This is a genomic window from Psychroserpens sp. NJDZ02 (genome assembly GCF_004843725.1).
Taxonomy (GTDB): Bacteria; Bacteroidota; Bacteroidia; order Flavobacteriales; family Flavobacteriaceae; genus Olleya.
The window spans coordinates 2,610,001-3,532,746 of record NZ_CP039451.1 but is presented as its reverse complement, the minus strand read 5'-3'; the positions used below and the strand labels follow the sequence as shown (position 1 = coordinate 3,532,746).

832 protein-coding genes, 4 tRNA genes, 2 rRNA genes, 1 other RNA gene, 9 pseudogenes and 1 riboswitch (2 of these 849 cut by a window edge) are annotated in these 922,746 nt (G+C 32.1%); of the genes and pseudogenes, 436 read left to right on the top strand and 412 right to left on the bottom strand.

The genetic code is table 11. From position 1 onward, the window contains the following. From E9099_RS15605 to E9099_RS15560, 10 genes are all read left to right on the top strand, one after another. Positions 1–441: the final stretch of a hypothetical protein gene (locus E9099_RS15605; RefSeq protein WP_136584460.1), read on the top strand. Its footprint begins 453 nt before the window's first position; 441 of the gene's 894 nt are visible here — the last part of the coding sequence; its start codon lies off the left edge, out of view; its stop codon occupies positions 439–441. Positions 442–881: 440 nt separating this feature from the next. Continuing rightward, complete coding sequence (locus E9099_RS15600; RefSeq protein WP_136584459.1) at positions 882–2,549, top strand: DUF4832 domain-containing protein; 1,668 nt, start codon at positions 882–884, stop codon at positions 2,547–2,549. A gap of 514 nt (positions 2,550–3,063) precedes the next feature. Further along, entirely contained in the window at positions 3,064–5,346 is a 2,283-nt protein-coding gene (locus E9099_RS15595) for a hypothetical protein (protein WP_136584458.1), read from the top strand. Between the two features lie 187 nt (positions 5,347–5,533). Next, the gene (locus tag E9099_RS15590) at positions 5,534–6,877 is read left to right on the top strand and encodes a YARHG domain-containing protein (RefSeq protein ID WP_136584457.1); all 1,344 of its coding nucleotides are present in this window, start codon (positions 5,534–5,536) and stop codon (positions 6,875–6,877) included. Between the two features lie 321 nt (positions 6,878–7,198). After that, positions 7,199–8,461: an ATP-binding cassette domain-containing protein gene (locus E9099_RS15585; protein ID WP_136584456.1), complete on the top strand. Its 1,263-nt coding sequence runs from the start codon at positions 7,199–7,201 to the stop codon at positions 8,459–8,461. A 428-nt stretch (positions 8,462–8,889) separates the two neighbouring features. Continuing rightward, on the top strand, positions 8,890–10,209 hold the full coding sequence (locus E9099_RS15580) for a hypothetical protein (protein WP_136584455.1): 1,320 nt from the start codon (positions 8,890–8,892) through the stop codon (positions 10,207–10,209). 599 nt (positions 10,210–10,808) lie between these two features. After that, positions 10,809–11,714 carry a hypothetical protein gene (locus E9099_RS15575; RefSeq protein WP_136584454.1) on the top strand — a complete coding sequence of 302 codons (906 nt, stop codon included), beginning with the start codon at positions 10,809–10,811 and terminating at the stop codon, positions 11,712–11,714. 136 nt (positions 11,715–11,850) lie between these two features. Then, positions 11,851–12,621, top strand: a complete 771-nt coding sequence (locus tag E9099_RS15570) for a hypothetical protein (protein WP_136584453.1) — start codon at positions 11,851–11,853, stop codon at positions 12,619–12,621. A gap of 532 nt (positions 12,622–13,153) precedes the next feature. Continuing rightward, complete coding sequence (locus E9099_RS15565) at positions 13,154–13,357, top strand: hypothetical protein (RefSeq protein ID WP_136584452.1); 204 nt, start codon at positions 13,154–13,156, stop codon at positions 13,355–13,357. A 10-nt stretch (positions 13,358–13,367) separates the two neighbouring features. After that, positions 13,368–13,829 carry a hypothetical protein gene (locus tag E9099_RS15560; protein ID WP_136584451.1) on the top strand — a complete coding sequence of 154 codons (462 nt, stop codon included), beginning with the start codon at positions 13,368–13,370 and terminating at the stop codon, positions 13,827–13,829. A 97-nt stretch (positions 13,830–13,926) separates the two neighbouring features. Here the strand turns inward: E9099_RS15560 and ltrA (E9099_RS15555) are convergent, their stop codons facing one another. Further along, the gene (gene ltrA / locus E9099_RS15555; protein WP_136581767.1) at positions 13,927–15,207 is read right to left on the bottom strand and encodes a group II intron reverse transcriptase/maturase; all 1,281 of its coding nucleotides are present in this window, start codon (positions 15,205–15,207) and stop codon (positions 13,927–13,929) included. Between the two features lie 651 nt (positions 15,208–15,858). On the opposite strand from ltrA (E9099_RS15555), the gene E9099_RS15550 reads away from it, so the two are divergent. The 13 genes from E9099_RS15550 to E9099_RS15490 all read left to right on the top strand — a co-directional run bounded on the left by E9099_RS15550 (position 15,859) and on the right by E9099_RS15490 (position 32,555). After that, on the top strand, positions 15,859–16,575 hold the full coding sequence (locus E9099_RS15550; RefSeq protein ID WP_136584450.1) for a hypothetical protein: 717 nt from the start codon (positions 15,859–15,861) through the stop codon (positions 16,573–16,575). A gap of 672 nt (positions 16,576–17,247) precedes the next feature. Next, complete coding sequence (locus tag E9099_RS15545; protein ID WP_136584449.1) at positions 17,248–18,144, top strand: hypothetical protein; 897 nt, start codon at positions 17,248–17,250, stop codon at positions 18,142–18,144. A gap of 807 nt (positions 18,145–18,951) precedes the next feature. Next, on the top strand, positions 18,952–19,791 hold the full coding sequence (locus tag E9099_RS15540; RefSeq protein ID WP_168800763.1) for an alpha/beta hydrolase: 840 nt from the start codon (positions 18,952–18,954) through the stop codon (positions 19,789–19,791). A 164-nt stretch (positions 19,792–19,955) separates the two neighbouring features. Beyond that, positions 19,956–20,804 carry an AbaSI family restriction endonuclease gene (locus E9099_RS15535; RefSeq protein WP_136584447.1) on the top strand — a complete coding sequence of 283 codons (849 nt, stop codon included), beginning with the start codon at positions 19,956–19,958 and terminating at the stop codon, positions 20,802–20,804. A gap of 788 nt (positions 20,805–21,592) precedes the next feature. Continuing rightward, positions 21,593–22,525, top strand: a complete 933-nt coding sequence (locus tag E9099_RS15530) for a hypothetical protein (RefSeq protein ID WP_136584446.1) — start codon at positions 21,593–21,595, stop codon at positions 22,523–22,525. Between the two features lie 552 nt (positions 22,526–23,077). Then, positions 23,078–23,542: a hypothetical protein gene (locus E9099_RS15525; RefSeq protein ID WP_136584445.1), complete on the top strand. Its 465-nt coding sequence runs from the start codon at positions 23,078–23,080 to the stop codon at positions 23,540–23,542. 158 nt (positions 23,543–23,700) lie between these two features. Continuing rightward, positions 23,701–24,324, top strand: a complete 624-nt coding sequence (locus E9099_RS15520) for a hypothetical protein (RefSeq protein ID WP_136584444.1) — start codon at positions 23,701–23,703, stop codon at positions 24,322–24,324. Positions 24,325–24,973: 649 nt separating this feature from the next. Then, positions 24,974–25,816, top strand: a complete 843-nt coding sequence (locus tag E9099_RS15515; protein ID WP_136584443.1) for an SIR2 family NAD-dependent protein deacylase — start codon at positions 24,974–24,976, stop codon at positions 25,814–25,816. An 882-nt stretch (positions 25,817–26,698) separates the two neighbouring features. Continuing rightward, entirely contained in the window at positions 26,699–27,205 is a 507-nt protein-coding gene (locus tag E9099_RS15510; RefSeq protein ID WP_136584442.1) for a hypothetical protein, read from the top strand. Positions 27,206–28,237: 1,032 nt separating this feature from the next. Beyond that, complete coding sequence (locus E9099_RS15505; RefSeq protein ID WP_136584441.1) at positions 28,238–29,446, top strand: aspartyl protease family protein; 1,209 nt, start codon at positions 28,238–28,240, stop codon at positions 29,444–29,446. Positions 29,447–29,813: 367 nt separating this feature from the next. Beyond that, the gene (locus E9099_RS15500) at positions 29,814–30,074 is read left to right on the top strand and encodes an integrase core domain-containing protein (protein ID WP_262710410.1); all 261 of its coding nucleotides are present in this window, start codon (positions 29,814–29,816) and stop codon (positions 30,072–30,074) included. A 58-nt stretch (positions 30,075–30,132) separates the two neighbouring features. Further along, on the top strand, positions 30,133–31,380 hold the full coding sequence (locus tag E9099_RS15495) for a serine hydrolase domain-containing protein (protein WP_136584439.1): 1,248 nt from the start codon (positions 30,133–30,135) through the stop codon (positions 31,378–31,380). A 500-nt stretch (positions 31,381–31,880) separates the two neighbouring features. Beyond that, positions 31,881–32,555, top strand: coding sequence for a hypothetical protein (locus E9099_RS15490; protein ID WP_136584438.1), 675 nt, complete (start codon positions 31,881–31,883; stop codon positions 32,553–32,555). Positions 32,556–32,651: 96 nt separating this feature from the next. On the opposite strand, the gene E9099_RS19555 is transcribed toward E9099_RS15490, so the two are convergent. The 3 genes from E9099_RS19555 to E9099_RS15480 all read right to left on the bottom strand — a co-directional run bounded on the left by E9099_RS19555 (position 32,652) and on the right by E9099_RS15480 (position 34,589). Then, positions 32,652–32,903: a hypothetical protein gene (locus tag E9099_RS19555; protein WP_240788911.1), complete on the bottom strand. Its 252-nt coding sequence runs from the start codon at positions 32,901–32,903 to the stop codon at positions 32,652–32,654. After that, positions 32,900–34,036, bottom strand: a complete 1,137-nt coding sequence (locus E9099_RS15485) for a transposase (protein ID WP_240788910.1) — start codon at positions 34,034–34,036, stop codon at positions 32,900–32,902. Before E9099_RS15485 ends, E9099_RS19555 begins: the two co-directional genes overlap by 4 nt. A 355-nt stretch (positions 34,037–34,391) precedes the next feature. Next, a complete protein-coding gene (locus tag E9099_RS15480) occupies positions 34,392–34,589 on the bottom strand; it encodes a hypothetical protein (RefSeq protein WP_136584437.1) in 198 nt (65 codons plus the stop codon). Positions 34,590–34,605: 16 nt separating this feature from the next. Between E9099_RS15480 and E9099_RS15475 the strand changes: the two genes are divergently transcribed. The 11 genes from E9099_RS15475 to E9099_RS15425 all read left to right on the top strand — a co-directional run bounded on the left by E9099_RS15475 (position 34,606) and on the right by E9099_RS15425 (position 43,166). After that, positions 34,606–35,277, top strand: coding sequence for a hypothetical protein (locus tag E9099_RS15475; RefSeq protein ID WP_136584436.1), 672 nt, complete (start codon positions 34,606–34,608; stop codon positions 35,275–35,277). Beyond that, positions 35,274–35,819, top strand: a complete 546-nt coding sequence (locus E9099_RS15470; protein WP_136584435.1) for a hypothetical protein — start codon at positions 35,274–35,276, stop codon at positions 35,817–35,819. Before E9099_RS15475 ends, E9099_RS15470 begins: the two co-directional genes overlap by 4 nt. Positions 35,820–36,480: 661 nt before the next feature. Further along, positions 36,481–36,963, top strand: coding sequence for a hypothetical protein (locus E9099_RS15465; protein WP_136584434.1), 483 nt, complete (start codon positions 36,481–36,483; stop codon positions 36,961–36,963). Then, positions 36,960–37,385 carry a hypothetical protein gene (locus E9099_RS15460; protein ID WP_136584433.1) on the top strand — a complete coding sequence of 142 codons (426 nt, stop codon included), beginning with the start codon at positions 36,960–36,962 and terminating at the stop codon, positions 37,383–37,385. The genes E9099_RS15465 and E9099_RS15460 overlap by 4 nt, the downstream gene beginning before the upstream one ends. Before the next feature lie 889 nt (positions 37,386–38,274). Further along, positions 38,275–38,634, top strand: coding sequence for a hypothetical protein (locus E9099_RS15455; RefSeq protein ID WP_136584432.1), 360 nt, complete (start codon positions 38,275–38,277; stop codon positions 38,632–38,634). Beyond that, a complete protein-coding gene (locus E9099_RS15450; RefSeq protein WP_136584431.1) occupies positions 38,618–39,280 on the top strand; it encodes a hypothetical protein in 663 nt (220 codons plus the stop codon). The genes E9099_RS15455 and E9099_RS15450 overlap by 17 nt, the downstream gene beginning before the upstream one ends. Before the next feature lie 62 nt (positions 39,281–39,342). Further along, positions 39,343–40,335, top strand: coding sequence for a hypothetical protein (locus E9099_RS15445; RefSeq protein ID WP_136584430.1), 993 nt, complete (start codon positions 39,343–39,345; stop codon positions 40,333–40,335). A 171-nt stretch (positions 40,336–40,506) separates the two neighbouring features. After that, positions 40,507–41,199 (top strand): hypothetical protein, encoded by a 693-nt coding sequence (locus E9099_RS15440; RefSeq protein ID WP_136584429.1) that lies wholly within the window; start codon positions 40,507–40,509, stop codon positions 41,197–41,199. Positions 41,200–41,503: 304 nt separating this feature from the next. Beyond that, positions 41,504–41,659 carry an IS3 family transposase gene (locus tag E9099_RS19775; RefSeq protein ID WP_136585199.1) on the top strand — a complete coding sequence of 52 codons (156 nt, stop codon included), beginning with the start codon at positions 41,504–41,506 and terminating at the stop codon, positions 41,657–41,659. Between the two features lie 58 nt (positions 41,660–41,717). After that, complete coding sequence (locus tag E9099_RS15430) at positions 41,718–42,404, top strand: hypothetical protein (RefSeq protein ID WP_136584428.1); 687 nt, start codon at positions 41,718–41,720, stop codon at positions 42,402–42,404. 360 nt (positions 42,405–42,764) lie between these two features. Further along, positions 42,765–43,166 (top strand): hypothetical protein, encoded by a 402-nt coding sequence (locus E9099_RS15425; RefSeq protein WP_136584427.1) that lies wholly within the window; start codon positions 42,765–42,767, stop codon positions 43,164–43,166. 52 nt (positions 43,167–43,218) lie between these two features. Here the strand turns inward: E9099_RS15425 and E9099_RS15420 are convergent, their stop codons facing one another. After that, positions 43,219–43,863 (bottom strand): SDR family oxidoreductase, encoded by a 645-nt coding sequence (locus E9099_RS15420; protein ID WP_136584426.1) that lies wholly within the window; start codon positions 43,861–43,863, stop codon positions 43,219–43,221. A 224-nt stretch (positions 43,864–44,087) separates the two neighbouring features. Between E9099_RS15420 and E9099_RS15415 the strand changes: the two genes are divergently transcribed. The 9 genes from E9099_RS15415 to E9099_RS15375 all read left to right on the top strand — a co-directional run bounded on the left by E9099_RS15415 (position 44,088) and on the right by E9099_RS15375 (position 53,546). Continuing rightward, entirely contained in the window at positions 44,088–44,972 is an 885-nt protein-coding gene (locus tag E9099_RS15415; protein WP_136584425.1) for a LysR family transcriptional regulator, read from the top strand. A gap of 75 nt (positions 44,973–45,047) precedes the next feature. Continuing rightward, complete coding sequence (locus E9099_RS15410) at positions 45,048–45,968, top strand: YeiH family protein (protein WP_136584424.1); 921 nt, start codon at positions 45,048–45,050, stop codon at positions 45,966–45,968. A gap of 169 nt (positions 45,969–46,137) precedes the next feature. After that, positions 46,138–47,271 carry a YARHG domain-containing protein gene (locus E9099_RS15405; RefSeq protein WP_136584423.1) on the top strand — a complete coding sequence of 378 codons (1,134 nt, stop codon included), beginning with the start codon at positions 46,138–46,140 and terminating at the stop codon, positions 47,269–47,271. Positions 47,272–47,467: 196 nt separating this feature from the next. Continuing rightward, positions 47,468–48,538, top strand: a complete 1,071-nt coding sequence (gene gcvT, locus E9099_RS15400) for a glycine cleavage system aminomethyltransferase GcvT (protein WP_136584422.1) — start codon at positions 47,468–47,470, stop codon at positions 48,536–48,538. Positions 48,539–48,544: 6 nt separating this feature from the next. Beyond that, complete coding sequence (locus tag E9099_RS15395; protein ID WP_136584421.1) at positions 48,545–49,459, top strand: glutaminase; 915 nt, start codon at positions 48,545–48,547, stop codon at positions 49,457–49,459. Positions 49,460–49,475: 16 nt separating this feature from the next. Next, positions 49,476–50,306: a sugar nucleotide-binding protein gene (locus E9099_RS15390; protein ID WP_136584420.1), complete on the top strand. Its 831-nt coding sequence runs from the start codon at positions 49,476–49,478 to the stop codon at positions 50,304–50,306. Between the two features lie 24 nt (positions 50,307–50,330). Next, on the top strand, positions 50,331–50,624 hold the full coding sequence (locus E9099_RS15385; RefSeq protein WP_101018782.1) for a 4a-hydroxytetrahydrobiopterin dehydratase: 294 nt from the start codon (positions 50,331–50,333) through the stop codon (positions 50,622–50,624). 17 nt (positions 50,625–50,641) lie between these two features. Beyond that, positions 50,642–52,687 (top strand): carboxy terminal-processing peptidase, encoded by a 2,046-nt coding sequence (locus tag E9099_RS15380; RefSeq protein ID WP_136584419.1) that lies wholly within the window; start codon positions 50,642–50,644, stop codon positions 52,685–52,687. Between the two features lie 139 nt (positions 52,688–52,826). After that, positions 52,827–53,546, top strand: a complete 720-nt coding sequence (locus tag E9099_RS15375) for a YebC/PmpR family DNA-binding transcriptional regulator (RefSeq protein WP_101018784.1) — start codon at positions 52,827–52,829, stop codon at positions 53,544–53,546. 74 nt (positions 53,547–53,620) lie between these two features. Here the strand turns inward: E9099_RS15375 and bcp are convergent, their stop codons facing one another. Continuing rightward, a complete protein-coding gene (bcp, locus tag E9099_RS15370; RefSeq protein ID WP_136584418.1) occupies positions 53,621–54,076 on the bottom strand; it encodes a thioredoxin-dependent thiol peroxidase in 456 nt (151 codons plus the stop codon). 35 nt (positions 54,077–54,111) lie between these two features. On the opposite strand from bcp, the gene E9099_RS15365 reads away from it, so the two are divergent. After that, the gene (locus tag E9099_RS15365) at positions 54,112–54,759 is read left to right on the top strand and encodes an endonuclease III domain-containing protein (protein WP_136584417.1); all 648 of its coding nucleotides are present in this window, start codon (positions 54,112–54,114) and stop codon (positions 54,757–54,759) included. 152 nt (positions 54,760–54,911) lie between these two features. Here E9099_RS15365 and E9099_RS19275 read toward each other — a convergent pair whose 3' ends face one another. Together E9099_RS19275 and E9099_RS15360 are read right to left on the bottom strand one after the other, a co-directional pair. Then, positions 54,912–55,067, bottom strand: coding sequence for a hypothetical protein (locus E9099_RS19275; protein WP_168800762.1), 156 nt, complete (start codon positions 55,065–55,067; stop codon positions 54,912–54,914). 56 nt (positions 55,068–55,123) lie between these two features. Next, positions 55,124–55,708, bottom strand: coding sequence for an RNA polymerase sigma factor (locus E9099_RS15360; protein ID WP_101021005.1), 585 nt, complete (start codon positions 55,706–55,708; stop codon positions 55,124–55,126). Between the two features lie 235 nt (positions 55,709–55,943). Here E9099_RS15360 and uvrA (E9099_RS15355) point away from each other — a divergent pair, with 235 nt between their 5' ends. Together uvrA (E9099_RS15355) and E9099_RS15350 are read left to right on the top strand one after the other, a co-directional pair. Next, a complete protein-coding gene (uvrA, locus tag E9099_RS15355) occupies positions 55,944–58,727 on the top strand; it encodes an excinuclease ABC subunit UvrA (RefSeq protein WP_136584416.1) in 2,784 nt (927 codons plus the stop codon). Between the two features lie 16 nt (positions 58,728–58,743). Then, positions 58,744–59,316 (top strand): hypothetical protein, encoded by a 573-nt coding sequence (locus E9099_RS15350; RefSeq protein ID WP_136584415.1) that lies wholly within the window; start codon positions 58,744–58,746, stop codon positions 59,314–59,316. A 138-nt stretch (positions 59,317–59,454) separates the two neighbouring features. On the opposite strand, the gene E9099_RS15345 is transcribed toward E9099_RS15350, so the two are convergent. Continuing rightward, positions 59,455–60,504: a DUF3667 domain-containing protein gene (locus E9099_RS15345; RefSeq protein WP_136584414.1), complete on the bottom strand. Its 1,050-nt coding sequence runs from the start codon at positions 60,502–60,504 to the stop codon at positions 59,455–59,457. A gap of 205 nt (positions 60,505–60,709) precedes the next feature. Between E9099_RS15345 and E9099_RS15340 the strand changes: the two genes are divergently transcribed. Together E9099_RS15340 and E9099_RS15335 are read left to right on the top strand one after the other, a co-directional pair. Continuing rightward, positions 60,710–61,339 carry a hypothetical protein gene (locus tag E9099_RS15340; RefSeq protein ID WP_136584413.1) on the top strand — a complete coding sequence of 210 codons (630 nt, stop codon included), beginning with the start codon at positions 60,710–60,712 and terminating at the stop codon, positions 61,337–61,339. A 164-nt stretch (positions 61,340–61,503) separates the two neighbouring features. Beyond that, positions 61,504–62,685, top strand: a complete 1,182-nt coding sequence (locus tag E9099_RS15335) for a hypothetical protein (protein ID WP_136584412.1) — start codon at positions 61,504–61,506, stop codon at positions 62,683–62,685. Positions 62,686–62,759: 74 nt separating this feature from the next. On the opposite strand, the gene E9099_RS15330 is transcribed toward E9099_RS15335, so the two are convergent. Genes E9099_RS15330 through E9099_RS15315 form a run of 4 tightly spaced genes read right to left on the bottom strand, consistent with a single transcriptional unit; the run spans position 62,760 to position 68,266 of the window. After that, complete coding sequence (locus tag E9099_RS15330) at positions 62,760–64,211, bottom strand: polysaccharide biosynthesis C-terminal domain-containing protein (protein WP_136584411.1); 1,452 nt, start codon at positions 64,209–64,211, stop codon at positions 62,760–62,762. A gap of 13 nt (positions 64,212–64,224) precedes the next feature. Beyond that, the gene (locus E9099_RS15325; RefSeq protein ID WP_136584410.1) at positions 64,225–65,511 is read right to left on the bottom strand and encodes a glycosyltransferase family 4 protein; all 1,287 of its coding nucleotides are present in this window, start codon (positions 65,509–65,511) and stop codon (positions 64,225–64,227) included. 34 nt (positions 65,512–65,545) lie between these two features. Further along, positions 65,546–67,984: a YfhO family protein gene (locus tag E9099_RS15320; RefSeq protein ID WP_136584409.1), complete on the bottom strand. Its 2,439-nt coding sequence runs from the start codon at positions 67,982–67,984 to the stop codon at positions 65,546–65,548. 30 nt (positions 67,985–68,014) lie between these two features. After that, complete coding sequence (locus tag E9099_RS15315) at positions 68,015–68,266, bottom strand: DUF4834 family protein (RefSeq protein ID WP_136584408.1); 252 nt, start codon at positions 68,264–68,266, stop codon at positions 68,015–68,017. A gap of 118 nt (positions 68,267–68,384) precedes the next feature. Between E9099_RS15315 and E9099_RS15310 the strand changes: the two genes are divergently transcribed. Continuing rightward, entirely contained in the window at positions 68,385–69,443 is a 1,059-nt protein-coding gene (locus E9099_RS15310; protein ID WP_136584407.1) for a transporter, read from the top strand. 14 nt (positions 69,444–69,457) lie between these two features. After that, positions 69,458–70,579: a GTP cyclohydrolase gene (locus tag E9099_RS15305; protein WP_136584406.1), complete on the top strand. Its 1,122-nt coding sequence runs from the start codon at positions 69,458–69,460 to the stop codon at positions 70,577–70,579. A 122-nt stretch (positions 70,580–70,701) separates the two neighbouring features. Here E9099_RS15305 and E9099_RS15300 read toward each other — a convergent pair whose 3' ends face one another. The 3 genes from E9099_RS15300 to E9099_RS15290 form a co-directional block, all read right to left on the bottom strand. After that, complete coding sequence (locus E9099_RS15300; protein ID WP_136584405.1) at positions 70,702–71,961, bottom strand: aminotransferase class I/II-fold pyridoxal phosphate-dependent enzyme; 1,260 nt, start codon at positions 71,959–71,961, stop codon at positions 70,702–70,704. Positions 71,962–72,146: 185 nt separating this feature from the next. Next, entirely contained in the window at positions 72,147–73,187 is a 1,041-nt protein-coding gene (locus tag E9099_RS15295; RefSeq protein WP_136584404.1) for a PLP-dependent cysteine synthase family protein, read from the bottom strand. A 73-nt stretch (positions 73,188–73,260) separates the two neighbouring features. Further along, positions 73,261–75,393, bottom strand: a complete 2,133-nt coding sequence (locus tag E9099_RS15290) for a S9 family peptidase (RefSeq protein ID WP_136584403.1) — start codon at positions 75,391–75,393, stop codon at positions 73,261–73,263. 72 nt (positions 75,394–75,465) lie between these two features. Between E9099_RS15290 and E9099_RS15285 the strand changes: the two genes are divergently transcribed. Then, positions 75,466–75,786 (top strand): YbaB/EbfC family nucleoid-associated protein, encoded by a 321-nt coding sequence (locus E9099_RS15285; RefSeq protein ID WP_136584402.1) that lies wholly within the window; start codon positions 75,466–75,468, stop codon positions 75,784–75,786. Positions 75,787–75,858: 72 nt separating this feature from the next. Here the strand turns inward: E9099_RS15285 and E9099_RS19700 are convergent, their stop codons facing one another. Together E9099_RS19700 and E9099_RS15275 are read right to left on the bottom strand one after the other, a co-directional pair. Next, on the bottom strand, positions 75,859–78,090 hold the full coding sequence (locus E9099_RS19700) for an OmpA family protein (protein ID WP_136584401.1): 2,232 nt from the start codon (positions 78,088–78,090) through the stop codon (positions 75,859–75,861). A 209-nt stretch (positions 78,091–78,299) separates the two neighbouring features. Continuing rightward, entirely contained in the window at positions 78,300–79,319 is a 1,020-nt protein-coding gene (locus tag E9099_RS15275) for a threonine aldolase family protein (RefSeq protein ID WP_136584400.1), read from the bottom strand. 101 nt (positions 79,320–79,420) lie between these two features. Between E9099_RS15275 and prfB the strand changes: the two genes are divergently transcribed. The 4 genes from prfB (at position 79,421) to E9099_RS15255 (ending at position 83,807) form a co-directional block, all read left to right on the top strand. Then, a protein-coding gene (gene prfB, locus E9099_RS15270; protein WP_136584399.1) for a peptide chain release factor 2 occupies positions 79,421–80,531 on the top strand; the annotation gives its coding sequence in 2 pieces (ribosomal slippage) (positions 79,421–79,483 and positions 79,485–80,531; 1,110 coding nt in all). A gap of 5 nt (positions 80,532–80,536) precedes the next feature. Continuing rightward, positions 80,537–80,878, top strand: a complete 342-nt coding sequence (gene arsC, locus E9099_RS15265) for an arsenate reductase (glutaredoxin) (protein WP_136584398.1) — start codon at positions 80,537–80,539, stop codon at positions 80,876–80,878. Positions 80,879–80,920: 42 nt separating this feature from the next. Further along, the gene (locus tag E9099_RS15260) at positions 80,921–81,298 is read left to right on the top strand and encodes an ArsC/Spx/MgsR family protein (protein ID WP_136584397.1); all 378 of its coding nucleotides are present in this window, start codon (positions 80,921–80,923) and stop codon (positions 81,296–81,298) included. A gap of 88 nt (positions 81,299–81,386) precedes the next feature. Continuing rightward, entirely contained in the window at positions 81,387–83,807 is a 2,421-nt protein-coding gene (locus E9099_RS15255) for an outer membrane beta-barrel family protein (protein ID WP_136584396.1), read from the top strand. A gap of 156 nt (positions 83,808–83,963) precedes the next feature. Here E9099_RS15255 and E9099_RS19270 read toward each other — a convergent pair whose 3' ends face one another. Beyond that, complete coding sequence (locus tag E9099_RS19270) at positions 83,964–84,137, bottom strand: hypothetical protein (protein WP_168800761.1); 174 nt, start codon at positions 84,135–84,137, stop codon at positions 83,964–83,966. A gap of 108 nt (positions 84,138–84,245) precedes the next feature. Next, positions 84,246–85,811, bottom strand: coding sequence for a sensor histidine kinase (locus E9099_RS15250; RefSeq protein ID WP_168800760.1), 1,566 nt, complete (start codon positions 85,809–85,811; stop codon positions 84,246–84,248). Between the two features lie 240 nt (positions 85,812–86,051). On the opposite strand from E9099_RS15250, the gene fumC reads away from it, so the two are divergent. Further along, the gene (gene fumC / locus E9099_RS15245; protein WP_136584394.1) at positions 86,052–87,449 is read left to right on the top strand and encodes a class II fumarate hydratase; all 1,398 of its coding nucleotides are present in this window, start codon (positions 86,052–86,054) and stop codon (positions 87,447–87,449) included. Between the two features lie 154 nt (positions 87,450–87,603). On the opposite strand, the gene E9099_RS15240 is transcribed toward fumC, so the two are convergent. After that, positions 87,604–88,194 carry a Crp/Fnr family transcriptional regulator gene (locus E9099_RS15240; RefSeq protein ID WP_136584393.1) on the bottom strand — a complete coding sequence of 197 codons (591 nt, stop codon included), beginning with the start codon at positions 88,192–88,194 and terminating at the stop codon, positions 87,604–87,606. A 161-nt stretch (positions 88,195–88,355) separates the two neighbouring features. Between E9099_RS15240 and hutI the strand changes: the two genes are divergently transcribed. Beyond that, positions 88,356–89,591, top strand: coding sequence for an imidazolonepropionase (gene hutI, locus E9099_RS15235; protein ID WP_136584392.1), 1,236 nt, complete (start codon positions 88,356–88,358; stop codon positions 89,589–89,591). Between the two features lie 471 nt (positions 89,592–90,062). Here the strand turns inward: hutI and E9099_RS15230 are convergent, their stop codons facing one another. Next, entirely contained in the window at positions 90,063–90,947 is an 885-nt protein-coding gene (locus E9099_RS15230) for a chromosome partitioning protein ParA (RefSeq protein ID WP_136584391.1), read from the bottom strand. A gap of 102 nt (positions 90,948–91,049) precedes the next feature. Between E9099_RS15230 and E9099_RS15225 the strand changes: the two genes are divergently transcribed. From E9099_RS15225 to E9099_RS15215, 3 genes are read left to right on the top strand one after another with little or no spacing between them, the layout of a single operon-like run. After that, positions 91,050–92,078 (top strand): formimidoylglutamase, encoded by a 1,029-nt coding sequence (locus E9099_RS15225; RefSeq protein ID WP_136584390.1) that lies wholly within the window; start codon positions 91,050–91,052, stop codon positions 92,076–92,078. Continuing rightward, entirely contained in the window at positions 92,071–92,361 is a 291-nt protein-coding gene (locus E9099_RS15220) for a hypothetical protein (protein WP_136584389.1), read from the top strand. Before E9099_RS15225 ends, E9099_RS15220 begins: the two co-directional genes overlap by 8 nt. Before the next feature lies 1 nt (position 92,362). Continuing rightward, positions 92,363–92,839, top strand: coding sequence for a GNAT family N-acetyltransferase (locus E9099_RS15215; protein WP_136584388.1), 477 nt, complete (start codon positions 92,363–92,365; stop codon positions 92,837–92,839). A gap of 94 nt (positions 92,840–92,933) precedes the next feature. Here E9099_RS15215 and E9099_RS15210 read toward each other — a convergent pair whose 3' ends face one another. From E9099_RS15210 to E9099_RS15175, 8 genes are all read right to left on the bottom strand, one after another. Beyond that, positions 92,934–94,700, bottom strand: coding sequence for a hypothetical protein (locus E9099_RS15210; RefSeq protein WP_136584387.1), 1,767 nt, complete (start codon positions 94,698–94,700; stop codon positions 92,934–92,936). An 85-nt stretch (positions 94,701–94,785) separates the two neighbouring features. Continuing rightward, entirely contained in the window at positions 94,786–95,322 is a 537-nt protein-coding gene (locus tag E9099_RS15205) for a hypothetical protein (protein ID WP_136584386.1), read from the bottom strand. 65 nt (positions 95,323–95,387) lie between these two features. Next, positions 95,388–96,623 carry a DUF6638 family protein gene (locus E9099_RS15200; RefSeq protein ID WP_136584385.1) on the bottom strand — a complete coding sequence of 412 codons (1,236 nt, stop codon included), beginning with the start codon at positions 96,621–96,623 and terminating at the stop codon, positions 95,388–95,390. Between the two features lie 5 nt (positions 96,624–96,628). After that, positions 96,629–97,267: a hypothetical protein gene (locus E9099_RS15195; RefSeq protein ID WP_136584384.1), complete on the bottom strand. Its 639-nt coding sequence runs from the start codon at positions 97,265–97,267 to the stop codon at positions 96,629–96,631. A gap of 14 nt (positions 97,268–97,281) precedes the next feature. Beyond that, positions 97,282–97,863: an NUDIX domain-containing protein gene (locus E9099_RS15190; protein WP_136584383.1), complete on the bottom strand. Its 582-nt coding sequence runs from the start codon at positions 97,861–97,863 to the stop codon at positions 97,282–97,284. Beyond that, a complete protein-coding gene (locus E9099_RS15185) occupies positions 97,853–99,814 on the bottom strand; it encodes an AAA family ATPase (protein ID WP_136584382.1) in 1,962 nt (653 codons plus the stop codon). Before E9099_RS15185 ends, E9099_RS15190 begins: the two co-directional genes overlap by 11 nt. Before the next feature lie 353 nt (positions 99,815–100,167). Continuing rightward, the gene (locus E9099_RS15180; protein ID WP_136584381.1) at positions 100,168–101,226 is read right to left on the bottom strand and encodes a hypothetical protein; all 1,059 of its coding nucleotides are present in this window, start codon (positions 101,224–101,226) and stop codon (positions 100,168–100,170) included. Positions 101,227–101,521: 295 nt separating this feature from the next. Then, positions 101,522–102,862 (bottom strand): microtubule-binding protein, encoded by a 1,341-nt coding sequence (locus E9099_RS15175; protein ID WP_136584380.1) that lies wholly within the window; start codon positions 102,860–102,862, stop codon positions 101,522–101,524. Positions 102,863–103,030: 168 nt separating this feature from the next. Between E9099_RS15175 and E9099_RS15170 the strand changes: the two genes are divergently transcribed. Genes E9099_RS15170 through E9099_RS15160 form a run of 3 tightly spaced genes read left to right on the top strand, consistent with a single transcriptional unit; the run spans position 103,031 to position 104,214 of the window. After that, positions 103,031–103,810, top strand: a complete 780-nt coding sequence (locus E9099_RS15170; protein ID WP_136584379.1) for an MBL fold metallo-hydrolase — start codon at positions 103,031–103,033, stop codon at positions 103,808–103,810. A gap of 22 nt (positions 103,811–103,832) precedes the next feature. After that, the gene (locus E9099_RS15165) at positions 103,833–104,021 is read left to right on the top strand and encodes a hypothetical protein (protein ID WP_136584378.1); all 189 of its coding nucleotides are present in this window, start codon (positions 103,833–103,835) and stop codon (positions 104,019–104,021) included. After that, the gene (locus E9099_RS15160; RefSeq protein ID WP_136584377.1) at positions 104,014–104,214 is read left to right on the top strand and encodes a hypothetical protein; all 201 of its coding nucleotides are present in this window, start codon (positions 104,014–104,016) and stop codon (positions 104,212–104,214) included. Before E9099_RS15165 ends, E9099_RS15160 begins: the two co-directional genes overlap by 8 nt. 55 nt (positions 104,215–104,269) lie before the next feature. Here E9099_RS15160 and ettA read toward each other — a convergent pair whose 3' ends face one another. From ettA to E9099_RS15135, 5 genes are all read right to left on the bottom strand, one after another. Continuing rightward, the gene (ettA, locus tag E9099_RS15155) at positions 104,270–105,961 is read right to left on the bottom strand and encodes an energy-dependent translational throttle protein EttA (RefSeq protein WP_136584376.1); all 1,692 of its coding nucleotides are present in this window, start codon (positions 105,959–105,961) and stop codon (positions 104,270–104,272) included. 51 nt (positions 105,962–106,012) lie between these two features. After that, a complete protein-coding gene (locus E9099_RS15150; protein ID WP_028281998.1) occupies positions 106,013–106,195 on the bottom strand; it encodes a CAL67264 family membrane protein in 183 nt (60 codons plus the stop codon). Between the two features lie 96 nt (positions 106,196–106,291). Beyond that, complete coding sequence (locus tag E9099_RS15145) at positions 106,292–107,008, bottom strand: pirin family protein (RefSeq protein WP_205961001.1); 717 nt, start codon at positions 107,006–107,008, stop codon at positions 106,292–106,294. Between the two features lie 17 nt (positions 107,009–107,025). After that, entirely contained in the window at positions 107,026–107,478 is a 453-nt protein-coding gene (locus E9099_RS15140) for a MarR family winged helix-turn-helix transcriptional regulator (protein WP_136584374.1), read from the bottom strand. A gap of 20 nt (positions 107,479–107,498) precedes the next feature. After that, positions 107,499–108,029: an NADPH-dependent FMN reductase gene (locus tag E9099_RS15135; protein ID WP_136584373.1), complete on the bottom strand. Its 531-nt coding sequence runs from the start codon at positions 108,027–108,029 to the stop codon at positions 107,499–107,501. Between the two features lie 168 nt (positions 108,030–108,197). On the opposite strand from E9099_RS15135, the gene E9099_RS15130 reads away from it, so the two are divergent. Further along, positions 108,198–109,826 carry an acyl-CoA carboxylase subunit beta gene (locus E9099_RS15130; protein ID WP_136584372.1) on the top strand — a complete coding sequence of 543 codons (1,629 nt, stop codon included), beginning with the start codon at positions 108,198–108,200 and terminating at the stop codon, positions 109,824–109,826. 135 nt (positions 109,827–109,961) lie between these two features. Further along, the gene (locus E9099_RS15125) at positions 109,962–111,956 is read left to right on the top strand and encodes a DUF3352 domain-containing protein (RefSeq protein ID WP_136584371.1); all 1,995 of its coding nucleotides are present in this window, start codon (positions 109,962–109,964) and stop codon (positions 111,954–111,956) included. A gap of 70 nt (positions 111,957–112,026) precedes the next feature. Here the strand turns inward: E9099_RS15125 and E9099_RS15120 are convergent, their stop codons facing one another. The 4 genes from E9099_RS15120 to E9099_RS15105 form a co-directional block, all read right to left on the bottom strand. Next, entirely contained in the window at positions 112,027–115,500 is a 3,474-nt protein-coding gene (locus E9099_RS15120; RefSeq protein ID WP_136584370.1) for a VIT domain-containing protein, read from the bottom strand. 91 nt (positions 115,501–115,591) lie between these two features. Then, the gene (locus tag E9099_RS15115; protein WP_136584369.1) at positions 115,592–116,650 is read right to left on the bottom strand and encodes an AMP-binding protein; all 1,059 of its coding nucleotides are present in this window, start codon (positions 116,648–116,650) and stop codon (positions 115,592–115,594) included. Positions 116,651–116,654: 4 nt separating this feature from the next. Continuing rightward, a complete protein-coding gene (locus E9099_RS15110) occupies positions 116,655–117,818 on the bottom strand; it encodes a CPBP family intramembrane glutamic endopeptidase (RefSeq protein ID WP_240788909.1) in 1,164 nt (387 codons plus the stop codon). 3 nt (positions 117,819–117,821) lie between these two features. Then, complete coding sequence (locus E9099_RS15105) at positions 117,822–118,856, bottom strand: o-succinylbenzoate synthase (RefSeq protein ID WP_136584368.1); 1,035 nt, start codon at positions 118,854–118,856, stop codon at positions 117,822–117,824. 57 nt (positions 118,857–118,913) lie between these two features. Here E9099_RS15105 and E9099_RS15100 point away from each other — a divergent pair, with 57 nt between their 5' ends. After that, positions 118,914–119,705, top strand: a complete 792-nt coding sequence (locus E9099_RS15100; RefSeq protein WP_136584367.1) for an SDR family oxidoreductase — start codon at positions 118,914–118,916, stop codon at positions 119,703–119,705. A 3-nt stretch (positions 119,706–119,708) separates the two neighbouring features. On the opposite strand, the gene E9099_RS15095 is transcribed toward E9099_RS15100, so the two are convergent. Genes E9099_RS15095 through E9099_RS15085 form a run of 3 tightly spaced genes read right to left on the bottom strand, consistent with a single transcriptional unit; the run spans position 119,709 to position 122,145 of the window. Continuing rightward, positions 119,709–120,386, bottom strand: a complete 678-nt coding sequence (locus E9099_RS15095) for a metal-dependent hydrolase (protein WP_136584366.1) — start codon at positions 120,384–120,386, stop codon at positions 119,709–119,711. A gap of 13 nt (positions 120,387–120,399) precedes the next feature. Beyond that, on the bottom strand, positions 120,400–121,302 hold the full coding sequence (menA, locus tag E9099_RS15090) for a 1,4-dihydroxy-2-naphthoate octaprenyltransferase (RefSeq protein ID WP_136584365.1): 903 nt from the start codon (positions 121,300–121,302) through the stop codon (positions 120,400–120,402). A 3-nt stretch (positions 121,303–121,305) separates the two neighbouring features. Beyond that, a complete protein-coding gene (locus E9099_RS15085; protein WP_136584364.1) occupies positions 121,306–122,145 on the bottom strand; it encodes a 1,4-dihydroxy-2-naphthoyl-CoA synthase in 840 nt (279 codons plus the stop codon). A 298-nt stretch (positions 122,146–122,443) separates the two neighbouring features. Between E9099_RS15085 and E9099_RS15080 the strand changes: the two genes are divergently transcribed. Both E9099_RS15080 and E9099_RS15075 read left to right on the top strand, forming a co-directional pair. After that, on the top strand, positions 122,444–122,887 hold the full coding sequence (locus E9099_RS15080; RefSeq protein WP_136584363.1) for a hypothetical protein: 444 nt from the start codon (positions 122,444–122,446) through the stop codon (positions 122,885–122,887). A gap of 183 nt (positions 122,888–123,070) precedes the next feature. Further along, positions 123,071–123,493, top strand: a complete 423-nt coding sequence (locus E9099_RS15075) for a hypothetical protein (RefSeq protein ID WP_136584362.1) — start codon at positions 123,071–123,073, stop codon at positions 123,491–123,493. 134 nt (positions 123,494–123,627) lie between these two features. Here the strand turns inward: E9099_RS15075 and E9099_RS15070 are convergent, their stop codons facing one another. From E9099_RS15070 to E9099_RS15050, 5 genes are all read right to left on the bottom strand, one after another. After that, on the bottom strand, positions 123,628–124,458 hold the full coding sequence (locus tag E9099_RS15070) for a S1 RNA-binding domain-containing protein (protein WP_136584361.1): 831 nt from the start codon (positions 124,456–124,458) through the stop codon (positions 123,628–123,630). Positions 124,459–124,527: 69 nt separating this feature from the next. After that, positions 124,528–124,869 carry a DUF2853 family protein gene (locus E9099_RS15065; RefSeq protein ID WP_136584360.1) on the bottom strand — a complete coding sequence of 114 codons (342 nt, stop codon included), beginning with the start codon at positions 124,867–124,869 and terminating at the stop codon, positions 124,528–124,530. Positions 124,870–124,993: 124 nt separating this feature from the next. Beyond that, positions 124,994–126,745, bottom strand: coding sequence for a 2-succinyl-5-enolpyruvyl-6-hydroxy-3-cyclohexene-1-carboxylate synthase (gene menD, locus E9099_RS15060; RefSeq protein ID WP_136584359.1), 1,752 nt, complete (start codon positions 126,743–126,745; stop codon positions 124,994–124,996). Positions 126,746–126,787: 42 nt separating this feature from the next. Next, positions 126,788–127,906 (bottom strand): chorismate-binding protein, encoded by a 1,119-nt coding sequence (locus E9099_RS15055; RefSeq protein ID WP_317130624.1) that lies wholly within the window; start codon positions 127,904–127,906, stop codon positions 126,788–126,790. After that, positions 127,907–128,332, bottom strand: coding sequence for a PaaI family thioesterase (locus tag E9099_RS15050; RefSeq protein ID WP_136584358.1), 426 nt, complete (start codon positions 128,330–128,332; stop codon positions 127,907–127,909). It abuts the gene before it with no gap. Positions 128,333–128,375: 43 nt separating this feature from the next. Here E9099_RS15050 and E9099_RS15045 point away from each other — a divergent pair, with 43 nt between their 5' ends. Next, the gene (locus E9099_RS15045; RefSeq protein WP_136584357.1) at positions 128,376–128,948 is read left to right on the top strand and encodes a GNAT family N-acetyltransferase; all 573 of its coding nucleotides are present in this window, start codon (positions 128,376–128,378) and stop codon (positions 128,946–128,948) included. A 45-nt stretch (positions 128,949–128,993) separates the two neighbouring features. Here the strand turns inward: E9099_RS15045 and E9099_RS15040 are convergent, their stop codons facing one another. From E9099_RS15040 to lon, 3 genes are all read right to left on the bottom strand, one after another. Continuing rightward, positions 128,994–129,701, bottom strand: coding sequence for a hypothetical protein (locus E9099_RS15040; protein WP_136584356.1), 708 nt, complete (start codon positions 129,699–129,701; stop codon positions 128,994–128,996). 74 nt (positions 129,702–129,775) lie between these two features. Beyond that, on the bottom strand, positions 129,776–130,798 hold the full coding sequence (gene porQ, locus E9099_RS15035; protein WP_136584355.1) for a type IX secretion system protein PorQ: 1,023 nt from the start codon (positions 130,796–130,798) through the stop codon (positions 129,776–129,778). 655 nt (positions 130,799–131,453) lie between these two features. Next, entirely contained in the window at positions 131,454–133,901 is a 2,448-nt protein-coding gene (gene lon / locus E9099_RS15030; protein ID WP_136584354.1) for an endopeptidase La, read from the bottom strand. Between the two features lie 299 nt (positions 133,902–134,200). Between lon and E9099_RS15025 the strand changes: the two genes are divergently transcribed. The 9 genes from E9099_RS15025 (at position 134,201) to E9099_RS14985 (ending at position 141,199) form a co-directional block, all read left to right on the top strand. Next, positions 134,201–134,755: an RNA polymerase sigma factor gene (locus E9099_RS15025; RefSeq protein ID WP_136584353.1), complete on the top strand. Its 555-nt coding sequence runs from the start codon at positions 134,201–134,203 to the stop codon at positions 134,753–134,755. A gap of 5 nt (positions 134,756–134,760) precedes the next feature. Next, positions 134,761–135,312: a hypothetical protein gene (locus E9099_RS15020; protein ID WP_136584352.1), complete on the top strand. Its 552-nt coding sequence runs from the start codon at positions 134,761–134,763 to the stop codon at positions 135,310–135,312. Further along, a complete protein-coding gene (locus E9099_RS15015; RefSeq protein ID WP_136584351.1) occupies positions 135,296–136,378 on the top strand; it encodes a hypothetical protein in 1,083 nt (360 codons plus the stop codon). The genes E9099_RS15020 and E9099_RS15015 overlap by 17 nt, the downstream gene beginning before the upstream one ends. Before the next feature lie 27 nt (positions 136,379–136,405). Beyond that, on the top strand, positions 136,406–137,140 hold the full coding sequence (locus tag E9099_RS15010; RefSeq protein WP_136584350.1) for a head GIN domain-containing protein: 735 nt from the start codon (positions 136,406–136,408) through the stop codon (positions 137,138–137,140). A gap of 100 nt (positions 137,141–137,240) precedes the next feature. Continuing rightward, entirely contained in the window at positions 137,241–137,603 is a 363-nt protein-coding gene (gene speD / locus E9099_RS15005; protein ID WP_136584349.1) for an adenosylmethionine decarboxylase, read from the top strand. Between the two features lie 3 nt (positions 137,604–137,606). Continuing rightward, a complete protein-coding gene (locus E9099_RS15000; RefSeq protein ID WP_136584348.1) occupies positions 137,607–138,407 on the top strand; it encodes an ion transporter in 801 nt (266 codons plus the stop codon). Continuing rightward, positions 138,407–138,886, top strand: a complete 480-nt coding sequence (locus tag E9099_RS14995) for a DUF4178 domain-containing protein (protein WP_136584347.1) — start codon at positions 138,407–138,409, stop codon at positions 138,884–138,886. Before E9099_RS15000 ends, E9099_RS14995 begins: the two co-directional genes overlap by 1 nt. A 1-nt stretch (position 138,887) precedes the next feature. Next, positions 138,888–139,652 carry a hypothetical protein gene (locus E9099_RS14990; RefSeq protein ID WP_136584346.1) on the top strand — a complete coding sequence of 255 codons (765 nt, stop codon included), beginning with the start codon at positions 138,888–138,890 and terminating at the stop codon, positions 139,650–139,652. A gap of 5 nt (positions 139,653–139,657) precedes the next feature. Next, the gene (locus E9099_RS14985; protein ID WP_136584345.1) at positions 139,658–141,199 is read left to right on the top strand and encodes a polyamine aminopropyltransferase; all 1,542 of its coding nucleotides are present in this window, start codon (positions 139,658–139,660) and stop codon (positions 141,197–141,199) included. Here the strand turns inward: E9099_RS14985 and E9099_RS14980 are convergent. From E9099_RS14980 to E9099_RS14950, 7 genes are all read right to left on the bottom strand, one after another. Then, entirely contained in the window at positions 141,196–141,966 is a 771-nt protein-coding gene (locus E9099_RS14980) for a hypothetical protein (RefSeq protein WP_136584344.1), read from the bottom strand. The two genes, E9099_RS14985 and E9099_RS14980, sit on opposite strands and share 4 nt — an antisense overlap. A 33-nt stretch (positions 141,967–141,999) precedes the next feature. Next, positions 142,000–143,388: an MFS transporter gene (locus E9099_RS14975; protein ID WP_136584343.1), complete on the bottom strand. Its 1,389-nt coding sequence runs from the start codon at positions 143,386–143,388 to the stop codon at positions 142,000–142,002. An 88-nt stretch (positions 143,389–143,476) separates the two neighbouring features. Next, positions 143,477–144,310, bottom strand: a complete 834-nt coding sequence (locus tag E9099_RS14970) for a M48 family metallopeptidase (protein ID WP_136584342.1) — start codon at positions 144,308–144,310, stop codon at positions 143,477–143,479. Between the two features lie 127 nt (positions 144,311–144,437). Beyond that, entirely contained in the window at positions 144,438–146,843 is a 2,406-nt protein-coding gene (locus E9099_RS14965; RefSeq protein ID WP_136584341.1) for a glycoside hydrolase family 31 protein, read from the bottom strand. 182 nt (positions 146,844–147,025) lie between these two features. After that, entirely contained in the window at positions 147,026–148,933 is a 1,908-nt protein-coding gene (glgB, locus tag E9099_RS14960; protein ID WP_136584340.1) for a 1,4-alpha-glucan branching protein GlgB, read from the bottom strand. A 3-nt stretch (positions 148,934–148,936) separates the two neighbouring features. Continuing rightward, on the bottom strand, positions 148,937–150,202 hold the full coding sequence (locus E9099_RS14955) for a glucose-1-phosphate adenylyltransferase (protein WP_136584339.1): 1,266 nt from the start codon (positions 150,200–150,202) through the stop codon (positions 148,937–148,939). A 2-nt stretch (positions 150,203–150,204) separates the two neighbouring features. Next, a complete protein-coding gene (locus E9099_RS14950; protein ID WP_136584338.1) occupies positions 150,205–151,614 on the bottom strand; it encodes a glycogen synthase in 1,410 nt (469 codons plus the stop codon). Positions 151,615–151,748: 134 nt separating this feature from the next. Between E9099_RS14950 and msrB (E9099_RS14945) the strand changes: the two genes are divergently transcribed. From msrB (E9099_RS14945) to E9099_RS14935, 3 genes are read left to right on the top strand one after another with little or no spacing between them, the layout of a single operon-like run. Beyond that, positions 151,749–152,228, top strand: a complete 480-nt coding sequence (msrB, locus tag E9099_RS14945; protein WP_136584337.1) for a peptide-methionine (R)-S-oxide reductase MsrB — start codon at positions 151,749–151,751, stop codon at positions 152,226–152,228. After that, entirely contained in the window at positions 152,221–152,616 is a 396-nt protein-coding gene (gene msrB / locus E9099_RS14940) for a peptide-methionine (R)-S-oxide reductase MsrB (protein ID WP_136584336.1), read from the top strand. Before msrB (E9099_RS14945) ends, msrB (E9099_RS14940) begins: the two co-directional genes overlap by 8 nt. After that, complete coding sequence (locus tag E9099_RS14935) at positions 152,609–153,136, top strand: DUF1572 family protein (RefSeq protein WP_136584335.1); 528 nt, start codon at positions 152,609–152,611, stop codon at positions 153,134–153,136. The genes msrB (E9099_RS14940) and E9099_RS14935 overlap by 8 nt, the downstream gene beginning before the upstream one ends. Here E9099_RS14935 and E9099_RS14930 read toward each other — a convergent pair. Continuing rightward, on the bottom strand, positions 153,133–154,416 hold the full coding sequence (locus E9099_RS14930) for an NAD(P)/FAD-dependent oxidoreductase (RefSeq protein WP_136584334.1): 1,284 nt from the start codon (positions 154,414–154,416) through the stop codon (positions 153,133–153,135). The genes E9099_RS14935 and E9099_RS14930 overlap by 4 nt on opposite strands. A 118-nt stretch (positions 154,417–154,534) precedes the next feature. Here E9099_RS14930 and lpdA point away from each other — a divergent pair, with 118 nt between their 5' ends. Then, entirely contained in the window at positions 154,535–155,911 is a 1,377-nt protein-coding gene (gene lpdA / locus E9099_RS14925; protein WP_136584333.1) for a dihydrolipoyl dehydrogenase, read from the top strand. 130 nt (positions 155,912–156,041) lie between these two features. Here the strand turns inward: lpdA and aroQ are convergent, their stop codons facing one another. Next, positions 156,042–156,458, bottom strand: a complete 417-nt coding sequence (aroQ, locus tag E9099_RS14920) for a type II 3-dehydroquinate dehydratase (RefSeq protein WP_136584332.1) — start codon at positions 156,456–156,458, stop codon at positions 156,042–156,044. Between the two features lie 79 nt (positions 156,459–156,537). Then, complete coding sequence (locus E9099_RS14915) at positions 156,538–157,182, bottom strand: outer membrane beta-barrel protein (RefSeq protein ID WP_136584331.1); 645 nt, start codon at positions 157,180–157,182, stop codon at positions 156,538–156,540. A gap of 356 nt (positions 157,183–157,538) precedes the next feature. On the opposite strand from E9099_RS14915, the gene xerD reads away from it, so the two are divergent. From xerD to E9099_RS14900, 3 genes are all read left to right on the top strand, one after another. Beyond that, the gene (xerD, locus tag E9099_RS14910; RefSeq protein ID WP_136584330.1) at positions 157,539–158,435 is read left to right on the top strand and encodes a site-specific tyrosine recombinase XerD; all 897 of its coding nucleotides are present in this window, start codon (positions 157,539–157,541) and stop codon (positions 158,433–158,435) included. 122 nt (positions 158,436–158,557) lie between these two features. Then, positions 158,558–159,697 (top strand): PAS domain-containing protein, encoded by a 1,140-nt coding sequence (locus E9099_RS14905; protein WP_136584329.1) that lies wholly within the window; start codon positions 158,558–158,560, stop codon positions 159,695–159,697. A 158-nt stretch (positions 159,698–159,855) separates the two neighbouring features. Continuing rightward, positions 159,856–160,983 (top strand): PAS domain-containing protein, encoded by a 1,128-nt coding sequence (locus E9099_RS14900; protein WP_136584328.1) that lies wholly within the window; start codon positions 159,856–159,858, stop codon positions 160,981–160,983. 36 nt (positions 160,984–161,019) lie between these two features. Here E9099_RS14900 and rny read toward each other — a convergent pair whose 3' ends face one another. The 4 genes from rny to E9099_RS14880 form a co-directional block, all read right to left on the bottom strand. Then, positions 161,020–162,591 (bottom strand): ribonuclease Y, encoded by a 1,572-nt coding sequence (gene rny / locus E9099_RS14895; RefSeq protein WP_136584327.1) that lies wholly within the window; start codon positions 162,589–162,591, stop codon positions 161,020–161,022. A 50-nt stretch (positions 162,592–162,641) separates the two neighbouring features. Continuing rightward, a non-coding RNA gene (gene ssrS / locus E9099_RS14890) (6S RNA) lies at positions 162,642–162,769 on the bottom strand. Between the two features lie 59 nt (positions 162,770–162,828). After that, positions 162,829–163,122: a cell division protein ZapA gene (locus tag E9099_RS14885; RefSeq protein ID WP_136584326.1), complete on the bottom strand. Its 294-nt coding sequence runs from the start codon at positions 163,120–163,122 to the stop codon at positions 162,829–162,831. Between the two features lie 16 nt (positions 163,123–163,138). Continuing rightward, positions 163,139–163,429 carry a hypothetical protein gene (locus E9099_RS14880; protein WP_136584325.1) on the bottom strand — a complete coding sequence of 97 codons (291 nt, stop codon included), beginning with the start codon at positions 163,427–163,429 and terminating at the stop codon, positions 163,139–163,141. Between the two features lie 175 nt (positions 163,430–163,604). Between E9099_RS14880 and E9099_RS14875 the strand changes: the two genes are divergently transcribed. The 4 genes from E9099_RS14875 to E9099_RS14860 all read left to right on the top strand — a co-directional run bounded on the left by E9099_RS14875 (position 163,605) and on the right by E9099_RS14860 (position 168,492). Beyond that, entirely contained in the window at positions 163,605–165,293 is a 1,689-nt protein-coding gene (locus E9099_RS14875; RefSeq protein ID WP_136584324.1) for a M23 family metallopeptidase, read from the top strand. Positions 165,294–165,304: 11 nt separating this feature from the next. Then, positions 165,305–167,770 (top strand): carboxypeptidase-like regulatory domain-containing protein, encoded by a 2,466-nt coding sequence (locus E9099_RS14870; protein ID WP_136584323.1) that lies wholly within the window; start codon positions 165,305–165,307, stop codon positions 167,768–167,770. A gap of 100 nt (positions 167,771–167,870) precedes the next feature. Further along, the gene (locus E9099_RS14865) at positions 167,871–168,257 is read left to right on the top strand and encodes a DUF2306 domain-containing protein (RefSeq protein ID WP_136584322.1); all 387 of its coding nucleotides are present in this window, start codon (positions 167,871–167,873) and stop codon (positions 168,255–168,257) included. Between the two features lie 64 nt (positions 168,258–168,321). Further along, the gene (locus E9099_RS14860; protein ID WP_136584321.1) at positions 168,322–168,492 is read left to right on the top strand and encodes a Lacal_2735 family protein; all 171 of its coding nucleotides are present in this window, start codon (positions 168,322–168,324) and stop codon (positions 168,490–168,492) included. Here E9099_RS14860 and E9099_RS14855 read toward each other — a convergent pair. Together E9099_RS14855 and E9099_RS14850 are read right to left on the bottom strand one after the other, a co-directional pair. Next, the gene (locus E9099_RS14855; protein WP_136584320.1) at positions 168,489–169,280 is read right to left on the bottom strand and encodes an alpha/beta fold hydrolase; all 792 of its coding nucleotides are present in this window, start codon (positions 169,278–169,280) and stop codon (positions 168,489–168,491) included. The genes E9099_RS14860 and E9099_RS14855 overlap by 4 nt on opposite strands. Before the next feature lie 40 nt (positions 169,281–169,320). Then, the gene (locus E9099_RS14850) at positions 169,321–170,460 is read right to left on the bottom strand and encodes a cysteine desulfurase family protein (RefSeq protein WP_136584319.1); all 1,140 of its coding nucleotides are present in this window, start codon (positions 170,458–170,460) and stop codon (positions 169,321–169,323) included. Between the two features lie 112 nt (positions 170,461–170,572). On the opposite strand from E9099_RS14850, the gene E9099_RS14845 reads away from it, so the two are divergent. Next, entirely contained in the window at positions 170,573–171,502 is a 930-nt protein-coding gene (locus E9099_RS14845; protein WP_136584318.1) for a hypothetical protein, read from the top strand. Between the two features lie 9 nt (positions 171,503–171,511). On the opposite strand, the gene E9099_RS14840 is transcribed toward E9099_RS14845, so the two are convergent. Next, positions 171,512–172,069 (bottom strand): Smr/MutS family protein, encoded by a 558-nt coding sequence (locus tag E9099_RS14840; protein WP_136584317.1) that lies wholly within the window; start codon positions 172,067–172,069, stop codon positions 171,512–171,514. Next, positions 172,066–172,281 (bottom strand): hypothetical protein, encoded by a 216-nt coding sequence (locus E9099_RS14835; RefSeq protein WP_136584316.1) that lies wholly within the window; start codon positions 172,279–172,281, stop codon positions 172,066–172,068. Before E9099_RS14835 ends, E9099_RS14840 begins: the two co-directional genes overlap by 4 nt. 240 nt (positions 172,282–172,521) lie before the next feature. Here E9099_RS14835 and E9099_RS14830 point away from each other — a divergent pair, with 240 nt between their 5' ends. Further along, positions 172,522–174,348, top strand: a complete 1,827-nt coding sequence (locus E9099_RS14830) for a T9SS type A sorting domain-containing protein (protein ID WP_136584315.1) — start codon at positions 172,522–172,524, stop codon at positions 174,346–174,348. Between the two features lie 69 nt (positions 174,349–174,417). Here the strand turns inward: E9099_RS14830 and rocD are convergent, their stop codons facing one another. Continuing rightward, entirely contained in the window at positions 174,418–175,698 is a 1,281-nt protein-coding gene (gene rocD / locus E9099_RS14825; protein WP_136584314.1) for an ornithine--oxo-acid transaminase, read from the bottom strand. A 229-nt stretch (positions 175,699–175,927) separates the two neighbouring features. On the opposite strand from rocD, the gene rlmD reads away from it, so the two are divergent. From rlmD to E9099_RS14810, 3 genes are read left to right on the top strand one after another with little or no spacing between them, the layout of a single operon-like run. Next, positions 175,928–177,340: a 23S rRNA (uracil(1939)-C(5))-methyltransferase RlmD gene (gene rlmD, locus E9099_RS14820; RefSeq protein ID WP_136584313.1), complete on the top strand. Its 1,413-nt coding sequence runs from the start codon at positions 175,928–175,930 to the stop codon at positions 177,338–177,340. A gap of 11 nt (positions 177,341–177,351) precedes the next feature. After that, positions 177,352–177,870, top strand: a complete 519-nt coding sequence (locus tag E9099_RS14815) for a DUF6452 family protein (RefSeq protein WP_136584312.1) — start codon at positions 177,352–177,354, stop codon at positions 177,868–177,870. Beyond that, positions 177,836–178,582, top strand: a complete 747-nt coding sequence (locus E9099_RS14810) for a DUF6048 family protein (RefSeq protein ID WP_136584311.1) — start codon at positions 177,836–177,838, stop codon at positions 178,580–178,582. Before E9099_RS14815 ends, E9099_RS14810 begins: the two co-directional genes overlap by 35 nt. Positions 178,583–178,617: 35 nt before the next feature. On the opposite strand, the gene E9099_RS14805 is transcribed toward E9099_RS14810, so the two are convergent. Next, positions 178,618–179,778 (bottom strand): class I SAM-dependent RNA methyltransferase, encoded by a 1,161-nt coding sequence (locus tag E9099_RS14805; protein WP_136584310.1) that lies wholly within the window; start codon positions 179,776–179,778, stop codon positions 178,618–178,620. A gap of 169 nt (positions 179,779–179,947) precedes the next feature. Between E9099_RS14805 and E9099_RS14800 the strand changes: the two genes are divergently transcribed. The 7 genes from E9099_RS14800 to E9099_RS14770 all read left to right on the top strand — a co-directional run bounded on the left by E9099_RS14800 (position 179,948) and on the right by E9099_RS14770 (position 185,093). Next, the gene (locus E9099_RS14800) at positions 179,948–180,679 is read left to right on the top strand and encodes a class I SAM-dependent methyltransferase (RefSeq protein ID WP_136584309.1); all 732 of its coding nucleotides are present in this window, start codon (positions 179,948–179,950) and stop codon (positions 180,677–180,679) included. 17 nt (positions 180,680–180,696) lie between these two features. Next, positions 180,697–181,368: a ZIP family metal transporter gene (locus E9099_RS14795; RefSeq protein WP_136584308.1), complete on the top strand. Its 672-nt coding sequence runs from the start codon at positions 180,697–180,699 to the stop codon at positions 181,366–181,368. A 68-nt stretch (positions 181,369–181,436) separates the two neighbouring features. Then, positions 181,437–181,865, top strand: a complete 429-nt coding sequence (locus E9099_RS14790; RefSeq protein WP_136584307.1) for a DUF4268 domain-containing protein — start codon at positions 181,437–181,439, stop codon at positions 181,863–181,865. Between the two features lie 42 nt (positions 181,866–181,907). Next, complete coding sequence (locus E9099_RS14785; RefSeq protein WP_136584306.1) at positions 181,908–182,150, top strand: CBU_0592 family membrane protein; 243 nt, start codon at positions 181,908–181,910, stop codon at positions 182,148–182,150. A gap of 170 nt (positions 182,151–182,320) precedes the next feature. Further along, positions 182,321–183,469 carry an ergothioneine biosynthesis protein EgtB gene (egtB, locus tag E9099_RS14780; protein WP_136584305.1) on the top strand — a complete coding sequence of 383 codons (1,149 nt, stop codon included), beginning with the start codon at positions 182,321–182,323 and terminating at the stop codon, positions 183,467–183,469. A 2-nt stretch (positions 183,470–183,471) separates the two neighbouring features. After that, positions 183,472–184,419, top strand: a complete 948-nt coding sequence (locus E9099_RS14775) for an L-histidine N(alpha)-methyltransferase (protein ID WP_136584304.1) — start codon at positions 183,472–183,474, stop codon at positions 184,417–184,419. Then, entirely contained in the window at positions 184,416–185,093 is a 678-nt protein-coding gene (locus E9099_RS14770; RefSeq protein WP_136584303.1) for an aspartate/glutamate racemase family protein, read from the top strand. The genes E9099_RS14775 and E9099_RS14770 overlap by 4 nt, the downstream gene beginning before the upstream one ends. A 24-nt stretch (positions 185,094–185,117) precedes the next feature. On the opposite strand, the gene trhA is transcribed toward E9099_RS14770, so the two are convergent. Both trhA and E9099_RS14760 read right to left on the bottom strand, forming a co-directional pair. Beyond that, entirely contained in the window at positions 185,118–185,744 is a 627-nt protein-coding gene (trhA, locus tag E9099_RS14765) for a PAQR family membrane homeostasis protein TrhA (RefSeq protein ID WP_136584302.1), read from the bottom strand. 6 nt (positions 185,745–185,750) lie between these two features. Continuing rightward, a complete protein-coding gene (locus E9099_RS14760; protein ID WP_136584301.1) occupies positions 185,751–186,431 on the bottom strand; it encodes a DUF4294 domain-containing protein in 681 nt (226 codons plus the stop codon). Positions 186,432–186,552: 121 nt separating this feature from the next. Between E9099_RS14760 and E9099_RS14755 the strand changes: the two genes are divergently transcribed. From E9099_RS14755 to E9099_RS14740, 4 genes are all read left to right on the top strand, one after another. Further along, the gene (locus E9099_RS14755) at positions 186,553–187,641 is read left to right on the top strand and encodes a M42 family metallopeptidase (protein ID WP_136584300.1); all 1,089 of its coding nucleotides are present in this window, start codon (positions 186,553–186,555) and stop codon (positions 187,639–187,641) included. Positions 187,642–187,718: 77 nt separating this feature from the next. After that, entirely contained in the window at positions 187,719–188,885 is a 1,167-nt protein-coding gene (locus E9099_RS14750; RefSeq protein ID WP_136584299.1) for an aminotransferase class V-fold PLP-dependent enzyme, read from the top strand. Between the two features lies 1 nt (position 188,886). After that, the gene (locus tag E9099_RS14745) at positions 188,887–189,438 is read left to right on the top strand and encodes an NUDIX hydrolase (RefSeq protein WP_136584298.1); all 552 of its coding nucleotides are present in this window, start codon (positions 188,887–188,889) and stop codon (positions 189,436–189,438) included. A 37-nt stretch (positions 189,439–189,475) separates the two neighbouring features. Further along, a complete protein-coding gene (locus tag E9099_RS14740; RefSeq protein WP_136584297.1) occupies positions 189,476–190,168 on the top strand; it encodes a PrsW family intramembrane metalloprotease in 693 nt (230 codons plus the stop codon). On the opposite strand, the gene E9099_RS14735 is transcribed toward E9099_RS14740, so the two are convergent. Further along, positions 190,158–191,633: a T9SS type A sorting domain-containing protein gene (locus E9099_RS14735; RefSeq protein ID WP_136584296.1), complete on the bottom strand. Its 1,476-nt coding sequence runs from the start codon at positions 191,631–191,633 to the stop codon at positions 190,158–190,160. The two genes, E9099_RS14740 and E9099_RS14735, sit on opposite strands and share 11 nt — an antisense overlap. Positions 191,634–191,775: 142 nt before the next feature. Between E9099_RS14735 and E9099_RS14730 the strand changes: the two genes are divergently transcribed. From E9099_RS14730 to E9099_RS14720, 3 genes are read left to right on the top strand one after another with little or no spacing between them, the layout of a single operon-like run. After that, positions 191,776–192,261, top strand: coding sequence for an acetyl-CoA carboxylase biotin carboxyl carrier protein subunit (locus E9099_RS14730; RefSeq protein ID WP_136584295.1), 486 nt, complete (start codon positions 191,776–191,778; stop codon positions 192,259–192,261). Between the two features lies 1 nt (position 192,262). Continuing rightward, positions 192,263–193,705 (top strand): acetyl-CoA carboxylase biotin carboxylase subunit, encoded by a 1,443-nt coding sequence (gene accC, locus E9099_RS14725; RefSeq protein ID WP_136584294.1) that lies wholly within the window; start codon positions 192,263–192,265, stop codon positions 193,703–193,705. 52 nt (positions 193,706–193,757) lie between these two features. Continuing rightward, entirely contained in the window at positions 193,758–195,299 is a 1,542-nt protein-coding gene (locus tag E9099_RS14720; protein ID WP_136584293.1) for an acyl-CoA carboxylase subunit beta, read from the top strand. 212 nt (positions 195,300–195,511) lie between these two features. On the opposite strand, the gene E9099_RS14715 is transcribed toward E9099_RS14720, so the two are convergent. Further along, on the bottom strand, positions 195,512–197,281 hold the full coding sequence (locus E9099_RS14715; RefSeq protein WP_136584292.1) for an ABC transporter ATP-binding protein: 1,770 nt from the start codon (positions 197,279–197,281) through the stop codon (positions 195,512–195,514). Positions 197,282–197,491: 210 nt separating this feature from the next. On the opposite strand from E9099_RS14715, the gene E9099_RS14710 reads away from it, so the two are divergent. From E9099_RS14710 to E9099_RS14695, 4 genes are all read left to right on the top strand, one after another. Further along, entirely contained in the window at positions 197,492–199,909 is a 2,418-nt protein-coding gene (locus tag E9099_RS14710; protein ID WP_136584291.1) for a TonB-dependent receptor, read from the top strand. Between the two features lie 21 nt (positions 199,910–199,930). Next, positions 199,931–201,241, top strand: a complete 1,311-nt coding sequence (locus E9099_RS14705; protein WP_136584290.1) for a hypothetical protein — start codon at positions 199,931–199,933, stop codon at positions 201,239–201,241. Positions 201,242–201,621: 380 nt separating this feature from the next. After that, positions 201,622–202,521, top strand: a complete 900-nt coding sequence (locus E9099_RS14700) for a serine hydrolase (RefSeq protein WP_136584289.1) — start codon at positions 201,622–201,624, stop codon at positions 202,519–202,521. Positions 202,522–202,616: 95 nt separating this feature from the next. Continuing rightward, entirely contained in the window at positions 202,617–205,460 is a 2,844-nt protein-coding gene (locus E9099_RS14695) for an NTP/NDP exchange transporter (RefSeq protein ID WP_136584288.1), read from the top strand. On the opposite strand, the gene E9099_RS14690 is transcribed toward E9099_RS14695, so the two are convergent. Together E9099_RS14690 and E9099_RS14685 are read right to left on the bottom strand one after the other, a co-directional pair. Further along, positions 205,450–206,709: a serine hydrolase gene (locus E9099_RS14690; protein ID WP_136584287.1), complete on the bottom strand. Its 1,260-nt coding sequence runs from the start codon at positions 206,707–206,709 to the stop codon at positions 205,450–205,452. The two genes, E9099_RS14695 and E9099_RS14690, sit on opposite strands and share 11 nt — an antisense overlap. Beyond that, complete coding sequence (locus E9099_RS14685) at positions 206,710–209,616, bottom strand: PEP/pyruvate-binding domain-containing protein (RefSeq protein WP_136584286.1); 2,907 nt, start codon at positions 209,614–209,616, stop codon at positions 206,710–206,712. A gap of 157 nt (positions 209,617–209,773) precedes the next feature. Between E9099_RS14685 and E9099_RS14680 the strand changes: the two genes are divergently transcribed. After that, positions 209,774–210,997: a multidrug effflux MFS transporter gene (locus E9099_RS14680; RefSeq protein WP_136584285.1), complete on the top strand. Its 1,224-nt coding sequence runs from the start codon at positions 209,774–209,776 to the stop codon at positions 210,995–210,997. On the opposite strand, the gene E9099_RS14675 is transcribed toward E9099_RS14680, so the two are convergent. Further along, positions 210,987–211,619 carry a MarC family NAAT transporter gene (locus tag E9099_RS14675; RefSeq protein ID WP_136584284.1) on the bottom strand — a complete coding sequence of 211 codons (633 nt, stop codon included), beginning with the start codon at positions 211,617–211,619 and terminating at the stop codon, positions 210,987–210,989. The genes E9099_RS14680 and E9099_RS14675 overlap by 11 nt on opposite strands. Before the next feature lie 275 nt (positions 211,620–211,894). On the opposite strand from E9099_RS14675, the gene E9099_RS14670 reads away from it, so the two are divergent. The 4 genes from E9099_RS14670 to E9099_RS14655 all read left to right on the top strand — a co-directional run bounded on the left by E9099_RS14670 (position 211,895) and on the right by E9099_RS14655 (position 217,933). Next, positions 211,895–213,397 (top strand): hypothetical protein, encoded by a 1,503-nt coding sequence (locus tag E9099_RS14670; RefSeq protein WP_240788908.1) that lies wholly within the window; start codon positions 211,895–211,897, stop codon positions 213,395–213,397. A gap of 74 nt (positions 213,398–213,471) precedes the next feature. After that, positions 213,472–215,280, top strand: a complete 1,809-nt coding sequence (locus E9099_RS14665; protein ID WP_240788907.1) for a cytochrome-c peroxidase — start codon at positions 213,472–213,474, stop codon at positions 215,278–215,280. Between the two features lie 116 nt (positions 215,281–215,396). After that, positions 215,397–217,298, top strand: coding sequence for a DUF294 nucleotidyltransferase-like domain-containing protein (locus E9099_RS14660; RefSeq protein WP_136584282.1), 1,902 nt, complete (start codon positions 215,397–215,399; stop codon positions 217,296–217,298). Further along, positions 217,298–217,933 (top strand): PolC-type DNA polymerase III, encoded by a 636-nt coding sequence (locus E9099_RS14655; protein ID WP_136584281.1) that lies wholly within the window; start codon positions 217,298–217,300, stop codon positions 217,931–217,933. Before E9099_RS14660 ends, E9099_RS14655 begins: the two co-directional genes overlap by 1 nt. A gap of 38 nt (positions 217,934–217,971) precedes the next feature. Here the strand turns inward: E9099_RS14655 and E9099_RS14650 are convergent, their stop codons facing one another. From E9099_RS14650 to E9099_RS14625, 6 genes are all read right to left on the bottom strand, one after another. Next, positions 217,972–218,718 (bottom strand): NYN domain-containing protein, encoded by a 747-nt coding sequence (locus tag E9099_RS14650; protein ID WP_136584280.1) that lies wholly within the window; start codon positions 218,716–218,718, stop codon positions 217,972–217,974. Between the two features lie 345 nt (positions 218,719–219,063). After that, the gene (locus tag E9099_RS14645) at positions 219,064–219,417 is read right to left on the bottom strand and encodes a hypothetical protein (RefSeq protein WP_136584279.1); all 354 of its coding nucleotides are present in this window, start codon (positions 219,415–219,417) and stop codon (positions 219,064–219,066) included. Positions 219,418–219,435: 18 nt separating this feature from the next. Beyond that, complete coding sequence (locus E9099_RS14640; protein WP_136584278.1) at positions 219,436–219,909, bottom strand: thermonuclease family protein; 474 nt, start codon at positions 219,907–219,909, stop codon at positions 219,436–219,438. A gap of 384 nt (positions 219,910–220,293) precedes the next feature. After that, positions 220,294–220,959 (bottom strand): DUF5932 domain-containing protein, encoded by a 666-nt coding sequence (locus E9099_RS14635; protein WP_136584277.1) that lies wholly within the window; start codon positions 220,957–220,959, stop codon positions 220,294–220,296. Between the two features lie 3 nt (positions 220,960–220,962). Then, on the bottom strand, positions 220,963–222,591 hold the full coding sequence (locus tag E9099_RS14630) for a tetratricopeptide repeat-containing sensor histidine kinase (protein WP_136584276.1): 1,629 nt from the start codon (positions 222,589–222,591) through the stop codon (positions 220,963–220,965). 27 nt (positions 222,592–222,618) lie between these two features. Beyond that, a complete protein-coding gene (locus tag E9099_RS14625) occupies positions 222,619–222,804 on the bottom strand; it encodes a hypothetical protein (RefSeq protein WP_136584275.1) in 186 nt (61 codons plus the stop codon). A gap of 348 nt (positions 222,805–223,152) precedes the next feature. Between E9099_RS14625 and E9099_RS14620 the strand changes: the two genes are divergently transcribed. Next, a complete protein-coding gene (locus E9099_RS14620) occupies positions 223,153–223,866 on the top strand; it encodes a hypothetical protein (RefSeq protein ID WP_136584274.1) in 714 nt (237 codons plus the stop codon). A gap of 386 nt (positions 223,867–224,252) precedes the next feature. Here E9099_RS14620 and E9099_RS14615 read toward each other — a convergent pair whose 3' ends face one another. The 16 genes from E9099_RS14615 to E9099_RS14535 all read right to left on the bottom strand — a co-directional run bounded on the left by E9099_RS14615 (position 224,253) and on the right by E9099_RS14535 (position 243,671). Further along, a complete protein-coding gene (locus E9099_RS14615) occupies positions 224,253–225,479 on the bottom strand; it encodes a class I SAM-dependent rRNA methyltransferase (RefSeq protein ID WP_136584273.1) in 1,227 nt (408 codons plus the stop codon). A gap of 250 nt (positions 225,480–225,729) precedes the next feature. Next, positions 225,730–226,464 carry an acyl-CoA desaturase gene (locus tag E9099_RS14610; RefSeq protein ID WP_136584272.1) on the bottom strand — a complete coding sequence of 245 codons (735 nt, stop codon included), beginning with the start codon at positions 226,462–226,464 and terminating at the stop codon, positions 225,730–225,732. Between the two features lie 57 nt (positions 226,465–226,521). After that, entirely contained in the window at positions 226,522–227,094 is a 573-nt protein-coding gene (locus E9099_RS14605; protein ID WP_136584271.1) for a Crp/Fnr family transcriptional regulator, read from the bottom strand. A gap of 828 nt (positions 227,095–227,922) precedes the next feature. Beyond that, on the bottom strand, positions 227,923–228,285 hold the full coding sequence (locus E9099_RS14600; RefSeq protein WP_136584270.1) for an endonuclease domain-containing protein: 363 nt from the start codon (positions 228,283–228,285) through the stop codon (positions 227,923–227,925). A gap of 619 nt (positions 228,286–228,904) precedes the next feature. Further along, entirely contained in the window at positions 228,905–229,267 is a 363-nt protein-coding gene (locus tag E9099_RS14595) for an endonuclease domain-containing protein (protein ID WP_136584269.1), read from the bottom strand. Between the two features lie 685 nt (positions 229,268–229,952). Next, positions 229,953–231,860 carry an acetate--CoA ligase gene (gene acs / locus E9099_RS14590; protein WP_136584268.1) on the bottom strand — a complete coding sequence of 636 codons (1,908 nt, stop codon included), beginning with the start codon at positions 231,858–231,860 and terminating at the stop codon, positions 229,953–229,955. A 221-nt stretch (positions 231,861–232,081) separates the two neighbouring features. Next, positions 232,082–233,977 carry an acetate--CoA ligase gene (locus E9099_RS14585; protein ID WP_136584267.1) on the bottom strand — a complete coding sequence of 632 codons (1,896 nt, stop codon included), beginning with the start codon at positions 233,975–233,977 and terminating at the stop codon, positions 232,082–232,084. Positions 233,978–234,269: 292 nt separating this feature from the next. Further along, positions 234,270–234,635, bottom strand: a complete 366-nt coding sequence (locus E9099_RS14575) for a response regulator transcription factor (protein WP_136584266.1) — start codon at positions 234,633–234,635, stop codon at positions 234,270–234,272. A gap of 16 nt (positions 234,636–234,651) precedes the next feature. Then, positions 234,652–237,342, bottom strand: a complete 2,691-nt coding sequence (locus E9099_RS14570; RefSeq protein WP_136584265.1) for a sensor histidine kinase — start codon at positions 237,340–237,342, stop codon at positions 234,652–234,654. Further along, a complete protein-coding gene (locus E9099_RS14565; RefSeq protein WP_136584264.1) occupies positions 237,335–237,529 on the bottom strand; it encodes a hypothetical protein in 195 nt (64 codons plus the stop codon). Before E9099_RS14565 ends, E9099_RS14570 begins: the two co-directional genes overlap by 8 nt. 207 nt (positions 237,530–237,736) lie before the next feature. Then, positions 237,737–239,503, bottom strand: a complete 1,767-nt coding sequence (locus E9099_RS14560; RefSeq protein WP_136584263.1) for a sodium:solute symporter family protein — start codon at positions 239,501–239,503, stop codon at positions 237,737–237,739. A 31-nt stretch (positions 239,504–239,534) separates the two neighbouring features. Continuing rightward, positions 239,535–239,795 (bottom strand): DUF4212 domain-containing protein, encoded by a 261-nt coding sequence (locus tag E9099_RS14555; RefSeq protein ID WP_090838695.1) that lies wholly within the window; start codon positions 239,793–239,795, stop codon positions 239,535–239,537. A gap of 12 nt (positions 239,796–239,807) precedes the next feature. Further along, positions 239,808–241,055: a hypothetical protein gene (locus E9099_RS14550; protein WP_136584262.1), complete on the bottom strand. Its 1,248-nt coding sequence runs from the start codon at positions 241,053–241,055 to the stop codon at positions 239,808–239,810. A 106-nt stretch (positions 241,056–241,161) separates the two neighbouring features. Continuing rightward, on the bottom strand, positions 241,162–241,581 hold the full coding sequence (locus E9099_RS14545; protein WP_136584261.1) for a terminase gpP N-terminus-related DNA-binding protein: 420 nt from the start codon (positions 241,579–241,581) through the stop codon (positions 241,162–241,164). Between the two features lie 161 nt (positions 241,582–241,742). Beyond that, a complete protein-coding gene (locus E9099_RS14540; protein ID WP_136584260.1) occupies positions 241,743–242,096 on the bottom strand; it encodes a DUF779 domain-containing protein in 354 nt (117 codons plus the stop codon). A 75-nt stretch (positions 242,097–242,171) separates the two neighbouring features. Continuing rightward, positions 242,172–243,671, bottom strand: a complete 1,500-nt coding sequence (locus E9099_RS14535) for an aldehyde dehydrogenase family protein (protein WP_136584259.1) — start codon at positions 243,669–243,671, stop codon at positions 242,172–242,174. A gap of 171 nt (positions 243,672–243,842) precedes the next feature. Between E9099_RS14535 and E9099_RS14530 the strand changes: the two genes are divergently transcribed. Beyond that, positions 243,843–244,763: an AraC family transcriptional regulator gene (locus E9099_RS14530; protein WP_136584258.1), complete on the top strand. Its 921-nt coding sequence runs from the start codon at positions 243,843–243,845 to the stop codon at positions 244,761–244,763. 52 nt (positions 244,764–244,815) lie between these two features. Here E9099_RS14530 and E9099_RS14525 read toward each other — a convergent pair whose 3' ends face one another. Next, the gene (locus tag E9099_RS14525) at positions 244,816–245,889 is read right to left on the bottom strand and encodes a T9SS type A sorting domain-containing protein (RefSeq protein WP_136584257.1); all 1,074 of its coding nucleotides are present in this window, start codon (positions 245,887–245,889) and stop codon (positions 244,816–244,818) included. A gap of 133 nt (positions 245,890–246,022) precedes the next feature. Beyond that, positions 246,023–247,399, bottom strand: coding sequence for an alanine/glycine:cation symporter family protein (locus E9099_RS14520; protein ID WP_136584256.1), 1,377 nt, complete (start codon positions 247,397–247,399; stop codon positions 246,023–246,025). 65 nt (positions 247,400–247,464) lie between these two features. Between E9099_RS14520 and E9099_RS14515 the strand changes: the two genes are divergently transcribed. The 9 genes from E9099_RS14515 (at position 247,465) to E9099_RS14475 (ending at position 253,430) form a co-directional block, all read left to right on the top strand. Then, positions 247,465–248,556: a heparan-alpha-glucosaminide N-acetyltransferase domain-containing protein gene (locus tag E9099_RS14515; RefSeq protein ID WP_136584255.1), complete on the top strand. Its 1,092-nt coding sequence runs from the start codon at positions 247,465–247,467 to the stop codon at positions 248,554–248,556. Positions 248,557–248,616: 60 nt separating this feature from the next. Beyond that, complete coding sequence (locus E9099_RS14510; protein WP_136584254.1) at positions 248,617–249,180, top strand: TetR/AcrR family transcriptional regulator; 564 nt, start codon at positions 248,617–248,619, stop codon at positions 249,178–249,180. 70 nt (positions 249,181–249,250) lie between these two features. Next, on the top strand, positions 249,251–249,799 hold the full coding sequence (locus E9099_RS14505; RefSeq protein ID WP_136584253.1) for a carboxymuconolactone decarboxylase family protein: 549 nt from the start codon (positions 249,251–249,253) through the stop codon (positions 249,797–249,799). An 83-nt stretch (positions 249,800–249,882) separates the two neighbouring features. Then, positions 249,883–250,197 (top strand): EthD family reductase, encoded by a 315-nt coding sequence (locus E9099_RS14500; RefSeq protein ID WP_136584252.1) that lies wholly within the window; start codon positions 249,883–249,885, stop codon positions 250,195–250,197. 23 nt (positions 250,198–250,220) lie between these two features. Then, complete coding sequence (locus tag E9099_RS14495; protein ID WP_136584251.1) at positions 250,221–250,892, top strand: hypothetical protein; 672 nt, start codon at positions 250,221–250,223, stop codon at positions 250,890–250,892. Between the two features lie 51 nt (positions 250,893–250,943). Continuing rightward, positions 250,944–251,600 carry a DsbA family oxidoreductase gene (locus E9099_RS14490; protein WP_136584250.1) on the top strand — a complete coding sequence of 219 codons (657 nt, stop codon included), beginning with the start codon at positions 250,944–250,946 and terminating at the stop codon, positions 251,598–251,600. Between the two features lie 10 nt (positions 251,601–251,610). Next, complete coding sequence (locus E9099_RS14485; protein WP_136584249.1) at positions 251,611–252,276, top strand: peroxiredoxin-like family protein; 666 nt, start codon at positions 251,611–251,613, stop codon at positions 252,274–252,276. A 25-nt stretch (positions 252,277–252,301) separates the two neighbouring features. Continuing rightward, on the top strand, positions 252,302–252,991 hold the full coding sequence (locus tag E9099_RS14480) for a haloacid dehalogenase type II (RefSeq protein WP_136584248.1): 690 nt from the start codon (positions 252,302–252,304) through the stop codon (positions 252,989–252,991). 175 nt (positions 252,992–253,166) lie between these two features. After that, entirely contained in the window at positions 253,167–253,430 is a 264-nt protein-coding gene (locus E9099_RS14475) for a hypothetical protein (protein WP_136584247.1), read from the top strand. 93 nt (positions 253,431–253,523) lie between these two features. On the opposite strand, the gene E9099_RS14470 is transcribed toward E9099_RS14475, so the two are convergent. Next, positions 253,524–254,471, bottom strand: a complete 948-nt coding sequence (locus E9099_RS14470) for a phosphoribosylaminoimidazolesuccinocarboxamide synthase (protein ID WP_136584246.1) — start codon at positions 254,469–254,471, stop codon at positions 253,524–253,526. 47 nt (positions 254,472–254,518) lie between these two features. Beyond that, positions 254,519–255,472, bottom strand: coding sequence for a PhoH family protein (locus E9099_RS14465; protein ID WP_136584245.1), 954 nt, complete (start codon positions 255,470–255,472; stop codon positions 254,519–254,521). Between the two features lie 108 nt (positions 255,473–255,580). Here E9099_RS14465 and E9099_RS14460 point away from each other — a divergent pair, with 108 nt between their 5' ends. The 7 genes from E9099_RS14460 to E9099_RS14430 all read left to right on the top strand — a co-directional run bounded on the left by E9099_RS14460 (position 255,581) and on the right by E9099_RS14430 (position 261,424). After that, entirely contained in the window at positions 255,581–256,438 is an 858-nt protein-coding gene (locus E9099_RS14460) for an S-adenosyl-l-methionine hydroxide adenosyltransferase family protein (protein WP_136584244.1), read from the top strand. A 15-nt stretch (positions 256,439–256,453) separates the two neighbouring features. Next, complete coding sequence (locus tag E9099_RS14455) at positions 256,454–256,750, top strand: putative quinol monooxygenase (RefSeq protein WP_136584243.1); 297 nt, start codon at positions 256,454–256,456, stop codon at positions 256,748–256,750. 56 nt (positions 256,751–256,806) lie between these two features. After that, positions 256,807–257,520, top strand: a complete 714-nt coding sequence (gene gldF, locus E9099_RS14450; RefSeq protein WP_136584242.1) for a gliding motility-associated ABC transporter permease subunit GldF — start codon at positions 256,807–256,809, stop codon at positions 257,518–257,520. 1 nt (position 257,521) lies between these two features. Then, entirely contained in the window at positions 257,522–258,007 is a 486-nt protein-coding gene (locus E9099_RS14445; RefSeq protein ID WP_136584241.1) for a hypothetical protein, read from the top strand. Beyond that, positions 258,000–259,667: a gliding motility-associated ABC transporter substrate-binding protein GldG gene (gene gldG, locus E9099_RS14440; protein ID WP_240788906.1), complete on the top strand. Its 1,668-nt coding sequence runs from the start codon at positions 258,000–258,002 to the stop codon at positions 259,665–259,667. Before E9099_RS14445 ends, gldG begins: the two co-directional genes overlap by 8 nt. An 84-nt stretch (positions 259,668–259,751) precedes the next feature. Then, a complete protein-coding gene (gene dnaN, locus E9099_RS14435; protein ID WP_136584239.1) occupies positions 259,752–260,870 on the top strand; it encodes a DNA polymerase III subunit beta in 1,119 nt (372 codons plus the stop codon). Positions 260,871–261,043: 173 nt separating this feature from the next. Beyond that, positions 261,044–261,424 carry a hypothetical protein gene (locus E9099_RS14430; RefSeq protein WP_136584238.1) on the top strand — a complete coding sequence of 127 codons (381 nt, stop codon included), beginning with the start codon at positions 261,044–261,046 and terminating at the stop codon, positions 261,422–261,424. A gap of 72 nt (positions 261,425–261,496) precedes the next feature. On the opposite strand, the gene E9099_RS14425 is transcribed toward E9099_RS14430, so the two are convergent. Beyond that, positions 261,497–261,835: a DUF4870 domain-containing protein gene (locus E9099_RS14425; protein WP_136584237.1), complete on the bottom strand. Its 339-nt coding sequence runs from the start codon at positions 261,833–261,835 to the stop codon at positions 261,497–261,499. Between the two features lie 156 nt (positions 261,836–261,991). Between E9099_RS14425 and E9099_RS14420 the strand changes: the two genes are divergently transcribed. Then, on the top strand, positions 261,992–263,728 hold the full coding sequence (locus E9099_RS14420) for an alkaline phosphatase D family protein (RefSeq protein WP_136584236.1): 1,737 nt from the start codon (positions 261,992–261,994) through the stop codon (positions 263,726–263,728). 514 nt (positions 263,729–264,242) lie between these two features. Here the strand turns inward: E9099_RS14420 and E9099_RS14415 are convergent. The 7 genes from E9099_RS14415 to E9099_RS14385 all read right to left on the bottom strand — a co-directional run bounded on the left by E9099_RS14415 (position 264,243) and on the right by E9099_RS14385 (position 269,684). Next, entirely contained in the window at positions 264,243–264,749 is a 507-nt protein-coding gene (locus tag E9099_RS14415) for a hypothetical protein (RefSeq protein ID WP_136584235.1), read from the bottom strand. Between the two features lie 48 nt (positions 264,750–264,797). After that, positions 264,798–264,974, bottom strand: coding sequence for an integrase core domain-containing protein (locus tag E9099_RS14410; RefSeq protein ID WP_136584234.1), 177 nt, complete (start codon positions 264,972–264,974; stop codon positions 264,798–264,800). 317 nt (positions 264,975–265,291) lie between these two features. Further along, a complete protein-coding gene (gene tyrS / locus E9099_RS14405) occupies positions 265,292–266,500 on the bottom strand; it encodes a tyrosine--tRNA ligase (RefSeq protein WP_136584233.1) in 1,209 nt (402 codons plus the stop codon). 669 nt (positions 266,501–267,169) lie between these two features. Further along, positions 267,170–267,796, bottom strand: a complete 627-nt coding sequence (locus E9099_RS14400) for a toxin-antitoxin system YwqK family antitoxin (RefSeq protein ID WP_136584232.1) — start codon at positions 267,794–267,796, stop codon at positions 267,170–267,172. Between the two features lie 40 nt (positions 267,797–267,836). Then, positions 267,837–268,013, bottom strand: a complete 177-nt coding sequence (locus E9099_RS14395; protein ID WP_136584231.1) for an integrase core domain-containing protein — start codon at positions 268,011–268,013, stop codon at positions 267,837–267,839. A 436-nt stretch (positions 268,014–268,449) separates the two neighbouring features. Further along, the gene (locus E9099_RS14390) at positions 268,450–268,890 is read right to left on the bottom strand and encodes a hypothetical protein (protein WP_136584230.1); all 441 of its coding nucleotides are present in this window, start codon (positions 268,888–268,890) and stop codon (positions 268,450–268,452) included. Continuing rightward, a complete protein-coding gene (locus E9099_RS14385) occupies positions 268,890–269,684 on the bottom strand; it encodes a hypothetical protein (RefSeq protein WP_136584229.1) in 795 nt (264 codons plus the stop codon). Before E9099_RS14385 ends, E9099_RS14390 begins: the two co-directional genes overlap by 1 nt. Before the next feature lie 48 nt (positions 269,685–269,732). On the opposite strand from E9099_RS14385, the gene E9099_RS14380 reads away from it, so the two are divergent. Then, positions 269,733–270,862 (top strand): IS3 family transposase gene (locus E9099_RS14380; RefSeq protein WP_136584228.1). Its coding sequence is split into 2 segments (ribosomal slippage): positions 269,733–269,994 and positions 269,994–270,862, totalling 1,131 coding nucleotides; the frame shifts between segments, so codons are not numbered across the junction. Between the two features lie 222 nt (positions 270,863–271,084). Then, positions 271,085–272,092: an IS30 family transposase gene (locus tag E9099_RS14375; RefSeq protein WP_136581813.1), complete on the top strand. Its 1,008-nt coding sequence runs from the start codon at positions 271,085–271,087 to the stop codon at positions 272,090–272,092. Positions 272,093–272,127: 35 nt separating this feature from the next. Here the strand turns inward: E9099_RS14375 and E9099_RS14370 are convergent, their stop codons facing one another. Next, entirely contained in the window at positions 272,128–273,189 is a 1,062-nt protein-coding gene (locus E9099_RS14370; protein WP_136584227.1) for an SH3 domain-containing protein, read from the bottom strand. Positions 273,190–273,449: 260 nt separating this feature from the next. Here E9099_RS14370 and E9099_RS14365 point away from each other — a divergent pair, with 260 nt between their 5' ends. Further along, positions 273,450–273,734, top strand: a complete 285-nt coding sequence (locus tag E9099_RS14365) for a transposase (protein ID WP_240788905.1) — start codon at positions 273,450–273,452, stop codon at positions 273,732–273,734. An 80-nt stretch (positions 273,735–273,814) separates the two neighbouring features. On the opposite strand, the pseudogene E9099_RS19770 reads toward E9099_RS14365, so the two are convergent. Beyond that, positions 273,815–273,925, bottom strand: a pseudogene (locus E9099_RS19770) (hypothetical protein); the annotation flags it as partial. 87 nt (positions 273,926–274,012) lie between these two features. Here E9099_RS19770 and E9099_RS19545 point away from each other — a divergent pair. Then, positions 274,013–274,321, top strand: coding sequence for a transposase (locus E9099_RS19545; RefSeq protein ID WP_262710409.1), 309 nt, complete (start codon positions 274,013–274,015; stop codon positions 274,319–274,321). 111 nt (positions 274,322–274,432) lie between these two features. Here the strand turns inward: E9099_RS19545 and E9099_RS14350 are convergent, their stop codons facing one another. From E9099_RS14350 to tssD (E9099_RS19265), 3 genes and pseudogenes are all read right to left on the bottom strand, one after another. Beyond that, positions 274,433–274,969 carry a hypothetical protein gene (locus E9099_RS14350; RefSeq protein ID WP_136584226.1) on the bottom strand — a complete coding sequence of 179 codons (537 nt, stop codon included), beginning with the start codon at positions 274,967–274,969 and terminating at the stop codon, positions 274,433–274,435. 6 nt (positions 274,970–274,975) lie between these two features. Further along, the gene (locus E9099_RS14345; protein ID WP_136584225.1) at positions 274,976–276,304 is read right to left on the bottom strand and encodes a LysM peptidoglycan-binding domain-containing protein; all 1,329 of its coding nucleotides are present in this window, start codon (positions 276,302–276,304) and stop codon (positions 274,976–274,978) included. 5 nt (positions 276,305–276,309) lie between these two features. Next, a pseudogene (gene tssD / locus E9099_RS19265) lies at positions 276,310–276,957 on the bottom strand (type VI secretion system tube protein TssD); the annotation flags it as partial. A 326-nt stretch (positions 276,958–277,283) separates the two neighbouring features. Here tssD (E9099_RS19265) and E9099_RS14335 point away from each other — a divergent pair. Continuing rightward, positions 277,284–278,276 (top strand): IS110 family transposase, encoded by a 993-nt coding sequence (locus E9099_RS14335; RefSeq protein ID WP_136584223.1) that lies wholly within the window; start codon positions 277,284–277,286, stop codon positions 278,274–278,276. A 165-nt stretch (positions 278,277–278,441) separates the two neighbouring features. On the opposite strand, the gene E9099_RS14330 is transcribed toward E9099_RS14335, so the two are convergent. The 3 genes from E9099_RS14330 to E9099_RS14320 form a co-directional block, all read right to left on the bottom strand. Beyond that, entirely contained in the window at positions 278,442–279,245 is an 804-nt protein-coding gene (locus E9099_RS14330) for a phospholipase D-like domain-containing protein (RefSeq protein ID WP_136584222.1), read from the bottom strand. Positions 279,246–279,408: 163 nt separating this feature from the next. Next, positions 279,409–280,050 carry a DUF1963 domain-containing protein gene (locus tag E9099_RS14325; protein ID WP_136584221.1) on the bottom strand — a complete coding sequence of 214 codons (642 nt, stop codon included), beginning with the start codon at positions 280,048–280,050 and terminating at the stop codon, positions 279,409–279,411. 738 nt (positions 280,051–280,788) lie between these two features. Further along, a complete protein-coding gene (locus tag E9099_RS14320) occupies positions 280,789–281,199 on the bottom strand; it encodes a hypothetical protein (RefSeq protein WP_136584220.1) in 411 nt (136 codons plus the stop codon). Positions 281,200–281,400: 201 nt separating this feature from the next. Here E9099_RS14320 and E9099_RS14315 point away from each other — a divergent pair, with 201 nt between their 5' ends. Continuing rightward, the gene (locus tag E9099_RS14315) at positions 281,401–282,960 is read left to right on the top strand and encodes an IS1182 family transposase (RefSeq protein WP_136581760.1); all 1,560 of its coding nucleotides are present in this window, start codon (positions 281,401–281,403) and stop codon (positions 282,958–282,960) included. 96 nt (positions 282,961–283,056) lie between these two features. On the opposite strand, the gene E9099_RS14310 is transcribed toward E9099_RS14315, so the two are convergent. The 6 genes from E9099_RS14310 to E9099_RS14285 form a co-directional block, all read right to left on the bottom strand. Further along, a complete protein-coding gene (locus E9099_RS14310; protein ID WP_136584219.1) occupies positions 283,057–283,620 on the bottom strand; it encodes a DUF4274 domain-containing protein in 564 nt (187 codons plus the stop codon). 215 nt (positions 283,621–283,835) lie between these two features. After that, a complete protein-coding gene (locus E9099_RS14305) occupies positions 283,836–284,651 on the bottom strand; it encodes a hypothetical protein (protein WP_136584218.1) in 816 nt (271 codons plus the stop codon). A gap of 46 nt (positions 284,652–284,697) precedes the next feature. Next, a complete protein-coding gene (locus E9099_RS14300) occupies positions 284,698–285,546 on the bottom strand; it encodes an IS3 family transposase (RefSeq protein ID WP_262710433.1) in 849 nt (282 codons plus the stop codon). A 2-nt stretch (positions 285,547–285,548) separates the two neighbouring features. Then, a complete protein-coding gene (locus E9099_RS14295; protein WP_136582479.1) occupies positions 285,549–285,920 on the bottom strand; it encodes a transposase in 372 nt (123 codons plus the stop codon). Positions 285,921–286,114: 194 nt separating this feature from the next. After that, positions 286,115–286,960, bottom strand: a complete 846-nt coding sequence (locus tag E9099_RS14290) for a hypothetical protein (protein WP_136584217.1) — start codon at positions 286,958–286,960, stop codon at positions 286,115–286,117. Positions 286,961–287,212: 252 nt separating this feature from the next. Beyond that, a complete protein-coding gene (locus E9099_RS14285) occupies positions 287,213–287,569 on the bottom strand; it encodes a hypothetical protein (RefSeq protein WP_136584216.1) in 357 nt (118 codons plus the stop codon). Positions 287,570–287,975: 406 nt separating this feature from the next. Here E9099_RS14285 and E9099_RS19765 point away from each other — a divergent pair. The 5 genes and pseudogenes from E9099_RS19765 to E9099_RS14270 form a co-directional block, all read left to right on the top strand. Next, positions 287,976–288,065 (top strand): annotated as a pseudogene (locus E9099_RS19765) (hypothetical protein); the annotation flags it as partial. Between the two features lie 45 nt (positions 288,066–288,110). Continuing rightward, entirely contained in the window at positions 288,111–288,440 is a 330-nt protein-coding gene (locus E9099_RS14280; protein ID WP_240788903.1) for a hypothetical protein, read from the top strand. Positions 288,441–288,641: 201 nt separating this feature from the next. Next, complete coding sequence (locus E9099_RS14275) at positions 288,642–288,824, top strand: hypothetical protein (RefSeq protein ID WP_136584215.1); 183 nt, start codon at positions 288,642–288,644, stop codon at positions 288,822–288,824. Next, the gene (locus tag E9099_RS19620) at positions 288,821–289,072 is read left to right on the top strand and encodes a PepSY domain-containing protein (RefSeq protein WP_262710408.1); all 252 of its coding nucleotides are present in this window, start codon (positions 288,821–288,823) and stop codon (positions 289,070–289,072) included. The genes E9099_RS14275 and E9099_RS19620 overlap by 4 nt, the downstream gene beginning before the upstream one ends. Continuing rightward, the gene (locus tag E9099_RS14270) at positions 288,997–289,602 is read left to right on the top strand and encodes a PepSY-associated TM helix domain-containing protein (RefSeq protein ID WP_317130657.1); all 606 of its coding nucleotides are present in this window, start codon (positions 288,997–288,999) and stop codon (positions 289,600–289,602) included. Before E9099_RS19620 ends, E9099_RS14270 begins: the two co-directional genes overlap by 76 nt. Here the strand turns inward: E9099_RS14270 and E9099_RS14265 are convergent. From E9099_RS14265 to E9099_RS14240, 6 genes are all read right to left on the bottom strand, one after another. Continuing rightward, positions 289,599–290,012 (bottom strand): DUF6691 family protein, encoded by a 414-nt coding sequence (locus tag E9099_RS14265; protein ID WP_136584214.1) that lies wholly within the window; start codon positions 290,010–290,012, stop codon positions 289,599–289,601. The two genes, E9099_RS14270 and E9099_RS14265, sit on opposite strands and share 4 nt — an antisense overlap. Position 290,013: 1 nt before the next feature. Further along, positions 290,014–290,568, bottom strand: coding sequence for a YeeE/YedE family protein (locus E9099_RS14260; RefSeq protein ID WP_136584213.1), 555 nt, complete (start codon positions 290,566–290,568; stop codon positions 290,014–290,016). Between the two features lie 82 nt (positions 290,569–290,650). Next, positions 290,651–290,860 (bottom strand): DUF2892 domain-containing protein, encoded by a 210-nt coding sequence (locus E9099_RS14255; protein WP_090838743.1) that lies wholly within the window; start codon positions 290,858–290,860, stop codon positions 290,651–290,653. Between the two features lie 1,063 nt (positions 290,861–291,923). Beyond that, the gene (locus E9099_RS14250) at positions 291,924–295,118 is read right to left on the bottom strand and encodes an efflux RND transporter permease subunit (protein WP_136584212.1); all 3,195 of its coding nucleotides are present in this window, start codon (positions 295,116–295,118) and stop codon (positions 291,924–291,926) included. A 229-nt stretch (positions 295,119–295,347) separates the two neighbouring features. Next, positions 295,348–296,424: an efflux RND transporter periplasmic adaptor subunit gene (locus E9099_RS14245; RefSeq protein ID WP_136584211.1), complete on the bottom strand. Its 1,077-nt coding sequence runs from the start codon at positions 296,422–296,424 to the stop codon at positions 295,348–295,350. A gap of 108 nt (positions 296,425–296,532) precedes the next feature. Then, positions 296,533–297,840, bottom strand: coding sequence for a TolC family protein (locus E9099_RS14240; RefSeq protein ID WP_136584210.1), 1,308 nt, complete (start codon positions 297,838–297,840; stop codon positions 296,533–296,535). Between the two features lie 290 nt (positions 297,841–298,130). Here E9099_RS14240 and E9099_RS14235 point away from each other — a divergent pair, with 290 nt between their 5' ends. The 3 genes from E9099_RS14235 (at position 298,131) to pncA (ending at position 301,286) form a co-directional block, all read left to right on the top strand. Continuing rightward, a complete protein-coding gene (locus E9099_RS14235; RefSeq protein ID WP_136584209.1) occupies positions 298,131–299,129 on the top strand; it encodes a metal-dependent hydrolase in 999 nt (332 codons plus the stop codon). 101 nt (positions 299,130–299,230) lie between these two features. Beyond that, on the top strand, positions 299,231–300,628 hold the full coding sequence (locus E9099_RS14230; RefSeq protein ID WP_136584208.1) for a nicotinate phosphoribosyltransferase: 1,398 nt from the start codon (positions 299,231–299,233) through the stop codon (positions 300,626–300,628). A 52-nt stretch (positions 300,629–300,680) separates the two neighbouring features. Then, positions 300,681–301,286, top strand: coding sequence for a bifunctional nicotinamidase/pyrazinamidase (gene pncA / locus E9099_RS14225; protein WP_136584207.1), 606 nt, complete (start codon positions 300,681–300,683; stop codon positions 301,284–301,286). A gap of 256 nt (positions 301,287–301,542) precedes the next feature. On the opposite strand, the gene E9099_RS14220 is transcribed toward pncA, so the two are convergent. The 19 genes from E9099_RS14220 to E9099_RS14135 form a co-directional block, all read right to left on the bottom strand. Beyond that, complete coding sequence (locus E9099_RS14220) at positions 301,543–303,000, bottom strand: NAD(P)/FAD-dependent oxidoreductase (RefSeq protein ID WP_136584206.1); 1,458 nt, start codon at positions 302,998–303,000, stop codon at positions 301,543–301,545. Between the two features lie 168 nt (positions 303,001–303,168). Further along, positions 303,169–304,290, bottom strand: coding sequence for an ABC transporter permease (locus tag E9099_RS14215; RefSeq protein ID WP_136584205.1), 1,122 nt, complete (start codon positions 304,288–304,290; stop codon positions 303,169–303,171). Continuing rightward, a complete protein-coding gene (locus E9099_RS14210; protein ID WP_136584204.1) occupies positions 304,290–305,396 on the bottom strand; it encodes an ABC transporter permease in 1,107 nt (368 codons plus the stop codon). The genes E9099_RS14215 and E9099_RS14210 overlap by 1 nt, the downstream gene beginning before the upstream one ends. 46 nt (positions 305,397–305,442) lie before the next feature. Next, positions 305,443–305,829 carry a GxxExxY protein gene (locus E9099_RS14205; protein ID WP_136584203.1) on the bottom strand — a complete coding sequence of 129 codons (387 nt, stop codon included), beginning with the start codon at positions 305,827–305,829 and terminating at the stop codon, positions 305,443–305,445. 112 nt (positions 305,830–305,941) lie between these two features. Beyond that, on the bottom strand, positions 305,942–306,670 hold the full coding sequence (locus E9099_RS14200; protein WP_136584202.1) for an ABC transporter ATP-binding protein: 729 nt from the start codon (positions 306,668–306,670) through the stop codon (positions 305,942–305,944). 34 nt (positions 306,671–306,704) lie between these two features. Beyond that, on the bottom strand, positions 306,705–307,607 hold the full coding sequence (locus E9099_RS14195; RefSeq protein ID WP_136584201.1) for an ABC transporter ATP-binding protein: 903 nt from the start codon (positions 307,605–307,607) through the stop codon (positions 306,705–306,707). Further along, positions 307,604–308,500, bottom strand: a complete 897-nt coding sequence (locus tag E9099_RS14190) for an HlyD family secretion protein (protein ID WP_136584200.1) — start codon at positions 308,498–308,500, stop codon at positions 307,604–307,606. The genes E9099_RS14195 and E9099_RS14190 overlap by 4 nt, the downstream gene beginning before the upstream one ends. Positions 308,501–308,510: 10 nt before the next feature. Beyond that, positions 308,511–309,761 carry a TolC family protein gene (locus tag E9099_RS14185; protein ID WP_136584199.1) on the bottom strand — a complete coding sequence of 417 codons (1,251 nt, stop codon included), beginning with the start codon at positions 309,759–309,761 and terminating at the stop codon, positions 308,511–308,513. A gap of 1 nt (position 309,762) precedes the next feature. Then, positions 309,763–310,377 carry a TetR/AcrR family transcriptional regulator gene (locus tag E9099_RS14180; RefSeq protein WP_136584198.1) on the bottom strand — a complete coding sequence of 205 codons (615 nt, stop codon included), beginning with the start codon at positions 310,375–310,377 and terminating at the stop codon, positions 309,763–309,765. A 91-nt stretch (positions 310,378–310,468) separates the two neighbouring features. Beyond that, on the bottom strand, positions 310,469–310,765 hold the full coding sequence (locus E9099_RS14175; RefSeq protein WP_136584197.1) for a hypothetical protein: 297 nt from the start codon (positions 310,763–310,765) through the stop codon (positions 310,469–310,471). Between the two features lie 15 nt (positions 310,766–310,780). Further along, the gene (gene cydB / locus E9099_RS14170; RefSeq protein ID WP_136584196.1) at positions 310,781–311,854 is read right to left on the bottom strand and encodes a cytochrome d ubiquinol oxidase subunit II; all 1,074 of its coding nucleotides are present in this window, start codon (positions 311,852–311,854) and stop codon (positions 310,781–310,783) included. 2 nt (positions 311,855–311,856) lie between these two features. Next, a complete protein-coding gene (locus tag E9099_RS14165) occupies positions 311,857–313,188 on the bottom strand; it encodes a cytochrome ubiquinol oxidase subunit I (RefSeq protein WP_136584195.1) in 1,332 nt (443 codons plus the stop codon). A 269-nt stretch (positions 313,189–313,457) separates the two neighbouring features. Then, positions 313,458–313,607: a hypothetical protein gene (locus E9099_RS19260; RefSeq protein WP_168800759.1), complete on the bottom strand. Its 150-nt coding sequence runs from the start codon at positions 313,605–313,607 to the stop codon at positions 313,458–313,460. A 91-nt stretch (positions 313,608–313,698) separates the two neighbouring features. Further along, positions 313,699–314,286: a methyltransferase domain-containing protein gene (locus E9099_RS14160; RefSeq protein WP_136584194.1), complete on the bottom strand. Its 588-nt coding sequence runs from the start codon at positions 314,284–314,286 to the stop codon at positions 313,699–313,701. Further along, positions 314,286–314,582: a thioredoxin gene (gene trxA, locus E9099_RS14155; protein ID WP_136584193.1), complete on the bottom strand. Its 297-nt coding sequence runs from the start codon at positions 314,580–314,582 to the stop codon at positions 314,286–314,288. The genes E9099_RS14160 and trxA overlap by 1 nt, the downstream gene beginning before the upstream one ends. A gap of 49 nt (positions 314,583–314,631) precedes the next feature. Beyond that, a complete protein-coding gene (locus tag E9099_RS14150) occupies positions 314,632–314,901 on the bottom strand; it encodes a heavy-metal-associated domain-containing protein (RefSeq protein WP_136584192.1) in 270 nt (89 codons plus the stop codon). Positions 314,902–315,076: 175 nt separating this feature from the next. Next, entirely contained in the window at positions 315,077–316,492 is a 1,416-nt protein-coding gene (locus E9099_RS14145; RefSeq protein ID WP_136584191.1) for an MBL fold metallo-hydrolase, read from the bottom strand. Positions 316,493–316,665: 173 nt separating this feature from the next. Continuing rightward, complete coding sequence (locus E9099_RS14140) at positions 316,666–317,460, bottom strand: sulfite exporter TauE/SafE family protein (RefSeq protein WP_136584190.1); 795 nt, start codon at positions 317,458–317,460, stop codon at positions 316,666–316,668. A gap of 64 nt (positions 317,461–317,524) precedes the next feature. After that, complete coding sequence (locus E9099_RS14135) at positions 317,525–318,157, bottom strand: Crp/Fnr family transcriptional regulator (protein ID WP_136584189.1); 633 nt, start codon at positions 318,155–318,157, stop codon at positions 317,525–317,527. Between the two features lie 167 nt (positions 318,158–318,324). Between E9099_RS14135 and E9099_RS14130 the strand changes: the two genes are divergently transcribed. From E9099_RS14130 to E9099_RS14120, 3 genes are all read left to right on the top strand, one after another. Then, complete coding sequence (locus E9099_RS14130) at positions 318,325–318,750, top strand: response regulator (RefSeq protein ID WP_136584188.1); 426 nt, start codon at positions 318,325–318,327, stop codon at positions 318,748–318,750. Between the two features lie 92 nt (positions 318,751–318,842). After that, positions 318,843–321,551 carry a TonB-dependent receptor domain-containing protein gene (locus tag E9099_RS14125; RefSeq protein ID WP_136584187.1) on the top strand — a complete coding sequence of 903 codons (2,709 nt, stop codon included), beginning with the start codon at positions 318,843–318,845 and terminating at the stop codon, positions 321,549–321,551. Beyond that, positions 321,551–323,371: a YfiR/HmsC family protein gene (locus E9099_RS14120; protein WP_136584186.1), complete on the top strand. Its 1,821-nt coding sequence runs from the start codon at positions 321,551–321,553 to the stop codon at positions 323,369–323,371. Before E9099_RS14125 ends, E9099_RS14120 begins: the two co-directional genes overlap by 1 nt. Before the next feature lie 17 nt (positions 323,372–323,388). Here E9099_RS14120 and E9099_RS14115 read toward each other — a convergent pair whose 3' ends face one another. Beyond that, on the bottom strand, positions 323,389–324,156 hold the full coding sequence (locus E9099_RS14115; protein ID WP_136584185.1) for a zinc-dependent peptidase: 768 nt from the start codon (positions 324,154–324,156) through the stop codon (positions 323,389–323,391). Positions 324,157–324,259: 103 nt separating this feature from the next. Here E9099_RS14115 and E9099_RS14110 point away from each other — a divergent pair, with 103 nt between their 5' ends. Beyond that, a complete protein-coding gene (locus tag E9099_RS14110) occupies positions 324,260–324,919 on the top strand; it encodes an HAD family hydrolase (protein ID WP_136584184.1) in 660 nt (219 codons plus the stop codon). 17 nt (positions 324,920–324,936) lie between these two features. Here the strand turns inward: E9099_RS14110 and E9099_RS14105 are convergent, their stop codons facing one another. Then, positions 324,937–326,097: a DUF748 domain-containing protein gene (locus tag E9099_RS14105; protein WP_240788902.1), complete on the bottom strand. Its 1,161-nt coding sequence runs from the start codon at positions 326,095–326,097 to the stop codon at positions 324,937–324,939. Between the two features lie 241 nt (positions 326,098–326,338). On the opposite strand from E9099_RS14105, the gene hemN reads away from it, so the two are divergent. From hemN to E9099_RS14070, 7 genes are all read left to right on the top strand, one after another. Beyond that, the gene (gene hemN / locus E9099_RS14100) at positions 326,339–327,703 is read left to right on the top strand and encodes an oxygen-independent coproporphyrinogen III oxidase (protein ID WP_136585193.1); all 1,365 of its coding nucleotides are present in this window, start codon (positions 326,339–326,341) and stop codon (positions 327,701–327,703) included. A 97-nt stretch (positions 327,704–327,800) separates the two neighbouring features. Continuing rightward, entirely contained in the window at positions 327,801–328,637 is an 837-nt protein-coding gene (locus E9099_RS14095; RefSeq protein WP_136584183.1) for a universal stress protein, read from the top strand. A gap of 138 nt (positions 328,638–328,775) precedes the next feature. After that, positions 328,776–329,609: a universal stress protein gene (locus tag E9099_RS14090; protein WP_136584182.1), complete on the top strand. Its 834-nt coding sequence runs from the start codon at positions 328,776–328,778 to the stop codon at positions 329,607–329,609. A gap of 6 nt (positions 329,610–329,615) precedes the next feature. Then, complete coding sequence (locus E9099_RS14085) at positions 329,616–330,461, top strand: restriction endonuclease (protein ID WP_136584181.1); 846 nt, start codon at positions 329,616–329,618, stop codon at positions 330,459–330,461. A gap of 6 nt (positions 330,462–330,467) precedes the next feature. Next, the gene (locus E9099_RS14080) at positions 330,468–331,841 is read left to right on the top strand and encodes an MBL fold metallo-hydrolase RNA specificity domain-containing protein (RefSeq protein WP_136584180.1); all 1,374 of its coding nucleotides are present in this window, start codon (positions 330,468–330,470) and stop codon (positions 331,839–331,841) included. 131 nt (positions 331,842–331,972) lie between these two features. Continuing rightward, a complete protein-coding gene (locus tag E9099_RS14075; protein WP_136584179.1) occupies positions 331,973–332,413 on the top strand; it encodes a hypothetical protein in 441 nt (146 codons plus the stop codon). 3 nt (positions 332,414–332,416) lie between these two features. Beyond that, positions 332,417–333,052: a hypothetical protein gene (locus tag E9099_RS14070; protein ID WP_136584178.1), complete on the top strand. Its 636-nt coding sequence runs from the start codon at positions 332,417–332,419 to the stop codon at positions 333,050–333,052. 45 nt (positions 333,053–333,097) lie between these two features. Here the strand turns inward: E9099_RS14070 and E9099_RS14065 are convergent, their stop codons facing one another. From E9099_RS14065 to E9099_RS14025, 9 genes are all read right to left on the bottom strand, one after another. Next, a complete protein-coding gene (locus tag E9099_RS14065; protein ID WP_136584177.1) occupies positions 333,098–333,922 on the bottom strand; it encodes a universal stress protein in 825 nt (274 codons plus the stop codon). A 126-nt stretch (positions 333,923–334,048) separates the two neighbouring features. Beyond that, positions 334,049–334,750, bottom strand: coding sequence for a sulfite exporter TauE/SafE family protein (locus E9099_RS14060; RefSeq protein ID WP_136584176.1), 702 nt, complete (start codon positions 334,748–334,750; stop codon positions 334,049–334,051). After that, on the bottom strand, positions 334,750–335,196 hold the full coding sequence (locus E9099_RS14055) for a FixH family protein (RefSeq protein ID WP_101019056.1): 447 nt from the start codon (positions 335,194–335,196) through the stop codon (positions 334,750–334,752). The genes E9099_RS14060 and E9099_RS14055 overlap by 1 nt, the downstream gene beginning before the upstream one ends. A 10-nt stretch (positions 335,197–335,206) precedes the next feature. After that, the gene (ccoG, locus tag E9099_RS14050) at positions 335,207–336,631 is read right to left on the bottom strand and encodes a cytochrome c oxidase accessory protein CcoG (RefSeq protein ID WP_136584175.1); all 1,425 of its coding nucleotides are present in this window, start codon (positions 336,629–336,631) and stop codon (positions 335,207–335,209) included. A gap of 10 nt (positions 336,632–336,641) precedes the next feature. Then, positions 336,642–337,646 (bottom strand): cbb3-type cytochrome c oxidase N-terminal domain-containing protein, encoded by a 1,005-nt coding sequence (locus E9099_RS14045; RefSeq protein WP_136584174.1) that lies wholly within the window; start codon positions 337,644–337,646, stop codon positions 336,642–336,644. Positions 337,647–337,730: 84 nt separating this feature from the next. Then, complete coding sequence (locus E9099_RS14040) at positions 337,731–337,934, bottom strand: CcoQ/FixQ family Cbb3-type cytochrome c oxidase assembly chaperone (protein WP_101019062.1); 204 nt, start codon at positions 337,932–337,934, stop codon at positions 337,731–337,733. A gap of 6 nt (positions 337,935–337,940) precedes the next feature. After that, positions 337,941–340,133 carry a cytochrome-c oxidase, cbb3-type subunit I gene (gene ccoN / locus E9099_RS14035; protein WP_101019064.1) on the bottom strand — a complete coding sequence of 731 codons (2,193 nt, stop codon included), beginning with the start codon at positions 340,131–340,133 and terminating at the stop codon, positions 337,941–337,943. Between the two features lie 12 nt (positions 340,134–340,145). After that, positions 340,146–340,331, bottom strand: a complete 186-nt coding sequence (gene ccoS / locus E9099_RS14030; protein ID WP_101019066.1) for a cbb3-type cytochrome oxidase assembly protein CcoS — start codon at positions 340,329–340,331, stop codon at positions 340,146–340,148. Positions 340,332–340,514: 183 nt separating this feature from the next. Next, positions 340,515–342,887, bottom strand: a complete 2,373-nt coding sequence (locus E9099_RS14025) for a heavy metal translocating P-type ATPase (protein ID WP_136584173.1) — start codon at positions 342,885–342,887, stop codon at positions 340,515–340,517. A gap of 108 nt (positions 342,888–342,995) precedes the next feature. Between E9099_RS14025 and E9099_RS14020 the strand changes: the two genes are divergently transcribed. Next, the gene (locus tag E9099_RS14020) at positions 342,996–343,673 is read left to right on the top strand and encodes a Crp/Fnr family transcriptional regulator (RefSeq protein ID WP_136584172.1); all 678 of its coding nucleotides are present in this window, start codon (positions 342,996–342,998) and stop codon (positions 343,671–343,673) included. 160 nt (positions 343,674–343,833) lie between these two features. Here E9099_RS14020 and tssO read toward each other — a convergent pair whose 3' ends face one another. The 5 genes from tssO to E9099_RS13995 are packed head-to-tail and all read right to left on the bottom strand — an operon-like array spanning position 343,834 to position 348,845. Beyond that, on the bottom strand, positions 343,834–344,337 hold the full coding sequence (tssO, locus tag E9099_RS14015) for a type VI secretion system TssO (protein ID WP_136584171.1): 504 nt from the start codon (positions 344,335–344,337) through the stop codon (positions 343,834–343,836). Between the two features lie 24 nt (positions 344,338–344,361). Then, positions 344,362–345,519 carry a hypothetical protein gene (locus E9099_RS14010; protein WP_136584170.1) on the bottom strand — a complete coding sequence of 386 codons (1,158 nt, stop codon included), beginning with the start codon at positions 345,517–345,519 and terminating at the stop codon, positions 344,362–344,364. A gap of 30 nt (positions 345,520–345,549) precedes the next feature. Beyond that, positions 345,550–346,563, bottom strand: coding sequence for a PKD domain-containing protein (locus E9099_RS14005; protein ID WP_136584169.1), 1,014 nt, complete (start codon positions 346,561–346,563; stop codon positions 345,550–345,552). Between the two features lie 11 nt (positions 346,564–346,574). Then, complete coding sequence (locus E9099_RS14000) at positions 346,575–348,407, bottom strand: type VI secretion system baseplate subunit TssF (RefSeq protein ID WP_136584168.1); 1,833 nt, start codon at positions 348,405–348,407, stop codon at positions 346,575–346,577. Between the two features lie 6 nt (positions 348,408–348,413). Further along, positions 348,414–348,845, bottom strand: a complete 432-nt coding sequence (locus E9099_RS13995; RefSeq protein WP_136584167.1) for a GPW/gp25 family protein — start codon at positions 348,843–348,845, stop codon at positions 348,414–348,416. 208 nt (positions 348,846–349,053) lie between these two features. On the opposite strand from E9099_RS13995, the gene E9099_RS13990 reads away from it, so the two are divergent. The 28 genes from E9099_RS13990 to E9099_RS13860 all read left to right on the top strand — a co-directional run bounded on the left by E9099_RS13990 (position 349,054) and on the right by E9099_RS13860 (position 377,305). Then, positions 349,054–350,085 carry a C40 family peptidase gene (locus tag E9099_RS13990; RefSeq protein WP_136584166.1) on the top strand — a complete coding sequence of 344 codons (1,032 nt, stop codon included), beginning with the start codon at positions 349,054–349,056 and terminating at the stop codon, positions 350,083–350,085. Between the two features lie 14 nt (positions 350,086–350,099). After that, positions 350,100–351,014: a hypothetical protein gene (locus E9099_RS13985; protein WP_136584165.1), complete on the top strand. Its 915-nt coding sequence runs from the start codon at positions 350,100–350,102 to the stop codon at positions 351,012–351,014. Positions 351,015–351,021: 7 nt separating this feature from the next. Continuing rightward, positions 351,022–351,900: a TssN family type VI secretion system protein gene (locus E9099_RS13980; RefSeq protein WP_136584164.1), complete on the top strand. Its 879-nt coding sequence runs from the start codon at positions 351,022–351,024 to the stop codon at positions 351,898–351,900. A 128-nt stretch (positions 351,901–352,028) separates the two neighbouring features. After that, positions 352,029–352,415, top strand: coding sequence for a type VI secretion system tube protein TssD (gene tssD, locus E9099_RS13975; RefSeq protein ID WP_136584163.1), 387 nt, complete (start codon positions 352,029–352,031; stop codon positions 352,413–352,415). Between the two features lie 100 nt (positions 352,416–352,515). Continuing rightward, positions 352,516–352,911: a type VI secretion system tube protein TssD gene (tssD, locus tag E9099_RS13970; protein ID WP_136584162.1), complete on the top strand. Its 396-nt coding sequence runs from the start codon at positions 352,516–352,518 to the stop codon at positions 352,909–352,911. A gap of 741 nt (positions 352,912–353,652) precedes the next feature. Beyond that, positions 353,653–354,081 (top strand): hypothetical protein, encoded by a 429-nt coding sequence (locus E9099_RS13965; RefSeq protein ID WP_136584161.1) that lies wholly within the window; start codon positions 353,653–353,655, stop codon positions 354,079–354,081. An 80-nt stretch (positions 354,082–354,161) separates the two neighbouring features. Then, positions 354,162–355,979 carry a type VI secretion system Vgr family protein gene (locus E9099_RS13960; protein ID WP_136584160.1) on the top strand — a complete coding sequence of 606 codons (1,818 nt, stop codon included), beginning with the start codon at positions 354,162–354,164 and terminating at the stop codon, positions 355,977–355,979. Between the two features lie 2 nt (positions 355,980–355,981). Then, positions 355,982–356,152: a hypothetical protein gene (locus E9099_RS19255; protein ID WP_168800758.1), complete on the top strand. Its 171-nt coding sequence runs from the start codon at positions 355,982–355,984 to the stop codon at positions 356,150–356,152. Beyond that, positions 356,139–357,647: a matrixin family metalloprotease gene (locus E9099_RS13955; protein WP_136584159.1), complete on the top strand. Its 1,509-nt coding sequence runs from the start codon at positions 356,139–356,141 to the stop codon at positions 357,645–357,647. The genes E9099_RS19255 and E9099_RS13955 overlap by 14 nt, the downstream gene beginning before the upstream one ends. 3 nt (positions 357,648–357,650) lie before the next feature. After that, positions 357,651–358,307: a hypothetical protein gene (locus E9099_RS13950; RefSeq protein WP_136584158.1), complete on the top strand. Its 657-nt coding sequence runs from the start codon at positions 357,651–357,653 to the stop codon at positions 358,305–358,307. 43 nt (positions 358,308–358,350) lie between these two features. Beyond that, complete coding sequence (locus tag E9099_RS13945; protein WP_136584157.1) at positions 358,351–359,520, top strand: hypothetical protein; 1,170 nt, start codon at positions 358,351–358,353, stop codon at positions 359,518–359,520. Positions 359,521–359,532: 12 nt separating this feature from the next. Next, positions 359,533–360,027 carry a DUF4280 domain-containing protein gene (locus E9099_RS13940; protein WP_136584156.1) on the top strand — a complete coding sequence of 165 codons (495 nt, stop codon included), beginning with the start codon at positions 359,533–359,535 and terminating at the stop codon, positions 360,025–360,027. Positions 360,028–360,033: 6 nt separating this feature from the next. Then, positions 360,034–362,634 (top strand): OmpA family protein, encoded by a 2,601-nt coding sequence (locus E9099_RS13935; protein ID WP_136584155.1) that lies wholly within the window; start codon positions 360,034–360,036, stop codon positions 362,632–362,634. Positions 362,635–362,639: 5 nt separating this feature from the next. Beyond that, positions 362,640–363,329, top strand: coding sequence for a hypothetical protein (locus E9099_RS13930; protein WP_136584154.1), 690 nt, complete (start codon positions 362,640–362,642; stop codon positions 363,327–363,329). A 5-nt stretch (positions 363,330–363,334) separates the two neighbouring features. After that, positions 363,335–364,108, top strand: a complete 774-nt coding sequence (locus E9099_RS13925; RefSeq protein ID WP_136584153.1) for a hypothetical protein — start codon at positions 363,335–363,337, stop codon at positions 364,106–364,108. An 890-nt stretch (positions 364,109–364,998) separates the two neighbouring features. Beyond that, positions 364,999–365,679, top strand: a complete 681-nt coding sequence (locus E9099_RS13920; RefSeq protein ID WP_136584152.1) for a hypothetical protein — start codon at positions 364,999–365,001, stop codon at positions 365,677–365,679. A 21-nt stretch (positions 365,680–365,700) separates the two neighbouring features. Further along, the gene (locus E9099_RS13915) at positions 365,701–366,009 is read left to right on the top strand and encodes a hypothetical protein (RefSeq protein WP_136584151.1); all 309 of its coding nucleotides are present in this window, start codon (positions 365,701–365,703) and stop codon (positions 366,007–366,009) included. A gap of 628 nt (positions 366,010–366,637) precedes the next feature. Then, positions 366,638–368,449 (top strand): type VI secretion system Vgr family protein, encoded by a 1,812-nt coding sequence (locus E9099_RS13910; protein WP_136584150.1) that lies wholly within the window; start codon positions 366,638–366,640, stop codon positions 368,447–368,449. A gap of 3 nt (positions 368,450–368,452) precedes the next feature. Beyond that, positions 368,453–369,340, top strand: a complete 888-nt coding sequence (locus E9099_RS13905) for a DUF3289 family protein (protein WP_136584149.1) — start codon at positions 368,453–368,455, stop codon at positions 369,338–369,340. Continuing rightward, complete coding sequence (locus E9099_RS13900; RefSeq protein ID WP_136584148.1) at positions 369,341–369,811, top strand: hypothetical protein; 471 nt, start codon at positions 369,341–369,343, stop codon at positions 369,809–369,811. Positions 369,812–370,027: 216 nt separating this feature from the next. After that, complete coding sequence (locus tag E9099_RS13895; RefSeq protein WP_136584147.1) at positions 370,028–371,098, top strand: hypothetical protein; 1,071 nt, start codon at positions 370,028–370,030, stop codon at positions 371,096–371,098. 5 nt (positions 371,099–371,103) lie between these two features. Further along, the gene (locus E9099_RS13890; RefSeq protein ID WP_136584146.1) at positions 371,104–371,568 is read left to right on the top strand and encodes a DUF4280 domain-containing protein; all 465 of its coding nucleotides are present in this window, start codon (positions 371,104–371,106) and stop codon (positions 371,566–371,568) included. Between the two features lie 11 nt (positions 371,569–371,579). After that, complete coding sequence (locus tag E9099_RS13885) at positions 371,580–373,823, top strand: glycoside hydrolase family 19 protein (RefSeq protein WP_136584145.1); 2,244 nt, start codon at positions 371,580–371,582, stop codon at positions 373,821–373,823. Positions 373,824–373,830: 7 nt separating this feature from the next. Then, a complete protein-coding gene (locus E9099_RS13880; RefSeq protein WP_136584144.1) occupies positions 373,831–374,850 on the top strand; it encodes a hypothetical protein in 1,020 nt (339 codons plus the stop codon). Between the two features lie 539 nt (positions 374,851–375,389). Next, positions 375,390–375,584 (top strand): hypothetical protein, encoded by a 195-nt coding sequence (locus tag E9099_RS13875; protein ID WP_136584143.1) that lies wholly within the window; start codon positions 375,390–375,392, stop codon positions 375,582–375,584. Between the two features lie 61 nt (positions 375,585–375,645). Then, positions 375,646–376,320 (top strand): hypothetical protein, encoded by a 675-nt coding sequence (locus E9099_RS13870; protein ID WP_136584142.1) that lies wholly within the window; start codon positions 375,646–375,648, stop codon positions 376,318–376,320. A gap of 24 nt (positions 376,321–376,344) precedes the next feature. Then, positions 376,345–376,536: a hypothetical protein gene (locus E9099_RS13865; RefSeq protein WP_136584141.1), complete on the top strand. Its 192-nt coding sequence runs from the start codon at positions 376,345–376,347 to the stop codon at positions 376,534–376,536. Between the two features lie 184 nt (positions 376,537–376,720). After that, positions 376,721–377,305, top strand: a complete 585-nt coding sequence (locus E9099_RS13860) for a hypothetical protein (protein ID WP_136584140.1) — start codon at positions 376,721–376,723, stop codon at positions 377,303–377,305. A gap of 10 nt (positions 377,306–377,315) precedes the next feature. On the opposite strand, the gene E9099_RS13855 is transcribed toward E9099_RS13860, so the two are convergent. Beyond that, positions 377,316–378,323, bottom strand: coding sequence for an IS30 family transposase (locus E9099_RS13855; protein WP_136584139.1), 1,008 nt, complete (start codon positions 378,321–378,323; stop codon positions 377,316–377,318). 108 nt (positions 378,324–378,431) lie between these two features. Between E9099_RS13855 and E9099_RS13850 the strand changes: the two genes are divergently transcribed. The 5 genes from E9099_RS13850 (at position 378,432) to E9099_RS13830 (ending at position 382,863) form a co-directional block, all read left to right on the top strand. Continuing rightward, positions 378,432–379,142, top strand: a complete 711-nt coding sequence (locus tag E9099_RS13850; protein WP_136584138.1) for a hypothetical protein — start codon at positions 378,432–378,434, stop codon at positions 379,140–379,142. 365 nt (positions 379,143–379,507) lie between these two features. Further along, positions 379,508–380,440 (top strand): hypothetical protein, encoded by a 933-nt coding sequence (locus tag E9099_RS13845; RefSeq protein ID WP_136584137.1) that lies wholly within the window; start codon positions 379,508–379,510, stop codon positions 380,438–380,440. Between the two features lie 210 nt (positions 380,441–380,650). Then, a complete protein-coding gene (locus E9099_RS13840; protein WP_136584136.1) occupies positions 380,651–381,070 on the top strand; it encodes a hypothetical protein in 420 nt (139 codons plus the stop codon). Positions 381,071–381,203: 133 nt separating this feature from the next. Then, complete coding sequence (locus E9099_RS13835) at positions 381,204–382,298, top strand: hypothetical protein (protein WP_136584135.1); 1,095 nt, start codon at positions 381,204–381,206, stop codon at positions 382,296–382,298. A 4-nt stretch (positions 382,299–382,302) separates the two neighbouring features. Beyond that, positions 382,303–382,863, top strand: coding sequence for a LemA family protein (locus E9099_RS13830; RefSeq protein WP_136584134.1), 561 nt, complete (start codon positions 382,303–382,305; stop codon positions 382,861–382,863). A gap of 30 nt (positions 382,864–382,893) precedes the next feature. Here E9099_RS13830 and E9099_RS13825 read toward each other — a convergent pair whose 3' ends face one another. Continuing rightward, positions 382,894–383,265 carry a hypothetical protein gene (locus E9099_RS13825; RefSeq protein ID WP_136584133.1) on the bottom strand — a complete coding sequence of 124 codons (372 nt, stop codon included), beginning with the start codon at positions 383,263–383,265 and terminating at the stop codon, positions 382,894–382,896. 393 nt (positions 383,266–383,658) lie between these two features. On the opposite strand from E9099_RS13825, the gene E9099_RS13820 reads away from it, so the two are divergent. From E9099_RS13820 to tssD (E9099_RS13805), 4 genes are all read left to right on the top strand, one after another. Continuing rightward, positions 383,659–384,147: a hypothetical protein gene (locus tag E9099_RS13820; protein ID WP_136584132.1), complete on the top strand. Its 489-nt coding sequence runs from the start codon at positions 383,659–383,661 to the stop codon at positions 384,145–384,147. Positions 384,148–384,283: 136 nt separating this feature from the next. After that, positions 384,284–385,138: a hypothetical protein gene (locus E9099_RS13815; RefSeq protein ID WP_136584131.1), complete on the top strand. Its 855-nt coding sequence runs from the start codon at positions 384,284–384,286 to the stop codon at positions 385,136–385,138. A 5-nt stretch (positions 385,139–385,143) separates the two neighbouring features. Beyond that, positions 385,144–385,629 carry a hypothetical protein gene (locus tag E9099_RS13810; RefSeq protein WP_136584130.1) on the top strand — a complete coding sequence of 162 codons (486 nt, stop codon included), beginning with the start codon at positions 385,144–385,146 and terminating at the stop codon, positions 385,627–385,629. 395 nt (positions 385,630–386,024) lie between these two features. After that, complete coding sequence (gene tssD, locus E9099_RS13805) at positions 386,025–386,411, top strand: type VI secretion system tube protein TssD (RefSeq protein WP_136584129.1); 387 nt, start codon at positions 386,025–386,027, stop codon at positions 386,409–386,411. Positions 386,412–386,634: 223 nt separating this feature from the next. On the opposite strand, the gene E9099_RS13800 is transcribed toward tssD (E9099_RS13805), so the two are convergent. The 4 genes from E9099_RS13800 to E9099_RS13785 all read right to left on the bottom strand — a co-directional run bounded on the left by E9099_RS13800 (position 386,635) and on the right by E9099_RS13785 (position 391,747). Further along, complete coding sequence (locus E9099_RS13800; RefSeq protein ID WP_136584128.1) at positions 386,635–387,306, bottom strand: outer membrane beta-barrel protein; 672 nt, start codon at positions 387,304–387,306, stop codon at positions 386,635–386,637. Between the two features lie 94 nt (positions 387,307–387,400). Continuing rightward, positions 387,401–388,759, bottom strand: coding sequence for a DUF5458 family protein (locus tag E9099_RS13795; RefSeq protein ID WP_136584127.1), 1,359 nt, complete (start codon positions 388,757–388,759; stop codon positions 387,401–387,403). A 2-nt stretch (positions 388,760–388,761) separates the two neighbouring features. Beyond that, positions 388,762–389,211 (bottom strand): hypothetical protein, encoded by a 450-nt coding sequence (locus tag E9099_RS13790; RefSeq protein WP_136584126.1) that lies wholly within the window; start codon positions 389,209–389,211, stop codon positions 388,762–388,764. A gap of 64 nt (positions 389,212–389,275) precedes the next feature. Then, positions 389,276–391,747 carry an ATP-dependent Clp protease ATP-binding subunit gene (locus E9099_RS13785; protein ID WP_136584125.1) on the bottom strand — a complete coding sequence of 824 codons (2,472 nt, stop codon included), beginning with the start codon at positions 391,745–391,747 and terminating at the stop codon, positions 389,276–389,278. Positions 391,748–392,007: 260 nt separating this feature from the next. On the opposite strand from E9099_RS13785, the gene E9099_RS13780 reads away from it, so the two are divergent. Further along, on the top strand, positions 392,008–392,787 hold the full coding sequence (locus E9099_RS13780; RefSeq protein WP_136584124.1) for a hypothetical protein: 780 nt from the start codon (positions 392,008–392,010) through the stop codon (positions 392,785–392,787). A gap of 125 nt (positions 392,788–392,912) precedes the next feature. Here E9099_RS13780 and E9099_RS13775 read toward each other — a convergent pair whose 3' ends face one another. The 47 genes and pseudogenes from E9099_RS13775 to mnmE form a co-directional block, all read right to left on the bottom strand. Then, positions 392,913–393,743: a universal stress protein gene (locus tag E9099_RS13775; RefSeq protein WP_136584123.1), complete on the bottom strand. Its 831-nt coding sequence runs from the start codon at positions 393,741–393,743 to the stop codon at positions 392,913–392,915. A gap of 88 nt (positions 393,744–393,831) precedes the next feature. Beyond that, a complete protein-coding gene (locus E9099_RS13770; protein ID WP_136584122.1) occupies positions 393,832–394,221 on the bottom strand; it encodes a hypothetical protein in 390 nt (129 codons plus the stop codon). Between the two features lie 3 nt (positions 394,222–394,224). Continuing rightward, complete coding sequence (locus tag E9099_RS13765) at positions 394,225–394,644, bottom strand: hypothetical protein (protein ID WP_136584121.1); 420 nt, start codon at positions 394,642–394,644, stop codon at positions 394,225–394,227. Between the two features lie 12 nt (positions 394,645–394,656). Then, positions 394,657–395,079 carry a GreA/GreB family elongation factor gene (locus tag E9099_RS13760; protein ID WP_317130622.1) on the bottom strand — a complete coding sequence of 141 codons (423 nt, stop codon included), beginning with the start codon at positions 395,077–395,079 and terminating at the stop codon, positions 394,657–394,659. Positions 395,080–395,094: 15 nt separating this feature from the next. After that, positions 395,095–396,399, bottom strand: a complete 1,305-nt coding sequence (locus E9099_RS13755; protein ID WP_136584120.1) for a Glu/Leu/Phe/Val family dehydrogenase — start codon at positions 396,397–396,399, stop codon at positions 395,095–395,097. Positions 396,400–396,416: 17 nt separating this feature from the next. Continuing rightward, positions 396,417–396,554, bottom strand: coding sequence for a hypothetical protein (locus tag E9099_RS19250; RefSeq protein WP_168800757.1), 138 nt, complete (start codon positions 396,552–396,554; stop codon positions 396,417–396,419). A gap of 19 nt (positions 396,555–396,573) precedes the next feature. Next, positions 396,574–396,738, bottom strand: coding sequence for a hypothetical protein (locus E9099_RS19245; RefSeq protein WP_168800756.1), 165 nt, complete (start codon positions 396,736–396,738; stop codon positions 396,574–396,576). Between the two features lie 189 nt (positions 396,739–396,927). Continuing rightward, positions 396,928–398,256, bottom strand: coding sequence for a sigma-54-dependent transcriptional regulator (locus E9099_RS13750; RefSeq protein WP_136584119.1), 1,329 nt, complete (start codon positions 398,254–398,256; stop codon positions 396,928–396,930). 8 nt (positions 398,257–398,264) lie between these two features. After that, positions 398,265–399,353, bottom strand: a complete 1,089-nt coding sequence (locus E9099_RS13745; RefSeq protein ID WP_136584118.1) for a sensor histidine kinase — start codon at positions 399,351–399,353, stop codon at positions 398,265–398,267. A gap of 260 nt (positions 399,354–399,613) precedes the next feature. Next, a complete protein-coding gene (locus E9099_RS13740; protein ID WP_136584117.1) occupies positions 399,614–400,378 on the bottom strand; it encodes a hypothetical protein in 765 nt (254 codons plus the stop codon). A 184-nt stretch (positions 400,379–400,562) separates the two neighbouring features. Then, positions 400,563–402,014, bottom strand: coding sequence for a hypothetical protein (locus tag E9099_RS13735; RefSeq protein ID WP_136584116.1), 1,452 nt, complete (start codon positions 402,012–402,014; stop codon positions 400,563–400,565). A 39-nt stretch (positions 402,015–402,053) separates the two neighbouring features. Further along, positions 402,054–403,496: a cell wall anchor protein gene (locus E9099_RS13730; RefSeq protein ID WP_136584115.1), complete on the bottom strand. Its 1,443-nt coding sequence runs from the start codon at positions 403,494–403,496 to the stop codon at positions 402,054–402,056. A 131-nt stretch (positions 403,497–403,627) separates the two neighbouring features. Next, positions 403,628–404,407 (bottom strand): PAS domain-containing protein, encoded by a 780-nt coding sequence (locus E9099_RS13725; RefSeq protein ID WP_136584114.1) that lies wholly within the window; start codon positions 404,405–404,407, stop codon positions 403,628–403,630. Further along, complete coding sequence (locus E9099_RS13720; RefSeq protein WP_136584113.1) at positions 404,394–404,810, bottom strand: hypothetical protein; 417 nt, start codon at positions 404,808–404,810, stop codon at positions 404,394–404,396. The genes E9099_RS13725 and E9099_RS13720 overlap by 14 nt, the downstream gene beginning before the upstream one ends. 11 nt (positions 404,811–404,821) lie before the next feature. Beyond that, positions 404,822–405,235: a hypothetical protein gene (locus tag E9099_RS13715; RefSeq protein ID WP_136584112.1), complete on the bottom strand. Its 414-nt coding sequence runs from the start codon at positions 405,233–405,235 to the stop codon at positions 404,822–404,824. 179 nt (positions 405,236–405,414) lie between these two features. Next, a complete protein-coding gene (locus E9099_RS19540; protein WP_240788901.1) occupies positions 405,415–411,975 on the bottom strand; it encodes a PAS domain S-box protein in 6,561 nt (2,186 codons plus the stop codon). 1 nt (position 411,976) lies between these two features. Then, positions 411,977–416,248, bottom strand: a complete 4,272-nt coding sequence (locus E9099_RS13675) for a PAS domain S-box protein (protein ID WP_136584111.1) — start codon at positions 416,246–416,248, stop codon at positions 411,977–411,979. A gap of 331 nt (positions 416,249–416,579) precedes the next feature. Continuing rightward, a complete protein-coding gene (locus tag E9099_RS13670) occupies positions 416,580–418,091 on the bottom strand; it encodes a hypothetical protein (protein ID WP_136584110.1) in 1,512 nt (503 codons plus the stop codon). Positions 418,092–418,468: 377 nt separating this feature from the next. Beyond that, the gene (locus E9099_RS13665) at positions 418,469–419,329 is read right to left on the bottom strand and encodes a hypothetical protein (RefSeq protein ID WP_136584109.1); all 861 of its coding nucleotides are present in this window, start codon (positions 419,327–419,329) and stop codon (positions 418,469–418,471) included. 31 nt (positions 419,330–419,360) lie between these two features. Next, a complete protein-coding gene (locus E9099_RS13660) occupies positions 419,361–419,672 on the bottom strand; it encodes a hypothetical protein (protein WP_136584108.1) in 312 nt (103 codons plus the stop codon). Then, positions 419,659–420,354, bottom strand: a complete 696-nt coding sequence (locus E9099_RS13655) for a hypothetical protein (RefSeq protein ID WP_136584107.1) — start codon at positions 420,352–420,354, stop codon at positions 419,659–419,661. The genes E9099_RS13660 and E9099_RS13655 overlap by 14 nt, the downstream gene beginning before the upstream one ends. Positions 420,355–420,926: 572 nt before the next feature. Continuing rightward, on the bottom strand, positions 420,927–422,033 hold the full coding sequence (locus tag E9099_RS13650) for a hypothetical protein (protein WP_136584106.1): 1,107 nt from the start codon (positions 422,031–422,033) through the stop codon (positions 420,927–420,929). Between the two features lie 101 nt (positions 422,034–422,134). Then, a complete protein-coding gene (locus E9099_RS13645; RefSeq protein WP_136584105.1) occupies positions 422,135–424,081 on the bottom strand; it encodes a hypothetical protein in 1,947 nt (648 codons plus the stop codon). Between the two features lies 1 nt (position 424,082). After that, positions 424,083–426,422 (bottom strand): AAA family ATPase, encoded by a 2,340-nt coding sequence (locus E9099_RS13640; RefSeq protein ID WP_136584104.1) that lies wholly within the window; start codon positions 426,420–426,422, stop codon positions 424,083–424,085. A gap of 57 nt (positions 426,423–426,479) precedes the next feature. Beyond that, positions 426,480–428,009, bottom strand: coding sequence for a hypothetical protein (locus E9099_RS13635; RefSeq protein ID WP_136584103.1), 1,530 nt, complete (start codon positions 428,007–428,009; stop codon positions 426,480–426,482). Next, a complete protein-coding gene (locus E9099_RS13630; RefSeq protein WP_136584102.1) occupies positions 427,993–431,190 on the bottom strand; it encodes a DEAD/DEAH box helicase in 3,198 nt (1,065 codons plus the stop codon). The genes E9099_RS13635 and E9099_RS13630 overlap by 17 nt, the downstream gene beginning before the upstream one ends. After that, positions 431,187–432,581 carry a protein kinase domain-containing protein gene (locus tag E9099_RS13625; protein ID WP_136584101.1) on the bottom strand — a complete coding sequence of 465 codons (1,395 nt, stop codon included), beginning with the start codon at positions 432,579–432,581 and terminating at the stop codon, positions 431,187–431,189. The genes E9099_RS13630 and E9099_RS13625 overlap by 4 nt, the downstream gene beginning before the upstream one ends. Further along, positions 432,563–433,258 (bottom strand): protein phosphatase 2C domain-containing protein, encoded by a 696-nt coding sequence (locus E9099_RS13620; protein WP_136584100.1) that lies wholly within the window; start codon positions 433,256–433,258, stop codon positions 432,563–432,565. Before E9099_RS13620 ends, E9099_RS13625 begins: the two co-directional genes overlap by 19 nt. Positions 433,259–433,261: 3 nt before the next feature. Then, complete coding sequence (locus E9099_RS13615; protein ID WP_136584099.1) at positions 433,262–433,936, bottom strand: vWA domain-containing protein; 675 nt, start codon at positions 433,934–433,936, stop codon at positions 433,262–433,264. A 136-nt stretch (positions 433,937–434,072) separates the two neighbouring features. Continuing rightward, positions 434,073–435,656, bottom strand: a complete 1,584-nt coding sequence (locus E9099_RS13610; RefSeq protein ID WP_136584098.1) for a DUF7017 domain-containing protein — start codon at positions 435,654–435,656, stop codon at positions 434,073–434,075. Next, the gene (locus E9099_RS13605) at positions 435,646–437,769 is read right to left on the bottom strand and encodes an ATP-dependent RecD-like DNA helicase (protein ID WP_136584097.1); all 2,124 of its coding nucleotides are present in this window, start codon (positions 437,767–437,769) and stop codon (positions 435,646–435,648) included. Before E9099_RS13605 ends, E9099_RS13610 begins: the two co-directional genes overlap by 11 nt. Positions 437,770–437,843: 74 nt before the next feature. Further along, positions 437,844–439,526, bottom strand: a complete 1,683-nt coding sequence (locus tag E9099_RS13600; protein ID WP_136584096.1) for a response regulator — start codon at positions 439,524–439,526, stop codon at positions 437,844–437,846. Positions 439,527–439,528: 2 nt separating this feature from the next. Further along, positions 439,529–440,158: a hypothetical protein gene (locus E9099_RS13595; protein WP_136584095.1), complete on the bottom strand. Its 630-nt coding sequence runs from the start codon at positions 440,156–440,158 to the stop codon at positions 439,529–439,531. Beyond that, a complete protein-coding gene (locus tag E9099_RS13590; RefSeq protein ID WP_136584094.1) occupies positions 440,155–441,495 on the bottom strand; it encodes a hypothetical protein in 1,341 nt (446 codons plus the stop codon). The genes E9099_RS13595 and E9099_RS13590 overlap by 4 nt, the downstream gene beginning before the upstream one ends. A 10-nt stretch (positions 441,496–441,505) precedes the next feature. After that, positions 441,506–442,675: a reverse transcriptase domain-containing protein gene (locus tag E9099_RS13585; protein WP_136584093.1), complete on the bottom strand. Its 1,170-nt coding sequence runs from the start codon at positions 442,673–442,675 to the stop codon at positions 441,506–441,508. A 375-nt stretch (positions 442,676–443,050) separates the two neighbouring features. Further along, positions 443,051–446,341, bottom strand: a complete 3,291-nt coding sequence (locus tag E9099_RS13580; RefSeq protein WP_136584092.1) for a type I restriction endonuclease subunit R — start codon at positions 446,339–446,341, stop codon at positions 443,051–443,053. Continuing rightward, complete coding sequence (locus E9099_RS13575) at positions 446,342–451,195, bottom strand: DUF3883 domain-containing protein (RefSeq protein WP_136584091.1); 4,854 nt, start codon at positions 451,193–451,195, stop codon at positions 446,342–446,344. Continuing rightward, the gene (locus E9099_RS13570) at positions 451,196–452,452 is read right to left on the bottom strand and encodes a restriction endonuclease subunit S (protein WP_136584090.1); all 1,257 of its coding nucleotides are present in this window, start codon (positions 452,450–452,452) and stop codon (positions 451,196–451,198) included. It lies immediately after the preceding gene. A gap of 2 nt (positions 452,453–452,454) precedes the next feature. Beyond that, the gene (locus tag E9099_RS13565) at positions 452,455–454,575 is read right to left on the bottom strand and encodes a class I SAM-dependent DNA methyltransferase (protein WP_136584089.1); all 2,121 of its coding nucleotides are present in this window, start codon (positions 454,573–454,575) and stop codon (positions 452,455–452,457) included. A gap of 3 nt (positions 454,576–454,578) precedes the next feature. Continuing rightward, positions 454,579–455,745, bottom strand: coding sequence for a hypothetical protein (locus E9099_RS13560; RefSeq protein WP_136584088.1), 1,167 nt, complete (start codon positions 455,743–455,745; stop codon positions 454,579–454,581). Positions 455,746–455,748: 3 nt separating this feature from the next. Further along, positions 455,749–458,304: an N-6 DNA methylase gene (locus E9099_RS13555; protein WP_136584087.1), complete on the bottom strand. Its 2,556-nt coding sequence runs from the start codon at positions 458,302–458,304 to the stop codon at positions 455,749–455,751. A gap of 59 nt (positions 458,305–458,363) precedes the next feature. Further along, the gene (locus E9099_RS13550; protein WP_136584086.1) at positions 458,364–459,377 is read right to left on the bottom strand and encodes a helix-turn-helix transcriptional regulator; all 1,014 of its coding nucleotides are present in this window, start codon (positions 459,375–459,377) and stop codon (positions 458,364–458,366) included. A 631-nt stretch (positions 459,378–460,008) separates the two neighbouring features. Beyond that, positions 460,009–460,323, bottom strand: a pseudogene (locus tag E9099_RS13545) (tRNA uridine-5-carboxymethylaminomethyl(34) synthesis GTPase MnmE); the annotation flags it as partial. Between the two features lie 27 nt (positions 460,324–460,350). After that, entirely contained in the window at positions 460,351–461,313 is a 963-nt protein-coding gene (locus E9099_RS13540) for a HipA domain-containing protein (protein WP_136584085.1), read from the bottom strand. Then, the gene (locus E9099_RS13535) at positions 461,310–461,627 is read right to left on the bottom strand and encodes a HipA N-terminal domain-containing protein (RefSeq protein WP_136584084.1); all 318 of its coding nucleotides are present in this window, start codon (positions 461,625–461,627) and stop codon (positions 461,310–461,312) included. Before E9099_RS13535 ends, E9099_RS13540 begins: the two co-directional genes overlap by 4 nt. Next, positions 461,599–461,841 (bottom strand): helix-turn-helix transcriptional regulator, encoded by a 243-nt coding sequence (locus tag E9099_RS13530; RefSeq protein ID WP_136584083.1) that lies wholly within the window; start codon positions 461,839–461,841, stop codon positions 461,599–461,601. Before E9099_RS13530 ends, E9099_RS13535 begins: the two co-directional genes overlap by 29 nt. A gap of 600 nt (positions 461,842–462,441) precedes the next feature. Then, complete coding sequence (gene mnmE, locus E9099_RS13525; protein ID WP_136584082.1) at positions 462,442–463,833, bottom strand: tRNA uridine-5-carboxymethylaminomethyl(34) synthesis GTPase MnmE; 1,392 nt, start codon at positions 463,831–463,833, stop codon at positions 462,442–462,444. Between the two features lie 64 nt (positions 463,834–463,897). Between mnmE and E9099_RS13520 the strand changes: the two genes are divergently transcribed. Continuing rightward, a complete protein-coding gene (locus E9099_RS13520) occupies positions 463,898–464,410 on the top strand; it encodes a peroxiredoxin family protein (protein ID WP_136584081.1) in 513 nt (170 codons plus the stop codon). Here the strand turns inward: E9099_RS13520 and E9099_RS13515 are convergent. Next, on the bottom strand, positions 464,407–465,045 hold the full coding sequence (locus tag E9099_RS13515) for a rhomboid family intramembrane serine protease (protein WP_136584080.1): 639 nt from the start codon (positions 465,043–465,045) through the stop codon (positions 464,407–464,409). The genes E9099_RS13520 and E9099_RS13515 overlap by 4 nt on opposite strands. Before the next feature lie 63 nt (positions 465,046–465,108). Here E9099_RS13515 and E9099_RS13510 point away from each other — a divergent pair, with 63 nt between their 5' ends. After that, positions 465,109–465,999 (top strand): lysophospholipid acyltransferase family protein, encoded by an 891-nt coding sequence (locus E9099_RS13510; protein ID WP_136584079.1) that lies wholly within the window; start codon positions 465,109–465,111, stop codon positions 465,997–465,999. A 94-nt stretch (positions 466,000–466,093) separates the two neighbouring features. On the opposite strand, the gene E9099_RS13505 is transcribed toward E9099_RS13510, so the two are convergent. Genes E9099_RS13505 through E9099_RS13495 form a run of 3 tightly spaced genes read right to left on the bottom strand, consistent with a single transcriptional unit; the run spans position 466,094 to position 470,076 of the window. Continuing rightward, positions 466,094–467,593 carry an aminotransferase class V-fold PLP-dependent enzyme gene (locus E9099_RS13505; protein ID WP_136584078.1) on the bottom strand — a complete coding sequence of 500 codons (1,500 nt, stop codon included), beginning with the start codon at positions 467,591–467,593 and terminating at the stop codon, positions 466,094–466,096. A gap of 27 nt (positions 467,594–467,620) precedes the next feature. Further along, positions 467,621–469,009 carry a phosphoglucosamine mutase gene (gene glmM / locus E9099_RS13500; RefSeq protein WP_136584077.1) on the bottom strand — a complete coding sequence of 463 codons (1,389 nt, stop codon included), beginning with the start codon at positions 469,007–469,009 and terminating at the stop codon, positions 467,621–467,623. Then, a complete protein-coding gene (locus tag E9099_RS13495) occupies positions 469,006–470,076 on the bottom strand; it encodes an acyltransferase family protein (protein ID WP_168800755.1) in 1,071 nt (356 codons plus the stop codon). The genes glmM and E9099_RS13495 overlap by 4 nt, the downstream gene beginning before the upstream one ends. Before the next feature lie 40 nt (positions 470,077–470,116). On the opposite strand from E9099_RS13495, the gene E9099_RS13490 reads away from it, so the two are divergent. From E9099_RS13490 to E9099_RS13475, 4 genes are all read left to right on the top strand, one after another. Further along, positions 470,117–470,710, top strand: coding sequence for an ACP phosphodiesterase (locus E9099_RS13490; protein ID WP_136584075.1), 594 nt, complete (start codon positions 470,117–470,119; stop codon positions 470,708–470,710). A 1-nt stretch (position 470,711) separates the two neighbouring features. Continuing rightward, positions 470,712–472,391: a gamma-glutamyltransferase gene (gene ggt / locus E9099_RS13485; protein ID WP_136584074.1), complete on the top strand. Its 1,680-nt coding sequence runs from the start codon at positions 470,712–470,714 to the stop codon at positions 472,389–472,391. A gap of 134 nt (positions 472,392–472,525) precedes the next feature. Beyond that, positions 472,526–478,222, top strand: a complete 5,697-nt coding sequence (locus tag E9099_RS13480) for a T9SS type B sorting domain-containing protein (RefSeq protein ID WP_136584073.1) — start codon at positions 472,526–472,528, stop codon at positions 478,220–478,222. 218 nt (positions 478,223–478,440) lie between these two features. After that, positions 478,441–479,154: a hypothetical protein gene (locus E9099_RS13475; RefSeq protein WP_136584072.1), complete on the top strand. Its 714-nt coding sequence runs from the start codon at positions 478,441–478,443 to the stop codon at positions 479,152–479,154. Positions 479,155–479,272: 118 nt separating this feature from the next. Here E9099_RS13475 and E9099_RS13470 read toward each other — a convergent pair whose 3' ends face one another. Beyond that, complete coding sequence (locus tag E9099_RS13470; protein WP_136584071.1) at positions 479,273–479,797, bottom strand: hypothetical protein; 525 nt, start codon at positions 479,795–479,797, stop codon at positions 479,273–479,275. Between the two features lie 128 nt (positions 479,798–479,925). Here E9099_RS13470 and uvrA (E9099_RS13465) point away from each other — a divergent pair, with 128 nt between their 5' ends. From uvrA (E9099_RS13465) to E9099_RS13435, 7 genes are all read left to right on the top strand, one after another. After that, positions 479,926–482,757, top strand: coding sequence for an excinuclease ABC subunit UvrA (uvrA, locus tag E9099_RS13465; RefSeq protein WP_136584070.1), 2,832 nt, complete (start codon positions 479,926–479,928; stop codon positions 482,755–482,757). A gap of 91 nt (positions 482,758–482,848) precedes the next feature. Next, positions 482,849–483,538 carry a TIGR00730 family Rossman fold protein gene (locus E9099_RS13460; RefSeq protein ID WP_101019252.1) on the top strand — a complete coding sequence of 230 codons (690 nt, stop codon included), beginning with the start codon at positions 482,849–482,851 and terminating at the stop codon, positions 483,536–483,538. 302 nt (positions 483,539–483,840) lie between these two features. Next, on the top strand, positions 483,841–486,672 hold the full coding sequence (locus E9099_RS13455) for a M1 family metallopeptidase (protein ID WP_136584069.1): 2,832 nt from the start codon (positions 483,841–483,843) through the stop codon (positions 486,670–486,672). 153 nt (positions 486,673–486,825) lie between these two features. Continuing rightward, positions 486,826–489,237, top strand: coding sequence for a thiamine pyrophosphate-dependent enzyme (locus E9099_RS13450; protein WP_136584068.1), 2,412 nt, complete (start codon positions 486,826–486,828; stop codon positions 489,235–489,237). A gap of 81 nt (positions 489,238–489,318) precedes the next feature. Next, positions 489,319–492,075, top strand: a complete 2,757-nt coding sequence (locus tag E9099_RS13445; RefSeq protein WP_136584067.1) for a T9SS type B sorting domain-containing protein — start codon at positions 489,319–489,321, stop codon at positions 492,073–492,075. Between the two features lie 8 nt (positions 492,076–492,083). After that, on the top strand, positions 492,084–492,347 hold the full coding sequence (locus tag E9099_RS13440) for a DUF202 domain-containing protein (RefSeq protein ID WP_136584066.1): 264 nt from the start codon (positions 492,084–492,086) through the stop codon (positions 492,345–492,347). Between the two features lie 45 nt (positions 492,348–492,392). After that, positions 492,393–492,863, top strand: a complete 471-nt coding sequence (locus E9099_RS13435) for a hypothetical protein (protein ID WP_136584065.1) — start codon at positions 492,393–492,395, stop codon at positions 492,861–492,863. Positions 492,864–492,954: 91 nt separating this feature from the next. Here the strand turns inward: E9099_RS13435 and E9099_RS13430 are convergent, their stop codons facing one another. The 3 genes from E9099_RS13430 to holA form a co-directional block, all read right to left on the bottom strand. Further along, entirely contained in the window at positions 492,955–493,515 is a 561-nt protein-coding gene (locus E9099_RS13430; protein ID WP_136584064.1) for a type 1 glutamine amidotransferase domain-containing protein, read from the bottom strand. A 164-nt stretch (positions 493,516–493,679) separates the two neighbouring features. Continuing rightward, entirely contained in the window at positions 493,680–494,045 is a 366-nt protein-coding gene (locus E9099_RS13425; RefSeq protein WP_136584063.1) for a cupin domain-containing protein, read from the bottom strand. A gap of 25 nt (positions 494,046–494,070) precedes the next feature. Beyond that, the gene (gene holA / locus E9099_RS13420) at positions 494,071–495,075 is read right to left on the bottom strand and encodes a DNA polymerase III subunit delta (protein ID WP_101019270.1); all 1,005 of its coding nucleotides are present in this window, start codon (positions 495,073–495,075) and stop codon (positions 494,071–494,073) included. Positions 495,076–495,145: 70 nt separating this feature from the next. Between holA and E9099_RS13415 the strand changes: the two genes are divergently transcribed. The 3 genes from E9099_RS13415 to E9099_RS13405 all read left to right on the top strand — a co-directional run bounded on the left by E9099_RS13415 (position 495,146) and on the right by E9099_RS13405 (position 497,573). Next, positions 495,146–495,598, top strand: coding sequence for a type I restriction enzyme HsdR N-terminal domain-containing protein (locus E9099_RS13415; RefSeq protein ID WP_101019274.1), 453 nt, complete (start codon positions 495,146–495,148; stop codon positions 495,596–495,598). Between the two features lie 38 nt (positions 495,599–495,636). Further along, the gene (locus E9099_RS13410; RefSeq protein WP_136584062.1) at positions 495,637–496,623 is read left to right on the top strand and encodes a glycosyltransferase family 2 protein; all 987 of its coding nucleotides are present in this window, start codon (positions 495,637–495,639) and stop codon (positions 496,621–496,623) included. Positions 496,624–496,715: 92 nt separating this feature from the next. Beyond that, the gene (locus E9099_RS13405; RefSeq protein ID WP_136584061.1) at positions 496,716–497,573 is read left to right on the top strand and encodes a flagellar motor protein MotB; all 858 of its coding nucleotides are present in this window, start codon (positions 496,716–496,718) and stop codon (positions 497,571–497,573) included. Between the two features lie 169 nt (positions 497,574–497,742). Here the strand turns inward: E9099_RS13405 and E9099_RS13400 are convergent, their stop codons facing one another. From E9099_RS13400 to E9099_RS13385, 4 genes are all read right to left on the bottom strand, one after another. Next, the gene (locus tag E9099_RS13400) at positions 497,743–498,090 is read right to left on the bottom strand and encodes a VOC family protein (RefSeq protein ID WP_136584060.1); all 348 of its coding nucleotides are present in this window, start codon (positions 498,088–498,090) and stop codon (positions 497,743–497,745) included. A 501-nt stretch (positions 498,091–498,591) separates the two neighbouring features. After that, positions 498,592–499,212, bottom strand: a complete 621-nt coding sequence (locus E9099_RS13395; protein ID WP_101019286.1) for an L-threonylcarbamoyladenylate synthase — start codon at positions 499,210–499,212, stop codon at positions 498,592–498,594. A gap of 18 nt (positions 499,213–499,230) precedes the next feature. After that, positions 499,231–501,570, bottom strand: a complete 2,340-nt coding sequence (locus tag E9099_RS13390) for an ATP-dependent helicase (protein ID WP_136584059.1) — start codon at positions 501,568–501,570, stop codon at positions 499,231–499,233. A gap of 79 nt (positions 501,571–501,649) precedes the next feature. Beyond that, positions 501,650–503,218: a hypothetical protein gene (locus E9099_RS13385; protein WP_136584058.1), complete on the bottom strand. Its 1,569-nt coding sequence runs from the start codon at positions 503,216–503,218 to the stop codon at positions 501,650–501,652. A gap of 195 nt (positions 503,219–503,413) precedes the next feature. On the opposite strand from E9099_RS13385, the gene E9099_RS13380 reads away from it, so the two are divergent. After that, complete coding sequence (locus E9099_RS13380) at positions 503,414–504,967, top strand: FMN-binding glutamate synthase family protein (protein WP_136584057.1); 1,554 nt, start codon at positions 503,414–503,416, stop codon at positions 504,965–504,967. Positions 504,968–505,037: 70 nt separating this feature from the next. Here E9099_RS13380 and E9099_RS13375 read toward each other — a convergent pair whose 3' ends face one another. The 11 genes from E9099_RS13375 to E9099_RS13325 all read right to left on the bottom strand — a co-directional run bounded on the left by E9099_RS13375 (position 505,038) and on the right by E9099_RS13325 (position 516,817). Continuing rightward, positions 505,038–506,795: a hypothetical protein gene (locus E9099_RS13375; RefSeq protein ID WP_136584056.1), complete on the bottom strand. Its 1,758-nt coding sequence runs from the start codon at positions 506,793–506,795 to the stop codon at positions 505,038–505,040. Between the two features lie 252 nt (positions 506,796–507,047). Further along, positions 507,048–508,808, bottom strand: coding sequence for a hypothetical protein (locus E9099_RS13370; RefSeq protein ID WP_136584055.1), 1,761 nt, complete (start codon positions 508,806–508,808; stop codon positions 507,048–507,050). Between the two features lie 84 nt (positions 508,809–508,892). Then, positions 508,893–509,633: a LytR/AlgR family response regulator transcription factor gene (locus tag E9099_RS13365; RefSeq protein ID WP_136584054.1), complete on the bottom strand. Its 741-nt coding sequence runs from the start codon at positions 509,631–509,633 to the stop codon at positions 508,893–508,895. 3 nt (positions 509,634–509,636) lie between these two features. Next, positions 509,637–512,483: a histidine kinase gene (locus E9099_RS13360; protein WP_136584053.1), complete on the bottom strand. Its 2,847-nt coding sequence runs from the start codon at positions 512,481–512,483 to the stop codon at positions 509,637–509,639. A gap of 119 nt (positions 512,484–512,602) precedes the next feature. Further along, positions 512,603–513,736 (bottom strand): leucine-rich repeat protein, encoded by a 1,134-nt coding sequence (locus E9099_RS13355; RefSeq protein WP_136584052.1) that lies wholly within the window; start codon positions 513,734–513,736, stop codon positions 512,603–512,605. A 2-nt stretch (positions 513,737–513,738) separates the two neighbouring features. Then, positions 513,739–514,047, bottom strand: a complete 309-nt coding sequence (locus E9099_RS13350) for a hypothetical protein (RefSeq protein ID WP_136584051.1) — start codon at positions 514,045–514,047, stop codon at positions 513,739–513,741. 10 nt (positions 514,048–514,057) lie between these two features. After that, a complete protein-coding gene (locus E9099_RS13345) occupies positions 514,058–514,504 on the bottom strand; it encodes a hypothetical protein (protein WP_136584050.1) in 447 nt (148 codons plus the stop codon). A gap of 47 nt (positions 514,505–514,551) precedes the next feature. Beyond that, positions 514,552–515,232, bottom strand: coding sequence for a hypothetical protein (locus E9099_RS13340; protein WP_136584049.1), 681 nt, complete (start codon positions 515,230–515,232; stop codon positions 514,552–514,554). Positions 515,233–515,303: 71 nt separating this feature from the next. Continuing rightward, entirely contained in the window at positions 515,304–515,525 is a 222-nt protein-coding gene (locus tag E9099_RS13335; protein ID WP_136584048.1) for a hypothetical protein, read from the bottom strand. Positions 515,526–515,556: 31 nt separating this feature from the next. Then, a complete protein-coding gene (locus E9099_RS13330; RefSeq protein WP_136584047.1) occupies positions 515,557–516,012 on the bottom strand; it encodes a hypothetical protein in 456 nt (151 codons plus the stop codon). Between the two features lie 4 nt (positions 516,013–516,016). Beyond that, positions 516,017–516,817 (bottom strand): prolipoprotein diacylglyceryl transferase, encoded by an 801-nt coding sequence (locus tag E9099_RS13325; RefSeq protein WP_136584046.1) that lies wholly within the window; start codon positions 516,815–516,817, stop codon positions 516,017–516,019. 403 nt (positions 516,818–517,220) lie between these two features. Between E9099_RS13325 and E9099_RS13320 the strand changes: the two genes are divergently transcribed. Further along, complete coding sequence (locus E9099_RS13320; RefSeq protein WP_136584045.1) at positions 517,221–517,739, top strand: hypothetical protein; 519 nt, start codon at positions 517,221–517,223, stop codon at positions 517,737–517,739. A gap of 80 nt (positions 517,740–517,819) precedes the next feature. Here E9099_RS13320 and E9099_RS13315 read toward each other — a convergent pair whose 3' ends face one another. Then, entirely contained in the window at positions 517,820–518,737 is a 918-nt protein-coding gene (locus tag E9099_RS13315; RefSeq protein ID WP_101019315.1) for a patatin family protein, read from the bottom strand. Between the two features lies 1 nt (position 518,738). Beyond that, complete coding sequence (locus E9099_RS13310; protein WP_136584044.1) at positions 518,739–520,796, bottom strand: M1 family metallopeptidase; 2,058 nt, start codon at positions 520,794–520,796, stop codon at positions 518,739–518,741. Positions 520,797–522,026: 1,230 nt separating this feature from the next. Here E9099_RS13310 and recG point away from each other — a divergent pair. The 4 genes from recG to E9099_RS13290 all read left to right on the top strand — a co-directional run bounded on the left by recG (position 522,027) and on the right by E9099_RS13290 (position 526,748). Continuing rightward, positions 522,027–524,129 carry an ATP-dependent DNA helicase RecG gene (gene recG, locus E9099_RS13305; RefSeq protein ID WP_136584043.1) on the top strand — a complete coding sequence of 701 codons (2,103 nt, stop codon included), beginning with the start codon at positions 522,027–522,029 and terminating at the stop codon, positions 524,127–524,129. Positions 524,130–524,132: 3 nt separating this feature from the next. Further along, on the top strand, positions 524,133–525,203 hold the full coding sequence (locus tag E9099_RS13300) for a flavin monoamine oxidase family protein (RefSeq protein ID WP_136584042.1): 1,071 nt from the start codon (positions 524,133–524,135) through the stop codon (positions 525,201–525,203). Positions 525,204–525,421: 218 nt separating this feature from the next. Next, a complete protein-coding gene (locus E9099_RS13295) occupies positions 525,422–526,003 on the top strand; it encodes a tRNA-(ms[2]io[6]A)-hydroxylase (protein ID WP_136584041.1) in 582 nt (193 codons plus the stop codon). A 214-nt stretch (positions 526,004–526,217) separates the two neighbouring features. After that, on the top strand, positions 526,218–526,748 hold the full coding sequence (locus E9099_RS13290; protein ID WP_136584040.1) for a GNAT family N-acetyltransferase: 531 nt from the start codon (positions 526,218–526,220) through the stop codon (positions 526,746–526,748). 176 nt (positions 526,749–526,924) lie between these two features. On the opposite strand, the gene E9099_RS13285 is transcribed toward E9099_RS13290, so the two are convergent. Together E9099_RS13285 and E9099_RS13280 are read right to left on the bottom strand one after the other, a co-directional pair. After that, positions 526,925–528,118, bottom strand: coding sequence for a winged helix-turn-helix domain-containing protein (locus E9099_RS13285; protein ID WP_136584039.1), 1,194 nt, complete (start codon positions 528,116–528,118; stop codon positions 526,925–526,927). Positions 528,119–528,377: 259 nt separating this feature from the next. Next, positions 528,378–530,927: an adenosylcobalamin-dependent ribonucleoside-diphosphate reductase gene (locus E9099_RS13280; RefSeq protein ID WP_136584038.1), complete on the bottom strand. Its 2,550-nt coding sequence runs from the start codon at positions 530,925–530,927 to the stop codon at positions 528,378–528,380. A 435-nt stretch (positions 530,928–531,362) separates the two neighbouring features. Here E9099_RS13280 and E9099_RS13275 point away from each other — a divergent pair, with 435 nt between their 5' ends. The 4 genes from E9099_RS13275 to E9099_RS13260 all read left to right on the top strand — a co-directional run bounded on the left by E9099_RS13275 (position 531,363) and on the right by E9099_RS13260 (position 535,601). Continuing rightward, positions 531,363–532,313 (top strand): DUF2157 domain-containing protein, encoded by a 951-nt coding sequence (locus E9099_RS13275; RefSeq protein WP_136584037.1) that lies wholly within the window; start codon positions 531,363–531,365, stop codon positions 532,311–532,313. Further along, on the top strand, positions 532,301–533,377 hold the full coding sequence (locus E9099_RS13270; RefSeq protein ID WP_136584036.1) for a DUF4401 domain-containing protein: 1,077 nt from the start codon (positions 532,301–532,303) through the stop codon (positions 533,375–533,377). Before E9099_RS13275 ends, E9099_RS13270 begins: the two co-directional genes overlap by 13 nt. Then, on the top strand, positions 533,364–533,852 hold the full coding sequence (locus E9099_RS13265) for a GDYXXLXY domain-containing protein (RefSeq protein ID WP_136584035.1): 489 nt from the start codon (positions 533,364–533,366) through the stop codon (positions 533,850–533,852). The genes E9099_RS13270 and E9099_RS13265 overlap by 14 nt, the downstream gene beginning before the upstream one ends. A gap of 105 nt (positions 533,853–533,957) precedes the next feature. After that, on the top strand, positions 533,958–535,601 hold the full coding sequence (locus tag E9099_RS13260; RefSeq protein ID WP_136584034.1) for a hypothetical protein: 1,644 nt from the start codon (positions 533,958–533,960) through the stop codon (positions 535,599–535,601). Between the two features lie 143 nt (positions 535,602–535,744). Here E9099_RS13260 and E9099_RS13255 read toward each other — a convergent pair whose 3' ends face one another. Then, positions 535,745–536,983, bottom strand: coding sequence for a WG repeat-containing protein (locus E9099_RS13255; RefSeq protein ID WP_168800754.1), 1,239 nt, complete (start codon positions 536,981–536,983; stop codon positions 535,745–535,747). Positions 536,984–537,239: 256 nt separating this feature from the next. On the opposite strand from E9099_RS13255, the gene E9099_RS13250 reads away from it, so the two are divergent. From E9099_RS13250 to E9099_RS13200, 11 genes are all read left to right on the top strand, one after another. After that, positions 537,240–537,437 (top strand): hypothetical protein, encoded by a 198-nt coding sequence (locus E9099_RS13250; protein ID WP_136584032.1) that lies wholly within the window; start codon positions 537,240–537,242, stop codon positions 537,435–537,437. A gap of 36 nt (positions 537,438–537,473) precedes the next feature. Beyond that, positions 537,474–537,809 (top strand): n-acetylglutamate synthase, encoded by a 336-nt coding sequence (locus E9099_RS13245; protein ID WP_136584031.1) that lies wholly within the window; start codon positions 537,474–537,476, stop codon positions 537,807–537,809. A 7-nt stretch (positions 537,810–537,816) separates the two neighbouring features. Continuing rightward, positions 537,817–538,833, top strand: coding sequence for an XAC2610-related protein (locus E9099_RS13240; protein WP_136584030.1), 1,017 nt, complete (start codon positions 537,817–537,819; stop codon positions 538,831–538,833). An 88-nt stretch (positions 538,834–538,921) separates the two neighbouring features. Continuing rightward, positions 538,922–539,497 (top strand): hypothetical protein, encoded by a 576-nt coding sequence (locus E9099_RS13235; protein WP_136584029.1) that lies wholly within the window; start codon positions 538,922–538,924, stop codon positions 539,495–539,497. Positions 539,498–539,678: 181 nt separating this feature from the next. Further along, positions 539,679–540,143 (top strand): hypothetical protein, encoded by a 465-nt coding sequence (locus tag E9099_RS13230; protein WP_136584028.1) that lies wholly within the window; start codon positions 539,679–539,681, stop codon positions 540,141–540,143. Positions 540,144–540,343: 200 nt separating this feature from the next. Continuing rightward, complete coding sequence (locus tag E9099_RS13225; RefSeq protein WP_136584027.1) at positions 540,344–541,516, top strand: hypothetical protein; 1,173 nt, start codon at positions 540,344–540,346, stop codon at positions 541,514–541,516. A 158-nt stretch (positions 541,517–541,674) separates the two neighbouring features. After that, positions 541,675–542,688, top strand: a complete 1,014-nt coding sequence (locus tag E9099_RS13220) for a hypothetical protein (RefSeq protein WP_136584026.1) — start codon at positions 541,675–541,677, stop codon at positions 542,686–542,688. A 60-nt stretch (positions 542,689–542,748) separates the two neighbouring features. Further along, positions 542,749–543,210 carry a hypothetical protein gene (locus tag E9099_RS13215; protein WP_136584025.1) on the top strand — a complete coding sequence of 154 codons (462 nt, stop codon included), beginning with the start codon at positions 542,749–542,751 and terminating at the stop codon, positions 543,208–543,210. A gap of 89 nt (positions 543,211–543,299) precedes the next feature. After that, positions 543,300–543,935, top strand: coding sequence for a DUF6624 domain-containing protein (locus E9099_RS13210; protein WP_136584024.1), 636 nt, complete (start codon positions 543,300–543,302; stop codon positions 543,933–543,935). A gap of 129 nt (positions 543,936–544,064) precedes the next feature. Continuing rightward, entirely contained in the window at positions 544,065–544,328 is a 264-nt protein-coding gene (locus E9099_RS13205; protein ID WP_136584023.1) for a hypothetical protein, read from the top strand. 11 nt (positions 544,329–544,339) lie between these two features. Next, the gene (locus E9099_RS13200) at positions 544,340–544,930 is read left to right on the top strand and encodes a hypothetical protein (RefSeq protein ID WP_136584022.1); all 591 of its coding nucleotides are present in this window, start codon (positions 544,340–544,342) and stop codon (positions 544,928–544,930) included. A 78-nt stretch (positions 544,931–545,008) separates the two neighbouring features. On the opposite strand, the gene E9099_RS13195 is transcribed toward E9099_RS13200, so the two are convergent. From E9099_RS13195 to E9099_RS13185, 3 genes are all read right to left on the bottom strand, one after another. Beyond that, the gene (locus E9099_RS13195) at positions 545,009–546,217 is read right to left on the bottom strand and encodes a TlpA disulfide reductase family protein (protein WP_136584021.1); all 1,209 of its coding nucleotides are present in this window, start codon (positions 546,215–546,217) and stop codon (positions 545,009–545,011) included. Positions 546,218–546,325: 108 nt separating this feature from the next. Next, positions 546,326–547,051, bottom strand: a complete 726-nt coding sequence (locus E9099_RS13190; RefSeq protein WP_136584020.1) for a hypothetical protein — start codon at positions 547,049–547,051, stop codon at positions 546,326–546,328. A 1-nt stretch (position 547,052) separates the two neighbouring features. Continuing rightward, on the bottom strand, positions 547,053–547,268 hold the full coding sequence (locus tag E9099_RS13185; protein ID WP_136584019.1) for a hypothetical protein: 216 nt from the start codon (positions 547,266–547,268) through the stop codon (positions 547,053–547,055). A 248-nt stretch (positions 547,269–547,516) separates the two neighbouring features. Between E9099_RS13185 and pheT the strand changes: the two genes are divergently transcribed. From pheT to E9099_RS13170, 3 genes are all read left to right on the top strand, one after another. Continuing rightward, positions 547,517–549,946, top strand: a complete 2,430-nt coding sequence (gene pheT, locus E9099_RS13180) for a phenylalanine--tRNA ligase subunit beta (RefSeq protein ID WP_136584018.1) — start codon at positions 547,517–547,519, stop codon at positions 549,944–549,946. A 2-nt stretch (positions 549,947–549,948) separates the two neighbouring features. Further along, on the top strand, positions 549,949–550,146 hold the full coding sequence (locus E9099_RS13175) for a hypothetical protein (protein WP_136584017.1): 198 nt from the start codon (positions 549,949–549,951) through the stop codon (positions 550,144–550,146). A 158-nt stretch (positions 550,147–550,304) separates the two neighbouring features. Beyond that, positions 550,305–550,529 (top strand): DUF2007 domain-containing protein, encoded by a 225-nt coding sequence (locus tag E9099_RS13170; protein WP_240788900.1) that lies wholly within the window; start codon positions 550,305–550,307, stop codon positions 550,527–550,529. Between the two features lie 68 nt (positions 550,530–550,597). Here the strand turns inward: E9099_RS13170 and E9099_RS13165 are convergent, their stop codons facing one another. Both E9099_RS13165 and E9099_RS13160 read right to left on the bottom strand, forming a co-directional pair. Then, on the bottom strand, positions 550,598–551,176 hold the full coding sequence (locus E9099_RS13165) for a fasciclin domain-containing protein (protein ID WP_136584015.1): 579 nt from the start codon (positions 551,174–551,176) through the stop codon (positions 550,598–550,600). Between the two features lie 191 nt (positions 551,177–551,367). Next, the gene (locus tag E9099_RS13160; RefSeq protein ID WP_136584014.1) at positions 551,368–552,990 is read right to left on the bottom strand and encodes an ABC-F family ATP-binding cassette domain-containing protein; all 1,623 of its coding nucleotides are present in this window, start codon (positions 552,988–552,990) and stop codon (positions 551,368–551,370) included. A 152-nt stretch (positions 552,991–553,142) separates the two neighbouring features. Here E9099_RS13160 and E9099_RS13155 point away from each other — a divergent pair, with 152 nt between their 5' ends. After that, positions 553,143–554,570, top strand: coding sequence for a TlpA family protein disulfide reductase (locus tag E9099_RS13155; RefSeq protein WP_136584013.1), 1,428 nt, complete (start codon positions 553,143–553,145; stop codon positions 554,568–554,570). 71 nt (positions 554,571–554,641) lie between these two features. On the opposite strand, the gene E9099_RS13150 is transcribed toward E9099_RS13155, so the two are convergent. From E9099_RS13150 to E9099_RS13135, 4 genes are all read right to left on the bottom strand, one after another. Continuing rightward, positions 554,642–554,998: a heavy-metal-associated domain-containing protein gene (locus E9099_RS13150; protein ID WP_136584012.1), complete on the bottom strand. Its 357-nt coding sequence runs from the start codon at positions 554,996–554,998 to the stop codon at positions 554,642–554,644. A 21-nt stretch (positions 554,999–555,019) separates the two neighbouring features. Next, entirely contained in the window at positions 555,020–557,254 is a 2,235-nt protein-coding gene (locus E9099_RS13145) for a TonB-dependent receptor (RefSeq protein WP_136584011.1), read from the bottom strand. Positions 557,255–557,256: 2 nt separating this feature from the next. Continuing rightward, positions 557,257–557,988 (bottom strand): heavy-metal-associated domain-containing protein, encoded by a 732-nt coding sequence (locus E9099_RS13140; RefSeq protein WP_136584010.1) that lies wholly within the window; start codon positions 557,986–557,988, stop codon positions 557,257–557,259. Positions 557,989–558,057: 69 nt separating this feature from the next. After that, positions 558,058–558,468, bottom strand: a complete 411-nt coding sequence (locus tag E9099_RS13135) for an HYC_CC_PP family protein (RefSeq protein WP_240788899.1) — start codon at positions 558,466–558,468, stop codon at positions 558,058–558,060. 134 nt (positions 558,469–558,602) lie between these two features. Between E9099_RS13135 and E9099_RS13130 the strand changes: the two genes are divergently transcribed. From E9099_RS13130 to E9099_RS13085, 10 genes are all read left to right on the top strand, one after another. Continuing rightward, positions 558,603–559,394 carry a DUF3108 domain-containing protein gene (locus tag E9099_RS13130; RefSeq protein WP_136584009.1) on the top strand — a complete coding sequence of 264 codons (792 nt, stop codon included), beginning with the start codon at positions 558,603–558,605 and terminating at the stop codon, positions 559,392–559,394. 6 nt (positions 559,395–559,400) lie between these two features. Next, entirely contained in the window at positions 559,401–559,730 is a 330-nt protein-coding gene (locus E9099_RS13125) for an FUSC family protein (protein WP_136584008.1), read from the top strand. 298 nt (positions 559,731–560,028) lie between these two features. Continuing rightward, positions 560,029–561,591, top strand: a complete 1,563-nt coding sequence (locus tag E9099_RS13120; RefSeq protein WP_136584007.1) for a M28 family peptidase — start codon at positions 560,029–560,031, stop codon at positions 561,589–561,591. Positions 561,592–561,680: 89 nt separating this feature from the next. Then, on the top strand, positions 561,681–562,382 hold the full coding sequence (locus tag E9099_RS13115) for a hypothetical protein (protein ID WP_136584006.1): 702 nt from the start codon (positions 561,681–561,683) through the stop codon (positions 562,380–562,382). A 160-nt stretch (positions 562,383–562,542) separates the two neighbouring features. Continuing rightward, positions 562,543–563,289 (top strand): hypothetical protein, encoded by a 747-nt coding sequence (locus E9099_RS13110; protein ID WP_136584005.1) that lies wholly within the window; start codon positions 562,543–562,545, stop codon positions 563,287–563,289. 712 nt (positions 563,290–564,001) lie between these two features. Next, positions 564,002–564,679, top strand: coding sequence for a CPBP family intramembrane glutamic endopeptidase (locus E9099_RS13105; RefSeq protein ID WP_136584004.1), 678 nt, complete (start codon positions 564,002–564,004; stop codon positions 564,677–564,679). 667 nt (positions 564,680–565,346) lie between these two features. Then, a complete protein-coding gene (locus E9099_RS13100; protein ID WP_136584003.1) occupies positions 565,347–566,207 on the top strand; it encodes a DUF4240 domain-containing protein in 861 nt (286 codons plus the stop codon). A 458-nt stretch (positions 566,208–566,665) separates the two neighbouring features. Continuing rightward, complete coding sequence (locus tag E9099_RS13095; RefSeq protein ID WP_136584002.1) at positions 566,666–567,355, top strand: hypothetical protein; 690 nt, start codon at positions 566,666–566,668, stop codon at positions 567,353–567,355. A gap of 120 nt (positions 567,356–567,475) precedes the next feature. Further along, a complete protein-coding gene (locus E9099_RS13090) occupies positions 567,476–567,700 on the top strand; it encodes a hypothetical protein (protein WP_136584001.1) in 225 nt (74 codons plus the stop codon). A gap of 83 nt (positions 567,701–567,783) precedes the next feature. After that, the gene (locus tag E9099_RS13085) at positions 567,784–569,766 is read left to right on the top strand and encodes a WG repeat-containing protein (protein WP_168800753.1); all 1,983 of its coding nucleotides are present in this window, start codon (positions 567,784–567,786) and stop codon (positions 569,764–569,766) included. A gap of 89 nt (positions 569,767–569,855) precedes the next feature. Here E9099_RS13085 and E9099_RS13080 read toward each other — a convergent pair whose 3' ends face one another. Together E9099_RS13080 and E9099_RS13075 are read right to left on the bottom strand one after the other, a co-directional pair. After that, entirely contained in the window at positions 569,856–571,949 is a 2,094-nt protein-coding gene (locus E9099_RS13080; protein ID WP_168800752.1) for a tetratricopeptide repeat-containing sensor histidine kinase, read from the bottom strand. Positions 571,950–572,064: 115 nt separating this feature from the next. Beyond that, a complete protein-coding gene (locus E9099_RS13075; protein WP_240788898.1) occupies positions 572,065–572,694 on the bottom strand; it encodes a LysE family translocator in 630 nt (209 codons plus the stop codon). Positions 572,695–572,797: 103 nt separating this feature from the next. Here E9099_RS13075 and E9099_RS13070 point away from each other — a divergent pair, with 103 nt between their 5' ends. The 14 genes and pseudogenes from E9099_RS13070 to E9099_RS13005 all read left to right on the top strand — a co-directional run bounded on the left by E9099_RS13070 (position 572,798) and on the right by E9099_RS13005 (position 585,949). Further along, on the top strand, positions 572,798–573,682 hold the full coding sequence (locus tag E9099_RS13070; protein ID WP_136583998.1) for a LysR family transcriptional regulator: 885 nt from the start codon (positions 572,798–572,800) through the stop codon (positions 573,680–573,682). A 41-nt stretch (positions 573,683–573,723) separates the two neighbouring features. After that, positions 573,724–573,957: a hypothetical protein gene (locus E9099_RS13065; RefSeq protein WP_136583997.1), complete on the top strand. Its 234-nt coding sequence runs from the start codon at positions 573,724–573,726 to the stop codon at positions 573,955–573,957. A 261-nt stretch (positions 573,958–574,218) separates the two neighbouring features. Then, positions 574,219–574,473, top strand: coding sequence for a type II toxin-antitoxin system ParD family antitoxin (locus E9099_RS13060; protein WP_136583996.1), 255 nt, complete (start codon positions 574,219–574,221; stop codon positions 574,471–574,473). A gap of 34 nt (positions 574,474–574,507) precedes the next feature. Continuing rightward, on the top strand, positions 574,508–574,759 hold the full coding sequence (locus E9099_RS13055) for a type II toxin-antitoxin system RelE/ParE family toxin (RefSeq protein WP_136585188.1): 252 nt from the start codon (positions 574,508–574,510) through the stop codon (positions 574,757–574,759). Between the two features lie 387 nt (positions 574,760–575,146). Next, positions 575,147–575,710 (top strand): Crp/Fnr family transcriptional regulator, encoded by a 564-nt coding sequence (locus E9099_RS13050; RefSeq protein WP_136583995.1) that lies wholly within the window; start codon positions 575,147–575,149, stop codon positions 575,708–575,710. A gap of 67 nt (positions 575,711–575,777) precedes the next feature. Further along, a complete protein-coding gene (locus E9099_RS13045; protein WP_136583994.1) occupies positions 575,778–576,386 on the top strand; it encodes a short chain dehydrogenase in 609 nt (202 codons plus the stop codon). 190 nt (positions 576,387–576,576) lie between these two features. After that, a complete protein-coding gene (locus tag E9099_RS13040) occupies positions 576,577–576,948 on the top strand; it encodes a transposase (protein WP_100945294.1) in 372 nt (123 codons plus the stop codon). Between the two features lie 35 nt (positions 576,949–576,983). After that, entirely contained in the window at positions 576,984–577,799 is an 816-nt protein-coding gene (locus E9099_RS13035; protein WP_240788886.1) for an IS3 family transposase, read from the top strand. Positions 577,800–577,865: 66 nt separating this feature from the next. Continuing rightward, a complete protein-coding gene (locus E9099_RS13030; RefSeq protein WP_136583993.1) occupies positions 577,866–578,372 on the top strand; it encodes a GNAT family N-acetyltransferase in 507 nt (168 codons plus the stop codon). Between the two features lie 425 nt (positions 578,373–578,797). Further along, the gene (locus E9099_RS13025; protein WP_136583992.1) at positions 578,798–583,180 is read left to right on the top strand and encodes an AAA domain-containing protein; all 4,383 of its coding nucleotides are present in this window, start codon (positions 578,798–578,800) and stop codon (positions 583,178–583,180) included. A gap of 157 nt (positions 583,181–583,337) precedes the next feature. Further along, positions 583,338–583,513 (top strand): annotated as a pseudogene (locus E9099_RS13020) (chromate transporter); the annotation flags it as partial. Positions 583,514–583,759: 246 nt separating this feature from the next. Next, positions 583,760–584,353 carry a hypothetical protein gene (locus E9099_RS13015; RefSeq protein WP_136583991.1) on the top strand — a complete coding sequence of 198 codons (594 nt, stop codon included), beginning with the start codon at positions 583,760–583,762 and terminating at the stop codon, positions 584,351–584,353. 167 nt (positions 584,354–584,520) lie between these two features. Continuing rightward, positions 584,521–585,414 carry a hypothetical protein gene (locus tag E9099_RS13010; RefSeq protein WP_136583990.1) on the top strand — a complete coding sequence of 298 codons (894 nt, stop codon included), beginning with the start codon at positions 584,521–584,523 and terminating at the stop codon, positions 585,412–585,414. A 28-nt stretch (positions 585,415–585,442) separates the two neighbouring features. Beyond that, positions 585,443–585,949 (top strand): hypothetical protein, encoded by a 507-nt coding sequence (locus tag E9099_RS13005; RefSeq protein WP_136583989.1) that lies wholly within the window; start codon positions 585,443–585,445, stop codon positions 585,947–585,949. Between the two features lie 189 nt (positions 585,950–586,138). Here the strand turns inward: E9099_RS13005 and E9099_RS13000 are convergent, their stop codons facing one another. From E9099_RS13000 to E9099_RS12990, 3 genes are all read right to left on the bottom strand, one after another. Then, positions 586,139–586,627, bottom strand: coding sequence for a hypothetical protein (locus E9099_RS13000; protein WP_136583988.1), 489 nt, complete (start codon positions 586,625–586,627; stop codon positions 586,139–586,141). 11 nt (positions 586,628–586,638) lie between these two features. After that, positions 586,639–586,899, bottom strand: a complete 261-nt coding sequence (locus E9099_RS12995) for a hypothetical protein (protein WP_136583987.1) — start codon at positions 586,897–586,899, stop codon at positions 586,639–586,641. Positions 586,900–587,008: 109 nt separating this feature from the next. Then, entirely contained in the window at positions 587,009–587,485 is a 477-nt protein-coding gene (locus E9099_RS12990; protein WP_136583986.1) for an Hsp20/alpha crystallin family protein, read from the bottom strand. Positions 587,486–587,852: 367 nt separating this feature from the next. On the opposite strand from E9099_RS12990, the gene E9099_RS12985 reads away from it, so the two are divergent. The 4 genes from E9099_RS12985 to E9099_RS12970 all read left to right on the top strand — a co-directional run bounded on the left by E9099_RS12985 (position 587,853) and on the right by E9099_RS12970 (position 593,823). Further along, complete coding sequence (locus tag E9099_RS12985; RefSeq protein WP_136583985.1) at positions 587,853–589,190, top strand: DKNYY domain-containing protein; 1,338 nt, start codon at positions 587,853–587,855, stop codon at positions 589,188–589,190. Positions 589,191–589,329: 139 nt separating this feature from the next. Beyond that, positions 589,330–591,087 (top strand): WG repeat-containing protein, encoded by a 1,758-nt coding sequence (locus E9099_RS12980; protein WP_168800751.1) that lies wholly within the window; start codon positions 589,330–589,332, stop codon positions 591,085–591,087. Between the two features lie 169 nt (positions 591,088–591,256). After that, positions 591,257–593,098 (top strand): PLP-dependent transferase, encoded by a 1,842-nt coding sequence (locus E9099_RS12975; protein WP_136583983.1) that lies wholly within the window; start codon positions 591,257–591,259, stop codon positions 593,096–593,098. 146 nt (positions 593,099–593,244) lie between these two features. Then, positions 593,245–593,823: a hypothetical protein gene (locus tag E9099_RS12970; protein ID WP_136583982.1), complete on the top strand. Its 579-nt coding sequence runs from the start codon at positions 593,245–593,247 to the stop codon at positions 593,821–593,823. Positions 593,824–593,957: 134 nt separating this feature from the next. Here the strand turns inward: E9099_RS12970 and E9099_RS12965 are convergent. The 4 genes from E9099_RS12965 to E9099_RS12950 all read right to left on the bottom strand — a co-directional run bounded on the left by E9099_RS12965 (position 593,958) and on the right by E9099_RS12950 (position 596,910). Continuing rightward, positions 593,958–594,033, bottom strand: a tRNA-His gene (locus E9099_RS12965). Between the two features lie 75 nt (positions 594,034–594,108). Continuing rightward, positions 594,109–594,825 carry a bacillithiol biosynthesis deacetylase BshB1 gene (bshB1, locus tag E9099_RS12960; RefSeq protein WP_136583981.1) on the bottom strand — a complete coding sequence of 239 codons (717 nt, stop codon included), beginning with the start codon at positions 594,823–594,825 and terminating at the stop codon, positions 594,109–594,111. A 7-nt stretch (positions 594,826–594,832) separates the two neighbouring features. After that, positions 594,833–595,723: a 23S rRNA (adenine(1618)-N(6))-methyltransferase RlmF gene (gene rlmF / locus E9099_RS12955; protein ID WP_136583980.1), complete on the bottom strand. Its 891-nt coding sequence runs from the start codon at positions 595,721–595,723 to the stop codon at positions 594,833–594,835. A gap of 35 nt (positions 595,724–595,758) precedes the next feature. Then, positions 595,759–596,910 (bottom strand): trans-sulfuration enzyme family protein, encoded by a 1,152-nt coding sequence (locus E9099_RS12950; RefSeq protein WP_136583979.1) that lies wholly within the window; start codon positions 596,908–596,910, stop codon positions 595,759–595,761. 139 nt (positions 596,911–597,049) lie between these two features. Here E9099_RS12950 and E9099_RS12945 point away from each other — a divergent pair, with 139 nt between their 5' ends. Next, the gene (locus E9099_RS12945; protein WP_136583978.1) at positions 597,050–597,421 is read left to right on the top strand and encodes a hypothetical protein; all 372 of its coding nucleotides are present in this window, start codon (positions 597,050–597,052) and stop codon (positions 597,419–597,421) included. A 29-nt stretch (positions 597,422–597,450) separates the two neighbouring features. Here the strand turns inward: E9099_RS12945 and E9099_RS19235 are convergent, their stop codons facing one another. The 3 genes from E9099_RS19235 to E9099_RS12935 all read right to left on the bottom strand — a co-directional run bounded on the left by E9099_RS19235 (position 597,451) and on the right by E9099_RS12935 (position 598,396). Continuing rightward, entirely contained in the window at positions 597,451–597,600 is a 150-nt protein-coding gene (locus E9099_RS19235; RefSeq protein WP_168800750.1) for a hypothetical protein, read from the bottom strand. Between the two features lie 4 nt (positions 597,601–597,604). After that, positions 597,605–598,051, bottom strand: coding sequence for a large conductance mechanosensitive channel protein MscL (mscL, locus tag E9099_RS12940; RefSeq protein WP_136583977.1), 447 nt, complete (start codon positions 598,049–598,051; stop codon positions 597,605–597,607). 156 nt (positions 598,052–598,207) lie between these two features. Beyond that, complete coding sequence (locus tag E9099_RS12935) at positions 598,208–598,396, bottom strand: hypothetical protein (RefSeq protein WP_136583976.1); 189 nt, start codon at positions 598,394–598,396, stop codon at positions 598,208–598,210. A gap of 229 nt (positions 598,397–598,625) precedes the next feature. On the opposite strand from E9099_RS12935, the gene E9099_RS12930 reads away from it, so the two are divergent. Then, positions 598,626–599,465: a hypothetical protein gene (locus E9099_RS12930; RefSeq protein ID WP_136583975.1), complete on the top strand. Its 840-nt coding sequence runs from the start codon at positions 598,626–598,628 to the stop codon at positions 599,463–599,465. A 267-nt stretch (positions 599,466–599,732) separates the two neighbouring features. Here E9099_RS12930 and ccsA read toward each other — a convergent pair whose 3' ends face one another. Together ccsA and E9099_RS12920 are read right to left on the bottom strand one after the other, a co-directional pair. Next, entirely contained in the window at positions 599,733–602,945 is a 3,213-nt protein-coding gene (ccsA, locus tag E9099_RS12925; protein ID WP_136583974.1) for a cytochrome c biogenesis protein CcsA, read from the bottom strand. 85 nt (positions 602,946–603,030) lie between these two features. Next, positions 603,031–603,441 (bottom strand): group III truncated hemoglobin, encoded by a 411-nt coding sequence (locus E9099_RS12920; RefSeq protein ID WP_136583973.1) that lies wholly within the window; start codon positions 603,439–603,441, stop codon positions 603,031–603,033. Between the two features lie 59 nt (positions 603,442–603,500). On the opposite strand from E9099_RS12920, the gene E9099_RS12915 reads away from it, so the two are divergent. The 23 genes from E9099_RS12915 (at position 603,501) to E9099_RS12805 (ending at position 626,307) form a co-directional block, all read left to right on the top strand. Continuing rightward, on the top strand, positions 603,501–604,259 hold the full coding sequence (locus tag E9099_RS12915) for a Rossmann-like and DUF2520 domain-containing protein (RefSeq protein ID WP_136583972.1): 759 nt from the start codon (positions 603,501–603,503) through the stop codon (positions 604,257–604,259). Further along, positions 604,249–604,779, top strand: coding sequence for a KdsC family phosphatase (locus E9099_RS12910; protein ID WP_136583971.1), 531 nt, complete (start codon positions 604,249–604,251; stop codon positions 604,777–604,779). The genes E9099_RS12915 and E9099_RS12910 overlap by 11 nt, the downstream gene beginning before the upstream one ends. An 8-nt stretch (positions 604,780–604,787) precedes the next feature. After that, entirely contained in the window at positions 604,788–605,102 is a 315-nt protein-coding gene (locus E9099_RS12905) for a hypothetical protein (RefSeq protein WP_136583970.1), read from the top strand. A 38-nt stretch (positions 605,103–605,140) separates the two neighbouring features. Further along, positions 605,141–606,076: a geranylgeranylglycerol-phosphate geranylgeranyltransferase gene (locus E9099_RS12900; RefSeq protein WP_136583969.1), complete on the top strand. Its 936-nt coding sequence runs from the start codon at positions 605,141–605,143 to the stop codon at positions 606,074–606,076. 228 nt (positions 606,077–606,304) lie between these two features. Beyond that, entirely contained in the window at positions 606,305–608,674 is a 2,370-nt protein-coding gene (locus E9099_RS12895; protein WP_136583968.1) for a hypothetical protein, read from the top strand. Next, positions 608,674–609,384: a hypothetical protein gene (locus E9099_RS12890; protein ID WP_136583967.1), complete on the top strand. Its 711-nt coding sequence runs from the start codon at positions 608,674–608,676 to the stop codon at positions 609,382–609,384. Before E9099_RS12895 ends, E9099_RS12890 begins: the two co-directional genes overlap by 1 nt. Before the next feature lie 2 nt (positions 609,385–609,386). Beyond that, positions 609,387–610,655, top strand: a complete 1,269-nt coding sequence (locus tag E9099_RS12885; RefSeq protein ID WP_136583966.1) for a cation:proton antiporter — start codon at positions 609,387–609,389, stop codon at positions 610,653–610,655. A 97-nt stretch (positions 610,656–610,752) separates the two neighbouring features. Then, positions 610,753–611,346, top strand: coding sequence for a Maf family nucleotide pyrophosphatase (locus E9099_RS12880; RefSeq protein ID WP_136583965.1), 594 nt, complete (start codon positions 610,753–610,755; stop codon positions 611,344–611,346). A gap of 29 nt (positions 611,347–611,375) precedes the next feature. Beyond that, positions 611,376–612,284 carry a septum formation inhibitor Maf gene (locus E9099_RS12875; protein ID WP_136583964.1) on the top strand — a complete coding sequence of 303 codons (909 nt, stop codon included), beginning with the start codon at positions 611,376–611,378 and terminating at the stop codon, positions 612,282–612,284. Positions 612,285–612,316: 32 nt separating this feature from the next. Beyond that, positions 612,317–612,847: a mechanosensitive ion channel domain-containing protein gene (locus tag E9099_RS12870; protein WP_101019470.1), complete on the top strand. Its 531-nt coding sequence runs from the start codon at positions 612,317–612,319 to the stop codon at positions 612,845–612,847. 9 nt (positions 612,848–612,856) lie between these two features. Beyond that, positions 612,857–613,936, top strand: coding sequence for a magnesium/cobalt transporter CorA (corA, locus tag E9099_RS12865; RefSeq protein ID WP_136583963.1), 1,080 nt, complete (start codon positions 612,857–612,859; stop codon positions 613,934–613,936). A 66-nt stretch (positions 613,937–614,002) separates the two neighbouring features. Then, positions 614,003–614,677, top strand: coding sequence for a hypothetical protein (locus E9099_RS12860; RefSeq protein ID WP_136583962.1), 675 nt, complete (start codon positions 614,003–614,005; stop codon positions 614,675–614,677). A 229-nt stretch (positions 614,678–614,906) separates the two neighbouring features. After that, entirely contained in the window at positions 614,907–617,429 is a 2,523-nt protein-coding gene (locus tag E9099_RS12855) for a PIG-L family deacetylase (protein ID WP_136583961.1), read from the top strand. Between the two features lie 110 nt (positions 617,430–617,539). Beyond that, the gene (locus E9099_RS12850) at positions 617,540–619,243 is read left to right on the top strand and encodes a sodium:solute symporter (protein WP_136583960.1); all 1,704 of its coding nucleotides are present in this window, start codon (positions 617,540–617,542) and stop codon (positions 619,241–619,243) included. A gap of 119 nt (positions 619,244–619,362) precedes the next feature. Further along, a complete protein-coding gene (locus tag E9099_RS12845) occupies positions 619,363–620,307 on the top strand; it encodes a YARHG domain-containing protein (RefSeq protein WP_136583959.1) in 945 nt (314 codons plus the stop codon). Further along, positions 620,307–620,975: a DUF2306 domain-containing protein gene (locus E9099_RS12840; RefSeq protein WP_136583958.1), complete on the top strand. Its 669-nt coding sequence runs from the start codon at positions 620,307–620,309 to the stop codon at positions 620,973–620,975. Before E9099_RS12845 ends, E9099_RS12840 begins: the two co-directional genes overlap by 1 nt. Positions 620,976–620,977: 2 nt before the next feature. Further along, the gene (locus tag E9099_RS12835) at positions 620,978–621,475 is read left to right on the top strand and encodes a tetratricopeptide repeat protein (RefSeq protein ID WP_136583957.1); all 498 of its coding nucleotides are present in this window, start codon (positions 620,978–620,980) and stop codon (positions 621,473–621,475) included. 144 nt (positions 621,476–621,619) lie between these two features. After that, entirely contained in the window at positions 621,620–621,952 is a 333-nt protein-coding gene (locus E9099_RS12830; RefSeq protein ID WP_136585187.1) for an ArsR/SmtB family transcription factor, read from the top strand. Positions 621,953–621,977: 25 nt separating this feature from the next. Beyond that, positions 621,978–622,610 carry a protein-tyrosine-phosphatase gene (locus E9099_RS12825; protein WP_136583956.1) on the top strand — a complete coding sequence of 211 codons (633 nt, stop codon included), beginning with the start codon at positions 621,978–621,980 and terminating at the stop codon, positions 622,608–622,610. Between the two features lie 2 nt (positions 622,611–622,612). Continuing rightward, the gene (gene arsB / locus E9099_RS12820; RefSeq protein ID WP_136583955.1) at positions 622,613–623,659 is read left to right on the top strand and encodes an ACR3 family arsenite efflux transporter; all 1,047 of its coding nucleotides are present in this window, start codon (positions 622,613–622,615) and stop codon (positions 623,657–623,659) included. A 428-nt stretch (positions 623,660–624,087) separates the two neighbouring features. Then, positions 624,088–624,702 carry a hypothetical protein gene (locus E9099_RS12815; protein ID WP_136583954.1) on the top strand — a complete coding sequence of 205 codons (615 nt, stop codon included), beginning with the start codon at positions 624,088–624,090 and terminating at the stop codon, positions 624,700–624,702. A gap of 136 nt (positions 624,703–624,838) precedes the next feature. After that, a complete protein-coding gene (locus E9099_RS12810) occupies positions 624,839–625,603 on the top strand; it encodes a hypothetical protein (protein ID WP_136583953.1) in 765 nt (254 codons plus the stop codon). Between the two features lie 257 nt (positions 625,604–625,860). Next, the gene (locus E9099_RS12805) at positions 625,861–626,307 is read left to right on the top strand and encodes a KTSC domain-containing protein (RefSeq protein WP_136583952.1); all 447 of its coding nucleotides are present in this window, start codon (positions 625,861–625,863) and stop codon (positions 626,305–626,307) included. Between the two features lie 124 nt (positions 626,308–626,431). Here the strand turns inward: E9099_RS12805 and E9099_RS12800 are convergent, their stop codons facing one another. Both E9099_RS12800 and E9099_RS12795 read right to left on the bottom strand, forming a co-directional pair. Next, on the bottom strand, positions 626,432–627,676 hold the full coding sequence (locus tag E9099_RS12800) for a glycosyltransferase (protein WP_136583951.1): 1,245 nt from the start codon (positions 627,674–627,676) through the stop codon (positions 626,432–626,434). 42 nt (positions 627,677–627,718) lie between these two features. Continuing rightward, complete coding sequence (locus E9099_RS12795) at positions 627,719–628,192, bottom strand: heme-binding domain-containing protein (protein WP_136583950.1); 474 nt, start codon at positions 628,190–628,192, stop codon at positions 627,719–627,721. A 35-nt stretch (positions 628,193–628,227) separates the two neighbouring features. On the opposite strand from E9099_RS12795, the gene E9099_RS12790 reads away from it, so the two are divergent. Further along, positions 628,228–628,791 carry an adenylosuccinate lyase gene (locus E9099_RS12790; RefSeq protein WP_136583949.1) on the top strand — a complete coding sequence of 188 codons (564 nt, stop codon included), beginning with the start codon at positions 628,228–628,230 and terminating at the stop codon, positions 628,789–628,791. A 93-nt stretch (positions 628,792–628,884) separates the two neighbouring features. Beyond that, positions 628,885–630,228, top strand: a complete 1,344-nt coding sequence (purB, locus tag E9099_RS12785) for an adenylosuccinate lyase (RefSeq protein WP_101019512.1) — start codon at positions 628,885–628,887, stop codon at positions 630,226–630,228. A gap of 286 nt (positions 630,229–630,514) precedes the next feature. Here the strand turns inward: purB and E9099_RS12780 are convergent, their stop codons facing one another. From E9099_RS12780 to E9099_RS12765, 4 genes are read right to left on the bottom strand one after another with little or no spacing between them, the layout of a single operon-like run. Then, a complete protein-coding gene (locus tag E9099_RS12780; protein ID WP_136583948.1) occupies positions 630,515–631,057 on the bottom strand; it encodes a DUF4252 domain-containing protein in 543 nt (180 codons plus the stop codon). Positions 631,058–631,061: 4 nt separating this feature from the next. Further along, entirely contained in the window at positions 631,062–631,628 is a 567-nt protein-coding gene (locus tag E9099_RS12775; RefSeq protein WP_136583947.1) for a DUF4252 domain-containing protein, read from the bottom strand. A gap of 26 nt (positions 631,629–631,654) precedes the next feature. Next, complete coding sequence (locus tag E9099_RS12770; protein WP_136583946.1) at positions 631,655–632,128, bottom strand: hypothetical protein; 474 nt, start codon at positions 632,126–632,128, stop codon at positions 631,655–631,657. Beyond that, entirely contained in the window at positions 632,115–632,624 is a 510-nt protein-coding gene (locus E9099_RS12765) for an RNA polymerase sigma factor (protein ID WP_136583945.1), read from the bottom strand. Before E9099_RS12765 ends, E9099_RS12770 begins: the two co-directional genes overlap by 14 nt. Before the next feature lie 103 nt (positions 632,625–632,727). Between E9099_RS12765 and E9099_RS12760 the strand changes: the two genes are divergently transcribed. Further along, a complete protein-coding gene (locus E9099_RS12760; RefSeq protein ID WP_136583944.1) occupies positions 632,728–634,173 on the top strand; it encodes a S41 family peptidase in 1,446 nt (481 codons plus the stop codon). 69 nt (positions 634,174–634,242) lie between these two features. Then, entirely contained in the window at positions 634,243–634,962 is a 720-nt protein-coding gene (locus E9099_RS12755; protein ID WP_136583943.1) for an adenine nucleotide alpha hydrolase, read from the top strand. A 74-nt stretch (positions 634,963–635,036) separates the two neighbouring features. Here the strand turns inward: E9099_RS12755 and E9099_RS19535 are convergent, their stop codons facing one another. The 3 genes from E9099_RS19535 to E9099_RS12740 form a co-directional block, all read right to left on the bottom strand. Next, positions 635,037–637,004 (bottom strand): DUF5074 domain-containing protein, encoded by a 1,968-nt coding sequence (locus tag E9099_RS19535; protein WP_240788897.1) that lies wholly within the window; start codon positions 637,002–637,004, stop codon positions 635,037–635,039. 226 nt (positions 637,005–637,230) lie between these two features. After that, positions 637,231–638,283, bottom strand: a complete 1,053-nt coding sequence (locus E9099_RS12745; protein WP_136583942.1) for a YncE family protein — start codon at positions 638,281–638,283, stop codon at positions 637,231–637,233. An 8-nt stretch (positions 638,284–638,291) separates the two neighbouring features. Further along, a complete protein-coding gene (locus tag E9099_RS12740; RefSeq protein ID WP_136583941.1) occupies positions 638,292–640,142 on the bottom strand; it encodes a TonB-dependent receptor plug domain-containing protein in 1,851 nt (616 codons plus the stop codon). A gap of 29 nt (positions 640,143–640,171) precedes the next feature. Then, positions 640,172–640,367: riboswitch (cobalamin riboswitch) on the bottom strand. A gap of 182 nt (positions 640,368–640,549) precedes the next feature. Between E9099_RS12740 and E9099_RS12735 the strand changes: the two genes are divergently transcribed. The 6 genes from E9099_RS12735 (at position 640,550) to E9099_RS12710 (ending at position 646,776) form a co-directional block, all read left to right on the top strand. Further along, on the top strand, positions 640,550–641,722 hold the full coding sequence (locus tag E9099_RS12735) for an ABC transporter substrate-binding protein (protein WP_136583940.1): 1,173 nt from the start codon (positions 640,550–640,552) through the stop codon (positions 641,720–641,722). Between the two features lie 89 nt (positions 641,723–641,811). After that, positions 641,812–642,837 (top strand): FecCD family ABC transporter permease, encoded by a 1,026-nt coding sequence (locus tag E9099_RS12730; protein ID WP_136583939.1) that lies wholly within the window; start codon positions 641,812–641,814, stop codon positions 642,835–642,837. Between the two features lie 39 nt (positions 642,838–642,876). Further along, complete coding sequence (locus E9099_RS12725; protein WP_240788995.1) at positions 642,877–643,677, top strand: ABC transporter ATP-binding protein; 801 nt, start codon at positions 642,877–642,879, stop codon at positions 643,675–643,677. Between the two features lie 778 nt (positions 643,678–644,455). Further along, on the top strand, positions 644,456–645,841 hold the full coding sequence (gene rmuC, locus E9099_RS12720) for a DNA recombination protein RmuC (RefSeq protein WP_136583938.1): 1,386 nt from the start codon (positions 644,456–644,458) through the stop codon (positions 645,839–645,841). 12 nt (positions 645,842–645,853) lie between these two features. After that, positions 645,854–646,219: a 6-phosphogluconate dehydrogenase gene (locus E9099_RS12715; RefSeq protein ID WP_136583937.1), complete on the top strand. Its 366-nt coding sequence runs from the start codon at positions 645,854–645,856 to the stop codon at positions 646,217–646,219. Between the two features lie 2 nt (positions 646,220–646,221). Further along, complete coding sequence (locus E9099_RS12710; protein ID WP_101019541.1) at positions 646,222–646,776, top strand: acyl-CoA thioesterase; 555 nt, start codon at positions 646,222–646,224, stop codon at positions 646,774–646,776. A gap of 85 nt (positions 646,777–646,861) precedes the next feature. On the opposite strand, the gene E9099_RS12705 is transcribed toward E9099_RS12710, so the two are convergent. The 3 genes from E9099_RS12705 to rpmH all read right to left on the bottom strand — a co-directional run bounded on the left by E9099_RS12705 (position 646,862) and on the right by rpmH (position 650,406). Then, entirely contained in the window at positions 646,862–647,215 is a 354-nt protein-coding gene (locus E9099_RS12705; protein WP_136583936.1) for a T9SS type A sorting domain-containing protein, read from the bottom strand. Positions 647,216–647,289: 74 nt separating this feature from the next. Further along, complete coding sequence (gene carB, locus E9099_RS12700) at positions 647,290–650,142, bottom strand: carbamoyl-phosphate synthase large subunit (protein ID WP_136583935.1); 2,853 nt, start codon at positions 650,140–650,142, stop codon at positions 647,290–647,292. Between the two features lie 102 nt (positions 650,143–650,244). Continuing rightward, positions 650,245–650,406, bottom strand: coding sequence for a 50S ribosomal protein L34 (rpmH, locus tag E9099_RS12695; RefSeq protein WP_028291243.1), 162 nt, complete (start codon positions 650,404–650,406; stop codon positions 650,245–650,247). Positions 650,407–650,617: 211 nt separating this feature from the next. On the opposite strand from rpmH, the gene E9099_RS12690 reads away from it, so the two are divergent. Beyond that, positions 650,618–651,196 (top strand): DUF2892 domain-containing protein, encoded by a 579-nt coding sequence (locus E9099_RS12690; protein WP_136583934.1) that lies wholly within the window; start codon positions 650,618–650,620, stop codon positions 651,194–651,196. Between the two features lie 88 nt (positions 651,197–651,284). Here the strand turns inward: E9099_RS12690 and cls are convergent, their stop codons facing one another. Genes cls through E9099_RS12675 form a run of 3 tightly spaced genes read right to left on the bottom strand, consistent with a single transcriptional unit; the run spans position 651,285 to position 654,384 of the window. Further along, positions 651,285–652,742, bottom strand: coding sequence for a cardiolipin synthase (gene cls / locus E9099_RS12685; RefSeq protein ID WP_136583933.1), 1,458 nt, complete (start codon positions 652,740–652,742; stop codon positions 651,285–651,287). After that, positions 652,743–653,672 (bottom strand): lytic transglycosylase domain-containing protein, encoded by a 930-nt coding sequence (locus E9099_RS12680; protein ID WP_136583932.1) that lies wholly within the window; start codon positions 653,670–653,672, stop codon positions 652,743–652,745. A gap of 52 nt (positions 653,673–653,724) precedes the next feature. Further along, positions 653,725–654,384: an alpha/beta hydrolase gene (locus tag E9099_RS12675; protein WP_136583931.1), complete on the bottom strand. Its 660-nt coding sequence runs from the start codon at positions 654,382–654,384 to the stop codon at positions 653,725–653,727. Between the two features lie 123 nt (positions 654,385–654,507). Between E9099_RS12675 and E9099_RS12670 the strand changes: the two genes are divergently transcribed. Continuing rightward, positions 654,508–654,804 (top strand): N-acetyltransferase, encoded by a 297-nt coding sequence (locus E9099_RS12670; protein ID WP_205961000.1) that lies wholly within the window; start codon positions 654,508–654,510, stop codon positions 654,802–654,804. Positions 654,805–654,857: 53 nt separating this feature from the next. On the opposite strand, the gene mtaB is transcribed toward E9099_RS12670, so the two are convergent. Further along, positions 654,858–656,189 (bottom strand): tRNA (N(6)-L-threonylcarbamoyladenosine(37)-C(2))-methylthiotransferase MtaB, encoded by a 1,332-nt coding sequence (gene mtaB / locus E9099_RS12665; protein ID WP_136583930.1) that lies wholly within the window; start codon positions 656,187–656,189, stop codon positions 654,858–654,860. A gap of 134 nt (positions 656,190–656,323) precedes the next feature. On the opposite strand from mtaB, the gene E9099_RS12660 reads away from it, so the two are divergent. Beyond that, positions 656,324–657,943: an ABC transporter substrate-binding protein gene (locus E9099_RS12660; protein WP_136583929.1), complete on the top strand. Its 1,620-nt coding sequence runs from the start codon at positions 656,324–656,326 to the stop codon at positions 657,941–657,943. On the opposite strand, the gene E9099_RS12655 is transcribed toward E9099_RS12660, so the two are convergent. The 5 genes from E9099_RS12655 to E9099_RS12635 all read right to left on the bottom strand — a co-directional run bounded on the left by E9099_RS12655 (position 657,940) and on the right by E9099_RS12635 (position 661,785). After that, a complete protein-coding gene (locus tag E9099_RS12655) occupies positions 657,940–658,656 on the bottom strand; it encodes a lysoplasmalogenase (protein ID WP_136583928.1) in 717 nt (238 codons plus the stop codon). The two genes, E9099_RS12660 and E9099_RS12655, sit on opposite strands and share 4 nt — an antisense overlap. Before the next feature lie 20 nt (positions 658,657–658,676). Further along, positions 658,677–659,345: a lysoplasmalogenase gene (locus tag E9099_RS12650; protein ID WP_168800748.1), complete on the bottom strand. Its 669-nt coding sequence runs from the start codon at positions 659,343–659,345 to the stop codon at positions 658,677–658,679. Between the two features lie 54 nt (positions 659,346–659,399). Next, positions 659,400–660,116 carry a lysoplasmalogenase family protein gene (locus E9099_RS12645; RefSeq protein ID WP_136583926.1) on the bottom strand — a complete coding sequence of 239 codons (717 nt, stop codon included), beginning with the start codon at positions 660,114–660,116 and terminating at the stop codon, positions 659,400–659,402. 90 nt (positions 660,117–660,206) lie between these two features. Then, the gene (locus E9099_RS12640) at positions 660,207–661,382 is read right to left on the bottom strand and encodes a GlmU family protein (RefSeq protein WP_136583925.1); all 1,176 of its coding nucleotides are present in this window, start codon (positions 661,380–661,382) and stop codon (positions 660,207–660,209) included. 151 nt (positions 661,383–661,533) lie between these two features. Then, positions 661,534–661,785 carry a type B 50S ribosomal protein L31 gene (locus E9099_RS12635; protein WP_090839648.1) on the bottom strand — a complete coding sequence of 84 codons (252 nt, stop codon included), beginning with the start codon at positions 661,783–661,785 and terminating at the stop codon, positions 661,534–661,536. Positions 661,786–661,947: 162 nt separating this feature from the next. Between E9099_RS12635 and E9099_RS12630 the strand changes: the two genes are divergently transcribed. From E9099_RS12630 to E9099_RS12600, 7 genes are all read left to right on the top strand, one after another. Beyond that, positions 661,948–662,457, top strand: coding sequence for a DUF4199 domain-containing protein (locus tag E9099_RS12630; RefSeq protein ID WP_136583924.1), 510 nt, complete (start codon positions 661,948–661,950; stop codon positions 662,455–662,457). A 36-nt stretch (positions 662,458–662,493) separates the two neighbouring features. Beyond that, on the top strand, positions 662,494–663,459 hold the full coding sequence (locus tag E9099_RS12625; protein ID WP_136583923.1) for a glycosyltransferase family 2 protein: 966 nt from the start codon (positions 662,494–662,496) through the stop codon (positions 663,457–663,459). A 60-nt stretch (positions 663,460–663,519) separates the two neighbouring features. Next, entirely contained in the window at positions 663,520–665,250 is a 1,731-nt protein-coding gene (locus E9099_RS12620) for a phospho-sugar mutase (RefSeq protein WP_136583922.1), read from the top strand. Beyond that, positions 665,251–667,080, top strand: a complete 1,830-nt coding sequence (locus E9099_RS12615; RefSeq protein ID WP_136583921.1) for an ABC transporter ATP-binding protein — start codon at positions 665,251–665,253, stop codon at positions 667,078–667,080. Positions 667,081–667,354: 274 nt separating this feature from the next. Continuing rightward, on the top strand, positions 667,355–667,900 hold the full coding sequence (locus tag E9099_RS12610) for an RNA polymerase sigma factor (protein WP_136583920.1): 546 nt from the start codon (positions 667,355–667,357) through the stop codon (positions 667,898–667,900). 33 nt (positions 667,901–667,933) lie between these two features. After that, positions 667,934–668,416, top strand: a complete 483-nt coding sequence (locus E9099_RS12605) for a hypothetical protein (RefSeq protein ID WP_136583919.1) — start codon at positions 667,934–667,936, stop codon at positions 668,414–668,416. A 12-nt stretch (positions 668,417–668,428) separates the two neighbouring features. Then, positions 668,429–668,875 (top strand): sensor of ECF-type sigma factor, encoded by a 447-nt coding sequence (locus tag E9099_RS12600; protein WP_136583918.1) that lies wholly within the window; start codon positions 668,429–668,431, stop codon positions 668,873–668,875. A 140-nt stretch (positions 668,876–669,015) separates the two neighbouring features. On the opposite strand, the gene E9099_RS12595 is transcribed toward E9099_RS12600, so the two are convergent. From E9099_RS12595 to E9099_RS12520, 16 genes are all read right to left on the bottom strand, one after another. Continuing rightward, positions 669,016–670,113: a WD40/YVTN/BNR-like repeat-containing protein gene (locus tag E9099_RS12595; RefSeq protein ID WP_136583917.1), complete on the bottom strand. Its 1,098-nt coding sequence runs from the start codon at positions 670,111–670,113 to the stop codon at positions 669,016–669,018. A 77-nt stretch (positions 670,114–670,190) separates the two neighbouring features. Further along, complete coding sequence (locus tag E9099_RS12590) at positions 670,191–670,856, bottom strand: SCO family protein (protein ID WP_136583916.1); 666 nt, start codon at positions 670,854–670,856, stop codon at positions 670,191–670,193. Further along, positions 670,843–671,376, bottom strand: a complete 534-nt coding sequence (locus tag E9099_RS12585; RefSeq protein ID WP_240788896.1) for a toxin-antitoxin system YwqK family antitoxin — start codon at positions 671,374–671,376, stop codon at positions 670,843–670,845. The genes E9099_RS12590 and E9099_RS12585 overlap by 14 nt, the downstream gene beginning before the upstream one ends. Before the next feature lie 64 nt (positions 671,377–671,440). Continuing rightward, entirely contained in the window at positions 671,441–672,277 is an 837-nt protein-coding gene (locus tag E9099_RS12580) for a YHYH protein (RefSeq protein ID WP_136583915.1), read from the bottom strand. A gap of 72 nt (positions 672,278–672,349) precedes the next feature. Then, entirely contained in the window at positions 672,350–673,480 is a 1,131-nt protein-coding gene (locus E9099_RS12575; protein WP_136583914.1) for a YHYH protein, read from the bottom strand. Between the two features lie 24 nt (positions 673,481–673,504). Next, positions 673,505–674,035, bottom strand: coding sequence for an EF-hand domain-containing protein (locus E9099_RS12570; protein WP_136583913.1), 531 nt, complete (start codon positions 674,033–674,035; stop codon positions 673,505–673,507). After that, positions 674,019–674,636 (bottom strand): hypothetical protein, encoded by a 618-nt coding sequence (locus E9099_RS12565; protein ID WP_136583912.1) that lies wholly within the window; start codon positions 674,634–674,636, stop codon positions 674,019–674,021. Before E9099_RS12565 ends, E9099_RS12570 begins: the two co-directional genes overlap by 17 nt. A gap of 3 nt (positions 674,637–674,639) precedes the next feature. Beyond that, positions 674,640–675,620 (bottom strand): YHYH protein, encoded by a 981-nt coding sequence (locus E9099_RS12560; protein WP_136583911.1) that lies wholly within the window; start codon positions 675,618–675,620, stop codon positions 674,640–674,642. Beyond that, positions 675,610–676,227, bottom strand: coding sequence for a hypothetical protein (locus E9099_RS12555; protein ID WP_136583910.1), 618 nt, complete (start codon positions 676,225–676,227; stop codon positions 675,610–675,612). Before E9099_RS12555 ends, E9099_RS12560 begins: the two co-directional genes overlap by 11 nt. 30 nt (positions 676,228–676,257) lie before the next feature. Beyond that, on the bottom strand, positions 676,258–677,301 hold the full coding sequence (locus E9099_RS12550; protein ID WP_136583909.1) for a YHYH protein: 1,044 nt from the start codon (positions 677,299–677,301) through the stop codon (positions 676,258–676,260). A 93-nt stretch (positions 677,302–677,394) separates the two neighbouring features. After that, on the bottom strand, positions 677,395–678,144 hold the full coding sequence (locus tag E9099_RS12545; protein WP_136583908.1) for a hypothetical protein: 750 nt from the start codon (positions 678,142–678,144) through the stop codon (positions 677,395–677,397). 114 nt (positions 678,145–678,258) lie between these two features. After that, positions 678,259–679,689 (bottom strand): CotH kinase family protein, encoded by a 1,431-nt coding sequence (locus E9099_RS12540; RefSeq protein WP_136583907.1) that lies wholly within the window; start codon positions 679,687–679,689, stop codon positions 678,259–678,261. 32 nt (positions 679,690–679,721) lie between these two features. Then, entirely contained in the window at positions 679,722–680,006 is a 285-nt protein-coding gene (locus E9099_RS12535) for an EF-hand domain-containing protein (protein WP_136583906.1), read from the bottom strand. Between the two features lie 136 nt (positions 680,007–680,142). After that, positions 680,143–680,604 (bottom strand): Spy/CpxP family protein refolding chaperone, encoded by a 462-nt coding sequence (locus E9099_RS12530; RefSeq protein WP_136583905.1) that lies wholly within the window; start codon positions 680,602–680,604, stop codon positions 680,143–680,145. 2 nt (positions 680,605–680,606) lie between these two features. Then, the gene (locus E9099_RS12525; RefSeq protein WP_136583904.1) at positions 680,607–680,921 is read right to left on the bottom strand and encodes a hypothetical protein; all 315 of its coding nucleotides are present in this window, start codon (positions 680,919–680,921) and stop codon (positions 680,607–680,609) included. 41 nt (positions 680,922–680,962) lie between these two features. After that, positions 680,963–681,541: an RNA polymerase sigma factor gene (locus tag E9099_RS12520; protein ID WP_136583903.1), complete on the bottom strand. Its 579-nt coding sequence runs from the start codon at positions 681,539–681,541 to the stop codon at positions 680,963–680,965. 165 nt (positions 681,542–681,706) lie between these two features. On the opposite strand from E9099_RS12520, the gene E9099_RS12515 reads away from it, so the two are divergent. From E9099_RS12515 to E9099_RS12440, 16 genes are all read left to right on the top strand, one after another. After that, positions 681,707–682,918 (top strand): RsmB/NOP family class I SAM-dependent RNA methyltransferase, encoded by a 1,212-nt coding sequence (locus tag E9099_RS12515; protein WP_136583902.1) that lies wholly within the window; start codon positions 681,707–681,709, stop codon positions 682,916–682,918. 24 nt (positions 682,919–682,942) lie between these two features. Then, the gene (locus E9099_RS12510; protein ID WP_136583901.1) at positions 682,943–684,781 is read left to right on the top strand and encodes an endonuclease; all 1,839 of its coding nucleotides are present in this window, start codon (positions 682,943–682,945) and stop codon (positions 684,779–684,781) included. Positions 684,782–684,945: 164 nt separating this feature from the next. Continuing rightward, positions 684,946–688,644, top strand: coding sequence for a phosphoribosylformylglycinamidine synthase (gene purL / locus E9099_RS12505; protein ID WP_136583900.1), 3,699 nt, complete (start codon positions 684,946–684,948; stop codon positions 688,642–688,644). 70 nt (positions 688,645–688,714) lie between these two features. Further along, positions 688,715–689,521 (top strand): DUF6597 domain-containing transcriptional factor, encoded by an 807-nt coding sequence (locus tag E9099_RS12500; protein WP_136583899.1) that lies wholly within the window; start codon positions 688,715–688,717, stop codon positions 689,519–689,521. 263 nt (positions 689,522–689,784) lie between these two features. Then, positions 689,785–691,554, top strand: coding sequence for an AMP-dependent synthetase/ligase (locus tag E9099_RS12495; RefSeq protein WP_136583898.1), 1,770 nt, complete (start codon positions 689,785–689,787; stop codon positions 691,552–691,554). A gap of 173 nt (positions 691,555–691,727) precedes the next feature. Next, on the top strand, positions 691,728–692,183 hold the full coding sequence (locus E9099_RS12490) for a MarR family winged helix-turn-helix transcriptional regulator (protein ID WP_136583897.1): 456 nt from the start codon (positions 691,728–691,730) through the stop codon (positions 692,181–692,183). Position 692,184: 1 nt separating this feature from the next. After that, positions 692,185–694,593 (top strand): 3-hydroxyacyl-CoA dehydrogenase NAD-binding domain-containing protein, encoded by a 2,409-nt coding sequence (locus E9099_RS12485; RefSeq protein WP_136583896.1) that lies wholly within the window; start codon positions 692,185–692,187, stop codon positions 694,591–694,593. 5 nt (positions 694,594–694,598) lie between these two features. After that, entirely contained in the window at positions 694,599–695,789 is a 1,191-nt protein-coding gene (locus tag E9099_RS12480; RefSeq protein WP_136583895.1) for an acetyl-CoA C-acyltransferase, read from the top strand. A 168-nt stretch (positions 695,790–695,957) separates the two neighbouring features. Continuing rightward, positions 695,958–697,766, top strand: a complete 1,809-nt coding sequence (locus E9099_RS12475) for an acyl-CoA dehydrogenase family protein (protein WP_136583894.1) — start codon at positions 695,958–695,960, stop codon at positions 697,764–697,766. A 153-nt stretch (positions 697,767–697,919) separates the two neighbouring features. After that, entirely contained in the window at positions 697,920–698,666 is a 747-nt protein-coding gene (locus tag E9099_RS12470; RefSeq protein WP_136583893.1) for a sugar-binding protein, read from the top strand. Positions 698,667–698,668: 2 nt separating this feature from the next. Further along, entirely contained in the window at positions 698,669–700,003 is a 1,335-nt protein-coding gene (locus E9099_RS12465; RefSeq protein WP_136583892.1) for a M28 family peptidase, read from the top strand. 8 nt (positions 700,004–700,011) lie between these two features. Next, on the top strand, positions 700,012–701,661 hold the full coding sequence (locus E9099_RS12460) for a M1 family metallopeptidase (RefSeq protein WP_136583891.1): 1,650 nt from the start codon (positions 700,012–700,014) through the stop codon (positions 701,659–701,661). A 2-nt stretch (positions 701,662–701,663) separates the two neighbouring features. After that, positions 701,664–702,236, top strand: a complete 573-nt coding sequence (locus E9099_RS12455) for a YdeI/OmpD-associated family protein (protein ID WP_136583890.1) — start codon at positions 701,664–701,666, stop codon at positions 702,234–702,236. Further along, entirely contained in the window at positions 702,230–704,521 is a 2,292-nt protein-coding gene (locus tag E9099_RS12450) for a CocE/NonD family hydrolase (protein ID WP_136583889.1), read from the top strand. Before E9099_RS12455 ends, E9099_RS12450 begins: the two co-directional genes overlap by 7 nt. A gap of 51 nt (positions 704,522–704,572) precedes the next feature. Beyond that, positions 704,573–705,784, top strand: a complete 1,212-nt coding sequence (locus E9099_RS12445) for a bifunctional alpha/beta hydrolase/OsmC family protein (protein ID WP_136583888.1) — start codon at positions 704,573–704,575, stop codon at positions 705,782–705,784. Positions 705,785–705,880: 96 nt separating this feature from the next. After that, positions 705,881–706,444 (top strand): PepSY-associated TM helix domain-containing protein, encoded by a 564-nt coding sequence (locus E9099_RS12440; RefSeq protein ID WP_136583887.1) that lies wholly within the window; start codon positions 705,881–705,883, stop codon positions 706,442–706,444. 8 nt (positions 706,445–706,452) lie between these two features. Here the strand turns inward: E9099_RS12440 and E9099_RS12435 are convergent, their stop codons facing one another. The 3 genes from E9099_RS12435 to E9099_RS12425 form a co-directional block, all read right to left on the bottom strand. Beyond that, on the bottom strand, positions 706,453–707,847 hold the full coding sequence (locus E9099_RS12435) for a glycosyl hydrolase family 8 (RefSeq protein WP_168800747.1): 1,395 nt from the start codon (positions 707,845–707,847) through the stop codon (positions 706,453–706,455). Between the two features lie 191 nt (positions 707,848–708,038). Beyond that, positions 708,039–709,505 (bottom strand): sigma 54-interacting transcriptional regulator, encoded by a 1,467-nt coding sequence (locus tag E9099_RS12430; protein WP_136583885.1) that lies wholly within the window; start codon positions 709,503–709,505, stop codon positions 708,039–708,041. A 115-nt stretch (positions 709,506–709,620) separates the two neighbouring features. After that, positions 709,621–710,748, bottom strand: a complete 1,128-nt coding sequence (locus tag E9099_RS12425) for a vWA domain-containing protein (protein WP_136583884.1) — start codon at positions 710,746–710,748, stop codon at positions 709,621–709,623. A 96-nt stretch (positions 710,749–710,844) separates the two neighbouring features. Between E9099_RS12425 and E9099_RS12420 the strand changes: the two genes are divergently transcribed. The 4 genes from E9099_RS12420 to E9099_RS12405 all read left to right on the top strand — a co-directional run bounded on the left by E9099_RS12420 (position 710,845) and on the right by E9099_RS12405 (position 716,174). Next, a complete protein-coding gene (locus E9099_RS12420) occupies positions 710,845–714,054 on the top strand; it encodes a WD40/YVTN/BNR-like repeat-containing protein (protein WP_136583883.1) in 3,210 nt (1,069 codons plus the stop codon). Positions 714,055–714,126: 72 nt separating this feature from the next. After that, the gene (locus E9099_RS12415; protein ID WP_136583882.1) at positions 714,127–714,768 is read left to right on the top strand and encodes a YceI family protein; all 642 of its coding nucleotides are present in this window, start codon (positions 714,127–714,129) and stop codon (positions 714,766–714,768) included. A gap of 76 nt (positions 714,769–714,844) precedes the next feature. Continuing rightward, positions 714,845–715,372: an RNA polymerase sigma factor gene (locus E9099_RS12410; protein WP_136583881.1), complete on the top strand. Its 528-nt coding sequence runs from the start codon at positions 714,845–714,847 to the stop codon at positions 715,370–715,372. A 1-nt stretch (position 715,373) separates the two neighbouring features. After that, entirely contained in the window at positions 715,374–716,174 is an 801-nt protein-coding gene (locus tag E9099_RS12405) for an anti-sigma factor domain-containing protein (protein ID WP_136583880.1), read from the top strand. 484 nt (positions 716,175–716,658) lie between these two features. Here the strand turns inward: E9099_RS12405 and E9099_RS12400 are convergent, their stop codons facing one another. From E9099_RS12400 to E9099_RS19525, 4 genes and pseudogenes are all read right to left on the bottom strand, one after another. Further along, positions 716,659–718,887: a TonB-dependent receptor gene (locus tag E9099_RS12400; protein ID WP_136583879.1), complete on the bottom strand. Its 2,229-nt coding sequence runs from the start codon at positions 718,885–718,887 to the stop codon at positions 716,659–716,661. 11 nt (positions 718,888–718,898) lie between these two features. Next, positions 718,899–720,182, bottom strand: coding sequence for a tetratricopeptide repeat protein (locus E9099_RS12395; protein ID WP_136583878.1), 1,284 nt, complete (start codon positions 720,180–720,182; stop codon positions 718,899–718,901). A gap of 97 nt (positions 720,183–720,279) precedes the next feature. Then, positions 720,280–721,152 (bottom strand): annotated as a pseudogene (locus tag E9099_RS19530) (DUF4331 family protein). A gap of 87 nt (positions 721,153–721,239) precedes the next feature. After that, positions 721,240–721,512 (bottom strand): annotated as a pseudogene (locus E9099_RS19525) (DUF4331 family protein); the annotation flags it as partial. A gap of 154 nt (positions 721,513–721,666) precedes the next feature. On the opposite strand from E9099_RS19525, the gene E9099_RS12380 reads away from it, so the two are divergent. Further along, a complete protein-coding gene (locus E9099_RS12380; RefSeq protein WP_136583875.1) occupies positions 721,667–722,848 on the top strand; it encodes an LETM1-related biofilm-associated protein in 1,182 nt (393 codons plus the stop codon). Here the strand turns inward: E9099_RS12380 and E9099_RS12375 are convergent, their stop codons facing one another. The 4 genes from E9099_RS12375 to E9099_RS12360 all read right to left on the bottom strand — a co-directional run bounded on the left by E9099_RS12375 (position 722,849) and on the right by E9099_RS12360 (position 726,128). After that, entirely contained in the window at positions 722,849–723,604 is a 756-nt protein-coding gene (locus E9099_RS12375) for a LytR/AlgR family response regulator transcription factor (RefSeq protein WP_136583874.1), read from the bottom strand. 157 nt (positions 723,605–723,761) lie between these two features. Then, the gene (locus E9099_RS12370; protein ID WP_136583873.1) at positions 723,762–724,115 is read right to left on the bottom strand and encodes a 2TM domain-containing protein; all 354 of its coding nucleotides are present in this window, start codon (positions 724,113–724,115) and stop codon (positions 723,762–723,764) included. Between the two features lie 12 nt (positions 724,116–724,127). After that, on the bottom strand, positions 724,128–725,471 hold the full coding sequence (locus E9099_RS12365) for a 2TM domain-containing protein (RefSeq protein WP_136583872.1): 1,344 nt from the start codon (positions 725,469–725,471) through the stop codon (positions 724,128–724,130). Between the two features lie 27 nt (positions 725,472–725,498). Beyond that, a complete protein-coding gene (locus E9099_RS12360; RefSeq protein ID WP_136583871.1) occupies positions 725,499–726,128 on the bottom strand; it encodes a hypothetical protein in 630 nt (209 codons plus the stop codon). Positions 726,129–726,315: 187 nt separating this feature from the next. Between E9099_RS12360 and E9099_RS12355 the strand changes: the two genes are divergently transcribed. The 4 genes from E9099_RS12355 (at position 726,316) to E9099_RS12340 (ending at position 729,728) form a co-directional block, all read left to right on the top strand. Then, positions 726,316–726,729, top strand: coding sequence for a hypothetical protein (locus E9099_RS12355; RefSeq protein WP_136583870.1), 414 nt, complete (start codon positions 726,316–726,318; stop codon positions 726,727–726,729). Positions 726,730–726,734: 5 nt separating this feature from the next. Continuing rightward, on the top strand, positions 726,735–727,169 hold the full coding sequence (locus E9099_RS12350) for a hypothetical protein (RefSeq protein ID WP_136583869.1): 435 nt from the start codon (positions 726,735–726,737) through the stop codon (positions 727,167–727,169). Positions 727,170–727,331: 162 nt separating this feature from the next. Then, positions 727,332–729,176 carry a hypothetical protein gene (locus E9099_RS12345; protein ID WP_136583868.1) on the top strand — a complete coding sequence of 615 codons (1,845 nt, stop codon included), beginning with the start codon at positions 727,332–727,334 and terminating at the stop codon, positions 729,174–729,176. A 39-nt stretch (positions 729,177–729,215) separates the two neighbouring features. Then, positions 729,216–729,728, top strand: a complete 513-nt coding sequence (locus tag E9099_RS12340; protein ID WP_136583867.1) for a 3'-5' exonuclease — start codon at positions 729,216–729,218, stop codon at positions 729,726–729,728. 380 nt (positions 729,729–730,108) lie between these two features. Here the strand turns inward: E9099_RS12340 and E9099_RS12335 are convergent, their stop codons facing one another. Beyond that, positions 730,109–732,262: a TonB-dependent receptor gene (locus E9099_RS12335; RefSeq protein WP_136583866.1), complete on the bottom strand. Its 2,154-nt coding sequence runs from the start codon at positions 732,260–732,262 to the stop codon at positions 730,109–730,111. A gap of 271 nt (positions 732,263–732,533) precedes the next feature. On the opposite strand from E9099_RS12335, the gene E9099_RS12330 reads away from it, so the two are divergent. Continuing rightward, on the top strand, positions 732,534–733,028 hold the full coding sequence (locus tag E9099_RS12330; protein ID WP_136583865.1) for an RNA polymerase sigma factor: 495 nt from the start codon (positions 732,534–732,536) through the stop codon (positions 733,026–733,028). Between the two features lie 3 nt (positions 733,029–733,031). Beyond that, complete coding sequence (locus E9099_RS12325; RefSeq protein ID WP_136583864.1) at positions 733,032–733,664, top strand: hypothetical protein; 633 nt, start codon at positions 733,032–733,034, stop codon at positions 733,662–733,664. 98 nt (positions 733,665–733,762) lie between these two features. Here the strand turns inward: E9099_RS12325 and E9099_RS12320 are convergent, their stop codons facing one another. After that, a complete protein-coding gene (locus tag E9099_RS12320) occupies positions 733,763–734,572 on the bottom strand; it encodes a lysophospholipid acyltransferase family protein (RefSeq protein ID WP_136583863.1) in 810 nt (269 codons plus the stop codon). Between the two features lie 47 nt (positions 734,573–734,619). After that, a complete protein-coding gene (locus tag E9099_RS12315) occupies positions 734,620–735,261 on the bottom strand; it encodes an NUDIX hydrolase (protein WP_136583862.1) in 642 nt (213 codons plus the stop codon). A 7-nt stretch (positions 735,262–735,268) separates the two neighbouring features. On the opposite strand from E9099_RS12315, the gene E9099_RS12310 reads away from it, so the two are divergent. From E9099_RS12310 to E9099_RS12300, 3 genes are all read left to right on the top strand, one after another. Then, positions 735,269–735,955, top strand: a complete 687-nt coding sequence (locus tag E9099_RS12310) for a peptidylprolyl isomerase (protein ID WP_136583861.1) — start codon at positions 735,269–735,271, stop codon at positions 735,953–735,955. A gap of 49 nt (positions 735,956–736,004) precedes the next feature. Continuing rightward, positions 736,005–738,161 (top strand): M3 family metallopeptidase, encoded by a 2,157-nt coding sequence (locus E9099_RS12305; protein WP_136583860.1) that lies wholly within the window; start codon positions 736,005–736,007, stop codon positions 738,159–738,161. Between the two features lie 229 nt (positions 738,162–738,390). Continuing rightward, positions 738,391–739,041 (top strand): spermidine synthase, encoded by a 651-nt coding sequence (locus tag E9099_RS12300; RefSeq protein ID WP_136583859.1) that lies wholly within the window; start codon positions 738,391–738,393, stop codon positions 739,039–739,041. Positions 739,042–739,321: 280 nt separating this feature from the next. Here the strand turns inward: E9099_RS12300 and E9099_RS12295 are convergent, their stop codons facing one another. The 8 genes from E9099_RS12295 to E9099_RS12260 all read right to left on the bottom strand — a co-directional run bounded on the left by E9099_RS12295 (position 739,322) and on the right by E9099_RS12260 (position 746,984). Further along, complete coding sequence (locus E9099_RS12295; protein ID WP_136583858.1) at positions 739,322–740,365, bottom strand: hypothetical protein; 1,044 nt, start codon at positions 740,363–740,365, stop codon at positions 739,322–739,324. A gap of 251 nt (positions 740,366–740,616) precedes the next feature. Then, positions 740,617–741,300: a hypothetical protein gene (locus E9099_RS12290; protein ID WP_136583857.1), complete on the bottom strand. Its 684-nt coding sequence runs from the start codon at positions 741,298–741,300 to the stop codon at positions 740,617–740,619. Between the two features lie 354 nt (positions 741,301–741,654). Further along, complete coding sequence (locus E9099_RS12285) at positions 741,655–741,969, bottom strand: hypothetical protein (protein ID WP_136583856.1); 315 nt, start codon at positions 741,967–741,969, stop codon at positions 741,655–741,657. A gap of 73 nt (positions 741,970–742,042) precedes the next feature. Then, the gene (locus tag E9099_RS12280; RefSeq protein ID WP_136583855.1) at positions 742,043–742,951 is read right to left on the bottom strand and encodes a hypothetical protein; all 909 of its coding nucleotides are present in this window, start codon (positions 742,949–742,951) and stop codon (positions 742,043–742,045) included. Positions 742,952–743,417: 466 nt separating this feature from the next. Further along, a complete protein-coding gene (locus E9099_RS12275) occupies positions 743,418–743,975 on the bottom strand; it encodes a hypothetical protein (protein WP_136583854.1) in 558 nt (185 codons plus the stop codon). Positions 743,976–744,188: 213 nt separating this feature from the next. After that, positions 744,189–744,524 (bottom strand): hypothetical protein, encoded by a 336-nt coding sequence (locus E9099_RS12270; protein WP_136583853.1) that lies wholly within the window; start codon positions 744,522–744,524, stop codon positions 744,189–744,191. Between the two features lie 596 nt (positions 744,525–745,120). Beyond that, positions 745,121–746,599 (bottom strand): SH3 domain-containing protein, encoded by a 1,479-nt coding sequence (locus E9099_RS12265; protein WP_136583852.1) that lies wholly within the window; start codon positions 746,597–746,599, stop codon positions 745,121–745,123. A 142-nt stretch (positions 746,600–746,741) separates the two neighbouring features. Next, positions 746,742–746,984: an integrase core domain-containing protein gene (locus E9099_RS12260; protein ID WP_262710407.1), complete on the bottom strand. Its 243-nt coding sequence runs from the start codon at positions 746,982–746,984 to the stop codon at positions 746,742–746,744. Here E9099_RS12260 and E9099_RS12255 point away from each other — a divergent pair. Next, positions 746,949–747,170, top strand: a pseudogene (locus E9099_RS12255) (IS110 family transposase); the annotation flags it as partial. The gene E9099_RS12260 and the pseudogene E9099_RS12255 overlap by 36 nt on opposite strands. Before the next feature lie 77 nt (positions 747,171–747,247). On the opposite strand, the gene E9099_RS12250 reads toward E9099_RS12255, so the two are convergent. From E9099_RS12250 to E9099_RS12230, 5 genes are all read right to left on the bottom strand, one after another. Then, positions 747,248–747,976: a lysozyme inhibitor LprI family protein gene (locus tag E9099_RS12250; protein ID WP_136583850.1), complete on the bottom strand. Its 729-nt coding sequence runs from the start codon at positions 747,974–747,976 to the stop codon at positions 747,248–747,250. A gap of 304 nt (positions 747,977–748,280) precedes the next feature. Continuing rightward, positions 748,281–748,727, bottom strand: coding sequence for a hypothetical protein (locus tag E9099_RS12245; protein ID WP_136583849.1), 447 nt, complete (start codon positions 748,725–748,727; stop codon positions 748,281–748,283). A gap of 2 nt (positions 748,728–748,729) precedes the next feature. Next, positions 748,730–749,035, bottom strand: coding sequence for a hypothetical protein (locus E9099_RS12240; RefSeq protein ID WP_136583848.1), 306 nt, complete (start codon positions 749,033–749,035; stop codon positions 748,730–748,732). Between the two features lie 616 nt (positions 749,036–749,651). Beyond that, a complete protein-coding gene (locus tag E9099_RS19520; protein WP_262710436.1) occupies positions 749,652–749,759 on the bottom strand; it encodes a group II intron maturase-specific domain-containing protein in 108 nt (35 codons plus the stop codon). Between the two features lie 156 nt (positions 749,760–749,915). Next, on the bottom strand, positions 749,916–750,176 hold the full coding sequence (locus tag E9099_RS12230) for an integrase core domain-containing protein (RefSeq protein ID WP_262710406.1): 261 nt from the start codon (positions 750,174–750,176) through the stop codon (positions 749,916–749,918). On the opposite strand from E9099_RS12230, the gene E9099_RS19515 reads away from it, so the two are divergent. After that, positions 750,159–750,422: a transposase gene (locus tag E9099_RS19515; RefSeq protein ID WP_240788894.1), complete on the top strand. Its 264-nt coding sequence runs from the start codon at positions 750,159–750,161 to the stop codon at positions 750,420–750,422. The two genes, E9099_RS12230 and E9099_RS19515, sit on opposite strands and share 18 nt — an antisense overlap. Positions 750,423–750,640: 218 nt before the next feature. Here E9099_RS19515 and E9099_RS12220 read toward each other — a convergent pair whose 3' ends face one another. Next, entirely contained in the window at positions 750,641–751,285 is a 645-nt protein-coding gene (locus E9099_RS12220; RefSeq protein ID WP_136583846.1) for a hypothetical protein, read from the bottom strand. Between the two features lie 856 nt (positions 751,286–752,141). Between E9099_RS12220 and E9099_RS12215 the strand changes: the two genes are divergently transcribed. Next, a complete protein-coding gene (locus tag E9099_RS12215; RefSeq protein ID WP_136583845.1) occupies positions 752,142–753,176 on the top strand; it encodes a hypothetical protein in 1,035 nt (344 codons plus the stop codon). A 103-nt stretch (positions 753,177–753,279) separates the two neighbouring features. On the opposite strand, the gene E9099_RS12210 is transcribed toward E9099_RS12215, so the two are convergent. After that, entirely contained in the window at positions 753,280–753,885 is a 606-nt protein-coding gene (locus E9099_RS12210; protein ID WP_136583844.1) for a trimeric intracellular cation channel family protein, read from the bottom strand. Positions 753,886–754,367: 482 nt separating this feature from the next. On the opposite strand from E9099_RS12210, the gene E9099_RS12205 reads away from it, so the two are divergent. Continuing rightward, complete coding sequence (locus tag E9099_RS12205) at positions 754,368–754,829, top strand: DUF2141 domain-containing protein (protein ID WP_240788893.1); 462 nt, start codon at positions 754,368–754,370, stop codon at positions 754,827–754,829. Positions 754,830–755,006: 177 nt separating this feature from the next. Beyond that, positions 755,007–755,261, top strand: a pseudogene (locus E9099_RS12200) (BLUF domain-containing protein); the annotation flags it as partial. Between the two features lie 241 nt (positions 755,262–755,502). Here the strand turns inward: E9099_RS12200 and E9099_RS12195 are convergent. Next, positions 755,503–755,982 (bottom strand): Dps family protein, encoded by a 480-nt coding sequence (locus E9099_RS12195; RefSeq protein ID WP_136583842.1) that lies wholly within the window; start codon positions 755,980–755,982, stop codon positions 755,503–755,505. A gap of 103 nt (positions 755,983–756,085) precedes the next feature. On the opposite strand from E9099_RS12195, the gene E9099_RS12190 reads away from it, so the two are divergent. Further along, positions 756,086–757,027, top strand: coding sequence for a hydrogen peroxide-inducible genes activator (locus E9099_RS12190; RefSeq protein ID WP_136583841.1), 942 nt, complete (start codon positions 756,086–756,088; stop codon positions 757,025–757,027). A gap of 40 nt (positions 757,028–757,067) precedes the next feature. Here E9099_RS12190 and E9099_RS12185 read toward each other — a convergent pair whose 3' ends face one another. From E9099_RS12185 to E9099_RS12155, 7 genes are all read right to left on the bottom strand, one after another. Next, positions 757,068–758,054 carry a hypothetical protein gene (locus tag E9099_RS12185; protein ID WP_205960999.1) on the bottom strand — a complete coding sequence of 329 codons (987 nt, stop codon included), beginning with the start codon at positions 758,052–758,054 and terminating at the stop codon, positions 757,068–757,070. Beyond that, positions 758,032–759,078, bottom strand: a complete 1,047-nt coding sequence (locus E9099_RS12180) for a cytochrome-c peroxidase (protein WP_136583840.1) — start codon at positions 759,076–759,078, stop codon at positions 758,032–758,034. Before E9099_RS12180 ends, E9099_RS12185 begins: the two co-directional genes overlap by 23 nt. Positions 759,079–759,139: 61 nt before the next feature. Beyond that, positions 759,140–759,940 carry an MbnP family protein gene (locus E9099_RS12175; RefSeq protein ID WP_136583839.1) on the bottom strand — a complete coding sequence of 267 codons (801 nt, stop codon included), beginning with the start codon at positions 759,938–759,940 and terminating at the stop codon, positions 759,140–759,142. Between the two features lie 67 nt (positions 759,941–760,007). Next, a complete protein-coding gene (locus tag E9099_RS12170) occupies positions 760,008–760,364 on the bottom strand; it encodes a hypothetical protein (protein WP_136583838.1) in 357 nt (118 codons plus the stop codon). A 132-nt stretch (positions 760,365–760,496) separates the two neighbouring features. Further along, a complete protein-coding gene (locus tag E9099_RS12165) occupies positions 760,497–760,694 on the bottom strand; it encodes a hypothetical protein (protein WP_101019788.1) in 198 nt (65 codons plus the stop codon). Positions 760,695–760,841: 147 nt separating this feature from the next. Then, entirely contained in the window at positions 760,842–761,672 is an 831-nt protein-coding gene (locus E9099_RS12160) for a TIGR00266 family protein (RefSeq protein WP_136583837.1), read from the bottom strand. Positions 761,673–761,732: 60 nt separating this feature from the next. Further along, positions 761,733–762,188 (bottom strand): DUF4442 domain-containing protein, encoded by a 456-nt coding sequence (locus E9099_RS12155; protein ID WP_136583836.1) that lies wholly within the window; start codon positions 762,186–762,188, stop codon positions 761,733–761,735. 144 nt (positions 762,189–762,332) lie between these two features. Between E9099_RS12155 and E9099_RS12150 the strand changes: the two genes are divergently transcribed. The 4 genes from E9099_RS12150 to E9099_RS12135 all read left to right on the top strand — a co-directional run bounded on the left by E9099_RS12150 (position 762,333) and on the right by E9099_RS12135 (position 766,192). Then, positions 762,333–762,779 (top strand): DUF4870 domain-containing protein, encoded by a 447-nt coding sequence (locus tag E9099_RS12150; RefSeq protein WP_136583835.1) that lies wholly within the window; start codon positions 762,333–762,335, stop codon positions 762,777–762,779. 162 nt (positions 762,780–762,941) lie between these two features. Next, entirely contained in the window at positions 762,942–763,286 is a 345-nt protein-coding gene (locus E9099_RS12145) for a PadR family transcriptional regulator (protein ID WP_136583834.1), read from the top strand. Beyond that, on the top strand, positions 763,279–765,162 hold the full coding sequence (locus E9099_RS12140) for a PspC domain-containing protein (RefSeq protein WP_136583833.1): 1,884 nt from the start codon (positions 763,279–763,281) through the stop codon (positions 765,160–765,162). Before E9099_RS12145 ends, E9099_RS12140 begins: the two co-directional genes overlap by 8 nt. Before the next feature lie 205 nt (positions 765,163–765,367). After that, a complete protein-coding gene (locus tag E9099_RS12135) occupies positions 765,368–766,192 on the top strand; it encodes a GIN domain-containing protein (RefSeq protein WP_136583832.1) in 825 nt (274 codons plus the stop codon). Between the two features lie 73 nt (positions 766,193–766,265). On the opposite strand, the gene trxB is transcribed toward E9099_RS12135, so the two are convergent. The 5 genes from trxB to E9099_RS12110 form a co-directional block, all read right to left on the bottom strand. Further along, positions 766,266–767,249: a thioredoxin-disulfide reductase gene (gene trxB / locus E9099_RS12130; protein WP_136583831.1), complete on the bottom strand. Its 984-nt coding sequence runs from the start codon at positions 767,247–767,249 to the stop codon at positions 766,266–766,268. Positions 767,250–767,496: 247 nt separating this feature from the next. Then, positions 767,497–767,631: a DUF1328 domain-containing protein gene (locus E9099_RS19760; protein WP_410523980.1), complete on the bottom strand. Its 135-nt coding sequence runs from the start codon at positions 767,629–767,631 to the stop codon at positions 767,497–767,499. A gap of 324 nt (positions 767,632–767,955) precedes the next feature. Then, the gene (locus tag E9099_RS12120; protein ID WP_136583829.1) at positions 767,956–768,156 is read right to left on the bottom strand and encodes a hypothetical protein; all 201 of its coding nucleotides are present in this window, start codon (positions 768,154–768,156) and stop codon (positions 767,956–767,958) included. 1 nt (position 768,157) lies between these two features. After that, positions 768,158–768,505 carry a hypothetical protein gene (locus tag E9099_RS12115; protein WP_136583828.1) on the bottom strand — a complete coding sequence of 116 codons (348 nt, stop codon included), beginning with the start codon at positions 768,503–768,505 and terminating at the stop codon, positions 768,158–768,160. A gap of 1 nt (position 768,506) precedes the next feature. Further along, positions 768,507–768,833 (bottom strand): YtxH domain-containing protein, encoded by a 327-nt coding sequence (locus E9099_RS12110; protein WP_101021028.1) that lies wholly within the window; start codon positions 768,831–768,833, stop codon positions 768,507–768,509. Between the two features lie 205 nt (positions 768,834–769,038). On the opposite strand from E9099_RS12110, the gene E9099_RS12105 reads away from it, so the two are divergent. Next, positions 769,039–770,403 carry an NAD-dependent succinate-semialdehyde dehydrogenase gene (locus E9099_RS12105; protein ID WP_136583827.1) on the top strand — a complete coding sequence of 455 codons (1,365 nt, stop codon included), beginning with the start codon at positions 769,039–769,041 and terminating at the stop codon, positions 770,401–770,403. A gap of 81 nt (positions 770,404–770,484) precedes the next feature. Here E9099_RS12105 and E9099_RS12100 read toward each other — a convergent pair. After that, positions 770,485–770,559, bottom strand: a tRNA-Pro gene (locus E9099_RS12100). Positions 770,560–770,778: 219 nt separating this feature from the next. Here E9099_RS12100 and udk point away from each other — a divergent pair. From udk to E9099_RS19510, 15 genes are all read left to right on the top strand, one after another. Further along, a complete protein-coding gene (gene udk, locus E9099_RS12095; RefSeq protein ID WP_101019820.1) occupies positions 770,779–771,387 on the top strand; it encodes a uridine kinase in 609 nt (202 codons plus the stop codon). A 9-nt stretch (positions 771,388–771,396) separates the two neighbouring features. Continuing rightward, positions 771,397–771,696 carry an FtsB family cell division protein gene (locus E9099_RS12090; protein WP_136583826.1) on the top strand — a complete coding sequence of 100 codons (300 nt, stop codon included), beginning with the start codon at positions 771,397–771,399 and terminating at the stop codon, positions 771,694–771,696. Further along, positions 771,689–773,011, top strand: coding sequence for a methylmalonyl-CoA mutase subunit beta (locus tag E9099_RS12085; RefSeq protein WP_136583825.1), 1,323 nt, complete (start codon positions 771,689–771,691; stop codon positions 773,009–773,011). The genes E9099_RS12090 and E9099_RS12085 overlap by 8 nt, the downstream gene beginning before the upstream one ends. 14 nt (positions 773,012–773,025) lie before the next feature. Then, complete coding sequence (locus E9099_RS12080) at positions 773,026–773,715, top strand: hypothetical protein (protein WP_136583824.1); 690 nt, start codon at positions 773,026–773,028, stop codon at positions 773,713–773,715. Beyond that, positions 773,715–775,838 (top strand): methylmalonyl-CoA mutase, encoded by a 2,124-nt coding sequence (scpA, locus tag E9099_RS12075; protein ID WP_136583823.1) that lies wholly within the window; start codon positions 773,715–773,717, stop codon positions 775,836–775,838. The genes E9099_RS12080 and scpA overlap by 1 nt, the downstream gene beginning before the upstream one ends. Before the next feature lie 268 nt (positions 775,839–776,106). Then, positions 776,107–776,967, top strand: a complete 861-nt coding sequence (locus tag E9099_RS12070; RefSeq protein ID WP_240788891.1) for a phospholipase A — start codon at positions 776,107–776,109, stop codon at positions 776,965–776,967. A gap of 119 nt (positions 776,968–777,086) precedes the next feature. Continuing rightward, positions 777,087–777,602 (top strand): hypothetical protein, encoded by a 516-nt coding sequence (locus E9099_RS12065; protein WP_136583822.1) that lies wholly within the window; start codon positions 777,087–777,089, stop codon positions 777,600–777,602. A 285-nt stretch (positions 777,603–777,887) separates the two neighbouring features. After that, positions 777,888–779,849: a right-handed parallel beta-helix repeat-containing protein gene (locus E9099_RS12060; RefSeq protein WP_136583821.1), complete on the top strand. Its 1,962-nt coding sequence runs from the start codon at positions 777,888–777,890 to the stop codon at positions 779,847–779,849. A gap of 357 nt (positions 779,850–780,206) precedes the next feature. Then, positions 780,207–780,971 carry a ParA family protein gene (locus tag E9099_RS12055; protein WP_136583820.1) on the top strand — a complete coding sequence of 255 codons (765 nt, stop codon included), beginning with the start codon at positions 780,207–780,209 and terminating at the stop codon, positions 780,969–780,971. 3 nt (positions 780,972–780,974) lie between these two features. Then, positions 780,975–781,889, top strand: coding sequence for a ParB/RepB/Spo0J family partition protein (locus tag E9099_RS12050; RefSeq protein ID WP_136583819.1), 915 nt, complete (start codon positions 780,975–780,977; stop codon positions 781,887–781,889). Further along, positions 781,879–782,526 (top strand): DUF5683 domain-containing protein, encoded by a 648-nt coding sequence (locus tag E9099_RS12045; protein ID WP_136583818.1) that lies wholly within the window; start codon positions 781,879–781,881, stop codon positions 782,524–782,526. The genes E9099_RS12050 and E9099_RS12045 overlap by 11 nt, the downstream gene beginning before the upstream one ends. A 7-nt stretch (positions 782,527–782,533) precedes the next feature. After that, positions 782,534–783,235 (top strand): 4-hydroxy-tetrahydrodipicolinate reductase, encoded by a 702-nt coding sequence (gene dapB, locus E9099_RS12040; RefSeq protein ID WP_136583817.1) that lies wholly within the window; start codon positions 782,534–782,536, stop codon positions 783,233–783,235. 63 nt (positions 783,236–783,298) lie between these two features. Then, on the top strand, positions 783,299–784,990 hold the full coding sequence (gene lepB / locus E9099_RS12035; RefSeq protein WP_136583816.1) for a signal peptidase I: 1,692 nt from the start codon (positions 783,299–783,301) through the stop codon (positions 784,988–784,990). A gap of 96 nt (positions 784,991–785,086) precedes the next feature. Continuing rightward, entirely contained in the window at positions 785,087–785,704 is a 618-nt protein-coding gene (locus E9099_RS12030; RefSeq protein WP_136583815.1) for a WbqC family protein, read from the top strand. Beyond that, on the top strand, positions 785,705–786,019 hold the full coding sequence (locus E9099_RS19510; protein WP_136583814.1) for a DUF6122 family protein: 315 nt from the start codon (positions 785,705–785,707) through the stop codon (positions 786,017–786,019). Here the strand turns inward: E9099_RS19510 and E9099_RS12020 are convergent. The 8 genes from E9099_RS12020 to E9099_RS11985 form a co-directional block, all read right to left on the bottom strand. Next, a complete protein-coding gene (locus E9099_RS12020; protein ID WP_136583813.1) occupies positions 786,016–787,032 on the bottom strand; it encodes an endonuclease/exonuclease/phosphatase family protein in 1,017 nt (338 codons plus the stop codon). The two genes, E9099_RS19510 and E9099_RS12020, sit on opposite strands and share 4 nt — an antisense overlap. A gap of 12 nt (positions 787,033–787,044) precedes the next feature. Then, positions 787,045–787,902 (bottom strand): rhomboid family intramembrane serine protease, encoded by an 858-nt coding sequence (locus E9099_RS12015; RefSeq protein ID WP_136583812.1) that lies wholly within the window; start codon positions 787,900–787,902, stop codon positions 787,045–787,047. Further along, positions 787,903–788,730 (bottom strand): rhomboid family intramembrane serine protease, encoded by an 828-nt coding sequence (locus E9099_RS12010; RefSeq protein ID WP_136583811.1) that lies wholly within the window; start codon positions 788,728–788,730, stop codon positions 787,903–787,905. Between the two features lie 3 nt (positions 788,731–788,733). Beyond that, positions 788,734–790,587: a DNA mismatch repair endonuclease MutL gene (gene mutL / locus E9099_RS12005; protein WP_136583810.1), complete on the bottom strand. Its 1,854-nt coding sequence runs from the start codon at positions 790,585–790,587 to the stop codon at positions 788,734–788,736. 4 nt (positions 790,588–790,591) lie between these two features. Further along, a complete protein-coding gene (locus E9099_RS12000; RefSeq protein WP_136583809.1) occupies positions 790,592–790,873 on the bottom strand; it encodes a riboflavin synthase subunit beta in 282 nt (93 codons plus the stop codon). A gap of 9 nt (positions 790,874–790,882) precedes the next feature. Next, on the bottom strand, positions 790,883–791,101 hold the full coding sequence (locus E9099_RS11995) for a hypothetical protein (protein WP_136583808.1): 219 nt from the start codon (positions 791,099–791,101) through the stop codon (positions 790,883–790,885). Between the two features lie 90 nt (positions 791,102–791,191). Beyond that, a complete protein-coding gene (gene ribH / locus E9099_RS11990; RefSeq protein ID WP_136583807.1) occupies positions 791,192–791,671 on the bottom strand; it encodes a 6,7-dimethyl-8-ribityllumazine synthase in 480 nt (159 codons plus the stop codon). An 8-nt stretch (positions 791,672–791,679) separates the two neighbouring features. After that, positions 791,680–792,471 (bottom strand): tetratricopeptide repeat protein, encoded by a 792-nt coding sequence (locus E9099_RS11985; protein WP_317130621.1) that lies wholly within the window; start codon positions 792,469–792,471, stop codon positions 791,680–791,682. Positions 792,472–792,584: 113 nt separating this feature from the next. Here E9099_RS11985 and recF point away from each other — a divergent pair, with 113 nt between their 5' ends. The 5 genes from recF to E9099_RS11960 all read left to right on the top strand — a co-directional run bounded on the left by recF (position 792,585) and on the right by E9099_RS11960 (position 795,043). Continuing rightward, positions 792,585–793,664: a DNA replication/repair protein RecF gene (gene recF / locus E9099_RS11980; RefSeq protein ID WP_136583806.1), complete on the top strand. Its 1,080-nt coding sequence runs from the start codon at positions 792,585–792,587 to the stop codon at positions 793,662–793,664. A 1-nt stretch (position 793,665) separates the two neighbouring features. Further along, the gene (locus E9099_RS11975) at positions 793,666–794,079 is read left to right on the top strand and encodes a lipocalin family protein (RefSeq protein WP_136583805.1); all 414 of its coding nucleotides are present in this window, start codon (positions 793,666–793,668) and stop codon (positions 794,077–794,079) included. Next, on the top strand, positions 794,079–794,375 hold the full coding sequence (locus E9099_RS11970) for a DUF721 domain-containing protein (RefSeq protein WP_136583804.1): 297 nt from the start codon (positions 794,079–794,081) through the stop codon (positions 794,373–794,375). The genes E9099_RS11975 and E9099_RS11970 overlap by 1 nt, the downstream gene beginning before the upstream one ends. A 110-nt stretch (positions 794,376–794,485) precedes the next feature. Next, a complete protein-coding gene (locus E9099_RS11965; RefSeq protein WP_136583803.1) occupies positions 794,486–794,677 on the top strand; it encodes a cold-shock protein in 192 nt (63 codons plus the stop codon). A gap of 174 nt (positions 794,678–794,851) precedes the next feature. Beyond that, the gene (locus E9099_RS11960) at positions 794,852–795,043 is read left to right on the top strand and encodes a cold-shock protein (protein WP_101019888.1); all 192 of its coding nucleotides are present in this window, start codon (positions 794,852–794,854) and stop codon (positions 795,041–795,043) included. A gap of 379 nt (positions 795,044–795,422) precedes the next feature. On the opposite strand, the gene E9099_RS11955 is transcribed toward E9099_RS11960, so the two are convergent. Continuing rightward, positions 795,423–795,842, bottom strand: coding sequence for a nucleoside-diphosphate kinase (locus E9099_RS11955; protein ID WP_101019891.1), 420 nt, complete (start codon positions 795,840–795,842; stop codon positions 795,423–795,425). A gap of 142 nt (positions 795,843–795,984) precedes the next feature. On the opposite strand from E9099_RS11955, the gene E9099_RS11950 reads away from it, so the two are divergent. The 3 genes from E9099_RS11950 to E9099_RS11940 are packed head-to-tail and all read left to right on the top strand — an operon-like array spanning position 795,985 to position 798,772. Next, positions 795,985–797,004, top strand: coding sequence for a DHH family phosphoesterase (locus E9099_RS11950; RefSeq protein WP_136583802.1), 1,020 nt, complete (start codon positions 795,985–795,987; stop codon positions 797,002–797,004). Beyond that, positions 796,994–797,539 (top strand): gliding motility-associated peptidyl-prolyl isomerase GldI, encoded by a 546-nt coding sequence (gldI, locus tag E9099_RS11945; RefSeq protein ID WP_136583801.1) that lies wholly within the window; start codon positions 796,994–796,996, stop codon positions 797,537–797,539. The genes E9099_RS11950 and gldI overlap by 11 nt, the downstream gene beginning before the upstream one ends. 18 nt (positions 797,540–797,557) lie before the next feature. Continuing rightward, positions 797,558–798,772: a peptidylprolyl isomerase gene (locus E9099_RS11940; RefSeq protein WP_240788890.1), complete on the top strand. Its 1,215-nt coding sequence runs from the start codon at positions 797,558–797,560 to the stop codon at positions 798,770–798,772. Positions 798,773–798,944: 172 nt separating this feature from the next. On the opposite strand, the gene E9099_RS11935 is transcribed toward E9099_RS11940, so the two are convergent. After that, positions 798,945–799,616, bottom strand: coding sequence for a class I SAM-dependent methyltransferase (locus tag E9099_RS11935; RefSeq protein WP_136583800.1), 672 nt, complete (start codon positions 799,614–799,616; stop codon positions 798,945–798,947). A 326-nt stretch (positions 799,617–799,942) separates the two neighbouring features. Between E9099_RS11935 and E9099_RS11930 the strand changes: the two genes are divergently transcribed. From E9099_RS11930 to E9099_RS11870, 12 genes are all read left to right on the top strand, one after another. Continuing rightward, entirely contained in the window at positions 799,943–800,758 is an 816-nt protein-coding gene (locus tag E9099_RS11930) for an RluA family pseudouridine synthase (RefSeq protein WP_240788889.1), read from the top strand. Positions 800,759–800,887: 129 nt separating this feature from the next. Continuing rightward, positions 800,888–801,559, top strand: a complete 672-nt coding sequence (locus E9099_RS11925; RefSeq protein WP_136583799.1) for a VOC family protein — start codon at positions 800,888–800,890, stop codon at positions 801,557–801,559. A gap of 343 nt (positions 801,560–801,902) precedes the next feature. Continuing rightward, the gene (locus tag E9099_RS11920) at positions 801,903–802,541 is read left to right on the top strand and encodes a hypothetical protein (protein WP_136583798.1); all 639 of its coding nucleotides are present in this window, start codon (positions 801,903–801,905) and stop codon (positions 802,539–802,541) included. A 576-nt stretch (positions 802,542–803,117) separates the two neighbouring features. Continuing rightward, on the top strand, positions 803,118–803,639 hold the full coding sequence (locus E9099_RS11910; RefSeq protein ID WP_136583797.1) for a hypothetical protein: 522 nt from the start codon (positions 803,118–803,120) through the stop codon (positions 803,637–803,639). A gap of 740 nt (positions 803,640–804,379) precedes the next feature. Continuing rightward, a complete protein-coding gene (locus E9099_RS11905; RefSeq protein WP_136583796.1) occupies positions 804,380–804,901 on the top strand; it encodes a helix-turn-helix domain-containing protein in 522 nt (173 codons plus the stop codon). A gap of 173 nt (positions 804,902–805,074) precedes the next feature. Beyond that, a complete protein-coding gene (locus tag E9099_RS11900; RefSeq protein WP_136583795.1) occupies positions 805,075–805,734 on the top strand; it encodes an IS3 family transposase in 660 nt (219 codons plus the stop codon). Between the two features lie 309 nt (positions 805,735–806,043). Next, entirely contained in the window at positions 806,044–806,355 is a 312-nt protein-coding gene (locus tag E9099_RS11895) for a DUF6660 family protein (protein ID WP_136583794.1), read from the top strand. A 119-nt stretch (positions 806,356–806,474) separates the two neighbouring features. Next, on the top strand, positions 806,475–810,809 hold the full coding sequence (locus tag E9099_RS11890; protein ID WP_136583793.1) for a CusA/CzcA family heavy metal efflux RND transporter: 4,335 nt from the start codon (positions 806,475–806,477) through the stop codon (positions 810,807–810,809). A 4-nt stretch (positions 810,810–810,813) separates the two neighbouring features. Continuing rightward, the gene (locus tag E9099_RS11885) at positions 810,814–812,019 is read left to right on the top strand and encodes an efflux RND transporter periplasmic adaptor subunit (RefSeq protein WP_136583792.1); all 1,206 of its coding nucleotides are present in this window, start codon (positions 810,814–810,816) and stop codon (positions 812,017–812,019) included. Between the two features lie 2 nt (positions 812,020–812,021). Beyond that, complete coding sequence (locus E9099_RS11880) at positions 812,022–812,438, top strand: Fur family transcriptional regulator (RefSeq protein ID WP_117881269.1); 417 nt, start codon at positions 812,022–812,024, stop codon at positions 812,436–812,438. Between the two features lie 55 nt (positions 812,439–812,493). Next, positions 812,494–812,856: a DUF3703 domain-containing protein gene (locus E9099_RS11875; protein WP_136583791.1), complete on the top strand. Its 363-nt coding sequence runs from the start codon at positions 812,494–812,496 to the stop codon at positions 812,854–812,856. Next, positions 812,853–814,805 (top strand): heavy metal translocating P-type ATPase, encoded by a 1,953-nt coding sequence (locus E9099_RS11870; RefSeq protein ID WP_136583790.1) that lies wholly within the window; start codon positions 812,853–812,855, stop codon positions 814,803–814,805. Before E9099_RS11875 ends, E9099_RS11870 begins: the two co-directional genes overlap by 4 nt. Positions 814,806–815,079: 274 nt before the next feature. On the opposite strand, the gene ltrA (E9099_RS11865) is transcribed toward E9099_RS11870, so the two are convergent. Next, on the bottom strand, positions 815,080–816,360 hold the full coding sequence (ltrA, locus tag E9099_RS11865; RefSeq protein ID WP_136581764.1) for a group II intron reverse transcriptase/maturase: 1,281 nt from the start codon (positions 816,358–816,360) through the stop codon (positions 815,080–815,082). A 710-nt stretch (positions 816,361–817,070) separates the two neighbouring features. Between ltrA (E9099_RS11865) and E9099_RS11860 the strand changes: the two genes are divergently transcribed. The 6 genes from E9099_RS11860 (at position 817,071) to E9099_RS11835 (ending at position 823,014) form a co-directional block, all read left to right on the top strand. Beyond that, entirely contained in the window at positions 817,071–817,634 is a 564-nt protein-coding gene (locus tag E9099_RS11860) for a hypothetical protein (protein ID WP_136583789.1), read from the top strand. A 916-nt stretch (positions 817,635–818,550) separates the two neighbouring features. Next, entirely contained in the window at positions 818,551–818,712 is a 162-nt protein-coding gene (locus E9099_RS19225; RefSeq protein WP_168800745.1) for a hypothetical protein, read from the top strand. A 51-nt stretch (positions 818,713–818,763) separates the two neighbouring features. After that, positions 818,764–819,519, top strand: coding sequence for a hypothetical protein (locus tag E9099_RS11850; protein ID WP_136583787.1), 756 nt, complete (start codon positions 818,764–818,766; stop codon positions 819,517–819,519). A gap of 149 nt (positions 819,520–819,668) precedes the next feature. Further along, positions 819,669–820,439: an AraC family transcriptional regulator gene (locus tag E9099_RS11845; protein ID WP_136583786.1), complete on the top strand. Its 771-nt coding sequence runs from the start codon at positions 819,669–819,671 to the stop codon at positions 820,437–820,439. A 67-nt stretch (positions 820,440–820,506) separates the two neighbouring features. Further along, positions 820,507–821,964 (top strand): S41 family peptidase, encoded by a 1,458-nt coding sequence (locus E9099_RS11840; RefSeq protein ID WP_136583785.1) that lies wholly within the window; start codon positions 820,507–820,509, stop codon positions 821,962–821,964. A gap of 504 nt (positions 821,965–822,468) precedes the next feature. After that, complete coding sequence (locus E9099_RS11835) at positions 822,469–823,014, top strand: peptide-methionine (S)-S-oxide reductase (protein WP_136583784.1); 546 nt, start codon at positions 822,469–822,471, stop codon at positions 823,012–823,014. Positions 823,015–823,052: 38 nt separating this feature from the next. Here E9099_RS11835 and E9099_RS11830 read toward each other — a convergent pair whose 3' ends face one another. Then, positions 823,053–823,928: an EamA family transporter gene (locus tag E9099_RS11830; RefSeq protein WP_136583783.1), complete on the bottom strand. Its 876-nt coding sequence runs from the start codon at positions 823,926–823,928 to the stop codon at positions 823,053–823,055. 341 nt (positions 823,929–824,269) lie between these two features. On the opposite strand from E9099_RS11830, the gene E9099_RS11825 reads away from it, so the two are divergent. Together E9099_RS11825 and E9099_RS11820 are read left to right on the top strand one after the other, a co-directional pair. Beyond that, positions 824,270–824,791, top strand: a complete 522-nt coding sequence (locus tag E9099_RS11825; RefSeq protein WP_136583782.1) for a hypothetical protein — start codon at positions 824,270–824,272, stop codon at positions 824,789–824,791. A gap of 506 nt (positions 824,792–825,297) precedes the next feature. Then, complete coding sequence (locus E9099_RS11820) at positions 825,298–826,056, top strand: T9SS type A sorting domain-containing protein (RefSeq protein WP_136583781.1); 759 nt, start codon at positions 825,298–825,300, stop codon at positions 826,054–826,056. Positions 826,057–826,192: 136 nt separating this feature from the next. On the opposite strand, the gene E9099_RS11815 is transcribed toward E9099_RS11820, so the two are convergent. Next, positions 826,193–827,653: an aminoacyl-histidine dipeptidase gene (locus E9099_RS11815; protein ID WP_136583780.1), complete on the bottom strand. Its 1,461-nt coding sequence runs from the start codon at positions 827,651–827,653 to the stop codon at positions 826,193–826,195. 143 nt (positions 827,654–827,796) lie between these two features. Beyond that, positions 827,797–829,353, bottom strand: coding sequence for a hypothetical protein (locus E9099_RS11810; protein ID WP_136583779.1), 1,557 nt, complete (start codon positions 829,351–829,353; stop codon positions 827,797–827,799). 271 nt (positions 829,354–829,624) lie between these two features. On the opposite strand from E9099_RS11810, the gene E9099_RS11805 reads away from it, so the two are divergent. The 4 genes from E9099_RS11805 (at position 829,625) to E9099_RS11790 (ending at position 835,791) form a co-directional block, all read left to right on the top strand. After that, positions 829,625–830,692 (top strand): DUF3810 domain-containing protein, encoded by a 1,068-nt coding sequence (locus E9099_RS11805; protein WP_136583778.1) that lies wholly within the window; start codon positions 829,625–829,627, stop codon positions 830,690–830,692. Positions 830,693–830,776: 84 nt separating this feature from the next. Continuing rightward, positions 830,777–833,761, top strand: coding sequence for an amidohydrolase family protein (locus E9099_RS11800; RefSeq protein WP_136583777.1), 2,985 nt, complete (start codon positions 830,777–830,779; stop codon positions 833,759–833,761). 75 nt (positions 833,762–833,836) lie between these two features. Beyond that, positions 833,837–835,132 (top strand): amidohydrolase family protein, encoded by a 1,296-nt coding sequence (locus E9099_RS11795; protein WP_136583776.1) that lies wholly within the window; start codon positions 833,837–833,839, stop codon positions 835,130–835,132. Between the two features lie 344 nt (positions 835,133–835,476). Continuing rightward, positions 835,477–835,791: a GIY-YIG nuclease family protein gene (locus tag E9099_RS11790; protein ID WP_136583775.1), complete on the top strand. Its 315-nt coding sequence runs from the start codon at positions 835,477–835,479 to the stop codon at positions 835,789–835,791. Positions 835,792–836,694: 903 nt separating this feature from the next. Here the strand turns inward: E9099_RS11790 and E9099_RS11785 are convergent. Continuing rightward, the gene (locus tag E9099_RS11785; protein ID WP_136583774.1) at positions 836,695–837,498 is read right to left on the bottom strand and encodes a DUF6503 family protein; all 804 of its coding nucleotides are present in this window, start codon (positions 837,496–837,498) and stop codon (positions 836,695–836,697) included. Between the two features lie 113 nt (positions 837,499–837,611). Then, positions 837,612–838,430, bottom strand: coding sequence for a DUF6503 family protein (locus E9099_RS11780; RefSeq protein ID WP_136583773.1), 819 nt, complete (start codon positions 838,428–838,430; stop codon positions 837,612–837,614). Positions 838,431–838,669: 239 nt separating this feature from the next. On the opposite strand from E9099_RS11780, the gene E9099_RS11775 reads away from it, so the two are divergent. The 5 genes from E9099_RS11775 to E9099_RS11755 all read left to right on the top strand — a co-directional run bounded on the left by E9099_RS11775 (position 838,670) and on the right by E9099_RS11755 (position 844,739). Then, positions 838,670–839,467 (top strand): TrmH family RNA methyltransferase, encoded by a 798-nt coding sequence (locus E9099_RS11775; protein WP_136583772.1) that lies wholly within the window; start codon positions 838,670–838,672, stop codon positions 839,465–839,467. A 5-nt stretch (positions 839,468–839,472) separates the two neighbouring features. Beyond that, positions 839,473–840,705, top strand: a complete 1,233-nt coding sequence (locus E9099_RS11770) for a M48 family metallopeptidase (protein WP_136583771.1) — start codon at positions 839,473–839,475, stop codon at positions 840,703–840,705. Positions 840,706–840,753: 48 nt separating this feature from the next. Further along, complete coding sequence (locus tag E9099_RS11765) at positions 840,754–841,560, top strand: alpha/beta hydrolase (protein ID WP_136583770.1); 807 nt, start codon at positions 840,754–840,756, stop codon at positions 841,558–841,560. A gap of 70 nt (positions 841,561–841,630) precedes the next feature. Then, positions 841,631–842,377, top strand: coding sequence for a YoaK family protein (locus E9099_RS11760; protein WP_136583769.1), 747 nt, complete (start codon positions 841,631–841,633; stop codon positions 842,375–842,377). A gap of 223 nt (positions 842,378–842,600) precedes the next feature. Then, complete coding sequence (locus E9099_RS11755; protein ID WP_136583768.1) at positions 842,601–844,739, top strand: T9SS type A sorting domain-containing protein; 2,139 nt, start codon at positions 842,601–842,603, stop codon at positions 844,737–844,739. 70 nt (positions 844,740–844,809) lie between these two features. On the opposite strand, the gene E9099_RS11750 is transcribed toward E9099_RS11755, so the two are convergent. From E9099_RS11750 to E9099_RS11740, 3 genes are all read right to left on the bottom strand, one after another. Beyond that, on the bottom strand, positions 844,810–845,712 hold the full coding sequence (locus tag E9099_RS11750) for a TIGR01777 family oxidoreductase (protein ID WP_136583767.1): 903 nt from the start codon (positions 845,710–845,712) through the stop codon (positions 844,810–844,812). Between the two features lie 152 nt (positions 845,713–845,864). Continuing rightward, a complete protein-coding gene (mnmD, locus tag E9099_RS11745; RefSeq protein ID WP_136583766.1) occupies positions 845,865–846,551 on the bottom strand; it encodes a tRNA (5-methylaminomethyl-2-thiouridine)(34)-methyltransferase MnmD in 687 nt (228 codons plus the stop codon). Next, the gene (locus E9099_RS11740; protein WP_136583765.1) at positions 846,551–847,069 is read right to left on the bottom strand and encodes a DUF4920 domain-containing protein; all 519 of its coding nucleotides are present in this window, start codon (positions 847,067–847,069) and stop codon (positions 846,551–846,553) included. The genes mnmD and E9099_RS11740 overlap by 1 nt, the downstream gene beginning before the upstream one ends. A gap of 107 nt (positions 847,070–847,176) precedes the next feature. Between E9099_RS11740 and E9099_RS11735 the strand changes: the two genes are divergently transcribed. Next, complete coding sequence (locus tag E9099_RS11735) at positions 847,177–848,244, top strand: branched-chain amino acid aminotransferase (protein WP_136583764.1); 1,068 nt, start codon at positions 847,177–847,179, stop codon at positions 848,242–848,244. Positions 848,245–848,327: 83 nt separating this feature from the next. On the opposite strand, the gene E9099_RS11730 is transcribed toward E9099_RS11735, so the two are convergent. Next, on the bottom strand, positions 848,328–848,714 hold the full coding sequence (locus E9099_RS11730) for a nucleoside triphosphate pyrophosphohydrolase family protein (RefSeq protein ID WP_136583763.1): 387 nt from the start codon (positions 848,712–848,714) through the stop codon (positions 848,328–848,330). A gap of 64 nt (positions 848,715–848,778) precedes the next feature. On the opposite strand from E9099_RS11730, the gene E9099_RS11725 reads away from it, so the two are divergent. Together E9099_RS11725 and E9099_RS11720 are read left to right on the top strand one after the other, a co-directional pair. Then, positions 848,779–848,964 (top strand): hypothetical protein, encoded by a 186-nt coding sequence (locus E9099_RS11725; RefSeq protein WP_101019990.1) that lies wholly within the window; start codon positions 848,779–848,781, stop codon positions 848,962–848,964. Positions 848,965–849,022: 58 nt separating this feature from the next. Next, on the top strand, positions 849,023–850,345 hold the full coding sequence (locus tag E9099_RS11720; RefSeq protein ID WP_136583762.1) for a DUF5723 family protein: 1,323 nt from the start codon (positions 849,023–849,025) through the stop codon (positions 850,343–850,345). A gap of 87 nt (positions 850,346–850,432) precedes the next feature. Here E9099_RS11720 and E9099_RS11715 read toward each other — a convergent pair whose 3' ends face one another. Continuing rightward, positions 850,433–852,472, bottom strand: coding sequence for a dipeptidyl-peptidase 3 family protein (locus E9099_RS11715; protein WP_136583761.1), 2,040 nt, complete (start codon positions 852,470–852,472; stop codon positions 850,433–850,435). Positions 852,473–852,566: 94 nt separating this feature from the next. On the opposite strand from E9099_RS11715, the gene E9099_RS11710 reads away from it, so the two are divergent. Further along, positions 852,567–853,613, top strand: coding sequence for an SRPBCC family protein (locus tag E9099_RS11710; RefSeq protein WP_136583760.1), 1,047 nt, complete (start codon positions 852,567–852,569; stop codon positions 853,611–853,613). Beyond that, the gene (gene crcB, locus E9099_RS11705) at positions 853,614–853,985 is read left to right on the top strand and encodes a fluoride efflux transporter CrcB (RefSeq protein WP_136583759.1); all 372 of its coding nucleotides are present in this window, start codon (positions 853,614–853,616) and stop codon (positions 853,983–853,985) included. Here the strand turns inward: crcB and E9099_RS11700 are convergent. Next, positions 853,982–854,590 (bottom strand): DUF1684 domain-containing protein, encoded by a 609-nt coding sequence (locus E9099_RS11700; RefSeq protein ID WP_136583758.1) that lies wholly within the window; start codon positions 854,588–854,590, stop codon positions 853,982–853,984. The two genes, crcB and E9099_RS11700, sit on opposite strands and share 4 nt — an antisense overlap. A 258-nt stretch (positions 854,591–854,848) precedes the next feature. Between E9099_RS11700 and E9099_RS11695 the strand changes: the two genes are divergently transcribed. Genes E9099_RS11695 through E9099_RS11685 form a run of 3 tightly spaced genes read left to right on the top strand, consistent with a single transcriptional unit; the run spans position 854,849 to position 857,199 of the window. Continuing rightward, positions 854,849–856,060, top strand: a complete 1,212-nt coding sequence (locus E9099_RS11695) for an MFS transporter (protein ID WP_136583757.1) — start codon at positions 854,849–854,851, stop codon at positions 856,058–856,060. Continuing rightward, entirely contained in the window at positions 856,057–856,434 is a 378-nt protein-coding gene (locus E9099_RS11690) for a VOC family protein (protein ID WP_136583756.1), read from the top strand. The genes E9099_RS11695 and E9099_RS11690 overlap by 4 nt, the downstream gene beginning before the upstream one ends. A 3-nt stretch (positions 856,435–856,437) precedes the next feature. Beyond that, positions 856,438–857,199 (top strand): DJ-1/PfpI family protein, encoded by a 762-nt coding sequence (locus E9099_RS11685; protein WP_136583755.1) that lies wholly within the window; start codon positions 856,438–856,440, stop codon positions 857,197–857,199. Here E9099_RS11685 and E9099_RS11680 read toward each other — a convergent pair whose 3' ends face one another. Next, positions 857,200–857,640, bottom strand: a complete 441-nt coding sequence (locus E9099_RS11680) for an Lrp/AsnC family transcriptional regulator (RefSeq protein WP_136583754.1) — start codon at positions 857,638–857,640, stop codon at positions 857,200–857,202. 115 nt (positions 857,641–857,755) lie between these two features. Here E9099_RS11680 and E9099_RS11675 point away from each other — a divergent pair, with 115 nt between their 5' ends. Continuing rightward, entirely contained in the window at positions 857,756–858,151 is a 396-nt protein-coding gene (locus E9099_RS11675; RefSeq protein ID WP_136583753.1) for a hypothetical protein, read from the top strand. Positions 858,152–858,154: 3 nt separating this feature from the next. Here E9099_RS11675 and E9099_RS11670 read toward each other — a convergent pair whose 3' ends face one another. From E9099_RS11670 to E9099_RS11655, 4 genes are all read right to left on the bottom strand, one after another. Beyond that, positions 858,155–858,769, bottom strand: coding sequence for a DEAD/DEAH box helicase (locus E9099_RS11670; protein WP_136583752.1), 615 nt, complete (start codon positions 858,767–858,769; stop codon positions 858,155–858,157). 62 nt (positions 858,770–858,831) lie between these two features. Continuing rightward, entirely contained in the window at positions 858,832–859,371 is a 540-nt protein-coding gene (locus E9099_RS11665) for a sigma-70 family RNA polymerase sigma factor (protein ID WP_136583751.1), read from the bottom strand. A 265-nt stretch (positions 859,372–859,636) separates the two neighbouring features. Then, positions 859,637–860,110 (bottom strand): OsmC family protein, encoded by a 474-nt coding sequence (locus E9099_RS11660; protein ID WP_136583750.1) that lies wholly within the window; start codon positions 860,108–860,110, stop codon positions 859,637–859,639. A gap of 257 nt (positions 860,111–860,367) precedes the next feature. Continuing rightward, on the bottom strand, positions 860,368–863,805 hold the full coding sequence (locus tag E9099_RS11655; RefSeq protein ID WP_136583749.1) for a methylmalonyl-CoA mutase family protein: 3,438 nt from the start codon (positions 863,803–863,805) through the stop codon (positions 860,368–860,370). A 143-nt stretch (positions 863,806–863,948) separates the two neighbouring features. On the opposite strand from E9099_RS11655, the gene purU reads away from it, so the two are divergent. The 3 genes from purU (at position 863,949) to E9099_RS11640 (ending at position 866,077) form a co-directional block, all read left to right on the top strand. After that, a complete protein-coding gene (gene purU, locus E9099_RS11650) occupies positions 863,949–864,803 on the top strand; it encodes a formyltetrahydrofolate deformylase (protein WP_136583748.1) in 855 nt (284 codons plus the stop codon). Between the two features lie 130 nt (positions 864,804–864,933). Next, entirely contained in the window at positions 864,934–865,635 is a 702-nt protein-coding gene (locus E9099_RS11645; RefSeq protein WP_136583747.1) for a DUF4197 domain-containing protein, read from the top strand. A gap of 244 nt (positions 865,636–865,879) precedes the next feature. Continuing rightward, entirely contained in the window at positions 865,880–866,077 is a 198-nt protein-coding gene (locus E9099_RS11640) for a Lacal_2735 family protein (protein WP_136583746.1), read from the top strand. On the opposite strand, the gene E9099_RS11635 is transcribed toward E9099_RS11640, so the two are convergent. The 4 genes from E9099_RS11635 to prfA all read right to left on the bottom strand — a co-directional run bounded on the left by E9099_RS11635 (position 866,045) and on the right by prfA (position 869,708). Further along, on the bottom strand, positions 866,045–866,851 hold the full coding sequence (locus E9099_RS11635) for an ABC transporter substrate-binding protein (RefSeq protein ID WP_136583745.1): 807 nt from the start codon (positions 866,849–866,851) through the stop codon (positions 866,045–866,047). The genes E9099_RS11640 and E9099_RS11635 overlap by 33 nt on opposite strands. A gap of 310 nt (positions 866,852–867,161) precedes the next feature. Continuing rightward, entirely contained in the window at positions 867,162–867,980 is an 819-nt protein-coding gene (gene pyrF, locus E9099_RS11630) for an orotidine-5'-phosphate decarboxylase (protein WP_136583744.1), read from the bottom strand. A gap of 3 nt (positions 867,981–867,983) precedes the next feature. Beyond that, positions 867,984–868,565 (bottom strand): hypothetical protein, encoded by a 582-nt coding sequence (locus E9099_RS11625; protein ID WP_136583743.1) that lies wholly within the window; start codon positions 868,563–868,565, stop codon positions 867,984–867,986. A gap of 66 nt (positions 868,566–868,631) precedes the next feature. After that, the gene (gene prfA, locus E9099_RS11620; RefSeq protein ID WP_136585176.1) at positions 868,632–869,708 is read right to left on the bottom strand and encodes a peptide chain release factor 1; all 1,077 of its coding nucleotides are present in this window, start codon (positions 869,706–869,708) and stop codon (positions 868,632–868,634) included. A 410-nt stretch (positions 869,709–870,118) separates the two neighbouring features. Between prfA and E9099_RS11615 the strand changes: the two genes are divergently transcribed. Beyond that, positions 870,119–870,793 carry an ABC transporter ATP-binding protein gene (locus E9099_RS11615; RefSeq protein WP_136583742.1) on the top strand — a complete coding sequence of 225 codons (675 nt, stop codon included), beginning with the start codon at positions 870,119–870,121 and terminating at the stop codon, positions 870,791–870,793. An 11-nt stretch (positions 870,794–870,804) separates the two neighbouring features. On the opposite strand, the gene E9099_RS11610 is transcribed toward E9099_RS11615, so the two are convergent. The 5 genes from E9099_RS11610 to E9099_RS11590 form a co-directional block, all read right to left on the bottom strand. Beyond that, positions 870,805–871,296, bottom strand: coding sequence for a hypothetical protein (locus E9099_RS11610; protein WP_205960998.1), 492 nt, complete (start codon positions 871,294–871,296; stop codon positions 870,805–870,807). Positions 871,297–871,597: 301 nt separating this feature from the next. Beyond that, the gene (locus tag E9099_RS11605) at positions 871,598–872,290 is read right to left on the bottom strand and encodes a hypothetical protein (RefSeq protein ID WP_136583740.1); all 693 of its coding nucleotides are present in this window, start codon (positions 872,288–872,290) and stop codon (positions 871,598–871,600) included. A gap of 19 nt (positions 872,291–872,309) precedes the next feature. Beyond that, positions 872,310–873,254, bottom strand: coding sequence for a DUF3078 domain-containing protein (locus tag E9099_RS11600; RefSeq protein WP_136583739.1), 945 nt, complete (start codon positions 873,252–873,254; stop codon positions 872,310–872,312). 22 nt (positions 873,255–873,276) lie between these two features. Next, positions 873,277–874,455 (bottom strand): AIR synthase related protein, encoded by a 1,179-nt coding sequence (locus E9099_RS11595; RefSeq protein ID WP_136583738.1) that lies wholly within the window; start codon positions 874,453–874,455, stop codon positions 873,277–873,279. Between the two features lie 302 nt (positions 874,456–874,757). Continuing rightward, positions 874,758–876,944: a glutamine synthetase III gene (locus E9099_RS11590; RefSeq protein ID WP_136583737.1), complete on the bottom strand. Its 2,187-nt coding sequence runs from the start codon at positions 876,942–876,944 to the stop codon at positions 874,758–874,760. A gap of 190 nt (positions 876,945–877,134) precedes the next feature. Here E9099_RS11590 and E9099_RS11585 point away from each other — a divergent pair, with 190 nt between their 5' ends. Next, entirely contained in the window at positions 877,135–878,154 is a 1,020-nt protein-coding gene (locus E9099_RS11585; protein ID WP_101020056.1) for a glutamine synthetase beta-grasp domain-containing protein, read from the top strand. A gap of 80 nt (positions 878,155–878,234) precedes the next feature. Here E9099_RS11585 and E9099_RS11580 read toward each other — a convergent pair whose 3' ends face one another. Continuing rightward, positions 878,235–879,176, bottom strand: coding sequence for a calcium/sodium antiporter (locus E9099_RS11580; RefSeq protein ID WP_136583736.1), 942 nt, complete (start codon positions 879,174–879,176; stop codon positions 878,235–878,237). A 184-nt stretch (positions 879,177–879,360) separates the two neighbouring features. Here E9099_RS11580 and E9099_RS11575 point away from each other — a divergent pair, with 184 nt between their 5' ends. Together E9099_RS11575 and E9099_RS11570 are read left to right on the top strand one after the other, a co-directional pair. Beyond that, entirely contained in the window at positions 879,361–879,720 is a 360-nt protein-coding gene (locus E9099_RS11575; RefSeq protein ID WP_136583735.1) for a BlaI/MecI/CopY family transcriptional regulator, read from the top strand. Positions 879,721–879,722: 2 nt separating this feature from the next. Beyond that, positions 879,723–882,002, top strand: coding sequence for a M56 family metallopeptidase (locus E9099_RS11570; RefSeq protein WP_136583734.1), 2,280 nt, complete (start codon positions 879,723–879,725; stop codon positions 882,000–882,002). Positions 882,003–882,065: 63 nt separating this feature from the next. On the opposite strand, the gene E9099_RS11565 is transcribed toward E9099_RS11570, so the two are convergent. Both E9099_RS11565 and E9099_RS11560 read right to left on the bottom strand, forming a co-directional pair. Next, entirely contained in the window at positions 882,066–884,048 is a 1,983-nt protein-coding gene (locus E9099_RS11565; protein WP_317130620.1) for an endonuclease, read from the bottom strand. Positions 884,049–884,193: 145 nt separating this feature from the next. Next, complete coding sequence (locus E9099_RS11560; protein ID WP_136583733.1) at positions 884,194–885,294, bottom strand: mechanosensitive ion channel family protein; 1,101 nt, start codon at positions 885,292–885,294, stop codon at positions 884,194–884,196. Between the two features lie 785 nt (positions 885,295–886,079). Here E9099_RS11560 and E9099_RS11555 point away from each other — a divergent pair. The 5 genes from E9099_RS11555 to E9099_RS11535 all read left to right on the top strand — a co-directional run bounded on the left by E9099_RS11555 (position 886,080) and on the right by E9099_RS11535 (position 890,106). Then, positions 886,080–886,232: an SsrA-binding protein gene (locus tag E9099_RS11555; RefSeq protein WP_136583732.1), complete on the top strand. Its 153-nt coding sequence runs from the start codon at positions 886,080–886,082 to the stop codon at positions 886,230–886,232. A gap of 63 nt (positions 886,233–886,295) precedes the next feature. Then, positions 886,296–886,369, top strand: a tRNA-Arg gene (locus tag E9099_RS11550). A gap of 176 nt (positions 886,370–886,545) precedes the next feature. Further along, on the top strand, positions 886,546–888,693 hold the full coding sequence (locus E9099_RS11545; RefSeq protein WP_136583731.1) for a TlpA family protein disulfide reductase: 2,148 nt from the start codon (positions 886,546–886,548) through the stop codon (positions 888,691–888,693). A gap of 438 nt (positions 888,694–889,131) precedes the next feature. Continuing rightward, positions 889,132–889,824: a M50 family metallopeptidase gene (locus tag E9099_RS11540; RefSeq protein ID WP_136583730.1), complete on the top strand. Its 693-nt coding sequence runs from the start codon at positions 889,132–889,134 to the stop codon at positions 889,822–889,824. A 78-nt stretch (positions 889,825–889,902) separates the two neighbouring features. Beyond that, positions 889,903–890,106, top strand: coding sequence for a DUF2892 domain-containing protein (locus E9099_RS11535; RefSeq protein WP_136583729.1), 204 nt, complete (start codon positions 889,903–889,905; stop codon positions 890,104–890,106). A 42-nt stretch (positions 890,107–890,148) separates the two neighbouring features. Here E9099_RS11535 and E9099_RS11530 read toward each other — a convergent pair whose 3' ends face one another. The 7 genes from E9099_RS11530 to E9099_RS11500 form a co-directional block, all read right to left on the bottom strand. Continuing rightward, positions 890,149–890,424: an ATP-dependent Clp protease adaptor ClpS gene (locus E9099_RS11530; RefSeq protein WP_101020076.1), complete on the bottom strand. Its 276-nt coding sequence runs from the start codon at positions 890,422–890,424 to the stop codon at positions 890,149–890,151. Between the two features lie 93 nt (positions 890,425–890,517). Continuing rightward, entirely contained in the window at positions 890,518–891,345 is an 828-nt protein-coding gene (locus E9099_RS11525) for a M57 family metalloprotease (protein ID WP_136583728.1), read from the bottom strand. Between the two features lie 239 nt (positions 891,346–891,584). After that, on the bottom strand, positions 891,585–892,424 hold the full coding sequence (gene prmA, locus E9099_RS11520; protein ID WP_136583727.1) for a 50S ribosomal protein L11 methyltransferase: 840 nt from the start codon (positions 892,422–892,424) through the stop codon (positions 891,585–891,587). Between the two features lie 142 nt (positions 892,425–892,566). Continuing rightward, on the bottom strand, positions 892,567–893,316 hold the full coding sequence (gene tpiA / locus E9099_RS11515) for a triose-phosphate isomerase (protein WP_136583726.1): 750 nt from the start codon (positions 893,314–893,316) through the stop codon (positions 892,567–892,569). Between the two features lie 11 nt (positions 893,317–893,327). Continuing rightward, positions 893,328–894,404, bottom strand: a complete 1,077-nt coding sequence (locus E9099_RS11510) for an ABC transporter permease (RefSeq protein ID WP_136583725.1) — start codon at positions 894,402–894,404, stop codon at positions 893,328–893,330. Between the two features lie 77 nt (positions 894,405–894,481). Then, positions 894,482–895,789 (bottom strand): BT_3928 family protein, encoded by a 1,308-nt coding sequence (locus E9099_RS11505; protein WP_136583724.1) that lies wholly within the window; start codon positions 895,787–895,789, stop codon positions 894,482–894,484. Between the two features lie 34 nt (positions 895,790–895,823). Next, the gene (locus tag E9099_RS11500; RefSeq protein ID WP_136583723.1) at positions 895,824–896,363 is read right to left on the bottom strand and encodes a DUF1599 domain-containing protein; all 540 of its coding nucleotides are present in this window, start codon (positions 896,361–896,363) and stop codon (positions 895,824–895,826) included. Positions 896,364–896,478: 115 nt separating this feature from the next. Here E9099_RS11500 and folP point away from each other — a divergent pair, with 115 nt between their 5' ends. From folP to E9099_RS11480, 4 genes are all read left to right on the top strand, one after another. After that, the gene (gene folP, locus E9099_RS11495; RefSeq protein WP_136583722.1) at positions 896,479–897,303 is read left to right on the top strand and encodes a dihydropteroate synthase; all 825 of its coding nucleotides are present in this window, start codon (positions 896,479–896,481) and stop codon (positions 897,301–897,303) included. Continuing rightward, positions 897,296–898,030, top strand: coding sequence for a hypothetical protein (locus tag E9099_RS11490; RefSeq protein ID WP_136583721.1), 735 nt, complete (start codon positions 897,296–897,298; stop codon positions 898,028–898,030). The genes folP and E9099_RS11490 overlap by 8 nt, the downstream gene beginning before the upstream one ends. A gap of 35 nt (positions 898,031–898,065) precedes the next feature. Beyond that, complete coding sequence (cdaA, locus tag E9099_RS11485; protein ID WP_240788888.1) at positions 898,066–898,851, top strand: diadenylate cyclase CdaA; 786 nt, start codon at positions 898,066–898,068, stop codon at positions 898,849–898,851. 79 nt (positions 898,852–898,930) lie between these two features. Continuing rightward, on the top strand, positions 898,931–899,338 hold the full coding sequence (locus tag E9099_RS11480) for a hypothetical protein (protein WP_136583720.1): 408 nt from the start codon (positions 898,931–898,933) through the stop codon (positions 899,336–899,338). 120 nt (positions 899,339–899,458) lie between these two features. Here E9099_RS11480 and E9099_RS11475 read toward each other — a convergent pair whose 3' ends face one another. Together E9099_RS11475 and truA are read right to left on the bottom strand one after the other, a co-directional pair. Beyond that, positions 899,459–901,231, bottom strand: a complete 1,773-nt coding sequence (locus E9099_RS11475) for an ABC transporter ATP-binding protein (RefSeq protein ID WP_136583719.1) — start codon at positions 901,229–901,231, stop codon at positions 899,459–899,461. Continuing rightward, positions 901,224–901,973 carry a tRNA pseudouridine(38-40) synthase TruA gene (gene truA / locus E9099_RS11470; RefSeq protein WP_136583718.1) on the bottom strand — a complete coding sequence of 250 codons (750 nt, stop codon included), beginning with the start codon at positions 901,971–901,973 and terminating at the stop codon, positions 901,224–901,226. Before truA ends, E9099_RS11475 begins: the two co-directional genes overlap by 8 nt. 118 nt (positions 901,974–902,091) lie before the next feature. On the opposite strand from truA, the gene E9099_RS11465 reads away from it, so the two are divergent. Next, positions 902,092–902,586: a metallophosphoesterase family protein gene (locus tag E9099_RS11465; protein ID WP_136583717.1), complete on the top strand. Its 495-nt coding sequence runs from the start codon at positions 902,092–902,094 to the stop codon at positions 902,584–902,586. Between the two features lie 58 nt (positions 902,587–902,644). On the opposite strand, the gene E9099_RS11460 is transcribed toward E9099_RS11465, so the two are convergent. Then, on the bottom strand, positions 902,645–903,058 hold the full coding sequence (locus E9099_RS11460) for a DUF4293 domain-containing protein (protein ID WP_101020103.1): 414 nt from the start codon (positions 903,056–903,058) through the stop codon (positions 902,645–902,647). Between the two features lie 293 nt (positions 903,059–903,351). Here E9099_RS11460 and rho point away from each other — a divergent pair, with 293 nt between their 5' ends. Beyond that, positions 903,352–905,076 carry a transcription termination factor Rho gene (gene rho, locus E9099_RS11455; RefSeq protein WP_136583716.1) on the top strand — a complete coding sequence of 575 codons (1,725 nt, stop codon included), beginning with the start codon at positions 903,352–903,354 and terminating at the stop codon, positions 905,074–905,076. Between the two features lie 544 nt (positions 905,077–905,620). On the opposite strand, the gene E9099_RS11450 is transcribed toward rho, so the two are convergent. Further along, a tRNA-Val gene (locus tag E9099_RS11450) sits at positions 905,621–905,695 on the bottom strand. Positions 905,696–905,864: 169 nt separating this feature from the next. Between E9099_RS11450 and E9099_RS11445 the strand changes: the two genes are divergently transcribed. Then, positions 905,865–907,571: a hypothetical protein gene (locus E9099_RS11445; protein ID WP_136583715.1), complete on the top strand. Its 1,707-nt coding sequence runs from the start codon at positions 905,865–905,867 to the stop codon at positions 907,569–907,571. A gap of 3 nt (positions 907,572–907,574) precedes the next feature. Here E9099_RS11445 and E9099_RS11440 read toward each other — a convergent pair whose 3' ends face one another. The 9 genes from E9099_RS11440 to E9099_RS11400 form a co-directional block, all read right to left on the bottom strand. Continuing rightward, entirely contained in the window at positions 907,575–910,061 is a 2,487-nt protein-coding gene (locus tag E9099_RS11440) for an Hsp70 family protein (protein ID WP_136583714.1), read from the bottom strand. A gap of 6 nt (positions 910,062–910,067) precedes the next feature. After that, positions 910,068–910,361 (bottom strand): hypothetical protein, encoded by a 294-nt coding sequence (locus tag E9099_RS11435; protein ID WP_136583713.1) that lies wholly within the window; start codon positions 910,359–910,361, stop codon positions 910,068–910,070. 46 nt (positions 910,362–910,407) lie between these two features. Next, the gene (locus E9099_RS11430) at positions 910,408–911,625 is read right to left on the bottom strand and encodes a bifunctional folylpolyglutamate synthase/dihydrofolate synthase (protein ID WP_136583712.1); all 1,218 of its coding nucleotides are present in this window, start codon (positions 911,623–911,625) and stop codon (positions 910,408–910,410) included. Positions 911,626–911,631: 6 nt separating this feature from the next. Next, positions 911,632–912,519 carry an energy transducer TonB gene (locus E9099_RS11425; protein WP_136583711.1) on the bottom strand — a complete coding sequence of 296 codons (888 nt, stop codon included), beginning with the start codon at positions 912,517–912,519 and terminating at the stop codon, positions 911,632–911,634. Between the two features lies 1 nt (position 912,520). Continuing rightward, positions 912,521–912,913: an ExbD/TolR family protein gene (locus tag E9099_RS11420; RefSeq protein WP_101020754.1), complete on the bottom strand. Its 393-nt coding sequence runs from the start codon at positions 912,911–912,913 to the stop codon at positions 912,521–912,523. A 1-nt stretch (position 912,914) separates the two neighbouring features. Further along, positions 912,915–913,616: a MotA/TolQ/ExbB proton channel family protein gene (locus tag E9099_RS11415; protein ID WP_136583710.1), complete on the bottom strand. Its 702-nt coding sequence runs from the start codon at positions 913,614–913,616 to the stop codon at positions 912,915–912,917. A gap of 51 nt (positions 913,617–913,667) precedes the next feature. Beyond that, complete coding sequence (nhaD, locus tag E9099_RS11410; protein WP_136583709.1) at positions 913,668–915,062, bottom strand: sodium:proton antiporter NhaD; 1,395 nt, start codon at positions 915,060–915,062, stop codon at positions 913,668–913,670. A 1-nt stretch (position 915,063) separates the two neighbouring features. Further along, complete coding sequence (locus E9099_RS11405; protein ID WP_136583708.1) at positions 915,064–916,290, bottom strand: Glu/Leu/Phe/Val dehydrogenase dimerization domain-containing protein; 1,227 nt, start codon at positions 916,288–916,290, stop codon at positions 915,064–915,066. A gap of 205 nt (positions 916,291–916,495) precedes the next feature. Continuing rightward, entirely contained in the window at positions 916,496–917,578 is a 1,083-nt protein-coding gene (locus tag E9099_RS11400) for an anhydro-N-acetylmuramic acid kinase (RefSeq protein ID WP_136583707.1), read from the bottom strand. A 93-nt stretch (positions 917,579–917,671) separates the two neighbouring features. On the opposite strand from E9099_RS11400, the gene E9099_RS11395 reads away from it, so the two are divergent. Next, complete coding sequence (locus E9099_RS11395; protein ID WP_136583706.1) at positions 917,672–918,814, top strand: acyl-CoA dehydrogenase; 1,143 nt, start codon at positions 917,672–917,674, stop codon at positions 918,812–918,814. A gap of 57 nt (positions 918,815–918,871) precedes the next feature. Here E9099_RS11395 and E9099_RS11390 read toward each other — a convergent pair whose 3' ends face one another. The 3 genes from E9099_RS11390 to E9099_RS11380 all read right to left on the bottom strand — a co-directional run. Then, positions 918,872–921,307 carry a helix-turn-helix domain-containing protein gene (locus E9099_RS11390; protein WP_136583705.1) on the bottom strand — a complete coding sequence of 812 codons (2,436 nt, stop codon included), beginning with the start codon at positions 921,305–921,307 and terminating at the stop codon, positions 918,872–918,874. 744 nt (positions 921,308–922,051) lie between these two features. Further along, positions 922,052–922,159: ribosomal RNA gene (rrf, locus tag E9099_RS11385) — 5S ribosomal RNA — on the bottom strand. A gap of 102 nt (positions 922,160–922,261) precedes the next feature. Next, a 23S ribosomal RNA gene (locus E9099_RS11380) occupies positions 922,262–922,746 on the bottom strand; it runs 2,336 nt beyond the window's last position.

Sequence of the window (922,746 nt, the reverse complement as noted above, 5' to 3'; positions counted from 1 at the left end):
GATCAAGATAAAAAATGGATCTCTAATTATATCGAATATTTAAGAACAAACGCTCTAGATCATGAGGTTGAACAAATGTGGGATATAAAAAATATTATTACAAAATATGGCTGGTGTAAAGAAACCTATGAATTAGCCATTGCAAGACAAATAAGTTGTTGTGGACAATCAGGGAGAACACAGTTTGAACGTTTAATAAACGAAGGCCTTAAAACAGCACTTGATAATAAAAACCACAAAACCTTGTTTTTAGATTGTATCCTAAAAGAATTTATAGAATGGGACGCTTTTCAATTTAGATTAAAAGAAGGCTCTAAAGCGTATTTTCAAATATATGTAGTGTCTTATGTTAAGCATTTTGATGCACTACTAACACAAATTGAAATCACTACAATTGAAACTTTTCTATTACAAAAATGGGATGAGCATAATGAGTCCTAGTAAAACATAAAAAATAGTAAAACAAACGCACTGTAGAGTATAAAAAAGAATGCTATTAAGCGTATTAGTGTTACGAGCTCATATGAGCAGTCCCTTTTTAATCTTTTAAAGGCATTCAATTAGCATTGTTGGAACACAAGAAAGGATGACAAAATTAAAATAGAACCTTATAATTATACAGAATTGCCCCCAGACAATCAAATTAAGGCATTAAAATGTATGGTAAAAAAATGAGTTTGACATTTTAGAGCTATAAGAAGAATACCTACTCCTGCCCTCTTCAATTATTAAAATTAACCTTACTGTTTTTTATTCAATTGCATCATTTGATTGTTTCAAAAAAAAAGACGAACTTCGACTTTAACCAACTGTTGCTATCACACAGTCAAATTGTGTTATATCAGCTTTAACCTTTACATTATTTAATAATCAAAAGTGATATGAAAATTTACATTACAACCAATCTTATAAAAAAGTTTTTTCCCTTTTTACTTTTTTTTATCAGTCAAACCATAGTTATGGGGCAGACTGTGACTTACGAAGCTTCAAATAACGTTATAGCAAATCCCGAAAGAGGTCTGCAAAAATACTCAATAACATCTAATAATTATGCTACAACTTTAGGTGCGAATAACCTTAGTGTTGCTACATTAAATAATTGGAAAACTAGCACCGACAAAGTGACGGTTGTCTACCGCTATTTTATTTTAGATGCATTTCTAAATTCAGATATAAACGCGACTTATTTAAATAACATCCAAACCGATTTTGATAATATCAGAACATCTGGTCTTAAAATAATCACTAGATTCTCTTATTCAAATGCGCAAAGTACAGCGCCTCAGCAACCTTCAAAATCTCAAATATTGGCACATATTTCTCAACTAGCACCTTTATTAGAGACTAATAAAGATATCTTTTTTTCGATGCAAGCTGGTTTTATAGGCACTTGGGGAGAATGGTATTATACAAACTCGTCAGAATTTGGTACAGATGGTAATATCACGTCAACACAATGGTTAAATCGTAAAGAGATCATAGAGGCTATGTTGGCGGCAGCTCCTCCAGAAATCCCTATCCAAGTTAGATATGCAGGTATTAAAACCAATATGTATGGCAACACGATGCTTACTGAGCAAACAGCCTACCTTAATACCGCAAATGCTAGAATAGGTTTTTATAACGATGCTTTTCTAAATAATTATGGAGACCAAGGCACCTACTCTGTTTCTAATGAATGTACTAATCCAGTAGAAACAACAGAATATAACTATGTAGCAAACGAAACAAAGTTTTTACCTATGACTGGGGAAACTAATGGATTAAACCCATGTAATGATGGCTTTAGAACGACCAGTGACAATGCAATAAATGAAATGAATCTGACCCATTGGACAACCATTAATCGCGATTATTATATCCCTTTTTGGGAGGACATCATTAGCTCTAATGCTTATGATGATATATTAAAACAATTAGGGTATCGCTTTGTTTTAAACGCCTCTACAGTAACCACAAATACTACTGGTTTTGATATAAGCCTAAATATATCTAATGTTGGCTTTGCTAGACCTTTTAAACAAAGAGATGTGTTTTTAATAATTAAAAATACAGCAACAAATGTTATCACAACGGAGGTCATTGACACAGATATTAGAACTTGGGAAAACACGGTTTCAATAACCCAAGATTTCAATTTAGACGCAGAAGGAACTTATCAATTGTACCTATGGATGCCTGATAACGCACCTGCACTTAAAAACAATCCCGATTATAGTATTCAATTCGCAAATAATAATACTTGGGAAACGGCTACAGGTTACAATACGTTATTACAAACAATAACGTTTCAAACACTTGGAGTGGACCAATTTTTAGATGATAATAAAACAGTAATATACCCAAACCCAGCTTCAAATTTTATTACAATTGCGCTTAATCATGATAAAGAACAAAACATTAAAATCTTTAATATACATGGTCAATTAGTTAAGGAAGCCTCAATTTATAACAATCACAAACTAAATATATCAGAATTAGCCAACGGGATGTATTTTATAACGTTACTAAACGATAAATCACCAACACTTAAATTTATAAAACATTAGGTACTATTTAGCCAGAGGTTTTTCTAGGCGAGTCCGACTTTCTAAAAAAGTAAGATAATACGTATGACTATCATTAATTAAAAATGTTGGTCTCAACTAGATGATTAAAAAACGACGTCGGTTGTTGCACCACACAGACCATAAAGACCGCACAGCCTTAAAACCAACCTTTTCAATATATAAGCAACTCAGATTTAAAAAAAACAGAACTCATAACACCATTTAAAAGAGAGTCATGCCAGCGGAGTTGAGACTAAAACAACGCCTTTTATTTTCGCACTCAGAAAGCTAAAAAGCAGTATGTAAACCGCTTCATTAAACTTGACCTAAAGCAACTCTATTTTTAAAACCGGTAATTCATTTTAAATAATTATATTAATTTTATCCAAATTACCTTAAATAACATTTAAACACTTTCGGAAACTTTAATATTTCATCGTATTTCTATTATTAACAAAACCGATTTCAATGTATTAAATTAACGTTGTAAAAAAACAAATCACACGACAGCAGCATGCCATTAATTAAGAAACAAATCTCGCTTCTCTTTTTTTTATTTACTATTTTCTATACTAACGCCCAAGAAGAGAAAATATACTACGGTTCACCTAGTACCCGTGGTGCAGAATTTCATTTTAAAGAAGATAATAGCTACAACATTATTTTAAAAGAAGGAACACACGACACGTTTGATACTGGCAGAGAAACAGTTATTTTTATAGATAATATTGGTTATGATATTGAAGGCTTCCATGTTACCGAAGATTATGCCGAGGTTATCAAAGACAGTATTACTGTTAATTTTTATAGACGAGGCCTAGATTCAAAATATGAAAATTATTACTTAGGCTTTAAAGTCAAAGGAGATAAAAACTTCACCTACTTAAATTTAAGTTACGAAACATTATTTTTTAATACTGAAAAGGTGGAACCGTTTGCTTTTAACGGCTATTTGAGTATTAAAATACCAAGAACAACAGAAATTCAATTTATTTTCAAAGAAGAGGTCACCACTAAAAACGAAGATAAAAAAGAAACATACATTATGAATCAATTTTCGCTTTCAAAAAACGCGGCTAATGCCTTTGTAGACCAACGGGTTATAAGAGATAAAAACAACATATTTAATTCAAAATTTGCTGTTGCAGAAATATATGGGAGTACTCGAAAAATCCTTGATATTGACAACAAAGCATTTTCTTCACTTTTTACACCATCAACATATGTAAAACGTACTAAAATAGATTCTTTTACTAATTGGAAAATTCCTGCAGAGGTTAAAAAAGAAGTTTACAAAAAGTTTAATAATCCTAAGTATGAATACAATCCAGTAATAACAATAAGTCCTTCATCTAGAAATGAAGCCTATAAAAAATATGAATTCAACCATTTAAAAGAAGCTGTTGCAGCTGTAAAAGCAGACGACTCTAAAGTATTATTAGTCTTTAATTCCTTACTTAGAAATAACGATATCACCTATTTTAATTACATTTTTTATGGCATTTATAGTGATGCAGAAAAGTCGTATTTAAGTGAATATAACTATGATAAGTTTTTAGTTTATTATATAAAGCCAGAAGACTTAACTGAACTTTCAAAATATAGACAAGAAAGTACTGATGAAGTCTTTGCACTAAATAGCGATTTAGATATTGTATATACCGAAGCTATTAATACTGAACGTTTTTACTACAAGTACCATGGTATAGATCAAGAATTATCAGAAAATCTTTTAGCTATCAAAGAATTAAATAAACTAAAAAGAAAATTAACAGCAAAAAGCACAACTGCTAAAGACTTTTTAAATTTAGGCAAGCAGCGATATCATGATTTTATTGATGTAGCCATTACCAAGAGAGAAAAAAGTGCTGATGAGCTTAGAATTGAATCCCAAATACACATAATTGGAGAAAGTAAGAATGCTTACCCTGGGTTTAAGACCAATGTGCAATACTTCTATCCGCAAATTGATTATAAAGATATTAGGCAAGAGTTAGATCGATTGGTAGAAGCGCATAAAAAGGATACCACTATTGATTTTGACTATGCTAAACTGGCCTTCGATTTTATTACTGTGGAGTCGTTTTTTGATGATATAGCGGGCGAAAAAGGAAATTATGCACCTACTAAAATATATTATGAGTTTTGTTTGTACCTCTCTAGATTTCCTGTTGAAACATCAAAAATTCATAATAAATCTTCAGAGCGGTTTAGTCAAAATCAATATGCTACTATTAGAGAAATACTTAAAAGTAGACATGGAGATGAAGCTATGCATCCGGCTTTGGTAACCGCCATTTATGAAAATTTAAATAACATGGAGTCTGAAAAATACTATTCCATTTTCTACTATTATATCTACCTATATAATAATCAGAAATTAAGTATTGAGAAATTTGATGCATTGGTAAATGAAGTCGCTCCTTTAGATGACAATTTTACTGAACAGTTAGAATCATTTTATAGATCATGCGAATGTATTTACATTGATGATATGACGTATCTTTTATCGACTTTAGGTAATGCAATGGCTTGGGATGTGGTAACAAAAAACAATACCGATAAGAGTTTACTTGAGAAAGCCCGAAAATGGTCAAAAATTTCAGTTGAATTATCGCCTGACAGTCATTATTATGTCGATACGCTTGCCAACTTAGAGTATTTTTTAGGAAATAAAGATAGCGCAATGGCATTAGAATCTAAAGCGATCCAAATGGCTACTGAGAGTAATCATGAAAATCTTGCGGAATACAAAACAACCTTAGAAAAAATAAAACGTAATACATTAACGCACTAACCATGCACTCCACAACAGGACCTTTACTTAATATGACATCGTTTAAATACTTTAAAGTAACCGTTAGTCTAAAATTGAAGGTCCTTTTTTTTACTGATAAAGTCAAATACTTTAAAGGCGATAACTAGCAATACGTTTGGGCCCAGAAAGCATACATTTTTTTCGCATTAGTTAATTTAACCTCAATATGAAAAACACTTTAATTTTATATGTTATAGTCTTTTCTTTATTTGCTTGTAAAGAAAATAAAAAGGATAATACGACACTACTTAATAATCCAAATGTAATATCTTCTGACGACGTTTTTGCAAAAAACAAATTAGAAGGCAAGACCGTTGAAGAACTTCGTATACTTCGGAATGAAATATTTGCTAAAAAAGGATATATTTTTAAAGATTCTATTTTAAATAACTACTTTTTAGATCAAAAATGGTACAAACCAAACAAAAATGCACAAATAGTACTTTCTAGTTCAGAAAAGAAAACGATTGAATTAATTAAAGAAGCAGAAATTAAACTACTCAAGTTTAATACTCCAAAAGGGTATCAATTAGTTACAAAAAGTGATGCAAATGGGCGCCCTATTAATCAAATAGCATATGATTTTGATAATGATGGTATAGAAGATATTGTATCACTAGGAAAAAACATTAAAAACGAAACGGAGCATACATTATTTATTTATCTAAGCTCTAAAACAAAGTTTGAAAGAATAAAGTTAAACAGTAATGCCGATTTTAGAATATTTCCGTTTCAATTAGAGCTTAAAAAGGGCGAAATCTCCTATGGTTTTTGTGAAGATGGAACGTCTGCATTATGCCGTACGTTTACACTAAAATATAATTCAAAAGTTAAGACTTTTCAATTAATTAACTATGTTTCATCTTATAGAATTATGTACGGACATCTCTCAAAAGAAATAAACTTAATATCTGGAACTTATAACGTTATAAAGGAAGCTAGTACCATAACCGATTCTGATAATATCATAAAAACTAGTAATAAAGGCAAGCAAGAAACTAAAGTGATCACTTCCGACTTGATTAACCCTAAATTATACAATTACTTAGACGCTATTGGTAATCAATTTGAAGAAGATGTAGCCATTGATGACTATGGCTATCAATTAACCGATTGCAGTACAGAAATCATTAGAAAATTACAATTAGAGTTTGACTTTGGAGCCCTAAATTATATTGGAGATAGTCACGTTTTTATTAAAGAATTAAAAGATTTTGTAAAAGGAATTGATTCCGAACATTTTTCAAATTCTGATCATATAAAATTCTCGAAATCTTATTACTTACATAGAAATTGGGTTTTAGATTATATTAAAGAAGATGAATGTGAGGACGAAATAGTCTTAATCTATGACGAGCTAAATAAAACCTTTACAATCCAAATTAATAATTGTGCTTTAGTTAAAGAAGATGAGGAAGTAATACACACATCGGAGCAATCAACATTTATTGAATTTAAAATAGGAAAAAATTGTTCCTATTCATTTTATAGAATAAGTGCAGCGGGATAATACTTCAGTTATCCATAAATAAAAACATATGACCATTGCTATTTAAAGTCTTTGCTTCTTTATAAAGTCCCACGTTTTTAATTTGACGTAGCAGCACTCCTCAAAGGCACTATTTATCCTCTCCCCTACGCTATATACACACCCCTTTTCAATTATTAAAGTTAATCTTGCCACTTACTTTTATAATTAAACACTTGATTGTGTCATTAAAAATGACGAACTTAGGTTGGAAACTAGCGACTGATAGTAGGTGTTAAAATGAAATCAGATCAGCTTAAAATTAGCCGTAATTTAATATTCATTTACTGAATTCGAAAAAAAATGAACCAACCCTATAAGCATTATACCGTTGAATATAATAACCTTATACATCAAGATCATTGGTTACCTCGTTTACTTAGTGGCTCATATCAAATACAAGGCTTAGAAGGAAAAAAAGGTGTTTTGTTTTCAAATTCTATTTTAGAAAAATTTATTTTAGCAGAAGAAAAACATGATATCTTTAAATTAACTTCTGGTAAAAACAGAAGACTTAGAACATTCTCCACTGGCGAGCAAAGAAAGGCATTACTTTCTTTTTTACTTCAACAAAACCCTGATTTTATTGTCCTATCTAACCCTTACGAAGGTTTAGACAAAACCTCTGTATCCCTATTAAAAAAGCAATTATTATCCTTATCTAAAAAAATACCTACCATATTTATGGTTAATAGGCAAGATGATTTATTACCCATAATTACACATGTCATTCAATTTAATAAAGACCAACTTAAAGCAGTTATACCTATTGAAGACTACCATTTAAAAAAAAGTGTTTTTATTTTTGATAAAGACATCCCGCCAGCAATAACAGTGTATAAAGATATGCCTGAGGTGTTAGTAGAACTGAAGGATGTAAATGTGAGTTATAATGACTCTCCCATTCTACATAATATTAATTGGACGATAAAAAAGAATGAATTTTGGAAATTAACAGGTCCAAATGGCGCTGGTAAAACGACGCTGTTAGCGCTGATTTATGGCAATAACTCCAAGGGGTATGGTCAGGAAGTCTATCTTTTTGGTAAGAAAAAAGGCACAGGGGAAAGTGTTTGGGATATAAAACAGCGCATTGGCTATATTAGTCCTTCTATGTTGGAATTGTTTAAACTAAGCCATACCGTAGAGCAAATGATTGTTTCGGGCTTTTTTGACAGTATAGGCTTGTACCAAACCCCTTCTACTCTACAAAGTAATGCGGCAGCCAAATGGATGGAGGTATTAAATTTAAGTAAAGAAAAAAACACGCCTTTTCTAAAATTACCCTCAGCCACTCAACTATTAATATTAATAGCCAGAGCCATGATTAAACACCCACCTTTGCTAATCTTAGACGAACCTTTAATTAATGCAGATGATACAGGTGCAGCTCTAATTATTGCTTTAATAAATAAAATAGCAAAGGAAAGTGCAACAAGTATTTTGTTTGTTTCACATCGATATGAGTCTAATATTCAAACCGATTTTACTTATCAGCTTTCTCCCACACCAAATGGATCTGTAGGTATCAAGACATCCCAGAATATGCCTAAATCAAAAAATTAAACCGGCTCTATTGCGACTAGCAATACAACTCAAGAACGTATGCAGCAGCTCGCAAATCATCACATCAAAAGGTTTTACATCTTTGACACAGTCTTCCAGTTTAAGTATAGACTACAACTTGTACTCCTATCCCCATTTTTAAACCTCAAAAACCACTAAGACTAATAGTACTGCTGTAGTACTCAACCTTTTTACAACAATGAGGTTTCCCGTAAACAGCCTACAACTAATTAGCGTACATTTAATCCCTAATTAACAGTAAAATATACGTAGTTCTACGTATTGCAAGGCCACTTTATAAATTGTAGCTTAGCTTTTTAAAACAAAAGTGAGGAACTAAAGATCTGGATATCAAGTAATATATACGGGATATGTGGAATAAAGGTAATCATATAACGAGTTATGTATCATTTCGACAAACATCCTGAATGAGAGAATATTATAACATAGAATTAAAATTTAAGGATAATAATATTTCTAAAGAAAACTTTCTTGCGCATCTATATATTTCGGATGAAAAAATGTATTTTCAAATAATTGATAATAATGAAACATCCTTAATTGACCGACAATTTTCAATGTCAAAGAAATCTCTAGGACTATTCGAAGATAATTTTGAAATTGTAAATTCAGAAATCCCCCTATTATTTGACCAAAGTAGAATATATAAAATCAGATCTTTTGAAAATGACATTCAGAATAAGTACTTCACCATTTATGTAAGCAAAATTGCTTTAGTATTTTCTAACAGCCATAAAGAACGTATAAATGAGGGTAAAGCCTATTTAAGTAGTAATGGGCTAAAAATTGTTAATACATTTTATTCGTTTTTTACAAATTTTAAGGACAAAAATGAATTTTCAATTTCTCGTATGAATGAAATGCAAAATTTCTATAAAGCTCAACAATTAACTTTTAGACCAGAACTAGAATTTTCAAATAATGAAAAACGAGGTAGTAATGAATTTACAATAAAAAAAATTCCAACATTAAATTATAAATTTATTAATAATGACTTTCACCAAGTAAAGAAAACTATTCAAATAATATGCAATTTTATTTCATTGTGCTATGGAGTTAAAGTTATATTCGAAAGTTTGACATACAGAACTGAAGATAAAATATTTATTTATAGAGATACATCACCAAATAATAAAACATTTGTTTCTGACTTTGCTACAATATTTACACACTTAGAAAAGAATTATCGCATTGAAAAAATTCTAAAATCTAATTGGTACGATAATTACATAAAAGAGGAAAAAAAATTTAATAAGGCTATAGAGAACTATTTGCATTCCAGAGAAGTGGACTTGAGTGCTTCATTTTTATTATTATTTAATATAATTGAAGTTTTCAATATTAAACAAGAGATAGAAAAATTTGAATTTAATGAATCAAAACAAATTCAATTTGAAAAAGCATTTGAAGAAATTTTAATTTCATTAAAAAGAAAAGAAGATATTGAATTATTGAGAGATAAATGGAATGGTATAATTAATAAAATAGAATTAAAACCTTTTAAAAGTCCTTTAGAACAAACATTGATACTAAATAACATTAATACATTAGACTTTGGCTATTCATTTAATAAATTAAAAAAAACACGTGATAAATTAACTCACGGAAGTGTAAATTCAATAAATGAACAGAGTTTAAAATCTCAGATGTATTGCTTAAGAAATGTTTCATTACGCTTAATATTGGCTAATTTAGGATTTATGAATGATTTAAAAAACGTCACATAATCGAGTAGACGGCTCCGACTAAAATAGTCGGAGTGCGACTCTCACACCACCGTACGTACGTAACTACGTTAGTCCTTTTGTCTCTATTGATACTAGCAATACAACTCATGAACGTATACGGCAGCTCGCAAATCATCACATCAAAAGGTTTTACATCTTTGACACAATCTTCTAGTTTAAGTATAGACTACAACTTGTACTCTTATCCTCATTTTTAAACCCAAAAAACCACTAAGACTAATATTACTGCTGTAGTACTCAACCTTTTTACAACAATGAGGTTTCCCGTAAACAGCCTACAACTAATTAGTGTACATTTAATACCTAATTAACAGTAAAATATGCGTAGTTCTATGTATTGCGAGGCCTCTTTATAAATTGTAGCTTAGCTTTTTAAAACCTAAATCAGGAACGAAAAGTGCGGATATCCCACAATATTTAGGGGATATTCACTACTTTAGTTGCTATATAACGAGTTGTAAAACATTTAGTAAGAACTACCCGAAATGAAATATTATATTATTTTACCAATTCTCATTCTTTTCATAAATTTTTCTTGTTCTCAATGCCCAAAACAAATAACATTAGAGAATTATTATTTGTCAAAAAAATCTAAGAACAAGTTCCCCTACCTAAATGGAGAAGGAAAATTAATATTTAAAGACTCTTTAAATAACAAATTAACATTTCAACTTAAATCTTCAGATACAACTTACCTTTCCGATTTTGAATGGGAAGAAAACTGTGCTTTAAACGATTCCATCAATAAAAAGATTAAAATAAATGCTAAAAGAGAGTGGCAAAATGTTGTATTTATACCTGACACATTAATAAACTTAACATTTAATATTTTTATTAGACAGAAAGTTCAAATTGATGCCTCAGATTTAAATAATATCAAGGAAATTGACGGAATACAAATTTACAGGGCGAATGTAGGTCAAATGAATATTGTTACAGATTTGAAAAATTTTTATCTTGAAGAAGAATCTGCAGAAAAAGTTGATAGCATTATAATTAATGGTAGATTATTTAAAAATGTATTAAAATCTAAATATATGAATAGTGGAGGTATATATTATGATATGAAAAAAGGAATAGTCGCAATTAAAGAATACCAAGAAGGTTTTGAAAAATCTAAATATTGGACTTTAGATAGTATTATCTATTGCGAAAAATATAAAGAACCTAAAAGAATTACAGAAAAAAGCAAATATGATAAATTAAAAGAAAATTATGAGCTTTTTGGAAAGTGGGAAATATTTGATTCTAATAGTGGCGGAAGTTTTCCATTTGAAATTTATCAAAAGGGAATTGAATTTATTGCTGTTGTTCCTTGGGGTAGCTATGAAACTGACACTCTTATAAAAAATGGTAATAAGTTTTCTGAAAAAGGAATTGACAAAGGGGAATACTATATTATTGACTCAGATAAGGAAATGACATTATTTGATGGAAATGGAAATAGTTTAGCAGATGAAGGTTATACTGCGAAGAAAAAATAAAAATATTTCATTGTACTTAAATTAATTGTGGAGAATTACCTAATTAAATTTAAATTATGAATTGACTGAAGAATAAAAACGTTTTACAACAAAACCTATAAACAATACGGACTTAGGGTTTTAAACGCCAAGGTCTGTGTATATTTATGATGTCGCAAAATCTTTGGGATTTCGCTTTGACACAAAAAAAGAAAAAACAAAACCAAAAGATTTCGCTTTGTGCGTGGCAGAAAGCAAACGCCAGTTTGCTCCCGTACTGTTCATAGCTAAACCGTTGTGCATAATGTCCCAAAACCGCAGAAAACAAATGAAAAACCTGAATGGAACTTGGCTAAAGATTAAAACAGGAGACGACTATTGTCGACCAGAATTTATTGAATTCAATAATGACCAAATCATTCATTTTGAACTTGAATTAAAAAGTGGAAATGAATTATCAAAAGTCCGAACTGAATGGAGTGAGAAACTTTCCGAATCAAAATATGAATTCGTAAATAACAATCGAATACGAATATTCAGAATGGGAAAAACTCACACTGTGTTGAGCGAAACTGAATCTAAAACAGAAGATACTGAATTTGCGACTGATTATGAAAGAATTGAACCAACCAAAACGGAACTTGAATCTAAAAAAATTGAGACGCTCAAATTCAAAGCACAGTGGAATAAAGAGAAAATACCATTAACGTTCAACAAAATTTTGGATAGTCCAGTAATCCAAGAAATGAACAAAAGTATGAAAAGAAATGGACGGAAATTAATATTAGAAAATTTGCAAGGAACTTATTTCGCATCGATTTACGAAAATGGTGAACGAGAAACATTAATTGGAATAAAGGAAATTGATGAGGAAAAAGCTATCCTATTTGGATTTTCCGAAAAACCGTATGAAATTAAAACTGAGTAAAAAACACTATGCACAATCGAGTAGACGGCTCCGACTAAAATAGCCGGAGTGCGCCTCTCACACTAACGCACGTACGTAACTACGTTGGTCCTTTCGTCTCTATTGCTACTAGCAATACAACTCAGGAACGTATACGGCGGTTCGTAAATCATCACACCAAAAGGTTTCACATCTTTGACAAAATATTCCAGTTTAAGTATAGACTAAAACTTGTACTCTTATCCCCATTTTTAAGTCTCAAAAACCACTAAGACTAATAGTACTGCTGTAGTACTCAACCTTTTTACAACAATGAGGTTTCCCGTAAACAGCCTACAACTAATTAGTGTACATTTAATCCCTGATTAACAGTAAAATATACGTAGTTCTACGTATTGCGAGGCCACTTTATAAACTGTAGCTTAGCTTTTTAAAACAAAAGGGAGGAACTAAAGGTGCGGATATCCAACAATATTTAGGTGATATGTGGAACAAAGGTCTCCATATAACGAGTTGTGCGCAATCAAAAAACCCATCGTAAAACATTGAAATTATGACCTATTCAATTGGACAAGAATTAGTTTTCACATCACCTAACGGAAAAAAAGAAAAAGTAGTTATCCTAAAAAGAGCAGTAGATTATGAAAACGGAGTCATAAACGAACCGAATTATCGTGGGAATTTTGATTATTTCGCTTCAGTTGAAAGAAACGGTCAAATAGAAAATATTTTTTGCCAACACAACGAACTATCTTAAAAACAACTTTATGAATTCATTGAATTTTGGGAAAGACACAGCAAATGACAAATATCAAGAATTTTTGCAAGATTATGACGAATATTCAAAAGACGATTTATCAGCTAAAAAAGCTAAAAGACTAGCAAGTAGTTCTTGGCATTTAGTTGACTGGACTTTTGAGGAATATAAAACCGAACATAACTTTGACAAAATTGGAGATTTTAGAGAATCACTTTATCCAAATTGTGAATCTTTAAAAATAATGCACGATTTAACAAATGCGTCAAAACACAAATTACTTTCACGTCCAAAAGCAGATTTGAAAAACACAAAAGAACATCAAGGAGATTATTGTAGTAAAGATTATAGTTCTGAAGACTTTGATGTTTCTTATCTTGAAATAGAAAAAAATGACGGAACAAAATTAAGTTTTCGAAAGGAGATTGGAAAAGTAAAAGAGTTTTGGATTGAATATTTTAAAGACAAATAAAGAGAAAGACTGCGCACAATCGAGTAGACGGCTCCGACTAAAATAGCCGGAGTGCGCCTCTCACACCACCGCACGTACGGGTCTCGTATACGGCGGTTCACCAAATTGAAGTTTGCGTATTATTAATATAATCTAACAAAGGTTTATACCCTTTTCGTTTAAGCCTAGAAGTTGTGATGGTAGTCTTTAAAATAGGACTTTGAGCTACTGCCCAACCTCCCATTCTGGTTCTACTCCAAGCATAAGCTTGTCCTGCCTCTACACCTAATTGAATCAAGTTTTTACGCTTGCGTTCTAGTTTTTTCCAATCGTGCCAAATACAATAGCGTAATCGATTTCTTAACCATTCATCTAGCTTTTTACTTTTTGCATAGATGTTTGTTAAGCGATAATTAGTCATCCAACCTCGGCAGACTTGGTTAAGCCGTTCAAGACGTTCTAACAACGACATCGGTTTGGTTTTCTTGGTGATACTTTTTAGATTACGTTTAAACTTTGCCCAACTATTCTTAGCTACCACTAATGCATATTGTCCTTTCACACCCTTTTTATAAACGGGTACAAAACCATGTCCGAGTAACTCAAAATTTAAAGGTCTACGCAGGCCACTTTTGGCTTTATTTATAGGCAATTTAAGTCTGTCTCTTAAAAAGACAAACAGTTTGTTTCCTATTTGTTTCGCCTCGCTTTTACTTTTAGCGTAAACGCTAAAATCATCAGCATAGCGCACATAACGCAAGCCCATACTTTTCATTTCTTTGTCCAATACATCTAACATAATATTAGATAATAAGGGACTTATTGGACTGCCTTGCGGGATTCCTTTTCTGCGCTTTTTGAGTCTTCCATTTATTAAAATGGGAACTCTTAGCCATTTTCGGATTAACCGTAAGGTGGTTGGACATTTTACCTTGTGGTAAATAAGTTGTAGTAAAATACAGTGGTCTACTTGGTCAAAGAATCCTTTTAAATCAATATCTACAATATCTTGGTAACCTGAATTGATATACGTTTGAGCTTGTAGTACTGCTTTTTGGATGTTCTTTTGTGGACGGAAACCGTAACTAACAGGTTCAAAATCATACTCAAAATGAACCATTAATTGCTGACTTACCGCCTGTTGTAGCCATCTATCTACTACTGTGGGTATTCCTAAAAGTCTAGTTTTACCTTGTCCTTTTGGAATGCTTACCCCTAATATTGGTTTTGGAGTATAGCGGTTTTCTCGAATGGTGGATAGTACTATTGAACGGTTTTCTAATATATATTTAGAAAGCTTCGTTGTTTTCATACCATCTACACCGCTCGCACCTTTATTGCGCTCCACTTGTCGTGTTGCTTTATAAAGGTTTGTCGCTGCTAATACGTTTTCAATCATAGGGTTAATAATACGTGTACTCCTGTTGCTCTAAAACTAGGCTAGCTAAGCATCCTAGTCGAATTACAACGTAATTTAATGTTCAGTCCTTCCTTACTTGTGAGACCTATGGGGTTTCCCAACTCGTTTCCTGTAAGTACTATGACTTCTGCTGACTTCTCCAAATAGTCAACTCGTAACTTTGGAGACCTCCCCAGGTAATGGCATCTTCTTTCTCTCAATAACTGCCGTATCTACATAATTACCCTTTTGTTACTGTTTGGGCGTTACAAAGGTGTGCTTGCTTACCCAAATAATTATGCCTCTGTATACGATTTCTGTTCGTCAGTACCGAGTTTTGTAGTTCCGCTTCCTTCAGATAAAACCTCACGGTTTTCACCCTTGCGACTTACTAATGCTTCAAGACGTTACTCCTGCGCATAAGGGACTTGCACCCTCTAGATTAATTATTTACCTTTCCGTAAATAAAAAGATGCCCATGCTGGGCACACACACCGTGTATAATTAATTGCTTAGGCAAGTGCTTATCTGGAAAATTCCGCTGGAATTTTCTCTAGTCCGTATTTGTTTACTAATTTAGTTGCTTAACCACGCAACTAACCATACACCGAACCGTTGTATGTCATTTGACCAAAAAATAAAATAACAAATATGAAATTAAAAAATGTACTTCTAACAGCTGTTTTGATTACAGCAACAGTTTTAAATGTAAATTCTCAAAATAGAGAAAATAAAGTAACTGTAGAATTTGCGTCCGAATCTGAAAAATTGAATAAAGCAACAGGCTGGGAAGAAAATGAAAAAACAGGAAAATGGGTTGAAAACAAAAATGTAATTGACGACAGAGAATGTCCTTCTTATTGGGTAAGTCACGTTTCACAAAATTTTAAATGGCTACAATTCCGAACCATAAATCAAAATGATAAAAAATACTATGTGTTTCTCTACGAAAGATTAGGTGGAGAATATAAGTACAAGAGTATTCAAGAAGATTGGCAAGCTGACAAAAGAACATATTTCTTTATTCTAACAACCGAAGAATACGAAAATATGAAATCTAAGATTGAATTAAAATCTGGAGAAAACATCAAGTTGACAAGTAAAATGAATGGATATATATCTGACAGATTTAAAATTTTGGGCGGAGAACATTTATATAATGAAGAAAATCTTTTGGCTAAAATCACTAAAACAATTGAAAAACCAAGCTATTCAGAATCTTGCTTAGTAATTAATTCTCAGACGACTGATGGAAATGATGTTTTAAGATTTAGACTTCCTGAAAGCTGCTATTCTGCAGAAAAGTATATGAAAACAGCTTACTTTGAAGTAAAACTTGAGGAATTTAAAACAATATTAACTGAATAAAAAACGCCATACAACACCGGTAACCGTGTCACAACCCCTTAAAAAAGCATAAAAACAGCTTAAAATCTTTGATTTTAAGCTGTTTTTAATTTTAATACGTCATTTTTTCTCTAAAATGCAAGTGGCTTAAAACATAGCATTCGAAGGCTTATTAGGTAGTTTTTGGTGCTTTTAATAAAAGCAAGTAGTCCCGCTATACTTTCTGGCCCATTTTTCATATATTTTAAATACTTTTTAAGATTATAGGCTGTTGCGGATAGATGCATACACTTATAGGCTTGAACAGTACCGATTATATTTATTTTTCTTGCCCCATAAGATTAGCAACTATAACATATTAGATGTAGTCGAACCCATAACAAGTTAACGTCAACAACTTTTAAATACTTCAACAAAACACAAGCTTAAGTTTGTGTGTTTTTATGCCTTTATTTTACCCAAATGAGGATTCTCGTAATTAAACCACAATTGGATCCTCTAACTTTAGGTAACTAGTTGTGTTATGATAAAAACACATAGTTCTACGTATTGTCAGATTACTTTATAAATTGTAGCTTAGCTTTTTAAAACAAAATGAAGGAACTAAAGGTCCGGATATCACGTAATATATACGGGATATGTGGAATAAAGGTAATCATATAACGAGTTGGCTACAATTAAAAAAAATCAAGAATGAAGACAAAATTTAATTTATTAATATTTTTAATACTTATTTCTCAATCAATCTATTCTCAGAAATCTGAAATGCCAAAAGAGCAAAAAGATTATATTCTTTCAATGAAATTTGAAATGACACAAGATTTATTTAAAAAACCTAAATATGATTTTAAAAGTCAAAATTTAGACTTTGATAAAAAATTTTTAAAATCAAACAAGACAAAGGAGTCAATTATTTCAAGTATAAAACATCTTGAACAAAACTCTAAACTTGAAATAAAAAATGAGCGAACAAAAAGTATAGAATTACGTTCAAGTTTTCCTAAAAATTTTGTTCAAGAAGAATTTCAAGTTATTTCTATTAAAATAGCAGAAACTAACTTATTTGGTAACAATAATATTCAATCTAATCAATTAAGTTTTGATTCTGAATTTGATAAAAATTTAACAGGAGAAGTTTCTTATAATGTAAAATTTATTACAAATTATTCCAAAGAAAAAATATCAAAAATTGATATCGGAAAAACTATAGAATTAAGTGGAAACGAATATAAAATTATTGACATATACGAAAATAAAATAGTCTTAAAATCTAACTTAGATGAAAAACTAACGATAGATGATATAAAAGTTAAATGTATTAATCTCAATAAAAATGGGAAAATGGAATTAGTATCTGACACTTTTAATATGTCATCAAGTCTAATTGACGAAAAAATATATAAACTTTTTAAAGACGATAAAGATTTAAGTCTTGACAATTACAAAAGTAACTTTTCATTTGAAACAGTAATGAACGAAGAACTAATAGGAAAATATATTATTATGGAATTACCTGCGCCTATTGAAAATGAAATAATACTTTATGAACCAATTTATGGAGTTAATGAAAAAATAACAGTAAAACTGTAGCCAATCGAGTAGACGGCTCCGACTAAAATAGCCGGAGTGCGCCTCTCACACCACCGTACATACGGGTCTCGTATACGGCGGTTCGTAAATCATCACGCCAAAGCTCTTTTCACCCTTGACACTATCTTCTAATTTAGGCATAGGCTACCACTAGTGCTCCTATGCGAATTTTGAAGAGAATTACGTTCAGTCCTTCCTTACTTGTGAGACCTTCTGAGGTATTGCCTCAACTCGTTTCCTGTAAGTACTATGACTTCTGCTGACTTCTCCATATAGTCAACTCGTAACTTTGGAGACCTCCCCAGGTAATGGCATCCTCTTTCACTCAATCACTGCCGTATCTACATAATTACCCTTTTGTTACTGTTTGGGCGTTACAATGATGTGCTTGCTTACCCGAATAACTATGCCTCTGTATACGATTTCTGTTCGTCAGTACCGAGTTTTGTAGTCTCGCTTCCTTCAGATAAAACCTCACGGTTTTCACCCTTGCGACTTACTAATGCTTCAAGACGTTACTCCTGCGCATAAGGGACTTGCACCCTCTAGATTAATTATCTACCTTTAGGTAAATAAAAGATGCCCATGCTGGGCACACACACCGTGTATAATTAATTGCTTTGTAAGTGCTCATCTGGAATATTCCTTCGGAATATTCTCAGGTTCGTAAAAGTTTACTAAATTAGTTGCTAAACCACGCAACTAACCATACACATCAACGTTGGCTGTAATGCTAGCAACAAACCCTACATTAAACAAATGAACTTTTTGAAACTACCAAAAGTATTATTTATAACTTATTCCTTAATGATTTTTTGCAACCCTTTATTTAGCCGAAAATTAGAACCAAAAGAGAGAATAGAAAATAAACCTGACCACATTATTAGCTCTAAAATAATGGGGAAAGATTATTTAATACATATGTCTTTTCCAAAAAACTATTCTATTAAAGACACGATAACTTATCCCGTTTTATATGTTTTGGATGGGAAAAGCACTTATAGATATTTCAACCCATCTAATATTGATTATGAAAAAATCGAAGATGTGATTCTCGTAGGAATTAGTCATAAGGTTAATGGTATAGCATCTAGAATTAATAGATTTTATGACTACACACCATCGCTCGACACAATAACCGCAAGTAAGATTGAGGAAAATTTTGGTGTTCAGAAAGGAACAATAAAAACTGGTGGAGCTGGTGAATTTTTACAATGTCTTAAAAAAGAAATAATTCCATTTATTGATAAACACTACAAAACAAATTTTGATAGAGGAATTTCAGGACATTCATTAGGTGGTTTGTTCACAGCATTCTGTTTTTTAAATTCTGACGGTTACTTTACCAGATTTGGTATAAATAGTCCTTCATTACAATGGGACGAAGAAAAATTGTTAGCTCAGGCTATTCTTAAGTTTACTAAAAATGAAACTTGGGACATTAAACCGACTAAAGTGTTTTTTTCTACAGGAGAAAATGAAAACCCTAATATGGTTTCCAATATGATAAAGTTCAGTTTAAATCTTAAAAAAAGTAACTACGAAAATGTTGATATGAATTGGAGAATATATAGGAATGAATCTCATGGGTCAGTAATTCCGTCAAGTTTAAATGGCACAATGACAACCTTATATGGAAAAAAATAAAACACTACAGCCAACACCGTATAAAAAAAATTGCTAGTTTTAGCTAAACCAATGTTAGTTGCTCGTTTGCTAGCTTCTGATTTTCCTTCGGAAAATCCTCGCACACAAACACGCAACTTTCCTTATACATAAACGTTGGCATTCATTAAAAACAGAACTTAAAATTGACAGAATTAGATTATATAATTAAGCAGATTTCCAAAACGAACAAAAAGAATTTTGAAAATTATGTAGTCACACGAATTTGGCACGGAATTAATCAAAGTGATATCAAGTTTACCACTCAACAATATGTAAACCGACCAAATGGACACGCATTAACTGATATGTATTTTCCACAATTTAGCTTACATATCGAAATTGACGAACCGTTTCATAACAAACAAAAAGAACTTGACATAAATAGAGAAACTGATATAATTGAAGCTACTAATCATAAAATTGAAAGAGTCCAAATAACTAATGATATTAATTTCATTAATGAACAAGTTGACAAAATTATTGAGAATATAAAAGATTTTCGATTAGCAAAAATTAATAACGACACATTCAAACCTTGGGATTTAGAACAAGAATTTAATCCAAACTTTCACAGAGAAAAAGGTTATTTGGACATTGAAGAAAATCCAGAATTTAGAACAATTTTAGATGCAAGTAATTGTTTAGGACAGAATTATAAAGGTGTTCAACGAGCTTGGTTTAAAAGTAAGGTTTATGAAAATCATAATTTATGGTTTCCGAAGTTTTATGAAAATGCTGATTGGGATAACAAAATGGTTGAGGACGGAAAAACTATAATAGAAAAATGTAAAATAGAAGGCAGAAAAGACAATCATTATTACGATTTAATAAATAGTCCAATAAAGAGAATTGTCTTTCCAAGAAGTATTGATAATTTAGGTTTCATTTTATACAAATTCAAAGGAATATTTGTAACCGACAAAGAAAGGTCAAGTCCTGAAAATGGAATGGTTTATAAACGAATTGACACTCGATTTGAAATGAAAAAATAACGAAATGCCAATCGAGTAGACGGCTCCGACTAAAATAGCCGGAGTGCGCCTCTCACACCACCGTACATACGGGTCTCGTATACGGCGGTTCGTAAATCATCACGCCAAAGCTCTTTTCACCCTTGGCACTATCTTCTAATTTAGGCATAGGCTACCACTAGTGCTCCTATGCGAATTTTGAAGAGAATTACGTTCAGTCCTTCCTTACTTGTGAGACCTTCTGAGGTATTGCCTCAACCCGTTTCCTGTAAGTACTATGACTTCTGCTGACTTCTCCATATAGTCAACTCGTAACTTTGGAGACCTCCCCAGGTAATGGCATCCTCTTTCACTCAATCACTGCCGTATCTACATAGTTACCCTTTTGTTACTGTTTGGGCGTTACAATGATGTGCTTGCTTACCCAAATAACTATGCCTCTGTATACGATTTCTGTTTAGTTTATGCTGAGCGTAGCCGAAGTATCAGTACCGAGTTTTGTAGTGGTATTTGCTCATTAATCAATCACAAATAGCCTTCAGATGTAACCTCGCGATTACCACCCTTGCGACTTACTAATGCTTCAAGACGTTACTCCTGCGCATAAGGGACTTGCACCCTCTAGATTAATTATCTACCTTTAGGTAAATAAAAAGATGCCCATGCTGGGCACACACACCTTATAAAAATAATTGCGGTTTAGTGCTTAATCAAAGGTCGTTGCGTGTTTATAACGTCTGATTTTCCTTCGAAAAATCCTCGCATACAAACCCGCAACTATTCTTATATATAAACGTTATAAAATATAAATGAAAAACATAACCCTATTTCTAATTCTGAGCTGCTCAACCTCACTATTTGCTCAAAAACCTAAAAATGATTTAAAATTATTCGATTTTAAAGGAAAAGTAAAGTCTGTTAAAGAAGTTTTCTTTGTGGCAAAAGATAGTTTTGGAATTGCTGTTAAGAGTGAAAAAGAATATAACAAGTATACTATTAGGAGCTTCAACAATAAAGGATATCTTATCGAAGAAAGAGCCTATAAAAGCGGTAATAGGTTAAAAAATAAAGTTATAATTACTTTTGATAAAAAAGGAAATAAAACCGAAATAAATCAATATTATGGCAAAAAAGAACAACTATCATTTAAGCAAACTCGAGAGTATAACTCACATAACAAATCAATCGTTTTAACAAACTTTACGGCATATTCAAATGGTGATATAAATCTAGACGCTATAACAAAATACAAGTATGATAAAAAAAATAGGTTAATAGAAGAAAATGTTTTTCTGCCAAGTGGGACTTTAGAAACAAAGACATTATACAAGTACGATACACAAAAAAAAATAGTTAAACTACAAAATAGATATGACTCGAATGGAGAACTATCTATTAGAATTTCTGAATATAAAAATCCTAAAAAGATAATTACACTATACTATTCAGATGGAAAACCAAGTTCCGACAACATATATTTGTTTAACAAAAAAGAACAAAATATAGAAATGCAAACATCTAATCTTGATGGAACTGCTAGTAGTTCTGATAAATTAACTTATAATAAATATGGATATAAATCAACCCAAATAAGTGCAGAAAAAAAATTCGGAACTATTATTAAGGAAGATTACTATAAGTTTTCATATGAATTTGATACGTATAAGAATTGGACAAAAAAAGTTATCTCTAAGAATGAATCTTTCACTCTTATTATAGAAAGACAAATAGAATATTACTAAACATTTTATAATCGAGTAGACGGCTCCGACTAAAATAGCCGGAGTGCGCCTCTCACACCACCGTACGTACGTAACTACGTTGGTCCTTTCGCCCCCATTGCCATTAGCAATAGCACTCAGGAACGTATACGGCGGTTCGTAAATCATCACTCCAAAGCTCTTTTCACCCTTGGCACTATCTTCCAGTTTAAGTATAGACTACAACTTGTACTCTTATCTCCATTTTTAGGCATCAAAAACTACTAAGACTAATAGATTAGTGTACACTTAATCCTTAATTAACAATAAAATAGACATAGTTCTACGTATTGCAAGGCCACTTTATAAATTATAGCTTAGCCTTTTAAAACCTAAATAAGGAACAAAAAGTGCGGATATCCCACAATATTTAGGGGATATTAACTACTTTAGTTGCTATATAACGAGTTGTAGCCAATTCTACTCATTTCCAAAAAAAATTAATTACTTTGAGGAAACGTTTTACTAAAATTTAAACACTTAATAATCAATAAATTATAAAAACGTTACTCAGAATTAAAAAACTGACGATAAATGAGCATTGAAGTTCCATTCATAATTCTGATTCTTGCAATTCCGACTTATTTTATATGCAAATGGATTTTAAAAAAACTGAACGTTGGAAATGAAAAAAACAGAAAATTTGTTGCCTTAATTCCGACTATATTTTTGAGTCCAATAATTTATATTGGACTAATTTATTTGTGGATATTTTCAGTATCTTATTATCCATCAAATGATTTTGATAAACAAAAATGGGAAACAAATGTTGAAGAAAGATATAAAATGTCAGAAGACATTATTGAAAGTAAAATACTAATTGGAAAAACGAAAGAAGAAATAACCGAATTGTTAGGACAAGATTTTTACTCATACAACGAAAAACATATTGCGTATGAACTAGGATTTCTTCCTGGACTTTTCAATATTGACCCAGACGTTTTGGATATTTATTTTGAAAACGGAAAAGTAACCAAAGTTGAACAACATCAAACTTAAAAAATAAAAACTGGCTACAACACAGTATATAAAAAATTGCTGTTTTAGCTTAATCAAAGTTAGTTGCTTTGTTTGCTACTGCTGATTTTCCTGCGGAAAATCCTCGCACACAAGTACGCAATTTTCCATATACGCAAACGTTACCTACTATAATGAAGATGGAAAAAAAACTAAGAAATATAATCAAAAAAGAAATATTTGAAACTAAAAATCAAGATTTCGCTACTAAAATTTGTGATGAATATTTAGAATATTACTTCAATAAATCTATATCAACAAAAGAACAACTTAGAAAATTACTAGATAAATATAATGAAAAAACAATTTTTTCCTTTACGGGAAAAAACGGATCTAAAAATGATTACTTGCATCTTGCACTTGGGCACAACATGGGAGAGAAAACACTTATTCCAATGCTTGAAAATGGAGGAGATGTTTTCCCTCCAGACCGTGAAATAGGCCAGATTATAAAGGATCCTGAATATTGGTCAAAAGATGAAACAGATGATGAATGGGAAATAAGAGAGAAATTTCATGGATATATATTTTTTGCATGGTTTTCCACAATCTGGATTGAAATAAAAGGATATAAATCTCAAATAGTTGTAAAAATATCAAACAATGATAATTTAACTTCCTGGTATTTAAATGATTTTAAGTTTGATTCAAATTCTAATTTTTTTTTAGATAATGATTGGAAATCTGCAATAAAAAAACATAATAAAAAAGCGATTGAACTAGAACAACTACTTGAGAACATAAAACATGAATACGGTAGGTAACACCTGTAACCGTTGCACAACTCTTAAAAAAGCATAAAAACAGCTTAAAATCTTTGATTTTAAGCTGTTTTTAATTTTAATACGTCATATTTTCTCTAAAATGCAAGTGGCTTAAAAGATAGTATTCGAAGTCTTATTAGGTAGTTTTTGGTGCTTTTAATAAAAGCAAGTAGTCCCGCTATACTTTCTGGTCCATTTTTCATATATTTTAAATACTTTTTAAGATTATAGGCTGTTGCGGATAGATGCATACACTTATAGGCTTTAACAGTACCGATTGTATTTATTGTTCTTGCCCCATAAGCTTAGCAACTATAACATATTAAATGTAATCGAACCCATAACAAGTTAACGTCAACAACTTTTAAATACTTCAACAAAACACAAGCTTAGGTTTGTGCTTTTTTATGCCTTTATTTTACCCAAATTGAGGATTCCCGTAATTAAACCACAATTGGATCCTCTAACTTTAGGTAACTAGTTGTGTTATGATAAAAACACATAGTTCTACGTATTGTCAGATTACTTTATAAATTGTAGCTTAGCCTTTCAAATATAAAATCAGGAACTAAAGCTATTGATATCCCACAATATATAAGGGATATGTGGAACAAAGGTCTCCATATAACGAGTTACCACCAATTAAAAAATGATAGACGAAAGAATAATAGAACAACTTAATTTTTGTCTTGAAAAGGAGAAAAAAATATCCTTTTTGGTTGGTGCTGGACTTTCGGCTGAAAGTGGAATCCCAACATTTAGAGGAAAAGATGGATATTGGGTTTCTGGTTCAAAAAACTATAAAGCAGAAGATATTGGAACATTTCGTATGTTTAATCTTGCTTCTCAAGAAGTTTGGAAGTGGTTTCTTTATAGAAAGTCTGTAACCGAGAAAGCAAAACCAAACCCAAGTCATTTATTACTTAAAGAAATTGAAGATAAATTAGAGAATCAATTTTCATTAATTTCTCAGAATGTAGATAGTTTGCATAGGAAAGCAGGAAATTCAGAAGAAAGAACTTTTTTAATTCACGGAGATTTTGATTTTGTAAGATGTGGAGATGAATGTTCAAAAGAACTATATCCTTTCCCCAAAGAAATCGACCTTGAAAATAGAGATAAAGATGCTATAACCGAAAATGAATGGAAAGCATTAAGATGTCCCAAATGTAATGAAGACCTGAGACCTCACGTTTTATGGTTTGATGAATATTATGACGAAAAGTACTTTAAAAGAGATAGTGTTCTGAAAATTTCAAAGCATACAGGAATCTTATTTGTAATAGGAACTTCTGGAGCAACAACATTGCCTCAAATGGTTGCTCGAAATGTTTTAGCTAAAGGTGGAATGATTGTAGAAGTGAATATAGAGGAAAGTTACTTTAGTGATTTATTGAAAAACAAAAAGAAAGGCATAGTTGTAAATCAAAAAAGCACGCCTTTTCTAACGGAATTGAATGAAGAAATAAAGAAACTGGTGGTAATCGAGTAGACGGCTCCGACTAAAATAGTCGGAGTGCGCCTCTCACACCACCGTACGTACGTAACTACGTTGGTCCTTTCGCCCCCATTGCCATTAGCAATAGCACTCAGGAACGTATACGGCGGTTCGTAAATCATCACGCCAAAGCTCTTTTCACCCTTGACACTATCTTCTAATTTAGGCATAGGCTACCACTAGTGCTCCTATGCGAATTTTGAAGAGAATTACGTTCAGCCCTTCCTTACTTGTGAGACCTTCTGAGGTATTGCCTCAACTCGTTTCCTGTAAGTACTATGACCTCTGCTGACTTCTCCATATAGTCAACTCGTAACTTTGGAGACCTCCCCAGGTAATGGCATCCTCTTTCACTCAATCACTGCCGTATCTACATAATTACCCTTTTGTTACTGTTTGGGCGTTACAACGATGTGCTTGCTTACCCGAATAACTATGCCTCTGTATACGATTTTTGTTTAGTTTATGCTGAGCGCAGTCGAAGTATCAGTACCGAGTTTTGTAGTCTCGCTTCCTTCAGATAAAACCTCACGGTTTTCACCCTTGCGACTTACTAATGCTTCAATAAGCCTGTCCTGAGCGTAGCCGAAGGGTTACTCCTGCGCATAAGGGACTTGCACCCTCTAGATTAATTATTTACCTTTAGGTAAATTAAAAGATGCCCATGCTGGGCACACACACGGTATAAAAATAATAAGGGTTAAGTGCCAAACCGAAAGTTGGTGTATATTAACAAAGTCCGCCAAATTTATAATTTGACGGTTCAAAGAAAAATAACAGTAAAATTGTAAATTTGGCTAAGTGCTAAACCGAAAAGTAAGTGCGTTTTAATCCCTTACTATTCTTATACAAATCGTTAGCTTTCATTAAATAAAAATGCAGAAAAATATTATAAAACATTATTTTGACAAAAATCAACCTAATTTGAATTTTGAATTTGATGAAATTGGAATGACTTGGCAAGTTAGTTTTGTAAGATATGTCGGAGCATCAAAAACCAATTTTGATTCAATTGAAGACTTTTTTTATTGCTTAATCAAATCTGGAAATAATATGACGACAAATTATGTTGGAAAACCTGAATGGAAAGACTCTACTAACATAGAAAATTGGATTGGCAATTTAGATATTATAAAACTTTCTAAAGATAGTTTTCAAAATGAATTTAATGATGCTTTTAGAGAACTTGATGATGAAGAAAATAATTGGGAAGAATCGGAAAGGATAGATAGGACTAAAATTATATTACCAAATGACAATATTATTTCGTGTTGGAGAATTGAGGAAACAGCTGATTTTAGAAATCCAGTAGGTTCAACTTGGAGTTTTATTGCGGAATCAAAAAATGAATTTCTATATATTGAAAGACATTGGGAATCATAAAAAACGAAAAGCTAATCGAGTAGACGGCTCCGACTAAAATAGCCGGAGTGCGCCTCTCACACCACCGTACATACGTAACTACGTTGGTCCTTTCGCCCCCATTGCCATTAGCAATAGAACTCAGGAACGTATACGGCGGTTCGTAAATCATCACACCAAAGCTCTTTTCACCCTTGGCACTATCTTCTAATTTAGGCATAGGCTACCACTAGTGCTCCTATGCGAATTTTGAAGAGAATCACGTTCAGTCCTTCCTTACTTGTGAGACCTTCTGAGGTATTCCCTCAACTCGTTTCCTGTAAGTACTATGACCTCTGCTGACTTCTCCAAATAGTCAACTCGTAACTTTGGAGACCTCCCCAGGTAATGGCATCCTCTTTCACTCAATCACTGCCGTATCTACATAATTACCCTTTTGTTACTGTTTGGGCGTTACAATGATGTGCTTGCTTACCCGAATAACTATGCCTCTGTATACGATTTTTGTTTAGTTTATGCTGAGCGCAGCCGAAGTATCAGTACCGAGTTTTGTAGTGGTATTTGCTCATTAATCAATCACAAATAGCCTTCAGATGTAACCTCGCGATTACCACCCTTGCGACTTACTAATGCTTCAATAAGCCTGTCCTGAGCGTAGCCGAAGGGTTACTCCTGCGCATAAGGGACTTGCACCCTCTAGATTAATTATTTACCTTTCCGTAAATTAAAAGATGCCCATGCTGGGCACACACAATGTATATAAAAAATAGGGCGAAAGTGCTTAAACAAAGGCTAGTGCATTTCTGCTAAGTCCGCCATATTTTTAATTTGTATTTTAAAAAACGAAAAAGATAAAAATAAAATGAAAAATATGGCTAAGTGCAAATCCGAAAGTAAGTACTTATCAACTGCCCTACTTTTCATATACTAACCGTTAGCTGTCAGCAAAAAAAAACCAACCTCAGGCAACCATTTCAAAAATATAAGCGTCTATTAATATGAAAGGGTAAACAAATGTTTATCCTTATTAAAACTAATAGATAAACCTTAATTATGAAATTCAACAATTTTTTTTATTCTCTTATTGCAGTAATTCTTCTTTCAAGTTGCGCATCTTCTAAAATAAATAAAACCCTTAAGCAGGGAAATATAGTTCAAGAAGATTTCAAGACTTCTATACCATTTGAATACCGTAAAGGACTTATTATCATAAAAGTAACTATTCAAAATGAAGTATATGACTTTATCTTAGATACTGGAGCTTCTAATGCGCTTTCAAAAGAATTAGCAGAAAAGCTTGACGTTATATCTTTAGGAAGTGAAAATGTGACTGATATACATAAAACTAGCCAACTACTTAACTATACAAAAATAGACGATATTGAAATAGGAGGTATTAATTTTCAGAATACTATTGCAGCTATATCAGATTTTAATAATGGTATACTTGCTTGTCTAAATGCAGATGGTTTTATTGGTTCTAATTTAATGCGATTTGCGATATGGGATTTCGATTTTAAAAATCAGATAATTACTATAACAGATAATGAACAGAAATTAAATATTCCTTCAGATGCTACTGAAGCAAAAATGTTTATAGGTACAGGAGCTAGTGAACCATCTATTATTAGTTATATAAATGGAGATAAAGCATTAAATAATTTAATTGATTTAGGTAACAATTCTACGCCACATTTAGCGTATGGAGATTTTTTAAGACAAAAAGAATCTAATAAAATCACGAAGTATATATCAGGTTCAGGATATGCATCAGGTATAGGTATGTATGGCAAAGGCGATAAAAAAAAGGAGTATTCTGCAAAAATTGACCAAATAACTATTGGAAACCAAATTATAACAGACAAAGTGATGCGAGTTAAAGATGGTAAAACAAACCTAGGAATTTCTTTTTTTAAAAATTATAGATTAATTTTAAATTGGAAGGCAAAAAAAATCAAAATGATTAAAGAAGGTCCTTCAAATAATACAGAATTATACGATTTTGGTTTCAATCCTAATTTTAGTGGAAACAAGGTGTTTGTAGATTTTATATATAATGATACAGAAGCTTCAAAAGTATTACAATTTGGAGACCAAGTATTACAAATAAACAATGTCAATTACTTAAATATCACTAATGAAAATAAGTGTGATTTCTTTAACAATGGTCTTATACCAAAAGAAACTGATGAAATAACAATTAAAATATTACGGAATGAAGAAGAATTAGAATTTCAGCTAAAAAAAGTTAGGCTTCTTTAAAACAGAAATAATGCCGAACAGCTAACACCGGTAACCGTTGCACAACCCCTTAGAAAAGCACAAAAACAGCTTAAAATCTTTGATTTTAAGCTGTTTTTAATTTTGACTCTCCGTATTTTCTCTAAAATCCAAGTGGCTTAAAACATAGCATTCGAACGCTTATTAGGTAGTTTTTGGTGCTTTTAATAAAAGCAAGTAGTCCCGCTATACTTTCTGGTCCATTTTTCATATATTTTAAATACTTTTTAAGATTATAGGCTGTTGCGGATAAATGTACATACTTATTAGCTTATTTAATCCCAAGGGTATTCACTTTTTCCATGCCTAAAAACTGGGTTAATGTAACAAAAACAGGGGCTACCGTGCTTTGTCGTTTTCCTTTTATATAGCTTCCTTTTTTGCTAATTGGTCGTTTCCCTTTGCTGAACAAAATCCTTGTTACGAAAACGCAATGGCAGAACGTGTAAATGGCATATTAGAAGATGAGTTATACTTAGATCAAACCTTTGATTGCGTAGCACAAGCAAAGAGAGTTGTAAAAAAGTCAATTAATTTATACAACGACGTTAGATTACATTTATCTTTAGATTATAAAACACCTAATATGGTATATAAATTATCAGCTTAATTCAATTTTAACCTGTAGCCATATTTCAGGACAAGACAGCTAAAAAAAAAACCGCTAAATGAAAAATTTATTTTTAATCATCTTCCTTTCAATAACAATATTTTCATGTAAACAAACAAACGAAACCAAAAAAAACCTCAAAAAAAATCATACCGCGATAAATGATACATTGACTAATAACCTGCAATTAGCTTTTGATAAAGATGCGATAATCGGATTTTCAGTATCTGTGGTGGACGAAAATAGATTGATTTATGATAAAGGTTTTGGATTCACAGATATTGAGCAAAATAAGCCTTACACTTCAAGTACAATTCAAAACATAGCTTCAATATCCAAAACACTAATAGGAATTTCCTTATTTAAAGCACAAGATTTAGGTAAATTAAATATTAATGACCCAATCAATAAATATTTACCTTTCAAAATTGTTAATCCAAACTATCCAGAGAATCCAATTTTAATTAAACATCTGGCTTATCACACATCTTCAATTATTGACCTTGACGAGATTTATGCAAAATCGTATGTTTTAAAAAAATCTGTACACGAAGAAAACGAAGGTGTATTTGACTATTTCAACAAACCTGAAACGAAGATTTCATTATTAGAATTTATTCAAAATAGCTTGACCGAAAATGGAAAATGGTACATAAAAGGCACATTTTCCAACACAAAACCGGGAGAAAAAAGAGAATATTCAAATATAGCTGCTGCTCTTTGCGCACAGATAATAGAATCTGCAACTGGACAAGATTATCAGTCTTTTACAAAAGACAATATATTAAAACCTTTAAAAATGTCGTCCTCTGGTTGGTCTTCAAAAGATATTGATACCACAAAACGATCTAAATTGTTTGCGAATAAAGAAATGATGATAGCCGATTATTCACTAATTACATATGCTGATGGCGGATTTATTACATCAAGTAAAGATTTAGGGCTATTCTTATCTGAATTAATTAAAGGTTATAAAGGCAAAGGAACTTTGTTAAACCAAAAGAGCTATAAAAAATTATTTAAAAAACAGAAATTCCCCAATTCAGAAACAGATGAAGAGTTTGGAATATTTATGGAGTTTAGAGATGAATTCTTGGGTGTTAAGGAGGAAATGATTGGTCATAATGGTTCTGACCCAGGAGTAATGACAGCAATGTATTTCAATCCTAAAACGGAAATTGGAAAAATATTAATTATTAATACAGATACGGATTTTACTGATGATGTTTGGCCCGAAATAAAGTCAATTTGGAAATCCTTAAACAAATACGAAACGGAATTAAACAGCGGAAAAGCCAACAGGTAAACGAGTAGACGGCTCCGAGTAAAATATCAAAAGTCCCCCTTCTAACACCAAAGTAAGTAAGTAAGTAAGTAAGTAAGTAAGTTGATCCTTTCGCCTCTATTGATACTATTAATACAACTCAATAATATATGACGCAACACTAATAATCACATCAAAAGGTTTTACATCTTTGACACAATCTTCCAGTTTAAGTATAGACTACAACTTGTACTCTTATCCCATTTTTAAACCTCAAAAACCAATAAGACTAATAGTACTGCTGTAGTACTCAATCTTTTTACAACAATGAGGTTTCCCGTAAACAGCCTACAACTAATTAGTGTACATTTAATCCCTAATTAACAATAAAATAGACATAGTTCTGCGTATTGCGAGGCCACTTTATAAATTGTAGCTTAGCTTTTTAAAACCTAAATCAGGAACAAAAAGTGCGGATATCCCACAATATTTAGGGGATATTAACTACTTTAGTTGCTATATAACGAGTTATAAACAAGTTAATGAAAAGATTATATATAATATTCCTATTAATTACAGCGATATCCTGTAAAAATCAAAAGATTAATGGGACTTGGATATCTTATAAAGGTCGTGTCATAGATATTGGCGCATCATATAAGCCAGGAGAGAAGGGTGTCTTAATTGATTTCGATAAAAAAACACTTAAGAACATTAATAATAACACAACAATCCCTATAAAAATTGATTTTATTAACTCAAAACTAATAGTAAAAAACGACTCTTTGAATTTGAATTTTGACTTTAATATTAATGAAAACAATTCTATTGAAGTAGATTTTAAAGGTAATACAATGCACATTTTTAAACAATTAAATTTAAATAATAAGCTATTTACTAATAAATGTCAAATTAGTACTTTCCTAACAACAAATAATTTTAAAAAAAATAAAGATTCATTAGTTATAAAGTTTAGTGATAAAATATCATTTTGTGAAATTTCTAAAAAACTAGTTAATGAAAATCTGAAAATTAAAAATTATTGGAAATTAATTGAATATGAACAAAATTATTTTTTAAAATTTACTCCAGAGAAAAGAATTGGCAATCAGATTTATCAAATAATTGAATTTGATGAATGTAAAATGAAACTTCTAAAACTCACGTATAGTATTATAGATACTGAAAACATAATTGAATTAAAAACCTGTTTATAACACCGGTAACCGTTGCACAACCCCTTAAAAAAGCATAAAAACAGCTTAAAATCTTTGATTTTAAGCTGTTTTTAATTTTGACTCTCCGTATTTTCTCTAAAATGCAAGTGGCTTAAAAGATAGTATTTGAACGCTTATTAAGTAGTTTTTGGTGCTTTTAATAAAAGCAAGTAGTCCCGCTATACTTTCTGGCAGTTTTTTCATATATTTTAAATACTTTTTAAGATTATACGCTGTTGCGGATAGATGCATACATTTATTAGCTTGTTTAATCCCAAGGGTATTCACTTTTCCCATGCCTAAAAACTGGGTTAGCGTACCAAATACAGGGGCTATCTGCTTTGTCATTTTCCTTTCATATAGCTTCCTTTTTCACTATCAACTCGTGCTATATTCCGTAGGTATTCTGCGCGGTAATACGTTACGGAAAATGACTTTTCTTGTGCCGTTTTGCTTAAACAAGCGCTTCGTATTGGGCAATCGATACAAAGTTTTTTTGAACCTCTATAGGCCTTCTTTTTGGTGTTGTTCTTCTTTTCGTAAAACACCTTTTTAAAGGGGATAATCTTACCTTGAGGGCAGGTGTAGTGATCTTCTTTTTCATTATAAATAAATTCATCAGGTCCTCCTTTAAAGGTGCCGTGTGGCGGAATGTAACTGGTAATATCCTGCTTTTCTAAAAAAGCATAATTATCACCACTACTGTAACCGGTATCTGCGAGACAGGTGTCTATGGTAAGACCAGATTGCCATAAGCGTCGTTTTACTCGCAATACAATATCAGGTAAATGCTGACTGTCTTTGCCATCGGCATGATAGGCTTTGATGTCACTTATTACATGATGTGCGGCATCTACCGTGAGCTGACTTGAATAGTTTAGTTTTCTTGCTTTCCCTGGTTTTACACTTATACGAGCATCGGGATCGGTTGGACTGTAATGCGTTTTATTACTAGTATAACGGGAACCTTTATTTCCTGCTCCAGGACGATGGTTTTGATCTTTTGACCATTTTTTGTTTCGGCTCTTTATGGCTTGTAATTCCTGACGGCTTGCTGATAATTCTTGTTGCGATTTTGGGGCTTTATTAACTTTGGCTGATCGAAATGGTACCGCTTTATCTCTATTGCTTATATGTCGTACTGCGCGTAAATGAGCTTCTAAATCTTCTTCTGGCACTTTAAGTTCTAAGCTATCCATCGAAGCGTTTGCTTTTACAGGTGCGGCGTCGATAACTTGGGTGTGACCGCTTACCATTTGCATGGCTACGCACATTTTGAAAACATGAGTAAATAGGCTTTCAAAAACTGACTCTGGGTACAGTTGACGTGTTCTACTTAGCGTGGAATGCCATGGTAATTCTTCATCGATATCATAACCTAGAAAATACAGAATATCCAGTCGAAGACTACAATGTAATACCAATTTTCTATCGCCGGTGATATTCTCTAAATAACCAACTAAACAGAATTTGAAAAACACTACGGGATCTAAACTTTTTTGTCCACAGTTTCCGTAATAGATTTTTGTTTGATTCCGTAGAAATTCTAAGTCTAAAATTTCTTATAATCGTCTATAAAAATTGTCTTGGGGAACCCGACGACTCAACTGGAAATTGTTGAATAATTTCTCCTGATATATTTTTGTGCCTTGCATTAATAAATATACGAAATTTCTATATCTTTAACAACACGTTGTGCAACAGGCACACCGTATAAAAATAATTTCGACTTAGTGCTTAATCAAAGGTCGTTGCGTGTTTGTAACGTCTGATTTTCCTTCGGAAAATCCACGCATACAAACCCGCAACTATTCTTATACATAAACGTCTTGATATTTATTTATTAGCTAAAGACGATGAAGAAGTTGGAAAATTAAACGTGTTTAATAATGCTAAGACATATAATTTAAAAGCTCGGTTTGTTGAGGTTAAATTTAAAGGAAAGTTAACTTTTAATGATAATAGTACTGGCACAGAAAACATATTAGATTTTTCATCAAGCACTTCTACCGCTTCATTACCTAGTGCAGGCATATCTAACTCTCAGTCTTTGAAGTTATCTGAAACTATTAGCAATTGGAAATCATATATTAAAGATAATGAAAATGATTTTATAAATAAATTTAATCAATCATTAATAAAATATCAACCATTTAAGAAAAGATCTAAAATAGATTATACCAAACTAACAGTAGATTTTGAAAATTTTGCAATAGGAACAAGCTCTAGTGGAGAAGGTATCGATAAAATAAAAAAATCAATTTCATCAATAGATATTGATGCGATTGCTTGTAATATGGAAGATTTTTTAACAGGGTTAAAAGAGATGTATTTAGATGAAAATGATGCTGAAAAAGGAATTACTATATTTTTACTACCTATAATAATTAGATATTCAAATCCTCCTTTAGGTGTTAGTGTAGATTATCTAGATGGGTTTGCTGATGATATTTTTAGTACGGGAAGATATATTATGATGACTAAATATTCTTCTTTGTTAAGAAAAGAAACCCTTATTCACGAAGCTGCTCACACACTAGGATTATTTCATTCATTTCAAAACAAAACAACAGATAATGGACGCGATGTAATTCCTATTCATACCTTCGAAAAAACAAAAACTGAAAATATAATGGATTATAGTGATACAGTTATTTCTTTTTGGAAATGGCAATGGACGGAAATGTTAAAAGATACTGCGGATTTAGAATTAATAAAATGAAAAATTATATTTTAGGAATATTTTTAGTTATTTATAACTTTGCTTTTAGTCAGATTAAAAAAGATACTGATACTATTAGTCTCTTTTTTAATGAAATTATTTATAAAACTGATACAATACATTCTACAAGGACAAAGTCGATTATAACAAAAAAGAGTATTAATAAACAATATAATAAACCTTTAAATGGACTTTATAAAGTAATTACTGGAAATGACACTTTTTTCATCACTAAATATAAAGAAGGTCTTGAAGATAATAAAGTATTTAATTATGTTAAGTACTATTATAAGGGAAAATTATTTAAAATTGAAGTTAAAGGAATTCAAATTATAGGTACCAATTATATTTCTATTCCTAAATATAATTGTAAAAACACAACCCTTCAAGGGAACTATATTGATATTACTAATGATAAAATTGTAGAACCGATAAAAATAAAACAAAGAGCTAGAAAAAAACATATTTTATGGAAAATAAAATCTAAAAACGGAACTAGTTGTATTCGTTTAAATCGTAAAATATTTACTGATTGCTATTGAAGATTCAAAAGCCCAGTTGCCAATCGAGTAGACGGCTCCGACTAAAATAGCCGGAGTGCGCCTCTCACAACACCGCACGTACGTAACTACGTTGGTCCTTTCGTCTCTATTGCTAGTAGCAATACAACTCAGAAACGTATTCAGCAGCTCGCAAATGATCACATCAAAAGGTTTTACATATTTGACACAATCTTCCAGTTTAAGTATAGACTACAACTTGTACTCTTATCCCATTTTTAAGCCTCAAAAACCACTAAGACTAATAGTACTGCTGTAGTACTCAACCTTTTTACAACAATGAGGTTTTCCGTAAACAGCCTACAACTAATTAGTGTACACTTAATCCCTAATTAACAATAAAATAGACATAGTTCTACGTATTGCGAGGCCACTTTATAAATTGTAGCTTAGCTTTTTAAAACAAAAGTGAGGAACAAAAGGTCTGGATATCACGTAATATTTAGGGATATTCACTACTTTAGTTGCTATATAACACGTTGTAAACAATTAAAAAAATGAGAGTTACATGAAAAAAATAATTGGCATACTCTTAGTTATTAATTTATTTTTCTTACCGATTACTCTTTTTTTTGCTTACAATAGTTTAAGTATTCTTCTTCACGATAAAGATTATGAGCTTACTAAAGTCAAAATAACAAATTTGGATGATGAAGTTATGGGATTATTGCCAAATGGAATTGTACAACAAATATCATTTAATTCTGGATATATTTATCATTCTAATTGGAAGGAATGGTACAAAAGTCATTCTATTCATAAAACGGAAGGTTGGGTATTCAATCTTGAGTCCAAAGAAGAAGAAGAAGAAGAAGATTTCAAAGAAACATCTGCTCACGAAATAGGTCACGAATTACTTCAAGCCTATCACGGAACAATATATTCATGGCAACATAAAGGAAGTTCTTATTATTTCCCAGAAGATAGAAAACCGATAAATGAATCATTATCTGATAAAATCACTCATTTAGATTTTATGGAATCAAACGGAGAAAACGCTGCTAAATCAGGAGAAATTGACCTAATGAAATATTATAATGATTATTCTGATTATAAAGACAGAATAGTTGCAAGTGAAAAAGATGTAAAAGGCTTATTATGGTTAACTAAATTATCTTTAAAATGATATATATATCTACTATTATTTTTATACTATCATCGTTATTTTTAGTACGTAGTACTTTTTTAAAAAGACAAAAGGTCATTTCAAAAACAATAATTTATTTGTCTTTTTTAGCATTATGGAGTCTATTAACTCTTTTAGTTTTCGTCTATTTATGGAATTCAAGCCCTGATTATAATCAACAGAGACAAATCGTAAATTCTTGGAATATTAAAATCGTAAATAATTTAAACAAACCAATAGAGAATGCTTTAATAATTGATAATAATGATACAATTATTTCAAATAATGAAGGTTATGTTAATTTTCACAGATTAAGAAGTAATTCTGTCACAATACAAGCCAAAGGTTATGTTTCAGACACGATTTATATAAATGAGTTAACTGAAAATAAAATATATTTATTAAAATCTACTAAAAAATAACATTACCTAATCGAGTAGACGGCTCCGACTAAAATAGCCGGAGTGCGCCTCTCACACCACCGTACTTACGTAACTGCGTTGGTCCTTTCGTCTCTATTACTACTAGTAATACAAGTCAGGAACGTATACGGCGGTTCGTAAATCATCACGCCAAAGCTCTTTTCACGCTTGACACTATCTTCTAATTTAGGCATAGGCTACAACTAGTGCTCCTATGCGAATTTTGAAGAGAATCACGTTCAGTCCGTCCTTACTTGTGAGACCGTCGGAGGTATTGCCTCTGCTCGTTTCCTGTAAGTACTATGACCTCTGCTGATTGCTCCAAATAGTCAACTCGTAACTTTGGAGACCTCCCCAGGTAATGGACATCTTCTTTCTCTCAACCACTGCCGTATCTACATAATTACCCTTTTGTTACTGTTTGGGCGTTACAATGATGTGCTTGCTTACCCGAATAACTATGCCTCTGTATACGATTTCTGTTTAGTTTATGATGAGCGCAGTCGAAGTATCAGTACCGAGTTTTGTAGTGGTATTTGCTCATTAATCAATCACAAATAGCCTTCTGATAAAACCTCACGGTTTTCACCCTTGCGACTTACTAATGCTTCAATAAGCCTGTCCTGAGCGCAGCCGAAGGGTTACTCCTGCGCATAAGGAACTTGCACCCTCTAGATTAATTATTTACCTTTCCGTAAATAAAAAGATGCCCATGCTGGGCACACACACCGTATATAATTTATTGCTGGCTTCTCGCCTACTTACGAAAGTCTTTGCTGATTTTCAATTCCGTTTTTATTTGCTAAATTAGGTGCTGAAACACGCCACTAATCATATACGAACACGTTACCTGCCGTTTGAAAATCACTCTGTAGAAGATAATAATTGAATGAAAACAATAAATAACATATTACTTTTAGTCGTTTTACTTATACTAATAAGTTGTAAAACAGAATTAAAACCTGACTTAAAATTTGTTTACTCAATTGACAAACAAGGTGTTTTTATTAATTCATTAAAAGAAAATACTAACAAACAAATTTACAGTTCAAATAAAGTATTTCTAAATAGTTATTTCAGTTCTATAAATGAGAGTATTCTACAAGTTGGACACCAAAGTCGATTAAGAAGTGAGGAAAAAGAGCGTAAAGTATATTCAAAATATTTTCATAAAGTAGATGGAGACAGCACATTCATCACAAATAATCCGCCATACACTACAATAGACAAATATGATTTTTTTAACTGACAGTATTTTATATATTAACATTAGAAAAGGCTCAAGTTATTTAAAAAGAACTTTGGATTATGAACACTACGAACATTCGGAATTGAAAATAAAAACAACAGAATTTAATGAGAAAGGGGAAGTTATCTCACAAAAAGACACGTCTTTTGCTTGCGGAGGAACATCTAGCTCTTCGAAAGGAATACGATTTTGTGATTTTAAAAGATATTACGAAAAAAGCGAAACAGTATTAGGCAAGACAATTATTTCAAAACGTGGAGACTTGATTTTACAAGATAAGAGCTCTGAAACTGTTTTATTAAAGTTTGACGGACACTTTGACCCAAAATTTGGTAGTGGTTTTTATAATCCAACTTTATCAAGTGATGGTAAGAAGGTGTCATTCCAATATTTAGCTGGGTTTTTAAACACCGGTTCCTGTATTTATGAGATGGACATGATAACTCAAACCAAAACCAAATTAATCGGAGAAGGTTTTTTTAACCCAATCTATTCACCTGACAACAAATTTCTATTGCTGTTCTCTGATAGTAGACAGGTAAAAAATAATACTTGGCTAAAAGATATACATATTTTAGACATAGAAACTAGAACAAAAACTAAAGTTGCAGAAGGAGAAAACTATATGTGGATTCCGAATAAATAAAAACGGCAGATAACACCGGTAATCGTTGCACAACCCATAAAAAAGCATAAAAACATAAACAGATGAAAATTATCATTATATACATACTTTTATTAATCACATTTAATGGATATGGACAAAACTCAAAAAAAAACACTCAAGATACTACGCAAAAAAATATTCAAATAGAAAAACTACATGAAACTGTAAAATATAGAAAAGATAAAACCTACTATGATATAACAAGCTATAATGGAGCATGCAATTATAAAATATTAATTAATGATTTACCAGTATTTTCAATGTATAATAATGCGAGAGGAGAAATAAGTGTACCAATTAATGGGAAAATTTTAAAAAGCGGTAAACAATCTCTGAAAGTAATATTATTTCCTTTCTATGATGAAAATAAAGAACTAAAAAAAGGATTAAATCCTTATGCAGGTTTAGATATTACCATTAGCAAAATGAAATGGGATGAATCTGAAAGAAAATTTGATTATTATCCCTTTTTTGAATACAAAACACCTAGAGAAGGAACAAAAAAATTACAAAATAATCCAAGTATTTTACTATTTAAAAATAATGAAAACCTTAAAGCATTTGAAGAAGAGGTCTCTTTTAACGTAAAAGTACCTTATGAGCTAGATGGATGGTCCAAAAGTATAAACCTGAAAAAAGAGAATACAGATGAGTTAACAAAAGAAGTTGTAGATTATTATGAATCTCTAACCAAAGATTTTAAAAATAAGAATATTAATAATATCTCAGAAAAATATTACAATAAAGAAAAAGAAGTTGCACAGTCCTATTTTTATACTGAAAAAGAAGTTAATACGAGGTGGAATGTTGACATATTAGAAAAAATACTAGACTCAACTGCGTCAGTAAGAAAAATAGAAAAATATGAACTCAAATTTTTCGGAAATGGTAAGGTTGTAGCGCTAATGAGATATCCAGGGAAATCTCCTTTGTGTGTAGTTACAAAAAAACAAGATGGAAAATTCAAGTATTCAGTATACGATATATTTCTTCATCGTCCTAAAAAAGGAGCTCCGTTAGAAATGATTAGATAAAAGCATTTTTAAACTTTAGCCATATTAGAGAATAAACCATTTGTGCGAACGTCAATGACATTAATATTTATAAACTAAATGAGAAAACTTCTTTTATTATTTTACTTCCTATTTTTTGCTCTTTCATCTTGTAAAAAAAATATTGATGAGCAAACTGACTTTAATTAATTTTTGGAATCTAATTATGAATTTAACAACAGAAATTTAAATCAAAATAGAGCATATTATTATACAAGAATTGAAGAAATACCAGAAAATAAAATTGATAGGCTGAACAATTTAGACCCAAAATTTGAAGCTCTGATTTCTGATATTGATAAAGCAATAAAAAATGAAAAAAGTAGTATTGAAAATTTAATTTCGGAATACATAATAATCCTTGATGAAATTAAAGAAATCGTGAAATTTGATAAGGATTATTTAATAATAGAACTTAATCAAAGAAAAAAAACAAAAAACTACTCAAATAAATTTCATTTAAACATTATAAAAAACGAACTCGTTATAGCGATGAATTATGTTTTCGAATATGCTAATACACCAAAACATTATGCAGATGGGTTTAGAAAATTAGATAGTATAAACACGAGAATTATTAAAATTAAAAATAATAGTATAAAAATCAATTTATCATCTGATATCGCACAATCGATAAAAGAAAATAGACACATCATAATTGATAATATAAAATTTAATGGGATTAATGAAAATGTTGATTACAAACTAAAGGAAAACCATTCTTTCGCAGACATCGAACTTGATTCCTTGAAAAACGGAAAATATACATTAAATGGAATATTGAGATATTATCATAGAAATGGAAAAATAGATATCCCTTTTAAAGAAACATTTGAAATTAAATAAAAACGAAGTACAACACCGGTAACCGTTGCACACCCCATTAAAAAAGCATAAAAACAGCTTAAAATCTTTGATTTTAAGCTGTTTTTAATTTTAATACGTCATTTTTTCTCTAAAATGCAAGTGGCTTAAAACATAGTATTCGAAGGCTTATTAGGTAGTTTTTAGTCTTTTAATAAAAGCAAACAGGGGCTACCGTGCTTTGTCGTTTTTCTTTCATATAGCTTCCTTTTTTGCTAATTGGTCGTTTCCCTTTTCTGAACAAAATACTTGTTACGAAAATGTCATGGCAGAATGAGTAAACGGTATTTTAAAAGATGAATTTTATCGCGACCAAACCTTTGATAACGTGAACCACAAAAAGAGAGCCGTAAAAAAGGCAATTAATTTATACAACGAAGTAGGATTACATTTATCTTTAGATTATAAAACACCTAATATGGTATATAAATTATCAGCTTAATTCAATTTTAACCTATAACCATATTTCAGGACAAGACATTAGAAAAAATGAAAATATTATGAGAATATTTGATTTATTTAAAAGAAAGGAAAAAGATACTTTCATCGAAAAAGAAGTTGAAATACAAAAAATAGAACTTGTTCCTAACACTTTTAATACTGTTTCTGAAAAGCAATTTCAAGATGAATTAGTTAAATATTTTAACCTTGAAAAATATGGATTTGGAATATCGCCTGATGAAAGAATACAAGTTTTTTATGGAGATATCAATAATACTAACGAAATAGATTTTGAGGGACACATACTGATTATTGGAAACTTAAAAACAAATTGGGTAAACCTTACATCCTCAGATTTTTCATTGAGAGATAGTGGTGGTTCATTATTCGTTACGGGAAATATCCAAGCTGATTATTTATCTAATGATTTTAACAGATTTGTAATGATAAATGGCGATTTAATTATTAGAAAAATTATAAATGTAGAATTTGAAGATTCTTACTTAGTTGTAAATGGCGATTTAATAACAGAATATTACCACGGAATAGATATTCCCGCAGAAGTACAAGGGGAAATTAAACTAAATTATGGTTGGGGATATTGTAATGATAAAAATTCTAAAACTGTTTTACCAAAAAATGATATTGATAATTCATTAAAATTCTTGAACGTAGATAAAAGTTGTGATTCAGAACAGATTAACGGAATAATAAAAAAGAGAATAACGAACTGCCAACACCGGTAACCGTTGCACAACCCCTTAAAAAAGCATAAAAAGAGCTTAAAATCTTTGATTTTAAGCTCTTTTTAATTTTGATCCGCCATATTTTCTCTAAAATGCAAGTGGCTTAAAACATACCATTCGAACGCTTATTAGGTAGTTTTTTTTACTTTTAATAAAAGCAAGTAGTCCCGCTATACTTTCTGGCCCGTTTTTCATATATTTAAAATTCTTTTTAAGATTATAGAGGATAAATGCACATACTTATTAGCTTGTTTAACCCCAAGGGTATTCACTTTTCCCATGCGTAAAAACTGGGGTAATGTTCCTAATACACTTAAATTGCCATACATAAAACCATTAATTTAAATTCGAAACCACAAAATGACCATACCCCATAAAACAATCACAAAAGGATTTATCATTTCTGGTGTAATGAACACTTCTGTCTTGTTCTTTTCTAGACTATTTACCAATACCACTATCAATGCGTATGACCCAAGCGTCATGTCCAATTTTGGATTATTAATGATTTTAGTTTGGGGATTAGCTTATATAGCAGTTGCTAAAAAACATCATGAGGTTAAGTGGCTTATTGCTGTTTTTGCTATCGAAAAGTTTATTTATGGTTGTGTTTGGGCTAATTGGATGTTGACTAATAGCGTTTCTGAAGTGTTTAGTAAAGATAAAATGGCAGGTGTCTTTTATTCCATTTACGGAATTAACGATTGGATCTTTTTTATCTTCTTTTTTTATGTGTTTATAACCCTATCTAAAAAAAAATAGCCACCAAAATTGGCAGCTATTGTCTTTTAAATTTGTGTGCTTTTATACTTGATTAAGCATTAATAGGCGACAGCGTATTTAAGGCGTCAGCAATTAAAGTATCACCTTGTAAAATTTCGAAAGTCGTCTTATTTGCAATATCGTCATTTAAAGTGCTTACTAAAGTTTGAGCCACATCATTTCGGCTAATCTCCCCACTTTTATTTAACTTGGTTTCTAACTCAATCTTGTTTGTTAATTCGCCATTAGTTAATGATCCTGGTCTAACAATACTATAATTTAATCCGCTTGACTTCAAATACTCGTCTGCGTTATGTTTTGCTTTTAAATACGCTTGCAACTGCTCCGCTTGTTCTGGATGGTCTGCTCCCATCGAGCTTAACATTACAAACTTTTTGACCTTATTTTTGTTAGACGCATCTATCAATCGTTTTGCACCTTCTTGATCAACTTCTACTACTTTTTTCCCTCCGGATCCTGCAGCAAAAACAACCTTATCTATCGTGTTATTAAAAGCTACAGAAACGTCTTGCTCTAAATCGGCTATAACAGTCTCAATGTTTTTGGCTTTAAAATAAGCGACTTGTGCTTCTTTTCTAACCATTGCAATCGGGTTAAAATATTGAGATTCGTTTAAAAGATTTACTATTTTTTTTCCTGTGGTACCGTTGGCACCGGCTACTAATATATTTTCCATACTTCAAGTTACTATTACCACTCGTGGTTTCCAAAAAAACGCCCCTGGTTTAACGCTAGTTTAATACAAAAACAGGCGTTATTGCTAGTTTTACTAATTTTTTTAACAGTTAATCTGATCATAAAACAGAAAACAATAATAGCTTGATAAGAGTTATAAATAATTTTACCATGATTACTATCTATTAACAAAACGGCATAGTATCTTTAAATTTTAAATATCTTATGAAAACTAAATTACATATATTTAAAATTGTTGCTAAATCGTTAAGCTTTACAAAAGCTGCGGAACAGTTATTTATATCGCAACCAGCAGTATCTAAATCTATACGAAATTTAGAAGATCAGTACAAAACGACCTTGTTTATTAGAAAACGAAACTCGATTGCACTCACTAAAGAAGGGCAAGCCTTTTTATTATATACCAATAAAATTTTGGCTATTTATAGCGAAATGGACGCTCAATTTTTGCATAAAAATGATACGTTCCCAGAATTAATCACATTTGGAGTCAGTACGACAATTTCTAATTATATAATTCCTAATGTGATTTCGAAGTTTAGAAAGCAATATCCTAACACTAAATTTGAAATCAATAGTAATAACTCTGAAACCATTGAAGATTTAATCCTAAACGAAACTATTGATTTTGGTATTACAGAAGGCCGCATGACCAATCCAAAGCTACACTATGATAAATTTATAAAAGATGAAATTGTATTAGTAACTAATAGCAATACTAATGCATTTAAAACTGGAAGTATTGATAGTGTTACTTTACAAGAAATCCCTATGATATCGCGTGAAAAAGGATCTGGAACTAAAGATATTATTGATAAATTTTTGTTAGAAAATAAGGTTAAAACATTAAACACGGTAGTCACTTTAAACAGTACTCAGTCTATTAAAAACTACTTACACCACTCTGACCATTATGCTTTATTATCCATACATGCCGTACATAAAGAATTATTAAACAATCAATTAAAAATAATAGAGATCAAAAATCTATCCATAGAAAGGTGGTTTTACTTTGTAAAGAGAACGGGATTTCAATCTAATATGCTTCAATCTTTTGAAAAATTTATCAGGCATAATTATAACTTTTAGTTATATTATATAACAAATACGTGTTCTTAAAAGTTATTTGTTAAACCTACTTTTGTATCAAATAATCCTCTTGATATGAAAGCTACTATTTCTAAATCAGTTTATGCTCTTACTACCATAGTTATACTTCTAGGGTTTATTAATAGTGCTACAGCATTGGCACTAGGCTTTTTATTCACCTTACTATTTACTAATCCATTACAATCCCATAGCCATAAAGTCATTAGCTATTTATTAAAAATTTCAATCATTGGTTTAGGCTTTGGTATGTTATTTAAAGAGACGTTACAGACTAGTAAACATGCTTTTGGACTAACGGTATGCTCTATTATTTTGACAGTAACGTTAGGGCTGTTATTTTCTAAACTATTAAAAATAGATTTAAAATTAGGACATCTTATCACTTCTGGAACCGCTATTTGTGGAGGAAGTGCTATTGCTGCTATTGCGCCCATAATTAAAGCTAAAAGCACTATAATAAGTGTGGCTTTAGGTATAGTCTTTTTACTAAATTCCATTGCTTTGTTTGTTTTTCCTCCTTTAGGACATCTTTTTAACTTAACACAAGAACAATTTGGATTGTGGTGCGCTATTGCCATCCATGATACCACTTCTGTTGTTGGAGCTGCTATGGCTTATGGTGATGAGGCTTTAAAAATAGCAACAACTGTCAAACTATCCAGAACTTTATGGATTATACCGCTATCCATATTTTCTATATTTTATTTTAAAACAAAAGGCGAAAAAATTAGTATCCCCTATTTTATACTATTATTTATTGCAGCTATCGTGATTAATAGTTATTCTATTTTACCAGAATCCATGACCGCTACCATTGTCTTAATAGCAAAACGCTTATTGGTTTTAACGCTATTTATTGTTGGCTCTACCCTTTACGTAAAAGATTTAAAAGCGTTTGGAATTAAACCCTTGATTTTAGCTTTAGCTTTATGGGTTTTTATATCCACAGTCTCTCTAATTTATATTTTGAACTAAACTTAACATATCAAGTCAATTATTTTGAAGTTATAATAATGGATTCATAAATAGGGACTTAATATTTTTCAATACTTTTGCTAGATCGTATTTACTAATTTCCGCTTGACGGTAAAATGCATTAGATACTTTGTAAGACTTAATCCTATTTCGACTAAAAAAAATCAAAATGAATATTAAAACCACCCTCCTAATTATATTAATTTCAGTCTCTAGTTTTGCCAATGACGGGGCATATTACGCTTCTGGAAACCAATTAATCCCAATTACCGAAACAGAAATTTGTATTACTAAAGAAATTTTAACGGTTCTTAGAAAAATAGAAAATGACGAAAGCTACGTCTATGTTACTGTGGACTACACGTTTTTTAATCCAGGTCAGGAAAAAACAATTTTAGTCGGTTTTGAAGCGCCCTCGCCTAGTGGAGATGTTAATGGTTACCCTAAAAACGGAGCGCATCCTTATATTTCAAAGTTTGATGTGTTGATGAATAATGGGTTAATCCCTTTTAAAACCGCGATAGTTAATAGCGAAAATTATTACGTTAATAATACTATAGATTCTAAAACGGAAGACGACGTGATTGGGGAAGACTTTAACGCTAATGACCCTAGTTTTTATTACGTCTACCATTTTGAAGCTAAATTTAAACCGGGCATTAACACCGTTAAACATACCTACCGCTTTAACATGTCAGGCTCAATGATGGAAAAATATAATTTTGATTATATACTAACGGCTGCAAACAGATGGGGAAATAACCAAATTGATGATTTTACATTACACATTGATATGGGAGCAAATGAAAATTTTATTTTAACAAATAGCTTCTTTAAGGATAAAAAAGAATGGACCATTGATGATGGAAGAAGCATAAATTATACAAGTGACTATAGAGATGGTTTGTATTCCAAATTTATAACGTATACTGGTGGTATAACGTTTAAAAAGACCAATTTTAAACCAACAGATGAACTTTATATACACGCTCCAGTCACTTATATGAAAGAAAACTATACGTCTTTTGATTATAAGTCTCATAATTTACCAGAGCTAATAAGCCTTGAAAACGACGAGCATCCCACGTGTACTAAATCTGTAGATGAAACCTCTTTTAAAATACTACGCAACCTTCCTTTTGCTTTACATGGTTATGTGTTTGAAACTACAGTAATTCAGGAGTTTTATCTCTCACAAAATTGGTATAAACCTAATCCAGAGTATCAAGCCAAAATCGAAACATTAAAAGATGTAGAAAAAGAATGGTTAGAAAAGGTTACATCTAATAAATGGGATAACTAGCGCCAATTGCCATAAAATAAAGCCTCTTAATTATTAAACCACTAGAACTAAACGGACAGTTTAGTTTCAATTACAAAATCTAACAAACTTTAACTTGATATTGCTTGCAATCTTAAAAGCAACTCAATATTTTTCAATACTTTTGTTAGACAATTTTAAACCTTTCCGCTTGACGGTAAAACAAAATATATTCCAAATGAAAAATACAGCTTTAACAGCAACTCACGAAGCACTTAATGCAAAAATGGTTCCTTTTGCAGGTTACAATATGCCTGTCCAATATGATGGTGTAAATATCGAACATGAAGCCGTTAGAAAAGATTGCGGTGTGTTTGACGTATCACACATGGGTGAATTTTTAATCTCAGGTCCTAATGCCTTAGCGTTAATACAAAGTGTTAGTAGTAATGACGCGACTAAACTAACCATTGGTAAAGCACAATATTCTTGTTTGCCAAATGATGATGGTGGTATTGTTGATGATTTAATTATCTACAAACTAAAGGAAGAACAATACTTATTAGTTGTTAATGCTAGTAATATTGAAAAGGATTGGAACTGGATTAGCTCTAAAAACACAGTAGATGCTGATATGCGTGATTTGTCTTCAGACTACTCGTTATTAGCGATTCAAGGTCCAAATGCAGTCGCAAAAATGCAAGCGTTAACCAGTCATGATTTAGCCGCTATCAAATTTTACAATTTTGAAGTTGGTGATTTTGCTGGAATAGATAATGTTATAATCTCTGCTACTGGTTATACAGGAAGTGGTGGTTTTGAAATCTATTGTAAGAATGACGAAGTCAAACAAATTTGGGATAAAGTTACTGAAGCTGGTGCAAAACCAATTGGTTTAGCGGCGCGTGACACATTGCGTTTAGAAATGGGATATTGCCTTTACGGAAATGATATTGACGATACCACTTCTCCTATTGAAGCCGGTTTAGGTTGGGTTACAAAATTTAATAAAACATTTACTAACAGTGCTGCTTTAGAAGATCAAAAACGTCGTGGTGTTGATCGTAAATTAGTTGCTTTTGAGCTAGACGAACGTGGTATACCAAGACATGGTTATGATATCGTTGATGGTCAAGGTAAAAAAATTGGTGTTGTAACTTCTGGTACAATGTCTCCAATGCTAAATAAAGGGATTGGTTTAGGTTATGTACCAACCGTTTTTACTGATGTCAACAGTAAAATTAATATTCAGATTCGTAAAAATGCAGTGCCTGCAACAGTTGTAAAACTTCCGTTTTACAAGGCATAACAGTTTATGTTAGATTTTAATACAATTATAAACAACATCCATAATAACTTAAAACATAATGTTGTTAAGGGTGTTGTTGCTTCTTATATTCCGGAACTCTCCAAGCAGGATGTTAATTCATTTGGAATATTTATGCAACACATGGATGGTCGCACATTTCAAGCAGGTGATGCTGAAGTGCCCTTTTCTATTCAAAGTATTTCCAAAGTATTATCCTTATCCAAAGCCATCGCTTTTGAGGATAATAATTTATGGACACGTGTTGATGTGGAGCCTTCAGGGAACCCCTTTAACCATCTGTCTTTACTTGAGTTAGAAAACGGTATCCCAAGAAATCCTTTAATAAATGCAGGTGCTATTGTTGTTGCCGATATATTATGTAGCCAATTTAAAAATCCGAAAGAAGATTTTTTACAATACGTCAGAGACATTGCTAACGATCAAACCATTACTTATAATTACAAAGTTGCAGAGTCGGAACGCTTAACTGGTTTTAATAATTTTGCTGCAGCTAACCTTTTAAAATCTTTTGACAATCTTAATAATGATGTCGATGTGGTTTTAGATTTCTATTTTCATCAATGTGCTTTGGAGATGACCTGTGCCCAAATTGCTAAAACATTTTATGTCTTTGCTAACAGCGGAAAATGCATCAATAACATACCACACATTACGGTTAGTCAAGCCAAACGTATTAATGCTATTATGTTAACCTGTGGTTTTTATGACGAATCTGGAGAGTTTGCTTTTGAAGTTGGCTTACCTGGTAAAAGTGGTGTTGGCGGTGGTATTGTAGCCTTATTACCTAACCATTTTGTACTTACAACTTGGGCGCCTGGTTTAAATGCCAAAGGGAACTCCTTATTAGGCATGCAAGCGCTAGAACAATTTACTACCCAAACCAATTTATCTGTTTTCTAAACGTTAACGTATAACAATGAAAGAGGATAATAACAAACATCGTATACTTATACTTGGTGCTAGTGGTTTTTTGGGACAAGCCATTTATAAAGAATTATGTGGTTACTTTCAAACCTTCGGTACGTATTGTACAGATAGTTATAGCTTTGAAAAAAACCAGCACTACTTTCAATACAATATAGAAGAGGACGATATTTTTGAAATCCTGAACAGTATAAAACCGACAATTATTATTTCGGCTATTAGAGGAAATTTCTCTGCTCAGGTTCTGGCGCATCAACATATTGCAGAATACCTTCTGGCTAATAATAGCAAGTTGTTATTTTTATCTTCTGCCAATGTTTTTGACGCTTATAGCAAGTTTCCTAGTTATGAAACGGACAAAACATTAAGCCATAGTATGTATGGTCATTTTAAGATTAAAATAGAAAACATGCTATTGCGTTTACCTAAACGTCAGGCAACCATCATTAGATTACCCATGGTTTTTGGCGCACAATCGCCAAGAATACAAGAAATTAAGTTTTTTATAAAAGAGAAACAACCTATTGAAGTCTTTCCTAATTTAATAATGAATGTCACTACGGACACTAAACTGACGCAACAAATTCATTATTTAATTAACAGAAACAAATCTGGCATTTTCCACCTAGGCAGCTCAGACTTGGTGCATCATGACGATTTCTTTAAAGAAATCATGCGGTCATTTGGTGTGGCTAATCCATTGTTTAAACAAGTCTTTACAACTAATGACGATCGTTATTTAGCGGTTTTATCTAAAGAAAATAAACTCCCCAAACACTTGCAATTAGTAAGTCAAGATATTTTAACAGAATTAGAAGTATAAATTCCTTATTTTTAAATAAAAATTATGAGCACACTGACCCCATTAGAAATTGAACAGCGCTTATTAAGACTTCCGGAATGGGAGTATTTTGATAATGCAATACAAGCCGAATTTGAATTCGAAAATTTTAAAGATTGCTTTAGCGCCATGAGCCGAATTGCTTTTGAATGTGAAGCATTAAATCATCATCCAGAATGGACTAACGAATATAATGTGTTAAAAATAATACTAACGACGCATGATGCAGGTGGCGTGACTGATAAAGATTTTAAACTAGCCTTAGCAATAGAGCATATTGTGGAAGAGGAAGAAGATTAAACTTTTAAATCCCCAATATGTACAAACCCCTACTCCTACTTACTTTCTTATTTTCTAGTATTTCTTACGCACAATCAGACACCTTATTCTGTCAACAACTAGTTGCTGTAAAGCAATTGGTCAAAGAAAACCATTATCAGCCTAAAGCCATTAATGATAGTTTATCAAAAGGGGTGTTTGATTTATTTATTACAAGCTTAGACGAAGACAAAGATTACTTTCTTCAAACGGATATTACTCAATTTAAAGCGGATCAATTTCAAATAGACGACTATTTATTAACCGATAATTGTACGTTTGTAGAGCAGTTTAAAACAGTATTAGCAAAACGTATCCAAGATACTAAAACAATCCTTGAACGTTTAAATACTAGTGTTCCAGATTACTCTGGAGGTTTAACATTACAATATAAACCAGCAGATCAATACGTTTACTACAAAGATTACAATGCTTTAGCAACTAGTATAGAAAAATTAGTCGGTTATAAAGTTATGACTAGTTTGCTAGACAATACCGAAGACATCGCATATATCAAAGCTAATTTTGCAACCTTAGAAGCTAGTACACGTTTAGATGTTATTAGAAATCAATTGTGTTTATTAGAGCAATTTTCTAGCACAAGTGGTGGTTTAGATCGGTACGTAAAAGATGCTTTTATTAATGCTTTTTTACAATATCATGACCCACACTCGGTATTTTTTAATCCTACAGAAAAATTAATTTACGAAAGTGGTTTATCCAGTAATCAGTTGTCCTTTGGGATAACAACAGAAAAAAATAAAGAAGGACAAATCGTAATTGCACAAATTACACCTGGAAGTGCTGCTTTTAAAAATGGGAATATCGAAACTGAAGATGTCATTATTTCATTAACCGCCAATGGGACCACCTTAAAAACCTTGTGCGTGTCCAACGACGCTATTGAAGCTTTTAGCAACAAAGAAGACCACAAAACGATGTCTTTTTTGATTAAAAAGCAAAACGGAACAGAGCAAAATATTACACTGACTAAAACTAAAATAAAAGTCGAAGACAATGCTATTAGAGGCTTTTTAATAGGCGAAGACAAGGCGTTAGGTTATATTAAAATCCCTAGGTTTTATACTAACGACGAGTCCATAAATGGGCGTGGTTTAAGCTCTGATTTTGCTAAGGAATTATACAAACTTCAAAAGCAAAACATACAAGGTTTGCTTATTGACTTACGTTTTAATGGTGGTGGCTCTATGGGAGAAGCGATTGAATTAACAGGAATGTTTATAGATCGTGGCCCTGTTACCATAATAAAAACAAACCTTAAAGACACCTATACGATTAGAGATGTTAAACGTGGTACTTATTTTAATAAACCTGTCATTGTTTTGGTTAACAACTATAGCGCTTCTGCCTCAGAGTTTTTTGCTGCCGCCATGCAAGACTACAATCGGGCATTAATTGTTGGGTCCACAACCCATGGTAAATCTAGTGCACAAAGCATTCTTGCTCTAGACGACACAAAAAACATAGGGTATTGCAAAATTACTATGGAAAAGTTTTACCGTGTCACGGGACAAAGTCATCAAGCCATAGGTATTATTCCAGATGTAAAACTACCGTCTGTGTATAATGATTTGGATAGCGGAGAACAGTTTTATGACTATGCTTTACAAAACGATACCGTTACTCCAGAACAAATATTTAAACCATTACAAAAAAAGGATTACAGTACACTAATTAGTAAAAACAAACAACGTTTAGCTTCCAACACTGCTTTTACACAAATAGCCGAAAATAATATAAAGCTAAAAGAAAGCATTTTTGCTTTAGGACCGCAATATGCATTAACCTTAGACGAGGTCAATAAAACTAGAGAACAAAAAAGAACATTATATAATCAAATTTTCCCTAATGACACCGACCAGGTCGTAATCGCAGTGTCTAACACCGCTTCTACTGAAAAAGCAAGCCATTATAACACGGATAATGATTCTTTAAATGCTGGCATTATCAATCAATTATCACAAGATATTTACATTGCAGAAACCTATTCAATTTTAAAAGACTTAATTAATCTTAAAGATTAATTACAAAAGCTAAGTATTTGGACAGACATATGTCTAAAGAGTAACTTAAAAGTGAAAGATTTTTTTAAATTTGTAATTATTAAAATTATTTTTAACTATTTAGTTTTCGCTATAGCGGAAATATAAAAACATATATAACATGGGAAGAGCTTTCGAATTTAGAAAAGCACGTAAGATGAAACGTTGGTCGGCAATGAGTAAAGCCTTTACACGTATTGGAAAAGATATTGTAATGGCAGTTAAAGAAGGCGGACCAGACCCTGGCAGTAACTCACGTTTACGTGCAGTTATCCAAAATGCGAAAGCAGTCAACATGCCAAAAGACAATGTAGAGCGTGCTATTAAAAAAGCTAGTGATAAAAGTCTTGGTGATTATAAAGAAGTTGTTTTTGAAGGTTATGCCCCACATGGTATAGCAATATTAGTAGAAACTGCAACCGACAACAATACGCGTACTGTCGCTAACGTCCGTAGTTATTTTAATAAATGTGATGGTAGCTTAGGGACTTCAGGGTCTGTTGTATTTATGTTTGACCACACTTGTAACTTTAGACTTAATGCAGAAGGATTAGATCCGGAAGAATTAGAATTAGAGTTTATTGACTTTGGTGCAGAGGAAGTCTTTGCTGATGATGATGGAATTTTAATTTATGCGCCTTTTGAAAGCTTTGGAGCAATCCAAGCAGAATTGGAAAGTCGCGACATTGAGATTTTATCTTCAGGGTTTGAGCGTATCCCTCAAGTCACAAAAGCAGTTACGCCAGAAGAAGCTGTAGATATCGAAAAATTATTAGAGAAATTAGAAGAGGATGATGATGTACAAAACGTATATCATACCATGGAAGAAACTGCGGAATAATCGCGTTTTCAAACTCTTATTTATAGAAAAAGCGACCAACAGGTCGCTTTTTTTTCATACACTTATACTTGTTATTACAGCTCTAAAATTTGTGCTGCGTGATCTTTAGTTTTCACTTTATCAATAACATGGGCTACTACTCCATCTTCATCAACCAAAAAGGTTTTTCTGTGGATACCATCATATTCTTTACCCATAAACTTTTTTAAACCCCAAACCCCAAAAGCATTAATAACTTCTTTTTCTTCATCCGCTAATAACGGAAACGGAAAACTATATTTGTTTTTAAAATTGGTTTGTCTTTTTTCAGAATCGGCACTAACTCCCAAAATCTCATACCCTTTATCTTGTAACGCTTTATAATTATCTGTTAAGTTACAAGCTTCGGCAGTACAACCAGGTGTACTTGCTTTAGGATAAAAGAAAACAACTAGCTTTTTTCCTTTATAATCGGATAATGACACAGGATGTCCATCTTGATCATTTACTGTAAAATTTGGTACTTTATCGCCTTGTTTTAATGTATTCATAGTTGTAATTTTGGTTTAATTCAAAAATACGACTAATGACTAAGCAAGAAAAGGTAGATTTTGTTATAAATACGTTAAATAAGCTCTATCCAGAAATACCTGTTCCGTTAGATCATAAAGATCCCTACACCTTATTAGTTGCTGTGCTGCTCTCTGCGCAATGTACAGATGTCAGAGTCAATCAAATTACACCTTTATTATTTGCTAAAGCAGATAATCCGTATGATATGATTAAAATGAGTGTCGAAGAGATCAAGGCTATTATTAGACCTTGTGGTTTATCACCGATGAAAAGTAAAGGGATTTACGGCTTATCAAAAATGTTAGTCGAAGACTATAATGGTATTGTACCGCAGTCCTTTGAAGCCTTAGAAACTTTCCCTGCTGTGGGACATAAAACTGCTGGTGTAGTTATGAGTCAAGCGTTTGGCGTACCTGCTTTTCCAGTGGATACACACATACATAGACTTATGTACCGCTGGAATTTAACTAACGGTAAAAACGTACAACAAACCGAAAAAGATGCTAAACGCCTATTTCCAGAAGATACCTGGAATGATCTACACCTACAAATTATATGGTATGGTCGCGAGTATTCTCCTGCCAGAGGTTGGGATTTAGAAAAGGATATTATTACCAAAACTATTGGTCGTGCGACTGTTTTAAAGGACTATTATAAGTAGAATTGATCGTTAATTATTTGATCGTTGATGGTTTTTAACTAATAATTAACGCTTCCCTTTTTATAGTAAAGACGGTTGTTTATGACTTTTGTAAAAAGGAAAGTACTTATAAACAAAAACGTCCTAATCAAATGATCAGGACGTTTTCAAAATTAGTTTTGAAGTGCTTCAAACTTCAAATTTTTATAACTTATAACACTTAAAGCCTTTGAATAATTTAAAATAAAACTTATCGTTTGTTCTTTAGGTTTCATTTTAAAGTTTTGTTTTTTGGGGGTATTCGATTGTTCTGAGTAAATTTTCGCCATGTATATATGTTTAAGGTATACACAGATAACGAGCAAACTTTTACTTTATTGTCTTATTAATTTGTTAAAACAATATTGTGCTTTTCGATAACCTTTCTCATATTAATTAATGCATAACGCATACGCCCTAGAGCTGTATTAATACTAACGCCTGTACGTTCTGAGATTTCTTTGAAACTCATATCGTTGTACATACGCATAACCAAAACCTCTTTTTGATCTCCAGGCAATTCTTCAATTAACCGTCTAACATCTGCCTCTACCTGCGCTTTAACCATCGATTTCTCTGCATTTAAAGCACTATCACTAATTACTGAAAAAATATCAAATTCGCCTGAATTATCAAATTTTGGCATACGTTTATTTTTTCTAAAATGATCAATAACTAAATTATGAGAAATACGCATTACCCAAGGTAAAAACTTACCTTCTTCATTATATTTACCGCGTTTTAAAGTACGTATCACCTTAATAAAAGTATCCTGAAAAATATCTTCAGCAATATCTCTATCGTAAACTTTAGAATAAATGAAACTGTATATACGTTGTTTGTGTCGAGTAATCAATACCTCTAAAGCAGATTCCTCTCCTTTAATGTAGTTACTAACGAGAATAGCATCTGTGATTGTTACTTTTTGCATAATCATTACTTTTTGGGCGCCAAAAAAAGGTTTCAGCTTGGGGTTTATAAAATAAAAAGTAATGTTGTGCTATAGGCTATAAAGTTTTGTTAACATATTGTTAGGATTCAAATATAACAACAATCATTCCGAAAAAACAAAATAAAACTAAATTTTTAACATTTTATTGCACAATAAAGATATTTAAAAGGTGCCTAACTTGTGTTATCTTTGTGTTTTAGATGTAAAAAAGACTATGACTACACCGCTTTCTGAAGTAAATCCAAAAGAAAACATTATTATAAAAGGTGCAAAATTGCACAATCTTAAAAATATAGATGTCGTTATTCCACGACGTAAACTGGTAGTCATTACAGGATTATCTGGTTCTGGAAAATCTAGTCTAGCTTTTGATACGCTATACGCAGAAGGGCAACGTCGTTATGTCGAAAGTTTAAGTAGTTATGCCAGACAGTTTTTAGGACGTCTTAATAAGCCTAAAGTAGACTATATAAAGGGTATTGCACCTGCTATTGCTATCGAGCAAAAAGTAAATAGTACCAATCCTAGATCTACTGTGGGAACAACGACAGAGATTTATGATTATTTAAAACTATTATTTGCTAGAGTTGGACGTACCTACTCTCCTATTTCTGGTCAAGAAGTCAAAAAAGATACGGTTACAGACGTTACAAAATACATCCAAAGTTTAGCTTTAAACGAAAAACTACTATTATTAGCGCCTTTAGTTTTAGAAGAAGGTCGTGCGCTACAAGACAAACTAAGTGCTTTAAATGCGCAAGGTTACGCTAGGATAAAAGTAAAAGATAAAGTGATCAGAATTGACGACGCTAAAGATCTAACGTCTACTGACGATCTTTTTTTAGTTGTTGATAGAATTGTAACTAAAGACGATGAGGATTTTTATAACCGATTAGCTGATGCTATCCAAACAGCATTTTTTGAAGGTAAAGGTAATTGTTACATCCAAACCTTAGCAGATAATACCATTCGTCATTTTAGTAATAAATTTGAATTGGATAATATTCAATTTTTAGAGCCCAATGTCCATTTATTTAGTTTTAACAACCCTTATGGTGCCTGTCCAAAATGTGAAGGTTATGGAGATGTTATTGGTATTGATGATGATTTAGTAGTCCCAAATACCGCTTTATCGATTTACGAAAACGCTATATTCCCTTGGCGTGGTGATAGTATGAGTTGGTATAAGGACCAATTGGTTAATAACTCGCATAAGTTTGATTTCCCGATACACAAACCTTACTTTCAATTAAGTGAAGCACATAAAAACCTGATTTGGGAAGGTAATGAGTACTTTGAAGGCTTAAACAGCTTTTTTGCCGAGCTAGAAAGCAAAGCGTATAAGATTCAGAATCGCGTAATGTTATCTCGTTACCGAGGTAAAACGCTATGTAAAGTTTGTCATGGTAAACGCTTGAGACCAGAAACCAATTATATTAAGGTTGGTAATGCAACGTTAACCGATTTAGTAGAATTACCTTTAAATAAACTAGCGAGTTTCTTTGATAAAATTGAGTTGAACGATTACGACGCTAAAATTGCAGAACGTTTATTAATTGAAATTAAAAATAGACTAAGCTTTTTACATAACGTAGGATTAGACTATTTGACGATCAACAGAAAATCAAACACTTTATCTGGTGGAGAAAGTCAACGTATTAATTTAGCAACCTCTTTAGGGAGTAGTTTGGTAGGATCCATGTACATTTTGGACGAACCCAGTATTGGTTTACATCCAAAAGATTCAGAACGTTTAATACAAGTTTTAAAACAACTTCGTGATTTAGGAAACACTGTTATTGTGGTAGAACATGATGAAGATATCATGAAAGAAGCCGATCAGATAATAGATATCGGACCAGAAGCTGGTACTTTAGGAGGAGAAGTTGTTGCTGTCGGTACCTATGCGGATATATTAAAATCAAATTCGTTAACCGCTCAATATTTAAATGAAACTTTAAAGATTGAAGTCCCTAAAACACGTCGTACCAGTAAATATAGTATTGATGTTATTGGCGCTAGAGAAAATAATTTAAAAAACATAGATGTTTCTTTTCCATTAGAGATGTTGACCGTAATTACAGGAGTTTCTGGTAGTGGAAAAAGTACGTTGGTTAAAAAAATATTATTTCCTGCTATACAAAAGCATTTGACTGGTTTTAGTGATAAAGCGGGTCAATTTACCGAAATAAAAGGAAACTATAGTATTGTAAAAAATATCGAATTTATAGATCAAAACCCTATAGGACGCTCTTCTAGATCAAATCCCGTGACTTACGTTAAAGCCTATGATGACATCAGAGCTTTATATGCTAAGCAAAAACTCAGTACGATTCGCAATTACGCCGCAAAACACTTTAGCTTTAATGTAGATGGTGGACGCTGCGAAACCTGCAAAGGTGAAGGAGAAGTAACTATCGAAATGCAATTTATGGCAGATGTCCATTTAGAATGTGAAACCTGCAAAGGCAAGCGTTTTAAAAAGGAAGTCTTAGAAGTTACTTTTGCCGATAAAAATATTGATGATATTTTAAATCTAACCATTGATGATGCTATTGCCTTTTTTGATAAAAATGGGGCTGTAAAAATTAAAAATAAATTACAACCGCTTCAAGACGTTGGTTTAGGTTATGTAGCGTTAGGGCAAAGCAGTTCTACCCTGTCTGGTGGAGAAGCACAACGTATAAAATTGGCAACCTTTTTAGGAAAAGGAAACACAAAGGATAAGACCTTGTTTATTTTTGATGAACCTACGACTGGGCTACACTTTCATGATATCCAGAAATTATTAAAATCATTTTATGCATTAATTGCGAAAGGACATTCCATAATTGTGGTGGAGCATAATCTAGAACTTATCAAATGTGCCGATCACATTATAGACTTAGGCCCTGAAGGTGGAGAAAATGGCGGAAAACTAGTTGCTTTTGGTACACCGGAAGACGTTGTAAAGGTAAAAGCAAGTGTGACCGCACAGTATTTGAAGGATAAATTATAACCAGTTACAACCTCCAATGACTGATTTAGAAACGATCAAAAAAAAAGTATCTACAAAACCCGCAATAAGCGGAGGTGCAAATTTTGAAACACACGTTTTATCTCAGACTAGATATGGGTTTAAATTTAAACCATCGCTTGGTTATGCACTATTTACGCTACTATTTGTTGGTGTGGCTTATGCCTTTTTGTACGCAGGTATTGCTTCGTATTTAAAGACTAAAACTTTCGAATTTTTATTCAGCATTGTAACTGTCGCCGGTGCGGCCTTTTTTATTGCAGGTAATTTTTTACTGCTTTCTTATTTTTCACCTATTGTTTTTAATACACATAGTAATCGTTTTTATCGCGGATTTAATAAGCAAAATCCAAAAAAAAGCACTGCATTATCAAACATTGTCGCTTTACAGATTATTGGCGAAACCATATCTGGTGAGAATGGTAATTACAAAAGCTTTGAACTTAATTTAGTACTAAAAGATGCCACACGAATGAATGTAGTGGATCATGGTAAACTAAAAACTATTATTATCGATGCTGAAGTGTTAAGTCAATATTTTAACCTTCCTATTTGGCATGCCCAATCTTAGGGTTTCCGTTTAAAAAAAGACACTTCCTATTCTAAAAAACAGTTTCATTAAGTCAAAATACAGTTATGCATTAAGTTATTTAATTTCGGTTTAACCGAAAAAATAATTAATAGACGACTCTCCTATTCAAATTCTGATTTAATAAAACAAAAAGGAAACAAATGCCAACACCACAAAAGCAATAGGTACCAATAGTGCTAAAAACACAAAGGATATAATACCACTTTTTAAAATACTATAACGCCAACGTTGATTGTAAAAACGCTTAGTTGATATTACAAAATAGAAAAAGACAGATAATGTTATTAATAAATTTATCCAATTAGGGACATCGATTATAAGATTAGCGATTAATAAAAGACTAAAGACCATAAAAATAAAGGCGAAAAAGTGAAATGAAAACACTAAGTGATACGCATAGCGACCTTTTTTCCAATAAAACAACTTTAAAAATAAAGCAAAAAGCGGTAATAAAATAAACAAAGCGATTGGCGTCGCATTAATCATAGAAACCCATATCGATCCTGCCTTTCTGTCCTTATGAAATTTCAACATTTGAGGATATAACATCTTATCAAACCAACCTGGATTATCAGTCATTCCCATAGCTTTATAAATTGTATCCTCAGAAGCACTTACAGCTAATAATGAATCTATTTTCTGGGTACTATATCCAAAGGACACGGAATTACTTGACTTGAGATCCTTTTGAGAGACTATGGAGTCAATCTCCTTATCTGTCATCCCAGACAAATACTTATTTTTATTTAGTATTGTCTTAATTTCTGCTCTTTTAACCGAATCGACTTCTACCGTTTGAACCTCATTTAATAGTTTAGTTGATTCTGTTTTAAAGCCATCATTCAACTCTTGCTCTACTCTATTCGTCTGAAAAGAAAACAAAAAGAAAAACACAAATGTGATAAACAAATATAATTGTGCGGGATGCAAATAAGATAATCGCTTACCGCCTATAAATTGATTGGATAAAAATCCAGGTTTAATCATTAAAGGGATAAAACTCTTGAAAAACTTAGAATCCCATAGCAGATAATTATTTAAAGTATTGTTAAACAAAATCCCCAGTGTTAAATCCTCTTTATCCTTCATTCCGCAATGCGGACAAAAATCAAATCCAGATTTAAAATCACTTTCGCAATTTTTACACGTGCTATACTTTAAAGACATTGGTAGTTGGTTTTTACAACAGTAAATATAGTATTCTTTTTAATACTTTTCGATTGAGATTTAGATTAAAACCATTTCCTAAAACCGCTTAGAATAGCAGTAAAGGCAATACTTAACAAGTTTGGCACAGCTATTGAAACTATATTAGCAACACAGCGAATGCCGAAACGCTACAATAGTAGGCAAAATCTAAATCCTTAATACTATGAAAAAATTAATACTATTATTTACAGGTATGTTAATTGGATTAACAACCGTAACAGCAGAAACTAAGTCTGCATCGCAAGGTGAAGATTTAGTATTAAACAGAAACTATTACACACAACCAATCTTGTTTGTAGAACGTGGTGTCCAATTTCTAATCTTTCCTGATGGAAGTTTTGATTTTAATACACAGACAACACAAACGCAAGGTGACACCTATTACAGATCTAGCAAGTCAAAACGAAGCTCTATAAATACAACTTATGGCGCACCAGGAAGACAGGTTAGTTATTCTAATCCAAGAAATCGTGGTATGATTGTGACGCATGATAGAGATGGAAAAGTTAGACGTATTGGTAATGTGTTTTTAAATTATAATAAAAGTGAACAAATCAAACGTTTAGGTTCTGTACACATCGCCTACAACCGTAAAGGTTTAGTCAGTCAAATTGGAAGTATGCGTCTACAATATAACCCACGTGGTCAATTAATCAAAACGGTAGGTCAAGTCAATAGATATAATACTAATAATGGGCATTACGAATATGAACCTAACCATAATGATGATTACTATTATTATAAAAAAGGAGTGAAAACTAAAAAATCTAAACTTAAAAAAATTAAAAAATAATTACTTTTTTGTCCCAATAAAAAAAGCCAGGAACTGATGTTTCTGGCTTTTTTGTTATTTACAAACTTCATAAACACTCTTAAACCCCTTGCTTTTACTGTGTTTTACATTTTTGGCACGATGCTTGTAATTATGTTAGTGTTCAACAATTAAAATAATACATTATGAAAAACATATTCCTTTTATTAACAGCTTTAGTCCTTAATGGGTTTACTGTTAATGCAGACACAAAAAATACATTAGATGATGGTATCATCAACAACACTTATGTAAGAGGTTACGGAAATTCTTTCATATTTGAAGAATCAGGAATTGAATTTTCTGTGTATGCAGATGGACAGTTTGACTTTTATATGCCTAATTACGGTCCTAAAATTAACTTAGAAATTAATAACAGAAATACAAGTATCAGTTTTAATACAGGTTACGATTATGGTGCTTATGTACAGTATGACGAATTTGGAGCTATCATACAAGTAGAAAACACTCCTGTTTATTATGACTATTATGGTCGTGTAAACCAAGTAGGAAATGTTTACATCAATTATAATAGCAGAGGTTATGTTAGCCGTGTTGGTGGATTATATGTACACTATAACCGTTACAACAATTATTCTCATTGTACAGGATTTATTAACATATACAACAGAGCTTATGTTTACAGAGCATGGCACTCATATTACACGTTACCTTCAACGCACTACCGTGTAGTATATACGACGCCTTACAGACAACATTATACACCTACAAGATACAGATATGATAGACCTTACGTTAACAATAGTAGACGTAGAACAGCTGTAGCTAATAGAAGAGGGAATTCAATTTCAAGAAACAGAAGTTTAGCCTCTAGAAATGATGGTAGAACGCCTAGAGTAAATAATACACCACGTACAAGAAACAATAGGGCAACTACAACACCTAGAACAAGAGGAAACCGAACAGTTAATGCGACTCCTAGAACAAGAAATAATAGCGCTACAACTAGTACACCAAGAACAAGAAGTAACCAAACAACGACTTCTACTCCAAGAACTAGAAATAATAGCGCTACAACGAGTACACCAAGAACAAGAGGTAACCAAACAACGACTTCTACTCCAAGAACTAGAAATAATAGCGCCACAACGAGTACACCAAGAACAAGAGGTAATCAAACAACGACTTCTACTCCAAGAACTAGAAGTAATACAACAAGCAGCACGCCTAGAACAAGAAATACTGTAAGTACGAAATCAAATAGAAGCAATACAAAATCTACAACAACTAGAAAATCAACGTCAAAGCCAAGAACAATCAGTTCTAGAAGTTCTTCTTCAAAGACAAGAAGTACAAGGACTAGATAATACTAAAAATTAGTTGAAACATTAGAATCCTACAAACAGTTGTTTGCCCTCAAGCAACCGTTTGTAGGATTTTTTTATGGTATAAAACGATTTAATAGTTTAGAAATATCTTCTGATAAATTAAATTTATAAACGGACAAACCATAGACTATAGATAATAGCAATGTTTTTAGAGCAATATCTACTATGGGATGAAAAGGGAATTCCCAAAAGAATAAACCTAATCCACAAACACCAATTAAAACTAATGTTTTAAATGTCGAAATAGTAAAAGGATGCATTTTAAACTTCTTGTAGACAAACGTTAACTTTATTATATTATACGTAAATATCGTAATACAACTAGCATACGCTGCCCCATTAATACCATAAACAGGAATAAAAATTAAATTTAAAACGACTGTTAATATTGCCAACAATACCCCAAACATGAGGACAACTCTATAATAATCACTATTAAAAAGAATAGCGTTATTGTTTCCAATTAAGTTATCGGACAACTTAGCCAGACCTATTACCAAAACAACAATAAACCCTTCACTATAATTTCCTGGTATCAAAAGATACAGCTTACTTATATTGATAATAATACACAAAAAAATAAACCCACTAATAATAAATAAGTTAATCGAACTTTTTTGATACAAGGTCTTTAACTCGACCGTATTCCCTTCATTCAAAAACTTAGCCGTCAACGGATTTGCTATTTGATGCATTGCACGTGCAGGAACACCAATAACTGTGGCTATATAAATTGCTACGCCATAATAAGCAACATTGTTTAGTGCTTCAAACTGACCTAACATAAACTTATCAATCTCTAAAATAATGTTAGCCACGGAACCTGCAATAATTATTAAAGCTGAATATTTTAAAATACTAGATAGATTAGGAATTTTAGTAAATCTAAAACTAGGTAGTCTTAAACTAAACGCATACAGTGTCATTATAAATGCGCGGATAACATAAACTATGACAATGCCATAAATTAACTGATCTACCGTTAAATACCCAAAATAAAGACAAATAAGCAGTATCGTTGTAGCAACCCTATGAAACACTTCACTCATAAAATTACCAAACACACTTTGCAATTGTACTTTACTCCAAGCATAAAAGACTTCAAAATAAGCAAAAGCACCTGCAGACACATAGATTAACCATGTGTAATCCTTTATGATTGCATTCTCCTTAGACAACCAATTCGCAATACTATCGTAAGCCAAATGCGTGATTACCCCTAACGGAATAATAAGCAGCAAAGGCAGCAAAAGCATAATACTTAGAAAACTATTTTGAGATTGTCGGCTTTTAAAAGACGAATAAAACTTAACAATAGTATTGTGCACACCAAATGCCATAAAAGGCATTAATATACTTGCAGTGGATAATATAAAAGTGATTAAACCAAAGTACTCTTCTGTTAAAAATTGGGTGTATAAAAAAATAACATTAATAGCTCCAATACCAAAACCAAAATAAGTTATAATAGTGTTTTTGATAGATTGATTAATGACTATTCCCATATATTAAAATAAGTTATGAAGGGTTTATAAGCCCTGCTAAATTCTTAGTCAATTGTTGTCTAGAATACTGTTGCAGACCTATTGGATACGATTTTAAATTATTAACTTTAAAAGCCTCAAAATGTTGTTTTATAACATTCTTTAAATTGTCATAGTCTTGATAATCAAAAAACTGACCTGTGTTGGTTGTTTTAATGATTGAAGCTACATCTGCACCTCGCGGACCTATTGCAATTATAGGTCTATCAGCGACCATATATTCAAATAACTTACCTGGAATAATGGCTTTGGTATCTTCAGAATCTATTTCAATTAACAATAATAATTGAGACTTTTTCTGAAACACAACTGCTTCACTATGCGAAACATAACCCATATTATTTAAACTATCAGTTAAATTATATATTTGAATAGATTGCAATACTTCCACCCCTACTGCACCAATTAAATTTAATTGAAATTGAGATGCAAATTCAGCATCCTCCTCAACCAAATCATGCAACACTTTCCAAAGGACTTCTGGATTTCTTTTAGACAATAAAGAGCCTATATGAGAGAGTGTAAACTTTTTATCTAACGCCGTTACAGTTACTTTTTCGTTATCATAACCATTAGTAATAACCTGAATACGTTGCTTAGTAATTTGCTCAAATTCTACTTTTGTACTTGGACTCGTAACTATAATTTGATCGGCATTATTAAGTACTTTACGCTCTAAATCCTTATGTTTTTTTTTAGACTTTGCTGTCAATTTTAATTGTTTATGATATCCAATAGTTGTCCAAGGATCTCTAAAATCTGCAATCCATTTAACTCCCAATTGCGCTTGTAACGCCATACCAATTAAATGCAAGCTATGTGGAGGACCACTAGTAATAATAGTATCAATTTTAAAATCCTGTATGTAAGTTGCTAGATACTTAACAGACGGTTTTACCCAATTTTTACGCGCATCAGGGATAAAAAAATTCCCTCTTACAAATAACATTAAACGCTCTATTAGACTTTGTTTTTGCCGTTCTGCTATAATCCCTTTGCTTATAGTGTTGCTTTTTTTTGAAAACAATTGCGCCAATTTATAAGGCTCTCTTATAGGTTGTTTAAGTACTATTAGATCAGGATTAACTTGATCTAACAATGTCTTATCTACAATAGGATAATTGGCATTTGAAGGACAATATACAATAGGCTCTATATTAAAATCTGGTAAGTACTTAACAAATTTTAACCAGCGCTGTACCCCGGGTCCACCTGCTGGTGGCCAATAATAAGTAATAATCAGTACCTTTTTTTTATCCATTATATAACGCTTTCGCGGAAATTAAGCCTTGTACTTAAGCTTTGTCGTTTATAATCAAACTTTTAAATCTGAAAAATAAGCCACCAAGTACAAGTAACCCTAATAATATAGAACTTGCTAAAGCAATTGTACTCCCTGTTTTAACGACTTGAGGTTCAAATTTAAACTCGATAGTATGCTTTCCTTTTGGTATTTCCATACCACGTAATGCATAATCGACTTTGTAATGCGGCTTAGCTTGACCATCAATATAGGCGTTCCAACCACTTCCGTAATACATTTCCGAAAATACAGCAAACCCATCATTTGAATTATTAGATTGATATTTAATGTAATTAGGTTTATAATCGCTAACCTTTATTGAAGCTAAAGAATCCGTTTTAAATGATTTTGGCACATTCATTTTCTCTTTAAAACCATTAGAATATACAGCTGTCACTTTATTTTTTAAAGTCTCTAAAGCTAAAATCTCATCTGTAGGTGATTTTAATTTTTCTAGGTTTTTTATAAACCAAGCATTACCATTGGCATCATTGTTTACGTAAGGAAATGGCTTTCCATCTTCACCTTCACCAATAATGTATTTCGCGTTAAGCATACTTAATACATTAATATTATTTTTTGAGATATAAAATTCATATAAATCCTGATAACGCTTAGGTTTTGCCGCATGGTAACCACCTAAAGCATTATGAAAATAACTAGCTTTTGCGCCTCCAGAAGTAATATCGTAAACTCTATAGTTAGATTGATCCGTTAAAATTTGTAAATCGGCTTTGTTAGGAGCGTACGGACGTTCCATTGTCAGTTTAGATACAAAATCGTCATTATTTACATACTGTTTATCTACACCAACTAAATCAAAAACAATCAATACGCCTAAAACAACAATCGCCTTTGTTTCATTTAATGTGTTTTTCAAAAACAAATAAATCACACCTGCAGCTAATAATACAAATATCAATGTCCTAAGTGTATCTGTTGTAAATAAACTTGCTCTATCTTCTCTTAACGCATCAAGAAAGGCTTGTCCATTGGCATCTCTAATACGTCCATCTACACCACCAACAAAATCAATTAACCCTATGGTTTCAAACAATAAAAACAAAATAGCTAGTCCTCCTGTTATTAATACTGTATATTTTAATGCGTTTAGCTTTTCTTCAGTTTTAACCACATCATTAAATAATCTGACTAAGGCAAATACAGCCAATACAGGAATACACAACTCCAATATAACTTGTATCGAACTAACCGCTCTAAACTTATTATATAAGGGAACATAATTGATAAAAAAGTTCGTTAAAAATTCTAGATTTTTTCCATAGGACAATAATAATGACAAAACGGTTCCGCCAACTAACCACCATTTTAAGCGTCCTTTAACCAAGAAAAGCCCAAGTACAAATAAAAATAGAACTACCGCTCCAATATAAGCAGGTGCTTCTACTATGGTTTGACTCCCCCAATAAGTAGGTAAGCTTTTTGTATACGCTCTAGCATCTGCAGGTGGTACTCCTTCACCGATTATATATTTGTATACTGCTGAATTTTCACCAACATCCTCTCCACTTCCGCCACCTAAAAACCTAGGTATAAACAAATTAAAAGATTCTAATTTTCCGTAGCTATATTCTGTGATATATGCTTTACTTAAGCCATTACTATTCTCTCTTTTAGAGCCATCGGGATTTATGTTTAATTCACTTTTACCACGTGTGCTTTCTTTAACATAATCTTGGGTGGCTAATATATTAGTTGCATTTAAACCTATAGCTAACAGCACTGCTGCAGACAAAACACCTACTGCTTTAAAAAAATGTGGTAAGACATTTTTACGATAGGCATCAACCAAATAAGCAATACCTAAAACCAATACTAATAGTAATAAATAGTAAGTCATTTGGTAGTGATTAGCGACTAACTCTAATCCCATAGCTACTGCAGTTAGTAAAAAACCCCAAATATATTTACCCCTAAAGGTCAATAAAATTCCACTTAACACTAAAGGCATATAAGCAATAGCATGCGCTTTACTATTATGCCCCACACCAAGGATTATAATAAGGTATGTGGAAAAACCAAAGGCCAATGCGCCAAGTCCTGCTAATTTCCAATCTACTTTTAATACTAAAAGCAAAATATAAAATCCTAAGAAATAAAGAAACAAGTAATCTGCCGGTCTTGGCAGAAATCGTAAAGCTAAATCTAATTTTTTGATGTAGTTATGTGGATATTTTGCCCCTAATTGATAGGTTGGCATTCCGCCAAAAGCACTATTGGTCCAATACGTTTCTTCACCTGTCTTGGTTTTGAAATCTTTTTGTTGTTTAGCCATACCAGTGTAGTGAACAATATCACTTTGATAAATGACTTTCCCTTGTAAGACAGGGCTAAAATAGGCTATAGAACAAATGATGAACCCTACCAATACTAAAATATGTGGTAAGATTTTTTTAAAAGAAAATTGCATAAATGGCTTTAAAAACTGTGAGGTCGAAAATTACTCAATTTCTTCGTAATCTACATACTCCCCAACATTTTTATTTGAAGATTTGTTTTTAGGCATTTTATCAATAGATATCTCTCCTTCTTTTTTAGCAGGCTCTTGTCTTTGTTGATTAAAAGCGCCTCCAAAACGTTCTGATGCTTTTTTACTTGCATATTTAAAAAGTGCAGGCGCAAACAAACGAGATAAGATTTTTAATCCGTAGTAAATTAATACAATAATAAGGATGGTTCTTAATAAACCCATATGTAAATTTTGTTAAATTATAAATACTTTAACAAAAATACAATTCTTCAGTTTTAAATTAAGTTTTAAATACTTAAAAAAAATATAAAATCTTATATTTGAATTCAAACAAAAATATATGCTTAACCCAAAATTAATATTAAACTATATTCTGCTTTTAGTAAGCTTTACTGCTACTGCACAATATACAGACGTCATAAATTCTAACAGACCTGGAGTCTCAAGAAGTGCTTTTTCTGTTGGAAAAAATGTAGCGCAGCTTGAAGTTGGCCCTTACTTGGTTAAAGAAGAACATACGCCCTTAAAAAATGAAGCTTCCGGTTTCGGAATTGATTTTGCTGCCCGTTACGGATTGCTATGGGAACCATTAGAATTAAATATAGAAGGAACTTACCAAAATGACACGTTTACAGACAATCGCTCTGCTGCATTTCCTATAGAAACAGATCGTGCTAATTTTAGATATTTAACTGTCGGTGCTAAATATCTAGTATATGATCCTTATAAAAAAAGTGGTGAAGAAAAACCAAACATCTTTAGCTATCATGCTAATCGCAAATTTAGATGGAGTAGTTTAATTCCTGCGGTTGCAGTTTATGTTGGTGCTAATTATGATGCAGAAAACAACACCTATGTTCCTTATAGTAATCCTTTAACAAGTCCTAACTATGACGGTGGATTTTCTCCTAAAGTTATGCTTGCTACACAACACAATTTTAATAGCGGCTATGTTTTAGTCATGAATTTTGCTAAAGACAGAATTGGTACTGACTATTCAGATTTTCAATATATCTTAACTTTAACTAAAGCGATTAATGAGCAATGGGTTGTTTTTGGTGAAGCGGAAGGGATCAAAAGTGATTACTACGCAGACAACTTATTTAGAGTGGGTGGTGCCTATTTATGGAATAAGGATTTTCAGTTAGATACGGCAATCACATTTAATACTAAGGACACCCCTTCTGTCTTTGGCGTTAATTTTGGTGCATCTTATCGTTTAGATTTTCATAAAGATCCAGAAGCAGACAAAGATAATGGAACTGATGTTCTAGAAGAATACGAAAGAAAAGCCAACAGAAATAAGACAAAGAAAAAAGACGGAGATTCTGATACTCCTGAAGATTCAGGTAAACGAAAAAAAGAAACTCAAGAAATTGATTTCGACGACGAAAACTAATCCTTCTTTTTTATATGATTACAACAAAAAAAGTAGTTTCAAAAGCAGATTACAAAGCATTTGTTAAATTTCCTTTTGAAATATATAAGGATTCTAAATATTGGGTACCGCCCATTATCAGTCAAGAATTAGCCACATTTGATGCTGACAAAAACCCTATTTTTAATGATGCAGAAGCCACATTATTCCTAGCTTATAAAGACAATAAAGTTGTAGGACGTATCGCAGCAATAATAAACTGGTTAGAAGTCAAGGACCAAAACATAAAAAAAATGCGCTTTGGATGGTTTGATTTTATTGACGATTTAGAAGTCAGTAAAGCGCTTTTAAATGAAGTATACACTATTGGAAAAGCAAAGGGATTAGAATACACAGAAGGTCCCGTTGGATTTTCTAATCTAGACAAAGTAGGTGTTATAACAGAAGGATTTAACACCGTAGGTAACATGATTACTTGGTATAATCATTCTTATTATGTTAAACACTATCAAGAGCATGAGTTTTCTGTTGAAAAGAAATATTCTGAAAGTCGTTTTCCTTTTGAAAATGTCAAACCGGAATTTTTCTACAAAGCACAAGAACTAATTAAACGTCGCTACCAACTTAAAGCTTTAGACTTAAAAAAAACGTCTCAAGTTATGCCTTATGTAGATCAAATGTTTGATTTATTTAACGATAGCTATGCCTCTCTATCTTCTTTTGTTGCTATTACAGACATACAAAAAGAGTATTTTAAAAAGAAATTTATAAGTTTTATCAATCCAGAATACATCAAATTTGTTGTGGACAAAGATAATAAACTTGTCGCTTTTGCTGTGGTTATGCCACGATTTGCTGACGCATTAAAACAAATGAATGGGAAACTATTACCTTTTGGATTTATAAAATTATTGAAAGCTAAAAAAGAAAGTAAAGATGTGATGTTTTACTTAATTGGAGTACATCCTGATTACCAAAACAAAGGAGTGCATGCCGTTATATTTAACGAATACTACAATACATTTATTCAAAAAGGTATTAAAACCTGTTACAGAACTCCAGAATTAGAAGATAACGAAGCAATACATAAAATATGGAAACACTTTGATCCAGAAGTTTATATTAGACGTTGTACCTTTAAAAAGAACTTAGACTAAATAAGTTTTATAATCGTTTAAAACACGACCATTATATTTAGTATTGCATTCGATAAAAAATTAATTAAACAAAAAAATCCGATTCAAAATGAATCGGATTTTTTTATGATTTATATATAAACCTATTCTCCCATTGCTTTAATTAAAGCAGCAGACATACGTTTGTAAGTTCCATTTTCTAAACGCTCTCTAATAGCTTCAAATGCATCCAACGTTTCTGTAACATCCTGTAATGTGTGTGTTGCCGTAGGAATCATTCTTAATAGAATTAATCCTTTTGGAATTACGGGATATACTACAATAGAACAGAATATTCCATGATTTTCTCTTAAGTCTCTAACTAAAGCCATCGCTTCCGGAATACTTCCGTTTAAGTATACTGGAGTGACACAACTTTGTGTTGTTCCAATATCAAAACCTCGCGATTTAAGACCTGATTGTAATGCATCTACAATTTTCCATAAGTTTTGTTTTAACTCAGGCATTGTACGTAACATATCTAAACGTTTTAATGCCCCAACTACCAATTGCATTTGCAATGATTTAGCAAACATTTGAGAACGTAAATTATATTTTAAATAATCTATAATTTCTTGATCAGCAGCAATAAAAGCACCTGTACTAGCTAAAGATTTTGCAAAAGTTGCAAAATAGACATCTATATCATCTTGCACACCTTGCTCTTCTCCTGCTCCTGCTCCTGTCTTACCTAATGTCCCAAAACCATGAGCATCATCAACAAATAACCTAAAGTTAAATTTTTCTTTTAAAGCAACGATTTCTTTTAAACGTCCTTGCTCTCCTCTCATACCAAAAACACCTTCCGAGATCACTAAGATTCCTCCTCCTGTTGTCATTGCCATTTTCGTCGCACGTTCTAAGTTTTTCTCTAAACTTTCCATGTCGTTGTGCTTGTACGTAAAACGCTTACCGTGATGTAATCTTACACCATCAATAATACACGCATGTGCATCAACATCATATACAATAATATCATCTTTACTTACTAAAGCATCTACTGTAGACACCATCCCTTGGTAACCAAAATTTAATAAGTAAGCCGCTTCTTTTTGAACAAACTCAGCTAATTCATTTTGTAATTGCTCGTGTAATTCTGTGTGACCAGACATCATACGTGCTCCCATCGGGTAAGCAGAACCATATTGTGCAGCTGCTTCAGCATCAACTTTACGTACTTCAGGATGATTTGCTAATCCTAAGTAATCGTTAATACTCCAAGTAATTACATCTTTTCCTTGAAATTTCATACGGTTAGAAATTTCCCCTTCTAATTTAGGAAACACAAAATAACCTTCTGCTTGCGCAGCCCATTTACCTAGTGGTCCTTTATCCTTGTATATTTTTTCAAATAAATCTTTCATTGTAAAACGCGATTTTTAAGTCATTATTTGCAAAATAATTAACTTAAGCTATTAAAATTTAGTTAGATAATACAAAATTAGGCTTTTTTATTATACATGCATAATAAATACCCTATCTGTTATTAACAAAAAAGTTAACTTTAATGATATTAAAGTTAACTTTTTTCATACTTATTTAGTACTTATTACTTTATATATTGAATACTCTGAGCTGCCTCAGCATTTTTGCTATCAAAAAAGCCTTGATCACTCATCCATTTATCACTATATATCTTACTCATATATCTTGATCCATGGTCAGGAAAAATAACTACAATGTTATCTGAGTCCTTAAATTTACCCAATTCATTTAATTGTTTTAAAGCTTGCATAGCAGCTCCAGAAGTATAACCAACAAACAAACCTTCTGTTTGTGCTATTTCTCTTGCCGTATGCGCACTTTCTTCGTCAGAGACTTTAATAAACTCATCTATACTATCAAAATCTGTAGCTGTAGGTATTAAATTTTTACCTAAACCTTCAATTCTGTATGGATAAATCTCTTTTTCGTCAAACTCTCTAGTCTCGTGATATTTTTTTAATACAGAACCAAAGGCATCCACACCAATAACTTTGATATTTGGATTTTGCTCCTTTAAGTATTTTGCAGTACCTGATATAGTACCCCCTGTACCACTACAAGCGACTAAATGTGTGATCTTACCTTCTGTTTGATTCCATATTTCTGGACCTGTAGAATGGTAATGTGCCTCTATATTTAATTTATTGAAGTATTGGTTAATATAAACCGAACCTTTAATCTCGTCATGTAAACGTTTTGCAACTTGATAATAACTTCTTGGATCATCTGCGCTTACATTTGCAGGACAAACGTAAACTTTAGCGCCCATGTTTTTCAACATATCAATCTTGTCTGCTGACGATTTAGAACTTACAGCTAAAATACAATCATAACCTTTTATAACACTAACCATTGCAATACTAAATCCTGTATTACCAGAAGTCGTTTCAATTATCGTGTCACCAGGTTTAAGAATTCCTTGTTTTTCAGCTTGCTCAATAATATAAAGTGCAATTCTGTCTTTTGAAGAGTGACCAGGATTAAAAGCCTCTACCTTTGCTAGATAACTTCCTTTAAACTCTGATGTCATTTTTTTTAGTTTTATCATCGGCGTATTTCCAATTAAGTCTAATACGTTATCAAAAACTTGTTTTTTTTGTTCCATAAATGCTATTTAAAAGCTACTTATTTTTCTGATTTTAAAAATCAAACCGTGCAAAAATAAGCATTTTTTTTGATTATTTATTTATTCCTTCCAAATCAAATATAAAAGCATATTCTAAAGCCACTTCTTTTAACGCTTCAAAACGTCCTGAGGCACCACCATGACCCGCTTCCATATCTGTTTTTAGCAGCAATAAATTAGTGTCTATTTTTAATTCTCTTAGTTTTGCTACCCATTTTGCTGGTTCCCAATATTGAACTTGCGAATCATGCAGCCCTGTTGTTACTAATAAATTGGGATAAGCCTTAGCTTCTATATTATCATAAGGTGAATATGATTTCATATAATTGTAATACGTTGCTTCATTAGGATTCCCCCATTCGTCATACTCCCCTGTTGTCAAAGGAATAGAATCGTCTAACATCGTTGTTACAACATCAACAAAAGGCACCGCAGCAATAACGCCATTATACAATTCTGGATTCATATTAATTATTGCCCCCATTAATAAGCCTCCTGCACTTCCTCCCATCGCATAAAGATGATTGCTAGACGTGTAATGGTTTTCTATTAAATACTTTGAGCAGTCAACAAAATCTGTAAATGTATTTTTCTTGGTCAGAAGCTTTCCATTTTCATACCAAGGTCTTCCCAAATACTCACTACCTCTAATATGAGAAATCACATAAATAAAGCCTCTATCCAACAGACTTAGTCTTATTGTCGAAAAATAAGGATCTATTGTCGCTCCATAAGACCCATACGCGTATTGTAAAACTGGGTTTTCGCCATTTAGTTTAATGTCTTTTCTATACACTACAGACATGGGGATTTTCTCACCATCTCTAGCGGTGGCCCAAAGACGTTTTGACGTATAATTATCTTTATTAAAATTTTTATCAAGGACTTCCTGCTCTTTCTTGACCGTTTTTGTCTTTGTAATGAAATTATAATCAATTACAGAACTTGGTGTGGTTAATGAGTTGAAACCATAACGTAAAATTTCGCTATCAAAATCAGGATTATTACCTATTTGCGCAGTGTACGTCTCATTTTCAAAATCCAAATAGTAATCTTCCTTCCCATTCCAACTTATAATACGAAGTTGGTTTAATCCATTTTCTCTCTCACTAACGACTAAATAGTCTTTAAAAATCTCAATATCTTCCAATAAAACATCTGTTCTATGTGGTAACACGTCTACCCAGTTATCACTAGTTGTAGCAGACTCACTCGTTTTTTGAAGTTTAAAATTAGTCGCGCCATCTTTATTAGTGATGACATAAAAATTATCCTCAAAATGCGCTATCGAATATTCTAAATCACGTGTACGTGCATTAAACAACCTAAACTCACCATCTGGAGTATCCGCTTCTAAAATGCTATATTCTGTCGTTAAGGTACTAGAACTTCCTATAACTAAATACTTTTTAGATTTTGTTTTATAAACGTAAGTATTGAAAGTCTCATCTTTTTCATTAAAAATCAAAACATCATCTGAAGCTTGATTTCCTAATTTATGTTTGTAAATTTTATCAGAACGTAAGGTCACTTCATCCTTTTTACTATAAAACAACGTTTTGTTATCATTAGCCCATGTTGCACCACCAGATGTGTTTTCAATCTTATCGGTATAAATTTCACCTGTAATAAGATTTTTTACATAAATAGTATATTGTCTTCTACTTACTGTATCAACAGCATAGGCTGCTAATGTGTTATCAGTGCTGATAGAAATACCACCTAATTTAAAGTAACTAAATCCTTCTGCCATTATGTTACAGTCAAACATAATTTCTTCTTCAGCATCTAAACTCTCTTTTTTTCGGGTGTAAATAGGATAATCCTTACCTTCTTCAAATTTAGTAATATACCAATACCCATTTTGTTTGTATGGTACACTTTGATCGTCTTCCTTAATTCTGGATTTCATTTCATCAAAAAGAGACTTTTGAAAAGGTTCTGTATGTTTTAAAACAGATTCTGTATAAGTGTTTTCTGCATTTAGATAGTCTAAAACCTCTTGGTCTTCTCTTTTATTTAACCAATAGTAATTATCTATTCTAGTATCCTCATGTATTGTTAATTCTTTTTTTACTTTTTTAGCTACAGGAGGTAATATCTTAGTTTTAGTCATTCTTTTTTCTTTATTACAGGATACCACAAATGTAAAACTTAATATAATTATCAAAAACAGTTTTTTCATATTTAATTTTTTTTTAAGTTATAAAAAATCAATTTAATAAATTCGCACCTACAAATTAAAAAAATCAAAGAAATGTTTGGAGACTTACAAGGTATGATGGGGAAATTAAAAGAAACCCAACAAAAGGTAGAAGCAACTAAAAAAAGATTAGATACGGTTTTAATAGATCAAAGCAGTACTGATGATCTATTACAAATAACAATAACGGCTAATCGAGAAATAAAAGCGATTAATATTAATGACGAATTATTAAATGATAAAGAACAATTAGAAGATTATCTGATTCTAACACTTAATAAAGCTATAACAAGAGCAACTGAAATTAATGATACGGAAATAGCTGCTGTTACTAAAGAGGGCATGCCTAACATACCAGGAATGGATATGTTTTAAAACTAAACCCTATATAAATAAAAAAGGAAGCCAAATTGGCTTCCTTTTTTTTATGTAAAAAGTAGATACTAATTAGTTAGCATTGATAACTCTAAATTGAGTACGTCTGTTTGCTAAGTGCTCTCTTTCTGTACAAGACACACCATCAGAACATCTGTTTGTTAATCTAGACTCACCATATCCATTAGATACAATTCTTGAAGAATTGATTCCTTTAGAGATTAAGTAGTTAGTTACAGCCTGAGCTCTTCTTTCTGATAAAGATCTGTTAGATGCTTTAGAACCTCTTGAATCCGTATGAGATGCGATCTCTACAGATACACCCTCAGCTAATATTGTTACTAATTGAGCATCAATCTCAGATTTAGCAGCTGCAGTTAAAGATGCAGAACCTAAATTCCAGTTTATGTTTAAGTCGTTATATTCAACGATTTTACAATCAACTTCAGTCCAAGTCGTTAAACCACCTTTTTTCTGTAATACTTCTTTAGTTACTGTTTTGTTAACAGCAGGAACAGTAGACTCTTCTACTCTAGCATCGCTAGCTAAAACAGTACGCTTTAAAGTCGCTGTCTTTTGAGCAACTTCAAGAACTCTTGTTGTAGGAGGTGTACTCATAACTGTACGCTTCATTGTCGTACTTACAGCAGGAATAGCTATAACAGTAGTCGTTTCTGGAGTTATGTTAGTTTTTCTAATTGTGGTTGACTTAGAAGGAACATCAGTAGCTGTTGTTGTAGGCGGTGTTGCCATTACAGTACGCTTCATCGTTTTAGTTACAGCAGGAATTTCAGAAACTCTAGTAGTCGCTGGTTCTAATAAAACTGTACGTGTCATTGTTTTTGTTACAGCAGGAATTGTAATAACTCTTGTTGTTGGAGGCGTAACCATAACTGATCTAGTAACTTCTTTAGTTACAGCAGGTACATCTACAACTCTTGTTGTTGGAGGTGTAACCATAACTCTTCTTGTTACATCTTTAGTTACAGCAGGAATATCAATAACTTTAGTTGTCGCTGGAGATACTAATACTGTTTTCTTGATTGTTTTGTTTACAGAAGGAATTATGATTGTTCTAGATGTAGGAGGCGTAGTCATTACAGTTTTCTTAACTGTTTTAGTTACAGCAGGAATATCAATAACTCTAGTTGTAGCTGGAGTTTGAACAACACGTCTTGTATAAGTACCCATACCACAATCAGAAGCATTATTTGTTCCTTGATCACATCCTGGCTTAGTCATTACTTGAGCATCAGAAGCTAACTCGGTAGTAGTAATTGTAATGTTTTGAGATGGTACATTTTTGTAACACCAGTATCTACAATCGTTAGGATCACTTGAAGCACAGTCAGCAGCAGGTGTATCACTCATACCCCATTTAGCAGTAGCTGGCTTAATCTCGATAGTTTGGTAACCAGGAGTAAACTTAGCTGGTACTACTGATAAAGTAGAACCAAATTCTTGTTTCTTATAAGATAATGTTTCATTACCCCATTTTGCAGGAATAACTTCTAAACGTTGAGATGCTTCTTTTACAACAACTTCTACATTTTCAGTACCATATTTTGCAGCTACTAAGTCTAATCTAGAAGACGCAGGTTGTACTAATACTGTTACATTTTCAGTTGCCCATTTTGCAGGTACAACTTCTAAACGTTGACCAGCAGATTGTACCACTACAGTTTCAGTTCTAGTTTCATATTTTGCAGGAACAGTTTGTAGTTTAGTATAAGCAGCTTGTACTAATACTGTTTCTGTTCTATTTTCGTATTGCGCAGGCACTAACTCTAAACGTTGACCAGCTTCTTGTACTACAACTTCAAAACTTTCAGATCCTAATTTTGCAGGAACTACTGATAAAGTTTGTCCCGGTTCTGCAGATACAATATCAAAATTTTCGTTAGCGTATTTAGCAGGAACAACTGATAATACTTGGTAAGATGGTTGAATTTCCATCTCCTCAGTCGTTACATCCGTAGATCCAGCTACTTTCTCTAATCTCTGTGCAGCACCTTGAGTAACAACTTCAAAATTTTGTGTCTCATATTGTGCAGGTACAACTGATAGCTCTTGACCAGCTGATTGCGTTACCACTACTTCGTTCTCTGTTCTGTACTGCGCAGGAACCACGCTTAATTTCTTGTAAGCAGGTGCAACCTGAACTGTAATATCTTGGTTTACCCAAACATCAGGTGTTACACAACGTACATAACATTTCCCTGGCTCAGGATTTGTAGGTAAATCTTGTGCAAAAACTGCTGAGCAGACTACAAAAGATAAAATTGTTAGTAATACTTTTTTCATTTTCGTTAATTTAAATTGTTAATTATTAATTACATAGCCGAGACAACAACGACTGTTCTCTAAGTTCTTACAAAATTAGACATAACCCATTCTTTTCTGTAATTATTCTTAAAGTTACGTTAACATTTCGACCAACTGTGTTAAATTTCCGTTGAGTAACGTAGGAAAATTCTATATTTTAAATTAAACTAAAATGAAATTGATAAAAACTACAAGTTTTTCAAAAAACAAAGAACGCTATCATGTTGATTTTCAACATAATTAGAGTGAGTTACTAGCCTAAGCTTATTACTTCCCATTCCAATTATTTTTATATTTTTAGCAAAAAGCAGCTCTAAAAATTGTTTTTCTGTATATTTTTCATTAAGCTCAAATATGACGATATTAGTTTCTACAGGTTCTACTACTTTGACAAAATTAGAATGATTTAAAACCTCGGCTAATTCTCGTGCCTTTTTATGATCCTTTGATAATCTTTCAATATTATTTTCTAAAGCAAATAATCCCGCTGCTGCTAAAAAACCGCCTTGACGCATGCCTCCTCCAAATATTTTTCTAATTCTCATGGCATTTTTCATTATTGTTTCATCACCAACTAAAACAGAGCCAATCGGACATCCTAATCCTTTGCTTAAACAAACAGATATAGTATCAAATGCTTCTCCATACTGTTTAGGTGTTTCGTTTTTTTCCACTAGTGCATTCCAAAGTCGAGCGCCATCTAAATGAAATCCTAATCCATTAGCTTTACAAACGTCTTTAATTTTTAATATCTCGTTAAAATCCCAACAGGCCCCTCCTCCTTTATTAGTCGTATTTTCTATTTCTACTAATGTTGTTAATGGACTATGATAAAACTCTGGAGGGTTTATAGCTTCAATAACTTGTTCGGCAGTAAACATACCTCTATGTCCGTCTAGTAAATTACATGATATACCACTATTAAAAGAAGCACCACCCCCTTCATAATTATATATGTGCGCATATTTATCGCAAATAACCTGTTCTCCTGGATTAGTATGCAATTTAAGCGCTGTTTGATTGGCCATCGTACCACTAGGAAAAAATAAAGCATGAGATTTACCAAACATTTCGGCCACTTTAGTTTCCAAAGCATTAATAGTTGGATCTTCTTTATAAACATCATCACCAATTTGAGCACTCATCATGGCCTCCATCATGTCTGCACTTGGCTTTGTTACGGTATCACTTCTTAAATCTATAATCATTTTTTATCTTTTTTGAACAGTATAAAATTATTAAAAAAAGTTGGCAAATATTTTTAAATGATAGTAATAATTCTATTTTTGTTACAAACCAAAATATAAATATGATCACTTCAGAAAATATAAAAGATCTTAATACACGCCTTACATCGCTAAGGCAATATCTTTGACATTGATGCTAAGCTAATTGCCCTTCAAAATGAGGAAGAGCAAACGTTTGATCCTAATTTTTGGAGCGACTCTAAAAGTGCTGAATTAGTAATGAAATCCATTAGAGAGAAGAAAAAATGGATAAACGATTACAACCAGTCTAAAATATTTATTGAAGATTTAGAAGTTATCTACGAATTTTTTAAGGAAGAGGAAGCGACTTTAACAGATGTTGAAAACCGTTACGATAAAGCACTATCCTTAATTGAAGATCTTGAATTTAGAAATATGCTATCTGAAGAAGGTGACAGTCTAAGTGCTGTACTTCAAATTACTGCTGGTGCTGGTGGTACAGAAAGTTGTGATTGGGCAAATATGTTAATGCGAATGTATTTAATGTATGCAGAAAAAAATGGATTTAAAGTCAAAGAGCTTAACTTTCAAGAAGGTGATGTTACTGGAATTAAAACGGTAACATTAGAGATTGAAGGCGAATATGCTTTTGGTTGGTTAAAAGGCGAAAACGGAGTCCATAGATTGGTACGCATCTCCCCTTTTGACAGTAATGCCAAACGACATACTAGTTTTGCCTCTGTATATGTTTACCCGCTAGTGGATGACACTATTGAAATCGACATCAATCCTGCTGATATAGATATTGTAACGGCACGATCAAGTGGTGCTGGTGGACAAAATGTAAATAAAGTAGAAACTAAAGTACAATTAACACATAAGCCATCAGGTATACAGATTTCTTGCTCAGAAACACGGTCCCAACATGATAACAGATCAAGAGCAATGCAAATGCTGAAATCACAATTATATGAAATTGAGCTACAAAAACAATTAGCACAACGTGAAGATATTGAAGCTGGTAAAATGAAAATTGAATGGGGAAGTCAAATCCGGAATTACGTATTGCATCCTTATAAATTAATAAAAGACGTCCGAAGCGGACATGAAACTGGAAATGTAGATGCCGTTTTAGATGGTACTATTGAACCCTTTTTAAAAGCCTACCTAATGATGATGGGCCAACAGGAAACTGACAACCAAAGTTTATAAAAAAAATGATCAAAATATATCACAATCCAAGATGTAGCAAGTCTAGACAAGGCCTACAACTTTTAGAAGAGTCTCATCAGGAATTTGAAGTCATCAAATACCTAGACAACCCTTTATCTAAGAAAGAACTAACAACATTGTTAACCCTTCTAAATATAAAACCAATAGAGCTAGTTAGAAAAAACGAAGCTATTTGGAAAGAAAATCATAAAAATAAAACACTTACAGACACACAAATAATTGAAGCTTTAGTTGCTACCCCTAAGCTAATTGAAAGACCAATTGTTACCAATAAAAACAAAGCTGTAATAGGTAGGCCAACTGAGCTTATAAAAACAATACTTTAGTATATATAAATTAATTAATAGCAACCAATTTCCCTTAAACTAATGATAATAATATATCACAACCCTGAGTCTACAAACTCAAATGCTTGCCTTGAAATATTAGAAACACACAAAAACGACCAACAACTTATTAAGTACCAAGACAAACCTTTAGACAAAATAAAGCTTACCAAAATAATTAATCTTCTTAACATAAAACCCATTGAGTTGATTAGAACAGACAATAAAACTTGGAAAGACAATTTCAAACATTTAGAAGACGATGGTCACGAATTTAGTGACGACAGTCTAATAGATGTCATGATAGAGTATCAAGATATTATTGAACGCCCTATTGTTATTAATGGCGAAAAAGCAGTCATTGGAGACCCCATTAAACGTATCTTTAACATAAAACCACAACACAAAGCTTCATTATAAATGAAGCTTTTTTTATTTAACAAAGCTTTAACCAATCCCGTTTAAACCTATCGGTACTTTTGTTGTCATATCAGAAACCAAAATTTTTATGACAAAAAATATTATTACCTTTTGCTTACTCGTTCTAGCATGTAATGCTTCATTTGCGCAAAATGCATCTTCAAAAACAGTAACCATAACAGGTAAAATCCTAGAAAAAGACACAAATGCACCTTTAGAATATGCTACTGTAGTTTTTAAAAATGCAAAAAGCCCTACAGATGTTTCCGGAGGAATTACAGATCGGAATGGGAATTATTCAATAGAAGTAAAAACAGGGACTTACACGGTTAGTTTTGAATACATCGGCTTTAAAACAGAAGTTATAGCCAATAAGTCTGTAATGAAAAACGAGAATTTTAAAACGCAATATTTAGCTTTAGATTTTGAAGCTTTAGACGAAATCGAAATTGTTGCAGAAAAAACAACTGTAGAAATTAGACTTGATAAAAAAATATATAATGTTGGAAAAGATTTAACCGTAAGAGGTGGAACTGTTAGTGATGTTTTAGATAATGTTCCTTCGGTTTCAGTCGATGTTGAAGGTAATGTGGCTTTACGTGGTAATGACAATGTTCGTATTTTAATTAACGGAAAACCGTCGGGTTTAGTTGGTTTAAATTCGACTGAAGCCTTAAGACAATTACCTGCAGAATCAATAGAAAAAGTAGAAGTTATCACCTCTCCTTCTGCTAGATATGAATCTGAAGGAACTGCTGGTATATTAAACATTATACTAAAACGTAGTAAATTAGAAGGTTTAAACGGTGCGATAACAACTAATGTTGGATACAATCCTTCTGCAGGAATAAATGGAAATATTAATTACAGAACTGGTGATTTAAACATCTTTAGCACCACAGGCTATAGCTATAGAGAAGCACCAGGTAACTCCTTCTCTTCCACACAATATATATCTGATGGTGATTTTTTAGATGAAACAAATGACTTTGATCGTATTAGAAAAGGGTTGACTACGAATTTAGGTCTAGAGTGGTATGTTAACGACTCAGCGTCACTTACAACTTCATTTTTATACAGAGATGGTAATAATGAAAACAATACGACTAATCTTTTAAATCAATATGATTCTAACAGAAATTTATTATCTACAACGGAACGTTATGACCCAGAAATAGAAGATGATAAAACCATACAATATGCTTTAAATTTTCAAAAAAACTTTAGTGATAGTGGTCACGTATTAACATTTGATTTTCAATATGAAGAAAATACGGAAAATGAAAACTCTTTAGTTAACGTTAACTCTATAGCAACAGAAAATGTCCATACTTTAGAGAAACAAAGACAGATTTTATTACAAACCGACTATGTATTGCCAATAGGAGAAAACAGCCAATTTGAAGCAGGATACAGAGGTAATTTTAATACCACAGCAACAGACTTTGAAGTACAATTTTTAGACCCAGATACAAACCAGTTTGAACTTAGTACTGACCTATCTAACGTTTTAAATTTTAGAGAATATTTAAATGCAGTTTACAGTCAATTTGGAAGTAAATTTGGCGAGTTTTCATTCTTGTTAGGTTTACGTTTAGAAAACACACAACTTACAATAGATCAACCTACTACTGGAGAGCATAACAAAAGAAATTTTACCGGGTTATTCCCAACTGTAAATTTAAGTTATGAAATCTCTGATAGAGAAAATGTAACTTTAGGTTATGCAAGACGTTTGCGTCGTCCTAGAGGGTTCTTTTTAAACCCATTCCCGTCAAGATCTAGTGTTACTAACTACTTCCAAGGTAATCCTAACTTAAACCCTAGTTACTCTGGACAATTTGATTTAGGATACTTAAAGCGTTTTGGGAAATTAACATTTAACTCGTCTTTATATTATTCTCACGCAACAGATGCATTTAACTATGTTAGTTTTGATACTGGAGATACTGCTTTAGTTAACGGAGAAGAATTACCTATAATTCAACGTACGCCTATTAATTTAGCAACAGAGGACCGATATGGTTTTGAATTTACTCTGACTTATAGCCCTTCAAAAAAATGGAGAGTAAACGGAAACTTTAACTTTTTTCAAAATGACACTAAAGGAGATACACCTAATGGCTTGTCTTTAGACAATACAAATACAAGCTGGTTTGCTAGATTAAATAACAAATACACTTTACCAGGAGAAATTGATTGGCAAACCAACTTAAATTATAGAGGACCTAGTGAAGATGCTCAAAATAAGTCTGAAGGTATATTTACAACAACTATGGCTTTAAGTAAGGATATATTTGGAGATAGAGCTTCATTAGCTTTTAATGTAAACGATTTATTTAATAGTAGAAAAAGACAACAAACGACTACTACTCCAACTTACAATGCTTATAGCGAGTTTCAATGGAGAGAACGCAGTTTTAATCTAGCCTTTACTTATAGATTTAACCAGAAAAAGAAACGCACGCAACGTGGTGATTTTGGCGGTAATGAAGATTTTGAAGGATAGAGTTATCAACTTCAATAAATAAAAATAAAGGTGTTAGTAATTTGATTTACTAGCACCTTTTTCTTTTCTAATATAAGTTTTAAAATTGGTAATGATAAATACAAAAAAAGGGATATTCTTACGAATATCCCTTTTTCTAAAATATATTTTTAAAGCTTATGCTGAATGCTTAGCTTTTTTCTCGTCTTTAATTTCGTTTAAACGTTCAATTACACTTCCTCCAATCCAATAAGGAATAACAAAAGTGATTAAAAAAATCATTAACCAAAACCCTATGGTTAAGATAGTTAAAAATGCTAAAAAGCCTAAATATTGGTCAAATTCGAACATAACGTGTTTAATTTCTTGTTTATTATTACAGCAAAGATAAAGTAAAGTTGTTTTTTATCCAATACAAAGTTAAATTTTATTAACAGACTTGTTAATAAATGCAACACTCTACTCTTTAAAGCTTTTCTCTAATGGTTTAAAAGAAATAATAAATGTACTATCAGGAAATTTATTGTAATCTAGTTGCCCACCTAATTGCTCCGTTAAAATATTTATTAGTTGCATACCTAAAGTTTCTGCATTTTTAAAATCATATTGTTCTGGTAAACCTTTCCCATAATCTTTATACACTAATTTATAAAAATCTTCAGTTTTAAAAATTTTGATACTTAACCTATTGTTTTGGTATTCTTTAAATGCATATTTAAAAGAATTTGTGACCAACTCATTAATAATTAATCCTAAATCGGAAGACGTATCTCCATCAAAATACAAGTCTTGATCAATAACAATCTCTTTATCTATTTGCATGGATTTATACTTAAGTGTATCTTCAACATACATCAATAATTGCTCTACATACTCTTTTGTTTTAACCTCTTTCAAAGTGACGTTAGTATATAATTTTTCATGCACTAAAGACATAGATTGTATACGGTTTTGACTATCTCTTAGCGCTTTTTTGATATTCTCATCATCATACTCGTCCTCTTGCATTAATAAAATACCAGACACCATTTGCATATTGTTTTTAATTCTGTGGTGGACTTCTTTTATCAAGGTCTGAATTTTAAGTAAGTTATCTTCTAATGCTTTATTTTTAAGAACAACTAAATCATTAGCATTGTGTAAACTATTATTTAAAGCTCTATTTTTAAGAAACTGATATAAGGTTATAAACACTAAAATAGAAATTAAAGCATACCAAAAATAAGCAAGATTTGAATTACGTTTACCGACCAAAGGTTGTACTTTATAAGCACTACCTATCTTTAATTTTAAACCGAACAATTCGATAGTAGAGTAAATATAATCGTTTTCTTTTACATCAAAATTCTTGTAGTATTCTAAGTCTCTAGCCTCATTAAAAATTTCAGTATCATTGTAAACGACCTCGCGTGTTAAATCAATAGAATCATTGACAATAAACTTATGTACATAAGTACTTGCATCATTTTTTTTATAAAAATAATCTAATAAATATTTGACATTTATGACCGGAGCTACATAACCTAAAATTTCATTTTTATTATTTCGTGCTGAAAAATCAAATGGAAAACCAGCCCATCCTTCTCTCAAATTTATCGGTGTAAAAAGTCTAATATCAGAAGACTGCATTAAACGATCCAACTCCTCTATTTTATGCTTAGAAATAAATGTTTTGGAAGATACACCTTTTAAATTTTTAGGATCAATTTGATTAGGTGTGATAACATATTTAAAAACATGATCTATCCCAACATAACTAACCAAAATTGAATCATTAAAATCAATCTCTTCTAATAAGTCTTTGAGATATTTTTGAAGTTGGTATTCATTGGGGAACTCTGCTCCATTTTTAGTATAACTCTTAATGGAAGAGACTAGACTCGCATACACCTGTATACCAGCTTTAGAACTGTTTAATGCATTAGTATGCTCCTCTTTAAGCTTTTGCGCAATTTTCTGTTGTTCTAAAGCATTATTGTTATTCAGTAGACTTTGTAATAAAACAAGACCTACGATTAAAAACATAAAAAAAAGGACATAATATTTTATATTCTTAATTTTCTTATTAAAATTCATTTATGAGACTAAGTTGTCATTAAGCGATAAAGGTATAGTATTATTTTTAAAACCATATTTTGTTCCTAAACAAATGGCAAAAATCTAAATATCAAATACATTCTTCAATTTAATATTTTATTATATGAATCTGACAATTTAAAACCTCATTTTTTTGTAAATTTACCCTATAATTTAATTAATTCTCAGATGGAATACAGAATAGAAAAAGATACCATGGGCGAAGTTAAAGTACCTTCAGACAAGCTTTGGGGTGCACAAACAGAACGTTCTAGAAATAATTTTAAAATTGGTGTTGCGGCATCAATGCCACTTGAAGTGGTCTATGGTTTTGCTTATCTAAAAAAAGCTGCCGCTTATACAAATTGTGAACTTGGAGTTTTACCTATTGAAAAACGTGATTTGATAGCACAAGTTTGTGACGAAATTTTAAAAGGACAACACGATGATCAATTTCCTTTAGTGATTTGGCAAACAGGTTCTGGAACGCAATCTAACATGAATGTTAATGAGGTTATTGCCAACAGAGCACATCAATTAGCAGGTAAAGTTGTTGGAGAAGGAGACAAAACTATACAACCTAATGATGATGTTAATAAATCACAATCATCAAATGATACTTTCCCTACAGGAATGCATATTGCGGCTTACACTAAAATTGTTAAAACAACAATTCCGGGTGTTAAACAATTACGTGATACTTTAAAAAAGAAATCAGAAACTTTTAAAAACGTTGTAAAGATTGGGCGTACACACTTAATGGATGCGACACCTTTAACTTTAGGACAAGAATTTTCGGGATATGTATCGCAATTAGATCACGGGATTAAAGCTTTAGAAAATACGTTACCACATTTAAGTGAAATCGCTTTAGGCGGAACTGCTGTAGGTACAGGTTTAAATACACCTAAAGGTTACTCTAAACGTGTTGCAGAATATATAGCAGAATTTACAGGACAACCATTTATTACTGCACCAAATAAATTTGAAGCTTTAGCGGCACATGATGCTATTGTAGAAAGTCATGGTGCTTTAAAACAATTAGCGGTGTCTTTAAATAAAATTGCTAATGATATACGTATGATGGCTTCAGGACCGCGTTCTGGAATTGGAGAAATTATGATTCCTGCTAATGAGCCAGGAAGTTCTATCATGCCAGGAAAAGTTAACCCAACACAATGTGAGGCGTTAACAATGGTTTGTGCTCAAGTTATGGGTAATGATGTTGCTGTTACTGTTGGTGGAACACAAGGACATTATGAGCTAAATGTTTTTAAACCAATGATGGCTGCTAATATTTTACAATCAGCACAACTTATTGGTGATGCCTGTGTTAGTTTTGATATTAACTGTGCAGCTGGTATAGAGCCAAATTACGACGTGATTAAAGAACTTTTAAATAATTCTTTAATGCTAGTTACTGCTTTAAATACAAAAATAGGGTATTACAAAGCTGCCGAAATTGCAAATACGGCGCATAAAAACGGTACAACTTTAAAAGTAGAAGCTATAAACTTAGGTTATGTTACTGCCGAAGATTACGACGACTGGGTTAAACCAGAAGAAATGGTTGGTAGTTTAAAATAAGTTGATCCTATTTATACAAATCAAAAAACCGATAAGCAAGCTTATCGGTTTTTCTTTGTTTAGTTAGTTATAAATAATAATAGGGATGGTTTTAATAACCGGTGCAAGATTATAACTTTTTTTTTAGATAAACATTAACATATGTTAATAACCACTATAATTTAGAACGTATTCTACTTAATTGGACTGGTGTTACACTTAAATATTTAGCGATTTGATACTGAGGTATTAAATTATCAATATTAGGTATCATTTTTCTTAATTTTAGGTAACGCCCTTTACCATCCAAAGTTAGTAAATCGATATTTTTTTTATCTTTTTGACAAACTAAAGACTCTAAAAATTTGGCATAAAACCCAAGAATATGAATATCAACTTCGCAAAGTAATTTAAACTTAGCATAATCAAGCACAAAAATATCGCAATCGGTTAGCGTTTCATAAATGCTTTCTGAAGCTGACTGGTTTAACAAAGCATCAAAAGAAGCTAGAATTGTAATTGGTAAAAAAAAGGATTTAGTAACTTCTTTGCCATTTTCTAATCTAATATAAGACCGCATAACCCCTTTATTCAACATATAAATTTTATTGGGCACAACTCCTAAATCATCCAAAATAGTACCTTCAGAGATATGCTTTGAAAAAGAAGCGTCAAGCATCAAACCAAAAGAAGATTCAGGAATAGGATAGAATGAAGACATATAAGCATATATCTCATCATAGTAATTTTGATTTTCAACTAACATAAACTTAATTTACCTATGTCTAAATATATTGCTTTTATTGATAGCTCTAGTAAATTTTCGACGTACGACACTTAAAAAGTAATAATACTAAGTTATTAAGCCTGAATTATTCAATACTATCCATTTTACTTATATTTGGGTCTAAATTAGAGCTTATTTTTATGTCCATACTTATTATAAATATTCAGGAATTACTACAGGTTAGAGCAGAAAACACTCTAAAATTATCTGGTGATCAAATGAAAGAATTACCGACTATTAAAAACGCATATTTACTTATAGATAATGACACTATCGTAGACTTTGGATCCATGACAGATGCAAGTACTATAAAAGCCGATCAAATAATTGATGCTACAGGCAAATTAGTACTACCAACTTGGTGCGATTCTCACACGCATATCGTTTATGCAGGAGATCGTTCTCAAGAGTTTGTAGACCGCATCAATGGTTTAAGTTATGAAGACATTGCCAATCGTGGTGGTGGGATTATCAATAGTGCTAAAATACTTCAAAACACTTCTGAAGACGAGCTATACAAGCAATCCGTTTCACGCTTAAAAGCGGTCATGAAATTGGGTACAGGAGCAATCGAGATTAAATCTGGTTATGGATTAACACCTGATGCAGAACTTAAAATGCTTCGCGTTATTAAACGTATCAAAAAAGATTTTCCGTTAAAAGTTAAAGCTACTTTTTTAGGAGCCCACGCATTACCTTTAGAATATAAAGATAATAAGCAAGGATACTTAGATCAGATCATTAACGTCATGTTACCAGAAATAGCTAAAGAAAACTTAGCCCATTATATTGACATTTTTTGTGAAAAAGGTTACTTTGACCTACACGATACAGAGCAAATTCTTAAAGCTGGTCAACAGTATAACTTAACACCTAAAATACATGTTAATCAATTTAATGCTTTTGGTGGTATTGCTTTAGGTGTAAAATATAACGCTTTAAGTGTTGATCATTTAGAAGAGCTAAATTCTGAAGATATTGAAGCTTTAAAAGATAGCAATACAATTGCTGTAGCACTTCCCTCCTGTTCTTATTTTTTAAGCATCCCTTACACTCCTGGACGCCAAATTATTGATGCTGGACTACCATTAGCTCTTGCATCAGATTATAATCCTGGATCAACACCTTCCGGAAACATGAATTTTGTAGTTAGTACCGCTTGTATTAAAATGAGGTTAACACCTGAAGAAGCGATAAATGCTGCCACAATAAATGGCGCTTATGCTATGGGAATTTCTAATCAATATGGAAGTATTACTAAAGGTAAAAAAGCCAATCTAATTATTACAAAGCCAATCTCTAGTTATAATTATTTACCATACGCTTTTGGAGATAATCACATTGATTCTGTAATTATAAATGGACAAATGATATAATTTTATATTGATAATATAGACCCACTTTTCAAGTAATGCACCGCTTTAACTTCAGTTTTTTTTTAAATCTGTCATAAACGACACCCATCAATTACCTTTCTTGAGAAACTTTAAAAACCCGGACTAAACTCTATTTTTTAAAGAAGAAAAGAAAACTTAAACTAACAAATATACTTTTTAAAGCAAATAGCAATTAAAAATAAGCTGGACAGTACCACAACTATTGTAAGGCATTTATAAAATGAATGCTCTAAATACAAACGGAATAGCTTCGGTATTTAAGCAATACAACTCAATTATAGCTTACAAAGGTTTTTAGTCTAAAATTACCTTTGAGAATTCTCTTTTATTTGAGTAACAAATTATCCGCCATCAAAGGGCAATGCAACCTTAAAAATAAACACAAAAAAACCTGAAAGCAATTAACTTTCAGGTTTTCAAGTGGATAATTAATTAATATCAGCCTAGCTCTTATTTGAGGGTAAATTCAGAGCTTGACACTAATTCATTCACATTAAAGACATTAACTACGTAACGTCCTTTTTCAAAATCTTTATCTGTGTTGTTTGTAACAAATTCACAAATATCTAAATTTCCATTTTCATAATTAAACTTACTAATTATACTGTAGTTAAATGTTTGTTCTTCAAATGTTACTTGCCCATTAACACCTAAAATATGTCTACTAGGATCTATAACTTGAATATATAACTCTTTATTGCCTTCTTGTACTAGTCTATTTTTCGCGACTGTAAAACACACTCTAATTTTATCACTACGTCCTGCGCGTTCTGTTGGTATTAATTTACCATTATTACGTTCTATAACTCCAAAACCTTTCAAGTTTGCTGTTGTTAACACTGCTGCATTCTCTACTACTTGTGCCAATGCCGTATTTTGTACTAAAAGCGAATCGTTAAAAACTCTACTTTCTTCGAATCTCACATTAGTACTATCTAAAGTTGTCGCTAACTGCATGTTTTCAACCTTTAATCTATCGTTTTCTGTTAATAACGCATCCATTTCTCTTTTTAGAGAATTGTATTTATTATAATAACGACGTAAATTCTTAACGTTTGTTTCAGAAACTTGCACAGAATCGATTAAACCTTTAATACGCTCTCTAGCTTCTACTAAGCTTTGATTTGTTACTTGATTTTCGCTTAAAGCAACATCATATTTGGATGCCATTACATTTAAGTCTTTCAACACATCATTTTTTTGATCTGTTAACTCTAATTCATTTTGTTTTTTGTCTTTATATAAAGACGCGGTGTAAATACCTGTACCAATAAATAATGCTAAAGCGATACCTAACGCTACTTTTAACCCTGCACTTGCGGTGTTATTTGCCATAGTAATTTGTTTTTAAATTGTTAAACGTTAATTCTTGTTTCTTTTTAAAACCTTAAATAATAAAAACGTAATTTTAATTTTTCAAAACTACATAAAAAGTAAATGGATAAATTAGTTTTATTAAATAATTCGATCGCAAATAAAATACTTAATATACGTTCCGGCGAAACTAAATTTGGTGAACATGCCCAATATATAACTTCTGTTGACCATATATACGATACACTTAAAACTTTGGACGTCAAGTATGTTATATTTGGTATTCCGGAAGACATTGGTGTTTTTGCAAACTACGGTAAATCAGGCACTTCATCTACTTGGGATACTACAATTAAAATTTTGTTAAATACACAAAGTAACGATTTAAACGCTGCTAAAAAAGTATTAATACTCGGCCATCTAGATTTCAGTAAAGAAAAGGAAGAACTGTCTAAATTAAAACAAGACCATCCAAAACATATTACCAAAGCAAGAAAATTAGTAACCGAAATAGATAAACACGTCGTAAACCTAATATCAACTATTGTAAGTGCTGGTAAAATCCCCATTGCTATTGGAGGAGGACACAATAATGCTTATGGTATGATTAAAGGGACTAGTCTAGCTTTAAAACAACCTGTAAATAGTATAAATTTTGATGCGCATACAGATTTTAGAACTTTAGAAGGCAGACACAGTGGTAATGGTTTTAGTTATGCTTACGCCGAAGGTTTTTTAAAACGCTACTTTGTTTTTGGATTACATGAAAACTATACATCATCAGATATTTTTAATCAATTTAAAGACAATAAGCATCTTGATTATAATACTTACGAAGCCATTGCTGTAAGACATGAAAAGAAATTTCAAGGCGAACTCCATCGTGCCGAAGCACATATCAATAAATCTAAATTTGGGATAGAAATAGATTGTGACGCCATATTAAATGTACCAAGTAGCGCGCAAACCCCAAGTGGTTTTTCAGTTGAAAAAACAAGACAATTTTTACATCACTTTGCTTCACTAAATAATGCCAATTATTTGCATATTTGCGAAGCTGTTGCCAAAAAGAAAAAGGCAACACAAACAGGTAAACTTATAACTTATTTAATAACCGATTTTATACGTTCTAACTCTAAAACTAATGACTAAACTTCAAGTTGAATATTTAAGATTAGCCTTCTCATTTATAGTATTTGTATTTATAATAACACTTCTGTTTGTTCTAATTAACCAAGTTCAAATAGATTGGTTTACTAACTTATCTAAAGTTTTAATGATACCTGCGTTGGTATTAAGTATTGCAATTCCTATTTGGATGATTGTTGATTTAATAAGAAAAAAAGTAACCGATAAATCAATCTTTAATTTAACTTTTTTTATCACTGTAATCTCTATTTTACTTTTACTTTTTGCTATTAAAATTTTAAACTAAAATGACATCAAACTTAGAAATAATCCCTTTTGACAACACTTACTCTAAAGATTTTTATGTTTTAAACAGAGAATGGTTAGAAACCTACTTTTATGTCGAGCCCTTTGATGAAGCCGTTTTAAGCAACCCAAAAGCGCATATCATAGATAAGGGTGGGTTTATCTTTTTTGCTAAACTAGACCACCAGATTGTAGGGACTTATGCGTTTATGCCTTTAAAAGACCAACCTGGATTTGAGTTGACAAAAATGGCTGTTTCTCCTAATTTGAGAGGTCAAAAAATAGGTCAACAATTACTAACGCATAGTTTAGATTTTGCTAAAACAAACCATTTCCCAAAGTTATTATTATACTCCAGCACCAAGTTAGAAAATGCTATTCACCTTTATAGAAAGATAGGTTTTAAAGAAGTTTCTCTTGAAACAGAATCGCCTTATAAACGGTCCGATATTAAAATGGAATTTGATTTACAGGCATAAAAAAAGCGCTAAATCTAGATTTAGCGCTTTTTTTATAAATAGTATCTTTTGATAAACGTTAGTGGTTTATCTAACGTTTCAATATTCTTAGTATTTAATTATTATTTTCTAGTGAGTCTATTTTACTCTTTAAATTTGCAATATCATCTGCCTTGCGTTTGTTTACAATAGAATCATATTTACGTTGTAGTGCCTCTAGAGATTCTTTATCATTTTCCAAATTGCCATTAGAAGACGTTGTATCTATTGCCATATACTGATCATTTAAATCTTTCATTATAGCCTCAGTAGCTTTCTCATCATCAATAAAATACTCAGAGATACCTTCACTTGCTCTCCAAGCTTCATTTAATTGATCATAAATTGATTTTTCCCATTGACTAGGATGTTTAGCATCAATCCAAACAACATCTCTATATTCGCTATCAATTAAAGCTAAATCAGGAGTTGCAGAGCCATCAAATTGAGAACCTTCTGCTTTAATTGAAGAAATTGTTCCTAAAAAGAACATACGCTTACGACCAGCAATATTTTTAATGTATGGTCTAAATTCTACGGGCTTATTAACCGACCAATCGTATTCTTTTCTAGATTCGATAACCTTTAAAGGCATCGCAGATACACCTGCATACCCTTGCTTTTTTGACGCATGATCATAATAATATAATTTGTTACTACCATCGGCAGGTACAAAAACACTAAATGTTAAACTGGTACGCTCATCACCTACTGGTTCTAAACCAAACCAATGATACAATCCATTATATGCATCTGACTTAGAATCTGAAAAATCAAAATCGGTTACAAAGGGTTGTTGATTTTGGTCGTCCGGAAGGTTAGGTATTTTAACCGCTGTTTTCATATTCCAAGGTAATGGATCACTAAATCCACCTAAAAACTTTAAAGATTCGGCTTGTAAGCGCGATACTTTTTCAGACAACGTATTTTGACCTATTAGATAGGGATGATTTTTCATCTCTTCTGGAGCAATATAAGTTCCTTTTCCGATAGTCACACGCTCTACATAATCACTAAAATCATGCACACCATTATCAATAACCATTACACCTCCAAAGGTTGGATAAGGAAAGAAAAAGCCTTTCCATTTAATTAAACTCACCACTTCTACCCATTGGCCTGAATCATTTTTCATATAAAATGTATCGCTAGGCTCATAATTAAATAGCATCCATGGATTAAAACGTTGCACTACTGCATTGTAAGTATTTCTGCTAAACTTTAAAGATTCTCCTATAGAAAACGTTACTGAAATCCTGTTTTCATTAGAAAAACGAGGAAATGGTGTTGTACTTGATACAGCAAATACTTCTTCGGTATTATCGCTTATCCCTTGCCAAACGTATTTTTCTGTTGGTTGGATAGCCATAGTCCATTTATTATCGTCACCAATTCTAACTAAATGCGGTAGCGAGACATCTTTAGTTTCTCCAACACTTTCATTAGCCATAGAAAAAATATTACGTAAAGGTTGGATACGTTCGTTTTGTGTTAATGGTAATTCATTAATTTCAACCTTATTCAAATTATTAAAAACATTATACGTTCTCATATAATCATAAAGTTGATATTGCCATCCAGCAATATATAGCAACCCGAAAAAGACTAAAAGCCCTCCTAAAATACCAAGACGTTTCCCAGTCGATGGAGATTTACGAAAACTACGTAATCCTATAAATAATAGAATACCGCTTAATAATATTACAAAAATATATTTTCTAATAAAAAGCAATAATGGTTGATAATCATCTCTTAAAAAAAACAATAATGCAACGATAATAAGTGTTAAAATAACAACTACCGCTTTTTGCTTTCCGCCTTTACTCCAGTAATTTTTAATCATGTTTTATATTTTTGGCTATAGCCCTTTTACTTTTAAAACAACCTACTTAATAGTATTCCTATTTGACTGATCTATTGTAATCCAATTACATCAACCCTTTGTCCTTTAACCGTTCTCTTGCGCTCTTTTCTGGCGCTTTAGGTTCTTCTTTAATTTCTTTTTTAGCCTCTTGAACAACTTTAACGTCTTTATGCGTTAAGTCTTCTAAAAATTCTTTCCCCTTATTAAAACTATCTTTAACGACATCTTCTATAGAGTCTGATTGTTCTTCGATTACTTCCCCTGATTTAAGCACAAAATTAGCAACATACGTCCCTATTAATGTTCCAAAAATAGCTGAAGCAAAAGCAGAAATTCCATAATAACTACTAAAAATAGCTATTGGCGTTAAAAACTGAATAATTAAGGCTACAATTAAAAACGTAAAAGCAACAAATAAGACTCTAGGTAATAGGTCTTGTTTGTAGATAAAACCTTTTTTATTACCAACCTTCATTTGTAATTCTTTACTATTAAATAGTTTATTAAAAAAGCGATATAGTCCATTTCCTTTTGATTCTGTCCAATAGACAAAAATACCGAAAAGAATTGCTCCAAAAAATATGATAATTTCTAAACCCATGGCTTTACTTATTTTATATTACAAAAGCATTATTGTAATGCTCCTACTAAATTAGTCTATAATTTTTAAATATTGTTACTAATAGTTTCAATAACCCAATCTTTAAAGGAATCGTCCCAAGACTCATAAAGTTTATAAAACGCCTCTTTATCATACCAATACAAGAATAATACATCTCTTGGCGAGACATTAATTAGTAATTTCCAAATTAAATCTTGATGTTTCGCTATAAGTGAAGAATGGGGTAAGTGCAATGCATTAAACAAATCTAGATCTACTATATCTGCAATTTTATATTGGTTGCTGACTTCTAACTTATCCAGATACAACTCCACACCCATAACCCGTTTTCTGGTCTCGATATCTAACTTATTCAAATAACTTTTAAACAATACAGCATCATTCAAAATATCACGTAATGGATGTTGTGTGTCTTTTAAGGCCATCGCAAATTCCATTTTTTTGATGCGCTGGTAACGGTCTGTATTTAGGGCTTCCTCTAAATCATGTTCGATAATAACATGATCACGCAATTTTTCCATTAATTCCGGTTGTGCAATATGGAAAATAATAATATCATGAACCGTATCTTTTATCGCTTCGTTATACCATTTTAAATCTTCAAAAACGATGAGTGGCGAAATAAAATCTCGCAATACATACACCCCACCAAAGGACTTAGTATAAAACGAATCCGTTTGATATTGTAAACTGTGTAAACTTAAATCACGATCCCGTAAATCACCATACCTTTTAGCTGATGTTAATAGCTCTAAATGTAAATCTTCATCTATAAAATTATTCCCTTGCTTAAAAGTCTCAATTAATTGTAATTGCTCTTTTTGAATTTTATCTAAGTTATTTACTAGATGAAATTTAATAAATACCTTATTATATTTTAATACATCTAAAGGCTCGTAAAACGCGTCAATATCTTGGTCAAAATCTATACAAATAGCTGAATCTCTAGTTATATCATTGATTTTTTGTCCATGCACTTGAAATACTTGCTTCATCATCTCTCTATCAAAACTATGAAATGGAGAGTAGACAGGTTTTCCTTTTTGCAAAGGTGAAATAATTATCGCATGCGGATTAGCTTCCCCATTATTAAGGTACATCGTATCCCCTTTTTCTTCTGCTATTTCTGGGCTATACCCTATACCATCAATTGAAAAATTTGTTAGTTTTGTTGCTGTAAATCCTAACTTTTTAAGGCATTGATTATAACGCTCTACTAGTTTCCCACTTATTGGAATGAGCTCGCTTCTGTATAGGTTTGCTTGTTTTAGTTTATTCATTAAACCTAGTTATTATCTTTATTCAATTTTTTTATCATCTTAATATTTCCTTCAATTGGAGCAATTATAACTTCTGGATTTCCTTTTATAACATAAAACACATACAAACTGTTTTTACCCAACATTTTTATATTTTGAGCATTGCCATCATCAAACGTTAATTGGTGTGTTATTTTATAATCGTTAGTCTCTATTCTCTGCTTTGTTTTATGTCCACTTCCAATACCCAACCCAATAAATACTGAAAACACATAAAAAGCTATCATAGTGACTACTGCGTTTTTTTTCTTGAATTTAGCATCTGCTTTTTCTAATTTTAATTTATTTTTCCCCGATTGATACTTAGCTTTTTTCCTTAACCAATTGTGATACTTAGGTGTTAATTTAACAAATGTATAAGCCAAAATCATACTAAAAACAACCGCTAAACCTAAAACTAAATTACCAGTCATCACTGCTATTGGACTGATTAAAACATCTAAAACAGAGGAATAATCTAAAATATTAACACCTAAAAATTTATAGTAAATTGTTTCGTGTACAACTCCTAACACTAATAAAAACATATAACCAATAGACAAATAATCTTGAATACCAAGATTTGATTTATTTTCTATAGGCCTTTGGGGTAAATCATCTTCCATTTAGTCTCTATTTTTTAGTCCAATAATTGGTTTATCTGCGCATATTGTAACAACACAATAGTTTTTAAATCTTCAATCGTTCCGTTTTTTATCATTTCTATCGCTTCAGAAAAAGGGAGCTCTAACACTTCTATATCCTCATGTTCGCTATCTAAACCTCCACCTTCACTCACCTTCATGGCTTCTGTATATTCTGCTATGAAATAATATAATTTTTCAGTCAGTGCTCCAGGCGACGAATAGGCCTCGAATACCGGCGTAACTTCATGTACTCTATACCCCGTTTCTTCTTCAATTTCTCTCAAAATGCACGCTTTTGGTTTATCAGCATCCAACATACCCGCGCAAGTCTCTACAACAAAACCAGAAGCATTACCATTTAAAAAGGACGATATTCTAAACTGTTTAGTAAGGATAATAGTCTTCTTCTCTTTATTGTACAGTAAAGCTGTCGCCCCATCCCCACGGTCATAAGATTCTCGTTTTTGAGTCACCCATGTCTCATTTTTCATTTGATATGAAAATGATACTTCGTTTAGTGTTGCCCAACCCTTTGATAAGGTTGTTATAACTATATCTTTAATTTTATTGACCATTACCAAATGATTCTCTTGCTTTGGTTTCTATATTTAATTGATTTATTCTAGCATCAACTTTACGTTTAAAGTCTGTATCTGCAATAGTTGCCACGTTATCCAAGTAACGCACTACTTCTTGTCTTCTAATTTCAGAAAAGTTTAAACCTTTCATGTTAGACTTCATTAATTCTTGAAGCATATTTAACTTTGTTTGATAATCTTTTTTGAAATAGGTTTCTGGGTTATCAAACCAACTTTGCTCTAAATCGAAATCGGTTAAACGCAATGATATTGCGCTTTGTATGTTTCTAACATCACGAGAAGAGAAAAATGGAAATATTTTCTGAATCTCTTTATACAACGTCGCATAAAACAAGTGATCTGTCGTTTTATGTAATTTTTCTGCTTTATCATAAGCATCAAACACACGTAGTTCTGTTGGTTTGTCAGACACGTTTAAGATTTCTCCCATATTTGTAGCCAAACCTTGATCTTGTAAATACTTATAGCCGTCCGGTCCTTGCATATTTACAAAGTCAGGCATTGTTTTATCTAATTTTCTCCACCATAGATGATCTTGATCTAAAAAGTCATGTTCACTACGCGCCCCGTCAATTTTAAAACGACCTTGGACACGAGAAATAATGGCTTTATCTAACATTTCAGGAAGGTTAGTAAACAACCCAATCGAGCTGTTTCCGTAATTAACAGCATACGCCCCTTCTGTATATCTTAAAAACACTCCAATAACTTCTTTTACACCTGCGGACACACCTTGTGCTGTACGTTCTTGCAAGTTATTCTCTGCATCATCAATTGGCGCAAAGATTAATTTAGTTGGATCTTGCATAGGCTTCATCCAGTCCACCATTTTCTCTGCAGATCCCCCTTGAAACGTACTGATTAAAGTATCAGGCATCGGATGAAACAAAAATGGAATATCTAAATTATCACTATGTTCTTTTAATCGTGTTGCTATGGCCGCAATTAACATACTTTTTCCTGTTCCAGGAATACCATATCCCATAAAAACAGGCATAAAACCACCCAATTCTTGAAATGGATTTTTCTTCGCTTCAAAATCATAACTTAACATACGCTCTGTTAAACGTCTTGCAAAGTGTTTAGCATCTCTGTTACCTACTATCTGATCAAACTGTATTTTATTAAATTCAATACTTTTTGCAGTCCCTTGAAAGGTGTTTTCCCATCCTGAAATAGCAAACTCGCTATTTTCTAGTTTATACGTTCTATCGACAATAGTCTCTGTGTACTCTAAACTACTTTTACGTAAATTAATTTCGTCAATCAACGCTTCAAAATAAACTACTGTAAAATCGGCTACATCTTTATCTGACTTAACAATATCTGGATGTGCTAAATATTTATCATAGTAAAACAAAGCACAAGACACACCTTTTAATGGCGACATTAAAGAAAGCTCCGGAATCCCTGCAAACTTTTGCTTCATAACGCTTAAATCGTCTGACGCATGAGGTTTTAATAAGTGTAATATTTTATAAGCAGAAGCAAATAACATAAACGCACTAGCGGTTTGCATTTTACTTTCGTACTCTCTTTTACCATCACTATTTAAAGCCGATTTACGTTCGTTAAGACTAGACAATCCTGAGGCATCATAATAACTATCTTTTATCCAAATCCCTAAAGTCAATCCTTCTTGGACAGCATACAATGTTTGATTTAAAAGAATAGGTATTGCTACAGAGTCCGGTAATAATCGTTTTTTTAAAGCTAAAATAGTTTTAGAAACGGAAGTAATAGCTGTTGACGACCCATTATTTGCTTTTGATAAGTATAATAATATCGATTCGTCTTTAGCGTTTTTATCTTTACTCTTTGCGCGTCCACCTTGCTCCCAACTAATACTTTTTAGGTAAGATGAAGCTTCGTCACGTAAAACGTCTAATTCTGATTTTTTTATAGGGAAAGTTGAATTGTGTTCCATTTTTTTTAGTCTTCAGTTTGCAGTTGGTAATTTTAAATATGCATTGCATACTAACTACTTTTGCTGCTGTTTTTTTTTAAAATCCGAATTTTTCGGAATTAGTAATCTTATATATAAGAAGTATAACAACTTCTTTTCTTTTACTTTAAAATTATTTTTTTCTTCTGAACTATAGCGGCATTCAAAAGTAAAATCTATAGCTTCTATCAATTAAAAAATTAATCTCAACCTATTTATTTAGGATAGTCTTTAGTCGAGTAAAAATTTGCGTTACTCATTAAGTCCTTATAATAAGTTTATAATGATTTATTTTTCCCGCTGAAGGCTTAAAACGACCAACTGTTGCGTGTTTTCTATTTTTTAAAATTAAAATCTGCGATTTGAAAAGGCGGCTTTGCCAACTTATTCATAATCTCAGGGTTTTTGTTGTATAATAATTGAATGATACGATGTGGTGCAAAAACATAACCTTGTTTAACAGGAGTACTCCAGTTTTGAAGTGTTTGTTTACTAAAGTAACCTCCTTCTTTAAAGGTCCCACCAGGAAAAACTTCGTGAACTTTAAGAGATAATGCATAAGACTCCAAAGGGATCTCTTTTTTACCTATCGCTTCTAAAATCGTATGGGTTAAATCGTTATCATCTTTAGCAAATACGTTATGAAAGGCACCTATATCTAAACGCTTAAAGTGTTTTGGAAAGACGTTTTTTAAACGCTTGTCAATACCATAAGCCATAGTATCCATATTCATTTTACGATCTGCCACTGTTTTTAGCGCATCGTAAATTTCTTCTTTTTCTTTATGTGGATCGTTACCATCATAATCAAAGTACATAAAACATACAAATGGTCTGTTTAATGAGACATCATAAAAACTCCAACTGGTCATGAATTTTGCTTCACTATTTTCTGGTGCTTTTATTATTTTACCTTGTACAAAACGGTTAAATATATATTGCTGCTCTACAGAAGTGTAATACACTATTGAAGCGGCTTGAAATAATTTATCGCGTCTTACGGGTTCTTTTTTACGTAGCAATTGGTCTAAAAATTCGTCTTGAAGTACAGAGACGTCTTTTAGTTTGTCTAAGTAATTATTACGTAATGATAAATCGTTATATAGATATCTAAATTCTAAATAATTAGGAAACCCAGAGTCTGTAACGTCTACCTTCATGTTATCTTCTTCGTCATACATGTATTTGACACGCATGGCTTCGATTGAATATAACAGTAAATCGCAATATTGTTTAAAAAATATAATTTCTTGTGGTGTGCACAATCCATTTTGTTGCACGCCAACAATTAACTCTTTTAACGCAAAATCTACTTTTTGGTGATAAAACACATATTGATCTTTACTATCTAATGTAGCTGAATCTAAAGGTGTAACGATGTGGCTTATTGACATGGTTTTTTAGTAGATGATTTTTAGTGGCGAATAATTGATGACCACAATTTGTGACTTTAAATTAGACCTCGCAGGTTTTAAAACCTGTGAGGTCTTTTAATTTGAGTAAGTGTTTGAGTAAGCGCGTTAAGGATTGATGCGGTATCCTTTTTTTGCTGCCATATATGGCAAAAAAAGATTTAGCGGAAAGCCTGACCTACTTTAGCTTTTAAGGGCTAAAGTAGGTAACGCTCAAACTATGTAATTACTTATTTATTTTAATAAGCATATGTTGTTTGACTTACTAGTAATGTTACTATCCAAGTAAATCGTCGTTTCCGGCTTGTGGTTTTGGCGCTCCTGCTGGTGCATCATCTCCAGAAGGTGTTCCGTCTTCTGAGTTATAGTACTCTTCAAAAATCTCTTTCATGTCGATACCGTAACGGTCTGCAAAATTCTTTTGAATGTCTACATCTTTAGCTCTAATCTCATGTAAAGCCTCTGCATAACTACGGTATACCCCTTGCATAACCTTTTCGTGTACTGGAATATTATCCATCATTTCTTGACGTGCTTTAGCACTTGCTGTATGCATTGATGCTAGAGTTTCTCCGATATGCTCGTCTGTTTTTACTCCTAAATGTTCTAAAATAGCAGCAAATTCTTGATCTGTACGTGCTTTTAAAGCGACAACATAACCATCATAATACTTTACACGCTCTTCCGTATCCGACTTTAACTTAGCACGATGCGTTTGTAAATTACTACGTAATGACGTTAATACTTTAATTGTCAAATTATGTTTATGTACAAAACTATCCTTAGAGGCTGCAAGAGTTGTGTAGGCATTTTTAAGTCCTTCTAACTCTTCTACTACTTGTTCTAGCTTAGTAACTTTAGATAAGGCTTCAGAATATTCTGTGGTTTGTTTATCTGCAACTTCTTCTAAGGCTTGACGTGCTTGTTTTAATAAGGCATATTGCGTTTCTAGCTTAGCTTCAGTTTCTGCTTTTTTCTCTAAAGCTTTGGTATGGTTTTTAGAAGCCTCTACAATTGCTACTTGCAATTTATCTTCTACTTCTTTAATTTCTACCTCACGATTTTTAAGTCGCGTTATTGCGGCTTGAGATTTGTAAGACAACTCACTTAATAAGGTTTGGATGTCTGCACTCTCAATACGCTCTTGAAACATCGCTTTTGCTTTGTTGTCTGCTCCAGCGCGTACTTTTTCTGAAGCTTCTAAAGCTTTTTCTGCACTTTTGATTTTGCTTTTACGTCCCCAAAGATTATTCCACCAAGTATCTGGTTTGTTTTGTGCATCTTCCAATTCGATTTTTGAACGCTCTAATGCTTTTTGAGCATCGTCAATTACTTTTTGTTCTTTTTCGTTTAATGAAGAAAAACGCTCGAATAAGATACCAACCTCATCTTGGTAATCTGTTAAGTCTTTAATAGCGTCTAAAAGCGATGTACGATCCTTTTCTGCCATACCGACAACATCATCCAAAGTGGCATTCAAGATTTTCTGACGACTTTCTGGATCATCTTCTTGTGCTAATTTAGATTTCATGGTATCAATTGCTTTTCCCCAATTGACATCTACTTTTTCGGTTTTTTCATTAGAGTTTGTTTCTAATAAATCAAAATCATCAGACATATATATTATTGTTTTTAAGGTTGGATAAATTTAACGTAAGCAATTTCGTTAAAAAATATTAGTTGTGAAAATATTTACTGCTCATATTATAAGTATTAATTGTTATTAAAATGTTACAGTATATTTAAAAGAAAAAAAAGTAAGTATCTTTAAAACAAAATTAAAAAAATGAAAAAAATAGCAGTAGCCTTATTTACAATGACTTTGTTTTTAAATAGTTGCAAAAATGAAACAAAAACTGACCCTATTAAAGTGGATAAAAATACAACCTCAACAACAGTAAGCACAGTGGAAATCAGCCCTATTACACATGCTACTATGGTTTTAAATTATGGTAAAGAAACTATTTATGTGGATCCAACTGGAGGAAAAGAAGCTTTTGAGGGTCAAAAAGAACCGACTATAGTTTTAATTACAGATATACATGGTGACCATTTAAGTTTTGACACTTTAAAAGCTTTAGATTTAAAAAACGCTTTAATAGTTGCTCCACAAGCGGTAGTGGATAAGTTTCCTGAAGATTTTAAGCCAAACTTTAATGTGATTACTAATGGTGAAACTTCTGTGGTTAACAACACTATAATAGAGGCTATACCAATGTACAATTTGCGTGAAGAAGCTCTAAAATTCCACTCTAAAGGACGTGGTAATGGTTATGTTTTAACTATTGGAGGCCAACGTATTTATATCTCTGGAGATACGGAAGACATTCCAGAAATGAGACAACTTAAAAATATAGACAAAGCCTTTGTTTGTATGAATTTACCATACACCATGACAGTAGGTAGTGCTGTTAGCGCTGTTTTAGACTTTAAACCGAAACAAGTCTTTCCTTATCATTACAGAGGTACAGATGGCTTAAGTGATGTTGCTCAATTTAAAACGTTAGTTAATGCTGGTAATTCTAAGATTGAGGTTGTACAATTAGATTGGTACCAAAAGAAGTAAATAATATTAACACTAACAACATATGAACCCCTCTTTTTTATTTTTACTACAAAATTTAACTGAAGCAACTACTGAAGCATCACATCAAAAATTGATTACAATTTTATCTATTGCTTTAATTACGACGCTAGCTTTATTAACCATTAGCTTACTAAAAGTAAAACGACTTAACAAAGAAATAAAAACCTTAAAAAACGATAACAATGGATAGTAAACTAATCATCGGTATTTTGATTTTTAATCTTGTTATTTTAATAATTGCGATTATAAGTAAAAAAGGGCTGTATACTATATCTCCAGAAAAACAATGGCGTAAAGAAATTGATGCTTTTGATAAAAAGTTTAAGACTCTAGAACAACTAGACTTATCGGATTACAAAATAAATAATACGCATTTATACTAAATAAAAAAGCCTGCATTTGCAGGCTTTTTTTATTATCATAAATTAGCGATACAACTTATCTCACTAATTTTTTATACTTAATACGTTTTGGCATTAAATCTCCACCTAAACGGTTCTTCTTATTTTCTTCATATTCACTAAATCCACCTTCAAAGAAATACACTTGAGAGTCTCCTTCAAACGCTAAGATATGAGTACATACTCTATCTAAAAACCATCTATCGTGAGAAATTACTACTGCACATCCTGCAAAGTTCTCTAAACCTTCCTCTAATGCACGTAATGTATTAACATCTAAATCATTGGTAGGCTCATCTAAAAGCAAGACGTTACCTTCTTCTTTTAGTGTCATTGCTAAGTGTAAACGGTTACGCTCTCCTCCAGACAACAATTTTACTTTTTTGTTTTGCTCTCCTCCAGAGAAGTTAAAACGACTTAAATAGGCTCTAGAATTAACTTCCTTACCACCCATCATCACCAATTCTTGCTCATCACTAAAGTTTTGCCAAATTGTTTTTTCAGGATCTATATTAGAGTGCGCTTGATCAACATAAGATACCTTTGCAGTTTCCCCTGTTTTAAATTCACCTTTATCAGGCGTTTCTTCTCCCATAATCATTCTAAAAATAGTAGTCTTACCTGCTCCGTTTGGACCAATAATACCAACTATTCCTGCCTGTGGTAAACTAAAGTTTAAATCTTCGTATAATAACTTATCATCAAAAGCTTTACTTACCCCAACAGCATCAATAACATTAGACCCTAAACGCGGTCCATTCGGGATGTAAATTTCAAGTTTTTCGTCCAGTTGTTTCTGGTCTTGACTCATTAACTTATCATAGTTTTTCAAACGTGCCTTCTGCTTTGTTTGACGACCTTTAGCCCCTTGTTTAACCCATTCTAACTCACGTTCTAATGTCTTTTGACGCTTAGACGCTGTTTTGCTTTCTTGAGCCATACGCTTAGACTTTTGATCTAACCAAGACGAATAGTTCCCTTTCCATGGAATACCTTCTCCTCTATCTAGTTCTAAAATCCATCCTGCTACGTTATCTAAAAAGTATCTATCATGCGTTACTGCAATTACAGTTCCTTTGTATTGTGCTAAATGATGTTCTAACCAATGTACAGACTCCGCATCCAAGTGATTGGTTGGCTCATCCAATAGTAATACATCTGGCTCTTGCAATAATAAACGACACAAAGCGACACGTCTTCTTTCCCCTCCTGATAAGACACCAATCTTTTTATCACCATCAGGCGTACGTAACGCATCCATAGCAATTTCTAACTTGGTATCTAACTCCCAAGCATTAGACGCATCAATTTGATCTTGAAGCTCTGCTTGACGGTTCATTAATTTTTCCATCTTGTCTGCATCAGAATACACTTCCTCTAATCCAAACTGGTCATTAATTTTATTATATTCATCTAAAATAGCTACGGTTTCTGCTGCACCTTCACGTACAATCTCCATAACTGTTTTATCATTATCCAATTCTGGTTCTTGTTCTAAATACCCTACAGAGTATCCTGGAGAAAACACGACATCACCTTGATAGTTTTTATCAACTCCTGCTATTATTTTAAGCAATGTAGATTTTCCCGATCCGTTAAGACCTAAGATTCCAATTTTAGCTCCGTAAAAGAAGCTTAAGTATATATTTTTAAGTACTGGTGTTTGGGCACTTTGAAATGTCTTGGTCAGACCAGACATGGAGAAAATTACTTTTTTATCGTCAGACATATTATTATTAATTTGATTTTTGTTATTTGTTCTTAAGCCTATTTGACTTAATTAAACACGACCTTTAAGTGCATTAAATACCCATGCAACAGCAAAAAAGCCAACGCCTACAGCTGCAAAACCCCAACCGGCTACATCGTCATATCTAAAAGCTCCTAATGCAATTAATGCTAATCCTACTATTATCATAATTGTGGTAGCCCAAGCTAACACAGTATTTTTGTTCATTGCCATAATCTAGTTTAGTAAAATGTGAATTACAAATATCGTTTATTTTAACACAAAAAGCATCCTATTTAGGATGCTTTTTTGATATTATTTAAAGACTATCTATGACATTGGGACTTCTATAAAAAGTAGTTGTGCCTCTGTTATAGTATTAATTGAAAAACGATCAGTACTAGTCACACCTATTGCATCTCTACTTTGTAATGTATTATTATCAATAGACACCGTTCCGGAAATAACCATAACATAGGTACCATGACCATCACTTTTAGTGTTATATATAAAAGACTCGTCTGCTTTTAAATCAATTCGAGATAATTTAGCATCTTGATGTATTTTTAATCCGTCTTCCACTCCATCAATGGAAGTTACCAACGTTTGTAGCTTACCTAATCTATCTTCAGCCTTAAAAAATTGTTGATCATAACGTGGTGCTACATTTTGCTTATTAGGAATAATCCAAATTTGAAACAAACTTAAATACTCATCCGTTTTTGCATTCATTTCAGAATGCTTCAAACCACTTCCTGCACTCATAATTTGCACTTCTCCTACTTCTATTGTTTCCCATTGGTTCCCCATAGAGTCTTTATGCTTCAGAGCCCCTTTTAAAGGAATGGTAATGATTTCCATATTATCATGAGCGTGAGTACTAAAACCCATACTTGGTGCAATAACATCATCATTTAACACGCGTAAAGCTCCAAATTGTATCTTTTCTGAATCAAAAAACTGAGCAAAACTAAAACTATGATTTGCTTGCAACCAACCATGATTTGCAAAACCACGATCTGCTGCTTTATGTATAACTGTATGCATTATATAACTTCGTTTTATTATTTTATGGTTGTCCTCAATTTATCTAACAAATCACTTAGTTGCCCCGCTTCGTCCTCTGTAACATTGTCTAGCAAATTATGTAACGGATTATTGGGCCTAATTTGTTTTAAAAGATCTACCCCCTGTGTAGTAATCTCTATTAACACCACTCTCCTATCTCCAGGAAAAGAAATACGTTTAATTAAATGTTTATCACACAACTTATCGGTTAGACGTGTCAAATTAGGTGCACGCTCTACCATACGCTCTTTTATGGTTTGTACTTTTATAGGCTCTTTTGCACCTCTTAATATTCTTAAAATATTATATTGTTGTGGTGATAATCCAAAAGGCTTAAAAAAGTCGTTTTGAAAACTTGTAATATGATTTGCTGTAAACAAAATATTAAGCATCGCTTTTACTTTGTTACTTTCAAACTTTGATTTAATTTCTTCTGCAAAACCAGCCATTATCTTTCCTGTTTTAACTATTATAAATTTTCAGAAAATGTACTAACCGCTTTGATTAAACCTTTATTTAATTCCGCATTAACTATAGTCCCGTCTTTTAAGTTATCATTAAATGATGGTAAATTAAAAGTCGCGACGATATTAGCATTATGTCTAGGAAACCTATCTGCTGCCATATCAAATACAGATTGCCCTGCTCTTGGTCCTGGAGACGTACTCATTAATAACATTGGTTTATCTTGAAATACTTTAACCTCAATTCTAGATAACCAATCCAATAGGTTTTTAAATGCAGCTGTATAGGCACCATTATGTTCTGCTAACGACACTACAACTCCGTCAGAATCGGTAATCTTGTCAAAAAATTGTTTTGCTTTATCTGGAAAACCTGAAGCAGCTTCTAAATCGACACCATAAATAGGCACTTCAAAATTATTTAAATCTAAAACTTCAACAGACACATTCTCTAATAATGACGAAGCGTAAGTTGCTAATTGTTTATTTATTGAAGTAGAACTATTACTACCTCCAAAGGCTATTATTTTTTTCATTGTATTGTTTATTTTTTTCAAAGATACAAAAAATAACAATATATATTACACGGAAACTAATTCCGTGTTTTATATTAAGATTGAAACAAAAATTAGCCAATACATTTAAAATAGTAGTTTCATTACACTATTATCTTTTGTATTTTTACGACAAATAAAATATTTCCAATGGACATTAACTTCAACAAAAACGAAGATCATAATAAACTACTACTATCTGACCTCAAATCTAAATTAACAAAAGTTAAATTAGGTGGCGGAGAAAACCGAATAGAAAAGCAACACGCCAAAGGTAAAATGACTGCTAGAGAGCGTGTAAATTATCTATTAGATAGTAAAAAGAAAAGTATAGAGATTGGCGCTTTTGCTGGAGATAAAATGTATGCCGAACATGGTGGTTGCCCTTCTGGTGGTGTCGTTGTTAAAATGGGATACATCAAAGGAAAGCAATGTATTGTTGTAGCCAATGATGCTACTGTCAAAGCAGGCGCATGGTTTCCTATTACTGGAAAGAAGAACTTACGTGCTCAAGAAATTGCAATAGAAAACAAATTACCAATTATTTACCTTGTAGATTCTGCTGGTGTGTATTTACCAATGCAAGACGAAATATTTCCTGATAAAGAACATTTTGGCCGCATTTTTAGAAATAACGCCGTTATGAGTAGTATGGGAATTACTCAAATTTCCGCAATAATGGGGAGTTGCGTTGCTGGAGGTGCTTACTTACCTATTATGAGTGACGAGGCTATTATAGTGGATAAAACCGCTAGTATTTTTCTTGCTGGTAGTTACTTAGTTAAAGCTGCCATAGGAGAAACTATAGATAATGAAACACTTGGTGGAGCAACAACACATTGCGAACTTAGTGGTGTGACAGATTACAAAGCTAAAGATGACAAAGATGCTTTAGACAAAATAAAGCGTTTGATTGATAAAATTGGAGATTATGATAAAGCCGGCTTTAGCCGAAATGAATCTAAGAAACCAAAAGAGAATCCTGAAGATATTTACGGTATTTTACCTAAATCTAGAGCCGATCAATACGACATGAAAGAGATTATCAAACGTCTCGTTGATGACTCTGAGTTTGATGAATATAAAGAAGATTACGGAAAAACAATTATTACTGCTTATGCAAGAATTGATGGTTGGGCTGTAGGTATAATTGCTAACCAACGTAAGCTAGTTAAAAATGCAAAAGGCGAAATGCAATTTGGTGGTGTTATCTATAATGATAGTGCAGACAAATCGACACGTTTTATAGCAAATTGTAATCAGAAAAAAATTCCGTTAGTCTTTTTACAAGATGTTACAGGATTTATGGTAGGAAGTAAAAGTGAGCATTCCGGGATTATTAAAGATGGAGCTAAAATGGTAAATGCTGTTAGTAATAGTGTTGTACCAAAGTTTACTATTATCTTAGGTAATAGTTATGGTGCTGGAAATTATGCAATGTGCGGTAAAGCTTATGACCCAAGATTAATTGCTGCTTGGCCAAGTGCAGAACTTGCTGTTATGAGTGGTAATAGTGCTGCTAAAGTCTTATTGCAAATTGAAACAGCTTCTCTTAAAAAGAAAGGCGAAACAATTACTAAAGAAAAAGAAGAGGAATTATTTAATAAAATCAAATCACGTTACGACGATCAAGTATCTCCTTATTATGCAGCAGCCCGTATTTGGACGGATGGCGTTATTGATCCTTTAGATACTAGAACTTGGATTAGCATGGGGATTGAGGCTGCCAATCACGCACCTATTGAGAAGCAATTTAACATGGGCGTTTTACAAGTTTAAAATAGTATTTTTCACTACCACAAGCTTCAATCAAATTATAATATTTTAATTGAAGCTTGCGATGGCCTAACTGCGCCAGTAATTACAATGCGATACACATTTTAACAAAATTACCCTTTTATAGATATACATTATATGGCACTAAAAAAAAGAGGAATACTTTCCATACTTATAACATTATTTATTAGTTATGGATTATATCAGGTTTATGTCTTTTATTTTGATAATAATGATAATATACAATCCATCTACTTAGTACCAAAAGATGCTGTTTATATTATTGAAACTAAAAAGCCCATTAGCAACTGGGATGCTATTAGCAAAAGTGATATTTGGAAACATTTAAACACTAATGCCTATTTTAATACCATGGCTAAAAACTTAAATAAGTTAGATACTATATTTAAGCAAAAACAAGGGACATTTAACCGCATCGGAAACAGAGATATCGTCATTTCGGCGCATGTTTATGCGCCTAAAAAATATGGCTTTTTATATGTTGTAGATTTGCAAAAAATATCTAAACTTAATTTACTTAAAAATAATTTAAACACCTTAATCAATAGTAATTATACTGTAAGCAAACGTAAATATCACGAACAAGAAATAACCGAAATTTACGACACAAAAAACAGAGAGACCCTATACCTAAGCTTTATCGAAAACCAAATGATTGCGTCCTACACGCATACGTTATTAGAAGCCTCTATTGATCAATATTCAGAGCCTGTAATCGGTCGGAATTTGAATTTTATTGAAGTCAAAAAACAAGTGGGGTATCACGATATGTTTAGAGTGTACTTTCAATATGACTATTTAGATGAATTTGTTAAAGTCTTTTCTAATAAACCTGGTTATACCACTGAAACACTAAGTAAAAGTTTAGAGTTTAGCGGTTTTAGTTTTGATTTAGATGATAATACTATTGTCGCTAACGGAATTACCAATACTAACGACCAAGCATCCTCTTATCTTAAAGCACTTCAAAAATCAGGAAAAGGAGAACGTACCATCAGTAGTATCGCTCCTAAAGAAACCGCTTTATATTTAAGTTTTGGTTTTAGTAGTTTTGAAGCCTTTTACGACAATTTCGAAACTATCCAAAAAGAAAACCCTAAACAATTCAAAAGTTATTTAGACGGTACGGAACAAGTCGAGAATTTCTTGAAGATTAACATTAAGAAACATTTTATTAGTTGGATTGATGATGAAATCGCATTGCTCCAACTCCACTCCAGTGTATCAGAGTCAACAAAGGATGTGGCGTTAGTCATTAAAGCTAACGATATTGATGACGCCAAAGAAAACCTAGATTTTATTTTGGAGCAAATTAGAAAACGTACACCTGTAAAATTTAAAGAGGTTAATTACAAAGGGTATCCTATTAACTTTATGTCCATCAAAGGATTTTTTAAAATATTGCTAGGTAACTTATTTTCCGATATAGAAAAACCATATTATACTATTATTGACGATTATGTTGTGTTTAGTAACGAACCTAACACTTTAAAAAGTATTATTAATACGTACACTAATAAACAAACTTTAAATGACTTTGAGGCCTTTAAAGACTTTGATGACGAGTTTGACAAACGCTCTAGTATTTTTGCTTACATCAACACGCCTAGTTTATATAATAATGCTTACGACTTTGTAGATAACACCACCAAACAACAGCTAAAAGCTAATAAAGATTATTTTATATGTTTTCCTTTAATTGGTATCCAGTTAACTCCAGAACGAAACTATTTTGAAAGCAAAATTGTAATAGACTACCAATCGCCAGAGGACGTTAAATTAAACTATACCTTTACAGATACTGCAATAGTTAATACACCGGAAACTAATCCTACTATTATAAGTGAAGATTCTATTAATAAGGAGACCATTTTTAATATTCCTGAAATCTATCCAACAGATTTAACAGCTGGAGAATTCACCAAGAAATACGCCAATGGAAACGTTAGACTTTCAGTAGAATTAAAAGATGGTTTAAAACACGGTCATTACAAATCGTATTACTCTAACGGTGTTTTAAAAATTTCCGGTAAATATCGAAAAGACAAACAAATTAGTACATGGCGAATCTATGATTTAAACGAAGACCTAGTTTATAAAAAACGATTTTAGACATAAAAAAAGGAACGCTTAAAGCGTTCCTTTTTTATTTAAATAGTACTCTAAATCTATAACCCATTCTTTAAAACGTTATTGATCCAATTTCTAGCACGTCCTTTTCACTATCTAATCTGTATATTCTGACTTCTTTCGTTTCATTTTTACTTCCGTAATTTTTAAATATGGTGATTTTCAAAGTCGTTGGACCTGATATTTTTTGTACGTCATCTGCAAAATAATCTAACTCAATCTCATAGTCGCCTTTCAATCCTTTTTTAATCATAAACTCTTCTGGACCATAACCATCAGTCATATCTTGTGACAAACGATCCCCATAATCTGAACGTTTGTTCTTGTAACTTATAGATTGGTTTTTAGGTGTTTCTACCCATAAATCTAAATCAGTATCATTGTGATTCCAATCTGCTACAACACGTAAATCTAGTTTTATTGGTTTTAAAAGCTGTTTTTGTAAGTCATTTAATTTGATTTCTTTTTTATGTGTTTGTAATAAATGACTCGCTTCAATAAATGCTAAGTGTTCTATACCATAAAAGCGTTCGTCTAAATCCTTCTCTACTAGTTGTCCATCGATTATCGTATACAACAAATCAAATGCCTTTTGATAATTACCCACGTTTTCATAAGCTAATGCTAAATCCCTCGTCGATTGTGGTTCTTCTGGTCTTAGTTTCAAGATTTCTTTATACACATGAAGTGCTAAATCGTATTGTTTAAAATAGTCTAATTTATAAGCTAATGCACGCATGACTTCGTGATTGTCTAAATCTATTTCAGTTAAATTAGACACCACTGTAATTGCTAATTCTTTTTCTTGTATCGAATCAAAATAATCCGCAACGTCTATAAAAAAAGAAGGCGTATTACGATATTTTATTCTTAACTCTAAATACTTATCATAAGCCTCTTTTGACGTTGTTTGCGCTTGCAATATTTTAATATAATCACTATCAGAAGACCAAGGTTTAAAGTTTATGTCGTCATCTATTTTATCGTTTAAGGCGTTAATTTCTTCAGCATTATTTTTTAGACCTTCTTTGGTCGTTATTACCAGAACACCATTTGCCCCTCTACTTCCATATAACGCTGTTGCGGACGCCGCTTTTAAAATAGTCAAACTATCTATTGTATCCGATGCTATAGCGTTAAATGTACTATCAGACACTACACCCCCATCAATAACATACAACGGTGTCGCATTATTAGTCACTGTACTTGCGCCTCTAATTGTTACTGTTGGACTAGCTCCTGCTTCTCCAGAGCCATTAGTAATTGCTACACCTGAGACCCTACCACTAAGTGTTTGAACGGCATCAGACATTGATTTTGATTCAAGGGATTCTGATTGTATGGTTTGAACAGAATAAGATACCGTTGCTTTTCTTTTTGTTACATATCCCGTAATAACAACTTCATCCAAAGCATCACTAGGTGTTAACATTGTGCTAATGGAATTTGAGTCACCAACCACTATTTCTTTACCATAAAACCCGAGATAATCAACCATTATGATATCTCCTACTTCTGCGTTTATAGCATATTTTCCATCAAAATCTGTTGAAGCTCCGTTAGACGTTCCTTTTAAAATAAGAGTCGCAGCTGGCAATGGTGATCCACTGTCATCCAAAATGAAACCAGACACTATTCTTTTATTTAGATCTATTTGATTTTCGATTATAGTATCATCACTACTTTCAGTTGGATCCGTGCGGATTGATGTCGCTTCTTCTGGTTCTGGAACTGTTGTCGTTGGTTGAACAATAGGAGGCGTTACCGGATCAATAATGGGCTGTGGCTTTTTAGTTTTAGTTAGTATTGGATAACTTGTAGCGTACCATTTTTTTAAATCTAAGTAATCTTCAAAAAGTTGATTTCTTCTGTCTTCTATGTCTTCCAACCTATCCGCTTCTTCATTAGCGTTATTAGCCATACGGTCTTTATACTCTGCTTTTAGCTCTGCAGGTGGTTCGATCTTATAACGTACATAATCTTCAATTCTATCTAAAATAATTAACGACGTATATTCAGAAATCAGATGGTTTTTCTTAGCCAGTGAAATAATCTCCGCTCTATTTTCTTCTTTATTACTATTTAAAGCTTGCAATTTCTTTTTTGCCCACAGACGTTTAACTAAACTATTAAAACTAGACTTTACCAAGTTTACTTTTACTTGCTCTGTTATTTGATTACCATACCCAAAATTTAATTGCACTGTTGTATTTGTATCAAATTTTCCAGATATTGAAAAATCACTAGTAATAGTTGTATTGACTAAGGGATAAACTTCTGATATTGTCCTATTACTATCGATACCTAAAAACTTAAATGATTCTGTTTTCAAGGCATTTAATGCTTGTTTTGTGTCTATAGAATTGAGATTAATATACTGCCCCTTATTTTGGTTTGAAATGTATTCCAAAAATTGATGATTAGCAGAATCCACAGCGTTTATTGTATATAAGTTGCCTTTAAACCCGTCTTGTAATTCACCTAAATTAAACATCCCATCACTAAAAAATAAGATCTCATCGTTAGAGGTGTTTTTTAGATCTAAATAAGATGTACCACCATCATATACTATAGATTCTATTTCTTTTTTAAGTAGTTTCCAATTACCATTAGTAATATTAAATCGTTTTGTCTTATTTGTAGCATTACTAAATACTACAAAATCAACCTGGACGGTATCTAAATAATCAAAATAGGAATCTAAAAGCTTCATTTCTGCTTCTAACTTTCTAAATTTCATAGAATAAGACGCATCCCAGTATAAACTAATCGTTTTTGGTTTTTGCTTTAGTCTGGTTTGCGGCTTAAATAATTTATAGACATTAAAATAATTATCATAAGTCGTTACACTTTCTGTATTTCCCACTGGAAACTCTAAAACAACCGCCGTATTTACTAAAGCTTTAGTTTCCTTTACCGATGCTTTTAAAATACCTTCATTGGTTTTAAACTTTAATTTATACGGATTATCACTCTTAACTTTAGGATTTTGAGCCACATTATAAACCAATACATCTAAGGAGAAATCTAAAGGTTCCTGAAAATTAAAAGGAATAGTATATCTATGTTTCCCATCACTAGCAATCATTTCTTGTTCAAAAGTGATGCTTAGCCTTTTATAACCTTTCGCTGGTATGGGATAGACTCTAGCTTTATAATTGTTTCCTTTGGTCATTTCCAATAATCCTGGATCAATGGTCTGACGTATTGTAGATTCGTAAGCCACACGCCCTAACTCTTTTTCAACAATTACGGCATCTCTCATTTTACCATTAACATCCATTGCAAAATTAGTTACTGATTGACCTTGGCCTAACGGAAAAGCTAATTCTCCTTCCAAAACACGATCAGTACCATTATAAAACTTCATAGTATAGGTTGTGGTTGCTATATTACCCACAACTTCTGTTTTAACTTCTAATTTTTTTAAAGCTAAAAAAGTGGAATCTTGAAGTTTAATTCTTGGTACTTCCTGTGCAGAAAGCGTAACTGATATAAAAAGGAAAAAAAGTTTGAGTAGTTTCATAATGGTTGTTTTAAGTATAATACAAACCTAAGATGAAAGTAACCATTACAAAAATTATATTGAGTAAAGTGGTCTTATGAATTAGGTAACGTTACTTTTTAAGGCTTTTTAAAGTTTCAGTTCGATTAACCTTGCCTGAAGTTGTTTCAGCGAAAGCGGAAATAGCATACACCTGTTTAGGTGTTTCAATCGCATTTAAATCAGAAAATACGTTAGGATTTAAAGTATCAGTATCTGCTTCAATAATCATTATAGCGACCTCTCCAAAAGTAGGATCGGCTTCAGAACTGATAAAAAAACGAGAGCCCATTTTAGATTGAAGTTTAGCCTCAATTTGCTCAGGAAATAATTTTACACCTCCAGAATTAATAACATTATCAACACGTCCTAGCCATTCAAAGGTTGTTTTAGAATGAAATTTAACCACATCATTAGTGATGATCTGACCTACTGTTAATTGTGGTGCATCAATAACCAAACACTCTTTTATGTTTTGACTAATAACAATATTTGGTAAAGTCGTAAAATAACTTGTCGCTTTACCATTGATTTGTTTGACTGCAATATGTGTAATCGTTTCGGTCATACCATACGTTTCATAAACGTTAGTTGTCACCTTTTGAAATTGTTCTTTTAACCGTGATGATACTTGTGCGCCTCCAACAATAAGTGTTTTTATATTGTTAAGTTTCTGCATTGCTTTTTCGGCTTGTGCCGGAATCATTGCACAAAAATCGTACTGCTTTTCTGTATTAAAAACAGGATTTGTTGTGGGCTCTACACTTTCTATCTCTAACCCTAAAACGATAGCACGCACTAACATCATCTTTCCTGCAATATATGTTGCTGGCAAGCATAGTAAAGCTGAATCCCCCGGTACTAATTTAAAAAAATCACCTGTAGCAATAGCGGAATTAACCATCGCTTGTTTTTGTAACGTAATCGTTTTGGGTTCACCTGTTGAGCCTGATGTTTTGACTAATATAAAATCGTTATGATCGATCCAATCGGATAAAAACGCCCCTATTTCTTGCTCAAATAATTCGCCTTCTTTAATAAAGCTGTAAGCGACTTCTTTTAAGTCTTCAAAAGAAAAATGAATCCCATTTAACTTAAATCTGTTGTGTACTTTATTATAGCTAGGAGTCATATCTTTAGTCTAAAGTTGAATTATCATCAATCACTGGTGCTTCTATATTTCCAAATAATTTTTCTTTCCAATTGGTCCATTTATAAACTTTAGCAAAAATGAATAACAATATAGGGAATACAACAAATACAGGGATAATAATATCTCCAAAACCTGCTTCAGGCTCTGATATATCTTTAAAAACGGAGTGTGTTTGTAAAACCGTCCAATCTGCAGTAACCAATAAGGCTCCAAACAGATTATTGGCGGCATGAAATCCTAGAGATAACTCCATTCCATCATCCATTAATGTTAAAACACCTAGAAATAATCCTGTTCCAATGTAGTACACCATGACACCATACCCTAATTTACCAACTTCTGGATTAAAAACATGCATCCCTCCAAAAATCACTGAGGTTATCAATAATGGCACCCATTTTCTTCTTAAAGATGCCACTAAGTTTTTATTGAATTCGGACTCAAAAGCATTTCTCTTTTTTAAAAATTCAAAAATCAATGCGCCCACTCCAATGACAATCGCAGCCAATCCTAATCCTTCCTCTGCATTAAAATTATTAATCATAATAATTTGAGAACATATAGGAATAGATAATATTGTAAAAATAAATCCAAAAGGGAACTGCTTACTAGTTGTTACCGTTCCAAAACCTTGCATTAAATACCCTCGAAAAATATACTCTTCTAAGCTTGTTTGTATTGGCACTAATAACACTGCGATTACCACTAAAATCAGAAAACGGTTTAGCTCAAAATTCCACACATAATTCTCTGGCGAACCATAATAATCAATAAGTACCATTCCTGAAGATATTACACCCCAAAACAAAAAAGAAAACAGCACACGCTTCCAATCTATTTTAGGCCTTGCTGTAGTAACAGATAACAAAGACTGTTTGTGCAAATTTTTAACAACAATAATCAACCCTACAAAACCAAAAGCAAAAGAGAGTAATAATAAAAACAAGTTTAAATTTGGTTCTAAAATGGTCATTAATTTAGACTCATCTATATCATAAGCAGAACCGCCATTTCCAATATGTTTCACTATTGCCGCAATAGTAAACGGTATTTGTCCAAGCATTGCAAAAACAGCAATAATTAAAGACCCCACTAGGTAACGCCAAAATTCATGCTTAACAGTAAATGCTTGTTTTATAAAATCCATAATCTAAAATTTAAAGTCCCAATTAGTATTTGTATCGTATTGTAATGTCCCTTTTTCTACTTGTAAAGGCGCTGTAATATTATTAGTAAAAAGGCTTCCTGTCCCTAAACCTTGTGGTAAATTACTGTTTTTTGTGTACGTATATTGTGCTATAGCATTAAGCCCGACATTACTCTCCAAAGCACTGGTAATCCACCACCCTATATTTTGTTTTTCAGCCAAGTTAACCCAAGTATCACTCCCTTTAAAACCGCCAATAAAACTAGGCTTTAAAATAATGTATTGCGGATTAATAGCTTGTAGTAAATCCAACTTCTTAACATCATCAAAGACACCAATCAACTCTTCGTCTAAAGCAATGTCCAAAGGTGTTTGCTCACAAAGTTTCGCCATGTCTGTAAATTGACCTGCTTTAATTGGTTGTTCAATAGAGTGTAAATTAAAATCTGATAACTGTTTTAGTTTTTCTAAAGCTTCAGAAGGTTTAAACGCACCATTGGCATCCACACGTAGTTCTATATCGCTTTCGCTGAAATTACGCCTGATACCCTTTAAAATATCTAGCTCCGTTTGAAAATCTATGGCTCCGATTTTTAATTTTATGCAACTAAATCCCGACGCTATTTTATCTTCAATCTGTTGTTTCATAAAAGCCTGATCGCCCATCCATATCAAACCATTAATAGCTATTGAAGCTCTGCCAGCAGTAAATTCAGAAGGAAATAAAACAAAAGGATCTTGACTCTCTAAACTTTTAAAAGCCATTTCTAATCCTATTTGAATACTTGGAAATTCTCCATTTTTAGCATACAAATACGGCAATCCTTTTTCAATTTCTTTACATGTATCTTGTAATTGCGTTTCGTAATCAGGGCGATCATCTACGCTCAAGCCTCTTAAAATACCACATTCTCCAATACCACGTTTACCATCATGTTCGATAATTAAAAACCAAGTTTCCTTAGTTTTTAAAATACCACGCGAGGTACCACTAGGTCTTTTAAATTCTAAAATATGTTTGCGATAGGTTACTTTCATAATGAAATCAAAAATACTTAAATATTTTTGTAAATTCACCTAAAAATCAACGATTACATGACGTTTAAAAATAAAGTAGTTTGGATTACTGGCGCTTCTAGCGGAATTGGAAAAGGATTAGTATTAGCCTTGTCTAAATTAGAGTGTCAATTAATAATTTCTTCAAGAAATGAAACCACTTTAAACCAAATAAAACAAGCTTGCCCAAACCCTGATAATGTAGCGGTATTACCCTTTGATTTGGCAGATTACGACCACATGAAACCCGTTGTAACACAAGCTATAAAACACTTTGGTAAAATTGATCTTTTAATTAATAATGGAGGTATTAGTCAGCGCTCATTAATAATAGACACAGATATTAGCGTAGATAAAAAATTAATGGAAGTGGATTACTTAGGGACCGTAGCTTTAAGTAAAGCCTTATTACCTCATTTTATAAAAAACAACATTGGACATTACGCAGTTGTTACTAGTTTGATGGGTAAATTTAGTTCGCCCTACCGTTCAGGTTATTGCGGAGCAAAACATGCTTTACACGGTTTTTTTGATGCGCTACGTATGGAACATGAAAAAGACAATATAAGCGTAACACTTATTTGTCCTGGATTTGTAAATACAAATATTGCTAAAAACGCACTAATTGGTGATGGTAGTTTGCAAAACAGTCAAGATCTAGCAACAGGAAATGGCTTATCTATTGCCGAGTTTTGTGACCGCATGTTAACAGTTATTCAAAAAGAAAAATTTGAAGCCTATATTGGGAAAAAGGAAATTTTGGGCGTGTATTTGAAACGCTTCTTTCCTAAGATTTTACACCGTAAAGTTATGAAAAGCCAGGTTAGATAGCTATTACAGCTCTAAACTCTCTCCAATTTCTAAAAGCATTAGGTCTTTGTCTTTTTCAAAAAACTTACGCTTACCTGCTTCATGATCAATTTCGATATAACCAAACGTATCAAAATGATATCCTAAAATTTTATCGCATGCTACAAAATCACTAGCGATGATTGCATCATTAATTCCCATTGTAAAATTATCTCCGATAGGTAAAATAGCCAAATCCAATTGGGTTTGCATCGGGATCAACTTCATATCAAAAGTTAACGCTGTATCTCCTGCTATATAAATGTTTTTATGCTCCCCTTCAAGAACAAAACCTCCCGGTTGTCCACCGTAACTACCATCCGGAAAAGAAGAGGTGTGTATCGCATTGACATATTTTAAACGTCCAAAATCAAAATCCCAAGTCCCACCGTGATTCATTGGGTGACCTTCAAAACCTAAATTCTGAAAATGAGTTACAATTTCAAAATTAGACACAATAACGGCTTCTGTGCGTTTTGCGATAGCTTCCACATCCAGAATATGATCTTGATGTGCGTGCGTTAACAATATATAATCTGCTTTAATAGTATTAATATCTATGTGAGCAGCTTTAGGGTTTCCTGAAATAAATGGATCTACTAAAATATGTATATCCTCTATTTGAATACCTAAACAAGCGTGACCGTAAAAAGTGATTTTCATGTAAATGTATGTATTACAGTAAATGTCCGATACCTAATAGTAAACTTAACAATACTGTGGTTAATGCTAACTTTTTTAATTCTGGGTCAAAATCTTTAGGATTAGTTACCGATCTAACCTTTTTTAAATGTAACCCTAAAGGAATGTAAGCTACAAAGTAAATCAAATTTAAAGGTGATTTATAGTAAATAACACCAAATAAAACCGATAATACGATAGCTGTAATAATTAAAAAATAATGATATTTTTTAGCGGTTTCAGCTCCTAATTTTACAGCCAACGTTATTTTGTTTGCTGTTACATCAGATATAATATCCCTCATGTTATTCAAGTTAAGTACCGCTGTACTTAATAAACCTATAGCAATTGCTGGTAAAACGACAATAAAATCTATTTGCTTTGCAAATAAGACATAACATCCTAAAACACTTACTAAGCCAAAAAAAACAAAGACAAAAATATCGCCCTTACCTTTATAACCATACGCATTGTTACCAACGGTATATTTTATAGCTGCATAAATAGAGAGTCCCGCTAACACAAAAAACAATAGCGCTAACCACAAATACTCGGCTTTAAAAGATACATAAAGCAATATAGCTGTCAGTAAAATACTAATAATTACATTTATTCTAATCGCTTTATACATGTCCTGGTGCGTAATAGCACCAGATTGCAAGGCACGAACAGGTCCAATGCGTTGGTCGTTATCCGTCCCTTTTACACCGTCTCCATAATCGTTAGCCAAATTTGACAGTATTTGATAACTAAGCGTTGTTAAAATAGCAAACACTAATATTACGCTATCAAAAACACCATTATATTTTGCTAAACAAGCGGCCACTATAATTCCAGAAATAGATAATGGCAATGTACGTAAGCGCATTGCCGACAACCATTTGGTAACGTTCTTCATATATTATGGAATCCATTGTTTTGGGAAGTTAGGCTTACGCTTTTCTAAAAACGCATCTCTCCCCTCTTTAGCTTCGTCTGTCATATAAGCCAATCGTGTTGCTTCTCCAGCAAATACTTGCTGTCCAACCATGCCATCGTCGGTTAAATTCATAGCGAATTTTAACATCTTTATAGAGGTTGGTGATTTCTCCAAAATCTCTTGTGCCCATTGGTAAGCAGTCGTTTCTAACTCGTCATGAGGTATCACAGCATTTACCATTCCCATATCATAAGCTTCCTGTGCAGAGTAATTTCTTCCTAAGAAAAAGATTTCTCTAGCTCTTTTTTGACCTACCATTTTGGCTAAGTAAGCAGAGCCATATCCACCATCAAAACTAGTAACATCGGCATCTGTTTGTTTAAAAATAGCATGTTCTTTACTTGCTAAAGTTAAATCGCAAACAACATGTAAACTATGTCCACCACCAACTGCCCAACCTGGGACAACTGCTATAACTGCTTTAGGCATAAATCTAATTAGACGTTGTACCTCAAGTATATTTAATCTATGGTAACCATCCTCTCCTACATAACCTTGATGACCTCTGGCCTTTTGATCTCCACCAGAGCAAAAACTATACACGCCATCTTTAGTAGATGGTCCCTCTGCAGATAATAAAACAACACCTATAGATGTATCTTCTCCGGCATCATAAAAAGCATCATATAACTCCTTAGTTGTTTTAGGTCTAAATGCATTTCTAACGTTAGGTCTATTAAATGCTATACGCGCGACACCATTGCATTTACTATATGTAATATCTTCATAATCTTTGGCCTTTTGCCAATCTATAACCTCCATAAAATATCATTAAATATTGAGATTATAAAAATACACAAATAATATATTGTACTCTAATATTTACTTTTTCATTTCTCGAATGACTTTGTTTAAATCTTTAAAAAAAACTTTTACAATCACAGTCACAAACCACTAAACGACTCAATAACAATTAATAAGTGTAAGAATTATCCTCGTACAACTAATTTTTAGCTCAAAAATATACCTTTTGACGATTTAGTATTTTATTAAACAGCTTAAATCTTGCACACCTATTTCATAGTGTACCTTCACTTAATAATTAATTAATCCCTTGACAATGTTAGTAATAAACTCTGAAATATTCAGGAAAGTAGAAAAAACATACCATTTACCTGTGGGTGATTTATATTTTTTTGAAAACATAGCTGTTATGCAAATTAACGAAGGAGAGCATGCATCACTCAAATCTTCACAATATTTTTTAAAGAAAATATACGATTTTTACGAAACAAAAAATAAGCCTTACGGTTATATCTCAAATAGAGTGAATAAATACTCAGTTGAAGTTTTAGACTATCAAAAGCAGACTGATTTACTTCCTAATTTAAGTATCTATGGTATTGTCGCTTATTCACAATTTGACTCTATGAATATTGATATTGAAAAGCAATTCTGTAAAATGCCAGTCTCAAGTTTTAATGATTTGGATAAAGCTTATAAATATGTTAATAATTATATAGTAAACAAATCAAATATAATTGATAGCTTGATTAAAAAATAAATCCTAGGCATCTATTTATTAGTTGCTTACCTACTACCTATAAAGAGCCTTAACCTCTTTTAGGTAGTTTTTATGATTTTAAACGATAAAACATATCTTTTGTCGATTAGCTATTTAAAATGTAATCACGATTCTATTAAAATATAGAATATTAACTAATTTAGCTTTAAAGCTATTTACTTTATGAAAATCATCAACTCAACCCTTGCAAACCAAATTAGAGACATACACATTACAGATTCTGGTAATTTCTATTTTTTAGATGGAATTGTTATTTCTGAAATTAATGAAAATGTAACCTATACTTGGGAAGAAGCACAGCACGTCGTTGACGCGATAAAACAATTTTATGGCCCATCAAACACTATTTATTATATTTCTAACCGTGTAAATACATACTCCGTAAAGCCTTCCGATTGGCTTAATTTTCTTAACGGCAGCCAACTAAATGGTTATGCTGTTGTAACTAGAAGTGAGAATAGTTGGTTTAACGCTTTAATGGAAAAACTGTTTTTAAAAATAGAAATTAGTCGTTTTGACAACCTATACCATGCTATAGAATGCGCAAAAAATGTAAACAAAACAAATTCTAACCTTGCTTGTTAACGGTATTACCAAAAACAAATTAAGAGCATTGTCCCAAAAATCATTATATCATACAAAAAAAGTAGTATAACCTGAGCTACACTACTTTCCTTTATTTTATAGATTAAAAATCTACGGTATTACTATAGCAAAATTTATTTTAGATAAATTCCATCCTCTTTTAGATCTACAAGCTTTTGCTTGTAAAGTGTACCGATGGCCTTTTTAAATGTTTTTTTACTCATTTGTAAAAGATCTTTAATTTTTTCCGGACTAGACTTATCTGTCACAGGTAAAAACCCATTGTTATCCGTTAATTCTTGCATAATTTTATCTGCATTAGGCTCGATATTTCTATAGCCTATTTCTCCTAAACCGATATCTAACTTATTTCCTGGTCTTACCTTTTTAATAATACCTTTTAACTTATCTCCAACACTTAAGTCTTGAAAAATGCTATCCTTATAAATCAATCCTGTATGTATATTATTTACAATAACATTCATCCCTAAATCACTTGGATGCGACACAATAATATCTACTTGGTCAAATTGCGCAACAGTTAATTCTTTATTATCTAAAAATTGATTGGTTTTACTAGAAGCAACCAAACGCTCCGTGACATCATCTAAATAACAACGTACTAAATACCAGCCCCCTTTTTTCATTGGAAATGCTTGCTCTTTAAACGGGCAAAACAATTCTTTTACCAATCCAAAGTCTAAAAAAGCTCCAAATTTAGAAACTTCATTACAACGTAATACCGCAAACTCTCCATTAATTATAAACGGCTCTGTAGTTGTAGCGATAATACGTTCGTCATTATCTAAATAAACAAACACCTCTAATTCATCACCAATTTCAAACTGTTCTGGAACATATCTATTAGGTAATAAAACTTCATTACCATCTGCATCACCTAAAAATAATCCAGGTTCTGTATCTCTTAAAATTCCGAGTGTATTAAATTCTCCTATTCGTATCATTTTGCAAATGTAAGCATATAAAAAAAGCGTTACAGAACTGTAACACTTTTTTTATATATTTTTTTTATTCTATTTGTAAATAGCTTCTTTTTTGAAGTGTTTTGCTAACAAATAATAAACAACTGCTCTGTATTTATTTTTATTTGATCTTCCGTAAGTTTCAATTACAGAATCTATAGCTTTATCTAGATCTGCACTATCCGCTAAACCTAATTTTTTAATTAAAAAATTATTTTTAACAGTAGCTAATTCTGAATCATCGGTACCCGAGACTGTAGCTGCATCTTTATTATATATAGATGGTCCACAACCAATTGTAACTTTAGTTAAAAAATCCATGTCCGGAGTTACTCCACATTTATCTTTTAAATCTGCAGCATACTTTACGATTAAGTCATCACGTTTACTCATAATTTTTTTATAATTTAAATTAATAATTTTTAGCTTATTAAAGGTACAAATTTTCTTGCTCTCTTTGTAATCACCAAATAAATATAATAAAAATTACGCTTAACGTATAATTTATCCGACGAAACTATCGCACATATTTAAAGTAATCTAATAAAATAGCATCATTATCTCTGGCTGGAGTAAACACTTCTAATAGCTTAGGCGACTCTGAAACGTCATAAAAATCACTTAAAGCAACAACTAACTGATCTTCAGAAGACGCATGACTATAGTTAAACCCATACATATCGCAAAGTTGTTTTGCTGACAAGTGATGTTTAGTTTCAAAAAAGTAATCAAAATTATCAGTATTCTTATGTCCAGGTAAAATTCTAAAAATCCCTCCACCTTCATTATTAATAACTATAATTCTAAAGTTATTAGGTACATAATTATTCCATAATGCATTGCTATCATAGAAAAAACTTAAATCCCCTGTTATAAACACTGTTGGTTTTGGGTTTGCTACTGCCGCACCTATTGCTGTACTTGTACTGCCATCAATACCACTAGTTCCTCTATTACAAAACACTTCTAAAGTTGGATTAATATCAAATAACTGTGTGTAGCGGATTGCAGAGCTATTACCGACTTGTAATTGCGACTGGTTTGGAATATTATTTAAAAAGATATCAAAGGCTTTAAAATCCGAAAACGGAATTATAGACATATACGCCGCGTGTTTATCTCTTCTGATATTCATTTGCGCATTCCAAAATGGATTATACGCACTTTTAATAGCTTTTGTTAATGGTAAAAAAGACTTAAAAAAAGAATTTATAGATTGTTTAAACACTTTGCTTAATACAAAAAAAGTATCATTCGCCCCTTGTTCTGCGACATGCCAATGTTGTTTTGGTTTATGTGTTCTTAAAAATTTCTTTATTTTTTTAGACACGATTAACCCCCCAAATGTTAATAATATATCTGGCTGTAATGTTTCTAATTCTGTCTCCGATAATGCTCCTATTAATTTATCTATACTTGGACAAAAGTTGTCATGGTATAAATTTGATGTGCTTTCTGTCAATACCAAAACACTTTCATCTTCTGCTAACACATCCAAATATCGTTGCTCTATACTGTTAGGAGCCAACACACCTACTAATATTAACTTACGTTTTGAGTTATTCCAAATTTCAGCGAAAGCGTTAAAATCGTCCTCAACAGCATTAGACTCCGTCATTGGAATCACTTCCGGATTTACTGTCAGCTCATCGACCATTTGGTATAAGGGTTCGTCAAACGGGATATTGACATGAACTGGTCCTTGCGTAGCAATAGCAATATTAAAAGCCTTATTAATTTCGGTTTCATTTTGTTGCTGTATGCCTTGTTGCAATCCTAAATAGTGTTCAATTTTATTCTCAATACTTTTCATGATCGGCAAATCTTCCGCGAAAGCATTTTCCGTTTCAGGATTTAAGTCCTGTTTTAAATTAGCCGAATATTGAATATGATTATGATAAACATTTTCTTGATTTATAGTTTGCCCATCTCCTATTCCGACCATATATTTAGGTCTATCAGCGCTTAATACCACTAAAGGAATATGACTATAATACGCTTCTGAAACAGCAGGGTAATAGTTTAACAGTGCACTACCAGACGTACAAACGACTGCCACGGGATGTTTAATTTGCTGGGCGATTCCTAAAGCAAAAAAAGCCGCACAACGCTCGTCGACAATACTATAACATTTAAAAAATGGATCATGTGTAAATCCAATGGTTAGCGGCGCGTTTCTGCTTCCTGGAGATAATACAATGTGCTGAATATTCTTAGCTTTACAAAGCTGAATAACGGTTTGTGCTAGGGGTATTTTAGGGTATGTCATGTGTAGCACAAAAATACGAAACCCTAATCCTAAATTAAACGATTATAAGAGGTTTTTAACAGTCTTGGTTTTGGCAACGGTTTCCTCCCATTCATTTTCAGGTATAGAATCCTTAGTAATTCCACCTCCAACATAAAGTAATGCTTGGTCATCCTTAATTTGAAGACATCTTAAATTCACAAATAAGTGCGAAATTGTTTTAACGGATCCATAAGCGTTATTCTCGACATTTCTACGATTGGTATTTCTTGTTTTGGACTGCATAACATTAATCTCGCCTAAAAACCCAGTATAATATTCGCGATTATAACCTTCGTTATTTAGTATAAAATGCTTAGCTTCCTCTTTTGGCAAACCACAAACTGCCGGTGTTGGATGCAACTTTTTAATTACGGACTGTAATCCGTTCTCAGGTTTTAAAAGTCCAGAAATTTTGGTTTGCAAATGCAATAAATTTCCGGCTTTAATTGTTTCGGTTTTCCCTATATTAATACGACTTACTGACGACTCCAAGCTACTAACTATAAAATCTGTCACTAACTGCTGCTCTTCTTGTTCTTTGGATTGCCATTGGACATCAATCGTATTTTTATACTGCTGTGTACCTGCTAGAGACATGGTTAAAAATCGGCTCCCTTCCACTTTTAATAACGTTTCTGGAGTTGCTCCTAACCATAATCCGACTTGTGGATGATACCAACAATAGACCATTGCTGTTTTATAGGTTGCTAAAAATTTTTTGAATAATAAAAGGGTGTTGGATTTTGAAAAATTTTCGGTTGCAACCCTAGAGATTACAACTTTTTTAAAACTTCCGTTCTCAATCTCAGCAATTGCTTGCGCTACTAATTGTATATGCTTTGCTTTTGCTGAAGCCTCTATTATTGAGCTTTTACTACTATTATCATCGTTTAAAGAATCATCAAACACGCAATCCATAGTTTCACTTTCATCCAAAGGAAATAAGACTGTATTATCTTCATTTTTAAAGGGTGAAAATACAAAACCACGCTCTTCAAAATTTTTAGTATAATGAAGCTGATTACTATTTTGAAGTAATGCTTTCACAGCGCCTTCGTTCGGCTTTCTGTAGGCCACAAAAGGTAACGCCTTTGTAAAATGAATAGATAGTTGTTCAAAAAAAGCTTTAGAAGTCATCATTTATTTCTTTTTTGGTAAAGAAATAGTCGATAATTTACAAATCGAAATTAAATTATCCGCTTCATCCGTTACTCTAATATCCAACAATTGCGTGGTACGTCCTTTATGTAAAAATGTAGCTTTAGCATAGATATATCCAGAGCTAATGCTTTTTAAGTGATTAGCTGTTATCTCCAACCCTCTAATCATTAAATTTTCAGAATCTAAAAATATATGCGACGCAAAACTACCAACACTTTCTGCTAAAGCAGCTGTTGCTCCACCATGTAATACGCCATCAGGTTGATGTACGCGAGGAGTCACAGGCATTCTGGAGACTAAAAAATCCGCTCCATAATCTACGACCTCAATCTCTAAGGTTTCCATTAATGTGTTTTTACTAGCTTTATTTGCTATAGCCAACACTTGTTCTTTAGAATACTTCATGTATCTTTAATTTTAATGTAAAAATACAAAACATAGCGCAAAAATGACAGCTCCTACACTTGAAAACCATCGGGTAAAATTAATCCCTTTAGACTTAAGTAATTATAAACACTTAACTGAAATTGCTACGGAACACCATTTAATTTATTATTCTCCAAACGGCATTTCTACCCCTGACAAACTTAAATCTTATGTGCAAACCGCTGTAGACGGCTTTTACCAAAATACGACTTTACCTTTTATTATTTTTGACAAAGAAAAACAAGCCTATGCTGGAAGTACCCGTTTTGGTTTAATACATAACAAAAACAAAGTCCTACATATTGGCTGGACTTGGCTGGGACACGATTTTCAAGGCACCGGTTTAAATAGTCACATAAAGTTTTTAATGCTGCGTTATGCTTTTGAAACCTTAAATTTTGAAAAAGTAGAATTTAGAGTTGACGAACGCAATGTTAAATCAAAAAAGGCTGTTGAAAAGCTAGGCGCTACTTTAGAAGGTGTTTTACGTCAAAACACGGTTATGAATGATGGTTTTAGACGTAATACCTGTTGTTATGGGATTTTAAGAAGTGAATGGGATGCTATAAAAGCTACTGTTTTTGAAGCATTTTAAGAGCCACTGTACCATGTATTATAATCAAGTTAACCAATACAGTGTTTACTTTTTAATCCATCCTAATTTAGAATACCCCTCACTCTTTTCTAAGATAACTAAAAGCCAATCCTTTTTTTTACTTAGTACAACAACCTGTTGTCCTGTTAGTTTATCTATATGATTTCCAATAATTGCTTCGCCTGTACAGACATCTTTTCTTTGTGTATCATCTACCACAGGAGAACTTCTTAAAATCCCTGACAACGACCTATAGACTAATGTATTAGTCAGCTCAACGTTTGTATCAAAATGAAATGACAGTCTCTGTTTTGTTACTTTAGAGTTGTTGGCTATAGACACTTCTATCAAATCTGAATAATAATCACAGCCCATATTATCTTTGATAATAATGAGTTTAGTTTGATTAGCTGTTTTTGTTATTGAAAGCAACTTTCCTGGATAATTATGAACTACTTTAAATCCATTGTTACTATTTAAAAATATAGCAGTCTGAAAATACGGCTGACAATACCCCGAGTATATTAAATCTTTTAAGCCGTCATTATTGAAATCTTGTACATGCCAACCTTTATCTGATTTACTTTCTGAACATAAAAAAGATGGCAAAACTAATTTTGACAAGCCCGTCGAATCCTTTATGAATTCAATTCTATTCTCTAATATATCAAACTTTGCCTTAAGGTTGTTTAAATCTTGTCCAAATGAATGTAAACAACATACAAGAGCAATTATAGTTACTAAATATTTCATTTATAAATAATTAAAATTTAAAACATCATACATTAAATACAAGTAGTATTTAAGCAAAAAAACAGGTTTTAAAATTACTGTAAATCAATATGTAATCCAAAGAAGTTAGCATTACTTGCTGCTGTGTATTTAGCGTGAGTATAACTAAAACGTAACTTATTTATTTTGATTCCAAATCCTACTGATAAACCAGAAAAATTACGCTGATCAACAATACGCAACTCTTCAGCACGTCTAAAGTTATATCCTAACCTTATATTAAACCCTTTATCAGGAAATAGCTCTGCACCAATAATTGTATGTCGCATAACATTGTTTAAAAAGCCTATTTTTTCTTCTGTTTGGTTGCCTTCAAGATCTGTCGTTGCTCTTGCAGGATTAGAGACTGCTATTGGCCATTGTTGTAAGTTTTCAAACGTTAGGTGCCAACGTATTGGAACATGCTCTAATGTTTGAGATAACCCTAGAGTAATATCTAAAGGTAAACTTTCGCGTTGTCCAGCATAAGTTGTTATTTGTGTTCCTAGATTTCTGACCACTAATGCTGCTTGAAAATCTAAATCGTCATCAACATACATTAACCCTAAGTCTGTTGCAATACCAATAGAACTATATTGTTCTAAAGTAGAGGTAATAAACTTTATATTACTTCCAAAGTAAAAGTCTGAATAACCAATCTGTAATGCGTATCCTAAAGACAGTGCGGCTTCTGTACCTGTAAATGTACCTGTAGGCACCCCGTTTTCATCATAACCATCAAAATCACCATAATTAATATAGGTCATCCCTGCATGTAAGGTTTGTGTGTGCCTGTCCCATGAATAAGCATAGGCTGCTGTCCCATAGGTAATACCTCCTAAATAATTACTGAAATTTAAGGCCAATTGATTATCCATTTCTGGATTAATAGCGGCTGGATTATATAAGCCCTGCGTGACATCGTAGTCTATATTAGTTAAAACCTTACCTCCTAATGCCGCTTGGCGCGGTGATGATACTAAGTTCAAAAATTGATAAGTGGATTGCCCTCCCAATTGCGCATAACTATACGTGCAAGAAAGTAATATTAAAAGTAGGACAATTTTATTTTTAAACATCGTTTGCAAAGTAAATAAATCTACTTTAAAACGCAGATAAAGTAAATTTATTTTTTACGTCAATTTCAGCTTTTATTTTGACTTCTAAATATTGACATTTAAATTAGTCAACAGCGTCCTTTTTCTAACTGTAATCTTATACACCCTAGCTAAATTTATTTAAATACAAGCGCTTAACTACAACTAGTCTTTAACACTTAACGTTTTCGTTTACAATAATTTATTTAAAAAAAAGCATATGCATATTGTATAAGTCTCAAGGTTATAATTGCACGATGGTCTCCAAAATATTAAATTATCGAACTACTTGAGAATACAGAAATACAAAACATAATTTTAGTTATACCTGCTGAAATTTAAGTTTTTGTGCTTGATAAGTAGAAATAGTACTACAAACTCACTCACTTGATATTGTTTCCTACACGTCTAAAGTCGTTTCTACATACCTACCAAATACATATTAGCCCGCTTAAATAAAACATGGGATTTTATGCAAAAAAACTCTATTATTCTTAATAAATTAAAGAATAATAGAGCTTAGTATTTCATTGTTTTTGAGACAAATCCTCATATTAAGAATGCCTCATCTTACACAAATATTGAACTTAATCTAAATATTACAGAACATATTTTGACTATTTCTTATTTAGGCGTCTTATAATTTTTTTGCGTTTTTAACTTTTTGGTCAGTAATAGCAATATCAACAACCTCCAACATGTCTGAAACATAATGAAATGTAAGACCAGTTAAATATTCTGGCTTGATCTCTTCAATATCTCTTCTGTTGTCTTCACAAAGTAATATGTCTTTTATTCTTGCACGTTTTGCAGCTAGTATCTTTTCTTTTATTCCACCAACGGGTAAAACTTTTCCACGAAGTGTAATTTCTCCAGTCATCGCTAAGCTCTTTTTGACTTTTCGTTGTGTAAATAACGACACTAAAGATGTTAACATCGTCACACCTGCACTTGGTCCATCTTTTGGAGTCGCACCTTCTGGCACGTGGATATGTACATTATATTTATCAAAAACATCTGGATCAATACCTAATTCTTCAGCATGTGCTTTAATATATTCCATAGCTATCGTAGACGATTCCTTCATCACCTTACCTAAGTTTCCAGTAATGTTAAGCGATCCTTTTCCTTTAGATAAAATAGACTCGATAAATAATATATCACCTCCTACTCTAGTCCAAGCTAATCCCGTAACAACACCTGCTACATTATTGTTTTCGTATTTATCACGTTCTAATTTTGGACCTCCTAAAATCTCAATAATATCCTCGTTAGATATTTTGATATTATAGTCTTGCTCCATGGCTATATTTTTTGCTGCATAACGCACCATTTTAGCAATTTGCTTTTCTAAACCACGCACACCAGACTCACGAGTATATCCTTCTACAATTTTCTCTAATTGAGGTTTTGCAATTTTAATATGCTTGTCTGTTAAACCATGTTCTTTTAATTGCTTAGGTAACAAGTGACGCTTTGCAATTTCCACTTTTTCTTCAATAGTATACCCTGTCACATTAATAATCTCCATACGATCTCTTAACGCTGGCTGAATTGTATTTAAACTATTAGTCGTTGCAATAAACATAACCTTAGATAAGTCATATCCCATTTCTAGGAAGTTATCATGAAACTCCGAATTCTGTTCTGGATCTAAGACTTCTAATAACGCAGAAGAAGGATCCCCTTGATTAGAGTTAGATAACTTATCAATCTCATCTAAAACAAAAACAGGGTTAGACGTTCCTGCTTTTTTAAGACTCTGTAATATACGCCCTGGCATTGCACCAATGTATGTTTTACGGTGTCCACGTATTTCTGCTTCGTCACGTAAACCACCTAAACTCATACGCACATACTCACGTCCTAAAGCTTCTGCAACAGACTTCCCTAAAGAGGTTTTACCAACTCCTGGAGGTCCATATAAACATAAGATTGGAGACTTCATGTCATTACGCAGTTTTAAAACTGCTAAATGCTCTATGATTCTTTTTTTAACATCGTCTAAACCATAATGGTCACGATCTAATATTTTTTCGGCACGTTTTAAATCAAACTTATCTTTACTAAACTTACCCCAAGGTAAATCTAGAAACAAGTCTAAGTAATTACGTTGTATAGAATACTCGGCAACCTGAGGATTCATACGTTGTATTTTTGCTAATTCTTTTTCAAAATGTTCTTTTACTTTTTTGTCCCATTTTTTAGTCTTAGCACGTTTTTTCATCGCTTCAATTTCTTCAGCATTACCACCACCTAATTCTTCTTGGATGGTTTTTAATTGCTGATTTAAGAAATATTCGCGTTGTTGTTGATTTAAATCACTCTGTACTTTAGACTGGATATCGTTTTTAAGTTCCAATTTCTGGAATTCGACATTCATAAAACGTAACGTTTCTAAAGCTCTTTCTTTTAAATCGTTAATTTCTAAAAGTGCTTGTTTTTCGTCAACAGACAAATTCATGTTTGACGACACAAAATTGATTAAAAACGCATCACTTTTAATGTTTTTAATAGCAAAAGTAGCTTCCGTAGGAATATTCGGGCTATCCTTTATTATTTGTACAGCTAATTCTTTAATAGAATCTATTATTGCTGCAAACTCTTTATTTTTCTTAGCAGGAGTCGCTTGAGGCACTTCCTTAACTGTAGCTTTAATATAAGGTTCCTCAGTAATTACCGTATCAATTTCAAAACGTTTTTTACCTTGTATGATAACGGTTGTGTTACCATCAGGCATTTTTAAAACTTTCAAAATTCTAGCAACGGTACCGACTTGATGTAACTCTTTAGCTTTTGGATCTTCAACATCCTCATCTATTTGAGAGACTACTCCAATCACTTTTTCGCCTTTATTAGCGTCGTTAATTAATTTGATAGACTTATCACGTCCTGCTGTAATAGGTATTACAACACCAGGAAACAATACGGTATTACGCAATGATAGAATTGGTAACGATTCTGGTAATTCTTCTTTTGCTATTTTTTCTTCATCTTCAGGCGTCATTAAAGGTATTAACTCTGAATTTTCATCAAAATCCTGTAATGACAAACTGTCAAGCGATATAAAGTTAGATTTTTTCATAGATATATATAAGTCATAATGTCACGTTAAAGGTTTCACCTAGACTATTATTTTTTAAAAATTAAATTTGTTTTTTTAGCTATCACATTGATTTACTTAACACTAGCAATATACAATAACACATTTACACTATTAAAAATTCAATTAATGTGCCACTTTTTAAGTTTCTAGTTTCAAAGTGACTACTATTCACTTGAAAGCAATACAATACTAATAAATAAATAAAATTTAAATTATTTTTTTTCAAAAACTGTAACAAACTGTTTTAACTTTCCTCTTTATATAAAACAAACCATTTTTTGACACTAACCAAACACAATATTGAGCAGCTTATAACACTTTGCTTATCTGGTAACCAATTAGCACAATTGGAGATTTACAACAGATATTACAAAGCGATGTACAATACCTCATTTAGAATTGTGAACAATAGTTTTGAAGCCGAAGATATTATGCAAGAGTCTTTTTTGACTGCATTTATAAAGCTAAATAAACTAAAAGAAATAAGCACATTTAGTGCTTGGCTTAAACGTATTGTTGTTAATAATAGCATCCATGCGTTTAATAAGAATAAAAAAAACGAGGATGTTGCATTGGATGATGTATTGTATAAAATTGAAGACCAACAAGGCTTAGATACAACCACTGAATTGCCATCCGTTAAAGTAAAACAAATTTTAGACACGTTACATACGCTTAAATCTAATTACAGAATTGCCTTAACCTTAAATTTAATTGAAGGTTATGATTATGAAGAAATTAGTCAAATTATGGACATCAGTTATGCTAATTGCAGAACAACAGTCTCTAGAGCTAAAGACAGTCTAAGAAAAAAATTAGAACAATTAAACTAATTGTTATGAACGATACTATAGAACAGTTATTTAAAAAATTAGACCATCAATTTGATGTTGAAACGCCTACGTTAGGACACCAACAGCGTTTTATGGACAAATTAAACGCTTCAAAAACAGACCTAAAAGTAACTAGTAGTAAATCTACTTATTGGAAACCTTTACTTGCTGTTGCCGCCTCTATTGCTTTAATATTAACCATTACTTTTAATTTAAAGCCTGATACTGCAGATAAAGATTTAGCAAGTATCTCACCCGAATTAGCAGAAACACAAAGTTTTTTTGCAAACACCATTACGTTTGAATTAAACAAACTTAATACCGTAAAAAGTCCAGAAACGGAACAACTTGTAAATGATGCCCTATTGCGATTAGGACAATTAGAAAAAGAATACAAAAATTTAAAATTAAACTTAATAGAAAGTGGCGAAGACCAACGTGTTATTTACGCTATGATTACCAACTTTCAAAACAGAATAGATTTGCTGCAAAGCACGCTTTTACAAATTGAAGCGATCAAAACATTAAAACAAAACAATTATGAAACTACTATATAAATTAACCCTGTGCTTATTGCTTCCGCTATTTGCATTCTCTAATACTGGCAATTGGGATGGCAAACACACCAAAAAGAAAATAATTACCAAGGAGTATACTGTTAACGATGATGCAACACTTAAAATAGTCAATAAGTATGGTAATGTAGATATTATAACGTGGACGGGAAACACGATAACTATTGAAGTTACGATAACTACTAATGGGGATGATGCAGATGAAGTTACCAAAAGAACAAATGAGATAGATGTTGAATTTTCTGCTAACTCAAGTTTTGTATCTGCCGAAACCGTTATTGGTAAAAAGAAAAAAAATGCTTGGTGGAATTGGTCCGACAACGATAATGTTAATATGAAAATTAATTACGTCGTTAAATTACCAATTACTAATAATGTCAATTTAAATAATGACTACGGAAATATCACCATTGACACCTTAGAAGGTCATGCCGAAATCCATTGTGACTACGGTAAAATTACCACTAAAGAGCTACTTGCTGATAATAACGTCATCTATTTTGACTACACCAATAATAGTTATTTTGAATACATCAAAAGCGGAAAAATAAATGCAGATTATAGTGGTTTTACCGTAGCAAAAACTAAAGACTTAAATATTACAGCAGATTATACTAAATCTCTTATTGAGATCGCAGAGAAAATAAACTACAATTGCGATTATGGTAGTTTACGAGTAAACAAACTTAACAGTATTTCGGGTAACGGAAACTATTTGACTGTTGTTCTAGGTGATGTTTATAAAAGTGTGAATTTAAATGCGGATTATGGGTCCATTAAAATAGGAAAAATGACCAAAAATGCCAGAGACATAAATATCGAATCTGATTATGTGGGTATAAAAATCGGAATAGATCCTGAATATGCTTTCGATTTTGATATCAATTTAGAATACGGTGGACTTAATGGGCAGGACGACTTTGAAATAGAAACCAAAAGCATCAATAATTCCGATAAATATTATTCTGGTTATCATTATAAAAAGGGCTCTGGAAACTTAATAAAAATAAACTCAGAATACGGAAGCGTGTCTTTTGAGAAAAAATAATCAATTAATAATACAAAATCAATCAACATGACAACATTAAAACAAACCTTAGTATTAGGACTTACTTTGCTAATATTTACCTCTTGTAACGCACAATGGGGCAATGGAAAAAAAATTAAAGGAAACGGAAACGTCACAACTATTACTAGATCGACTTCAGATTATGATGCTATTAGATTAGCCGGTTGGATGGATTTTAAATTAGTAAAAGGTACAGAAGGTAACATTACTATTGAAGGCGAAGAAAACTTATTAAACTATATCATAACAGAAGTTGAGTCCAACAGTTTACTTATTAAAATCAAAAACAATATCAACTTAAAACCAAGCGGAAGCAAAACGATCACAATCACTATTCCTTTTGATGACATTGACAAAGTGTCTCTTGCAGGATCCGGAGATGTATCGTCTAACGCAACTATAAATTCTAATAATTTTGAAACTAAAGTATCAGGATCTGGCGACATGACTTTAGATATAAAATCTATTAACGTGGACGCTACCGTTACAGGATCAGGAGATCTAACGTTAACAGGACATACCAAGAACTTAGAGGCTAGTGTTACTGGTTCTGGAGATTTTCATGCCGGACGCTTACAAGCAGATAATGCACAAACTAAAGTTACTGGATCTGGAGGAATTGTTGTTTACGCCAAGGATAACTTAAAAGCAAAAGTAACTGGCTCTGGAGATATCGAGTATAAAGGTAATCCTGAAAAAGTAGACAAAAAAGTAACAGGATCTGGAGATATCAGTAACTAGTTTTTCTATTTCTAATAATAAATTCAAAGGATTTTACAAGTAATTGTAAAATCCTTTTTTTGTCATAAAGTTTTTAGCTTAAGAATATTATATTTGAGCCATGCAAAAAAGCTTAGGATATCAAACTACAGTAGATTACTATAATTGTAATAGAGACACCATTAATTCTGTTGCATCAATAACTCGGATTTTAGAAGAAGCCGCAAAATTGATGAAACTAAACATTGTCAATACAACCATTCATCAATTCTCCCCTATTGGTATTAGCGGTGTAATTGTAATTAAAGAAAGTCATATAGCCATTCATACTTGGCCAGAGCACAACTATGTCGCTTTAGATTTTTTTACGTGTAGCACATTTAATGACCTTGAAGATGGTATTTTATGGATCAAAGAGCAATTTGAATCTGATAAAGTAGAACAGCAATTTTCACAAAGGGGTTTCTTAAACAAAATGAAGTAAACTATGAGTTTGAAGAAAAAAATAGCTAAGTATTTTGATGACGAAAAAGGAAATGCTAAAGGCGAAGACTTATTAGATTATTTTATTTCGGTATTAATCCTAATTAATGTATTAGCTATCATATTAGAATCTTATAAAGAGATTTACACAACTTATAAAACCTTTTTTACATTATTAGAGCTTTTTACAATTATCGTTTTTTCTATTGAATATGTCGTTCGTGTTTGGGTATCTGATTTAATCTATCCTACTCTTTCCCCTACTCGAGCACGTCTAAAATATGTTTTTTCCTTCATGGGACTAGTAGATTTAGCGTCCATATTACCATTTTACCTTCCATTTATAGTCACCTTAGATTTAAGAATAGTAAGACTATTACGTTTATTCAGACTATTAAGAGTTTTAAAATTAAATCGAAATTTCAAGAGTTTAGCAGTCATCCGATCGGTAATAGTTAAAACCAAAAATGAAATATTAGTCTCTGCTATTTTAGTATTTATATTATTAATAATAGCATCTACATTAATGTTTTATATTGAAAATAAAGCACAACCAGAAGCCTTTGAAAATATAGGGCAATCCCTTTGGTGGGCAGTTGCAACATTAACAACCGTAGGATATGGAGATATTTATCCCATCACAGGACTTGGTAAAATAATGAGTGCCGTTATTGCCTTATTAGGTATTGGTTTTGTAGCCTTACCAACCGGTATTATTAGTTCCGCCTACATCGAAGAAATTAGAAGTCAAAAGCAATCAGAAAAATGTGTTTGTCCACATTGTCATAAAGAAATCAATAACTAATGTTTGGAAATAAAAAACAACATCCCTTAAATAAATTAAAAGTAGGTTTTTCATTTAATTTATTTAAAAACACTTGGACTATCATTGAGGTTGGAGAGTATAGCTGGGACACAGGAAATATGAGTGTCGAATATACCATAGAAAATGGATCGCAACGCGCTTATTTAGAAGTCGAATTTTACCGCGGTGAATTTGAAGTTATTTATAGTGAAGAATTGCCTTTAGGAACTATTGATTTAGATGACATTATTGAAGATGGCTTTTTTAATTTTGAAGGCAAAGATTACAAATTAGATGAAACCTATTCAGGCTCATACCGAAATATGACTACTTTTACAAGTACAGAAACCTTAACTAGTTATCAATTCTATTATAAAGACGATTGTATTACTATTGAAAGATGGAGTGACGGGAGTATTGAGTCTTTTTTCGGAAAAGAAATCAAACCAAAAAAAATAACCAACATTAACACCTTATAACATGACAAAAAGATTAATATATGCTGCTGTTTTTAGCCTACTAGCCTTTTCTTGTGGTAATGCAGACAAAGAAGTAAAAAAAGTAACCGTAGAACCTTCTCAGGCGATATTGAAAAACACCTCTAAAAATGATTTTTCAGTCATACTTGATGATATGACTATTGAAGAAACTGAAAATCAAATCATACACAAACACAAATACAAAGTATTGGAGTTAAAAAAAGATTCGTTGTACAGCACTAAAAAAGATTGGGCTGTTGTCAATCAAGACTTTTTCTCTAGTCATAAAAATGATCTAGGAATGGAAATTTTATCGCGTCATAATGGTAAAATATCTACATTAGCGCAACCAGAAGGTTATGGTTGGGCCATTGGTAATACGGCTCATGGTGAGTGGGAAGAAACAACACAAGACTCGACTGGAAACACTAATTCAGGAACAACACAAAGACGTTGGAGAACACACTCTACTAGTCCTTTTTTCTGGCTATGGTTAGGCTCTAGACGAAGCTTTTTTAGAAATGATTATAACAATTACAGAACCTACAATACCAGCGGTAGAAGTTACTATGGTCAAAATGGTAACAATACATATACTCATGGAACAAGAAGTAACTATCAGAAAAAGACAAGAGCTCCTTTTTTCTCAAGAAAAAGTAAAAACGCATCACGTTGGAATAATTTAGATAAAAGAACAAGCAGAAGTTCTTCTAGATATAAATCAGGATCTTCTACAAGATCTAGATCAGGAGGAACAGGAAAATAGAGGCTTTGAAATATACTAAAAAACAAAAATCTACCGCTTTAAAAGTCGCATTATTCGCAACTGGTTTAAGCGGTATAGTGGCAGAATACATTCTATCCACGTTGGCTTCTTATTTTATTGGTAACGCCATATTGCAGTTTACATTAATAGTTTCCATCATGTTATTTGCCATGGGATTAGGTAGTAGACTCTCTAGACTATTTACCGGTAATGTCATATTATCTTTTATAGTAACAGAATTAATACTTTCTGTTTTTATATCCTTTTCAGCCATTATTTGCTACTTATTTTATGGATTTACAGATTTCTCTTGGTTAATTATTTACCTGTTTTCGATATTAATTGGTCTATTAATTGGTTTAGAAATTCCTTTAGCAACACGTATAAATGATGAATATGAAGAGTTAAGACTCAACATTTCTAACATACTTGAAAAAGATTATTTTGGAAGTTTAATCGGTGGTTTATTTTTCGCTTTTGTAGGTTTACCTTATTTAGGACTAACCTATACGCCTTTTATCCTCGGTTTTCTTAACCTAAGCGTCTCCTTTTGGTTATTTATGGTACTAAAAGAAACTTTTTCTAAAAAAACCAAAAAGATTTTAGTTACAACCTATATTATAGTGACTACCTGTATTGGACTTGGTCTTTATTTTGCTAACCCTATTGTAAAATACGGAGAGCAAGTAAAATACAAGGATAAAATTGTATTTACTAAACAAACCAAGTATCAAAAAATTGTTATCACTAAATGGAAAGATTGGCACTCGTTATATATTAATGGAAATCAACAACTCTCTTCTTTTGACGAGTTTATGTATCACGAACCTATGGCGCATGTAACGATGGGTTTGGCTCCTAAAAAAAGTAATATTTTAATTCTTGGCGGTGGTGATGGCTGTTTAGCTAGAGAACTTTTAAAATATAACGACGTTAACGCAATAACACTAGTTGATTTAGACCCTGTAATGCTAGCATTAGGTAAAGACAACACTATTTTTAAAACACTAAATAATAACGCCTTAAACAGTCCAAAAGTAACCACTGTGGCAGATGATGCTTTTTCTTTTTTAGAAAGAAACCCAGCACTTTATGACGTTATATTTGTAGATCTTCCTGATCCAAACAATGTCGATTTAAACAAACTATATACTAAAGAGTTTTATTATCTATGTAAAAACAAGTTAACTGATAGCGGGTTAATGATAACCCAATCAGGAAGCCCTTATTACGCTACAAGAGCCTTTTATTGTATTGAAAAGACTATGAGAGCAGCACAATTAAATACTATTCCGTTACACAATCAAATTTTGACATTAGGAGAATGGGGTTGGATAATAGGTAGTAAAAACAAGATAACGACAAAGCAAGTTCATGATGTAGATGTTTCTAGAATATCGTCCTTAAAATGGCTTAATAATAGCTCCTTAAGCCTTTTGACCTCTTTTGGAAAGCCATTAGCTGATACGACAAATATAAAAGTTAACACTATTTTTAACCCTAAACTATATACTTATTATAAAGAAGGGAATTGGAACTTATATTAATTACAATTTAACCCATCAAAGATAACTTGAATACTTCCATTTGCATCACCACAAACAGTAATCTGATTTTGTAATGCTGTTTTATAAGCATTACATAAACCTGCATTAGTCGTGTCATTATTATAAGCGTTTTCTGCTAACGATGTAGCATCCATAGCGTCAGCACAACTCGTATTAGTTGTTGTTACTCGACTCCAAATTGAGGTCGCTGTAACCTCAGCAGTCGTAGATCCACCACCAGGAATTGTAGTTGTTTCCGTTGTATCTTGAATAAACGTTAAAGTTTGTCCATTATCAGTAATACTAAAATCTAATGTTTGTTCACCTTGCGCTTGAGATAAATCCATACCTTGAAATTCTAAGGTAAAAAAGCCACCATTTACAGTCATTTCAGTACCATTAACAGTATAACTTCCCGAACCACTAACATCATCTAAAGATAAATCCTGCATACTGTTTTGACCATTAACAGTCGAATTGACATTGTAACCATAATTTCCTGCTGCATTAAAAGTATTAGCTGCCGTAAATGTCATGTTATAATTTGTGTCAGTACTTTCAATAATGGTATTAGACTCTACGGTTGTACCATTAACTTCTCCAGTATTGCTTATTGTATTATTAAAACTTACTAAAGTCCAAGCACCAACTATTGAAGAAGAAGAATCTTCTCCATCAAGACCCGAAAACTCACCTTCTAAGGCTTCATTTTCACAACTAAACAATACTAAGACTAAGGATAATAATGGAAGTAATATTTTTTTCATTTTAAAAAATTTTAGATTATAAACTTAAGACAATTAATTTAATTCCCTTTCTTTAGGAACTCTAAACAGTAAAATAATTCCTAATAAAAAGAACACAAATAAAAACAAAATAGCGTTACGCATACTTCCTGTTATTTGATCTATGGTAGCAAAAATAACCATCCCTATTACGATTCCTATTTTTTCCGCCACATCATAAAAACTAAAATAAGACGTTGTGTCTTCTGTTTCTGGTAAAAACTTAGAATACGTCGATCGTGCTAAACTTTGCACGCCTCCCATAACTAAACCAACAAACCCAGCAGCTAAATAAAACTGCATAGGCGTTTCCATAAAATAAGCATAGAAACACAATAACATCCAAACGATATTTACAATAATAAGTGTTTTAATATTCCCGAATTTAGATGAGGCAATGGACGTCAAGAATGCACCGAGAATAGCCACCAACTGAATAACCAATATACTGACAATTAAACCTTGTGTTTTAGCATCTGCCCCTCCCCAAGCAATTTCTTCCTCTCCAAAATACACCGCAACCAACATAATGGTTTGTACTGCCATACTAAACACAAAAAAAGCGATTAGGTACCGTTTAAGTCTTAGATCCTTCTTTAACTCAATCCAAACCAACCTCAACTCTTTTAGACCATTAAAAACAATTGCTCTAGTTACTTTATGTCCTTTTGAAACTCCTTTTGGTAAAACATAAAACGAATATTGGCTAAACAACATCCACCACAAACCTACGGTAATAAAAGAGATGCGCATGGCTTCAAAAGAGGCTGCATTTTTAGCTTTAGTCAATGCTTCAGTTATTTGTACTTCTGTACCTGTATTTCTTAGCGTTTCTGAGATACTAATATCAAACCCAAACCAATCTGGCTTCATAACCATTGCAAGATTTAATAGTAATAACACAACACTACCAACATACCCCATACTAAATCCCTTAGCACTAATACTATCCTGCTGTTCTGGATAAGCTATATCAGGTAAATATGAGTTATAAAACACCAAACTCCCCCAATATCCAATTAGTCCCATAAAGTAAAATAATAAGCTAATATGGATAGACTCGATACTAAACCAGTATAAACCAATACATCCAATACTACCTACGTAACAGAAAAATTTCATGAAATTTTTCTTATTCCCTACATAATCTGCGATACCCGATAATATAGGAGATGTAAATGCAACAACCAAAAATGTAAATGCAGTCACATACGTTATTAATGCAGTACTTTTAAAGACCATTCCAAATGCAGGCACCGTTTTTTCTACTTGGGATACAAATAATGCCGAATAAAAAATAGGAAATATCGAAGATGCTATTGTTAGCGTATAAACCGAATTTGCCCAATCATAGAATGCCCAAGCATTAAGTAATTTTTTACTTCCTTTTTCCAAATGTGCCATTTAATAGTTGTTAGTTAGTGCTTAAAAATACAAAAGCTGCTCTATAAAAGAGCAGCTTCGAAAGAAATTAAATATTTTTAGAAGTAACTTAGTATTTCCCTAAAGGTCTAAAACTAGAAACTCCAAACTTTTTTGCTTCCACTTTAGCAGCTGGTGCTAATGCTGTTAAATTATCAATACGTGTTTGATTTGCAGGGTGAGTACTTAAAAACTCAGCTGGTGCTTCTCCTCCGCTTGCTGCCGCCATACGTCTCCATAAATTTGCAGCTTCATCTGGATTATAACCAGCAATAGCTGTTAAATATAATCCTATTTCATCTGCTTCTGTTTCATGACTTCTACTAAAAGGTAACATTCCTCCAACATTAGAGACAATTCCATAAGACTGATTAAAAATTCCTAATTTTTTTTCATCATTTGCCAATGCTACATTACCTGCAACAGACAAACCTTGTTGAATCATACCAGCACTCATACGTTGTTGTCCATGATTTGCTAATGCGTGTGCAACTTCATGCCCCATAATCGCAGCAACTGCAGATTCGTTTTCGGCAACTGGTAAAATACCTGTGTAAAATACAATCTTACCTCCCGGCATACACCATGCATTGACAATATCCTCATCAATTAAGTTATATTCCCATTTATAATCATTTAAATAGCCTTCTTGTCCATTAGCTTTTAACCAACGTTCTGCAGCAATTGCTATACGCTGACCAACACGCTTGATCATTTCAGCACGTGATGTCCCCGTTTCTACTTTACTTTCTGTCAATACTTGATTATATTGCGCAAATGAAGAAGGAAATAATTCCGTATTAGACACAAATGCAAGGGTCTTTTTTCCAGTAAATGGATTAGTCGCACAGGACAAAACCATAACTAATATTAATGCTATAACTACTGTATTCTTAAATTTCATATTTAGTATTGTTTATTCTTTTATAAATCTACAAAAACTTAGCCACAATTAACCAACGACCGTATTTTTGATATTAACAACATCGATTAACATCAAAAATAGTCTTTGAAATGCAGTATAAATGAAATTAGTTCCCGATTAAATGAATTTCAGAAAACTTTTTATCAATAACCATAGACACCGTTCCATTTACTTTTAAATGCTCCAATGAGATGATTTCATTATCAATTTGAATCTCTTTTATTTGAAATGGTAAACCATGAATATTTAACTTAAAGGTCTTGTACGAGGCTTCATACTTTCCTTCTTTATGTTGCTGTATAATTAACTCGTTAGCCTTACCTGTTAATTTAAATGTTCTGAAACTATAACGACCTTTAGTATAATCATAACCATCATGAGCATCATCATACAACTCAGAAACTTCTTTACCTAATTTATAATAGACTTCCAACGTTAATTCTTCTATTTCAATTTCACCAACATATTGTTGCACAGGAAACTTAGGAATAATTGCTCCTTCTTTAATAAACATTGGCATACTATCTATTTCGGCATCTACCCATTTTTCTTTACCACCTTCCACATACTCATCGGTCCAGAAATTATACCAACTTCCTCTTGGGATATACATTCTGCGTCCTTTTGCATTTGGCTCTTGAATTGGACACACCAATATTTGATTTCCGTAAACAAACTCATCTGTTCTATAATGCGTTTGTTGGTCTTCTTGATCGAATAAAACTAGTGATTGTAATAATGGTGTCCCGTGTTCTATCAGCTTCCAGAATGCGGTATATAAGTACGGTAACAGTTGGTAACGTAACTCAATAAATTTTCTAACAATATCAGTAACATCATCATCAAAAGCCCAAGGTTCTTGATCGCCATGGTCTCCTGAAGAATGCACACGACAAAACGGATGGAATACACCTAACTGGATCCAACGCGTATATAATTCGCCTTGAGGCTGCTCCGCAAAACCACCAATATCACTTCCTGCAAAACTAAAGCCTGACATCGCCATACGTTGCGCTTGGATATTTGCAATACTTAAATGTTCCCAAGTGGCTACATTATCTCCTGTCCAAGTAGACGTATAACGTTGCGTTCCGGAATACGCTGCTCTGGTTATAACAAATGGACGTTTTGGGTAATTAAATTTTTTCATTCCATGATACGTTGCTCGCGCCATTTGCATACCATAGATATTATGTGCTTTTCTATGACTACAACGGTTACCATCATAATCATGTCTAACATCATCCGGAAATGTTTTGTTTGGTACTTCCATAACTGCAGGTTCGTTCATATCATTCCAAACCCCTTGCACACCAATATCTTCCACCAACTCTTTAAATAAACCTGACCACCAATCTCTCACTTCTGGTTTAGTAAAATCTGGGAAGTAACACTCGCCAGGCCATACTTTTCCTTTCATGTAGGGTCCATCAGCACGTTTACAGAAATAGTCTTTTTCTAATGCTTCCTTAAACACAGAATACTCGTGATCGATTTTAATACCTGGATCTATAATCGCTACGGTTTTAAAACCATCATCCAATAACTCTTTCACCATACGTTTAGGATCCGGAAAATACTCCTTGTTCCAAGTAAAGCATCTAAAGCCATCCATATAATCAATATCCAAGTAAATGGCATCACATGGTATTTGTAGTTCTCTAAACTTGTTTGTGATTTCTTTGACATTAGCTTCTGGATAATAACTCCATTTACATTGATGAAATCCTAACGCCCAAAGTGGTGGTAATTGGTGTGGTTTTCCGGTTAAATCCGTATAACTTTCTACCACATCATTCATTTTAGGTCCGTAGATAAAATAGTAGTTCATCTCGCCTCCTTGTGCCCAAAAACTGGTGACATTACGTCTTTCCTGACCAAAATCGAAATACGTTCTAAAGGTATTATCAAAGAAAATACCATAGGCTTTGTTATGATGTAATCCTGTAAAAAACGGAATAGCTTTATAAATTGGATCTGTTTGTTTTCCAAAGGCATAAGAATCTGTTACCCAATTTTCAAAACGTTTTCCTTTTAAATTTAAATGTTCTGGTTTATCTCCTAATCCAAAGTAGCTCTCACGGTCATTTATGGTTTTACTCATTTTGACAATGTTACCACCATACTCATAGCTTTCTTCCCAATGAAAACCAATTTCATCTTCATTAATTAAGGTATTATCCTTAACATCATAAATACGTATTCTTAAATTTTCTTTCGCAATTTTACACAATAATTTAGACGTGATGATATGGTATTCTTCTTCATTTTCTATAATCTCTAAATGATTATACCCTTTGCTAGCATATTTAGTAATAGCATAGGAAAAATCATTATCAAAAGTACCTGTGGTTGTATACCTAAATCGTAAGACACTGTCTCTAAAAACAGTTAATTGAAGGACCACATTATTATCTGTTGAAAAATATAACGTATCGACATCTTTTTTAAAAGAGACGAACTTTGATGGAAACAAGTTTCCTTTTTGTTCTAATTCGGTATTTACAATCATAATTGTATATTATATTTAAAGTAAAAAAACGGAAAATTACACTGTTATGAAAACAATGAATACAGTTATTATTACAAATTATTAACTATAACGTTTTCGATATTAAAAATTATTAAAACCTTTATTATCAGTAGGTAAAATTGAGAAATCAATAGCTTTTATAAACTGATTTATTTTGAATTTTATTGATATTTAAAAGCAACCATACCTAAAGGTGGGATTATGATTTCTACTGAATGCTTTCTAGAATGCCACAATTTTGATTCCGATGTTAAATGCTCATTTCTAAAATCTCCTGTTCCAAAAAATGGTTTATTATCACTATTGAAAATTTCAATCAACGCTCCTTTTTTAGGCAAACCAATACGATAGTTTTCTAAAGGCACAGGCGTCATATTACAAGCAATAATTACATTATCCTTTGGTTGGTTTCCTTTTCTTATAAACACAATAACAGAATGCTCTGCATCTCCATAATCTATCCACTCAAAACCGTCATGAGAAAATTGCTTTTGATATAATGCAGGTTCTGATCTATAAAATGTATTTATGGCTTTTATAAAATTACTAATCCCTTTATGCGATTGATATTCTAATAAATGCCAATCTAAGCTGGTTTGAAAGTCCCACTCTTCACTTTGACCAATTTCTGCCCCTTGAAATAATAGCTTTGTTCCTGGATGTGTAAACATATAACTGTATAACAATCTCAGGTTTGCAAAACGCTGCCACTCGTCTCCTGGCATCCGTCCTAAAATGGATTTTTTGCCATAGACAACTTCATCATGACTTAAAGGCAACATGAAGTTTTCTGTAAACGCATAGGTTAAAGAAAAAGTAATATCGTTTTGATGGTGTTTTCTATAAATAGGTTCTTTTGCAAAATACTGCAATGTATCATGCATCCATCCCATCATCCATTTCATCCCAAACCCTAAACCACCTAAAAAGACTGGTTTCGAGACTCCGGGAAATGCGGTGGATTCCTCCGCTATCGTTTGTACATCTGGAAAATTACTATAGACAGCGACGTTTAACTCTTTCATAAACGCAATAGCGTCTAAATTTTCTCGTCCGCCGTAAATATTAGGTTCCCACTCGCCTTCTTCTCTACTATAATCTAAAAATAGCATAGATGCTACAGCATCTACACGCAATCCATCGGCATGGAATTGCTCAAGCCAAAAAATAGCATTACTTATTAAAAAGGACTTCACCTCGTTACGTCCATAATTAAAGATTAAGCTTTTCCAGTCTTGGTGATAGCCTTTTTTCTTATCTGGATGCTCATACAAGCAAGACCCATCAAAAAACCCGAGACCATGTGCATCTTCAGGAAAATGTGAGGGTACCCAATCTAATATAATTCCGATGTCATTTTGATGCAGTTTATCGACTAACAGCTTGAATTCTTCAGGATATCCAAACCGTGAGGTTGGCGCAAAATAGCCTGTAATTTGATAGCCCCAACTTGGATCATACGGAAACTCCATGATTGGCATCAACTCTACATGCGTAAAATTCATACTTTTGACATAATTGACTAAGTCTTCTGCCAACTCTACATAAGATAAAAATCGATCCTCTTCAATCTGTTTTTTCCAAGATCCTAAATGAACTTCGTACACAGAATACGGTGCATTTAGTGCATTTTTGGCTTTACGAGAAGCCATCCATTTCTCATCTTTCCAACTATAGTCATCTTCCCAAACTATGGATGCAGTGTTTGGATTATGTTCACAACGTCTAGCATACGGGTCTGCTTTCTCTGTTACAATACCGTTATTATTACTTTGTATTTTGTATTTGTACGTATGTCCTTTGCCTACATTGGGTATAAATCCTTCCCAAATACCACTTTCGTCCCATCGCACATTTAATAAGTGTTCGCCTTCTGTCCAATAATTAAAATCTCCAACTACAGAGACTTGCTTAGCTGTTGGTGCCCACACAGAAAAATAAGTACCTTTTACTCCATTTACAGTCCTGATATGCGATCCAAATTTTTCGTATAACTTATAGTGTTCTCCGGACTTAAAGAGATTAATATCAAAATCTGTAAACAAACTAAATACTGTTACATCTGCCATATATTATATTACAAACCCATTAGGTATTATTGCTCCTTTTTTAATCACTACAATACCGTCTTTAATCACGTAAGTATCCGTTTCTATATTTTCAAGATGCTTTCCACCATTAATACGCACATCATCTCCAATTCTTATATTTTTATCAATAATGGTGTTTTTAATAAAACAACGTTCTCCAATTCCCATTAAAATACTTACCTTATTTGATTCTATTTCTTTTAGAGATTCATAAGAGTCACATCCCATCATATAAGTATTAATAATGGTGGTCTCTTTTCCAATTCTAGATCGTATACCAATAACCGATTTTTCAATTTTTGCTGCATGAATAATACAACCTTCAGCAATTACCGCTTTATCTAAAGCAGTTCCAGAAATTTTAGAGGTTGGTAAAATCCTTGCACGTGTATATACACTTTGGTCTTTATCGTATAAATTAAATTTAGGAATATCATCCGTTAAACCAAGATTAGCTTCAAAAAATGAGTCAATATTACCAATATCCGTCCAATACCCTTCAAACTGGTAGCTTAAGGTTTTATGTTTCTCTATGGACTGCGGAATGATTTCTTTACCAAAATCAATAGTCTCCGGATTACTCATTAACTCTACCAATAGGTCTCTATTAAAAATATAAATTCCCATAGAAGCTAAATGATGCTTTCCTTGTTTTTCCATTTCTGGGCTCACAGCAGACGTCCAGTCTGGTAATAATGAAGCATCCGGCTTTTCAATAAACGACGTGATTACATTTTTATCGTCTGTTTTAAGGATCCCGAAAGACGTCGCATCTTTTGCATTGACAGGTATTGTTGCTATTGATATTTTAGCATTAGCTTTTACATGCGCATCTACCATGGCATTAAAATCCATTTGGTATAACTGATCCCCGGATAATATTAAAGCATATTCAAAATCATGTTGTAAAAAATGATGCATACTTTGTCTAACCGCATCTGCTGTACCTTGAAACCAACCTTCGTTTCCTGGAGTTTGCTCTGCTGCTAAAACATCTACAAAAGCAGAACTAAAAAAGCTAAAATGATATGTGTTTTTTATATGACGATTTAACGATGCCGAGTTAAACTGTGTTAACACAAACATACGTTTGATATCAGAATTTATACAATTAGAAATAGGGATATCTACCAATCTATATTTTCCTGCAATAGGTACTGCTGGTTTAGATCGTGTTGCAGTTAAAGGGTATAATCTTGAGCCTTGTCCTCCTCCTAGAATTATAGATAACACTTTATTATTAATCATATTTATTTTTTTAAAGATTGGTATAAATTAATATATGCTTTTGCTGAAACGTCCCATGAATGATCAATAGTCATAATGTGTTTAGTTAGTGACTTAAAGATAGACGTTTTATTGTATAAATCAATACTTCTATTAATTGCATGGTAAATTTCTTCTACGGTAACCTGCTCATGGCTAATCCCAAAGCCATCTTTTTCATTAATATCAATAACGGTATCTTTTAAACCACCAATACTTCTTACTACGGGGATTGTCCCATAACGTAAGGCGTATAATTGATTTAATCCGCAAGGTTCTACTCGAGATGGCATTAATAAAAAGTCTGCACCAGCATACATATTATGCGACAATTTTTCGTCATAGCCGATAAAGGTATTATACTGACCTATATATTTTTCTTTTAGATGAAGTAAGGCCTGTTCTGATTCATAATTACCCGAGCCTAAAACCAACACACTACAATTTTTATCTTCTAAGGCTTTTTCTAAGGCTGAAGGAAAGACATCTGCTCCTTTCTCGTATACCAATCGTCCTATAAAAACAATTAATGGTTTTGTTTCATCTAAATCAAACGTTTTACAAAGGGCTAATTTATTTTTCAGTTTTCCTTTATGTACCGTTTTTAAATTATAATTTGATGTTATATAACCATCTGTTTCGGGATTCCAAACGTCACTATCAATACCATTTAAAACACCAATACATTTATCACTTTCGGCGCTTAATAAACCTTGCAATCCATTAGCTTCCATTTTCAATTCTTCCATATAACTTGGAGAAACCGTCGTTACACGCCAAGCACATTTAATAGCCGAAGCTAAAGGGTTTATGTTATTATCCCAATCTAAAAGACCTGTTCTAGACGTGTCGAATTCTGGAATTAACTGTAATTTATCATACCCAAACCAACCTTGATATTGCGCATTGTGTATCGTGGTAATTACCGGTATTGTATCTAATGTTTTATACTTATAACATTCCTGAAGCATAAACGGAACTAATCCAGTGTGATGATCATGACAATGGATAATTTCTGGTTGTTCCGTTAACGTTAAAATCCAATCTAAAGCTGCTATTTGAAAAGCAAGAAACCGATCGGTATCATTATTAGAATACACGTATGTTTTAAAAAGTAATTCTGGAATGTCAATAAAAAACACCTCAAAATCTAAAATAGACGCTTTGGTTTTCAACACTTTAAAATTAACTTCTGAGTCTCCCAAAGCTAAAGAAGCTTCATAAACTGAAGAAAAAACATGAGCCTGTGTAAACGCATTATCATAGTAAGGCATGATGACAGCAGCGGAATGTCCTAAGTTATTCTGATACTTAGGTAATGCACCTACAACGTCTGCTAACCCACCAACTTTTGCAATGGGATAACATTCTGCACTAATATGAAATAGTTTCATTTTGAGATAATTTAATTAGAAGTTGAAAAGTTACATTTAAAAATCGAAACCTTAAAATGTTATTTTTAATTTAAAATTACGACTGTATTAATTCTATATTAAGATTTTACAATACCTTTAAAAAAAGAAAAATTATGAAAAAAATAGCACTACTAGTAATTACGTGTGTTCTGTTTAATTGCAATAGCAAAGCGCAGGATAAAAAAGCTAAAGAAGCCTTTGAAATTACTAAAACAGAAACAGAGTGGAAAACAGAATTAACAGCTGCGGAATATAACGTGTTAAGAAAATCTGGCACAGAACGCCCCTTTTCTAGCGACTTAAACAAACAATACAGCGCAGGTGTCTATCATTGTGCTGCTTGCGATACGCCTTTATTTAAAAGTGAAGCTAAATTTGATTCTGGAACAGGTTGGCCAAGTTTTGATAAAGTCATTGAAGGTAATGTTGCATTTGGAACGGATACTAAAATTGGATATACTAGAGACGAAGAACATTGCGCGACTTGTGGTGGGCATTTAGGTCATGTTTTTAATGATGGACCAAAAGAAACTACAGGAAAAAGACATTGTATAAACGGCGTGGCATTAAATTTTAAACCAAATAATGACTAATTATAAAGTAACAAAATCGGAAGACGACTGGCGTAAAGAATTAACCGACGAACAGTATCGTATTTTACGCAAAAAAGGCACCGAAATGCCGCATACAGGCAAATACAATCTTCATTTTGAAGCGGGCGCTTATACCTGTGCTGCTTGTCACCAGAAACTTTTTGAAAGCAACAATAAATTCGAATCTAATTGTGGCTGGCCAAGTTTTGACGAAGCTATACCTGGAAGTGTGACAAACATTTTAGACAAAACGCATGGGATGATTAGAACAGAAGTGGTTTGCTCTAATTGTGGCGGCCATTTAGGACATGTGTTTAACGATGGTCCTACGGAAACAGGAACCCGTTTTTGTGTTAACTCAGCAAGTGTAGATTTTAAAGATGAATAGTCACATTACAAGTCTAATAAAACAGTTTGATTACTATAAAACTGCTGGAGATAAAACTCTTCAGCAGTTATCTTTTGATGACCTGAATTGGCAATCTCACAATAATTCTAATAGTGTATCTATAATTGTAAAACATATGGTTGGAAATATGTTAAGTCGTTGGACTAACTTTTTAACCGAAGATGGCGAGAAAAACTGGCGTCAACGCGAACAAGAGTTTGAAGCCACTTACACTACCAAAGACCAACTTATTGCCGATTGGAACAAAGGATGGCAATGTGTTTATGACGCTATAAAACCGCTTAAAAACGAAGATTTAGAGCGTACCGTTTATATCCGTAACGAAAGTCATACTGTAGCCGACGCTATATTTAGACAACTAGGACATTACAGTTATCATATTGGTCAAATCGCCTATATCGGTGTTAGTCTTAAAAATAACGACTGGCAGTCTTTATCGATACCAAAAGGACAATCGGTACAATTTAATTCAGAAAAATTTAGCAAACCTAAAACCTAAGATTTTAGTTTCTTTTTATAAGGTCTTATAATTAATCGTGCTTCTCTGTCAAATCGGATATAATTATAGACCCAATTGATAAAAACCACGGTACGGTTTCTAAAACCTACTAAAGAAAATAAGTGTACAAACATCCAAACAAACCAAGCAAAAACACCTTGAAACTTAAATTTGGGTAGATCTACAACTGCTCTATTTCGACCGATAGTCGCCATAGACCCTCTGTCTTTATAAACAAAAGGAGTCATGGGTTTATTTTCTAATAATTTTAAGATATTATCACCTAATAGTTTTCCTTGTTGTATGGCAGGTTGTGCCATCATTGGATGCCCATGAGGCACTGTTTCAGAAACCATTTCGGCCACATCCCCTACTGCAAAAATATGATCCAATCCTTTGACTTGACTAAACTCGTTAACCAAAATTCTATTACTTCGGGATACAAATTGCTCGGCATCTAATCCTTTTATTGCTGCACCTTTTACTCCTGCAGCCCAAACGACGGTTTCAGAATCAAATGTCAAATCACTATTTGTGGTTACTGTTGTACCATCATAACTAGTTACCCTAACATTTTTCCAAACATTAACACCTAATTGCTCTAAAAAGTCTTCTGCTTTTTTAGAAGCTTTAGGACTCATTGTTTTTAAAATAGTATCTCCCGATTGGATTAAATGTATTTGTGCTAAACGGGTATCCAAATCAGGGTAGTCTTTAGGTAATATCCCCTTTTTAATTTCAGCTAAAGCGCCTGCCAATTCAACACCTGTAGGTCCTGCTCCAACAATTACAAAACTCATTAGTGCAATCCTTCGATTTAAATCGGACGTCAATAAGGCCTCCTCAAAATTTTCTAAAATTAAACTTCTTAAATTTAAAGATTGCGGTATGGTTTTCATCTCCATACTATTGTTTTCAATAGATTTATTACCAAAATAATTGGTCTTAGATCCTGATGCCACCACCAAATAATCAAACTTAACCTCGCCTATATTAGTATGTATTATATTCTGTTTTGGATCAATTTCTGATACTTTTGCAAGTCTAAAATAAAAATTAGGAAAATCCTGTAACACTTTTCTAATAGGATAAGCAATAGAATCTGGCTCTAAACCACCTGTAGAGACTTGGTATAGCAAAGGTTGAAACGTATGATAATTATGTTTATCCAAAAGCACCACTTGTACTTCTTGTTTAGATAATTTTTTAGCCAGCGCAATGCCCGCAAAACCACCACCAATAATTACAATGCGTGGAAAACTAGATTTAGGTATATTCATATTAAAAAACTTGCTATGCAAAGGTAGTATAAAGTTATAATTTTTTAAGATTCTAAATTCTTTATTCAAATTTGGTTTTGTAACTTCGTAACTTCTTAAAACTACAAAATATAATAGAATGAGTAAATACGATGTAATTGTACTTGGAAGTGGTCCTGGAGGATACGTAGCTGCTATTAGAGCATCTCAATTAGGTTTAAAAACTGCTGTTGTAGAAAAAGAAAGTCTTGGTGGTATCTGCCTAAATTGGGGTTGTATTCCTACCAAAGCTTTATTAAAATCTGCACAAGTTTTTGAATATTTAAAACATGCTGAAGATTATGGCTTATCTGTTAATGGTTATGATAAAGATTTTGACGCTGTAGTTAAACGTAGTCGTGGTGTTGCTGAAGGCATGAGCAACGGTGTTAAGTTTTTAATGAAAAAAAACAAGATTGATGTTATTGAAGGTTTTGGAACATTAAAAGCTGGAAAGAAAATTGAAGTAAACGGCACAGAATATAGTGCAGATCATATTATTATAGCTACTGGAGCACGCTCTAGAGAATTACCAAGCTTACCTCAAGATGGTAAAAAAGTAATAGGTTACAGACAAGCTATGACATTACCAGAACAACCTAAAAAGTTAATTGTTGTAGGATCTGGTGCTATTGGTGTTGAGTTTGCTTATTTCTATAACTCTATGGGAACAGAAGTAACTATAGTAGAATATCTTGATAAAATTGTTCCTGTTGAAGATGACGATGTGTCTAAACAACTAGAACGTAGTTTTAAGAAAAGTGGTATAAAAATCATGACTTCTGCAGAAGTTACTAGTGTTGATACTTCTGGAGATGGTGTAAAAGCAACTGTCAAAACTAAAAAAGGAGAAGAAGTATTAGAAGCTGATATCGTGTTATCTGCTGTTGGTATAAAATCTAACATAGAAAATATTGGACTAGAAGCTGTTGGTATTGCAGTAGATAGAGATAAAATCTTAGTAAATGATTATTACCAAACTAACATCCCTGGATACTATGCTATTGGAGATATTACTCCTGGTCAAGCCTTGGCGCATGTTGCCTCTGCTGAAGCCATTTTATGTGTAGAAAAAATTGCAGGAATGCATGTGGAAGCATTAGACTACGGTAACATCCCTGGTTGTACTTATGCTAGCCCAGAAATTGCAAGTGTTGGTTTAACTGAAAAACAAGCCAAAGAACAAGGTTTTGATATAAAAGTTGGAAAATTCCCATTCTCTGCGTCAGGTAAAGCAAGTGCTGCTGGAGCAAAAGATGGTTTTGTAAAAGTAATTTTTGACGCTAAATATGGTGAGTGGTTAGGTTGTCATATGATTGGCGCTGGTGTTACGGACATGATTGCTGAAGCCGTTTTAGGACGTAAACTAGAGACTACAGGACACGAAGTATTAAAAACGGTACATCCACATCCTACCATGAGTGAAGCAGTTATGGAAGCTGTTGCAGATGCTTATGGTGAAGTGATACATTTATAATTTTAATACTAGTGTAATCCATAGATTATTCTAATTTTAGATAACTATAAACAAAAAAAGTTCCAGAAAATTCTGGAACTTTTTTTATGCCCAAACTTAAGGATAGGCCATTAAAATTAACACTTACAAACTAAAGAAAGCTTTGTATCGCTAATTCGTAACTTTGTAAACCAAACCCTAATATAATCCCTTTGGCATTAGGAGACACAAACGACTGGTGTCTAAACTCTTCCCTACCAAACGTATTAGAAATGTGTACCTCGACAACTGGTGTTTCGATAGCTTTAACAGCATCTCCAATTGCAATAGACGTATGTGTGTATGCGGCAGCATTTAAAATAATACCATCGTAACTAAAACCGACGTCCTGAATTTTGTCAATCAACTCCCCTTCTATATTAGATTGGAAGTGCTCAATAGTTGCATTAGAATACTTTGCTTTGATTTCATCTAAAAACTCTGTAAAAGATAAGCTACCGTATATATTAGGTTCCCGCTTACCTAGCAAGTTTAAATTTGGTCCGTTTATTATGATTAGTTTTTTCATATTGTAAAAATACAAAAGTTATCGCATAAAAAAACCGAAGCTATTAAGCTTCGGTTTTTTAAAATATATTTTGTTCTACTTAGAATTTCCAAGTTGCTCCAAACTGTGCAGTTTGAAAGAAGTTGTTAAAAACGTTTAAGTTTCCGTTAAAAGAAGATACTGCCTCAGCACCATCAACATCTAATTTATCACTTCTGTAAGATAAAATATCAGATAAACCAAAGTTAATTGCTAAGTTTTCAGTTACGAAATAGTTCATTCCTAAACCTAATCCAGCACCTAAACCGTTAGATTTTAAATCATCAGTTGCATCAACACCATCATCAAATTTAGCAGAATCAAATCCAACACCAAATTCACCGTAAGTTTGGAAACGTTTTCCTAACTCTAAGAAATAGTAACGAGCAAATACTCCAGCACCAAAGTTAGAATCTTTAGTCTCTGTAGTAGTACCAGCAACAGTAGTTTCTTCTTTATCAGAACCTACCATTAATTGTACACCAACAGCTAAATCATCAGAAATTAAATAACCTACTTTTGGGTTAAAATCAAAACTAGATGTTTTAAATTCTGTATTTTTATCATTAGTAGAACCAAAACCGAAGTTCCCTTCAACAAACACATCACCTTCTTCGAAACCACCAATTGTAGTCATTTCATCTTGTGCGTTAACACTTGTAAAACCTAATACTGCAATAGCAGCTGTAAATACTAATTTTTTCATAATTGATATAATTTTAAATCATTTGAAGGCACAAATTTAAACTCAAAAAAGAGTCTTAACAAGTAAATTTTCGTAAAAAAAATATTACAAAAAACAAATAGCTAATAGTCATATACTTAGAAACAAAGTTTAACGTTTTTTTTTGATAAAAAGTAGTTAAAATAGACGCTAACTATCTAAGACAAAAGGGGTTATTAGTGTTTTGAAATTAAATAATAAGCAAATAAAATAGTTGTTTTTAGCGATATCCGTTGTTTATTAACAAGATTTTAGATTTTTTTGTCGCAAAAACAACTAATAACTAAACAATCAAAACACAGCATTGATTTTACACATTATATCTTATATTTATCCTCATGAAATGGCAAAACGCATTACACGATTATACACTATATTTAAAAATAGAAAGAGGGCTTTCTATTAACTCCATAAATAGTTACGTGCTTGATGTAAAAAAATTACTATCGTATTTAGAAGACAATGCAATTGCCGTCTCTCCTATTACTATAGATACTACTACAATCAAACAATTTATTTATGAGGTGGCTAAATCCCTTAATGCTAGATCACAATCTAGGCTAATTTCTGGCTTGAAAGGGTTCTTTAATTATCTAATCTTTGAAGATTATCGCAAAGACAACCCTGTAGACACTATAGACTCGCCTAAAATTGGGCGTAAGCTTCCGGATACGTTAAGTGAAAATGAAATCAACCAATTAATTAGTGCTATTGATTTAAGTCATCCACAAGGCGAGCGTAATAGAGCTATTTTAGAAGTGCTATACAGTTGTGGCCTACGTGTAAGCGAGCTAACCAATTTAAAAATATCCGATTTATTTTTTGACGAAGGTTTTATAAAAGTTACAGGTAAAGGAGACAAACAACGCTTTGTACCTATTTTGGATGATACACAAAACTATATTAACATTTATAAAAACCAAATCAGAAATCATTTAAAAATCCATCTAGAACATCAAGACATTTTATTTTTAAATAGACGTGGCAAACAATTAACTAGAGCCATGATTTTTACTATTATTAAAGACTTAGCTGTAAAAATTGATTTGAGTAAAACAATTTCTCCTCATACCTTTAGACACTCTTTTGCGACACACCTTCTCGAAAACGGAGCAGATTTAAGAGCCATACAATTAATGTTGGGTCATGAAAGCATTACCACCACAGAAATATATACGCATGTAGACCGAAGCCAATTAACTGCTGTTATCAATAATTTTCATCCAAGAAAATAATTACATTTTAACGAACAAATACGTGTTTAATCGCTCCAATTAACTATATTTACCTAATTCTAAGCCACTTAGAATATCTTAAACTAATTTAATAAAAAACAAAATTTGTTAAAATAAGCGTTATGTCTGAGTTATATAATGGAATTCAACTAAATCCTACGATCTCTATTGAAAATGAGAAATACCAACTTGCATTAGGCATTAGTAAAGTTGGAATTTGGGATTATTGCGCTGCTTCTAATAAAATTTTTTTCTCTAAACCTTCTAAATCCATTATCGGATTGGAAGATGATCCCACTTTTGGTAATAATGCAAACGATTGGAATAATCGTGTACATCCCGAAGATAAAGATAAATACTTCCAAGATTTTCAAGATCATTTAAATGGTTTAACACCTATATATGAGAATAAACATAGAGTATTACACAAAGATGGGTCCTATAGATGGATTTTAGATCGTGGTCAGATTATTAAAAAAGACAAAAATGGACAGGCTTCTAGAATTATTGGATCACATGTTGATATTACAGAATATTCTGAAAATGAACATAAAGTACAAGAAACCTTAAATTTAGTTGTCAAACAAAATAGTAAACTCCAAAACTTTGCACATATTGTTACACATAACCTAAAACAACATGCTGGCAATTTTGAAAGCCTACTTAGTCTTTATGAACAAGCAGAGTCTAAATCTGAAAAAAAACAGCTGTTTGATTATTTACAAACACTATCAAACTCTTTAACAAATACTATTAATAATCTAAATGAAATAGTTACTGTACAATCCAAACAGAAAGCACACACAGACAAGCTTTATATATCCAAAGAAATTCAACTTATACTAAAAGAGTTAGATTATTTTATTAAGGATAATAATGCTACAGTGGTAAATAAAACAGAACTAGATTGCTATTTGTTTTTTAACACCTCCTACTTTCAAAGTATCTTACAAAATTTAATATTAAATGCTATTAAATATAAGCATCCAAAGCGTGACCCTGAAATAAGCATAGTCAGTTCGTGTTCTAAAAACGCAATAGAAATAAAAGTCTCTGATAATGGGCTTGGTATAAATTTAGATAGATTTGGAAAAGATATATTTGGTTTATACAAAACATTCCATACCAATCACGACTCTGAAGGTGTCGGTTTATACCTTGTTAAAAATCAAATTGAAGCGTTTGGAGGAACAATAACCGTTAATAGTAAAGTAAACATGGGGACAACATTTATAATAAATATCCCTAAACCAATAGCTTAAATTGTATTCAGTTTAATTACCACAGCTTTTAATCGATAAAAAAAGCTTTTAATCAGGTAAAAAAGCGCTTAATCGATGTTAACATTTGATTAAAAAGAATAATCTATCTTCAATACTAAGTATCTGATATTTGCATAGTACCATAATCTTACTTGTAAATGGAAAATATAAAAACTAACAACCCTTTGAATGACGAAAAATGGAAATTCGCATTAAAAAACTCGGGAATTGGCGTTTGGGATTGGAACTCAAAAACAAATGAAGTCTTTTACTCAAAAGAATCTAAAAAAATAATTGGATTTAAAGATGATGAAATAAGTTCTGATACTTCCGAATGGGATGATCGTGTGCACCCTGAAGATAGACATGATTATTTTGAAGATTTTGAAAACCACATTAATGGGACAAACGCAGAATATGTAAATGTGCACAGAATATTACATAAAGACAATAGTTATAGATGGATTTTAGATAAAGGAAAAATTATAGAACGAGATACAGCAGGAAACCCTTTGAGGATTATTGGAACACATACAGATATAACAAAACAGAAAGCAAGTGAGTTTTCTCTAAAAAGCTCAATAGATGTTATTACCGTTCAAAATAATAGATTAAAAAGTTTTGCTCACATCGTGTCTCACAACTTAAAGCAACATGCTGGTAATTTTGAAAGTATACTAAAATTTCATGAAGATGCTGACTCGGAAGTTGAAAAACAAGAAATGTTTAGACATTTAAGGACGATATCAAAATCGTTGACAAAAACATTAAGCAGTTTAAGTAAAATCGTAACTATTCAATCTAAAAAAAACACAATAGATAGTAAAATACGAGTAGGTAATGAAGTTAATCTTGTTATAGAAGAACTAACCTTTATCATCTCAGAAAGCAGTACTACTATCTATAATAATGTAAGACACAACTGTAATGTTCATTTTAGTTCAGCTTACTTGCATAGTATCCTACAAAATTTAATTACTAATGCTATTAAGTATAAACATCCCGATCGTAATCCAATCATTACCATAGACTCTGTTTGTGTTGACGATAATATAGAACTGACTTTAACAGACAATGGAAAAGGTATAGATCTAGAAAAATTTGGCAAAGACATATTTGGATTGTACAAAACCTTTCATACTAATGAAGATGCAGAAGGTGTTGGCTTATACTTAGTCAAAAACCAACTGGAAGCGTTTGGAGGCACCATTACTGTAGATAGTAAAATTGATGTTGGTACAAGCTTCAAAATAGTAATTCCATCAAATAAAAAAATCCTGCTTTAAGCAGGATTTTTTTATTTTATATATTTAAGAAGAGCACTACTTTGCTATATTAACAGCTCTGGTTTCTCTAATTACTGTAACTTTTACCTGACCTGGATATGTCATATCTGTTTGTATCTTTTGAGAAATACTAAACGATAAATCTGCTGCAATTTGGTCGCTTACTTTTTCACTTTCCACAATAACACGTAATTCTCTACCTGCTTGTATTGCGTATGCTTTTTTAACTCCGTTAAATCCAAAAGCAATTTCTTCTAAATCCTTCAAACGTTGTATATAACTATCTAATACTTGACGTCTTGCCCCTGGACGCGCTCCAGAAATAGCATCACAAACCTGTATGATTGGTGATAATAAAGATTTCATCTCGATTTCGTCGTGGTGAGCTCCAATGGCATTACATACTTCATCCTTCTCTCCATACTTCTCAGCCCATTGCATACCTAGAATAGCATGTGGTGTTTCCATGTCTGCTTCTGCATCTGGTACTTTACCTATATCATGTAATAATCCCGCACGCTTAGCTAATTTTGGATTTAAACCTAATTCGGCAGCCATTACACCACAAAGTTTAGCAACTTCACGCGAGTGTTGTAATAAGTTTTGTCCGTAAGACGAACGATACTTCATACGTCCAACCATTTTTATCAATTCTGGATGTAAACCATGAATACCTAAATCGATTACCGTGCGTTTACCAACTTCAATAATTTCTTGTTCTATCTGTTTTTGTGTCTTCTTTACGACTTCTTCAATTCGTGCTGGGTGAATACGTCCATCCGTTACTAATTTATGAAGTGATAAACGTGCTACCTCTCTTCTAACCGAGTCAAAGCATGATAATATAATTGCCTCTGGCGTATCATCTACAATAATCTCTACGCCTGTGGCAGCTTCAATTGCACGAATATTACGTCCTTCACGACCAATAATACGTCCTTTAACATCATCACTTTCAATATTAAATACAGAAACACAATTATCTACTGCTTCCTCCGTACCAATACGTTGTATTGTATTAATTATAATTTTTTTAGCGTCTTGTTGTGCTGTTAATTTAGCTTCTTCCATTTTATCTTGGATATACGCCATAGCATCACTTTTTGCTTCACCTTTTAAAGACTCTACTAATTGAGATTTAGCCTCGTCTGCAGATAAGCTAGAAATAACTTCTAATTGCTCTACCTGACTTTTATGTAATCGGTCTAACTCTTCTTGTTTTTTATCTAAAACATCAAGTCTATGATTATAATCTTTTACCTTAACTTCTATATCGGTATTTAACTTTTTATTCTTAGATAGTTCACTAGATACTTGAGACTCTTTATCTCTAACACGTTTTTCTGTGTCAGACATTTTTTTGTCACGTGATAAGATCACTTTTTCATGTTCTGCTTTAAGCTCTAAAAACTTCTCTTTTGCTTGAAGTATTTTATCTTTTTTAATACCTTCTCCCTCTACATTAGCTTCCTTGAGGATAGCTGAAGCTGATTTTTTTGCACCTTTGATAAGTTTTGATGCATTGTTGCGCTCTAATATTTTAGCGACTATAAAACCTATTATGGCTCCTATTGCAATACCTGCTATAATTAAAATTGTTTTATCCATTTCTGATTGTTTATATATAAAAAAAGCCTACACTAATTTTGGTTTTGTATAAACTCCTTAAATATAAGTTTAGGGCTAACAAGTTGATCAATAATCTGCCTAAATAGTAATAAATCACTATTAGCAGCACGCTTTTACAACTTAAAACTCACCCTTTTTAAAGAATTAACTGTTGAGTTTATCAAAAAAATAATTAATGTAGGCAGTAACCTAATATTGTTATGTTATATGAACGTATTATAAACTAAGATGTGAGTCCAACATGTCATTTAAAGCGTTTAACTTATCGTGTACGTGTTCTGCCACATGGTCTTTATCTAATGCTTTCTGTTCTACTTGACTCGCAAATTGTAATGCACACATGGCTAAAACATCTTGTTTGTCTCTTACAGAATAACTCTGCTCAAACTTGGTAATCATAGTCTCTATCTTCTTTGCTGCGGCGCGCAATCCTTCTTCTTGACTAGGTGTAATAGTTAATGGGTAGACTCTATTTGCTATAGATAATTTTATTTTAAGCGTGTCTGCCATAAAAACTATATAAACTTTAACTTGATAACTGACTTATACAATGGTCAATTTCTCTAATTAATGTATTTATTTTGAGCTTTGTTTCTCGTTTATCATTGTCACTGCCAAGTATTGTGTTAGCCATTTTTAAAGTGTTATACTTATCTTGCCAGGCTTCTAATTCTAAATCCTTTGCAAGTAACTTAGACTGAGATTGTTCTAAAGCTGATTTAAGCTTTACGTTCTCTAGTTTTAAAATTTGTTGCCTGTTTAAGACTTTACTAATTTTACTTTCTAGAGCTTCAACAATGGTTTCAATCTTACTCATGAACTAATACTATACTTATCCTACAAAGTTAATCAAACCTTAACACAATACAATTAATTTTTGATAATTTTTTAAATAACGCTTAATTAGCCTCATTATCAACAGAATGGCTAAGTCTTTGATTTTACTTTGGTAATTGAAACCTTTATTTATATTTTAGCACTAACAAATATTTATGCGCAACACACTTTTTTTATTCGTTTTTATTTCAACTTTTAGCCAAGCTCAAAACATCTATCCTCAGGACTATTTTAGATCGCCTTTAGATATAGATTTAGTACTATCAGGTACGTTTGCCGAGCTTAGAAGTAATCATTTTCATTCCGGTTTAGACATCAAAACTAAGCAAAGAGAGGGTTTAAATATCTATGCCACCGCAAGTGGTTATATTAGTAGGATTAAAGTATCTCATTACGGCTATGGTAAAGCTATTTATATTACACATCCTAACGGATATATTACTGTCCATGGGCATTTGCAACGATTTTCAGACCGAGTCGAAGCTTATGTTAAAGAACGTCAATATGAAAAAGAAAGCTATGAAATAGAGTTGTTTCCAGATATAAACGACTTAGTGGTCACCAAAGGTGATATAATTGCTTACTCTGGTAACACTGGTGGTTCTGGTGGGCCACACCTTCATTTTGAAATTAGAGATAATCAAGATCGCCCAATAAACCCCCTTTTATTTGGCTTAAAAATTAAAGACACTAAAAAACCCTTAGTTAGCAGTATTTATGCCTATCCTATAAATGATTTATCTCACGTAAACGGATCTAATTTAAAGCAAAAATTACGCCTTATTCCTTTAAAAGACGGAAATTACAAAACAGAAGATTTAACCGCTCATGGTAAAATTGGGTTTGCTATTAATAGTATTGATAGACACGATTTAGCGGCTAATAAAAATGGGGTGTACAAAATTGAAACGCTTTACAATGGTATGTCGAATTTTACACTTGATTTTAAGAAATTTTCTTTTGATGAAACCAAACATATTAATAGGCTAATAGATTATAAGCACTATAAAGATAAAAAAGAACGCCTTCAAAAACTATTCAAGGACACTAATAACCCACTAAGTATGTACGACAACATGGTGGATGATGGTTATTTAATAATTTACGATACACTATCTAATGTTTATAAAATAAAAATTACAGATTTTGACGGAAACGAAACCACCATTGATATTAGTATAAAAGGAGTTGACAAACAACCAAATGATGTTGCGGCAAGCTTTATATCCCCTTATTACATAACATCTGAAGAAATAAACACATTAGAAAATCAAAAAATAAAGGTAGATTTTCCTAAACAAACCTTTTACGAAGACTTTTTTATAGATTATAAAGTCAATGGAGATACTTTAACATTACATAAAAATAATTTAGCTGTAAAAAAATATTTTACTATTACTTATGATGTTAGTAATTACACGCCAGAAGACTTGAAGCAAGTTTACATCGCTAGATTAATAGGCTATAAAAATTATCCAAGCTACTCCTCCACTATTCGAGAAGAAAATAAATTAATTACTAGAACTAAAAACTTAGGCAAATTTTGCCTGGCTAGAGACATTGATGCTCCTGTAATTACACCCGTAAGTTTTAAAGATGGACAGTGGTTAAGTAAATATCGCTTTTTAAAAATCAAAATTGAAGATAAAGAATCTGGGATTTCTAATTATAGAGCGTCAATAAATGGTGAGTGGATTTTAATGGAGTATGACTACAAAAAGAAAACGTTAACATACGATTTTAACGATAAAGTCGTTACTGATACTAAGAACAATTTAAAAGTCATTGTTACTGATAACGTAGGAAATAGCACTACTTTTGAAGCAAGCTTTTTTAGAAAATAAAACAACACCCCTTGGACAGACCTAACTATACCATAAAATTAATTGCCTTTTTATTTCCGCTATTTTGTTTAGCACAAACAGGAACTATTAAAGGCGTTATTTTAAACGAATTTAATCAACCTGTAGACGCAGTAAACATTAAAAGTGGCCAATTTGGTACACAAACCAACGCCAATGGTTTTTTCGAAATTAAAATTACAGCAAACACTGAGGTCAAAGTTATATTCTCTCATGTATCTCATAAAAACATTACGGCGACTTTTAATCTTAAAAATGGAGAAACATTAGAATTTAATCCTGTTTTAAAAGAAAATGTAGAACAAATCTCTACCGTAGTTATTAATGGTCGAAAAAGAAAAGATGTCGAAGGTATTGTCAATATTGACCCCGAAACTTTAACCAAAATTCCTGGGGCCCAAGCTGGTATTGAAAACCTATTAAAAACACTTCCCGGAGTTAGTAGTAATAACGAGTTAAGTACGCAATACTCTGTAAGAGGTGGTAATTATGATGAAAACCTAGTTTATGTAAACGGTATTGAAGTCTATAGACCATTTTTAATTCGTTCTGGACAACAAGAGGGTTTAAGTTTTGTTAATTCTGATTTAGTCCAAAATGTAGATTTTTCAGCTGGAGGGTTTCAAGCTAAATATGGTGACAAATTATCCTCTGTTTTAGATATTACCTATCGCAAACCTACTGGCACCGGTGTTGCTGTGGATGTTAGTTTATTAGGTGCAAGTGTGGCTATAGAAACTGTTAGTCAAGATTCCAAATTTACAGGAATAGTTGGTCTGCGCTATAGAGACAATAGCTTATTAGTAAATGCAAAAGAAACGGAAACCAACTTCAAACCGACTTTTGCCGATGTCCAAAGTTATTTAACCTATCAATTTACGGATAAATTAGAGGTTAGTTTTTTAGGTAATGCTTCACTTAACAAGTATGATTATACACCGCTAACAAGACAAACTAATTTTGGGACTTTAGATGATCCACAAGCTTTAGTTGTACAATATGAAGGTCAAGAAAAAGATAGGTATCAAACGTTATTTGGTGCTTTAAGTGCCAACTATGATGTTAATGACGATTTATCCATAGCTTTAGTGACTTCGACTTACCACACTACAGAAGAAGAATATTTTGACATCCTAGCACAATATGCTTTAGGAGAAGTTAATAGTAATATTGGAGATGAAAATTTAGGTGAAGTTGAATTTACCGAAGGTATTGGTAGTCAATTAAATCATGGTCGTAACGATTTAGATGCTTTAATCACCAATGTTGAAGCCAAAGGAACTTATACTAAAGATGAAAACGAATTCAAATTCTCTATTAAATATACCAGCGAAGACATAAGAGATCGTCTAGTAGAATGGGAAGTTATTGATTCTGCAGGATTTTACATTAACCCTCCAAATTCTGATACGTTTAATGATCAACCTTACACACCTTACGAAGGTCCATTAGAAGCTTATCAAGATGTTAGATCAAGCAACAACACAACAATAAATAGACTGCAAGCATACGTACAATGGAGCAAGCGTAGTACAATTGGCGAGCATGATGTTTGGTACAATGCTGGTGTTAGAAGCCATAGCTGGACCGTTAATGACGAAGCTACAAATCAAAACGTATCACAAAACGTGTTTAGTCCTCGTGCACAATTTTCTATAAAGCCAAATTGGAGTAAAGACATGTTATTTAGAGTTAGTGGTGGATTGTACTACCAACCGCCTTTTTACAGAGAACTACGTAACCAAGAAGGTGTTGTGCAGGCTGACGTAAAGGCTCAAAAATCTGTGCATTTAGTTCTGGGTAACGATTATAGTTTTAAAATGTGGGATAGACCTTTTAAATTGACTAGTGAAGCTTATTATAAAAAAATGACAGACGTCAATCCCTATACTTTAGAAAATGTTCGTATTAGATATAGCGCAACTAACAATGCGGAGGCTTACGCTTATGGTTTAGATTTGCGATTAAATGGCGAGTTTGTGCCAGGTACAGAAAGCTGGTTTAGTTTTGGATATCTTAAAACAGAAGAAAATATAAACGATAGAGGCTATATTGCAAGACCAACGGACCAACGTTTAAAATTTGCTGCTTTATTTCAAGATTACGTGCCAAATATACCAGGTATGAAGATGTATTTAAACTTGGTTTACAACACAGGTTTACCAGGTGGATCACCTAGTTATGCAGATCCATATATCTTCCAAAGTAGATTGCCTGATTATAAACGTGCTGATATTGGGTTTCAGTTTGTGTTGGTCGATAAAAACAAGCAATTTAATTCAGGCTGGAAAAAAGCATTTAAAGAATTATCTTTGGGTTTCGAAATTTTTAACGTCTTTGATGTGCAAAATTCCATTACTAACACCTGGGTTAGAGATGTCTACACTAAAGGTCAAAATGCTATTCCAAACTACTTAACACCTCGTGTTTTTAATGTAAGAACCACTATGCGCTTTTAGAGGATTAAAACACTTCATCTTAAAAAAACAACACTTCAGTAAAATTAAATTACAAGCCTATTAGAATAAGTATAAGTTTGATGTATAATAAATCAATACTATGTCTTATACTACATTAATGTACCTTCATTTAGCCACCATACTCCCTGCTTTTGTATTAGGAACACTTAGTTTTATTCTCAAAAAAGGAACGGTTACTCATAAAATAATTGGTCGGATTTATATGATACTAATGTTTTTAACCGCCATCATTACTTTATTTATGCCGTCGTTTATTGGCCCGCAATTATTTAATCATTTTGGTTGGATACATCTATTTAGTCTCTTAACCCTTTATACAGTACCTACTGCATACACTGCCATTAAAAAAGGCCAGGTAAGACGTCATAAACTAAAAATGATTGGCTTATACGTTGGTGCAATGCTTATTGCTGGTGCTTTTACTTTTGTACCAGGACGTTATATGCACACCTTATTTTTTACTTAAACTAAAGATTAACACATCCTTATTATTCAAATGGTATTCAATCTTTATCTTTGTATAAAAAATTATGTTTGGATTATTTAAAAAGAAAAGCGCATTAGATAAACTTCAGGATCAGTATAAAAAGCTTTTAGAAGAATCTTACAAACTATCAACGACTAACAGGAGCGAAAGTGATAAAAAACAAGCCGAAGCACAAGCTATTCTTGAACAAATAGAAGCTATTCAAAAAAACTAGTTAACTACTATCCTACTTTTAAGAAAGTCCAAACTTGTTTTGTTAAATAGTAAAGGCTGCTCCACATTGACCACGTGACCACATTTTTCCACCACATATAATATAGAGGTAGAATGTGACTTTACAATATCCTTTATGGAAGGTAAAAATAAGTGGTCCTCTGCCCCCATCACATACAACGTTGGTATTTTGATATCTTTTGCCCTAAAAAAGCGAAGTAAAGGATTAATCTCTGAGGTTAACTTAAACCACCTAATAAATTCTTTTTGATATAATTTTTTGGCTTCGTTAACAAATAAGGATCGAGATTTTTTATGATTTTTTTTAGGCATTATAATAAACGCAAAAAAACGATACAATAACATGTATGGCACAACACTCTTAAAAATCACCCCTAATTTGATCAAGATTTGTGATCTAAAATTCAATTTCATTATAGCGCCTCCCATAATCATGCTTTGCACACGATCGGGATGTTTTTCTGCTAGGTTTCTTATTAAAATAGTCCCTAAAGAAATACCCACAAAATGAGAAGCTTCAATCTTTAAATGATTAATAACCTCAAGTATGTCATTGGTAATAGAATCAAAAGTATATTTAGACTTAAACGTATCTTTTAATCTTGGCTTACTAGCTCCGTGACCACGAAGATCTAAAATCAGGACGTTAAATTCGGCTTTAAAATCTCTAATTTGCTTAAACCAAATAGAACTACTCCCTCCTGCTCCATGGACAAAAGTCACCCATTGCGTAGAATTAGCATTTAAGTAAGTAGAATAGTTTAGCAATTATTTTTTTTTGAATTACAAAAATACGATATAAAAGGACTTAAATAAATTCTTTTAACACGTCAATAACATAATCTATCTCCTCTTTTGTATTATACCTACTAAAAGAAAAACGTAATGACGCTTTTAAAAGGTCGGCTTCACTTAAAATTTGAGACAGTACATGACTCCCTTTTGAGCTTCCACTTTGACACGCACTACCTTTAGAACAGGCTATACCTTTTAAGTCTAACTGAAATAATAAAATCAATGCTTTTTCTTCAGCTATTGGTAAACAGACATTTAAAACAGTGTACGTACTTCTTTCAAAATTAGCAGAATCACCATTAAAACCAACACCTGGAAAATTAGCTTCTAATTGTTGTATAAAATAGGTTTTAAGATCTGTGATGTATCTTTTTTCTTCTTCTAAATTATCATAAGACCATTTTAAAGCCTCTTCTAAACCAACAATATTATGCACCGACTCTGTACCAGCGCGATGACCACGCTCTTGCTCGCCTCCAAAAATTAATGGTTTAAGCCCTGAATGCTTTCTAATAAAAGCAAATCCAACCCCTTTTGGTCCATGAAATTTATGCCCACTTACAGCCATAAAATCTATGGAGATATCTTGTAAATCTAATTCATAATGTCCTACAGACTGCACCGTATCACTATGGAATAACGCTTGATTTTGCTTACACAAATCACCTACACGCTTCATATCTAAAATATTACCAATTTCATTATTAACATGCATTAAACTAACTAATGTCTTATCTGGAGATTGCAATAATTGTTCTAAATGTGTATAATCTACATGACCGTCCTTATCTAAATCTACATAGTTAAGAGTGATACCATATTCACGCTCCAACTGCTCTACAGTATGCAACACGGCATGATGCTCTATTCTAGACGTTATTATATTTTTTACACCTAAATCCCTAACAGCACTTAATAAAACCAAGTTATCTGCTTCCGTACCTCCCGAAGTAAACACAATCTCTGAAGCGGACACATTTAAATACTTAGCAACCGTTTTTCTAGCCTGTTCAACCAATGCTTTCGCAGAGCGCCCAAAACTATGTGTAGAAGATGCGTTACCATAAGACTCATGCATCATTTTAGTCATTTTATCAATAACTTCTGGTCTTAATTGGGTAGTCGCTGCATTATCAAAATATATTGGTTTCATTGTGTTTTTTTGCTATTAATGGGTGCAAAAATAGTTTAAATAAAATTAATTGTCTTAAGCAACGTTATAAGTTTGACAATTCACTTATTTTTGTTTTTTAAACTTATCAGCAATGCGAAAAATTTCAGTTTTACTTATCTCTATATTCAGCCTATTATCTTGTGACGATGGTGACATTATTACAACAGAACTAGAATTTGATGATACTTTTGAAGCCTGTGGTGATTTGGTCTTTTTTAAAGCGAAAACTGACCCTAACGAAACGTTATCATTACAACTAGATAGTCCTAGTTTTACTGTTGCTTCTTTAGTAGAAACTGCAGTTAACGCAGATAATGCCTTATTCGTAGATTTAGTAACAACAGAAGTTACTGTAGCGAGTGTTGCAGGTTTATTTACATTTAGAAGTTACACTAGTGATCCTTCAGATTTTTTCTGTAATGATGTCCCTCCAAATGGTATTCAAATCACTGAGGAGTATACATCAACTAGTGGTACTGCGTATTTTACTGTTAGTTTACTTGAGGATGATAATGATGGTATCCCTGCCGAGTTAGAAGATTTAAATGGTAACGGAGACCTTTATGATGATGATACAGACGGTGACGGTTTACCTAATTTTTTAGATGCGGATGATGATGGTGATAATGTTTTAACAGCAAGCGAAGGTGTTGCTTATACAGAAACTGACGGCCTAAGTAATGCTTTGGATACTGATGGAGATGGCATCCCAAATTATCTGGATAACGATGATGATGGTGATGGTGTACCAACCAGAAACGAAGAGATTACCTCCTTTGATAATAACCCTACTAATGATGTCTCAGACAGTACTACTGGTCCTGATTATTTAAATCCTCTCTTTATGAATAATAATCCTCCTACGTCTTTTAGAAGTCATACGATTTCTCAAACATTTACTGTTACTCTAAAGTTTGAAAATATTTCTTTTCCTGAAATTATTTATGACGAAACTGAATTTGGAACTTTAGATGATACATTAATGTCTAAAACCAGAACAATTACGCCTCCCTTTATTTAATCAACTAATTTAAGAATTACGATTTTGCATAATATAAACCTCTGTGGCGCCTAAACCATATTTTTTATAGTCGGCTTCGTAGTATTTGACATTGTCGTATCTACTAAATAAGGTCTCAAGTTCCATTTTTAAAACACCTTCTCCAACGCCGTGTATAAATACAATTTTTTGAATTCGTTTTTTGATAGCAAATTCTAACTTATGTCTAGCAGTATCTAATTGAATAGTCAATTTATCATAACTAGTCATACCTCTTTCATGATCCACTAATTTATGTAGATGTAAATCCACTTCCATCATTGGCTCATAACGTTCCTTTGCTTTAACCTTGGTTGTAGAATGTCGTTTTTTTTCTGTCTTCTCAGATAATACTTGACGTATAGATGCCGAATCAAACACATTATTTCTAAGCGTTGCGGATTTAGTTTTTACCAGTTCTGAAACCTTAAATTCAAGATCAAATCCATCCTCAGTTTCAATAGTAATAGTCTCGCCCTTAATGGACATTATTACACCAGAAAGTGCATCATCTAAAACATCTACTTTATCACCAATTTTTAATTTCATTCTTCTTCGTCTTCAATTAATTCGGATTCTACAAAAGTATCCTTTTCCTTTTTACTAGGAATTCCCGATTGTAAATTAAAAACACCAAACATTAATAATGCTATTCCTCCAATCAATAGCAATAAGTTCTGCTTTTCATTAGCATTAGCATAAATAGCGACTACTGCTCCTAACACTATAGAGAGATAATATATGTTTCCTTTTTTTAGCACTAGTCTTTTTAATTTAATTAAATTCAGTGATAGCAAATTTACTATATTTTTAAAGGATTTTAGACGTTTATAATACTAAAAAATAACTTGTATTTACAGAGTACTTACGCATAGACCCGACACCTAATATCAGCCAAAACCCTAAAAATGAAATTATTAAGTTAAAATAAATATGTTTATATCAATAAAATTAATATTTTTATAGAATAATTCGTATATTATAAAAAAAGCCCCCAAACAATGAAAAAAAACTTATTATACGCCCTACTCGTATGCCCTATATACTTGAGTTTAGCGCAACTGACAGTCAGAAACGACGCCTATATTTTTGTAGACGGAACTGGTTTCGACGATAGTGTAGCAGATGTTGCTCCGATATTTGTTGAGAACAACATTAACCTGCAAGAAGCAAATAGCAGTATTTATTTAAGAAATGAAGGACAAATTATCCAAGGTACTGGAGCAACTGGAAATTCTGGATTAGGAAAACTAAGTGTTTACCAAGAAGGAACCGTTAATAATTATGCTTATAATTATTGGGCTTCACCCGTAGGTAACGTTTCAGTGAATACAACAGGTAATTCTACTTTTATTCCCAATCAAAATATTTATGATATTACTGATATAACCAATAGTGTTATAGCTGGTTATGCGACCACTGGATATAACGGAACCAGTGCACCTCTAAATATAGAAAGCTATTGGCTTTGGAAATTTAATCCAGGAGCCGATTACAGCGCATGGGATTATGTTGGTGCCTCAGGATTTGTAGATGCTGGTTATGGTTTTACAATGAAAGGAACCGTTGGTTCTACCCCAATTGCCGGACAACAGTATGATTTTAGAGGAAAGCCAAATGCAGGCGAAATTAACACAGATATAGTTTTAGGACAAGAAACCTTAATCGGTAATCCTTATCCTTCTGCTATGGATGCACGTGATTTTATACATGATCCTAACAATAGTCTTTTACTAGATGCTGGAACTTTATATTATTGGGAACAAGATCAAACTATAACCTCTCACACTTTAACAGCTTACAGAGGTGGTTATGGTGCTTATACTATAAACGCTTCAGGAACTGTAGATTCCTACGTTGCTCCTCCTTTTGACGCCTATAATTCTGATGGCTCTTTAAATACTAGCGGTTCGGCAGCAACGTCAGGAAAAGAAGCCAGACGATACATACCTATTGGTCAAGGTTTCATGGTTAAAGGAGCTGCTACAGGAACACTTTTAACGTCTGATAGTCATCGTGTTTTCTATAAAAAAACGGGAGGACAAAGTGAATTTTATAGAACAGCAGAAAGTAATACTGAAGATAATACGGCTCGTCATACTATTGTATACGATTCTAATGGTCTTCAAATATTACCAGAAGACTTTAAAAGATTTAGATTAAATGTAGATTTTGGATCGCTTTATACAAGACAACTACTTCATAATTTTCATCAAACAGCCTCTTCAGACTTTGATTATGGTTTAGAAAGTAAAATCTATGGAGCTTTAAGTGCTGATGCTAACTGGATTCAAAACAATGAGCCTTATGTTACTAAAGCAGATAATTATCAAGTAGATTTAAAGATTCCTTTAAATTTAAATTTAGATGCACAGCAGGTCATAAATTTCAGATTAAGTGATATACAAAATTTTGATTCGTCTCAACCAATATACTTGCATGACATAGAAAATAATCTTTATGTGGACTTAAGACAACAAGATTATCAACTTAATTTACCTATTGGTAGTTATGCTACTAGATTTGAAATCACTTTTGAAGAAGCTAACACCTTATCAACGGATGAGTTTGCCGAAAACAATTTTAACGTATTACAAAATAATACGATATCAGAATTAGTAGTCCTTAATCCTAATAATTTAGATATTAATACTATTGAATTATATGACATCTCTGGTAAATTAGTATTTAGTAAACAAGTTAAAAATACAAATACACGACTAAGTTACTCTACTAAAAACCTTAGTGATGGTGTATATCTTGTAAAAACGATATTATCTAATAGTAACGTAACGACTAAAAAAGTAATTGTTGCTAATAAAAAATAACACTAATTAAAACACATAAAAAAAGGCTGTCATATTTGACAGCCTTTTTTATTTATATAAATCTAATAATTATTTTTCAAACTGCTTCAGAGTTTTTGTAATAATACCTACACAATCTAATAATTGTTCTTTAGTCATTACTAAAGGTGGAGCAAAACGAATGATATTTCCATGTGTTGGTTTAGCCAATAATCCATTATCACGTAAAGCCATACATATATTCCAAGCTGTATCGCTATCCTCTGTATCGTTAATTATAATAGCATTTAATAACCCTTTACCTCTAACTGTGTTAACGATATTTGAAGTTTCAATAAACTTAGATAATTCACTTCTAAATAATTCACCTAAATCAAAAGCATTTTGTGCTAACTTTTCATCTTTAATAACTTCTAATGCAGCTGTACCAATTGCTGCAGCAACAGGATTTCCACCAAAAGTACTACCATGATTTCCTGGCTTAATAACATTCATGATGTCATCATTAGCCAATACAGCACTTACTGGGTAAGCCCCTCCTGATAACGCTTTTCCTAAAATTAAAATATCAGCTTTCACTTCTGGAGTACCAGAACAGTGCTTATCAGAACAAGTACAGTTACCACAAGTCGCTAATAAACGTCCTGTTCTACCAATACCTGTTTGCACTTCGTCCGCAATAAATAATACATTGTGTTTTTGGCATAATGCTTTAGCTTTTGCTAAATAACCTTCACTTGGTACATAAACCCCTGCTTCTCCCTGAATAGGTTCTACCAAGAATCCTGCAACATTTTTATTACTAGTTAAGACCTCTTCTAATGCTTTAAGATTATCATATTCAATTTTAATAAATCCATTAGTATATGGTCCAAAGTTTTTACGGGCTACTGGATCATTAGAAAATGATATAATAGTAGTTGTACGCCCGTGAAAATTGTTTTCGCAAACCACAATTTCTGCCTCATTTTCGTCAATCCCTTTAACCTCATAAGCCCATTTTCTACATAGTTTTAAAGCCGTCTCAACTGCTTCAGCACCAGTATTCATTGGTAATAATTTATCGTAGTTAAATGTCTCTGTCGCAAATTTTTCAAATTTACCTAACATGTCATTATAAAAAGCACGAGACGTTAAAGTCAATGTTTGTGCTTGTTTTACCATTGCACCAACAATTTTCGGGTGACAATGTCCCTGATTTACTGCAGAATATGCAGATAAAAAATCGTAATATTTTTTTCCTTCTACATCCCAAACAAAAACACCTTCTCCTTTGCTTAATACAACAGGTAGTGGGTGGTAATTGTGTGCTCCGTATTTGTTTTCTAAGTCCATCGCTTCTTGCGACGTTAATTGGTTTAAAACAGCCATTTTTTCAATATTTAAAGTTATAAAGTAGCCATTCCTTCTGTACCTTTATCCTTTCGAAAGCTCGAAAATTCAGCGTGGGAGAGAAATCATCCCTAAGAAGTTGCAAATTAATAAAAAAGTTGCGATTAAAACCATTTTCGTTTTCATTTTAATCAATCAAAATTAGATTCGTAAAAAAATCATAAATCATAACTCGCAAATCGAAAATCCTTTCATTACTTTTGCACTTATGGCAAGACGAAATACAAAAAAGCAAATTTTTACTAATGTAGAAGTTTTAGATGCTGCAGCAAAAGGAAAAACTGTAGCAAAAGCACCTGATGGGCGTGTTATATTTTTACCAAACGCAGTACCAGGAGATATAGTTGATGTACAAACATTTAAAAAGCGTAAATCTTATTTTGAAGGTAAGGCTACCGTTTTTCATAAATTAAGTGATAAACGTACCACTCCGGAATGTGAGCATTTTGGCGTTTGTGGTGGTTGTAAATGGCAAGATATGGGCTATGAGCATCAATTGTTTTATAAACAGAATGAAGTCACTAATAACCTAACTAGAATTGGACATTTAGATTTACCAGAAATCACTCCTATCTTACCATCTGCAGAACAGTATTTTTATAGAAATAAGATGGAATTTTCTTTTAGTGACTCGCGTTGGTTAACTTTAGAAGAAATCCAATCTGATGAAGATCTGGGTGATAGAAATGCACTTGGTTTTCATATTCCAGGAATGTGGGATAAGATCTTAGATATTAAAAAATGTCATTTACAAGCAGATCCTTCAAATGCTATCAGAAACGCTGTTAGAGATTTTTCTATTGAAAATGAATTAGAATTCTTTAACACCAGAAACCAAACCGGTTTGTTACGTACCATGATGATACGCACCTCTTCTACTGGGGATATTATGGTTGTTGTTCAGTTTTTTAAAGAAGATGCATCTAAACGTGAGTTACTTTTAAATTACGTTGCTGAAACATTCCCAGAAATAACCTCTTTACAATATATTATTAACGAAAAAGCTAATGATACTATATACGATCAAGATGTGATTTGCTTTAAAGGTGAAGATCATATTTTTGAAGAAATGGAAGGTTTAAAGTTTAAGATAAATGCCAAGTCGTTTTACCAAACTAATTCCAATCAAGCCTACGAATTATATAAACTAACACGTGAGTTTGCCGATTTAAAAGGAGACGAGCTAGTTTATGATTTATATACTGGAACTGGAACTATTGCTCAATTTGTATCTAAAAAGGCAAAAAAAGTGGTTGGTGTAGAAGCTGTGCCTGATGCTATTAGTGCAGCAAAAGAAAATGCTGAACGCAATAATATTACAAATTGTGAGTTTTTTGTAGGAGACATGAAAAACGTTTTTAATCAAGAGTTTATAAATACTCATGGTCAACCAGACGTTATTATTACAGACCCTCCAAGAGATGGGATGCACAAAGATGTTGTTCAACAAATACTAAATATTGCGCCACAAAAAATAGTATATGTAAGTTGTAACAGTGCGACACAAGCTAGAGATTTAGAATTGATGAAAGACATCTATAAGATTACTAAAGTGCAAGCAGTAGATATGTTTCCACAAACACATCATGTCGAAAATATTGTACTTTTAGAGAAGAAATAATTATATCGTAAATGAAACATTTAAAACTTTACTTATTAATAATTCTATCGTGTAGTCTTTTGACCTGCGAACGTGACGATTTATGCTCGGAAACTACAGCGACTACACCAAGTTTAATTATTGATTTTTACAACAATAACGCAACAGATAGCCAAAAAGATGCCATTGGATTGTATGTCATAGGAGAAGATAATGATGATGTTTTATCAGATTATAATGTTGAAACGGTAAATCAACTTATTTTACCCCTACGTACTGACCAAAATAGCACTGTTTTTTATCTTACAAATAATACGGTTTTAGATGACGATGGTAATATTACCTCAGGTAATACAGATACCATTACTATAACGTATGAAGCGGAAGATGTGTATGTCTCTAGAGCCTGTGGGTATAAAACTATTTTTAAAGATGTATTTGTAACAGTAGACGGCGGAGCAGATGCTAATTGGATAATATTAGCCCAACCAGAAAATGATAATTTAACAATTGAAGATGAAACAACAACTCACTATTTCTTTTATCATTAGTTTATTTTTGTGTTATACTATTTCGTTACAAGCACAAGAACAAACTGTTGAAACAAAAAACGATAGCCTTAAATTACGCTATGGTTTACGCTTGGGGACTGATGCTAGTAAACTAATAAGAACCGCTTTAGACGATGATTATTCTGGCTTTGAAATTAGCGGAGATTACAGACTAAGTAAAAATTTATTTATTGCTGGAGAAATTGGTAATGAAGAAAAAACGACGACCAATGACTTTTTAAGTGTTACCGCAAAAGGTAATTATTTTAAAGTTGGTTTTGACTATAACTTATATGATAATTGGATCGGAACAGACGACATGATTTACACTGGTTTTAGAGTTGGAGCTAGTACATTTAGTCAAACTAGAACTAATTATACCGTATACGCAACCGACCAATATTGGTCACCACAATTTTCGTCTTCTGAAAACTTAGAATCTACTGGTTTATCTGCAATTTGGGTAGAACTTATATTAGGTTTAAAAGCAGAAGTCTTTACAAATTTATATATCGGTGTTAATGCGCAATTAAAAGCTATGATCACTCAAGATCAACCTGTAGATTTTGAAAACTTACATGTCCCTGGCTTTAATAAAACGTTTGATTCTGGTCGTATTGGTGTAGGCTATGGTTATAGTGTCTCCTATTTAATTCCATTGTTTAAGAAAAGTAAAACAAATACTAAAAAAGAAAAGGAAGTTGATAATTAATCAACTTCCTTTTTTTTTACTTATATGCTTAAAGCTTACTTATTCATGTACTTTCCTTTTTTACTTCCTGCATAAATTTCATACTTAACTAATCGCGATTCTAACATCGCATTCATTAAGTGAATTTTTCGTGATGGTCTTAAACCAACATGTTTTAAGGCTTCTAAATTAGACGTAATAAACCACGCATTAGTATTTGGATAGCTTTGTTTTAAAGTATCTCCAATACTTTTATAAAAACTCTCCATTTCGATATCTAAACGCTCGCCATATGGTGGATTAAATACCATATGCAATTTAGCTTCCCCTCCTCTTTGAGTTTTGAAAAAATCTTCATGCTGTATGGTTATAAAATCTTCTAAATGTGCATTTGCTATGTTTTCCTTAGCTTTTGTAACCGCACTTGGTGATTTATCATATCCTACTATCTTGTGATGGAAATCTCTAGTTTTTTTAATTAAAGACTCTTCAATTTTTTCAAATAAATCGACGTCCCAGTCATTCCAACGCTCAAAAGCAAACTCTTTACGCATTAAATTGGGCGGTATATTACAAGCAATCATTGCTGCTTCGGCTAAAATAGTTCCACTACCACACATAGGATCAATAAAATCGGATTGTCCATCCCATCCTGATAACATTATTATCCCCGCTGCTAAAACCTCGTTAATTGGTGCAATATTGGTTGCTAATTTATAACCACGTTTGTGTAAAGAATCTCCTGACGAGTCTAAAGAGATGTTACACTCTTCTCTATCTATATGGACATTAATTTTAACATCCGGAAATTTTAAATCCACACTTGGACGTTCTCCAGTTTCATCTCTAAATTTATCTACAATAGCATCTTTCGTCTTTTGAGCGATATATAAAGAGTGCGTAAACACTGTAGAATTTATAGTCGCATCCACAGCCAAAGTCCCTGACGACTTTAAATAAGGCGTCCAGTCCATCTTATACACTTGATCATATAGATCTTGTTCTGTTTTAATTTTAAAACTATGTATTGGTTTTAAAATTTTTGTTGCAGTACGTAATGCCAAATTAGATTTGTACATAAACCCTTTATCTCCAGCAAATGACACATTACGTACGCCCGTTTTTATCTCTTGCGCACCCAGTTGTTTTAACTCTTTTGCTAGTAACTCTTCAAAGCCAAATAAAGTTTTGGCAACCATCTTGAAATTTTCTTCCATTCTTTTCGTCTAATACTTTGCAAAAATACTCTATTTTTGCCGGAATAATAACCTTTATAAATAATTGGGTTAAGGATGGAGCAATTTGTTTGAGCTCCTCGGAGAGAGCGAGTTGCGAGAGCCTGGTAAACTGTAGCTTGCGCGGAAGTTTAAACCCCACAATAAAAATATGAGTCAAAACGATAAAAAATGGTATGCGTCATGGTTTGATAGTCCATTTTACCACATACTTTACAAAGATAGAGATCATACTGAAGCTGAGCAGTTTATGACTAATTTAACCGAATACTTAAATCTACCTGAACAAGGAAAAATATTGGATTTAGCATGCGGAAAAGGGCGTCACGCGGTGTACTTAAACTCGATTGGATACGATGTAATTGGTGCTGATTTATCAGAAAACAGTATCAATCACGCCAAACAGTTTGAAAATGACACGTTGCACTTTAAAGTACATAATATGTGTCAGCCTTTCGGCGAAACTTTTGATGCCGTATTTAATTTGTTTACCAGTTTTGGGTATTTTGAAAACGAAGCTGACAATTTAGCGACCATCCAAGCCATTCAAGCAAATTTAAATGACTCCGGTTTTGGTGTTATTGATTTTATGAATACCGAATTTATTATAGACAATTTAGTGCCCGAAAACACAAAAACGGTAGAAGGGATTGACTTCTTGCAAAAAAGACGTGTAGAAAACGGTTATATAATTAAAGATATAAGCTTTTCTTTTGAAGGTGAAGATTACCAATTTCAAGAACGTGTCAAAGCGTTTAGCTTGGCTGATTTCGAACGTTTATTCGAGCAAGCTGGTGTTTATTTATTAGATATTTTTGGAGATTATAAATTAAGTCTATTCCATAAAAAAACATCTGATCGTTTAATTATGATTTTTAAGTAAGTAATTTATTAAAACAAATGCAAAATTTTATTTTTCCCATTATAGCTGTTGTTTTAGGGTATATAATCGTTCTGTTTTTTAAGCCGAAACATAATCGCAGTCTAAAATTACTGCTGGCTTTTAGCGGTTCCTTTTTACTATCTATAACGGTATTTGACTTTTTACCAGAAGTCTATAACAGCCAAGACAAACCTATTGGTTTGTTTATAATGATTGGTATTTTATTGCAAATCATATTAGAATTTTTCTCTAAAGGTGCAGAACATGGGCATGTGCATATTGACAAAAGTAGCATCGATTTTCCGTGGTTATTATTTATAAGTTTAAGTATACACAGTGTTTTAGAAGGTATTCCAATTGAGGCACATGAGCATTTAATTTACGGTGTTATTATCCATAAATTGCCTGTCGCGATTATACTATCGACATTTTTTTTAGCGTCCAATTTAAGTAAGCCTAAAAGTCTAATGTTTCTGTTATTATTTGCATTAATGACGCCTTTAGGGGTGTTTTTGTCTATGCAGTTCCAGTTTTTTGAAAACTATTATTACGAAGTTTCAGCTTTAGTAATTGGTATCTTTTTACATATTAGTACAACCATTTTATTTGAAAGTAGTGAAGGACACAAGTTTAACTTAGCTAAGCTTAGCACTATAATACTGGGAATTGTAATTGCATACGTAATATAATAGCTTACTTAAAGAACTAAAATCAGTAAATCCCTCCCTTTAACCTTAACTAATACGGAAAGACATCTATGTTTTCAAAAGAAGAATCAAGAGAAATAAAAGAATTGTTTTGGACCAGTTTCGGAAAATCTTTTCCAAGAAAATGGACTTTGTACAACACAAAACTAAAAGGATTAAGCTTCAAGTTTTATTTTGATAATAAAAAAGCATTTGTAACCTTAGACCTTGAGGACGATTTGGAAAACCGCATTAATTACTGGGAAAAACTAGTATCCCTAAAATCTATTTTGTTAGACGAGTATCTTCCAGAAGCTATTTATGATGAAGAATACATACTAGATAACGGTAAAGAGATTTCTAGAATTTATGTACCTTTAGAACAAAAAGTATCCATCCATAATAAAAACACATGGCAAGAAGTCATGGTGTTTTTTAATACACATATGGGGCTTTTTGAAGACTTTTTTGAAGAATACAAGGTTATTTTAGAGGATTAATATTTATCTTCTGTTTTTATTAACGCTCTTAACCTATACAACATGAACAACATAGATTGGATTGGTTCGGTTGGTGTATTTCAAATATTATTAGCCTACATTTTAAATGTGTTAGGAAAAATTAAAAATACCGACTTAACATTTATGTTTCTTAATTTTATTGGGGCAAGTATGGCGTGTTTAGCTTCGGTGTTAATGTCCTACTTACCTTTTATAATTTTAGAAGGTGTTTGGGCAATCGTATCTTTATTATCAATACTTAATTATTTCTCAAAAACCAAATAATAGTTTTTTATTGTTATTTTCATACATTAAACTAATTATAAGCGATCGTTTTAAAAGTACAATACGACTAAAAACTAGCGTTTATTTAAGTTTAAAACAACGTTAAAATAAGTTTAAAATTAAGCTATCCTTTAAAGCTATAGCTATTTACTTGTTATATTTGAGAAGCTATGGATACCATTTTAAAACACTACCAAGAGACCAGAAATTATACAAAAGCGCTTTGCAAACCTTTAAAGACAGAGGATTACATACCTCAATCCGCTCCTTTTGCAAGTCCACCAAAATGGCATATTGCACATACCACCTGGTTTTTTGAAGAAATGATTTTAAAATCGTTTTATCCAAATTATACTGTTTTTGATAGTGAATACTCTTATTTATTTAATAGCTATTACAACAGCATAGGTAAACGTATAGAACGCCATAATCGTGGTTTAATTACACGTCCAAGTAGTGATGTTATTTTTAAATATCGCGCTTATGTGGATAAACATATGGCCCAATTATTAGACACAGCAACAGATCCAGAAGTCAGAAAATTGACTGTTTTAGGCATCAATCATGAGCAGCAACATCAAGAACTATTACTTACCGACTTAAAATACACGTTTTCATTAAACCCCATTCATCCAAAATATACGGAAACTAATTTAGTAGAAAACACTAATTCTGACTCCGGTTGGTTATCTGTACCGGAAGGTGTGTACGAGATTGGTCATAAATCCGATACATTTGCTTTTGATAACGAATTAGGTTTACACAAAGTCTACCTGCAGCCGTACAGTATAAATAAAGCTTTGGTGACCAATCAAGAGTATATTGAATTTATTGAAGCCAAAGGGTACCAAACCGCTAAATATTGGTTGGACGAAGGTTGGTACTGGATCCAAGACAATGCTATTGACAACCCCTTATATTGGGTTAAGATCGATACTACTTGGCACCATTATACACTCTCTGGGTTAAAACCTGTTAATCCTGAGGCTATTTTAACGCACATATCTTATTACGAGGCGGCCGCTTTTGCTTTTTGGAAAGGTATGCGCTTACCAACGGAATTTGAGTGGGAAATAGCCTCTGAAAACTTAAATTGGGGACAACGCTGGGAATGGACCAACTCCGCTTACCTACCCTACCCAAATTTTAAAATCGCCAAAGGTGCGGTTGGTGAGTATAATGGTAAATTTATGGTTAATCAAATGGTACTTCGTGGTGGATCTGTAGCCACTTCACAAAATCACAGTAGATCAACCTACAGAAACTTTTTTCCTGCACAAACAAAATGGCAATTTTCAGGCATTAGACTAGCTAAATAAATATGAATAACAATTTTTTAAACGACGTCGATAAAGGACTAAGTAGCATACCTAAGTACCTATTATCCAAATATTTTTATGATAAAATAGGTGACGCATTATTTGTAGATATTATGAATATGCCTGAGTATTATCTAACTAGAGCAGAATTTGACATCTTCAAAAATCAAACACACCGTATTATTGAAGCTTTACAGCTTAATAAAAACACTTTTTTTGAATTAATCGAGTTGGGCGCGGGCGACGGAACTAAAACAAAAGAATTACTTAAAGTTTTAGATACTGAAAAATATAATTTTAATTATGTGCCAATAGATATTTCTCAGAATGCCTTAGACCAGTTAAAACAAAGTATAACTATAGAATTGCCTAATGTTAATACAACGACCAAGCAAGGAGACTATTTTAATGTTTTAGCCGATTTAAAACAATCCGACAATCCAAAAATAATTCTCTTTCTAGGATCTAATTTAGGTAATTTAAGTGATGCACAAGCAGAAGATTTTTTGTCTAAATTATCAGATTCATTAAGACCAAATGATAAGGTTCTATTAGGTTTGGATCTTATTAAATCTAGAGATATTGTGTTACCTGCTTATAACGATAGTCAAGGCATCACTAAACGTTTCAACTTAAATTTATTAGACAGAATTAATGATGAATTAGGTGCCAATTTTGATACTAATAACTTTATCCATCAACCAGAATATACGGAAGAAGAAGGTATTGCTAGAAGCTACATAGTAAGTACAATCAATCAAAATGTTACAATTAAAACTTTAAGTAAAACATTCCATTTTATGGAAGGTGAACGTGTACATACTGAAACTTCTAGAAAATATAATGATACTATTTTAAAATCGTATTTGAAGAATACTAAACTGCAACTTATTGACAAATTAATGGATAGCAATAACCACTTTGCAGATTTTATATTAGATAAAAAATGATTCAAACTAAAAAAGGAATGTTAGGGATTTTGGGACTTGGTAGTCGAAGCACATTGTTTTATTTGGAACAATTGAATAAACAATACCATGCTGTAAAAGGTGATTATCACACCTGCCCTTCTATAACCTATTCAGTAAATTTTAATACTATTAATCCTTTTCTGCCTAATCAATTTGAGACACTTAAACCTATTATTGATAACAGTTTAAAAGCTCTTTTTAGTCATGATGTGGACCATTGTATTGTTCCTAATATCACTTTGCATGAAACTACCGATCAACTATTACTAACAACACCAATACTTCATCCTGTAGCTTTAAGTATAAAACACTTAAAATCAATCAATACTTCTAAAGTCATGCTGTTTGGATCTTTATATACGATGACTTCCACGTATCTTTCAGACCTTTTCAAAGCAGAGCAAATATCTGTAGTTTTACCAGAAAAAGAGGATCAAATCAGCATTGACAACTGTCGTAAAAAGTTGTATAATTATTCAGAAACAGAAACTGATTTTATCGATTACAAAAATCTGATTACTAAATATAGTCAAGATCATGTGGTGCTTATAGCTTGCACAGAATTATCATTATGGAGTCCTCAGTTCGAAAATTTAAAAATCGTAGATATGGCTTTATTACAGGTTCAAGAAGCTATCACTTTATCACTTTAATTGTAACCATAACACGTGTGCTTTTTAAACCACGTAAAACAACACCATAAAAAAGTGGCAAATAGCACCAGCCAAAACAAACAAATGCCATATCACATGATTATATGGTATTTTCTCGATGGCATAAAACACAATTCCAACAGTATAAGATAAACCTCCTGCCATAAGCAATACAATACCATTTGGCTCCATTATACTTGATAATGTCGCAAAATCAAATACGACTAGCCATCCCATGACTAAATATAATAATGTTGAAAAAACATTAAACCGTCCAGTAAAAAACAGTTTTAAAATCACTCCAAAGGCAGCAATACCCCACACAGTACAAAACAGTGGCCAACCCAAACTATGCTCTAAAGTAATTAACAAAACTGGCGAGTAAGTTCCTGCGATCAATAAGTAAATACTAACGTGATCTACAATCCTAAAATAGTGCTTCTTTTTTTCGTCAGAGATAATATGATATACTGTTGATGCCGTAAATAATATAATTATTGATAAGCCATAAATAATGACACTAAACAAACTAAACTCTGTTTTTTTAGTTTCTAAAATAATTAGCAATACCAAAGCAACTATCCCTAAAACAGCACCAATACCATGGGTTAAAGCATTTAATTTTTCTTCAAAAGGGGTTTGCTTACGCATTAGTTATTAATTAGATTTATTTGTGGTGTTCCATTTGTTCGACAACTTATAGTATTCAAAATTTAAAGGTGATTTTACTAATTTTACTCGACCTTGTTGCCAAGCTCTAACTAAAATATCTTCAATTAAATAATCTTCTTCCACATTTTCAGGGTCATATTCTCGTTTTAAAGAAATATTAAACAAATAAGCTGTACTGTTATACCAAAAAGCTCTCCAACCATTACGTAAGTCTTTTATTAAATCAAAAGCTGTAATTCCTGTTTGCCTGTGTATTAACTTCACTAAGATTTGCCCTTCTGTTTTAGTTAGTTTTTTTAACTCTTCCGAAAATTCTTCTTCAATATATTTTTGCACTTTTCTAGCGTACTCTTTTTTATCTCGTTTTCGAGTTAAAGTTTTCAATCTTGTATTTAACGCATTTAACCGGTCCGCTGCCAATTTAGCATAAGGGTACACTTTAATTGTTTTCCGATTTAAAATATAATAACGTCGTCTGTCTTCTTTATTTTTAAAAGCTAGTTTATCCAACAACATAATTTCATCTAAATAAATAGACTTATGTGGAATAGAATCTCCTTCAATAATAATGTACTCGACTTCTGTCGAATCTCGAACAACCTTATTTTCTTCTTGAGCAAAAAGCCCAAAGGGTAGGCATAAAAAAAGGCAAATAATATACTTCATAGTGACATAATTGCTAAAACTATTCCAAAATAGAACATTTTATGATACAAAATTAATAATTAACGTATTGCTAGCTAGTAAAAAGTGTGAATATTCTTATTTTTGATAAAAATTAAATCAAATGGCAACAAAAAGCATACTTAACAAAAAGTCAATGGACTTTTTAGAAACATATTTAAATAATGCATCTCCAACCGGATATGAGTGGGATGGTCAAAAAATATGGATGGATTATCTTAAGCCATATGTAGACGAGTTTTTTACGGATACTTATGGTACTGCTGTCGGTGTGATCAATCCTGACGCAAAATTTAAAGTGGTCATTGAAGGTCATGCAGATGAAATTTCTTGGTATGTAAATTACATTTCTGACAACGGATTAATCTATGTGGTAAGAAACGGTGGTAGTGATCATCAAATTGCTCCAAGTAAAATAGTTAATATTCATACTAAAAACGGTATTGTAAAAGGTGTTTTTGGTTGGCCAGCAATCCATACTCGTAACAAAGCTAAAGAAGAAGCTCCAAAACCACACAATATCACAATAGATGTTGGTGCTAAGGACAAAGAGGAAGTTGAGAAAATGGGCGTTCACGTGGGTTGTGTTATTACTTATCCAGACGAATTTCATATCCTAAACGGTGATAAATTTGTATGTCGTGCTTTAGATAACCGTATGGGTGGTTTTATGATTGCTGAAGTAGCACGTTTACTTAAAGAAAATAAGAAAACATTACCATTTGGTCTTTATATCACTAATTCTGTTCAAGAAGAAATAGGTTTACGTGGTGCACAAATGATTACTGAAACAATCAAGCCAAACGTGGCCATTGTTACCGATGTAACACATGACACGACAACACCAATGATTGACATGAAAGTACAAGGTCATGTTGAAATTGGAAAAGGACCTGTTGTAGCTTATGCACCAGCTGTACAACAAAAATTACGTGATTTAATTACGGATACCGCTGATGATAATAAAATACCTTTCCAACGCGCTGCTTTAAGTAGAGCAACAGGAACAGACACTGATGCCTTTGCATACAGTAATGGCGGTGTTGCGTCTGCATTAATCTCTTTACCGTTACGCTATATGCATACCACTGTAGAAATGGTACACCAAGATGATGTAGAAAACGTGATTAAATTAATTTATGAAACATTACTTAAAATTGAAGATGGTGAAACATTTTCTTATTTTAAATAAGCAATTATGATCATTTAAATACAAATAACATAAAACAATTAAAGCCTCTTTTTGAGGCTTTTTTTTATCTTTATACTATGGATTTAAAACAACAAAAACACTTATTTGATTTACCGGAGGACATAACGTATTTAAATATCGCATCGCAATCACCAGCGTTTAATACGATCCATCAGGCTGGTTTAGATGGATTACTGCAAAAAAAAAGACCTTATTTAATTACAGGCTCTGATTATTTTGAACCTGTAAAACAACTTAAATCCCTATTTGCACAACTTATTGATGAAGACGATTATAACCGTATTGCATTAATTCCGTCAGCATCTTATGGTATCGCTACAGTCACAAATAACATTGTTCTAAAACCAACTGACGAAATTTTAATTATTGACGAGCAGTTTCCTAGTAATTACTATTCATGGAAAAGATTAGCCGACCAATATCAAGCAACTATTAAGGTTGTCAAAACACCTATAGATTCTGAAAATAGTGGTAAGCAATGGAATTTAGATATCATCGAAGCTATAAATAGTAATACTGCAGTGGTAGCAATGGGTCACATCCACTGGTCTAACGGAACGTTATTCGATTTAAAAGCAATCCGAAAAAAATCTAAACAACATCAAGCTTTATTAATTATTGATGGTAGCCAAAGTATTGGCGCACTGCCGTTCTCTGTTAAAGAGTTACAACCAGACGCACTGATTTGTGCAGGATACAAATGGCTCTTTGGGCCGTATGGTTGTGGTTATGCTTATTTTAGTAAAACGTTTGATAACGGCATTCCGCTTGAAGAAAATTGGACCAATCGCTTAAATAGCGACAATTTTTCAGGCTTAACAAACTACCAAGAACAATACAAACCATTAGCCAATCGCTATTCTGCAGGAGAAAGCGCCAGCTTTTTAAATGTAAAAATGCAAATTGCAGCATTACAACAAGTTTTAGAATGGACTCCCTTAGCTATCCAACAGTATTGCAAAACAATAACACAAAAAGCTGTTCACGACTTAAGACTACTCGGTTTTATAATTGAAGATGAGGCGTATAGAACGCATCATTTATTTGGAATTAAATTACCAGAAAACATAGCGCCCGAAATTGTAAAACAAACATTAGCTGATCATAATATTTTTGTTTCCTTTAGAGGAAATTATATTAGATTATCTTGTCATGTATTTAATACTCCTGAAGATTTTGAAACAGTACTCTCTTGTTTTTCATATATAATTAAAATAACTTAAAATGGACGAATTAATTGATATTATAGATAAAAATGGACTTCCAACTGGTCAGACCGCTTTAAAAAGCGAAATTCATAGCAAAGGCTACTATCACAACACTGTACATATTTGGTTTTACACAGCAGATGGTGAAATCTTATTAGCACAACGTGGGGCTTCAAAACTAATCTACCCGTTGCTTTGGGATGTCTCTGTCGCTGGACATATTGATGCTGGTGAAACTTTAGAAAAAGGAGCTATTAGAGAAATACAAGAAGAAATAGGTATAAAAATCTCTAAAAAAGACTTAGATAAAATTGGTGTTTTTGAATGCTTTAAAACGTACCCAAATGGCATTATTGACAATGAGTTTCATCATACCTATATAACACAATTAGACCTATCGTTTTCATCTCTAACACCTCAAAAGGAAGAAGTTGAAGCTTTAAAACTGGTAAGTATGTTTGATTTTTTTGAACTTTTAGAAAACAGCGAAAACAACGGGCATTTTATCGCTAGTAATTCTGACTATTATAATATTGTCGCTGAAGCTATTTTAAAAAAGATAACCTAACGTTTTAAAATAACGACAAATACCCTAACTTAGCCCGATGCAATTACTATTAATGGCCCTAGCGCCAATCTTTATTATCATTTTTTACATCTATCTAAAAGATAAATATGAAAAAGAACCCAAACGATTATTAATAATTTCGTTTCTATTAGGTGCTATTGTTAGTATAATTATTACCACACTACTTTACTCTGTCTTTAATACTCTAGTCCCATTACAAGATAAATTAAGTGTTTGGGAACAATTTAAACAAGCCTTTTTTGTTGTTGGTTTTTCTGAAGAGCTAAGTAAGTTTTTGATAGTGCTATTATTTGCTCAACAACGTAAAGAATTTAACGAACCCTTTGATGGTATTGTATATGCGGTAATGGTTTCCATGGGCTTTGCAGCTACAGAAAATGTTATGTACGTTATGCAAAGTGGGCATGCAACTGCACTAGCTAGAGCTTTTACAGCGGTACCAGCACACGCCACTTTTGGTATCTTAATGGGATACTTTATGGGTAAAGCTAAGTTTGCCCCTAATAAACTTTATTTAAATTTATTAGGCTTACTTTCTGCTATATTATTTCATGGTGCTTATGACTTTTTCTTATTTATAAACTTTATCCCGGGTATTTGGATTGGTGCTATTATATCTTTAGGTATTGGGTTATACTTATCCAAAAAAGCTATAAAATACCATCAACAGAGTTCTCAATTTAAAGATACAAGGGAGACTATTTCTTAATAAATTTTAAAGTTTCAATAGTACCCGCATTATAAAACGTCACAAAATATAATCCATTAGCTAAACCACTGATATCAATTTGCTTTTGTCTATCAAAACTATTCTTTACAATCGTTTTCCCTGAGACATCTCTAATAGTAAACTCTAATAATTGGTTTAAAGTTGACTGCAATTGTAATATATCTTTTGCAGGATTTGGATATATGGTAATAACCTGATTAGCATTAACAAACTGAGTATTGGACAGCGTGTTTTTATTCAATTCGGCCACATAACTATCTACAGAAACCCCATCTTCTGCCCCACTCCAATCGCTACCGAATAATAATCTTGTTCCGGTTGGACTAATGGTTACATGTGGTTCTCCCCAATAGTCGATATCATCCTCATCACTTCTATGATGTGCCACACGGTACACATCTGCATCAAACTCATTTACTTTTGCAATAAAGAGTTCTTGATCCAAAATTTGTACACCATCTAGTTGATAGCCTAAACTAGAGACTGCAACCCAACCGCCATCTGTGTTTTTATGCGCTAATGCTGACATATGTGTCCCTGATTTTGGATAACCATAATCACCAACAGGTGTTACAGAAAAACAATGCCCCGTTGTAGCATTGTGCGCCACTAATGTTCCTTGACACCCCCCATTTGGTCCTTGCTCAAAACCAATAGAAAAATACGCGTCGTCACCATTACTTAGTTGTCCTAAACAAGAATGTTCCGTACTTCCAACATTTAAATCTCTAACAAAATCACCATTGGCATCATATATTTTTTTGTTGTGATAAAACAAATGACCACTAGGAAAAGGCATTGGCGCTGTATAATTAATGTTAGTCATATTAAATTGAGTTAGCGTATTTGTAGAAATTCTATAATAAAAAGCCGAACTATTTCCACATCTAAAAGCAAACACATCATCATCCCATGACATCATTTGTATATCATTACCACCAGATAATCCTTCAGACTCCTCGCAACTACTAATCGTTCTAATATTAACAACAATGGTTTTGATTTGTGTTTGCACATTATAACTAATCAGATCATCAGTATTATTATCCATATAAAACAAAATATTAGGATCGATAAATGACCAAAAAACAGCTTCTAAATCGTCAGGATTAATATCTGACACCGTTCTAATAAACGAATAATCTTGACCATTTAATAGCTGATGTACACCACCACCATAGACAAGCATCAAACTTTCGTCTGCATTCCATGATTGAATTGTATTATACATCGGCGCAATAAAACTACCTGCAGCTGCTTGCGTAATACGTCTAATATTTGTCGCTGGAAATGACGGATCTGTAACGGTTTGCAGATACCCTGGCTTTGCTAATGGCTGCATTGGATGTTCCATTAAGTCGTTAGCAATATAGCCTACTGCTAAATCTTGAGCGTTACTAAATTGAAAAATAACACATAATACAAGGAGTAGTTCTACTTTCATAACTAAAGGTTTATTTATCTTAATTACGTTAAAATAAATCTATTAGACTTAAATCTTATTTAATTTTAAATAATATATTAGAATTCTATTTTACTAAAACGTTATAGTTGTTTATCTTTAGACCTCTTAATCATAGAATAATATGAGCCAAAAATTTAATGTAAAAACAAACGATCTTTATCAATTTGAAATAGATTCAGATACAGTAAAAAGTCTTGATGCAGTCGAAACTAAAAAGGACTCATTTCATCTTTTAGAAAATAATAAACCCTTTAGAGTTGAAGTCCTAGCAAGTGATTTTGATAATAAGTCCTATCAAATAAAAGTCAATAACAATCTGTATACGGTTCAAATAGAAAACCAGCTAGATGCTTTAATTAAGGCTTTAGGTTTTGAAGTTGGGGCCTCTAAAATAATAGACAACATAAAAGCACCGATGCCAGGATTAATACTAGATATTATGGTAAACCCTGGAGATGAAGTCACTGTAAACACACCTTTATTAATACTTGAAGCCATGAAAATGGAAAATAGTATTGTATCCCCTAGAGACGGTATTATAAAATCTGTAACGGGTACAAAAGGAAACACAGTAGATAAAGGTGAATTGTTAATTGAATTCGAATAAAATGAAAAAAATATTAGTCGCCAATCGTGGTGAAATCGCAATAAGAGTCATGAGTACTGCTCAGAAAATGGGAATTAAAACCGTAGCAGTCTACTCTACTGCAGATCGAAATGCTCCTCACGTAAAATTTGCTGATGAAGCTGTTTTAATTGGAGAAGCGCCTTCTAACCAATCGTATTTATTGGGTGATAAAATTATTGAAGTTGCCAAAAACCTAAATGTTGATGCAATACATCCAGGTTATGGTTTTTTAAGTGAAAACGCAGATTTCGCAGAACTTTGCGAGAAAAACAATATCACTTTTATAGGACCAAAATCACATGCCATTAGAGTCATGGGTAGCAAATTAGCTGCTAAAGATGCCGTTAAAGCCTATGATATTCCAATGGTACCAGGAACTGACCAAGCTATTACCGATATTCCTGAAGCTAAAAAAATAGCCAAAACTATTGGTTTTCCGATTTTGATTAAAGCCTCAGCTGGTGGTGGTGGAAAAGGAATGCGTGTGGTTGAGAAAGAAGACGAGTTTGAATCTCAAATGAATCGTGCGATTAGCGAAGCTGTTAATGCTTTTGGAGATGGTTCTGTTTTTATTGAAAAATATGTGAGTTCTCCAAGACATATCGAAATCCAAGTGATGGCAGATACACATGGTAATGTTATTCATTTGTTTGAACGCGAATGTAGCATACAACGTCGTCATCAAAAAGTAGTTGAAGAAGCACCAAGTGTTGTTTTAACACCAGAATTAAGAGAAGAAATGGGACAAGCTGCTATAAAAGTAGCTAAAGCTTGTGATTATGTTGGTGCTGGAACGGTCGAGTTTTTATTAGATGAAAATAAAAATTTCTATTTCCTTGAAATGAATACACGATTACAAGTAGAACATCCTGTGTCAGAAATCATTGCAGGTGTTGACTTAGTCGAATTACAAATAAAAGTCGCTCGTGGCGAAGTCCTAGACATACAACAATCCGATTTAAAAATTAACGGTCATGCTTTAGAGTTACGAATCTATGCTGAAGATCCTTTAAACGATTTTCTTCCAAGTGTTGGCCATTTAGACATTTACAAACTACCAGAGGGCAAAGGTATTAGAGTGGATAATGGTTTTGAACAAGGCATGGATATTCCAATCTATTACGACCCGATGCTGGCTAAACTAATTACGTATGGTAAAACGCGTGAAGAAGCAATGGAGCTTATGCGAGAAGCTATTGCTAACTATGACGTTAAAGGTATAGAAACTACCCTACCTTTTGGAACGTTTGTGTTTAATCATGAGGCTTTTAAATCAGGTGATTTTGACACCCATTTTGTAAAAAAGTACTATTCGCCAGAAGCTTTAAAACAAGACGCAGAACACGAAGCTAAGTTAGCTGCACTATTCGCTGTAAAGCAATACTTAGAAGATCAAAAACAACTAAGACTGCCAACTAATTAGATAATCACCTATCGCATGGCGTCTAACGACTTTGCGAGCATAAAATTGAGATATGGAATCCAAAATAAAAACGCTAAACGAAAAACTTGAGCTATCCAAACTGGGTGGTGGTCAAGCTAGAATAGATAAACAACACGAAAAGAAAAAATTAACGGCTCATGAGCGTGTCACGTATTTAATGGACGAAGGGTCTTTTGAAGAAATCGGCGCTTTAGTAACCCATAGAACGGTAGATTTTGGCATGCAAAATCAAAAATTTTACGGAGATGGTGTCATTACAGGTTACGGAACAATAAACGGTAGATTAGTCTATGTTTTTGCACAAGACTTTACTGTGTTTGGTGGTGCGTTATCTGAAACACATGCCGAAAAAATCTGTAAAATAATGGATTTAGCACTTAAAGTTGGAGCTCCATTAATTGGACTTAATGATTCTGGAGGAGCACGTATACAGGAAGGTGTACGCTCTTTAGGTGGTTATGCAGATATTTTTCATAGAAATGTAAAATCATCTGGTGTTATTCCGCAATTATCAGCAATTATGGGACCATGTGCTGGAGGTGCTGTATACAGTCCTGCAATGACCGATTTTACAATGATGGTGGAAGACACGAGCTATATGTTTGTAACAGGTCCCAATGTTGTTAAGACAGTCACTAATGAGGAAGTCACTAGTGAAGAACTTGGAGGTGCAAGTACACACTCGACAAAGTCTGGCGTGGCACACGTCACTTCTTCTAATGATGTCGAATGTTTAGAAGACCTAAAACGTCTATTAAGTTATTTACCACAAAGTAATTTAGAAAAACCTAAAGATTTACCATATACATTAGGTGAAGAGATTAGAGAAGAGCTTGCTTCAATTATACCTACTAATGCCAATAAACCATATGATATGCATACGGTTATTAAAGGTTTGATTGATGATGACAGCTTTTTTGAAATTCATAAAGATTTTGCAGAAAACATTATTGTAGGATTTGCCAGAATTGGAGGAAAAAGTATTGGTATTGTTGCCAATCAACCCTTATTTCTAGCTGGTGTACTAGATGTTAATAGTTCTCGTAAAGCGGCACGATTTACACGTTTTTGTGATGCGTTTAATATTCCTTTATTAGTCTTAGTAGACGTTCCAGGATTTTTACCAGGAACGGATCAAGAATGGAACGGAATTATTGTACACGGTGCTAAACTATTGTATGCTTTAAGTGAAGCTACTGTACCAAAAGTGACAGTAATTACAAGAAAAGCTTACGGTGGTGCGTATGATGTCATGAACTCTAAACATATCGGAGCCGATTTAAATTACGCTTGGCCAAGTGCTGAGATTGCCGTAATGGGAGCCAAAGGTGCCAGTGAAATTATTTTTAGAAAAGAAATAAAAGCAGCGGACAACCCAGAAGACAAACTATTGGAAAAAGAAGCCGAATATGCTGAGTTGTTTGCTAATCCTTATAAAGCTGCAGAACGCGGTTTTATAGATGAAGTTATTCTTCCTGAAAACACAAGACGTAAATTAATGAAAGCGTTTAAAATGTTAGAACATAAAGAAGAAGTATTACCAAATAGAAAACATGGCAATATTCCATTATAAAACCACTGCCTTATTTTTAAATTTACACCCCAAAAAATACAGTAAAAAAGATAGAATAAATACAACTTTTATTGCAATTATGTTATAGTTCTTAATTCTAAAAAGTACACATATAATCGAAAGTCTCGATTAGATATGTGTACTTTTTGTTTTAGAAAAACACATAGTATATTAAATAGCACTAAATATAATCGTAAAGCGCTGTTTTCTGACTATATTTTTGCTTGATACGTATATAGATCAAAGTACCTTCCTTCCGAAGCAATTAATTCATCATGATTTCCTCGTTCTGCAATTTTACCCGCTTCAATAACTAAAATCTGATCTGCTTTTCTAATCGTACTTAATCTGTGCGCAATAACTATAGTGGTTCTGTTTTTAGTCAACTGAGCCAAACTTTTTTGTATTAAAGCTTCACTTTCTGTATCCAAGTTTGAAGTGGCTTCATCTAAAATAATAATTTTAGGATCTGCTAAAATTGCTCTAGCAATTGCGATACGTTGTCTTTGTCCTCCTGACAACTTCACTCCTCTTTCTCCAATTAAAGTCTCTAAACCTTTATCAAAACGATCTGTAAATTCATTTACATACGCAGCCTTAACCGCTGCATCTAATTGCGCTTCTGAGGCGTTTGGTCTTGGAAACATAATATTTTCGCGAATGGTACCTTCAAACAAAAATTCGTCTTGTAATACAACACCCAAATGTCTTCTAAAGCTATTTAATTTTACTTTGGATAAATCTTCACCATCAATTGTTATTTGTCCTTCTTTTGGGTTTAAAAATGTAGCGGACAAGCCTGCAATAGTAGACTTTCCTGAACCAGAACTACCAACCAATGCAATTACAGAACCAGATGCTGCTTTAAAATCGATATTATGTAATACAGGCTTTCCTTCCTCATATTCGAATGACACATTATTAAACTCTATTTCACCTTTAAAATTCTCAAGTTCGATAGTACGGTTGTCATCATCTTCTTCTGCAGCCATATTCATAAGCTCTTCTGTCCTATCTAAACCGGCTAAAGCTTCCGTTAACTGGCTTCCAATATTACTCATTTGTACAATTGGCGCAATCATAAAACCAAGTACTAAGGTGAAAAACAAAAACTGCCCTGTCGTCATTTCTCCTAAAATCATATAATAACCACCAATCCCCATAATCCCTGTCGTTGCAACTCCTATTAAAAAAGTTGAAGAACTCGTCATTATTGCAGTTGCTGTTAAACTCTTTTTTACATTCTGAAATAATTTATCAACTCCTTTTTCAAAAATTTCATTCTCTTGCTCTTCAGCATTAAATGCTTTAATAACACGCACGCCAGCTAAAGTTTCGGTAAGTCTACCTTTTACCTCTGCATTAATTTTTCCTCTGGCTCTAAATATGGGACGAATATATTTAAAGGCTTTCAACGCTATAATTGCAAAAATAGATAATGGAACAAACACAAAAAGTGTCATCCAAGCATTTAGTTTTATTAATATTACTAAAGATACGATGGCTGTAAATGTACCGCCAACTAATTGTACTAACCCTGTTCCAATAAGATTTCTTACACCTTCTACATCACTCATTATTCTAGACACTAAAGCACCCGATTTTGTGTTATCGAAAAAACTAATAGGTAATGACAAGACTTTTTTTTGTACTTGAGCACGCAATTCGCTAATTAAATACTGAGCTTGGACACTTAAAATCCTTGTTAACGCAAAAGAAGTGACAGCTTGCACCAAAATAGCAACTAAAACAATACCAATTAAGGTATATAATTGATTGGTATCTTTATTAGGAACAACCTCATCTAACAACACTTTACTTTGCCAAGGTAAAATTAAACCCGACAAACTTCGTATTACAATTAAAACTAAGCCTAAAAAAACCAGCTGACGCCTTGGCCAAATAATAGTTTTAAATGCCTTAGCCATAGTTACTTTTGGCTTCTTCTTGTTTTTTGTATCTGAAGTTTTTAAATGTTGCATCTGTTTATTTTATTTAGCAAATATAAGACTGAAATGTATTTTATATGATTTCAAAAATAAATGTTTTATTACAGCGGAATACAAAGTACTTCTATCTTCATTTATTTGATTTAAAAGAGACTAAGCAAGAGCTTTTTAAAAGTCTTAAAAAAAGACTTATTTTTATTTGGATTAAATATAAATAAGCCTACTTTTGTAAAAAAAATCAACGTGTTTACATTCAAATTAGTTCCTATTTATCTTTTATTAATTTTTACGACTTCGGCCATAAGTCAGAATGGTGATTTTTATGGAAAAGTAAATTTTAACACTAAAGAACCTGTTGTAGGTGCCTATATTTCTTTAAAAGGAAATGGTCTTGAAAAAGAAACGACTTCAAATATTAATGGCGCCTTTAGTTTTAAAAACCTTCCTTTAGGAACATACAACATCCTATTTCATTCTTTAGATGCATCCCCAAAAACCATCACTGTTGCATTACTTTCAAAAGAACAAGACATTAAAGTTATTTTGCAGGCCTCAGAATTTCAAGAACTAGATGAAGTGTTTCTGAAATCTAAAACGGTACAGCAAAAAATTATTGAAAAAGGGTTTGCTGTAAATGTTATCGAAATAAAAGAAGCAGCCATACAATCCATTCAGGTTAATGAATTACTAGATCAATCTGCTGGTGTAAGAGTCCGTCAATCTGGTGGTTTAGGATCACACGCGCATTATAACTTAAATGGCATGTCGGGTAATTCTGTTAAAATATTTATTGATGGTGTTCCTATTAGAAATTTTGGCCCTTCATTTTCTTTAAATAGTATACCGCCTTCATTAATAAAACGTATTGAGGTTTATAAAGGTGTGGTCCCTCCTCATTTATCGGATGATGCTATGGGTGGCGCCATAAACATTGTTTTAAACGACATTACCAAAAACGAATTAAAAGCCTCAGTATCAGCAGGCTCTTTTGGAACTTATAGAGCAGATATTAATGGAGGTTACAGAAACAATAAGAGTGGTTTTACCGCTAGAGGCTCTGCTTTTATAAACTATGCAGATAACGATTACGAAGTTTGGGGTGATCAAGTTGCGGTTACACTAGCTGCAGGAGAACCTGATGTTTTTATACATGCTAAACGTTTTCATGATCGTTATAGATCCCAGGGAGGAAAAGCTGAATTTGGATTTACTCGTGTAGATTGGGCAGATAAACTTATTGCTGGTGTTTTATTATCTAACATGGATCAACAAATCCAAACAGGCGCAACCATGGAAAGCGTTTATGGTAATCGATTTACAGAACAAAACACCAATATGTATAGCCTAGATTATGCTAAAAAAAATATTATAAAAAATGTAGATGCCAATGCTTTTGCTTCATATTCGCGCTTAAACAGAAAAACCATAGATACTATTGCTACACAATACAGTTGGTTAGGCTATCCTACAAACTATTTTAACACTCCTGATGTATGGGCTACAGGAGCAGAAGCGGGAGATCCCACATTACAACAGGATATTGATCAAACAATTAATACACGTGTTAATTTAGCGTATCATGTTGATGATAACAATACTATTCAGTTAAACCATCTATTAAATACATTTACCAGAGATTCTGATGATCCAATGCTGCCTGCTGCCGAAAATGCTTTAAAAGAAGACCGCGAATATTTAAAATCGATTGTAACACTTTCTTTTGAAAATAAAGCCTTTGATGAAAAACTAAGAACCTCCGTTTTTGGTAAGTTTTATACCATGGATAGAACTTCAAGGTTACGTACAAGGAGTTCTAATACGTCTACAGCAACTATTTTTATTGAAGAAAATAATATTACCTCTAACGATTTTGGATTTGGAGCCACAATCTCATATTCCTTAACTCCTAAAATCACCGTGTTTGGCTCTGCAGAAAAAGCAATCCGTTTACCAGAAGCAAACGAAGTTTTTGGTAATGTTTCTGCTAATTTAAATCCTTCTATTAATTTAAAACCAGAACACAGTAAGAATTACAATCTTGGTTTTACCTACGAAAACATAACGTTTAACAAGCATACTTTTGGAATAACCTCTAATCTATTTATTAGAGATACAGAAGACTTGATTATGCAATTCCCTACAGGAAGTAATGAAGAGTTTTATGAAAATTCCAATATTGGTAAAATTTACACAGAAGGTTTCGATTTTACTTTAGACTATAATTATAATGAGAAAATCTTTTTTAGCGCAAACACCTCTTATTTTAACGCTAGAGATTACAATGTAACGTATGACACCAATGGAAACCCAATTACGCCAACATACGAAAGACTAGCCAATACGCCATATTTTACAATGAATTACAACTTAAAATACAAGGCAAAGGACTTTATACAGAAGGGATCGAGCTTATCTAGCTATACCAATTTATTATATGTACATGATTTTTTTAGACATAGTAGCGTACTTGGTGGTTCAGGAAAAACAGTAATACCTAATCAAGTGTCTTTAGATACAGGTTTTGCATATACTTTCCCGAAGAATAAAGTGACCTTTAGTTTTGATATAAAAAACATACTAAATAATCAATTATTCGATAATTACGCGCTTCAAAAACCAGGAAGAGGCTTTTATGGCAAACTTTCCTTTACAATTTTATAACCCAATTTTAATTTAAAACTTATGAATTTCAAATTTAAACCTTTATTAAACATTACTTGTTTAGTCTCTTTATCCTTAGCCTTGTTTTCTTGTAGTGATGATGATGATACACCAACGACAGATACACGATCAGAAACATCTTTTAGACCATATCATTTAGTAATAGGCTCAAGTCCAACAGGAGAGTCTGAAACATACGTACAAGGTGCTTCTTTAGAAGAGCTTAATGACCCAAATAAAACGTTTACCTTTAGTGGTTTTGGACGTGAAATACCGTCCACTCGTACCGCAAGAGTCTATACGTCTAATGATGGAGAAACGGTATACAACTTAAATTATGGTGGTGGTGATATCGCAAAATATGATTATATCAGTGGACAAACCTATAATTTACAGTTAACAACAGATGTTCAAGCAGTAATGGGAACATTATATCCACGTTGGACAAAAATTGATGATAACTACGCGATGTTACATAATGTAACTACTGAAAACATTTATGAAGACCCTACCGATGAAACTTCAGCTTACTTAAGAACTGAAGCAACTGTAACCCTAGCCCGTGTAGACTTAAATACGATGACTATTTTAGAAAACACCTCTTTTGATTTTCCTTACAACGAAGATGAATCTTCTGAAGGTATTCATACCTTTCGTATAGATGCGCCTGTCATTGCTAATGGTAAAATGTATTATGGTGTTGCAAAACGTTTTTATGATGCTTTAACTGGAGAAAATGGCACTATGGTCTATGATAATGTCGAAACTCTAGTTGTAGATTATCCTTCATTAGATAATGAAACAACTATAACTTCTACATTAGCACAAGGCTCAACTAATGGTTACAGAACTCCTGTAGCTCATAAAGATGAAAATGGTGATACTTACCAATTAATTACAAATGGTGATGCTTCTATTATGAAAATTAGTAATGGCGCATATGACACCGCTTACGGTAGCTTTAATATAAAATCACTGCTAGGTCATAATGCCGAAGCTAATACTGGTTGGTTTTATGTAGGTAACGGTGTTGGTTATGTCCCAGTTTTAAACACAGATTTGGGAGATAATGCAAGTTCTAATTGGGATATAGTTCGTGTTGATATCTATAACAAAACAGCAGTTAAAATGAATGTTCCTCTAGATTTATGGTTACGTCAATACCAATGGGCAAGTGTAATTGATGGTAAATTGTATATGGCATTAGCCTCTTTAGGTGGTGAAGGTAAAGTTTATATTTTTGATCCTAGCTCTACAAGTGCTGATGGATTTACAACTGGAGCAACTTTACAAACAGGAACAACAGACGCTTCTTATATTGGTCTATTCTAAATCTAGAATACACTATATTTAATAACTAAAAAAGCCAAAACAATAATTTGTTTTGGCTTTTTTAATTAGAACTTGCACTAACAATCCCCTGTGATCATGTATTTACGTTCAAAAAATTAAAACTTATGGAATCCTTTTAAAACAAATTCATAAAAATATCGTAACGTAACTAATGGATTATTACTTTTACTAAACAACCTCTAAATTATTGTTATATTTTACAATCTCAAACTAAAAATATTAACTAAAATTCTGTGCAATAACCCCAAAAACAATCACATTTGCTCGTAATATTATTTTTTTGAAAATTAAAATTTTAACACTTTAGTAACTAGTTATTTACATACATTTGTCGTAATATATTTAACTCCTTTTTTTTAATGAAAAAACATCTTGTTTTTATTGCTCTAGTTACTTTATTTGTAACTCATAGTTTTGCTCAAAATGAGCTTCCATTGCTAACTAGTGATGGTAAAATTGCAATGCTAACCTCTTTAGTAGATAATGATCTTCAAAAAACACTAGAATCTGAGATTAATAAAAATCCACTTTGGAAAAAACTAATCAATCAGAAAAAAATGTCGGTCGGTTTAGTCGATCTTAGAGATACCAATAATGTAAAATTTGCAAGACTTAATGGTAATAACATGATGTATGCTGCAAGTTTACCTAAAATAGCAGTATTGTTAGCTGCTATGGATGCGATTGATAAAAAAGAATTAATTGAAACTGCAGATATTAGAAAAGATATGCGTCTTATGATTAGCAAATCTAATAATGCCGCAACAACAAGAATGATTGACCGTGTTGGATATGACAAGATTGAATCGGTTATGAGGAGTAAAAAATATAAATTTTACGACGAGAATTTTGGTGGTGGCCTATGGGTTGGAAAGCGCTACGGCGGTGGCGGAAACACCAACAGAGAGCCTTTAAAAAACCTAAGTCATGCGGCTACTGTTACTCAAGTTTGTAGATATTATTATCTATTAGCAAATGGCAAATTGGTTAATCAAAAGCGCTCTAAGCAAATGCTAGATATTATGGAAAATACAGCATTACACCATAAATTTGTAAATACACTCGATAAAATTGCACCTGACGCTAGAATCTTCAGAAAATCTGGCTCTTGGAAAAATTACCATTCAGACTCGGTATTAGTTTGGGGAAAAGATACTAACAGGCGTTATATTTTAGTTGCTTTAATAGAAGATTCATCAGGAGAACAAATTATCAGAGACTTGATAAAACCAGTAGAGAAAGTCTTAAGAGCTAATTAATTTAATGACCTTATTTATTATTTTCAATAAATAAAAAAGATAGTTTATACCTTATATTCGTAAACTATTAATCATTACGTTTTAGACGCAAAACATTGGACTTAACACATTCGGTATTAAAACCTATAAAAAATATACTCTTAAAAGCATTTGATTTAAAGGAAGAAGAACTAAAAAAAACACTTCTATTACAATTAAATATTTTTATAATTATCACGACGTTATTAATTGTAAAACCTACAATTAATTCGTTGTTTTTATCAGAATTAACATCGGATGCACTCCCGTTAGGTTATGTATTGACTGCTATAATGGCCATTATAGGCTCTTACTTTTATGACAAAGCCTTAGAAAAATACCCGTTAAATATTATAATTGATAAAACCATCATTGGTTCTGTCCTATCTTTAATACTCTTTGGGCTTGGTTTAAATTTTAACTTAATTACTGGTTTTTTATTATACATCCCCTACATCTGGATTGCTATTTTTGGACTACTTACAGCCTCCCAATTTTGGATTTTAGCTAATTTAGTTTACAATATTAGAGAAGCCAAACGTGTCTTCGGATTTATTGGCGCTGGTGCAATTGGCGGAGGTATCTTTGGTGGTTATTTAACATCTGTGTTAACTACTTTTATTGATTCTGTAAACTTATTGTTTATCGCAGCGCTGCTCCTTTCTGTATGTGTCTTTATTACACGATATATATGGAAAACAGAAATTGCAAAACTTAATACCTTTCAGCTAACTTTAAAAAGTAATGCTAAAGGAGAATCGCCTTTAAAACTAATAAAACAATCAAAATTACTGAGTCTAATCGCTTTAGTTATAGGTTTAAGTGTACTTGTTGCCAAATTAGTAGACTATCAATATAGCGATTACGCGTCACGCCTTATTGATAACCAAGACGACTTGACCTCCTTTTTTGGATTTTGGTTTTCTACCTTAAGTGTTATTTCATTACTAGTACAACTCTTCTTAACCAAACGTATTGTTGGTACTTTTGGCGTTGGAAAAGCTTTACTGTGGCTTCCAACAGGGATTTTAATTGGTTCCATCATACTATTATTACTACCACAATTATGGGTGATTGTATTTATTAAAATTGTGGATGGAAGTTTAAAACAATCCGTGAATAAAGCCTCTACAGAATTGTTATCAATTCCTATTCCTATAGAAATTAAAAAGAAAACAAAAACCTTTACAGATGTTGTAGTAGATAGTATCGCGACAGGACTTGCTGGTTTTATTCTAATATTTTTTATAAACGGTTTAGATATTTCTTCCACTTACATCAGTGTAATTATTATCGTATTAATTGCTGTTTGGTTGGTTTTAATTTATTTCCTTAGAAAAGAATACATCATTGCCTTTAAAGATTTACTTGATAATTCTGGAATTAAAAAAGACAAAAATCATAAAGAAATTATTAAAGTAACGTCAATTATAGATAGCGTTTTAAGAGTCTTCAAGACAGGAAAAGAGAACCAGATTATTAATATGTTAGAAAGAACGTTGGACGTAAAAGATGAACGTTTTTTTAATAGTATAAAAAATCTTCTGGATCATGATTCACCAAAAGTAAAAACATTAGCTATAGATAATTTATATTTTCTAAAAACGGAAAACTTATCGTCTCAAATTGAAACCATGGTTTACGATAAAGATCAAGAGGTAACTACGTCAGCGTTTAGGTATCTATTAAAAAACTACAAACAAAACACTATTGTTTTATTTGAAAAGTACATCAATAGTAACGATAACACTATTGCGAATGCTGCTTTAGTAGGATTATCTTTAGAATCTAGTCATAATCAATTACTCCAAAATCGTTTTAACTTAGACTCAAAAATAGAGGCTGCTTTAAGTAAATATTTAGAATTAACGGATCAAGATTTAAAAACCAATAAGATTACAGCCATTTTAGAAAGTATAGGTAATGCTAAAATAAGTACCTATTACAATGTGCTTAAAACACAACTACTATCTAAGGATTTAGAGATTTTAAAAACAGCGATAACTAGTGCTGCTAAGACTTTAGATTCTGATTTTATTGATATTATCATTTCGCATTTATCAGTAAAAGAAACGCGACAAACCGCTGTAGATGCTTTGTTTTTCTATAAAGAACCTGTTATTGATGTACTCTACCAAAAGGTTATAAAAGAAACTATTGATTTTGAAGATGCGGCGTATGTCATTTTAGTTATCGAAAAATTTAAATCTCAAAAAGCAATAAACACGTTAATCCTTTTAACTATCGATACAGAACACGCAGTTAAAATCGAGGCAATTGAAGCTTTAAAACGTTTAAAATGGAAATATCCACACTTGAAAATCAAGGACCGTTTTATAGTCGATAAAATTTTAGACGAATGCCAATTGTATCAAAATACCTTAGCAGTTATTCATACTCAAATTGTACTACAGTATAAAAAGAAATCTAGCACCACTGAGTCTAAAGACGAAACCGAAGCTAGAAATGGACTTATACACCTTTTAGAGCAGCGTTTAGACAGACAACTACAGCGTATCTTTAGATTTTTAGGAATTAAATATCCACCAACCGATGTTGATCCTATATTTAACACCATGATACATGGTCAAGAAGAACAACGCCTGCATGCTATTGAGTTTTTAGATAATATTTTAAACAGTCAACTTAAAAAGGAACTAATCCCAGTTGCAGAATCAATGTTATTGGATTCCAATTCTGAAGAAAAAATAAAGAAACTTAATCTTAAAGTTTTAAGTGAATTGGAATGTTATAATGAACTACTAAAACGAAAAGATATTAAACTAAAATTTGCAGTACTATACCTTATTGAAAAGTCTAATACTGCAAATTACAAACCCCTTTTAGAACTGGTTTTAATTAATGAAACCAATAAAAAAATCAGGACACAAACGGAAAATCTATTACGTCTTATTCCCTAATTAACTTATCAATATTCGCTGCTAAGTTCATGTGATCTGTTGCCGAGTTTTTACGTAATACATTTGTCATTAAAACAACCATATAAATGGTCTTGTCTGGATGCTCTACAATTGCAACAGAGTTCATAAAATTTTGAACATTACCCATGTATTTTCCGCAAACCTGTCCATTAGTTCTATCACATTTATATAAACTACCTGATTTAAAATAGACTGCTGCCTCTTTTAAAGCTGGTGCTTGTGCATATCTAATACGTCTGTCCGTCATGTACATCAAGCGTTTCATCTCTAAACTAGACTCAGCATCAATCACATTACCCTGTTCTAGTTGTACTAAAAATTTCATGACTCCAAAAGGTGTCCCTATACTTCCACCTTTATCTCCAACATAGGTATTTGCACCTCTAGTAAAAAAGCTTCCCAAACGCCATTCGTCTGCAGTAATCCCTAAATCACGTAATGGTAAATTAACGACGTCATTTCCTAGATCGGTCAATACTTTTTTCTCTGTTGTTTTAAAATAGGTTAACGCGTCTTCCTCTGTTAACTCTGGGTATTTCTCTCCAAACGCTTGCATTAACAATACTTCGCGCCAAACAATACTTGCTGCTCCGTTGTTACTGACAGATAACATATGATCTGCCCATTCAAATAAAGTAAACGCATCACTAGCAACCACCTGACGTTTCACTAGTTTTTTTGTTTCTATATTATAAATTGGAATAGTATGCTCATCCGTTAATCCCCAAACTCCGGCTTTAACCACCTTTGTTTTTAATAATTGAATACGTTTATCAAAATCATCAGGATAAATTTTAGACAACTGATTAAACAATCCAATCAAAACAGCTAATTTACCAACACTTCCAGGCTGGTAGCCTGAGGTTTCATTACGATGTGCGTATCTAATATCACTTAAATTAGTAATATCCATTACGGTTAACGAATAACTTTTATCCAAACCTCTAAATAGGCTACTGATTTCCTTTTGAAACGCTTCATTTTCTTTGAAAAAACAATGTAAACTATCGGATGTTTTTTCTTTTAGATTCAATTTAATATCTAAATACGATTTAAAAGCACCTTCCGGTAAGGTTTGTTTTTCAACAATTTCGCCACTTTTAATTAACTCTAAACGCTTCAAACGTTTGATTCCTGTATGCTCATACCCGTCAATTGGATAAAAGGTTGCGGTCGTAAACGCAGAACAGATTAGTACTAAGACTAAAACAATTATTATTTTTTTCATTTATATCTTTTTTGAAAGCGCTATGGCTTTATTGTTATCAACTACTGGTGTTATGGATTGTAAGTATGTAGAACTTAATGCTTTTTTATTTTCTACAAATGGTCTAATTTGAAACAACCATAACTTATCATCCTTAAACCCTAACTCTACATCATAAGCGCCTTGATAATCCGAATTAGTGGCTTGAGACATAGTTGCTCTAATTGTTTTAGCCAGTTGTTTTATATCGTTAATATTTTGAGCATTTAAGATTGGTTTTTCAAATGTTGAGGCTTTTTTAAATGTTCCGCCTGTAGTTGGCAAACTATTGTAAAAACGCTCTCTTGATGGCGCTAAGAATTGTAATCCTCCGTCCTCTTTTAATAAATACGTTTCTGAAGATTGTCCATCCACTGCTCCTCCTGCACCTCTACTAAAAGCAATCGTTAAGTCATTATCATTACCGGAAGTTAATCCTTTAGTAATTAAAACACCTGAATAATCAACATCTACACTCGGAATAACCAATATTGAAGGAAACACATTCTCTGGATTCAATAAATATTTTTGTCTCCATTTAAAACTACGTTCTGTGTACGGTGATGCCCAAACATCTTTAATCCCTTCTAGTATTTTAGCCTTGTCAACCACATTAAAGAGGGTCAGGTTTAAACCTGCGCCCGTAAACTCTTTAAGGTCTTCCATATTAGTGTCGCTTCTTAAAAATACAGGAATAGCCCCTAAATCTTGTCCTAAAACCGATTTAAAATCAGCTTCCATTTGCTCAATAAAATCAGTTTTTAATGGCATTTTTTTAATTGCTGCCCTTAACGTTTCCAATTGACGTAATTGATAATGCTCAATCTCGCTCTCTACAACCCCTTTGGTTTCCATTGCGGCTGCTTCTTTAAACATAGCCTCTAAAAATTGCCAATACGATTGATTTTGGTTTGGCATTTCTTGATTCATGTGATCTCTAAATATTCCAAACGGAATAACTAACCCTTCCACAACTTGCTCTGGAAACATGTGTTTAAGTTGTCCTAGATTGGCGGCTTTTGGTCCGCAAATCTTACCAGAATTACTAGCGTTTACATTACGTAAATTAAGCACTTTAGATTCATTTAATATAATAGATTCTACCGGCACCTCTATCTTCTCACTTTTACGTTCCGTTTTTGTAAATAAGGCATGCTCTTCTGCAGACATATCGTTTTCTGCCTTAATAATCACGTTTCCATTATTAGACACTGCATAAAACACCTTTTGTCCATTAAAAGGCTTTAAATCGTCCAAATTCTGATCCGATAATGCTGCATTTGGAATCCCTAAATTACGAGCTAATAATTGCACATGAGACACCATATTTCCTTCTGAAACCGTTGCAATACCTGCGATTGGTTTTAAATCTGCTGGTGGACGTTGGAAAATATAAATTTTATTTGAAGACACCTCAATAGCATCTGGTGATCCTGCAACCACTACAAGTTCTCCAAAAGCATACCCTGGGTTTAAACCACGCACTGTACTTTGGTTAGGAATACTTAACACTTTATTAGTCAACGCTGATTCTTCAGCTATAAAATCACCCAATTCTCCTACCGCTTTACCCAAATGCAAGGCAATTGATCCTCTAATTTTATCATCTATAAAACCATAGGCTAAAGGTTCAAAAGCAGTATACGTATTTACTTCATTTTGATAATTAGCTTTAACCATCCCAGAACTCCATTCTACCAAACTTCTTCCATTTTGTAAAACAGACGTTAACTCACCTAAAGTAGCTTCATTGTTTTTGTTAGCAGATAACGTTAAATTTAAAGCGTCCCATTCATGTTGTTCAATATAACCGGTTGCAGCTGTTGCCATACCTAAATAACACACCTTACTAACTAACTGTTCTACTGTTTCAGGTTGCCAAAGCGGTGCATTTTTGAAGATAAGATCTTCAAGTACAATAGAAATATCTAATAGTTGTAAACGCGCAAGTGGCCTTTTTTCTTCAAGAAGACTCGCTCTTAGAGTCGTTAATAATTCTGCTGTATTCTGAATTAAATCTGAAGCATTATTAGACTGATTATTTTGAATGGCATAATTTTTAAAAGTTTCACCAAACGTTGTTGACTTTAGGATACTAGCTTTAGCCTGCAATGACAACAAATCTACAGGTTTAAAAAAAGTTGTCATGGTTACTAATAATTCATCTAAAACCTTAATTTGACTAGCGCTAAGCTTGGCACTATGCTTTACTTTAAAAGCCCTTACTTTATCAATATCATTAAGTTCTGGCTGTGCATGTATCTTAACACGTAAATCCATAAAAGAAGGATATAAATCAGATAAGACTTTAGATTGACTACGCATTAATTGTGCAAGGTTATCATCACCACTATGCGGAATGTCTTTTAACGATTGTCTGATTAAAAAGTAGTTTTCAACAATTAACTGATCCCTAGATAATAACCACTTGTAGAAGTCAATTCCCCATGCTTCTTCATCTTCCGACTGTATTGCCCCTCTATAAAACTGGCTTTTCTGATTAATCCACCCCTTATCAATAGCTCTTAAATACTTATCGATTTGATACTGTTTTAGTCTAGAGTTATCATTATCAACATCTAAAAAAGCTTCGTTTGTAGTGTTAGTTAAAATCTGCCCTAAATAAACATGATTACTTTTCGCTAATTTTTCAACGTCATCTTTATATCTCGCATGTTGATTTCCTGGTCCAATATTGTCAGGACATGGATCTTTAGGTTGACGCAAACTACCATCCGTACAAAACCAACGGATATCTTTATAAGGACCACGTAAATCAGTCTTATAAATATTGATTTGCTCTTTTATCTTTTCTGGAGCAATTTGTTGCGCAGTTATTTGTGTTAAAAACAACAAAAAAACCAAGCAAAATAGAACATTATTTCTCATTGATTATCAAAGGTTTATTACAATATACAACATACTAATATTGTTTTGCAAAGTTGTTATAAAAGTTTGATAAAAATCAAATTAATTAGGTCTAATTTAACAGCTATTTCACACTAATAAAACTAAGGATAATTCTTTTTTAACCTACTTTTGCAGCATGCAAGAAAAACAGACTGTAAAACTAGAATTTATCATTTTAATGGCGTCGCTAATGTCTATTGTAGCTTTAGCAATAGATGCTATTTTGCCTGCCATGTCAGCTATTGGTATCTCTATTAATAGTTTTGATACGGGTAATAATCAATTACTGATTACCATGATTTTTTTAGGTTTAGGTTTTGGGCAATTATTATTTGGACCTTTATCGGATAGTTTTGGACGAAAACCAATCGTATACATGGGATTTTGTGTATTTGCTTTAGGAAGTATTGTCTGTGTACTGTCGCAAAGTTTAGAAATGATGGTTGCTGGTCGTATCTTACAAGGAATAGGTTTAGCAGCACCAAGAACCATTGCAATTGCGATTATTAGAGATATGTTTAAAGGTGATTACATGGCCAAAATCATGTCATTTGTAACTACTTTTTTCATTTTAGTCCCTGTTATTGCTCCAGTAATGGGAAAATTTATATTAAACCATTATAATTGGACTGGTATCTTTTATGTCCAATTAGTTATGGCTTTTATAGTTAGTATTTGGTTTTGGAAAAGACAACCTGAAACCCTTAAACCTGAATACAAAATAAAATTTAGTAGCCATGAATTTATTGATGGTGTCAGAGAACTAATAAAGTACAAAGAAACCATCGGGTTTACTATTATTTCTGGTTTTATCTCTGGTGCTTTTATTGTATATTTAAGTGCATCTCAAGTGATTTTTGAAAACCAATACGGTTTGATAGATGAGTTTCCATACATCTTTGCAGGATTGGCTTGTGGAGTGGGCTTATCAACCTTTTTAAACGGAAGCTTTGTGATGCGCTTAGGAATGTGGCGTTTATCTTACTTAGCCATTATAGTCTTTAGTGTCAATGCATTATTATATGTCTTGTTATTCTGGAATGCTGCCACTAACCCCGCTTTACCGGTGATACTATTGTTTATGGCTATACAGTTTTTTACTATTGGTTTTATTTTCGGGAATCTAAGAGCCATTGCAATGGAGCCTATTGGTCATATTGCAGGTATCGGAGCTGCTATTACAGGATTTGTGTCAACAATAATGGCAGTACCCATTGCTAATTTTATTGGTAGCTACGTTAAAGATACAGCATTACCGTTGTTTATTGGTTTCACCGTATTTGGATCTTTATCGCTTATGATATTTACTTATATCAAATCAACTAGAAAGCGTAAAACACGTGCTGAAGCTATCCTTTAATTGTAGTTAATATATCTACAACTGAAGATATAATATACTCCACACCTATTGCTATAACAATAAACCCTATAATTCTAGACAGTGCATTAATCCCTGACGCTCCTAAAAATCGAACAATAAAATGAGCACTTTTTAAGATAATATAAATTGAAATCGTTGCCGAAAGAATAGCTCCTACAATAATTAATATTTCAGAAGTTAAAACAAATTCTTGGTTATAGGTTATTAATAAAGAGATAGTCCCCGGTCCTGCTAACATAGGAATGGCTAATGGCGTTAAACTAATAGCATCACGCGTATGTATATCTTCCTGTACATTTTTACGCTTCATCCCTTTATGTTCTCTAAACTTACCTGTTAACAAAGCAAATCCAGACGAGGTAATTATCAGCCCTCCTGCTATCTTCAAAGCATTGAGACTAATTCCAAAAAAAGACAATATATATTGTCCTGCAAAAAACGAAAGCACTAAAATTACTAACACATCTATCGCTGTCCAAAAAGCAGTGACAGATCGTTCTTTTTTGCTCTGTTCTTCTGTTAAACCTACAAATACAGGTACCGTTCCTAAAGGATTCATTATCGAAAATAAAGCACCAAATACGACTAAAAATAATTCCATTGTTTTTTCTGCAAATTCCGTGATTTAATTAAGTTCAAAAGTTACCACAGGATTAACTAATCTTAATTAAAACGTAAAGAATAAAAAGACACAAAACAAGAATCAACACACTCAAAAACAAATAATTAAACACCTAAAACAAGTACTTAACATATTGTTTACATAGTAACATTACCGTAAAGTTTTCTTAAAACTTCATTCATTTTAAGCTAACATACAATTAGCTTCTTGACTGTAGTTTTGTTAAAAATTAACATCTAAAACAATCAATTAAAATGAAATTATTTAAACCACGTTTTATTCAAGTATGTATTCTAGGTCTTGCTTTTGGCTTTTTAGGATGTGAAGGCGAAGATGGACTTGATGGAACAAACGGTACAGATGGTCAAGACGGTCAAGATTATACACCCCCAGAAGGCTTATTTACTAACAAATCGGCATTAGAGCCTTTAGTAGACATTAGCAGTAACTTTAATAATGTAAATGCTTACTCTTTAATCAGCTCCACAGATTATTTACCAAACGGATTCCGTTTAGTTGGCGCACAAGATGGTGCCGGTTTACTAAAAGACGGTAACGAATATATTTATATCGTTAACGCAGAAGACGATTATAGTGTCTCTAGAATTAGATTTGACGAAAACATGACACCTATTAAAGGAGAATGGTTATTAAATGCCGGAGTTGCCGACTTTGCTAGACAATGTTCTGGTACGATGTGGGAAGCTGCTGTACATGGAGGGACTCAAGATATCTTTTTATCTGCATCAGAAAGTATTGCTTATGATGTTAAAGCAATCGATCCTTGGGTAGAAACACCGACACCTACTGCCGATTTTGGTTTAGACGCTTTAGGAGAGTTCTCATGGGAAAACGCAGTACCATTACCTCAAAATTCATTTGCTGGTAAAACAGTAATAATTGGTGGAGACGACGATTCTAGTGGATCTGAAGGTCAAGTCATCATGTACTTATCAGAAAATGGCGATGCAGATTTAACGAATGGTAAAATATATGTTTTACGCTTAAAAGAAATTTCTGATGGTGCTAATGGTGTTCAAGCAGTCACTACAAATACGGTTTACAACGAAAGTAGTTTGGATTTTGGATCGACTTACGATGTTGAATTTGTCGAAATTGAAAATGGAGCAGCAATGACTAAAACAGAAATGGAAACAGCTTGTACTGGTGTTTTTGCTTCTCAATTTATGCGTGTTGAAGATGTCGATTATCAAAAAGGAAGCGATGACAATGGAAGAAACGTCTATTTTGCAGTAACAGGAAGAGGTCCTGGTGCAGGAACTTATAATGATTGGGGAACCGTTTATAAACTAAATTTAGATCCTACCAATCCTTTACAAGGACAGTTAACACAAGTAGTCAGCGGTAACACCGACACTAATAACCAAGACGGAAACTTATCTAGCTTACAAAGTCCTGATAACATCTGTGTGACAGAAAACTATATTTATATCCAAGAAGATCCTAACTCTTTTTCTAGAGGACATGCCGCTAGAATCTATCAAACAGATTTAGACGGAAACAATCCAACTGCTGTTTTAGATTTAAAAATCGAAAGCAACTTATCCCCTACTGGAAGCACGTCTTTATCAGGAGAATTTGGAGCATTAATTGACATTTCTGACAAAGTTGGTGTGCCAGACACATTTATCCTAAACTTACAACCACACTACTGGAAAAGCGACGATTTTATATCTACAAACTTACCACACAACCAAGGTGGTCAAATCGTTTTATTACAAGGATTACCTAGATAAGACTTCGTCTTTTATTATTAATAATGAATCTCCGTTATATAACGGAGATTCATTTTGTTTATCACAATCTTAACATGAAATCACACCATTCGTTTGTAATTATTCTTACCTTATTATTAAGTCTTTCTGCCTGTAAAACTGATAAAACCGAAACCATAGACGTCATCCATTGGGATGTTGCTCAAAATTACTATATCGATAATTTAGATATCGCTTCTAAGTATTTAGATAGTCTAAAAACCGAAGGTCTTACTGGTAAAAACACCAAGCATTATTTTAAACTAGCCCGCGAAGCTTTTAAAAAAGCAGAACCCTTTGCTTCCTATTTAAATCCCGAAGTCGGACATAGAGCTAATGGACCTGCACTTCCTGTTTATAAAGAAGATACTGGTAAAATACTAAAACCAATAGGTCTTCAAAAAATTGAAGAAAGCATCTACGAGCAAGAAACGTCCATCATTGATTTCGAACAAGAAATTTATGTTACTAAAGGATTACTTTCCATCTTAAAAGGAAACATGGAAAAAAGAATGCTCACCCCACAACGATTTTTTATTGCTACACATCAACAATTATTGCGTATTGTAAGCTTAGGGATATCTGGTTTTGATACACCTGTTAGCCATTTAGGACTTTCTGAAAGCGCAGTGTCTCTAAATAGCTTAAAAACTATTTATGAGCATACTATTCAATCTTTAATTATAAAAAAGGATTCGACTTTGGATAAGGACTTTAAAGACAATATCACTAAAGCTATTCAATTTATAAAAAGCAATACCGATTTTGAGACGTTTGATCGTTTTGCATTTACTAGAGATTATCTTAATCCCATAACACGCCATTGGGTCTCTATTAGAAAAACAGCTGCTATTTGGGAACCAACCAATACCGAGCCTTTTAATTTTGACGCGCCTACATTTTTTGAAAGCAATAGCTTCAACTTAAACTATTTTACACCTACGACCAACAGAAATCCTAGCGATAAACAAATTGCTTTAGGCGAAAAATTATTTTTTGACACACAACTTTCTGCTAATAACAGTATGGCTTGTGTCACCTGCCATAGTCCTGCTTTAGGTTATGCTGACGCTATGGTTCTTAACTTAGATAATAATGGTAATAAACTACAACGTAATACACCAACCTTAATAAATAGCGCCTTTCAGAAAAGCTTTTTTTGGGATGGTCGGTCAGAAACCATGATTGAGCAAATCTCATCTGTCTTTTTAAATGATAAGGAGTTTAATACTAATGTTCACACATTTTCTGAAGCGATTTTACAAGACACAACTTATGTAAAATTATTCAAAGACGCTTATGGGCAAGTCCCAAAAAATAATACTAATGTTATCAAAGCATTATCCTCATACATTTCTACATTAAACGGTTTTGATTCTAAATTTGATAGAAACATCAGAGGAGAAATCGATACTTACACAGAAGAAGAAACACTAGGTTATAACCTGTTTATGGGAAAAGCACTATGCGCTACATGCCATTTTATGCCATTAACAAACGGAACAGTCCCGCCTTTTTATAACGACACTGAAAAAGAAGTGATTGGTGTTCCTAAAAATGCCGATAATAAAGAGAATGATACCGATTTAGGGTTTTACTTTAAATATAAAGAAGACTTACATAAAGGCATGTTTAAAACACCAACGTTAAGAAATATCGACATTACTGGTCCTTATATGCATAATGGTGTTTATCAAACTTTAGAAGAAGTCCTTAATTTTTACAACCTGGGCGGTGGCGGTGGTTTAGGTTTCGATTTAGAACACCAAACCCTTCCTTTTGATAATTTAGACCTTACAGAAACCGAGCAGCAAGCCATTATCGCTTACATGAAAACACTAACCGATAATCCCGCAGTGTATTAAAACGTATATTACCTTCACTTTATTGAAAAACAAATCATCTCATAAATAACCTCTTTTAAATAAAATCAAAATACGTTTGGCTTACTAATTTATATTATTTTATATAACTTAGTAGTATGAAAAACACCATTGCCGAACGTATTTTAGATTTTCTGAAAGGCTTCCCTCCTTTTAATGCTTTAAACCATGAGCAATTATTTGCTATTGCGTCAGAAGTCAAAGTGTTATACCTAGAAAAAGATACGTTTCTGTTTAAACAGAACGAAGATTTACACGACTCCTTTTACGTGGTAAAAGATGGTGCTATTGGTGTTTTTAGGGGAGACAAATTGGTAGACGAATGTGATGAAGGTGATATTTTTGGACTAAGAGCACTAATCCGTAAAGACCATTATTTGTTAGATGCAAAAGCCATTGAAGAGAGTATTGTCTACAGTATATCTTCAAAATTATTGGAAGATATTATCATTAATAATAAAAAGGCCAATCAATTTATAATTGCAAGTTTTGCAACTAATACCCGTAATCCGTATAGTAATGAGGACAAAGGGACTTTATTTGCTAATGTTGCCATTTTAAAACCAGAAGCCTCGACTTTTACAGAAGTACAATCGGTTAACTACTCTAAAAATCCAATCGTTTGTAATATTAATACAACTATAAAAGAGGCCTCATTAATTATGAGCCAGAATAAAGTAGGCTCCATAATTATTACAGAAAACAAATTACCAATTGGAATTATAACGGATAAAGATTTACGTAATAAAGTCGCTACAGGTTTACACCCTATCTCAGAACAAGTGGAAACCATTATGTCTAAACCCGTCTTGACGTTTCCTGAAAACATATCCGTTGCAGAAGCACAAATCGCGATGCTAACGTATGATATTTCTCACTTATGTATTACTACGGATGGCACGTCAAACTCGGACCTTATTGGTATCTTATCAGAACACGATATAATTGTTATCCACGGAAACAATCCTTCCGTTTTAATTAAAGAAATTAAACGTGCAACCTCAGCAGAATCCTTAAAATACATACGAGAAAAGGCGCAAAACTTACTTAAAGGCTATCTTAAACAAAGTATGCCAATTAGTTTTATATCCAAAATCATATCTGCAATCAATGACGCCATTACCAAACGTGTTATTGACTTATCTATTGCCGAATCCTCAAAAGCTCCTCCCGTGTCTTTTGCATGGTTAGCCATTGGAAGTCAAGGTAGAAAAGAACAATTATTATTCACAGATCAAGACAATGCCTTAGTCTACGAAGATTCTATTGAAGAAAGTAAAACTAAAACCTATTTCTTAAAATTAGCACAATCCGTAAATGATAAACTAGCGATTGTTGGTTTTGAGCTATGTCCAGCAAATATGATGGCTAGTAATCCAAAATGGTGTTTATCCGTTTCTGATTGGAAATCACAATTTACCAATTGGATCACACATCCTGACGAGGATAAATTGATGCTTTGCAATATCTTTTTTGACTACAATCTAGTTTACGGAAATCAAAATTTGGTTAGCCAAATGTCGGATAGTATTTTTCAAGCGATTGATAATTATAGTATTTTCTTGAATTTTATGGGACGAAATGTTTTAAAAAACCCACCACCTTTAAGTTTTTTCCGAAATTTTCTAGTGGAAGACTCTGGAGAACATAAGGATCAATTTGATATTAAACTTCGTGCCATTATGCCACTTGTAGATGCTGCCCGTGTGTTAATCCTTTCTCATAATGTCAAAGAGTTTAATAGCACCATTGCACGCTATCAAAAACTGGTCGAGCTAGAACCTCAAAACAAAGATTTATACGAGTCTTGTATCTATGCCTTCAGAATTCTTTTACGTTTTAGAACCAAACAAGGCTTGAAAAACAAAGACTCTGGACGCTATATAGATGTAAAAAACTTAAGCAAATCCAATAAACTAAAACTTAAAGGTTGCTTTAAACCTATCAAAGACATCCAAGAGTTATTAAGCATACGTTATAAACTCTCTCAAATGTTATAATGGGCTGGTTTAAGCGTAAAATATATCCCGATTTTTATAACGCTTACGCGGAAACCTTTAAGTACACCTCCAATCTTTTAGAAACGACACGATTTGTAGTGTTCGATACAGAGACCACGGGTTTAAATACAAAAACAGATAAGATACTATCTATTGGCTGCGTTGCAATTACAAACGGAATTATAGATGTCGCAGATAGTTTTGAACGCTATTTGATCCAAAGCCAATTTAATGCCAACACGGTCAAAATACATGGGATTTTAAAAAGCGGAACCATTATCAAGATAGAACAACGTGAGGCTATCATTCAATTTTTAGACTATATAAAAAATGCGGTACTAGTTGCGCATCACGCTGCTTTTGATGTGGCAATGATAAACCAAGCATTAAAACAAATGGACTTACCTAAGTTAAAAAACAAGGTTATTGATACAGGACAACTCTACAAAAAAACAAAATACGTCAAAGATCAAAAACACTATAGCTTAGACACACTATGCAACACGTATAATATTGTCATGCACGATCGTCACACTGCTTCTGGAGATGCATATTTAACAGCTGTACTGTTTTTAAAACTGTCTGCATTGCTCAATGCTAAAAAAAATAGAGCATTGAAATTACGAGATTTTTAAATTAATAACGCCTCCCTTACAATGCTAACATCTTATGTTTATTTTTTCCCGCGTTTGATACGTACATAAATCAATTTTGTCCGCCCTTTAGAAGCTTCGCGTCTTTCGATTTCAAACGTAGAAATAGACTTTATTAAAGGAGTTAGCTTCTGAAAACCATAATTCCTAGAGTCAAAATTAGGTTGTTTCTTTTGTAATAAACTTCCAACATCACCTAAAAAAGCCCAACCATCATCATCTGACACATCGTCTATGGTTGATGTGATAAACTTAATTTCTTTTGCAGTAATGGTATCGTAATTATTTTTTGGAGCTGAAGACTTAGTTGTCGTTTCAGAGGTACTTTCTTCCGATTCATTTTTAAGAATTTCGATATAAATAAACTTATCACAAGCTACTATAAAAGGGTTTGGGGTCTTCTTTTCTCCAATCCCATACACTTTCATGCCTGCTTCACGTAAACGCGTAGCCAAGCGCGTAAAATCACTATCACTAGAAACCAAGCAGAAGCCATCTACTTTTTCTGAATATAAAATGTCCATAGCATCAATAATCATGGCAGAATCCGTCGCATTTTTACCCGTCGTATAGCCGTATTGTTGTATTGGTGTAATCGCGTTTTCTAACAACAAACTTTTCCATTTGTTCAGGTTTGGCTTAGTCCAATCTCCATAAATACGCTTTATAGTTGGGTTACCATACTTAGCAATTTCTTCCATCATCTCTTTTACATAAGCAGATGGTATGTTATCTCCATCAATAAGTACTGCTAATTTTATATCCATAATTTTTAAACGTTTTTACAAATTTATTATTGATAACACTAAAGATAAAAGCTTTAAAACAAAAAACCACTCTAATTAGAGTGGTTTTTATAAAACTATAGGTAACTCGTTATTTACGAGCTGCTTTTTTAGCTAATTTGGCAGCTTTCTTCTCTTTTGGAGACAATGCTGCTTCCTTTTTTACGTTCTTTTTTGAATCTTGTGATTTAGCCATGACTTTATATTTTAAGATTAATTACTTTCAATTTTATTTTATAAATATAGTCTTTTTTTAATAGCAAACACTTTTAGAAGTTTCTTGATTTTTACGCTACAAGTTGTAAAACCACACCTTCACTCCTGTTTTCAATGCTGATAACATCTTTGGTTAGCATTTTTGGTTTGACGTTTACAACGTTTTCCTGATTTTGTTTTTCCTATACATTGTAAAGCTGTAGTACTTTTTACTGTACTAGTTTGTTTTTTATTTGATATTGCATTCGCTGTTGTTGTTCCCTTTCCTGGCTTACAAACGGAACAAGCAGAAAAACCAAGTGCCAAAGCTTTTTCTAAGGTGTATTCCTTTTTAGAATATTTTAAATACCGACAATTAGATATATGGTACTTCTCTCCTGTTTTAGTGGTGTAAACCGTTTGACCTATAGCACTATTTGCAAAAGCAAAGGTTAAAACTAGTAATAGGACTTTTAAGAACTTCATTTTACCTTGGGTTTATATTTAATCCTTATTTTTATTTAGTTTTTTTAATCTAGATGCTTCTTTTTTATTAGCTCTCCATTGCCATGGTGAAATAGCATTTTGCTCTTGCCATAAGCCCAACCTGTTTTTTTTAGCACTATCCTCTAAATTTTGTAAGAGAGTATCTTTAGAATATTTCACATAATGCCATGCCAATCCGTTTTTAACCAATTGATGATTAAGATTTATAGAATCTCCATAAAACACATTAGCTATTAGACGTCTATATCTATCTTTTTTTAATATTTCAACGGTAACATTTTTATTAAAAATAGCTTCCGAAACAAAACGCTTAGCATTTGTAGAAAAAGGTTGCTTTTTTTCTGGGCAATCTATGTTTGCTAATCTTATTTTTACAGTTGTCGCGTCTTTAGTCAAAAGCTTAAATGTGTCTCCATCCATAATACCTATTACTTTACCTGTTAGTATTGTTGGTCTAACTTTACTATTCATAGTAAATGAACATAATAAAATGATAAGCAATAATGAGGATAGCCAGAGTTTATACATCGGTTATATAATTTAGTTTGACATAATATAATTTTAATAATTACATATTACTAACTCCAAAAATAAACCCTTTAAAAAACAAAACCTTACGGTTTTCCGTAAGGCATGCAAATTGAGTAGAAAAACTAATTAATTTGCTATTATTAATTCTAGAACTTGACTTTATGGTAAAAAACATATTCATTTTAAAAACTATTCTCAAAAAAAAGGTAACCATTGCTGGCTACCTCTAATTCCCTTTATAATAAATTAGTAACTAATAACATGCAATTTTAAGCAATGCATTAATTTCTATTTTACGGTTTTCCGTAAAAACAGTGTTTTATTTTAAAATAACCCCAAATCTTTAACTATAGTTACTAAATGTATTGCATTTCTAGCTTTAAATTGGATTCGTAGCTTATTAAGACGTTTTTCTAAGGAACTAACACTATTTGGTAGCAAATTTTGAGCTTTTAAGTGTGCTGCTATCTGGTTCTGAGATAAGCCAGTAGACAATAATCGGATTAATTCTATATCGTAGTCATCAATCTCTAAATTGGTTTTTGGACTTAGTGCCTGTTGCACTTGTGGAGAGACATATTGCTCGTTATTATAGACTGTCGTTATGGCCTTATTAAGCTCGATTAAACCACGTCTCCCCTTACATACATAAGCATTAGCTTGATATGTATTAACCAAAGCTCTTACTTTTTGCAAACGATCTTCTACAGAATAAACGATGATTTTTATTTCTGGATAGTCTTTTTTTAAAGCCTTTACCAAATCTTCTCCAGAGTTATAGGTTTGCTCCCTATGATCTGCTACAAACGATAAATCCGTTACTACCAAATCAAAAGGCACCCCATCCAAACTAGCTTTTTTAATTTTTAAATACGCGTCATCGCAATATTGTACTTGTTTTACATTAGTAATAGACAAGCTATCTAAAACGGTTAATACCCCTTGATTGATACTTCCTAAGTCATCCGAAATCAAAACTTTTTTAAACATAATTTAAACTATAAAAAAGGCTTTAAACCCTTGGTTAATTTCTGAGTCAAAAGTAATTGTTCCATTAATAGACTGAATACGGTTTTCCACATTTTGTAACCCATTTTGTTTTTTTAGTACACTTCCAACACCATTATCTTTATAACTTATTTCTATTTTTTTATTTTTTTGAATGAAGATTAATACTACAATTGTAGCTTCACTATGTTTTTTCATATTAGTCATTAACTCTTGAAGAATTCTATAAACTGTTGTCTTTTTTATATCTGAAAGCACTTCCCACTCTATTACTGAAAGTCCTTTGGTCACCACATTGACTTGATCACTTTTATAACTTAATAATAAATCTGTAAGTAGTTCTTTAAAATCTTGCGCAACATCAATGGCACTATTTTCTTTTGAAATATCTCTAGTTTTGGTATAAATCTGTTCTAAATCATCCAAAACATCTTCTTTTACAATAATATCCCCTTGTAGTTTTGTCATAACCTGATAAACATCATTAGCCACTTCGTCATGTACTTTTTTAGAAATGCGAGTTTCTGTAGTATAGATTTCTAGTAATTTTTCTTTTCTATGTTTGATTTTCAACAAAAAGAATAAGGATAATCCAATAACAGAAAGGAGTACTACAATAAATTGATACTGCTGTTTTTTAGTTTTCTCTTTTTGAGATTTAAGTTCACTTTTACTGTAATCATATTTCATTGAAGCAAATTTATTTAAGTTAGTTTGCCTAGCTAATTTAATACTATCACTTAGTCTCAAATAGGCTTCAAAAACAGAATAATCTTTTAAATTCACTCTTAATTTAAGCGCATCTTCTCTGTAAGACGCACTCTTAATAGTATTTGCTATATCAAATGCTTCTAATGCAAATGCCTTTGCTGTATTGTAATCTTTTTTTTCTTTATAATAATTGGATAAATGGCTATAACTAGCATATAAATTATAATTATTATTCAATAACTCCCTAATTTCCAAGCCCTCTAACATAAATAGGTAACCTTCCGGTTTGTTTAATTTAAATTTCACAAAACCTAAATTATCTAATACTCTCGCTTTTTCAGTTGAATCATTAACTCTATCAAACAGGCTATACGCTTTTAGAAGCTCTAGTTCTGCTTTTTCAAACTGTTTATCCTCTTTTAATACATTAGATATATTATTATAAAGCGTCATACTATCTCTTGCTGTTTCTGCTAAAGCAAAAGACGTTTTATAGGTTTCTATTGCTTTTGTAGTATTGCGTTGTTCTTTATACAAAATCCCCAAGCGATTATATAATATAGCTTTAAGTCTTAAATAATATGAATCCACTTTTTTTTCATTATCAATTAATCCTATAGCCTTCACTACCGAAACTTCACTTTCATAATAAAAGCCTACCTTATATTCTATTATAGATATATGTAATAAATCGTAGGCTACTCTTTTAATATTGTTCTTGTTTAATTCTTTTTTTAAATCATTTTGAAAAAACTGAAAGGCCTTTACTAAATCATCACTAGATTTTACATGTTCTATTATATCAACATAATAAGCTGTGCTATCCTTAGTTTGTTGAGAAAAACTGGTTTTATAAACCATAAAAAAAACAAAAAAGAGGAATGAATATTTAAATAATTTCATTCCTCTAAAATAGTAACTATTTTTTAGTTATTTACCGCCTTGAGTTATTTTCCCGCCTTCTGTTGGCGGTGGTGGCGGAGGTGGTTCTAATTCACCATCCTCGCCACAACAGGCATGGGTAGAATTAATATCTTCAACTATATTTTCTGGTGTACAAGAAAAAAATGTCGCATTGAGGAAAACCGTAAACATTATAACATATATTTTATTCATTTTGTAGTATTAAAAATTAGACATCAGTGTTGCTGTCCGAGATTTAACTTAGATACTTTTATAGCTTAACAACACATTTAAATAATGAAGAGACGTCTCTCTTTCAGGAAGTTTAGAGCGCAGAAGTAATTAGATATTATTACTTCCCAATTACTAATATCAATTTACTTCGCAACTCTAATATTGAATTAATCAATACCATAAACCATATTATGATTATGACATAAATTAATTCTGAAGCAAATAAAAGGAACAATTAGAAAACGAATAGGAAACCACTAGGAAGTGTTTAGGAAACTTTTGAGAAAAAAAAATCCTAACTTTTTCCTGATAAAAACAACTAAAAAAATGCACACACAGTTGATTATTTTCGCCTTTGAGAAAACAAAAAAAGAAGAAATAAAAAAAGGCATAAAGGCACCTTCTCTAACCCATCTCGCTAAAAATATTTCATTAACTATAGAGGACTATTCAGGATTAGCTTTTGGAGAAAAAAGTTTGAGAAACTACTACAACTCCGCCATAAAAGAAAATGAAGAAACCAATATCAAGCAACCAAAAGTTATTAATGCTTTATGTCAATATTTAGGATATGATAATTATCCGGAATTTTATAATCAAAAAAAAATATTAGAAGCAAATGATATAACTGACAACAGCTTAAAAAAAGAGAGTCAATCTTTTAATTTGAATAGAAAAAAAATAATGAGCTATTCAATTATAGCAATTATAATTGGTTACTTTGGTTATGATACTACAAAAAAAGACTGTATGATTTGGGTAAATAACACCCACTATGAACTTATTTCATGTGATAAAAAAGAAGATTTGCGCTCTATATCAAAAGACCAGTATATTTTAGAGAATTTTAGACGTGTAAAACCAGATTCTACTTACCCGTTTTTTAAAATTAATGGTGCAGAAAATTTATGGTATGAAAAAAACAACACTGGTGATTTAGACTATTTCACAAGCTATGGGACACATCCAATTACAGGAAAAACTTTAAAAAGAATAACACCTTACATGATAAAAACACATATATGGAAGAGGTTTAAGTGATAATTACAGACATAAGAGTATTTTACTTTATTATTGTTTTTAAAGTAAAAGTCATGCTATAGTCCCTTTTATTTTAGCACTATATAATGAGCCCAACACATAAATTGTTCGATATGTAAAATCGAATTTAAAACAACATAAATCAAAAATTAACATGCCCACTAGGCGAATGGTGGTGTTTATCACATCTTTCTATCAATAAAACAACATCCAATAGCTATATATTTTTAGATGTATAATTAAAACCTAGACCTCGATAAACACCTATAAATTATTTAATTATATAAATAAAAAGTAACCAAACATTAGTTATTTTATGTCAAAGAGACAATACTTTAACTGTCAAAAGATAATATTAGCCTTCTTTAAAATTAAAAACATAAAACCTAATCAAAGCGATAATATCCACATTTTAAATAGGCACCTTCTGGGAATCCAATAGGATGATCCGTATCATGTTGTGTGGTTTTAATTGTCTTAAAAGTTCTTTTTGCACTAGATAGTGTTGCAATGTTAATATCGTAAAATGCCTGTGCTGTTACACGACTAGAACAAGACGCTAATACTAACAACCCGTTTTTTGCGGTTAATTGCTCTCCTAACTGTGCTAATTGCGCATATTTTTTCTTGGCTAAATCTATTTCGGTTTGCTGCTTCGCAAAACTTGGTGGATCAATAACTACAACATCAAAAACAACACCTTTTTTAACCAAATGCTTTAAAGCTTTAAAAGCATCGTCTGCAATGGTATGATGTGTTCCTGAATACGTATTTAATTCTCCATTTTGTTTTGCAATTTCTAATGCTTGAGCGCTAATATCTAAACTAGTTACCTCTGTAGCTCCATTAGCTAAAGCATGTACTGAGAATCCACCAGCGTAACTAAACACATCTAAAACGGTTTTACCATTACTAAACAGACCAACTTGCCTTCTATTATCTCTGTGATCTAAAAAGTAACCCGTTTTATGTCCTTTTATAACGTTTGCCGAAAAATTAACTCCATGTTCTACAAACTGGACAACCTCGTTTTCAAGTGTCCCATAAACTACAGCACCATCTTTTAATTGATGAGTTTTAGATTGTTGCAAACCACGACTTAATCGGATAACAACTGTTTTACATTTTGAAATACTTATTAAAATTTCTAAAATAGAATGTATGTAGGGTAACCAAATTTCTGAATACAATTTAACCACCAAAACATCCGCATAAACATCCGCTATTAACGACGGAAAACCATCATTTTCGCCAAATAATAAACGATAACTATTAGTATTAGTCTCTAATAAAGGCAACCGTTTAGCGTAAGCTTTTTCTATTTTTTGCTTAAAAAACTCAGCATCAATGACCACAGATGCTGTATCATTATAAATCATCTTTAATTGGATCGGAGAATTAGCATCATATAGCCCAATACCAATCATGGCATTTCTTCGCTTTCCAAAAATAATAGCTAAATCTCCTGTATTCGCATCATTATTAATCTTAACTATACTATCTGAAAACACCCAAGGATGTCCTTGATGTACATATTGCTCGCCATTAGACGTTAGTTTTACTGCTAATCGTTTTGGTTTTAAGTGGGATGGTATTGTTTCAGAAATTATCATTGTACAAAATTAGTGTTTTTATTATCATTGTTAGCATCACAAAGCTATCTAGGGCAATAAAAATTGTACTTTTAATGTAATAATTTTGATAAACCTCAAAGGACACTTCTAGTACTAGATCAACTATTAAATATAACCGATAAGCACATAACAAAATAACCGATGTGAGATTACAATAATCTCACATCGGTTACAAGTATAAATATATAAAGAGCTATAAAAAAAAGCCCTAAAACAATTAAAGCATCTACTAAACTGCTGTCTTCTTAATTTTAATAATACGTAGCTTATCTAAAACAACCATTATTAAGTAAGTAAAATCAATTTCAAACCAACGTACGCCAAAATTTGCACGTCCACTATGCGAATGGTGATTATTATGATACCCCTCTCCCATCATTAAAATATCTATTGGTAATAGATTTTTAGACGTATCGCTAACCTTAAAATTACGATATCCGTAAATATGAGCAAACCAGTTAATAATAACACCATGAATTGGAGCCATAAAAAAGGCTACTGGCAAGAATAACCATTGCCACCAAGCGGTTACAAAAACAATAAAAAACACGATATAAGCTGCAGCCCAAGATAATCTAGAAATTCTTGAACTTGCTATTTTATCAAACGCCTTCCATTGTGGTACGTTTTTAGTAAACTTATCTGCTACTGCAATACGCTTTTTATTGATGTCTTGATAAATGTTTTTAGTACGCCACATCATAGTGAATAAATTACTATCGTATTTAGGAGAATGTGGATCTTTTTCGGTATCAGCATACGCATGGTGCATCCTATGCATTACACCATAACCATAAGCACTTAAATAATTAGAACCTTGAAATACCCAAGTTAACACAAAACAAATGCGTTCTGTAACTTTAGACATTGTATAGGTTTGGTGTGCTGCGTAACGGTGTAAAAAGAAGGTTTGAAAGAACAAACCCGTATACCATAAAATAATGATAAATATTATAATAGTCATAGTCTTTGTTTTATTACAAAGGTCTATAATTTTAACCGCAAATAAAATGAACCTAAGTTAAGAAATACGCTTCCTAATTCGGCTTAATGCCTGTGGTGTCACGCCAATATAAGAAGCAATATACTTCAGCGGAATCTCTTTTATTAAGTTGGGACGTTCTGTAAATAAATTGAGGTAACGGGTTTCTGCAGATTCATTTAACAAAGACTGTTCTCGTTTTGATTTGATTAAAAATAAACGCTCTGAAGACAAGCGACCAATGACATTACCCGCAAAACTTTTCTCATATACTTCCTGTAAATCTTGATATGAGATACTCCACATGGAAATATCTGTTAACGCTTGTAATTTGTAAAGTGATGGTTTTTTAGTAAGAAATGAATCATACGCACTAACAAATTCGTTTTTAAAACAGAATCCGAAAGTTAAATCTTTCTCTTCTTCCTCCTTCGGAATTAAAAAGCGCGCTATACCTTCTTCTATAAAAGAGATATAGTTTTCAGTCTCTCCAACATCTAAAATAGTGGTCTTTTTTTTGAAGATTCTGTTTTTTAATTTAGAAGAAAACAATTGCCAATCTGCATCAGAAATGGAGACCGTTTTTTCTATATATTCTCGAATATTTACCATATTTATTTATACCCTGCAAATATCGCTATATAATTTAATAGTTATATTAATTTTGACTTAAATACTGCTATGTTTAGCTAAATAATTCGTTTTTTTTGAATTATTGAAACTTAACCAAATAAAACCCTTCCGAATCCATGCTTTCTAAAAAGCATGAATCCACCTTCCCTGAAAAAAAGGGAAGGATTTACTTACTGTTGGGGACCTACTGAGGTTTGATTACTCTTACGCAAAACCCTTCCGAATCCATGCTTTTTCAGAAAGCATGAATCCACCTTCCCTGAAAAAAGGGAAGGATTTACTTACTGTTGGGGACCTACTGAGGTTTGATTACTCTTACGCAAAACCCTTCCGAATACTTATTGTTATGGTTTAATTCAAACAATATCTTATACAACAACTATTAAATAACATACAATAAACTAGTAAGAACAGCCGAGTAAAACTCTCCTCCTTTTTTTAAGGAGGAGAATGAATTTGAAATTCCCTTAAAAGAATTTTAAAGAAAGAGGTGGTCCTTTTTACTCTTAGGCAAAATCCTTCCGAATCCATGCTTTCTAAAAAGCATAAATCCACCTTTCCTCAAAAAAAGGGAACAATATACTTACTGTTGTGGAGCTACTGAGATTTGATTACTCATATACTAACCCCTTCTGAATACTTATTGTTATGGTTTAATTGAAATAATATTTAGAAAACACAAACAATTATTAAATCACATACAAGAAACTAGTAAGAACATCAGAGTAAAACTCTCTTCCTTTTTTTAAGGAGGAGAATGAATTTGAAATTCTATTAAAAGAATTTTAAAGAAAGAGGTGGTCCTTTTTACTCATTTTTAAAACAAGCTTTTATCTCATTTAGCACATAGTCTAAATCTTCAAAAACAAATTTGTTCTCAATTCTGAAAATAGTAAATCCTAAGCTTTTTAAAACCTCATCACGTTCGTAATCTTTTAATTGTTGTTCAAAACGTAGGTGATAGCCACCATCTAACTCAATGACTAACTTCTCTTTTGGACAATAAAAATCAACAATATAATCCAATATACTATGTTGTCTTCTAAATTTACGACCTTCTAACTGTTTTTGTTTAAGATGATTCCATAATGTTGCCTCAGCAGACGTTAAATCTTTACGGAGTGCTTTTCTTCTGTCTTCTAAATATTTGCGATTATGTATTGGTTTCATTTTTAAATCTATTGAATAACTAAAGTTATGAAAATATATTTTAGTGGGATTGATTCACTTGTGTTTGATTACTCATATGTTTAACCCTTCCGAATCCATGCTTTTCAGAAAGCATGGATCCCCCTTCCCTAAAAAAAGGGAAGGATTCACTTACTGTTGTGGGCTTACTGAATTTTGATCACTCTTACGCAAAACTCTTCCGAATACTTATTGTTATGGTTTAATTCAAACAATATCTTATACAACAACTATTAAATAACATACAATAAACTAGTAAGAACAGCCGAGTAAAACTCTCCTCCTTTTTTTAAGGAGGAGAATGAATTTAAAATTCCATTAAAAGAATTTTAAAGAAAGAGGTGGTCCTTTTTACTCTCAGGAAAAACCCTTCCGAATCCATGCTTTTTAGAAAGCATGGATTCACGTTCCCTGAAAAAAATGGAAGGATTTACTTATTGTTATGGTTTAATTGAAATAATATTTAGAAAACAAAAACAACTAGTAAATCACATATAATAAACTAGCAAGAACATCAGAGAAAAACTCTCCTCCTTTTTTTAAGGAGGAGAATGAATTTAAAATTCCATTAAAAGAATTTTAAAGAAAGAGGTGGTCCTTTTTACTCATTTTTAAAACAAGTTTTTATCCCATTTAGCACATAGTCTAAATCTTCAAAAACAAATTTGTTCTCAATTCTGAAAATAGTAAATCCTAAGCTTTTTAAAACCTCATCACGTTCGTAATCTTTTAATTGTTGTTCAAAACGTAGGTGATAGCCACCATCTAACTCAATGACTAACTTCTCTTTTGGACAATAAAAATCAACAATATAATCCAATATACTATGTTGTCTTCTAAATTTACGACCTTCTAACTGTTTTTGCTTAAGATGATTCCATAATGTTGCCTCAGCAGACGTTAAATCTTTACGGAGTGCTTTTCTTCTGTCTTCTAAATATTTGCGATTATGTATTGGTTTCATTTTTAAATCTATTGAATAACTAAAGTTATGAAAATATATTTTAGTGGGATTGATTCACTTGTGTTTGATTACTCATATGTTTAACCCTTCCGAATCCATGCTTTTCAGAAAGCATGGATCCACCTTCCCTAAAAAAAGGGAAGGATTCACTTACTGTTGTGGGACTACTGAGATTTGATTACTCATATGTTAATCCTTCCAAATACTGACTCTTGTGGTTTAATTCAAACAACAACTATTAAATCACATACAATAAACAAGTAAGGACATCAGAGTAAAACTCTCCTCCTTTTTTTAAGGAGGAGAATGAATTTAAAATTCCATTAAAAGATTTTTAAAGAAAGAGGTGGTCCTTTTTACTCTTAGGCAAAATCCTTCCGAATCCATGCTTTCTAAAAAGCATGAATCCACCTTCCCTGAAAAAAAGGGAAAGCATACTTACTGTTATAGGCTTACTTAACTCTGAATTATTATTTTTTTTAAAATAAGTAATAAAAAAAAACGCAACCTTTTTAAGGTTGCGTTTTCTGCATTAGGGATAGTAGTGGCATCCTTTTGCCTTTTAGCAAAAGATATAACGGATAGCCCGACACTTGGTAGCTTAAGCGGAAAAGTGTAATGCCCAAATAAATAGTTTATATCTTACTATTTAAGAGTGCTTCCGTCGTGCCCTCTCGCAATGACATTATAGTACATTATCCATAATATCTTGTACACATTCTGGATTTAGCAATGTACTTGTATCTCCTAGATTATCGGTCTCATTACTAGCTATTTTACGTAAAATACGTCGCATAATTTTTCCACTTCGTGTTTTAGGTAATCCGTCTGTAAACTGAATTTTATCCAACTTAGCGATAGGTCCTATTTGCTCTGTAATAATTTGGTTTATTTCTTTCCGTAGATTCACATGATCTCTACTTTCTCCGCTTTCTTTCAGGGTTACGTAACCATATAAAGCATTTCCTTTAATATCATGCGGAAAGCCTACAATGGCACTTTCTGATACCGCAGGATGCTCGTTAATAGCGTCTTCAATGGGTGCAGTCCCTAAATTGTGACCAGACACGATGATGACATCATCTACACGACCTGTAATACGGTAATACCCAACCTCATCACGTAAGGCACCATCTCCTGTAAAATACATATTATCATAGGCAGAGAAATAGGTGTCTTTATAACGTTGGTGGTTCCCCCAAATGGTTCTTGCCATACTTGGCCAAGGGAATTTTATACATAAACGTCCATCGACTTGGTTTCCTTTAATTTCTTCTCCATGCTCATCCATTAATGCTGGTTGCACTCCTATAAACGGTAGTGTTGCGTAGGTTGGTTTGGTTGGGGTAGCAAATGCAATTGGTGTAATCATGATACCTCCAGTTTCGGTTTGCCACCAAGTATCTACAATTGGTGCTTTTTTCTTACCAACATTGTCATCGTACCAGTGCCAAGCTTCCTCATTTATAGGTTCTCCAACAGTACCTAATACTTTTAGAGATGATAAATCGTGTTTTTCTAAATGTTCTATACCTTCTTTTGCTAGTGCTCTAATAGCGGTTGGTGCCGTATAAAATTGGCTCACTTTATGTTTTTCTACAATCTCCCAAAAACGTCCAAAATCCGGATAACTTGGAACCCCTTCAAACAGAACAGTTGTCGCTCCATTACATAATGGTCCATATACGATATAACTGTGTCCTGTAATCCAACCGATATCTGCTGTACACCAATACACATCTTCTTCTCTGTATTGAAATACATTTTTAAACGTATACGCCGTATATACCATATATCCTCCTGTGGTATGAACCATTCCTTTTGGTTTACCTGTCGACCCTGAGGTATATAAAATAAATAATGGATCTTCTGCATCCATAATTTCTGGCACACAATCGTGATACGCTTCATCCAACAAAGGTTGTAACCATTGGTCACGCCCGTCTTGCATGTTTATATCTGAATTGATACGTTTTGCTACCAATACAGTATTTACATCTGGACATTCCTCTAAAGCTTCGTCTACAATCCCTTTTAAATCGATTGTTTTTGCGCCACGATAAGAGCCATCTGATGTAATTACCATTTTACAATCACTATCATTAATTCTGGTTGCTAATGCTGTTGAAGAAAATCCCGCAAAGACAACAGAGTGTATAGCACCTATACGCGCACATGCTAAAACAGAAACTGCTAATTCGGGAATCATTGGTAAGTAAATACAAACACGATCGCCTTTACCGACTCCGTTATCTTTAAGTACGTTTGCAAATCGACATACACGCTCGTGTAACTCTCTGTAAGTAATATGAAGCGCTTTTTCTTTTGGACTATTAGGTTCAAAAATGATAGCCGTTTTATCTCCTCTGGTATATAAATGTCTATCCAGACAATTTTCTGTAATGTTTAACTTTGCTCCTTCAAACCATTTGACTTCAGGCTTAGAAAAGTCCCAACTTAATACTTTATCCCATTTTTTACGCCACATAAAATGTTCTTCGGCAATTTCTTCCCAAAAACTCTCTGGGTTTCTGACGGATTTACGGTAAACTTGGTAGTACTCTTCTAAATGTTTTATGTGATAATTACTCATAATTAGTTTAATTTATTAAACACTTTACTTGTGTTTATTAGGATATTTATATTATTAATTTAGTTTCTATTTTTGCGAGACACTTGGACTGGACCAAGTGTGACAAACAATACTTATCGATCTTGATGATATATCGACTGCACTCAGTGTGTCAATTACTACTTATGTTTTTTGTTAAAAAGTCTTGTTTCTCAAAAATCATATGATATTATATTTACAGTTTATTTATGAATCCCAATACTATGGGTTTTATATACTATTTTTATTTCGTCTATAATTGTAACATCATCAATGGTTGATGGTATATTATACTGTTGCTCGTCTGCTATATTACGCAACAATTTACGAAGAATTTTTCCACTTCGCGTCTTTGGTAATCGGTTTACGACTAACACCTCTCTAAAGGACGCTACTGCTCCTATTTCGCGACGTACGTCTAGAATTATTTCTTTTTGAATGGTTTCATTTTCTAACGTATCTTCCGATTTTAAAACCACTAATCCTAATGGTTTTTGTCCTTTAAGCTCGCAATGCACACCAAATACAGCACATTCTGCTACGGATTTATGCGAAGACACAATTTCTTCCATTTCGGCGGTTGATAATCGGTGCCCCGCCACATTTATAACATCATCTACGCGACCGGTTATAAATACATAACCATCTTCGTCTTTGTACCCACCATCTCCAGAAAAATAATAACCCGGAAAACGGTCTAAGTACCCAGATTTAAAACGCTCTGGATTACCCCATAGATTACTTAATGTTCCTGGTGGTAACGGTAATTTAACCACAACATACCCTTCCACACTAGACTGCACCTCTTCTCCGTCTTCATTTAATATTTTAATATCATAACCACAAACGGGTAATCCTGCAGAACCTGGTTTTATGTCTTGCAATGCAACACCAACCATATTTGCAATCATAGGCCATCCGCTTTCGGTTTGCCACCAATGGTCAATTACTGGTATCTCAAGTTTATCTTCTATCCAATTTAAGGTTGCTACATCACAACGTTCTCCTGCTAAAAATAAATATTTTAAACATGATAAATCAAAACGCTTTAACATATGTCCTGTCGCATCATCTTTTCTAATGGCTCTAATAGCTGTTGGCGCCGTAAACATTGCTTTTACATTATGCTCGCTAATAACGCGCCAAAACGTCGAGGCATCTGGTGTTTTAATTGGTTTTCCTTCAAACAGAATGGTTGTGTTTCTATTTAATAAAGGTCCGTAAGCTATAAAGCTATGTCCCACAACCCAACCAACATCACTTGCTGCCCAAAAGGTTTCGCCTTCGTTTACACCATAAATATATTTCATAGAGAATTTTAAAGCGGTTGCGTAACCGCCCGTATCTCTAATAATTCCTTTTGGCGTCCCCGTGGTTCCTGAAGTATATAATATATAAGACGGATGTGTTGATGCTACTGGAATAGCTTCGATAGACGGAGCCTCTTCTACTAGAGTTGCATAGTCTACATCGTAGTTTTTCTTCGGAATTTCAACGCCTAATTTTCTATCAAAAACAATAACGTGTTTTGGCTTAGTTTCCGCTTTAGCGATTGCTTGATCCACAAAGGGTTTATAAGGAATAATTTTCTGGATTTCGACACCGTTTGATGCTGTAATAATTGCTTTCGGCTTACAGTCATTAATCCTAATAGCCAACTCATTAGGTGCAAAACCACCAAAGACAACCGAGTGTATTACTCCTATCCTAGCGCAAGCCAACATGGCATATAACGCCTGCGGAATCATTGGCATATAGATAATACACGTGTCTCCTTTTTGCAATCCTAAACCTTTTAATCCACCTGCAAGTTTTGATACTTCGTGATGTAATTGATTAAAAGTAATATGCTGTTTTGTATTGGTAACTGGCGAGTCGTAAATTATAGCATTCTGATCGCCAAAACCCGCTTTGATATGTTTATCAATACACAAATAACTTAAGTTAAGTTGCCCATCTTCAAACCATTGATCATAGTCATATTTATCTTTAGACAATATGCTTTTAGGTGCTTTAAACCAATCCAATTGCGAGGCTTGTTCTTGCCAAAATTGCGCTGGTTGGTCTATACTTTTTTTATAAAATTCTTGATAATACATAGTTAGGCCTTTTTAGAGTTAAATAAGCCGAACCAATTGGGATTAAGTACTTTTAATTTGACAAGTGCATAGATTATAAGCACAAAGCAAAGCCCCAAAACTATAGATAGCATTGGACTTGTATAGGTTTGACTTTCAAATTTAAACCTAAGATAAAGCGTCGCAATAATATAGATACTAATAATAATATCTGACGCTAATGGATTGATGTGAAATTTCATGTCTTTAAACTTTAATTAAACTTAGTTTGTTTGCACACAAAACCAATTTTAAATAAACTTAAAAAACTATTTTAAGTCACTAGTTCCAATATTTCTGAAACTATTTTTTTTACTGAAAAAGGTTTTGTTAAATACTTATCGGCTCCAAGTTTTAAACCCTTTTCAATATCTGAAGCTTTATTTTTTGCAGTTAAAAACACCACTTTAGTGTCCTTTAAACTATCTGTATTTTTAATGTGTGTTAAGGTTTGATACCCGTCTACATTTGGCATCATAACATCCAACAAAATAATGTTAGGAATATGATGTTTTAATATCTCTAAAGCCTCACTTCCATCTCTTGCTATAAACACTTCAAAACCTTGTTTTTTGAAGGTATATTCTAACGACATGACAATATTTGGCTCGTCGTCAACAATTAAAATTTTCTTCTTCATACTTTACGACAACAATTTACTTAAAAGGTATGGTAAAAACAAGCGTTGCACCATTTTTAACGCCTTTTTTTGCCCAAATTTTCCCATTATGCTTTTCGACTATTTGCTTTGTAATTGCTAAACCTAATCCACTGCCTTGTGGTTTAATAGTATTTTGATGTTTTGACTGGTAAAATTTATCGAAAATATAATGGTGATCTTCTTCTGGAATCCCTTTACCATTGTCAGTTACAGAGATTTCTACAAATGCATTCCCTAACTTTAAATCGACTATAATTTGTCCTGTTTTTGGATTACAAAACTTGATTGCATTGGACAGTAAATTGGTTAATACCTGAAGGATACGATCCTCGTCATAATTAGTTTTAAAACTATGGTCGCTTTTATTTACAATTTCTACTTCCTTTTTAGCTGCAATTTGCGAGATACTACTTATAGATTTAGTAATGGTTTTTTGAATATCTTGATATTGTAAATCCAAATGTAAACGTCCTGTTTCTAACTTTTCAAAATCTAAAATATTGTGTATTAAACGCCCTAAACGATCAGAATCTTGCAATATATTTTTTAAAAACTGTGCTTTTATTTCTTGAGGCATATCATCATCTTCATCCATCAACAATTCTGTTGCCGCTCTAATTCCTGTAATTGGTGTTTTTAACTCATGCGCAACAGTATCTAAAAACTCATCTTTTTGCTTGTCTTTGCTAATCAATTCTTCATTGGCATCTTTTAGTTGTGAGGATAGCTGCGTCAATTCATTTGACTTTTCCAAAAGTACTTTATTACTCACAATATTTTCTTTAGATTCTTCTAAAATCTTCAACACTTCCACTAAGCTAATCTGTTCTTCCTTGACTACGCTGGCAATTAATATTTTGGCTGAAGCCGAACCAATGCTTCCTGTTAACAATTTTTCTGAAAAATTAATTAATCGCGCATCTGCTAACTGTGTGTCTTGAGGTAATTTATATTTAGTGAAGAAAATAGTCAACGCACGAGTCGCTCTTTGTTCTCCTAAAAAACGAATCAATACACTTTTAATATCTGCAACGTAAGCTTCTCCTTTCCAAACCAAAGCACTGTCCTGAAGTGTCGTAAAGTTTTTACTATCCACAAACATTTCGGCATAATTACGTTCTCTATAATTTCCTTTAGACGTTAATGAAAACACCAAGTAAGTCATGATATTAAACGTCATACTCCAGAAAAATGCATGTGCGGGCGGACTTAAAAAATCAATACCAAATAACGCGTAAGGTTTTAAAGCTGAAATACCAAACAAACCAAGTTGTGTAAAATCATCCGTACCTGTATAAGCTTGCAGCGTAAATGGTAACACCAGCGTATATACAGATATAAAAAAACCGACTAATATCCCTATAATCGCTGCTTTAGAAGCTCCTCTATTCCAATACAAGCCTATAAAAAAGGAAGGCCCCAATTGCGAAATAATAACAAACGATATTAACCCAATAGAATACAACGATAATTCTTTTGAGAATAACACATAGAAAAAATAAGCTGTAATAATGATTGTAAAAATAGAAATACGACGGATATTCTTAATGTACTTGGAGTTTCGTTCTGGTTGGTTTTTTATAAACTTATCTAAAAATCCATAAGGAATAATCAAGTTGTTACTCACCATAGTAGACAACGCTAAGGTTGACACAATAACCATTGATATTACAGCAGAAAAACCACCTAGAAAAACTAGTGTTGCTAAAAACGAATTCCCATTTTCTAATGGTAATAATAACGAGTAATATTCTGCATTTTGAGTATCTCCAAAAGTTAATTTTCCTGCCCAAGCAATAAAAATAACAAACAGATTAAATAATAATAAATACAACGGAAACAACCAAATAGCCTTTTTAAGATGTTTTTCTCTATTGTTTTCTAAAACCGAAACCTGAAATTGTCTAGGTAATAAAAATATGGCCATAAAAGACAATCCTATTAAGAAAAACCAGTTAAAACCATCCTCTACACCACTAAGCGTAGTGAGTTGTTTAAAATTTTCAGTTTTTGAAATCTGATTATAAATATCTGTAGTCCCATCAAACAAGTAAAACGTAACATAAACACCGATTGCTAAAAAGAAGACCAGTTTTAAAACCGACTCAAAAGCTACTGTAGCGACGATACCTTTATGTTTTTCGGAAGCATCCGTATTTTGTGTCCCGAAAAAAGTAGCGAATATCGCTAACAATAAAGCGACATAAAACGTAGAATCATCAATTACAGCTGTAGAAACATAACTAGTATCATCAGACATGATCTCAAACGTTTCTGAGACTGCTTTTAATTGTAAAGAAATGTATGGCAAGGTTCCGAATAAGCAAATAATAGTCACTAAAGCACCAAGAAATCGACTATTTCCATAACGTAAGGATATAAAATCGGCAATAGTTGAAATTTTGTGTTGTTTGGAAATTCTTATAATCTTCCTAAGTACTACAATCCATAAAGGTGCAGCTATAACTGGTCCTAAATAAATTGGTAAAAAATTGATTCCTGAATTTGCTGCAATTCCAACACTTCCGTAATACGTCCACGCCGAACAGTACACCGCTAATGACAACGTATATACGTAGGGATTATTAACCCATTTACTTTGTCGTTTTTTTTCAGCAAGAAAAGCAATGTAAAATAACACCGCTAAATAAATTACAATTATGGCAATTAGTGCGTAGTTATTCATAGTGGCGTTTTAATACGATATATGAAATAACAATAGATACTAACCAAATTGAAAATATTGAAAAGTATAAGGTTGGAATACCCAAAATAGCACCTTCAAAATTAAAGACTAAGATAAATGGCACATTAAAAATTAAACATAATGCTATTGATAATACAACTAGCTTTTGTTCGTGGCGTTTTTTCATTTGGAAATAATATCTAAATAGTTTTTTGATTAGACTGCATCTGTGTTAAGTCTAACATGATTTATTTAACAGAATTTAGTTTATTCTACTAATATAAGAAATCAGCACTACATAAATGTAATGCTGATTTGCATACTAACTAAATTAAAATTAAGTTCTTTAATTTTCAGCGAAAGCTAAAAAAGTTTAAAGACCGAACTCAATGCCTTAATGATCCTGAGCTTCTCCAGCTCCTGAAGGGATTCTTATACTTTCAACCATATCCTGAACATTCTGAGGTGGCGCAGGTGTTAAGCGCGATACCACTAGTGACACTACAACATTTAAAAACATTGCTATAGTACCAAATCCTTCTGGAGATGTACCAAACCACCAGTCTTCTTTTGTACCACCACCAAACATGTCGAGTTTAAATTTCATCATGTAGAATAGCATTAAAACAATACCGACAACCATACCTGAAATAGCACCTTCGCTATTCATACGTTTATCAAATATTCCTAAAATAATAGCTGGAAAAAAGGACGCTGCTGCTAGACCAAATGCTAGTGCGACGACCGCAGCGACAAATCCCGGCGGATTAATACCGAAGTACCCCGCAATTAATATGGCTACAAAAATGGCGATTCTTGCGACTTTCAACTCGTCTTTATCCGAAATATCCGGCTTTAATTGTTTTTTAACTAAATCATGAGACACAGATGTCGAAATTACTAACAACAATCCGGCTGCAGTAGATAATGCTGCTGCCAATCCTCCGGCTGCTACTAATCCAATAACCCAATTTGGTAGGTTTGCAATCTCTGGATTTGCCAATACCATAATATCTCTATCTACGTAAAGTTCGTTTGAAGCATCACTAACATTAGACACGATACGTTCTCCACTTGCACCTCTAGCATCCGTATATATTGGTTTTTTACTTGATAAGGCATCTCCTGCCACATACTGGATTTTTCCATCTCCATTTTTATCAGACCATGCTATTAACCCTGTATTTTCCCAGTTTTTAAACCATTCTGGAATTTCTTTATATTCTTTATTACTAACTGTTTCAATTAAATTAGTTCTTGAAAATACTGCAATTGCAGGTGCAGTTGTATATAAAATAGCTATTAAAAATAAGGCATAACCTGCAGATTTACGGGCATCTTTTACTTTAGGCACCGTAAAGAAACGTACAATTACATGAGGCAATCCCGCTGTACCTGTCATTAATGCTAATGTGATTGCAAAAACATCCCAGGTAGACTTTGTTCCGCTGGTATACTCGTTAAATCCAAGTTCGGTATGTAACAAATCCAATTTATCTAGTAGAAAGGCACCACCTTCAACCTTACCTCCCATACCAATTTGAGGAATAATATTTCCTGTCATTTGCATAGAGATAAAAAATGCAGGTACCATAAAAGCAAAGATTAACACACAATATTGTGCTACTTGTGTGTATGTGATTCCTTTCATTCCTCCTAATAAAGCAAAAGTTAAAACAACCGTCATCCCAATGATAACACCTATATTAATATCAACTTGTAAGAATTGAGAAAACACAATACCAACACCACGCATTTGTCCTGCAACATATGTAAATGATACAATTAATGCACAAATTACTGCTACTGTTCTTGCCGTGTTAGAGTAATATCTATCTCCAATAAAATCTGGTACTGTAAACTTACCAAATTTACGCAGGTAAGGTGCTAACAATAACGCTAACAGCACATAACCACCAGTCCATCCCATAAGATAAACTGAGCCATCATATCCTGAAAAGGAAATAATCCCCGCCATACTAATAAAGGAGGCGGCACTCATCCAATCGGCTGCGGTAGCCATACCATTTGCTAACGGAGAAACACCTCCACCAGCAACATAAAACTCTTTAGTTGAGCCTGCTCGAGCCCAAATTGCGATTCCAAAATATAAGGCAAAAGTAATTCCTACTAATAACCATGTCCAAAATTGTACACTCATAATATTTTATTTTTTAAGTTATTAGTTTAGACTACTCGTCAAAACCGTATTTTTTATCTAGTTTATTCATTAATCTTACATACACGAATATTAAAATCACGAATACATATATCGATCCTTGTTGGGCAAACCAAAACCCGAGTTTAAAGCCTCCCAATCTGAATTGATCTAACTCTTCTCTAAATAAAATGCCACATCCAAAGGACACCACAAACCATATGACAAGCAATATTGCCAAGTATTTAATATTTTCTTTCCAGTACGCTGACGCGTGTTTTTGTTTATCACTCATAGTTGTTAGTTTTTATAGATAAATCATAGCTTGTAGCGAAATAGTATTTGCATCTAAAGCCCCAAATTCTTCATTTTTGTATTCTAAAGTTAATTTTGAATTATGTCCACTCATGTAAGCGTTAACACCGACACCTAAAGTTGATCTGTCATCACCTACAGCATCATAGCTATGCGTACCATAACTTACATAAGGTTGAAATCTTGTTTTTGTAACATCGCCTTTAAAGACATAACCAACATGACCATAAATCATACTTCCTGTACCATAAGCACTATATAAGTAATCCTTACCATAATCGCTATTTTGATAGGTCGCATAAGCCGTTATTGCACTTCCATTGTCGCTAAGTGGCGCATCATAAAAAGCATCTACTGCAAAGATGGATACATCTTCTCCTTCTAAGTTTGGCGTTAATGCAGTACCGGTATCAATTACAGATCCTTTTGGATGCAAGAAGAATCCTGCTCCAACATTAAAAATTTCTTTACTTCCTAAATAACTTCCCACTTTGTAAGGCAGAAAATTAGACTCTTGATCTAAGAAATTATAATCAAAATAACCGGCATATGTTTTACCGGCATCTTTAGATCCTAAAGTAGCGCGACCATTATAAACTGCGTCTCCACCGGCAACCGCTGTGCGACCATCTAATGTGGTTACCGCAGCATCATTAATAGCGACACGATATTGAAGCTTATCAAATTTACCTTTTGCAAAAACACCTAAATGACGTGCAAACTGATCGGACAAACCAATTGTAGCCCAAGATTGACGGTTGTTATCCAACGTCATCATATTAAGCGTACTTTGATTATTTAGTCTTGAAATACCATTAAAGTAATGTAAACCTCCACCAACAGTGTGGTCTTTGCCTAAATTGTATTGTGCCCAAACATCATGAAAAAAGAGTTGAGAGCCATCTCCTTTTCCTGTTGGACTTAATGAAGCACTGGTTAAGCTGTTTAATCCGAAGTGTGTTACGATTAAAAAGTCTTTATTAATTTGTGCAAACATTAAAATACGGGCACGACGTAAATTAAAATTTAATTTACTGTTTTCGTTTCCGTTTGCATCAAATGTATCGTCTGTATTATAGTTAGCTTGGACTTGCGCCCACGAAATAAGCCGAAGATATTTAGAACCATCTTCGTTAAACTTAAACTTAAGACCTCCATCGTAATCGGGAGAGCCTTGAGCTGTCATTAATTGAAAGGACATTAAAAAGAGTCCTGCCAATAATAGGGATTGTTTTTTCATTGTTTAAAGGATTAATTAGTACTTAATTGATTTTGTGTGCACTACTAAGCTCTTAAAAACAACCTGTTAAATGAAAACTAATATATTTATTTGTTAATTTATTATACTAATCCTTAAAACGTTCCCATTTAATCAACATAAATTTATCTCCCAACTCAGTAACAATAACACCTGCTCCTTTTATATTTTTAGCATTACTAAAATAAACCCCTAACTCTGAAGCATTTAAAATTTTGTAAGTCGGATGATAATTTGAGTTATAAGGGCGTTTAATATTATATTTTTTCACCCAATTCATGATACTAACGTGAGAGATTCCCAAAATGCGTTCGATTTCTCGATACGTTAACCCTTCCAAGTATAATTGTAACGATTTGTTAACGTAGTAGTCGTCTATCTTCTTTCCTATCTTATTTACTGAAAAGAAATAGTTGCATTTTTTACACTTATACCTTTGTCTATCATTAACAATTCCACTTTTAATGTAATGGTCTGACCCACAATTAGGACACAAATCTATAGTCATATATATTAATTTAGCATAAATATATCAAATTAGCAATAAAATTAATTCAAATTTGTTAAATATTTAATTATTAAGCACAAAAAAAGCTTTAAAATAGCGAATATCACTAATTTTTAAAGCTTAAATTGTTAAAATGAAAAATTACGTGTTTTTAGGTCCTACTACGAATTAAAAAACACTTCTTCTTCTTTAGTTAATAACCTAGAATGAATTAAAAACCGAAGTCCCAAAGGTATTTCTAACGAAAAACTAGCCCCTCGACCTTCAGTTATATCTACAGTAAGGTGTGTATGTTTCCAATATTCAAATTGATCTTGATTCATATAAAAATTAACGTCATTTAAAGTCCCTAAAAGAATATCGCTTTCATCCAAATACATATCTCCTTTTTCAAAAACCATGGGAGCAGACCCATCGCAACAACCTCCGCTTTGATGAAAAATCAAATCACCATGTTTTGCTTTCAACTGTTCTAATATTTTTGTTGCTTCCGTTGTAATCGCAATTCTTTCCATAAGTTACTTTTAAGTTTATTAAAAAAAAGCCGAACTACATTTTGTAATTCAGCTTCTCCTCGTATTCAATTTCTATTAAAAGAAACCTAATTTATTTTTATCATAAGAGATTAACATGTTTTTAGTTTGACGGTAATAGTTAAGCATCATGACATGGTTTTCTCTACCAAATCCAGATTTTTTGTAACCTCCAAATGGCGCATGTGCAGGGTAAGCATGATAACAATTTACCCAAACACGCCCCGCTTTAATAGCGCGAGGTATTTGATACAGTTGATGTGCATCTCTTGTCCAAACTCCCGCTCCTAATCCATAAAGCGTATCATTTGCAATCTCTATAGCTTCCGCTTCATCTTTAAATTTAGTTACACAAAGTACTGGTCCAAAAATTTCTTCTTGAAATACTCGCATTTTATTATGCCCTTCTAAAATAGTAGGTTGGATATAAAATCCATTCGCTAAGTTTCCGTCCAGTTTTCTAGCATCCCCACCGGTTAATACTTTTGCACCTTCTTCTTTTCCTATTTTAAAATACGATTGTATTTTCTCATATTGATCTTTTGAAGCTTGCGCGCCAACCATAGTACTTAACTCGTACGGATTACCTTGAATAATTGCATTAGTACGGGCTACAACACGCTCCATAAAGGCATCATAAATATCTTCTTGAACCAATAATCTAGATGGGCATGTGCATACTTCTCCTTTATTAAAAGCAAATAAAACTGCACCCTCAATAGCTTTATCTAAATAAGCATCGTCATGATCCATAACAGAATTAAAAAATACATTTGGCGATTTACCTCCTAATTCCATAGTTACAGGATTCAGGTTTTTAGACGCATACTGCATAATTAATTGCCCCGTTGTCGTTTCTCCAGTAAAAGCAACTTTATCGACTTTAGAACTTGACGCTAAAGGTTTTCCAGCTTCTGGACCAAACCCATGTACAATATTTACTACTCCAGGAGGAAAAACCTCAGCAATTTTTTCCATCAATAAAGTGGCACTAGCTGGTGTTTGTTCTGCAGGTTTTAAAACCACACAGTTACCTGTTACCAAAGCTGGAGGTAATTTCCAAGAGAGCATTAATAAAGGAAAATTCCATGGTATAATTTGGCCAATAACGCCTAAAGGTTCCTTAATGTTTAATGATAAAGTGTTCTGATCTAATTCTGATGCGCTTCCTTCTTCCGATCTAATACATGCTGCAAAATAGCGCCAATGGTCTACCGCTAAAGGAATATCCGCATTTAAAGTTTCTCTGATAGGTTTTCCATTATCGCAGGTTTCTACTAGAGCAAATTCTTCTAAATTAGCTTCAATAATATCTGCTACCTTATTTAATAACGTTGATCTTTCTGTCGCAGAGGTGTTGCCCCAAGCTTCTTTAGCAGCATTAGCAGCATCTAAAGCCATTTCGACATCTTCTTTTTGAGAACGTGGATATTTAGCAATTAAGCTATTATCGATTGGAGAGGTGTTCTCGAAATATTGACCACCTATGGGTTCTACAAATTTTCCATTTATAAAATTGCCATATTTCTCTTTAAACTCAGGTTTAGAATAACTCATACAAATTGTTGTTAAATTAGTAATTAGATAAAATTTTAATCTAAAAAATATATTATATTTAATTTTGATAAAGTTATTTTATCATATCCCAATTATATAGAACAGAATTATCATTATTTTGAACATATCTATTATTAACAGATTTGTTAACATAAAAAATTAACGTGACTTATGCATTCGCTATTAAATCAACATCAAAACCATAGAAAACTAACTACTTTAATAGAAAACAGAACGACCTATAATGCCGACTATGCAGAACTTAATATTTTTGAAACGCACGCTTTCGCGGAAAAAGTGTCGTTGACCTTTAACTTCCCTGTTATAGCTAGTATGCTTACTGGTAAAAAAGTAATGCATATAGAGGGTTTTGACCCTTTTGATTTTTGTCCTGGTGAATCTGTAGTGATGCCCACCAATAAGGAAATGGTTATTGACTTTCCTATTGCCACAACAAAAATGCCAACACAATGTCTTGCTTTAGGTATTGACGCTTTTAAAATTGATGAAGTTGTTCAAAAGTTTAATCAGCACGTTGCTATTGAAAACGAAAATAATACTTGGGACCTAGACGAGACTTCATCACATTTAATAAATAACACAGATGTTAATCATTTAATAGAACGTCTAACCTACACTTTTACAAACAATAATAAATCTAAGGATGTGCTACTGGATTTAATGATACAGGAATTAATTATTAGGCTATTACAAACCAAAGCCAAGTCTTTAATTATTAATGACCCTAATCAAATTTTTAATGATACCAGAATAGGAACAGTGGTTAAATACATAAAAGACAATTTAACTAATAAAGATATTAGCGTGGCTATATTAGCAAAAAAAGCTTATATGAGCACATCGCACTTCCATAAGCAATTTAAAAACACCTTAGGCGTCTCTCCTATTGACTACATTAACTCTGAAAAAATTAAATTTTCTAAAAAACTAATCAAAGACTCCAAAGATTTTAGAATGTCTGACATTGCCTTTAAATCCGGTTTTAATAATACGAGTTACTTTAATAGACAATTTAAAAAAATGGAATTAATGACGCCTCAACAATTTAAGGCGTCAATTAATAAAGGATAAGACTTGTATTAAGCAAATTCCTTATGCATCAATACTATTAGTTATCAATAGTTTATTTAATTATTATTTTTGAAGAATACAGTCTGTTTTTTGATTCTATTTTTAATAAATAAATACCTGGAGCAAACTCAGAACAATCTATTGTAACACTGTCATTACCATTACTGTTTACCGCTAAATCTATCACCTTTTTTCCAGATAAATCATATAAAAATAGAGTTCCTGAAAGGTTTTCTTTGAAATTTAAATTTAAAAAATCAGAAGTAGGGTTTGGAAAAATATTAATGCTATTACTAGCTGTAATACTCTCCACAGATAATGAAGGACAATCCCCAATAGCTTCACCATTATCCTCGTATGTATTACATTGCCAAACAATACCTGTATCCGTTCTTTGTGGACCAAACTGGTGATCTCTACCAAATAAATTATTCAAAACAGAAACATTTGTAGGCACACCATACCCATTTCCTTTATCTATAATCTGCACACTATATCCACCTCCATTAATCCAGTTGTCTTCAATTAAAACATCATCAATAGTCCCGACATTAGTAGACATAATAATACACTGACTATTTGCATAAGTAGGATCATCCCATGGCATATCAAAATTATTCCATCTCATTACACCGTTTCCACCATTTACCATTTGTACACCATCTGCATGAGCACCATCTGTATAACCTAATTCATGAATATAACAGGATTCAATCAAAAAATTACTTACAGGCTTTAATCCATCACTTCCACTATTCCAGATATTACATCTTCTGGCTGTAAAATTATCTCCATATATAGCTGCACTTAGCATTCCTCTAATTTCACAGTCTTCTACTAATAAATTGGTATAATCATTACCGTTAGAATCTTCGTAGTTACAACGTATACCATAATAGCCTCCAGTTTCTATTAAACAATTTTTAATAGTTACATTATTAGCTTTAATATTCAAAGATCCAGAAATAATTGCATTCTCTAAAATAAAATTATCTGTGGTTATTGTGGTTGTTCCAGTATATGCTGTTAACGTTCCTGTTGTTCCTGTGTTAGTCAAGTTGGGTTTAACTTGTGAAAAGCTAGTAATGACCGATAATAAAAATAAAAAAGTAAATAATTTTTTCATACAAATATAATTTAAGGTTTAATTAACATATATACATACGTATGGAATTCACTTTTGGATCATTAAATAATAAAAAAACTTTTAATAGTTAATTTTTATATAAAAAGCATTTAATTACGGATAAACACATTACTTATAAATCTTTCATTCTTTTAAAATAATCTTTTGCTGCTTTTACCACTCGTGGTGATAAAATTAAAGTTGCTGTCATCGTTGGAATGGCCATTAATGCAAAGACACCATCTATTAAATTAATCATTAAGGCTAAAGATGTGGTTGCTCCCAAAATGATACTGATTATATAAAAGTAATTATAGTAATGTTTGTTTTTATCTCCTATTAAAAACGATAAGCATTTACTTCCGTAATACGAATACGAAAACAGTGACGATACACTAAACACCACAATGCAGATTAACAATAAATATTTACCATAAAGTGGCATAGCACTACTAAATGCTTTTGCTGTTAAACTAACTCCATTGGCGTCTGTGCTTTCCCAAACACCAGTGACCAAAATAGCTAAAGCCGTTAATGTACATACTATTAAAGTATCAATTGCAGGTCCTAACATAGCCACTAACCCTTCGCGAATAGGCTCGTTAGTTTTCGCAGCTCCATGAGCCAAAGGTGCTGTACCAATACCGGCTTCGTTTGAAAAGGCACCACGACGCACTCCTAAAATAATCAATCCACCTAAAAGGCCTCCTAAAAAGGCATCTCCTTTATAATTTTCTGCTGCAAAAGCATCTGTAAAAATTAACTTAAAATAAGTTGGCACGACTTCCGCATTAGCGAACAAAATAATAAGTATCAATATAAAATACAACAATACCATACTTGGTACTAACTTGGATGCCACTTTACTTATTCGATTTAAACCTCCCAAGATCACAACAGAAGTAATCGTTACCAGGACCAATCCAATAATTAAATTTGAAGTAAAATTAACCGTAATCCCATTAGGCCTTAATACAATATCATTAATAGCTTGCGTTAATTGATTAACATTAAACACAGGCAATGCCCCGATTAAACCACAGGCACTAAAAAACATAGCTAACGGTTTCCAGTTTTTACCCAAACCTTCCGTTATAAAATACATTGGACCGCCTTGGGTATTACCTTCACTATCCTTACCACGATACATTATGGCTAAACTTGAGGTAAAAAACTTAGTAGACATACCAACTATAGCACTAATCCACATCCAAAATACAGCACCTGGTCCTCCAATGGATATAGCAACTGCGACACCTGCAATATTCCCCATACCGATAGTTGAGGACAATGCTGTTGTTAAGGCTTGGAAATGAGTAATTTCTCCGTCGTCATCTTTATTATCATACTTACCACGTAACACTTGTATGGCATGTCCTAAATATCTAAAAGGTAAAAATTCGGATAGTATTAATAGATATAATCCACCTCCAATTAACAAAACTAATAAAGGTAGACCCCAAACAAAAGAGGCAAAATCACCAACCAACTCATTTATTTTATCGTACATATTATCCTAAAGTTTTAGACTTTAAATATAACTATTATCTTTACATCACTAACAACAATTACCATTTGAAACCAACCAGACTATTTTTTCTTGACGCCGTAAGAGCTTTTGCCATTTTAATGATGTTGCAAGGTCATTTTATAGACTCCCTTTTAAACCCTATTTACAGAGATACGACAAACCCCATTTATAACCTATGGTCTTATTTTAGAGGGATAACAGCTCCTGTCTTTTTTACAATTACAGGTTTAGTCTTTGTGTTTTTATTATTAAAAGCTAAAGAAAAAGGTACAGATAAAGAACGTATAAAAAAAGGTCTCAACCGAGGGATACTACTTATAGGACTTGGTTATGCCTTGCGTTTTTCGTTTTTCAGCTTGATGTATGGGCAAGTTAATATGAATTTTTTACAAGTCGATGTCCTACAATGTATAGGAGTATCGTTAATTATTTTAATTATATTGTACAAAATAAGCTTTAAAAATGAGTTAGTTTTAGCCAGCTTATTTTTAATTATTGCGTTTAGCATATTTGTGTCAGAACCTTTGTATCGTACTTTAAAATTTGAAAATGCTCCCGTATTGTTTTCTAACTATCTGAGTTTACAAAACGGATCTGTTTTTACTATTATTCCTTGGTTTGGCTATGTCTCTTTTGGCGGTTTTATTGCTGTGTTATTTTCTAAATTTGGACATAAAAAAAATTACAAAGTATTTAAAATCGTTAGTTTCTTAATTATTGGAGTATTCTTAAGCTTCTACTCTTCCGCTGCTTTAAAAATTTTAGACAACCTATTTAATGTACCTCTATTTACTAGAAGTGCTGATTATAATTATTTATTTAGTCGCTTAGGAAATGTCTTGGTGATTTTTGGCCTATTTTACACTTTTGAAAACCAGCTTAAACAACCTATCGTAACTAGAATTGGACAAAAAACATTATCTATTTACGTGATACACTTCATGATTATTTATGGAAGTTTTACAGGTTTAAGCTTAAAGCAATTCTTTTATAAAAGCTTAACACCAACACAAGCAATTATCGGAGCTATTGTGTTTATAGTCGTTGTATGCTTTATTTCGTTTTACCATGTAAAGACAAATACTTATATCTATAATAAGATAAGACGCTTTTATAATAAGGTAAAAACTAAATAAATGTTAAAGTCCATTACTATATCTAACCGATCGGTTAGTTTTGTAGTGTAATTAGAAATAATGGCTAGAAAAAAGCAATATATAGAAGAAGAAGTTGTTGACAAGGCCATGCAATTGTTTTGGCGTAACGGCTATGAAAATACCTCGATGCAAATGCTTGAAAAAGCAATGGGCATAAACAAGTTTTCGATCTATTCTAGTTTTGAAAGTAAACATGGTTTATTTTTAGAAAGCTTAAAGCAATATAAAGCTAAAGTCAATGTTACTCTAGATAAATTTAAAAATGGTACCCAAGGTGTTAATGATATCAAACAATTTTTTTACGATTCTGTAAGTTCTAGTTTTAAAAGCGACAATATAAAAGGTTGCTTAGTAACAAATACTTATAATGAGTTTTCCGAAACTGAAGATGAGTTAGTCAAAGCACAAATGACTGCGTTTATGGCCAATCTAAAAGAAATTATTATCCAAAAATTAGCATTGGATCCTAATAAAGAGGAAGCCACTGTATTAAAACAAGCTAATTATTTACTTTTAGCAAAGCACGGATTAGCTGCGGCGTCAAGAGTAAACACAAAAGAAGAAATAGAAGATTACATAGAAATGATTTTTGAAACCATTTAAAATCATTTTTTTTAAACAATAACTAAACGAACGTTTAGAAAAAATTAACAAACAATTAAAATAAAAAAATATGACAACTTTAAAAATTCACAACATCGAGTCTGCTCCAACTGAAGCAAAACCATTATTAGAAAACTCTCAAAAAGCTTACGGTATGATTCCTGGGTTACATGGTGTATTAGCTGGAGCTCCTCAATTATTAGATGCTTACCAAAAATTACATGAGTTATTTACCCAAACCTCATTTAATGAAGAAGAATTAACTGTTGTATGGCAAGCTATAAATGTTGAGCACGGGTGTCATTACTGCGTACCAGCACATACAGGAATTGCAAAAATGATGAAAGTTGATGACGCAATCACAGAAGCTTTACGTAACGAAACACCTTTAGAAAATCCTAAATTAGAAGCATTACGCACTATGGCATTAACAATTGTTAGAAACCGTGGTAATGTAACTCAAGAAGATTTAACCACTTTTTATGCTGCTGGATATGGTGAGCAACAAGTATTAGAGATTATTTTAGGATTATCTCAAAAAGTAATTAGTAACTATACAAATCACATTGCCAACACACCTGTTGATGATGCTTTCAAAGCTTTTGCTTGGAAAAAATAAGAGAATCCCTTGAGTATTTATTAATAGCTGTAAACCTTCTGTTCTTTTTGCAGAAGGTTTACTAATTTTATAAAAAACATATTATGATAAAAGTATCTGTAATGTACCCAAACGGAAAAGACGTAACGTTTGATTCTGACTATTACACTAACAGTCATTTACCAATGATTGTTGAGGCCCTTGGTGACGCCTTAAAAGGTTTAGAACTAGACCTAGGTTTGGCTAGCAGAGTACCAGGAGAGCCTGCTCCTTACGTAGCAATTGCACATTTAAAATTTGACAGTGTAGTGTCTTTTCAAGAGTCTTTTGGACCTCATGGAGAAACCTTTGCTGCTGATATTAAAAATTACAGTAATGTTGAAGGTGTGCTTCAAATTAGCGAATTGGTTACTTTCTAAAAAAGAAACCTAAAAGTATTTTAATGAAAATTAAGGAAGAATCTATAAAAAATATAGCAGAAAAGAGTTTCCAAGACGTTTTTAGAACGACTACAGAAACTCTTGGCTTTATGTCTCTAGTTTTCAACAAAAAAGAAATAACACCATATCAATTTAGATCTATTATGGTAGATCTAAAAAAAGAATTATCAAAACTTAGTGTTTCAATATTCAACAAAAAACTAAGCTATCATTGGCTTGTACGCTTTGATCAACAGGTAAACACACCGTTTCATGTAGACAACGCTGCAGATCAATCTATACTACTATTGGGGTATGAACCTAGCGCAATAGACAGCGAATTGCATTTGGCAGATTATCATGCTTTCGCCAATAACGGATATAAAGCACCTGAAGATTATTACAATAAATTCACACCTGTTTTCAAGGAAGATGAGGATTTGTTAAAACCGTTCATTTCAAAAATAAAAATAGCAGAAAAGGATCAATATTCTATTGTTATAATCAATAATAGCAGTCCAAAAGCTAATGTAGAAACTTTAGGCGTATTCCATAAAGCCTTAATTATAAATCAAGATTTAAGTAAAAGCAGAATCGTCAATTCTATGGTTTTAAATGTTGTATCAACAGATAAAGACACAAAAGATGAAGAAAATGAACACCGTTTTCTAAATAGTAATCTAATTAGTAAATAACTAGATTAGCACTGTAGAAATAAATCTAAAATTGAATTAAAAATTAAAAACATGACAAAAAAACTTAAAATAGATATCGTTTCTGACGTTGTATGCCCTTGGTGTACCATCGGATACAAACGTTTAGAAAAAGCAATCAAAGAACTTGGTGTTGAAGATCAAGTAGAAATAGAATGGCAACCTTTTGAATTAAATCCAAATATGCCAGTCGAAGGTCAAAATGTAAACGAACATATTACCGAAAAATACGGGTCGACTACAGAGCAACAAAATGAATCTAAGCGCAACATGACAGAGATTGGTGCGGAATTAGGATTTACATTCGATTATTTTGATGACATGCGTATGGTCAACACTTTTGACGCACACGTGTTATTAGAATATGCAAAAGACTTTGGTAAACAAACCGAATTAAAAATGACATTAACTAAAGCCTTTTTTAGTGACCGTAAAGATGTCTCTAAACATGATATTCTAAGAGCAGCACTTTTAGAGGTTGGTTTAAATGCTGACGAAGCTTTAGCTAAATTAGACAACGAAGATGCCCGTAAAGAGGTAAGAACAAAACAAGACTATTGGAAAAATATGGGTGTAAATTCTGTGCCAACCGTCGTTTTTAATAGAAAAAGTGCGGTTACAGGTGCACAACCTGTGGATACCTTTAAACAAGTTTTAACGGAATTAATTAAAGAACAACAATCGGTTTAATACACAACACATGGACAACAATAAAAACACAGGAGAATTGGACGTTTTGTTAGATAAAGTACGTCAAGCAGGTGCTGCCAAATTCTCAGACGAAAAGAAACAAATATATGCAGACGGCATTGCGAGTGTTGCCAAATCTGGAGTATTAGAAAATGCTTTAAACGTTGGAGACAAAGCGCTTAATTTCACTTTAAAAAATGCTTTAAATAAATCGGTCAACTTGTATGACGAATTAAAGAACGGACCAGTAGTTTTAACTTGGTACAGAGGTGGATGGTGCCCGTATTGCAACATTACATTGCACGCTTTACAAGACAAATTACCTGAATTTAAAAACGAAGGTGCTACACTTTTAGCTTTGACTCCAGAGCTACCGGATAACTCTTTAAGTACTTCAGAAAAAAACAATTTAGAATTCTCTGTTTTAAGTGATTTAGAAAATACTGTTGGAAAGGAATACGGTGTCGTTTATACGCTAACCGATGATGTTGCCACTATTTATAATGCTGGTTTTGGATTAAATAAAGTAAATGGAGATAATAGTAACCAATTACCGTTGGCTGCCACTTACGTCATTGATACTAATGGTATTATTCAATATGCCTTTCTAGATGCCGATTACACTAAACGTGCAGAGGTTACAGATATATTAACTGCTTTACGCAAACTTAGCTAAATTAAAAACGATAATATTTTTTGATATGACTACTAAAACCAGACCAAAGGTTTTGTTTTTTGATGTAAACGAAACCTTGTTAGATTTAACTATAATGAAAAAACAAGTGGGTGATGCTTTAGGCGGAAACCAAGAGTTGTTATCCTTATGGTTTACAACAATGTTACAGTATTCATTAGTGGTTTCGGCTAGTGGTCGTTATCAACCATTTGGACATATTGGTGCTGCTGCATTACAAATGGTTGCAGCCAATCAAGATATTACCATTCCGGAAGATAAAGCACGAGATATTATTGTAAATGCTATGCAAAACTTACCGCCACATCCAGAAGTAAAGGAAGCTTTAAAAGCATTAAAAAATGATGGCTACACTTTAGTAGCACTGACTAATTCTAATGCAGAAAGCTTAAAAAACAAATTTGAAAACGTGGGATTAACCACTTATTTTGACAAGTTATTAAGTATTGAGTCTGTTGGAAAATTCAAGCCTTTTACAGATGTTTATAATTGGGCAGCCAAAAATATGAATGTCAAACCTGAAGACTGCATGCTAATTGCTGCACATGGCTGGGATGTTGCTGGCGCACTTTGGGCTGGTTGGCGCGCAGCGTTTGTTAGTCGTCCAGGGCAGCAAACATTTCCGTTAGCACCTAAGACTGAAATTAATGAAAGTGATTTGCAAAAAGTAGCTGCTATTTTAGTTTCTTATAAATAAAGGAATACATTTGGATTAATACAATTCATCCTTTTTACGATTTTTTACACATTAAAAAAAATCTATTACTTTTGTAAAAAAGGAGATAAAGCAGTAATACTTACCTAGTTTTAGTATTTCAATATTTTGCCTCTTTTTTGACTGGACACCTTAGAAAACGATAACACCAAGACTTATGAGTACTTTATCAAATATTAAATCTGAAATTGAAAGTTATAAAACGGAATCAAATTTAACGGAATTACAAATCGTAGAGAAGTTGAAAGATTACTACTTTAACAAGCAAGTCAATGACAATTTAAAACTGTATAAAAAAGGAAAAAAGAAAGTCAGTGATATTACTAAAGATTTAAAAATTTCTCCTCGAAAGTTTTATGCCATTTTAGAAAAGAAAAAAATTGAACATAAAAAATATAACACTAGTAATAAAGAAGCCTAAATAATATAAGTAAAGCTGTCATTACTGATGTCAACAAATAAAAAAGAGCTTGCATACGCAAGCTCTTTTTTATTTAATAGTTTTATAATATTCCTATTGTAAATAAGCTAAAACATTAGCTTCAATACGTTCCTGAATATTAGACACATCCGCTTTTACAAATGGTTCTCCCATAATATTTTCGTATAATTCAATATAACGTTCTGATACGGTTTCAATATACGCATCAGACATTACCGGAACGGTTTGACCTTCTAATCCTTGAAAATCATTAGCAATTAACCATTGTCTGACAAACTCTTTAGACAATTGTTTCTGAGCTTCATTATTATTTTGACGGTCTTGGTAGCCTTCTGCATAAAAATAACGCGAAGAATCTGGCGTATGGATTTCGTCAATTAAAACAATTTTCCCCTCTTTAGTTTTACCAAATTCATATTTAGTATCTACAAGAATTAAGCCACGTGATGCTGCAATTTCAGTCCCTCTTTGGAATAATTTACGCGTGTAATCTTCTAAGACAATATAATCGGCTTCACTTACAATTCCTTTTTTCAAAATATCTTCTCTAGAGATATCTTCATCGTGATCCCCCATTTCTGCTTTAGTCGCAGGTGTAATGATAGGCTCAGGAAACTTATCGTTCTCCTTCATACCTTCTGGCATTGCAACACCGCAAAGCATACGCTTCCCAGCTTTATACTCGCGTGCAGCATGACCAGACATGTAACCACGTATTACCATTTCGACTTTAAAAGGCTCGCATAAATGTCCAACCGCAACGTTTGGATCTGGTGTTGCTGTTAACCAGTTTGGCACCACATCTTCCGTAGCCTTCATCATACTAGTTGCAATCTGATTAAGAATTTGTCCTTTATAAGGAATCCCTTTAGGCATAACCACATCAAAGGCACTTAATCTATCTGTAGCAATCATGACTAATTCTTCGTCATTGATATTATAAACGGCTCTAACTTTTCCTTTGTAAAGACTTTTTTGATTTGGAAAATTAAAATTGGTATCTATTATTGTATTACTCATTACTTAATCTGGTAATTTATTTAATTTATATTTTATACTAGTCCTATCTAATCAACATTTTCGATATGCTTATAAGCCTCTATAATCTTCTTGACCAATTTATGACGTACAACATCCTTATCATCTAGAAAAATCATTCCTACACCTTCTACTCCTTTTAAAATAAGCAAGGCTTCTTTTAAACCAGAAATAGTACGACGTGGTAAATCTATTTGTCCTGGATCACCGGTTAGCAAAAATTTAGCATTTTTCCCCATTCTGGTTAAAAACATCTTCATTTGTGCATGTGTTGTATTTTGACCTTCATCCAAAATAACAAAAGCATGATCCAACGTACGTCCACGCATAAAGGCTAATGGAGCAATCTGTATGGTGCCGTTTTCTATATAATGTGCTAGTTTTTCAGCAGGAATCATATCCCGTAAAGCATCATAAATAGGTTGCATGTAAGGATCTAATTTTTCTTGTAAATCTCCCGGTAAAAATCCTAAATTTTCTCCCGCTTCCACCGCAGGACGCGTTAATATAATACGTTTTACTTCTTTGTTTTTTAAGGCTTTTACTGCCAACGCAACTCCTGTATATGTCTTTCCTGTTCCGGCTGGTCCAATTGCAAAAACCATATCGTTTTTACGCATCAACTCTACCATTTTACGTTGGTTAGCTGTGATCGGTTTAATAGGTTTTCCATTTACACCATGTACCAAAACTTCGCCACTTTGCTCTGAAGTCTTATAATCATCACCGCTTTGACTTGTTAACACACGTTCAATAACGTTTTCGTCTAACTTATTATACTTAGAAAAATGCATTATTAGCATGGTCATTCTACGATCAAATTCTTCAAGAAGCTCGTCATCTCCAAAGGCTTTAATTTTGTTCCCTCTAGCGACTATCTTAAGTTTTGGAAAGTATTTTTTTAAAAGTGTAATGTTTTCGTTTCCCGTTCCAAAAAACTCTTTTGGAGACATCTCTTCTAGCTCAATAATTATTTCGTTCAAAAGCGCTGATTTATTAAATTAATCTGTACAATTTTGTTAGTTTTGTCTATCTAACAAATTTACACCTTTTTTGTGTGTTTAAGGTTAAAAAAATATCAACAATAATTCATGCCAATTATAACGCTTACCACAGATTTTGGAGAGAAAGATCACTATGCCGGCGCAATCAAAGGTGCTATTTATAGTGAATTACCTGAGGTTAGAATTGTTGATATCTCTCACTCTGTCTCTCCTTTTAATATTGCTGAAGCTGCATATATTATTCAAAATGCTTATAGTAGTTTTCCTAAAGGTAGTATTCACTTAATAGGTATTGACTCGGAATTAAATCAAGAAAACAAACATATTGCAGTGGAGTTGGATGACCATTATTTTGTATGTGCCAACAATGGAATAATGAGTATGATTGCTAATGAAATTGCGCCCTCTAAATTAGTCGAAATTAATATACACGATAAAATAGAAACGAGTTTTCCTGTATTGGATGTCTTTGTAAAAGTTGCTTGTCATATTGCCCGAGGTGGTACTCTTGAAGTGATTGGTAAAGCGATTAACACTATCAAACCCATTAAAAACTTAGTCCCTTATGTTAATGAGGAACAAACGCAAATTATAGGAAGTATAATTTATATTGATAATTATGGTAATGTTGTCACGAATATAAAGAAATCCTTTTTTGAGAAATTACAAAAAGGCAGAACTTACGAGGTGTCCGCTAGAAATAATAAATTTAAAAAAATACAAAATAAATATAGTGATATTGTAAACTTTGACATCCCAGAAGATAAGCGTACTGATGAAGGTCGTGGTTTAGTTGTTTTTAATAGCTCTAATTATTTAGAAATAGCAATTTACAAAAGTAACAATCAAACCGTTGGAAGCGCCAGTAGTTTAATGGGGTTAGGATTACGTGACACGATAACCATAAATTTTATAAAAGAAGAACCCGTAAATTTTAACGGATAAACACCTACTAATACAATGTTTGTAAGAATTGTAAAATTAAGTTTTGCTGAAGAAAACATAGCGACCTTTCTCGCTAATTTTGAAACTATAAAATATAAAATTAGAAATTTTGAAGGCAATCAATTATTAGAGTTATATCAAGACAAACACAATAGTAACGTGTTTTTTACGTATAGTTACTGGGATGCTGAAAGTGATTTAGAAAATTATAGAAACTCTGAATTATTCAAAGGAATTTGGGCAAAAACAAAACCCTTATTTAATGCAAAACCTGAAGCTTGGAGTGTTGACAAATTAGCGTCACTAAAATAAAACTAATTCGGGAGTTGATTGACAACCAAATAACCACATTAATAAAGAAATAAAGCATGCTAGCCATACTTAAAAAAGAAATAAATTCATTTTTCGCGTCGCCCATTGGCTATTTAGTCATTACTATATTTTTAGTACTAAACGGTCTATTTTTGTGGGTCTTTAAAGGCGAATTTAATATCCTTGATAACGGATTTGCAGACTTATCCTCTTTTTTCTTATTAGCGCCTTGGATACTAATATTCTTGATTCCTGCTGTAACTATGCGCAGTTTTAGTGACGAGAAAAAACAAGGGACTTTAGAGTTGTTATTAACCAAGCCTATTAGTACATTACAATTAGTTTTAGGTAAATATCTTGGTGCTTTTATACTAATTTTAATAGCGTTAATTCCAACAGTATTATACGTTTACACAGTCTATCAATTAGGTAATCCTACTGGTAATCTCGATTTTGGAAGCACGTTAGGCTCTTATTTTGGACTGTTATTTTTAGTTGCGGCTTACACTGCTATTGGTGTTTTTGCATCTACATTATCAGACAACCAAATCGTTGCCTTTATCGTCGCTGTATTTTTATGCCTGTTTTTTTATATTGGATTTGAAGGTATTGCAGATGTAGTTTCTAATAATATGATTGAAAACCTAGGAATGAATGCACATTTTAAAAGCATGAGTCGCGGTGTGTTAGATACGAGGGATATTATCTACTTTTTAAGCGTGACGACATTGTTTATAATGTTAACCAAATTTAACATCAAAAAACAATAATATGGTTATTACAATTGGATTAGTTATTTCGTTTATTGCTGTTTTTATTTTGGCTTGGCTATTTATAAAAACTATTGGAGACAACAAGTGGCTTAGTTTGTTAATCACAATAGTAGCAACACCTCTACTCTATTTTTATTTATTTTACCCGATAGTCAATATCTTTTCAAATTATCATCATCAAAAATATTTTAACTCGGAAGACTGGGCAGAATTTCCTGAATTGCGTTTTGAAATGATGGATCAATTAAATAATGAGAATCAATTAATTGGACTGTCCAAATCTAAAATTGCTAATGATTTTGGAACTGCCGAATGGTATGGTTGGGATGATAGTATAAAAGCGAACTCTAAAGACCAATGGAACTATAACATGGGCTTTAAACCTGGTGCTTTTAATATGGAACAAGAATGTATTGAGCTTCAGTTTAAAAATGATACAGTAGCCGCAATTAAAACCTATAAACTTGAGAAAAAATTTGAATAAATCTATCAAAAATATCGCACTTTTAGTCGTTGGTTTAATTTTACTAAACGTACTTGCTCAAAAGGTTTATAAACGTTTTGATTTAACTACCGATCAACGTTACACACTTAATCCTTCGGCTTTAGCCATATTGGATAAAGCAGAATCTCCTGTGGTTATAGATGTGTATTTGGAAGGCGATGGTTTTCCTTCAGAATTCAGAAAACTACAATCAGAAACTAGACAATTACTTGAAGAATTTAAAGCGTATAACAACAATATTAGCTTCAATTTTATAAATCCGATTGAAAACGAAGCAACACGCGATCAAAATATTCAACAGTTAAATGCCCGTGGTTTAACACCCATGCAATTAAACGTCCAGGAGAATGGAAAATCAAGCCAAGCTGTTATTTTCCCATGGGCTTTGGCCAGTTATAATGATACTACGGTAAAAATTCCTTTAGTAAAAAACACCATTGGAGCCACGCAACAACAATTAGTAACTAATTCTGTACAACAGTTAGAGTATGCTTTTGCAGACGGTTTTAGCAAATTAGTTAATCCTAAACGTCGTAAAATAGCGGTTTTAAAAGGTAATGGACAACTTGAAAACAAATACATTGCCGATTATATAAAAAGCATTAGAGATTATTATTTTATAGCTCCTTTTACTTTAGATAGTGTGGCCAATCATGCCGAAAGTACGCTAAAAAAATTGCAAGACTTTGATTTAATTATTTCAGCTAAACCAACAGAACCCTTTACCGAAGCTGAAAAATTTGTATTAGACCAGTATACCATGAACGGCGGAAAAAGTTTGTGGATGGTAGAACAAGTCGCAATGAGTAAAGACAGTTTGTATAATGACTTGGGTAAAAACATAGCAATGCCTATGGACTTAAACCTAACCGACTTTTTCTTTAAATATGGCGTCCGTATCAATCCATTAATTGTAAGCTCCATGTACTCCGCTCCGATTACATTAGCCTCGGGAGAAGGTAGCGAAAGTCAATTCCAGAGTTACCCTTGGACCTACTCCCCTTTAGCTAAAGGAAACTCTAAACATCCCATTGTAAACAATTTAGACTTTTTAAAGTTTGATTTTGCAAATCCAATGGACCTTATAAAAAGCAGTACTAAAAAAACTATTTTATTACAAAGTGCTCCTTTAAGTAAATTAGAAGGTACTCCAAGAGAAATAAGCTTGGATATGGTTAATGATAAATTAGACCCTAAATCGTTTAATAAAGGGCCTCAAAATCTAGCTGTACTATTAGAAGGCACCTTCACCTCTGCCTATAAAAACAGAGTTAAACCCTTAAAATTAGCAAACACTAAAGCGCAAAGTATCCCTACCAAAATGGTGGTCATTTCTGATGGTGACATTGTTAAAAATGAAGTGGGCAGAACCGGTCCTGAAGAGCTTGGTTTTGATAAATATACTGGACAGACTTTTGGTAATAAAGAATTTTTAGTAAATGTGGCTAATTATCTTTTGGACGACAACGGACTTATAAACATTAGATCTAAAGAAATTGCTGTTGCTTTTTTAAATCCCGAAAAAATAACCGAAGAAAAAACAAAATGGCAACTCTTAAATGTCTTATTACCATTGGTTTTATTAGGTGTTTTTGGTTTTCTGTTTAACTACTTCCGAAAGAAAAAATACGCAAAGTAAGTGTTAATAAGTTTGTTTCTTTTTTTAACGCATTAGCAATATATTTGTAAGACCATTATTAATAGTATTAATTTCCATATATAGATGAAATTTATTGTATCAAGTACTTACTTACTAAAACAACTACAGGTTTTAGGAGGTGTAATAAACAGCTCGAATACACTACCAATTTTAGATAATTTTTTATTCGACTTAAACGAATCTAAACTAACGGTATCAGCAAGTGATTTAGAAACAACGATGTCTGCAGTATTAGATGTAGACAGTGATAATGAAGGAAGCGTTGCTATTCCTGCCCGTTTACTGTTAGATACTTTAAAAACGTTTCCAGAGCAACCCTTAACATTTGTTATTGAAGAGAATAACATTGTTGAAATCAGCTCTAATCATGGTAAATACGCTTTAGCTTATGCTGACGGAAACGAATTCCCGAAAGCTGTAAGTCTTGAAGATCCAAGTAATACAAAAATGCCTGGTCATATTTTAGCGACTGCTATTAACAAAACTATTTTTGCTGCTGGTAATGATGATTTAAGACCTGTAATGAGTGGTGTGTTTTTCCAATTCTCTACCGAAGGTTTAACATTTGTTGCTACGGATGCACACAAATTAGTAAAATATACTAGAGATGACGTCAAAGCATCTCAGGTTGCTGAGTTTATTATGCCTAAAAAACCTTTAAACTTATTAAAAGGAATTTTAGGAGCAAGTGACGACGAAATCACTATCGAGTATAATGATTCTAATGCGAAATTCACTTTTGAAAATACCGTATTAATTTGTCGTTTAATTGATGGTAAATATCCAAACTACGAAGCAGTAATACCAAAAGAAAATCCGAACAAATTAACGATTGACAGAACTCAATTTTTAAATTCTGTGCGTCGTGTTAGTATTTTCTCAAACAAAACAACACATCAAATTAGATTAAAAATTGCTGGAGCAGAACTAAATATCTCTGCAGAAGACATTGACTACTCTAACAAAGCAGAAGAGCGTTTGACTTGTGATTATCAAGGTGACGATATGCAAATAGGGTTTAACTCTCGTTTTTTAACAGAAATGTTGAATAACTTAGGTTCTAATGAGGTACAACTAGAATTAAGTATGCCAAACAGAGCTGGTATTCTTACACCAATTGACGACTTAGAAGAAGGTGAACATGTCACTATGTTAGTTATGCCTGTTATGCTAAACAGCTAATTTAAAACCTCTTATAACACTATAAAAGAAGCAATTCTAACGAGTTGCTTTTTTTTTGTTTCGTAAATAATGCATTTATAACTACTTATTTTACTATTTTTAGCCTAATTAAAGTACTTAATAATATACTTCAATGATAATTATTAAGTCTTATTGCTTAATTAATCCAGCATATGAAAAGTAAAATAAAACTGATTCATTTAGTTGTTGTTTGCATAACACTATGGTCTTGTAAGCAAGATGACCAAACAACAGCAACTGATACTAACCAGTCGATACTTGGTGAATGGTTAAGAAGTGACTTTCTTGTAGATGCTACCACCCAATATAAACTTCATTTTTATGACGCTAACAACGACGGATTAATAACCAACCAAGTAACTTCAAAAGAAGGTGTTATCTCTAGCGCAACTCCGTTTAACTGGTCTCTTATTCATAACACATTAACTATAACAAAAGACGATTCAAGTCAAATTATTACAAACGTTGCCTATTTAGATAATGGAAACTTGTATTTAGCTGATTTTTCCACTTTGGAATTTATTAAACAATAACACCAAATATTATTTAAAACTAAAAACGCAACCCTCACAGGTTGCGTTTTTCACTTTATCAAATTAATATAACTAACTAATAAAATTAAAAGATAAAGGGTATTCTGGGTTTTCGCCTTGACTAACTTTCACAGCGTTTATTATTGGATATATAATCGAGATTACACCTAAAACGAACCAACCTAAAAAACCTAATCCAAATAGCAGTATTAAGGGCACACATACTACATATAAAAGCACTAAACTTAACTGAAAGTTTACAATGCTTTTTCCATGCGTATCCATTTGATATATTTTATCTTTTTGTGTTATCCACAATACTAAAGGCGCTATTAAGCTACCACACCCTATAATTAAGGATACCAATTGACTTAAATGGGTTAATACTAATAATTCTCTGTTTTGTGTCATAGCGATTTGATTTAATGATTGATACTTATAAGACGTATAAAACGCAAAAATGTTACATCTCTCAAAATAGAGTAGCATTTAATTTATTCATAACATCAAAATAACTCACAAATAACATGGAAGAATTAACTATGCATATATAAAAAACCAATCAAAATGAATAAACAATTTAACAGACGGTCATTTTTAAAAAACACATTATTAGCAACAGGAGGCATTATATTGATTCCAAATTTTATTAGTTGCTCAAACGATGATGATTTAAGCGACCCAAGTATAATCCCAGAACACCTAGACGAAACAAATTATGAATATGGTGTTGCAAGTTTCGACCCTACGCAATCGCAAGTCATCATCTGGACTAGATACACCTCAAATAGCACAACTGCGACTCTAACATGGCAAATTGCAACAGATGTTATGTTTTCTAATTTAGTAAGAAGTGGAGAAGTTACAACAGATAGTTCTCGCGATTTTACAGTAGCTGTCGAAGTACAAAACTTACAAGCCGACCAAAAATTGTATTACCGTTTTATTAATAGCAATGATGCTACTGTTTCTCCAATTGGTGAAACTATAACATTACCTTCCGGAGGAGTTGATCAGGTAAAAATTGGTGTGACCTCTTGTGCTAATTATGCTGCTGGATTATTTAATGTCTATAGTACGATGGCCACATCAAATATCGATATCGTTGTTCATTTAGGTGATTATATTTATGAATATGGTGCTGGTCAATATGGTACAAATGCGTTTACAGAGACTTTAGGTAGAACTCATAGTCCAGCGCATGAAATTATTTCATTAGAAGATTATAGAGCAAGATATAAGCAATACAGAAGTGATGAAAATCTAATGTTATTGCATCAAAAAAAACCATTTATAGCCGTTTGGGATGATCATGAAATAACAAACGACACGTATAAAGATGGTGCACAAAACCATCAAGATAATGAAGGGGCTTTTGAAGTAAGAAAACAAAATGCGTTACAAGCCTATAGCGAGTATTTACCTGCAATGACTAACGATGCTAGTATTATTTATAGAAGTTTTCAAATAGGAAACTTAGTTAATTTAGTAATGCTAGACACCAGACTAGTTGATAGAGAAAAGCAATTAGAAATCACAGATTATTTTAATGCTTCAGGTGATTTTGATACTACAACATTTCAACAAGACTGGTTAAATCCTAATAGAACAATGTTAGGTACAACGCAAAAAAACTGGTTATTAAATGAAGTTGCTAGCAATAGTGCAGAATGGCAAGTATTAGGCCAACAAGTATTAATGGGTAAAATGATGATTCCTGCCGAATTATTAAGCGCTTTAGGTACTATTATTGGAGAAGTAAGTGCGACAGGATCTGCCTCTTCCGATTCTATGCAACTGTTTCAGCAACAATTAGAAGAATTAGTGCAACTAAAACTAAGAGTACTTAATAACGATCCTAGTCTAACGGCGTATGAATTAGCAAGAATCAATACGGTTTTACCTTACAACTTAGATGCTTGGGATGGTTACCCTGCCGAAAGAGAAATAATCCTTGAAGCCTTTGCTGGTAAAAAAGTCGTTGTTTTAGCTGGAGACACACATAATGCTTGGTCCAACACAGTAGTATCCAACAGCGAAAATGTAACTGTTACAGAGTTGGCAACATCTTCTGTAAGCTCGCCAGGTTTTGATACTTACTTAGGGTCCTCCCCTACTTTTGTTAATAGTTTTCAGGACGCCATAACACTATTAATAGATGGATTAAATTATTTTGATTCTGCTAGACGTGGTTATATGGAAGTTACATTTAGTCCTGGAACTGCAACATCCGATTGGATATATGTAGACTCTGTTTTTTCAGAATCCTTTTCAACCATAATAGGACACTCGATAACCCTATAATAACCTAACTATATCATAAAAACAACCTAAGTATCAATCTTTATACTCAGGTTGTTTTTTAATATCAGCACTTATCTTCAAAACGTAATACTAATTAAACAAATCACGTATAAAAATCTAACCCCATACTTCTACTTCCTTTACAACAACAAATTATCACTTTAATATTATGGATTATAAGCAGAAATATTATTGAGATAAACATCTAATAATTTAAAAAAGCTAACAAATAAAACAGGTATTACACTATCCATCAAGATTATAAATCTGTCAGCGATAGCTTATAAGCTTAAAAAGCATTTAAAGTTTGTCCAAAATAGAGCAAAAACATTTGGGGATTTGTTTTTTGAAATAATACTAGTTCACAAGGTCATAGACTTCCATTTAAGCGTATCAAAATTAAGGTAAATCTTAATAAATAATAAAATTAAGACTCTTAAAAAGGCTTAATTTATTCAGTTTATTAAAACATTATGGGGTTGATCAACGGTTACTTTTGTTATAACACGTTATATTATGATTTTGTGAAATCCAATAAAACTATAAGTAGTATTTCAATTATTGCTATAATGGATGCAGCGATGTTTGTTTTTAATAAATCACTTCTTTTTATTCCATAAACTAATTTACTGTTTTCATAACTATTCATTAATAATAATGAAAAGATAGAGATTATAATTACACCAGCAACTAATACAATTGTTCCGTCTCTTTCTAACTCTGTACTTATAGAAAAATAAATAAAAAATAAAAGCCAAAAATAATAGAATGAACAAACTAGTAACCATCCAATTTTATTATTAATAAAAACTCCACTTAAAGGAATGATAAGCAAAAGAGATGTCCTTAGAATTGAAGTACTAAATGCAATTTTGAAATACTCAGAAATTCCACCATTATTTCCAACTGTTGTATAGTAATCTACTAATTGGTTATAATCAATAATTAAAACAACAATAGAAATAATTATAATCGGAACTTTTATTAATATATTTAATCTAGGCTTGTTAGTTTCTTCCAATTTGCTTTAATGTCTAGCCCTACAATATGGCTACTGCCTAAAATAAAATTAAGCTGCTAATTTATATACCATATTAGGAGTTTTATAATCTAAAGATAAATGTAATCTTACTTCGTTGTATAATTTTTTTGCATTTTTTGCAGCTCTCTTTGCGTGGCTCACATTATCAAAGGTTTGATCGAAATAAAATTCATCTTTTAAGATGCCATTTACACGTTCTGTCATGGCATTTTCTTAACAAGCGTATTGTTCAGTAAAGGGTGACGACCAATTAGTAAAAAAGGAAGCTGTATAAAAGGAAAACGACAAAGCACGGTAGCCCTTTTTTTTGGTACACTAACCCCGTTTTTAGGCATGGGAAAAGTGAATACCCTTGGGATTAAACAAGCTAATAAGTGTTTAAATGCTATGTTTTAAGCCACTTGCATTTTATAAAAAATACGGAGAGTCAAAATTAAAAACAGCTTAAATTTAAATATTTTAAGCTGTTTTTGTTCTTTTTTAAGGGGTTGTGCAACGGTTATTAGTGTTAGCAGCCGGCTTTATTCTATTAATTCGTAAAAATCTCTTTTTCCTATTTTTATTTTTGTACCTGATTTTATGGTTATTTCTGTATTTATATCTTTGTCTTTTTTCAAATTAACTTGCACTGCACCATCTTCAATTAATCTCCGGATAGCCGATTTTGATAACCCTTTTTTTAATTGAACACATAAATCTATTAATTTAATTGTCTTTTTTTCTTGTTGGATATTATTAATTAATACGGGTTCAAATTCTTTGTCTTCAAATTTCTTGTTCTGAAATTGGTTTTTAAAATGTTCTTCTGCTTGTTGAGCTAGGCTGCTATTATGGTATTGAGTAATAATATTTTTAGCAATTATTTTTTTAATTTCCATTGGGTTTTCTCCATTGTCTAATCTGGTTTTAATTGCTTTTTTTTCATTTAAAGAGAAATCGGTTGTTAAATGAAGGAATTCCTCAATCAAATTATCAGGAATAGACATCGTTTTTCCAAACATATCCTTTGGATTATCTGTTAATCCAATGATATTATTTAACGACTTGCTCATTTTTTCTATTCCATCAAGTCCTTTTAATAATGGCATACACATTACAATTTGTGGATTCATGTCAAAAGTTTCCTGAAGTTTCCTCCCCATTGTACAGTTAAAAAGTTGGTCTGTGCCTCCCATTTCAATGTCTGCTTTAATTTCTACCGAGTCAAAACCTTGTAAAATCGGGTAGACCATCTCGTGCATTGCAATTGGTGTATTTTCAGTAAACCGTTTATTAAAATCATTTCTATTCATAAGCTGAGCAGCGGTCACTTTTGATAAAACTTGAATCACTTCTGTAAATGATAATTTGTCTAACCATTCAGAATTATAAACTATTTTAACTTTATCAATGTCTATGATTTTAGATAATTGATTTAAGTATGTTTCAGCATTATGTTTAACAGCTTCTACTGATAATGGTTTTCTACTTTTGTTCTTTCCTGTAGGGTCGCCAATTCTTGCTGTAAAATCTCCAACTAAAATTATAACCTGATGCCCTAAATCTTGAAACTCTCTGAGTTTTTTTAGTACAACTGCGTGTCCTAAGTGTAAATCTGGTGCAGTTGGGTCAAAACCAAGTTTTATAATGAGCTTTCGATTCTCTTTTTTCGCTTGTTCTAACTTTTCTTCCAATCCATTTTCTGGAAGAAGGATCTCTACATTTTCTTTTAATCTATTTATTGTTTCCATATTTTTTTAAATAAAAAAAGCCCGAGCAAATGCTCGGGCTTTATAGTTATGTTATAATTTATAATTATCAGTTATTATTTGAAGTATACACATAGACATTCCGAGCAGATATTATTTTGTTATAATAAGTGCTGAAATAAGGAAGGCGTAATATGTTATTCAATCTTTTCATTTTCTAAATGTAATTTTAAATTTTTAATCTACAATTTATTTTGTATCGTAATTTTTGTTTTAGCTGTTTTGTCCTGAATTTTGTTCAGTAAATGGAGACGACCAATTATTAAAAAAGGAAGCTGTATAAAAGGAAAACAACAAAGTACGGTAGCCCATGTTTTTTTTGAAACATTAACCCCCTTTTTAGGCATGGAAAAGTGGATACCCTTGAGATTAAACAAGCTAATAAGTGTATGGATCTATCTGCAACAGCCTATAATCTTAAAAAGTATTTAAAACATATGAAAAATGGACCAGAAAGTATAGCGGGACTATTTGCTTTTATTAAAAGCACCAAAAATCACCTAATAAGTCTTTAAATACTATGTTTTAAGCCACTTGCATTTTAGAGAAAATACGGAGAATGGAAATTAAAAAGAGCTTAAAATCATAGATTTTAAGCTCTTTTTATGCTTTTTTAAGGGGTTGTGCAACGGTTATTAGTGTTAGAAAACGTTAATTTTCTTCAATCTTAATTAAATCTCCGTTTTCATTATAGTATTTCCAAGCTCCAGATTTTATGTCATTAACATAATTTCCAATAGACATTAAATTCCCATTTTCAAAGAAAGACTTTCTTTCACCAAACTCTTTTCCTTTAACATACTGTCTAATTACCATTAATTTTCCAGATTCGTAATAATATTTCCATTCACCTGTTTCAATATCATTTTTGTATTCACCTGCTTTCATTAATTCACCATTTCTATAAAAAAAAACAGAACTTCCATTCTTCAAATCGTTTTCATATTTTATTTCAAAAACTAACCGATCTTTCCCTCCTTTGTAATATTCAGAATTGATGTCTATTTGCCCCTTTTTATATTTTTTATCAAAAGCTAATTGCTCTTTTCCATCTTTAAAGTATCTTTTCCAAAGTCCATTTTTTTCTCCATTTTGATAATTACCTACTTCGTCTAAATTTCCACTTGAACGATAATATTCCCAAAGACCTTCTTTAGTATCATTTAAATATTCTCCTATGGCATAATCTCCATTCTCTTTAATCTCTTTTTTATCTTGCGATTGGCAAGAAAACAGAATAAAAACAATTAGTATAGTTATATAATGTAGTTTTTTCATAATGTCTTGTCCTGAAATATGGCTACAGGTTAAAATTGAATTAAGCTGATACTTTATATATCATATTAGTTGTTATATAATCTAAAGATAAATGTAATCTTACTTGGTTGTATAAATTAATTGCATTTTTTGCAGCGCTCTTTGCGTGTCCCAAGTTATCAAAGGTTTGATCGAAATAAAATTCATCTTTTAAGATGCCATTTACACGTTCTGCCATTGCGTTTTCCTAACAGCTGTTTTCTTCAGTAAATGGAAACGACCAATTAGTAAAAAAGGAAGCTATATAAAAGGAAAACGATAAAGCACGGTAGCCCCTGTTTTTGAAACATTAACCCAGTTTTTAGACATGGGTAAAGTGAATACCCTTGGGATTAAACAAACTAATAAGTGTATGCCTCTATCCGCAACAGTATATAATATTAAAAAGTATATAAAATATATGAAAAACCAACCAGAAAGTATAGCGGGACTACTTGCTTTTATTCAAAGCACCAAAAACCATCTAACAAGTGCTTAATTGCTATATTTTAAGCTAGTTGCATTTTAGAGAAGATACGGAGAGTCAAAATTAAAAACAGCTTAAAATCAAAGATTTCAAGCTGTTTTGTGCTTTTTTAAGGGGTTTGTGCAACGGTTACTGGTGTTGGTAGTAGTTATTTTACAGGAAATGAATATCTATATTTTTTATGCTTTAAACTGTTTGCTTTTTCTTGTTTATGATGTATTGACACTTCTATTATTAAACTGTCGATGCATTTTTTATTTGTTAATTCTTTATTAACTCTTTCACTAATTTTAAAAATATAATTATCTAATATTTTTTTTGATTGAGTTATAGAATCATTATTAACATATAGATTTAAAGGTAATTTTCCTTGACAATTTTCAATTTCGAACTTTGGAATAGGTGTAAAGAAAGTACTTATATTACTATTTGTTTCTTTTTGTATCTTTTTCTCTAATGCTTTTAATTTTTCTGTTACTTTAATAACTTCCATACGTTGTGAACCTATAGTAATAATATAAGCATAAGCGTAATATCCAATTGCAGTTGTTACAAATAGAGCTAATATGATTGTAATTGTTTTTTTCATTATTCTACTTCTATTAAAGGTGGACAATTAGTAACTATATATTCATCATCAATTCTGTAAAACTTAGTGCTGTTTTTAACTTTGGTTTGGTCTTGACCAGAGTAAAAATCTCCATTATGTTCACCTTGTACTAAAAAGGATTTAACCTCTTTTAAGTCAGACACTTTTTTGAAAACACTATTCCCATTTGTCCAGCCATGGACACCTGTCCAACCAGTATCTTGATAATATACTATTCCCATTTTTGTTACTCCTTTTATTTTGTGTTCATTTACTACCCAATCTACAATTGCGTAATAACTATCCCACTTTTTAAATTTTAGCCCTCTTATCCCTTGTATCCACTTTTTATTTGAAATAGAATCACTAAAAAACATGTATAAAAGCTGGTAACTAGGAATCTTTGGATTAATTTCAAATTCATCTCCTTCATCGGGCGATAATAAAATGTGTTCGCCAATAGTATGTCCCTTTTCGTGTATATAGTCTGCTACTCCAGCTGCATAAGCACCACCTTCACTATGAGAAACTAAATAAACAGATTCGTTTCCTAGACCTTGAGTAATTTCAGTATAATTATCTTCTGCAAATTTTCTTCCATTATTAAATCTATCTTTCCCATTTTGGTCAAAAGCGTGGTCTGACGAGCCATCAAAATAAAGAATATAATTTCTTTTTTCTAGTTCATCAATTGAAAATTCAGAATTATTTATTTCGAACTTAGGTTTATTTACTGAATCTTGAAAATATATGTTAGCATTATTAGCAATTCCATTAACCTGTAAGCTTCCCATAAAACCGAACTGTTTAAAAGTAGAATAATTATCTTAAATTTAAACATTATGAGAAAGAGTAAATTTTCACCCCAGCAGATTGCAAAAATTTTAAAGGAATTCGACAACGGTAAGAGTGTTGATCAAATCAGTAGAGAACACGGGGTTAGTTCTGCTGCTTTTTACAAATGGCGTTCTAAGTACGCGGGAATGAATTCCAAGGAGTTAAAAAGGCTCAAGGAGCTTGAAGAAGAGAATCGCAAGCTCAAGCAGATGTATGCTACTTTGGCTCTTGACCATCAAATGGCAAAGGAGATCATTGAAAAAAAGCTCTAAAGCCCTACCGTAAGCGAGTTATCACCAAGGCGCTTATTCATTACGGTATTAGTAGGGCGTGCCGAGTTTTAAATATGAGTAAGAGTGTTTATTATTACAAGCCATTACCTAAAGATGACACTGCCATAGAACAGGCTTTACAGCAAAAAGCTAAGGAACACTCAGAAGAAGGTTTTTGGAAGGCTTATGATAGATTACGTAACGAAGGAAAACCTTGGAACCATAAACGTATGCACAGAGTTTATGTGGCACTAGGTCTTCCTCTACGACGAAAAGTAAAAAAACGATTACCAGCAAGAATAAAAGAACCTTTAGAGATACCGAGTGAGCTTAACCATACTTGGAGTATGGATTTTGTAACTGATGTGCTAGAAAACAAAAGACGTTTTAGGGCATTTAATATTATAGATGATTATAACAGAGAAGCATTACACATAGAAATAGACTTTTCATTGACCAGTAACCGTATTGTATGGGTGCTTAATCATCTTATCAATAGAAAAGGTAAACCAATGAAGATACGTATGGATAATGGACCTGAATTCATCGCCCACATTACCAATGATTGGAGTAAGATGCACGATATAGAGTTTAAATATATACAACCTGGAAAACCCACTCAAAATGCCTTTATAGAAAGATTTAATGGCTCCTACAGAAGAGGTGTTCTCAATAAATACATTTTTGAAGATATCGATCAAGTAAGAGAGCAAACACAAATATGGATGGACGATTATAATCATCACAGACCACACGACTCACTAGGAAAAATACCGCCAATAAAATATGCGAAAATTAATTCTTCTAGGGCTAGCCCCAGAAGAATTAAAAACAATAACTTTATAGAAGTTTTAGAAAACTAAGCAGTTCTAATTTGGGGAAGCCTACATGTAGTTTTTATTTAGCATTAATTCTCGTCATTGTAAATAAGTCTATTCTTTCATCTATATCGTCAATAGAAAAATAAGCCTCCTTTTTTTAATATTTTAAATTATCCAAGTTCAAGTCATAAGTGCAACACGACTATTTAAAATAGATGGAGCTAGCCCCATCTATTTTAGGCTCAATATTTATATTCGTTTTGGATGAAACATTACAAACAATTGACCTTGTTACAAAGGTATCAAATCTCTGCATTATTAGAGACAGGAATTAGTATAACACAAATAGCAAAAATTATTGGTGTTAATAAAAGTACCGTATCAAGAGAATTAAAAAGGAATACTCCCAGTCGAGGTCGTACAGCTGGCATTTACATTGCAGAACACGCGCAACATAAAGCGCTTAATAGACATTGCCTAAAACCAAAATCAATTATTTTAACTGATGGACTTAAAAAACGAATAGCCGATTTAATGGAACATGAGAAGTGGAGTCCAGAATTGATTGCAAAACGATTAGTAAAAGAATCTGAACTCTGCGTTAGCCACGAGACTATCTATAAATGGATATGGACAGCAAAGCACAGCAACCATAGAAATCACAATGCTTACAAGAAACTATACAAGCACTTGCGCCACACTGGTAGAAGGCAAAAGAGAAATAACATAAAAGATAAACGAGGAGCTATTATCGGTCGTATAGGGATAGATAAGAGACCTAAGGTTGTCGAAGAACGTTCACGCATTGGAGATATAGAGGTCGATCTTATGATGGGTAGTAATCATAAATCAGCATTACTGGTTATGACAGACAGAGCAACTCTTGTAACGATGATAGAAAAGCTCAGTAGTAAAAATGCAGATGAAGTTTATCAAAAAATGAATCAACGCCTAACTAATTTTGACTCATCTTGGGTTAAGACAATAACATTTGATAATGGAAAGGAGTTTGCTCGCCATGGAGAAATAGCAAAAGACGTCAATGCGAAAACATATTTCACAAGACCATACACCTCTCAGGATAAGGGAACTGTAGAAAACAGAATCGGGGTAATAAGAAGATTTTTTCCAAAGAAAACAGACCTTAGAAAAGTCTCTAACAAAAGAATAAAAGAAGTAGAAAGATTACTAAATTACAGACCTATTAGAAAGTTTAATTATAATAACCCTATTGAAACCCTAAAAAGTATGAGTGTTGCACTTATGGGTTGAACTCAGCTTATATAAAAAAAATCATTTGGAAAGTTCTAATATTCTTTAACTAATTTATCATTCTCTAACCTATATAAATTACATTTTTGTTTATCGTAGTATAAGTTAACATTATAATCTTTCCCTTGAATAAGGTTGATTTTAATGTATTTTTTATTATTACGAGTTTCATATGTAAGAGAATAAACAATTTGATTGTCAGTATCTATGACAGAGCGAACTTTAGTGTCTGTAGTATTAAGTATATAATTTTCAACCAGACAAACCATCACTGTCTCTAGGTTTGAATCTTGAATAGATGTTGTATACCCTAATGAAAGATGTAATTTAGGAAGAAAATAACTTCCGTTCCAATTTAATTTTTTATTAAAACTTATTTCATGCTTTTTTTTGTTCTCATCGTATAAAGTTAATTTATTAATTAGTTTAACATTATCTTTAAGTTCTGATGAGAATATAAATTCATAATTATAATCGAATAAATTTTTAATCGAAGACTTTTTTGTAGTTCCCATAAATACAAACGCATTGTTTACAATCCCTATATAATTTTGATATTGCCTTTTTTCATTCGGATTCTCTATTTTTGATGATTGATTTATCAAAATAATATCTTTACATTTTGTTAAATTTTTGTTCTCTAAAACACTTAATTCAAAATTATCATTCTCTGAAATTTTTATTTCCATAGTGTCTATAATCTTGTTATTCTGGATAAGACGTATATTTATATTATTATAATAAGTAAAATGACTTTTGGCTATATTGAATAAATAATAAGCGTCAGAATAAAGACTCTCTATTTTTTGAATTGAAATTAATCCTCCCACAACATAACCTTGTATTCCATTGTAGTTAACAAGATACCAAGGTGAAGTAATTCCTTTATAAGTATGGGTTTTATTTGAAATATCAATAATTTGTAGTTTAGAACCAATAGATACAAGCTCAATAACTTCAGATTTTGTAGAGGGTTTGGAGCGTAGTCTTACATTATCCCCAAATAAATATACTTCTTCTCCTTTTTGAAATTGATTAGACTGGCTAAAACCAGTTATAGTCAAAAGTATAAATATCAATGTTAAAAAATTTCTCATCTAATTTGTTTAATTATACACAACGGCTCGGCTAAGGTTAGTACGGGATTAAATTAGCAATTAATTTCGGATTAAGCGATTAGCCAAAACTTTTTATTTTGTTTTATCTTTTTCTGTTCTAAAGCCAAATCAAAAGATTTGGCGGACTCTATAAAAATACACTAAACTTTGGGTTAAGCATCAAAAACCGTATTAATTTTAGCCATTGTGCCTGTCGCACAACGTGTTGTTAAAGATATAGAAATTTCGTATATTTAGTAATGCAAGGCACAAAAATATATCAAGAGAAATTATTCAACAATTTCCAGTTGAGTCGTCGGGTTCCCCAAGACAATTTTTATAGACGATTATCAGAAATTTTAGACTTAGAGTTTCTACGGAATCAAACAAAAATCTATTACGGAAACTGTGGACAGAAAAGTTTAGATCCCGTAGTGTTTTTCAAATTCTGTTTGGTTGGTTATTTAGAGAATATCACTAGCGATAGAAAACTGGTATTACATTGTAGTTTACGATTACCGCGCAGAAAACACCCTTGGGATTAAACAAGCTAATAAGTGTATGCCTCTATCCGCAACAGCCTATACTGTCTTGTCCTGAAATATGGCTACAGGTTAAAATTGAATTAAGCTGATGATTTATATACCATATTAGGTGTTTTATAATCTAAAGATAAATGTAATCTTACTTCGTTGTATAAATTAATTGCATTTTTTGCGGCTCTCTTTGCGTGTGCTACACTATCAAAGGTTTAATCTAAATAGAACTCATCTTTTAATATGCCATTTACGCGTTCTGCCATTGCGTTTTCCTAACAGCTGTTTTGTTCAGTAAATGGAGACGACCAATTAGTAAAAAAGGAAGTTATATGAAAGGAAAACGACAAAGCACGGTAGAGCCCGTATTTGGAACACTAACCCCGTTTTTAGAAATGGGAAAAGCAAATACCCTTGGGATTAAACAAGCTAATAAGTGTATGCATCTATCCGCAACAGCCTATAATCTTAAAAAGTATTTAAAATATATGAAAAATGGCCCAGAAAGTATAGCGGGACTACTTGCTTTTATTAAAAGCACCAAAAACTACCTAATAAGCCTTCAAATACTATGTTTTAAGCCACTTGCGTTTTAGAGAAAATATGGCGGATCAAAATTAAAAACAGCTTAAAATCAAAGATTTTAAGCTGTTTTTATGCTTTTTTAAGGGGTTGTGCAACGGTTACCGGTGTTGGCAACTGGACATTTATTGTTTTTCATCAATTGAACAACAACCTTTAAAAACTTTACCTTCCATACTCACAAATACTTCATAAGTTAAGTAATTGTCAGAAAGAGATAAATCACAAGACTTTTCAGCTTCTAATTTATTATCAATCCTTTTTATTAACCCAAAAATTTTGTTATTTCTGGATTTAAACATTATATTAAAACCTGATTGTTCGTCAATTGAAATTATTGGCTTAAAGCTAACTTCTTTCTCAAAGTCATATTTCATAAAAGTCAATTCAGATGAATTTAATTTTAATTGCCAAAAAGGTTCATCTCCTTCTGCAATAAAAAATAAGTTTAACGAATCTAAAATTTTAATAAATTCTTTTGGAGTGAATTGATTTGTTTGCTTTAAAGAATCTTTTGCAATATATCTTATAGAATCATTAGTATATGTTTTTATTGAGTCTTTTGTGTACTCGCCTAAAAAAATGGATTTGTTATTAAACTTTTCTTGGCAACTGCTAAGCTGAAATGTTAAGCAAAATAAAATAAAGAATTGTATTTTCATTTTTAGTTATTTATGAGGATTACCTTTTAAAATTGGTGGCCAATTAGTTTTATCTGTGCTCCAAGGAATTTTATATGATTTATTTCCCCAATACCTATTGTGGTCAAACTTAGGTATATCATCAATTGGAACACCTTTTATTTTTAAAATAGAGTAGAAGTGATTGTAATCAAAATCAGTGGGATCTTGATGGCCATCTGCAATTCCTCTATCTACTTCAATGTGAGGTGCTATTATTGGCCAACAACCTTCAATTTCACTTGCCTCAATATATAAGTCGGCAAGTGTCTTATATTGTGCTTCACTTGGTTTAGTTGGAGAACCATAATTTAATTCTATATGAAACATTTGACCTTCTAAACTTTTTTTACTTTCTATTTTAGTTGCCCAAACATTTTTTTCAGTTAGAGGCCATATTTCTAATTTAGTTCCATCAAGATTTACATATATATGAGCAGCACTTCTCTTTTTATTTTTAGGAGTGTCATATTTTGTTTTGGTCTTTATTGAAGATGTTGTCATTGTGCCAGCTGTACAATGAATTACAAAATGACTTCTAATGGATGGGTCAATAGGGCAAACTTTTTTACCTCCTAATTCCAGCCATTTACCTTCCTCATTCAAATAATAGTTAGGAGTGCTTGTTTTTTTTATTTTTCCATCTTTATAGAATTCGGTTTGATTATCTATGCTTGTACAAGCATTGACTGCTAAAAATAAATATGTTTTTTTGTCTGTTGCATCTTTTAAAGATTTTGTATAACTTTTTAATGTTTTTTCTTCTTTTGGTGCTAAAATTACTTTAGCAATAGCCCAATCTTTAAAATCTTCTTTGTTTGTTATTTTATCGTTTTTAGCATATTCACCAACAATAGCTTTTAACTTCTTTTTATCATCTTTAAGTAAACTAATAGCTCTGTCTTTTTCGGCTAATAGTTTTTCTTTACCTTGCATCACATTTATTTCTATCTCTATTCCGTCAAGATTTTCGGTTTTTATAATGATGTAAATTTCTTCGCCTAAAGTAGCTTTGTTTAGCCTGGTAAAGGTTACTTTTTTGCCTTTTTCAGTTTTTGTATCGTTCTGTTTAATAGTCAGTTTTTGACCAACCTTTAGAGCATTAGATTTTAAAGTGTTATCCTTTTTTAGTTTAGCTAAAGTTATTTTATTTTCACTTGCTATTGCAGAAAGATTATCGCCTTTTTTCACGATGTGTTCACTTTCTTTTCCTTTTACTGTTTCAAAAACAGTTTCTTCTGTTTGTGATGCAAAATATACATCCAAAACTTTTTTATGAACTACATTAATTGTATTTCTAACTCTTATGTATGTCATAGTTTTTAGTCTTCTAATGAACTTTTTTTGTTTTGTGATTTAACTACTTTTAGCTTTACTTTATGTAAATCTTGAGAGATATTAAAACCATTTAGTGTATTATCTTCTAATGTTTCACCATTGTAAGAAAATGTTTCGCCAAAATTAGAAATATCAATATCTTTAGTTTGCCCAATTAAATTCTCGGTTTTAATAACTAAATACACCTCTTTCTCTACTTCTAAATTAGGATTTTCGTTATTTCCATAATCTGTTAAATAGCAATCTATAATTTCTTCTTCTCTGTTTTCTAACACTGTTGGTTCAACTTCTTGTTGTGGAAAAGTAGTTCTCCAATAAGCAGAATATACAGCTTCCGAAGTAGAATCCTCAACTCCAGCACAGGTGATTTCTAAAGTTTCTGACATAGGGTTTGAACCTGTTGAAGAAAAATCATTTTTCCAATTTACAAGATGACAATTATAAAAATAAAGTTTACGAGTTTTTCCACCCATAATAACAGGATAAATATGTAATTCTATTTGTTTAGTTTGATTTGGTGAGAATGACCATTCTACAAGATTTAAGTCTTTTCGTGTTTCTATGATTAATTTTAGCCCAACAAATACAGGTCTTTGTGATGGTCTTCCGCTACGGTCTGCACCTTGGTTAAATTCAAAAGTAAATCAGAGTACATTTATTTCTTTTCCGTCTATTATTAATTTTGTTTTTACCATTTCTTCATTTAGTTTTTTTTCCGTTTTGTTATGCCGTTCGAGTGAGCAAGTCTTGTTGCCAACGTATTTCTTTAGTTTGTAATAAATATCTTTATATAGAAAAATAGGAGAACTATAGCGTGTTTTAGAATAACGCTCCCTTACACGTACGAGTCCTCTCTTTCTATATAAGTTGCCAAGAACCATTTGGAATACCAGGAGAAAGATCTCCCGATAAAGGAAGTAGTTAACGCAACATATTTATTCACTCTAATTGTAAAAATATGAAAAATTACAAAGAAGTCGTAGGAATCGATGTATCAAAAAAAACAATAGATGCCTTTTGTTATCAAGCCAAAGTACACAAGGAGTTTATTAATGATGTAGTAGGCTACAAAAGTCTTTTAAAATGGGTTTCGAAGTACAGTAAAGGCAGTGCTGTTTTTTATTGTTTTGAGAATACAGGCTATTACTCCTTAAAATTAGCGCTTTATTTATCTAATCAGTCTATAGTTTATGTTGAAGAAAGTCCGTTAAAAATAAAACGTTCGTCCGGCATTGTAAAAGAAAAGACAGACAAGTTGGATGCGGCTTTAATAGCACGTTATGCTTGGCTTTATAGAGAAGAGTTGGCGCCAAGTAGTGTAAAAAGCATGTCTCATTTAGAGCTTGGACGCTTGTTAGCATTGCGCGATCAATTGGTTAGAAATAATGCAGGCCTTAAAGGCACATTAAAAGAAATGAAAGTGCTTTTGTCTAGTCCAACCACAGATTCTGGATGCATTAGTTTAAAGCGCAGTATAGACTATTTAACTAAGCAAGTAAAAGCAGTAGAAGATAGAATAAAAGAGATTATATCAGAAGATGAATCTATGCAAAAAAATTATGAACTGCTTTCAAGTTTAAAAGGTGTAGGCTTAGTAGTTGCAAGTCAATTAATTTACCATACTGGTAATTTTACACGTTTTGCAAGTTGGCGCGCTTTTTCTAGTTATTGTGGCACAGCACCTTTTGAGCATCGCTCTGGAACCAGTATCTACAAACGAAAACAGTGTCATTATTTAGGAGATAGGAAAATGAAAAGTTTGCTAAGTATGGTAAGTGTATCTGCAATACAACATGATAGTGAACTAAGACAATATTACAAACGAAAAGTAGCAGAAGGAAAAGATAAAATGTTAGCGATAAACAATGTTAGAAACAAACTAATTGCAAGAGCTTTTGCAGTTGTAAAAAGAGGAACACCTTATGTGGTTCTTCAACAACATGCAGCTTAAAAAAACAGAATATTTATTAGGAATTGATCTTGGAATACGTGTATGATTAGTTGCGTGTTTCAAGCAGTGAATTTACTAAATAAAGCACGAACGGCGAAATTCCGAAGGAATTTCCCAAGTGAGCTATAAGTAGCAATTAATTATACACGGTGTTAGCAACTGCTTTTATTTTTGTTTTAATTCGTTGAGCCTTTTTTCAGCTTTTTCTAAAATATCTTTACTAAATAATTTCCTGTATTTATCTTGAAGAATTATACTTTCAAAACTAATATCTAATCTACCTATTTCCCATAATTTAATAAATCCAGATTGTAATCTTTCTGTTCCTAATTTAATTAATCTTGAAGCTCCTCCAATTGCTCCATAATTATGTATATATGAAATAATATTCGTTGAATTAATTTTTGCACCTAAATCGTTAGCTTCTTTAATAGTTTCCATAAATCTCGCTTCTAATTCACTTTCAAGCTTTATAAATTCACTTTCATTTGTGTCAGCTAAAAATTCAGATTCGCTTGCGAGTATTAATTCATCATAACGAGTAACAATTTCTTTTAAATTCTTAAATCTAATATTGAACTGTTTTAATAATATTGCCTCTTCACTTTGTATAATAAATTCGTGATTGTAATATTCAGCTGAATATGTCCAATTATATGAACCTGCTATTAGTTTTTTCTCATCAAATATTGCAAATTTGTCGTGTAAAAATTTTCCACTTTTAGTTTGCATAATATAAACCGTTCCTCCAGATTGAATAAACTTGTCAAAGGATAATCTTTTATTCTCAATATTGTCACTTATAATAATTTCTACTTGACAACCATTTTCAACTTTATCTGTTAATTGTCCTAATAAATCTTTACTCGTAAACCAAGCTACAGAGATTTTTATAGATTCTTTCGAGTTTTCAATTTGTTTTTGAATTTTTCTTTTTATATCTGAAAATGTTGCAGTTGTAGTCGTCATTTCTTGTTGGTCTGTAGTTGTTGCTAACGTGTTTATATATGGTTTGTTGCGTGAATTTAACACTAAATTAATAAATAATTACTGACAAAGAAAATCCGCGAGGATTTTCGTAAGTAAGCAAAAAGCAAGCAATAAATTATATATGGTGTTGTAGCCAGTATTTTTATGTCGATTGCCATAGGTATCCGCTAATTTTATGTTCATTACACCAAAAAGTATAACAAACCCCATCGTTTCCAAACATTATTTCGTAATTGTTATTTGCGTTTAAATCGGGAATTCCGCTGTCTAATTGAAAGATGAAAGTCATTTCTTTTTTACAACTTGGGCAAGTTAAAAATTCAGGTTTTTGAACCCAAATCGGATTTCCACCTATTTTATTACAATTTCCTTCCCATTCTTGATTTAGAAGCGATTCTGGTGTTTTTACAACTTTTATTTTTGTTTCTTTTAAAGGATGATTTGAATAATCTATTCCAATTTTGATTGTTTTGTTTATTCGTTCAATTTCTCCGTTTTCTAAATGTCTGTAGAAAAGATTTTCTCCATTTATTTGAACATTAAAAAAATCCTTAAAATTGATTCCGAACGATTGGTTTTTTAATTCTTGTCCATTTGCTAAAAAACTTTTGTCAAATTCAATCAAACGATTAAGTTTATTTTTTATTAAACCACCAAACATTAATTCAGTCTCTTCAAAAGGTTTTAGAGTCCACGAAGGATGTTGATTATTTCTTTGACCGAAATTATTTTTTGGGAAATAATATTCTTTGTCAAAAACTATATGATAACTCTGGTTTTTCATTTCGGGATATTGGCTACAACGTTTTTGTATAAGGTTAGTTGCGTGTTTTAAGCAACTAATTTAGTAAATAAAACACGAGCCAAGAAAGTCCGTTTGGACTTTCGTAAATAAGCGATTTGCCAGCAATTAATTTTATACGGTGTGTGTGCCCAGCATGGGCATCTTTTAATTTACGGAAAGGTAAATAATTAATCTAGAGGGTGCAAGTCCCTTATGCGCAGGAGTAACGTCTTGAAGCATTAGTAAGTCGCAAGGGTGGTAATCGCGAGGTTACATCTGAAGGAAGCGAGACTACAAAACTCGGTACTGACGAACAGAAATCGTATACAGAGGCATAGTTATTCGGGTAAGCAAGCACATCATTGTAACGCCCAAACAGTAACAAAAGGGTAACTATGTAGATACGGCAGTGATTGAGTGAAAGAGGATGCCATTACCTGGGGAGGTCTCCAAAGTTACGAGTTGACTATATGGAGAAGTCAGCAGAAGTCATAGTACTTACAGGAAACGAGTTGAGGCAATACCTCAGAAGGTCTCACAAGTAAGGAAGGACTGAACGTAATTCTCTTCAAAATTCGCATAGGAGCACTAGTGGTAGCCTATGCCTAAATTAGAAGATAGTGTCAAGGGTGAAAAGAGCTTTGGCGTGATGATTTACGAACCGCCGTATACGAGACCCGTATGTACGGTGGTGTGAGAGGCGCACTCCGGCTATTTTAGTCGGAGCCGTCTACTCGATTAGCAAACGGCATTTTTTCCCTCAGGTAAATTCAATTTTTTCAATATTTCATTAAATTCCACAAGAGATTTTTCGTCAATAAATTCCGTATTAATTTTCAATTCTTTTGTTTCTGTTTTTAGAGTATAATCTCCAGCGAATTTTTTAATAGAATTTATGTCGTTTAGTTCAATTTTTTTTCTAAATCCGTATAATGCATTTTTTCGAATAGTTCCGTTTTCGATTGTCAGATACTGATTGTTTAAATCATATAAATAATGTCCAAGATATAAAATACCTGCAAGCAAATAACCATAATCAGTCCATCTTAAACTTTCATCTTCTAATAGACTGAATATGCCAAGTCCTATCCAAACAAGTCCGAGTATTAAATTTATATAAAGTCTTTTTTTCTTAAATTTTATTTTCATTCGATTGTTTTTTTTGCTTTTTGCTAACGTTTATGTATATGGTTTGTTGCGTGTTTCAAGCAACTAATTTAGTAAATAATTACCGACCAAGAAAGTCCGCGAGGACTTTCGTAAATAGGCGAGAAGCCAGCAATAAATTATATACGGTGTGCCTGTTGCACAACGTGTTGTTAAAGATATAGAAATTTCGTATATTTAATAATGCAAGGCACAAAAATATATCAAGAGAAATTATTCAACAATTTCCAGTTGAGTCGTCGGGTTCCCCAAGACAATTTTTATAGACGATTATCAGAAATTTTAGACTTAGAATTTCTACGGAATCAAACAAAAATCTATTACGGAAACTGTGGACAAAAAAGTTTAGATCCCGTGGTGTTTTTCAAATTCTGTTTAGTTGGTTATTTAGAGAATATCACCAGCGATAGAAAATTGGTGTTACATTGTAGTCTTCGACTGGATATTCTGTATTTTCTTGGCTATGATATCGATGAAGAATTACCATGGCATTCTACGTTAAGTAGAACACATCAACTGTACCCAGAGTCAGTTTTTGAAAATCTATTTACTCATGTTTTCAAAATGTGCGTAGACATGCATATGGTAAGTGGTCATACCCAAGTTATCGACGCCGCACCTGTAAAAGCAAACGCTTCGATGGATAGTTTAGAGCTTAAAGTACCAGAGGAAGATTTAGAGGCTCATTTACGCGCCTTACGACATATAAGCAATAGAGATAAAGCAGTGCCACTTCGATCAGCCAAAGTTAATAAAGCCCCAAAATTGCAACAAGAATTATCAGCAAGCCGTCAGGAATTACAAGCGATAAAAAGCCGAAACAAAAAATGGTCAAAAGATCAAAACCATCGTCCTGGAGCAGGAAATAAAGGCTCACGTTATACGAGTAATAAAACGCATTATAGTCCAACCGATCCCGATGCTCGCATAAGTGTAAAACCAGGAAAAGCAAGAAAGCTAAACTATTCAAGTCAACTCACGGTAGATGCCGCACATCATGTAATAAGTGATATCAAGGCCTATCATGCCGATGGCAAAGACAGTCAGCATTTACCAGATATTGTATTGCGTGTAAAACGACGCTTATGGCAATCTGGTCTTACCATAGACACCTGTCTCGCGGATACTGGTTACAGTAGTGGCGAGAATTATGCTTTTTTAGAAAAGCAGGATATTACCAGTTACATTCCGCCACACGGCACCTTTAAAGGAGGGCCAGATGAATTTATTTATAATGAAAAAGAAGACCACTACACCTGCCCTCAAGGGAAAATTATTCCCTTTAAAAAGGTGTTTTACGAAAAGAAGAACAACACCAAAAAGAAGGCCTATAGAGGTTCAAAAAAACTTTGTATAGATTGCCCAATACGAAGCGCTTGTTTAAGCAAAACGGCACAAGAAAAGTCATTTTCCGTAACGTATTACCGCGCAGAATACCTACGGAATATAGCACGAGTTGACAGTAAAAAAGGAAGCTATATGAAAGGAAAACGACAAAGCACGGTAGAGCCTGTATTTGGTACATTAACCCAGTTTTTAGGCATGGGAAAAGTGAATACCCTTGGGATTAAACAAGCTAATAAATGTATGCATCTATCCGCAACAGCCTATAATCTTAAAAAGTATTTAAAATATATGAAAAACTTACCAGAAAGTATAGCAGGACTACTTGCTTTTATTAAAAGCACCAAAAACCACCTAATAAGCCTTCGAATACTATGTTTTAAGCCACTTGCATTTTAGAGAAAGTATGGCATATTAAAATTAAAAACAGCTTAAAATCAAAGATTTTAAGCTGTTTTTATGCTTTTTTAAGGGGTTGTGCAACGGTTACCGGTGTTATGTAACGTTTTTTCTTTCCGCTTTCCGTTTTTCTCGTTTTCCCAATTTTCTTTTCCTTTGATAATTCCAAATTATTGACTTTATTCTACTTAAACTAATTGGTAAAATTCCTTTATTTCCGTTTAGTAATTCTTGAGGTAGATTCCAAATTTCAAATTCACTTGAATATTCTGAAACTTCAAGTTCAGATGGAATAAATTCAAATCGACTCTTTTTGAATTCGCGATTTTTAATTTTTGATATTATGTTTTGAAGTAAATCAAAAATTTCTTTTTCGCTTTCTCCAACATTCTCAATATCAAATTCCGCATAATCTCTCGGTTCTGCTTTCCAAAAGATTAATGTTGCGGTTCCTTTGTCACATTTCGGACTATTTATTATCCAATTCAGAACTTCGATTCCGTCATCCCAGTTATAATTTTCAGCGAGAAAATATTGGTCAGTCGAATTCAGTTTTTTGAATATATCAAAATCAGGAATAAAATCGTAATCTTCATTCTCAAATGAATATTCGATAAAATTTTCAATTATAATTCTCTCTTTTGAAGGCGTAACTATCATTTTTTTCTAATGTTACATAACGTTTAGTATAAGGAACGTAGGGCGGTTAAAATGCACTACATTTCAGGTTTGACACTTAGTCAAATATAATATTTTACTTTTATTTTTTATGTTGAAAACGTCAAATTTTATATTTGGCGGACTTCATAAATAAACACGAACCTTTGGAGTTTACACAATTGCCCTATGTTTTTTATACATTGTTATGCCCAGTTTTATTTAAAGTCAGATATTTCAAGTCTATCTTTTTTAATTTTTTCCAAATCTATTATTCTTTCAAATGGTATTATGTTTTCAGTCTCTAATTTACTTTTTAACTTGTCAGCATAATTATGAGCAAAATTCTCCTTTTCTGAACTTGGTAAACTGTGATAAAAATCCCAACGTTTTTCCCAAGCATCATATTCTTCATCTTCTTGTTCAGGTTTCATAACTACATTCAGGTAGTGAGTAAAATGTCCAAATTCGTGAGGTAATGTTCTATAAAGTTGTGTTGCTCTAATATTTTCAAGTTTGTATTCTGCTTCAAAGTAACGTTTTCCCATTACTATTTTGTGTCCATCTTCTTTAAGCCTTTCCAGTTCTTTCTGAGATTCAATACTTAATTTTTTACTCCATTTAAAATTCCTTTTTAAATCGACAGCCTCGATTATAACTGCTGGAAAATATTCGTTTTCAAATTCATAAGAATAAATTAATCTTCCCCATACAGATTTTAAGTTTTCCTCTTTTCGAGTAGGTTGTCTAAAAATTATTAATTCTAAATTTCCATAATCTTCTTTTGGGATTTTAGATAAAATAATTTCTATATCGTCAATCGTACAAGCGTGAAATGAATTCTCTCTTGTTTTTTCAACTACGAATTTGAATTTATGATTATTTATAACTCTTTCAACAACTTTATATTCGTCCAATCTTTCATAAAATGATTTCATTTCAACAGCTGGATATGGAACAACTAATTTATTGTCTTGGCTATAACCTTGTTTGGCTGTTCCAATATTTCTATTTCTACGTGTTGGATTTCGCATTTTTTTAATGTCTTGTCCTGAAATATGGCTACAGGTTAAAATTGAATTAAGCTGATAATTTATATACCATATTTGGTGTTTTATAGTCTAAAGATAAATGTAATCTTATTTCGTTGTATAAATTAATTGCATTTTTTGCAGCTCTCTTAGCGTGACTAACGTTATCAAAGGTTTGGTCTAAATAAAATTCATCTTTTAAAATTCCATTTACACGTTCTGCCATTGCATTTTCGTAACAATGATTTTCTTCGGTCATACTAATATCTATCTTTTTTCTTTTGAGTATTTGTGTGTATACATTGCTACAGTACTGTATTCCTCTATCCGAATGATGGATAAGTTGTTTAATGTTTTTAGCTTGATAAATGGCCTTATTAAGCGCTCTCACACATCCTTTTAATTCTAAGCTATCACTAAGATCGTAACCTACTATTTTCCTTGAATGCATATCAGTTATTAAAGCCAAGTAACAAAACCCTTTTACGGTTCTAATATAGGTTATGTCACTCACCCAAACCTGATTTGCTCTAGTAACTTCCATGTCTTTTATAATGTTATTATACTTATAAAAACGATGATAAGAATTGGTTGTTCTGGCACTAGTTTTCTTTCTAAGTGTTAGCATTTGGTGTTTTCTAAGGACATTAAATAAGGAGTCTCTACCGACTATAATATTATCTTTATTAAAATCTACATCTAATGATTTTACAAGTTTTCTCACGCCCTCTCTAGGAAGGATCTTGCGTCTTTTTCTAACGATATCTATAATTTGTTGTTCGCGTCTTAAGCGGTTATCAGCTCTAGATTTGTATTTGTAATACGCATCACGTTTAAGATGAAAACAATTAGCGATAGTAGTTAAAGAAGCAGATCCTTTAGATTTCTCTTTAGCTATGATTAAGGCTTTATACTTATTTTTTTTTTTAACTCATTGACAGATTTGTAGCCTAAGTCTTCAGCTGCTACTTCTAGATAAGAGTCTTGTACCATAGCATCTAGATCTTTTTTTAATAGTAGTTTTTTTAACTGTTCAATTTCTTTTTGAAGCGTTTTAATTCTAGATATCTCGTCTTTGGTTTCCACTTTTATTCTGGTGTTCATTAAGTCTGTACGATTGTATTTTTTGATCCATACATTGACTGTAGTAGGGGCTATAGAATAGATTTTACAAAGCTCACTCTTTGTATGCTTGCCACTACTAAGTTCTGTTAATATTTTTAATTTAAAAGGTTCGCTGTAACGTCTAATTACTTTGTCATTTTTATACATAATGTTTAAAATTATGTAGCCTTATTTCAGGACGAGTCATAATTGGGCATAACGTTGTTGTATATGGTTTGTTGCGTGTTTCAAGTAACTAATTTAGTAAATAATTACCAACCAAGAAAGTCCGCGAGGACTTTCGTAAGTAGGCGAGAAGCCAGCAATAAATTATATACGGTGTTGTGCGTTCGGCTGTTTCGTTACTCAAATTCCGATATGACTTTATTCGTTTCTTTTACGAAAATATTTATATTACTCTGATTTCTGTAACTTTGAAATAATATCTTATCTCCAAAATCCATTGTTCTAATTGGTGCATAACCACCAATATCAATATTAATGAGCTTTTTCGGCTTATCATCAATTCCATCCAAAAAGTAGAATGAATTTTTGTCAACGAAAATTAAAACATCATTCACATTCACATACAAATGGTAGTAATAGTCTTTTATCTCAAAGACAAATTCTTGTTTGTTTTTCTGGATATGGTTGTATTCAAATATGAATTTATCATTCTGCCAATAGATTTCCATTCCATAAGGTTCTTGACTATTTACTAAAATTTTATTCGTAATTATGTTATCTATTATTTCCGATTTGGATGAGATAATTTGTTTAATTATTTTATCGTTTGTTGCAATTGAGATTAATGGTTCAAGTAATTCTTGGTCTTCATAAACATTAAATCCAATAGATTTTTTAGTCAAAAACGAATTTGTTTTTTCTTTATTAATTATTGAAAATTCGACAAATTTTAAAACGTCGACAATATTAATTCGGTCAGCATAAATTCTGACAGATAATCCATTATTGTTCGATTCAATTGTATATTCAGATTTTATTCCAGTAGCTATTTTATAATTTGAATTATTGTATTCTAAAATATAAAGGTCATCAGTATAATTGTCAGTATAATCTTGAACATATTCAATAAATATTGTGTCTTTATAGTGTAATCGGTCTGATAGCTTTTCCGATAATTGACCAACTATTTTAATTTTTTCAATATCAGCATAATCAAATCCTGTTTTCATATAGATTTTCACATTGCCATATGTTTTTCCAATTACTTTGTCCTTATGAGCAAAGCAATTAAATGAAAATAATAATGCTAAAATTCCAAGTTTAAATCTCATTCTCTGGTGTTTTTCAAAGCTGACGCACAACGTGTTTGTATATGATTAGTGGCGTGTTTCAGCACCTAATTTAGCAAATAAAAACGGAATAGAAAATCTGTAAAGATTTTCGTAAGCAAGCTAAAACCAGCCATTAATTATATACGGTGTTGTGCAACGTTTTTAATCTCCGCTCCAATCGGGATATCCTATTTGTCCCCAGAAATATCCGCTATCTTTATTAATAATATAAATAACAAATTGATGTTCCGTTTGAACAGTCTTTAAATATGTATTTTGATTTTTGTTAATCGGTTCAACATTTTCATTTATATAGGTTGACACGCTTTCAATTAGTTGGTCATCTTCTGAACCAGATAATTTAAAAAGTTCGTTTTCTATTTTATTAGAATATTGGTGCATTCCGTTTTGCGCAATGAATTCAGATGCAGATTTTTTGTCAAATCTTAAGTGAAGCCATATTAGTCCTTCAAGGTCATCTTCACAATCAATTATTTCAACACTTTCTGGGAATTTCATTCCACTAGAGTTCTCAAAGAAATCAAATTCGCAGCTCGATTCGGTTTTTACATTTTTACAAGAAATTAGTGAAATCGAAAATATTAAGATAAATGTCAGTCTCCGCAACAATTGTGATTCATTGAAAAGTCCGTTTTCGTTTCGTTTTTCCAATCCAATATTTCGTGTCCTTATGTTCAATTTAGAGGTGATTTTCGTTTTTTAGCCAAATGTTGCACAACTAGTTATATGGTGACTTTTGTTCCACATATCCCCTAAATATTACGGGATATGAGGAAGTTTTGTTCCTGATTTCGGTTTTAAAAAGCTAAACTACAACTTATAAAGTAGTCTTACAATACGTAGAACTACGTATTTTTTTTATTAAGAAGACTAGTAACTAAAAGTTAGGACTTTCAATTTATGGACGATAAATGGCGTTCCTGGTATTACAAACGGTTTCATAAACGCTTCTAATGTCGAGCGTGTCGAAGTTATCAAAGGGCCTTCTGCTACTCTATTTGGAAGCACAGTCAGCTCTTATGGTGGCCTGATTAATATAGTGACTAAAAAACCATATCAAGGCACAGGAGGCGCTATTGCTTTAACTGGCGGGTCTTATGGATTTACGCAATTTAATGCAGACGTCAATGTGACAGATAAAGATTTTAAAAAATTGTCATTGCGTTTAAACACAGGATATCAAGGAGAAGATAGTTTTCAAGATGCTGGTTTTAAAAAATCTGTTTTTATTGCACCGTCTATCTCGTATAAAGCAAACAATAATTTAACAGTCAACTTTGCTTATGAAGCTTCTTCAAACGAGCAGACCAATCAACCTTTTTTATTCTTAAATAGGTCTGCCCCTTTAGCTTTTAATACGCTAGACTAATTGAACTATACTTATGATAAATCGTTAACAAGTAACGCTGTTAGTATAGAGAATTTAATACAAAATTATTGAGGCAAAATTGCTTATAAAATTTCAGATAATTGGTCTTCTCAATCCATATTAGCCGGTGGTATTGCCAAATCTAATGGATATTATACGTATTTATGGAATTCTGCCGATTGGTCACATCCTACTGCTCCTGTGGCTAATCCCTATTTTGATATCTTTGTACAAGATACTGATGCTAAAACAAAGACTTTCAACTTACAACAAAACTTTACTGGAGACTTTAAAATTGGAACATTACAAAACAAATTATTAGTTGGTGTTGATTATTTAGAGACTAGAATTCTGGCGCTATTATCCAAGTTGATAATCACATGACTGTTTTTTTTGCTTTTATCTTAAAAGGTCACATGCGTTTATGGTTACCTAAATCTATTGGAGAGCAAGTTGTTGGCGTTTCTATTTTACTGTTTATTATAATTATAATTTCTGGCTTTATTTTATGGCTTCCCAAAAAACGTAAAAATCTAAAACAACGCATAACGTTTGACTGGAAAAAACAACCCTTTGGAAACGTAAAAACTTCGATTTACACACCGTTATTGGTTTCTATATCTGCTCTTTAGCTTTAATTATTGCCTTTACAGGTTCTTTAATGTCTTATAATTGGTTAATGTACATTACATATAAGTCTACAGGTGGAGAAAAATCGGTGTTTTTTAACATTCCTGAGAATAAAAGTGCTTTACAAACCAATACTAGCGCTATACTGCCAATAGATAGATTGATTCCTTTGTTAAAAAAAGAAAATCCAGAAGCAGACAGTTTCGAATTACATTACCCTGAATCTGACACAACAAGTATCTACGTGGAAGTCGGAAATAGTAAAGGCTTACATTATGATGCTGATTTTCGTTTTTTCGATCAAAACACACTTCAAGAAATTGAAACACCTAGTATTTACGGCAAGTACAAAAACGCCAAATTTGCTGATAAATTAATCCGAATGAATTATGATATACACATCGGAGCCATTGGTGGTATTATTGGTAAAATAATCGCTTTTATAAGCAGCTTATTAACCGCAAGCCTTTCTGTAACAGGTACTTTATTATGGTATGGAAGGCATTATAAAAAAAAGCAAGACACCAATTAATGAGGTAATTTATCCTTTAAAACACCATATAAAAAGGTCCCTAAGGCTGCAGATAAAAACACAATAATAACAGGTAGATAACCCGCACCAATAAGTACAAATATTGGTCCTGGACATGCACCAACTAAAGCCCAACCAAGCCCAAAAATAATACCTCCAAGTAAGTATCTAGAAAACGATTTTTCCTTTGGTGCAATTATAATTGGATGACCATCAAACGATTTGACCTTATACCTTTTTATAATTTGAACAAACAAAATACCAAACGCTAAAGCGGTACCTATAATACCATACATGTGAAACGCTTCAAAACGGAACATTTCATAAATTCGAAACCATGATGATGCCTCCGATTTATACATGATAATCCCAAAACAAAGTCCTATAAAAATAAAGAGTAGTTTTTTCATATTAAAAAATTAAAGGGAATAATAAATGAACCATAACCAATCCACCAATAAAAAAGCCAATAACAGCAATTAAAGACGGAAGTTGTAAATTACTTAAACCAGAAATGGCGTGACCCGAAGTACAACCGCCAGCATATCGTGCGCCAAAACCAACTAAAATACCACCAACAACTAAAATTATAATGGTTTTTATATCGCTTAAAGCGGAAATAGAAAATAACTCGACAGGTAAGTATTGGTTTTCAGTCGAAATATTTATACTAGACAACGATGCTTTTGTAGCATCACTAATAGCAGGCATATCTGCAGATGACAAATAATGTGATGCTATAAACCCACCAAGCATTGCTCCTATCACGACTAATACATTCCACACATCCGATTTCCAATCAAATTTAAAAAACGAATTGACTTTTCCGGCACCACAAGCAGCACAAAAAGTTCTTAAGTTTGATGACATACCAAACTTTTTCCCCATTAATAATAAGAATAGCATTGTACAGGCTATTAAAAATCCTGAAACAAACCAATGCCAAGGTTCAAATAAAAAATCCATAAATTAAATTTGCGCAAAAATACATGCTACAAATCAATTTATGGACTTTTACAACACCAATTTTATAGGAATAAAACGAATGTTATTTAACGCTACAACCTGCGCCCTCTTTCCTCACACCTAACTTTACTAATATTGTTTCTAATAAACACCATTTTGTAAATGCAGACTGTATTAAGTTTACACCTATAAATACTGTAAACCACATCCATTTTGGACTAACATAAACCGAAAGCACCACACTTAACAATACCATTACACCAACAATTACTCTAAAATATGTATTCAACATTTTTATTATTTTTTAAAATTTAAAACTTAATATTCACGCAATTCTAAACTTGTTTCAGAATCACATTATTCACAACTCTTCTTACCTAATCTTATCTACAAACCGTACGTCATTCTGAACTTGTTTCAGAATCACATTATTTAGAACACAGTTACCCAACATCATTTACCACCACACGTCATTCTGAACGCGTTTCAGAATCACATTATTCACAACACAGAATCCCAACATCATTTACATCCACACGTCATTCTGAACTCGTTTCAGAATCCCATCATACACAACACCGCTTCCCAACATCATTGACCAATCACACGTCATTCTGAACTTGTTTCAGAATCACATTATTCACAACTCTTCTCACCTAATCTTATCTACAAACCGCACGTCATTCTGAACTTGTTTCAGAATCTCATCATACACAACATAGTTCCCCAATATCATTTACCAACCACACGTCATTCTGAACTTGTTTCAGAATCTCATCATACACAACTCTTCTTACCTAATCTTATCTACAAACCGTACGTCATTCTGAACTTGTTTCAGAATCTCATCATACACAACACAGAATCCCAACATCATTTACATCCACACGTCATTCTGAACTCGTTTCAGAATCCCATCATACACAACACCGCTTCCAACATCATTTACCAACCACACGTCATTCTGAACGCGTTTCAGAATCACATTATTCACAACACAGAATCCCAACATCATTTACATCCACACGTCATTCTGAACTCGTTTCAGAATCCCATCATACACAACACCGCTTCCAACACCATTTACCACCGCACGTCATGCTGAACGCGTTTCAGAACCTCATCATACACAACACAGTTACCCAACATCATTTACAACCACACGTCATTCTAAACTAGTTTCAGAACCTCATCATACACAACAAAGCTTCCCAACATTATTTACCAACCTCACGTCATTCTGAACGCGTTTCAGAATTACATTATTCACAACTCTTCTTACCTAATCTTATCTACAAACCACACGTCATTCTGAACTTGTTTCAGAATCTCATCATACACAACACAGTTACCCACTATTTATAATTCTTCTTCTCTATCATATAATAAACCAATGGCACAACCAACAACGTCAATACGGTAGACACAATAGTCCCTCCCATTAACGAAATTGCTAACCCTTGAAAAATAGGATCAAACAAAATCACAAATGCGCCAATAACAACTGTCCCTGCGGTTAATAAAATTGGAGTTGTACGCACTGCTCCCGCTTCAATACACGCTTGTTTAAGTGGCACACCTTCCGCAGTTCTTATATTTATAAAGTCAATCAGTAATACCGAATTCCGAACCATAATTCCTGCTAAAGCAATCATCCCAATAAAAGAAGTCGCTGTAAAAAACGCACCCATAATCCAGTGTCCTAAAATAATTCCGATTAACGATAATGGTATAGCAACCATCATAACGATTGGCGCTTTAAAGTTTTGAAACCAACCAACAATTAAGATGTATATTAAGATAATAGCGCCTAAAAAGGCAATCCCTAAATCTCTAAATACCTCTAATGTTATTTGCCACTCGCCATCCCATTTTACAGTATAATTATCTTCAAAATCTGGCTGACCTAAATACATCTCGTTTAACTCGTAGCCTTGTGGTAACGGAATCTCTTTTAACTTTTCTTCCATTCCAAGAATGGCATACGCAGGACTCTCTAAATCTCCAGCCATATCCGCCATTACATAAACCACTCGTTTTTGGTTTTTACGATGTATACTTTTTGCAGCTATCGTTTCGGTAATCGTTACCAAATCTGCAATAGGCACCATATGCCCTTGTTTCGATTTTACTTTTAATTGCGAAATATCAGTAATTGTAGATTTCTCTTTTTCATCTAAAGCCAATACCAAACCAACTTGAGTCACCGCATCTTCGTCATACAAATTCGTGATGGCTCTGTTAGACAATGCCATATTCATGGTGTACGCTATTTGCTGTGGAGCAACACCATACAACATGGCTTTTTCCTTGTTTATATCAAATTGATATTCGGTTTGATCCGCTTCTACCATCCAATCAATATCTACCACATCAGCTGTGTTTTTTAAGATATTTTGAACGCCATTGGCGATTTTAATTTGCTCGTTATAATCAGGCCCATAAACTTCTGCAACAATCGTTGATAATACAGGAGGTCCTGGTGGCACTTCTACCAATTTAATATTGGCATTATATTTTGCTGCTATCTTCTGTATGTCTGGACGCATTAATTTAGCTATTCCGTGACTTTGAATATCACGTTCGCCTTTATCAATTAAATTCACTTGGATATCAGCCATATTAGATCCACCACGTAAATCGTAATGACGTACCAATCCGTTAAACGTAATTGGCGCAGAGGTACCAACGTAATTTTGATAATTAACCACTTCTGGTCGTGTTGACAAGTATTGCGACACTTCTTGCGCGACAACGCCTGTACGTTCTAATGTTGTGCCTTCAGGCATATCAATAACCACTTGGAATTCATTTTTGTTATCAAATGGCAACATTTTTACAGCAACCGATTTTGTAAAAAACAAGACCATAGTTGCCATTAATACTATAAAAGTCAACCCTAAAAACAACCAACGTTTTGATTTACTTTCTAATAATGGGCGTTCAAACTTGTTATAAATCTTATAAATATACGTGTCTTCAACAGGCTGTTCTGGTTTATCCTCTGCTCCTTTTTTATCTTTTTCTCTTAGAAAAATATATCCTAAATATGGAGTGATTGTTAACGCTACAAATAAGGATAGTATCATGGCAATAGACGCTCCTATTGGCATTGGCGCCATATATGGCCCCATTAATCCAGACACAAAAGCCATAGGTAAAACAGACGCTATTACGGTAAATGTTGCTAAAATAGTTGGATTACCAACTTCATTAATCGCATACAAAGCAGCCTCTTTAAACGGTAAACGTTTCATTTTAAAATGCCTGTGCATATTCTCTGCAATAATAATGGAGTCGTCGACCACAATTCCCGTTACAAACACTAATGCAAATAATGTAATTCTGTTTAGCGTGTAATCCATCATATAATAACTCAATAATGTCAAAGCAAATGTAATGGGAACCGATAAAAATACCACCAATCCTCCACGCCATCCCATGGCTAACATAACCACTAGCGTTACCGCAAAGATAGACCCAATAAGGTGCCATAGTAATTCTGATACTTTATGCGACGCTGTTTCACCGTAATTCCTGGTAACCTCAACATGTACATCATCCGGAATTAACGTGCTACGTAAATGATCGACTTTGTCAATAATGACCTCAGAAATTTTCATCGCATCTGCTCCTTTGCGTTTTGCCACCGAAATGGTTACCGCGGGATATTCTGACTTATAATCCGCCGATTTCACACTTCCTTTTCCGTAACCTAAACTCACATAATTTTGTGGCACTTCTGGTCCATCAATAATTGTAGCCACTTGTTTTAAATAAATAGGCTGATTTTGTTGCACGCCAACCACCAAATTTTCAACATCAGTAACCGAAGCTAAAAAAGCACCTGTATTTACCAAAAACTCCGTATCACTTTTATCAAAACTACCTGCACTTAATTGACTGTTATTTGCTTTAATCATTTCCGAAACAGACAAGAAATCTAAGCCACTTGCAGCTAATTTATCCTTATCTAAAACCACACGTAATTGACGGTCACGACCTCCAATTTTATGCGTGATTGCCACATCGTTTATCTTCTTAATTTCGGCTTCCAATTCTTGAGCCATTTGGTTTAACTGGTAATCGTCATAATTTTCACTCCACAGTGTTAATCCCAACATAGGCACATCGTCAATCGCACGCGTTTTTACTAACGGAAACGTGACACCAGCAGGCATTTGATCCATGTGCTTGTTAATTTCGTTGTATAATTTAACGAAAGAACGCTCTATATCTTCGCCAACATAAAACTGTACGATGACCATTCCTTGCTCTTTCATGGATGTAGAATAAACATACTCCACACCTTTAATATTCGAAATTAATTGCTCTAAAGGCTTAATCACGCGCGACTCCACTTCCGTAGGACTTGCTCCTGGATACCCCACAAAAATGTCTGCCATAGGCACATCAATTTGCGGTTCTTCTTCACGCGGAATTAAAAACGAACTGTACACGCCAACCACCATAAATACAATCATCAAAAGCACTGTAAGCTTCGATTGCATAAAGACTTTGGCAATTTTACCTGCGATTCCTTCTTTCATAATTATTACTTTTTATTATTCCCATGACAATGGAAATATTTATATTTTGGGCGTTTTAACAGGCTATACACTGTATCTTTTTCACCTGTCATTACTGAGTGTTTTTTTTATTTACTGTGGCAATCTCTTAATCGATTGGGAGATTACCACGTCGTTGCACTCCTCGTAATGACAGCTTATTTATTAAGTAAAAAAGGATGTCGTTTCTATCCTTAACGCAACTTATTAGTTATTGAATTGTAATTTTTGCGCCATTAAACAGTTTTCCTTCAGCAGAAACAATGTATGCTTCGTCTGCATTTAAACCAGATAACACTTCTACTTGATCTCCAAAAGTTCTGCCTAAACGTAACCAACGTAATAATGCGGTATTACTTTGGCTTACGGTATAGACACCAGATAATTGCCCATTAGTTATAATAGCATCCTTCGGAATTAAGACCATAGATGACGTGGCTTTTCTTTCCACAGGAAATTGAACTGTTGTAAACATCCCTGATAAAATATTAGCTTCTGTTTTATCTAAATCTATTTTCACTAAATATTGCCCTCCTGTATTTTTAGCTGAAGTGCTGACCTCTTTTACTTTTCCTTTCAACGTTTTATTTATGGATTTTACTAAAACATCCACTGTAGTTCCTGATTTAATCTCAGAAATTTCAGTTTCAGGCACCATTGCCATAACTTCAAAATTTCCAGGTGTTTCAATACTTATTAGTGGTACACCAGGATTTGCCATATTACCAGCTTCTACAGTTTTACTAGTTACTGTTCCGCTAAAAGGCGCAGTAATATTACTGTAAGCAAACTGTGCGTTAATTTCGTTTTTCATTTGATTAGCCCCTTCTACTCTAGCTTTTGCCATTTCGTAATTAGCAGTCATATCATCCATCTCTTTTTGAGACGCACTTTTGTCTGCAAATAAGTTTTTAAAACGGTTGTAATCTTTTTGAGCATTGCTTAAAGCAGCATTAGCTTCAGTTATTCCAGCATTTACTTGAGCTCTTTTGGCTTGTAAATCGCTATTATTAATAGACACTAATAATTGTCCTTTACGGACTTTGTCTCCCACGTTTACATATACTTTATTAACGTACCCCATCATTCTAGTACTTAAATCTGCACTATTTGTCGCTTGAATTTTTCCGCTTACAGATAAAAAAGGACTATTACTGTTTGCTGCTACTTGACTAGTTTTTACGTTAATTGCTGGTGTATTATCTACAACAGGTTTTTTGTCTTCGCTTCCACAACTTGCTACTAATAGCGCTACAGACAGTGTTAGGATTGTATATATGTTTTTCATGGTTATTATTTTTTATTTAAGACACTTAGACAAGCTCAGTGTGACATTTTTATAATTAAAAACTCGGAAATCAATCTTGATTCTTGGTTCTATATTCTTGTATCTTTTTTATTCTTTAGTTAAAAATTGTAAGTATGCTTGTGTGTAATTGTATTCAAAAATGGTTTGGTAGTACTCCAATTGTTTTTGTGCATATTGCGTTTCGGCTAGTAATAAATCAGACGTTTTTTCTAAACCTTCTTTAAATCTGTTGGTTCTAATTCTTAAAGATTCTTCAGATTGTTGTAATGCTAAAGTTGTTAATTTTAACTTATTGTCAGCATCTATAAAGGCGCGTTTCGCTTTATTTAATTCTAAATTACTTTTAGACACATATTGCTTGTATTCTAATTTAGATTTTTCGAATTCCGATTTACTTTTTTGCGCTTTTCCAATACGTTTAGAGCCTTGAAATATATCCCAACTTAATTGTGCTCCGAATAAGTATCCATTAGAACCGCCTTGAAAAATGTTATCGTCATACAGCTCATAACTCCCAAACGCATTTAAACGTGGTAAAAACGCCATTTTATCAGCTTTATTCATCGCTTCATAAGCGTTTGAGGCCAATTGCATGGCTTTAATATCCGATCTGTTTTCAGACACTGCTTTGTCTTCCATTGTAAATGTGCCAATGGTTAAATCGTCACTAGGCATGTACACAACATAAGTATCATCATTCATTAAAAAAGACAAATAATTAGACGCATTTTGCACATTACTTTTAGCGGTTTGTAACTGGTTTTGAACCTCAGTGACACGGACTTCAACATTCAACACATCTGCACGTTGCAAATACCCTTGTTTAAAGCTATCGTCAGCTAGCTTCTTATTAGCATTTGCTGCGTCCAAAGCTTTCTCTAAAACACTTACTGCTTTGTAAGCTAATTGTAACTGCATGTAGGCTTTATCTACTTCAAAAGCTAAATAATCCTGTGTGCGTTCTGTCTTTAAAGACATCGCTTCCATTTTAGATTTAGCTGCTTTACGTTGGTAAATACCATCTAAATTTATTAATGGTTGCTGAATTTCGAACTTGGTGGCATAGTTTTCAATCTGAGAGGGATCGTTTAGCAATGCCGGATTAAAATCGTTTTGCGTTAAAATCTCCTGATTTAATTTAGAACCAAAAGCCATCAATGGATTAGTTGTCGCCATTGCAGTGTGACTTGCTGTAATGTTTGGTAAAAACACCGCATTGGTTTGTCTATAATCTGCTCTGGCTTGTTTAAAGTCCTCTTCAGAAATTTTTATACTAGTGTTACGTTCTGATACTTTAGACAAAACATCAGATTTTGCTATGGGCACCAAATCTTGTGCTTTAACAGATATACTGAAAACAAAAAGTAACGCGGCTATATATATGTGTTTTTTCATTAATTATTAATTTACAGTACAAAAATAGTTCAGGAATTTACTTTAGTCAGTAACATAGGTTACTTAAGAAAAGTAATCGCAATCAAAATAGCAGTAACAGCTCTAAATTTAGAATAAACAAAAAGCACACACACTGATAATTATCATATAAAACTCTGTTTATTAAATAATTACTAAAAACAGAACAAAAAAAAAACGCTAACAATTACCTTTTATTAAGCGAGCAAAAAGCAACATAAAACCGAAGTCTTGTTATAAATAAATTGGTATCCCTTACTTTTGCATGCTATATGGATTCATTAACACAAATAGTATTAGGAGCAGCTGTAGGAGAAGCTGTTTTAGGTAGAAAAGTTGGAAACAAGGCCATGCTTTATGGTGCTATTGCAGGAACTATTCCTGATTTAGATGTCTTAGCCTCCTTTTTTACGGACAATGTCACTGCGCTTTATGTGCATCGCGGGTTTACACATTCTATTGTGTTTTCTGTGCTTTTTGCGCCTATTTTCGCATGGATTGTCACACGGTACGAAACCTATAAAAACTTTAAAAACTGGACTTGGCTATTTTTTTTAGCATTTGTAACCCATCCTATATTAGATGCTCACACCACTTGGGGAACGCAACTGTTTTGGCCTTTTGATTTACGATTAGCTTTTAAAAACATATTTGTAGTTGATCCATTGTACACAGTCCCTTTTCTGATATTCTTGATTTTGGCAATGCGTCAAAAACGGACGACTCCCAAACGTCGCTTTTATAACAAAATGGGATTAATAATAAGTACATCGTACTTAGCCATTACACTACTTTTAAAATGGGCAGCTTACACAAAATTCGAATCTGCTTTAAAAAAACAAAATATTGCTTATTTGGATATTGACACAAGACCATCGCCATTAAACACGATACTTTGGAGTGCTAACGTGCAAACTGATGATGCTTATTTATTGGGGAATTATTCCTTTTTTGATAGCCAACCCATCACTTTTGAAAGCTATCCAAAAAACCACGACTTACTAGGTAGTCTTGTTGAGGATAAAAGTGTCAAGAAAATGATTGCCATTACAGAAGGTTGGTACACCATTACTAAAACAGAAAACACCCTTTATTTTAACGATTTACGTTTTGGATTATTGAGTTTAAAACCCAAATCAGAAAACTTTGTTTTTAAATACAAGTTAGAAGTTGATCCTTCTGGTAAGGTTTCATTTATTGAAGCTCCAAAAAATTCTAATGACGGTAAAAAGCTATTATCAGAACTTTGGCAACGTGTGAAAGGGAATTAATTTGGACTAAATAAAATATTAAATTCTATTAATTTCTTTAAAAATTGAGACCTTAAGTTTTTCAAATTTTAAATATCTTAGTAAACTAAACTTATAAATTTATGGACATTACTGCTGCATATACGGATCTATATCAAATTACAATGGCGCAAGTCTATTTTGTGACCAAACCAAACGGTAAAGCGGTGTTTGATTATTATTACCGTCGTAATCCTTTTGATAATGGGTATGCGATATTTACTGGATTAGAGGATGTTTTAGATATATTGGAGTCGCTTAAATTTTCAGAGTCTGATATTTCATATTTAAAACAAAAAGGATTTGAAAACGAGTTTTTAGAGTATTTGAAAAACTTTAGCTTTAAAGGTAGTATTCGGTCTAGTAAAGAAGGGGATATTGTTTTTCCTAATCGTCCTATTTTACAAGTTGAAGCTAATATTATTGAAGCACAAATTATAGAAACCCTTTTGCTTAATATTTTAAATTTTCAAACCCTAATTGCAACCAAAGCGAGCAGAATACGCTATAGCGCTAAAGATGCTATTTTGTTAGATATGGGATTACGTCGTGCCCATGCTACAGGTGGTTATTATGCGTCTAGAGCTGCTGCTATTGGTGGTTTTGATAGTACTAGTAATGTGAAAGCTGCAGAAGATTATAACATCGCATCTACCGGAACAATGGCACATTCGTTTATACAGAGTTATGATAATGAAATAGATGCTTTTCGTGATTTTGCACAAGTAAGACCTAAAAACTGTGTGCTTTTAATTGACACTTATAACACTCTAAAATTAGGACTTCCAAATGCGATTACAGTTGCCAAAGAAATGGAAGAAAAAGGTGAGAAATTATTCGGAATCCGATTAGATAGTGGCGATTTAGCCTATTTATCTAAAAAAGCAAGAGCCGTTTTAGACGCTGCTGATTTGAGTTATGTAAAAATTGTAGTGTCGAATCAGTTAGACGAATTTGTTATCAAAAGTTTAAAAGAACAACAAGCACCAATTGATGTTTTTGGCGTAGGAACTAATTTGGTTACAGGACGACCAGATGCTGCGTTAGATGGTGTTTATAAATTATCTGAATATAATGGTGACCCAAGAATTAAGCTCTCTGAAAACATCATAAAAGTATCGCTACCGTTTAAAAAGCAAGTATATCGCATAATTGATGCGGATGGGCAATTTTATGGTGCAGATGCTGTTGCTATGTATTCTGAAGGTGAAATTGACCAAATGGAACACCCTTTTGATATTACTAAACAGATAGATATTAGTGCACTAAAAAAAGAACCGCTATTAGAGTTAGTCATGGAGCATGGTAAGCGTATGGTACCTGTAAGAACGGTTACTGAAATTGCAGAATATTCGCAATCCCGTTTGGCCCAACTTCCTAATGAATATAAGCGTTTTCAAAATCCGCATACCTATAAAGTTGGTTTGAGTACTCAACTTAAAAAGGAACGAAATGAACTAATTAACAAGCATAAAAGTTAAATTTAAACCGCGTTTTAAAAGCTCTAGCCTATTATATTAAAATAGTCAAACCATGAAAACACTTTTAGTCATTGATGTGCAAAACGATTTTATGCCTGGAGGCGCACTTCCTGTTCCTGATGGCGATACCATTGTACCTATAATAAATAGCATACAAGATAAATTCGACTTGATTGTAGCCACACAAGATTGGCACCCAAAAGCACATTCTAGTTTTGCTGTAAATCAAGAAGGAAAATCTGATTTTGATAGTATTGAGTGGCGAGGACAAATGCAAACCTTATGGCCTGAGCATTGCGTACAAGGCAGTAAAGGTGCCGAATTGCACTCTGAACTAGACACCACAAAATACGAGGCTATTTTTAGAAAAGGTACCGATATTAATATTGATAGTTATAGCGCCTTTTTTGACAACAACCATTTAAAATCGACTGGATTAACTAGTTATTTAAAAGAAAAAGGAGCTACACAACTGTATTTTTGTGGTTTAGCTTCGGATATTTGCGTTTACTTTTCTGTGCGTGATGCTGTTAAAGAAGGGTTTGAATGCTATTTTATTGAAAATGCCGCAAAACCCTTAGATCTAGAAGCTTTTGAAGCTATTAAAACTGAAATGATTGCTATGGGTGTGCATATTATAACATCAGCAGCTGTTTAAAATTATTCAACTCTCTTTCTGTTTAGCTTCTTGTACCTCCATGTCCTCCAGCGACCACTAACATTATTTTTACACTCAAATAAATGAATTTAAAAAACTGAATGATGGGATTCATCATTTTAAATCTTTGATATTTTGATATTCTTTCGGTCATTTTGATAATTATTAAATTCTTGTAAAATTTTCATGATATCCTAAATCTCTCTTTGGTCTTTCAGGATAAGCGATTCATATCAATTAAAAATTAGGCGTTTTTTTATTCCGGAATCAACCACCAAAATGGGCGCATTTTTGCTTTATAGATAAAGGCATAATGCAATGCTAATTTTAACCAATGTCCTGCTAAACCTATTTGCCCAAAGGTTTTTCCAAGTTGTCTACCTTGGGTTTTTGGATATTTCTCATAATCTGGTACAATTGGATACGTTGTAATGCTTACTCCGCTTCCAGATAGCATCCCGTAACCAGCAGAAGCAATACATGCTGCTCCCATATTTCCCATAGAGCCTTTATGATTTAAAGATTCTTTTCCACTTTTTATAGAATCTATAATATTATCAGCAACCAATTTTGCGGTAATACCTGATGGCATTCCAGTACGCGGTGGCGCTGGAGCAATTACGGTTCCGTTTTTACTAGTTCTTGGTTTAGAAATGGCATGTGGTGGTGCAAAGGCTATTCCTGGAGCAAAAATATTTTTATAACTTGGATTTTGATACGTTTCTGGCCAATCTTTTACGGACCATTGTTCATATGGTTTTGGCGTATAATCAGCATCTACAATCATAAAACCTTTAAAAAGCTTTTCTGTGATATCGTTTTCATTTTTATCATAGGCTTTAAACCCATGACCAGAAAACGAAGGAATTAACATTGCAAAATCATAAGTTTCTACTTTATATTCTCCTTCTAAATTTTCGTAATGTGCTGTACCGTCTTCAATTTTGTTTACGCCTGCTCCAAGAATCCATTTGATGTCTCTGTCTTCAAAAACCATTTCGACCATTTCATGAGATTTCATGGTCATACTACCATAACTTAATAACATACCATCCATCCCAAAATCTCCTAGTTGGTATTCGTTAGAAATCCAAGTGACTTCTGCCATGTCACGCACGTTATGCTTACGTAATTCTTGCTCAACATTTAAAATATATTCAAAAGCAGCACCTTGACAAGTCGATTTTGCATGACCTGTACCGATTAGAATTTTAGCTTTTTTACCCGCTTTCATTTCTTGAATTAATGCTTTCAAACCTACCCAAGCATGATCTGCATGAGAGAATGTACACACTGAATACGCTTTGTTTTTACCTGGTAATAAACCCTCTGTAGCTTCAAAGTTTAATTTTGGACCTGTAGCATTAATTAAATAATCGTAGGTTATCTTTTCTTGTGTTCCTTTATTATCTCCATGCACATATTCTGATAAAACATATGGTTTATCTTCCGTTTTATCTCCCTCAGGAAAAAAAGAAATCGCCTTGGCTTGTTTATATCCAATACCTTTCTTTTTATACAAAGGTGCCAATGGAAAGTAAATTTTTTCTGATTTCATTTTACCAATTCCAACCCAAATATTTGAAGGGACCCATTGGTAATTACTGTTAGGAGATACTACAATTACTTCATGTTTTTTTGGCAGTTTTCTACGTAAATGAGTTGCTGCAACGTGACCAGAAATACCTGCTCCTAAAATGACAATTTTAGACATTTTATATGGTTTTAGAATGTGAGTTTAGTTTAAAATTAAAGCTATGAAGTAGAATCTATCAGTTTGAATATCTGACAAATAGAACACCTTAATAATAATAATAATAATAATAGTACAAAGATTGAGTAATTATAGGCGCTACACAGTAACTTTTGTTACACAAGTCTCTTAATTTGTCTTCTTATAACTCCAAACGGCTAAAGCATTCATTACAAAAGCATAAATCGCTGTTTTTAATAACTGAGGAAGAATATCTTTAAAACCAGAGCCCTTTAACATAACCATACGCATCACCTCTACAAAATAACGTATTGGATTAAATTCGGTAAGGGTTTGCGCCCATTTTGGCATACTCTCTATTGGTGTGAATAAGCCACTCATTAAAATAAAAATAACTGTAAAAAACCATGCAATAAACATTGCTTGTTGCTGTGTATCCGTAAAATTGGAAATAAATAAACCTATCCCTAAAATGACTAAAATATAAATAGAGGTATATAAATATAGTAATGGTAAACTACCAATCATCGGAATATTAAAAATAACTTTAGCCAAAATTAACCCGACCGTTAATAACCCCATCCCTATCACCCAAAATGGAAAAAGCTTCCCAATAATAAACTGGCTTTTTTTAATTGGGGTCACATTAATTTGTTCTAGAGTACCAATTTCTTTTTCGCGGACAATATTCATTCCCGAAAGGAAGAGCGTAATCATGGTTACTAGTAAAACTAGAATACCAGGAACCATAAAGGTTTTGTAATTTAAGGTCTTATTATACCAAAATAATGGAATAGTCTCTATAGCTATTGGTTGTATTTGTTTATCTGAAACTTGTAATAAATCTACTTTTATACTCTGATTAAAGCGTTGTACAATTTGTGTGACATACACATTTTCTACACCTGCTGCTGCTCCATCAATAGCGTTTATAGTCACGCCTAAGCTATTCTGTTTTTCTTTTTGTAAATCACGCTCAAAATAGTGTGGAATTTCTAAAAGTACATCCACTTCTCCTTTTAACATCGCAGCACTGGCTAATACTTCCGAAGGGAAATCTGTTAACACATTAAAATAAGTGGATGCATTAAATTTTTCAATTAACGCTCTAGATGTTGCTGTGTGGTCGTTATCAATATAACCGAATTTGATGTTTTTGACTTCAAAAGTAGCTGCATTAGATAAAATAACAAGTTGAAATATGGGCAAGACAAAAATGATAGGAAGCATACCTTTATTCCTGAAAATTTGCTTAAACTCTTTCTGTATGATGTATAAAATTGTTTTCATTATTCCAATCTAATTTTATATTTCTTCACACTTAATCCTATATAAAAAATAGTCATCCCTATTAAAATCAAGGTTTCTTTCCATAAATATTGTAATCCTACTCCTTTTAGCATAATGCCTTTTATGATGATAATAAACCACTTTGCAGGAATGATATTACTAATAATTTGCAATGGTAAGGGCATGCTTGAAATCGGAAAAATAAAGCCGGACAATAAAATTACTGGAAGCATAAGTCCCATTAAAGAAATCATCATTGCTGTTTGTTGTGTAGCAGAAATTGTTGATATTAAAATACCTAAAGCTAATGCTGTAATTATAAATAAAACACTTTCAAATCCTAATAAAAAGAGACTTCCTTGAACTGGCATTTTAAAGATGAAAATACTTAGTAAAACAATAACTGTAGCATTTATAATGGATAGAAAAATATAAGGAAATACTTTACCAATAATAACCTGAATTGGTTTTATTGGTGATACTAAAAGGATTTCCATAGTCCCTAATTCTTTTTCTCTAGTAATAGAAATCGAAGTCATCATAGCTGAAACTAACATTAAAATAATAGTCATTACACCGGGAACAAACATGTACACACTTTTTAATTCTGGGTTGTAAACCATTCTGGTTTGTGGTACAATTTGATAGGTGATGGCGATGTCTTTATTCAGTTCTTTTTGATATTGTTGAAGAATAGCGTTGACATAGTTACTTACTGTATTTGCAGTATTAGGATCTGTAGCATCTGTAATAATCTGGATAGTTGCTTTGTGATCTTTAATTAAATTTTTGCTAAATCCTTTTTCGAAATTTAAAACCGCTTTTACTTTTCCTTTTTTGAAAATAGTTTCAATATCTGATTCTTTATTAATAAATTGACTGATACTAAAGTATTTTGAAGCTGAAATTTTATTAATAATTTCTGTTGTTGTTGCATCTTTAGAATGGTCTAAAACTGCAATCTCTACATTATTAATCTCATTAGTAATCGCAAAACCAAATAGCATAATTTGTGCTATTGGCATTCCGAAGAGAATAAACAACGAACGTTTATCTCTAAAAATATGGTAGAATTCTTTTTTTATGAAGCCTATGAATCTTTTCATTATTTATCTTCCGCAGATCTAAAAGATTACCGCAGATTTTTTATTGTTATAATCCGTTTACTTTTCTGAATATTCCTTTTGTTATGTCATCCACATTAAAATTCACTAAAATACCTAGCTTTAATTCCGAAATTTTTAAATAAGTTAAAACTTGCTTATGATGTACTTTTGCTAAATTTTCAATCGATTTTATTTCTATTATTACTTTATTATTGACTAACAAATCTAACCTGAAGCCAATTTCTAATTCTATACCATCATAAAATACTGGTAATGGGACTTGTTTTTTAACTGATAATCCTTGTTTCTTTAATTCATACATTAAAATAGTTTCATATACAGATTCTAATAAACCTGGTCCCAATTCATTATAGACTTTAAAAATAGCTCCTCTAATTAGGTATGAAATGTCATTTTCTGTTTTTTGCTCCATAATTTCTTTATTATTATTATTATTCCCGCAAATTTCGCAGATAACCGCAGATTTTCCTCAAGGTGTACTTATACTTTTTTATGCGATAATCTGCGACATCTGTGGGGAATTTCTATCCTCTTGCTAATTTTAAAAATACATCGTTCATATTATCTACTTGAAATTGTTCTTTCAATTTTTTAGGTGTATCTAAAGCTTCAATTTTTCCGTTAACCATAATAGAAACTCTGTCGCAATACTCTGCTTCATCCATGTAATGCGTAGTTACAAAAACGGTAGTACCTTGATGGGCTGCTTTGTAAATCATTTCCCAAAATTGTCGTCTAGTAATAGGATCTACTCCTCCTGTTGGCTCATCTAAAAACACAATTTTCGGATCATGTATTAAGGACACAGAAAAAGATAATTTTTGTTTCCAACCTAAAGGTAAAGCACCAACTAATTGATCTGATACGTCTTCCAATCCTAATTCTTCAAGCAAGATTGCTGTTTTTTCTTTTATTCTTTTTCTGGATAGGCCATAAATTCCGCCAAAAAACGTGATATTTTCTTTAACTGTTAAATCGTCATACAAAGCAAATTTCTGACTCATATAACCAATGCTTTTCTTGATGTTTTCGGTTTGTTTATAAACATCAAATCCTGCGACCTGAGCTTTACCTGCAGTAGGTTTAGATATACCTATCAACATTTTCATCGCTGTAGTTTTTCCTGCTCCATTTGCTCCTAAAAATCCGAATATCTCACCTTTTTTAACATCAAAAGTAATGGCATCTACAGCTGCAAAATCTCCGTACATTTTGGTTAACCCTTCTACTTGTATGACTGTATTGTTGTCCATTCTTTTTTTTCTAAACCTGACAGGTTTTAGTAATTTATTTAGCTAATTCCATGAAGGTATCTTCAATAGTTGCCTCTGTTTTTTCTATTTCCACATTAGAAAGATTATTAGATTCTAAAAACTGTATTAAATCTTTAGGATTAAAATCTGCTCTACGATCTGTATAATGCACAAACTCACCAAAAGGATAGACACTATGGTTGTATTTGTAAGTCTTTAAACTCTTAATAAGTTGATACGTATTATCTGCTCTTACGTTATAAATCTGTTTCGGATAGTGCTTTACAATGGCTTGAGGTGTATCAATCTGTAAAATTTTACCGTCTTGAATTAAAGCAATTCTGTCACATAAAGCGGCTTCATCCATATATGGTGTAGACACTAAAATGGTGATTCCTTTTTGTTGCAAACGTTTTAGCATGTCCCAAAATTCTTTTCTAGAAACTGGATCAACACCTGTTGTGGGCTCATCTAAAAACAACACTTTTGGTTTATGAATTAAAGCGCAACATAAAGCGAGTTTTTGCTTCATTCCTCCAGATAATTTTCCCGCACGACGGTCTTTAAAAGGTTCAATTTGAACATAAATTTCTTTTATTAGATCGTAATTTTCTTCAATGGTTGTTCCAAAAATAGTTGCGAAGAAATTTAAATTTTCTTCAACGGTTAAATCTTGATAGAGTGAAAATTTACCTGGCATATAACCCACATTATTCCGAATCTTTTTATAGTCTAAAACCACATCAAAATCAGCAACCGTTGCAGTACCTTCATTAGCAATTAATAGCGTGGTTAAAATTCTAAACAAGGTTGTTTTACCTGCTCCATCAGGTCCGATAAGCCCAAAAATCTCTCCTTCTTTTACATTAAAAGAAATATTCTCTAACGCTTTTACACTTTTGTAAGATTTTGATATGTTAGAAACTGTGATGCTCATTCTGAAGTATTTAGCCATAGTTCTGCGGGCATTCCAATTTTTAGGCTGCCCTCATTTTTAACGTCTACTTTTAAAGCATAAACTAATGCCACACGTTCTTCTTTAGTTTGAATTATTTTTGGGGTAAATTCTGCTTCTGAAGCTATCCAGCTAATCGTTCCTTTATACGCTTTCATTGCATCTGCGTTATCAATTTTAATAGTTACTTCTTGTCCTATTTTAATATTTGCTAATTGTGTTTCACTTATATAAACACGCAATTGCATAGTACTTAAATCGGCAATTTTATACAACGGTTTTCCAAAAGCAGTAATTTCATTTGGTTCTGCATATTTGGTCAAAACAGTTCCATTTACAGGATTTGTGATTTTACTTTTCTGGATTTGGTCGTCAATTTGCTTTAACTGTACATCAATAGATTTAAGCTCATTCACGACAGGTGCATTCTGTATTTCGACACTTCTAATTTGGCTTTTTATTACATCCATTTCGCCTAAAACATCATCCAATTGTTTTTGTGTTCCCGCATTGTCCTTTATAAGATTTTGAGCGCGTGTTTTATTTGTATTTGCAGTTTTTAGTTTTGCATTTAATACATTAATCTGTGATAAAACACCTTTAGATTTTGAAGCAATTACAGCTTTAGAAACCTCTAATTGTTCTCGTTTTAATGCTAACGGAATAGTATCGATATAGCCAATAAATTGTTCTTTTTGAAGCACATCGCCTTCATCAAGATTAAACTGCATTAATTTCCCATTATTTTCTGCAGAAATGATTATTTCTGTAGCTTCAAAATTTCCGTACCCATCTGCTTTTCCATTATCGTTTCCGCAAGAAATTAAAGTAAGAAGTATGATGCCTATTCCTAAAATATATGTGTGTGTTTTCATGTGCTTCGTATTATTGTCCTTTAATGACATTATAATTTGCTTTTGCTAGTTGTAACTGAATGTCATGCTTTACCATGGTGTTTTCGTCTTCGTATAAATTGGTAAGCTCTGTAATGTATGCCGAAGAGGTTATTACGCCATTTTTAAGTTGTGAATCTGCCGATTTGAGCACGTCTTTTCTAAGGTTAATTATTTCTAAATCTGAAGTAATAAACGTTTCAATTTTATCGATTTCTTTTTGTTGTTGATTTAGCGCAATGTTAGTATTGAGTTTGAAAATTTCAGTTTCATTCTCTATAAAATCTTTATTGATAGCTAAAGATTGTCTTTGCTTTTTGTTAGCCTTCCAATCAAAAACAGTCCAATTCACTTTAACACCAACGGTATAAAATGTTTGAAACGAATTATCCAACATATTTAATCCAGGATTACCATAACCACCTGTTGCAAAACCTAGTAATTTAGGTGCGTTTTGTTTGGACAGTAGGGTTTCAGAATTTTCAATTTCTTCTTTTTTAAGTTGAAATAATTCTAATTCTGGTCGTGTTAGTTCTGTTTGTAACGGTGTGTCTAAAAGTGGCTTTTGAAATATTGTTGAAGCATTTAATGGCTGACTTATTAAACTTGATAATGTTTGAATAAGTGATGTTTTGTTACTTTCTAATGCGTTAAATTGCTGGCTTATTTTTAATAATTCGGCTTGTAAAATTTTATCTGAACTTGGTAAAATAACACCATACTTTATTCCTGATTGTACCTCCTTAAGTTTAGCTTCTAATTGCGCTTGTTTCGCGTTTAATAATAACTGAGATTCTTGCGCTAATAAAACAGAAAAATAAAGTTGATTAATTTGCTGTTTTAATTGATATAAACTGACTTCTACTTGCTTTTGCTTCGTTTTTAATTGAGTTGTTTTTAATTGTAAAGACGCATCTGTTGCACCTCCATTATAAATAAGTTGATTTACAGAAACGGTTGCGCGATATTGATCTTTGTTTAAGGGTTCTATTCCTGACATTGCCATAGGAAACTGAATAACATCAGATTGATAGGTGGCTTGCGCATCTAAACTTAACTGTGGCAATTTTGAAGTAGAAATAACGTCTAAATCCAATTTGTTTTGCGCATCCAAGAGTTTTACCTGTTTTGCTAACGGATAGTTTTCTATCACTAAATCATAGCATTCCTCCAACGTAATACTTTGCTGTGCTTTACTTGTCAAGGACATTAATAGAATTAAAATGAGTGTTATGTATTTCATTTTAGTTGTTCTTTATAGAATTAATAATAAAATCAGCAACTTCCGTTTTACGGGAATCCATTATTTTTTTATAGGCAATAGCATCCGTATTTGTAAAAGCCATTATTAAAGGTTTAGCTACAAAAGGAAAAATATTTAGAGCCATAATATTAATAAATAACTGCTCTGCTGTGATAGGTTTAATTAGTCCATTTTCAATTTCAATAGCGATTTGTTTTTTAAATTTTTCGATATTTGGAAACCCATTTGTGTCTTTCAGTTTTATAATAAACTCTGGATTTCTATTGAGTTCTTGAATGATGAAATTTGGCAAATAAGGATGTTTACTAATAAATGTGATGTAGTTTGAAGTGAAGTTTCTCACCTTTTCTTCAATAGAAGAATCATCATTTAAAATGGCATTTAATTGAGGTGCTAATAAGGAAAATGCATTCTTAAAAACCGCTTCAAATAGCAACTGCTTGCTTCTGTAATAATAATGAAGCATCGCTTTATTAATACCAGCTTTATCAGCAATTTCTTGCATGCGCGCACCGTCCATTCCTTTAGATTGGAATATACTTTTAGCAGCACTTAAAATCTGCTCTTCTGTATTTTTATCCTTTGCTTTTTTCATTATAACTACATGGTTTAACCAAGTGGTTAACAAATGTATAATGAATTGATATTAAATAAGATGACTTATGTCATGTAAGTTGAATAAATAACTACTTATTCAACTTTTTATATATCCATTTAGCAATTACAAGACCTAAAGCACCTCCAAAAGCTGAAACCATACAATTAATAGAAAATAACATTATATTAATATCTTGGTTTTGCATTATTGACCATGGATCAAAACCTAATCTACCGAAAGACTTGATAAAAAAAATGCTTCCAAAAACACCAACTAACGTATTACCTATAAATCCAAAAGAATATTTTTTATTAAAATAACCAAATGTATTTGCAGTAATAATACCGATAAGAATACTAATTAATGAAATTAAAGTCCCTGTCATAATTGTTAATTTTGACTAGTGTCCGTAATCCATTTTATCAACTTTACCTGCCATTAATCGTTTTTGAATTATGAAGTAAATAACGATAAGAATAAAACCAATAATTGCCCAATTTACAGCTACAGACAAACCATACTTTTCTGCTGCGGTATTGTAAATAGTTAAATCCTGATGAGTCGTATTAATAGAAGGTAGTATAACTGGAAATAAAGACGCCAAAGACGATGTTATCCCTCCTAAAATCAATAAGGTAGAAAACATAAAACCGTGACTTTCTTTTTTTAGCTTTTTAATAAAAAATAAGCCAATTAATCCTGTAAGATAAATAATAGGAAAGACTATTAAATATGGTCTATCCATAAAGTTATCTAACGACTTTGGATTAACCACCTGCCATACAACTAATGAAAATACGGTTAGTATTGCTAATGCGATATTCAACTTAAAAATAACACCTTTAAGTTTAGTGTTAATTGACGAATTTGTTTTTAAAATCACCCAATTAGCACCATGAATAGCCAAGGTTACCACAGAAATTAATCCTATAATAATTGTAAACCAATCTATAATACCTGGCGTATCACTTAATGGACTAAAACTACTGTCCCATAAGGGTAAGAAAAAATAGTGTCCTTCGTAAGCTGAAACACCATTTTCAACACCTCCTAAATTGACACCTCTAACAATATTACCTAAAGCAATACCAAAAAACAGCGCTAATAGTAAACTAGAGACACCAAATGACGTGTCCCAAATATCTTTCCACATTTGAAATTTAAATTGCCCTCTAAACTCTAAACCAATTGCTCTAAAAACAATTAGCCACAACACGATTATTAATGGTAAATAAAAGCCACTAAAAACGGAGGCATAAAATGTTGGAAATGCCATAAAAAGCATCCCTCCTGCAGCAACTAACCAAACCTCGTTAGAATCCCAAAATAATCCTGCCGATTTTGCGATAACTTCTTTATCTTCTTCTTTTTTAGCAAAGAATAAATGAATGATTCCTGTACCAAAGTCGTAACCATCTAAAACAAAAAATACTGCTAAAACAATAGCGATTGCTATATACCAAAATACTTCCATAATTAATGTGTTTGAGGTTTTGGACCTTGATTAATAGTTTTACCAACTAAGACTAAAAATAATAAGCCTAAAAGCATATATAAAGCGACAAAACCAAGTAATGTAAATAATGTGTTTCCTGAAGATACTGTTGGCGAAATACCATCGCTAGTTTTTAATAAACCGTACACTAAATACGGTTGACGTCCTAACTCTGCAGTATACCAACCTGTAAGGTTTGCAATGTAAGGAAATGGCACCAAAAACATAATAGTCCATAATAATGGTTTTAATGTGTATAGTTTTTTTCGCCATAAAAAGAAAAGCGCTAACGCCATAACACCAATAAAAATGGTGCCTAAACCAACCATTATGTGGTAAGAATAATAAAGCGCAGGGATATTACTAGGCAATTCTTCCTCTTTAAATTGATCCATTCCTGGGATTTGTTTATCCCAATCTTGATGCGTTAAAAAACTCAATACGTTTGGAACTGCTATTTTATTATCTAGCTTTTTTTCTACCATGTTAGGTTGTCCAACTAAAACAATTTCGGCTCCAGCCTCTTCTGTTTCAAAAATCCCTTCCATAGCTGCAAATGCTGCTGGTTGATATTCTGCAACATTTTTAGCATTCCAATCACCTGTTGGGAAAGCAACCAATACACTAGATATTAATCCAAAAATAACACCTGTTTTTAAGAATAGTTTCCCGTATTCTACTTGTTTATTTCTTAGTACATAAAAGGCTCCAATACTTGCCACAACAAAAGAAGACGTTACTACAGAGGCTATTTGATTATGCAAAAAGGCTGGTAATAACCAAGGATTTGTAAAGAGTGCCGAAAAATTATCTAAAACAAATTTACCGTTTTCTAAAACCTCAAAACCTACAGGATGTTGCATCCAAGCATTAGTTGCTAAAATAAACCAACCACTTGCCCAAGAGCCTAAAAAGACTAGAAAACCTGTTAAAAAGTGTAGTTTTTGTCCCATTAGTTTTTCACCAAAAATAAAGAGCGCTAAAAAAGAGGATTCTAAAAAGAATGAGAACATCCCTTCCATTGCCAACGTCTGACCAATAATACCACCTGTGAGTTCTGAAAACTTAGCCCAATTGGTACCAAATTGAAATTCCATTGGAATCCCAGTAACAACTCCCATGGTAAAATTAATAGCAAAAATTTTCATTAAAAATTTTGCTGCATTATTATACTTTTCGATGTTATTTCTTAAATATTTCCATTTAAAAAAGACGATCAATAATGATAATCCCATGGTTAATTGCGGAAATATATAATGAAATGTGATAGTAAATGCAAACTGCAACCTATCGTAAAAGAGCATGTCTTCCATAGCCAAGTGTTTAGATTGTAAAAATACGACACAACGCATAAACGCTGTGTAACTTTTATTACAAAAAAGCCTCGAAATGAGACTTTTTGTTATTTTAAATATACAATTACAAAAGAAGGATAATTTGGTTTGTGATAGTTACGACTTAGACCATACTAAACCCATATCCTACCTTTACAACTATTAAAAGTTAGTAATCACGCAATTTAATGTATAAAAAAAACGCATAATATGCGCTTTTTTTTAATTGTTATGTTTACTGTTTTAAATTATCTTTCTTTAGGCTCTTCTTTATCTCTATCACTATTTGTCATTGAGCTTACTAACAATCCGATAAGTCCTAGGCAAACAAGCGCGAATATAGCAATCATTATTACTCCGTTGTTCCAATTGTATAATGCAATGTTTTGAGATATCATAGTGTAAAATTTATGTCGTTAGTTAATACTGTAAAATTACTATTGCCTTTTGATATTTTTTATGACAATTATCAGTTTTACTAAACCTTTCTTAGTTATCCTTTTTTTTAATAACAAAAAATAATTCTCGTCCTGCTCTTGGCTTTATTGAGTTATAAGCCTCCTTCATAACCTTAATATCAAAATAAGGCTTAAAATAGCCTAAATACTCTGTTTTACTACCGCCAAAAGGTGGATGTGTTGTATTTAAAATCGCATCAAATAGTAATCCTGCAACTTTACCTTTTAGATTTAAAATCTCAGAAGCCTTTTTAGCGTAAGAACTTCTCAATCTTGGATCTATTGCACAAAAAAAAGTTTGTTCAATAATTAAATCGAAAGTCATATCTAAATCAAAAAAATTATTTACAATTAAATTTGATGATGGAAAATCGGGTACTCTAGTTTTTAAACTATCTAAAGCTGTTTTAGATAAATCCACTACATATACATTAATGAAGCCTTTATTATAAAGGTATTCTGCCTCATAACAATTACCTCCTCCTGGAATTAAAATTTTCAACTCCAAATTAGTTAATTGATCAAAATAAGCTTGTAATGGCGGCGAAATGGCACCTAAATCCCAACCAATATCGTTAGATTGATATTTATTATCCCAAAAATCCGCATTTAAATCCATTAGTACGTTGCTGTAATAACATCAATCAATTCATTTTTTTGTAGCACACCTGATTGTCTCCAAACTTGTTTTCCTTTTTTAAATAGCAATAACGTTGGCACACCTCTAACTTGATATTTAGATGCTAATTCTTGATTTTTATCGACATCAATTTTTATAATTGACACACGTTCTTTTAAATTATCCTTTACGTCTTTTAAAATAGGGCTCATTGTTTTACAAGGTCCACACCATTCTGCATAAAAATCCACCAACACTGGTGAATCTTGATTTATTATTTCTGAAAATTTACTCATGTTTAATTATTTAGATACAAAATAGTAAAATTATCCTTTTAAAACTATTTTATTTTGAAAGTTTACCTGTCGCACAACTAACAAACGATTTAGCTTTAAACATCAAATTGTTATCATCATCTATTGAAGGATAACCTAATATTTTAAGTTTATCTTTTACTGTTGCAGCATCAACTTTGTTGTTATGACTAAATGTAATTAGGCTACTATCAACATCCACATTAATATCTGTTATATTTTCTATTTCTGCTAATTTAGTAGTGATAGAGTTTGCACAACCACCACATTTTAAGTTTTGTACTACTATTGAAGTGTTCATTTTTAATTCTATTTTAAATTTTGGTAAACTATGTTCGTCTTAAGACTAAACTATTACAAATAATAAATAAAGTTACTATAAATTAAAAGCTTGAACGGTAACTAATGTTACACAAAAAAAGCGCGTATTACAGTGATGCAATACGCGCTTTTACTAACTAAAAACAACTGTAATATTATTTTAATGTTGTAGGACACACAAAGTCTGTTCTTGGTATATCTGTTTTCTTGATCGCCCCATAACCTCCAGCGACATCAATTAAATTATGAATGCCTCTACTTTTTAATATTGAAGCCGCAATGACAGATCTGTAACCACCAGCACAATGGATGTAAAAAGGTTTATCTTCTGGGAACTCGCTTAAATGACTGTTTAGATTATCTAAAGCGGTATGTTTTGCTCCGTCAACATGCTCGGCTGTAAATTCGCCATCTTTTCTTACATCAAAAATGACGTCTTTATTGTCTTCGTAACGTTTAGCAAACTCTTCTGCAGAGATTGATGTTAATGTATCATAATCCATCCCTGAACTTTTCCAAGCCTCAAAACTACCCTCTAAATACCCAATTACATTATCAAAACCAACACGAGATAACCGTGTGATCACCTCTTCTTCTCTACCTTTTGGAGCAACTAATAAAACCGGCTGACTAACGTCTGCAATTAATGCACCCACCCAAGGCGCAAATCCACCATCAATACCAATAAATATAGAACGTGGAATATGTCCTTTTATAAATTCGGTTTGATTACGCACATCTAAAACAATGGCCTCCGTTTCATTTGCTGCTGTTTCAAAAGCCTTAGGTGTTAATGGTTTTTGAGATTTTGTCATGACTTTATCAAAACTTTCATAACCTTTAATATTCATCATAACATTTTGAGGAAAATAAGCCGGAGGTTCTGACAAACCATCTAATACTTCGTCTATAAATTCGGCTTTAGTCATATCCGCACGTAACGCATAATTCACCTCTTTTTGATGCCCTAAAGTATCAGTAGTTTCTTTACTCATGTTTTTACCACAAGCAGAACCAGCACCATGTGCTGGGTATACAATAATACTATCTGGTAAGGTCATAATTTTATCACGAAGTGAATCAAATAAATATCCTGCCAGTTTTTCTTGTGTTAAGTCTGACGCTATTTTTTGTGCTAAATCAGGACGACCAACATCTCCAATAAATAAAGTATCTCCTGTAACTATACCGTGCTCTTTTCCATTTTCGTCAATAACAAGATAAGTTGTACTCTCCATAGTATGACCTGGAGTATGGATGGCTTTTATTTTGTAATCTCCGACTTCAAATAGTTGACCATCCGTTGCTATAATTGCATCATATGATGGTTTTGCTGTTGGACCAAATACAATTTGAGCGCCTGTTTTTTCTTTTAAATCTAAATGGCCAGACACAAAATCTGCATGAAAATGCGTTTCAAAAATATATTTGATTTTAGCATTGTCTTGCTTTGCTCTTTTTATATACGGTTGTACTTCCCTTAACGGGTCAAAAATTGCTGCCTCTCCATTACTTTCTATATAATAGGCTGCGTGTGCCAAACAACCTGTATAAATTTGCTCTATCTTCATTTTGAATTCTATTTTATATTTTGATAAAATGAGTTCGCTTTAATAGCTCTGTTCATTTTAATTCTATTCTATTCTATTTTGCTAAAAGAAATTCGCCTTTAGGCTAAAAATCTTGTTTAATTCTTCAAATTTACTAATGTTTTTAAATTTTTAGGGCAACCTAAGTTACATAATTAAAAAACTAATTCTTTTAAAATGATATAAATTGACATGACTAACACAAACCAACCAAAGCTCTTTTTTAATTTTTTTCCTGAGACAAATTTAGAAAAATAGCCTCCAACCAATATACCTACAATTGTTAATGAAGAAAAGGTTAACAGAAAAAACCAATCAATATCCAAGGTTTGTGCATCTCCAGAAAACCCTATTAACGAATTAATTGCTACAATAACTAAAGATGTTCCAACTGCTTTTTTCATATCTAAACCAGCCCAAAGTACAAGTGCAGGAACATATAAAAAACCACCACCTGCTCCAATTAACCCCGTAATAACACCAATTATTATACCTTGTACGAAGGTTTTATAATAGGGTTGAGAACCTGTAGAAACAGACTCCTTTTGTTTTGTTTTAATCATCGAAAATGCAGCCAAAAACATGATTATTGCAAAAAATATCATGATTGCCATACCTTTGGTTAACGAAAATTCGCCGATGGTAAAAAGCTTATCTGGTATCGCAGGCACCAAATATCTTCTAGAGATAAAAACGGCGATAAATGAGGGAAATGAAAAAGCTAAGCCTGTCTTAAAATCCACTAATCCTTTTCTGTATTTTTCAATCACACCAACCAGTGATGATGACCCCACCACAAACAAGGAATAAGCGGTTGCTATTATAGGATTAAATCCTAAAAAATAAACTAATAACGGTACTGTTAAAATTGAGCCTCCTCCTCCAATTAAGCCTAAAATAGCACCAATTAAAAAAGCTGCAACGTAAGTAAATATTTGTGTAAAATCCATAGGTTGTATTATCACTAACAAAACTAATGCTTTAAACAATAGTTATATGTAACAGTTGTTACGTTTATAATGCTATTACTGTAATATTGTTTCTGTGTAGTTTTATTTTCCCGGCAATCTCTAAGGTTTTTAACAATCTGGATATTACCACTCTAGAGGTGTGTAAATCTCTAGCAATTTCTTGATGTGTCACATGTATAACCTCATCATGATTAACCATAGCTTTGTCTTTTAAGTACTTAAATAGACGCTCGTCCATTTTTAAAAAGGCAATAGTATCAATAGCTTCCAACAATTCTGACATGCGATTATGGTAACTTTGCAACACAAATTTTTGCCAAGATTTATATTTACCTAACCATTCTTCCATTTTAGCGACAGGTACCATGATTAATTTAGTATCTGTTTCGGCCACAGCCCTAATTTCACTTTTAGAATTCCCTAAACAACAAGATAATGTCATTGCGCAAGTATCGCCTTGCTCTATGAAGTATAATATTAACTCGTCTCCATCTTCATCTTCTCTTAAAATCTTAATAGCGCCACTTACCAAAAGTGGCATTGACTTTATATAATCACCAATTTCTATTAATTTAAATCCTTCAGGAATGTCTTTGTATGTCCCAACATTATTGATTTCTTGTATCAATTCTTCTTCAAATAAATACCCATAATGTTGTTGTAGTTCTTCTAGCATCGTATATTTTTTACAAGGTAAAGTTAAGTAAAATTGGCCAATGTAATTGTAGTTACATAACTAAACGTACCCTGCTACTAATCGTACCTTTCTGTCCATTCACCGAATAAAACAAAAATGAATATGGAATATTGAATACATTTCAGAAATAATTATATCATTGTACAATGCAAAGTAATCCTCCCATAAAATTCACCTTATTAATTGATGACGATAAGGTTATCAACTTCTATAATGAGAAAATAGTTAATAAGCATCAAGATTTTATTAAAGTATTTGCTGTTAACAGTGGTATGAAAGCATTACAATATCTTAATAATGCTATTCTAGGTGTCGTTAAAAAACCTGATCTTATTTTTCTAGATATTAATATGCCTGCCATGAATGGTTGGGAATTTATCGAAGAATATGACAAACTAGACAAGGCCTTCACGTCCTCTATTAAAATCATTTTATTGACCACTTCTAATAATCCTGATGACTTTGAACGTTACAAAACAATAGAGTTGCTAGAAGACTTTATCAATAAACCACTATCAGACAGCCTGCTAACTAATTTAATAGAAAGTCATTACAAGGAAAAAACTTTTTAGCTTTTTTTTACACTATTTTTGCTTTAAACAAACACATTCTAACCCTTTAAGTTAATTTTTTAACGGCATCTATTCAGTAAATAAAAATTATTATGTTTATCCCATTAAAACAGTACATTAGTTGCCTATTTCTATTGTGCTTTTATTTAAATACTTTTGCGCAAGACAGAGCAACAATAACGGGATTAGTTTCTGATCAATTTGGCACATTACCTGGTGCTAAAATAAGTATTGAAGGTACCAACCTTAATACATCAACAGATGTCAATGGTATCTATACTATTAATTTAGAAGAAGGCGATTATGTCGTCACCGCAAATTTTGTAATGTACAATTCTGTGTCAAAGAGTATAACCGTCAAAGTAGGAGAAACAGCAACCCTAGATTTTATCCTAGAAACTGGTTTTTCAATAGATCAACCCGTATCTTTAGGTTCTAGAGCTCAACCAAAATCTTCTTTAAGGACGACTGCCCCTGTCGACATTATATCTCCACAAGATTTAACTAATGCTACACAAATAGAGTTAAGTCATATATTACATTATCTAGTGCCTTCCTTTCATTCAACAAATCAAACCATTTCTGATGGTACAGACCACATAGACCCTGCAACCTTAAGAGGTTTAGGTCCAGACCAAGTCCTTGTTTTAGTAAATGGAAAACGACGTCATAATAGTGCGTTGTTAAATGTTAATGGTACCGTTGGACGTGGTACTGTTGGAACAGATTTTAATGCCATTCCTGTTGCTTCTGTAGAACGCATCGAAATACTACGCGATGGTGCTACCTCTCAATATGGATCAGATGCTATTGCCGGTGTGGTAAATATTATATTAAAAAAACAGGTAGAAGTTATTGATATTGTTGGTCGCGTAGGTGTTAATAGCGAAGGAGACGGTCAAACAAGTTATTTTAGTGCCAATTTTGGTTTTGATATTGGCGATAAAGGTTTTATTAATATTACCGGAGAATATCGTAGCACAGAAGCGACCAATAGAGCTGGAAATTATACTGGTCCCATATATTCTAATACACCAAGCGAAGACGCACTACTAATTAATAACAATAATTTTTTTAGTACTACAGGTTATGATAAGCAACAAATAATGGAAATCGGGTCTGCTAAAACACAAAATTTAGCAATCTCTTTTAATGGAGAGCTCCCTATCTCTGAAACAACTTCTTTTTATTTTAATGGTGGTAGAAACTATAGAGAAGGAAAAGCAAAAGGCTTTTATAGATTACCAAAAGACGAAGACCGTGTGGTATTGGAATTATTTCCTAATGGGTTTTCTCCACAAATTTTAACAGACATACAAGATGATGCTGTAACAGCTGGATTTAAAGGTGTTAAAAACAATTGGGACATCGATTTTAGTCACTCTATTGGTAAAAATGCTTTAGATTATACTGTAAATAACTCTAATAATGCGTCTCTTGGTATTGCCTCTCCTAAAACTTTTTATTCTGGAGGATTTATGTACCAACAAAGTACTTCCAATTTAGATATCTCAAGAACATACGATTGGTTACATGGTATAAATATTGCTTTTGGTGCAGAACTAAGAGTCGAAAATTATCAAATTATAGCAGGAGAAGAAGCTTCTTATATCGATGGAGGCAGCACCTATGTAGATGCTTTTGGAGACGAGCAGCCAAGTATTCCTGGAGCTCAAGTATTCCCAGGATTTCAACCAGAAAATGAATTGAGTCGTTTTAGAACAAATAGTGCCGGTTATATTGATATCGAAACTAATGTCTCTGAAAAACTATTAATCAAAACGGCTGCGAGATATGAATCTTATAATGACTTTGGAGGACAATTAATTTGGAAAGTTTCTGGTCGTTATAGAGTCAATGACGCCTTAGGTATTAGAAGTGGAATTTCAACTGGATTTAGAGCCCCTTCCCTACACCAAGTTTATTTTCAAAATATAAGTTCTCAATTTATTAATGGCGAAATAATACAAGTAGGAACATTTAATAACGAAAGTGCTGTCGCACAAGAAGCTTTTAAAATTCAAAACCTGAAACCTGAGCTATCTAGACATTATAGTTTAGGGGTTAATGGTAAATTACAAGATAATTTTTCTTTTACATTGGATTATTATTACATAAAAATTAAAGATCGTATTGTACTATCTGGTCGTTTTGACGAAGGTTACGAAACGATATTAGAACCTTTTAATGTTGGTGCTGCTCAGTTTTTCACCAATGCAATAGACTCCAGGACTACCGGTTTAGATGCTGCTGTACAATACAAAACGACTCTTAGTTCAGGAAAATTAGATGCATCTCTAGCTGCCAATTTTAATAAAACGAAAGTCATCGGAGATATTAAAGTGTCCGAATCGTTAGTTGGTCAAGAGGATGTCTTATTTAATAGAGAAGAAATTGCACGAGTAGAATCTGCACAACCTAATTATAAGTTTAATAATCTACTTTCTTACGAATTTGATAACTATAAAATAGTTTTAGGAAACACCTTTTTTGGAGATGTCACTTTTATGCATCCGGAAGACGGGAATCCTGACAACTGGGTTTTAAACGAGTTTTCAGGCCAGGTAGAAACTAGAGATCAAAAATTTACACCTAAACTAGTTACAGATTTAGCATTTTCCTATAAAGTTAGCAGCACTCTCGAGTTTACATTAGGTGGTAATAATATTTTTAATGTCTATCCAGATAAGCATACACACTCTGCTAATATAGATAATGGAAATTTTGTTTACAGCAGACGTGTACAACAGTTTGGCGTAGATGGTTCTAATTTTTATTTAAGAGCCTTTTTAAAACTATAATGAAGTGTAATATAAACCCCTTCCTTATTACTCTCAAAAACAAATCTGTTTTAATAGGATTCTTTATGTTTTTTTGTGGCATATCATTGTATGCTCAAAACGATTCTAATGCGCAAGTCAAACGACTACAACGGGCAATATTTATTTACAATTTTGCCCAACAAATTGGTTGGCCCAATCAAGCGGATACTTCTACTTTTAAAATAGGTGTATTAGGCCCTGATCGTGCGTTAATTGATTTTAAATCTTTAGCACAAAAACGTCAAATTAATAACAAACCAGTAACTGTTGTAAGATTTAACTCGGTAAAAGAGATTAAAGACATACAATTACTTTATGTCAACAAATCTTTTAATTTTGATATCAATTATGTCTTAAACAAAATTTCAGGACAAAATATACTTTTAGTAACAGAAGACTATAATTATCATACCTCTATGATAAATATGGTAAATGTAGGTGACTCTTTTGAATATGAAATAAATAATCGAACGATTACTAAAGACAATTTTGTAATCGCTAAATCCTTACAAACACACGCCATTAGTTCTTCTCAAAAATGGAAAGATTTATACCAAACAACCGAAGCTTCTTTAGAAAAATCTAAGAAAACGGAAGCAGAACAACAACAAAAACTAAAAGATAAAGAGTTAGAAATTTCATCTCAAAAAGATAAAATTAACACGCAAGACAATACTATTGACACTATATTAAATACGGTTTCAAAGAAAAATAAGTGGATCGAAAAACTCTCTGATAAAAACGACTTACAGAAACAAAATTTTGAAGATAAGCTCTTAATAGAACTAGAATTAGAAGCCGATATTAAACAGCAACTTGATATTATAAAACAACAAGATGATAAGATAAATTCTAGAAATAAAGACATTCAAAAACAACAAAATCTAATTCAAAGTCAAAATAATGAAATTGAATCTAAAGCATTTATTTTAGCACAAAAAGAGTCCCAATTAAGCACCCAAAAAACAATAAACATCTTATTACTAACACTAATAAGCTTAGCTTTACTAACGGTCCTATTAATTTACATAAGTTATTTAAGCAAGAAAAAATTAAACAAGACTTTAGAAGACAAAAATTTGGCTATCCAAAAACAAGCATTAGAATTAGAAATTAAAAATGATGAGCTTGAGCAATTTGCATACATCGCCAGTCATGACCTAAAAGAACCATTAATAACCATTACAGGTTTAATTGATTTGTTGGTTGATGAATATGAAGATAAGCTAGACGCTAATGGAAAAATGAGTCTTAACTTTATAAGTGAATCGAGTTTAAGAATGCAAAAATTAATTGATGCCATTTTACAGTATTCCCGCTTAGGTAAAAGTAAAAAAACTGTGGATATAGACTGCAACTCTACTCTTAATATTTTAAAAGACGACCTGAAAAATGTCATAGATAGGACAGGTACAACACTACTATTTAAAGATCTTCCTATTATTAAAGGTGCTAGCTTAGAGATAAGATTATTATTTCAAAATTTAATCAGCAACGGTATTAAGTTTACCCCAAAAGACACCAAGCCAATTATAACTATTAATAGTGTTAAAAAGACAAATGCTGATACGGGGGATTACTGGGAGTTCTCTATAAAAGACAACGGTATTGGTATTCCTGAAAAACATAGAGAACGTATCTTCTCTATCTTTCAACGCTTACATTCTAGAGATGAATACGATGGAACAGGAATTGGACTAGCCCATTGTAAAAAAATAGTTGAAGCTCATCGTGGTAAAATTTGGTTGGACTCTGAAGTTGGTAAAGGCACCACTTTCTATTTTACAATTCCGGCTTAATAATTAACCAACCGCTTTTATTTATGTTTCTGAAAGCACAGAGATAACATATTGTATAATTCAGGATGTTTCTGTTTGAATAACTTTGGACGTTCAAAAAAGTACTCTGACGCTACTGCAAAAAACTCAGCTTGACTTGTCCCTCCATAATTTCTTATATCTGAGGTATCGTTATTAATGCGCTCCATTTCTTTGTACATTAACTCTAACCAAGGTTCGATATATTCTTTTCCTAATAAGTACTCAGGGATACCATCGGTTTCTCCATCCATTTTATCCAATAAATGAACAAATTCGTGTACGGGCGTGTTATGTTTATCTGTTTTATTGTTAAAAGCTAATCGTATTGCTTTTTTAGATAAAATCATTTGTTTTTCAAATCTACCAGTCCCCACCATTCCTAGTATTTTTTTATTACTATCCAAATCAGAAAATTGTAAATCTTCATTAAAACTATCTGGATATACAATAATACCACTCAAATTACTATAACTCCAATTAGAAAAACCAAATACTGGAATAATAGCACTAGAGGCTATTAAGATTATATCCAATTCTTCAATTTCTGTATTAACACCATCTATAGTAACTTCACTTAAAAAAAGACTCATCCTCTGTCTAAACACCGCTTGATCCTTTACAGATAAATGTTTATAAAACAACACATGCTTAAGGAGCATATCATGCCAATGTGCAGGGAATTGTTTTATTTTCTTTGGTTTTATAATGTAAAACGCATAAACAATAATGGCTACGAGTACTATAAAAATAAGTGTGTAAATCATATGGCTTAATTATAGCTGCAAAATATTCTAATTATAACAGAGAAAAAAATTTATGTCTGGTAAAAAAGCACATTATAAGTATCTTCGCTAAAAAAGAACAACTATGTTTAAAGCGGTTTTATTTGATATGGATGGTGTAATTGTAGATACGGAACCTCTACATAAAAAAGCCTATTTTTTAATGTTTGACCAATTTAACATATCGGTTTCTAAAGCGTTATATGAATCTACTACTGGACAATCAACGATTAATGTCTGCAGAAAATTATGCACCATTTTTGAATTGGAAAATAATCCTGAAGAATTAGTACAGTGCAAGCGTCAAATATTTACAGATTTATTTCATAGCGACCCAAGTCTTAAACTTATTGAAGGTGTTCTTGATTTGATTCAGAACTATCATAGCAATGGTTTAACTCTGGTCTTAGCCTCTTCTGCATCCATGGGCACGATTAATAACGTATTTACTCGATTTGATTTAAATCAATATTTTAAAGCTAAAATTAGTGGTGCAGATTTACAAGCCTCGAAACCACATCCAGAAATTTTTGAAAAAGCAGCACAATTAGCCGGATTTCCTCAAAAAGATTGTTTTGTAATCGAAGATTCTACCAACGGGATTAAAGCTGCAAAATCTGCAGGAAGTTATTGCATTGGCTACGATAGCCTACACTCTAAAAATCAAGACTACACTTTAGCCGATTTAGTGACGTCAGACTTTAAGAGTATACATCATAAGCATTTAAAAAACATAAGCTTTTAGGACGCTTAATCTTGCTTTTATTCGCTCTGTTTCGCCTCCTTTTTCGCTTCCTTTTTTGCTGCTCTCTTTTCTTTTCTGGTCATATCGTCTGCCCCTTCAATAGCATCCTCATACCCGATGGTATCATTTGTTTCGCCTTTAAAGGCTTTTATCCATGCATTTTTAAAAACACCACCAAATGTAGACCACACTCCTGCTTCAACATTATTTAAATCCCCTTCCAAAGGTATTTGCGTGGCTAATGTATTGTTTTTTTGATTCTTTAAAGCAAATTTAAAAAACCCAACGAGTCCTTCCCATAAGGTTTCTAAAAACCCATCCTCTTTACCTATCAGCTTACTATTGGTCAGTAACGGTTTCATATAGCCCTTTAAGTAACCATCTGCTATCGCTATTTCGCTAAAAAGCTCCACTGTTCCACTTTCAAAGTCTATTCCTGCATAATAATTTGTAAAATCGTTTAATGCAGTCGCATTAGCTTTCTCTAAAGAGAATGCTAAATCCATATCCGGAATATCTTTTAAAAGGTTAATATTTCCATTTAGATTAATATTTCCGCCACCAAAAGAGACTCCTGTTGCCTGTATCGGAGAAGGTAATATGCGTTCTTTTTCTACGACATTTCGCAAATTATCCGCTGTTAGCTCTAGCTTATTAATAGATAGATCAACATTTGGATCTGCCGATAACTGTACAAACGCTAATTTTCCGTTATGGATTTCAAAATGATTAATTTCTAAAGGCACTAAATCTGTTAAAGCTTTTGTCCAATCATCTACTTCAGGCAGCCCATCTTCTGGTGTGCTTTGCTGATCTTCGAAAACATAAATAATTTCGGGATTACTCATCACTATTTCTGCAACAATCTTACCATTAAAAACAGATTTCCATTCTACAGAAATATCGGCTTTAGGGAAATTCAAAAAAGGGACTTGAGTATTAGCATCTACCTTATTTAGATATAATCCATTGATAACATAAGCACCTCTAAAAAGGGAAATATCAATATGCTCTACTTCTCCGTAATAGCCAGGAATATCCGCTAAAACTTCATTTACATAATTTTTGATATACGTCGGTAGATACAACCTAATCATTAGTAATATCAATAACAAAACCATAGGTATAACGTATCGCTTCTTCTTATATATTGGTCTTTTTGCTTTTTTACTATGCAATGGATATGGTTTTAAACTTTTTAAATAATTCAGATTTGAATGAAAATAACAAATACAGATCAACTTCTAAAACAATTAATTATAAATTAACAGTTTACCATGGGTGAAATCAATCAATAAAATGCAACCGCGTAAAAAAACAACTTTTAATGTTTCGATAAGTTCAAATTATACCGTTCATGATATTAGTCATATTTTAACCAATAATAACACAGTAAATTTGATTAATAAACAAAAAAATATGTGTTTTTCATTAGTTAATAAATATAACGTTGCTGGACCAAGATATACTAGTTATCCTACTGTTCCGTATTGGAATATGGATACGTTTTCATTAAAAAAATGGAAAGAAAATCTAAAAAAAGCCTTTAGCGAAAGTAATAAAACAGAAGGTATCAGTTTATACATCCATTTGCCATTTTGCGAAAGTTTATGTACTTTTTGTGGTTGCAATAAACGCATAACAAAACGTCACGATGTAGAAACCCCTTATATACATGCTGTTTTAAAAGAATGGCATCTGTATTGTGATTTATTAGGAGAAAGACCAATGATAAAAGAGTTACACCTTGGCGGAGGAACACCTACTTTTTTTGATTCTGAAAACTTAAAATTATTAATTACCGGTATTACACGCAGAGCGACTTTAGCCGAGAATTATGATTTTAGCTTTGAAGGACATCCTAATAATACCACTGCAACACATTTACAAACCTTATTTGATTTAGGTTTTAGACGGGTAAGTTTTGGTGTACAAGACTACAACCCTATTGTACAAAAAGCAATACATAGAATACAACCTTTTGAAAATGTACAAAAAGTAACAGCACTAGCTAGAAAAATTGGATATACATCTGTTGGTCATGATATAATTTTTGGTTTACCGTTTCAAACGGAAGCACATGTTGAAGACACTATAAATAAGACAAAACAGCTTTTACCAGATAGAATTGCCTTTTACAGTTATGCACACGTCCCATGGATAAAAGGAAATGGACAACGTGGGTATAAAGACAACGATTTACCGACAGCAAGCATAAAACAGAATCAATACCAATTAGGTAAAAAACTATTAGTAGAAGCCGGTTATTATGACATTGGAATGGATCATTTTGCTTTAAAAACAGATCGTTTATATTCCGCTAGTAAAAATGAAACTATGCATCGTAATTTTATGGGATATACCGCTTCTAAAACCAAAGTTATGATCGGTTTAGGGGTCTCTTCAATTAGTGATAGTTGGTATGCCTTTGCACAAAATGTAAAAGGTATTGAAGAGTATTACCATTTATTAGAAAACAATAGTATTCCTGTATTTAGAGGTCATATTTTAACGGAAGAAGATTTAATTATAAGACAACATATTCTAAATTTAATGTGCCATTTTAAAACAAGTTGGATGGCTAATGATTTATATTTTGAAGCTATTCCTGAAGTGGTTTCCAAGCTAAATGAAATGCAAGATGATGGCTTACTGACAATAGAATTGAATCAAATTTTTATTACAGAAAAAGGGAAACCTTTTGTTAGAAATATATGTATGGCTTTTGATTTATTATTACAACGTAACAAACCAGAAACACAGCTATTTTCTATGACCATTTAAGTTGTTAATTAATATATAAAAGACTAAAATTGACTTATAGATTTATTAACTTTAATGAATCATTTTAAAAAAATACTAAAAACCAAAACCCTTAAACATGAAAAAAATAATTGTACCAGTAGACTTTTCAAACCATTCAAATTACGCTTTAGAATCAGCAGCTATATTAGCAAAAAAATATGATGCAGAAATTATCGCATTACATATGCTAGAAATCTCTGAAACTATACTAACTAAAGGAGAAACAGATCTTCAGGATGAAACTGTTTTCTTTTTAAAGTTAGCTGAAAAACGTTTTACAGAATTCTTAGCGCAAGATTATTTAGAGGGTGTAAAAGTAACCCCTATAGTTAAGCACTTTAAAGTATTTAGTGAAGTTAATGAAGTCGCTAAAGATCAAAATGCAGATTTAATTGTAATGGGATCGCATGGAAGTAGTGGTTTAAAAGAAATTTTTGTTGGGTCAAATACAGAAAAAGTAGTACGTTACTCTGACATACCTGTATTTGTTGTCAAAAACAAGCCAACAAATTTAAGTTTTGACAATGTTGTATTTGCTTCAGATTTTTCTGAAAGTACTGTAACACCTTACTTAAATGCTTCTAAATTATTTGAAAAGTTAGGGTCTAATTTACACTTGATTTACATTAACACTCCTGGAGACAACTTTAATAGTACCTCTGAAATGGAAAAAATTGTAGTTAACTTTTTACAGAAAGCAGATGGTAATTTAGACAAGCTATCAGAAGTTAAATATATATCAGATTACACCGTAGAAAAAGGGGTTATAAATTATGCCAATGTATCCGGAGCAGATGCCATTGCTGTAGCAACACATGGTCGTACAGGGTTTTCACACTTTTTAGCCGGAAGTATCTCTGAGGATATTGCAAACCATGCATCATTACCTGTAGTCACTTTCAGAATTAAATAAAACATACGCTTCAAATATATTTTAAAGCCTATTAAGATGATTTATCATTTTAATAGGCTTTCTGTTTGAAAACTAATAAATATCATGTTTTTTATTCTTTTTTAACCATAATTTTAAGTCATTCCAACACTTGATTTTATGAAACACATCCTTATCCCCACAGATTTTTCAGATAATGCATGGAGCGCAATAGTATACGCTATAAACTATTTCAAAAACGATGTTTGTACGTTTTACTTACTACATACTCACGTTTTAAATCCATCTTCCCTATCGTCTCTGTCTGATATTTATATAAAAAATATACGGCAACAAAATAATTTACAACTAAAACAACTTAAACAACAAATAACGGATAGCGAAGCTAATACGAATCATGATTTTAAAACGATAGTTAAATTTGTAGATTTAAAAGAGGCTGTTAAGGATTGTATTGCAGAAAATACGATTGACCTAATAGTAATGGGCACCAAAGGTGTTACTAAAAACAAATCCCTGTTTTTTGGAAGTAACACAATACATTTGGTAGATAAAATTAAAACCTGTCCGATTTTAATCATTCCAGATGAATATAATTTTAGACCTATTAAACAAATCGTTTTTTCTACAGATTTAAATAGGTTTTATTCTGATCATGAAATTAAAATAATTAACGACTTTATTTATGATAATAATGCTGCATTACGCGTTATAAACATTCAAACAAAACAACCAATATCAGAGCTTCAACACTATAACTTATCATGTTTAAAAAAAGGATTTAAAGACTTTAAAGTCAACTACCATTCTGTACCCAATTACGATAAAAAAGCAGAAATCATCTCTACTTTTATAAAAGACCTAGATATTGATTTATTAATTATGGTTAATTATAAGCACAGCATATTAGAACGGTTTTTAAACGAACCTGTAATAAAAAATATTGGTTTTAAACCGCAAGTTCCATTTTTAGTAATTCCAGATAATCAATAATACATTATGGCAAATAATAACATTTATATAAAAAAAGCTTCCGGAGACCGTGTTAAATTTTCAATTGAAAAATTAAAAACCTCATTGATAAATTCTGGAGCAGACAGCGTGTTGGCGGATAGTATTACAAAAAATGTTAGAGATGAGTTATTTCAAGGTATTTCTACTAAAGAAATTTACAACAGAGCATTCGCCCTATTAAAATCAAAACAAAGCCACTTAGCCTCTAAATACAAGCTTAAAAAAGCTATTTACGAGTTGGGACCAACAGGTTTCCCTTTTGAACGTTACGTTGCTGCCATTTTAGAGACCTCTGGTTATTCTACTAAAGTTGGAGATATTATTAACGGTCATTGTGTAAAACATGAAATAGACATTTTAGCAACTAAAACTAAAGAGACACATGTTGTAGAGTGCAAATTTCATAGTGAATCTGGTCTAAATTGTAATGTAAAAATTCCGTTATACATCTATTCTAGATTTAAAGATGTGCAAAAAAAATGGAATGCAGATTTAAAACTAAAGACCAAAGTAACACAAGGTTGGGTCGTTACAAATACCCGTTTCACAGAGGATGCAAGGCGCTATGGTAACTGCGTTGGGTTATATTTGTTAAGTTGGGACTACCCTAAAAACAATGGTTTAAAACACCGTATAGACACACATAAATTGTACCCCATAACGGTCTCTACTTTACTAACCAAAAGAGAGAAACAGTTTTTATTAAATAGAGAAGTTGTGCTGTGTAAAGACTTAATAAATGATGCTTTCTATTTAGACCATTTAGCCATATCCAAAAATCGAAAAACGCGAATTTTAAATGAAATAAAATTACTGTGTAATCAAAACTAAAAACTTATGGAATCTAAAGTAAAAATCAAATTTTTAGGAGGCGCAAAAACCGTTACAGGCTCAAAATACCTAATAGACGCTTTTAACACCTCTATCCTAATAGATTGTGGCTTATTTCAAGGCTTAAAGGATTTAAGATTATTAAATTGGGAGACGTTACCAATTACGGTTTCATCTATACAAACCGTACTTTTAACCCACGGTCATTTAGATCACGTTGGCTATTTACCACGTTTAATAAAACAAGGATTTAAAGGAAGTATTATTGGTACTGCTCCCACTCTAGCTATTGCCGAAATCATATTAAAAGATAGTGCTAAAATAAATGAAGAAGAGGCAAAAAAAGCGAATAAAGAACACTATTCTAAACACCAGCCAGCGCTTCCTTTTTACACTATAAAAGATGTCGAGCAAACAATTGCTATGTTTGAAGTACAAGTTGAAGACAAATGGATTACTATTAACAATCACATCTCTTATCGTTTTAAATATAATGGACACATTATAGGATCTACGTTTATAGAGTTAGATATTGAGGGGAAACGTTTTGTGTTTTCTGGAGATATTGGTAGAGTTAATGATTATTTATTAAATGATCCAAAATACCCAGAGTATGCCGATTACTTATTTCTAGAAAGTACTTATGGAGATAGACTACATCCTATTGTTAATATAGAGGACAAACTTTCTCAAATAATAAACGATACTATAACTACTCATGGCAATTTAATTATTCCAAGTTTTGCAGTAGAGCGTTTACAAATGCTCATGTTTATATTATTTAAACTCTATCAAAAAAACAAAATACCAAACATCCCTATTTTTGTAGATAGTCCTATGGGAAATAATGTTTTAGAAGTATTCAAACGGTTTCCTAAAGGGCATAAAATCTCGGATACAGATTACAATGCCATGTGCCAACATATAAATAGTATTACTAGCTATGCAGATACCTGGAAAACAATCGATGATCCACGGTCAAAAATTGTAATCGCAGGAAGCGGAATGGTAACAGGCGGGCGTGTTTTAACCTATTTACAACAATTAATAGATATCTCTTCAACAACTATTTTATTAGTAGGCTATCAAGCAGAAGGCACTAGAGGGCGTTTACTAAAAGAAGGCGCTCATGAAATTAAATTTTATGGTAAATATTATCCCGTAAAAGCATCCGTAACAAGTATAGACAGTCTTTCTGCACATGCAGACCAAAAGGGATTGATTGATTGGTTAAGCCACATTAAAAACACACCAAAAACAGTGTATTTAATACATGGCGAATCTACTGCACAAAATGCTTTTAGAGTAAAAATAAAAGATACGTATGGATGGAATGTAAAAATACCTACACTTTTTGAAACTATTGAAATTTCGATTTAATTTATTAGCAACATGATAATTATCATTTTAGCTAAATCCTATTAATTGTACCTTTAATTTAAAGAATAAAGTAATCATAAGATAAGAAGTCATTTTTTTTGCTTCCTATTTAAAAATAAATCTAAAATATTATGGCAACACAAAGTAAAACAAATATGGTAGAATGGTATAGTGCAGAACGTATGCATGACATGTCTAAAACTTGGTTATCTGATTTAAATTTTATTAAAGATGAACAAGTGTTTTTAGAAGAATTAATTACAGATTATACACAACAAATTATAGATGACGACGTATTAACTAGAGCTCAAGATGCCGCAACCGCTTTGCTAAGAACTAAAAGAGGAAACCAAAAGTTAATGACAGCTTTAGTTGTACATGAGAAGGATTTAAATCTAATGGTTGATGGTAAAAATGAATTAGAGAAAGAAGAACAATATAAAACGGATCATATAGCGTTTATAAAAAAGGTGAGTTCCTTTTTTTACGATTATAAAGCTGTCAAATCTGAAATATTTAATTTGGTAACCACTTTAATGAAACGAGATAAACAAGATCATTTATTAAATTAAACTATGAAACATCTTATATTATTATTACTTGTTTTCTCTCTTTATAGTTGTGGTACCACACAATTAAAAGACCGTTGGATAAGTCCCGAAGCAGATAATTATACGCTTAAAAAAGTCTTTATTGTTGGATTAACAGATGATCCTGAAGCGAGAGAAAAATTCGAAAAAAAATTACAAACTCAACTCGCTTTAAGAGATATAGAAGCAACCATTAGTCTTGATCAGTTTGATGCTGATTTTCTTGCTAAAGAAAAAACGGACACAGAAATAAAGGCTTTAGAGAATCAGCTTTTAGAAGATGGTTATGATGCAGTGGTATTTACTAAAGTTGCTGGAATAAAAAATAAAATACAGTTTAAAAAAGACTATTCTAATATTGATAAAAGTCACAATCGTTTTAACGAAGACTATTTAATGTATCAAGATCAACATTTTAATCCAGATGCTTATAAAGAGTATCAGGTTTACAATGCAGAAACATCCGTTTACTGTTTATGTCCTACAAAAGAGCGCACGCTGATATGGAAAGGTTATATCGATATTGTAGATCCACAAAACATTAATCAAACTGTAAAAGACTATTCTAAACTCTTAATTTTGGTCTTAGAAGAAGATAAAATAATACCACTAAAAGAGTAATTAGACGCTTACTCTTTTAGTGGTATTATTAATTATTTTTAAAATCTAGTCATGCAAAATAAATAACGGTACAGATGCAATTTTACTAAGCTTTGTAATTGGCGACCCCGAAAACAAACGCTCTAAAAAACTAATTTTCTGAATAATAAAGACCTCTAAATCTATAGCATTAGTTTGTAAATACGTATCGACAACCTGGTCCATAGGCACATTTGATACTTGATTATAACTATAACTATTGTCTTTTAAGACGTTTTCTAAATTGGTTACATCTTCTGTCTGGTCTATCGCTGTGTCCGTAATCCTTAACACATGGTAATCCCTGTTAGTTTTTCCAACTAAACTAAAAATTTGATCTATTCTTTTTTTATTTAATTCGTCTTTTTCGTCTAACGGAAGTAATATCACTTTTGGTTTAGAAAATTCAAAATCTTTTGGTATTATCAAAGTTGGAGCTTCTACTTTTCTAATGACATTTAAGGTATGGCTACCAAAAACAACCTCATCTGCTCCTGTAACACCATTTGTGCCCATCACCACTAAGTTTATGTTATGAAGTACAATTAACTGGTTTACTGCATCTGTAAACACATCGTAATCGATATGTTCTGTATAAGTGTGTTTTGGGTTTTTATAAACAGACTGTAATTGTTTTGATAGGTCTTCTAAATCTTCTTTAGGTGATTTTACGATGGATGCATATAAGTTAGCAGTACCTGTTGTCATTAAATCTGCAGTTGTAAAAGCCGATGCTTTATGTATATACACTAAATGAAAATTAATAGTTTCATTTTCAAACAGTTTTGCCGCATAATGTATTGCGTTTTTAGAGCTTTGGGAAAAATCGGTAAGTAAAAGTATATTCTTCATTTAAAAATGAGTTTATATTATTTAGCGTCCACTAATTTACGATTATTTAATGGCTTTAAATTTAATTTAGGATTAAGTTAGCTTGGCTTTATTTCCGCGAAAGCGACTACTGCAAACTAATAGAGTTTAGTGACAATCAATGGCGCTATTGACCATTTCTATGACAGGAGAAGGCGACACATATGGTATACCTAATCCTAAGCCTCTTAAAATAAATAATGCCCCAATGATGACTATAAATACCGGAATAGCTTTTTGAATACGCTGTTTAACTTGTGCATTTAAAAACTTACCTAAGTAAATCGCGGTAGTCATTAAAGGTATAGTACCTAACCCAAAAAAAGCCATATACAAACTACCTTGCCAAGCTGTACCGGTGGCGATAGCTCCAAAAACAGCCATATATACTAAACCACATGGTAGGAATCCATTTAAAAAACCAATAGTTAAAAATGTGTCTGCAGTTTTCTTTTTTAAAGCTTGTCCCATTTGTTTTTTCACAAAACCGACCGCTTTATAAATGGGTTTTACAATAAAATTTTGGCCTATTTTTTTATAAGGAAAAAGGATCACAATGATCATTAAAACACCAATAACTATAGATAACTTTTGTTGTAACCCAAAAATATATAAACTTTTACCTATCAATCCAAAGATAAGACCAATGATACTATAGGCTAATAAACGTCCAAAATGATAGGCGCCTATTTGTGTCATTTTTTTAAAAGAATTACTTCTGTCTACTGGCAACATAAAGGCTATTGGGCCACACATACCGACGCAGTGAAAGCTTCCTAATAAACCAAATATAAGTGCCGTAAGTAACATTAGTACTGTATCTCTTCTTTAAACATGTATTTACTATCTTTGTAGCTCCAATCGATTTTAATGTTCCAACGACCATCTAACAAACGTTTGTCAGGTATGAGCAAATTGTGATTAGACAACAAAATTGTGGTTTCGAAGTCTAGTTGTTTATTAGATGGTCTATATAGGAACACTTTACCTTTAATTACTTGGTCATCCAACTCTGCTGGAAACGTCAAGACTAAACCTTCTGACGTTTTTTTCCATAGTATTTTAGAGTCTAACGTTTTAGCATTTTTCTCTTTATTGATATCGTTTTGAAACTCTAATTCTTGCTTATAATAATTTTCATTAACTAAATCGTGATCTAGATTTTTATCTGTATTCATCGCGATTACAAAGTATAAGATAAAGCTTATAAAAAATATAAATGCTATAACGACTCCTGTTCCCCAATTAAATTTCATACTCTTATTTTTAATTATAGCTTCTAGGTCCTAAGAAGTTTACGGTTGTTGTTTCAATTAATTTATCAGCACTATAGACTTCTATAGTTAACTTTGTTTTATCGCCTTCTAAAACACCTTGATCAAGTTCGATAAACAAGGTTCCTTCGGCTAATCCTTGTGCTGGAACACTAAAACTTTTATCTGTAGAAACTAATTTAATGATCCCTTTGTATGTTTTAAGCTTAAAATCGACATTATCAATCTTTTCTGTTGTTTTATTGATCAGCTTATAAGTAAAAACATTACTGATAATATTGTCTGCTTTATGCTCGAACAACTGACCTGGTAATCTTAAGACTGTGGCTTCAACATCATTACGCAATTGTAACATGGCTATTAATACACCTGTTAACACAAATAAAACAACGATATATGCTTTAAGACGCAAGGTTAATTTAAACGGAGCCTTCTTTTCTATGTTATCCTCACTAGTATAACGTATCAGCCCTTTTGGTAAACCTACTTTGTCCATGATATCATCACACTCGTCAATACAAGCCGTGCAATTAATACATTCTAATTGTGTCCCATTTCTAATATCTATTCCTGTTGGACAGACATTAACACATTGCATACAATCGATACAATCACCATGACCAAGAGCTTCTCTGTCTTCGTTTTTACGGAATTTTTTACGTCCTTTTTCTCCTTCACCTCTTTTATGATCGTAGGCCACAATTATAGACTGATTGTCTAAAAGCACGCCTTGTAAACGACCATAAGGACAAGCGATAATACAAACCTGTTCTCTAAACCAAGAAAACACAAAATAGAATAATCCAGTAAAAATTAATAATGGGAATAAAGTTCCTAAATGCTGAAAAGGACCTTCTGTCACGTAATTTAACAGCTTATCACTACCTATTAAATAGGCTAAAAAAACATTAGCAATTAAAAACGAAATAATTATAAAAATGGTGTGTTTTAAGACCCTTTTCCTGATTTTTTCAGGTGTCCATTTTGAGCGTTTCAATTTCATTTGAGCCCCTCTATCACCATCAATCCAATATTCGAAACGTCTAAAAACCATTTCTAAAAAAATGGTTTGCGGACAAATCCATCCACAAAATATACGTCCAAAGGCTACCGTAAAAATAGTAATAAAGACCACTCCTATTATCATAGAAATGACAAATAAGTGAAAATCTTGAGGCCAAAATGGGAAGCCAAACACATTAAATCGGCGTTCTAAAACGTTAAATAATAAAAACTGGTTCCCATTAATTTTAACAAATGGAGCTCCAAATAAAAAGACTAATAGTACATAACTTACAAGCTTCCTGTAATCGTAAAACTTACCGCTTGGTTTTTTAGGAAAAACCCAAGCCCGTTTACCATCTTCGCCAATAGTTGCAATAGAGTCTCTAAAACCCTCATTAATTGGAGCTTCCATTTATTTTGTTTTAATTATTCATAGAAACAGAATCCTCTATTTCTAATACTTCAGTGTTCTCTGTTTCTAATACGTCTGTCTCTTCTCCTTCTAAAACCTCATCACCTTGAATTGCTTCGGGTGCTTCTGCTCCTTCTGGTTGCCATAAGTCGCCTTCAGCTTCTTTTGGGTTAGCAGGTGTTGTCCCTTGTAAAGACAAAACATAACTTGCTACTTGAGCCATTTCTAATGGTTTTAAACCTTCCTTTTTCCAAGAAATCATACCTTTTCCAGAACGTCCACCTTCTGATATCGTATGAAAGACACTTTTAATATCTCCTCCTAAAATCCAGTGTTTATCCGTAAGGTTTGGTCCAATACCTCCACCTCCATCTGCCATGTGGCATGCGATACAGTTCTCACCAAATATTTTTTTACCATTTTGTAAATCTGCAGCTTCCGTTAGTAACTCAACAGAATTAGCATCTATTAAATTTTTAGCCGTTTTCTTATATTCTTCAATATCGATTTTTGCTTGAGCATATTCGCTATCCAACTCATCAAATTGTGTTCCTGACGTTCCCGTAATATGAAAATTGAATAAATAAATTACTGCAAAAACCATAGATGCATACCAAGAATATAGCCACCATGGCGGTAAATTATTGTCAAGCTCTCTAATACCATCATAATTGTGGTCTAAGATAATTTCGTGCTCTTCTTCTATTGGCTTCTCATCTCCTTTAAGCTTATTATATAACGCTTTTAGCTTAGTAAACTGAGGTGCTTTTGGTGCATTTGCGATGTATCGTTCTTTTTCTGAAGCGTCTAAACTTTGAAACAACACGTTTTCAATGGACCCCACAATACCTTCAATTGCAATAAGTACAAATAATACCAATGCTAAAAATAACATGATTATAGGGTACTCAATAAAGGCTGGTTTATCTCCTGAGTCTACAAAATATTCTACCAATCCGAAGATTGTAAAAAATATAACAGGGACTCTGACGTAAGACGGGATTAAATTTTTCATTTGATTAGTTATTATAGTTTTTAAAAAGACAAATAGAACCTCTGCTTTTAATTATAGTGCAATTAAAAATCAAAGGCCTCTGCTTCATGATTTTGTTTCGCTTTCTCCTTCGAATTCATTATCCAAATCTAATGGGATATTACTCACTTCTGTGATGTAGTCTTTTTTGGCAGTAATTACCCACCAAAAAAGAGCTACAAAAAAACCAAAGAATATAAGTAATGAAAGGATTGGGTATATCTCTACACCTGCAATACTGTCTAAATGATTTTTTACAAATTTTAACATGACGTTTTAGTTTTGTTCTGTTGTTTCTGCTTTACCTTCTTTTATATCTGTTCCTAAACGTTGTAGGTAAGCAATAACTGCAACAATCTCTCTGTTACGCATTTCTACAAAATCAGCCCCACCTTTTTTCTTACTCGCTTCATAAGCTTCTGCAAAATCAGGATCTGTATATAGGTTCTTCTCTATTTTTGTTCCTTGTGCTAACATATCCGTCTGCGCATTAGCAATATCTTCGTCCGTATATGGCACACCTAAAGTCACCATCACTTTCATTTTATCTTCAATATCAGACTTATATAATGTGTTATTGATTAACCATTTATAAGATGGCATTATCGACCCTGACGATGTACTTTGTGGATCATACATGTGATTAAAGTGCCAGTTATCAGAATATTTACCACCAATACGATGTAAATCTGGACCTGTACGCTTACTTCCCCATAAAAATGGATGGTCATAAACAAACTCTCCTGCTTTACTGTATTCTCCGTAACGTTCTACTTCACTTCTAAAAGGTCTAATCATTTGTGAGTGACATCCAACACAACCTTCTCTTATATAAATATCTCGACCTTGTAACTCTAAAGGAGAATATGGTTTAACACTACTAATCGTTGGTATATTAGATTTTACCATTATTGTTGGTACAATCTGTACAACACCTCCAATTAAGATAGCTATAGTAGCACCAATAGTTAATCTAATTGGTTTACGTTCTAACCAAGTGTGCCATCCTTCTCCAGAAACACGTTTTTTAGACACACGTTGTAAAGCTGCAGCTTCCGCTAATTCATCTTCAACAACACTTCCTTTTCTTATCGTTTGGATCACGTTAAAGACTAAGATTAACATTCCTGTTAAGTATAAAGTCCCTCCTATGGCACGCATCCAATACATTGGCATAATTTCGGTTACTGTTTCTAAGAAGTTACCGTATTTTAAATTCCCATCTGGATTAAATTGTTTCCACATACTAGCTTGTGTAAACCCTGCAACATACATTGGTAAGGCGTACATGATAATACCTAAAGTACCAATCCAAAAATGAAGGTTTGCTAGTGGTAAAGAATATAATTTTGTTTTAAATAATTTTGGAACTAAATAGTAAATCATACCAAAAGTTAAAAACCCGTTCCACGCTAAAGCACCAACATGCACGTGAGCAATAATCCAATCTGTATAATGCGCAATCGCATTCACATTTTTAAGTGATAGCATTGGTCCTTCAAACGTTGCCATTCCGTACCCCGTAATAGCAACAACCATAAATTTAAGTACAGGATCAACACGTACTTTATCCCAAGCACCACGAAGTGTTAATAATCCGTTTATCATCCCTCCCCAAGACGGCATCAATAACATAATTGAAAATGCAACTCCTAAATTTTGAGCCCATTCTGGTAACGCTGTATACAGTAAATGGTGTGGTCCAGCCCAAATATAAATAAAGATTAAAGACCAAAAGTGAACAATAGATAGTCTATAAGAATATACTGGTCTGTTAGCCGCTTTAGGTACAAAGTAATACATCAACCCTAAAAATGGTGTCGTTAAGAAAAACGCTACTGCATTATGTCCATACCACCATTGTACTAAAGCATCTTGTACTCCTGCATAAACAGAATAACTTTTCATCCCCGTTAAACTAACCGGTATTTCCAAACTATTAAAAATATGTAATACCGCAACCGTTACAAATGTCGCAATGTAAAACCAAATAGCAACATATAAATGACGTTGACGACGCTTGAGCATTGTTCCAATCAAATTCGCTCCAAAAGCCACCCAAATTAACGCAATAGCAATATCAAAAGGCCATTCTAATTCGGCATATTCTTTTGATGTCGAATAACCTAAAGGTAATGTTATAGCAGCACCAACAATTATTAATTGCCATCCCCAAAAGTTAATATTACTCAACAAATCGCTATACATTCTAGCTTTTAATAGACGTTGCGTAGAGTAATATACCCCTGCAAAAATAGCATTACCCACAAATGCAAAAATCACCGCATTGGTGTGTAAAGGTCTTAAACGTCCAAAACTTAGCCATGAGATTCCATCGGTCATGTTAGGGAACAAAAACATATAAGCTAAAAGTAGCCCTACAATCATACCAACAACTCCCCAGAGGATGGTAGCGTAAAGAAACTTTTTAACGATTTTGTTATCGTAATAAAATTGCTGCATTTCCATAATTAATTGTGATTAGTCTTTTTTATTATTCTTAGTTAGTGATTCTTTGGGTTTAACCAATTCGTCTTCAAAAAGCATACGTACTGAAGGCGTATAACCATCATCAAACTGCCCGTTTCTTATAGCTATTATAAAAGCCATAAAAAAGACAATTGCGACAACAATGCTTACTGTTAGTAAAATATATATAACGCTCATACCTATTAGAAGTTATGCTACAAAAGTAATTGAGAAGCCCTGTTTAAAAGATGATATTTATCATGTTTAAACAAATTTCAAGAATAAATTTAAGATTTTTTTTAAGATTTCTTTAAGATTTTTTTATCGCTTTCGCTGAAAATTTGCAATACATAATTATTCTAAACAAAAACCGAAATAAAACTACTTTAATTTACGTCCAATCCAATTAGTTGCTACTGTTGTAAACACAACAATACTAATAGAACTTAATGGCATCAAAATAGCTGCTATTACAGGCGCTAACTGTCCTGTTACTGCAAAGTATAAGCCAATGACATTGTAGAAAAAAGAGAGCACAAAACTCCATTTTATAATCTTAATAGCACTTTTAGAAGCTTTTATATACTGGTACAGTTGATTAAATTTAGTGGCATCCAAAATAGCATCGCAAGCAGGAGAAAACACATTAACGTTTTCTGAAATAGCAATTCCCACATTACTTTGTGCTAAAGCGCCAGCATCATTTAAACCATCCCCCACCATCAATACTTTCGCACCTTCTGATTGATGGTATTTAATATACTCTAGCTTATCATCCGGCTTTTGATTAAATAACATTTTAGTTTTTGCAGGTAAAAGCTTTTTCAAATTATCTAATTCACCTTCATTATCTCCAGATAAAATAACTAAATCAAACTTCTTTTTTAAGGTATTAAACAATTTTGACAGCCCTTTACGGTAGCTATTATAAAACGTATATTTTCCTTTATAGTTATTGTTGGCACTAATGTGAACTGCTGTATTTAGTACGGCATTCTCATTTTGATAACCCACAAATTTAGCGGAACCAATTTTAATGTTTCCCGAAGCGTGAGACGCTTCTATACCTTGTCCTAAATGTTCTTCAAACGTATCTAGTGTTACTATATTATTATTGTCTAAAATATCATACAAGCTTCTACTTAATGGGTGATTAGAGCCACGCAAAGTGTTTTTAAGTAAAATACCTTCAGCTGTACTCAATGGTAAACCTTCATACTTTGCATCACTTTTTTTATTAGATGTTATCGTTCCTGTTTTATCAAAAATAATGGTATCAATATGAGCTAACTGTTCTAAAACAGACGCGTTTTTTATGTAGAATTTTTTCTTTCCTAAAATACGCAACAAGTTACCGAACGTAAAAGGGGCTGATAAAGCAATCGCGCAAGGACAAGCAATAATTAAAACTGCTGTAAAAACATTTAAAGCTTTGCTAGAATCTTTAAACAACCAAAAAGTAGTCGCTATAAAAGCAATACTTAAAACCGCTACAGTAAATCGTTTACTAATTGCATTGGTTAACGTTGTAAACCCATCATCCTTATTTTTACTGAACACATCATTACTCCATAACTGTGTCAAGTAACTTTGCTCAACCGACTTAATTGCTTCCATCTCGATAACACCAGAGGTTTGCTTCCCTCCTGCAAATAACTTGTCTCCCGATTGCTTAGTAACTGTTTCTGATTCTCCAGTAACAAAACTATAATCTATTTTTGCGTTTCCATTAATAAATATACCATCTACAGGAATTAACTCTTGATTTCTGATTAATAAGCGGTCTCCTTTTTCGATATCATAAACTTGAACAGGCACTTCTACTCCATTAAAAATTTTAGTAACAGCAATGGGGAAATACGATTTGTAATCGCGCTCAAAAGATAAAAACGAATAGGTTTTCTGTTGAAAAAACTTTCCTAATAACAAAAAGAAAACCAACCCCGTCAAACTATCAAAAAATCCTGATCCCAAGTCAAATGCTATTTCTGCAGTACTTCGTACAAACAAAACAATAATACCTAAAGCTATAGGAATATCTATATTTAAAATTCGTGTTCTAATAGCTTTATAAGCAGACACAAAATAGTCTTGAGCAGCATAAAATACAACTGGTAAAGAAAAAGCAAACATAATCCATCTAAACACGTGTTTGTATTGCTCTAACCAAAATTCATTCACCTCAAAATACTCAGGAAAAGACAAAAACATAACATTTCCAAAAGCAAAACCTGCAATACCTAATTTGTAAATCAAGCTCCGGTTAACGTTTTCTTGTCCTGTTTTATAATCTTCTAAACTTATGTATGGTTCGTATCCAACCGAGCTAAGCAATAACACTAATTCCTTAAGCGAAAATGACGCTGTATTATAAGATACACGCACCGTTTTTTTACCAAAATTAACTTGAGATAGAGTGACCGCAGGATTTAATTTATTTAAATTTTCTAGAATCCAAATACAAGAACTACAATGGATGTGTGGAATATAAAGTGTTACAATCTGAGTTTTACCATCATCAAACGTGACTAACTTCTCAATAATTTTGTCTTGAGATAAAAAATCATACTTCCCTTCTATCTCTTTAGGAATAGCTCCCGGAGAGGATTGCATGTCATAATAACAGGTTAAATCACTTTCTGATAAGATTTCATAAACTGTTTTACAACCTTGACAACAAAAGGGTTTCTCCTCTAAAAGGATCGTTGTATCTGTACAATTATCGCCACAATGATAACATACTTTTATTTCCATAATTTGCTCGTTTACCTGTAACAAAGGTTACACTTTGTAACCTCTTAATTCATGATATTTGTCATATAATGTATACTTTTGGTATACCCTACAATTTTAAACAAAGGTATGAGTAAATGTGAACACTGTATTGTCAGGCAATTCAATAGTTTAAAAACCTTAACAAGAGAGGAGTTAGTGCGAATTTCTGCATGTAAGACAAGTAAAGTAATAAAAAAAGGGGACGTCATTTTTAAAGAAGGAGATGCTTTAAATGGTATTTACTGTATTAGAGAAGGGGTTTGTAAATTAACTAAACTTAGCGAAAATGGAAAAGAACAAGTCGTCAAACTATCTGTTAAAGGTGGCATGATGGGACAGCGCTCTTTAGTTAGTGGAGAGCTCTCTAATTTGACTGCTGTGGCTATAAACGATATGCAAATTTGTTTTATTCCAAAACAAGAAATCTTGATTGATTTACAAAAAAACGTCGCCTTCTCTATGGATGTTTTAAAACGAATGGCCCAAGATTTAAGAGAGTCTGACGATAGTATCGTTAATATGGCTCAAAAAACAGTAAAACAACGTTTAGCGCAAACCTTATTATATGTTGAAAAGAATTTTGCAACAGATCATGAAGGTTATCTAGCGTTAACCTTATCTAGAGACGATTACGCAAGTATTGTTGGAACAGCAACAGAAAGTGCTATTAGAATTTTATCCCAGTTTAAAAAAGCTGGTTTAATTAGCACAAAGGGAAAGCAAATTAAAATTGAAAATGAGTTTGCCCTACTTCGGGTAGAATAATCCTGATTTCCAAATTAAGCATTAAACAAGAGAAGAGGATATAGCTTAAAGAAACACTGGTATATAAACAGGCCTATTTTAAAACAAATTATAAAAAATAAAGCAGCACTATCTAAAATAGATAGTGCTGCTTCATATAGTGTAAATTATAACTTAAAAGTTAATTTCGCAATGCAACCTGAAGATCTCTTTCTAAATCAGCAACCTCTTCATCACAGTCTTTAAGTTGTATTTCAAACTCTTTGATTTGCTCCTCTACTTCTCTAACATCGATTAATCTATTTTGAGATTTCTGAAGTTTAACAAAAGTTTTAATAATTTTATCATATAATTCATAGTTAGCAGTAGAATCTTTTCTTGGTATCGAACTTTGAAGCTCTGACAACCTACTTCCTATTTCAGCATTATCAAAAGAGACTTGCGCTCCAGGAGCAGTCAAAGAATCAATCATTAAAGAAACACGTTCCATTCTATTCGCAAATTCTGCTTGAAACTTAAGTTCCTCTCTAACCAGTATTGCTTGCTCTTTTAACACTTCATTTTCCTTATCTGCAATTTGAAAATCAAAAAACACAGCAGTCACTATAGTCCCAACAGTTAATATAAAAATTAATATAAATTTTAAAAAACTGTTTCTTCTTTCTTTACTATTTTTAGGTTTCATTTGTATAAAATAATTTGGTTTTGGTTAGTCTAATAAAAAGCTTCTTCTACTTTTTACTTCAGCATTATCTACTACTTCTTCTTTTACAAAAATATTGGAATCTGATTTTTTTCCAATATAATCAAGTTCATTCAATTTTTTATATAAAGATAACATCAATCTTGTAAAAGCTGAAGTTTTATAAAGCGATTCATTAATATTAGTGTGCACATATTCTAGCTCTATCATGTCTATCAAGACATTTTCAAAAGCACCTTGGTTCAAATCACACCAATCCGTTAAATAATTTAGTAATTCTTCTTTTCCTGTCCCAACATAAACATCTAATGCACTTTTAATAACACGAGCTAAACTAACTAACTTCGTTAACATGACAACCGGTGCCTCATATTTATCTTTGATTCTAAATTCAGGAATTATCGCATTTAAATATTCACCTGTCTTCTGCGTCAGATGTAAAACCATGTGCGCCAAATCATTGGTTTGTTTTTTCTGATATATCTTTTGAACAATGTGCATGGAATAATTTTCCATTTGATTTAAAAATGCTCCTATTTCTGAATAAGTAAATTTTAAATCTGGATGACTTTGTATTGAGCGACAAGGCGGAATAAAATCTTCCACTAAAACAGGATTTTCTCCTACCATAGCTACTTTTCCAATAGTTACATGATATAAACCCATTTCATGCTTAGAAGCTTCGGACTTAGGGATGATATCTATTTTATATTCTGAAAGCACATAAGGATGGCGTGGTGGGTCTTCATCAGGGTCAGCATCTCCAACAGGTATTTTACTAAATGGGTTTACATATAATACAATAAACCATTCTTCTTCATTAACATCTAAACCGTATTCATGTTTTAAAATATGACCTGACTGTTCTAAAAGCATTCTGGTGTCTTCAGTTATATCAATCTGATAACCACCTAAAGTTATTGCTCTACACGTATTTAAAGTAACATGTATTGTGGATTGTCCGTCAATAGATATTGTCATATCTATTGATGGTTGACTAGCACTCAGTGCTGGTAATAAACCAAAATTTACAGGTGTTACAGTATTAGAATTACTACTATGCATGGCGCTCATCATAGCGTTCTCCATACCTATAAAATGATTTTTATTTATTTTCATGCCATCAATCCAATTGACTTTATGATATGTACTTTCTATTTTCATTACTATTTTTTTAAGTAAAAAATATTGTTTTTAAAATATAGTTCTTCTGTAAGTTAGAGAAACATTTTCGATACAATTCGTTCCTTTTTGCTTATCCACTTCTAGTGATTTAATTTTTATATTTCTATTTGCTATTTTTTGACAAAATACAGCAAAAGACATTGTACTTCTATTGACAATAACAGTTTTATTTATGTCTCCACAAAAATAAACTTTAAAATCTATAGCTGTCTTTGCTCCTTCGGATACCTGCATTATCATCCTTGAAAAAACCTTATCCGTTATAGGAGGAGCTGTTATCTTCTTAGGTGTTATATCCTCATCTTCTTCTTCACCATCTTCTTTACCCGTATATCCAATAGGAAATTCCTTAACTTTCCAATCTTTTATATTTTTACGTCTTTTCTTTCTTTTTTCTATAATTGACTCTTTAACCAGCGGTTCCAATACGTTTATTTTCTTTTTAGTCATGTACTCTACATCACCATTTACTATCAATTTAACAGTATATAAACCTGGCTCTGTATACACATATTCGGCAGTTCTATTCTTATCATCAATTTTTGGTGTCTCTCCAAAACGCCACTCCCAAGTACTAGCGTTATTTGTCTCATCTTTTAATTTAAGAACATCTCCAACTCTTACGGATTCAGGAATATCAAAAACAGGAAACTTTGTAGAATCTAATACTTTTATAGCCTCTTTAATTTCTACCGTTTGCATACCTACACAACTACCATTAACAATTAATTCTACATCATATGCTCCAGGTTTTTCAAAATAATGTGCAGGATCTTTTTGAAACGAAGAGGTATTATCTCCAAAAGACCATTGCCATTTATCAGCATCGATGGTTAAATCATTAAACAGAATAGCTTCTCCTACTGCATAATCTTTTGCATCCGTATCAAATAATACGGTATTGCAGCCCGAACTATTTTTAATATGAAAACCTAAAACCGTTGCTGAAATCAAAAATACAAAGACAAATAGGTATCGTACCATTTTATCCATGTGATAATGTGTAATATTCTTCTCTGCCATAACTATTTTATTTATGAAATTATTATTTTATATGGAAAAACGCTAACCGAATGATTTTCCAAAAATAATAATAAATTACTATTTAAAGCGTCCCATTCTTGTTCTTTTGTTTCAGAATTTGCATTGGGCGTTAATATGATCTCCATGCAATTTACTAAACCTTTATTAATTGCGATATCTTTCACGTAGCTTTTTCTTATTTTAATGTCTGTTATTTTATCATTATAAATTTCGTAACATAGTGCTTTTACATCTTCTTTTGTCACTATCCTATCTCTAGACAACAACGATCGTCTATAGGCATTAAGTCTTTCTTCCATAGATAAATGATCCTTACCTCCAAATGTAGGCGTAAGTAAGATACTACTTTTCTGTCGTATTCCAATACCCTTATATATCTCTAAAGCACTTCCCGTTTTTAAATTATTTGCTAGCGTCCCATTTGTTGTCCAATACTCTACTAAAAGAGACTCCTTAACTTTAAAAGGTTTTAAGCTTAAATAAGTTGTTTCAGAAACCTCACTAGTAATTTCGGAAACTTTCTTTTCCAAACGCGCTATTAATTGATTTAATTCTTTAAGGTTAGATTGCAGGAAATCGTTATTAAACATAGAGAAGGATGCACTCTCATCTTTTAATAACTCCAATAAATATACTACATATTCTTTAGCTTTCCTATACCCCAATTTACCTACATTGTCTGACCTTTGTATATAAGTTCCTTTATCCTCATACGAGTTATCTTTACTTTGAGGTTTATACAATTGCCCATTTGTATTGGTTAGGCTATTTACATCCAAAAACAAATCGTCCGTTTTTACGGGTATTATACTTATAAACTCCTTTAGTCTATAAGAAAAACTATTTATCTCTCTATTTAAAACGGGAAATGCATTTAAAGTCCCATAAACATTTGCTAATGTAGCATTAGAAATAACACGAGGAAACACAATTTTTACCCATCGTACATTATCGTCTAATTTAATCTTATTCTCTGATATAAAAGTATCTAACTCTTCAAATTTTGACGTTTTACAAGTCAAATTTTGTTTAGAATCCATTAGTCTAACAAAATGCTTATTATAAAAATCACAAGTCTGATGCACTAAATTATTAGTTTTACTTGGAGCATCTTCAAAAATAGCATCTAAATCCAATTTAGCGCTATCTGTTGCATTTATAAAACCAGATTCTACATTAATTTTATTTCCGTCTAAATACCATTCTGAAAATTTCAAATGATGATAAAATAAAGCTTTATCATCAATATCCAAAAGCTCGAAATAGACTGAAACATCACTTAAATCTAATGTATCCAACTCACTAGTAATCCCAAGGTAAAGCGTTGAATTTGGTAAAGCCGCATTAGCAGACCCTTGTAATAAATTTTCAAAATCATTTTTACCAACAATCTCCTTCATACTTTTATCCACAGCCACATAACTAATATTAGCTTTTATCAATGTAGATGACGCTACTGGCGTAAAATATAAATTCTTGAAATTTTGTGTTGTTTTCTTTTGAGTGATTTTTTTCTTATAATAAAAAAGAGTTTCTGGAAGCACTACAGCTCTATCATCAATAGGAAAAGAACTCATCACACCATGCGCTGGTTTTGGACCATATATGGTCTCTGGTGTCATTAATTGAATAATTTTCTCTGTAATTCTAGTCTGTGATTCATTTATTTCACCACTGATTTTTTCAATTTCAGAAGCACAAGCACTTATTAATAATGCTACTAATGGATCAAAAGACATTTCAATTTCATTAGAAGGAACACCCCAAAGCTTTGCAGCTTTTTTAAGCATTCTATTTTTTATTTGTTCTTTGGTGTTATTCATTACTTATTAATATGATAATGGTCCGATAAAAAAATACTCGACGTAAGAAAAATTTTCATCAATTTTTTTAATCTTACCTTTAATACGAATATCGACTCTCTTTTTAATTCTATTATTTTGTCCGTTAGGGTTTAATTCTTCTTGTTTAATTTTAACAGTAATTGATACATTTGTTAATCTTTTTTCGTGTATTTTTAGAGAATCAAATAGAGATTCTTCAATTAGAGATTTTAATTTATTGGTGCTTTTTAGATTGTCAAAATCAATATTCCATATGGAACAACCATAAGAATCATCAAAAGTACATTCTCCAAAATAAGACGTCGCTATCAAATGGATATTGTTAGCTATTGAGGTTGACAAATCACAAGTCGAATGATTTTTACTTTTTATCAACGCCTCAGCGTTTATAGGTAATTTATAATACGTATTATTCATTAAAATAAAATTGAGCAACTAATATAGACCTAACATTTTAAAAAAAAAGAGGAATTCAAATATAATTTATATACTTTTAAAAATACATCTTTTTATACTTGTTTTATTGCATTTCATCGAAATCCAAATCACAATAAGTTTTTTTTATATAATTTTATTAATTATTAAATTAAAACAGACAGTAACACCTTAAATCATACTACTTACAATGAAAAAAATAATTTTAACATCTACACTCTTACTTTTTTGCTTAATTAATTATGCCCAAAGCCATTACTTTGAAGGTGTGGTAATAGACGATCAATTATCTACACCGATTAAAGGTGCGATTGTTACTATAAAAGACACAAAGCACATAGAAGCATCTGATGACGAAGGTAAGTTTGTATTTAATCAGAAACTACCTGAAGGCTCTTTAACTGTATTGGTTGAAAAGGAAGGTTTTACAACTAACATTTTCTTTATAGACGTTTCTCCAGGATCAAAAATTCTAGCAAAAGAAATTAAACTAGAGCCAAATAAAAAAGAACTTTATAGCCGAAAAGTAGCTAATAGAGAAATTGAAAAGCAAAGACGAGTAGCTGAAAAACAAGAAGCTGAACGAATTGCTGCTATCGAAAAAGAGTTAAAGGAAAAAGACAAACTGTACGCTAAAGAAATTAAACGATTAGCGAAAAACAAAAGAAAAGGAAAAGTAGATGAAGACACCGTTGTAGTTACTTATAATGAACCTCAATCTACAACTACTACTCCTGAAGAAGACACATATATTATTACCGAAGTCCAAAAAAAATACGGAAAAATCCTAGGTGTAGATCCAGCAGACTTAACTAATATCGAACTTTACAACCTAATTGAAGACTGGGACAATGTGCCATATTTGTATGGTGGAAACACAAAAAACGGTATTGACTGCTCTTCTTTTACACAATTTATAGCATCTTCGTTACTTAAATTTAGACTAGAACGTACCGCTCTTCAACAATATGAATCGAAATCTGTAGATACATTTAAAAACAGAGGACAAATATTTGAAGGAGATCTACTGTTTTTCACTGGAGTTGGAGAGGATAATGATAAACTAAATCACGTTGGAATGTACCTACACAACAATATGTTTGTACACTCCACAAGTAACAGAGATAAAGATGGAAAAGGAGGAGTTCAAATCAGTAATTTAAACGATGATTATTGGACAAGAAAATTTTTATCTGCAGGACGCATCATTGAAGATAATTAACACCTCTTTAATTAATGGACGCCTCACAATTACAATCTATTTTCAAAGAACTACTATCGGTATACCAAAACCTCAAGACAGAGGTTTTGATTGCTGAAGTACAAGAGCGCACTGATCTTAAATCTGAACAAATTATAATAAATAACAAAAGCACCTTTCAAAGACCCTACAGAAGAGACTTATTAAGTATCGATATTTCTAAATTAGAAGATGATCTACTAAGTATGGATTTATCACGAAGCGGATTATACGACTACCTTCCAGAAGGTGTCTTTCATACCCAAACCACGAATAAATCAACCTCTTTTTCAGCTAACAGAATTAAAACAAAAAAAGAAGAAGCTGCAGCTAGATCTTTTTTCTCTCCAATTGAAAACGAATTTTTTCATCAGAGATTAAATATTGAGAAGAACGAACGTATTTTAACAAATAATTTTTACAGCTTAAAAGATGACTATCTTATAGATTTCTGGAATCTAAGCAAGGATATGCCTCGTGCTTACCTTTTAAAATTAATAAAATTACTTCCACATACCTTTAAAATTGCTGGTGATTTAGAATTAACACGTCTAAGTTTAGAAAAAATATTAAAGAATAATGTTTCGTTTGTTATCAAGTACATCACAGAAACAAACAGTAAATCAAAATCAAATAAAAAAGAGGACAGACTAGGTGTTAACTCAGTTTTAGAACATTCAGGCATGCACATAGCACACCCCTATTTAGAGGTTACTATTTGGTTAAAAAACAACTCTGAAATAAAAAGTTACGTTTCAGACAAAGGAATAAACAAATTTCTAGAAATATTTTATAGTTATTTTTTACCTTTAGAGCTTGATGTAAAAACAAAATACGAAGTAAAAGGCGATTTAGGGTTCTCCTTAGATCCAAAAGCTAATTCCACTATTGGAATTTCAACCAAAATATAAAGAAAAAATGGGTTCTCTTTCAAGTTTATTAAGCGGTAATGCTTTTAAAATAAGCATCCTTCTATTTATAGTAGGCTCTTTAGTAATGATGCTATTTACCAAAATAAGAAAAATTTTCTCTAAGCAGAAAAAACAAGCTATACTATATGCTATATTTATTTTAATCTCTTTTGCTCTAGTAGGATTTATTAGTTCAAGTAAATTTTTAAATGATACAGCAGTCAATAGTTTTATTGGAATGCAAATTATTTTTTTACTACTAGGTATTCTACATCTATTTATTATGCGTAAATTTTTCGCAGCATTATCCGAGGACAAGTCTGATTTCTTTTCAGAGTTTTTATTTACAATTGCAATAACTTTAATTGGGTTATTCGCCTTTTTAAATGTGGTTACTAAGTTTAGAGATGGTATCAATTATACATTTTTAGCGTCCTCTATAATTTTTATAGTTCCTTATTTATCTTATAAATTATATGAGTTCTCCTTATTAATACCAGTTCCTGAATATAAAAATTGGTTTTACCCGCTAGAAGTAGATGTTAAAGAACCTACCCAGAAAGAACTGCAAAACCCTTTGGTAATTAGTTTCGAGTTCCAGAAAAAACAGGATATAGCCGATGTCACTAACTTTAGAGTGAAAGCACCAGAAAATATGGAGTTTGGAAAACTGTTTTACTTTTTTATTAATGATTATAATGAAAGGCATCCAGAAAGTCAAATAGATTTTACGGATTATAGCACACAAGAACCACACGGTTGGATTTTTTACAGAAAACCAAGTTGGATCAAATCACTAAAGCACATCAACTTTTCTAAAACTGTAATAGCGAACGACATACGAGAAGACTATGTTATTGTTTGCCAAAGGACTAACGTCATTTAATTAAAATTAAAAACGCTTTTAAACAGATAAAGATGTTTTTTATCGAAAATATTTGCCACCACTCTACAAAGTAACTAAATTTAGAATATGCCAATAATGGCTTTTAAATTTATTAAATATTTTTTATTATGGCTTTCAAAGCAAAACTTAAAGTAGGTGGACAAGAGTACAACGTTTTAAATTCTTCTTATGAATTACACCAAGAAACTGACGCTACAGGAAGACCTTCTTCTATCACAAGAGGAGGTAAAATTAAATTAACTGTAGAGTCTACTGCAGATACTAGTCTTTCTGACTGGATGTTTAACAATTTTGAGCGTAGAGATGGATCTATCGTTTTCTTAAAAAGAGACAGTGACTCTACTTCTAAAGAATTAAAATTCACAGAAGGTTACATGGTTAAGTATTACGAAAACTTTGATTCTACTGGAAAAAACCCAATGTCTGAGTCTTTCGTGATTTCAGCTAAAGGAATTGGAATTGGTAATGGAGAACATCTTAATGATTGGGTTTAATTAAAACTCCTTATTAATTATTATATAGTATTATAAATAAAGGGAGGGCTCACAGCTACTCCCTTTATTGTTTTATTTATTCATTTTAATTCCAAAAATTATGTCGTTTTTAGCTAAACTTAATATCGATGATGATCAAATGAATGTTTTAGAGTGCTCCTTCGGTTTTCACCAGGGTGCTGATAATACAGGTCGCCCATCACAAAAACCTCGAGGAGGACAAATAACTATTCTTATAGAATCCACAAATAAAACAGATTTTTTAGAGTGGATGATTTCTAGTAACATGACCAAAAATGGGAGTATCGTCTTTTACAAAAGAGATAACATGTCTAGCCTTAAAACCGTAGATTTTAGCGAAGCATATTGCTTGGACTATGTCGAAGATTTTGATGCTATTGGATCACAACCCTTAAAAACACGTGTTGTTATTTCGGCAAAAGAAGTCAGTATAAAAGGAACGACCTATACAAATAATTGGCCAGCAAAAATGTAATTTTTGGTAATTAGTATTTAACATTTTCAACGTATATCTATAAATAGTTAATAATTAGTTTCGTTTATTCTATATACAAGACTAGCTTGTTATTTACTGACCTATTTGTCCTACGACTACTTAAAAAGATGAATTACGTCAAAAAAGCAGATTTTTACGATATTTATATAGAACCTAGATGAAATACAGTAGTTATGCGCCAAAAATGAAAATATAATTGGGTTATTGGAGAGAAATTTTCTAATTGGACATATCTATAAAAAAAAGCTTGCCATCAAAAAGCTGACAATGTTATTTGGCAACAATGAGGAAGCAAATACACTTTTTCGCCTATAGTAGAGAAAGTATTTACAAGTAATGAATACTTACATCGCAAAGAATTTAATGTAGAATTTGATATACAATGGGTAACAACAAATGAATATTGGACTGTAAATATTGCAAAAATTGGTCCTTATAAAGAAGTTGTTTATATAATAAATTTTAACTCCAAAAATATATATTTAGCACACATAGATACAGATAGAAGCATAATACACTAAAACAAGGATTCCGACATACAATTGATGTACCTGATTAATACGGCAAGAAACATAACAACTCTTACAATCCCTTATTATGTAGATGATACTAAAGCATTAATGAACATAGAAAATGAGCTTAGATATAGATATTTACATGGTATAAAAAAAAGAGTAACACCATGATTCCTGGAGTTAAATTTACAAGTCTTTTAAATTAATGAAACAAAATAAAATCCTTTTTTTACTCTGTACATTTTTACTTCTATTTTTATCATGCAAAAAAAAGCAAATAAAATCTGTAACGAATTTAGAAAAAGAAACTTTAGACTCGATATATATATGTTTACAAGATTCAATTACTGTGCCTTTTTTATCAAAAACAAATTATAAAAAAGCTATAAAAACCTGCAATCTTACAATTTCAAATAACGAGTTTGTTTTGGGAGAATATGGCTTAATGGGACCAAGTAGTATTCTAAAAAAACATTTCTCTAAAATAGAAATTAGCAACCAAAACATAGTCATTAAACATGTCTTTTGGGAAACAAAAGATGGAGAACATTTTATTCAAGTTTGGTACCAACAAAAAGACAATATTTGGCTTCCAATTGAAGCTTATAAACATAATAAATCAACACAGTTTTAAATAAAAACAAAAGTAAACAACTAAAACTATAGATTTAACGTACTTATTTATAGGTATCGTTTTAATAATATAATAAGACTATGGCATTACAAAGCAACACAACTATATTTATATCAGGAACAGAAATTACAGCATTTAAATCAATAGAACTTCAGCAAAGTATCGATTCCCATCACCGACTAGAACTTGTCTGCCGTATGGACGTTTTAGAAAATCTAACTCAAGCGCTTGGAGAATCTAGTAAAAATTATTTAGGAGAAACCATTACACTTCAAACATCTTCTTTAGCTTCATTTAGTGGTTATAGAGCATTAGAGTTTAAAGGTATCGTCTCACAAATAACCACCATAAAAGGTCATGAAGCTGGTTCTGGTGACGAAGTTGTCATTACCGCCTTAAGCCCATCCTTTATAGCAGATGATGGCCCACATTATGCCTCTTATAACGATGTATCATTGGCAGAAATACTAGACCGTACCTTTAGCGGCTACGATAGATCAAAATTAGAAGTCCTAATACAACCTAATAACACCGCTACCCTGCACTACTCTGTTCAAAACGGAGAAAGTGCTTACAGTTATGCTAGTCGTTTAGCGGCGCAATATGGCGAGTGGTTTTATTATAATGGCTCTAAGTTAGTCTTTGGAGCGCCTGAGACAGAAGAATTAGTATTGACTTATGGTTTTGATCTTAAAGAATATAACCTAAATCTTACGCCACAATCACATAATTATAAATTTTATGCTAATGATTACCTCTTAAACGATGTGCATGAAAAAGATGCTAAAGACATTAGCTCTGGTGCCAGTGGTTACAGTGGTTTTGTTTCTAGTAAATCTAATACCATTTACAATAAGGAAACTAAAGTATGGCACAACTTATATAATGACCCACAAGCTAAACAAAGATTAGATTCTAGTATAGAATTGCAGAAAAAAGCTATCGAAATGCAGCAAGTAAAACTGAATGGCGTTAGTGATAACCCTGGCGTAAAATTAGGAAATATAGTAAAAGTGGAAGGTGCAAACTACAGAGTCATAAGCATTACGCATAGCAATAGAGAAAATGGCGATTACGAAAATAGATTTGAAGCTGTTACTGCCGATTTTGATGCTTATCCTAATACCAACATTAATGCCTTTCCTAAAAGCGGCACACAACCTGCTATAGTAATGGAAAATACTGATCCACATGGTTTAGGTAGAATACGTGTGCAAATGCCATGGCAACAAATAACAGGAGAAATGACGCCTTGGATACGTATTGTAACTCCACATGCAGGAGGAGACAAAGGCTTCCATTTTATACCGGAAATTAATGAAGAAGTAATGGTTGGTTTTGAAGGTGATAATGCTGAGCATCCGTATATGATGGGTAGTTTGTATAATGGAGGAGCAAAAGCAGGTGCTTTTCAGAGTAATGCTAATGATATTAAGGCTATTAAGACTAGAAGTGGACATGTTATTGAGTTCAATGACACAAACAACGGAGAAAGCATTACCATTGTTGATAAAAAAGGTAATCACATTATTATTGATACAGCAGGAGAAAGCATTAGTATAAATGCATTAAAAGATATTAATATAAATGCTGGTGAAAACATAAATATAACTGCAGGTAAAAACATTTCTATAAATGCTGGCGAAAACATGGATGAGTCTGCTGGCAAAAATGTATCTATAATAGCAAATAAAGACATGATGCTAAATGCATCAGGTAATATGACTGAAATGTCAGAAAACAGAAAAGATCTAATCGATGGAGATTTTAGTAGACAATCCACCACATCTGACGAATACGCAAATGAAATGACATTGTTTAGTGCTGAAGACAACTTGACCATGCAAAGCTCAAAATCAATCAATATTAATAGTGCTGAAAAAAGCAAACTCTTTTAATTATGGCTATAACAAGACAAGCAAAAAACTATTCAGTTATTGCAAATAAAAAGTATGAAGCTATTGTTAATGGTAAATACGATAAGTACGCAGATAAAATTACTATAGATGCAGTGGATGGAGATTTAAGTTTAATTAGTAATAAAAAAGTTATAAGTAATGGCGGAAGCTAAAGTTCGTTTTGGATCACCTGTAGCAACATCTAGAACCCAGCTACCACAAATATTAAAAAAGTTTTTAGTACACTTTAGACGACCTTCAGATTATGATGGAACGTATGGTTTTGATTGGTTAAGGGATGAGTATATTCACCCTATTAAAAGTGTAATTCTAGACCATAGTGGAAACACAATTAACGCTGCATTAAACCTTTGTGAAAACACTAATCTTTTAAAAACTAAATATAAAAAATTAGTAGCTCATAATAACGATTATTATGGTTCTTGGTTAACCATGTTTCCAAATACAATAGAAGCTAATACTACGCACTCCGCTTCAATTCAAACAAATGGAATTGATTTAGATATAGATATCGAAACTTTAGAAACTCTAATTAGCGATGATACCGAAATAATTTTTGAAAATGAAAATCCTTTTTTAAAAATCACTCCTGAAAAATTAATGCTAAAAAACCTTATCACAGGTACGATAACAAATAAATCTCTTGGCGGTACTAATATTAAAAAATACTACTCAAATTCAAAAAAAATTAATATTAAAAGTGATGGAGGAGTTTTTGAAAATGATGAAGAAATTAAAGTCTTTGCAAAATTAGATAGCCAAAAAGTGGAAGTCGGTAAACTAATGGTATGTAAAAATAATGACTACAATGACTACACCACAGAAATATATGTTATTAAATCCTATTTAAGGGATGACCCTAACTTTAGTAAGACTATAATTGATACTGAATTAGCAAAAATTGGAGGAATTCAAGGATTAGAGGATTACTTAAATCAAAAAAGTATGAATCAATCTTTAATTAAGGTTAAATTGATATACGATCAATCCAAAGATTGGGTTTTTAGAAAACAATCCTTGATTAATGCTTCTAATCAACCAAAATACAATGGTATGATTCAAAATCAATCCACTATGTTGATGAGCACTGGAAGGTATATGGATTATATAAACGATAGATTTAAATTAATGTATCCTAATTTAGTAAATAAAAATGCTGTATTTTTATATATAACACCATTTACATCTCCCACCGCTGGTGGTGCATCCTATAACGCTCCCTTAGATAGTAAACATATTATTATTTTTAAAAACAACATAGACCATTTACCCTCCTATGCACATGAAATTGGACATAATTTTGGACTGGAACATTCTTTTGAAGATGATCCAACACTAACTAATGCCATCCTATTAGCAAATGCACAAGCTGATTTAGCGCAAGATGAAGCAACAAAAATATCAACTTTGACAAATAACCGTGCTTTTTATAATGCTAATCCTGAACGAAGACGGGAAGACACAAAAATATTAGATAACAACATACAATATCGAAGAGATAATATCATAGTTTTAAATAATAACCTTTTAAGGTTTTCAAAAAAAGCAACAGAAAACATTATGGACTATGACTTATCTAATCAAAAAGTCTTTTTTAAATGGCAATCTGATATAATGAAGCCTGAAGTTAAAACCTATTATCACTAAAAAATGAAAACATATATTATTCTTTTATTTAGCGTTTTCATGCTAATTGGTTGTAAAACTAATAATAGACCTACCTACTCTAATCCTCTTAAAATTGAGAAGGCAAATTCACCATTAAATATAGATTCAATTTTATATTGGACTACTAATAATTATAGCTTAAATATTAAAAGTAAAAAAATAGCTGACGTATTAATAAATTATAAAATTAAAGACGGAAAATTATATAACATAAGTAACAATACTATAGTAGACCAAGTAAATATTAGTTTTCATGAAGATAGTATCACGTCTCAAGATGTTAAAATTATTAATGGACTACCCAATGGTATTTACTATAATTCTAGATCAAATTTTAAGGATTGGCGTACTTTTTTCTATGATGAAAAAGGTGATTTAAATAACACATTTTCCATAGGAGATTATACAACTACATTTACAAATGGTAATGGATTTTGGAAAGATTATTACTTCAATAATACAGATACTATTTATGTAATAAAGGAAGAAGGACAAGTTTCTCAAAATTTTAAAATTGGCAAATGGTTATATTATTCTGAAAAAGGAGAAATTATAGAAACAAAAAATTACCGATTAAAAGACTCTATAGATGTTCGATTTCCACACTGTCTTTTTAATAAAAAAGAACCTACTATTTAAATCATAGTTCAAAAAAACAATAGATTCAATATATATATAAAACTTGAAAACAATTCAAAGAACATATAAAGTCAAAGAAAACGACACCATTAAAGGAGTCGCGGAAACTTATGGTCTAGAAATTCAAGAACTAATTGCCTACCATAACAAAAGAGCCCCTTCTCATGATCAAATTAGAAAAAGAATTCCGGACTTTTTACGAGAAATCATATTACCTACTGAAGGTTATATCCTTAAAGATGGTAAAGAAGTTTGGGCTAATCCAAACATAGAAGAACCCAATAATTTAAACAAACCTTTTACAGGAAAACTACTTCATCAACCCTTTTCAAAAGATCTTTGCTATGGTGTATTGAAAACAATTAAATCTACTAATAAAGAACAGACCATAAAGTATGAAACCAGTGTAAGATTCTATCCTAAAGATCAAGATGGTAGTTATTATGTCTCTATAGATATAACTTCCAAAACATATATAAATGATAAAGAAGCAAATTTAATTGCAGATGAGATGGCATTAAGTTGTACAGAAGTATTGTACCCATTAGTGCTTAAGATTGATAAAAATGTGCAATTAATAGAAATACAAAATCATGGTCAGATTTTAAATAGATGGGAAAAACAAAAAAAAACAAAGTTAAAATACTTTGAAGGTGAAATAGCTAAAAATTATTTTCAACGATTTGAAGAAACATTGATTGACGAATCATTATGCCTTCATTATTTAAAAAATGATTGGTTTTTGTATCTATATTTTAATAAAATTTACCGTACCTATTTTCCAGATTCAAAACAAAAAGATGAAATAATCACATTTCCCATAATTCCAAATACAGCTTCTGTCGAGTTTAAAGTTAATACAAGTGCTAAAATATTCAATAAAAATAGTAGACTTAGAATAGATACAAAAGGAATTTGCAATGATAAAAGAAGCAAACAAGAATTAGAACAAAAACAGTTCTTCTCTACTCTATTTCTAGACAAACCATCGACAAAAGGAAAATTTAGAACAATATACTTTTTAAAACCAAACAATCATAAAATTGAATCTGCCTTCTTAGAGTGTAGTTTAGAATTAAACAAGTCTAAGTATGTCTCAATTTCAATTTCAGAAATAGATAGTAATCTAGAATCTGAAAATAAAAGACATCCAAAATTAATAAAACACCAACACGAAAATAAGAAATCCTTTTGGAGAAGTATATTTTCATAAACCAGTATAATCATGAGTGAAAAACATATTGTAGTCCATGGTGCCATTTGTGAGTGCCAACAAGGATTTATACCAGATATGCTAGAGGTTAAATCACATACATACGAGTACGCAAATGACAAGAATGGAAGCAAAAAATTAATAGGTACAACCTTAGAGATAGGTACCCCATTTAAAAATAAAACCTTTGGTCAATGCAAATTACAACCCACACCAAGTAGTTATAAACCATGTCAACCAATGATTACTGGATGGGATGGCGCCTATGAAGATGTCACATTAAAAAATGGAGGTAACATTTTAACAGAAGATAGCAAAGCTATTTGCGCTATAGCTGGCTCAGGAGTAGTATCAATAACTAACCACGGTCAAATTTCAGAACCTAGTCAACAAAACATTAATAATGCAGACGAGGATACCCAAGCACAATTAAACCCAATGGTGGATACTAGTGCGCTTGGGAAAAATGAGAATAATAATGAAGGAATAGTTGAATCTGCAAATTAATAGACCATGGCAAGAGGTGTAAAAAAAATAATAATGTATCAAGGAAAGTACTATAACAAGACTAGTACTAATGTTACTATTCCTCCAGAAAAGCCTGCCAGCTTTAAAGTAGAAGAATGGTTTTCTGGAACAACAGAGGATGATAAAAAGAACGCTATCACTTGGATGCGACAATCCAATAATAGAAAGACAATATTATACCAATTAAAGTCGAAAACTGGGTACTATTTTAGCATATCAAAAAAACTATGTGGTCCTTATACTTTTTACATTGAAGCTAGTTTATCTGGAAAAAGAGATTTTAAAAATCCATCAGGTCTTTATATAAATGGTTATACAAAGGCTTTAATAAAAGGAAGTAATTGGAGAAAAACACCAACAGGTAACAATATTAAAAATGGGTCTCCAATCAAATATGGAGAGCTAGTTTATATCTGGTTAGATACCGAAGGGTTAAATGGAGATACAGTTACTATAGAAGTTTATAACCAAACTATAGGGGCTGATAATTACATAGATAGATATACTAACGTAAAAGTCGTTAATGGTGAAGTTGCATTTAAGATTGGAAACACAAAAAAATGGCTAAATAAAGTTGGCTGGTATACAGAAAACGTTGAAGAGTTTTATATAAAAGTAAAAAAAGGAAGTGGTAATACATATATTAAAGATCACTTAGGTGCAGACAATCATGCAATATATTTAAATATTAAAAATGAAGTTGTAGATAAAGAAGCTGAAGTTAGCGAAAACCTAACACCAACAAAAGTCTATAAAGCAGAGGTTAACGCAGAAAGACATGAACCTTGCAAGTTTGACAAAGTAACCATATCATTACCTCTTGTTAAAGACGGTAAAGCATCAACAAAAACTATTACAATATTTGAAGATGGGGTAACTAAAATAAAAAGTAATACAACCGACGAGAAAATAAATCGCAGCATTCATTTTAAATTTAATGATTATAGTATTGCTCCTGATGCGCAAAAAAAACTAAATAACATATTAGGTTTTTTATTAGGCCATAAAGGAACGACTATAATGATGACCGGTTATGCTTGTGTAATTGGTAAAGCAGATTACAATAAAAATTTATCGCAACAACGTAGTGATTCTGTTAAAACCTTTTTTGTAAATGGAGGTTTAGATTCAAGTAGAATTATTAGCATTGGTCGTGGAGAGTATAATATTCAAAACCCAGATGATTATAAAAATAAAAACGAAGAAGTCTATGTAGATGCCCGTCGTGTAGATATTTCATTTACTTTTCATGGTCACACAGCAAATGCTGCTGTTTTTGAAACCACTGCGCCAAGTAGTAAACAAATAGTAACATTAGATGTCTTAGGTTTTGACACCGAGGATTGTTATAGAAATGCCGAAAAACACAAAGAAGAAATTATTGTAAAATCTCCTGATGCAGAAGAGTTTAAAGAAACAAATCCCTCATTACAGTTCCCTATTCAATCAACACTTTCTAAATATAACGTTGCTCCAATTCAATATATATGGCCAAAATTCAACATACTAAATTGGTCAGATTCAGCGACTTTATACAAAACGCATATTCATAGTTGCAGATATTATTCTAATCAAAAAGCACATAGTATTTTAATAAAAGCTTATCCAGATATTAAATGGGAATTAGAATTTAAATGGAACCATACTGAATCCTTTGCTTATTCATATGGTAATGAAATGCATCCTTATGACATAGAAAAAGGACAGGAAAAAGTAATTGGATCAACAATCGACCGAGGGCTTTCTGAAAATTTTGGAGAAATGGCTCAATCTTTTGAACTATCATTAAAAGCTAAGTGGGATGAAGATTCTCAAAATTTAGAGATTGGTAAAGAGTGGGGAAAAAAAATAGCAAAAACGCTTAAGCTCTTTAACAAAATGAAAGCCGCTACAGATGCTATTGCAAAATCACCTGTAAATGGAGGTAAATTAAGCTTTGAAATAAAAGCTCCTGTAATTGCTGTGTCTGCAAAATGGTATCTTGAAACGCCAAAAAACAATACAAAAATTGGAACGAATATCACCATTGGTATAGAGTCTAAACCTTTGATTGAAGCCGAAGGTAAAATTAATCTTTGGAAAATTTTCAGAGAATATGGCCCCAATGCAATATGTCCCGGTGCCGGAACGGTTGTAAATTTTGTTTTAGAACATATTGAGGGTAATGTAGGCATTAGTTTTATGGTAATATTTACAGGAAGTATAAATGCAAAAGGGCAAGTACAAGGCAACACTTTAGTACCTACGGACACAAAAGGAGAGATAGGTATTATAGGTAAAATACAAGTGACCATGGAATTTAAAGCATGGGCAAATGGGGAGATAGGTATGGCCAGCTTTGAAGGATATGTAAAAGCAGATGTTAGTACGTATGTTTCTGGAGGTATTAAAGCAGAAGTCAGTAAAGTTGGCCTATATGGCTATCCAGAACTAAATTTTGGAGGTATCATTGCTAAATACGTTGCTGTTGGATCTGTAAAGTTTGGAATTTTCAAAAGGACTTTTGAAAAGAAAGGAGAATACGTAATAGTTGAACCAAATAAATCTAACTTTAGTAAAAAATATATTATCGGACCTTATAAATAATTAAAATGAAACTTAATAAAAACTATATATTCATAATCTATATATTCCTTTTAGGATGTAAACCTGAAACGTTGAATCTAGACACTATAAACTTTCAAGCTCAAGATCTACTAAAAAGCATAAAGACATCAAAAGTTGAAAATCAAATTGGAGCTTGGTCTCTGGACAGCTCTAAATCACCTTTTTTAGAAGGAGACAAAACTAGTACTCATTATTATTTTAGGACTCCAGATGAGATTAAACAACTAAATTTCAACAACTTGCCGCTTGATGATATAGGTGCAAAACTAGTAACACTTGATAACAAACTAATTTTTGCTAGTTTCTCGTTAGAAAAAGAAAACACCTTTGATGTTTATAATCACTTAGAACAAAAACTTGGGGCACCGCAACAAACTTTTAATACTATCGCCTATGATAAAAGTAACGATGAAGTATTAATTATATTAAATAATTTAACAGAAAAGCAAGGTGTAAAAAAAATTATAGATGAATATGATGATGAGCTAATTACTTATCCTTATCAAAACACCTGGATTAAAAACAATATAATCTATCAATATACCTTGATCCGAGGTAAAGAAGCATTTTCAAATAAATTAGTAATTATAACTAAAGAAGCATTAACAGAAAAAATTATTTTTGGATATCATAACTCTACAAACGACCCTATTTTGGGTAAATACCTAAAATAAAAATTATGGAAAATTTTAACAAACCTTATTATGTAGTAGACTTTGATATGTCAATTTGTAATTTTGAGATATTAATTAATGATTTGCTCGCGTTTAAAAGTATGGATGGAGGTTCTTTATCTTCACACTACCCAATAAATCATTTAATACTAGAAAGTGGTATACAAGAAATATCTATTAAGATTTTTCCTTTAAAAACAGAAACTACTTTAAGAAAAGATGCATATCTTAAAATTAAAGTGCATTCCTACAATTCTGCTACTCAAAATTACGAAGATTTAAATCAAGCATTTATATATCAAACACCTTCTTTTACAGAAAAACAATATCCTATAATAGTAAAAAAGGCAACCTTTAATGCTGTAGTACCATTTTCAATAGAAGGTTGGAAGTCTTCGATAGAATTAGACGATTCATATAATGATGATATTTTAAAATTTTATCAAAAAATATACAAATTAGCAAATACAAACAAAGAGCAATTATTTAATTTATTTAATAAAAAATTCGTAGAAGTTGATAAAGCGCTTTATTTAAACCAAAACAATAAGCGAGAGTGGAATAATTTGTTTAATAAATTAAGTAAAGAAAATTTCATTTTACAACCATTTCCTTCAAAAATCAACACTAAAATATATGCAAATAAAAAAATAGCTGAAGTAACTAATATAAATGGGGATTCTATATTAAGCTATAGAAACATTAATGATGAAGAATTTAATCTTCCATTTTTAATTCATAAAAAAAATGATAGTACTGATTTTGAAATTATAAGATAATGGAATAAAACTAAAAATACTCTCTTCAAGGTTTTAAAAGGTGAAACATAGTTATCCATTCCGAAAAACAAAGTAAATTAATGATACCAATTAAACAACCAGTATATACAATTTGCCATACATTTATTGCTTTGCTGCAATATTAGTTAATGACATACCAAGATTAGTATGGTGAAGAAACAAAAGAGCTAGGATATGGAGGAGAGTTACAAATTAATCAAGCACTTCTTCAAAGTGGAACTTATCAAGTTATAGCTAAAAGCTGATAAGAAAAGAACCATCTAACAAATGAAAAATCTCTTATAAGAAGAAGCTTTCTGTTTTCAACTTAAAGAAAAATTTATGAACGGAGTCATTACTTTATTCTATAAAAAAACAGAAATATGACCACTGAAGCCGTTTAATCTTAAATTGCAAAATATGGGGTACGAAAAATTAAAACGTCTAGTCAATTTAGATGGTAGTGCCGCACTTCAATACAAAACATCAGATCCTGATGTACAAGATGATATGATTTTCTACTAAAAAACATATCCTATTCCATAAAATAAAAAAGAAGGTAATTATTTGCATATTTCTATACGTCTAACCCTGTGTGCATTATATTTAGAGATTTTAAATAAGGTATAATAAGATCACATGCTATTAAAAAATAATACTATCGGTTCTTTAGGATGACAAGAACACCACTCACTGCAAACTAGCATTAAGGTATATTATAAATGAGGTGTCGATAAAGAAAAAATCTAATATATTTATTATTTATAAGCACATTTAACAGCTGTGCACAAAACCAATAACAAACAAAACTAGCTGTTACTGTTCAAGAAGCGCTCCATATGACGAAAGATATATGCTAATGGTACAATAACTGCTAAAACACCAATTTAATGAGTACTAAAAAAGAAACAAATTTAATTACACAAATAGGTTTTGGAATGTTTTATTTATTCTTTGGATTGATTGTTTTATTTATTTTACTGTCCATATTTTCAAGTACTTTAAACTTTAAATCAGCCTTTATATTTTATTTAATTCCTCTTATTCTATACTATTTTTATTTAAAACTTTTTGTGAAAAAATATTACAAAAATTTAGCTCTAAAAAAAGCATCAAGTTTAAAAGAGTTTAAACTAAAAATCGATAGAATTATAACCAATCAAGTAATTGAGAAAAATTTCACTTTTTATGGACAAGGTGCTCAACTAAACGAATATTATTTTACTTTTTTTAATAATGAACTATCAAAAAATATAACCGTAAGCACCATCCAACACAAACCACCCTATTTTAATCTAAACTTAAATACTTGGAAAAACAGTTATATCTCTATTTATTTAGATAAAGCAAGCTTAAATGAAAAAGGCGAAAAATTTAACGAAAAATCAAAAATGAGCAGTATTAAATCTTATCGTTTTTTCAAATCTCCATATAATTTAGAAGATCAATATCTATATAGTTTTATTGAAGATATTTCCAATAAAAATTTATTTCAAGGTTTACTGTTAGTATTTGTACCTATACTTATTGCACTATACTCTATTTACTACATCGCTAACCATTGTCATTAAATTTAAATCAAACTAATTATCATGAAAACAATAATAATTCCTGCATTTGTTTTTTTAGTCCTTTTAACTAGTTGTACAAAAAATGAATCTGCATCTGTTAAAACAGCAAAATTAGCATGCGCTTGTGCAACTACTAATCAAGAATCTGACGGTGTAAGAAAATGCCTCAAAGACGCTATAAAAGAAAACAAACAGGAATTAGAAGTTTTTTACAAAGACACTAATATACCTGTAATGGACAATAATAGCGAAATCAATGCTTTTTATATACAATTAGTTATGATGGCAATGCTAGAAACAGAATGCCCAGAATTAGCTCTTGGAAAGTGAAAACTTAGAGCTATGTTAGTATAAAAATATTACAAAATGTGGACCGTCTCTGCGTCACCACTTTAGTTGTAATTATTATAATTCCAGGATTATTCTTGAATAATTCTTATTCTCCTTATAATGTTATTAGTAACACAATTATTGACGCTATCATTAATTGTGATAGCACTAATGATAATCTTGTTTTTTACTATTAGCATTTTATTTTTTAAGACTATTATTATTTCTATAAACGAAAAAATTATAATCAATAGAAATGATAATGTAGCAATATAAAACTTGTGCAGTGCGTGCAATACAAATAAGACCACCCAAAGGAAGATTATTAGCTCATGGTGGGGCTATTGCTAAAAAATAGAAAAAAAATCAAAGTCGATTGGTAACTATTTTTCAGTTTTATCACTTTACATTAAATAGGAATTGTTATTGGTTAGATAATGAAATTTAATTATTAACGTCCAAAAACAGACTTTTAAACGTATATAAATTTTAATAATTTGATTTACAACTTAATATAAACTTTAATAAAAAGTCAAGTTCACATTATTTTTGTTGTTTTAAGCACAAGTATGTTTTTCTATAAAAGTTAATAAACACACTAAAACCAGTTTTAATACTAAATAAGACTATGGCATTACAAAGTAACACCACTATATTTATTTCAGGTACAGAAATTTCTGCTTTTAAATCAATAACGCTTCATCAAAGCATAGATTCTCATCATAAGCTAGAACTTGTTTGTCGTATGGATGTCCTAGAAAACTTGACACAAGCATTAGGAGAATCTAGTAAAAATTATTTAGGAGAAACCATAACTTTACAAATAGCCTCTTTAGATGATTTTAATGGTTATAAAGCTTTAGAATTTAAAGGTATTGTATCTCAGGTCACAACTATAAAAGGGTACGAAGCTAGTACAGGTGACGAAGTAGTAATTACGGCCCTAAGTCCTACTTTTATTGCAGACGATGGCCCACACTATGCCTCTTATAACGACTTCTCTTTATCAGACATTTTACATCGTACTTTTAGTGACTACGACAAGTCTAAACTAGAAGTAGTCATACAACCTAATAATACTGCTCCCTTACACTACTCCCTCCAGAATGGAGAAAGCACTTATAACTATGCTAGTCGTTTAGCTGCGCAATATGGAGAATGGTTTTATTACAATGGGTCTAAACTTATTTTTGGAAAACCCGAAACTGAAGAATTAGTATTAACCTACGGTTTTGACCTTAAAGAATATAACCTAAACCTGACGCCAAAATCACATAATTATAAATTTTATGCCAACGACTACTTACTAAACGACACTCACGAAAAGGATACAAAAGACATCAGTTCTGGCGCCAATGGATATAGTGGTTTTGTCTCAAGTAAAGCCAATACCATCTTTAATAATAAAACTAAAGTTTGGCATAATTTATACAATGACCCACAAGCTAAACAAAGACTAGATTCTAGCATCGAATTACAAAAAAAAACTTACGAAATACAACAAGTTAAACTTAATGGAATAAGCGATAACCCTGGCGTCAAATTAGGAAACATTGTAAAAGTTGAAGGTGCTAGCTACAGAGTAATAGATATTACACATAGTAACAGAGAAAACGGTGATTACGAAAACAGATTTGAAGCTGTTACAGCGGACTTTGATGCCTATCCTAATACAAACATTAATGCGTTTCCTAAAAGTGATACACAAACTGCTGTGGTTATGGAAAATGCAGATCCGGATGGATTAGGTAGAATACGTGTACAAATGCCTTGGCAAAAAACAACTGGCCAAATGACACCGTGGATACGTATTGTAACGCCACATGCTGGAGGTGACAAAGGGTTCCATTTTATACCAGAAGTTAACGAGGAGGTCTTAATAGGCTTTGAAGGCGGTAATGCAGAGCATCCCTATATGTTAGGTAGTTTATATAATGGAGGTGGTAAAGCAAGTGCTTTTCAAAATTCATCAAATGCAATAAAAGCCTTAAAAACTAGAAGTGGGCATACGCTTATGTTTACAGAAGACGAAAGTATTATACTGACTGATAAAAGTGGTAATAAAATTCATTTAGATACAACAGGTGGTAATATTAACATTACAGCTCCAGAAACTATGACTTTTAATTGTAAAAACATGGTTGTTAATGTAGAGCAAAATTTAACCACATCTGTGGGTATGAATAAAACAGATTCTATTGGTCTGAACTCTAGCGAAAGCACTGGAATGACGAAGTCTACAACTGTTGGTGCAAATGCTAACATGATGGTCATGGGTAATTTAATGGAATTTATTCAAGGAGATTTAACGTCTGAAGTTGTCAAAGGAAGAGAGGAATCTGCTTCCGAAATAAAAATTACTAGTAACAATGGTAATATAACTAAAAACGCAAAAGGACAAATACAGAATAATAGTGGCGAAAAAGGAAATAATTTTTAAGCTATGCGACAAAGAATAGTAAATGGTATTATAACTACTAAAACAGAGAATGACCATAATTTCTATGCAACAGAAAGTAATGTTGCATTCTCTGCTAGCACAACGGTACAAGAAATTGGCAATGAAAGTGGTGTTAGTTATGGTGATAATGAGGATTGTAAAATAACAAGAGTAAATCAAGTTACTATTGGTAAAGCAAAACGCGATCCTGGATATAATTTTGATGGCACTAAAGCTGAAGATATGTATTATGCAGACAAACCTCCAAGATCAGTATCTATAAAACAAGATCCCGTTTTTCTTAAAAGTGATTCTGACTTGGGACTTTATTTAAACACCTTAATGAGTTCTCTATCCATAGGAAAAATGGAAACACTAGCTTTAGATATGGCTAATCATTTCACACAAGGTATTGGAGGTACTTATAAAAATGAAATTTTAGATAATGAAATTGCAAATAACAATGCGTTTGTATCCTATCACAGTGATTTTTTAAAAGCACTGAAAACTGAATTAAAAAATGCTGCTTACAATCCTGCAAATATGTCTTCAATAGCCATGAATTTATTAAACTTTTCATCATTTTGGGACAAGGTCTCTGGACTTGGTATTACAGTACATCAAGTATGGAGTGTAAAAGCCGAATTAAAAAATTACAGTCATAATTCCTGTACTGGATTATGGCAAGGCACTTTACTATATACTTTTTATGACCATTTTGGTTTAGACTGGGATGATATTGTTAAACATGGCTCGGATAGGATACCTCAGTACCATACTGGAGATTTTTTTAAGGCTTGGTATATACTTCAGCATTACAGATCTGCAAAGCCATTTATAACTGAATTTTATAGAAGTGTGTATTTAAGTGGAAACTCAAAACGTTCATAAATGAAAAATATACTATTTATTTCAGTCCTTATTTTAATTTCATGCAATAACAAAATGCAAAACAATAATCAAATCGAAGGTAAAGAGATGGCGATAAAACCGTTAAGTCCATTTTTTTATGAATTTACAGGAAAAAACAATGTGCTTAACAGGATAGATTATTTTTATTTAGAAGGTGATTTTGAATACAACACAACATACTACAACAAGCTACAAAAGTTAATTGACGACCATAAAAAAAACATAGAAAACAAGTACAGTCTTTATTCAATTTACATTTATAAAGAAACTGAAGAACTTAATAGCACTTATAATAAAACTAGAGAATTCTTAGATGGTAAAAACAACGATCTAATACTATATAGTAGATTTATAGATAACAAAAACGACATTTTATATTATATAAAAAATAGCGATGTTATCTACGATGGAATAGAAAAAAAGAAAGAGAATTTTGAATTTGAACAGTAAATAAATCTTTTAAATAAAATGACGAAACTAAGTTCATAAAAAAAATGAAATATCTGATAATGAGTATCGTTAGTTATAGCCTTTGCGTGGCCTCATGGAGTACATTTATACATCGTGACCAATTTTTGGAGTTTTAAATCTAACTTATCTAGCTATGATTGAAACCTTTATTCTATTTATAATATTAGCTAAAACAATGACCAATAAATCAGTGTAATGCAGACTAAAGACTACATAGCATGTAAAATAAAAACAGGAGACTCTTTAAAATCTCTAGCTGAAAGAATTGGCTTAAATAACTATAAGCAATTACAGAATTTTCATAATGATATATGTCCAAAAACCGAGCTATTACAAAACTTCGAAATAACAAAAGGAAACACATTATATGTACCAGATTTAAAGGAGGTAATTAGTCTAAATAATGAAATTAAAAAGGGTGAAACAAACCAGCCTCCTTTAAAACCCTTTAAACTAAAACTAGATAATTTAATAGCTAGCTATGATGTAACTATTGACAAAACGGTTACTACTGGTGTAATAGAAAAAACAAACAAAATAGCTTATACATTAAACCTTAATTATCTAATAAACAAAGATGATTTAAAAATCTTAAGAGTAACAAAAAGCGAATTTTATATCAATAAAATTAAGCCTCAATCAAAAATACAACGACTCGCTTTATTTTGCTCAAAAGCTTATTACCCTATGGATTTGTTATTAAGCAAACACGGTAATATTATAGGTATTAATAACATGCCCGAAATTAAAAAACGTTGGCTTGATAATAAAAGTAATTTAGAAGCAAATTTTAATGGTGACTATGCAGAAAAATACATTAATAATGTTAACAAAAAATTACTAGAAAGTAATCAATTAGAAAAAGCAATAATTAGCGACACAGTACTTAACACGCTACTACTACCCTATCAAAGATTAAATAAAACATCAAAAACTGTTTTTAATATTAATTATTATAAATATCACATAAACCTTAAAGTATCTCAGGAAGTAGAAAGTAATGACACTAAAAATAACACATTGACAATTTTACAAAATGGTAAAGTTGAAGACACTAGAAGTTATAAAGATTTATTAAATCCAAACGATGTTAACAACAATCCTTTTTATATAAAATTACCAAAAATTGAAGGTACATTAAACAGTAGTTACCAGGTAAACTTAGAACAAGAACTTTCAACAAAAATCAAAGCTAAATACCATATCGATTACACGACAAGTAAAAGTAAAACAACAATACTAACTATTAATCATATTAATAATTAATTATTATGAGTACCGGAAAACATTTTGTAATACAAAAAGGTAAAGCTATGTGTAATCAAGGCACTACCTTCCCTAGTTTTAAAGTGTCAAGTCACACTAAACATTATTGGAATGATAGTGGTAACAGCGCAGATTTTTTAGCAGTCACAGAAGACGATGTCCAATTTACTCCATCCTCAAACTCATTTGGTCCATGTGCCTTAAACAGAAAAAACCCATGTGCTTTTGCTCCTGCAGGAAAATGGACAAAAACATACGATAAAGTTACTGTTTTAGGTAAAAAATGCGTGATTGAAGGCTCAGAGCTTATGTGTTCCGTTGGAGGTAAAATTACAATAATGACGCACGGTCAAAGTGCAAGTTTAAGCAAAAGTAATGTTAATAATGCAGACCAAGATGTACAAGAAGAATTAGATTCTTTAACAGACACTAATGATACTGTAGAAGATAATCAACCAGATGCATATTAAGTAATATAATTATGGCAAAAAAAGGTGTAAAAACAATTAGCGGTCCAACAGCTCCAAGAATTGGACAACCTGCTATTTATACAGTAACCGAATGGCATCCTGGAACACCTGATGCTTTAAAAGCTAATGTAAAATGGGAGTTGTTTAAAAAAAGAAGCTCTGGTCTATATACTACAACATCAATTACTAAAAATGGACCAATAGCCACATTTACTTTTGGAGAAATTTCTGCTAATCATGATTATAAGGTAGAAGGCTATTTATTCAATCCAGAATTATCTGGACCATCTACGGTTAATGTAAGACCACTTCAAGGACCTCCAAGCATTACTACCATTACGATGTTAGATTATAAAGGGGACAAATTTATCAGTACACCTCAATATGGACAGACAATTACCATTTCTATTGAAACCGTCAATATGATAGGTGAAGATTTAACTGTTAGTTTATGGGAAAGGGATACCATGTCAGATGATGGTCACGACGCTAACGAAAACACTAAATTGTGGGAAACAGTAACTACTGTCGAAAACACAACTGGAAACGTAAAAGTACAAAAGCAATTAACATTGGATATGGCTGTAAATGCTGATAAAGGTGTTTTTGAAGGTAGTACTCACGAGTATTATGTTGTAGTTAAATCTAACAGATTTAATTTACATAACTATTCTGAACAACAATTAGAGGTATCGGATAATACTTCCGGATTCTCAATAAATAGCGCAATACAAGAAGCTTTACAGGTAATAGGGTTTGGTAATGATCCAACACCAGAAAATGGAAATAGCCCAAGTACTGTTGGTGAGGAAGGAGAAATAGAAGAAAATAGTCCTTGTCCACGATGTAAAAAAGTAACTAAAGAGGAACTTGCTTTAATATTTGGAGATGCCACAGACGACACTTTAACCAAAGTAGCTGAAGCATTTAATGAGGGAGTAGATCACTTTCATATAGATACTTGTGAAAAAAAGGCTCACTTTTTTGCCCAAGCAAGAGAAGAGACTGGATCATCATTAACAATAAAAACACCTGAAAGTTTAAATTATAGTGCTAGAAGATTAAAAAATAGTGACCGAACAAGTGGTTCTGGTTGGGTAAAAGGTAACTTAGCTACTGGAGAAGGTGGATATTATAGTAATGGAACTCTTAAAACAGGTCCGTTTTCTTATTTTAAAAACAATCCAAATGACGCAGATCTTTATGGTAGAAAAGATTTAAATACCTATAATGATAAAGGAATGCAAGCTGCTAACGAAATTGCAATAGCTAATAGAGCATATGCTAATAGATATGAAAATGGTGATATCGCTAGTGGTGATGGATCAAAATATAGAGGAAAGGGAATTGTTCAACTTACATGGAAAGAAAATTACAGAAATGTAAACGAAAGGTTAGTGAGAAAAGGGTTTGATTTTGATATTGTTACTAATCCAGATAAACTTTTAAACTTTAAGGAAGGCGTTTTATCTGCTATGGCATACTTTTATTGGAAAGATTTGCATTTAAAAGTAGGACAAACTAGAGCTACTGTAGACTCTATTACTGCTGTAGTTAATTTAAATACAGATTCATATAATGATAGATGGGCTCATTTTCAAACAGCTTTAACAGCATTTAGAGTTAATGAATGTACAAAAGATGAGGTGGTTATTGGCGAATTTAATTTATATAAAACAGATTATATTAAAAAAACATATTCTAAAACTAAATCGTCTAGCAGTAATACTTATAAATTTGAAGTATACAATGATGGCGTACTGGAACAAACATTTACAGCAACTAAAAATGAACATAATTTATTAAAATTTCCAGATTCCGGATTAAATTGGGGTAGGTATGGTACACGAGATAGCAATATCTCCGACGGTGATAGTTGGGTAAACGAAGAGGCCTTCTCTGCTTTATTAGGTTTCTTTTACTCTGTAAATAAAGAGGTTACTACAACAACGTTATATTATAATGATATATCCTCCGACGATGGAGTTACTGATTTAGGTCATAGCACCCATAAAACCGGAAAAGATGTAGATATACGTTATCCTGGATGTACAAATGCTGCGGGTCAACAATTATGGACGTACGCTCGAGACGTTCTTGGAAGCGAATCCAAATTAGACGAAGTTATGACTGATATATTCGCTTTAGCAGTAGCATGGGATTTTACAAACAACTATAATTATAAGGCTTTTACAAACACAAAAAATGCAGCATACAGTGTACACCAAAATCACTTTCACATTGGATTTAATTAAAAAAAATATGATAAAACACTCTTTATATCCCGTAGTTTTCCTTTTATTATTTTTTTCATGCAAAGGACAGGATAAAAAAATAGAAGCTTATAATTTTGAACTAGAAGATTCTGATCAATCCTACATTATGAACGATTGGAGTGACGCTAAAAAAGAAGAGTACTATAAAAGAATAGCCAATTTAATTACTGACATTCATAATGATTACAAAATTCCTAGTAAAACACATTTTAGCGATGTAATCAATAGCAGCTTAAACTTAAAGGTAGATTATAATAAAACATTTCAAATTGCTCCAAAAATAATTATAGGTGATTATGAAATGAAAATTATAATATTTCCTAACAATAGAATAATTGCTTTAAGTAATGAGCTTCCATTACTAGACTCAGTCTCTGTTAAGCATTATAGGTCTAATGATTTTCAAAATCTAGATCACACTACAGATAATAATCTAATCCTTAATGAGGTGTTTTTCAAAAATAATTTTGACTTTAATAAGGCGTCAGGAATCATAGCTCTTTTAAAAAAGAATAATATCCAACTTTATGGGCCAGCATATTTTACCAAAACACATGATTTAAATATGGATGGTATTCAAGATTCCATAATAGCATTAAAAAACAAATTATATAATGACGCCAACAACCATTATGAATCAAAAATCATATTAAAAAAAGGAAGTCGTGATGAATATATGCAATGGAAAGAAAATACAAATCTTATTTTCAAGGCACCCGAAAATTGTTTTTCAGAAGGATTTCAAAATATTGTATTTAAAAATGAGTATTTCACAATAGAACAGACCTTTTGCAATAAATACTTAGTATACGCATACACCACCTTTAAATTCAATAAAAAAAATAATGAACTATATCTTCATAAATATGGAGAAGAATACATTCAAGACGATAACAGTCCTGTAAAAGAACCTAAAATATGGACCATGAAAGATTTTGGAGAAATTAAAATTAACGAGATAAATAAAGACTTTTTTATTCAGTTAAGACAAAATAATCCTAAATAAATCATGACAATGACATGATAAAAAATAATGCATCAGAATCTAATCACATTGGCTATACTTTTATATTTAATTAGCTGTAAAGAAAGCACACCGCTTTAAAATGAAGCCAGAATTTCAGAAAATACAAAGGTTAAAACTAGTACTTGAAATATAGATAATGCAATTAGTAGTTTTTTAGATTTGAAGGAAGTCAAACAAAAATCTAGGTTTATTTATTCGATTTCAAAAGGTAAGCAAGGTATTAATGATACGTTAACCCACTCCGATAGCGCTAGTTTATAACAAGTGCCCTACCAAGTAAGTTCTAAAAAAAGAATTAAACAATAAAAACTATCTAATTATTTAGATAGTTTTTCTGTTTTTAGTCATAAGTAAAAAACTCATAAGAATTAAGTGTTAAAGCAAAATTGGTAGTATTAATAGCTGAGTTTTACGCAGATGGAAACATTAAAGTTAAAGGAGAATGATCAATTACTTTTGGTCATGAATTAAACTATATTGGTACATCTCATGGGGAATCGCTAAATTACGAGCCTAAAATGCTGTTTGATGGTATACAAGTTGAAGCCATTATAAAAGCAGAAGTCGGTATGAAAATTAGAACATCATGGTTTAACTTTAGTAAAGACAAAAAATTAGCAGATATAGAATATAAAGCACAATTGGTTAAACCTTTTGATATTATTGAGGAAATAACAGGAGGTAAAGTATCAATACCCTTAATTTCATCATAATTAAAATAAAAATAATATAAAATGAAAAAAAATAATATTATTTAGCAAAATGCTAGTATTAATGATGCTAACAAGTTGTAACTCTCAAAACGAAGACTCTATTGATTTAAGTAAAGAGATACTAGGTAAACACATTGATTCTATAGTAAGCCCAAATATTAAAATAAATAGGAATAGTATGAATCATTATGGTTTAGATAATGGTAGCCTTAAAACATCATCAAAAGAATTAATGAATTTTAATGGTGTTAACCTGTATGGTTTTTTTAATGAAGGTGATAATTATCTAAAAAATTCAGTAAAATTTGGTTTTGTTAAAAAAGACAGTATTATTGCTATATATGAATTATTCACGTATCAAACAGAAAAAAGCAACCAACTAATTAAAGCTTTAGATGATTTTTTAGGTAAGCCTAATTTTACTAGTTATCAGAAAGTAGAAGATCGTAAAGAAAGGAATTACGATGGAAAACTATGGGAAGATAAAACTAATAATTACACCTATTTGCTTCATGTTTCAATACAAAAATATGGTAAAGAATGTTGGCTATTTGTTGTAAATAATAATCAAGCCTATTTTTATGATAGAGCAATAGGATTACCGTCGTTTTCTAAATGGAGTAATTACCTTAAATTTAAAGAATATAATGAGTCTCCTGAAAACTTTACTTATCAGGATTATATAAAGGATCAAACAGAAAAAGGTGACGAATATATTAGCATTTTAACAGAATAATTATTAAACAAAACATAAATCAATATGGTCAAAGAACCTTATTACATTTTAGGTTTTAGGGCGGGAACTCGCCTGTTTGAAATTAGAGTAAATGACAACATAATAATGACAATGGATATTAAAGGAGGTGCTTATTGTTTAAAACGAGCTTACCCTAATAACGAAAAGCATAATTTATTAAATCTACCAATACCTTTAGAAATAACACTAGCATAGGACATGAAACAGGGATTGGATTAGATGCTAAAAACGGAGATTCTCTAGTTAGGCTGTCTCCAAAAAAGTTAAACGGAAACTACGAAAAAGGGCTTAATTATGTTAGGTCACCTACTAAACTAGAGAACTTCTTCAAAAAAAGGATTGTTCTAAATAAAGGTATATCAATTAAAGAATTAGAAAAATGATTAAAATATTAAGATTTACTGTATTATTAGTTTTATATAGTTGCATTATTTCATGTTCACAAAACTTTTCAATAGAAAAATTTGAATTAGAGAAAGACAACAAAAAATTTGACTCTGTTATGCATAACATTATTGATCAAAAATTGTACAAGACACATCAAGATTACTATTCATATTATAATGGAGCTGAATTAGACACAGGACCTGTATATAAACCTGAACGAAATTTAAAACTTTGGTCACACAGATCTCCAAAATACATTACAACTTTCTACTCAAAAAACAAAGATTCTGTAATTTTTTTTAGTAAAATAAATAAACTCTGGAAAGAACAAATAATTTTAGATTACACTCCAGCTTACAAAGATAAAAATACACAAAAGTATGTTTTAGACACACTAAATTTAATGGGATTTATCTCAATAGATTCTAAGCGTATTTCGGATACGGACTTATTAAACTTAACTGAAGAATATTTTACAATTGAAGAAAACAAAGATGATTATATGCTACCATTTAATCAAGATGGCACAGCCTCGCCATATAAAAAAATTGTTAAAGAATATTTAGAGTTTAAATAATAAGCTGAGTTCAACCCATAAGTGCAACACTCATACTTTTTAGGGTTTCAATAGGGTTATTATAATTAAACTTTCTAATAGGTCTGTAATTTAGTAATCTTTCTACTTCTTTTATTCTTTTGTTAGAGACTTTTCTAAGGTCTGTTTTCTTTGGAAAAAATCTTCTTATTACCCCGATTCTGTTTTCTACAGTTCCCTTATCCTGAGAGGTGTATGGTCTTGTGAAATATGTTTTCGCATTGACGTCTTTTGCTATTTCTCCATGGCGAGCAAACTCCTTTCCATTATCAAATGTTATTGTCTTAACCCAAGATGAGTCAAAATTAGTTAGGCGTTGATTCATTTTTTGATAAACTTCATCTGCATTTTTACTACTGAGCTTTTCTATCATCGTTACAAGAGTTGCTCTGTCTGTCATAACCAGTAATGCTGATTTATGATTACTACCCATCATAAGATCGACCTCTATATCTCCAATTCGTGAACGTTGTTCGACAACCTTAGGTCTCTTATCTATCCCTACACGACCGATAATAGCTCCTCGTTTATCTTTTATGTTATTTCTCTTTTGCCTTCTACCAGTGTGGCGCAAGTGCTTGTATAGTGTCTTGTAAGCATTGTGATTTCTATGATTGCTGTGCTTTGCTCTCCATATCCATTTATAGATAGTCTCGTGGCTAACGCAGAGCTCAGATTCTTTTACTAATCGTTTTGCAATCAATTCTAGACTCCACTTCTCATGTTCCATCAAATCGGCTATTCGTTTTTTAAGTCCATCAGTTAAAATAATTGATTTTGGTTTTAGGCAATGTCTATTAAGCGCTTTATGTTGCGCGTGTTCTGCAATGTAAATGCCAGCTGTACGACCTCGACTGGGAGTATTCCTTTTTAATTCTCTTGATACGGTACTTTTATTAACACCAATAATTTTTGCTATTTGTGTTATACTAATTCCTGTCTCTAATAATGCAGAGATTTGATACCTTTGTAACAAGGTCAATTGTTTGTAATGTTTCATCCAAAACGAATATAAATATTGAGCCCAAAATAGATGGGGCTAGCTCCATCTATTTTAAATAGTCGTGTTGCACTTATGACTTGAACTTGGATTATTATTATTATTATTATGAGAAAAATATTATTTAAGTTAACTGTCGTATGTCTAATCGTACAGAGTTGTCAATCGCAATCAAATTTTGACTTATCTGATATTACGCTAAATGAAAATATAAAAGACTTACCCTTAGAAAAATTAGATTTATATGAGAAAGATTTCTTTCTAAGTTCTGAGTATTCTGGTTATACAATTTATGATAAACAATTTCTCAACTTCGAAGAAGTCGAATTAGAAGGACAAATTCATGCAAATACTAACTACAAAAGAAATAGAGTTTATTTTTGGTTTTCTAAAAAAGACTCTATTATTTCAATATTGGAAATAGATCTATACACACATGATGAATGTACTGATTTTGTTAATGTTCTAATTGAAAAGTTAGGCAACCCTGATTTTAGACGTTACGGAGATAAAAGAGAGAAAGAGAGAGACAATCCATCAAATTATTTATGGGAAGATCTTATTAACAAAAGAACCTACTTTTTAAATGTGTATAAAGATTATGAAACTAAAAAATATAAAAGAGCACATCTTTATATGCTTAAAAATTCGGATACTATCGTTTACCCCATAATGTTTGATTTTCCTGAATACGGCTATTATGGAAGATTTATAGATGAAAGAAATAAGAAACAAGACCCAACATATACTTATCAGCAATACTTGGCCGATAAAGTTAAACGAGGAAGGGGAGAATATGAAAATTATTATACAAAATAACAATAATATAATTTATAAATAAGATGGCACAACCATATATTATATGGTTCGCGCTATTAGCCCACATTTATAGTGAGTACTACTAAAACAATTAAACAATACTAGCTATCTATTCTTTCAAGCAACTACAATATATTGGATAAATGTATTAAAAAACAAGACTGCTTTGATTTTCTACTAAAAGATATTGACTATTGCAGAAAACAAGAAAAGGTCATTATTTGTATATTGCTTTTCTAAAAATAGATTTTAAAAAGTCTAAAAAAGGAAAAGGGATAAGTAAAAACCCGAGTAAACCATTACCCTCGTAAAAATAAAAAATCCGTAATGAATTTACATATTTTAAAGAAACTAAAATAACATAAATGAAGTACTTACTAATGTCCTTAATAATCGTTTTAGGATGTATTAAGAAAAAAGATAATAAAACTATTCAGTCAACAAAAGAGCGAATAACAAAAGAAATAAACAGAGACAAACAGTATACATATGCAGTATCTGTAACGACGTACACACCATACGAGTTATATGTAAATGAGATGCCTGCAGAGAAGGATTATGATGCTGGATCCAATACAGTAATAGAGATTAATCCATATCTTTTAGGAAATGGCAAACATACTATTCGACTTAAATTACTTCCTCAAAAAGGAGAAACGGCTATTAATATTGATGATTTCGAAATGAGTCATTTCGAATTAATTAAAGTTATAAAAAACAATAAATCAGGGAGAGGTCTTAAATTTAACGAAGAGCTTATGAAGCTTATTATTCCCCCAATGAGTGCACCTTTACCTTTTGTAGAAATGGAATGGGAAATAGAAATTGAAGATCTTCCCTACAAAGTAGAAGGCTGGAGTAATAGTAAAGTTTTTAAAAAAGCAGACTCTTTAAAAATCATGAAACAGGTTTTAGAACACTATAACGAATTAAAAGACATTTTAAATACCGGTGATGCCTCAGAATGGAAAAAACGAACTACCAACGAAAGAAAAGAAATCTGGACTGTTTTGTATGAAAAAGAATCAAATTTTGATGAAAATTGGAAAAGTATTTTAAGCGAGATAAAAGAAGAGTCTAAAGGAAATATGTTACCACTTGAAGATTATGAACTAAAATTCTATGCAAACGGCAGAGTTGTATCTCTAGAACGAAGGGAAACTGATTTTTTTGAAGATATAGAAGTAAATATCAAAGGGTGGAATGCTTTAATTTTCAATGATGAAGGTTCTATATATTCAATAGGAACTAAATTACATATGCCTGCGAATAGTGATACTTTTGAAATAATAAGATAGCACTAATTAAAGCTTCTAATGATAATAGAAATATTTTCTTTGACGCCTAGTAGTCGGTAATTTGAAAATGATAATTACCTTACTTAAAGTTGAAAATAAATATTTATGTCTCATAGCAGATCTAGTAATTGATTTATAAAGAAGATACTTTTCAGCATAGCCTTATTAGTAATAATAAAAGAAGTAACAAACATTTTAATTAGTAATTAAATGGATTTAATAGCGTTTATATTTTTTATACTTTTAGTACTTTTAGTTTTTTTAAACAGAAAAAAAATTAACAAATGGCACTTAAAATTTGCTATTATATCAATAATTGCTTCTGTTCCTTCATATCTAGCTGTTTTACTTATATTAAAAAAAATAGATTTTACACCAAATAAAAAATTAACCATTGGTATTTATGTTAGCTTAATACTACTACTAGTTTTTGTAATTACACTTTTTATGGTACAAAAAATATGGGATGTTTTATTACAGTATCAAATAAAAATTGGAAATAAAGAAAAGCCTTTTATCAAAAAAATAATAAAAAGAAAGCCTGTAATAATAACAACTTTTCAGATTATGTACTCTCTAGGTTTTAGCCTAGGACTATATGGTTTATGGTTTAGCTCTAACACCGTATAAACGACTATTAAAATCTTATTTATAATATTATAGATATAAAACAATAACTACTTTTAATGCAGCTCTTTTAAACTAAAAAGAAAAAACAATCTATCTAATTAAAAAGACAAACCAATCAAGTTGTAAATTCAATATGCAAGAACTCACACAATTTATCTTTAAAGAATCCCAACTGCCAGAATTAATTTTTGCTGTTATTTTTAGCTTAGGTGTTGCTATATTTTATTCTGTTATTTGCGCTACTTTTTACAAAGAATTTAAACCTGCCTGGCTCTTCTTTGCTCTACTTCCTTTATTTGTTATAGTTTCAAATATCCTTTTTAATATTCACCCGTTTGCCGTTATCCTATTTTTATTCCTATTACTAGTGCTATTAACTATAATTGGAGGTGTTTTAAAAGGTGTAAAATCTTCAATTGATGGTATTAAAAAGCGTTCTAAAAAAGAAACACTACCAAAAATATTTTTAGACATAATTAAATACTTAATCCTTGTAGCCTCTTTTATTGCGGCATTTATATATTTTGACACCGCCATTATCATAGTTATATTCGTTTTACTTTTTGTTATTAAACTATTTTCTTCCAGCAATACAAAAAAATTTTTAAACCTTCAAGCTAGCTTACCAACCTCAAAAATAAAATCTATGGCTATGGGGTTAGTTGAGGTCTCTGGACAAACCATCATGCAAGAACCTATGCTATCCAGAATTGAAAAAAAAGAATGCATTGGCTATAGGTATAAAATAGAACGAAAAAGTAAAGATCGGGATGGAAAAACCAAATATAGTACAATTAGCAACGAAGTGGTTTGTAATAATTTTTTACTAGACGATGGTACAGCGCAAGTAGAAATAGTAGCAGATGATATTGATTTTTTATGGCTGGAAGAGACAGACTCCTACTCTAGCACTTCCAAACGTTATACACAATATCTGTTATATGCTAATCAAAGCATTATCTTAATAGGTAAAGCAAATTCCGATGCAAATAGGGTTTTTATAGAAAAAGAACCTATTAAAAATATATTTATGTTAGCTCCAAACAATTCTGTGGGGCAATGGAACAGAAACAAACCCTTATTAAATAACTTTCTAGCCTACTTGGCTGTATTATTTTTAATTATAGCTTTCATTTTAATTTCAGAAATAAACGTAGACGGTGATACCATAAATCTTAAATTTAATTTATCTTGGGATACGCTTTCAATCACTAAATTATTCGAATAAAAATATGAATCAAACAATAGGAATAGTCATAATAGTAATAATCATTGCTTCTATTATAAGCGTATTTATTAAACTTTACAACAGACTAGTCATGCTAAAGTTTAATGTAGAAAAGGCTTTCGCTAACATTGATGTGCTTCTTAAACAACGTGCTGACGAAATCCCTAATCTAATTAACACTGTAAAAGAGTATGTTACCCATGAAAAAGAAACACTTAACAGATTAACAGAGTTAAGAACAAAATATTTATCATCAACAAATCAAAATGAAAAAATAGAATTAACCAATAAAATGGTAAGCGGTTCAGGAAAAATAATGATGGTTGCAGAAAATTATCCGGATTTAAAGGCTAGTGCTTCATTTATTAAACTTCAAGAAAGAGTGTCTCAATTAGAAGATCATATTTCTGACAGAAGAGAATTTTTTAATGAATGCATTAATATGTATAATATAGGCATTAATGAATTCCCAAATATGATTTTATCTAAGCCCATGGGTTACACAGAAAAAGCATTATTACAAATCACTGAAGCAGAAAAAAAGTACAATGGAGTTACCTTTTAATTATTTCCCTTTTTTAGACCATATAATTACTCAACCTGTATTAATTGTCATTTGCGCTGCATTTGGTATGCCCATGTTGATCTTTTCAATCGCCATTATTAGCAAATTATATAGATCCTTTAGCTTTAGTAGTAATTTAGATACTATTATTTTTAGTAGCCTTACTTTAACTTGGATAGGAGGTTTTATAATAATCATGTTACTTTTCATTTCTGAAACCTCGGGTATTAAACTATATTTTATTTGGATAAGCTTATGCTTTTCTAGCTTTATCTTTTCCGCCCTTAATATTACTGCAATAAATAAATTGTACAACGATTTATCTAAAAAAGTAAGCGATAAGAACAAAAAATAAGGCTTATGCTCTACCTCAAATACAACCTCATAATTTGAATTAGTCATTTGTAAAATTCAAAACCTAGCAATAGTATCCCGGCATATACTGTTGCACTCTCTGACTCTAATATAAAAACTATACTTAAAAATGATATTAATTAAACAAGGATTTTGCATACTACTATTAACTGGTTGCTTTCATCTCTATTTATTATTTCCTGATTTTAAACTTTTATTACTAGCAATGGGATACATTGTTGGTTTTATTATCTTAAGGAAAGGTTTTTTTAAGAACGGAGGTTCATTCATACAGAAAAAAAAAGAGGACTAATACTCTTTTAGACAGTGTATAATTTTGTAGTCTATGTGGCCTACACTATCATCAAAAATAGAACAATATAAAGGTAACATAGCCCATAAGGTAAGGGTGTAAAAAAAACGTAATACGTTAAAGTTAATATGCAGCATTTCACAACTAAATTTTTAAATCCATTTTCAGAGCAAGAGGTAACTAATACCAATCTATCTCCAAAAGAAGTCCTTTTAAAGTTTAGAGAAACAGAATGGTATGAATACATAAAAAAGTCTTTTAAAGCTGCCACAGATAGTTCTAGTAAACCAGTATTAAATGATTTTTGGTATTTTACAATAAATTATGTGTCAAATAAGCAGAACTTCAATTTACTTATCGTTCCGACTTTTGCATCTTCAAATAATTTTACAGAAAGGGATATTACATTTTCAGTAGAATATACTAGACCTAAACAAATAATGACTTCAAAATTCAATCAGTTTTTTGGAGGTGCCAAACAAAAATGGGTAGACCATAATACGCACATAAAAAATCTAAAGATACCAGAGACTCAAAATTTAATTGAAGCTTTTGTAAATGATAATCATAGCCTATTGGCTCATAATTCAAAAAAAGAAAAACAGATTCTATACTAATCCAACAACAAATTTTACTAGTACAAGCGTTACAACTAAACGTACAGAGTATTAATATTTTTATTACAAGTTCTAAATACTATTAAACCAGCAACAACGATACTATAGAAAAGTTACCCAAATTAAAATATTATTTATGAAAATCAATTTAAAAAAACCATACTATACTATATATGTTTACGCTCTTAGCGCAGGAGAAATATGGATAAATGATGTACCAATATTACATTGGGTTGGTGCACAGACAGCTGAAGGCGTATACAATGGTGCAATTCCATTAAACAATATTGTATTAGAAAATGGTGTATTTCAATTAGAATGTAAATTAATGCCTAGACATGGCAATAAGCTTTTAGATCAAAATGATGCAAGAGATTCCTACAGTATTGGATTTGATAAGAGAGAAGTTGATAACATAAAATCTAATATTTTAGTAAGAGAACATATGAAAAGCCCATATGGGCAATATATTCAAAAGGAGGGGCGTGTCATAAATAAAACTTTAGAAAATCTACCTATTTATATACAAAAAACAAAATTTGAAGTAACTGATTTACCTTTTGTATTAAATGGTTGGCAAAAATCAGTAGACTTAATAGCATTGAAAGAAGAAAAGTTATTGACTGATGTATTACGTTATTACAGACAAATACATAGCTTAATGTCATCAAATAATACCTCCAAACTTTTAGAAATTTTTAAAGAAAAATTAGAACTACAAGAACAAGCCTTTTATTTCTCCGAAGAGCAACAAATAAGTTTTAGACAAACTACCATGGAACTTTCTAATCAGAAATTAGAAATATTACCACTACATACTGAAGACTTAAAATTACAAATAATGGGTTATGGCAAATTAGTGCGTCTTGTTCGTTTAGATGGTAGTGCAGCACTACAATTTAAAAGCTCAAATCCTGAAAAGCATAGTAATATAGAATTTGACATAAAACTACATATGCGCAATAAAGAAAATGGTTTAACGATAATATAATTTATATGGAACGTCGCAAATTTATAAGTATTACATCCATTGCCACAGTAACTGGCTTAATAGTACCAAACTTATTAATCAGTTGCAGTAGTGCTGATAACATTAATTTAAATGAAATTATTGGTCAACCAGAAAAATTACTAGAACAGTTCCCTAAAGAAGGAGACAGTGATTTTGCTTATTATAAAACATCCAATTTTAAACATGATCTCATAACGGGAAAAGAAACCTTTATTTATTGTCAAAAAGGTAAAATAATTGGTTACACAATAAGAAAAAAAGGAATCAACAAAAAAGAGGCTTATAGTAAACAACTTTCGCATAATTATGGAGCTAGAAAACAATTGTTTATTAATGACTTTGGCGAGGAATATGAATGGAGAACAAAAAGTAAAAAAATTACACTTTGTTATTCAAGTGAACAAAAAAATCTAGAAAAGAACACTTATTATAGTGAAGCTTTACTTGGAGAACAATTAATTATCTTTTAAAAATAAGCATAAGATACTACTAAACCAAATTAACTTTAGCTCTGTCTAACAGTAATAAATAAAAACGGAGAGGTCTCCCCTTTCTATTTTTAAATTATAACAAGGGTTATACGTCAATCGCAATGCCAACTGCAAATTTTTAATAGCTTATTAATATTGTTAAAATTATATGCTATTATCTCTTTTAAAATACCTCTTACAATATGAGTTTAATTTATAAATAAAAAGGATTACAAGTTAAACACACTGTATGAAATATAATTATTACAATAATACGTTCTTTTAATCGGGTATTTTTGCTTTTAACCTATGTTATTCGTTAGCACTCATTTTAATTAGTATCTTAAAAAAGTGCCGATAATGGCGTTAAATTTTTTTTATAAAATATTTTTATTATGGCTTTTAAAGCAAAACTTAAAGTAGGTGGACAAGAGTACAATGTGTTAAATTCTTCTTATGAATTACATCAAGAAACTGACGCAACAGGAAGACCTTCTTCAGTTACTAGAGGAGGTAAAATTAAATTAACAGTAGAATCTACAGCAGATGTGAGTCTTTCTGATTGGATGTTTAACAACTTCGAGCGTAGAGATGGTTCTATAGTATTCTTAAAAAGAGATAGTGAATCCACATCTAAAGAATTAAAATTTACTGAAGGGTACATGGTTAAATACCGTGAAAACTTTGATTCAACTGGAAAAAATCCAATGTCTGAGTCTTTTGTGATTTCAGCAAAAGGTATTGGTATTGGAAATGGAGAGCATCTTAATGAATGGGTTTAAATAAACGTATAATTCGTCATATTATTTTTACAACTAAAAGGAGTCGCAAATTGCTACTCCTTTTTTTTATGCCTCAAAAATTTTTCTTTAATAACCCAAAATTGATAAGTAAAATAACTTAGCTATTAATGTTATTAGTACATACAGCCAAAATATAAGACAAAAAAAATCCCATGAAAAGTATTCATGAGATTTTTAAAGTAAATTATTTAATAAAGATTTACTAAAACTTAAACATTACACCAAATCTAGCTTCTCTAAAAAAGTTATTAAAAACATTTAAATCAGCACTAAGCGTATTAACCGTTTCTTCTTCACTAATTAAGATATCATCCTGAGTACGACGTTCTTCATACGTTACAGACTTATAACTAGCTAAGTCTGCTACAACAAATGATATTGCAATATTTTCTTTTACAAAATAATTTAAACCTAGTGAAAGATTACCTCGAAAACCAGAAGATTTCATTTGACCAGTTATAATCCCTGTTTTAGCAGTTAAATAACCTCCACCCAACTCTGCATACGTTTTAAACCTTTTCCCTAAATTTAAAAAATAATATCTAAGAAAAAGACCTCCCATAATAGTTTCATCCTCTTTCGTTTGAATTAATTCTCCTTGTTGAATCTCAGATTTGGAAAACGAATAAGATAAATCTAATCCAAGTGCTAAATCATCAGAGATAAAATACCCCACTTTTGGATTAACAGTATAAGACGAAGACTTAATACCTTCCAACTCTTCAGAATCGCTTTGAGATTGAAAATTTACGACTCCTTCTAATAATATATCATTTTTCAAAAGATAATACTCACTTTCACTCAAATCATCTTGAGCATATAAACCAGTTACCATTAATGATAAAATCGCGAAAATACCTAATTGCTTTTTCATACTAAATATTGTTAGTTTTATTGTAATCTAAATAATAGCACAAAAAAACCCGAAGTGATGACTTCGGTTTTTTTGTGCTTAAATTATTTAACTATTATTTTTGTTGTTCATACTCTGCATCCCAAGCATTTCCATCGTCTCCTTTTTGACCATCCATTTTAATCATAAAGTTTTTTGCTGGAAAATAAGGTTTCATGTGTACGTCTAGAAAAATACGATCTTTCTGGTTGTGATCTTGCTCAAAACGCTTAATAGAAAAATCTTCTATTAATTTATCTGGTCCCGTAATATTATCTAAAAACTTAACAATTTGCCCCATTAACTCTTTTCTTGTCTTAGCATTAAAGTTCTCAAATGCACGACGGTTTAAGAAGTCCATTAGCACCTTAGTAACATAGTCAAATACACGAACTACAGAATAGGTTTGTAATCCTAAGTTATCTCCATTAAATAATGTTTTAGCAGAGAATGCCATTACTTTACCATACTCGTTAACCATTGGTACTAAACCAAGTTTTTCAAGTTGTGCAATTTCACTCTTCTTTAAATCAAAACGTACTCCATCAATTTCGTTAATCCCTCCAAACTTCTTACCTGCAGTTACTTGAGACATTAATGTATTGTATATTTTACCTGCTAAAGCACCTGCTGGTGGTATAAACAAATCATCTTCCTCTCCTACTTCATCAACCTTACCTCTTCCAACTAACCAGTTACAAGACATAATTACGTTAGAACGGTACTTGTCTCCTCCTGTTAAGTTTGCAGATTCAAACATTTCCATTACATCATCTGGCTCATCTAAATGCGCAAAATCCGTTACTAACATCACTTTATTATCATAGGCTATTTTTGCCCATTTTTCTACTACTTTATTTGATCCTAAATAACCAGGTATAACAAGTAAACCATAGTTATCTCTTAAATCTAAACGGTCATACGCACCATTTAATTCCTCAGAAATAGCATCTATAAATCTAGTATTATCTAAATCCTTAACTTGATCTAATTCTGCATTAACGATAGATATATTTTTAAGCTTATCTGCTTCTGTGTTTTTATAAAAAAGCGCCATAGATCTATAAGACTTCTCTAACTCACGAGTTGCGTTTATTGCTCTACCTAAGTTCTTTTTTAAAGAGACATCTGCTTCTTGAGATAGCTTCTGAGACGTTTCAACCATGTCTGAGATATCTTCAGATCCTAATAAAACAGAAGACCACATTTCTAACACTTTTTTTAATGTCTCACGCTCATCTTTTTTAGCGTTTTCCGTTAAAAAGATCTTTTTTCTCGCCTTACGCTCAGGATTCATATTTTGAATGCCTTCTACGCAAGCTTCCATTAAATCAAAACCACCGTATTTGGCTAGTTTTTCATTATTTTCTTTTAAATATTCTGAAGGATTTTCAACTGGCTGAAATCCTTGTGCTTGATTTTGAGATGCTGACATGTTTATTTGTTTTCTTCTATTTCTGTTAATAAAGCTCTAATAGACTCTAATAAAGCCTGTTTTGCTTCTGGATTTTCTAATGCCGTTTTAAGTATCTTATTTGTTTTTAATTGCTTAGCAATTTTAACGTATTGATCTTTCTCTGTACTTAAATCCTTTAAAAATTTACTTTGCTTTGTAATACCTATAGCGCCATAATCCCCAAGGTTACTAAAACTTAAATTTTCTTTTTTATTAACGCCATCAGAATCTTCAAATTCAACGTCTACATTTGGCTTATAATGCTCAAACACATCATCAATCGTTTTCAGCCCTTTTACAACCTCAGGTTTTATTGGTTGATCCTGCGTTAATTTCTCTACAAACAACGTCCTATTTTGAGGAATATCCTGAATAGCTTCTGCTGCATCAGATTTTACTTCGTTACCTCCTATTCCGTAAGTATCACTCATTTTCTTAAATTCAAATTAGATTAATAATTATGTTAAATATAAAACTATTTTTTTATTCGGTATACTATTTATTAGATATATCCCATGTTAGGGCACCTTTTTTATCTATATCTAATTTTATCGTCGCTCCTTTGGTTAATTCACCCGATATTATTTTCTTTGAAAGTGGTGACCTCAAATCTTTTCTTATTACACCACGTAATGGTCTTGCTCCATATTTGGGAGTAAACCCTTTTTTGGCAAGGTGCGTTATTGCTTTCTCTGATAAATATAAGGACATTTCTTGTTTTTCTAGTGCTTTGTGCAGGTCTTTCAATTGGATTTTGAATATTTTAGTAATAAAATCTTCCATGATAGGAGAAAAAGGAATAATCTCTGTCAATCGTCCTAAAAATTCTGGTCTAAAATGTTTACCCATCATTTCTAATAAATCATTCGATTTTGGGATATTTCCATTATTAAAAGACTCTACAATATGGTCACTTCCAATATTTGAGGTGAATAATATCACTGCATTAGAAAAATCGCCTTCTTTTCCTAAACGGTCATGTAATTTTCCTTCGTCTAATATTTGTAAAAATATATCAAATACGGAAGGATGTGCTTTTTCTATTTCATCAAACAAAACAATTGAATACGGTTTTTGGCGTATTTTATTTACCAGCAAACCTCCTTCTTCATACCCTACGTATCCTGGAGGTGCCCCATATAATAATGCTGCAGAATGCTCTTCTTTAAACTCTGACATATCAAAACGAATAATTGATGTTTCGGTTTGAAATAAAAACTCTGCTAAGGCTTTCGCTAATTCTGTTTTTCCCGTACCAGTTGGTCCCGAGAAAAAGAAAGACCCAATAGGTAGTCCAGGCTTACTTAAACCTGATCTAGATTCTAAAACAGCTTCGGTAATTACTTGTACCGCATGATCTTGACCAATCACACGTTTTTTAAGTTGATCTTCCATGTTTAACAAACGATCCTTCTCATCTGCTTGAAGTTTACCTGTCGGAATCCCTGTTTTATTAGCAATCGTTAAAGCAATATCATTTTTAGTCACCTCTTTTTTCTCTTTTGAAGCAACTTTTAATAGTTTTTTTAAAATTGAATTTAATTCCTTAAATCCTTTTGCCGATGTCGTGATATGTTCCAGTTGGTTTTCTTCTTCCAACTCGGTAAACAAAAGATAACTTAACTTATCTTTCATTTGTGTGTACATCCACTTGATTTCACTAATAGCTTCTTCTGTTGGACGCTTTTCTTCTTTTAAATCTGCGACACGCTGTTCTAATAACTCTATTTCTGCCACAGAAGTTTCGATCATAAATTTTGCTGCAGACATTGTACGATCAATCAAATCTATAGCAGAATCCGGTAAGCTACGTTCTTTATTATAACGTTGTGCTAAACGTATCGCTTCTGCAATAGTTTCATTATCTATAGATAAATCATGATGCTCCGTATAATAGGAAATCGTATTCTCTATCATTCTAAGCGCTTCAATAGGAGAAGGCTCTTCTAATGTTATGGTTTCAAATTGTCTAGACAACCCTTCATCAATTTCGATATGCTTTCTAAAGGCATCATTTGTTGCTGTCGCAATTATGGTAATTTCACCTTTAACCAATTCCGACTTTAAAATATTGACTAAACCTTGGTTACCATTTGTCTTATCTGTAATTGTATTAAGCTCATCAATTAATAAAATGGCTTTATCATGCTTCTTAACATCTTCAAGCACTTTTTTTAATCGGTCTTCAATCTCTCCTTTATATCCTGCTCCAGAAACCAAACTTATAAAGTCTAATTCAAAAATTTTAGCATCTTTTAATTGTTCAGGAATATTATCATTTAAAGTAGTATAAGTCAATCCGTTTAACATAACGGTTTTACCGACCCCTGGCTCTCCTAAAATAATAACATTCGGTTTTGAACGCCTTCCTAGGATTTCAGTTATCATTTTTATCTCGGAATCTCTTCCAGAAATAATTTCAAGCTCATCATTATTAGCTAATTCGGTTTTATTAATAGTATAATCAATACCGTTTTTTGCTTCAGTACTTACACCATTAGCTCCTTTTCCTCCAGCGTTATTAGTAGAACCATTTGACGACTTTACACTCGAATTTTTAATAATATCATCTGCCTGTAATGGGAATGTTTTTAGTTGTTCAAACGAAAACCCTACACCAGGTGTTGCTAATGCCGCCAATACACTGTGAACATTAACTTCTTCTACTCCTAATTTTAGTTTTACACTTTCCGCTTCGTTAAAAACAGCTTCTACAAAAGCATCGTGATTAGGTTTTTCCGGCACTTTATTTGTTTTAGGAAAAGATTCTAAACGTACTTCTGCCCATTCTTCTATATAATAGGCGTCAATACCGATACTTTCAAGGTATTTAAGCATACCTATATCCCTGTGTAATAATGCTTTTAATAAATGTGCTGATGAATATTCTTTGTGCGAATATTCTTTAGCTATAGATTGAGAAATGTGTATCGCTTTATTTAAAGCCTCGTCTAAGGTGTATTCCATATATTAAGTCTGTAGGTTGATGGTTTGTGGACTCAAAAATAAAAATATATAATTTATATTGATTGGTAATATAAAAACGAATAAGTGCACGGTTTTATCCATGAAAAGCACTTTTAACCAATTAAAAACATATTTAAACTAAAATCCTAAACTATTTTTGATGCCTAAAAATACGAATACTAAACTTAGATTGGCATAAATTAAAAAAATCTATTTAATTTAGAGCTCTTAAATTTTGAAACGCTACCAATAAATAACTAATGATCCAAAGACTATTTTTAATACTTATCTGTTTTAGTTTCTTTACTTGTACAGAAGACTTAACAGGTTTTGAAGGACAATGGCAATGTAATGATGCTAATGGGACCATATATACCTTCTCCAAAATAAATAAAAATTCGTATTTAATGCAATGGGGAGAAAACAATTATATTACCGGAAAGGTAACGACTAAAGGCGTTTTTGAAACTAAAAATGCTCTTTTTGCGATAGACTTTGGATTAAATCAATTGATCCTACCTGAAAATTGGGCTTGTCAAAAGGCTATAAAACTAAGTGCTATACCTAAAGAAAATAGTCTTCCAGAAACGGAAACAGATACTACCACCTCTAAATCAGAGTCTACTACCCCAATTAAAGAAGACATAAAAGAAGAGATATCTAAAACGGACACTCTTAAAATCTTAGATATAATGATAGGTAATACTAAGGTTCCTGAAAACATTGCTAGCTTGATAGCTAACGAAACCATCATTTACGATTGTTTAATAAAAAAACAAACTACTGAAGCTGGATTTAAATTAATAAGTGTAGATTTTATACAATTAAAAAAAGCTGAAGCATCTAATCAAAGCTTCTATCAAATTGTAAATTCTAATCCTAAATTAAGAACATTTTTAATTACTGATAAAACAACTTTTTTACCAAGTGAACTAAGTTTTGAGGCTTTAGAAAACTTTGTGACTTCTGATGATGATGGACAGGTCTTTAAAATTTCAACAAGAAAGGGAATCGTAATTTCATTAACAAAAACGTTTTAATTTTTAAAGTGTTTCATTAATTTTCAAAAATTGGCGCGGGGACTAGCCATGATAATAATAACATCACCACTACTCCAATTACAATAACTAATAGGTTAAATCTTCGATTATTCATAACACATAATTTATTGATGAATAGTTAAAACTGTATTGGTACGAAGCTGTTTTAATGTCGAAAATATTTTAGAACGGAATAAGCCTATTTTCCTAAAAACATCAGGCCTTTTATCTACAATACACATAATACCATCTAAATGAGAGAGGGCATAATCTTTTAATTTACAGAAAGTCCCTGCATAAAGAAGTTGTATAGGCGTCCTTAATAAAGGTTGCATGGACTTTAATATTGTTTCCAAATTATCCGAAGCATTAGCACTTAGCTTATTTTGCTTACCTAAGACTAAAATAGTAATCTGAAGATTAGTGTTTTCTAGGATATTTAAAAATTTATTAATTTCAAGAGGATTTATTTTTTCTTTAAAATCTGACGCTATCGTTAAATTATTTTTTTTACAAGCAGACGCATGAGGCGGTACTAGTAACACTGGGCAGGTTCTTATTTTGTCGACAATGTTTTTTGTTTTTTCACCTATATTATTTTCTTTTTTACTGGTTAAAATTATTAAATCAATAGACAGGGTGTTTACACTTTTTTTAATGGCGTCCAACAAGCTTAAACACTCCGATATAGCATAAAATCGATGGTTTACATATTTTAAATTTGAAGTATAGCGATCCACCAACGCCTCTAATTGTCTTATAGACTGCTGTTTTGGCTGCTCAAACCAATCATCATCTACTTGCAGCATCTGTATAGCATCAAGACTATTTGTATTATATGTGTATGTATTCAAAATATAAAAATCGCATGCTTCATCTTTAAAAAGATCAAGAACATAATCTATCGTTTGAAAACTATTCAAAGTAAAATCTATTGGAATTAATATTTTTTTCATCTTGCTTTATTTTAGATTAATAATTACTTTTATTTGACAATACATAGACGTCCTCAACACTAATTGAAAATCAATTCAATAACACTTTTTATTTACGTTGAAACTTTTCTAGCATACCATATAACATTATTTTAAAATGCTCATGCTCGTTTAAGCATGCTAAATACTGTTGCCTTTTAACCTCATGCACTTTTGCTCTATTTATATTATACTCTGTTTTACCATAGTCTAATTCCGTATTTAATTCTTGTTCGTATTTACAAAAATGAGCAGTACTTAATATTATTTTTCGTCTTAAGCCATGTATTCTATTAGGTACTGAAGCGCTTTTAACAAGCTGCTTCTCTATGACACATAAATGATCCAACTCTTTTATAGCATATTCCAACATGGTCATCCAATGACTTAATTCATTTAAATCCTTAACTATACATAACCGTCTATGCGATTCAATTTTAACATCCGCAGCTCTATTCAATTATTAATTAACTTTTAAAAACGTGAACGTGCCTTGAACTTTATTAAAAAACTCGTCTTTTAATCGTCTATACTTATCTAAATGATACAAGTAGCTTCGTCTATAACTTTCATGTTCTGTTATATAAATCATATCGCATTGTGTGTCTTCACATTCTATAATATTTAATCTAGAATTTGAATAGTTATTTAAAGCATTTAATAATGTTTCGTTTTCAATTGCTTTTTTTTCAAACTTATCGCTAACACTATTATCATCTAACTTATCACTCAGTTCATTTTTACAAATATTAATAAGGTTTGAAAGTTCTTTTTTAATATATTTTAAATGATTAATCCAATTATCAAGTTCCATAGTATTAATCTTGTGTGTAACATCTAAATTTGTATCGTGGTCAAATATTTGAATATTTTGATTTTTCATAGTAATGTTGTTTTAAATAATGACATCTATTGCTTTTAAATTCTCTTCTTTTTTTACATCAATAATTTTAATTTTTTGTTCACCACCAGGGAAACTCCAATTTATAATATCGTCTTTAGAGTATCCTAAGAGCGCCGCACCCATTGGCGCTAAAACAGATACTTTATTAAGTGTTACATTTTTCTCCATCGGGATAACAACTTGCAATTCCTTTTCCCAACCGTTATCTGATGCTATCCTTACTAGACTATTAAACCTAACAATATCCTTTGGCACGTCTTCCTCATTTACTATCTGAGCAGTTTTAAGCTCCTCAGATAGTTTTACCAGTGATTTTTTAACCTCATTATCATCTCCATAACCAGAAATATTAAGTAGACGTTTTAGGTATACATATTCTTTTTTTTCTATTATTAAACTTCCGTATTTCATCATCTTTTCTATTTAAAATCAAGGAAAAATCCCTCTTTGTATGTATGCTTTTTCAATACGACGGATAGCTATGCAAAAAGCAGCTGTACGCATATCTATGGTTTCATTAACTGCATATTCATACACCTTATTAAAAGATTCTTTCATCTTTTTATCCAATTTAGCCATCACTTCTTCTAATTGCCAGATCTCTCCATTTCGATTTTGCAACCATTCAAAATAACTACCAACAACACCTCCTGAATTGCATAAAATATCTGGTATAATAGTAATACCTCTGTCCAATAAAATCTTTTCCCCCTCTACGTTTGTCGGACCATTTGCACCTTCTGCAATTAATTTGGCTTTAATTTTTGGTGCGTTCTCTTTTGTAATTTGATTTCCTAAAGCCGCAGGGATACAGATGTCACAATTTAAAGTGAAAAACTTATTTTTATCAATAGCTTTTGAGTTTGGGTAATTAACAATACTCCCTTCATTAATTTGAGTGTATTTAAAAAGATCCTCTACGCTAATACCATTTTGATTTTCGATACTTCCAAAAGCATCCTGAACAGCGACTAATTTAGCACCATCCTTTTCTAAAAAATGAGCTGCCCAATAGCCTACATTACCAAAACCTTGAACAATAAACTTTTTATCCACTAAACTGAAACTGTTTTTTTCTGCCCAAAATTTAATTGATAAATACACACCATAACCTGTCGCTCTATCACGCCCTTCCAATCCACCACTGCCATCAGGTTTACCTGTTACGACGTGTTGATTTGCTGTACGCTCTGCAGGTGGACGCGTACTCATATATGTATCTGCAATCCAAGCCATCGTTTGACTACTAGTATTAACATCTGGTGCAGGAATATCATGTTCTGGTCCAATATTATCCGCTAAAGCAAACGTAAAACGTCTTGTAATACGCTCGAGTTCCGTTTGCGAATATTTAGATGGATCGATCTTGATCCCCCCTTTACCTCCACCATATGGCAATCCTGCTAACGATGTCTTCCAAGTCATCCACATTGCTAATGCTCTAGCCGCATCAATATCTACTGTAGGATGGTAACGCAAACCGCCTTTATAAGGCCCTAAAGCATTATTATGTTGCACTCTGTAACCTGTAAAAATCTCCACTTCCCCATTATCCATTTTTACCGGAAAATTGACTAGAATCTCATTATTGGTAATACTTAATATTTTTCTAATATTTGGATGTAGATTTATATGATCCGCAGCACTGTTAAACTGCTCCATAACATTATCCATCATACCTTTAACAGGTACTTTTTTTGTTACTTTTTTAAAATCTGCTGTTACTGTTGTCATTATTATATATTTAAATTTTATTTAAAATAGCGATTGATTATTGCTCTTTCGTGATATTTTTGTGTGATGTATCTATGGCGTGCTACACTTCCATTAGATTTTTTATCTGATGTGTTTTTTGTTCCAAAAACAGATAGTAATGCATTAAAAATCATGTTATTTATTATTAAAAAATTAGATTAAAACGAGTTCTTGCTCTGGCTGCTTTATACTAGCTGAAATAGGTTGATTTGGTTGACGCTTATCAAACTCGCTACAAGACCAAACTTTGTCTTTTTGAGCGGTTAATACACATGTGCTTTGATGCTCGCAAACTGGACAAATATTAAAATGATTCATAGTTGTAAAATTTATTATCTATTATACTTTCTAAAAAGCAATGGCTATGCCAAAACAAGATAACAACAAGACACAACAAGTCAAATCCCTTTGTATTAAAGGGATTTGACTAATATTAACTATAAATGGATATTCTGAGGAGTGAGACAATTTTACCCAGTTGAGTAAAAACGTATCAGTTGTAATTGGTTATTCTGACAGTTTTTGACGAATGGTCTTTCTGTCAATTTGAAGAATTGCAGCAGCTTTTGTTTTATTATTGTCTGTCGCTCTTAATACTTTTTCAATGTATTGCTTTTCAATAATTTTTAAAGGCTGCAAGGTTTCGGCTGAAAATTTTAAGGCATATTTTAAATGCTCTGGTAATTGCGGGACATCTATCACTTTATCGCACATAATAACAGCACGTTGGATAATATTTTCTAATTCTCTGATATTTCCTGGCCAATCGTATCGTTCTAAAATAGATAACGCCTCTGGTGTCATTTTTATAAAGCGATCCTTATATTCTACGCCATATTTAAATAAAAACTTATCTACTAAAAGCGTAATATCCTCTTTCCTATCTCTTAAAGGTGCTATTTCAATTTCCACTACCGTTAACCTATAAAACAAATCTTCTCTAAAAGTTTGCTTTTGTATCATCTCCCGTAAATCACTATTTGTGGCTGCAACAATACGGAGGTCTATCTTTTCTGCTTTTGTAGCGCCTACTTTAACCACTTCTTTTTCTTGTAACACACGTAACAATCTAGACTGCACAGCAAGTGAAGCATTTCCAATTTCATCTAAAAAAATAGTTCCCCCATTTGCTGCTTGAAAAAAGCCGTCTCTATTATTTTCTGCACCAGTAAACGCACCTTTTACATAACCAAACAGCTCTGACTCTAAAAGATTTTCTGGTATTCCGCCACAGTTTACAGCAATAAAAGGGGCGCGAGAAAACTTACCTTGATAATGAATTGCTCTTGCTACCAACTCTTTACCCGTACCACTTTCTCCTTTTATAAAAACCGTTGCTTTATTGTCTTTTACACGTTCTATAATTTGAATGACTTCATTTATCTTTTTAGACTGCCCAATAATCTCTCCATAGGCTTTATTGCTTTCTTCTGAAGACTTTTTAATCACTTTTTCTTTGGTTACTGAAAGTGGTAATGATTTATCTAAAGCTGATTTTAATTCGTCTTTTGTAAAGGGTTTGGTTAAATAATCAACCGCGCCAGATTTAATTGTTGCCAACGAGTCCTGAACAGAAGGATAACCAGTCACCACCAATTTTGGCATTTTAGGATAATGTTCTGACACAAATTTAATCAACTCAGAACCATCTAATTCTGGCATTTTTAAATCTGTTATTAATAAATCTATAGTCGAATCTCGTAAAATAGTAACGGCTTCTTTTACTGAAACCGCTTTAAAAACATGGTATTTCCAGGATTGTAGATGACGTTGTAATAATTCTAATATATTAACATCGTCATCAACTATAAGTATATTTTCCTTACGTAATTGCATAGCGTAAATTAGTGTTTTGGGAGTGTTACTGTAAATGTAGCACCTTTATTTTTATTGTTTTCTACGGTAATAGTCCCTTTGTGTGAAGACACAATACCATGCACAACACTTAAACCTAATCCAGAACCTTCCCCGATTGGTTTAGTGGTGAAAAATGGCTGAAATACTTTTTCCAAATCTTCCTGAGACAAGCCTTGACCTTCATCTGTGATTTTCAAAACAATAGTGTTTTCTGTTGTTTCTGCCTCTATAGTAACCAATCCTTCTTTTGGAGAAAAGTAAATAGCATTAATTAATAAATTGAAAATAATTTGCGTTAACTGTATTGGGTCTGCCCGTAACGACAAATCCTCTTCTTCTATTTTTACTATATATTTAACTTGTTCTTTTCTAAAAGTAGCATCTAATAAATTAATGGCATTTTTAATGTTAGGTACCAAGTTAACACGGTTCATTTCTTGAGGCATTTCGCAAGCAAAAAACATTAATTTTTTAACCACTTCCCTAGAAAAGATAGCGTTTTTAATAATTTTATCGACATCATTTAGAGACTTCGTATCTTCTAAATCGTCTTGTAGTAGCTCTGCAAAACCTAAAATATTAGCTAAAGGCGTATTCAACTCGTGTGCTATTCCTGCAGTAATTTCGCCTAAAATAGCTAAACGATCCGTGCGTTCCATTTGACGTTTTAAGGACGTTTCATTTTTCTGAATTTCTAAACGTTCTAAAAAACTCCCTAACTTGAGGGCAATGTTATCTAACAATAGTTGCTCTTCGGTTAAAAAGGCTATGTTCTTGTTGTCTTTTTCAAACAAATAGGCCTTTATTTCTCCTTTAACCTCATTAAACAATCGTACTTCTGCTTGAATAATATTAGTGTTGTCTAGTGCATTTAAAGTTGAAATAATATGGGTTTGTGTTGTAATTTCAATTTCGGTGTAATCAGGATATTGAAATGCTTTTTTTATACTAAACACAATGGCTTGTAATGTATCCTCTAGCAATTCTGCATTTGCATTCCCTATTATTGACGAGACTTCATAAAGGCATGTTAGCTCTTTTATACGTTCTTTTAAAGCTTGTTCTGTTGTATTCATCTGCTTTTGTTTAATAACAAGTATTTCGGCTTAACAAACCCTTTATAAAATCAGACTAAATACTTTATATAAAGTTGCGTCTTTAACTTTTAAACCATGTGTACTTTGAATGAAACTAAAATTAAGCAATTTTCAAAACACAATACGTAATGTTTAACATATTACTTTGGATTGACTAATAGTAACCACAAAAAAACACAATCCGAATGACTTTGGATTGTGTTTTTTTAGTATTAAATATTTGTACCTATAGTATCTTCCTACTTTATATACTTTTTTAGTAATTTTTTAAGAAGTCCTACGTCTTCATTTTTATCTCTAATCAAATTCTTTTTATCATCTGTTTCAAATAAAGCATAATCAATGGTAATTACATTGATATCCTTTTTTGCTAACATTTCTTTTCTTCTATGATTATATTTTTCTATTTGCTGACCTCTTGTAATACCACTTACAGTCAACTCTTCTAGCTTTGCTAATTGCGCTTCTGTTTTATTTTTCTTTTCAGCAAATTCAATTACTAAATTAGCCTCTTCATAAAAAGCTGCTAATGGTAATAATGTTCTTGTTTTACCTTTTTTGTGCATGTCTCCAAATAACCAAGAAAACGTGTGCTTACGCGAAGCTGCTTCTTTCAAAATCTCATCACAAAGTGTAACAATGTAAAACTCGTCTGTACTTTCTCTTTTTGCTTTTGCGACATCCTTTTTAGACACCGCAGTTATAGCTTCATTTTTAGGAAACTTAGCGCCTTCTCTTACAAAATACCAGTACACCGCGGTATCTGTTCTTTCTGGGTGTAATAGCGGGATTGTGTCTAGAGCATTATCTTTATCCAAAGCACGTAATACTTTACGAAGTGGTAATCCTTTTTTTTGATCCTTTACAAAAACACCTGCTTGTACGAGATCTGACATGATCTGTTTTGCTGGTATCCAATCTACATCTGTATGCGTATTAAAATAGTTTTCTACTACTTTATTTATTTGTGTTACTGTGTCTTCGTTATTACGACTTCTATCCATGATTGTAATTTATTATACTATTTGTATTAACTACAAATAAAACGCTGCAAGATAAGCCAATATTTTTTTGAAATAATTATACTACTAGTTTAATTGACTTTTAATTATCATAAATTTAAAAACCTCCTATCTAACTACTGAATAGGAGGTTTTACTCAAACTAAAAAAAAACTACTACTAATATTTATTTTATATTAAGGTTTAAAGAAAAGACTGCTATAGAAGACCCAATAATACTACCTACTAATTTTTCTCCCCAAATTTCAATATAATCTCCTGGCTCTAACTCTACTGTTCCTGAAATTGAATTACTTGTAATATCAGCTAAAACATTAACTCTCATAAGTGTATTGGTTTCGGTTAGAGTCGTCGTTCCATTTTTTCTTATAAAAAAGGCATAATAATCTCCTAAATTAATGTTTCCTCTAACAGATAACGATCCACTTATTTGAAATGTTCTAGTTTTTTTCCCCTCATAAAGCAATCTATTATTTTGAGGAGACGATACTCTTAACAAATTTACTGTCGTTGTCGTATTTGAATTACTATTTCCTGATAAATTAAAAGCCACCCCATTTGTAACATTTTGTAAAAACCCACTAGTGATAGCTCCATTATAATATAAATGGCCCGTAGCCAATTGATCTGACTCTGCAGGCAATCCTGGACAGTCTACTGACCAACTATTATCAAAATTATATCCTGGATACGATCCTACTGTGTAACCATTTATATACTGCGTACTAGTCCCACTAAAACTAGCCCCTGTCAATATTCCATTGGCTACTGTCGGATTACTACTAATATCGACACCAATAGCTGATCCGTTTACTTCAGAAAAACCACCCTGTTTCTCAATAATATTAAAAGTTCCTGTAAATGTCTCATAGGTTCCAGTATTTGTATAGGACCAACCTTGATTGTTTAATAATAAATCATAAATATCGTTAAAAATTATTCCTGTTGTATTGCCTGAATATTGAACAATGCTAAAAAAAACTAAACCATATCCCGAAATAGACCCAACTGATCCTGAATTTGCGACCACACTATCTCTTAAAGTTAGACGACTTGTACTACTTCCCGACATATTAAAGATAGCTCCTCCTGGTGCAGAGAGCGTCAAATCTTTTATACTACCTCCTGCAGTACCTGTAAACATGGCCCCTCCTGTTTTTATCAAAATATCCTCATTGGTGTCCACACCTTTTACAAATGCATTATTCAAATTTATAGAGAAAGCTAACATGATTGTTCCATTAATTTCATACAAGGTATTTGATGATAATAAATACTCGCTTCCACCACCTGCTGCAAGCTCATCAGCTAAATCAGCTTCTGATTTAATTAATTTATGGTTATCTCGTTTCTCAGCATCCATTTTTTCCCATGTACTCACTTCGTAATAATAAAAAGCACTTTCTGTTGTATCATAGACCAATAAACCATCGGCAGGACTTACAATTGCCATTCTCTGGGCAGAGGTTAACCTTGGTGCCAATATCCCTTTATCTGTAGAGTTAATATCTAGAACAGCAGAAGGATCTGGAGTAGTAGTCCCTATTCCCACTTGAGAAAAGGCAATGGAATTTAAACTAAGTGTCACTGCAAATAGTAGCGTTTTAAAATTTCTCATAATTAAGTAGGTTTTAATAAGTTAATAAGGAGGTTATAATTATCTCGCAACTAAGTTTAAAGATACAGATAGTAAATTTCCTGTACCGCTAAAGCGTTCCACCCAAACTTCAACATAGTCATTGGGTAATAATTCAACAGTACCTACTATAGGTAAAGCACCAACATCATTATTAGCTCCGACTTCTCTATACACCTTAGTTTCTTCTATAATAGTACCGTTTTTACTCAAATAAAATATAAAAATATTATTACTGCTATTACCTTGAAAAGATAAACTGGCAGATATACTAAAATATCTTTTTTTATTACCTTCATAAGTAATCCTGTTGTTTACTGCTGAATTAAATCTAAATAAATTAGTTGACGTTGTATTTCCTTCTAATTTTTTTCTACTAGATGTTCCTGTGCCTGTAAATGTTGTAGACGCACCTGATCCAACTATATAATCTAAATTAATATTACCTGTAGCGCTACCATCTCTTTCAACAGGAATACCTGGACAGTCTACATCCCAATCCGTTGAAAAATTATAACCAGAATAGGTGCCAGTAGTATAACCAATAACATGATTTCCTATACCCGAAAAACTTACCCCAACTAAAGATGCTGAATTAGTAATTACAGGGTTAGCACTGACATCCAATCCCACTTCTCCTGCATCTGCCACGACCCGACCATTTGCAATTTGTACATTAGCAAATGTTCCTGAGAGCGTTAAATAAGTACCACCATTACTGTCTGGCCAAAACCCTTTATCTAAATAAAAGCTATTTATGTCTGACACATTTAAACCGTTAGCTGAAGACAACGATTGAAAGACTTCAAAATAAACGGTATTTAAATTACTTAAAGTCCCTATTGACGAAGCCCCTAATACAACAACACTATAAAATATAACATTTTCTGATCCTGACCCTGTAATATCAAATAACTGCTGTGCATTACCATTAATAAGTAAATCTTTTACACGCCCCCCTTTAACTCCACTAAACAAAGCAGCACCCGAATTATTTAAAATAATATCTTCTCCGGTATCATGCCCTCGTAAATAAGCATCATTTAAATCTATTGGAAAGTCAAAAAGTATAGTACCATTAATTTCATACATATAATTCTCATCTAATTGATATTTTGATCCACCACCAGCAATTAACTCATCAGCCAAATCTGTTATATTCTTAACCAATTTATAATTATTTCTTTTTTCTGCCGACTCTAATGGCACCCATGCACTACTATCATAAAAATAAAAGAGATCTTCGTCTATATCAAAAACTAAAAGACCTTCAGCAGGACTTACTATTGTTACTCTTTGAGCTGACGTCATTCTTGGAGCTAACATCCCTTTTTCTGTAGAACTAATATCCAATACTGAGGAAGCATCAGGAATAATAGTACCTATTCCAACCTGAGAAAAGACATTATTATTTAGACTAAAAAAAGTAATAAAAAGGAGTGTTTTTAATATAAAGTTATTCATAGTTAGTAAGTTACGATTTTAAACTTATATAATAGATTAGTTTGAGATATAAGTTAGTTAGCGATATTTTTTATTTTTATACTTATACTTATACTTTTTATTGTTTGTTTATTATTAAAAAGCATAGTTTTTTACTCTTCTTCGTTCTCATCAAAAGTTATAGTCTTAAAAACTTCTTGTATGGTCACTGTTCCAGAAAACACACCTCCTAACTCATTAAAAACAGGAGCCACTATAACACTGTAAAATATATTTTTTCCTTTGGAGTTATATTTAGAAGTCTCAAAACGATTAGGCACTTTATTTCTAAAGGCGGCATCTATATTTTTTTTAAAAAATTCAAAAATGCTCATTTCGATGTGATCATATAGATAAGTGTCAATTAAATCTGCTTTTTTGACATCACAAAAATCTTTATTAGCATTTAAAATTTTACCATGCTTAGTAATAGAAAATACATTAAAGGGAAGGCTTTCAATAAAATCCAGCGCTTCCGTTTTTGCTTGTAATAAAGCATTATTGTCTTCGTAAAGATTAGTGACATCCTTATACAAACCCAGAAATTTTGTTTGCCTATCAATATCACATTCTATAGGTATTATAGTAGCCTCTAGCCAAATCGTCTTTTTACTTTCAAGTGTTTCTGTTAAAACGCCTGTCCATCTATGACCCATTTTTAAGGTTCTCCATAAATCCTTATACACTGCACCGGTATGCAAATGTGATTTTAATAATTCATGAGCTTCCCCGCTAACTCTGTTTACTCTCCGCTCTATTGTATTGCAGTAATTGTCGTTTGCATACTCGACCCTCCCTAATGAATCTGTAATAGTAATTAATGAATTATCTTTAATTAAAGATAAAACATCATGGTTTAAGTCGTGTGATAAGTAGTATTTAATCGCTTCCATAAAAAGTGTTTTTTGATTGTAAACAATATTGTTCTGCCGACCTTATTTCATCACATATAACATGCGGTGTAATCGGGTCGTATATCCTCTTGTAAGAGGCTATTAATAAATTAGTTGCTATTGAATTAGTTATAAATGCTTCTGAAATTCTTAATTTTAGTAATTCACTAGAATTAGCTAAAAAATTTGCTGCGTCTGCCGAAAAAGACCCACGAAATCCTCTGATATCTATTATAAATGACATAGGCTTCCCATTACATAATGTAACGACTATATCTATAAATTTTTTTGCTGTTTTTAAATCTAAATTGTAAAAACTCTCATTATTATTAAATTGAAAAAAAACAACATCATCATAATGTGCTAAAAATTTTCCGTGTCCAAAGGCTACCGAGTTTTTCATAATAGACTATTTTAGTTTAGTGAATTATAAGCCCTGTTATCATTTTTACAATATTTAATTGCTGCGCTAAAATCTTTAAAAATCAAATCTGGAATAGAAGGATTACAGATAAAACTATGTAGATCCAGAAGTAATTTTAATTTATAAGAGCTGACTAAAAATGTTTTTGATAGTGCCATTGATTTTAATAACCTGCTTTTTGACAAATACCTAAATACCTTTATTGATGTCGCGGAGTTTAAGTCTTCTAGATTAAATAGTATAGGCATGTGCACATCTCTAGATAATCTAAAAACAGCATTCAAGAAAATATTATCAATATCCTCTGCATCACGTACGCCATCAAAATCATTAAATATTTTGCAATAGATCACATTTTGATCTACCCAAAATTTAAAATTGTCTGTTAGTTTTTCGTTTTGCATAACTATCTATTTGAAAAACAGGATTCAATACAGATGCCAAAAATGAAATAACAGAAATAAAAAATCACAAAACACTAATAACCAGTGTTTTGTGATTTTGTTTTTAATTTTAGAAACTAAATAAAGTGTCGGAATACCGTGTAGAAATAAAGACGAAAAAGACTATCCACGGAATACCGTTACTTTTTCTTTGGCTTTTTTATCTCTAATTTGCTCATTTTATCACGTAAAGTACTAGGTTTTAGTCCTAAAATATCAGAAGCACTTTTTGGCCCGCTAATTTTCCATTGACACTCTTCCAGAACTTGAAGTATATGATTACGTAAAACAGAATCTAAAGACAAGTCGACCACATTAATACGTTGTTTAGTAATTTGATTAGAAGATTCAAAACCTGGAATGTTCAAAGTCTCACTTGTAGATAATATGGATGCCCGTTCTATTAAGTTTTCCAGTTCTCTAATATTCCCTGGCCAATTATAGGCTTTTAACTGACTCATAGCGTCATCAGGTATATACTTAATCGTTTTATCGTAGGCTTTATTAAATTTATCCACAAAATGTTCTACAAGTAGTGGGATGTCATCCTTTCTTTTTCTTAAAGGAGGCACTTCAATTGGAAAGACATTAAGTCTAAAATATAAATCTTCTCTAAATTGTTTCTTTTCAATTTCTTCCAAAAGATTCCTGTTAGTCGCTGCTATGATTCTTGCGTCTATCTTTTTGGAAACCGAGCCACCAACGACTTCAATCTCTCCTTCTTGTAAAAATCTTAAAATTTTAGGCTGCATATCTAAAGGCAATTCTCCTATTTCATCTAAAAATAACGTTCCCCCATCTGCTAATTCAAACTTACCGACTTTATCACTAAACGCTCCGGTAAACGATCCTTTTTTATGGCCAAACAATTCACTTTCAATTAACTCTCTTGGTATTGCAGAACAATTGACTTTAATTAATGGTTTATTACTTCTAGGACTTGTTTTGTGTAATGCTCTAGCCAATAACTCTTTTCCGGTCCCTGACTCTCCTAATAATAAAACGGTTGCTTTTGTAGGCGCTACTTTTTCAATTTCGTTTAAAACATTACTAAACTCTACACTTCCATAGACCATTTCTTCATAGTTAAACACTAAATCTAATTCATTTCTTAAGTATACGTTTTCTTGTTCTAATTGATTTCTTAATTTACTTAGCTCTTTATTAGCCTCCAAAAGCTGCGTATTAGTTTGGGCTATTTTATTTTCTGCTAAAGTCCGCTCTTTACTCTCTACCATTAATGATACAATACTAGCTATAGAAGTTGCAAAACTTTCGTCATCATTAGTAAACACACGTTTAGGAGTGGTACTTTCAAAACTAATGATACCATAATTATTATATCGACCATAAATTACAACGTCAATACGTGAAGAAATATTAAATGGGATAAAGAAGGTTTCCGAAAATGCTTTAGTTATCGGATTATTGACAACATCCGCAATGTTTATGCTATTTCGATCCTCAAAGACTTCAAAATACTTCGGAAAATCATTTTTTCTAATAGTTAATCCTTCAGTTTCATATTCTTGACTAATCGCATTATAAAACTGTTTGCTCAACAATTCCGTTTTCTCTTTTTTATACTCCCAGATTGTAACTAAATCGACATTTAATGCTGTTGCTGCTGTTGCTGTTATCTTTTTTAATGACAACTCAAAATCTTCACCAATTAGATTAGCCAATTCTATTATAGTATTTTTTCTTTGGTCTGATTTTATAATATTTTCTTTTAAAATATTTTCTGCTTTTACACGTATTGTGATATCATTAATGGTTGTAAAATAAGCCATGACTTTACCTTCACTGTTTCTAATCACAGAATCTGATAACGTGCATGGAAATCGATCTCCATTTTTACGCATCAAAATAGCATGTTTAACCACTCCTAAACTTTGCAATGGGTTATCAAATGCTTTATAAATATTATCATACTCTTCTGGTGGCCAATACGGAAAAGGTGCTTTTATACCAACCAATTCCTCTTCAGTAAATCCCGTCATTTCGCATAACGCTGGATTAACTTTTATATGAACACCTTCCAAATTAACTACAGACAACCCCTCTCTTAATGATGTCACTAATTTTTCAGAAAATTCTTTTTCGGATCTTAATTCTGTTTCTGCAATTTTTCGCTCCGTGCTTTCTAATATTAGAGACACAATACTTGCTATTGAAGTAGCAAATTCTTGATCTTCTGCCGCCCATTGTTTTAAGGGTAAGCCTACATTTTCAAAACAAATAACACCATAGTATCCTGTAGCACTATTAATAAACACATCCATAAGAGAAGTGATATTATTAGGCCCTAAATAACTCTTTAAAGACTGTTTTGTTATCTTATTATTTTGAGCATCAGAAATTAGTATGGTTTGATTTAGATCTAACGCTTTAAAATATGCCGGATTATCTTCATACTTAAAAACAGCTCCAGAACTATATTTACTATCTTCTAATGTATATAATTTCTCGCAGGTTAACTGATTCTTAGCGTTGTTAAAACTCCATACACCAACTCTTTTTATATTTAACGTTTTTGCAGCTAGTTTTGTTATCTCATCTAATGATGTGTCTAAGTCTTGCCCCACTAAATTAGCAAGTTTTAATATAACGTCCTTCTTTTCTGTAGATTTTATTGCGATGTCTTTTAACGTCTCCTTCAATTTTTCATCTTCGGAAATATCCTTAACTGTTGCAAATACAGCTACAATCTCTCCTGAGTCGTTTTTTATATTACCTGATAAAAATGAAGCAATAAATTTTACTCCATTTTTTCTTATAAACTCTAACTGAAATGAGGGTGCCTCACCTTTAGTTAACATTTGTTCAATGTCATTAATTTTATTCAAATCTTCAGGCTTAACAAACGGATAGGGTAAGGTCATCCCTAATAACTCTTGCTCCAAATACCCCAACATATTACATAGCGATTCATTTACTTTTATAATTTTACTTGTTACATCTAGTAACAGCAATCCTTCTTGCAAGGACATTACCAAGTTGTCCGTAAACTCGTTGATTAATTTTAATTCTATTTCTGCTTTTTTACGCTCCGTAATATCTTGAATAGTACCTATAAAATTAGTCGCTTTACTATTAGCATACACGATTTCTCCTAAACCATGAATCCATTTTAACTCCTTTTTATCTTTAGTTATAATACGATATTGTTCATCAAACTTTTGTTTGAACATTTGGCTTTTTACAACACCATCCTTAATAAGAATCTTATCTTCTGGATGTACTATTGATTTCCAAAGATTAAAATCTATAATCGCATCATATTCTACACCTATAATATCTTTAAAAGTATCAGAAGTCTCCCCAGTTAATTTTTTTATATCTAAATTAAAACTTCCTGTTTTTGCTATTTTTTGAGCTACTTTTAACGATCTTTCACTTTCTTGAAGTTTTATTTCCGAATGTTTACGAAGCGTAATATCCTGAATTGTACCTATCAGTTTTATTGCCCTCCCTTCGTTGTCAAATATCAATTCGCCTATACCAAGTACCCAAATTTCTGCTTTGGTATTTAATTTAACAACCCTATATTCTTTATTAAATTTTGATTTATTTAATATACAATCGTGAAAATAATTTAACATTTCTTCCCGCTCCTCTGGATGGATACGATCATTCCAACTATTTACTGTTTTCAAATAGGATTTGTCTATTCCTAAAATAGTATCTAATACCGCCGACCCTTCCCAAGTCATTGCTTGTAGATCTACATTATAAGACCCTATATTACCAACGATTTGAGATTGTCTTAAGTCATATTCACTCTCTTGTAATTTTATTTCTGCTATTTTACGATCCGTAATATCTTGACTTGTACCAATAACCTTTGAAGGATTGCCTTCTTTATCTAAAATTAATTCACCAATTTCATACACCCAAATAATTTCCTTAGTGTCTACTTTTATGATGCGATACTCTTTATTAAACTTCTCTTGATTTATAATACAATCCTTAAAATATTTTTCTATTTCTTTTCTTTCGTCAGGATGAATAATAGTATTCCAATTTTCGATATTTTTTACAAATGATGCATCTATACCTAAAATATTATCTAAGACAGAAGAACATTCCCAAGTCTTGGTATTAAGATCAATCGTATACGATCCAATATTACCAACTTTTTGAGACTGCCTTAAATTATACTCACTTTCTTGTAATTTTAACTCTGATTGTTTACGATTAGTAATATCTTGTATGGTACCAATTAATTTTATAGGATTATCCTCCTTATCTAAAATTAATTCTCCTATACCGTGTACCCAAACTTCTTTTTTTGTATCAAACTTTAAAATGCGATATTCTTTATCAAATTTTAAATTATTTGAGATACAATTTTCTAAATAACTACGTAATTCATCTCTATCCTCAGGATGGATGCGCTCTCCCCAACCATCCATTGTTTTATCATACGTTTGGTCGATACCAAAAACACTATACAACACTATAGAACCTGTCCAAGTCATAGAAGCTAAGTCTATAGCATAAGATCCTATATTACCTACTATTTGGGATTGTCTTAAATTAAATTCACTTTCTTGAATTTTCACCTCAGCTTTCTTACGCTCTGTAATATCTTGAGAAGTCCCAATTACTTTGATTACATCTCCATCAGCATCAAGTACTAATTCTCCAATCGCATGTACCCAAATTTCTTTTTTACTAGCTATTGTTATTGCTTTATATTCAATATCTAATTTTTTCTTATTTACAATACAATCTTTATAATACGCTATCACTTTTTCTCTTTGATCTTGATGAATAATAGCACGCCACCCATCAAGATCCCTTACGTACGTTTTTTCAATTTCAAAAATCTCATCTAGTATATCAGAACTTTCCCATGAATTTAACAGCAAATCTATAGTATAAGTCCCAATACGTGCAACGATTTGTGATTGTCTTAAATTGAATTCACTTTCTTGCAATTTTATTACAGATTGTTTGCGCTCTGTAATATCTTGAGTTGTTCCAATAATTTTTACAGGATTTGTGTTACCATCAAAAAGAAATTCTCCGATACTATGGACCCAAATAACAGCTTTAGTATCCTCCTTTACAACTCTATATTCTCGATCAATTTTCCTGTTATTTTGAATACAATATTCTAAATAACTCAGCATTTGACTTCTATCTTCAGAGTGAATAATCCTTCCCCAATTCTTCATTGTTCTGGAAAATGAGGCATCAATACCAAAAACATTATTTAACGCCTCTGTGCACTCCCATGTCCTTGTAATAAGATCCATTGTAAAAGAACCAATATTAGCGACTATTTGTGATTGTCTTAGATTATATTCGCTTTCTAAAAGTTTTATTTCATCTTTCTTACGCTCTGTTATATCGCGTCCAATAGATAATATTCTGCCATCTTTTTGTTTTTTTGCAGAAATCTCTACATCTATAAGAGACTTATTTTTACAAATTAACTGTCTTTCAAAAATAACAGCTATTCCTTTAATAATTTGATTATAAATTTCTGGAGTTTCAATAATATTACCAACAATAATATCTTGCAGTTTTAATTTTGAAAACTCTTTACTAGTATATCCTAATATTGTGTGAGTTGCTCTATTAAAATCATGTATTTGACCATCAAAGGTGTACGTTAAAATTGCATCACTGGCTTGATTAACTAAAGCCCTATAGGACTCTTCTTTTTTCTTAATCTCCTCTAAGATATTAGACTTTACAATTGCAATTTTTGCTAAATTGACTGCAGAGTGTAACTCTCTAATATTTTCTAAAGACGGTGATTTAATAGCATTACTATAAATAGCGAACGTCCCAAAAACAGTTTTTTTCTCAGAAAGAATAGGTATTGACCAACATGATTTTAAATTATGACTTAAAGCCAAATCTTTATAATCTACCCACAATTTATCTGTACTTATATCTGATACAATTATTGGTTTTTTAGTAAATGCTGCAGTACCACAAGACCCGACCTGTTTTCCTATTTCTAATTTTTTAATAGCTAACCCGTATCCTTTTGGGAGTTTTGGCGCCGAAATAAGGTTTAAATGAGTCCCATTTTGATCTAATAAACTAATAGCCACCATTAAACCCTGGTTATGAGACTGGAAATTATCGATAATGTGATTAAACACCTTTTTTATGGGAGTGTTGTTTGCTATTAAATCTAAAATTATATTTTCGTCAACCAGTTTTTGCTCTATCGTTTTACGTTCAAAAACCTCTTTCTCTAAGTCTGAATTTTTCTGTTCTAATTTACTAATCAATCGTTTACTATAAAGTTTTAAAACTTCTTGATCCGTAAATTGTTCTTTATTTTCAGGTATGGTCACCTTATGATCGACATCCAATAACTTTTGAATTAACTCTAAAATGACATCAGGGTCTGTGGGTTTTCTTAAAAAGTGAGCAGCTCCTAATTTTAAAGCAAAATCTTCATCTGTTTTCTCCGTATATGTGGACGTATAAAAGACAAATGGAATATCTTTAAATCGCTCGTCTTTTTTACAAGCCTGGCACAACATGTAACCATCCATTACGGGCATTAAAATATCAGATACAATTAAATCCACTGTAGTGTTTTCTAATTGGTCTAATGCAACTTTACCGTCTTTAGCTTCAATAACTTTATACCCTGCTTTATCTAAAACTACGCGCAGTAAGTAAAGATTCTCAAATATATCATCTACTATTAATATCGTCTTCATATTATTTATTATTAGAATATGATAGTGGTAATTTAAATGTAAAATTACTTCCTTTTCCTATTTCGCTTTGCACTTCAATGGTTCCTCCTAGTTTTTCAACCAAATTTTTACAGATAGACAATCCAAGCCCTGTTCCTTCTTGTTTACTATTGGACCCTGTTTCAAGTTGAGCAAAAGGTATAAATAATTTATTAATATCTTTTGATTGTATACCAATTCCTTGATCGACAATTTGTGTCACAAGCAACTGATTTACTACTGCAACTTTTATAATAATTGTACCTTCATTTGAAAACTTAATAGCGTTAGAGAGTAAATTTAATAATACTTGCTCTACTCTTCCTTGATCACTATCAAGTATCACTTCCATTTCTGAAATATGCGTTGTTAACGTTAGTCCTTTTCCTGAGACTTGGGGTAACAAAAATGCCGTAATTTTTTCTAAAGATTCTAAATAATTAAACGGATTAAAAGTCACCTTTAATTTACCTGCTTCTATTTTAGAAATATCCAAAACGTCATTTATCAAACGTAGTAAATGCTCTCCACTGTTTTTAACCATTTTAATTTGCTTTTTTTGCTCGTTATTTAATGGTCCTGCCAATTCTTTTAATAAGATTCCTGTAAAGCCTATAATAGAATTCATTGGTGTTCTTAACTCATGTGACATAGTTGCTAAAAAGGCTGATTTCATTAAGTCTGCAGATTGCGCTTTAATCTTTTCTTTTTCTAAATCTGATGTTCTAGATCTTACTAACTGTTCTAAATTATTTCTGTATTTTTCTAATTCCATTTCTGAATTTTTACGATCAGAAATATCAACAAGTGTCCCTATATAACCATATAATTTATTGTTAAGATCATACAAACTAGTTGTTCTAGCAGACAACCATAATGTTTCCCCGTTTTTATTTAATAGCTTAAAGTCTGAAATCAAATCCGTCTCTGTAGCAACTGCTTGTTTCCACTCTTCCATAACGCGGTCTTGATCCTGTGGATGTATTGCATTTGACCATCCAAAACCTAAAGACTCATTAAATGTTTGACCAGAATATTTTAACCATTCTTCATTCACATAATTACACACACCATCTTTATCTGATTGATAAATGGCAACTGGTGCGTGAGATGATAATCGTTTAAATAATTGTTCGCTATTTATTAACTTTTCTTCGGCTATCTTACTGTCTGTAACATCTTGTATCAAAGATAATACTGTTTCTACTTTACCATCGCTAGATTGTAAAACAGAATTATACCACTGGCAATAAATAACCTTACCTTCTTTAGTGTTATTGCGGTTAATAATCGTATTGCTTTTAACTTTACCGCTCCTTAATTGCTCAGAAATAACATCTGTAGAAGGGATGTCTTCTTTATAAACTAAATTTAAATCAATCAATTGTTTCCCTATCGCTTCTGACGCGTCCCAACCAAATATTTTTTTAGCCTGTTCAGACCAACTGCTAATAACAAAATCCTTATCCCACTCTACAATAGCTAAAGGTGAATTATTTAAATGTGTTGTAAGACGTTGATGCGCCATCCTAATTTCTTCATCTACTTTTTTACTTTCAGTAAGATCTCTGATGACTCCTATTATAAATTTAGCACCACTACTATCTATAAATCGTGTTTTTTTTGTAGAAATAATTCGAATATCGTCCTTATTTGTATTCAAATTTATAGTTTCTTCCGTAATACTTTCAATACCTGTCAGCAGCAATTCCTTTTCATTATCCAACACTCTTTTTCTGGCATCCGTGGACCTATTTCCCAAGAGTGTTTTTCCTATAACATCAGCCTTAGACAAACCAAAAATGGAACAAAACACATCATTAACAAGTATTAATTGACTCTTATCATCTTTAACAAAAACAGGATCTCCAATAGCATTAATAATATTATTTAAATACTTTTCGCTCTTGATTAATTTTTGTTCTGCCACCCTACGTTCTGTGATATCCATAAGCATTCCTACATAACCATATAACTGATTATTAACATCGTACAAACCTGTCGTTTTTGCAGATAAATAGGTTTCCTTACCATTTTTATGAAGAAATCTATAATCCAATATAAACTCCGATTCTGTAGCAACAGACTTCTGCCATTCAGAAATAACTCGCTCTTTATCTTCTGGATGTATAGCCTCTGACCATCCAAAATCTAAGGCTTCAGCAAAAGTAAGCCCAGAAAATCGCATCCATTCTTCATTAACATAGTTACAAGCACCTTCTTTGTCTGTTTGAAAAATGGCTACTGGTGCATTGGAAGATAGTCGTCTAAATAATTGTTCACTTTTTATTAATTTTGCTTCTGCTTCTTTACGCTCTGTAATATCAAGAGCCATTCCAATATACCCATACAACTTGTTGTCGGCATCGTAAGTTCCTACCGTTTTTACCGATACCCACGTTACCTTTTGATTTTTATGTAAAAATCTAAATTCCGTTTCAAGTTCATTCTCTTCTGACAACATGTATTTCTCCCACTCCACTACAATCCGTTCTTTATCGTCTGGATGTACTGTTGTTGCCCATCCATAACCCATAGCGTCTTGATACGATAGTCCTGCATAATCAGCCCATCTTTGATTTACATAATTACAAGACCCCTCGGTATTTGTTTGAAAAATCCCTGCTGGGGCTTTAGACGTTAATCGCTTAAATAACTGTTCACTTTTTATTAATTTCTGTTCAGCCTCTTTACGTGTTGTAATATCCTTTGCAACAACACCTAATGCTATTGGCTTATTTGTTGTAGTATCTCTAATTAAAAAACCAGACATTTCAATAGGAATAAAATCTCCCGTGATAAAATTTTTAAAGTTTGTCTCTCCGCTCCATCTATTATTTTCAAAAATACTAGGCATATGTTCATTTGCAATTATATCCCTATACGCTTCAGGAAAAAACTGAGCAATAGACTCTGGCATTTTTTCATCCTTTTCTAAACCCATTAATTGCCTACCACTCGTGTTTAAATAGAGAGGATCACCTTCTAATGTCGCTAAGCCAATAAAATCATTATTAGTTTCTATCAAGGACAATAACATTTGACTATTAGCGTCTGCTTTTTTCTCTTTTGTAATATTTCGTATCGTACCAATTACAAACTTAGCGCCTTGATCATCAATAAATCTAACTTTTTTAGTAGAAATTATTTGCTTTTCATGTCCTTCTAATGCAAAACTTTCTTCTGATAAATTTTCAACGCCGGTTTCAAGTACTTTTTTATCGATAGCTATAAATTTCTCCCAATCTTCCGAAAACACATCATGAGGCATAGACTTTTTTAAAAGTTGATCTCTAGAAATTTTAAACATTTTACAAAAAGCATCATTAATAATAAGCATCCTACTTTGATCATCTTTTACAAAAACAGGATCTCCAATATTATTAATTATATTTTCTAAGTTTTTTTCGCTTTTATCTAAAAGTGCTTCTGTTTTTTTTAGAGCAGTAATATCATTAAAATAAATCGCTATTCCTGCAGGAGATGGATATATTTTATTCTCAAACCATTTCTCTAAAGGCTCATAATAATCATTAAAGTAGACTGTTTCCTGAGTTTCAAAAGCTTTATAATACGCTTTATAAAAAGACTGCCCTACCCCTTCAGGGAACTCCGTCCAAATATGTTTACCTATTAACATCTCTGGCGTTTTTCCTAAAAATTTTGCTGCGCTTTTATTTATATAGGTGTAACACCAATTAGTATCTAAAGAAATAAAGCCATCAGAAATACTATCTAATGTGTTCTCTAATTGAAATGTTATTTTTTTTTCACTTAAAATCTCTAGATATTTTTTTTTATAATTTAAAACCGAAAAAATATCCTGATTATAAGACTCTGCGTTAGGTGTATATATTTCCCTTTTAGAAATATCTTCTACAACAGCTATGTAGGCCATAACTTGATTCTGGTTATTTTTAATACTCGCAAAAAACATGGACGCCTTAAAACGCGTTTGATCTTTATGCTTGTAAACTACAATATTCTCTTTTTTTATTTCACCTTGGGATAGATCTTTAAAAAGCCCCTTGTATTTATCATGACACTCTTCTGGCCAAAAAGGAAAAGGAACATTAGCTCCTATAATTTCATCCTTATCAAAACCTGTGATTTGACTTATAGCGGTATTCCCTATTATTATTTCCCCTTCAAGGTTAATAATCAATAAACCATCTTGCAATGACTCTATAAAACTGCGTGAAAAACCATATATTTCTTGTAGTTCTTTTATTAAGTGATTGTTCAATTTACTCATAAAAAGATAACGTTTTTCATTTTACATTGGTTATTAGTCTGCAACCAAAGCCCACTTTTACTAACAGGGAAACGGTTTAAAAGGAAAAAGATAATTTAATTAAATCAATAAACCGAATTAATCATAAACATTACGCTTAAAAAACGACTTACTACTACGTGAATATCCTCATGTAGATTTGCCAATTGATTAAACGCTGCATTTTGCTTGTCTTATTCCTTAATGTATTATGACATTCGATTTATTTTCACAAAATAAACCCCAATTGCAAAACTTATCAATACACCTATAGCCAAAACGACAAATGCCCTATATTTTTTTTCCTTATAACTTATGCTTTTTCCAAATTCATTAAAATCTCTAACTGTTTAAAACGGCCTAATTCATTTGTATTAATTTCGAAATCTTTAATTATTCTCATTTTCAAGTTAGATGTATTACACACATATAAATAGTGTTTATCCTTAAAAAAATAATAGACATCTATTTTTACAGAAAATTGGCCTTTTCCGCCATCGCATCCCCTAATAACATCTACTATAGAACCAAAAAACTCAAGACCTTCTCTATTGCTAATATTTTGGATTTCCTGGTTTTCAATCCATAACTTATCATCATAAGCATATGCTAATTTCAAATTTTTGATAGGAGATCTATGATTTTTATTGGCTACAAACTTATTTTTATTATTTAAAAAATAAATAGTTTTATCATCAACATACATTTCACGGTTACCTAAATAATTGTAAGTACCAATAACAGGATAGTAAAGTGCCTCCCTATTAAGTGTGGTAATAGGACTAAAGACTTTATCCATATAATTATAGCCGTAATTCTGAATCCCGTCTATATAACGCGCACCTTCCTTCCTTAAACTGTCTACCTTTTTTACAAAAGAAACATCCATTGCTCCCCATTTAAGGATAGCATCAGTTAAATTATTATAAATTTTACCTTTTACAGATATAAACTGTTTGTATTTATTAATAAACTTAGCTTCTAAAGGTACAAATTTGACAGTCCCTATACCTTCAAATGTTTTACCTCCGGATAAATACACCCAAATATATCCGTCTTTTGTATCTATCGATAAATTACCATCATACTGTTCTATCGTTGCATTTTTAAAACCTTTAAAAGCCTTAAATTTTGATAGTAATGTTGTGTGATTTGTGGTGTTAAAATGATGATCTATTGTATAAAGAGTATCCTCATCATATAACACATCAAAATAAATAAACCTATCTTCCGTTTTGACAAATTGCGTACTTTTAGGATCTAAGGAAGGAATGACGTTAAACGTAAAATCATCTGAAGAAAAAAGATACACCTTTTTATCATTTTTAAAAAGAACTTTACCACGCTTAGAGTTCTCTATTTCTTCTAAATTTAAGGGTACATTTTCCAATCTTTTTTTTATAACATCTTCAGAGTAACTTTTAACTGTTATATAATTCCAACGACCTGCAACACATACAAAATTAGTTCCAATTACTTCTTGCACTTGATTTAAACTACCCAATTTATTAACGCCGTAATTTTTTACTTCATCTATTTTTTTCTCTAACAAGAAATAACCGTCATCGGTTTTAAATAAAATAACCTCATCATCTTCATTAACAATAGCAAAGCCTTCAGCCTTAATATTAGCAATTATAAGTGTTTTTTGAGACACATAACTTACACCATTAGGGTCTTTTATAGTATGCTGAAACACCAGTTGATTTCCCTGTTTATATAACTTATAATTTTGAGGTGTATGATAACGATAACACTCGCTTGCTTTTACATTAAAACTAACGTTGCATATAATTACATAAATTAAGAATAGTTTAAATTTCATATTTTTTTATTGGCCTAACAATTTAATGCTAGCAGAAGGTTATATCATAATACACAGCCTAACCTACCATCCTATTTTACGTTGTTTTTATTAGTTGTGTTAATTATTATTCTAATTAAAGGCATGTGTCGTTTTATTCGCTTTTTTTTAAGACTTATAATGTAGCAATCTTCGTTTTTAACAACTTTCAAAATACTATTTACACAAAAAACACGAGATAGACAGACTTCCAATGTCATGATTAATAAAGCATGATAACATCATTTTTTACTGAAGTATAATTTGGCAATACCCGAATTAAGCATCTCTATATCCATATTATTACTTTTCATCTAAAGTAACGTTTAAGTATGCTGTTATTATGAAAAGCACTCAAATTATTTCGAAATCAATCGTAATTCTAAATTAACTTTTGTGTTAACATTTTGACCATTTTTTACACCAGCCGATAATAAATTTTGAAAATCTAAAATACTAGCTGCTATAGCTTTTTCGATATCCTGAGCCTCATTTGTTTCCTTTGAAGAAATTCTGCGATTATTCTTATATACATTATACTTCGCTTTTGTATTAATATTACTAATTTGACCTGTCTTATCTATAATAAATTCGATTAAAAAACTGGTATCCTCTGCCGCTTTTGAAAAATCTATATAGTAAATTATATTGGAATCAAATAATGAGTGTAAACAATCGATGCCACAACTATCGTCATATTCTAGTCTTTTTAATTTTGGAAGTTTATCTAAATCATTTAAAGTAAAGACATCATTAACGGCCTTATGGTTTATTTCTATATCTGGAACTTTAATAGATTCTGATTTTAGTTTTAAATTAGAATCCCTGTAATTTTCTACTTTTTCTAACTGAAACATCACATTACTAAACAGGAAAAAGCAGTTATGCTCTTTTATTAAAATGGGATAATAATGATTATCAATAACCACCTCGTTAAAATCATTTAGCATAAATTGCTTCCCCTCTAAAAATCCAAAAGTCTTAGGCTTGTTACTTGAAAAAGTTTGATTGACTTTAAAGTTTAAAATTAAATCATTCACATCTTCATTCATCCCTGCCCTTTCATCATTATCAAGACTTCTTCCTACATGACTTATATAAGTCCAATCAACCACTTTCCATTTTCCTTCAAGTGTAATATCGCTATCATCTTGAGCTTTACAAGATATAATTAATGGCAAGCCAATCAGTATAAAAATTAAATATTTAAAATTTGGCATTAGTCTATTTTGGTCATTATTCATTCAATTATTAATTATCTGTAGTGCGTGCGTATAAATTTATTTTATAGCTAAGCTGTCCTTTTTTATTATATTTATAGAGCCAAACACCCGAATTCCCTTCAATTTCATCCCGCATTTCATAGGTATAAGGAAGTCCTTTTTTAGTATAAGACGTTAGGTACGAATAGACATGCTTGTCGTCTCTGTAAAGCTTAGATTTAAGCTCTTGACCTTGTTTATTATAGTAATACAGGTGTTTAGACAAGGGCTCCTCACGTCCGGTCTCCTCCGTATCTAACAATCCATTTTTGTAAGTTGCTATATACTTAATAATTACCATTTTTCAAAATCACTTTACTTAACTGGCTATTAGCATCATATTGATAATGTGTTTGGCTAGAATCTTTTCTTTTCTTATCAATCTCAATTTTATTTATCAGCTCATTATTAGTATTGTAGTAATATTTAGTTTCGATAGTTTGTTGATTATACCGATTACTATTTTTCCTTATCGGAACCACAAACATTCTGTCTGTTATTTTAGAACACCGTATTTTATTCCCATATTTATCCCTACTTGTAGTTATAAACGTACTATCTATCTGATTACTATCGATAACTTGAGTCATTATTTTTAGGCTATCGGAAGGATAAGTATACCTATATTCTGTTAATTGAGGAGCTATAGACATAGCACTTTCCAAATAATCATATTTGCGTAGTAATGAATCATTGCTGCTATAGGTATAACCCGTTTCATGATAAAAATGCAATGTCCCTTTTTCGTTATTGAAGATGGACTCTTTTAGTAACTGACCTGAATTTGAGTATTTATAGCGTGTTATTCTCCCTAAAACATGACGGTCCGTTTCTAAATCATAAGCCGCTTTTATCATTTTTGGTTTTAATTTTGCATAAGCTACTAATGGTTTTTGACGGTCATCAACGTTTAAGGTATTATCCTTAACAGCACCACAAGAAAGGGCTATTACAGACCAAACCAAAATTAGAAATCGTTTCATATTATTAAAAGTATACTATATTTATGTAAGCTTTTGTTATAAGCCTGCCACAATATTAGCTAAAGTTTTACAAATTACTAAAAAGCATTTAATAATCTTTTTCTATTGACATCCTCTCATAAACTCCCAGCATTAAATTTAAGCTATGCGACAGATCTTTACAAACCACCCAATACTCATGTCCGCTTTTAGAAGAATTAATGTTAGGAGACAACATCGTACTTGGTAAAGCCATGCTAAAGCTGTAAGTTCACTCTTGTCACTCCCATTTTTAAATATAAATAGGGTTCAAAAGGTCCTAAACACGCATTATCTTAGCTTTTTTTTGTAATCTATTAAAATCAATGATTAAGATTATCACAGCTTTTTATTTTGACCTCTTAATTTCTACTTTTGATTTAATACTTACTTTCCAATACAGAAAGTGTTATACCTTACTGTCATTGAGATAACAAAGAATGAGTTGTATTAAAGCTGTACTACTTTAGTTGATATAAATTGTATTTTACTAATTAATAACTTTATAGGATTCAAAAGTACAATATCTCATAGGATTAAATTTTAAACTTTATCTATAAAGAATCCCTATCCACTCCATAAAATAACACATCTTCTTTTTCTATTAAAGGGTCGTACCAATCCGCTTTATCTTTGACCCACTGAAGCCAGTCTTGTAGCACAAATGAAAGTTTGTTGTTTTGTATTGCATCCGATTCGATAACTTGAATATATTTTCTTAGATCCATAGACTTTTGCCAACGACTAGAATGATTTAATACTTCTTTAAAAGCCATCAGCTCCTTTTCCTTATTAGCTTTTAATTCTTCGTTAATCTTTTGTTTTAACTTATACTCTTTCTCTCTAATATCTCTTTCAATACGTTTATTTATATCTCTTTTAGCTCGCAATTCAAAATAAGCCAAAATATCAGGTAACTTATCTTCCAAAAGTTGATTATTTGTATCTACCCACGAGTGTCCATATAAGTCATCTAACTTAAACATTAACTTACCAGAAGGATAGTATTTAGCCGAATTATAATCGGAATCTTTATCTATGATTCTATAATCGGGTTCACGAATTCTTATATCATAAGATTCACCTAATATTAAAAGCTTTGTCCCATTTTGACCTATATATTTATTATCTGTAACAACTAATAAAACATGGCCTCTTGCTCTAATAAGTTTTATAAAAGTATCTGCAAATAGATATGCTCTTTTTCTAAGCGCTTTCGAAACTTTGATAGAAAACACACCTTCTTTTGGTACTGGTACTTTTCCTGGATACTTAATTTTTAAAACTGCTGAATAGTACTTTTTTGTTCTAACTATTAATGGATCCGTTCTAATGAAATTTTTAGGAACATAAAACGGCAATGTTCTATCTTTTTTAAGTTCTTTTATAAGTGTATTCCGTTCAATTATTAATTGAGACTTTATGGATAAAGAAATATCACTGTAACTCTTACCTAAGTTCGGTAAAGGAGGTGCAACTACCTCTTTATTATTTTTTATATTTTGCCAATGTCCTGTTTTAGGTAACGGAATATCATTTTTAATACAAATATTTCTAAGTTTACTATTAGTTAAAGAATGAACTTTAATTATTTCAGAAATTGGCTTAGACCAAACTAATTTATATAATTCAAACCGAGTGAATGTTTTAGTGTTATTCAAATTTTTGTAATGTCTTTATCTTTATTATTAATCATAATATTCCTGTCAATCAATAAAACTCATTTAACTTCACTAATCATGATAATCTTGTTTGAAAATCTTTAAATATATTCAAAACCAAAAGCGTTCAACAAATCACCACTATTCGTCATTTCTAAATTAGCCATTATTTTTTCATAATCACGAACTTTGTAAAAAACACCTTTTTCAGTAAAGCCATATTCTACTTCACAACCTCTCGCACTACATTTATACTTAAAACCTTTTTTAGCATTTGTAGTAATATTAGCTGGATTCTTTACACAACATCTAACACAGGCCTCATATTGTTCAAAATGAGTCTTACCTAATATTTTTAATTGTTTTTCTATTTCTTTTAAAGAATTAATTTGTCTAGCTCGAATATCTGTACGACTATTTAATTCCTGATTTTGTTTAATTAAAACAGTATCTAATTCTTTTAATTCATGGTTATTCAATTTGCGTTTTAACCATAAATCAATTTTATTTCCAACTCCATTATCTATTACTAATGATGTGCTCTTTTTTAACCAAGTATTTAAAACACTAAATTTAGAAATGGATTGAGAATCTAATTTAAACAAATAAGCATTTGTATACAATTCTAAAACATGCTTAAATAAAATTTTTGCTATGTTCTCTTCACTATTAATAGCTGTAGGTGATATTTTAATAATATCATTTCTTTCTTCTGAACCTACTAAGGTCAAATAAAAGGTATTCTCACTTTCTTTTGGATATATATTAAAATTGTCTGTAGTTGAAGGAACGGGTACAAAGGAGAGTGTTCTGTTTTCATTAAAAAAAACATTAATAGTTTGCTTTTCATTCTTAACTAATCTGATTATAACATTAGGTATTGTATTATTTTTGAGTATAATAGAAGAATTATTTTTTGTTTGTAAATTAATAAAGCCCAATTGATATAAAGCTCTTAAAAAAAGAACCCAAGAATAATCTGCAAAGGACTTAACTAGGTCTTGATTCTCTTTTGATTTTCGTGAATAATCAACAACATCATGTGTATGAAATTTATCCCATAAAACTTTAACAAACCTATAGTGCTGATGATTATCAAAAAGATTTGTTCTTTTTAGCTTTTGAGATATTGAAATACTTTGTCTAGAATTATTTATATATAAATCACTTTTTAGTAATCCAAACAATCGCATTTGAATAGACGAAATAAAAACTTTGATTTTTTCAACCTTAATTCTACTTGCATCAATTGAAGCAACAGCTTTTCCTAATTTTTTATAATCATTATCCAGTTTTTTATACCAATATTTTTTTTTACCCGAATTACTTCTTGATTTTATAATTTGTTCAATATTCTCTATAAAGCTATCAATAACGTCAATTTCATTAACCATTCTTTGAGAAAAATAAACTAATAATTTATCAATAAAACGAACAGTAACCTGATTTTCATAAATTTCTAAATCATAATCGATAATCTCTGTTAAAACCTTTCTCGGTTCTACAGAGCGTATTTTTCTTCTAGACCAATCTTCTGTATGTGCCGCTAAATAATTAATAGCTTTTACAGGAATTCGTTTTGCTCGAGATACATTTAGCTTTGTTATTTCTCTTTTCAAATGATAGGAAGGTTGACGACACACTTCTTCTATATGAAAAAGTTTAGTTTGAATAAATAATTCAAATTCAGAAATTTCTAATCTCTCATCAAAATTTCTTAATAAAATATTTATCTCACTTAAAAGTAATAGATCATCCTTATATTTAATCTCTTCCGAAACATCCAATAAAGAATGCTTTATTAAGGAACTAATAGTATCATTAAGTAACGTGTTTTCTTGAAAAAGTATTTTTCTCTTATTTGATTCAATATTTAATTCTCCTTCAAGAGATTTATATGGCACTAAAAAATCTTGTTTCTTAATCTCGCATCCATTCAATTGATTAGCTGCATTATCCGATGTAAAGATATATCTGCCTAAAACAATTGGGGTCTTAATCTTTGAAACATGAATTTCTTTATTTAATATTCTATCAAATACAATCATCTTAGTTAAAACGGCTTAATTCTTTATTTACAATTTTCAATGACTTTTTTGCAAAACCATTAAACTTATCATTAAAATTAAGATCTAATTCATCCTTCATTTCCTTTAAAGTAGGTTCTTGCAAATCATATCTACCTTTTATGGATCTTAATATTTTAGATGCAATGATATGATCAAGTGCATCTGCTATACTACCATCTAAAGCTATAAAAACAGGTGTAAACAGTTCAATTTGCTTTTGCAGTCTATTTCCCCATCCAATTCCTAACTTATTACATATCGTTTTAAAATCTCCATTTAAATACCCCTCGACATTGTCATCAATAAATTTGGAATCTTTCATAAAACCCAAAAAGGCATCATTAGATATCTGAACTTTAGATTTATCAATACTTTTAATTTCAAAAGGTTTATTATTAATAGGCATCTCTAAAATATTTGCTCTATCATAAGTTTTTGGAGCAAACTGTAAAGTAGTTTCGTCATGATTTGCAGTACCAATAAACCATACGTTTTGAGGTATTTTTAATCCGATATCACCTTCGCTAAGCTCTAACATTAGTTTAGGAATATCTTTAACTTTATCACTTACTGTTAGAATTTGTTTATCCGGATTTGTCTCTTCCATTATGGAAAGCATATCTGCAAAATAATGTTCTGGATGTGATAGATTCATTTCATCAAGAATAATAAAAAACGGTTTATTACTATATTTTGGAGTTCCAGCTTTATACAATAATTTCAAGAATTTACCTTCGTAATATTTCTTTTCGAATGTGTTATAATACCCTATTAAATCTTGGCGATCTTTCCATCCAGATTGCACTTCTACAATGCCATAATTTCCTCCAATAGATTCAGCAAACGCTTTGGGTAAACTTGTTTTCCCAGTACCACTAATTCCTTGTAAAATTGAAAAACGACTCATTGACAAACCTGCAATAAAAGAGCGTAACGTATTTCTATCATAATACAACTCATTAACAGTAACCTGAGCTATAGCTTGCTGTATATTATTTATCCATCCTTTGCTAATTGTATTTTGAAGTGCTTTGAAAGGTTCTTCACTAAATTTCTTATCCATATCGGAGCAAGACACAAAAGTCACTTTATCTTCTGATTCTTTGGTTAAATCATTAACTTCATACTTAAGCTCTTCCAATGCAGCTTGCTGTAATTTAATTCTTAACTCTAACTCTTCTTTTTGAAACTCTAGTCTTTCCTTTTCACCAATTTGAAGCTTTTGGTTTTCATACCTGGATTTATATTCGCTTAATTGTGCATTAATTTCACCTATTTTGTTTTGCCAATCGTTCTTTTCTTTTTGTAACCTTTTTAAGTCGTCCATATTAATACTACCTGGACTTGTTTCAAGTTTCTCTCTTAATTCAAATATTGTTTTTTCTTGGTCTCTTAATTTAGAAACTACATCTTCAGCACTTTTGTCTCCCAAATACTGTAACTCCTCTTTTAAAGAGTGAAGACTATTCTGTAAAGCATTATTCTTATCTGTTAAATTAATGATTTGTTGATTTAAATCTTCAATTTCTTCTTTTACTTGTTTTTTTGCTTTATCTGTTAAATAGATTTTATCATCTTCAAAATCTTCAATTTGGTAATTTAATTCCTTTTGTTTTTTATCTAAAAGTCTTTTACTTGATTCTAATTCATTTGAAAGTTTAACAAGTTTATTCTCTTTTTCATTGAATCTATCTTTAAAAACTTCTTCTAACTCCGATTTTTTATTGCTTATTAGTTTTTTAATTTCCGTTTCTTGATCTAGTTTTTTGGTTTCTAAATCTGATAAAAGTGTAATGTATTCAGTATGCTTCGTATTTAGTTCTGTGATTTTATTTGATAGAACTTCTTCTTGCTTTTTTAATTGCTCGTCATAATTGTCTAACAGTTTTTTATCGATAACACTCGCCCAACCACCATCTATTCTTAACTGATTAATTTCTATTAATTCTTCGTTATATTTATCCAGTTGCTCTTTTAAATCAGTTTTTAATTTTACTGCTCCTTCTTTTTCTTTGTTTAGTTGGCTTTGTTCTTCTTTTAATTTTTCTTTTAACTTCTCGTATTCGGTTTTTCTTTTTTCTAATACTTTTTCAATTTGTAAAGCATTATGATATAAATCTTTTGCGGATTTATAAGTAGGATTAGAATTATCCTCTTCCATTATATCTATTTGTGCAATTTCATCAGGAGTAACCTCATTGTTAATGATAATCTCCTCTAATTTACTCTCTAAATTATCAGCTGTTTGTTTATCACTTTCGGCATTATTTTGTGAACTGTTATTTGTAGATTTCTTTTTGTTTTTATTTCTTTTTGCCATTTTTATGTCTTTTAATAATTCAAATGTAAAACTTCACTATGCAATAAGTTTGCATACTTAGTTTTTTAAGAATATTTCTATAATTTCTTCTATATCTTTTTGCATTGCTATTGCATCTTTATAATACTTGTCTATTTCATTATCTGCTACTTCGGTATACTTATGTCCTACTTTATTTCTACTTTCTGCTATATTTTCTACACAAACAGAAAAATTATTTTTTTCTTTAAGTATCTTATAAATTGGATTATTGCTATTATAAACAGATGCCATAACACCTGCAATAAACAAAGCTCTTAACGAAGCGCGATCTGGATTTTTCAAAGCACTTTCAACACCTTTAAATTCCCTATGATACCAGTTAGGGATTAAGCTATTTGGATTGATTGTATTAATCTTTGTTTTAATTTCTTCCTTGAAAGCATGAAAACGTCCTCCATTATATGTTTGACTGCTAATCACATCTCCATAGTCCTCCTTATAATTTTCAAAGATTAGCTTAAAAAGAGTTTCCACAACAATCTGACTTTTTCTGAAAGCATTTTTTAAATGAGAAGTGTCTTTGTGTACTTTATAAAATTTTACATCAAAATAATACTCTTTAATTGCTGAGTAAAGCAATGGGTATTCCAATTTTAAAGTGAAGTCAAATATCTGGTTAAGTTCGTTTTCTATCTCTTTATCAAAACCAATCATAAATTCTGAGGCCTGTATTTTTTCTTCCTCCTCGATATTGTATACTAAACTATGAATAACCTCTTTTAATGTTTCATTTTGGCTCTGAGCTTTTAAAATAGTGTTTCGTAACCAATATGCATCATCATATATATTAAAAGGGTCAGAGATTTCTATATTTTCTTCTTGCTTATTATTCTGTTCAGAAGAAATCCACATGGCACAATAAAACAAATCTGGTTCTTCATCTAGATAGTTTACGGCATTAGCAACTTCTTTTAAATCATTTTTAGAATTAGGAATGTATTTATCTGCTTGTTTTTTTATAGTATCTAAAATCTCTTGAGTTTCTGGCTTTCTAATATTATTTAAATTCAGGTCTTTAGGAGCAATTAATTCATAGAAAAAACTATCTTTTTTTCCTTTTGTTTTATATGTTAATTGCTCTCTACTGAGCTTAATGTTAACCTGGAAATTATCAAAAGGTAAAATAATAGGAAATAATTCTTGTGTAAAAACATCTTGAAAAATATACCGAATATCTTTCTTTAAACTATCTATATTATTAAACCAAGAAAAAGATCCTTCTATTAATTCTTTACCTTTATTAGTAATAGACATTGAATTGATATCTAAAAGACTTTTATTAGCTAATTCGGCAAGTATTGTTTTCACTAAGTCAAGATCTAGGCTTAACCATTTAGCAATCTCGTCTACAGAAAAATTCCCTTTATTTAAAATGGATAAAATATGTTTTTGAAATATATTTAAGTTTAAATCATCTATTACTGGAGCATAAATTTTATGTGCTAGTACGGGATACACTATTAATTCTTTTTTTACATTTTCATCAATTGGTTTTTCTGATAAAAATTTTACTTCTATGTTTTTTTTATCAAATACTAACGCCATAATCTGAGTTTATTAATTCGTTATAAAATGCACTAAGTCCAAAAATATGTTCCTCTGCTTCTTTTGTTTTAAACATGTCTTCGTCTCCAACCGCAATAATTAGTTTTTTAGCTCTACTCATAGCAACATTCAATCTGTTATAAGAAGTTAAAAAGCCATATTTACTTCGAATATCATTACCTGTTTTAGCAGGAAGTTTATTAGAACGAACAAGTGATAATATCACAACATCAAACTCTTTACCTTGAAAAGCATCTACAGAACCTATTCTAAAGCGTTCGTCACCATTCATTGTTTTTTGATATCCCTTTGTTATCATATAATCTCCACTTTCATTTTTCTCCGCTAGTCCTAATTTTTCTGCTTCCATAAACAACTCTGTAACCTGTCTACTGTAAAAAGTAATAACACCGACAGATATGGATGGGTCACTGTCTAAAATCTCCTTTGCACGACGAATAGTTTCTTTAGCTTCAACATCTCTATAAGTACTACCGTTTTTCTTTTTTTCTTCCCCTTTTATAAGTGGTATATTAATACTTACAGCTACCTTATTGTTGTATTCTTCAATCGTGTGTGTCAATTTTTCTGCAGGCGTTCCTGAATCAATTTTAGGATCTCCATATTTTTCATAGAACGTTCTACTTATAAAATCACCAATAACAGGATGCATTCTATATTGGGTATTTAAGGTTACTACTCTTAGAATATGATCTTTTTTATTTAATTCTTTTAAAATATTATAGAAACGCTCAAACAAACTATCTTTTAAATACTCCTTTAGTTTTTCTGCCGCATTTTCATCTGCCTCTAATTCTTTTTGAATAGCACTATCAATTATATGAGGTAATTGTCTATGATCTCCAACTAATACTATGCGTCTTTTAGCGGATGTTAAAGGAATTAATAAATCTAACGGATTTGCTCTTGCAGCTTCATCCACTATAACGGTATCAAATGGATCTGGTTTTACTTCTGTAAGTTGTTTTGCTTTACTACCCTGAACAGTTGCTGCAGCCAATGCTACATAATTTTGTACCGTTTCTTTAACTCTATCTTTATTACTATTTAAATCATTTTGAAATTCAGAAAGCACAGAATACACAGAACCATCCGATTTAATTTGATCTGATAAAAATGCTATCATTTTTTTAAAAACACTTTCTATTTTAGCATTAGACTGTTTAATCTTTTTATTAATATCAATGGATTTTATAGGTTCTAATAGTTTTAGTTTAATGTCTTCTAACATTAAAAAGTCAATATCATCTATGTCTTCCGTTTTTAAAACAACTTTTAATTCCTCAATTAAACTAATATCTACAACTGGCAGTTCCTCTTTATATCTTGAATAGTTTTTTAAATATCTTCTTAAATTTATTACACCATCATCTTCATAGCTTATTTTATTTGTTCTAATATTAGAAATATTATCTATTATTCTATTTTTAAGATCATCATCCGTATTGACTTCTTTTTTTGTTAAGCTACTGATATCATTAAGTAATTCGTCTGGTAAAATGGAAATATTTTCTTTACGTAGTTTTAAAAGATCACTTTTCGCCTTTTCTGTATCTAATGTTTTTATATAAGTTAAATAATAGGAGATTGTATCATTATAAATTAATTCCGCTTCATTAGGTTCAATCTCAATTTGAACGGCTTCAATTTTTTCTGATTGTTTATTAATCCATTTTTCAATAACATCAACAGACTGGTTTTGTGCTTTACTAAACTTTATAGCAGGTAAACCAAGAACTTCTGTACGAGAAGCCATATTTTCAACAGCGTCATGCTGAAATGCCGTTAGTAAAATATTCATTTCTGGTGCTTCACCATTGTCTTTATAAACCTCTGTTAAACGTGTAGCTAAAGCACTTATAACTTTTGTTTTTCCTGTTCCTGGAGGCCCTTGTATAATTGTTATGTCTGGTGAGTTTAAAGCAACATCTAAAGCTAATTCTTGCATTTCATTGGGACCAAACTCTCCAAATTCTCTTTTAACTTTAGAAGTTAAAGGTTTTATTTTTCTTCTAGTTACCGAATTATAATCTACACCTTCTAAAACCGCTGAGAGTACGGGCATTGGGGTTGTGTTATTTCTAATTGCATCTAAAGACCTTGTTCTTCTTGAATTCATTATTACATTTCCTAATAATGACAAGCTAGCATAATAAATTTCAGTAGTAGTCTGCGGTATTTCATTTTCAGATGTAACCATTAGGTCGTTACTCTCTTTAGATATTAACTTACAAATAGTTTTCGCACTATTTTTATCTTCATATGAATTAAAATTAGGAAGCTCTTGGTTGCTATTTAAGTCTACATAAGTACCTGTTTCTATTTCTAACCAATTATTGGTGTTTTCATTTTTATCAAACACCAATTTATATTTACCTTCAGAAACTCTTTTAATTTCAGTAATTGTTAAAAAGCCTCTACTTTCAACTTCTTTTATATTACTTTCCTTTTCTTTTTCTTGGTATTTCTCCCAAGTATTGATATATCTCTGATTAGAATTAATTCTATTTAGTTTTAACTCCGTATCTGCTCTCAATTTTCCAGCTTCTGAAATATCTTTTATTTCAATTTCTCCTTTCAATAAAAAAGTGGGATTGAAACTATTTTTCCAATTTACTATTCTTACAATCTCATAAATATTATCTTCATTAATCTTAACGTCGATAACTATAGATTTACCAAATATTCGAAATCCACCAGAATTAGGAGCATTATCTAAAAGAACTTGCTTCTCATCACCATCTTCAATAATTAATTCATTAGTTAACCAATCTGTATGTTTTTTTCCTTTCCTTTTTTTTGAGTGTCTTTTATTGATATCATCAATAATTATATCTGTAAGCCCTATTTCGATACCATCTGGCAAGTTTATAGTATCTGTAAGTAATTTAGATTTTATTTCCGCTTTCGTTCCTTGTGAAGTAATCAATAAATTAAGACTATTGCTACTAGCTATTCTTTCTAATTCCTTATTATCTTTTGAAGTTAATCCTTCCACTTCAAAGCGATCTTCATTTAAAAAAAGCCAATATGTATTCTGCGAATACTTAATTTTTACAGACAGATTATTGTTTTTTGTAAATGATTCACTTTTAATAGATGGTTTCAATCTTAAATTAATCTCCTCCTTTTTGCCTTTGAATATATCCTGTATTCTCATAAAGCGTATTTTTTTAGTTTTAAGATTCTTTGATATTTATTCACATCATTATAAAACAATGTAAAATCTTCTGTTTGTGTTACTTTTATTTCGTTAGAGATATCAACATCCTTTTTATATTTCTTATTTGAAACTATTGACACACGCTTTAAATCCATTCCTTTTATAAAAATAGAATCTTCCTGAATCTTAATTTTAAACAACTCATTATTTGATGAATTTAATAGGAAGTCACTTTCATAAAAAACTAAATACTTGTTAGGAGTCATTATTTTTGTAGTTAATACCCTTCCAATGTTTTCAATATCTTTAAGCTCTACTGAAAAACTCTTTTTAATTTCATCCTTCAAACCTCGTATTAAATGATGAATACGTGCAATCCCCACAAAATTTAATTGCTCTTCACAAAATGGACAGGTGATTTCTTTAGAAAAAAAGAAATTCTGTTTACACGATTTATTACACTCAATAATAGCATCCAGAGCTCCAAATAGAATTTCTTGCCATTTAAAAGCACTTGTTCTTTTAAACTTCTGATTGATTCCTTTCTCAAAAGTTTGCTGAAATGCATCCATCATTTTCTTTGATATGGTAAGAGAAGTAGGAATACCACTGCTAGCAACATTAATATCATCTTTAGTGTGATTTACCCAAGGAATCATTCCTAAATAAGCTTTTTCCTCTAGTTCCGGTTCTCCTTCATTTACATAATCCCCAATAAACGGATGGTTTAAAGTCAGTAATTGATAGGCTATTATGGCAAAAGAATAATTATCCGTATAGGTATCATATCCACTTTTTGGCTGATGATCATCTGTTTTAATGATTTCTGGAGCTGCATAACCAGGAGTATAAACAGCGGTACCTACTCTAGATTCATGCGTAATATTATCTGCATCAATAAAAAATATTTCAGAGTAGTCTTTATCTTCAGACACAAAAATATTACTCAACGAAAAATCGCCATAAACAAACCCTCTTGAATGTAAATCTGACAATGTTTTTGCTATCTTTTCTAAAACACTAATTCGCTTTTTTAAGCCTCCTGTTTCTTGCCACCATAATGTAAAATCTATTTCCGGGTTTGGTTTAATAAACTCCTCTAAAGAAATCATATCTGTTGCCAATTCCATAATATACCCTAATCCATTCCCTTCAATTTGCTCTATGGGTAATGAAATAGGTAAATCTTCTAATGGTCTCGTTTTTAAATAGGATATTTTCCTTTTAAGTCGTTGGGATTTAGAGCTAGTTTTTTTTCCAATTAACTTAAAAGCATATTTCCCTCCTTTAACCGAAAACACTTTTCCTTGACCACCTGACCCAATTTCTTTTTCTATTATGTAATTAGCTCCAGAACTGAAACCTATTATTACTTTTTCTTTTCCCATGCAATGCAAATTGTTTTATCGTCTGTATGATACTTTGTAGGCCAATTCTTTAGTAACTGATGTAAATAACCATTTCTTTTGTTTCTTTTAGTACTTTTCATTTTCTCGATCAATCCCTCCATAAACTGATCTTCTTTACTTTCTACCAAATCTTCCGAAATACCATCCGTTGTCAGTAATAAATTAAAACCATCGCTATCAAAATCGGTATGTTTGATATTCCAATCCTTATAAGATTTTGAACTTCCTAAAGACTTTGTGAAATTATATTCTTCTGCAGATTTTAATAAAATAGTTTCTTTTTTTGTTTTACACATTACTAAGCCATCTCCAAGTTGGCTTAATATAATTGTATTACTTAACTTATCTATATAAGCAAATAGGCAAGTAGTAGCACATTCTTTTTTTTCAAAATCCGAGTCACCAATTAAAAGATTCCAATAAAATTGGACTAATTGTATTAAAACCTTAATGTCTTTCTTTTCTAATTTTTGCCATTCTGATACCGCTTTCTGAACAGCATCTATTGCTTTTTTAGCTCCAAAACCACTATGTTCTGCAGAACCAAGTCCATCAGCAACCACTAAAAGACTAAATTGCTTTTGATTTATAATACCAAATGCATCTTGGAGTACTTTCTTTTCAGGACCTTTAATAATTGCGGAATTAAAATTCATCGATTAAAATTCAAAATCATCAAGGTTATCGTCAGAATCATCAAAAGTTAAACTAATGGGTTGATCAGGGTTTACGCTTTTCGCTCTTTGAGAAACACTCATGGTTACAAAACGGAAGAATTTTTTAATATCTCTTGCTTGGACCGCTTGAAAAACATCTAGTTCAGAATCCCCTAGGAATTGTTTTAAGACATTCGTACCATCTTGTCCTGCGCCAATTGACATTGCTATTCTTAAAGCTTTAGAAGCTCTTGGAGATGAAATCAGTTGTTTCAGTGCTTCAGACCAATTATCTGTAGGCTGGCCGTCTGAAAGCAATACTAACGTAGGAGCATAAGACCTGCTTGGTATTAAGTTTTTGTCCTCTAAAAATATTTTTGTTTCAGTAAATGCTCCTCCCATTGGGGTGCCACCTCCAGCTGTTAGATTTGTCCAATTTATTTCATTTGCTTTTGTAAAGCCTAAATGAGATTTTACAGATCCACCAAAAGTGATAACAGAAAAATATATTTCAGCCCTTAGCGTATTTTCATCTTTTAATGAGTCTATCATTTCTCTAATAGCATTATTTAAAACACCTATTCTATTATCACTTGCCATACTACCACTAGTATCTGCCAATATTATAACAGGTAATGGTCTCGCTTTTTGAATAATTAAATCATTTAAATTTTTCATATTGTTTAGTTTATTATTTAATTAAAGCAAACTTAACATCTAACTATGCAGTGGTAATGCATAGATAGGTTTAATTACAAACAGGAGTTATTTTATATAATATTTACTTCATTTTTTTAATAGATTCAAACTCCATTTAATCTTTAGCTACCTTAAATGCTTTCCAACCCCATTCATTTCGCTTTTTATTGAAAGACAATATTGTTTTAGCATTAACAATATCACCATTTTTTAAATGGTTATTATCAATCAAATCAGGAGTTATAAAAACATCCTGAATAAACCCAAAATTTTTGTTTTCTAATATTCTTAAATTTCCAGAAACAGAACTGACAGATTCAGAAACGGATTGAGAACATAACTTAATAGTCAAAACTTTAAAAAACCCTTCTTCACCTATTTGGTTTAATCTTACTTTAAAAACAGAACCAACTTCAGGGTTTATATTTAAATGTTTGTAACTAAAAAAGCCAAAAACCTGTTTGTTTTTAATAAAATTGACTACTTTTTTACTATCATTTATATGCTCAACTACGATTACAATCTCTTCATGATTATTATATAGTAGCTCTTCTGCTAATTTGGAGTGTTTTAAATAAAAATCGGTATTACCATTTTTTACTACCTCTTTATTGTACCATCCTTGATTCATTAAATTAGTCAAATCATTAGTGATTTTCCAATTATTCTTCTTTCTAATTAAACAAGTATTCAGTATTTCAATAGAAGCCTCTAAAAACAACTCTTTCTGTATTAAAAGATTAGCTAATTTCTCATGCACTTTAACTAAAAAAGACTCTTTTGCATTTAAAGTCAACCCTTTACACAAACAGCCTATTTGTAAGTCCACATCTTCCGGAAAAGCTTCTGATAATAATTCCCAAACCCAAAAATCATTTTTCTTCTGTTTTACAAAAGGAATTAAAGAGTTTTTAGCCTCCTCTAATCTATTAAGAGCCAATAATAATTTAGATTTATAGTATAGTGTATATTGATACTCTGGATGTAAATTGATTATCTTATTCAAAAAGAATAAAAAAGAATCAACCTGACTTGCATTTATACTTCTTTTACTCAAATATAACAAGTTTTCATTAGGCTCATCAGTTTTCAGAGGCTCTCCTTCCAACAAAACTTTGGAATAAGCAATTATGATTTGTTCCACAAATGAAATTATTTTTCGACCGTTAACTTCATTTGGCAAAAAATCTTCTTCACCGAAACTATTAAATCCACTCCATAATATTAATTCTCTATAACTTTCAGAAAAATTTATAAAATTATCAGTATTAAATCCTGAGGAATTCTTAATACCTTTAAATTCATTATGAAACGATTTTAAAAGAAAACTGTAACCTTTAGAGGACACAAAACTTAAACTTCTAACCTGATAAAAAACAGATTTAATAGCTGAGAATTTATTCATAGCTACTTCTTCATCTTTTGATATTTTAAAATTATGCATACCAACTGCCCAACATAACTGCTCATAAAACATGTTTTCATTTTCTGGTAATTTTAGTTCTATTATCTTAATTAGGACACTCAAAAAATCATCTTGATTCCCTTGATGTTTTTTTAAAAGAGAATAATATACCCAAGCTAAATTTCTCTTTGTCCAAATATTATCAGGCGCTACATCAAATTCGTTTTTAGCCATAATTAAAGCTTCTTCCAATTTCCCTGATTCTCTCAGTTCTTTAATATCTTTAGCTGGCATACTGTTCTAATTTATGGATTAATAATTTCAATTTTACATCATCGTCACATCTGTAAGTTCTAGGCATAACTTTAGAAAAACTTTCGTTATTCTTAAAATAAAACTGAATGCTAGCACTTATACTATCTGTAACTAAAAAATATTGTACAAAATACTTTTCAACTTGTTCATCAATATTTGTAATTGATATATTTAATGCCTGACAATAGCTTCTCATTACAAAGTATAATGATTCTAAAAACTTAGCACTTGGTGTATAATCTAAACTTAAATCTGTTGAGTAATTTTGATTAAAAATAGTTTCTAGTATTTGTTCCTCTTCAATCCCTGTTTTATTTCTAACGTCAAATTGATCTATAAAATGACCTGAACCTCGATGACTCGCTTCTAAAATATATTCTTTATTTGAAAAATTTGTAACAGTATATTTTTCTAACCAATTATTGGTTTCAATATTTATTATATTAAAATCAGTTGATTCTAATGCGTCTTTTACTTCCCAAAATTTTAAGCTTTTGGCTTTATGCTGATAATTTTTATGATAAGGCGAGCAATTAACATTGTTTAAATAAAGAGCATTATTGGGTATTTGACCAACATTAATAATATTTAAAACCTTTAACCTACTGAAGGTTGTTAAATGTGGCGGATTGACGGCAAACACAGTATTTACACCCCTTGTGGTAGCAGTATAGCTCCATTTTAAAACATCATCAGACAAACCTGTTCTTCCAGTATAATCAACAAATACTTTATCCCATTCGCCACCTTGTGACTTGTGGCAAGTTATAGCATAACCATATTTAACTTTTAAAGCATTATAGAAAGGATCTTTTACTAATTTGTCTTTAAACTCTTTAGAGCCTACTTTGAATTTTTCTAGACCTAATTGTTTTCTTTTCTCTTGTTCGTTATTAAAACGCATTACAAAATTTATATACAACATTCTAGTCGTATCCAATGTTAAGTCTCGGTCGATACTATTTAATAAATCATCAATAATAAAACAGCATATTTCTTCATCAAAATGCGGCACTCTAAACTCAATTTTTCTAAATTTAAGTTTAATTATTTCTTGAGTTCGTTTTCCGTTTTTTTCAACATATACAGGAGCAGATTGTTCTACAACCTGGTTTGAAACGTATACCACCTTTGCCAAATCACCGTTAAACAATTGTGTTTTGTAAGTATATTGATTATTGTTATTAATCATTATTATATCTCCTGCAACAATATCTTTGTTTTGAGGATATAATTGTTCTCTAATTGCTAAATTATACTGGTAGCATTGTGCGTTTGAAAAAGATATTATAACACCATCACCAATTTGAGGATTTGGATATAATTGTGTATACTTATTTACAATATCATATGTATCTAATTTAACAAAGCTGCTATCATCATAATTTAATTCAATTGCATTTCTAGATGATTCTTTTAATAACCCTCTAATTGTATTTGCGTTTTCTAAAATTAAATTATCATCTTGTCTCATAACTTGCGTTAATTGAGCATCTGCACAAGAATAGCCTAATCCTTTAAAAAAGGATAATTCTAATGCCTTGGATTGATTATCACCCACTGGAGGTAATTGAGCAGGATCACCAACAAAAATAATTTTGTTGTTTTTATTTGTTTGAAATGTATGCGACAACAAGTCATTTAAAAGAATATTTGTTCCAAAATCAAAAAGTTCGTTTTTAGATTCTCTACTAGATATCATAGAAGCTTCATCTACAATTAAAACCCTTTCTACATTATTATCTAAATCGATAGGAAATAGATATTTTATATCATGCTCTGCTAATTCTTTTGAATCAGAATTAATTGATTTTAATTCTTCTAATTTATAAACACTACTATGAACAGTTTTACCATAACCAGTTTTATCTCTTAATACTTTAGCAGCTCTACCTGTTGGAGCCATTACATTAAACTGCTTATTAGTTTTCTCTAAAAAATTAAGAATCCCTTTTATTAAAGTAGTTTTTCCTGTACCAGCATACCCTTGAAGAATAAAAATATTATCATCACTTTTTAAAAAACCATTTATTTTATCAATAGCTTGCTGCTGATCTTGGTTAATATTTATATGTTGAAAATGATTGTTCATATTTTTTGGTTTCTTATTTGATACAAATGTAATGTGGAGGTGTGCATAGTGTTTGCATGGGTGTTTTGAAATTTTTAATCTAGATTAAAATTACTTATCATTTCCTCTATTTGATTTAATAAGAGCATAAAACCTTCTTTAATAAAAATTTTATTCAAATTTGATTGTACAAAACTATTGAGTTTCTCATTAGGAGGATGAATAAACTTATTCCTCCTATCTATAGAAAAATAAATTTGCCTAATATCTTCATTGTCATAAGACCATAACTGTTTACACAAACCAGCAGATTTCTCAAAAGTAGAAGGTGTATTATTTCTAAATTCAGTAACGTTATTAAATAAATACTTTTTTAAATTCTTATCCCAAAATAATTGTTTCAATTCTTCACCCTCTTTAATAAACCAATTATTTCTCTCCTCATAAACAAGATTACCTACTATTAATTCTAAGCACTTGAAAAGAGATAAATAAGAATAGGCAAAACTGTCTTTAGTTTTAGCTCGCTCAAACATTACAAGCGCGATTTCCATATATTTAATCAACTCATTTCCAAAAGGCTTTTCTATAACTTCATTTTTAATAGCTTCGTCAATAAAAGCAAATGAATTATTTAAGGATTTAAAAGCCTGTTTGAGATAACTAGCTCTATTTATACATAAATTAATTTTTAACTTTAAATTCTTTATATCCTCTGAAACATTATTCTTTGAGTTTTTGACAATGAAACCGTTACAACCGAAATCTAAACTTACTTCATAATTCCAAACTTTGTTAGAAGCTGTAATAATTATTACTTGAACCCCTTTATTAAATAATTTTATATCCTTTAAAATTTTATTTCCTGTTAAATTTTCTGGATCATTATATAAATCTGAATCCGATAATCTCAAATCAAGTAAAACTATATCTGGGTCAAAATTTCTAATTTTTCTTTTGGCATTTTCAATAATATCATAACTATTCATCATTTGGAAATCAATATCCAATGTTTCGAGTTTTATTTGATGTTTACTCAGTTCAAAAAAAGCTTTGTAAAAAGGCTCCCACCCTTTGTCAAATTGATCATCAATAAGTAATATTTTAGCATTGTCCGAAAAAAAGTAGGGATTACCTTTTTGAACAACCTTTATTGGATTGATTATATTTACATATTTAAAATAAAGATTAGACTGTAAATTATTCTTCACCTCTGATATTTGCTCTGAAATCCCCAAAAATTCTGACCAACGTAATAAGCATAGTTCGTTATCAATACTATGATGTGATTGATAATTTTCTGGAGGATTTATAGTTACTTTATCTAAATACTTATTAAAATCAAAAGATAAACCATCAGAAAGTTCTAATTTTTTTACAGATTTTTCTATAGTATCAAAAGCATATTTTGAAAGGTTTACATAAAAAACATTAGGTGTTAATAATATATTAGCAAGAGAAGAAAGTTTTAGTAGTTGTTTCTCATTTAGAGAACCCATAATTATAATAGGTGTTTTACGAAAAGACAGATTTGGGGATAACCTTATATGATGGGCTAACCTTAAACCTGAAAATTCTAAAAAATTTTCAGTAATACTAATTGGAATTGTAATCGAATTTACTTCAACATTGTTTAATCCTTCAAGAGTTTCATGAATTCGAGTATCAATATCTTTTACATAACCATTATTAGGCACTTCATGTAATTTAAAAAAACTTGAAGTGTTAAAGTTTTTTATTTCTTTAATCAGACTATTTCTAAATAAAATATTATCCATTTTTATATTGACTTTAATAAGTTATTTTGAATATCTTCTTTTAATTGTTGTAATTCATTTAACTGAATTATTCCATCAAAATTTTTAAAATAATTTTCTTTAATCCATTCAGGAACTTTTAATTCAGCAAGTATTATTGATAAAGGTCTAGGAGTATAATCGATAATATAAAAAATTAATTTATCCAATAAACTTACTTCCAAATTAATTTTCCAGTTTTCGCCAAAAGCTAACAGTAAAATATTTAAATCATCATTTTCTAGATAATTAATGAATGAGTTGCTATACAAGTCTTTTGAGTTGATTGTTAATAAAACCCCATTTCCAATATTTTGCAAAGTAACAGAAGAAATACCTCCTGAAAACAAAACCAATGTTTTAGAATTTTTTTTAGCAAAATCAACTAGCCTTAAACGTTCATTTGCCGATAATGCAGATCTATGAACAATTATAACTTGAAAGTCGTCCAGTTGATTCAAGTTACTTGAACTCAATATTTTTTTGTACGTATTAAATTTTTCGAATCCACAAACATTCTCTAAAATCGAAATTTTGTTTAGATCTTTATTCAACTTTTTTGTGAAATCTATTTGTCTATTTGGTCTGTCTTCTATTAATATTACTTTTTTCATAAATAAAATTTTAATAAGTACGTAAAACCATGACATAAATAATTCTCGCCCTTTTTATCTAAGTGTTTAAATTCACGATTACTGGTAAGATAATTAACTCTATAAACTTGTTCATCTTTAAACTCTCCTATAACAGAGAAATCTGCTAGATTTTTCAAGTTTTCGATAATAGTTGATAGATCCCCTCCTTTTGGTTTTAATATCTTTGGATCATTTATACTTCTTGTACATTTAGATTCTAACTGTGTAATACTCAATTCGACATAATTCTCTTCAAAATTTTCTTCAATACGACAAATAATATTAGGAAACTGAGGACGTTTCTTAAAACTACCAAAAACAATTTTAATAACAGATTTTAAATATGGAACATCCGTAAAGAAAGAAACACCCTCAGTATCTTGTTGAATAAGGTTAAAATCATAACCTAACTCACTTGTCCATAAAAAATTAATCAGATTTACTAAAGCAGAATTATCTTCTCTTATTTCAATCTCATTTTTAAACTCGGACACATATTGATCAAACAACAATAAATTATGCTTAGTGTCTAAAGATTTTATATTTTCAGGAATGGTAAAACTGAATGGATCGTTTTCAGAATTCTTCATATATAATTCTAAAGATTTAGAAGCCCAGCCAAATTTTAATCTTTTTTCCCCCCAAACATGATAATATTTTTCGTCTTTTTTTTCTCCTAGCTTATTGTTAAATAAAAAATTAGAAATTTTTGCAGATAACCTTGGATTAAGCATTGTTAATTCCTTACTAATTTCATTCCATTCTTCTTTAATCTTAATTGTAAATTCTTCAAAACTTTGAAATTTCCCATACTCCCAACTATGGGTAGTATATTTCAATGCTTTAGAATTATCTGAAAATTGATTCATCAATTTTACTAAAGAAGGCGCATTATTCAATTTTGGGAACTCTAAGGATATATTATCCTTTGTTATATTGATCTTAGCTTTCTTATATTGTTCTGCAAAGCTCTTACGTTTTTGAGTCTCCCTCATATCAACCATATACTCACCCAAAGTATTTTGTTTAAATGCTTCTGGCCATGTAAGATCAGGTGAAATCGATTTTTTATTGTCTATTTTTTCTTTTTTCTCTTCATCTAAAAGCTCAAAAACATTTATAGGTTTTTCACCCTCACTCCTTACATCATCAAACCCTATTTTCTTTTTAATATTTATTATATCACTTAAAACCTGATCATCACGTTTTGAAGAACTCCCCAATTCCCTAGAAACCAACCTTAAAACCCTATCCTTTTGAGAAGTATTAAACTTTTCATTATCTAGTAATTGCTTTATAAATTTAAATTTATTCATAATTAAAAAACTAATTGATTTTTGCTAATTTATAAATCTCCATAGCCTTTTCTATGCCATTATTCTCCCATGCTTTCAGAGTTTGCTCCAATTTGCTTTCCGTTTTAGATAGTTTAGTAAAACGAGTATTCAACTTTAAATAGGTGCTATCATTAAAACCTTTTACCATTTTTAAATATTCCAACTTCCCTCCTAAAACACTTTTAAAATTAGGTTTGCCTTTTTTCAATTGTCCTTTCTCAACAGCGTAGTCTCTTAGAAAAATGGATTCTGCTTTATTAAAACCGTATTTTTCCCAATAATACAACCACATACGTAATTGCTTAATGTATTTAGAGTTAACATTAACTTTAGTATTTACTGTTAAACCAGTTACCGCTTGACGATTTCCTGTTTGCTGTAAACGCGTTTTTTTATCGTTTAAAATTAAGTTTTGATCTTCTGCGATAATCCTATTCAGCTCTTTTAAAAACTCATCATTTTTAAAAATATTTACATTACATGAAAATGTGATATCATCAGCATACCGGGTATAATTAGCTTTAAAACGTTTTGCTAAACCATTTAATCGTCTATCTAGCTTTACACAAAGTATATTAGTAATTGTTGGAGACGTTGGCGCTCCTTGAGGTAAAACCGTATTAATAACCCCATCAATTTCAAAAGGATGTGTACATAATGATGCTAATAAAAAAGCTATAGGTTCTAGAAGACCGTTTAAATTAAAAGGGGCACAGATAAACCCTAACTTTACTCTATTTCTATCAAAAGAATGGAAAAAATCCTTTAAATCAATATTATAAACATAGTTGTATCCAACATGCGCTTGAGCATTGTCTACTATAGACTTACCTAGCACAAAACCTGTAGCTTTAGCATGAGGCATGGCAATACTGTTTAAAATAATATTTAAAGGCCTTAAAATATGCTTTAATCCATTTACAGGTGCATTTATAATGCGCTCTCCTCCACTTTTCTTTTTGATAGAAAAACTCGAATATCTTTTATCACTATATTCTGGATTAGCATAATAATTAAGTCCCTTAACAGTTAAGGATATAAACTTATCTCCATATAAGATTAAATTAACTTTATTGATTAATACCACCAAATCATCCTTAGTCCTTAAGGCTTTAAATTGCTTTATTATCTGCTCTGTATGTTGTTTTTCTAGTTTCATAGTTATAAAATTCTAGAAAAACCTAAACGTCTATTCTTTTTGTATGATTTTAAACTTAATATAAATAGATCTAAATAATAATAATAATAATAATAATAATAGAACTAAATAATATATAAATAATATAATGCTATCTATTTAAAAATTAAACCATTTTTTGTGTTTTAAACATTGTGGACTAATTAATAATTAACATTCTTATTCTAATCGAATACACGATTAGAATATATGCCGATCGTTGTTTAATTATTACTAATTAAACCAGCATACGCGATCAATACTTTTGTTTAGGTTTTTCAAAGAACTCTGCAAATATATTTTGCTTATATGCAGTGTAACTGCATGGGTAATATTTTATTAATTAATTATACGATTTTAAGCAGCAAACCCCCTTCCTAGCTCTGCTAATTCATAAAAATGCTGAAAAGTAAGGTCCACTTTTTCACCAAACTCTTCTCTTCCGTATGGCTTCTCAGGCAAACTTCCTCCTAATATTTTACGAATTTCATTTTTTACCATTTCTTGAGTAGCTTTTTCTTTGTGCCATTCTTGAATTAAAATTTTATTATTTGCATCAAACATAATTGTCAACAATTCAGTAGCAGCTAGTTTAACCTTTTTTTCCTCCTCTTTTGATAACTTCTCTTTCTTTAACAAATCAAAAAGTTCTTGTTGCTCTTCTGTCATTCCGCTTTTTGCAGCACGCTCTTGTTCTTCTGACATATTTTCGGCTTGCTTCATTAAATCCTCATAGGCTTCTTCTATAGATAAGCTTCCCGAATTATAGTCTTCTATAATTTTTTCAAAACGTTCTAAAAACGAACCTCTAGTTTTATTTTGAGCCAACATTTGTTTTAGCTTAACTTCCATCAATTCTCGCAAATCAGCAAACTCAATATTCTTGTGTTTCTTTTCAGGAAACTCTGCTCTTAGCTTGTTAAAATCAAGTTTACTTAAATCTATTTGTTTGGAGTTATCAATGATATAATCATGCGTTTGATCTTGTAAATCCCCTTTCCCTACTACGCTAGTATCTAACAAAGTATTTAAGTTCTTTTTAGCTCTTTCAATGGCTTCATCTTGATCTACATGTCTGTCAACAACTTTACGTAAATACTCAAATACATCCCTAGCTTTTTTAATTTTAGGAAAACCATAAATTTCTGGTTTTGCGGAATCGTACAAACTAACTATTGTGTTTACAAATAAGCTTAATTGCTTTTTATACTCATCCTTTTCAAGTATTATGTTTGCATATTCTTGAAACAGTTCCACTTCTTTAAAACCTCTTTCCCCTAAGTTTAAAATAGCATCTATATCTGCTCCTAAACCTTTGCAATACATTTTAGTCTCAACAACTGCTTGATCTAAAAGTGCCAATAAATCTTCAAATTCTTTTACAGGAAACTCATCACCATCATCAGCTACACTCTTCCCTTTAGTTCCTTCAGCATAATCTGCTAAGGCTTTTTTTAGGTTTCTAAAAACACCAAAATAATCCACAACCAAACCATTCTTTTTTCCTTCAAAAACACGATTAGCTCGGGCAATGGTCTGCATTAATGTATGATTTTGTAATGGCTTATCTAAGTACAACGTAGATACTGCAGGTGCATCAAAACCTGTTAACCACATTGCGGTTACAAATACAATACGATATTGACTATTAGGGTCTTTAAAATAATCTTCAATATTACGACCATCTTCATCCGGATGATCCATTAACTTTCTGTGTGGTGTAATATTAAGTCCTTCTTTCTCGAATACTTCTTTTTCCTCTTTATCTGATCCTTCCTGACTAACTACCGCAGACATCTTGGTTTCTTCCATAAAGGTTATCGCTTGTTTATAGCGTTCTTTTATTTCAGAATCTTTTTCTCTAGCAATTTTCTTTCGTAAATCTTTTATCTCTTCTTTTTGTGCCAATTGCACAAATTCGAACATTCTTACAGCAGTAAATTTATCTATACAAACCACCATTGCTTTCATGGGTTTGCGTTGTTTGTCATCATTAAGCACATCTAAACGGTACGGGTAATGTTGTACAATATGTTTTGCTATTTCCTGTAAACGATCTTCGCGACGTACTACTTGCAATAAGGTAGAATACTCTCTATCTAGTTTCTTCTTCTGCTCCTCTGTTAAGTTCTCGTTTTCTAAAATTTCGGCAGCTTGTCCAACCAAATCTTCATTAATCTGTTCTACTCTTGGAACCGATTTTTTATAGTATAAAGGTACTGTAGCACCATCTTCTATACTTTGCGCAAAGTTGTATTCTGATACGTAAGGACCAAACCAATCTTTTGTTAACTCACTTCTTAATAATGGTGTTCCAGTAAAGGCTATATATTGTGCATTTGGTAATGCAATACGCATATTTTCCCCATAGCCTTTATATTGAGATCTATGTGCTTCATCTACAATTACAATCCAATTGTCACGATCTGTAAGCTTTGGATAGGTTTTCCCTTTTTCTATACCAAACTTATGTATTAAACTAAAGACATAAGATCTGTTAGATTCTAAATATTCTCTTAGCTTATTTCTACTACTAGGTCTGTAATAGTTTTCTTTTTGTTCTTTGGTTTCCAAAACAACTTCTGTCTCCTGAAAATTTCGATAAATCTGACTATCTAAATCTGTTCTATCCGTAACTATTAAAAACGACCAATTACCTGGTACTTTACGCTCTATCTTTTGAGAAAAGAAAATCATGGAATACGATTTCCCTGAGCCTTGTGTATGCCAAAAGACACCTAATTTCCCTTTATTATCCTCTTTATGAAGTAATGATTCTATTGCATTATTGACGCCTAAATATTGGTGGTTTTTTGCAATAATTTTGACTTTATTTTTATGATACAAAACAAAATTTTCAAAATAATCTAAAAGATTACTTTTAGTACATAATCCTTCTCCAAACAATTTTAAACTCAATCGTTTGTTTGCTGCTTTACTTTCTGCTTCAACCTCTAATCTAGTTAATTGACTGTTAGAAATTGCTGTATCTTCTAATTTTACCCAAGAAAAGAAATGCTCCCAAGGTGCATTAAACGAACCAACTCGTGTTTGAATACCATTAGATATACACACAAACATATTATACCAAAACAACTGTGGAATATCTCGTTTGTAACGTCTTAAGTTATTATCGTAACCTCCTTTAACTTTTTCGGTTGCATTTTTAAGCTCAATCATTACTAAAGGCAAACCATTAACGTATAAAAGTAAATCTGGTCTCCTTGTAATGTTGCTTGTCTGTAGGTATTCTATACTTAATTGCGAAACAACTAAGAAATCGTTATTTTCTTCATCTTCAAAATCCAAAACCTTTACATAACCATTTTCTTCTCTTCCTTCTTTATTTTGATAGGAAACTGGAACACCATTTTTAATTATGTTATAAACTTCTTTATTTGCTAAAACAGGTGTTAAACTTGCTCGACTTTTTGATAATTCATCAATTGCAAATTCAATACATTGTTTTGGTAAGTTTGGATTCAATCTTATTAAAGCTATTCTTAAATCGTCTTTTAAAACAACATCTTTTAAGCTGTCTCTACCAATAAGTTGCTTCTCCCAAGCATCTTTATGCTTGTAACCTAATATCAATTCAAAAAATTGAATATCCGCTTCTTCTATATGTGATTCGTTTATAAATGCCATTTATTTAAACTTTATTTTGTAACCATCTGTTTCTACTAAAAAACTATTATTTTCAAAAAAGGTATCATTCTCTTGATATTCAAAAATATTTTTTAAATACTGTGCTTTGATATTATCTGATAACAAATTAGAAATTAATAAAACATCGTATGTACCAGTATTAGCGTGTCCAATTTTAACTTCGTTTTTACTTATATGAAACATGTTATTTGAGGTTGTCGAAGCTTTTACTTCAATATACCTTGTTTCATTGTCCTTTATACATTCGAAATCGTAACCAAAACCATCTTTACCTCCTGAAAAACCAGCACGTATTGCATATTCTGATTTCCAAATAACTTCATCGTATGTTTTTTTCAACAATTCAAAAGCATACTTTTCACCAATAAAACCAATGTCTGATTTTGGTATTCCTGTAGACGGTAAATTATTTGTTGATTGCCCTGAACTTCTCCCTTTTCCTTTACTTTGATTTACTTCGACTCGTTCTGGTGTATGGAACTCTATTTCTAAGTCAATCTTTTCAATATTAGCTAATATTTGCACCATTAGATTTTCATCATCTTCAATGTCAATTTCTTCACTAGTAGAAGATAATGATACTGTTCTTCTTTTTGTATCTTCGTTTAAATAGCGTGCCTTATAGATTTCTAGTAGCTTTTGATATTTTGAAAAATAAATATTGTTTTTAAATTCATTATCATATTGTAACGACAATAACAATTCACGGTCAAAAATATTCTCGTCTTGAAGTTGTTTTTTGAAAGTTTTAAGACAACTCTTATATTCTTTTTCAACATCAATTACATCTGCTTCTTTGACATCAAAAAGGGACAATGCATTATATTCGATTAACTCTTTTTGATACAGTTTATTTAAATCTAGATTTAATTCGTTAGGAATTTCAACTACCTCAAAATCAAAAGTATCAAAAGCTTCTATTTCGTCTATAAAACTATCCGAGTAACCTTTTAAAAATAATATAGATTTATATTTTTTAGAAAATGAACTATGAATACCTTGAAATAAATTCAAGTAATAATCTTGAAAATTCAAATTATTTTTTGAGTATTTATTAAAGCTCTTAATATCAATATTTAATTTATTAAATAACCTCTGAGTAAACTTATAATTAGCATTCGTTGATAGCTCATAATAGTTTAAACCTCTGTAAACATCAAAGAAATCATCCCAAGAAATCTTGTTATTGAAGTATTTGTAAATTTGTTTTTCATCTATTAAATCTGCATTAGAGAATTCAGATTTAAAACATTTGAGTATTGTTCTCCAAAATAATTGTTTTGAAGTTAATGCGCCTTCAAAGTTTTTCATAACCTCCATTTCAATCTCTGAAAAATCAGGAAACTCTCTTGTCATAATTTCTTTCCACCTTGATTGGTCTTGCCCAATAATCAACATAAAATCTTTACGATTTTCTGTTACTGTTAAAGCACCACAAATAATATCTGATAATGTTTCAGTAAAACGATATTCCTGTTTTAAATCTTTATAAGATGTAATATTATCATTTACCTGAACGTAATATGTTTGTGTTTCTTTTTCGTAAACATATTCGTTGTTTTTTAATTTTAACTGCTGGGTTTTAGCATTAATATCAAACTTTACTTCTGCATTAAAACAAATTTTTATTTTTAATTCTTTAAGACTACCTAACTCTCTTTTTTTCTGAGTTTCCGTTAGGTTCTTTTGCTGTCTATAAACAAACAACAACGGTTTTAATTGAGTGAATTCTTGCTGAAACTCATCGTTTAATCTTTCATTTAACGATGGTTTTTTAACCTTAAATTCAATGTGATCCATTGGCTGTACACCAAACAACTCTTTAATCCTGGTATTACCAACTCTTTGTCTAATTTTAGAAACCTTTAATTTTGCTAATAAATCTTGACTGTGATTTGGATTTAAAACATAAGTTGCTTCGTTTATGGGAACATATTCATTTTTACCACTAACGATACTTAACACAACTCCATTTTCTATGTATTCATTACGCTCATCAAAATCCCAACTAAAATCTTTGGGTAAATTCATTGTAGCATCTATTATAGCATTGTAAAGTACCGAAGCAGAGCTTTTGTTTTTACTAAAGTGTTTATGATGCTCACTTAAAAGGCGATACATAACTTGAACAGATAGTTCTTTAAAACTTTCTTTAACTCCTAATCTATTTAATAACAGTTCTATCTGATCCTCTTTAATATTGTAATAGTTAAAGACATCTGCATCGTAATTAATTTGAGGTGTATGTACTAGAGGTGATAAATTACCACTATTAGCTACACACTCTGTTGGCTTTGCTCTTTTTCCTCCATCAACAGGAATAAACTTGGTGTTTTTTAAAAAAAATAAAAGATATGATCTAACATCATTATCTTCTAAATACCTCTGATTACGAACACTATCAAACAAAAACCATAATTCGGCCTTGTCATGGTCATTATCAATTACTATGCTGTTATTAATTTCTCTGTCTTTGACAAACCAAGCTAATAAGAATTCTATGGCAGTGTTCTCGATAATTTCATCAAAATAGTCATACCATAAAACATTAATCTCGTGAGCAGACGTTCTACCTATCTCCTCTCTTGTTTCAAATGTCTTAGGATCATCTGGAAGTGAGTAAGGATAGCTTAAATTATCAAAAATGTAATTAACATACTCTTGTTTGTCTGGTATGCTATTGTTTTCAATAATTTTACGTCTTGGCATATCTGCTACGCCAATCCATTTTAAATATTTTTCTAATTTAGATATTTGATGTTCCTCTATTAAATCATTTAGTCCGTTTTTTTCTAAAGAACCAATAAAGACATCTTCCTCAATAGATTTTAATAGATGCTTACATAAATAGCCTGCATCATAACCTTTACCAAAATAAAGTTTATTCGCAGCTTTTAAATCTCCATTTAAGCTATATAGTAAAGGTGATGGTAAGTTTGGAAAAAAGGATCTTTTATCTTCCTCGTCCAAACCATTATAAATATGAAATAATACTGTGTGCATTCCGCTAACAATAGCAAGACTTTTCTCGTTAGCATTATCTAATATTTTGTGTGAAGCAGAAATTACTTTTCTAGCTACAACAGTCATAGAATATTCGTCTACCTGAAAAATTCTTAAACGTGTCGATAAATTACGAATGTCACCATCTATTTGTTCTTTTAGTTTTTCAGTAAAACTTTTGTCTATAAATTGTAACTCTAGTTCGGTTGGTAACTTATACGTTGTTTCCTTTGGTGGTAAAATAATTTCCTCTTTACCTGTTTTAATAATATCACCATCTTCATTAATTAGAAGATTTGGAAGTGTTGGTTTTTCTGAGTCATAAAAACTCTTCGTATTCCTACTAAGTACATCTATCCATTCTACTTTTTCATCAATGGTAAAATTTCCTTCTTCTATAATCTTATTTAACTTTTCAGTAAAATCTGATTCAGAATACCTTAAATCTGGATATTGTTTAGTTAGATATTTTATAATCACATCGTCAGGTGATGATTTTAAAAGCGTATTAAAATCCGATAAATATGTGTTTGGTATTAAATGATCTATTACAACATCATAAAACTTGAAATTTTCTTCTAAAGTTATATACTCATTGGTAATTGTTGGAAATATTGCAGTTTCATTGATGTGATCTTTAATTAAATCATCAAAATCCCAAGGGTCTTCATACAAAGATGAATGTTGATTACCAGTAGGTATTAATAACTTAAGCGCATCATAATTACTAACGTCACTTTCTGTTAGTTTTAATGCGCAATCAACTAATAGCTTTGCTAACTTTTTAACAAGCTGAATGTTGAAATCATTTTTATCTCTAGATAATTGGTTTCGGTCAGATTTTAATTCAAATGAACCGTGTGCTATTACTGGATAAGGAAAATCTACTTCGGTTCTAAAATATGAAAACAACTTATGAAAACTAACTTCTTCATTTGGGTTATATGCAATTTTTAGCTCGTAGTTTTTAGAATCTTCTTTACCTTGAATATGCCCTTTATCTTCAAGAATATTCCATATCCATTCTTGGTTATAATCGTCATCTAAAAAATCCATTTTAGATATGGTTATTTGTCCTTCTTCTGGTCCTATATTCTTAGTAAATTGAAAATGAGACTCTGGTGTTTGAACTTCAATTTCTTCTAATTTATTAAGAAAAATTAATGCTTCTGGAACTATATCTTTTTCTATCTGAGTTATGATACTCTCATAAATACTTTCATCATCTTTTAAAGTTAGCTCTATAACTGTATCATAGTCTGTAAACTTCTTTTTAGAGTTGTCGGTTTCTAAGAACGGACATCTTAAAACGGAAATGGGTATGTTCTTTTTAGTTTTACGCTTTAAAGTTTCTCTAATTTCTGGTTTTTCTTCTAAAACACTTTTCAAAAAGTTGGAAGCGTGTTGTTCAGAAAATTTTAAATGCAAATCGTAACTAGCAATATAGATTTCTTTAGACCAGTTAAGTATAGATCTAAAACCTAAGCCTTTTTTACCGACTTTATTTTCTTCCATAGTTTTAGGGCTTAAATCGCTATACATTAACGATTCTACACCACCTAAAGAAAACGGATTACCATTATTGGCAATAATTAAGCTGTTTTCATCTACTTTAATAAATACTTTTTTAGCCTTTAACGTATCACTCTCGTCATTGGCATTTTGTATCATTTCTAGTAGTTGCCTTCCATTGTATTCATCTATGTTTTTATTCTCGTTATTGTAATCTTCTACAATGCGCAAAGGCGCTTGCAAATATTCTTTACGCCTTAACTCTATTAGGTCTTTTATAGCTGTATTATCTATATGTGTAACGAGTTGGTCTTGCATTTACTTACTATATTTTTCTTGAGGCTCCGCAGCCATACTTCGACTAAGCTCAGCAGAACTATTCATTTCCTCTACCTCCAAATTCTCCACAGACAACTTACCACTTATTAAACGTGGTAATAATAAATCTCTTGTTTCTTGAAGTATTTGGTTTTTAGCAATAAGAGTATCTATCTCTTGAAAAAATGGCTTAATCAACTTTTCAAAATCATTAAGTATTTCTTCTGGCGGACATTTCATTTTTAATTTATGGATGTCTTTCGAATATACATGAGGTTGCGCTGCACCTCTTTGTAAATGAAAAACCTCTTTCTGTCTTGTTTTAAAAGTGCAATAGAAAAAGAATAGCCAATTAGTCATTTTAGAATCTAAGTACGAGCAATCAGAAACCCAAATATCTTCGTAGTACATATTCACAAATCCCGCATTAGCTCCAGATGAACTTATTGTTATTGTCGGAGAATTTGTATTTGCTTTATTGTGATAATATGCAGGAGTTAAACCACCAGCAACAACAGGTATATCTCCTTCTGTAATAGTAGATTTTGTAATAATTTTTCCTTTTTTTAGTTCAACCAAATCAAGAATTTCTCCATCATTCCAACCCTCGGGAATAGCGCCTTTAGTTCCATGCGCTACTTCCTTACCATCTTTGTCTAAAAATTTGGTGTTTTGGTAATTAGGAAAACGAAAACGTACAAACCACTCTTTGTATATTTCGGCTGCCATGTCTTCTAAAAGCGTAATGCGTTGGTTGTTGTTTTCTATTAAATCATCATAAGAGGAAAGGGTTGATGCTATTTTTTTTTGGGTTGGTAATTCTGGTAAATTAATTTTAAGTTTTAAAACTTCATCTTTATAAATTCTAGGTGCAGTTGCTCCATGAGAAATAGACTCAAAATACTTTAAAACACCTTCCGTTAGTAATAAATAATAAACATAGGTTTCGTCAGCGAGCTTTTCATTTATTTGAAGAGCAAAAACTCTACGCGAAATCATATAAATTTGATCTCCTGGAACTTTAGCTATTTCTCCAACTGGTGCTTCTGTAGTAATTAAAATATCTCCTGGTTTAATAAAACCTCTTGTTGCCCATTTATCATAATATTCTTTTGAAATAAACTTCGAATCAATTTTTATCTTTCCTTTTTTAACATTAGCAGCAGATAACACAGGTATCCCACTATCAAATCTTTTCGGAGTTTTCCCCCTATAATCAATTGTATTGTGAATTAAATCACCTAATTCATATTCCATGATTAAATAAGGTTTGATAAATTAGAAAAAATAGAATCATTAATAGAATTAGATTGTTTAACTAACACTTTTAGCTTTTCAATATTATCACCCATTGTTTCCTCAAATTCTTCTTTTGTAATATTGTCTCCATCAACTACTACTCCCACATAGCGTCCAGCATTTAAGGAATAATCCTGTTCTTCAATATATTCGGTTTTATCTGCCATTTTACATAAACCAACGACATCTTCATATTTGGCTTCTGGGAAACGAGTTTGCATCCAGTTTATATTAGAACTCCAATAAGCAGCTTGTTCTATAGCTTCAATATAATTCTGCAATGCTTCTTCTAGGTTTTTATCAACTTTAACCAAGTTTTGGGCACTCCAAAATTTATCAGAACTTAACTTTAAGTTTTTATCTGCTATTTTATACAATTCTAAAAGTTGGTTGGCGTCTTGTTTTAAAGCTGTAGCATCAAACTTGTTTTGCGCTACATTAAAATCTAAATTCTTAGCTACTTCTAATTGTGCTTCGTTTTCTAAAGGTGTATTTTCTATAGGATGTACTAAATTATCTAAAACAACAGCGTTTATTTCTGGTGTAGTCTTGGTAAACTTTTCAACCAAATTAAAGAAATCAGATTCTTTTAATGCTTTTGTTTTGGTTGGTGTACGTTTAGCTCCTTTAGTTTCTTTAATGTATGCTTTTAAACTTTTTAAAGTCGTTTCAATTTGTAGCTCTAAAACCTCTTTTGTAGGTGCAACTCTACTTTCAGCTTCATTCGCTTGTTTTATGTAGCTATCAATTAATTCTAAATAACGCTTGGTTTCACCACGATACAAACGTACAATAGCTGCTAAATTTTGTTGGTTTTCTGTAGTCCATTCTCTATGCGCTCTGTCTATTTGGTTATACACATTACGCGCATCTAAAAATAAGATGTTGTCTTTACGGTCTGTGTTTACTTTTTGCTTATCGAAAAACCATAAGGTTGCAGGTAAAGTCACCGTTAAAAACATATTGGTTGGCATACTTACCATGCAATCTACAATACCAGAATCTACAATGTTTTTACGAATGTCGTATTCTGAGTTTCGAGCATCAGAAGCAGAATTAGGCATTACAAAACCTGCACGTCCGTTTTTATTTAAAGAGGTTGCAAAGAGTGAAATCCATAAATAATTGGCATCAGATATTTTATCATCTTTTTTACCCTTGTTTTTTGGTAATCCGTATTTGTAAAAACGTTCGTCTAATTTTACGGTACTTTCTTTTACAGATTTTACATTAAATGGCGGATTCGCCATAACAAAATCGAACTTTCCAAGTCCATCATAAGGATCGCTATCATACGAATTGGTTTCGGTAATTTCGCCACGTAAATTGTGTACGAGTAAGTTCATTTTTGCCAAGCGCACGGTTTCGCCCATGTATTCTTGTCCGTACACATAAATATCGTTTAAGTCGTGACCTTCGTGTGCAATAAAATCGGCAGATTGTACAAACATACCACCAGAACCACAGGCAGGATCGTAAATTTTACCTTTGTAAGGTTCAATCACCTCAACAATAAAACGAACTACAGAAGTTGGTGTAAAGAACTCGCCTCCTTTTTGTCCTTCGCTCATTGCGAATTTACCTAAGAAGTACTCATAAATTTTACCAAATATATCTCCAGATGCTTCTTTTGGTATGTCTGAAAATGATTTTAAAAGTTCTGGTAAAATATCGTCTTTCTTTTTTTCAATATCAAAATAAGCTTCGGTTGGCAACACATCTTGAAACTTCGCATCTTGGTATTTTTCAATACCTTTCATGGCATCCCGCAAAGCTTCAGCTCTTTTGTTTCCTGGTAAGTTTAGTAAATAATCGTATCTGGCATTTTCTGGTAAATAAAAACCACAGGTAGCCAGCGCCACTTCTTGTATGGTGCGCTCCATACGTGTGCCTTTATCTCTCTGGTATTCCTCCAAGATTTTAGCTTCGTGTTGGCTGTATTTATTTTCGGCAAACTTTAAAAAGATTAAACCTAAAACGGGTACTGCATAATCTGATGCTTTTAAACCTCCATGTGCACGCATTGCGTTGGCAGAGTCCCAGAGTTTGTCTTCTAAGTTTTTTAGTTGATCGTGATTCATATATTATTTGATGAGTTTTTTAACTCGTTTTTTTAGTTCGTTTGTTCTGTTGTCTGTGTATTCTTCAATTTCACCAATAATAACATCTTGTTCTTTTAAGCTATGATTTGTTATAAGATGTGGCGGGATAAAAATATTATCTGTTCTATCTACTGGTTGTAAAAATGCGAAACCTTTATAAACATTAAAATTTATGACTATTCCCTTTTTTATATTGCTTTCTGATTCTTGTTTAGGTTTTTCAATTTTAGTCCAATTCTCTGTTTTTGGATTACTATCCACATGAATTTTAAACCAAACTACAACATCTAATAACTGATACAAAACACTTTGTATTAAATAGGATGAGTTCAACGTTTTTACATGTTGGTCTATAGTAGATCTGTGAGATCCATCTTGGGTAATTGTTAAAATATTCCAAAGCATTATTGAAACTTGACTAGGAATATGTGTTTCTTCTAGGTGTTTATACCCTTTTTCTGTGAATAACTCTCCTTTATGGTTTTTACCTGATAAGAATTTACTGGTTTCATTAATTGCGACTGAAGGTGTAATAAACTCATTTGGTAATAACTGAAACTTATTACAAGCAATAAAAATATCTTCAACGATTTTTCTTAATGTATTAAATTGATTTTCAGTATTTGAATTTTCAAGGTTTAACAACAAATTCAATAAATCCTTCCCTGCATTTTCACCAATATATTTTTCTGTACATACTTCAAAAGCACGTTGGTATTTATGTCTAATTTGAGTGTCTACCTGTTCATCAGCTTCTTTTTTAATTGCCTGAAATAATACGTCATTATCTTTGCCTTTAATAAAGATAGTTTCATCAGCTAACATTTCTCGTGCGCTAGCATGCTCATCCTGATCAATATAACCAGAGTAAATAAAATAAGGTATTTTCTTTTTGTTAGATAAGCTGTTAATTTTTTTGATTGAATTAAATAGCCCAGTTAATGCTGCTTTTTCATCTTCAGACTCGTTATACACCATAGCGTCTAAAATAACAGCGTCATACTGTTCTATTTTAGATACTAATTCTTCCATACCCTGTTTAGACGTTTTGTAGTAGTTGATATCTAAACCCTCTAAAAAAGCAGACTCTAAAAAACCGTCCTGCTTTTCAGCATCATCATCAATCCATAATACTTGATATCTATTCATATTTTAAAGTGTTTCAAGGTTAAATTTAAAATTAAAGCCCACAGGAAAATCTGTTGTTGGTTCATCAAATACAGACATTTTAACTCCAAAGTGTTTTACAATTTCTGACACTTTCCAAAGTCCTATACCCGTGCCAGCTGTTGCCCCGGCTTTTTCACCTTTTACATCGAATTTTTGGGCAATTCCTTTAGGAAAAGGTTTTCCATTATTCTCGAAATTTATTTCCAAAAAGTCATCGATAAAAGCGATGGATATTCTAAAAATGTATTTTTTATTTTCATCTACAAACCCATGATTAATAGAATTCTCTAGAATATTATTATACATTTCTTCAAAATCATTTTTAGAAATGTTAATGAGTGGCTCTCTTCCTTCTAAAGTGGCTTTTTCGTATACAACTTCAATAGAAAACAATTCGTTTTGTAATCCTCTTTCCTTACATTCCCTGATAAACTTCACTGAATTTATTATTTCAGCTTTGTCATATTTTAATTCATTGGTGATATTATCTACATAGTAGATTACTTTGCCTAAACTTTCTTGTAACCGTAGAAAACGTTTTTCTACAGTTATGCCTCTTCTAGGGTCTATAATTTCATCAGACTTTAAAACGCCATTGTTAAGCTCAATCATTTTGGTTAACACATCTGCTGATGCTTTTACATTATTAAGATGCTGCATAATATTATGCTTTTTAGAACCCAAATCTTTCATTTGAGCCATCTTAAGTTTTGCTATCTCTTTTTCGAAACCTAAATCTTTTGCAGCAGATTGAAACTGCCTTTCTCGTGACTCCTCAACAACTCTTTTTTGTTCTTCTAAAGAGGGTATTAAAATTTTAATATTTAATAAATCTTTTAATCTTATTAACTGTATGCCAGCTCCAAATTTAAAAACGGAAAATTGAATATGAAAATAGGGCTTAAACAATTCTCCTATTAAATAATCTAAACTCACTTTATCCGCATCAACCCTAAACGTGAAAATTGAATTAGCAGAAAAAGCGATATCAGATACACCTTCACCATAATAAGAAAACTTAAGTTTATCACCTAATCTTGGTATCATCAACACATTGTTAGGCAGTTCTCTATAATTTGACTTTAGTTCTCCTTTGGTTAAGGTATCAACGTTTATTAAATAGTTAGTAGAAATAGATGATAAATCCTTTATACTAATTTTTTTATATTCTAGAGTTTTATCTATATTTTTAGGCTTAACATGCTCTAGTACAGATCCCAAACTGACAGCATCATTTAGATCCTCTTTAATTCTACCCTCAAAACCAAGATATCTAATTGGTGTAAGCAAGTAATTATTTTTAATAATTTCCTCAGAATCTACTAATCTAAAAAATCCTGTATGACCGGTATATAATAAAAAGTCATTTTGAATCTTTTTAAAGATAGAAGTGATTTGTTTAATACTTTTATCGTCAAAAACTTTTTGAAAATTGAGTTTTTCTTTATGTCCAAAATTGGATAAATCCATAAAGAGAGTTTTACCTTTTCGAGTTTTATTTTTATTTAAAATCCAAATAACACATGGAATACTAGTGTTTGATAGCATTCCAGATGGCAAAGCAATAATTGACTCAATTAAATCAGCCTCGATTATATTTTTACGTATTTCAGCTTCTTTACCACCTACAGATAATGTACTATTATTTAAAAGTATGGCAGCTTTGCCATTTTTAGCTAAGTGATAAATCGCATGCTGAATCCATGCCATATTTGCATTACTTTTTGGTGGTAAACCAAACTCAAACCTAGGATCACCTTCAAAAATTTCATTTGTTAATGCTCTTACACTAAATGGTGGATGCATGATTACATAATCTGCTTTCAATTCTGGAAATTGATCATCACTTAGCGTACTTTTTCTTTCTCCAAATTCAATAATGTTTTTTTGATTAAAAGCAAACCTTAATTTAGCGAATACCAATGTTGATCCATTATATTCTTGTCCGTAAAATTGAAACTTATTATTTGGATATTGATCTTTAATATTTTGAAAGAAACCACCTACACCACAAGTTGAATCTAGAACTTTCCCTTTTTCAGGATTTAATAATTCAATCATTAATTGCGAAACAGAATCTGGGGTATTTATATCCCCACCTTTTTTTCCTTCATAAAAAGCAAACTTTGAAAGTAATTGCCCTATAAAATTAGAGAAACTTATATTTATTTCTAAGAAATCAAACTCTAAAATTTTAATAATTAAAATTCTAAGTAACTCTAAATCTTCTCTATTTTTAAAAAAAAACTGAAAATCTAACGAAGTTAGGGTATTCCTTAACTGAATATTTTCGTTTTCAATTTCACAAAAAGCATCCCATACATGATTTAATAAACCTGAATTATTTAGATTCACTATCAAAAAGGAATATTGAGATTTTTTAGGAACAGAAACATTAGTAAATGGGTTAGCTAAAGATTGATCGCTAGCATATTTTAAGAAAATTAAACTAATTACAATTCCTTTTAATTCGCCGATGGTTTTATGCCCTCTAACTTCATTTAAAACCTTCCAAAGTGTACTCTCTAATTTTTTCATTGACTAAAATTTAATTAAGCATTTCAATTATTTTACAAACGTATTAACGAAACATGCACCTATTCTGCATGGTTATATTGATTGCTCATCAATTTTATTTTATTTATCATTTCCTGCCTTATTCTTTTGGGCGATATTACTTCAACATCCTCACCAAACGCTAATAACTGCTGATACAACTCTCGATTTGGAATTACTTCAATTAGAACTAAGCAATTTGATTTATCTTCCTTATCTATTTTTTGCGTTCCATGTAATGGCTTAGTTAAAACATAATTAATTCTATTTTCAGAAAACTTCAATTTTATTTTTTCTAATACTACATCCATCGGTTTGGTAACTCCTATAATATCCTCAAAATAATCTAGCCAATTTATAGAAGATCCAGCAAATGTTTTTACGGTTTCCCGTAATTGGGTAATTCTATCCAAAGGATAATTAGAAATTGAATTGTAGGTTGGGTTAAAACAAAACAAAAACCACCTATTGTTATATTGTTTCAAATGGTATGGATATACAATTGCTAATTCTATTTTATTAGCAAAAGTCTCATATTCTATTTCTGTAACTTTTCTTTTAATAATTAGATTGAATAGTACACCTAAATGATGTAATCCTTTTAAATCTTGATTTCCTTGATAACTTATAGCGCTATCGTCTCCATTTGAAACTAAATCAAAAGCTTGCTCCATTCTTGGAATAAGTTCTTCTAACCAATTAAATTCTTCTCTATTTTTGTAACGTGATAATATAGCTAGTGTAGATTCCAATTGCTCTGTATCTTCAACGTTAAGCGGATTATTAGCTAAAGAAAAGTTTTTGTCGTTATATCTAAAAACTCTTTTTTTTCCTTCCTTAAGATCTTCATTTAACTCAATAGCGTAGCCCACATCAGATTTCATGTGGGCTATATCATATTGTAACTGTCTTAATTGTATGCCCTCTGATCCAATTTCTTGTAAAACTTGATTTATTTCTTCTAGTAAATCATCGTAGGTAAAATTCCTATTAAAATTACTAAAACACTTATCTAGAATGGTATAACGAATTTGTGCGTGCCTGTTAGTGGCCATTTGTTTTGGTTATTGAGGTTAAGCGAAGTTAAATGTAGGGCTTTTTTTTGTAGATAAGATTTCATTTGAATTAATTAGATTCATTTTTTTCCATCCTTTATAATAATACTAATTCATACTTTACGTAGAATAATATTGTTTGTTGTTAATTCTACAAAAAACTATTGTTTTTTTTTGTTATTTAGGTTTAAATGCAAGAGTAACAATGTGTCAACTATATACAACATTAAAAGTGTTGATTGTTTGTTTTACCATAAGTACCAATTAGCATGGTTTTACAATAATTAAGCAACAAATCAATTTATGTTTTGAAACATTTTTTATGAGAATATAATGCCCCCTTTGCGCCTAGTCAATTCAATAATAGTTTTAACTGCTGCTGTAAAAGACATATACTATTTAGCATATGTCCTATTTCTTTTTACACTAATTGATTTAAGTTTGCTTTCATTTATTAGCATATCCAATGTGGTAACATATACCTGCTGTTATCGAAGGCACATTGTAGTGTTACCTATCTACACACGCAAGGTCTCTAAGAAAAATATAAGGGTCTATTTTCCTTTAAAAGCCATATTCAATTAAGTTTGAGAGACCTAATTTTACGAAAATTATAAATTGTATAAATTACTTACTTTCCAATACAAAAGTTAGCAAAAATATTACCTAGTAAATCATCACTAGTAATTTCGCCTGTAATCTCGCCAAAATGGTATAAGGCTTGTCTAATATCTATCGCTAATAAATCTCCTGACAACCCAGATTCTAGGCCATATTTTACTTTTTGGATTTCTTCAAACGCTTTTAATAACGAATCATAATGTCTGGTATTAGTCACAATCGTCTCGTTATTACGGAGTGCGCCTGTATTAACAAAACCAATCATTTTTTCTTTTAATTCCTCTACGCCAAGTCCAGATTTAGCTGATAATAAGTGGACATTTTCAAACTGTTTGGTCTACCATATTTTTACTTATTGTATTTTTTTGATATTCAGTTTTAACTGAAGTGTTCTTTCGTTTATTAATCCTACAAGAGTTTCTTTTAAGTTATCACTCAAAAAACTATTGTCAATTAAAGCTCCCCAGCTTTTCATTCCTTTTTCTATACGTTTCCAAAGGTTTTCGATTGCTTTTTCTGGAATGTGTGCTTTTAACATTGCTTCGTTAAAATCTTCACGTTTCAGTTTTCGTTTTTTACCATTAAGATTTAACGCTAACTCTTCTTGATCTTCTGGTATTAATAATTTTACAGCAACCATATCATAAGCAGGTGATAATTCATAATGTTTATTATCATCGGCTATTATAGAAAAGTTCTTTAAATGCATATCGTTATTCCCAATCAGGAAAGATAAAATCACTTGCTGATAAAACTTTACGGTTTCCAGTAAAGGGCTTTGTGTATATCTAAAAATTCCTTTTGCTATTTGCTCGTAAGAACCACGGTATTTATGTTCTGTTAAGCGTTCTGTAAATTGGCAAGCATCTTCCATTGGGAATTTTTCTCCCTTTCCGTTGCGATCTATTCGTTTTGTTAAATAAGCTAACGAACCATCTTTTAAAGGAATTAATAAAAATGGTACTGTTAAAATACCACAAGCTTGTGTTAACAACATAGACAATGCCTCAATCTCTGGCATTTGTGGGTATAATTGAAACGGTGGTTTTAAAATATATCTTCCGTTTAATGCTCCAACAATAGTTAATCTATTTTGAGCATTCTCTTGCGTGAAACCTAATGACAATTTGGGTTGCACTCCTGTTACAATAATACGTTGTGCTATGTTTTCTTTGGCTAAATCCTCAATTTGAGATAACTCGTAATCTAGCTCTAGTACAGGAGTATCTTCTTGCCAAAAATCTGCAAGACATTTTTGGTGATAATTTTTATCCCCTTTATTTAGTTTTTTATGACAAGCTAAACAATACTTCATACTTTTTCTATAATGCTAATATTACCAATACAATCTCTACATGTCGTTAATAATAAACCCATTCGATCTCTTGGGTTTATTTTCCAGTTTTTGTGTGCAATATCTAATAACCAACCTTCAGGAATTAAACCATCGAAGAAAGGAAATAGTTGTTCTGATTTAAAAGAATCTTTTTGTAATGGTAGCGTTACACTAACTTGTTTTGCATTTTCTTTTTCTAAGTATGTTTGCTCATACTTAAAATCATAATCATTGTCATCTTCAGTTAAAACACCTGCCAATGTGTTATTTACCCATATTTCGCCTTGTCTCATCGCTTATAGGTGTTGGAGTTAATGTGTGTCCGAAAAATAAGAGTACTTGATTTACTTTATCTGACATTAGATTTGGTTTCCCTTGTTCAAGTTCACGTACAAAACGCAATCCTACTCCTGTAAAGTCAGACAACTCTACTTGTGTTAGTTTTGCTTTTTTACGTCTAACCCTTACAAATTGGGCGATACTGTTTTCTCTATCCCAGTTATTCATAATATACCTTTATGGGTACAATGTAGTGAAATATTTTCATATTATACCTTTATGGGTGTATATTGTGTTTTTGTGTGGTTTTTATACCTTTTGAGGTGTAATTTTCCGTTTTAAAAATCAGTTAATTTTTAAAATGAGCCCTAGCGCCAGGCTCCACTGTTTACTTTTACTTTTGTCTTGAATTTTAAATTTACCTTGAAGGTATTCAGCTTTTCTAATACTATAAATGTTTTCTGCTAATTCAAGATTTTCCTTATTTTCATTTTCCTCTTTAGAAGTAGAAGGAGTGAAATGCAAGTATATCTTTAAATACTCCTGCCTTCTGTTGTGTACTCTTTTTCCATCAAAATTGATTGTACTTCCGTTTTAGTACTCAATAAATAGACTGATATTGTCTTTTAATTTTTTCCGCTTTAATGTGATTTTCATAATAGGTGTACATTTGTACAGCTTTGTGAAAAATAAAATAATGCAACTGTACTTTAGAAGTACCAAAACTACTAACACAGTATTTTGAAAGGATAGAAAACAAAATTACTTTTTATAAAAACGCTGTTTACTAGCGCTTTATAGTCTTTTACTTTCCTTTGTTAACCCTCGTCATTTTCCAATACAAAAGTTAGCAAAAATATTACCTAGTAAATCATCACTAGTAATTTCGCCTGTAATCTCGCCAAAATGGTATAGGGCTTGTTTAATATCTATCGCTAATAAATCTCCTGACAACCCAGATTCTAGGCCATATTTTACTTTTTGGATTTCTTCAAACGCTTTTAATAACGAATCATAATGTCTGGTGTTAGTCACAATCGTCTCGTTATTACGGAGTGCGCCTGTATTGACAAAACCAATCATTTTTTCTTTTAATTCCTCTACGCCAAGTCCAGATTTAGCAGATAATAAGTGGACATTTTCAAACTGAGCGGTTAAGACGTCCAATTCTTCTGGCGTTAACGTATCAATTTTATTAGCTATGATTACTAAAGGTTTAAGCGGGAATTTGTTTTTTATTTTTTCAATTTCAAAGGTGACCCGTTTACTTTCTGTTTTAAATTCTTCTGCAGAAAATAGAAGCACAATAACTTGCGCCTGCTCCATTTTTTCGAAGGTTTTCTTTATTCCAATACTTTCTACAACATCTTCAGTCTCTCTAATCCCTGCGGTATCAATAAACCTAAAACCGATACCTTCAATCACTAATTCGTCTTCAATAGTATCTCTTGTTGTTCCGGCAATAGCACTAACAATTGCTCTATCTTCATTTAAAAGCGCATTTAACAATGTTGATTTCCCCACATTTGGTTCGCCTACAATAGCTACAGGAATTCCGTTTTTAATCACATTACCAACTGCAAAACTATCGATTAATCGTTTTAATACAAAAGTGATTTTTTCGACCAAAGCCTGAAACTGAGACCGGTCTGCAAACTCGACATCTTCCTCTGCAAAATCTAATTCTAATTCGATTAACGACGCAAAATTCATTAATTCTTCACGTAATTTTGCGATTTCGCTAGAAAAACCACCGCGCATTTGCTGCATCGCTATTTGGTGCGAGGCTTCATTATCACTGGCAATTAAATCTGCGACCGCTTCCGCTTGACTTAAATCTAATTTACCGTTTAAGAAAGAACGTAGCGTAAATTCGCCTGCATTCGCCATACGGCAACCATTTCTTAAAAATAACTGAATAATTTCTTGTTGAATATATATCGAGCCATGACAAGACACTTCCACGACATCTTCACCAGTATAAGAATTAGGGTTTTTAAAAACCGACACTAACACTTGATCAATTGTCCGTTTATCATCCACAATATGACCTAAATGTATGGTATGCGTTTTTTGCTGTAACAGTTTTTTTGTCTTTTTAACAGACTCAAAACACTGGTCTGCGATAGCAATAGCCTCTTTACCGGATAACCTAATAATGGCCACTGCCCCTGCTCCTGAAGCGGTTGCTAATGCTACAATTGTGTCGTTATAAATCATATTGCAAAAATAGACATAAAATATTCAATTTTTATATTTTATATTTGTGAGAAATAATAGCATCATGAAACCATATATTTTACTTTTTTTAGTGGCTACTTTAAGCTTATCTTGTAAACAAGAACCACAAACACCACTTGTTTTTGGAACTAATATTGGTGATTATGCGCCTACATTTACCGCTAAAACACCCGAAGGTAAAGATTTGTCTTTAGGAGATATCAAAGCGAAGGTGATTATTTTAGATTTTTGGGCTAGTTGGTGTAGCCCTTGTAGACGTGAAAATCCAACCGTGGTAAAAATGTATAACAAATACCATAGTAAAGGTCTAGAAATTATAGGTGTATCTTTAGATAAACAAGGGCAAGCATCCCGTTGGATAAACGCCATAGCACAAGATAAATTAACATGGAAACACGTATCTAACCTACAAGGTTGGCAAGAACCTATTGCTGTAGCTTATGGTGTACATGCTATCCCTGCAACCTACATATTGGATGGTGATGGTAAAGTAATTGCTAAAAACCTACGTGAAAAAGCACTGGAAGATAAGGTTGCTGAAATTTTAGACAACTAGATTTTACCCAATTTTTGCATTACAAATAAGACCACAATTGGTATAGCTAATACTAAAACCATAGTTAGATCTTTTTGCAATAACCAAGGGGCTATAATTAATGTAGTAACATATCCACCAACAGCACCTCCAAAGTGTGCATCGTGACCAATGTTACCTATTTGTTTTTTCATGCCATAAATAGAATACAATAAGTATCCAATACCAAATATCCAACCGGGTACAATACCATAGATTTTAAGAAGAAAAGGCTCGAACATTATTGCTGAATAAATAATACCCATTACCGCTCCACTGGCTCCAACTGCACTATAATGGTAGTTGTTTTTATTAAATATTAAGGATAATAAACTCCCTGCGACTAGACTGACTAAGTAAATAATTAGAAACTTGGTTTGCCCAACCTTATCAATAACTACCCATGCAAAAAAGTAAAGCGTCAACATATTAAATAATAAATGTTGTGTATTGACATGTAAAAAACCAGAACTAAAAATTCTGAATTGCTCTCCCCTTTTAACAGCACCTACATTAAATTTATACTTCTCAAAAAAAGCATGATCCTCAAACCCTTTATAAGAAATGATGACGTTGGCTGCAATAATTATTATAGTTATTAAATTTAAATTACCCATTATCTAGTTTAAGTTTAAATCAAATATAACATATATTTGTGCTCGCAAAACTAACAAGTATTCATGCAATTATTAGCCTACATTTTAATTTATCCTTTTTTATGGTTGATTTCCATACTTCCCTTTAGACTTTTGTACGCCTTTTCTGATGGATTATATTTTTTGATCTATTATATTATTGGTTATAGAAAAAAAACCGTTAAAGAAAATTTACATCTTGTTTATCCTAATAAATCTGAAGCTGAAATAGTGGCCATTAGAAAAAAATTCTACCATCATTTATGTGATATGGTTGTTGAAGCTATTAAATCTTTAACCATAACTGAAAAACAAATGCTGAAGCGTATGACGTTTCCAAATATTGAAGAAATACATAAACACGAAAACAATAATAGAAGTATCATTTTAATGTGCGCACATTACGGCAGTTGGGAATGGATTTTTATTCTTCAAAATCATGTTAAAAGTAAAGGATACGCCGTTTACAAACAATTAGGAAATAAATACTTTGACAGATTAGTCAAACGTATTAGAGCCAAATACAACTCTTACCTTATTACTACTAAAGAAACTTCTGATATCTTACAGAAAGCTAAAAGTGATGGACAATTAACTATTAATGGATTTGTCTCTGATCAAAGCCCTAAACCTTGGAAAGCACACCATTGGTTAGATTTTATGGGAATACATGTCCCTGTGCATACTGGTGCTGAATTATTAGCTAAAAAGTTAGATATGACCGTAGTCTTTTTTGCTGTAAAAAGAGCTAAAAGAGGCTTTTACGAAACGACCTTTACAACGTTAGCGGAAAATCCAAATGAGTTTAAAGATTACGAAATTACGGATGCCTTTTTTAAGTTAGTCGAACAACAAATTGAAGAAGCGCCACAATATTACCTATGGACGCATAAGCGTTGGAAACATCGTGGTAAAACTGCTGAAGATTTTAAATAGATATGACACGACACAAAAAAGACCTCACAACTTTAAAATTGTGAGGTCTTTTTAGTTTTAAGAGCCTTTAACTCTTTTTTTTAGAAGCTCTGGATTACAACTCAAACCAATCGCTAACTCTAACATCGTTTTTAGGCACAAAGCTTTTATGTATAAACTCGTTATTAGCCTTATTATATTCATAATCTTTAGCCCATTCTTCATGATTTTCGGCTAAAGCTATTAAGCTTTCACACACATAATCCATCTCGTCACAAGTTGTCGTTGGGTGAATAGACATACGCATCCAACCCGGTTTGCGTATTAAATCTCCTAATGAAATCTGATTAACCAAACTAGTAGATTGCGCTTGATCGACATGTAATAGATAATGCCCGTAAGTTCCTGCACAACTACAACCACCACGGGTTTGAATTCCGAATTTATCATTCAGTAATTTGACCCCTAAATTAAAATGTAAATTGTCTATATAAAATGAAATCACACCTAAACGGTCTTTTTGATCGCCTGCTAATATTTTGATATTCTCAACACCGTCTAAATTAGAAAATATCTGATGCAATAATTCATGCTCCCTATCCAAGATGTTTTTGACGCCCATTTGCTCTTTAAGCTTAATAGCTAAAGCTGTTTTTATGGTTTGTAAAAATCCTGGTGTCCCACCATCTTCTCGGTCCTCAATATTATCAATATATTTATGCTCTCCCCAAGGATTGGTCCAACTGACGGTACCTCCTCCTGGACAATCAGGAATCATATTTTTGTATAACTTTTTATTAAATACTAACACTCCAGAAGTCCCTGGGCCTCCTAAAAATTTATGTGGCGAAAAGAAAATCGCGTCTAAGGCTTCTTCTTCATCCTCCGGATGCATGTTAATAGTAACATAAGGTGCTGAGCAGGCAAAATCCACAAAACAAACCCCTCCATTTTGATGCATTAACTTAGCAATTTGATGGTATGGCGTTTCAATACCCGTCACATTACTTCCTCCAATGACTGAAGCTATTTTTAACGTGCAGTCTTTATATTGCTCCAAAAGCACCTCTAAATTTTCTAAACTAAACAAGCCGTCTTCTCCAGCAGGAATCACTTCCACTTTTGCGATGGTTTCTAACCAAGAGGTATGATTAGAATGGTGCTCCATATGCGTTACAAAAACAACTGGTTTTACCTCTTCAGGAATTGTGGTGAATTTTTTAATATTCTCAGGTACTTTTAATCCTAAAATCCGTTGAAATTTATTGACAACACTAGTCATACCATTCCCCGCGACAATTAAAACATCGTCTGCATTGGTATTAACATGGCCTTTTATAATTTGCCTAGCTTTATGATATGCATTAGTCATTGCCGTACCAGACACTGTTGTTTCGGTATGTGTATTGGCTACAAATGGCCCAAATTGATTGAGTAATTTATCCTCTATTGGCCTATATAAACGTCCAGAAGCAGTCCAATCTGTGTACACCATTTTTTTTGTACCGTAAGGCGATTCAAACTCTTGATCTATACCTACAATATGTTGTCTAAATTGAGCAAAATAAGCTTCTAATTTAGATTTTTCGGTTCTTTCTGCTTTTGTAACGTACATAACTAACTGATTTACAATTTAAAAATACTAAATATTAGCGATTTGCTTGATTTCTGCAATAATTTTATCTGCTAAGCTATCGGCTTCAGATTGACGCTTTGCTTCCGTGTAAATTCTGATAATTGGCTCCGTATTACTCTTACGTAGATGTGCCCAGCTTTCAGCAAAATCTATTTTAACCCCATCAATTGTCGTTAAATTTTCGTTGCTATATTTTTCTTCCATTGCCTTTAAAATAGCATCGACGTCTAACGTTGGTGTTAATTGTATTTTCTTTTTACTCATAAAGTAACTCGTATACGTTTTACGCAATTCGCTAACACTTAATTTTCTTTCCGCTAATAAGCTTAAAAATAAAGCGACACCTACTAATGCATCACGACCGTAGTGTGACTCTGGATATATAATGCCTCCGTTACCTTCACCTCCAATAACAGCATTGTTTTTTTTCATTAAAGCCACAACATTAACCTCTCCTACCGCAGAGGCTTCATAAGTACCTCCATGCTTTTCTGTAATATCACGTAAGGCTCTAGTCGAGCTCATATTACTTACTGTATTCCCTGGGTTTTGGCTCAATATCCAATCTGCACAAGCAACAAGCGTATACTCTTCTCCAAACATCTCTCCGTTTTCATCCATAAAAGCTAATCTATCGACATCCGGGTCTACAACAATACCAAAATCAGCTTTGTGCTTCTTTACTTCGTTAGACAAATCACCTAAATGCTCTTTTAATGGTTCTGGATTGTGCGGAAAATGACCTGTTGGATCGCAATACAACTTAACCGCTTCCACGCCTAAACGTTCTAGCAACAATGGAATCGCAATTCCTCCTGTACTATTTACACCATCAACAACGACTTTAAAATTAGCGTCTTCAATGGCTTTTTGATTTACATAGTCCAAATCTAAAACCTCATCAATATGTATATCAATATAAGCATCGTTTTTAGTGATCTGCCCTAAGTCATCAACCTCTGCAAAGGTCATGGCATCAGATTCTGCAATTTCCAAAATCTTTTGTCCTTCTGCGCCATCTAAAAACTCACCTTTCGCATTCAACAATTTTAAAGCATTCCATTGTTTTGGATTATGGCTAGCAGTTAATATAATGCCACCATCCGCATGCTCCATAGGGACAGCAATCTCCACTGTAGGTGTTGTAGACAATCCTAAATCCACAACGTGAATCCCTAATCCTACTAACGTATTCATTACTAAATTTTGAATCATATCCCCAGACAATCGGGCATCACGACCAACAACAACCTTATAGTCTGTTTTGTTACGCTGTTGTTTTAACCACGTCCCATAAGCTGATGCAAATTTTACAGCATCAATTGGTGTTAAGTTTTCTCCAACGGTTCCTCCAATAGTTCCTCTAATTCCTGATATAGATTTTATAAGTGTCATTCTCTAAATTTGTTTTTAAGTTTTAAAAAATAGCTTTCGAAATATTTATAAGACAAATGTGCTATTGCAATAGTTAATATAAAGGTTAGTATATACATCAAGATTATAGTTAATCTATCATTAAATAAGTCTGCCTTTTGTAGTTTCAAAAATAAGAAAACTACAGCGTTTAATGCGATAACATGATACATATATAATCCGTAAGATATTTTTCCTAAATAATTAAGTGTTTTGTTTTTAATGTCTATTCCTAAATTATTATGTGTAATGGTGTGTATAAATAGACCAAACAGTACCATTGTTAGTAAATTAAATAGCACGCTAGATTCAAAATGAAATATAGACGTTGTAAAGTATAACAAAGTTAAAAAGACAATCGTTATAGGGATTACTTTTGATTGTTTCAAAAACTCTAATTGCTTTTTTTCTTCAAGAATAGCAATAATCCCTCCGAAAAACAGAAAGAAAAAGACCATAATATAATTACCTAAAACACTAAAGACTTCTAGATGAAACACCACAAAATATATACTGGTAAAAACAATCAAAAATTGTAATATTCTATTTTTATTAATCAAAAACAATACTGGCGCGATAACAATATAAAACTGCTCTTCAATACCAATAGACCACAATATTTCTAAAATACCGCCTGGCATATGTAATTCTGCAAATACATTGGGTAAGAAAAAAACAACCAATAAAACACCTTCCGTTAATTGGTAATTATTTTCAAAAGGGATGCCTATTTTTGGTAAAACTACCCAGTAAAATAAAAAGCCAAAAACGGTAATTAAATAATACAAAGGAAATATTCTTAACATTCGTCTGACATAAAATTTCCGAATTGAAAAAACGCCCTTTTGCTTAGCGTTGTAAATTAATTTGATAATTAAAAAACCACTTAACACAAAAAACATATAGACTGCTTCCATACCGCGATTAAAAATTGGCGCGTCTATAAAATAAGGGAGGCCTTGATTACGAGTTAATTGTGGTAAATGAAAAAACACAACAACCACCGTGAGCACAAAACGTAAAACATCTAAATTGGGTAATCGTTTCAAATAGTAAAATTTAGAGGCTAAAAATACATATATTTATAAGATGAATTTTCTAGCACACATATATCTTTCCGGAAATAATAAAAAAATAACTATTGGTAATTTTATTGCTGATGGGATTAGAGGTAATAAATACGACCATTTTGAGGACGAAATCCAAACAGGTATTCTATTACATTTACAAATTGACACCTTTACGGACGCACACCCTACAGTAAGAAAAAGCACCAAACGCTTACACGAAAACTACGGGCATTATTCGGGTATTATTGTAGACATTTTATACGATCATTATTTAGCAAAAAACTGGTCTAAATATTCTGACGAACCCTTGGCTGATTATATCGATAATTTTTATGAAACACTTGAGGATAATTTTGAAATTTTACCACAACGGATTCAAAAAATGATGCCACATATGTTGGCTGATAATTGGCTACTAAGTTATGCATCTATCGAAGGGATAGCCAAAGTATTAGAAGGCATGAATAAACGCACTAAAAATAAGTCTAAGATGAATTTAGCTGTTAACGAATTACAAGAATTTTATAATGAATTTGAAGCTGAATTCACTAGCTTTTTTGAGGACTTAATTGCTTTTTCAAACGACACTTTAGCCACTTTACAATCTAGATAAAATGAAAAAATTAATCCTAGTTACGCTTATTGCGGTTTCTTTTTACAGTTGTAAAACAGATAAAAATCGAGGTTTAATTGCAGAAAAAGCAATTGTAGTTTCTGCTCGAGAAGAAGCTTCAAAAATTGGAACCAGTATTTTAAAACAAGGCGGAAACGTTTTTGACGCTATGATTGCAACAGACTTAGCTTTAGCCGTTTGCTACCCTTATGCGGGTAATATTGGAGGCGGTGGTTTTATGGTGTATCGTTTAGAAGATGGCCGTTTTGGCGCTTTAGATTATCGTGAAAAAGCTTCAAAAGCTGCCACAAAAAACATGTATTTAGACAGTTTAGGCCATGTTATTCCTGATTTAAGTACCAAAGGCGCATTGGCAGTTGGTATCCCTGGTACAATTGCAGGTCTATTTGAAGTACATGACAAATTTGGAACACTACCCATAGAAACCATCATGCAACCTGTGATAGATTTAGCAAAGCGTGGTTTTGTAATTACAAAAAAAGACCAAGCTGTTTTAGACGAAAAACGTCAGGTGTTTTTAGAAGTAAACAAAAAACCTATCCTTTTTAGTAAGTCATGGAAGGCTAACGATACCATCAAGCAACCTAACTTAGCAAAAACATTAGAAGCCATTATGCGTAATGGTAGAGATGAATTTTATAAAGGGGAAACGGCTCAAAAACTAGCGGCTTTTATTCAAGAGAATGGTGGAATTATAAGCACTGAAGATTTAGCCAGTTACGAAGCTAAATGGAGAACACCTGTTACTTTTGAATACGATAATTTAAATATCATATCTATGTCACCGCCCTCTAGTGGTGGGATTTGTTTAGCGCAAATCATGTTACAAATTGAAGATTACAAGCTAGACGAATTTGGACATAATACCCTTAAAACGATTCAAGTGATCACGGAAGCAGAGCGTCGTGCCTACGCCGATCGAAGCTTTTATTTAGGTGATCCTGATTTTGTAACCATACCACAAGACCATTTAATAAGCGCTAATTATTTAAATGGTAGAATGGCTGATTTTAGTTTTGATAAAGCGACACCATCAACCAAAGTGTCACATGGAACAGTAGATATTATTGAAAGTAATGAAACAACACACTACTCTATTGTCGATCAATTTGGAAATGCAATAGCAGTAACAACCACTTTAAACTCAGGATATGGTTCTAAATTATACAGTCCAGAGTTAGGTTTCTTTTTTAACAACGAAATGGATGATTTTTCTAGCAAGCCAGGTATTCCTAATGTATACGGGTTAATTGGCGCTGAAGCGAATTCAATTCTACCTGAAAAACGTATGTTAAGCTCTATGACACCAACTATTGTCGAGAAAGATGATAAACTATTTATGACTTTAGGGACGCCGGGAGGATCAACAATAATCACTTCCGTCATGCAAACTATTTTAAATGTACACGAATTTGAAATGACCATGCAAGAGGCTGTTAATGCACCACGATTCCATCACCAATGGTTACCCGATACGATCAGAATGGAGCCTGACTCATTTGATCCCGAATTAATAGATCAACTGCAAGCTAAAGGTTATAATATAACGCAAGAAAATGCGGATGTTATTGGTAAAGTGGATGGTATTTTAGTTTTAGATAATGGACAATTGGAAGGTGGAGCGGACCGACGTGGAGACGATAAAGCTATTGGTTTTTGAAGCTCGAAATCGAGTTGTAGTATTTTTACTTCATTTTTTGATTAAAAAATAAAGAACACGTATCTTTGTTTAAAATAATCAATAATTTTTATAAGGATGTTTTCTTTAAAAAGGACATCTAACTCCAACCAAAAATGATAAAAAAATATTCCACAATAGCTTTTCTATTTTTTATTGTAATAAGCTCAAGTAGCGGATTTAACATAACAGAATCTTCTAACCTAAACAGTGACATAAAAACTAACCCCTTTTCTGATTACACCATGAGCCTTAGTGCTACAGGGGAAGAATGCGCAGGAAATGGGAACATCCAAATAGACATTAACGGTTCTGAAATTGGTGCTACTTTTGAGTTTTTAGTATATGATACCTCAGACTTAGCAACACCACTAAATAGCGAAACCGTTTTAGAAGGACCAATTACTTCTATTGATTTCACCACTAATATAACAACCTTAAATAGTGGTACTTATCTTATTAGAGCAACTGAAATCATTGGAAGTATTGAGACTATTATAGAACAAGAAATCACAGTACCTAATAACATTATCCCTATTGCATTTGATGCCATTCAAGAAAGTGCTTGTTTGGGTACCATAACTGTATTATTAAACTCTGGTAATGCTTTAGAATATAGAGTTAAACAAGCTGGTGCGTTAATTGAAACAATTACCCAGGCTGAAATAGATGCTGGTGCGGAAAGCATATTTACAGATTTAGCATTTGGAAACTACACTATAGAAGTAGAAGATATTTGCGGAAATGTAGTTGCCCAAGGGCTCAATTTATTAGACTTAGCACCGAATTACACCCCGCCTTATTCATATCCTATTAATATTGACCAGGATGATTGTTCAGAAACTAGCCTACTTATTAACGTCCTACAAGAATTAAGTACAGGAGGTGTTACAGTTAATCTTGACGAAAATTTCTTTCCTTTTGATGTCACGCTAACTTTTGATGACGATGCAGATGGAAATGACACAGTAATGACTGATACTTGGACCTCCCCAAGTCAAAATGGAACGTATTATAATCTTCCAACGCAAATCACGTCCTACCCTGTAACAACTCAAATAACAGATATATGTGGCACCGTTGTTTATTTAAGCACTAGAATTTTTTCAGGACCACCAAATCTATCTCTTCACAAACAAACAACACAAGAATGTGGCGGACAGCGTTTAAGATTTTCCAGTTTCAGAAACTTTGCATTTCCAATAACAATTGAAGTTGTATCGGCACCTCCAGCATTTGATATTAATAACGACCCGAATTTATATAATCCCATTTTTCCTGTTGGGTCAAATATATCAGATCCAATCACTAATGGCAACAACTTAGATTTAGGAGACTATAACTTAAGCTTCCCCGATGGGGATTACCATTTTTTAATTAAAGATAGATGTGGACGCGAATTAAATAAATATACAAGTATCGAAAATGATAGTTCTCCAAGAGAATTAAGCATAAAAACAAGAGAAGGTTGTGGTGCAGCTGGAAATTTAGAAATTAACATTGTAAAAGAAAATAGTAATGAATTATTTTCCGCAGCTAGTTTTAACAGTTTAACAATTACTGCTGCTCCAGCAAGCTACACAGGCCCTTTAGTAATAGACTTATCTACAGCTATCGTTACTAATTCTTATTACGGTGACTTTGTATATCTTTATAATTTACCTACTGGTGATTACTCTTTTTTAGCAAACACAACATGTGGCTACTCTTTAACAGGTTCAAAAACTATTAATGGGGCTATTGTTAAAAATGTTGACACTACAATTACATCTTTTTGTGGAAGTTTTAATCTTCATCTCAATGCGACATTTAATATAACTAGCCCAATATTTGTGCTTCAAAAATTTAACTCTGTAGATGGTGTTTGGGCAAATATCAATAGTGCTAATGCTGAGTTAACCAATTATGTCGATAACACTGATTTTTTCCAAGATGGTCAACCTTCTATTATATTACGTAATAATCAAAATAATTATGGTCAGTTTTTAACTAATAGTGGTTCTATTAATAACGTTACAGGATCTGGGTTATTTAGAATTTATTATTCTTACGCCACAAATAGTAATCAAGTGCGCTGTTATAATACTTTAAAAGAATTTACAATTGGTGATAATAACATTACACTTGTTGATTTTACTGTGGTCGACTGTGGAAGTGGAACTAATGACTTATTTATAGACGCCTTAGGTGTCAACTTAAGTTATGAACTTATAAGTAAAGATGGTATACCACTTAATCCAACTATAAACAATGGAAACAACCCTGTTTTTACAGATATAAGTCCAGGCTTATATGTAGTACAATTAAGTGATGATTGTGGTGCGATAACTCCTTTTGTTATTAATAGCAACAAATCACAACCAATTGTCATTAAACCCTATGACTTATGTATTGGAGAAGTTGGATCTCTTACTGTTAACACCCTATCTTTTATTGATGTTACATGGACTAAAGATGGAGACCCTAGTTTTTCTGCTTCCGGAAATGTGTTAACATTTGACACCTATTCTGTTACAGACACGGGCACATACAATGCCACACTAACCGATAGCACTAATCCGACTTCTTGTATCAATCAAACACTAAGCTATACCATTACCAATGGACCTCCCAATGCTGGTACTGGACAAACTGTAGATATAGCATTTATCGACACTACTTTAGAAAGCTTATTTGATTTTATAACAGGACCATTTGATAATTTCGGAACTTTTACAGAAACCACTACAATACCTTCAGAAACACTCGATGAGAGCTTATGGGATGCGACTGGTTTAGAAGCAGGAACTTACACTTTTGATTATACTGTAGATACTGGTTGTAATGGTATAGACAGCACAACAATTACTATAACTATACTAGAAAGCGACTTAACAGCTATAGATGATGCTGTTTTAGAAATCTGTCCATCAACTGTTTACGACGCTATCATAAACGTATTAGATAATGATACTTATGGTCAACTGCCACTAGTTCAAACAGATTTTATCGTAACCACAGAAGTCGGTGATCCCAGTAATATTATGACAATAGATTCTATGGGAAATATAGATATTGCTGAAACAAGTATTGCAGGACAAACGTATACGTTACAATACAGAATTACAGAAATAACAAATAGCGATAACTTTGATATTGCTGAAGTGTCTATAACGACTAAAACTATTACAGAATCTATATGCCCTTCATTTCCGACTAGCCAAACAACTGTTCAATGTTATGATGACATACCATCCAACACAACATTAAGTCAATCTGAATTTGAAGCACTTGGAAATGCAGATGGTGTTATAAACAATAACAGTTGCGGAATTATTCAAATACTTGCAGAAAACAGCCTAAATACAGGTAATTGTAATCAGGTTGTAACTAGAACTTATACCGTTAGAGAATACCTAGATACAAATAACAATTCTATATTTGACACTGGGGATACCGAATTTTATAACATAATCTGCACACATGAATATTTAGTAAATGACACAATAGCCCCTGTTGTAATGGGTATTATAGCCAACACAACTATAGATGGTTGTGCAGCCAGCGATGCAACGACGCCGGCCACAACAGTCGCTGGCCTAGAAGCAATAGGTTTAAGTATAACTGATGCCTGTGTTGCTGATGCTAATCTAACTGTAACTAACAGTGATACTGCTACTGGTAATTACCCAACTGTAGTAACAAGAACTTATACTATTGAAGATTTTTGTGGAAATAGCTCCACAGCGACACATACTATAACTATTGAAGATAATGAAAACCCAACTATCACATGCCCAACAACCGTAATTGTACCCGTCGATAATGATATATGCACAGCTAGCAATGTAGATTTAGGTAGTACTCCAACAGGTTTAGATAACTGTGTTATAGCAAATATAACTAATGATGCCCCAGCAATATACCCTTTAGGTGACACCATAGTAACATGGACAGCAACAGATGCAACAGGTAACACAGCCACATGTTTACAAGTTGTCACTGTACAGGATAACCAAAACCCAACTATTACCTGTCCAATAACAGTAACTACAATAGTTGATAATGGATTGTGCACCGCTAGTAATGTCAATTTAGGCATTGCCCCAACAGGCTCGGATAACTGTACTGTCGCTAATATAACTAACGATGCACCGACAATTTATCCTTTAGGTGAAACAATAGTAACTTGGACGGTAATAGATGGAACTGGTAATACTGCAACATGCTCACAAACGGTCACTGTAGAGGATAATCAAAATCCAACTATTACCTGCCCAATAGCAATAACGGTAAACGCCGATAGCGGACTATGCACAGCTAGTAACGTTAATTTGGGTACTACTCCAACGGGGTCAGATAATTGTACTATAGCAAGTATTACTAACGACGCTCCTAGTGTTTATCCTTTAGGAGACACGATTGTAACTTGGACAGCTACAGATAGCGTTGGTAATACCGCATCCTGTACGCAAATTGTGACTGTAGAAGACAACGAAAATCCGACATTCACAGTACCATCAGATATCCAAATTTTTTCAGATATTAATCAAAATTACGACGCTAGTATTGCGATTACGGGAGATGTCACTGATGAGACAGACAACTGTTCGATAGACATAGAAGCTACCTTTTTTGATACAACTATAGATGGACCTTGTCCAGGTGCTTTTATAATCACAAGAACTTGGAGCTTAATGGATACTAATGGTAATTCTGCTATTGACCAAATACAAACTATTACCGTATCAAATAGCACCATATTAGCCAATCAAAATTTAGAAACTTATAGTATTTGTGATGATAATACAGAAACCGATGGAGATGCTACAAACGATAGCGCTACTTTCGATTTAGCTTCGCAGAATTCGAATGTATTAAATGGACTAAATTCAACCGACTATACAGTAAGCTATTATCAAAATTTAGAAGACGCACAATTAGAACAAAATACTTTATCAAATCAATACGAAAACATTAATAATCCTCAAATTATTTACACACGAGTAGATGACACAGCTCCAGGGAGTGATTGTTACGCCATAGCTGAACTTACTTTAACAGTACTTCCTCTTCCTGTAATTATACTAGAAGACCAATATATTTTATGTAGAGATACTGATGGGGTTCAAATTATAGAGACTCACTTAAACCCAATTAATTACTCTTTTGAATGGTATTATAATAACACAATATTACCTGGAGAAACGGACGCATCATTAACACCTACAGATTACGGGACTTATACTGTTATTGCCACAAACAAGACAACAGCCTGTCAAAGCGAACCTGTGAGTACAACAGTCGTATTAAGCAACCCTCCAGTTATAACTGCTGTCACCACTTTAGCTTTTGCAAACCAACATGATATAACAATAACAGCGACCAATGCTGCTGCTTCCCTATCAATGATGTACGAGTTTAGTATTGACGGAATGCAATGGGTTGCAAACACCCCAAACAATAACACGTATACCTTTTTTAATGTTACTCCTGGAGAACATATTATAACCGTAAGAGATACTATTGGTTGCGGAGAAAACACCATTACTGTGATGATTATTGACTACCCTTTATTTTTTACACCAAATGGAGACGGTACCAATGATACTTGGAATATTTATTCTATAAAAGATCAACCAGATGCTATAATTTACATCTTTGATCGCTATGGTAAACTTTTAAAGCAATTAAGTCCAACGGGAGCTGGATGGGATGGTAACTACAACGGTAATCCAATGCCTACAAATGATTATTGGTTTACAATTCAATACAGAGAAATAAATACCAATGTCAATAAAACGATGAAATCGCATTTTACGCTTAAACGCTAAACAAGTAAACTGTTTTAATAAAAATGTTTAGTCTTTTTTCATAGTAACAACTAAAAACTAAGTAACAGCAATAACCTTAAATAAGTTATTGCTGTTTTAGTTTTTGGAAAAATGGTAATCAAAAAACAAACTGACAACCACGAAATGATACACTTATTCGCTTTTAATTAATACCATTTACGCTCAATTTTATTATTTAATTATTATAAATTTGTAGAATGAAATTAAAAAAAATATTAAAAATAATAGCTGGAGTAATCGTATTCTTTACACTACCAAGCTTACTATTTTTTGGCTTCGTTTATTTTAAATATAACGAAGACTTACCACTTGCAACACCCTCTAAACAAGCCGATATTTTAGCTTACAAAATGTTAATTTCACTAAATGCCGACGCCTATAAAGCGACAAACCATATCGAATGGACCTTTAGAGGTAAACACCATTATAACTGGAATAAAAAAGATAACTTAGTAGAAGTCTATTGGAAAGATAATAAAGTTGAATTAGACTTAAATAATCCATCTAACACTATCGCCTACATAAATAATTCGCAAATTGACAACGAAGATAGTACGACGTTAATACAAACAGCTATAACTTATTTTAACAACGATTCATTTTGGCTAGTAGCCCCTTACAAGGTTTTTGACCAAGGAACTACACGTAGCATTGTCAAACATAACAATAAAGACGCCTTATTGGTTACTTACACTTCTGGCGGAAGCACGCCTGGAGATTCTTACTTGTGGATTTTAGATGAAAACTATAAGCCTACGACATTTAAAATGTGGGTTGATATATTACCAATTGGAGGTTTAGAAGCCACTTGGAGCGACTGGAAAACTACTGATACTGGTGCCCAATTACCAACTCATCATAAATTATTCTTTTTTGGATTAGATATGGGAGAAGTTAAAACAAGCTTATAATAGTATAAAATAGCCTTTAGTAATAAAAATCACTTCGCTTGACTCCCTTTACCTTTTACTTTTCACCTTTTGCCTTTTGCCTTTTGCCTTTTGCCTTTTGCCTTTTGTATTATAAAAACTACTTCCCCTTCTGTCCTACAAACTGTTGTTCTTTAGATTTAAACAAGACATTAAATGTGGTCAAACTTCCGTAAATACGAGTAATATATTGTTGTAATTCTATTTTTTCTTGTTCCTCAAGATTACTAGAATTCACTTTTTGTTCCATCACTCGCAAACGGTCTCTAACCATAGTTATTTTCTTAAAAAAGTCTTCAATTTTTATCTCTTTACTTTTCAAGTTTCCATCAGCAGGCTTCAATTCTAATAGTCCACCTCTCCATTTGTCGCCAATCGGCACAATTTCCGAGACATCGCTATATTTTTTCAATATCTGGACTAAACTACTTTCAATATCAAAAAAACTAACGGTATCGACTTCGTTTTCTGAAGCTTCTATAATTTCAAAGGTATCATCTAATGCAATGATTTCTAAACCATTTTCAATAAAAGTAACCCAATATTGTTTACTATCGACGTTAGTAACGACTCCTTTCCCGTGTTCAGGGTGATTAATTCTAGAACCTACTCCTAATATTTCCATAATTACTGATTTTATAATTTCAAAAGTAATAATTATTAAGAAAATCCTAACTAACCACACTTTAAAAAGAATTACAAAAAGCGTATCTTTGCTACTTTGTCTATTTACAGATAAAATTTACAAATGCTATGGCTAATTTTGAAGAAAACATAGAGGTTAAAGGTGCTAGAGCGCATAACCTTAAAAATATAGATGTCACCATTCCTCGTGAAAAACTAGTCGTTATTACTGGTCTCTCAGGTAGTGGTAAGTCGTCTTTAGCATTTGATACGATTTATGCGGAAGGACAACGTCGTTACATCGAAACGTTTTCTGCTTATGCCAGACAATTTTTAGGAGGCCTAGAACGTCCAGATGTTGATAAAATTGATGGTTTATCGCCTGTCATTGCTATCGAGCAAAAAACAACGAGTAAATCGCCACGATCTACGGTTGGTACCATTACCGAAATTTATGACTTTTTACGTTTATTATATGCTAGAGGTAGTGATGCCTATAGTTTTAACACTGGCGAAAAAATGGTGAGTTATAGTGACGACCAAATCAAACAATTAATTTCTGAAAGTTATAAAGGCAAACGTATTAATATTTTAGCGCCGGTAGTCCGTTCTAGAAAAGGGCATTATCGCGAATTATTTGAGCAAATAGCCAAACAAGGCTTTGTAAAAGTACGTACCGATGGAGAGATTAAAGATTTAGTTAAAGGCATGAAACTGGATCGTTATAAAAATCATGATATCGAAATTGTTATTGATCGTTTAAAAATTGACGATGATGTTGATAATGATAAGCGTTTAACCGAAAGTATTAATACGGCCATGTATCATGGAGATGATGTACTAATGGTTATCGATCAAGACACCCAAGAAGCGCGTTATTTTAGTCGTAGTTTAATGTGTCCAAGTTCGGGTATTTCTTACCCAAATCCAGAACCTAACAATTTTTCGTTTAACTCGCCAAAAGGGGCTTGCGATAATTGTAATGGTATCGGAACCTTATATATGGTCAATGAGACCAAGATTATTCCTGATGATTCTTTATCCATAAAAGCAGGTGCTTTAGCCCCTCATGGTCCTGAAAAAAAGAGTTGGATTTTCAAACAATTTGAAACCATTGCAGAACGTTATAATTTTAAACTAAGTGATCCTTATAAATCTATCCCGAAGGAAGCCAAACAAATTATTATGTTTGGAGGAAATGAAAAATTTTCTGTAGAAAGTAAAACATTAGGTATTACTAGAGATTATAAAATTGACTTTGAAGGTGTTGCCAATTTTATTGAAAATCAATATGAAAATGCAGAATCAACCACTCTTAAACGGTGGGCGAAAGATTACATGGACAAGGTGGAATGTCCCGTTTGTGAAGGTGCCAGACTAAAAAAAGAATCTTTATACTTTAAAGTTAATGGGCAAAACATTGCTGAATTAGCAAATAAAGACATTAGTGACTTAGCGGTTTGGTTTAAAGACTTACCAAAACATTTAACTAAGAAGCAATTTAAAATTGCGGAAGAAATTATAAAAGAAATTAGTGCTAGACTTCAATTTTTATTAGATGTTGGTTTAGATTATTTATCGGTAAACCGAAGTTCTAAATCCTTATCCGGTGGTGAAGCACAACGTATTAGATTAGCCACACAAATTGGATCACAACTTGTTGGTGTGCTTTATATTTTAGACGAACCCAGTATCGGTTTACACCAACGTGATAACGAAAAACTAATCAATAGTCTAGTTTCCTTACGTGATATAGGAAACTCCGTTATCGTCGTAGAGCATGATAAAGATATGATAGAACGTGCCGATCATGTAATAGATATCGGCCCTAGAGCAGGTAAACATGGTGGAGAAATTATTAGCCAAGGCACGCCTAAACAATTACTTAAAGAAAGTACGCTAACCGCTAATTACCTTAATGGAAAACTAAAAATAGAGATTCCTGAAAAGCGTCGTGAAGGTAATGGGCTCTTTCTAGAGCTAAAAGGCTGTACAGGAAATAACTTAAAAAATGTATCCGTTAAGTTTCCATTAGGAAAAATGATTGGGGTAACAGGTGTTTCTGGTAGTGGTAAATCGACTTTAATTAACGAAACCCTCTACCCGATTTTAAATGCGTATTATTTTAACGGTGTTAAAAAACCAATGCCGTACAAAAGCATAAAAGGTTTAGAACATATCGATAAAGTTATTGATATTAACCAATCACCAATTGGTCGTACGCCAAGAAGTAATCCTGCGACCTACACCAAAACCTTTGACGAAATCCGTAGTTTATTTGCCAAAATACCAGAAGCTATGATCCGTGGCTATAAACCTGGACGATTTAGTTTTAATGTTAAAGGTGGGCGTTGCGAAACTTGTAAAGGTGGCGGTTTACGTGTTATTGAAATGAATTTTCTACCTGATGTATATGTAGAATGTGAAACTTGTCAAGGGAAACGTTTTAATCGTGAAACATTAGAAATTAGATATAAAGGAAAAAGCATTAGTGATGTTTTAAACATGACCATTAATGATGGGGTTGATTTTTTTGAAAACATTCCTAAAATTTACAGAAAGTTAAAAACGATTAAAGATGTTGGTTTAGGTTATATTACCTTGGGACAACAAAGTACAACGCTGTCTGGTGGAGAAGCACAACGTATAAAACTGGCAACAGAATTAAGTAAACGTGACACCGGAAATACGTTTTACATTTTAGACGAACCAACAACAGGACTTCACTTTGAGGATATTAGAGTGTTAATGATTGTTTTAAATGAATTAGCCAATAAAGGCAATACCGTTTTAATTATAGAGCATAATCTTGACGTTATTAAAACCGTAGACCATATTATTGATATTGGCTACGAAGGCGGAAAAGGTGGTGGAAAAGTGATTGTAGAAGGTACACCTGAACACGTTGCAAAACATAAAAAAAGTTACACTGCTAAGTTTTTGAAAAAAGAACTTATGTAACCTACATAATTATAAAATTACTATTAAACACAAACATTAAAAAATAAAATAACCAAAATACAAAGGCAATACGCCTAAATAAATACAGAATATGACAGAAGAAAAACATCCAAAAGGTTGGAATGAGAAAAAAACAAACGATTCTTGGGCGATTTTTAAAATCATGGGAGAGTTTGTTAATGGATTTGAAAAAATGAGTGCTATTGGACCATCGGTTTCAATTTTTGGCTCGGCACGTACCAAACCTGATAACAAGTATTACAAATTAGCAGAAGATGTCGCAGCAAAAATAGTCAATGCAGGTTACGGTGTTATTACTGGAGGTGGACCTGGTATTATGGAAGCTGGTAATAAAGGAGCGCATTTAGCTGGTGGTACATCTGTTGGATTAAATATAGAATTACCATTTGAACAACATGACAATCCATATATCGATTCTGATAAAAGCATCAATTTTGATTACTTTTTTGTTAGAAAAGTAATGTTTGTAAAATACTCTCAAGGATTTGTGGTTATGCCAGGAGGATTTGGAACATTGGACGAATTATTTGAAGCGATTACTTTAATACAAACTAACAAGATTGAAAAGTTTCCTATTATATTAGTTGGTACAGATTTCTGGGCTGGATTAATGGATTGGGTAAAATCAACGTTATTAGGGAAATTCTCAAATATTAGCGAAAAAGATCTAGACTTAATACATTTAGTAGATACGTCAGAAGAAGTTGTTACTATTTTAGATAATTTCTACAAAGATTATGGCTTAAGTCCTAATTTTTAAAGTTATAAATTATAGTATCATTACTATAGATTCCAAACTTTTAAGATGTCTTTTAAAGGACATCTTAAAAGTTATTTTATAACAAGTTGCCCTTTCTAGTTCTAAAACTAGTAAAACAAGGAGTTAGTTATTTTAGTTTCAACACACACAATATTCACGTTTTCAAGACGTTAATTAATACTTCTATAAATATTATTGCAAAGAAAAAACTATTAACATAGATATTTCGTATTTATTAAAGGAATACCTTAAATTTCGAATACATATTTCAACGTTAAATCACTAAAGATTATAAAATTCAATTGAAAATAAACTATTCTTTTTTTTTATTATTCTTATTTGGTAGTATTTCGGCTTTAAGCCAAAATAGTATTGATATTAACGCGCTTTTTGACACTGACAAACATAGTATTGCAATCACCCAAAATATACGATACCAAAATAAAAGCAACACCCCTTTAGATACTATTTACCTAAATGACTGGAGCCATAGTTACTCTTCTAAAACAACACCACTAGCAGAACGCTTTGCAGACGAATTTAAAGCCACTTTTCTATTTGCTGCTAATGAAGATAGAGGATTTACAGTCGTTACTAGTATACAAGACTCTAATCAAGACGTATTTTATCAACGCTTAAAAGCCCATCCCGACGTCTTAAAAGTGGCTTTAAGCACACCACTTGCTCCAAATGAGTCTTATGATTTAACTTTAAACTATATTGTTAAAATTCCGAATAATAAATTTACAAGATATGGTGTCACCGGTAATGATGAGTATAATTTACGCTTTTGGTACATTACACCCGCTGTGTTTGATGGCACATGGCACTATTACAGCAATAAAGATTTAGAGGATCTCTTTGTCGAACCAGCCAATATTGACTTAAAAATAACTTACCCTAGTAATTACACCCCGATATCCGATTTAGATTTAATTGAACATAAAACAATTGACAGTCTCACTTCAACTCAATTTAAAGGTGAAAATCGAATAAGTACCAAGTTCTCATTAGTTAAAACAAACGACTACAATACAGTTGAAACAGACTTTTTTAATATCCAATCTAATATAGATGATGAAGATCTGGATCCAACCAAAGTGGCCATATTATCAGACAAAATTGCACAGTTTATAACCACTAACCTGGGGGACTATCCTCATAAAAAGATTTTACTAACTTGGATTGACTATAAAAAAGATCCTATTTACGGCCTTAATCTATTACCTGATTTTATTAGACCCTTTGAAGACACCTTTCAATATGAATTAAAATTATTAAAAACTACATTAAAAGTATATTTAGAAAATACCCTTTTAATAAATCCGCGTGAAGAACAATGGTTATTAGATGGTATTCAAATATATTATTTAAGAAAATACGTGGAAGATTTTTATCCTGACCAAAAGATTTTAGGAAAGCTTGCTGATGTTTGGGGCGTTAGAGCTTTTCATGCTTCCGATTTAAAATTTAACGATCAATATCCTTTTTTATACATGCACATGGCACGTACAAATATTGATCAACCAATCGGTATGGCTAAGGATTCTTTATTAAAATTCAATAAAAATATTTCTAATAAATATAAGGCAGCTATCGGTTTAAACTATTTAAATGATTTTGTTGGAGATAATATAGTAGATCAAACACTAAGTGATTTTATTAAACAAACGAAGTTAAAAAGAACCACACCTAAAGATTTCAAATCTCTAATAACCTCTAAAACAGATAAAGACCTTAATTGGTTTTTTGATGATTATGTTGCGACTAATAAAAAAATAGATTTTAAAATCAAACGTGTTAAAAAAACAGAAGACTCCATTACCATCACTCTTAAAAACATAAGAAACAACGCTATGCCCATTTCTTTATTTACTTTAGAGAATGATAGCATTACCTCTAAACAATGGATTAATGGCTTTAATGGCACTAAAAAAGTTACAATTGCTAACACAAACGTTGATCAGTTAGCGTTAAATTACGATTATACCATACCCGAATTTAACCAACGTAATAACTATAAAAAATTAGATGGTTTTTTCTCCACTAACAAACCACTTCAATTTAGATTTTTTAAAGACATTGAAGACCCCAATTACAATCAGGTATTTTTTATGCCCGAATTTGAATACAACTTCTACGATGGCTTATCGCCTGGTATAAAATTGTATAATAAAACACTATTAAGCAAACGTCTTTTATACCAAATAAGTCCCAAATTTGGTTTTAAAAGTAAACAAGTGGTTGGAAGTGCTTCCTTAATTTACAATGCGAGACCGGAGGGTTCTGATAATTACAGAACTAAATATGGGCTCTCTGGTAATTATTATAATTACGCTCCTAACCTAGCCTACACCTCTTTTAAACCATTCATTGATTTCAATTTTAGAGACCATAAAAACCTAAGAGACAATAAACGTAAATACCTATCTTTTAGATATGTCAATATTAATAGAGAAATTGATCCTACAGGCGAATTTGAAACGACCGGAGAACCTAAGTACTCTGTTTTTAATGCTAAATTTGGAGTTATAGATAATAATTTAAAAGAGCATGCTTCTGTTTTTACAGATTTACAACTAGCTAAGGACTTTGGTAAAGTATCTGCCACATTAAAGTTCAGGAACTTAAATAAAAATAATAAGCAATTTAATGTCAGAGTATTCTCTGGTTTATTCCTCTACAATAATAGCTATCAAGATTCAGACTTTTTTAGTTTTGCTTTAGACCGTCCAACAGATTATTTATTTGATTATAATTACTTAGGTCGAAGCGAGCAAACAGGACTTTTAAGCCAACAACTTATTATTGCTGATGGTGGTTTTAAGTCCAAGTTAACGCACCCTTTTGCTAATCAATGGATGACCACCGTTAATACAAGTGCAACACTTTGGAGGTACATCATGCTATATGGTGATGCTGGAGTTATAAAAAATAAAACCTTTAGTCCAGAATTTGTGTATGACTCTGGTATTAGACTAAACTTAGTCGAAGATTATTTTGAACTCTATTTCCCCTTATACTCTAACTTAGGTTGGGAAATTGGACAACCTAATTACGATGAAAAAATCAGGTTTATCGTAACCCTCTCGCCTAAAACACTTTTAGGCTTATTTACCCGTCGTTGGTATTAGTAAATTCTTAACTTTTTTAAATTTTGCATAAATAAATTACAGATTAAAGGAGGAATTCGAGCTTATTTTGAATTATTCACATTTTTTTAAGCTTTTTAGCTCTTGTGAAACTCACAAATTATGATTAAATTTGTTTCAAATAATTCCTTACCTATGCAAACAAAAGCTAACACCAAAAAAGACTTGTCTTTTGAAGATTTTAAAACTGAAGTACTAAATGACTATCACATTGCTGTTACCAGTCGTGAGTGTAGTTTATTAGGACGTCGAGAGGTGTTAACCGGAAAGGCTAAGTTTGGGATTTTTGGAGATGGTAAAGAAGTGCCACAATTAGCAATGGCTAAAGCTTTTAAAAACGGAGACTTTAGATCTGGTTATTATCGTGACCAAACGTTTATGATGGCTATTGGAGAATTAACTATTCAGCAGTTTTTCTCAGGATTATACGCTAATACAGATTTAGCTGAAGAGCCTATGTCTGCAGGTCGCCAAATGGGTGGTCACTTTGCAACACATAGTTTAGATGCTAATGGTAATTGGAAAAACCTTACCAAACAAAAAAATTCAAGTGCAGACATCTCTCCTACTGCAGGACAAATGCCTAGACTTTTAGGCTTAGCACAAGCTTCTAAAATTTATAGAAACGTAAAAGGTATTGATACGACTAACTTTTCTGTTGAAGGAAATGAAGTCGCTTGGGGTACTATTGGTAATGCAAGTACAAGTGAAGGTTTATTTTTTGAAACCATAAATGCTGCAGGTGTTTTACAAGTCCCTATGGTTATAAGTGTTTGGGATGACGACTATGGTATCTCTGTACACGCAAGACATCAAACTACAAAAGAAAATATATCTGAAATCCTTAAAGGATTTCAACGTGATAAAACAAGTAAAGGTTACGAAATTTTACGTGTTAAAGGTTGGGATTATGCGAACTTAATGGCAACCTATGAAGAAGCTGCAAAAATAGCAAGAGAAGAGCACGTTCCTGTTTTAATACATGTTAACGAATTAACACAACCTCAAGGTCACTCTACTTCAGGGTCACACGAGCGTTACAAAGATAAAGACCGTTTAAACTGGGAAGCAAAAAACGACTGTAACGTCAAAATGCGTGAGTGGTTAATAGAAAATAATATCGCAACTGACGAAGAGTTATTGACTATTGAAAAAAACATTAAAAAAGACGTTAGAGATGCTAAAAAATTAGCATGGACTAGTTACTTAAAACCGGCTTTATCGGAAAGAGCAGAATTAACAACACTGTTAAAAACAGTTGCTAATTCTAGTCCCAATAAAGTATTTATAGAAAAACTAGCAAATGATTTAGCTGAAACGACTGAGCCAAGTAGAAAAGATTCTGCGTCAGCTGCAAGACGCGCTTTACGTTATATTATTGCTGAAAACACAACCGAAAAACAGCAATTAATAGATTGGATTGATAGCTTTTTTGCTAAAGTGCAACCTTTATATAGTTCAGACTTATATAATGAAAGCAAAACAGCAGCTATTCATATCAAAGAAGTTAAACCAACATATGACCAAGCTACTGAAGAAGTTGATGCTCGTGTGGTTTTAAGAGAAAACTTCGACCATATATTTAACAAATACCCTGAAACTTTAATTTTTGGAGAAGATGCAGGAAAGATTGGTGATGTTAATCAAGGTTTAGAAGGTTTACAAGACAAATATGGAGAATTACGTGTCTCTGATGTTGGTATTAGAGAAGCGACTATTTTAGGTCAAGGTATTGGTATGGCAATGCGTGGTTTACGCCCAATTGCTGAAATCCAATATTTAGATTATATCATGTATGCCCTTCAAATTATAAGTGATGATTTAGCAACTTTACGTTACAGAACAAAAGGCCGTCAAAAGGCACCATTAATAATCCGTACTCGTGGTCACAGATTGGAAGGTATTTGGCATTCAGGTTCTCAAATGGGAGGGGTTTTAAATTTAGTACGAGGAATACATGTTTTAGTACCAAGAAACATGACTAAAGCTGCTGGTTTTTACAACACGTTATTAAAAAGTGACGAGCCTGCTTTAGTCGTAGAATGTTTAAATGGTTATAGATTAAAAGAACAACTGCCGACTAATATTGGAGAATTTAAAACACCAATTGGTGTGGTCGAAACAGTTAAAGAAGGTGCCGATATTACTTTAGTATCTTATGGGTCAACATTAAGAATTGTACAACAAGCAGCCATAGAGTTAGCTGAAGTTGGTATTGATGCAGAGATTATTGATGTACAATCCTTATTACCTTTTGACCTTAATCATGACATTGTTAAAAGTGTTCAAAAAACAAACCGTTTAATGGTGATAGACGAAGATGTACCAGGAGGTGCTTCTGCTTATATTTTAGACGAAATATTAAATAAACAAGACGCTTTTAAATATCTAGACAGTCAGCCAAAAACACTGGCAGCTAAGCAACACAGACCGGCTTATGGTACTGATGGAGATTACTTCTCTAAACCATCTACAGAAGATGTCTTTGAAGCTATTTATGCTGTAATGCATGAAGCAAATCCTAGTAATTTTCCTAAATTGAGATAATTATTTTACAAACTATATGAAAGCACTTATAATTATAAGTGCTTTTTTTATATCTTTAATTTAATTATAACTTTTAATTTAATGAAACGCTATTCATCAATATCAAAAGTCCTCACTATATTATTTTTATTTTTCAGTTTATATACTCAAGCTCAAGGCGAATCTGCAAACTGGTATTTTGGTAATTTTGCAGGTTTAACGTTCAATTCTGGTAATCCCGTTGCGTTAATTGATGGTGCCTTAGCTACGATGGAAGGGTGTGCTACAATCTCTGATCCTAATGGGAATTTACTATTCTATACAGATGGTAAAACCGTTTGGGATAAAACCCATAATATAATGCCCAACGGAATTGATTTAATGGGTGATAGTTCTAGTACAGAGTCTGCTATTATTATTCCAAAACCAGGATCAAATACTTCCTATTATATTTTCACGACAGATAAACCCAACTATTTTCTTTCTCCTGACGACCCCATCGAAGGTCTGAATTACTCAGAAGTAGATATGCAATTAAACAATGGATTAGGTGACGTTGTTTCAACTAATAAAAACAATCATTTAATAACCTACGATACAAATAACGCCTTACAAAACGAATATAAAAACTCAGAAAAACTAACTGCAGTAACACATAGTAATGGTGTTGATGTCTGGGTAATTACTCAATTTATAAATAAATTTTTCGCTTTTCAGGTTACCGCAAACGGTGTTATTGAAACTCCTTTAACCTCTACAGTCCCCCAAAACGTTTTTCCTAGATTTAATCAAGAAGGCTCCAACATTACGGCTATTGGATATTTAAAAGTATCTCCTGATGGAAAGCAAATCGCAATAGCCCATAGTTCTGTTAATTTAGGAACAGCTGATACTGGATTAAAAAAATCCGGTCGGGTACTACTATATGACTTCAACAACACAACTGGACAAGTCACTAATGAACGACTCATTTTAGACAACTCTTACCCTTATGGTGTAGAGTTTTCCCCTGATTCAAAATTACTATATGTTACAGCAACAGTGTTTAGTATTAGTAATACTTTTGTAAATAGTAGCTTAATACAGTATAATACAGAAGCTAATGATATTGCTTCTTCAAAACTATTTATAAATACCTCTCAAAATGTGGCAGGCGCTTTACAATTAGCTATTGACGGAAAAATTTATCGTGCAGGTTATATCTTATTTGGTCAAGGCTCTCATTTGTCTGTTATAAACAATCCCAATGATTTGGGTCCTAGTTGTAATTATTCACATAACACTTTTTACCTTCAAGGAAAAAGAGCTCAAATTGGCTTACCTCCTTTTATTCAATCAATTTTTAAGTTTTCTTTTAATTATGAAAATATTTGTGTTACTGATAATACACATTTTTTTATAACTTCAGAAGACCCGTATGATAGTGCTTTATGGGATTTTGGAGATGGAACAACCTCTAATCAACCCGATGCTTATCATAATTATACACAACCAGGTTTTTATACCGTAAGTTTAACAATGTCGCTTAATGGCGTTGATTATGCTCCTTTAATAAGACAAATAAATATTTCTGAAGCACCGGAAGTTATTCAAACTCCTTATGATTTAATTGCATGCGACTCATTTGATGCCGATCCAACAGATGGCATAACTTCGTTTAATTTAAATAATGCGAATAGTGAACTAGTAATAAATCCATCAGAAAATTTTCAGGTATTCTATTACCATACGATAGAAGATGCAAATAATGACGAATATAACACGTCAGCAATAAACCCCATTTATACAAATCAATACAACCAAGAGGTTTTAGTTGCAAAAGTTACTAAGCCTAATAGCGATTGTTATAACATTGCTCACATTAGGTTAAACACAACACAATCTATAGATGTTGGGGTTTATCAAATAGAAACTTGTGATCCTGACAATAACGGTGATGCTATTTTTAATTTAGAAAATGTTAGAAATGATATTATAAATACCTTAGCTTTAAATGGAATAACTATTGTTAACTTTTATCTTAATCAAAATGATGCATCTAATAATTTAAATAGTTTAGCTGATAATCACACCTCTGGCAACGCTACGCTTATTGTAGGCATCACTAATGATAATGTCTGTTATGGTAATGGTAAAGTAGACCTTATTTTAAATGACTTCCCTGTTTTAGATAATCAAAATTTTGACATCTGCCTATCAGACTTGCCACTAACCATAGATTCAGGTTTAAACTCAACACTAGCTAATAACCATAATACTACATGGAGCACGAATCAAACAACAAATAGCATAGAAATTAATCAAGCAGGGACTTATAGTGTCACTATATCCGACCCTATTTTAAATTGTGAAAAAACGATAGATATTGTAGTTAGACAAATCCCTTTGCCAGAAATTGAATCTATAACTATTGCCGATTATACAGCTACTATTATATTGACTACTGCTCATGATAATTTTGAATTTGCTATGGACAATGAGCTAGGAAGTTTTCAGTCCTCCAATGTGTTTAATAACTTAACACCTGGGACACATACTGTTTATGTTAGAGATATTAATCATTGTGAAATGATATCTAGCATCATAAAAGTCATCGGTTTCCCTAAATACTTTACCCCAAATAATGATAACACTCATGACTTTTGGAATATAATAGGCTTAGATCAAAACACTTACCCTAACCTTCAGATATTTATTTACGATCGTTTTGGTAAACTACTATCTACTTTCAATCCTTTAACATCAGTAGGTTGGGATGGTAAATACAATAAAAAAACATTACCACAAAGTGATTATTGGTATAGCCTACAATTACCAGAAGGCACAACCTATAAAGGTCATTTTACTTTAAGACTATAATTTTTTAAATGAAAAACGACACTGACCTAACCACTAGAGATTGGCTAGCTATAGAACGGACTAAGCTTGCTAACGAGCGTACCTTTTTAGCTTATTTCAGAACCTTTTTAGTTATTTTAGGAACAGGAATAACTATTTTAAAGCTAGACCTTTTTGCTGATCTTAAAAACTACGGTATGACACTAATTGGCATAGCACCAATCATTTTAATTATTGGTATCTTTAGATTATTTAAGGTTAAACGTACTATTAAAAAACATTATAAAGTTTAATTTTGAATTTGGTTTCGCTTACGCGGAAATAAAAAATAATTTGTAATGAAAGCAGTATCTGTAGTTACCATACGTAAAGAGTTAAAGCATAAAACCAATGAAGAGTTGGCAGAGCTGTGCTTGCGTCTATCCAGGTTTAAAAAAGAAAACAAAGAACTACTCACCTATTTACTTTTTGAAGCCGATAGCGAAGCTGGTTATATAGAAACGGTTAAAGCTGAAATTGACGAACAATTTGAACTAATAAATACTGATAGCTTTTTTTACATCAAGAAAAGTGTCCGTAAGATTTTAAGAAACACTAAAAAACACATCAGATATTCGCTTAATAAAGAAACAGAAGTCGAACTACTACTTTATTTCTGCAAAAAGCTTAGAACGATGAAACCCTCCATTTCTAGAAATACAACGTTAACCAATTTGTATGATCGCAATATTGAAGCTATTACAAAAAAAATATTAGCATTACACGAAGACTTGCAGTATGATTATAATTTAGAGTTGGAGGATATGTAAACTCCTATTCGATAACAATATATATAATCAATTACTAAAAACAAAAAAGCCAACCTAACCGGTTGGCTTTTTAATTATATATTTATAGTGTTTATGCCGTTTGCATGTTATGCTTTCCTTCGTAAATCTCTTCGATTAGCTTTTTATTAAATGCTGGTAAATCATCAGGATTACGGCTAGTCACTAAACCTTCATCTACAACAACTTCACTATCCTCCCATTTTGCTCCCGCATTTACTAAATCTCTTTTTATCGAGTTAAACGACGTTGCTTTGCGCCCTTGTAAAACATCTGCTTCTGCCAATAACCATGGCGCGTGACAAATTGCGGCTACCGGTTTCTTGTTAACGAAGAATGATTTAATGAAACGTATCGCATCTGGATTACGCCTTAATTTATCTGGATTAATAACGCCTCCTGGTAATACTAACGCATTATAATCGTCTTGTAATACTTGATCTAAGGTTTTGTCTACAGTGTAACTATTGCTCCAGTTACCGTCTTCCCAGCCTTTAATTTGCCCTGATTGTTCTGAGACGATGTGCACGTCTGCGCCTGCTTCTTTTAAAGCTTGCATGGGTTGTTTTAATTCACTTTCTTCAAATCCATTGGTTGCCAAAATCGCAACTTTCTTTCTCTCTAAGTTTTCCATTGTTCTGTTTTGGTTTTATTTATTATGACTTCGATTCACATCTAAAGTACTAAAAACACCAGCGTCTATAGCATTACAGAACGGGTTTAACTTTGATTTAATAGCTTTTGTTAAAGGCTGTTATGAAAGTGTTAAATACAGAATAATAACGTTAAAAGATTTAACTATTTAGGCTCAATAATTAAATATACAGAAGTACTATCGCCAACATTTAAGACTTCATGTTCGCTAATTTCATCTTTAGACCAGGTTACTCCCGTTGCTACAGGAATAGTACGCGTCCCTTTTGCATCCGTAATTTGAAACGTGCTTCCCGCCAAAGTGTAGCCAAAATGTGGTTTATGATAATGCTTTTGGTGCCCCACATTTGGTGGAAATGTACACTTTAAAACACGTTGCTTTTTCGTTTCGTGTAATACTTCGCAAACCTTTTTTCCCTCCCAACCGGCTTCTAACGGATCAGGAAGCGTTTGCACTGTTTTACAAGCAGAAAACAAAAACAGGAATACGATTATATAATATGGTTTCATCTTGTGATAAGTAGATTAATAAAAACTAGTACATAATTTTGACCAACATTTCTTTAAGTAAATCACCTTGAGGTACAGCATTACTGTCTACCCCTTTGCTTTTACCATCAAACTCGCGTAACGTCCCAATAACTTGACTAACTTTACGCATAGGATAGTGGCGTGCTGCTTCAAGGTATTCGTTTACAAAATAGGGATTAACTCTCAAGGCAGATGCTACTGCACGAGGGTTTTTATCTGACATCCCATGTAAATGTAACAATTGAGAGAAAAAACTAAATAATAACGACACGGTTAAAACCATCGGGTTATCTTTAGGATTCTCTGCAAAATAATGCACAATTTTAAACGCTTGTGCCATATTTTTTGATCCAATGGCTTTACGCAACTCAAAATTATTGTAATCTTTACTTATTCCTATATTTTCTTCAATATGATCCGGAGTTATTTGCGTGTCTCTAGGCAAGACTATTTGCAACTTATCTAACTCGTTACTTAATTTACTTAAATCTGTACCTAAAAACTCCACCAACATTTGTGAGGCTTTTGGTGTAATCGAATACCCTTTTGGTGATAATACGCGACTAATCCAATCTGGCACTTGGTTTTCGTACAGTTTTTTACTTTCATAAACGTAACCTGATTTTTTAATCTCTTTATAAACCGCTTTACGTTTATCTACCTTTTTATATTTATAACAAATAACCAAAACCGTTGTCGGTTGTGGATTTTTAGCATAAGCCACTAATTGGTCTATTGTTCTCGCTAAATCCTGTGCTTCTTTTACAATAACGACCTGGCGTTCTGCCATCATCGGGTAACGCTTAGCATTACTAACAATATCTTCTACTGTTACATCCCGACCGTACAACACCATTTGGTTAAAACCACGTTCTTCCTCCGTTAAGACGGTTTTTTCTATGTAATCAGAAATTTTATCAATATAATAGGCCTCCTCACCCATTAATAAATAGATAGGTTTAAGGTTCTTATTTTTTATATCAGTGACTAACTGTTTGACTTCGTCCAAAGGAAAAAATTTAAAAATTTGGTTTTTGACTTTTGAAGTTTAACTTTGAAAAAAAACTGAATACTAATTAATGCAAGAGTTAAACTTTCCAAAGTTTGAGTTTCGATTCAAAAATAACGAAAATAAAGTATCTATTTTTGATGTTATACGTAAAAGATTTATGGTCTTACAACCCGAAGAATGGGTAAGGCAACACTGTGTACATTATTTAATAACGATTAAGAAGTACCCTATCTCTTTAATTAACGTCGAAAAAGAACTAAAAGTCAACGATTTAAAAAAACGTTATGACATTGTTGTCTTTAATACAGACGGAAGTATCCATTTAATAGTAGAGTGTAAAGCGCCTAAAATAGAAATAAAACAAAACACATTTGACCAAATAGCACGTTATAATTTAGCTTTAAACGCGACGTATTTAATGGTTACCAATGGTATTAATCATTATTATTGTAACATGGACTTTGACGCAGAAAAGTATCATTTTTTACAAGACATACCAGAATATAACGCACAACAATAAGTAAAACACTAAATAACAAATCCATAAACACCTCTTTTTTGAACATAGCAGTAGTCATATTAAATTGGAACGGAAAAGCATTGCTTGAGCAATTTTTACCATCAGTAGTCACGTATTCTAAAGGTGCTACAATTTATGTCGCGGATAATGCGTCTACAGATGATTCTGTACCCTTTTTAAAAGCGAATTACCCAGACATCAAAATCATTCAAAATAAAGAAAATGGTGGTTATGCCAAAGGTTATAATGATGCGCTACGTTACGTGGACGAGGATATTTACTGTCTATTAAATAGCGATATAGAGGTCACGCCTAACTGGTTAACACCGATACTTGATACTTTTAATACAGACAATGAAACCGCTATTATTCAACCAAAAATTTTAGATTACAAAGATAAAACCAAGTTTGAATACGCCGGAGCTGCTGGTGGCTTTATAGATAAATATGGTTATCCTTATTGCAGAGGGCGTCTTTTTGATACTATAGAAGAAGACACTAATCAATATCCTAATGCTTCCATTTTTTGGGCGTCGGGGGCTTGTTTCTTTATAAGAAAATCTACTTTTAGAGCATTACATGGTTTTGATGACACTTTTTTTGCACATATGGAAGAGATTGATTTATGTTGGCGTGCCTTTAATTATGGTTATAATACAAAATACATTGGCGAGTCTACCGTATATCATGTTGGTGGTGCTACCTTAAATGCAGGAAGTCCCAGAAAAACATATCTTAATTTTAGGAATAGTTTATTTACGATAACTAAAAATGCAGACGGCAATTTACTGTCATTAATTTTAACCAGATTAGTCTTAGACGGTGTTGCTGCTACAAAGTTTTTATTTAGTTTAAAATTTAAACATATTTTGGCAATACTAAAAGCACATTTATCGTTCTACAAGCATCTAAATTCGCTTTTAAAAGCAAGAAAACAAAGTCCGCACAAAGCAAACTATTTTACAAAAAAGTCGGTTGTATGGTCTTATTTTGTTGATAAAAAGCGTAATTTTAATCAATTATAATCCTTTTAGCAAAAATTTTGTTAAACCGTATTTTAACATTTTAATTATTTATACTTTTGGCGAGTATAAATTTAATTTATCATTCAACAATTATGAAAAAAATCCTTTTACTAAGTGCAAGTGCACTTTTATTATTAAGCTCATGTGTATCTAAAAAAGAATTTGCTGCATTAGAAGCAAAACAACAAGAAACACAGGATTTATTAAACACAGCAACTGTTAAACTGAATTCATGTTTATCTGACGAAGCAGCATCTGCAGCACGTCTTAAAGAACTACAAGCACGTTTATCAGATATGAAAGCAAATAACCTTGCTTTAATTGAAAGTACTAAAGACATGACCATGTTAACGGCGCAAGGTGCTAAAAACGTTGAGAAATCTTTAGAAAGTTTAAAAGAAAAAGACTTAAGAATTACAAGATTACAAGACGCGTTAACTAAAAAAGATAGTGTAACATTAGCGTTAGTAACAAGTCTTAAAAAAGAAGTTGGATTAAATGATCCAGATATCGAAATCAATGTTGAAAAAAGCGTTGTATTTATCTCTTTATCTGATAAATTATTATTCAAAAGTGGAAGCTACTTCATTTCATCTAGAGCAAACGAAATCTTAGGAAAAGTTGCTACAGTAATTAATGGAAAGCCTGACTTTGAAGCAATGGTAGAAGGTCATACAGACAACGTACCTTACAACAAAGGTGGTGTTTTAGTAGACAACTGGGACTTAAGTGTTAAACGTAGTACAGCTATTGTTAGAGCATTACAAGACTTAGGTGTTGATCCTAAACAATTAATTGCAGCAGGACGTGGTGATCATTTACCTTTAGTGGCTAATGACTCTCCTACAAACAGAGCAATTAACAGAAGAACTAAGATTTATATCTTACCAAAGATTGATCAATTCTACGAAATGATTGAAACAGAAATGAAAAGTTTATCTAAAGAATAAGTTTTCTTTTATATCAAACAGAAAAGCTCAACCGAAAGGTTGGGCTTTTTTTACATCTCATTTTAAAAATTAGACTACACGATTATAATTCCCCCGAGGACACCACAGAAAACATAGCACCCCTCTATAAATACAAGAATAAAATAACTATCGCCTTATACAAGGCGTATCACTCGTGACACCAAACAGACAACTCATTACCTGAAGGATCCAAAAATTGAAATCGACGACCACCAGGAAACGAAAAGATAGCCACGCTTAACGTTCCTCCTAATTCAAGTATTTTAGCCTTAGCGGCTATTAAATTATCGTGATAGATAACGATTAAAGCACCATTACTTATTGGTTGTTCCGTTTTCTCAAAGCCACCAGAAATCCCACTTCCTTCAAATGCAATGTAGCGCTCTCCATAATCTGTAAATTGCCATCCAAAGACTTTAGTATAAAAGGTTTTTATAGCTTCCAAATCATGAGCTTTAAACTCGACATAATTAATATGGTTGTTGGTTGGTTTCATTTTAAAACAAATTTAATTTCACCACATCATATAGCGCATATGATATAATTATTGGTACGTATAGTAAGCATAAAAAGTAAAAATAATGTTTATCTAAACCTGCTTTTATACTATTTAAAAGAGGGCTCGTTTTAAAAAGAATTGAGTAACACATATTTAATACTTTATAAAATACTAGAAACAGAAAAGGCAACATCGAGACACATAATACCCATTTATTTAAATCTATTTTTAGTGAATTCCCCGTTACAACAACTAATAGAAAGACTATTAATGCATTTATTACACTTATAAGGTAAACCTTATTAATTGCTAATTCATCATGAATAAATAGTAAAGAAAAAGCATGTATTAATAATAAGAAAAGTATTATTTCTTGAATAAAAGGGACTTGAAAATAAAGACAAATACAAAGTATATAAACCACAAAAAAAGAAATAGAAGCTATTATTAAAGTTTTAACATAGCTATCAATTTCTTGTATATTCACTTTAATTTAATTTAAAAAATTTCTAAACTCCCTTTTCCTTCTCTAATAACCTCAGGTTCATCACCCGATAAATCTATAATGGTTGATCCTTGATTATCTCCGTAACCGCCATCAATAACTAAATCGACAAGATTGCCCCATTTTTCTAGTATTAACTCTGGATCTGTAGTGTATTCTAAAATGGTATCTTCATCTCTAATAGATGTCGATACAATCGGGTTACCTAATGCTTTAACTATTTCTAAAGCAATAGCATTATTAGGCACACGGATACCCACTTCTTTTTTCTTTTTAAAAGCTGCTGGTAATGTTTTCGAGCCTGGCAAAATAAAAGTATATGGTCCAGGTAATGCTCTTTTTAATATTTTAAATGTAGTACTGTCAATTTGCTTAACATAATCTGATAAATTACTTAGATCATGACAAATAAAAGAGAAGTTAGCTTTTTCAAGCTTAACTCCCTTTATTCTTGCGATACGCTCTAATGCTTTAGAGTTAGTGATATCACAGCCTAAACCATAAACCGTATCTGTTGGGTAAATAATAAGGCCTCCTTTTTTTAGGATATTTACAACCTTTTTAATCTCTTTAGGATTAGGGTTTTCTTCGTAAATCTTAATAAATTCAGCCATAATTAGTGTTTTAAAATGTTATCCTATAAGCTGCAGTTTCGCAAAACGTAATAATAGTTTCTTTTTACCACCAAACTCAAAATTAATTTCTGCCTTAACGTCTGCACCTTTGCCTTCTATGCTAAGTACATCTCCTCTACCAAATTTTAAGTGTTTTACTCTATTACCTACTGCTAATTCTCCTTCAATTAAGTTAGCCTCTACTGATGGGACTACTTCTGAAGCTTTTTTTAATTTTTTTGGTACACTGATTTCGAAGTTTACCGGTTCTTTCTTTTTTGCCAATTTCTTTTGTAATTTAGGTTGTACTGCTTTTTTAAATCTAATTTTATTTGGTGGTGTATCTCCAAAAATATCTGCTGATAACATTGGATTAATACGTCTCTCTTCTATTGGAGTAATGATATCTAAAAACTGGTCGTCTATTTCTTCAATAAAACGACTAGGCTCAGAATCTACTAATTTTCCCCAACGGTAACGAGACAATGCATAGGTTAAATATGCTTTTTTCTCTGCTCTGGTTAATGCCACGTAAAACAAACGACGCTCTTCTTCTAGTTCGCTACGCGTATTCATACTCATGGCACTTGGAAACAAATCTTCTTCTAATCCTACGACAAAAACATTACTAAACTCTAATCCTTTAGACGAGTGAATAGTCATTAACGCCACGTGATCAGGATCTCCTTTATCACCATCTAAATCTGTTGCTAAGGCTACATCTTCTAAAAACTCGGCTAAATCATCTTTTGAATCAGCGATTTCTAATTGACCTTCAACAAAATCTTTAATACCGTTTAATAATTCTTCGACATTCTCCAAACGCGTTACACCTTCAGGCGTACCATCTTTATTAAACTCTTTAATTAATCCACTCGTTTTAGTCACATATTCTGCTAAATCAAAAGCATTCGCTGTTTGATTCATTACTTGATAACTTTTAATAAGCGTTACAAAATCTCTAAGCTTATTTTTAGTTCCTGCATTTATATTTATGTCTACGGTGTCTATATTTTCTAATAAACCAAAAATAGTTTTACCACTTTCATTAGCGGCAACCATTAAACGATCAATAGTTGTTTGACCAATACCACGACCTGGATAATTAATAACACGTTTTAAAGCTTCCTCATCAGAAGAATTTAAAATCAGACGTAAATACGCGGTCACATCTTTTATTTCTTTTCTTTGATAAAAAGACAGTCCGCCATAAATACGATAGGGAATACTTCTTTTACGCAACGCTTCTTCCATTGCACGAGATTGCGAATTGGTACGATATAAAATAGCAAAATCACTGTTAGGCACGTGATCTGTCATTTTTGTTTCCCAAATGGCACTTGCAACAAAACGACCTTCATCACCATCTGTTAAACTACGGTGTACTTGTACTTTTGGTCCTTCCACATTTGCTGTCCAAACAATCTTATCCAATTTTGTTTGGTTATGCTCTATCACCGAGTTTGCTGCACCAACAATATTTTTTGTCGAACGGTAGTTTTGCTCTAAACGGTACATTTTAACATCGTCATAATCCTTTTGGAAATTTAAGATATTACTGATGTTTGCCCCTCTAAAGGCATAAATACTTTGTGCATCATCACCTACGACACATATATTTTGAAAACGGTCTGCTAATGCACGAACGATTAAATACTGACTATGGTTTGTATCTTGGTACTCATCCACCAAAATGTATCTAAACTTATCTTGATATTGTGCTAAAACCTGAGGAAATCTAGTTAATAACTCATTAGTTCTTAACAGCAGATCATCAAAATCCATGGCTCCAGCTTTAAAGCAGCGCTCTACATAAGCTTGATATATCTCGCCCATTTTTGGACGTCTAGACATTACATCAGCCTCCATCAATTCTGGATTATTAAAATAAGCCTTAACAGTAATCAAACTGTTTTTGTAAGATGAAATTCGGCTATAAACTTGTTTCGTTTTATACAAATCCTTGTCTAAGCCCATTTCTTTTATGATAGATCCCATCAATTTCTGAGAATCTTGGGTATCATAAATCGTAAAATTACTTGGGTAGCCTAAATGATGTCCTTCAAAACGAAGAATTTTAGCAAAAACAGAGTGAAATGTTCCCATCCATAAGTTTTTAGCCTCACTAGCACCAACTATTTCCGCAATTCTGCCTTTCATTTCCTTAGCCGCCTTATTGGTAAAGGTTAAGGCTAAAATATTAAATGAGTCAATACCTTTGCTCATTAAATAGGCTATCCTGTAGGTAAGTACACGTGTTTTACCCGATCCTGCACCTGCGATAATAATCATAGGTCCATCTACTTGAACGGTAGGCTCGTACTGTGCTTCGTTTAACTGACTTAGATACTTTTCCAAATTGCTTGTTTTTTTAAGGTTACAAAAATAGTTAATGTAACCGTTTTAACCCCTTGTATTTGTTAATAATTATAAACAATTACTCATCTTTTGTACCATCTCCTGCCATAGCAGAGATTAAACCCGCTTGAGCATTTTTCCAAACAAAATTAAAAACAGACTTTGTTTGATCCCTCGTCACACTTTTAGTATCACTATTTCTAAAGTTATCCAACTGATCCTTACTATTTTTAGACACAAAAAGATTAATCAATCCAGATAGTAATTTATTTTTTTCTTTCCCATTATCCTTAAGTAAGATGATATCAAATTGAGTATACTTTGTTTTTAGATTAACTTTTGAAGTTATTGCATTTCCATCTATTGTAAAATATGTTTGGACTAAATCTCCTTCCAATTTTAAATTTAGATTAGGTGTCATAAATTGATTCAAATCTTCTGCTTTTAGAGCTCCCAAATCAGCTTTAAAAACAAATTGATCTGTCTTATCTGTAACATCAAAAGACCAATTTATATTAAGTGGTGTGTTTTTCATAAAAACACAATCGATATCTATTGTAGTCTTATTTACGTCCAACATGCTATTATTAACGTTACTTAAAGCAGCATTAAAATTAGAGAACGTTAATTGTCCTGCAGCATTATCTGCTTTTACTTTTTCCTGATAAGTAACAGTACCGTTGTTTATTTTAACAACCTCAACCTGAAGTTTAAAACCAAGATCTCGTAAGGATTTACTGTACATACTTTTACTCGTAAAATCATCAGCGACCAGTTTATCTCTATAAATATTGAAATCAGGGTTATTCACAACCACTTTACCCGAAGTAAATCCTATTGGCTTTTTATTCTGAAACTCAATTTTTTGGTTCTCAATTTCTATTTTAGGAATACTTAAATTGAAATGATCTCGCTCTGCAATTATAACCTTGGATAAAACTTCTTTTGAATATTTAGTCTTCAATTTAAACCCCGAAAGCACCATTTTATTATTGTCTATTGCTACATGTGCTAACGTTATATTTTCAAAGTCATTAGCTTGGTAGTATAAACTATCAATAACTACAGACGATTTATTAAACTGAAAAGGGGCATTAGCTTTGTTACTTGTATTCACTTGAAAGTCCGTCATCAAAAAATCTACTTTTTGCGCTTTAGCTACAAGCGAATCATTCTGAGTATTATACATCTCCAAAAAGGCATTATCCAGTCTTATCTGATCCACTGTCAAAGGGTGTTTTAAATTATCAAATATAGATTGTCCTTCTGCCTCTGTATTACCTTTTGTATTGTGATAATACTTAATTTTTGGGTCACTAAAATGAATAGCATCAATTGCTAAATTATTATTAACCATATAATTCCAGTAACTAAACCCTTCAATAGCAAAAGATGACATTGTAATTACTGTATTAACCTTTCCCGTCGTTTGACCTTTAAGACTTAAAGATGGATTTTTTATAGTAACACTTCCCGAAAGGATACTAATATCTGAATTATCATATTGGAAAGAGATATGCTCAGGCAAATTAGAAACATAATCTTCTAATTTATTTTTCGCTATTGCTTTTGTTATAAACACCCCAACTATAAAAAGCACCAAAACGATAGCAATTTCAATCCCTATTTTTTTTCTTTTATCACGCATCTTATAAAGATAAAACTTACATTTCTAATCACAATTTTTTATAAATATCTTAACATCAACACGTCATTTGATTCTTTACTTTATTAATTAAACCGCAGTATTTGACGCTTCAAAAAGACCTTTTGTTTTTTTATAACACTAAATGCATACAAATTATAGATATTCCTTATTTTTGATAAAATCTTTTCTTAAAATATGGACACATTTATAAACTTTTTTTCAAACATTTCTTGGTGGCTTTGGATAATCATTGTGCTAGTTATAATTGCTATACGCGATATTTTTCAACGTAAACACACCATTAGCCATAATTTTCCTATCGTCGGACACTTTAGGTATATGCTTGAAAAAATAGGTCCAGAACTAAGACAGTATTTGGTAGCCAATAATAGAGAAGAATTACCTTTTAATCGTATTGAACGTGGATGGATTTATGCGTCTGCTAAGAAAGAAAATAATTACGAAGGATTTGGTACAGACAGAGATATTTACGCACATCAGCACATTTTTATAAACAATGCTATGATGCCTTACAAGGTCGAAGATAATCATCCACATGCTGAAGACAAGTGCTTTTTGCCATGTGCAAAGGTTATGGGCGAATTTAGTAATCGTAAAAGACCATTCAGACCTGGATCTGTTATTAATGTCTCTGCTATGAGTTTTGGCTCACTTTCCGCGAAAGCGATAGAATCTTTAAATAAAGGCGTTAAAATAGCCGGAGCCTACCACAATACTGGAGAAGGTGGTTTATCACCTTATCACAAAAATGGTGGAGATGTTGTGTTTCATTTTGGAACAGGTTATTTTGGAGTACGAGCTGACGACGGTGGATTCTCTATGGAAAAGATGATTAAATTAGTAGAAGACAACCCATTTGTTAGAGCTATTGAGGTTAAATTATCTCAAGGGGCGAAACCAGGAAAAGGTGGCGTATTACCAGGTGCAAAAATAACACCTCAAATTGCTGAAATTAGAGGTGTAGAAGTTGGAAAAGATGTACTCTCTCCTCCAAATCATAAAGCATTTTCAAATGTTTCTGAGCTGGTTGATTTTATTGAAGCTATTGCCGAAAAAACAGGATTACCCGTTGGTATTAAAGCCGCGATTGGTAAATTGGAACAATGGGAAGAATTAGCTGACATTATGGTTAATACAGGAAAAGGACCTGACTTTATTACTGTTGATGGTGGTGAAGGTGGTACGGGAGCTGCACCTCCAAGTTTTGCGGATCACGTTAGTTTACCTTGGGTTTACGGCTTTGGTGACTTATATAAACTATTTAAAAGTAAAGGCTTAAGCGAGCGTATTGTTTTTATTGGTAGTGGTAAATTAGGGTTTCCTGCTAAAGCTGCGATGGCTTTTGCAATGGGTGCTGATTGTATTAATGTGGCGCGTGAAGCAATGATGAGTATTGGCTGTATACAAGCACAAGTTTGTCATACTAATACTTGCCCAAGTGGTGTTGCTACACAAAATAAATGGTTACAAAATGGAATTGATCCTACGTTAAAATCAGAACGTTTAGCACAATATTTTAAAACGTTTAGAAAAGAATTTATAGAAATCACACATGCTGCTGGTTATGAACATCCATGCGAGTTTAAAATGACTGATATTGAAGTTAATGTCGATGATCACAATTTATCTTCGGAATTAAATAGCACATATGGTTACGACAAAACGGTCGTTCCTTTTAATGGGATACAAAGCTTAAAAGATTGTAAACATTTAGGTGGTCAAAATTAATCGAAAATTATAGACATAAATAAAAAAGAGGATTCCGTTGAATCCTCTTTTTCGTTTTATAGGTTTTATTCTAACTATCTCTTAAAACATGTATTGAGGCCAATACAGATCTAACAACACCATTGTTATCCGTAAAATCGCCCGAAATAGTCACATCTATATAATCTCCAACTGCTCCAAAATTAGTAAGATTAAACTGAAGTGTATTAGGTTCTGAATGATCTATATCTATACCCACTTCAAGAATAAAACTTGATGCTCCATTTGTTGTATATACCCCTGGCGTTACACCACCTCCCAACAATATAAAACTAGTGGTATTGGTTTGATGACCAATTTGAAAAGAATTCCCACCTGAATTTAGACTTCCACTAAGGTTAATTATATAATAATCTACTGGGTCGTTATCGACCTGTACACTAATATATTCTGTAACCGCTGTACAAGCAATAATATTACCCACGTTTGTAACACTAGAATTAAAAGGAAGCTCTGTAGTTGTTTGAAACGTATCAAAATCCACCCCCTCCAAAGTATAATCGGTCAGAGCTGAACACTCTAATATATTAAATGAAAAACTACCATTTGTAACTGCGACAGAAGAATAATTATTACCATAATCTATAGCTATATAGCCGTTAGCAACATTTGCATTAGCACAATCTACTAAATTACCTGAAATATTTATTGCTGAAACAGTTGACATAGCAATACCACCATAGTTAGTGTCTACAGAAAACGGTCCTATTGTAGTACTGTAAGTTTCTACTCCACATTGATCAAATGCTTTTAACGCTAAAGTTTCATTGGCTGGAATTAAGCCACAAATTTCACCACTCCCATTAGAAAAACCAGTTCTAGGGTAGGTTGCTCCACTTCTCCATAACTCGACACGCATATTAGAAAAAGGTACTCCTGAAACATCTTCCATAGTCAGACACAATGTTACTGTAGGAAACTGCGCATCGCAATTCCACCAAGAAAAATGAGACACTTCTCCAACATACTTACCTCCTATTAGCGTCGCTATTCCATCTTCAACCCAATACCCATTAACCTCATCAAAATGCCATAATGGTATGGTTGCTGGTGCCACTCCTGTCTGTGCCGGATCTACAGGCATTTCAATATCAGCAAAATGACCATCAGCGATATTCAATTCTTGACCAGAGTCACCTCTCAACTCTACATTTAGCATCCCATAAGACTCCAAAACACGTGCTTCTCCTCCTTGATTTACTGCTTGTAAACTTCCTGGCATAATGATATTATTATCTGGATTTGATGGGTCTAAATAATACATTTTAACATCAATATTACCAGTATACGCATTACCGTTATCGTCTTTAAAGCTTCCATCAAAAGTTACTTTAGATCCATTTGGCAACTGCACATCACTAACTGATCCAGAAGAAATTGTAGCTGTAACATTGTCTTGAACTAACATGATTTTAATCATATTGTTTTCCTGCGTTGGTATTACAGTTCTCATTCCTTTAAAATACCCTGCTTTATCCGCAATGATATATGCTTGCTTCTCTTTTACACTAGCATTTTTGATAATAAACATTCCGTTAGCGTCTGTGGACGCTATTTCCGAACCAATACTAACCACTGTATTTTCAATTGGTAAGTTATTTTCATCTACAATACGTCCCATGAAATCTCTTTGGATAGTCGCGCCTAGATCAAGCTGTGAATTTCCCGAATTACCATCTGGAATATTAGGCGTATCTACTCCTTCGTCTGGATTACAAGACATAAATACCGTACCTAACACAACCATTAGGCTAAGTATTAATTTAAAATTTTTGTTTAGCATATTCATAATTTAAAGTTTTAATTGTTTCACCTTTATATAAACTCGCTTACAGTTTTGTTACCCTCTTTTTTAAATTATTTAAAACCTTTTACTCATCAATCAACTCTTATACACCAAAAACTAATGCTATTATTATTGATAAACTTAGAAAACGATTAACTTTTATAAACCAAATTAAATAAAGACTCGCTATTTAAAAACACAAAAAAAGAAGGTTCCAATTGAAACCTTCTTTTTGTTAAACTGTGTCATATATTTTTAAAAATCTCTTAACATATGAATTGTTATTGACAAATCTCTGGAAACACCATTATTATCAACAAACCCTCCTGTTACTACCATATCAATATACTCTCCAATAGCTCCAAAATTACTAAGCGTAAACTGTAATGTATCAGGCATTCCAAAATCCATATTTATTCCTGTTTCTACATAGAAACTATTAGCGGATGATGACGTGTAGGTCCCAGGTACTATTGATTGACCAAGAATAGCCAATCCATTACCAGCAGCTGTTTGCGTATTAACATTAAATGACAATCCATCACTTCCTATCCTTCCATTTAAATTAATTAAATAATAATCTACAGGATCGTTATCTATCTGAACAGACACAAACTCTGTTACCCCATTACACGCTATTAAGTTTCCAACATTAGGATTATCAAAACTAAATGGAAGCACTGTTGTTACCTGTAAAGTATCGTAATTAACCCCCTCTAAGGTAAAGCCTGATAAAGATGTACATTCTGTTACATTAAACGTAAAATCCCCGTTAGTAACGGCTACTGAAGAAAAAATACCTCCATAATTTATTGTCGCATAACCATTTGTAACATTTAAATCATTACAATCTATTAAAGTCCCTGTTATACTTGTTGAAGAAACCGCTGCCATAGTAATATCTCCATAATTAGTATCTGTAGAAAATGGTCCTATAGCACTTGTATAAACCTCTACACCACATTGATCAAAAGCTTTTAATGTTAAAACTTCATTAGCTGGAATTAATCCACAAATCTCACCAAAGCCATTTGAAGATCCAACTCTAGGATACGTCGCACCACCTCTCCATAATTCAACATTTATATTAGAAAAAGGCACCCCTACACCATCGACAATAGTCATACACAATGCTACTGTAGGAAACTGAGCATCGCAATTCCACCAAGAAAAATGAGACACTTCTCCAACATACTTACCACCTATTAACGTTGCTAATCCGTCTTCTACCCAATACCCATTAACTTCATCAAAATGCCATAATGGTATTGTGACAGGAGCTACACCTGTTTGTGCTGGATCTACAGGCATTTCAATATCAGCAAAATGACCATCCGCTATATTTAATTCTTGACCAGCATCTCCTCTTAATTCTACATTTAACATACCATAAGATTCCAAAACACGTGCTTCTCCTTGTTCATTTACTGCTTGTAGACTTCCTGGCATAATGCTATTAATATCTGGATTTGACGGGTCTAAATAATACATTATAACAGCAACATTACCAGAATAAGCATTACCATTATCGTCTTTAAAGCTTCCGTCAAAGGTCACTTTTGTTCCATTTGGCAACACTACATCACTAACTGATCCAGACGGAATCGTAGCAATCACATTATCTTGGATTAACATGATTTTAATCATATTAGCGCCTTGTGTTGGTACGACAGTTCTCATCCCTTTTAAATAGCCTGATTTATCCGCTATTATATACGCTTGTTTTTCTTTTACACTAGTATTTTTAATAATAAACATACCATTAGCATCTGTCGACGCTATTTTTGACCCAATACTAACCACTGTATTTTCAATAGGCAAATTGTTTTCATCTACAATACGCCCCATAAAATCTCTTTGGATAGTCGCTCCTAAATCTAATTGGGAACCACTTGGATTATCAACCGGCACATCCGGCATATCAACATCTTCGTTTGGATTACAAGATGTAAATACCGTACCTAATACAACCATTAGGCTTAGTATGAGTTTGAAGTTTTTGTTTAGAGTATTCATAATTTAAAGTTTTAAGTGTTCAATATTAATTGTTCAACCTTATATAAACTGCCTTATGATTTTGTTACCCTATTTTTTTAGTCTTTATTTAAATAATCCCAAAAAAGCCTTTTTATTAGTTTTAGAAATGGGCACACGATAGTCGTTACCTAAAACAACATAGCCTTCATTTTCAAAATGTCTTACTTTTTCTAAATTAACAATATGTGATTTATGACACTTAAAGAACGTGGCGTTAAGTAACTTTTCAAACCTCCCTAGGTTATAAGAACTAGTTATTGTTGTCTCATTTATTAAATGAATTTTAGTATAACCTTCATACCCTTCTAAATGCATCACTTCTTCCTGAGGTATAAAAGACATCCCCTTAGCTGTTGGGACTATAATTTTATTATTGCTAGATATTGTACTAGATAATAAGTTTACCAATCTATGATTACTATCGATATCCACCTTTGTTTTTACAACGGAAATGGCTTTTTTAACCGCTACGATTAAATCTGCATCATCAATGGGCTTTAATACATAATCTATTGCATTCTGTTTGAAAGCCTCAATAGCATACTCGCTATATGCAGTTACAAAAATAACTTGAAAATCAATACCGTTTAATTGCGCTAATAAATCAAACCCATTAATTCTAGGCATTTCAATATCTAAAAACACGATGTCTGGTTGATTGTTTCGCAATGCATTTATAGCATCTTCTGGTTTTTGAAACGTATTTAGAATAACAAGGTCTGGAAATAGTTTTCCTATTTTTTGCTCTAAGCCTTTTAGGTTAGAAATTTCATCATCAATTAATATAGCAGTAGGTGCTTTCATAAATTACAATTGAGTAATGATAAAGGTCGATATATTCCCTCTATCGTTTAATTCAGGATGGAGTTCTTCTTCAGAATAAGAGATATTCCATAACTCCGATTTATTTAAATATTTTATTCGGTCTTCCAGTACATTGGAAGATTTAACTCTTTTAGTATTTCTTTTTTGAGTATTTATAAAGCCAACACCATCATCCATAATCTTAACTTGGATACTTTTATCCGATAAGGGCACAATACTAATACAAACATTTCCATTGTCTAACTTATTAAAAATACCATGATTGATAGCATTTTCTACTATAGGCTGTAATAGCATCGTGGGTAATTTTATTTGTTTACTATTGATAGCGTCATCTATTTTAAAGACATACTCAAACTTATCATTAAAACGAAGTTTTTCAATATCTAAATAGTTTTTAATTAATTTAATCTCTTCATTTAAACTGATTTCAGTTTGTTTGGACAATTCAAAAAACTGGCGAATTAGCTTAGAAAACTTAACCAGATAAGCTTCAGAAGCTTCAATTTCGTTATTATTAATATAATATTGTATGGCTGCCAAAGAGTTGAATACAAAATGAGGATTCATTTGAGACCGCAATGCTTTTAATTGGATTTCGGTTAACCTCTTTTCTTGCATCAATTGGCTGTTTTTCTTCTCTTGAATCTGTTTACTCACTTTCCAAACAACATACACAATGATTGCAATAGCCAGCACAGTCATTACTATCTTAACCCAAAGGTATTGCCACCATAAAGGCGTAATTGAAAAACTTAGCTGCTTTTTTATCTTATTAGATTTAATATTTAACGTATAATCGCCAGGCATTAAATTATTAAAACTAAAACTATTAGCACTAGCTAATACCCAGTTTTTATTTATTGGTTCTAATTTATAACTGTAACTAAACCCCGTATCCAAATCAGAAAAATCGATATTAGAAACTGCAAAATTAAGTGTATTATTCTTTTGATAATTAAACTCGGAATGAGTAGCTGTTATCCCTTGGTTATTATAACTTGCTTTATCAATATAAATATCTAATAACTGAGATTGACAGGTTATATTTTCAGGTAAAATAGCAATACCATAATTTGTGCTTACCATTAACTTATCTTGATAAACTAATACATTATTAACGCTATTTGAAGGCAACCCATTGTTAATATTAATTTTTATCTGAAACTGATAACCTGCTTCTTTTTTTATATATTTTAAGACACCAGACTCTGTAGATAACCAAATGGTATTATCTTTTACATAAGCATTATTCACAATTAAAAATTCCGATTGAGGTAACTGTTTAACAGTGTTTAAATCTGATATAAAGGTTCCAAATCCATCTGTATTTAACAGTATTTGTGTATCAGAAACTTGTGTGACACTTAATATAGACTTATTAAATTCTTGGTTTGAAAATTTAATGGTTTCGCACGTTTCATTTTCCAATTGTTTTAACCCGTTTGAAGTTGCTATTAGAAGTTGACCTCCAAACGTCATAATTTGGTTTATTCCACTTTGCGAATAATTTTTTTCTACTTTAAATGTTTTCGGATTTATTTTATTGATTCCTAAAGAATATCGGCTGTATAGGTACTTGTCTAAATATACTATTTGACGTGCCTTATCATTGACTCCATAAATAGTGTTTTCTAAATCAATATCTGAAATCACTTCCTTTTTTAAAACTTTTATATGCTTTTTAGACATATAAAATTCAGTATTTAACGCCTCTAAGTAAGACGCATTATAAAGGAAACTAGACTCGTGAATAAAAGGAACAAATTTATTTTTTGACGTTTCATATTTATAAAACCCTTTATTAAAAACATTAGCTATTATCTTATCGTTTATATAACTAATATTGGTGACACGCTCTTCCTCCAAACAATATTTTATATTTTGTTTTTCTTTTGGCAAATGATAAATACCATTGGTAAACGTCGTTACCCAAATAGATCCTGAAGCATCGATAAAACCAAAATGCGCGTTTAATCGTTTAGGAATATAATATGTTTTTGTAATGTGCAAATTACTATCTAAAATCCCCACAAAACCTTGTCCTGAAATTTGAATTTGATTATTGACTAAATTCAGCCTTACATGCTTAGACTGCTCAAGACCTATTTCTTCTTTAAAATTCCGTTTATATAATTTTAAAGTATTTAGATTAAAAATATTGTATTGTTTATCATTTACCCAGTAAAATAGACTGTCAGTAATTTGCCCTCTAACATGAAGCTTATCAATAACATTATTAAAGCAAAACTTAGTAATTGTACTATCGTTTTTATCTTGAATAAAAACAGTATCCAATGTTGCATTTGTCTTATAACCTAATATCGTTTTATGTTTGATATAACTGTTTGCTCCCAAACTGCCGATTTTATAATCTAATAAAACCTTCCATTTATTATCTTTCAAAACATGAAACCTATTAGAACTTGTCAAAAACACATCGTTACCAACCTGACTTGAAAAAATAGGATTAAAAATTTCTCCTTTTAATTCGCTTTCAAAAGCATAGACACTATCGTTTTCAATATAACCCAATTTAGAAGCTTTGGATAAGTACCAAAGTCTGCCATCCGGTGTTGGATAGATTCCCCAAACATCATTATTAGATAACCCTTCCTTGGTAGTAAACGTTTTTATGGTATTTCCGTTATATTTCACCAAACCTTTGTCCGTGGCTATCCATAAAAAACCCTTTTGATCCTGCGCCAATTTATAAACATGATTACTAGGCAAACCATCTTTGGTTGTATAATTGGTAAACTGTTGTGCAAAAGAAAAACCCCATATCAAAAAGGATAACAATGTGATATGGGTTTTTTTATATTGCAATAGTATTTTGTTTAATCGTTATAACAAAAGTAACGTTTTAAGCCTATATTTATTTAACTTAAAAGTAATGCTCCGTTTAAAACCATTTCTTCTTAATTTATAACGAGCTTAAAAACTTATTAATCAGTAGTCACACTGTTTCCGTTAGCTACTAATGTGTTATAATCAGCAACTCCTTGCCCTGTTGGTGGCGCAGAAATTTGTTGATTGTTAAGTCTAACATTTTTACCAGAAAAAGTAGGAGAAATTGCAACTAATTGACTTAGAACAGTATTAACATCTGAAGAACTAAAATTATTACCTGGAAAATAGACTTGACTAAATGAAGTTAAAGCAGGAAAAGTGATTGTTGTCAAACTAATATTATCATACAAATTAAAAGAAGATGCTGCAGTTACTAGTTGCGGTAAATTGATCGTCACCAACTGAGAATTTTGAGAAATTGTAAATTGAGATACCGTTACTAAAGACGACAAATCAACACTAGTTAACACGTCATTATTAAAAATCCCCAAATTACTATTTGTGTTTATTAGATTAGACAAATCTATAGTCGTTAAATTAGGATTCTCATACACAGCGACTGCATTACCAGTAGTGATACTACTTAAATCTAATGCTGTTAAATTTACATTCTCTTCAAACTCTATACTATAAACATCTGTTAGATTACTTACGTCCACATTATTCACATTACTATTACGCAGATAAAACTCATGAACATCAGAAAGTGCTGAAAAATCCACTTGCTGTAAAGACGTTGTATTTAAATCAGCACTTCCTTCTATATATAAATAATAGGATACTTTTTCTAAACTTGATAAATTTAAAGAGGATACTAATGGATTATCCCTAAATCTAATTTCTTGACTAACCTCTACTAAATTAGAGATATTTATAGTAGTTAAAGCTACATTATCGTCAATAATCAATGTAATCAACTGAGACACGCTTGACAAATCTAAGGTTGTCAGTTGTGTTGTATTTTCTACATATATAAACTGGGTTATAGATCCTATTTCATTTTGAACTTTTGTTACAGCCTCGGCATCTGTTATCCCTCCATTAAAATAAACATAAGTTAGACCAGAAGTTGCTTGACCGCCTGTTCCGTCGGCACCATCCATTCCGTCTTGACCATCGACACCATCGACGCCATCCTGACCGTCAACGCCATCAACACCATCCACTCCACAAGACATTGCTAAAATTAATACTACACTACATAATAGTTGCTTAAAAATTGTTTTCATAATTATTTTTTATTTGCGTTATAAAACTCTAAAGCTTCAAAAAATGGGAAGCCAAAGAAAGGCCCTTCAGCTTCATACAAAATCACTTTAACAGAATCTCCAAGAGGCGTCTCTTTTATGGCAACCTCATACATACTGTCTTCTGTTAATTTTCTATCATTGATTAAATAGTACTTTACTATTTTCATTTTTTTAGCTTTACTTAATCGCGCTGTTACTTCTGTGTTTACTTCATCTTTTGCTACTTGATCTTTACAATTAAAGACTAGTAAGCTTATGCAAAAGACTACATATTTTAGTTGTATTTTCATGTTTTTCTGCTTATAAAACTTCATCTATAATGACACAAAATTCCACTTCAATATTACCATAAACAACATCTAATCGTATCTCATCTCCTACAGCCGTTCCTGCACGTTGACAGGTTACAGTCACCCCTTGTTCCTCACCACTATCCAAGGTCAACCTTCCTGTGCCCGTCTCGTTAAGCTCGTTTACATTAGTTGTGAAAAATATAGTTGGTGAGCTTGAAAAGGATACTATTTCTATTCCTGGTGCGCCATAAGGCCCATTACTTGCATTAGGAAAATATTGCGTATTTAATTCAGACTCTGCAATTATTGTTTGATCATTATTGCTATTATCTAGGTAAGAAAAACCTTGATAATTACATTCGGTTTCGTTTGTTGCATCATTATTGATGTCATCATCATTATTACATGAGGTAACAAGACATAATAAAACTAGTATATATGTTATTTTTTTCATCTTTATAATTTTAGTATTACTTTTTTAAGTTAAGAAACGATTTAAGACTAATCTAATATTATTCCTAAAGTCCCTTCATAATGACCTGTAATGGTTGTACCGTTTGTATCTAAAAAAGTATAATCTAAATCAATCGTACTATTTGAAGGTGTTGAATAATCTATATTGATGGCATTTACGATTACCATTGGTCCAGATGTTCCAACATAATACCAAATACCATTAGCTTCTGGAACATGACAAAAATCAACGCCATTTTCTGTTCCAAAAGTAGGATCCGGTTCTAAATCATACCCTAATAAAGAATCTACTGAATAGCCTGCATTAAATCCGCTTGTTAACACACTAGACGAGATATAAGTATTCCCTGAACTAATAACTCCTGATGTTAAACTTGGATTAGAAGGACCTGCTAATATTTTTAACTTCACCATATTGGTTGTGTTATCAGAATAACCATAAGCATAACCAACGCCGACATCTCCAAAGGAATCTGTCATCCGACCATCTGTAAAGAAAAAATTATAATAATCTGGAAAAGTATCCCCATTGGCATCTGCCTGGTCAATGGTAATGTAAGCATTCTCCGTTCCGTTAAACGTACCGCTAATTGTAAAACCATCTGTTGGTGTAGCTGGAGTTGTTTGTTGATCGTCATTATTATCACAACCAACTAGCGTTATGGCTACTAAGATTAATAATACTTTAAGTGTTTTTAATGTTTTCATAATTAAATTATTTTAAGTGTTCATCTTTATATCAATAAGCGTATAAAAATGTTACCCTAAATTTAAAGTTATTATGTATTTTTTCTTATATGAATAGTCCCTGTAATAGATTTTATACCTCCTGCGCTATCTGTAAAATCACCAGAAAAAGCAACATCAATGTACTCTGTTTGATTTCCAAAATTTGATATTATACATTCAAAATTGTGTGTCGTTGTAATATTTGTATTTAAATCAATTTCTGAGATAACTAAAACTGGTGCACTTACGTCTATTAAGCTATAAAAACACAACTACTTAAGTTTGGTTTCGCAGGTCTTATCTTTAATGATATTCATCAATTTTTACACAAAATTCGGCATCCAATCCAGAACCTGTCACTATAAATTGCATTCCTTCCCCAACTGCACTTCCTGTTGCTAAACACGTTACATTTACAGTTTGTATAACACCACCAATACTTAATTGACCTGTTCCAGTAGCGTTTACAGTAACAACTGTGGTAACAAACCAAAAATCACCTGGATTACTAGTTTCATAAATTTCCACTTCAGGTCCATTAGATGACGTATAGAAAAAATCTGTAGTTAATTCTGCTTCAGATATTAAAGTTGTCGTATTGTTTGTTGTATCTAAAGCATCATAACCTTCATAATCACATGCTGATGTTTCTGGTTCGTCATCCACACCGTCATCCGCAGGACATCCAGAACCAATTATAAATAACGCTACTACCAATAATGTAATTGGGGAAATTACTTTTAAAATCTTCTTTTTCATTGTATTAGGTTTTAATTAAGTTAATATTACTTTGTTTATAAAATTTAAAATAAAAATAGCTTGAAGCACAAATAAGACACAATCCAATAGCCTGAGAATGTGATAATACATTTTCAACTACATAACCCCTTTCGTCACCTCTAAATAGTTCTAAAATCCCTCGACCAAAACCATACAGTATTAAGTATGTTAAAAATATTTGCCCTGTAAATTGTTTTCGGTTTTTAATAACTAGAAGTATCAATAGTATTATCATCAAGACGGTCACTTCATACAATTGCGTAGGATGAACAGCTACATCGTGTGTGGTTGGGAAAACCATCCCAAAACCACTATTTGTTGGATGTCCAAAACAACAACCCGCTGCAAAACAACCTAAACGTCCTATGGCATGAATTATAACTGTAGTTACAGCTAAAATATCTAACATTGGTAATACAGGTATTTTGTGTATTTTTAAATACCAAATAACACATGGAACAATAACTATAAACGAGCCATAAAATACATAACCACCATTAAAGCTGCTTAAAATTAAACTTGGATTATTAAAATACAACATGGGATCTTGCAGATAAAAAAACAACTTACCACCTACAAAGCCTGCAATAAAAACCAAGTAAAAAAAAGTGTTTGATAAATTAGTAATCCCTAATGTTTTTTTAGCACTCCATTTAGTATATAACGCCGCTATTAAAGTCCCTAGCGCTATTAAAGTCGCATAACTATACACAGTAACTTGTGTCAAACCAAAAAGACGTGAGAAAAATTCTGGTAACGAAAAATCAAATAGCTCTGGAAACATGTTTTATGTTTTTTTTAAAAATAAATCGGCAATACATATTATTACTAACTTATTGCCGATTTATATAGAAAGATTAATAGCTAATCAAAAATAACATACAACCTCTAGCAAATACCTTACTATTGCATGACACGTTAGTTTCATGCCATGAAAAGTGGTTTTCATTAAATTAACTATACCACTTGAATTGTTAGTTATTGGTCTACGTTTTTATATCAAAACAACCTTTATTTTGTTACCCCTAAATTTGATTCTTTTTTTAAATTCGTTTTAAATCATAGTATATATGCATTCCATAACAATGTAAAAACACTAATTTATAATTGAAGTTTTGATCGTATCCACGTATTCCTTGTACAATAAAATAAAAGACATTAAGTTTGCTATATAAACTAAACCTACTATGGAACAACAGATTTTAAACTTATTAATGTACACTATCCCCTCTGTAATTACAGGAGCTATCGCTTATCTGTTTTTTAGGCAACATATGCAAAATGAAGAAGAGCGTCGTAAATTTAATATCTTAAAAACCTTAAGTAAAGCATCTCTACCTGTAAGACTACAAGCTTATGAGCGTCTAACGTTGTTTTTAGAACGCATCTCACCAAATAAATTATTACTGCGTGTTGCCCCATTATCATCAGACAAGCAGTCTTATGAAGACTTATTAATAAGCAGTATTGAGCAAGAGTTTGAACATAATTTAGCACAACAAATCTATTTAAGTGATGATTGTTGGACTATTATTAAGGCTTCAAAAAGTGCAACTATCCAATTGATTAGAAAAGTAAGTATGAGCGATAAAATTGACTCAGCACAAAAATTAAGAGAAGCTATTTTAAGCGAAATGTTGGATAAACCAGCTCCAAGTAACGCTGGATTACATTATATCAAAAAAGAAGTCGGAGACATCTGGTAACCTTTTAAAAAGTCATAAAAAAAGTCCTATCAACCGATAGGACTTTTTTTATATCTAAATATGATTATAACTTCTAGAGATTACTCTATTGGTACAGTAGACCTAAACTCATCATGATTTTCATACTTATCCTGAGCATACAAATACCCTTGCAGCCACCAATCTTCCATTAATTTTTTATTAAAAATCAGCGAGTTTTCTGTTAACTTAGTTGGTGTATAATACAAGTTAAGCTTTACATTTCTGTGTTTTGCTGCTAATTTACCTATTGCAATATCTCCTTTTTCTACTTGATCCAATAAATGACCGAACAGATTTATCATTAACGAAAATGGGTTTTTCCCTAAGACCTTATTGTATTCTAAATTTTCACTCTCCAAAACAATAGCATCCACCTCTGTCGCTCCTCTTAAAATAGCCTCTCTAATTGGTATTACACAACCCAATCCACCATCTGCATACTCAAATCCATCTTTTATAGCTAAAGACATAAACGGAATATAATTACAAGAAATCCAAATCCATTCGCAAAATTCATCGTAATCATAATCGTTAATCGACTTATACTCTACGCGATTTTTAGATAAGTTTGTAACCGTAACAACCACATCTTCTTTAGTCGCTTTTATAGTATCATATTCTGCTTTAGTAAAATGTACTTTAATATGCTTTTTTAGATTTTTACTTTCACCAAAAGTGCGTTTCTTTTTCAAAAACTGCAACGCCGTGTTAAAATAATTAATAGACACATATTCTCTATCCCCTTTCTTTTTAACCACAAACGGATTAATGCTAAAAATAGAATTCTGATTAACATGCGTATAAATATCGTACAGCTTGCCAATATTTCCAGTCGCTAAATGCGGAATTAATAGACTTCCAGTAGATGTTCCCAAAAACATATCGTACTGTTTACCTTCTTGTTCTATTAAATGTTGTGCAACTCCTCCTGCAAATGCACCTTTACTTCCTCCTCCAGATATGACTAATGCTTTCAAATTATTTTTTTTGGTTGTCCTGCAAATTACTAATTATAGATTTATATTTTTCATTTTCAGATAACAATTCTAAAAGTTGTTTCGCAAAACTTTTGAATCTCCAATTATGATGCCTTGAAGCTGCTATCAAATTTAATAAAGCCTCCTGATTAAACACGCCTAAACTACTCAAAACATTAAATGCATTCTGGCGCAACTGAAAACCATGCTCTGATGCCGTATACCCTACCAATTCATTAAAAAACAGTTCTTTATTACCTTCTTCATATCCTGGAGTCGCGATAGCCAAAGCCAACCAAAGCGTTCTCACATTATAATCATTAAAACCATAAATTGCTTTTGTTTGATCTAGGTAAATCTTTCGTTTTTGCGGAAAATTAGCCCAAAGGTTATAGAGAGCAGCTTCATTTGTGATATAAGATTGATCATCAAGTAGCGTTTCGTATTTTTTTTTAAATTTTAAAGGAATCGTTTTTAAACCCAAAGCCATGGTTTGTCTTAATTTTATTTGGCCTGACTGAAACGCTTCCTCCACCAAATCATCAGACGTTGGATATTCAGGTACTGACAAAGCTTCTTCCAAAACCGAAACTTGAACAGCATAAAACCCTTTAGGTAATTCGGTTATTAAGCTTGACAGAATATAATTATCATCTGCATCTGTCCTAAAACTTAAATATGGATCCGTTTTCATGGTTACCAAAAACGAAGACGTTTCATTTTCCTTTAAAACATTCTCCATCTCTTCCTGTAACAACTCTGAAGACTCCAACCACTGTTGCACAAAACCAGTCAAATCCTGACCTGATGTTTTTTCTACCTCCTTTATAAAATCATTAGTTTCTACATTTTTAAACGCATTTGCTTTCAAATATATCTTCACTGCCTTTTTAAACGCCTTATCCCCTACCTTCTCACGTAAAACATGCAAAGCCCAAGCTCCTTTTTTATAAAACGTCGTACTGCTTGATTTTGGATTCAATAACGCGGTACTTTCACCTGCCGCATCTTGTGCTATTAATTCTTGAGCATATTGGTATAGTTGCCAATAGTAATAGTCCTCTCCAAAAATATCTCGTTCTGCTAACAATGCATAATACGTCGCAAACCCTTCTTGTAACCAATGGTGCGTTCCTGAGGTTTCCGTGACCAAATCTCCAAACCATTGATGCGCCAACTCGTGCGCATTAACATTAACATAGTTTTTATCCACAAAACTAGTCCTGTCAATCATAAAATAGTCACTAAAAATAGTACAACTTGTATTTTCCATTCCCGAATACAAAAAGTCTTTTACAGGTACCTGTTTATAGTTTTGCCAAGGATAAGACACGCCAATTTCATCTTCTAAAAAATCAAATAATTGTTTAGTGTAACGATAGGTTGGTTCCACTTTAGCCGAATCTTCTGGGTAGTAATATAATTCTATTGGTATTCCACTTTTGGAGGAGATGACCTGTTTTTTATATTTACCAATTGCCAATGCAACAAGATAGCTTGACATTGGTTTTTGCATATCGTAATGCCAAGTCATCGTTGAGTCGTTACTTCTTTTATCAATCAACGCACCGTTAGCAATAACCTGGTACGCTTTATCGTACGTAATTTCTAAATCAAATTCGATTTTATCATTCATATCATCGATACTCGGTAACCAATGGCTTGTATATTTACCTTGACCTTGTGTCCAGATTTGATGAGAATTTTCTTTTTCAACAAAATAGAGTGCTTTTTTTGGATTTACTGTGTACACAATATTTAACTCGTGATATGTATTAGCTTCAAATTCTGGTTTATAAACAATTTGCTTACCGTCATATTTAAAATCAAGCCCATAATGATCATCATAAAAATTAGTAATCTCCATATTTACAGCATCAATCACCAAAGAATCGAAAGGCTTCAAAACTTTATAAATATATTTAGCCCTCCCTTTAACCGTATTATCTTTTTCAAAACTAATCTCCGCGTCAATAGATATAAAATCAATAAATTCAGTTTGTTGCGCTTTCGCTGAAAGACATAAAAACGTGATAAATAGTACTAAAAGGTGTCTCATAAATAGTTTTAAACAAGGATTAGACCAAAATACAATTTTTTGTGATGTGTTAACTCCTCTTTCTTTTGATTTCCTTTAAAGGGAAATCAATATTCATTCTCCTCTTTCCAAAAAGAGGAGAGCTACTTAGTGACAAACCTTGTATTAGATACATAAATTTCTTTCTTTTATAAATTAGAGACATAACGCTACAATTACCAAAAACGTCTCGATACCATTTGCTCATGCTTCACAAATCACTTGAGGTGACGTTGTGTTTATCTGTGCTTCATTTTGTTCGAATTATTTAACGAATGAAAATTGTATCGATAACTATACACCTTCCTTACCGCCTGTTTGTAGAGCTTTCGCAAAAAGGCATGAAAACTTGATAATTAGCATTATAAAGTGTTTTGCAAATCGATTAAAATTAAGGATTTGATTAAAATACAATTCTTTGTGATGTGTAAACTCCTTTTTCTTTTGATTTCCTTTAAAGGGAAATCAATATTCATTCTCCTCTTTATAAAAAGAGGAGAGTTACTTAGTGACAAGCCTTATATTAGATACATAAATTTCTTTCTTTTATAAATTAGAGACATAACGTTAAAATTACCAAAAACGTCTCGATACCATTTGCTCATGCTTCACAAATCACTTGAAGTGACATTGTGTTTATCTGTGCTTCATTTAGTTCGAATTATTTAACGAATGAAAATTGTATCGATAACTATACACCTTCCTTACCGCCTATTTGTTGTGCTTTGGCTGAAAGGCATGAAAACTTGGCAACTAACATTAAAAGTGTTTTGCAAATCGATTAAAATTAAGGATTTGATTAAAATACATTTCTTTGTGATGTGTTAACTCCTCTTTCTTTTGATTTCCTTTAAAGGGAAATCAATATTCATTCTCCTCTTTGCAAAAAGAGGAGAGCTATTTAGAAACAAATCTTGTATTATATACATCAATGTTCTTTCTTTTATAATTAGAGACATAACGTTACAATTACCAAAAACGTCTCGATACCATTTGCTCATGCTTCACAAATCACTTGAAGTGCCGTTATGTTTATAGGCGAATCGTTAGTTAGAGTGCTTCAAACTTTTAGAGATGTGTCTCTAAAAAATTTTACACGATCACTATTGTTTCATTCTTAAAATCGTTTAAAATTATCAAATCGAACCAAGCTACGTAATGCTACTCATTTTAACTTTCACTTTAAATCAAAATACATTAATTTCGTTGTCTATGAGTACTAACTTACAAACTCCAATAGATTACCTAAAAGGCGTTGGGCCAAATCGTGCAGATTTATTGCGCAAGGAGTTGGGTATTCATACCTATCAAGATTTAATAAACCTATTTCCAAATCGGTATTTGGATCGAACAAAATATTATAAAATCAACCAATTATTACCTAACGCTGCCGAGGTACAAATTGTTGGAAAAATCGTAAAATTTGAAGAGATTGCTCAAAAAAGAGGCAAGCGATTAGTAGCCACTTTTAAGGATGAAACGGGCACCATGGAATTGGTTTGGTTTAGAGGTCAAAAATGGATTAAGGAAGGGTTAAAATTAAACGCAACTTATGTCATTTTCGGAAAAACAAACCTGTTTGCAAACAAGTATAATATGCCTCATCCTGACATCGAATTATTGTCAGAACACGAAGCCAATTTACGAAGTGCAATGCAAGCCATTTATCCTTCCACAGAAAAATTAGCTAACCGTGGAATTAGCAATCGCGTGATGACAAAAATCATGCAAAATTTATTCCTTGAAACCAAGGGTAGATTTGTTGAAACCTTGTCCGAAAAACTACTCTCCGAAAACAAATTAATCTCAAAATCTGAAGCCCTCCTAAATGTTCATTTTCCGAAGGATCAAACCGCACTTTCTAAGGCTGAATTTAGACTGAAATTTGAAGAGTTATTTTACATACAACTACAGTTAATTCTTAAAAATTTAATTCATAAAACAAAAATTAAAGGCTTTCCTTTTGAAACCGTTGGCGCTCATTTTAATTCGTTTTTCAAAAACCATTTACCGTTCGAATTAACCAATGCACAGAAACGTGTTTTGAAAGAAATCAGAGCAGATTTAGGCAGTAATGCGCAAATGAATCGCCTTTTACAAGGTGATGTTGGCTCTGGAAAGACAATAGTTGCATTAATGTCAATGCTAATAGCGGTTGACAATGGTTTTCAAGCTTGTCTAATGGCGCCGACTGAAATTTTGTCAGTACAGCACTATAATGGATTACTTGAGTTATGTAATGAATTAGAAATCAACATAAAACTACTTACAGGTTCAAGTAAAACTTCAGAACGAAGAGAGATCCATAAAATGCTAGAAAGCGGCGAATTAGACATTTTAATTGGTACACATGCTGTTTTGGAAGACAAGGTTAAATTCAAAAATTTGGGACTCGCAATTATTGACGAGCAACACCGTTTTGGAGTTAAGCAGCGTTCTAAGCTTTGGAAAAAAAACACCCTTCCGCCACACGTTTTAGTCATGACAGCAACTCCAATTCCGAGAACATTAGCAATGTCTGTTTATGGCGATTTAGACATCTCCGTAATTGACGAATTACCACCCGGAAGACAACCCATAAAAACGGTCCATAGATACGACTCCAACCGACTAAAAGTATTCCGTTTTATTCGTGACGAAATTGCTAAAAAAAGACAGGTCTATATTGTCTATCCTTTGATACAAGAAAACGCTCAAATGGACTACAAAGATCTGATGGATGGTTACGAAAGTTTGACCCGAGATTTTCCGATGCCCGAGTATCAAATCTCCATCATTCATGGTAAAATGAAACCCGCAGATAAGGAGTTTGAAATGCAGCGTTTTGTTAAAGGCGAAACGCAAATTATGGTGGCAACTACAGTTATTGAAGTTGGTGTAAATGTACCCAATGCCTCAGTCATGGTAATTGAAAGCGCAGAGCGTTTTGGACTGTCACAATTACACCAATTAAGAGGTCGTGTTGGACGTGGTGCAGAGCAAAGTTATTGCATCTTAATGACCAGTCATAAATTATCAGAAAACAGTAAAACACGTGTCCAAACCATGACCAGTACAAATGATGGTTTTGAGATTGCTGAGGTGGACTTAAGACTTCGCGGACCAGGAGATATTATGGGGACACAACAAAGCGGAATTCTGAATTTACGCATAGCAGATATTGTAAAAGACAACGACATTTTGCAACATGCTCGTTATTGGGCAAAGGATCTTTTAACCAAAGATCCAAGCTTAAGCAGTCCTAACAATGCCATTATATTAGAGACATACCGACAAATGAGTAAATACAAAAATATCTGGAACTACATTAGCTAAGTTATGACCACAAAAAATACTGATATACTTATTATTGGCGCAGGATTAACAGGCTTAACGCTTGCCTTTTTATTAAAACAAACAGACTTAAAAGTGACAATTATTGAAGCCAACACCCGTATTGGCGGACGCATTATAACCAAACGCAATACCAATGAAGCCCCTATAGATCTTGGCGCAACATGGCTTATACCTCAACAAACAAACGTTTTAAATTTACTAAAAACATTAAATATTGACGTTTTTGAACAGTTTTACGGAGCAACCGCAATTTATCAGCCGGATCCTAATAAACAAGCACAACTAGTTTCTTTACCCACTAACGATTCAGTGAGTTATCGTATTAAAAATGGAACCCAAACCTTAACTGAAACACTTGCAGATCAATTAGACAGCACAAGTATCCAAACTGACACTAGCGTTATTTCAATTCAGCTTAAAGCGGAATACCTAGAAGTCAAAACAGATAAGCAGACATACCATTCAAAACATGTAATTTCAACCCTACCTCCTGCGTTATTTAATCAAAATATTAGCATAACACCAGAATTACCAGATGCTATCACAGCCGTTTTACCCAATACACATACTTGGATGCACAATTCCATTAGGGTTGGTTTTACCTATAAAACACCTTTTTGGAAACACCCACAAAGTAGCGGAACGATTTATGCCAACTCAGGACCTTTACAGGAGTTTTATGATCATTCCAACGCAGACCAATCCGTATATGCTTTAAGTGGCTTTATGAGCGCTAATTTGCATAATTTAGACCAAAAACAACGCAAACAATTAGCTTTAGACCAATTACAAAGCTATTATGGAGACCAAGCCTTAGAGTATCTAAGTTACGAAGAGTGCGTATGGATTGATCAAAAACACACGATTAAACCAGATAACAACTTTTTAATGCCACAGCAAAATAACGGACATCCACTTTATCAAGAATCTTATTTAAACAAAAGACTTTTTATTGCTGGAGCAGAAACTAGCCCCATATTTTCAGGTAAAATGGAAGCTGCCGTTAGTAGTGCTATGCATGTTTTTAATTCGCTTAAAGCGGAAATCAGTTAAGTTTTAATAAAACCCACATAATACTAATCACAACCCGTTAGTTCTACAGCCACCTAAAGAGCCATGTATCGAGAACTCCTTTTTATCCAAGTTTCTTGATACAATCTACTCATGCTTCACAAATCACATGAAGCCACACTACTTTAATAGTATAAAATATAATTATCTTTGCATTACGCATAAAGCGTAACGCCAAAATCTAAAAGTTAACAACAATCATGCTTCACCTTAAATTAGAAACCGATCCACGCTGGGTTACTATCGCCGAGTCTAACATAGAAGAAATCCTTACAGACCACGCTTGGTGCGAGCAAAAAGCGGCCACTAATGCGATTACGATTATTACACATAATTCGGAAAAAGTAGATTTAGTCACAGAGCTTTTGGAATTAGCTAAAGAAGAATTGGAACACTTTCAAATGGTTCATGAAATCATTAAAAAACGAGGGTACACTTTAGGTCGCGAGCGCAAAGACCATTATGTTAACCAACTTTATAAATTTATGAATAAAGGCGGAAGTAGATTACAATCTATGGTTGATCGCTTATTATTCTCAGCCATGATAGAAGCCCGAAGTTGCGAACGTTTTAAACTTTTATCAGAACGTATAAACGATGAAGAACTTTCTAAATTTTACTACGAATTGATGGTTAGCGAAGCAGGACATTACACAACGTTTATCACTTTTGCTAGAAAATACGGTCAAGATATTGATGTTGATAAACGCTGGCAAGAGTTAGTAGAATTTGAAGGCGAATTAATTAAAAGTTACGGAACAAGCGAAGGTATCCACGGATAACCCAAATTACTAGTCTTCAAAATAATTAAGCTTTAGTAACAATTGCGTGATTACACATAAGAAAAGGCACGGAACACCCGACAAAAACACAGGTGATTCACCCACTAATTCTGATGACACGCTATACAAACCTTGTAACGACGCTATATTTTTTTTTCACGAAGACGACAACGCTCAAAAACATGTTCATTTTAACGAATAAACGACTAAAAACATGACTTTCACCCCTTTTCCAGAACTACAAACTACACGCTTATTACTAAGACAAATCACTGTTAAAGATAGCGCCATGGTACTCTATTTAAGATCGGATAAAACGATAAACAAATATATTCAAAGACCTCCAGAACGACAAACCAAAACCATAGCTGATGCAACGAAGCATATTACCATGTTAACAAACCAAATAGAAAGCAACACTTCTATCACTTGGGGAATAACACTACAAAATTCTACTGAAATAATCGGTACAATCTGTTTATGGAATTTTTCAAAAGACCATACAATTGCTGAGGTTGGCTACGATTTAATCGCAAAACATCATAACAAAGGGTTTATGTCAGAAGCTTTACAAGCGGTTATTGACTTTGGTTTTAATAAGCTACCTTTAAATACTATTGTTGCATTTACGCAATTTGAAAACGCTAATTCTATTAAGCTTTTAGAAAGCAATGGCTTTAGTTTAAACAAACTCAAAAAGGATTCTGACAATAGCAAAAACTTGATTTTTGAGCTATTTGCATAATACCTGCCAAAACAAATCACCCAACAAAAGCTACTAATCATAACTATTTTAAAATACACCACGAAATGACTACCCTTGACTTTATTAGCTTTAGTCGCTTTTAAAAACGAACCTCTTCGATTCCTCAAAGCCTAACATGCGGTTACAACAAAAAAAAAAAAAAAACGAAACCTATACTACTTGTCATCAATAACTTTCTGCAAAACAACTCTAAGACTCTTTGGCGTTGTTTTATGCAAGCGAATCTGAGTACAATTATTAAAACGCTTATAATTTTCAATTTCTTCACAAAAAGCAATTATAAAAGCGTCCAAATCCTGAACATTTTTTTCCATTGCTAAATGATTAATATGTAAAATAGCTGTTGTTTTTTCTGCTTTACAATCCATACGCGCCACTAATTTACCCGCCCACAAAATAGGCAAAGAAAAGTAACCATACTTCCGTTTTTCCTTTGGAACATAACATTCCAATTGATAATCAAAATCAAACAACAATTGCATGCGTTTACGCTGAATAAGTAAATTATCAAAAGGAGACAGTATTTTTAACGAACCACTACTAGGTAAAGGCGTTTTCAACACACCTTCAAACTCTGGCAAACTATAATAAAGCTGCTGATTAACACTCAGCTTAATCAATTCGCCATTAGCATGCATCTCTTGTAATCCAGCGGACACCAATGGTTTTGTCTTTTTAAGCAAATAAGCAATTTGACTAGCCTGCCCTAAACCATTTGCCTTTAAATAACTTTTTATCAAAAACCGGATGTATTCTTCTTGCGTCGGCTCATTTACATCTACACCCTTAGGCAATACCCGCTCTGTCAAATCATACACTTTATGGAAGTTTTTCCGTGAAGAAATCATCAATTCACCCTGCATAAACAAGTTTTCTAATGCCTGTTTTTCTGGTTTACTTCCCCACACCCCTATTTCTCCTGCATGTACAAAATCTTTAGCCATTAAGGCACCTTCATTTTCAATACGTTTCAAAACGATTTTCATCAAGGCATTATCACGCTCAAACCAATGTTTTTGTTCTCCTTTTAAAATTGCATTTTTACGCGGCAGGGTATATTTATAATCCTGCATTGGCAAGTAAGCAGCCGCATGCGACCAATACTCAAATACCTTTTTCTTTTCTACTAATTGATCAAGATGATTGTTTTGGTATTGTGGGTTTCTGTTCCATAATGTATGATGATGCGCGCGTTGCACAGTAGAAATTGTATCAATCTGAATATAACCAAGATGCTGAATAGTTAACAAGGTTTGATCTAGAGCATCTACCTTATCATTTAAATTCAGAATATTTTGTGATAACAATACTAACTTTTGCGCCTCTTGGATAGTAAGTGATTTTGGCATATAGAAATAATTAATTTTCAGGGTTTACACATATCTTCTTTGGTCGAATTTAAATACCCTACAGGTTCTTACAAGGACATAAAACTAATGGTTTCAGTATTCATTTAACAGATACAAATCCTTTATTTAATAGTTTTAATTTGCTGATTTAATTTCAAACAAAAAGAGAAAAATATTATTTGATTTCAATAAAAAAAAATAAAAAAAACGCCAAACCTCTTTACGAGTCTTTGGCGTTTATAATTTTAGCTATAGTAGCCTAACCACATTTAGAAGACCCACAATCCTTACAAGTCAAACACCCTTCTTGATAAATTAAATTTACAGAATCACAATTACTACAAGTATGCCCTTTTACAGCTGTACCATCCTCCACGTAACGTTTTAAAGCACGTTGCACACCATTTTTCCAAGTACTTATAGATTCTGAATCAAATTGCAAACTTTGTATTAATTCTACAATTTTATCAATGGGCATCCCATGACGAATCGTACCAGAAATTAATTTGGCATAATTCCAAAACTCAGGATTAAACTTATGAGATAAACCTTCAATTGTTGTTTTATAACCTCTTTTATTTTCATATTGAAAATCATAACGAGAAGATCCTTCTGTATTTCTATTTTTTATAATCACCCCTTTTTCTACCCAACGCGGAATTAAAATTCCATCTTCATCATCTGTTAATCCCGTAAAAATCTCATAAGGCCTGTTATCCACTAAACCAACAAATGCAATCCATTTTTCTTTTTGATTTTGAAAACGAACCACGTCTGCTTCTAACGTTTGCGGACGTTTCTTCGAAAAATTAGACGGTGTTATTTTACTATCTTTCTTATCATCCACAGCTATTAAAACTCCAGAACGAGAACCATCTCTATAAACCGTTACACCTTTACAGCCAACTTCCCAAGCTTTTAAGTATAACTCGCCAACCAGTGCTTCTGTCGCATCATTTGGCAAATTAACCGTTACACTAATAGAATGATCTACCCATTTTTGAATAGCACCTTGCATTTCCACTTTACTATTCCAATCAATATCATTAGACGTTGCTTTATAATATGGAGATTGTTTTACTAAATCGTCAATTTCTTCTTGCGTAAAATTCTTTGAAGAATCGATATTATTAACTTCCATCCATTGTTTAAAACGATGATGAAAAACGATATATTCTTCCCAAGAATCTCCAACCTCATCAACAAAATCAACCCTACTCTCTTTATCATTTGGATTCACTTTTTTTCTACGCTTATACACAGGCATAAAAACAGGCTCGATTCCTGACGAGGTTTGTGTCATCAAACTTGTCGTTCCTGTAGGCGCAATAGTTAACAAAGCTATATTCCTACGACCATATTCTAACATATCATAATACAACTTACTATCCGCTTCTTTTATTCGTAAAATAAATGGATTATCTTTTTCTCTATCGGCATCAAAAATAGAAAAGGCACCTCTTTCTTTTGCTAAATTAACAGAAGCCCTATACGTTTCTACCCCTAACACCTTGTGCACCTCTGTAGAAAACGCGTTACCTTCCTCACTACCATAACGAATCCCTAAAGCCGCCAACATATCACCCTCTGCTGTAATACCAATACCCGTACGTCTACCCTCAAATGCTTTTTGTTTGATATTTAACCATAGGTTTTTTTCTGTAACTTTTACAATATCTTCCTCTGGATCCGCATCAATTTTAGCTAGTATACCATCAATTTTTTCTAACTCCAAATCAATGATATCATCCATCATACGTTGCGCAATAACAATATGTTTTTTGAATAATTCAAAGTTGAATTCAGCTTGCTCAGTAAAGGGATGGTCTACGTATGAAAACAAGTTAATTGCTAGTAATCGACACGAGTCATAAGGACATAAAGGAATCTCTCCACAAGGATTTGTAGACACCGTTTTATACCCTAAATCGGCATAACAATCTGGGACTGAATCATTAATAATAGTATCCCAAAATAAAATTCCTGGTTCTGCAGATTTCCAAGCGTTGTGTACAATTTTTTCCCATATTTTAGTCGCTTCTATTTCTTTAGTATACACAGGATTTGGACTAAAAGTTGGATACTTTTGTATGTACTGTCCATCCGCTTTCACAGCCTTCATAAAAGCGTCATCTATTCTCACAGAAACATTAGCCCCAGTCACTTTTCCTTGTTCTAATTTTGCATCAATAAAATCCTCTGCATCCGGATGATTAATAGAAACAGATAACATCAAGGCGCCTCTACGACCATCTTGCGCAACTTCTCTAGTCGAGTTTGAATACCGCTCCATAAAAGGGACAATACCCGTAGATGTCAATGCTGAATTTTTTACAGGAGATCCTTTAGGACGGATGTGTGATAAATCATGACCAACACCACCTCTTCGCTTCATTAACTGCACTTGTTCTTGATCAATTTTCATGATTCCCCCATAAGAATCAGAGTCACCATTATTACCAATTACAAAACAATTAGACAAAGATGCTATTTGAAAAGGGTTTCCAATTCCCGCCATTGGACTTCCTTGAGGTACTATGTATTTAAAATCTTTGATAGCTTCAAAAATCTCGGATTCTGTCAACGGATTTGCATATTTTTGCTCTACTCTTGCAATTTCTGAAGCAATTCGTTGATGCATTTGATCAGGCGTACTTTCATAAATATTATCAGCAGAATCTTTTAAAGCATACTTGTTTAACCATACACTTGCAGCTAACTCATCGCCTTTAAAATAGTTAAGCGCAGCTTTTAAAGCTTCATCTCTAGAATATGTTTTTTTAGGCATCAGCACCGTTTCTGTTTTCATAACTTATATTGAGAATTAAATTGTTTTTTTTGAGATGTAAATATTCAACAAATGTACAACCTAATAAATCATAAAAATCACAAAGTTTACAATAAAAATACACAAATCACTAAAAATCAACACTATAAATATTTATCAACACTAAAAAGTTAACAAATAATTTAACTTTCCTAAAAAATATTTTGATTTAAAATATAAAATTATCATACCTGTTTTATTGTCTTTTTCACCATCCAAGACATCTTTATTGCCTAATAATCTTAACCTCAACACTAAAAGCTAAAATCAAATACTATTTATGCCATAAAAAAGGTCTATCTCGTATAAATTTAACACTCATCTTTGGTCCAATAACAAGACTAACGACTTAGTCCTTATTCAATTTAAATGTATTAGATTAGTCCCTTAAAATTTTACTTTAAATCAAACCATTGCATGACAAAGATTGATCGAGAAGATATACATATAATAGGTCGCCACAGTAACTGGAAGCAGGAAAGCATTGACACCCTTCTAAAACAAGAAATTTATAGTAATCAAATTGCTTGGCAAAAATTTTTGAAACTGTTTTTTATCAGTTTAGGTGTTGGCTTTACAACTGCGGGGATATTATTCTTTTTTGCTTACAACTGGGCAGACCTCCATAAATTTGTAAAAATAGGCTTAGTAGAAGGCTTAATTACGGCAACCACCCTTATTGTTTTATTCTCTAAATTAAATTCAGACATTAAAAACATAATACTAACTGGAGCATCCATATTGGTAGGTGTCTTATTTGCCGTTTTTGGACAAATCTATCAAACAGGCGCTAATGCTTACGACTTCTTCTTAGGCTGGACCGTATTTATAACACTTTGGGTTGCCATTTCTAATTTTGCGCCGCTATGGTTTATTTTTATAATCTTAATCAACACGACCCTTGTATTATATACTGAGCAGGTTGCAAACGATTGGTCTATTATTTTTAATGCCACTTTATTTTTTGTTATTAATGCCTTATTTTTAGTTACTGCTTTACTAGTGAAAGAACAGTCAAAAACCATTAAAATCCCGATTTGGTTTACTAATAGCGTAGCATTAATTGCTGTTTGTTTTAGCACCGCAGCTATTAATGAAGGTATTTATCACGAACAAGAATTTTCTTTTTTTGTATTATTATTCATCATAATAACATGTTACATCATAGGTATTAAGTATGGGTTAAAAGTAAAAAGCAGCTTTTACCTTTCAATAATCCCGTTTAGTGTTATTATTCTTATTTGTAGTTTACTTCTCAAGCTTTCACACAGTGATGGTATATATTTTATCATCGCTTTATTTATTATTTCTAGTATTACATTGGTCATCAAAAACTTAATTAGCCTTCAAAAAAAATGGACAAACTAAATAACAAAAAAGCTTTTATAGCTGCCATTAGTGCATCGCAAGGCCCTGAATTTAAATACAACGAACAAGCCATTTTAGAGGACTATAACATCCAAGGAAAAAACAAATCTAGCTTAACTATTAAAATACTCACCATTATTGGCGGTTTTCTAGCCACACTTGCTTTTATTGCTTTTTTACTATTTGCGGGGCTTTATCGTTCTGAAGCAGGTCTGTTAATCTTTGGCAGCTTTTTTATAATTATTGCTATTTGGCTAAATACAGCATACGACACCCTTATTATAGACACTTTTAGCGTATCCTCTTATATAATAGGGTTTGTATTACTAGCTATTGGCCTAGCACAAATGGAGATTGACATGAATATCGTAACAATAGTGATTAGTATTACTGCGCTTATCTCGTTATTTATTACACAAAATTATATTTTATCGTTTATTTCCATATTGACGATTACTAGTAATTTTCTAATCCTAATTATCTTCAATAATTTATATGATTTAATCCACTTATATATTGTCATAACCACTTTATTATTAACCTACGTCTTTTTAAATGAAGCTCGCTTAATTACTGCAGGCCTCAAACTATCTAAACTATACAACCCCAGTCGTATTGGTTTAATAATAGCCTTACTATTTGGGTTAATTGCTATTGGCAAGAGGTATTTAATCCCAATATCAGAGCGCCATATTTGGTTACCCTCAATCGTTATGTTTTGTGTTATTATGTATCTAGCACACCTCATTTTAGCAATCAACAAAATCGAGACACTTAAAAGCAAAATATTAATTTATACTTTAAGCTGTTTAATGCTGCTACCGCTAACCTTCTCACCTTCTATTTTAGGCGCTATTATAATTATTTTATTAAGCTTTTTAGTCAATTATAAAACGGGAGTAGCGATTGGTATCATTTCATTTATCTATTTTATATCACAATACTATTACGACTTAAGTTTTACACTATTAACTAAGTCTATCATTTTGTTTTCATCTGGAATAGTATTTCTACTATTTTATTTATTCACTTCTAAATTACCACACTCTAATGAAAAAATATAAGTGGATCATAATTCTTGTCAACCTAATAATTTTACTTGGGTTTTTAAACTATTCTATTGTAAAAAAAGAAACATTACTTTCTGATGGGCAGCTTGTTTTATTAGAATTAGCACCTGTTGATCCTAGATCACTAATGCAAGGAGACTATATGACTTTAAGATATGCTATTTCACAAAACACATCTAATGATAGTATTTCTAAAAGAGGGTATTGTGTTGTTAAACTAGACGCGAATGGGATTGCAAAAAAAGTAAGATTACAAGATGGCAAGACTCCGATACATACTGATGAATTTCTGATACGTTATAACGCAAAAGGATGGAGAGGCATAACAATAGGAGCCGAATCTTACTTTTTTCAAGAAGGCGATGCTGTAAAGTATGAAAAGGCTGAGTATGGCGGTATAATAGTAGACCATGAAGGCAATAGCCTTTTAAGTGGTTTATATGATAAACAAAGACAACTCATCAAATAATTTAAAGACTAAATACTATTAAATCGATTACAATAGCAAACTCTTTTCACAGCTTAAAACATTGGAAACACTTATTTATAGATATCAAAAATGACTATGATCACTATGTTAAAAAAACTATCCTTTATTTTATTATTATTCTGTTCTTGCACAGACACAACCACTCCAATTGTTATTAGAGAAACCGTCACTGAAGCAATGGTAACAGAACAAGAAAAATTATGTCCAGATAAAGATGAAATTAAAACTATAGAAAAAAACATCAAAGCTTTTATTGACACCACTAGTGTTATTGTAATAAAAACGAGATTAAAAGCCAATTTAGATTATTATTTAAATAATAAAGACACCATCATAAAAACGCTGGCGTATTATGAAAAAAGTCAAGATGACGAGTTTAAAAGTATAACCAAGTTATACTTATCTGATGAAGAAAGATATAATGACAATGAAAACATGTCCATAAAACTAGTCAATAACAATCATATAAAATATAGAGACACCGTACAAAGCGGCACCTATTTTAATCAAATTTTTAAAGAACACAAATCCGCTTTAGAAACTAGAGTAAGAAATAATGGTACTACTGTCTACAAATTTGAAACTGAGCAAACGATTCAACCGCATTATTACTTAAATTTTGATTCTGAAAAGGAATTAAGAATAATGAACATTTACTATCACGATGGTACTAGTAACGACACTCCAACTCCTATTGAGCCGTATTCATTTCCTCTAAACTCTATTCCTGTTGACCAAATGAAACATGTTGATAGTCTACAAATGGAATTTAAAATCATGTATTTGTCCAAAATTGATTCTATTCATTTTAAAAAGAATGAAATAGGTGTGCAAAAAGGGCCTTTTAAACTCCTTAAAATGTCAGACAACTATTTAGAATACGAAACACCTGATGACTATTACCCTTATCACAAAGGCTCTATTATTGAAGAAGTTTATTACAATAAAAACGAAAAAGTTTTAGATACCAAATTTAGCATCAGTAACTGCTCCACCAAAACTACAGAAGAAAAATACGAACAACAATTATATTATAAGAAATCATATTCCGAGTACTTAAATAGCGTAAACACAAAAGAGCAACTCTTTTTGACTTTAAAATATCTTGATCTCAAACATTATAATGCCGCATTAAAAGAAACTAGAAAAACTAAAATAGCATTAAAAGGAAATGCCGATTCGTTTACATTATATTTAGAAAACAGAAGAGATACTATTACCTTTTTAACGACACTTAAAAATACGTCTCCTGCAAAAAACTTATACTTACATAAACTAGAAGACACCACTGAGTTTATTGACAAAAACGGAAAAATAATAACTGCTATTCCATCACCTATTAATTTTCTATATTCAGGACAATCACATACACATTCTGATCATTATTTTTTCACAGATACAAAGGACATTAAAGACAGAACATATTATTACATTAATCAAGAGCAACAAGTCGTTTCTAAACTCCCCTATTCTCAGATGGATTTTTTAACGCCATCACTACTACAAGTTAGAGAAAACGACAAGGCTGGTTTTAAATTTTTATCTACCGAAAAAAATCAATTATTGTCAGACAAAACATTTACCCGCTCGTTTATTATGCGTTATACAGGTGAAGGTATTAGTGTGCACAACGACGAAGGCAACTACATGCTCTATGACCAAAACAATACCTTAATCACCTATGATTCCGGAAAAATCACAAAAATAACACTGAAAGAGATGTTATAAATAATGCATTAATAACCGCTAGATACAAAGGGATAAAAGTTTTTTACCCCAAGTACTTAAGCTGTTTTTATATAATTAAAACGGAACGCTTATCACATGACTAATGATGCATGTGTGTGTGTGTGTGTGTGTGTGTGTCTCTACTACTCCTTTTTATCTGCCACGTAAAGTACTTCACCCGTTTTATCTATATAATTTTTTTTAGGGTTTCCATTGACATCATGTATTGATGCGACACCATTAAAAAACGGTGAAGCATTAAAAAAACGAGGTTTTATAATATAATCCCCTTCCTTATTTATATAACCTAAATTATAGGTATATTCTCCTGTTTTGACACCAACAATAGCAATTCCATCGACAAAAGGTCGAGCTGAACTAAACTTAGGGGCAATAACTTGCTTTCCTTTTTTATCGATGTAACCAAATAAAACGTCTCCGTTTTCTTCTTCTCGACCATTTCTAATACCTACAGCTGCTAATCCTTCGTTAAAACCTTCAGCATAATCGTATGACAAAGTAATCACCCACTTTCCTTCTTTGTTTATAAATCCTTTTTTATCTCCAAAATAACTAGCGACTGCAAGTCCCTCTTGAAAAGGTTCTAATTCTGCAAATTCAAAAGGAATAACTATTTCATTTAATGTATTTATCATTCCCTTTTTATTGTAACTTTTATCGACAATAGCGTAACCCTCTATAAACGGTTCAACTTCACGGTATATTAACGGGATAACCTCATTACCTGAGCCATCAATAAAACCCCACAATCCCTCTTTACTGACTGCCGCATAACCTTCAAAAAAATCTTCAACCTTATCATATTTAGGCGTTACGATATAGTCTCCTTTTTTATTAATAAAACCATACTTATCATCAATCTTTACTGCTGCAAAACCTTCAAAAAATGCCTTAGCCTCATCAAATTTTGGTTCAACAATTACAGTACCACTTTTATCTAGATACCCATACTTTTGTTCGTACGGATCTTGACTAAAAACAACCATCCCATCACTAAAATGAAATACATAACCATATTGTATTGGGATTACAACATCTCCCTTGGTATTTACAAAACCGTACTTACCATTAAGTCTCACACTTGCTAAACCATCAGTAAAATAACGGACACGATCGTATATAAAACCTGTAAGCTCTTCTCCTTTTTCATCTATAAAACCATCTTTCCCGTTAAATCCTACACCAATAACTCCATTGGAATACCCTTCAAAATCATCATATATTGGGTCAATGACCATCTCGCCTGAGTAATTAATAAACCCCAATAGCCCATTTACCTTTATAGGAAGAAGCTTATTTTCATTGTTTTCACAACTTAATAAGGAACTTAAAATGATAACACACAGTAGAATTCTAGTCATAAACATGCTTTTATTGTTTTCAGTAAAATGCAAACATAAAAAATAATGTTTTCATTCTATTACCTCTTAAACTATTCTATTTGAGTTAATATTTTTAATTAATTAGGATAACTTATCATTAACTCTGTTTAAAACTATTCGGTTTTTCTAATTTAAAAATTAACTTTGCAGAGTAGAATTAATTAATCATATTCCTCCAACACTACTATAAAACCCATAACACTATGCGCCCTAAAACACATTCATTATATGTTTGATGCCACTTTATATAACCAACACTTTTAGTCAAGAAGTAATCAATCATAATTTCTATCAAGCGTATTATCCTAACAAAACACCAGACCAAACAGGGTATTATAACAAAGGTAAAAAAGAAGGGACTTGGAAATCTTACGATACTGCAGGTAAACTTATAAATGAAACAGAATACAACAACGGAACACCTGTAGACTAATACCAACTAAATATTAAAAAAAAGGAACCTATCAGAATGAACTATCACAATAAAAACTTTAAGCCAATTACCAATTCTGACAACGCAGAAACCTCCGTAGAAACCATTTTTAAATATAAACAAAATGGGACTATTTTGACAGACAAGTATAGCGGTGGACAAATTGCAGAAGGTCATTTAATAGGGATCGTAGATCAAAAAGGAGCTATAGATATGCGTTACCATCAGATTAATATAAAAGGCGAATTAATGACAGGTGTGTGCCAATCTCAACCGGAAATCATGACAAACAGAAAAATCAGACTGTATGAAAACTGGACATGGACCTCTGGTAATCAAACAAACGGAACATCAATTTTAGAAGAAATATAAATACATTATGCTAAATAATAAAATACAAATAACTGGTTACCTTACAATCCTATTTGGACTTTTTTCAATAGGTGTTTTTTGTCAAACAGACTATCAAATCACAGGCTTTTCAGAACACTACACAGGACTACTGACTATCGACAAAGGATTTGAAGAGGACGTTTTTAAAAAAGGGAGTATTTCAATTTTTAAAACTGGTACTACAAAAAGTATAATTACTATCCATTCGGAAGAATTAACCATAGACTTGGATACTGATAATAACAGACAAACTAATGTTTTAGAAATTCCTTATGGCAATCAAAGTATTATAATAGCTAAAGATTTCAATTTTGATGGTCTCCCAGATTTAGCGATTATGGATGGTCAATATAGTTGCTATCATGGGCCTTCTTTTCAAATATACCTTCAAACAGATGATAATTTAAAACATAGTCCCGAATTCACAAGATTAGCACAAGATTACTGTGGGATGTTTTTTATGGATTATGATAGTCAAACAATCCATACCTCAACTAAAAGTGGGTGTTGTTGGCATCAATATTCAGAGTTTAAAGTGGAACAAAATAAACCTGTTGTCATAAAAATTGAAGAAATCGGATTAAGCGCCGATGGTATTTTAGAAGAACATTTAGAAAAAACTAGAGTTGGCAATCAAATGGTCGAAAAAAAATACAACTCTTTAAGTGATGATATAGATATTATTTTAATCTACGATTTGACTTTTAAAGACGGAAAGAAAATGGAACTATACCACGCCAAAGCCTATCAAGAATTTTTACTCTACACCTTTAAAGCCAAAGACGAAAACATTGAATTAGCTTACACCGATCAATTTGTTTTTGATAAAAACAAAAACACGTTAACCTTTACTAATCAAGATGTAACCTACCAGATCTACAATGGCGGTATTATTATAAGCACACCAAAGCAAAAAATCGACCTTAAAGCAGAAAGCATCGAAGAAAACACCTCACTGTCTAGTTTATCTGAGTTATCCTTGAATAATTTAATTGTAGAATAACCCAACTTGTTTTTCAGATTTTAATTAACCACTACTAAATGATCTTATTTAGCAAACAAGTGATACCGAATTAAAACAGCTAATAGTCATGAAAATCATATTAAAACACGTTATATTTATTAGTCTTTTAATCATAATTGTGTCATACGGCTACAAACAAGAAGACATTAAAAGAGTAATTAACACTGCTAAAAGCAAAACTTTACAGCCCAATAATCAAACATCAAAAAAGAAGGAAGTCGCCGAATTATTTACTCATAATCTAAAAAATGGACACAATTTAGTTAAACTAATGGACGACAATTGGACGTTACTATATTATGCTGACGATAGATGTTCGGGAAGTACCGAAGGTGAGAAAATCAATTTATCAAAACCTGAAATTGACAAAACGATAATTATAAATGTAAAAAATGATAGTGAATATGCGTGGGCCTGTGACAAAAGAGCACCATACTATTATGATTTTACTTTTGATTTAAACAAACAAATTGAAAACTGGGATAATTTTGAGTTACAATCTAGTGACTACTCCGACTCGCCAAAAAAAGAAAAAGACGTGTTTTATATTTTGGGAGCTGGCGATTCTGACTATATCAAACTCACTATTGGAGCAAAAAACTTAATTACAAAGTTAAAATATAGTAGTATAGACCCAGGATAACACTTCCCTAAAAAAGAAAATGTACACGTCATAACGGTTTGCTGTTAAAACCAGCGTTTAAAAGAAATAAAACAATGACTAATATTACTAGAAGCTCAAGTAAAAAATTAAGGCAACAAACTCATCGTACATTATAAACAAGAACAATTATAGAATATTTGAATTCAAAAAAACAAAAAATATGGGATTTAACATTGCGGGATTATTAATAAAAGGTCAAACGGATGACGCTCAAATCAATTCTCTTTTAGAAAGTAAAATAGCGTTTTACAAAACGGTTAGTTTTGAAGAAGCGACAAGCAGTCTACGAGACGATAACACGGTAGACATTTTACAAACAAAAACAGGGACATTAATAATTACCGAACTCGGCCAAATTTATGATATTTCAACTTTTGAGAAAGACATTATACAATTCATGATTTCTGATGTATCAGACACTTACTATTTCGAAAAATACACAAATGGAAAATTAGACAGAAAATACATTTATTCTCAGGGAGAAATTCAAGAAAATGAAGGACAGGGCATAATAAAAGAGGACGACGATGTTTTAGATTTGATTTGGGAATTTACTGATGTCTTTTTACAGAATGATTTTATGGAAAATAGGTTTGAACAAAAATTTAAACGTTATAAACTATAACAAACACTCCGCATTAAAAATCAAACCCATTAAGATATATTTTATCTATAGAACAAACTCATCAATCTAATTTACCATTTCTAAAAGAATTTGAACCAAATCAATAGTATAATTGGTTACACCTTGAGACATTTAAACAATCGACGCAATCTGTATGATAGATTTAAAATCACTACATTCATACTACAAAATAACACAAAATGAAAACAATAGAAACCAAAATAGTTTATAATAGAGCCGGCTTCATTAAAAGAAAAACAACTTTCTTGACGCTATTCCTCTTTTTAAACATGCTTTTTGTAAGCACTATAAATGCACAAACGTATACTGGGGATATTCATTTTAAAAATCAAACTGACCTAAATAAAGCCTTTAGTGCAGGCGGAATTTTAGAACACATTTCTGATATAAAAGGCACTCTTTTTATTGGAGATAAAACCAATGGTAGTGATATCACAACAATAACAGCACTCTCTAAAGTTAAAACTATATCGGAAGACTTATATATTATTAGTAATTTAAAACTGAAATCCTTAAAAGGGTTAGAAGCGCTTGTTAAAGTTGCTAATATAGAAGTTTCAGCAAATATCTGTTTAGAAAATCTAGAAGGCTTAAATAATTTAAAAACGGTAGAAGAGTACTTTAGAATAGCTCATAATAGTGCGCTTCTTTCTTTTAAAGGCTTAACCAATTTACAAACCGTTGGTGAATTTGAGGTGTTTTTAAATAGCAAATTAAACAATTTCGAAGGATTAGAACAACTAACAACCATAACAACAAATTTAACTATTGATGATAATGCCGAATTGTTAAGCATAGCCGCATTACAAATTAAGTCGGTTGGAGACGTCCTTAAAATTTCTGGGAATCAAAAATTAAAAACATTACAAGGTTTAGAAAAAATAACAACCATAAAAACATTAGTCATTAATGACAATAACAGCCTTAGTACTTTACAAGGGTTAGAACATTTAAAAAGCATCAATAACGGCGCTTTAATACGAGGTAATGATGCTTTAAAAAACTTAGACGGACTACAAAACTTAAAAACACTAGGGGCTTATTTAGACATTTGGTCAAATAATAGTTTAGCATCATTAGATGCATTACAAAACATAACTAAAATAGGAGGCGAATTACATATTGCCGATAATAAAGCATTAACCACTCTTGATGGTTTAGAACTTTTAAAAAGTGTTGGCAGTTTAAGTATTAGAAATAATTTAAAACTAAATAACTACTGTGCCATTACAAAATTATACAATATTACTGCTAATAATGCAGATGATTCAAAAATTGATTTTGAAATTAAATATAATAACTACAACCCAAGTTTAGAAGATCTTCAAACTAAAAAATGCACTAAAAACTAGACTAAAATATTATTGCAACACCACCTATCATTAACTACTAACTCTAATCTAATTAAGCATACCATACGGATATACTCTATCTACAATTCATTTACTAACTTAATTACTATATTAGGAAGCAAACCTGCTTAAAAAGCGCACCTAAAAAAACCAAACTAATGAAAATATCTTTTGCTTATAGAACAGCTTACCAACCAAACTTGCGCTTTCTAAAAGAATTTGAAGCACTATCAATATACGATTGGTTTATTCAAAATTGGGAGGCTTTAAATTCTGACGACTATTCTAAAGTTTTAGGTACAGAAGTGTACGGGTTCCCTATTGATATAAAAATTGAAGCAGTCGAACAGAAAAAACCTTCCTTTTTAAGTCAATTATTTAATAAAAAAGACACTAATATTAGTAAGAACAATCTAAGCCCTAAAAAGCCGGAAGATTTTAAGGCTTTACTTAAAATATTAGAAGAAGGCGTTTACTGTAATGAAATTACAGGAGATAAAAACTGCATTAAAGTCGCCACAGATGATGACGAAATCGAATTAGGATGGTTCGTTTTTACAGAGGACTACAGCTTAAAAAACAAAGAAAAAGTAAACCTCTGGTTTAACCCAATTTTACCAACTTCTTTTGGAACACAAGGTATTAAACTAAATCAAGAGGTTCCTGTATTAGATATAAAAGGACAGCATGAGGGCTGCACTTACTTCCTGTCCTCCCCGATTTATGATGGCTCAAATCTTGAAGATATGACGGTTACAAAGATTGAAGGAATTAGATTAAATAACCTCTTAGATTATTTAAAAACCAATCCTATTAATAAAATTGAAGACGTATTATATGCTATTGACGAATTAAATTATTTAAAATTTATTGCACAACAATTAGATAGCAATGACTTAAAAACAGTTTTAGAAACGTTTGCCAGCCACCCTATAACAGAACTTCAAGACATAGACTTCAAAACACATACGCTTTCCGACATTAAGCAAATGGAATTAGAAAATAATCCTGAAAAAAGCAAGGTCATACTAAACAATCACTCAGCAGAAATCTCAGTCAATTCCATCGGAGAATTTTATAATTATTTTTTGTTTATCGATGATTTATGGATTGAAAAAAATGAAACCTTAGCAAAATCAATACTCTATTTTGGTACACATTGGGATCTGTAAACCCCCTTAAATAAGACCTATTAATAATCCAACTTACAAAAACAAACAAAGCAATAAAAAATGGCGCTAATTGACTTAATTTTTGGTAAAAAAAAGACAATAAAACATCCAACATTAGGGGTTTTTCAGAGTGAAAGAATAAAAGGAAATAATCAAACTAAACATTACACCTGGTACGGGAAATTAAATTTAGACAACAAAGCTCCAGAAACAACGGTTATATTAGAAGGAAATAACGCCAGTCCTTTTACTAATCATTTAAATTTTATTAGTCAATTAAAAGAGCACTGGTTTAGCAAATATTTACCTGAAATTGACAAAAAAATCACCGAAAAAGGGATTGATAAAAGTGAAGAATACGCCAACTGGAAAAAGACATTTTATTTATCTGCTATATATGCTGCAAATGACAAAAGCCCTGAATTTGAATTGACCTTAGACCCTTTAGATAAACAAAAAATAAATTCGATCGGAATAGTATTTAAAAACAATATCATTTCAGAAATTGAAAAATATGACTAATTTAACCCATTTCGCTTGATTAAATTAAAAAACTAATTTTGCTTAACAACAGCTTAAAAACCCTAAAGTTGACCATCCTAAAAAGACTTATGATAAATAAAATTTCAGTAATACTATTCTTCTTTTTTTCAATAGTAGGAACAGCTCAAAATGATATAAATATAACACCAGAGCATAAAACAATTGACTCTCTCAAGCTGCAGTTAAAAAAAATAATTAACAAAATAAACAGCCGAGATAAAGCAGAACCTAAACACTTTACCTCAATTCGCGAAGGCAAAACGGCTGCCATTACATATCGTACTAATTTATCTAACGAATGTGGTTTATTTGTAAATCAAGTCATCCAGAAACATGGATGGCTTTCTATACCTAAAGTCGGTAAGACTGCTAACAAAAACTTTGGTTTGCTTATTAATTTTGCTCATGATTCCATAAAAACAAAATACAAATCAATCATAAAAACGTCTGTTTTAAAAGGAGAATCTGATCCTTTTGATTATGCCAAATTAATAGACGGTTTATTAGTTTATAATGGAAAATTACAAGTCTATGGCACTATACTAGGTCCTGACCCGTATTCTGATGAGTTTAAAATGAGAGTTTATGATATTTCTGAACCAGAGTATGTTAATCAAAGAAGACAAGACATTAATTTAAACCCTATTGAGGACTACCTCAAAAAGTACGATGTTGAATGGGACATCCCTCAAAAAAAGAAATAACGATCACCCATAATATTATAATAAACGACCATAACTGGATTACGAAACGACACAATGAACCTATTTATACATTTTATTAAAAGAGTTTTAATTGTAGCCATTCCTCTTGTATGCTTATACTTTTTTAGTATGTATTCTATTGCAGAAAACAATAAAAAACTACATAGAGGTGACGTTGGCTTAGGGTTAGCAATACTTTTATTTTTTATACTAGCGATTTTACTTATTGGTTTTATCATTGACTTAATTTATAGACTTCGCCGAAAACAATATAAAATTGCTTGGACAAATGTGCCTTTTCTTTTGCTCTTCTTAATACCTATTTCCTATATTCATTGTCAAATGGGCGGTTGTTGTGATACATTTTGCGAATGGTTTATTACTCTTTTTTAAATTAACAAACGATGAAAAACCTATTATTCCTATCTATTTTTATACTATCAACCGGTTGCTCAAAAAACAAATCGAATACCGTTTTAAATAATTTAAATAAGACTAACACAGTACTGCAAAGTATTGTGCATTCCCCTTATAAAACATTTTTCAATACGATTAGAATAAATGGTTTAACGGACACGATACTTGTTCAAAACAGAACTAAAATCTTTGGTTGTGGTACCGCTAAGATTAGTTATAATCAGGAGTTAAAAGAAAAAGGATTACATACATTCTATGAAAAACATGGTGCATTATTAGACCATCAAGAATTTATTCATATGTTTGAAAAGAATCATAATGTTACCATTTTATGGATTGACCCAGGTAATGAAGGAGAGCTTTTTCAGTTAGACGATAGCCTCTTACACAAAAACATAAAACTTGAAAAACATGTAATTGAATCTAAACCATATCTTATTTTTAATGACACTCCAAAGTCATTAGATAGCTTATCGATTACGGTATTAATTCAGTATAAAAATCCAAAAACAAAATTGCTTAAATCTTTTGATTTATCTGCAGATAAAAATGGCTGGAAGATTGATAAAATGGATTAAGTAGTTAAAGCAAATTAAAAATAGTAGAGTTTAAAAAACCTTGTTGAATAATAAAAAAAAGCATCACTTCCTTAAGAACTACTCCGCTTCCAACATAGTCATAAACGCTGTAAACTCTGTTTTAAACGCCGTAAACTTATCGCCTGTTGCAGGACCATTAAATCCCGTGTGGATTTTACGGACTTTACCTGATTTATCAATAAAGATAGACGTTGGATAGCTTAAAATTTGATTTAACATGGGTAGTTTCTCGTTAGCTTTAGATTTACTTGTAGTACCTGTTTGTGCCAACAAAATAGGATATGTAATATCTAATCGATCCTTTAAGCGCTTAATAAAACTAAAGGCTTTGTCTTCCGTTTTGGCATACTCAAACGCTAAGGCTACAAACTGAATAGCCTTATCTTTATTAGCCTTATAATACTGTGTGTAATATTTACTTTCGTCTAAACAATTAGGACACCATGTTCCCATAATTTGAACGACTACTACTTTATTTTTAAAACGATCGTCTGTTAAAGAAACTAGATTACCGTCTGTATCTGGAAATGTAAAAGCCACGCTATCATAGCCTTCTTTTAAAAAGGTTAAATCGTTTGCATTTGCTAATTCATAATTGTCATTACGTTTAGCCGTAAACGGTTCTTGCCAATGGTTACCAGAATAAAACTGTCCATTTATAGTACTGTCGGTTACTGTACCAGTAAACAAAAAAGCATGGGCACCATCAAAGGTTGATAATTTTAGCTGATTACCATCAACAATACCTTCAAGGTAACGGTAGTCTCCAGTTTCGGTTAAAAAAGTCCCTGTTACGCTATTGTCTTTTTGCTTAAAGACACCTTTAGCAACATACCTATCAGCGTCAGTATTTGGACTAAACACCGTTTCCCATTGTCCTGTAATATTACTTTTTGATGTCTCAGTAGTATCAAATCTAGTCTCTTTTTTAGAGGCAGTAAACGCTTGCACTCTTCCTTTTTCAGGAACTACAAAACGCCCATTTAAAGTTTGATTTTTAATTTTTGCGATTAGCATCCCTTCAAATACAGGAAGTTTAATATAAACAGAATCCTTTTTATAACTAATCTCATCGACAGCAATAACTTCTTCAGCATTATAAATCTCTAATGTATTAGCGTCTTTTACTTTAAAAGTGAATGGCAGAAATGTTGTATCACTGACTTTTAATTCCCCTCTATAATTCCCAAATGTTAAAAACTCAGTTTTATTTTTATCACAAGAACTTAGAGTAATAGCAATCAATAATAGGGCAATATAACGCATGACAATCTTAATTTTATTTTAATATTAATCGTAATATCGCCAAAATACTTACAAATAAAAAGACATTGCGTTAACAATGTCTTTTTTAATGATATTTAAGAGTAAAACTTATTCTTTCACTTCTTCAAGTTTAGATAATGTTTCCTTTCTTAATTCTATTTGCTCCTTAGTTCTTTTAACAGAGTTTTCATGCTTTGCTAATTTTTCTTCTACTTTTTTAAACGTTGCTTCACGTTTAGCAATCTGTTCTTCAGTTACCGTTCCTTCTGCTTTTTGCGCTTCTAATTTAGCTTTGGCTTTAGCCAATCTTTCTTTTCCGTTTGTTATTAACTGATCACTTTTGGTTAGACGCTCATTACTTTTAGCCATTCTAGCTTTAACAGTTTCTAAACGTTCTTTCTTATACGCTTCTTTATCTCCTTTGTAAGCTTCACGCTCTGCTTTAAGCGCTTCACGTTTTTCCGATAAATCTGCACGTTTCGCGGTTTGCTTTTCTTTCATAGCACCTTTGATTTCTGCCTTTTCCTCTTCCGTAGCGTTTTTCATTTTCTCTTGCATTTGCTCACGCTCCTCCTTCATATCTTCTTTAAGCTCAGCTTTTTCTCCTTTTAAGGTCTCACGCTTATCTTTCAAGTCCGCTTTCTTGTCCTGCATTTCTGCTTTCTTCTCTTTTAACTCAGCTTTTTTCTCTTCTTTTTCAGCGTGCATTTCAGCTTTTTTATCGCTTACCTTCGTTTCTACTTCCTCTTTAACTTCCACTTGTGCAGAAACTGATTGCTGACTATTAAATACAAATAACCCAGCACATACTACTATTACTTTTAAATGTCTCATTTTAGTTTTCGTTTTCGTTTTCGTTTTCAAGTTCATTTAATTCATTTTCTAAATCGTCAGCTTCAACTTTTAATTCGTTTGTGATGCTATCAGTTTCAACTTCAATCGTTTCAATTTGCTCAGTTGCTTTAAGTGTTGCTTCATCCTTCTTAGTATCTCTACAAGAAGCTACTGAAAACAATAGGACAAGTAATGCTATTTTAAAAATAGTCTTCATAATTCGTAAATTTTATTAATTAGTAACTATCTATGTTACGTTGAAACAGCTCCAAAAGACTTAGGCACCTAGCACTAATCCAATATTTATCGTTTAAATACATATTTAGTCGTCGTAAACCACTTTTTAGAGTGGAAATCATCTAAATTTTTAATATTTAACGACATTAAAAAATGAAATAAAAGCTGTTTTTTAAATCACAAAAACTACTAAGTATTGTTATATTTGTGGTCTTAATTAGTATAAAAATGAAGATTTCTTACAACTGGATTAAACAATTTATTAAAACCGATTGGACTCCAGAACAAACTAGCGAATTACTGACCGATTTAGGACTTGAAGTAGAAGGTTTAGACCTTTACCAAAGTGTAAAAGGTGGTTTAGAAGGTGTTATAGTAGGCGAAGTTTTAACTTGCGTACAACATAGTAATGCTGACAAACTAAAAGTTACAACAGTAAATATAGGACAAGAACAACCCATACAAATTGTATGTGGCGCGCCAAATGTTGCTGCTGGCCAGAAAGTACCTGTTGCTACTATCGGTACAACACTGTACACGGAAGAAGGTGAAGCTTGGACTATTAAAAAAGGGAAAATCAGAGGTGAGGAAAGTCACGGAATGATTTGTGCAGAAGATGAGTTAGGTTTAGGAAAATCTCATGATGGTATCCTAGTGCTACCTGAAGATACTAATATTGGTACAGCCTGTGCCGATTTATTTGAGGTAGAAAACGATCAAGTTTTTGAAATTGGTTTAACACCAAATCGTGCGGACGCTATGAGTCATTATGGTACAGCACGCGATCTAAAAGCAGGATTACAACAAAAAGGAATTACTATAGAGTTAATTACACCAAGTGTTAGTGCTTTTCATGTGGATAGTAGAACACTTAAAATTGATGTTGATGTCCCTAATAAGGAATTAGCACCAAGATATTGTGGTGTTACTATTTCTGGATTAAAGGTTGAAGACTCTCCAGAATGGTTAAAAAACAGACTAAAAGCTATTGGTTTATCTCCTATTAACAATGTTGTAGATGCTACTAATTATGTTTTACATGATTTAGGGCAACCACTTCACGCCTTTGATGCTAATAAAGTAAATGGTAATAAAATTGAAGTAAAAACATTACCTACAGGCACAAAATTTACAACTTTAGACGGTGTAGAGCGTGAGTTGCATGAAGACGATTTAATGATTTGTAATGCTGAAAAACCAATGTGTATCGCTGGTGTTTTTGGAGGTATAGATTCTGGTGTTACCGCACATACGACTAACATCTTTTTAGAGAGCGCCTACTTTAATCCAGTAAGCGTACGTAAAACGGCAAAACGTCATGGATTAAATACAGATGCTTCTTTTAGATTTGAACGTGGTATTGATCCTAACATAACAGAATATGCTTTAAAACGTGCAGCTTTATTAATCCAAGAGATTGCCGGTGGAGAAATCACTAGTGAGATTGTAGATTTTTATCCAAATAAAATTGAAGACTTCCAAGTTAGATTAAGTTTTGAAAAGGTAACTAAATTAATTGGTCAAGAAATCCCTACCGAAACGATCAAATCAATACTAACGTCGCTAGATATAAAAATAAATAGTGTAACAGAAACAGGTTTAGGCTTAACTATTCCTGCATTTAGAAATGATGTGACACGAGAAGCAGATGTTATTGAAGAAATTTTAAGAGTCTTTGGTTATAATAATATTGAAACCAATTCTAAATTAAATGCTTCCATATCAAACGCATCAAGATTTGAAGATTACAAATTACAAAACGTGGTTGGTAATCAATTAGCTGCTCAAGGTTGGTTCGAGATTATGGCTAACTCCTTAACCAGTGCCAATTATATCACATTATCAGAACAGTTAAAAGCAGAGCATAACGTCGAGATGTTAAACCCTTTAAGTCAAGATTTAGGTGTGATGCGTCAAAGCTTATTATTTTCTGGGTTAGAAGCTTTAAGTCACAATATTAATAGACGTCAATCTAATTTAAAGTTTTTTGAATTTGGAAAAACGTATCACGACTACAACGGAACACGAGAAGAATACAAACATTTATCATTATTTATTACAGGTTTTAAAACTGAAGAAAGCTGGTCCAATGCACCACAGGCTAAAACAAACTTCTTTTTCTTAAAAGGAAGTATTGCTAGTACGCTAGACCGCTTAGGCATTTCACGTTACCAAGAAAGTGCGACGACAAGCGATGTGTTTTCTGAAGGATTACAGTTAAAAATTGGAAGAGACACCTTAGTTAATTTTGGAGTTTTAAAATCTAAAATAACCAAGCATTTTGATATTACTCAAGATGTGTTTTATGCTGATTTTAATTGGGACACTATTATTGAGGTTGCTAAGCGCAATAAAATTAAGTTTACGGCTATTCCTAAATACCCAGAAGTACGTCGTGATTTTGCATTGCTTTTAGATGACAACGTTACGTTTGACAGCTTACAAGCTATCGCCAAAAAGACAGAGAAACAATTACTTAAAAAGGTTAACCTGTTTGATGTCTACCAAGGCAAAAACTTACCAAAAGGAAAAAAGAGTTACGCCCTTAGTTTTACTTTTATGGACGAACGCCAAACACTTACAGATAAAGTGGTTGATAAAATCATGAATAAACTACAAAATAATTTTGAGCGTCAGCTTGGAGCAGAATTAAGATAATTATGGAATCACTTAGAAACAACAAGCTTTATAATTTATTTACAGGACTATTACTTCTTGGATTTGGTAGTTATAGATTATACCAGCATTTTACTGCTAATCCAACGTTAGACACGTTTAGGTTAATTATATCAGTGGCCTCTATTGGTTATGGTGTGTATGCACTTTATAATTATACACAGTTAAAAAAGCAAGATTAAAACTAAAAAAAAGCCTTCAATTAAATTGAAGGCTTTTTTTTATTAAATACTATTTTCGCTTTATACTTTCATTTTTTTAACAAAATCATAGCTTTTATTTCACTTTACTTATACTCTATTTTTTTGTATCTTTAGTAAACACCATAAATACAATAGATATGACAGATTATATAAAAATTTTTGAAGGTGATTTTATAATTGTTCAATTACTAAAATCACGATTAGAAGACGTTGGCATCAATCCCGTAATTAAAGATGAAAATGAATCAGGTCGATTAGGCGGTTTTGCAGGCTCTAGACTTCCGGAAGTTTATGTTCACAAAAGTGAATTAGAAAAAGCAACTCCCATTATTGAAGCTATTAAAAGTGAAACAGAAGCATAAAAAAAACGCTTCATTCTATTTAAGGATGAAGCGTTTTTTATTAGACTAATCAAATACTATTTTACTAACTATGCTTTTGGAAGTAATACAGCATCTACAACATGAATCACACCGTTTGATTGATTAACATCTGCAATTGTTACTTTAGCAGAGTTACCATTTTCATCCGTTACATAAACATCGCTTCCTTTTAACCAAGCCGTTAACGTACCTCCTGAAACAGTTTCAATCATTGTCTTACCATCTCCTTTTTCGATTAATCCTAAAATAGCTTCTGCACTCCACTTTCCAGAAACAACATGATACTTCAAAATAGTTTGTAACTGTTCTTTGTTTTCTGGTTTTATTAAAGTTGCCACAGTCCCTTCTGGTAATTTATCAAAAGCTGCGTTTGTTGGAGCAAATACTGTAAAAGGCCCTTCGCTTTGTAATACACCTGCCAATTCTGCTGCTTGTACTGCTGCAACTAAAGTGGTATGATCTTTAGAGTTTACTGCATTTTCTACTATGTTTTTTGAAGGATACATCTCTGCGCCTCCGACCATTTTAGTGTCTTTTGTCATCATTTTGTCTTGCGCTAAACCTAAATTTGCTACAAACATTACACTAAGTCCTAATACGATTTTTGATAATTTTAATGTTTTCATAATTTTAATTGTTTTGATTTTTATGTTTGCCTTATCTACGCAGCAGTCTAATGATTGGTTTTATAAATATTCCGTTTAACACGCAATTAACGTTTTAACTCATCCTAAAAATCTGGGTTTATCCCAATAAAAAAAAGCCTTCAGAAGGATCTGAAGGCTTTTTTTTATTTTACTATTTATAATATCAAATATTATCTAGTATACATTTTATCTCGTAATTCTTTAATTTTTGGATCTTGCATATAATCATCAAATGTCGCATATCTATCAATAACCCCATTTGGTGTTAATTCCACGACTCTATTAGCTACCGTCTGTGCAAACTCGTGATCATGTGTTGTAAATAACATGGTTCCTTTAAAGTTTTTCAAAGAGTTGTTAAACGCAGTAATACTTTCTAAATCCAAGTGATTTGTAGGCTCGTCTAATTGTAATACGTTAGCTCTTGTCATCATCATTCTAGATAACATACAACGTACTTTTTCTCCTCCAGATAAAACATTACATTTTTTTAGAGCTTCTTCACCACTAAAAATCATTTTCCCTAGGAAACCTCTAATATTAACTTCTTCACGCTCCTCTTCCGTTTGCGCCCATTGACGTAACCAGTCGACTAACGTCATATCGTTACTTTCAAAAAATGAACTATTATCTAATGGAAGATAAGATTGTGTGGTTGTAACTCCCCAATCAAATTTACCAGCATCCGCTTTTAAGTTCCCATTTAATATTTCATAAAAAGCAGTCGTTGCTCTAGAATCTCTAGAAAACAAAACGACTTTATCTCCTTTTTGAAGGTTTAAATGGATGTTTTTAAACAACACTTCGTTATCCAACGCATATTCTAATCCTTCAACATTTAATATTTGATCTCCAGCTTCTCTATCACGATCAAAAATAATAGCAGGATAGCGTCGACTTGTACGTCTTATATCCTCAATATTAAGTTTATCAATCATTTTCTTTCTACTGGTCGCTTGCTTACTTTTTGCTACGTTAGCAGAAAAACGACGAATAAAATCTTCTAACTCTTTTTTCTTCTCTTCCGCTTTCTTGTTTTGTTGCGCATGTTGTCTTGCTGCTAATTGAGACGACTCATACCAAAACGTATAATTACCTGAAAAGTGGTTGATTTTACCAAAATCGATATCGCTAATATGCGTACAAACGGCATCTAAAAAGTGTCTATCGTGAGATACCACAATAACACAATTATCATAATTAGCTAAAAAGTTTTCTAACCAAGAAATAGTTTCGTAATCCAAGTCATTGGTAGGTTCATCCATAATAAGCAAATCTGGATTTCCAAAAAGTGCTTGTGCTAATAACACTCGTACTTTTTGTTTACCATCTAAATCTGCCATTAACGTGTAATGAAACTCTTCTTTGATTCCTAAATTGGATAACATTGCTGCAGCATCACTATCTGCATTCCATCCATTCATTTCTTCAAACTTAACTTGAAGCTCTCCTATTCTATCTGCATTTTCGTCGGTATAATCTGCGTACAACGCGTCTATTTCAGTCTTAATTTTATAAAGCGCTTTGTTTCCTTTTAAAATAGTTTCTAAAACGGTGTCTTCATCATGCTTGTTATGGTCTTGTGTTAAGACCGACATACGCTTTCCTGATTCTAAATGTACCTGACCAGACGTTGGATCTTGTTGCCCAGAAATAATTTTTAAAAATGTTGACTTCCCTGCTCCATTTGCTCCAATAATCCCGTAGCAATTTCCATTATTAAAAGTGGTACTTACTTCGTCAAAAAGCACACGCTTACCGAATTGGACTGATAAATTTGATACTGATAACATATACTTAGTTTTAATTTTGTGCAAAAGTAGAAAATTAAGCCGAAATAGAAGCTATACATTACTGTTTAATAAGTTTTAACAACGCGTTAACACGAGAACAATAATGCAAGGCATATTTTTGTTTTATATGATTTGCCCTTATAAATTAACATATGTCTTATAGACCCCTATTTTATACATTAATCTGCCTGAGCGTTTTATTATCTTGTAAAAAAGATAAGAACATTATTGAGGAAAACTCAGCGTTTTTTGGTGGCGAAATTATCAATCCAAGTAGTAATTACATCATTTTATACAAATCGTCGGATATAGTAGACACGGTTTATTTGGACTCGAAAAATAGATTTAAGTATAACTTCAAAAATTTTGAATCCGGTTTATACAATTTTTATGATGGTAAAGAATCTCAAGCATTTTTAATACAACCTGAAGATAGTATCATGATTCGTGTTAACACGATGGAATTTGATGAGTCTTTAGTATTTAGTGGTATTGGAGAAAAAGAGAATAATTATTTAATGGAATTGTTTCTGGAAACAGAAAAACAAGAACAAGAAGTTTTAGAAATTAGTCAATTAGAACCTAAAGAGTTTGACAAGAAACTTTGTGATATTAGAAAAATAAAATTAGAACGCTTAAAAGCCTTTTCGCTTAAATATAACACATCCGAGTTATTTAACTTGTTTGCTAACGCGAATATAGATTACAATTATTACTATAGTAAAGAAGCTTACCCTTTTATAAACTACAGTAAAAATGAAAGTGAAATATTTGATAATCTTCCTGCAAACTTTTTCGACTTTAGAAAAGATATCGATTATAATAATAACACCTTAAGAGATTACAGACCTTATGTGTCCTTTTTAAGGTTTCATTTTAATAATATTGCTTTACAAGAACATTTTAAACATTCTGAAGATGACACTTACAATAATCAATCTTTAGATTACAATTTAGATAAGCTAACCTTAATCGAGGAAAAAATAACAGATACCTTTATTAAAAACAGATTACTATATTACAACATGATTAAGTTTATCAATGTTTCAAAACGTGTGGATGACTTTGATACACTTTTAGCCTCTTTTCAGGAAAAAAGCACTAATAAAGAACAAAAAACTAAAGCAAACCTATTAGTTAACTCTTATAAGCTTTTAAAACCAGGACAGATGATTCCTGATTTAATAGTCATTGATAAAGATGAAGTCACGCACCATTTAAAGGATATCATTAATAAGCCAACACTTATTTATTTTTGGGATGTAGCAGATCGATATCATTTAAAAGTATGCCATGAACGCGCAAAAAATCTTCAAAACAAATATCCTGAGTTTGATTTTATTGCCATTAGTATAAATGCTATAAGTAGTAGAGAGCAAGGAGAGGTTTTAAAGCGTCACCGATTAGGCCATATCAACGAATATCATTTTAAAAATGTAACTAAGGCGATAGAGAATTTATCAATAAAGCCTATCAATAAGGTATTTATAGTTGACAAGGACGCTAAAATTGTTAACCCTAAAGCTAATATGTTTGACATAACTATTGAAAATGAAATGTTAGCCTTAATTAATAGATAAAACACCTTTTAAAGTATAAAAAAAAACGCCTGCAATCGCAGGCGTTTTTTTTTATTTAAATTATGTAGGTATTACTCTTTTTTATGATCGTCTTGCACCTCTTCATCTCTATACTTACAGCAATCGTGTATAGAGTTATAAGCATCGTCTGTAGCTTTCATCGCTTTAGTATCATGCCCTACTCCTGCCACACTTGCTTCTATTGTCTTTAAGTCTGTTTTCCTTTCGTCAAAAATCAATTTTAACTCATGTGTCTCCACACTCCAAATGGCACTTTTGACTCCTTTGGTTTTAAAACATGCTTTTTCAATTCTTGCTTTACACATTGCGCAAACACCGTCCACTTCTAAACTTTCTCTCTTATTTTTGTCTTGAGCAAAAGTGACTGTTGTAGCAATCATTAGTAATACTAATACTAGTTTTTTCATTTTATTAGGTTTTATTATATTTTATTTCAGTTTATATCTTAATCCTGCATAGTACATACTTCCAAAAATGGGACCATATACAAAGTTAGTATCAAAACTTGAGCCAAACGGATTCTCCGCGCTAACTATGGGGTTACTTTGTCTAACATTGGTAATATTTTCGCCTCCTAAATATACTTCAAATTTTGGAGAAAACACTCTTGTTATTTGTGCATTCAGGGTTCCAATTGTATCAGAATAATCATCTAACTGATATTGTATTGGGTTACTATTTGTTGAAGAGAAGCGTTGTTCACTCAACCAATTATACGTTAAATCAAACTTCCAATTACTATTATTTCTAATTTCGGTTTCATAGGATGCATTTGCAAAAAATCGGTGTTTTGGTGTTAACGGTTTTGACAGCTCTCCTGTTTGATATTGCGTTTTAACATCATAATATTTATAAGCTGTTCTAAAATTAAAATGTTGAAAAGCATTATAATTCAATTCGACTTGAAAACTATTAGCATAACTATCGCCTTCCAAATTGTAAAAGCTTACTTCTTGTGCATTTTCTAAATCTACAACCACCTGATTCTGAAAATCTGTACGATAAAAATCAAAAGTGATATCTGCTGCTCTTCCAAACAAATTAAAGCCTTGTAAATAAGAAACACCATAATTCCAAGCGATTTCCGGATCTAAACCATAAATATTACCGGTAGTATTTAAGATTGAAAAATTACGAGATGAGGCAAATAAATTCTGATTTTCAGCAAAGATATTCGCACTACGTTTACCACGCCCAGCAGAAGCCTTAAATGCCGACTTGCTCCAAGGTGAATATCGCATATGTAATCTAGGGGTAATAAATTCGCCTAACAAATTATGAGAATCTACACGCAAACCTGCTGTTAATGTAAACAACTCTAAATTATCGAATGAATATTCAAAAAAGCCTCCAAAACTACGTTCTGTTCTTGCAAAATTTTGAGCAATAGCAAACTCGTCATAAGCATCATAAGTAAAATTGACTCCTGTTTTAATTTTATGCCTAGAGTCGTCAATAATAGAATTATAAGTCACGTTAGAATAGATACTGGTATGCTCTATATCATATTGATTCAACCCAAAGTAAGACTCTTGTTTATGATTACTAAGCGCAAACTGCACCCCTAAACTTTGCCAAGGAATTTCAGGATTAACATAACCCAATTTTGCAGACAACTCATAACGCTTGGTATCAATCTCACTTCCCCAAGCATTTGTTGTTAGCTTATCTGTCTCTGGATCAAAATCCAACTGTCCAGACTGCTTGTCATCACTTAAATAGCGTAAATTAATAAAACTAACAAACCCTTTTTCAGGATCAGTATACTGCCAACGGTTCATGACATTAACTTGGCTATATAATGGCATATCCATAAACCCATCGTCATTAACATCATGTTTTTCTTGATGTGTATTACCATGCAAATATAAACCAGTACTCCATTTGTCCGATACTTTAGTATTAAAGTGCGTATTTAATTCTAAACGCGTGCTACTTGCGCCATACATATTTAAAAAAAACGAATTATCTGTCGATGGTTTTACTAACTCGGCATTAATCTGTCCTGCAATACTCTCAAAACCATTAACCACACTTCCTGCACCCTTAGTAATTTGGATACTTTCTACCCAAGTACCAGGTATAAAACTAAGTCCAAAAGCTTGAGAAGCACCTCGGATAGAAGGTATATTCTCTGTTGCAATTAAAATATAAGGGCTAGATAAACCTAGCATTTTTATTTGTTTGGTTCCAGTAACTGCATCACTAAAATTAACATCAATAGATGGATTTGTCTCAAAACTTTCTGCCAAGTTACAGCACGCCGCTTTTAACAATTCTGCACTACTAACCAATATTGTATTTTGCGCTCTAAGATATGATCTAGCAGATGCTTTTTTCCTTGACTGCACGACAACCTCATCCAAGTCGTTAGTCGGATTAAGAAAATGTTTTATTGGTTTAGAAGAGGTTACATTAACTGTATCCGATTTAAACCCTACATAACTAATCACAAGTTGTTTGTACTCTGGTTGATATGGTATTGTAAATTGCCCATCAATGTCTGTAGATGTTCCAACAGTAGTCCCTAACCAGATCACATTAGCTCCAAATAATGGTTGTTGATTGGTGTTTGGATCAGCTTCATGTATAACACCCGATAATTGAGTTTGACCAAATGTAATACAGGGTATAAAACTTAATAAAATAAATAACTTTTTCATAATTAATTATAGATTTTAATTAGCATCCAAACAGCCATTATTAGCATGATTGTATTTTCAATAAATGTCGCTTTAGTCATTGGTAGCTTTAACGCGGTCCCTAAGCAAGCACATTGTATGGCTTTTTTACTTAGTAAAGTTTTAGTAACACCAATCGTCGTAATTCCTAATATTACTATGGTAACAATCAATGCTAAAGGAATTTGCAAGCGTGTTAAAAATAATACCCCTAATGCTAACTCGATAAACGGGTAAACAAAACCATAACTTGGAATAGCTTTGGCTAAAGGATCATACATTTTAAAACTTTCAGGAAATCCTTTTAAATCTAATAGTTTAAAAAAGCTAAACACAATATAAAATAAGCCCATAAAATCTAGCATGAAACTAGAACCATCCCATGGTTTATAATTTATTATTATAGCTGCTGCTGAAATATAACCAAAGATTAAAAACAAAGGAAACAGTTGTTTCCACTCACTTTTTTGGTCATTAATTGTGCCTGAAGCGGTCAATACTTCTTTTGACTGTTGTCTGTCTTGTATTTTAAACTTATCCGATAAAGCACCTTGTAGTTGCTCTATAGGAATACGTTGAGAGAGGTGTATTGTAGCTTCGGCTGCCTCTAAATTAACCGAAACATCTGTAACGTGTTTAATTGATTGTAAAGCTTTTTCAACTGAAGCCTTACAACCATTACAGGTCATGCCTGTAATTGTATAATTGTGTGTCATTATAAATATGATTTGATAAAATTAACTTTTAAGATATTCCGCTTAAGCGAAACCTAAAAAAGTATGCTATCAAATAATATAAACATCGTGAAGGACTTGAAAATCTATAATCAAGTTGGGTGGTGCATAGTTTTTATGCGGAATGCTTTGTTTTGGTACACTTTCAAATAACTGAGGATATACATAAACAAAAGCGGTAATAAAAAGTTGTGAATTAAGATCTAGATCGTCAAACGTGTTAATCTTTAATTGATCTTGTCCTTGAAAAACTTCAATTTTGTTTGAACAACACGATTTCATTTTAACACTAGACACCGTTTTATCTGCATTTACACCACATTGTTTAGCTTTAGTAAAAACAGCAATATCCACTAAACGTTCTCCACAATAGTTACTCTCTACAGTAAAAGATAATGTTGAAACCAACACCACTAATGCCATAACAAAAGATACACCTTTATGAATAATAATTTTTATCACTTTGCAAAAATACAAAATAGTTTAATGACAAACATAATTAAAAAAAGGTTTAACATGATTTTGAAAGTTAGCACAATAATTTCGGAACAATTAATGTTAAGTTATATCTTTGACAACTAAATACTAATTTTCCTATGAAATTTAAATTAACGCTATTATTAACCTTTATAACCTTGACCTTTAGTTTTGGCCAAGACAATAGGGCGTTTAAAGCAGGAGAAAAACTAACCTTTTCTGCCGCTTACAATATGTCTGGTATCTTAACTGATATAGCCGAAGTTAAAATGGAAACGAGCGATATGAAAACCAGCTCTTCTACTTTATTACATTTAAAATGTACTGCAACCACCTACAGTAACTTTGATAGTTTTTTTAAAATTAGAGATTTATATGAGAGTTATGTAAACCCAAGAACGATTGCACCTTATCTATACAATAGAGAAATTAATGAAGGTGGTTATTACAAGTATGTTAAATACAAGTACAATTATAAATCTAATAATGTAGAAAGTTTAATTAGAAAGAAAACTAAAAAATCTAAATCTGGATTTTGGGATAAAAACGAAAAAGTTAAAATAAATGGAGGTACAAGAGATATTGTCGCAACCATTTATAAAATTAGAACCCTTGATATTAAAAAAGCACCCGTAGGGGCTTCTGATACTTTTACTGTTTTATTTGATAATAAAGAAAATAAATTCCGTTTTAAGCTATTAGCCAAAGAGACTATTAATACGGCTCTTGGTAAAAAACTGTGTTATAAATTAGCCATTAGTGCCTCAGGAAGCAACGTCCTTAAAGGAAGTAATGCTAATATTTTATGGTTAACAGCAGACGAAAACAAAGTCCCTGTTTATGCCAAGTTTAAAATAGCAGTTGGAAGTGGTGAGTTAAAAATAAAATCTGCAACAGGATTAAAAAACTAAGATACAATGAGAAAAGGAAGTATAATTTTAGGATTAATTTTTGCTGTATTTGCAGTAATACTAGCTGTTTTGCCTTTATATAAATTATCTTTTATCCCGGCAATACTGGCCTTTTTATTTGGTTTACTCGCCTTTTTTAAATCTAAAAAAGAAGCTAAACCAACACATGTTATTCAGGTCATATTTTTGCTAACCATTATTAGCATAGCATTAGCGACGTACAAAACAATATTTACTATTTCGGAAGTTGGAGATACTAAAGAGCTACAACAAACGGAAGATAAATTAAACGAGGAAGCACAACAAGAGCTAGAAGATATAATCATTCTAGATTAAGCTACTAATCTTTAAAATTAAAAGTCGCTCCACCGTAAGTGCTATTTAACACTTGCCTAAATACATATTATAAAAGCCTCTAAATTTTAAATTTAGAGGCTTTTAATCTTTCGGAATAATCAAGATTTATTTCCTACTTTTTTATGGTCCCTAAAGACCTCACAATACAAATGAGTAACTTCCTAAATTTTAATACCTTTTATAGTAATTACGCCTTTGTTAAAATGAAACAATAAATAGGTAAACATTTATATTTTCTCGTATTTTTGGATGCATAACCCTTTTTAAATATTTTTAAATGAAATCTTTACTTTCGATAGCCTCTTTAAGTCTATTATTTATTGCGTGCGGAAGCTCTCAAAAAAACAAAACAACAAGTAACCAAGTTACAACAGACCCAAGTATCTATGCAGCGACTATAACGCAAGACGACTTAAAAACCGCTTTATATCAATTTGCATCAGATGAGTTTGAAGGTAGAGAAACAGGTGCCGAAGGACAAAAAAAAGCCATTCAGTTTTTAAAAGAACATTATATCTCTTTTGGTGTCCCAGCTGCTAAAAAAGATGGCGATTACTTTCAAAACGTGCCTTTAGAAGTACAAAACAAACCAGATGTTGCGCTTACAATAAATGAAAAAACACTAAAAGATTTAGAAGATTTTGTATCCATAAATCCGATGGAAACTAGTCAACTACAAGCAACAGAGATTGTTAATTTGGGCTACGGAATACAAGATGATGCTTTTTCTAATTACGACAACGTAGATATTAAAGGTAAAGTTGTGTTTTTTATAAATGGTGAACCTAAAAATCCAGATGGTACTTATGTTATTTCTGGCACCAAAGACGCTTCTAAGTGGTCTAATTTTAGAGAAGAGTTTGCATTAAAGCGTGATTTAGCAAAAGAAAAAGGAGCTAAAGCTGTACTATATTACAACCCTGATGTTTTTGCTATGGCTGCCTTACGTTATGGGACATCAAGTGGTCGAATGAGTTTAGTAGGAAAAGAAAAAAACATGTTTTACTTTTTAGTAAATACACAAACCGTAAAAGCCTTATTTAACAAAGACGTGACTAGTTTTGATAAATCGTTTAAAAACGAAACAGTACCCACTAATTTAAAACTAGACTTTACTAATAACTCCAAAGCTTTAGCTTCAGAAAATGTAGCTGCCATTATTAGAGGATCTGAAAAGCCAGACGAATATATTATAGTGTCCGCACATTTAGATCATGAAGGGGTTAAAAAAGGAGAAGTCTATAATGGTGCAGATGATGATGGTTCTGGTACCGTTGCTGTATTAGAAATTGCACAAGCTTTTGCCAAAGCAAAAAAAGAAGGTCACGGACCAAAAAGATCTGTCGTCTTTTTAAACGTTACAGGAGAAGAAAAAGGATTACTGGGTAGTAGACATTATACAGACAACGATCCTATTTTTCCATTAGAAAACACGGTCGCTAATTTAAATATTGACATGATTGGTCGTACAGACCCTGAACGTAAAGAAGGTGACCGAAATTATATTTACTTAATTGGAAGTGATAAGTTAAGTACAGAATTACATGATATATCAGAAATGGTCAATACCAAATATACTAATGTGGATTTAGATTACACGTATAATGACGATAACGATCCTAACCGTTTTTACTACAGATCAGATCATTATAACTTTGCAAAAAACAACATTCCTGTCATTTTTTACTTTAATGGTACGCATGCGGATTACCACAAAGCCAGTGATACTCCAGATAAAATAGAATATGACTTATTAGAAAACAGAACCCGTTTAGTATTTTACACCGCTTGGGAATTAGCCAATCGCGAAGATAGAATTACAGTTGATAAAGGAGAATAAAAAGTACGGATATCCCGTAATATTTGCGGGATATGTGGAACAAAAGTGACTATATAACGAGTTGGTGGTAATTAAAAACTCAATACTGAATGACATTCGAAAAAGATTTCTTCATAGCCTTAAATAATTGGCAAAAAGGATGGAAAGAAGACCCTAAATTAAAACTAGAATTTGAGAATAAAATAATTGAAGCTTGTAAAAATATTCCTTTAAAGTACAAAGTTTGCAAAGATTCTTGTTATAGAAAACGATTTATCCATAAAGGAGATTTAGTTGATATTTTTTACAATAACGAGAAAAACGAAGGATTCACAAGTTGGACAACTGATAAAGCTTACGCAGAGTTTTTTAAAGGAAAGTATAAAGATAATGCAGTAACAGCTGCAATATTTGAACATAAGCCAAAAGAAAATGAAGTGATTTTGAATATTAATAAATTATGGGAATGTTCTGAATTTGAAAAGCAACTTAAAGCGTTTAGTATTGAAAATATAGATGATTGTAAAGCAATATATCACTTCAAAGACATTCAAGGAGAAGTTATATTAAATGTTCCTCTTAAAGGTAATGAAATATACGGTTTGACAGGAATATCGAGCCCATTTGATGATATTTGTGATAGCGCTAATATTTCTGAAGAAGATAGACCTAAAAAGTTTAAGGAATTAATTGATAAAGGTGCATATATCGAAGAGATAACTTATGTCAAAGGAGAAGCTGCAAAAAACGCTATTAATAATACGATTTGGCAATTTCACGAGCTATTAGAAAATATTAAAGATAAAAAATAACTACCACCAACACCGTATATAATTTATTGCTGGTTCTAGCCTGCTTACGAAAACCCTCGCGGATTTTCTATTCGGTTTTTATTTGCTAAATCACGTTCTTAAACACGCAACAAACCATATACAAACACGTTGGCAACAAGCTGAAAAAAACCGGAACTGAATGAAAATCTCTTGGAATATTAACGAATCTGATATTCAAAAAGTAAAAAATGTTATGAAAGAAAATGACAATTTTTTCTTGAAAAATCGGAGAGAAAGAAATGTCGAAAAAAATAACATTGAGATAAATAAGAATATCATAATTCTGAATTTAATGATGTGTCTTTTGACATCTCAACAACGTTCGGGACCAAATTCTGTTGTTGGAAAATTTTTAAGCTTAAAACCCTTCCCAGTTACGTCTGAATTAATCGCTGAATCGGAGAATATAGAATCATTAATAAAACAAATTCTACAGAAAAACGGACTAACAAGATATATCAATAAAATATCCGCTTTTTTTGCAGAGAATATTGAGAGAATTGAAAATGAAAATTGGAATTTAATATCGAAATTAGAATTCTTAAATGACAATCAATCCAAAGAAACTGAAAGAGAATTAGCGGATTTTTTAAATGATTGGCTTAAAGGTTTTGGACCGAAACAATCAAGGAATTTTCTTCAAGCTTTAGGATTGACTAAATATGAACTTCCGATAGATTCGAGAATTGCAAGTTGGCTAAATGATTTTGGATTTCCTGTAAGTTTGACTTCATCACCTTTGAGCGATAAAGGATATTATCACTTTGTTTCAGATGTAATTCAAGAATTGTGTTTAAAAGCAAATGTTTATCCTTGTGAATTAGATGCAGTAATATTTTCGAGTTTTGACAATGACGAATGGACTGAAAAAAATATAATGCTCTGAAAAAAAGCCTGATTGCCAATCGAGTAGACGGCTCCGACTAAAATAGCCGGAGTGCGCCTCTCACACCACCGCACGTACGGGTCTCGTATACGGCGGTTCACCAAATTGAAGTTTGCGTATTATTAATATAATCTAACAAAGGTTTATACCCTTTTCGTTTAAGCCTAGAAGTTGTGATAGTAGTCTTTAAAATAGGACTTTGAATAACTGGCCAACCTCCTATTCTGTTTCTACTGCAAGCATAAACTTGTCCAATCACCCCAAATAAAATAACTGATAAACTTACTTGCTCAAGTAATTATGCCTCTGTATACGATTTTTGTTTAGATTATGCTGAGCGTAGCCGAAGTATCAGTACCGAGTTTTGTAGTGGTATTTGCATATTAAGCAATCACAAATAGCCTTAAGATGTAACCTCGCGGTTTTCACCCTTGCGACTTACTAATGCTTCATAAGCCTGTCCTGATCGTATCCGAAGGGTTACTCCTGCGCATAAGAGACTTGCACCTTCTAGATTAATTATTTACCTTTCCGTAAATAAAAAGACGCCCATGCTGGGTACACACATCGTGTATAATTTATTGCGATTTAGTGCTTAATCAAAGTACGTTGCATGTTTGTAACGTCTGATTTTCCTGTGGAAAATCCTCGCATACAAACCCGCAACTATTCTTATCCACAAACGTTAGGCACAAGCTGAAAACCAACGACATTGAACAACGAATTAATAAGTATTTTAAAAGCCATTTTAGCGACTTTACTCTATCTGACTGGAATTGAACTTATTGGTTCTTGGTTTTATATTGTAGAAGCAATTGAATTTGAAAATTACTATAAGTACTACTTTTTAATTCAAGGATTTCTTCAACTATTAGGAGTTCTAATTTTTATCTATTTTATTAAAAATCAAAATTTCAAATATCTGATTAAGAAAACTAATCGGAAATGGTATTTATTCGCTGTTATTTTAGGAATTTCATTTGTGCTTATGCAAACACCTCTAAAGTGGATTTACAACATATTGTTCGAGACTGAATATTACATTGCTTATAGATTTGATGGCTTACCAAAATTCAAGAATATAAATTTAATTGCTTCAATTCTTTTGATTCCTATTGGAGAGGAATTATTTTTTAGAGAATACATTCAGAATAATTTACAGAAAAAGACGAATACGATCGTCTCCATTTTATTAGCTTCAGTTTTATTCGCCTCGATTCATTCACCTTATATGAATTTGATATTGGAATCGTCTAAACAAGATTGGCATTTGTTTTATTTGACAATATTTGGCGGAATAATTTCGGGAATTCTTTATTTTAAATCTAAATCTATTGGACCATCTATTATCTTTCATATGTTTTGGAATTTAATGGTAATTATAGTCTGAATTGAATAAAAACTGTTGCCAATCCAATAGACAGCTCCGACAAAAATAACCAGAGTACACCTCTCATACCAACATACATTCGCAACGACATTGATCCTCTCGTCTCTATGACTACTAGCAATAAAGACGAGAAAGACATATGTGAATTCGTAAATCATCACATCAAAAAACTTGCCTCCTTTGTCTCTATTTTCTAGTTTAAGTATAGGCTAGCACTTGTGCGCCTTTACGCATTTTGAAGAGAAATGCAGCCCTCCTTTCCTATTTGTAAGACCATCTAATGTATTAGCCCAACGCGTGTCCTGTAAGCACTATGACCTCTGCTGATTACTCCATATAGTCAACTCGCAACTTTGGATACCTTAACCACGAACGACATCTTCTTTCATGTAATTACTATCGTTTCTAAACACTTACCCAATTGGTATTATCTGGGCATTATTAAAATGTGTTGGCTTACCCCAATAATTAGACCTCTGTTGACAATTCCTGTTTAGTTTCTATTAAGCACACACAATGTATATAAAAACAGGGCTTTAATCGAAAAATAAAAACAATCTATTTATATTTAGCTCAGTATTGAACCGAAACAAAAGTGCTTATCACATGCCATACATTTCTTATACTAAACGGCTGTGATATTAGAAAAAAACAAAAATCATATAATATGAAAAGAAAATTTATTCATCAAAAAGGTTTATCTAATAAATTTTGGGATATTGATTATTCAGGAACAACACAAAAGGTAGTTTATGGAAAAATCGGAGCAAAAGGAAGAGAAACGGTAAAAGAGTTTTCGAATGAAGTGGAATGTATAAAATCATCGGAAAGTTTAATCGTTCAAAAAACAAAAAAAGGGTATACCGAAATTAAGGAAGGAGCCAAAATACCAGAGAAAAAAGAACTTTCAGAAAACGAAAAATCAGAAATTCATTTTTGGAATGCAATCGAAAAATCGAATAAACATAAACACACACATTGGAACGAATACGACCTTGAAGAACATATTGAAAGCCTAACAGAACATTTATCTAAATGGGGAAAAGAACGTTTAGTATCTTTTGAAAAAATATTTCAAGAAAAGTTAGTGAAATTATACACCGCTGAAATTGCGGAATTATATATTATTTTAAACAATGAGTTTGAATTTAAAGACGGAGTTTATACTTTAGACTCATATCTTTCAGTTGATGGATTTTTATATTTTAGATGTTGGATTTTATTAAAAGGAAAGACGTTTTTTGAAGATATTACAAAAGATATAAACGAATTTATAAGTGGGAAATATAGTTTTGATATAGCTGATTGTTGGGCTGAAGAATTAATGTATGTTTCTGATGAAGCTTATTCTGAGAATCACGAAAACAAAGACGAATCCGAAATTAGAGATGCCGTTTCAGAACTCTTTCCTAAATTAAATTATGATAATGGAGAATTTAGTCTAAATAGAGAACCTAAATCAGGGAAAGAATTATTTGATCAATATCCTGAATTGGTAAAGTCTATGTGTGAATTACGAGAGCAATAAAACGAAAACACAATCGAGTAGACGGCTCTCCCCATAATTGAGGAGAATACCCCTCTCACAACACCACACGAAAGCAACTACGTTAATCTTGCGACTCTATTAACTCAGAAGCGTATACAGCGGTTTAAAAATCATCACCTCAAAAGGCCTTTCTTCTTTGACACTTTCTTCTAGCTTAAGTATAACGGACATGCTCCAAAACCTTACTCCTGCGCATCAGAGACTTGGCCACTCTTGATTAATTATTTACCTTTCGGTAAATTAAAAGTGATCCATACAGAGCACACAAACCGTATATAAATCATAGGAGAAATAGTTCTAAATTCAATCTTGATAGCCTATAACAAACCTAGTGCTTAAACGAAAGTTACACCCCAAATAAACAGCTATATTTCAACAACTTAATACATGCTTCATTTACAAAAAACACTTAAATAACATCTTAATACAATAACCTTATGAAAAAAATAATTTTACTACTTCCTTTAACATTCATTCTTCTAATAACAAGTTGTAAGAATACTCCTGAAAAAGAAATAATAGTTGAAACAAAAGAAGAACAACCTAAATCAGAATTAAAATTCACAAATGAACAATTTTATGATGCAGAAGGAAACTTTTTAGAAGAAAAGGCAAAAGATGCATTAATAGAAATGATGGAATACCATAATTATCCAATTTTTGATGGCTTACGTGAAAAAATCTGGCTTACAGATTACAACAAAGGAGACTATGCCAATTTAGGGTTAGCTTCTGTTATGTTTGTAAATAATGAGAAAGACCAATATATGCTAATGGATATTTTTCTACTACCTGGTCAAATGCTAGGAGAACATATGCATTTTGAAGCCGACGGAAATCCTGCCAAAATGGAAGGTTGGCTAGTAAGACATGGTAAAAGTTATATTGCAGGAACGGGAGAAAACAATCGTGACCAATTTCCTCAAGTCATTGTTCCAAAAACACATTGGGATGGAAAAGTAACTGCTAATCGAATTGTTGAAGCTAACGAAGGTGATTTTGATTCTTTAGCAATAGTCGAATCTGCTCATTGGCAAATGGCGGGTCCTGAAGGTGCTGTAATTACAGAAGTTGGAAATGTACATACAAATTCTGGAGTACGTAGATCTGACCCTGATATGAATTAAACCAAAAAAAACAACAAATACAATCAAGTAGACGCCTCCGACTAAAATAGTCGGAGTGCGTCTATCATATTTAGTTATAAAGAAAATTTAAGTGGCGAAAACGGGTATTATATAGAAACAATGTTTTATGTAACTGACGAAAAATTTATAGATAATGATGCTTTTAAATCCTCTATCTTTAGGATTACTGAAACAGCAGTTGAAGAATATGATTTTGCCAAAACAATTGACTTTATTACTGTTAAAAAAGCATCTAATATCTATTCCGAACATAGAAGCGAATTATTACCTATATATAAATTGAAAGCAGTTACAGAACACATTAAGAATAAACTTAGAAAATAAAATGTGGCTATTTTTTATTACTACTATTAGAAAATGATATGAAAAAAAAACATGTAATACTGGTTATTATTCTTTGCATAACTATGCTAGAATCTTTTAGTCAACAAACCAAAACTGTAACTACCGTTTTTGAGTTATTTAACTTGTCTCCTGCAGGTTGTGATGTTTCAAATTATGAAGCGGAATCTGAAATGTCAATAGAAAACTTTAGTAATCAAAAAAAGAAAAAAGAAGAGAAAGGAGAAGATTTAAATGTAATAATGGAAAAGTATACGTCTTTGTTTAAAAGGAGCAATACCATTTCTGAGCAATTTGAAAAAAAACCAGAACCTATAGTTACATTTAAAAATGGTACGCATTCTTTTAAAAAAGATAATAAATATGGGTTGATAACTGCTAATGGTAATATCCTAATGCCCGCACAGTTTAACACAATCATTCAAAGTGGAGAAACTGGTTTTGTTGCTTATAAAAATCAACTCTGTAATTATTATTCAAATGATGGTAATAAAATATTAAATAGAGACTATTTTTATATTAAACCAACTATTAAACAGTCATTAATTGTTCAAACAGAAAAAGGGTTTGGCTTATTGACAAAAAAAGGCAAAGTTCTTATTGAACCGGGGTACTACCAAATTGAGGAGGTTGATAAGAAAGACCAATTTTATTATTGGATACTCAAATCAAAGCATAGTGGTTTTTATTTAAGTGAAAACACAAAAGATACAATACATTTAAATATACCTCCAAAAGAACTAAATTTTATAGACTCCGAGTATTGGTATAGATATGGTAATTTGATAAATATCAAAACTAAAAAAAGAGTAATATGTAATCGATATAATATAGATGTTTTGAGTGCTAAACATCAGCTTTCTAGCATTAAGGACTCAAAAACTAAATTAAAATACTTAATGAAACACAATGGTGATTTAGTAACTAATCAACCATTTGTTAAAATACAACGCTTTAGAGAAAATAATTTAGCAATTGCTGCAATAAAAAAAGATAATAAAGCTGTTTATGGTGTTATAAATCATAAAGGAAAATGGATAATAAACCCTCAATATTATAGATTACAGTTTTTAAATGACACGATGCTTAACGCTACTAATATCAATGACCAGTCGGGTATCATCACTGTGAAAAATAAAAATATAACTGCTTTTGAATATAGTAACATTCGAAAAATAAATGAGCATTACGCGTTGGCTATCAAAGAAGAAAACAAATTAGTCCACTCTGATATTATTGATTTGCAAAACGGAAAAAAAATAAAGGAGAACTTACCCTATTATTCAATTTCGCAAACTACAAAATGTGATACAGAAACCTTTATTGCAAGCGTAAATAGACAAGAATCTGTTTTAAATAGTAAATTTAAAACCATTAGCCCTGCAAGTTACACACGTGTGTATTATGGCAAAAATAACACCTTTGAAGGAACAAATTTTTTAGAAAATAATAAAAGAGAAAGCCAAATTTTTAATTGTGATGGAACACTGCAAACAATTAAAATTAATAATAAAAAGTATGACACTTTTTACAGTTATGAAGAAATAACCCCTAATCTTCACCATGTACTATTATCAACAAGTAATGGTTATTTTATTAACGCCAAAGCGCAAGTAATTAAAAACAATACGCATTGGCAACACATTGAATACAGTAATTCAAAAGATCTATTTATAACCATGGGATATGGAGGTAAGTATGGCATAATAAACAGTATGGGAGAAACAATAATCCCTCCAATATTTAAGTTTATAAGTGCATTTGATCCAAAAACAAAACTAGCTAAGTATAATTTTGATAAAAAACAAAAAGGCTATATAACTGTGGATGGCACATTATTATTTGGCACAAAGTATGAAGATACAGAATTATTAAATTATGATCTCTTTAAGGTTAAAAACAACGACCATTTTGGTGTTTTAAACAAAAATGGACATGAAATAATTCCAGTTAAATATTCAAAAATATGGCTTAATGGTGGAATTATATATGCTCAATTAGGAAAAGCATTAAAACAATTTGATTTGATGGGAACCCCTATTAATTAATTTAAAACAAAAAAAAGACGTTTACAACACCCAAAATTAATAACTATTAAATTGACTGCAACGCTAAAACACCGCTACACTCTGTTTAATTATGTTGTTAAAGGAATCTCGATATTTATACTTGTTCCTCTATCTGGTTTAGAATCGATATGTAAGATACCTTTATAATTTTCTACTCTATTCTTAATATTTGTCAAACCAATACCTAAAGTTGTTAAAGACACATCAAAGCCAATACCATCATCTTCATAAACAAAAAATAGACCTTCATTTATAAGATCCAACTGGATATCTATTGTTTTAGCTTTAGCATATTTAAGGGTGTTTGTTGTTAATTCCTGAAAAATGGAAAACAATTCATTTTGTAAAATCTTATTTATTTTATTAATTTTTGCTTCATCATAAAAAGAAACATTTAGTGTTATATCGCTAGCTTCTTGTACAGTAGTAATATATTCCTTAATTAAAAAAACAAAATCGTTTTCTCTTATTTTTTTGGGTAGCAAATTATGTGACAAGTTCCTAACCTGCTCATACGTATCATCTAATTGACTATAAATTAATTCTAGTTTACTAGGATGCTTAGACAGCTGACTAAACTGTAGTTTTATGGCTGCCAAATTACCACCAATACTATCATGCATTTCCTGAGCAATCTTTTTACGTTCTATATCTTGCCCTCTAACAGCCGCTTTAATTAATTTTAATTCCTGATCTTTTTTTAACGATAGTACCTGCTGTTCATTAATCTCTTTTTCTTTCTGATTAAGTAAACTTTGCGCCTGTAATTTTTGGTAATAGATAATTAATAATCCCATAATAGGCACTAATAAAATAAAAAAAGCAATTAAGATAATGTATTTAATAGTCTTTTCTCTATCTAGCTCTATTGCTTTAATCGCTTCTTTTTCTTTAAGTAAAGCAATTTCATTTTTACGTTTTTTTACACCATTTTGAAGTAGTAAGACTTGATTTTCGTTTTGTTTTGCAATAATCGTTTTCTGCAGTTTGTACTTTTCAATATCTGCATCCTTATTTTTTATATTTAAACTTTTATTTAAGCTCTCTATTTGTAATAATTTAATTGTTTTTTCTTTTTCTAACGTTTTAAACCTAACTTCTAATCGGTTGATTTCTTTTTCTGTTATCGAGTTGTTTATAGAGTCTTTTATTTTGTAATATTTTTTACCATAATTATAAGCATTTCTATAATTCTGTTCTCTAATCGATAGTTTTTCCAACATAAGATAGCTATTCATCTCAGCATCTAAATTCCCCAATTCCATGGACTGCATTAACATGTTGGAGAAAATCAAAAGTGCTTCACTATCCTTTTTTTCATTAAATAATATGTTTCCTACCTTACCTAAAGCAATCAACTCTAAATTATAAAACCGATTGTCAGAACTTATTTTTTTGGCTTCATTAAAAGACGCGAGTGCCTTATCGGTATCTTTATTGACATAGTTATCACCTATATTTATTATTATATTGACTAAAGCTTCTGTGTTATACCCCTTCTTTTCACACATTTCCTTTGCTTTTTGCAAATATGTATTGGAGGTTTCAAACTTTGAAAGCGAAGAATAAATAGCCCCTAGATTAATATAACTCCCTAAAATAACTTCGTCATCGTTAGAAAACTTTACGCATTTTTCAAAAAGCGCTAAGGCCTCTTCCGTTTTATCAAGCGTTAGATAGGTACTTGCCAAACCATGGATATGCGTATAATACAAATTGGTTTCGTTATGTTTTTCGCTTAATTCGGCTCCTTTTATATAGTAGTTTTTACTTTCTTGATATAACCCCTTATTTTTATTATTTAACGCCAATAATTGATAGGACAAAATTTGTAGCCTAACGCCCAACGAGTCGTTTATGTTTTTTCTGCTATTTAGCGCTTTATGCGTGTAATAAATAGACGAATCTATAGCCACATATCTATTATGGTAATAAGCCAACAGTAAGTTGGTATTTGTTACCGATTTATCAGATTTAAAAGTAGGTAACAACGCATGCGCTTGCTGGTATGCCTTTTTATCTAAGCCACTATTAAAATAATGAAAAAGCTGTGCCACCTTTTCGCCTTCACTGACTTTATCAGACGCAGTATCCTGAGCCATACTAAGAGAAGTAAAGCTAACAAAAAGAAAAATAACGATGTATTGATACGTAAATGACATAGCGCAAATGTAGCTATTACAATGCATATCACCATCCCTGAATATAGGGTTTTATCAGTTTTTGGGGTACCAATAGACAAGGGAAACACGCACCTGGCCAAAAGCGATCATCAACTTAACCCAAAGCAATCTGTAAACCCATAAGTACAAATACAAAACCACTAACCCGATTTAGCCAAATCCCAGAATTTGGATGCCCTTTAATTTTAGTTGAAAACGTACTAGCAAACACCGTTAACGTCACATACCAAACCACACCAATTATTGCAAACGTAATACCCAATACTATAAACGGAACAGGATCTTGTAATTTAGACGGTGTAATAAACTGAGGGAAAAACGCCAAAAAGAATAATGCAACTTTAGGATTTAACGAGTTGGTAAAAAAACCTGACCAAAAATCGTTTTTAATCGTGCTGGTAACCAATAGATTATTATTTTCTAAAGCTAATGCTGATGTATCTCTATACTTTTTAACACCTATATAAATTAAATAAGCTGCACCAATATATTTAATGACCATAAAGGCTATTGCAGATTTTGCAATTAAAACAGATAAGCCCAAAGCCGATAAACACGTATGCGTTAACACACCTGTATTAATACCCATTGCTGATACTATTCCGGACTTACGACCCTGACTTATAGATTTATTCAAGACAAAAACTGTATCCATCCCTGGTATCATTACAAAAAAAGCTGCGGTAACCAAAAAGGTTATAAAATTTTCAACACCTAGCATCATTTTAAAATTTAGAATTAGTATAAAACTTTACACAAAGAAAATAGGATGCTACTTATTAAAAAATACATATTTTTGATTCAGTAATGCAAAAAACGCATTTGTTATGACCACACAACAAATAAAATATTTTTTGGTGTTAGCGGACGAGCTTCACTTTTGGAACACTGCCGAAAAAGTATACATCTCGCAATCCTCATTAACCAGACAAATACAAGCACTGGAAGACGAGTTAGGGTTTTCACTATTCGAAAGAAATAAAAGAAACGTCAAACTTACCGATGCTGGAAAGTTTTTACAACAACATTGGGCCAAAACCATCAACGAGTTGGACCATATTTACCAACAAGCCAAAAAAATTAATCAAGGCGATGCTGGTGTCGTGTCTATATCCTATCCGGGTTCCATCACCTTTAGTTTACTTCCTAATTTTCTAGACCTTATTACAACCAATTTACCAGATCTTAAATTAGAATTAGCCGAACTTACCGACGAAAACCACGAAAAACTACTCTTAAATTACCAAACAGACATTGCGTTTAGTCGCGACACTATTTCGCATATTAATATACAATCCCTTAAATTATTTACAGAGCCCATTTGCATTGCTGTACCTCAAGACCATTGGCTAAATGCGGATACGGTTAACAATATAGACAAACTGCAACACGAAAACTTTATACTTTCAGGCTTACACCAAACCACCTATTTTTCATCTTTACTACGTAATTTGTTTAATCAGTATGGTTTTGAACCCAAAATAAGTATCGAATCCGATTTTGGTGGTATGATTTTAAATCTGGTATCCAAAGGACTTGGTATTTCTATTTTACCGCATTCCTTTAAATACTCCAAATTTAATAATGTGCGTTTTATAGATTTAGACCAACAAATCGATTTGTATATCCATTGGCGAAAAAACGAAGTTAATAAAACCATAACTAAGGTTATAGACTTTGCTAAACAGTTGGACACAACAGGCTATAATTAATTTTAAATCCAGTCAAAAAAATTAAAGTAAAACCACATTAGTTGCCAAATGACAACACCGTTATCTTAAAAAAAAGTGTCCTTTGTAAACTAATAAACACACCACTTTATGATATTGTTTGTATAGATAATGGCGATGCTTTACCACAAATTCAAAAATGTAATCTGACATTATTAAATAGGATACCCGTTGGTGGTTTTATTTATATGCAACCACTAAACACAGCATTACACCAAGATTATTTACTTAAAGCAACACAAATAACCGCTGTTTAAGTCACTTGTTTTGTAGACCGTTATTAGCTTAATAATTGCATTTATATTACTTAAAAACCGCCATGCAATTGTATGGTGGTTTTTTATTTGGTTTTTGGTAACTTCGTTTCTAATAACTTATTAATATAAATAAACTCTCTATATGTCTTTATACTTATGGGATATGAGTAATAAAAGCTATTATAAAACGAGTTGTGTGCCATTCGACAAAATTTTGCCAACATACCACTTTTTGGTATATTTAATGTAAATAGTTTTAAAATGAACAAAAACACATCAATATCACTCGGAAATTATTTCGACCAATTTGTGCAAAGTAGCATAAGTAAAGGAAGGTTTAAAAACGTTAGTGAAGTTATCTGTGCAGGCTTAAGACTTTTAGAAGAAGAAACTAAGGTGATTGCATTGAAAAAAACAATTCAAGAAGGAATTGACAGCGGAATAGCACATGACTTTGACCCTAAAAAACATCTCGAATCCCTTAAAGCCAAAAAGCACTCGAATGGCTTAATATAAATTAACAAACAAAGCTGTTGAGGATTTATCAAAGATTTGGGATTATACATTTGAGGTTTGGTCAGAAAAGCAAGCTGACAAATATTACGATGAACTAATTTATAATTTCCAAGAAATTGCTGAAAATTCAGATTTAGGAAAAAACTACGAAGGAATAACAACTCAACTTTTCGGAATAAAAGCAAATCGACATATTATTTTCTACAGAACTTTAAGCAAGGATTATGTAGAAATAACTAGAATTTTGCACGAAAGAATGGACTTAAAAAAAAGAATAGCAGAATAATACTACCGCCAACGCCATATATAATTTATTGCTGGCTTCTAGATCACTTACCAGCATCCTTACGGAATATTCTATCAGTATTTTATTTGCTAACTTATTTACTTAAAGCAACACAAGTAACCGCTGTTTAAGTCACTTGTTTTGTAGACCGTTATTAGCTTAATAATTACAGTTATATTACTTAAAAATCGCCATACAAAAGTATGGTGGTTTTTTGTTTGTTGTAATAGTTGGTTTTTATGCGGTTTTTGGTAACTTCGTTTTGCTTATAATTTTTAATATAAATAAACACCCTATATCCCTTTATACCTATAGGATATGAGTAATAAAAATTATTATAAAACAAGTTGACGGTAATTTTAACATACCAAACATCAAAGAAAAAAAATGAACGAATATTTAAAATCATTTAATTTATTTACCGACATAGAGATTAATGATTTCTTGAAGTTATCTCAAACTATTTTATTAAAAAAAGGCGATTTATATATTAATAATAATCAAATTTGCGACTCTATAGCTTTTGTCAAAAGTGGAATCTTTCGTTCTTATTATTATTCAAATAATGACGATGAAATTACATATTGTTTCACTTTTCCAAATAAACTATTAATGGCTTATTCGTCATTTATTTCGCAAAAAAAATCTGAAGAAAATATTCAAGCTCTGACAGATGCTGAAATAATTTCAATACCAAAAGCAACGTTAGAAAATTTAGCCAAATCAAATAGTAATTGGTTGCGTTTTTTGAAAATTATTGCCGAAAAAGAATATGTTGAATTAGAAAAATGGATATTTAATCATCAAAAAGACAAAGCTCAACAACGCTATTTAGATTTAATTACAACACAACCTGAATATATCAAAGAGATTCCACTACATTATATAGCTTCTTACCTAGGCGTTACGCAACGTCACCTTAGTCGTATAAGGGCAAATATTACGTATTAGACAAATGTCCTCTTCTTAAACCTTTAGTACTTCATAAATTTGCATATAATTTAAAAACAAATATTATATGAAAACAATAATTTTAATTGGAGCAAACGGAAAAATGGGACAAGCTGCTTTAACTGGTCTTGGAAAACATAAAATTATAACCGCTGGACGATCTGCCGATAATTATGACTTTCAAGTAGATATTACAAGCGAAGCATCATTAAGAAAATTATACGAAGATGTTGGTCATTTTGATGCTGTTGTAAACACTGTTGGTGTTTGTGAATATGCAAATTTTACTGAAATGACCGAAGAACAATGGATGAGTATCATTTTAAGTAAAATGATGGGACAAATAAACATTGTACGTATTGGTCAAGAATATATTGCAGATAAGGGATCATTTACTTTAATAACAGGAATTTTAAATACTAAGCCTATACCTTTTGCAATTGCTGATGCTACTACTAGTGGCGCTATTGATACATTTGTTAAATGTGTTGCTTTTGAAATGCCAAGAGGAATCCGAGTAAACTCAATAAACCCAACTGTTTTAGAAGAAGCTTGGGATGTTTATGGTGAAATGATGCCTGGTTTTGAGCCAGTTCCTGGAAAGTTAGTAGGTAAAGCTTTTGAACGTTCGGTTGATGGATTTATTACGGGTCAAGTAATTTTTGTAGATGCATAAATAAAAACTACCGTCAACGCCGTATATAATTAATTGCTAAGTCCTCACCTATTTACAAAAGTCTGTGAGGACTTTTTAATTAGTTATTATTTACTAAATTAGTTGTTTGAAACACGCAACTAACCATACATAATCACGTTGGCAGTAAAACTGACCCGTCCTGAAATAAGGCTACATAATTTTAAACATTATGTATAGAAATGACAAAGTAATTAGACGTTACAGCGAACCTTTTAAGTTAAAAATTTTAGCCGAACTTACAATCGGAAAACACACAAAGAGTGAACTTTGTAAACTCTACTCTATTGCACCTACAACTGTGAACGTGTGGATTAAAAAGTACAATCGTAAAGACTTAATGAACACCAGAGTAAAAGTGGAAACAAAAGACGAAATATCTAGAATTAAAGCACTTCAAAAAGAAATTGAACAGCTTAAAAAGTTACTACTTAAAAAGGATCTCGATGCTATGGTAGAAGAATCCTATCTAGAAGTAGCTGCTGAAGATTTAGGTTATAAATCTATTGCTGAACTAAAAAAAAAGTTAAGTATAAAGCCTTAATAAAAGCCAAAGAGAAATCTAAGGGATTTGCTTCTTTGACAACTATAACCCATTGTTTTGGACTTAAACGCAATGCTTATTACAAGCATAAAAACAGAGCTGATAAGCGTTTAAACCTAGAACTACAGATTATTAATATCGTTAGAAAAAGACGCAAATCCCTTCCTAGAGAAGGCGTGAGAAAACTTGTAAAATCATTAAAGGCCGATTTTAATAAAGCCAAGATTAAAGTTGGTAGAGATACTTTATTTAATGTGCTTAGAAAACATCAAATGCTGACACTTAGAAGGAAAACCAGTGCTAGAACTACAAACTCTTATCATCGTTTTTACAAATATAATAACATCATTAAAGACTTAGAAGTTACTAGAGCTAACCAAGTTTGGGTATCTGATATCACATACATTAGAACCATAAAGGGCTTTTGCTACCTGGCTTTAATAACAGATATGCATTCAAGGAAAATAGTTGGTTATGATATTAGTGATAGCTTGGAACTCAAAGGATGTGTGAGAGCGCTTAATAAGGCTATTTATCAAGCTAAAAATATCAAAGAATTAATACATCATTCAGACAGAGGAATACAGTATTGTAGCAATGTTTATACACAAATACTCAAAAGAAAAAAAATAGATATTAGTATGACAGAAGAAAATCATTGTTACGAAAACGCAATGGCAGAACGCGTAAATGGAATTTTAAAAGATGAATTTTATCTCGACCAAACCTTTGATAACGTGAGTCACGCAAAGAGAGCTGCAAAAAATGCAATTAATTTATACAACGAAGTTAGATTACATTTATCTTTAGATTATAAAACACCTAATATGGTATATAAATTATCAGCTTAATTCAATTTTAACCTGTAGCCATATTTCAGGACAAGACAAACCCTAACAAAAGTACATCTAGAACTAATGGTGGAATTAAGAAACTATCAAATTGAAATAGCTAAGCAGTATGCTGAATATAGAAATAACCCAATTATATTCGATAATGGATATGATAAAGTTCCTAATCCTTTCACGTTAAAAGACGCTAAAGAGTTTATAAACCTGCAACTTAAAAAAGAACTTCCACAAAGAAAATTAATATATTGGAAAGGTCTATTCGTAGGAGAAATTGGAATTGAAATTAAGGAAGATGTATTTAGATTAAGTGCAGAAATGGGATATTTTATTGGAGAGCCTTTTTTGGGAAAAGGAATTGCTTCTGAAGCAATAAAACTAATGACAGATTATGTGTTCAATAATTTTAATATTATAAGAATTGAGGCTGGCGTTTTTGATTTCAATAGACCATCCATGAGAGTACTAGAAAAAAATGATTTTAATTTAGAAAGCATTAAAAGGAACGCTGTTATCAAAAATGGGAAAATTATAAATGACCATATTTGGGTTAAACTAAAGGAATTAAAAGAATAATACTACCGTCAACGCCATATATAATTTATTGCTGTCTTCTAGACTACTTACCAGCATCCTTACGGAATATTCTATCAGTATTTTATTTGCTAACTTATTTACTTAAAGCAACACAAATAACCACTGTTTAAGTGACTTGTTTTGTAGACTGTTATTAACACACTTATCATAGCTATCTAATTATAAAGCCACTATGCAAAAGCATGATGGTTTTTTGTTTGTTGTAATGGTTGGTTTTTATTTGGTTTTTGGTAACTTCGTTAGGCTATTAACTAATGTGTTGGAAAGCATCAAAAAACTTTCTTTCTTATTTCATAAACTATGAAATATGAATGAATAAAGCTGATTTTCTTTTTTTTTCTAGTATTAATTGAGGTAAATCGTAAAAAGTTTTAAATAAAACAACATATTTTTAGAAATAAAATATGGAGATAACCGAAAAGCTACTGATTGAATTACAAAACCGACTAAAAGTTGGTAGCCGAAGAGGAGTACATTTAAATGCAATTCCAGCTCGTTCAAGGTACAAGTTTGACCTAACACGATTATCTCACATTGACGAAAACCTTCCCACAAATTTTATTAATGCATTATTAACCGAATTACCTTTAAAATTTAAAATTAGTTGGAAAGATAATGTTCCCGATTTGAATTCACTTTTTGAAGATGATCAAACACAATTGGTAAAAATCACAAAGTCTTTTGAGAATCTAATCAATCAAACAGATGCAATAGAATCGGAAAAAGGAATAAATACATTTGGTTTTGGTTTTCCAATACTTGTAAGACGTGACCAATCAGACAATAAATTAACTGTTGCACCAATTTTAATTTGGTCATTAAGAATAAGAAGAACAAAAGAATTTAATACTTGGGAAATACTACGAACAGAAGACGACCCAATTTATATCAATGAGGTTCTAATAAATCATTTACAAAATGATTCCAAAATTGAAATCAATCAAATTTCTAGTGAGTTTTTAGATGATGGTTTAATTGATAAAAGTGAACTTTTAGATATTTGTGTAAATATCATTGAATCCATAAATAGCTCAATTCCAGATGACCTTCGTGAAACATTTGAGAAAAAACTAAATAAAGTAAAATCTATTCCAGAAAAGAAATATTACGAAAAGCTACCATTAACATCTAATAATTCATTTATAGATTTTGGCGGACTTTTTTCAATTTTTGAGGTTCAGAAGCAAAATATTATACACGATTATTCGAATTTACTAGAATTAAAAGGTGCTACAATTGACCTTGAGGATATGGAAGAACATACATTTCAACCAATATCATCAGTCGAAACTGACCCATCACAACAAGGAATTTTACATTCTTTAAAAGCTTCTCGAAACATTTTAATTCAAGGACCACCAGGAACAGGAAAAAGTCAATCGCTTACAGCTATTTTAGTAAATGCTCTAGAGAATCAAAAAAAGACAATTGTTGTCTGTGAAAAACGGACAGCTTTGGAAGTATTGCACAATGCCCTAAATGAAAAGGGTCTTAATTATCAATGTGTACTTTTAAAAGATATTGTTAAAGACAGAAGAGTCGCAGTTGATTCGGTAAGAGATAGAATTGATAATTCCTCATATCGCAGATATAGATATACACATTCCAAAGAAACTTTAGACAACATAATTGAAAAGTCAAAAAACTTAATTGATTCAATAAACAAGAAACACAAAAAATTAGGTACAAATTTAGTCGGTAATAAAAATTGGACTCACATTGTCGGATCACTATTGTCAGAATTAAAAGACAATTCAGAAGAATACAATCTTGATTTAGCAAAAGACACATTCAGTTATGAATCATCTGAACTAAATCAATTATTAGAACTAATTAGAAAAGGGCAAAATTTATATGACGAGTTTAAACCTCATATAAACCTTTCTTTTATCAACTCTGCAAAATTAGTTGGAGACAATCCATTTATTGTAGAACAACAAATTGAAGAAGATTTTTCAATCTATAAGAAAGAGTTGAAAATAATATTAGATGACATTTCAAGCTATGAAGTAGAATATTATAAAATTAGAAATGAGCAATTTAATTTACAAAAAACTTCAATTAGTGATATTGAAAATTCTATTCAAAACATCCTAACAAAACACGAAGCAAACAACGATTTTTTTGATGAAGAAAAAACAAATGGATTTTTATTTAAAACTATTTCTATCTTCTCAAAAGAAAAGAAAACTACACTTAATGAGCAAAAAACAACATATACACTTTTTGAAGATTATTCACTAAAAACTAATCATAGCAAAGACTTTGAAAGTATTAATTTTTCTAAATCAATTAAAGAAAATCAAGGTATTCTCAAAAATCACAAGTTAATTACGGAGAGAATTGACAAAGAGTTTCAGTCAAAAATAGAAAATGAGTACAAATTCTTAAACTTACTTGAATCAACTGAAAAGGAATTTGACACAGAACTACTACAAACAATAAAATCAAACTTCAATAATTTAAAAACTAAAATAGAAGAACAAAATTGGACTAACAAAAAAGTGAATGGAGATTCTCACAACGTGTTAAGTTCTCAAATTCAGACTTTATTAGATTCAAAAGAACAATTTTCAGCAAATGAAAATGACCTTTTTTCAATTGAGTTTAAGTGGTTTCAATTTTACAATTCATTATCAGCAGATAATAAACTAATCATTGACCAATTAAAGGAAAAAACAAATTGGAGAAAAATATTTTTAATATTCTATCTTAATTCTATGCTTGTAAATTCTGCGAATACAGATTTACCAACAAATGATAACGACCATATTGAATTAGGAAAATCTTTGTCTGAACTTGAAAAAGAACAGATTAAATATATTAGAGAATATTGGTTCTCAAAACAAATAGATGCAACCAGAGATTTTGACAATAAGAATCCAAGTTTAGCTGTCGAAAATCTATACAACAAACGAGCAGGTAAAAGACATAAACGATTATCCTTACGAGAAATAGTAAAGTTGGATATGGATTTATTCACAACTTTTTTTCCAATAATTCTTACAACACCAGACGTAGCAAGTAATCTCTTTAAAGGCAAAAATCAATATTTTGATATTGTTATGTTTGATGAAGCAAGTCAATTAAAATTAGAAGATAATTTACCAGCACTTTTAAAAGGGAAACAAATTATCATTGCAGGAGACGAACACCAAATGCCACCTTCAAATTATTTCAGCAAAGTATTTGACGGTTTGATTGATGATGAAGATGAATTTGAAGACGAAATAGATAAAATTAAAAACGACATAAGTAATTCACTTTCAGATTGTGAATCACTTCTTGATTTTGCATCCGAATTAGGTTTTGAGAAAAAACATTTAGACTTTCATTATCGTTCAAGACATCCTTATCTAATTGATTATTCAAATTATGCCTTTTATAATCAAAGGTTAAAACCACTTCCAAACAGTTTTGATTACATTCCAATAAAATATGTTCCCGTAAATGGCACATATTCTGACACTTCCAATGACGCAGAAGCTGAGACAATTCTGTCCATTATTGATAACAATATTTCAAGACTTCCAAACGGAGAATATCCAACAGTTGGAGTGGCAACTTTCAACATCAATCAAAGAAACCTAGTTTTAGGTAAGATTAATGAAAGAAGAAAATTTGAAAAATATAAAGATTTTAATAACAAAATAGTTGAACTCGAAGAAAACGGTTTTTTTGTCAAAAATTTGGAAAATATTCAAGGAGACGAAAGAGATGTAATTATTCTATCAACCACTTATGGAATTAATAAAGAAGGGAAATTTGCCCAAAGATTTGGCTCAATAAATCATAAAAAAGGATACAAACTTTTAAATGTTATTGTTACAAGAGCAAAATATAAAGTATATGTATGTTCTTCCATTCCAGAAGATGTGTTTTTAAATTATAAAGAGCATTTAATCAATGAAGGTTCAAATAACAGAAGAGGAGCTTTATATGCCTATTTAGCATACTCAAAAGCTGTTAGTGAACAAGACAATGAAGCAAGAATTTCTGTTTTAAATACACTTGCAGAAAATTCTACAAAAAGTACTACAATCGACAACTTAAATGAAGACCTCGAATCACCTTTTGAGGAGGAAGTTTATGAAGCTCTAACCGAATATTTTGACGAAAAAAATATAATTCCTCAACTTCAATTTGCAGGATTTAGAATTGATATGGTTTACGATACTAAACATATTGGACTTCCTAAAATCGCAATAGAATGTGATGGAGCCTCTTATCATTCTAGTCAAGAAGCATATTTACACGATAGTCACAGACAAAAGATTCTTGAAGGACACGGTTTTGTATTCCATAGAATATGGAGTACAAATTGGTGGAGAAACCCACAAAAGGAAACAAAAAAACTAGTCGAATTTATAAGAAGTATCGAAAACAGTAGTCCATCAATTTTTGAAGATAAATCAAAAACAGGATTAGCTTTTACAGATAACATCACAATAGTCGAAAATGAACTTTCTAAAGTTTCTCAACATCTTAAAAAAGATTTAAAGCAAACGATACAAGCTGTAAGTAAAAAAGAGGAAGTTCAAACAACATTATTTAAAGAAACTATTACTGTTAATAGCAAAGTGAAAGTAAATTATTTGAATATTAACAAAGATTTGAAAGTTCATTTAGTAGACGGAGTTGTCTCAAAACCTGAAAAATCAAATGGTATTCAGAAAATAAATATTAAAACACCTTTAGGAGTTGCCTTAAACGGAAAATCTGTTGGCGATACTGTGAAAATTGGTGGATTAGATAAATACGTTAGAATATTAGAAATAAAAAATTGAAAACTTATAAATTCAAAGTTTAAAAAAGCTACACTAGTAATCATCAAAATTAAATAAACCACAAAGAAGTAGTTTGACACACCAAGCCCGATACCAATTAACATAAAAATTAAGTCTTGACAGTTACGACCACAACAATGTCAAAGTATTTCTAAAAATGCCCAACAAAAAAGACCTAAAAGAAGTTGCAAAACTGTTTTTCAAATTAGGACGCATTGCTTTTGGTGGTCCTGCAGCCCATATTGCGATGATGGAGGGCGAAGTGGTTAAAAAAGAAAATGGATGACACCTCAACATTTTCTGGATTTGGTTGGTGCTATTAACTTAATTCCTTGAATTATGGGATAAAACAAAAAAAAAACCAATCAGTCACTAATTTAGTAGAATGACCAAACCTTTACTAACGTGAGACACGCAAAGAGAACTGCAAAAAACACAATTAATTTATACAACAAAGTTAGATTACATTTATCTTGTAGATTCTAAAACACCTAATAGGGTATATCAGTTATCAGTTTAATTCAATTTTAAGCTGTAGCCATATTTTAGTACAAGACAGTAACCACAAAACTCAATAAAATGACTAACAGAATTTTGCTATTTGTGTATTTTGTAGTTTCATTACTCTTTGTATTAGGAATCCTATTAACCTTTTATGATTATAATTATTTAGGATATTATTCTGACAAAATTATTAATGGGCTTTGGTTAGGATTTACATTAATAATAATATTTAAGTTTTGGACTAAAAAATTAGTGAAAATATTTTTCTTCACATTAGTTTCTGTTGTGCTATTAAGTATTCTTCCAATGGCAATTCCTTTTTTTGGTATTGTCAATTATTTTACTAACTCAGGAGATTATCAGCAAATTCAGTTAAATTCTAATTATAGAATAGAAAGAACAAGACACCATCCACTATCAAAGGAACGTATTTATGTCTATGAAAAGAAAGGACTTTTAGAAAAAAATATTTGCAGACCTGGTTACTCTCAAATAGCGGAAAGAGTTTTAAACATCAATACTTTTGACAATTTAATTACTACTGACTCTTTAGTTATTAAAAACGCCAAATTAATTGGAGTAAATAATGAGGAAATAGAAATCGAATATCAGATTTTAGATAAGAAAGCGAGTGTAAAACATAAACTGAATACTAATGATGGATATTAAAAAAATAGTCCATCGGAACAGCTTTACAACTCTTGTGATGCTTCCTGTTTGGTAGAAAATATACAATATTTTTATATCTTACGCGATCAACACAAACCACGGTGCCTAATTTTACCCTCATGCTATTCCTATATTTAAAGATTGGCGCTAACTAAAAAAGAAATAAAATGAAAAAAAAGATGCTATTAATTTTTATCATTTCAGTTGCATTATCATGTAATTCAAACAAAGATCGAGAAAAACTAGTGCAATTAGAGCAAGAATTAGAGATTCAAAAAAACAAAAATGACTCCTTGCTACAAAGTAACATGTCTTTAACCTTAGAGAAAAAAGAACTTGCTGTAAACAAAGAAGATTTAATGTATAATTATGTCAAAGAGGAAAGTATTAGTTATTTGTTAGAAAAGGATTCGTGGATTACCACAGATAATAAAAAACTACTAGCATTTATCTTTGAAGACATGAATTTAGAAAAAGACGACCTAGAAACCGCCATAAGAACTAGTTGGATGTTTTATCCAGCGTATGGAGAAAATCCATTTTGGTCTGAAGATTATTTTGCCAATTATATGATGGCTAAGATTAATAGAAGCCCCGAATCCTTAGAGAAAATTTTCACTACAGAAATAAAAGAATTAGCCTATTCTGTTTTTAAACAGAATAATCTTTATAAAAATTGTGGTGCGTATTCTATAGTTAAGTCATTATTACTAGCCTATGAAGATTTCAAAAATGATAAAGCACCCTTAACACAAATTTATCAATTAGCCTCTAAATCTAATCCAGATGATGATGCTATAGAAGCAATAATTAAGTCTATGGCAACTAAAGAAATCTTAGATGCTTTAAGCGATTCCAATTACACTACTTATAAAAAGTACGCGTTTACAAGGCAAGAAACTAGACTTTTTACTATCTATACTTTTTGGGCCAGAAGATATCATGAGGGTAATTTAGAATTTGCACATTCCATATTAAAAGAATTACACCAAAACATAACTAATGAAGACGTTTTAGCGAATTCTGATCAAATGACTGACGATTATAACCAAATGCAATAAGAATAAAGGTGGATAATACAACTTTTAAATGGAGACAATAAGATATAGAAAACCTACTACAATTGAACAAAACATAATTGAAAAGACGATAAAATCTCACAGAAACGGTCAAGTAGTATTGTTATTGCTATGGTTAATTCTATCTATTGTTCTAGTATTTCTTATAGCTGATACTATTAAGCATTTTCATTTTATGCATCTTTTTCTTTTTTTATTATTAGGAGGACTTATTTTAGCAATGTTATCTTCTTGGTTTGCGATAAAGGGAGCAGGCATAAAAAATTCATGCTTAGTTTATATAGAAAAAGGAGATTGGAATCTTGTTCTTCCAGAGAACTTAAGAAGTCCTTATAAAATTACAGTTAATGATAAAAATATATTCTTTCCTTTTAAAAAGTTTTACAGAGAGCCCAAAGTCGAAAAAGAATTTATAACTTTTGAATATGTCAAAATCTTTGAATTCCCACCAATGTTTATGGATCACTATATGTTTGTTGCTATTAATGATAGATTTTTGAATGAAAAGGATATATAAATATATTTAACCTATAACAATCATAAGTCTTATTGATTTAAGTAACATTATTGTTATTCCGATTAATTATAAATCGATTAAAATGGGTAATAAAAACACGTCAGTTAAAAGCTATCAAAACACGGTTAATCAAAGTAACTATAATAATCCAAGCTTCCGTAAAATAGACAAAAAAAAGACGAAAACTATTTAGTTTTCGTCTTCAGGCTTAATAAATTCTGATTGGTATTTCTCTAAAAATTGTTTTTGTCTTGCAAACATTTGTGCCTTGATTTTTTCAATATCCATGTAATCCTGACCAAACGTACTTCCGAAAAAATCATCATTAAAATAATGCTTATAAAAAAGGGAATCTTCAGAAAAAACGGGATCAAATCCTTCATTTTCAAAATCTGAAAAGGCTGTAAAAAATCTTGATTTAAAAGCTTGCAGCACACTATCCTTTTCGACATTGGAAAGCGTATCCAAATTATGACTAGATGACCAAGAATAGATACTATCGTATCGCGTTAAATTCCCATTTTCATCAAATGCTTTATCCACCTTCCAAGTACCTTTTGGTTGTGTGCTTTTTTTATTTTCACTATCCTTGACTTCCGACGTTTTGGTGTCATTTTGTTGACCACTGCAGCTGACACTTAACAAGCCAATCATAAATAATAAAATGCCTTTTTTCATCGTTTAAAATTTTAAGTTAAATTAAATTTAGGGTCTGCTAAAAATGTATTGAACAAACCACCCGTTTCTATCGTTTTAATCAATTTATTTTGGTGAAATACTTTGACATGTCTTTCGCCATTTTTATACCAAACACATTCCAAATAATTATCATAATCTACCAAACCAAATATGGGTTCTTTTTTAGGAATGTATTTAAGAACTTGCATTTTGGGACCAATAAGCGTCCCTCTAACCTTGACCCAATCTCCGGGCTTAAATTTTCTTGGCATCGCTTTCCTATTTAAAGATTAAACATTTATAAAATAGTATAGTGGAGACCGATAAACCGGTCCCCTACTATACCTTTTATCTTACAATCATAACAAATAACTGAAGCAATTATGTAATATTAATGCTTCTGGCAGGCTTTTGTTTTGCTTCTTCTTTTTTGGGTAATAGCACATTTAAAATACCATCAGTATAACTAGCATTAATATGCTCGTCATTTACACTTTCTGGCAAAGTAAAGGTTCTTTTAAAAGAAGAATAACCAAATTCCCGACGTGTATAATGCTCGTCTTTATATTCTTTTTCAGCCTTCGCGTCTGTAGCTATTGATAATACCTGATTGTCAATAGCAACATGGAAATCTGATTTTTCAAGGCCAGGAACGGCCATTTCTACCATAAAAGCATCTGCTGTTTCTTTAATATTTACTTTTGGTAAAGTCATCCCAGTATTGAAGTTTGATGTAAATACGGAGGGCAAATCTCGATTAAAGATATCCTCTAACCAATTTGACAACATTGGACGATTTTGATTTAAATTACTGTTCGCTAAACTTCCGTTTTTAGGAACACTGACTAAATTGTTCATAATTACAAAATTTTAAATTAAACATTATTTCAAATTGAAATCCTTATTGATTTCTATGACAATAAAACAAAAAAAGTACCAAAATGAAGACACACTATTTTCTATTCTAAATTTTATTATAATTAGGTTCTTATCTGTCAAATTTTCAAAATAATTGCCATTTTTTCACTTAAAAAAATGTCATTTTGACATTTTACTCACCTCAAATAAAAATACAAAACCATAATAACAAACACTTTGCACAAATTGCAAACTCAACAACCTTAGGTTCCGATAATTTAATAGATTATTTTTTAATTATAAAAGTCTACCTTTTATTTTTAAAATATCTTTGATCTATTAAAACAAAAATTAATTGCATATAATTATGAACATACTCTTATGGCTTGCTATAGGCTTTACCGGTTTTATTATCACTTATTTTTTATTGATAGTAGTGTTTAGTCGCTATGTCAATTCGCCTAGTAAAAATAATGCGACAGCAATAAATAAAGAAAAAAGTAATCAATATTATATCGAAGACAGTAAAGTCGTCTATGTTATGGGTGGTAATTTTTTTAATATTGGAGCCAAGGAAATTGACGGCGCTGATCTTGATACTTTTATAGTTTTAGACCAAGATTTTGCTAAAGATAAGCACACCGTATATTACAACGATAGACCTATTATTGGTGCTGATCCTGATACAGCAGTCCCTATTCCAAAAACTTACAATCATCCAAGTTATAGGGCTTCAAAAAAAGAGTCCAGTGGTTTTATAAAAGACGCTAATCATGTGTATTGTGGTTCTCAGCAATTAACTATGGCAGATCCAGATACTTTTACAGCATTATGGGGTGTCTACGGTATGGATAATGACTTTATTTATTATTATAATGACTATAAAATTCCGCGAACCGATACACCAAGTTGTATTGACAACTCGAGTGCCGAAGTATTACGTATGGCTGATAAAATCTTGTACTCTGGTCAAGTCATTAGTGATCAAGGCGCACATTTTGTCTGTATGGACACGGACTATTCCAAAGATAAAGCTCATGTCTATCGCTATGGAAAGATCCAAGACGGTGTGGATGCAGAAAGCTTTAAGATTCTGTCTCCTTATTTCAGAATTGATAAAAACACAGCTTATTATTTTGACACGCCCATTATGGGAAGCGATGCTGCTACATTCCAAGTGTTGAACGAGTCCTTTTCTAAGGATAATCAGCATGTGTATTTTGAAGACCGTCAGGTAATAGATCGTAGTCCTAACTATATCAGTCGCTCTCGCGCCAAAGAGTTAAACAAAAGATGGTTGTGGCGCCCGTTGCGTATAACTAAAACCACTGTAAGACTAGTCCCGAATGCTAATGTGAGTGATATTACTAATTATTTTTATTCTTATAAAAATGACGTCTATACTTACGACGAAAAAATAGACGGTATAAAGGCGAGTGATGTGATTATATTAGATGAAGAAGAAAAATATTTTACACGTGCAAAGGACTTGTTTTTCTACTATGGTAATCCTATTCCTAATGTAGATCCTGACACCTTTATTGTTATTTCGGAACACTTCTCTAAAGACGTTAATCAAGTCTATTGGTGTCAATACCCTCTTATTAATATTAAACCAAGTCTTTTTGAATATACCGAAGGCCTAGGCGCTGAACAAAATGAACAAGGCGACTACCAATTAGCAACGTTTAATACTGATCTTTAAGCATTACTATTAGCAAACTAAAAACGCCCCTCTTTATTTACTTTTAAATTTATTGGTTACAATTATGAAAAAAATATTTTTGTTGTTCTTACTGTTTTCCTCATTAGCAAACGGTCAAAATAAAACGACAACACCCCTAATGACAAAATTTATTTCAGAATTTGATGGTATGGATTTTAATCAAATTTCTGAGTACTTAGATACAAGTATAAAAGAAGCGACTCTAGTTTTAAAATACACAAATGACGATAAAACAGAACCAAAAAACGTCGCTATTGAAGACGAGGATTATGATGAGTTATTCCATATCGACACTTCTAAAGTAACTATAGCTTTAAATCAATATAAAGACCTAATCTTTTTTCAAGTGCCTAATGATAGTACTTCTCATGTTTCTTTACGAAATGGAATTCGGGCTAACACAATAAATTTACCGCAAAACAACACTCAGAAAGTTGAAGTAAAAAATATCTATTATAAAAATGGTGACGTTAAAAAAGACAACCATGAGGCGTATTATTGTAGCTTTAATTTCCGAATGGATTGGGGCTATCACAAAATCATTGATAGTTTATCTTTAGACTACACTGTTGATTATTTGACAGCTTACGACTCCGTTACCCTATCGGCTCAAAATGATAAAGTCTCTTATAAAAATGGAACCATAAAAATCGCTAAAATAGATCACAATTATGTGTCATTTGTAATGAGTGATTTTTTAAATACATTAGATTATCACTATGTAGCCTTTAATAAAAACGGAAAACCCTTATCACGTAGCACGCGTTCTGGATCTTCAATACATCCTAACAAAATAAAAAAGAGTCTTTCTGAGGTTGTTACTTTTCTAGAAAAAGCAAAAAATAAAATCACAAAAGAAGCGTTTGATAATCCTGAAGCTTTCCAATCGTATTTGAAACGTAAAATTGTTGGTTTAGATTATTTTAGAAATCAAAACAAAAATTATTATCTAGATCTTTTTTTTAGAGGAAACATTGATAAGATTACATTCTATTTTGAAACCAATAGAAATTCAATAACAAAATCATTTATTGCTAAAAACGATCAAATAGATAATCAATTATTCCCTATAGAAAAAAATGGAAAAACTATTTTTCTGGATGAAAATTTAGTGGAGGTTTTTAAGTCTGATATAATTTCGTTAGAAAGGTTTAATAAAAATTATTATTACACAAGACCTACTATTTATGATGCCCCCTCTTATTATCATCTAAATAGTGTCGAAAAAAAATTAACGCCCATCGCAGCTAAAACAATACTTCAATTGGACAACGGGCTTCTTGCTATAAAAAACAAAGATGCAGAAGGTTTTGTTATTTACAATAATGACCATAAAATAACATTAGATAAAACCTTTAAATTTTTAGAATCTTTAGATTCTAAAAATGCAATTGCTGTTGATCTAGATGGTAATTATTATCTGGTCGACACTAAGGTTAACACAAAACTATTAAAGAACATTGTAGCTTTAGGGGATACTGCTGAAAATCTAATTCCAGCTGAAAACAAAGCTTCTAAGTCTGGATATTTAGATATAAATGGAGATATTGCCATCCCTTTTAGATACAATTGGACTAAAAAATTTAGTGAAGGGCTTGCAGCTGTAAGCAATGACAATAATCTTTTTGGATATATTGATACCAACGGAAAGCAAATACTACCATTTACATATCATTCTGCTAAACAATTTGTAAATGGCTTAACTATGGTCGAAGTCAATGGAACTAGGCAAATAATAGATGTTTCATGTAAGGTCATCACCATATCAGATAGCCCTTATGGTCAATTTAGCATGCATGAAGATGGTTTAAATACCATATATACCATGGGAAGCAAAAAATATGATGCGTTTGGAAAATTAATTATTGAAGAGTAGTATCTAAATACAACCTATTTAAAAACCATATTAATAGCACCTAAAAAAGCAACTGATTTTAATCTAAAACAACCTATCAAATCACGTTAAATGTATGTTACAAAACGTCTAGTATTCTTAAAAAAACATCTATTTAACGTATCTTTGCTACCTATTTAAAAGTAAATTTATGAAAGACCATACTATGTTACCTTATATAAAAGACGTATTACAAAATATGCCAACGGGTTGGTTGAATATTACAACACACAGGCTTGATATTTATAATGAAAAATTAGCGAAAACGGAGTTTTTAAATCAGTTTGAAGCTTTATATGAAAGTAACAATTCAAAACCAGAAGCTCTAAACGCATTACCTACTGCTTATGACTATATAAGATTAGGGCATCCGTTATCTTGTGTGTTAGAATGGGGCATTGCACACTTACATAATCTAAAATCAGAAAACGTGATCAGTTTTGATTCTAAGACAGTGCCTGTATTATCTGTTTTAAGAAAAAACCTATTAGACCACAAAAACACTCAGATTTTATACACGGGTAAACTACCAGAATGTTTTGATGCAGAAGTTATAGAAACTATTTATGGTTACAATTTCGACTTAAAACAGATTGAATCTTCTGCAGACATAACTGAGTTTGAAGGTAGCACTATCTTTATTTCTCAAGAAGACAAAATTGGGACTATTGATTTAAATCCAAATATTGACTTTTTTATCAGCCTTCACCAACATTTAGGAAGTATTTTAGTGGTTAATGGTGCCAAAAATGAAAGTTACGTTTCAGACATACAACATGTAAGAAGAAGAGAAACGGTTGCCATGACACCTGCAAATGCTATCATTGCATTAAAGGCTTTAATTGCGCAATCTTCTATTGAAAACAAAACTATAGACGAAGCAAACAAAACAAGTGTATTAAACGCTATTAAAACTGTTACAAACACCACTACAAAACCATTAGTAGCCTCTAGTGGTTTATCAATACAGTATGCCATTTTAATGGGGTTAATACATGACGCAAAAGAAAACCATAAAGGAAAAGCTATTAAAATTATTGTGCCTCCAAATTGTTATGGTGGTACAAATGATCAAGCCAGACGTGTAGCAGCTTGTATTGACAATGTGGATATCGTAGATCTACTAGTAGACGGTGATAATGATATGGTACAAAGTATCGATACCGTTTTAAATACAATTGCAGAACAAGACGCTGTACCTTATATCATTGCTGAGATACCAACAAATCCTAGAGTAGAAGTACCGGACCTTGTTAAACTTAAAGAGGCTTTAAGCAAAACACGTCAAACACCAAATGGAGAGACTGCAATTGATCCTGTTTTTATTTTGGATCAAACCTTTTGTCCTAACGTTCACTTTTTAGGTGAAGGTGATATGTTATCTACCGTTAGAACAATCTCTTTTGCCAGTGGTTCTAAATTCCCTAGTGGCGGACAATGTACTGCTGGTTATTGTGTAGGAAATACGACTACAGAAGCATTGATGGATAAAATAGAAATGCATTTAGCTATCTGTGATAACGAAGCTACCGATTTTCAATATGAAATATTAGCTAAGCAACTTCCGTCAATGACACAAAGAATTGTGGATGCGTATAAAAACACACGTGAGTTTGTAAATTACATTCATGAGGTTTTACCAGGAGCAAAAATTAATTTTGTATCAGAAGACTTAGCCGCACAAGGATTTACACCTTCTGTGTTTTCTTTAGACCTTCCTACAAAAGGAAATAACGATGAAGAAAAAGAAACCTACAAACGTGCGTTAAATTTAAAGTTGATTAATCTGATGATTACTGAAATCCCTAACGAAAGCAAGTTTTGTGTTAGTTACGGACAATTAAAAGGGTGTTACTGGACTATTCCTGCAACCTCTACTCAGGGAACGACTAAAGAAGGAGACAAAGATTATATTGTACGTGCTTCTTTATCTCCTAACCTAGATCTTGAACTTCATAAAAAAGTATTTTTACAATTTATTGAAAGTATTTAGGACGCTATTTAAATAGTAGCTATTTGATTTTAAGTAATCAACTACAATTATTAAGACTAATTATATGTATCTTTAAAAGGCATATAATTAGTCTTTTTTTTATGCTATTTTCTAATTATTGCATTGCAACTTATCAAACTATTTAAGTGAAAATCAAAAAAAACTATTTAAAAGGAAAATCCGTATTTTACGTCTCGCTAGTTGTTATTACTGTCACTAGTTTAACAGTATACTTAACCGGAATTAATTATAACCGAACCGTAACTAGTAATTTATATCTATCATTAGCTATAATAGGTACTACTCTATTTTTATTTATGACCTATGGGTTATACAAAGGAATTGGTTTAAAAGATAATTTCCCTTCATTTAAGCCTTTTAAAAAAGGGCGTTATATTTCTGATATAGGATTTTCTGGTGATTTACCTGATTTAGCTGTAGGAGATGGTATTGCAGGAGTACTAGTGTCTATTTTACTTTGGATCGCAATCACTATTGCCTTTGCCCTACTTTTACTTCTTCTTGAAGCGTTAATCTGGCTATCCTTATTTATAATTCTAGCCATGTTGTACTGGGTGTTTTTTAGAGCTTTAAAACTGGTGTTTTCCAAAGTAAAAACCACAAAAGGAGACCTTACTTTAGCTCTGCTGTATTCCATTAGTTATACCGCCTTATATTTAGGTTGGATTTTTGGAATAGTATATGTCACTCAAATATTACGATAAATCAGTACTGTTGCTAATTGTACCGCTAGTCTTCACATTTCTAGTCGCTCCATATTAAAACTACACTTAATGAAAATCACGAAATATTAGGCACAAAAAAAGCTCCTCTTTTTCAAGAGAAGCTTCTTGCTTCTGGGTGGAAGACCGGGTTCGAACCGGCGACTTTCGGTACCACAAACCGACGCTCTAACCAGCTGAGCTACAACCACCATTTGTGCGCATTTAGTAATGCGTGTGCAAAGGTAATTTATTTAGTAGTTATTCCAAACTTTTTTTGAAAAAATTTTACAATAAATCAAATAAACTATCCACCGCAGCGTAACGCTCTACTGTATAGCCTTCTGCATAATCAACATTTACCAAGCGACCTAGGTCTCTGGCTCTGTATTTAACACTATCTGTAAAGTTTTTGCTAGATATTGGTGTTTCTGGCTCTTTACTACTCGGATCAAAAAACTGAGTTTTATAAGCGAGTACACTTTTCATTTTAATATCTAGATAACCAGAAATATCTACGACAAAGTCTGGCTCGATAGTTTTCCATTGTATATAATGATACACTTGTTTTGGTCTCCATTGTTTTTGAGGCTCATTACCAATGTTTGTTTCAATTTTTATTAAACCACTTAAAAAACAAGCATCACTAACTAGCTTACTTCCTTTTCCGTGGTCAATATGCCTATCATCAATAGCATTGCATAACACAATTTCTGGTTGATACTTCCGTATCATTTTTATAACTTCTAATTGATGTACTTTATCATTTACAAAAAAACCGTCTTTAAACCCTAAATTTTCTCTGTAAGCAACACCTAATATATTTTTAGCGTCTTCAGCTTCTGCCTTCCTAGTTAATGCCGTACCACGCGTTCCTAGTTCTCCTTTAGTTAAATCAACGATTGCTACCGTTTTTCCTTTTGCAATTTCTTTAGCGATCGTACCTCCTGCTCCAAGTTCTATATCGTCTGGATGTGCACCAAATGCTAGTATATCTACTTTCATCTTATTATTATTTATTCCAATTTTCTTTTTGTTCCTCAGTTAAAAACGTCCAAGCAACCACTCTACTTTTTTTGTTACCAATATTCATAGCGATAGTTAACACCGCTGTCGCTCCTAGTTTTTTAAGCGATTGGTTTATCGTTTTAATATTATCCTTATTCGATACTAAACTAGTGTACCAGAAACTTTGTGTTTTTAACAAAGAGCTTTCATATAAATAGTTATGCAAAAAAGCTTTCTCTCCGCCTTTATACCATAACTCGTGTGCTTGTCCTGAAAAATTACGCACCATTTCATCTGTAGGCTTACCTAAGCCTTTAAGTTTACTTGTTGTTGCTTTTACAGCATCCGCCTCATTTTTAAAAAATGGAGGATTACACATGGTAACTGAAACTTTATCTGTTTCACTTAATACACCATTTAAAATATGTGCATCATCTTGTTGCTTTTTAAGCTTAATTTTATCTTGTAAGTTATTTTTATCGATAATATTCTGAGCAGATTTAAGCGCATCATCATTACTATCTACACCAATAAAACTCCAGTCGTACTCTGCATTCCCCAATAATGGATAAATACAATTTGCTCCAACACCAACATCTAATACTGTAATATTTTCTGTTAGTTTAGAACGGTCCAGTAAATCTTTAATATGTAAAATATAATCTACACGTCCTGGAATTGGAGGACACAAAAAATGATCCGGAAACTCCCAAAAATCAACATCATAATGTGACTTTAACAACGCTGCATTCAAAGCTTTTACCGCTTTAGGGTTTGCAAAATCAATTGTTTTTTTATTATTCGCGTTAGTAAACACGAATGGCTCTAAGTTAGCATACGCTACTGTAAGCTGATCAAAATTGTAATCTTCGGTATGTTTGTTTTTTTTGTGCACAATTATAGGGTTGAGAATAGTTAAGTTTAGTAATGTTATTTAATAGTATTAATGGCTTGCGTAATATCTGCTTTTAAATCTTTAGCTTCTTCTATCCCAACAGAAAAACGGATTAAACCATCAGCAATACCAATATCTGCGCGCTGTTCCGCTGTTAATAATGCATGTGAGGTCTGTGTTGGTGATAGCATCGTACTCTCTACTCCTGCCAAACTCATGGAAGCTTTTATTAAATTTAATTGCTTCATAAATTGATTAGAATCGATATGGTCTATTAATTCAAAAGACAACATCGCTCCAAAGCCTTTCATCTGTGCTTTAGCTAATTTATGCTCTGGATGACTTTTTAAACCTGGATAATAGACTTGTTTAACAAATGTCTGCTTGTCCAACCATTTAGCCATTTTATTGGCATTTTTAGTTTGCGCTTTGACACGTAAGCCCATTGTTTTCATGCTACGTTCTAGCATCCAAACCGTAAAATCACTTAAACTTCCACCATAATTTTTAGAGACATTCCAGATTTTATCCATATGTATCTTACTCCCAGCTACTGCGCCTGCACAAATATCACTATGTCCTCCAAAATATTTAGTGGCAGAGTGCATGATTAAATCGATACCAAACTGAGCAGGGTTTTGATTAACAGGACTTGCAAAGGTATTGTCAATACTAGTGACTATATTTTTTTGTTTACCTAATTTGGCAATTGCCTTGATATCCGTAATAGTTAATAACGGATTTGAAGGTGTTTCAATATGAATTAATTTTGTATTAGGTTTAATAGCAGCTTCAAAATCTTCAACCTTATACCCATTAGTAAATGTAAACTCGATATTCAGTTTAGGAAATTCTTCCCTAATAAAATTAGTTGTACCTCCATATAATGTATTTTGGACTATAATATGGTCTCCTGCTTCCAAAAAGGCTAGAAACATATGACTTATCGCCGCCATACCAGAACCAAAAATCATTGCGGTTTCCGTTTGTTCTAAACCGGCTATCTTTTTGACTAGATATTCTTGATTTGGTGTATTAAAATATCGGGGATAACGTTTTACATCAACATCCATAAACTCATAAGAAGATGATAGATATATTGGAGATACGGCGCCTTTAAACTGATCGTCAGGAACTTCTCCTAGATGCGCGCAGATGGTATTTAAACCTTGTTTGTCTAATTTCATTTTAATATACTTTGATGCCTGTAATTTACTAATTTATTACCGCTTTATTTAATTGTAAGCGGACTATTATTAAATGAGTCACAATGATTTAACTAGCCTTTAACTTAAATTGTCTTCCCTTTTTTGTAGTTTAAGAACTATGATAGCACAAGACAAAACACAACATGAAGCCCTTTTAAAACAATCAATTAAACATTTAGAGTTTTTAGGATATGATAATATCAAAGCTGATTTAGAAGGCTATAAACAGCCAAAATCTTTTGTAAAGAAAGAAAACAACGCAGTAATTACACCCGATATTACGGCTTACAAGCGAACTAAAAAATATTTTTTTGAATTGAGTCTTAAAAGTGACAAACCAAAACTTTTAAAAACAAAATGGCGTCTATTAGATGTGGTAACACGAATGAAAGCACAACGCTTTAGAATAATAACAACAAAAGGACATTATAGTTTTACCAATAAAATATTAGACGAACTACATCTTGACAAAGTAATTTTAAAAATATAATTAAAATAATAAAGACCAATTACTGTTTGTTATTTCTCTAATTTACTTTGCTTTACTATAGCTTTTAAACGCTCTTTTCTAGACAGCTCCTCCTTTTTCTTTTTATTAATCTTTTTAGCCATTAACTTAGTGTGTTTGGCTTTATTTTTAGTGTTTTTTTGACCTTTAGGTTTTGGCATAATTCTATTTTTTTATAGCTTTTAAAAGTGTGTTTTGCTCTTCCATTAAATCTGTCAACTTAGATAAAAGCTCTATATCTTTTGGTGTCTTTACCGTTTTATTTTTTACATCCTGGGATTTATCTCGCAACTGATTCATTGCTTTAACCACTATAAACACAGTAAGCCCGACAATTAAGAAATCTAAAACAACTTCAAATAATTCGCCATAATACACAGCAACCTCCTGAGTTATAATAGCGCCTTCATTATTAGTTATAGCGTCTCTTAATATGTACCTTTTATTATGAAAATTTAATCCATCTGTCATTAATGATAATGGCGGCATGAATACTTTTTTTACTAATACATCAATAACTTTATTAAAGGACGCTCCTATTATTATACCAATAGCCATGTCCATCATATTACCTTTTACAGCAAATTCTTTGAACTCTTTAAAAAATTTCATTTGAAAACTAATTTTGAAAACCCGAAGTTAATTCAGCAAAAATACATAATGCATTATATAGTTTAATCATTTCCTGTTTTATTATAAGCTCTTACCATAAAAAAAGCCCATGCAAAAACACATAAAAATACAATAACGGAAAACCAAAATACGATACTATTTCCTTCCATTATTCACTAATTTAATATAAATCATTACCCCTAAAAGCGTTGGCGCCCATAAACCTATAAAAATACCATGTAATTGATCTCCGTTAAGAAACAAATACTCGGCAACCAAAATAATAGCAAGACACAATACTAATAGTATGATGTTGCCTAATCCTATCTTTTTTATATAATTCATTCGTACTTATTATTGTTTTTACCAAGTTAACAAAATATTAATAAACAACAAACAGGTAATTCGACTCTACACTTTAACTGATTTATTTACGTTTTAACGAGTAATAATTTTAAATAATAAAAATATTACGCATTTCAACGATAAAAAATGTTTTTAAGCTTGCTTTTTACAAAATAATACATACATTGGTCAAAGAATTTAACCTACTAACTGATAAATACCCTTAATTATGAAAAACGCAACCCTACTTCTACTGCTAACCTTTTGCCAAACAATTTTCGCAACAAATACGACAACATTAAAAGCCAATGCGCCTTATATAAATAGCGTACAGTTATTAAGACTAGACTACACAGCACCAAATGGAGCTATACGAGAACTTGCTTTAGGGTTTACCTCTAACAACGTAGCCTCTGACGGTTTAGATTATGGTTACGACGCTAGTGTTATCGAGCCATATGCCAATGATTTAAATTGGTTAATAGAAGACAACAGATATGTAATACAAGGTGTTGGCGCATTTGACGACACAAAACAATACCTATTTGGATTATATAACGAATTTAGTGGAGATGCAACAATTGCACTATCAAGCTTACAAAATTTTGATACTGACATAAATGTATACATCTATGACGCCCTATTAAACACATATACACAAATAAACGACAGTCCATATACGGTAGCAATTGACGCACAAGACTATACTGATCGTTTTTACATCGCCTTTAGCCAAACAGAAACAACAGACAGTAACGAAACAGTGGATTCGCTTGACATATCTGGAGACAATGACGTCGTTGTTGACCCTTCTAAAATAACGCCTAAACCACAATTAAGAGTCAGTTTTATAAGCGGAGAAAATCAATTAAAAATAAGCTCTCAAAACAAAGCTAAAATTAAGGAAATAACAGTTTACAACTATAACGGTTCAACTTTACAATCCAAACAAAATATTAATAACAAAAAAGCAAGTATCTATATTAATACGACCGTTAAAAATCTTATCCTACATATTAAAACCGATACAGAAACAATCGTAAAACAAGTTGCGCTAGGGTCTATATAAACAAAACACATCATTTTCATAATAAAAAAAAGCACACTATTAATAGTGTGCTTTTTTTTATTCTATTCACAATAACAATACGTAACAAAGTATAAACCACTTAATGTCTACAAGCAAAACAAGTAACACAAGTAGACTATATAAAAATAGAACCACAACGCTCATAAATATTCTACAACCCACACTGTATAAGCAAGAAAAAAAAAGAACTCACTATGTAAATAGTGAGTTCTTTTTATCTTTAATTATACTAATCGCTTATAGTATTTATTTCTTATAATACTGAACATATTTTCTATACGAAAAGAAACCAATAACAGCCACAATTCCTAAGGCAATAGCTATAAATTTAAAGCTTACAATTTGATCTCCACTAGCATAACTATGCAATCCAGAAAGGTAGAAGTTAACCCCAAAATAAGTCATTAATATCGTACTAAATGTAATAATTGCCATTAAATTAAAAAACCAACGCCCACGTAAACCTGGCACTAAGCGCATGTGTATTACAAAGGCATACAGCATGATACTAATAAGCGCCCAAGTTTCCTTTGGATCCCAACCCCAATAACGTCCCCAACTCTCGTTGGCCCATTGTCCACCAAGGAAATTACCAATAGTTAACATTACCAAACCAACCGTTAAAGACATTTCTGTTATAATTGTTAATTCTTTAATATTAATATCCATTTTAGGTTTGTTCGCTTTGTTTGTTAGTATCATTAAAACTAACGATACCACTCCTAATATCATCCCTAAAGTAAACGGTCCATAACTTGCTACAATAACAGCAACATGTATCATTAACCAATAACTATCTAATACTGGTTGTAAATTGGCAATAGCTGGATCCATCCAATTCCAATGCGCAATCATTAATATCATTGCAGTAACAAAAGCAGTAGATGCTAAAGTCAAATCACTTTTTCTACCAAAGGCTAAACCAAAAAACATTGTTGCCCAAGCGACATAAATCATAGACTCGTAAGCATCACTCCAAGGCGCATGCCCAGAAATATACCAACGTGCAATTAATCCTGCTGTATGTAAGATAAATAAACCTAAAATGATAAATTTAAAAACAATAACACTTTTATTCAACCACTTATTACTCGTTTTAAAAATCTGCCAAACAAGCAACACAAACAAGAGTGTTCCAGCGTACATATACCAACTAAACAGCTTCTTAAATACATCATATTTATTATATAATATCTCTGCATTTATTTTACTTTCACTAAGCATAACCGTTGCTCCAACTTTACTTTGAGAGGTTTTAAAAGCCTCTAAAAGCTTTTCAGATTTAGTATAATCGTTTGTCTTTTTAGCTTCATTTAAAGTATACAAATACCAATCAAAACCAGAACCAATAAAACTACCATAAGTCGTGTCTGTTATTTTTTGATTATACCCTTCATTTTTATATTCAAAAGGAGAAATCCATTTATTGTTCTCATCCTCCGGAACAGGAAATATCTTAAGTGAACGTCCTTCAATCGCATTACTCAGCAAATTAATACGTTGGTTAGTCTCCATGAATTCTTTCTGAATTCCCGTTTGCGATTTTACCGCAGACGCTTCCTCTAAATACGGATCTAACTTATACTTAAAGTCTTCTGTAAAGAAATCTAATAATCTAGCAAAATTCTGATCCTTCGGAATACCAATAACACTTCGAATAGAATCTGATTTATGTGCCTTCAAATAAATAATAGGCACATTATACCATAACATTGGACTTTCTTGAATACTCAAGAAGATTTGATTAGCCGTCATACCTTCATAAGTCTCATGCTTAGTTAACTTTCTTAACAACTCAGAAGCATACGTATCAATAGGCATCATACGTCCATCTAAATCTTGAATTACAATATGACCAAACTTATCCGCATGTGCTTTAGGTGCGACATTAGCTTTTAGGATAGAATCTATTTGAAATTTAGATGGAATTTTATTTTCTGTTTCCTGATGACCGTGACCATCGTCTTCCGTGTGCTGCTCCGTTTGAGCGAAACCACTTAAACTAAAACATAATAATAGAATAGCACTTAATTTTGCCTTTTTATTTTTAATTTTTTCTAATCCATTTTGTAAATCTCTAAATCTAGTATGATTTGCAAATAAAATAGCCATCATGCCAAAATACAGTAAAAAGTAACCCGCATACGTGACCCAAGTTCCCCAAAAATCATGATTTACAGATAAAATAGTTCCTTTTAAATCCTTGTCATAATCGGCTTGAAAAAAGCGATATCCTTTATGATCCAATATATTATTCATATAGATATGAAAATCAAAATCCCCCGTTTCTTTATCGATAACGGTTACCTTACTTTCGTAAGACGAATAATTATTCTCTGTACCAGGGTATTTTTCAGCAATAAAATCGTTTAATTTAACCTCAAAAGGCAGTTCCAATACTTTAGACCCATATTTTAAATCAATATCCAATCCACCCACATTAATTTCTGTAAAACGGTTATTAGACCATTGACTTCCCAAAAGCTTAACTTCTTTAGTTTCTCCATTTGCAGTCACATTTAATACAACAGCATTTTCATCTTGCTTTAAGAAACTAGCCTTTTTAACAACATCAAATTTTCCTTTAACAACAGGTTTAGGAAATACCAATTGCATGTCTCCAATAATATATCTAGAACGCATCATTAAAGGTTGTAAACTATCTTTAATCAACTCCCCTTCTGCCATCGTAGCCATTTGCAAATAACTCCCTTCAAATGGAGAATGCACCATTAAACCTTCCGGAGTCGTGGTGATATTTATAGCCCCTTCCGTTGGTTTGTCTAAAGCCACTAATAGACTATGAATATTTTCGACACTACCTTGTTTTAAAAAGTGGTTATGTGGACCACCTCCTTGAGCTTCAACTATTTTTAAATAATTTTCTCCCGCATCATCAGGAACAACATCCATTTCTGCTCCAAGAAAAAAATCGGTTAACTCAAATCGCACAGGAGCGTTATCATAATAAACAGTATAATCAAAACTGTTATTCATTCTTCCTGAAAAATCGACTTCCTTATCAAAAGGTAAACGTTGTGGTATTCCTTCTATCTCATAATCACCATCTATATTAGCTGTAATATATGTTCTTTGCGATAAAAAGGCACTTTCTGTCTCTCCTTCTCTAATAGCAATCATACCTTCAAAACCAAAATAACGCGTAATACCAGCACCAAAAATAATTAGTATAAAAGCTAAATGCAGCGTTAATGTTGCCCATTTTTCCTTACGTAATAACCTAAATTTAAAAATATTACCAATAAAATTAACCATAAACAACACCATGATCGCTTCAAACCACCAGGCGTTATAGATTAAATTTCGGGTATAAGGGGTTGGAGATGTATCCATGTTTCTGTCTAGGATAGTACCCGTTGCCATGGCAACTGCAAATACAATAAATAAGACAGATGTTAATCGTGTAGAAAATAAGATTTTGGCGATTCTATTTTGCATAATAATAGGCCTTTTTTAGCTCGGGCAAAGATAACCGTTTTTGTTGGTTATAAATCCCTTAAAACTTCCAAATCTTGTGTTAAAATTACGGCTGTTTGTTTTGCCTAGCTTCAAAGATTTTTAAATACATGAATGTTCCCATTTTCCGTGCTCTACGTTTCGCATTATCAGCTATTTCACCTTCAAAAAACTGATCTAATGTGGCATACCATAAATTCAACCAAACTCCAAAATGCATTTCTGAAATAGTGTGATCAAGGGTTTTATCTACTTTTTCATGTGCCACTAGCGGATTACCAACATACTTATGATCTAACTTTTTACCTATAAATAAGCTGGTTTCCCAAAAGGTCGTTAAATGATCTAAATGCTGATCCCAATCTGTTATGATTTCATTAAAAATAGGACCTAATAAATTATCTGCTCTAACTTTTATGTAAAATTCACCTACTAAAAGTTTAACATCGGCTCTGTTAGCAATTTCTTTTCGTTTCATCTTAAACAAAGATAAAGTTTTGTCGTCTTATATCTCTATTTTCTTAGTATTTTAGCGCCATGATTAAAATAGTTTTGCTTGGCGCAGGAAATGTAGCCACACACTTATACAAAGTCTTTAAAACTGCTTCAAATATTGAAGTTGTGCAATGGTACAATCGCAATAAAAAAGCTATCGAAAGTTACAAAAACGAAGTAGAGATTACCGACGATGTTAATAATTTAATAGAAGCTGATGTCTACATTATAGCCATTAGCGATGACGCTATTGAATCATTAAGCGCCTCCCTCCCTTTTGAAAACAGATTAGTGGTCCATACTTCGGGAAGCGCCCGTTTATATGACATTGACCAAAAGCACTATCGAGGCGTATTTTATCCTTTACAAACCTTTAGTAAAGCGGTAGACTTAGACTTTACAACAGTGCCAATCTGTATTGAAACCTTAAGAAAGGAAGATTTTAAATTATTAGAAACCATAGGGCAAAGCTTAGGTTGCACAACCTATAAAGTAAACCCAAAACAGAGACCTGCGTTGCATTTAGCTGCTGTATTTATTAATAATTTTACGAATCAGATTTACAGAGTCGCCCATGAGATTACAGAAAAACAAGGCGCTGATTTTGATATTTTAAAACCATTAATTACTGAAACGGCAAGAAAAGTACAGGAAGTATCTCCGTATTTAGCGCAAACAGGTCCTGCCAAACGAAACGATAAAAAAACAATAAAAAGACATTTAAAATTATTAGACAACCCGCATCACGAAGCGATCTATACTCTTTTAACCGAATCAATAAAAAAAACACATGGACAATAAAAGCTATAAAGAATACCTACACCAAATTACAACCTTTATTTTTGATGTAGACGGTGTACTGACCAATGGAATGATTACAATCACGACTTCAGGTGAGATGATTAGACACATGAATGTTAAGGATGGTTACGCAATGAAACAAGCCTTAAATCATGGATATAATGTGTGTATTATTTCTGGAGGAACTAACGAAGGGGTGCGTACTAGATTAAACCATTTAGGGATTAAAGATGTGTATTTAGGTGCGCATCAAAAAATTGAACAGCTTGAAGAATATTTAAATAATAATCAAATTAAAGCAGAGCACGTATTATATATGGGAGACGATATTCCTGATGTTCCTGTTTTAAAATTGGTTGGTATGCCAAGTTGCCCTCAAGATGCTGTTCCTGAAGTAAAACGTGTCTCTAAATACATCTCGCATAAATTAGGTGGTGAAGGTTGTGTCCGTGACGTCATCGAACAAGTTATGAAAGTGCAAAATAAATGGGATAGTGATTTTGATGCCCAGACGTTTTAAAATAAATTGTGAAACGCTCTAAAAGAAGGCATAATACAGGTTTTGGATACATTGGCTCTGGTAATACCACGTCCAGTTTTAACCAAAAACCAAAAGAAGTCTTCTCTAAAGTAAAAACGCAATTACAGACTGAAAGTCCACAACAATTTAAAACTGATTTTAAAACCAAATCGCTTTCTGATATAGAAAAACAGCAGATTAAACACAAAATCAAGACATACACTAAACAAAAGAATACGGTTGTTATTATTTCAACCGTTTTATTCTTAATTTTGATTATCATATCCGCTATTAAAATGATAGAAGGTGTTCTATTCAAATAAAACAAACCACTATTTAGCAAACCAAAACTTAAATAAAATTGAAACTACTTCAGCTTATTCGCTTTAAAAATTTATTACTAATTGCATTAGTACAACTGCTAATTAAATATGCTTTATTTCCATCATTAAGCATGAATATTAATGGAAATGAGCTTTTTATAACTACAGCATTAACACATTTTGAGTTTCTACTGCTAATACTATCCACACTTTGCATTGCTGCAGGAGGTTATATTATAAATGATATTTATGATACCGAAGCAGATGCTATAAATAAACCCAACAAACAAATAATAGGTAAAGCCATTACCGAAGAAAAAGGATACAACCTTTATATGGCATTTACTGTAGTAGGCGTCGTTTTAGGTTTTTATTTATCTAATTTAGTAGGTGAAAGTAGGTTTTTTGGCATTTTTGTTATTATCGCTGCACTATTGTATATCTATGCTACCTTTTTACAACGCATGCTTTTAGTTGGTAATATTGTAATAAGTATGCTGGTGGGTTTAAGCTTAATTATTGTTGGGATATTCGAATTGCTTCCCGCTGTAACCCTTGAAAACGGGTTTTTACAAACCTCTATGTTTGAAGTGTTATTTGACTATGCCGTATTTGCTTTTATAATCACTCTAATTAGAGAAATTGTAAAAGATATTCAAGATGTAGATGGTGACCATAAAGCACAACTAAAAACACTACCTATTGTAATTGGAAAAAATAGAGCGGCTAAAGTTGCTTTTGGACTAACTCTTTTTGCTATCGCTCTACTAGTTTATTATTTAGTGGCCTTTTTATACATGCAACAAGTAGTCGTAATCTATTTTTTAATTACTGTCATTGCGCCTTTAATCTATATTGCTATAAAATTATTTACAGCAGAACATAAAAAAGAATTCCATACCATTAGTAATTTACTTAAGCTTGTTATGCTTTCTGGTATGCTATCCATGGTGGTTTATCTTATCATTAAATAATAATATATCTCCTATAGGACATAGATCAAGCTTAAGGATAACTATTTTATAGTCAAGACATTTGATCATACGTTCTGAATAATTATTTTTTAACGTCTATGATGCTACTATTATTTGTATTTTCAAATGGTTTGTTCTTTTGAATCTAAAATTGAATATTAATTATATATTTATATAAAATAATAAAACGCCTATCCCAACATCTAATTTAAATTACATTTAAGAAGAATGTTAGACACAACACAAAATGATGTTTTAGACCTTGATGCAACCAATACTGTATTACTTAAAGTTAAAAACTACATACAATCCTTACATAGTATTGCATCTTCGGATAAACTTGTAAAATACATTCAGTCAGATTTTACATCCATTTGCACGACCTATTTTAATATTACAGAAGTCGTAAACACGTCCTTTAATTCTAAAGAATATACTAATATAAACCAAGTCTATCAAATACTGTACAGCGTTCCAGAAGTCTTTAAAGACTTTGCCATTTTACACAGGGATATTGCATTACAGTTACAAATTGCAACTTTTAAATTGCTAAATACGACTGATGAAAAAGAAAAAATTGAAGCTCACTTTTTAGAGTCAAAGCAGGTCCTTTTAGACGCTGCATCCGCATTAGAGCACAGTATACTTTCGGGGCAAAACAACAGTAAAGAGCGATTAGAAAAAGCATCTTACGCGTTACAACATTATAAAAACCCTTGGAGCGTCTATAAAAGTCAGATAGAAGACGTAAAACTACAGATAAAGCAAATTGTAGATAACAACTTTTTTATGTCGAAAACCATATCGGTTTTCAAAGACATAAAACAATCCAACACGGCGTTTTTAGACCAAATAACCGAGGATACCTCAACCTTATTAAAGCACACTAATGAAGCTATCAAAACGGTAAAAGACATAAAAACCATTGAAGATATCACGCCTGTAATTAAGTGGATAGACCAAACACTACTATCCCAATCCAAAGTGATCAATATTCAAGAAGATTATGCCGCCAGTATAGAAACTAAAATAAAAAAACTAAGCACCGGAACTGTTCCTGTTAGTACTAATGAAGGTTTACTATTAACAAAAACAATCGATTTTAATAAAACGGTAAAAAAATGGTTTGATTTTGAAATCCTGCCTATTTTAATAGATTTAATCGAACAAAAAATAACTATAACCACCTTTTTCAAACATAGTTTGATGAATTTAAAAAGTGGGTTAACCGTCGAGAAAAACAACAATTCGCTTAATGCCCTTCCCTCACAAATTGAGAGCTTAAAAAATGTGCATGCGACCTTAAATGAAAATAGCACTAAGGTGGACAAAACAGTAACTAGCTTAAAAAACATGTTTGCAGCAGATTTTAACGTGACCACAATATATTTAGATCAACCCTTCTTAGAAGTTACTATACAATCCTCTTTAAGCCAAATGGCTACAGACCACAGTAACTTTTTTACTATGGTAAAAGATAAAATCTATAAGCAGTTTAATTATTTAAATACAAAACTAGAACAAACTAACTTATTTAGCGATCAAAATAAAATAGAGGACTCCATACAATGCATTAACTATAGAATGTTTAAGGAAGTTAATGCTAATTATGACAATCTATTTTTGAATAAAAATTTTATTGGAAATTTATTTTTATCACCAAGACAAAAACAGGAAGCGAGTATAGAAAACTCTGTAGCACAATGGAACAATGGTTTTGGAAAAGCTATAGTTATTACTGGAGACAAACTTAGTGGCAAGTCTACTTTTGTAGATTATATTGGACAAAAGTATTTTGGAAAAAGCACATTGATCTTAAAAAAAGACACCACTATAACTTTTGACGGTCGTAAATTTAAAACGACCCACAATTTAAAAGACGCTTTACATAATATCAAAAAAGGATTTTCAAATACAAAGCCCTTAATTGTAATAGACAACTTAGAACTTTGGAGCGATGATGACTTTAGCCTTTTAGATAATGTCCGCGCCTTGCTTAGTTTTATTTCTTCAGAATCTGATAATGCCTTAATACTGGTAACGACTTCAAGACAGATGCAACAGCATTTGGATAATCGTATTAGGTTTACAGAAGCTTTTAGTAACACTATTAAATTAGACAAAGCAACTTTTGAAGAAATCTATAAAGCCGTATTACTGCGCCATGGTGCTTCACATAAAACTTTAATTTCTAAAAAACACGACCCTTTAAGTCCAAAGCAAATCAAACAAAATGTTTTAAAATTATCAAAAAAATTAGACTATAATTTAGGCGAAGTCTTACAAGCATGGACCTACGGAACCACATTAATTGACAATAATAAAGTTGTTTATGAAGATGCAGATCCTGGTTTTAAGGATTTTTTAAATAAAGAAGAAGTAATCATACTTAAACACCTTTTATTATTTAATAAAATAACAGAAATTCAATTAAAAAAGTTTGTTGGTAAAAGCTATGAAACACAGTATAAAGTAAGTTTAAAACGCTTATTAAACACCAAAGTGCTATTACGTGATAATGATGGACAACTTAGATTAAACCCCGTCATAACCAAAGACATCAAACAATTATTAATTTATAGAGGCATTTTAAACTAATGAATACTATTCCACAATTAAACACATGGCGCAGCTTATTTTGGTTGCTAGTAGTATTAGTTATCTTTTACTGGTGTGTTAAACTATTACTATATAGTCTAGAGAAGTTTGCAAATCGCAATTTATACAATAAACAACTCATTCTGTTTTTCAAAAAAGTGATTCTGTTTTTTACGCCTATGGCAACACTACTATTATTGCTTGACTTTATCTCTATAAATTATATTGCACACAGTATTGTGCTATTAATCATTGGTGTTTTTGCGTTTTCTCAAATCAAAAACTACGTCAATGGTTTGTTCTTAAAAAGCAATCCGTTAATAAGCAATGGTTCAACTTTGCAGATTGGTGATTATACTGGCGAAATAAAAAGCTTTCTACCCTTAGGTTTAAAATTAGTCACAGAACAAGGCATACAATTTGTTAATTACACAACGATAACAACCAGTGGGTTTGCCATAAAATCTAATAAAACCAGCTTATTAAGACAAGTGTTATATTTAAATACAGAAAAAACACCTGATCAAATTTTAGACCTATTGTTTGATAACCCTATCCTTAATTATAATCATCCTCCTGTTATTAATAAGGCTGATAATAACCAATTAAAACTGCAATACACGACAGAAAATGGCGCGTCTAGAAAAGAGTTAATTACTTTTTTGGAAGAAAATAACGTACAAACAAACCTAAATAACAATTTTAAATAATCATGGACATTTTATCCTCATATAATATCATTATTGCAGTATCCGTAACCATAATAGTGTCTTTTCTATTTAATGGTTTGTCTAAAAAAACAAATGTACCTGCAGTACTTATGCTAATTGTTTTTGGTGTTGGATTGCAATATCTTTTAAAATACTTAAATGTAGATAATATCAACTTTTTACCCATTCTTGAAGTTTTAGGAATTGTAGGTTTAATTATGATTGTATTGGAAGCCGCATTAGAACTAGAGCTGAAAAAAGAAAAATTAATTCCTATTTTAAAATCCATGGGTATTGCCATAATTGGCTTAATAGCCTCGGCTTGGGTAGCTGCTTTAATATTATATCAATTTATTCCAGAAATGACCATGCAATCGGCATGGCTATACGCAACACCTTTATCTATATTGTCTAGTGCTATTATAATACCTAGTGTTTTAGGATTAAAGGAGTCCAAAAAAGAGTTTCATATCTACGAAAGTACATTTTCCGATATTATAGGGATCATGATGTTTTACTTTTTAACAGGAAAACTAGATCCAGCAGAAGATTCTGGCGTTGTCGGTTTTAGCTTAAACCTAATCATAACAATTATTATTTCACTAATTGCTAGTTATTTAATCATCTTAATATTTCAAAAAATTAAAAGCCAAGTTAAACTGTTTTTACTAATTGCTGTCTTGCTTTTACTTTACGCTGTTGGTAAAAAAATGCACTTATCGTCTTTAATAATTATCTTAATATTTGGACTCGTTATTGCTAACATGAAACTGTTTTTTAAAGGTAAATTAAAAAAATACTTACATTTTGAAAAAGCACATCACATTTACCATGAATTGCATACTATTACTGCAGAAACCGCTTTTGTAGTCCGCACGTTTTTCTTTGTTGTTTTTGGTATCACTATCGTTGTGTCGTCCTTATTTAATGTTAATGTAGCCATGATAAGCATGCTTATTATTGCTTCTATCTATATTATCAGATATATTCTGCTAAGACTTTTTATCGGTAAAGACATTATCCCTCAGTTATTTATTGCACCTAGAGGCTTGATTACTGTTTTACTTTTTTATGCTATTCCAAAAGAAGCCGAAATCGCAACTTTTGAACCAGGCATCTTATTATTTGTAATTATCGGAACCAGCTTAATAATGACAGGTGCCATGATTTACGATAAAAAAAGAAACTCGACTGCCATCAAAACTGCCTCTAACAAAAAAGTAGAAACAGTAAGATGGAAAGCACCAAGTATTGACGATACTAAATCATAAATAGTATCCTCTAATTTTATAAAAAAAGGAATGCTTTTAGCATTCCTTTTTTTATTTTAAATACATTAATTTTAACCTTATACTAAACTATATAATAATGCTTAAAGAAAAACTTAAAGACCGTCATATCATATTAGCCTCAGGCTCTCCTAGAAGACAACAATTTTTTAGGGATTTAGATCTAGATTTTGAAGTCCGCATAAAAAGCATCAAAGAAGAGTATCCAAAAACCCTATTACATTATCAAATTACAGACTACCTAGCCGAGTTAAAATCACTCCCTTTTATTGAAGCGCTAAAACCGCATGAAATACTTGTAACTAGTGACACTATCGTTTGGCATAAAAGTAAAGCGTTAGGAAAGCCAAAAAATAACGACGAAGCATTTGAAATGTTAAACTCATTAAGCAACACTACACACGAGGTAATTACTTCGGTTTGTATCCGTACCAAAAACTTTCAAAAAACAGTAAACGCAGTTACTAAAGTAACCTTTAAAAAATTTACTGATGACGAGTTGTGGCACTACATTCTAACCTACGCTCCATTAGATAAAGCTGGTGCCTACGGTATTCAAGAATGGATTGGACAAATTGGGGTGACAAGTATAGAAGGTTCCTTTTTTAATGTGGTCGGGATGCCAACACACCTTGTATATGAAACGTTAAATAGTATTGCCGAAGACTTTTAATATTGTACTTTAAAATAAATCAAACACCTATGAAACTTTTAAAACTGTCACTATTTCTATTTACTGGGCTGGTAATATTTAGTTGTAAAGACCAATCAGAAAAAAACACAAAAGATATAGCAGTCGCCAATATTGAAACAAAAACACCTCCTAAGACTCCATCTTTTAAACCAAATAAACAGTTTAATGACTACTGGTACGCAGGAGAAGCCGAGATTAGTTCCTACCAATTAGAACAGTCAAGATATGGCGAAATCAGACAAGGTACAGCTGTTTTAGTTTATGTAACCGAACCTTTTTTAGCGAAAGCACAAGTTAAAGCCGACAAAAATAATCCAACAAACGTTAATGTATTAAAGCTTAATGCGACCAAAAAATTCAATACAGGTATTTATCCATATAGCATTATGCAAAGCACGTTTTACCCTGTAGCAAACAACCAACATGCTATAAAAGCAAGTGCATCTGTGCAAGAATGGTGTGGTCATGTCTACACGCAACTAAATAACCGTGACCAATTTGAAATTACCACACACTCCTATTTTGAAGGCGAAGCTGATCAAAATTTCAATATCGAGAAAGCCATTTTAGAAAACGAAATTTGGACACAACTACGTATCGACCCAACAAGCCTACCCACAGGTAACTTTACTATTATCCCAAGTTTGGAGTTTACTAGATTAAATCACACGCCTTTAAAACAGTATAACGCTTTCGCGGAAAGTACGCCAGGTCAATACAAACTAGTCATTAAAGAGCTAGACCGTCAGTTAGTGATCAACTACAGTGCAGAATTCCCATATACTATCGAAAGTTGGGAGGACACGCAAAACGGAGCCACTTCAAAAGCAACCAAATTAGCATCATTAAAATCGGCGTATTGGGGCAAAAAAAGTAATGCAGATTCTGAGTTAAGAAAAACGCTGAAATTAGAATAAAAACTATCTTTGCGCATTAATTAAAACACCATATGTTTTTAAAAAACTTTGAAACCGAATTAATAAATTCGGCTATTCTATTAGTCGTATTTATTATTATACGTTTTGCGTTAAAGCTTGTCATAAAAAAAATAGGCCATACCAGCGGAATTAATGATGCTAGAATAAACTTAATTTCTCGATACGCAACAGTAGCGTTATTTTTAATCTTCCTTTTATTTATTGCTTATGTTTTTGGAGCAGAGTTTAAAGATTTAGCCGTCATTTTCTCTTCTGTATTTACGGTAATAGGAATTGCTCTATTTGCTATTTGGTCCATTTTAAGTAATATTACATCAGGAATAATCATGTTTTTTTCATTTCCTTATAAAGTCGGAGATAAAATAAAAATCCATGATAAAGATGCGCCAATAGAAGCCATTATTGAAGATATTAGAGCCTTTCAACTGCATTTAAGACAAGATAATGGCGACTTAGTAACCTATCCAAACAACCTAATTCTGCAAAAAGCTGTAACTTTAGTTCAAAAGGATGCTATCGAAGATTTTGGAGACATGCATTAAACGCGACTTATGGCTAAAAGAAAACAAAAAAAACGCACCCAAAACTATAAAAAGCAATTAGGCCAAATACCCGGTGCATTGGTATACACGGGAACTAAAGAAGATAATAAATTACACCTTCATGCTTTTGATTATAACGCAGAACACGTTAAAGAAGCAGAATTAGGTTCTGTAGAAGACGCCTTTCGTTTTAAAGATTCTGAAACCGTAACATGGTTTAACCTAAATGGACTTAATTTTGTTAACGAAATTGAGAAAATTGGTATCCATTATGATCTACATCCTTTAATTTTAGAGGATATTGTAAATGCCTCGCAACGTCCTAAAATAGACGAGTATAAAGATTACTTTTTTATAGTACTAAAAATGATGTATTATGACGAGTATGAAAACATGGTTTCCGAACAAGTAAGTTTGGTTATGGGTAAAAACTATGTCCTAACTTTTCAAGAAGCAGAAGGCGATGTTTTTGACAGTCTTAGAGAACGTATCCGTCATAAAAAAGGACGTGTTAGAGAAGAAGGATCAGACTATTTATTATACGCTTTAATTGATGCCATTGTAGATCATTACTATGCCATCATCGAAACTATGGGTAATAAAATAGAAGACCTAGAAGACGATTTATTTACAGGTTTAACACAAGAGGAAATCTCCCAACAAATTCAAGATTTGAAAAGAGAAATTCTAAAACTACGTCGTGCTATTTTTCCACTTCGCGAAATTATAAATCGTTTAATAAAAAGTGACAATCCTTTAATCGAAGAAAAAACAACTCATTTTTTTAGAGACGTCTACGACCATATCATTCAAGTTACTGAAAATATCGACATTTACCGAGAAATGATTTGGAGTTTAATGGACATGTACATGACTACCATTAGTAATAAAATGAACGAAGTCATGAAGGTATTAACCATTATTGCCACCATATTTATTCCGCTAACTTTTATTGCTGGAATTTACGGTATGAATTTTACCAACATGCCAGAGCTTCATTATAAGTATGGTTACTATATTGTTTGGATTGTAATGTTGGTCGTTTTAATAGGAATGCTTATTTATTTTAAAAAGAAAAAATGGCTTTAAAAAAATAAGTGAAATTCTTTTTTTTAGTGTCAATAATTGGTTTGATTTTTGTGAATAGCATTTAACATGAGAAACACTTTCTGCAGCATTGTTACAATTCTTTTACTATTTAGTTGCACAACCGAAAAGCAACAAATTACAAACATACTTTGTGACAATCAACAATACCTGTTAACTCAAAACATTGACTTGCCATCCTTTAATTTTGATTTAAATATTAACACAAAAGAACACATTGAGATTTTAAAGGATTCTTTAAAAAACAATTTATACGATTATCCTAACCTGTTTAATTGGGAGTATAAAGATAGACTAATAACAATTCATATTATACCAATCCATTTAATGTTATGTGGAATTAGCCGTCATGAATTGACTTTAATGCTTAATACAAACAACCAAATGCTTTTTGATAGTGAATTAAAAAGAACAGATAGTGTCATCCCTTTAGTTAAAAAAAATTATCAATCAAAAATTAGCAAAGTAAAGGTAATAAACGTTGATTTCCCTTATGGTTTAAGCAAACCTATAATTAATGATATCGTTTACGACATATCAGAAGGCTATTTAAAAGCAGTAGAACAGCAATCTAACACAATTTTCAAAAAATCGATTTGCGAGTTAACTAAAGAAGAGATAAAAGTACTTAAAGAAGACAATCAAATTCACATTTATTTTCAATCCTTTAGCTATCAAATTGAAGAAAATCATAGAATTCAAGAAATGATAAATGTTAATTAAATTAGACATCACAATCGAAAAATAAAAGTAAAAAATGCTGCTTTAGCAATTCCCTAATTTGGAGTTGATTTTTTGGTTCGTTTTGTATCAAGACAAAATGAACAGAAAGAAAAACAGACACCTTTTCACTCTCTGCAACTGTTAATTATAGTTAAAGAAAACCAAAAACCCAATAATCCCTGCATGACTTCTTTATATTTGAAACAGTTTCAAACTCGAAAAAACAACCATGCAAAAATTATTGGCTTCACTCCTATTTCTATTGTGCTTTTCATTAACTACACAAGCACAACAACCAGAAAAACTAAACGCCTCAGAGATACACCTAGCAGTAAAAAAACTCAACTTTTTAGGTTCGGTTTTATATCTAGCCGCACACCCTGACGACGAAAACACAAGACTAATCTCTTACATGTCTAATCATGTAAAAGCCCGTACCGCTTACTTATCTTTAACAAGAGGTGATGGTGGACAAAATTTAATTGGTCCAGAAATAAGAGAATTATTAGGAGTCATCCGTACCCAAGAGTTATTAGCTGCAAGACGCACCGATGGTGGAGAACAACGCTTTACTAGAGCTAATGACTTTGGTTATTCTAAGCATCCTGACGAAACGTTAGCCATTTGGAATAAAAATGAAGTATTAAGCGATGTTGTTTTAGCCATCAGACAATTTAAACCAGACATTATAATTAACCGTTTTGACCACAGAAGCCCAGGAACAACACACGGACACCATACTAGTTCTGCCATGTTAAGTGTCGAAGCTTTCGATTTAGCTAACGATAAAAATGCCTTTCCAGAACAAGTAAAACAATATGGTACTTGGCAACCACAACGTGAGTTTTTTAATACCTCATGGTGGTTTTACGGAAGTCAAGAAAAATTTGACGAAGCCGATAAAACCAATCTTTTAAATTTTGATATCGGTGTATATTATCCAGCATTAGGTTTATCTAATAACGAAATCGCAGCATTAGCAAGTAGCAAACATTTATGCCAAGGTTTTGGACGATTAACACAACGCGGCAGTCAAACAGAATATATCGAGCTAATCAAAGGAGACTTACCAGAAGACAAATCCAATTTATTTGATGGCATTAACACGACTTGGACCCGTGTAAAAGGAGGCGCTAAAATTGAATCTATTTTAAAAAAGGTTGAAACTAATTTCAATTTTGAAAATCCTGCATCACATTTAGATCAGCTTTTAAAGGCCAAACAATTAATTGAAAAGATTGATAATCCACAATGGAAAGATCAAAAAATTAAAGAAATAAATAGAATAATTGAAGCCTGTGCCGGATTATACTTAGAAGCCTCTGCTAGTACTCCAACAGCTGCAACTGGTCAATCTGTCGACATTACTATTGAAGCTTTAAACCGTAGCAATGCGATTATAAAATTAGACAGTTATTCTATATCTAATACTGAAACTAATTATGGAAAACCTTTAAATACAAATGATAAGCAAGAATTGAAAGCACAACTAGATATTCCAAGTACTTTACAACCAACAGCACCGTATTGGTTAAATAAAAAAGGAAGTTTAGGAATGTACCGTGTAGACGACACCAACTTAATTGGTAAACCTGAAACCCCTCGTGCTATTACTGTTGCTTTTAATCTTAATATAAACGGCGTACCATTCACTATAACCAAAGACTTAATTTATCGTTATTCTAAACCTGATAAAGGCGAATTGTACAGACCGTTTGAAATTATTCCAGAAGCCTCTGCTAAAATTTCACAAAAAGTAATCATTTTTGAAAACGACCAACAAAAAGACATTCCCGTAACAGTTAAAGCAGGAAAAGACAACCTAGAAGGTTATGTTACTATTGCACATCCAAAAGGATGGTCTGTGTTCCCAGAAAAACAAAAATTTATAATTGCAAACAAAGACCAAGAGCAAACGCTATTGTTTACAGTAATCCCTCCAAAAAATCAAAATGAAGGCTTAATGACACCTATGATACATGTTGGAGATAACGTGTATACTAAAGAGTTAGTTGAGATTGATTACGAACACATTCCGTTTCAAACAGTATTATTACCAAGCGAAAGCAAAATAGTTCGTTTGGATATTAAAAAACGTGGCGAAAATATTGCTTACATTGAAGGCGCTGGAGATGTTGTCCCTGCTAGTTTACAACAAATTGGGTATAACGTGATGGTTTTAAAACCGGAAGAGATAACAGCCGAACGTTTGAGCGCTTTTGACGCAGTTGTTGTCGGTATTAGAGCATACAACATAGTAGACCATTTAAAATTTAAGCAAGATATTTTATTTGATTTTGTTGAAAAAGGAGGAAATATGATTGTGCAATACAATACCAATCGTCGTTTAAAAACAGATCAAATTGCACCTTACGATTTAAAATTATCTAGAGACCGTGTAACAGATGAAAATGCTGAAGTTATATTATTAGCACCAGACCATGAGGTTTTAAATTTTCCAAATAAAATAACTTCAAATGATTTTGAAGGTTGGACACAAGAACGTGGTTTATATTTTCCAGACGAATGGGCTTCAGAATTTACACCTATCTTATCAATGCACGATAAAGACGAAACCGCTAAAACGGGAAGTTTACTAGTTGCAAAACATGGAAAAGGACATTATATCTATACAGGATTAAGCTTTTTTAGAGAATTCCCAGCAGGTGTTTCTGGCGCTTACAGATTATTTGCTAATATGTTAAGTATTGGAAAATCTGATTTAAAAACTGATAATGGATTAAAAAACTAAACATGAAAGACCAGCCAAAATACCAATGGAAACCTTTGTATACAGTACTTTTAGTCGCCAACGCGCTTTACATAATACTATTTTACTTCATCACTAAACTGTTTTAAATTATGCAAACACTAGATTGGATTGTCTTAATTGGGACACTGTTAACCATTGTTATTTATGGTACGTATCAAACCAGAGGAAGTAAGAATGTACAAGATTTTTTAAAAGGCGGTAGCACTAGTAAATGGTGGACTATTGGTTTATCGGTTATGGCGACTCAAGCCAGTGCTATTACCTTTTTAAGTACACCAGGACAAGCGTTTCACTCTGGAATGGGCTTTGTTCAATTTTATTTTGGACTACCTATTGCTATGATTGTGATTTGCATGGTATTTATCCCGCTATATCACAGACTAAAAGTATACACGGCTTACGAGTTTTTAGAAAACCGTTTTGACCGTAAAACACGAACACTGACGGCTATTTTATTTTTGATCCAACGTGGATTAGCAGCAGGAATAACCATATTTGCACCTGCCATTATCCTATCTGCTATTTTGGGTTGGAATTTATTATTATTAAATGTTATTATCGGAGTTTTAGTTATTATTTACACCGTTTCTGGGGGGACAAAAGCAGTTAATGTCACTCAAAAGCACCAGATGGTTGTGATTTTTACAGGAATGGTTATTGCTTTCATTTTAATATTAAATCAATTGCCAGACGATATCACTTTCAGAAAAGCACTAGACATAGCTGGTGCAAGTGGTAAAATGGAGGTCCTTGATTTTTCTTTCGATTTCAATAATAGATATACCGTTTGGAGTGGTTTAATTGGTGGTACATTTTTAATGCTATCGTATTTTGGAACTGATCAAAGTCAAGTACAACGGTATTTGTCTGGAAAGTCTGTAAAAGAAATGCGTTTAGGGCTAATATTTAACGGATTGCTTAAAATACCCATGCAGTTTTTTATTCTTCTGGTAGGTGTTATGGTATTTGTCTTTTATCAATTTAATGAGGCTCCAATAAACTTTAATCCTACTGCGACTGAAGTAGTTTTAAACTCAGAATACGCTGACGAATATAAATCGTTACAAATAGAGCAAAAGCAAATATTTGATGCAAAAAAGACCGCCATAACAAAATTTTCAAGCGCAAACGGAACCGTAAACCAAGACCAAATTGCAATTTATAATGCGCAAAGTGATACTATTCGTGCACACGCTAGAGATTTAATCGAAAAAGCTGGAGATGCTAGAAGTTTGAAGGTCGAAAGCAACGACAAGGATTATGTATTTATACATTTTATACTAAACAATTTACCAAAGGGATTAATCGGCCTGCTATTGGCAGTCATTTTAAGTGCAGCTATGTCCAGTACAGCTTCAGAGCTTAATGCATTAGCCAGTACAACCACTATAGATTTATACAAACATAGAGTCGGTCCAAAAACGGATGCCCAAATGGTCAAAGCCTCAAGAGGTTTTACTTTACTTTGGGGAATCATGGCAATTGGAGTCGCTTGCGTCGCCAATCTAGCCGAAAACCTCATACAACTGGTCAATATTATTGGATCTATATTTTATGGTAACGTGCTTGGTATATTCTTATTAGCGTTTTTCTTTAAGCAAATCAAAGCCAACGCCGTATTTGTAGCAGCTCTAATCACGCAAGTTTTGGTTATTGGTTTATTCTTTTTAGATAAATATGACTTTATCAACTTACCTTTTTTATGGCTAAACATCGTGGGGTGTGCCATAGTCATGACTATTGCATTTATATTACAAGCAACATTTAAAAATACGTCAATAGAAACAGCATAGTATTTTAAGGTTTCATTTTTTTAAGTTACATTGTTGGATAAATTAATTAGCGTTCTAAATTATGGAGAATATCGTTAATTTATCCAACGCTATTTCTAATTCAACAAGAAATTTATCAAATGAAAAAACTAGCTTATTTAATTTTGTTTTCATTATTAATTACGAGTTGTAATTCTAAAATCAAAGAGTCGGAGAAAACGATAAATATTGAAGAAGGAACCGAGGTTGCTAGCCAAATAACACCTTCTAAAAGACAAAACAAGACTTCGGTTAAAACAGAAAATAAGCTTTTAGGCTTTTGGGTCGGTTATTTTAAAGAAGATGATTCCGAAAATAACGAAGGACAACCCATGTATGTCGATGAAGGTTTTAATTGGAATCGAGAAAACAAAATAAACATCTCTATTGATCATATTTCAGATAGTATTGTTATTGGTCATAGTGTTGTAGCAGGAAACAACAGACCTTTTAAAGGTTATGTGCACCACGGTCAATTTGAGGTCAAAGAACCAGGTGATGATAAATATGATGGTACTTTTAAATTTGGACAAATAGGTGAGAAATTAGTGGGAACATGGTCAGCCTATAAAAACATCAATATTAAATACCGAAAATATGAGCTTGAAAAAATGGAGTTCACTTATAATCCAAATATCATGTTGGAACAGGTTAGAGCATATATCGATTGGAATAAATTTATAGAACAAAAAACAATGGAAGAATATGAGGAAGGTGAATTTGATGAGTGGGTCACACAAGAATTTGCCTCAGCAACACCATTAATCTATTCTATTAACGCTTCTAACACTCTACTTAAAAAAGGAACTATAGAAAATTTAAAAAAAGGAGATCTTACCATTATTAGAAACACCATTTACGCTAGACATGGCTACTCTTTTAAAAATAGACCTTTACGAATCTTTTTTGATGCACAACCTTGGTATATTCCAGTACATACTGATATCAAATCTGATTTTACAGCTATTGAAAAGCAAAACATAAAACTATTGCTTATCTACGAAAAAAATGCGTTAGAGTATTATGACTATTTTGGAAGAGGCTAATGAAGATTGACTTCAATCGTTTTCTAGTGTTAAAAGTGATGCTTTATGGTATTTTGATGTATTTCATTTATCTATTAGCGTTAATTACTATGCAATACATTCCTGTAAATTATAACGTTGCCTTCCTAAATTTAAAACAAGAAGAAATTCAACTTTCCTATTACAAAATAGCTTTTTTTAGTCATGTGTATTCTAGTATCCTAATTATTATATTAGGATTGACGCAGTTTTCCAAAACCATAAGACAACAGTTTAAAAGTGTCCATAAATTAAGCGGAAAACTATATGTCCTTCTAATACTAGTAATAGCAAGTCCTTCAGGATTAATTATGGCTTACCACGCTAATGGAGGTTTTATCGGACAAGTTTCTTTTATAGTACTTTCAATGCTTTGGTTTGTATTTACATTACAAGGCTTTCGATATATAAAAAAAGGAAATTATCAAAAGCATAAAAATTTTATGATTAGGAGTTATGCTTTAACGTTGTCTGCCATAAGTCTTAGATTATTTAAATTTGGCATTGTCACTGTTTTAGAATTACCTCCAATGGACACTTACAAAATCGTCTCTGTATTAGGATGGGGTATTAACTTAATCATTGCAGAGCTAATTATAAGAAAATCGTATATAAAAAAACAACGTTTATTAAAGACTGACTTAAACTAAAAATGAGCTCAAAAACACCAACTGTAAGACAAACCAATTGGATTTCCATAATCCCACATTTAATAATCATGGGCATTATTATCCTTATTTGGCATCAAATAAATCCCGAACAAGCATTTTTATATGGTCCGTTAACGTATCTACTGCTTTCGATGATATTAAGATACTTAATTCCTAAAGACCACAGAAATGGAATAAAGAAAAACCATGCAGGAAAATTTGAAGAAGCCATTCTTGATTTCCAAAAAAGCTACACCTATTTTAAAAAGCATGAATGGCTTGACAAATATCGTTTTGTAACTTTATTAAGTGCTTCAAAAATGTCATACCAAGAAATGGCATTAATCAATATTGGATTTTGCTATGCACAAATTGGAAATGGAGAAAAATCTAAAGCTTATTATGAAAAAACACTACAAGATTTTCCTAATAATGGAATGGCCAAGGCTGCTTTAAGGATGCTACATGCAATGGATAATAAAGAAGCGCAACAACTATAAAACCATCAGTTTTATAGGCCATAGATCCAAATTATGCATTTATAACATAGCTTAACTATTTCTTTTTTTTGATGAATTTTATAAAATAGTTTTGAATATCAAACTATTAATCGTAATATCGCAATGAATAAATACATCAAAATAATGGGATTAGTTAAAACCGAAATGTTTACCGATCAACAAAATAAAATTGCCCTTTTTGCTAAAGTCTTTGGACATCCAGCAAGAGTAGCCATTTTACAACACTTATTCAAGATAAACTCGTGTATCTGTGGTGATTTAGTGAATGAGATTGGACTCGCGCAACCAACAATTTCTCAACATTTGAAAGAATTAAAACACCTGGGGTTAATCAAAGGTAATGTGGAAGGTACAAGTGTTTGTTACTGTATCGATAATGACAATTGGACCGCAATGAAAACTGTGATGTCCGATTTTCTTAATCAAGATCTTACGCAAAATCAAGATTGCTGTTAAAAACAATACTATTAAAATAACAAAAATGACCACAAAATCTTCCGCTCTATTTCCTGAAATAGCAACCATAATTAAGGGATTAACTCCTGACAATATCACAGCAGAACGTAAAACAGTTTTACAACCACTAGCTGATTTTATACAGTCCAAATATTCAAAAAATCAAGAAATAAGACTTAATTTTATCTGTACTCACAATTCTAGAAGAAGCCATTTATCACAAGTTTGGGCACAAACCCTAGCTAATTATTTTGATGTAAAAAATGTCTTTTGCTATTCTGGAGGTACAGAAGCTACTGCCCTGTTTCCTATGGTTGTGCAAACGTTACAACACTCTGGTTTTGATGTCAAAGCTATTTCAAAAAACGAGAATCCAATTTATAGTATTAAATATTCGGATAACGAACACCCAATAATAGGCTTTTCAAAAAAGCTAGACGATGATTTTAATCCAAAATCAAAATTTGCAGCTATCATGACGTGTTCTCAAGCAGATGGCGGCTGTCCTTTTATTGCTGGCGCAGAACAGCGTATTCCGATAACCTATGACGATCCAAAAGCTTTTGACCACACGCCCCAACAGGCCGAAAAATACAACGAAAGAAGCTTGCAAATTGCAACCGAACTATTTTATGTTTTCTCACAAATAAATTCTTAAAAATGGCTAATAAAAAATTAAGTTTCCTTGACCGAAATCTAACCTTATGGATCTTTGTAGCCATGGCTATTGGTGTTGGATTAGGTTATTTTATACCAACATTTCCCAACATTATAAACGCGTTTAGCAGCGGAACAACAAACATACCTATTGCTATTGGTTTGATATTAATGATGTATCCACCGTTAGCAAAAGTAAACTATGCCTTATTACCAAAAGTATTTAGAAACACCAAAATCCTGTCTATTTCTCTTATCTTAAACTGGATTATTGGCCCCGTTTTAATGTTTGTTTTAGCCATTACATTTTTACGTGATTACCCAGAGTATATGGTTGGATTAATCTTAATTGGATTAGCACGTTGTATCGCTATGGTTTTAGTTTGGAATGATCTAGCAGAAGGCAGTAGCGAATATGGTGCTGGTTTAGTCGCTTTAAACAGTATTTTCCAAGTCTTTGCTTATAGTTTTTACGCGTGGTTGTTTATAACCGTACTTCCACCCTATTTTGGCTTTGAAGGCGCTATTATTGATATTTCAATTGCCACAATTGCAGAGAGTGTTGCTATATACTTAGGTATTCCATTTGTAATGGGTATACTAAGCCGATTGATATTAGTCAAACTAAAAGGAGACGATTGGTATACGACTAAATTTATCCCCACCATTTCACCAATAACATTAATTGCTCTTCTATTTACTATTGTCGTTATGTTTTCTTTAAAAGGAGAATTGATTGTAGAAATTCCAATGGATGTATTAATTATTGCTGTACCGTTACTTATCTATTTTACACTAATGTTTATTATTGGATTTTTTGTAACCAAAGCGACTGGAGCAACATACGATAAAACAGCAGCTGTTGCCTTTACCGCAGCAGGTAATAATTTTGAATTAGCCATTGCAGTTGCTATTGCGGTTTTTGGTTTAAATTCAGGGCAAGCCTTTACGGGAGTTATTGGTCCTTTGGTTGAAGTACCAGCCTTAATTTTATTGGTACGCGTGTCCTTTTGGTTGCGTAAAAAATATTATGGTCCAACTACAGCTTAAAAAAGTAATTTTGTTACCATGACGTTTGGACAATAAATATAGTTTACCCTATCATTACGAAACAGCAGATAAGCGCTAATTACCATATTTACAAGTGAATAGAAGTTAAAATGACTATTAGACTATTTTAAAACCATTGATTTAATTTTTAATTCAATTGCTGACTCTGTCTCAAAAAAAGATGCACTTTTGAGAATCTATATAGGGAAATACGCCGACAAATTTCCGCCAGTTCTCATTTCGGAAATAGAAACTAATGCTTTTGGAGAAATAAAAAATGGTGTTATTTGAAATAAACGGTATACAAAAAAAACTTATTCTCCGAATAATCAATAAAGCGTTGTAGACGTCTTACATCTCAACTATATTCAGAATTATTTGTTTATAAAACCTAATGGGTCTAAAAGCCAACTATAGCTACACTTGATATGAAATATATTCTAAACATAATAATACTTTTTATTTTAATGTCTTGTAGAGATCCGAATAAAAAAATTACATTAAAACCTATTATAATTAATGATTCAATTGAAAAACCTATTAAAACTAAACCTATTGCCGACTTACGACAGTGGGATATTCCGAATGAAAAGACTACAACTGAAATTTTAAAATCTAATAAATCAATCAATGATACTGGGTTAATATCCATACTACAACCTTATTTGGACAAACAAAAATTTAAAATTGAAGACATAAAATTACTCAAAAGTAAATCTTATAAAAATTGTAAAGACAACATCATAATAACGATTGCAGGCAACGGAATAAAACAGTATTATGTAAAAAGAACAGAAACTAAACCTGAAAATTATTATCCTGACTTTACAATGCGGGTTTATCAATTTGAAAATAATACCACCGCCACTAATGCCAAAAACAAACTACTAAAAGCTTTTGAATCCGCAAATGGTTATTGTAATGGGAAAGAACCTAATTATATCATAATACACAAAAATAAAATGATACACTTAACAACCCGTGCAGAAATGTTTAGAGGGTATTTAATTGATATTAAGGAAAACATAAAAAAGGACAACTAACACCTTCTCAAATTAAGTATTACTTCTGACCTCTTTTCAAATTTATTCATACTTTATTATTGTCTGATTTAAATATATTACTTTAGTTCCTGATTTAAGTAAATAACCAATTAAACCCTTGTAAAATTACAGATAAATGAAAACTATTAAAACGATCCTATTTACCCTATCACTATTTATGCTAACAAGCTGTGAAATTGTACAAGAAACAAGATTTGAAGCTAACGGAAGTGGAAAATACAGCCTAGGATTTGATCTATCTGAAATGATGAAAATGGGAGAAAGCACGGAACAAGGAGAAAATAATCAACAGTTAGATACTTTAATTGTCTTCTCTGATTTTTTAGAAACTAAAAAAGATAGCATCTCAAAATTAAGTAAAGAAAAACAAGAAAAAATAAAACAATTAGAAAATTTTAGCGTGTATATAAAAGTAGATTCTATAGCTAAAAAATTTGAAATGAAAATTAATTATGATTTTGCAAACGTCTCAGAATTAAAATTGTTTGCAGAAAAATTAAAAGGTCAAAACATTAAAGAATTAGAGCTATTATCTAGTAAAACTGGTGATCTAAAAAAAGGAGAAGGGAATGAAATACCCGACTTTAATAAATCTTACAATACCATCTTTAATAGAAAACTATTTTCTCTAAAAATAAGCCCTGAAGGACTGATTGAAGCAGAAAAAAATAAAGACACGACTATGACTAAAGAAAATCCTATGGCGGATATGATTAGATTTAAATCAAGATATCACTTCCCATATAAGATTAAAAAAGTGACTAACGAAAATGTTAGAATTTTACCAGACTTTAAAGGTGTTGAAATTTCTGGAAATCTATTTGAAATAAACAACAACCCAAACTATTTTGATGTCGATATAGAATTTGAACAAGACTAATATAAAACTCTAATACTTCATTAAAAAAAAATCCAATCCGACAATTAGTCATTAAATTATAGCCTTCTAAAAAAACGAACACTCGGTTTTTAAATGCTATTACATTTAGGCAATGACTGTTTAAATTATCTCAAATAATCTAATCTAGTGTTAGTTATAAATAAAAAATCAAAATAAAGTGAAGTTTTTCACAACTTTCTAACAGTCAATTCAAAACAAAAGAGTACTTTCGCGCCTTATTAAAAAAAGCACCTGTTATGAAGCGTATTAATGAGTACAAAAAACTATTTGACGTAGATCAAGATTTATCTTTAAAAACTTTAAAAAAATCTTACCGTAATTTAGTTAAAGAATGGCATCCTGATAAATTTCAATCGGGTGACGAAAAAGCTCAAGAAGCTGAATTAATGAGTAGAAAAGTTATTGATGGTTACCACTTTTTAGTAAGTATCTCTCCTGAAACGATTGAGGCTAACAAAGAAGAGTATGCTGTCACTGTAACTAGTCCAATTATGGATTGGAAACATAAAGGGTTATTATTAGAGATTACTTTTTTAAATGGTGATACTTACGAGTATTTTGGTGTAAATAAAGGTTTATACATCAAATTTTCTCAAAGTGATAAGCAAACGCGTTTTGCTAAGCGTAGTATTTTCAACTCTTTCCCTTTTAGAAAAATTAAAAAAAGTGAAGTTACGGCTTAGTAGTAAACAAATACCCTGTATTAATTACAACTAGTAAAAACATAAAAAAAGAGCTAAGGTTTTAAATCTTAGCTCTTTTTTATATTATAAAATCTAGATAACGTATGACATTATCTTATTTGTATTATACTTTTTCTGTATTTTTCTCTTCTATCCACTTACTCATATACTTAGTACTCTGCATCATATGGTGCATTAATATTTGCCCTAAAAAGTGCTGTTGTCTATGCGTTTGTAAATCTGACAGCAGAGCATCTATTTTATGTAATACATCTTTAGTGTAGATAGCTTTATCATACAATGTATTTACAATCATAAATCCATTTTTCTGTTTACCGTTCCAATATATTTTGTTGGAATACAACTCGGCTGCTTGTATAGCAAATGCTTTTGCGTCATCTTCAATAAACGCATTAGTATCTTTTAATGTGCCATACATCCCTTCTGCTCCAATAGTCGTTGTCACGCATGGTGTCCCATTTATCATGGCATCTATTAACTTCCCTTTTAACCCAGCTCCAAAACGCAAAGGTGCTAAACAGACTTTGGCATCCTGCATAACCTGATTAACGTCTTCCGTAAAGCCTTTTATTAAAAAACCGTCCTTGTCGTTATGTAGTTGTTTTGCTTTTTCAGAAACATAAGACCCATAGATATGCATTTCTGCTTTAGGCAATTTGGCTCTTATAAGTGGCCAGATATCTGTTTTCAAAAACAATACAGCATCAAAATTAGGAGGATGCATAAAATTACCGATGGTCACAAAATGATTTCTATCCTTAAAACTAGAACATTTTTTTTGTGTGTCCGAAGAAATCGGATCTAACAAAAATGGTAGATAGTATAATAAACGTTCGTCAATATTAAATTGATTAACTAATATTTCAATTTCTACTTGAGAAATAATAAATGATAGATCACAACGCAAAATACTTGCAATTTCTCGTTTTGCAGTATCATTTTGCAAATAGCTTTTATTAAAAGATTTATTATCTTTTAAAGCCTGCTGGCGTCCTTTACGTAAACTATGTAAATCTTCGGTATCAAGTAATCTTAATGCATCTGGACAGTGTTCTGCCACACGCCAACCAAATTGTTCTTCCACCATAAAACGGTCAAATAACACAATAGTTGGGTTTAAATTTTTCACAAAAGCATCAAAACTACTATCATTAAGTATAATGTTTTCTGTTTTTACACCAATACTTAATAAGTCAAAGGCATGGTCTGTTTTACTACAAGCAGACGCAAAAGTAATATCATAATTAGCCGATTGAAAAACTTCAATAAGCTGCATCATTCTGCTACCTGCTGCAGAACTTTTTGGTTCAGGCCAAACAAAGCCCACTATTAATAATGTTGGATTCAATTAAAGGGAGATTTATAAATTAATTAATTCTTGAAGAAAATATTACTGAGGTTGTGGTGCTAAAGCATAACCTAGTCTTACTTCCTTTACCCAATCCACAACTGCTTTAATTTGTGCATCTGTTAGATTAGCGTCACCGTGTGTATACGTGTAACTTGGTAAAGGCATTTTCTTTTCTTCAACTTCTTCTGCTAATTCGTCAAATTTATGATCTTTCTTTTTAATAGAATAATCTGACCATTTAGAAAAATCTAAGTGTTTACGTCCATCCTCAATATGCTCTGCTAACCAAAAATTAACTGGTGTTATTGCGTTATACCAAGGATAGTTTGTATTGCTAGTGTGACAATCAAAACACGTGTTTTCTAAAATAGTTTTAACCTCAGCAGATGGCTTTGTCTCTGCTAAAAAAGCAGTTAAGTCTTCTGTATTCCCTTCATTTTTTTCTGGTGAAAAAAATTGAGCAATGACAAAAGCTAGTAATAAAACTAGACCTATCTTTTTAAGTATTTTCATTTTCCTTATTTTTAAGCTCTAAAAATAAGAAATCTTTGACTACCGACGCTTTATATCAAGAATTAAATTACGTGGATCATTCACGCGAAAAGCGTTTACATTATGCGCAGCTACTGCTTTCAGACACGACTTTGATCTCTAAAACACTAGATATCTTGTTTATGGTAGACAACAAAATATCGCCTCGTGCGGGATGGATATTAGAGTTTATGTGTGCCAAAAATCTAGAAGCCCTAATCCCCTACTTAGATCGGTTTACCCAAAACATGGGTAAAGTCCATTTAGATTCGGCAGAACGACCTGTCGCTAAAATATGTCAATACCTTGCCATAGCCTACTATGGAAAAACGCCTTCTAAAATAAAAGCGGCCTTACTTCCGACACATCGGGAAAAAATTATTGAAGTCTGTTTTGACTATTTAATTAATGATATTAAAGTCGCTACAAAAGCTTACAGTATGACCACCTTATTTTTATTTGGTAAAGACTATGATTGGGTGTATCCTGAATTAACAACCATTTTAGAACGCGATTTTGCCAACCAAAGTGCGGCTTTTAAAGCTAGAGCTAGGCTTATTTTAAAAAAAATAAAACAGTAAATCTATAATATTTATTAAATTCTTAAAGCGTAATCCTTTAGTCTTCCCATTAAAAAAACTATATTTATAGCTTGTTAAAAAACAACTATTTATATGTCTTTAAATCAACTAAATGCGATCTCTCCAATTGATGGTCGTTACCGAAATAAAATTGAAAAACTACAAGATTTTTTCTCTGAAGAAGCTTTAATAAAATATCGTGTTTTAGTCGAAATCGAATATTTTATTGCATTATGCGAAATCCCATTACCTCAGCTACAAGGCGTAGATAGCAGTAAATTTGAAGCACTGCGTGACATCTACAAGTCTTTTACAACTGAGAATGCTCAAGCTATTAAAGACATTGAAAAAGTAACCAACCACGATGTTAAAGCGGTTGAGTATTTTATTAAAGATAAATTTGATGCTTTAGGTTTAAGTGAATTTAAAGAGTTTATCCATTTTGGATTAACGTCTCAAGATATTAACAACACTGCTATCCCGCTAAGTATTAAGGATGCAATGAATGAGGCTTACGTCCCAGAATATTTTAATGTTTTAAACGAATTAAAGCGTCTTGCAGAAGAGTGGAAAGACATCCCTATGTTGGCTAGAACGCATGGTCAACCGGCGTCTCCAACACGTTTAGGAAAAGAAATAGAAGTTTTTGCTGTCCGTATGGAAGAGCAATTTAACTTATTAAATGACATCCCAAGTGCTGCTAAGTTTGGTGGTGCAACAGGAAACTTTAACGCACACAAAGTGGCTTACCCAGCGATAGATTGGAAAGCTTTTGGAGGAACGTTTGTACAAGAAAAACTAGGCTTACACCACTCCTTCCCTACCACCCAAATCGAGCATTACGACCATATGGCCGCCTTGTTTGATTGTTTAAAACGTATCAATACTATTGTTATAGATCTAGATAGAGACATTTGGACTTATGTATCTATGGAGTACTTTAAGCAAAAAATTAAAGCGGGAGAAGTTGGGAGTAGCGCCATGCCACATAAAGTAAATCCTATTGATTTTGAAAACAGTGAAGGTAACTTAGGTATGGCTAATGCCATTTTTGAGCATTTATCGGCTAAATTACCGATTTCAAGATTACAACGTGATTTAACAGATAGTACTGTATTACGTAATGTTGGAGTTCCTTTTGGACATACTTTAATTGGTTTTGGATCAACTTTAAAAGGATTAAGTAAATTATTACTTAATGCGCCTAAATTTGCACAAGACCTTGAAAACAATTGGGCAGTTGTAGCAGAAGCTATTCAGACCATTTTAAGACGTGAAGGTTACCCTAATCCTTACGAGGCTTTAAAAGGATTAACTAGAACTAACGACGCTATTAATAAAGCCTCTATTTCTAATTTTATAGATACATTAGACGTTAGTGATGCTATCAAAACAGAATTAAAAGCAATATCACCAAGTAACTATACCGGAATATAATACGTATGCTAAATGATAATGCTTCTATGGTACTTTGTACTATAACTTTACTACTCTTTTTTATAGGAGGAATCACGGGTGTTCTAAATCATCCGGTTTACATAGCTATTGTTATTATTGCATATTTAGTAGTGATTATTAATTTGGTCGTGGTAAAAAAGCCAGAAACTGATGATGCTTTTTTTGAACCGAAAAAGAAAAAATAATCCTAATATCACTTAATTTAAAAAGGCTTATCCATTGGATAAGCCTTTTTACTTGTAGTCTAACCTAAAAGGTGCTTTGTTTATTTAAAAAAGGACATCAGACCTTCAATTTCACCTTTATCAATATCCGCGTTTTGTAGTTTAGAGCTTAACTTAATTAATTGTTCCGGTTTCATATCGTCTCCAATTATTCTTAAAATAGTAAACCCCATCTCTTTAGAACTTGCTAACACTAAAAACTCATCTATAGCCGCTCCGTTTTGAATAACATTAATATTAACATTAACGCCATTATCTTTAAACTCCATCAACTCTTCATATTTTTTGTTTCCAAAAACAACTTTAGCTTTCGCTAATTCTTCTGTATAAGCCGCTACGTTTCCTGAAGTTGACTTATAAGCTAATATGTCTAATTTACTTACCGATTGATACGTCTCTTGTTCTTCTTCTGTTAAATTAGCCTTCGTAAAATCAATGATATCTGTAGAGACGTCAAGAGACATAAAGCCTGGTAATTCTTGATGATCTACAAAGTAGGTTTGTATAGAGTTTTCGTCTTTACAACTGACCAATACTACTGTTAAAATAAAAAGAGTTACAATTGATTTGATTGCTTTTTTCATAGTGTTATTTTTTACTTTTCTTTTCTAACTCCTCACCTCCTGGAAGGTTCATTTTTTGAGTTAATTTAGAAATTTGATTTAAATCAATATTCCCTGTCAATGAGATTACAACAGTTTCGAGTGTACGCTTTTCGCCGTTAATTTCGATATCAGATCCTTTAGTTACGGCATCTAATCCATTAATAAACATCAGTAATTCGCTAACGTGATCTTCATCTTTACCTTGCTTCACGTAAAACTTCATAACAACACCATTATCCTTAACTTCCATTAACTCTTCTAAAGTTGTACTTCTTGTTGTGACCCATTTAGTGATACTTTTAGCAATAGTCAAATCTCCTGTAGCCATCGTTTTAAAACTGGTAATACTGTTTACCATCTCCATATAAGCTTTAGCTTCTGCATCGTCTGTATCAATATCTATTTTAGCTAGCATTTGAAACATCTTAGGTTTTATAGACACGTAACTTACTTTATCGCTATCGCTATATTTCTCAAAGACATCTTGAGCCATTCCTGTTAATGGCATCATTACTATTGCCATTAGTGTTATTGTTATATATTTTTTCATCGTATTTGTATTTTTAGTTATTAAGTTTATTTTTCATTAATTTTAAGGATTCTTCCAATTGGGTTCTCCATCTCTTTTAAATAGTCAACTTGTGTGCCAGCTTTATTAATAACACCTAAGTAATTAACTTGCGAGGTCCCTTTATTAAAAGTTTTAGACACTAACTCTAGATATGATTTTACTTGACTATAAGCCAACCTATCAGCAGCTGTGATAACATCCTCTTTGGGTCTATTAAAATAAATACCAACCATTAATACTGCTACTGCTGCAACGCTTAACCACTTAATATTATATTTATTTTTAGGGTTTAGTGGCACGTTTTTAGTAAAAGTCTCTTGTTGGTTTACCGTATAGTATCCAAAAATGGCTTTATAATGCTCTAAATGTGGAGCGACAGTTTCTTGCTTAAAATAGTTTTTTAACTGTGCTTCTTCTTTTAGAGTGGTTTCACCATTCTCGTACTTTTCTAGTAAGTCGTCTATATTATTTAACACCATAATTATGTGTACTAGTTAATTTTTCTCTTATTATTTTTCTTGCTCTTGATAAGGCTACACGTACTGCTGTAGGATTCATATCTAGCATTTTTGCAATTTCGTCAAAATCGTATTGCTCTATATCTCTTAACTGCACGACCATTTTTTGTTGTTCTGGCAATTCTTCAATAATCTTAGCAACCCATTGTAAGCTATCATTTACTTCTATCTGCTTTTGTAATGCAACACTATGATCTTGATAGTTACTATGTACTATTTTTAAATTTTGCGCTTGTTTAGATTTTAATTTATCTAAACAAAAGTTTTTAGTCATCGTCATGGAAAATGCTTCCACATTTTTATAATTTTCTATTTTACTTTTATTCTTCCATAGTTTTAATATCACTTCCTGCGTGGCATCTTCAGCTTCCTCCCGAGACACTAGTAATCGTTTTGCTAAACGAAAAACCTTATCCTTAAAAGGCATTACTATTTTTAAAAACTCTAACTGTGTCATTCTGGTTGGTTGGTTTCTATTACGACGACCGATAATTAAATTTGTTACAATTTATTTCAAATATTAAATAAAGTAAGTACATTTATAAAGAAAAAAGAAAAATATGACTATTAAAAAGACTTGGATTTATACCATACTATTATTAGCATGCTTTAGTATCACGGCTTGTTTTGAGGATCAAGATGATAACTTAATTCCTGATAATGATATAAAAGATTTTGTTTGGAAAGGTTTAAATCTTTGGTATCTATGGCAAAATGAAGTCCCTGACTTAGCGGACAACAGATTTTCTAATACTGACGATTACACGTCTTATTTGGATGGTTACAGTTCGCCAAATGCTCTTTTTGACGATTTACAACATAGTGATGACCGCTTTAGTTGGATTGTTGACGACTATTTTACTTTAAACAATGCTCTTAATGGGATATCTAAAAGTAACGGAATGGAATTTGGATTAGGTTTAATAGACGGGGGACCACAAGTTTTTGGAGCTATACAATACATACTACCAAACACGGACGCATCGGCATCAGACTTACAACGTGGTGATCTATTTTTAACTGTTGATGGTACGACACTAACGCAAACCAACTACACTAACTTGTTATTTTCTAGTAATGATACTTATACTATCGGTCTAGCCGAAATAGATAGTAGTGATAATTTAGTATTAACTGGCGAAACAGTAACATTAACAAAACAAGTGTACGAAGAAAACCCAATATTTATAACCAATACGTTTACCGTAGACGGTATAAAAGTGGGGTATTTAATGTATAATCGTTTTACAAGTAATTTTGACCAGCAGCTTAATGATGCTTTTGGACAATTTTTAGCGGAAGGCGTACAAGAGTTAGTTTTAGATTTACGCTATAACCCAGGAGGAAGCGTAGGCTCTGCAATTAATTTATCCAGTATGATTGCCGGCAAACCTACCTCTGATTTATTTTTAAAACAACAGTGGAATAACAAAATACAGGCGGCATTAACGGATGAAGAGGTGTCAAGAAATTTTGTAGATAAATTAACCGACGGAACAGCAATTAACACACTTAACCTTAATAAAGTATATATATTGGCACAATATAGTTCTGCTTCTGCAAGCGAGTTAGTTATTAATGGCCTAAACCCTCATATTGAAGTTGTCCATATTGGAAGTGCTACTAGAGGAAAAAACGAATTTTCTATAACCCTTTATGATAGTCCAGATTGCGCATACTCATGTACAACAGGTATCAATCCAAATCATATCTGGGCGATGCAACCTTTAGTTGGTCGCAATGAAAATGCGGCTGGTTTTTATCAATTTGAAGCTGGGTTAATTCCAACTATTGAATTAGGAGAAACGGTTTCTAATTATGGCGTTTTAGGACAACAAGACGAGCCTCTTTTAGCAAGAGCGATACAACACTTAACTGGTAATGGACGATTTGGTACGACTGAAACTAATAGTCAATTTACTATCTTTGAAAACTCTAATACACAAACGCTAACTAGAGATAATATGTATCTCAATGATAAGGACCTCCCTAATATCTTTAAATAACAACAAAAAAGCCTCTAAATAACTTTAGAGGCTTTTTAAGTTTAGACATGAAATTAAAACCTATACCTATTGCGTCATAAAACATACTTTAATTGGAGCTCTGGCAAAGATTCGGCTTTAGCCCTTTACCACTTATTACAAGACGATTCTTATGCTGTTGAACAACTAATTACAACCGTCAACACCCATTATAACCGTGTCACAATGCATGGTTTAAGACAAGAACTATTAACAGCACAAACTAATGCTTTAAATATAAAAGCAATCCTTATAGAACTTCCAGAAATGCCTAGTATGGAAACCTATGAAGACATTATGTTACAAACAATAACGGCATTAAAAGAAGAGCAATTTACCCATAGTGCCTTTGGTGATATTTATTTAGAGGATTTAAAAATCTACAGAGAAACACAATTAGCCACACAAAATATAAAAACGGTCTTTCCGTTATGGAAACGGGACACAAAACAACTTATTACAGAGTTTTTGGAGCTGGGCTTTAAAACAATAGTCGTTTGTGCCAATTCTAAATACTTTGACCAAAATTTTGTAGGAACGATTATAGACGAGCATTTTGTAGATAATTTACCTGAAGGTGTTGATCCATGTGGAGAAAATGGCGAGTTCCATACCTTTTGTTTTGATGGTCCAATCTTTAAAAATCCGATCCCGTTTACCATCGGAGAAAAAGTTTATCGTGAGTATAATGCGCCTAAAACCGCTGGTAATTCTGTTTGTAAAAGTGATGCCGAAACCTATGGTGTTTGGTATTGTGACTTAATTCCGTAACCATTAACTATGGTCTAAAACACAAAAAAGCCTCTAAATTATTTTAGAGGCTTTTTATTTGTTTTTAATCTGACTTACTTTTTAACAACTTTAAGCGTAGCACTTCCTTTGTCAGAAGTAATATTTACGATATAAATTCCTGAAGTTAAATTTTCGATATTTACCGGAACATTAGTAGACTCCACATTTTTCTTTAAAACCAAACGTCCTTCAGAAGAATAAACAGATACTAAACCTGTCTCTGAAACATAAAATTGAGACGTTGTCGGGTTAGGATATAGTGTTATTTTTATTTCTTTTGAAAAAGAATTCACACCCAATGTATTCTTGTTTATAACACCAATAGCATTTAAATCAAACCCGCTAGAAGTATAAGGTGTAGAAAAAAGTTCGTTAACTATATTCCCATAAGAATCATAAGTCGCATATGCAGGATCTATAGATCCAACAGCATCTATAACTCTAATATGTGTAATATTATTTTTATCCAATAAGGCTGAATCATCGATATCACTAATATCAAAAGGAGTACCAAATCCAGAACGGTATTTTCCAGCCAAATTATTAACATATCTCGCATCAACACTTCCAAAACCACCTACTTGTGTGTCTGTTTGTGTTTGGCTATGAGATGGGAATCTAAAATAATTAACCCCGTCTGAACTTACCTCAACAAAAGCTAATTCTAAAAAAGTATCACTAAAACTATTCTCAAAAACAGCAAAATCAAAACCTGTACCATCTATAATTGGCGTATCAAATGTTAAAATTGCTTGACCTCCATCTCCTAGACTTACTACAGCTCCATCTGCCATACCTAAAGCAGAATCTGATGTCCCGAAGGTAGCATAATTGCTACCACCATCCGTTGCAGAAGGATTAGAAATATTAATTAATCCTCTTGTTATAGTCGCTCCAGTTGCCCATTCTAAAAATAATGGACTATCCTGTGCAATCGCAGTCGATCCAGTCTGATCTGCAGGTGGCGCATATATACCTAGTGCCATTTCATTTTTATAAACGCCGTTTGGAATAAGACCTACTATATACTCGTTTTGGTAAACCCCCAATGTAGTATAGGTTCTTATTTTACCATTACTTACATAATCCTCAGCATCCGCTAAATATAATGTCTCATCAATTAAAGACAAACCATAAGCTAAAGTTACGTTTTGAGCAGATGTATCAATAAAAGCAGTCGTTGGTAAACTTCCTGTAAAATCGAAATTATAAATATTATTATTTAAGACATAAAAAGCTTCTCCATTATCAACTTGCAAATAATTTGGGCGCTCAGTTGCAGCAAAATCTGAAATAGTCATTACAGAGTAATCTGTTAAGTCGATTCTATATAATTGCCCTAAAGTCTCATCTCCAGACCAAGCAGGTTTCCCGCCACAAAGCACATACACGTAATCGTCGTCTACTGAAATAGAATTAGGAATATCCCCAACTGTTATTTGAGATACACTATTATCTGTTAAATCTATTATAGACACTGCAGTACCAAAACCATACCCCCCTTGATGTGCTATAAATAATTGATTATTCTTTTTTACAATTCTTTCTGGTCCTTCTACTACCGCTATTGTGCTTACCACTGTATTTGTTGACAAATCCATTACTGCAACATAATCGTCTGTGGTAACTCCTGGATCACCCCAATCAGTTATGTAGCCAAACCCATTATCAAACGCAATATATCTTGGATTATTAAAACCTGTTGTTACCGTTGCAATGTGTGCGAATGTTTCACTATTTACAACATTAACCTCACTACTTCCACTTCCAATGATGTACGCATTATCGCCATCAAATCCCATACCTTGCCCTAATTGTCCAATATCTTGTCCCGGATTTCCTGTTGTAAAAACATCGTTATCTAGTGTTCCAGAATCATTTAAAAATGAAACTGAAGCTGTATTAGTACCAAACATACCTTCATTTAATATAAAAACACCATTATCATAATTCTGAGCATAGCCAGAAAAGCCTAATACGCTAATGATAAATGTTAATACGAATAGATATTTTTTTTTCATGTATTTAAAATTTTAGTTTGTTTATTTTTATTTTCCCATTCAATAATTTTAATGCGAGATAGTAATCGAATTATACATTTTGTTTCACTCCACAAGTAAAAATGAAGATTTCAGCACTTAATTTTGTTATTTAGACTCGAAAAATTATTTAATGCATATAAAAAAGCCCCTAAATAACTTAGAGGCATTTTTTGTGGTTGATTGGTGGTTTGTTATTGATTAATTATTAGTTGAAGTAAATTTTAGAAGCTCCTAATCCAACATCAAAACTATTTGTTTCTGTTCCTGCAGGGATATCATATACTTTTAAAGTACTATTCTCTGTAAAACTAGCATCTGTTACATATAAAAGGTTGTTTTTAACAGACAAACCATAAGCATAACCAGCAGTAATATTAAACAATGAAGCAGCTGGTAAACTAGTATCGCTATCAGATAAACTATATACTCCATTATTTAAGACATAATAAGCATTACCGTCACTATAAGTCATTAAACCAGGATGTTGTCCTTCAGAAAACTCCATATTAGAAATTATAGAATTATCATTTAAATCAATTCTTGTAATTGATGCTACTGTTTCAACTGGAGGTGTTAACCAAGATTGATTTGCTCCAGAACTCAACACTATTAAATGTCCCTGATTATCAATAAACATTTCATCAGGCACATCGTTAACTGTTATAGTTTCTAGAGAGCTATCTATTGTATTGATTACGGATACAACATTATTAACATTATAACCTCCTTTATGAGATACATATAATTTGTTTGCATTTACTAAAACTTGTTCTGGCCCTTCTGATACAGCTATAGTAGAAGTTACTGTGTTTGAGTTTAAATCGACAACAGCTACGTAATCATCTGTTGCATTATTTGGATCAGCCCAATCAGACACGTAAGCAGTTGTTCCATCAAAAGCAATATATCTTGGTAAAGTTAATCCTGTATCTATCGTTCCTAATTTTTCAAATGTATAACGATTAATAATAGTAATTGTTCCTGCATCAACCACTACATATGCCTTATCATCATTAAATCCAACAGATTGCAAATACACCCCTAAGTTTTCATCGTTGACATTAAAATACACTTGATTTTCTGTTACAGAAAAATCATTTGATATATAAGAAATTGAAGATGGTCCGCCTTCTCCACTAACTAAAATTCCGTTTTCATAAGCTCCTAAAGGTTCTGATGGCATAAATGCATCATCATCATTAGAACAAGAAAAGACTAATAATGACAAGGTTACAATTGAGTAAATGACTTTTTTCATAATTTGTTTTAAAATTTATAGTGTAATTGAATATTAAAATTTCGATTTGGCATTGGTCTAAATGCCACATTTTGATATAGTTTATTAAATACGTTATTCACTTTTAATCCTAAATCAATTTGATGATCAGAATGTTGCAATACTTTATAATTGACGCCAAAATTGGATACATTAAAAGACTCTAAACTATAAAAAGGACCTTCTAAATTGTCTGATGTTGTAAAAACTGATCCATTAAAAAGGTGTTGATAATACGTACTCAACCTTTTAAAACAATAAGCAATTGTTGCATTGGCTTTATGGAATGGCACATAAATTAATTGTTTTTTTGTCTCTAAGTTTTCTGATACTGTATAAGAATAATTAGAACTAAGTTTTAATTGATGATTATTAATTTTCTTGGTAACACCTATACCTAACTCTAACCCATAACTATGAGCTTCAGCAATATTTTGTGGTGACCAAAAACCAGAATTAGATGGTTTCCATTGTATCAAATTTTTTGATTTTATGTAATATGTATTTAATTGTAAATGCAACCAATCAAAATCTAAAACATGTCCTAAATCTATTTGATAGGACGATTCTGGTACCAAATCTAAATTTCCACCTGGCTGCCAAAACAAATCATTGAATGTTGGGATTCTATAGTTTTTAGATCCGTTAATTTTAATTTTGTAATACTCTGTAACACCAATTAATGCATCCACTGAAAACAATAATGGACTTTTAAAATCCGAATTTACATCCTGTCTTACATTAAAGCCTATGTTTAAATTAGAGTTAAGATTATATTGTAGCAATCCTGTTGCAGAAAATATAGACCTATCAGGGTTACCAAAACTACTTCCTTCACCTTTAAAGGTGTTATAATCTAAAATACTAGTAACACTTAACCGCTTAGATATTTTATAATTAAAATTATGCTTAACTAAAAAAGTATTTACCTGTCCGAATGTAAAAAAGTCAGAATCTTGATTTTGGTAATATTCAAAATACTCCTTTAAATATGCTACTTTAAAATTAGATTTATAGTAATGGTCCGTTCTAACCCATTCTAACATAGACCTAGAATTTATATCTTCAAATTTACTTTTAGATGGTGTTGTAGTTGTTCCAGAAAAATCACGGTCACCAATAAAAGACTGATGATATAATTTAATTACATCTTTTTCAGAAATAAAATAACCCAAATTAACATTAAGACTTAAATTATTAAACGCCCCATTTTCATTCACTTGATCTGAGTTTAAATATTTATAGTCATTCTCAGAATCGATATAATTCAATCCTAAATTAAAAGCAAATTTATCTTGTCCATAATCTGTAACAAGACTGATATTCTTAGTTTCAAAACTACCATAGTTTATTTTTACATCATTTTTTAAATGTTTACTGAAATTTAAATTGTTATTCAAATGCACACTTCCACCAATTGCACCGCTTCCATATTGCACACTACCGCCTCCATTTCTAATAACAACTTGATTAATGTTATTAGTATTTATAGTGCTAAAATCTGTCTGACCATTTAATTGCGAATTAATATTTATACCATTCCAAATTACAGCAGTCTGCGAGGCATTTGTCCCTCTAAACGAAGGGGACGACACCATCCCATAACCGTTTTCTTTAAAGTAGAGGTTAGAATTAAAGCGCAATAAATCAGTAAAGCTTGATTGATTCTTACTTAAAACAGAATCATTTAAAACAGTAACTTTAAATCCAGCAGCATTATGTTTCAGCTTAATATCACTCAATTCAATTTCGTCTAAATATTGGATAGAGTCTATTTGTGTTTGTGCAAAAGACACAACACTATAACATATCGAAAGTAATAATACAATTGTTTTTTTCATAAATCTTAAAGACCCTTCTCCCGAAAGTCTAATTAGATGATGAATTTGGCAGGTCTCCTGACTTGCGTCTTGTTATTGGTCTTCCCATCTAAAAACAGACAGTGACATGAAGTATAATAACAAGCGTTGTAGCTTACAGTTGCGGGAACAGTTCTGGAGTTAAACCAGATTCCCTTTTAATTCATTCAAAAAAAAATAAATGAAACCAAAATTCGACGCAAAAGTACTATTTAAAATGATGTTTTTCCTATTTTTTCTTGTTCATTTTATAAATCAAATAAACAAAGCCCACTAAAAAATGTAATAATATAATTCCTCCTACTATATATATTGTTAAATTTGAACCGTCCCTCATAACTAGAATTTTATATAAATCTAAAGGAATTTATTCCGATAACGTGTTACCAATGTTACAAAACAAAACTTTTTTACTACTTCTATTCTCGGCTTTATTCTTTCTAAATTGTAAAGAAGACAAAGGTATTCCTGTTAAACTCCCACCGACACAAAATCCAACAACTCAAAAAGTAAGTAATACTATTGCTTACGCGGAAGGATTTAGCATTTCCACTGTAAGTGATTTTAAGGTTTTAAAAATTAATAATCCTTGGCCTAATGCTGAAAAAACATACCGTTATGTTTTAATTTCTAAAGAAGAAGCGGCCAAAAGATCTTTTATGAAAGGCGAATATGATGGTATTATCATAACGCCGGTTAAACGTATTGTTGTGACCTCGACCACTCATATTCCTGCTTTAGAATTATTAAATGAAGAAGAAACCTTAATCGGATTTCCTGGAACAGATTATGTCTCCTCAGAAAAGACAAGACAACGTATAGATAATGGAAGCGTTAGAGAATTAGGTAAAAACGAAGGCCTAAACACAGAAGTGTTACTTAGTCTAAATCCTGATGTTGTCATTGGTTTTGGTGTTGATGGTACCAGTAAATCATTAAATACAATCAATAAAGCAAGAATCCCAGTAATTTATAATGGCGATTGGGTTGAAAAATCACCACTAGCTAAAGCCGAATGGATTAAGTTTTTTGGTGCATTATATAATAAAACAACACAAGCCGATTCTATATTTAAAACTATCGAAACAGATTATAAAGCAGCGCAAAAACTAGCACAAACCGTTAGTAAACGACCAACCGTAATTAGTGGTGCTATGCATAAAGACGTCTGGTACTTACCCAATGGAACAAGTACAGAAGCTCAGTTTTTAAAAGACGCTAATGTGGACTATTTATATGCAGATACTGAAGGCACAGGAAGTTTAGCCTTAAGTTTTGAAACTGTTTTTGAAAAAGCTAAAAGCGCAGACCTTTGGTTAAGCCCATCGTATTACCCAACAATGGACGCTTTAAAACAAGCTAACACCCATTACACACAATTTGATGCGTTTAAAAACAACGCCATTTACACGTTTTCTAACACGACAGGAAAAACAGGTGGTGTATTATATTATGAGATCGGTTTAGCTAGACCAGACTTAGTCTTAAAAGATATTATTAAAATTTGCCATCCAGAACTATTACCAGAATATACACCTTACTTTTTTAAACCATTAAAGTAATAACACGGACCATTTAAAGTACAGCCAATTTAAATCTTAGCTTATATTTGGATGTGATTCCGAAGTTAACGGAATGAAAAACGATCTAATTGAAAAACAAATATTCATATAGCTTCTTAATACTAACAATTATACTGTTGGTACTGTTCTGCGTTAATATTAGTTTAGGGTCTATTTCTATACCTTTAAAAACTATAGTCAGTAGTTTTTTTACAGCAACAGATAGCCTGTCTAATCAAGAATATATTATACAAAATTATCGTTTACCCAAAGCTATAACCGCTGTTTTGGTCGGTTCTGGTTTAGGGATTTCGGGATTATTAATGCAAACCTTATTCAGAAATCCATTAGCAGGCCCTTTTGTATTAGGGATTACGTCTGGCGCCAGTTTGGGTGTAGCTTTAGTTATTTTGGGAAGTAGTATTTTTGGTGGATTTTTAGCCACTTTCCTACTTACAAAATGGAGCTTAGTCATTGCTGCCAGCCTAGGTAGTTTTTTAGTCTTGTTACTAGTACTTATTGTCTCTTCTAAAGTTAGAGATACCATGGCTATTTTAATTATAGGTTTAATGTTTGGAAGTATCACATCAGCAATTGTTAGTGTCCTCTCCTACTTTAGTTCTGCCGAGCAATTACAACAATACATTTTTTGGGGCTTTGGTAGTTTAGGGGATTTAGATTGGAGCGAACTTCAGATTTTTGCATTACTATATAGTTTAGGTATCGGTTTCAGCATCTTATCCATTAAAGGATTAAACACCTTATTACTAGGTGAAAATTATGCCAAAAGTTTAGGTTTAAACATTAAACAAAGTCGTTTATTAATTATAATCGCCACGAGTTTGTTAGCCGGTACAATTACAGCATTTGCCGGACCAATAGCTTTTATAGGTTTAGCAATACCACATGTTACACGACAAGTATTTAATACTTCAAACCATAAAACACTATTACCAGCAGTCTTTTTATTTGGTGCTATTATTATGCTAATTTGCGACAGTATAGCACAATTACCAAATAGCGATTATTTATTACCCATAAATGCTATTACCTCTTTAATTGGTGCGCCTGTTGTCATTTGGTTACTAGTTAGACAGCGTAAAATGGCATTTTAAAACAACTACAAAACAAAGCAAAATTTAAGCAGAAATAAAATAGTGTTAGAAACTAAAAACCAACATACCATCCTTAAAACAGATAACCTAACCATAGGCTATCAGACTAAAAAAACGCAAACTATTATAGCGGCAAACATTACTATTGCTTTAAAAAAAGGAGAATTAATAGGTTTAGTTGGTGGTAACGGTATTGGAAAATCAACATTATTAAAAACGTTAACTAAGGTTCACGAGCCTTTACATGGCGCAATTATAATAAACGAAAAACCATTACAAGACTATTCTAATTTAGAACTAGCAAAAGCCCTAAGTTTGGTCTTAACCGAGCCCATAACTGCTAAAAACCTAACCGTTTTTGAGCTAGTCGCTTTAGGACGTCAACCGTATACTAATTGGGTAGGCACCATTTCTGATGCTGATCAGACTATAATTAGCAACGCTATTATTCAAACTAATATTGAAGAGTTACAACATAAAAAATGTTTTGAACTTAGTGATGGTCAGTTACAAAAAGTGATGATTGCACGTGCGTTAGCGCAAGACACCGACCTGATTATTCTAGACGAACCGACCTCACATCTGGACATGTATCATAAAGTATACATCTTAAAACTACTCCGTAAACTAACCAAAGAAACGGGTAAAACCATTCTATTTTCTTCTCATGAAATAGATTTAGCCATCCAACTCTGTGATAGTATGATTGTCATGTCAAAAGACAATATTATAAGCGACACCCCTTGTAATTTAATCGAAAAAGGAGCCTTTTCTAAGCTATTTCCTGAAGATATGATTGTTTTCGATGAAAAAACAGGTAGTTTTAGGGTGAAAAAGTAATTTTCACGTCTTACTAAACTAGTTTCAGAATCTCATAATAATTCCAGTTTTTGAGTCATATTTAATTTAATTAAAATGAATTAGCAATAACCCACATCATACTGAACTCGTTTCAGTATCTCATATTAATTAAGCTTTTAAAACATCCTCAAGAGAACTAACTTCATCTGCTTTACAATTACAAAGCAATAAACAACGTCATACTGAACTCGTTTCAGTATCTCATAATAATTAAGCTTTTGAAACATCTTCAATGGAACTAACTTCATCTGAATTACGATTTCAAAGCAATAACCTACGTCATACTGAACTCGTTTCAGTATCTCATAATAATTAAAGTTTCGAAAAATCTACCAATCAATTATCTACACCTAAATCAGCATTACAAAGCACTAAACCTACGTCATACTGAACTCGTTTCAGTATCACATACTAATTAAGCTTTTAAAACATCTTAAATAGAACAAACTTCATCTGAATTACGATTTCAAAGCAATAAACAACGTCATACTGAACTCGTTTCAGTATCACATCCTAATTAAGGTTTTAAAACATCTTAAATAGAACAGACTTCATCTGAATTACAATTTTAAAGCAATAAACAACGTCATACTGAACTCGTTTCAGTATCACATCCTAATTAAGGTTTTAAAGAATCTATGATAATACCGTTAATTACTTTCAGTTATAACAAAATCAAGCATTTACTATATAAAATATCTTGACTTCTCACTGAGTCACAAATTAACTATCTTTGACCAAACTACTTTTCCATTAAATGAACGACAACATCATCCTTATTATCGCTATTTTAATCGCTGCCGCTATTGGTGGGTATTTAGGTATGCTATTCACTACACTTAAAAGTAAAAGTGAGAAAAGCACTTTGGAAGAGCGCAATGCTAACTTACAGCAGCAATTGTCTGACTTAAAACAATTTTATTCCGCTGAAAGCGAAAGACAAAACACCACCTTTACTACCCAATTACAAGAGTTGAAACAAACTATTTCTAAAATAGAAATAGAACGTGAAGACATCCGTCGTGAAAAGGATTTTTTAAATGAAGATTTGGCTAGAAAAAACGCCGATTTCGAAAACTTACAGCAACTAAATTTAAAACGTGACGAAGAAGTCGAATTGCGTCAAGAACAATTACGTAAGGATTTTGAGCTATTAGCCACTAAAATTTTAGATGAAAAGAGCGAGAAATTCACCCTTCAGAATAAAGAAAATATTAAAAACATTTTAAGTCCACTTCAAGAAAAGATTCAAACATTCGAGAAAAAAGTAGACGATACACAAAAGGAAAGTATTAGCATGCATTCTGCTTTAAAAGAGCAATTACTTGGTTTAAAAGACTTAAATCAACAAATGACAAAAGAAGCCACTAATTTAACTAAAGCCTTAAAAGGAGATAGTAAAATGCAAGGAAATTGGGGCGAATTGGTCTTGGAACGTGTTCTTGAAAAATCTGGCTTAGAAAAAGACAGAGAATATTTTGTACAACAAAATTTTACCAGAGCGGATGGCTCTAGAGTACTACCGGATATTGTACTACACTTACCTGACAATAAAAAAATGATTATTGATAGTAAGGTGTCTTTAACCGATTACGAACGTTATGTTAATGCTGAAGAGGACGAACGCGCGTTATTTTTAAAAGCACATATCAATTCTATTAAAAGGCACGTCGACCAATTATCTGAGAAAAAATACGAGGATTTATATGACATCGAAAGTCCTGACTTTGTCCTACTATTTATTCCAATCGAACCTGCGTTTGCAGTCGCTATAAATGCAGACAACTCGATATACAATAAAGCATTCGAGAAAAATATAGTTATTGTAACCCCTTCTACCCTATTAGCGACTTTGAGAACGGTGGATAGCATGTGGAACAATGAAAAGCAACAACAAAATGCTATTGAAATTGCACGTCAAGCAGGCGCGCTCTACGATAAATTTCATGGTTTAGTAGTCGATTTAACAGGGGTTGGAAAAAAGATTGACGATGCCAAAAAAGATTATTCTTCTGCGATGAATAAGTTAGTAGAAGGTAAAGGAAACTTGGTTACCAGTGTTGAAAAAATAAAAAAATTAGGTGCAAAAGCTAAAAAAGCATTGCCTGAAGCCATCATAAAACGAGCAAAATCTGACGATTAATACATAGATATCATGATAAAATTTTTAGTAAAAACATTAATTATTGTAGTCCTTATTATAGCCGGCTATTTTTGCTTTATCTATTTTGCGACTTACAGCGAAGGCGTGAGAGCTGGAGAGCTAGTCAAGTTTACTAACAAAGGGGTTATATTTAAAACATGGGAAGGCGAAATTAGTCAAGGGGTATCCGAAGCGCAACGTTTTGAATTCTCTGTTGAAGACAAAGAGAAACAAGTTATCAAAGACTTAAACCGTTTGCAAGGTAAGTTTGTAAAATTGACGTATTTTGAACGTTACAAAACCTTCTTTTGGTTAGGTGACACCAAGTATTTTATTACTAAAGTAGAAGAAGATAAAGAACGCCGATCTAATTACTAATTATGAAAGATTATAAAACAGCAGATGCCTCGCGCATCAGTATATCCGAGTTAATGCTACCTTCTCATTCCAATTTTAGTGGAAAAATACATGGAGGTTACATCTTAAATTTAATGGATCAAATCGCATTTGCTTGTGCTTCAAAACACTCAAAAAGCTACTGCGTTACCGCAAGTGTCGATACAGTCGACTTTTTAAACCCCATTGAAGTTGGCGAATTAGTAACTATGAAAGCCTCTGTAAATTTTGTAGGTAATACCTCAATGGTTGTTGGTATTAGAGTGATTGCAGAAAATATTCAAACGGGAATTATAAAGCACTGTAACTCGTCTTACTTTACCATGGTTTCTAAAGATGAACATGGTAAATCTAAAGCCGTTCCTGGACTTATTTTAAATGATAAAGTCGAAGTCAAACGCTTTTTAAAAGCACTGAAGCGTATGGAAACTAAAAAACAACGTCAGTATGAGTTTGATCACCAAGATTTCTCTCACGTAGACTATCTACCTATTTTACAAGACCATAAAGTTAGGATTGATTTGCCTGAGAATTTTTAACCATCGCTTTATAAAAACAACACTATTATATACAAAAAAAGCCTTCATTTTCATGAAGGCTTTTTTTTAGTTATAAAATATTATATTATATTTTCACAAGACGTTTGGTTACGGATTTACCGCCATTAACAGGTGACATTTTTAATAAATAAACACCGTCATTCCATTCTGCAATAGACAAACGCGTTCTTAATTGAGTCATTGTTTTTAACAACACTCTTTTTCCTAGCACATTATAAACTTCTAAAATTACTCCGCCTTTTACAGCAGCAGAGAACTCTATGTTTAACGTCGTAGATGCCGGGTTAGGATACACCTTCATTGCTGTTAATTCGTCTTCAATTGTCGTTCCATTTAAATTATTTGCAACAGATTGACTCTGCACAGACATGCTTAATGTAACCAATAATAGTAAAGTAAAAAGTAGTTTTTTCATCATATATTAAACCTTAATAGTAACAAATTTAATAAAAGGAATCCAAAAACACTGTTAAAATACTGTGAATTAGAAAATTACTTACTTAAATACATTTTACGTCTAGCATATAAATCATAAAACTGATCGTCTTTAAGACTGTCTATAAACAAGATACTCTCTCCTGTACTCTTCATTTCTGGTCCTAATTTTTTATTAACATTATGGAATTTATCAAAAGAAAACACCGGTTGTTTAATAGCATACCCTTCTAATTTAGGTTTAAAATCAAAATCAGTGACTTTTTTCTCTCCTAACATGACTTTAGTTGCATAATTCACATAAGGTTCTCCATAAGCTTTAGCTATAAACGGAACCGTTCTAGAGGCTCTAGGATTAGCTTCAATAATATAAACCATATCATCTTTTATAGCAAACTGTATGTTTATTAGACCAACAGTATTAAGTGCTAATGCAATCTTATTAGTATGATCAATAATTTGTTGCATTACTAGAGGTCCCAAATTAAAAGGTGGTAATAACGAGTTACTATCTCCAGAGTGGATTCCACAAGGTTCAATATGTTCCATTATACCAATAATGTACACATTTTCTCCATCACAAATAGCATCAGCTTCCGCTTCTATCGCACCATCTAAATAATGATCTAATAGTAATTGATTGCCTGGCATACGTCTTAATAAATCAACAACATGCTCTTCTAGTTCTTGTTTATTAATTACAATTTTCATCCCTTGCCCTCCAAGGACGTAAGATGGTCTTACTAAAATTGGAAAGTCTAAAACATCTGCAATGGCAGCTGCTTCATCTGCTGTAGTAGCAATATCAAATTCAGGATAAGGAATATTATTTTCTTTCAACATATTAGAAAACAATCCTCTGTCTTCCGCTAAATCTAAAGCTTCAAAACTTGTTCCTAAAATTTTAATACCATACTTAGATAGTTTTTCTGCTAATTTTAAAGCCGTTTGCCCACCTAATTGTACGATAACACCTTCTGGTTTTTCATGTCTAATAATATCGTAGATATGTTCCCAGAATACAGGCTCGAAATATAATTTATCCGCCGTATCAAAATCTGTAGATACCGTTTCTGGATTACAGTTAATCATGATGGTTTCATAACCACATTCAGCAGCAGCTAAAACCCCATGTACACAACAATAATCAAACTCGATACCTTGACCAATTCTGTTTGGACCTGAACCTAAAACAATAACTTTTTTCTTATCAGAAACAATACTTTCATTATGCGTATAACGCGTACCATCTGCAGTTTCTACTTCATTTTCAAATGTAGAGTAATAGTATGGTGTTTTTGCTTCAAATTCTGCAGCACACGTATCAACCAACTTAAACACACGATTGATGTTTAGTTCGTCACGTTTATTATACACTTGACTTTCTAAACAACCTAACATGTGTGCTATTTGACGGTCACCATAGCCTTTTTGTTTTGCTTCAAGTAGTAAATCTCTTTCAATAGTATCAATATTAAATGTAGAAATTTCAATCTGCAATTGATGTAATTCTTCATATTGACGTAAAAACCACATATCAATTTTTGTGATTTCATGAATACGACTTAATGGTATTCCCATTTGAATGGCATCATAAATTACAAATACACGATCCCAACTGGCATGTGTTAATTTATCAATAATTTGTTCGTAATTTTTATACCCTTTTCCATCAGCGCCCAATCCATTACGCTTAATCTCTAAAGATTGTGTTGCTTTATGCAATGCTTCTTGAAACGAGCGTCCAATCCCCATAACTTCACCAACTGATTTCATTTGAAGTCCTAAAGTACGATCACTTCCTTCAAATTTATCAAAATTCCAACGTGGTATTTTTACGATAACGTAATCTAAAGTCGGCTCGAATAAGGCAGACGTCGATTTTGTTATTTGGTTTTCTAGTTCGTCTAAGTAATAGCCTAACGCTAATTTAGCTGCTATTTTTGCAATAGGATACCCTGTTGCTTTACTTGCTAATGCAGAAGATCTTGATACACGTGGATTAATCTCGATAGCAATAATATCTTCATTTTCATCCGGACTTACAGCAAATTGCACGTTACATCCACCTGCAAAATCACCAATATTACGCATCATATGGATTGCCATATCACGCATTTTTTGGTAAGTTTTGTCACTTAAAGTCATTGCTGGAGCCACTGTAATAGAATCTCCTGTATGGATACCAATAGGATCCATGTTTTCTATTGCACAAATAATAACAACATTATCATTTGAATCACGCAACAACTCTAATTCATATTCCTTCCAGCCTATTAAAGCCTTATCGATCATGACTTCGTGTATTGGAGAGATTTCCAGTCCACGTGTTAATAACTCGTCAAAATCTTCTTCTTTATGTACAAAAGAAGCACCTGCTCCTCCTAGTGTAAAAGAAGCTCTGATAATTAATGGAAAACCAAATTCTTGAGCAATTTCTTTTCCTTTTAAATAAGATGTTGCTGTGGCTTGAGGCGCCATAGGAATATCTATATCAAGCATTAGCTCTCTAAATTTTTCTCTATCCTCAGTAATATTAATGGCATCAATATTTACACCAATAATTTCTACCTCAAAATCTTTCCAAATCCCTTTTTCGTCTGCTTCAATACATAAATTTAATGCGGTCTGCCCACCCATTGTAGGTAACACGGCATCAATTTGAGGGTGTTCTTTTAATATTTGTAAAATAGACTTAGTTGTAAGAGGTAACAAGTATACATGATCAGCCATACTTGGGTCTGTCATGATAGTTGCTGGGTTAGAATTGATTAAAACCGTTTCAATTCCGTCTTCTCTTAAAGATCTTAAAGCTTGTGTACCGGAGTAATCAAACTCACAAGCTTGTCCAATAACGATAGGACCTGAACCTATAATTAATATAGATTTTAAATTAGGATTTTTTGGCATTTTAAGTTGTTTTATTTCAGTTAACAAAAATAGTAATTCTAGGACACAAAAAAAGGCGTTACACCTAAGTAACGCCTTAATAATATTAACAATTGTTAATCATTATCTTTTATGTCTAGTTTCTGTAGAAACAGATATTTTCTTTCTTCCTTTTGCACGACGACGAGCTAATACCTTTCTACCATTAGCAGAAGCCATTCTCTCTCTAAAACCATGTTTATTTCTTCTTTTTCTCTTTGATGGTTGAAACGTTCTTTTTGGCATTGTCTTATTTTTTTAAATCTGAATAGTAAATGTTTTATTTGGCATTAGGCTTCACCTAAAACTGAGCGCAAATATACAACGAGTTTTTTATTTCACAAACCTAATTTAAAAAATATTTTTAAAGATTTTTTTAGTTTCTTTGTACTCCATTAAAAAAAGCGCCTAAAAACGTTATAAATCTAGTAATTCAAGACTTTTAAACTTATAAATAATGTACAATAAAGTAATAAAATTAATATTAGCAATCGGAATTTTTGGTTTTGCAATCTATCAATTTGTCGAAGGTAACATAGGTAACGGTATAATGTACATCCTTTTATCGCTAATATTTGTGTTTTTCTATTTTAAAAATGAATTTATTTTACTTGCCTTTTTAAAACTAAGAAAACAAGATTTTCCTGGAGCAAAAAGCTGGTTAGATAAAATTAAAAATCCTGACACTGCTTTAGTAAGAAAGCAACAAGGGTATTACAACTTCTTAAACGGAATTATGGTTTCTAAAGATAATATGACTGAAGCGGAACGTTATTTTAAGAAAGCAGAACAATTAGGTTTATCTATGGATCACGATATGGCTATGGTTAAATTAAACTTGGCTGGTGTTGCTTTATCTAAAAGAAGAAAGCAAGAAGCAACAACACTATTAGCAGAAGCACAAAAACTAGATAAGCAAGGGATGTTGACTGATCAGATTAAAATTATGAAAGAAAACATGAAACGCGCACAAGCACCCAAACAGCATTATGGTCAAGGTGGTTCTGCACGTGCACAGAAAAGACGTAGTAGATAATTACAAACTATCCTAACTAAAAATGTCCAACACTCTTAAAAAAGTGTTGGACATTTTTCTTTTACATACTTTTAAAGTATTGTAAATCTTATAGCAATGGTGCCCAAAGTCTGCAATAGGCTTCTTGGATCCGATTAAAATTAGATCTTTCCTCCCACGCTTTAAAATTAACTTCAATAGCATCGTCTAAATCTTTAATAAAAATAGCTTTCGCTTCCTTTGCTTTATCTCTACTATATATTAAAGCATTGATTTCAAAATTAATATTAAAACTTCTGTAATCCATATTACAAGTCCCTATCGTTGTAAAGACATCATCCACGACCATGGTTTTAGCATGTATAAAACCTTTCTCATATCTGTAAATTTTAATATCAGCCTTAAATAATTGTTCTAAATAGGAGTTTGTAGCATGCTTAGCGGTCCAAGAATCTGATTTATCTGGTATTAACAAACGGACATCTACGCCACTTTTTGAAGCTACTTGCATAGCCGTTATGATTTGCTCATTAGGTATAAAATAAGGTGTTGTGATATACACATATTTTTCTGCGGTAACAATTGCAAAAAAGATAGCCTCCATAATATTAGCCCAATCGGTATCAGGACCACTTGCTGCAATCTGAACAGGCTGTACGTCTTTTACTTTATTTTGAGGAAAAAAAGAACGGTTTATCTCTAAGGTTGTGTCTGCTACAAAATTCCAATTCGTTAAAAACTGAGTTTGTAACGTAAATACCGATTCGCCAATAATCTTTAAATGTGTATCTCTCCAATACGTTTTACTTTCAGGATAATTAACGTACGTATCAGAAACATTAACACCACCAACGTAACCAATTTCGCCATCAATGATTACAATTTTTCTGTGATTTCTGTAATTCATTTTACCAGTAAATCTTGGAAATAACACTGGCATAAACGCATAAAACTCAACTTTGGCTTCGGTTAGCTTTTGTTTCATTTTAGAAGAAATTTTACTTCCTACATCATCAAAACTGAGTCTAACTTTAACACCTTCTTTAGATTTTTTACATAAAAGATCTAAAAATTGAGTCCCAATCCTATCATCTTTTAGGATATAATATTCAATATGAATATGGTGTTCTGCCTTCTCAATATCTTTAAAAAGTTTCTCGAATTTATTTTCACCATTAATAATAATCTCAATATTATTATACTTTGTTAGTGGTGATTTGTCATTTTTTTGAAGCAAGTGTATTAACCTAATTTGGTCTTCTTCAATATTAGCTTCGTAATTAGATAGCGTTTCTGGATCTATCTTCAGCTCTTTATTAATAGATTGTATCAGTTTATTATTGACAACATCTTTTCGATTAAAAATTTTATTTTTTCGATACTCCTGACCGAAAAAATAATAAACTATTAGTCCAAAAAAAGGAAACACTAACATGACAATAATGTATGTTAGTGTTTTTGTTGGATTAATAGATTTAAATAATATAGTCGTCACTGCTATAATAACTAAAATATAGTTAATTACAATTGCAGCAGACCACCAATATTCGCTAAAGAAATCTAGCATTTACGGGTTGGTTTGATAATACCCCTCTCTAGGAATATCTATTAAATATTGTTTTCTAGAGCTATTATTTAAATGCGGCTCTCTTAACCAAGGGTTATGTAATTTTAATATTTTATAATTGATACCAAATTGCTTAGCAAAGCCAGCAAAATCGGTTACAGCAGTATCTACAGCGACTTGATAAGTTGGCACTGTGGTATATAAATCTTTATCTCTAAAGTTAAAACCATACTTGTCCGGATTAGACAAGATCTCTTTTAAAGCAATAATACGGAACACGTAACGCCCTGTTTCTTCACCTAATAATAAATCGTAATAACTAGTGACATCTTGCGCTTTTAAACGTTTAGATATCCCGTAATTACCCGCATTATAAGCTGCAGCTGCAGATGTCCAAGATCCTAAGCTTCTTTTGGCTCTAATTAAATAATCACAGGCGACTTCTGTTGCTTTTACAAGATTGTAACGCTCGTCAACATTATCATTAACTTCCAATCCATGCTCACGTCCCGTTGCTTTCATAATTTGCCAAAACCCACTTGCTCCTGCTGGAGAACGTGCATCTGTCAAACCACTTTCTATTACTGCTAAGTATTTAAAGTCGTCTGGAATACCATGCTTAGCCAAAATAGGTTCTATTATTGGAAAATATTTTTTAGCGCGTTTAAACATCAATAACCCATTAGATTGCCAATAGGTATTAACCAAAAGCTCTTTATCCATACGTTCGTAAATATCCGGATTTGATAACGGAACAACTTCACCTGCAAAGTCTAAAGAACTCGGCATTTGTATGGCATATACATTATAATCGTTTATAATTTTCTTTTCAAAATTCTCATCAGTTGGTGCGTCTTGGTAGGCATTAATAAATAACACCCCTAAGGCTGCTATACCAACAATAGCTAAACTTTTTTGTACTATCTTCATCGTCTTGTCTTTTTCTTTAAATTTAAAAATTTTTATTCAAATCGCTTACTTTTTAAGCGATTAGTTTTGGCAGATTTTCATTAAACCATTTAAACTTATTAATGATCATGATATGCGTTCCGCCTTTGACACTAATACAATCTCCCAGATTTGAAAACGGAAAGACCATATCATTATCACCATGAATGTGTATTATATCTTGCAAAGGTAAGTCTTGATCCCAACATACCACTTGTTCTATCGCCCAATCTAAATAGTTTTTATCACTAACGGATAAATATTTTTTATATAACTCGATACGCTTGGTTATAGTATTACCAAAGGCATATTTAGCTAATAAATCGATATTACTTAACAATTGGGTTGGTAATATTTTATACGCTTTAGTTGTTCTTAATAGCTTCATTCGTTTTGGCAACTCATGTTTTGTTTTTACACTAGATACTATTATGACCTTTCTGACCGCTATAATCTTACTCATTTCCTGAACCAAAATCCCTCCAAAAGAAACCCCAATTAAAACAGGATTATCGTGTTTTATATCTTCACACATGCGTTTTGCATAGTCAGAAATGGTTTCCTTTTTTTTTGGCAACTTCCATTCTAACCAAAAAATTTGGTATAGCTCTTCTGGTAATTTTATGTGCTCAAAAATTATTGGATTGGCTGCCATTCCTGGCATTAGATAGATTGGTATTACTTGCTGACTCATAAGGTTTTAACACTACGCAAGGCTATTGCTATTAGATAATTTCGTATATTTGTAGCGTAAAGCTATAAAATAGTTTGATACTATTTTTGAAACTCTCCTAATAATTAATAAAACTTTATAGATATGATTGATGCAGCTGAGTTAGTTGACAATGATTTTTTACGTCAATTTGAACTTAAAATTGATGATCATTTTGCCAAAATCGAATACTCTTTACAAGAACGAAAGATTTTTTTAACAAAACTAATACTTCCAGAAGAACTTAGTAGTGAGGAATTTATAGCAGAATTTTTAACTGTTGTTTTTGATAACATTGAAGAACGCAACCTAAGTGTTGTACCGACAAGTCCAGAAATCGCAAAGTTTATAAGACGTAATAGACGTTATAAAAAACTATTGCCTGTAGGTTTAAGGATCTGATCCTCTTAAAAAAATCAATAAAAAAAACCGAAGCTATAAACTTCGGTTTTTTTTTATGCTGAATATTCTTTTACAAAATCAAATCTAACTAAACCATCATCGTCAATTTTGGTAAGCGCTACATCATGCAACGTATTTACCAACTCTGGATTCCAAGGTGACTTAACCTTGACATAGTTTTCTGTAAAACCATGAATATAACCTTCTTTATTTTCGGATTCAAATAATACTGTTCTATTTGTACCTATTTGACCTTCATAAAAAGCACGACGTTTTTTGGCACTTAAACCGCGTAACATTTTACTACGTTTTGTTCTTATATTTTTTGGCACTACATTTTCCAATGATGCAGCGACGGTATTTGCTCTTTCAGAATATGTAAAAACATGCAGGTAAGAGATATCTAATTCATTTAAAAAATTATAAGTCTCTAAAAATTGCGCCTCTGTTTCTCCTGGAAAACCAACAATAACATCCACACCAATACAGGCATGAGGCATGACCTCTTTTATTTTAATAACACGATCAACATATAACTCACGCATATAACGACGACGCATTGCTTTTAAAACAGCGTTACTCCCACTTTGTAATGGAATATGAAAATGAGGTACAAATGCTCTAGATTTACTAACCACATCTATCGTTTCATTTTTAAGCAAATTAGGCTCGATAGAAGAAATACGAAGACGCTCAATACCTTCCACTTTATCTAGCGCTTCAACCAGCTCTAAAAAAGTATGTTCGTGTTTTTTATTACCAAACTCACCTTTACCGTAATCCCCGATATTAACTCCAGTTAAAACAATCTCTTTGATCCCTTTTGAAGAAATTTCTTTAGCGTTATGAAGCACATTTTGCAACTCATCACTTCGCGAAATCCCTCTCGCTAAAGGAATAGTACAATAGGTACATTTATAATCGCAACCATCTTGCACTTTTAAAAAGGCTCTTGTACGATCGCCAATAGAATAACTTCCGACGTAAAAATCGGCGTCTTCAATTTCGCAAGAATGAATCTCTCCTAAATCATTTTTAGACAAATCATTTAGGTAGTCGGTGATCTTAAATTTTTCGGTAGCACCTAAAACTAAATCCACGCCATTAACATCCGCTAATTCTTGAGGTTTTAATTGTGCGTAACAACCAACTGCTACAACAAAAGCTTCTGCATTAGATTTTTGCGCTTGTTTAACTACTGTTTTAAAACGCTTATCAGCATTTTCTGTAACAGAACAAGTGTTTATAACATAAATATCCGCCGCATCGTTAAAATCCACACGATCAAAACCTTCGTCTTTAAACGATCGTGCAATTGTAGATGTTTCAGAAAAATTAAGTTTACAACCTAAAGTATAAAAGCCAACTTTCTTTTTAGTATTCAATTTAAAATAGTCTTTAATGCTAAGTTAGAATGTTTATATTTACCTAGTGTAATTACAAATTCGTGATTGCAAAATTACGTATTTTTTTTAAGCCCTAAAAGGTGTTTTAAAGCTTAAATAACGATTAACTATTGATGACTCTTTTTAACAACAACCCTCTACCCTATTTTAGCATACTTGTTTTATCTTTAATAGCTGTTTCATGCTCTAACAAAACGGATACCACTAGAGACCATCTTGTTTTTAGATATAACGAACATAAAAACATCGGTTCTTTAGATCCCGCTTTCGCGAAAGACAATGCTGACATCTGGGCCGTAAATCAATTATTTAATGGTCTGGTACAAATGGATGACAGCTTACTAGTCCAACCAAGTATAGCAAAACGTTGGACCATTTCCGAGAATGCTTTAGAGTATTCTTTTGTACTAAGAGACGATGTGTATTTTCATAAACATAGCTTATTTAAAAAAGACTCGACACGACAAGTAACAGCACATGATTTTGAATATAGTTTTAACCGTATTTTAGATCCTAATATAGCGTCCTCCGGGCGTTGGATATTTAACAAAATCTCTGATTTTAAAGCCCTAAACGATTCTGTTTTTAATATCACTTTAAAACAACCTTTCCCAGCATTTTTAGGGTTACTAACCATGAAATACTGTAGTGTTGTACCCAAGGAAATCACAGAACATTATGGTACTGATTTTAGAGCACATCCAATCGGAACAGGCCCTTTTAAGTTTAAGAGGTGGGAGGAAAACGTAAAACTAGTCTTTAGAAAAAATGAACAGTATTTTGAAACTAACGCTCAAGGCGAAAAACTGCCGTATCTAGAAGCTGTTGCTATTACCTTTTTACCTGATAAACAAAGTGAATTCATGCAATTTATTCAAGGTAACCTGGACTTTTTAAATAGCCTTGATGCCTCTTATCAAGACGAAATACTAACAACCCAAGGCGTATTAAGAGACAAATACACAGCAACAATTGACTTAATAAGAAGTCCGTATTTAAACACCGAATACCTGGCTTTTTATATGGATTCCGATGTCAATGAAGTCCAATCTGCACAAATTAGAGAAGCTGTAAACTATGGATTTGATAAACAAAAAATGATGACCTATCTACGAAATGGTATAGGCATACCTGCTACAGGCGGATTTATCCCTAAAGGTTTACCAGGCTATAACGCCTCCATTGGTTACACCTATCAACCTGAAAAAGCCAAACAACTAATTGCAGAATATAAAGAACAATCCGGTAATGTAAGTCCGAAAATCACAATTACAACCACAAGTAATTATCTTAATTTTTGCGAATATATTCAACGCGAATTAACCAAAATCGGCTTAACAGTTGCAATCGATGTATTACCGCCTTCTAGTTTAAAAGAAGGAAAAGCAAATGGTAAATTGAATGTCTTTAGAGCAAGTTGGATTGCAGATTATCCAGATGCACAAAATTATTTATCTCTTTTTTATTCGGATAACTTTGCACCTAATGGCCCAAATTATACGCACTTCTCAAATCCTAAATTTGACGACTGGTACAAGCAAGCATTTATAGAAACAGATGAATTAGAACGGTTAAAGCTATACACTAAAATGGATAGTTTGGTATTAAAAAACACCCCAATAGTTCCTTTATATTACGATGAAGTCATTCGGTTTAAACAAAAAAACGTGATTGGATTAGGTAGCAATCCTACAAATCTGTTAGAACTTAAACGTGTGAGTAAAACAAATTAAATTTTCACAAAATTGTTTTGATAATCTTCTCTTACAATTGTTTTCTCACTAGTTAAACCAACAACTACAAAGTACTGAAATAGCCCATAAAATAACATCACGATGATCTCATGAAACGGAAGTCCTGGATTATAAAATGATTCTAATCCTCCTGCCGTATCAGAAATAATACTACACAGAAAAGCGATCATTATCAGATAAAAACTCTTCTTGTTTACTGCATCCTTTCTTAAAATAACAAACAAACCCAGTAGCATCGCAGTAAATAAGTAAATAATAGAGGGCATAAAGAAACGACCAAGATTATCATAAATATATAATATAATGATAACCGTATAAGCAAATACAACAATAAAAAAGGGCAGCAAACTCGACATTTTAAAATCGTTTTGATGTGAAAAGCGTTTACTATACAATAGCTTTCCTATACTAAATGATAGCATTCCTAAAATATATAAAATAGGCGTTTCATACAATAACAAAAGTATATCTCCAATCCAAAAAAACAACAAACCCAAAATATAAAATTTATCCTTTGTTTGCTTTTGATGATTATTAGAAGAAAAGTATAAAAAAACCATTATAATAATTAAGCTTTTAGAAAAATATCTAAAATAAATGGGATTGTCGCTAGTTTTAAAATATAGATCTATTCCTAGAACTAAAAAAAAAGAGAGAGAAAGATATAGTTTCTTTTTAAAGAATAAAGGCATTTGAAGGAGACACTAATTAGTTATTTATCGTTCTTAGGGTACAAGATAACACTATTTTCTGTAAGCTTCTTATTTTCAAATAATACTCCAATTATAATTAAATACTGTCCTAAAGCATAACAAAACATTATTAAAAAATCTTGATACAAAACATCACCATAAAACGTTTTGATAACCATAGTTGTCTCAGAAAAAAGAAAAACACCAACGCCTAGCATAACAATATAATAACTTTTATTATTGACCACTCCTTTTCTTATAAAAGCAAAAAGGATCATTATTAATGAAATGAAAAAATAAAGCGTAACTGGTATAAAATATAGTTTTAGATTATGATAAATAAAATCATAAACAACAGCTAAAAACATAAAACAAACTATAAAAAAAGGAATCAGACGCTTAATACTAAAATCCTCTTTATGTTTAAATCTCAAAGTGTAACAGACCTTTCCTGCTACAAATAAAATCATACTTGCAACAAACCTAATCGTATTTGTATGGTCTATTATTAATATATCGCCAATAAAAAAGAGAATAAATCCATAATACAAATAGTTAGAGGTCTTATTATTTTTATCATAACAATAGTACCTTGTAAAAAGTAAAAGCCCTCCTAATACTATAGTCTTTGTTATATATCTATAAGGAATATCAGACATATTTATCTTTGTATAAATATCTACTAACAACAATAGAAAATATAAAATCGAAAAGTACTTAATTTCCTTAGGCATACTCATATTTTATACAACAGAATTTTCCATGTTAGTTACTGATTTCGTTTCTTTCAAGACTCCTAGTATTATTAAGTATTGAGATAAGCAATAAAAAAACATGATTGTTATTTTATTATAGGCTATTTCTGGATCGTAAAACATCTTTAAGATATCTAAACTATCTGCTATCATAGAAGCAACGACACCAAAAATAACAAACCAAAAACTTTCAGAATTTACTTCATTCTTTCTTAAATAAGCAAATTGCATTAGCATCATTACCACGAATAAATAAAGCAGTAAAGGAATAAAAAACAAACCTAATTGATTATAAACCAATGTCATTATAATACTCATATAACAAAAGCAAAATAATAAAAAAGGAATAAGTTTAGTTATTTTAAAGTCTTTATTATTAAAAAATCGCACAGAATAACAAACTTTAGCGATTATAAATAAGAATGCTGCAACTAAAAAATGTATCATATTACCACGATTACCCGCAATAAAAAACAAATCTCCAACTGCAAAACAACATAACGCGGTTACTATTAATTTTTTCTTACCAGAATCCTCTTGAGTGTTATTTAATAAATAGAAAATTAACAAACTAAAACTTAACAACGTTTTAGAAATATACCGGAAGGATGACAGCTCCTGATTATTCTTTAAAAAAGAATCCACTAAATATAGAATAAGATATAATATAGAGAATTTAAGGATATTTTTAAAAATTAATTTCATTACAGATTTTTATTGAATCTAATATAAAAGTTAAAAATAACAAAAAACAACCTACTCTTAAGTTTAAAATACCGACCAACCAACCTCTATTTACGATTTCCTGTATTTTTTGGTATCCTCAAAAACCTGTGTTAAAATAGCTTCATCTTGAGTTGAAAATTCTATTCCTCTTCTAGCCATCACGACTTTTGCAACCTCAAAAGCTTTAGATGCTAAATAGGTTGTAAAACCTGAAGCGCCACCCCAACTATAACTCGGTACAAAATTTCTAGGAAATCCGCTACCAAACACATTCGCATTAACCCCTATAACGGTTCCAGTATTAAACATCGTGTTTATACCACACTTACTGTGATCACCCATCATTAAACCACAAAACTGTAATCCCGTTTTTGCAAAGCGTTCTGTTTCGTAATCCCAAAGCTTAACCTCCACATAATTATTTTTAAGGTTAGAATTATTAGTATCAGCACCTAAATTACACCATTCTCCAATAACCGAATTCCCTAAAAATCCATCATGTCCTTTATTTGAATATCCAAATAAAACCGAATTATTAACTTCTCCTCCAACTTTACTATGTGGTCCAACCGTCGTTGGTCCGTATATTTTTGTTCCTAGTTTTAAAGTAGCATTATCACACAAGGCTAAAGGACCTCTAACAAGACTTCCTTCCATGATTTCGGCTTTTTTACCAATATAAATTGGACCCGCACTTGCATTTAATGTTGCAAACTCAAGTTTAGCACCTTCTTCTAAAAAAATATTCTCTGGCGCAATTACATTATTACTTGCCGGAATAGGTTGAGATTTTCGGCCGTCCGTTAGTAAGTCAAAATCTTGCTGAATAACTTCTCCATTTTTAGAAAATATATCCCAAGTATGTTCTATTTTGGTAATATCATTATCAAACTCTATAGCTTCGTAAGTCTCAAAATCAACCTCTTCTTGTGTATCTGTAGTATAAAAAGCAATCACATCTTCACCTTTAAATATGGCTTGATTTGACTTCAATCCTATAATTAACTCTACCAACTCGCTATTAGGTAAGTAAGATGCGTTAAGCATCACGTTTTCTTCCAACTCTACCATTGGATATTTATCCGACAAATAATCTTCCGTAACCGTAGTAGTTGTAGTATCAAGATATAATTCCCACTTTTCTCGGATTGTTAAAATACCAACTCTAATATCTGCAACTGGCCTAGTATATGTAAAAGGGAGTAATTGATTACGTACTGTTCCGTCAAAAAGGATATAATTCATCTTTCAAGTTAAAAATTAAAAGCCATAGAGTCAAGCATTTCGCTCTGCGTCTAAAACTGTAAGGGTTATAATATCAAAAGTAAAGTAATTAGTAAAAATAAAAAAGCCTTTCATCAAATGAAAGGCTTTTAAAATATAATATTCGCTTCGTTTATTTTTTAAACTTTGCGTATTTTGTTTTGAATTTATCAATACGACCAGCGGTATCAATTAATTTAGACTTACCTGTATAAAATGGGTGAGACGTTCTAGAAATTTCCATTTTTATTACTGGATATTCAACACCGTCAACTTCTAAAGTTTCGCTTGTGTTTGCAGTAGACTTTGTTAAAAACACGTCATCGTTTGACATGTCTTTAAATGCTACCATTCTATAATTTTCTGGATGTATACCTTTTTTCATCGCTAAATGCTTTTTTATCTTAACTAAATTCGAGGTGCAAATTTAAGTGTTTTTTACAAACTAACAACATATTTTCGAAAAAACTTTTATAGTTATTTTTTGTAACGTTTTGTTGTACTTTTATACTAACAATTAATTAACTAATTTAAATATTAAAAAAAAATGGAAAACGAAAACATGCCGATTAAACCTGTTGCTACTAATTATGGTGTTTACTATGCACTTTTTTCTATAGCTATAATTGTAATATTATATGCTACAAATATGCAAAAAAATCTTGTAATTGGTACTGTAAACATACTTGGTACGGTAGCAGTGTTTGTTTTAGCAATTATAGAGTATAAAAAAACAAACAATAATTATCTAACATTGGGACAAGCCATAAAAGTAGGATTGGGTACTGCCGCTATTGGAGGTATACTAATAGCACTTTATACGTACATCCATTACACGTATCTACAACCTGAATTTATTGAGGCTATGAGAGAAGTACAAATAGTACAATTACAAAAACAAGCTGATAACATGACTTCTGAAGATGCAGACTTAGCAATGAGTATGCTTGATACTTTCAGCTCTCCTGGTTTTATAAGTACAGTAAGTCTTATAGGATCACTAATTTTTGGATTAATCGTTTCTTTAATAGCAGGATTGGTACTTAAAAGCGAATAATAATTTTATCTTTGAAAATATATTTCAAATTAAATTATGGACATATCAGTAGTCATACCACTACTTAACGAAGAAGACTCTTTAACAGAATTACACCATTGGATTGCAAATGTCATGCAATCCAATGGTTTTTCTTATGAAATACTTTTTATAGACGACGGTAGTACCGATCTATCTTGGCAAACCATAGAAGGACTTCAACTAAAGGATAAAAACGTTAAAGGAATACGATTCTTAAAAAACTTTGGGAAATCTCAAGCGTTACATGCTGGTTTTGCTGAAGCAAAAGGTGATGTTATTATTACAATGGATGCCGACTTGCAAGATAATCCTGAAGAAATCCCAGAACTATATAACATGATTACCAAACAAGGCTTTGATTTGGTATCTGGTTGGAAAAAGAAACGTTTTGATAACAAAATAACCAAAAATTTACCATCAAAATTATTTAATTGGGCAGCACGTAAAACTTCTGGAGTCCAACTAAACGATTTTAATTGTGGCTTAAAAGCCTACCATATTAATGTTGTAAAAAATATTGATGTTAATGGGGAAATGCATAGATACATTCCCGTATTAGCAAAAAATGCTGGCTTCTTAAAAATTGGAGAAAAAGTAGTACAACATCAAGCTAGAAAGTATGGCGAAACCAAATTTGGTATGGACCGCTTTATTAATGGTTTTCTAGACCTAATTACCATTTGGTTTTTGTCAAGATTTGCTAAACGTCCCATGCATTTATTTGGCGCACTTGGTGTTATTATGTTTGGTATAGGTTTAATGTTTGCCATGTATTTAGGAATAGATAAATTATTTTTTAATACAGCTGGTAGACTAATCACACAGAGACCTCCATTTTACCTAGCATTAGTCACCATGATTTTGGGCTCTCAGTTTTTTATTGCTGGTTTTTTAGGCGAAATAATTTTACGTCAAAGAACTGAAACAAAACGATATTTAATAAAAGAATCCCTAAATTTAGAAGCCCAAGCTATTAAATAACAGCTTCTTAAATATTAACCTTTTTGCAATTCAGTATTTTTGCAATCAATACTTATAACAATGAGACACATAGATCCAGAACTTTTAGAAAGAGTCAATACTTGGCTAACACCAGCTTTTGATAAAGACACACAAGATTATATAAAAAACCTTATTGCGGTAGAACCTACAGAGCTTAAAGAAAGTTTTTATAAAAACTTAGAGTTTGGTACTGGTGGTATGCGTGGTGTTATGGGTATCGGGACCAACAGAATAAACAAATATACTTTAGGTAAAAACACACAAGGAATTAGCAATTATATGCACCAAGTTTTTCCTGGAGAAACACTTAAAGTCGCCATTGCTTTTGACTGTAGACATAATAGTAAGAGTTTAGCAAAAGTTGTAGCCGATGTCTTTTCTGCCAATAACATCAAAGTTTATTTATTTGAAGACCTACGCCCTACTCCAGAGTTATCGTTTGCTTTAAAACATTTAGGATGCCACTGTGGTATTGTACTAACAGCATCACATAACCCACCAGAATATAATGGTTATAAAGTGTATTGGCAAGATGGCGGACAATTAGTACCACCACAAGATGCTGAAATTATTAACCTAATTAATGCGCTTGATTATGCCGAAATTAAATTTGAAGCCAAACCAGAATTAATTGAATATATAGGCGAAGCTGTAGATAACGTATTTATTGACGCAGCAGTAAAAAACGGAAGTTTTGACACGCCTCAAAAAGATAAAGACAAATTAAATGTTGTATTTACATCGTTACACGGGACGTCAATTACCACTATTCCAGAAACTTTTAAACGTGCTGGATACAAAAATGTCCATATTGTAGAAGAGCAACGTGAGCCTAATGGCGATTTCCCAACAGTAAAATCTCCAAACCCAGAAGAACCTGAAGCACTGAAAATGGCTTTAGATTTAGCTGAAAAAGTTGAAGGAGACATTGTTATTGGAACAGATCCTGACAGTGACAGAGTTGGTGTTGCTGTAAGAGGTCTTGATAATAAAATGATTTTATTAAACGGAAATCAAACTATGGTCATGATGACCGAGTTTTTATTACAACAATGGAAAAGTAATAACAAGATAAATGACAATCAATTTATAGGAAGCACCATAGTATCTACTCCAATGATGTCTGCTTTGGCAGATGCCTTTAACGTAGAATGTAAAATTGGTTTGACCGGATTTAAATGGATTGCGAAAATGATTAAAGACTTTCCTAACCAAGAGTTTATTGGTGGTGGAGAGGAAAGTTTTGGTTTTATGGTGGGAGACTTTGTAAGAGACAAAGATGCTGTAACCTCTGCTTTACTTGCTTGTGAAATTGCAGCTCAAGCCAAAGCAAAAGGCAGTTCTTTTTATAAAGAATTAATACAACTTTACACTAAACATGGTTTTTATAAGGAGCGATTGATATCAACCACTAAAAAAGGTATTGAAGGTGCGCAAGAAATCAAACAAATGATGATTGATGCTAGAGAAAATCCTTTAACAACTGTTAATGGCTCTAAAGTCATAAAAATTGAAGACTACCAATTATCCGAAGCAAAAAACACACTAGACAATACAACAACTGTAATAGACGTCCCTAAATCTAATGTTTTAATTTACTATACAGAAGATGGTAGTAAAATTGCATTAAGACCAAGTGGTACAGAACCAAAAATAAAATTCTATATCAGCGTTAACACCACTTTAGACAATGTGTCAGAATTTGAAGCTACGGAACAGAAATTGGAAAGTAAGATTGATGCTATATTAAAAGATATGCAGCTAAACTAAATGAAAAAAATAATACATCAACTTTTACCATTTATAAAAAAATTTAAAAAGCACGTCGTTTTAAATGTGATTTTTAATATTTTAAATGCGCTATTTACAACACTTTCTTTTGTAGCATTAATACCTATGCTTAATGTGTTATTTGACAAAACTAACCGGGTCACTAAAGAACCTGTTTTTAAAGATTTAGGTAGTTTATTCGATTATTTAAATAATTTACTTAATTACAAAGTAAGCTCTTATTTAGATAATGGTAATGAACAAATGGCATTAGTTATTGTAATTGCAATAGTTATTTCGACATTCTTTCTTAAAAATCTATTTGGATATTTAGCGAATCAACACGTTATGTATTTAAAAAATGGCGTTTTAACAGCAGTAAGAAATGATATGTTTGATAACATTATTAAACTTCCGCTAAGTTTTTACTCTAAAAGACGAAAAGGAGATGTCATGGCAAGAATATTAGGTGACATTGGAGAAATGCAAAACTCTCTATTTATTGTTTTTGAATTGATTGTTAGAGAACCTCTGAATATTATTTTTGCAATAGGAACAATGTTCTACATAAATTGGCAGTTATCTATTTTCGTTTTAATTTTTATTCCAACTGCTGGATTTGTAATTTCCAGAATAGGAAAAAAGCTAAAAAGCCAATCTTTAACTGCACAACAGGAGTCTGGTAGATTAATTTCTATTGTTGAAGAAACGCTAACAGGATTAAAAATTGTAAAAGGCTATAATGCTGAACCGGTTTTTCGAAAGAATTTTAAAGATTCAACAAATCGATTACTAAAATTATCTAATAGTATTGGTCTTAAAAACAACCTTGCCGGACCTGTTAGTGAAGTATTAGGAATAGTAACCATAGCAATATTATTATGGTATGGAGGTAAATTAGTGTTAATAGACAAAGCTATTGAAGGGACTACCTTTATAGGTTTTATGCTACTTGCGTATGGTATATTAACACCTGCTAAAGCTATTAGCAAAGCCTCTTATCGCGTCAAAAATGGAATTGCTGCGGCTGATCGTGTCTTTGAAATTTTGCATGAAGAAGACTCCTTACCGGATCTCCCCAACGCTACTGTTTTAAATGGCTTTAAAAACGAATTAACCGTTAATAATATATCATTTAAATATGATGATAATTATGTCTTAAAAAACTTTAGTATTAATGTCCCGAAAGGAAAAACCATAGCACTTGTAGGACAATCTGGTAGCGGAAAAAGCACTATCGCAAACCTTGTAACACGCTTCTACGATGTTAATGAAGGTACTATTACTATTGATGGTAATAACATAAAAGAGGTTACAAAAAAATCATTACGAAGCCAGATGGGCTTAGTAACACAAGATTCTATTTTATTTAACGATACTATTAAAAATAATATTTTAATAGGGAAACAAGATGCTACTGACGACGAAATAATGGAAGCCTTGAAAATAGCTAATGCTTGGGAATTTGTTAGCGAACTACCAAACGGAATAGAAACGAACGTTGGTGATGCAGGTAACAACTTTTCTGGTGGACAAAAACAACGATTAAGTATTGCCAGAGCAGTTCTTAAAAATCCTCCAATTATGATTTTGGATGAAGCTACCTCAGCTTTAGACACAGAAAGTGAACGTTTGGTGCAAGTTGCTTTAGAAAATATGATGAAAAACAGAACCTCTATTGTAATCGCGCATAGGCTTTCGACTATTCAAAATGCAGATGAAATAATAGTTATGCAAAAAGGAGAAATTGTAGAACAAGGCACACATACAGAACTCTTAAATAAAGATGGCATGTATAAAAGGCTTGTAGAAATGCAAAGCTTTGAATAATATATAAACAGAATAAATCAAAAAAGGATAAACATGAGTTTATCCTTTTTTTATACATAGTTAGATTTGGGGCTAACAACATAAATATTCTTATGGCACAAATTTAATATATATATTATTCGTAAACAAGTAAATCACGCTTTTAATCGATAAAAATAAACTCTTTATCGGTAATTAACAGAATAAACGCATTAAAAAGAAGGGTTTGCACAATTTATTAAATACTATGTTTTTTAATTAAACTATTAATCTATTTTAGAGTCTAAGTTTATGTATGTCGGACAACGAAACCATTTTAATAAAGCAACTACAATCTGATAAAGATAAAAATGCTGCTTTTAAAACTCTAATAACACGCTATAAAGAGCGGTTATATTGGCACATCAGACATATTGTAAAGTCTCATGACGATGCGGACGATGTATTACAGAATACTTTTATTAAAGTCTTCAAGAACATTAATAAATTTAACGGAGACAGTCAATTATATTCTTGGATTTACAGAATCGCAACTAATGAATCTTTAACACACTTAAAAAGAAATTCAAAACTAAAAAACATTAATAATGAAGAGGTTCAGGATCTATTAATTAATAATTTAGAATCTGACGTTTATTTTGAAGGAGAGGCTATTCAGTTAAAATTACAAAAAGCAATAGCGACGCTTCCAGAAAAACAACAATTAGTGTTTAATATGAAATATTTTCAGGATTTAAAATATAGCGAATTATCCGAAATATTAGAGACCAGCGAAGGTGCACTTAAAGCATCTTATCATATAGCCTCTAAAAAAATTGAAACATATTTAAAAGCAAATTAAACCATTTAAGATTTTGATAGTCTTACTAGTACAATGAAAAAAGAAAACTTAAATACAATTAATACTTCTGGATTTAAAGTCCCAAAAAACTATTTTGAAGGATTAGAAGATGCTATTCTAACACAAACACTATTAGAGACGCACACTAAAGTTTCAGGTTTTAAAACTCCAGAAAATTACTTTGACACGCTCGATTCTGCTATCTTATCTAAAATAGATAAACCAGAACCAAAAGTATTTAACCTATTTAGCAAAAAAACAATATTATCTATATCAAGTGCTGCTGCAGCAATCGTTTTATTATTTAATTTAAATTTATTTAAAACAACACCAACTTTAGACGCCTTAGATACGGTAACAGTAGAAAACTATATTTTAGATGAAATAGAGATTAATGATCTTAACTTATTAATTGGTGATTCTGAATTATCACAAACCGATTTTATTACTTATGATTTAATAGAAATCGATGACTATATAGACGATATAGACTTAAACGACTTATATCAAGACTAAAAAAACACGACAATGAAAACACCTCTTATAACATTATTTGTCTTACTCCTATCTTTTAGTGCTATCGCGCAAAAAGACAAAGCAAAACAGCATGAAAAATTAAAAGCATTAAAAGTTGCACATATCACAGAGCAATTAGACTTTACACCTAAGGAAGCTGAGGCCTTTTGGCCTATTTACAATAAGTTTGATGAAGAAAAACACATCTTACGAGATGTGTCTCAAGCTAAAAGAAACAATATTGATGTTAAGAAATTAACCGATAGTGAAGCTAAAGCTTTAATAAAAGACATGCAAGACTTGGAAGAAGCCAAAGTTAAGAGCTATAAAGTATATATAGACAAACTCTCCCAAATAATAAGTTATAAAAAAATAGTCTTATTATTTAATGCAGAACGCTCCTTTAAAAGAAAAATGATTGAAGAGTTTAGAGGTAGGCATAAAGACAATAAGAAATAAAAAAAAGAAGCCAATTGGCTTCTTTTTTTTGCTCTGATTTAACTTCTTTTAGTTTTACATCATTTGATAATAATAATAATAATAATAATGTAATTCTGAAATAAATTCAGAATGACGCTGTTTATACTATTAAAAACAGTCTATTTAAAAGTTAATTTACTAATTTTCTTATTACCTGCTGCATACGCTGTAGTCTCATTTATAAACCTAAGCGTATAATACCCATCATCGCTTAAATGCGTCCAAGTATTACCAGCATCACTACTGTAATCAATACCCTTAAAACCAATAGCCACTAATTGCTGCGCATTACTATTTGGCACGTATTGCACACAACTTCTGTAACCAGGTCCAGAGCCATCAGACATAATTTGCCACGTTTTTCCGCCATCAGTAGTCTTTATTTTATTAGCCAAATTAGCATCTGCTTTAGTATAATCTCCCCCTACAGCAAAGCCATTATTTTCATCATAAAAATCTAGACTATAGATCCCTGTTGTTTCAAGACCTTGTATCATTGGTGTATCAAAGACCTCCCAACTACTTCCTTTATCAGGAGAATATAAAATACGACTAGCCTTACCACCTGTGGCTACCCAAGTTTTATCGCCTACAATAGCTATATTAGTATCACTTGCAGCAAATGCAGCTTCACCCTCTTTTGCTTTTGGTAAAACATCACACGATAGTTTTGTCCAAGTTTTTCCTCTATCTCTAGTAATAATAACACTTAAACAATCGTCTGTAGGATCTCCGATCGCAATACCTTCACTGTCATTCCAAAACTCCATAGAATCATAAAATGCTTTCTCATGATTTTCTTGATACACCACCGTATTTTTATGCAAATCAACATCCAAATTAAAGACTAATGCAGGTGACCCAATGCTTAATCCAAAACCTTTATTATCCGTAACAGCTAATGCTCTAAAGTTTGGAATAATTGTATCATGTTTTATTTGAATGGGAAACGTGTTTTTAATGGCATTAAACTCTGACGCATCATTATGGAAATACATACCAAATTTACCCTTTGAGGTTAAATAAGCTAAGCCAATAGTATCAATAATTTCAATAGCTCTAACATTAAGTGCTTCATCTTCTATTAACGTTGCAATAGCGACATTAGTAAAGGTGGTTTTTATTGACTTTGGTACCGTTTTATACTTACCAACACCACAACTTCCTAATCCTATTATTAGCGAAAGACTAAAAACAAGGTATATTACTTTTTTCATAAGTTTTAATATTTCTATAAAAATAGAAAAGCTCCACCATTACAGCGAAGCTTTTCAAAAAAAATAATCAACCAAAATTATTTATCTTCAATTTCTAAAGTTTTAATATCTGCAATTAATTGTTGTACAGCAGTTTTATTTAAACCATTATATATTCCTCTGATGTGTTTATCCTTATCGATTAACACAAAGTTTTCAGTATGTAAAAAATCATCATCTGTCTTTTCTCCTCCCAAATCTTCTTCAACAAAATAAGATTGACGGCCTAGATCATAAATTTGTTTTCGATCTCCAGTTACTAAATGCCATTTATTAGAAATTACCCCTTTACCTTCTGCGTAATGTTTTAATGTTGACACAGAATCTTTTACTGGTGTTACTGAATGAGACAATAATAAAACCTCAGCATCATGCTTAAATGCCTCTTGTAAAACAGACATGTTTTCTGTCATTTTTGGACAAATCCCAGGACATGATGTAAAAAAGAAGTCTGTAACATAAATTTTATTCTCAAACGTCTTCTCTGTTACTTTTTGACCATCTTGGTTCGTTAAATTAAACTCAGGTATTTTATGGAATGTACTTAAAGCTTCACTTTTACTATCCAACCAATGCGGTGTAAAACTAGCATCACTATAGTAAGGAAGACCATCTACCCTACTACTTTTCTCTTCTACTTGCTCTTTACAACTTAACACGATAAGAGTAATTAGCGCTATAATTATTAGGTTATATTTTTTCATCTTGTACTATTTCTTCTTCTAATTGAAAACATAAATTGGCTCTTTTTAATCCAAAAATACGCCCGTTTTTGGCTTCATAATTATTGTAAATTTTACCATTACGACGCCATGCTTGTTGCATACCTTCTTCCCTACCGTTTACAATGGTCATCTGTTTAAATTTTTCGCCAGAAAGATACCATTGTTTTTGAACCCCATTTGCGATCCCGTTTACAAAAATAGACTCTGACCTTAAATTACTATTAGACCACCAAGATTTAGAAATACCGTTTAATTTTCCTTTGACATAAAAAGCTTCAAAGCTTAATAACCCATCTTGAAACCACTTTTTAAAAGCCCCTTCTTTTTCTCCATTTTTATAAGCGACTGTTTCTGCTTTAATACCGTTTGGATAATATAAAACCGAAATTCCATTAAAAGGCTTGTCTTGATAATACACAAGCCCTATATTTTGTTTAAAGACTAATTTAGACTTAGGGATTACGATTTCAGAAATTTCAATTTGAGCACTATTTACCACGTCTTTTTTAACTGCTTTTTCTTGACAACTAAAAAAGATTATAAAACTGAATAAAAAACAGCTTTTATTGAATATTGCTTGGAGTTCCTTGATAGTCACCTGGGAATAATATATAGTATGCGTTTAAATATAATTCGTTTTCAATATGGTAATGGTACTCTGCAGTTGTTGTATGTTGCGTTGTACTTGTATGCCCTCCTGATACATCTAAATCTGTAGGGTAAGTTCCTGTTGCGTTACATTTACGTCCATAAAGAAAAAAACCATCGGCTATAATACCTATTAATTCTTCGTCATCATTAGACCAAGCTTTAGGCTCTAAATGGTAATGGTAACTTTGCGGCCCTGTATGTGCTGCTGTATAATCTAAAGAACCAACTGCGTCATCTAAAGGCACATTGGGTCCTTCTTCATCATTATAAATTACAGCTCCAGATATTGATATTCCAATGGCACCTAATCCTGTTGCTGTAGAGCTACTTGCTAGTTGTGGATCTGCAGATACTGTTAATGAATATGAACCGTTAAAATCGTCAATATTCCCAGGTGCCATTTGATCGTAACTTGTTACTGTCGGCTCTACCCACAACGCGTGATTTGAGCTAGAAACAGTAGTCATTGTTTCTCCTTCAGGACCAACTAAACTTCTTGACACTGTATTTGACCAATATGGAGATGTATGATCAGGTAACCCATTAGTTTGTATGGTTACATTTGAACCACTTAATGCTATTGACGTGTTAGTTGTACTAAACTCGTTAAAAGCAGCATGTAATGTTGCAGTAGTCCCTTCTGAGTCTGTATCTGTATCTGTACTAGATGAGGCATCATCATCACTACATGATACAAAGACTGTACATGCGGTTAATATTAAAAAAGATAATTTAAATACGTTTTTCATTTTATATAGTTATTAGTGATTTATGTTCTTTTAGATGCGTGTTATAAAAATAACTTGCGCTTTTTTTATAAATTAATTTCTTCCGCCTTGAGAAGGCCCTCTTCGCGGTCCTTGATCTCCACCTTTTGACGATTTTTGCAACTCTTCTTTAGTAATAAAACCATTTGAATTGGCGTCTATTTTAGAGAAGTCTTCTTTTAAAGCGCCTTTAACTTCCTTTAATGAAAGTTTACCATCCTTATTAGCATCCATTTGTTCTATTATTTGAGCTGAATCAGGACGATCACCTTGTCCATTTGGTGGCCCTTGTTGTTCTGCTTCAACTTCCCCCATAACGCAACGCCCAACATAAGGAAACTGGCTAGTCACTAAATACATATACTTGCCAGCTACAGTAATACCATTACACTCATCTAAATCTCCATAACCAGCGACATACTCGTAATCTGAGCCATATGTCCCGTCATGATGACCACCAACAGAAATATTCATATGTTGTTTTGGATTGTCATAAGTACAATCTTCTCCCGCTCTTGTCCCATCTAATAATTTAAAACTTGGTTTGTATTGTCCACTTTTAGAATAGTACATAGGAAAACCATCATGTGCAAATCCAATATGAACTAAATCTTGCCCACTATCAAATTTAGAAATCATTGATGTTGGTGTTCCATGATAATGATACGCTCCGGTAGGTTGTACGTGTGCATGGTTAAAATCTAAACCAAGATCTATAACATCTTGAATAGCCTCGACACGATAATTTTCTCCTGTGTCACAAACAACAACCTCAGCAGTTTGAGGTTCAAATTTAATCCCGTTTAAAGCAACTCCTGGTTCTCTCATCCATTGTGCTTTTCCTGTATACTTTGGCGTAACCGGAAATTTATAAGTGATGTCTTGCGATGCTATAGTGTTAGGATTTCCTGGATTTGGAAAAGTTCCTGTTTTATGATTTGGTAATGAATTAGTCACCATGATACGTACATCTCCATCAATAGTTACTTTAGTCTTAGTCCCAAAGGCACTATCTTCTAAATCATAGTTCCCATAATAATTATTAGTTGATGCAACCACGTGATCTGTATCATGCGAATGATTTTCTGAACCATCATGACTATGCGTTGTTGTCTTTTTTTGACTATTACAACCAAACAAAAGTCCTACTAAAACAAAACTTATTATTTTAAATTGATTTTTCATAATTTACTACGCTATAGTTAAACATTATTCTCTTTTTTTACGATCTGGCTTATCGCCAGCGTCCTTATTAAAAAAAGATTTCAATTCTTCTATGTCAAGCTCACCATCATTATTAGTATCAATTTCACTAAAATGCTCCATTAATATAAGTTCACTTTTAGCAGCGATCTCTAATTCATTTAATGTGCCATCTCCATTGTCATCAACTTCTTTAAGTATTTTTTTAGCTGAAATCTTTTTAGGTTTTCTAGTGTCCAATGACGCTTTAAGTTCATCTAAATCTATGACGCCATCTTCATTAGTATCAATAACATCAAAATCCTCCGCTATTTTTCCCATTTTATCATTTGATGCTTCGTCTTTGTCTAAAACCTCATCCTTATTTGTGTCTAATTTTGAAAGGATCTCCGATGCATCCGGTTTACCACCTCGATCTTGGCCTTTTCCGCCACCTCTTCCGCCTCGACCACCGCCGCCCGAATGTCCTTGAGCAAATACGCTAAAACATAATAGCATTGAAAAAATAGTTACTGTTGTTTTAAGATTCTGTTTCATTTTGGTTTGATTTTTTTATATAATTATTTGTAACGATTACTACCGGAATCAGAAAAAGAACAAACAGATAACTTTTATTAATTTTTTCCTTTTTTAATACCGCTTTATTATCACTAAATTCTAGTGCGACTTTATAGTTATTTTCTTTATTTAAAATAACTCTGCTTGTTTTATTATCTATAACAATTGAAAACACGGATTGATGCTGATTATTTTCTTTAAAAGCGTCAATCTGCACATCCAAAGTATTGATGTGTTTAGGAAAAATATCTATAATAAATTTCAAATCAGTTTCATGGTTTCCTAATTTTATCCCGCCTTCTAAAAGCTTAATTTTAACCCCATTTACAATTAAATTAAAATTATCTTTTATATACCCAATTGCTTTTTGTTTATAATCCGTTGCTGATAGTGTTTCCAGATTCAAATCACTAAAATGTTTTTTTAGAGCTTCATTTAAACCGTTTTGACTTAAACTGATATTTAATATATTAATATCTTGGTTCAGCTCTAAATAATACATTGCTGACAATGGATTATGCGCCTTAACCGCTGTAACCACGGTGAATAACATTAGCAGTATAATGATTTTTGTTTTCATAATTTATTGGAATGAAAAACTATTAATCGCGGCGACACCTTTTAAACATTTTGGTACATTAGGCGCGTCTGTTGTACTTGCTACATAATGATAAACACCATCAGGATATTCTGTAGTACTTCCAGTAATACCGCCACACTCATCTAAATCAGAAGGTTCTACTTGATAAGCATAAATTGGAAATCCGTCTTTAGCAAAACCTATTAACTGACTTCCTGACACTTGGTTAATTAATGTACAAGCAACATCATCTATACCGTTAGCTTCTAAAACTTGATTCATTACTTCTGGCACAAAATGCCAATGGTAATAACCTGCAGGATCATGATGACCACCACAAGGATCTAAAGAAGGAATATTACCACCAGAGATCCCAGGAACACCGGGACCATTAACTACAGATGGTGGATCTCCATTAATTGGCACGCCATCTAAAGACAAACCAACCAATTCTACCGTATCAATCACATTGTTACTTGATGCTAAAACTGGCGTCGCTGGAATTAAAAAAGTTAGCAATAAATTATTATTAGGAGCAGCTTCTAAACAATACGCAAAATCTGGATTTGTAGCTCCAGAATTGAAATCATCGATATGTATATCGCCATTATCATCCACAATATCATAGCCATCAGCTTCCATTGCATTAAACAAACTAGCTTTCATGACTTGAAATCCCGCATTTGTCGCGCCGTCATAAATCCCTAATCCTCCAACATTATCAATAGTCGTTGGGCAATATGGACCATTTTCTACCGGATTACTGGTAAACACTAATTGATAACAGTCTCCTTGCGAGCCATCTTCCAATGTACAATCGACTTTCTCATAAGATACCAGTGATGTCGCATTAAAAAAAGATTCTTGGATTATATCGTCACTTTGATCTTCTGCACCTATACTATCACTATCATCACTGCTACAGCTAATAAAAGAAAATACAACCGATACTATTAATCCAAAAATTAGAGTTTTATTTTTCATATTGTATTTTTTTTGAGATTACTGCTTTTAATAAAAACCCTAAACCTAAAACCATTAATAAAGCAGCAAGTATTAAAGGAGAAAAGAAGCTAGCTTCATTTACTGTTACGACAACAAACTTATTATCCTTACTCGCTAACTTTAGTCTATGATTATTTTTTTTATTTAAAACAAAATGCTCTTTATTAAAGCCATCTTTTAAGAGGACTAAAGCACTTTTATTATTATAAATATCTTTAAATGCTGTGTTTTGAACAGAAACAGTCTTTATAACTGAAGGCACTCCAAGTATTTCATAAACCACTTTTGTTTCATGCCCTAATTTGACAATACCCTTACTAAGTGTAATGTTTTGGTTATCGTTAAATGTAATTACCAAATTATTTTTAATGTGTTCTAAGACCATTTCCTGAAATTCTACTGGAGTTTTATATTCAGAAAAATGTGTTCTGACTTCTTTTTGAAATGCTGTTAAAGACGCACTAATTTGTAGTACCCAAACGTTATTTTCGTTTTGAACCAACATAGTCGTAGAAACTTCTGGCTGATGCGCTTTCGCTGAAACACCAATCAGTAAAAAAAGAATTAATATAAATTTATTTAGCATAATTATATGTTTTAACTCAAAGCGTTGAAACTATTCGCTTACGGCGTAAGCTCCTTTTAACCCATTGATAAAATTATTATTACCAGCTTCATCTACATGATAATGGTATCCCCTGGTGTCATCTGTATGACCTCTTAACTCGTCTAAATCTGAAGGCAAGTTACCAGCTTCATCTTCTAACTCAAAAATACCATGACCATCTAAAGCATAACCTATTAAAGCAGAGTGACCATCGTCTTGCACTATTTTAGTACTAAACCCTGTAGCTGCATGATAGTGATATCCTTGATTTACGTTAATATGTCCACCTGCATCATCAAAAGGTGCTAATGTATATGCTGCAAGAATATTATCTGTAGGTGCCGGTGCAGAAAACTCTATACCATTTAATGCTAGCCCACGTGTTGATGGCACTTCGTCTACAGGTTCTCCACCAGGTCCTCCAGGTCCTCCTGCGCCGCCTGCTGTAGCAAATAGTACCGCTTCATCCTGAAGTACTGGAGTAATAGGTATTAACCATGTTTGTGTTAAATCCGCGATGTAAGACGGAAGACACTCTACACAAAAATTCGCATACTCCTCGCCTACATTTGGATTTGCTGCATTAATACAATCATCTTCTGTTGCCGTAACATAAACATCTCCATTGGCATCATACATCATCCAATTATCGTCATTATAAAAAGTGGCAAGGTTTTCTATAAAAGCACCATCGACATCGTAAACAGTCCCACCTTCTAACCAAATCCCACCATTGTCTGCGGTATCACTTATATTATCCGGACACCAAGGCCCCATGGCATGATCTGAAGGCGCACTACTAGTTACAATTTGATAACAATCTGTTATTGTACCATCTGATAATGTACAAGGCACTGTAGTAATAATAACAGAACCACTATCTGTAGTAAAGTAAGTTGCATCCACTGTCACCACCTGAGAATCTGTATCTGTATCTGTATCTGTATCTGTATCTGTTGCACTAGTATTATCATCGCTACTGCAAGAAATAAAACTGATACCAATTACTATTAGAGCAGAGATTAAAGCCCCCTTAATTAATGTGTTTTTCATGCTATTTATTACTTTTAAATTGTTTTTATTAAATTGAATTACTATTTAGATGACTTATCTAAACAAAACTTGCGCTTGTAAAGCACTTTATCTTTAATTATCTATCTCCTTATTTAGTTTATAAGACATGGTCTGCGTTTTTACTCTTAAAATCTTACTATTAAGCAGTTGATTTTCCGTCTGCAAAAGTCTATCTACCAGGGCATTTTGATAGGCTCGACTATTTAAAAGATTCATATAATTAGAGGTTCTAGTAAACGTTTTAGTTTTTTTATAACTTAAACCTCGCTCCGATATAATATCTATTAAGGATATGTGAGATTCGATAGCTGGTTGTAAGCGATTAATAATTATGTTTTCGATTTTGTTTTCTTGACTTTCAAAACTATCAAGTTCATTTGGATAGGAAGCAATTAGATCTTTTAATAAAACACTTTCTATAAACTCAAATTTATTAGTACTATTAATCGAGTTTACTGCCCCATTATGAAGTTGAGTTGGTTTATAATTAACTTCTAGAATACCTTTTTTAATTTTATCCGTTAATTGTTCTTTCTCTAAACCAATACTTTTAATAGTCTGATTAATATTTTTTACATCTAAGGTATATCTATCAATCGACGAGTCTAAAAGTGTCAGATTAGCATCTAATTCTTCATTTAAGGTTTGGTATATTTTTAGTTCTACAATCCTGTTTTTTCTTATTTCATTCATACTATTAATCTTCCACGCTATTAATATCCCAATAACAATTAATAGTATCTCTCCAAAGGCATAAATCATATAGCTTTTTATTTTTCCTGAGAAGACTAATGAAAGTCTAATTTTCCTGAATACTTTCATTATTAATTATGTTTTAAAAGTTATAAACTGTCTTTGTTTAAAGAGAAAAAGCTTCATGAGTTTTACCTCATGAAGCCTTTAACTACCAATCAACCAAAACTTATCATTCTATATTTAATTTAAATAATCGCTTACTGCTGCTGCTCGAGATGTGACGTGTGTATTTAACTCGTTAACGGCATTTTGAAAGTCTGAACTATTTTCTAAAAAGCTATATCCGGCAACTTCCGATGTTGCATAAGGCTCAATTAAAGCTGCATAAGTTGCATATTGAGATTGCATTGTACTGACACTAAAAGCATCATCCACCACTTCTTGTACATATGTATCATATTGCGTTTTATATACTACATCTTGATATAAATAGCCAATTAATGGCCATTCTGAACTATTTAATCCAGAAAAGTCTAATGGTAACGACCCTCCCATTTTTCCTAACTCTAAGGCTTCATTATTATCCCAAGGAATCCATGTTAATTTACTCGTATCAGGATTATTATATAAAAAATAATTATGTGTCATTCTACCATACGTATCCCAATTTTGAACCACTGTATTTACTGCTAAGTATTTTAAAAACACATCCGTATCTAATACAGCATCAAGGTTTGTTCTCCAAGTCTCAGGATCCGATGTTCTAGATCCATCATTTACGATAGCTAACAAACTAGCCACATCATTAAAATCACCTTCATCTTCGTTTGTTTTTTTAACGTATTCACTTTCATTATAAGATCCCAATGCAAAACTAGCGGCATCACCATCTGGCTTGTATAAATTACCATCGTCATCAGAAAACTGTGTATCTAAAACCGTATCATCCACTTCTTCTACCATAGTGTACACTCCAAAATACTGTGGTCCATCTCCATGATCCACATACACAGTATAAAATGCGGTATGTGATGCTACTAACCCTGCATTTCTAAAAACATCTGTAGCTACTTTTTCGCGTAACATAGACTTGTCATCAAAATTATTTTTAAGACTTAATTTTTTAAAGCCATAAAAACGTTGGTTATCTATTTGTGGATAATCATCTTCAAACTCGTCAAAATCTAATTTAAGAGATAGTTTCAAAATCCCATTTTGCCAACTCGTTTGCAAGCTAGAATTCCCTTTAAATCTAACACCTACGCGATACCATTCTTTACCATTATAAAATACTTCTGCAGGTACAAAAATTGGATCTTCATCAGTTTCGGTTAAGCCGCCACCTCCACCTCCAGCTCCAAATGCTCCGTAAAGATTTGTCATATCATCCAGCATACTTTGCCAGCGTGCTTCTGTAACAACAATATCCAATCGCTTGACTGCATTATCTTCAAAAACTTCATCAAAATTGGGATCCGCATCTTTACTATGCGTTTCTGCTGTCCAATCTGTTGTTTCAAAATCAGAATCGTCAGTATCTACAACCACTTCACCTTCTTCTGTTGTTGTTACGACATCATCATCGTTATTACAAGAACTAAAGGTTACTAACGTTATACTAAATACTACTGCGACTACTAATAGATTTAATTTGTTTTTTATGTATTTCATATTGTCTTTGGTGTAATGGTTATAGTAAAAAATTAGTTACGTGATTTTCTTTCTGGTTTAGGCGCTTTTTTAAATTCGGCTTCAGAAATAAACCCATCCTCATCTGTATCAATTTTATCAAAATCATTCTTTAAAGGTCCTTTGATTTCTGATTTAGATAATTTACCATCCTCGTCCTTATCCATTTCTTCTAATAACTGGCTAAATGTTGGTGGTTCTTTTTTCTGCCTATCATTAGATTGTGCGTTAACACCATTTACACTTAAAACTGTTAATCCAAAAACTAATACTGCTGTACTTAATATGTTCTTTTTCATATCTAAATAATTTATTTGTTATGTCTATTTAGATGTCTGATTTCAAAATAACTTGTGCTGAGTTATGTTAAACAAAACACAAAAAAAAGACCTTCATTTTACAGAAGGTCTTTTAATAAACAGTTAATATTTTACTTTATTCTGGTCTTCCTGGATGTTCTGGACCACGCATATCAAACCGTCGTGATTTTTTTATAATACTTTTAAACTGCTCTTTTTGATTATCATCACACAACTGATAAATATCTCTTAGTCTTTTAAATAACTCATTCTCCCTTAAAATAACTTTACCTGCTATCGCTGTCGTTAAATTATTTATGTCCTGTTGATTTACAGAAGCAGCACTAATATTATTAAACAATTGATCTTTTAATGATCTTATTTCATCTCCTACAGCACGCATCACCGCGTAATGTTTAGTTTCTAAACTCTTAAACTGCTCTAACTGCTTGTCGTTAAACTTTAATTCTGTAGCAATAAAATTACCCGACTCCTTTCGGCCATTAAGACCAGGGCGTCCAATATAATTGAATAGAAAAAAAACATTCATTATAATTAAAACAATTAATAAGAGATATAGAACTGTATTTTTTTTCATGACTATAGATTAAATAATGAAGATTCTGATGTTGTATCTAAACCGTAGTCCGTAGCAAAACTAGAAATAGATTGATTATACTCTGTGTTTTTTAGTTGTTTTACAGCATATATATTAATAGCTATAACACACACTAATGTTGCCAATTGAAACTGTGGTGTAAACCAATTCCTTGTTTTTGGCACTACTTCTTTTTCAGAAAATAAACGCTGCATTGTCTTGTCTTTAAAAAACGGAGACACATTAACCTGCGCTATATTTTCTGAGACCTTAACCGTCTGGCCTATTTTATCTTGTATGTTTGTATTTGTTTTCATAATTCTTAGTTTTAGATGTTTTATTTCCAAAAAACTTGCGTCTAATTATGGTTTTTATAAAATTCTTTTAAAATAATTTGTAAATTCTTTTTAGCTCTAAACAATAAAGACTCAATAGAACCGATACTCTTTTGTGTTATTTCGCTTATTTCTTTATAGCTTTTATCATCAATTTTATTTAATGTAAAAACAATACGCTGTGTTTTTGGTAGTTTATTAATGGCTAAAAACAGGGTTTCACTAGTTTCTTTTTGCTCCATGACTAATCCCGGATGATTAATCTCAGTAAAATAACTGGCTTTATCTAAATTATAATCGTTTCCTGATAGGGATTGTAAAAAGGCAAAACGCTTCTTAGCTTTTCCTTTCCTAATAAACTCTAAACATTTATTGGTTGCTATTCTATAAATCCAAGTAGACAATTTAGACTGTCCTTTAAATTTATTTATAGAATTAAAAACCTCTACAAACACCTCCTGCGCAATATCCTCTGCATCCTGTTTATTAGGCACAAACGACAAGCACGTCCCAAACACCTTTTGCTGGAAATCGTCCAAGAGCTTACCATAGGCAGCACTGGTTTGGTTTTTAAGTTGTTCTATAAATTCGGTTTCGGTCAAAAAAAGCAATTATTGTGTTAACTATATTTAGATGCATTAGTAAAAAAAAACTTGCGTTTATTTTTAAAATATTTTTTCAAAAGGTAAAACTATATATCTTAATACAAAAAAGCATCAAAAATTAGTGTTATTTAAGTAACTTTGCACGTTATTAAATACAAAAAAATGCGCTTACACAAAAATTTATGCTTTGCAACAGTTGATGGTTTATTATTAATCTTTAACGAAGGTCATTATGCTGATAAAGTTGTACAACAATTACTTAAACGTGACAAACGTTGGGGAAGTCGTGACAGAGGTTTTGTTGCAGAAACTACTTACGATATAGTACGTTGGAAACGTCTTTATGCAGAAATTGCTGAAGTAAAAGAACCATTTAACAGAGACGAAATCTGGCGTATGTTTGCGGTTTGGGCTACTTTAAAAGGAATTACGCTTCCAGACTGGAAGTATTTTGAAAATACACCAACAAGAAAAATTAAAGGTCGTTTTGACGAGTTATCTAAAACTAGAAAGATTAAAGAATCTTTTCCAGATTGGATGGATGCGTTAGCCGAAAAAGAATTAGGTGATAAAGTTTGGTCTAAAGAAGCAACTGCTTTAAACCAACAAGCTGATGTTGTTTTGAGAGTTAATACCCTTAAAACGACTAAAGAGAAATTAAAAGAAGAATTATTCGATTTAGATATTGAAACTGAAGAAGTACCAAAGCATGTTAACGCTTTAAAACTTGTTGAGCGTGCCAATGTATTTACAACGGACATGTTCCAAAAAGGACATTTTGAAGTTCAAGATGGATCGTCTCAGTTAGTTGCAGAATATTTAGATGTACAACCTGGTATGCGTGTGGTTGATACTTGTGCTGGTGCTGGTGGTAAAACACTACACCTTGCATCCATAATGGAAAATAAAGGTCAAATTATAGCTTTAGATATCTACGCTAATAAATTAAAAGAACTAAAGCGTCGTGCAAAAAGAGCTGGCGCACATAATATCGAGCCAAGACATATTGACTCTACAAAGGTGATTAAAAAATTATACGATCAAGCGGATCGTGTATTAATTGATGCACCCTGTTCTGGATTAGGTGTTTTAAGACGCAACCCTGATGCGAAATGGAAAATGCAACCTGAATTTATCGAAAAAATCAAGGAAACACAAGCCGAAATTTTAAATAGCTACTCTAGAATGGTTAAATCTGGTGGTAAATTAGTGTATGCGACATGCTCTATCTTACCTTCTGAAAATCAAGAACAAGTCGCTAAATTCTTAGCTTCTGAAAACGGAAAAGAATTTTCTTTAGTAAAAGACAAGAAAATTTTATCACATCAATCTGGCTTTGATGGCTTTTATATGGCTTTATTAGAAAGGAAATAACAACAATTAAACACAACTACTACCATGAAACACTTTTACTTACTTTTTTCACTTTTAATCTCTGCATTAAGTTATGCGCAATTAACACCACCGACTGAGCTTCAAGCTTACTATAGTGATGTTGATTTCACTAAAACACAACTTGATTTATTTGAAGACTTAGCTGTTACTACTGCTGTAAAGCATACTAATAGTTTAAGTTACACTCCTGGGATTTGGGAAGCTAGTAAAGTAACTGATGAGGATATTGACAATCCAAACAATGTTATATTATTTTACGGATATAGTGATACAGACGGAAACGGTGTAACTGACAGATCTAGAAATAAAAATTTAAACGGAGGTGGTACTGGAGATTGGAACAGAGAACACGTTTTTCCACAATCTTTAGCTAACCCTGATTTAGACAGTTCTGGTACATCTGGACCGCCTTATGCAGACGGACACAACTTAAGACCGTCTGACGTACAAATGAACTCTAATCGTGGAAACAAAAAGTTTGCTGCGGGATCTGGAAATGCAGGAAACACAAGTACTAGCTCTAGCTTATGGTATGCTGGAGATGAGTTTAAAGGTGATGCTGCAAGAATAATTATGTACATGTACACTAGGTATGGTACACAATGTCTACCTTATTTTGCTGTTTCAGGAACAACTAATAGTATTGACCCTAACATGATTGATTTATTGTTAGAGTGGAATGCAGAAGATCCTGTATCTTTAATTGAAGATAACAGAAACACTTTTCATGGTGATTTATCTAATACCTATGCACAAGGTAACCGTAACCCTTTTATTGATAATCCATATTTAGCAACTGTTATTTGGGGAGGTACTCCTGCAGAAAACAGATGGGGAGAACAACCTGAAGCAGATACAGTAGCACCAACAGTTCCAACAGGATTAGTTGCAAGTAATCCAACAGAAGACACTGTTGATTTAACATGGACGGCTTCTACAGATGACACTGCGGTTGTAACTTATATTATATACGTAGATGGTGTTTTATATACTTCTACAAGTGGAACAGCAACTACATTTACAGTTACAGGTTTAGACCCGGAAACTACATATGTATTTACAGTTTTAGCTAAGGATGCAGCAAACAACTCATCTGCACAAAGTACATCAGATACTGCAACAACATTAGCAGGTACACCTGCAGGAACAAGTTGTATTAACCCTGTAGAACAAGATTTTGAATTAATGCCAGCAAATAGCAGCTCATATTCTTCAAGAGCTTGGACAGATAGCTACGGAGAATGGAATGCTCTTAAAGCTAGAACAGACCAAAATATAAACGGTTCTAGAGCCATAGTAATTGATACAAGAACAAACACAGAAGGTCGCTTAACATCTCCATTAATTGGAGGAGGTATTGCAGATCTTACATTAACAATGCAACAAGTATATTCTGGTTCGGGAGGTACGCTTAACATTTATGTAAATGGTGTTTTAAAAGGAGACGTAACTTATGACGCGACTGTACAAACAGCTACCGTTTCTGGTATTAATACTGAAGGAAACATTACAGTAGTAATTCAAGATGATAGTGACTCTAGCGGAGCAAGAGTTGCAATTGACAATTTATTTTGGACATGTTATGAAACTTTAAGTACATCAGAATTTGATTTAAAACAAGTAAAAGTATATCCAAATCCATTAAACGGAACACTTTTAAACATTGAAGTAAAAGAAGCTACTGCTTATAAGATCTTTGACCTTTTAGGTAAAAAGATACTAACAGGTAACGTTACACCAACTAACAAAGAAGCAAATGTATCGCGTCTTAGTAAAGGGGTTTACATCATGAAATTAGAATCTGATAATGGAACGATCACAAAAAAAATAATTAAAAATTAATTTTTTTAATTTCTAAAAAAAAGCGACTCAGAAATGAGTCGCTTTTTTTTTGTTAAAAACCTAGTGAATAACTCTTAAATTAAGCCACAATTATTAGCTACAATTACCACTAAAAAAACTAAATTTGTTCCTTTATAAAAAACAACACTCAAACTAAAAACATAATGATTCATTTCTTCGGAAACCAAAACAGTAAAGTATTTGCTGTTCAAGCAACAAAAGAATTATCAACTCAAACCATCTCAAAGTTGACATGGTTATTTGGCGACCAACCAAAAATAGAACAAGCATCGTTAGATGCTTTTTTTGTTGGACCAAGAGCTGCAATGATTACACCTTGGAGTACTAATGCTGTAGAAATCACCCAAAATATGGGTATTGAAGACATCATCAGAATTGAAGAATTTGAAGCTTCAAGCAAAAATTTTACGGATTTTGACCCTATGATTTCTGAAAAATATAGTAACTTAACTCAAGAGTCATTTACTATTAATATTCAGCCAGAGCCTATTTTAAATATCGATGATATCTCAGCTTACAACCAACAAGAAGGTTTAGCACTAAACGATGAAGAAATTGCATATTTAGATGGTGTTTCTAAAAAAATAGGCCGACCATTAACAGACTCTGAAGTATTTGGATTCTCTCAGGTCAACTCAGAACATTGTCGCCATAAAATCTTTAACGGTACATTTATAATTGATGGTGAAGAAAAACCAACATCGCTTTTTAAATTAATTAAAGAAACAGCAAAGCAACATCCAAACACTATTGTTTCTGCTTATAAAGATAATGTCGCTTTTATAAAAGGACCACAAGTGGAGCAATTTGCACCTAAACGTGCTGATGTTCCTGATTATTATACAAAAACAGATTATGATTCTGTTATTTCGCTTAAAGCGGAAACACATAACTTCCCAACCACTGTAGAACCTTTTAACGGTGCTGCAACAGGTTCTGGAGGAGAAATCAGAGACAGACTTGCTGGAGGGAAAGGCTCTTTACCTTTAGCCGGAACAGCGGTTTACATGACCTCATACTCTAGATTAGAAGATAACAGACCTTGGGAACAAGGTATGAATGCTCGTCCTTGGTTATACCAAACACCAATGGATATCTTAATCAAAGCTAGTAATGGTGCTTCTGATTTTGGAAATAAATTTGGACAACCATTAATCTGTGGTTCTGTATTAACGTTTGAACACGACGAAAACAAAGATGGTAGCCTAAATGCAACTGAAGGATCTCAACGCAAATTAGGTTATGACAAAGTTATCATGCAAGCTGGTGGTATTGGATATGGTAAAGCAGATCAAGCATTAAAAGATACACCTAAAAAAGGGGATAAAATAGTAATCTTAGGAGGAGAAAACTACCGCATTGGTATGGGTGGTGCAGCAGTATCTTCTGCAGATACAGGAGAACTTGCATCAGGGATTGAACTTAACGCCGTACAACGTTCGAACCCAGAAATGCAAAAACGTGCTGCCAATGCTGTACGTGGTATGGTAGAAAGTGAAGAAAACTTTATTGTTTCTATACACGATCACGGTGCAGGTGGACACCTAAACTGTTTATCAGAATTAGTGGAAGATACCGGAGGAACTATTGATTTAGATGCCTTACCAGTTGGTGATCCAACCCTTTCTGCAAAAGAAATTATTGGTAATGAGTCTCAAGAACGTATGGGACTAGTTATTGCAGAAAAGCATTTAGACCATTTAAACAGAATTGCAGACAGAGAGCGCTCTCCAATGTATACCGTTGGTGAAGTTACTGAAAACAATAGATTTACATTCCAATCTAAAACCAAAGGTGACAAACCAATGGATTTAGCTTTAGAAGATATGTTTGGAAGTTCTCCAAAAACTATAATGACAGATACTACGGTTACTAGAGATTATGGTAATTTAGACTACAACTCTGACCAATTTCACAACTACTTAGATCAAGTATTACAATTAGAAGCTGTTGCTTGTAAAGATTGGTTAACCAACAAAGTAGACCGTTGTGTTGGTGGTAAAGTTGCCAAACAACAATGTGTCGGACCATTACAAATCCCATTAAATAATCTAGGTGTAATGGCTTTAGATTATAATGGTAAAGAAGGTATTGCAACCTCAATTGGACACTCTCCTATTTCTGGTTTGATTAATCCTATTGCTGGAAGTAGAAACAGTATTACTGAAGCCTTAACCAATATTATTTGGGCACCATTAAAAGATGGATTGGACTCTGTTTCGTTATCAGCTAACTGGATGTGGCCTTGTAAAAATGAAGGTGAAGATGCGCGTTTATATGAAGCTGTTAAAGCTATTTCGGAATATGCTATTGATTTAGGAATCAATGTTCCTACAGGAAAAGATTCGTTATCAATGAAACAGAAATACCCTAATGAAGACGTAATTTCTCCAGGAACGGTAATTATTTCTGCAGCAGCAAACTGTAACAACATCAAAAATGTAATCGAACCTGTTCTTAAAAATAACGGTGGAGACATTTATTACATAAATGTATCTCAAGACGATTTTAAATTAGGTGGTAGTAGTTTTGCACAAACACTTAATAAAATAGGTAATAGCGCTCCTAATACTAAGGATGCTAAATATGTAAAAACAGTATTTAATACAATACAACGGTTAATTAAAGACAATCACATTATTGCTGGGCATGATGTCGCTTCGGGTGGTTTAATCACCACTTTATTAGAATTATGTTTTGCTGACAACAATCTAGGTGCTACGTTAGACATTACAGCTTTAAACGAGACAGATTCTTGTAAAGTACTATTTGCTGAAAATTCTGGTATTGTTTTTCAATCTAAAGATGCAACAATAGAAAAAGTACTTTCTGATGCTAATATCACATTTTATAACATTGGAAAAGTAACCACTGGTGATACTTTAAATATTACAAACGGAACAGAAAAGCTAGCTCTAACTATCTCTAAATTAAGAGATACTTGGTATAAAACTTCTTTTTTACTAGACCAAAAGCAAACAGCAAATGGCTTAGCAAAAACACGTTTTGATAATTTTAAAAATCAACCTTTACATTACAAATTTCCGGAACATTTTACAGGAAAACTACCAAATATAGACGCTACAAAATCAAGACCTAAAGCTGCAATTTTACGTGAAAAAGGAAGTAATTCTGAACGCGAAATGGCAAACGCTATGTATTTAGCCGGATTTGATGTCAAAGATGTACACATGACAGATTTAATTTCTGGTCGCGAAACATTGGAAGACATTCAGTTTTTAGGTGCTGTTGGAGGATTTTCTAATAGTGATGTTTTAGGATCTGCAAAAGGTTGGGCTGGCGCAATAAAGTACAACGACAACGCCAATAAAGTCATTAATAACTTCTTTAAAAGAGAAGATACTTTGTCTGTTGGTATTTGCAATGGTTGTCAACTATTTATGGAATTAGAGTTAATTAACCCAGAACACGATGTTCACGGAAAGATGCTACATAACGACTCTAAAAAACACGAAAGTGCCTTTACATCGGTAACCGTTCAAGACAACAATTCTGTAATGCTTTCTACCTTAAAAGACACCACTTTAGGAGTGTGGATAAGTCACGGAGAAGGTAAGTTTAACTTACCAAAATCAGAACAAGACTATAACATCGTTGCCAAATATGGTTATGACAGTTACCCGTCAAATCCTAATGGATCAGACTTTAACACTGCCATGTTGTGTGATAAAACGGGGCGTCACCTTGTAATGATGCCGCACATTGAGCGTTCGACATTCCAATGGAACTGGGCTAATTATCCAGAAAACAGAACAGATGATGTATCGCCTTGGATAGAAGCTTTTGTAAATGCTAGACAATGGATAGATAATAAAAAGTAAGATTTTACACCATAGATGTCTATATTTTTATTACGTTTATGGTGTAATAATTCAGAACTTAAAGCTATTAATGAATTTTAGATATATTGAATGTACTAGCACTAACCAGTTAGTACAAAATTTTTATGAATTTAATGTTGGAGATGAAAGTATTCCACTGAGTTCAAAGATATTGCCAACCGCGCAATCGCATATTATATTTATAGACTCAGATTCTAATTTAGAAACTAATTTTAAAAACGCAACTTTTAATAATAAAGGCCTTGTAATTATAGGTCAATCCTATAAATCGTATGCTATAAAAGCTAACACCCCCCTTTTTATCTTTGGTATTAACTTCCATCCTACCGCACTATATAAAATTTTAAAAACAGATATTTCTAAATTAACAGATAAACACATCAATCTTTCAAAGATTGACAATATATTATTTGAACTTTTAGAACCTATTTTTAAGGAAAATATAAAAGGAGAAACCTTAGCAAAAAGGTTAGAAACTCAACTTTCTAAATTAGATCTTTACGAGTGTAAAAATACAATACTCGTGGATGACGTTATAAAAGTAATCTACAATAAGGAAGGTAAAATTAATGTTGAAGAGCTACTTAAACGTTTTCCAATATCTCAAAAGAACTTAGAAATTCAATTTAAAAAAATCGTAGGACTTACCCCTATAAAATTTATTAAACTATATAAATTTTTAAGTTTAATGAAACAATATGAATCCAAAAAATCATCTATAACAAAGCTAGTAGACTATTATGAATATTATGACTTGTCTCATTTCACTAAAGACTTCAAGCTATTTATGAATCAAAAACCATCGGATTACTTTAAATCTGATAACGAATTGTTAAATAATTACTTAAAAGTTTAATATTTACGATTATTTACAATTCATTTTAACAGATTTTACATAATTTAGCTAAGGATTTATGTATTTTATTTAATTTAAGTGAAAGTTAAGGGATTCATTTAAATAATAGTTAGTTATTAAATAAAAATCAACAAAGCATTTATTCACGCTATCAATCAGTTAGCTTAGGAGCTGTTTAATTACAGCTCCTTTTTTTTACTTCTGTTTGAAATGGCCCCAAAATTTCATACTTTGCAATACTTATTAACTTCGCAAACTAACACATGATAGAAATAACTAGACTCTTCGACTTCCCGTACTATCAACTTGAGAAATACAATCTTCAAAATTCTTTATCAACAAAATATGATGGTAAATGGGTATCTATCTCTACAAAAGAATACCTAGAAAAGGCCAACACCATTAGTAGAGGCCTACTAAAACTAGGTGTTGCTAAAGACGATAAAATAGCAGTAATATCATCCACTAACCGTACAGAATGGAACATAATGGATATTGGTATATTACAATTAGGTGCTCAAAATGTACCAGTATATCCTACCATATCGCAAGAAGACTATGCCTACGTACTTAATCACGCTGGCGCAAAATATTGTTTTATTTCATGCCAAGAAGTGTATGAAAAAGTAAAAAAGATTAAAGATCAAGTGCCTTCTTTACAAGAAGTTTACTGTTTTGACCAAGTAGAAGGTTGTAAAAATTGGAATGAAGTATTAGCGCTAGGTAAAGACGAATCCAATCAAAACGAAGTTGACACTCTAAAAAACAACGTTAAAGCAAGCGATTTAGCGACCTTAATATATACATCAGGAACCACCGGAAGGCCAAAAGGAGTAATGTTATCACACGATAACCTTGTCAGTAATGCGCTAGAAAGTTCTAAAAGAATACCAATTGAGTTAGGAAGTTCTAGAGCACTAAGTTTCTTACCGTTATGCCACGTGTATGAGCGTATGTTAATTTATTTATACCAATATTGTGGAGCAACAATACATTACGCCCCTATTGATCAAATAAGCGAATACGCACAAGAGATTAAACCTCAAGTGATGACTGCTGTACCAAGACTTTTAGAAAAAGTGTACGACAAGATTATCGCAAAAGGTGCTGCCTTAACTGGAATAAAGAAAAGATTATTCTTTTGGGCTGTCGACGTAGGGTTGCAATATAAACCTTACGGAGAAAATGGATGGTGGTATACTCAAAAATTAAATCTTGCTAACAAATTAATTTTCAGCAAATGGAAAGCTGCCCTTGGTGGAGAAGTCGCTGTAATGGCTTCAGGTAGCGCAGCGTTACAACCTAGATTAGCGCGTGTTTTTAATGCTGCCGGTTTTGGTGTTATGGAAGGCTATGGCTTGACAGAAACCTCTCCAGTTGTGTCCGTAAACGATATGCGTAATGGTGGTTTTAAAATCGGTACTGTAGGAAAACTATTAGATCGTACAGAAGTTAAAATTGCTGAAGATGGAGAAATCTGTGTCAAAGGGCCACAAGTTATGATGGGCTATTACAAAGATGACGCTAAGACTGCCGAAGTTATCAAAGATGGCTATTTTCATACGGGTGACATTGGCGTTATTGATAACGAAGGGTTTTTAAAAATCACAGATCGTAAGAAAGAAATGTTCAAAACCTCTGGTGGTAAATATGTTGCTCCTCAATTATTAGAAAACAGATGTAAACAATCTAGATTTATTGATCAAATAATGGTCGTCGGTGAAGGTGAAAAAATGCCTGCTGCCCTAGTACAACCTGATTTCGATTTTCTTAGAGAATGGGCAAAAATCCATAACAAGTCTTTAGGTACTAATGAAGAGTTAGTCACTAGCCCTGAGGTGATCGCTCGTTTTCAAGAAGAAATCGATGCTGCAAACGAAAACTTTGCAAAATGGGAAAAAATAAAACAGTTTAGACTTACGGCCGATGCTTGGACAGTTGAAGGAGGTCACTTAACACCCACTTTAAAACTTAAGCGTAAAATAATAAAAGAAAAATATAAAGCATTATATAATAACATTTATGGTTATTAGTAATTCAATACCACTAAAATAGTGGTTACATATTAACTGAAAATATTTTCTATTTCAAAAAAAGCTATCTAAAATTAGGTAGCTTTTTTTTATGCACAAATTTCAAATTTACTATGCGTGCATAATAAATTTTTACTATCTTTGGAATATAACTAAATAATTGAGTTTTCAATATGAAGGACAAAACCATAGATTATGTACTCAGGACCACATGGTTAGCAGTCAATAAAATGTATAATGAAGAGGCTGCTAAATTTGGGACTACTATGGCTACTGGTTTCACTTTATTAAGTATTGACCAAGAAGAAGGAACCCCTTCTACCTCATTAGGTCCAATAATGGGTATGGAAGCAACAAGTTTGTCACGAATCTTAAAACGAATGGAAGAGTTAAATTTAATAGTTCGCAAACCAAATCCAAATGATGGACGTGGTGTACTTATTTATTTAACAGAGTTTGGAAAACAAAAACGTAAAGACGCAAAAGAGCGTGTATTGGTTTTTAATGAAGCTATAAAAAAACATGTTTCTGATGACAAACTTCAACACTTTTATGAAGTTTCTGATACTATCAACGAATTGATTTCGAATAAAAAAATATACAACCAAAAAGAACACATTTTAAAATAATATGAGCAAACGTAGAATTAAAAAAGTTGCGATTATAGGTTCCGGTATTATGGGATCTGGTATCGCGTGTCACTTCGCCAATATTGGTGTAGATGTATTACTATTAGACATTGTTCCTAGAGAACTAAACGACAAAGAAAAAGCCAAAGGGTTAACCTTAGAAGACAAAGTCGTACGAAACAGATTAGTAAATGATGCTTTAACAGCGTCTTTAAAATCTAAACCATCTCCTATTTACAGTCAATCTTTTGCTAGTCGCATTACTACAGGTAACTTAGAGGACGACATTGCTAAAGTAGCAGATGTAGATTGGATCATGGAAGTTGTAGTCGAAAGGCTAGACATCAAAAAAATGGTGTTTGAAAACTTAGAAAAATACAGAACTCCAGGGACGTTAATTACGTCTAACACATCTGGAATTCCTATAAAATTCATGAATGAAGGACGTAGTGAAGATTTCCAGAAGCATTTCTGCGGAACGCATTTTTTTAATCCAGCACGTTACTTAAAATTATTCGAAATCATTCCTGGACCAAATACTGATGCTTCAGTGTTAGAGTTTTTAAATGAATACGGTGAGAAATTCTTAGGAAAAACAGCTGTTGTTGCTAAAGATACGCCTGCTTTTATTGGAAACAGAGTTGGTATTTTTAGTATCCAAAGTTTATTTCACGCGGTTAAAGATTTAGATTTAACTATCGAGGAAGTAGATAAATTATCAGGACCGGTAATTGGTCGTCCAAAATCGGCAACTTTCCGTACGGTTGATGTTGTTGGTTTAGATACTTTAGTACACGTAGCCAACGGAATTAGAGAAAACTGTCCAAATGACGAACGTTTAGAGTTATTTGAATTACCAGATTTCATCAATACAATGATGGAAAACAAATGGTTAGGAAGTAAAACTGGACAAGGTTTTTATAAAAAAACGGTGTCTGCTGAAGGTAAAAAAGAAATTTTATCTCTTGATTTAAACACTCTAGAATACCGTGCTGCTAAACGTGCAAAATTTGCAACTTTAGAATTAACGAAAACGATTGATAAAGTTGTAGACCGTTTTAAAGTATTAGTAAAAGGAAAAGATAAAGCTGGTGAGTTTTATAGAAAAAGTTTCACAGCATTATTTGCTTACGTTTCTAATCGTATTCCTGAAATTTCAGATGAACTTTACAAGATTGACGATGCTATGAAAGCGGGGTTTGGTTGGGAACACGGACCTTTCCAAATTTGGGATGCTATTGGAGTAGAAAAAGGAATTGAATTAATGAAAGCGGAAGGTTTAGAACCTGCTGCTTGGGTTAATGATATGGTTGCTTCTGGTAACACCTCATTCTATTCTGTAAAAGAAGGTGCTTCTTTCTTTTATGATATCGCCTCTAAAAAACAAACTAAAATACCTGGTCAAGACAGTTTCATTATTCTTGATAATATTAGAAAAACAAACGAAGTCTTTAAAAACTCTGGTGTTGTTATCGAAGATATCGGAGACGGCATCCTTAACCTAGAATTCCAATCTAAAATGAACACTATTGGTGGAGACGTTTTAGCGGGATTAAATAAAGCTATTGACTTAGCAGAAAAAGATTTTGCTGGTTTAGTGGTTGGTAACCAAGCTGCAAACTTCTCTGTTGGTGCAAACATCGGAATGATTTTCATGATGGCTGCAGAGCAAGAGTATGATGAGCTTAACATGGCTATTAAATATTTCCAAGATTCTATGATGCGTATGCGTTATTCTTCTATTCCAACTATTTCTGCGCCTCACGGAATGGCTTTAGGTGGTGGATGTGAATTATCATTACACGCAGATAAAGTAGTTGCAGCAGCAGAAACTTACATGGGACTTGTAGAGTTTGGTGTTGGTGTTATTCCTGGTGGTGGAGGTTCTAAAGAAATGGCTTTAAGAGCACAAGACCTTTTTCATAAAGGTGATGTACAATTAAACGTTTTACAAGAGCATTTCTTAACTATTGGTATGGCAAAAGTATCGACTTCTGCTTATGAAGCATTCGACTTAAACTTATTACAAAAAGGAAAAGATGTTGTTGTTGTAAACAAAGACCGTCAAATAGCAGTTGCAAAACAACACGCTATGTTAATGGCTAATTCTGGTTACACACAACCCGTAAAAAGAGATGACATTTTAGTTCTTGGTAAACAAGCACTAGGAATGTTTATGGTAGGTACTGACTCTATGGAAGACTCTAACTACATTTCTGAACACGATATGAAAATCGCTAATAAATTAGCTTACGTTATGGCTGGTGGAGATTTATCCGAACCAACACGCGTAACAGAACAATATTTATTGGATTTAGAGCGTGAAGCTTTCTTAAGTTTATGTACAGAACGTAAAACTTTAGAGCGTATTCAGCACATGTTAACAAAAGGTAAACCTTTAAGAAACTAAGAAAAATGAAAACAGCATATATAGTAAAAGCATATAGAACCGCAGTTGGTAAAGCACCAAAAGGCGTGTTCCGTTTTAAAAGAACAGATGAATTAGCTGCAGAAACCATCAAATATATGATGAAGGAGCTTCCTGGTTTAGATCCTAAACGTATCGACGATGTTATTGTTGGTAACGCAATGCCAGAAGGTTCTCAAGGTTTAAACATGGCACGTTTAATCTCTTTAATGGGATTAGATATTGTTGATGTTCCTGGTGTAACTGTAAATCGTTTTTGCTCTTCTGGAGTAGAAACTATTGGTATGGCAACTGCAAAAATACAAGCTGGAATGGCAGATTGTATTATTGCTGGTGGTGCAGAAAGTATGAGTAGCGTACCAATGACTGGTTTTAAACCAGAATTGAACTACGATATCGTAAAATCTGGTCATGAAGATTATTATTGGGGAATGGGAAATACTGCCGAAGCTGTTGCAAAACAGTTTAAAGTATCTCGTGAAGACCAAGATGAATTTGCATTCAATTCTCATATGAAAGCATTAAAAGCGCAAGCTGAAAATCGTTTTCAAGATCAAATAGTCCCAATTGAAGTAGAACAAACTTACATTGATGCTAACGGAAAGAAAGCAACAAAATCTTACACAGTAACTAAAGATGAAGGACCTCGTGCAGGAACTAGCAAAGAAGCTTTAGCTAAACTTAGAGCAGTATTTGCTGCTGGAGGAAGTGTTACAGCTGGTAACTCGTCACAAATGAGTGATGGTGCCGCTTTTGTAATGGTTATGAGTGAAGACATGGTTAAAGAATTAGGTTTAGAACCAATTGCAAGAATGGTAAACTATGCTGCTGCAGGTGTTGAGCCACGTATCATGGGTATTGGACCAGTAAAAGCTATTCCAAAAGCATTAAAACAAGCAGGATTAAAACAAGACGATTTATCTTTAATTGAGTTAAACGAAGCTTTTGCTTCTCAATCTTTAGCAGTAATTAGAGAACTTGGTCTTAACCCAGATATTATTAACGTTAATGGTGGTGCCATTGCATTGGGTCACCCATTAGGCTGTACAGGTGCAAAATTATCAGTACAACTTTTTGACGAAATGCGTAAGCGTGACATGCAAGGCAAATATGGTGCAGTTACCATGTGTGTTGGAACAGGTCAAGGAGCTTGCGGAATATTTGAATTCCTTAATTAAGGACTCCGATATAAAAATTATGCTTTCATTTAAAATAAAGACTTTTTTAAATGAAAGCATAAAATTAAAATACAAAAATTAATACATATAAAATTGATTTCAGGTTTCAAATCTAGACTTAAGTTGTCTTGATTCTCGAGTCTAGAAATCTTAAAATCTAATAAAAAAATGGCAGATATAGACAAAGACATCCTACGTGGAGGTCAATTCTTAGTGAAAGAAACAAAATGTGAAGATGTGTTTACTCCTGAGGATTTTTCAGAAGAGCAAGCAATGATGAAAGATTCTGTAATGGAATTTAATGATCGTGAGATCATTCCTCATAAAGCACGTTTTGAAGCTAAAGATTATGCATTAACTGAAGAAGTTATGCGCAAAGCTGGAGACATGGGCTTTTTAAGTGTTGCTGTTCCTGAAGCTTTTGGTGGAATGGGAATGGGATTTGTTTCGACAGTATTAACATGTGATTATATTTCTTCTGGAACAGGATCATTTAGTACTGCTTTTGGTGCTCATACAGGAATTGGTACTATGCCAATTACTTTATATGGTACAGAAGAACAAAAACAAAAATATGTACCAAAATTAGCGTCTGGTGAGTGGTTTGGAGCTTACTGTTTAACAGAGCCTGGAGCTGGATCTGATGCCAATTCTGGTAAAACAACTGCTGAGCTTTCTGCAGATGGAAAATCATATAAAATTAACGGTCAAAAAATGTGGATCTCAAATGCAGGTTTCTGTAGTGTGATGATTGTTTTTGCTCGTATTGAAGGTGATAAAAATATTACTGGATTTATAGTTGAATATAATGGTGACACGCCTAACGGGATTACTTTAGGTGAAGAAGAACATAAATTAGGTATCCGTGCTTCTTCTACACGTCAAGTATTTTTTAACGATACTGTTGTTCCTGTTGAAAATATGTTAGCAGGTCGTGGTGAAGGATTTAAAATCGCCATGAATGCACTTAACGTTGGTCGTATCAAATTAGCTGCTGCTTGTTTAGATTCTCAAAGAAGAATTATATCTACAGCTGTAAATTATGCGCAAGAACGTAAACAATTTAACACACCTATCGCAAACTTTGGAGCTATCAAAGTAAAATTAGCTGAAATGGCTGCAAGTGCTTATGCTGGTGAATCTGCAACTTATAGAGCTGCAAAAAACATTGAAGATCGTATTGCAATGCGTGAAGCGTCTGGAAATACACATCAAGAGGCCGAATTAAAAGGTGTTGAGGAATATGCAATTGAGTGTTCTATCTTAAAAGTTGCGGTGTCTGAAGATGTACAAAATTGTGCAGATGAAGGTATTCAAATTTTTGGAGGAATGGGATTCTCTGAAGAAACGCCAATGGAATCTGCTTGGAGAGATGCCAGAATTGCTCGTATATACGAAGGAACTAATGAGATTAACAGAATGTTATCTGTTGGTATGCTAGTTAAGAAAGCAATGAAGGGTCACGTAGATTTATTAGGTCCTGCTTCAAAAGTTCAAGAAGAACTTATGGGTATTCCTTCTTTTGAAACTCCTGATTATTCTGAATTATTTTCAGAAGAAAAAGAAATGATTAAGAAATTGAAAAAGACATTCTTAATGGTTGCTGGTGGTGCTGTTCAAAAATATGGTCCTCAATTAGAAGATCATCAACAATTATTAATTGCAGCTGCAGATATCTTAATTGAAATCTATATGGCAGAATCTGCAATTTTAAGAACAGAGAAAAATGTGAAACGTACTAGCGAAAAAGAGCAATCTGCTCAAATCGCTATGGCTAAATTATATTTATATCACGCTGTAGATATCGTTGAAGAAAAAGGAAAAGAAAGTATTATTTCTTTTGCTGAAGGAGACGAACAACGTATGATGTTAATGGGGCTTAAACGTTTTACAAAGTATGCAAACTATCCAGACATCGTAGATTTACGTATCGAGATTGCTGAAAAAGTAAAAGCAGAAAATAAATACTGTTTCTAAAACTTAAGTTTTAATTACCCTAAAAAAGCTGTTTTAATGAAACAGCTTTTTTTTGATTCAAACAAAACGTCAGATGTAAATTATTAGTTAAAAACCACTTCAAATTGAAGTGGTTTTTTATTTTTCATTAATTTAGAAGAAATTTAAAAAGTAATGAAGCAACTAATCATTCTACTCTTTACAACACTTCTATTAATAAGCTGTAAGGAGGATAAAACCAATATTCCAAAACCAACCAAACAACTTAAAGTTGTGCACAAAGCTAATACTAGTCCAACAATAGATGGAAAAGCTACCGAAGCTATTTGGAAATCTTCAAAATGGTACCCGATTGACCAAAAATGGTTGGGAGACACATACTCTGAAGACGATTTTAAAGGTCAATATAAATTAGCTTGGGACGCTAACGCTTTATATGCTTTAGTAGAAATACATGATGATTTACTAACGACAATAAACAAAGACCCCTTAAAATTTTGGTGGGATAACGATTGTGTCGAAGTGTTTATAGATGAAGATAATAGTGGTGGCGAACATCAATATAATCATAATGCTTTTGCCTATCACGTAGGGTTAGATGGCAATGTCGTGGATATTGCACCTGGTGACATACCTACATTATACAATAATCATGTCCAATCTAAACGTATTACCACAGGAAACACTACTCTTTGGGAACTTAAAATAAATATATATGACGATAGTTTTGTAGATGGAAAACAAAATAATCCAGTAACACTAAAAACGGATAAAAATATAGGATTTGCTATTGCATACTGCGATAATGACAAAAGTAAAACTAGAGAAAACTTTATTGGGTCTGAGGCTATTGAAGGCCAAGATAAAAATAGAGGATGGATAGACGCTTCAGTTTTTGGAACCTTAATTTTAAAAGAATAAATATGAAAAAGATATACCTTGTAATAAGTTTTTTAATTTTCACTTTAATAACTACAGCACAAACTAGCCAAAAAATATACGATATTATTGATGCTGTTTCCGCAGAACGTATAGAAAAAGACATTCAAAAATTAGTTGATTTTGGTACTAGAAACACCTTTAGTGACACGCTTTCAGACACTCGAGGTATTGGTGCTGCACGACGATGGATAAAATCAGAGTTTGAAGCTATTTCTTCGGACTGTAAAAATTGCTTAGACGTCTCTTATCAAAAAGATTTTGTGACTAAAGAAGGTAACAAGCGGGTACCACATGACGCTTGGATTGTTAACGTTGTGGCTATTCAAAAAGGAACAAAATATCCAAACCGTTATATTATAATGAGTGGTGATATAGATTCTCGTGGTAGCGATACCATGGAGTTTACAAAAGATGCTCCTGGAGCAAATGACAATGCGTCTGGCATGGCCGGAACTATTGAAGCCGCTCGCGTATTGTCTAAATACAAATTTGAAAATAGCATCGTTTATGTTGGCTTATCTGGTGAAGAGCAAGGTCTTTTTGGCGGTGGTGGTTTAGCAAAATATGCTAAAGCACAAGGTTGGGATATTATAGGAGTACTTAATAATGACATGATTGGAAACATCAAAGGTGTGGATGGTGTTATTGATAATCGTACGTTTAGAATATTCTCAGAACCTGTTCCTGCCAACGAAACAGAAAAAGCACGTACACTTAGACGCTTTTATGGAGGAGAAGTTGATGGCATTTCTCGTCAATTAGCCCGTTACATACATAAAACGGTAAAAACATATATGCCAGAAATGAATCCCATGATGGTTTACAGATTAGATCGTTTTGGTCGAGGTGGGCACCACAGACCTTTTAACGACTTGGGTTTTGCAGGAATCCGTATTATGGAAGCCCACGAAAACTATGTACAACAACACCAAGATATTAGAGAAGAAAATGGTATAAAATATGGCGATGTTATTGAGCACGTCAATTTTGAATACGCAAAAAAACTAACAACTGTTAACGCTATAAATATGGCCAATTTAGCTTGGGCACCTCCTGCTCCAAAAACAGTGGCTATTGGTGGTATTGTGGAACCTTCCGTTAAATTTAAATGGGATAAAGTTGAAGGTGCAGTCGGTTATAAAATTTACTGGAGAGACACCACCTCTCCTACCTGGGATAATAGTCGCTATGTGGGTGATGTCTCAGAATTTATGCTAGATGGTATTGTTATTGACAACTCTTTCTTCGGAATTGCTTCTGTTGGAAAAGACGGTTTTGAAAGTCCTGTGGTGTTTCCTAATAAAATAATAAGATAAATTTTAGAATGACTAAAACATTAATTTCGACTATAGTTTTAATTCTTACGCTCTGTGCAAATGTAAATGCACAAGGGTTACTTCAAGAAAAAAATAAGTTTACTCATCAAGACACACTACGTGGAAGTATTACTCCAGAACGGGAATGGTGGGATTTGACCTATTATCATTTAGACATTCAGGTTAATCCAGAGGAAAAATATATTGTTGGAAAAAACACAATTCAATACACCGTTTTAAAACCAAAGCAAATATTACAAATTGATTTGCAAGAACCGTTGACACTTACTAAAGTGACACAAAACAATAAAGAATTAGAGATAAAACACGACGGAAACGCACATTTTGTAACACTTAAAGACCAACAAAATATAGGTGAAACAAATAGTGTTATAGCGTATTATGAAGGAAAACCACGTGAAGCTATTAGAGCGCCTTGGGATGGCGGAATCTCTTGGAAAAAAGATACCAATGGCAATCATTTTATTGCTTCATCTTGTCAAGGATTAGGCGCAAGCGTTTGGTGGCCAAACAAAGACCACATGTATGATGAAGTTGATAGCATGGATATTAGCGTCACTATCCCTAAAGGTTTAATGAATGTGTCCAACGGAAGACTAAAAAGTATTATTGATAATAAAGATGAAACTATAACTACCAATTGGCACGTTGCCAACCCAATTAACAATTATGGCGTCAATATAAATATAGGTAACTATGCTAATTTTTCTGAAGTTTTTAAAGGTGAAAAGGGTGATTTAGATATGAATTATTATGTTTTAAAAGAAAACCTTGAAAAAGCAAAAGCGCATTTTAAAGATGCACCAAAAATGATGAAAGCATTCGAGTACTGGTTTGGTCCTTACCCTTTTTATGAAGATAGTTTTAAGTTAGTAGAAGTGCCTTATTTAGGCATGGAGCATCAAAGTTCTGTAACTTACGGAAATCAATATATGGACGGTTATCTAGGTGATGACTTATCAGGAACTGGTTGGGGTTTAAAATTTGATTTTATAATTATTCATGAATCTGGACACGAATGGTTTGCCAATAACATTACCAACATAGATATTGCAGATATGTGGATTCATGAGAGTTTTACATCGTATTCTGAAAATCTATTTTTAGATTACTATTACGGTAAAGAAGCTGCTGCAGATTATGTCATTGGTAAAAGAAAAAACGTAAGAAACGATAGACCGTTAATAGGGGAATATAATGTGAACAATGAAGGTTCTGGAGACATGTATTACAAAGGTGAAAACATGTTACACACCTTACGTCAATTAGTTAATGACGACGAAAAATGGAGACAAATACTACGCACACTAAATAGCAAATTTTATCATCAAACAGTCACAACACAACAAATTGAAGATTACTTAGCTGACGCATCTGGATTAGATTTAAAAGGCTTTTTTAATCAGTATTTAAGAAGTATTAAAATTCCTGTTTTAGAATATAAAGTTGAAGGCAAAAAACTGCACTATAAATGGACTAATACCGTTGATGACTTTGTAATGCCTATTCAAATTGAAAGTAATGGTCAGCCGCGTTGGATTTCTCCAACTGTAAAAAATCAAACTTTAAAACTAAAGTCTAAAAATTCTAAAATAGTCGTGGATAGAGACTTTTATATTACTGTAAAAGCACTTTAAAAATGAATTTAGAAGAATACTATTTTAAATCTGACACAGCATGGCGAGAATGGTTGCACATCAATCACGACAGCGATGATGGCATCTACCTCATCTTTTATAAAGTAAACCACAAAAACGAAAGTATGCGCTGGGAAGAAGCTGTAAAAGTAGCCTTGTGTTATGGTTGGATAGATAGTACTGTAAAGAGTTTAGGAGACGGAAAACGCAAACAATACTTTTGTAAACGAAACCCAAAAAGTGTGTGGAGTGCACTTAACAAAAGACACATCAAAGCCTTACTTGCAGAAGATTTAATGCACCCTAAAGGTTTAGAAATAATTAAAACAGGTAAGAAAAACGGAAGTTGGACCGCGTTAGATGCTGTCGAAAAAGGTCTCATTCCTGAAGCATTACAATTGGCATTTGATAAAAACTCTAAAGCTTTTGAAAACTACAACAACTTTGCCCCTTCTTATAGAAAACATTATTTGTATTGGCTAAACCAAGCAAAACGAGAAGCTACAAAACAAAAGAGAATTGTAGAAATTATTGAATTTTGCGAAGCGAATATTAAATCTAGAGATATATGGTAATACAAAAAGGTAAAACAGAATACAATTCAAAACTCTTTATATTTGTTTTGTCAGCATTCGTATTTTTTAAAATGAATGCTCAAGACTTAAATTTCCCTAGTGAAGAATTAAAGGATAGCATATCAATAGATCACGCTATAAACAAACTTGCACAAAAACTTATCGTAATTGAAGAAGCTAAACAAGATCATGATTTTTTTAACTTAATTACATACACAATTAGCTCCAAAAATTATGAGCAATCTTTAATCAGCTTAGATTCTTTTAGATTAAAAAATAAAGACGAATACCCAGATACTATTGAAGTAATGGGTATTCAATACGAGGGTTACTTAAAGACTAAATTAGCATTAGAAAAATCTAACAAACCATTTGACACTATTTTTAAAGATGTTTTAACTGCATCTATTGCTGCTATAGTTAAAGAAGAAGCACATGCTATACTACCCTACTTTTTTGACACAGATTCTAAAAACTTAAAGTTAGAATTTGATAGCTTAATTAAAATTCAGAAAAACACAGATAGTATCTCTGTTAATGATGCCAGCCAACTTGTAATAGCATACACACGTTATATTGTGAACAACAAAGTAGTAAAACCTGGTAAAGAAATTTTAGAGAAAATTAAAAATGACAAATATATAATTGAAAAAGACTTTCTAATTACGACAGAAGATGGAGCAGAACTATCAATAACTTTAATAAGGCCTCGAGTAAATACTCCACTTTCATCCATATTTCAATTTAATATTTATGCAGGGTCTAGTGACACATATTATGCAATGCAATCAGCCAGTAAAGGATTTATTGGAATAGTAGCTAATACAAGAGGAAAAAAGAAAAGCAAGGATACTATCCAACCTTTTGAGCATGATAGCAAAGATGCTTATGCCGTTATTGATTGGATCTCTAAACAACCCTGGAGTAACGGTAAAGTAGGAATGTATGGTGGAAGTTATTTAGGTTTTACACAATGGGCGGCTACTAAAAAATTACACCCTGCACTTAAAACAATTGTCCCTCAAGTAGCTGTTGGTATTGGTATTGACTATCCAATGCACAATAATGTTTTTATGAGTTACATGTTAAGATGGATTCATTATGTAGAAAACAATAAAACTACAGATAATGAAGATTTTGGCAACGAAAAAAAATGGGACAGTCTATATAATAAATGGTACAAATCAGGAGTCGCTTTTAACAAATTAGATAGTCTAAATTCTAAACCACAAAAAACATTTCAAAAATGGTTAAAACATCCTAGTTATGATAATTTCTGGCAAGAGATGACTCCTTATAAAGATGAATTTAAAACTATTAATATCCCAATATTAACAATTACAGGTTATTATGACGACGACCAAAGAGGTGCTTTCTATTATCTTAACGAACACTATAAACAGTTAAAAAATCCTGACCATTACTTGTTAATTGGTCCTTACGATCATGGAGGAGCTCAAGGAATTCCTAAAAAAACAATTCAAGGTTACGATATAGATAGTGTCGCCCAAATAAATATAAATAATATTGTTTATAAATGGTTTGAATATCAATTAAATGATGGCCCAAAACCCAATCTATTAAAAGAAAAATTTAATTTTCAATTAATGGGAAGTAATCAGTGGAAACACACATCAAAACTAGAAGATTTTAATAAAAAGAAACTTACTTTTTATCTAAATAATAAAAAAAACGAGGCACATTATAGCTTAACAAAACAAAGTACAGATGTCCATCAATATACAGAATACAAACTAGATTTGAAAGACAGAAGTGATGCCGATAATTATCAAGATCCATACACAGCACTCAAAATAGTGGATAGTATTATAAAACTTCCACATGGGATCTCATTTGAAACTAAAGTTTTTGAAAATGATATTGATATTGTTGGTTCTTTTTCTGCAGAATTAAATTTTATAACTAACAAAAAAGATTTTGACTATAATATAAGATTATATGTTATTGAACCAGATGGTAATTATTTTTTTTTAAATGAAACAATAGGTAGAGCAAGTTATAATAAAGACAATGAAAACAGACAATTACTAATACCAAATAAAAAACAAAATTTAAACATAACAAATAACTTCTTTACTGCTAAAAGAATAATAAAAGGAAGTAAGTTACTAGTTCACATTGGCGTCAATAAAAACCCTTATTGGGAAATAAATTATGGCTCTGGAAAAGATGTTAGTACTGAAACTATAGAGGATGCAAATGTGCCAATTGAAATACAATGGTTTAATGATAGTAAAATAAATTTACCTGTTTTTAAAAAGTAAGATTTAGAAAGTAATTTATATTTTTTCGACTTAATGTAAAATCGCAACACAATGAATATTCAAAAAATAAATTTCACTAATGCAGAAGGACAACAATTGGTTGGTCGTTTAGAACTTCCAATAAATCAACACCCTCATAACTTCGCCATATTTGCGCATTGTTTTACTTGCAATAAAAACTTATCTGCAGTAAAAAATATTACTCGCGAATTAACCTCTAATGGCTTTGGTGTATTACGTTTTGATTTTACTGGATTAGGCGAAAGTGAAGGTGATTTTGAAAATACTAATTTTTCAGGAAATGTGGATGATTTAATTAGTGCTTCAAATTATTTAAAAGAAAACTATACTGCTCCTACCCTTTTAATTGGACATTCTTTAGGTGGTGCTGCAGTTATTTTTGCAGCCTCTACAATAGACTCTGTTAAAGCTGTTGCGACAATTGGAGCACCTTCTAACCCAAAACATGTCGAGCATTTAATACAAAGTAGTGTTGAGGAAATTAAAGCAACAGGAAAAGCAAATGTGAGTATTGGCGGACGTCCGTTTACGATCAAAAAACAATTTTTAGACGATATAGAAACTAAGTCACTACCAGATGTGGCTAAAAATTTGCGTAAAGCCTTATTAGTCATGCATTCGCCTCAAGACACAACCGTTGGGATTGAAAATGCCGAAGAAATTTATATCGCCGCAAGACATCCAAAAAGTTTTGTAACGCTTGATGGAGCAGATCATTTATTAATGAAAAAAGAGGATTCTGTTTACGTCGGAAGTGTGATTGCGACTTGGGCAAAACGTTATATTTCCATTCCTAAAACAGATACGGTATCCACAACACACCAAGCGGTTGCAAGCTTAGATGCAGAAGATGGTTTTACTACACAAATGACTGTAGGAAGTCATACCATGATGGCCGATGAGCCTACCAGTTTTGGCGGAAATGATTTTGGACCTTCGCCCTATGAGTTTGTGTCTGCAGGATTATCTGCCTGCACAGCCATGACGGTTCAGATGTATGTTAAACGCAAAGGTTGGGATTTGCAAAACATTGAAGTACACACCTCACATACTAAAGTAGCTAAACAGGTTATTGAAAATGATGAGCAAAAAGAAATTAAAGTAGATACCTTTAATAGAGAGATTAAACTAAAAGGACACTTAGACGAAAAACAGATACAACGTATTCTTCAAATTGCAGATAAATGTCCTGTGCATAAAACGTTACATAGCGATATAGAAGTGGTAACTAAAATAGTTTAATCCAAGATGTTTTTAATGTTACGGAAAGTTAAAATTAACTAATTTTTAAGAAGTCTTGTTCATCAAATTCTTTAGAATAGTTGTTAATTATGTTCCGTGAAACAAAAGAATAAAAACCTTGCAAAATCCACTCGTTGGTATCGTAAAATGCATAGCCTTGTCGCTATCTCATTATTACTTTTTATTACTATTATGAGTGCTACAGGCTTATTATTAGCATGGAAAGATCAACTTGGTTTTAAACCAGCAACAGTAAAGATCAACACTAGCAATAAACCTTTGCTTTCCTTAAGTCAAATTGAATACAATGCTATACACTACATTGATAGTCTTAAGCTGTCAAATACAATAAATAGAATAGATTATAGACCAAGAAAAGGAATTGCTAAAGTTAGATTTGAGGAACATTTTACCGAATTACAAATAGACTGCTATACAGGCGCTATTATTTCAGAAAAAACAAGAACCGCCGATATCATTGAAATGATTCACGACGGTTCTATTGTAGATTATTTGTTTAATTTAAAAAGTAATCCTTTAAAATTATTCTACTCTACACTTATTGGACTTGGATTACTTTTTGTTTCTTTTAGTGGTTTCCTGTTATGGTTAAGACCTAAACAAATCAAAAAGAATAAGCGATTACTATCAGAGTTATGATGTAATTACTAAGACTTTATAATCTTATAACTTTCTCCATCAATATTCATAAAGTAAATACCAGAATTAAATTCACTTAAATCTAATTTTGTCTCTAAAGCATTCACTGTTTTTAAAATTAATTGCTGACCACTTATAGAATACAAAGTGATTACTCTTGCTTTCGACGTTTTAAACGACACATTTAAATAATCTAAAACAGGATTTGGAAAAATTTTGAATTCATTTTGAGCAGTTCCATTAACGCTTAGTGTATTCTCTTCTAATGCATTATACATGTTACCTGATAATGCAAACATATATATCGCTCTTAAAGTTGCTCCAAAATAAGCTGCTGTAGGTTGATTTTTCAATTCAGAATACCCATTGTTTACAAAAGATTGGTTAGTAGAAGTCATTGCTGCAGAAGAATAAGCTCCAGTAAAAACAGGATCTTTATACTCCGTATTTATTGCAACTCCTGCTTGAGAATACCCAGGGTAAATTTCATTAAATCCTCCTTGTGCATTTACAAAATCGATACATAGTTGATTGTAAGCAGCCGCTTCTGTATCTCCATACCAAACATAATCGATAGCCATACGCCATGGTGTTCTGGCAGCATCATAGTAATAATAACGTCCTTGATCATACGCCCAATCCACTTCATTTGAATACGTCCCATCTGCTTTACACCAATCAGAAACCAAATTATAGCTCGCGTTATTTTGTGAAAGGTTTGCATTTAAAATAGTATAACTTTTAGTTGCTACCGCATTCCAGAATGCTGTGTCGTTTGAATACATTCCAAACGCCCTAAAGTAACCAGGTGAGAAATAAGAGGGATTTGTATTATTACTTCCCCCCCAAGCATCGCCAGGTTTTAAAACATTAGTTCCATTTTCGACCTCGTGTGTTTTAATAATACTTATTAAAGACAAAGCATCACTTTCGTAATTTATTGCTCCAGTACTTTCCCATTTCTTATCCGCAACAATTAAGGCATAAGCAGCATCTAATTCTGCATCTGTAGCACCATTACTTTCAATAACAGTAGTACAGCCTTCGATCTTCCAATTCATAACACCATTAGCATTTTCAAAATCCTGATAGTATAACCACAAACCATCAAACAGTTCTTTATCGTTTGCGTATACAGATAATAACATACCATAAGCAATGCCTTCAGAGACTGATTGACTTGACGTACCAAATTTTATACGGTAACGTCCATTATTACAGGGTTCGGCAAAAGCATTTCGCCAAGAAACATAGACATCATATATGTCGTTTGTTGCAATATTTGTTGGTTGAGTACCAAATTGATAATCTGCATTTTCAAAACTAACCGCTGCTATCTGAGCGTTGGCTGTTAATGCAAACAATAAGTAGGTAAAAAAAGTTAGAATGTAATAATTTTTCATATTTGGGATAATTTTAATTCGTTCGCTGTATATACGTACAAATTGTAATAAAAGGACTTTATAAAAACATATTTCTTTGTTTTTTTTTAATTGAATAGTCAGTAAACACACCATTAATTGTAACAAAAAAGTGTTTAAAAAATCACTTTTTTAAACACTTTAAATCTTAGTCGATACTATTTGAGACAATGCTATAACCCACTTATAAAACTACCATAAGGATCTTTAAATTGAATCCCTTCTGTAAATCTGTATTTACTTAATTGCTTGTATTCTACTAATGCCCAAAGCACAAATTCCTTAACAAAATAACTTTCTTCTTTAAGTGTTTTTGGTTGATGCTTGCCCAATAAATCATCCAATGGAGATACCGCATCTAGTAGTGCTTTATATTCTTTATCACGTAAACCATCTAATAATTCGAACCCTTCTGTATTGTTAAAAAACCAAGATACGATATCGTCATAAGGACTATCGTCGTCTTGTTTTTGGAGTTTCTCTATCTTAGGGAAAAACTCAGGAAACAAACTTTTAACAGCTTCTCCAATTAAATTATAAGCCACTTGTGCTGCGCCTTCTTGTTCTCCTTCATACACCAACTCTACTTTACCAGTAATAGCAGGGATAATTCCTAAAAAGTCCGATAGTCTAACGGTTGTAGTATCGTCTCCATTTTTTAAAGCACGTAATTCTGCTGTACTTAATAAGTTTTCGAAAGCGGTAATACTCAAACGTGCACTTACTCCACTTTTTTCGTCAATAAAATCACTATCACGAGCTTCAAACACGATTTGTTCTAATAAATCTTTAGCCAATTCTGGTACGTGAATACTTTCTTTTTGACGACCATCAGATTTAGCTTCTTGCTGTGTTATGATTTTTGCAGTTTCAATATCTGTTGGATAATGCGTCAAGATTTGAGACCCAATTCTATCTTTTAAAGGCGTTACAATACTTCCTCTATTAGTATAATCTTCAGGATTTGCAGTAAATATAAACTGCATATCTAAAGGTAAACGCAATTTAAATCCTCTAATCTGTATATCGCCTTCTTGTAAAATATTAAATAAAGCGACTTGTATTCTAGCTTGTAAATCCGGCAATTCATTAATAACAAAAATACAACGGTTTGCACGTGGAATCATTCCGTAATGTATCACTCTGTCATCAGCATAACTCAACTTTAAGTTGGCTGCTTTTATTGGATCTACATCACCAATAATATCGGCCACAGTAACATCTGGAGTTGCTAATTTTTCGGCAAAACGCTCACTTCTATGCATCCAAGTAATTGGCGTATCATCTCCTTTTTCTGCTATCAATTCTGTAGCAAAACGTGAGATTGGTTGTAACGGATCATCATTAATCTCTGATCCGTCTACCACAGGAATATACTCATCTAATAAATTTAGCATTAAACGTGCTAAACGTGTTTTAGCCTGACCACGTAAGCCTAAAAAATTAATATTATGTCGTGATAAAATAGCTCGTTCTAACTCAGGAATCACCGTGTTTTCGTAACCATGCACCCCTTCAAAAACAGTCGTTTTACTTTTTATTTTTTCAATTAAATTATCTCTTAATTCATCTTTAATAGACTTGCTATTATATCCCGCTTTTTTTAATTCGCCTAAAGTCTTTATATTTTTTATTTCCATAGTTTTTTTATTCTTTTTTAACTCCGCTTTCTTTTAAATGTCTTTAATGATATTCAAAATTCATTTTCCTCTTAATATTAAGAGGAGAACTGTTTTAGATTTAACAGCTATTCTTTTATCCTTTAATTCTCTTTTTTCTATTGGTTTCGTAATCTTCAAAAATCATTTCGCCTAATCCCTTTAACCCGGTATAAAAGGCTTTTCCTTGATTGGCATGCGTAAATTCTTCTACAAATTGCATTAGATACGGATCTTGAGCAATCATAAAAGTGGTGATCGGAATATGCAATTTTCTAGCTTGTTGCGCTTGGGCGTAGCATTTATTAGTGATGTATGGATTTAAACCATTACTATCCTTATAATAGGTTCCGTCAGGCAAACGCAAGCAACTTGGTTTACCATCCGTTATCATAAAAATTTGCTTGTTAGTATTACGTTTACGACGTAATAAATCCATGGCTAACTTTAAGCCTGCTACTGTATTGGTGTGATAAGGACCAACATTCAAATAGGGTAAATCCTTAATTTTAATTGGCCAAGCATCGTTACCAAAAACCAAAATATCTAAGGTATCTTTTGGGTAGCGTGTTGTAATTAATTCGGCTAAAGCCATCGCTACTTTTTTGGCAGGTGTAATCCTATCTTCACCATACAAAATCATACTGTGACTAATGTCAATCATTAACACCGTACTCATTTGTGATTTGTGTGTGGTTTCCTCGACCACCAAATCGTCTTCCGTTAAATTAAAATTACCAATACCATGATTAATTTGTGCATTTCTTAGACTTTCCGTCATAGAGACTTTATCCAAACCATCACCAAATTGATAATTTCTGAAATCGCCAGTATGCTCATCTCCTATTCCTATACCTTTACTTTTATGGTTTCCGGAGCCGCTACGTTTTATATTTCCAAAGATTTGGTCTAATGCAGATTGCCTAATAGCGCGCTCAGTCTTTGCTGTGATAGCGTTACCTTTTTTACCATCTGGTTTAATTTCTTCACGTATGTAGCCTTTAGCTTTAAGGTCTTCTACAAAGTCGTCAATTGAATATTCTGGAGTCGTTAATTTGTATTCTTTATCTAATTCACGAAGCCAATCTATAGCTTCGTCAAAATCTCCAGAAGTATGTGTAATCAACTCTTTAAATATATCAAAAAGCTTCTCGAAAGGGGATTGTGAAGGGGCTTCGTATGGTTTAAATACAAAGCCTTTTCTGTTATTAATTTTGTTTTTCATGCTCTATAAAAATACGACATTTTAACACCAAAATAAATGTCTTAACAGCTTTTTAAGAGAATGTTGATTAACTTTAGACAAACTTATCAACCCAATATGAAAAAATTATCCTTACTCCTTTTATTACTCTTCTCTTTCATAGGGTTTTCGCAAGAATTCTCTATGGATTTAGTTAAAAACATGAAACCACGTAACATTGGTCCTGGAGGTATGTCTGGACGTGTCACATCCATAGATGTCGTGCACAATAATCCTGATATTATGTATGCTGGTACAGCTTCTGGTGGCGTATGGAAATCGACTTCTGGCGGTATTAAATGGGATCCTATTTTTGAAAAAGAAGTGACGGCATCTATTGGTGCGATTGCGATACAACAGTCTAACCCAAGTGTTATATGGGTTGGAACCGGAGAAGGTAATCCTAGAAATAGTTTAAATGGAGGTTACGGAATTTATAAATCTTTAGATGCTGGAAAAACATGGCAGTCTATGGGTTTAGAGAACACCAGACACATCCATCGTGTGATTATCGATCCTACAAATCCTAATATCGTGTATGTTGCTGCCATTGGTAGCCCTTGGGGAGAACACCCAGAACGTGGTGTTTTTAAAACAACAGATGGTGGTAAATCATGGAAAAAAATATTGTTTGCTAACAACAAAACAGGAGCTGCTGACTTAGTCATGGATCCTACCAATCCAAATAAATTGATTGCAACGCTTTGGGAACACAAACGTGACCCTTGGTTTTTTAAATCTGGTGGAACAGGTTCTGGATTACACATCACACATGATGGTGGAGAACACTGGACAAAAGTGACAGACAAAGAAGGCTTCCCTAAAGGGGAATTAGGACGTATTGGTGTGGCCATTGCTGCTAACAAACCAAATATTATTTATGCCTTGGTCGAAGCTAAAAAAAATGCACTTTACAAAAGTGAAGATGGAGGTTTTAAATGGAAAAAAGTAAATGACAAAAGCGATATTGGAAACAGACCGTTTTATTATTCTGAAATATATGTAGACCCACAAAACGAAAATCGTGTATATTCTGTTTACACCTACATTAATGTTAGTGAAGACGGAGGTAAAAACTTTAAACAGTTAATGCCGGCCTATGGAGCAGACAACGGTGTACATCCTGATCATCATGCGTGGTGGATCCATCCAACCAATGGAAACTTTATGATAGACGGTAATGATGGTGGTTTAAACATTACTAAGGACGGTGGAAAAAACTGGCGTTTTATTGGAAATATTCCTGTGGCCCAGTTTTATCATATTAATGTAGATAACGACTACCCGTATAATGTCTATGGTGGTATGCAAGACAATGGCTCTTGGAGAGGTCCTGCCTATGTTTGGCGTACACAAGGCATACGCAATAGTTATTGGCAAGAAATTAGTTTTGGAGATGGTTTTGATGTAGTACCAGATAAAGACAATTCGCGTTATGGTTGGACAATGAGTCAACAAGGGTCGGTAAGCCGATACGACTGGCAAACTGGTAATAACTATACTGTAAAACCGATACATCCTGATAAAGATGTTACACTTAGATTTAATTGGAATAGTGCTATAAACAGCGATCCATTTGATAATAACACCATTTATTTTGGGAGTCAATTTGTACATAAATCTACAGATAAAGGCTTGACCTGGACTGTCATTTCGCCTGATTTAACCACTAACGATCCTGAAAAACAAAAGCAACACGAAAGTGGCGGTTTAACCATGGATGCTACAGGTGCTGAAAACCACTGTACGATTTTAGTTATCGAACCGTCTCCTGTTGAAAACGGTGTATTTTGGGTTGGTACAGACGATGGTCGTTTACATGTTACTACAAATGGCGGACAAACCTATGACGACGTTTCTAGTAATTTAAAAGGTTTACCTAAAGGAAGTTGGATCGCACAAATAAAAGCAAGTAATAAAAATAAAGGTGAAGCGTTGCTTATCGCGAATGATTACAGACGTTTTAATTACACACCGTATGCCTATCGTACTAAAAACTACGGAAAGACATGGGAGCGTATCGTAGATGAAAACGATGTAAAAAGTTATGCCTTATCTATTGTTGAAGATTTAGTAGAACCAAACTTAATGTTTTTAGGAACTGACGATGGTTTATACATATCAGTTGATGCTGGTAACAAATGGACTAAATGGACTGAAGGTTTCCCTACGGTATCCGTAAAAGATTTAGTAATCCACCCAAGAGAACACGATTTAGTAATAGGTACTTTTGGACGTGCTGCTTGGGTCTTAGATGATATTAGACCATTGCGTGCTATTGCAAAAAACAAACAAGTACTTACTAATACAATACAATTGTTTTCACCTCCTACGGCTTATCAAGCGGCTTACCAACAACCAACAGGAAGTCGATTTGGTGCAGATGCTATGTTTCATGGAGAAAACAGAGGACGTGGTGCACAATTCACCTACTTAGTTGCCCCTGTAAAGGTTATAAAAGAAGATAAAAAAGAAAATGATGATGATAAAACGGAAGAAGAATCGGAAGACACTAAAAACAAAATCAAATGGGATTCTATTTCACTTAAAGTATACAACGGAGACAAATTAATTAGAACCTTAAAACGTAAAGTCCCTGAAGATAAAGGCCTAAATAAATGGACTTGGTATATGGATGAAAAAGGTGGCGATAGACCGTCAAGAACAATTCGTAAACAAAAAAGAGAGCCGGGTGGTGTTTCTGTAAAACCAGGAACCTATAAAGCCGTTTTAGAATACGGAGATCAAACATCAGAAACGATGATAACTGTAGCTTCAGATCCTAGATTAGAGGTATCTACTAAAAATACAGATGACGTCTATATCGCACTTAAAGATTTACAAAAGATGCGCCAAATTGCTGCTGATGCCACAAAGCAATTGGCTGAAAATAAAATCTTAGCTGAAAAATATAAAACAGAATTAACAGCTTTAGACAAAGACAAATATAAAGCAGAAATCAAGGCCTCTAAAACCATTATTAAAGATATCGATAGCATTTTAGATATTTATATTGGAAAACAAGATAAAAGACAAGGAATAACTAAAACATTAGATGTAAGCATTAATAACAGATTACGCACGGCGTCATGGTACGTAGGATCACGACAAAACGGTTTAACTACGACAGAGCAAACATTAATAAAGCATGCTAAAACAGATTTAAAAGCAGCTTTAGACAAAACAAACACCTTTTTTAATGCATCTTTTAAACCTTATTATCAAACGATACAAAATATAAATATGACTAAAAGTATTGATGAAATAAAAACCTTTACTCTAGATTAAATGTCCGTAATTTGCACATGGATAATTATCTACTTAACTTTATAATTATTAAGAAAAAAAAAAGATATTAAAATGAAAAAAATAACACAATTAGCTTTAGCATTATCACTTGTTTTTGCAGTAAGTTGTAAAGACGATACTAAAAAGACTGATGCTAAAAAAGAAACAACAGAAACTACGGAGCCTATAGCAAAAACTGAACAGTTTGTTGTAAAACCGGAGGGAACGACGGTAAAATGGACTGCTTACAAAACAACAGAAAAAGTCCCTGTTGGAGGACAGTTTAATACTTTAAACTTTGAAGAAAAGGCAGGAGACACGCCGCAAGACGCGTTAAACAACTTAAGTTTCTCTATTCCTATTAGTGGCTTATTTACAAATAATGACGCCAGAGATTTAAAATTAAAAACTTCCTTTTTTGGAGAAATGTTAAATCCAGAATTTATTAAAGGAACAATTAAATATGTTGACAACAAATACGTTGCTTCTATTACTATGAATGGTGTGACTAACGACTTACCTTTAGACGTGAAAATTACGGACGAAAGACGAGTAGCAATGTCTGCGACTATGGAATTAAAGGACTGGGACGCTTTGGGTGCTTTAAGCATTTTAAACAAAGTTTGTTTTGATTTACATAAAGGCGCCGATGGTGTTAGTAAAACATGGGAAGATGTTTCTATTGAAATCAATACCTTTTTAAGAAAAAACTAATATTTTTTGTCTATATTAGGCCTATAAAGCAGCTACTTTTAGCTGCTTTTTTTTGCCTTAATTATAAATACTTTTTATGTCATTAGAAATTTTAATTTCAAAATTTAAACAAAAAGACGAGAAAGCATTCGAGTCACTTTACAATATGTATAAAGACAGCATGCATGGTGTTATCTACAACATTGTTAAAGATAGTGCCATTGCCGAAGAAATAATGCAAGATGTTTTTATCAAAGCGTGGCATAAAGCAGATAGTTATGATGTAACAAAAGGTCGATTTTTCACCTGGTTAATTAATATTGCTAGAAATGCAGCAATAGATAAAACTAGATCTAAAGCTTTTAAAAACTCTAATAAAAACCTTAACTCCGATTTTTTCGTAGATATCATACAGTCACAAGATAGCTTAGACAATAGTACAGATGCCATTGGTATCAAAAAATTTGTCGATAAACTAGCTAAAAAATGTATTGAAGTTATTGAGCTATTATACTTTAAAGGTTTCACACAAAAAGAAGCTTCTGAAGAATTAGATATGCCAATAGGTACAATAAAGACTAGGAATAGAAATTGTATAAAAGAATTAAGAGAAGCCGTATTATAATATGAACATTAACGACTATATAAACTCAGGTATACTAGAACTTTACGTTGCTGGTAAACTTTCTGAAACAGAAAGTATAGAGGTGTATAACCTAATGTTAAAACACCCAGAAGTATTACAAGAAGTATTAGAGATAGAAGCATCAATTGTTAAATTAACAGCTAGTGTTTCTCCTAAAAAAAGTATTTCTTTTAACACCATTAAAGGACGATTAAATAACACGCCAAATAATGGTAAAGTTATTAGTTTAAACAAATCTAATACTAAATGGATTAATTACTCAGGTTGGGCAGCTGCAATAGTATTAGCAGGTGGTTTACTTTGGACTATTGACCAGAAATCAACATTAGAAGATCAAATACAAACGGTAAATACTGAAAAAGATTTTATCGAAATCCAGATGGAAAATTCCAAAACGGATTTAGTTGAAACTAAGAATTTACTAAACATTATAAGAGATAAAAGTATTATTAATATACCACTGGAAGGTCAAGCAGCAGCTCCTGGAGCCTACGCAACTGTGTATTGGGATAAAAAAGATGATACGGTGTATTTAGATTTACAAGGCTTACCAGAACCTCCAGAAGGTAAAGTATACCAAGTATGGTCTTTAACTTTAAATCCTTTAACACCTACTAACCTAGGTACTATTGACGATTTTATAAAAGATGATAATAAGATTTTTACACTTAAAAACACCAATCAATCTCAAGCCTTTGGTATAACCTTAGAGCCAGCTGGCGGAAGTCAATCTCCAACGTTAGAACAATTATATACTTTAGGAGCTTTAGCTTCATTGTAATAAAAATCACATTAATTTAAATCAAAAAGACATCTATTAGGTGTCTTTTTTTTATATCCAAAATCTAAATAAAACTAGTAAACAACTTAAAAAAATGATCGCTCAATATATTATCCAGGTTTTAATTAACACAAACACAATACGGATATATCTTAAAAATTAACCTATCTCACCCCCTATTAATCTCTATTTACATTCTAATATTTGAACATCACTTAGCAATGGGACTACAGCTATAAAAAACAACAGACATAGACTTATAGTGTGATACAATACTCTTCTAGTCTAGCACTCAAAACTGTTATAAAATAAAGAAAGTGTTTGATAATAAAATTATCAAACACTTTCAAAACAAACCAACAAAAAACAACCTTACCTTTTCATAAAATTAAACATCATGTATGTTAGTTGTACAATTAATCATTTCCCTTAAACCGATTGCACTATACTTACGTTATTTTTTATGAGTAAGGTTTTATTTTACTTAAAACGAATAACTTAATGTCGTTTTAAAACTAAATGGTGTACCTGGTGTAAAATGAATCTCTTCTACTGCTTGCGCTTCATTTTGTAATCTTGACTCTGTTAAAAACTGAGTTTCTTTCCAATCCGTATCCAAAACATTTTCAATACTTACTCCTAACTTCCAATGATTATTAAACGCATAGTTGATATTTAAATCTGTAACAAAATAACCTTCAGCCTGAACCGAATTATCTTCATTTGCAGGTCTATCATCCACATATCTATAGTTAATTCCTCCTGAAAAATCATTAATATCCTTAAAAGAAAGTCCTCCAACCAAAGTAAAGTCTGGTGCTAATGGAATATAATCGTTTCCGTTTGATTTTTCTAAACTTCTTGCTCTAGTGATTGTTGCATCTGTATTAAAGTAAATATTATCCGTTAATTGATATCTAACACCAAAATCAATACCGTAACGCTCAGATTTTCCGCTAGGCTCAATAATTCCAGCATCTCCAACGTACACAAATTCTTCTTCAGAAAACAAATACCATAGTGCTGTATTTAACACTAATTTTTCTGTTGGTTTCCATATATTTCCAAAATCTACTCCGTAGGCTTTTGGTAAAGCATTATCTATTTCTTGATTTAACACTACTCTAGAATCGTTAGAATGGAACCCAATCCCCGATTTAACAAACCATTGTAAATTATTATTTTGATTGTATTGGATGCTTAACTTTGGTAGTAAAGCAACTTCCGTTTGTGATATATTACTATATGTTGGACTTAACTGATCTTGGTACTGAAACTTCATATACTCTAGACGTAAAGCTGGAGTAATTTTAACTTTACCTAAATCGATTTCAGCATTAAAAAACCCATATAAATTACGTTGATTTACATTACCCAACTGGATATTTTCTAAGGTTTCTTTTCTGTTTAATGTATGCGACAATTCGATATCATTAACATCATCATATCTTAGGCCAACTCCTGATGTATACGTTACATCAAAATCATTATAATCTATATTCTTTTTAAATTGCGTATTAAACCCAAAAATATTTCGGTCTTCTTTCTGTTTTATTTGGTCTCCATTTATAGGATCCTCTAAAAAGAATGTAAAATTTGAATACAATTCAAAATTGTAATTAGAATAAAATGCATTAGTCTCCATAGACACATCGTTATCCAAAATAGTACTGTACTGCACATTAAAATTAGTACGACTCGTTTCTCCGCCCTCAGTATCATCTACTGCACCAAAATTTGAAAGCGTGCCATCATCAACTAAACGTTGTGGTATTTGACCTGAAGCATCCCATTGACTTGTAAAATGACTTAATGTTAATCCTATTTTAGAATTGTTATTTAAAAAGGCATTATACTTTCCTATTACATTTAATCTGTCAAAATTTTGTGGAGATTCAAATGGACCATCGGTTTCGATATACTCCACCGCGACATAAGCATTTTGAGCGTTTTGATTATCTAAAAGATTAAACATCCCTAAGGTTCTTAACGAATTAAATTGACCTGCAGAAAAACTAATTAGATTATCATCTAACTTATCTTTAGTCTTAAAATCTACAAAACCAGCTGTATTAAAATCCCCATGATTGGCATAGTAAGGTCCTTTTCCAAAACTAATATTTTGTATCGTTTCCGGAATTAAAAAGTGTAAATCACTATACCCTTGACCATGTGCATGTGACACCATATTAACTGGCATCCCATCTACAGACAACCCTACATCTGTACCGTGATCGATATCAAAACCTCTTAAAAATAGTTGCTCTGCTTTACCGCCACCGGCATGTTGTCCAATAATTAAACCTGGAACTTTTCTTAAAATTTCTTGCGAAGAATTAATTGGACTTGTTGCTAGATCTATTTTAATCATGCTATTCATCACATCCAAAGGCTCGCTTAAAACTAACTCGTCCAAAACAAAAGCTTTCGCTTCTAGATTAAAAATCAATCCCTTTTTTATTAACCCTTCCGTTAATACTATAATTCTTTTTTGATAGCCTAATAACCCAACCATAAGGCTGTCTCCTACATTGGTATTATTAATTGTAAATTGTCCTAATTGATTAGTATGTGCATGCTCTTGAGAACTTTGGTTATACACATAGGCTGATTCTAAAGGCTGATTATTTTCCATTACAGATCCTTTGACTGTCTGTGCATTAGCCATCCAAACTAAATTGACTAATATGATAAATGTTATTATTTTTTTCATGACCGCAAATATTATAATTTATTGACAATCTTGGAAGTTAAAGGTCCTAATTCGTAACTACTTTCCTGTAATTCTTTTTTAAGTAGTGCAACTTCTTTTAATTTACCATTAGCTTTATAAATCTCGGCAATATGGTACTGCGCCTCTGGTTCAAAAGTTTTTCCAACAACATACTGTTCTGCTATATTTAAAGCTTTAACTGTATTACCATTATTAAAATAACTCCACGCTAATAAATCGTAAGATATAGGTGTTGGTCTATTTTGCACTTCAATTTCTGCCAATGTAATAGCCGTTTTACTTTTAGAATCTGCTAATATTTTAGAAGAATACACGTTATACATGTCTCCATAATTCGTGTCTTGTAATACTTCAAAATAAGTATTTAAATAGGCTTTTTTAGCAACCTCATCATTTTCATATTCTGCAATTTCTGCTTTAAATAATAAATAATCTGGCGCATTATGTAATTGTGTTAATGCTTCTAAAATACGATTAGCCTCTGTTGTGTTTTTCTCGTAAGAATACACAATCCATGCAATCCCTTTTTTTGCATAAGCATCATCAGGATTAATTGCTAAGGATTTTAAATAATAGTTATAAGATTTTTCTACTTGTCCATCATGCCCATAAAAATCAGCAAGATTGGTATACGACCACTCCATTAAACCTTCTAAATTAGAAGATTCGGCCTTTTTAGTCGCTTTCTCTAAGTATTTTATTGCGGAGGCTAAGTCTCCTTTATGATCGCTCCATTTTGATAATCTTATTAAATAACCAAAATCGTTTAAATCTTTGACTTCTTCTAAATAGTTTTTAGCAAGAGTATAATTACCTAATTCCATGTGCACATCAAACATCATTTTTTGAGTACCATCAAGATTTTGCCCATTCTTTTCCGCTTTTTCAACTAATTCTAGAGCGGCTTTAAATTTATGTTGTGAAATATAATTACGTGCTAAAGCTCTTAAATGACCCGCCGAACTATATTGTGTTTCTTCATTTAACCTTACTAAGGATTGTTCTGCTTGTTTTAGATATTTTATATACCCTGTAGACTTAAATAATCTTGACTCTGCGCTAGCAATTTTTGATAAATAAGAAATCTGATTGGGAGTAGCTTCTAATTTATTTTTCCAAAAGTTATATTCTGTAGACGCACTTAATGTTTCTTTACTTGTCTCTAAAGTTAAAAACTTATTATAATCTTCAGGATTAGTAATTGTTTTTGTTTTTTCTGAACAACTCGTTGCCGTAATAATAACAAGTAGTAGCATGTATAATTTAGTGTTCATAATTGTTTTGTTTGCTTGTTTGTTTGTTTTGATGGGAAGGGAATTGGTTGTAAAAAATCTAGAGCATTATTAACAATGCTCTAGATTAAATTTTAGTCTACCAAGGAGACGCTAAATAAGGGAAAGATGTAGAAAATGCTTTATCATTTTCATTTACATTATCATTTGATAGTGTTGGATTTTCTGTAAAATCTTCTCCACCAAAAATCAATAATAATTCTACCGTAATCACATCATCTGCTAAAGTACGACCAGTTAAAACATTTGTACCGTCATAAAAAGTAGTTGTCCCATCAAGAGAAACGTTAAGTACATCTGTAGCTAATAAGGTTGTAAAAGCAGCAGCATCTTGACCTAATGCATTAGTATCACCTGCATTTGCAAAAGCTGGACTTAATCCTGTTAAATTATTTTCAAACATGGCTTGAAAAGAAGCACTTTGATCAGTAGGTACTGTTGTATTAAACATGTCTTTAGATCCTGAAGACACAAATACAGTGTTTACAGCTGGTCTACCCATTTGATCATCTTGCATGTACGTCCCAGAAAAGTCTGTTCCTGTTGGTTGAATTGTAATGGCATCATCGTCATCAGAACAATTAAAAGCGACTAGTGTTACTAAAAGGACGGTAAATATATTTTTGAAATTTTTCATAATTTGTATGTTTTTAATAGTTAGTTATTATTTAGACTTAGATTCTACCCAAGTATTGATTACTCCTGTTCCGCCAATCATAGATTTTGGAACCTCAACAACGATAGACATTACGTTTGTACCTGCAAACGTATCTGTTCCTGGAGAATTAAAACCTGAAGCAGTACCACCAATAATTGCAGTATATTGATTAAAATCAAAGAAAAAAGGATCATCTCTTGGTCCAGCAAAAGCAGAAATCCCTGCAGATGTTTCTACTACTGGAGTATCACCGTAAGCTGTAATATCTACTACTGTTTGTGTTGCAGACTGCATAACAGTACTACTTAATCCTGTTGTACCTGGAGCAACTGGTCCAAAAAAGTACATTTTACCATCTCTTGGTATTGCTTGGATAACTAAATCTTCTACATTGTCTCCTGTGTTGTCAATATTAAATTCGATCATCACGTTTTCATCAAAACTAGCACTACCTGTTGCAGACGGACTTAATAACCCTTGTACGTTAGCTACAAACACTAAGTTATCTGTGTTCTCGCCTTGAAAGGCGTAAAAATCTGTGATATCACTTGTACCACCTTGTACTGCTGGAGCATCAATGTGATCCGCTGATAAGAAGAAGAAACCTGCTGCTGCAAATACGCCTACTCCTAAAATAAATTTGAAATTTTTCATAATGTTTTGAGATTTTTTGTTAATTGTTATTTTTGGTTCTCGGATACACTTACGCAACAATTGCAATAGCGGTTTTATAAAAGTTTGGTTAATTTGAAAAAAAAGCAAATAATACTTTAAAAAAAGTATCTTTATACCATAATAAAAAACACCAATGAACCCATCTGCTTCAGGCTGGATAAAAAAACTAATAAGAGAGCTAAAACCCAAAGATCTCTTTAAAGACAACGACTTAGAAGTGTATTACAGACACTTTAGAGATTGCGGTTTTATATATGGAAGTAATGTCACTGTTGTAAATAATTGGGTTGAAAACGACGATTTTGAAGCCGACGAAATTTGTAAAATAAATTTAGTAATTGCTTTACTTATTGCCTATACCAATCATAATACTACAAACGACTTCTATACTGAAGTCGCTAATTTTTACAATACTATAAACAAGGAAAGAGTCTCTTTTATACAGGCTATAATAGGTTCCAAAGATGTTAAAGATCAAGTGGAGCGTATTATTAATAAGCGCATTCAGATTGATGACAACTTAATAGACAAGAGTTTTAATTACTTTATAACTAACGCCTTATTATTTGTAGATGTCTTAGCGTTTAGAAATTATTTGAAGACTGGTATTGTTAATGACGACATTATTAAAAATTACGAGGCTATTATAGAGAGTATTGTTTTAAATACTTTAAATAGTAAAAAGGCAAAGTCAGATTATGACAAAAGCTTAATTAATCTTTTTGAACAATCCCTACGTTACCAGCGTGATAGTGTCTTAGTATTTAACGAAGCTATTGCTAGTGTAGACTCCAATCTATTTTCTAGGTATTGTTTAGACCTTGCAGCTATGGCTACTTGGACAGATGCAAAATTAGATAACGAAGAAGAAGTATTTTTAAATACTTTAGGCGAAAATCTTAACCTAACACAACATCAAACCAACGAAGCTTCAAAAACGATAGAAGCATTTTATAAAACGTACCGACAAAAAGTCCCCCTTTTAGGCTCTAAAAATATTGTCAAAACATTTTACGACAACTCTACTAATATGGTGTTTAAGTTAATTAAACGCAATAGTAAAAAATTAACGCAAGAGCTTTTAGAAAGTAAAGAGTTAGTGATTCTTTTATCTAAATCGACAATCAGAGATTTAAGTAAAGAAGAACAAAAAAAGGTACAAGATCAACTATTGGATGTTTTTAAATCCATTCCTAGTTTAGCGATCTTCTTGTTACCTGGCGGAGCTTTACTACTGCCATTAGTGATTAAATTTATACCTAAACTATTGCCAAGTGCTTTTGATGACAATAGGATTGAGGACGAAGAGGAATAATTAAGACAACCACGCTTTAAAATCCTTTACACGCTCTCTAGCGACAATAACCTCAGCTTCATTATAGTTATTTAACTTGATTTGTAAGCGCGAGTTAGTGTAGCTTATCATATCCTTAATAGCATTAATGTTTATAAAATACTTTCTGTTTATTCTAAAAAATGTTTCTGGCTCCAGTTCATTTTCTAAACCTTCTAAAGTCATGTCTAACAAATAATTTCGACCTTCTGTAGTATATAAATAGGTCCCTTTATTTTCGCTGTAAAAGCATTCAACATCATCAATATTTATTAATTTAAGATGTTGTCCAACTTTAACCGAAAATCGTTTTTTGTACACTCTATCAATAGGATTAACCAGCAACTTTTTGATATCCTCAAAGTCTAATGCGATGCTTGTTTTCTGCGGAAGCCTAGCCTTATATTTTGTAACCGCAGTTTCTAAGTCTTGGTCATCAATAGGTTTTAATAAATAATCGATACTATTTAATTTGAAAGCTTGCAAAGCATACTCATCATAAGCAGTTGTAAAAATAATAGCAGATTTAACCTCAACCGCTTCAAATATTTCAAAAGACAAACCGTCACTAAGCTGGATATCTAAAAATATTAAATCAGGATGTGGGTTAGTATTAAACCAATCTATAGATTCCTCTACCGAATGTAACATGGTTTCAGCTTCCATATCTAAAGTTGTAAGCATACGTTGTAAACGTCTTGCAGATGGTTTTTCATCTTCTATTATTATCACTTTCATTGGTACTCTTATTTGGTTGGTTTATTTTAATATTTCACTTTATACTATACAACACTTTTCAATTAGAAACGCTACAATTAATAAGTTGAAGTCAATGTTGCTTATGTATCATATTTACCTCTTTTGACTTTAACCTCGTGCCTTTTTCGGTCATCTCCTACTCCCAACGTTGTTTATCATGATCAGCATTCATATATTTTTCTATTTGACGTTTTTCCCAGTTTTTACCAAATAAAAAATTGGAACCAAAAACACCTAAAAAATGAAACCCTAAACCTATTCCCCAGAATAATGCGGTCGAAAACGTTGCAAAATTCCAAAAAGGTAAATTAGAATTCCTAGAAATAGTAATCACTAAAAAAATATTAACGACCACATAGACGGCTAAGTGCCAATAAAACCCTTGTATTTTCTCTACTTTCTTTTTAGCTCTTAAATAAGCTTCCTCTTTTTCATAACTACGTTGTAGATCTGCGTCAGAGGCGTTAAAAGATTCTCTATTCTGTTCCATACTGTTTTGTTTTTAGTTCCAGCGTTGCTTGCCTTCTTCCTCATTCATAAACTCCTTTATTTTGCGATCTTCCCAATTCCTACCTAAAACGCCATCGTTAACATAGACTTTATAGGCATGAAATGAAATCCCAATTCCCCAACCAAATAATGGCCATACAAACCATTTGTAGTTCCAATTGGTATAATAGTTTACAAAAATTAAAAACGGAATGACAATACAATACGAAATTAGATTATAGTAAAACTCCTTTAATTCTTCAACATGTTTACGCGCTCTTATATAGGTGTCATCAAATTCTTGTTGTGGTATTTGTTTCATAACTGATAATTCTTTAGTTAACATGGGTATTGCCACTCTAAAACTAGTGGTGTTTTGGCTAATACTTACACGTTTGTTGGTTAATAATGCGTAGCGTTGTTTGATATTTTCAAGACCAACACCACTACTCTTTTTGACAATTGCTTTGGGTTGTAAATTATTTTCTACTATCAAGTTTCCGTTAGCCTCATAAATTTTAATATGTAATGGTCGGTTACTAGTTACAACGTTGTGTTTTACTGCATTTTCTAGTAATAACTGTAAAGCTAAAGGCACTACTTTGCTCTCTGGATTTATGGTTTGCTCTGGGATATCAAAAATAATACTGTCTTCAAATCGCATTTTTAATAAAGACATATAGGTTATTGCAAACTTAAGCTCTTCATCAACTGTTACTAAATCTTTGTTTTTTTGCTCCAATACATACCGATATACTTTGGATAAGCTAGTCGTAAATTTTTGTGCACTTTGCGGGTTTTCTTCAATTAAACTAGTTAATACATTTAAGCTATTAAACAAAAAATGTGGATCTAACTGATTTTTTAAAGCATCAAACTTAGCACTAGCAGTCCCAGCAATCACTTTTTGTTCTTTCAGTTTATTTTTCTGGTATCTGTTATAAAAATAAACTACATGAAAAACAGAAACGATAGTCAAGGTCATCCACAATCCAAAAGAATACCCTTGCCAGGTTTCGTTACGAATAAAAAAGGAAAACGAATTACCGATATAAATTACGGACGTAAACCCTCTTAAAAGAAACAGCCCAAATAATGTCATTACAGTAGAGCCTAAAATCCCCAAAACAACTCGTTTAACATACTGTCCAGCCATCCATTGGCGACGTTCCATATAGGCGAAAAAGTTCATATTTGATAGCCCTAAAACAAATGCATATAATTGATAGAATACAAAATCCTCAATAAATTGCCCAACCGTATCATAACTAAATCCATTAGATAGGTATTGCCCAAAAACAAAAACGACACAACCAATAGCGAAAGTTAAAACAATATTTTTTAAATTTTTATTCATAGATATCCCATTACACTGCATTAACAATTACTCCGCTTTACAAGCTGCCGTTAATTGCTTTGCACGATCTTCTCCCCAATTAGGATCAAACGCCGTTTCAGGCTTAAAGTTAGCAAAAAGTTGTAGAGATTTTTCTATTTGCGCACAAAATGGTTGCGTATCCTGACCAAAAAATCTAGCACTTCCCATATCCCACTCGGCCTTACTTAACATAACTCTTGGGTTACCAGGCGTTAATTGGTTTGCTTTGGTATATAATGCATTTATTTTTCCTGATAACGTCATACCATAAGTTGCACCATCACTAGCCACATATACAGTATGTAACAGGGCTTGAAGTACCATGATTTCGGCATTATCTTTAGATCTACTAGCAGCAGCATCTACAAAAACTTGTGCTTTTTTAAGCTGAGCATCCAAAGCTTCTTTTTCTTTTAATATAGAAAATCCGTCTAAAATTAATACCTGAGCAGCATAGTAGGATGGTAACCAGTTTTCCTTTTCAGCAGAGGCAATACGTTCAAATACGTTGGAAGCCTCTGCCATTTTACCATCTTCCCAAAGCGTAAAAGCTTTAGTCATTCCAGATTCATAAGTCGTTTGCGCTTGTAACATTGTGGTTAAAAACAAGGCAATTGTAATCGCTATTTTATACATATTTTATAGAGTTTTATAGAGTTTTATAATAACACTACAAATATCAACCGATATTACAGCATTAAAAAAAAGGCTTGACTCAACTGTCACTTTTTAAGACTGAATTGTAAGCTTTTATAATTACGTCCATTTATGTATTGGATTTACAACCCAAAACCACTAACTTTAAGTCTTCAAAAACCTACTTATGTCCATTACAACTGTCGAGTTTATAGTATTTACTACCATTGGGTTGCTAATACTACTTAATGCTATGTTAAACATTAATAAATACAAAAACGATACTATTAATGTGGTGATTAAAAACTGGAGTTATAACAAATACTTTTTTATCACCTTCCTTTGGGGTGTTTTTGGAGGACATTTTTTTTTAGGAAGTAAAAAACCAATTCTTAATATTTTTATTACCCATTGGGAAATCCCGCCAATTGCATTAGCTATTATTGTTATAATCATGATAATATATGGTCGTAAATTACCAAAAGACTTCATTATAAAAACCAAATACCAAGTCCTATTATTAATTACAGGTTTATTATATGGTCATTTTATATGGTCGCAACGTCATGAGGAGTTTATTCAATTTACATTAAACAATTAAAAACTATGCAACCTATTAATCAATTGTTGGCCAACGATGCTTTTGTAAAAAGAATCCAATATCTTATCATCACACTATTTATACTTCTAATTGTTTTTGATATATATTTGGCTGTGGACAGTACAACAGATAATGACACTATTAGTCGCATTATAAAAACTTACACGGATAATGGATTGTATGTTTTAACCTTTTTCTGGGGCGCCTTATCCGCTAATTTCTTCTTTACCACCAAGCATGTTTTATTAGTTAGTGGTACAGTGGGTAGTATTATTCTAGTCGTTTTTGCCATTTTTATCTATTGGTTTAGCTTAGGAACAAAAGTAGAAACTCTTATTGGTCCAACCGAAAACGACATACGTTGGGCACATGGTGTTTACATGGCCTTTGGTTTTTTAATGGCCCTTTTATTATGGCGGCAACGCGGTACTAAGCGCTAATAAATATACGTAGTTCTACGTATTTTATTTTAGAGTTTATAGTTGTAGGTTTATGTTTTAGAATAAAGTTGAAGAGATTACGGGTTTCCGTAATTTTTATTGTGGGGAAATGCTTTGTTTTGAAACTAAATTAATAGTTATTAATCTCACAAAATTATATTTATGAAATTAGAAAACATATTAGATAGAATGGGTTCTATTGAAAAGAACTCTTTTATTAAAATAATTGATACAATCATATCAAAAAACCCTAAGAACATAAAGGAAATCAATAAGATTTTGAGCTCAACTGACAAAGGTTTAAAATCTGTAGATAACCAAAATATATCTAAAATATTTTCGTTAACTGAAAAAGAATTTCAAGAACATATAAAATGTGAATTTCAGGAAATCACTTCCCAATTAGACATTTTAATAGATATAATTATACGTGATGGTAATTGTATAATGAAACAAGACTGGTTTTCTAGATTGTATGAAAGTGAAATAAAACAGCTTAAAACGAGAATAAAAGAACTTAATGCTGATTTTGAAGATGATAAATCTGAGCTGAGTTCCATAAGAAAAAGGGATTATAAAATCTACAAGTCCTGTTTACACACGGCTTACAATAATGACATCGCAAATAATAGAGAAGCGAAAGTTTCCTCCGATGAATTATCAATTATATTAACACTTTCAAAACAATTAGGGCTTTCTCAAGAAGAGGTCAAACTAATTAATTATTCCATTTTATCTATAAATAAACTAGATATACAAGATGTTATCAAAGGATTAAAAAACATTGGCGTCATATTTTTCTCAAATAAAGAGAACACCATTTATGTTGCTGATGAAATGGTAAGAATATTAAGAAAAATTAGAGAAAAAGAAGTTGGAGATAAATTTTACAGAAGAACTCTAAAACTATTAAGAGAACCAATAGTAAACCAAATTTGTAAAGAACACAATATAGATAGAAAGCTATCCTACTCTGAAAAAATTGAAGAAATAATAAAAGAAGGTGTTTCATTTACAACTCTCCTTTTAGAAGATATTTATAAAACTGGAAGCACATTAACTGAAAAGAAAAAAACACTTAATGAGTTATGCGAAAAAGGACTGAACATAAACACTTTAAAAGGGAACACTTTAGATGAAAAAATAAGTAGTCTGATCGAGTATTTTGAAACTGTAGAACGTGATGAAAAAGTTGGTATTTCTTTAGATGGATTTGATAAATTACTTACCGAGTTAAATCAATCTTTACCAAAACTAAATAAGCAAATAAAAGATCAATTTGAACTACAAGATGAATATGTTTTGAAAGCTGATTTTTTACTAGATTATAATATCAAACCTAGAGATATTTTAGATTTAATAACAAGAGAAGATTTAACAAAGTTTATAAAAGACAATGGTATCAAGCAACGTGGAGATGATATTTTAAACATTCTGGAACATTATAAAGACGTTGAAAACTTATATCTAGAAAACTATGAAAATGTTGCTTATCGAAATCTTAACTTACTAAAAGAGAACGGAATCATTATAAAGGAGAGTGAGTTAGGTGTGAAATTTGAAGAATTAACAAAGGTTATTTTTAACAGCTTAGGATTTAATGTCGATGAAACGTTCAAGAACAATTTAAATACTCAAAAGGATATGATGGATATTCTTTTAAATTTAGGTAATGATGAAATAATTATAGTCGAATGTAAAACAAGTAAAGAAAGAGGGTATAATAAATTTAGTTCAGTATCAAGACAGCTTAAGTCTTATCAAAACTTAGCACTTAAAAATAATTTACGTATTGTTAAAATTTTACTTGTTGCACCAGAATTTAGTGACGATTTTGTTACAGATTGTGAAATGGATACCGAAATGAATTTATCATTAATTACAGCATCCACTCTATCTAATATTTACGACTTCTTCAAAACATCAAAACACAAAGAGTTTCCACATGTTTTATTCAGAGATATTGTTATTAACGAAGAACGTATTTTGAAAGCCTTGAGTAAATAGTTTAAATATTATGCTGTAACTTTACCCAAAACCAAAAACATGTCATCTACATTTGCTGCAATAGATTTCGAGACCGCAAAAGGACACCACATTTGCTCGGTCGGCATTGTAACGTTTAAAGATGGAGAAATTATTGAAGAGTTTCATGCTTTAATTCAGCCTCCAAACAACGACTATAACTACCATAATGTACAAGTCCATGGCATTACTGAGGACGACACCCGGTTTTCTCCAAACTTTAAAGCGGTATATCCGGAAATTAAAAAACGTATTTCTGGAATTGTAACGGTTGCTCACAATGAGTCTTTTGATCGAACGGTATTACTAAAAACGATGAGTGATTATAATATTCCGCATACAGATTTAGTCATGGAACAACGTTGGGAATGCACTCTTAAATTGTATCGTAGTAAAGGCTATAAACCCGCTAAATTAGATGCGTGTTGTAAAGTCCACAATATTGCTTTAAAACATCACGATGCTTTGTCTGATGCTAGAGCTTGTGGTAAGTTATTTATAATTGCACAGTTTGAGTCTTTACCTTTATTTTAACAGTTCTCAACAAACTACGCCTACGTCAAAGCACTCGAACTGACGGGATATAATTAAACCTGATTAGTTTAGCAAAGTTATAAGTCGATTATATGTAGCTCTCCTCTTTTATTTAAGAGGAGAATGAATTTTAATTGCCCTTAAAAGGACATTAAAAGAAAGAGGAGTTTTTACTATCAGAATAGTTCTCAACAAACTACTCCCGCGTCACAGCACTCGAACTGACGATATGTGATTACTCCTAATTAGTTTAGCAAAGTTACAAGTCGATTATATAGCAGCTCTCCTCTTTAATTTAAGAGGAGAATGAATTTTAATTTCCCTTAAAAGGAAATCAAAAGAAAGAGGAGTTTTACTAAAAACCAACTAACAACAACCTACTAAAGATTATCCAATTGATTATCCGTCCCTTTCTCGCTAATAGTCCAAAAGAACCCTACAAAGAAAAACTGATCTGCTGCAGGACGTAATGTTCGGCTATTAAACTGTCCATTTAAATCTGGGGTATCTGCATATTGATAACCCGTAACATTTTTAAAACCTAAGGCATTGTTGACAGAAAAATACAAGATTTTTTGCGGACTTAACAAATAGGCCCAATTAACACTTAAATTGTTATAGCTTTTTGTTTTTTGATTTAAAAACCCACTTGTATTTGGATTGGTATACGTGCGTCCAGAAGCAAATCCATAACTGAAACCTACTTGACTCTTCCAATTTTCAATCCAATATTTACCAACAACTGATAAGTTATGTGTGTTCGCAAAATTAGGCTGTGCTGATTCTTGGTAGTTTTTATAATCTCGTGTTGTATCTAATAACGAATAGCTTACCCAATAATCGATATTCTTAATACTTTTATTATCTCTAAAAAACAGTTCTAATCCTTTGGCATAACCAGACCCTAAATTATTATAATTAGTATCAAAGCTGGTAAAATCAGTATCGTATTTAACTAAATCGCTATATTTTTTATAATATGTTTCTGCTCTAAATATTTTACCATCTGCATTATATTGATAATTTAAAATGTAGTGTTCTGCTTGTTGCGCGTCCAAATTTTGATCAAACTTTAAAATCTCACTGTTGGGTTGTTGGTAAAAATTACCATAAGCTAATGACAATTGACTTTTACGTCCTGTTTTATAGGCTAAAGACGTTCTTGGCGATAAAGTTACCTTATCAAACAACGCACTATATTCCGCACGTAATCCAACTTTTAAGGCTAAATTTTTAGAGACAAACACATCTGCCTCTGTAAATGCACCTGTTAGATTGTTATGATAACCATAGTTGATTTGATCTACAAAAGTATCATGATAACGCTCATCGAATGTAGTGGCAAATTGCTCCACTCCAAAGTTTAATTTAAACCGATTACTAAATCGGTGTTTTAATTTTAGCTTAGCATGAATTGAATTTTCTGTGGAATGAATACGACTATCAAACACATTAACTTTACTTTTAGCATAGGTATAACTTAGACCGCTAGATAAGGTCCAATTGCTGTTTAAAACTGCTTTATATGATCCATTAAAATATAAATTTTTGTTATCAAGAGCAAATGGTAATCCGTCTGTATAATTAATATCGTCTTGTATGACGCTAAAATTACTAGTATCAAAGGCGGAATATAATTTAAGAATCCCATTGTCTGTTTTGTGTCTAAACACCGCTTCTCCAGAAATAGTTTCGTAGGGTTTTTTCCAATCGTTACGATCTTCAAAAAGCTCTAAATAAGGCGCTAAATTAATATACGACGCATTGACACTTAAGCTATTTCTACCCCAAATTTGAGTATTTCCAAGACTGGCTCCAACACTCATAATTCCTATATCAGTTTTGTCTTGATCTGGTTGGTTAACGGTATTTAATTCTAAAACACTAGACAATGCTTGCCCGTATTCGGCACTATACCCTCCTGTTGAAAAGGTAATTCCGTCAAATAAAAATGGCGAATAGCGTCCACGGGTGGGGATGTTATTAGTGGTTGGTGAATACGGCGTAAAGACACGTATACCATCTATAAAAATCTGAGTTTCTTCTGCATCTCCGCCTCGCACAAATAATCGTCCATCTTCGGAAACGGTTGATGTCCCAGGCAAGGTTTGTAAAGCGCCAACAAAATCGCCTAAAGCACTTGCTGTAGTCACGACGTCTAGAGGTTTTAAAACGGAAACCTTACTGTTGTCTCCTGCTGCAAATGTCCCTGCCGAAATAACAACTGCATCTAAAGTATTAATATCGTCACGTAATGTGATTTTTAAGTTTGATAAGCTTGTAACGTCTTTGATTATTGTTTTAGCTTCATAAGATACAAAGGACACCACTAAGCTTTGTTGTCCAACTGCTGTTGTTGTAAATACAAAATGTCCGTTTGCTAATGTACTAGCGCCATCATAAGTCCCTTCTAAATAGACGTTAGCTCCTACTATTGGCTGATGTTTAGCATCCGTTACTGTCCCAGAGATTGTGGTTTGGGATTGTGTGGTTAGTGTTAAAAGGAGGATTAAAAAGGATAATAAAGCTTTCATAGATTAGTCGTTTTTGATTGTTTGATGCTACAAAGATGGACTGACGACCTAGGATTAGAAATAATTTACGCCCGAAGTGTTGATTTTTACTACTGAGCTGCGTTAAGGATTGAACGGTGTGTTTGAGCTCCTCGTAGAGAGCGAGTAGTGAAAGCCTGACCTTTATCCTGAACTAAATTCAGGATAAAGGTAACGTCCTAAAAAATAATTTTAAATTTGTGTAACATCTTTATAATTTTAACTACTAATAGTTAAACTAACCAAATAACCATTGAGTAAACCATTAGAACAAAATTTTGTTGAATTGCTTGAACAGCATCAAAATATTGTACATAAAGTTTGTAGACTTTACACCAATAATTATGATGCGCACAACGATTTATTTCAGGAAATAACCATCCAATTATGGAAGGCTTTCCCGAAGTTTAGAGGGGACAGTAAATTTAGTACTTGGATGTATCGTGTGGGCTTAAATACAGCTATTACACTTTACAGAAAGTCTAAACGCACGATCAATACGCAACAATTTGACACTGTACAATTTAAAATTAGTGCTGAAGAATACGATAGCACGGAAGAAGAACAATTAAAATTATTATACGCTGCCGTCCACCAATTAAATGATATAGAAAAAGCCCTAGTCTTTTTATATCTGGAAGACAAAAATTATAAAGAAATAAGCGAAACAATGGGTATTACAGAAGTTAATGCTAGAGTGAAGATGAACCGAGTGAAAAACAAACTGAGAACCATTTTAAATCCTTAACCTATGGATGAATTAGAATTATTAAAAAAAGATTGGGTTAAAAGCGATGATCGATTTGAAAAAAAATCAGCCTCCCAAATATATCCCATGTTATTTAAAAAATCGTCTAACATTGTGAAGACGTTATTTTATATAAGCATTGCCGAATTAGTGTTTATATTACTGTGTAATTTTACGCCTTTTTTGATGTCGGAAGATTATCATAAGCATTTTACGGAGACTTTTGGGGATGGTATTATGCAAAAGACACTATTACTCCTATCCTATCTTGTTATCGTTGTTTTTATATATTTATTATATAGATCTTACAAAACCATATCCGTCGTTGACAGTACAAAGCAGTTGATGACTAATATTTTAAAAACACGTAGAATTATTAAATACTACGTGGTCTATAATTTATTTATAATTGTAGTATCTGCGCCATATTATACTTACTTATCATTAAAAACTAAAAACACAGATTTTAATGTTACGGCTATGTCCACCATGGAATTATCTAAATTTATAGGTGTAGTGACGGTTTTAACTATAATCGTTATGGCCATTATATTTGGCTTTTACAGTTTAATATATGGTATTTTATTAAAGCGTCTAAACAGAAACTATAAAGAGTTAAAAAAGATTGAAGTCTAAATAAAAGAAATGAATGACATAAAAAAAGCATCAAAATAAAATTTTATTTTGATGCTTTTTTTATGGTTATATATAAACCTTAATGGTATGTACTGGAATTAAATATCTCCTAACCACTCTCGTTTTTTATTCAGTTCTTCTTGTGCTAGTAACTCTTTTTGAGGGATTACTTTTAAGAACGATGGGTGTTGCTCGATAGCATATTCTATTTGTTCTACGATATCTGCAATAGAGTCATTTTCGTAATCAATTTTTAAAGGTTCTTTGATTTCGAAAGACTGATACACGTTTTTCTTTTTAATACGTAATCCTTTTTTATCAAAACTACGTCTAAAACCATCAATTACTATTGGTACTACTATTGGTTTGTAACGTTTTATAATATGCGCTGTTCCTTTACGGATTGGCTTAAATGGTGTGGTTGTCCCTTGCGGAAAGGTCACTACCCATCCGTCATCCAAGGCTTTTTTGATGGCAGAAATATCAGACATTTTAACCTGTCTGTTCACATCTTTACCTTCGCTACGCCAAGTACGTTCTATACTAATAGATCCTGTGTAAGCAAATATTTTAGGTAATAAACCAGATTTCATGGTTTCTTTAGCGGCAACGTAATAAAAATTCAATTTAGGATTCCATAAATACCCAACGTTTTTAATAGAATCCTGACGATTACTTAACGCCGCATTAAAGACATGAAACATTGAAATAACGTCCGCAAAGTAAGTTTGGTGATTAGAGATAAATAATACGTTAGTATCTGGTAAATCCCTTATAATATCAGACCCTTCAATTTGTAGTTCGTTAAACCCTCTAAAACGCCTATGTGATAAAACACCAAGTATTCTAATCAGCCATTTTTTTACAAAAAGTATATGTCCAAAAGGATTTTTTTTAAATAAACCCATAGTTTTATTTTACATTTAGTATTAACAAATATAGAAAAACCTTTAAGTTATAAGGTCGCTTTTAACAAGTCTTTGACTTCGCTTAGCATCATTGCTGTTGCTCCCCAAACTAAATGCGTCCCTAAATTGAATGCAGGCACCTCAACATCAGCACCATAACTTGTCTTAACTTTTTTAGACGTTACATTATTATCATCTAATAAATCCGACAGGTAAACTTCCAATAAATCCTCCACTTCATCATCCTGCTTGGTAAAAATAGGGGTTTGTGTTGCCGCACCTATATAAGGTTGCACGTTAAAGTTACTTGGCGGAATATAAACTTGTGTCATTTTTTTATAAACAGTCACTAGTTTGGGATGGACCCCAACTTCTTCATGCGTTTCTCGCAATGCGGTATACATTAAATCTTTATCCTCCAACTCTACTTTACCACCAGGAAAACCTACTTGACCGGAATGTACCCCTTTATAGGTTTTTCGTAAAATTAAAATCAGTTTAGTTTGTGCGTCTAAATCAGGATAAAACAATGCTAATACTGCGCTTTGTCTTGCTTTTTTAATATTTTCGCCTTGTTGGGTAACTAACTCCTGTCTGTAAGATGGTACCATTTTAAGCTGAGAAGCTTCGGCTGGCAAAGGGATATTTTTTATTTTTGGCAACGCTATGATAAATTCATTAAAATTCATTTTAAAAATGCGCGTATTATTATTGGTTGGTTTTTGTTTTTTATGTCTTAATTGTGAAGATAAACAATCCAAGTCTAAAACCAAAAACAACACTTCTAAAACAGAGACTAAAGTCGTTGAAAAAGACACCACGCCTGTTAGAGAATATCCTTATGTCTCAAAGGATAATGTGATGGATTTCTTTTTAGACTATGCTACTAACAACAAAGAAAACAAAGTCCGTATTATAACCTCTGTTGGTGCTATCGATATTTTATTATATGACAAAACCAAATTCCATCGTGCCAATTTTATATTTTTAACTAAACAAGGTGCTTTTGATAACACTCAGTTTCATCGCGTAGTAAAAAACTTTATCATTCAAGGTGGTAACACGGACAATGTAAAGGTAGCTGCAAAACGTTATAAAATTGGTCATTATTTATTACCCACTGATACTAAACGGGGCTACACACATAAAAGAGGTGTCATATCCATGCCTAGTAGTGAGGTTGAAAATCCGCACAAACTAGCCTCTCCTTATGAGTTTTTTATAACCCAACAAGACGCGTACCACTTAGATGGTGATTACACTGTTTTTGGAGAAGTTATAAAAGGCATGGACATTGTTGATAAAATAAATGCGGTTAAAGTGGATGAAGCCGATTGGCCAATGAGAAATATCTATATTAAAAAAGTAGAAATCATAGATTAACTACTCACTTTTAAGTATTTTTAAGCTGAAAAAAAATATCTATTATTATATGAAAAAAAACACATTATATTCTATCCTAACCTGCACTATTGTACTATTTAGTGTGAGTTGTAAAAAAGAAGCTGAAACTGCAGAACCCGCAAAACCAATGTCTGATAACATACTGCTTAAAGACTACACCGGACCTTACGGAGGTGTTCCTGCTTTTGACAAAATGAAAGTTGATCAAATAGAATCTGCTGTTCTTGAAGGTATGGAAAAAGGTCTAGAAGATATAGATGCTATTGCCAACAATACAGAAGCACCTACTTTTGAAAATACTATTGAAGCTATGGAACGTGCTGGTAGCGGTTTAGATAACGTCTTTACTTACTACGGTATTTTTAGTAGTAATATGAGTAGCCCAGAATTTAGAGAAGTACAAGGTAACCTAGCGCCAAAATTATCTGATTATACTTCTAAAATTAATCAAAACGAAAAATTATTTAAACGTATCAAATCTGTTTATGATGCGTCGCAAAGCAAACCTTTGCCAGTAGATCAACAACGTGTTGTTGACCTTATTTACAAACGTTTTGAAATGAATGGTGCAGAATTAGATGCCACTAAAAAGAAACGGTATGCTGAGATAAACAAAGAGCTATCGACACTTTATAATAAATTTGGAGATAATGTATTACATGATGAAGAAAATTATATCACCTATTTAACCAAAGACCAATTAGACGGTTTAAGTGAAGGGTTTATTAAATCTGCTGCAAAAATAGCAACAGATAATGGTAAGGAAGGGCAATATGCCATCACCAACACAAGATCTTCAATGGATCCTTTTTTAACGTACAGTACAAATCGTGAATTACGTAAGCAAGTTTGGACCAACTACTACTCTAGAGGAGATAATGGGGACCAATATGATAACAATACACTTATCGCCGATATTTTAAAACTACGTAGAGAACGTGTTGAATTATTAGGGTATAAGAATTATGCAGAATGGCGTTTACAAGACCGTATGGCTAAAACACCAGAAAATGCTATGGGATTAATGGAAGCCGTTTGGCCTGCAGCCATTGCAAGAGTTAAAGAAGAAGTTGCAGACATGCAAGCTGTTGCTGATGCCTCAGGAAATAAAATTGAAATTGAATCTTGGGATTACCGTTTTTATGCAGAAAAAGTAAGACAGAAAAAATACGACTTGGATAGCGATGAGGTGAAACAATACTTACAACTAGACAAATTAACTCAAGCCTTATTTTACACTGCTGGACGTTTATTTAATTACAAGTTTACACCTGTTGAAGAAGGTAAAGTACCCGTATTTCATGAAGACGTTAAAGTTTGGGAAGTGACCGATTTAGAGTCTGGAAAACATATTGGTTTATGGTATTTAGATCCCTTTGCAAGACCAGGAAAACGTTCTGGTGCTTGGGCAACAACATACAGAAGTCACACGACGTTTGATGGTCCAAAAACAGTCTTAGCGTCAAACAATTCAAACTTTGTAAAAGCGGCGCCTGGAGAAGCTGTATTAATCTCTTGGGATGATGCACAAACCTTTTTTCATGAGTTTGGGCATGCGTTACACTTCTTCTCTTCTAATGTAAAATACCCAACTTTAAATGGAGGTGTTAGAGATTATACCGAGTTTCAGAGTCAATTATTAGAACGTTGGTTATCTACAGATGAAGTCATCAATCAATTTTTAGTACATAATAAAACTGGGGCGCCAATTCCTGCTAGTTTAGTGGCTAAAATCAAAAAAGCTTCTACTTTTAATCAAGGGTTTGGTACTACTGAATATTTAGCGTCTGCACTAATGGATATGAAATTACACCTCGCTGATCCTGAAAATATTGATATTGACAAATTTGAACGTGAAACGTTAGTCGAATTAAATATGCCAAAAGAATTACCAATGCGTCACAGAACGCCACATTTTGGTCATGTTTTTTCTGGTGAAGGTTACGCTACTGCTTATTATGGTTACATGTGGGCAGATGTATTAACTAGTGATGCCTCAGAAGCCTTTAAAGATGCTCCAGGAGGGTTTTATGATAAAGAAGTTGCTGATAAATTAGTCAAGTACTTATTTGCGCCAAGAAACAGCATGGATCCCGCTGAAGCTTTTAGACAATTTAGAGGACGAGATGCTAAAATTGAAGCCTTATTAAGAGACCGCGGATTTCCTGTGACAACAGAAAACTAAGACGTCTACCAATAATTACAGCTCCTTTTATCCAGTACTATACTGTGATAAAAGGAGCTTTTTTATACATGATATTTCCTGTTAATCCTATTTAATACCGAAAGTACAGGCCTACATTTAAAAGACATACTATTATTTAATAATGATAAATTGCTATCACAATATATAAAAACAATTAAATTTGTAACTAAACCAAACGACTAATCTTGTAATACGTTGTTCTTAATTTATGATGAAAAAACTACTGAGTTTTATCTGGCCTCAAACCACTAAAATAGACACTGATTTTAATGGCGTATTAGAAGTCACTTGGATTAACGGTCGAAAAGTATTAGATAGTAAAAATGCAAACTATTCTTACGGCACTTTGCAGCGCATTCTAGAAACAGGTCTTTCTAAAATAGATATTAAAAACAGTCACTCCATATTACTCCTTGGATTAGGTGGCGGCAGTATCGTCCATTCTTTGAAAAACAAATTTGATTATAACGGGACATTAGATGTCTTAGAGATTGATGAGAAAGTAATTTCTATAGCAAAAAACGAGTTTAACTTATCCCATTTTGACAATATAAACATCTTTAATTGTGATGCTTTAGATTTTGTAAACACCTGTACTTCAAACTATGATTTAATTATAGTTGACCTATTTATTGATCAAGAGGTCCCTACTCCATTTTTAACAGAAACGTTTAGTAATACCTTATCTAAAATGATAAACCCAAAAGGGACTGTCCTTTATAATTTGGGGATAAATTTAGACAAGCAAGACAAACCATATCATGTGATTAATTATTTTAAAAAGCAGACTCATTTTACTTGTACTGTCTTAGAACAGGTGACAGGTACCAACACACTACTGATTGCACAAAAAAAATAGCTAATTAAAAAATATTTCTAACCCAATGTCATTCCGATAAGGCGTTTAACTACTATCCTTTTAATTTTTAATAGTTCGGTTTTATGGGAAGCTTACAGGCCAGAAAGTATAGCGGGACTACTTGCTTATATTAAAAGTACCAAAAACCACCTAATAAGCGTGCGAATGGTATGTTTTAAGCCACTTGCATTTTAGAGAAAATACGGAGAGTCAAAATTAAAAATAGCTTAAAACCAACGATTTCAAGCTGTTTTAAGGGGTTGTGCAACGGTTACCATTGTTAGCTGCTAGCTTTCTTTTTATGGTTTTCGATTATATTTTCAAAAGTCATTAAATTCTTGGATTTTGACCACTCTCTAAGTTTGATAATCATATCAGAAGTTATTCTACTGTCATAAATCGTTGTATTTGAACTCCAGTTTTCAAATCCACAACTTTCAATATTTCTCTTTTGATTATCCAGTATTTTGCTTTCTAATTCTTCTTCTGTTAAGTCAGGTAATTCATTAATCCATTTTTTTATTTCAATCACTTCTTCATCGGAATTAGCCATGTCATTTATAAATGATATTTGATTTTGTGGAATAAATGAAGAAAGGTTATTCATCTCATCTCCGAACCCTGAACCAAACTGAGGAATACTATCAAAGGTGCCAAACTTAGACAGCAAAAAATCAGTTGAAAATCGAATATTCAAAGTGGGAAATTTTAATAAGTGTAAGATTTCTAAAATCCGCACAATATCTTTAAAGTTTTTTAGCCATTCTTGGTAATTTTCAAACTTATCTTGTCCCTTTATCTTTCTTTGAAATTCTCCATAATTTGAATACCTAACTCCCTTAGTGTGCACAAAGTCGGACAAACCAAACTTTTTAATTTCTTCAATCAGGTTAAATTCTAAATCAAAAAGTTTGATATTTTCATTTGTTTTAATTTTTTTCCAGAATTTTTCATTTTTATAAGGTGTATCAAATTTAGATGACAACCATTGTTTGAATTCAGAACTTTCTTTTCCTATAATTGACCAATAAATTGATAATAGACCGATTTCTAGACTCGTCCTAAGACTTATCATTGATTGCTTATAAAAACCATATTTAATTAAATGGTATGAAATTTCTATTTCTTCAAAACATTCAGACATTGAAAAATTCTCTCCTGATAAAAAATCTGAAACAGCTTTCAGAGGAAAGTTCTGGGAAAATAAAAAAATTGAGCTTAGACCTTTTTCAACATCCATTTGAAAATCATATTTGCTTTCATATTCCGAAATCAAATTATAATGCTCTGTTGTTTGTTCTATTGACTTTCTAATTACTCTCATTTTTTATTGTCAGTAAGTTTTTCTTCAGCTTCCAGCTAACGTTAAATATATGGCAAGTGGGGCAGAAAACAAGTAATTACTTTCAGTTTAGTCACAAGCCAAATCTTTTTATTTTGTTTTATCTTTTCTAGTTTAAATCCAAATCAATAGATTTGGCGACTTTGTAAATAGACAATGACCTTTGGATTTAACACTAATCGCCCAATTTGCTATATATATTGTTAGCAAACGTGTTTTTTACTTTGTTATCATTATTGCATCAATTTTTTGAGTGCTCCACAATTCGAAAATAAGTAATTGGTCATATCTGTTACAAATATACCCGCACTTTCTTCAAATGACATTTCGTATACATTCATTGTTTTTTCGGCATATTCGGCACTCAAAGCTGAAACAATTTGCGTAAACTGTTCACGCGTAAAGTCCTTTTTATTTAATTGAGATAATTTGTCGCAGGATTTTTTAGAAACAGTTTCTATTAAATCACGTTTTTTCCTTTGTTTTTTCTTTTCCTTTTTTGATAAAGATTTGAGTAAGTCAATATCCATTTCTACAATCAGATTTTCGCTTAAGTAATTCTTCTGTTCAGATGTTAATTCCGTTTGTTGCAAGTATAATTCGCCTGCATCACAACTTTGCAAAGCAATTATCTTGATGAATTTTTTATTAACTGCTATACGACCTATAATTTCGATAATTTCATTTTGAGAAATTTGGTCATTAATATTTTTAATCACAATTATTCCTTGGCTGAATTCAAAGCTTTCTTTTCCATAAACTTTTTGCGAGTATATTGTTTTATAGGAAACTTGTTCTTCAGGTTTTGTTTCTACTTGAATTTTTTCAAATCCCATTTCACAATTCAAATTCACAAAGTTTTGAGAATAAATTGTAATAGAAAATAGAAAAATTAGAATTGATAGTATTTGTTTCAAAATGTTGGTTTATAAGTCTTGTCCTGAAATATAGCTACAGGTTAAAATTGAATTAAGCTGATAATTTATATACCATATCAGGTGTTTTATAACCTAAATATAATCTTAAAAATCAGCTAAACCTATTACAAAATCGAGCAAAAAGTCAAGCAAAAAGCACTTGACTTTTTATTAAAAAAAATCACAGTATTCAAAAGGCGATAGACCTCCTTTTAAGCGCACCAAAATAAAGGAAAAACTTAATAAACAATAAAAATCAAGCCCCCTAAAAAGACTTAGTTTACTTAATTTATTAAAATATTATGGGTTGTGCAACTTTTACTGGGGTTAGCAGTAGTTATTTTTCAATGACAATCAATTTTGAATAGCCTCTAGAGTATTTCCAATTACATACAACACAGCAAATAAGAATGGAATAATATGAATAACAGTCCAAATAGATTTATTTTCAAACTCAGATTGATTTATTAAAAACTTGTACAAAGAAAATATAATTATAAGCGAGTAAGGAACAATAAATATTATAAATCCAATAGTATTGTATCCATCTGCAATACCCTTTCCCATTGCATCACTTCCTGATAAATTTGGCATGTAAAGATAAGTAAGAACAATAATCATTATTGCTCCTAGTCCAAAAAAGGTAGAATATTTTAATATATTTTTCATAAACGGTTATATATATTCAAAGCGATTTTTAAAAATATTAAAATTTATATCTAATTAAATTGTTGCGCATAGGTTACTTATTAAAGTCATATGTTTTTTTTCCATCTTTTGTTTCACTAATATAAAACCTATTAAAATGGAGGTAAAAATCTAAATCTTCAATATAATATGGTTTCACAATTCGCATGGGATAATTATATTTAGTGGATTCTGAGGCTAAAGTCTTTTTTATTAATTCATATTCTTTTTTTAGAATACTTAAAAGCTCGACACTATAATATGGTTTTCTTTCTATTTGACCAGAGGATAGGTTTATTATTGATTCAACTCCATCAGATATTTTAACTTGAATAATTCTATCCGCTAAACTCCATTGATCAAAATTATCAAAATTATTGATTTTATATTCGTACAAGTATGCTTCATAGTCAATTTCATACTCCTCATATTTTATTTCGTGTGTGATTTTTCCATTTTCGTCTGTGTTAGCATAAACTACTTTTTGTAAGCCTAATTCAGCTTCATAATTTTTCATCCAATTGGTTTTACCATAATGAACGTACATTTTATGTAATACTGAGTCTAATTTTGTACTGTCAAATACTTTAGCATTAGACCAACAAGCCTGTATTTTTAAAGTTGAATCCGTTTCTATTTTAATGTTATCGGCCATTAAACCAAAATATTGAGCAACACTGTCCAATTCTAATAATTGGAAATAGTATCTTTTTTCATCTAAATAAATTGCTTTACTATTTTGAGCTAAACTTTTTTTCTGTGCGTCCGTTGGATAATTAACATTCTTATAATTATTAATGGTGTCTAATGATTTTGACATTAGCGTCAAGACATCTTCGTTAAAACTTAATTTGGTTAAATCAAACCCTGAATTTTTTATTAGAATTTTAGGTTGTATAAATTCTTTTTTTTTCTTTACGCAAGAAAGCGTCATAAGTATTATAATAATCCAAAAATATTTCATTCCCTACTTGAGTTTTTTTATGTCTTGTCCTGAGATATGGCTACAGGTCAAAAATTGAATTAAGCTGATAATTTAAGTGGTGTGTTTAAGTTCCTAATTTAACAAATAAAAACTTGATAAAAAATCCGCAAGGATTTTCTTAAGTAAGCTAGCAGTAACAATTAATTATACACGGTGTACCTCTCGCAAAACGTGTTGTTAAAGATATAGAAATTTGGTTTACTTAGTAATGTAAGGCACAAAAACACATGAAAAATCTGCTAAAAAATATAGCGGGACTACTTGCTATTATTAAAAGCACCAAAAACCATCTAATAAGCGTTTGATTGCGATGTTTTAAGCCACTTGTATTTTAGAGAAAGTATGGCGTATTAAAATTAAAAACAGCTTAAAATCAAAGATTTTAAGCTGTTTTGTGCTTTTTTAAGGGGTTGTGCAACGGTAACAGTGTGGTAAGCCGTTTTTTTTAATTCGTGTGTGGTTGAATTTCTGAAATATAATTGAGTTCAGACCAATCGACAATATCGTAATTCGCAAATTGATTTCTCCATTCTATCTCTTTACCAACAGGAACGTAGAAACGGATTATTCCGCTGTTCAATTCTGTATTATGTTTTTCTGTCAATTCTAATTCGCTCATTGAATTAATCCAGTCAGTTTGGTATTGAGTATTTTCCATTCCAAAAAGTCTTGGAAATATCGTAATATCGTTTGTTTCCGAATCTAAATAACCTGTTACAAACCAATTTACGCCATCATTTGTATAAGTTTTTTCATTAAGAACATCTAAAACGTGTTGTAAATTGTCTGATTCCAAATTTGAATTAAAGGTCAATGAGTTCACATTATCAACTTGATGGTCAAAAATATTTATAAATTCAAACAAGTCATTTATGTCTGTTCCGCTTTTAATTCCGACAGACACTTCTCCAGCCACAAATTCTTGTATTTCAGATTCAGAATCATCATTTGAACACGATGCTAAAATTCCTATGAATGATATTAAAAGAATTATTTTTTTCATGATTACTGTTTTTTTTTTAATAGATATTACTGTTTTGTTAATAGATGCTAAAATCCCGAAATGGTTGCGTCAAATTTCTTATAACATTTATGCAAAAAAAATAGCTACGGGTTTATATGAGAGTGTTTTACAAACAAAAATTAGACATTACAAAAGCGTACCAACTCTTGATTAAGCACTATTTTTATACTATGTTAGCCACAGTAATTATGCTTATTTAAATTTATTTTTATCAATTTCTTCATTTAGAAATTCCAAATCGATAAAATAATTTTCGTTATCAAAATCAACTGGAAAATATACACTCACATAGTCTCTCATTTTTAATTTAAATTCTACAATAGTAATGTCCATATCAATTGTAGTAGAAAATTCCTTGATAATTTTTCCGTCTATTATCTGCTGACACAATACTTTACTTCTTTGTATGTCAACTAAATCCACTTTTTTATTATCTCTGTCCATCCAGTCATAAAACGATTCTTTTTCGTTAGTCATTGAATAGGTTATAGAATCTTTATTGACTTTGGTGTCATAATTTATTAGCATGCAGTCCTCGGTTTTAATTCTTACTTCTTTCCAATTTTCGCGAACATCTTTAACATATTTAGATTTGCTTGCCTTTCTCTCGTTATTGAATTTTTTCCTTGATTTTTTCTCATAGAAATATATATAATCAGAGCTATTAATATGTAATTCTAGGTCGTTTAGGTCTTATTGTGGCTAACGGTTTAGTGTATGGCTAGCTACTTGGTTATGCAACTAATTTAGCAAATAAATCACAGATAGAATATTCCGTAGGAATGTTCGTAAGTCAGCAGTGACCCAAGTAATTAATTAGACACGGTGTGCCTGTTGCACAATGTGCTTTTTAAAGATATAGAAATTTCGTATATATAGTAAAGCAGAGTACAAAAACACATGAAAAACGGGCTAGAAAGTATAGCAGGACTACTTGCTTTTATTAAAAGCATCAAAAACTACCTAATAAGCGTTCGAATACTATGTTTTAAGCCACTTGCATTTTAGAGAAAAAATGACGTATTAAAATTAAAAACAGCTTAAAATCAAAGATTTTAAGCTGTTTTTATGCTTTTTTAAGGGGTTGTGCAACGGTTACCATTGTTGTATGCAGTTTTTGAGTATTACATATCCTCATTTATCGTTTTAATTAATTTCCATTTATTTTTTTCTTTTTTGTATGTTGCTCCACTTAATTTACAACAGCCTAAAGGATGTATTTCAGTGATTGTTTTGTTTTCATAATCTATGTTAGTAGGAAATAGTGAAAAAGGGTATTCTTCGATTTTAAAGCTACCATCCTTTTGTTGCATATAAAAATCATAATATGAACCAGCATTCATACCTTGGTCGCTCATAATGGCAAAATCTTGTAATCCATCAATATTATAATCCCATATTATAAGGTGTCCTAAGTTGCCGATTTCAATAGAAGTCTTTTTTTCTTCAAAATTACTTCTTGCATCACAATCAACTTCATTGTACATCATCCAATTATTAGGTTTATAATCAATTCTTTGGAAAGTAGTATTCGAGTCTGTTATACCTTGTATTTCAATTCGTATTCGTTCCACTCTATTAGAATCTTCCTTTGAATAAGATAACCCTTGAATACTAAATAAAAAGTCAGTAGAAACATTTTCAATAAGACAATCTTTATGCTCTTTAAACTTTTTTATAGCATCAGTTATATTAATACCAAGCTTCTTGGTATCAAAATTCATTTCTAAAAAGTAGTCAAATACATAACCTTTTTTCACCTTTTTGTATGAATCTATATATGATATATAAACCCATTGCCCATATGCCGTTCTATTTTCTAGTTTTAAAGAAAAATAAATATTAGTATGCTTAAGCACCTTTACTTCTTTACGATATCTTATGTTTCCAATTTTTGTTCCTTTTAAATCAGGAGAACTTCTTACATTTAAAGAAGTATTTGAATTTACAGTAGCACTATAGAGATAATCGTTTGTTAAAGTTGTTTTTGCTGTTTGTGATAAGTTTTCATAAGGGTATTTTACTTTTTCGAATTCTTTTGTATAATTATTGTAGATGTAAACTGTCCCTTGTGAATAATCATCATAACCATCTTCTGTAGTTCCCCAAACCCAAAGAGATTCTTTGTTACTTATAGGTTCATTATTGTCTCCTATCTGGCTTCTTTTAGGGTAATAAACTAAAGGTAAGCCAGGTTCTGTCTTAATTTTTTTTGTATTTATTATATTGGATTTTTCAAAGAATAATACAACATAGTTTTCATAATCTAAATGATTAACTCCGTGCTTTATCGGTTCAGATTTGTCAATCCCCCAAAAAGCAAAATCCAAATATCCATTATTATCAAAATCTCCAACAGTACAATTACATTCTTCCTTTAAAATTAAAATAGATATTCCAATATCCGTTAAAACTTGAGGATGTTTTTCAAAAATACCTTTACAAAAAGATGCTCCTTCAGTTGAATTTATGGTAGAAGATTTAGTAATAGGAGTATAATTTATTCCACTTTCATTTAAAATAGAAGAATCAGGTTTGTTTATTTGTCCGAAAGTTATTTCGATAGATAATAATAAGAAAGTCAGAAATAATTTATTTATCATTTTTTTGAATTCTGAGTAACGTTTTTTTGTGGTCTAAAATAAGCTTAATAATTTTCCTAAAAACGTTTCCATAAAGTAATTAATTTTTTTGGAAATGAGTGGAATGTCTTGTCCTGAAATATGGCTACAGGTTAAAATTGAATTAAGCTGATAATTTATATACCATATTTGGTGTTTTATAGTCTAAAGATAAATGTAATCTAACGTCGTTGTATAAATTAATTGCATTTTTTGCAGCGCTCTTTGCGTGTGCTACACTATCAAAGGTTTGATCTAAATAGAACTCATCTTTTAATATGCCATTTACACATTCTGCCATTGCGTTTTCGTAACACGGATCTTGTTCAGTAAAGGGCGACCACCAATTAGTAAAATGGGTAATCAAAAACTTAGAAATTTATTGTTTATGTGCAGTTTTAGCGCTTGCAAATACAACAAAGCTTGCAAGGCTATTTATGAGCGATTAGTAGCCAAAGGAAAAAGCAAAAAACAAGCCTTAATAGCGGTTTGTAATAAGTTATTAAAACAAGCCTTTGCTATTGCTAAATCAGGGTTAATATTTGATAAATAATATAAAAGTACGTTAGTGAAAAATTAATGGGATTTTACTTGTTTTTAACACAGTACTTTATTGGCAACTGGCTTTTTTTATTTTTCAAATTCAAACCATTTTTTTAACATAAATACTTCGTCAATGGTTTTTCCTTCTTTTATTATTTTAATTTTCAAAAAGTTATTCTCAGTCTCAACATATTTTAACTTGAAATCTTTAATTCCGCTTGTTTCATAATATGCTCCATATTTACAGTCAAATGGATTGTTTTTTACTTCATTCGTGAAAATTGATATTAGTATCATTTTTGTCGAATTGATGTCTTTATTTTTATAACCAAAAATTCGATGGTCTCTTTTCATATTTGCAGTCAACCATATCTCTCCATTTTTCCCAATATATGCTTTGCCCATATATTCAGAATCTATTTCTTCAATGATCTTAACAGAACCACTACAAACATCACCTTCTTCAGTTCTGCTAACCCAAATATTTAGAGTTTTGATTCGTTTGTCAGTCAATTCTTTTAAATAAAATGCTCTACAAGTCGGATGAATTGAACCGTATATTTTTTCTGGGTAATTTGGATATTTCATTTCCATTTCAGCATCTCGGAATTGTGTCCATAATCGTTGAGATTTTTTTAAATTATCTATAAAAATTGTATCTGTTTTATATTCTGATAAAATGGTTTTATATATGTCATTTAGTTGCTTGTCAGATTCATTAAATTCTGCATAGACATCTTTATTCATTTCCGCTTGAGTTTGCGAAAAACAACTTAAATTGAAAGTTAGAAATAATATAAAAAGTATTCTATTCATTTTCTTGCGTTCTGATTTTTAGCTTGTTGCCAACGGTTAGTATAAGAAACATAGGGCAGGTGATAAGCACTTTCGTTTCGGTTTATTACTTAGCTAAATATAAAAATTTTGCTTTTATCTTTTTTACTATAAACGCCAAATTTTATATTTAGCGGACTTAATTAATACTCACAGACCTTTAGGTTAAGACAAATGCCCTATGTTTTTTATACGCTGTTACAAAACGTTTGTTCTCAACTATTATTTGAACATCCAAAAAAACTTATTTTGGAAGAAATCAATTATATTAATCTGTTAAAGAAAGTTATTGAGTGCAACTTCTTATATTGTCAAAAAAATAGTGATATTCTGTTTCGGTAAGAAGTTCTCCGCTCTTATTAAGGGTTATAACGCTATCCTTCTCAATGTCGGTGAAAGGAATAATCTTTTTTGAATACCCTTTAAAAACAACTACAAGATGACTTTCTGTGTTAATTATTTCCTTGTCATATAAAATGCTGAATTGACCATCAAAATTAGAATACGAATTTACGCATGTAGTGTCGTTAACTACTAATTTAATTGCAGCCAAAGTCACATTTTTTCCATTAAAGTACTTGACGACAGCTTTAATCGAATTATTCCCTAAAGGTACTTTAGAAGTATGAGGATTAGGGTCTGGAATTTCAATTACTTTGATAGATGGTGGATTTATTTTAGTCTTACAAGAATAAGACAAAGCGATGATAAAAAATAAAATGAATGTTCTCATGTTTAATTGTAATAATTTATAATATCTTTCTGCATAATAAGCCATTGCCATCTGTAAAAATCTTTACTCTTATAGATATCATCACCAACGAAGTAGTCCATCAAATTCGTTGTTGAAGTTTCTGGGAACTTATAGGGATTGTCTTTTATAATAGATTGATATTCTATAATATCCTGTTTCGAATCCTCTATATATTGATTTAATTTAGAAATATTTTTCTCTACCTTGTTTTGATTATAATTTGGTTGTTTCCTATAAGCTTTTTGTTCATTTAACTGAATATTATATTTCTTGATAATATTTTCCATTTTCGAAATATAATCCGATGTCTCAAGGAAAGAATGTTGTAATCCTAATACATGACCTATTTCATGTGGAAAATCTCTAAGAGCAGCAGAATTTAGATATATGAATACAAATTGACCATCTAAGGGAAATAGCTGTGCATCACCTCCACGAGGTTCCTCATTCTCAACCGAAAGGTAAAAGATAACAATACCTTTAAAGTTTTTTACTGATTGGCATTTTTCTTTAATGAAACTTTTACCTTTTTTTGTTATTGTAATCCCCGTAAACTCATCTTCAGATAAATCATCTAAGCTTATTTTTTTAGAGTAATGTTTTGTAACGTTTATGTAGTCGAGTAGACAAGAGGGATTTCACCTCAAGTCTCTCACAGAACCGTACGTGATACTCTCGCATCATACGGCTCTTGTTATACAAATCTAAAGTACTAAATTACTGGATAAAACCCATGTGCCAATGATAAAATAAGTTAGGGAATTGTTCCTGCTCTCTGTTAAACCATTTATAGGCACGTTTTATACTTGTTTTATAGCGCTTATACCGTTTTCTTGCCCACCTCACTAAACGATTGTTGAGTAATTTGAAAACCTTGTGTAGCATAGATATTCTAAATTTACCCTAGTAGCGTATCCAACCTCTAATAATAGGGTTTAAGCGATGCGCAATACCTATAATACTCTTACAAGTCATTCTATGTACTTTCAATTCTCCTAATTTATCAGCAATACGCTTCTTGGAACTTATACTTATGGCACAATCAAAGCCTAAAAATAATCCTTTAGTCTTCTCAGATTTGGATGTTCTAGGTTGAAAAGAGTAGCCTAAAAAATCAAATTTAATAACTGTCTTGTCCTGAAATATGGCTACAGGTTAAAATTGTTTTTAAGCTGATAATTTATATACCATATTAGGTGTTTTATAATCTAAAGATAAATGTAATCTAACGTCGTTGTATAAATTAATTGCATTTTTTCCAATTCTCTTTGCGTGTGCCACGTTATCAAAGGTTTGATCTAAATAGAACTCATCTTTTAATTTGCCATTTATACGTTCTGCCATTGCGTTTTCGTAACACGGATCTTGTTCAATAAAGGGCGACCACGAATTTGTGATAAAGGAAGCTATATGAAAGGAAAAAGACAAAGCACGGTAGAGTCCGTATTTGGTACACTAACCCAGTTTTTAGGCATGGGAAAAGTGAATACCCTTGGGATTAAACAAGCTAATAAGTGTATGCATCTATCCGCAACAGCCTATAATCTTAAAAAGTATTTAAAATATATAAAAAACGGGCCAGAAAGCATAGCGGGACTACCTGCTTATATTAAAAGTACCAAAAACTACCTAATAAGCCTTCGAATACTATGTTTTAAGCCACTTGCATTTTAGAGAAAATATGACGTATTAAAATTAAAAATAGCTTAAAACCAAAGATTTTAAGCTGTTTTTATGCTTTTTTAAGGGGTTGTGCAACGGTTACCGGTGTTGGCATTTCGTTGTTTTTTCCGAGTTCTAATTGTCTTACTTATTTCCATTTTTCAATACTCTAATCTTTGGAGTGAATGTTTGATTTCAGTTTCAATTTCTTTTATTAGACACAATTTATTTTAATGCATATCTCTTGGATATTTATTACTTGCAATTTCTATTCTCTTAATTTTACTTGAATTTTCGAAAAACTCAAAAAGAATCTTACAATGTGGAACTTTATTATTGTATTGATAATTAACGACACGAGTAGAAACATTGGTTAGTGGAGTTTTGATGTCAGGGTTTCCAAGTGCAATAAGTATTTCTTTAATTCTTGTGTTTTTATTAATTTCTAAAGTTGTTACACCTTCTATACTTATATTTTTCTCAAAATCAAGTGTCAACTTCATATAATTAAAACCACTACTTAAAACTAATTGGTAATCAAGACCCTCAATTTTTTGTTTTGCAGCAGACGCTAATACTTTATAATCATTAAATATAAAAGGAATATTGAAGCCTTCTTCATAAAATTTCTTTAAATATGGTTTACCAAATTCCTCCGTTTTATCCCAATAACTGCCAGAAGTGTTTGTTTTGTCATAAATTATTGGAAGCAATTCTTTAAATGAAATATCATTAATTTCTCCATTTATTAAATCTATTTTAATTGTTTCTTTTTTTTCTGATTTATCTTTTTTGCTTATTACTTTTTTATTGACAACCTGACAAGATGTAATAAGTAGAGTTGCAATTAAGATGAAAAAAAATGATTGTTTCATATATTTTAATTTAGGATTATTTTTCGAGTTCGTTGCTCAATGAATGCCAACTAGTTATATGGTGGCTTTTATTCCATATACCCCTAAATATTAAGGGATATCCGCACTTTTTGTTCCTGATTTCGGTTTTAAAAAGCTAAGCTACAATTTATAAAGTAGTCTTACAATACGTAGAACTACGTATATTTTTTTAAATGAAGAAGACTTGTCTAAAAAGTTAAGGCTTTTAATGTGTGCCCGTTTATGGAAAAACTACATTTTGATAAATAAACACAATCTACAGTATCGTTAAAAAAAAATAGAATCGTTAAGTTATTCTATTCAGCAAATCCTAACCACAATAGTATTCTTTAACTCAAACACAGAGAGAGAAAAAACCAAAAACAGAACCTATTTAATTTGAGCATATTCAACATTAAAGTACTAATAAGTTTATAAATTACTAGTTTTGTATTTAATAAGTTATTTTGACAATACCTGTATAAATTCAAAAATGAATATAATCAATTTTTTTATTGGAGCACTATTAGTAAATGCTATGCCACACCTAATTTTTGGGCTTACCAAAACCCATTTCCTTGGCTTGTTTGGTTATAGTCCAAAAGGAAATATCGCCTACGCTATTTTGCAACTGCTTACTTATTGTTCATTGTTTTGTTTAAAGTATGGTTATCAAATATTACTAACCAATGTTTTTTTTATAGGCGGGTTAACCATCCTATGCTTATATTTTATATTTGGAAAAGTATTAGTCAACTTTTATGGCAAGCAAGAATAGATCATTAACTTTTAAAGTCATAAAGTAGTCTTAAACAATAAAATTTAGTTTAATTACCCTATCAATACAAATCAAAACATGAAAAAAATTATTATCCTTTTATTACTAGTTAGCTTAAACTTAAATGCACAAAATGCAAAAAACAAAGGATGGTACATCCAGGAAATCCATTTTCCAGAGATTGCTTTACCTGAAAACTTTACAACCTACGCTACTAAAATTAGGTCCAACACAGATAATATTAAACTTATAGTTAATGGCGAACAAAAAACAACAGCTTACTCTAATCCTGATATCGCGAATTCTGTTAAGCGCTATTTAGAAATGCCCAATTTTACAACCTCAGAAACTCCTGATTTTATAATCGAGTTTACAGATTTAGGCGTAAAACATATTATTAGAGTTGAAGAGAAAAAAGGGTATGGTGAAAAGGCTGTTAATACATATACTGGTATTGTAGAGTTAACCTCCTCAATCAAAGTTGTGGTCAAAGATAATGAAGATAACATTTTATATGATAACACATTTTCTGACAAGTATAAATCCGAAAGTGCTGGTGTATATAATAATGCGTCCATAAAATCGAGTAGTATTGCGCTTTCTCAAATTAAAAATCAATATATCGCCAATGCCAGAGACTACCGTACTGTTAAAAACAACAAAATCTCTGATAATGTGGTTATAAAAATATCAAAAGGCTTGAAATCGGCATTTACTAGTTATTATGAAAAACAAAGAATCAATCTATTTCATATTAAAAAAGAAGAAAAGTATGGTATCAGTAATAATGACCAAGTCGATCAATTGTTAGCCTTAAACGCGGTAGAATTTAGTGACACTTATTTAGAAGACTTAAAAGTTATTGCTAATAAAAGCTTAATCCACTTTAAAAAAGAGCTTGACAAAATCACAGATAAAACAGACAAAAAACAAAAGAAAGTATACTGGAGTTTACTAAGTAATATTTCTGGTGTTTATTACGCCTTAGGCGACTACGAGAAAGCTATTGAGTTTGCAAAACTAAGAGATGAAGTGAACTATAATAATAAGTGGAAATTTAATTTAGAAATAGCCGAAGACAGAAAAAAAATAATAGATAAAAACAAAAAATAAACCAATAGCTTTAAGTTACCAGTCCCTAATATTTAGGATTGGTAACTCAAAGCTATAACAGTATATATTGGGTTTTCGTTAGCTATTTAATCAGAAAGTAGTATTAATTGTCCCTATACAAGTTAGGTAAACTGACTTTAAACTTAACAGCAATTAATCTAATTGCAATAACAACAACTCCCGCTATTACAAATACAAAATCTGAAGCTATAGGGAGTTTGATCACTAAAAAATAAGTTGCACCTCCTAAAATACAAGCAGTAGCATACACCTCTTTTCTAAATATTACTGGTATTTCATTACACAAAATATCCCTAATAACCCCTCCAAAACAAGCAGACATTGTCCCTAAAAAGACACAAATGATAGGGTGTAGTCCTGCAGATATTCCTTTTTCTACACCAACAACGGTATATAGTCCAATACCAATAGTATCAAATAACAATAATGACTTTCGTAAATAGTCAATTTTAGATCTAAAAGCGACAGCAAAAATGGTTGATAAAATAATAACATAGATAAACGTCATATCTTTCATCCAACCTACTGGTGTTTCGCCAATTAAAATATCACGCAATGTTCCGCCACCTACCGCCGTTACAAACGCAATAATTAAAATCCCAAAAGCATCCATGCGCTTATTAAGCGCAACTAATACACCAGAAATTGCAAAAGCAATGGTCCCTAAAATGTCAATAATGTAAAACATATGATATATATAAAATGCAAAATTAGTTTTTATAAAACAAATCCACAATGATAATGATGGTATTATCAACACAGCAGACTAATCTACTCATGTCTTTGGTGTAGCCCGTTTTTATGACTGTCCTGATAAAATTGATAAATACCTGGAAGCCAAAGAAAATATAAGTATTATTGACTACCTCGAAATAGTAAAAAAAGAGGGCAGATAAAAACAGTAAAAATGGCCAAACCTGTTTTAATTTATTTTTGAAATAAGTAAAAGTGTAAATTTAACTAAACTAATAACTAAAGGATTTGGTAGCCACTCCCCTATTAACGCAACCAATACCAAAGCAGGAAAACAAAAAAATAAGCGCTTAGAAATCATCCGTTTACAATAAAAAGACAATTGGTCTATTAAAAATAACAGTTGAGCCAGTTGTATTAGAATTGTTGCATTGTTAATTGCATTTTTGAAGTGTTAACCAATAAAAACAACACACAATGAACACAATAATGACTTCAAACCGAATTAAAAGACATGTATTAAATACTTTAATTTTATTTACACTGAGTATCACATGTACTGTTGCACAGACAGACACAAAATTAGAGCAAGGACAAACTATAACCGTAACCGTTACTAATGTAAAAAATAATACTGGACAAATAGGATTTGCTTTACACACAACAGAGACTTGGATGAAAGGACAAGGTATACAACATAAAAACATTAGCATTAAAAATAACACTGCAACGATCACTTTTAAAAATGTAAAGCCAGGGGCGTATGCCATAATGGTATTACATGACGAAAATAAAAATAACCGTATGGATTTTGAAAATGGGATGCCTTTAGAAAACTACGGAATGTCAAATAACCCTATGAGTTATGGTCCACCTCAATTTTCTGAAGCCAAATTTAATGTAACCTCAGAGACTTTAGATTTTAAAATACGGTTCTAACCTCATCAAAAAACGACCAGTAATTAAGCCGCTTTATAGTGGCTTTTTTAGTCCGTAAAATTTGAATTTAAAATTTATTTATCTAACATAGTACTACTCCCCTAGACCCTATCAAAACTATATTATAAAATGTCGCAGCAGCATTTAGACTGGTCCATCTAAAAACAATTTAATAAGTGTGATTTATTAGATCTTTTGCATGATTCGTGTGCTATTAATACAATGGATGCAATCTGCAGTGTTGTAATGCACAAAAACGGTTTATTTATTCAATTTACTGAAGGCAAGTCTAAAGATCTTGATGATCTTACTAAGCGTCTTCGTAGAAATAAAAGGCATAACAACCTAAAGATAATTGATGACCATCCAATAGAAGATAGAATAATTGCGAATTGGCTTATGGGCTGTGCCGATTTTGACGATCCAACATGAAGCCTTATACCTGATATCAGAATGGATTTAAGCGACACTACTGTCATTAACAACTTAATTATAAACCGACCAGAGCTTGTGACTTTATTACTTCAAAATAAAGACTAATTACACATAATACTATAACTTAATTAAGCTACTCTTGCATAAATATATAGTCAAATAATTTTTAGAATTCTAATGGACTTAAACAAAAAAAAGAGCAACCTAAGCTGCTCTTTTTAATTATCATGTAATGCAATTATAGGCTTTTTCCTAACCAAGCATTCATCATCCAAATGGTTTTTTCTTGCTCAGAGATAAAGTCGCTAATCATGGAGTTTGTTCCTTCATCATTTGCCTCTCCAGCAGTTTCTAAAATATGACGCTCTAGTTTTAGTAATTCTGTTAAAGACGTTACTATTAATGCCACTGCATTATCATCTTTAGACACATTATGTCCAACAGGCACTTTAGACGATTTTATATAATCATCAAAAGTATGTAATGGCGTTTCTCCTAATGTTAATACACGCTCTGCAATTAAATCTACTTTCATATTGGCATCCGTATATAACTCTTCAAACTTAACATGTAAGTCAAAAAAGTTTTTCCCTCTAATATTCCAATGGATACCTCTTAAATTTTGATAATATATTTGAAAATTAGCTAACAACTGATTTAGTTGTTCTGCTAATTCCTTCGTTTTCTGAGTGTCTAGTCCTAATGTATTTAGTGTCATAATATTTTGTTTTATTGGTTACTCAAATTTACGATTAAATAATCCGCTTTAAACATCAATTTAATTGATAGATGTTATATTTTTATAGTCTTAAACTATAAGCATGACTATTACTCAATTATCATATGTTTTGGCTGTAGCCGAAAACCAAAACTTTACTAAAGCTGCACAAAAATGTTTTGTAACGCAGCCTACTTTAAGTATGCAAATTCAGAAATTAGAGGACCAATTGGATGTTTTAATTTTTGACAGAAGTAAAAAGCCAATTGAGTTAACGGAAGTTGGTAAAAAAATAGTCACGCAAGCCAGAAATATTGTAAACGAATCCTATAGAATACAAGATATTGTTGATCAAGAGAAAGGGTTTATTGGAGGTGAATTTAGATTAGGTATCATACCTACAATTATGCCTACTTTATTACCTATGTTTTTAAATAACTTTGTAAAAAAATATCCTAAAGTTAAACTTAAAATTGAAGAATTAACGACAGAAGAAATCATAACACGTATTAATGATGGGCATTTAGATGCTGCAATTGCGGCAACACCTTTAGAAAATGAAACCATTAAAGAGCGTGTTTTATATTTTGAACCTTTTGTTGCATACGTCCCACAAAACCATAGATTAAGAGACAAAAAAACCTTAGAAACATCGGATTTAGAAATTGATGATATGCTGTTATTAGAAGATGGGCATTGTTTTAGAGATGGTGTTATCAACCTTTGTAAAGCGTTTAAAAATCAAAACGATGACAAGTTTCAATTAGAAAGCGGAAGTATTGAAACGTTAGTAAAACTATCTAATGAAGGTTTAGGGATGACTTTACTACCTTACTTACACACTTTAGATTTAAACGAAAAAGCAAAACAGAACCTGCACTATTTTGCAGAACCTTCTCCTGCTAGAGAAGTTAGTTTGATATATCACAAAAGTGAACTTAAAATGCAAATCATTGAAGCGTTAAGAGATGTTATCGCAGGTGTTGTTAGAGGCGCCATTGCTTTTCAAAATGTGCAAATCATTAGTCCCATTCAAAAAAAATAATATAAAAAAAAGCGACCAGTTGGTCGCTTTTTTTTAGTCTTTAAAGTGCAAAATTGACATACACAGATACCCGTTGTTTGGACTCTACATTATCGCCAAATAAATGCTGACTGATTGGCAACGTATAACTCGCCCCAAAAATAAATTTTTCGATGGCTAGCTCAGATCCTAAACTAAAATTTAAGATGTTACCATCCGTATCGCTTAATGTTTCTCCATATTGTGTTATAGGATCATAAATATCTCCAGATACTCCCATAAATGGCATGATATTCATTTTCTCTTTAGGTATTGCTGTAAAAAAATTAACGGCATAACTAAATTGATCTCCAAATTGGTAGTCATTTTTATTTTCGCCTTTTAAATAATAGCTTAATAATGTATTGACTCCAAAGCTATCATTTCCATAGTTATATCCTAAAGAAAATACACCATCCACACTTCCTGTCCCTACTTGAAAGCCTGGATTAATATTATCCGCTAAACGTTGTTCAAATTGTCCTGTTGGTAATTTAACCCCCATTCCAAATTGTAAACTATGTCCTGAAGGTTCTTTTTCTGCATTAAAATCAACCACATCATTGTCTTTCTTTTTATAAAAAACATGTTTATACCATCCCACAACACTAGCATCTCCTAAGCCATTCAAGTTTTCTTTAGCTCCATTAAAATCTCGTGTTAAATCTTGATAAGGCAAACTAGCGGTCACATAAAACGATTCGTTTACAGGGATTTGAGCCCATAACTGTACGGTATTAAAGGCTTCTTTACTAGTAGGCGAATTTTCAAAAATCCCATTTTTAGATTCAAAATTTTGATAGATATATCGCAAACCAATAAAATTAGCATTGCTTAAAGTTCCAAAACCAAAACTCCCACTACTTGTGGAGCAACCACACAAGTCACATGATACCTTAAAAGGTTCGTATTTTGTACACGGGTTTACAGGATTATGAGCTTCCGCTTTAGCGAAACCTAACATTACAACCCCAATAATGATATATTTAATATTCTGCAAAACGCTCATCTTCTAAAAATTGAGTATCTGTTAATGTTTTTAAGAAAGCTATCAAACTTTCTTTTTCGTAATCGGTAAGTGAGATACCATAAGTACCATCAGCTCTTAATAGTGCTGGATCTACATTTCTGTTATCTACAACATTAGCATCATAAAAGTCCAAAACAACTTCTAATGTAGTAAATCGTCCGTCATGCATATATGGATACGACACTTCTATATTACGAAGACTTGGCACTTTAAATTTGTATAAATCATTTGGATCTTCTAGGATATTAAAACGGCCTTTATCGTCTAATTGTGGATTTACAGGTAGTCCATTATTTCTGAACGATTGGTCGGTAAATAAATCCGAGCTGTGACATCCAGAGCATTTGTTCTGAAATGTATTTAAGCCATCCAGTTCCATAGTTGTTAAGGTCACATTATCTTCGTTTCTTACATACTTATCGTATCTAGAGTTTGAAGACACCATCATTACCATAAACTGTGATAAGGCTTTTAGCATGTTTTCGCTATTAATTTCGCCATCGTCAAAGGCTTTTTCAAATTGTTCTTGATAATAACTATCCTGTTGCAACTTGACAATCACATTACTTAATGTTTCTCCCATTTCTAACTCACTAGTTAAAGGTATAATGGGCTGAAAATCTAGATGTGTTGCCGCACCATCCCACATAAAAGAGGTTTGATATGCTAAATTTTGCATGGGTTGGGCATTTCTAAGTCCAATCGCCCCATTAACACCATGACTTAGGGTATGTCCATGATGTGTAAACGCAAAGGCTTGTTCATGACAAAAAGCACAAGCGATAGCACCATTAGAAGATAATTTGCCTTCATAAAACAACTTTTTCCCCAACTCAAAACCGGCCTCTGTAATCGGATTATTATCCAAATTATAAGCGATGTCTGGAAAATTAGATGGTAATTCTAACTGTAAAGGTATTGGCACATAGCTCTCCTGTTCTGTACTTTTAGAACAAGAAAACAGAGATACCAAGCCTAATATAATAAGGCTTACTTTTTTCATAAGTATAAGATTTAATACACCATTGAAAATCATCAAATTTTCAATGGTGTATTAGTTATATTTAATCGTTATGTACGTGGTGTACTTCAAACATAGTAGATATGTTTGTTGCGATTACTGCTGTCTTATCTGCATCTGTATGTACTTGATCATAGCCATCTGCAAAGTTTACAGCAGTACTACCATCAAAGACTTTGGCTATATCTGCTTCAATATGTACTTCTGGAGTCTTATCTGCTCTTACTAAAACTGTATTAGGAAAGTCTAAAGTTACCTCTCTATAATTATCTAAAGCTGTCCCAACGCTACCCATGTGCACATTTAAAGGTTGATCAGTCATTGTACTTGTAGAATACGTACCATCTAATCTAACAAATTTATAGCCTGTTGCCCAGCTCCACATCATTTCTTCTTCATCTGCTAGTTCTAAAAATGCACCTTGTCCCTCTGCACCAAGAGCAAACCTTTCTTGATCAATACCAACACCAAAAGTGACAGACACATAATCTGCAGCATCTACATTGTCTAAAGTTACCCAGATCTCTCCTGCATTATTACCATCTGATTCATCTATAATAAACGCATTGTCTTCTGTTGGATATTCAAAAATGTTTCCATTTGCATCCATCAACCTTACATTACTAATAATATATTTTAGAGTATTTAATTTAAATGACTCAGAATTAGATTTACTATAAGATGTGCCAAAGATAAAATCTTGATCTCCTACACCATTATCATATTTTAAAGTAAGTGATCCTGACTGATTAGATAAATCCTCTGAAGCAGTATCATCGTCTGATGAACATGCTGTAATTACTGCGCACGCTAAAAGTGCAAATGTATATTTGACTAATTTCATTTGTATAATTTTTAATTTTAAGTAATAAGTTAATAAGCCTATTATGGCTTAAGCCGAAAAATAAAAATTATGCAATAGGAGGTTTAAAATGGAAAGGTTCAAAGTTGAAACTATACCTTTGATTGTAAACTAAAGCGTTTTCCTTTTTTAGTTGAAGTAAAGCATTACCATCCTGAGTATATTGATATTCAGAATAGAATACAGGAAAAAACGACTCTGCTAAGCTACTTATAGCGTCACTGTTAGTATCATCAGTACTTGTAGGGACTTGCAATTGCTTTGCTAAATGACACTTACCATTACAAGCCAATTGCGGTTTTTCCTTATTAATACAATAGGCATCTATAATATAATCTATATTTAACTGAAAGTAAGCCACATAACCAACATAATACATTGGTCGTATAGCAAAAGATAAAAACAATAGTATTGTAAACAGCTTTTTCAGAAAAAAATGATTTTTGCAAAGTTATATCATTTAGATGAAATTAATAAAATAAACTTGTGCTATATAAAATATAAAAGCGACCCGTGGGTCGCTTTTTATCTCTTTTTATTAAGGTTTTAAATAAATTAAACATTGGTCTAGTTTTGGGTTTTGTTGCACTAGAGATTCTATATAAAGCTTAAGCTCTTCAATCTCATATGGTAGTAACCGCTCTAGAGCTTTTTGTACTTCTTTACAAAACAAAGACGTGTCAAAACTAACTTTTTGCAATACAGTTTTAGTGTACTCAAACATTGCTCTTGCCATAATTAATATTTTTTTTAAGTTGATTTAAAGTAGTGTTGTAATATAGGCGAACAGTTTAAAAGTTTCGATTAAAGGTAACAATAAAAAGCTATCCAAAAATGAAACCTATCAAATTTTAACAGTTAAAGCAACGTTAAAATTACAAAACTAAAAGCGATTATCACCATCCAACAAATTCCCTAAACCACCTAAAATACTACCTTCTCCCTTAGTTTTACCACCGCTAGGAATACTCTGTAAAACACGTCCTGCTAATCTACTAAAAGGTAACGATTGGATGTAAACAATACCTGGACCTTGCAATTTTGCAAAAAACATACCTTCCCCACCAAAAATGGTGTTTTTAATACCTCCAACAAACTCTATATCATAATTTACGTCTTGTGTAAACCCAACAATGCAACCTGTATCCACTCTTAATGTGTCTCCTCTTTTTAGTACTTTTTTGGCTAAAGTTCCGCCAGCATGCACAAAAGTTAAACCATCACCTTCTAGTTTTTGCATAATAAAACCTTCGCCACCAAATAAGCCGCGACCCAATTTTTTACTAAATTCGATTCCAACACTAACGCCTTTTGCTGCACATAAAAAAGCATCTTTTTGGCAAATAAATTTACCGTTATGCTCTAATAAATCTATTGCTAAAATTTTTCCAGGATAAGGTGATGCAAAACTAACCTTACGCTTTCCTGTAAGATTATTATAAAACGCAGTCATAAAAAGACTTTCACCGGTTAACAAACGTTTACCTGCACCAAATATTTTTCCTAAAAAGCCCGTATCATTTTGAGAGCCATCCCCAAAAATGGTTTCCATTTTAATACCATTATCCATCATCATAAAGCTTCCTGCTTCCGCAATAACACCTTCTTCTGGATCTAACTCAATCTCTACATATTGCATTTCTTCACCAAAAATCTCATAATCGATCTCGTGTGCGTTTAAACTACTATTAGATGCTCCCTTTTTTTGATACATATTACTAAGGTTTTAATTTATTATATGTTGTTTATTTATATTATTTGTTACAATAATATACTAACTTTTTACTTTTACTGACCACTCAAAATTAAAAGTAGAAACGACTACCCCATCTGCATTTGTACCTACAGATTGCATCCAAAGTGTTTGACCTTCACCAGTTTTAATGGCTTCAGCTAAAGCATCATCTACTTTATTACCATCATTACATACAAACGTTATTCTACCTGTTGCCTTTTTTGTAAACGTGGCATTGTTAGTTGTAACTAACATAGATATTTTTTTACCAGACGCTTTAATCTTCATTATCATCATCGCACCAGTAGAAAACTCTGCTGCCATACCTTGAACTGCCCAAAACATAGATTTAAAAGGATTTTGATTAATCCATCGATGTTTTACCGTTGTTATGCACTGTTCGTCATTTAATACTTTTGTACGCACACCACACAAATAGGCTGATGGTAACTTAAGCATTGTGAATGTATTGAGTTTACTAGGAGATATCTTCATTTATAAATCTATTTTCAGCTAAATTATTGAAAATAATCGAGAATACACTATGTTAAAAATATGTTAAATTACAGTACTTTGTATTGCATAATACCTTCCTAAAGATATATATTTGCATAGACAACTATTATATACTTTTAAAATATGATCACCAATCATCAAAAAAACCTAGCCACTTTTATTCATTTATCGACTTTTTCTCGATTTATATTTCCATTTGGAAACATCATTGCTCCAATCATATTATGGATTGCTAATAAAGATAAATCGGACTTTATTGATACACATGGTAAGCAAGCTATTAATTTTCAGTTTAGCATTTTATTATACGCTATGATTATAGGCATACTGACCATTCCTTTTTTTGCTTTTAGTCTATTTAACCATTTAGATATTTTAGATTTTCATGCGTTTGAAGGTATCCATATCAATATTAGTGATCCTTCTCCCCTATTTTACATTGGTGGAAGTTTAGGATTATTAGCTGTTATTGGATTTATATTAGAACTAATTTTTATTATCAATGCTAGTTTAAAAGCGAAGGATGGACAAGAATACCAGTATCCCCTTACCATAGAATTTATAAAATAACGAGTACGCATTAATCAATCAATCAATCAAAAAACGAACAGTTAATCATTATGAAACAGTGTACAAAACTATGACAAGCGCAACAACTTTAAGACAATCACCAAACATCGCTATCTGTAATGCCAATGACATAACACTTGTAAAAAACACCAGAAAAGACTTATGAAAATAGAAAATACAAAAGCACAAATGCGAAAAGGTGTTCTGGAATACTGCATCTTATCAGTCTTGAAGGACGAAGATGCTTATGTTGCTGAGATCTTAGGCACACTTAAAGACGCAAAGTTGCTAGTTGTAGAAGGGACTATATATCCTTTATTAACACGACTTAAAAATGCAGGATTACTCAGCTACCGTTGGGAAGAATCCACTTCAGGGCCACCACGTAAATATTACGGCTTAACAGAAACAGGTCATCTTTTTTTAAAGGAATTAACCACGACTTGGAACGAATTACAAAATGCAGTAAATATAGTAACATCAATTAAATCAACTAACAATGAATAAAACAGTCAATATAAATTTAGCAGGTATATTTTTTCATATAGATGAAGATGCGTACTTAAAATTACAGCGCTATCTTGAGGCTATAAAACGTTCATTTACGGACTCTCAAGGGCGTTCTGAAATTATAGCTGATATAGAAATAAGAATAGCAGAATTGTTTTCTGAACGCATGAAAACAGACCGTCAAGTAATTAGCAATACAGAAGTCGATGATGTTATTACCATTATGGGACAGCCGGAAGACTACCTTGTTGATGACGAAATTTTTGAAGATGAGCCTGAGCACAAAAGTTACTCGAAATCAAGCTCGTATTCAAAATCTAAAAATGTAAACTCTAAAAAACTATTTAGAGATACTGAAAACAGTTATGTTGGTGGTGTTTGCTCTGGATTAGCACATTACTTTAATATCGAAGTTATTTGGGTCAGGTTAATTTGGGTACTCTTAATTTTTGGAGCAGGAACAGGTGTGTTTTTATACATCTTACTATGGGTTTTTATTCCAGAAGCGACGTCTACTGCAGATAAGTTAACCATGACTGGAGAAGAAGTCACCATTACAAACATCGAAAAAAAAATTAGAGACGGGTTTGATAGTGTAACAGAAAATGTAAAAAATATAGATTTTCAAAAACATGCAGACAAATTTAAAGAAGGGTTTGAACAAGCCTCTGATAGTTTTTCCGAATCAGTAAAAAAAATAGATACTAATAAAATTAAATCAAGTAGTCAATCGTTTTTTGAAAGCCTAGGCGGTGTGATTTCATCTTTATTAAAAATAGTTTCAAAATTTATCGGTATCGCATTAGTTGTATCCTGCGTTGCTGGTATCATAGCCTTAGCCATTGGCTTAATTTTTGGAACCTTCTTTGATGCTGATTTTACATTTTTTACGTCCGACTTTGTAAGAACATATGATGGTACCGATGGCCTCTTTTGGTTATTCCCTGTCTTAATATTTATAGTAAGTGTAATTCCTATTATTTTCTTTATCTATTTAGGTTTAAAAATATTAATAAAAAACTTAAAACCAATGGGTAGTGTTGCTAAATACAGCTTAATTGGTTTATGGATCATGGCCGTTATTGGATTAGCTATTGTTGGTACAAAACAAGGTTTAAGTTATAAAGAGCAGGCTTCAGACATCAAAACACAGCAATTAACTAACATTAAAACTAATGACACTTTAGTCCTTAGCATGAATTACAATGATACATTTGCCGAGCGTTTTATAAGAGATTTTGGTCTACAACATACAAATGATGACAACGGTAATGATGTCGTATTCTCTCAAGGTATCAGACTAATAGTTAAGTCGACAAAGGATAATGTCGCTAAGCTTAGAGTCAAAAAATCTGCTAGAGGTATCAACTTTGATAAAGCTAAAAACAGAGCTAAAAACATCAATTATAATTACACGCTAGTAGATAACAACTTAATACTAGATAATTATTTTACAGTGCCTAAAAATGAAATATCAAGAGATCAAGAAATTGAATTAACCTTATACCTACCAGAAGGAAGTATTTTATATGCCGAAGAAAGCACCTATAATTACCACAAAAATAATACCCATTATTACAACGACATTTTAAATAATGGAATGGAAGAGCAACATTTATTAGTAAAACACGCCAAATTAGAATGTTTGGATTGTGACACAGATAATAATGAAGAAAACAACAATAAACAATCTAATACAACCACTCAGGACGACGCTATCATAGTCGTTAATGAAGATGGTTTAGTCGCAAAAACCAAAAATTTAGATGTCATCATTAATGACGAAGGCGCCAAAGCAAGTACAGAAAACGTCAAAGTAACTATTAATGAAGACGATGGCATTAACATAACAAGTAACAAAGACAATAAATAATAAGTACTAATCATCAATCAAAAAATAAAATCACTATGATCACAGTAATCGAGTATCTAGTAACAACCATTGTGCCTATTTTTTTTTAGAACAGGCATCAAATTAAATCAAAAATAATCAATCAAAAAACCAGCCATTTCAAGCTTAAAAAAAAGTTTGGGATGGTTTTTGCTTATCTTTGTGCGTAACAAATTTTATATTAATAATGACAAAACAATTACTCCCTCTACTTTTTATTTTAATGACTACTATTACATTTGCTCAAAAAAAGCAAAAAGTAAAAGGAAGTCGTGTTTTAACAACAAAAATGACTGGCGTAAATGCTTTTCAGCGTTTGGTTTTAAATGAAGAATTTGAAGTAAGATTAGTCAAATCAGATTCCACTAAAGTGTCTATAATGACCGATGATAATTTGCATGAATACATTAAAATTGTCTCTCAAGACAGCACCCTAACTTTAAAGACCACCGGTAGACTTCAAGAAAAGAAATTAGAAATTATCGTTTATTATAGTGATCTATTAAATACTATCGAGCTTAAGGAAGATGCCGAAATTAGCTCGACAAGCAGTTTAGATTTCAAAGATTTAACACTTACTACTTCTGGAAACGCGAAAGCCTATTTAACTATAGAAAGTAATTTGTTTAAATTAATAAACAACGATAAAGCTAAAGCTGAACTTAACATCACTGCTAAAGCTGCAACTTTAGAATTAAACAACAGCAGTAAAGTAGAAGCCTTGATAAATGCTTCTAAAATAGTAGTCGATCTATTAGAAAGTGCTGATGCTAAAATTGAAGGTGATACTGAAAACTTAATATTAAATGCTGATAATTCTTCAGAATTTAATGGCGAAAATCTGACGACAAAAAATGCTACAGTTACTGCAGAGAACAGAGCTAAAGCTAATATTGCTGCGAGTGACAATTTAGTGATTAATGCTTCAGGAACCTCAATACTGGAAATCTACGGCAGTTCTAAAATAACTATTGAACATTTTGAAGGTAATGCTATCTTAAAAAAGAAGTAATTCAAAAAAAAATAAAGACATAAAAAAACCGAAGCAAATGCTTCGGTTTTTTTTATTTTAAAAAGTTTAAGCTCTAATTGTAATTAGAAGTACTTACTTCAAAACTAGAATCTTTAGCTGCTAAGTAACGTTCTGCATCTAAAGCAGCCATACAACCTGTACCTGCAGCTGTAATAGCTTGTCTGTACACGTGATCTGCCGCATCTCCACTTACAAAAACACCATCTATATTCGTTTTAGATGTTCCTGGTTTAGCATTGATAATATATCCCGTTTCATCTAAATCTAAAAATCCTTTAAAGATATCTGTATTTGGCTTATGTCCAATAGCTACAAAAAATCCAGTAGCAGGAATTAAATGGGAGTCCTTCGTTTTATTATTAAGTACTTTAACACCTGTTACAACCTGACCATCTCCAACAACTTCTTCTGTTTCTGTATTGAATAAGATTTCGATGTTTTTAGTATTTTTAACACGTTCTGACATAATTTTAGAAGCTCTAAACTCATCACGTCTTACCAACATCGTTACTTTTGTACATAGTTTAGATAAGTAATGTGCTTCTTCGCAAGCACTATCTCCTGCTCCAACAATTACTACTTCTTGATTTCTGTAGAAAAAACCATCACACACTGCACATGCAGACACACCTCCTCCTAATTTCAAATATTTCTGTTCAGACTCTAAACCTAAATACTTTGCACTAGCTCCGGTAGATATGATTATGGTGTCACAATGGATTTCTTTCTCCTCATTAACCCAAACTTTATGGACCTCTCCAGAAAAATCAACTTTAGTAATCCAACCGTTTCTAACATCTGTTTCAAAACGTTCTGCCTGCTTTTGCAATTCCATCATCATCGCTGGACCTGTTATTCCATCAGGGTATCCAGGAAAATTTTCAACTTCGTTAGTCGTTGTTAACTGCCCACCTGGTTGAGTACCTTGATATAAAACAGGTTTCATATTAGCTCTAGCGGCATAAATCGCTGCAGTATAACCTGCAGGACCAGACCCTATTATTAAGCATTTTACTTTTTCTATTGTCTCTGACATATTAAATTCGTTTTATCTTCTACAAAAGTAGAATTTTTATAAGGAAACTTACACTAGACTTATTAAAAGTTATTATTAAGCTATAAGGACTTCTTATATCATTATTTTTAAAATCTACTTATCCAAAATACATTGAGTTAAAATTCTAACTGAATTAAATTAGATTCAAGAAATAAAATCACGGGTCAAGCCGAAATTAAAAGACTAGAGACTCCATTTTTATGAAGATTATAAAAACACTAACCTGTTAACATTCGGAGATTGTTTTATAAAGTTTACCAACAAATAAACTCAGAAAAATAAAGCAACAAATCTTTGCTACAAAAGCCAAACCACCAATAATATGACCGAAGCCAAGAACAGCTGATATAAAGGCTAACATGATAAAAAAGATGGTCCAACGCATAAGTACTGATGTATAATTTTAGACAAATATAAAAGCTAAATAAGACTCGACAACAGTCTTTAACATGCTATTACAAAGACTTTAACGGACATTAACAAAGCAAGATAACTATTAAGAAGTCATTAAGACATCCGCTTAAAAGACCGACTTCAGACTTGAGCCCATATCTTAATATTATTTTTTTTTGTTATATCAATTTATGTCTTGCTATAAAAAATGGGGCAAAAAAAATTCTTCTATAACCATTTACGATTACAAAAGAATTTGATAATATTATTTTATCTATGCCTTAACTCTAAATCACTTAATTATCTTTTTTAACAACATCATCATTCCAAATTTAGAAAACATCCGATACCCTGTCTGTAACCATTGTGGAGGCTGAATCGCTTCTTTAAAATCGCCTTTAATTCCTTTTAACTCTTCCCAAGCAATTTGTTTTTCTAAACTCAGTTTTCTCAATTCCCTTTCTATGTCTGCTTCAGTCTTAAATTGTGTCATATTAATCAAAAAAGGTTTTAGAAATGGATTGGATAACTTTACTATTAATTTGTTGTCTGTTAAAATAAATAATAACAGAGAACAACATAAAAACTAGACCGACTATTAAAAAGCCTAAAGAAAAACTATCTAACATACTTCCTATAGCAATAGCACTACCCACCGCAATAAAAACAAATCCTATAAGTACCAATCCACCTATTAAAAGGGCCTTCAGTACCAAACTAACAGATGTTGTTAGTTGCTGAAAAACCTTAAGCTTGTAGTACTCGTGGGATTTCTTTAAATAATCTTCTCCTTTATCGATAGCCTGATTTGAAGAGTCTTGTATAGATTCAAAAACAGTCATACTATTTCTGTAATTTTTTATTCTTTGCTTTTAAATCTTTTAATTTACTTTCTAAAGAAGTTATGACATCGTCTGCCTTATAACTAGCACTAGACACAATACTTTCCAATTGCGTATCTAACGTATGTTTTTGAGAAGTTAATGTACTTGACACTTGATCTTTTAAATGTATAGCCTCATTCGCAATTTTATCTTTAGTGGCGATAGCCTCTTCTTTTAATTTTTTTCTTGTACTACTCCCTTTATCAGGTGCAAATAAAATTCCTAATGTTGCTCCAATGGCACCTCCTAATAAAAGTCCTAATGCTGTATTTGTGTTCTTACTCATCTTCTTTTTCTTTTTTAAATTATTAATAAATAACTGCATTTTATAGTAGATAGTTATTCGTCCCTACTGACACAAAGTTAAAAATCATTCATTTAATTATTCTTAAATAAAATGTAAATTAATTGATAAATATTTGTTAAATGACAATTATTAAAAGTGTTATTTATCGATAATTCATAATTTTAACAAAACAAATTAAAGCAAAATGAAACAGTCAATCCATACTCAAAACCCTTATTCAGGACAAGACCTTGAACACTATAATTATCATACCGCATCAGAAATAAGTACAATCCTAGAACACGCTCAGAAAGCGTTTAATAATTGGAAAACAACAGATATTAAACATCGCGCAAAATTATTAAAAAATGTTGCGAATATTCTAGAAGATAAAAAAGAAGAATTTGGACAACTCATGACTCGCGAAATGGGTAAACCTATAAGTCAGAGTATTGCTGAAATTGAAAAATGCGCCAAGCTATGTGATTTTTATATTGCCAATGCTGATAAATTTTTATCTGATCAAATCATTAAAACGGAAGCTCACGAAAGCTTTATAAGTTACGATCCTTTAGGGACTATACTCTCTGTAATGCCATGGAACTATCCTTTCTGGCAAGTATTTAGATTTGCAATCCCCACATTAACAGCAGGTAATGTCGGCTTACTTAAACATGCTTCAAATAGTACAGGAACTGCTATTGCCATACAAAAACTATTTTTAGACGCTGGGTATCCAGAAGGTTGCTTTCAGACATTGATCATTAACCATGAAGACATGGATGCTATTATTGGTAATGATATAGTAAAGGCAATCACCTTAACAGGTAGTGAAAAAGCAGGAAAAAGTATTGCAACCTTAGCTGGTCAAAACTTAAAAAAAACAGTGTTAGAATTAGGCGGTAATAATGCTTGTGTTGTATTAGACGACGCTAATTTGGACAAATATTTAGATACAATGGTTACCGCTAGAATGCAAAATAATGGTCAAAGTTGTATCGCTGCAAAGCGTTTTATTGTCACCGAAAAAATTTACGATACGTTTTTAGAACAATTCACTCAAAAAGTAAAAGATTTAAAAATTGGTAATCCTGAAGATGCGGACACTTACATTAGTGTTATGGCTAGAGAGGATTTAGCTAAAGAATTAGAAACTCAAGTCTCAAAATCTATTGAAAAAGGCGCAACTTTACATTATGGTAATTCTAGAGATGGCGCTTTTTACCAACCGACTATTATTACAAATGTAAAACCTGATATGCCTATTTTTGATGAAGAGACATTTGGACCAGTAGCGGCAGTAATTAAAGCGAAGGACAAAAAAGAGGCGTTAGCGTTAGCCAAAAATTCAAGATTTGGATTAGGGACTATGATTTTTACAGAGAACATTAAAGCTATTTATGACGAGATAAGCGACATTCCTGATGGTGCTCTTTTTATTAATGAGATGGTTAAATCTGATCCAAGATTACCATTTGGCGGAACAAAAGCTTCCGGTTATGGTAGAGAATTATCTAAAGAAGGAATACTAGAATTTGTAAACATAAAGACAGTTTACATCAATAAATAATCAATTTGCTGGCAAAAACCCGGTAAAAAGCCACAAAAAAGACAATAAAAAAAAGCCTCAGTAAAACTGAAGCTTTTTTTGTCGGGGTGGCAGGATTCGAACCTGCGGCCTCCACGTCCCAAACGTGGCGCGATAACCGGGCTACGCTACACCCCGAATTGATTATCAATTCCGCTAAACTATTTGTTTTTTGGAGGTGCAAATATATAACTTTTATTGGAACTAGAACTATTATTTTAATAAAATTTCAAAAAAAGTTACTTTAATTATCAAATTCTGAATTCTGAATACAAAGTAATTTATAATTCCCCATATTTGAGTAACATTCATCCTAAAGATTTTATTAAATTTGCCTATTGAATTTAATAAAAAAATATGCTGATAATAGGAATTGCAGGAGGTACTGGTTGTGGTAAAACAACGGTTGTTAATCAAATTTTAACCCAGTTACCAGAAGGAGAGGTTGGTATAATCTCTCAGGATTCGTATTATAAAGATACGAGCCACCTGTCTTACGACGAAAGAATTAAAATTAACTTTGACCATCCTAGATCTATAGATTTTGAACTTTTAGAACAACATCTTAAGGAATTAAAAGCAGGACAAGCTATCGAGCAGCCTGTATATTCTTTTGTAAAACATAACAGAACTGGGGATACGATAAAGACAAAGCCAAGGAAAGTGATGATAGTGGAAGGTATTTTAATACTAACACATCCTGAACTTAGAGAAATGTTTGATATTAAAATTTTTGTTCATGCTGATAGCGACGAGCGTTTAATTAGAAGATTAAAACGTGATATTACAGAGCGTGGTAGAGATATAGACGAAGTTTTAGCTCGTTACCAAAACACACTAAAACCAATGCATCAACAGTTTATACAACCCATGATGGAATATGCAGATATTATTATTCCAAACAATAAATACAACACCGTTGCTGTAGATATTGTAAAGACCATTATTAACGAGAAATTACAATAATATAAGACAATGAAGTGGTACAAAAACATATATATAATTATCCTCATCGGGTTTGGCGTTTGGATGGTTTTTTTTGACACCAACTCATTACAAAGTCATATTGAAGTTAATCACGAAAGAAGCAAGCTAGAGGACGAAAAAGAGTATTATAGAAAGGAAATCGTAAAAGATAAAAAAGCTATTAAAAAGCTGACCAGTGCTGATGGTCTAGAAACTTTTGCGAGAGAGAAATATTATATGAAAAAGGAAAACGAAGATATTTATATCATCGAATACGAAGACAGCTTAAAGACCAAAAACAATGAGTAATCCACTTTTTTCCGCATTTGAAAAAGTATCTTCTAAAGCTTGGAAACAAAAAATCCAAGTCGATTTAAAAGGTGCTGATTACAACAACACCCTTGTTTGGAAAACTAATGAAGGGATTGACGTACGTCCATTTTATCACCAAGATGAAATGACAGAAACCTTTACAGTCCAACCCCAACATTGGACTGTCGGGCAAATCATTTTTGTTCAAAACGAAAAAGCGTCCAATAAAAAAGCCTTAGATGCTATAGAACGAGGTGCTGAAACCATAAAATTTATTATTCCTAGTAACACTATTTCAATTGAAGAGACTTTAGAAAATATCGATCTAGAGACCACTGCTATTCAACTAGAACTTCTTTTTTCCGACGAACAATTTATTAATAACCTGGCCAAAATTTCTGCGAAAGCACAAATAATATACGATCCGATTGGACACTTAGCAAAAACTGGTAATTGGTTTGAATCTTCAGAAAACAGATTTATTACAGCTAATCAAATTACAGTTGATACCACTACATATCAAAATGCTGGTGCGACAATGGCACAACAATTAGCCTATGGTCTATCACATTTAAACGACTATTTTAATTCGGTTGACTTTGCTAAAGCAGAAATACAAACGATTCATTTTAATGTTGCTGTAAGTACCAATTACTTTTTTGAAATAGCAAAACTCAGAGCGTTTCGTGTCTTATATAACACTTTAGCGCCCGAATATAATTGTAAAGCGCAATTAAAAATAAACGCAATACCAACCAAACGTAATAAAACTATTTACGATTATAACACCAATATGTTACGTACCACTACAGAATGTATGAGTGCCATACTTGGAGGAGCAAATACCGTTTTTAACCTACCTTATGACGCGCTTTACCATAAGGACAATGAGTTTGGAGAACGTATAGCACGTAATCAATTGCTGATTTTAAAAAAAGAAAGTTATTTTGATGAAGTTAATAATGCTTCAGATGGAAGCTATTATATTGAAACTTTAACTACTCAATTAGCAGAAAAAGCATTAACTTTATTCAAAGATATTGAAACCAGTGGTGGATTTATTGCGCAATTGAAGGACGGTCAAATTCAGAAAAAAATAAAAGAAAGCGCGACTAAAGAACAGGAGCAATTTGATAATGGAAGCATCACACTTCTAGGGACCAATAAACACCCCAATAAAGAGGATAAGATGAAACACAATCTTGAGTTGTTTCCTTTTTTAAAAATGAATCCAAGAAAAACACTAATCGAACCAATCATAGAAAGACGATTAGCTGAAACATTAGAACAAAACCGATTAAAAACTGAATAAAAGATTATTAAACTATGAACACACGTATTTTTAAAATTGCATTAGTAGTCAGTATAGCTTTAAATTTAAGCTGTAAAAAAAGTGAAGCAAAATTATCAGAATTTAAATACGCAGATCAACCCAATGCTGTAGATTGTAAGTCAGGTTATGATGATTTACTAAAAGAAGCTTTGTACGCTTTTGAAAGTGATATTTTAAATAAATATGACCAAAAAGGTCAAAATAAATTAAGAGCTTACAGAGCATACATCAGTAGTTTCATTTCTAATAGAACAGAGCTTGAAAAAACAGTAACACCACATACCAAGGCTGTTTTTGATATCTTGAAATCAAAAACAGAACTATGGGACGACAATCATTTAAATTACAATAGTGCTGTTGTTAAATGTATCTCAGACAACATAGAAGATAATGGCCTTAAACAAACTTTAAACGCACTAATAACAACTAACAGTATGCGTTCTGAATTGTTTGCATCACCTTTAAGCAGCAATACATCATATGCTAGAGATACTAATTTAGCAACCTTTGTCGCTTTAGATTTATACTATTCAAAACTTAATGCTGTAGATTTTACTAATTTAGATTTAACTGCAAACATCGCTAAAGCACAACCTATAGACTTTAATAAAAAGCCTACAGCGACTCCTATTCAGAAAAAAGTGCCAAATACAGCAGTTGATCACACAGGACACAATCACTAATGGCTAGAAAAGACCTTCAACATATAACCTTAAAATCTGCAATTAGTAGCGATAAGCAACAGGCTATCACCTCTTTTTTAACTGCGGAAGATATTACTGTCAAATCAGTATACACTAAAGCCGATTTAAAACAAGTCGAGCATCTTGATTTTGTAGCTGGGTTAGCTCCCAACCTTCGAGGTCCTTATTCGACCATGTATGTTAGAAGACCTTGGACTATTAGACAATATGCAGGTTTTAGTACTGCCGAAGAAAGTAATGCCTTTTATAGACGTAATCTAGAAGCGGGACAAAAAGGACTATCTGTGGCTTTTGATTTAGCAACACATAGAGGTTATGATTCAGATCACGAACGTGTCGTTGGTGATGTTGGAAAAGCCGGTGTAGCGATAGATTCGGTTGAAGATATGAAAGTCTTATTTGACCAAATCCCATTAGATAAAATGTCAGTTTCCATGACCATGAATGGTGCTGTATTACCAATTATGGCATTTTATATTGTGGCAGCAGAAGAACAAGGTGTTAAACCTGAATTATTAGCAGGAACGATACAAAACGATATTTTAAAGGAGTTTATGGTGCGTAACACCTACATCTACCCTCCTACACCATCAATGAAAATTATTTCGGATATTTTTGAATACACCAGCAAGAATATGCCTAAATTTAATAGTATTAGTATCTCTGGTTACCACATGCAAGAAGCAGGAGCAACTTGTGATATTGAGCTAGCCTACACGCTAGCCGATGGATTAGAATATATCCGTAAAGGCTTGGCTGCCGGTATGGACATCGATACTTTTGCTCCTAGATTATCCTTTTTCTGGGCTATTGGTATGAATCATTTTATGGAAATTGCCAAAATGCGTGCGGCACGTATGTTATGGGCCAAATTGGTTAGCCAGTTTAATCCTAAGAACACTAAAAGTTTAGCCTTACGTACACATTGCCAAACTAGTGGATGGAGTCTAACGGAACAAGACCCGTTTAATAATGTGGCCCGTACAACTATTGAAGCCACTGCTGCTGCTTTTGGAGGAACACAAAGTTTACACACCAATGCTTTAGACGAAGCTATTGCTTTACCAACAGATTTTTCTGCTCGAATTGCTAGAAACACACAAATATATTTACAAGAAGAAACCAATATCACTAAAACAGTTGACCCTTGGGCAGGTAGTTATTATGTCGAAAAACTAACGCAAGATATTACCGAAAAAGCATGGTCTTTAATTGAAGAAGTTGAAGAACTAGGAGGAATGACTAAAGCTATTGAGGCTGGCATCCCTAAATTACGTATCGAGGAAGCTGCCGCTAGAAAACAAGCACGTATAGATTCTGGTCAAGATATTATTGTCGGCGTTAACAAATACGTCTTAGACGAAGAAGATGCTATTGCAACCCTAGAAGTAGATAATCAAACTGTACGTTTGCAGCAGATTGAAGGTTTAGAAAAAATTAAAGCCGAAAGAAATACCGTTAAAGTAAATCAAGCTTTAGATAATTTAACGAAAGCGGCTAAAACAGGTGAAGACAATTTATTAGCTTTAGCAGTAGTCGCTGCAAAAGAAAGAGCAACTTTAGGAGAAATTAGTGACGCATTAGAAGCTGTTTTTGGACGTTATAAAGCACAAATTAAATCCTTTTCTGGCGTGTATAGTAAAGAAATCAAAGATGACAAATCTTTTGCAAAAGCAAAAGAACTAGCAGATCAATTTGCAGAACAAGATGGACGTAGACCCCGTATAATGATTGCTAAAATGGGACAAGACGGTCACGATCGCGGTGCCAAAGTAGTTGCTACAGGTTATGCTGATGTTGGTTTTGACGTGGATATTGGGCCCCTATTTCAAACTCCGCATGAAGCTGCAAAACAAGCGGTTGAAAATGATGTTCATATTTTAGGAGTTTCTTCATTAGCTGCAGGGCATAAAACATTAGTACCACAAGTTATTGAAGAGCTAAAAAAATATGGTCGTGAAGATATAATGGTTGTTGTTGGTGGTGTTATCCCGAAACAAGACTACCAATATCTATTTGATGCTGGCGCTGTTGCTGTTTTTGGTCCTGGAACAAAGATTAGTGAAGCTGCGATTAAAATATTAGAGATATTGATTGATTAATAAACAGTGGAATTACACGTTTTTTTTAGTCTTAAGTGTTTTATTTGTTTATAATGTTTAAATAAATATCATCCTATGATTTCTTTTATCCAGTAGGTCTGACAATCGATAATAATTAAAATAAAACCCCATTAACTTAATCCTTTAAATAGTCCACAATTCAATTTATAGAATGGCTAAAAGCATTGAGTAATCACTAAACCATTAACTAAAATCGTTTATTAAACACTTTAATAGGTTGTTTAATGACCAAATAAAATAGCACGACATGTATTATATCAAGTATCCTATGCCAAAAGTCGTAATTATAAGTCTTTTACTTATACTGCTATTTTCAAATAAGACCTACTCCCAGGCTTACACCAAGCAAGAGTTACAGGACTCGATAGCGAAGATGCCCTATTTTTCAACTCATAAAGACAATTATTTTATTTCAGGGGTACCTGCCAACAAGGATATTAATAGCACTACTGCGGATGCCAAATATCAAATCAGTTTCAAGCAAATCCTGACCAGAAGTCGCTTACCATGGGACACTTACATCTATTTAACCTACACCCAAAAATCCTTTTGGAATATATATGAAGAATCTCTTCCGTTTAAGGATATCAATTTTAATCCATCTTTAGCTGTAGGAAAGTTTATTTATGACAAAGAAGAGCGATTAAAAGGTGTAGTGACATTTTCTTTAGAACACGAATCCAACGGAAGAGACAGTATTTACTCAAGAAGTTGGAATCGTTTAAGTTTAGAATACACCACAAATCTCTCTAAAAAAACTATGGCTAGCTTTAAAGCCTGGTTACCTTATAGTTATAAAGAAGGAAATCCTGATCTTCTAGAATACGTAGGTATCGGCCAAATTAAGGTGTCTCATACGGCAATACCAGATAAATTAATATTTGATCTTAGACTAAGAAAAGGACTCAATTTAGACAGCAAAGGTTCTTTCCGAACACGCGTTTATTACAATCCTTTTAGTAATAACATTTCTAACCAATATTTAATGTTAGAGTGGTATGTTGGCCAGGCAGAAGGTTTGCTTAACTACAAAAGACAGGAAAATATGATACGCTTTGGATATGTAATAAGGACTAACGAGTTTAAATGGTTTAGAGGTAAAAAATAACTCCTTTAAAATCAGATAAAACACTATTATTTAATTACTAAATTGTTATCAAGCCCGCTGACAGCTGGTATTTTATTACCTTAATCTACCGGTATAATATAAAAAGCATATAATTATTTATGAAACAACTTCTTGCAATCCATATATTTTTAATATCAATTATATCATACTCGCAAACTAATCCAATTAGCAATCTCTTACCTTCAAAAGAATTAGATAGTATTCAATTTTCTATTTGGGACATACAGACTAAAGACATGTCTAGCCCAAACAGCAAAGACAAAGAATATGAAAAAAAATTAGCAACCGTTACCCTATCCAACAAAGACAAAGACTTACTGATTACTAATCTACTAAACCCAAAATCTTATAATCAAAAAAGAGCTTTATTATACCATTATAATTTAATTTTTGATTTGTACAAAAACGATGCTATTTCTGCAATAGTCAAAATATCAACCTTAACAGGAAACATCACTATTGACAACAAAATAACTGGTCAATATTCAAAAAACAATTGCACTGTACAATTTGGCAAAGTGTTATTATCCCTGTTAAAAGAATACAACTTTTCTGATTACCTCAATACGTCAGACTTAATTGGAATATCAGACAACACAAATGATAAACATTAATAAAATAGCAGAAGTCACTAGAAAAATAAACCCCATTTATTAAACCACTACCCATAAACCCTAAATAGTTTATTGATACCGTAATTGATAAATAGCAACAAATTACACTAAAACCTATAGTTTATTGTTTCCGATGTTTCAACCAACGTTATTCCCAAACTTTTTGACAGATAAATTACCAAAATACCGATTATTATTACACAGGTAAATATAAAGTTGAAATTGTCATTTTTTTCACTTAAATTCGTTCGGCGACAAAAAACCACATTTAATCGAGCAAAACAAATGAGTAAAAAAACTACAATTTTCAACAAAAAACTTAACACTTTAATCTACACTACCCTCCTACTAACTAGTATACAGTCTTTTGCCGGAGACACTATTTATGTAGACAATCAATTATCATCAGACTGCGTCGGCAACTACTCAATTTCGAACCGAAATTGTTCGGGTTCTGACGGGGATGCATACAACACTTTTGAAGAAGCAACAGCAGCTGCTTATCCTGGTGACACAGTTGTTATTCGTGAAGGAATTTTTAACTCTCAATTAAAACCCTCCCGTTCTGGAACAGCATCAGAACCAATTACTTATAAAAACTTTAATTACGAAGAAGTATTAATTACGGGTGTCACACTTTCCCCTGCTATTTTAATTTATGAAGTTGATTATATAACTATTGATGGATTAAAAATAGAAAATGTTAGACGTTGGCTAAATGCACTAGGATCAAACAACCTTATCTTAAAAAACAATACTTTTAGAGATGCTGTCGATGGAGGAGGTAGTTCTAAAACTGGGTTGTTTTTTCAAGAATCTGATCATAATAGGATTACACACAATACCATTGACAACTCGACTCAAGATAACATTGGATTGATTCAATCAAATTATAATTTAATTGATAACAATACAATAACCAATGCAGAACACGTTTTGTGGACTATTAAATGTAGTAATTATAATGTCATTCGTGAAAATTATTTTTATAATGCTTTACAAAAAATAGGAGAAGTTTATGATTGTGCTAATGTAGGACATGGTGATACTCCTTATCTAAAAATCACATCGCTTGATGATACAAAGCATAATGTCATAGAACAAAATATTTTTGCTTTCACAACTTCTCCTATTAATGCCTCTCCTTATTCAGGTATTCAATATGCAGGGCAAAACGGTATTATTAGAAATAATATATTTTATGAGTGTCAAGGCCCGCCAATATCATTAACACTATATTCTTCCGAAGCAACTTTCAACTATGGAAACAGAATTTACAATAATAATTTCTACAATAATGAATTTGGTGGAATCAATATCTCTGGATCGACTAATCATACTTTTTATGATCAAGAAATAAAAAACAACATACTGTTTAAGAATCAATTTATACAAAGAGACACACGCTATTCTTGGTATACTGATCTTGACACTAAGCCTGTCCAAATTTTTACGGGTAGAATCACCGATGTTGTTATAGACAATAATAATATATTCAATTCTCAAATTGATGAATTGTACACGATTGCTTACGGAAACCGTGATTCTTCGTCCAATCCTGATCCAAAATCATTAACCTGGTGGGAAACTAATCATCCTCAATTATTTTTAAACAGCCTTCAAGCAAATCCTAACTTTGTAGATGCTTCGGCTTACGATTTTCATTTATCTCAAGACAGTCCAATGATAGATGCTGGTGGTTTTCTTACTAATACACCTTCAGCAGGAAGTGGAACAACAATGGTCGTCGCGGATGCCTCTTATTTTACTGATGGTTTTGGTATCGCTGCTTATTACGGAGACACGATCCAACTAAAAGGCCAAACTACAAGCGCTATTATTACCAATGTAAATTACACCACTAATACACTAACACTAAACACGCCTTTAACATGGACAGCAGGTCAGGAGTTAAGCAAATCATATGAAGGATTAGCTCCAGACGTTGGTGCTTTTGAATCTGGAGATAATACTTTAAGTAATACCGATTTCGAAAATGAAAAATCTGCAATTAAAGTTTATCCTAACCCAACGACCTCTTCAATTACGATAGAATTGAAGAGTAGTGAATCCAACGTCATAACTAATTTATCAATTGTAAACCTATTAGGCGCTACAATCTATAATAGCACCATAAACAACAAAAGGATTGTACCATTTAACATGAAAGACTTACCTAGTGGTGTCTACTTTTTAAAAATAAATACGAGCCATAAACAAGTAATAAAAAGAATATTAAAAAACTAAAACAGCCTAACAACCGGAATACTCACCCATAATATATTAACTGTGGGTATTCCGATTGACTAAAATGACTTTATTACTTTTTTTCTAAGAAAAAATAATTAAAACTAAAGAAAAAAAGCAAGGCCATTGTGTTAAATTAAAAGCTAAGCGCTCTTAAAACTAGCTTATCGCATGACCAAAACACAAAAAGAAAAACCCTAAATCAGCACTAGAAATCAGCACGCTATTTAATTACACTCTCCATTTCATCTAATGTTAACAACTATCATTTTATTTACTCATAAATAATTGTATTTTTACGGTGGACTTTTAGCTTTAGTTAAAAGCTAAATTTTCAATAAAAACCAAATTAAATTAATGGGTAAAATAATAGCAATTGCCAATCAAAAAGGTGGTGTTGGTAAAACAACAACCTCTGTTAACTTAGCAGCTTCACTAGGTGTTTTAGAAAAAAAAGTACTTTTAATTGATGCTGACCCACAAGCTAATGCAACCTCAGGTTTAGGAATAGATGTAGAGTCTGTAGAGATAGGAACCTACCAATTACTAGAGCATACCAATAGCGCTAGACAGGCTGTATTAAAAACAAATACGCCTAATTTAGACATTATCCCTTCGCATATCGATTTAGTAGCTATTGAGATAGAACTTGTAGACAAAGAAGAGCGCGAGTATATGCTAAAAAAGGCATTACAAGACATTAAAGACGATTACGACTTTATATTAATAGACTGCGCACCATCTTTGGGCTTACTAACCCTTAACGCTTTAACGGCTGCAGATGCCGTAATTATACCAATCCAATGCGAATACTTTGCGTTAGAAGGTCTTGGTAAATTATTGAATACCGTAAAAAGTGTCCAAAAAATACACAACCCAGATTTAGATATTGAAGGTTTATTATTAACGATGTACGATTCGCGTTTACGCCTATCTAATCAAGTCGTAGAAGAAGTACAAAAACACTTTAACGACATGGTTTTTTCAACCATTATACAACGTAACGTCAAACTTAGTGAAGCACCAAGTTATGGAGAAAGCATTATAAATTATGATGCCTCTAGTAAAGGTGCCAGCAATTATTTAAGTTTAGCAAAAGAAATTATTACAAAAAACTCCTAATTTATGGCGAAGGCAGTAAAAAAACAGGCTTTAGGACGTGGACTTTCAGCACTATTGAAAGACCCAGAAAATGACATACAATCTGCAAAAGATAAAAATGCAGATAAAGTAATTGGTAATATTGTCGAATTAGATTTGGATTCTATTGAAATGAATCCCTTTCAACCTCGTACTAATTTTAATGAAGAAACGCTGCGTGAATTAGCATCTTCTATTAAAGAACTAGGTGTTATACAACCAATTACAGTACGGAAATTAGGTTTTGAAGATTACCAATTAGTCTCTGGAGAACGTCGTTTTCGTGCTTCAAAATCAATCGGATTAAAAACAATTCCTGCATACATCAGGATTGCAAATGACCAAGAAAGTCTTGAAATGGCTTTGGTGGAAAATATCCAACGTCAAGATTTAGACCCAATAGAAATTGCAATGTCATACCAACGTTTAATTGACGAAATTCAATTAACGCAAGAACAAATGAGCGAGCGTGTTGGAAAAAAACGCAGTACTATTGCTAACTATTTACGTTTATTAAAATTAGATCCAATCATCCAAACAGGGATGCGTGATGGCTTTTTATCTATGGGTCACGGTCGAGCTCTTATTACTATTGAAGATCAAAATATACAGCTAGAAATTTACGAAACTATTTTAACGGAAAAATTATCCGTTAGAGATACTGAAACTTTAGTACGTAACTACAACACGACCAAAGAAGTTGTAGTACCTGTTAAAAAAGAAAAGCAAACTGAAGAACTGCCAATATATGTTAAAAAAGGCGTTAGTGCTTTTTCAGAATACTTTGGACATAAAATCGACGTTAAAGTAGCTAGTAATGGTAAAGGAAAAATCACTATTCCTTTTCATTCTGAAGAAGATTTTAACCGTATAAAAAAACTAGTAGAAGGTGGTCAATAAGTCCTATTTTATTTGTTTAGTCTTTTGTTTATTTTGTGCACTATCCTTTGCTCAAGACGACTCTACTGCAACACCAGCAGATAGTACTGATCAATCTGAAGAGCTCCCAAAAGTCTTAAAACAAAAGAAAAAAAAGAAAGCTGACAAACCAATTATAATAGACACTGATGTTTTAAAAAAAACAAGACCGTATGATCCATTAGCACCATCTAAAGCGTCATTTTACTCAGCGATTTTACCCGGTTTAGGTCAAGCTTATAACGGTAAATACTGGAAAATACCAATCGTTTATATTGCATTAGGGACTGGAGTGTATTTTTATGTTGATAACAACAAACAATACAATCGGGCAAGAGATGCTTACAAAAGACGTTTAGCAGGCTATTCTGATGACGAGTTTCAGGGCCGATTAACGGATGACGCATTACGCTCGGCACAAACAAGTTACAGAAGAAACAAAGAGTTATCCTTACTAGTTACAATAGGATTTTATGCTTTAAATATTCTTGATGCCAATGTTGACGCGCATTTACTACAGTACAACATCAGTGACGACTTAAGTTTAAGACCAAATTATAGAATTGAAGAATTTGATAATGAAGGACGTGTTGGACTATCTTTAAATTTCCAATTTTAAAATACGCATGAAAATCGCTTTACTAGGCTATGGTAAAATGGGTAAAGCAATAGAGACTATTGCTTTACAACGTGGACACACCATAGTTATTAAAACATCACGAGACACAAACTACAATATAAAAGAGGCAGACGTCGCTATAGATTTCAGCGTACCAACAGCTGCTTTTAATAATATTAGCAACTGTATCAATAATCAAGTTCCTGTAATATCAGGTACTACAGGTTGGTTAGATAAATATGACGACATGGTTTCGCTTTGCGCAAAACAAAAAGGTGCTTTTATATATGCCTCCAATTTTAGCTTAGGCGTCAATATTTTTTTTGAACTCAACGAAACTTTAGCCAAAATGATGGCTAAGCTTAATGACTATAAGCTTGATATTGAAGAAATACATCACACCCAAAAGTTAGATGCACCAAGTGGTACAGCAATTACATTGGCAGAAGGTATTATCAAAAATAACACAAAGTATCAAGATTGGCAATTAGATACTGCTCCAGACAATAGTATTCCTATTATAGCTAAACGTATTCCCGAAGTTCCTGGAACACATGTTATACGCTACACAAGTCCTATTGACACTATTACAATCGAGCACGAAGCACATAACAGAGAAGGTTTTGCGTTAGGAGCTGTCATCGCAGCAGAATGGTTAGTAGGAAAAACAGGGGTATTTACTATGAAAGATGTGTTAAATATTGGGTAACTTTAATAAATTTAACAACATTTGCAACTATCACATAATTAATAGACAATAATTATTACAAATATGGACATTACACAGTGGATTATCTTTTTCTTAGTTATTCAAGTTTTACATGGATTAGCCACGTGGAAATTATATAAAAAAGCAGACCGACAAGCATGGGAAGCTTTTATACCTGTCTACAATGCTGTAATATTAATGAAGATTATTAATAGACCTTGGTGGTGGACGATCCTATTATTTTTACCTATTGTAAATCTTATTTTATTACCTGTTATTTGGGTTGAGATTGCCAGAAGTTATGGCAAAAACTCTGCTATCGATACTTTTCTAGCCATATTTACTTTAGGTTTTTATAGCTTTTATTTAAACTATGTTGCAACAGATATAAACCATATTAAAGAGAGAGACCTACAACCAAGAACAGAATTAGGAGATTGGGTAAGTTCTATTTTATTTGCTGTTGTCGCTGCCACTATAGTCCACACGTATTTTATACAGCCTTTTCTTATCCCAACCTCTTCCTTAGAAAAGACATTGTTAGTTGGTGATTTTTTATTAGTTAGTAAAGTACATTATGGTGCAAGAGCGCCACAAACGACTGTAGCCATACCGATGATACACGATGCCCTTCCTGGCACTACGACACCTTCCTATTTAAAATTCCCACAATTACCTAAATTTAGACTTCCTGCTTTTCAAAGTATCAAACGTAATGATATTGTTGTATTTAACTGGCCGGTAGATACGTTAGTGGTTATTAATAACCCTTACGGAGAAGTACGTCATAAGCCAATTGATAAAAAAACAAACTACGTAAAACGTTGTGTTGGTCTACCAGGTGATACATTATCTATAAAAGATGGATACGTTTATATCGATGGTGTTAAAAATCAACTTCCAGACAGAGCAAAGCTTCAGTTTTTTTATAAAGTAATATTAAAAAATACGACACCAGAAGCTTTATACCAAAAATATAAAATTACAGAAAAACAAGAACGTTACGTTTTTAAAACAAGTGCTTCAAATTTTAACAAAGCAGAGTTTCAAAACTATTTAAAAGTAAAAAAGATTGACGTTTCTGTAACAAAACAAGACTCTTTAGAAGTTAATTTTCTTGCTAATTTAGATCAGAAGTCTTTCGATTTATTAAAATTAGATATGGCCGAAACAGCCTTGTATGTTAATTTAACAGAAGATTTAGCATCAATAATGAAAAGTGATCCAGAGGTATTAAGCGTTACTAAAGATTTATCTTCTAGCACAACAGAAAATATTTTCCCTAATGCACCAGGTTACACTTGGAACAGAGACTTTTTTGGACCGATTTATATTCCGCAAGCTGGTAAAACCATCGCTTTAAATTTAGAAACCTTACCTATTTACAAACGTGTATTGACTGCTTATGAAGGTAATACACTTAAGGTTAACGGAAATCAAATTTTAATCAATGATAAAGTTGTAGACTCTTACACATTTAAACAAGACTACTACTGGATGATGGGAGACAACAGACATAACTCTCAAGATGCTAGAATGTGGGGGTTTGTTCCGTTTGACCACGTCGTTGGAAAACCTGTATTTGTATGGATGAGTTGGGATGCCAATGGCAAAGGAATTAATAAAATACGATGGAATAGACTATTTACCACCGTTGGAGGTGATGGAAAATTAACGTCTTACTTTATTCCATTTTTAGTGCTTCTAGGATTAATTTTTGGATATAATAAATATAGAAAACGTAAGAACGCTTAAAATACAATTTAGCATTACTGCGAAACTACAGTCTTATAAAGACTATATTTAAATTGTAAATAAATGAATAACGTAGTAATCTATTTTCATTAACAAATGAACATACTTATCCATCCAACATATTTCCCTAGTATCGCACAGTTTGTTGCTATTGCTAAAGCTGAAAGTTTGACCTTTGAGATACATGATAATTTTCAAAAGCAAACCTATAGAAACCGAACGTATATTTACGGAGCCAATGGAAAACTACAACTAAGTGTACCTGTTATTCATAGTCATAAAGAACGCCAGTTATACAAGGATGTAAAAATCAGTGCAAAGGACAACTGGCAATTGGTACACTGGAAAAGTTTAGAATCTGCTTACAAAACGTCACCTTATTTCGAATTTTATGAAGACGATATTCGCCCACTTTTTCAATTAAAATCTGATTACATCTTTGATCACAACTTAAAATGTTTCGAAATAATCACAGCGTGTTTACAGTTAGATATTGCACCCAAATTTACTTCTAACTTCAACAAAACACCAACTGATTTAACAGACTATCGTTACTTATCAAATGCTAGAAAAGAACAAAACATGCCACTTACCCCCTACACCCAAGTCTTTGGTGAAAAGCATGGTTATATTAATAATCTAAGTATATTGGATTTATTATTTAATGAAGGGACCAACGCGCTTAATTATTTAGAAACGCAACAATTACCATAAGTGATACAGCCCATTATACATTACGGCATCCATTTTGGCTTACCACTTTTAGTCGCACTACTCTGCTTTAAATCGCAGTGGAAAAAGGCCTTTTTAATAATGTTATTAGGCTTTTTAATAGATATTGACCACTTATTAGCAACACCTATCTTTTCGCCTAATAGATGCAGCATAAACTTCCATCCTTTACATAGTTATTATGCTATAGCGGTGTATATATTACTGCTAGTACCAAAAAAAACAAGATTGATAGGTCTTGGTTTAGTTATACATATTATCGCAGATACTACTGACTGTTATTTGATGTCTTACTAAAATGATATTTTAGTCAGGATTGGGTAATGATCAGAATACTCCACATCATACGTTTTAAAATTATCAACCGTCCACGATTTATCTACAAGTAAAAAATCTATTCGCAAAGGAAAAAACTTAAAATTATAAGTCCGTCCAAAACCATTTCCTTGCTGCTTAAAACTATCTTTCATATCCCCTCTTATGGTTTTATAAACATAAGAAAACGCAGAGTTATTAAAGTCGCCGCTAATAATAACTTTATAAGGACTTTTATTTTTATGTTTCAAAAACAATTCAGTTTGACTTTGCTGCAATTTAAAGGCTTCACCAATACCGTTAATTAGTTTTTCGGAATTCTCTGTAGTTAAACGCTGCTCTCTAGGATTAATCCGCAAAGACTGTAGGTGTAAATTATACACCCTAATAGTATCCTTACCTTTAACTATATCTGCAAAAATAGCATTGTTTGCTGTATTAGGAAAATCAACCGAGCCAGAATTAATAATAGGAAATTGAGAAAATATAGCCTGTCCGACTTTAGACTTTTCACCCTCTAATTTTACGTATTTATATTTAAAAAAAGAAAAATCTAAATTGTCTTGTAAGTGGTATTCTTGAATATTTAAAACTTGTGGTTTTTCTTTTTTAACAAATTCTACTAACTTCTTATCGATTCCCTTTTCCGGAATCCATTCATAGAAATTAAACAAGCGTACATTATAATTCATCACAGTCAAACCTTCTGTGCCATCTGCTTCCCAATTAGAAAACTTATATAACGACCCAAATAAAAAATAACCAATGGTTATAACCACTAATGACAATAATAACTGTTTTTTTATTTTGAACAACCAGTATACAAAAAACAAAACATTAAGTAGTATTAAAAAAGGAACACCTAAACTTAACACCGATAGCGTCGCAAATGTTTTAGGCGGAATATTGGGCAACACATAAGATAGCAAGAGCAGAAAGGCAACAACAGAATTGATGAAGAAGACAACTTTCTCGGAAAACTTTAAGCGCTTCATATTATTATTCTATTATTTTCCAGCTTTAAACAAAAATTGCTTCTCTTCTTTAGACAAACTATCATAACCACTTTTACTAATCTTATCCAAAATAATATCTATTTTTTTCTGATTATTAAACTGATTAAATTCATCTTTCTTATAACCCGCTACTTTACTTTTCTTGTAAACCGTTTTCATTTTAGGTTTGCTATTAACTTTAAACAAGTTACTAGCCCAATCCATAAAACGTTCAAAACCGCTACCTATATCATGGCCTTTAGCTAATTGCTTAGCATACAAAAAACCTAAAGCCGCACCACCTAGATGCGCTAAATTACCACCTGCATTATTCCCTCCAAATATATTTAAAATATCAAAACCAGTAATTGCAGCTCCGATCCACCATAGTTTTAAATTAAAGGTAAAGAACTGCATTTCTTTATTTGGCATATAGGCACATAAAAAGATAAGGATTGCTCTAATACCAGCTGATGCTCCAATCAAGTAAGCTGTATCTGCAAATATTTGAGGTAATACATTATATCCAAACAGAAAGGCCAATCCCCCTGCCATGATACCCATAAAATAGATACTTAAAGCCGTTTTAGCTTTAAATAAATTTAGCATCATACCTCCTAAAAAGTACAACCATAACATATTAAATAAAACATGGATAGGATCAAAATGAAGGAATCCATAAGTTATTATAGTCCACGGTTTATATAAAAAACCAGAAAAATCACTTGGCAAATATAACCACCTAAAAAAATTAGGAATCACACGTCTAAATATAATAGCAAACAAAAATACAACAACATTAATTGCTATTATTTTTTCTAAGACATTAAGCCTAGCATATTTATATTTTAGTTGTTCTAACTGACTCATCTATCTATCCCAACGGTTTTTATTGAATTGTGTTTTACGCCAATACCACATAATAAAAAAGCCAATAAGCGCACCTCCAACGTGAGCCAAATAAGCTGTATTACTAGGACTAAAAAAGGACTGTCCTGTAAACGCTGATATGACATCTAATAGTATAATCCCTGGAATAAAATATTTTGCTTTGATTGGTATTGGTAAAAATAGCATCATTAATTCCGCATTAGGATTCATCATACCAAAAGCTGCTAAAATACCCATTATACAACCTGATGCACCTACCATTGTGCTATTATGTACTAAAACGTTAGTTTCAAATAGTGTTTGATAATTTGCTTGATTAAGGACACTTTCGCTTATATTATTTTCAGTAAAATAAGTATTTAATTGCTCCGTCAGTAACTGTCCTGTATATTGGTTACCGTCTAAAATATTGAAATTGATAATATCATTAATTGCACTCTTACTTAAACCTGATTCTAATAAAGTTTTTAAAGCTGGAAGGTAATCCCAATAATAACCTGATAATTGAAACAATACTGCAGCTAAACCAGCTGAGAAATACAAAAATAAAAACTTGTTACGACCTAAACGTTGTTCTACTGGCCCTCCAAACATCCACAAAGCAAACATATTAAACAATAGGTGCGTAAAACCACCATGCATAAACATGTGTGTTACGACTTGCCAAGGCTTAAAAGCATCACTTGCAGGAAAATGCATTGCAAACAAATCGTAAAATAAACGACCATCACCTACGGTCATTGTACCAAAAAACATTAGTACATTTAAAATTATTAGATGTTTAACCGTATCTGTTATTCTCATCATAACTTACATAAATTTTTTATCTAACTCGTCCACAGTCATTGTTATAAATGTGGTTCTATTAGTTGGTGATACGTTAGGCTCTGTACAACCAAACAAACGGTTTACCAAATGTTCTTGCTCAGGATTAGTTAAAGACTGTCCTGTTTTTATAGCTAAACTTTTAGCCATAGATTTTGCTAATAAATCGGTTGCTGAAAAATTACTATCAGGGACTTCATTTTCAACATCACTAATTAACTGTTCTAAAATTATAGAGACTTCGCTTTCTGGAACATTTACTGGAACACCAGTTATTTGCACCGTTTCGTTTTCTATAGATTGAAATATAAACCCAGTAGATTCTAGATCTTCTTTCAATTGATTAATCAACGCAATTTCTTGATTCGAGAAATGTAATTCCAAAGGAAATAATAATTGTTGACTAACCCCTTCTTTTATAGTAATATGTCTTAAAAAATCTTCATACAATACGCGTTGGTGTGCACGATGTTGATCAATAACTAACATTCCCGATTTTATAGTACTTATAATAAATTTATTATTAAGTTGATACGTCGTTTGCTTCTGCTCTACTGCATTTTCATTTTTAAAAATACTTTCGTTTTGAGGTTGACTTTCAAAATGAATTTCGCTAAAATCCGTAGTCGTTTTTGTGCCTTTAGATTCTAATCCAACATATAAACTCTCCCAATTAGCACTAGGTTCCTTTTTGTATGTCGGCGTACTTGCCACTGTTTTTACTTTGGGCGTATCCTCTTTAAAAGGGTTAAAGCTACGATCGACTTCAACACTAGGCATTCCTTTTTGTTCGTAACTATACGGTGTATCTAAATTAGCATCACGGTCAAAATCTAAGACAGGTGCAATGTTAAACTGCCCTAAACTATGCTTTACTGCCGATCTTAAAATAGCGTATAATGTGTGCTCATCATCAAACTTAATCTCTGTTTTTGTTGGATGAATATTAATATCTATAGTTTGTGGATTAACCGTTAAATTTAAATAATAACTTGGCTGTGCGCCATCTTTTAATAAACCTTCAAATGCTGAATTAATAGCATGATTAAGATAAGCACTCTTAATAAAACGATCATTAACAAAAAAGAATTGTTCGTTTCTAGATTTTTTGGCAAACTCCGGCTTTCCAACAAAACCTGAAATGACAAGTACTTCCGTAGCTTCTTCTACTGGTACTAATTTTTCGTTAGTCTTGTTTCCAAAAATATTAACGATACGTTGTCTATAGTTACTTTGCGGTAAGTTAAACGTTTCGTTTCCATTACTAAACATCGAAAATCCAATTGAGGGATGCGCTAATGCCACACGATGAAACTCGTCAATAATATGTCGTAATTCTACCGTATTCGACTTTAAAAAATTACGCCTTGCAGGAATATTAAAAAACAAATGCTTTACAGATAACGATGTTCCTTTTGGCGTAACAACTACCTCCTGAGACTTAATATCACTACCTTCTATAACAATAGCCGTCCCAACATCTTCATGCTCTTGTTTTGTTTTAAGCTCGACATGTGCAATCGCCGCAATACTAGCCAAAGCTTCTCCTCTAAATCCCTTAGTGTTTAATTGGAATAAATCCTCTGCAGATTTAATTTTGGACGTTGCATGACGCTCAAAACTTAACCTAGCATCGGTAGTTGTCATACCTTTACCATTATCAATAACCTGAACTAGTGTTTTACCAGCATCTTTAATGATAAGTTTAATAAGGGTTGAATCTGCATCAATTGCATTTTCTAACAGCTCCTTTACAACGGAAGCTGGACGTTGTACAACCTCTCCTGCTGCGATTTGATTAGCAACGTGATCTGGTAATAATTGAATAATATCTGCCATACGTTTAGTTAGGGAAGAATATGGATAAATCGAAGCCCATTAATAATAAAAATAGAAATATTAAAACTGCTATAATTACTAAAACACGCCTGTTTGCTGCTTTATCTGGACTGTTTTTAAACTCGTCAAAAGCATTATTAATTTTTTGTTTGAAGTTAAGGTTTTCACCTACGGTAGTTCTATGCTCGTCAAATTTGTGCTTTATTTCAAACGGATTGCCTTCACCTTTATAAAAACGAGGTGTATAATCAAACTTTTTATTTTTACGTTTAGATAGCAATCCCATAGCACAACTCTATTTAATTTTAGTTTCTAAATAATACATTAAAACAGCAATAAAAACTAATACACCTACCAGTAAAAATAGGGCACTCCCTTTTTTAGCGCTAGAGGATTTACGCCTTGTATCATCCCAACTACTATTTAAACTTGCCTTAAGTTTAGTCGCTGCGGTTTCCTCTTTAGAAAATCGAGACTGATAGCTAAATTTTTTGTTTTTCTTCTGACTAAACAAGCCTTAGTAGTTTTAATGTGAATATCACTCAAAAATACTGAAAATACTGCAGAACGATAGATTATGAATGCTAAAAATTGTTAACAGACACTAAGCGTTGTGACGTAATGTTGCCATTTTTAAAGCTGCAACACCTGCTTCGACACCTTTATTACCGAGTTTTCCGCCAGAACGGTCAATAGATTGTTGCTTATTATTATCCGTAAGCACACAAAAGATAACAGGCGTTTCATCAATAACATTAAGGTCTTTTATCCCTTGTGCTACTGCTTCGCATACAAAATCAAAATGCTTAGTTTCGCCTTGGATAACACTACCTATTGCAATAACGGCATCTACCCTTTGGTTTTGCATTTTCTTACAACCATAAATTAGCTCATAACTTCCAGGAACATCCCAGATTGCAATATTCTCTAATTTTACACCGTGCTCTAAGAGTGTACTTTTAGCACCTTCTAATAAACCTTGTGTAATGTCCTCGTTCCATTCTGAAACAACAATCCCAAACCGAAATTGCTCTCCGTTTGGGATTGTTGTCTTATCGTATGCTGATAAATTTGTTGTTGCCATAAATGTAATTAGTTAGACATTGCTTGCGCTTTTCCAATAAATACTTCCGCTTGAGTAGCTTCTGGTGAATTTGGATAGTTGTCTTTAATTTTATTTAATAATTCTAATGCTTCAGAAGCGTCTCCCATATCTAAAGCGGTAACTCCTGCTTTAAATAAATAAGTTGGCGTCGAAAACTCATTTTGACGTAAGTTAGCAGCCTTCTTATAATAGTCTAATGCATTTGATTTTTCATTTGTTTGAGCATAAGCATCACCAATCACTCCTTTAGCAATAGGCCCTAATGCTTCATCTTCACTATCAAAAGCATCAAGATAAGTCACTGCGTTCTGATAATCGTTAGTATTAAAATATGCCATACCTGCATAATAGTTAGCTAGGTTCCCTGCTGCTGTACCACTAAATTGAGAGGCTATATCTACTAATCCTAATTTACCCTCTCCTCCTGTTAAGGCTAAGTTATATAAAGAATCTTGTCCTACAGTAGCAACTACAGCTTCATTAAAGAATTTTTGTGCTTGATACATTTCATTCATAGCTTCCCCTTGTTTTGGTTTAACTATAAACTGTTGATACCCTAAATAGGCTAAAGCAAAAGCTGCTGCAACACCAATAATAATAAAAATGTTTTTCTGATTTTTCTCTACAAACTCCTCTGCCTTATTTGCAGATTCGTCTAATGTATTAAAAACTTCAGCGGTTGTTGAGCTATCTTCAACTTCAACTTCCTTTTCTACTGTTGTTTTTGGTTTGTATCCTCTTTTCTTGTAAGTCGCCATATTAATTTTATTAATGCGCACAAAAATATAATTTTTCTTCAGAAATAAAAGGTTATTTATTTGATATTTTTCAATAATTTGCACATCCTTACGAGGCCTCCTTATTTAAAGCCCTCTATTTTAGTAATAACTCTATGATTTTAAAGTCCTTATCACTTTTAAACTATAAAAATTTTGACTCCAAAACCTTTGCGTTTAACGAGACTATTAACTGCCTTGTAGGTAATAATGGGGTTGGAAAAACAAATGCACTGGATGCTATTTACCATTTATCCTTTGGTAAAAGCTATTTTAACCCCGTTGCTTCGCAGAACATAAAATACGATGAAGAGTTTTTTGTTATTAGCGGAGAATACGATAAAGACCAAAAGAAAGAAAACATTGTTGTCAGTTTAAAAAAGGGACAAAAAAAAGTTATCAAACGCAATAGTAAGGCTTACGAGAAGTTTAGTGATCACATTGGTTTTTTACCTTTAGTCATTATTAGTCCTGCCGATAGAGATTTAATTATTGATGGTAGCGATACTAGACGTAAATTTATTGATAGTGTGATTAGTCAAAGTGACAAAGGTTATTTAGCAAGTTTAATTAATTATAATAAGATTTTATCACAACGCAACTCGTTATTAAAATATTTTGCTGCCAACCACACCTATAATAATGACACTATAGAAGTTTATAATCAGCAATTACAGCTTTATGGTACAGAGATTTTTCAAAAAAGAAAAGATTTTTTAGACAACTTTATTCCATTATTTAAAGCGCGGTATAAAGCCATTAGCAACAATAATGAAGACGTTAGCTTAAATTATAAAAGTGATTTATTTGAAAACGACTTAGACCAACTGTTAAGAAAAGCAATTAATAAAGACAAAGCGTTACAATACACTAGTGTTGGTGTGCATAAGGATGATTTAGAATTTAATATTGGAGACTACCCTATTAAAAAATTCGGGAGTCAAGGGCAACAAAAATCATACTTAATTGCTTTAAAATTAGCACAATTTGACAGTCTAAAAGCCATTAGTGGGGATAATCCAATTTTGCTTTTGGATGATATTTTTGATAAATTAGACGAAACCCGTGTTGCACAAATTATAAAATTAGTTAACGACGAAAATTTTGGACAAATTTTTATCAGTGATACACATGCCGAACGCACAGAAAACGCGGTAAAACAAGTCCACCAATCTTATGAAATATTTAAGCTATAACATGAAAAAACTAACCTATATTTTACTTATATTGATAGTAAGCTGTTCTCAAAATCCTGAAGACCTTAAACAACACGTCTCTGGATATTGGGAAATAAGCGAAGTGATTTTAAAAGATGGCACAAAAAAGCAATATAAGATTAATGAAACGATAGATTACATTGAAATAAATAAAGATTCGGTTGGCTTTAGAAAAAAACTAAAACCTATTTTTAATGGCACCTATGAGACGTCAAAAGACGCTGAGCAATTTGTTTTTAAAATAGAAAACGACAGTCTTAATTTATATTACAAAACACCTTTTTCACATTGGAAAGAAACCATTTTAAAAGCTAGCAAAGACAAACTACAGGTTATAAACCAAAATAAAGATTTATACATATATAACCGCTACACACCTATAACAATAGACTAATGGCAAAACGCAACAACAACTTATTAAATATATCGGACGCATTAAAAAACTTTGTCACAGAAAACAACCTTGAAAAAGGGTTAGACAAAGTTAATGTTAGAGATGCTTGGGCAAAATTAATGGGTAATGGCATTAACAATTATACGACTGCTATCGAATTAAAAAAGGACATCCTTTATGTGCAATTAAGCTCTAGCGCTTTACGCGAAGAATTAAGTTATGGTAACCAAAAAATTATAACTTTATTAAACGAAGAACTAGGTAAAGACATCATTAAAAAACTGGTTTTAAGATGATTAAATTATTAATACACTGTTTTTTTGATAAAAAAATTCAAAAAAAATATGTTTAATTAATATTTTATATTTTATCTTTGAGACTATTATTAACAAATTTTTTTATTACAATGGCACAAGGTACAGTAAAATTTTTCAATGATTCAAAAGGATTCGGTTTTATAACTGAAGATGGATCAGACGCAGACCATTTCGTACACATTTCTGGATTAATCGACGAAGTTCGTGAAGGAGATATCGTAGAATTCGACTTACAAGAAGGAAGAAAAGGTATGAACGCAGTAAATGTAAAAGTAGTATAATTATATATTTTCTATTTAAATCATTACACAAAAAACCTTTCCAAACGGAGAGGTTTTTTCTGTTTAGAACACTAATAGTCAAATAATTGAAAATAAATATAATAAAAGCTCATTGTTAAATTTATTGGCGTCATATTTGTACTATTAAAATAATCAATATTAAATTTTATTACGATGAGTAAAGGCACAGTAAAATTCTTCAATGACGCTAAAGGTTTCGGATTCATTACAGAAGAAGGTGTAAACAAAGACCATTTTGTACACATTTCAGGATTAATTGACGAAGTTCGTGAAGGTGACGAAGTTGAATTCGACTTACAAGAAGGAAAAAAAGGATTAAACGCAGTTAACGTTAAAGTACTTTAACAACTACCATATATCTTTAAGATTAAAGCCTTTCTATTTATTTAGAGAGGCTTTTTTTTGTGCCTTAGTTTTAAAAGACGCAACTAATTGAATCGAAAATAAAATGATCCGCTTTTTAGGTCAATGTTCCAATTTGTAGTTTAATAAAAACCATGGGCTTCACTTAACACTTAACCTACATTTATTATTACATCCAACTATAATTTTGTTATAGACCCTTTCAACAGGAACAAAACTTTCTTTTTCAGTTGAATAAAGTTTTATTTCATAAAAAAAAACAGCAATACAAAGCGAATACTCCCTCCTCTCTACTGTATAAAAAACAAAAAAAATCCAGCAAATAGCTGGATTTTTTTTTAATTGTATAGTGTTTTAAAACTTAAAACATTTCACGTCCAGAAAAATGGAAAGCACCTTCAATAGCTGCATTTTCATCACTATCACTTCCGTGTACTGCATTTTCTCCAATAGAAGCTGCATATAATTTACGGATAGTTCCTTCAGCTGCATCAGCAGGATTAGTAGCACCAATTAAAGTTCTAAAATCGTCTACTGCGTTATCTTTTTCTAAAATAGCAGCTACAATAGGACCACGTGTCATATACTCTACTAACTCACCATAAAAAGGTCTTTCACTATGTACTGCGTAAAATGCTTCTGCATCTTGCTTAGTCATGTGTGTTAACTTCATTGCAACGATTCTAAAACCTGAAGCGTTAATTTTTTCTAAGATTGCGCCGATATAACCCTTTTCAACAGAGTCAGGCTTAAGCATTGTAAATGTTCTGTTAGTTGCCATTTTTTTATTTTAATGTTATCTAATTCGTTTAAAACTAACCCTCTTTAATTATAAAAAGAGATTGTTAATTTTGTGCAAAAGTACGGCATTTATTAATAAAAACAATAAATTCAATTATTAAAAAATCGTATATTCGTGGGCTATGACAAAACAAGACTACACAGACATAAATCAGTTATTGGCTACGCCAAAAAAAATTGTAATTGTAAGCCATAAAAACCCAGATGGAGATGCTATAGGCTCTAGTTTGGCTTTGTTTCATTATTTAACAAAAACCAATCATCAAGCTACTGTTGTGTTACCAAATGACTACCCTGAGTTTTTAAAATGGATTCCTGGACAGGATTTAATTCTTAAATATGAAAGTCAAAAAGACGATAGTGACCAAAAATTAGCTGAAGCTGATATTATTTTCACGCTAGACTTTAACGCGTTTCATCGTGCAGGAGATATGGAAACTGTTTTAAATAACAGTACTGCTTTAAAAATAATGATTGATCACCATCAGCAGCCAGATGACTATGCTAAATACACATATAGTGATGTTAGTATGAGCTCTACCTGTGAGATGGTCTATAATTTTATAAAAAATCTGAATGGTTTAGACCATATTGATAGCAATACAGCCACTGCTATTTATGTGGGAATAATGACGGATACGGGATCTTTTAGATTTAGATCTACTACTAGTGCGACGCACAGAGCTATTGCTGACTTAATAGACAAAGGTGCAGATAATACGATGATACACAATCAAGTCTATGACACCAATAGCTATAACCGCTTACAACTGTTAGGTTGCGCGTTAAGCAATTTAAAAGTCGTTCCAGAATCTAGAGCTGCCTATATTACGCTATCTCAAAAAGAATTACAGCAATTTGATTATAAAAAAGGAGACACAGAAGGCTTTGTCAATTATGCCTTGTCCCTTAATAATGTTGTATTAGCGGCTATTTTTATTGAAGACTTACAGCAAGGTATTATAAAAATATCATTACGCTCTAAGGGTGATTTTTCTGTAAACGAAATGTCTAGATCACATTTTCATGGCGGCGGACACACCAATGCAGCTGGCGGTAAAAGTGATACTAATCTAGAACAGACCATTGAAAAATTTATTAGTATATTACCTCAATATAACACCGTATTACATGAATCGTAATTTAGCCTTACTATTATTGGTGTGCATCACAGCATTAAGCTGCAAGACTCCAGAAGCGAGAAAGCCAATTTCTGTAAATTCTGGTTCGCTTATAGATGCCTCTGTCGCTAGAAACAAAGCCTTATACCAAAAAGAAACCAAAGTTATCGAAACCATTATAGCTTCGCAACCAGAACAACAATATCAAACTTCTGGAAATGGATTTTGGTATCATTTTAATACAAAAATAGACAACGATAGTTTACCAAAACCTGTTTTTGGAGATCTTGTCAAATTTAATTATGATGTTAAAGCGCTTAACGGCACTACCATTTATACCAAAGAAGAACTTAAAACTCAAAATTACGCTATGGACCAGCAAGAGCTGTTCTCCGGACTTCGAGAAGGTTTAAAATTAATGCATGCAGGAGAAACTGCTACGTTTATTTTTCCGTCACAAAAAGCGTATGGGTATTATGGAGATGAAAATAAAATTGGAACTAACATTCCGATAATTTGCGAAGTTTCTGTACTTTCGGTAACCCAAAAAGAATAGTTATAAACCCTAAACACAATGAATAAATTAATTAACACGATGAAACTATTACTAATAGCCTTAATGGTAAGTTTGACAACTAATTCTTGTCAAGAAAAATATCCAGACTTAGAAGACGGATTATATGCTGAAATTGTAACTAATAAAGGGACAATGGTCGCTAAATTATTTTACGATAAAGTCCCTGTAGTGGTTGCTAACTTTGTAGGATTAGCAGAAGGTACACATCCAAAATTAGAGGACTCTTTAAAAGGAAAACCGTTTTATAATGGTATTATATTCCACAGAGTAATGGATAAATTTATGATCCAAGGTGGAGACCCAACAGGAACAGGAATGGGAAGTGCTGGATTCAAATTTTTTAGCGAGTTTGACACTAGTTTAAGTCATGACAAAGCTGGAATTTTGTCTATGGCAAACTCTGGTGGTTATGATACTAACGGAAGTCAGTTTTTTATCACAGAAGTAGCAAAGCAAAATCTTGATGGTTTTTATGCCGACGGTAGCTTAAAAAACTGTAGCGGACGTGGTGTAAGTTGTCACTCTGTTTTTGGAGAATTAGTGCAAGGTCTAGATGTACAAGACACGATCTCTAATGTTGCTGTAGTCCCAAGAAGTAATAAACCTGTAGAAGATGTGGTTATAGAAAAAGTCAATATTATTCGTAAAGGGAAAGCTGCCAAAGCTTTTGATGCTCCTAAGGTATTTACAGAACAAGAGCCTTTATTATCTAAAAAATTAGACGAACTAAAAGCTAAAGAGCAAGCGCTTATTAAAGAAAAAGCTAAAGAAGCTATTAATAACTTTATTAAAGCCAATGCTGAGATGAAAGGGGAAGTAAAAGAATACCCAACAGGATTAGTAATGATTCTTGATGCTAAACCAAACGGCGTAAAACCAAAATCTTCTGATCGTGTTTTAATAGATTGTACAGGTCTTTTTGAGGATGGAAGTTTTTTCTTTTCTACGACAGAAGCAGATGCTAAAAAATACAATCAATATAGTGAGGACGCTGCAAAACAAGGTGCTTACCAAGCATTTGCAATGCCTTATAACGAGTCTGCTACTCTAGTCCCAGGATTTAGAGAAGCGATGTTAAACATGAATATTGGTGATAAAGCTAGAATTTTTGTACCAAGTTATTTGGGATATGGTGATGCTGGTCGTGGTCCTGTACCACCAAATGCTAACTTAATTTTTGATATCGAAATTGTTAGTTTAGAAACAAAATAAGCCATTAGATTATTATAATAAAAAGCACTCTTCGGAGTGCTTTTTTTGTTTTATAACATTGTAGATTATCATAGCCTATTGCTAATTCCCAATATGATTCTATGACTTCATTTTAAAATTGAATACACAATAACGCTTTATAAAAATTAGACCTTCATTAATTGATAACAATTTAAAACACTTGATATAGTGTTGTTACAATCCGACCTTTATTAGCTTCCAAAGTATAAGATAGCAACTGCGTATCCTTGAACACTTTAAAATCAAATGGAGGCGCTAATACGTTAACTCCGCTTTGTTTTTTAAGCCTAATCCCTTGTCCTGAAATAATATCCTTGTTAGGCGTAAAGTCACCATTAGGCAAATGTTCGGTTATTATAACATACTTATAATTAGCTAACTTTTGGACCACACTTTTTATCTCAGCATTTGATAAATGTTGCAATACTTGCCTTAAAATAATACAATCTCCTGAGGGTAAAGCTGCGACTGCGATATCTAAACAATAAAATTGTAAATTATCTGCTACAAATTGTTTTCTATTATATGCAATAAGCCCCGAAACAATATCTACTGCCTCATACTTTTTAGTATATTGGACTAGTTGTTTACCAATATTAAAATCACCACAACCTAAATCGCAAACAACCAATGGCTTCTTAAAAGACGTTAAAAAATCAATTAAAACAGCTACATAAGGCACTACAATTTCCGGTTGATGTGACCCATCTCCCGAATAAAAACCAGACTGATTACTTCCCCAGAGTTTATTTGTATACACTTGCTCCATAGCGTCTTTTGTTGGCCAAGGTGCTTTATTTTTTCTTATCTTTTTATGCTCCATAAATACGACATGTTACAATTAAAAAACTTAATTATATACAAAAACTATGCTGTCCAATTAAAACAAACCTACAAATTATAAGTAATAGCCGTTCTATAAATTGACTTATTTATGTCTTTAAAAATTTAAATCGTTTCCAATAAAAATGTCATTTGATAGTGTCATTTTTTTCAGGTAACTTCGTGTAACTTCTAATATATTGACCTGTACTAAATGTAGTTCTGTTGCAAAATGAAGTTACAATAACAAAGTACTTTCCTTAAAACACAAAAGCCATCATATCAACCGAAACCCATATTGTCCCTAAACGCTCCACTCCTATTAGATTGCAAGATTATGGCATCGGAATATTTAATGCGGTTTTAACTAAATCTGCTTTAAAAAAGGCACTAAAAAAAAAACAGATAACGGTTAATAATGTTATCGCCACTTCTGCCACGTTTATAAATGGAGGAGAATCTATTACACTATCTCTTATAAAAGAAGTTAGTCAAAATAAAAAGTTAGTTTTTAAATTAGAGGTTTTATTTGAAGACGATTATTTAGCACTAATCCACAAGCCCGCTGGCATTTTAGTTAGCGGTAATAGTTTTAAAACCGTGGCTAATGCCTTACCACAAAACATAATACAAAGTCAACATGCTGATGCTACAATTCCGCAACCAGTACACCGCCTAGATTTTGGGACAACAGGTGTTTTATTGGTCGGAAAAACAAGTAGTAGTATTCGGGCCTTAAATAAGCTATTTGAACAAAGAGTTGTAAATAAAATATACTACGCCGTAACCATTGGCAATATGCCCGCTAAAGGGATTATATCGACTACAGTAGATGGTAAACTAGCTGAATCCAACTATACGGTATGCGAATCCGTACCTTCTGAGCGATTTAGCACATTAAACTTAGTAAAATTAGAACCACAAACAGGACGACGACACCAATTACGTAAACACCTATCAGGAATAGGACATCCCATTTTAGGCGATAAAGACTATGGAATAGAGCACTTAATTTTAAACGGAAAAGGGATGTATCTACACGCGTATGCTTTAACCTTTGTACATCCGTTTACAAATAAAAATATAAATCAAATAGACCCATTCCCAAAACGGTTTAAAAAACTATTTACCACCTTAAAGTAACTCGCTATATTGTTGTTTAATTCTTTTAAAAAGCATTTTTGGGTTATACTTTATTTATAACGTCGTTACTCTTCAAATATAATTTATTGAAATAGGATTATATTCGCTTTATCCTATCTTATTATAATTATGAAAATACAAGAATTGATAATTTTCACAAATCGACTCACAGAACAAAAACAATTTTACTCAGAAGTTTTAGGTTTGAAGATATTAGATGACTCTAAGACATTTGTTGTATTTGACATTGGCCAGTCTAATTTGAAAATAGTAAAAAGAACTACAATTACAACACCATATCATTTTGCTATTAACATTCCTTCAAATAAAGAAAAAGAGGCACTCAATTGGTTAAAAGAAAGAGTTGACGTGTTAAAAATGAATAAAACTGAGATTCAATATTTCCAAAATTGGAATGCTAAAGCAGTATACTTTTATGATATAGATCATAATATTGTTGAATTAATTGCTCGAAAAAATCTGAATAACAAATCATCTAAAGCATTTAATCAAAATAGCTTCTTAGAAATCTCTGAAATTGGTATACCCACAACCAATATTAAAAAGGACTTTGATTATTTAAACAAAACCTTTGGATTGTCAGTTTATGACGGTGGATTTGATAAATTTTGTGCTGTTGGAACAGAAACTGGTCTTTTTGTTCTGATAAATAAAAACATTAAAGGTTGGTACCCTATGGACGATAAAGCTTTTTCTTCAGACTTTGAACTAGAGGCGATTATTGACAAAAAAAAATGTAGAATAGAATATTCAAATGAACAAATTAAAGCTAAGGTTTAAAGCAACACAGCCCCTACAAAAGTTGTAATTGTTACTCCTTTTTCAAAAACAAACCCCTCTCCTCTCTGACCCAACCCAAAGCTAGTCGTGTATTTACTTGTTTCTAATTTACTTCTAAAAAAATATTTAATAACACTACTAGTTTCCCAACCGTAACAATAAACATAAGGGACACAAATAAAACAGACCTTCTTTTTTGACAACAAATTTTGACCTAATTTATTGCCGATATCTCGTCCACTTACCAAAATCCTCACAGACTTTCTTGGTCGGTAATTATTTACTAAATTAGTAGCTTAAAACAGACATCTACAACAACGTTGTTCAAAATGCCAAGACACTCATGAAACAAATTATAATAATAACATTTAGTCTTACTCTATTTTTAGTAAGTTGTAATAATTCAGCCACAAATCAAGGTCAACGTGAAATTATTCCAAATCCTGAAAAAAATGTTCGTGACGACTATTTAAAATTACCCGATTCACTTAAACCTAAATTTAAACCTGATACTTTAATTGGAGAAATCAGTATTAATAATTCTGATAACGTAAACAAATATCTTGGAAAAGATGTCATGGAAAAACTGATTTTTAAAGGACTTCCAAACTCTAGTGTTACTTCAATCGATAGGAAACAACGTTTGACATTTTATTTTCATCCAGGAAATACAGCTAAAGAATTTTCTGAATTTAAAGTGAATTACAACGAGAATAAAAACAGAAAAGAACAGGTTACAAACGACAAAGAATTCAAAACTGAAAGCGGAATAAAACTTGGAATGACTTCTGGAGAGGTTAGATCAATAAAAGGAGAACCTAAAATAATAACTGAAAATGGAACGACTATGTTTCATTACAAAATTGACGATTTTCAAAATTCTGAATTCCTTAAAAAATATAATATGCCGATTTACTATGCCAATTATGTATTTAAGAATGGTTACCTAATTGAATTTAGCTTTGGTTTTGAATATCCATAAAAAAAACACGACTACAAAAAACAGTATATCATTTATTGTTAATTTTAGCTTGTTTAGGAAATCCTTCGGTTTCACCAATAACCCGGGTTTTATTTACTAAGTTAGTAACTTAATCCACGCAACAAATACACATAGCTGTCGGCAACAAACAGACAGTTCAAAAAACAAAAAGATAAATATCAGCATAACAGAAGACAATCATTGTTATGAAAATGCCATGGCTGAACGTATAAATGGCATCTTAAAAGATGAGTTCTACTTAGACCAAACCTTTGACAACGAGACACGCGCATAGAGAGCAGCAAAAAATTTAATTAATTTATAAAGCGATGTTAGATTATACAACACCTAATATGGTATATAAATTATCAGCTTAATTCAATTTTAACCTGTATTCATATTTCAGGACAAGACACTATCGTCTTTCTTCCTCCGCACTGCTCATATACAGAGACGTTACCACACATAAAATATCTAAAGAAAAATAGAACTGGTATAGTTATTGAATATAATCATTAAAAAAACAATTCTGAAAAAATATTATTTATAACAAAAATCGAATAAATTAAAAAACAAATGAATAAATTAAAATTAATTATAGTTCTTTCAATAGCAATATTGTTTAGCTCTTGTTCTGAAGATAAAGACACTGAACCTATAATTCAAACTGGAAATGGATTTAACTATAAGGGCTCATTTTATTCTGTAGATAAAGCTTTTATAAAAGATTTTAATATTATAGATAATGAATCTTCTAAAATCGCTATAGTTTTGTCAAATGTAAACCCATCTAGAACAACTCCAAAATGGGGAGGTGTAAATTATTTTTATTTTGCATTTGAAGGAACTAACGTAATAGAAGGAACTATAACACCTGTTCCCGAGTACTCGATACGTGAAAATGCAGATTTTGAGAATTTTTCAATTCTTGCAGGAAATACAATTCTAAGACATAATGACCCAAGAGTTAGTAACATAGCTATTTCTAGTTCTGTAAATATTAAATCTATATCGATAGATGAAATAGATCTAGATTTTGAATTTACACGACCAGATGGAGAAATTATAACAGGAAGTTACAAAGGTACATATGAATAAATGAAGGAAATTTAATTTGTCAATATAATGTAAACGTGTGGTAATCGAGTAGACGGCTCCGACTAAAATAGCCGGAGTGCGCCTCTCACACCACCGTACATACGGGTCTCGTATACGGCGGTTCGTAAATCATCACGCCAAAGCTCTTTTCACCCTTGGCACTATCTTCTAATTTAGGCATAGGCTACCACTAGTGCTCCTATGCGAATTTTGAAGAGAATTACGTTCAGTCCTTCCTTACTTGTGAGACCTTCTGAGGTATTGCCTCAACTCGTTTCCTGTAAGTACTATGACTTCTGCTGACTTCTCCATATAGTCAACTCGTAACTTTGGAGACCTCCCCAGGTAATGGCATCCTCTTTCACTCAATCACTGCCGTATCTACATAGTTACCCTTTTGTTACTGTTTGGGCGTTACAATGATGTGCTTGCTTACCCGAATAACTATGCCTCTGTATACGATTTCTGTTCGTCAGTACCGAGTTTTGTAGTCTCGCTTCCTTCAGATGTAACCTCGCGATTACCACCCTTGCGACTTACTAATGCTTCAAGACGTTACTCCTGCGCATAAGGGACTTGCACCCTCTAGATTAATTATTTACCTTTCCGTAAATAAAAAGATGCCCATGCTGGGCACACACACCGTATATAATTTATTGCTGGCTTCTCACCAACTTACGAAAGTCCTCGCGGACTTTGAACTGCTCCCAAAAAGTTAGACACTATTTGAGGGTATTATTATGGGAAGAAAAGTCAAGTATGATTACGCATTTAAACTTCGATGTGTAAAGCAAGTTTTAAAAAATCACCAAACAGTTGAAGATGTGTCTAAGTCATATGGTTGTCATCATACAACCCTTCATGATTGGATTCGATTTTATGAAAAATATGGTAAAAAAGCACTATTACCAAGAAAAACCAAAGTGTATAGCATTCCTTTTAAACTTAAAGTTTTAAAAGCTATTGACAAAGATTCATTATCTTTCAGTCAAGCTTGTTTAGAATTTAATATTCCTACTAAATCTGTAATTATGAAGTGGCAACGTAATTATAAAAAAGAGGGTATTGTAGGCTTAAACATTAAACCTAGAGGTAAACCAAAATCTATGCAATTTAAGAGGGCTAAAAAAAAGTCTAATAAACCTTTAACAAGAGAAGAGGAACTTTTATTAGAAAATGAATCATTACGCGCAGAACTGGACTTGCTAAAAAAGTTACAGGCCTTAATTCAACAAGAGCAAAACAAAAAGCAAAAGCCATAACAGAATTAAGGCATAAGTATGATTTAGTCATTTTATTATATCATACGAACATGGCAAGAAGTAGTTATTATTATCATCATAAAAGAAGGCTTTTAGTTGATAAATATAAAGAGATAAAACTATTGATTCATCAAATATATCATCGTCACAAAGGAAGATAAGGCTATAGAAGAATCTCTTTAGAAATCAACAAAATAGGCACTCTAATAAATCATAAAACAGTACTCAAGTTAATGCGTGAATTAGGTTTGAAAAGTTTAGTCAGAGCTAAAAGATACAAGTCTTATAAAGGGCAAATAGGAGAAACAGCTCCTAATATATTACAACGAAATTTTAAAGCTATTAGGCCAAATAAAAAATGGGCTACCGATATTACAGAATTTAAAGTTTTAGGAAAAAAACTATATCTATCTCCAATAATTGACCTCTTTAATAGAGAAATAATAAGTTATCAATTATCTGAAAAACCTGATTTTAAACAAGTAACTATTATGCTGAAAAAGTCTTTTAAGAAAATACCAGATCAAACAAATTTAATATTACATTCAGATCAAGGATGGCAGTATCAAATGAAACAGTATCGAAGATTATTAACAGAAAAAGGAATTACTCAGAGCATGTCTCGTAAAGGAAATTGTTTAGATAACGCTGTGATAGAAAATTTCTTCGGTATTCTAAAATCTGAATTGTTTTATATAAATAAATATAAGTCGATATCTCAGTTAAAAAAAGAGATTAAAGTGTATATAAAATATTATAATAATGAGAGAATTAAACAAAATTTAAATGGAATGAGCCCGATTGAATATCGAGCTAATTATTATCAAAATTAATTATAAATTTGTCTAAACATTTGGGTGCACTTCACTTTCTTGGTCGGTAATTATTTACTAAATTAGTTGCTTAAACCACGCAACAAACCATATACAAACACGTTGTGCATAATGCGGAAATCGTGCTAAAATTAAACATTTGAACTAAAAAAGCCAACGCGCAAACAGCACATTCATTTTTTCCCAACGCTCAAAAAAGCCAACGCTCTAAAAAATAAAAGAGCTGTTTCTTCCCACCGCACAAATCCGAACAAACCAATGAACATCTTTGCAACACCATTGCATTAATAAATTCATATATTTGCATCAATGAAACATTTAGCATTCATATTGTCAATTTACATTTTCGCACTTAATCTAACACCTTGTGCAGATTACGTTGTGTCTGATAATGATGTTAAAACTGAAATCTCACAAGCTATGGATAATGACCATCAGCACCAAGATTCAGATTTATGTTCCCCTTTTTGTATTTGCCAATGTTGCCATATTAGCGCAACATATTTGCACTTTGCAGATTTAACACTCGATATAACTCTTATTTCTACTCAAGATTTTCTACACCTAAACGGTACAGAAAAAGATTTTACCACTTCCATTTTACAGCCACCAAGGGCATAATTCAGTTTTTTTTAAGGATATCTATATCCAAACGTAACGCTTTTTAATGCAAGCGTTGCTTCGCTTTTATTTTGCGCTTCGCGCAAAATGATATGTTTAACTGAATTAACACCTTTTATATGATTAATAAAATCATTGATTTTTCAATCAATAACAAATTCATTATTGGTTTGCTAACGCTAACCATTGTGGCAGCAGGTATTTGGAGTATGACCCAAGTACCAATTGATGCTGTTCCAGACATTACCAACAATCAAGTACAAGTCATTACACAAGCACCAAATTTAGGAACAGAGGACATTGAGCAATTTGTAACCTATCCTGTAGAAGTTGCAATGAGTAATTTGCCTGATGTCAAGGAAATCCGTTCTATTTCGCGCTTTGGCTTATCTGTTGTAACCATAGTTTTTGATGATGCTATGGGAACATATTTACCTCGTCAATTAGTGTCTGAAAAATTAAACGAAGTCAAGGAAGAAATCCCAAATGGTTTTGGCAAACCAACAATGGGTCCAATATCTTCGGGATTGGGAGAAATTTACCAATACACACTTAAAGTAAATCCAGAATATAAAGACAAATATTCCATTACAGATTTGCGAACGATGCAAGATTGGATTATCCAACGCCAAATGGCAATGGTAGAAGGTGTTGTTGAAGTTAACGCCATTGGTGGTAAAATCAAGCAGTACGAAGTTGCTGTTGACCCAAACGAATTAAAGGCAATTGGAATAACAATTACCGATGTTTTTGAAGCTTTGGAAGCCAACAACCAAAATACAGGTGGTGCATATATCGAAAAAAACCATCAAGCTAATTTTATTCGTGGAGAAGGCTTGGTGCGTAGTTTGGAGGATATTAAAAGTATTACTATAAAGAATTTAAACAACATTCCCATTACCGTTGGCGACATTGCGACAGTTCAATATGGTGCTGCAATCCGTTATGGTGCAATGACGCAAGATGGCGATGGCGAAGTGGTTGGCGGAATGGTTATGATGCTAAATGGTGCCAATTCAAACAAAGTAATTAAAAATGTAAAAACCCGAATTGCTCAAATTGAAAAGTCCTTACCAGAAGGTGTTACCATCGAACCCTTATTAGACCGAAGTAAACTAATTGCAGAAACCACATCAACCGTCTCAACCAATCTTATTGAAGGTGCTTTAATAGTAATTTTCGTTCTTATTTTCCTTTTAGGAAATTGGCGAGGTGGTTTAATAGTAGCTTCAACGATTCCATTATCCTTATTATTCGCATTTATATTAATGAATGTTTTTGATGTTTGGGCAAACCTAATGAGTTTGGGCGCAATAGATTTCGGGATTATTGTTGATGGTGCTGTAATTATTGTAGAAAGCACCGTTTTCCTAATAGCTTCCCAACTCTATAAGAAGAAAAAATTGACATCTAAAGAACGTGATGGCGTCGCTTCCAGCGCATCAAAAAAGATGATGAACGCTGCGTTTTTTGGGCAACTTATCATATTGATTGTATTCCTTCCCATTTTAGCTTTGGAAGGGATTGAAGGTAAAATGTTCAAGCCAATGGCATTAACGTTCATTTTCGCAATGATTGGCGCAATGGTACTTTGTTTAACGTATGTGCCAATGATGTCTGCATTAATTCTGCGAGCACCAAAATCTGATAAAAAATCTTATGGAGATAAATTTGTGCATTGGGTAGAACGTAAATACCAACCTTTATTAGAAAAATCTTTATCTAAAGGAAAACTAATAATAAGTATTTCGGTAGTTCTCTTTGGAATTGCTTTGTTTACGTTCAGCAAAATGGGTGGCGAATTTATACCACAACTTGATGAAGGCGATATTGCTTTTCACGCTATTTTAAAACCAGGTAGTTCACTTACAGAAACGATTGAAACAACAACTAAAGTTGAGCAAATTATAAAAGCGAAATTTCCTGAAGTTGAAAAAATAGTCAGTAAAATTGGTGTTGCCGAAATTCCAACCGACCCAATGCCAATGGATTTAGCAGATGTTTTTGTAATTCTAAAACCTAAAAGCGAATGGACTACTGTTTCGACAAAAGATGAACTCATTGAAGAAATAAAGAAAGCAGTTGAGATAATTCCTGGAGTAAACTATGAATTTACCCAACCCATAGAAATGCGTTTTAATGAATTACTCGAAGGTGTCCGTGAAGATATTGCCATAAAAATTTATGGAGAAGATATAAATATACTGTCACAAAAAGCAGAAGAAATTACCAAAATAATCGCAGGAACTGAAGGTATTGGCGATATGAAAGCGGAAGCAACCACAGGCTTACCACAAATGACAATTACCTATAACCGAAGTAAATTAGCACAATACGGACTTCAAATAAATACTTTAAACCAAATCGTACAATCTGCATTTGCAGGTGGAACAGCAGGCGTTATTTTTGAAGGCGAAAAACGTTTTGATTTGGTGGTGCGTTTAAATTCTCAAAATCGAACAGATATTTCAGATGTTCAGAATTTGTATATCAATTTACCATCAGGAACTCAAATTCCGCTACGTGAAGTTGCAGACATCAGCTACAAAGCTGGTCCAATGCAAATAAGTAGAGATAATACCAACCGAAGAACCTACGTAGGTATTAACGTGAGAGGTCGTGATGTAAAATCGTTGGTAACTGAAATTAAATCAAAACTGGATGCCAACCTCGAACTGCCATCAGGATATTTTATTCGGTATGGTGGTGCTTTTGAAAATTTGGAACGTGCAAGCAACCGTTTACAAACCGTTGTACCAATTGCGCTACTGTTGATTTTTGTGTTAATCTATTTTGCACTAAAATCACTTCCACAAACTTTAATGATTTACATCGCTATCCCAATGGCAACCATTGGAGGTGTTTTTGCATTGTGGTTACGTGATATGCCTTTCAGCATTTCGGCAGGTGTCGGTTTTATTGTCTTGTTTGGTGTTGCTGTTTTAAATGGCTTGGTAATGATTAGCGGATTAAACGAGCTAAAAGATGAAGGCGTTACCAATCTTAAAGACAGAATTATTGAAGGTACAAAACGAAGAATAAGACCTATTATGCTAACTGCTTTTACAGATGTTTTGGGATTTTTACCAATGGCAATTTCAGCATCAGCAGGCGCAGAAGTACAACGACCTTTAGCAACAGTAGTTATTGGTGGATTGTTGACATCTACATTATTAACCTTATTCGTTTTACCAATTTTATATCATTGGGTGGAAAATAAATCGTTCACGTTCAGACCTAATAAAAAAGTGGTAACAGTTACTGCAATGGTAGCATTTTTGTTCTTATTGCCAATAACAGGAAATGCACAACAAGTAAATGATACGTTGCCGACTGTTTCAATGGATGAAGCTGTAAAGATTTCAAAAGAAAACTATCCAAGTTTAAAACAAAGGCAGTTGGAAATTGAAAAACAGCAACAATTAAAAGGTACCGCTTATGATTTTGGCACAACTCAAATTTTTACAGGTGGCGAAGAAATCAATAATGGAACAGGAATTTATACCACAGTTGGTATTGGACAATCAAATATTGATGTCTTTGGTATTGCGCCAAAACGAAAATTACAGGAGCAGCGTATTTTATTAGCGCAAAAAGCCTTTCAACTTTCAGAATTAGAATTGGAATTGGAAGTTAAAAAAGCGTGGTCAAATGCCTTTCAGAGTAAACAAAATTATAATCTGTATGCAGCATTGGATTCCATTTACACCAATTTTGAAAAAGCGGTGGAATTAAATTATGAAGTGGAAGCCATTTCGAAACTGGAATATTCCGCAGCTAAAAACCAAGCTTTACAAATTCAAAACAAGTTTTTGCAAACAAAGAGCAACTATCTAATTGCATTACAGCAGTTGAATCTATGGCTCGTTTCGGATGAATTTTATAACGTACCAGACGAATTGGATATCACTAATGAAATTGATATAAACGATTTCAATGCAAAAGAACATCCTTTATATAACCTTGCGCAAATTCAAATAGATGAAGCAGAAGCAAATTACAAAGTTGCAAAAGCCGAAAATCTACCCAAATTCAATCTTCAAGGTGGTTTGCAAAACGTAAATGGTAATTCTGGTTTTTACACCTATCAAGCTGGTATATCAATTCCATTTCTATCTGGCACAACAAAAGCGAATATTAGAACTGCAAAAATTGACAAACAAATTGCCGAAACTAATATTCAATTCAGACAAAACGAAGTTGAATCTAAATTTATTCAAGCCAAAGAAAACTATCTAAAGTGGAAAACATCGTGGCTCTTTTATAAAGAACAAGTATTACCACTTACAAAAGACCAAAAAACAGGCGCATTATTCGCTTACAAAGAAGGCGAGATTGATTATTCGGCATTTACACAACTTATAAAAGAAGCTATTCAGAGCGAAATTGAAGCACAAACAGCTTTGGCAAATTATTTAGAAAGCACTTTTGAATTACAATATTTTAAAAATTAGAACTATGAAAAACACACTATATATCATCTTGACAATTTTAATATTGTCATTTTCAGCTGCCTCTTGTGGCAACAAAGAAAATCACAATGAAGAAGATGGACACGCACACGATGAGGAAACCAGTACTAATCCTAAAGAAGAACATCACGAAGGAGAAGAAGTTATGTTATCATCACAACAATTTGAAGCCTTAAAAATGAAAATTGACACCATTACCTCACGCAATATGAGTGGCTATGTAGAAGCAAACGGAACTTTGGAAGTGCCACCACAAAATGAAGCTGCCATAACTTCGGTTGTTGGTGCAAATGTGGTTTCTATTGAAGTGATTGAAGGCGACAAAGTAAACAAAGGTCAAGTTGTTGCATACCTTTCACATCCCAATATTATACAAATGCAAACCGATTATTTGAATGCGTATAGCAACAGCACTTTTCTAAAGAAAAACTATGAACGACAACAAAAATTATATAATGCAGGTGTAGGCTCTGGTGCAAATTTTCAAAAAGCAGAAGCAGAATATGACGCATCAAAAGCTATGGTTAATGGAATGGCAGCACAGTTAAAATTGTTGAATATTAATTCAAATTCAGTCGCAAATGGTACGATAGCGCAACGTGTGGCATTACGCAGTCCCATTGAAGGTTATGTGCAAAAGGTGGAAGTGAAAACAGGACAATATGTTGAACCACAAACCGAACTCTTTGAAATTGTAGATACGCATCACGTTCACGCAGATTTAATGGTTTTTGAAAAAGACGTTTACAAAGTAAAAAAAGGTCAAAAAGTTACCTTTAATATACAATCTATTGAAGATGATGAATTGAGTGCAGAAATATATTCAGTAAGCAAAACTTTTGAGGATAACCCAAAAGCGGTTCACGTTCACGCAGAAATTGAAAACAAAAAAGGAAATTTAATTCCAGGAATGTACATTCAAGGTAGAATACAGACAGAAAGCACTAAAACAATGGCATTGCCAGAAAGTGCTATTGTAAAAGAAGGCGACAAATTTTATGTGTTTTCAGTTGAAAAAGAAAATGTGGATTGGAGTTTTAAACCAATTGAGGTTATTTTGGGAGATAAAGATGGCGATTGGGTAGCAATTCAATTTTCCGAAGAAATAGCAACAAATACAAAGTTTGCTTATAACAATGCGTACTACCTAATTGCAGAAATGAAAAAGGGCGAAGCAGAACACGCACATTAATTATGCAAACAATAGAACAATTATTAGAGTCAAAAGATATACGAGTTACGGCAATGCGATTACTTATTTATAAGTTTCTTGCACAAAAGCAAGTAGCGGTAACATTAAGCGATATTGAAAACGCTTTTGAAAAAGCAGATAGAACAACTTTGTACAGAACGGTAAAGACATTTGAAGAAAAAGCAATCGTTCATCAAATAGATGATGGCACAGGAATTACCAAATATGCACTTTGCGAAAAAGGTTGTAATTGCGAAATTGAAACCGATTTACATTTACATTTCCATTGCAATAATTGCAATGAAACCGTTTGTTTAACAGAACATAAAATCCCACAGATTAAAGTGCCAAACGGGTTTATTTCCGAAGATATAAATTTGGTAGTAAAAGGTATTTGCGATAAATGTAGTGGTCAATAAATGCACTTCCATTGCATCCATTAAAGAGATATTTTTATATTCCAAATAAAAAAAAGTGAAATTAAATTTTAAAATACCATACCATCTAAAAACTGCCTATTCCAAAGAGGTTGATTTGTATAGAATAGCTATAGCTAATCAAGACTATTGTAATGCTTGGTATCATTTGGAGAGAACCCATATAATTGGTCAATCTTATCCAATTCAACATACCTATTCGCATTGGTTAATGTTAAAATTTGGATTGAAGCAAAAAGATATAAAAGAAGTATTTGGACAACTGTTAAGATTGGCTGTTGGTGGTTGGAAGTCTTTTATAAACCACGTACCTCTTGGCAATACTGGTGGTGCCAATGTACCACCATTGAAAAAGATACCATTTCCTAGTGATATTGAACAATTAATGAATACACAATGAAAAAAAAGAAACTCAATTTAAGAGATATAAAACCGAGTGCTGAAAAAGAGCATAATCACGATGATGGTCACGACCATAGTGGAGAATCAAATAATTTTAAAGCCTATATTCCTGCGATAATAAGTTTTTCTATGCTCATTATTGGTATTGCTTTAGATTACTTTGATGTTGCATTTTTTAAAGATTGGATTCGCATTATTTGGTATAGCATCGCTTATTTACCAGTTGGATTTCCAGTTTTAAAAGAAGGTTGGAATAGTATAAAAAAGGGCGATGTTTTTACGGAGTTCTTTTTAATGTCAATCGCCACTATTGGCGCGTTTATCATTGGCGAATATCCCGAAGGTGTTGCGGTAATGTTATTTTACGCAGTTGGCGAATTGTTTCAAAATGCAGCAGTCAACAGAGCAAAGTCAAATATTAAAGCTTTGCTTGATGTAAGACCAAATGAAGCTATAGTATATCGTAATAACGATTACGTTTCTGTTAATCCTGAGACTGTAGAAATTGGCGAAAAAGTTCAAGTTCGTGTTGGCGAAAAAGTGCCATTAGATGGTATTTTACTTTCTGATAAAGGTTCGTTTAACACAGCAGCTTTAACAGGCGAAAGCAAACCTAATACGATTTCCAAAAGTGAAAAAGTTTTTGCAGGAAGTATTAATCTCGATGGTGTGATTGAAATTGAAACCACTAAAGAATTTAAAGACAGTTCTATTGCCCGAATTCTGGATATGGTCCAAAATGCGACAGCTCGAAAGTCGAAAACGGAATTGTTCATTAGAAAATTCGCAAGAATTTACACACCAATCGTTGTATTCTTGGCAATTGGAGTTACGTTTTTACCATACTTTTTTGTAGATGATTATGTATTTAGAGATTGGTTGTATCGTGCCTTGATTTTTCTTGTGATTTCGTGTCCTTGTGCGTTGGTAATCTCAATTCCGTTAGGATATTTTGGTGGATTGGGTGCAGCTTCAAAAAATGGAATTTTATTTAAAGGTGCTTCATTTCTCGATGCAATGACCAAAATAAACACGTTGGTTATGGACAAAACGGGAACAGTTACAAAAGGCGTTTTCAAAATAAAAGAAGTAAAAGCAATCGGTTGGGAAGAAACTGAATTTATGAAGTATTTAATGGCAATGGAAGAACAATCCACACATCCTATCGCCAAAGCTATTTTAGAATACAAAGCAGATGGCGTAGATTTTAATGCAACCGAAGTTTCAGAAATCGCTGGAAAAGGTTTGAAAGGAATCGTTAACGGAAAATCTGTTTTAGTTGGGAACAAGACTTTGATGACTGCCAATAATATTGAAGTCGCAAAAGAAACCAACTCTATTGTAGAATCGATTGTTTTAGTTGCTATCGATAAAAAATTTGCTGGTTATGTAGTTATTGCAGATGAATTAAAGGAAGATGCAAAAGAAACAATTATTAATTTACGTAAGATAGGAATAACAACTATTATGATGCTTTCGGGCGATAAAGATTCCATTACCCAAAAGGTTGCATCCGAATTAAATATCAAACAAGCCAAAGGTGGATTATTGCCCGAAGACAAATTTAATGAAGTTGAAATTTTAAAACAAAATCCCGAAAACAAAATTGCTTTTATTGGCGATGGAATAAATGATGCGCCAGTTTTGGCAGCAAGTGATGTTGGAATTGCAATGGGTGGATTAGGAAGTGATGTTGCGATTGAAACCGCAGATGTGATTATTCAAACAGACCAACCATCAAAAGTTATAAGAGCAATACAAATAAGTCGTTCCACTCGAAAAATCGTATGGCAGAATATAGGCTTGGCATTTGGAGTGAAAGTGATTGTGTTGATTTTAGGAGCAGGTGGATTAGCTACAATGTGGGAAGCGGTATTTGCTGATGTTGGTGTGGCACTTTTAGCAATTTTAAATGCAGTTAGATTACAGAAAATGAATTGGGATTGAGTAACATTGCGTAAAAATTTGGTGCTAAATTGAAAAATCGATAACCGAAATGCCAACGCTTAAGCCATACACATTTACAGTCGCATCATCCAAGCTTCGCCAAAACTGTAAAAGAGTATGTCTTGCCAACGCTCGCATCTGAACTAAACAACAAACATCGGAAAACCAAGCTGTACGTAAAAAGCACTATGCACAATCGAGTAGACGGCTCCGACTAAAATAGCCGGAGTGCGCCTCTCACACCACCGCACGTACGGGTCTCGTATACGGCGGTTCACCAAATTGAAGTTTGCGTATTATTAATATAATCTAACAAAGGTTTATACCCTTTTCGTTTAAGCCTAGAAGTTGTGATAGTAGTCTTTAAAATAGGACTTTGAGCTACTGCCCAACCTCCCATTCTTGTTCTACTCCAAGCATAAGCTTGTCCTGCCTCTATACCTAATTGAATCAAGTTTTTACGCTTGCGTTCTAGTTTCTTCCAATCGTGCCAAATACAATAGCGTAATCGATTTCTTAACCATTCATCTAGCTTTTTACTTTTTGCATAGATGTTTGTTAAGCGATAATTAGTCATCCAGCCTCGGCAGACTTGGTTAAGCCGTTCAAGACGTTCTAACAACGACATCGGTTTGGTTTTCTTGGTGATACTTTTTAGATTACGTTTAAACTTTGCCCAACTGTTCTTAGCTACCACTAATGCATATTGTCCTTTCACTCCCTTTTTATAAATGGGCACAAAACCATGTCCGAGTAACTCAAAATTTACAGGTCTACGCAGGCCACTTTTGGCTTTATTTATAGGTAATTTAAGTCTGTCTCTTAAAAAGACAAACAGTTTGTTTCCTATTTGTTTCGCCTCGCTTTTACTTTTAGCGTAAACGCTAAAATCGTCAGCATAGCGCACATAACGCAAGCCCATACTTTTCATTTCTTTGTCCAATACATCTAACATAATATTAGATAATAAGGGACTTATTGGACTGCCTTGCGGGATTCCTTTTCTGCGCTTTTTGAGTCTTCCATTTATTAAAATGGGAACTCTTAGCCATTTTCGGATTAACCGTAAGGTGGTTGGACATTTTACCTTGTGGTAAATAAGTTGCAGTAAAATACAGTGGTCTACTTGATCAAAGAATCCTTTTAAATCAATATCTACAATATCTTGGTAACCTGAATTGATATACCTTTGAGCTTGTAGTACTGCTTTTTGGATATTATTTTGTGGACGAAAACCGTAACTAACAGGTTCAAAATCATACTCAAAATGAACCATTAATTGCTGACTTACCGCCTGTTGTAGCCATCTATCTACTACCGTCGGTATTCCTAAAAGTCTAGTTTTACCTTCTCCTTTTGGAATAGTTACCCCTAATATTGGTTTTGGAGTATAGCGGTTTTCTCGAATGGTGGATAGTAGTATTGAACGGTTTTCTAATATATATTTAGAAAGCCTCGTTGTTTTCATACCATCTACACCGCTCGCACCTTTATTGCGCTCCACTTGTCGTGTTGCTTTATAAAGGTTTGTTGCTGCTAATACATTTTCAATCATAGGGTTAATAATACGTGTACTCCTGTTGCTCTAAAACTAGGCTAGCTAAGCATCCTAATTGAATGACAACGTAATTTAATGTTCAGTCCTTCCTTACTTGTGAGACCTTCTGAGGTATTGCCTCAACTCGTTTCCTGTAAGTACTATGACTTCTGCTGACTTCTCCATATAGTCAACTCGTAACTTTGGAGACCTCCCCAGGTAATGGCATCTTCTTTCACTCAATCACTGCCGTATCTACATAGTTACCCTTTTGTTACTGTTTGGGCGTTACAATGATGTGCTTGCTTACCCGAATAACTATGCCTCTGTATACGATTTCTGTTCGTCAGTACCGAGTTTTGTAGTCTCGCTTCCTTCAGATAAAACCTCACGGTTTTCACCCTTGCGACTTACTAATGCTTCAAGACGTTACTCCTGCGCATAAGGGACTTGCACCCTCTAGATTAATTATCTACCTTTAGGTAAATAAAAAGATGCCCATGCTGGGCACACACACTGTATAAAAATAATAAGGGTTAAGTGCCAGACCCAAAGTTGGTGCATATTAATGAAGTCCGCCAAATCTTTGATTTGGCATTTAGTATAGTGAAAAAGTAAAATACCAAATCAAAGATTTGGCTAAGTGCTAAACTGAAAGTCAGTGCTTTTTAATCCCTTACTATTCTTATACTAACCGTTGTAGCACATTAAAACCAACCAACATACGAATGAACAAAATCATAGTTTTTTTATTCTTTTTAGCAATCGGAATTATTTCCTGTAAAAATCCTGAAAAGGAATCTGACAAACTGGAAATTGCTAAAAAATTCTACATTGCAATTGACCATTCAAATCCTTCAAAAATGACTAAATTAATTACCGAGAGATTTATGACCATTGACGACGGATTTGAGCAGAAATATAGTGGAAATGAATACGCTCAATGGGTAAAGTGGGATTCTGTATTCCAACCGATTTACGAAATACTCAAAATCGAAAAAGAAAATGGAATTGTAAAAGCTAAAATTTCAAAAACGGACAAGCGAATTTCCTTTCTTCATCACGAACCTATTATTACAGATGAAATTATACAATTTGAGAATAATAAAATAAAGAATATCAATAGGACTTCTGCCTCGTTTAACGTTGAGGAATTTGTTAAAAACAGAGAAGAACTTGTAAATTGGATTGCGGAAAATCAACCTGAATTGGATGGATTTTTGAACGACCAAACAAAGAGTGGCGGAATGAATTATTTAAAAGCGATTGAACTGTATAAAAACAAAAAATAACGTGCTACAACACCGGTAACCGTTGCACAACCCCTTAAAAAAGCATAAAAACAGCTTAAAATCTTTGATTTTAAGCTGTTTTTAATTTTAATACGTCATTTTTTCTCTAAAATGCAAGTGGCTTAAAACATAGTATTCGAAGGCTTATTAAGTAGTTTTTGATGCTTTTAATAAAAGCAAGTAGTCCCGCTATACTTTCTGGTAGGTTTTTCATATATTTTAAATACTTTTTAAGATTATAGGCTGTTACGGATAGATGCATACACTTATTAGCTTGTTTAATCCCAAGGGGATTCACTTTTCCCATGCCTAAAAACTGGGTTAGTGTTCCAAATACGGGGGCTATCTGCTTTGTCGTTTTCCTTTTATATAGCTTCCTTTATTTGAGAAACACCACTATATCTAAACGTTTTTGCTCACCGTTTCGGCAAAAGGTTTTTGTCTGATTTATTAGAAATTCTAAATCTAAAACAGAAGATAATCGTCTATAAAAGTTGTCTTGCGGAATCCGAATATTCAACTAAAAATTGTTGAATAATTTATCTTGATATATTTTTGTGCCTTGCATTACTAAACATACTAAATTTCTATATATTTAACAGTACGTTATGCAACAGGCACAACGTATCTAATTTATGGCAAACCCCATACTATCTAGCAACAGTCCTGCGGAATATTCTATCTAGTATTTATTTAGTAAATTAGTTGTTTGACCGCGCAATTATCCAAACACAAAATCGCTATTAAACATTTAAAATGAATATACGTAATCACATTTTAATTCTAGTTTTAATTTTAGATCTCAGCATTATCAGACTTAAAACGTATCCCAAAAGAATATGCCATTTGGAGAGCGTTTTATAAGCATCCAAATGGACAACAAAAAATCACTAAAATCATCATTACTTCAAACGATTTGAATTTAAACACAAAAACCATTAAAGCAGTAAACGAAATTAAAAACTTGACTGTTAAAAATGGCAACCAACATATAATGGAACTTCATTTTGATAATGACATTCAGGGGAAATCATTTGATTTAAGACCTGGATTACCATTGATTATATATTTGCGATGAGAGAAAAAAAAATGCAAGGTAGTCCCGTATAAACAATAATTTAGACCAACAATGAAACTAATTACAACACTAATTTTATTTTTAATTTCGTTTTGTAGCTTATCACAAAATCAATTAAAAAAACAGATTGAATTAATAGAACAAAATATTAAATCAAATAGTATGTCTGATTTTCAAAAACTTGAGACAGACTTAGATAACGATAATGATTTAGATTACATATACTTATACCAATGTTCTGAACCAAAATGTATAGAAGTTTATTTAAATGTAAATCAAAAACTAGAAAAAGTAATATCTGAATTCTGCTATAATTATTATTTATATAACGGGGTAAGCAAGGATTTAGTAGTAAAACAGAATCATTGTTGTGGAGAGAGTCCATTTACATCAAATAGAATTTTTAATTTTCATTTAGACAAAACAATTATTAAAGAAAATTATGTCATTTTCAATGATAGTTATGAACTTTTAGAACCTAATTCCTACTTATCTAACGCTTATAATGTAAAGATTATTAACAATAATTATAATGTCAGATTTTCGCCTAATATAAGAGTGTACGATGAAGACGAATCTATGTTTGCCTGTGAAACAAAAACTAATGTCATTGGTAAGTTAAAAAAAGATAGCACAACAAAGGTTTTATCTGAATTAATTAAAGGAAATCGAATTTGGTTATTTGTTGAAATTGATAGTGAAGATTTAAACGATACACAATGTACAAACCCAATAGACTATGGATTTAAAGGACAAAAACTAAGAGGTTGGATAAGTAATAATTTTGTAGAAAAAACTAATACTTAAAACAGGTGCCAATAATTGCTGTTTTAATCCTATTGACCGACTTTACCAAAATTTCCTGTCAACTTCGTATAACTAAAGATATCATTTATTACGACAAAATCAGATCTCCATCACCTTAGGTATTATTAAAAATAACTATACAAGCAAGAATGTCATTCGATAAATTAGAATATATATCTATTGAAAATCAAACCACTGAATTTCCTAAACATTTTCACGAAACGTTTTGTATTTCACTTATACACAAAGGAACTGAACAAATTGATTTTGAGAATCAAAGCCTTTTTAGTGAAGCCAATAGCATTTCAATTACCAATCCTTATGAAATACATTCAAATCCACTGATTGACAAAAGTTCTTATTTAAAATTCGACACTATCTACGTTCCTAATAAACTTATGAAACTGGCGTTAAATGGTGAAAACATACAGTTTATAAATGGAAATAGGAAAATAAAAAGCAATAAGACCAATACCTTATTTTTAGAATTAAAAGAGGCGCTAGATTCAAAAAAAAATAAAGCAATTGAATATCATTTTTTTAAATTTGTTTATGCTCTAAAAAAATATTCAGAAGAAAACAAAAATGAATATTCAAATGTAGACTTTAACAACTTCAATGAAGTCAACATCTATATTGAAAATCATATTCAACAAAAATTTTGCTTAGATGAATTATCTAGAATAGTTAACATCAATAAATACGGCTTTGCAAAAAAATTCAAAGCAATAACGGGGATGTCACCTATTAACTATATATTGATGAGAAAAGTATTTTCTAGTAAAAAATTAATTGATTCAACCACGAACCTCACTGATATAGCCTATCAATATAACTTCACAGATATGTCTCACTATTCTAAAACCTTTAAACGGTTTATTGGAATTTCTCCTAAAGAATACAAAGAGAGCACTATATAAATTGCCAATATTATACAAGTCTTTACTCTCATTATGTAATTACATTTGAAAAAATAATTTATTCATAATGCACTTAATAACCAAACTGACGACACTCTCATTTTTAATCTTTTTATTTTCTTGTAACACAGAAAAAAAAGAATACACGCTATCACAAGAAGCAATGTTAGAAGACTACCAATTGTTTAGAAACATTTTTGAAAAAGCTAATGCTGGTTTATATAAATACCACACAAAAGCAGAAATAGATAGTGTATTTACAGCAAATGAAAAACTTATAAACAACAATCTCCCTTTCCGAAAATATCAGACTGTTTTATGGAATGTCATTGATTATACAGGAAGCTGTCATAATGAATTATTTCACCCTGACTCGTTAAATAAAACATTAAATAAAGAAAAAATATTCTTTCCAATTCCGCTTAAACATCTAAATAACAAACTCTACATAAATTACGCACATAAAGGCATTGCTGTTGGTAGTGAAATTGTGTCGGTAAATGGTATAGCTAGTAAAAAACTTTCCTCTCTATTAGCACATTACATAAGTACAGATGGACATAATAAAACAGGTAAATATGCTTTTCTAGAGACATCTAGTTTGGCCAGGCTCATGTACTATGTTTTTGGGAAACAAAACGAGTTTAATATTGAATATAAGACAGAAAATTCTTCAATAAAAAAACAACAAATTAATGCGGTTGATAAAGCTTCTTTTGTAAATAATTACAACCTCAGACATACAAAACAAAAGAAGAAAGAGGAAGAGTATCAATACCAATATATTGATTCTATAAATACAGGCTATCTAAAAGTTACAACCTTTGGTATGGGTGGTCCCGAATCTAAAGGTCATAAAAAATATGCTAAATTTATAGATTCAATTTTTAAGCATTTAAATAAAATCAAAGCACCAAATTTAATTGTAGACATTCGTAATAATGGAGGTGGTAATGACCCAAATGATTTACTATTATATTCTTATGTAACACAAAGAAATTTTAGAGAAAACACATCAGCTTATACTATTTTTCAAGACATCCCTTTTCCTGAATATTATATCGATGATGACATAGAAGAATTACCTATAAGCTTAAAAGAAGAGCATTCTATAGAAAAAAATGGTAAATACTATCAAAACGATACTTTTAATAAAATTTGGGAACCTAATAAAAATGCCTTTAACGGTTCTGTTTACTTATTAGTTAACCCATTTGTTGCGTCGGCAGGCTCATTATTTGCTAGCTTAGCAAAAAGTGATGACAACACCATAGTCATTGGAGAAGAAACTTGCGGCGGATATTATGGACATACAGGACATATTCCTGTAAATTATGAATTACCAAACTCTAAGTTAATTCTACATTTCTCCATCGTCGATTTAGAACAAGATGTAAAACAATTAACTGATGAAAAATATGGGGATGGCGTTAAACCTGACTATTTAGTTACACAATCTTACAAGGATTTTCTTGACAGAAAAGACACACAGCTAAACTTTACAATTAATTTGATAACAAAATAAAGACACCGTTTAACAATGCCTAAAAACATATAGTAATTTAGGCTTTACTAAAGGAGACTGTTTATTTATATATTTAGTCAAATACAACGTTGAGTGTTAAAAAAAAAGATAAAAGCAAACTATTCTATTTCGCTAAACACCAATTCGAAAGGTGTTTTATCACCTACTCTACGTTTCTTATACTAAACGTTAAATAGCCGCAATAAATCACTTAAAAAAGCACAGTCTTAAAAATTGTGCTTTTTCTATTATAGAATAAGTAACCTTAATTAAAAAAACTCTTAATTTTTTTATGACCCTCTGTTAATATTTATAATACAACGCTCCTGTATTTTTTTAGCAAATGATAATTAAGTATTTTGATCAACTTAATATTTACTCTTCTTTTGATACATCAGTAATTACTTATTTGACTTTACCAAAATTTTAAATTAACTTCGTTTGCTCTCTAATATAATTCATTAGAATGGAATCAAATTCGCCATACGCCGGCACTAATTAATAATGACAAAAAAAGAACAATCAGTATCAATAGAAACCATATATCTTGCAGGCGGCTGTCTTTGGGGCGTACAAGAGTTTTTAAAACACCTACCTGGCGTTATTAATACTGAAGCTGGCAGAGCTAATGGCCTTACTACATCTACTAACACAGACTATGACGGTTATGCGGAATGCGTCAAAACAGTCTTTGATACCACCATTGTTACAATTGAAGATTTAATACATTACTTTTTAGAAATCATTGATCCTTATAGTATCAATAAACAAGGAAATGATGTAGGAGAAAAATACCGTACAGGCCTCTACAGCACTGATCAAAACCACCTATTAAAGGCCAAAAATTGTATTACTAAAATAGAACAGGCGCTAAATGATAAAAATAAAACGAAAAAAGAGATCGCTATTGAAGTGTTGCCTTTAACAAATTTTATCCCAAGTGACGCAGAACATCAAGATAGATTAACCTTGCATCCTAGTGACTATTCTTATTGCCACATTCCTTTAGACTTGTTGTATAAGTATAAAAAAATAATCAGTAATATTTAATTAGGCAACCCGAGCTTTGTCAAAAAAACGACTTAAAATTACTCTTTTATATATTTGTTTCTTTTATTTAAGTATTGGTTAACTGCCAGAGACGCGAAAATAAGACTACCACCAATTAAAATTTTAATAATATCGGCCTCTTTATTCCATATAAGAAGGTTGACAATTAATCCTAACGGAATCAACGCATTATTCATAATTGCTAACGCCCCTGTATTTACTCTAATTACACCTTGGTTCCAAAAAAAGTAGCCTAAACCTGAAGCCACAGCTCCCAAATATAATAACACACCCCACTGTACTGGTGTGGTTGGCATTTTTTTGGTTGAGCCAAACATAAAAAAAGCAATTAACGACACTATAAATGCACCAATAAAAAATAAGCCAAAAATAGTATGCTTTGGTGTACTTTCTAATTCTGGTGTAGATTTTAATAAGTGCTTGTAAGCTACTTGACCAACAGCAAAACATAAATTAGCACCTTGGATGATTAAAAAACCTAAAACTACATTTTGACTAATGCTTGAGTATTGAATATAAGCAGCACCCAAAACAGCTATCAAAGCCGTTAGTAAATAGCCTTTATGAAATTGCTTGCTTAAAATATCATTTAATAACGTTATGTAAATAGGCGTAAATACGCTAAACAGTAATACCTCAGGAACAGTCAAAAAATTAAACGATTGAAAATAAAAACAATACATCAAACCCAATTGAACGGCTCCAATTGCAATAAGTTTAAAAATTGTTTCTGCTTTAATTTTATTAAGCCTTAAAAAAGGCAAAAATAATAGTGTTGCGATACCTATACGCATCAATACAGAAAACCAAGCATCCACATGCCCAGAAAGATAGACACCGATTAAACTAAATGAAAACGCCCAAATAATAGTCACTCCAAATAAATACCTCATAAATACATCCTAAATCAAATAATGAAGTTAAATAGTACACAAACGACCTATCCTTTTAACTAAAATCTTTACTTCAAAGCGAATATATAACATTAGATAAATCTAAAGACAATGAATATTAATTAATCCTGCCACAAAAAGTATTACAATACTCCAACTAGTGTCTATACTTAAATGAGAGTATGAAATAAAAGAAAGCATTAATTACCTGTTTGACGTTGTCGTTTTTTTAAACTAATTTCGTTTGGTCTCTAATGTATATTGACGATAATTTAAAAAAGTCCAAATAAGCCGAAAAAGGACTAAAAACAAAAGTAGGCATTATACTAAAATTGAATTATATGATTGTATGGTCAGGTAGAGGTTATCTATCAGTTATTGTTTTATTAATTACATTATTTATATGCGTTTCCATCTTTTCCACTGAAAACGCAGACTATAGTTTTATTATCACCGCTTTTGTTACTGGAATTTTTAGCTGGTATTTTGGAGGGAAATGGAATACAAAAAATGAACTAATTGTAATTGATAAAAAATCAGAACAGCAATTAAAAATCAAGAATAATCATACATTATTTTGGATACCAATGCAATATTGCGGAATTATATTTTCGACTCTTGGAATAATAATCCTTTTTCAAAATTCTGTACTTTTTGGAGTTATTACAACTTTTATTTTATTAGCTTTTATAGTAATACCTTTTATTATTCAAAAACCTAAATCTGAAATAAAAACGAAAACCACATATTCAGAGGAAAATAAAATAAACAATTCGAGTGAAATTATTTCTGAATTGAAAAAAGAAAACTCAATCAAAAAAGAGCTAGAACCTTCTGACCATAGTAAATTTATGCCAAAATAATAACGACTAACTCCTAATAAAAAAAAGATCCTTTTAGCAAAACCAAAGTTAGCTTTCAGTTTATTAGTATTTTATCTCCTAGAATCCTCATAACTAAACATATAACTGACTAAATAAATAAAGCACAATCTTAAGATTGTGCTTTATTTATTTTGGGAAAAGTCACATTAATTATAACCCCTCTTATTTTCAGGACTCCCTTTTAAATTCTCTAATACAAAGTTCCCCACACTTCGCTATACTGAGAATATAACTCATTAAAAAGGAGTCATAATCATTAGAGCAATAGCGAAAACAAACAACAAGATTACAGATAAAAGCAGTAAATACTGTCTAAAAAAAAGCCTTAATTAACCTGAAATTAGTAATCATAGATTTACTTTATCTAATCAAAACGTGGTTTAATCAAATCAAATTAAGGTTTATTCAATTAGTGTTTTTAATAAAAAAATTAAGTCGTTACTTTTAAAACGACATATTAATTTTAATCTAAAAATATTTTCTTTATGAAATTAAAAATACTTTTCTTTTTTTTAATTGGACTGTTGTGTTTTGAATTTTCTTTTAGTCAAAACACACCTATACCTTCTGGAAGTTTTAATGTAGCATCAGACGTTGATGATTGGACTATTTTACCAAATACAGTATCTAAATCTTGGTTTGATGGAGGTTGTCAATCAATGTTTGTTGATAATCTTCCAAATACCCAAACAGCAATTATTACATCACCTCTTTTTAATATTGGATCACCTGGTGATTATGAGTTAGAATTAGAGTATGGCGTAATTTATTCTACAACTGCTGCAGTATTTGAATTATTAGATGATAATAGTACTGTTCTTAGTGCTTCAACAAATAACACTATTACTGGTACATGTGCAGATTGGCCAAACCCTAAAAAAACCACTTTAGTTTTTTCTAATTTGAGTTCTGGGGACTATCAATTAAGAATAACGATACCTAAATCACAGTTTTTTATCGATGGTGTAAGTTTAGGTATTACAAATACATTATCTGTAACTAATTATAAATTAAAAGAGGCATTAATTATATCTCCAAACCCGACAAATGGCTCACTTCTAATGAATTTAAATTATTCGGGAAACTACTCGTTATTTAATATTAACGGTCAGTTATTACAAAACGGAAGTTTGAATATAGGAGAAAATATTTTAGACATATCAAATTTACCTAGTGGATTATATTTAATAAAAACAACAACATTGGAAGGGAAAACTTTTACTAATAAAGTTTTAAAAAAATAGATAAACTATCGCTAAATTAAAAGTTTAGCATTTCAAAACGACCTCCTAATTATACAAACCATTAAACTAACGCTATAAAAAAAGCACAATCCTAAGATTGTGCTTTTTCTATTTTATATAATACTACTTAAAAAGATTACTTTTTAGGAATCTCCTTTAATATCTCTAATACAAAGTTCCAGTATTTTTGAGCAGATGATATTTGTGCACGCTCATCAGGACTATGTGCTCCTTTGATGTTTGGTCCAAAACTAATCATTTCCATATCTGGATAGTTTTGACCTAAAATACCACATTCTAAACCAGCGTGACAAGCAGCAATATGTGCTTTTTCGCCATTTAATTTTTGGTATAAATTATCTAACACTTTTAATATCGAGCTATCCATGTTTGGTGTCCATCCTGGATAATCTCCTGACAACTCAACCTCGCAACCTGTAAGCTCAAATGCTGAACGTAACGTATTAGCTAAGTCCATTTTACTACTTTCGACAGAGCTACGTGTTAAACACCCTATTTTTACGTGACCATCCTTAATAATTACTCGTGCAATGTTATTAGACGTTTCTACCAATTCTGGAATATCTGCACTCATACGGAACACACCGTTTAAAGCGGCATAAATAGCACGTGTTAATCCTTCTTGCACACCAAGTTCCATTATTAGTTCTGGAGTCTCTGTTTTAGACACTTCAATCACTAAATCTGGCTCCATAGTTTTCAGTTCGGTTTTAATACTGTTACCCAACTCTTCCATTTCGCTGATAAAAGCAGCTTCGTGTACAGCATCTATTACAACTACTGCTCTACTTTCTCTTGGAATAGCGTTACGTAAACTTCCACCATCAATTTCCGAAATACGTAAACCAAAGTTTTCAAAACCATCAAATAATACACGATTCATTATTTTATTAGCATTACCTAAACCTTCGTGTATTTGCATACCAGAATGTCCACCTTGTAAGCCTTTTACTTTTACTTCAAATCCTATTTTAAATTCTGGAGTTTCTTCTTGCTCGTAAGTTCTAGTTGCGGTAACATCAATACCTCCTGCACAACCAACACCAATCTCGTCATCTTCTTCCGTATCTAAGTTTAATAAGATTCCGCCAGTTAATAAACCACCTTTTAATCCCATTGCACCCGTCATACCGGTTTCTTCGTCAATAGTAAATAACGCCTCTATTGCTGGATGTGGTATGTCTGTACTTTCTAAAAGTGCCATAATAGTCGCCACTCCTAATCCGTTATCTGCACCAAGCGTTGTTCCTTTTGCTTTTACCCAGTCACCTTCCACTACCATTTGGATCCCTTGTGTGTCAAAATCAAAATCGGTATCTGCATTTTTTTGGTGTACCATATCTAAATGCGATTGCATTACAATAGTCACACGGTCCTCCATACCTGCAGTTGCAGGTTTTTTGATAATTACATTTCCAACCTCATCTTCTATAACTTCTAAACCTAAATTGGTACCAAAGTCTTTCATAAATTTAATCACACGCTCCTCCTTTTTTGAAGGTCTTGGTACTGCGTTTAAATCTGCGAATTTATTCCATAATGCTTTTGGCTCTAAAGCTCTAACGTCTTGACTCATTTGTATAGTTTTAATTGAATTACAAAAGTACAAATTGCAGATGCATTAAAAAACCTTTTTAAGTTAGAAATAACATTAGGTGTTGCTCTTTGATTGTAGCTGAAAAATATGATCACATTTTACTCATAAACCAATCTAAATCCTTACCATGCTTTCCAAGCTCCCGTTTTAAGTAATTCCCGTGCCCTCTTATAACTATTTTCTTTGCTTGCAGCAATTTTGAAATCGTTTCCCATTCTTTCTGCTTCCAATAAGGGATTAATTCCTTCGGGTAATCCTTCGGTGGTTCCTTGCCTGATTTGTTTTGCAAGTTCGTTATCAACTCTTTTCTGTAAAGTTCTTCGTCGCTCTTCAATTTCTGCTTCTTCTTTATTAAAATCGTTTCGTATTTTAGACTCAGCTCTTGAATATCTTGGTTGAAATTGGTTTGTTTCTCGTTCAATTTCTTCAATTTCTCTTTTTTCAGCTTCATTAAGCCTGGTAACTTCTCCTTTTCGCTCATTAAAGTGGCGTTTAAATCCGTCTTCAATATCTTCGAATTCTTTTCTAATCGCATTTTCAGACTGACCATGCTCTCGTTGGACTTCATACTCGTTTTGAATTGACTTTTGCTCGCTGTCAATTCGTCTAGCTTCTGATAAATATCTTTTTTCCAAGCCTCTAACGTATTCTGAAAACTTTGCTTTCTTTCTTCCAAAAGCCTCTCCTCTTGTTTCAAACTCTTGAAATTGTCCTCCAAGCTCTTCAAATACATATTTTTCATATTCTGACTCCATAGATCCCAATCTCTCCCTAGCTGATCTTGTAGACTCCTCAATTCTAGATCTTTCTGACTCAAAATATTGTTCTGCTCTTCTGTAATATTCCGTTCCCAAGCATTTTTCAATAGTACGTAACGTGTTATTAAGTCTTGCTTTACGGCAATTGATCGATTCTTCAAAAACTCTTCTTTGGTATTCATCAGGTTCCAGTATTCCTTCTGAAGATCCATCGGAAACTGATACATATTTGGTGTTTGCTTCTTTTCCATTAAATTCCCACTTTACACGTTGTGTTGACTTAAAATTATCTTCTATTTCTTTTTCTGATGATTTAGGCACTATAATACTTACCGTATCAATCCCTAATCGTCTTAAATTTATCTTTTTTTCTTCTGTAACTTTATGCTTATCTACTAATTCTATAAATAATATTGGTTTGTTCTCAACATCAAAAAAAACAATATCTGGTTTCATAAGTAAATACCTTTCTTCAACATCTACATTTTTACCATACCCAATAGTCCCATCTTCGTCTTCAAAAAATGTAAGTTGAGATTTAACCTTATCAGCGTATATAAATTTTGACTGCTCTAAAAGTATAGGCGCACCATCTTCTTTGTATGGAGGGTACTTATACACCGTTGGTACTTTAATAGATTTTAGTCTTTGTAGAATGTCGGCAGCTAATATTTCTCTATACTCTCTATTACTAAAAGTACAGGGCACTAAATCTTTTTTAACATCAACAGGCACATGTCTAAAGTAAGATTTATGATTCCTATTCTTTCTTTTTACAGCTTCCATTTGTTTATCACAACCAATGCAGAAATACCCCTGACGTCCACTTGGAGCATTGTCAATGTACAAATGTTCTCCTTTTACGTTTTTAGCCCAATCATTATTAGCTTCTATGTCATATATTTTTTCTTCTAATGCCATAATTTCATATTAACTATTCTCTGCAAATACTTTCCTTTAATTCATAAATGTATAAATATAAATTGATTTTACTTTACGGTTTCCCTCAATAACAACTGATTTTCACAATTTTAAAACATTTCTTATTCCTTTATAAACAAAAAACAACCTCAGTCCATACTCCTGATGGTAGTGGCATCCTTTTTTGCAAAAAAAGATATAACGGACAGCAGGTAGAAACCTTTTAAACAAACCTAAGCGATTGGTCCTAATTTTTAATTATTTTTGAGTTATGCTAAAAAACAAAAAACTGTGGATTGCCTTACTGATTATACCAATGTATATATTAGTGAAAGTTTCGGCTAAATTCCCGGACACGGTCGAGGTTGTATATAGTAATGGTTTGTATCCCTTTATTTCTAAATTATTTAGGTATACTTTGGGTTGGTTACCTTTTAGTTTTGGCGATTTATTATATGCTTTTACTATAATTTTTATTATCCGTTGGCTAATTTTAAATGTAAAACGCATCTGGAAAGATACCGTACGTTGGCTAATTGATGTCTTTGCTGCTGTTAGCGTTATTTTTATGGCGTTTCATTTATTTTGGGGGTTTAATTATTACCGAAATCCTTTGCATAAAAATTTAAATTTAGAGGATGATTACACGACTGAGCAATTAGTTACGGTGACCAAAAACTTGATTAAAAAATCTAATGCTATTCAATTAGAAATCACTAAAAATGATAGTTTAAAGGTCGAATTACCGTTTACTAAATCCGAAATTTTAGCATTAACGCCTAAAAGTTATGAGGCTTTAAAAACCGATTTTCCGCATTTGGAATACCATCCTAAAAGTTTAAAAAAATCGTTATTTAGTTATCCATTAACCTACATGGGTTTTAGTGGGTATTTAAATCCAATTACTAACGAGGCTCAGGTGGATGATATGATTCCGGTGTATAAATTCCCGACGACTGCTGCGCATGAAGTCGCACACCAATTGGGTTATGCTAAAGAAAACGAGGCTAATTTTATTGGTTTTTTAGCCACTATTAGCAACGAAAATATCTATTTTAAATATTCGGGTTACACATTTGGTTTAAGGCATTGTCTTGGCGAAATTTTTAAACGTGATCCTGATTTATATGACCAATTATTACCGACTATTAATACAGGGATTATAAAAAACTATCAAGAGGTCAGTAAGTTTTGGAATGCTTATCAAAATCCGTTAGAACCTTTTTTTAGATCGACCTACACGACGTATCTAAAAGCCAACAACCAAGCTAAAGGTATGGATAGCTACAGTTACGTCGTAGCTTTATTGGTTAATTATTTGGAAGACAAAACTTTTTAAAAACGTTAAAACTTATTTGAGGTTTGTTTGGCATATTGGCTTATGCTTATATTTAGTTTTTAAACAACCTAAAACTATCAACCAATGATTAAAAAATGGGCAGCATTAAGCCTGCTGTTGTGCGGTTATTTTTCTTTTGCACAAGAGTATGTTCCAAAAAACGATGGTGTAAAAACCAACACGTCTAATTACACAGCCTTAACAAACGCTAAAATTTATGTCACTCCTAATCAAATTATTGAAAAAGGAACCTTGCTTATTAAAGATGGTAAAGTCGTGTCTTCTGGAGCGTCTGTTACTATCCCGAAAAACGCTGTTGTTATTGATGTGACTGGTAAATCTATTTACCCTTCTTTTATTGATATTTATTCAGATTTTGGTATTAAAAAACCGAGTAGCGCTTCTGGCAATAGAAGAAATCCACAATATGACGCTAGTCGCGAAGGTTTTTATTGGAATGACCATATTAGACCTGACCAAAATGCAATAGACCATTTTAAGTTTGATAGCAAAAAAGCGGAAGCATTACGTAAGGCTGGTTTTGGAGTTGTCAACTCACATATTGATGATGGTATTATCCAAGGGACTGGTGTATTAGTAACACTAGCAGCTTCGGGTAGTGATGCTACTAGATTATTAGACGACAGAGTTGGTCAGTTTTCTGGGACGTCTAAAAGTAAAACCTCTAGACAGGCTTATCCAACATCCTTAATGGGGACTATGGCTTTATTACGCCAGGTAAACCATGATGCAGATTGGTATGCTAAAGGTAATATTAAAGAAAAAGATCGCGCTTTAGAAGCTTATATAGCTAATAAAAATCTGGTTCAGTTTTTTGATGCTGGTAAAAAGATAAATGCGTTACGTTTTGACAAATTAGGAGATCAATTTGGGATCCAATATGTATTTGTTGGTGGTGGTGACGAGTATGAGTTGATTAGTGATATTAAAAATACCAATGCTAAATTTATCTTACCATTAGATTTTCCGGATGCTTATGATATGGAAGATCCATTATTAGCCCAGTCTGTTAGCCTTGAGGATTTAAAAGCATGGAACCAAAGTCCTGCTAACCCTAAAGTTTTAGCCGAAAACAATATTCAGTTTGCGTTAACGACGCACAAATTAAAAGAGGCGAAAGAATTAATGCCGAATATTATAAAAGCTATTGCCTATGGTTTAGACAAAACAAAGGCTTTAGAAGCTTTAACGACTATTCCTGCCGGAATTATTGGAAAATCATCAGAACTTGGTCATCTTAAATCTGGTGCTTATGCTAACTTTTTAATTACTTCTGGTGATGTTTTTGAGAAAGAAACTACTATTTATGAAAACTGGGTGACGGGTATCAAAGATGAATTAACACCTATGAATACTGCAGATTTACGTGGTAGTTACACTTTTAATTTTGACAATACAGATTATGAGTTAGAGATTTCTGGTGACATTGAAAAACTAAAATCTAAGGTTAAAACAAAGACTAAAGAATATGGTTCTAAAATAAGCTTTAGTGCTAATTGGATGCAATTAACCTTTGCTGCTGCAGATAGTACTAAAAAGGAATTTGTTAGAGTCGTTACTAACGTTACCAACCCAAAAACATTAAGCGGTAAATTGTTTTACCCTAATGGTAACGAGGGGCCATTTTTGGCTACTAAGCAGGCAAAAGACGCTAAAAAAGGAGATAAAAAAGATAGCGAGGATAAAGACGATAAAACACCTACAATATATCCTGTAACCTATCCAAATATGGCATATGGTATGGAAAGCCTACCACAGCAAGAAACATTATTGTTTAAAAATGTAACGGTTTGGACTAACGAGAAAGATGGTATTATTAAAAATACGGACGTCCTAATTAAAAATGGAAAAATAGCTAAAATGGGCATTAATTTAAGTGCTGGTAATGCTACCGTTATTGACGGAACAGGAAAACATCTAACTGCTGGAATAATTGACGAGCACTCGCATATTGCGACAGAAAGTGTGAATGAAGCTGGGCAAAACAGTACTGCGGAAGTAACTATTGAAGATGTACTAGATGCCGAGGATGTTGACATTTACCGTAATCTTGCTGGTGGTGTGACTAGTATTCAAATATTACACGGATCTGCCAATCCAATTGGAGGACGTTCTGCCATCATCAAATTAAAATGGGGAGAAAAAGCCGATAATTTAGTCTACAAAAACAGTCCTAAATTTATCAAGTTTGCCTTAGGTGAAAATGTAAAACAATCTAATTGGGGAGATAATGCTAAAACTCGTTTTCCGCAAACCAGAATGGGTGTTGAGCAAGTTTATACGGATTACTTCCAACGTGGTAAAGAATATGATGCTTTAAAGAAAAGTGGTAAACCGTACAGAAAAGATTTAGAACTAGAAACGCTTGCCGAAATTTTAAATAAAGAACGTTTTGTCTCATGCCACTCTTACGTGCAAAGCGAGATTAACATGTTAATGAAAGTGGCTGAAAAGTTCGACTTTAGAATCAACACATTCACACATATTTTAGAAGGTTACAAACTAGCTGATAAAATGGTGGAACATGGTGCAGGAGGTTCTACATTCTCTGACTGGTGGGCTTATAAATATGAAGTAAATGACGCCATCCCTTTTAACGCACCAATCATGCACAATGCTGGTGTATTAGTTGCTATTAATAGTGATGATGCAGAGATGTCAAGACGTCTAAACCAAGAAGCTGCTAAATCTGTAAAATATGGAGATATTAGCGAAGAAGACGCTTGGAAATTTGTGACTCTAAATCCTGCTAAATTATTACATATTGATGATCGTGTGGGTAGTATTAAAGTTGGAAAAGATGCAGATGTAGTATTATGGACGGATAATCCTTTATCTATTTACGCTAAAGCTGAAAAAACAATCATAGAAGGAAAAATCTATTTTGATTTAGAACGTGATGCTAAACTTAGAGAAACGATTAAAAAGGAGAAAAACGAATTAACAATGCTAATGCTTCAAGCTAAAAACAAAGGGTTAAAAACTAAACCTATTGAGAAAAAAGAAAAAGAACTATTACATTGTGATTCTATTGATCACCAACACTAGTCAATACCTAAAGTAAAACATAAAATATACACTCATAAATTTTTCGCTTAAGCGGAAATAAAACGATAATAAATCATGAGAACACTTAAAATATTAATCCTGACGTTATGTGTTTCGGCAATTAGTTTTGCCCAACAAACGCCTGGAGATAAACAAACCCAAGCCATTACTATTGAAGGTGCAACAGTACATTTAGGAAACGGTGACGTTATTGAAAATGCTTTAATAATGTTTGAAAACGGTACACTAACGTTTGTTGGTAGTGCCAACACAAAAATTGCAAGACAAGGAACTGTTATTGATGCTAAAGGTAAACATGTATATCCTGGTTTTATTGCTCCAAATTCTACTTTAGGATTAGTAGAAGTTGATGCTGTTAGAGCAAGTGATGACGAAGATGAAGTTGGTGCTATGAATCCGCATATTAGAAGTTTAATTGCATATAATACAGAATCTAAGATCGTAGAATCCATGAGACCAAACGGAGTCTTAATGGCGCAAATCACACCTCGTGGTGGACGAATTTCTGGAACATCAAGTGTTGTACAATTAGATGCTTGGAACTGGGAAGATGCCGTTATTAAGGAAGATGATGGTATACATCTAAACTGGCCAAGCAACTACTCTAGAGGACGTTGGTGGTTAGGAGAACCTAATGTTTTAAAAGAAAACAAAAACTATGCAAAGGAGGTTGACGAGCTAACGAGCTACTTTGCACAAAGCAAAGCCTATAATGCTAATAAGACCTCTCCAAAAGATTTGCCTTTTGAAGCTTTACATGGCTTAATGGATGGCTCTAAAAAACTATTTATACATGTGGATAACGAAAAAGGGATTACGGATGCTATAAATTTTGCTACAACGGAAAAGATAAAGAGTATGATTATTGTTGGTGGTTATGAAGCTAATAATGTCACTAACTTACTTAAGCAAAATAATATTCCTGTATTAGTACAACGCACGCACTCTAGACCTAAAGGAGACGATCATGATTATGATTTACCTTATAAATTAGCCGCGCAATTAGTAAATGCTGGTGTGTTAGTTGGTTTAGAAAATTCGGGAGACATGGAGCGTATGAACACCAGAAACCTTCCGTTTTTAGCCGGCACAACTGTTGCTTATGGTCTAACTAAAGCTCAGGCCTTAAGTTTAATTACTTTAAATACTGCCAAAATATTAGGTATAGACGACTCAGTAGGCTCTCTAGAAGTTGGTAAAGATGCTACCCTTTTTATTAGCCAAGGCGATGCTTTAGACATGAGAACTAACAAATTGGATCAAGCTTTTATCCAAGGTCGTAAAATTAGCTTAGAAACACACCAAACAGAATTGTACAAGCGTTACTCTGAGAAGTATAAGAATAAATAGAGTTAACACTATAAAGATATTTCGACTGAGTTCAGTATGACAACAATACTAATAATCATCTTTTTATTACCAATGTCAAGCTGACCGCAGTCGAAGTCCTTGTAATCAAGAAACATAATACTAAATATGCACTTCGACTCCGCTCAGTGTGACAATAATACTAATAATCATCTTTTTATTACTAATGTCAGGCTAAGCGCAGTCGAAGTCCTTTAAAACTAAAAAGCATAATACTAAATAAACACTTCGACTGCGCTCAGTGTGACAATAATATTACTAAGCATCTTTTTATTACTAATGTCAGGCTGAGCGCAGTCGAAGTCATTAAAACTAAACAAACACAAATGCATTTCTATTTTGTTTACATATTAAAATGCTCAGATAATTCGTTCTACACAGGAATAACAAATAACCTCGAAAAACGACTTAATGAACACCAATCTGGTAAAAACAGAAATAGTTACACATTCAAAAGAAGACCTGTCATTTGTCAATTTCACCAAGAATTTAATGATGTAATCCAAGCCATTTATTTTGAAAAGAAAATTAAAGGTTGGACAAAATCTAAAAAAGAAGCTCTAATTAATAAGGACTTTGATTTACTTAAAATTTTATCTGAATGCAGGAATGCAACACATTATAAATACAATGGTATCTAAATCGATAAAATAAACACTTCGACTGCGCTCAGTGTGACAACAACACTAATAATCATCTTTTTATTACTAATGTCAGGCTGAGCGCAGTCGAAGTCCTTGTAAACAAGAAACATAATACTAAATAAACACTTCGACTCCGCTCAGTGTGACAGCAATACTACTAATTATCATTTTATTACCAATGTCAGGCTGAGCGCAGTCGAAGACCTTAAAACTAAAAAGCATAATACTAAATAAACACTTCGACTACGCTCAGTGTGACAATAATATTACTAAGCATCCTTTTATTACTAATGTCAGGCTGAGCGCAGTCGAAGTCCTTGAAATTAAAAAGCATAATACTAAATAAGCACTTCGACTGCGCTCAGTGTGACAACAACACTAATAATCATCTTTTTATTACTAATGTCAGGCTGAGCGCAGTCGAAGACCTTGTAAACAAGAAACATAGTACTAAAGAAACACTTCGACTGTGCTCAGTGTGACAAAAACACTAATAATCATCTTTTTATTACTAATGTCAGGCTGAGCGCAGTCGAAGTCCTTGAAATTAAAAAGCATAATACTAAATAAGCACTTCGACTGCGCTCAGTGTGACAACAACACTAATAATCATCTTTTTATTACTAATGTCAGGCTGAGCGCAGTCGAAGTCCTTGTAAACAAGAAACATAATACTAAATAAGCACTTCGACTCTGCTCAGTGTGACAACAATACTAATAAGCATCCTTTTATTACCGATGTCAGGCTGAGCGCAGTCGAAGTCCTTAAAAACTCAAAAATATAATACTAAAGATGTACTTCGACTGCGCTCAGTGTGACAATTAAATTTACAAATAACCTTAAATAAAAAAAGCGACCCAACGGGTCGCTTTTTTTATTTAAAATTTTATAACTAATACTTACTCTACTACAGTTCCAGTTTCTGGTTTTGCAAATGTACTAGCAGGTAATGCTTGCTTAGACAAAGTAACATCTGTAAACTGTAAATCGTTACGTTTTTTAACTGGTAAATTATCTTCAACAATATACCATGTTAAAGTATCAGGTAATGCTATACCTTCAATGGTATGCCATTTACCATATTTGATAAACGACCATTTTTCACTTTTAGCTTTACTATTAAAAGTAACAGTATAGGCTAACCATTCCATTTTAAATGTTGTTGGATTGTAATACAAAACATACTCATCATCAGACGACTCTCCTACACCATTATCATAACTAATTTTAATTCCTGGATAATCGACACCATCAAAACTTAAAGGTTTTGCGTCCTCATAATTAACGCCTTTATCAGCTAGCACAAATGGCATAGTATGAAAATAGAACATTAAATTATAATAAAACTTTGGGTTACCTTTATACACCGCATCACTTTTATTATCTAACCATACGGTCTTACCATCGTAACCTAACACATGAGCTGGCATTGTAATTAAAGACTGTCTAGATTTTAAATTTACAGTCGTTATTTCTTTTCCATCAGGCTTAGTCATTGTAAAAGCCAATGACTGCATTTGATTCCAATTATCAATGCCTCCATGCGCTTCAAATACTTTTGAAATATTTTCAGGATAATTTGACTTAGCAACTACAGTTGTTGCCTTAGGTAGCTCTGAAGCTTTTTCGGTTGTTGTTTTAGTTTCATTTTTACATGAAATAAAAAGTAGTCCGATACATAAAGTGTAAAATAAATGTTTCATTTAAATTATTGTTTTTTAGAATTCTGATTTATGTCGCAAGTAATTATATTTACTTACAAAAAAAGCCTCAGTATTTAACTGAAGCTTTTTTATATATAATATTATAGTCTGTATTACTCTACAAATGTTGCTTTTTCAGGCTTAACAAATTGCGAAGCTTCAGGTGCCATTTTTGTGATTTTCACATCCGTAAACGTATTCGGTGTTTTAGGTGTTGTTGGTTTATCATCTTTAAATCCATAACCTGTAATCGTTTTAGGCAATAGTAATCCATTAACGTCTTGCCAGTCACTATAACGTCTAAAATGTAATTCTTTAGTATCAATTCCTGGCACAAAATTTACTGTATACCCTAACCATTCCATTTTAAAAGTCTCCGCATTATAATATAAAACATAAATATCTTCAGGTGTTGCTCCTACTCCATTATCATAAGATATTTTAATCCCTGGATAAGTGACTCCTTCAAAAACAAGTGCTTCAGCTTCAGAAAATTTAATTCCGTCGTCAGACAAAATAAAAGGCATTGTATAAAAATAAAACATCAAATTATATCCAAATTTAGGATCGTAACCTTTAAATTCTTTACCTGTTTTATTTAAAAACCAAGGTTTTGTTCCATCAAAGCCAATAGTATAATTTTCAGATTCAAGCAACGCTTTTCTATTGTTCAAATCTGTAATTGTCACTTCTTTTCCGTCAGGCTTATCTTGAGTATACTCTAAAGATTTCATAGACTTCCATAAATCTACTCCTCCATGAGCATTAAACACTTTCGTTAAGTTTTCTGGGTACGTTTTTGTTTTAACCTCTACCTTCTTTTTAGTCGTATCGGCTTCAACTTTAGTTTCCGTTTTTACTTCTGGTTTTGTTTCCGTTTTACATGAAAACAAAATTAAGGCTAGAGATAATGTGTAAAATAAATGTTTCATTTTAAAAATTTGGTTTTTAGTATTCTATACTAAGTCGAAAGTAATTATAATTACTTACACAAAAAAACGAACAAACTTATATTAAAATATAGACACTAATTTTTGTAGAATCACTTATGTTTTAGCACTTTTTTTATTGATTTTACACATCTAACTCTATTCTTTTCAAGGACAAACCTCTATAACTATGTATACTGCGAGATTTACCTTAAATTTGCACTCTTCATTACAAAATATAAATGGCAAACAAACAGATTAGTAGTACTCAAAATCAATTAATTAAACATATCGTTTTATTAAAAGAGAAATCGCGCGAACGAAAAAAAACAGGAACTTTTATTATTGAAGGCGAACGCGAAATACAATTAGCTATAACTGGTCAATACGTTATTGAAACCATTTTTTATTTTCCTGACATTTATGATGTCAGCAAACTGAATACGTTTCCAGAAACAATAGATTGTATTGAAGTTTCAAAAGAGGTGTATCAGAAAATTGCTTATCGTGCCACTACTGAAGGGATTATAGCTATTGTAAAAAGCAAACCTCATCATTTAGAAAGCATTAGTTTTACCAATAAAAAGCCGTTAATATTAATTGCCGAAGCGCCTGAAAAACCTGGAAACATCGGTGCTATTTTACGTACTGCGGATGCGGCCAATGTAGATGCCGTAATTATTGCTAATCCTAAAACAGATTTATATAATCCCAACATTGTACGTTCTAGTGTTGGTTGTGTATTTACCAATCAAATTGCAACAGGCACTACAGATGCTATTATTACTTTTTTAAATAAAAACAACGTTGCTATTTACAGTGCTATTTTACAAGACGCTGTCCCATATCATAAACAAGATTACACGCAAGCTTCTGCTATTGTTGTTGGCACAGAAGCTGACGGACTAAGCACTGCTTGGCGAGAAGCCTCTAAACAGAATATAAAAATACCTATGCAAGGTGCTATAGATTCTATGAATGTCTCTGTTGCTGCTGGAATTTTAATTTTTGAAGCTAAGCGTCAACGCGATTTTAAATAAAACTTATGACTCCTAACACTCTTTTTTATATCATTATAACCATTATAATTATCAGTTTTATAATGGATACTATTTTAGATGCGCTTAACGCGAAACATTATAATGATGTCTTACCATTAGATTTACAAGATGTATATGATGACGAAGACTATAGTAAATCGCAACGTTATAAAGCTAAAAACTATAAATTTGGATTACTAACTTCTGGTTTTTCTTTAGTACTAACTTTAGCCTTCTTCTTTTTAGATGGTTTTGCATTTATCGATCAAATCGCGAGACAGTTAACAGATAATTCTATTGTGGTCACGCTAATTTTCTTTGGGATAATAATGTTAGGTAGCGATATCTTAACCACGCCGTTTTCCTATTATAAAACCTTTGTTATTGAAGAGCAATTTGGATTTAATAAAACAACAAAACAGACTTTTATTTTTGATAAAATTAAAGGTTGGTTTATGACCATTATTGTTGGAGGCGCCATTCTTGCGGCATTAACCTGGTTTTATCAAACTACAGGACCACAATTTTGGTTATATGCCTGGGCATTAGTAACGCTATTTACAGTAATTGCAAACCTGTTTTATTCTAGAATAATTGTCCCTCTTTTTAATAAACAAAGTCCATTAGAAGACGGAACTTTACGCACCGCCATCTCCGAATATGCTAAAACTGTAGGTTTTAATTTAGATAAAATTTTTGTTATTGACGGCTCTAAACGAAGTACAAAAGCGAATGCTTATTTTTCTGGTTTTGGAAGCGAAAAACGAGTAACACTTTACGATACATTAATTAACGATTTAGAGGAAGATGAAATTGTTGCCGTATTAGCACACGAGATTGGTCATTACAAAAAGAAACATATTGTTTTTAATTTAATAACTTCCGTTTTACTAACAGGATTAACCCTGTTTATTCTATCCTTATTAATTGAAAATCCTTTATTAAGTGATGCATTAGGGGTGTCAATGCCTAGTTTTCATATTGGACTAATTGCTTTCGGAATTTTATATTCACCTTTATCAGAATTGACAGGCTTATTAATGCATTGGTTTTCGAGAAAATTTGAATACCAAGCCGATGATTATGCAAAAAAAACATATAAAGCAGAACCTTTGATTACATCGCTTAAAAAATTATCTAAAAATAGTTTAAGCAATTTAACACCACATCCCGCTTATGTATTTATGCATTATTCTCATCCGACATTACTAGAACGTATTAAAAATTTAAGTCAATAAAATAATCCCTGTTTAATTTTTGTTTTAACTTGTAGTTAAATCGGTACTATGAAAAAAATCAGCTATTACTTAATCTTATGTGTGGTCCTTTTTGGGTGCAAAGACAATGCACAAATTACAGATATAATTCCAAACCACGATACGTTTACAATAGATTCTAAAGCAGTAAACGAAACTCGAGTCATAACCGTTTGGACACCTCCAAAATATAAAGAATCCACTGCAACATTCCCCGTTTTATATATGCCTGATGGCGGAATTAAAGAAGATTTCCCGCACATAGCCAATACCCTATCAAAACTTATAGATTCCAAAAGTATCCCTCCCATTATCTTAGTCGGTATAGAAAACACGGACCGAAGAAAAGATTTATCTGGTTTTTCTAAAATTAAAGCAGATGAAGATTATTGCCCATTAACTGATGGTGCTAAAAATTTTAGAGCATTTATAACTGACGAGTTATTTTTAGAAATAAATAAACGCTACCGTACAACTGCAAAAAAAGGAATTGTGGGTGAGTCTCTAGCTGGTCTATTTGTTGTGGAAACATTATTATTACAGCCTAATGCTTTTGATTTTTATATTGCAATGGATCCCTCGTTATGGTGGAACGATATGCATTTAGTAAAAACGGCAACATCACGTTTCCAAACATTTCCAGATAAGGACCTAAAATTATGGTTTGCAGGATCCAATGCAGAGGATATATCAGTTGCAACAAACACATTTGCCGAGTTATTAAAATCGAGTGCAGCTAAACATTTAAATTGGAAATATTCCGACGAACCTAACGAAGCACATAATACCATTTTTAGAGCGACAAAAGAAAAAGCCTTCAAATGGATAATGAATTAAGTAAATCTACAACACTAAAAAAACTAACAACCTGTACTTTAACTAAAGTTAAATAATTAAAATAAAAATCATGTTCAGACATCAAGGCAAAAGCAGAACTTTAAAACATAATCTGCGAATTGCTACGATTTTATCTTTTGTTGCCGGTATAGTAAATGTTTCCGGTTTTTTAGCATTTAAACAATTGACCACCAATGTTACGGGGCATTTTGCATTATTTATTAATGACGTCGCTAATTTGGATTTTTGGAAAGGCACTATTTTTTTTCTTTATATCTTTTCGTTTCTATTTGGTTCGTTTATGTCTAGTTTCTTAATTGAAAAATATAGAAAAAACAAAAAACTAAATGTCTTTGTTGTACCAACAATTATAGAATGTCTTATCTTAATCACTGTTGGTCTTTTAAGCGATTTTACAGTAATTAATTACCCCAATTTAATTATTTGCTTACTCCTTTTTGCAATGGGACTTCAAAACTCTTTTGTAACCAAAATATCAAATGCTGTCGTCAGAACAACACACCTTACTGGCCTTTTTACCGACTTAGGGATTGATCTCTCTTTAATATTATTCCCTAAATCAGAGCAACAAAAAGAAAAATTGAAAGCAAATATCAAACTTAGAATTTATATCATTTTATTCTTTTTTGCAGGAGGATTAATGGCTGGTTTTTTATATTCTAGACTAAATTTTAAATTGAACACTTTAATTATCGGTGCCTTTATTCTATTGACAAGCATCGTTTATGATGATGTTAGATATAGACTAATAATGGCGCGTAGAAGATATAATCAAAGAAAAACAATTAGCCGATAAGAAATCTAAAAATCAACTTGATTCTAAAACTTACAATAGTATAAGTGGTAAAAAAACACTATTATCAATACCGAATGATTTTTAATCCATACTTTAGCTCTCTGTAAGCATTACTTTTTTTTAGACTATTATTGTTTCATAAGAAAACAAAATAGGCTAAAAAAGAGCAATACTTATGTATTAACCACAGCATAAAACATAACCAACAACTAATTTTAGTCTAATGAAAAAAGTAATCTCCCTCATTTTTGTATTTTTTTTCACCTTAAACACATTTGCAAAGACCGATAAAAACTGTAATTCTCTATTATCGGAAAATCTACCTACAGCATATACTCTTACCATTAATGTTACCAATGGCTCTGTTTTAAAACTACTTGAAGACAACATAATAGACCAAGACGTATTTGAAGAAAACACTACAATTAGACTGATAACTCGTCCTGCTGTAGGATATAAATTTTCACATTGGACTGGCGATATTTCTGGAAATAGACTTATTGCGGATATTACTATGACGGGTAACAAAACAGTTACCGCTGTTTACGAAGTATGGGAACCTGCCACAGGAATACCAGTTCCAGAATTTGGTGTTTTTGAAAATTACCGTATGTATGATGCTGTCGCTAATCGTAATCCCGAACTGACTTATAATCAAAATACGGAAGGCGGCTACTACACACACTATATAGATAATACAGATCCTAATGCAACTAACTCTAATAACAATTATGGGTCTTTAGCTGTTCCAAGAACATCATTGCCAAGCGCTAGTAATATACCTCCAGGTTCTGTAATAGAATACCATGGTGTATCATACCCGAGAGGTTATACAGTACTTGCACTAACAGGAACTGTGGAAAGACCAATATTTATTCGTGGAGCATCAGCTGATCAACGTGTCACTTTTTCTGGCAACACACCTTTTTACATGAATAGCGCATATGTTATTATGGAAAATTTAGAATTTGAAATGAGTTTAACTGTTCGTTCTTATAATATTAAACAAGCACATCACGTAGCTGTTAGAAACTGTAATACAAAAGCATTATCTGCTCTTTCTTGGGAAGACGGTGAGTCGTCTGAAGATATTGTGTTTTACTGCAACTATAACAACTCTAATGCTTTTGATCCTGCAGATGGAACTTTTTCTGAAGCCGATAGTATGGGAATAGGTATTAATGGTAATTCTAATGGAATATGGATCATTGACAATATAATAACAAGAGCTGGAGGTGATGCTGTAGGAAATGGGCATGCTGCAAATTATACAGCAAAAAATTATTATGTTGGAAGAAATATAATGTATACCTGCGGAGAGAATGCTATAGATATCAAAGAAGTGGATAAAGTCATTGTTTCGGAAAATGTTATGTTTGACTATAATGGTTGGTCATCGGGTAGTGATGGTTCTGCAATGGTCATGCATTATGGTCCAACATTATCGCCAAAAAATGTATGGATTTTAAATAATGAGATCTTTGAATGTACTTCCACCGGTATTCAGGTTGGTGGTGATCAAGTACATGATGTCTATATCATTGGAAATTTAATTCATGATATACATAACGATTCCAATACTGCAAAAGGTTATATATCTTGGTCAAGTCAAATGGTTTATATGATTAATAATACGTTTTTTAATATCGATAATGGTATAAATTCTAGTATTAGTAATCCAACTGCAACACTATTTGCAGTTAATAATATTGTTTCAAATGTAAGTCCTAATGGTTATCATATGTCCATTGGAGGATCAGCTCATATGTCTAATTCCGTTTTTGAAAATAATCTTTTTTATCAACCTGATGGCATTTCTAATATAGAATGGGGATCAAACTCATATACACTTAGTCAATTTATGACCAATACAAGCAAAGGAGCTGGTAGTATTGAAGCCTACCCATTATTTGAAAATTCTGAAAATATTAATTTTAGATTACAATCAAATTCGCCCGCAATAGATGCTGGTATAGAACATTCTACTTATCAATTATACGAAACGCTTTACGGATTAAACATAAAAAACGATGCCAATGGTGTGGTTAAACCTAATGGCGATCATTTTGATATTGGTGCATATGAATTCGATTTCTCTAATGATAATCAACTATCTAATAGCAGTTTTGTAAATTCTGATATTAACATGTATCCTAATCCTGTCATTGACATATTAGTTTTAGAAAACATGTCCAATGTAAAGGACATTTCAATTTTTAATGTCACAGGTCAATTAATTAAAAGTGTGTCAAATTTAAATAACACGATAAATTTAGATGTATCTCAACTGATTACTGGCGTTTATTTTATAAAATTCAATACAGCAAATGGAGTAAGCACAAAAACTTTGATAAAAAAATAAAGGTGAAGCTTACTTGTCTTTTACAAGAATCCATATCATTTTTTATTCACAGTAAATCAGCAACATAATATTAATACTCGGCTTGCAAAGCACTCTGCAAATTATAATGAATAAAGTTAAATCCGGTGTCTTCTGTTTTTTGAGAACTGACCCTTTGACTTTCAAATAATAAAATATGCATTTCGCCTAATATTAAATTCATTGCAAATTCTGGAATATTAGGTAAAAGTAATGGGCGTTTTAATTGTTTTGCAATAGCCTTGGTTAAATAGCTATTAGTTTCTGGATTGGGTGCCACACCATTATAAACACCTTCTAATTCATTAATTAATATATGTAAAAACAAACTAGCCAAATCAGTAACATGTATCCAGGATTGCCATTGTTTTCCAGAACCAAATGCCGCCCCCATACCAAATTTAATGGGTTTGGCCATTTCTGGCAGTGCGCCTCCTTTAGAGGATAATACTAAACCAATCCTAACTTTAGAGACCATTATATTTAAAGTAGAGAAAGCATCCACTGCTTGTTCCCATTGTTTAACGACTTGCCCTAAAAAAGAGGTACTGACCTCAGTGGTGTCCTCTGTATAATAATTGGTTAAGGAATTAGGGTAAATACCAATTGCACTAGCAGATATGATGTGCTTGACTTGATTAGTCGTGTTTTTAAGCGTGTCAAATAATAATTGAGACGTTTGGATACGACTTAACAAAATCGTCTTTTTATAAGCCTCTGTCCAACATTTAGAAATACTTGCTCCTACTAAATGAATAATGGCATCTACCTCATCTAAACAGTCTTTATCAATTTGGTTATTTGATGGATCCCAGTAAAACCCTTTATAGTTTTCGGAATTAGATAATTTGGATTTACTAGTGGTTAAATAGTTAACAGCAATATTATTTTTTTGACATTGCTTTACAATTTCAGTACCAATTAATCCTGTTGCTCCTGTAATTAATATGCGCATTGTTTTTTATTTAAAAATACAATTTTAGACAGTGACTAATATCCTGTTTAAGTAAGGTTTAACACTAAATAAAATGAATTCTGAGTCATTGAAAATAAAACCGATAGTGTTATAGACAAATATTGAATCTTATTTAAGAAACGACTAGCTAGCTAAACCTTTACTGCTCTTAAAATATGACGTTTATTTGGTGGCCCTGGCAATCTTTCGACCTTAAAACCCACACTTATCATAGCACGCCTTGCTGCGCCTTGCGCACAATAAGTAATTAATACACCATTTTTTTTAAGCGCTTCATACATGATTTCGAAAATAGGCGCTGTCCATAACTCTGGCTGAGCCCCCGGACCAAATGCATCATAATAAATGACATCAAAATGATTCTTTATTTTTAAATTAAAAATATCATGATTGCGTTTCTCTAAAGTAAACTGATTTGAAATCTGATGTGCTTCTTCCCAAGAGACTTCATGCATTGTGTTAAAAATATCTTGCTTATCCTTTTTCAAAAACAATTCAGGATAATTTAGTTTTTCCACAATATCTAGTCCTACTGGAAAGGTTTCAATACCAACATAATTTATATCAACAGGCAATGCTTCTGTTTTCAAAAACGTATTAAAAGCATTAAGACCTGAGCCAAAACCGACTTCTAAAATAGAACAGGGTTGTTTTACATCTTGTTCCGTTTCCGAAGACAAAACAGCAAACAATCCTGCGTTTATATAGACAAAATTAGACTCTTCTATTGCGCCGTAAGTAGAATGATATAAAGCATTATACTTTGGATGCAATAAGGTTGAAGATCCGTCTTTTGTTAATTCAATTTGTGGTTTCACTATTTTGTATCTACTAATAACACACCATCGGCTTCAAAAGAATACGTGCGTTTTGGTTCTGTAATAGCTTCTATTTCTTCTTTAGAAGCGCCTTTATCTTCTGCATAGTGACGTTGCTCCTCTACTGGTACTTCTTTAACATAAGCCATACCATTAACAATCACTAACTCACCCGCAATATCTTTAGGCATAAAAAAACCATAATCTTTAAATTTGACCATAACCTCATTACCATCTCCTAAATCTGCTGTCATCCAACAACCTTTAGCTTGACAAACTTCTTTTACTTTTAAAGTTACTTTTGCAGGTATACTATCTCCTGCTTTTAAGGTTCTATATTTAGCAATCATGGATTTAGAAGCCATAGCATCGTTAGCTATAATCTCTTTTCCAAAAGGTTTATAACTAATTTCTTTTGCTCTCTCTTCCGCCGCTTCAACCGCTTCGTCTTTTTTAGTTTCGGTTTTACACCCTACTATAACCAACAATAATGCAAATAAGATAAAATAATTTCTCATGTTGTTCTCTGTTAAATTTTGTTAATCAAAGATAGTATTTTAAGTGCAATAGTATACTTTCTAATATAATATTCTGTATTTTTGTATCTAAATTTTAACCACAATATATGGCAACTTTAACCAAAAACGATATAAAAATTACAAGAACTGAAACGTCTAAAATCAGTTCTATTGATTTTAACAATTTAGCTTTCGGACAGGTGTTTTCTGATCATATGTTGACGTGTGACTATAAAGATGGTAAATGGCAAATTCCAGAAATCATTCCTTACAGCCCTATAACTTTAGACCCATCGGCTAAGATTTTTCATTACGGGCAATCTATTTTTGAAGGAATGAAAGCCTACAAAGATGCAAATGAGGATGTTTTTATGTTTAGACCACTTGAAAACGTGAAACGTTTAAACTTATCAGCTAACCGATTATCAATTCCTGAGTTACCAGAAGATTATTTTTACGAAGGTTTAAAAGCACTTTTAGAAGTAGAAAAAGATTGGATTCCTACAGCTGAAGGAAGTTCATTATATATTAGACCTTTTATTTTTGCATCAGGTAATGGGTTTCATGCCTCACCTGCAGATGAATATAAATTTATAATTTGTACGGCCCCTTCTGGAGCATATTTTTCTGGAAAAGTAAATGTATTAATTGAAGAAAAATATTCACGTAGTGCTAATGGAGGTGTTGGTTTTGCAAAAGCTGGAGGTAATTATGCTGGTCAATTTTACCCAACGCAGTTAGCTAAAGCTAAAGGATATCAACAAGTGATTTGGACGGATGATACTACTCACGAATTTATAGAAGAAGCGGGAGCAATGAACGTTTTTATACGTATCAATGACACCTTATTAACGTCTCCTACCAGTGATCGTATTTTAGATGGTATCACCAGAAAAAGTATTTTACAACTGGCCGAAGCTGAAGGTTTAAAAACTGAAGTAAGAAAAGTAAAAGTTAGCGAACTGGTTGAAGCTTCTAAAAACGGAAGTTTAAAAGAAATGTTTGGCGCTGGTACTGCTGCAGTAATTTCGCCAATTTCTGGTTTTGGATTTAGAGATGAAGATTTTGAAATTCCGGAACAAGAAAATTCTTTTGCATCACAATTAAAAAATCGTATTGTTGCTATACAAACTAATAAAGTAGAAGATCCTTTTGGATGGCGAGTTAAACTTTAATTTAAGTGTATCGTTTTGTCTAATTTTAGATATAAAAAAAGCAACCAAATGGTTGCTTTTTTTTGTACTTATTTGTCACTAGACTATTTATCTAATATCCCTTTAATATTTGGCTTAAAGTAATTGGGCCCTTTTAATACTTTTCCGTCTTCACGATAAATTGGTTCGCCATCTTCTCCTAATTTACTCATGTTGCTACGCTGTATTTCTGCAAAGACCTCTTCAATTTTATGTTGCATACCATGCTCGATAATTGTACCACATAAAATATAAAGCATATCCCCTAAAGCATCTGCAACTTCCACTAAGTCATTATTTTGAGCAGCCTCCAAATATTCGGCATTTTCCTCTCGCATTAACTCGAAACGTAATTTGTTTTTTGCATCACCCAAATCTGCCTTTGGTGCCTCTTTATGTCCTATTTTAAAAGCTGTATGAAAAGCTTTTACTGCTTCAATTTTATCTTGCATGTAATTGTTGTTTTATTCCTTGATGTTAGTCCTCAGTTTTAGTAATTTTGCTTAAAAATAAATTATGTTTAGTAAAGGACAAATGGTTTTTGGAGTTTTATTCGCTATTGCTTTTATTTTTGTGCTCATTAGAATGTACAGAAAGGATTTAAACTTACATAAAGTCCATTTTAAAGGTGTGCTTTGGGTCCTTTTGGCGTTTCTTGGTTTTATAGGAATGATTGTAGCTATTAAAGTTATTTTTAAATAATAACTATCATAATTAAATAAAATGCTTTTATTTGTACTTAAACCAAATCCATTTAAGTATGAATATTTTAAAACCTACTGCTACTTTTGTAGCACTTTTATTGTCTTCTTTTTCTTTCGCACAAAGCTATGTTGGATATGCCGTAGATAATTATTCTGGTATACACGGCGTAATAGACAACCCTTCAAACATTGTTGATTCTAGATTTAAAACAGATATTAATATAATGTCAGGAAGCGTTTTTGTTGGTAGTGATTATTATGCTCTGGACTTTAGTAACATCTTTGATGAGAATCTAGATATTGATGATAATACTAACCTTTTCCCTTCTGATAAGAATAACTTTTTCTCAAATGCTGAATTTGTCGGACCATCTTTCATGTTTAACATCAACGACAAAAACAGTGTTGGTATTATCACTAGAGTCCGTGCTTTTGCTAATGTAAATAATATTAATGGTGGTTTATACGAAACCTTAAATGAAGAATTTGATGGTGTATCAGATTTCTCTTTTGACTCTAGTAATCTGATTACTAATACTCACGCTTGGGCTGAGATTGGTTTTGCTTATGGTCGTGTTTTATATGATGACGTTGATCACTTTTTAAAAGGAGGTATTACCCTTAAATTATTACAAGGTGCTGGTGTTAATTATTTTAATAGTCCAGGGTTTTCTGGTAGCTATAATGCGTCTACAGAAACCATTTCCACTAATGGTAGTATTAATTATGGAAGTACAATTGATATTAATAATGATGATGATTTCGACTTTAATGATTTACACACAGGATTTGGAGCTGATATCGGAATAACTTATGAATGGCGAAGAGATAATACCACAGATAATAAAGGGCTTAACAAATATCTTTTAAAAGTTGGACTATCAATTACTGATATTGGCTCCATCACGTATGATAATGTGACTCAATATAGTTTTGACTTAAATAATCGAACAGCAAGCACTGTTGGATATGATGATGCTGAAGAATTTTTAGATAACAATTACACTTCAGTGGAAACAACAAGTAAACAAAAAGTGAATTTACCTACTGCGCTGCGCTTATCCGCAGATTACAATATACACAAGTCAATATATTTGAGTTTATTAGGTGCTTTTTCGCTAGTTCAAAATAACACTGAATACACTAACAAAATAAATAATGCTGTAACTATTGCACCACGATTAGAAACCAAATGGTTTAGTTTTTATTCTCCTGTTAGTTTTAGACAATATGAAGATTTTGCTTGGGGAGCAGGTTTTAGATTAGGCCCTTTAACTTTAGGCTCTGGATCTATATTATCAAACATGATATCTAAAGAATCTAAAACGGCTGATTTGTATCTTGGTTTAAAAATTCCAATTTATCAAAGTAAAAACTAAAAATTGATATCATAAAAAAAGCCTTAATCTAAATTTAGATTAAGGCTTTTTTAGTTTTACGTAGCTAATTCTAACGATTGACTCAGATTAGTTTACTTCGGGTAAAAAGCTATGGTTTTTACTATAGTCTAACATTTGTCCTTCAAAACTTTCTGGTTGTGTTACTTTAATTGCAGTAATCTCTCCAGCTGCATTAGTTTCTGGAACTAATACTGGATTTACAAAACCGCTATATGCTGGAGATGTAAATTGCTTATTACGTTCTAAAACTTCGTTATGAATAGCTTTATCTACTTTTACACCATAACCTTCTACTAAATCTTCTACAGCTTTATAATCGCCTTCAGACTTAATACGTTGAGTTTCTCTTAATAATTGTCCAAAAAGTCCGTGTAGTTTCTCGTAATCGTTGATGTTAAAGTATGTTTTACCATCACGAGTAATTTTTTCGATAACGTTATCTGCTTGACCTTTTTCAAAGACCCAAGCACTTACCCATTGTCTGTTACGCATATGCGCTTCTTCCACATCATCACCCAGATTTAATCTAATTAATTGTGTCATTAACCCATTACGGATGTAACCATCATAAGCAGCCATACCCACTTTTTTCCAATCGTCTACCAATCCTAAATCTTGTAATTTCGGGTTGTATAAATAGTATAACCCTACTAAATCTGCACGACCTTCTTCTAAAGTTGAAGCGTAATTTTTTAGTGTCTCTTTAGTCTCTCCTACTCCTGGATTTAATTGTCCTGAAGCATGACCAATAACTTCGTGTAATGCTGTATGTAATTTATCTGCTACTTGTCCGTATTTTTCTTCTAACTCATATTCTTCATCATCATTTACAAATTCTTTTAAACGACCTGTACTTCCTGCATTATTATAAGCATGAATGATATTACCTAAAGATACAGACTTGCTACCAACAGCTGCACGAATCCAGTTTGCGTTTGGTAAGTTAACACCAATTGGCGTGCTTGGTGATGCATCTCCTGCTTCTCCTGCAACATTTACAACTTTATAAGTTACGCCTACAACACTTTTCTTTTTATGCGCATCCATTAAAGGTGAGTTATCTTCAAACCATTGTGCATTTTCAGATAATACAGCCATTTTTGCTGACATATCAAAATCGTTGATTTGTACAACCGTTTCGTAAGATCCTCTATATCCTAAAGGGTCATTATAAACTTCGATAAAACTGTTAATATAATCTACATTTCCGGCAGTTGCTGCTGTCCAAGCAACGTTATAATCGTCCCATGTTTGTAAATCTCCAGTTTTATAATAGTTAACTAAAAGTCCTAAAGCATTACCTTGTGCTTCATTTTCTGCAACACCTTGTGCTAATTCTAACCATTTTACAATCTCATCAATTGCAGCACCATATAAACCTCCTGATTTATACACACGCTCTTTTAACACACCATCTTCTTTAACTAACTGAGAGTTTAAACCATATGATAGTGGCTTTTCTGGATTTGGAGATTTCATTTTTTTATAAAATGATTCCACATCAGCATTCGTTACATTTGGCCCATAAAAATTAACAGCAGACAAACCAACGTTATCGACACCTTTAGATAGATTTACTTTTTTGCTATCCTTATCGTTAAATAAAACATCAAATGCTTCGCCAACTAAAGTTGTGTTGGTAGCCGACATAATTTCCTTTAAATACTCTTGAGAGAATTCCGGCTTAAGCTTGTCATTAGAATAATGATGATGAATTCCATTACTAAACCATACACGCTTTACATAACTTTCAAAAGCAGCCCAATTATCTGACTTTTTATCGCCTTTATAATTAGTATAAACGTTTTCTAAAGCTTTTCTAATTTTTAGGTTATGTCTGTAATTTTGATCCCACATAATATCGCGACCTGACAATCCTGCTTGTGTTAAATAATAAACTAATTTTTGTTCTTTTAACGTTAGGTTTTCCCATCCTGGAATTTGGTAACGCAGTATCTTAATGTCAGCAAATTGCTCGACATTAAAGTCAAAAGCAGTCTCTACTTTTGGTGCCACTTCGGTTTTAGGTTTTTCGACCTTATCATTACCGCAAGACACTAATAGTGTTGCAATAAATGCAGCACTTAATATTGATTTTAATTTCATAATTAAATAGTTTTTTAAAAGTCTTTAAAGATAAGAATTTAAGAATTTCAAAATTGATTATCTTTGAAATAACTAACTTTTAATTTTCCTTAGAATGAAATATATAAAGTACCTCTTGTTTCTTTTATTAATTGCATTTATAGCTATAGCAATTTATATTGCAGTACAACCTAATGAGTATACAGTCACTAGAAGCAAAACTATCGAGGCGCCTGCTAGTCTAATTTATGACGAAGTTATTGATTTTAAAAACTGGAAAGATTGGAATGCTTGGATTGAAGAGAATCCTGAAATGATTATTACTTATCCTGAACAAACAAAAGACATTGATGGCTCTTATACTTGGTTAAATAAAGGTGAAACAGGCAGAATGACAACTATTGCTGCCAAACCCAATACAAGTATCACCCAAAATATGCAATTTGGAGACCAACCTAGCGCGCAAGTAGATTGGTCGTTTACTCCAAATGAAGATGGCAGTACAGAAGTAACATGGACTATTTCTGGCCATGACTTACCCTTTGGTTTTAAAGCCTACAGTGCCTATTCTGGAGGAATGGATAAACAAATTGGACCATACTACGAGCGTAGTTTAGAACTTTTAGACAGAAAAGTTGTAGAAAGTATGAAACAACATAGCACCAAAGTTGATGGTCTTACAGAGTATGGTGGTGGCTTTTATCTATACAAAACAACATCGGCATCGGGTAAAAATATAAGTAAAATAGTAGCACGTCAGCATGAAGAAATTATAAACTATATGTCAAAAAACACTATTATTCAAGCAGGAATGCCTTTTACTATTTATAATGATATGAATCCAAGTACCGGAAATGTTATCATGACGCAAGCAATCCCTGTTATGAATAATGTTATTAATGATAACACTAGTGAAATCCTTTGTGGGTACATGCCAAAAACAACTGCATTAAAAACGACTTTAACAGGAAATTACACGTATCTACCAAAAGCATGGGACACAGCTTATAAAGCTATTACGGAATTAAAATTAGAACGATCACAAGACAAACCTTTTGAGATTTATATCAATGACTCCAAAAAAGTACCTAACCCTTCACTTTGGAAGACTGAAATTTACATTCCTATTACATTAACAGACACACTAACCTCTAAGCTTTAAATGAAACAACTAGTATTAGTTTTTGTAGGTGGTGGTTTTGGAAGTGTACTTCGTTATATTATCGGAAAAGCACTTAACAATACAGAAAACGGAATTCCATACGGAACCTTTGCTGCCAATATATTAGGTAGTTTACTAATTGGAATTATTCTAGGCTTAGCCCTAAAAAACGACACGCTTAATAATAATCAAACGCTATTATTAGCAACAGGATTTTGTGGTGGTTTTACAACGTTTTCAACCTTTGCTTACGAAAACCATATGTTTTTAAAAGCTGGTGATTTTACTAGTTTTGCATTATATACTATTACTAGTTTTATACTTGGTTTTTTGGCTGTTTTCTTTGGGATGTGGTTGGCTAAGCAGTTTTAATCTTCCAACTTTTGGTACTTTTTGATTCCCGCTTCAATACGCACATATAAAATATTTTCGTTTGGAACAATGGGACAAGAATATCTTTTGTTGTAAGCACAATATGGATTATAAGCTTTATTAAAATCTATAATTATTTGATTGTTTTCTGGTAATTTAACTTCAATATAGCGCCCGCCTTTGTAACTCTCTGTTCCATTTGTATTATCCATAAATGGCAAAAACAAAGCTTCCTCCTGACCGACTTCTTTAGCCATGTCTAAGTCTTGATACACATTTAACTTTAATGCTTTGTCTTTAATTTTAAAAGTGGCTTCACCATATTTTACGTAATCAACTAATCTATCTGTTGTCGTTTTCATCTTAAAAGACACTTCATTTGGTGTTCTTTTAAAATCCGCAGTAACACTATAAGTACTATCGTGCTTAAAAAAATCTAAACTTCTAAAAACCTTACGATCACGATCTGTTAACGGTGATTTTGCTGCATCTTTAAAATCAGCATTCATCTTCCGTTGGTATTCAGTATCCCCTAATAGTGGTAATTTATCTTGCCCACAACCTAAGGTCGTGACCATTACTAAAAGAAGAACAAAATATCTCATATGGTATCTAATTTAATATGAATGCTTTAAAAATTCATTTCAAAAATACAACTAATTCAAAATTTTGTTTAGCTTTGACCTCAACAAATTAATAAAAAATGAATCTAGTCATTACATATTTAACTAAACAAACCTCTTGTAGACATACGAGTAGTTGGACCTGTTATATGTTATGATGATCTAGATATCAATTTATACAATACAAAAAAGTCCAACCTAACCGTTGGACTTTTTACATTTATACTAACTAACAAACCAATGAAAAAACTACTAAAAAATTACGTAAGCACTTTTGATGGCCTGTCAAAAGAAGTCTGGTGGCTGTCTTTAATTACCTTAATTAACAGAGCTGGTACTATGGTTATTCCTTTTCTGTCTTTGTATTTAACAGCAGACTTAGGTTTTACATTGTCAAACGTCGGTACAATAATGACCGCTTTTGGATTAGGTTCTGTCATCGGATCATGGTTAGGTGGAAAATTAACCGATAAGATTGGTTACTATAAAATCATGGTTTTCAGTTTATTTATATCTGGTTTCATGTTTATTGGTTTACAATACCTAAAAACTATTTACACGTTGTCCTTAGGTATTTTTGCGTTGATGGTTGTTGCAGATATGTTTAGACCAGCCATGTTTGTGGCATTAAGCGCCTATAGTAAACCAGAAAACAAAACTAGAAGTGTTACTTTAATCAGATTAGCTATTAATTTAGGATTTTCTGCAGGTCCCGCTGTTGGAGGCTTAATAATTGTAAGCTTAGGTTACGGTGGTCTATTTTGGGTAGACGGCATTACTTGTATTGCTGCTACCGTACTTTTAATAAAAGTGTTAAACCCTAAGAAGACGCGGGTACAGGATGACATTAAAGTGGACAACCCCTACTCTGCATATAAGGATAAACCGTTTATACTCTTTTTATTTGCGTTGTTTTTGTTTGGATTTATATTCTTACAATACTTTTCTACCATGCCTTTATATTACAGAGAACGTCACTTGTTAAGCGAATTAGAAATTGGTTTACTACTTGGTGCCAATGGCTTTTTTATCTTTTTATTAGAAATGCCATTAATTAAGTACTTAGAAAATACGCGCTTTTCAAAAATAGCATTGATATTATTTGGTGCATTTTTAACGGCTATTAGTTTTCTAATTCTTAACTTTTCTAGTTGGTCAGGAATTTTGATTTTCGCCATGTTTTTAATGACGGTTGGCGAAATGATAGCCTTTCCATTCGCAAATGCTTTTGCATTGCAGCAAGCAAAAAAAGGAAATCAAGGCGAGTATATGGCCTTATATTCTATAGCCTTTTCTTTTGCTCATATTTTTGGTCATAAAACAGGAATGGAACTTGTCGAAGGGGTTGGTTATGATAATACGTGGTATATTATGACTTTATTAGGAGGTTTATGTATGTTACTGTTATACCTCTTGAATCAATTTATGAAAGGAAAAAAAAATGCTAAATGAATTTAAACCAAGTTACCATATCATCTACTAATCTAAAAAAAGCGGTAGATTTTTACATCCTATTAGGACTCAAACTGATCGTAGATGCTTTACCGCGTTATGCTAGGTTTGAATGTCCTGAAGGCGACGCTACTTTTTCTATTCATTTTAATGAAAATAAACAACAACACAATAACACTATCGTTTATTTTGAAGATAAAAATTTAGAAGCTTTAGTTTTTCAACTGAAACAAAAAGGTATTACATTTATATCAGAATTAGAACACAAGTCATGGCTTTGGGCCGAAACTCATTTACTAGATCCTGACGGAAATAAAATTATATTATTTAAAGCTGGTGACAATCGAAAAAATCCACCTTGGCGCATTAACTAAACTATGAAACACCTATTATACCTTTTTACTGTAGTACTTGTTGTAAGCTGCAATTCTTCTGAAACTAAAAAAGAAATTCAGACTAATACAAGTACCAACACAACGCAGATACAAAAAGCAAAACAATTCCCTGATTTAAAACCTGACCGCTATAATGTCGCGTTTTTAATCATGGATGGCACATTTAATACGGAACTAACTGCCCCTTTTGATATTTTTCAGCACACTATATTTAGAGATAGTATTAAAGCTATGAATGTATTTACAGTTGCTAATACAGACCACGCAATCACTACTTTTGAAGGGATGCGATTACTACCCGATTATAATTATGTTACGGATAGTTTACCTAAAATTGACATTTTAGTTGTCCCAAGTGCAGAACATCATTTAGATAGTGATTTAGACGATATGGTAATGCTCAATTTTGTTAAGCAAGTGGCTAAAACTGCAAAATTTATAACCTCACATTGCGATGGTGCTTTTGTATTAGCAGAAGCTGGTCTTTTAAATAACAAAGTTTCTACAACTTTTCCCAGTGATATAGATACGATGCGTAAACGCTATCCTAATTTAGATATTAAAAAAGACGTGCTTTTTGTGCATGATGGTAAATACATTACATCGGCTGGAGGTGCTAAAAGCTTTGAAGCTGCTTTGTATTTATGCGAGTATCTTTACGGAAAAGACGTCGCGAAATCTTTAGCTGGAGGTTTGGTTATCGATTGGGATGTTACTAAGATTCCGCATTTAATTGTAGACTAATTAATGCTTCGTAATCGCATTATTTTTAACCACATGCGACAAGATAATTTGTGTTTTACATTCGCCATAAACAATTAACTGGTCTATAAAAGCTTCTAAATGTTTGTGGTTTTTTAAAATGACTTCCATAACGATATTCTCGTTACCTGTAATTCGGTAACAATTAATGACTTCATCAAAGGTTTTTACTTTCTCTAAAAAAGGTTTTAGTTTTCCCATAAATGCTTGTAAAGTAATCAATGCTTTTAATTGATACCCCACTTCATAAGGAGAAATTAGAGTAATATGGTTTTGGATTATTCCTAGGTCTTCCATTTTTCTGATACGCTCAGAAACTGCAGGTGAGGTGATTCCTACTTGCCTACCAATTTCGGCATTAGATTGTCTTGCATTTTGCTGCAAACACTTTAAAATTTTCCAATTAAGGGTATCAATGCTCATATTAAAGTAAAATTAAAAAATAATTTAATTATTAAAGCAAATATAGCTTTTTGATTTAAAATCAAAAGTTAAATATACAGTCTAGTGATTATTTTTGATAAAAAGAAAAATTAAAATGTCTGTACAACCGCCTTCGCATCTTTCAGACTTGCCAATATACAAGCAAGCAATGCAGATTTTCATGCTATCTAGAAATATCTCGACCTATTTAAGTCATGATTTATCCCATTTATATGAAGATGGAACGGAAGATGCTAACATTTACTTTTCTGGCGATCTTGTGCAACATTCAGAATCTTTAGCACCCGAAATTATTAATGCAGAACTAGAACACTGTCACCATAAAAGATACAGACATATAGCCTCTGTAAACAGATTAACAAATAGATTGTATAGAAACTGTAGTCGATTAGAATCTTGCAATAGTAATGGTAAAGACTATTTACCAATATTAAAAAGAGAAATCAGAAAGTTTAGAAAGCTACAAACTACTTGGATGTTAACACTGTAGATTTTAAGTAAAATCTACTATTCTTGCGTTATACATAAATGAGTCTTGGAACGCTTTAATTTTAGCATTAAAAGTCTCCGAGTAAATAACAAACTTTGCTTTAGGTGCGCTTTCACTTAATCGCAATACATAATTATGATAATTATTTCTGGCAATAAAGTCAGCATCATGTATCATAAACAATTGTAATTCGCCTAAATGCAAACTATTTAAATGATATAATTTACTTAAACGTTTTGGTGTCGTGATTAAAATATCAACACCATAATACACCTCTTCACGTTGCTTTTCTAAATCATACTCTTCATAAGCACAATAAATACGTAAATCGGTTCTTTTAGTAAAGACTTCAAAACGCTCCTTTAAATCTAAAGTTGTTTGTTTATCTTTTACTACAATTAATGCTCTAGGAGAATCCTCATAAGCCTCTGCTCCTAATTTTTGAATCGTGCTAATAATCATAGCTGTCGTTTTACCACAGCCTTTTGGACCGATAGCATATAAATCGCTTCCTCCTTTTATTAAAGGCATTACTTGTTTTTGAAACGCATTAGTAGTTTCTAAACCTGCTTTTTCAATATTTTCTTTTAATGAAGGATGGTATTTTTTGAACGACATTTATGTATATAAATAAGATATAATGAGACTACTTGTAAACTAGTAGATTGCAAAGATACTAATTAATGACACATTTTACAGTCTGCTTTGTCTTTGATTTCTCCAACCAAAAAACCATCGTCATTTATTATAAAATCACAACAATCAACAAAACCTTGAGCAATTAGTTTTCTTCCCCGTTGTATTTGCGATTTTATGGTTGGCAAAGGCAAGTTTAACTGTTCCGCTATTTGCTTTTGTTTCAAGCCTTTTATATCACTTAAAAACAAAGGATCACGATACTTTTTAGGCAAACTTTTAATAATCCCATGCAAACAATCAACTTCTGTATGCTCTAGTTTTTGTTCTTCAAAAATAAAATCTTCATCCGTAGTTTCATACACTATTTTTTTACTTCTAAAATAATCTAGAACCGTATATCTTGCTATAGAGAATACCCAAGACTTCATCTTATCTTCATCTTTTAAGGTCTTTAGCTTAGTGTGCACTTTTATAAACGTTTCTTGCAATAAATCGTCCGCTACCACAGCATCTTTTACTTTACTAAAAATAAAATATCTGATGTCGTCTGCATGTAATTTCCAAATGTCTTGAGTATCCATATCGATGTATTAAAAGAAACGCTAATCTTAGTATAAAGTTACCAAAACTAGCGTTATTGTCACTTCTTTTAAGTGTTGCTTAACAGTTGTAATTTGTACAAGTACAAGTATCGCAAGTACAGTTTTGACAATTTCCTTTTGAGCAACCTTCACAGTTACAAGTACAGTCTTTATTTTTCATGATATCTATTTTTTTATGTTCATATAATAGACGTGATACCATTAAAAAAGATGCAAAACATGTGAATTATTTTTTAACACTTGATTATTGGATCACTATAGTAGCCTCATGAACAATTGGAAAATGACATGAATTAGCTATAAAACATAAGCTGTTTGCCTTTTTATGTAAACTTAACGCTAAGTCTTTTTGACTAGCGTCTTTTATGGTCACTATTGGTTTTAGTCGTACCGTTTTAAAACTACCACTACCTGAAATATTGACTTCTAAATCACCTTCAGCATCATCTGTATAGCTTAATACTTCTATATTATTTTGAGCACAAACATATAAATAAGACATCATGTGACACGATGTTAAGGCAGATAGCAATAAATCTTCTGGATTGTATAATGCGTCATCACCCCTAAATGGTTTTGCTGCGGATACTTTTAAAGGCGTTGCTTTGTTCTCTATGACAACTTCATGATTCCGACTGAAGGTTCTTGGGTTTTTCGTGCTTTCGCCTTCATTTATATTCCAATTAATGCTTGCTTTGAAGGTGTGTTTGATAGACATATTTTTTTATTGAATATAAAAAAAGCGTTTCAGATTGAAACGCTTTTTTTGTTTTATGTATTGAGATTATTTAAACTAAGTTTAGGTATTTTCAATCACAACATATTTTAATTTAAATAGTACTCTAAATGTGAAATAGTACTTTTAAATGTTAACTCTTTTCGTTAAAACGAAAAAATCAATAATTGAGATCCCAAATCTAGTTTGGGATAAGCGATTCACTCATTTTTCGTAAAAAACGAAAAGTGGTTCTCTGCTTACATGTTACGACGATATTGTCCCCCTACTTCAAATAAAGAGGATGTAATTTCTCCTAAACTACAGACTTTACAAACATCCATTAAAGCTTCAAAGATATTTTCGTTATTAATAGCTTTTACTTGAAGTTCTTTTAATAATGCTTTAGTATCATTTGCATCATGGAGATTTGCCAAGGTTTTAATTTGAAACTGCTTCTCTTCTTCTGTTGCTCTAATCACTTCCGCAGGAACAACCGTAGGAGATCCCTTAGAACTTAAGAACGTATTTACCCCAACAATTGGGAACTTTCCGTTATGCTTCAACGTTTCGTAGTATAAACTTTCCTCTTGTATTTTACTACGTTGGTACATCGTTTCCATTGCACCAAGAACACCACCTCTTTCTGTAATTCTATCGAATTCTAAAAGCACCGCTTCTTCTACTAAATCTGTTAATTCTTCAATAATGAAAGAGCCTTGAATTGGATTTTCGTTTTTATTTAATCCTAATTCTTTATTTATAATTAATTGAATGGCCATCGCACGTCTAACCGATTCTTCCGTTGGCGTTGTAATAGCCTCATCATACGCATTTGTGTGTAATGAATTACAGTTATCATAAATAGCGTATAATGCTTGAAGCGTTGTACGAATATCATTAAAGTCAATTTCTTGAGCATGTAAACTACGTCCTGACGTTTGAATATGATATTTCAACATTTGTGCTCTTGCATTTGCACCATACTTGCGCTTCATTGCCTTTGCCCAAATTTTACGTGCCACACGACCAATTACAGCATATTCTGGATCGATTCCGTTTGAGAAAAAGAATGATAAATTTGGACCAAATTTATTGATGTCCATACCACGACTTAAATAATATTCCACGTAAGTGAAACCATTAGATAACGTCAACGCTAATTGTGTAATCGGGTTTGCACCTGCTTCTGCAATATGATACCCAGAAATTGATACTGAATAAAAGTTACGGACGTTATTCTCGATAAAATACTCTTGAACATCTCCCATTAGTCTTAATGCAAATTCTGTAGAGAAAATACACGTATTTTGTGCTTGATCTTCTTTTAAAATATCTGCTTGAACCGTCCCTCTTACTTGAGCAATGGTATTCTTTTTAATCTCTGCATAAACATCTGCTGGTAATACAAGGTCTCCTGTAACACCTAAAAGCATTAAACCTAAACCATTATTCCCTTCTGGTAACTCGCCATTATAAGACGGACGCACTTTTCCTTTATATAATTTTGCGATTTTAGCTTCTACTTCTTTTTCTAGACCGTTTTCTTTAATGTAAAACTCACATTGTTGGTCGATAGCAGCATTCATAAAAAATCCTAATAACATTGGAGCAGGACCATTAATTGTCATACTTACCGACGTCATAACATTTGCTAAATCAAAACCAGAATACAGTTTTTTAGCATCGTCTAAACAACAAATACTAACTCCTGCATTACCAATTTTACCATAAATATCTGGTCTTAAATCTGGGTCGTTTCCGTAAAGCGTTACACTATCAAAAGCGGTAGACAAGCGTTTTGCTGGCAAACCTGCACTTACATAGTGAAAACGTCTGTTGGTACGTTCTGGTCCACCTTCTCCTGCAAACATACGTGCTGGATCTTCTCCTGTACGTTTAAAAGGATATAATCCAGATGTATATGGAAATTCCCCTGGTACGTTTTCTTGTAAATTCCAACGTAATAAATCGCCCCAAGCTTGATACTTTGGTAAGGCTATTCTTGGAATTTGCAAGTGTGATAATGACTCGGAATGTGTTTCAATCTTAATCTCTTTATCTCTTACTTTAAAACTATAAATTGGATTTTTATATTTGTTAACTTTCTCATCCCAACCTGTAATCACTTCCCAATTGTAAGGATCTAAGTTTAATTTTACACGGTCAAATTCTGCAATAAGCATTTTAATAAAACCCTGTTTGTCATCCTGAACTAGTTTCAGGATCTCATCCTGATCAAGACCTTGTTTTCCTATAAAAGACTTTTCGACTCCGCTCAAGGTGACATCTCCTACAGAACCAATGGTTTTAAAGATACCGTATAATCGTTGCGCTACTTCAACTTGTGTGCTTGCTGTTTTGTCATAGGCACGATTACTTTCTGCTATTTCCGACAAGTATCGTGTACGTGATGGTGGAATAACGAAAATTTTCTCGCTCATTTCCTGTGAAATTTCAAATGTCGATTTTAAAACCGAATTCGTTTTCTCCACTAACTTATCCATGATGGCTTTGTAAAGCGTGTTCATCCCTGGATCGTTAAATTGCGACGCAATAGTCCCATAAACTGGCAAATCATCTTGGTGTACATCCCAAAGATTATTGTTACGCATGTACTGTTTTTTAACATCACGAAGCGCATCTAAAGACCCGCGTTTGTCAAATTTATTGATAGCAACCAAATCTGCAAAATCAAGCATGTCGATTTTTTCTAATTGTGTTGCTGCACCAAATTCTGGAGTCATAACGTATAAAGCTACGTCAGAATGTTCCATAATCTCTGTATCAGATTGTCCAATTCCAGAGGTTTCTAATATAATTAAATCGTATTCCGCAGCTTTTAAAACTTGAACGGCTTCATTTACATATTTAGATAATGCTAAGTTAGATTGGCGTGTAGCTAAACTACGCATGTATACTCTTGGCGAATTGATAGCATTCATTCTAATTCTATCACCTAAAAGTGCGCCTCCAGTTTTACGCTTAGAAGGATCTACAGATACTAAACCAATTGTTTTCTCTGGAAAATCGACTAAAAAACGACGCACTAGCTCGTCTACCAAAGATGATTTACCTGCTCCACCTGTTCCTGTAATTCCTAAAACTGGCGTTTTAGACGCTTTATTTTTAATATGAATTTTATCTAAAGTCGCTTTAGCAACGTCAGGAAAGTTTTCTGCTGAAGAGATAATCCTAGCAATTGCTTTAGGGTTTTTAGTAGGTAAAATGTCTAACTCGTTACTTAAAGTATCACCAATTGCAAAATCCGATTGTTCGACCAAATCATTAATCATACCTTGTAATCCCATAGCACGTCCATCATCAGGAGAGTAGATACGAGAAATACCGTAATCCATTAAATCCTTGATTTCTGAAGGTAAGATTACACCACCACCACCACCAAAAATCTTGATGTGTTCTGCCCCTCTTTCTTTTAAAAGATCGTACATATATTTAAAATACTCGTTATGGCCTCCTTGATATGAGGTTAAACAAATAGCATTTGCATCTTCTTGAATCGCTGTATTTACAACCTCATCTACACTTCTGTCGTGACCTAAATGTATGACCTCTACTCCTGTAGATTGAATAATACGACGCATGATATTAATGGATGCATCATGACCATCAAATAAGGCTGCTGCAGTAACAATTCTTACTTTATACTTTGGTTTGTACGGTGTTGCTTGTGTCATTCTTAGAATATAATCTGTTTTAGACTTGCAATTTACGGAATATTCAAAAATATTGCTCTATAATCTGTAATTATATAAAACTTAAAAACAAAAAAAGTAACCATGCTTTTTTAGACTAATTTAGTCGTCAATACCTATTGTAAATGAAAAAAATAACCATACTTATAAACTGTAATGACCAATCAGGGATTATTGCAAGTGTTACCAATTTTATAGTCAATAACAAAGGAAACATTATTTATATAGATCAACATGTCGATAGAGAACAAGATATCTTTTTTATGCGTTTAGAAAGCGAATTTGAAACTGATACGTTTGAAATCGAAGCATTTAAAGTCAGCTTCAAAACCAATCTCGCTGACCAATTTACTATGAAATGGCGCATTTACTCTTCTGCAAATAAACCTAAAATGGCCTTATTCGTATCCAAATATGACCATTGCTTATACGATATTTTAGGACGTTATAATTCTGGAGAATTAGAAGTAGACATTCCGTTTATAATTAGTAATCACAATACCTTAAGACCTATTGCAGACAGTTTTAATATTCCGTTTTACCACATCCCAGTCACTAAAGACACTAAAGCGCAGGCGGAAGACCAACAGTTAGAATTGTGTAAAAAACATGGCATTAATTTTATTGTTTTAGCACGTTACATGCAAATTGTATCTAGTAAAATTATTAGTCAATATCCAAACAAGGTTATTAATATACACCACTCCTTTTTACCCGCTTTTGTAGGTGCAAAACCATATCACTCGGCATACAAGCGTGGCGTAAAAATTATCGGAGCAACTAGTCACTATGTTACAGAAGCATTAGATGCTGGCCCGATTATTGAACAGGATGTAACACGCGTATCGCATACACATGATATTACCGATTTAATTGCAAAAGGACGTGATTTAGAAAAAATAGTATTAGCCAATGCTATAAAACTTCATATTAAACGTAAAGTGATGGTTTTTAATAATAAGACCGTTATTTTCTCTTAATAATCATTGTTACAACCCCTTTTAACTCTTGTATTTTAATAGTATTAAAAAGAAAACAAGAATAAAACGCAGTTTTTGAATTAAAAACGCATCTTATTAATAGGTATATTTGTACCTTAAATTATACAACATGAAAAAAATATTAGCCTTACTTATTGTTTTAAATTTTACTGCTTGCGCAGAATTACAGCAAGTTGTTAACCAACTACCTCAAGCAGGAGGCATTAGCGATTTAGATATTGCAGGCGGCTTACGAGAAGCTTTAGACTTAGGAATTGACAAACAAGTAGCCAAACTGACTCAAACAGATGGTTTTTTTAAAAATGATTTAGTTAAAATTTTACTTCCAGAAGAATTACAAAAAGTAGACAAAGCACTACGTGATATTGGTTTAAGTAGTTTAGCTGATGAAGGTTTAAAAGTTTTAAACAGAGCTGCAGAAGACGCTGTTGGAGAAGCGACACCTATATTTATTAATGCTGTTAAAGACATTACTTTTACAGATGCAAAAAACATATTACTAGGTAATAATGATGCTGCAACGCAATACCTAACTAGTAAAACACAAACGGCATTATACGATAAATTTAACCCAGTAATAAAAAATTCTTTTAGCAAAGTTGGCGCTGACCAAATTTGGGCTAATTTAATAACTAAGTATAATTCAATTCCTTTTACTAGTAATGTTAATCCTGACCTAACAGACTACGTGACTGGAGAAGCTTTAAAAGGAGTTTATACTATGATTGCTGTAGAAGAACAAGACATTAGAACTAAAGTTGGCTCTAGATCTACTGCGTTACTTCAAAAGGTTTTTGCTTTACAGGACTAATTTATTTTAGTAAAGTTAGCATAATATTAAATTAACATTTAAACTAAATTAAATTTTGATATTTGTAATATAAAATAAGCATTCTTATTTTTATTATACTGAGTTAGTTTAGTTAGTTATCAGAGTCTATTTTTTGTGGTAAAGAATGGGCTCTTTTATTTTTTGGAATATTTTATTGTCTTTTTCTTTTTTTATTTAAATAAAAAAAGTAATTTAAATACCTGAAAACTAACGATATAACAAAATGAATAACCCAAACCTACTTAAAGCACATCAAAACAAGTTAAAAAAACGCTACAAGCAACTTGTTGAGCACTCCTACAATTTACGACAAACAGATCATGAAGCTAGCGATGTGTCTGCTTTTAAAGCTGTCAAACTTCTAGACCAACTTAACAAGCTTAATTATTTAGCTAGAGAAAGTTCGCAATCGCTCTCTTAAATCTTTAAAATAACTAAACGCATTAATTAATCTTGATCCATACCAAGAAAAGTATTCGCCATCTACTAAGATGGCTTTTGCTTGATTAGTAATTTCAGCAAACATCAAAGTGTGCTCGGTTTTAAAAGGAAAAGGCTCGCTGGATAACAAAACCACTTCTAGATTATCTTCTTCTTCTATTTTAGTAATATCTACTTCTGGATACCGATCTTGATTAGCATAGATATTTTCAAGTTTATTTAATTCTAAAAGATGATTAATAAACGTACCATTGGCAGCAACCATCCATGGATCCTTCCAAATAAAATAAGCTGCTTTTAAAATTGGCTGATCCTTTATAAATAATTTAAAGTCTTCTAAATTTGTATTTATTTTATCTTTAATATTTTGCGCTTCTGTATTTACATTAAAGATTTGTCCATATTGCATTATCAACTCCAAACTCTCATCAATAGTAACAATATCTGATACATGTACAGCACAAATAGCTTGACAAGCAATAACGATAGCTTCTGTGTTTTCTTCTTTATTACACAAAATAATATCAGGTTTTAAAGCTTTGATCTTTTCGATATTAATCTGTTTGGTTCCTCCAACCACTTGTTTTTTCTTTTTTAAATGAATGGGATGTATACAAAATTTAGTAAGCCCGACAATAGTATCTTCTAATCCCAAATCATAAAGCAATTCCGTTTGAGAAGGTACTAATGAAACGATTCGTTTTGGTACCGAATCAAACTCTAACAGATTACCTAGTTGGTCCTTAATTTTCATTTAATTATTGCTTTAACTGAATGTGATTTTTACGATATGTTTTCAAAAACTGTTTTCTATTTATTATAAAAAGAATGGCTACTTATTCTAATAATGAGATACTGAAACAAGTTCAGTATGACGTTGCGAAATAACATCATTTTCATATAATACTGTGATGCTGAAATAAGTTCAGCATGACGTTACGAAATAACATCATTTTTATATGATAATGTGATACTGAAACAAGTTCAGCATGACGTTGCGAAATAACATTCTTTTTATATAATAATGTGATACCGAAATAAATTCCGGATGAGGTGATTAAATACTATTTGTTATTTAAAATAATTGCCATTTGTTGTTGCAAGTCTTTTGCCTTTTCTGCAGCAGCTTCAGCAAAATCATTTTGATTAGAAGCATAAATTATTCCTCTTGAAGAATTTATCAATAACCCAACATTTTCACTCATTCCATATTTACAGACGTCTTGAAGGTTTCCGCCTTGAGCGCCAACACCAGGAACTAATAAAAAACTATTTGGAATAATTTTTCTAATCTCTGCAAAATATTCAGCTTTTGTTGCTCCAACAACGTACATCAAATTTTCAGAGTTCTCCCAGTTTTTAGACGTTTCTAAAACTTGTTTGTACAACTCTTTACCATCTACTTGCTTGGTCTGAAAATCAAAAGCACCTTGATTAGACGTTAAAGCTAACATGATAGTATGCTTGTCTTTAAAAGCTAAGAATGGTTCTACAGAGTCTTTTCCCATATACGGAGCGACAGTTACACTATCAAACGCTAAGTCTTCAAAAAAGGCTTTAGCGTACATTGTACTAGTATTACCAATATCGCCACGCTTAGCATCTGCTATTGTAAAAACATCCGGATGATTATCATTAAGATAATTAATTGTTTTCTCTAATGCTTTCCAACCTTTTATACCATACGCTTCATAAAACGCGGTGTTAGGTTTATAAGCAACACACAAATGATGCGTTGCGTCAATTATGGCTTTATTAAACTCGAAAATAGGATCTTCTGTGTCTAATAAATGTTGCGGAATTTTACTTAAATCGACGTCTAGTCCTATACACAAAAAAGACTTCTTTTTAATAATTTGATCTGTTAGTTGTTGTGTTGTCATTGTTTAATTTAAATAGTAAGAAATACCAAAAACGGTACGTTCTTTTTCTTTTCTATAATCAAAAGTATACATTTCATCTATTTTAGAATCCGTAAAATTACCATAGAAACCATTATCTGTTTCCGTAAAAGTCATTTTACCTTCGTCAATACATTTCTTGATAGTTTCAAATTCAAATTCTTCATTTAACAATGAAGTAATCCAAATTATCTTTTCCAAAACCGTTGCTTTGTTGTCTTCAAACTCTAAATTTCTATCATAAAAAAATTCCGCAGACAGTAAAAAATGATCACAGCCTCCTCTAGTGATAGTCAAAAACCAATGGTCATTTAGCACTATTTCAGCAGACTTACTCTCGTCATTCCAGATATAACCTTCAAGTTCTTTTATTCCCTTTAAAAAATCATCTGTTTGTGTACTTTGATCAAAAATACACGTGTCTTCAACTCTGCTTTGAATTTTGGATTTTTCATCCTCTATACCCAATGTATATTGGACATCCTTAAGTTTAGGGTCACTAAATCTCCCCTCCTGTTTATAAGAAAATAGGGAAACAATAATAAATATTAAAACGTGAGTTTTCAAGTAAAATAGATTACGTGTTTAGAACTCCATATTATATAAAAAAAGCCTCAATGAAGAGGCTTGTTATTAAATATGTTCGTCACTAGCTTTCAGTTTTTCTGTATTGTCTGCCAGTTGTAGTTCGTCAATAATTTTTTGGATATCTCCATTTACAATATTTTGTAAATCATATAGCGTTAACCCTATTCTGTGATCTGTAACACGTCCTTGAGAATAGTTGTACGTTCTAATCTTAGCACTTCTATCTCCAGAGGTTACCATCGTACCACGTAAAGCGGCGTCTTCTTCGTTTTTCTTAGCCAACTCCATGTCGTATAAACGCGAACGTAATACTTTAAAAGCTTTTTCTTTGTTTTTATGCTGCGATTTTTGATCTTGACATTGCGCTACTAATCCTGTCGGAATGTGAGTTAAACGTACTGCAGAATACGTTGTGTTTACTGATTGACCACCTGGACCTGAAGAACAGAAAAAATCCACTCTTACTTCCTTTGGGTTAATCTCTACATCAAACTCCTCTGCTTCCGGAAACACCATTACAGTAGCAGCACTTGTATGCACACGACCTTGTGTTTCTGTTTGTGGCACACGTTGTACACGGTGCACACCAGCTTCAAACTTTAAAGTTCCATAAACATCATTACCAGTAACTTCAAATTGGATTTCTTTAAACCCTCCATTTGTACCTTCACTATAATCTACCGTATCTACTTTCCATCCTCTAGCTTCACAGTATTTACTATACATTCTAAATAAATCTCCCGCAAAAATACTAGCTTCATCTCCTCCTGCTCCTGCACGTAACTCGACAACAGCATTCTTAGAATCTTCAGGATCTTTAGGTATTAAAAGTACACGTATATCATCTTCTAATTTAGGAATCTCCACTTTAGCTTCTTCATATTGCATTTTAGCCATTTCGACCATTTCGGCATCACTACCGTCTGCTATGATTTCTTCCGCTTCTTTTAAATTTTCAGTAAACTCAAGATAAATCTCGCGCTTATCCATTAAAAGTCGTAAATCTTTATACTCTTTATTTAGTGCGACATAACGTTTTTGATCAGTAATAACATCAGGTTGGATTATTAAATCGCTAACCTCATCAAAACGTTGCTTTACTATTTGTAACTTATCTAACATCTTCTTCTTAAAATTGTGAAACAAAAATACGATAATTTATGAATTTGCAATACTTTATAGTCGTTTGCTTACAATTAAAATATTAGCTTGTTTTTAACGTTAAATCAGTATGCTAAACCAATTATTCGCTATATTCTATTATTATAGGACCTTTGCTTTATGGTCCTTTGCAATTAATATTTTGTTATTAATTACGGGTAACTTCTACATAATAGTCGCACTTATTACAAAATTATTTTTAGTCATTTTACTTCATTATTTCGTTATTGAAACCGATGCTAAACAAAAACTAACCTTTTACAAGAACTTAGGACTCTCTGATTTAAAACTATTTGGTATCTTATACTTTATTGACGCCTTAGTAACTATTATTTTTTTTATTATAATGAACCAATTTATATAACCGAATTTTGATTTTTGAAATTGATAATATAGAACTTTACTTTAAAAATAAACGTATATTAAATGGTATTTACCTTAAGGCTGAAACAGGTAAAGTAACAAGTCTACTTGGCAGTAATGGCTCTGGAAAAAGCTGTTTATTAAACATTGCTTTTGGCACGCTTAACGCGAAATACAGCCATACGAGAATAGACCACAAACCACTACTAAGACCTTTATACGCTACCCAATTAGCCGCCTTTTTACCACAATATAATTTTACTCCAAATCATGCAAAAGTTAAATCTCTTTTTAAACTATTTAATATCAAATGGATTGATTTTACGACTGAATTTACAGAATTTAAAATTTACAAAAACAAAAGTATTAACACACTATCTGGAGGTGAACGCCGCATTATCGAAATCTACTTGATTTTAAAGAAAGATGCTAAAATTATTTTATTAGACGAACCCTTTAATGGCGTCGCCCCTTTATACATTAAAAAATTACAGACCCTAATTACAGAAGAGAAGCAATACAAAGCTATTGTATTAACAGACCACAGATACGCAGAAGTTATTGCCGTTTCTGACACGATTTATTTGATAAAAAATGGCTGTTCTAAATTGATTGAGAATCTTTCTGAATTAGAAGATTACAATTACCTAAGTAATAAGCAGCTACAACACGATCTAAACTAATCTAGTTGCACTTAAATAATATAACTAGGTATTTCCTCCTTTTTAAAGTCTTTGACGGCATATTTTACCATAATAAATAATGCAAAAATATAAGTAAATCTATCTAAATAATATAATTGCTGAAAATTATAGTAATACGCTAAAACAGCACAGAAGTCCGAAAAAGCAAATCCAAAAACAAAATACATAAAATACATGGATTGTTTTGTATTTACACTAAAGTTATAATTAGCTGTAAATACGCATAAAGAAACAATAACTAATCCATAAAGATATAAAATGACCTCCTGTAAACCATCATGAAGTTTATACGCTATGGCATCTATTAATTGATATAAACCAAAAACATTTAGAGTTATCAAAATAAGTATTAAAACCAAAAAGTAATTATTTACTTTTTTTAAATGCTTATTTCTAAACAAATACGCCACCAAATTAAAATATCCTATGATTGACAATACGGAGGTTAGTTTATTACTTAAAGTGTTTTCATAAAAAATCATAAAAACATCTGATAATAAAAAACATAATAATGAAATGAGTATAGTTTTGTTTTTGAAACCTTTAAAAATAAAAAATAGAACAAGAAAAGCAATTACAGTGATTACCCTTATGATTCTACTTTCAAAAAGAGAATAAAAAGAAATAATATAGACATTAATTAATAAGGTTAAAAATGATACTATTAAAAGTGTGATTTTAACTAAACTCATTGTTATCTATATATTTAGAAGCAAATTTAGTTATTTTAACAATAGCTTTTTAACACTATTTTAATTTTACTTAAAAAACACAAATACAAACTTAAAGCACCGCGATAGTCATACGTCCTTTAATAAGGTCATAAAACAAATACGCTGATAGAAAATAAAACCCAAGACAATATAAAATTCTTTCGAAGTAGAAAAAACCATTAATTTCAATAAAATTAGCTATGAATCCACATAAATCCGTAAACACAAACAAAAACGTAAATAATATTAAATAAACAGCTTCTTTAGATTCTGTATAAAAATAATACTTCGCAGCTAATGCGACTGATATTATACAAACAAACCAATAGACCTGAATGGATAACAACTCACTAATTGTCATTGCTCCAGAAACAGTATTTACTGTAGTATACCCAAACAATAAATTAATAATGATAACCACCAAAAACAATACTGATAATGCTTTATCCAATTTTTTGTTTTTCATCTTTCTGTAAAGACTAAAACATAACAGCAAAAATGCACCTATTTTTATGACAGAATATATTTCTATAATATAAGGCTGCTTATAATACAAATCAAAAACATCGGCAATGAAGAGTAATGCCGCAAAAGGAACTAATAACTTGTCTTTAAATTTAAAGACAATAAATAGTATTAAAAATGAGCAACTTGTACTTAATCTAACTATTTGACTATAAAAAAAATCTAACAACACTATTGAGGCTAAGTTTACAACAACCGCAATAAGTGTAAAAATTTTTATAGTCAGTTTAGTTTTCAATAATTATATCTTTTTTTTGTTAAAAATCTACTACAACTCCAATACCAAGTAATTGCTTCCATTGTATTGCAGCACCTCTTTCTACATACTCACCTTCAATATCAGTCTCCTCTGAAATTTTAATATCATTATCATATCTTAAATGAGAACCTAATGTTGCTTTTACAAAGTCATTAACTTTAAAATCGAATATAACCTCCCAATCCAAATCTATATTTCCAAAACTATTAAGGTAATCTGTATAAAGACTTATTTTGCTTTTAATATAGATATTCTCTAAAACTTCGGTTTCATAAGAGTTAGTTACTAATATACCCATTTCTGTTCTTATAGCTTGACCATCCTTCATTTTATTTCCAAGCGCATCATATATAGCTGGATCAACTCCAAAAGACCCCTTGTCTGCTAATTCATCATCTAGAACAAACGTAGCCTTAAAAGTTAAAGGAGACATATAAAAGGACAGCTTCTCAATATTTTTACCATATTCTACACCTCCCCCTACAAACAAATAGCCTGGAGCCATAAACCTAGAGATTGAATTATCTCTATCCGGATAGTTATAACCATTAGAATATTGGGTTTTAAAGTTGAATCTACCCGAATAATACCAGTTAGTAACGGTATCTTTTCTAAACCCAATGGTCGAAATAAGCTCTAACTCGTCTTCTGTTTTTCTTAACCTCTGACTTTCTTGTTTATTGACACCGTAGCGTGTTCCTATTTCATTAAACCAAATTAAATTATTCTTCTTATAACGCCAACTTGATTTAATAGCTAATAATGCAGAAATTGAATTTGCTCCACCCGCATTCCAATTGACAAAGGTTACTTCATTAAGATCAACCCCAATCTTATTTTTTTGTGTCCATTTAATTGTATCAACAACTTTTACTGCAGCATCTGATTGCGCAACTAAACTTTGACCACAATACATAAAGCACATTATTAGAATGTATTTCATCTTATAAAAATTAACTTAATATCTAATACACAAACGTACCATACGGGCTTTCTATTGTCAGTTTTTTAGAATCAGACGCTTCTACACGACCAATAACCTGAGCATTAACATTGTAAGATTTAGATATTGCAATAATTTCTTCTGCTTTTTCCGGAGACACATATAGTTCCATTCTATGCCCACAATTAAAGACTTGGTACATTTCTTTCCAATCCGTTTTAGACTGCTCTTGGATTAATTTAAATAAAGGTGGAATTGGAAATAAATTATCTTTTACAATATGAAGCTTATCAATAAAATGAAGAATTTTAGTTTGTGCACCTCCACTACAATGTACCATACCATGTATATCCTTACTGGTATACTTAGACAAAATCTCTTTTATAATTGGTGCATAAGTCCTTGTTGGTGACAAAACTAACTGACCTGCATCTATTGGAGATCCTTCAACAGCATCCGTTAATTTTACTTGTCCAGAATACACTAAATCTTCCGGCACAGAGGCATCAAAACTTTCAGGATATTTTTTAGCTAAATAATTATCAAATACATCATGTCTTGCAGAAGTTAGTCCATTGCTTCCCATCCCTCCATTATAACTTTTCTCGTAAGTGGCTTGCCCAAAACTTTCCAAACCAACGATAACATCTCCCGCTTTAATATTAGCATTATCTATAACATCACTACGTTTTATTCTAGCAGTTACTGTAGAGTCCACAATAATAGTTCTTACTAAATCTCCAACATCAGCTGTTTCTCCTCCTGTACTATGGATTGTAACACCAAAACCTTTCAGGTCTTCAATTAATTCTTCAGTTCCATTTATAATAGCAGAAAGGACTTCACCTGGAATACGGTTTTTATTTCTTCCAATAGTAGAAGACAACATAATATTATCCGTTGCGCCAACGCATAACAAATCGTCAATATTCATTATTAATGCATCTTGAGCAATCCCTTTCCAAACAGAGACATCTCCAGTTTCTTTCCAATACATATAGGCTAAAGACGACTTTGTACCCGCTCCGTCTGCATGCATAATCAGACAATAGTCTTGATCATTAGTTAGATAATCTGGCACAATTTTACAGAATGCTTTAGGAAACAATCCTTTATCTATATTTTTTATCGCATTATGCACATCTTCTTTTGATGCAGATACACCTCTTTGACTGTAACGTTTTGAAATTTCTGAGCTCATTATGTTGTGTTAAGCAACAAAGATATTTATAAATAAAAAGCACACAAATAATATGTGTGCTTTTATACTTTAAATTACTACCAAATTGTTAATTACTCCCAATCAGTCAATTTATAATCATTAACAAGTGGCACTCTGGTTTCTCTTAAATCCAATCTTATCCTTTAACTTAATAATTATTCATCCAGTAAAATATAGAGTCATAAAATCCCGAATCAAACGCCGAGTAAAAAAGCATATCAAATTAAAGTTTAAAACAAAAAAGCCCCAATTTAATGAGGCTAATTTATTAATTTATCAAATTACTTTGTAAACAACAGCTCTCGATACTTAGTTAAAGGCCACAACTCGTCATCAACCAATAATTCTAATTTATCGCAATGGTATCTAATATCGCCAAACATTGGCTTAACCTTATTGCAATACGCTAACGCTTTCTTTTCTATATCCTCAGTCTTATTCGATTTTTTACGCGCCTCAGTCATTTTAGTAACATTGACGTTAATCGATTCTATATGAGCAGAAATATCTTCAATTAAGTTTAATTGTTCTTTCGCATATTTTTTAAAATCACTACCAAAAATCTCCTTAAGCCCTTTTACATTTTTTATTAAAACATTTTGATACTTAACAGCTGTCGGAATAATATGATTACGAGCTATATCTCCTAAAACACGACTTTCTATTTGTATACGCAATACATAATCCTCCATTTCAATCTCATATCGTGCTTCAGATTCAATTTTATTCATAACCCCTAAACCTTCAAAAAGATCCAATGTCTTTTTAGAGATTTTTGCTTTTAATGCTTCAGGTGTTGTCTTATTATTACTCAAACCTCTTTTCTTAGCTTCTTTCTCCCAAGCCTCTCCATAACCATTACCTTCAAATAGAATATTTTTAGATTTTTTAATATACTCTCTAAGAACATTAAAGATAGCATCATCTTTTTTCATATCCTTTTTATCTATCAAAGTATCCACCTCAACTTTAAAATCAATTAATTGTTTAGCAACAATACTATTTAGCACCGTCATTGGATTAGCACAGTTAGCAGTTGAGCCCACCGCTCTAAACTCAAATTTATTTCCTGTAAAAGCAAAAGGGGACGTTCTATTACGATCTGTATTATCCAATAGTACATCTGGAATTTTACCAACAACATTAAGTTTTAAATCTGTTTTCTCTTCTGGAGACAACTTACCATCCGTAACATTCTCCAATTCATTTAAAGTCTTAGTTAATTGTTGCCCTATAAATACCGAAATAATTGCTGGAGGCGCCTCATTTGCTCCTAAACGATGATCATTACTAGCCGATGCTATTGCCGCACGCAACAACTCCTCATTATCATTAACTGCTTTTATGGTATTTATAAAAAAGGTCAAAAATTGTAAATTACTCATTGGTGTTTTCCCTGGACCTAATAAATTAACCCCTGTATCCGTACTTAAACTCCAGTTATTATGTTTTCCAGAACCATTGACTCCTGCAAAAGGTTTTTCATGAAATAACACTTTAAAATTATGTCTGTCTGAAATCTTATCCATCACATCCATTAATAAGGAGTTATGATCTACTGCTAAATTAGCTTCGTCATAAATCGGCGCTAATTCAAACTGGTTTGGCGCCACTTCGTTATGCCTAGTTTTTACCGGTATACCTAGCAGCATACATTCGGTTTCCAAATCTCGCATAAACGCCATCGCTCGATTTGGTATAGTCCCAAAATAGTGATCATCCAACTGCTGTCCTTTTGCTGGCGAATGCCCTAACAACGTGCGACCTGTCTGTACGATATCAGGTCTAGACATCGCTAAATCTCGATCTATTAAAAAATACTCCTGCTCCCAACCTAATGATGCGTTTACTTTTTTAACGTTCTTATCAAAATATTTACAAACTGCTACAGCTGCGCTATCTACTGCTTGCAACGCTCTTAACAATGGTGTTTTATAATCTAAAGCCTCTCCTGTATAAGACACAAAAACGGTTGGAATACACAATGTTGTTCCGTAAATAAAGGCTGGAGATGTGGGATCCCAAGCAGTATAACCGCGTGCTTCAAATGTATTTCTTATGCCGCCATTAGGAAAACTAGAAGCATCAGGTTCTTGTTGCACCAATTGCCCACCTCCAAATCGTTCTATAGCTAAGCCTCCACCAATAGTTTCAAAAAAAGCATCGTGTTTTTCTGCTGTCGCCCCTGTTAATGGCTGAAACCAATGCGTATAATGTGTTGCGCCTTGTGAGATAGCCCATTCTTTCATTCCTGTAGAAATATGATCCGCTACAATTCTGTCAATCTTTTTACCTAATTGTATGGCATCTCTAACGCTTTCAAAACCTTCCTTGGTTAAATACTGACGCATGGTCGATTCATTAAAAACATGACTTCCAAAAATTTCAGAACGACGTTGTTTTTCTTCTATAACAATCGGTTTACGTTTTAAGGATTCTTTTATAGCATGAAATCTTAATGTTGACATATCTTCTATTTAATTAAATTATTTTGCGAATTTACAAAAATAGACAGTAACAAAATATCATACCCTAAAAAAAACAGGGTTATTAACAGGCTATTAATAAATATTTGATTTATACCCTTCTTTTTTTATGGGTAAAATCATTTTTACTTTATATTTGCTATAACATATAACTAAAAACGAATTTTTTATCATGAGTAAATCTAAATTAGAATATATCTGGCTGGATGGGTATTTCCCAACACAAAACATGAGAAGTAAAACTAAAGTTGAAAATGATTTTAGTGGAAAATTAGAAGACTGCCCGGTTTGGTCTTTTGACGGTTCTTCTACAAAACAAGCTTCAGGAGGTGCTTCTGACTGTTTATTAAAACCTGTTGCTATTTATCCAGATCCTGCAAGAAGAGATGGCTATTTAGTAATGACTGAGGTTTTAAATGCTGATGGTACACCACACGTATCTAACGGTAGAGCTACTATTGAAGATGAAGATAACGATTTCTGGTTTGGTTTTGAACAAGAGTATTTTATAATGGATACTAAAACACAAAAACCTTTAGGATTCCCAATTGGCGGATACCCTGCACCACAAGGGATGTACTACTGCTCAGTTGGTGGTTTACATACTCATGGTAGAGCATTAGTCGAAGAGCATGCTGATTTATGTATTGACGCTGGTTTAAATTTTGAAGGAATCAACCAAGAGGTTGCTTCTGGACAATGGGAATACCAATTATTTGCACAAGGTGCTAAAAAAGCAGGAGACGAAATTTGGGTATCAAGATACCTTTTAGATAGATTAACAGAACAATATGGTTATTATATAGAGTACCACCCAAAACCATTAGGAAAAGATATGGATTGGAATGGTTCTGGAATGCACGCTAATTTCTCTAACACTGTTTTAAGAACATGTGGATCTCAAGAAACATACGAGAAAATTTGTGAAGCATTTAGACCAGTAGTAAAAGAACACATTGCGGTTTACGGAGAGTTTAACGACCAACGTTTAACTGGTGATCACGAAACAGCATCTATCCACGACTTTAGTTATGGTATTTCTGATAGAGGAGCATCAATTCGTATTCCAATTATCACAGTAGAGAAAGGATGGAAAGGCTGGTTAGAAGACCGTCGTCCAGCATCTAATGGTGATCCATATAAAATAGCAGGTCGTATTATTAAGACAGTAAAATCTGCTAATATTAGCTAATAGCTGATTACTAGTTAAATCCAATAAAAAACGCTTTCTAATTTATAGAAAGCGTTTTTTTTATGTTCGATTAGTTTTTATTATCCTTTAAAAACTAAAAAGATAAACGTACCGTACAACGCCACTAAAGCAAAGCCTTTATACTTATTTATTTCATTACGCTTTGGTAACAACCCTAACACTAACACTAGTGCTGCAAAAATTAGCATCCAAAAAATATCTCTCGATAATATCAGAGACTCTGTTACAGGAATAGTCTTAATCATTGAGGTCAGCCCTAAAACAGACCCTATATTAAAAATATTAGACCCTATTAAATTCCCTAAAGAAATAGCTTTTTCTTTTTTAGCTGCAGCAATAACAGAGGCAGCCAATTCCGGCACACTTGTACCAATAGCAATCATCGTTACACCAATAACAGCCTCACTAACCCCTAAACTAGTCGCGATTGACGTTGCTCCTTTAACCAACCATTCACTACCAAAATACAATGCAGCAGCACCAATTAATAACCAAATTCCGATTTTAAAATTAGAAACAACAGCTAACGCATCGTCCACCTCCTCTAAATCTTCAGTAGATTTTTGACTTCTTATTAAGTATACTATAAATACAATTAAACTAACAAATAAGATCAAACCTTCAATTGCTGTTAATTGGTTATCATTCCATAAAAAATAATATAACGCTATAGAAAACAACATCATAACAGGCCATGTTAGTCTATAAAACGATTTATCTATACCAATAGCTCCAACAATAGCAGTAATCCCCAATACCAATCCAATATTAGCAATATTAGACCCTACGACGTTATTTATAGCAATTGCAGGAGACCCTTTTAAAGCCGCTTGCAAACTAACTAATAACTCTGGCGCAGATGTCGCAAAAGACACCACCGTCATACCTATTACTATTTTAGAAATATTTAACTTAAAGGATAAAGCCACAGAAGATCGCACTAAAAACTCACCTCCTACTACTAATAATATAAAACCTAAAATAAGATATGCTACACTCATAAAAAATATATTTTTTGCGAAGATACATTTTGAAATCCTAAATAAGAATTAGCACCTCTGTTATTTACGTTATCAAGTCATACTTTTCGTTAAAAACTAAAAAAATAGTTAAAAAACTATATTTACAGTTGTATAACTATTTTTTTAGTTAAGTTTGTTTTATCCAATTAATAACACTTTGATTATGCAGAAATTAACCAATAAAGAAGAAGAAATAATGCGCATTTTATGGAAGCTAGAACATGCTTTTGTAAAAGATGTCATGGCAGAAATCAAAGAAGACAAGCCACACTACAACACATTATCTACAATGATCAGGAATCTTGAAGAAAAAGGATATGTTAGCTATGAAGCTTTCGGAAAAACACACCGTTACTTCCCTATTGTTGCCAAAGAAGACTATCGTAATAAATTTATGAATACGGCCATAGACAACTACTTTAACAGTTCTTACAAAAATGTAGTGTCATTTTTTGCCAAAGAAGAAAAGATTAGTGTTGACGAGTTAAAAGAGATTATTCGTTTAATAGAAAACCAAGACTAACTATGGACTACTTTTTAAAAGCTTCGGTAATAATCATACTATTTTACGCGTGCTACAAGTTGTTTTTGCAACGTGACACTTTTTTCCAAGCCAATCGGTGGTTTCTTCTAATAGGTTTGTTTGCCTCCATCGTACTACCTTTAATTATTATTCCTATTTATATAGAATACACACCAACACCAGTACAATTCTTTGAAACTACAACTACCACTTTTCCACCACAACAAATAAGTGAAGCTCCTAACTTTGATTATTGGCAACTATTACCTTATATATATTTAGCGGGCGTACTATTTGTTTTAACACAAGTGACACTTCAATTTATATCATTAAACAGATTATTAAAACATCAGAAGAAAACAAAAAAAGGTCAGTTTACTTATATTGAAACTGATACCGAAATTGCGCCATTTTCATTTTTCAACCGTATTGTTTTTAATAGCAATCAATTTACCAAGACAGAGCTAGAACATATTATTGCTCACGAAAAAGCACATGCTACACAGTTACATTCCGCAGACATCCTGATAATCCAAATAGCAAGTATCTTATTTTGGTTTAACCCTTGCATTTGGCTCTATAAAAAAGCGCTGCAGCAAAATCTCGAATTTATAGCAGACCACGCGGCGCAAAACAAGATAAAATGCGCAAAAAGCTATCAGACTGTATTATTAAAAGCTAGTTTAACTTCAAATCAATTAGCTATTACCAATAATTTTTATCAATCATTAATCAAAAAACGAATTGTTATGTTACAAAAAACAAAATCAAAAACAAGAAATCAACTTAAGTTTGCAATTGTCTTACCTTTTTTGGCCTTATTCTTAATGAGTTTTAATACAAAAGAAGTTTATATCGCTAAAGCGGAAACTATGCAGGATGCCACAGCGTCTAATCTTTTTACAATAACTTCAAACTCTACAGATCAAGACATTGAAGCGATTAAAAACCAGCTAGAAGCACAAACAGATGGTTTAAAGGTTAAGTTTTCTAATTTAAAAAGAAATTTAGAAGGTAAAATCACAAAACTTTCAATTGAAACAAAATCAAAAAACTCAAACAAGTTTAATCACAATGCAACTTATGGAAACGACTTAAAAATTCCTGTTTCTAATATTCATTTAAAAATTGAAAATGGAGTATTAGTTTTTGAAAACCAAAATCAAGAAATAGTAATGCAGGCAACAGACAAAAGTGTTGTTACGGACAAAACAATCACAAAACAAGATAGCGTTTCATACACTGAAAATACCATTATCAATTCTCAAACAAAAGCTACTAAAGACTTAGCAAGCAAACTACTTATTACAGAAGAAGGAGATAAACCATTGTATGTTATAGACGGTAAAATAACAGAAGGCAAACTAGATATAGAGCCAGAAAATATAGCATCAATCTCCGTACTCAAAGGAGATATGGCTACAAAAAAATATGGCTCAAAAGGAAAGCATGGCGTTATTGAAATTACCTTAAAAAACAGCAATGATATTATTATAGCTAACGAAGGAGTGATTATAACACAAGACAAGAACGGCAACCTTATAAAAAACGGTGTGACTTATACGCCATCTAATGGTAATTCTTCTGTTATAAATAAAAACGATGATAAATCCTTTACCATGTCTATCGCAACAAGCACTTTAGGTAATCAAATTATTAATGAAAACATAAATATCATCTCCGACAATAAACTAAATGACACGCTACAGTTTAAGGCAATAAATTTAAAGGCAGAAAACAACGAAAAACCAATGATATTTATAGACAACCAGAGAGCAAACAAACAACAGTTGTCTAATTTAAAACATGAAGACATCAAATCAATGAGTGTTTTAAAAAGCAAAAAAGACATTACACCTTTTGGTAAAGAAGGGAAAAATGGTGTTATATTAATTACAACAAAAAGCGCATCAACAAACAACCTAAAAGCTTCCGATAAAAAAGAAAGTTCTTGGGATGTAAATTACGGAATATCAAGTACTACTTATAATGACGATGAAACTCCCGCTAAATACAACATTGTATTACATATAACTAAAAACACACCTGATTTAGTCTTAGAACAACATAAAAAGCAATTAGCATCATTAGGCAAAGAACTAGAATATATAACGTTAAGAAGAAATAACAAGGATGAAATAACGAAGCTTAAAATGTCCCTAACAAATAATAAAGGTCAAACTTCAAAAGTATTATACCAATCCAACAAAGGAATTCCTGCCATAAACATAACCATAGATACTGACGGAGAAGTAAATATAGAATCACAAAAGCAAGATTAAATAAACTGTATAAAAAAAAGACCTTCAATTGAAGGTCTTTTTTTATTTGAAATTATCTTAGTTTTATTCAATAACAATCTTTTTTATCAGACGTTCGCCTTCAGCCTCAATAGTAACTAAATACAAACCACTAGCTAGTTTCAAATCCATATAACTATTATTACTAATCGTTTGTGACAAAACAACTCTTCCTTCAGCTGAAAACAAAGCAACCTCATAACTAGGCTTGTTACCAGAAATATATAATTTATCTATAACAGGGTTAGGATACACTTTTATTGTTTCGGTTGTAAAACCAGCAACACTTAATGGTTGATTCCAAATATCACCAACCTGGTCTCCCCAAATGTATTCTACTAAATCGGGTTGATCTATAAGCGGATTCCGATTAAACTGCCATTCGTAAATCACATTATTTCTATTCATTTCAAAATCATCTGGCGGATCATTTCTATGCCACTCTAAAAGTGTCGCTAAATCACCTAATTGACCTAACGTAGTCGGATATCCATTTTCAATACTTAATCCATTATATCTAATTTGCATATATAACACGCTTCGTGCAACATCTCCCTTAAAACTCCCTAAAGTCCCCGAAGGTCCATTGTATTCTCCGTAATGCTGATTACTTCTTACACTATTTTCAGGACCGTCTGCTGCTCTCAAAGCATGTGCATCACTATTACCATGACGTAAAGAATCTGCATTAGTTGTCCAAAACACATCTTTTCCATCTCTAAAATCATCTAAATCTATACTCGCATAACCCGCTAAAGAGCGCGGATAAGTATGCTCCCTGTTCCAAGTTCCTGTATTATTTGAGGTTGTTTGAAAATCTAACTTAGGTTTTCCTACTTCTGTATAAACTAGCCAAACCTGATTACTATTTTCAGGATTTTGATCTGCCACTTCTAAGATATCAATAATATCTGCATACGTTTGCGCTCTCACCACTGCAGGATCTGCTATTATATCTTGTAAAGCTTGCTCCAGACTACCATCAGACAATCCATCTAAACTATCGTAATACCCTGCAGGCTGAGTACTTTCAACATTACCAAAAGTCGAATTTAAAGGTGTTCCAAAAGCCGCAACAACAAAATCATTATCAACAACTCTAGTTTCTAAATTATTATTCAAAGCTATATATGCTGTTGGCAATGTTGACACCTCTAGCTTTAAAACCTCATCACCTTCATCTAACACATCGTCTACTATATTAATGGTTGTTGTTATAGTATTCTGACCCGCCGCAATAACAACTGATGTAATCCCGGTAAAATCAGAAGTATTAAAACCATAATTATTTAAAGTAAAATTAATAGTTAGATCTGTTGTAACATCTTGCTCTGTAGTAAACGTCACATCAAATGCATCGCCTTCGTTAAAAAAACCAGCTGTCATAGTTGTAAAAACCCCATTTAGCACCACGCCACTTCCATCATTTAAAGCTCTTGGTGTTGGTGTTGTAGACAGATAAGTTACACTATCAGCAGTCTCTAAACCATCATCAAAACGTTGTATTGAATTTGTATTATTACTAGACCCTTCATTAATTTGCTCTGTAACCCCTAACAACGCCATTAACCCTGTATCATTAGAATCGCTAGTATCATAAACCAATGCATCTACTAAATTAGTTTGCGTCGCTAAAGTCCCTTCTAAAAAATCTGTAGCATCTCCTAAATACAAAGCAACTGCATCTGCCCCATTTTGAATTAAGTTAGGCGGAATAATTATTTGAGGAAAAGGCGACACTAAATCACTACCAATTAAAAGCAATCCATTAATATCTGTGGTGTACCCATCTAAATCTAACGTAAAATAGCTAGAATCATTTCCAGAAGCAGACCCATTAAAAAGAACCAAAACATAACCATCTAAAGCAAAATTAGGAACACTTGATAGTAGTTCTATAAATTCGTGATTATCAATATTGTTTCCTTCAAAAGTAGTATCGCAATCTAACTCGTTAATTACAACAGTTTGAGAATACCCCATACTTGCAAAAAGGAATAAGACTAATAAAGTAATTTTTTTCATCATTATTTTTTTTTTGCGAATATAGCTCGTAATCCAAGTGGTCTTTTTTCTTCCTATATTAAATTATAATTAATAAAATTTAAAAACTTACCATCCAAACCAATCAAATGTTAACCTTTTAAAAACATCAATTATAATAAAAAAGAGTCTAAACGTCTTTCTTTTCGTTTTTATCTTTTTTCATGACAACGGTTCTGTATGGGAACGGAATTTCGATACCTTCTTTATCAAACCGCTTCTTAACACTTTCTAAAACATCTATTTTAAGCTGAAAACTATCATTAAAGTCTTGAGCCCAAGCCCATGCACGTATAGTTACAGAAGAATCATTAAGTGCTATTAATGCCGTTTTCACCACAGGTTTATTATCTTCTATATCTAATAAAGTACGGTTATCAAAAATAAGCGGATGCTTTTCGAACTCTTCCTGCATTATTTTTTTAGCTAAATCAATATCGCTATCGTAAGAAATCCCAATCTCAATACGCTCACAACACTTCAATTCGCCTAAATCGTAATTAATTAGTTTTTCTTTATTCATGATTGCATTTGGGATTACAATCATTTTATTTTCAAAATTTCTAATCACTGTATGGCGCAATGTTATATCTGTCACACTACCAACCATTGCATCTGTTACTTTTACCGTATCTCCAATTTTAAAAGGCTTAAACACAATTATAAAAATACCACCAATTAAATTAGACAGCGCCTCTTGAGAGGCTACACCAATTATAAGCGCGGCTACTCCTGCACCTCCTATCGCGGTTTGTGCAACACCTTTCAAGGACGGAAAAGCCAACAAACACAACACGAGTCCAAATAAATAAATCGCCACTAAGACTACAGATTTTAAAAACTTAATACTTGTGGGATCCTGATTACTTTCTAACTTTTTCTGTACATCTAATTTAAACCATAAGTTAACCGTCGTTGCTACAATTATAGTTATAGCAGACACAAGACCAAGGTACAAGACTGTTTTAAAATCTTTTATAACCACACTTTTTTCATCATTTTCCACAAAAAGATAACTTAAAGCTATTACACCCAAGACAATCCAAAGTGTATTAAGAATCTTTTTAAGCAGGTTTGTCGACTTTGCTTTTTCGTAGGGAAACTTTCTTTTCTTTTCCTTTAAAACCCAAGTATGCAACATGTTAGTTAAAACACGTAAAACAATAACGATAACGATAACAAAAATACTATAAATAATATCTTGCCTATGTGCTTGAAAAAATTCTGTCATTGCAACTATTTTATTAATCTATTAAAAAAAAGAAAGGTTAAAGTGAATAAAAATGAACTACACCACCATTCGCCAACCAAAGGTTTCGTTCTCTACCTATTAATTCACCTTAATTTATGCGATTATACTATGTCGTATTACAGTAATCACTCTAACTGCAAATTTACTACTAGTTTGAATAGCTAAAAAATACTTCTATTAAAGTTTTGTTATAAAACAAGTTGGAAACACACTACTATTTTAAACTTTTAGCAAACATTTTAAAAACAGAAATGGAATGACGCTACCAAACAAAATAAATTTTCAAAATGAATTTAATGAATACTTCTTATTTATAAGTTTATTATATGAAAATTCCCTTGGTTAAAAATAATTACAAAAAAACCCTCTACAATAGTAATAATTTAAAACAACAAACAGAATATATACTTACATATTAAAACTTCAGTCAAGAGGAAATTAAATTAATTAAAACACTTTATGTTTATACGCTTATATAAGTAAAGTCAACTATATCTATTTACTTGTTTTTGCTTGGTAGATACTATTGAAAAAACATATCTTCAAAAAACAATCCTAAAATGGATGCTATTATTAACCCTTAAAACTTTAAAATTATGCTAACACTAGTCAAACTAATAGTCGACGTTTTAACATCGATTATACTTTAGAACATAAAATGTAAAACTTAGTCTAGAATAAGTTTTACCATTTTATTTTAAAATACTAAAGACTATTTGGCTAACACCAACTAAAGCAATAATTTTGAATTTAAATTAAAGGGTATGAAACAATCATTTTTCAAGTTTCTAGCAAAAGCTAATAAACTTGTATTACCAAGCTACACAAAGCAAAAGTTAGACTTAAGTAAAGCCACTAAACTACAGATGGCTATTTTTGGATGGAAACTATTTGTTACAAAAAACGCATTAAATTAAATTTTATTAAAAAAACTTTGATACTTATATAAAAAAGATATATATTTGCACCCACGAAAAAAAGGCCTCGTGGCGCAACTGAATAGCGCACTTGATTACGGCTCAAGAGGTTACTGGTTTGAATCCAGTCGAGGTCACTAAAAAAATCCGCAGACAACTCATAATGACATTGTTGCGGATTTTTGCTTTTTATAAGTGTCGCTATTAATTAATTGGAATAGAATCTTGTACCAAACCTTTTAAAATTATTAGCATCCAGAGCACACTATTTTGTTACCTTTCGGTAGAAAATACGCCAACTAACCTATAATTTATGAAAAACACGATTATCACCATTTTTTTATTGGTATTATTCACCAATACTTTTGCCCAAAAAACAATAGAAAACCCCGAATACGGACTTATCACCATTCCTAGCTCAATTACAAAAATAGAAATATTAGATACCGCTACCGTTTTACATTTTCATATAAAGTCCTACACTAATAGAAAAATTACTATCTCGGACAAAAGTTATATCGAAGTTATTGGTAGTGATAAAAAGTTATTGGTCACAAAATCCGAAGGCATAACACTAAATGAAGAAGAAAGTGCTTCTGATACAAGTGAACTTTTTTATAGCCTACATTTTCCAAAGCTAGAAACTAATGTAAAAACTATAGATTTTGTTGAAGTCCACGACAATGAAGAAAATAATGCATATGCCTATGATATTGTTATAGATCAAGAAAACGCATCTATGCTACCTCTAGCACTTCGTGGTAATTGGATGCGAATGGATGGAAGTAACCTTTGGGATTATGGTTTTTATCCTAATAACGCGATAATTGATAGAGCGGTTTGGAACTATAAAAAAGTGACTAATAAAGGAAAGAAATATACCATTACATTAGAAAGAGAAGGCGCCTTAAAAACTGTTTATGCAAAACTTAATAAAAATGGTCGTGTCGATTTTGGAGCCACCCCTAAACAACTTGTTACATATAGTTTAACCAAGTTACATAACCCTAATTTTAAATTAGAAAATGATCTACCTTACGAGTCTGCATCTTTATTAAAATTAGACTCTACAACCTATTCTGGTGTAATAAAAGGATATACAGAACGCGTAAAAGAAAAAGCATATGTTAATATTGCTATCTATGACGCCTTTACTTTAAAAGTAGAGCCGCTAAAAGCTAAAATTAAAGCCGATGGTAGTTTTTCAATTAAGTTTCCTGCAAATTACCCACAACACATCTTAGTGTTTTCGACTTATAATACATCGCAGCAACGTGTTTACATAGAACAAGGAAAAGAAACCTTTCATTTTATAAACGAGGGAACACCTCTTTTTATGGGAGATTGCGCCATATTAAATGATGGATTAACAGAATTGAAATCTATAAATTCTTTTTTTAATAATAAAATAATGAAAGAACTAGCAGAAAGCACAATTTCCGTGTCGCCTGAAGATTATAAAAAAGCACTTCTTAAACTTAGAGACAAGGACCTTACTGCCCTTAAAGAACTTAATCAGAAACATTTTTTTAGTCGTAAAGCCCTCCAAACAAAAAAAATGTGGCTCAAATTTATTGCAATGAATTCTATTCATACTTATGAACGTAGAAGAAATTACCAAATTAAAAATTTACCCCCAGAAAAAGAAGGGACATTAATTATAGACTATAAAATTGAACCTTCATTTTACGACTTTTATTCAAGGGATATATTTAATGACCGGTTAGGACTTTTAGCAACACCTTATTTTGGTTATATTGCTAATAGCTTAACTTCTGATAGTAGTTTTAAAAATGAGAATGATTCTGCTCGTGATATAGAAAATAATATACAAGACCGTTTAAATTTAGAGAATACTGTTATGATGGATTTTATAAGGTTTCGACGATTTTATGGTGATTTTTTTAATGAAGGGAATAACTTTACAGAGGCAGATATAGAAAATGCGAAGCAAGAGATTAAAGATCCTTTTCTTTCAGATTACTTAACAATTACCGCTAAAAGAATAAAAGCAACTCAAGTAAAAAGTACTTCTAACATTAATACAGTAGAAAAGGCTGAAGGCGAAGAATTATTTGAAGCCCTGATTAAAAAATTTAATGGAAAAGTCATTTATGTTGATTTTTGGGCAACTTGGTGTGGAGCTTGTGTCACATTCATTAAAAAAACTAAATCGTTTAGAGAAGAAATGAAAGATAAAGATGTTGTCTTTTTGTATATATCGGGTGAGAGTAAAAAAGCACCAGAAAACACATGGAGACAAGTCATCGCAGACATAAATGGAGAACACTATTGGCTCACAGAGGAGCAATGGAACTACTTATTAAACAAATTTAACTTTAATGGAATTCCTCACTATATGATAATTAATAAAAAAGGTGAAGTTGTTAACGATAATCTGATACACCCTTCTATCGAAGAATTAAAAGCGGTTTTAAACGAGGAGTTAGCAAAAGAATAGACACTGGAACTTTTCTTGTTACTTTTTTTGTCGTAAACCACATCACTAATTAACTTAAGACAAATTACAGATAAAAGAAACCCTTAAGATAGACTTAGGGGTTTCTTTTTATCCTCTTCTTTTTTCTTGTGTTGCACTGCTGCTACTTGATTAATTGTAGGATTGGTAATAAGCTAGCTACTACTATATTTAATTTGAAATATTAGTATTAATAGTGCTTTTTAGATGACGTTCTCATCTGAATCAAATCATAAAAAAACACAACATAAAGCATTTTGATACCCAATCAAGATGTCTACCAAAACCAACATATTTCAAAGCTTTTTGAAAAGGTTGGTTTTTTATTTGCATTCTTTAAAAAAAACCATAAACTAAGGTGCTTTATAAACCAAATCTTAATTAATTTACACCAGCAACAAACAAGACTTATAATACAACATGACATTAACAGATAAAAAATATCAAAGTATCCATTTAATTATTCTGATTACAGTGGTCATATTATTCTGGAACACTTTGTTGGTTTATCCTATTAAGTTATTTGTGGTTATGCTCCACGAAATGAGCCACGGTTTAATGGCTATTGCCTTTGGTGGTCAAATAATAGAAATACAAATTAGCAAACAAATCGGAGGCTATTGTCTTTACAGTATTACACCTAGTTTTTGGAGTTCGTTTATGACGGGAAGTGCCGGTTACCTAGGAAGTTTATTTTGGGGAGCTTTGATTTTAATTTTAGCTGTCAAATCTGAAAAAGATAAATACATCACCCTAGTCATTGGCATGATCTTATTAGCACTCTCCTACTTTGTAATGCAATCCGGTGAGTTTTTTGGAACTACGATGACCTTTGGCCTAGGACTTTTTATGCTCATTGCTTTTAAATATTTTGGCAACTTCTTCCATGACTTATGGTTAAAATTTTTAGGCATCATCTCCTGTGCTTATGTCATCCTAGATATAAAAGGGGATCTGATTGATAATTCAAACATTGGCAGTGATGCCGACGCAATTGCTGTACTTACTGGTTTACCCAGTGCATTTATTGGTATTGTATGGATGTGTATTGCACTAATTACTATGTTTATTGTTTTACGCTATGTTTACAAAAAACAGAACACTAATATCTGATTTGCAGCAAAATACACTTAAAAATACACACTTTTTTTATTTCTAATGCTTACTTTTAAGTAATCAATACTATTTATTATGAAAAAAAACATGGGAGCTTTAGATAAAAGCTTAAGAGTATTAGCAGCTTTATTCATAGCATTACTTTATTATCTAAATATAATTAGCGGGACAGTAGCCTATATTTTAATGGCATTAGCTATTGTTTTTTTAATCACTAGTTTTATCAATTTTTGTCCACTCTACACCGTTTTAGGAGTCAATACTTGCAAAAGAAAATAACAAGTATAAAAAAAGAGTCTTTAATTATAAAGACTCTTTTTTTTAAATGATTTCTGCACTTAATCCTGCTTCTAGCAACATGGTACATCTGGGCTCCAACTCTTTGTAAGACCCCGTTTTAACCGTGCACTGTCCTTTATAGTGTACTAAAATAGTACATTGTTCGGCTTGTTCCGGTGTATGATCACAAGCATAAATTAAACTATCAATAACATGATCAAAGGTATTAACATCATCGTTATACACAACAATCTCGTTGTTTGGTTTTTCTAAGGTCTCTACCTCGTGTTGTTCTTGTACTTTCTCTTTTGTACTCATCCGTACTTTTTTTTATAAAAGTAAAAAAATATTAGACATAAAAAAAGGCTTCTGTCGTCACAAAAGCCTTTTATTACTGTATTTAACTTAATATTAGTACATAATGTTAAGCGCACTGATGTCATCTACACCAAATTCTCCATCTTCTCCACTACTAAAACAAGCTAACATAATTGATGTTGAGGGATTATTTCCACCTAAATCGATTGCTCCAATTGATCCTGCACCTTCATTTTGATTTTGACCACAACTAGCTCTATCAAACCAATCTGTATGTCTAAACCCTACTGAGTGACCTATTTCATGCGTAATTACATGCTCTACAACATTTGTATCATAATTGTTTAAACCGTAAATCTGAACAAATTTATGTGGATTACCATTAGTAGGGAAACCAGCAGATCCTCCTGCTCCAGACTCATTTGGATTATGGTATACTACCATATCTTTTGAGTCATAATCTGTTCCAAATGTTAATTGAAAAGATATTGACACACCACTTAAAGCGTTATAATTATTTACAGCCCATTGTAACGCTGTTTGCTCTTTAGTAGACAAAGCATTACTTCCGCCTGTGTATCCAATTATAGAAATAGTTTTTCCTTGAGACACTAAATTGTTTGTACGGTAATTTCTATCTGTTGCAGATACTGCTTCAAGATTTAAGATTTCCGCTTCACTCATAAAGATATCACCTTCTACTTCAATCATCTCTTTTGTGGTGCCATCAGGCAACATAAAATCAACTAATTTTACATCTTTTGTATTGATTTGTGCATCTCCTAATTTAGCTATTAACTCTGCAGAGACTTCTTTTACCGCAACTTGCTCTTCTACTATAGTGTCTTCATCTTTTTGACATGATTGTAATCCTAGAATAAAACATAGGCTGGTTAGAGCCATAAATTGAACTTTCTTCATTTTTAGTTGAATTTTAAATTAATTAAATGGTTTGCTTTACGTAAACTTTTTCACACAATTTTAAAAATTGTTTATTTAAAAAATTTTGCTATTAATCTTATGTGAGATAATTATCACAGCAAAGATAATTGATATAAAAAGAAGATTGTTGCGGTTTTAACCGTAAATTTATGTTTTTATTAACAGAGGAGTTAAAAATTTATGTTATTCTCAGTAGTGTTGTTTTTTTATACTGTTATTTATTCCTTTTCAAATTTAAGCGCTACCCAATTATTTCTTGTCAATGTATCTTTTAAAACAAGTTGGTTATCGTTACATTCTTTTTCTATCATTGGAATGTCTTCTTGATAAAAACCGCTTAAAAACAAGGTGCCTTTGGCATCCAAACATTTTGAATACGCTGCAATATCATTTAGTAAAATATTACGATTAATGTTTGCAATAATAGTATCGTATTTTTTACCTTTTAAAAGTGCTGCTTCTCCTTCATAAACAGAAATGTGTTTACAATTGTTACGTTCCACATTTTCTAGGCTATTTAAGTAGCACCAGTTGTCTATATCTATTGCATCTAATGGTTTTGCACCTTTCATCTCGGCCAATATTGCTAAAACTGCTGTACCACATCCCATGTCTAAAACAGACTTACCTTCAAAATCGTTTTTAAGGATATGTTGTATCATCATGTGTGTGGTTTCATGATGCCCTGTTCCAAAACTCATTTTTGGTTCGATAATAATATCGTATTGGGTATCAAACTTATCATGAAATGGTGCGCGTACGGCACACAGATCATCGACCACTATTGGATTAAAGTTTTTCTCCCACTCTTCATTCCAATTGGTTTGCTCAATTTCGTCAAAGGTATACGTGATTTCAAACTCGTCTGACTTTAATATTTGGATATCGTCCAAAATAGTATCGGTATACTCTTCTTTTTGGATATACGCTGTAACCCCTTCTTCGGTCTCTACAAAACTTTCAAATCCTGCGTAACCTAACTCTGCTATCAGGATTTCTGTTCCTGGTTGTATAGGTTGTACTTTAAAGTAATACCCTATGTAAATAATATTTGACATTTTAATTTGTACTGTATTTTGCAGATTAGCCTGCGTTAGCGGTTGTAGTGGCATCCTTTTTTTGCTGCCATATATGGCAAAAAAAGATATAACGGAAGACGCGACCCTTGGGTAACGCCCATATTTTGAATTTTATTATTATTTAAAAGGCATTTACGATCGCGTAAAAATCTTCAGCTTTTAAGGCTGCTCCACCAATTAATCCTCCGTCTACGTCTGGTTTTGAGAAAATCTCTTTAGCATTTGCTGGTTTTACACTACCTCCGTAAAGGATGGTCATGTCGTCCGCCACTTGGTTACCGTATTTGTCGTTTAATGTTTTACGGATAAATTTGTGCATGTCTTGTGCTTGTTCTGGACTTGCTGTTTCTCCGGTTCCAATTGCCCAAACAGGCTCATAAGCCAATACTATATTTTTAAATGCTGAAGCCTCTAAATGAAACAAGGCGTTTTTGATTTGTCCTTCTACCACTGCTTCGTGATTTGCTGCCTTACGGTCTGCTAGCTCTTCTCCAAAACAGAAAATAACACGTAAGTCTTTAGATAAGGCTTGGTCTACTTTTTTAGCTAAAATAGCATCGTCTTCGTTAAAATACGCACGACGCTCTGAGTGACCCAAGATTACTGTTTGGATCCCAACGCTTTTAAGCATATCTGCACTTACTTCTCCAGTGTATGCTCCGTTTTCTGCAAAGTGCATGTTTTGTGCAATTACCTCGATATCATCATGTCTGGTTGCTTCAAAAGCGTGCCATAAGTTAGTAAATGTTGGCGCAATCATAACTTCTGCGTTAGACGTTTTGGTTTGCTTTTTTAAATCTGAAATTAGGGCTTCTGATTGTGGTAAATCATTATTCATTTTCCAGTTTCCGGCTACTATGTTTTTTCTCATGACGTTCTGTTTTATTCTAGTTTAACTTTTGGATCTAACCAAGTGTATATAATGTCTACAAAAATATTAATTATAATGAATAGTAAGGCGATAATTAACACAGATCCCATAATGACAGGTAAATCTAAGGTGTTAAGCGCGTTTACGATTTCTTTCCCTAATCCGTTCCATCCAAAAATATACTCTACAAACACTGCACCCGCTAGCATACTTGCAAACCAACCTGAGATTGCGGTTACTACAGGATTTAAGGCGTTTTTAATGGCGTGTTTTTTTATAATCTGAAACTCTGATAATCCTTTTGCTCTAGCTGTCCTGATATAATCTTGATTTAGGACTTCTAATAAGGAGTTTCGCATTAATTGTATAACGACAGCTAATGGCCTTATCCCTAAAACGATTGCTGGTAGGATTAAGTTTTTCCATTTTATGTGCATTTTTTCACCGAAATCATCCAACTCGTAAAGACTTCCTGTCATTTCTAGATTGGTGTATTTGTGTAATACAAAACCAAATAACCAAGCGAATAATATAGCACTAAAAAAAGACGGTACGCTCATACCCAAGGTACTTAATATCTGAATGATTTTGTCTAAAAACGTATCTTTTTTTAATGCCGAAACCACGCCTAAAATAACACCCAAAAAGATAGCGATTAGTATTGCTGACACCGCCAGTACAAACGTATTTGGTAAAGTCTCTGATAAGACTTGACTCACTTTTTTTCCTTGCTTAGTAAAGGATTCCCGTAAGTATGGCAATTTTACAACTGTTGTGGTATTACCTAATGAGAACAGTTGTGTAGCCGCGTATTTATCCTGACTTAAATAGGTGTAATCCCCTTCCGTTTTAGAATGAAATGAGATTGGAGATAAATCGTTTAAATAATACAAATACTGCGTGCCCACCGGTTTATCAAAACCATACTTTTTTTTAATAATGGCTAGTTGCTGACTATCCTCGTTTTGCCCCAACATCATTTGTGCTGGATCTCCTGGAAGCACACTAAATAAAAGAAATATAACAGTTACCACACCAAATAAGGTGAGTAATGCATACAGGGTTTTATTTAGTAAATACGGTATCAGATTGTATTATTTATTTTGTTTGACTATTTAGTTCTCAATACATTTTGCTCATGCTTCGCAAAGTACTAGAACTGCCATTATTCTTGTTTAAGCGTGATTTTAATCACTCCTCCAATATTTTTTTCGCTGTCTATGTTTAATGAATCCAATTGCGTTTTGTCTTTAAACACATCCATTCTCTCAATAGTTTCCGGATCTAAAGCTTCCGTTTCTGCTTTAGTCGCCAAAGCATCATCAATAAAATAAACAATAACTTCCTCAACCACTTTAGGTGCCGGTCGCTCTACTTTTGGTAATGCTAATTGATCAATATCATTCCAATGTACTTTTTGGATAATCGTTCCTTTTTCTAATTTTAACAATCCTGGGTTAGAACGGATGATTGTTTTTAAAGCCGTCTCGTCACAGAAATAGTAATCAAAGTTTAATTTATATTCTGATGTAACTACCGCTACTTCATCAGGTCCAGATGCTGTTAAACCAATCACATCATAACCGTTGGCAATTGCCATGTCTGACGCTATCTTTATAGCTTTTAAACCTTCCGTTTCTGATATTGCTAAATTGTAATTAACAATTAATATAACGTGTGGTCTTGTTAAAATATCCTGTGTAAAATCCTCGCCATCTTTTTCTATTGAAAAATCATGGATTGGTGGCTCATACCCTTCCGATATAGTTTCTGTTGTCACACCAACATACGTACCTGTAGATTCTGGATAGGATCCGCTGGTCAGGTATTCTTTTTGCGTACCACTTTCGTCAAAAGTCCAAGTATATTCTATTACAGGTTGTGGCGCATCATCAGGCACAATCATGTTATCTGTAATGTTATTTCCTATTTTAAAAGGTCTAAAGTCAATTGATGGTAAATGCATTAACACGTGGTATGCAAATCCTAAACAAGCTATAAAACTTAATAAAGACAGTATAGTTGTGGCTAGCTTACCAAAAAATGGTTTGATGTGTTTTATTCCGAAGAAGATAATTAAAATTAAAACTAACAGAAAAACGTCTTTACCAAAGCTTTCCCACGGATCCATTTTCATAGCATCCCCAAAGCATCCACAATCTTTTACTTTATCAAAATAGGCAGAATAAAAGGTTAAGAATGTAAAAAAGATAATCATTAATAGTAAACTCCAAATTGTAAATTTAGGCTTGTAACCAATGATTAAAAAGATTCCTAAAAGCACTTCAAAAACGACTACTATTATTGAAATTCCTAAAGCATAAGGAATAAAAAATGGTAAATCTAAAACGGTTGGTCCAAAATACTCCTCTAATTTAAAAGCAAATCCTATTGGATCATTGAGCTTTATAAATCCCGAAATAATAAAAAATATACCAACAAATATTCTTAAAAAACCGACTATGTATTTCATAACTATAATTAAATATCAAATTGTTAAAGCAATTTTATTGTTCTGTTAAATGTATTATTGCAAAAATGGCGTAATTAATCATGTCTTGATAATTAGCATCAATCCCTTCGCTTACAATTGTTTTACCTGAGTTATCTTCAATTTGTTTAACACGTAATAATTTTTGTAAAATTAAATCGGTTAAACTACTCACGCGCATATCTCTCCAAGCTTCACCGTAATCATGGTTTTTATCTTGCATTAACTGCTTTGTTGCTTTGACCTGCGCATCGTATAAAACCGTAGCTCCTTCAACTTCTAAATCTGGTTGTTCTACCACGCCTTTCTCCAATTGGATTAAAGCCATAATGCAATAGTTGATTATTCCGATAAATTCGCTTTGCTCGCCTTCGTCAACTTTACGCACATCATTTTGTTGCAATCCTCTAATACGTTGTGCTTTAATAAAAATCTGGTCCGTTAAAGATGGTAAACGTAAAATGCGCCACGCACTTCCATAATCCGTCATTTTATTAATAAAAAGGTCGCGACAGGTTTTTATAACAGCATCGTATTGTTTTGAAGTATCTTGCATATTTGATAAACTCTAATTGAATTTTGCGTAAATTTCGCATAAAATAATTTAAAGTTCAAGGTTTAGGGTTTAAAGTTTTACTAACGTTATCCCAACACCTTATATAAGTGTACAAATGACAATAAATTGTAAAGGCAAACTTATAGATTTAAGTACTCCAAAAGTAATGGGTATTTTAAATATTACACCCGATTCTTTTTTTGATGGCGGACGTTATAAAGACGAAACGTCTATTTTAAATCAAGTCCACACCTTATTAAACCAAGGAGCCACTTTTATAGACATTGGTGCGTATAGTTCTAGACCAAATGCGCCTTTTGTGTCTGAAGACGAAGAATTGCAACGTATTTTACCTATAATTAAACTTCTAGTAGATAAATTTCCAGATATCAATATTTCAGTAGATACGTTTAGAAGCGCTATTGCCAAAGCAACAGTTGAGGCTGGAGCCGCTTTGATTAATGATATTTCGGCAGGCCATTTAGATAACAACATGCTGCAAACCATCGCAGATTTACATGTCCCTTATATTATGATGCATATGCGAGGTACGCCTCAAACCATGCAAACGCTAATAGAATATGATAATTTAGTTAAAGACATTAATTTTTATTTTTCAGAGCGTATTGCAACAGCTCGTGCTTTAGGCATTATTGATTTAATTTTAGATCCTGGTTTTGGTTTTGCTAAAACGTTAGATCAGAATTTTGAATTATTAAACAAATTTGAACTTCTAAACATTACAGAATTACCTTTACTAGCTGGTCTATCTAGAAAATCTATGATTTACAAAACACTAGACACTACAGCAAATGACGCCTTAAACGGGACTACTGCTTTACATATGATTGCTTTGCAAAAAGGCGCTAAAATTTTACGCGTACACGATGTTAAAGAAGCCCAAGAATGTATCACACTTTACAATCAATTACATGCTTAACAGATTATTATTTATCAGTATAGTGCTTTTGTTTTTTTCCTGCGGAAATGAAAAAGTACTGCAACTACCAGAAATACAAAATGCTACAATCACTGAGATTTTAGACGTCTCGCCTGCCTATATTTTTTATGATGAAACCAAACAAGATAGCGTTGAGTTAAATCGAAAAAACTTAATTATATCAACCAACTGGCTGATTAATGTAGATAAGCGTTTAACACTAGAACAGGCGTTACCATCAATCATAAAACTACAAGAGAAGAAACGCAATGCAACCATGCATAAAAATGAAAAGGCTAGAAATTATTATACTTGTAATGATACTAGTATTAAAAATTTAGGCTTTATTGATTTTACTGATGTTGTTTATTCTTTTGACAAAAGCAAAGCACCAATAAAAGATAATGCAAAATTGTACAATGAAAAAATTATAGACAAAACTTCTTCAGATTATCAAACAACTTCTCCTTGGGCTAAAATATCACCTGAACATTATTTTGGTGTTGAATTATTTTTGGACAGTAAGGATAAAATTTACGCTTACTCGAAAGACATATTAAAATCAAATCAATTAGAAGACTATCTTTCGGAAATTCACAATAAAGTATTTATAGATATTAATTTAAATAAAAAAATATCAATACAAGATTATATTTCGTTCAAATCACTTTTAAAAAACATAGAATCAGAAAACATCACTATTAGTATCAACGAATTCATTTATTAACCCAATTATATTAAATTTACAAAAACACTTTTCCCTTGGAAATATTTAAAGACATTTTAAAATTCAGTTGGATAGACATGATCGACGTGGTGTTAGTAGCACTACTACTATATTACGTTTACAAACTAGTAAAAGGTACTGTTGCCATTAATATCTTTATTGGTATTGTGGTTATCTATTTTATCTACCTTACGGTAGAAGCCTTAAAAATGGTCTTACTTAGCAAGATTCTAGGTGGTTTTATTAGTGTTGGTTTTATTGCCTTAATTATTGTATTCCAACAAGAAGTCAGAAAGTTTTTATTGATGATTGGAAGCACCAATTTTGCCAGCAGGCGTAAGTTTTTAAGTCAGTTAAAATTTTTAAAGATAGAACAAGGGACATCCACAGATATAGACGCTATCATCTCTGCCTGCAATAAAATGAGTAGTACTAAAACGGGAGCTTTAATTGTTTTAGAACGAAACAACAATCTTGATTTTTTAGCGAATACTGGAGATGAAATGAATATAAAAGTCACCCAACCGATCATAGAAAGCATCTTTTTTAAAAACAGCCCGTTACATGATGGTGCCATTATTATACAAGATAATATTGTCAAAGCCACACGTGTTATTTTACCTGTTAATAACGAAAAAAACATACCACAACGTTTTGGTCTACGTCACCGTGCTGCTGTTGGAGTGACAGAGCGTACAGATGCTATTGCCATTGCAGTAAGTGAAGAAACTGGGCAAATTTCTTGCTTTAGAAATGGTGCCTTCCTACCATTTGACAGCACCGTAGAATTGGCAGAAATTTTAAAGAATGATTTAGAATAAACTTGATTTTAATTCCTTCGAAAGCTATAAATCACCCCACACATAATAACTATTTTATACTAATTGAAAGATTCTAGCAATGCAAATTAATTACAACGAAAAAGACAAAACAATTGACATTAAAGATGGATTAAAAACCCAATATTTAATGATTAAAGCATTAATGATTCTAAATCTTGTTAATGCCATTCTTAATGCGTCTTACGTAAGTGACACGGGGATTGGCTTAATGCAAATTATCTGGATAATATTAGGGATTGTGTCAATAGTAGTCTTATATTTCTATTATTTCAAAAAATCAAGCCAAGAGATAATTCCAATTAACTCAATCGAGCAATTAACAGAAAAAACGGTCTTTGGATCTAAACGATTATCGCTAAAATTAACTAATGGAAAAAGTAGAGATATCGTTTACCTAAAAACGACTGAACAAATTACTAATGTCAAAAAAATGTTTACTAAAGTAGGTGTTCCTTTTTTAGACTAATTTAATCATCCTAGTAAAAAAATTGTAATCGATTTTTAAAATAAAACCTTAAAATTATTAATTAAACACCAATAGCTACTTTGTAGTTTACGGATGATAAGATTCTTGTCTTCTCAGGAATTAGGCCACTTTTTCAGCTTGTAAAAACTGCACTTCGTACAAGTTTTTATAATATCCATTCTCCTTTTTAAGCAACTCATCATGCGTCCCTTGCTCAACAATTAAACCAGCATCCATAACAATTATATTATCTGCTTTTTGGATGGTTGCTAATCTATGCGCAATAACTATAGATGTACGTCCTTTGGTAATTTTCTCAGTTGCCGTTTGTATTAATTGTTCTGAATACGAATCTACAGAAGACGTCGCTTCATCTAACACCAAAATACTAGGGTTGGTTACATAAGCACGTAAAAAAGAGATTAACTGTCGCTGTCCCGAAGATAACATCACACCACGTTCTTTTACATTATATTGGTAACCATTAGGTAAGCTCATTATAAAATCGTGTATTCCAATATCTTTTGCTGCCTGCACCACATCAGTTTCTGTAATATTTGGATTGCTTAATGTGATATTGTTCAAAATAGTATCCGCAAATAAAAATACGTCTTGTAACACTACTGCTATTTGTTGTCTTAATGAGACTAATGTATACGCTTTTATATCTGTGTTATCTATTGAAATTCTACCAGAATTGATCTCATAAAAACGGTTCAATAAATTAATAACCGTACTTTTCCCTGCTCCCGTAGCACCTACAATTGCAACGGTATCTCCTGCTTTTACATCAAAACTAATGCCTTTTAAGACTTCTTCATCTTCAACATAACTAAAATGTACGCGATCAAAATTAATACTTCCTTTAAAGTTATCAGCAATAAGATTTCCTGAATTATCTATTTGCGAAGTTGTGTCTAATATTTTAAAAACTCTGTTTGAAGCAATCATCCCCATTTGAAGCGTATTAAACTTATCCGCTATTTGACGCAACGGTCTAAATAACATAGGAATCATGGTAATAAACATAAATAAATCTCCCGGCGTGACATTGCTACCTGCTACTAATAAGTTTAAACCGCCAAACCAAACAATTAATCCTGTTGTTAACGAGCCTAAAAATTCCGCAATCGGAAAGAAAATAGAGTTATACCAAACCGTTTTTAACCACGCTTGTTTATGACGATTATTAATTTCTTTAAAATTTTTATACTCGGTGTCTTCTCTTGTAAATAACTGTAATATTTTCATTCCTGTGACACGTTCTTGTACAAACGAATTCAAGTTAGAAACTTCGTTACGAACATCTTCAAAAGCACGCTTCATGTATCGTTGAAAAATTTTTGTAGCAAATAAGACTAATGGTAAGGTTACAAATACAATTAAACTTAACTGCCAATTGTAATATAACATTGCTCCAGAAATAACAACCATAACCAATAAATCTCTAATGATGGTAAATAAACCATCCCCAAAAACAGAAGCGATACGCTCCATATCTGTCACTGCTCTAGTAATTAACACGCCTACTGAAGATGTATTAAAATATTTCATCTTAAAACTAAGAATATGATCAAACAGTTTAACACGAATATCTTTCACCATTTTTAAGCCTAACCAAGACGAAAAATAGATAAAAAACAACTGAAGAACCACTTGTGTAACCAATAAAACAATCATCAAAATCACAAGATAAATGAAACCATTATAGTCTTTTTTGACTAAATGTTCATCTATAATCTCTCTTAACAATACTGGAGTTGCAATACTTAAAGCGCCTAAAATAAGCACCGAAACAATCAATCCATAAAATACCGATCTATAAGGTTTAGTGTATTTAAACAAACGTTTAAACAGTGCTTTGTCAAATATATTTTCTTTTGTCTTAGTCATTTAATTTTATTGTATCTGGGTAAGCTACTTCAGTCAAATATAAGCCTTGCGCTGGTACTGAAAAACCAGCATTACTTCTGTTTTTAGATTTTATAATGGTGTGTAAATCGGCAACTTCAATTTTTCCGACACCTATATTGATAAGAGTACCTACTATGGCTCTGACCATGTTTCTTAAAAAACGATCAGCTTTGATAGTAAAATGTAATTCGTTATCCACTAATTGCCATTCCGCTTTCATAATATCACAATTGTAAGTTTTTACATCTGTGTGAGTCTTAGAAAAACACTGAAAATCTTTGTATTCAAACAGTATTTTTGTCGCTTCATTCATTTTTTCAATATCTAAAGCGTGCTTCAAAAAATAAGACTGCTCCACATTAAAAGGGCTTTTTTGTAAAGCCACACGATATAAATAGGCTCTGCTTGTCGCATGAAAACGCGCATGACTATCTTCCTTAACTTTAAATATAGATTGGATAGCAATATCTACTGGTAAAAACGAATTTAATTTATACTGTAACTTTTCTGCATCAAAAACAATATCGGTATCAAGGTGAGCAAACAATTGTTTGGCATGTACACCTGCATCAGTACGACCAGCTCCCATAACAGCAATAGTTTCACCTAAAATAGTGGCTAATGCTTTTTCTAAAACTTCTTGTACAGAAATAGCATTAGGTTGCTTTTGCCAACCATGATAATTTTTTCCATTATAAGATAGTTCTATAAAATAGCGCAAGAAAATAGTATTTTTACATATTAAAAAGCAAAGATAATATAAAGACAGAAGCTTGAAGTCCGAAGCTTAAAGTTTTAAGAATAGTTTACCTAAAAACACAGAAAGACCTGTAACAGCAATGAAAAAAATATTATTACTCTCCGATACGCACAGCCATATGGACGATACAATTTTAAAACACGTCAAACTAGCTGACGAGGTTTGGCATGCTGGTGATATTGGAGACCTTAAAGTAACCGATGCTATTCAAGCTTTAAAACCACTACGTGCCGTATGGGGCAATATTGATAATGATAAAGCGCGTGCCGAATTCCCGGAAAACAACAGATTTACTATAGAAGGTGTTGATGTATGGATTACCCATATTGGTGGGTATCCTAACAGATACAATATTAGGATTAGAGATGAAATAAAAGCTAATCCTCCAAAGTTATTTATTTGTGGACACTCACATATTTTAAAAGTTATGCCAGATAAAAAATTGGGATTATTACACATGAATCCTGGTGCAATAGGCATACATGGCTTTCATAATGTAAGAACCATGCTACGCTTTACAATAGATAATGGTAAAATTGATAATTTAGAAGTCATTGAATATCCTAGAAAATAAAAAAACCGAAGCTTTCGCTTCGGTTTTTTTTCGCACTAATACTACTAAGATGTTAGGTTTAACGTAAACGATCCACTGATTTGACAAGATCTTCATCCTTCTTAATGGCTCTATTTGATAAAATCAAAAAGACGATAGATATAACAGGGAGGAAAATCGCAACACCTTTCTCAGAAACATCATTTGCTTCTCCAGATGCATTTAGCGTTCGATACACGAAAAATCCTAGTAAAATTAAGTTTAATATCTGATTTAGTCGTCCCAACATAAACTGAGACTTTCTATTTTTAAATTTAAATATTGAAATTACAGCTAGTAACGCAGAGCCTATAAACAAACCAAAAACAACTCGCTCGTCTTTAGCAAAAACCATAATATCATTAGTTGTTGTCCATAAATCAAAGACAAAAATTAGTCCTCCAGAAATAATAGCAACAATTAATAAATATACCGTTTGAATACGTTGTAACATATTATAATCTCAAATTATTGAATAACAAAAATATAGTTTCTTTTCTTATAAAAGAAACATACTGCCTTAAAAATTCACATAAATATTGAATCGGAATCACAAACTTCTGTGTTACAATTAAAAAGGAATAAACATAGACATCTGAATAAAATATTAAAATAAAAGTTGTATAATTGCAGTAACGGAATGCAACACTCACACTCGCAGAACGTTAATTCTTCAGAAGTATATCTTATTTTCTTCAAGAAATAATCAATTCAAATTACATCAACACATAAGTTAATTCAACATCAATGTTTGAAATCTCACAATTAAAAGAAATGAAGCTTCCTGAATTACAGGATATGGCTAAAAAACTGAATGTCTCTAAGTTTCGTTCATTAAAAAAATTAGATTTAGTATATCAAATACTAGATAAGCAAGCAGCAGATCCTAAAGCTGTTTTAGAAGTAAAAAAAGAGGACACTCCTGTTAAGAAAGCCCCTATAAAAAAGGCTACTCCCGTTAAAACTGAGGCTAAAGAAAAACCAGAGGCAGCTCCAAAGCCAAAAAGAGCTAGAGTTGTTAAGCCCGCTAAACAAAAGGAAAACACAAGTCAACCTCAATTAGATTTAACACCTGAAGCGACACCTAAGCCTGTAGCTAAAAAGGAGGTTAAAGAGAAGGAAGTGGTAGCAAAGACACCTGCTAAACCGCAACCCAAAAAACCGGTTCACAACCATCAGAAAAACAAACAGTCTAACGACAATAAGGACGATAAACAAAGCGATAATAAGCAACCAAATCGTCCAAAACATAACAATCAAAAAAATAGTAACCAGAAAAATAGCAATCAAAAAAACGGTAATCAACATAACGGAAACAAAGACAGTCGTAACCGTTATAGAGAACCAGATTTTGAATTTGATGCTATTATAGAAAGTGAAGGTGTTTTAGACATCATGCAGGATGGTTACGGATTTTTACGCTCTTCGGATTATAACTACCTATCATCACCTGATGATATTTATGTATCGCAATCTCAAATTCGCTTATTTGGATTAAAAGTTGGAGATACAGTTTTAGGACAAGTTAGACCTCCAAAAGAAGGTGAAAAATATTTCCCATTAATCAAAGTCAGCAAAATAAATGGTCAAAACCCTAATGTGGTAAGAGACCGTGTTGCTTTTGAACATTTAACACCATTATTCCCTCAAGAGAAATTTAATATTGCAGAAAAGCAAGCGACTATCTCTACACGAATCATGGATTTGTTTGCACCAATAGGTAAAGGACAACGTGGTATGATTGTATCACAACCAAAAACAGGTAAAACCATGCTTTTAAAGGATGTTGCCAATGCCATTGCAGCAAATCATCCGGAGGTATACCAAATGATATTACTAATTGATGAACGTCCAGAAGAAGTAACAGACATGCAACGTAACGTTCGCGGAGAAGTTATTGCCTCTACTTTTGACAAGGAAGCACACGAGCATGTAAAAATTGCTAATATTGTTTTAGAAAAAGCAAAACGATTGGTAGAATGTGGACACGATGTTGTGATCTTATTAGATTCAATTACACGTTTAGCAAGAGCATATAACTCAGTACAACCAGCGTCAGGAAAAATTCTTTCTGGAGGTGTAGATGCTAATGCTCTACATAAACCAAAACGTTTCTTTGGAGCTGCACGTAATATAGAAAATGGAGGTTCTCTAACTATTATTGCAACAGCATTAACAGAAACAGGTTCTAAAATGGACGAAGTAATCTTCGAAGAATTTAAAGGAACGGGGAATATGGAACTACAATTAGATCGTAAAATATCTAATCGTCGTATTTTCCCAGCTATTGATTTAACATCATCAAGTACACGTCGTGATGATATTTTATTAGATGCTACAACCATCCAACGTATGTGGGTGATGCGTAAGTATCTTGCAGACATGAATCCTGTAGAAGCGATGGAATTTATAAATGATCGCTTTAGACAAACCAGAAATAACGAAGAGTTTTTAATCTCTATGAATGGTTAACAACTAACACATACATAATACAGAAAAGCCTTAACAATCGTTAAGGCTTTTTTTATGACGTAAAATAAAAGGAATCAACACTAAAATTAGGAAAAAAACGGAACAAAATAATACGACTATACAAATGCTTGATAAATTGAAATACACTAAACAATAAACGATACAATTCTTATCAAAAAAAACAGAAGTTTATTATATAAATCCAGTAATAAATGGGTTAGAAATTAGATCAAAAATCTACGATGAATATCTAACATTAAGAAAAACAAAGCTATTAATTAAATGACATAAAAAAATAAGACTAGCATAATTCAAAAGTTTAAACCTATATGTTAAACAATCTCAATACTCTATAAAAACATCCTCAACTACTATTAAAACAAAATCTTCAAGAGCTTAATTTAGAAAAGTTAGAAATACTAATATTAAATCTTAACCTTTTTTCTTAATCATAGCATACAACTAGTTTATAACATGCTCCTAAATAATAACTTTTAATTTTAGGGCATAAAAAAATCCAAAACATATGTTCTGGATTTTTTTGTGGGCGACAAGGGATTCGAACCCCTGACCCCTTGGGTGTAAACCAAGTGCTCTGAACCAACTGAGCTAGTCGCCCTTATTATTAGGAGTGCAAATATACATTAGTTTTTGACATCTCAACACGTTTTATTGAAAAAAAATTCACTTATTTTTAAACAAATAAATTAACTCTTTAATTTATAGTCATTAACACATCAATAAATTATAAATATTTTAATATTTTTGACTCAAAATAAGCTCCAAACTTGAACTACATATCATTAATAGACGAATTAGGCATAGATATTAATACGCTAACCACCTTAGATTCCGCTAAAATTATTAGACTTCAGAAACAACTTAAAGCAAAAGCTGTTTTAGATAACAAAAGCAATCTAGGAGAATTAGCTACTATAATTGACGAGCTTAAAAATGACAGTACACGACAACATCACATCTTTATTGAAAAACACAAATGGATAAAGCAAATAATTAGTGGCGATTACAGTAATATCCCACAAAATTCTACTTCAATTTACCATGAAGCTATTGCTGACCCCGAAGGACTAAAATACTTTCTATCACCCTATTTAAAAGCACACATAAAACCTTTTTTATCTGAAACACTTAGTAAAGGAAAATATATCTTATTACTGAATGTTGTAAAAAGCACCATTCTATTTACCGAAGAAATCGAACAGATTATTATTAATCTATTAAGCTCTAAATTAAATTATGCTAAAGTATATATTGAAACTGGTAAACTAAAAGACAAATATCATTCTATTGGTTACATAACTAATAGAAACTTTATAACCTGCTTAAGCCAGTATCCTAACTCTTTTTACGACGAGGTTAACGAATTGAATTCAGTTATCATAGACACTTACAACTCAAAAAGAAAACATCTGAGTGATGATGTTTTTATTTTTTCAGCTAAAACAATGGTTGCTTTTGGCGAATTAGACATTTCTAACTACATGCTAAAAGATGTGTTAATATCTAATGCCGCAATTGCACAACCCTACGCTTTTAACTCTCAGAAAAAAAATAAATCAAAATCTGGATCAAGTGTTGGTATTTGGAGCGTTATTGTCTTTTTAATTTTAATTGTTAGAATTACAACAAAAGTGTTTAACAATGATAGCAATTCTAATAATTCGTTAAATCAATATGAACGTAATAATCTACAAAACATTAATTTTAATAACGAAACCTTTATAGAGACTGTTAGAAAAATACAAGAAGATAAAAAAAAAAAGCAAAACCAAACGATTGAGGTCCGTCAAACAACAACGGAATATCTAGCAAATGACGACTCCGTAATGGAAACTAATACTAACTCTTATACTATAACAAAAAGAGTCACACTCCCTGATTATAATTCAAAACACAAAGCTAAGGACCATACACGATTTATTTATAGTTTAAAACTAAAAACAGATCGTTACACCCCTTATTCAGGCAGAGACACAGGAACAGACCTAAATGCCTTTACAAACCCCTATCCAAAGACTTTCAACACAATTAAATCTGCATCTTCCAATAAAAACAACGCTTTTAGCTTAATAAAAAATAATAGTAATAAAGATTTGATAGTATTTAGGTTAACTAATGGTATTGACGAATCTATTTTTATACCAAAAGATGAAAACAGATATTTAAATGTCAAAAAAGGTGATTCTGTCTTATTTTATACAGGACACTACTTTTCACCAGGTCGTTTTTCTCATTTTAAACTAAAACCCGAATTATCTCAATTATATGTCATCAACAATTTAAAGAATAGTGATACTAATGAAATTAATATTTTACCATATACTGTAAAAATAAATTTCAACAAAAATTTTAGCACCAATACAACAACAATAGACACAACGCTATTGGATCATATTGAAACAAATAAAATAGATTTCAAACCACTAAGTATTAATAACATTTATACCCGATGGTACACAGAAAAATATAACTAAATCTTATCTTAAACCTGTTTTACTATCATCTTTAAACTCTTTTTGCTTAGCTTTTTCCGTATCAGGTAGTAAAGCGTAAAGTGCATAGACTATATGCTTTATGGATTTATAATCGTTTCGTTCTAAAGCCTCATCACCATCTTTGATTAGCTTTTTTGCTTTTCTCGTATCCTTAAATTCAGAGCTATATTTAATACCTAAGTAGTAACCTATAAAATTCTCGTCACTAGATTGTATTATAGAACTATAAAAGACATCTAACTCCTTTATCTTAGCTCTAATCAAATATTTATCACCAGAATTAATAACCTCTTTTTCGTTGGTAATTATTTTAAGATATTTAGGCCTGTAGGATTCGTTTTCTTCCTTATTAACCTCCCACTCCACACTTTCTTTAGAGTTGTTATATTCCTCAATCTCTAAAGCAATGACTTTATTTCTTGTTAAGGAATCAAACTCCTGTATCAACTTTCGTTTAATGTCATCTAATTGATACTTTTTATCAGACACATCGTCTTCGTCAAGTAAGGTTGTTTCAATTTGTATTTCAATCAAACCGATACGTAATTGTTCTAATTTGCTAGAATATTCAAAATTTTCATCAGCGACTTGTTCTCTAATTAAATGTTCAACATCAGACAATACAGCATTAATTTCCATATTAATTTTACCAATACTTATTGTACGCTCGGACTCACTAAACACATTTTTAAATTCTTGATCACAAGCTTGTAAATACACATTAATTTTCAAATCTCTAGATTCGGTAATCTCCAATTCAATCTCTATATCGGTACCTTTAATTAAGTCCTCTTCCAGGTCTTTACCTGTAAACTCAATATAACCAATACTTAAACCAGAACTAGGCAACCCTTTAGATTGGCCTTCGACAATATTAATAATCAAATTGGCATCAGCCCCTTTAAGTATCGTTTTAGATGCCGTTTTGTAAATCTTCTTCTTTAAAGGTAGAATACTTCCTTTTCTAAAAATTTGTTCCAAACGTGTTGCAGAAGCCTCAATATCGTCAATTTCCATGCAAATATCAATTGGTAATGGTTGCCCTAAAACATTATAACTACCTTGATTAATTGCGACTGTATTTATTGACTTTAAAGGATTTAAATCGAAATCTAAAATATGAAGTTTAAATCTATTTAATTGCCCTTTCAATAACGGAACAAACTCATAAAATCCATTGTTTTCAATCGTTTTGATTCCAGAATCATAACCACCATCTGCTCTTGTAATTCTATATTTTAAATTATCACCATCCACTTTACAAGTAATTAACTCTTCTAAATCTCTTGTGTTCTGCTCATAAAAAATCTGAGTATCAATAGGACTTATATCCGCTTTTTCTGCGACATCTGTCTCTTCTACTGACGACGGTTTAGATCCTGCAAAATAAGCAGCTCCATCTACAACAGCTGACGTTGGGTCGATACTAGAATCTACTAAAATTCCAGTCTCCTCTTTTATTCTCTCTTTAATTAAAGGCACATAAGTACTACCTCCAATTAAAATTAAACGCTCTATTTGAGAATTAATTAATTGATTTTGAGAAATTACTTTTTTTATAAACGTAATGGTTTGTTCGACTTTAGATGAAATCACAGCCTCAAACTGTCCTCTAGTAATCACAATTTGATCAAACAAATTAGTATCCTCAAAGTCTATATCGATTTCAATTTCTGTTTCAGGATATACTGATAATTCTTTTTTAGCTTCTTCTGCTTTTTTAAGCAGTTCAAAATACAGTCCTTTATATTGGCTTGATTTCGCTTTAATATCTTTCCAAAGGTTAGTAATATTAGCTTTAGCTTCAATTTGAGGTATTATAATTTTTTCAACAATAAGATTGTCAAAATCTGCACCACCTAAAAAATTATCTCCTTCGTTATCTATAACCTTTAACTCTCTATCATTAACTTCTACCAAAGCCACATCAAACGTCCCTCCTCCAAAATCGTATACAATCCAATTTTTAGAAGATTCGATATCCAAATTGGATTGATTTGCAAATGCCAAGCAGGCAGCAATAGGTTCTTGCAACAAAACAACCTCTTTAAAACCGGCCAAATACCCCGCTTTTTTAGTCGCATTAGATTGAATCGTATCAAAAGACGCCGGTATTGTAATCACTGCGGCATTTAATTGATCTCCATCAGAAACAAAATTCTTTAATTCTTTTAAAATCAAAGAGGATAATTCTATTGGCGACACCTCCCTATCAATTGAAGGTATAAAATAGGTTTCTTGAGTTCCCATTTTACGTTTAAATAGCATACACACATTTTCTGCATCCTTTTCTAAATAATCCAACGCCTTATCTCCAATAATGGTCCTGCTACCTCTAAAAGCAACACAGGATGGTAAGGTTTGTTTTAATCCCAATGGATTATTATAGATTTTGACAGCTCCATTATTATAATGGGCAATTAAACTATTTGTAGTTCCTAAATCTATTGCAATATTAATGGTCTTCATGAAGTCTTATTCTACAATTACAATTCCTTTTTGTACTAAAGTAGTCTCCTCATTTGTCTTTTTATAGACAATAGGCTTTAATACTTTAACAATTTTCATTTTACTATTAAAATCACCAGTAATATTAGCTTCAACATCGGTCATTTCATTTCTATACGTTTGTCCTAAAGGATTGACAATATGAAAACCTAAAGCTTCAAATTCATGATTTATTCTATCAATATTCCTATTGAAAAGCGTTAAATCTTCTTTATTACTTTTAAGCTGAATAGAAAAAACTTGATTGATTATTTCTAACATTTTTTAGATGAATTAAATGAAAGTGTAAGATACAATTAATTGGAAATTAAACCACTTCAGCAACCACAAAAGTACTACCTCCAATATAAATTACATCATCTTTCGAAGCTGCTTTTAAGGCTTCTTTGTAAGCAATATCAACTGAAGCATATGCAGTCCCTTGAAATCCTTTAGAAATAAAGACATCCATTAAAACGTGTTGTCCCAAACCTCTAGGTACATCTGGTTTGCAGAAGTAATACGTTGCTACTTTTGGTAACAAAGGTAATATAGATGCTACATCTTTATCGTTAACAACACCAAATACAATATGAAGTTTATGATATTTTTCTTGCAATAATTGTTGCATGGCTAAAGTCAAGCCTTCTTTATTATGCGCAGTGTCGCATATAACTTTAGGGCTAGCATTTAAGATCTGCCAACGCCCTTTTAAACCCGTGTTTTTTACGGAATTGAGCAATCCGCTTTTTATATTTTTATCAGAAACCTCAAATCCTTTTAATCTTAACTGTTTAACAGTTTGCAAAACACCTTTAATATTCTTGGATTGATAACTCCCTTTTAAGTCTGTTGCCAAAGCTTCGTTTTTAGCATGATCTGCAAAATGTATGGGGCTATTATTTTTTTCAGCGAAAGCGGTAAAAACAGATTGAGTTTCTAATTGCGTTTCACTAATCACAACTGGAATATTAGGTTTAATTATGCCCGCTTTTTCTGAAGCTATTAATTTTAGAGTATCCCCTAAAAATTGAATATGATCCAAACCAATATTAGTTATTAAAGACACCTCGGGCGTAATAATATTAGTGGAATCTAAACGACCGCCTAAACCAACTTCAATTACTGCAATATCCACGTTCTGTTTTGCAAAATAATCAAAAGCCATACCTACTGTCATTTCAAAAAACGACAGTTTATTAGCTTCTAGAAAGGTTTTATTTTGTTTTATAAAATCAATAACAAATGCTTTAGTGACTTCTTTGCCATTAATTTTAATCCGTTCTCTAAAATCTTTTAAATGTGGAGAGGTATACAAACCTACTTTATAACCAGCGTCCTGTAAAATAGAAGCTAGCATATGACTGCTAGACCCTTTTCCATTAGTTCCAGCAACATGTATAGATTTAAATTTGCGTTGTGGGTTTTTAAGATGCTTAGCTAAATTTAAAGTATTAGTTAAGTCTTTTTTAAAAGCAGTCTGACCTTGTTTTTGATACATTGGAAGTTGAGAAAACATCCAATTGACCGTGTCTAAATAAGTCATGATATTTTATTGACCTAATTTAAAATTGATACTTACGTATCCAACTTGAGGCTCTGGCGCTTTAGGATCTGCTTTCCATTTATGTGTCAATGCCATTTTGCGTGCTGGTTCTAATAGACAAGCAGCTGTATTTTTAGTCCCTTTAACACCTGGAACTGCTTTTACAACTTTACCAGAACGGTCAACTTCAATTCTAACAACAACTAATCCTGATTCGTTACACTCTTGTACTATTTTTCTATAGTCTGGTTTCCCTCGACCATTTAAACCGTATCCAACACCATCTCCGTTTCCTTGTCCTGAGCCATCACCAAAGTGACTTGTCCCATAAGAGTTACCCGATCCAGATCCATTACCAGGCCCATTACCTGGTCCATTACTATTTGAGTCGGATGCGCTATCAGAATTACTAATACCATTAATTAAAGCATCATTAGCTTTTCTAATATCATCTTGTCTCTTTTTTTCGGCTGCTTCTGCAGCAGCTTTAGCAGCTTTTTCAGCCTTTTCTTGTGCTAATTTATCAGCCTTAGCTTTTTCTTTAGCATCATTTTCTTTTTTAGCCTGCTCCTGTTGTTTCTTAATTAAAACAGCCTCTTCATCTTCTTGAGTTATAACATTTTCCTGAGAAGTTGGCGTAGCTGCAGCCTCTTGTTGCTCTTCTACTTGAGGTTCAGTTTCTTCTGGTTGAGTTTCAGTTGGCGGTGCTGCTGCTTGCGCTGGCGCACCTCCTCCTCCTCCAGAAGAACCTCCAAAGTTAATGGCTACACCAAATTCTTCTGGTGGATCCGTATAATTTTGACCAACCACAAATAAGAGCAATATTAATATCAGCATAATTAATGCTGTTATTTTTGCTGAGTTCTGTTCGTGTTTGGTTTTTAAATATTTCATCTTATTGTGCTTTTACTGCCAATGTCGATTTGATCTTGTTTCTGTTTGCAATATCCATTATAAAAACAACATGTTGCATTTCTACAGTTTCATCAGATCTAATAGTAATTGTTGGCGACTCTACATTACCAACTTTTGCTATTACCTCTGCCTCCAATTGCGCTTTTGATACTTGCTTCATATCTACATAATAATTGACATCTTTGTCAACACTTACAGATACATTTTTAGTCTGAGTCGTCTTACTTGTAGATTTAGGTAATAATAAATCTATAGCCTCTGCAGACACCAACGTTGATGCAATCATAAAAAAGATAAGCAACAGAAACACAATGTCCGTCATGGACGACATATTAAATTCTGGTGATACTTTATTTCTTCCTCTTAATCGCATATTAGCTAGGTTCGTTTAATAAGTCTAAAAACTCTAAAGAGTGTGCTTCCATTTGATACACTACTTTATCTGTTTTTACAACTAAATGATTATAGGCTATATAAGCGACAATACCAACAATTAAACCACCAACAGTCGTTGTCATTGCTGTATATAATCCATCTGCCAATGTTTTTATGTCTATTGAACCTCCAGAATTTGCAATCTCAAAGATAGATAGTATCATTCCAATAACGGTTCCAAGGAAACCAATCATTGGTGCTGCTCCAGATATAGTTGCCAAAACACTTACGTTTTTTTCTAAACTATAAATTTCTAATCGTCCTGCGTTTTCAATAGCTGTATTAATATCATCTAAAGGTTTACCAATTCGAGAAACCCCTTTACTTATTAGTCTAGATACTGGAGAATCGACAGTAGTACATAAGTTTTGAGCGGACTCAATCTTACCATTACTAACATAGTCTTTTATTTGATTCATAAAATTTGAATCAATTTTTGAAGCTTCTTTTATTGCAAATATGCGTTCAAAATAAATATAAACCGCCATTACTAATAATACAAAAAGCAATGCTATTATTATTATTCCTGCTGTACCTCCTGTGGTAACTAGTTCAATTATTGATAATGTTTTCTCAACTGGCTCTCCTTCTAATAAAGGATCTACCGCTTGAGCAGTCTCTTGAATTAATGTACTTATCATAGTATAAAATTAGATACGTTTATAACGTTGCTTTTTTGTTTTCAGTATATATTAAAATAAAGTTCTTGTCCAAAAGAATACTAATGTCCCAGCTAAAAACCCTACTAAAGCTAACCATGATATTTTTTTGAAATACCAGAAGAAATCAATTTTTTCCATTCCCATAGCAACAACACCTGCAGCCGAACCGATAATTAACATACTTCCTCCTGTTCCTGCAGAATACGCGATAAAATGCCAAAGCTCGTTATCCAATGGTTCTGAGAACATTCCTAAACTAGCTGCTACCAATGGTACATTATCAATAACGGCAGATCCAATACCTAGTAAAATAATAACTAAATCAGAAACACCTTCATGATGTAATTCTGTTCCCATCATTGGCATACTATCTTGTAATGTAGAAGCAAATCCGAATAAGATCCCTAAAGACTCTAGTGCTCCAACAGCCATTAAAATTCCTAAGAAAAATAAGATACTTGGTAACTCAATTTTTGATAAAGAATGGTGTACAGGACTATGGTGTGCGTGTGCATCACTTTCTTCAGAATCGTGATTAGATAAACTAAATTTAGCCGAACTATAAATCTCAGCAAAAATAGCAACAACACCTAACGCTAACATCATACCAACATAAGGTGGTAAATGCGTCACTGTTTTAAAGATTGGTACAAATACAATTGCTCCTAATCCTAAATATAACATTGTAGCGCTAAATCTACTTTTTGGTTTTTCTATTGTATCTTCTTCATCTGCTAGATTACCTTTAAAAGCAGGTAAAAACGATGCTATAAATGTCGGTACTAACATACATATTAATGATGGTAATAATAAATACCCCATCAAATGTCCTGTCGTTACTTTTTTACCAATCCAAAGCATTGTAGTCGTCACATCTCCAATAGGAGACCAAGCACCTCCCGCATTGGCAGCAATAATAATTAAACCTGCAAACCAAATACGAACATTTCTGTCGTTAACAATTTTTTGTAAAATAGAAATTAATACAATAGTTGCTGTTAAGTTATCAATTATAGCAGAAAGGATAAATGCTAAAAATGCAAAAATCCATAAAATCTTACTTTTCTTCTTTGTTTTAATGAAGTTTTTAATTGTAGAAAAACCATCAAAATAATCGATAATTTCAACAATGGTCATCGCACCTAATAAGAATACTAAGATCTCAGCCGTTTTACCTAAATGATGCAATAAGGTTTCTTCCATTAAATGCATCTTGGTGTCATGCTCTAAAGCGGCATAACCTTCAACCAATCCATGATTAGCAGAATCAAACCATTCTGTAAAAGAATCTAAACCTAAAGATATTAACGCCCAACTTATAGCCATCATGACTAATGCCGGGATTAATTTATCTATTTTTATATTGTGTTCTAACGTTATGGCTAAATAACCTAAAACGAATACTAAAATTATTACTGTTTCCATATTATACTAATTGTTTTAATGCTATTTCAAAAGCAGTTTTACTAATCTCTTTTTTCGAAGAACTTTTTGCGTGTACGTTTTCAATTGCTTTTCTAATAATGTCTGAAGTATCATTAAAAATAGCTTCATCAGTCATTTGTACTTTACGCTCCATAAAATAAGCAAACACACGAGCCATACCACAGTTTGAAATAAAATCGGGTATTAAACTTACACGCTCATCGGTTTGTTCCATAATAGATCCAAAGAAAATCTCTTTATCTGCAAATGGCACATTTGCTCCACAAGAAATAACTTCTAAACCAGTACTAATCATTTGATCAATCTGATCTTGAGTGACTAGTCTAGATGCCGCACATGGTGCAAAAATTTCAGTTTCTAATGACCAAATACGTTCATTCATTTCTGCAAATGGAATCATGTTATCTGCTGCTAATGTATTTCCATCCTTGGTTAAGAAAAAGTCTTTAATTACTTCAAAAGAAAAACCATCTTCTTTAATCACTCCTCCAGAAATATCAATTATTCCAACAACTTTAGCTCCCATTTGAGCTAAATAATACGCTGCTGCAGAGCCTACATTTCCAAAACCTTGCACTACTGCACGTTTTCCCTTTACGCTTCCACCATATATCTCATAATAATGTCTAACCGCTTCTGCTACACCATATCCAGTAATCATGTCGGCAACCGTATACTTTTTAGCAACATCTGGAGAAAAATTAGTGTTTTCTAACACTTTTATTACCCCTTGACGTAATTGCCCAATACGATTAATTTTATCCGCTTCTGTTGGTTTGAAATGCCCATTAAAAACACCTTCTTGTGGATGCCAAACACCTGACGCTTCTGTAATTGGAATTACTTCATGGATTTCGTCTACATTTAAATCGCCTCCTGTTCCATAATAACTTTTTAATAATGGAGATACTGCCTTGTACCAACGTTCTAAAACACCAAGCTTTCTTGGGTCTTTTGGGTCGAAATTAATTCCTGATTTGGCACCACCAATAGCTGGTCCAGATACGGTAAACTTCACTTCCATTGTTTTTGCCAGAGATAAGACTTCATTCATGTCCAATCCTTTTCTCATTCTAGTTCCACCACCAGCTGCTCCTCCTCTTAATGAGTTTATAACCGTCCATCCTTCTGCTTCTGTTTCAGAATCTTTCCAGTTAAATATAATTTCAGGTTCTTTATTTTCGTAAATTTTTAATAAGTCTTTCATCTTTGATTTTTGAGTTCTACTTTAATATTTATCTCTTTGGAATAACATTTAAAGTAGCTAAAGTTGATTCATCTTATGAAGTATTAAGTTAATTAGTGGAACAAATATAAAAAAACAAAATATGGCTTTTAATAGTAAAGTCATTTTTATTATAATAAATTATTGTTAACCATTATTAAGCACTCTCTTTGTTACAAAGTTGTCCTTATAATGTATCTGAATAGTTGGGAGAATATACTTTTCCTGAAGAATGATCTTTCGAAGCTCCCGTCACAGATTTCAAACAATTAATTTCTTCTCTAAGCTTTAAAACTCCTAAAAAACCAAATATTAGAGCTTCTTTAAATTCTATAATTTCAGAAGATGGAATAACAATTTTGTTTGATGTAAGTTTTGTAATTTCTTCCATTAAAAATGTATTAAAAGCACCGCCTCCCGTAACCAAAATCGAAGACTCATTTGTTTGATTGACAACTTTAGCTATTTGAAAAGCCGCATGCATAACATAGGTGTGTAAAATATCTTTTGCGTCTAACTTAAAACTATTGATTAATGGAATAATTTGTTGTTCTACCCACTCTAAACCTAGAGATTTAGGCGGTGTTTCTTTATAAAATGACAATGCATTTAAATCATTAAATAGCGTCGTATTTAATTTCCCATGTCTTGCCAATTCTCCACCAGCATCATATTGAATCCCCAGAGTTTCAACATACATGTTTAGCACAATGTTTACTGGACAAATATCAAAAGCAACACTTTCATTTTTTATTTCTGAAGAAATATTAGCAAATCCACCTAAATTTAAACACCAATCATAATCTTTAAATAATAAGCCATCTCCGATAGGTACCAATGGCGCACCTTGACCTCCTAAATCCACATCTTGGACTCTAAAATCACAGACAACTAATTGATTAATTCTGCTAGAAAGTTTAGGTAGATTACCAATTTGCAACGTAAACCCTAAACTTGGTTGATGCAATGCTGTATGCCCATGAGAACAGACCGCGTCGATAACAGTAATACTATTTTGCTTGATAAATTGATTAATTATAGTTGCTAAATAAATCGTATACTCCTCATCTATATTAGCTAATTCTGACCGCTCTAAACTTGTTAAGTTTTTAAGCTTATTAAACCAATATTCAGGATACGATACGGTTTCCGCTGTAATAATTTCAAAACTCCAATTCGTCTCTTTTTTAAACGAAATAAGCGCAAGATCAATACCGTCCAAAGACGTACCAGACATAACACCAATAACATTATATACGTCTTTTATCATATCCCGTAAAAATAACTATAACGATTGAAAAAATGCTAATAAAAACTTATCTTTGTATACAATTTTTATTAAATCAACAATCTTATATAAATTATGGATTTTAGCCTAACTGAAGAGCATATCATGATTCGCGATGCCGCTCGCGATTTTGCACAAACAGAATTATTACCAGGAGTTATCGAACGTGATAACGCTCAAACGTTTCCAAATGAATTGGTTCGTAAAATGGGAGCGCTTGGTTTTATGGGTATTATGGTAGACCCTAAATATGGAGGAAGTGGTATGGACGCTATTTCTTATGTATTAATTATGGAAGAATTATCTAAAATAGATGCTTCTGCTTCTGTAATGGTATCTGTAAACAACTCTTTAGTATGTTACGGACTAGAAGCTTATGGTAATGAAGAGCAAAAACAAAAATATCTAACAAAATTAGCTACAGGAGAATCTATCGGAGCGTTTTGTTTAAGCGAGCCTGAAGCTGGAAGTGATGCGACATCACAAAAAACGACAGCAATAGATATGGGCGACCATTATGTAATCAACGGTACAAAAAACTGGATTACAAATGGTGGACGTAGTGATGTTTATTTAGTAATTGCACAAACAGATAAAGAAAAGAAACATAAAGGAATTAATGCTTTTATTGTTGAAAGAGGGACACCTGGTTTTGATATTGGACCAAAAGAAGACAAATTAGGAATTAGAGGTAGTGATACACATACCCTACAATTTAATGACGTTAAAGTTCCAAAAGAAAACAGAATTGGTGAAGATGGATTTGGGTTTAAATTTGCAATGAAAACATTATCTGGTGGACGTATTGGAATTGCAGCACAAGCTTTAGGTATTGCTGGTGGTGCTTATGAGTTAGCTTTAAAATATAGTAAAGAACGTAAAGCTTTTGGTACAGAAATTTGTAACCATCAAGCAATTGCTTTTAAATTAGCTGATATGTACACTGAAATCGAGGCTGCTAGAATGTTAGTTATGAAAGCTGCTTGGGATAAAGATCAGGGTAATAACTATGATATGTCAAGTGCTATGGCTAAGTTATATGCTAGTAAAGTAGCTATGGAACAAACTGTAGAAGCTGTACAAATACATGGTGGAAATGGATTTGTAAAAGAATACCATGTAGAACGTATGATGCGTGATGCTAAAATCACTCAAATTTATGAAGGTACTTCCGAAATCCAGAAAATTGTAATTTCTAGAGGTATTATTAAAGGGTAACACCCTTAATATTAAAATATAAAAAAGGCTTTAAATTTAATTTTAAAGCCTTTTTTGTTACTTAGATATATCATCTAAAACTAATCTGATTTCACCATAACTATACTTATTAGCTATTTTAGATTTTAGATCGGATAAGTTTTCAAAAGTCTGTTTAGGAATTAACGCTTTCAGTTCCTTATAATGCTTTTCAGAAATTAAATCCGTAATTTTAATTTCACCCGATGGAATGAAACTGGCCAGATGACCAAATATAGTATTTACATTTAAATCACGTTCAAAAGCGATTTGATCTATTGACTTGCCTGTTTTAAAAATCTGTAAAGAGGTTTCTTTGGTATCACCTCTTTTCCGTTTTGGTTTGGCTTCTTCAAACATTTCTTTACCATTAGACATTTCTATGTCATTTTCCTCACAATATGCTCTTATTATTTTTATAATCTCATTACCGTACTTGGCAACACGAGTTTTACCAAAACCATTAACGTTTAACAATTCACTTTGACTTGTTGGTAAGGTTTCGCACATTTCATATAATGATTTTTGTGTGAATATTTGAAAATGAACTAAATCCTCTCTTTCTGCAATAGTATTTCTTAATTCTCTTAGTAACTCAAATAATTCAACATTAGTCGTTCCATCTACAACTGTCTTTCTAGGTTTTTTAGGTTTCTCTTTTGTTAGAAAAACAGATTTAGCTCTTAATTCTAAAAATAATTTAACCGAAAAACCAGAATCCAAATTAGAAAAATACAATTGTTTAACAACAATTAACTCCTCCAACATATCCAATTGTTTATTAAAGTCAGTATCTAATGTTTTATTATCAGTAGTAAAATTAAACGTTTTATACACTTCAATTATATCTACATCAAGTTGTTGTTTATAATAACTTATGGCTTTATTAAATCTAGATTGAATCTCATCACTTGTTTCTGGTGTAGTTGATACTTCACAAATTTCTAACAATTGCGCTTTAAACCCGTTAGCCACTTTTAGTAAAGCAGCCACACAATCTTTTATACTAGTTAAAGGGCCTTCAATATTTCCTTGAAAACTACCTCTATTTTTATAATAAATATCTAACAGACGATTAGTAGGATATAAAAATTGATAAAAATCAAAAATCTCAGAAATTAAAGTTAACTGAAAATGTGCTTTAGACTCTTGAAGTATACTTTCATCTGGTTGATTTTTCTCTGCCTCCAGATTAAACTTAATAACATTAGTATCACTAATAATCTGACTAGAATTAATCTTACTTTTCAAGACTAAACCTTCCAAAGATTTACATCTACTCAGCGCCACATAAGTTTGACCATGAGCAAAAGCACCTTCTGAATCTATTATAGCTTTATCAAACGTAAGCCCTTGACTTTTATGAATCGTTATTGACCACGCCAATCGAAGCGGTATCTGAGTAAAAGACCCTATTTTATTTTCCGAAATAGCGTTAGTATCCTTATCAACTGCGTAATTAATATTCTCCCAAATCTCGGGTTTGGTAATTATATTATAGTCATCATCCGGACATTTTACAACAACTTCGTCTTTATCTAACAATATAACTTTACCAATTTTACCGTTAAAATAACGCTTATCCGCAGAGCTATCATTTTTAACAAACATGACTTGAGAACCCACTTTAAGCACAAGCGCCTCTTTATTAGGAAATGAAAACTCAGGAAACTTTCCTTCCACTTTCGCCTTATAAGTTTTCGATTTACCTTTTAACTTCTCAAGTTTAGCCTTATTAGTATACTCTGCCTTATTATTATGGGTGGTTAAAGAAATATATCCCTCATCTTCTTTTGGTTCAAAATTGGGTTTATAGCGTTTGTTTAATTCATCTGCTGATGCTTGAGAAAGGCTATTTGTTCTAATTTCGTTTAATATATTTATAAACAAAGGATTGTCCTGTCTATATATATGCTTTAACTCAACAGAAATTGGATTACACTGTTGATAAGCATGACTACTAAAAAAGAATGCGTTATTATAAAATGGTTTAAGCAAGTGCCATTCATTATCTTTAACAACAGGAGATAACTGTTGTAAATCTCCAATCATCAAAACTTGTACGCCTCCAAAAACTAAATTTCTATTTCTATAACGACGAAGTGTCTTATCAATACCGTCCAACACATCGGCTCTAACCATACTGATTTCATCAATAATCAATAAATCTAGTGATCTAATAATATTAATTTTAGTTTTACCAAACTTTCTATTAAACCCACCACTAGAGTTTAAATCGTCATTAGGCAAAATAGGTCCAAATGGCAATTGAAAAAATGAGTGTATAGTAACACCTTTAGCATTTATAGCAGCAACCCCAGTAGGAGCAACTATAACTATTCTTTTAAGTGAATTTAATTTTAACTTGTGAAGAAAAGTAGTTTTACCTGTTCCTGCTTTACCTGTTAAGAATATATTCCTGTTCGTTTTATTAACGAAATTATTCGCTAAATCTAATTCTTTATTACTGCTCATTACTGATATTAATCCTAGAGTATCAAGATATATAATTGATGCTTAAAACCGAAACCTTTATGCTATTATCTTACAAAGTACTTAATAAGACTTGCTATAATAGTCATTAGGCCGCTCTAATAGACTATAACATAATACATGTATTTATTCATTATAAACTATCTCCAATAGTATTTATACTGAGCTAATAGTTTGTTTACAAACTTTATACTTAATGCTATTAAAATATGTTCTTCAAACTAAATGATTGTGTACTATAAATTTTTACAACATTGGAATTTCTCCCAGAAGAATATCACACATTAACTTTATTAGAAAACATCTATCACACAGTTAATGTGCATTATATAAAGACTTAGCACTGTATGACATCTATATTATTTTGAATACTTTCTCCTAAAGTCAACTACTACTTAAATCTTAACATTCTAACTTATTACGTTAATCTTTTTTCACTTCTACATTCGGACCTTTACTTTCTACTTAGTGCTTAGCACATCCTTTAAAATATTAAGATCCCGATTGAACAATTTATAATTTTAATATTATATACTTAGATAACCACTAATACTTTTATTGCCTTCTGCCTTCTTAAATTTATAACTTAGGTATAGTCATTTATTCCTTTTGCTTTTGCCTCCTCCCTTTTACCTTCTCCCTTTCGCCTCTTCCCTTCCGCCTTCTACTTCATTACAATTTAGGGCACAAAAAAACCCTTCATAAATAAATATGAAGGGTTCTCTAAAAAGGCAACGACCTACTCTCCCACAAATGCAGTACCATCGGCGCAAATGGGCTTAACTTCTCTGTTCGGAATGGTAAGAGGTGAGCCCCATCGCTATAATCACCTTAAATCTTTCGGTGTATGTAGTATTAACTACTTGACCGTATAAAATAACATATTGAAAAAATGATTCATGAAAATCTGTATTGAACTTTGTAAAAAAACAGGCGTACAATAAGCCTATGGGTTATTAGTATCACTCGGCTATGACATTACTGCCTTTACACCTATGACCTATCAACGTAGTCATCTCCTACGACCCTTTAAAGAAATCTCATCTTGTGGTGGGTTTCGCGCTTATATGCTTTCAGCGCTTATCCCTTCCCAACGTAGCTACTCTGCAATGCTCCTGGCGGAACAACAGATACACCAGAGGTTAGTCCAACTCGGTCCTCTCGTACTAGAGTCAGATCCACTCAAATTTCTAACGCCCACTGTAGATAGAGACCGAACTGTCTCACGACGTTCTGAACCCAGCTCGCGTGCCACTTTAATGGGCGAACAGCCCAACCCTTGGGACCTTCTCCAGCCCCAGGATGTGACGAGCCGACATCGAGGTGCCAAACCCCCCCGTCGATATGAGCTCTTGGGGGAGATCAGCCTGTTATCCCCGGCGTACCTTTTATCCTTTGAGCGATGGCCCTTCCATACGGAA

Excerpts from the sequence above, each read along its gene's own strand:
- E9099_RS12600 (WP_136583918.1), top strand. The coding sequence starts at position 668,429 with ATGAAAACACCTCTTATAACATTATTTGTCTTACTCCTATCTTTTAGT.
- E9099_RS13810 (WP_136584130.1), top strand. The coding sequence starts at position 385,144 with ATGGAACGTCGCAAATTTATAAGTATTACATCCATTGCCACAGTAACT.
- rmuC (WP_136583938.1), top strand. The coding sequence starts at position 644,456 with ATGAACGACAACATCATCCTTATTATCGCTATTTTAATCGCTGCCGCT.
- E9099_RS15540 (WP_168800763.1), top strand. The coding sequence starts at position 18,952 with ATGATTTTTTGCAACCCTTTATTTAGCCGAAAATTAGAACCAAAAGAG.
- E9099_RS12310 (WP_136583861.1), top strand. The coding sequence starts at position 735,269 with ATGCGCGTATTATTATTGGTTGGTTTTTGTTTTTTATGTCTTAATTGT.
- E9099_RS12295 (WP_136583858.1), bottom strand. The coding sequence starts at position 740,365 with ATGAGAGTAATTAGAAAGTCAATAGAACAAACAACAGAGCATTATAAT.
- ccoN (WP_101019064.1), bottom strand. The coding sequence starts at position 340,133 with ATGGAAATGCAGCAATTTTATTACGATAACAAAATCGTTAAAAAGTTT.
- E9099_RS15515 (WP_136584443.1), top strand. The coding sequence starts at position 24,974 with ATGATAGACGAAAGAATAATAGAACAACTTAATTTTTGTCTTGAAAAG.
- E9099_RS15550 (WP_136584450.1), top strand. The coding sequence starts at position 15,859 with ATGAAATTAAAAAATGTACTTCTAACAGCTGTTTTGATTACAGCAACA.
- E9099_RS14160 (WP_136584194.1), bottom strand. The coding sequence starts at position 314,286 with ATGGATTTAAATGCGGATTTTTGGGATAATAAATATCAATCTAACGAT.
- E9099_RS14630 (WP_136584276.1), bottom strand. The coding sequence starts at position 222,591 with ATGAAATTATTTAAATATTCATTCCTCTTTTTTGTTTTTTTTATGGTT.
- mnmE (WP_136584082.1), bottom strand. The coding sequence starts at position 463,833 with ATGATTTATAACGACACAATTGTAGCATTAGCAACCGCTTCAGGAGCA.
- E9099_RS14080 (WP_136584180.1), top strand. The coding sequence starts at position 330,468 with ATGGAATCTAAAGTAAAAATCAAATTTTTAGGAGGCGCAAAAACCGTT.
- E9099_RS13250 (WP_136584032.1), top strand. The coding sequence starts at position 537,240 with ATGCCACTTTATATAACCAACACTTTTAGTCAAGAAGTAATCAATCAT.
- E9099_RS11815 (WP_136583780.1), bottom strand. The coding sequence starts at position 827,653 with ATGAGTCAAGACGTTAGAGCTTTAGAGCCAAAAGCATTATGGAATAAA.
- E9099_RS13865 (WP_136584141.1), top strand. The coding sequence starts at position 376,345 with ATGGTCAAAGAACCTTATTACATTTTAGGTTTTAGGGCGGGAACTCGC.
- E9099_RS12780 (WP_136583948.1), bottom strand. The coding sequence starts at position 631,057 with ATGAAAAAAGCAATCAAATCAATTGTAACTCTTTTTATTTTAACAGTA.
- E9099_RS12340 (WP_136583867.1), top strand. The coding sequence starts at position 729,216 with ATGTCATCTACATTTGCTGCAATAGATTTCGAGACCGCAAAAGGACAC.
- E9099_RS12855 (WP_136583961.1), top strand. The coding sequence starts at position 614,907 with ATGCAAAAATTATTGGCTTCACTCCTATTTCTATTGTGCTTTTCATTA.
- E9099_RS13240 (WP_136584030.1), top strand. The coding sequence starts at position 537,817 with ATGCTAAATAATAAAATACAAATAACTGGTTACCTTACAATCCTATTT.
- E9099_RS12030 (WP_136583815.1), top strand. The coding sequence starts at position 785,087 with ATGAACATACTTATCCATCCAACATATTTCCCTAGTATCGCACAGTTT.
- E9099_RS12580 (WP_136583915.1), bottom strand. The coding sequence starts at position 672,277 with ATGAAAAACGTATTTAAATTATCTTTTTTAATATTAACCGCATGTACA.
- ltrA (WP_136581767.1), bottom strand. The coding sequence starts at position 15,207 with ATGATTGAAAACGTATTAGCAGCGACAAACCTTTATAAAGCAACACGA.
- E9099_RS13815 (WP_136584131.1), top strand. The coding sequence starts at position 384,284 with ATGAAAATCAATTTAAAAAAACCATACTATACTATATATGTTTACGCT.
- lpdA (WP_136584333.1), top strand. The coding sequence starts at position 154,535 with ATGAGTAAATACGATGTAATTGTACTTGGAAGTGGTCCTGGAGGATAC.
- acs (WP_136584268.1), bottom strand. The coding sequence starts at position 231,860 with ATGAGTAATTATCACATAAAACATTTAGAAGAGTACTACCAAGTTTAC.
- E9099_RS13965 (WP_136584161.1), top strand. The coding sequence starts at position 353,653 with ATGAAACAAAATAAAATCCTTTTTTTACTCTGTACATTTTTACTTCTA.
- E9099_RS12710 (WP_101019541.1), top strand. The coding sequence starts at position 646,222 with ATGAAAGATTATAAAACAGCAGATGCCTCGCGCATCAGTATATCCGAG.
- E9099_RS13630 (WP_136584102.1), bottom strand. The coding sequence starts at position 431,190 with ATGAGAATACAGGATATATTCAAAGGCAAAAAGGAGGAGATTAATTTA.
- E9099_RS15470 (WP_136584435.1), top strand. The coding sequence starts at position 35,274 with ATGAAAAATTATATTTTAGGAATATTTTTAGTTATTTATAACTTTGCT.
- E9099_RS13120 (WP_136584007.1), top strand. The coding sequence starts at position 560,029 with ATGAAATCTTTACTTTCGATAGCCTCTTTAAGTCTATTATTTATTGCG.
- E9099_RS11555 (WP_136583732.1), top strand. The coding sequence starts at position 886,080 with ATGAAACAATCATTTTTCAAGTTTCTAGCAAAAGCTAATAAACTTGTA.
- E9099_RS19700 (WP_136584401.1), bottom strand. The coding sequence starts at position 78,090 with ATGAAAAAAGTATTACTAACAATTTTATCTTTTGTAGTCTGCTCAGCA.
- E9099_RS15405 (WP_136584423.1), top strand. The coding sequence starts at position 46,138 with ATGAATATTAAAACCACCCTCCTAATTATATTAATTTCAGTCTCTAGT.
- E9099_RS11790 (WP_136583775.1), top strand. The coding sequence starts at position 835,477 with ATGCATTTCTATTTTGTTTACATATTAAAATGCTCAGATAATTCGTTC.
- msrB (WP_136584336.1), top strand. The coding sequence starts at position 152,221 with ATGACTAATTATAAAGTAACAAAATCGGAAGACGACTGGCGTAAAGAA.
- E9099_RS13185 (WP_136584019.1), bottom strand. The coding sequence starts at position 547,268 with ATGAAGACTATTTTTAAAATAGCATTACTTGTCCTATTGTTTTCAGTA.
- E9099_RS11465 (WP_136583717.1), top strand. The coding sequence starts at position 902,092 with ATGAAAAAAATATTATTACTCTCCGATACGCACAGCCATATGGACGAT.
- E9099_RS11970 (WP_136583804.1), top strand. The coding sequence starts at position 794,079 with ATGGCAAAACGCAACAACAACTTATTAAATATATCGGACGCATTAAAA.
- E9099_RS13595 (WP_136584095.1), bottom strand. The coding sequence starts at position 440,158 with ATGAAAAAAGTAATATTAATAGAAGACAGACCAAATAGACAAATAGAT.
- E9099_RS14800 (WP_136584309.1), top strand. The coding sequence starts at position 179,948 with ATGAGTCAAAACGATAAAAAATGGTATGCGTCATGGTTTGATAGTCCA.
- ribH (WP_136583807.1), bottom strand. The coding sequence starts at position 791,671 with ATGGCAACAACAAATTTATCAGCATACGATAAGACAACAATCCCAAAC.
- E9099_RS15395 (WP_136584421.1), top strand. The coding sequence starts at position 48,545 with ATGTTAGATTTTAATACAATTATAAACAACATCCATAATAACTTAAAA.
- E9099_RS13555 (WP_136584087.1), bottom strand. The coding sequence starts at position 458,304 with ATGAAAAAATTAGAGAGTACACTTTGGAAGGTTTTAAATGAAGTTAGA.
- E9099_RS12090 (WP_136583826.1), top strand. The coding sequence starts at position 771,397 with ATGAAGTGGTACAAAAACATATATATAATTATCCTCATCGGGTTTGGC.
- E9099_RS12480 (WP_136583895.1), top strand. The coding sequence starts at position 694,599 with ATGAAAACAGCATATATAGTAAAAGCATATAGAACCGCAGTTGGTAAA.
- E9099_RS12860 (WP_136583962.1), top strand. The coding sequence starts at position 614,003 with ATGAGAAACACTTTCTGCAGCATTGTTACAATTCTTTTACTATTTAGT.
- E9099_RS13235 (WP_136584029.1), top strand. The coding sequence starts at position 538,922 with ATGAAAATCATATTAAAACACGTTATATTTATTAGTCTTTTAATCATA.
- tssO (WP_136584171.1), bottom strand. The coding sequence starts at position 344,337 with ATGAAACCTAAAAATAGTAAAGAAAGAAGAAACAGTTTTTTAAAATTT.
- E9099_RS13825 (WP_136584133.1), bottom strand. The coding sequence starts at position 383,265 with ATGACTAATTCAAATTATGAGGTTGTATTTGAGGTAGAGCATAAGCCT.
- E9099_RS14320 (WP_136584220.1), bottom strand. The coding sequence starts at position 281,199 with ATGAAAATAAAATTTAAGAAAAAAAGACTTTATATAAATTTAATACTC.
- E9099_RS11700 (WP_136583758.1), bottom strand. The coding sequence starts at position 854,590 with ATGAGATATTTTGTTCTTCTTTTAGTAATGGTCACGACCTTAGGTTGT.
- E9099_RS14970 (WP_136584342.1), bottom strand. The coding sequence starts at position 144,310 with ATGAAATTTAAGAATACAGTAGTTATAGCATTAATATTAGTTATGGTT.
- E9099_RS11800 (WP_136583777.1), top strand. The coding sequence starts at position 830,777 with ATGATTAAAAAATGGGCAGCATTAAGCCTGCTGTTGTGCGGTTATTTT.
- E9099_RS13730 (WP_136584115.1), bottom strand. The coding sequence starts at position 403,496 with ATGAATAACTTTATATTAAAAACACTCCTTTTTATTACTTTTTTTAGT.
- E9099_RS12215 (WP_136583845.1), top strand. The coding sequence starts at position 752,142 with ATGAAAAAAATTATTATCCTTTTATTACTAGTTAGCTTAAACTTAAAT.
- E9099_RS15525 (WP_136584445.1), top strand. The coding sequence starts at position 23,078 with ATGAGCATTGAAGTTCCATTCATAATTCTGATTCTTGCAATTCCGACT.
- E9099_RS11500 (WP_136583723.1), bottom strand. The coding sequence starts at position 896,363 with ATGCAAGATACTTCAAAACAATACGATGCTGTTATAAAAACCTGTCGC.
- E9099_RS12335 (WP_136583866.1), bottom strand. The coding sequence starts at position 732,262 with ATGAAAGCTTTATTATCCTTTTTAATCCTCCTTTTAACACTAACCACA.
- E9099_RS15345 (WP_136584414.1), bottom strand. The coding sequence starts at position 60,504 with ATGTCTTTAAAGTATAGCACGTGTAAAAATTGCGAAAGTGATTTTAAA.
- E9099_RS13665 (WP_136584109.1), bottom strand. The coding sequence starts at position 419,329 with ATGCCAAATTTTAAATATTTAATTTTTATACTGATTGGCTTGCCATTA.
- E9099_RS14700 (WP_136584289.1), top strand. The coding sequence starts at position 201,622 with ATGAAAAAACATCTTGTTTTTATTGCTCTAGTTACTTTATTTGTAACT.
- E9099_RS12645 (WP_136583926.1), bottom strand. The coding sequence starts at position 660,116 with ATGAAATTAATTTTTAAAAATATCCTTAAATTCTCTATATTATATCTT.
- E9099_RS15565 (WP_136584452.1), top strand. The coding sequence starts at position 13,154 with ATGACCTATTCAATTGGACAAGAATTAGTTTTCACATCACCTAACGGA.
- E9099_RS12070 (WP_240788891.1), top strand. The coding sequence starts at position 776,107 with ATGTATTATATCAAGTATCCTATGCCAAAAGTCGTAATTATAAGTCTT.
- E9099_RS15000 (WP_136584348.1), top strand. The coding sequence starts at position 137,607 with ATGAGTTTGAAGAAAAAAATAGCTAAGTATTTTGATGACGAAAAAGGA.
- E9099_RS15195 (WP_136584384.1), bottom strand. The coding sequence starts at position 97,267 with ATGGAAGATGATTTACCCCAAAGGCCTATAGAAAATAAATCAAATCTT.
- E9099_RS12155 (WP_136583836.1), bottom strand. The coding sequence starts at position 762,188 with ATGAAGATATCTCCTAGTAAACTCAATACATTCACAATGCTTAAGTTA.
- E9099_RS14955 (WP_136584339.1), bottom strand. The coding sequence starts at position 150,202 with ATGATTAATAATAAAGTGTTATCTATAATTCTAGGAGGAGGACAAGGC.
- E9099_RS11920 (WP_136583798.1), top strand. The coding sequence starts at position 801,903 with ATGAAACAAATTATAATAATAACATTTAGTCTTACTCTATTTTTAGTA.
- E9099_RS14595 (WP_136584269.1), bottom strand. The coding sequence starts at position 229,267 with ATGAAACCAATACATAATCGCAAATATTTAGAAGACAGAAGAAAAGCA.
- E9099_RS12555 (WP_136583910.1), bottom strand. The coding sequence starts at position 676,227 with ATGCTAAATAAATTTATATTAATTCTTTTTTTACTGATTGGTGTTTCA.
- crcB (WP_136583759.1), top strand. The coding sequence starts at position 853,614 with ATGAAACAACTAGTATTAGTTTTTGTAGGTGGTGGTTTTGGAAGTGTA.
- E9099_RS11770 (WP_136583771.1), top strand. The coding sequence starts at position 839,473 with ATGACTCCTAACACTCTTTTTTATATCATTATAACCATTATAATTATC.
- E9099_RS14525 (WP_136584257.1), bottom strand. The coding sequence starts at position 245,889 with ATGAAAAAATTATTTACTTTTTTATTTTTATTATCGGTCATTACTAGC.
- E9099_RS13575 (WP_136584091.1), bottom strand. The coding sequence starts at position 451,195 with ATGCAAGACCAACTCGTTACACATATAGATAATACAGCTATAAAAGAC.
- E9099_RS14680 (WP_136584285.1), top strand. The coding sequence starts at position 209,774 with ATGCAAGAAAAACAGACTGTAAAACTAGAATTTATCATTTTAATGGCG.
- E9099_RS12485 (WP_136583896.1), top strand. The coding sequence starts at position 692,185 with ATGAGCAAACGTAGAATTAAAAAAGTTGCGATTATAGGTTCCGGTATT.
- E9099_RS12015 (WP_136583812.1), bottom strand. The coding sequence starts at position 787,902 with ATGAGTCAGTTAGAACAACTAAAATATAAATATGCTAGGCTTAATGTC.
- E9099_RS13150 (WP_136584012.1), bottom strand. The coding sequence starts at position 554,998 with ATGAAAAAACTAGTATTAGTATTACTAATGATTGCTACAACAGTCACT.
- E9099_RS14220 (WP_136584206.1), bottom strand. The coding sequence starts at position 303,000 with ATGTCTAAAATTGTCATTTTAGGAGCAGGTATTTCTGGTCACGTTGCA.
- E9099_RS11850 (WP_136583787.1), top strand. The coding sequence starts at position 818,764 with ATGAAACTAATTACAACACTAATTTTATTTTTAATTTCGTTTTGTAGC.
- E9099_RS12510 (WP_136583901.1), top strand. The coding sequence starts at position 682,943 with ATGAAACACTTTTACTTACTTTTTTCACTTTTAATCTCTGCATTAAGT.
- E9099_RS15385 (WP_101018782.1), top strand. The coding sequence starts at position 50,331 with ATGAGCACACTGACCCCATTAGAAATTGAACAGCGCTTATTAAGACTT.
- cydB (WP_136584196.1), bottom strand. The coding sequence starts at position 311,854 with ATGGAAGTATTTTGGTATATAGCAATCGCTATTGTTTTAGCAGTATTT.
- E9099_RS12845 (WP_136583959.1), top strand. The coding sequence starts at position 619,363 with ATGAAAAAACTAGCTTATTTAATTTTGTTTTCATTATTAATTACGAGT.
- E9099_RS15285 (WP_136584402.1), top strand. The coding sequence starts at position 75,466 with ATGTTTGGAGACTTACAAGGTATGATGGGGAAATTAAAAGAAACCCAA.
- E9099_RS12615 (WP_136583921.1), top strand. The coding sequence starts at position 665,251 with ATGAAAAAAATAATACATCAACTTTTACCATTTATAAAAAAATTTAAA.
- E9099_RS14460 (WP_136584244.1), top strand. The coding sequence starts at position 255,581 with ATGCCAATTATAACGCTTACCACAGATTTTGGAGAGAAAGATCACTAT.
- E9099_RS12565 (WP_136583912.1), bottom strand. The coding sequence starts at position 674,636 with ATGAAAACAAAAATCATTATACTGCTAATGTTATTCACCGTGGTTACA.
- E9099_RS13365 (WP_136584054.1), bottom strand. The coding sequence starts at position 509,633 with ATGAAAGCACCTACTGCTATATTAATTGATGATGAAATTTCTAACCTA.
- E9099_RS15425 (WP_136584427.1), top strand. The coding sequence starts at position 42,765 with ATGACCATACCCCATAAAACAATCACAAAAGGATTTATCATTTCTGGT.
- E9099_RS13645 (WP_136584105.1), bottom strand. The coding sequence starts at position 424,081 with ATGATTGTATTTGATAGAATATTAAATAAAGAAATTCATGTTTCAAAG.
- E9099_RS14670 (WP_240788908.1), top strand. The coding sequence starts at position 211,895 with ATGAAATTATTTAAACCACGTTTTATTCAAGTATGTATTCTAGGTCTT.
- E9099_RS14445 (WP_136584241.1), top strand. The coding sequence starts at position 257,522 with ATGGTTATTACAATTGGATTAGTTATTTCGTTTATTGCTGTTTTTATT.
- E9099_RS14410 (WP_136584234.1), bottom strand. The coding sequence starts at position 264,974 with ATGACAGAACGTGTAAATGGCATCTTAAAAGATGAATTTTATTTCGAT.
- E9099_RS13735 (WP_136584116.1), bottom strand. The coding sequence starts at position 402,014 with ATGAGAAATTTTAAAACGCTACTATTTGCAGTGACACTTAGTTTAAAT.
- E9099_RS13355 (WP_136584052.1), bottom strand. The coding sequence starts at position 513,736 with ATGAAAACAATTTTTAAGCAACTATTATGTAGTGTAGTATTAATTTTA.
- E9099_RS15455 (WP_136584432.1), top strand. The coding sequence starts at position 38,275 with ATGAAAACAATAAATAACATATTACTTTTAGTCGTTTTACTTATACTA.
- E9099_RS11735 (WP_136583764.1), top strand. The coding sequence starts at position 847,177 with ATGGCAACTTTAACCAAAAACGATATAAAAATTACAAGAACTGAAACG.
- E9099_RS11890 (WP_136583793.1), top strand. The coding sequence starts at position 806,475 with ATGATTAATAAAATCATTGATTTTTCAATCAATAACAAATTCATTATT.
- E9099_RS14110 (WP_136584184.1), top strand. The coding sequence starts at position 324,260 with ATGTTTAAAGCGGTTTTATTTGATATGGATGGTGTAATTGTAGATACG.
- E9099_RS13900 (WP_136584148.1), top strand. The coding sequence starts at position 369,341 with ATGAAAAATATACTATTTATTTCAGTCCTTATTTTAATTTCATGCAAT.
- E9099_RS11810 (WP_136583779.1), bottom strand. The coding sequence starts at position 829,353 with ATGGCATTAGAAGAAAAAATATATGACATAGAAGCTAATAATGATTGG.
- E9099_RS13190 (WP_136584020.1), bottom strand. The coding sequence starts at position 547,051 with ATGAGACATTTAAAAGTAATAGTAGTATGTGCTGGGTTATTTGTATTT.
- tssD (WP_136584163.1), top strand. The coding sequence starts at position 352,029 with ATGGCTTTCAAAGCAAAACTTAAAGTAGGTGGACAAGAGTACAACGTT.
- E9099_RS13845 (WP_136584137.1), top strand. The coding sequence starts at position 379,508 with ATGAAGTACTTACTAATGTCCTTAATAATCGTTTTAGGATGTATTAAG.
- E9099_RS14365 (WP_240788905.1), top strand. The coding sequence starts at position 273,450 with ATGCAAGGCACAAAAATATATCAAGAGAAATTATTCAACAATTTCCAG.
- E9099_RS13385 (WP_136584058.1), bottom strand. The coding sequence starts at position 503,218 with ATGCGTGATAAAAGAAAAAAAATAGGGATTGAAATTGCTATCGTTTTG.
- E9099_RS13935 (WP_136584155.1), top strand. The coding sequence starts at position 360,034 with ATGGCAAGAGGTGTAAAAAAAATAATAATGTATCAAGGAAAGTACTAT.
- E9099_RS14040 (WP_101019062.1), bottom strand. The coding sequence starts at position 337,934 with ATGTTAAAATTTGTAAAAAATCATTTAGACAGTATTGCAGGTGTAGAG.
- E9099_RS12135 (WP_136583832.1), top strand. The coding sequence starts at position 765,368 with ATGACAAAACAATTACTCCCTCTACTTTTTATTTTAATGACTACTATT.
- E9099_RS15360 (WP_101021005.1), bottom strand. The coding sequence starts at position 55,708 with ATGCAAAAAGTAACAATCACAGATGCTATTCTCGTTAGTAACTACATT.
- E9099_RS12640 (WP_136583925.1), bottom strand. The coding sequence starts at position 661,382 with ATGAATTATATCCTTTTTGACGGAACAGTACGTAATCAATTACTCCCT.
- E9099_RS13030 (WP_136583993.1), top strand. The coding sequence starts at position 577,866 with ATGGTGGAATTAAGAAACTATCAAATTGAAATAGCTAAGCAGTATGCT.
- E9099_RS13110 (WP_136584005.1), top strand. The coding sequence starts at position 562,543 with ATGAAAATCTCTTGGAATATTAACGAATCTGATATTCAAAAAGTAAAA.
- E9099_RS12460 (WP_136583891.1), top strand. The coding sequence starts at position 700,012 with ATGACTAAAACATTAATTTCGACTATAGTTTTAATTCTTACGCTCTGT.
- E9099_RS13025 (WP_136583992.1), top strand. The coding sequence starts at position 578,798 with ATGGAGATAACCGAAAAGCTACTGATTGAATTACAAAACCGACTAAAA.
- E9099_RS14830 (WP_136584315.1), top strand. The coding sequence starts at position 172,522 with ATGAAAAAAAACTTATTATACGCCCTACTCGTATGCCCTATATACTTG.
- E9099_RS14655 (WP_136584281.1), top strand. The coding sequence starts at position 217,298 with ATGGGCTGGTTTAAGCGTAAAATATATCCCGATTTTTATAACGCTTAC.
- E9099_RS11405 (WP_136583708.1), bottom strand. The coding sequence starts at position 916,290 with ATGAAAGACTTATTAAAAATTTACGAAAATAAAGAACCTGAAATTATA.
- E9099_RS12410 (WP_136583881.1), top strand. The coding sequence starts at position 714,845 with ATGTCATTAGAAATTTTAATTTCAAAATTTAAACAAAAAGACGAGAAA.
- E9099_RS14115 (WP_136584185.1), bottom strand. The coding sequence starts at position 324,156 with ATGATTTACACACTTATTTTTATAGTACTCGTAGCCATTATTGTTTAT.
- E9099_RS11730 (WP_136583763.1), bottom strand. The coding sequence starts at position 848,714 with ATGCAAGATAAAATTGAAGCAGTAAAAGCTTTTCATACAGCTTTTAAA.
- bcp (WP_136584418.1), bottom strand. The coding sequence starts at position 54,076 with ATGAATACATTAAAACAAGGCGATAAAGTACCAAATTTTACAGTAAAT.
- E9099_RS14640 (WP_136584278.1), bottom strand. The coding sequence starts at position 219,909 with ATGAATAGTAAAGTTAGACCAACAATACTAACAGGTAAAGTAATAGGT.
- E9099_RS15135 (WP_136584373.1), bottom strand. The coding sequence starts at position 108,029 with ATGAAAAAAATAATAGCCTTTGGAGGTAGTAATAGTTCTACTTCAATA.
- E9099_RS11670 (WP_136583752.1), bottom strand. The coding sequence starts at position 858,769 with ATGTCGTTCAAAAAATACCATCCTTCATTAAAAGAAAATATTGAAAAA.
- E9099_RS12395 (WP_136583878.1), bottom strand. The coding sequence starts at position 720,182 with ATGAACACTAAATTATACATGCTACTACTTGTTATTATTACGGCAACG.
- E9099_RS12490 (WP_136583897.1), top strand. The coding sequence starts at position 691,728 with ATGAAGGACAAAACCATAGATTATGTACTCAGGACCACATGGTTAGCA.
- E9099_RS15045 (WP_136584357.1), top strand. The coding sequence starts at position 128,376 with ATGACAGCTCCTACACTTGAAAACCATCGGGTAAAATTAATCCCTTTA.
- folP (WP_136583722.1), top strand. The coding sequence starts at position 896,479 with ATGACAATAAATTGTAAAGGCAAACTTATAGATTTAAGTACTCCAAAA.
- E9099_RS13085 (WP_168800753.1), top strand. The coding sequence starts at position 567,784 with ATGCTAGAATCTTTTAGTCAACAAACCAAAACTGTAACTACCGTTTTT.
- E9099_RS14060 (WP_136584176.1), bottom strand. The coding sequence starts at position 334,750 with ATGTTACTTACGGCACTTATATTTGGTTTATTAGGAAGCTTTCACTGC.
- E9099_RS13205 (WP_136584023.1), top strand. The coding sequence starts at position 544,065 with ATGTATTCTATTGCAGAAAACAATAAAAAACTACATAGAGGTGACGTT.
- trxA (WP_136584193.1), bottom strand. The coding sequence starts at position 314,582 with ATGAGTAAATTTTCAGAAATAATAAATCAAGATTCACCAGTGTTGGTG.
- E9099_RS12370 (WP_136583873.1), bottom strand. The coding sequence starts at position 724,115 with ATGGAACAGAATAGAGAATCTTTTAACGCCTCTGACGCAGATCTACAA.
- E9099_RS11785 (WP_136583774.1), bottom strand. The coding sequence starts at position 837,498 with ATGAAACATTTATTTTACACTTTATGTATCGGACTACTTTTTATTTCA.
- E9099_RS11565 (WP_317130620.1), bottom strand. The coding sequence starts at position 884,048 with ATGATGAAAAAAATTACTTTATTAGTCTTATTCCTTTTTGCAAGTATG.
- E9099_RS13225 (WP_136584027.1), top strand. The coding sequence starts at position 540,344 with ATGAAAACAATAGAAACCAAAATAGTTTATAATAGAGCCGGCTTCATT.
- E9099_RS14505 (WP_136584253.1), top strand. The coding sequence starts at position 249,251 with ATGACAACTTTAAAAATTCACAACATCGAGTCTGCTCCAACTGAAGCA.
- E9099_RS11545 (WP_136583731.1), top strand. The coding sequence starts at position 886,546 with ATGAAAAACACGATTATCACCATTTTTTTATTGGTATTATTCACCAAT.
- E9099_RS13515 (WP_136584080.1), bottom strand. The coding sequence starts at position 465,045 with ATGGGTAATTTAAATTTAATAACTATAATAATTATTGCAGCCAACGTC.
- E9099_RS15505 (WP_136584441.1), top strand. The coding sequence starts at position 28,238 with ATGAAATTCAACAATTTTTTTTATTCTCTTATTGCAGTAATTCTTCTT.
- E9099_RS19760 (WP_410523980.1), bottom strand. The coding sequence starts at position 767,631 with ATGTTAGCCTTTATATCAGCTGTTCTTGGCTTCGGTCATATTATTGGT.
- E9099_RS11645 (WP_136583747.1), top strand. The coding sequence starts at position 864,934 with ATGAAAAAAATATTAGCCTTACTTATTGTTTTAAATTTTACTGCTTGC.
- E9099_RS11595 (WP_136583738.1), bottom strand. The coding sequence starts at position 874,455 with ATGAGCTCAGAAATTTCAAAACGTTACAGTCAAAGAGGTGTATCTGCA.
- E9099_RS14965 (WP_136584341.1), bottom strand. The coding sequence starts at position 146,843 with ATGATTGTAAATACCGAATTAGAACAAAAAGGAAACTTGTTTCCATCA.
- E9099_RS15310 (WP_136584407.1), top strand. The coding sequence starts at position 68,385 with ATGCTTAACCCAAAATTAATATTAAACTATATTCTGCTTTTAGTAAGC.
- mutL (WP_136583810.1), bottom strand. The coding sequence starts at position 790,587 with ATGGCAGATATTATTCAATTATTACCAGATCACGTTGCTAATCAAATC.
- E9099_RS11540 (WP_136583730.1), top strand. The coding sequence starts at position 889,132 with ATGACATTAACAGATAAAAAATATCAAAGTATCCATTTAATTATTCTG.
- E9099_RS14980 (WP_136584344.1), bottom strand. The coding sequence starts at position 141,966 with ATGAAAAAAATATTACTTCCATTATTATCCTTAGTCTTAGTATTGTTT.
- E9099_RS12760 (WP_136583944.1), top strand. The coding sequence starts at position 632,728 with ATGACTATTAAAAAGACTTGGATTTATACCATACTATTATTAGCATGC.
- E9099_RS12400 (WP_136583879.1), bottom strand. The coding sequence starts at position 718,887 with ATGAAAAAAATAATAACATTTATCATATTAGTCAATTTAGTTTGGATG.
- E9099_RS14055 (WP_101019056.1), bottom strand. The coding sequence starts at position 335,196 with ATGAAATTTAATTGGGGAACAGGAGTCGTTATAGCATTTATATTTTTT.
- E9099_RS12495 (WP_136583898.1), top strand. The coding sequence starts at position 689,785 with ATGATAGAAATAACTAGACTCTTCGACTTCCCGTACTATCAACTTGAG.
- corA (WP_136583963.1), top strand. The coding sequence starts at position 612,857 with ATGGCTAAAAGAAAACAAAAAAAACGCACCCAAAACTATAAAAAGCAA.
- E9099_RS13875 (WP_136584143.1), top strand. The coding sequence starts at position 375,390 with ATGCTGTTTGATGGTATACAAGTTGAAGCCATTATAAAAGCAGAAGTC.
- E9099_RS14175 (WP_136584197.1), bottom strand. The coding sequence starts at position 310,765 with ATGACAGGGACTTTAATTTCATTAATTAGTATTCTTATCGGTATTATT.
- E9099_RS14335 (WP_136584223.1), top strand. The coding sequence starts at position 277,284 with ATGAAAAATTACAAAGAAGTCGTAGGAATCGATGTATCAAAAAAAACA.
- E9099_RS12305 (WP_136583860.1), top strand. The coding sequence starts at position 736,005 with ATGAAAAAAAACACATTATATTCTATCCTAACCTGCACTATTGTACTA.
- E9099_RS12825 (WP_136583956.1), top strand. The coding sequence starts at position 621,978 with ATGACCACAAAATCTTCCGCTCTATTTCCTGAAATAGCAACCATAATT.
- E9099_RS13915 (WP_136584151.1), top strand. The coding sequence starts at position 365,701 with ATGAAAACAATAATAATTCCTGCATTTGTTTTTTTAGTCCTTTTAACT.
- E9099_RS11825 (WP_136583782.1), top strand. The coding sequence starts at position 824,270 with ATGATTGTATGGTCAGGTAGAGGTTATCTATCAGTTATTGTTTTATTA.
- E9099_RS13200 (WP_136584022.1), top strand. The coding sequence starts at position 544,340 with ATGAAAAACCTATTATTCCTATCTATTTTTATACTATCAACCGGTTGC.
- E9099_RS12735 (WP_136583940.1), top strand. The coding sequence starts at position 640,550 with ATGTTACAAAACAAAACTTTTTTACTACTTCTATTCTCGGCTTTATTC.
- E9099_RS14995 (WP_136584347.1), top strand. The coding sequence starts at position 138,407 with ATGTTTGGAAATAAAAAACAACATCCCTTAAATAAATTAAAAGTAGGT.
- E9099_RS14140 (WP_136584190.1), bottom strand. The coding sequence starts at position 317,460 with ATGGATTTTACACAAATATTTACTTACGTTGCAGCTTTTTTAATTGGT.
- E9099_RS15580 (WP_136584455.1), top strand. The coding sequence starts at position 8,890 with ATGAGAGAATATTATAACATAGAATTAAAATTTAAGGATAATAATATT.
- E9099_RS13095 (WP_136584002.1), top strand. The coding sequence starts at position 566,666 with ATGAAAAAAATAATTTTACTACTTCCTTTAACATTCATTCTTCTAATA.
- E9099_RS11835 (WP_136583784.1), top strand. The coding sequence starts at position 822,469 with ATGACAAAAAAAGAACAATCAGTATCAATAGAAACCATATATCTTGCA.
- E9099_RS14805 (WP_136584310.1), bottom strand. The coding sequence starts at position 179,778 with ATGGAAGAAAATTTCAAGATGGTTGCCAAAACTTTATTTGGCTTTGAA.
- E9099_RS11910 (WP_136583797.1), top strand. The coding sequence starts at position 803,118 with ATGAATAAATTAAAATTAATTATAGTTCTTTCAATAGCAATATTGTTT.
- E9099_RS11805 (WP_136583778.1), top strand. The coding sequence starts at position 829,625 with ATGCTAAAAAACAAAAAACTGTGGATTGCCTTACTGATTATACCAATG.
- E9099_RS15255 (WP_136584396.1), top strand. The coding sequence starts at position 81,387 with ATGACAAAAAATATTATTACCTTTTGCTTACTCGTTCTAGCATGTAAT.
- E9099_RS12475 (WP_136583894.1), top strand. The coding sequence starts at position 695,958 with ATGGCAGATATAGACAAAGACATCCTACGTGGAGGTCAATTCTTAGTG.
- E9099_RS14025 (WP_136584173.1), bottom strand. The coding sequence starts at position 342,887 with ATGGAAATAAAAGTATGTTATCATTGTGGCGATAATTGTACAGATACA.
- E9099_RS11710 (WP_136583760.1), top strand. The coding sequence starts at position 852,567 with ATGAAATATATAAAGTACCTCTTGTTTCTTTTATTAATTGCATTTATA.
- E9099_RS14345 (WP_136584225.1), bottom strand. The coding sequence starts at position 276,304 with ATGACATACATAAGAGTTAGAAATACAATTAATGTAGTTCATAAAAAA.
- E9099_RS13785 (WP_136584125.1), bottom strand. The coding sequence starts at position 391,747 with ATGGAATACACCTTAGACGAGGCTTTAAATAAAGCGATACACATTTCT.
- E9099_RS12010 (WP_136583811.1), bottom strand. The coding sequence starts at position 788,730 with ATGATGAGAATAACAGATACGGTTAAACATCTAATAATTTTAAATGTA.
- E9099_RS13505 (WP_136584078.1), bottom strand. The coding sequence starts at position 467,593 with ATGTACGTTACAAAAGCAGAAAGAACCGAAAAATCTAAATTAGAAGCT.
- E9099_RS14255 (WP_090838743.1), bottom strand. The coding sequence starts at position 290,860 with ATGTTGAATACATATTTTAGAGTAATTGTTGGTGTAATGGTATTGTTA.
- E9099_RS12145 (WP_136583834.1), top strand. The coding sequence starts at position 762,942 with ATGAAAATAGAAAATACAAAAGCACAAATGCGAAAAGGTGTTCTGGAA.
- E9099_RS13080 (WP_168800752.1), bottom strand. The coding sequence starts at position 571,949 with ATGTCATTTACGTATCAATACATCGTTATTTTTCTTTTTGTTAGCTTT.
- purB (WP_101019512.1), top strand. The coding sequence starts at position 628,885 with ATGTCTTTAAATCAACTAAATGCGATCTCTCCAATTGATGGTCGTTAC.
- E9099_RS14545 (WP_136584261.1), bottom strand. The coding sequence starts at position 241,581 with ATGACTATAGATTTGTGTCCTAATTGTGGGTCAGACCATTACATTAAA.
- E9099_RS13325 (WP_136584046.1), bottom strand. The coding sequence starts at position 516,817 with ATGTTTCCAGAGCTATTTGATTTTTCGTTACCAGAATTTTTCTCACGT.
- E9099_RS14615 (WP_136584273.1), bottom strand. The coding sequence starts at position 225,479 with ATGATAATTTCTGAAACAATACCATCCCACTTAAAACCAAAACGATTA.
- E9099_RS15375 (WP_101018784.1), top strand. The coding sequence starts at position 52,827 with ATGGGAAGAGCTTTCGAATTTAGAAAAGCACGTAAGATGAAACGTTGG.
- E9099_RS14310 (WP_136584219.1), bottom strand. The coding sequence starts at position 283,620 with ATGATAGTTACGCCTTCAAAAGAGAGAATTATAATTGAAAATTTTATC.
- E9099_RS11975 (WP_136583805.1), top strand. The coding sequence starts at position 793,666 with ATGAAAAAACTAACCTATATTTTACTTATATTGATAGTAAGCTGTTCT.
- E9099_RS15415 (WP_136584425.1), top strand. The coding sequence starts at position 44,088 with ATGAAAACTAAATTACATATATTTAAAATTGTTGCTAAATCGTTAAGC.
- E9099_RS12245 (WP_136583849.1), bottom strand. The coding sequence starts at position 748,727 with ATGAGAACATTCATTTTATTTTTTATCATCGCTTTGTCTTATTCTTGT.
- E9099_RS11435 (WP_136583713.1), bottom strand. The coding sequence starts at position 910,361 with ATGTTAGAAATAATCAATCAAGTTTTTTCTATTCAGCTTAAAAGTAAT.
- E9099_RS15260 (WP_136584397.1), top strand. The coding sequence starts at position 80,921 with ATGATAATAATATATCACAACCCTGAGTCTACAAACTCAAATGCTTGC.
- E9099_RS14750 (WP_136584299.1), top strand. The coding sequence starts at position 187,719 with ATGGATTTAAAACAACAAAAACACTTATTTGATTTACCGGAGGACATA.
- recG (WP_136584043.1), top strand. The coding sequence starts at position 522,027 with ATGAGTACTAACTTACAAACTCCAATAGATTACCTAAAAGGCGTTGGG.
- E9099_RS19250 (WP_168800757.1), bottom strand. The coding sequence starts at position 396,554 with ATGATTTTTAATGCATTACTATCTGTTTTTGGAACAAAAAACACATCA.
- E9099_RS11420 (WP_101020754.1), bottom strand. The coding sequence starts at position 912,913 with ATGCGATTAAGAGGAAGAAATAAAGTATCACCAGAATTTAATATGTCG.
- E9099_RS14195 (WP_136584201.1), bottom strand. The coding sequence starts at position 307,607 with ATGAGCATCACAGTTTCTAACATATCAAAATCTTACAAAAGTGTAAAA.
- E9099_RS12365 (WP_136583872.1), bottom strand. The coding sequence starts at position 725,471 with ATGAATAAAAATTTAAAAAATATTGTTTTAACTTTCGCTATTGGTTGT.
- E9099_RS12300 (WP_136583859.1), top strand. The coding sequence starts at position 738,391 with ATGATGAAAAAACTACTGAGTTTTATCTGGCCTCAAACCACTAAAATA.
- E9099_RS12105 (WP_136583827.1), top strand. The coding sequence starts at position 769,039 with ATGAAACAGTCAATCCATACTCAAAACCCTTATTCAGGACAAGACCTT.
- E9099_RS15125 (WP_136584371.1), top strand. The coding sequence starts at position 109,962 with ATGGCACTAAAAAAAAGAGGAATACTTTCCATACTTATAACATTATTT.
- E9099_RS15290 (WP_136584403.1), bottom strand. The coding sequence starts at position 75,393 with ATGAAAAAACTGTTTTTGATAATTATATTAAGTTTTACATTTGTGGTA.
- E9099_RS14880 (WP_136584325.1), bottom strand. The coding sequence starts at position 163,429 with ATGAGTAAGATTGAAACCATTGTTGAAGCTCTAGAAAGTAAAATTAGT.
- glmM (WP_136584077.1), bottom strand. The coding sequence starts at position 469,009 with ATGACACTTATAAAATCTATATCAGGAATTAGAGGAACTATTGGAGGA.
- E9099_RS14690 (WP_136584287.1), bottom strand. The coding sequence starts at position 206,709 with ATGAAAAAAATAATAATTGTTTTAGTCTTAGTACTAATCTGTTCTGCG.
- E9099_RS12350 (WP_136583869.1), top strand. The coding sequence starts at position 726,735 with ATGCAACCTATTAATCAATTGTTGGCCAACGATGCTTTTGTAAAAAGA.
- E9099_RS15595 (WP_136584458.1), top strand. The coding sequence starts at position 3,064 with ATGCCATTAATTAAGAAACAAATCTCGCTTCTCTTTTTTTTATTTACT.
- E9099_RS14705 (WP_136584290.1), top strand. The coding sequence starts at position 199,931 with ATGAATTTCAAATTTAAACCTTTATTAAACATTACTTGTTTAGTCTCT.
- E9099_RS13655 (WP_136584107.1), bottom strand. The coding sequence starts at position 420,354 with ATGAAACGATTTCTAATTTTGGTTTGGTCTGTAATAGCCCTTTCTTGT.
- E9099_RS13960 (WP_136584160.1), top strand. The coding sequence starts at position 354,162 with ATGGCATTACAAAGCAACACAACTATATTTATATCAGGAACAGAAATT.
- E9099_RS15600 (WP_136584459.1), top strand. The coding sequence starts at position 882 with ATGAAAATTTACATTACAACCAATCTTATAAAAAAGTTTTTTCCCTTT.
- E9099_RS12740 (WP_136583941.1), bottom strand. The coding sequence starts at position 640,142 with ATGAAAAAAACAATTGTATTATTACTTTCGATATGTTATAGTGTTGTG.
- E9099_RS12605 (WP_136583919.1), top strand. The coding sequence starts at position 667,934 with ATGAAAAAAGAAAACTTAAATACAATTAATACTTCTGGATTTAAAGTC.
- E9099_RS13435 (WP_136584065.1), top strand. The coding sequence starts at position 492,393 with ATGAAAGCAGTATCTGTAGTTACCATACGTAAAGAGTTAAAGCATAAA.
- E9099_RS12055 (WP_136583820.1), top strand. The coding sequence starts at position 780,207 with ATGGGTAAAATAATAGCAATTGCCAATCAAAAAGGTGGTGTTGGTAAA.
- E9099_RS13470 (WP_136584071.1), bottom strand. The coding sequence starts at position 479,797 with ATGGAAATATTAGGAGTAGGTTCTAGAATTAATCACCCTGAACACGGG.
- E9099_RS15080 (WP_136584363.1), top strand. The coding sequence starts at position 122,444 with ATGTTAGTAATAAACTCTGAAATATTCAGGAAAGTAGAAAAAACATAC.
- E9099_RS12885 (WP_136583966.1), top strand. The coding sequence starts at position 609,387 with ATGGACATTTTATCCTCATATAATATCATTATTGCAGTATCCGTAACC.
- E9099_RS13215 (WP_136584025.1), top strand. The coding sequence starts at position 542,749 with ATGGCGCTAATTGACTTAATTTTTGGTAAAAAAAAGACAATAAAACAT.
- E9099_RS15115 (WP_136584369.1), bottom strand. The coding sequence starts at position 116,650 with ATGACTCCTAGCTATAATAAAGTACACAACAGATTTAAGTTAAATGGG.
- E9099_RS11590 (WP_136583737.1), bottom strand. The coding sequence starts at position 876,944 with ATGTCAACATTAAGATTTCATGCTATAAAAGAATCCTTAAAACGTAAA.
- E9099_RS12920 (WP_136583973.1), bottom strand. The coding sequence starts at position 603,441 with ATGAAACGAAAAGAAATTGCTAACAGAGCCGATGTTAAACTTTTAGTA.
- E9099_RS19620 (WP_262710408.1), top strand. The coding sequence starts at position 288,821 with ATGACTGTTTTTTTTGCTTTTATCTTAAAAGGTCACATGCGTTTATGG.
- E9099_RS11580 (WP_136583736.1), bottom strand. The coding sequence starts at position 879,176 with ATGAGTGTAGCATATCTTATTTTAGGTTTTATATTATTAGTAGTAGGA.
- uvrA (WP_136584070.1), top strand. The coding sequence starts at position 479,926 with ATGGCTAATTTTGAAGAAAACATAGAGGTTAAAGGTGCTAGAGCGCAT.
- E9099_RS12930 (WP_136583975.1), top strand. The coding sequence starts at position 598,626 with ATGAAAAACGCAACCCTACTTCTACTGCTAACCTTTTGCCAAACAATT.
- E9099_RS11530 (WP_101020076.1), bottom strand. The coding sequence starts at position 890,424 with ATGAGTACAAAAGAGAAAGTACAAGAACAACACGAGGTAGAGACCTTA.
- menA (WP_136584365.1), bottom strand. The coding sequence starts at position 121,302 with ATGAAGAACGTTACCAAATGGTTGTCGGCAATGCGCTTACGTACATTG.
- E9099_RS13890 (WP_136584146.1), top strand. The coding sequence starts at position 371,104 with ATGAGTACCGGAAAACATTTTGTAATACAAAAAGGTAAAGCTATGTGT.
- E9099_RS14455 (WP_136584243.1), top strand. The coding sequence starts at position 256,454 with ATGTTTGTAAGAATTGTAAAATTAAGTTTTGCTGAAGAAAACATAGCG.
- E9099_RS15110 (WP_240788909.1), bottom strand. The coding sequence starts at position 117,818 with ATGGATTTTATAAAACAAGCATTTACTGTTAAGCATGAATTTTGGCGT.
- E9099_RS13450 (WP_136584068.1), top strand. The coding sequence starts at position 486,826 with ATGCAAACAAAAGCTAACACCAAAAAAGACTTGTCTTTTGAAGATTTT.
- E9099_RS15305 (WP_136584406.1), top strand. The coding sequence starts at position 69,458 with ATGATTACAACAAAAAAAGTAGTTTCAAAAGCAGATTACAAAGCATTT.
- E9099_RS11460 (WP_101020103.1), bottom strand. The coding sequence starts at position 903,058 with ATGTTACAACGTATTCAAACGGTATATTTATTAATTGTTGCTATTATT.
- E9099_RS13530 (WP_136584083.1), bottom strand. The coding sequence starts at position 461,841 with ATGAATAACTGGGATAGAGAAAACAGTATCGCCCAATTTGTAAGGGTT.
- E9099_RS13985 (WP_136584165.1), top strand. The coding sequence starts at position 350,100 with ATGGACGCCTCACAATTACAATCTATTTTCAAAGAACTACTATCGGTA.
- fumC (WP_136584394.1), top strand. The coding sequence starts at position 86,052 with ATGGAATACAGAATAGAAAAAGATACCATGGGCGAAGTTAAAGTACCT.
- arsB (WP_136583955.1), top strand. The coding sequence starts at position 622,613 with ATGGCTAATAAAAAATTAAGTTTCCTTGACCGAAATCTAACCTTATGG.
- E9099_RS13370 (WP_136584055.1), bottom strand. The coding sequence starts at position 508,808 with ATGAATACTCTAAACAAAAACTTCAAACTCATACTAAGCCTAATGGTT.
- E9099_RS11690 (WP_136583756.1), top strand. The coding sequence starts at position 856,057 with ATGAATTTAAACCAAGTTACCATATCATCTACTAATCTAAAAAAAGCG.
- E9099_RS14875 (WP_136584324.1), top strand. The coding sequence starts at position 163,605 with ATGCGCAACACACTTTTTTTATTCGTTTTTATTTCAACTTTTAGCCAA.
- E9099_RS14075 (WP_136584179.1), top strand. The coding sequence starts at position 331,973 with ATGGCAACACAAAGTAAAACAAATATGGTAGAATGGTATAGTGCAGAA.
- E9099_RS15010 (WP_136584350.1), top strand. The coding sequence starts at position 136,406 with ATGACAACATTAAAACAAACCTTAGTATTAGGACTTACTTTGCTAATA.
- E9099_RS15240 (WP_136584393.1), bottom strand. The coding sequence starts at position 88,194 with ATGTTAGTTGAAAATCAAAATTACTATGATGAGATATATGCTTATATG.
- dnaN (WP_136584239.1), top strand. The coding sequence starts at position 259,752 with ATGAAATTTATTGTATCAAGTACTTACTTACTAAAACAACTACAGGTT.
- E9099_RS15585 (WP_136584456.1), top strand. The coding sequence starts at position 7,199 with ATGAACCAACCCTATAAGCATTATACCGTTGAATATAATAACCTTATA.
- E9099_RS14065 (WP_136584177.1), bottom strand. The coding sequence starts at position 333,922 with ATGAAGAATATACTTTTACTTACCGATTTTTCCCAAAGCTCTAAAAAC.
- E9099_RS14775 (WP_136584304.1), top strand. The coding sequence starts at position 183,472 with ATGAATAACAATTTTTTAAACGACGTCGATAAAGGACTAAGTAGCATA.
- E9099_RS14130 (WP_136584188.1), top strand. The coding sequence starts at position 318,325 with ATGCAAAGTAATCCTCCCATAAAATTCACCTTATTAATTGATGACGAT.
- pheT (WP_136584018.1), top strand. The coding sequence starts at position 547,517 with ATGAAGATTTCTTACAACTGGATTAAACAATTTATTAAAACCGATTGG.
- E9099_RS11695 (WP_136583757.1), top strand. The coding sequence starts at position 854,849 with ATGAAAAAACTACTAAAAAATTACGTAAGCACTTTTGATGGCCTGTCA.
- accC (WP_136584294.1), top strand. The coding sequence starts at position 192,263 with ATGAAAAAAATATTAGTCGCCAATCGTGGTGAAATCGCAATAAGAGTC.
- tssD (WP_136584129.1), top strand. The coding sequence starts at position 386,025 with ATGGCTTTTAAAGCAAAACTTAAAGTAGGTGGACAAGAGTACAATGTG.
- E9099_RS14740 (WP_136584297.1), top strand. The coding sequence starts at position 189,476 with ATGCAATTACTATTAATGGCCCTAGCGCCAATCTTTATTATCATTTTT.
- E9099_RS15070 (WP_136584361.1), bottom strand. The coding sequence starts at position 124,458 with ATGATACGAATAGGAGAATTTAATACACTCGGAATTTTAAGAGATACA.
- E9099_RS11895 (WP_136583794.1), top strand. The coding sequence starts at position 806,044 with ATGAAACATTTAGCATTCATATTGTCAATTTACATTTTCGCACTTAAT.
- E9099_RS12675 (WP_136583931.1), bottom strand. The coding sequence starts at position 654,384 with ATGAGTCAGCAAGTAATACCAATCTATCTAATGCCAGGAATGGCAGCC.
- E9099_RS14245 (WP_136584211.1), bottom strand. The coding sequence starts at position 296,424 with ATGAAAAACATATATACAATCCTAACACTGTCTGTAGCGCTATTAGTA.
- E9099_RS14315 (WP_136581760.1), top strand. The coding sequence starts at position 281,401 with ATGCAAGGCACAAAAATATATCAAGAGAAATTATTCAACAATTTCCAG.
- gcvT (WP_136584422.1), top strand. The coding sequence starts at position 47,468 with ATGAAAAATACAGCTTTAACAGCAACTCACGAAGCACTTAATGCAAAA.
- E9099_RS12020 (WP_136583813.1), bottom strand. The coding sequence starts at position 787,032 with ATGAAGCGCTTAAAGTTTTCCGAGAAAGTTGTCTTCTTCATCAATTCT.
- E9099_RS11525 (WP_136583728.1), bottom strand. The coding sequence starts at position 891,345 with ATGAAGAAAGTTCAATTTATGGCTCTAACCAGCCTATGTTTTATTCTA.
- E9099_RS12975 (WP_136583983.1), top strand. The coding sequence starts at position 591,257 with ATGAAAGACCATACTATGTTACCTTATATAAAAGACGTATTACAAAAT.
- E9099_RS11425 (WP_136583711.1), bottom strand. The coding sequence starts at position 912,519 with ATGAAATATTTAAAAACCAAACACGAACAGAACTCAGCAAAAATAACA.
- E9099_RS13285 (WP_136584039.1), bottom strand. The coding sequence starts at position 528,118 with ATGCCAAAATCACTTACTATCCAAGAGGCGCAAAAGTTAGTATTGTTA.
- E9099_RS15185 (WP_136584382.1), bottom strand. The coding sequence starts at position 99,814 with ATGGAACACAATTCAACTTTCCCTATAAAAAAATCAGAATTAGACGTT.
- E9099_RS11640 (WP_136583746.1), top strand. The coding sequence starts at position 865,880 with ATGAATAACCCAAACCTACTTAAAGCACATCAAAACAAGTTAAAAAAA.
- E9099_RS15460 (WP_136584433.1), top strand. The coding sequence starts at position 36,960 with ATGATATATATATCTACTATTATTTTTATACTATCATCGTTATTTTTA.
- E9099_RS12745 (WP_136583942.1), bottom strand. The coding sequence starts at position 638,283 with ATGAAAAAAGTCATTTACTCAATTGTAACCTTGTCATTATTAGTCTTT.
- E9099_RS14020 (WP_136584172.1), top strand. The coding sequence starts at position 342,996 with ATGAGTAAATGTGAACACTGTATTGTCAGGCAATTCAATAGTTTAAAA.
- E9099_RS12635 (WP_090839648.1), bottom strand. The coding sequence starts at position 661,785 with ATGAAAAAAGGTATACATCCAGAAAATTATAGAATGGTAGCATTTAAA.
- E9099_RS12620 (WP_136583922.1), top strand. The coding sequence starts at position 663,520 with ATGAGACACATAGATCCAGAACTTTTAGAAAGAGTCAATACTTGGCTA.
- E9099_RS14530 (WP_136584258.1), top strand. The coding sequence starts at position 243,843 with ATGCATTCGCTATTAAATCAACATCAAAACCATAGAAAACTAACTACT.
- E9099_RS12630 (WP_136583924.1), top strand. The coding sequence starts at position 661,948 with ATGGAAAACGAAAACATGCCGATTAAACCTGTTGCTACTAATTATGGT.
- speD (WP_136584349.1), top strand. The coding sequence starts at position 137,241 with ATGCAAAAAAGCTTAGGATATCAAACTACAGTAGATTACTATAATTGT.
- E9099_RS11830 (WP_136583783.1), bottom strand. The coding sequence starts at position 823,928 with ATGAGGTATTTATTTGGAGTGACTATTATTTGGGCGTTTTCATTTAGT.
- E9099_RS11860 (WP_136583789.1), top strand. The coding sequence starts at position 817,071 with ATGAACAAAATCATAGTTTTTTTATTCTTTTTAGCAATCGGAATTATT.
- E9099_RS15150 (WP_028281998.1), bottom strand. The coding sequence starts at position 106,195 with ATGGCAATGAACAAAAATACTGTGTTAGCTTGGGCTACCACAATTATG.
- E9099_RS14420 (WP_136584236.1), top strand. The coding sequence starts at position 261,992 with ATGAATAAACAATTTAACAGACGGTCATTTTTAAAAAACACATTATTA.
- E9099_RS14135 (WP_136584189.1), bottom strand. The coding sequence starts at position 318,157 with ATGCTAGAAGAACTACAACAACATTATGGGTATTTATTTGAAGAAGAA.
- E9099_RS13330 (WP_136584047.1), bottom strand. The coding sequence starts at position 516,012 with ATGAAAAAGAAGATTTTAAAAGTAATTTCCCCAATTACATTATTGGTA.
- E9099_RS11585 (WP_101020056.1), top strand. The coding sequence starts at position 877,135 with ATGAGTAAATCTAAATTAGAATATATCTGGCTGGATGGGTATTTCCCA.
- E9099_RS13860 (WP_136584140.1), top strand. The coding sequence starts at position 376,721 with ATGATTAAAATATTAAGATTTACTGTATTATTAGTTTTATATAGTTGC.
- E9099_RS11725 (WP_101019990.1), top strand. The coding sequence starts at position 848,779 with ATGTTTAGTAAAGGACAAATGGTTTTTGGAGTTTTATTCGCTATTGCT.
- E9099_RS12880 (WP_136583965.1), top strand. The coding sequence starts at position 610,753 with ATGCTTAAAGAAAAACTTAAAGACCGTCATATCATATTAGCCTCAGGC.
- E9099_RS14205 (WP_136584203.1), bottom strand. The coding sequence starts at position 305,829 with ATGGAGCAAAAAACAGAAAATGACATTTCATACCTAATTAGAGGAGCT.
- E9099_RS14165 (WP_136584195.1), bottom strand. The coding sequence starts at position 313,188 with ATGGAAGACATGCTCTTTTACGATAGGTTGCAGTTTGCATTTACTATC.
- E9099_RS14550 (WP_136584262.1), bottom strand. The coding sequence starts at position 241,055 with ATGAAAAAACAATCCCTATTATTGGCAGGACTCTTTTTAATGTCCTTT.
- E9099_RS14235 (WP_136584209.1), top strand. The coding sequence starts at position 298,131 with ATGGATTCATTAACACAAATAGTATTAGGAGCAGCTGTAGGAGAAGCT.
- udk (WP_101019820.1), top strand. The coding sequence starts at position 770,779 with ATGCTGATAATAGGAATTGCAGGAGGTACTGGTTGTGGTAAAACAACG.
- E9099_RS15040 (WP_136584356.1), bottom strand. The coding sequence starts at position 129,701 with ATGAAATATTTAGTAACTATAATTGCTCTTGTATGTTGTTTACATTCA.
- E9099_RS15120 (WP_136584370.1), bottom strand. The coding sequence starts at position 115,500 with ATGAAACTACTCAAACTTTTTTTCCTTTTTATATCAGTTACGCTTTCT.
- E9099_RS14760 (WP_136584301.1), bottom strand. The coding sequence starts at position 186,431 with ATGAAGTATATTATTTGCCTTTTTTTATGCCTACCCTTTGGGCTTTTT.
- E9099_RS13125 (WP_136584008.1), top strand. The coding sequence starts at position 559,401 with ATGAGAAAAGGAAGTATAATTTTAGGATTAATTTTTGCTGTATTTGCA.
- E9099_RS12680 (WP_136583932.1), bottom strand. The coding sequence starts at position 653,672 with ATGAAGATAGTACAAAAAAGTTTAGCTATTGTTGGTATAGCAGCCTTA.
- hutI (WP_136584392.1), top strand. The coding sequence starts at position 88,356 with ATGTCCATACTTATTATAAATATTCAGGAATTACTACAGGTTAGAGCA.
- E9099_RS14350 (WP_136584226.1), bottom strand. The coding sequence starts at position 274,969 with ATGAAAATACAATTCTTTATTTTATTTTGCTTAACATTTCAGCTTAGC.
- E9099_RS13660 (WP_136584108.1), bottom strand. The coding sequence starts at position 419,672 with ATGGTAATTATTAAGTATATAGCAACTTACAAAAATGGATTGTTAGAT.
- E9099_RS11750 (WP_136583767.1), bottom strand. The coding sequence starts at position 845,712 with ATGCGCATATTAATTACAGGAGCAACAGGATTAATTGGTACTGAAATT.
- E9099_RS14625 (WP_136584275.1), bottom strand. The coding sequence starts at position 222,804 with ATGAATAAAATATATGTTATAATGTTTACGGTTTTCCTCAATGCGACA.
- E9099_RS15300 (WP_136584405.1), bottom strand. The coding sequence starts at position 71,961 with ATGAAAGATTTATTTGAAAAAATATACAAGGATAAAGGACCACTAGGT.
- E9099_RS14685 (WP_136584286.1), bottom strand. The coding sequence starts at position 209,616 with ATGAGAAATAATGTTCTATTTTGCTTGGTTTTTTTGTTGTTTTTAACA.
- E9099_RS12875 (WP_136583964.1), top strand. The coding sequence starts at position 611,376 with ATGAAACTTTTAAAACTGTCACTATTTCTATTTACTGGGCTGGTAATA.
- E9099_RS14470 (WP_136584246.1), bottom strand. The coding sequence starts at position 254,471 with ATGAGTAATACAATAATAGATACCAATTTTAATTTTCCAAATCAAAAA.
- carB (WP_136583935.1), bottom strand. The coding sequence starts at position 650,142 with ATGCCAAAAAATCCTAATTTAAAATCTATATTAATTATAGGTTCAGGT.
- E9099_RS11715 (WP_136583761.1), bottom strand. The coding sequence starts at position 852,472 with ATGAAATTAAAATCAATATTAAGTGCTGCATTTATTGCAACACTATTA.
- E9099_RS12830 (WP_136585187.1), top strand. The coding sequence starts at position 621,620 with ATGGGATTAGTTAAAACCGAAATGTTTACCGATCAACAAAATAAAATT.
- E9099_RS13090 (WP_136584001.1), top strand. The coding sequence starts at position 567,476 with ATGTTTTATGTAACTGACGAAAAATTTATAGATAATGATGCTTTTAAA.
- E9099_RS11780 (WP_136583773.1), bottom strand. The coding sequence starts at position 838,430 with ATGAAACATTTATTTTACACATTATCTCTAGCCTTAATTTTGTTTTCA.
- E9099_RS13930 (WP_136584154.1), top strand. The coding sequence starts at position 362,640 with ATGAAACTTAATAAAAACTATATATTCATAATCTATATATTCCTTTTA.
- E9099_RS12765 (WP_136583945.1), bottom strand. The coding sequence starts at position 632,624 with ATGACACAGTTAGAGTTTTTAAAAATAGTAATGCCTTTTAAGGATAAG.
- E9099_RS12445 (WP_136583888.1), top strand. The coding sequence starts at position 704,573 with ATGAATATTCAAAAAATAAATTTCACTAATGCAGAAGGACAACAATTG.
- E9099_RS14125 (WP_136584187.1), top strand. The coding sequence starts at position 318,843 with ATGTTTATCCCATTAAAACAGTACATTAGTTGCCTATTTCTATTGTGC.
- E9099_RS13375 (WP_136584056.1), bottom strand. The coding sequence starts at position 506,795 with ATGAATATGCTAAACAAAAATTTTAAATTAATACTTAGCCTAATGGTT.
- E9099_RS15250 (WP_168800760.1), bottom strand. The coding sequence starts at position 85,811 with ATGTTTTTAATCGTAGGTCTTGTTTTATTACAAAGTCTACTGAATAAC.
- E9099_RS14390 (WP_136584230.1), bottom strand. The coding sequence starts at position 268,890 with ATGAAAAAAACAATTACAATCATATTAGCTCTATTTGTAACAACTGCA.
- xerD (WP_136584330.1), top strand. The coding sequence starts at position 157,539 with ATGAAATGGCAAAACGCATTACACGATTATACACTATATTTAAAAATA.
- E9099_RS14145 (WP_136584191.1), bottom strand. The coding sequence starts at position 316,492 with ATGAAGATAGAGCAAATTTATACAGGTTGTTTGGCACACGCAGCCTAT.
- E9099_RS13400 (WP_136584060.1), bottom strand. The coding sequence starts at position 498,090 with ATGAAACCAACCAACAACCATATTAATTATGTCGAGTTTAAAGCTCAT.
- E9099_RS11415 (WP_136583710.1), bottom strand. The coding sequence starts at position 913,616 with ATGATAAGTACATTAATTCAAGAGACTGCTCAAGCGGTAGATCCTTTA.
- E9099_RS14370 (WP_136584227.1), bottom strand. The coding sequence starts at position 273,189 with ATGAGAAATTTTTTAACATTGATATTTATACTTTTGACTATAACTGGT.
- E9099_RS12205 (WP_240788893.1), top strand. The coding sequence starts at position 754,368 with ATGAACACAATAATGACTTCAAACCGAATTAAAAGACATGTATTAAAT.
- E9099_RS12980 (WP_168800751.1), top strand. The coding sequence starts at position 589,330 with ATGACAAAATTTATTTCAGAATTTGATGGTATGGATTTTAATCAAATT.
- E9099_RS12570 (WP_136583913.1), bottom strand. The coding sequence starts at position 674,035 with ATGAAACAGAATCTTAAAACAACAGTAACTATTTTTTCAATGCTATTA.
- E9099_RS11635 (WP_136583745.1), bottom strand. The coding sequence starts at position 866,851 with ATGAAAATTAAGGACCAACTAGGTAATCTGTTAGAGTTTGATTCGGTA.
- E9099_RS14665 (WP_240788907.1), top strand. The coding sequence starts at position 213,472 with ATGAAATCACACCATTCGTTTGTAATTATTCTTACCTTATTATTAAGT.
- E9099_RS13075 (WP_240788898.1), bottom strand. The coding sequence starts at position 572,694 with ATGATGCTAGGTGTTGAAAATTTTATAACCTTTTTGGTTACCGCAGCT.
- E9099_RS12375 (WP_136583874.1), bottom strand. The coding sequence starts at position 723,604 with ATGAAAGTGATAATAATAGAAGATGAAAAACCATCTGCAAGACGTTTA.
- E9099_RS12420 (WP_136583883.1), top strand. The coding sequence starts at position 710,845 with ATGAAAAAATTATCCTTACTCCTTTTATTACTCTTCTCTTTCATAGGG.
- E9099_RS19540 (WP_240788901.1), bottom strand. The coding sequence starts at position 411,975 with ATGAAGACGATATTAATAGTAGATGATATATTTGAGAATCTTTACTTA.
- E9099_RS12660 (WP_136583929.1), top strand. The coding sequence starts at position 656,324 with ATGACTCTTTTTAACAACAACCCTCTACCCTATTTTAGCATACTTGTT.
- E9099_RS13115 (WP_136584006.1), top strand. The coding sequence starts at position 561,681 with ATGACATTCGAAAAAGATTTCTTCATAGCCTTAAATAATTGGCAAAAA.
- menD (WP_136584359.1), bottom strand. The coding sequence starts at position 126,745 with ATGACATACCCTAAAATACCCCTAGCACAAACCGTTATTCAGCTTTGT.
- E9099_RS11395 (WP_136583706.1), top strand. The coding sequence starts at position 917,672 with ATGGATTTTAGCCTAACTGAAGAGCATATCATGATTCGCGATGCCGCT.
- E9099_RS13905 (WP_136584149.1), top strand. The coding sequence starts at position 368,453 with ATGCGACAAAGAATAGTAAATGGTATTATAACTACTAAAACAGAGAAT.
- E9099_RS14730 (WP_136584295.1), top strand. The coding sequence starts at position 191,776 with ATGAGCCAAAAATTTAATGTAAAAACAAACGATCTTTATCAATTTGAA.
- E9099_RS15335 (WP_136584412.1), top strand. The coding sequence starts at position 61,504 with ATGAAAAACATATTCCTTTTATTAACAGCTTTAGTCCTTAATGGGTTT.
- E9099_RS19245 (WP_168800756.1), bottom strand. The coding sequence starts at position 396,738 with ATGAATCATTTTAATATTTGTCCAGTTTGCGAGCATCAAAGCACATGT.
- E9099_RS15105 (WP_136584368.1), bottom strand. The coding sequence starts at position 118,856 with ATGAAAGTAACCTATCGCAAACATATTTTAGAATTTAAAAGACCTAGT.
- E9099_RS15140 (WP_136584374.1), bottom strand. The coding sequence starts at position 107,478 with ATGGCTGGTTTTGCAGAAGAAATTAAATCAAAGTTTGAAAGTAACAAA.
- E9099_RS12990 (WP_136583986.1), bottom strand. The coding sequence starts at position 587,485 with ATGAACAATTTAGTCAGTGTTCCTAAAAACGGAAGTTTAGCGAACAGT.
- E9099_RS11820 (WP_136583781.1), top strand. The coding sequence starts at position 825,298 with ATGAAATTAAAAATACTTTTCTTTTTTTTAATTGGACTGTTGTGTTTT.
- E9099_RS13840 (WP_136584136.1), top strand. The coding sequence starts at position 380,651 with ATGGATTTAATAGCGTTTATATTTTTTATACTTTTAGTACTTTTAGTT.
- E9099_RS14425 (WP_136584237.1), bottom strand. The coding sequence starts at position 261,835 with ATGACACAAAACAGAGAATTATTAGTATTAACCCATTTAAGTCAATTG.
- E9099_RS11430 (WP_136583712.1), bottom strand. The coding sequence starts at position 911,625 with ATGACTTATTTAGACACGGTCAATTGGATGTTTTCTCAACTTCCAATG.
- E9099_RS11475 (WP_136583719.1), bottom strand. The coding sequence starts at position 901,231 with ATGACTAAGACAAAAGAAAATATATTTGACAAAGCACTGTTTAAACGT.
- E9099_RS12515 (WP_136583902.1), top strand. The coding sequence starts at position 681,707 with ATGCGCTTACACAAAAATTTATGCTTTGCAACAGTTGATGGTTTATTA.
- E9099_RS13920 (WP_136584152.1), top strand. The coding sequence starts at position 364,999 with ATGAGTACTAAAAAAGAAACAAATTTAATTACACAAATAGGTTTTGGA.
- E9099_RS12910 (WP_136583971.1), top strand. The coding sequence starts at position 604,249 with ATGGACAATAAAAGCTATAAAGAATACCTACACCAAATTACAACCTTT.
- E9099_RS14475 (WP_136584247.1), top strand. The coding sequence starts at position 253,167 with ATGAGTACTTTATCAAATATTAAATCTGAAATTGAAAGTTATAAAACG.
- E9099_RS11885 (WP_136583792.1), top strand. The coding sequence starts at position 810,814 with ATGAAAAACACACTATATATCATCTTGACAATTTTAATATTGTCATTT.
- E9099_RS12470 (WP_136583893.1), top strand. The coding sequence starts at position 697,920 with ATGAAGCAACTAATCATTCTACTCTTTACAACACTTCTATTAATAAGC.
- E9099_RS13320 (WP_136584045.1), top strand. The coding sequence starts at position 517,221 with ATGGAACAACAGATTTTAAACTTATTAATGTACACTATCCCCTCTGTA.
- E9099_RS14070 (WP_136584178.1), top strand. The coding sequence starts at position 332,417 with ATGAAACATCTTATATTATTATTACTTGTTTTCTCTCTTTATAGTTGT.
- E9099_RS12625 (WP_136583923.1), top strand. The coding sequence starts at position 662,494 with ATGGACATATCAGTAGTCATACCACTACTTAACGAAGAAGACTCTTTA.
- E9099_RS12995 (WP_136583987.1), bottom strand. The coding sequence starts at position 586,899 with ATGCCAAGAAAATTTAAGCCCGGAGATTGGGTCAAGGTTAGAGGGACG.
- E9099_RS12060 (WP_136583821.1), top strand. The coding sequence starts at position 777,888 with ATGAGTAAAAAAACTACAATTTTCAACAAAAAACTTAACACTTTAATC.
- E9099_RS14295 (WP_136582479.1), bottom strand. The coding sequence starts at position 285,920 with ATGTATAAAAATGACAAAGTAATTAGACGTTACAGCGAACCTTTTAAA.
- E9099_RS13130 (WP_136584009.1), top strand. The coding sequence starts at position 558,603 with ATGAAATTTAAATTAACGCTATTATTAACCTTTATAACCTTGACCTTT.
- E9099_RS14860 (WP_136584321.1), top strand. The coding sequence starts at position 168,322 with ATGTTTGGATTATTTAAAAAGAAAAGCGCATTAGATAAACTTCAGGAT.
- E9099_RS13590 (WP_136584094.1), bottom strand. The coding sequence starts at position 441,495 with ATGAATAAATTTAAATTTATAAAGCAATTACTAGATAATGAAAAGTTT.
- E9099_RS12355 (WP_136583870.1), top strand. The coding sequence starts at position 726,316 with ATGTCCATTACAACTGTCGAGTTTATAGTATTTACTACCATTGGGTTG.
- E9099_RS12185 (WP_205960999.1), bottom strand. The coding sequence starts at position 758,054 with ATGAGCGTTTTGCAGAATATTAAATATATCATTATTGGGGTTGTAATG.
- E9099_RS13220 (WP_136584026.1), top strand. The coding sequence starts at position 541,675 with ATGAAAATATCTTTTGCTTATAGAACAGCTTACCAACCAAACTTGCGC.
- E9099_RS13010 (WP_136583990.1), top strand. The coding sequence starts at position 584,521 with ATGAAAAAAAAGATGCTATTAATTTTTATCATTTCAGTTGCATTATCA.
- E9099_RS13005 (WP_136583989.1), top strand. The coding sequence starts at position 585,443 with ATGGAGACAATAAGATATAGAAAACCTACTACAATTGAACAAAACATA.
- E9099_RS14395 (WP_136584231.1), bottom strand. The coding sequence starts at position 268,013 with ATGGCAGAACGTGTAAATGGCATCTTAAAAGATGAATTTTATTTCGAT.
- E9099_RS19515 (WP_240788894.1), top strand. The coding sequence starts at position 750,159 with ATGAAAGGAAAAAGACAAAGCACGGTAGAGTCCGTATTTGGTACACTA.
- E9099_RS15330 (WP_136584411.1), bottom strand. The coding sequence starts at position 64,211 with ATGGGAATAGTCATTAATCAATCTATCAAAAACACTATTATAACTTAT.
- E9099_RS15445 (WP_136584430.1), top strand. The coding sequence starts at position 39,343 with ATGAAAATTATCATTATATACATACTTTTATTAATCACATTTAATGGA.
- E9099_RS12575 (WP_136583914.1), bottom strand. The coding sequence starts at position 673,480 with ATGAAAAATCAATTTAAAATAATAAGTTTTGTTTTAGTAGGACTTTTG.
- E9099_RS11775 (WP_136583772.1), top strand. The coding sequence starts at position 838,670 with ATGGCAAACAAACAGATTAGTAGTACTCAAAATCAATTAATTAAACAT.
- E9099_RS13445 (WP_136584067.1), top strand. The coding sequence starts at position 489,319 with ATGAAACGCTATTCATCAATATCAAAAGTCCTCACTATATTATTTTTA.
- E9099_RS13750 (WP_136584119.1), bottom strand. The coding sequence starts at position 398,256 with ATGCAATTACGTAAGGAAAATATACTTATAGTTGATGACGATGTTAAT.
- E9099_RS15490 (WP_136584438.1), top strand. The coding sequence starts at position 31,881 with ATGAAAAGATTATATATAATATTCCTATTAATTACAGCGATATCCTGT.
- E9099_RS11655 (WP_136583749.1), bottom strand. The coding sequence starts at position 863,805 with ATGACACAAGCAACACCGTACAAACCAAAGTATAAAGTAAGAATTGTT.
- E9099_RS12595 (WP_136583917.1), bottom strand. The coding sequence starts at position 670,113 with ATGAAAAAAGTAATATACCTTGTTTTTAGTCTTTCGCTAATAATAGGA.
- E9099_RS13765 (WP_136584121.1), bottom strand. The coding sequence starts at position 394,644 with ATGAAAAATCAAAATATTCAAATATTTGACCACGATACAAATTTAGAT.
- E9099_RS13670 (WP_136584110.1), bottom strand. The coding sequence starts at position 418,091 with ATGAAATTTAAACTATTCTTAATTTATGTAATTATATGCAACGTTAGT.
- tpiA (WP_136583726.1), bottom strand. The coding sequence starts at position 893,316 with ATGAGAAAAAACATAGTAGCCGGAAACTGGAAAATGAATAATGATTTA.
- E9099_RS15215 (WP_136584388.1), top strand. The coding sequence starts at position 92,363 with ATGACATCAAACTTAGAAATAATCCCTTTTGACAACACTTACTCTAAA.
- glgB (WP_136584340.1), bottom strand. The coding sequence starts at position 148,933 with ATGGCAGATGTAACAGTATTTAGTTTGTTTACAGATTTTGATATTAAT.
- E9099_RS13950 (WP_136584158.1), top strand. The coding sequence starts at position 357,651 with ATGAAAACATATATTATTCTTTTATTTAGCGTTTTCATGCTAATTGGT.
- E9099_RS13780 (WP_136584124.1), top strand. The coding sequence starts at position 392,008 with ATGATCCAAAGACTATTTTTAATACTTATCTGTTTTAGTTTCTTTACT.
- E9099_RS15065 (WP_136584360.1), bottom strand. The coding sequence starts at position 124,869 with ATGAGTAAACGTGATGACTTAATCGTAAAGTATGCTGCAGATTTAAAA.
- E9099_RS12080 (WP_136583824.1), top strand. The coding sequence starts at position 773,026 with ATGAACACACGTATTTTTAAAATTGCATTAGTAGTCAGTATAGCTTTA.
- E9099_RS11935 (WP_136583800.1), bottom strand. The coding sequence starts at position 799,616 with ATGGAGCATAAAAAGATAAGAAAAAATAAAGCACCTTGGCCAACAAAA.
- E9099_RS13790 (WP_136584126.1), bottom strand. The coding sequence starts at position 389,211 with ATGAGTGATACTTACGGAATAGGAGGTAACGAAGTAAAATCTGATGCA.
- E9099_RS12805 (WP_136583952.1), top strand. The coding sequence starts at position 625,861 with ATGAAGCGTATTAATGAGTACAAAAAACTATTTGACGTAGATCAAGAT.
- E9099_RS11955 (WP_101019891.1), bottom strand. The coding sequence starts at position 795,842 with ATGGCAACTAACAGAACATTTACAATGCTTAAGCCTGACTCTGTTGAA.
- E9099_RS13245 (WP_136584031.1), top strand. The coding sequence starts at position 537,474 with ATGAACTATCACAATAAAAACTTTAAGCCAATTACCAATTCTGACAAC.
- E9099_RS15075 (WP_136584362.1), top strand. The coding sequence starts at position 123,071 with ATGAAAATCATCAACTCAACCCTTGCAAACCAAATTAGAGACATACAC.
- E9099_RS13050 (WP_136583995.1), top strand. The coding sequence starts at position 575,147 with ATGAACGAATATTTAAAATCATTTAATTTATTTACCGACATAGAGATT.
- E9099_RS13300 (WP_136584042.1), top strand. The coding sequence starts at position 524,133 with ATGACCACAAAAAATACTGATATACTTATTATTGGCGCAGGATTAACA.
- E9099_RS14570 (WP_136584265.1), bottom strand. The coding sequence starts at position 237,342 with ATGAATAACTACGCACTAATTGCCATAATTGTAATTTATTTAGCGGTG.
- trhA (WP_136584302.1), bottom strand. The coding sequence starts at position 185,744 with ATGCGTAAGCAAACCCCTTTTGAAGAAAAATTAAATGCTTTAACCCAT.
- E9099_RS14190 (WP_136584200.1), bottom strand. The coding sequence starts at position 308,500 with ATGAAAACACACACATATATTTTAGGAATAGGCATCATACTTCTTACT.
- E9099_RS13290 (WP_136584040.1), top strand. The coding sequence starts at position 526,218 with ATGACTTTCACCCCTTTTCCAGAACTACAAACTACACGCTTATTACTA.
- E9099_RS15315 (WP_136584408.1), bottom strand. The coding sequence starts at position 68,266 with ATGGGTTTATTAAGAACCATCCTTATTATTGTATTAATTTACTACGGA.
- E9099_RS15085 (WP_136584364.1), bottom strand. The coding sequence starts at position 122,145 with ATGGAGGTTATAGATTGGCAAAAGGCCAAAGATTATGAAGATATTACA.
- E9099_RS14745 (WP_136584298.1), top strand. The coding sequence starts at position 188,887 with ATGGACGAATTAATTGATATTATAGATAAAAATGGACTTCCAACTGGT.
- E9099_RS14810 (WP_136584311.1), top strand. The coding sequence starts at position 177,836 with ATGAAACAACAACTCACTATTTCTTTTATCATTAGTTTATTTTTGTGT.
- E9099_RS13925 (WP_136584153.1), top strand. The coding sequence starts at position 363,335 with ATGGAAAATTTTAACAAACCTTATTATGTAGTAGACTTTGATATGTCA.
- E9099_RS14975 (WP_136584343.1), bottom strand. The coding sequence starts at position 143,388 with ATGGCACATTTGGAAAAAGGAAGTAAAAAATTACTTAATGCTTGGGCA.
- E9099_RS19275 (WP_168800762.1), bottom strand. The coding sequence starts at position 55,067 with ATGGCGAAAATTTACTCAGAACAATCGAATACCCCCAAAAAACAAAAC.
- E9099_RS12050 (WP_136583819.1), top strand. The coding sequence starts at position 780,975 with ATGGCGAAGGCAGTAAAAAAACAGGCTTTAGGACGTGGACTTTCAGCA.
- E9099_RS13565 (WP_136584089.1), bottom strand. The coding sequence starts at position 454,575 with ATGAATCACGATCAACTAAAAAACTTAGAAGACAAACTCTGGGACTCT.
- E9099_RS15325 (WP_136584410.1), bottom strand. The coding sequence starts at position 65,511 with ATGGATAAAAAAAAGGTACTGATTATTACTTATTATTGGCCACCAGCA.
- E9099_RS13165 (WP_136584015.1), bottom strand. The coding sequence starts at position 551,176 with ATGAAAACATTAAAATTATCAAAAATCGTATTAGGACTTAGTGTAATG.
- E9099_RS14330 (WP_136584222.1), bottom strand. The coding sequence starts at position 279,245 with ATGACGACTACAACTGCAACATTTTCAGATATAAAAAGAAAAATTCAA.
- E9099_RS15020 (WP_136584352.1), top strand. The coding sequence starts at position 134,761 with ATGAACGATACTATAGAACAGTTATTTAAAAAATTAGACCATCAATTT.
- E9099_RS14045 (WP_136584174.1), bottom strand. The coding sequence starts at position 337,646 with ATGAAAAATTTAATCCCGTCTTACGTCAGAGTCCCTGTTATATTTTTT.
- E9099_RS11665 (WP_136583751.1), bottom strand. The coding sequence starts at position 859,371 with ATGGATACTCAAGACATTTGGAAATTACATGCAGACGACATCAGATAT.
- E9099_RS12545 (WP_136583908.1), bottom strand. The coding sequence starts at position 678,144 with ATGAAAGTATTCAGGAAAATTAGACTTTCATTAGTCTTCTCAGGAAAA.
- E9099_RS15295 (WP_136584404.1), bottom strand. The coding sequence starts at position 73,187 with ATGGAACAAAAAAAACAAGTTTTTGATAACGTATTAGACTTAATTGGA.
- E9099_RS15350 (WP_136584415.1), top strand. The coding sequence starts at position 58,744 with ATGACTGATTTAGAAACGATCAAAAAAAAAGTATCTACAAAACCCGCA.
- E9099_RS11755 (WP_136583768.1), top strand. The coding sequence starts at position 842,601 with ATGAAAAAAGTAATCTCCCTCATTTTTGTATTTTTTTTCACCTTAAAC.
- E9099_RS12560 (WP_136583911.1), bottom strand. The coding sequence starts at position 675,620 with ATGAAAAATAAAACTCTAATTTTTGGATTAATAGTATCGGTTGTATTT.
- E9099_RS14400 (WP_136584232.1), bottom strand. The coding sequence starts at position 267,796 with ATGAAAAAACTACATTATATAACTATACTAATTGTTTTTATTCTGTTT.
- nhaD (WP_136583709.1), bottom strand. The coding sequence starts at position 915,062 with ATGGAAACAGTAATAATTTTAGTATTCGTTTTAGGTTATTTAGCCATA.
- E9099_RS15320 (WP_136584409.1), bottom strand. The coding sequence starts at position 67,984 with ATGCAATTTTCTTTTAAAAAAATCTTACCACATATTTTAGTATTGGTA.
- E9099_RS12165 (WP_101019788.1), bottom strand. The coding sequence starts at position 760,694 with ATGGCAAGAGCAATGTTTGAGTACACTAAAACTGTATTGCAAAAAGTT.
- E9099_RS15495 (WP_136584439.1), top strand. The coding sequence starts at position 30,133 with ATGAAAAATTTATTTTTAATCATCTTCCTTTCAATAACAATATTTTCA.
- E9099_RS11765 (WP_136583770.1), top strand. The coding sequence starts at position 840,754 with ATGAAAAAAATCAGCTATTACTTAATCTTATGTGTGGTCCTTTTTGGG.
- E9099_RS13210 (WP_136584024.1), top strand. The coding sequence starts at position 543,300 with ATGATAAATAAAATTTCAGTAATACTATTCTTCTTTTTTTCAATAGTA.
- E9099_RS11965 (WP_136583803.1), top strand. The coding sequence starts at position 794,486 with ATGGCACAAGGTACAGTAAAATTTTTCAATGATTCAAAAGGATTCGGT.
- E9099_RS13440 (WP_136584066.1), top strand. The coding sequence starts at position 492,084 with ATGAAAAACGACACTGACCTAACCACTAGAGATTGGCTAGCTATAGAA.
- E9099_RS14305 (WP_136584218.1), bottom strand. The coding sequence starts at position 284,651 with ATGCGAAATCCAACACGTAGAAATAGAAATATTGGAACAGCCAAACAA.
- E9099_RS13870 (WP_136584142.1), top strand. The coding sequence starts at position 375,646 with ATGATGCTAACAAGTTGTAACTCTCAAAACGAAGACTCTATTGATTTA.
- aroQ (WP_136584332.1), bottom strand. The coding sequence starts at position 156,458 with ATGAAAAAACTAATCATAATAAACGGACCAAATTTAAACTTGCTAGGT.
- E9099_RS13340 (WP_136584049.1), bottom strand. The coding sequence starts at position 515,232 with ATGAAAACATTAAAAACACTTAAAGTATTATTAATCTTAGTAGCCATA.
- E9099_RS12535 (WP_136583906.1), bottom strand. The coding sequence starts at position 680,006 with ATGAAAAAGAACATATTAAGTACAGCAGTATTAGTTTTTGGATTAACA.
- E9099_RS15510 (WP_136584442.1), top strand. The coding sequence starts at position 26,699 with ATGCAGAAAAATATTATAAAACATTATTTTGACAAAAATCAACCTAAT.
- E9099_RS15165 (WP_136584378.1), top strand. The coding sequence starts at position 103,833 with ATGAACCCCTCTTTTTTATTTTTACTACAAAATTTAACTGAAGCAACT.
- E9099_RS13265 (WP_136584035.1), top strand. The coding sequence starts at position 533,364 with ATGAAAAAATATAAGTGGATCATAATTCTTGTCAACCTAATAATTTTA.
- recF (WP_136583806.1), top strand. The coding sequence starts at position 792,585 with ATGATTTTAAAGTCCTTATCACTTTTAAACTATAAAAATTTTGACTCC.
- E9099_RS12275 (WP_136583854.1), bottom strand. The coding sequence starts at position 743,975 with ATGAAAAAAATAATTCTTTTAATATCATTCATAGGAATTTTAGCATCG.
- E9099_RS11440 (WP_136583714.1), bottom strand. The coding sequence starts at position 910,061 with ATGAAGACCATTAATATTGCAATAGATTTAGGAACTACAAATAGTTTA.
- E9099_RS13830 (WP_136584134.1), top strand. The coding sequence starts at position 382,303 with ATGAATCAAACAATAGGAATAGTCATAATAGTAATAATCATTGCTTCT.
- E9099_RS14085 (WP_136584181.1), top strand. The coding sequence starts at position 329,616 with ATGGCAAATAATAACATTTATATAAAAAAAGCTTCCGGAGACCGTGTT.
- E9099_RS12280 (WP_136583855.1), bottom strand. The coding sequence starts at position 742,951 with ATGAAATATTTTTGGATTATTATAATACTTATGACGCTTTCTTGCGTA.
- E9099_RS12345 (WP_136583868.1), top strand. The coding sequence starts at position 727,332 with ATGAAATTAGAAAACATATTAGATAGAATGGGTTCTATTGAAAAGAAC.
- E9099_RS19260 (WP_168800759.1), bottom strand. The coding sequence starts at position 313,607 with ATGATATCTCAAAACATTGCATTATACAATTGGAACAACGGAGTAATA.
- E9099_RS14645 (WP_136584279.1), bottom strand. The coding sequence starts at position 219,417 with ATGAAGTTCTTAAAAGTCCTATTACTAGTTTTAACCTTTGCTTTTGCA.
- E9099_RS14325 (WP_136584221.1), bottom strand. The coding sequence starts at position 280,050 with ATGAAAAACCAGAGTTATCATATAGTTTTTGACAAAGAATATTATTTC.
- E9099_RS11610 (WP_205960998.1), bottom strand. The coding sequence starts at position 871,296 with ATGATTTTTTATGAAAACACTTTAAGTAATAAACTAACCTCCGTATTG.
- E9099_RS11535 (WP_136583729.1), top strand. The coding sequence starts at position 889,903 with ATGAAAAAAAACATGGGAGCTTTAGATAAAAGCTTAAGAGTATTAGCA.
- E9099_RS13000 (WP_136583988.1), bottom strand. The coding sequence starts at position 586,627 with ATGAAAAAAGGCATTTTATTATTTATGATTGGCTTGTTAAGTGTCAGC.
- E9099_RS11660 (WP_136583750.1), bottom strand. The coding sequence starts at position 860,110 with ATGTCTATCAAACACACCTTCAAAGCAAGCATTAATTGGAATATAAAT.
- E9099_RS13740 (WP_136584117.1), bottom strand. The coding sequence starts at position 400,378 with ATGGATAGAAGTCGTAATAACGAAGACACAGTAACACAAATAAATAAA.
- E9099_RS14520 (WP_136584256.1), bottom strand. The coding sequence starts at position 247,399 with ATGTACGATAAAATAAATGAGTTGGTTGGTGATTTTGCCTCTTTTGTT.
- E9099_RS14635 (WP_136584277.1), bottom strand. The coding sequence starts at position 220,959 with ATGTTTAAAAAAGTTTTGATTTCGGATGACTTAGGAAGTATCAATCAA.
- cls (WP_136583933.1), bottom strand. The coding sequence starts at position 652,742 with ATGCTAGATTTCTTTAGCGAATATTGGTGGTCTGCTGCAATTGTAATT.
- E9099_RS12705 (WP_136583936.1), bottom strand. The coding sequence starts at position 647,215 with ATGATGAAAAAACTACTTTTTACTTTACTATTATTGGTTACATTAAGC.
- E9099_RS14265 (WP_136584214.1), bottom strand. The coding sequence starts at position 290,012 with ATGAAAAAACTACTCTTTATTTTTATAGGACTTTGTTTTGGGATTATC.
- E9099_RS12530 (WP_136583905.1), bottom strand. The coding sequence starts at position 680,604 with ATGAAAAAAAATACAGTTCTATATCTCTTATTAATTGTTTTAATTATA.
- rho (WP_136583716.1), top strand. The coding sequence starts at position 903,352 with ATGTTTGAAATCTCACAATTAAAAGAAATGAAGCTTCCTGAATTACAG.
- E9099_RS12690 (WP_136583934.1), top strand. The coding sequence starts at position 650,618 with ATGTACAATAAAGTAATAAAATTAATATTAGCAATCGGAATTTTTGGT.
- prmA (WP_136583727.1), bottom strand. The coding sequence starts at position 892,424 with ATGTCAAATATTATTTACATAGGGTATTACTTTAAAGTACAACCTATA.
- E9099_RS12550 (WP_136583909.1), bottom strand. The coding sequence starts at position 677,301 with ATGAAAAACACATTAATTAAGGGGGCTTTAATCTCTGCTCTAATAGTA.
- E9099_RS13345 (WP_136584050.1), bottom strand. The coding sequence starts at position 514,504 with ATGAAAAAAATAACATATATACTAGTTTTATTATGTCTTGTTACCTCA.
- E9099_RS14385 (WP_136584229.1), bottom strand. The coding sequence starts at position 269,684 with ATGGGAAGCTTACAGGTTAATGGAATTGCTAATAATGCTAACATATAT.
- E9099_RS15380 (WP_136584419.1), top strand. The coding sequence starts at position 50,642 with ATGTACAAACCCCTACTCCTACTTACTTTCTTATTTTCTAGTATTTCT.
- E9099_RS11560 (WP_136583733.1), bottom strand. The coding sequence starts at position 885,294 with ATGACAGAATTTTTTCAAGCACATAGGCAAGATATTATTTATAGTATT.
- E9099_RS15050 (WP_136584358.1), bottom strand. The coding sequence starts at position 128,332 with ATGAAGTATTCTAAAGAACAAGTGTTGGCTATAGCAAATAAAGCTAGT.
- E9099_RS12950 (WP_136583979.1), bottom strand. The coding sequence starts at position 596,910 with ATGAAATTAGACAAACAAGGTTTAAATACCATCTGCGCGCATCTAGGA.
- E9099_RS12985 (WP_136583985.1), top strand. The coding sequence starts at position 587,853 with ATGAACATACTCTTATGGCTTGCTATAGGCTTTACCGGTTTTATTATC.
- E9099_RS12795 (WP_136583950.1), bottom strand. The coding sequence starts at position 628,192 with ATGAAAATACTTAAAAAGATAGGTCTAGTTTTATTACTAGCTTTTGTC.
- E9099_RS13745 (WP_136584118.1), bottom strand. The coding sequence starts at position 399,353 with ATGAATACAACAGAACAAGCTTTAAAAGAACGTATAAAAGAGCTAACA.
- E9099_RS14620 (WP_136584274.1), top strand. The coding sequence starts at position 223,153 with ATGCACACACAGTTGATTATTTTCGCCTTTGAGAAAACAAAAAAAGAA.
- E9099_RS13940 (WP_136584156.1), top strand. The coding sequence starts at position 359,533 with ATGAGTGAAAAACATATTGTAGTCCATGGTGCCATTTGTGAGTGCCAA.
- E9099_RS14660 (WP_136584282.1), top strand. The coding sequence starts at position 215,397 with ATGAAAAACACCATTGCCGAACGTATTTTAGATTTTCTGAAAGGCTTC.
- E9099_RS14610 (WP_136584272.1), bottom strand. The coding sequence starts at position 226,464 with ATGACTATTATAATATTTATCATTATTTTATGGTATACGGGTTTGTTC.
- E9099_RS14845 (WP_136584318.1), top strand. The coding sequence starts at position 170,573 with ATGCGAAAAATTTCAGTTTTACTTATCTCTATATTCAGCCTATTATCT.
- hemN (WP_136585193.1), top strand. The coding sequence starts at position 326,339 with ATGTGTTTTTCATTAGTTAATAAATATAACGTTGCTGGACCAAGATAT.
- E9099_RS12175 (WP_136583839.1), bottom strand. The coding sequence starts at position 759,940 with ATGAAATTAGTCAAATATACATTTGCACTTTTAGCGTGCGCAGTAATT.
- E9099_RS15220 (WP_136584389.1), top strand. The coding sequence starts at position 92,071 with ATGACTAAACTTCAAGTTGAATATTTAAGATTAGCCTTCTCATTTATA.
- E9099_RS14215 (WP_136584205.1), bottom strand. The coding sequence starts at position 304,290 with ATGAAAACAATTTTATACATCATACAGAAAGAGTTTAAGCAAATTTTC.
- E9099_RS14575 (WP_136584266.1), bottom strand. The coding sequence starts at position 234,635 with ATGAAGAAGAAAATTTTAATTGTTGACGACGAGCCAAATATTGTCATG.
- E9099_RS12285 (WP_136583856.1), bottom strand. The coding sequence starts at position 741,969 with ATGAAAAATATATTAAAATATTCTACCTTTTTTGGACTAGGAGCAATA.
- E9099_RS15175 (WP_136584380.1), bottom strand. The coding sequence starts at position 102,862 with ATGTCTGATGATTTTGATTTATTAGAAACAAACTCTAATGAAAAAACC.
- E9099_RS13605 (WP_136584097.1), bottom strand. The coding sequence starts at position 437,769 with ATGAACAATCATTTTCAACATATAAATATTAACCAAGATCAGCAGCAA.
- E9099_RS12895 (WP_136583968.1), top strand. The coding sequence starts at position 606,305 with ATGTTAGACACAACACAAAATGATGTTTTAGACCTTGATGCAACCAAT.
- E9099_RS15225 (WP_136584390.1), top strand. The coding sequence starts at position 91,050 with ATGGATAAATTAGTTTTATTAAATAATTCGATCGCAAATAAAATACTT.
- E9099_RS15095 (WP_136584366.1), bottom strand. The coding sequence starts at position 120,386 with ATGAAAATCACTTTTTACGGTCACGCTTGTTTAGGTATTCAAATAGAG.
- gldI (WP_136583801.1), top strand. The coding sequence starts at position 796,994 with ATGAATCGTAATTTAGCCTTACTATTATTGGTGTGCATCACAGCATTA.
- E9099_RS13625 (WP_136584101.1), bottom strand. The coding sequence starts at position 432,581 with ATGGGAAAAGAAAAAGTAATAATAGGTTTCAGTTCTGGAGCTAATTAC.
- E9099_RS14785 (WP_136584306.1), top strand. The coding sequence starts at position 181,908 with ATGAACAACATAGATTGGATTGGTTCGGTTGGTGTATTTCAAATATTA.
- E9099_RS12270 (WP_136583853.1), bottom strand. The coding sequence starts at position 744,524 with ATGCTAATAAATTATGACACCAAAGTCAATAAAGATTCTATAACCTAT.
- E9099_RS12160 (WP_136583837.1), bottom strand. The coding sequence starts at position 761,672 with ATGTATCAAAAAAAGGGAGCATCTAATAGTAGTTTAAACGCACACGAG.
- E9099_RS13060 (WP_136583996.1), top strand. The coding sequence starts at position 574,219 with ATGAACAAAAACACATCAATATCACTCGGAAATTATTTCGACCAATTT.
- E9099_RS15530 (WP_136584446.1), top strand. The coding sequence starts at position 21,593 with ATGAAAAACATAACCCTATTTCTAATTCTGAGCTGCTCAACCTCACTA.
- E9099_RS13560 (WP_136584088.1), bottom strand. The coding sequence starts at position 455,745 with ATGAATAGATATCAAGTATTATGGATTGATGATGATGCTGAAAAGCAG.
- E9099_RS14770 (WP_136584303.1), top strand. The coding sequence starts at position 184,416 with ATGATTCAAACTAAAAAAGGAATGTTAGGGATTTTGGGACTTGGTAGT.
- E9099_RS15420 (WP_136584426.1), bottom strand. The coding sequence starts at position 43,863 with ATGGAAAATATATTAGTAGCCGGTGCCAACGGTACCACAGGAAAAAAA.
- bshB1 (WP_136583981.1), bottom strand. The coding sequence starts at position 594,825 with ATGAAAGTAGATATACTAGCATTTGGTGCACATCCAGACGATATAGAA.
- E9099_RS13395 (WP_101019286.1), bottom strand. The coding sequence starts at position 499,212 with ATGGCTGAATTTATTAAGATTTACGAAGAAAACCCTAATCCTAAAGAG.
- E9099_RS12180 (WP_136583840.1), bottom strand. The coding sequence starts at position 759,078 with ATGAAAAAAGTAAGCCTTATTATATTAGGCTTGGTATCTCTGTTTTCT.
- E9099_RS13635 (WP_136584103.1), bottom strand. The coding sequence starts at position 428,009 with ATGGCGTTAGTATTTGATAAAAAAAACATAGAAGTAAAATTTTTATCA.
- E9099_RS19535 (WP_240788897.1), bottom strand. The coding sequence starts at position 637,004 with ATGAAAAAAAAATATCTATTCGTATTAACATTTATCATTAGCGTATTA.
- E9099_RS15520 (WP_136584444.1), top strand. The coding sequence starts at position 23,701 with ATGGAAAAAAAACTAAGAAATATAATCAAAAAAGAAATATTTGAAACT.
- E9099_RS12775 (WP_136583947.1), bottom strand. The coding sequence starts at position 631,628 with ATGAAAAAATATATAACAATAACACTAATGGCAATAGTAATGATGCCA.
- E9099_RS12810 (WP_136583953.1), top strand. The coding sequence starts at position 624,839 with ATGAAAACTATTAAAACGATCCTATTTACCCTATCACTATTTATGCTA.
- E9099_RS12210 (WP_136583844.1), bottom strand. The coding sequence starts at position 753,885 with ATGTTTTACATTATTGACATTTTAGGGACCATTGCTTTTGCAATTTCT.
- E9099_RS13855 (WP_136584139.1), bottom strand. The coding sequence starts at position 378,323 with ATGAAACATTACAAACAATTGACCTTGTTACAAAGGTATCAAATCTCT.
- E9099_RS15190 (WP_136584383.1), bottom strand. The coding sequence starts at position 97,863 with ATGGTCAATAAAATTAAAGATATAGTTATAACAACCTTATCAAAGGGT.
- E9099_RS13895 (WP_136584147.1), top strand. The coding sequence starts at position 370,028 with ATGCAGACTAAAGACTACATAGCATGTAAAATAAAAACAGGAGACTCT.
- E9099_RS11880 (WP_117881269.1), top strand. The coding sequence starts at position 812,022 with ATGCAAACAATAGAACAATTATTAGAGTCAAAAGATATACGAGTTACG.
- ettA (WP_136584376.1), bottom strand. The coding sequence starts at position 105,961 with ATGTCTGACGATAAAAAAGTAATTTTCTCCATGTCTGGTCTGACCAAG.
- arsC (WP_136584398.1), top strand. The coding sequence starts at position 80,537 with ATGATCAAAATATATCACAATCCAAGATGTAGCAAGTCTAGACAAGGC.
- E9099_RS14715 (WP_136584292.1), bottom strand. The coding sequence starts at position 197,281 with ATGCAACATTTAAAAACTTCAGATACAAAAAACAAGAAGAAGCCAAAA.
- E9099_RS13755 (WP_136584120.1), bottom strand. The coding sequence starts at position 396,399 with ATGACAACAGTAACAGCAGATTTTAAAAAAGTAACAAAAAAAGTACCT.
- E9099_RS13380 (WP_136584057.1), top strand. The coding sequence starts at position 503,414 with ATGGACACATTTATAAACTTTTTTTCAAACATTTCTTGGTGGCTTTGG.
- E9099_RS11570 (WP_136583734.1), top strand. The coding sequence starts at position 879,723 with ATGGACTACTTTTTAAAAGCTTCGGTAATAATCATACTATTTTACGCG.
- E9099_RS14090 (WP_136584182.1), top strand. The coding sequence starts at position 328,776 with ATGAAACACATCCTTATCCCCACAGATTTTTCAGATAATGCATGGAGC.
- E9099_RS13995 (WP_136584167.1), bottom strand. The coding sequence starts at position 348,845 with ATGAATAATACGTATTATAAATTACCTATAAACGCTGAGGCGTTGATA.
- E9099_RS13510 (WP_136584079.1), top strand. The coding sequence starts at position 465,109 with ATGCAATTATTAGCCTACATTTTAATTTATCCTTTTTTATGGTTGATT.
- E9099_RS15275 (WP_136584400.1), bottom strand. The coding sequence starts at position 79,319 with ATGATTATAGATTTAAGAAGTGATACCGTAACAAAGCCAAGTGCAGAC.
- E9099_RS14005 (WP_136584169.1), bottom strand. The coding sequence starts at position 346,563 with ATGGCAGAGAAGAATATTACACATTATCACATGGATAAAATGGTACGA.
- E9099_RS13015 (WP_136583991.1), top strand. The coding sequence starts at position 583,760 with ATGACTAACAGAATTTTGCTATTTGTGTATTTTGTAGTTTCATTACTC.
- E9099_RS13800 (WP_136584128.1), bottom strand. The coding sequence starts at position 387,306 with ATGAAAAAGCAATTAGGTATTTTCGCGATTTTATCATTAATGGTAACT.
- E9099_RS12840 (WP_136583958.1), top strand. The coding sequence starts at position 620,307 with ATGAAGATTGACTTCAATCGTTTTCTAGTGTTAAAAGTGATGCTTTAT.
- prfA (WP_136585176.1), bottom strand. The coding sequence starts at position 869,708 with ATGTTAGATAAGTTACAAATAGTAAAGCAACGTTTTGATGAGGTTAGC.
- E9099_RS12240 (WP_136583848.1), bottom strand. The coding sequence starts at position 749,035 with ATGGAAAATATTATCAAGAAATATAATATTCAGTTAAATGAACAAAAA.
- E9099_RS19255 (WP_168800758.1), top strand. The coding sequence starts at position 355,982 with ATGGCTATAACAAGACAAGCAAAAAACTATTCAGTTATTGCAAATAAA.
- E9099_RS14185 (WP_136584199.1), bottom strand. The coding sequence starts at position 309,761 with ATGAAATACATAACACTCATTTTAATTCTATTAATGTCCTTGACAAGT.
- E9099_RS13350 (WP_136584051.1), bottom strand. The coding sequence starts at position 514,047 with ATGAAAATACAACTAAAATATGTAGTCTTTTGCATAAGCTTACTAGTC.
- E9099_RS14840 (WP_136584317.1), bottom strand. The coding sequence starts at position 172,069 with ATGAAATTAAAAATTGGTGATAAAGTAGATGTTTTAGATGATGCACTT.
- pncA (WP_136584207.1), top strand. The coding sequence starts at position 300,681 with ATGAAAACACTTTTAGTCATTGATGTGCAAAACGATTTTATGCCTGGA.
- E9099_RS13100 (WP_136584003.1), top strand. The coding sequence starts at position 565,347 with ATGAAAAGAAAATTTATTCATCAAAAAGGTTTATCTAATAAATTTTGG.
- E9099_RS13195 (WP_136584021.1), bottom strand. The coding sequence starts at position 546,217 with ATGCGTTATATTGCCCTATTATTGATTGCTATTACTCTAAGTTCTTGT.
- E9099_RS13955 (WP_136584159.1), top strand. The coding sequence starts at position 356,139 with ATGGCGGAAGCTAAAGTTCGTTTTGGATCACCTGTAGCAACATCTAGA.
- E9099_RS14865 (WP_136584322.1), top strand. The coding sequence starts at position 167,871 with ATGTCTTATACTACATTAATGTACCTTCATTTAGCCACCATACTCCCT.
- E9099_RS14650 (WP_136584280.1), bottom strand. The coding sequence starts at position 218,718 with ATGGATATAAAATTAGCAGTACTTATTGATGGAGATAACATACCATCT.
- E9099_RS15055 (WP_317130624.1), bottom strand. The coding sequence starts at position 127,906 with ATGATGACTTCTAAAGCTTTTTTTGAACAACTATCTATTCATTTTACA.
- E9099_RS14755 (WP_136584300.1), top strand. The coding sequence starts at position 186,553 with ATGGCAACAAAAAGCATACTTAACAAAAAGTCAATGGACTTTTTAGAA.
- E9099_RS11760 (WP_136583769.1), top strand. The coding sequence starts at position 841,631 with ATGTTCAGACATCAAGGCAAAAGCAGAACTTTAAAACATAATCTGCGA.
- E9099_RS13415 (WP_101019274.1), top strand. The coding sequence starts at position 495,146 with ATGCAAGAGTTAAACTTTCCAAAGTTTGAGTTTCGATTCAAAAATAAC.
- E9099_RS13570 (WP_136584090.1), bottom strand. The coding sequence starts at position 452,452 with ATGGAATATGAATTAGGTGATTTAATTCACAATACAATTGATTATAGG.
- E9099_RS13885 (WP_136584145.1), top strand. The coding sequence starts at position 371,580 with ATGGCAAAAAAAGGTGTAAAAACAATTAGCGGTCCAACAGCTCCAAGA.
- E9099_RS14915 (WP_136584331.1), bottom strand. The coding sequence starts at position 157,182 with ATGAAAAAATTAGTATTTACAGCTGCTATTGCAGTATTAGGTTTTACA.
- E9099_RS13480 (WP_136584073.1), top strand. The coding sequence starts at position 472,526 with ATGATAAAAAAATATTCCACAATAGCTTTTCTATTTTTTATTGTAATA.
- E9099_RS14930 (WP_136584334.1), bottom strand. The coding sequence starts at position 154,416 with ATGAATATACCTAAATCTAGTTTTCCACGCATTGTAATTATTGGTGGT.
- purU (WP_136583748.1), top strand. The coding sequence starts at position 863,949 with ATGAAAAAAATAACCATACTTATAAACTGTAATGACCAATCAGGGATT.
- trxB (WP_136583831.1), bottom strand. The coding sequence starts at position 767,249 with ATGTCAGAGACAATAGAAAAAGTAAAATGCTTAATAATAGGGTCTGGT.
- E9099_RS13475 (WP_136584072.1), top strand. The coding sequence starts at position 478,441 with ATGAAATTAAAAAAAATATTAAAAATAATAGCTGGAGTAATCGTATTC.
- E9099_RS12435 (WP_168800747.1), bottom strand. The coding sequence starts at position 707,847 with ATGAAAAATTATTACATTCTAACTTTTTTTACCTACTTATTGTTTGCA.
- E9099_RS14790 (WP_136584307.1), top strand. The coding sequence starts at position 181,437 with ATGTTTTCAAAAGAAGAATCAAGAGAAATAAAAGAATTGTTTTGGACC.
- E9099_RS13310 (WP_136584044.1), bottom strand. The coding sequence starts at position 520,796 with ATGAGACACCTTTTAGTACTATTTATCACGTTTTTATGTCTTTCAGCG.
- E9099_RS14600 (WP_136584270.1), bottom strand. The coding sequence starts at position 228,285 with ATGAAACCAATACATAATCGCAAATATTTAGAAGACAGAAGAAAAGCA.
- rpmH (WP_028291243.1), bottom strand. The coding sequence starts at position 650,406 with ATGCCAAAAAGAACGTTTCAACCATCAAAGAGAAAAAGAAGAAATAAA.
- E9099_RS12500 (WP_136583899.1), top strand. The coding sequence starts at position 688,715 with ATGAATTTTAGATATATTGAATGTACTAGCACTAACCAGTTAGTACAA.
- E9099_RS12065 (WP_136583822.1), top strand. The coding sequence starts at position 777,087 with ATGAAACAACTTCTTGCAATCCATATATTTTTAATATCAATTATATCA.
- E9099_RS13715 (WP_136584112.1), bottom strand. The coding sequence starts at position 405,235 with ATGCAAAACGAAAAACTAACAGACAATTTTAAATTTTGGGTAGATCAA.
- E9099_RS15200 (WP_136584385.1), bottom strand. The coding sequence starts at position 96,623 with ATGAATAAACTAAAACAAGCAAACCTATACAGAAGCGAGCTCATTCCA.
- E9099_RS13405 (WP_136584061.1), top strand. The coding sequence starts at position 496,716 with ATGAAAAAAATCCTTTTACTAAGTGCAAGTGCACTTTTATTATTAAGC.
- E9099_RS14430 (WP_136584238.1), top strand. The coding sequence starts at position 261,044 with ATGAAAAGTAAAATAAAACTGATTCATTTAGTTGTTGTTTGCATAACA.
- E9099_RS14540 (WP_136584260.1), bottom strand. The coding sequence starts at position 242,096 with ATGGAAAGAATTGCGATTACAACGGAAGCAACAAAAATATTAGAACAG.
- E9099_RS11960 (WP_101019888.1), top strand. The coding sequence starts at position 794,852 with ATGAGTAAAGGCACAGTAAAATTCTTCAATGACGCTAAAGGTTTCGGA.
- E9099_RS11740 (WP_136583765.1), bottom strand. The coding sequence starts at position 847,069 with ATGAGAAATTATTTTATCTTATTTGCATTATTGTTGGTTATAGTAGGG.
- E9099_RS14950 (WP_136584338.1), bottom strand. The coding sequence starts at position 151,614 with ATGAAACTATTTCATATTAGTGCAGAATGTTATCCCATTGCAAAAGTT.
- E9099_RS13640 (WP_136584104.1), bottom strand. The coding sequence starts at position 426,422 with ATGGCAAAAAGAAATAAAAACAAAAAGAAATCTACAAATAACAGTTCA.
- E9099_RS13820 (WP_136584132.1), top strand. The coding sequence starts at position 383,659 with ATGCAGCATTTCACAACTAAATTTTTAAATCCATTTTCAGAGCAAGAG.
- E9099_RS11575 (WP_136583735.1), top strand. The coding sequence starts at position 879,361 with ATGCAGAAATTAACCAATAAAGAAGAAGAAATAATGCGCATTTTATGG.
- lepB (WP_136583816.1), top strand. The coding sequence starts at position 783,299 with ATGGACATTACACAGTGGATTATCTTTTTCTTAGTTATTCAAGTTTTA.
- E9099_RS14900 (WP_136584328.1), top strand. The coding sequence starts at position 159,856 with ATGGAAAATATAAAAACTAACAACCCTTTGAATGACGAAAAATGGAAA.
- scpA (WP_136583823.1), top strand. The coding sequence starts at position 773,715 with ATGGCTAGAAAAGACCTTCAACATATAACCTTAAAATCTGCAATTAGT.
- E9099_RS13155 (WP_136584013.1), top strand. The coding sequence starts at position 553,143 with ATGTCTTATAGACCCCTATTTTATACATTAATCTGCCTGAGCGTTTTA.
- E9099_RS13460 (WP_101019252.1), top strand. The coding sequence starts at position 482,849 with ATGACAGAAGAAAAACATCCAAAAGGTTGGAATGAGAAAAAAACAAAC.
- E9099_RS14010 (WP_136584170.1), bottom strand. The coding sequence starts at position 345,519 with ATGAAAATAGAAAGTACATATCATAAAGTCAATTGGATTGATGGCATG.
- E9099_RS11400 (WP_136583707.1), bottom strand. The coding sequence starts at position 917,578 with ATGATAAAAGACGTATATAATGTTATTGGTGTTATGTCTGGTACGTCT.
- E9099_RS14180 (WP_136584198.1), bottom strand. The coding sequence starts at position 310,377 with ATGAAAAAAGCAAAGGATAAAAATACAGAAGAGCAGATTTTAAGTGCT.
- E9099_RS11905 (WP_136583796.1), top strand. The coding sequence starts at position 804,380 with ATGGGAAGAAAAGTCAAGTATGATTACGCATTTAAACTTCGATGTGTA.
- E9099_RS15180 (WP_136584381.1), bottom strand. The coding sequence starts at position 101,226 with ATGTCAATAAGCCACATCGTTACACCTTTAGATTCAGCTACATTAGAT.
- E9099_RS13725 (WP_136584114.1), bottom strand. The coding sequence starts at position 404,407 with ATGGAAGCGATTAAATACTACTTATCACACGACTTAAACCATGATGTT.
- E9099_RS15100 (WP_136584367.1), top strand. The coding sequence starts at position 118,914 with ATGACGTTTAAAAATAAAGTAGTTTGGATTACTGGCGCTTCTAGCGGA.
- E9099_RS12465 (WP_136583892.1), top strand. The coding sequence starts at position 698,669 with ATGAAAAAGATATACCTTGTAATAAGTTTTTTAATTTTCACTTTAATA.
- E9099_RS11940 (WP_240788890.1), top strand. The coding sequence starts at position 797,558 with ATGAATAAATTAATTAACACGATGAAACTATTACTAATAGCCTTAATG.
- E9099_RS19555 (WP_240788911.1), bottom strand. The coding sequence starts at position 32,903 with ATGACAAAGCAGATAGCCCCTGTATTTGGTACGCTAACCCAGTTTTTA.
- E9099_RS15205 (WP_136584386.1), bottom strand. The coding sequence starts at position 95,322 with ATGGGTTTAGAAATTATCATATTTTTTGGAGCAATTCTTTTCGGTATT.
- E9099_RS13850 (WP_136584138.1), top strand. The coding sequence starts at position 378,432 with ATGAGAAAAATATTATTTAAGTTAACTGTCGTATGTCTAATCGTACAG.
- E9099_RS12120 (WP_136583829.1), bottom strand. The coding sequence starts at position 768,156 with ATGACACAATTTAAGACTGAAGCAGACATAGAAAGGGAATTGAGAAAA.
- E9099_RS11925 (WP_136583799.1), top strand. The coding sequence starts at position 800,888 with ATGAAAATACAAGAATTGATAATTTTCACAAATCGACTCACAGAACAA.
- E9099_RS12315 (WP_136583862.1), bottom strand. The coding sequence starts at position 735,261 with ATGAATTTTAATGAATTTATCATAGCGTTGCCAAAAATAAAAAATATC.
- E9099_RS13990 (WP_136584166.1), top strand. The coding sequence starts at position 349,054 with ATGAAAAAAATAATTTTAACATCTACACTCTTACTTTTTTGCTTAATT.
- E9099_RS13760 (WP_317130622.1), bottom strand. The coding sequence starts at position 395,079 with ATGATGAAATACGGAAGTTTAATAATAGAAAAAAAAGAATATGTATAC.
- E9099_RS11675 (WP_136583753.1), top strand. The coding sequence starts at position 857,756 with ATGTCTGTACAACCGCCTTCGCATCTTTCAGACTTGCCAATATACAAG.
- E9099_RS14485 (WP_136584249.1), top strand. The coding sequence starts at position 251,611 with ATGGACAACAATAAAAACACAGGAGAATTGGACGTTTTGTTAGATAAA.
- E9099_RS12405 (WP_136583880.1), top strand. The coding sequence starts at position 715,374 with ATGAACATTAACGACTATATAAACTCAGGTATACTAGAACTTTACGTT.
- E9099_RS13425 (WP_136584063.1), bottom strand. The coding sequence starts at position 494,045 with ATGAAACCATATTATATAATCGTATTCCTGTTTTTGTTTTCTGCTTGT.
- E9099_RS13040 (WP_100945294.1), top strand. The coding sequence starts at position 576,577 with ATGTATAGAAATGACAAAGTAATTAGACGTTACAGCGAACCTTTTAAG.
- E9099_RS13675 (WP_136584111.1), bottom strand. The coding sequence starts at position 416,248 with ATGAGTAAATTGAACAATCACTTAATAAAAGAACTACAAGAAATATAT.
- E9099_RS13910 (WP_136584150.1), top strand. The coding sequence starts at position 366,638 with ATGGCATTACAAAGTAACACCACTATATTTATTTCAGGTACAGAAATT.
- E9099_RS19235 (WP_168800750.1), bottom strand. The coding sequence starts at position 597,600 with ATGCCAAAACCTAAAGGTCAAAAAAACACTAAAAATAAAGCCAAACAC.
- uvrA (WP_136584416.1), top strand. The coding sequence starts at position 55,944 with ATGACTACACCGCTTTCTGAAGTAAATCCAAAAGAAAACATTATTATA.
- E9099_RS13600 (WP_136584096.1), bottom strand. The coding sequence starts at position 439,526 with ATGGATAATATTTTATTTAGAAATAGTCTGATTAAAGAAATAAAAAAC.
- E9099_RS13980 (WP_136584164.1), top strand. The coding sequence starts at position 351,022 with ATGGGTTCTCTTTCAAGTTTATTAAGCGGTAATGCTTTTAAAATAAGC.
- E9099_RS15480 (WP_136584437.1), bottom strand. The coding sequence starts at position 34,589 with ATGCCTGCACTAGGTAATGAAGCGGTAGAAGTGCTTGATGAAAAATCT.
- E9099_RS13835 (WP_136584135.1), top strand. The coding sequence starts at position 381,204 with ATGCAAGAACTCACACAATTTATCTTTAAAGAATCCCAACTGCCAGAA.
- E9099_RS15365 (WP_136584417.1), top strand. The coding sequence starts at position 54,112 with ATGACTAAGCAAGAAAAGGTAGATTTTGTTATAAATACGTTAAATAAG.
- lon (WP_136584354.1), bottom strand. The coding sequence starts at position 133,901 with ATGAAAAAATCTAACTTTATATCGCTTGACAGTTTGTCATTACAGGAT.
- ggt (WP_136584074.1), top strand. The coding sequence starts at position 470,712 with ATGAAAAAATTAATCCTAGTTACGCTTATTGCGGTTTCTTTTTACAGT.
- E9099_RS12935 (WP_136583976.1), bottom strand. The coding sequence starts at position 598,396 with ATGAATTATATAAAAAAGATAGGATTAGGCAACATCATACTATTAGTA.
- E9099_RS13045 (WP_136583994.1), top strand. The coding sequence starts at position 575,778 with ATGAAAACAATAATTTTAATTGGAGCAAACGGAAAAATGGGACAAGCT.
- E9099_RS13490 (WP_136584075.1), top strand. The coding sequence starts at position 470,117 with ATGAATTTTCTAGCACACATATATCTTTCCGGAAATAATAAAAAAATA.
- E9099_RS14535 (WP_136584259.1), bottom strand. The coding sequence starts at position 243,671 with ATGAGTTATTCTAAACCTGAGTTTAAAGAGAAATATGGCAATTTTATA.
- E9099_RS14210 (WP_136584204.1), bottom strand. The coding sequence starts at position 305,396 with ATGAAAAGATTCATAGGCTTCATAAAAAAAGAATTCTACCATATTTTT.
- E9099_RS13145 (WP_136584011.1), bottom strand. The coding sequence starts at position 557,254 with ATGAAAAAGTTATTTATTTTATTAAGTTTTATACCCTGTATTACATTT.
- E9099_RS13520 (WP_136584081.1), top strand. The coding sequence starts at position 463,898 with ATGAAACCATATATTTTACTTTTTTTAGTGGCTACTTTAAGCTTATCT.
- E9099_RS13535 (WP_136584084.1), bottom strand. The coding sequence starts at position 461,627 with ATGAGACAAGGCGAAATATGGGTAAATAACACATTGGCAGGTGTTTTA.
- E9099_RS15410 (WP_136584424.1), top strand. The coding sequence starts at position 45,048 with ATGAAAGCTACTATTTCTAAATCAGTTTATGCTCTTACTACCATAGTT.
- E9099_RS14815 (WP_136584312.1), top strand. The coding sequence starts at position 177,352 with ATGAAACATTTAAAACTTTACTTATTAATAATTCTATCGTGTAGTCTT.
- E9099_RS15390 (WP_136584420.1), top strand. The coding sequence starts at position 49,476 with ATGAAAGAGGATAATAACAAACATCGTATACTTATACTTGGTGCTAGT.
- E9099_RS14285 (WP_136584216.1), bottom strand. The coding sequence starts at position 287,569 with ATGAAATTCCCAGAAAGTGTTGAAATAATTGATTGTGAAGATGACCTT.
- E9099_RS12250 (WP_136583850.1), bottom strand. The coding sequence starts at position 747,976 with ATGAATAGAATACTTTTTATATTATTTCTAACTTTCAATTTAAGTTGT.
- E9099_RS15545 (WP_136584449.1), top strand. The coding sequence starts at position 17,248 with ATGAAGACAAAATTTAATTTATTAATATTTTTAATACTTATTTCTCAA.
- E9099_RS12670 (WP_205961000.1), top strand. The coding sequence starts at position 654,508 with ATGATTGATGCAGCTGAGTTAGTTGACAATGATTTTTTACGTCAATTT.
- E9099_RS12430 (WP_136583885.1), bottom strand. The coding sequence starts at position 709,505 with ATGGAAATAAAAAATATAAAGACTTTAGGCGAATTAAAAAAAGCGGGA.
- E9099_RS13280 (WP_136584038.1), bottom strand. The coding sequence starts at position 530,927 with ATGAAAACAGAAACGGTGCTGATGCCTAAAAAAACATATTCTAGAGAT.
- E9099_RS12450 (WP_136583889.1), top strand. The coding sequence starts at position 702,230 with ATGGTAATACAAAAAGGTAAAACAGAATACAATTCAAAACTCTTTATA.
- dapB (WP_136583817.1), top strand. The coding sequence starts at position 782,534 with ATGAAAATCGCTTTACTAGGCTATGGTAAAATGGGTAAAGCAATAGAG.
- E9099_RS12110 (WP_101021028.1), bottom strand. The coding sequence starts at position 768,833 with ATGAGTAAGAACACAAATACAGCATTAGGACTTTTATTAGGAGGTGCC.
- ltrA (WP_136581764.1), bottom strand. The coding sequence starts at position 816,360 with ATGATTGAAAATGTATTAGCAGCAACAAACCTTTATAAAGCAACACGA.
- E9099_RS11505 (WP_136583724.1), bottom strand. The coding sequence starts at position 895,789 with ATGAAATACATAGTCGGTTTTTTAAGAATATTTGTTGGTATATTTTTT.
- E9099_RS14150 (WP_136584192.1), bottom strand. The coding sequence starts at position 314,901 with ATGAACACTTCAATAGTAGTACAAAACTTAAAATGTGGTGGTTGTGCA.
- E9099_RS13140 (WP_136584010.1), bottom strand. The coding sequence starts at position 557,988 with ATGACACACAATTATACAATTACAGGCATGACCTGTAATGGTTGTAAG.
- E9099_RS13255 (WP_168800754.1), bottom strand. The coding sequence starts at position 536,983 with ATGACTAGAATTCTACTGTGTGTTATCATTTTAAGTTCCTTATTAAGT.
- E9099_RS13175 (WP_136584017.1), top strand. The coding sequence starts at position 549,949 with ATGGAATCACTTAGAAACAACAAGCTTTATAATTTATTTACAGGACTA.
- pyrF (WP_136583744.1), bottom strand. The coding sequence starts at position 867,980 with ATGACAACACAACAACTAACAGATCAAATTATTAAAAAGAAGTCTTTT.
- egtB (WP_136584305.1), top strand. The coding sequence starts at position 182,321 with ATGGATACCATTTTAAAACACTACCAAGAGACCAGAAATTATACAAAA.
- E9099_RS12715 (WP_136583937.1), top strand. The coding sequence starts at position 645,854 with ATGATAAAATTTTTAGTAAAAACATTAATTATTGTAGTCCTTATTATA.
- E9099_RS15590 (WP_136584457.1), top strand. The coding sequence starts at position 5,534 with ATGAAAAACACTTTAATTTTATATGTTATAGTCTTTTCTTTATTTGCT.
- E9099_RS12220 (WP_136583846.1), bottom strand. The coding sequence starts at position 751,285 with ATGAAACAATCATTTTTTTTCATCTTAATTGCAACTCTACTTATTACA.
- E9099_RS13270 (WP_136584036.1), top strand. The coding sequence starts at position 532,301 with ATGGACAAACTAAATAACAAAAAAGCTTTTATAGCTGCCATTAGTGCA.
- E9099_RS14200 (WP_136584202.1), bottom strand. The coding sequence starts at position 306,670 with ATGGACAACAATACAGTCATACAAGTAGAAGGGTTAACCAAAATGTAC.
- E9099_RS15015 (WP_136584351.1), top strand. The coding sequence starts at position 135,296 with ATGAAACTACTATATAAATTAACCCTGTGCTTATTGCTTCCGCTATTT.
- E9099_RS13170 (WP_240788900.1), top strand. The coding sequence starts at position 550,305 with ATGACAGATTATATAAAAATTTTTGAAGGTGATTTTATAATTGTTCAA.
- E9099_RS15430 (WP_136584428.1), top strand. The coding sequence starts at position 41,718 with ATGAGAATATTTGATTTATTTAAAAGAAAGGAAAAAGATACTTTCATC.
- E9099_RS11720 (WP_136583762.1), top strand. The coding sequence starts at position 849,023 with ATGAATATTTTAAAACCTACTGCTACTTTTGTAGCACTTTTATTGTCT.
- E9099_RS12115 (WP_136583828.1), bottom strand. The coding sequence starts at position 768,505 with ATGACTGTTTTTGAATCTATACAAGACTCTTCAAATCAGGCTATCGAT.
- E9099_RS12425 (WP_136583884.1), bottom strand. The coding sequence starts at position 710,748 with ATGAAAAACAAAATTAATAACAGAAAAGGCTTTGTATTTAAACCATAC.
- porQ (WP_136584355.1), bottom strand. The coding sequence starts at position 130,798 with ATGTTTAAAAATAAAATTGTCCTACTTTTAATATTACTTTCTTGCACG.
- E9099_RS13610 (WP_136584098.1), bottom strand. The coding sequence starts at position 435,656 with ATGCCAGCTAAAGATATTAAAGAACTGAGAGAATCAGGGAAATTGGAA.
- E9099_RS14605 (WP_136584271.1), bottom strand. The coding sequence starts at position 227,094 with ATGGTAAATATTCGAGAATATATAGAAAAAACGGTCTCCATTTCTGAT.
- E9099_RS13720 (WP_136584113.1), bottom strand. The coding sequence starts at position 404,810 with ATGAAAAACTCGGTAGCCTTTGGACACGGAAAATTTTTAGCACATTAT.
- E9099_RS14240 (WP_136584210.1), bottom strand. The coding sequence starts at position 297,840 with ATGAAAAAACACATATATATAGCCGCGTTACTTTTTGTTTTCAGTATA.
- gldF (WP_136584242.1), top strand. The coding sequence starts at position 256,807 with ATGCTAGCCATACTTAAAAAAGAAATAAATTCATTTTTCGCGTCGCCC.
- E9099_RS11685 (WP_136583755.1), top strand. The coding sequence starts at position 856,438 with ATGAAACACCTATTATACCTTTTTACTGTAGTACTTGTTGTAAGCTGC.
- E9099_RS14120 (WP_136584186.1), top strand. The coding sequence starts at position 321,551 with ATGAAGTGTAATATAAACCCCTTCCTTATTACTCTCAAAAACAAATCT.
- mscL (WP_136583977.1), bottom strand. The coding sequence starts at position 598,051 with ATGAAATTTTTTAAAGAGTTCAAAGAATTTGCTGTAAAAGGTAATATG.
- ccoS (WP_101019066.1), bottom strand. The coding sequence starts at position 340,331 with ATGAGCGTTATATATATTTTACTAACAGTAAGCATTGTTGTCGCAATT.
- E9099_RS14885 (WP_136584326.1), bottom strand. The coding sequence starts at position 163,122 with ATGGCAGACACGCTTAAAATAAAATTATCTATAGCAAATAGAGTCTAC.
- E9099_RS12815 (WP_136583954.1), top strand. The coding sequence starts at position 624,088 with ATGAAATATATTCTAAACATAATAATACTTTTTATTTTAATGTCTTGT.
- E9099_RS15130 (WP_136584372.1), top strand. The coding sequence starts at position 108,198 with ATGGACATTAACTTCAACAAAAACGAAGATCATAATAAACTACTACTA.
- E9099_RS14720 (WP_136584293.1), top strand. The coding sequence starts at position 193,758 with ATGGAATCCAAAATAAAAACGCTAAACGAAAAACTTGAGCTATCCAAA.
- E9099_RS19270 (WP_168800761.1), bottom strand. The coding sequence starts at position 84,137 with ATGTTCGAATTTGACCAATATTTAGGCTTTTTAGCATTTTTAACTATC.
- E9099_RS15230 (WP_136584391.1), bottom strand. The coding sequence starts at position 90,947 with ATGGCAAATAACACCGCAAGTGCAGGGTTAAAAGTAGCGTTAGGTATC.
- E9099_RS11795 (WP_136583776.1), top strand. The coding sequence starts at position 833,837 with ATGAGAACACTTAAAATATTAATCCTGACGTTATGTGTTTCGGCAATT.
- E9099_RS13430 (WP_136584064.1), bottom strand. The coding sequence starts at position 493,515 with ATGGAAAACTTAGAGAGAAAGAAAGTTGCGATTTTGGCAACCAATGGA.
- E9099_RS12890 (WP_136583967.1), top strand. The coding sequence starts at position 608,674 with ATGAATACTATTCCACAATTAAACACATGGCGCAGCTTATTTTGGTTG.
- E9099_RS11950 (WP_136583802.1), top strand. The coding sequence starts at position 795,985 with ATGACAAAACAAGACTACACAGACATAAATCAGTTATTGGCTACGCCA.
- E9099_RS12360 (WP_136583871.1), bottom strand. The coding sequence starts at position 726,128 with ATGTATAAAATAGCGATTACAATTGCCTTGTTTTTAACCACAATGTTA.
- E9099_RS12540 (WP_136583907.1), bottom strand. The coding sequence starts at position 679,689 with ATGAAATACATAAAAAACAAATTAAATCTATTAGTAGTCGCAGTAGTA.
- E9099_RS15170 (WP_136584379.1), top strand. The coding sequence starts at position 103,031 with ATGAAAAAAATAGCAGTAGCCTTATTTACAATGACTTTGTTTTTAAAT.
- E9099_RS12140 (WP_136583833.1), top strand. The coding sequence starts at position 763,279 with ATGAATAAAACAGTCAATATAAATTTAGCAGGTATATTTTTTCATATA.
- E9099_RS12320 (WP_136583863.1), bottom strand. The coding sequence starts at position 734,572 with ATGGGTTTATTTAAAAAAAATCCTTTTGGACATATACTTTTTGTAAAA.
- E9099_RS15340 (WP_136584413.1), top strand. The coding sequence starts at position 60,710 with ATGAAAAAATTAATACTATTATTTACAGGTATGTTAATTGGATTAACA.
- E9099_RS12150 (WP_136583835.1), top strand. The coding sequence starts at position 762,333 with ATGATCACCAATCATCAAAAAAACCTAGCCACTTTTATTCATTTATCG.
- E9099_RS14495 (WP_136584251.1), top strand. The coding sequence starts at position 250,221 with ATGAAAATTAAGGAAGAATCTATAAAAAATATAGCAGAAAAGAGTTTC.
- msrB (WP_136584337.1), top strand. The coding sequence starts at position 151,749 with ATGAAAAAAATAGCACTACTAGTAATTACGTGTGTTCTGTTTAATTGC.
- E9099_RS12525 (WP_136583904.1), bottom strand. The coding sequence starts at position 680,921 with ATGAAAACAAATACAAACATACAAGATAAAATAGGCCAGACGGTTAAG.
- E9099_RS11845 (WP_136583786.1), top strand. The coding sequence starts at position 819,669 with ATGTCATTCGATAAATTAGAATATATATCTATTGAAAATCAAACCACT.
- E9099_RS12850 (WP_136583960.1), top strand. The coding sequence starts at position 617,540 with ATGCAAACACTAGATTGGATTGTCTTAATTGGGACACTGTTAACCATT.
- E9099_RS13615 (WP_136584099.1), bottom strand. The coding sequence starts at position 433,936 with ATGAAAAATTTAAATGATTTAATTATTCAAAAAGCGAGACCATTACCT.
- E9099_RS13160 (WP_136584014.1), bottom strand. The coding sequence starts at position 552,990 with ATGTTATCAGTATCAAATTTATCAGTCCAATTCGGTAAGCGTGTGCTT.
- E9099_RS15145 (WP_205961001.1), bottom strand. The coding sequence starts at position 107,008 with ATGCATACAGTTATACATAAAGCAGCAGATCGTGGTTTTGCAAATCAT.
- E9099_RS14500 (WP_136584252.1), top strand. The coding sequence starts at position 249,883 with ATGATAAAAGTATCTGTAATGTACCCAAACGGAAAAGACGTAACGTTT.
- E9099_RS14560 (WP_136584263.1), bottom strand. The coding sequence starts at position 239,503 with ATGAGTGTACAATTTTGGACATGGTTATTAGTAGGAATTACTTTTGCC.
- E9099_RS14585 (WP_136584267.1), bottom strand. The coding sequence starts at position 233,977 with ATGTATTATCAAGAATTTTATAAAAAAAGTATAGACCAACCAGCGCAA.
- rocD (WP_136584314.1), bottom strand. The coding sequence starts at position 175,698 with ATGGCTGTTTTAAACCAATTAACGTCGCAAGAAGCGATGGACTTAGAA.
- E9099_RS14990 (WP_136584346.1), top strand. The coding sequence starts at position 138,888 with ATGACAAAAAGATTAATATATGCTGCTGTTTTTAGCCTACTAGCCTTT.
- E9099_RS14735 (WP_136584296.1), bottom strand. The coding sequence starts at position 191,633 with ATGAAAGTAGAACTACTCCTTGTATTATGTGTTATTTTTCAATTTAGT.
- E9099_RS12325 (WP_136583864.1), top strand. The coding sequence starts at position 733,032 with ATGGATGAATTAGAATTATTAAAAAAAGATTGGGTTAAAAGCGATGAT.
- rlmD (WP_136584313.1), top strand. The coding sequence starts at position 175,928 with ATGGCAAGACGAAATACAAAAAAGCAAATTTTTACTAATGTAGAAGTT.
- E9099_RS14095 (WP_136584183.1), top strand. The coding sequence starts at position 327,801 with ATGAAAAAAATAATTGTACCAGTAGACTTTTCAAACCATTCAAATTAC.
- E9099_RS15210 (WP_136584387.1), bottom strand. The coding sequence starts at position 94,700 with ATGATTAAAAATTACTGGAGTAAAGGCGGAAAGCAAAAAGCGGTAGTT.
- tssD (WP_136584162.1), top strand. The coding sequence starts at position 352,516 with ATGTCGTTTTTAGCTAAACTTAATATCGATGATGATCAAATGAATGTT.
- E9099_RS14375 (WP_136581813.1), top strand. The coding sequence starts at position 271,085 with ATGAAACATTACAAACAATTGACCTTGTTACAAAGGTATCAAATCTCT.
- E9099_RS12195 (WP_136583842.1), bottom strand. The coding sequence starts at position 755,982 with ATGACACTAAATACATTAGGACTAGACACTCAGAAAACGAAGGAATTA.
- E9099_RS13275 (WP_136584037.1), top strand. The coding sequence starts at position 531,363 with ATGACAAAGATTGATCGAGAAGATATACATATAATAGGTCGCCACAGT.
- E9099_RS11870 (WP_136583790.1), top strand. The coding sequence starts at position 812,853 with ATGAAAAAAAAGAAACTCAATTTAAGAGATATAAAACCGAGTGCTGAA.
- E9099_RS14000 (WP_136584168.1), bottom strand. The coding sequence starts at position 348,407 with ATGAATAACACCAAAGAACAAATAAAAAATAGAATGCTTAAAAAAGCT.
- E9099_RS14230 (WP_136584208.1), top strand. The coding sequence starts at position 299,231 with ATGGACATTACTGCTGCATATACGGATCTATATCAAATTACAATGGCG.
- E9099_RS13070 (WP_136583998.1), top strand. The coding sequence starts at position 572,798 with ATGACCACACAACAAATAAAATATTTTTTGGTGTTAGCGGACGAGCTT.
- E9099_RS12590 (WP_136583916.1), bottom strand. The coding sequence starts at position 670,856 with ATGAAAAAATATAACCTAATAATTATAGCGCTAATTACTCTTATCGTG.
- E9099_RS12265 (WP_136583852.1), bottom strand. The coding sequence starts at position 746,599 with ATGATAAATAAATTATTTCTGACTTTCTTATTATTATCTATCGAAATA.
- E9099_RS14850 (WP_136584319.1), bottom strand. The coding sequence starts at position 170,460 with ATGAAACCAATATATTTTGATAATGCAGCGACTACCCAATTAAGACCA.
- E9099_RS14480 (WP_136584248.1), top strand. The coding sequence starts at position 252,302 with ATGACTACTAAAACCAGACCAAAGGTTTTGTTTTTTGATGTAAACGAA.
- E9099_RS14675 (WP_136584284.1), bottom strand. The coding sequence starts at position 211,619 with ATGGAATTATTTTTAGTCGTATTTGGTGCTTTATTTTCGATAATGAAT.
- E9099_RS14490 (WP_136584250.1), top strand. The coding sequence starts at position 250,944 with ATGACAAAAAAACTTAAAATAGATATCGTTTCTGACGTTGTATGCCCT.
- E9099_RS12000 (WP_136583809.1), bottom strand. The coding sequence starts at position 790,873 with ATGGGATTGCTATCTAAACGTAAAAATAAAAAGTTTGATTATACACCT.
- E9099_RS14250 (WP_136584212.1), bottom strand. The coding sequence starts at position 295,118 with ATGAAAGAAGGAATCGCAGGTAAAATTGCCAAAGTCTTTATGCAATCG.
- E9099_RS11600 (WP_136583739.1), bottom strand. The coding sequence starts at position 873,254 with ATGAAATACATTCTAATAATGTGCTTTATGTATTGTGGTCAAAGTTTA.
- E9099_RS11840 (WP_136583785.1), top strand. The coding sequence starts at position 820,507 with ATGCACTTAATAACCAAACTGACGACACTCTCATTTTTAATCTTTTTA.
- E9099_RS14795 (WP_136584308.1), top strand. The coding sequence starts at position 180,697 with ATGCAAAATTTTATTTTTCCCATTATAGCTGTTGTTTTAGGGTATATA.
- E9099_RS13775 (WP_136584123.1), bottom strand. The coding sequence starts at position 393,743 with ATGAAAAAAATATTAATTCCAATAGATTTTACTTTGAATAGTTTTCAA.
- E9099_RS15560 (WP_136584451.1), top strand. The coding sequence starts at position 13,368 with ATGAATTCATTGAATTTTGGGAAAGACACAGCAAATGACAAATATCAA.
- E9099_RS13230 (WP_136584028.1), top strand. The coding sequence starts at position 539,679 with ATGGGATTTAACATTGCGGGATTATTAATAAAAGGTCAAACGGATGAC.
- E9099_RS15160 (WP_136584377.1), top strand. The coding sequence starts at position 104,014 with ATGGATAGTAAACTAATCATCGGTATTTTGATTTTTAATCTTGTTATT.
- E9099_RS14260 (WP_136584213.1), bottom strand. The coding sequence starts at position 290,568 with ATGGATTTTTTATTTGAACCTTGGCATTGGTTTGTTTCAGGATTTTTA.
- E9099_RS11390 (WP_136583705.1), bottom strand. The coding sequence starts at position 921,307 with ATGAGCAGTAATAAAGAATTAGATTTAGCGAATAATTTCGTTAATAAA.
- E9099_RS14510 (WP_136584254.1), top strand. The coding sequence starts at position 248,617 with ATGGCTAGAAAAAAGCAATATATAGAAGAAGAAGTTGTTGACAAGGCC.
- E9099_RS12945 (WP_136583978.1), top strand. The coding sequence starts at position 597,050 with ATGATAGCACAAGACAAAACACAACATGAAGCCCTTTTAAAACAATCA.
- E9099_RS12655 (WP_136583928.1), bottom strand. The coding sequence starts at position 658,656 with ATGCCTTTATTCTTTAAAAAGAAACTATATCTTTCTCTCTCTTTTTTT.
- tyrS (WP_136584233.1), bottom strand. The coding sequence starts at position 266,500 with ATGGAAACAATAAATAGATTAAAAGAAAATGTAGAGATCCTTCTTCCA.
- E9099_RS12190 (WP_136583841.1), top strand. The coding sequence starts at position 756,086 with ATGACTATTACTCAATTATCATATGTTTTGGCTGTAGCCGAAAACCAA.
- E9099_RS13620 (WP_136584100.1), bottom strand. The coding sequence starts at position 433,258 with ATGAATTTTAATTCCGCAATTATTAAAGGTCCTGAAAAGAAAGTACTC.
- ccoG (WP_136584175.1), bottom strand. The coding sequence starts at position 336,631 with ATGGAAGCTCCAATTAATGAGGGTTTTAGAGACTCTATTGCAACTATT.
- E9099_RS13880 (WP_136584144.1), top strand. The coding sequence starts at position 373,831 with ATGATAAAACACTCTTTATATCCCGTAGTTTTCCTTTTATTATTTTTT.
- E9099_RS13795 (WP_136584127.1), bottom strand. The coding sequence starts at position 388,759 with ATGTCAGCATCTCAAAATCAAGCACAAGGATTTCAGCCAGTTGAAAAT.
- purL (WP_136583900.1), top strand. The coding sequence starts at position 684,946 with ATGATTCATTTCTTCGGAAACCAAAACAGTAAAGTATTTGCTGTTCAA.
- E9099_RS13295 (WP_136584041.1), top strand. The coding sequence starts at position 525,422 with ATGCTTCACCTTAAATTAGAAACCGATCCACGCTGGGTTACTATCGCC.
- ccsA (WP_136583974.1), bottom strand. The coding sequence starts at position 602,945 with ATGCAAAATAGAATCGCCAAAATCTTATTTTCTACACGATTAACATCT.
- E9099_RS13550 (WP_136584086.1), bottom strand. The coding sequence starts at position 459,377 with ATGGCCACTAACAGGCACGCACAAATTCGTTATACCATTCTAGATAAG.
- E9099_RS13580 (WP_136584092.1), bottom strand. The coding sequence starts at position 446,341 with ATGGCATTTATAAACGAATCACATATAGAAGAAGCGGATATTCAATTT.
- E9099_RS12085 (WP_136583825.1), top strand. The coding sequence starts at position 771,689 with ATGAGTAATCCACTTTTTTCCGCATTTGAAAAAGTATCTTCTAAAGCT.
- E9099_RS13260 (WP_136584034.1), top strand. The coding sequence starts at position 533,958 with ATGTTAAAAAAACTATCCTTTATTTTATTATTATTCTGTTCTTGCACA.
- E9099_RS12455 (WP_136583890.1), top strand. The coding sequence starts at position 701,664 with ATGAATTTAGAAGAATACTATTTTAAATCTGACACAGCATGGCGAGAA.
- E9099_RS12610 (WP_136583920.1), top strand. The coding sequence starts at position 667,355 with ATGTCGGACAACGAAACCATTTTAATAAAGCAACTACAATCTGATAAA.
- E9099_RS14565 (WP_136584264.1), bottom strand. The coding sequence starts at position 237,529 with ATGAAAAAACGCCACGAACAAAAGCTAGTTGTATTATCAATAGCATTA.
- E9099_RS14555 (WP_090838695.1), bottom strand. The coding sequence starts at position 239,795 with ATGAGTGATAAACAAAAACACGCGTCAGCGTACTGGAAAGAAAATATT.
- E9099_RS13585 (WP_136584093.1), bottom strand. The coding sequence starts at position 442,675 with ATGAAACTAGAAAAACAACATACAGAGCAGATAATAAAGCAATTTAAA.
- E9099_RS14935 (WP_136584335.1), top strand. The coding sequence starts at position 152,609 with ATGAATAGTCACATTACAAGTCTAATAAAACAGTTTGATTACTATAAA.
- E9099_RS11480 (WP_136583720.1), top strand. The coding sequence starts at position 898,931 with ATGCAAATTAATTACAACGAAAAAGACAAAACAATTGACATTAAAGAT.
- E9099_RS12770 (WP_136583946.1), bottom strand. The coding sequence starts at position 632,128 with ATGGTGTTAAATAATATAGACGACTTACTAGAAAAGTACGAGAATGGT.
- E9099_RS12870 (WP_101019470.1), top strand. The coding sequence starts at position 612,317 with ATGTTTTTAAAAAACTTTGAAACCGAATTAATAAATTCGGCTATTCTA.
- E9099_RS12835 (WP_136583957.1), top strand. The coding sequence starts at position 620,978 with ATGAGCTCAAAAACACCAACTGTAAGACAAACCAATTGGATTTCCATA.
- rny (WP_136584327.1), bottom strand. The coding sequence starts at position 162,591 with ATGGATAAAACAATTTTAATTATAGCAGGTATTGCAATAGGAGCCATA.
- E9099_RS11490 (WP_136583721.1), top strand. The coding sequence starts at position 897,296 with ATGCTTAACAGATTATTATTTATCAGTATAGTGCTTTTGTTTTTTTCC.
- E9099_RS11680 (WP_136583754.1), bottom strand. The coding sequence starts at position 857,640 with ATGAGCATTGATACCCTTAATTGGAAAATTTTAAAGTGTTTGCAGCAA.
- E9099_RS15450 (WP_136584431.1), top strand. The coding sequence starts at position 38,618 with ATGATTTTTTTAACTGACAGTATTTTATATATTAACATTAGAAAAGGC.
- E9099_RS13540 (WP_136584085.1), bottom strand. The coding sequence starts at position 461,313 with ATGAAGTATTGTTTAGCTTGTCATAAAAAACTAAATAAAGGGGATAAA.
- E9099_RS12380 (WP_136583875.1), top strand. The coding sequence starts at position 721,667 with ATGAACCCATCTGCTTCAGGCTGGATAAAAAAACTAATAAGAGAGCTA.
- E9099_RS12915 (WP_136583972.1), top strand. The coding sequence starts at position 603,501 with ATGATTAAAATAGTTTTGCTTGGCGCAGGAAATGTAGCCACACACTTA.
- E9099_RS14905 (WP_136584329.1), top strand. The coding sequence starts at position 158,558 with ATGTCTGAGTTATATAATGGAATTCAACTAAATCCTACGATCTCTATT.
- E9099_RS12415 (WP_136583882.1), top strand. The coding sequence starts at position 714,127 with ATGAAAAAAATAACACAATTAGCTTTAGCATTATCACTTGTTTTTGCA.